The sequence below is a fragment of the Frankia sp. BMG5.60 genome, assembly GCF_059428125.1.
Genome location: NZ_CM182091.1, coordinates 3163894 through 4086639, shown reverse-complemented (window position 1 = coordinate 4086639; position 922746 = coordinate 3163894). Strand labels below are relative to the sequence as shown.

Here is a 922746-nt window from a genome sequence, read left to right as displayed (position 1 = left end):
GTGGCGATGACGAGGACGTCGGCCGCCCGGATGGTGGCCAGTGCCGCCCCGACGGTCGGGTCGCCCCAGCCGAGCAGGCCGGCACCCAGCTCGCCGACCTCGATGACCTCCGCCGACGTCTCGAAGCCGCTCGCGGCCAGCGAGGTGGCGACGCGGCCGGCCACCGCCTCGGCGACCTGCCTGGTCCGGGAGGCCGCCTTCGGGTTCCCCACGACGCTGACGATCCGGCACGGTTCCATCGGGCTGCCTCCCTGTCCGGTCGCGGGCCTGCCCGCGAGTCGCTGGAACCGACGGTGCAAGCGCCCGGTGTCGGCCGGCCGCAGTCTATCCGCGATCCGTCGGTACACGGCAACAGTCGGGCCTGCATCAACCCGGACGGTTACCCGATGATGGCCGTTTTGTTGCGCCACCCGCGGCGCCCTCGGGCCACCGGCGGACCGGCCGGATCAAGCCGCGCGGTGGACATGCCGATCCGGCCCGGGCATCGGTGCCGGAGCCGGATGTGGCGGGGTGCGGAGATGCCGGGTTTGGTGCTGGTGGAACGGGGGAAGGCCGCGTCCGGCTCTCTCGAATGCCGCGCCGGCGGTCAGCGGGTGTGGAGCGCGAAAGTGTAGAAGATGGCGAGCGGCCACAGCAGTGTCGCGACGAGGGCGGTGAAGAAACTGCTCAGCGCGTGGCCGTCCCAGTCCGTGAAGTTCCAGTAGTCCTGGCTCGCGGTGATGACCACTCCAATGATGAGATAGAGAAGCGTACCGAGGCTGATGCTGCTGGTTCGGGTCCCAACCCGGGTGGCCATGACTGCTCCTTCAGCGGGGGTGATACCTGACTGTCGCAGGATTACCCGCTATCAGCCCACCTACACCCACCTGTCCGGTTAGGCTTTATGCCGGAATATCCCTTCGGGGGCCGGGCCGGCCGGCGCCCGTCCGGGCGGACCGGCGAGGCGGGGCAGCGCATCGAGCGCGCCCCGGTGGCGGACCGTCCAGGCCGCTGCGGCGAGGCCCGCCTCGACGGCGGCCTCGACGAGGCCGGGTGGCCGGCCGCCCGACGCGGGCGCGCGGGGCTGGGCTGCGTCGGCGTCGCTGCCCGCGGCCTCGCTGCCCGAGGTATCGGCGTCCGTGTCCGCGGCGTCCGTGTCCGCGGCGTCGGTGTCCGCGGCGTCGCCGGCGAACAGGACGTGGGTGAGCGCGGCGGTGAACGCGTCCGAGGCGGCGGTGGTGTCGACGACGGTCGTCGGATGGGCCGGGCGAGCCCATCCCCGGGCGCCGTCCCACACGGCGACCCCGTGTTCCGCCCGGGTGACGCACACCAGCGGCGTCCCGAACCGGCGGCCGAACGCGGCCGCCAGCTCCGCCCCGGGGCCGGCGGCCGCCGGATCGCCCGCCGCCGCCAGCAGCAGCCTGGCCTCCTGCTCGTTCGGGGTGGCGGCACTCACGCGGTCCCAGGGCAGGTCGACGAGAGCCGCCGCGGCGGACTGCTCGGGCGGCGCGGGATGGACGACCAGCGCCGCGCCGGCGGCCAGGGCATGGTCGACGGCCGCCCGCACGGTGGCGGGTGGCGGGTCGAAGGTCACGATGACCGCGCGGGCGGAGCGGAACGCCTCCCGGGCGGGTGCGAGGTCGGCGGGGGTGAGCTCGACCGCCTCCGCCCAGCGGCAGAGGAACGCGGTGCGACCGTCCGGGTGGGCGAGCACCACGCAGACCGGTGTCGCCGCGGTGGGACGGACCGCCATCGTGGCCGGGTCGACCCCCTCGGCCCGCAGCGCCGCAAGCAGCTCACGGCCGGTCGTGTCCCCGCCGACGACGCCGACGGCGCGGACCGGCACGCCGCGGCGAGCGAGCGCCACCGCCTGGTTCAGGCCCTTGCCGCCCGGCCGGGTCCGCACGGCGTCGACCCGAAGATCGTCTCCCCAGGCCGGCAGCGTGTCCGTGGTGACGATGCAGTCGAGGCAGAACCCGCCGACGACCACCACGCCCGTCCTGCTCACCGGGCTCACGTTAGCCGGCCGGCCCCGGCTACGGCGTGCAGATACCGTGCAGTCGGTGCAGAAGTCTCCGGAATAGAGGATACTCAGATCGCGGAGGAGTCCGGCGCCCCACGCTGGGGTGTAACCCGGGTGTGGCCTGATACGGCCTTCTCTGTGGCCCTCTCCTGTCCCGGTCGGACCTCTTTGTGAGTATGTGCAGGACCGCTCGGAACTATCGTCGCGCCCCGACCTGCACGTCATTGTCGGCCACCCGATAATGTACCGCCGTGCCTATTCCCTATCCCGTCGCCGCGCGGGCGACCCCGCCACCGTTGCCGATCGTCCCGAATATTGCACCATCAAAATCCGTGCACCTCGGTCCGTCGAACGTCATGCCTCATTCCGATATATTCCCGTTCCTGGCCGTTCTGGTCGTCGTCCTGGCCGGCCTGCTCGTCGCCCGTGGACTGCGAACCGGTTTCGCCCGGCGGCGGGCTGGTCGGCCCGTCGGCGGTCAGACCGGTGACCATTCCTCTGCCTGCGCGACCAGTCCGGACCAGTCCGCTCCCTGGCCTCTGGCCCGCTTCGCAAGCGAGAGAATTCCGTTCGACAACCAACTGCTCGGCCGGACCGCCGAGGCGGCCAGCGCCCTCGTCGCCAGAATCTCCGCCTCGTCCAGATCGCGCGACCGCATCGCCGCCGACGCCTGGTAGAGCCGCACGGCGGCGAGCGCGCCGGACGCCCGGGAGCGGCCGAACAGATCGGCGGCCTCACCCAGCCGCTGTTGGCCCTCGTCCAAAGCGCCCGCGGCGACGAGCGCCGCACCCCCGAATGTCGGCAGATAGCCCGGATGAATGCCGTCGAGGCTGTATCCCAACGAGCCCTGGGGCAGCTTCGCGGCGATGGAGTCCGCCGAGCGCAGCACGGCCACGATGCCGTCCGTCGGCATGTGCCGGGCGGCCATGATGTGCGCCTCGGTGGTGATCGCGAGGATCGCGGTGTGCGCGTGCGGCGCCGCGGCCCGGGCGGTCCGGGCGAGCCGCAGGCCGTCGGAGGTGCTGTCGAAGGCGTAGGCCGCCAGTTCGGCCAGCACGACTCCGGCGTGGGCGGCGGTGGTGGTGTCCCCGACGTGTTTCGCGAGGACCAGCGCCGCCCGCGCCGCGATCGTCGCCCGGCTCGGCTGCCCGCTGTCACCCTGGGCCACCGAGGTCATCAGGAGGATCCGGCCGTGCGCCCGCAGCCAGTCCTGGCGCAGGGCCGAGCCCAGCCGCCAGCGCCCGATGGTGCGGGCGTGGTGCTCGAGGGTGCCGAGCCGTTCGACGAGCTCCGCGGGCGGGGTGGTCTCCCAGCGGCGGGCGAGGGTCTCCAGCGTGGACTCGACCCGCTCCAGGGCCCCCCGGCTGTCCGCCGCCGAGGAGCTCATGTCGGCCGCACCGACCCCGAGGAGTGCACCGACGACGAGCGCGCTCGAGGTGACGAGCGTCCGGCGGTCCGTCGAGGCGTCCATGCGGCACTCCTGACGGTCGCGACCTGGCGGGCCCGGCACGTGTACGGCATACCTGCACGTGCTGCCATGATGTTCTCCGCCCGAGGATCTCAACTCAGTAAGCCAACGATAACCGCTTAAGGTTCGCTATGTCGGCCCGGCGCTCACTTCGGGACTTTCGTCGGCCGTTTTCCCCCACCCTGGTGCTGTTGTGCACCGACTTTGCCGCCGCAGGCCAGCGGCGGAGCTAAGCGGAACGGGCCGAAAGCCCGTCCAGGGCCCGCCGCAGATCGGCCGCGAGATCGTCGGCCGATTCGATGCCGACCGAGAGCCGCACGAGCTCCGCCGGCACGGCGAGCGGCGAGTCCACGACCGACGCATGGGTCATACTGGCCGGATGCTCGATCAGGGATTCCACCCCGCCGAGTGACTCGGCGAGAGTGAACAACCGGGTCCGCCCGCACAGCTCGACCGCGGCCCGCGGGCCTTCCCGCAGCGTGAACGAGACCATCCCGCCGAAGTCGCGCATCTGTTTGGCGGCGATGCCGTGCCCGGCATGACCGGGCAAGCCCGGGTAGTACACCGTGGCGACGGCCGGATGCGCCGCCAGCAGGTTGGCGATCAGGCGGGCGTTGGCGCAGTGCCGGTCCATCCGCACGGGAAGCGTCTTGATGCCGCGCAATACGAGCCAGCAGTCGAACGGTCCGGGGACGGCGCCGGCCGCGTTCTGGAGGAAACGCAGCCGCGTGCCGAGCTCCGGATCGCTCACCACGATGGCGCCGCCCACGACGTCGCTGTGGCCACCGAGGTACTTCGTGGTGGAGTGCACCACGGCGTCGGCGCCGAGGGTCAGCGGCTGCTGCAGGTAGGGCGAGGCGAACGTGTTGTCCACGGCGAGCAGGGCGCCCGCGTCGTGGGCGAGCGACGCGAGCGCGGCGATGTCGGCGATCGTCAGCAGCGGGTTCGTCGGCGTCTCGCACCACACCAGCCGGGTCACGCCCGGGCGGACCGCGGCCCGGGTCGCCTCCAGATCGGTGAGGTCGACGCTGCTGTGCTCGACGCCCCACTCGCCGAGGACGCGGGCGATCAGCCGGTAGGTCCCGCCGTAGGCGTCGGCCGGGATGATCACATGGTCGCCGGGACGGCACACCGCCCGCAGCAGCGTGTCGGTCGCCGCCATGCCCGCGGAGAAGGCGAGGCCCACGCGGCCGCCTTCCAGCGCGGCGAGGCAGGTCTCCAGAGCCGCGCGGGTCGGGTTTCCGGAGCGGGCGTACTCGTAGCCGCCGCGCAGGCCGCCCACCCCGTCCTGGGCGAACGTCGAGGACAGGTGGATCGGGGGGGCCACCGCGCCGGTGCCCGGATCGGGCTCCTGACCGGCGTGGATCGCGATCGTCTCGAACCCGTCGGCGAACTCGTCGGCATGCATGACGTCACGCTACGGTGCCACGGCCAGGAAACTCAGTAGGTCGGCGCGAGTGAGGATGCCGACCGGGCTGCCCTCGTCGTGCACCAGGACCGCCGGATCGTCGCCGAGGACCGCGACGATCCGGGACACCGGCTCGCCGACGCCCACCATCGGCAGCGGCGGGGACAGGTGATCGCTCACAGGGGAGTCGACGGCGGACCGGTCGGCGAAGACCGCGGCGAGCAGGTGACGTTCGATCACCGAGCCCGCCACCTCGGCCGCGCGCAGCGGCGGCTCGTGGCGGACCACCGGCATCTGCGAGACGTTGTACTCCCGCAGGTAGGAGATGGCCGCGCCGACCGTCTCGTCCGGATGGACGTGCACCAGGTCGGGCGGGCCGCCGGCCTGCTCGCTCTTGTGGCTCTGCTCGCTTTTGTACCGCAGGGCGTCGGCGACGGTCGGGCCGCTCGATGGCGGCTCCAGGAAGCCGTACTCGTACATCCACTCGTCGTTGAAGATCTTTGACAGGTAGCCGCGGCCCGAGTCGGGCAGCAGCACCACCACGACGTCGTCGGGCCCGAGACCGCCGGCGACGCGCAGCGCCGCCACCACGGCCAGCCCGCAGGACCCACCGACCAGCAGCCCGCACCGCCGGGCGAGATCCCGGGTCATCAGGAACGAGTCGCGGTCGCTGACCGCCTCCACCCGGTCGACGACCGTCTTGTCGTAGGTCGTCGGCCAGATGTCCTCGCCGACCCCTTCGACGAGATAGGGCCGCCCGCTGCCGCCGGAGTAGACCGATCCCTCCGGATCGGCGCCGATGATCTTTACGGCGCCGCCGGACACCTCCTTGAGGTAGCGCCCCACCCCGCTGATCGTGCCCCCCGTGCCGATCCCGGCGACGAAGTGCGTGACGCGGCCGTCGGTCGCCCGCCAGATCTCCGGCCCGGTGGTGGCCTGGTGCGCTGCCGGGTTGTGCGGGTTGGAGTACTGGTCCGGGCTCCACCCACCCGGGGTCTCCCGGACCAGCCGGCGGGCCACCTCGTAGTAGGAGCGGGGATCGTCGGGGGACACCGCCGTCGGGCAGACGACGACCTCCGCGCCATACGCGCGCAGGACCGCCCGCTTCTCCTCGCTGATTTTGTCCGGCATCGTGAACACGCAGCGGTAACCCCGCCGCGCCGCCACCAGCGCCAGGCCGACCCCGGTGTTGCCGCTGGTCGGTTCGATGATGGTGCCGCCCGGCCGCAACCGGCCGGCCTCCTCGGCGGCGGCGACCATCGTCAGCGCCACCCGGTCCTTCACCGAGCCGCCCGGATTCAGGTACTCGAGCTTTCCCAGCACCAGCGCCGGGGTCTCGGCGATTCCCGGCGTCAACCGGACCAGGGGCGTGTCACCGACGAGGTCGACGACGTGGTCGTACACCTGCATACCGGGCATCCACCTATCGCTGCGGTCGGGAACGCGGGCCGGTCGTGCGTTGCCCGGGCCGTGCGTTGCCCGAGCCGGTCGGGTGTTGCCCGAGCCGGTCGGGTGTTGCCCGAGCCGGTCGGATGTTGCCCGGGCCGGTCGGGCGAAGCCCGGGCCCTGCCGTGCCCGGGCCACTACCGTCGACGGTAGCGAGTCGGGCCCGCCGCCGCCCGCCGCCCACCGGATCCGCCGGGGACTGACGGTGAACTCGTCCCAAGTGGGGTAAAGGTCGGCACCCCGTGGGTAAAGTTCCGCGGGCGATATCCGCCCGCGTTGCGGCCGACGCCCGCGGGCCTCGGCGACGACCGGTCCCGATTCCGGGAGAGAGTGCGGGTGGGCGAATGCGTGTCCTGCTCAACGTCATCTGGCTGGTGCTCTGTGGTATCTGGCTGGCCATCGGTTATGCCCTGGCGGCGCTGATCTGCTTCATCCTCGTCATCACGATTCCGTTCGGCATCGCGTCGCTGCGGATGGCCAACTACGCGTTGTGGCCGTTCGGCCGGCGGGTCGTCGACCGTCCGGACGCCGGTGGGGCGTCCCTGGTGGGCAACATTCTGTGGATCGTTTTCGCCGGCTGGTGGCTGGCCCTCGGGCATCTCACCACCGGGATCGCGCTGTGCCTGACCGTCATCGGTATTCCGCTCGGCCTGGCGAACTTCAAGCTGATCCCGGTGTCGCTGATGCCGCTGGGCAAGGAGATCGTGGACGTGGACAGCCCGGTCCCCGTCTGAGCGGCGGCTCGGCCGGCCGCCCCGCTCTCAGCGGCCCAGCGCCGCCTGCAGGTCGCGGACGTGCTCCTGGGTCTGTTCGAGCAGGGGGCGCAGTGCCTCGGCGACGTCGGCCAGCCCCAGCTCGTTGGCCTGGCCGAACCGCTCGCGGTAGCGGTCGAGCTGCTCGGACTCCAACCGGAGATCGTCCTGCAGCGCCTCCTGGGCCCCGCTCGACGGGTGGACCTGGGACACGTCGACGGTCGGCGTCCCGCCGAGGAAGGAGATCTGCTCGGCCAGGATCTGGGCGTGGCTGAGCTCCTGCGGCAGGTGCCGCTTGATCTCGTCGGCGACGTTCAGGTACTCGGCGCCCGTGATGACCGCGCCGTGCTGGATGTACTGGACAATCGACTGGTACTCGGAGCTGAGGTCGTCGTTGAGCAGCTTGACGAAGGTCTCCCGATCCATGCCTTGTGGCCTCCCCTGTCTCAGTGCTCCGCCGGACGGTGCGTCCGGGCGGTCTGAGCGGGATGCCCGTTCCCGGGCCACTCATGCCTCCACGGCACCTCGGCGGCCGGCCCGGGACCCCGATGGTCCGAGGGCCGGGCGGGTCGGTGCCGGTGCCGGTGCCGGTGCCGGCCCATCGTCACCGGCCGCGCCCGCGCCGCTTGCGTTCCGGCCCGGCGAGGATGTCGGGTTCGGCGCCGGACGCCTTGGCGGCCCGGCGCCCGCGGGCGTTGTCCGCGGCGGCGTTGGCGCGCGTGGCCTCCTGGGCTCGTCGCTGGAGCGCCTCGATCACGGGGGTGGGGCCGGTCGGGGCCGAGTGCAGGGCATTCGCCGCCGGGTAGGGCAGCGGGCCCGGCGCGCTCCAGCCGGCGGGGCTCGGCTGCTCGGCGAGGAGGTCGCTGAACGCGACGATCGGCCGGTCCCGGCGGTGGTGATGACCCCCGCGGTGGCCCTGCCGCCGCTGGATCGGCGCCGTGGCCGGGTCCCCGGACTCGGCCGGCGGCCCCGGCGTCCGCTCGGACTCCTCGGCCGGCTCGCGGGTCTGGAACCAGCCGAAGTGCGCGTTCTTCCCGCGGAGCACCGCGTTCTCGGATCGGACGATTACCAGGAGCGCGGTGGCGAAGGCGGCTCGCATGCGGGCCTCGACGAGCTGCCGTTCGAGATCGGCGACGTAAGCCGGATCGACGGCCCCGTCCGGCACCCGGTCGGTGTCCGAGTCGCCCGGCGGCCCGAACGCCTGAAGATGCAGCGGCCGGCACCGCTCGAGCTGCGCCACCCGCTGCGACTGGTCCTCCGGATACAGCAGCTCCACGTAGTTCTCGATGACGTTCCAGTCGATCTGCTTCTCGCCCCGGAACTGACGGCTGAGATCGCGTGCCCGCGCGCGCCGGATCTTGATGTCCTCGCTGTCGGACCAGACTTTCCGCACCACCATCTCGTAACTCACCCGGTAAGGGTGGTTGAGTTCATGAAGATGGTGCAGCAGCGTGAGCTGACTGCTGTTCTCGAGTTCGGGTCTTGGTCCTCGAGGGCGAGCACCGGAAAGAGTCATCGACAGTCCATCCGATTGTAGTGACGGTGCGCCTGCGAGCAAACTGGCGTCGGCCTCCATCCCCATACGACGTCACTACGGGTCATCGGCGTCCGGTCCCCCCGGGGGGCGGCGCCCCCGGCATCGGTCGACGCGCAGCTCACCCTGACACTATCGGTTCCTTTCCACCACGGACCGGTGGTTGCGCACCTACGACTACGCGCGCCCACGCTCCGGTGTCAACTGTCCTGGTCCGGTGCTCCCGAGCCGGAATAACATGGCTCGTTGAGCCGCTTCGCCGAGGTCTGTTGCATCGACAACTCTGTCGGCGGAGTCGGGGGGCATGGGACGAAGTCACGTATCGGCGGCCGGCGTCGGACCCGGTGCGCTACCGTTGGGCGTGCCTGCCGTGGGCATGCGGAGGATCGGCCCCGGCAGCGATCGCCATCGCTCTTCCGGGGCGGTTGGGTGGACCCGGGGTATCGCCGGCCGTCAAAGCGGCCCCGGGAAACACCTCCCGCCCAAGAATTCGGGCCCGGAATGAAATCCGCCCGGCGGCCGGCGGTAATTCGGTGGGCGCTGGTCGCGGCCGGGCGTGGCGCGCGGGGCCGGCGGTCGTCCGGCCGGCCGCGGCCGCGGATCGCGAGGCGGTCGCGCTCGATCGGAAACGCCTTGACCTGACGTTGGGTTGAGGCCGTAAGGTCGCCACGCGTCCATGGCGCGTCACCTGCCGTCGGGCGGAGCGTGCGACCGCTGTCCCGTCATCCAGGCACCCGGCGGTGGATCATGGGGGTCGCCGCCCGCCGTGGCCGTCATGACGGTGGGAGGCCTGCTCGGCGTTCTCGCGACGGATGCGGGACGCCCTGGTCGACCGGGTATCGCCGCTGCAAGAGAGGGACCGCATGCTCATCCGACTTCTGCGGGCGCATCTGGCCCGCTACCGGCGGCCCATCGCGATCCTCGTGACCCTGCAACTGGTCTCGACGATCGGCATGCTGTACCTGCCGACCCTCAACGCCGACATCATCGATCACGGGGTGGTGGTCGGCGACACGGGTTACATCCTGCGCATCGGCGGGCTCATGCTCGGCGTCAGCATCGTGCAGCTCGTCTGCGCCGCCGCGGCGGTCTTCTTCGGCGCGCGCACGGCGATGGCCATCGGGCGGGACCTGCGGGGGGCCGTGTTCGACCGGGTGCAGGCGTTCTCGGCCCGCGAGGTCGGCCGCTTCGGTGCTCCCTCGCTCATCACCAGGGCGACCAACGACGTCCAGCAGGTGCAGATGCTGGTGCTGCTGAGCTTCACGCTGATGGTGTCCGCGCCGATCATGTGCATCGGCGGCATCATCCTCGCGGTGAACCAGGATGCCGGGCTGTCCCTGCTCCTGGTCGTGATCGTCCCGATCCTCACGGTCATCATCACGCTGATCGTGCGGCGCATGCGCCCGCTCGGGCGGGCCATGCAGGAACGTCTGGACACGGTCAACCGGATCCTGCGCGAGCAGATCACGGGGCTGCGGGTCATCCGGGCCTTCGTCCGCGACGACCACGAACGGCAGCGGTTCGGGGTGGCCAACACCGAGCTGACCGACGTCTCGCTGCGTTTCGGCCGGCTGATGGCGTTGATGTTCCCGCTCGTGCTCACGGTCGTGAACTTCTCCAGCGTCGCCGTGCTCTGGTTCGGGGCGCACCGCATCGACGCGGGCCACATGCAGATCGGCGCGCTGACCGCTTTCCTCAGCTATCTCATGCAGATCCTCATGTCGGTCATGATGGCGACGTTCATGTTCATGATGATTCCGCGGGCCGAGGTCTGTGCCGAACGCATCCAGGAGGTGCTGGCGACGGACTCCTCGCTGCGGCCGCCGGACAGTCCGGTGCGCGAGCTGCGGGCCCACGGCCTGCTGGAGCTGCGGGGGGTGGGCTTCCACTACCCGGGGGCGGAGGATCCGGTGCTGCGCGGCGTCAGCCTCACCGCCCGGCCCGGCCAGACCACCGCCGTCATCGGCAGCACGGGCAGCGGGAAGACGACCCTGCTCGGCCTCGTCCCGCGGCTCGCCGAGGCGACCGAGGGCGCCGTCCTGGTCGACGGCGTCGACGTGCGCGACATCGATCCCGTCGTGCTCGCGCGCACCGTCGGCGTCGTGCCGCAGCGGCCCTACCTGTTCTCCGGGACCGTCGCGTCGAACCTGCGCTACGGCAAGCCCGACGCCACCGACGACGAGCTCTGGCAGGCCCTGGAGACGGCGCAGGCGAAGGAGTTCGTCGAGGCGATGCCGGCCGGGCTCGACTCCCCGATCGCGCAGGGCGGCACCAACGTCTCCGGCGGGCAGCGCCAGCGGCTCTGCATCGCCCGGCTGCTGGTCCACCGCCCCGAGATCTACCTGTTCGACGACTCGTTCTCGGCCCTCGACTACGCCACCGACGCCCGCCTGCGGGCGGCGCTCGCCCGGGAGACGGCCGACGCCACCGTCGTGATCGTCGCCCAGCGGGTGGCCACCATCCGCGACGCCGACCAGATCGTCGTGCTGGAACGCGGCGAGGTGGTCGGGGTGGGCACCCATCACCAGCTCATGGCCGACAACCCGACCTACCGCGAGATCGTGCTCTCGCAGCTCACCGAGCAGGAGGCCGCGTGAGCGGGACCGCTCCCACCCCGGCACAGCGCCGCGGCCCGGCCCCGATTGCCGGGCCGGCGCGCTTCCTCGGCGGTCAGGGTGCCGCCGAGAAGTCCGCGGACTTCGCCGGTTCGAGCCGGCGGCTGCTGCGCCTGCTGCGGCCGCAGCGGCTGCTGCTGACGGTCGCCGTCGGGTTGGCGACGGTGAGTGTCGGGCTCACCGTGACCGGACCCCGGCTGCTCGGCCACGCCACCGACCTGGTGTTCGCGGGGATCTTCAGCCGGCGGCTGCCCGCCGGGACGACGCAGGAGCAGAACGTCGCCGCGTTGCGGGCCGCCGGGCACGGCACCCAGGCCGACCTGCTCGCCTCGCTGGACGTCACCCCCGGCCGGGGGATGGACTTCGGCGCGATCGGCACGGTGCTGCTGTGGGTCGCCATCATCTACGCCCTCGCGGGGATCTGCGGCGTGCTGCAGGCCCGGCTGACCAACCTGGCGATCCAGCGGGTGATCGGCGAGCTGCGCGAGGACGTGCAGCGGAAGATCTCGCGGCTGCCCACCCGCTACTTCGACGGCCAGCCGCGCGGGGAGGTGCTCAGCCGAGTCACCAACGACATCGACAACCTCGGTCAGAGCCTCCAGCAGAGCGTGTCGCAGATCGTCGTGTCGGGGCTGACCATCGTCGGCGTGCTGTCGATGATGTTCTGGATCTCCTGGCTGCTCGCCCTGATCGCGCTGGTGACGGTGCCGCTGTCGGTCGTGGTGGCGACACGGGTCGGCAAGCTCGCCCAGCCCCAGTTCGTCGCCCAGTGGAAGATCACCGGCCGGCTCAACGCCCACGTCGAGGAGATGTACACCGGGCACACCCTCGTCCGCGCGTTCGGCCGTCAGGAGGAGTCGGCGCGGACCTTCCAGGAGTACAACGAGGAGCTGTACACGGCCAGTTGGCGGGCCCAGTCCATCTCCGGGTTCATGCAGCCGGCGATGATGTTCATCGGCAACCTCAACTACGTCCTGGTCGCCGTGATCGGCGGGCTTCGGGTGGCCTCGGGGGCGCTGTCGATCGGCGACGTCCAGGCGTTCATCCAGTACTCGCGCCAGTTCAGCCAGCCGCTGTCGCAGGCCGCCAGCATGGCGAACCTCGTCCAGTCCGGGGTGGCCTCCGCGGAGCGGGTGTTCGACCTGCTGGACACCGCCGAGCAGGAGCCCGACCCGATAACGCCGGCACGGCCCGAGCGGCTACGCGGCCGGGTCGCGTTCGAGCACGTCGCGTTTCGCTACAAGCCGGACAAGCCGCTGATCGAGGACCTCTCCCTGGTCGCCGAGCCGGGCCACACGATCGCGATCGTGGGCCCCACCGGGGCCGGCAAGACGACGCTGATCAACCTGCTGATGCGCTTCTACGACGTGACCTCGGGGCGCATCACCCTCGACGGCGTCGACATCGCGGCCATGACCCGCGACGGGCTGCGCGCCCAGATCGGCATGGTGCTGCAGGACACCTGGCTGTTCGGCGGCACCATCGCCGAGAACATCGCCTACGGCGCCGAGGGCGTCACCCGGGAGCAGGTCGTGGCGGCGGCCCGGGCCGCTCACGTCGACCGGTTCGTCCGCACCCTGCCGGCCGGTTACGACACGGTGCTCGACGACGAGGGGAGCGGCGTCAGCGGCGGCGAGAAGCAGCTCATCACCATCGCCCGCGCGTTCCTCGTCGAACCGCTGATCCTGGTCCTCGACGAGGCCACGAGCTCGGTGGACACCCGCACGGAGGTCCTCATCCAGCAGGCGATGTCGACGCTGCGGGCGGGCCGGACCGCCTTCGTCATCGCCCACCGGCTGTCGACCATCCGCGACGCCGACACGATCCTCGTGATGGAGAACGGGGCGATCGTCGAACAGGGCGATCACATGAGCCTGCTCGCCGCGGGCGGCGCCTACGCCCGGCTCTACCAGTCGCAGTTCGCCGAGGCAGCCGTGGAGATCTAGCGCGCGGACGCCGGCAGACCGGCCCACGACCGGCAGGTCTCCAGGTGCGACTTGAGGTTGGACAGCGTCGTGGGCCACCCGCTGTAGAGGTCGTGGTCGGCGCCGTCGCGGATCTGGTCGTGGACGACGGTGAGCCGGCAGGCGTCACCCACGGTCTCGATGGCCCAGGTCACGCGGGTGATGCCCGCGTCGCGCACGTCGTCGCTCCACAGCGCGACCGTGCGCTGGACCAGCCGCCGAGGCGGCACGACCTCCAGGTTGACGCCGGAACCGAGCCGCGCCCCGGTCCCCGGGTGGCGCAGCTCGAAGCAGGAACCTGGGGTCCAGTCCGAGGTCACCCGCGCGCCCAGGTCACGGGTGACGCTCGTGTCGGGCGCCGTGATCGCGGCCCAGAGGCGGCGCGGCGTGGTGCGGATGTAGATCTCGAACACCTTCTCCATCGGTCTCTCCCGACTGCGTGCGCGCTCGCTGTGCGTGACTGATCGAAGCGGCGTCCGCTCCCATCCTCCGAAGATGGCCGGGCGGCGGCAAGGGGCCGGCGGGGGGCACCTTCGGGCCATTCGGGGCCCGATCGGCGGCACGACGGTGTACGGGCCGAAGCAGGGGAATGACGCCTCCGCGCCGAATGTCGGTCTCCGGTCGATTGCCACAGGTCAGGAGGATTCATGGGCCGCCTTCAGGGTTCGTACCGACCATCGTTGGGGACGCCCGTCGGGCAGGTTCCCGACGATCAGCCGATCGATGTCACGGTGGTGCTGCGCCCCGCCGCCGCGGACGACTTCCGTGCCGACCCGGACGACGTCGCCGCGGTGCGCGCGTTCGCCGGGCGGGCCGGGCTGGACGTCGCCGAGGTCGACGAGCCCGCACGCACCGTCCGCCTGCGGGGCCCGGCCGCCAGCGCGCGCACCGCCTTCGACACCCCGTTGGCCCTCTACGACTCCGGCGGTCGCGCCATCCGTGGCCGGGAGGGCACCGTCGGCCTGCCCGACGAGCTCGACGACCGCGTCGTGGCCGTGCTCGGCCTCGACGAGCGTCCCGCCGCCCGGCCACGCTTCCAGCCCGCCGCGTCCGTGCGGCAGGGCCTGACGGCCCTGCAGGTCGCGCAGGCCTACGACTTCCCCGCCGCGACCGGTGAGGGCCAGACCATCGCGGTCATCGAGCTCGGCGGCGGGTTCGGCCAGGCCGACCTCGACACCTACTTCGGCGGGCTGGGCCTGCCGACCCCGGCGGTGTCCGCCGTCGGCGTGCAGGGCGCTGCCAACGTCCCCGGCGGCGATCCGGACGGCGCCGACGGCGAGGTGCTGCTCGACATCGAGGTCGCCGGGGCCGTCGCCCCCGGCGCCGCCCAGGTGGTCTACTTCGCGCCGAACACCGACGCCGGCTTCCTCGCGGCGATCAACGCGGCCGCCGCCGCCACCCCCCGCCCGGCGGCGATCAGCATCAGCTGGGGCGGCCCCGAGTCGTCCTGGACCGCGCAGGCGATGCGCGCCTACGATCAGGCGTTCGCCGCCGCCCGCGCCGCCGGCATCACCGTCCTCGCGGCCGCCGGGGATGCCGGCGCCGACGACGCCACCGACCGGCTCGTCGCCGACTTTCCGGCCGGCTCGCCGAACGTGATCGCCTGCGGCGGCACGAAGCTGACCATCGACGCCGCCGGCGCCCGGTCCAGCGAGGTGGTGTGGAACGAGGGCGCCGACTCGGCGACCGGCGGCGGCTACTCGGCGACGTTCACCCGGCCGGCCTGGCAGCCCGCCGCCGTCGGCCGCTACCGCGGCCTGCCCGACATCAGCGGCAACGCCGATCCGCAGACGGGCTACCGCATCGTCGTGGACGGCCAGCCGGCGGTCGTCGGCGGCACCTCCGCCGTCGCGCCGCTGCTCGCCGGACTCGTCGCCCGGCTCGCGCAGCTCACCGGCGCCCCCGTCGCGGACCTCGCCGCCGTGGCCTACGCCAATCCCGGCGCGTTCACCGACATCACCACCGGCGACAACCAGGGCTACCAGGCCCGCTCCGGGTGGGACCCGACATCCGGCCTCGGCAGCCCGGTCGGCACGAAGCTGCTCACCGCGGTCGGCGGCCCGACCCCGCCGCCGACGACGCCGCCGCCGACGACGCCGCCGCCGACGACGCCTCCGCCGACGACGCCGCCGCCGACGACCCCGCCGCCGACGCAGACCGGGGACGCCACGGACAGGGCGCTGTGGTCCGCGGTCTCCGCCTGGGCGGGCGGCGCGCACACCGGCGCCAACGGCAGAGCCGCGAAGGCGGTCCGTGCCTGGGCCCACGCCAAGGGACTCGCCTGACCGTGCGGCTGACCGGGCGATCCGGCGCCCGGTCAGCCGCTTGCGCCGCGTCTGGCGAGGCGGCGTGCCGCACATGCCGCCGAGGGCGGCGGAGTACGGAATCGGCAGTCGTCGGGAAGCGTCTCGGTACCGCGATTGACGCTGAGCGGATTGCCCGCGCTCGCCTCCCGGCCCCGGCTCATACCGGAGCATTTTTCGCGAAAACCGAGGTCAGAGCCCCGTCAAAAGGGATGCAACGGGACGGGTCGCCGGCGGGCGACCGCGGGATTCTCGTGCCCGACCGCCCGCCTGTCCGCTTGCCGCTCAAGAATCCCGGCCGAGGCGTCCAGCCGGGATCCGGCGAGGCCCGGCATCTGGGTATCGCCCCGAGATGCCGGGCCTTCCGACCAACTGCTGGATGTTGTCGTACGGTTCGGCCGCCGGCGATCGCCATTAACCTTCAGTGCTTCGGCGACCTTCAGCCCTCGGCGCCCCCTGGCCTCGGGCGACCTGCCCGCCCCTGGTGGCTCGCGGTCAGTTGATCAGGGTGATGAGCTGGCGGCCGTCCTGCCAGGTCCCGGTCACGTCGGAGAAGGAGTTGTCCTTCCAGCGCAGCAGCCGTACGGCCGTGTTGCAGATGGCTGGGAAAATATCGATCTGCTTGTTGTCGCAGGTATACGGATGGGACATGACGTTGGGCTGGTCGTGCGTCGCCCGCAGCGCGGCGAGCAGGCCGTCCGAGCTCGGCTGTGGGGTCTTCGCCAGCAGGGCCCGCAGGTCGAGCACGGTCGAGAAGGCGCCCTGCGACGCCGAGGTCCGGTCCGCCTCCGGCACGGCCTTGCGGTAGGCCACCGTGTCGGCGTCCCCGCCGCTGGAACCGACGGGGAGATAGCTGGAGGCGAAGTAGAGATTGTCGGTGCGGCCGCCGGCGGCCCGCGGCACCGCTGGCGTGGCGCAGGCGCCAACGAAATAGATATCGCTGTGAATGTTCAGTGCTGCCGCGGCCTGGACGATTCGGGCGCACGCCGCCGCCTGGAACACGACGATGATGGCGTCCGGGTTGCCGGCGGCGGCCTGGGTGAGTGCTGGTGCGAAGTCCGCCGCGTCAGATTTCTCGGCGATCAGCCGGACGTCGGTCACACCCTTCTTGCGAAGAACGTTCTGGGATCCCTTGATGGCGGCGGTGAGCAGGCCGGGCAGGTCCACGTACAACGCATGGGCGCTGCGGATGTGTCGGGTGGCGGTGAGGTAGTCGGTGAGGCCGAGCAGTTCCGCGACCGAGCCACCGGAAAGCGCGAACGCGTTCCTGGAATCGAGTTCCCCGCTGAGCTGCGGGGAGCCGGTGACATACGGGATGTGGGCCGCCTCGTATATCGGCATGGCGGCCTGCGTGCCGAAGTCGATGCCGCCGACCACCGCGATCGGCTTTTCCGCGACCAGTCGGTTGGCGCAGTTCTGGGAGGATTCCGGGGAACCGTCGGTGGCGCAGGTCGCCAGCCGCAGCGGTCGCCCGCCGACACCGCCGAGCGCGGCATTCGCGTGGTCCACGGCGGCCTGCGCCGCCCGCCGTGGCTCCGGGTATGACCCGAAAGTGCTGTTCTCGACGGTGACGAAGCCGAGGGTCACCGGTGGCCCGGTCAGGTGGGTCGCCGAGGCGCCGCCGGCCGCTGCGCCACCCGACGAGCCACCGCGCTGGCTCGTGCATCCGGCGCCGGCGACGGCGACGGACAGGGCGACGGAGAACGCGAGGAGGACGCGGGAAGCTTGTCTCACGGGCGCTCAAGCTACACTCCATCTCACCCGGTTCCTGGGTGAGACCGCCGGCCGGCGGGACGGGAGTGATTCGGTGACCGCGCGCCCACACTTCCGACCCGCCGCCCGTCCGTCGGCTTCGATGCTGGACATGTGCTCGGGAGCCCCGTGACCACCTATGTAGCCGCAATGCTGCTGGGCCTCGGCCCGGGCGCGGTGTACGCGGCGCTCGGACTCGGACTCGTGCTCACCTACCGAGCCTCCGGTGTCATCAACATCGCCCACGGCGCCTTCGCCATGTACGCCACTTATCAGTATGCCGAGCTGCGCGAGGTCGGCGATCTCGTCCTGCCCGTCGTCGGATTGCCACCGCGAATTCATCTTACCGACACCCCCACGTTCGGGCTGGCATTGTCGGTTTCTCTCGCGATGGCCGCCCTGCTGGCATTGGCGTCCTATCTGCTGGTCTTCCGGCCGTTGCGGCGGGCCCAGCCGATGATGACCGTCGTCGCCGCGGTCGGGCTCACCATCGCGTTGCAGGCCGTCGCCGTCGTCCAGTTCGGCTCGGACAACCGTTTCCTCGACCCCGTGCTGCCCCAGTCGCCGCTGCACCTGCTCGGCGTCACCGTGCCGAGTGACCGGCTGCTGCTGGCGGGCCTCGTTGTCGTGGCCGCCGCCGGTCTGTGGGCGATGTCGCGCTGGACCATGTTCGGCCTCGCGACCCGGGCCGTCGCCGACGACGCGGAGACCACCGCGCTGCTCGGCCGCCGGCCGGGCTGGATCGCCGCGGCGAACTGGATGCTGGCGGCGGTGCTTGCCGCGCTGGCCGGCATCCTGGTCGCGCCGATCAGCGCGTTGAACCCGACGAGCTACTCGCTGTTCGTCGTGCCCGCGCTCGCCGCGGCCCTGCTCGGCGGGCTGTCCTCGTTCGGCCTGACCGTCGCCGGCGCGCTCGGTCTCGGCGTCGCGCAGGGATTCCTGCTCCCGCTGCAGCAGGACGTGGGCTGGCTCAACCAGCCGGGGCTGCGGGCGCTGCTGCCGATGATCCTCGTCCTCGCCGTGGCGGGCCGGCGCGGGACGCTGATCCCCGGCCGCGCGGCCGGGGCGGTCGTGTCGGTACCGCTGCCCGTGGTGGAGCCCGCGCGGCGTCCGCTCGGCGGGCTGCTGCTCGGCGTGCCCGTCGGGGTGGTCGCGCTGCTCCTGCTCACCGGCTCCTGGCGGCTCGGGCTCGAACGCAGCCTCGCCGGCGCCGTGGTGTGCCTGTCCTTCGTGGTGCTGACCGGATACGTCGGCCAGCTATCGCTGGCGCAGATGTCGCTGGCCGGCGTCGCCGGTTTCCTGCTGGCCCGGCTGGAGGGCGAGCTCGGCGTGCCCTTCCCGATCGCTCCGCTGATCGCCACGTTCGCGGCCGCGCTCGCGGGGCTGTTCCTCGGCGTGGTGTCGCGCCGGCTGCGCGGCGTGGACCTGGCCCTGATCACGCTGGTCGCCGGGGTCGCGATCCAGGAGGCGGTGTTCGGCAACCCGCTGGTCACGGGCGGACTCGCCGGCTCGTCCGTACCCAATCCGAAGATCTTCGGTCTGGACCTCGGGATGTCCGGGGCCGGCTTCCCCCGGGTCCAGTTCGGCCTGCTGGCGCTGGCCGTGCTTGCCGCCGGCGGCTACGGCGTGGCCCGCCTGCGCACCGCCGACCTCGGGCGGCGGATGCTCGCGGTGCGGGCGAACGAGCGGTCGGCGGCCGCGGCCGGGATCGACGTGCGCCGGACGAAGGTGCTGGCGTTCACGCTGTCCGCGGCGCTCGCCGGCCTCGGCGGCTGCCTCATCGGGTACGGCCAGGGCCGGCTGTCCTTCGACTCGTTCGGGGTCACCGCCTCGCTGTTCTTCCTCGCCATCGCGGCCGTCGGCGGGGTGACCAGCGTCGGCGGGGCCCTGGTCGGCGGCCTGCTCGCCCCGGGCGGCCTGGCCTTCACGGCGCTGGACCGCGTCGCCGGGCTCGGCGAATACCAGCAGGTGCTGTGCGGTCTCGCGGTGGTGGTCCTGGCCGTTCTGCGGCCGGCCGGGCTCGTCCACCGGCCCGGCCGCGCCGGCCGGCCGGTCGGCCCGGGCCAGCCCCGGCGCACCGGCTGGCCCGGCGGGAACCTGTGGCCCGGCAGGACCGCGCGGCCTGATGGGGATGGGCGGCCTGGTGGGGATGGGCGGCCCAGCGGGGATGGGCGGCCTGGTGGGGACGAGGGACCTGGTGCGGACGTGCCCGAGGGCGTCGACGGCGGGTCACCGCGTCCCGTGGAGGGGAACCGGCCGGGCCTGACCGCGTTCCCGGTCAACCCCGGTGGCGTGTCGTGACGGCGCTGTTGTCCGTCGACATGCTCGCCGCCGGGCAGGGCGGTACCCGCATCGTCGAGAATGTCTCCTTCGGCCTCGAGGCGGGCAGCGTTACCGGCCTCATCGGGCCGAACGGAGCCGGCAAGACGACGCTGATCGACGCGCTCACGGGCTTCGCGACGATCTTCGCCGGCAGCGTGAACCTGGACGGCACCGCGCTGACCGAGCTGCCGGCGCACGAACGGCAGCGGCTCGGGCTCGCCCGCACCTTCCAGGCCCTGGAGCTGTTCGACAGCCTGGCCGTGGCGGAGAACATCGCCGTGGTGGCGCGCCCGACGGCGGGGTCGATGGATGCCGGTCGGCTGGGACTCGCGGCGATCGCCGACCGCCTGCCCGTGACGCTCAGCCATGACGAGCGAGCCGCGGTGGCTCTCGGCCGCGCACTCGCGGCCACGCCGAAGGTCCTGCTGCTCGACGAGCCGGCCGCGGGGCTCGACCCCGGGGATCGGCGCGAGCTCGCCGCGCGCATCCGGCGTATCGCCGGCCGCGGCGTCGCCGTCCTGCTGGTCGATCACGATGTCCAGCTCGTCTTCGACGTCTGCGACCGGGTTCTCGTCCTGGACGGCGGTCGGATCGTCGCCCGCGGGCTTCCCGCGCAGGTCCGGGCGGATCCGGCCGTTCGCGCGGCCTACCTGGGCGGCTCCGACGGCACCGAGCCCGCCGCGCCGCCTGAGCCCGCCGCGCCGCCTGGGCCGGCTTCGCCGCCGGGGCCGACCGCCACGGCCGCGCAGGCCGCTGCGGCGTCCTCGCCCGTGCCTCCGGCCCGGTCACCAGCGGCCCAGACCGCCCCGGGCGCGGCGGCGTCCTCGGCTGTTTCCTCGTCGCCGGTCGTTTCCTCGCCCCGGCGGCCGCCGACCGCGTCCACGAGGCCGGCGGCGGGCACCGCGCTGCTCGAGTTCGAGCGGGTGAGCAGCGGCTACAACGAGGGACCGGTGCTGCGGGAGGTGTCGCTGGTCGTCCGTGCCGGCGAGATCGTGGCGCTGCTGGGGGCGAACGGAGCCGGCAAGACGACCCTGATCCGCACGGCTGCCGGCCTGGTGCCGGTGAGCGCGGGCCGGGTCGGAGTGTTCGGTGAGTGGTTCCGGCGTCCCGCGCCGAGCACGCTTGCCCGGCGGGGGTTGGCCGTCGTCCCGCAGGGGCGGGGGGCGTTGGGCCGGCTGACCGTCCGGGAGAACCTCCGCCTGGCGGCCGGCCGCAGCCACCGCGGCGAGATCGAGCGGGTCCTGGGCTGGTTCCCGGCGCTCGGCGGCCTGCTCGACCGGCCGGCCGGGGAGCTCTCCGGCGGCGAGCGCCAGCGACTCGCACTGGCCGTCGCCCTCGTGCGCCAGCCGCGGTTGCTGCTGGTGGACGAGCTGTCGTTCGGCCTGGCGCCCGGCGTCGCGCCGCGGCTGCTCGAGCTGCTGCGCGGGATCGCGGCCGAGACGTCGACCGGTGTGCTGCTCGTCGAGCAGTTCGCCGCCCTCGCGCTGCGGGTGGCCGACCGCGGCTACGTGCTCGACCGCGGTCGGGTCGCGCTCGCCGCACCCGCCGTGCAGCTCGCCGCCCGCCCCGACCTCATCGAGGCGAGCTACCTCGGCGAGGCGCCGGCCGCGCCCTCCGCGCCGCCCGCTGGCCCACCGCCCGGCCTCGGGACGGCTAACTCCTGACGGATTTCGCCAGCCGCCGACCACGGCCGGTCGGCTCCGTAGCCGTCCCCACCAGGCGCGGGGTCGCGGCGCCACCGATAAGCGCAAGGATCAGTGCCCTGATCAATCCGTCATACATGCCCCAGTTCGTGGACGGCTGAACGTCCATCCTGCGTGACGACGGCCATATGAAATATCTGGGTGCCGGCCTCGACGGCCTCGTAACGACATGGGAACCGCGGGCAGTCGACGCGTCCGTCCCGGTCGGCACGAGGAAGGTCTTCGGAACGAATATCTGACGAAAAGCAAAGGATTCTCGCCGGTGTGCCCGGCTGGTTCCTCCCTTCTTTCTGCATGGCAGCGATCGCCGAGATCATCCGGGGCCGCCGGAAGCGTGCGCGGACTCCCGCCGGGGTGCGCTGTCGCCGACCGCATCACCTGTGTCGAGCCGCATCACCTGTGTCGAGCAGCATCAGCTATGTCGACCTCATCACCTGGTCGACGAGGGCTCGACACCGGCGCCCCTAGCGAAGGTCAGATCGATGGCTGTCATTCTTGCCAACCTGTTCACAAGAAAGTCGACTCCGGCTGACGACAGTTCCTCGGAGCCACGTCATCCGCCGTGCGCGGAGCCAACCCGGAGGCGAACGTCGCGCGCCGCCGAAGAAAGCCGGGACGGCGCGTACGGACCAGCTCAGACGGTCCGCCCGCCCGACCTCCTCCGGGATCGCGTGGAACCCGGTGACGCGGCGGTCGAGACGCTGCGGGAGGGCCGCCGCCGGCTGCGGCCGCTCGGCGGCGACTGCATCGTGGGCCTGTTCTACCTGCCCGAACTCGACCCGCCCGATGGCGACCGGATGGACGGCGACCCATCTGACGGCGACCCATCTGACGGCGACCCATCCGACGGCGAGCTGTCGGACGGCGACTGGACGAGAGGCGACCGGTCGGGGAGCGACTTCCCGCGAGCGGCGCCGACCTCGGCCGGGCAGCGGGCGCTGCTCGACCAGGTCATCGCCCTGGTGGGCGCCCGGCACCGGCGGCGCGGCGCGACGGTCGGCCGGGGCGGTCCCGGCGAGGTGATCGTGGTCCAGCCCGTCCGGGTGGGCCGGTCGGCCGAGGGGACGCTGGACCAGATCGTGCGGACGATCGCCGGCCACGAGTTCGCCGTCGAAGGCCGGCGGCTGCGCGTCACCCCGGCCCCGGGCTATGTCCAGGTTGACGACGCCGCGGACGATGTGTTGGTGATCCGCCGGGCACGACTGGCGGCCCAGCACGCCGCCCGGCAGCTCGACCTGGTCCCCGTCGGCTACCACCCGGCGATGGAGCCGCAGGCAGGGCGGTCCCGACGCCCGCTTCGGGATCGACTGCGGCCCGGCGAGGGCCTGCAGATCGTCCTGTCGACCGGGCTCTGCGTCGGCGTGCCGTTCCTCGCCTACACCGCGCTGTTCGCCCACGGGATCGACCCCACCGCAGCGGTCTTCGCCTTCCTCGTCGTCGCCCTGGTCGGCACCGCCCTGACGATCTACCTGGAGCAGTTGGCCGCGCTCGAGGCCGAGCGGTGCCCGGCCGCGCCGGGCGCGCCGTTCCCGCCAGCCAGCGCCGTCATCGCCGCCTACCTGCCCAACGAGTCGGCCACGATCGTCGAGACCGTCCGCGCGTTCCTCCGGCTCGACTACCCGGGGCCCCTGCGGGTGATCCTCGCCTACAACACTCCCCGGCGGCTGCCGGTCGAGGATGTCCTCCACCGCATCGCCGCCGCCGATCCCCGCCTCCTGCTCGTGCACGTCGCCGACAGCACGTCCAAGGCGCAGAACGTCAACGCGGCCGTTCCCCTGGTCGCCGGCGAGTTCGTCGGGATCTTCGACGCCGACCACCATCCCGCGCCGGACTCGTTCGAGCGGGCCTGGCGCTGGCTGTCGAACGGCGCCGCCGTCGTCCAGGGCCACTGCGTCATCCGTAACGGCTCGGACTCCCGGATCAGCCGCACCGTCGCCGTCGAATTCGAGTCGATCTACGCGGTCAGCCATCCCGGCCGGGCGCGCATGCACGGCTTCGGCATCTTCGGCGGTTCCAACGGATACTGGCGTACCGACCTGCTGCACCAGATCCGCATGCGTGGCTCGATGCTCACCGAGGACATCGACGCGAGTCTCCGCACGGTCCTCCGTGGTGGGCGGATCGTCTCGGACCCGGAGCTGGTCTCCTACGAGCTTGCCCCGACGACGGTCCCGGCGCTGTGGCGCCAGCGAATGCGATGGGCGCAGGGCTGGCATCAGGCATCGCGGCGGCATCTGCACCGTGCGCTCGGTTCGGGGGACCTCAACGCCCGTCAGAAAGTCGGCCTGTTCTGGCTGCTCGGCTGGCGAGAGATCTACCCCTGGCTGTCGCTGCAGATCTATCCGCTCATCCTCTTCAGCCTGCTGCACCCGAAGGCGGGGCACGGTTTCCGAATCAACATTTCTCTGTATGTCGTGGCCGCCTTCTTCTCCACCCTGGTCGGCCCGATCCAGGCGTTGTTCGCGTTCGCCCTCGCCGATCCGTCGATCCGGCGCCATCCGGGCTGGTTCGTCAGGTTCGCCATGGCGAACATCGTGTACAGCGAGTTCAAGAACGTCATCGCCCGGCTCGCCCCGGTCAAGGAGTTCCTGCGAGATCGGGAATGGCACGTCACGCCTCGTACCGAAGCGGCGCCGCACGGGGCCGGCGGGGGCGCCGGGTTCCCGTACACCGACGAGGCCGAGCGGTACGCCGTGCCGCGTTCCGAGCCATACGCGCAGGCCCCGTCGTGACGCCGCCGCCCACGGAACCACCGTCCACGCCGGGCGCGCGGGTCGCCGACGGGAACGACGCGCCGCCGGGCAACGCCGCGGCGGAGCTGGCGGATCTTGGCGGCTTCCGCGGGGTCGCCGCCGTGTCCGTGATCGTCTTTCACGCGTACCAGTTCTGCCGGGGAGGCGGCCGGACCCCGTACGAGGGCACGTTCTTCGGCCACGTCCTGGGCGCCTTCGACGGGATGATCAGCTGGTTCTTCCTGGTCTCCGGCTTCCTGCTGTTCCTGCCGATGGCCACCCGCGTCCGGGACGGGCGCACCCAGCGCTCGGCCAGGCAGACACTGCTGCGCCGGGGCCTGCGGATCCTGCCCCTCTACTACACGGCGCTGATCGTCGTGTGGGCCGCGCGGAACCCGGGTCTACCGGGCGACTGGCTCGACCTGCTCGAACACCTCACCTTCACCCAGGTGTTCGACAGCAGGCGGGTGTTCTACACGATCGGCCCGGCCTGGTCGCTCGCCGTGGAGGTCTTCTTCTACCTCTACCTGGCCCTGGTCGCTGCCTGGCTGCGCCGCCGGCAGACCCACCGGGTGCCGGTCGAATACCGCTGGCGCCTGCTCCGACGGCCGGCGTACGTGCTGATCGCGGTGTCCGCGGTCTGGCTCGGCTACGCGGTCTGGATCGTGCACGCGGCGCATGATCAGTGGGCGTACTGGTTCTGCCCGCAGAACTATGCCGACAACTTCGGGTTCGGGATGCTCACGGCGATCGCCTACGTCCGGTGGGGCCGGGAGCGGCCGCTGGCGGCGGGCCTGGCGTGCGCCCTGCGGTTCGCCGCCGGCGGGATCATCATCGCGGCGGCGCTGGTGCGCGGGAACGACGCGGCGTCGTCGGCGGCGTTCTCGACGCTGAACTCGGCCGGCTTCGCCATCCTGTTCGCCGCGTCGGTGCTGGCGCCGCGCGAGTCGCGGTGGCGCCGGTTCTTCGCCACCCCGGTCTTCGTGTGGCTGGGCATGATCAGTTACAGCGTGTACCTGTGGCACGAGCCGATCCTGTTGCTTGTGCTCGACCGGTACGGCCTGGTCAGCCACGCGCCGTCGGCGTTTCCCTGGGTGGCGGCGGTGCTGGTGGCGGCCGGCGTCCTCGGCGGCTGGCTGAGCTACCTCGTCCTCGAGCAGCCGGGACGGCGGCTGGCCATCCTGGTGAGCAGGCTGCGCTGGGGCCCGCCGAGCGGCATGTCCGGCCCGCCGAGCGGCATGTCCGGCGCGGCCGTCGGTGGGGCAGGTGGCGCGAGACCCGTCCAGCCCGCCTCCTGACATGCGCCGTCCTGGCGGGCGTCGTGCCGGCGGGCCTCGCACCAGCGGGCCTCGCACCAGCGGGCGTCGTGCTGGTGGGCTGTGTGCTGGTGGGCGTCGTCGCCTCGTCCTCGCCGTCTCGCTGGTGGTGCTGCTCGCGGTCGCGCTGACGGTCACCGTGGTCGTCCGGCGCGGTGGGGCCTCGGGCGGACCGACGGCCCCGCCGCGGCCGCTCGGCGCTGCCGATGCCGGCGGACCGGCGTTCCCCGCGGCCCGGCCGATCGCGGCGGTGCGCGGCCTGGCCGGCTGGTCGACAGCACCGGATGCCGAGCGGCTGGCCGTCCTGGACGCTGCCCAGGTCGCCGCCGCCGACGTGGGGACCGCCGGCGCGGGTGCCAGCGGGACGGGCACTGCCGGAACGGCCACCACCGGGACGATTACGGCCGGGACGGGCACTGCCGGGACGGGCACTGCCGGGACGGGCACTGCCGGGACGGGCACCGCCGGGACGGGCACCGCCGGGACGGGCACCGCCGTCGGCGCCGGCGGCACGACCGCGGGCGCCGACGGGTCGGGCGGCGGGTCGGGGGTGCGGCTGGCCGTCGATCCCGCCGCGCGGGGGCAGCGCATCGACGGTTTCGGTGCCGCACTGACCGAGTCGTCGGCGCGACTGCTGTGGGGGCTACCCGCCGACCAGCGGGCCGCGGTGCTGCGCAGCCTGTTCGACCCGGTCGCGGGTGCCGGCCTGAGCGTGGTGCGGGTGCCGATGGGCGCCAGCGACTTCGCCACCGGCCAGTACACCTACGACGACATGGCCGCCGGTACCACTGACCCGGGCCTGGCCCGGTTCTCGGTCGCCCGCGACGACCGGGCCGTGGTGCCCGTGCTGCGGGAGATCCTCGCGGTCAACAGCCGGGTCCGCGTAGTGGCGAGCCCCTGGAGCGCACCCGCCTGGATGAAGTCCTTGGGTCGCCTCGGCGGCGGTTCGCTGCGGTCGCGCTGGTACGGCGCCTGGGCCGAGTACTTCGTGCGGTTCGTCCGGGCCTACGCCGCCCGCGGGATCACGGTGTCCGCGGTGACGGTCCAGAACGAGCCCGGCCACGGCGACCCGTCCTACCCGACGATGACCATGTCCGCGGCCGAGCAGGCGCGGTTCGTGGCCACCGCGCTCGGGCCGGCGTTCGCCGCCGCCGGGCTGACCACCGACATCATCGGCTACGACCACAACTGGGACACCCCGGCCGTCCCGACGCAGGTGCTCGGCGACGCCGCGGCCGGGCGTTACCTCAGCGGCGTCGGCTGGCACTGTTATCGGGGTGACCCGTCCGCGCAGTCCCAGGTACACGCGGATTTTCCCGGGAAGGCGACCTGGCTGACGGAGTGTTCCGCGGGGGACTGGCACGGCCGCCCGGCGGACGGGTTCGGCTGGCTGGCGGACGTCGTGGTGAACGCGCTGCGTAACTGGGCGTCGACGGCCCTGCTGTGGAATCTCGCGCTGGATCCCGCGGGCGGCCCGCACCTGGGGGGCTGCGGGGGCTGCCGCGGGGTTGTCACGATCGGGCCCCGGGCGGGGACGGACCTGCGCGCCGTCGATCGGTCGCCGGAGTTCGACCTGCTCGGCCTCGCGGCCCGGGCGGCGCCGCGCGGGGCCGTGCGGATCGGCGCGCGGGCGTCCGGCGCGGCGGTCGGCGCGGTCGCCTTCAGCCTGCCCGACGGACGCCGGTCGGTGCTGGCGCACAACCGGACCGACCGCGAGGCCGCGCTGACGGTGGACGACGGCGGCGGCGCGTTCACGGTTCGGCTGGCCCCGCACGCGCTGTCCGCGTTCCGCTGGCGGCGCTGACCGGCGCACCGGCGCGATGGACGCAATCGACTGACGGCCGATAGCCGGGTGGTTTATGGTGACCATGCGCGAATTGATCGCGGGAGCTCCACCGAGGGGCTGAGAGGGTGGCTAGGGCCGCCGACCGCAGAACCTGTCCGGGTAATGCCGGCGTAGGGAGTTCATATGATGTCGCCAATCGACCATTCTTTCTCGTCTCCTTCTTCCGAGAAGTTTCCCGGCCTCGGCGAGGCGAATTCCCGGCCGGAATCCGAGGCCATCCCCGGGGAAATTCCGAACGGTTTTCCGGCGGCCTCGCCGGGCGGGACACCGGACCCGTCCGCGTCCCCGGGGTCGCCGGCCGCGCCCCGGGCGACGGCCGTCTCGACCGGGCCGCTGGCGGGCAGCCGCAAGACCTGGCTCGTCGGCGCGGATCCCGACCTGCGGGTGCCGATGCGGGAGGTCGTCCTCACCACCGGGGACAGCGTCGTGCTCTACGACACCTCCGGCCCGTACACGGATCCGGCGGCGGATGTCGACGTGCGCCGGGGCCTGCCGCCGCTGCGGGCAGGGTGGATCGCCGCCCGCGGGAACACCGCCCCGGCCGGCGGGCGGGGTGCGCTACGGGCCCGGCCCGGCGGGGGAGCCGTCACCCAGCTCACCCACGCGCGCCGGGGAGAGATCACCCGGGAGATGGAGTTCGCCGCCCTGCGCGAGGGGTTGCCCGTCGAGACCGTGCGGGCCGAGATCGCCGCCGGGCGCGCCGTCCTGCCGGCGAACGTGAACCATCCCGAGTCCGAGCCGATGGTGATCGGCCGGTCCTTCCTGGTGAAGATCAACGCGAACCTCGGCAACTCGGCCGTGACCTCCTCGATCGAACAGGAGGTCGAGAAGATGGTCTGGGCCACCCGGTGGGGCGCCGACACCGTCATGGACCTGTCCACCGGCGCGGACATTCACCGGACCCGGGAGTGGATCCTGCGCAACTCTCCGGTCCCGGTCGGCACGGTGCCCATCTACGAGGCGTTGGAGCAGGTCGGCGGCCGGCCCGAGGCGCTGACCTGGGAGGCCTATCGGGACACCGTCATCCGCCAGTGCGAGCAGGGGGTGGACTACATGACGGTCCACGCCGGGGTGCTGCTGCGCTACGTGCCGCTGACCGCGCGGCGCCGGACCGGGATCGTCTCGCGCGGCGGTTCGATCCTGGCCTCCTGGTGCCTCGCCCACCACGAGGAGAACTTCCTCTACACCCACTTCGCCGAGCTGTGCGAGATCCTCGCCGCCTACGACGTGACGTTCTCGCTCGGCGACGGCCTGCGGCCCGGCTCGATCTCCGACGCCAACGACGACGCCCAGCTCGCCGAGCTCGCCACCCTCGGCGAGCTGACCCGCGTCGCGTGGGAGCACGACGTGCAGGTGATGGTGGAGGGGCCCGGCCACGTCCCGCTGCACCGCGTCGAGGAGAACGTCCGGCTGCAGCGGGAGATCTGCCACGACGCGCCGTTCTACACGCTCGGGCCGCTCACCACCGATGTCGCCCCCGGCTACGACCACATCACCTCGGCGATCGGCGCCGCGGTGATCGGCTGGCACGGCACCGCGATGCTCTGCTACGTCACCCCGAAGGAGCATCTCGGTCTGCCCGACCGCGACGACGTCAAGGCCGGCGTCATCGCCTACAAGATCGCCGCGCACGCGGCGGACCTCGCCAAGGGGCATCCCGGCGCGCGGGCGTGGGACGACGCGCTGTCGGACGCCAGGTTCGAGTTCCGCTGGGCCGACCAGTTCCACCTGGCGATGGACCCGGACACCGCCCGGTCCTACCACGACGAGACCCTGCCGGCCCCCGCGGCGAAGACGGCCCACTTCTGCTCGATGTGCGGGCCGCACTTCTGCTCGATGAAGATCTCCCACCAGGTGCGGGCCGCCGGGGACGGCGCCGACCCGGCCGACCGGACCGCCCCGACCGACCTGGCCCCGCCCCCGACCACGGGGGACGAGGCGGTCGCCGCGGGGCTGCGGGCCAAGGCCGCGGAGTTCGCCGCCGCCGGCAACCGGATCCACCTTCCGATCGCCGGCCCCTGAGCGTCGCGGCTGCGAGCCAGGCCTGCGGGTCGTCGCCGCGGGGTCGTCGCCGCCGGTTGTCGCCGCGGGTTGTCGCCGCGGGTCAGGTCCGCGCGGGAGAGCCGGGGAAGGGCGGCGGCTCGCTCGGCCGGTACCTGCCCTGGATCGCCCACTTGATCCCCTCGACGAAGGTGCGCCGCGCCGCCTCCCCGTCCAGGCCGACGAGGTTGATGCAGCTGATGCCGTGCAGCAGCCCCTCCGTCTCCTGCCGGCACACGGCGACCCGCACCGGAATGAGGCGCCGCTTCATCCCGGTCGGGTCCGCCAACCATGCCGTCTGCCACTCGGCCTGCACCTTCTCGGAGGCCAGGTAGTTCTCGGAGAGGATTACGAGGGTCCGCCGCGAGCGGGACACCGCCTCGTCGAGGCGGCCCACCCGGTGATCCCCGGCGACGACGTCCCACGCGTCGAGATGTACCTGGTAGCCCTGCTGCTCGAGCAGCCAGGCACACCATTCACCCCAGGCGCTGTCCTCCTCCGCGGTGGAGACGAGGAAGTCCCACCCGGCCGCGGTGCGCGGCTCCTCGGAGACGATCGACGCCACCGGCGGCGGAACCGACCGCTGATCCGCCGCGGGGCCCCGCGGGCCGCCGGCCGGCTCCTCGTCCGCCGCGGGCACCTGGACCCAGGCGGGGCCGGCGAGGCCGGGGACGTCCGTCTCGACCCGCCGGAACGAGCCGGGGTCCAGATCGCGCCGCCGTCGATCGACGGCGGCCGCGAACAGCGTGCCCGAGATGATGACGGCCATCTGCGCGGTGGGGAACTCCCCGAGCAGGCGGCTGAGGGCGGGCGTGTCGACGAGGCGCGAGGCCGCCTGGGCGGCGTCACCTCGGGCGGCGTCACCTCGGGCGGCGTCACCTCGGATGGTGTCACCTCGGATGGTGTCACCCCGGGCGGCCGCGCCTCGAGCGGTGGCGCTGTCGCCGGCGACGGGCGGCCCCTGGTGCAGCGCGACCCGCAGCCGGACCCGACCGCTCTCGCTGCGCGGTCGGTTGTAGGCGTGCAGCACGCCCCGCAGCTCCCGCACGAGATCCGCGACCACGCGCTCCACCGGCACGTCGTCGCGGACCACGCCGAGCAGCCCGCCGCCCCGATTCTGGATGCTCACCGCGTCGGCCGGCAGGTCGCAGCGCTGCGCGGCGAGGCCCACGAGCTGGCGCAGGCCGTCCCGCCAGGCCACCGGCACCCCGATCCCCGCCGGGCCGAACCGCACCGGATCGATGGCGAACAGGACACTGCCCGCCGGCGCCCGCACCCCCCCGGAACCCGTCCTGGGCGGGCCAGCCGTCGGCGCCGCCCCGCCGGCCGGTGGGCCCGCGGCCGGTGGGCCCGCGCCCGGCGCCGACCCGGTCGGTGGGCCCGCGGCCGGCGCCGACCCGGCCGGCTCGCCGACCGCGGCGAAGACCTTGTTGGCGGGGTAGAGCGCCGCCGCCGCCGCCAGGATGTTGACCCGGCCGTCCGCCAACACCCCCAGGTGGAGCTGGTGGTTGACCTCGTCCCAGTACTCCAGCGGGGTCTGCGCCGTCCAGGACGGCTGCCGCCCGCGTTCCAGACCGGCCCGTTCGAGCATCGCCATGGCGGTGGACGGGCGGCTGAAGGCGCGCGCGAGCATCTCCACCTCGATGTCGGTCAGCCGCTCCGTCACCGCTCCCCCCGAACCGTCCCGCCGCGCCGGCAGCCAGACCTGGCGAGCGCCGCGCCGCCGCCGTCCGCGCCGGGTTCCGCGACTCCCGCCGGATGCTGCTGGCCGATCTGATGCTGCTGGCCGATCTTACGTTGCGGCCGACTCGGGCGCACAAAGCGTGCATTCACCGGCACAGTCGGTCAGACACCAGACACCAGACACCAGGCGTCGGACACCGGGCGTCAGGCACCGGGCGTCAGGCGTCAGGCGTCAGGCGTCAATGCAACGCCGCGCGCGGGCGGCCAGTCGGTGACCGGCCGCCCCGCGGGGACTGTCGTTCTCACGGGCTGCTTACCTGCGCTCATCGCACGGGCAGGAGGAATGGCGGACCACCGAGAACACGGCCGCCGGTGGCCCTCACCCACCGGTGCCCGGGGCCGGGTGAATCGGCCGTTCGTGGCGGCTTGACCGGGCAGCCGGGCCACTCCATACTGCAACAAATCTGTCGCGTCGAGCTTGCGAACCATGACGGAGAGTAGCCCGAGGGGTTACCTGTTCCGGTCGGGGACGTTCGCTGCCGGCGCCGTGTCGGGGGGCACCTTATTTTCACTGTTCGTCCTGTGCGCATCGACGCGCACGGCGCCGTGCCGCGCGTCGCGGACGCCGTCGTCCGGGCTCGGGGAGTGCGGCTGTGACGGCGCCGGTGGGGCAGCCGACGCAGCTCGCCCGCATCGGTCTGTGGGGCGCCCCGCAGAGCGGGAAGACGACCTTCCTCGCCGCGCTCAACATCGCCGCGATCAGCCAACCCACCACCCCGGGCAGCCCGTCCTGGATCGTCATCGGCGGCGACGACGACGCGGGGGCGTTCCTGTCCGAGAACACCGACCTGTTGCAGAGCCGGCACGTCTTCCCCTCCGCGACCCCGGGCATGACGGCGCTGAGCTGGCGGTTCATCGGTCCGGCGCGGGGCGGCCGGCTTGGGGGCCGCCCCCTGCGCCGCAGCCCACGGCCGGAGAACACGGTCTTCGTCGTCGAGTTGCTGGACGTGGCCGGCCGCTACTTCGGCAGCTCCACCCCGAAGAACTCGCTGCCCTCCTCCTCGGTGTTCGATGACGAGGGGGTCGGGCTGTTCGACGGCGAGCCGGACGCGCCCGACGAGTGGGAGTTGCTGCTCGACCACCTGAGCATGTGCGACGGGCTGGTCTATCTGTTCGATCCGGTCCGGGAACAACGCAACAGCGACGCCTACGAGTTCTTCCAGCGCACCCTGGAGCAGGTCACCCGGCGGTGTTTCGAGGCCAACCGCCTGCGCGGCGGAAAACTGCCGCACTTCCTGGCGGTGTGTGTCACGAAGTTCGACGAGCCCGCGGTGTTTCGCCAGGCGTTCCGGACGGGTGTGGTACTCACCGGCGACGAGCCGGAGCGCATCCCCCGGGTGCCCGACAACCTCGCGAAGACCTTCTTTGACCGGCTGTGCGACGAGGGCCATGAGGGCTCGGCTCGACTGGTCCGCGGCAGCATCAACAACTACTTCCACCCCGACCGGGTCTCCTATTTCGTCAGCTCGTCCGTGGGCTTCCATATCGGGCCGTCGGGGTACTTCCGCGCACACGACTTCGCCAACGTCGTGAAGACCGGCGGGGAGGCGCGCATCCGCGGCGCGATCCGGCCGATCAATGTGCTGGAGCCGTTCCTCTGGCTGGAGGAGAGCACGCGGTCGGCCGCCCGCAAGAGGTGAGCGCGCCGGTGGCCGGGAACGCCGTGCGCCTGCCCGCCGGCTGGGCGGTGATGACGAAGGAACCGGGCAGCGACGACGACTACGCCGTGCTGCGCTGCGGCGGCTACTTCAGCCGGCCGCAGTACGAGCAGATTCTGCGCCGGTTCAACCCGGGCACGCCGCCGGCCCGGTCACTGTCCGACCCCAGCGGCGAGTCGCTGCCCTGGGTGACGGTCTGCTACGCACCGCGTGGCACGGACACGGTGCTGGGGGTCGCCGTCCGCTCCTGGACGGAGCACGTCGACGGCGCGCACCGGCCGATCGCGGCGACCCGCTTCGTCTGCGTCCCCTTCTCCGCCCTGCGCGAGACGCCGGTGTCCTACACCGACCTGTACGCCGCCGCGATCCGCCTCGACCTCGACGGCCTGCCGGACGGCGCCGGCACCGTCGAGCTGACCGTGGGTCGGCTGCGCGCCGCGGACGTCGAGGCGACCCTGGCCGCGCTGGACGTCGACCTGCCGACGGCGGCGGCGACCGCGGCGACGCTGCTCGCCCGCCCGGTGGCGGTGCTCGGCGCCCCCGTCAGCCAGCCGGACGACCAGGCGCTGACCCGCCTGCGGTACCTCGACGCGGTCGTCTCGCTGCTGCCCTACGGCCAGCGCGCCCGTCTCGTCGCCAGCACCTGGTTCGATCAGGGCGGCGCCCGGCACATCCGGCTCGGCTTCGGGGCCCGGGAACGGGCCGACCACGCGGGCGCGCCGTGGCAGCAGAGCGAGCGGATCCTTCGCCCGCTGCGGGGCGACGCCCGCACCTACCACCACCTGCTCGTCGGCCTGGTCGAGGGGCAGGCCTGGCCGCTGACCCGGGTTGTCGAGCTGCTCGCCGCCGAGACCGAGCCACGCCCGGTCGACGACGTCGCCCACGCGGTCGGCTGCCTGGCTCGCGCCGATCCCGTCACCCACGTGCGCGGCCAGCTCGCCGCGGGCACCGCGACCGCGGCCGACCTGCTGGCGCTGGTCACCTCCGGGCGCGTCGACATGCTGCCGGGCAGCGAGGTGGAACGCGCCGCCCACGTGCTGGTGGCGGACGCGGGCGCGGAAGGTCTGGACGCGCTGGCGATCTGCTGGCCGCGATGGACCGACCGCGCATTGGTCGGCCCGGACCAGCGGGCCCGGCTGATGGGCGTGGTGACGCGCACCGCCTGGGCGGCGCTGTGGGGCCCGCGGCCGGATCCGGCGGCGGCGAGTCGGCTGGCCGACCTGGCCGCCGCGCTCGACTTCTGGTCGACGCTGACCGCCCACGTGGCCAACCCGCGGCTGGACGACCTGCAGTGGGCGGGGGACTCGCTGGGGGTTCCCGCGGCGCCCGCCCGGTTCCTCGCCGAGCAGATCCGGCTCGGCCGGCTGTCCGTCGACCGCGGGCAACGCGTCGCCGGGCACGTCCGCCACGCGCTCGCCGCCGCGCCCGCCGTCGTGCTCCTCGACCTGGTCGCGCTGGTACTCCCCGTCGATCCCGACCGGACCGGCGGCTGGTTGCGCTGGCTGGCGTCCGCCGACCGTGCCCGCGAGCTGGTCGCGTTCACCGACGCCTGGGCCGGTGAGACGTCCGCGTCGGCGGTGGGGCGCATCGCCCGGCACGGGGAGCGGCACGTGCTGACCCTGCTGCGCCTCGCCCGCCAGGGGCCGTCGGAGCTGCCGTTCCCGATTACCCCGGTGCTCGACCGGCTGCTGCGCACGCTGGTGGCGCTGCCCGAGGAACGCCGCCGCGACTGGGCGGCGGAGCTCGCCGAGTGGCGCAGCGGCGACCCGACCATCGCGGCCCGGCTCGACCTGCTCGAGCTCGCGCTGACGGCGGCGGTCCGGGTGCCGCTCGCCCGGCGGTTCGCCGGCGAGGGATGGCCGCAGCCCTACCGGACCGCGTTCCTGGAGTACTTCGCGGTTCTGCGTGACGCCGGGGACCGTGACGCTGGGAGACGTGACGCCGGGAGACGTGACGCTGGGAGACGTGACGCCGGGGGCCGTGACGCCGGGGGCCGTGACGCTCGGGGACGGGCGGCGGGGGGGCGGGCCGACGCCAGGTCGGCGTGCGAGCGGGTGGTGGCGGGGCTGGCGGCCGACGTCGCCGCGCACGGGCTGCCCGCGCGCGGGTCCGCGGCCCAGGTGATGCTGTACGTCCTCTACAAGGTCGCCGCCGCCGACCACGTGGACGCCGGCGCCCTGGTGCTGGCGATGTACGGGGTGCTGGAGCGGCGCCGCGAGCTCTACCAGGTGGCGGGTGGCAAGGAATGGCGCCGGCTCGTCACCGACGACTATCCGGCCACCCGGGCCGCGCACCTGACCGCGCTGGTGCGCGCCCTGCCGGCCGATCCCGACGTCGAGGCGGTCGCCGACCTGTGCGCGGACGCCCTGCTGGTCGGGGTGCGACCGGCGGGGCTGCTCGCGGCCCTGCGCGCGAGCGCCTGGCAGCTCGCCGGGCCCGACGCGCTGGAGATCGTCGTCGGCTGCGCGGACGAGGTCGCCCGGCGCGCGGTGAGCCCGCGGGCGATGCCCGCCGGCTTCAGCATCCGCGTCGCCCTGCGCGAACTGGTGCGCGGCGTGTGCCGCGGGGAGGTGGGCGAGCTGCTCGTCGCGGACTTCGTCGCGGGGCTGGGCTCGCTCGCCCTGTTCGAGACGGGCCTGCTCACAACGCTGCTCGGCGCGGCCGACGGGGTGGAGCCGGCCGGCCTCGCCCTGATCCAGCGGGCCGAGCACAACCTGCGCGGCGTGCTGGCCGGTGAGGTCGCGGCCGGTTCGCGCCCCGGCCACGGGGCCGCGGACGTGGCCGGCTGGGGCGTCCCCGCGTTGCGCGCGGACTACCTCGACCTGGCCCGGGGGATGCTCGCCGAGCTGGGCAGGGCCCCGCTGACGACGGTGCTCGCCCGCGCCGCCGCGGACTCCCGGCGTCCCACCGACGGCGAGGGCCTGTACCTGCTGCTGGGCGAACTCGCGGCGGCAGCGCTTGCCGAGGACCCGCCCGCGGCGAACCTGCCCGCGGCGGACCTGCTGGCACCGGCCGTCCGAGCGATCGAGGCGGGCGGGTTGGGCGACGACCTCGCCGATGACCTCGCCGGCTGGCTCGCCGACGTCGCGCCGGCCCGGCTGTGCCTGCGTACGGAGGCGCTCGCCGCGCTGGCCGCCGAGCTCGACCCGCCGAGCCGCGAAACCCTGCTCGACCGGCTGGCGCCGCTCGCCGCGGGCCTCGCCGAGCTCGTCGAACGCGCCCGGGGGCGGGGCGGCATCCGGGTGCTCTCCGACCGGGCCGGCGCGGTCATCAAGGGCGTGCGGCACCGTGGCCGACCGGGAGACGAGTCGTGACAGCCAGCCGTCGGGAAAGCCCGATCCAAGTCCTGATCCAAGTCCCGACCCGCCGACGGCCGCGGCCGGTAGCGGGCGCCGACCGAGCAGCGACGGCGCCGTCGCGCCGGTTGGTCGGGTCGGCGGCAGGGCGGTCGCGGGTTCTGGTGGCGCTGCTCGCGGCGGTCCTGCTGGCCCTGGCGCCGCTCGGTCCGAGCGCGGCGCGGGCGGGCGGACCCGGGACGGCGACCGGTGTGGCCGGTGTGGCCGGTGGGGCTGGTGGGACCGGTGTGGCTGGTGGGACCGGTGTGGCTGGTGGGACCGGTGTGACCGGTGTGACCGGTGGCCGCGGGGTCGCGCAGCTCGGGCGGACGGCGGTGCTCGACGCGCTCGGCGTGCCGACCCTGCCGGCCGACTACGTCGTGCTCGTCGACACCTCGGCGTCGATGTCACGCGGCGGGCTCTACGGCCCGGTCCGGTCCACCCTGGCCTCGTTCGTCGCCAGCCTCGACCCCGCCGACCGGCTCTCCGTCGTCGGCTTCGACGAGGTGCCCCAGGTGGCGTTCAGCGGCCCGGCGGCCAACGCCCGCTCGGCGATCGGCCGCCTGCCGGCCACCGCGACCGGGGGTAGCACCGACATCGGCGCGGCCCTGTCGACCGCGATCGACCTGCTCGACCATCCGGACGCGCCGCGCTCCGGCGCGGTGATCCTGCTGACCGACGGCCGCCACCAGCCCCCGGCGAACTCGCCCTTCCCCGCGGAGACCGGCCGCCCCTGGACCGACCTCGCCGAGCGGGCCCGCACGCGGCTCGCCGGCCGCGACGTCGCCGGCTACGCCTTCGCCCTCGACAACGCCGGCGCCGGCCAGTCGGGGGCGACGCTGCTGCGCAGCGTCCTGCCGGCGACGACCGTGCTCGCCCTGCCCCCCGACCAGCTCCCCGGGTACCTGTCCCGGGTCCAGCAGCACGCCCGGGCGCAGAAGGCGGCCGACCTGCTGGCCGACGACGTGCGCGGCCCGGTCGTCACGGTCGGTTGGCGCTGGACGTCGGCTGGTCGCACGCTCGCCGACGTCGACCCGACCGCGGGGGCCGGCAGCGTGGAGGTCACCGTGACCTCGACGGCCCGGCGCCTGCCGGTGGAGCTCACGGGCGTGCGCGTGGTCGCCGAAGACCCGTCGCTGACCCTCTCCGCGCCGCCAGGCGCCTCGCCGGCGGCCGGCGCTCCTGGCGGTGGGCTGCCCGACCGCATCACCCTCGCCCCCGGGGAGCGGCGCGTCTTGCAGGTGCCGGTGTCGTGGTCCCCGCGCGCGGGCGGGGCGGTGCGGCGCAGCCAGCGGGTCGACGGCCGGTTGCGGCTGGAGGCGACCGTCGATTCGCCCTGGCGCACCGTCCTCACCTCGGAGTTCGGGCTGCGGATGGACCCGGCCCCGCGCGGCGCGTCGACCCGCGTGCACGGCTCGGTCGCGGCCGGCTGGAATCCGGCGGCCATCGCCGAGCTCGTCGTGCTGGTCGCGCTGATGATCGCCCTCGCGCTCGGCGCCCTCGACCGGCGCCGGCCACGGATGGCCGGCGTGCTGGCCGCCGAGGCCGCCGACGGCCGGCTCGACCGGGTGGCGATGCGCGGCCGGTGGCTGCGCCTGGGACCGGAGCCGGACGACGATGTCGTGGTCCCCGGCACCGGCAGCGTGCACGGTCGGCGGGTGGTACACGGTCGGCGGATGGTGCACGGTCGGCGGGTGGGACGCGGGCGGGCCACCGCTGGCGCCCGGCCCGAGGGCGGGACCGGGCGGGACCGGATCGACCTGGTGATCGACTACCAGCCGCCCGGCATCACCGGGCTGCCGCCCTTGGTGCTGCGGCCCGGCGACTCCCGCGGGCACGGCGACGTCACGTTCACCTACACGCTGCCCGGCCAGCCCGCCCGGACCGACCCGACCCCCCACGCCGACGGCTTCGCCAGTTCGCCCTAGTTCGCCCTAGCCAGAGCGGACGGCGGCGACATCGGGGTCGCGCAGCCGTCGGTCGGGTGGCGCCCCGCACCGCTCACGCCTGTCATGCTCGCCGCCGGTCGTCGTCACTCGGGAGGGGCAGGGTGTCGCGGCGCGGCAGCGGCGGGTCGTAGCGGATGGTCAGCGGCTCGTGGTCCGGGGTGACCGTGGGCTCGTCCCCGTTGTAGGCGGGCTCGTCTCCGTTGTGGGGGAGGTCGCCGTTGTAGGTGATGTCGTCGTTGTAGGGGAGGTCGTCGGGGGTGCGGTCGGCGAGATCGGGCCGCGTGGGCGGCGCCGGCGGCCGGTTCGGCGGCGCGGGTCGGCCGGGCCGGGCGGCCGGCGTTTCGAGCGTCGTGTCCCAACTCCGGGCCCGCCCGGACGGGTCGGGCGGGCCGCCCGGTACCTGGAGGCTGCCCGTGCCCGGCGGCGGTGCCGTGGCGACATAGTCGTCGAGGGAGTCGTGGATCCGGCCGAGCTCGCGGTCGCGCCAGGCGTCCAGCGCCGCGTTCGCGACCTCTTCCTGGACCGCGACCGTCCGCCGGGCCAGCCGCTCGATCGCCGGATCCTTCTCCTCCCTCGTCACCTGGGCCTCGAGGTAGGCGTCCTGGCCGTCGAGGAGCACGGTCGCCCGCCGCCGCGCCGACATCTCCTCCTCCGCGATGAGCTGGTTGCGCTCCTCGATCGCGACGACCCTCTCGTAGGTGGTCAGTTTGCCGAAGGACATCAGGAACTTGACCAGGATCGGCAGGCATTCGATCGCGGTGATGAACAGCAGCAGCACCAGGTGCGCGTTGGCGAGGGTGCGGTGGTCGGGATCGCTGGTGATGCGGTCCAGCGCCTCCATCCGGATGAGCAGCCCGGTGTTGTCGCCGTTCTGGCGGTTGAACGCCGCCCGGTCGTTGCGCTGCCCGGTCTCCAAGGCGGCGATCTGGGCGTTGAGCGCGGGGAGCTGGTTCTTCGCGTTCTGCGTCGCGCTCGACTGGCCGGCCTGTTGGCGGGACCGCGCGGCGTCGATGGCGGCGGTCAGCTTCGGCTGCAACTCGTTGATCTGCGCCTGGATTCCGTCGCGCAGCGAGACCTTGAGCCGGTAGTTCGAGCCCTGACCCGCCTTGTTCGGCTGGCCCGGGCAGTTACCGAGGCTCTCGCAGAGCATGTCGGCGTTCGCCTGGGCCAGCCGGGTCTGCAGGCCGTCCATCTGCCGTTGCAGGGGCGCGACCTCCGGGTCGGTGCTCACGTCCACCCCGGTGGTGCCGACCTTGACCAGCGCGTCGCGCTGGGCGCGCAGCCGGGTCAGCTCCTGGTTGCGCGGGTCGGTGGTGATCCGCTGCTCGAACGCGGCCGCGTCCTCGGCGTGCATCTGGGTGATCTCGGTGTCGATCTCCGGCTGGAAGATCCGCAGGACGAGGGGGGTCGAGATGACCAGCCCGATGAGGATCGCCAGCACCAGCCGCGGCAGCATGAGCAGCGCGTTGAGGTACCAGTGGTCCTGACGCTGCACGGACGCGACCAGCCACCGGTCCAGCGCCATGATCGCCAGACCCCAGCCGAGCCCGACGAGCAGGCAGACCGGGATCGGCAGCTTCAGCGCCATCCGCAACGCGAACGTGGACGAGAGGGTGGCCATCGCCGCCGTCGTGAGCACCGCGCTGCCCACGCCCACGTACTTGGCCCGGTCGTGCCGCAGCCGGCCGAGGATCTCCCGGTCGGCGCCGGACAGCCAGAGCAGGAACCGACTCACCGCGCGTCCACCCTCCGCCACCACAGCCTGGTCGACGGCCGGCGCCGCGGTGCCCCGGCCGGTCGCCGCGATCGCGACCAGCCGGAGGCCGGCGGGTCCGCCCGGTGCCCGACCTCGTGCGCCAGCCCCGCCGTCGAGCGCCACCGTCCGCCTCCGATGCCGCGTCCCCTGCCGGTCGAGACGCTGCTGCCACCGCGCAAGGCTTCGCCGGCATGGCGGCTGGCGCTGGCCATGCGGATGGCACTGCTCATGCGGATGGCATTGCTCATGCGGCTGGCGGCGGTCGTGTGGCTGTCCGTGGTCGTGCGGCTGTCCGCGGTCGTGGGGCTGTCGCTGGCGGGGAAGGCGTGGCGTGGGGCCATGGGCCCGGCGCCGGCCGGCTTGGGTGCGCCGGCAGCACCCGGCGAGGCGGCAGCACCCGGCGAGGCGGCTGGCCTGGGCGGGACACCGGCTGGCCTGGACGGGGCGGCCGTCGCCCAGGGCCGGCGGGGTTCAATGCGGTGCAGGGCGTCAGCGGCGGCCAGCCGGCGCGCTCCCTGCGTGCGCGGGTCCCGCAGCGGGGACCCGCCGATGCCGGTCCGCGGCGGTGCCGGCACCTTCAGCAGGACGATGATCGGCGTCGCGAGGACCGGGCCGGGGTCCGTCCGCCGGTACGCGAAGTCGGGCGACTCTGGCTGGAGATCGTCTTCGTGCAGCCCGGCCATCCCCGATCCGTCCGCAAGGGGCCAACAAGATCACTGCCCGCGAGGACGAAGCCCAGAGTCCAGTACGCCCGAACGTCCTGGTTCATGCGGGACGTCGAAGCTTCTCTCCCCCCGAGAGCTCCCTCATGGTACGCGGAACAAGTGCACGTAGCGACCACGTCGATGCGTGTTGTGGCAGCCGCGTGATGCTGCCACGCTGTGCCGCCGCTCGCCGGCCTGCCCCGCCGCCTGCATGCCCGCGTCCCCGGGTCCCTCCTGCGTCATCGGCACCTTCCCGGTGAGCCCGTGCGGACGGCGCGGAGCGACCCGCGGCTCCGTCGTGGGCGCCGGCCAGGGGGCGGCCCACATCCGCCACTCACCACGAGCATCGAACAAACTACAGATGGCCCCGCGTCGACGCGGCCCCTGAGTCGCTCCGGCGGTGCTGTAAGCTGGCACCGCCGGCCACCACGGTGGCGGGCGCGCGCTCGTAGCTCAACGGACAGAGCATCTGACTACGGATCAGAAGGTTGGGGGTTCGATTCCCTCCGAGCGCACCCCGAACACCCCCAACCCCATGTCGGGGTTAGGGGTGTTTTTTATGGCACTGGTCACTCGAGCGATGGTGGGCAGGCTCGGCTCGTCGACGCGGACTGTGCATGCGACGAGGTTCACGCGCGCGTCGTAGGTGATCTCGAGGCTGTAGGCGTCGAACAGCTCCCTGAGGAGCTCCTCGGATACGCGGTCGAGGTCTGTTCGGGTGATGGTTCCGAGAAGATCGAACAGCTCCGTGTCGCTGCCTGCTTGGGTGGGGGGGTGAGCTCGGAGCTCGGCTAGCTCCTGGCGCTTGGCCGCCCGCTCGCTGGTGATCTCGGCTGATCGCCTGTTGATGTCCTGGAGCAGATCTCTGTCGATCTCGTCGGTGATCTCGAGGGTGTTGAGGAGCCGTCGGCGGCGTCGGTCGAGATCGTCGAGGGTGCGTTCGATTGCGGTTATCTTCTCCTGCCATTGTTGTCGGGTGCGTTGATCCGCTTCGGCGATCTCGCGGTCGAACAGGTGGCGGCGGTCCTGTCCGTAGACGCGGTCAGCGAAGAAGTCCAGGACTCCTTCCAGGAGGAGCCGCTGGGGTAGGTAGAGGTCTGTCGGGTGGTCGGACCAGCGTTGCCTAGGGTCGTGGCCGTCCGATGGGCGGATGCGGCAGCGGAAATAGACTATGTCCTTCTTGCGGGTGGTTGCTTCCATGCGTCGTCCGCAGATCGCGCATTGCACGAAGGATCTCATGACGTAGAAGCGTTTGCGGGGACCACTGTTGCCGGTGGTGGCTGACCGGGACCCGCGTCGGGTCTTTCCTACGGCAGGCGCGGCGCTATAGGTGTTGAGGCTGATGATCGGTCTGTGGGTGGGTTCGGGAGACCAGACCCAGCGCTCGGGGGCGTTCCGCTTACCTCGTCCGGTGTTCCGCGCACGGCGGTTCCACACCATGTATCCGGTGTACTTAGGGTTGTCGAGTATCTCTCTTACGGTGGAGGCGCTCCACGATCCCCGCGTTCGCCGACCATCATTGGCCAACGGCGGAGGATACAGATCGCGATCTTCGTTTAGGAGGTTGGCGATGTCCTGGCGCGACTTCTTGTCGACCGTTCTCCACTCGAAGATCTTGTGCACGACGGGCGCGCGCACCGGATCCCAGGCTAGGCGCAATGCCACTTCCACTATTTGGATCTTGACTGGTTGCGGTGTGTCGGTTCGGGTGGTTCTGCCTGGTTGGCGGCATGATCGTGGGCTGTGACGGACACGGGTAGCCAGCTGATGGACTGGATCTCGTTGGGGGTCCTGACGTCGTTCGTGTCGCGGGATGCGGTCGACGAGGCGATCGAGGCGACCGGGACGGGTGCCCGGCGCAGCGACACGACGATCCCGCCGCGGGTCGCGGTCTACTTCGTGATGGCGCTCGCGTTGTTCGCGGACGACGACTACGAGGCGGTCGCGCGCCGGCTCGCTACCACGCTTGACGATCTCGACGTGGTCGGGCCGCGATGGGAACCGACCTCGGGCGGGCTGACCAAAGCCCGCCAGCGGCTCGGTGCGGCACCGCTGGCGGAACTGTTCTCGCAGGTCGCCGGGCCGGTCGCGGACCTCGACACGGTCGGGGCGTTCCTCGGCCCGTGGCGGCTGATGAGTATCGACGGACTGGAGTGGGACGCGCCCGCCTCGGCGGAGAACATCGCCGCGTTCGGCCTGCCCGCGGGCCGCGACGGCGCGCCGGGGGCGCTGCCGAAGGTCCGCGCCCTCACCGTGTCCGAGTGCGCCTCGCACGCGCCGGTGCTGGCCGTGCTCGGCCCGGCCGGCGGCGCGAAGCCCGCCAGCGAGCAGGCCCTGGCCCGCACCCTGTACCCACGGCTGGCCGAACGCTGGCTTCTGCTCGCGGACCGCAACTTCTACTCCTGGACCGACTGGTGCACGGCCGCGGACACCGGCGCGGCACTGCTGTGGCGGGTCAAGGCCAGCCTGCGGCTGCCGCCGCTGCGCGCGTTGTCCGACGGCTCGTACCTGACGGTCCTGGTCAACCCGAAGATCACCGGGAAGGCGCGGGACGCCCTGGTCGCCGCGGCCCGCGCCGGTGAGGTACTCGACCCGGCGAAGGCCCGCTACGCCCGTCTCGTCGAGTACGACGTGCCCGACCGGGACGGCGACGGGAAACACGAGGTCATCGCCCTGCTCACCACGATCCTCAACCCACGCGACGCGACCGCGTCCGCGCTGGCCGGGGCCTACCGGCAGCGCTGGGAACACGAGACCGGTAACAGGCAGCTCAAGACCTACCTACGCGGCCCGGGGAAGGTCCTGCGCTCGAAGCACCCCGACACCGTCTACCAGGAGATCTACGGCTACCTGCTCACCCACCACGCGATCAGCGCGCTGACCTGCCAGGCCGCGACCGCCGCCGGGATCGACCCCGACCGGATCAAGTTCAAGCGCACTGTCAGGATCATCCGGGACCGGGTCGCCACCGACCCGGCTTTTTCCCCCTGACCAGCGGGCACGCACCCAAGGCGAGATCGCCACCGACATCACCCGACCGACCCGGCTCAACACCCGCCGCGAACGCACCTACCCCCACGTCGTCCGCCGAGCCCGCCACAACCAGTACCCGGTCAAGAAACCCGGCCAGCACGGCATCCGCCACCATGCCCCGCCCACGATCAGACTCGCCAACCCGGTGAAACCCCAGGTCACAGCTTGATCAACTTAGCGGAAGTGGCATTGAGGCTAGGCGGGTTTTCATGTCGCCGGCAGCTCGCTTTGCTGGCACGGGGTGCGGAAGACGTTCAGCGAGATACCCGTATGGCGCGGCGCCGATGTTCCAGCCCTGGGTTGCATGTTCGCAGAAACCATCCCACGCCTTCTCGAGGGTCTCGAGGACATACCACTCCGCCGTGGCTTGCTTGACGCGTCTCGTGAGGATCTGGGTAGCTCGCTTACGCAGGCTTTGTATACCCTCGTCGGCGGCGAGTAGCGGAACCCCGAACTTTTCGAGATCATGTTCAATTTTCACGCCGTAGTAGGTTCTTCGGGCGACTCGGTCGATCGCCTCGCAGATAACCGCGTCAAAGGTGGGGCCGCTGGAGGCGGACTCTAGAAGATCGCGGATTCCCCCATCTCGTGGAACTGGAATCGAGAACTTCTTGTAGGCGTCGGCGACCTCAACAGGTCAGTGCATCAACCGCTATGCGATAGTAACAGCTGATCTAGCCTTTCGGCGGGCGTTTCCCACTCCAATGTCTGACGCGGCCGCCGGTTGAGGAGATCGGCTACGCGGTCGAGCTCCGCCTGTGTGTGCTCCGACAGATCAGTGCCTTTCGGAAAGTACTGGCGGAGCAGCCCGTTGGTGTTCTCGTTGCTCCCTCGCTGCCACGGAGAATGCGGGTCGCAGAAGTAGACCGGAACGCCGGTGGCGACGGTGAAACGGGCGTGGTCGGCCATCTCTGTGCCCTGGTCCCAGGTGAGCGACCGGAAAAGTTCCTCGGGTAGCGTCCGGACCTTCTGGGAGAGGATGAGCGCGACCCGGTCGGCATATCGGTCGTACGGCACGCGGGCGAGCATGACGAAACGCGTCTGGCGTTCGACCAGCGTGACGATCTGACTCTTCCCGCCCTTTCCGATGATCAGGTCGCCTTCCCAGTGCCCGGGCACCGCACGGTCGGCGACCTCGGCCGGGCGCTCGGAGATGCCGACCATGCCGGCGATCCTGGCCTGCTTCGGCCGGGTCGACCCCCGCGGCCGGCGCTCCGCTCGGCCCGACCGCAGCGCGAGCTTCAGCTGCGTGTTCAGCTCGCCGCGCGCCTGGACAAAAAGCGTCTGGTAGATCGTCTCGTGCGACACGCGCATCTCCGGGTCGTCCGGGAAGTCCTTCTTCAGCCGATTCGACACCTGTTCCGGCGAGAAGTCAGCCGCCAGCCGCTCGGCCACCACGTCGTGCAGCCGGACGTGCGTCTCCAGCTTGAACGCCTTCGGTCGCCGACGCTGCCCGTCGGCGCGTTTCTGCGCGTCCGCGGCGCGGTACCCGGCATTGCCTCCGTTGCGCGAGACCTCACGGCTGATCACCGACTGGTTCCGGTCCAGCCGCACCGCGATCATCCGGTGTGACAGTTTCTCGGCCAAGCCCCTGGAGATCGACTCCCGCTCCTCCAAGGTCAACTCGACGCCGCGCACTCAGCCCTCCGATCGGTGGATCACCTTTCTACCAGGACTGATGCACTGATCATCTGAGACCGCCGTCACTTCGTCCGCGCAGAGACGGGTCTATGCGCCCAGATTCAATATCCCAATAGTAGGCCACGATGCGCGATCCAGGTGGCAGCACTGCCTGGCAACTTGCCACCTGTCGTGGCATGGAAAGAGTTGGATCCTGGAGCTCTTCGTCGGAGACTCTCCCAAGAAAGGCAAGATTGAGCGGGGCGGTGTCGGCCGTCTGCGTTCCGTACATGGGTGAACCAGGAAACGCCTTTCCTGGTGTCGGCCCAAAAGGCGACTCACTCACGGTGTCTCCGGGATCTCGCTTCCAGTCACATCCTGGTGGTCTTGGCGTATTTCCTTGATTCGCGCAAGAATCTTTCGATTGACTTCTGACTGGATATTTCTTCGGCCCGCTCTCTGGTCGCGGTTCTCGGTCACTATTGAAACAGTGAAGGTGTAGATATTTTCGCCGATTTCGTATGTGCCAGTATATGCAATATGGCTGGCAATGTGGAGCGGCGTGTATTCTGTACCCGTCTCACTTGGGTTGCCTTGTGAGTCGTCGTCTTTTCGTCGACTCATGTGTCGTTGCGAGAGATTTCGGCGGCCGGCGTCTGTGCCGTGAAAAGAAGATCGAACGTGATTGTGGTGCGGGTGCTCGTGCCGGCACAAGCATGTCGGTCCCGATCCCTCAACGCGTCTCCTGATGTGTGGCGGCCTCGCGCGCCTCGCCAGGCGGCGCGGGAGGGCCGCCCGGCGAGGCGCGCGGATCGGTAGGGAGCCGTTAGGTGGTTCCGCATGGGCCTTGCGGTGTACCGGCAACGCCCGGCAGCCGGACTGTCAGGGGAATCGCCAACGGACTGTCAGCGGATTCGCCAAGGAACTGTCAGCCCGGCGCCGGACGTCGTCCCCGCGGCGGCGCTAGGCATTGCCGCAGGTCGCGGCCACTGTCAGCCCGGTGTGGTACGAGTGCGCAGGAGAAGGATGTCTTCGTGGGCGATGAGGTGCAGGGGGTGGCCGGCGGCGCGGGCTGCGCGGATGTTGTGCCGGGCGAAGAACGTCGCGCGGGACACGAGGGTGCCGTCGTGGTGGAGGGCGGCGAGCAGGGCTGCGGCGCGGGCGTGCAGATGCAGGCCGGTTTCGTCAGCGAGGTCGAGCAGGGCACCGGGCAGGTCCACCAAGGCGCCGGAGTGGCGGAAAGGCCGGACGGCGAGTGCGACGATGCCGCCGGGGGAAAGCAGCCGGTGGGCGCTATGGAGAACGGCGGCGATGCCGTCGAGGAGACCGTCGAGGTCAGTGTTCGCCAAGTTAGCGGGGCTGTCGGAATAGCGGTAGTCAGTTTTGTGGACGCCCTTCCCCGGGGCGACGGTGATGGTGCCGTGGGTGGCCTGCCCGTAGGGCGGTGAGGTGAGTAGCAGGTTGATCCTGCCGTGATAGTCGGCGGGAATGACCTGCTCGAGGCGGCGGGCGTCGCCACGAAAAAGCCGGCCGCTACCGGCGGCACCTTGCTGGCGGGCGAGGCGCAGATTGGCGCGGGCGAGGGAGATCCAGCGGGATTCCAGGTCGATCCCGAGGCTGTGCCGGCCGAGATGCGCGGCTTCGACCAGTGTGGTGCCGATACCGCACATCGGGTCAAGAACGACGTCGCCGGGGCGGCTGTAGGTGGCGATGAGGTGGCGGGCGAGAACGGGCAGCATGCGCGCGGGGTGCTGGGTGGAGGCGGAGGTGTAACGGCCGGTGCGCTGCACGCGGGGGTGTTGCTGGCCGGCGGGAATGAGGCTGTAGGCCCGCCGCGGAGTCGGGTTGGTCGCGGTCAACGGCTGCTCCGAACCAGTCCGACATCGCTGGGGTTCATCTGCGGCGGGTAGCCGTAGGTGCTGTGGTCCAGGTGGTTCTGGCTCTTGGCGGGCCTGCGTGCCGTGTTGACGCGGCCTCGGACTTCTTGAAGGTTCCTCACGTGGGTTGCGTTCTCCGCTGTCTGCGTGAAGGTGAGGTGCTCGGATTGGCGCTCGCGGTGGTACGCGATATTCGGGACGCGCGGCAGTCGGCGGCGTCCGCTGAGGAGTTGGCGACGTTCGAGACGGACGTGCTCGCGGGGTTCGTGCTCGCGCGGTCTTCGGCCGGCCTGACCGACGGGACGATCCGGAGCGACGTGGGGAACCTGGAACAGGTTCGGTCGTGGTTCGGCCGCCCGCTGTGGGAGCTGCGGCCATCGGACGCCGACGACTATTTCGGGCGGATTCTGCGAGGTGCGCCGAGCGGGACGCGGCTGGCTCGGGCCGCGGCGTTGAGGACGTACTTCGAGTTCCTGGAGCTGCGGCACAGCGTCGAGATCCACGCGATGGCCGGCATCGTCGTTCAGTGCCCGCTGGACGAAGTGAACCAGCCACGTGGGAGCAAGGACGCGCGGCTGCGGATTCCGCCGGACAGTCGTGAGGTCGCTGAACTGTTCGCGGGCTGGTCGCAGGAGTTGGCGACCTGCCGCAAGTTCGCGCCCAGCGCCCGTAACTACGCTGCGGCGCGGTTGATGGCCGAGGTGGGTCTGCGGGTGAACGAGGCCCGCTGCCTGGACCTCGCGGACGTGCGGTGGGAGTTGGGCCGCTTCGGCAAGGTCCACGTCCGTCACGGCAAGGGGTCGCGGGGATCGGGTCCACGCGAGCGGATGGTCCCGCTGGTCAACCATGCGGGCCGGACGCTGCGCTGGTATGTCGAGGACGTCTGGGGTCAGTTCGACGACGACCACACCCGGCACGGCGCGCCGTTGTTCCCGTCGGAGCGGCGCAACGGCGACGGGTCGCCGGCACGCGTCGGCTACGACGCCCTGCGTTCGGGGCTGGCAGCGGCGGCGATCGCCCATCTGCCAGCGTGGGCAGGCCGGCTGACGCCCCACGTCCTGCGCCACTACTGCGCGTCCCAGCTCTACCTGGCGGGTGTGGACCTCATCTCGGTGCAGGAGGTGCTCGGGCATGCCTGGGTCGCCACCACGATGCGTTACGTCCATGTGCACCGAACCCGGGTCGAGGACGCCTGGCTGGCCGGGCAGGAACGCGCCGTCGCGCGGCTGGAAGGACTGGTCCGGTGAGGTGGAACCTGCGGCTGGCAGCCGCGAAACGCGACATTTGGAAGGCGTCTGAGCTTCAACGCCGCCTTGCCGACCACGGCCTGGTCGTCTCGGCGGGAAAGATGTCCGGGCTGTGGTCGGGCCAGCCCATCTCGTTGAAACTCGACGACCTCGACGTGATGTGTGTCGTGCTCGGCTGCGAGATCGGCGAGTTGCTGATTCCCGAGCCGGCGAAGGTCCCGAGTCCTGACCAGGGCGAGGAACAGCCGGCCACGGCCGCCGGGAACGCGGTCGTCACCGTGGTGCCGCGGCGGCGTGACGGCCGTTCGTTGCCTCCGGCCTGACCGGCCGTGACAGCGGCTGCCGGCAGCCGGGCGGACGCCGTCGCGACGGCGACCAGCTGCTCGTCCTGCCTGGCGTGGGGGCTGGCCTACCGGCCGGGCGTGTGCCGGGCCTGCCACGACTTCACAGCACCGCGCTACGGCCATGACCGGGGCGTGTGCGGTGCCTGCCACCGCACCGAGCCGCTGAAGAAAGGTTTCTGCCGGCTGTGCTGGTGCCAGGCGCGGCTGGAACGCACGACCGGCACCTACACGCTGCTGGCACCGCACGTGCGCCGGGTCCGCCATCACCAGCTGTTCCTCATGGACACCGCCGGCTACCGGGACCTGCCCCGCGCACGCCTGTGGCGTGCCGACGACGACGGCCGCAAACCCCGGCCCCGGCCCGCCGTCCGGCCGCAACCCCGGCACGTCCAACTGCTGCTGTTCGACGAGCCGATCGCTCGGCGCTACCGGTACGGCCGCGTCGACCTCCGCCGCGACCCGATCCCGGACAATCCCTGGCTGGCGTGGGGCCTGCACTTGGCCCACGAACTGGCCGACCTGCGTGGCTGGGGCCAGACGGTTCGGGGAGGCGTGCAACGGACCCTGATCATGCTGCTCGGCGGCCACGCCGACGCCGACGTGATCCGAGTCAGCGACTTCTACGACGTCGTCGCGGCCCGCAGCACCAACGTCGACGACATAGTCGAGCTCCTCACGACCATAGGCGTCGTCGTTGACGACCGGCAGCGCGCCTTCGACCGGTGGCTGGCGGCCGAACTCGACGGCCTCGCCCCGGCGATCCGACGCGACACCCGGACGTGGGTACTCCTGCTCGCCGACGGGAGCCCACGCACCCGACCCCGCGCGCGGAGCACCGCCACCAACTACCTGCACGCCCTGCGACCCGCGCTCGCGGACTGGTCTGCCCGATACGGCCACCTGCGGGAAGTCACCCGCGACGACGTCGCCGCCTACCTTGATGCCCTCGTCGGCTACCCCCGCAAGACCGTCTTCTCTGCCCTGCGGTCGCTGTTCGGCTGGGCGAAGCGCACCCGGGTCGTGTTCCGGAACCCGACCACCAGCCTGCGCTGCGGCCCCACCCAGCGCCGGCTGTGGCAACCCGTGCGGCCCGAAGAACTCGCCCGCGTCCTTACCACGGCCACCACCGAGCACGCCCGACTGGCGATCGTCCTCGCGGCCGTGCACGCCGCCCGTGTCGGACAGATCCGCGCCCTTCGCCTCGACGACGTCGACCTCGGCAACCGCCGCATCACGATCGCCGGGCACGACCGGCCGCTGGACGAGCTCACTCGCCAGATCCTGCTGGCCTGGCTGGACCACCGCCGCAGCCGCTGGCCACACACCGCCAACCCGCACCTGCTCGTCAGCGTCTGCACCGCCGGCGGCCTCGGCCCCGTCAGCTACCCGTTCCTTGCCCGCCCCCTGCGCGGGCTGCCCGCCACCCTGGACCGGCTGCGCATCGACAGACAGCTCGAGGAAGCCCTGATCAGCGGCGCCGACCCCCTGCAGGTCGCCGCCGTCTTCGGTGTCTGTGACGCCACCGCGATCCGCTACGCCGACAACGCACGCCAGCTGCTGACCCGCCCTCACGAGAACGGCCCCTCGGAATCACCGTGAACCCGAGCGCCCGGACCGGCAAACCCGCCTGACCACCACTTGGGTTCGGGCTGAACAACCTTCGGATGGCGTGAACCCACGGACTTTAGCGCGACCGGCCGGCTCGGCACCGGTCACCAGCTTGTCATTAGTTCCCGCTCCGTCGACGAGCTGCACGCACTGCTCCTGCCGATGATCAAACAGCACGGATTCGAGGTCGACCGACGGCACGCGGGCACCTTCTTCGACCAGCTCCGGCTGCTGTCCGGGCGCCTCGCCTTCAAGATCGCATCAACGGCACCGAACCAGCGCACCGAGGTTCTCGGACTCGCACTCGCCCGGCTCTACCTTGACTACCAGGGCGCACTCGACGACCAGATCCTCGTCCCGCTTGACTCCCACCTCGAGCTGTATCGGGAGGCACGGCGGCGAGCCAACGAAGTCGCCTCCAGCGTGAAGCTCGAACGGACCGACCTCGCACTGTTCTCCTTGGACGCCCGTGCTCGTACCATCGCCTGCCGGCTCGTCGAGGTGAAATGTCGGGCGGACCTGAGCCGCCTAGTCGATCTGCAGCGCGTCCGTGACGAGGCAGCCAAGCAGCTCAACCGCAGCGCCGAGGTGCTTGCCGACGACTTCGACCCGATACTGCGCACCCCGGATCGGGCCGACCGCACCATTTACAACTCCCGGCTCAACGCATTGCTAAAGTTCTACCTGGGCCGAGCCGTCCGGCACGAGATCATGCGGGGCGACGCCGCCGCCGAGGCCGATTGGTTCCTCGACCATCTCGATGACGGCTACCGCTGGGAGTCGACCCGTACTGCCTTGGTCTTCGACCTCGCGGGCCGGGGCGCGCGGGTCGACGTCGAGGGCGGCGTTGAATTCCACACCCTCGGCCGCGACGTCGTCGACGAACTTCTCAGCGCCCTGCCTACCGACCCGCACCTCGCCGCCGATCGGTCCACCGCTGATCGCGACGAGTCCACCGGAGGCCTAGCAGCGGCGGCCTACGGCCCGCCCGCCTCTCCGGCACGAACCGAAGACTCAGCGGCGTGGCGCGAATCATCCGTGCCGCGCCTGGAGCGAGCCGGTTTCCTCGGGCCGCGCCGATCGCACGAGATCCCGCCTCCCGGCGGGGAGGAGGCCGACTCGCCTGGTGACGATCGGGCCGTCGGAACCGACACCGGCCATGCGCCGACTGGTGCCCCCACGACCCAGATCGATTCCCAAGATCCCTCTGGAGATGGTGGCGCGGTCGCAGCGGCAGCCCCGCCCGGGGACGCCGCACGCGACGACGCGCCAGAGCCTGCCGTCTCCTCGGCCGACGACGGCCCGGCCGTGTCCAGCGAGCATGCGGCCGACAGGGATAGCAGCACGAGCGATCTGACCACGCCCGATTCGTTGCTCATCGCCGCCGGCCTGGCTTCGCCGAACGCCGATAACATAGCGGGACAACCGGTTACGTCACGTCGTACCGCCGCCCGGCCGCCCGACATCTACCTCGGCTCGTCCGGTACCGCGCCCCAGTACGGAGTCCTCGGCGACTCCCTTGGGCGCCGGCTCGCGCTCGACCTCAACGAGACCCATACGATCAGCCTCTTCGGCGTCCAAGGCGGCGGCAAGAGCTACACCCTCGGATCCATCATCGAGGCCGCGTCTCTACCGGCCCCGCCGATCAACCAGCTGCCCCGGCCGCTCGCCACGATCGTCTTCCACTACAGCCCGACCTCGGACTATGCCCCGGAGTTCACCAGCATGACCGCCCCCAACGACGCGCCTGACCAAGTGCGCGCCCTCTGGGAGCGCTACGGAGTCGAGCCCGCAGCGCTCGGGGATGTGCTCATGCTGGTCCCCGAAAGCCAGCTCGACGACCGACGGACCGAATATCCAGACATCGAGATCCGCCCCTTGGCGTTCGGTTCGGCGGAGCTCCAAGCCCGACACTGGCGCTTCCTCATGGGCGCCATCGGAAACCAGTCGACCTACATTCGCCAGCTCAACCGGATCATGCGGTCCGTCCGCGACCACCTGACCCTCGACGCGATCCGCGACGGTGTCGCGGCCTCCACCCTCACCGATACGATCAAGAACCTCGCGTACCAGCGGCTTGAGATGGCCGGTGACTACATCGATGACTCGGTCCGCGTCGGCGACCTGGTACGCCCAGGCCGCCTGATCATCGTCGACCTACGCGACGACCTCATGGAGAAAGACGAGGCTCTCGGTCTGTTCGTCGTGCTCATGGAACTGTTCGCCGCCGCGAGCAGTGACGACGAACGGTTCAACAAGCTCGTCGTCTTCGATGAGGCCCACAAGTACATCGAGAGCCCCGACCTCGTTACCAGCCTCGTCGAAAGCGTCCGCGAGATGCGGCACAAAGGCATGAGCATCCTGGTCGCCAGCCAGGATCCTCCGTCAGTGCCACTCGCCCTCATCGAACTATCTGACGTCATGATCCTGCACCGCTTCAACTCGCCCGGCTGGCTAAAGCACCTTCAAAAGGCGAACACAGCCCTCGCCAACCTCACCTCAGCTAAACTCAACGCGCTGGCTCCCGGAGAGGCCTACCTCTGGTCCAGCCGCTCCACTGACCACGCCTTCACCCGGGGTGCTGTTAAGACCTCCCTCCGCCCCCGCCTAACCCGCCACGGCGGCGCCACCAAGACCGCCGTCAGGGAACCCTAAGATGAGTGGGTTAGTTGCCGATGTCAAGCGTACGCCCGACCTCCGTCCCCAGGCGGCTCCCGCCTCCACCAGTACCGGAATTAGGTGTAAAATACTGCTTGAATTTATCAGGTCACCGGTACGCGGCCTCCTTTGCCTATCTCGTAAGTCTGTGACGCCCACATCGGACGGAAAGGAGTCGAGGTGCCGCTCTCGCCACTCCGTCCCGGCGATCCGGGGATGCTCGGAGGGTTTCGAGGGCACTGTTGCATCGGCGAAGTCCGTCATCTCGGCCATCGCTCAGTCATCATCAAACGATGCGCCGACGTCGTGTCCGTCCACCGGCTCCGACATCGGAGTTCGCCGGGTTCCGGTTCCCGCCCGAGGTGATCGTGCTGGCGGTCCGCTGGTACCTGCGTTTCGCGCTGTCGTACCGGGACGTCGAGGAGCTGCTGGCTGAGCGCGGCATCGACGTCGATCACGTAACTGTGTATCGGTGGGTCCAACGCTTCACGCCCTTGCTGATCGATGCCGCGCGGCCCTGCTGGCACCGTCCTGGGGACAGGTGGTCCGTCGACGAGACGTACGTCAAGGTCGCCGGGCGCTGGACATACCTGTACCGGGCGGTTGACCAGCACGGGCAGGTCATCGACGTCCTCGCCAGCGAACGACGCGACCAGGCCGCGGCCCGAAAGTTCTTCACCGCGGCACTGACCCACGGCCGCCGGCCGGTCGAGATCACCACCGACAAGGCCCCTGTCTACCCTCGAGTCCTCGACGAGCTACTCCCCGAAGCCTGTCACGTCGATGCCGCGCGGGAGAACAACCGGATCGAAGCCGATCACAGCCGCCTGAAAGCCCGGCTCCGGCCGATGCGCGGACTGAAACGGCCGCGCTCAGCCCAGACGATCAGCGCAGGGCATGCGCTCGTCCAGAACATCCGCCGCGGTCACTACGAACTCGCCATCGACACCGACCCGCACACACGACTGGCAGCCGCGTTCACCGAGCTCACCGCCGCGATCTGATCAACTGGTCGGCAGGGTCAGCCATGCCCCGCCATCCCGTAACGCAACAGAACCCTCCAGCTGGCTGAACCGGATCGAGGCCCAGTTCACCGCCCTGCGCTACTTCGCCCTCGGCGGCACCGACCACCGCAACCACCGCGCCCAGGCATCCATGATCCGCCGCTACATCATCTGGCGGAACAAGCACGCCCAGGACAAGCACCTACGCCGACTCGTCGACAGGGCGAACGTAGCCTGACGCGGCACTAGAACTGGACATACTGGAGGATTCTCAAGGTAAGGTGTAATGCCCATGAGTGAAATATATGAGGAGAGCGACTACTACACGGGGCCGCCGATAGATCGATCCCTGGTGGTCCGCGCCGAAAGAAAACTAGGAGTACGTCTACCGGGCAGCTACATTGAGATATTGGGCCAACGTAACGGCGGAGTTCTCCGGAGGCGCTGCTATCCGACTAGTTTTCCCACTTCCTGGGCGTCCGACCATTTCGAAGTTGAGGCGCTGCTCGGAATCAATGGTCGCTGGGGTATTGACTCGCCCGAGATGGGCAGCGCCCAGATGATTAAGGAATGGGGCTACCCTGACATCGGAATCGTTGTCTTTCAGACACCCTCTGGCGGGCATGACACTGTAATGATCGACTATTCGGCATGCGGGCCTGAGGGAGAGCCGAGCGTGGTCTACGTCGATGAGGACCGAGTTCCACGCCGGGTGGCTGGGACCTTTCAAGAGTTCATCGATGGGCTGGTTTACTGTGACAGAGGGCGGTCTTGAGATGTTGATCTGACGGTCCTGGAAATAGGAATAGCTTCTATGGTGTAGTCCCGGTGAACGCCATATGGGAGACGTTATTCCTGTCGCTGAGTGAATGACTTCCCTGATGGTGTGCCCGAATCGGGATCGGCACCCTCCGCCGCTGAACAAGACGCCGGATAGAAGCGACGGGAGTACCGGAGCTGGTCGCGGCAAGGGCTTGTCTCGCCTCTGGGTTCTGTTGCGTTACGGGATGGCGGGGCATGGCTTGAAGTTGACCCGTTTCTGTTCACACCTGGGCTCTTTGGGATAATGGTCCCAGGGAGGAGTGCAGGTGTCGAGATCACAACCGCCGTACACGGAGGAGTTCCGCCGGCAGATGGTGGAACTTGTCCGGGCTGGCCGCTCACCCGAGGCGCTGGCCAAGGAATACGGCCCGTCGGGGCCGTCAATCCGTAACTGGGTACGCCAGGCCGAACAGGAGGAAGGCGCACGGGCCGACGGGCTGAGTGCCGCCGAGCGTGAGGAGTTGAAACGGCTCCGGAAGGAGAACCGGCAGCTCCGCGAGGAACGTGACATCCTCCGCAAGGCAACAATTTTCTTCGCGACGGAGACCGATCAGAGATGACGTTCGCTCTGATCGACGCGGAGAAAACACACCATGCAGTCTCCGTCCTGGCCCGCGTGCTCGGTGTGTCACGCGAGGGCTACTACGCCTGGCGTCGCCGCGGCGGCCTGTCCGCCCGCTCCGCCGAGGATCAGACCCTGACCACAAAGATCACCGCGGTGCATGCGGCGTCCCGGGCGACCTACGGCGCCCCACGGGTCCACGCCGACCTGGCCGCCGCCGGCGTGCGGACCAGCCGTAAGCGGGTCGCCCGGCTGATGAGACAGGCTGGCCTGCAAGGGGTCCACCGCCGCCGGCGGGTCAGCCTGACCCGCCGCGACCGGGCCGCCCATCTGCCGCCTGATCTGGTCGGACGTGACTTCACCGCCCCGGCCCCGAACCGGGTCTGGACCGCCGACGTCACCTACATCCCGACCGGGCAGGGCTGGCTCTACCTCGCGGTCGTCCTCGACCTGTACTCCCGCAGGATCGTCGGCTGGTCCATGGCAGACGAGCAGAAAACCCCGCTCGTCGCCGACGCGCTCACCATGGCACTCCGACACCGCCGTCCCGCCCCCGGCGTCATTCACCACTCCGACCAGGGCGGTCAATACGTTTCTCGAGAGTTCGCCAGGATCTGCGAGCGGCACCAGGTCCGGCGCTCCGTCGGAACCGCCGGCGACTGCTACGACAATGCAGTCACCGAGTCATTCTTCGCCACCCTCGAATGTGAACTTCTTGACCGCACCAGCTTCGCCACCCACGACCGGGCCCGGACCGCCATCTTCGACTTCATCGAAGGCTTCTACAACCGGCGACGCCGCCACTCCACCAACGGATATCTCAGCCCCCACGAACACGAAACCCGCTTCTACGAGTACCATGAAGCCGCATAGCCGTTCAAAGCCCTACCTGTGAACGAAACCGGGGCAGCTTCAGCTGACCCTGCCGACCAGTTGATCAGATCGCGGCGGTGAGCTCGGTGAACGCGGCTGCCAGTCGTGTGTGCGGGTCGGTGTCGATGGCGAGTTCGTAGTGACCGCGGCGGATGTTCTGGACGAGCGCATGCCCTGCGCTGATCGTCTGGGCTGAGCGCGGCCGTTTCAGTCCGCGCATCGGCCGGAGCCGGGCTTTCAGGCGGCTGTGATCGGCTTCGATCCGGTTGTTCTCCCGCGCGGCATCGACGTGACAGGCTTCGGGGAGTAGCTCGTCGAGGACTCGAGGGTAGACAGGGGCCTTGTCGGTGGTGATCTCGACCGGCCGGCGGCCGTGGGTCAGTGCCGCGGTGAAGAACTTTCGGGCCGCGGCCTGGTCGCGTCGTTCGCTGGCGAGGACGTCGATGACCTGCCCGTGCTGGTCAACCGCCCGGTACAGGTATGTCCAGCGCCCGGCGACCTTGACGTACGTCTCGTCGACGGACCACCTGTCCCCAGGACGGTGCCAGCAGGGCCGCGCGGCATCGATCAGCAAGGGCGTGAAGCGTTGGACCCACCGATACACAGTTACGTGATCGACGTCGATGCCGCGCTCAGCCAGCAGCTCCTCGACGTCCCGGTACGACAGCGCGAAACGCAGGTACCAGCGGACCGCCAGCACGATCACCTCGGGCGGGAACCGGAACCCGGCGAACTCCGATGTCGGAGCCGGTGGACGGACACGACGTCGGCGCATCGTTTGATGATGACTGAGAGCCTGTCCTGAATCTTGATGGGTTATCGGTCGGTCGTCGGTCTGGGTGTCCAGCGTTGGACCAGGGTGCCGCGGGCGAGGCGGCGTGCCATGGTGCGGATCATCGCCCAGTGGATGAAGGTGGCGGAGCTTGCAGGGTCGCGTTCGTAGTCGCGGGCGAGGCGGCGGTGGGCGGTGATCCAGGCGAGGGTGCGTTCCACGACCCAGCGTCGTGGGAGAGCCTGGAAGCCTTTCTGGCCGTCTTTCTTCCGGACGATCTCAACCGTGGTCTTCACGAAGCGGGCGGCCCAGTCGACGAACTTTCCGGCGAAGCCGCCGTCGGCGAACAGGTGCCGGCAGCTGGGGGTGGCGAAGTAGTGATCGATGAGCAGCTGGCGGGCGCCGTCCCGGTCTTGCCGGCTGGCCGGGACGATCAGCACCCCCAGCAGCAGGCCGAGGGTGTCGACGACGATGAACCGCTTGCGGCCGTTGATCTTCTTCCCCGCGTCGTAGCCGCGAGAGGCGGCGGTAACGACCTGGGAGCCTTTGACCGACTGGGAGTCGATCACACCGGCGGTCGGCTCGGCCGCTCTGTGCTCGGTCTGGCGGACCGTGTCGCGTAACCCGTCGTGGACACTGATCGTCACCCCTTTCTTCTTCCACCGGTCGAAGAAGCCGTAGACCGTCTTCCACGGTGGGAAATCCACCGGCAGCGCCCGCCACACGATGCCGTTGTGGGTCACGTAGAGGATCGCGTCCACGATGTCGCGCCGGTCGTGGCTCTCGGGCCGGCCGTCCTTCGGGACCGGGGGCAGCAACGGCTCGACGTAGGCCCACTCCGCGTCGGACATATCGGAGGGATAGCGGCGAGATCGACCCATGCCCCGACCGTGGCCAGCCCGACCCGTCCGATCACGCCACCACACCGCGAAGATCAGAAACAGATCACGCGCAGGCCACACAACCAAGATCTAAGACAGGCTCTGAGCGATGGCCGAGATGACGGATTTCGCCGATGCAACAGTGCCGTCTGGCCTATGGCGTTACGCCGCAGGTCATCGGACAGCCCTCGATCGGCTCCCCCGTGGCCGATTCATTTCGTGGTGGCAGGTAGACATTTGAGGCTGTTGACGGAGGTTGAGCGAAGATGTTGGGGCTCGCCGGTTATGGTGAGGTTGGGGAGCTGTCTAAAAATCTCGCGGTAAATGGCGGTGGTTTCGGCGCGAGCGAGGTGGGAGCCGAGGCAATGGTGGGGGCCTGGGCCGCCGAAACCGAGATGGGGGTTGGGACGGCGGGTGAGGTCGAGGTGGTCGGGTTCGAGAAAGACAGTGGGATCGTGGTTGGCAGCGGCATAGTAAAGAATGACCTTGTCGCCAGCTGTGAGGGGGTGTCCGGCGAGGGTGGTGTTGCGGGTGGCTGTGCGGCGGATGAGAGTGACGGGGCTGGTATAGCGGATGATCTCTTCTATAGCGGTGGGGGCGAGTCGGTCGTAGTCGGCGGCCCAGGCGGCGCGGGTGCCGGGTTGGATGTGGAGCGTCCAGAGGCCAAGGGCGATGGCGTTGCGGGTAGTTTCCTGGCCGGCGAAGGCGAGGAGGGTGAAAAAGGATGCGAGTTCGGCTGTGGTGAGGCGCTGGCCGTCGATGTCGGCGTGGACGAGGGTGGTGAGCAGGTCGTTGGCGGGGTGGCGGCGACGGTGGGCGGCGAGGTCCGTGGCGAGGGTTGCGAGGTAGGTGCCGGCGTCGACAACGGCCTGGACTGGGTTATGTCCGTCGGGGATGAGGTCGGGGTCTCCGCCGGAGACGATGGTGCTGGCGGCGGTGTGCAGGCCGGGGCGGTGGCTGTGGGGGACACCGAGGAGGTCGCAAATCACGGTGAGCGGGAACGGTGTTGCGAGGTCGGTGACGATGTCGATCTGAGTGTGGGTGGCGGCGGTGCGGACGGTTTCGACGGCGGCCTGGTCGATCTGGCCGCGCAGGGCGCGCAGGGCTCGCGGTGTGAACGCCTTTGCGGCGATGGCGCGTAGGCGGCTGTGGCGTGATCCGTCGAGGTGGATGATCGATCCGAAGAAGTCGTTGAACGCGGCAGGTAGGTCGTTGATCCAGAGAGCGCCGAGGCCGGAGCAGAAGTCGACCGGGCGGCGGACCGCCTCGATAACGTCGGCGTGTCGGGTCACGGCCCGGTAGCCGTCACCGTGAGGCAAGCCCGGGATCCTCGGTTCGTCGAACAGGGGGAGGCCTGGTGTGGCGCGGATCTCCGCGAGGTAGCGGAGTCGTTCCTCGTGACCGGCGTCGCGGAACTGCCGGCCGGACGGGCTGACGAAAGTGTTGACGGCGACGGGTGGCATGTCAGGACTGGTAGGTGTAACGGACGGCGGGGGGCTGGTCGAAAAACGAGGTAATCGAGGTGAGCCGTCCTTCGGCGGTGAAGCGAATGATCTCGATGCCGGTGAGCATGCTACGGCCGGTGCGGTCACGCAGGTCCCACGTGTAGCGGGCGGCATCGTGGTGTGCATCGACGCCAGAGGATCGGACGGGCCGATAGCCGGGATATGCGATAGTCAGTTCCGTGATCAATTCGGCGAGGGCCGGGATGCCGACCGCGCTGTGTAGCGGGTTGGAGTAGGCGATCTCGTCGGCGCAGGCCTCAGTGAGGATCGCGGCACGTGCTGCCGTGTCGCGGGCTGTCCACGCGTCGAGGACTTGGCCGGCGGCTGCCACCGCGGACCGCGCGGCCGCTAGGTCGATGTCGGCGCCGAGAGCAATCGGTTCCTGGCGGGAGACGGATCCGCGGATCATGACTGGCCTCCTGCGAACAAGCGGGCGGCGTCGGCCCGCTGGAGCTTTCCGGATGGGGTCTTCGGGATCGATCCCGGTGCCAGCAGGTGGGCGGTTCGCGGCCGGACACCGACGGCGGCGAGCACGGCCGCAATGACCTGTGCGCGGATAGCGGCCTCGTCATGCCCGGGCCTCGTCTCGAGAGCGACCTCAACCTGGTCGGTCGCCGAGCCGTCGGGTCGGGTCGCGAAGGCGACGACGTTGCCCGGCCGGACTCCCGGGACTCGGCCGGCTGCCTGCTCGATCTCCTCGGGGTGGATGTTCCGTCCCCCGACGATGATCAGATCCTTGGTCCGGCCACAGACGACAAGTTCGCCGTCCACCAGATAGCCAAGATCTCCCGTGACCAGCCAACCGTCGGCGGCGCGTCGTGCAGCCGGGCCGTCGTCCGCGTTCTCGCTGTGGTAACTGGCAACCGAGAGGCCGGCGATGTGGATCTCTCCGACAGTCCGTTCGGGACAGTCGAGGCCGGTGGCCGGGTCGACGACCCGCAGCTCCGTCCCCGGCACCGGCGGGCCGAGTCTGGTCAGCCGTCGAACTCGGCCGCCGGGGCCGGCCGGCACGGCCAGTTGCTTCTCTGCAAGGACATCGGCGTCGACCGCATCAACCCGAAGGCCCAGGTAGGGCTCGGACGCGGCGACAGTTAGCGTCGCCTCGGCCATGCCGTAGGCTGGCAGAAACGCCTCTCGTCGGAAACCGTGCCGCTCGGCGGCAGCCAGGAAGCTCTCGATCGTGTCAGGGTCGATCGGCTCGCCGCCTGACAGCGCCGCCCGAATGGACGACAGGTCCAGAACCGGGCCGGTGTTGAGGAAGCGGCTCGCCATCGTGTAAGCCGATGCCGGGCCCATCAGCACAGTCGCCCGGTACCGGGCCGCGTTGCGCAACCACGAGGACGGCGCAGCCAGATAGTCAGCCGGCGAGCCGAGGAGCACGTCACAGGCTCCGCAGGTCAGCTGAACTGCTAGCGCCCCGATGAGCCCCATGTCATGCGACAGCGGCAGCCAGCTCAACAGCCGACCATGGATCTCGTCGTGGCGCAGCCGTTCCCGGGTCGCCGTTATGTTCGCCGCCAGGTTCCCATGGCTGACCCGGACGATCTTCGGCGTAGACGTTGTCCCGCTCGTCAGCTGGAACACCGCCGGGTCGTCATCTGTCAGGTCGGGCCCCTTCCACGGCCTCGACGGCTGGGCCGCAACCACGTCGGCCAGCCGTTCCACCCGCGCCCCACCCCTGGCCAGTTCGCCGGCCAAGCCGTCGTAGGGTGCGCCCACCACGACCAGTGGATTTCCCAACACGGCAATCCGACTCCTAGTCTGATCCACGAAGCGCGCCAAGCCCACCGTCCGCGCCGGGGTCGGCACGACGGTGACCGCCCCACCGGACATCCACACCGCCACGACCGCCGTCACCATCTCCCTCGACGGCAACCCAAGAATCGCTACCCGCCGGCCCGGGCCAACATCCCGATCCGCCTGAAGCCAGGCCGCAGTCAGTTCCGCCGCCGCGAAGAAATCCGACCAACTCAGCTCCTCATCCGTCTCCGAGCCGAGGAATATGATCCGGCCCCCGCGCCTCCGCGCACGGCAGATCCCGTCCAGAAGATTGACCACGGACAAACCTCCCAACAATGAACGCCCGGTCCGCCGTCGCCCGAACGTTCAGGGAAGTCATGGACGAGGTAGGGGCCGAGGGAGCAAATGATTCGACAAATCGAGCGCTTCGAGCGCCTGGCGGCCACGGCCGCGCTCGCGGAAAAACCATTGGCCACGGAGCCGCCTCGCAATATCAGATCGCAAATTCGGTGGCCGCCAGTGGCTCCGCGCCGGGCCGGTAGGTAGAAAGGATCAGCCGGTCCCAACATCGGCCCTGGTAGTAGTCGTGTTAACGCATCCGCACCTGACATGCAAGCCATGGCCACCCGCAGACGCGAATTTCCAGTAGTTGGACTCCGGCAGCTCCATATACAGCTTCTCGAACGGCCACGTCGAACACATAATTGATGAAGAGTCGCACCAGCCCCGCCGCGATCCCCGAGCCCATGTACTGCCCAGCTATCGCCGCGCCGGTGCATGCATAGCCAAGATCAGGCGATATGGAGTTCACCCTCGTTGCCTGGGAGCGCCTCGGTATCGCCGTCCCGGCCAAACCGTCCCTGTTAGGTCACGGTCCGCCGCTGAGAAGATAGGGCGCGTACCGATCTCCGGTGGTGCGCAAGTAGACAACCATGGCGCATGGACGAGGTAGGTTGCCTGCCCGGGCCTGCTCCGAGAGCGAGTTTGCGTAAATGGCCAGCCCGAGACCACCGACCCCGTTACGGCCGACGTGCCGTATGGTGCCGTTCTCACGCGCTCCCGCCTCGGCCAACGTGACCGGACGGCCTGGTCCGGTGTAGTGGCGGTCGCAGTACGTCACCCTGTCTGGCAGGCTCGAGGGCCAGGGCCAAGCACGGAATCTGGCGCGGTACCAGCCGGTGAAGACCACGGCGATGACCAGCAGAACGACCAGAGCCGCCGCGAGAAGGCGAACCACCGAACGACGCGCCGGACGTCCTCGCGATTGACCAGGGACGGACCGGGTGATGATCTGTTCGGACACGAGGGCGGCTCCCAGGGACATACAGATCCTGCCAAGGAACTAAGTCTATCCCGTCCCGCCGGCCTTTCGCGTGCAGACGCCAGCGGGACCGCTCACTGTAGGCGCGTCGGGACGGCATGTTGGTAATCCTGCTGCGGCTGCAGAGAAGCGCATATAGGCCAGCCGCCCGTGCTCCTAGGTGCTCGCCTGCTTGGAAAGCGGCTGTCTTCCCATAAAGTAATGGAAGACAGCCCAGGGAGTACGACTTCTACCGGTCGTTCCTCGGTGCCGGCCTCACAGGCGCCTACCGGGCCGGTCACCTCGACGCCGCGGGATACAGCTGGTAAGGCCGCGGCGGAAACGGCTACCGCGGCGCGCCGTTGCCCGATGGTGCCGCTGGTGAACTGGAAGACTACCGGGTCGTCGTCCATCAGGTCGGGTACCTTCCAAAGTCCGCGCGGCTCACTGGTCACCCGCCTCAAACAGCATGCCAACCCGGGTACCAGTTTCGGCGAGGGCATATGCAAGCCCATCGTCGGGAGCCCCCAGCATGACCAGCGGGTCACCGAGCGCCGCGACCCGGCCCTGTGCCTGCGCAATATCTGTCGCCAGATCTGTCGTACGAGCCGGCGTCGGCGCGCACGGCATAGCCGCGCCCGCCATCCATACCCCGACCAACGCGGTCGCGACAGATCGGGACGCCGGAGCGAGAAGCACAACCCGACTACGTTGACCGATTCCATGCGTCACCTGTATCTATGCCGCGACCCGCTCCGAATTGTGGAAGAACTGCGAACAGGTCAGATTCTCGTCCGCATCGGGGTCAAGAAAAACCGTCCGGCCGCTCGACGGTATGGCCTGGGCAATCCCTTTAAGGGGTCCAACCACTGGCTACAGCACGCCCTGAAGTCTGATTTCCGTGCGAGCCGAGATCAGCGGATCCTGGTCTCGGTCCGCATCGGATTCCGCAGCCGTGGCGAGCTGCCACTAGGAACCCGATACGTAGAAAAATTTCCCGGATATCGTACAACAGGCTCAAAGTGGAGTAAATCTTAGATTGCAGCAGATATGGCTAAGCGGAGAGGGACCCTACCTCAGGACTGAATCTCGGTCGAGAGACAGGATATATTCATCCCAGTATCGCCCATCATAGTACGTATAATCTTTGAGGCACCCTTCCACTTCGAAATACTTCCCCTGCCCACTCTTGATTAGGGTAAAATTGTAGGCCGGAATCTCCATATAAAGCTTTCTAAACGTCCAAATGCGGAAGACGTAACGGATAAACATATCGAAGGCCTCGATCGGGAGACCCGAATGCATCAATTCTTGGACGAAGACAGCTCCCACATATCCGGTTCCTCGGGAGGGATCCGCATTGTAAAGCTGAACCAGCCCTATGGGCTGCGAGTTAATTTCGTTAAAGACGACGAACTGCGCGAAGATTCCTTGCCAGAGCCCAGCTTTGAACACATCAGGGCTCGGCACGGCGCCCCTGTATCGCCATCTGAAGCCAATCTCCTCCGATGCGGCCAGATGGTAAAGGAAAGGTATCGTCTCTGGCGTCAAAGGCCGCAATGAGAAGTACTCATTGTGCATTGTTGGCGGCCCCGCTGCGGCAGGGGAGGGTCCAACCTCTTGCGGATTTGCTACCCGATCTGGCTGGTGTTCAGAATCGAGCACAGAGTCAAGGATCTTCTCGATATCTCCCACAGTCTTCAGGTCCAAATCGGGAATGGCAGCCTCATCGACACCTCGGTCAGCCATCCATGCCCGCAGTTCGACCCACTGCAGCGAGTCAATACAGAGATCTTCGTTCAGCCTCGACTCCAGGCCAATCGAATCGACCTCCAGGTTGAAATTCCTTACCAAGAGCTGCATAACTTCAGGCTTTATGTCCAAGATGACTCCCAATCAATTGTGAACTGCATATTCCTCATTTACGACCCAGCTACGCCCGCGTCCAGTTGATCTGCTTCGCGAGCCTTCAGCTTGGCCTGACACTCCAGCAACCATCCCGAGGACACCCGGCAACGTCGATGTCCTGACCTCGACTGGGCGCAGGTCAGGACATCGGCATTTCGCGATACCTACAGCTCAAGCGACGGACCGCAAGTGCTCTTCTATCGCTCTAACTTGGCCTCTAAAGACAGCCCAAGCGGAAGATCAGGGCTCGCTCCCAGGGGCGAAGGTCCAGGTGAACTTAGAAACTCGCCGAATATTATCTGCGCCGAGGGTCACGGTCGCGTCAAACTGAATAATATTGCTAGGCGCCGCCGATACCAGGTGGGTGTTGTTCTGGATCTGCGCTACCTGCGACCAGGTCCTCGCGCTTCCCTTAAGCTCGAGCGTGGAGCTATCGATAGCGGCGACGTTGTCGTATTTGAACGAATCGGCTCCACCGTCCAGAGTAAGGATGTCCAGCTTAGGCAGCTGGTTTGCCCAGTGGGTGAGAACCGACTTCTGGGTCGTGAGTTCCGTCCCGGTATAGACAGCCTCGAGCTGGGCAGAACCTTTGTCAATCATGCTCTGGCTGTCATTCACCGTCGGCCGGAATACCGATGCGTCGGCAACATCCAGCGAAGCCTTCGGATCCTTTGAGATCTGCGGCTTCGCTGCGGGCGGCACCAGCATGGTCTGCTGGAGTGTGATCGCCCTCGACAGAGCGGATTCGGCATCTGACACGTCCTGCGTGCTCGGGCCCGAGGGCGCCGAGGCGTGAATAGTACTCGAGGCGCCGTTCCTGGATGTCACCAAGAGAGTCGCGACGGCAACTGCCGTGACCGTCAAGAAGCCGATCGATAGACTAGTTATCAGATTCCTTGAGCGCGCTTTCACGGTCGACCCTTCTGGTCATTACGCCAAATCCGTATATTCTTCACGGCGCTTCTCGGTCCCGGCGGCCGGCCGCCAGAGCTAGCGGCGACTGCTAAACGATGTGGTATTCTTTAGTGTCCGTCGTCGAAGCCCGCGAGTTATATGGCCAGAGGTGCCAGATCGCCTTTCCGCGATTGCTGGTGTGCTCGTCAACCAGATTTCCCACCCAGCCGCTGTCGGGATCGGTCCCTTGTCCCACCTGGATTGACGCGTGATCGTACGGCGTCGGATTGGAGGCATTATCCCAGTCGTAGAAAACGACGTCGCCGGTGACGATGTTGCCGGGTGTATACGGCGTTCCTTTCTGGGAACCCGGGCCCTGGATCCCGGTCCCACCATTGTGCGAGTCGAGATACTGCCGGAGATTGTCTGCAACCGTCCACGCGAGGGTGGGGCCACCGCCGTGCGGCGTCAGACTGACATCAGCCGACCATCCATGACCGTTGTTATAATTCAACGGAAAACCGCCGGCATAGAGCGACTGCGAGACAAAATTCGTGCAATCGTCACCATATTGAATCCAAGCCGTATTTGGATTGATCGCGTATGTACCGGCATAGTCTGCCGCGCTCTGACCGTTATATGCAAGGGCGGGAGTCGCGATTGCTGCAACAGATCCACCCACGCCTAGTGCGGCGGCGCGAAGAATATTCCTTCTCAAAGACATAGAAACTATTTCCCCCTTTTCTCGTGTGCATGCACGCACGAGCCGAAAGTGCCCACAACCGCTGAACGGCCATCGCGTTCTTATGTAGCAACTGATGAGCGGAGATCTCGGGCCGGACATATATCCATACCGACCAAGAGTCTGCTTTGGGTCTTATGACCCTCTCTGCGTTTGGGACACTAGCGCACCATTGTCCTATGCGCAAGGTGGTTGTTCGACTCCTCCCAGGCATGGTCGACCGTCTCCCGGTCGGGCTCCAGGCGGCATCGGCGGGGTGTAGTGACGCAGAGTCGCGGCGCGCGGTCCACCGTGACTGCCTGCTGCGGAGTACCTTCGGGGGCTGCGCTGTTGCGTTCCGAGACGTTCGCTGCTCTCCACGCCGCGCCGGGCGATGCGGCGCCGACGCAGGAAACGACGCAGGTACGGGTAGTCGTAGCCCTTGTCCGCCCGCAGCTTGGCGGGTCGGCGTCGCCGCGGCCCGCGCCGGGACCGGATCGCCGGGATACTGGCGACCAGCGGGATGGGGTCTGTTGCATCGGTGAAGTCCGTGGTCTCGGCGACTCCTACCCAGGGTGATCGATTCATGCGTCGACGTGCCGTCCAGCCACCGGTTCCGGTCTCGGAGTTCGTCGAGTTCCGGTTCCCACCCGAGGTGATCGTCTTGGCCGTCCGCTGATATCTGCGGTACAGCCTGTCCTACCGCGACGTCGAGGAGCTGCTCGCGGAACGCGGCACCACCGTCGATCACGTCACGATCTACCGCTGGGTCCAGCGGTTCACTCCGCTGCTCGTCGAGGCTGCCCGGCCGTGCCGACACAGCCCTGGAGACAGGTCGTTCGTCGACGAAACCTACGTCAAGGTCGCCGGCCGGTGGACCTACCTGTACCGGGCGATCGACCAGATCGGGCAGGTCATCGACGTCCTCGCCGCCGAACGGCGTGACCTGGCCACGACCCGACGGTTCTTCACCCGAGCCCTGTCCCACAGCCGGAAACCAGCCGAGGCGACCACCGACCGGGCACCCGCCTATCCCCGTGCCCTCGATGAACAACTGCCCACCGCCGGCCACGTCGACGTCGCCCGAGCGAACAACCGGATCGAAGCTGACCACAGCCGACCCAAAGCCCGGCTCCGCCCGATGCGCGGACGGAAACGCCTGCGCTCAGCCCAGACGATCAGCTCCGGACATGCGCTGATCCAGAACATCCGCCGCGGACACGACGAACTCGGCACTGACACCGACCCACGACTCCGACTGACGACCGCGTCCGCCGAGCTCACCCTCGCGATCTGATCACCGACTCGGCAGGAACAGCCATGTCCGACCGCCACAATGCAACAGACCCCTCGGCGTCGCGGACGCCATCGCCGACGTCGTCGAAACCGGACGCACCCTCGCGCAACTCGGTCTCACTGTCTTCGGTGACCCAATCATGATTTCCGAAGCGATCGTGATCCGCGCTGCCAGCGCCGACACGAACCCCGCCGTGGAACGGCTCCTGCGTCGGCTGCGCGGCGTCGGGGTCGCCCGCGACTTCCGCATGGTCGACTACATCGTCGGCGATGACCTCCTTGACCAGGCCGTCACCATCACACCCGGCCTCGAATCGCCGACGATCAGTCCGCTGCATCGCCCCGGGCAGGTCGCCGTGCGCGCCATGGTCCCGGCCGCCACCGTGCAGGCAGTCATGGACGACCTGGAAGCCCTCGGGGCGACGGCCATCATCGCGGCCCAGATCCACTCCTGCCGCCTCTAGCGCAGAGCTTCGGCGCGGGCCCGCTCGACCAGGCTCTGCGCCAGGGCTTCATCGACCACCACCGGCGCCGCCGTGGCACCGGCCGCGGCCGACTCCTCCGTGGCCGTCTCGGTCATCAGGTGCCTCCTCTACCTGCGTATCTATACACAGTGTGACAGTGAAGTTGCAATTTTGTTGTTCTTACGGTCCCCGCTGCCCCGCATCGGAGCCGGCGAAGCATTCGGATCGGGCAGTGGTAGTGACCTCGGATCGCTTGGAACGGATTCGGGGGTCGACTGTCGTGAAGTAGGTATGACTGGGATCGACGAGCAGGCAGCCCAGTACGCGGAGCGGCCCATGCGGAACCTGTCAACCTCTTTGAGGCAGGATGTTGTGGAAATTAGCTGGTCTCGGCCTCTGCCTCCGGTGTCTGGTCTTCGTCGTTCTGGGGTCGGTTGATCCAGGCGGGTTCGGGCATGGCCGGTGGGCTTGGCGGGCGGACGAACCGTTCGGGGTGCGCGGTGTAGGCGGTGTCGAGGACGGCAGCGCGGGCCCGGCGGACCGCGGGCGCCTGGCCGTGGTGGACGACGGCCGGGGTGAGTAGCCCGAGCCCGGAGTGACGGTGATCATTGTTGTAGTGGTCGAAGAACGCCCGGCACCAGGAGCGGGCGGTCTGGATGGTGTCGAAGGAACCCGGGAAGTCGGGCCGGTACTTCAACGTTTTGAACTGGGCCTCGCTGTAGGGATTGTCGTTCGACACCCGGGGCCGGGAATGGGAACGGGTCACGCCGAGGTCAGCGAGGAGCAGCGCGACGGTCTTCGAGGTCATCGAGGTGCCCCGGTCGGCGTGGATCGTCAGCTGACTCCGATCGATCCGCTGCTTCTCACAGCTGGCGATGATCAGATCCTCGGCGAGGGTGGCGGATTCCCGGTCAGCGACCATCCACCCGACAACATAACGGCTGTACACATCCAGGATCACATACAGGTAGAAGTAGGACCATTTCTTCGGGCCGCGGAGTTTCGTGATATCCCAACTCCACACGGAGTTCGGTTTCTCGGCGACGAGTTCGGGTTTGACGTGGGCGGGGTGCGTCGCCAGGCGGCGGCGCTCACCGGTCTCACCGCGTTCGGCCAGCAGCCGGTACATCGTGCGCTGCGACGCCAGGTAGACCCCTTCGTCGAGCAGGGTCGCCCAGACCTGCGCCGGGGCGGCATCGACGAACCGGTCCGAGTGCAGCACCTCGACCACCCGCTCCCGCTCCGCCGGTGACAACGCCGCGGGCTGCCGGCGCTGGCGGTGCGGGATCGGCGCCGGCCGCGGCGGGGCGGGGGATTTCCGGTGCCGGCGGTAATGCGTCGCCCGCGCCCGGCCCAACGCCGCGCACGCCGACGCCGTACTCACGCCGGCCTGTTCGGTGAGGCGGGCGAGTCCGTCCTCGATTATCCGTTCCGCCTGGTCGGCGAGTTCGGGTCGTCGGTGGTCCCGGGCATGCCCTCGGAGAGTTTCTCCAAGAGCTCGGAGACTTTTCCCTGGACTTCTATCACGAAGCGGGCTTTCGCCAGCTCCTTTTCCAACCGTTCCTTCTCCACCCGAAGTTTCGCCAGCTCCCGGTCCCGGTCGTCGACCGCGGGCCGGCCCTTCGGCTTCGACATACCCGCCAACGCCCCCGCGTCGCGGGCCTTACGCCACTCCACGAGATGCGCCGAATACAGGTTCTCTCGGCGCAGGATCGCGCCTTTCGCACCCGGCCCGGTCGCCGCCTCGTACTCGGTCAGGATCCTCAGCTTGTACGCCGGCGAGAACGACCGCCGCCGCGCCTTCGGCTCGACCTCCGGATCCGGCCGCGACCGGTCGGCCTCACGATCTCCCACCCGACCATCATCGACCAGGCCCCGCCTGGCCGTCACCGACACCACCACGATCTTCTTCTCCCAACCCCGCCCCGGTCACAAGATGGTAGCTGCTACCTGACTCACCTCATGCTGACAGGTAGGGATGGCAGTGGACCCCGCGGGTGGCGAGCGTGAGCCGACCGCGGCCGAGGTGCTGGCATGGCGCCGCGATGCCGCGTTCCTGCCCGACGCCGAGGCGACGCCGGAGCGGTTTCCGCACTTGACGAACATCTCGGCGGGGTTCTTTTTCGACGGGGTGATCCGCTCGCTGGAACCGGCGCGGCCAGAGTACGTTGCGTTGGAGATGCCCCATCCCTCGGGCCTGGAGATGGCCGCCGCGGTAGGGCAGTGGAACCTGCTGTGGGAGGCAGCCCAGTTCCGGCGCCGCTTCTTCGACATGGATAAGTTGCCAGGGCCGATGGCCGCGATCGCGGACCTTGGGGATCTCAACGTGACGTTCGTGCCGCGCACGCAGTCCCGGTATTTCGAGTACGCGCCGCTGTTCCACCTGCTGCCCAAACGGGTCCTGGACAGGTTCGGGCTGCCGACGCTTCGCGGCGGCCAGTGGCCGTTCCTGGCCGACCATGCCGACATCGATGACCTCCTGCCGGCCGACTTTTCGGCGCGGCTCGCCCGCGCGTGGGCGGCGACGGTGTGGCCGCACCTCGTGTCGGGCTCGACGATGAACGCGTTCTCGACCAACGACCCGATCCGGCTACTGGCCCACAACCTTGACTTCTGGGTACCCGCGGTCACCGCCACGATCCAGACCTGGCTGCAGGACTATCCGGAGGCCGACAAAGGCAAGATGGCCGGACCCGTCACCCTGACGGACGGCAGCGTCCTGCCCGGGGCAGTAGCAGGGGCGCTGTTGCGTTCCGGGGAAGCTGGGCATGCCAGCGGCCTCGATGATCGGCGGTCAGACGGCGGCGGCGAGCTCGGTGAACGCGGCTGCCAGCCGCAGGTGTGGGTCGGTGTCGATGGCGAGTTCGTAGTGGCCGCGGTGGATGTTCTGGATCAGAGCATGCCCGGAACTGATCGTCTGGACCGAGCGCAGCCGTTTCAGGCCGCGCATCGGCCGTAGCCGGGCTTTGAGGCGGCCGTGGTCGGCTTCGATCCGGTTGTTCTCCCGGGCGGCGTCGACGTGGCAGGCCTCGGGGAGCAGCTCGTCAAGGATTCTCGGATAGACCGGTGCCTTGTCGGTGGTGACCTCGACCGGCCGGCGCCCGTGGGACAGTGCGTGGGCGAAGAACCTACGGGCGGCGGCCTGGTCGCGTCGTTCGCTGGCGAGGACGTCGATGACCTGCCCGTGCTGGTCAACCGCCCGGTACACGTAGGTCCACCGACCAGAGACCTTCACGTACGTCTCATCGATGAACCATCTGTCGCCTGGTTGGTGCCGGCAGGGCCGGGCCGCGTCCACGAGCAAGGGCGTGAAGCGCCGCACCCACCGGTAGATCGTGACGTGGTCGACCTCGAGGCCGCGTTCAGCGAGGAGCTCTTCGACGTCCCGGTAGGACAGCGCGTACCGCAGGTACCACCGCACCGCAAGGACGATCACCTCGGGTGGGAACCGGAACCCGGCGAACTCTGACGTCGGAACCGGTGGATGGACACGACGTCGACGCACCACCCGATCATGAATGATCGGTCGCCGAGATGGCGGACTTCGCCAACGCAACAGTGCCGGCCCGGCTCCCCCAGACGGGAACCGGGCCGCATCAAAACATGATCGTTGTGGCCGGGATGTGGGCGCGAACGGCGCGGTCAGGCGTGTACTTCCCCGACACGCTCCGACATTACACAGCGTGAAACATGCTGGTGAGGAACCCTATTCGACACTATCGGACAGCGGTTGACACACGGTCGGGCCGGCTTTTAACCGGCGGGTTCAGTGTTTGGGTTCCTGGTGGCGGTCGGACTGTTGCCTGCCGGCGTCGAGTCCTGGGCGAAGGGTGATCCCGCTGCTCCCGGGGCACGGACCGCTGGGTCTCGCCGGCAGCGGAACCCTGGCGCCGACCGCCTGACCCGACTCGCCGGGCTGGCTGGCCTCGGTGACCTGCAGGCCGAGCGAGACGTGCCGAAGCGCCTCAGGCCCTCCTGCGATTGACTGGCCGGTCGACCTGTTCGCTTCCGTACACCGCCAGGAACCGTCCGATTGCGGTCCACAGTCCGTCGGCCTCGGGTGGAAGCTGTCCTTGCTGCCGCCAGGTCTCCTCGATCCGTGCGTGCACCGTGTGCAGGGCGCGGGCGTGTACGTGCGCCAGGTCGCGGTAGGCGGCGTCGGAGGGGGGCTTCCGCGGGGTGGGTCCTGAGGCGTGCTCTCCCGTGGGGTCCGGTGATTCGTCGGCGCCGAGGATGGCGAGCAGGGGTGCTGTCGGCACCACGTAGCGGGTGCCTGTCTTGATGAGCGGCACCGGGAACTGATCGTTGTGGACGAGCTCGTAGGCTTTGCTGCGCCCGATGCCCAGCACGCTGGCTGCGGTTGCAAGGTCGGTCGTGACGCCGAGCGCGCGCACGGTCTCGGGAGTCCAACGGTGGCCCTTGGCGGTGTCGGTCATCTTGGATTCCTTCTGCTGTCAGCTGCCGTGACGGTCGTCCAGGAAGTCGAGCACGATGTCTTCGGCGCGGTTCGAGGACGCGAGTAGCGCCGGTTGCTGGAACAGTTCACGGAGCGCCACCTGGCAGATGCGTAGCGCCTTGTCGCGGTCGGTGGTGGCCTCGTGAGCTGGTGGCTGCTTCTTTGATCGTCGGGTACTCTGGCGTTGGTGCCGGTAGGTTCACCTCCTGTGATCATGGTCGGGAGGTTCGGGAGTCCGATTCTCCTGCGGTGCACGCCGGTTGAGGCAGGTCAGGGCCCCATGTCGTCCACACGACGTGGGGCCCTGATGTATGTGGCGATGTGCGTCGGCGAGATGGGTGATCCACCCGGTGGTGAACGCCGCGGCGCGGCGGCCGGCCTGAGGCGGACGCGGACAGCCGGCCCGGCTGCGAGGCAGGTCCTTGTAGGACTTTGTTAGGTCTTTGATCGTCTGGTTTGGCTGTTGGGATCTTCGCCTGGTTCGCTGCCTGCTGTGACGCCGGAGGAGATGGAGCAGGTGCGTCCGGTCGTGGAGGAGTTCGCGGCCCGGATGTTCGCGGACCTGCCGCGTAAGGACCAGCGGGCCAAGGGCGAGGCGTATCTGCGTGGGCTGATGCTGGACGGGAAGCGCAAGAGCCTGGTCCCGATGGCCGAGCGCCTCGGGGTGGATCATCAGGGGTTGCAGCAGTTCCTGCGGAACTCGACCTGGGAGCATGGTGAGGTCCGTGCCCGGCTGGCGGGCTGGGCGGTGGACTTCGTGGCCCCGCAGGCGCTGGTCGTCGACGACACCGGTTTCCCGAAGGACGGGCCCGCCTCGCCCGGAGTGGCCCGGATGTACTCCGGGACGTTGGGCAAGGTCGGGAACTGCCAGATCGGGGTGTCCGTGCACGCGGTCACCGACTGGGCGTCGGCGGCGCTGGACTGGCGACTGTTCCTGCCGGCCAGCTGGGACGACACATGCTGCGATGATCCGACCGAGGCCGCGGCGGTCCGCGCTCGCCGGACCCGGGCCGGGATCCCCGCCGACGTCCGGCACCGAGAGAAGTGGCGCCTGGCGTTGGACATGCTCGACGAGTTGGCCGGCTGGGGCGTGCCCGCCCGGCCGGTCGTCGCTGATGCCGGGTACGGCGACGCCGCGCAGTTCCGCCAAGCCCTGACCGACCGGCACCTGGTCTACGTGCTCGGGGTGACCCCCACCGCCACCGCGCACCTGGCCTCGGCCGCACCGGTGACCCCGCCGTACTCCGGGACCGGACGCCGCCCGGTCCCGGCCTACCCGGACCCGCCGTCCACCCTGAAGGACCTCGCCCTGGCCGCCGGCCGGGCCGCGCTGCGCACCGTGACCTGGCGGCACGGCACCCACCACAGCGCGAACAACCCGACCGCGGCGATGCGGTCGCGGTTCCTGGCCCTGCGGGTCCGCCCCGCCGGCCGGTCGGTCACCCGCGCCGACGACCGCAGCCTGCCCGAATGCTGGCTGCTGGCCGAATGGCCCCCCGGCAAGACCGAACCCACCGACTACTGGCTCTCGACCCTGCCCGCCGACATCCCCCTGCGCCAACTGGTACGCCTCGCGAAGATCCGCTGGCGGATCGAACACGACTACCGCGAACTCAAGGACGGCCTCGGCCTCGACCACCACGAAGGACGTTCCTTCCTCGGCTGGCACCGCCACGTCACCCTCGTCTCCGTCGCCCAAGCCCTGTGCACCCAGCTACGCCGCACCCCAAAAGCCCCTGCGCCGGCCTGACCCTCTACGGAGTCCTCCGTAGCCTCCAGACCCTGCTCAACGTCTGGACCGGCGCCTGCCGCACCTGCCACCGCCCCTACGACCCGTCACAGGGCAAATCGCCACAACTCCTCGGAGTCACCTAACAAAGTCCTACTTGTCGGGGTGCGAGGAAGACTACGGTGTCGCGGGCGACGAAGTCGACGAAGGTCGGGCAGCACCCGTCGACCACTCCCGGGTCCTGCCTTCACGCGACGATGTGATCATGTTTCAGTCATGGGATCGGGCGTAGGGGAGACGGGCATGGCTCGGGCGACGTCGACTGCTGTGCCTGATACCCGATTCTCCAGCGTCGTTGTGCCAGGCGAACTGTTGGCACAACGGTCCTCAGCGGCCCGTCGGTGCACCTGCAGTACCGCCGCCGGTAGCATCCAGTGTGAATGTGTGCGCGATGCGTAGCATCATCGGCAGGGTCGGTTGGGGGTGTTTGGGGTGCGTTGCCGAGCGCACGCACGGTTGAGACAGGCCGGAGCCCCGCACCCCCATCCAAGGTGCGGGGCTCTGCCGCTTCCAGGACCGCAAGTACTGCAGTTAGTACTGCAATTGGCGGACGGTACTGCAGGACGACTCAGGCGGCGCCCTCCTCTGTCTCACTCTCCGTAGCGGTGGCCGGGTTCCGGAGCCGAGTGAGGATGTCGTCCATGCTGCGGGCCGTCCCCCGCCGGACGTCCGCCAGAACGTCGATGTAGATGTCCGCCGTCGGGGCAGCTTCAAGCCGGGTGTGCCGCAGCAGCGCGCGAATCTCGTTCAGGTCCACGCCGGCCCGAAACAGCATCGTCGCCGCCGTGTGGCGGAAATCGTGCACGCGCGTGTGCCGCACCTCGGCCCGCTCACACACCGCGTCCCACCACCGGTTGACGTTGCGCGGGTCGACCTTCCGCCCGAGTGCGGTGGTGAACACCAGTCCAGGGTCTTCCCACCGGATGACCTTCAGGTTCGCCGGAGCCCCGGACACCCCTTCGGGGATGTCCTGTTCGGCTATGGCCGCCAGGTCCTTTTCTGCCTGGTCCGCTTTGGCGCTGACGTCGGCTTTCGCGTCGTCCTGCCGCCGCCGGTGCTCGCGGAGCATCGTGACGACCATGTCGGGCAGTGCGAGAACCGCCTTTGAGCCCTTCGTCTTCAGGTCCTCCTCCTCGACGAGTTCCCAGCGCTGCCGGCCGGTCTCCGCATCCATTCCCGCCTTGCGACGCCGCTGCTTGCGTACCACGGCGACCGTGCCCGCATCGAGGTCGAGCGCATCCCAGCGCAGTGCGAGCGCCTCTCCCTTGCGCAGCCCGAGCGCCAGCAGCACCAGCCACAGCGCGGACATCCGGTCCACGAGCGCGACCGCGACAACCCGACGGGCTTCTTCCTCGGTGAGCGCCCGTATCGGCGCATCGGCCTTCCTCGGCGGCTGAACGAGAGCGGCGACGTTCCGGGTCAGCAGTTCCTCCCGGACCGCGTCATTCAACGCCGCGGTGAGGATCACCAGCAGGTAGCGCACCGACCGGGCCGACAGCGGCTTGATCGGCTTGGGCTCGGGTCGAGCGGCCGGCTTCTTCGGCGCCGCCGAACGTCGAGCCGGGCGGGACTGGTCTGCCTTCTCGCGTTCCGCCGCCTTGCGGGCCGCCTCAGCCTCCCAGGCCGCGCGCTGCGCCAGACCCGCGGACGACGGCTCGGTGAGCTTGCGTGTCATCCACTGGCGGACGTGCGCGGTGGACAGCTTGCGCAGCTCGTGACGGCCGAGGATCGGCGTGATGTGCAGTCGGACCTGATCGGCATACGACTCGGCCGTGGACTCGGCGAGCGTTCCGGCGACCACGCGGGAGGGCAGAACGACGGTCACCCACTGATCGAGGTAGGCAGCCACCGTCATGCGTGTCGTGACGAGTGGCACCCCGTCCTGCACCGCCCGGAGCGCGACAGTGATCTTCCCTCGGACGTCGTCCTTCGTCTTGCCGTAGAACGTCGGGCGGGTGCCGTCCGGCATGCTGACCTGACCGGCCCAACCGTTGCGGTACCGGTAGATCGAGCCTTCGCCGTTGCCGCGTCTGCTGCCCTTTCCCTCGGCCATCAGGCCACGTCCAGGGGGTTGCCGTCGGGCCATTCGACGGCGTCGCACCAGGGGCAGCCGTAGGGGCTGTCTTCCATGTCGCAGGCGAATTTGGTCTCTCCGTCGGTCTGCGGGTAGGCGCGTCCCTGGCCGCGGTTGGCGCGGTCGAGGTGGTCGTTTAGCGCCTGTACGAGGCTCACCCGGGTTGGGGGTGGGGTGTTCGTGGGCATGGCGGGCTTGGCTCCTTGCCGAAAGAACGGGCGCGCGGGTCGCGGGTGGCGTTGTCCGGCGCGGGTGGGGTTTCCGTTCTCTGGCGCTGGGATGGTCTGTCGGGTCGCCGGCCGCGTCCAGGGCGCTGCGCGTCGCTACGCGATCGGCCTGCGGCCGACCCTGGACCCGTCCACCGCCCCGACAGCTTCAGGCGCTACCAGAGAACGGAAGAAAAATGGGTGGGGCAGGGGGTCCGCTACGGGCGGGTTCCGCTCGCCGCCGCCGGTGCCGTCGGGGTGATGCCCCCGGTGGGCACGGGGTTCGGGTCGTCGGGCATCGTGCGGAAGATCATGGTGAGGTCGATGTCGCCGAAGTGCTCGGTCAGGAAGGCGTCGACCGGCAGTCGGGCGAGAACTTCGGCGATCTCGCGGGCATCCGCGCCGGGGCGAACCGTCAGCGCGTACACGCCGGGTCGGATGACGCTGGCCACGATCAGCGGCAGGTCTCCGCCGGGGGTCGGGCGGGGGTCCGGGGTGTCGGACGGGAAGATGGGCATGGGTCTCTCTCCTGTTCGCGCAGGAAGGGATCAAGGTTCCGGTCGGGTGTTGGCGCACTCGGCCGGAACCGCCTCAACGTGACTGGACGACCGTCCAGTGGCGCCTACGGTACACGTGGCGCTGGACGGTCGTCCAGTAGATTGCGGGTATGACGCAACCGCTCATGGGAGCGGCGGAGATCGCCCGCCGGCTTGGTGTCGGGCGAACGCGGGTGAACCAGCTTCTGAAGGAAGACCCGACGTTCCCCGCGCCGTATGCCTCCCTGGCCGCCGGTCACATCTGGCGGACCGCCGACGTCGAGGCGTGGATTGCCGAACACCGGCCCGACCCCCCGCCGTCCGGCGGGCCGTGAGGGCGGTCATGCTGCCTGTCCGTCGTCGAGGCCGCGGAGCCGGTTGACGAAGGCGTGCAGTGAGGCCGATGGGATGCGTCGGGCGCGTCCGATGTGGACGGATTCGAGGTCGCCGCTGTTCAGCAGGTCGTAGATGGTGCTGCGGCTGACGCCGAGCAGGTCAGCGGCCTCGGTCGGGGTGAGCAGGAGCTTGGTCACGCGGGCTCTCCAGGCTTGCCGGGACGGGGGGTGGTCAGGCCGCGTCCGCCAGCGGCGGCCCGGTTGCCGGAACCTCGCCGGTGCCTGCCCTGCCTCCTGCTCCGGTGTCCTGTCCGAGCTGCGCGCGCCAGGCGTGGCGTTGCGCGATGGCGTGCAGGATCAGGTGTTCGCGGCGGGGTGCGGCCGGGTCGCCGGGGCGTAGCAGGGTCCAGGCGAGACGGGTCGGATCGTCCTCGGGTGCGGCCGGGCCGGTGCCGGTGGCGCTGAGGGCTGCGAGTTGCTGGCGGATGAAGTCGACCCGGTCGTGGCGGTGATCGGTGAGGGTCTTGCCCGACCAGCGGCGGGAGACCAGCACCCGCCGGCCCCCGAAGCCCAACGTTTCCCGCCGGTGAGCTTTGCCGGTGCACCGGCCGGGGGTGAGACCCCGGCGGGGGCTGCGGGGTTGGATGCCGAAGCGCAGCCAGTTCGCGCACGTCGGGGAGCACGGTTCGTAGCGCAGGGCGTCCGCGAGCCGGTCGACGTGCGCCCGCTGCCGGTCGCTGTCGATGACGTGGCAGGCGTCGAGGCTCTTCGTCAGGTACTTGGTCAGATAGCCGATCATCCGGCCGGTGTTCGTCGAGTTCGCGGTCACCCCGTCGGCGCGGAGCTGCGCGCCGAACCGCACCACGTGCGCTGGTTCGTCGTCCTCGCCGATCGCGTCGAGCGCCGCATCCCAGGAGGGCAGCGGGACGCCGGTGGTCGGGTCGAGGTAGTCGCCGGTGGTGTCGTCCCAGACGGGTAGATGTTGATCGTCGTAGACCGGTCGATCTGCCATCGGCCACCAGACCTGGTGGTAGGTGGCCGCCGCAACCAGGCGCAGCATCGCCCGGGGAACGGTGCCGCGGATCGCGGCGTGCAGGTGTGGGGCGAGGCGCCGTTGGGGTTCGAGCGCGGCGAAGTACTGGACGTCCCAGCCGACCGCGCGGCGCAGGTTCTGCCAGAACCGGTCCAGCAGCTTCGGGAAGTGGATCGCGTCCCGCGCCGCCCGCCGGTAGTCGTACGAGGCCGGGTCTACCGGGGTGCCGTCGGAGTGCACCCGCCCGTACGAGTCGCAGGTCAGGGTCAGGAACATCGACGGCCGCCATACCGTCCCGTCCGGCGCGGTGAACGTCCGCCCGACCGTGCGCCGCTCGACGGGAAGTCGGGGCAGGTCGGGGGCATCCTGGCGACGCTTCGTCGAGCGGACCCGACGCGGCCGGTCCCGTTCTTCCGGTGCGATCCGCCCGCGGACGCCGAGGTCGGACAGTTCCTGGTCGACCTGGCCGATCAGTTCGTCGATCTCGCCGACCTGGCCGGTGTCGCCGGCCGCCAGGACCTCACCGCGCGCTTCCTCCAGGTCCGCCCGCAGCGTCGCCAACGCTTTGGCGTCGTCCGTGGGCGGGTCGGGGTCGGGAAGGGGTTCGTCGTCGAGGTGCCATCCCGTCTTGCACTGCGCCATCCGCAGCCGCCGGGCCCGGTCCGCGCACGGCGGGCACTTGCTCGCCAACGTGGCGCCGCAGGGAACGGGGATGATCTGCGTTTCGCCGGTGTCCAGGCTGGTGCGACGCATCGCCAGCGGCCGGACGCACACCCCGTTGTCCAGCGCGACCGCCTCGACGACGTGGCGGGCCAGCGGCGAACGCATCCGCGCCGCCCGGGAACCAGGCCGCTCGGTCGGGGTGGGGGTGGAGGTGGGAGGGGTCATCGACAGGGGGGATTCCTCCGGTGGGTCGGGGTGATGGTGAAGCGGGTGCAGCCGCAGCGCAGACCGGCGACGTCGGCCCGGCAGCCCCGCCGGCCGTAGAGAGGGCAACGGGAGGCAGGGGTCCTGGTCCGACGGCGGCGGGTCCGGCCGGGTCACGCGTCCGGGCCAAGTGGGCGGCCCGGTCAAGGACGTCAAGCGGATCGTCGGAGCCGCCAGGCAAGGCGCGGTGTCGAACGCGATCTCGGCCGCATCGCACCGCGTTCGACGGCCCGCGACGTGCGACAAGGGGTAACGGTACGAGAGGAGATATAAACTCTGGGCATGGTCACTCCAATGATCAACCTTCGTGCGTCCACAGAGGCAGCATCACGCCCGAATAACCGAAGTGGCGCGCGTGGCTGACTTTCGCGTAGCGGTATTTGCCTCGCATACCGGGACCAATCTGCGGGCACTTCACCAGGCTTCCTTCGTGGAGGATGGGGCGTTCCGGCTGGCCCTGGTGCTGAGTAACAACAGGGAGTCCGGGGCTCTTGCCTACGCCCGGGCGCACTCCATCCCGGCGGCCCACATATCGGGAATCACGCATCCCGATCCTGGCCAGCTCGACGCGGCCGTATGCGCGCTGCTGCATGCACATCAGGTCGATCTTATCGTTACGGCGGGTTACATGAAGAAGATTGGCCCCCGTACGCTGGAGTCCTTCGCCGGTCAGATCATCAACGTGCATCCATCCCTGCTGCCACGGCACGGCGGGAAGGGTATGTACGGTAGCGCAGTGCATGAAGCCGTCCTGGCCTCTGGCGACCAGATGACCGGCCCGTCGGTCCACATTGTCACGGCGGAGTATGACGAGGGTCCTGTCATCGCGCGCCATGAAATAGCCGTCCATCCGAACGACACGGTTAAAAGCCTCGCCAAGCGAGTTCTCGCGGCTGAACACATCCTGCTTCCCGCCGTAGTACAGGACCTTGCCGCTCGTGCGATCGAACGACGGCGATCGGACAGCGCTGCGCGGCCCTCTGTGTGAAGGTCAGCTACCAGGCCCGATCACGCGGCCTGGCGGTGGTCGAGTCCGTCGAGCGGGTCGCCGTCGTCGTCGAGGTAGTCGCGGACGTCCGGGGTCCAGCCGCCCGAGGCAGCCGGCCGGTAGTAGGCGACGACCCGGCCGATCTCGACGTCATCCACGTAGGCCGCGCGGACGCGGATCGGGTCGGGGTTGCCGTCGTGCAGCACGTAACCGACCCCGGGCAGCGCGCGGGGAATCTCCTCGGCGCGGGCACCGCGTTCCCGGGCGCCGTTGCCAAGGACGAGGTCGGCTTGGTCGGTTTCGGTCATCCGCAGCGCGACGCGGACCGGGAACAGGTCCCGGAACGGCAGCACCTCCTTACGCGGGTCCTGCACCGCGGCCACGACCACCACCCCGGGTGCGCGGCCCTGGGACAGCAGCAGCGGCAGCGCCGCCCCGATCCGCTTCTTGAGTTCCCGGTCGGTCACATAGGCGGTCAGTGAGGCGATTTCGTCGACCACGACGACGATCAGCGGCTCTTCCCGGGTCGGCAGGTGCAGGCGGGTAGTGCCCGCCAGCGCGGCCGTACGGTCCTGCATCCGGTGAACGGCGTCGTCGAGGAGATCGGCGATGGTGTCCGTGGTGGTGGCGAAGCGGGTGAACAGCGGACGGCCGAAGGCCAGTTCCATCCCGCCCTTCGGATCACACACCCACAGCTCCACCAGCCCCGCGGCGACCGCCGGTGCCAGGCCGCGCAGTAGCCCCCACAGCACCGAGCCCTTGCCCGCCCCGGTCGCCCCCGCGATCAGGACATGCGAACCACGCACGGGCAGCGTCCAGGCGGATCCGTCCTCGCAGCGGCCGACCGGCACCGCCGACAGGCCCGCCACCAGCTCACCCACACGCGACGACCGGTCGGAACGTGGACCGTCACCGGCAGCGCCGGCCGGGTCAGGGCCGGCACCGTCGGAGTCGTCGAGCGCGGCGGGGGGAACCGGGCGGGTCAGCGAGTCATGCCGGTGGAACACGACCCGCACGAACCGGAACGTCTCCGCATGCACCTGGCAGCGGCGCGCCCGGAAAACGTGCCGCAGCGCTTCGGCCTGCTCCGCCCACGCCGCCGGGGTCTGGCCGGGCAGCAGTTCCACCCGCAGCACGTCCACGGACCGCGACGAGCGGATGGAGCGGATCCGGGGGAAGTACTCGTCGAAGGTCACCTGGTCGCCGGTCGACGCGGGCATGCGGATGGCAAGGTCGATGTGGACCATCGCCGGCTTCCACCGCCACCGGTAGACGAACGTCAGCCGGGCGCGGCCCCACAGCCACCAGGCCACCGGCCAGAACGACCGGCCATGCACCCGCCACCACACCACCCCGACCGCCACCAAGCCGCCGAGCAGGATGCCCAGGGCAGGCAGGCCGAAGCGGTGCACGAACAGCAGCACTCCGACCACCGAGCCGACCGCGACCCGGTGGCGCCAGCACGCGCGTACCGCCAGCACCAGCCCCTTGCCGGCCACGGCCAGGAGAAGCATCCACAGCGGCACCTGCACCTTCTCGGTACGGGTCGGTACCCGCGGGAAACGCTGGTCACCGTTGATTCTGGACATGGCAATACCACCCGCTTTTCGAGCGCACGAAACCAGGGACAGGAAAGGTGAAAGGAGGAGGGCCGGGCGGCCCGGAATCCGGAAACGGGTATCCGGGCCGCCCAGTCGAACCGGCCGAGTGCGAGCTACGCGGCCCGCGGATCCGCCGAGTCGGCGGCATCGTCGGAGTCGAACCGGATGCGTTCGCACTCCACGAGGTAGTCGTTCACCGCCGCGATCAGTTCATAGGCGAATTCGACATGATCCGAGGTGACCGCGTTCGACAGCGCCGACACCGACACCGACGTCAGCCCGAGCCGGACCGCGAGGATCGGCGACCGGTCCGGATAGGTGTGGCAGGCCACCGACCAGTCCGCGCCGACGTGAAGACTGTGATGCGTCGAGGAGCGCAGACCGTCGATGGCCGGCCGAATGCGTCCGGTCATGCCGCCACCGCCGGACCCGAACGCCGCCCCGGCATCGTGCCCGGGGGTCGCATGTTGGCAGCCCGCAGAGAGTATGCGATCTTCGGCCGTTCGGCGTTGCGCCGGTCGATGTAGGGAGTGATCGACAGCCCGTCGAACTCGACCGGGCGGAACGGCGTACCCGGCAGCAGGTCGGGCGGCACGGGTTGTACCGCCGCCGTCATCCGGATCTTCACCTCGTTCGTCCGGGCCGCCGGGTCCGCGTCGATGACCTTGACCTGCCAGACCAGCTCTCCGGTCTCCTCGTCCCGCTGCTGCGCGTCGGCCACCCCGGCCCTGACCTTGTCGAAGTCGTTGACCGGGTCGACGCCGACCACGAAGGCTCCCGCCGGGAACACCGCGTCGAACGCGGCAGGAATGCGCCTCGGTACCGCCATGGATCCCCCTTCCTGAGATCGTCCCCACCGGCCGGATCAGCCCCACCGGTTGGGTACGGATCGAGAATGCTCCGCCGGAAGAGCGCTTTTCAAGCGGTATATCGGCGGTGCATGAGCAGTCGGGATCGAAAAAGGCCGTGACGGCATGAAGCTATGCACGCCATGCCGGGTCGATATGGCCATTGACCAGGTCAGCTACGGGCAATGCGAATTCGCTAGCATGCCGTGCATGACTGATCGTCCCGGTCCCGTCCGCGTTCCCGATGCCGATTCCGGCCGGGACTCCGACGGCGAGGATTGGACGGCCGTAGCGCAGGCCATCAACACCAGGATGTCCGCCCGCCGTATCGGGCAACAGGAGCTCGCCGACCGGGCCGGTATCGCCGTGTCCACGCTGCGGCTGGTGCAGCACGGCGCGACCCGCCGCGTGCGTACCAAGACCCTGTCGGCCATCTCCCGGGCCCTCGACTGGCCCGACGATCACCTTGTACGTGTTCTGACCGGTGACCACGTGGCAGTGCCCGCGGCAGTGGACGAGACCGCGGCGCTGGGGCGGCAGATCCTCGAAGGCGTCCGCGACATCCGCGACGACCTACGGGCGCTCGTTCGCCGCCTGGACGACCTCGACGGGCTCCAACGCTGACGTGCCGCCGCGGCGCTCACTCCCATGGACTGTTGCCCGCCGGAGTCCTGGCGCACCGCGGACGTCCGCGCACAGGCGAAGACCCCGGACCTCGGTCGGAGGGGAGAGGTCCGGGGTCTTCCTGTGGCCGGCGGTGTGCGACCCGTCGGATCACCGGCCACGTTCAGGGTGGGAGGACCCCACCGCCCCCGGGTTGGAGGAGGTGGAAGGGCAGGGTCCTCCCAGGTGACAGGTCGGACGGTCGATCCCGGCCGGTCACCGGCTCAGGTGGGCAGTGTCAGCTCCCACACGGTGTGTTCGGTCCAGGACCCGGCGGCGCTCACCCGCACCTCATGCGGTCGGCCCCGATAACCACGCTGGAACCGGGTCGCGGCGACGACGGGAGCGCGTTGGCCGATCGGACCGCGTCGGATCGGTGGCAGATCCTGGGCGTAACACAGCGCCACGGTCGTGCTGGCGAACGGGGTGCCCTGCCGGTGGATCGCCACGGTCGCGGCGGTCCCCAGGACTGCGGCCCGCACCGCGGCATCTTCCAGGAACGGCGCTATGACGGGCTGGAACTCGGCCACGAGCGCCACCAACGGCCCGCCCCGCGTGGACTCCACGGCCCCTGACGGCTCCGCGATCAGCAGCCCGTCCACGTCCGGCACGCCCAGCGAGGGCAGCGGGCTCCCCAAAATCATGATCTTAGGCACCGGGCAGCAGCTCCCACGCCGTGTAGTCCACGGTCCGACCGCCGGTCTCCACCCGCATCCGGTGCGGCACCGGTGTGACGGCAACATCGAGATCCTCCGGCCCGGGGGCCACGCCGACCGTCACCACGGCCAGATCTCGATCACCCGCCCATTCCCGCTCCCCGCGGATGTACCGGCCGATCAGGAACGCCACCCCGGTCTCCATCACCGTCGCCCCCGATGGCCACACCGTCACCGTCCCCCCGCCGGTACCGGCCACGGTGCTCAGCGCCCAGCCGACCAATCGCCTCCCGCCACGCGCCGGCAGGAAGTCGGTGTGCACACGACCGCCGCTGTCACGGGCCACCAACGGCCCGGCGACGAGCAGCCCGGCGCAGCCAGGATGGAGCAACCGGGGGATGTCCTCGGCCGGCACGTCCCACGTCCGCGGTTCTACCCGAGCTCCACTCACCGCGTCGTCCCTGCCGCAACAGACAGGCCCGGCAGCACGAGCGCGTTCGCATAGCCCTGTTCCCGCGCGTAGTCTCTCGCCTCTGTTCCGGACAGAAACCAGCCGATCACGCCCGCCAGGGTTCCGCGGGGACTGCGCACCACCAGCGCCCACCGGATCCGGTGCACCCTGGACGCCGCGTCGGCGGTGTTTCCCGGCCCCGCCGTCCTCCCTGTGGCCGGCTTCCGCGGCAGGAACAGGTCCCGCCTGGAACACGTCGAGCTCACCCGGACGGACGCAGACACGGCACCCGCACCCGCATCGCTGACGCTGCCCGCCTCACCACACAGATCAAGACGCGGCAGCGCGGCACTCGGCGTGCCCGTCCCGCGTGCCCGTTGCCTGCCGTTCATCGCTGTCCCCTTCGTCGTCTCCTCGCCCACGCCACCCACCCCGACGAGTCGGATGCCCGCAGGGTCGCCCGGCGACCAACCACGGATCGGCGCGGATGTCGTGACCAGCTCTGGTGTCGACGCCGCCCGCGGAGGAACACTCGGCACGGACGGCGCCGACTGCGGACAAGACTCACCGGAACCGGGCAGCCACGGAATGTCGAGACGGCATGGAGCGACGGCATTCCGGCGCCGCCGTCGCCACGGCAACTTGGCCAGCTCAGCGCCGGTCCGGCGCCCTTTGACCGCTCGATCCGGACTTGTGATGCCGAGACGACATCGGCCCAGCTATGCTCACCGTGCTGATCTGCTTACGCGGCTTGCCCTGATCTGCCACCGACCGAAGAGCGACGAATGACCGCCGATCCCGAATCCGCCTGGCAGCGCTACACCGTCTCCTCGGAGCTGCTACACCGCGACGACATGGCCGACGCCCTGCGCGGCCGGGACTTCGGCGCCGCCTTCCTGCTCATGCGCAAGTGGGATCACGTCAGCCAGGACCGCATAGCCTCCTCGATCGAGGGCTTCAGTCAGTCGAGGATCAGCCGCATCGCCGGGGGCAAGGCGAAGGTCGAGGAAGTCGAGGTCGTCGAGCGCATCGCCGACGGCCTGCGCATCCCTGGTGCGATGGTCGGCCTGGCGCCTCGCCCCTGGGAAGTCCCCGGAGCCGCGGGCGTCGTGCCCCGACCGCCTCGGGAGACGCTGCGGGTGCCCACTCACCTTCGGGAACAGGCGGGTGGGGCGTTCGGCGCGCCGCCGGTGGTGCCCCGCCGCGACGAGGTCACCGACTCCATCCGCCAGCTTCTCGCCAGCATCGAACCCCCCGCCGCCAGCCGAGGCCGCCGGGTCGAGCTTCCCCCGATCGACCTCGAAGCGAAGATCCTCAATGCGTGGAGTTCGGGTCGGCCGCGGGAGGGCTCCCCGGTCCTGGTGATGGTGGCCGGGTTCCCGGGCTCGGGGAAGACGGAGTTCGCCCGGTTCATCTGCGAGATCACCGGCTGGTCGCTGCTCGACAAGGACACGATGAGCCGCCCGCTGACCGAGTCCCTGTTGCTGTCGATGGACACCGACCCGAACGACCGCCAGGGCGAGGTCTACACCGGCCGGATTCGCCCATTGGAATATCGGGCGATGTTCGACACCGCGTTCGACAACCTGCGCTTGGGCCTGCCGACGGTCGTCACTGCGCCGTTCGTGCGCGAGCTGACCGACGCCGCGTGGATGGAGCGGATGAAGAAGCGGTGCGCGAAGGCCGGCGCGGCGATCGCCGTGGTCTGGCTGCGCTGCGACATCGACTCCCAGCGCGACTACCTCGAATCCCGCGACGCCGCCCGCGACACGTGGAAGCTGTCCTATTGGGACGAGTACGTGGCCACCATCGACCCCGACCAGCGGCCGGTGTGCACGCATTACGTGGTCGACAACAGCCGCCACGCCCGCAGCAACCTTGCCGAGCACGCCCGCCGTCTGGCCAGCCGGATCCGCGATGCGTCCTGACGCCGTCATCCTCTACGGCCCCCCCGCCGCCGGAAAGGACACCGTTACCGCTGCTCTCACCGCGCTGGACGATCGGTATGTGCACTTCGATCGGCTGAAAGTCGGCGCGACTGCCGGTGCCCCCTACCGGGCGGCGTCCGCCGACGAGCTTGACCGGCTCCAGGCCGAGGGGGCGATTCTCTATGCGAACGAGCGGTACGGGAACGTGTACGCCATCGACCGGCCCCGCCTCGACGACCTCACCACCGCCGGCCACGTGCCGGTCGTGCATCTCGGGCAGGTCGCCGGCATCCACGCGCTTCACGCCAAATACCCGGCCCGCTGGGTGACGGTCCTTCTGTGGTGCCCCCGCGAGGTCACCGCTACCCGAGCCCGCGAGCGCGGAAGCACCGACGTTGCCGAACGACTGACCGTCTGGGACGAGACGAAAACCGATCTCGCCGCAGCGGACATGGACGTGTTCGACCTGGCGCTACGCACCGACCAGCGACCGCCCGACGAGGCCGCCGTTCACATCCACCGCACGCTGACCAACCGAACCCGAGCCGTCCCACCGGTACGGGACAAGGTGGACTGACCGCGATGCAGCTTGTCCTTCCCGCCCTCACCTTCCGCACCCCAGACGGCGACATCGACACGGTTGCTACCGCCGCCTACGCCCGGCGTGCCGCGGAAACATGGGCGCACCGCTTCATCCTCTCCGGCACCACGACCGGCGGACACCAGGCCAGCGAAACCGACCGCGCCGCGGTCGTCGACCTGTGGGCGGAAACGATCGGAGTGGACCGGCTCACCGCGTGCTGCTGGACTCCCGCCGACATCACCCACGCCACCCGCGCCGGAGTCGTCCCGATGGTCGTCCTACGAGACCTCGCCAACGACGCCGAGGCACTGGACCTGTTCGCCGCATTGCCGAGACCGAGCTACCTGTTCAGCCACCCGGAATTCAGCCCAACCACCCTCACACCCGAGCTTGCCGCCGCCGCCCGCACCGCCGGCATCCTGCCCGCGGCCGCGAAGGTCTCCAAGGTCCCACCACGCGGCATCGCAGCTCTTCGCACCGCGACCGGCCCGGACTTCACCCTGTGGGACGGAACCGCACGCCACATCGCCGCCAGCCTCAACGCCGGAGCCGACGGCATCGTGACCGCACCCCTCAGCCACCTACCCAACCCGTTCCCAGCCGCCCAGGCCGACCAGCTCCAGACCGCCATCGACGCCGCCCAACACCACCTCGACACCCAGACTGGCCGAGACGCTCGGACCGCCGCCCTGTTCGTGATGGCCACGGCTGGACACCCGAGCATCGGCACCTGACGTCGTGTCTGCCGAATTGCTCGTTTTAGGATCAAGAGCCAGCGGGCACGACGTCCCGCACCGCGCGACGGCTGCGCGTGGCGCTGGCGCGCCATGCTCGCCGGCCCGTCGCGGTCTGGGCCCCTGGCACCTACGGCGTTTCTCTCATGAACCCGGAAGATTTCCGACTCTGCTAGCCAGCAGATACATCTGCAAGAGCGTGTCATAGTCCACGATCTCTACCGGCATCATTACCCGAAGGGCTTCGGATACCTCCGCATTCACTACATTCTCACCGGTGCCAACGATCAAACCGCACTTGGGATCGTCTACCTCAACGCCGTATTTAGTTCGAGCGAATTCCCGATTCCGTTCAAAAGTAAAGTACTCCCGATAGTGAGCGAGTTGAGCAACCCCTTCGGTCACGGAGTCGACGAATCTCCGACGCTTCCTACCCCCCTTAGTTATACTCCTTCTTTCAAGTAGGGGGAGCTTTAGGTCATAAATGTCCCAGCGTCCGTCGCTTCTTTTGACCAGTAGGTCAGGGTTGATCGGACTCTCATCACCGACGCCACCTTCCTGCCAAGGAAGGTATGCTTCGCTGACAAAGTCCAAGGCGCCCAGGGCGCCCAGAATAATCTCGCGATGATCCTCAAGAAACGTGCCGATTGTTGTCTCGCGGAGGCCCCTCGTAAGGTACAGGTTTGCCAGCTGTCCCGCTATAACCCCAGATTCCGCTACGCCTTTGGGCACCACGGGGATCGCCCTGACAGATCGCCTATCCTCGACCCGGGTCAACTGGCGTAGATACTCGCGATATTTAGAAAGACCCGTCTCCTTTCGAACAATTAAGAGGAAGATCGGGTTCCTGATATGAACGGTCGAATTTCTCCGCTGTACCACAAGGACGTTCTCGAGGCATACAAAATTGGTCTCGTCCGAAAACTTTAGGACGCCACCGCTTCCACCCTCGACCGCGTCGACTAGCACTATCTTGGTCGGATACAGTTCCGACATTCCCGGGAAGCGGGTTTCAAGTAAGACCAGCTCCCTCTGCCCCGAAAAAAGAATATTAGCTATGGTCGTATCTTGCCCCGTTATATCAATGAGCGAAGGCCCTGTGAGACCATCCTGGCCCAAGTACTGGTCGATACTCCCAGCCTTGTGCCGCTTCATCTTCAAGGAACGATATTGGCGCCTCGCTCCAATAAGCTCCACGCAAAAATAACTTCCGGCGTCAATAACAAGAATCGTCTGTGGATACAACAATACGGCGCCCGTGACACCGAAGGAAATTTCCCCCTTTTCTTTGAAGCGTGCAATCGATGCAAAGTACTCATCAAATGCATCTTTGCTTGCACATTCAAACTCGACTAGCTTAATATCCGCTCCATGCCCGGCGGTGGCGCCCGCAAGTAGGGCCGCCAGAAATCCAAGATCAAATACTCTCTGACATGTGGTACTCTCGCTGAACCACGCACAATCAGCGTGCCGAGTCGACGAGTAGCCCTTGCGAGCCAAAAGCGATTATATACCCTTTTCGGCTACGCCTGGACGAGGGTGTACGGCTGGCCCTGGAGACGGTCTAACCGCTACTTGCTGAAGATCCCAGAGCGGGCCACGAATAGCTGCCGCGACGCTTCCGCTCCGCGACGCTTCCGCTCCTCGGCGCTGGCGCGCCTGCGGTGCGGGTCGGCTTGCCAACGGGTGTGACCAACCGTGTAGCCGAGCCGGCGGACGTCCACGGACGACGGTGGGCAAGTGCGGTACCGGCGCCCAGGCTCGACCGGCCCCGGGGAGAAACGGGGGCGACCGTGGACGACCGCGACCGCTTCGCGTCAGGGGCCAACCGTTCGCCGGCCTGGCAGCCAGAGCGGCAGCCAAGCCCACGGAACAGGGCGGACGACGGTGGAGCCTGGCGGACGACGCCGAGTCCGAGACCAGCACCAGCGGACGTCTGTGGACGTCAGCGGATCAAGCGCTGACGTACTCATAATCCTCCGGTCATCCGCGCGGATGGCGTCGACCAGCGTTGGAAGGCGCTGGGGTAAGATCAGATTGGCGGGATGAGGTCGGCTCAGGAGCCGAGGCTCATGCCCAGGTCGCGAGTTCGATCCTCGCGGCGCTGCTCGGAGTGACACTCGGCCTGGAGATGTTGAACACGATCCTTGCCGAACGCGGTGGAGAGGAGGGCGCGATGAAGAAGACACTGTTGATCATTGCTCGGGCGGTCGTCGGAACCGCGACCGCCATCGTCACGCACATCGCAGCAGCCGGACTGGCGTCCGCCTGGGCCGGCCTGATCCCGTCAACCAACTTCGCGCCTACAACATCACCTCTCGCCGTCCGGATCTGACAGCCAACCTGACAGCCGAGACGGTGGACGATGGCGGACGTCCATTGAAGATCCAGATGAAACTACGCATTACACGCATGTGGAGAATCATGGCAGTCAAGTCCGCAGACGGCCGCGGGACTTGGTGCACGAGGCTGAGCCCGCGACCAGCACTGGCAAAAAATTTACGGAAACCGGTGGACGGGCGACACGAATGACTAAGTTGCTGCACCCTCTCTAGGGTTTGATGTTTGTTCTAGCTGTAGCTCTTTCTTGCGCTGTTCTTCCTTCAGTTCTTCTACTTTCTGGGCGAATTTCTTTAGCGCCTCTCCTTCGCTGCAATCATAGCGATCAATTCCTAGCTCCACGGCTTTCGCTTCTTTCGCTATCGCGTCGGCAGTCTGCTGCTGATTGAAGCTACGTTCGCGATACTTGAAATATCCCGTGAATCCAGCAGAGATACTTACCAAGGCTGCGAGTCCAGCACCGGACCAGCGCGTCCATGGATTTGTCGAACCTGCACTCGTGAGACTCGTGACAGCGATAGAACCTATAATGATCACGGCTTGGAATATGTTATGGATCCGGCGATTTCGTGAAGCCTCTTTACTGTAGTTCTCTATGTCCGACTGAGATCTTATTCGGTAGACCCGAAGGGCGGTTAGAGGGTCAGTAGCGCTCGCTGCCGCAAGATTCAACTGTTCGTTTTGTAGTACAACCAGTCGATATTTAAGGTTAGCGAGGCTAGGGCGTCGTGCAAGAATCTGCGCCGCCGCGAATGCCGTCGAGATTGCACCAGCAATTAGTCCAATGTAACTAAATGGAGTGGAGTAGGATCGCCAAATCCCAAGAATAGTAGCAGATCCGAGAAGTGCCGCGACGACAAGGCTAGAAAGCAACCAGATATAGCGCAGCCTTTGCGCTACTCTAAATTCGCGGATTAGTGACTCTTGTAAGTCGAGATTCTTCGAGTTTTCGTTCCGTTCCTCGCCTATGTTGCCTTCCGTCAACGCCGTTTCTCCCTCCAAAGCAAAATCAACATCGAAGAATATATCTGTCGCTTAGTGTGCTAGATCGTACACGGGGCGCGGTGTAAAAGTCTCCCTGAGTGACGAATGCCGAGGTCAGATCGGGTGGCCACCTAGACGTCCGCCCGTTGCTGGAACCGCTGTGGCAACGTTTGATGCTCCGCGCCGCCTCCGCTGCTGTAGCGCTCTGGAAGCCCGGCTGGCAGCCAAGCCGGCGGACGATGGCAGATGAAGATGGAGACCCGTGGTCGTGGTTAGGGCCATGACCTGCACCGTGGGACCTTGGCGACGTCGACAGACAGACTGCCAGTGATCACATAATCCGCTGGTCGGATCGGTCGACGCTCCGTAACTGCCGCCGGGTGGTCCGCTGTACGGCAGTTGTACTGCAACCGGGGTGGACGTCGATGGACAGCGGTGGACGTCGGTGAGGCCGTGACCTGCGCCGGTGGACGCTGGCGGACGTCCGTGGATCAGGTGCCGAGGGCTACGGATCAGAAGGTTGGGGGTTCGATTCCCTCCGAGCGCACGCACGGTTGAGACAGGCCGGAGCCCCGCACCCCCATCCAAGGTGCGGGGCTCTGCCGCTTCAAGATTTCTTGCGTGGTGGTTCGTCGACGCAGGCGAAGAACGCGGTCAGCGCTGCTGGCGACCCCGTGCGGGCGGGGTTCAGGGCGATCCGTCCTCGCGCCGGCCGAACGGTATCGCGGAAGGGCCCGCGACCAGCGCTAGGCCGCCGAGCAGCAGTCCCAGGCCGAGTAGGTCGATGCGCGGACTGAAACGGCTCCGCTCGGTCCAGACGAGCAGCACCGGACATGCCCTGGTCCAGAACATCCGCCGCGGCCACTACAACCTCGCCGCCGCCGCCGCCGTCTGACTGCCGATCATCAGGGCCGCTGGCAGGCTCTTGCTCCCTCAGGACGCGGCAGTGCCCCGCCGCGCGCCTTGACGTGCGCCGAACGAACCCTCCGAATGCGGCAGCGGCGTCCAATTATTGTGGCGGCATGGGATTGCTGGGGGATCTGGTCAAGATCGTGTCCGACCTGGTGACGGGCGGCCGCCGCCAGGGTGAGGCACCGCCGCGGGAGGCGGGACGGGAAGGTCAGCGGCGGTCGGCACCAACACCGAAGGCCCCTTCCCCTGCTTCGTTCTCCCCTTCGCCCTCGGGGGCAGCCGCGCGCAGTCACCCGGCCCGGGAGCGGGCGCGGTCGTCCCGCGCGAGTGCGGGGGTCTCGCCGGGCGAGTTCGGGCCGGACGCCACCAGGGAGGTCGATCCGGGTCGCATCGGGCCGGTGCGGATGAGCTACGCGCCGCAGTCGGACGGGGCTCCGGATCCCGGCGAGATCGTCTGGACGTGGGTGCCGTTCGAGGAGAACGACGGACGGGGCAAGGATCGGCCGGTGCTCGTGGTGGCCGTCGAATCCGCGGGCACCTACCTGGCCGTGCAGCTAACCAGCAAGGACCATGACGGCGAGGGCGACTTTGTGCCCGTCGGCGCGGGCGGGTGGGACAGCGAGCACCGACCGTCCTGGGTCAACCTGGACCGGGTGATCCGGGTGCACGAGGGCGGGATGCGCCGAGAGTCGACGGCCCTGCCGCGCGAGCCGTTCGAGCGGGTCACGGACCGGCTGCATCAGCGCTACGGCTGGCGCTAGGCGCTGGTTGGGGAGGTCTTCTTGCCGCCATCCGCTTTCGTCGGCGACCACGGCGGGCCTCACCCGGCGAGCGTTGCCAGGCCGGCCATCGTGGCATCGGCCGCCGAGGGCAGCGTGGGCTGGTCGGGTATCGCGACGTTGTCGGCCGAGGCGGCCACGGCGACACAGACGACGTCGACCCCGTTCACCACGAGAAGAACTCGCCACTGCATCGCGACGTAGATCGAGTAGCTTGTCGCCGCGTATCCGTCCACGTCGTCCAGGGAGATTCCGGTGACGCCGGTTGGACCGCTGGTCGCGCCGGTACACCCCTGGATCACACTTCGAAACCTCGAGAAGAACCCCGAGGCGGCATTGCTGGTGCCGAACTGGATTACCTGCGTGGTGAAGGCCACGCCGCCGCTGGAGTCATATCTCGTGAAGGCGTATCCGTTCTCGCCGGGGTAACTGGTCGGCGCGGCCCCGTCAGAGGACCGGTCGAGCAGAAATGGCCCGACGTAGCCAGGAGCGATCTTCTGGCAGTCGATGTCGGCGAGTTCGGTCACCGGGCTCGACGGCACACCGATGGTTCCCCCCGAATCAGTGAGGAGCGGATGCTCGACTCCCGGGAGGGTCGAGTAGCCCGGAACGAAGAAGGCGCCGGGCAGCAGGGCCGTGGCGAGCTGTGCGCCGGACCACTGCCTGGCGAGCGGGGTCGTCGACACGGCGGACACGGCCCGTGCGAGCCTCGTGCCGATGGCGACCCCGCCACGCTGACAGGTCTCGTAATCACCGGACTGCGTCGCCCCTGCCACACTGGTGTGGGCGCAGTCCCAACCGTCGACCGTCGCGACACCGGCCGATCCCTCCCGCTGGTGGTCCGCGCGGTAGGCGTCCAGCACCTGCCGGGCCACCGCGCAGGTCGTCTTCCCGGATTTCACGACGAGTTCCAGGCCGCCGCCCGCGATGCCCGGCCCCGCGCCACCGCAGCCACCGGTCGGGCCGGTGTATTCCTGATCCTGGGATCCCGCGGTTCCCGCCGGCCGCTGGAATGCTTTTCCGGTCTGCGTGTCGACCAGGACAAAAACCTTGATCGTGGTCGTTCTGGGCTGCACGCTGATGATATTCTTTTCGCCGAATCCGGACCAGCGCGGACCGGTGTACTCGGCGGTGGAGTAGCGAGCCGGCGGCGTCAGCGGGTTACCGCAGAAGCACTTGACCACGGGCGTGCCATGGCTGTCGACCAGGACCGCCGTGCCGGCCTGTAGAACCGCCGGGATCGCGGTGGCGTGCCCGTTCTTGAAGCCGTGGTTGGTGACGGCGGTGTCCGCCCGCAGCGTGACGGGCGTCAGGCCGCGCACGTAGCCGTCGAGGTCGCCCGGCCGGATGCCGAGAACGGAGGACCAGGCCGCCAGAAGATCAGCATGGGCCTTGGCCTTCAGAAAGGTCGTCATCGTCGCCGCGTCGCACCGGGCCATGTCCCGGGTTCCACCGAACAGGCCGGGGGTGTCCGCAACCTCACTGCCGTGAACGTCCTTGGGCGGTGTCACTGCCTGGGCATCGTCCCCCAGACTGGGCATGAACGGGTTGCCCCCGGCGCTCCTGACCGGCTGGAGGGCCACGTTCAGTGCGGCCGCCACCGACGACCCGCCGCCATCGCGCAGGACGACCGCCGTGATCGCTGTCGCCAGGACGGCCACCACCGCGAGACCGGCCACGGCCACGGGAGACAACCGGCGGCGCCGGCGTCCGGCCCTGCCGTCCGAGGCAGCATGCCCCGGCCGGTCCCCGGGCGGCACGGCCCTCCGCGCCGGTTCGGTGTCGTTGCCGGTGGGGACAGTCGGGGTCGGCGTGATACCCGGAAACGACGGCACGTCCGTTCGGCCGGGAAAACGCGGCGGGTCGGAGGACTTCAACCGTCCGCCTCGCACTGCGTGTCCGAGGCCGGACTGCAGGGCGGCAGCCGCGGCGGCCTGGTCCAACCCGACGAGGTCCACATAACGTCGCTCTGCGAGCAGCCCCTCCGGGTCGCAGGCGACGACGCGCACCGGAACGACGGGCGGCCGCCCGTCGGCTCGTCGGACGGACCAGACCGACCGCCAGACGCTGTCGTCAGTCCCTTCCCCCGCGATGGAACGGGGCGACAGGACAAGGACGACCTGGGCCGACCGGAGCAGTGCGCGGTCGACGGCGCCCAGCATGCTCTGACCGGGAACAACGTCCCATTCGTCGAGGAACACCTGTGCCGGCTCCCCGTCGACGAGCACGGCGTCCTCGATCTGCCAGGCGATCCAGCGCGCCCACGGCGCGTCTTCCCGGGCGTAGCTGACCAGAAAGGTGTAGCCGGCGTCCGTTGTCACAGCACCCCCCGTTGACCCGAACGCCGACACCATACCGGTATCTGTATTCGTCGATTCAGGGAGCATCCACCCGGTGGGGAGGCGGTCAGGGCCAGCAACATCCAGTGTGAATGTGTGCGTGATGCGTAGCAGCATCGGCAGCAGTGGCAGGGTCGGTTGGGGGTGTTCGGGGTGTGTTGCCGAGCGCACGCACGGCTGAGACAGGCCAGAGCCCCGCACCCCCATCCAGGGTGCGGGGCTCTGCCGCTTTCTTGTAGCAACGGGGGCGGCAACGGCATCTATGGTGCAGGCACTGTTGCGTTCTGAGACGTGCGTCGTCCCCGGCGATCCGGCCCGCGACCGTATTTGGCCTGCCTGCAGTGACCGGCCGGATCAGTCGCGCTGGTGGACGACCAGGACGGCGCCGGGGGCGTGGGCGACGACCGAGGTGGCCACGCTGCCGAGCAGGTGGCCGGCCAGTCGGGAGTGCCGATGGGCGCCGAGAACGATGAGTTCCGCCTGGCGCTCGGCGGCGGTGGCGATGATGCCCTTCCAGGTCGGTGCCGCCTGGACGGTGGCGCTCTCGGCGCGGAATCCGGCTTCGTTTGCGAGGTGGGCACCGTGCGCGGCGATGCCGGCCGCCGCCTTCTCGACCTCGGCGGCATTGTTCGCGTCGAAATGCTGCGAGCCGACCGGGGTGAATCCGACGTCGGCCGGCTGCCAGGCGCACAGGATGAGCGCCTCGCGCCCGGGCGGAAGCTGCGTTGCGGCGTACTGGATGGCGTGGCCGGCGACGTCACTGCCGTCATAGGCGAACAGCACCGGGCCGGTGCGGCCAGCTAGGGCACCGGGCTGCACGGCGTCGACGTCGGTGTGGGGTGAGGTCATGTCAGTCGATGCTTTCCGGGACGGGGAGGGCGATGTCCAGATCATCGATCTGGGGGGTTCGGCGGAGCCTGCTCAGCAGCGGGGGTGAGTACCAGGCCGGACGCAGGGCACCCAGGAACGTGTCGACGTCGGGAGTCTGCGGGCGGGCACCGCTCAGGGCGTAGATCGCGACGCCGAGGGCGCCGCCGGCGAGGGCCAGACCAAGGCCGATCCACAGGGCGATGTTCGTTCCCTCGTTGAGGTCGCCGGTCACCGTCGCCGCGAAATGGGCGAAGATCGGCGCGATCATGAAGGCGGCGACCGCACGTAGCAGTTCGACCAGGGCGAACACGCGCTGAAGGTTGGCGGACGGCAGGGAGAAACCGGCCACGAACAACGCCGGGGCGACCGTGGCGCCGAGGGCGAGCCCGGTCAGTCCCGAAGCGACGAGCGCCAGCGGCTGGCTCGCCGGCATCGCGAACCAGAAGACCAGGATTCCGGCGGCGAGCAGGACCATGCCCACGAGCGGCATGTAGTGCACGGAACGCCGGGTGACGACGAACCCGAACGTGATCGCGGCGATCACCGCGCCGCCCAGTTCGGGGAGGTAGAGCAGCCCGACGCGCACCGGTCCGTAGGTCTCCGCGAGCACCGAGGCGGTCAGTCCCGTCGCGGACACCGACGCCGCCGCGGCGAACAGCGCGATCACCACGCCCGCGACCGGGATCGAGCTGGTGAGCATCTCCCGGACCATCAGCAGCGGCTGCGTGGCCCGGTACTGGTAGACGACGAGGACGACGATCAGTGCCAGACCGCCGAGCAGCGGTGCGATCACCTCGACGTCCAGGAAGCTGTGGCTGGTCAGTTCGGACGCGCCGAGGAAGGCCGCCAGGCTGCCGACCGCGGACAGCGCGATCGCCGGCAGGTCGCGCGGGGCGTCGGGGTTCGCCGGCGGTGCGTCCTCGAAGGTGAGCACGACCAGCAGCAGCGCCAGCACCGAGACCCCGGTGACGACCCAGAACAGCGGTCGCCAGGCGTCGGCGTCAGCCTGCAGACCACCGATGAACGGGCCGAGTGCGACCGCGCCGAAGATGCCCATGTTCATGATCATTACGGTGGTGCGCAGCTTCTCGCGCGGGTAGCCGATCGCCAGCGCAGGGGCCGCGGCGATCAGCAGCATGCTGGTGGCCAGGCCCTGCAACAGGTGGCCGACGATGAACATGGCCGCGTCCTGCGCCGCCGCCGTCAGCACCGATCCGACGACGAGCACGACCGCGTAGACGAGCAGCATCCGCCGTTGCGGCAGGTGCAGACCCAGCTGGACGGCGAGCACCGTCCCCAGCGCGTAGGCCGCGTTGCCCAGGCCCGAGCTGAGGCTCATCGTCTGCGCGCTCATGTGCAGTTGCTTGGCGACGATCGGCGCCAACGGCTCCAGCGCGGCCGACAGAGCCAGGTAGGGAATAAGCGCGAATATAACCATGGCTGCGGACGCCGCGTATCTGCCAGCAAGAGGACCTTGACGCATCAATACCTTCTGGTTTTAGGCGTGCGGGATCCAGGAGAAAGATCGGGGTGTGAAAACGGGGACTTTCCCCCCAATACCCTTACTCGTCACCGGCCGGACGAACAGAGGGGCGGGCGGACTGTGAGAATCGTTACCATCGACTAAAGACCGGCTTTGCCAGGAATACCCGACGCGCCTCCGGCATTCGCCGCCCGCCTCCGGCCCGGGTCTCGGCTTCGATCCTCGCTCTGGTAGGTATGGGCTTCGATCCATGGTCCGGCCCCGGCCTCAGCTCTGAATCCGGCTGCGACCTCGGCCTTTGCTCGGCTGTGTCGTCCCTCGGCGGGACAGGAGTCGTCCGGCCGGCCGGACGGCCGGGCGGTTGGTGGGCGGGGCGGGTGCCGTGTGCGTCCGCCAGCGCGGTGGGCGGCGGACCGAGTCGTCCCGGCCAGCCGGGCCGCTGCAGCCCGGAGTGGAGAGTGGAGTCCACGCACGTGATGTACGCATAGCGATGTTTAGGTGACTTGATGGGGCGGTGGTCCGTGATGTAGGGCGACCACTGCGTCGTCGGGCAGGCCGTAGCCTGCCCAGTGCAGTGCAGCCATCGGTACAACCAGTCCCGCGGACACTGGCCGACCACCTCGCCACGATGCTCCCCGACACCCGCACCACCGTCGTCCCCGGCGAGAACCACCTGCTCCCCCTGCGCGCCCCCACCGCCCTCGCGACCCTCCTTCCCACCCCGACCCCCACCTTCTGACCGGTCCGACCGCGCGGTGCGCGGTCCCTCGACGAGCACTCGGTGACCGCGCCTGCGCCCGCACCGCCCGCACTGCTCACTCCGTATGCAGTCCCCGCCGGCGCGCAACCGATCATGGTGCGGCTGCGCGCCCCGGATCGCTCGACCAGACCGGCTCCACGGGATTTGAACGGTTCGGGCTGGAGCATTCCGCCGTGCTACCCGGCCGAACGCCGTAGGGACCAGGATTTTCCTGCTTGGACGGCCGGGTATTACCCGGTCTTTCGGGTGATCTGGCTCGCCTGCTATCATTCTTCCCGCAACGGACTCTGTGCCGGGTCCGCTGGGAGCCGGGGGAAAGCGTGAGAAGCGCGAGAACACGCCGGCGTGGCCGAATGCGCCGGTACGCCCTTGTCGCTGCCGTGGCGGCGGGGCTCAGCTGCCTGTCCACGACGGCTGCCACGGCCGTGCCCACGGCGCTGGCCGGCAGCGAGACGCTGTGGCCGAGGCAGAGCATTCATTCGCCGGACGGCGTCTGGGAACTCACGATGCAGGACGACGGGAATGCCGTCCTGTTCGGCCGCGGGCACGTCGCCAGATGGTCGACCGAAACCGATGGAAATACCGGCTCCACGCTGGAGATGCAGCCGGACGGCAATCTCGTCGTCTACGCGCCGGGCCACCGGGCCATCTGGAGTACGGGTACGGACGATCACCGCGGCGGGCAGCTGGAGCTTCAGAACGACGGCAATCTCGTCCTGTACGCGCCTGGCCATGTCGCCGTCTGGGCGACCGACACGCACGCTCCTACGACCTATGTCGCCCTCGGTGACTCCTATTCCTCTGGCGAGGGCAACCCACCGTTCGACGACGGCACCGCGACCACGAAGGACGACTGCCACCGCAGCCCGCAGGCGTGGCCCCGTCTGCTCGGCGTCGACGGCTCCGGCAGCATCGCCGGGAATGGTCATCTCGCCTGCTCGGGGGCCGAGATCGACGATGTCCTGTCCCGCGGCCAGCACCCGGGCGGACTCGACTCCACCTCCCAGGTGTCCCGGCTCGAGAAGATCAACCGGGATAAGCCGGTGGGCGTGGTGACCGTGACCATCGGTGGAAACGACCTCGGATTCAGCTCCACGCTGGAGACCTGCTTCGTGTGGCAGTGCGTACAGCAGCCGGAGAAGGAGGAGCGCAAGATCGACGACGTGGCCGCCCGTGTTCAGCAGGAGGTGATTCCTGCCATCCAGAAGGCCGCGCCGCAGGCCCGCGTCGTCGTGGTCGGCTATCCGCGGCTCTTTCCGCGGCTCATCGCGGACACGACGCGCTGCGGGTGGCTGACGCCCACCGAGCTGACCCATCTGAACCAGGTGCAGGACTACCTCGACGGCCGCCTTCGGGTCGCCGCGACCACCGGCGGAGCCACCTACGTCTCCGTGGCGGACGCGCTGAACGGCCACGAGCTGTGCAGCCGCGATCCGTGGATCTACGGCCTCGGCCGCAACGGCGGCAACCTGCGCGGCCACCCTCTCGCGGACGGCCAGCGCGCGATAGCCGCCGTCGTGGGTGCCAGCGCCGGCGCGCCGCTCCGCCCGCCCCCGGTGGTCCCGACCTTCTGAATCGTTCGTGTCCATCCATAGCCGTGGCGTGGACGTGACCTTGGCTGAGGTGGATTGCCTGAATGCCCGTTATCCTGCCGAGGTGGCTGTCACTCGTGTCCTGATCGTCGGTCTTGACCCGAACGCGCTGCCAGGTGTCGATGCCCAGACGATTGAGCACGGTCTCGCGTAGCCGCTGCTGGAGTTCTTCGAGACCGTGGTCAACCTCATTCATACCAGCGCGCCGACTGCCAAGATTGCGTTCAACTCCGACGGCGGATCCAGCCTCGAAGCCATCCAACGGGTCCTGTCCTGACGAAATCCGTGGCACCCGTCCAGCCCGCGGTGGGCGCGAGCTGGGCTGCGAGACTGCGCGCCTGGGGCATCAGGTCGGTTTGGACGCGATGCCCTCGTAGGCGAAGGCGAGTTGGGCCGTCCCGCGCATCGGATGGTTGTTGGCCGAGGCGAGGGTCAGTCCGGACTTCTCGACCAGGTCGTCGATCTTGCGGTTGAGGTGGCAGCCTCCGGCGATCCTGCTCCAGGTGGGGGTGAGCCGGTCCTGCCAGCGGGCGACGGTGGGCAGGGGTGAGCGGCCGTGCTCGGCGAAGTGCAGGGTGCCGCCGGGCCGTAGTACGCGATGGATCTCGCGCAGTGCCCGTTCGGTGTCGGGGATGGTGCACAGTGTCCAGGTGGTGAGGACGTGGTCGACCGACGCGTCCGGAAGGTGTAGCGCCTGACCGTCGTCGCCGATGAACTCGACCGTGACGGGCGCGGCGGCGATGCGGGGTGCGGCGAGCGTGCGTCCGACGGCGGCGGGCTCGACCGCGAGCAGGCGGGTGACTCCCGCTGGAAGGTGCGCGATGTTGCGTCCCGATCCGAAGCCGATCTCCAGGACCTCGCCGGACAGCCCGGCCGCGACGCGCGCCCTGGCCTCCTCCACCGGCCGGCCGAGGACGAGATCGACGATGCGGGGCAGCACCTGGTCGTCATAGAAGCCCATCACGACTCCTCATCGGGGGCCTGGGCGGCCGTTTCGCCGAGCAGTGCCGGTAGGAGGGATCATGCCGGACCTCGCAGATCCCGTCGGGTCGATCGTATTCTCGTACGATGACGGTCACGAAGCAAAGGCAGTTCCCGTGACGTCGCTCGCTATGTGAACCGACTCGTGGCCGTAGACGTCGGGTCGGTCCACTCGCAATACCAGGCAGAATTCGCGTTCAGCACCATAGGTGCTGCGCAGCTCCTCGAACCGGCGCCGCAAAAAATGTGCGCCGGCGAGGTTGGTAATACCCGTCTGGCCGGCAATCAGAAATAGCGGCCGTGCCTGCGGGGAAGGAAATACTCGCGCAAGTATTGCATATTCTCGCAGGCCGGGTCGGAACCTGTCAACCTCTTTGAGGCAGGATGTTGTGGAAATTAGCTGGTCTCGGCCTCTGCCTCCGGTGTCTGGTCTTCGTCGTTCTGGGGTCGGTTGATCCAGGCGGGTTCGGGCATGGCCGGTGGGCTTGGCGGGCGGACGAACCGTTCGGGGTGCGCGGTGTAGGCGGTGTCGAGGACGGCAGCGCGGGCCCGGCGGACCGCGGGCGCCTGGCCGTGGTGGACGACGGCCGGGGTGAGTAGCCCGAGCCCGGAGTGACGGTGATCATTGTTGTAGTGGTCGAAGAACGCCCGGCACCAGGAGCGGGCGGTCTGGATGGTGTCGAAGGAACCCGGGAAGTCGGGCCGGTACTTCAACGTTTTGAACTGGGCCTCGCTGTAGGGATTGTCGTTCGACACCCGGGGCCGGGAATGGGAACGGGTCACGCCGAGGTCAGCGAGGAGCAGCGCGACGGTCTTCGAGGTCATCGAGGTGCCCCGGTCGGCGTGGATCGTCAGCTGACTCCGATCGATCCGCTGCTTCTCACAGCTGGCGATGATCAGATCCTCGGCGAGGGTGGCGGATTCCCGGTCAGCGACCATCCACCCGACAACATAACGGCTGTACACATCCAGGATCACATACAGGTAGAAGTAGGACCATTTCTTCGGGCCGCGGAGTTTCGTGATATCCCAACTCCACACGGAGTTCGGTTTCTCGGCGACGAGTTCGGGTTTGACGTGGGCGGGGTGCGTCGCCAGGCGGCGGCGCTCACCGGTCTCACCGCGTTCGGCCAGCAGCCGGTACATCGTGCGCTGCGACGCCAGGTAGACCCCTTCGTCGAGCAGGGTCGCCCAGACCTGCGCCGGGGCGGCATCGACGAACCGGTCCGAGTGCAGCACCTCGACCACCCGCTCCCGCTCCGCCGGTGACAACGCCGCGGGCTGCCGGCGCTGGCGGTGCGGGATCGGCGCCGGCCGCGGCGGGGCGGGGGATTTCCGGTGCCGGCGGTAATGCGTCGCCCGCGCCCGGCCCAACGCCGCGCACGCCGACGCCGTACTCACGCCGGCCTGTTCGGTGAGGCGGGCGAGTCCGTCCTCGATTATCCGTTCCGCCTGGTCGGCGAGTTCGGGTCGTCGGTGGTCCCGGGCATGCCCTCGGAGAGTTTCTCCAAGAGCTCGGAGACTTTTCCCTGGACTTCTATCACGAAGCGGGCTTTCGCCAGCTCCTTTTCCAACCGTTCCTTCTCCACCCGAAGTTTCGCCAGCTCCCGGTCCCGGTCGTCGACCGCGGGCCGGCCCTTCGGCTTCGACATACCCGCCAACGCCCCCGCGTCGCGGGCCTTACGCCACTCCACGAGATGCGCCGAATACAGGTTCTCTCGGCGCAGGATCGCGCCTTTCGCACCCGGCCCGGTCGCCGCCTCGTACTCGGTCAGGATCCTCAGCTTGTACGCCGGCGAGAACGACCGCCGCCGCGCCTTCGGCTCGACCTCCGGATCCGGCCGCGACCGGTCGGCCTCACGATCTCCCACCCGACCATCATCGACCAGGCCCCGCCTGGCCGTCACCGACACCACCACGATCTTCTTCTCCCAACCCCGCCCCGGTCACAAGATGGTAGCTGCTACCTGACTCACCTCATGCTGACAGGTAGGGGGTTCACGAACAAACTCGGAACTGCCTGTGACTATCGCGATCGAGTCCGGCTGATCTCGGTTGTATGGTGTGAAACTTGCGCCGGGGAGGTAGGTCGCAATGTGCCCGGCTGTTCTATCATTGGCAAAGGGTCCACCGATACAGAACTCAACCCGACCGCCAATGCCTCCGCGGAACTGATCGGGCTGAAAAATGCGAAACTCCGTGCCTCCGTCGTTGGCGATACTCGCCACCTCAACTAACGCTCTGACATCGGAGCGCTGTACGCCGGAATGGGTTGTTCATCTGCTGCCCGATGACGACGACACACTCTCTGGTGGCAGAGAGCCCGAAGAACGCTCCGTACCGACCCTTTCTTCGAAGAAACTCGACTCTTTGCCAGCTCCAGACCAGACTCCCGGTTATGACGCTTGTCAATATGCCGATCGCGACATTGACCGCTATCGTTGACATGCGACTCCCGAGATGAGACGGCGAGACCTGGCCTTGATGTAGCTTGTTCGCGCACGCACGGATGAGCGTTCGAAGTGGCTAGAGGCTGCCAGCGTACGAGATCCTGGCCGGCTCCCACAGAGTGGGCCAGGCGGGATCTCCGCGTTCCATGTGTGCTCTGCACGAGTCGGCGGGGTCTGATGCAGGGCTACGGTCGACCTCGGCAGCCGGCATGATCAGGTGATGCGCCGCCGTCGCCAGCATGTCCGATGGCGGCGTGTGGGGCTCCAGGGGCCGAGTTTTGACCCGAGAGCTGGTCTCTTGTGGTCAAAGTGATCTTCTGGGGAAGTGGTCAGGCGGCGATGCGGTACTCGTCACCGAATACTTACTGCGTATTGCTGGCTTCCTCTGGTGATTCGTTTCGTCTTGCTTCGGCGAGACCCAGGCGACGGCGCACCACGCGGCGACCCAGGTCCAGTACGGAGGGATCGTCGTACATCACGAAGCTCGTGTCGGCCGCCAGGAGCGTGCCGTTGAGCTCCAGGGCGAGCGCTGCCGGGTCCTCGTCGGGTGGCAGTTGCTGGAGTCCGACCGCTGTTCGCACGAAGTCGCGGATGAGCTGGACGAATCCGGAGTGGAACTCGGCGACCTTCTCCTGCACTGGTCCACGGTGCGTCCCCATCTCCAGCGCGGCGCCCGCGAAGAAGCAGCCGCCGGGGAAGCGTCGCCGGTCGAGATGATCGAAGTAGGCGTCGCAGAACGCGAGGAGCTGTGGCACCCCCGGGTCGGCCTTCAGTGCGGGCTCGATGACCTCCGCCTCGAAGACGGCGCCAGCCGCCTCGACGGTTGCCAGCTGCAGGTCCTCTTTGGAGTCGAAGTGGGCGTAGACACCGCCCTTGCTCATGCCCAGGTCCTTGGCGAGGTTGCCGATGCTCAGGCCCTCGAGGCCGTCGACGGTCGACAGTCGCATCGCCGAGTCGAGGATCGCGGCGCGGGTGCGCTCCCCGTCAGCTCGTCGCTGGCGTGTGTGCGCTGCCCTCTCCGCCATGACCCACATCCTAGTTGACGCGCAAGACGATCGTTCGTACTCTAATCTGGTAAACACGAACGTTCGTTCTGACTCTCGTTGAAGGAGGGGGTTGCCGATGGCGAGCAAGGCGGTTATCAGCCTGACCACGGGTCTCGAGGACCTGGAGAAGGTCACCGTCGCGTTTCTCGTGGCGGTCGGCGCCGCGGAGACCGGCAAGGAGACGCTCATGTTCCTGACCCAGGAGGCGGTCCGGCTCGCCCTGCCCGGCGACGCGAAGGGTGAGGGGTGTGCCGGCTGCCCACCGCTGGAGTCGCTCGTCGAGCGATACAGGATCGCCGGTGGCCGCTACTTCGTGTGCCCGATCTGCGTCGACGCCCGCAAGATCGACGCCAGCGTGCTGATTGAGGGCGCGGAGCTGAACGGCACGGTCCCGATGTGGAACTGGATCGGCGACGACGGCGCGACGACCTTCAGCTACTGAGTCGTCGGCCGCGACGGCCACCTCATCGCCCTGTGGGTAGTCAGCGGCGGAGACTGGCGCGGCCTGGCCTGCGTCAGTGACCGAGGACGCGGCGCAGGATCTGGTCGGCGCGTTGCCAGGCTTCGGGCGGGATGGCGCCGAGCCGGTGCGACAGGCCTGAGGTCGGCATCCAGGCCACGAGCTCGGGCAGCACCGTGCCCGGGACGGGAACCGTGATTCCGACGTCGGCGGCGTAGTCGTCGAACGGCAGCGGCTCGCCCGGCACGACGGGGCAGACCACGACCCGGCCGGTGTTGGCGTTGTTGTACATGTCGGCGGACACGATCAGCGCGTGCGCGGGAGCGTCGGCCCGCGCCCACACCTCACCCTGCCGCGCGGCGTCGCAGTTCCTCGAGTCGGGCGAACTCGCCGGTCAGGTACTCGAAGGTGACCCCGAGGGCGGCGTTGCGTTCCTGCTGCCGGGCGAAGCGCCGCGTCCAGACGGCCTCGGCCAGCGTCCTGTCGACCCAGGCCGACAGGGTGAGCCCGGCCGCGGCGGCCTCGGCCCGCGCGGCCTCCAGCGTCTCCGCCCGCACCGACACGCTCATACTCGGCATGGGATCGACCATAGGACACAGCCTCACATGAACAACAGACCGAACCCGCGCTGACTGTCCCGTCAGGTCCACCTCCCGGCATCACACGCCGTCCTCGACAACCCGCTCGCGGCCGGCAGCACCGACGCCGACCGTGTGCTCGCCCGCCTCGCCCGCCTCGCCCGCCTCAGCGCCCTCGGCGTCACCCAGACCTGGGTGGCGCCACCGCCGCTCCCGGGCCTCGAGGCCTACCTCGACCACCTGCGCTGGGTCGCCGAGGAGGTCATGCCCCGCGCCTAGGCCCGCTCCACGGTTCGGCGTCGACGGCGAGCCCCGCCAGCCGAGGCGATCCGGACGGCCCGTCGCTCATGTCGTCCGGATAGCCCGTCGCTCATGTCGTCCGGATAGGGAGGACGACATTCGTGGGAAAGCAGCATGACAACCCCGCTGCCAGGTGTCGTTTCCCTATCTTCCGGCCGCGTACGATCGGCGGGCATGGTCCGTCCGGGAGGGGCGACGGTGCGCGGCATCCACCGTCGCGGGCGTTCCACGTGACGGCCTGGTCTCGGGGGAATGGTGACGGACAGGTTGACTGAACAGGAGGTGCGGGAGCTCGCGCGTGCTTTCCACCTTCCGGAAAACGCCAGGTCCCTGCTCGAGCAGGCCGGGTTGGAGCGGTCGCAGCAACCGGTGTGGACCTCGCAGCGTCCGCTGGACTATTGGCGTGAGATCAACGTGCGCCTTGGCTTCGGGGCAGTCGTTGACGGACGGCGCCAGATCCTCCTCGCCGCCAGCCGGGTCTACCCCGCCAACAAGGTCTTCGCCGCCATAGCTGTCAAGGCCCGCGATGCCGAAGCCGGCGCCGACGGTGAACCGGCAGCCGACGCCGCCGCCACGCCGCCGGCGTCCGGTCATGCGGACGATCCTCCCGACGACGCGCAGACAGCCGCCCCGGCGAATGTCGACGGGGTCTCCGGGCCGGTGCCGTTCCCCGGCCGGCTGTTCTCCCCGGAGGAGACCGCGCCATCCCACCGGATGACATCCGAGCCGGAGGCCGTGTCAGCAGCAGTGGCTACGGCGGGGCCCGCGGCTTCGGTGGAACCGCAGGTAGCGCAGGGGCCGGCGATGTCCGAAGAGCGCGCGCCGCAGAACGATGCGTCGGGGAAAGCAGGCCGCCCCGCGCACGCGGACAGCGCCGCGCAGGAGGCGGTGCGAGCCGGCTCGACGAGCGCGTGGCACGGCCGGCCGACGCGGCGTGGCGTTCTTCTGATGGCGGGGCCCGTGGTGGCCCTGGGGGCGACCGTTGGCGCTGTGGCCCTGACCAGACAGGGTGGCTCCGGGCAGGCCGCCGACCTTCCTGACGTGCGGAACGCGGCAGTTTGGGCGGCGCCGGTGCGTGGTGCTCGCCCGCTCGGCCCGACGCTTCACGGGCATTCGGAGTCGGTGCTCTCGGTCGCGTTCTCTCCGGACGGCACGACGCTGGTCAGCGGCAGCGACGATCACAGCGTGCGGCTGTGGGACGTGCGCCACCCGGAGACCGCTCATGCGCTCGGTCGACCCCTGACCACGCACAGCGCGGCGGTGACCTCGGTTGCTTTAACTCCGGGCCGGCCGATCATGGCCAGCGGGGGAGCGGACGGAGCCGCCGAGCTGTGGAGCCTCGCCGACCCGAGCTCTCCTCGGCCACTCTGGGATCCGCGCCAGCCACTGGCCGACCCGGACAATCCGCTGTTCGCGGTGGCGTTCTCGCCGAAGGGGACCATCCTGGCGACCGCAGGGCAGGACCATTCGGTGCGACTGTGGGACGTCACCCGTCCTGCACAACCCCGCCCGCTCGGCCAGCCGCTGCCCGGACACGACGACACCGTGCGGGCGCTGGCGTTCTCCCCTGACGGAAAGATCCTTGCCAGCGCCGGCGCCGACCGCACAGTGCGGCTCTGGGATCTTGACGACCGGAAGAACCCGCGGGGGTTCGACACGGCGCACATCATCACGCACGACGACGCAATCTGGACGGTGGCGTTCGACCCGCGGGGGCCTTTTCTGGCCAGCGGCGGCGACGACCGCACCCTACGGCGGTGGGATCTCACCGACCCCACCGCACCCCAGCCCCTCGGCGACCCATTGGCCGGTCACACCACCAACCGGGTGTCGGCGCTGGCGTTCTCCCCAGCCGGAACGCTCCTGGCCGAGGGCGGCAATGACCGTCTGATCCGGCTGTGGGACGTCACCGACCGGAGCGCCCCCCGCCTGCTGCTCGGCCAGCCGCTGGAAGGCCACCGGGACTCGGTATGGGCGGTGGCGTTCTCCCCGACCAGGCGCGTTCTGGCCAGCGCCAGCGGTGACGCGACCATCCGCCTGCACGCCCTGGAATAGCCGCCGCACACCTGGGTGGCGGACTGTCATGACCCGTCACTCGGTCTGTGTGTGGGTGCATAGCGCATCGCGGCTGGGCGCCCGACGCATCATGAGTTCAGCCCAGCCAGCGTCCGAAGGGCTGCATCGTGTGATGGGCGGCCATGGCGGAGCCGGCGGGGCCCATCAGGGCCTTGTATCGCTGCCAGCGCCGGTTGAACAGGACGACGAGTTCGGCGTCGTGGCGTCCCTCGTCGGCCAGGACGAAGTTCTCCAGCGCCGTCTCGCACTCGTCCCAGCTCTTCGGCGCGCGGCCGATGAGCCGGGCGAGGTCCTCCCGGTCGGCCTCCGTGACGGCCGCGCCGATCTGGTCGGCGCGTTCGAGGTGGCGGGCCAGGCGGAAGGCGATGCGGACCTGGTAGGCGACGTACGGATCCTCGACCGAGATCGACCGCAGCGAGCGGGACAGGTGCTGGTGCGGGGTGGAGACGGGCGAGGAGACCGGCTCGGGGATCTCGACGGGGTCGAGGTCTATGCCCAGGTATTCGGCCAGGGTCTCGACGGCGTGCAGGTTCGTCTCGCTGACCCACTGGGCGTAGGTCATGTAGTCGGTGTTCAGGATCGGGCGGGCCAGCGGGCCGTGGAAGGACAGTTGGTTGGTGAGGGTGAAGAACAGGTGGTGCCACTGGATGGCGGCGAGGTCGACGGGCCGGCCGGTCAGTTCGGCGTACCGGTCGTACAGCGTGGTGAACTCGCCGTAGGGGATGACGGTGTCGCGCATGCGCCAGGCGGCGAGGTCCATCATCGGGTCGCCGATGTGGCCGATTTCGACGTCGACGAGGGCCACGAGATGCCCGTCGGCGTGGTGGAACTGGCCGGAGTCCCAGACGACGGGCGCCTCCCGGTCGGACGCGGGCAGCGGGTGGCGGCGCAGCCAGCCGAGGACGAACTCCATCAGCGGGTCGGGGCGCACCTTGCTCGACCGGTAGTGCTGCTCGAACCGGCGTACTCCGATCATCGCGGAGTCGGCCGCCGACGTCCCGGAGATGACCCCGGCGGCCTTGAACGGTTCGACCGGGAGCTGGTGCATCCGCGCCAGTGCCTGCAGATACTCGTCGACCACCACGCGGCGCTGCTCGGCGGTCGTGTCGGCGAAGTCGGGCCGGCCGGGGACGGCGGCCATCGCGTACGACCGCGGTTCGTCGCACCAGCCGTGCACGTGCGGGACCGGGATACCGTGCTCGTCGAGAAGTCGCTGGAACAGCATCTCGTGTTCGAGAGGGAAGATCAGAGACGTGTCGGACCGTTCGCCACGCACGACGACGCGTTCGGTGGCGCCGCCGCGGTCGATGTCGACGAACCACATGGGCCGCCATCTCGGCTGCCGCTCCCACGACACGACCTGGCCGTCGAGCAGGGACTCCAGCCAGGCGATGACGCGGCCGTCGTCCTTTAACTCCGTGTCGCGGGCATCCGATGCTGCCATGATCAATCCTCCGGGGTCCAGCGGTCCTCGACTCGGCTCCCCACACCCTCGCACGGGCAGTCGCGCCGGTCTTCTGACATGCGCGGCCGGCACGCGCCGGCGGCTCGTCGACCACACTAGCCTAACGATTGTTAGGCTGCTGGCCGGAACGGAAAGGTGCCTCCTGAGGGCCCCGCACGCCGGGCAGGCCCGGCGGTGAGCCAGGTGGCGGGCCGGGCGAACAAGCGCGACGCGGTGCTGCGGGAGAGCGCCCGCCTGTTTGCCGAGCGAGGCATCGAGGCCACGACGATGCGCGTCATCGCCGACGCCTGTGGCATGCAGGCCGCCAGCCTTTACCATCATTTCGCGTCGAAGGACGAGCTCGTCGCCGCCATCCTGACCCGCAGTGACGCGCAGATCTCCGGCCTCTATGACGCCATCCTCGACGGCCCGCTGGAGCCTGCCGACCGGCTTGAGGCGATGATCCGGGCGACGCTCGACAACTTCGGCCACCACCGGGACGCCGCGCGAATCTACTATCGCGACCGGGCATATGTTGCGCAGTCGCCGCTGCTCACCCGGGTCCGCGACAACGCGGTCGCCCATGACGAGCTCTGGGATCGGTCCATCGAGGCGGCCATCGCCGCCGGCCGCATCTCCCCGCGGTTCGAAGCCATCAACCTGCGGAGACTTCTGCAGGAGCTGATGTGGTCGACCGCCCGGCTGCGCGGAGACGCCGTGAGCGCGGACGACATCGTGCACGTCCTGCTCCACGGAATCCTCGCCCCGGAGCCCGGCCACGGCGGGCCGTCACCCCGACCGGGGTCGTAGCGCCGCGCGGGGATACTGGGTGGTGGAGGTCGGCCTATGACAATTGATGGTGGCGCGGGGCGGTCGATCCTTGCCTTCGAACGGCGTTACTCGGCTCGACTCACCAACGCGGACTTCGACCGACTCGTCAAACAGGTGGGGAAGGCCGTCGCGGGCCGGGAGTCCGCGGCGTGCGAGCTTCTGGGGAAATGGCTCGCGGATGAAGCGTCGGACACCCGCAGGGTCGTCATTCTCGACGTGATGGCCGCCTCGTCGTGCCGGCAGGCGCCGAGTGACCTGCTGGTCGAACTCGTACAGGTGCGCCATACCGACCTCGCCTCGGCCGCCGCGCGGCTCCTGGTCCTCTCGGGCGCGGATGGCGAGGCTGCTCTGCTGCGTGCGCTCCCGGCCGTGCGAGGATCATATGCACGGTACCGCTGTCTTTCCGCTTTGCTGTACGGCCGGGAACAGTTCAGCAAGGAGGCTGTGCGGGCAGTCGCCGACCTGACGGAGGACGGGGATCGTGAGCTGAGACGGGTCGGATTGACTGTACTCGCATTGCGGGGGGACGGTTCCTGCACCGATCGGCTGGCGGAGAGTCTGCGGCGGCGAGATCCGGCTACCCGCGAAGCGGCGCTGAAGGCGCTTGCGGTGGTCGGTGACAGCCGTGCCGTTGACGCCGTGCTCGCGCGGCTCGAGAAAGATGTGGTACGTGGCTCCGATCCACACTCGCCCATGATCGATCTGGAGCTGACCTACCTCGCGCAGCACGCGGAGCTCTACCCCGAGGCATTCAAACACGCCTGCGACGCAGTCGCGAAGAACTGGCGACGGCGCGACAGCGCCGAGCGCGAGTGGATCCGATCCTTCCTGCATCAGACCACGCCCGAGGGCCTGCGGTCTGTCGGTATCCCTGCCGACGCCGAGATCCAGCGGATGCGCAGCCACGTGGTGGACAGGATGCGGGCGAGGGAATTGCCTCCGAAAATCGAGGAGATTGATGGCTGACGCCATCGCGGGCACGGTACCCGTGAGGTATAAGTCCGCCTGCGTCCAACCCGAGCGCGAAGGGGTAGGCGCCAACGGGTTCCCGAACGGGGCTCGGACGCACGCGAGGGTGAGCCAGCCCAGAGCCCCGCAGCCGCCCTCAACCCCGATGGTTCGATCAGCTACCGGGGCCGCGTCGACGAGTTGATCAATCGTGGCGGGCTGAAGTTCAGTGCGCGGTCAACCGTCCAGCTGCCGGCGCAGCACCGTCTGGAATTCGATCAGATTCGGGTTCGCAGAGTTGCGATCCAGCCACGTCATGGTCATCGTCGTGTACAGGTCGCTGCCCTCGATCTCCACCACGGCCACCTCACCTCGGTCGGCATGTCCACGGACCGAGACCAACGGCAGCAGTGCGCAGCCCATTCCGGCCGCGACGCACGCGCTGAGCGTGCCGATGCTCGACACTTCCGCGATGGGCTTCTTGCCCGTCATGACTCCGAAAGCGCCGTCGAACATCTCCCGGAAGCCGCATCCCTGCTCAGTGGCCAGGAAGGGTTCCCCCATGAGTTCCGCCAGACCGGCCCGACCACGCTCGGCCAGCGGGTGCGTCGACGGCACGATGATCACCAGTGGTTCCTTGAGTAGCGTCTCCGAACGCAGGGACGCGTCGGGAGGCGGATCGCCGAAGGTCAGGCAGAGGTCCAGGTCTCCCTACTCCGCCCCGGTCACAAGATGATAGTCATCGCCTGTCTCATGTCATCCTGACAGGTAGGGGTTCGCGCTCGAGCGACTGAATCTGATCACTGATACTGGACTGCGCGTAATGCAGCTCCCTGGCCGCCTGCGTGATGCTGAGCGTCCGGGCAACGGTCTCAAACGTCCTGAGATGCCTCAGCTCCATGATCCTCGCGTCCTCGTCGGTAACCATCGGCTCATCCGATGATACCCAGCGGGTATTCCCTGCGCCGCCACCCGTAATTCTCCTTCCGGGGCAGATTGAATGGCCCGTGCCGCCATCCGACAACGCGGGTGTGGCAACGAGAAAAGTGATCCTGGAACTAGGAGAACACATGACAGCGCAGGTGGGATCGCAGCCTGTCGAGACGCCGGCACGGTCCGGCAGGCCCTCGCGCACCCTGCTGGTCGGGCTCTCGCTCGGCTACTTCATGGTCCTGCTGGACACGACGATCGTCTCTGTGGCCCTCCCCGCGATCTCCCGAAGCATGCAGGTCGGGCTGAGTGGGCTGCAGTGGGTCAGTAACGGCTACACGATCACTTTTGCCGCCCTGCTGCTCACCGCGGGCTGGCTGTCGGACCGATTCGGCGGCAGGCGAGTCTTCCTCTGGGGGCTGATCGCGTTCGGGGTGCTCTCCGGTGTCTCGGCCGCCGCCACGAGTCTCCCCGTCCTGGTTGTGCTCCGCCTGGCCCTGGGCGTCGCTGGTGCGCTGCTGCTCCCGTCCTCACTCGCCGTGATCACTAACGCTTACTCCGAGCCTGCCGAGCGCGCCCGCGCGGTCGGATCCTGGGCGGCGATCACGGGTGCGGCGCTTGCCGCCGGTCCCGTGGTGGGCGGCGTGCTGACCGAAACGGTCGGCTGGCGTGCGATCTTCCTGGTCAATGTGCCGCTGGCCCTGATCAGCCTTGTCATCACGGTGCGACAGGCACCCGAGACGGCGCGCAAGCAGCGCGGCGGGCTGGACCTGCCCGGGCAGGTCAGCGGCGTCATCGCCCTGGCGGCGCTTGTGTACGCGCTGGTCGAGGGCCCGGTCGAGGGCTGGGCAGCCGCCGAGGTGCTGGGCGCCTTCGCGCTCACGGTGGTCGCGGCGGCGGCCTTCATCCGTGCGGAAGTGCGGGCCGGAGACGCGGCGATGCTTCCGACCCGCATGTTCCACAGTCGCGGCTTCTCGCTCGCGCTGGTGGCCGGGCTCCTCGCCAACTTCGGCCTGTCGGGACTTCTGTTCGTACTGTCCCTGTTCTTTCAGGACGCCCGCGGGTATTCCGCGGTCAGCACTGGTCTGGCCTTCCTTCCACTGACCCTCCCCACAGCCGTCAACCCGATTGTCACCGGGCGCCTCGTGGGCCGGATCGGTCCGCGCGGTCCGGCCACGATCGGCTTCGCCCTCATGGGCGTCGGCGCACTGATCCAGGCGCCGTTCACCGGCCACTCGGACCTCGCGCTGGCAGCCACCCTGGTAGGTCTGCTGGTCTTCGGGTTCGGCATCTCCTTCACCTTGCCCGCCCTGGTCGCAGGGGTGGCCAGCACCGTCCCGGTCGAACTGGCCGGCATAGGCGCGGGAGCGCTCAACTCCGCTCGCCAGGCGGGCGCCTCCATCGGTGTAGCCGTCCTCGGTGTGGTCCTCGGCCAGGCTTCGTCCGACTCCGCCGGCACCCGCTCCGCACTGCTCGTCGGCGGGGTGGTTCTGCTGACAGGCGCGCTCATCGCAGCCATCGGGTTGCGTGGGCGCGACCCGGTCAGCCGGCGTGGGTGGGCGGCAGGCCGCGGGAGGCCCCTTCGGCGCGGACGGCCGGGATGATGTCGCGGGCCACGACCTCCTGTTCGGCGACGGTCGGGATGGCCAGCAGCAGCGCGGTGAAGCCGACCGCCACGATCTGCAGGAGCTGGTCGACCACCTCCTGGACGCTGCCGGTCACCGCTCCCGAGCCCGGCTGCGGCGGCGGCCCGATGCGCACGATCACGTTGCAGGCGCAGGTGATCGCGGCGGGGTCGCGGCCTGCGTCGCGGGCGGCCGCCAGCACGGACTCGCGCATCCTACGGGCGTTCTCGAGGCCGATCCGGCCCACGGACGGCAGCCAGCCGTCGGCGAGCTCACCGGTCAGCGCCAGCGCCCGCGGCCCGTACGATCCGAGCCAGATCGGGATCGGATGGTCGGGTCGAGGCTCGATGCGGGCGCCGTCGACGGAGAACTCGCGGCCGCGCACGGTGGTTGATTCGTTCGACCAGAGTCCGCGGATGATCCCGATGGCCTCGCGCTGACCGGTGATCTTCTGCCCGGGGGTCCGCTCGGGCAGGCCGAAGGCGCGGAACTCCTCGTCGTAGCCGCCCCCGCCCAGGCCGAGGACGAACCGGCCGCCGGAGAGCCGGTCCAGCGTCTCGGCCGTCTTCGCGACCACCGCCGGCGGTCGGTAGGGCAGCGCGAGGACGTTCGTGGCCAGCTCGATGCGGCGGGTCTGGCCGGCCAGCCAGCTCAGGGCGGCCAGCGGTTCGACGGTCCGGTTGTGACTGTGCAGGTGGTCGCTCAGGCTGAACAGGTCGTAGCCGAGCTCGTCGGCGCTCTGGGCGAGGTCCAGGGTCTGCGACGCGGACAGCCCGCTCACCGCGCCGCCGGCGCCGAACACCAGCCGGGACCCGTGCAGGCCGCTCACCGCGTACCCACACGGACGGTGCGCCGCCGAGCCCGCGTCGGGGCTATTTTTGTATGTATCACAAACAGTATGTATCACAAATTAAAAAGGTCGGCAATGCAAACTGCCGGCGGTACAGTGTTCGCACGGCGACGCGAGGGGAGATCCGCGGTGGGCGCGACGTTCCCGACACCGGTGGCCCTGGTGCGGCTGTCCTACCTGGTCAACTCGATCTACGCCGACGTCTGCGGCGGTCACGGGGTCTCCGTGCCGCAGGCCCAGCTCATGTGCGTCCTCAAGGACCAGCCGCGCGGCATGGGTGAGATCAGCGCGATGCTGCGGCTGGACAAGTCCAGCGTCACCGGGCTGGTTGAGCGGGTGGAGCGCCGTGGTTACCTGCGTCGCGCCATGTCGGTGACCGACCGGCGCGCCATCACCGTCGCCCTCACCCCGGACGGCAAGCGGCTCACCGACGCGTTCTACGACGAGGTCAGCCAGCGGCTGAGCGACCTTGTCGGCCATGTTCCGGCCGCCGATCGAGACCAGCTGACCCGCGTCGCCACCGGCATCGTGCTGGCCGAGGGTGTCCCCGACGTCTTCGGCGCGCTCGTCTCGTAGCGCCCGCACCGCGGACGGGTGAGGGCGGTCGAACGGCCGGTCAGAAGCGGCAACGCAGAGGATCGGCGAAGGTCGGGGGTGGCGCGGCGAGTGCGGCCCGGATCGAGCGTTCCAGCACCGAGTGGTCGGCGTCGTCGCCGCGGTCGAGGCGCAGGGGAGCGTGCAGCCCCGCCTCGGTGTTGCTGATGAACCTGGGTGGTCCGGTCCGCTTGAAGCCGCGGGTGTGGAACAGGAACGGATGGGCGAGGACCACGTCCCCGGCCGCTCCGGTCAGCTCGGTGAAGGTGCCGATGGGCTCGGCGAGGACGGCGTCGAACAACTCCCGGTGCGTCAGGCCGCCGGGATGGTCGGCGAGCACCCGCGCGGTGCGCCGGTGGGAGCCCGCCGCCACCAGCGTTGCGCCGCCGCCCGGCTCGACGTCGGAGAACAGGCCGATGACCAGCAGACCCTGCTGGGACGCGTCGAGCGTGTGTCGGAACCAGTTGCCGTCGACGTGCCAGCCATCGGTCGGCACGGGACGCGGATCGCCGGCGCCGTGCCGGAAGTTCACCGGCCAGAAGCCCCAGCCGCGGTCACCGCGCCACCGGCCGGGACCGACGAGCTCCTCGATCGCGCGGGCGAGCGGGTCGGTGAAGCAGTCGAGCACCTCCGGCGCGGTGAGGCGCTCCTCGATGTCGTAACTCGGCGGCCAGGTGCTCGGGTCGTCCTCGCGGATGCCGGCCTTCTGCGCCATCCGCCGCCACACCACCGCCCGGGCGGCCGCCGCCTGCGCGCCGGTGAACGCGCCCCGCCGCACGCAGAAACCGCGTTCGACGAACGCGTCGCGGTCCGCCGTCGTCAGCTCCGCCATCCCGGCTGCTCCCGCCTCCTCAGTCCGCGCAGCCTTCCCAGTCCGCGCAGTTTCACCAGTAGAGCAGCCAGGAGCCGCCGCTCCAGATGCCGTGGCCCTGCAGCGTGAGGCGCTCGTCACCCGGACGCACCGCAGCCGACGGGGCGATCTGGTGCAGCAGATGACCGGAGTGCACGACGAGCTCACCGAGGCTGTACGGCACGTACTGGAGCGGGTGGAAGCGACGCAGGTCGCCGGCGCCGTCGATCCAGTCCCGCCGCATCGCCTCCTGGAACGTCGCGTGGCTGACCGGCCAGGTGTTCAGCCCGCCGCCGGCCGCGGGCACCCGCAGCGGCAGGGTGAACGAGAACACCCGGCTCGCGTCGACCTCGTCCGGCCAGTCGAACAGCCTGTACTGGAGGTCGAAGTGCACGGACGCGCGTGGACGGGTGAACACGGCCTCGGCGAGCCACACGTGGAACCCGGGCAACGCGAACCGCTCGGTGTAGCGGACCGGGGCGTCGAGGACCTTGGTGAGGGTGGCCCCGAGCCGGTCGTAGAGCCAGCCGAACCGGTCCCACAGCAACGGGCGGTGCCACGCGGCACGATCGTGGTAGTCGCCCGGCCGCGCGTTCTGGGCGAGGTCGAGATAGCTGGGCGTGCCGAGGGTGTGAAAGCCGGCGCCCCGCTCGATCCAGCTCGGCCGCTCCCGGTGCACCGCGTCGCGGACGTCCTCGGCCTCCTGTGCCGACAGCATCCGTACGGTCGAGATGTCCGGCGGGGTCGTGGCCGTGGCCGTGGTGGCGGTCGTGGTCACGGCCGGGGGCGTGGTCATTCCATCCTCCTCGGAGCGGGGCGGGTGAGGAGCTCGACCAGGGCGGCGGTGACGGTGCCGCCGGACCGGCGGTCGTACCAGTCGTAGCCTGGCATCGGGTTCGCCTCCAGCACCCAGTGCCGGTCGGCGTCGACGCGCAGGTCCCAGCCGGCGAGCAGCAGGCCGGACTCGGCGGTCGCGGCGACGAGCAACGCCGCCAGGTCCGCGGGCAGGTCGACGTCGCTGAACGCGAGGTCGGCGGCGTCGAGCTCGCGGTAGTCGACCGCCGCGGCGGCGCTCTGGCCGTCCCCGCCGGGGTGGCGCCGAGCGATCCGCTGGGCGTGGACGGTGCCGCCGCAGACGTGGACGCGGACATCCACCCCCGGCACGTACCGCTGGAGGTGCACCGGGCCCTGCCTGACGCTGAAGCCGGCGGCCCCGGTGAACTCCCGTGGGTCGACGCGGCGGGTCCGGGCGCGGACCCCGGACAGCGGCTTCACGATCGTCGGCCCGGCTGCGGCGAACGCCCGCAGCCGGTCGCCGTCGGAGCTGGTCAGACTCGCCGGGACCGCGAAGCCCGCCCGGGCGAGCCGAGCCTCGTGCAGCGGCTTCGTGCCGTTGTCGGCCCAGGCGTTCGGCCGGTTGACGACGGGTCCCGGCACGTGGTCGAGCCACGCCGCCAGCGCGCCGATGAGCGCCCGCCACCGGGCCGCCAGCCGCGGCACGGCCTCCAGGCTGGACAGATCGGCGAGCCGGACGAAGTACCCGCCCGCGGGGTCCAGGTCGACCGAACGTCGGCCGGTGATGATTCGGCTGGCGCCGTCGTCCGGGATCGCCAGCCGCCAGTCGCCGGCGCGCACGACGTCGGCGAGGTCGATCGCGACGACGTCGGCCCCGTGCCGGCCCGCCTCGTCGAGGAAGTGCCGCCAGGTGCCGTCCGAGGCCAGCCCGATCGCGTAGACCGGTGCGGGGCCGCGGTCGGGCGCACCCTCGCCCGCGCCGTCGCCCGCGGCATCGCCCGCACCCTCGCTCGTTTGGTCGACCGCGCCGTGAGGCTGCGCGGTCCGGCCGTCGGCATCCGCCACCTCAGGCCTGCGATCCGGGGAACAGGACGGCGAGCAGCCGCGGACCGAGGCCGAGCCAGGTCATGCGGAGGATCTCGAGCCCCGGGAACGGGTCGACGTCGACGAGGCAGGCGCTGCGACCGTCGTCGCCGACGCGCCAGATCAGCGCGGCGAGGGTGAGCCCGAGCCGCTCGACCACCGCCAGGCTGCGGGCGGGCAGGTCGAGGTCGTCGATCTCGGCGGTCGTGCATCGCCAGGCGGCCCCGGCGAGGACCACCACCACCTCGAAGACCGGGTCGGTCGCCGACCACCGCGCCCGGAACGGACCGCCGGCCGCGGGCGGCGCAGGCCAGCGCGTCGTCTCCCCGGTGACGGCGTCCTGCACCCACCACGCCTCATCGGCCGGGTGCGCCGGGTCGGGGTAGGTGGAGGAGAAGACCTCGACCGAACTCACCGGTTGCCCGGCCGCCAGGTCGGTGAGGGCCGCCGAGCCGGAGACGGGGGCGCCGAACGCGGCGACGGACGGCCGGTTCACGACGGGCAGGTCGGTGAGGGCGGCCGCCGCCCACAGCAGGGCGACGCACTCCTGGTACTGGAACTGCGCGTCCTGGCGTGCGCCGGCCCCGACGACGGGAGGCGGGGGTACCCGCAGCAGCAGCGGCACCCGGGGCGTCACGAGGGCGGACCCGCCGGTCACCGCGACGGTGAAAAGCTGCGCCGCGTCGAAGGGATCGAGGACGACGGCATGCCGGCCGACCTCGGCCAGGTACTCGACGACGAAGGAGGCGACCGCGTCGCCGGGCTCGGCGACGATCAACAGATCGTCCTCGGTCAGCGGCGCGAGTGAGGTGGTCACCGCGGCGTCGGTCTCGGCGGTCATCGCGGCGGTCGTTCAGATCACCACGCCGGCCAGCCGCAGGTAGCGGTTGATCCGGGAGGCGCGCAGCGTGGCGGCGACGTCGTCGTCGTCGGGGTCGATGTCGTCGTCGATGCCAGAGGCGATGTCGATGCCGGAGGCGATGTCGGGGCCGGAGGCGATGTCGGGGTCGACGCCGGGCGGGTCGACCGGCCGGCCGGCGGGTGCGTCGGCCGGGAAGCGCGTGGTGGGAACGCCGGGATCCGCCCGGTCCCACCTGTCTTTCCCGTCTTTGATGTCTTTTGCGTCTTTCCCGTAGTCCTTGGTGTCCTTGAATTCCTTCCCGTCCTTGCGGTCCTTGTTATCCTTGATCTCCTTCCAGTCCTTTCCCTCCTTGCTGTCCTTCCCGTCCTTGCCATCTTTGCCGTCCTTGAAGTCCTTGAACTTGCCGGCCGGCGTCCTCGCGATGGTTCCGGACACCCCGGCGGTCAGCAGTTCGCGGGCGGTCTCCTCCGCAGACTCGGGCGAGTCCTTCTGCAGTCGTGACCACAGCACCGCCATCACGTTGCGTCGGTCGTCAGCCGTCAGGAACGGCATCACGCGGGCCTCGTCCAATGTCCAGGGCATCGGCGGCCAACCTCCATGTCGTTGCTCTCGGTGCGGCAGTTCTTCAGCTTCTCGGCCAGCAGACGTAGAGGGAGGACGGTTGTTTCCACGGATATTCGGAGACTGGAAGCACCACGCCGACTCGTACCGCGGCCCCCTCGAAGCCGGACCGACTTTTGTCGGTGGCCTCCCGCGATCTCCATCGTAACCAGCCGCGGCTTCGTTCTCGAGCGGTTTTCAGATGTCTCCCCGGGCGCCGGCGTCCGCGGCGAGGCACTGGCCGGGGAAGGCGGGGATCTGGAGGGACGGAGTTCGCCGGTCGGATGGTCCGGCGATTCGCCCGCGACCAACCCCGGTGTGCACGGATCCCGGTGCTGACCTCCGTCGCGCCAGGCGGGAATCCGGCGGCATTGCGTCGCCCTGTCGATTCCCGGCGTGGGGGCCGCACGGAGGACGGGGACGGGACGGGGGCGGCGAGAACCGGGGACGAACCTCTCATATGGTCGTGGCAGGCACCCGGGCCGTGTGCGCCGATCGGGGCGGACCAGCGCAGTGGAGGGCAGTGGTGAACACGGAGATCGGCACGGATCCGCACGGGTCCGAGGGCTCGGGCGAGACGCCGTGGTGGCGGTCCATGGCCGCCGACCCGAAGCCGGTGGACCTGCGGGTGGACCTGCCGCACCCGGCTCGGATGTACGACTACTACCTGGGCGGGAAGGACAACTTCCCCGCCGATCGGGAGGCCGCCGAGCAGGCCCGGGCCGTCGCGCCGAACGCGAGCATCGCCGCCCGCGCCAACCGGGCGTTCATGGCCCGGGCGGTGCGCCACCTGGCCGGCGAGGCCGGCATCGACCAGTTCCTCGACATCGGTACGGGGATCCCGACCAGCCCGAACCTGCACGAGGTCGCCCAGCAGGCCGTCGAGGGCGCGCGGGTCGTCTATGTGGACAACGACCCGATCGTGCTCACCCACGCCCGCGCGCTGCTCACCGGCACCCCGGCAGGGCGGACCGCCTACCTCGACGCCGACGTGCGGGACGTCAAGCGGATCCTGACCGCCCCGGAGGTCACGGACACCCTCGACCTGTCCCGGCCGGTGGCGCTGTCGCTGCTCGCGGTGGGCCACTTCCTGCCCGACTCCGACGACCCGGGCGGCATCGTCCGCCGGTTCGTCGATGCCCTGCCGGCCGGCAGCTACCTCGTCCTGTCCCATCTCACCCCCGACCACGACCCGTCGATCGAGGCCGGCGCGAAGGCCTACCGCGCGCGCGGCATACCGCTGCGGCCAAGGACCCGGGCCGAGGTCGAAGCGCTGTTCGCCGGGCTGGAACTGCTCGACCCGGGGCTGGTCTCCGTGCACCGCTGGCGGCCCGACGCGGCCGTGCCGGCCGACCTGACCGACGCGCAGGTCAGCGCCTACGGGGCCATCGGCCGCAAGTGGTAGCCCGCCCGCCGCCCGCCGGCGGCCGCCCACCGCCCGCCGGCGGCGCTCGGCGGGCGGTGGTCAGCAGGGGCGCAGCGCGGTGAGGCCGGAGCCGCGGGGGAGGGAACGACCCGAGGGGGCGGTCGCGGTGACCGGGAGGCGGCCGCGCGGCGGGGCGGCGCCGGTGAGCACGGCGGCCAGGGCCGCGATGGAGGCCGGGTCGGTGGAGTAGGTGGCCAGCCACGCGGCGGCGGCGGTCGGCGGGTGGTAGGGCGTGGCGGTGGAGACGACGACCGTGCCGGGGTCGGTGCGGGCGGGCGGGCCGGCGCCTCCCGCGAGGACGATCGTCACCGGGGCGGCTCGGCCGGCGCCGCCGGTCCCCGTGGCGGGCCCGCCGGCGGTGGCCGGCGCCGGGGCCACGATTCCTCGGGCGGCCAGGGCCACGCGCAGGCGGGCGGCCGCGGTGGACGAGCCGGCGACCGTGACCGCAGCGCCCGCGCGCAGGGGAAGGATCCCGCAGTCCTGCGTCAGGAGGGTGACGGACCGGGACGCGACCCGGTCGGCCACGGCGGGTCCGTCGCCGGCCGTCGCCGGGGTGGCATGCGCGAGGCGCCACTTCAGGCGGAGCACGCGCCGCGCCGAGTCGTCGATGCGGCTGGCCGGGATCCGGCCGCTGCGCAGCGCGGCGAGCAGGCCGTCGCGGGCCTCGACGAGCCGCGGCGGCATCAGCAGCAGGTCGTCGCCGGCGAGCACGGCGCGCACGGCGGCCTCGCCGGGCGAGTACCGCTTGGTGATTGCCGCCATGTTCAGCGCGTCGGTCACGACCACGCCGTCGAAGCCGAGCTCCCGGCGCAGCAGCGAGGTCACCACCGCCGGGGACAGCGACGCCGGCGACCCGCCGTCCAACGCGGTGGCGAGCAGATGCCCGACCATCACCATGGGCGCCCCGGCGGCGACGGCGGCCCGGAACGGCGCCAGATCGACGGTGTCGAGCCGCTCGCGGGAGGACGCGACCACCGGCAGGTCGAGGTGGCTGTCGACCGACGTCGAGCCGTGCCCGGGGAAGTGCTTCGGCGCGGCGGCCACCCCCGCCGAGGCGAACCCGCTCACGGCCGCGGCGGTGAGTCGGGCGACCGCGGCCGGGTCGTCGCCGAACGACCGCTCGCCGATCACCGGATTGGCCGGATTGGTGTTGACGTCCGCGTCGGGGGCGAAGTCGACGTTGATCCCGAGCGCACGCAGGTCCGTGCCGGTCACCCGGGCGGCGTCGCGGGCGTCCTCGACCCGGCCGCTCGCGCCCTGGGCCATCTCGTCGGGCAGCAGGGTCACCCCGTCGCGGATCCGCATCACCGGCCCCTGCTCCTGGTCGGCGGCGACGAGCAGGGGGATGGCCGCGGCGCCCTGCAGCCCGGCGGTGAGGCCGAGGACCTGGCCGGGGGCGACGACGTTGTCGGGTAGCGCGCCCGGCCCGGTGCCCCCGGCGTCGAACAGGACGACGCCGCCGAGGCCTAGATCGCGCACGGCGGCGGCGGCCGTGTCGGTGCCCGCGACCGCCCGGTTGCCGGCCAGCGCGCTCGGCGCGCGGTCGTCCGCCGTCGTCCCGAACACGTAGCCCATGAGCAACTGGCCGATGCGCTGCTCGGGCGTCATCCGCGCGAGCGTCGAGTCCACCCACGCCGTCTCCGCGTCGTCGGCCGTCGGTTCCGGGGAGGGGCCCGCCGTCGCGGTGGGTTCGGGGGAGGAGGTCGGCTGCGCCGCCCCGACTGCCGCGGCGAGCGCATCCCGGGCCGGGGGTGTGGCGTCGCGGGCGCCGTCCCCGCCGGCCCGGTCCGGACTCCGTCCGAGGCAGCCCGCAACCAGCAGGAGGCAGGCCAGCAGCACGACGACGGCCCGGGGCGGCCGGCGCCGCCGTCCGCTCACCACAGATCGCGTCACCACAGATCGGGCCCCGCGTCCGGAGCACCGAGACTCATCCCATCGATGAGTGATCGACCGCCTTCCTGATCATTCTGGTGAACGAGGACGGCCGTGGGCCCGCCCTGCGCGGGCCGACCCGACTGGATGACTCAGGTGCTGGGGCGCAGGCCGCCGTCGACCTCGATGACGGTGCCGTTGACGAACGACGAACCCGGCGCGGCGAGGTCGCGGACCACGGCGGCTATCTCGGCGGGCTCCCCGCCGCGGCCCACCGAGATGCCCGCGACGATCCGCTCGTGCCACTCGGCCGGGATCGCCCCGGAGTACAGCTCGGTGTCCGGCACGTAACCGGGGGCGACCGCGTTGACCGTCACCCCGTCGGGGCCGTAGTCGTTGGCGAGGCCGACGACGATCCGGTTGAGCGCCGCCTTGGTGGCGGCGTAGCCGGGGTCGCCGCCGGCACTGCGCGCCGACCTGGAGCTGATCATGATGATGCGCCCGCCCGGCCGCCGGATCGCGGGGCCGAGCGCCTGCGTGACCAGCAGGGCGCTGACGACGTTTTGCAGGTAGAGCGTCGTGTGCCTCGTCGCCAGGTCGCGCAGCGAGGTCACCGGCGCGGGATGCGTGCCACCCGCGTTGTTGACCAGCACATCCAGGGTGCCGAACTCGCCGGTGACGAACCCGGCGAGGCGTTCGACCTGGTCGGGGTCGGTGACGTCGGCGGCGAAGGGCAGCACCGGCGGCCCGCCGACCTCGGCGTTGATGTCCTTGGCCGCGGATTCCAACCGGTCGGGGCGGCGCCCGACGATGACCACCCGGTCGCCGCGTTCGGCCAGCGCCCGCGCGATCGCCCGGCCGATCCCCGTCCCGCCGCCGGTCACCACGGCCGTCCCTGCCTGCTTGCTCCCTGCTTGGTCGCTCCCTGCTTGGTCGCTCCGTGCCTGCTCGCTCATCGCAACGCCTCCTCGCGCCGGTTCGATGTCGCAATGCATCGGCTTGTACCCAGACGTCTCCAGTCTGGTCGATGCCCCGGCGCGGGGCGCCCGTCACCCCCCGGCGCCCGCCGGGGTAGCGGTGCGGGTGGGGAACCGAGGTGATCCGGTAGCGCGGGCGGCGGCGATGATCTCGGTGGCGCGTGGAGGTGGATGACGCCGCCCACGTCAGGTGCCGTCAGGCTGAGGCGGGACGGTCCGCGCCGCCGGGGACGCGCTCGCGGAACTGCGGGGCGCGCTTCTCGCGGCGGGCGGCGACGCCCTCGTCGAAGTCGAACGCGCGCAGGCCGGCGCGCATCACCGGCACGGTCGCCGCGTAGTGCGCGGCGAGCGGCGAGACGGCAGCGTCGTCGATCATGCTGCGGATCATCGCCAGCGAGTCCGGTGAACAGTTCAGGGCCAGGTCGCGGGCGTAGTCCAGGGCGGCCGGCAGCACCTCGGCGGCGGGCAGGACCCGCTGGGCGAGGCCCAGCTCGCCCGCCTCGGCGCCGAGGAAGACCCGGCCGGACAGCAGCAGGTCCGCGGCGGCGCCGGCACCGATCAACCGGGGCAGCAGCCAGGCCGCCCCGTACTCCGAGTACAGGCCCAGCCGGGAGAACGGCAGCGACAGCTTCGCGTCCGCGGCGACGAACCGGACGTCGGCCGCGAGGCTGACCGCGAACGCCAGCCCGGCCGCCGGACCGTTGATCGCCGCGATCACCGGCAGGCGCAGCGAGCGGATCATCGCGGGGCCGTTCTCCGGCGAGACGATCAGCGCGTCCCGTCCCTCGACCGGGGTGTGCGCCAGCATGGCGAGGTCCGCGCCGGCGGAGAACGCCCGCCCCGCCCCGGTGATCACTACGGCCCGGACCCGCGGGTCGGCGTCGGCCCGCCGCAGCAGCGCGAACAGCCGGTCACCCATCGCCACGGTCAGCGCGTTCAGCTTGTCCGGACGGTCGAAGATGATCGTCGCCACCTGATCGGCCACGTCGTACCGGACCGGGGCATCGTCGTGCCCCGCGGTCGTGCGGGTGTCCACCGGCATCGTCCACCTGTCTCTGTCGCTCCGGTCACATCGGGCTGCCGTCTCTTCATACCGCCCGCGATGTTTGCGTGCGCGCTGTCGCCGGGTCCGCCGGGTCCGCCGGCCGGCCGGCGACCCGGGACACGGACGAGCCGGGCGGCGTCGGCGGACCGGCGCCGAGCCGATCCTGGTGGCGTCGGGCGGACTGCGCGGCGTCGAGCCGGGGTGCCCGCGGAGCGGTCGCGGTCGGCGTCCGGTGTGAGATGTGGCGCCTGCGGCGCCCGAACGGGGACGGATGAACGACCGCTGACCGTCATCTGGCCACCGGCATGACACCCTGTGGGGAACCGGCCGACGACGCGGCCGGGCACACGCCGGGGGCCGGCGTCACGAGGCGACGGACGGACCGTCGCCGGCGGGCGCGACGGGACCACGGCGGGATCGAGGAGGCGTGGCGACCTATCTGCTCGGCCTGGGAGCCGCCGTGTGCTTCGGGGTGGCCGCCGTCATCCAGCAGCGGGTGGCTTTCCGCGCGCCGCCCGGTGACGTCCTGCGGTTGCGGCTGCTGCTGTGGCTGGTGCGCCGGCCGCTGTGGGACTTCGGCGTCGCCATCGGCGCCCTGGGCAGCCTGTTGGCCGGGGCCGCGCTGACGCACGGCGCCGTCGCGCTCGTCGAACCGTTGCAGATCTGCCAGCTCCTGTTCGCCCTGCCGCTCGCCGCGTTGCTCGCGCGCCGGGTGGTGCCGCGGCGGGACTGGATGGCCGCCGCCGCGACCGCCGCCGGGCTCGCCCTGTTCGTGTTCGCCGGCAACCCGGACGCGGGCGATTCCGAGGCCGCGACCTCCGGCGGCTGGGTCCTGACGGGAGTCCTCGTCGGGCTGATCGTGTTCGGCGCGGTCTGGGGGACGCGGGGGCTCGCGGCCGTGCGGCGCGCGCCGCTGCTGGCCGGCGCCGCGGGCCTGCTGTCCGCGCTGCAGGCCGCGCTCGTCAGCGCCACCGGCCACCTGCTGACCGCCGACGGCGTCGACGCCCTGGCCCGGTCCTGGCTGCCCTGGGCGGTCGCGTCCGTGGCAGTGATCAGCGCGTTGCTCGCGCAGAGCGCCTACGAGATGGCCCCGCTGCCCGCGTCGCTGCCGGCGTCGGTCAGCATCGAGCCGCTCGCCGGCGTCGCGATCGGCGTGGGGCTGCTCGGCGGCGAGCTGCGGCTGACCCCGCTCGCGGTCGCCGGCGAGCTGCTCGGCCTGATCGTGATGACGGTCGGCGTCCGGACTCTGGCGCGTTCGCCGCTGATCACCGGCCAGCTCTCGCGGCTGGCGGCGCGGCAGGCGCAGGGCCGGCTGTCCCGGCTGGAGGAGCAGGTGCACCACGACCTGGAGCGGCTTCGCCACGATCTGCGGCGCAGCCGGCAGGCCGGGTCGAGCGGCCCGGCGGTACGACGCCTGCGCCGGCGCCTGCAGCGCGACCTGGACCGCATCGGCGAGGAGCTCGCGTGCCTCGCGGACGAACGGGACCGTTTCGAGGAACAGCTACGGCCGCGACGGCCGGCGCGGGCGGTCGCCGCGGTCCGGGCCGCGCGCCCCGAATCCCACCGGCGGCGCCCGATGCCGCGCGCCGCCGGTGCCGACGTCCTGACCGGTGCCGGCGATGCCGCCGCCCTGACCGATGCCGCCGCCCTGACCGATGCCGCCGGTGCCGCCGGTGCCGCCGGCCTGACCGGCGCCGGCGTGGCCTGGGCCGGCGCCGCCGCCCGGACGGACCTCGACGGCCGGACCGTGAGCGCCGGTGCCCACTCGCCGATGCCGGGTGCCGCGGGTCCTACGGGCTGGGCGGACGCCGACGGGCCGGGCCGGGGCAGCGGCCATCCGACCGAACCGACCGTGGCCGCCACCGGGCCGGGTGCGCTCCCGTCCGGTCCGAGCGTGCCCGTTGCCGTGCCTATGCCCGTTGCCGTGCCTATGCCCGTTGCCGTGCCTATGCCCGTGCCGGGGCTGCCGCGGGACGTGTTCGGCGGCGACGCGGTGCCCGCGGAGGGCCTGATCGCGGCGCGGCGCGAGCTGGACGCGAGGGCTGAGGAACTGCGGCGGCAGGCCGACCGGCTGCGTCGCGCCACCCGTCGGATCCTCGCCGCCGACGCCGGCGGTCTGAGCCCCGGACGGTCGCGTCGTCGTCTGCAGGGAGCGCGTCGCTAGCGGGTGTCGGTGACGCGGTGGTGCAGGTGCACCACGCCGCTGGCGAACTGGCGCTCCCCGAGCAGCTCCAGCCGGACCCGGACGCCGTCCGGCAGCGCGCGCACGCCCCCGCCGACCACGACCGGCGTGAGGAAAAGGTGACAGTCGTCGACCAGGCCGGCCCGGATGGCGTGGCCGGCGAGGGTGGGCCCGCCGATGGAGACGTCGCCGTCGGCCGACGCGACCAGCCGGCGGACCGCGTCCGGGTCGAACCCCCGCTCGATCCGGGTCCGCGACGTGGACGCGCCGTCGAGGGTCGTCGAGTACACCACCTTGTCCGCCGCCTGCCAGAGCCGGGCGTAGTCCAGCATCACGGGACGCCGATCGCCGTCGGTGGGGCGGGTGTCGGTGGGGTGAGAGTCGGTGGGCATCGTCTCCCAGGCCGCCATCACCTCGTACAGGCGGCGCCCGTACAGGTAGGTGCCGATCGTCCGCTCCAGATCGTTGACGAAGGCGTGCGCCTCCTCGTCGGGTACCGCCCAGTCGAAGTGTCCGTCGGCGTCGACCACGTAGCCGTCGAGCGACGTGATCGCCGAGTAGATCAATCTGCCCATCATGCGCTCCCTCGGTTCACCCGGCCGGTCGGCAGCGGGTGTAGGACGACGTCGGCGAGGCGACCGCGGGCGACCACCGCGGTCAGGTATGTGGCCGCGGGCTGGCGGCGACGGTCGGTGGGGGAGCCGGGATTGAGCAGGCGCAGCGTGCCCGGCGCCGCCGATGGCGTCCGCGCCGCCGGGTCGGCCGCGCCCGCCGGCCCGGGGGAGCGTTCGACGGTCGAGTCCCACGGCACGTGCGAATGACCGAAGACCAGCACGTCGGCATCGGGGTAGGCGGCGGCCATCCGACGTTCCCGGCCCCGGGCCGGGCCGGTCTTGTGGACGACCACGAAGCGCAGACCTCCGAGCGTTGCCCGGGCGACCTCCGGCAGGACCGCGCGGACGTCCGGGCCGTCGTTGTTGCCGTAGCAGCCGATCAGCCGCCCCGCCCGCGCCGCGAGCTCGTCGACGGCGTCCCGGCTGATCCAGTCGCCGGCGTGCAGCACCACGTCCGCCTCCTCGACCGCGGTCCAGACCTCGGCGGGCAATGCGCGTGCCCGCGCCGGGAGATGCGTGTCGGACAGCATGACCAGCCGCATCCGGCCAGTATCCGACGCAGCGTCGGAGCCGGCCGGGTGACCCCGCGGGCGGGCGGCCGGCTGGAGGCCGGGTGACGGGATGGGGCGTGCGGCCGTGACCGGCGGGAACGGCCCGTCGCGGCGTCGGAGCCTGGGCCGAGCTCGGGCGGCGACCATGATCGCGCTGTTCGTCCTGGCTCTGGTGTTCGCGAGCTGGGCGCCGCGGGTGCCACAGATCAAGACCGACCTGCGCCTCGGGGACGGGCGGTTGGGGTTGGCCCTGCTGGGCGCGCCGGTCGGTGCCGTCCTGACACTGTGGCTCGTCGGCATCGCGGTGTCCCGCTTCGGCAGCGTCCGGGTGGCGCGCGCGGCCCTGCCCAGCTACTGCGCCGTCGGGTTGTTGTTCCCGCTGGTGGGCGGCCAATGGTCGCTGTTCGCCCTGCTTGCTCTATGGGGCGCCACCAGCAGCGGCCTGGACATCGCCGCGAACGCCCAGGCTGTCGGGGTCGAGCGCGGCTACGGGCGGCCGATCATGGCCACGGCGCACGCGGCCTGGACGGCCGGCGCGCTGAGCGGCGCCGGAATCGGTACCGTCGCCGCGGCGCTGGCGGTGCCCGTCGGCGCCCAGTTCGCCGCGCTCGGCGGGATCGGCCTGGCCGTCGCCCTGCCGGCCACCTGGTGGATGCTGCCGGACTCGCAGGGGCCGATGCCCGAATCGTCTGGCGAGCGGTCGGGGGCGCAACCCGCTGCCGAGCGGCCGGTTCCGACGGCGGTGGCCGAGCGGTCGCGCGCGGGGGGCCGTCGTCGGTGGTCGGGGCGGTTCGCCGCGCTGTGCGCCGTCTCGTTCGGGAGCTTCCTGTGCGAGGGGGTGGCCGCGGACTGGAGCGCCGTCTACCTCGCTGAGGTGACGGGGGCGGCCGCCGGGGTCGCCGGTGCGGGTTTCGTGGCGTTCACGGTGTGCATGTTCGTCGTACGCCTGGTCGGCGACCGCGCGATGGCGCGGTACGGGCCGCCACGGACGGTGCGAGGCCTCACGGCGGTCGCGGGCGTGGGGTTCGCAGGCGCGCTCACGGTTGGCACTCTGCCGTTCGGCTCCGCCGCCGGTGTGTTCGGGTTCGGCGCCCTGGGTGTCGGCACCGCCTGCGTGGCGCCGGCTGTGTTCTCCACCGCCGGCCGGCTCGGCGAGTCGGCGGGAACCTCGATCGCCGTGGTCAGCACGGTCGGCTACGCGGGCTGGCTGACCGGACCTCCCGTCGTGGGCGGCCTCGCCGAGCTCGTCGGCCTCCACCGTGCCCTGACGGTCGTGCTCCTCCTGCTCGCGACGATCGCCACCTTCGCGCCCGCGCTGCGCTCCCCCCGTGCCGGCCCCGCGACGGACGAGCGAGTCTCCGGCCTGCCGGCGACCAACACCGGCGGGCCGGCAACCGAGACCGGCGGGCCGGCGACCGACGTCGGCAGGCCGGGGACCCCGTGAGCCGCACGCCTTACTTCCGCGCGCGCCTGAACCCGGGCAGCAACGTCTGGACCAGTGCATCCGTCTCGGCCTCGGCCCGGCCTCCCCGACGTCCCCCACCGGCGCCGATGGTCCGGTACATCTCCGTGGTCACCGCCTCCAGCGTGCGGCGATCGCCTCGGGCCGACACGGTGCGCAGCAGGTCGCGCCACAGCACCTCGGATGCCGGCACCGCCCGTAGGCCGGTGCGGCAGGCGGCCATGGCCGTCATCGTGTCTCCGAAGCCCAGCGTGAGCTCGGCGAGGCGGTGGGCCACATCGACGACGCCGGCCCGGGTGCTGCGCGCGATGGGGCCGGTGGTCGCCCACCGGTACCGGTCGGCGGGCAGGTTCGTCCACAGCGGCCCGCTGACCATCCGCAGGGCCGTCGTCAGGTCCGCCTCGGTGTCGCCCCCGGGCATGCCGGCCCGATGGGTGTAGGCGACGAACAGCTCCCAGTCACAGCGCACGTCCGGACTCAGCCGCCACCGACCCTGCGGATCGACGGACAGCCGAGGCCGCCCCTCGGCGTCGGCTCCCAGCCAGCGGCGGGCCTCCCGCAGCGCTGCGTCCACGACGTCGTCGTCGGACTCGGCGTCGGCGGGCCAGATCTCCTCGGCGAGCAGCCGGCGGTGCGCGCCCTCACGGTGCAGGGCAAGGTAGACGGCAATTTCGGTGAGGAGATCGAGGTCGTCGGTCGGTTGCCGGCCGGGTCCCTCGACGGTGGGCACCCCCAGGACGCGGACCTGGGCCTCCCCCGTGGCCATCGGCTCGCCGGGCCGCGGCTCGCGCACGGGCGGGAGTCCGATGGCAGGTGCCGGTTCTGGCGCTGCGGTCGGCGGCGCTGCTGACGGTGGGGCTGCCGACGGGGGGGCTGTCTCCGGCGACGGCGGGACCGGGCCGGCTGGCCACATGCGGTCGCGCGGAATGGTCGCTTCCCCGTCGGAATAGGTGACCGGCGCCTGCGGGCGCGAGGTCTGCGCGGGTGGCGGTCCGGGGGGTTCCGGCGCTGCCGGTGATGGTTCCCGGGGCGGCGCGGCGGCAGGGCTCCGTCCGCTCGGCATCTCGTTGGGCGGCGGGATCGGCGGGCGCGGCGGGGTAGCTGGACGTGGCGGGGTCGGTACCCGCTCGGGAGGTACCGCGAACCGCGTGGACCCGGGTGGTGGGCCTGGCATCGCGGCGGTCGGCGCTGGCGCCGCGGGGTACGGCGCTGCGGGGTGCGGCGCTGCGGGGTGCGGCGCTGCGGCCGGAGCGGCTTGCTCCGCCCTGCCCGCCGGGGCCTGGGTTTGGGTTTGGGTTTGGGCCGCACGGTTGGCCCGCATCCGCGGGGTCTCGAAGTAGAGCACGGGCGGCACGCGGGGAATGTCGGTCGGCCGGATCAGCGGACTGCTCGGATGGGACAGCAGCGTGGAGTCGGTGTCGTCCGGGCCGGCGTCGCCGGGTGCCGCCAGGTACGGCGTGGGCGGCGGGGCGGATGCCGGTGCTTTCCCGGGCACCGGCTCGGCGCCGGAGGCTGCGGAGTCCGCTGACGCCGCCGGTCCCGGCGACCCCGGACCGCTCGGGGAGGTGAGGGGAACGGGCGGCGGTCCGAGCGGCGCCCGGCGACCGTTCGCCGGCGGCCGGGTGAGATCCTCGTCCGCCGCTGACGGTGGAGCGTAAGCCTGCCGGCCGGTTGCGGGCGGGATCGCTGCGAGCTGCGGCGTCCACGGCAGGACGCCGGGAACCGAGTCGGCTCGGGCCGGCGGTCGGGTGATCTCGTCGTCCGGCGTGGGATGTGCCGGCGCGGGCACCGCCTCGCCGGGGTCCGCCTGCGCCGCCCCGATGGCGCGGGCAGGATCGGTCGTCGCCCGTGGCGGTAGGGGCGGCGGCGACGGCGGGGCCGCGATGGACGAGGCAGGCGCAGGGGCGGCCTGCGGCGGCGGGTCGTCATCGTTCGGTCTGGCGGGAGCCGGAACGGCCGTCGCGTCGGCCGCGCGGAACAGGGCCGCGATCGCCCGGTACTCCGGCCGAGTGATGGACTGTGCCCATACCTCAACACCCAGCACGCCCAGCGACATCCGCCGGTCCGGCCCGACCGTGAACCGCCACCGGGCGGCCGGGGAATCGCCCAGGGTGAGGACGCCGACCGCATGCCGGCGTCCCTGCGCCATTCTCATCAGCCGAGCGGTGTCGGCCTCGGCCGGCGGCGCCGCGAGGACAAGCAGGTCCGGCGCCAGTGCCCCGGGGTTGCCGGCGATCCGCTGACCTGCTTCGAGCGGAAAGTCGTCACCGTCGGCTCCGACTTCGTGGACCGTATCCTCGTCGTCGGGTCCGGACAGCTCGTCAAGAGCCTCTGCGACGCTGACCGCGGTCCACAGCCGATCCGGAGCGATCGTCAGCAGCTCGTCGAGGTCGCCGAGGTCGGGAAAACCGATCAGGCAGACCCGCAGGTCGTCCGACCAGACGTTCGTGGCCAGCTCGAGCGCGACGGCAATCACCACCTGCGTCGCGATGGTGCGGTCGCCGAGGAGGCTGATCACACCGGGCGCGCCCTCGAGGTCGACGAGAATGCGCGAGCCGGCGTCGTCATGGCCGAAACTGACCAGCGCCGGGAACGGCGCGGGCACCCCGGGGGCCGGCTGGGCGAGGAAGCCGCCGCCCGCCTCCGCCAGGAGTCCCGGTGAGCGCTCGATCCACCAGGATCCGGGAACCTCACCGACCGCCCAGGGCGGCGGTGGCGGCTCCTCTTGAGCCGGCGCCATGTGCAGGATCAGCGCGTCCTCGGTGAGGATGGCCGCGTAGACCGCGGGAAGCAGACGCGCCTGATCCGTGAGCGAGGCGGACAGCACCCGCAGTGACCGGTCGATGAAGCGGGCCGCCTCGGTGTCCGAGGCGAGCAGCAGCGCTCGTTCCGTGGCGTCCTCGGGTGGCTGCGCCGGACCGCTCCGGCGCCCGGTCAGCGCCACCATCACCCCGGCCGCGAGCAGGCCGGCGGCCGCGACTCCCAGGAAGTCCTGTGGCGGCACGAGAGAGGCGGCCAGCACCTGGCCCGCCGCCTGCTCCGGTTCGTCCGGCACCGCCGGCAGGCGTGATGCCTCGTACCGGTCGTCGGCTGTGTACCGGTCGTCGGCTGCGCCGGGCCCGGCGTCGAAAAGGGCGTCGTCGGCGTCCGTGGCGTCGCCGAAGCTGTCGTGATCGAAGAGGTCGTCCAGGTCATCGTCGCCGTCGGCGCCCGCCGAGGTCTGCGGCCAACCGGCGGTGCCTTCGGGCATCCGCAGGACGCGCAGCCCGTCGCCCTGGGCGTCGGCGGGCAGTAGCAGGACCCACCCGGCGTGGATGAGGGACGGCTTTGACAACGTCCGGCCGTCCGGTTGGGTGCGGCCCTCGTTCAGATCGAAGATCTCGCGGTACCGCAGCCCGTCGCCGAGAAAGCGCTCGGCGATGCCCCAGAGGGTGTCGTGATGACGCCCCTCCGCCGGGCGCACCTCGTACAGCTTCACCACGCGCTCGCCGAGGACCAGGCGGCTGTGCTGGTCCGCGGCCGGGCTGATCAGCTCCGGGCGGTCGGCATGCCAGGGTGGCGAAAGCTCGTCCTGGCCGATGACAGGCTCCTGCGCCGGGGGAACCGACCCCGCGAACTCCGCCGTCCGCGCCCCGACCGGGCTGACGCCGTCTGCGCCGACTTCGTCCGGGCCGAAACCGTCCACGCCGCCGACGCCGCCATACCGGTCGCCGGGATAGGGAGCGTGCTCATATCCGACGTCGCTCAGGGGCTCGTCGGGAGCCGAGATGCCATCACGCGGCGAGGCTCGATCGGTGGCCCGGGCGGGGCGCGCGGCAGGTGGGACGGGCAGGGCGGTCGATCCGCGGGGGACCTGGGCCGGTGGACCCGCGCCGTTGGGTGTGCCCGTGCCGTCGGGTGTATCCGTACGGTTGGGCGAATCCGTGCGGTCGGCGGCGCCAAGGCCGTCCCTGCCGTTCGTGACGCCGCCCCGCGGGTCGGCGCCGTCCGCGACCCGGGGTGGCGCCAGTTCCGGGCGCGGACCCGGCGCAGGCATCCCTCGCAGCACCTCGGCCGGCCCGGGGCGCTGCCCGCGGGCCGTCTCCTGCCCATAGGTCACCGGCACCACGAGGGCTGTGGTGCCCGAGAGCAGCAACGCGGTGACGACGAGGCGGCGGGCGAGCATCTGGGGCGCGCCGCCGAAGGGAATGCGCGGAGCCAGACCGCTGCCGCGAACCTCCGCGCGCCACTCCGCGACGAGACAGGCGATGAAGTGCGCCCACGCCGCCCAGAACAGCAGGGAAAGGACCGCCCGGACGACGCCGCCCGCCCCGCCGCCGCTCCGGATCGGTGGCCCGAGCACCAGCGCGAGGATCACGGGGATGCCGAGGACCGCCACGGCAATCGCCGCGAGCGCGCCCGCTGCCTGCAGCCGCTCCCGCGCGCGATCCTCCGGCGGGACCGTCGGCACCGCCTGCCGGGTCGGCACGGCCTCGCCACCAGTAGCGCGCCCGCCGCCCGCCCCGCCGCCCGCGGCCCTGGCGGCCGGGCCGCGCCGTCGCTTCGCAGCCGGCCGCGGTGTGGGTTCCGGCGCGGCCGGCTGGGCCCCCGTGGGGTCAGGCGGATGCGAGGGCGAAGGTGCCGAGGGCAACGGTGTGGTCGACATGGTTCGTCCCCGATCAGGCGCAGGGTCGGGCGCACGTGTGTGCCGGGCGGGGGGCGGCGTCGGTCCGCGGGGCACGTCGCGTGGCGCTCATGCTAGGTCGACTGCCGCGGCGATCCGGGGCGAAGTGAGAGTTCTCTGGCCTTCTTGTGACGATTAGCCAGATCGCGATCCTGGGCGCCCGGGTCGATGGATGCGCAGGCCCTCCGGAACGACGGATGGGAAACGCGGCGCGGCCGTGACGGCTACCAGGCGGCGTCCGGGGCTCCCTACGCGGGCGGCGCGCAGTGGGCATCCGGCCTCCTCACGCTGCTGCGCCGAGACGGCGACAACGGGACGAACCCGGTGTAACCGTACCAGTGCGATCGCGGAGCGGGAACGTAGGGATGACAGATCCGGGATCTCTCACGCACGATGAGCATTCGGTAGCCGATCCAACGCTAAATGTCCGGATTCAACCTTGCGCTGAGTAATCTCCGCATCCTGACGCTGCGGTATTGATCGGCGCGTGTCGAGTACAGGGATGTGGCTTGAGTGGATACGCGGCGGCGAGCCGGCGAGCTCCGGATCGTTTCGCCATCACGGTGCCCGAGAGCTGGTTCATGTTGGATCTGAGGTCCGGCATGCCCATGCGTTCGATCGATCCTCTCGTTCACGCCCGTATCCGCGGCACGCCGATGCTGGCCGGCCGCCGGGCGGTCATGTCCGCCGTGCTGCGCGACGCGGTGCGGCGCGCGAGGGCAAGCGGCGCGGTCTACTGCGGCGTGGTGGTGGAGGCCATCGACGGCGCCGGCCTGTCGGCCACGGTGTCGGTCTCCTCTTTCCGTCATGACGCGGGGCCGGGGGAGCCGGTTCCCACGGTGGGTGAGCTCGTGTTGGGGTTACAGGAGGAGCCCCTGCCGTCCTTGTCGGGTACCTGGCGCAAGGTGCAGATCGTGGATCTTCCTGCCGTCGGCCTGGCCGCCCGCGTGCTCGGCGTGTTGGCCTCCGGCGGTGGACTGGACATCGAGCCGAGCCTGGTCGCGAGCATGCGCACGCTGATCCCCGTGCCGGGTGCGCCGTGCGTGGCCCAGGTCGAATGCCGGAGTCCGAACGTCGCGGTGACCAACGCGCTGCACCGCCTGTTCGACGCCGTGACCGCGACGTTCCACTTCGTTCCCGACGGCCCCGACTTCCGGGCACCTGTCTGACCGGCCGTTGACGGCACAGGTCGGCGGGGGCGTGGCCCACTTCCGGCGCCTCCAGGGCCGCCGTCCGTGACGCGGGAGCGCCGTCCGGGAGGGGAACGCTGCGGAAGGATACAAAGCGTGACCGCCAGCTTGTGGCGCATCGTCTCCTCCATTAAGTTAGGCAAACCTAAGTAGTCTCGTGGTTTGACGTGGAGGCACGGATGACGGACCAGCGGCGACGTGTCGACAGCGCACCGATCACGGCGGCTCGGTCCCTGATCCGGACCGCCCCGTACGGGAGCCTCGCGCTGTGGGGTGGCCAGGTCGCGCACGGTCTGCGCTTCGCGACGGCGGCTGTGGACATGCCGTCGGACGCGCCGACCGGCCCGGCCGCGGTGCCGGGGCCGCAGCCCCGCGTCTCCCCCGCTCACCCGGTCAGTGGGTGGATGTCACCTGTGGAGGAGCCCGCCACCGAGGCGACGGTGAGCGGCCCGGCGATTCCCCGAGTGCTCCTGCTCGCTCCGACGTCGTTTGCCGGAGGCCTCGGCGGGGGCGACTTCGCGACCCGGCTGAACCTGTGCGGGTCGGCACCTGGATGCGGGCGCTGGGTCTCGGTCTCGTTCGGGGGATGGGTCTCCCCGCTGCCGGCAGCCGCCTGGCCGGCAGCCGCCGTCGGCTTCTGCGTGCGACATCCGACTGCCGATTTGCTCGATCTCGGCGCCGGCTGGTCGCTGCTGCAGATGGAGATTGCCGAGGCCGTGGTGCGGACCGCCCGCTCCTGCGTCCTGCTCGGCACGGCGGCGGCGGCCGGTCTGCTGACCGGTGCGTCCAGGCTCCGTCCGTGAAATGGCGGAGCCCTGGCCCGGCGGAATCCCTGGCCTGGCGGAGTCCCTGAACCGGCGAGGTCCCTGAACCGGCGAGGTCCCTGAACCGGCGAGATCCCTGAACCGGCGGGACTGGCATCGGTCATCCGGCACTCTGAATCTCGCTCTGGATCTCGGCAAGCCGGGTGCGTAGCTGGTCGAGCCGAGCGTGCAGCTCGGTGAGCGTGCGCTCGTAGCCGGGCCAGACGGTCGTCCGGAACTCGGTCGCGCCGCGCCCGTCCCAGCTTTCCGGGTCGGTGAGGGTTCTCGCGGTGGACCGCAGCTCGTCGAAGTGGGTGAGCAGCGGTCCGTTCACGATCGAGGCAAGGTCGGAGATCGCGGCCACGGCCTGCGGGGTGCTGCGAACGGTGACGTCGGACGACGAGGTCACGGTGTCCTCCATGCGGATTGCGGTCGACAGGCGAACGGCAGCCGAGGGTGAGGCGGGTCCGGGGACGGCGATCAGCTTCCCGCCGCGGCAGTCCGCCTGTTGATCTCGGTGATGCCGCGGGCCAGCTCGGTGAGGTTGGCGTGCAGGTCCGTGAGCGCGTGCTGGACCTCCGGCCAGATCTGCGCGCGGAAGACCTGTGCCTTCGGGCCCTCCCAGTTGCGCGGGTCCGCGAGGGTGTTGCCGTGGTCGATGAGGTTCACCGCTGTCGTCTGCAGGCCGGGCAGTAGCTGGCTCATCCGTGCGGCGGCCTGCAGGGCCGCCGGCGTCGTGACAGTTCTCATGCGATTCCCTTCGCACTGTGGCGCGACTGGAGCAGATGTCGAGGGTGGAGCTGGTGTTGGGGGTGGAGCTGGTGTTGGGGGTGGAGCAGGACGGGAACGGCGGCTGGTGGGCAGGCGACCTGGACGGGGAGCAGGACTCCACGCCGGATGAGTACCCCCCGACCCGCCGGCACGGGGCCGGGGCTCGTCCGGGGGAGCCGGATGCCGAGGAGTTCCCCGTCGACCGGCCGTCTAGGGGCGAGGAGCAGCCCGTGCCCCTCGCGACGCACGTCGACGACGACGCCGCGGTACTGAAGAACCAGCTCCTCCGTCGAGCCGGCGATGACGAGCGCGCCCCCGGCGTCGCGTGCCTGTTGCCAGAAGCTCGCCAGCTCGGCGGCCGCGTGCTCGCCGATCAGCTCGGCGTCGTCGACGAGGACGACCGGTGGCCTTCTCCCCGGCGTGACGGCCCAGGGCGCGGTGACGCCGGCGCCGAGGTGGGCAGTCCCGAGAGGTGGGACCGGCCGGCCCGGGCCGGCCCCGCCGCCAGCCCCGGCAAGGTGGCCCAGAACGGAATCCACCACGGCCAGAACACCCGGATGGCCCGCAAGCGCACGTAACGCTGAGGGGCGCGGTGTCACCGCGACGACGTCGGCACCGCCGGCCAGCAGTGACAGCGCGATGGTGAGCAGCGTCGAGCTGCGTCCCGAGCGCGGCGGCCCGCCCACGACGAAGCCGGGCTCCTCGTCAAGGTCGAGGTCGACAACGTCCAGTTCGTCCCCGCCGAGTCCGAGGGCGGCCCGCAGCCGGGGCGCGGGTGAGCGGCGGGGGGCGGAGGCGGGCCGGTGAGCCTGGGCGGTCGCCATTCGGGCGCTGGTGACGCACTCCGGGAGCGCTTCGACGCGGAAGGGGCGGTCGCCGTCCCGATCCGGTCCGATTGCGCCGGCGCCGGCGCGCAACCGCGCACCCATGTTCCGCAACGCCGCCACCTGCGCCCGGCCGGTCGCTTCCGCGTCGAGCACGGCGACCTGGATCTCGACGGGAGTCGGGAATCGGCCTCCGACCGCGACGCCCCGCCCGGGAGACAGCCGCTCGGGCATGTCCGCGGCGGAGATGCCGGCCAGCGCGTAGTCGCCGGGATCGGCCATCCGGAGGATCAGCCGCTCGTCGATGAGGGAGGCCAGCCGGCCGGTCAACCCGCGCCGATCCGTGGACAGGATCACCCGCAGCCCGGCCGCCGGGCCCTCCCGCAGCAGCCGGAGGAGGCACTCGACGAGGTCCCCGCCGTCGGCGTCCTCGGCCGCGGCGAGCAAAGCCTCGAAGCCGTCGACGAGGAGCACGAGGTAGGGCGGGCGGCCGGCGGCGCTGCCGCCGGCCGGGGTGACACCGCGCCGTGCCTCCCGCAGATCCGCCACCCCGTCCGCGGCGAGTCGCCGGCGGCGCTGCTCGACGGCGACGGTCAGCCGGGCGAGCATCCGTCCGACCCGCTCCGGATCATCCCGCCCGACGATCGCGCCTGTGTGCGGCAGGCTGCTCAGGGCGGCCAGCGCGCCGCCGCCGTAGTCCAGCCCGTAGATGTGGACGTCGCGCGGGGGCATCGCGTCGGCGATTGCGCCCGCGGCAGTCCGCAGGACCGTGGAACGACCGGACCGTGGCGCTCCGGCGACCATCAGATGGCCGCCGTTCTCCAGGTCCAACGCGAAGGGCTGTTGCGCCTGGCGGTCACAGCGGTCGGACAGGCCGATGGCGACCGGGGCGAGCACCGTGCCGGGAAGTCGGGGCCCGCCCCGGCGGGGCCCGGGACGACGCCGCCCCGGCGGACCCGCTGGGTGCGTGTTCAGCTCGTCGGAGCCGGCGACGGCCGGCAGTGCGGGCAGGCCGATGCGCTCTGGCAGCGGTGGAAGCCAGGGACTCGGCTGGGTGGGGATCCCCATGGCCGCGGCGGCCTCGCGGACCGCCCGCACCAGAACGGTCAGCTCGGTGTCGCCCGGTGCGGAATCTTGCGACGCGGCGCCGGGATGCGGGCCCGGTACCGACTCCGGTGCATCCGGCCCGGGCCACGCCAGCAAGCTCACGCGCGGCGCGGCCTCGCCGGTGTCGTCACCCTCCGCGCGGACCGGGCCGCCCACCCAGGCGGTCTGCACGGTCGTGACCCGCTCGGGCCCGGTGCGCACCACTGCCCGGCCGGGGGTGGCGGCAACGATCGCCGCGGCGTCCGGACACCCGACGACGTCCTCGCTTTCGGCCACATCGGTCACCCGCAGCGCGATGCGCAGGTTCGTGTTCGCCCGGATCTCGGGGGAGACGACGCCGCTCGGACGCTGGGTGGCCAGGAGCAGGTGGACGCCGAGGGAGCGTCCGCGCTGGGCGAGGCCGACCAGGCCGGTCACGAAGTCGGGTAGCTCCCGGGCGAGGGTGGCGAACTCGTCGACGACGAGTACCAGCCGGGGCGGGACCGTCAGCTCGCCCGGACCTGCACTCGGCGCCGCACGACGCAGGGCGTCGAGATCCTTGGCGCCGAACCGGGCGAGGAGCGCCTCCCGGCGGTGCAGCTCGGCGGACAGTGAGATCAGGGCCCGGCGCACAAGGTGCGGGTCGAGATCCGTGACGAGACCCACAGCGTGCGGCAGGGCGGCGCATTCGGCGAACGCGCTGCCACCCTTGTAGTCGACGAGCACGAACACCAACTCGTCCGGCCGGTAGGTCACGGCATGTGCAGCGATGATCGTCTGTAGCAGCTCCGACTTACCCGATCCGGTCGTGCCCGCGATCAGCCCGTGTGGGCCGTCACGAGGAAGATCGACAGTGAACGTCCCGCTGCCCGCGACTCCCACCGGGACGGGACGGCTTCTCGGCGGGGTCCCCGAGCCCGGGGCGAGCGACCACGCCCGCCGGATCGCCGATGCGGCCTGCCGGCCGCCGCCGGTGATGTCCGACAGCCGCACGGCCACGGGGAGAGCGGCGTCATCATCCGCCGCCAGGCGAAGCGGCGCGAGTGCCCGCGCCACCGACTCGTACCAACGGGCCGCTCCGGACGGCGCGTCGCCGCCGTCCCCGGCCGGACCGATGAGGTCGGGGCGAACGTGTCTGATCACCTCTGCCTGATCCCGACGCACCGTGAGACAGCCGCCATCGGGTGCGACGACGGCCCGGCATTCGGCCGGGAGATCCCGGACGTCGGACTCCAGGCAGATCGTGTGGATGCCCACGGTCGGGCCGGCGCGCAGCACCGGGATCAGGCCGGGGATGGACCGCAGCGAGCGTGCACCGTCCAGTACGAGCAGGATGTCGGGGCCGGCGGGTCGGTGGTCGGGCGGCAGACTCTGGCGGCGTTGCAGCAGGGACCGGAGTTCGGCGACGCTGGCGACCCGGCCCACCGCGTCCCCCGCGAACCAGGCCGTTGGGACTGTGGTGGCGGGGCGGCAGTGCGGCAACCAGCGAATCCAGCGCCACCTGGCGGCGCGGCCGGCATCGGCCACCAACACGCAGATCGCCAGCTCCTCGGGGCTGTGCAGTACGGCGGCCTGGGCGAGGAGCCAACAGCCGAGTTCCTGGGACCGGACGCCCGCGACCCCGACGATGCCGTCCTCGCTCAGGGCGACTACGGCGGGCAGATCCGCGTGCATCGGGTCGGCCGGGTGGTCGGTGCCGGTGATCCTGACCGCGCTTGGCTGGTTCGCGATTCCGACGCGCAGCCGCAGGTAGTCGGCGTCGCCCCGACGACGTCGCCAGAGCCCGGAGTCCCGCTGCCAGGCCGTGGCGAACAGGCTTGCCGGGTCGGGCTGTTCAGCGTGGCGCTCGGCGCACTCCGCCTCGAGTGCCGCCTGCGCCGCGTGTTCCACCTCGTCGCGCAGCCGTCGATGGCGCGCGGTGGCCTCGCGGAACTCGCGGCGGTCCCGCCGGCGCCCGCTCACCATGGACAGGGCCAGGTTCAGCGGTCCGAGGACGGCGAACAGCAGGACATAGACCGTCCGCAGCACCGCGGCCATGCCCAGGGCGGCGAGCAGGGGGAGGAGCGTGGCCAGAACGGGGACCGGCGCTCGGTGGGGCTCCTCGGGCGCCGCAGGCAGAGCGAAGGCGGCCGCCCGCTGCGGTGGGCGCAACCGCGGCGGCGGGTTGACATCGAGCCTTCCCGCAACGGCGGTGGAGGGAAGGGCCAGGGGGGCGACCGCTGCGGGACGCAGGAGCCGCAACGCCGTGCCTGGAGTGTGCACGGAGGCGAGGACCGAGCCGTCGCCCTTCGCTCGGTCCCACCCGACGATCCTGGCGCCGGGGCCGGGAGTGACCGAACAGCTTCCATCGGCGGCGACCCGCACCGTCAACACGGGTTCGTCGGTGGTGGCGGGGCCGGGAAGCAGGATGGCGTTGCCGGGAGCCGAACCGACGGTGTGTTCGCCGACCGGCAGCGGATGGATGACGCCGGCGCCGGGGCCCGCGGTGATCATTAGTTGGACCAGGCCCGCGCCAGTGGCCCGCCGGGCCGGCGGCGCGTCGAGGATCACGACCGCGCCCTCGGTCAGCGGCGAGCGGGCGAGCGGCAGGCTCGGGCTGAGCGGGCGGCCGCTGCCGGCGAGGGTCAGCGAGGGGCTGGCCCTCGCCGGGGCTCGGCCCGGGTGGGGCGGCCGGACGACGGCCGCCAGCGCGTCGGCCACAGCGCCCAGCGGAGTGTCGGCGCCGGCGCGCAGAAGCACGTCGACGCTTGTTCCGGTGCGGAAATCGCGAATGGTGAATGCGAGCTGCATGGGCCGAAGATACGACCCGAAACGCCCCCCGGCGACGTCGGCCGACGCTGCGTATATGAATTTGGTCTTGTGGTCGTCAACCTATACTTTCGACGACTGGAAAGTCGAGTTACTGACCGGAGCGGGACCGGCGGTCGTGGCCGGCCCGTAGCCTGGCCCGGGCGCGGGTCACTTCTGCTCCGGCGCGTGCGACCAGAGCGTCCCCGTCCTCGGCCGGGGCGCCGGCGGCCCCCCGATTTCCCGGCTGGCGTCCCTGTTCGCGCTGCTCAGGACGTTTGTCGCCGGGGTGGGGCGGAGTTGCGCCCACGAGGGCGACCCCCACGCTCACCGACACCCGGATGCGGTGGCCGTGCACGTCGAGCGGTTCGTCGAGGGCCGCCACCAGCCGCTCGGCGAGGTCGGCGACATCGGGCGCATCTCCGGAGCCGACAAGCACGACGAACTCGTCGCCATCCCATCGGCCGAGAATGTCGGCGGGGCCGAGTACGCTCGAAAAGCGGTGGGCGACGGCATGTAGGGCGGCATCACCGGTCGGATATCCGAAGGAGCTGTTGATTCGACGAAATGCGTCCAGGTCCAGGAAGAGAACGGCGGTCCCGGCCCGGTCCGGGGAAGGAGGTGTTCGTGCGGAAGAGGTTGCGCGCACGGCCCGTGCTCTGGTGCCGTCCGACGCGCCGGATCCGCCGGTGGTGAGCCTGGCCGCGAGCAGGGCTCGCAGTGCCGTCCGGTTCGCCATCCCGGTGATCGGATCCGTCGTGGCCTGACGGCGGAGGTCCTCTTCGCGATGGTGCCGTTCAGTCACGTCCTCGACGACGACGACCAGCCCGTCGCTGCGGATGAGGGCGTTCAGGCGGACGTCGAGCCAGCGGTGACCGCGCGGCGCCGGTTGCGGCAGCTCGATGCGGGCCCGGGTCCGCCGCCGGTCGATCAACTGCCGCGAGAGGAACGCCAGGGTCCGGACCGACGTGACCGGATCGACCGCGGTGAGGTCGACCGGGCCGGCGGGCGAGGAACGGGCCTGGTCCATATGGGTGCCGGCCGCCCGCGCCGCGGCCTCGGCCGCGTGGTCGCAGGCCGCGAGCCAGCTCATGCCGGGCCGCACGGGGAGCAGGGCCACCCCGGTCGCGGCGCTGCGGCGCCACGCCTCGTTCAGGCGGGCCACCATGCCGTCCGGCCCGAGTACCGCAATGGGAGAAGGGAGGGAGTCGAACACGGCCGCCGCGACGTCATCGGTGGGCACGGAGTTGGAATCCTTCCGGCTGCCGCACCGTGGCGTCGATCGGGCGCGGGGCGCGTCCTCGACCCGCACGGCGCGGGTGATGTGCCGTGGGACCGCCCCGGGCGGGTGTCTCCCGCGCCGAGCAGGGCTGCCGCGGCGGTGCCTTTCTGATCCTCGGGCGGCTGCCGACGGATGGATTCCGTTTTATTGAACGGTGTGCAGCGAAAGGTGGTGGCGAGAGCATTGGATGTGTGGGAGTAGTGAATTCCCTGGCGGATCGGTGCCGCCCGTGGCTCGATGAAGGCTCGGCGGGAAAACCGGGAGCGGGCTCGGCGCGGCGGGATGGTGGCCGGCGTCGCAGTCACCATCCCGTCCTGCACCGTGCGGGTCAGATCCTGGTAAGCAGGTCCTGCATGCTGATGATCTCGGCCGCCTGAGTACGTTGAATGTTCTCGGCAAGCTGTTTCGCCAGCTCGTGGCGGCCGTCACGGATCTCGGCCTTCGCCATGGCGACGGCGCCCTGGTGATGCTCGATCATCATGGCGAGAAACATCTCGTCGAAGGCCGGTCCGGTCGCGTTCCTCAGGGCGGTCATGTCCGCGCTGGACATCATTCCGTCCATGGCGGCGTCCGGTGCCTCGGTCTGGATCCCGTGATCGGCCGTGCCGTCGCCGGCCGTGCCGTCGCCGGCCGTGCCGTGGTCGGCCGTGCCGTGGTCGGGTGCGCCGGGGTCGGGTGCGCCGGGGTCGCCCGTGCCGTGACCGGAAACACCCGCGTCGGCCGGGGGAGCGGTGGGCTGCCCCCAATCGGTGAGCCAACCCGCCATGGTTGCGATCTCCGGCGTCTGCGTGGTCCGGATCTGCTGCGCGAGGGATCTGACCTGCGGGTTCTGTGTGTGGGACGGGGCCAGCTCGGCCATCTCGATGGCCTGCCGGTGATGGGGGATCATCTTCTGGGCGAAGGTGATGTCGGCCGCGTTGTGGCCGCCGGTCGCGGCCGTGGCCGTGGCCGTGCTGGTGGGCGCGCCGGTGCTACCCCCGCTGCCGCAGGCGCCGACGGTGACCGCGGCGAGAAGCGCCGGGATGAGCAGGATGAGTCGTCTCATGCTGAAGTTCCTCGTCCTCAGATGCGTGCGGACTCCGGATGCGTGCGCAGCCGAATACCGGTCCGCCGGGCGGGAGTCGTCGAGGACCCACGCCGGCGGAGCGGTCGGTCTACACGCGCAGCACGCAGAGGCGGGCGAGTGAGGGCGCGCGGGGGCGAGGTAGTCCCCCGGGAGGTGACCGCTCGGGGCGACGGGGCGCTGGGCGCGAGCGGGCTCGTGCGCGGACGGCCGTCCGGACGGCGCGGGCGAGCAACAGGGCGACGAGCAGGATGCCCGTCAGGCGAAGGAACGCCAGGCACAGCTCGCCGGCGTGCCCGCCGTGATGGTCCGCGGTCGGGTCCGACGCCAGGGTCGCGGACCCGCCCTCGAGGCTGCCTGGGTGGCCGGGGATGGACCCCTGGTGCGCTGCCCCGCCGTGCGGTGCGCTCGGCCGGCTCCCCGCCGCGACCAGCGGCCCGTCAGAGCCGCAGAAGGCGCCCGGGTGGTCGTGGTGGTCGTGGTGGCCGGCATGCGCGGACAGGCCGCCGTGCATGACCAGAATGCCGAGGAGCACGGGCACGAGGAGCACCAGATACGGCCCCCGAGCGGAGATCTGTCCGCGGGTCCCGACACTCACCGCGCCATGATGCCTGAGGGGGCGTGCGGCGACGGGATCCGACGCCACCTCCGATCCGTGCCCCCCCCGCGGGTGACGGGGGGCCGGGCCTGGTAGCCGGCGCCGAGCGTGCCGGTCGGCCAGGATGATCGATGCGGTGGAGAAAGCCGCGTCAACGGGAGAAAGCTCCGTCAACGGGATGAAACTGTCACGCCGCCACCCAGCGCCAGCCGTTGTTGTCCGCGCAGACGATCGCCCTGCCGTCACCCGCGACCCCCTGCACTCCATGGTCGGCATTGCGGCAGATCTGGCCGGGTTTGTAGCAGTTTCCGCTGGCGGCCCGGGGATTACAGGCGGGAGCAGCCGCGGCCGGTGGGGGCGCCGCGGCGGGTGGCGCTGCTGCCGGTTGGTGATCGGCCGGTTGGTGATCGGCCGGTGGTTGCGCGGCCGGTGGCGCTGCCGCATGGGTTGCGGGCGACTGGGCCGGGAGATGGGTGGGGCCTGGGACGGCGACGCTACGGGTGCTGGGCGCGGCCTGCACCACCGAAGCCGCCGTCGCCCAAGGCGCCGAAGCCGCCGTCGTCGAGGGCGGCGTCGCCTGCACCGGTGCCGCCAATGATGTCGGGGCCGCCGATGACGTCGGGATTGCCGATGGTGTCGGTGTCGCTGAGGGTGTCGGTGTCGCTGAAGGTGTCGGTGTGGCGATCGTCAGCGACGCCCGCCGGATCGCCGCCGTGTCTTTCTTGGGCGGATCCGAGGTCGCACCGATGATGATGAACAAGGCGAGCAGGACGGTGACCGCCCCGCTGGTCTTGGGATGGCGCCGGCACCAAAGCCAGGCGCGCCGAAAAAAGACCACCGTTCCCCCCGAATGTGGCTTCCAGTCAAACCGGGGTGGGACGATACGCCCTTCCCTGAAGGAAGAAGAAGAAAAGACGCACCGGATCCCCTCGCGAGGGAAAATTTGGTGTGTTTATTGATGTAGGGGGTCGGCTGTTGTGCCGTGTGGGGCTCACTCAGGCGCTGCGCGGCCCGGCCGAAATGCAGCTCCCCGGCGACCGTCGCGAAGCACCGCGGCTCCCGCGTGTCCATCCGACCAGGGCGGCGTGCGATTGATACTCGGAGGGTATCGCTGGTGTGCCGGGGAGTGTTGGTCCGTGGCCGGGGCGAGGGCACGATCGAGACATGAGCGAACTGACCTGGTCCGCGGACGCCCTGGAGCGGATCGACTCGGCCCGCGAACTGGAGATCGCGGTCAGACGCGCCGACGGGACCCTGCGACGCCCGCTGCCGATCTGGGTCGTCCGCGTCGGTGACCAGGTGTACGTGCGGACCTGGTACCGGCGCGACACCGGCTGGTTCGGTCACGCCCTCGCCTCACGCCGGGCCCGCATCCGCGTCCCCGGCCTCGAAGCCGACGTCACCGTCGAGGACATCGGCGAAAGCACCGCCCGTCTGCGCGCGGACGTCGACGCCGCCTACCGTGCCAAGTACGGCAACGCGGGCGCCGAATCCATGGTCACGGCCTCCGCCGCGATCACGACCCTGCGGCTCGGTCCCGCCTAGCGCATCTGTTGCGTTCTTCGGGGCAGAAGGCGGCTGAAACGATTTCCGCAGCCATCCCGCGTGCGGCCCGTTCTGGGGACCGTCTGGGTACCCGACCCGGCGAGGAGGCGAGGGCAATCAAACCGGCTGGTGTTCCTACTGGTCAGCGGGCCAGCCTGAGAGGCTGGCCGCGCGGACGAGGGGCGGAGGCTCCGGGATTTGAACCCGGGAGGGGGTTGAAGCCCCCAACCGCATTAGCAGTGCGGCGCCATAGACCGGACTAGGCGAAGCCTCCCAACGTGCTCGCCCATCATAGCGTCTCCCCTGAGGGTGCCAACGGCCCGGGTGCCGGACCGGGCGGGCGGGATGGATCACAGCCGTTGGCCGACGGAGTCGGCGGAGCCCACGGAGCCGGTGCGCTCGGCCGGCGCCGATTGGCCGGGGAGATCCTCCGCCCCCAGCGCGGCGAGCACCGCGCGCGCGATCTCGCGGCGGCGGGCGTCGTCCGCCACCGGCCGGCCGTCGGCCTCCTGGACGTAGAAGGCGTCGACCACGTCGAGCCCGAGGGTGGCGACGATGGCGGTGGCGACGTCGAGCCGCAGCTCGGACAGCGCCCGCACGATCCGGAACAGCACGCCGGCCCGGTCGGGGGCGCGCACCTCGAGGACGGTGGTCGAGCCCAGGCCGTCATCGAAGATGACCTGCGGCGGGCCGGGGGTGGTCCACTGCTTCGCGCCGGAGTAGTCGCGTTCCCGGGCCGCGAGCCGCTCGGCGATGTCGAGGGTGCCGGCGAGGGCCGCCCGCAGGTCCGCGAGCAGCTTCGCCTCCTCCGGCACCCGGCCGTGCGGGGCGGCGACCGCGGCCTGCAGCAGCGCGCGCCCGTCGGCGCTGCGGGCGGACGCCCGCCGGATGTCGAGCCGGTTGAGCGCGAGGACACCGGCGGTGACGGCCAGCAGCCCGACCTGGTCGGCGCTGACCACGACGATCTCGAACATCCCCTCGTCGGGCAGCGGGTTGACCTGGACGGCGTGCTCCGCCGGCAGGGCGAGCAGGCTGCGCTGGCGGTCGTCCAGCCGCGGCGGGCAGGGCACCCGTTCGCCGCCGAGCAGCGCCCGGGACCGTTCGACCAGGTCGTTGATCAGGCGTGCCTTCCAGGCGTTCCACGCGGTCGGCCCGGTGGCCCGGGAGTCGGCCTCGGTCAGGCGGTGCAGCAGGGTGAGGATCCGGTCGCTGCCGGCGGCGGTGGCGACGGCCTGGATGGTCGCGAGATCGTCGATGTCGCGCCGGGTGGCCGTCTCGCCGAGCAGCAGGTGGTGGCGGACCATCGCGACGAGCACGTCGACGTCCTCGGCGGGCAGGCCGAGCCGGGGGCCGAGCAGCCGGATCTGCTCGATGCCGGCGTCGGTGTGGTCGCCGGGGAAGCCCTTGCCGATGTCGTGCAGCAGCGCGCCGAGCAGCAGCAGGTCGGGGCGGTCCACGTCGCGGGTGAACGCGGCGGCGTGGGCGGCGGTCTCCATCAGGTGCCGGTCGACGGTGTAGCGGTGGTAGGGGTTGCGCTGCGGGCGGCTGCGCACGGCGGCCCACTCGGGCAGCAGCCGGACCAGCAGACCCACCTGGTCGAGGGATTCGAGCACGCCGACGGCGGCGTCGCCGGTGGCGAGCAGGGCGACCAGCGCGTCGCGTGCGGCGGGCGGCCACGGCTGCGGCATCGCCGGCGCTTCGAGGGCGAGCCGGTCGACGGCGTAGCGGCCCAGCGGCAGCCCGGTGCGGGCGGCGGCCGCGGCGACGCGCAGCACGAGGACCGGGTCCTTCGCCGGTTCGACGTCGAGGGCGAGCTGGATCTCGCCGCCCTGGTCGATCACTCCCTCGTCCAGGGGGCGGCGGACGGGACGTCGGCCGCGCCAGCGGGAGGTGTTGCGCAGCCCGGCGGCGGTGCGGTACCAGGTCGCGTCCCAGGCCCAGGAGATCGTCCGGCCGGCGTCGGCGACGGCGTGGGCGAGGGCCATCGAGTCGGGGTAGCCGAGCGCGGCGGCCACCGCCGTGCCGTCCTGCAGCAGCAGCCGGTCCTGCGGGCGGCCGGCGGCCAGCCGGCGGATCTCGCCGCGGGCGTCGAGCAGCACCTCGGCGGCGGCGAGCACCCGGTCGGAGGGGACCTCCGCGACCCAGGCCGCGGCGAGGGCGTGCAGGGCATGCACGTCGCGCAGCCCGCCGCGGGACTCCTTGAGGTCCGGTTCGAGCAGGAAGGCGACCTCGCCGAGCCGGGCGGCGCGCTCGGCCACGGCGGCGGCGAGGTCGGGCAGCCGCTTCGGGGCGCGGGTGCGCCAGCGGGAACGGGCGCGGCGGGCGAGATCGGCGGTCAGCGCGGCGTCGCCCGCGACATGGCGGGCGTCGAGCAGGCCGAGCGCGGCCTTCAGATCATCGTCCGCCACCGTGATCGCCTCGTCGACGGTGCGCACGCTGTGGTCGAGGCCGACGCCCGCGTCCCACAGCGGATACCAGACGGCGTCGGCGAGGGCGGCGATGTTCCGGTGGGCGCCGTCGTGGAGGAGGACCAGGTCGAGGTCGCTGCCGAACGCCGGCTCCGCCCGGCCGTAGCCGCCGACGGCGACGAGGGCGATCCCGGGGTCGGGATCGCCCAACAGCTCGGCCAGGGCCGCGTCGGCCAGGTCGGTGAGAAGGCGGCGCAGCGTCGGCCCGGTTGCCGTGGGCAGCGGCTCGGCGCGTCCCCTGAGGATCTCCAGACGGTCCTGCATGGCTCTGTCCTCCTCCGGCGCCGGCCACTCCAACGGACTCGGCCCGCGCGGGCCGGGCCGGCACATGGCGCGGCACCGCGTCGATGATCGCGCGGTGCCGCCTCATGTGGTCGGGCGAGGAAGGAGACGCCCGGGCTGGGGCCCGGAGCGTCCGCGACCTCTGGTGCTACCTGCGTGGTGCGATTTCCGGGTGATGCGTGGGGAGCATTGCGTGGCGCCCTGGAGCCGCAACGTGGTGCTACAGCGCGTCGGTGCCCCGCTCGCCGGTGCGTACCCGGACCACGGAGTCGACCGGGACGACCCAGACCTTGCCGTCGCCGATCTTGCCGGTCTGCGCGGCCGTCGTGATCGCCGCGACCAGGTCGTCGGCGGCCTCGTCGGTCACGACGACCTCGATCTTGATCTTCGGAACGAAGTCGACCTTGTACTCCGCGCCGCGGTAGACCTCCGTGTGGCCCTTCTGCCGGCCGTAGCCCTGGACCTCGGAGATCGTCAGGCCGTGCACGCCCAGGTTCTCCAGCGCCGCCTTCACGTCGTCGACTTTGAAGGGCTTGATGACGGCGGTGACGAGCTTGGTCATGCCTGGGCCTCCTCAGGCACCTTGACGGGGGTGACGCTGGTGGAAAGCGAACCGCTGCCACCGATGGTGGTGAACCGGTACGCCGTCTCACCGTGCAGCGCCTCGTCCATGCCGGTGAACTGGTCCTCGTCGCTCAGCTTCAGCCCGATCGTGTACTTGATCGCGAGCGCGATGATCGCCGTCACGACGGCCGAGTATCCCAGCGTCGCGCCGACGGCCAGGGCCTGCTCGCCGAGCACGCTCCACGGACCGCCGTAGAAGATGCCGTCGTGGCCCGCCGAGTTGGTGTCCACGGTGGCGAAGAAACCGGTGAGCAGAGCGCCGAGCACACCGCCGACGAGGTGGACCGCACCGACGTCGAGCGAGTCGTCGATGCCGACCTTGCCCTTGATCGAGGTGGCCAGCGCGCAGACGACGCCGGCGATTCCGCCGACCGCGATGGAACCCATCGGGGAGACGAAACCGCAGGCCGGGGTGATGGCGACCAGGCCGGCGACCGCACCGGACGCGGCGCCCAGCGTGGTGGCCTTGCCGTCCCGGATCTTCTCGATCGCGAGCCAGCCGAGGATCGCCACGCCGGTCGCGATCTGGGTGTTGAGCAGGGCGAACCCGGCGAGCTTGTTCGAGCCCAGCGCCGAACCGGCGTTGAACCCGAACCAGCCGACCCACAGGATGCCGGTGCCGAGCAGGACGAACGGCACGTTGTGCGGGCGGAAGTCCCCGGTCGGCCAGCCGGCCCGCTTGCCCAGCACCAGGGCCAGCACGATCGCGGCGATACCGGCGTTGGCGTGGACGACCGTGCCACCGGCGAAGTCCATCGCACCGCGCTTGAACAGCCAGCCGTTGGCCGACCACACCCAGTGGGCGATCGGCGAGTAGACCAGCACCGACCACAGCGGCACGAAGACCGCGAAGGCGCTGAACTTCATGCGGTCGGCGACGGAACCGGTGATGAGCGCGGGAGTGATGATCGCGAACATGAGCTGGAAGGCCACGAACACGACATACGGGATATTACTGTCGCCCTCGGACAGGTTCTGCAGCGCGAAGAAGTGGAATCCGCCCCAGAAGCCGTTGCCCGCACCGAAGGCGACGCTGAAGCCCACCACCGACCACACGAGTGTGACGATGCCGATGCAGAAGAAGTTCTGCATGATCATGCCGAGGACGTTCTTCGCTCGGACCATGCCGCCGTAGAAGAACGCCAGTCCGGGCGTCATAAACAGCACGATCGCGGAACTGATGAGCATCCATGCGGTATCGCCCGTATCCATTTTGACCATGTCTCTCCTGTCATCCCCCCGCGCGGTGCGCGGACTGCGCTCACCCGGTCCCCGGCCACGCTGCGCTCGTCCCGGATCCTCGGGTCCGAAGAGTCGATAAGATCTGTTCCCGACCTGTGTCTTAGCTGTTTCTGACGTGTGAAATCGCTAAATTGGGCGGGCTGTGGCCCGTTTCGGTCGCCTAGCGGTGGGCGCGCGGAGACTCTCCGACCGGATCGGCGTGCTTCCGTGACTGTATAACTGCGTACAGTTACCGTCCGGCGGTGTGAGCAGTGTCCCTACGGAGGGCTGGCATAGCGTCGGCGAACCGGACCCCGAGACCCGCCACCCCAGCGCCGCCGGCCGGCGCGTCCCCATCGACCCTATTGGCGGCACTGATCTCGGCGGATGCGCCGAACCGGTCCTGTCCATCCCCAGACAACGAGCGGGCTTGTCGAGCACGCGCCGCGGCAGCCCGAAAGTCGCAGCGGGCAAAGTGGCCCGCGACAACGTCGCAGGCCCGAAAGTCGCAGGCCTCATTGTCCTTGGCCTGGCCGGCATTCTGTTCGCCGGCCAGGCGACGATCGGCGGCCCCGTGGGCCCCGCCTGGGCGGTGCCTGCGTCGTCGGCCGCTCGACCGACGTCGCAGAGCCTCGCCGACGTTCAAGCCGAAATCGGACGTACACGCTCGAAACTAGATGAATCGGCTCGTCGGGCGGCGAGCGCCGCCGAGGCCTTCAACGCCGGACGGATCCGGCTCGCCGAGGCCGAGCGGGCCGCCAAGGACGCCGCCGCCCGGGTCGACCGGTCCGACCGGGCGGTGCGCGAGGCCGCGGATCAGCACCGAGGCCTCGCCGTGTCGGCGGACCGGGCGGGGGGCTTCGCCCAGTTGTCCCTGCTGCTGACCGGCGATCCCCGCCGGGCCCTGGACCGCGCGGGCGCCGTCGACGCCCTGGCTCGCCGGCAGCGGGTCGCGGACACCGGCCTGCGGCTGGCTCGCCGGGATCTCACCGAGGCCCGGCGAGGCGCCGACGCGGCCCTCGCGGACAAGAAGAAGATCATCGCGGATCTCGCCGAGCGCAAGCGGACCATCGAGGCTGCGGCCGACGAGCAGCACGGGCTGTTGCAGCGGCTGGAGTCGCGCTACGCCGAGCTGGAACGGCAGGCCAAGGCTCGGCAGGCGGCCGCCGCGCGGGCCCGGCAGGCGGCGGTGGCCGCCGCGGCGGCACAGGCGGCCCGGCAGGCGGCGGCAGAGCGGGTCCGCTACGGGCAGGAGTCCGGGGTGGCCGCAGCGGCGGGCCGGGCCTTCGCCGCGGCTCCGGTCACCGCTGCGGTGGCCGCGCCGGTGCGTGGGGGCGGTGGGGCGGCGACCGCGGTGCGGGAGGCCTACGCCCAGCTCGGGAAGCCCTACGTGTGGGGGGGCGAGGGGCCGGCAACCTTCGACTGTTCCGGGCTGACCCAGTGGGTCTGGGGGAAGGCGGGCGTCGCTCTGAGCCACTACACCGGAGCGCAGTGGGACGAGGGGCGTCGGGTGAGCCGCGCCGCCCTGGTGCCTGGCGACCTCGTGTTCTTCCATCCGGATCTCGACCACGTCGGGATCTATGTGGGGAACGGAAAGATGATCCACGCCCCTCGCACCGGCGAGGTGGTTCGAGTGGAGAAGGTCTGGTGGACGAGCTTCCAGGGAGGCGTCCGGCCGGGTGCCTGACGCCGGCCACCCGGGGATCCCCGGGTGGCCGGCAGGTGCGACGTCAGGAGGGTGCGACGTCAGGAAGTGCGACGTCGGGGGGTGCGGCGAGGTCAGCGGTCCACGTAGACGAGGGCCGCCGTGCTGCGACTGATCTCCGCGTCGCTCTGGCCGTTCGGGGAGACGATGTGGATCAGGTCGCCGCGGGAGCCCGGCATGATCTGCGCGCCGGGCACGATCGCGGCGTCCTGCAGCCGGCGCATGGCGCCCTCGTCGGTCTGCAGCCGTTCGGAGATCCAGCTCACCGTCACCGGCCGGCTGCCGTCCGCGGCGGCCCGGTCGGCGGAAGCCAGCAGGCTGACGGGCGCGGAGGCGGGCCGTGGTGCGTCGCCGCGTTGGGCGGGCGGAATCTCGTTACCGAACGGACAGCGCTTCGGATCGCCGAGCAGGACGGTCAGCCGGGCCTCGACCTCGTCGGAGATCACATGCTCCCAGCGGCACGCCTCGTTGTGCACCAGGGCCCAGTCGAGCCCGATGACCTTGGTGAGCAGCAGCTCGGCCAGTCGGTGCTTGCGCATGACGGCGGTGGCCCGCAGCAGACCCTTCTCGGTGAACTGGACGGTCCGGTCGTCGGCGAGGGAGACCAGTCCCTCGTTGGCCAGACGAGCGGTCGACTCGCTGGCGGCAGGCGCGCTCACGTGCAACCGCTCCACCAGGCGCGCGCGCAGCGGGGGGATGCCCTCTTCCCTCAGTTCGTACAGGGTGCGGAGGTACATCTCGGTACTGTCGATCAGTCCAGTCACCGGTCTCCTTCGTCCCATCCAGAGTACGCCCCGTCCACAGGGTGCAAGGGCCATGCGTCCCGTGTATGCCGTGTCCCCCGGACAGTTTGCCGCGCGGGCCCGACTCGCGGACGCGCCGGTCCGGCGTCCGGCGGCCGGCCGCCGCCGGACGGGGCTCACCCGCCCGGGACACCGGCGGTGACCGCACTAGAATCGACATCATGAGCACGACTCAGATCGCACCTGAGACGTCGGACACCCGCACGGACGAGGGCGACGACCACTCCCACTACGCCCGCCGGGAGGAGATCGTCCGCGCGTCCATCGAAGGCGGTCGGGTCACCGCGCTCTGCGGCTACAAGTTCGAACCCGTCCGGGACCCCTCGCGGTTCCCGATCTGCCCGAAGTGCAAGGAGCTCGTCGAGATGGCCCAGCAGTTCGGTTGACGGGGGGGCGCCGCGCGACGCGGACGAAGCGGAAGAATCGGGACGGATCTCCGATCTCTCAGGGAAAACCGCGGTCGTGATGCGTCACCCTGCCGCCGGCATCCCGCCGACCGGCCGTACGATCACCCATGGCGTCGATCCGATGCCCCGTCCGCCCCAGTAGCTCAGTGGATAGAGCGACCGCCTCCTAAGCGGTAGGCCGTAGGTCCGATTCCTACCTGGGGCACGTTCCCCTGCCGCGCAGGGAGTCTCCGGGTCTGGCCGCCCCCGGGGGAGGCGGTGTGACGAAACAGCACCCACCGCCTCGCCGGCCGACGGCGTGGGCGGCGGCGGGCGCCCAGACCGGGCCGCCGGAACGTGCTCACACAGGTGGCGCGTCCGACGCCGCTCGGGTCAGGATCTGGGTATCGGTGAGAAAGTCGGCCAACCGTCGGAAGTGCGCATAATCCGCTCTCGCGAGCGGTGGAGCTTCGCCGCGGCGGTGGCGGGCCCAGCGATGGCGCGGCGTCTCCGCGTCGCCGGACCGGACCGGTCCGCCGGCTCCGTCCCGGATGGGACGATCATGGAGAGTGGCTCGTGACAGGGCGGGTACCAGGCCAGGGCGAGACCGGCGGGTCCGGGCCGGCCGCCGCGGCCAATCCGGCATACAGCGTCACGATCCGGGTGCCGCGCGGAGCGCGGGCCGACATCGACGCGGTCATCGCCGCCGGTCCCGGCACGATCACCTGTTACGCGGACGAGCCGGACCCGGCCGGCCGCCGGATCACGCTCGACGCCGACAGCGGCGCGACGCTGACGTGGCTCCTGAGCGCCCTGCGCAACCGTCTCGGCGCCGACCTGCTCCAGACCGAGGACCCGGTCTTCGTCGTCGCGTCGACGGGCAAGCTCACCCAGTCGCTGTGCGCGTCGGTGACCACGGGGCACGATCTCGCGCTCCTCGACGCGGACGCGGACCGGCGGGTGATCCGTCATCTGGCCACCCACCCGACCCACACCGACCTGTTCACCGGGCGACCCCGCCGGGTGGCGCTGCTCTCCGACGCCAGCGCCGTGCTGGACTTCGAGCCGCTCGCCGCCGAGGCGGCCCTGCCAGCGGTGGAGTCCCAGGCGGTCCACCTGCACCGGGCCACCGGTCTCGACGTCATCCCGATGCCCATCGCGGCGCGGGATGCCGCGGAGCTCGGCCGGGCGATCGGCATGCTCGCGCCCGGATTCGCCGCCACGGTGCTGGTCCACACGCACGTCAGTCACATCGACGCGGTCCGCGCCGCGCAGCGGCCGAGCGCCACGCCGCTGCTCGACACCGTCAACGACGGCCTCGCCGTCGCCGCCACCGCCGCCGTCCTCAACCACCTGCGCGGCCGGGGAGTGCGGCCGCAGTCGGCCCGCGTCGCCGTCGTGGACCCCGCCCGCGGCGGCGACCTCGCCGGCCTGCTCCTCGCAGCGGGGATCCGGGATCTCACCCTCTACGACCCGCTCGCCTACGGGATCCAGCCGCTGCACCGGCTCGCGGCCCACCTCGACCTCCTCGTCGACCTCATCGGCCTGGCCTCGCCGCCGGAGCAGGTGCCCGTGCTGCGCACCCGGCCCGAGACGCCCCCGCCGCTGGCCTCGGCGACCTCGGGTCCGCGCCCGCTGCATGCCCTGCCCGGACTGTTGCGCGCGGCGGTGCGCACCCACCGACCGATCAGCGCGCAGGCGCGTCTGGCCGCCGTCCAGGCGCTGGTCGACCTGACCCCGCCCGGCAGGCTGCTGCCGCCTGTCGACCATCCGCGCCTGACCCCGACCGTCGCCGACGCGGCCGCCCGGGCACTGGCCGCGGACTGACGGCGAGGGCGGTACGTGACGGCGGCGGTATACCGCGGCCAGGACTGGTCGAGGATCGGTTCGCGGACCGAAGCGGCGGCCCGCCCGGTCGGCTGGGCCGGTCGGCGGCCCGCCCGGTCGGCTGAGCCGGATCAGTCGGACGAGGAGGGCACCAGGTCGAGCAGTGCCTGGGCGGCGAGCTCGTAGCCCAGCGGGCCGAGGCCGACGATCACCCCGCGGGCCAACGCCGACAGAATCGACTCGTGCCGGAAGGACTCCCGCGCCCAGACATTCGACAGATGGACCTCGATCCACGGATTCGGGTAGTTCGCGAGTGCGTCCCGCAGGCTCCAGCCATACATCATGAGCGCCCCGGGGTTGACGATTGCGCCGACCGAGTCGTAGTTATCCTGAATCGCGTGGATCAGCTCGCCCTCGGATTCCCGTTGGACGGAGACGAGTTTCCAGCCGCGATCGGCGATCCGGTCGGTGACGGCGGATTCAATGTCGGCCAGAGTGGCCGTGCCGTACACCTCCGGCTGCCGCCGACCGAGTATGCCCAGGTTCGGGCCGTTAACCAGAAGTAGCGTGCTCACCAGACCTCATCACTCGTGCCGACACCGGTGCCGACCGGCCCGCTCGGCCGGCGTCCCGTGGACGATATCGCAGGTGCCGTGCGGTCATGGACGGGCCATATCGGCCCGTATCCGACACGGCTGAGCGTGTCGGTCGTGTCGCCATGGCGTGTCGATTGCTCGTCCGTTGGTCAAACTGTAGTCCCGTCCGGGGGACGGCAGGCGAGTCGGGAGCGTTGAGGTACCGTCCGTCGCGCACCTCTCGCGTAGATTCTTCGGGCAGCTCACGGTAATGAACCGTAGACGGCCAGGATCCTTGCGCGAACCTTATCGTCACGTAAGAAAAGGGTGGGGACCATGAGCGGTGTAGTGCGACGCGCACCGGAGTTGCCGGCCTGGCCGCAGTACTCCGACGAGGAGCGCGCCGGACTGATCCGAGCCTTGGAGCAGGGTCAGTGGTGGCGCATGGGCGGCAGCGAGGTCGAGAGCTTCGAGCGGGAATTCGCCGACTATCACGGCGCCGACTACGCGCTCGCCGTCACGAATGGCACCCACGCCCTTGAGCTCGCCCTCCAGGTGCTGGGCGTGGGCCCGGGCACCGAGGTGATCGTTCCGGCGTTCACGTTCATCTCCTCATCCCAGGCGGCGCAGCGTCTCGGCGCGGTTGCCGTGCCGGTCGACGTCGACCTGGACACCTACTGCATCGATCCGGCGGCGGCGGCGGCCGCGGTCACCCCCCGCACCAAGGCGGTCATGCCGGTGCACATGGCCGGTCAGGTCTCCGACATGGACGCCCTGGCAAAGCTGTCCGCCGACACCGGCGTCCCGCTGATCCAGGACGCCGCCCACGCGCACGGCGCCCAGTGGCTCGGGCGAAAGGTCGGCGAGCTCGGCTCGGTGGCGGCGTTCAGCTTCCAGAACGGCAAGCTGATGACCGCGGGCGAGGGCGGCGCCGTCACCTTCCCGGACTCGGAGCTGCACGAGATCGCGTTTCTGCGGCATAGCTGCGGACGGCCCCGCACCGATCGCCGGTACTTCCACCAGACCTCCGGGTCGAACTTCCGGCTCAACGAGTTCTCCGCCTCGGTCCTGCGCGCCCAGCTCGGCCGCCTGGCCGGCCAGATCGACACCCGCGAGCAGCGGTGGCCGGTCCTCGCCGACGCCCTTGCGGCCATTCCCGGCGTCGTGCCGCAGAGCCGCGACGAACGCTGCGACCGGAATCCGCACTACATGGCGATGTTCCGCCTTCCCGGATTCAGCGAGCAGCGACGCAACGCGTTCGTGGACGCGCTCGTCGAGCGGGGCCTGCCCGCCTTCGCCGCCTTCCGGGCGATCTACCGCTCCAACGGGTTCTGGGAGACCGGCGCTCCGGCGGAGTCCATCGACGACATCGCGCGGCGGTGCCCCAACACCGAGGCGCTGAGCGCGGACGGCGTCTGGCTGCACCACCGGACACTGCTGGGCACCGAGGAGCAGATGCACGAGGTTGCGGCGGTCGTGGCCGACACCCTGGCGGCGCAGTGACGGCGGCGGCGCCGGTGCGGGTCGCCGTCGTCGGGCTGGGCTGGGCCGGCCGGTCGATCTGGCTGCCCCGGCTGCGCGAGCACCCCCGGTTCTCGGTGGCCGCGGTGGTCGATCCCGATCCCGCCGCCCGCGCCGCGGTGGCCGCCGAGCACCCGGACCCGGACCTGGAGCTGCTGGCCGACGTCGCCGAGCTGGGCTCGGCCCGGTTCGACCTCGCCGTCGTGGCGGTGCCCAACCATCGGCACGCCGACATCGCCGAGCGGTTGCTGACCGCCGGCATCCCGGTCTTCCTGGAGAAGCCGGTCTGCCTGAGCTCGGCGGAGGCGGATCGGCTCGCCGCGGCCGAACGGGCCGGCGACGTCACCTTGCTGGCCGGGAGTGCCGCACGGTACCGAGCCGACGTCAGCCGGCTCTACGAGGTTGCCGCGGAACTCGGCGCGATCCGCCACGTCGACCTCGCCTGGATCCGCGCCCGCGGCATCCCCGACGCGGGTGGCTGGTTCACCCGCCGGGAGCAGTCCGGCGGTGGCGCGCTGGTCGACCTCGGCTGGCATCTGCTGGACACCCTCACCCCCCTGCTCGGCAGCGTCGAGTTCCACCAGGTGGTCGGGGCGACGTCCGACGACTTCGTCAGCGACGGCGCGTGGGCGGCGTCCTGGCGGCACGGCGAGCAGGCCGCTGCCCCCGGCGGCGGGGGCGGGGACGTGGAGGACACGGCGCGCGGATTCCTGGTGACCGAGAACGGGACCTCGGTGTCGTTGCGGGCGAGCTGGGCCTCACACGAGGCCCGCGACCTCACCGCGATCAACGTCGAGGGGGCCGCCGGCACCGCCTCGCTGCGCTGCACCTTCGGTTTCGGGCCGAACCGGCAGGATCGTTCGGTCCTGTCCCTGACCCGGACCGGGCAGACGACCGCGGTGCCGCTGCCCGACGAGCCGATCGGGACCGAGTACCGCCGCCAGCTCGACGAGCTGCCGGCGATGCTGGCCGACCCGGCCTCCCGGGGGCGGGCGATCGCCGAGGTCCGGCCGACGATCGCGGCCATCGAGCGCCTCTACGATTCGGCCCGCTCGCACCGCCCGACGCCGCAGCTCGTCCGTGCGGGCTCATGATGTCCCGCAGCTAAAGCACCGTTTGTTCTCGTCGTCGAGCCCGGGGGGGCATGTGGGAACGGAACCGGGGGGCCGGCCGATGGCCGGCGGCGCGCACCGGCAGACAGTGATCTTCGATCTCGACGGCGTGCTCGTCGACAGCTTCGGCGTGATGAGGCAGGCGTTCACGATCGCCTATGCGGAGGTCGTCGGTCCCGGCGAGCCGCCGTTCGAGGAGTACAACCGCCACCTTGGCCGCTACTTCCCGGACATCATGCGGATCATGAACCTGCCGCTGGCGATGGAGGAGCCGTTCGTGCGCGAGAGCTACCGGCTCGCCCGCGAGGTGGTTCTCTTCGACGGCGTGGAGGAGATGCTGCGCCGGCTGCGCGCCTGTGGTCACGGGCTGGCGGTCGCCACCGGGAAGTCCGGCCCGCGGGCCCGCCACCTGCTCGGAGAGCTCGGCGTGCTGTCGTTGTTCGATCACGTCATCGGCTCCGACGAGATCCCGCGGCCGAAGCCCGCCCCGGACATCGTGCTGCGCGCGCTCGACCTGCTGGGAGCGGCGCCGGGCGAGGCGATGATGCTCGGTGACGCGGTCGCGGACATCGACAGCGCCCGCGCCGCCGGCGTCATGGCGGTCGCCGCGCTGTGGGGCGAGACGGACGGCGTCGAGCTGCTCGCGGCCCGCCCGGACGCCGTGCTGCACCGTCCCGCGGAGCTGCTGGCGCTGCTCGGCGACGCCGGTGCCGGCGGGGATCTGCCGGCCGGACCGCCGACGATGGCGACCGCGGCTCGCGGGGCCGGGAGTCTGCTCGCGCGCGACTGACCCGTCGACGAGCGGGTCCGGTCAGGACGCCTGGCGTGCCAGCAGGATCGCGCCCGACAGGGACGACAGGCCGCCGAGCGTCGCGGCCCGCACCGGCGCGGGCGGATGACCCGGGCGGCCGAGCTCGCGGGCCCGCTCGTCGACGGCCTGGGCGAACCCGGGCAGTCCATCGGCGAAACCGCCGCCGACCACCGCCATCGCCGGATGGAGCAGCTCGGTCAACCCGACCACGGCGACGGCGGCCGCCTGCGCGCTTTCCCGCACCGCCCGCACCGCCCAGCCGGTCCCCGCGAGCCAGGCCGCGCGTAGCTCGGCGAAGGTCACCTCCGCGCGAGCCACCGCTGGGCTGTCCCCGCCGCGGTACCGGGCCGCCCGGCGCAGGGTGGCGGGGCCGCTGGCCGTGGCCTGCACGCAGCCCTGCCGCCCGCAGGTGCACGGCGGGCCCTCCGTGGAGATCACCAGATGTCCGATCTCGGCCGAGCCGCGGCCGGGCCGCGGGCAGGGCCGGCCGTCCAGCACGATCCCGCCGCCGACACCCGTGCCGAGGCCGAGGTACACCAGGTCCGGGCAGCCGACCGCGTGCGCCTCCGCGAGCGCGGCGAGGTCACCGTCGTCCGCGCAGGCGACGGCCGCTCCCGGCACGAGGTCCCGCAGCGCGTCGGCCAGTGCCAGTCCCGTCCAGCTCGGCCGACCCGGCCAGGTCGTCACCCGGCCGGCAGCGTCGAGGGTCGCGGGTATCGCGACCCCGACCGCGGCCACCGACCCGGCCCACCTCACCCGCAGCGCGGCGACGTGGGTGACAAGATCGTCGAGGTCTTGCGTGGCACTCGCCGACGGTGCCCAGCGGAACGTCGCTTCGACCGGCGAGCCTGTGCCGTCGGGAGCGTCGACGCCGCCAGGGACGTCGACCTGGACCGACCCCCCGGCGGTGGTGGGGCCCGCGGCGGTGGTGGGGGTGGCGGTGGTGGGGGTGGCGGTGTGGGCCGGTTCGATGCGCAGCGCGACCTTGGTCCCGCCGATGTCGATGCCCAGGACGCCGGGCGTCACCGGCGGGGCGAGGGTGTGCATGCGGAGCCTCCCGGGCCCGTCAGGCGCGGTCCGCCGGGCCGAGTTGGAAGAACGACCGGTACAGGTCGAGCTGGTGGGCGAGCATGTGGATGCCCGGATGGGTCGGCAGTCCGAGTGCCCCGGCCGCGTCCAGCAGCCGGGTCCGCGGCGGCTTCATGATGATGTCGGCGACGACGCACCCCGCCGGCAGCGCGTCCGGCGGGAAGGGCAGCGGGTCGCCGGGGCGCAGGCCGAGCGGGGTGGCGTTCACCGCAAGGTCCGCGTCTCCCAGCGCCGGTTCGGCCGCGGCGACGGCCCGGCCCGGCCAGTGCTCGTCCAGTCTGGCGAGCAGGTCCGCGCACTTCGCCCGGTCCGGATCGTAGACCGACAACGGCCCGCAGCCGGCGTCGAGCAGCGCGACCGCGATGGCGCTGCCGGCCCCGCCGGCCCCCATGAGCGCGACCCGCGTACCGCGCACGGGATGGCCGGCGGCGGTCAGCCCGCCCACGAACCCGGCCCCGTCGAAGTTGTCGGCCAGCCAACCGCCGCCGGGCAGCCGGCGCAGCACGTTGGCGCTGCCGCTGATCCGCGCGGCGGGGCTGTGCTCGGTGGCCAGGGCACAGGCGGCGACCTTGTGCGGGATCGTGACGAGAACGCCGTCGAGGTTCCCGGTGGCCGCGAGCCCGCGCAGGACGGTGGCGAAGTCCGCCGGTCGGGCATGCACCGGGACGAGGACGGCGTCGATCGCGAGCCGGGCGAACAGCGGGTTGAGCAGCGACGGCGCCTGCACCTGGGCGACCGGGTCGCCAATGACGGCGTACAGCCGGGTGGTGCCGCTCACCGGCAGCGTCGTCGGGGTCGTCGTCGTCGGGGTCGGGGCCGGGGCCGGGGTCGTCGGGGCCGGTGGGGCCGGTGGGGCCGGTGGGGCCGGTGGGGTTGCCGGAGGTGCCTGGGGCGCGATCACGAGGGTCGGCGACGGCGAGGCCGGCGACGTCACGCCGGGTCCTCGCGGGGCATCGCGGCGAGCGCCGCCAGCACCAGCTTCTCGTCGACGTCGGGCACGAGTTCCGGGCCGTCCGCGCCGTCGAGGACGAAGGTCAGCCCGGTGTTCGTCGACTTCTTGTCCAGCCGCATCACGGCGACGAGCTCGGCGGGCTCCACCCCTGCGGGCAGGGTGGCGGGCAGACCGTAGCCCCGCACGACGTCGAGGTGTTCGCGGACCCGCTCGGGCCCGATCCGGCCGAGCGCCCCGGCGAGCCGGCCGGCGAACACGGTGCCGACGGCGACGGCCTCGCCGTGGCGTAGCGCGTAGTCGGTGGTGCGTTCCAGGGCGTGGCCGAGGGTGTGCCCGTAGTTGAGGATGTGGCGCAGGTGCGAGTCCCGCTCGTCGCGGGCGACGACCCCGGCCTTGAGCGCCACGCTGGCCGCGATCTGCTCGGCGACCGGCCGGCCGAGCAGCCCGGGCGCCCCGATGAAGTGGGCTCGCGCGATCTCGCCGTAGCCGTTGATCCATTCCCGGCGGGGCAGGGTCGTCAGGTAGTCGGTGTCGCAGAGGACGGCGCTGGGCTGCCAGTAGGCGCCGACCAGGTTCTTGCCGGCGGGCAGGTTCACCGCGGTCTTCCCGCCGACGCTCGCGTCGACCTGGGCGAGCAGCGAGGTCGGCAGGTGCACGACGGCGACGCCGCGGTGGTAGAGCGCGGCGGCGAGCCCCACGACGTCGGTGGTCGTCCCGCCGCCGCAGGAGATGACGATGTCCGAGCGGGTCAGCCCGAAGTCCGCGAACCGGCTGCACAGTGCCTCGACGTTGGCGAGCGTCTTGTCCGCCTCGCCGTCGCGGGCGGGCAGCCGCAGCGCCGGCACGCCCGGGTCGGGCACGGCGTCGAGGGGCCGGGCGGACACGATGACGGCCCGCCTCGCTCCGACGCGGGCCACGACGTCGGGCAGGGTCCGGCGGACGCCGGCGCCGATGTCGACCGGGTAGCTGCGCGGGCCGAGTTCCACCGGGACGCGCCGGTGGTCGGCGGCGATCCGCTCGATCGGGCTGATCGGCAGGGTTGCAGGCATGCCCGTCACGTTTCGTCTCCGGATCCGCGAGGTGTCGTGGCTGTCCGCCGTGCTCCCCGATGGTCCGCCGCGGCGTCTGTGCCCCAGTCTGCCGAAGTGCGGTCCGGACGCCCCACCCGGGGCACCCGACCCGAAGATCCCGTTGTGTTCGGTCGACGCGGCGGGGCCCGGTCGGGGCCCGGTGTCCGCCACATGCCGGCCGGCTCGTGCACCGTGCACGCAGAGTAAGGTCGAGCGGTGAGATCAGAGGACGGCGCCAGGCTTGCCGCCGCGCTGGGGATGCTGCTCGCGCGGCCGACCCGGATGCGGCTGTTCGGAGACCTGCTGGCCGCGGGCGATGTGAACCTGGACGAGGCGACCTATCCCGTGCTCAGCGGTCTGGCGCGGACGGGCCCCACAACGGCGCGCAAGCTCAGCACGGAGATCGGCATCGACCGGTCGGTGGTGAGCCGGCACAGCGACCGACTCGAGGCGCTCGGGCTGCTGCGTCGCTCGGCCGATCCCGACGACGCCCGCGCCACCCGGCTCACCCTGACCGACGAGGGGCACGCCGCCATCGAGCGGCTGCGTGGCCGGCTGGCGGGCGCGTTCCAGCGCAGGCTCGACGCCTGGCCGGCCGAGGATGCCCGCGCCTTCGTCGCGGGTATGGAGCGTTTCGTCGAGGAGAACCTGGCCGAGCGGGGCCGCTAGCCGGATTCACCGATGGCTGCGGGCGGTGGCGACCTATGTCACGGTCGGTGGCGCTTTCGGGTGGCGGACGCTTCCGCGCGGCGCGCCTTTCGCGAGGATCTGGGACACCGGCGGGATTCTGCGTCAGGCTCTGTGGCCAGGGGCCGGTGCTCCGACCGCAGATCCGTCGAGAAACCCGGATAGTTCGTAAACGAGGAGTCCGTGATGACCAAACCGACCCCTGTGACCAGCGCCGATTCCGGATCGGTTCCAACGGGAACGCCCGCGGGCGCGCCGGGCACGGTGCCGGGCGGGTGGACTGCAGCGCAGGTCGGGGATGGTCAAGGGCGCTCCACGCCGGCGCCGGAGGGGCCGGAACAGGCCGGGACCATTTCCTCTGGTCCCGATGGCACCCCACACGTTCCGTACCCGGACAATGGCCGGGCCCAAGCGGAATACGGCGCGTCGGCGGCGCCGGAGGAGGCGGAGCTGCCCGGCGCCCGCGCGCTGTGGATCCTCGCGTTCACCTTCGCCGCGCTCGGGCTGTTCTTCCCGCTCGCTGGGCTGATCGCGATCGGCTGCGGGGCGATGGCCTGGCGAAAGGGCAGCGGGCGAGGCAAGATCGCAACCTTCGTCGCGATCGCGACGACCCTGGTCGGGCTGATCCTCACGATCGTCGTCGTCACCACCTGACCGCGACTGGGGCGCCGCGGGGCGGGTGTCGGCCGGTCCGGCGGGCGAACCTCCTCGTCGGCAGCCTCTGACGGGGGCGGCGGTCTGTAACCGCTCGGCGGTGTGTAACCGACCGGCGTTCTGAAACCGCGCGGCGGTCTGTAACGAACCGCCGGAGTGTAACCGTTCGGCGGTCTGTAACCGACCGGCGGACTGTAACGGGATCGGCGGTCTGTAACCGCTCGGCGGTGTGTAACCGACCGGCGGGCCTTTTCGTCGGCCGGCGTCGTCCCGGCCGGCGGAACGTTCTTTCCCGGCGCCCAATGCGCGGTCGGGAACGCGGCGCGGCCCGTCGGCCGACCGCCGCGGCGCGTTTCGCGGGATCCATCGACGGCACGTACTGCGGAATTGTCTGCGCCCGGCGGGACCCTCGCCCGGCGGCGCCTCGATGGCACAGGTGAGGCCGCCCAGCTCGGGGGGTGCCGGGCGGCCTCTGGGCCGATGATGACATTCAACGGGTCGCCGGCACAAGTCCACCGGGATCGCGCCACGGCGTGCCGGCGGTCAGGCGGGCCAGGATGAACCGCTTTGGACCAGGTCGACCAGCAGGCCGGAGCCGGCGTCCAGGTAGGCCTCGGCCGGATGCCGCGCATCCGGCCTGACCTGCTCGACCCTGGCCCCGGCGGCGACCGAGACGCGAAGCTGGGCCGCCACGTCGTCGACCAGGTAGCCGATGGCGAAGACGCCCTCGCCGCGCCGGTCGAGGATCTCCCGCGCCGCCCACGGCTGGTGGCCGGGTGCAATCAGCTCGACCAGGCCGGCGCCAAGCCGCCCGATCGCGACACGGGCGCCGTCGAGCGCGACGGGTCGGCCGCGGTGCACCGCGGCCCCGCACAGCGCCCGCGTGTGCCAGGAGTCGATGCCGAGCGAGACGGTGTAGAGCTCGCGGGCGAGCTCCAGATCCGCCACCACGATGGCGAAGTGATGGAACGTCAGCCCCGCCAGCACCGCCTCGACGGCGCCGACGCCGGTGAACCGCGCACCGGCCGGCGGGGGATCCACGGCGCCGTGACGTGCGGGAATGACCCCGGCCTGCATCCAGGCCTGGGGGTGAAAGACCGATTCGGTTGTCACGACGCCCCTCCCACGTCCCGCCGGTATCGGGGGAGCGCGACCGGATCGTACCGTCGCCGTCGCGACCTGCGTTCCACCGTCGTCCCGCGACAGCGCCGTTCCGTCCGAGAGCGCCGTCCGACAGCGCCCGTAACGTCCGGCAGTGTCGCCCTAGCCGGCAGTGTCGCCTCGGTCGGCAGCCAGGCACGATGATGCATCCCATGCCGACCTTCATCGAGAAGCCGACCGTCGTCGAGGCCGCCGGGAACCTTCCAAAGATCATTCGTGAGTACGTGGGCGGGGTGAACACCGACACGCGGAGCCTGAGCATCGCGCACATGTCGAGTCCGGGCGGCTGGGCCGAGCCGGGTCAGCGGCCGGAGTTCGACGAATACACGATCGTTCTGCGCGGCTCGGTGACGGTGGAGCACGCCGACGGGATCATCGAGGTCGCGGCCGGTCAGGCGGTGCACACCGCCGCCGGGGAGTGGGTCCGATACAGCACGCGCGGGGAGGACGGCGCGGACTACATCTCGGTGTGCCTGCCGGCCTTCCTCCCGGAGACCGTCCACCGGGACGAGGGCGAGTAGGCGAACGTTTGTTGCATATGCAACAATTGTCGTACCGTTGGCGGATGAGTGGACCCGTCCTGCCCGTCGACGTCGCCCCCGTGCCGGCGGAACCGCCGGTGCCGAGCCCGCCATCGAGCCCGCCGTCGGGAGCGGAGCGGGCCTCGGCGCTCGGGTCGGAGCTGGCGGTCGGGCCGGAGCTGGCGATCATCGAAGGGCGGACCGCCGACGTGGGCGGCATCCCGGTGCGGCGGGTCCTGCCCCGCCGGGTCCGCCGGACCATCGGCGCCTGGTGCTTCGTCGACCATCTGGGCCCGATGACGATCTCCCCGTCGAACCCGGTGGCCGTCGGGCCGCATCCGCACATCGGGCTGGCCACCGTCACCTGGTTGCTGAGCGGTCGCCAGGTGCATCGGGACAGCCTCGGCTCCGAGCAGGTCCTGCGTTCGGGTGAACTCAACCTGATGAGCGCCGGGCACGGGGTCACCCACGCGGAGGAGTCCGAGGATCACCGGGGTGAACTGCACGGCGTGCAGCTGTGGGTGGCGCAGCCCGAGCACACCCGGCACGGCCCGCCCGCCTTCGCCCATCACGCCGATCTGCCCGTCGCCCGGTTCGGGGCGGCCGAGGCGACGGTGCTGCTCGGCGAGCTCGACGGCAACGCCTCCCCGGCGCGTACCGACACCCCGCTCGTCGGCGCCGACCTCGCGTTGCGACCCGGCGGCGCCGTCCTGCCACTGCGGCGCGACTTCGAGCACGGGCTGGTGGTCCTGGCCGGGTCGGTGCAGGTCGGCGCGCAGGTCCTGGGCCCCGGCCGGCTGGGCTACCTGGGCGTCGGGCACGACGAACTGCCGCTGCGCGCCGGCGAGGGCGCCCGCGCGCTGCTGCTCGGCGGGGAGCCGTTCGCCGACCGGCTGGTCATGTGGTGGAACTTCGTCGCCCGCTCCCGGGCCGAGATCGACGCCGCCCGCGCCGACTGGCAGGCTGGCGCGGACCGGTTCGGCGCCGTGACGACCATCGCCCAACGGATCCCCGCGCCCGAGCCCCCCTGGGCAGCCGGCTGACCCCGGGGGTCGGTGGGTGGTGTCCCCGCCTCCACATCGAACCTGGATCGAGAAGCGCAGCCAAGCCCATCCGGTCAGAGGCGAATGCGTGGGCTAGTCGGAGGTCCGGCTCCGGCGGGCGCCCAGACCCTGGACGACGAAGCCCAGTCCGATGCCGAGCAGCCAGACGTCCTTGGCGATGGGCAGCCCCTGCTGCGTCGGCCAGATCGTGCCCTCCTCGTGCATGCCCTCCGTGCGGGCGTAGAGCCGAGCAGCCCACCGGAGAAGGCGGACAGGCCGAGCCCGGCGAGCGCGGTCGGGACGACGAGCGCCGTACCGAGCGCAATCTCGGCGCCGGCGAGCACCTTCGTGAAGGTCACCGGTCGAGCTTCGCCAGGAACGGGTATGTGTTCGCCGCCATGCCGTGCAGCCCCTCGGCGGTGGCCCGGTCGGCCTTCCACTTGCCCAGACCCGAGTGCAGGATGAACGCGCCGGCCGCGGCGCGGCCGGGAACGTCACGTGCCTTGAGGGGCAGTCCCATGGCGGGCAACCTTCCGTCGGGCGGCGCTTCGTCGGCTGGCCGCTGGGCGCCGGACGGCTCGCGCCGCCGGCGTGTCGTCCCAAACGTAACGTCGCCCGCGGCCGGGGGGCGAGCGGGACTGCCCGACGCCAGCCCGCCCGGGCCCAGGGGTGTCAGAAGACGGCCGGTTGCGGCTTCCCGCCCGTGCGAGTCAGCAGCTCGTCGAGGTCGTAGTCGTACCAGCGCCGCAGCGGCGTCGGGGAGTCGGTCCGACCCCACTCGTACATCCGGCGCTGGGCCTCGAAGGAGCCGTCGTGCCAGCGTCGCAGCACATCGCCGAGCCGCAGCGGCGCGGGCAGGAAGTCGGCTCCGCCGAGCAGGCCGGCGAGCCGCTCGACGGCGGCCGCCGGGGCCAGCCGGCCGGCTTCCACGTCGACCATCACCGCGCTCAGGGAGTCGAAGAACGGCTGGAACTCCGGCAGGTCCGGGCAGAAGGTGCCCAGGTGCGGGGCGTCGAGCAGCCGGTCGAACAGGGCCCGGTCACCCTTCTCGAGATAGCCGAAGTAGGTCCCGACGATCCTCGCGATGCCCATGTTCCAGCCGAGGAACCACACCTTCGACCAGGCCCGCCACAGGTCGAAGTCCCGGAAGGAGACGTACGAGCCGTGCACGAGCTTGTCGTTGACGTCGAGGATCGTCTGGTTGAGCGTGTCGATGTGGCCGAACCGCTCGGCGGAGAAGTCGTCGTCGTCGAGCGCGGCCAGCAGGGTCGGCGTGAAGGCGTAGATCACCTGCATGGTGTTGGCCATGCCGCGGGAGAACAGCGCGTCGATGGCCCCGGCGGCGTGGCTCATCATCGCCCAGCGGTCGCCGACCGTGCGGGTGCTGGAGTACTGGGTGCGCCCGGTGGAGACCCACTCCCAGGCGGGCCGGGCACCGGCGAACTGGCGGGCCACGCTGGGGAAGCGGTCGAGGTAGGCGGCCCACTCCTGCTCGGCGGTGCGCCCCGGCTCCTTCGGGAAGCGGCCGGCGTCCAGGTTGAGCCCGACGCTGCACAGCGGGTTGGTGGCCTTGCGGTGGTTGTCGAACGGGATGACCCACAGCCAGCCGCCGTCGAAGATGTGGTGCAGGGTGCCCTGGTGCCACAGCGACGGCTGACCGCTGGGGGTCGTCACGTCGTCGAACGGGGTGACGCCGACCATGTGGGTGAACAGCGTCCGGGAGTTGGTCCGGAACCGGCAGGGCTCCTCACGCAGGGCGAACTGGTTCGCGAGCACCGAGTTGCGGCCCGAGGCGTCCACGACGTACCGGACCCGCAGCGTCTCGCCGGACTTCGTCGTCAGGGTCGCCGCGTCGGCGGTGAACTCGACGCGCTCCACCATGGTCCGCTGGCGGGGGTCCGCTCCGTAGCGGACCGCGGAGTAGAAGAGGTAGGAGTCGATGTCCTGGCGGTGCATGTGCATTTCGGGGCCGTTCGGGAACTCCGAGACGCTGCACTGGGTGACTTCCTCGGGGTTCTGCACCTGCCCGTCCCGGTGGTACACGAAGCCGAAGTTGCGCTTGACGCCGCAGGCCGAGGTGACGTGCGAGCGCACCCCCTCGAAGCTGCTCACGTGGCCGAGCTCGGGTACGTCGAAACGCTCGGCGAGCAGCTTCAGCAGGTATGTCGTCTCTCCGATCGTCGACTCGCCGAGCGCGAACCGTGGGTGGGTGCCGCTGTCGACGAGGACCACGCTGTGACCGTGCCGGGCGAGGATGTTGGCCAGTGTCGAGCCGGCGATGCCGCTACCGAGGATGGCAACCGAATAGTCGTACCCGCTCATTACGAGACTCCCTGTAGGCCGCTACACGAAGTGGGCCGGCTGCGTCCGTCCTCTCGCAGAGATCACAATCGTCGCAACCGGTGCACAAATAACACCTAACCAGCTCGACGGATCATGGTTGTAGTAAACGTTGCATCAACGCCAATGCGTAAGCGACCATCCCGAATCTGAGCTTTTACCTATATGTCGGAAACTTCCCTCTTGGGCGGAATTTCTGACGGACGGCCTGGGGTATCGACGGCTGGTGACCTGCGCGGACGGGCGCCGGTCGCGTCGACGCCGGCTCGCATCGTGAACCACGTGTTTCCCAACCATTGTCGAGGTAATGCCGGTGCGCGCACCGGCCGAACACGGATGATCGGATCTTGCTAGGGGTCGGATCTTGCTAGTGGTCGGCCAACCGGCCGACGCTCGTGCCCCGCGTCGTTCTCGCGGCCCTCCGGGTGGGGCTGCGGGTCCGCGTCCGAGCGGACCTCGATGAGCCGGACCGACCGCCAGTTGACCAGCATCGTCCGGCCGTCCGCGAGGTGGAGCTGCTCGACCTCGCAGCGGAAGACCGCCTGGGCGACCCGCCTGCGCAGTTCGTCCGGATCGGTGCCCACCGGCAGGAGGTAGGGCTGCCCGTCGATCACGATCTGCACTGCCACGGCCCAACACTCGCACGCCTGTTCGATCCATGCAACGCCGGTGGCCCGGACGGGTCATGCGCTCGTCCGGCGGGCACGGCCCGGCCGTGAGAGGAGCTTGGCCCGTGCGGGGCAGCCAGGGGCCGGGGCGGTGACCGGTAGGGAAGAACCATTCTGGTATCAGGTGGAGGCATTCGTCCGGTCGGAGACGCGCGTCGGGCGCACGATCGTCGTCGTGGTCCCCCGCCGGTGGCGCGCCGGCCGGCGACGACGCGATGGTCCGAGAGGGGCATGCCGGGCGTGCCGGGCGTGCGGGACGTGCGGGACGTGCAGGCGTGAGGGGGTGCGCGGGCGTGACGGGTTCGCGGATGTGAGAGGGCGGGTGGATATGGCCGGGAACATGAGCCACGTCAGCGAGGCCGCCGCGGTCGCCCCCCGATCACCGCTGGCCAGGGTCTTCGACGACGCGCTGGTCACCGCGGGCTCCCGCGCCGACGTGGGTGAGCGGGTCGCGGCCTTCGTCGACCTGGCTCGGCGCTACCAGGAGCCGGGTCGGCACTACCACACCCTGCGGCACGTCGCGGAGATGTCCGCCGCGCTGCGGGTGCTGCTCGCCGCCGAGCGCCGGCCGCCCGCGGAGCGTGCCGCGCACGTCTGCGTGCTCGCCGTGTACTTCCACGACGCCGTCTATGAACCACGGCTGGCGGACAACGAGCAGCGGTCCGCCGAGCTGGCGATCGACATGCTCGCGCGACTGGGCTGCCCCGGGGGGATCGGGACGGCGGTTGCCCGGCTGGTCCTCGCCACGGCCTCGCACCGCTCGACCCACGACGACGAGGCCCTCGTCAACGACGCCGACCTGCGGGTCCTGGCGCGACCACCGGCCGCCTACGACCGCTACGTGCGCCGGGTCCGCCGGGAATACGGCTGGGTGGGCGAACGCGCCTGGCGCGAGGGACGGGCGCCGCTCCTGCGCGGCCTGCTGGACGGTCCGCTCTATGCGACCGCGTGGGCGCGGCGGAACTGGGAGCCGCTGGCCCGCCTCAACCTGGCCCGGGAGCTGCACGCCCTCGGCTGAGCCGGCCGCCCTACCGCCCGGGTGCCGGGCGGCCTCGGTCGGGTTGGCGGGCGCCGGCCGGCGGCGGGTGGCGTCGGGCCCACGCCGTCGCGACGACACTCGCCAGCAGCAGCCCGCTGACAATCGGACCGATACTGAACTCGGTGGGCGTGGGCTCCAGGCCGGGCCAGGCCACCGCGAACAGCGCGAGGGAACCGGCCGCCCCCGTCCCGGTCGCGGCCAGCCGGTACCGGCGTGCGATGGGCAGCCCGGCGAGCCCGGCCCCGCCGACGGCGTGGCCCAGCACGGCGGCGGCCAGCAGGACCCCGCTGACCGTCCAGACCGCCCAGAGAGGCAGCCACCCGAGCAGCTCCGTCTCCCCGTCCCAGCCGTAGCGCTCGTCCGGCGTGCCGGTCGGGGCGCCGGGCCAGACCAGCAGATGGACCAGCCCGTAGCAGAGGAGGACCGACCCACCGGCCGCGCCGGCGAGCCGGCGCCCGGCGTCGGCGACGGCGGGGATGTCGCGCAACCGGGTGCGGCTCACGGCGCCCGCCGATCCGCTACGGCGGTGGGCGGGATCGCCATGGACTCGACGGTCACCATGTCCGCCGCCGCGACGGAGCCGCCCGCCACCGCCGGGACGCCACCTGCCATCGCCGACCCGCCCACCATCGCCGACCCGCCCGCCACCGCCGGGACACCACTCGCCATCGCCGACCCGCCCACCACCGTCGACCCGTCCTTTGCCGCCGACCCGCCGACCGTGACGACGGTGTCGGCCGCCGCCGTGCTGTGCGGCTCGGTGGGGGCGTCGGTGAGCATGGCGGCGCCGGCCTCGGTCGCCGCCGCGAGCACGGCGGCGGCGAGCACCGGATCGAGCTCCGCCGGCACCGTCCGCAGGTCGAGCAGGCAGCAGCCCTGCTCGACGCGCCCCAGGACGGCCGGTTCGCCATGGCGCAGCGGCGCCGCGATCATCGCGTCCAGTGCGACGGCGGCGCTGGGCAGCTCGGCCCCGACGCACCCGAACCCCCGCGCGCCGCAGGCCGCTCGCCCGGCGGCCTGATCAACTCCGGCGGCGTACCCACGCCGGCATCCGCAGGCGTTGGTGTCCACCGCCGCGCCGATGCCGCCGTCGATGAGCGCGCGGCTGGCGACGGCGGACGCCGCGATCCCGGCGCGGCGCAGCCAGGCCGCGAGTGTCTCGGCGCGGGCGGCAAGGCGTTCCGGCCGGGCGCGCAGGGCCTGCCGGACCGGCGAGTCGGGGTGGCGCAGGGTCGCCTCCAGCGCGGCGAGGGTGAGCTTGCCGGCGCGCAGCGCCCGGGACATCGGATGGCGGCGCATCCGGTCGATCAGGTCGGCGCGGCCGAGGAGAAGACCGCACTGCGGGCCGCCGAGCAGTTTGTCGCCGCTGGTCGTGACCACGCCGACCCCCCAGCCGAGCCAGCTCGAGACGTCGGGCTCGGCGAGCAACGGCTCCGGATGGAGCAGGCCCGAGCCGCAGTCGCCGACGAGCGGCACCTCGAAGTCGGCGCAGAGGGCGGCCAGATCACTGATGGCGGGGCTGTCCGTGAACCCGATCACCTGGTAGCTGGCCGTGTGCACGCGCAGCACCAGGCCGGTGTCGGGGCCGATGGCGTCCGCGTAGTCGCCGAGCGTGGTGCGGTTGGTCGTGCCGACCTCGCGCATCCGCGCGCCGGCGGCGACCAGCAGCTCCGGCAGCCGGAAGCCGTCGGTCGTCTCGACGAGCTCCCCCCGGCTGATCACCACCTCACGCCGCCCGGCGAGCGCGGCCACCGCGAGAGCGAGGCCCGCCGCGTTGTTGTTGACGACGTGCACGCCCGCCGCCGCCGGCACCGCCGCGGCGAGGGCGGCCAGAGCAGTGCGTCCCCGGCGGTCGCGGCGGCCGGTGCGCAGGTCCAGCTCGAGATCGGTGGTGCCGGCGGCGAGATCCACCGCGGCGCGCGCGGCCGCGGACAGTGGGGCCCGGCCGAGCGCGCCGTGCAGGATCACCCCGGTGGCGTTGATCACGGGGCGTAGTCCCGTCGCCGTGCGGGCGAGCGTCATCGGCGCCGGCACCGGGCCGTCCCCGGCGCGGTACGCGAGGGGAACCGCGTCGTCCATCACTCCACGTGAAGTTAGTGCTTCTTTCCGAGATTTTCACGGAGGCCACCACCGATGGATGGTGTCCTTTCGTGTTCCCGTGCCTCGTTTCACGTCAGGACGGAGTCAGGGTGGATCGAGGTGAATGCCGGCGATCCGCGCAGCCTGTACTGTCTCCCCCGAAGGGGAGTAGCCCCGCCGAGCGGCCTGTCTCCGGTGCGCACGGCCTGGGACGACGGACGTGTCCGTCGCCAGGCCGGGCCGGGTGCGGCGTCCGAGCGGTCCGGTCGTCGACATACTGGCGCCCGCCGATCGACCCGTCCGGGGCCGGTCCGCGGGCACCCGGCGGCCGGGCCCGGCCCACGCGGCCGGGTGGGCGAGACCTTCGACACGGCAGGCATGCCGGGTCGAAGGCGCGTCCCCGCTCCCGGCCCGGTTCCACGGAGAGGTCCCGGGCATTGAGCATCACCGCAGCACTCATCACCTTCGGCGTAATCTTCCTGGCCGAGCTACCCGACAAGACGATGGTCGCGAGCATCGTGCTGGGCAGCCGCTTCCGGCCGCTGCACGTCTGGGCCGGGGTCGCAGTCGCCTTCGTCGTGCACGTCACCGTGGCTGTGGCGGCCGGTAGCGCCTTCTCGCTGCTGCCGCACCGGATCGTCGACACGATCACGGCGGTACTCTTCATCGCCGGAGCCGTGCTCGTGCTGCGCGAGGGCCGCGAGAGCGACGGCAAGGACCAGGACGGGGACCAGGACCAGGGTAAGGACCAGGACGAGCCGGATCGGGCCGACGCCGCGGCCGAGCGACCCGCCTCCGCGGCGCCGGTCGAGGCCACGACGTTCTGGCGGGTGGCGGCCACCTCCTTCGGGGTCGTCTTCGTCGCGGAACTCGGCGACCTGACGCAGATCTCGACGGCGAACCTGGCCGCCAGGTTCGACGCGCCGGTGGCGGTTTGGATCGGTGCGGTGCTGGCGCTGTGGACGGTGGCCGGCCTGGCCATCGCCGGGGGACGCGGGCTGCTTCGCCTGATGCCCATCGCGGTGATCACCCGGATCGCCGCGGGCGCCTTCCTGGTCCTGGCCGTCGTGTCGGTGATCGAGGCGGTGCGCGGCTGAACCCGGCTCGCCGCAGCTACCGGGGCGGGGGCCAGCGCGGGTCGTCCGTGGCGAACACGAGGACGACCTCGGTGTCCGAGGTGAAGTCGACCAGTCGCGCCCGCGCCGGCAGCAGCGCAAGCGCGTGACGCAGCTCCTCGGCCGCGGATCCCTCGGCGACGCAGACGACATGGTGGGAGCGGACGGCGGCCCGTCCGCCGCCGTCCTCGCCGCAACGGTCGGTGGGGGCCAGGGGCGGCGCCGCGGCGCCGGCGGCCGCGGACAGCAGTCGCGCGAGCCGGTCCGCCTCGTCCGGCGCCAGCCGCAGGACGGCCGGGTCACGGTGGGGACGCTGAGCGGTCAGCACCACCTCCGGCGCCGGCGGCGCGCCGGGAGGCGGCCCGACGGAGACGGCCGCGCCGTCCAGTTGGCTGAGGAAGGTGACGACGTTCGGGTGATCGGAGCCGCCAGGGGTCCGGGGCGGGTTGGTGTTCATGCGTCGACGCTCTCACCCGGCGACTGGTCATCCCATCCCGCGCGGCGGGGAGAAGACGGGAGGGAGTGCCCGGGGGCAGGCCGCGGCCGGCGGGTCGGCCCGGCCGGCGTCACGGGTCGGTACCGGTGGTGGCGGCGTCGGTCCCGTGTGAGGAAAACCGCTCCCCGGTGGGAATCGGGCGGGTGTGGGAGTGGTGTGGTGGGGGTAGGTGACCATCGTCGCGCTTGCCAGGGGCGCGGCGCGTAGCGGGAGGCAGCCCGGCCGGCTTCTCGTGGCGCCCATGCCGTCCGGTCGTCAACGGAGCCATGGAACCAAGCGTTCGCGTCGAAGTGATCGGCCGTGAGGCCATCGTCGTGCACCCGGTCGGCGATATCGACTACTCCTCCCTGGACCCGCTGCGCGAGGCGCTGTTGGACGCGCGCGTCGCCGGAGTCAGGGACATCGTCGTCGACCTGGCCCAGGTGAGCTTCCTGGACTCGCAGGGGCTGGCGGTCATCCTGTTCGCCCACCAGCGGCAGCGTTCCGCCGGCGGCCGGCTGGCGTTGCGCAACCTCAACGAGGACGCCTACCGGCTGCTGCACGTCACCAATCTGACCTCGGTCATCGAGGTCGATCACGGCGGTGCGGCCGCGGCGTCCGGTCTGGCGACCCGCCGGGGTGCATGACCGGCCTCAGCCGGTGGCCGCCCCGCGCCAGTGGTAGGACACGTCGCGCGTGTGGACGGTGAAATCGAGGCCGGTGTACATCCGCACGGCTCGTTCGTTGTCCTCGTCCACGTACAGCAGGACCGCCGCGAGCCCCTCGGCCTGCAGGTGGCGTAGGCCGATCAGGGTCAGGGCGCGCCCCAGCCCGGCGCCGCCCGCGCCGGGCAGCACCCCCACCACGTACACCTCGCCGATCGGCCCGGGCCGCGTGCCCGGCGGCGGCGTCTCGTCCACCTCGTGGACCTTCGTCCAGTGGAAGCCGACCAACCGGCCATCGCGTTCGGCGACGAAGAAGCCGCGTGGGTCGAACCACGGCTCAGCCCGCCGCAGGGCCAGGTCGTCGAGCGTCCAGCGGCCCTGCTCGGGATGATCGGCGAAGGCGGCGGCGTTGACGGTCAGCCAGGCCTCGTCGTCGCGGCCGGGGACGAACGCGCGGACGGTGACCCCGGCGGGCAGGTGCGGCTCCGGCAGCGGCGCGCCCGCGCCCAGCGGCCGGCGAAGCTGGAACAGCACCCGGGTGCGGGCGAACCCGAGCCGCGCGGCCAGTGCCGCCGCGGGGGGGAGATCTCCGTGCGCCCACACGTCGAGTCGGGCCGGCGGGTCGCCGAGCGCCTCGGTCAGCGCGGCGGCCAGGGCGCGACCAATCCCCTGGCCGCGATGCCCGGGATGGACCACGACCTCGGCCTGACGGCTGTCGAGCGCGCCGCCGAGATGCGCGTAGCCGACGATCGGGCGCCGCGGGCCCGGCGCCTCGACACCGGTCGCGGTCACGGCGAGCAGGTGACGACCCGCCCCGACCCGCTGGTCGGGGCGCAGCGTCAGCCGGACGTCCTCCGACACCGGCCCGGTGCCGTCCGCCCGCTCGGCGGCGGCGAGCAGGCTCACGATGTCGTCCACGTCCGCGCCGCTGAGGGTCGGCTGCCAAGTCAGGGAGGCGGTCACCGTACGACCGTATGGGCCTTCGGCCACAGCTGTCCCGTCATCCGTCGCTCCGACTCGACGATGCAGGGCGGGAGACGTGGACATCTCCCACCCGGCATCGTCAGGCCGGATGCGCCGCCCGACGATCGGCGCGGCCCGCCGCTGCTAGACCCGCTCGGGCGTGCGGGCGTCGTCCCGGTCGACGCGGGCGGCCGGCCCGGAGGCGTTCTCCGGCAGGGGTGCGATCGGCGGCGCCACGAACTTGTAGCCGACATGCCGCACCGTGCCGATCATCGCCTCGTGCTCGGGGCCGAGCTTCGCCCGCAGCCGGCGGACGTGGACGTCCACGGTCCGGGTGCCGCCGTAGTAGTCGTAGCCCCACACCTCCTGGAGCAACTGCGCCCGGGTGAAGACCCGGCCGGGGTGCTGCGCCAGGTACTTGAGCAGCTCGAACTCCTTGAAGGTGAGCTCGAGCGGGCGGCCCCGCAGCTTGGCCGAGTAGGTGGTCTCGTCGACCGACAGGTCGCCGGACCGGATGACCCCGGCCTCGGCCGTGCCGCCGGCGGCAGCGACCCGGCCGATGGCCAGTCGCAACCGGGCCTCGACCTCCGCGGGACCGGCGGAGTCGAGGACGACGTCGTCGACCCCCCAGTCCGCGGACACCGCGGCCAGCCCGCCCTCGGTCACCAGCGCCAGCAGCGGCGTCGTGAGACCGGTCGTGCGCAGCAGCCGGCACAGGCCGCGAGCAATGACGAGTTCCCGGCGTCCGTCCACCACGATCACGTCCACGGGCGGAGCGTCCAACAGAGCACTCGCCTCCAGTGGGGCGACCCGTACCGTGTGGGTGAGCAGACCAAGGGACGGAAACGACTCGGCGGAGGGACCGGGGGCGTTGGTGAGCAAAAGGACGACGCTCAAGACGACTCCTCCAGGTGGTGTGTGGTGGGGCAGCGTCGACCCGGTGAGTAACTCGATGCCCGGCCCTGGGCGTCTCACGACCGTCATGGGCATGAAACGAAGGCCGGTATGTGGGGAGGATAGCGGAGTGTCCTACTCGGCTCCTACCGTCTACGGGCTACTGCCTACCGCTGATTCTGAGATTCTGGCCACGAACCATGATCAAAGAAGCGGGGATGTGCACGGAGAGTCGCGGGACCTGGCGGTTGTGATCGCTCATGGCTTCTCCTGCTCGATGGCGCATCCGGCGTTACGGCATGTGGCAGCCGGGTTACGAAAATATGCCGGAGTGCTGGTCATGGACCTGCGCGGCCATGGTCATTCTAGTGGATCATGTACGTTCGGTGATCGCGAGGTCTTCGACGTCGATGCCGGTGTCGGCGAGGCTCGCCGGCTCGGCTACCAGCGCGTTATCACCATGGGATGGTCGATGGGCGGGGCGGCGGTCCTCCGTCATGCCGGATTGGCCAAAAACGGTACGCTGAGTCACGAACTGCGCCTGCGCCATCCCCCGGATGCGGTTGTCAGTGTGAGCGCCACCAGCAGATGGTTCGTCCGCGACACCGCGCCGATGCGGCGGATCCACTGGCTCGCCGAGCATGCCACTGGCCGGATGGTGGCACGAGGTGCGTTACGAGTCCGTATCGACCCCCGCGCTTTCGTGCCAATTCCCGCCGCTCCGGTCGAGATCGTCGGCACCATTGCGCCGACGCCTTTACTGATCGTTCACGGGCATCGTGACCGGTATTTCACCCTGGAGCATCCGCGCGCGCTCGCCGCGGCCGCTGGAGAGCCGGCCCAGATGTGGCTGGTCCCCGAGTTCGGCCACGCCGAGGCCGGGCTGTCCCCGGGCCTGCTCGACCGCATCGGCGCGCACCTGGCGAGCCTTGTGACAGCCGGCCCCGGCGGGTCGAGGGAGACGGCCGCCTCGGCGCACCGCGGCGGCACGGTGGTGCAGGCCCGGTGACGGCGGCCCCCGGCCCAAGGCCGACCACGCCGGTTGCGCCGACCACGCCGGGTGCGCCGGCCGTGCCGGGCGTGCCGGCCGCGCGGGTCACCGTCCGGTACTGGGCCGCCGCCCGCGACGCGGCGGGGGTGCGCGAGGAGACGATCGAGGCGGACACGCTGGCGGCACTGTTCACGGTCGTCGCGGCCCGCCACGGGGGAGACCTGCCCGCGCTGCTGCGACGCTGCTCCTACCTGGTGGACGACCAGCCCGTGGGCCGGCGCGACCCGGCCGGGGTCGTCCTGCGCGACGGGGCGGTCGTGGAGGCCCTGCCGCCGTTCGCCGGCGGCTGACCATCGGCGTCGTGCGCATCGGTGTCGTGAGCGCGTTGTGATCACTGGCGTTGTGATCACTGGCGTTGCCGCCGCCCGCCGCCCGCGCGACCTCGCCCGCGGCCGGTGCGGCGCCGAGCCCGCGGGCGGGGCATGGCAGCATGTCGGCGTGAGCGCTGGCGAACCCGGGCTGTCCCGCGGCGTGCTGTCGGGACAGACGGCCCTGCCGGCCGCCGTACCGCCCCGGCGGGTGCTGCTCGGCGCGCCCCTCGCCGCGCTGGTCGCGATGGGCCTGGCCGTCGGCGCGGCGGTGCTGGCCACGTGGGTGCTGGCGGCCGTCCTGGCCGTCGAGCAGGTCGCGTTCGCGTGGGCCTGGGGCCGCGCGCTGCGTGCCTCCCCGGGCACGATCCCGCTGGTCGCGGCGGGGGCGGTGCTCGCCGACGTCGTCCTGCTGGTCTCCGACCGGCACACCTACGGTTCGGTCGCCGGTGTCATCGGGGCCGCCGTCGCGGTCGTGGTGCTCTACCAGCTCGGTCTGCGTCGGGCCCTGACGCTGCGCGCCCCGGCCGCTGCGCGCGCCGGCGCCGAGGCGGACCCGGCGGGCCGTCCGGACACCGTCGCGCCGCCGGCTCCCGCGGCCCGGGTGAGCGCCGAACTGGCCACCGCGCTGAGCGGGATCATCCTCGTCGCCCTGTTCTCGGGGTACCTCGCGCTGCGGGCGGGGCACGGCGCGCATCATCCGGCCGATCTGCTGGTGATCGCCGGCCTGCTGGGTGCGGGCAGCGCCGTCGTGGCCGCTCGGCTGCTCGGCTGGGCCGGCCTGGCGGCGGTGCCGGCCGACCTGCTGGGCGTGGCGGTCGCGGTGGCGGCGGGCGCGATCCTCGGTGCGCTGGGACCCGACGGCCTGACCTTGAACGCCGCGCTTGCGACGGCCGCGTCGGGTGCCGCCGTCGCCGCGCTGGTCGATCTGGTGCTCGCCCGCGCCCACGAGACCGGCCCGCCCGCCGGCGAGGTGGACGCGACGGCGGGTCCGCCGGCCGCGGATGTCCTGCTCGCCGCGATCCTGCCGCTGGCGTGCGCGGCGCCCCTGGTCTACCTGGTCGGACGGCACCTCCCCGGATGAGCGGCCGCGGCCTGCGCATCACGGCCGTGGTCGTGGTCGTCCTGCTGATCGTGCTCGTCGTCGTCGATCGGGTCGCCGCGCGCGTCGTCGCCGGCCAGATCGCCACGCAGGCGCAGCGGGCCGAGCACCTGCCGTCGCGTCCCACGGTGTCGCTCGGCGGTTTCCCGTTCCTCACCCAGGTGGTCGCCGGGAACTACCGGGACGTGCGGGTGGACGTGCGCGGTCGGGTCGAGCAGGATGTCCGCGTGGACCGGGTGCACGCGGACCTCGCGGGCGTGCGGGTCCCCCTCGCCGACGTCCTCCGTGGTGACGTGCGGCGGATACCGGTGGACCGGCTCGCCGCCCGGGTGGAGCTGACGTTCGCCGACGTCAACGCCTACCTGCGCAGCCAGGGTTCGGCCATCACCGTCAGCCCGGACGGGCAGGCGATCCGGGTCGCGGGATCGGTGCAGGTTCTCGGGACCGCCTACCCCGTGTCCGGGACGGCGGACATCGGGGTCCAGCCCGCCGCGGTCACGTTCACCCCCCGCGAGCTGACCGCATCGGTCGGCGCGATCCTGCCGCCCGCGCTGCGCCAGGTCGCCACCGAGCTGCTCACGGTGCACGTGCCGGTCGCCGGCCTGCCGTTCAACATGCGGCTGACCTCGGCGACGGTCGCGGGCGATCGCATCGCCTTCGCCGCCGACGGTCGCGACGTCGTGCTCGACGCCGACGCCGACGCCGCCACCGCGGGCCGCTGACGCGCCAGATGGTGCCAACCAGGAGAGCGGTGCCAACCAGGAGAGCGGTGCCGGCCCGGGAAGTGGTGCCGGTCCGGGAAGAGCGGGTGCCGCCGGGATGCTGTAGGAGCTGTGACGGGAGTCTGGGTACTGGTCGGGGCCGTCGTGGTGGCGGTGGCTCTGGGTACGGTGATGCGCGCGCGGGACGGGCGGTTCCGGGGGCGGCGGGTCGCTGCGGCCGGCGGGCCGGTCGTGGCCGTGGCTGAACCGTCCGGCGCCGACGACTCCTCCCGGGTGGCGGCGGGTCCTGACGGTGGGCTGCGGGCGGAGCTCGCCGCGCTCGGCGAGGTGCTGGGGGAGCGGGCGACGCTGGTGCAGTTCTCCACGGCGTTCTGCGCGCCGTGCCGGTCGACGCGACAGGTGCTGGCCGGGGTCGCCGCGCTGGTGCCCGGGGTGCGCCACGTCGAGGTGGACGCGGAGGCGCACCTCGATCTCGTCCGCCGGCTTGCCGTCCGGCGGACGCCCACGGTGCTCGTCGTCGACGCCTCCGGCCGCGAGGTCAGGCGGGCCAGCGGCGCACCTCCGACGCGGCAGGCGGTGTTCGCGACCCTGGCGCAGATCGTCCCCGCGGATGGGATCAAACGGGCAGATGGTGATTCTTCGGAACCACCGCCAGCGACTTAACACAGACGTGACTTTCGCTGCTACCGTTGCACGAACCATGTTCCGGACGCAGCTCGTGAAGCGCCGCGCGGTCGACCTGTGCCGCGTGGGTAGCTGCCTGTGTCGTCTTTCCTGATCGCGGGGCGGCGCCCCTGATGTGATCGGTTTCCCCGATGCATCGCTCCGCATCCGACCGGACAGCTCGAGCCGGCAGTCAGGAGAAAGTCTCGTGGTGGATCCTCGTGGCCTGCGGTTCACCGCCGCCGTCACCTCGGTCGTGCTCGCCGTGGTGCTGGTGACGGGCAGCGGATGGCTGTTGCTCGCGCAGACCGTGGTATTCGTCGTGGGGGCGGTGGCCGGTGTGCGGTACGCCCCCTACGGCCTGCTGTTCCGGGCGCTGATCCGGCCGCGGCTTGGGCCGCCCGCGACGACCGAGGACGCTGCACCGCCCCGGTTCGCCCAGCTCGTCGGTGCGATCTTCGGTGCCGTGGGGGTCGCGGGGTTCCTCTCGGGCGTCGCCGTCCTCGGTTTCGTCGCCGCCGCGGCCGCCTTCATAGCGGCCTTCCTCAACGCGGCGTTCGAATTCTGTCTCGGGTGCCAGATATATCTTTTCTTCCGTTCCATCACCGTAAGAGGAGCGCGCGCATGAGCCGCGAGAAGGCATTGGTCGACGCCGCGTGGGTCGAGGCGAACCGGGACGACCCCAAGGTCGTTCTGGTCGAGGTCGACGAGGACGTCTCCGCCTACGACAAGGGGCACATTCCGGGTGCCGTGCGGCTTGACTGGAAGTCCGAGCTGCAGGACCCGGTCATCCGGGACTTCGTCAACAAGGAGCAGTTCGAGAAACTGCTGTCCGGCAAGGGCATCGCGAACGGCGACACCGTCGTCCTCTACGGCGGCAACAACAACTGGTTCGCGGCCTACGCCTACTGGTACCTCAGCCTGTACGGTCACGCGGACGTCCGGCTGCTCGACGGCGGCCGCAAGAAGTGGGAGCTCGACGGCCGTGAACTGACCGCCGAGGTCACCCCGCGGCCGGCGACGACCTACACCGCCAAGGAGGCGCGTACCGACATCCGCGCGTTCCGCGAGGAGGTCGTCGCCGCGATCGGCGAGAGGGCGCTCGTCGACGTCCGTTCTCCCGACGAGTTCTCCGGCAGGCTGCTCGCGCCGGCGCACCTGCCGCAGGAGCAGTCCCAGCGGGCCGGTCACATCCCCACCGCGAAGAACATCCCCTGGGCGAAGACCGCGAACGAGGACGGCACCTTTCGGAGCAACGACGAGCTGACCAAGCTCTACGGCGAGGCCGGCGTCGACCTCTCGCAGGACATCATCGCCTACTGCCGTATCGGCGAGCGTTCGGCGCACACCTGGTTCGCCCTGCACGAGTTGCTCGACCTGCCGAACGTGAAGAACTATGACGGGTCGTGGACCGAGTACGGCTCGCTGGTGGGCGTGCCGATCGAGAAGGGTGCGTGAGACATGTGCGGCGCGACCCGCGGTGGACCGTCTGTGGAGGGAATTGACGTGGCCAAGGAGACCGTGATCCAGGGCGTCGTGGTGCAGGGCGGCGAGCCGGTCTCGACCGGCTACGCCCGGCTGCTCGACGAGGGTGGCGACTTCACCGCCGAGGTTCCGCTGTCGGCAACCGGCCAGTTCCGCTTCTTCGCGCGGCCGGGGCAGTGGACCGTGCGGGCGCTCGTGCCCGGCGCGAGTGGTGAGCAGAAGGTCGTCGCCCGCCAGGGCGAGCCGGTCGACACGCAGGTCGAGGTCGCGGCCTGACGGTCGTCGCTGGAGACGGCCTGGTTGGCGCGGTGGAGGGGACAGCGGGCAGTTTCCGCTGTCCCCTTTTTCCTGATGCGGAGTAGGTCCCTGGCTACGGATCCCGGCGGATGAGTGGTGCGGCTGTAGCACTAGGCTGCGGAGTCGCCGCGCTCCGTGCCTGCGTGGACGGCGGTGGGCAGCAGCGGGCGGGGACCGCCCGACAGGCCCGCGCCGGGCGGCACCGTCGTCGGCACCGCGAAGTGCATCGGACCCACCGAGAAGCAGCGCAGGCCGTTGTCGCGGGCGAACGCGACCGCGGAGCCCCGGTCGGGGAACGGCGCGATGATCCGGCGGACGGTGCGCTGCCCGGCGGCCGCGAACAGGACCACCGCGAAGAGTATGTCGGAGTCTGCCACCATGCGATCATGAAAGCGCATGCGATGGCCGCCGGCATGCGTTTCGGCGTGTCCCGTTCGTGGTCTGTTGTTGCGCCTGCGGTGGCTTCTGCAACGGCTTCCCGGTCTTCTGTAACGGCTTGTCGGCCTCAGTAGACGAGCGCCTGGACCCCGTCGGCGAGCACCTCGTCGACGAACGCGGCCGCGCCGGCGATGCGGATGCCGGGGATGACGTCGTCCGGGCCGAACGAGCGTCGGGCGGCGCACTGGGTGCACACGGTGACCCGGCCGCCGGCGAGGATGCCGGCGAGGAGGTCCGGCAGCGGCGCGGCATGCGGCAGCTCGAACTCCGCCGCCCGCCCGGGCAGCGCGAACCAGGCGGATTCGCCGGTGAGCCAGACCGAGACGTCGGCCCCGGCGGCGACGGCGACGGCCGCCACCGTGAACGCCTGCGAGCAGCGCTCCGGCGCGTCCATCCCAGCAGTGACCTTGACGACGAGGGGACGGGTCATCGACCCAGTCTGCCCCATCGGCCCCCGCCGGCGTGTCGTCCGCGCAGCCCGCCCGACCCCGCCCGCCCGACCCCGTCGGCCCGGCGCGGGGCTAGGCTGCGGAGCGTGCTGCACTACTTCTTCACCGGGCTACTGGTGGCGATGTCCGTCCTGATCGCCTGGTTCTCCGGCTACGTGGTCTACAAGCTGTACGAGGGGCAGCGCTGAGCGCCCGGGGCCGGTCGGCCGCCGGGCGGCCGCGGTCCGAGACCGGGACCGGGCCCGCCGATCTGCATCCCAGCCTGCTGCCGCTGGCCTTCCTCGTCGGCACCTGGCGCGGCGAGGGCGTGGGCGGCTACGAGGACCTCGAGGGCTTCCACTACGGCCAGGAGATCACCTTCGCCGCCGACGGCCGCCCGGCGCTGGGCTACGTCTCCCACACCTGGTGGGCGGACGAGCCGCGCGACGGTCGGGAGCCCGGCAGCCCGCTGGCCACCGAGACCGGTTTCTGGCGCGTCCAGCCCGGCGAGGACGGCAAGAAGGTCGTCGAGGTGACGCTGGCGCACCCGTTCGGCATCGCGGAGATCTACGTCGGCACAGTGGCGGGAACCCGCGTCGACCTCGACCACAACGTGCTGATCCGCACGGCGACCGCCCGCGACGTCACCCGCTCGGTGCGGCTCTACGGGATCGTCGAGGGCGGGGACCTGGCCTACGCGATCGACATGGAGGCCGAGGGCAAGCCGTTGCAGTCGCACCTGTCCGCGCGCCTGCACCGCGTCACGGACTGACCGGTCAGCCGGGCTTCGCGGCGTTTCCGGCGTCGGCGGCGAGCTTGGCCCGCCACGCCTTCTCCCGTTCGATCGCCGCGGCGAACCCGAGGGCGATCGCCGGGTCGAAGTTGTCGTCGGCGTAGGTGCCGACGCAGCCCAGAATCCGGTCGATCTCCTCCGCCGTGACCGCGAGCAGCGGGATCTGCCCGGTCAGGAAGATGTCGCCGACCCGGTCGATGGAGAAGTGCACGCCATAGGTCTTCGCGTTGCGGCCGAGCAGGAAGGCGTAGGTGCCCGCCGCGTTCTCCGCCGGGGCGCGCATGAAGAACGCCTCGACCAGCAGGGTGTGGTCCTGCACGACGAGCCAGGTCACCGTGCGCAGCTTGTGCTCGCCCTCCAGGGTGACCAGGAACGAGCCCGCGTGAACGCGCTCGTAGGCGAGGTCGAGGTCGGCCAGGGCTTCGGAGATCAGGCCGTCGAGCCGCTCGCGTTCCGCCGTGTCGATGGGTGCCGTCATGGCTCCAGACCTCCCCGCTTGCAACTGTGACGATGCCGGATGCGGTGGAGATCCTCCCACCCGCCTCGACGATTCACACCGCGACGGCGGCGGGGCTCAGCGCGTGCCGGTAGCTGCGCAGCACCCCGCGGGCGGTGGCCGACCAGCCGAAGCCGGCCGCCCGGCCGACCGCGCCGGCGGACAGGCGGCTGCGCCAGTGTGGCTGGCGCAGCAGCCGGTCCAGGGTGTCGGCGTAGCGGGCCGGGTCACGGCCGGCGACGAGCAGGCCGGAGACCCCGTCGGCGACGGCGGTGCGCAGGCCGCCGACCGCGGCGGCGACCACCGGCGTGCCGCAGGCCTGGGCCTCCAACGCGACGAGGCCGAAGCTCTCGCTGTGGCTGGGGACCACCACGGCGGTGGCTGCCCGGTACCAGTGGGCCAGCTCGTGCTGCGGCGCCGGCGGCTGGAACCGGACGAGATCGGAGATCCCCAGGTCCGCGGCGAGCTTGACCAGGGCGTCCGGCTGCTCCAGCCCCGAGCCGCTGGGGCCGCCGACGACGGCGACGGTCAGCCTCGAACGGCGGGTCGGATCGCGGCGCAGCAGCTCGGCGGCGGCGTGCAGCAGCAGGTCCGGCGCCTTGAGCGGCTGGATCCGGCCGACGAACAGCAGCAGGTCGCCGTCCCGGTCGAGGCCGAGGCGCGCCCGCGACTGCGCCGGGTCGCCCGGCCGGAAGATCTCCAGGTCGACGCCCGGCGCGACGACGTCCACCCGGTCGGGGGCGGCGCCGTAGAGGTCGATGAGATGGCCGCGCTCGTCCGCGGTGGAGGCGATCAGCCGGGTGGAGCCGGCGATGACCTCCTGCTCGCCGAGCAGCCGGCCGGGCGGCTCGGGGCGGTCCCCGACGGCCAGCGCGCCGTTCTTGATCTTTGCCAGGGTGTGGGAGGTGTGCACGAACGGCACGCCCCACCGCCGGGCGACCGCGAGGGCGACCTGGCCGGACAGCCAGTAGTGCGAGTGGATGACGTCGAAGTAGCCCGGCTCGTGCCCCGCCTCGGTGCGCAGCACGTCCGCGGTGAACGCGCACAGCCAGGCCGGCAGGTCCTCGCGGTGGACCTCCTCGAACGGCCCGGCGTCGACGTGGCGCACCGTCACGCCCGGGGCCAGCTCCGCCGAGGTCGGCAGCTTGCTGCTCACCGCCCGGGTGAACACCTCGACCTCGACGCCGAGCGCCGCGAGCTGTCGCGAGAGCTCCACCACGTAGACGTTCAGCCCGCCGGCGTCCCCCGTGCCCGGCTGCTCCATCGGCGAGGTGTGCATGGACAGCATCGCCACGCGCCGGGGCCGGGCGCCCCGGTCGGGCTCGGCGCGGGCCGCGGCACTGCTCCTGATCAACCGCACCGGCCACCTCCGCATCCATCCGTCTGGGTCGCCTGCCCGGCACGACCAACCCTGCACAGGACCGACACGACAACCACCGTTCTACCCGCCCCGTTGTCCGGTCAACTGGTCGCCCCCCCGCCCCGGCGCCCGCGACAGGCCGCAATAGGTGCTGTCATTGCAGGTCAGAGGGGTGCGTGCGGCGAGGCCGCCGGGCCGGCGGTCACAAAGCTGTAAGGAAACAGACGCGCAGACGCGCAGACGCGCACCGGGCGCCGGCCTGACCGGGCGGTCGACCGTGGTCCGGGTCACCGCCGCGGCGCGGGGAGGCGACGACGTCGGCGGTCGGGCCGGGTGCCCGACCCGACCGGAACGGCCGATCTGCGAGGCTGGTCGGGTGTCGAATCCCAGCCGCGCCCCGCGCCTCGCGGCCGGCCGGGCCCGCGCCCTCGGGGTACCCACCCGGGGTACCACGGCGCCGAACCGGCTGCGGCGGGTCGACCGCTGGCTGCTCGACGCCGCCGGCCCCCTGCTGCGAGGCAGCGCGGACCCGCTTGTCGTCGATCTCGGCTTCGGCGCGTCGCCGGTCACCACCGTCGAACTCCACCGGCGGCTGCGGACGGCCTGCCCGCGGGTGCGCGTCGTCGGCCTCGAACTCGACCCGCAGCGGGTGGCGGAAGCGGCGGATGCTGCCCGGCCGCCCGGCCTGACCTTCGCCCGCGGCGGGTTCGAGCTGCCACCCGCGGCCGAACGACCCGTCGTGGTCCGCGCCCTGAACGTGCTGCGCCAGTACCCCGAACCGGCCGTCGCCGGCGCCTGGGCGACGATGACGGCGCGGCTGGCCCCCGGCGGCCTGCTCGTCGAGGGGACCTGCGACGAGATCGGCCGACGGGCCTGCTGGTTCTGCCTGCCGGCCCCGGGCAGGGCGCCGGGCTGGCTCGCCGCCGGGCGGGTCGCCGCCCGGCCGACCCTGACGCTCTCGGCCCACCTGCCGAGCCTCGGCCGCCCCTCCGAGCTCGCCGAGCGGCTGCCCAAGGCGCTGATCGAACACAACGTGCCCGGTCACGACGTCCACCGCCTGCTCGCGGCGCTCGATCGGGCCTGGGAACGGGCCGCGCCACGGGCGGTGTTCTCGCCGCGGCAGCGCTGGATCGCCGCGGCGGGCGAGCTACGGGCGCAGGGCTGGCCGGTGCGCGGCGACGCTCGGCGCTGGCGGCTGGGCGAGCTCACCGTCGACTGGCCACCGCCAGCGCCGCGCTGAACGCGCGGTACGCCCGATCGTCGAACAGCACGAAGCGCGCCTGCGCGACCCGGGTGTCCGCCGCGAGGACCGCGGTCACCGCCAGGCGGGCGGCGTCGTCCAACGGCCAGCCGTACACCCCGGCGCTGACGGCGGGGAAGGCGACACTGGCCGCGCCGAGCTCGTCGGCGACCGCCAGCGCCCGCGTGTAGGCGGACCGCAGCAGCGCCGAACGGTCCTCGGCCGGGTCGTACACCGGGCCGACGACGTGGATGACGTGCCGGGCGGCCAGCCGGCCGGCCGTCGTCGCCACCGCCTCACCGGTCGGCAGCCCCCGCGGCAGGGAGGTCGTGCGCAGCCGCTCGCAGGCGGCGCGGATCTCCGGGCCGCCGGCGGCGTGGATCGCGCCGTCGACGCCCCCACCGCCGAGCAGTCCGCTGTTGGCGGCGTTGACGATCGCGTCGGCCTCGATGAGCGTGATGTCGCCCTGCTGCAGGGTCACGTGCACCATGCCGCCGAGTCTCCCCGACGCGGAGCCGGTGTACCCGTCCGCGCCGGGGGATCGCGCCGGGGGCCGCTCGTCGGGACGGCCGTGGCCGGCCTCGGGTGCCTCCGCGGTGGGACCGCAGCGCCATGGGAGCATCGCCGGATCCGCCCGACGAGGGATCGGAGGGGCCCACACGGAGTGGCGCGTTTGCGGGTGGACGGGGACTGCGATCCGATGGAAGATGTCCGGTCTCGCAGCGGGGCCGGGTGGCGCAGGAGAGGAAGCCGGAGGGCTGGAAGGGATGGCGGCGATGGCGGAGCAGCTCGTGGTTCTCGGGTTCGACAGCGTGGAGCAGGCGCGGCAGGCCTGGTCACACGGCCGCCGACTACGCCGGGACAAGCGGCTCGATCTGGCCGACGGCACGCTGGTCTGGCGGGATGAGCGCGGCCGCGTCACGATCCGCCGCGTGGCCAACCCGGCCCGGACCGCCGCTCTCGGCGGGGCCCTGTGCGGAGGGGTGATCGGAATGGTGTTCCTCGCCCCGTTCGTCGGCCTCGGCATCGGGGCGGGCGCCGGGGCGCTCGCCAGCCGGTTCAGCGGGCCGGGCGTGGACGACGATCTGGTCCGGCGCATCGCCGGGCACCTGCAGCCGGGCCGGGCCGCGATCTTCGCCCTGGTGCGCCGCTCGGCGGTCGACGAGGTCACCGACGCGCTGCGTCCCCACCATCCGGTCGTCATCATGACGACCCTGCCCCCGCAGCGGGAGCACCGGCTGGCCCGGGCGTTGGGCCGCCGGCCCGCGCCTGCTGCCTGACGGCCCCCGTAACAGGGCCGGCCGCGGCACGGCGGCCGGACGTGGCTGGGCCGCCGCGCCGACGGTCGCCACCACCGGGGGCGGGGGGCCGGTCGCGGCGGGCGCGGTGGCCGCCCGCCGCCGTCCTGGGCGTCAGGAACCGGCGGGCCGGCGAGTCGGCGCGATCTTGTCGAGCACCGCGAGGTCGTCCGGGCGGGGCTGCCACTGGCCGGCCGCGGCGTTCGCCCGCACCTGGACCGCGCTCGTCGCGCCGGCGATGACCGAGGCGACGCCGGGCTGCGCGGCCAGTCCGCCGATCGCCACGTCGAGCAGGGAACGGTCCCGCTCCCGGGCGAAGGTCTCCAGCACCTCGATGCGGTCGAAGACCTCGTCGGTCAGCTCGTCCTGCCGCCCGGCGAGCCGGGTCCCGGGCGCCGGCGCCTCGTCGCGCTGGTACTTGCCGGTGAGCAGCCCGTTGGCGAGCGGGAAGTAGGGGAGGACGCCGATGCCGTACTTCAGCGTGGCCGGCACCAGTTCCGCCTCGACGCCGCGCTCGAGCAGGCTGTAATGGTTCTGGGCGGAGATGAACCGGGTGGCGCCGGAGGCCCGCGCGGTCCACTCTGCGTCGGCGACCTGCCAGGCGTCGAGGTTGCAGGCGCCGATGTAGCGGATCTTGCCCTCCTTGAGGATCTCGTCGAGCGCCTCGAGCGTCTCCTCGATCGGGGTGAAGGCATCCAGCTTGTGGAGCTGGTACAGGTCGATGTAGTCCGTCTGCAGCCGGCTCAGCGAGCCCTCGACGGCCTTGCGGATGTACCGCCGCGATGCCCGGGCGCTGAAGTCCTGGCCGTACATGCCGCCCATGTCGCTGCCGAATTTCGTGGCAAGGACGACGTCATCACGGCGGCCCCGTAGAACGTGCCCGAGCAGAGTCTCCGAACCACCCTTGTTCCCGTAGGTGTCGGCGGTGTCGAAGAAAGTGATCCCGGCATCGAGCGCGGCATCGACGACCGCGCGGGTGCCGGACAGGTCGACGCGTGAGCCGAAATTGTTACATCCCAGACCGACGACTGACACGAGCAGTCCGGACGATCCCAGCGGGCGATAGCGCATGTACTCAATACAACACATCGGAGTGCCGCCCGCGGACACCAGGTCCGCGGGCGGCGGTCGACCTGTGCACACCGGTGGTCGTCCATAGCGCGTCCGATGTGTGCTGGTTTGCCGGGTGTTACTTCTCCGGAGCGGCGTCGACCACCGCGCGGCCGACCGCCTCCGCCGCCCGGCGGGTCGACGTGCGCGCCGCGCGGGTCTGGCTGACCGCGGTCCTCGTACGGTGCTCGGCCTCCGCGGTGGACGGGCTGCGCCGGATGCTCGCCACCCGGCGTTCCCCGCGCGACGCGAAGGTGTTGTAGAGCTGGGTGGCACGGTCCTGCAGGTCCGAGATCTGGGAGGTCACGGTGGCCGGCAGCGCGCGAACCGCGGTTCCCACCTGGGTGGGGACCCGGGCGGCCTGCACGGGCAGCGACCCGACCCGGTCGGAGAGCCGGCGGACCTCGCTGCTCGTCGTCGTGGGCAGGGCGAGCAGCTTCGCGACGGCGAGGTCGGCGGCCCCCACCGAGGCGTAGATCGGCTTGCGGACCTCCGCCAGCGGAACCCTGACCTCGGCCTTCACCTCGGCCTGGTCGCCGCGGGTCTGGGCGGTGGCGCGGGCGCTGGGGCGGGCGGCGGACTGGTTGGCCGGGCGGCTCGCGGTGCGGGATGTCGTGCGCGTGGTGGCCATGGTGTCTCCCTCGGGTCGAGGATCTGTTGTCGTCGTGTAGGTGATTCCTGGGGTTTCGGCCGTCGCTCCGGGTGCGCTCCGGTGGCGGCTGTCGGGTCAGGGTGGTGCGGTCGACGTTGTGTCGTGGCGACGGTTCGGCCGGCCTGGTCGCGGCCGGGCGGACCGGTGCCGGTGTGGCGCTCCCCTCCGGCTGCGGGGCGGACGCCCGGGGGCAGGTATGGCGCCGGTCCCACCGCCGGACCCGTCGTGTCCGGCCCTGGGGGTGCCGTTCGAGCCGTCGGTGCCGTTCTAGCTGCTGGTGCCGTTCTAGCTGCTGGTGCCGTCCGAGCCGCTGGTGGCGTTCGCGCCGGTGCGGGCGTCGGGACCAGCGGTGGTGTCGGAACCGGGAGTGGTGTCGGGGCCAGTGGTGGTGTCGGGGCCGGGGGCGTCTGGCGGGGTGGCGGTGCGGCGAGGTGAACGGGTGGTGGCTGCGGTCGGCGAGGTGCCGCCGGCCGACCTGGTCCGCCCGGTCCCCGCCGAGCCGCCGCGGGTGGTCGTCGTCGCCCGCTTGGGGCTACGGCGCTTCGGCGCTTCCGGGGTGGCCGGTTGCGCCGCCGCATCGTCGGCCGGCACCGCCGCGCCCAGGGCGTCCTGCGCCGCCTCGGCGGCGGCGCGACGACTGGTGGGCCGCCGCCGGGCGGGACCCGCGGTGCGGGTCTTCGCCGCCGCGGTCACTCTCGCGCCGCCGACGGCGTCGCCACCGGCAACGGCCGCGTCGCCTGCTTCGCCGCCGGCACTCGCATCCACGCCGGTGCCGTCAGCCGCAGCGGTGCCCTCATCCGCTCCGACGCCGTCATCCACACCGGCACCCGCACCGGTGCCGCCGCCCACGGCCGGGCCGCCGGCCGCCGCGCCGGCTCGGGCGGCGACGGCGTTCTCCGTGCAGAACGCCTCGTAGATGTCGAGCACCACCTGCTTCTGCCGCTCGGAAAGAGAATCGTCCGCGAGGATCGCCGCCATGACGTCCTCGCCGCCATGCCGTTCCTCCAGAATTCCGGCCTGGACGTAGAGCACCTCGGCAGAGATGCGCAGCGCCTTGGCGATCTGCTGGAGAATCTCCGCGGACGGTCGGCGCAGACCTCGCTCGATCTGGCTGAGGTAAGGGTTGCTCACCCCCGCCTGCTTGGCGAGTTGACGAAGGGAGATCTGCGCGGCGCGCCGCTGATCCCGGATGAAATCGCCGAGGTCGCGCACATTCAGGGCCGCCACCGGGTCACACGCCTCCTTCGTCGGACGGGTCGGGCGGCGCCCGACCGCTGCGGGCATCCCGCGCCGAGGACGCCGCCGACGGTGATCGGCGCTCGGCCACCGGGACGGGGAGCCCGGCACAACGCAACGTCAACGCGATCGACGATACGTCCGAGTGCTAACTCTGGCAAGCGCGCGAGTTAGCACCTTTGGGGCGCTCCGTCCGGCGGGCGCCGGATATCCGCAGGCCCGGGCGGGCGACCGGTGAACGGGCGGCGATCGCCCACGACCGCCGCGACCCCGGGGACCGCCGCGACCGCCTCAGGCCTGGCTGGGATGGTCCCGGGGCGGTCAGTTCTCGGCCTGGGCCAGCCACGCGCGCTGGGTGGCCAGCGCAGCCTCGGTCTCGGCGATCTCCTTGGTGCGCCCGGCGGCCTGGGCGCGGGCGAGTTTGGCCTCCAGCTTGGCGACGGACTCTCGCAGCCTGGTCACGAAGGGCGAGGCGGCGATGGAACGTTGCGCCCACCGGGCGTCCGCGGCCTCGCGCAGCTTGTCGCCGATCGCCGCCATCTGGCGTTCGAGCGTGCCGGCCGATTCGCGGGGAACCCGGCCGATCTCGTCCCACCGGTCCTGCAGCTCGCGCAGGCGCCGCAGCGAGCGCTCGGTGTCGGCCGGGTCGAGCGCGGTCGCCTCGGCCAGCACCTTCTCCTTCTGGACCTGGTTGTCCCGCAGCTCCGCGTCCCGCTCGGCGTTCGCGGCGTTGCGCCGGCTGAAGAAGACGTCCTGCACCTCGCGGAACCGGTTCCACAGCGCGTCGTCGACGTCCTTGGCCGCTCGCCCCGCCGCCTTCCAGTCGGCGAGCAGGGCCCGGTAGCGGGCGGTCGTACCGGCCCAGTCGGAGGAGTCGACCAGCGCCTCCGCCTCGGCGATGATCGCCTCCTTCCGCTCCCGCGAGCGGGCCCGCTGGGTGTCCAGGGCGGCGAAGTGCGCGGTGCGCCGGCGGGTGAACTCCTCGCGGGCTCCGGTGATGCGCCGCCACAACGCCGAGTCGGTGCGCTTGTCGAGGGAGCCGACGGCCCGGAACTCCTCGGCGAGGGTGCGGAACCGCTCGCCGGCGGTCTTCCACTCCGAGCTGCGACCGAGCCTTTCGGCCTCGGCGACCAGCTCCTCCTTGGCCGCGGCGATCCGGGCGGTCCGCTCGGCCCGCTCGGCGGCGAGCACGGTGCGCCGTTCCTCGGTGCCCGCGAGGACGGTCTCGAGCCGGGCGCGCAGGGCGTCGAGATCACCGACGACGGCGGCGGAGTCGAGGGAGTCGAGCAGCCGGCGGGCGCTGCCGGCGATCCCGCCCGGATCGACCCCGCTGAGGGTCAGCCGCCGTTCCAACAGCACGACCTCGGCACTCAGATCGTCGTAACGGCGCTCGAAGTGGGCCAGGCCCTCGCTGGGGCTCCCGGCCCGCCACGATCCGACGGCGCGCTCACCGCTCGCCGTGCGAACGAAGACGGTGCCGTCGTCGGCGACGCGCCCCCAGGGGGACGCTTGGCCGGATTCGCTGCGGTCACTCATCGTGTTCCCGAAGATCGACTGACGTTTCCTGTCATTCTTGCAGGCGTCGGCCGCGGAGGGGACGGCCGCCACGTATCCGGACACCATGAATCGGTGCCCGGACCGCCGCGGCGCGCTGGGATCCGGCTCGTGGGCCGCCGATTCCCGCTGGTGGCGTCGGGCCACGAGCCCACCAGCCGGCCGTCCGCGGCCCCGGCCGGGCGGCTCGCCACCCGGAGGGTCACAGGAAGGCACTGGTTGTTCATGCGGTGGCCCGACCCCGGTCTAGGCATCCCGCCATGGGTGGGGCCAAGATGCGTAACCGTGATGAGTGGGGTGCATGGATGACTGGGGTGGTTGGTGGCCGGATGGGCTGGCGAGTTGGCGCGTTGTTGGCCCCCGCCTTCGTCGGGCTCGGCGTGTTCGTCATCGGGCCCGCCCTGGTCTCGGCCTTCATCGCGGGGACCGACAAGACGCTGACCGGTCCGCATTTCGGTTGGGTGGGCACGGCGAACGCCCGCACCGCCTTCTCCGACGGCGACCTCGGCGGGGCCGTGCGCAACACCCTCGTGTACTGCCTCATCACGGTCATCCCCGCCGTCGCGATCGGGCTTGCGCTGGCGCTGGCCGCGGAGCGGGTGGCCCACGGCCGCGCCCTGGTGCGCTTCGCGTTGTTCCTGCCGGTCAGCGCGAACATCGTCGCGATGGCGGTGGTGTTCGCGTACATGTTCGACAGCAGTCCCGACGGGTTCGCGAACACGGTGGTCGGTCTGTTCGGGGTGGCGCCGGTCGACTGGCTCGGCGACACCTCGACCGCCCTGCCGGTGGTCGCCCTCGTCGGGGGCTGGCGGCTGACCAGCTTCGTGTTCATCGTCTACCTGGCCGGCCTGACCGCCATCCCGCGCTCGGTCTATGAGGCGGCCGACGTCGACGGCATCCGCGGGTTCGCCCGGCTGCGCCACATCACCCTGCCGCTGCTGGCGCCCACCACGGTCTTCCTGGGCGTCTTCGTGACGATCCTGACGCTGCAGACCTTCGAGACGGTCGCCGTCCTCACCAAGGGCGGCCCCCTGCATTCGAGTACCACCATCATTTACTACATTTACGAGGTCGGTTTCACCGGATCGTTCCGCATCGGATACGCCTCGATGATCGCTCTGTTGCTGCTCGTCGTCATCGTGGCGCTCGGCGCCGGCGGAGCGCTGCTCGGGCGGCGCATCCGGCGGGCGCGGGAGGCTGCCGCGTGAGCACCGGGACCAGCAGCGACGCTCCGGTCGGCCCATCCGGCCCATCCGGCTCACCTGCGCCGGCTGGTCGCCGCGGCCTGGCCGCCCCCACGCCGACGGCGGCCCGCGCGGCGCGCCCGCGTCGTCGGCTGCCGGGCGCCGCGACGCTCGCGCGCCTCGCCCTGCTCACCGTCGGAATCGTGGTCGCGGTCCTGCCGTTCGCCTGGATGCTGCGAACCGCGATCGGACCTCCGCAGACCGCCCTCGCGCTGGACTCCAACCCCATCCCGTCGCGGGTGCAGTTCCACTCGTTCGACCAGGCCTGGCACGCCGGCGACCTCGGACCCGCGCTGCTCACCGGGGTCGCGGTCAGCCTCGCGATCCTCGCGCTCCAGCTCGCCACCGCCGTCCCCGCCGCCTACGCCTTCGCCTGCCTGCGCTTCCGCGGGCGCACCGCCCTGTTCGCCGTGGTGCTGGCCACGCTGCTGGTTCCCGCTCAGGTCACCGCGGTGCCGAACTACGTGACCATCTCCGCGCTGGGCTTCGCCGACACCCGCGTCGGCCTGGTGCTGCCGTTCATGACCCACGCTGGCATGATCTTCATGCTCCGCCAGTACATGAGCACCATCCCCGCCTCGGTTCTCGACGCCGCGCGGATGGACGGGTTGGGCACCTGGCGGACGCTACGCTCGATCATCGTGCCGCTCGCGGCACCGGCGATCGCCTCGGTGTCCGTGTTCAGCTTCCTGCTCTCCTACAACGAGTACCTGTGGCCGCTGCTGGTCGCCCGGTCACCCGGCATCGCCACCCCGCCGCTCGCGCTCGCCCGTCTGCTGACGGATTCCTCGTCGATCATCCCCGATTTCGCCGAGCTCGCCGCCGCAGCGCTGATCATCAGCCTGCCGTCGCTGGCCGTCTTCGTCGTCGCCCAACGCCGTCTCGCCGCCGGGATCACCGGCACGGGCGCCGGTGCCTGAGAGGAACATCGCGTGATCCGCATCCGCCGCTTGCTGCCCCTGTCCATGGCGGTCACCATGCTCACGTTGACGGCGTGCGGCGGGGGTGGTGACTCCGGCCCGGCGAACCCGGCCGAGAGCCTGCGTCCCACCGCGCGTTCCGCCGCCGCCGGCGTCGACAACGTGGCCGGCGCGACGGCGTCTCCGGAATGCGCCGCCAAGGTGAAGACCCTGCGGATGGCCGCCGTCGGCACCCTCAACGACGTGGCGAAGTCGGGCAAGGCGTACATGGAGAAGGCCCATCCCGGCCTCACCGTGGACCTGAACGCCACCGCCCCCGACTACACCGCGCTCGTCCAGCAGATCAGCGCCGACCGGTCGGCGGGCCGCTCCGTCGACGTCGCGGTCGCCGGCTTCGACCTGCTGCCGGTCTTCGCCCGCGAGCTCGGCGCCCAGGAGCTCTCCCCGCGCCTGCTGCGCGCCTCCTACGACCAGCGCCTGCTTGGCCTCGGCACCGTCGGCGGGAAGCAGATCGGGATCCCGCAGCAGGTCTCCTCGCTCGCCCTGGTCTACAACCTCGACGTCCTGACCAAGGCCGGCGTCGACCCCGCCACCCTCGCCACCACCGCCGGGGTGCTCGCCGCCGCGGACAAGATCAAGGCGTCCGGGCAGAACGTCCAGCCGATCGACCTGCCGACCGGTCAGCAGTTCGGGCAGTGGATCCTCAACACGCTGGCCAGCTCCAAGGGCACCCCGATCCAGGACGCGGCCGGCCGCCCGGCGCTGACCACCCCGGCGGCGAGCGAGGCCGCGGCGTTCCTGGCGAAGGTCGGCACCTACGGCCCGCAGTCCGCCGATCCGACCCAGCAGGGGCTGCTGCGTTTCGGCATCCGCAAGCAGACCGCGATGACCGCCGTGTCGGTCGCCTCGCTCGCCGGCGGGCTGAAGTTCATCGCCGGACAGGGGGCGAACGGTTTCCGGGCCGGCGCGATCCCGTTCCCGACCCTGCCCGGCGGCACCCAGCACCCGATCGCCGGCGGGAACGCGCTGACCGTCCTGGCCACCGACCGGTGCCAACGGGAGATGGCGACCGAGCTGGTCGTCTCCCTGCTGTCCCCGGACGTCGTCGCGGCGAGCACCGAGGCGCTCAGCTACATCCCGGTGGACACCCAGGCCACCAGCCAGCTCGGCTCGTTCTACGACACCTACCCGCCGCTCAAGCCGTTCCTCGCGCTCACCGGTTCGCTGGTCAAGGCGCCGGTGTGGGGCGGGGCCCGCGGCGGCGAGCTGCCGACCGCGCTGTCCGACCAGGTGGTGCGCATCTTCAAGGGCGAGGATCCGGCGAAGACGCTGGCCGCGGCGCAGGCCGAGGCCGTGGAGCTGACCCGTTGAGCGCCCCGGCGGCCGCCCGGCCCGTTCCCCCGCTCGGGATGATCACCGGCGTGCCGATCGAGTTCGACCGGATCAGCCGCTCGTTCGGCTCCGTGCACGCGCTGCACGAGGTCTCGCTCGCGGTCGCGCCCGGGGAGATCGTCGCGTTGCTCGGGCCGTCCGGCTCGGGAAAGTCGACGCTGCTGCGGATCTGCGCCGGCCTGGACGAGCCGACCACCGGCGACCTGCGCTTCGACGGGACCAGCCAGCTCGGCCTCCCGCCGCACCGCCGGGACGTCTCCATGGTGTTCCAGCACTTCGCGCTCTACCCGCACAAGTCCGCGCTGGACAACCTGACGCTCGCCCTGCGCCACGGCCGCGGCCTGCCGAAGGCGGCCGCCGTGGCGAGGGCCCGGGAGACGCTCGCCATGCTCGGCATCGCCGACCTCGCCGGCCGTCGTCCCGCGCAGATGTCCGGCGGCCAGCGCCAGCGGGTCGCGATCGGCCGGGCGCTGGCCACCAGGGCCCGCGTCATCCTCCTCGACGAGCCCATGTCCGGCCTCGACGCCCAGCTCCGGGTCGAACTGCGGGTCGAGATCGTCGGCCTGCTGCGCAGCCTGGGCACCACCGCGCTGTTCGTCACCCATGACCAGGCCGAGGCGATGGCCGTGGGGGATCGCGTCGCGGTCCTCGGCGAGGGCCGCCTGCAGCAGATCGGCACCCCGGACGAGATCTACGACCGGCCCGCCACCCGCTTCGTCGCCGCCTTCGTCGGCAGCCCGCCGATGAACGTCTGGGACGGCCACTGGCACGACGGCCGCCTGCGCGCCGACGGCTTCGATGTGCCGGCGCCCGCGGGCGCGGCGGCCTTCGGAGTTCGGCCCGAGCACCTCGCCCTCGACACCCTCGATGTCGACACCCTGGACGTCGACACCCTGGACGTCGACACCCTCGACGTCGACGTTCTCGGCGTCCCCGGGCAACCCGGGCGCCTCGGTGGGGCGCGCGGGGCGGGCGGTTCTGATGAGCTGCGGCTGTCGGGCGAGGTCGTCGTCTCGGAGCGGCTCGGGGCGGAGCGGACCGTCCACGTCCGCACGGGCGCCGGCGTGCTCGCCGTCCGCGTGAATGCCGCCCTCCTCCTGACTCCCGGTGCCCCCGTGGTGCTCCGGGCCCCGACGTCGGCGCTCACCTTCTTCGCGCCCGGCGGCGACCGCCTCGACCATTCCTGACTGCTGCTTCTGGCTGCTGTCTGCTTCAGGGACTGCCGTCTGCTTCTGCTTCTGGAACTGCTGTCTGCTTCTGGAACTGCCGTCGCTCCTGACCACGGCCGCCTGATCCCGCGCCGTTACGGGAAGACCTCGACGTCCGCGACAGGGACGATCCGCCGTCGCCGCCATGCGCAGTGCGGCCCGCGAGGTGGCCCGGGGAGAGCCTGCCGGCGTTTCCGCGGGAGCGAAAGACGCCCCGACTCGGAATCGCCGTCATCGAACAATTGTATTGCGATTGATCCGGATTCTGGTCGCAGGTGGCGGCGTTTCTGAAAATAGGTGACGGCGGGCGGCACCATGTGCTTTGCTGTCTGTCAAACGCCCATCGCGCGGATGGTGTCCGACCGGGTCCTGGTCCTCGGATTCCGTATGGTAATTATCGGGAAAGGCGCATATGACCAGGATGCGTCGAGTGCGCCGTCCATGCCTGTATCGGCCGGGCGGCGCCCCAGGTCGCGGCCGCGCGACCGCATCGTTCGAGAACTGGACATTACGCCCGGATACCCGGGCAGTTCCGGCGACATCCGTGCAATCAAGGCCGCCAGTGGTCCGGCCGTGACCTCTGTGCACGCATCGCACCGGGGTCATCACTATGGACACCAAGATGTCGCGACATAGCGTCAGTGGGCGCTCACAGAATTGATCCAGGAGTTCCGACTCGAGGAGATCGTCGATGCTGACGGATAACGCGCACGCCTGCACTCATCCGCTCGCATTCGTCCGCGCGCAGCGTGGTTGGTCCTACCAGCGACTGGCCCGTGTGGTGGCCCGTCGCGCCCGTGACCTCGGAGTGGCGAACATGGCCGCCGAGCGCCAGAAGGTCTGGCGCTGGGAGCACCGCGGTGTCGTCCCGGACCGGGTCTCCCAGCTCGCCCTCGCCGCCGAACTCGGCGTCCCGAACGACCGGCTGGAGTCGCATCCGTGGCCGGCCTGGCTGCCGACCGGCGACGCCGTGCGCACCGAGTACCCGTGGACGCCGGCCGGCGGCATCACGTCGATCATGGACGTCGTCGAGGACGCCCTCTCCGACCGGCGTGGTTTCCTGACGATCACCGGGGTCGGCGTCGCGGAGCTTGCGACGCAGTGGCTCGGCCTTGAGCCCAGCCGGCTGTCCGCCGCGCTGAACGGCGGACGGGTCGACGATCAGATCGTGAACCGGATCGAACACAACATCCCCGGCCTGCGGGTGATGGACGAGCGCCTCGGCGGCGAGAGCGTCCGGCGCCTGGTCGACGCGGAGCTCGGGGTGGTGGCGGACCTGCTGGTCCGCGGGTCCTACACCGAGCAGGTCGGCCGCCACCTGCACGTGGTCGCGGCCGAGCTCGCCCGGTTCGCCGGCTGGGTCTCCTTCGACGCCGGCTTCCAGACCGCCGCCCAGCGCTACTGGATCACCGCGCTGCACTCCGCGCACGCCGGTGGCGACCGGATGCTCGGCGCGAACGTGCTGAAGAACATGTCGTTGCAGTGCGTCGACTTCGCCCGCCCACGGGAGGCGGTGGATCTCGCGGAGGCCGCCGTGACCAGCATCGGGGGGGCCAGCGGTCGGGTCGGCGCCATGCTGCACATGCGTCGCGCCCGCGCCCACGCGGCGCTCGGCGAGGCCAGCGCGTGCGCGGAGGCGCTGGCCCGTTCGGAGGAGGCGATGGACGCCGCCCGGCCCGAGGACCCGGCCTGGGCCGACTACTTCGACGAGGGCGAGTACCAGGCCCAGATCGGCAGTTGCTACATCGATCTCGGCCATCTCGCGCAGGCAGACCGGTGGCTGGAGAGATCCCTGACGATCCTGCCGACCTCGCGGGCCCGGGACAGGGCGACTTACCTGCTGCGCCGGGCCGCCGTCCAGATCGACCTGGGCAACGTCGAGCACGGCTGCGCGCTGACCCGGGAGGCGATGCCGATGCTGGAGGCGACGCGCTCCAAGCGCAACGCCCGCCGGGCCGACGAGCTGCGGCGCCGGTTGCGCCGGCACAGCACCGACCCGGAGGCGCACGAACTCGATCAGGCCCTTTCCCGCGCCTTTTGAGCGGGACCCCTCGGGATCGTCAGGAGGAGCGCAGCAGCCGGCCCGCCGGGCGCTTCGGCGCGGCCGCCGCGTTGCCGTCATCGTCGTCCGGGTCGATCGCGGCGGCGACGGGGGCGCCGTCGGGGTCGGTGACGACGAGGACGGCGCCTGCCGGCACCGAGCGCTTCACGATCGCCAGGGCGATGGGGCCGAGCTCCTCGTGCATCTCGGAGGTGCCGACGAAGCCGACCTCACGCCCGTCGGCCGTCACCGCCGAACCCGGGGCGGCCACCGCGCCGTCGAGGTGGAGCAGGACGAGCCGGCGCGGCGGACGGCCCAGGTTGTGCACCCGCGCCACCGTCTCCTGGCCGCGGTAGCACCCCTTGTCCAGGTGCACCGCGTCGGCGAGCCAGCCCACCTCGTGCGGGATCGTGCGATGGTCGGTCTCCCGGCCCAGCCGCGGTCGGCGGGCGGCGATCCGCATGGCGTCGAAGGCGGACAGCCCGGCGGGCACCGCGCCGGCCGCGAGCAGCCGTTGCGCCGTCGCCGCGAGCGCCGCCCGGTCGACGAGCAGATCGACGCCGTACGCCATCCGGCGCACCAGCGTGCCGTCCGCGGCTCGGGCCACCGGGTAGGGACCGGTGACCGGCGCGCCGGTGGGCTCGAGGGCGAGCGGCTCGGGCAGGTCCAGGTCGGCACCGCCGAGGGCCGCGGCGACGGTGGGCACCGCGGCCGGCCCGACCACGCTGAGCACCGCCGTCTGCGCGCCGACGTCCACCGGCTCCACCCGGAGCAGGAAGCGCATCGACTCCAGGTAACGCAGCAGCCCGGCGGCCGTGCCGGGTTCGACGTCCACCCAGGTGGCCGTGCCGTCGTCGGCGAGGACGAGATGGTGTTCGACGTGGCCCTGCGGGGACAGCACCAGCGCCTCGCTGCCGCGCAGCGTGCCCAGCCCGGACAGGTGCTGGGAGGTGATGCTGTGCAGCCAGGACAGCCGGTCCGGGCCGCCGATGCGGACGACCTCGCGGTGCGACCGGTCGACGAGGGCGGCGCCGTCCCGCAGCGCGCGCTGCTCGCGCAGCGGATCGCCGTAGTGGGCGGCGACGGTCGCGTCGTCGCCGGCCGCCGGCACCGCGCCGGGCAGGTCGAGCAGCGGGGATCGGGTGGCTGTGGTGCTCGGGGTGGACCCAGCGGTCATACCGTCGAGTCTAGGTCGCCGCCCGGGGCCCCGCGCCGCCGTGCACGGCCCGGCTGGGCCGACGAGATCGCTCGACGAGCGGCCTGACCAGGTTATGCCGGCAGGCCGGCATAACCGGAGTCTCAGCCGACGGCTGCCAGCTTTCCCCGGCCCTAGTAGGACTTTGTTAGGTCTTTGATCGTCTGGTTTGGCTGTTGGGATCTTCGCCTGGTTCGCTGCCTGCTGTGACGCCGGAGGAGATGGAGCAGGTGCGTCCGGTCGTGGAGGAGTTCGCGGCCCGGATGTTCGCGGACCTGCCGCGTAAGGACCAGCGGGCCAAGGGCGAGGCGTATCTGCGTGGGCTGATGCTGGACGGGAAGCGCAAGAGCCTGGTCCCGATGGCCGAGCGCCTCGGGGTGGATCATCAGGGGTTGCAGCAGTTCCTGCGGAACTCGACCTGGGAGCATGGTGAGGTCCGTGCCCGGCTGGCGGGCTGGGCGGTGGACTTCGTGGCCCCGCAGGCGCTGGTCGTCGACGACACCGGTTTCCCGAAGGACGGGCCCGCCTCGCCCGGAGTGGCCCGGATGTACTCCGGGACGTTGGGCAAGGTCGGGAACTGCCAGATCGGGGTGTCCGTGCACGCGGTCACCGACTGGGCGTCGGCGGCGCTGGACTGGCGACTGTTCCTGCCGGCCAGCTGGGACGACACATGCTGCGATGATCCGACCGAGGCCGCGGCGGTCCGCGCTCGCCGGACCCGGGCCGGGATCCCCGCCGACGTCCGGCACCGAGAGAAGTGGCGCCTGGCGTTGGACATGCTCGACGAGTTGGCCGGCTGGGGCGTGCCCGCCCGGCCGGTCGTCGCTGATGCCGGGTACGGCGACGCCGCGCAGTTCCGCCAAGCCCTGACCGACCGGCACCTGGTCTACGTGCTCGGGGTGAGAGCCTGTCACGATTTCCGTGTAAGCCAGAGGTGAATAGCTTGGCCTACGCGTTCACACTATCAGAAAGGTAGGCGTCCGGGGAAGAGGCTGGAGAGCGTGTTGAGCGCGATTTTCCATCCGTGGGTCCCGGTACCGGACTCGCCGCCGCGTTGGCTCGATATGTTGCGGAGCCCGAGGTAGAGTAGCTTCATCGCCGCGTCACGGTCGGGGAAATGCCCGCGGTTCTTCGTGATTTTCCGGAGCTGGAAGTTCATCGACTCGATCGCATTGGTCGTGTACACGATCTTCCGGAGTTCGGGTGGGTAGTCGAGGAACGGAATGAACTCCGGCCAGGCGTGACGCCACACGTCGACCGCGCCGGGGTACTGGACGCCGAAGTTCTTGTCGAACGCGGCCAGGCCAAGTTCCGCGGCTTCCAGGGTCGGCGCCGTGTAGATGTCCTTCATCGCCTTGACGACGGCTTTCCGGTCGCCGTAGGACACGAACCTCATCGCGTTGCGGATCACGTGCACAACGCAGGTCTGCACGACGGTCTCGGGGAAGACCGCGACCGCGGCGTCGGGCAGGCCGGACAGCCCGTCGCAGCACACGATCAGCACGTCGCGCACCCCGCGGTTACGCAGATCGGCCAGGACCTTCTGCCAGAACTTCGCGCCCTCGGTGTCCTTGATCCAACAGCCCAGCGCGTGCTTGCGGCCATCGACGTCGACACCCACGGCCAGGTAGGCGACCTTGGTCGTGACCACCCCGTTGTCCTTGATCCGCAGCCGGATCCCATCGACGTACAGGATCGGGTAGACCTCGTCGAGGGGCCGGGACTGCCAGGCCTTGATCTCGTCGACGACGACCTCGGTGACATTGGAAATCAGCTCCCGGGACGCCTGGACGCCGTACACCTCCCGCAGGTGCGCCTCGATGTCGCGGGTCGTCATGCCCCGCGAGTACAACGACAGGATCGTGTCGTCGAGATTCCCGATCCGCCGGGCCCGTTTCGGCACGATCGTCGGCTCGAAGGAACTGTTCCGGTCACGCGGTACCTCGATCTCGACCGGCCCGTTCCGGGTCGACACCGTCTTCGTGGACTTCCCGTTCCGGGAGTTTCCCGTGCCCTGACCGGCCGGATCACCCACCTCATAGCCGAGATGGTCCGTCATCTCGACCTGCAAGGCCCGTTCGAGGACAGCCTTCGTCATCTGGTTCAACAGGCCATCGACCCCGTCGATCGGTGTTCCGGTCGCTTTCGCGTCCTTCAACAACGTGTCGATCGCCTCCGGCGCGAAAGCCTCGGCGATCCTCTTCGCCGCCGCTTCGTCTTTTGTCCGAAGCGTCGTGCTCTGTGTCATTCGGTGTCCCTTTCCGACCTACCCGATCAAGGTAGATCGATCCTGGTCCACCTCCGGCTTACACAGTCGTCATGACACGCCCCGGGGTGACCCCCACCGCCACCGCGCACCCGGCCTCGGCCGCACCGGTGACCCCGCCGTACTCCGGGACCGGACGCCGCCCGGTCCCGGCCTACCCGGACCCGCCGTCCACCCTGAAGGACCTCGCCCTGGCCGCCGGCCGGGCCGCGCTGCGCACCGTGACCTGGCGGCACGGCACCCACCACAGCGCGAACAACCCGACCGCGGCGATGCGGTCGCGGTTCCTGGCCCTGCGGGTCCGCCCCGCCGGCCGGTCGGTCACCCGCGCCGACGACCGCAGCCTGCCCGAATGCTGGCTGCTGGCCGAATGGCCCCCCGGCAAGACCGAACCCACCGACTACTGGCTCTCGACCCTGCCCGCCGACATCCCCCTGCGCCAACTGGTACGCCTCGCGAAGATCCGCTGGCGGATCGAACACGACTACCGCGAACTCAAGGACGGCCTCGGCCTCGACCACCACGAAGGACGTTCCTTCCTCGGCTGGCACCGCCACGTCACCCTCGTCTCCGTCGCCCAAGCCCTGTGCACCCAGCTACGCCGCACCCCAAAAGCCCCTGCGCCGGCCTGACCCTCTACGGAGTCCTCCGTAGCCTCCAGACCCTGCTCAACGTCTGGACCGGCGCCTGCCGCACCTGCCACCGCCCCTACGACCCGTCACAGGGCAAATCGCCACAACTCCTCGGAGTCACCTAACAAAGTCCTACTAGTAGACCGTCGTCGCTAATGTTTGGGGTATAGGTGGCGGAGTTTGGTGCGGGCGTCGGCGGTGATGAAGTGCCAGTGGACTTGGCGCTGGTCGGCGTTGACGGCTGTCTGCCAGGCGGCGAGTTCGGTGTTGAGGACGTCGAGGTCGTCGATGCGGCGGTCCAGGCACTGGCGGGTCAGTGCGGCCAGTTCGATCTCGGCGATGTTGAGCCAGGAGCCGTGTTTGGGGGTGTGGTGGATCTCGAGTCGTTGTGCGAGTGCGAACGCGGTGTCCGGGTCGAAGGCCTCGTACAGCGAGGCGATGCCGTGGGTGCCCGAGGTTGTCCATGACCAGCACCACCCGCTCGGCGTGGGGGTAGTCGATGGTCAGCAGGTGCTGGACCTGGTGGGCCCAGTCGACCCTGGTGCGGTGGGGTTGGGCGTCGACCCGGCGCCAGCCGGCCAGGGGCTCGACCCAGCAGAAGATCGAGCAGGTCCCGTGCCGGACGTACTCGGAGTCTTCGCGGGCGTCACGACCGGGGACGGCCGGTAGGGGGTCGCGGGCGTGTCCCAGCAGCTGATAGGGCTTCTCGTCCATGCACACCACCGGCACGCCCACGTCGTGGGGGCGGGCGTAGACCGCGAGGACGTCTTCCATCCGGGCGGCGAACTGCGCGTTCGCTTTCGGTGGGATCGTCCAGCACTTCTTCAGATGAGGGCGAAGCTTCGTTTTTTAGCACCCGGCCGATGGTGGAGTGGTCCACCTCCGGCTTACACAGTCGTCATGACACGCCCTGACGTCCATGCCGACGCCGAGTTCGAACCGAAGAGTCCTGTCTCATCCCGCCGCCTGATGTTCTGCGGCTTTCGCCGGCGACGGATCGGCGGCAGTCCGGGTAACCATCGGCAGTCTGCGGTAAACCGGAAACATGACCGAGTAGAGACCATACCCCAGTGACCTGTCCGACGCCCGGTGGAACCTGGTCGAACCCGTACTGGCCGCCTGGCGTGCCGAACGCCACAGCAAAGGCCTGAGCATCGGCCGCCCCCCAGTGCATGATCTACGCAGCATCCTCAATGCCATCCTGTACGTCGACCGGACGGGTATCCCCTGGCGCTACCTTCCCCACGACTACCCGCCCTGGGAGACCGTCTACGGCTACTTCGCCCACTGGCACAACGACGGTGTCCTCGACCAACTCGTCGAGCGGACACGACTCCACGTCCGCACCGATGCAGGCCACGATCCCGAACCCACCGCCTGCGTGATCGACTCCCAGAGCGTCAAGACCGCCCCCACCGTTCCGGCTGCCACCCAGGGCATCGACCCCGGAAAGAAGATCGTCGGACGGAAACGCACCATCATCGTGGACACCCTCGGGCTGCTGCTCACCGTGCTGCTCACCGTGCTGGTCACCGCCGCCGGCACCTCCGACAGCCGGGCCGGTCTCCAGGTACTGACCACCGTTGCCGCCACCCATTCCAGAATCGGCAAAGCCTGGGCTGACAGCGCCTACCGCACCATGGTCATCGAGCACGCCGCCGGGCTGGGCATCGACGTCGACACCGTCCACCGCGACCCCGCAACCACAGGGTTCATTCCTCTTCCACACCGTTGGATTGTGGAACGTACCTTCGGCTGGCTGATGGGCTACCGCCGCCTCGCCCGTGACTACGAAGCCCACCCCACCCGCTCCGAAGCCATGATCAACTTTGCGATGATCGACCTCATGGCCCGCCGCGCCACCGGCGAATCGACCCCAACCTGGCGAGGAACCTGAACCCGAACCAAACAGAACCCGCAGGATCGAACACCCTGTAAGCAACCGTCGGACGAACCTGCCCCGATGGAGGATTCGACCAGATGGTCCCGAGATCTGTCGCAAGCGTCTCAGCCGGCCCGGCAAAGACGCATGTTCACGCCTTCGCCGGGTCGGGGCCGAGACTCTTCCGGTTCGAGACTGGTCGGGTCACAAGCTCTTCCGGGCAGGATCTGTCCTGTCTGGGGTGCCCTGCACGGATGCGTGATCAGTAGGCGCTTGTCTCCCAGGTCGGCCCACCCGGGTAAAGGATGGCCTTCGCCTTGGTGGTGAAACCGGCGTCATTGATGTGATCGGTGATGCAGTACACGCCGGACGTACCGCAGCCATAATGGTCGGTCTCGTAGCCATCGGAGCGGTGGACCCAGCCCACCGAAGGCCCCCCGTCACCGCCGTTCCCCGCCCACTTTCCCCAGGCCGTCCGGCAGTTCGGGCTGTACCAGAGCTGGACCGCATCGTCGGCCGCCGACGCAACCTTGTAGCCGTCGCTGTCGTCGCACGACGACTGTGTCACGGGAGCACTGGCAGCCGACTGCGCGACGGAGGTCCCGACCCCCGTGTCGGGGGCAGCGCTGGCCGTCGATGCCCAGCTGCCCACGACCAGTGGCGCCGCCACCGCCAGAAAAACCCCCGCCTGAGTACTGCGCGCTTGCAACATCCTGATTCCTTCCTTGAGACGAAGAAAAGGGTCGCTAATTCGAAAATGAAGGAGAGGGGGTGCACTCTGGCGTTGGTGAATCGTTTCCGCTGCGGGTCCTTCGCCTTCCAATGTCCTTCGCATGAAGAAGCGTACCGGAATCGACTGCCCCGCGTTGGATATCGGAGGGAATTAGGCCGAGATTTTTTGCCTCCGCGGAGTGCAGGCCGTGCGCGACTAGTACACACATTCGGGCGTGGCTGTTGGTGCGTCGGGTGCCGGCGCGGCAGGAGTTGGGCCGTCCGTCGGCTCGGAACCGACAGAGGGAGTAGTTGTCGGTGACGCGGCGGACGGCTCGGCGGCGGTGAGATCCGTCAGTCCGCTGAAGCTCGAACCGACGATCAGTTGGACTCCGTCGACTGAGGAATCGGCGGCAAGCTTCGCTCCCGGGATCATGGCCTGCAGCCTGCCCGCCGCATTCTGCTCACCCGGGCCATAGCGTATGCGGGTCGTGACGTAGTTCCTGGTGATGGCGTTGCCGGCGTTCGTGGCGGGGAAGCCGTGTGCCGTCAGGTCGTCGACGGCCTTTGCCGCCAGCCCCGACACGGTGCTGCCGTTGAAGACGGTGACGGTGGCGGGAACGGCGGAACTGGGCGTGCCCGTTGCCTGGGTGGTGCCCGCGCCGCCGCCGAGCGGACCGACAATCCTTTCCAGGTCCCGTGGGTCGTAGAACTGCACGGCAGCCCGTTTCCCGCCGATCATGATGTCGCCACTGTCGTCGATGGCGCCCTCGGCGCGGGTGGGGGCATGGGTGGGCAGGGTCTCCGTCGCGAGGGAGCCGCTGGATATCCCGTGCAGCCGGCCGGCCAGCTTGCGTAGGTCCGCAATGTCCGTGCCGTCGTCGAGCGTCAGCGCCGAGGTCACGGTAGAGAGCAGCCCCTCCAGTTTCACTGGACTGGTCAGGACGCCATCCTGCATGATCTTACGGAGAACGGCGCCGATGAAATACTGCTGACGCTTGATGCGGTCGAGGTCGACGTTGGGTAGACCATACCGTTGCCGAACGAACGCGAGAGCCTGATCGCCCTTGACGGTAATCGTGCCCGGGCCGCCCACGAATCCACTCATCGGGTCGTTGGTGTTGGTGCTGACCCGCCCGTCGACCGTGATGTGATTGCCGGAGGGGAGGATGCAGACCTGCACACCGCCGATGGCGTTGGTGATGTCCTTGAACCCTTCCAGGTCCATCGAGACGTAGTGGTCGATCCGCAGGCCGGTCAGGCCTTTCACCGTCTGCACCAGCAGCGACGGCCCGCCGTCCGCGATGGCGGAGTTGAACTTGTTCTTGTGCGCGCGGTGCAGGGTCCCCTTGGCGTCAGTGTAGCTCGGGATGGTCACGTAGGTGTCCCGTGGGATGGACAGGAGCGTGACCTTGTTGTCTTTGGAGATATGAACGATGATCGTCGTGTCTGACCGCTGCCCGTCGACCTTGCCGTAGGCCCCGTTCGTGCCCGCGCGACTGTCGGTGCCGACCAGAAGATAGTTGGTCGCGTCATCCTTTGAACCTGATCGGCCGTTCCCAAGACCGAGGTCGACCTGGTGGATCTTGCCGTTGAAGTAGCTGTACACCATCCACCCGCCGCAGCTGACGAGAAGCACGGTAAAAGAAACAAAGATCAGGAAGGCGCGGAGTAGCCTCGAGGAGGCGGAGGCCGGCGGGCGACCGGTGCGAAGGTCGAACGGCAGTGGTGGGGGTCCGCCGGGAACGTTCTTGCGGACCGACACTTGTCCGTTCACCCGCGTCCTACCCTCCTCCACCGGCAGTCGGGCTGCCGAGGACGAAATATCCCCCTATTTGGGTTAAGTGTACTCCAGTGGAGGATCTTGAGAGGGAGGGGTCCGTAAGCTCTTCCCTCTTGGTGGGTCGTCGGGGTCCTGGCCTGCGGATATCTCGTGTCGCCATCGGCCGGCAGGCCCAGCTTTACCGATACCTTGACGCCTAGGCGGCCCCCGGAGTTGCGAGACGCCCGGGTTGACGGGATACGTATGCCCCGCCAGCCTCCCGTGCTGGCGCCCGGCGGCGTGCGGCCGTGATGAGCCGCCCCCGGTCCAGCGGCGCGGAGCTGTCACAGTCATTGCAGGCCCTCAATACCTCGAGGGCGGGCGAGCGCGTCCGCCGCCATGAGCTGACCGTACCGCTCGTCCCCTGGCGAGTAGACCGGGCAGTTGGTCGACGAGCTATGGGTCACCGGACACAGATGGACTCCGTCCGGGTTCCTGATAGTGATCAGGCCCCATAGGTCGCACCCCTCATCCTGCCAGCAGGGCACCGTCCGGGTCCATCGCCCGTTGTCGGTCAGCACCCGTCCCGCGGTGAGTACGTGCACATGTGGCTGGCTTTTCGCAAGCCTGATCCAGAGTCGAGCCAGCGCCGTCCTTCCCTGCCCATCGACTGGCTCATTGCGGCGGGTGGGTGATTCCACGAGGTCCACGGTGACGCCGGCCGCCGAAAGGAGACTGATCGCGCGCTCCGCGTCCTGCTCGTAGGCGGCAGTCGGATCGCGGTCGTGCATGCAGGCCGTTCCCGAGTTCCCGGAGAAGGACAGCATCGCGATCGTCGGCGCCCATTCCTTCAGTTGGCGTTCCATGTCGCCGAACCAGTCGCAGATCGCGGTACCCCCGAGAGTCCGAGTGAGAACGTCGGCACCACCAGCGCGGGCCGTCAGGGTGAACGCCTCTCGGGACTCGTTCGCAATGGAGTCGCCCCAGAGCACGATGCGGCTTCTGTCCGTCGGAGTAGATGCTACGGGACTGGCCAGCAGCATGACCAGAGTGAACGCGGGGGTACCGACCAACCAGGAGAATCGCCATAGCGGCCTCGGTACCCGCCAGGTGATTTGGCCCGAACCGCATCCGGGGCCGTGCGACGGCGTCGGATCCACCAGATGCTACTGGGTCTCGTCGCAAGCCGCGGTTCCGGCGGCCACCAGCTCCGCGGGAGGATATATCGCCAGCAGGTACTGATCCCAATATTGCCTCGCGTAGTAGGTGTGCTCTTTCAGGATACCTTCGATCTCGAACTGGTGGCCCTCGCCCGCCCGGAAGGATGCGAAGTTGAAGGACGGCACCTCAAGATAGATCTTGCGCATGTCCCACGTGGTGAAGAGGTACCGCACGAACAGCTCGGAGGCCTCGATGGGAAGTCCGGTCCCGACCAGCGGTGGAACGAAGACCGCGGCGAAGTAGCCGAAACGCTGCGCCGTGTCGTAGTTGTAGCAGACCACGTGTCCGATCGGCTCGTCCGTCTCGTTCGACAGGACGACGAACTGGACGAGGACGCCGGCCCGGAACCCGCTGCTGAACGTGTCGAAGTCGGGTACGAAACCACGGAACTTCCAGCGGAACCCGATGCGCGGATCAGTTGCCAGGCGGTAGAGGAAGGGCATCATCTCGGGCGAGATCGACTCGAGCCGGAACCGTCTGGTCGCGAGCGGGGCGGGTGAGAGCTCGAAATCCGGTCCGACCGCGGCTGTGCGCGGCCGCCGGCTGATGCCCGTCTCGGCCCGCAACAGTGTCCGGGAACCGCTGAAGGCCGTGTAGAGATCACTTACCGATCGAAGGGAGGTCAGTTCCTCGTTGGTCATCTCCACGCCCATGTCTGCGAGCACGGTGATGAGTTCCAGGCGGCGCAGCGAATCCACACCGAACGCGTCGTCCAACGTCGCCTCGGAACGGATCCTGGTCGGATCCCCGCCGACTCGCGCGGCGAGCTGCAGTTCGAATTCGTCCTGGGTCATGTGCATGCTAGGGATTCCTCGTATCAGGGTTGACTCGCCAACGAGAGTGCGGGCACCGGAGTTGCCGCTGGTGGGCGGCTACCAGGAGGTGGTCTTCAGGTACTGAGCATCGCCGACCGGTGGATAGTGAAAGGTGAACGCGTAGGATGTGAATCCGGCATCGTTGACCTGGGGGCTCACACAGGACGATCCGTAGACCGGGGATGTCGGCGGCTCATACCCGTCACTGCGATGGATGCTGCAGTTCATCTCTTCCTGGTCGGCCGAGTTGTGTTTGAGGGCCTTCGCCCATACCGTCCGGCAACTCGGGCTGTACCAGAGCTGGACCTCTCGGTCCTGTCCGCCGATGGTCCCACGCACGCTGGCGACGGGCTGATAGCCGTCGCTGCTGTCACACGTGGCGCTGGCCGTGGTCGTCGCCGGCTCGGCGGCCGGGAGCAGGGTCTGGGCAGCGTAGGCGACCGAGCCGGACAGACCCACCGCCGCGACCGGCAGTGTCATCACCGCCGCCGCCCGGGCCATTTTGATCACGGTCTTCTCTTCTCTCTAGAGCGTGGCGGCCGGTGCCGGATGCGACCGAATAACGGATGACGGATCAACACGGACGGGCAGCCGGCGCAGTCCGTTGATGAACTGTGACCGAAGCAGGTCGGGCGCTGCCGTGACCTCAATCTCCGGTAGGTGCGCGAAGATCTCCCTGAACATCACGTCGATCTCCCGTCGGGCGAGGTGGGCGCCGAGACAGAAGTGGGGGCCGGGAGCCCCGAAACCCAGATGCGGGTTCGGGCGCCGGCGTACGTCGAACTCCTCCGGGTCGGTGAAGACGGTCTCGTCGCGATTCGCCGAGCCGTAGAAGAGCAGCACCTTCTCGCCCGCCAGGAACCGGTGGCCTCCGACGACGGTGTCGCGGGTCGCCGTTCTGCGCATGAACGTGATCGGTGAGCTGTAGCGGACCACCTCCTCCACGGCCGTGGCGCCGATTCCCGCTACGTCCGACCGCCAGATCTCCTGTTGGTCGGGATGGCGATGCAGCGCCATCAGCCCGTGGCACAGTGCGTTTCGGGTCGTCTCGTGACCGGCGACGAGAAGGAGGATGAAGAACGACACGATCTCCTGGTCGGTGAGCCGCTCTCCGGCGATCGTGGCATGAACGAGCGCGGAGGCCAGGTCGTCGACCGGTCGCCGCTGGCGTAGTTCCGCCAGCTCCGCCATCAGCCCGGACAGGGCCGCGCCGGCATCGAGCAGGGCGGTCGTCGGGTCGGTGCCCTTCGACACGTACTCCCGGTCTCCCCAGGACAGGATGATGTTCGACTGGTTGAGGACGAAGTCATGCTGACTCTCGGGCACCCCGATGAGGTCGCAGATGACCGCAAGCGGGAACCGCGCCGCCAGGTCGTTGACGAAGTCGAAGTCGCCGCGGTCCGCGACCGACCTGACGATCGAGCACGCGCGGGCCTCGATCCGATCGAACGTGTCACCGACCATCCTGGGGGTGAAGGCCCGCGAGACGATGCGACGGAGGCGCGCGTGCCGTGGATCGTCCAAGCTGATCATCGATCCGTAGAACTCGTTCAGACTCGCCGGGAGATCATTGATCGCGAGTGCGCCGGCGGCTGAGCTGAAGTCCTCCGGTCGGCGGCTGATCTCAAGGATGTCCTGATGACGCACGACCGCCCAGTAGCCGGGACCAGGCGGCGCGCCGGGAAGGTCCGGTTCCGGATGGAAGCTGAAGGGATGACTATCCCTCAGCATCCGGTATGCCGCATGGCGGTCTTCTAGCGACTGTCCCCAGAAGGCTATATCGGTCAGGTTCATCGCGGGCAGCCGAGAAATCGCCCCCGAGTCCTCCCCTGGGTGAGGAGGGGGCTGGCGGGTAGACATTCCCCGGCCTACCGAACCGAATTCATATCAGGCTTGCCCTCCTGGGCTCCGCGGAACCCCATAGGAATAGATCCGGGTCCGCATCGGGCCGAAAAAGGAGATGATCTGCGTCAGCCGTGGCTTGGTGTCAAATGTCACGACCTCCATCCCCTGGACCAGGGCATGGCCGGTGTCGTCGCGCATGCTCCACTCGAGCCGGCCGAAGGAGTGGTGAAAGTCAAGGCCACTCGTCAGCACCGGCCGGTAGCCTGGATACTCGCGGCGGATCTCGCCGAGAAGTCCGGCGAGTCCGGTCACGCCGTCCGCGGCATGCAGCGGGCTTCGGTAGACGATGTCAGGTGCGCAGGCGGTGGAGAGCGCTTCCCGCCGGGCGCCTTCATCCTTTTCCGCCCAGGCCGAGTACACGCGGCGGACGAGTGCTTCGATGTGCTCGCTGGTGGTTCCGGTACTGCCGGGTTCAGGAGCCGAGCCGGTCTGGCCGGACGCGGTCGAGATCTCGCTCATGATGTGAACATCCGGGCAGCCTCGCTCCGCCGCAGCTTGCCGGAAGGTGTTTTTGGAATCGAGCCGGGCGGCAGGATCACGACCGAGTGGGGATCGAGACCGAGTGCTCCACGGATCCGCGTTGTCACGTCTGCCCGGACAGTCTCCACATCGGTTTCTCGTGATTCGGCTGCCACCGCGAACCCGTCACTCCCGAAGGAGCCTGCGGCCTCGACTCGGAAACAGATGACGTTGCCCCGCCGGACCCCGGGAGCTTGGCAGGCTGCCAGCTCGACCTCCTCCGGATAGATGTTTCGGCCGCCGATGATGATGACGTCTTTCGAGCGCCCGCAGATGACCAGCTCGCCGTCGACGAGGTAGCCGAGGTCTCCGGTTCGCAGCCAGCCGTCCGCGGTGAAGAAGTTGTTGTCGCCCGGGTCCTGGTATCCGGCGGTCACCGACGTCCCTGCCACCTGGACCTCGCCCACCCGGCCCTCAGGAAGGCGCTCCCCGAAGTCCTGGTCCACGACGCGGACGGAGACACCCGGTGCCGGGGGCCCGAGCCGGGAGAGGCGTCTGGTTCGAGATCCGCTGACCGCGCCACGTGCCTCGCCCCGCGTTTCGAGAGCCTCGACGTCCACCTCCTCTACGAGCAGTCCTCGATGCGGCGGTGGGAAGGTCACCGCGAGGGTGGCCTCGGCGAGGCCGTATGCCGGCAGGAACGCTTCCGGTCGGAACCCGTGGGGACGGGCACTGCGTAGGAATTCGTCGACCGTGTCCGGGCTGATCGGTTCGCCCCCGCAGAGAGCCATGGTCACGGAGGAGAGGTCCATCGGTGTCGCGGTCGTCCGCAACAGACGTCCCGCCAACGCATACGCGGAGGCCGGGGCCACGAGGGCGGTGGCGCGGTGGCTCGCCGCCAGACGCATCCAGCTCGCCGGCCGCGACAGATAGTCCGCCGGGGACATCAGGAGTAGGTCACAGCGCCCACAGGTGAGATGGAGCGCCACCGCGCCGACCAGACCCATGTCGTGTGAGAGCGGTAGCCAGGACAGCATGCGGCCGTGGTTCTTATCATGGCCTCCCGCCGTCCGAATGGCACGTATATTGGCGCCTAGGTTGGCGTGGCTGACACGAACGATCTTGGGTTGATCGGTCGTCCCGCTCGTCAACTGAAGGACCGCCGGATCATCGTCTGACAGCGCCGGCCGCTGGTAGTGACCGAACTTCTCGTTGATGACCTCGTCAACCAGTAGCGCCGGATGGCGTGCATTGCCGAGATCCGGGAGCGACGCTTCAAAGGGATGGCCGACCAGTACCAGCGGGTGCCCGAGACGAGAGAGGCGGCGGCGAGTCTCCGCGAGATACGTGGAGATGTCCACTCCCCGGGCGGGCAGCGGTGCCACAGTGAGGCTTCCGCCCGCGAGCCAGACGGCGACGATGGCCGTCACCGTGGCCCGCGAGGTCAGCCCAAGCACGACCACCGGCGAGCCCGCGCCGATGCCGCGTTCCTGCAGTCCGCCGGCAACCCGGGTTGCGTCGGCGACCATCTGTGTCCAGCTGAGGCTTTCGTCTCCGTCCTGAGTGAGGAAGACTACATTGCCTTCATCTGGCGGGATTCCGTCTACCGCGTCGAGGAGGTATGGCATTCTGTTCGTTCCTTCTCGTCGAATGCCAGGCTGGTAGTCTGCGGCTCCTAATAGGACGGGGTATTGAAGTATTTGTAGCCCCCGTTGGTTTCCAGATATCCCTGGGCGTAGGACGTGTAGGGGTGGTCGTAGAGATGGGACGTGGCGCAGGTGGTGTTCCCATCGGTGATCTCGCAGCCGACGGTCGCTCCGTCACTGCGGATGAGGTTGACGCCCCTAGCCCAGCCGTTGACGGGATCACCCGAGTCTGCCTTAGCCCAGGCCGTCTGGCAATTCGGGCTGTACCACAGCTGGGCATGGGGATAACCGCCGTCGTACGTGGCCGTGTAGACGGCGTACCCGTCGCTTTCATCGCAACTGGCGCTGGCAGTGGCCGACACCTGCGGTGTGGGAACTGTCTCTGTAGTCGCCGCGGGGGTGGTGCCTGCTGCCCATGCGGCGGGCCCAAATGCGACCGTTGAGACGACAGGTGCCGACAGGACAACGACCCAACGGGTCTTGACGGACGCCTTCACGATGACTCCTTCCAGAGTGGCCGCGCGAGACATCCAGAAGCCGCAGATTGCCAGCCAGCGCCGATTCGGCTGGTTCGGACTCCCGCGGAAATATCTCGCGATGGATGCCTACGGACTAAGTAATCGCAACTTCCAAGCGACGAACCCGTAGGAGAAGATAATGATCTACTGGCGGCGCATGGCGTCGCTGCCATCGGCCGAATGAATTGAAAACAGACTATCCGTGCGCCGAGCGTGATCGCAACGAATTCGGGTAATTGGTCCCTCTCTGTGGCGGCCGTCCCGGTGGGAAGGCCGGTGAACGCTGGAACTGATGACGCTCGGTGATTAGTCCTAATAAACCGGCACGTCTGCCTACCGCGGCCAGCGGGCCCTCTCTTTGGCGTCGTAGGGCTGCCGTTGATGTGGACGAAGTTCCCTGTCGGGACCTGGCTCGGTTCGGCGTACTGATCGGGGCGAGTGTGGCGGGGTGAGACGATGCCTGTGATCGTCTGTACTCCATGTGCCGCCGCCCCTACACCTTTGCGGCAAAGCCGCTGGGTGGAGGTCCGGAGTGGGCAATCTCCTGATGGGCGGACCTGGCTATGCGGTCCGCCTGGTGCCGCTGCCGCCGACGACGAGCGGATCGACGGGTGCTTCTCGCGCCGCTCGGCGCACAAGGTAGCCCAGATCGAGTGAGGCCCCAAACGGCTGCGCCGTCGTAGCTTCCGATGTGTGTATCGAGTGTGTGAGATTTGTCTTCCATGAGATTTCTGTGAGCTTCCGGCTGCTGTGGCCGCACTTGGTGACCCTTCGTGACCGTAACGACGCGGGCGGCTGGGAGGTGTGGGCGCGGGGCCCGGGCACCCGCTTCGATCTCGCGAACGGGCAGGCTCGCTCTCGAGGCTGTCATCGGGCTGGAGATGGGCTGGCACCTGGCACCTGTGCGGAGCAGCCCGTCTTGTTCCCGGCAGGCGTGTCGCGAGAGTCCCATCGACGGGCCCGGAAAAGGCGTTGCGAGGTGGCCGCCGGTCCGCGTAGCGTCTTGGGTACACGAGAAGGGAGGTGGTCCAAACTTTGTATGCTCATAGGACTCGTGAGGTGACTGTCCGCTAGCCGGTCTCGTGGTCCTCACCTCTAGCCGGGTGGCCCCACGGGCACCGGCACCGGCGAGTACCAGGCAGATCACCCGACCCCCGGGCGCCGTCGACAAGTCCCGACGGCCCGCCACCGCTTCCAGCGGCGGCGGAGCGCCCGGGGGTCGTTCATTTTCCGACCCGAGCGACGTGTTCCGACCCGAGCGACGTGTTCCCGACCCGAGCGGCATCTTCCCGACCCGGGTGCCCGGCCCCTTCGGTGGGCCTCGAGGTCCGCTGGACCCCGCCGCGACCGGCGGAGATCCGGCCGGCCGGCGGCGGGAACCGGCAATGCTGGCCGAGGGCCCGGGCGAACAGGCAGGATCTCGGGTATGACGACCCTCGTCCTGCTCCGCCACGGTGAGAGCAACTGGAACCGCGAGAACCTGTTCACCGGCTGGGTGGACGTCGACCTGTCCGAGAAGGGCCTGAAGGAGGCCACCCGCGGCGGTGAGCTGCTGGCCGAGGCCGGTGTCCTGCCGGACGTCGTGCACACGTCCCTGCTGACCAGGGCGATCCGCACCGCCTGGCTGGCGCTGGACGCCGCCGGGCGGACCTGGGTACCGGTCCGCCGGAGCTGGCGCCTGAACGAACGGCACTACGGCGGCCTGCAGGGTCTGAACAAGGCCGAGACGCTGGAGAAGTTCGGCGAGGAGCAGTTCCAGCTCTGGCGTCGCTCGTATGACACGCCGCCGCCGGAGATCGGTCCGGAACAGGTCAGCGGGGTGGACGAGCGCTACGCCGACCTCGCCCCCGACCTCATCCCGCGCACCGAGTGCCTTGCCGACGTCGTCGCCCGCATGCTGCCCTACTGGTACGACGCGATCGTGCCGGACCTGCGGGCCGGCCGCACGGTCCTGGTCGCCGCGCACGGCAACTCGCTACGGGCCCTGGTCAAGCACCTCGACCACATCAGCGACACCGACATCGCCGGGCTCAACATCCCGACCGGCATCCCGCTGCGGTATGAGCTCGACGACAACCTGAGCGTGCTGAGCTCGGGGTACCTCGACCCGGATGCGGCCGCGAGTGCCGCGGCCGCCGTCGCTGCCCAGGGGAAGAAGTAACGGCGGTCAGCCTCCAGGCCCGCGGTACCCGCGCGGGCCTGGCGCGTCGTCCCCCCGGGGGGTCGCCGGACCGGGCGCGCCGGTCAGGCCTGGGCAATCTCCCCGGTGACCAGGTAGATGACCCGGCGGGCCACGGAGACCGCGTGGTCGGCGTACCGCTCGTAGTAGCGGCCGCAGAGGGTGATGTCGATCGCCGCCTCCATGCCGTGCGGCCAGGGCTTCTCGATCAGCACTCGGAACAGGGCGCGGTGCAGCCCGTCCATCGCGTCGTCGTCCGCCTCGAGCTGCTTGGCGAGCTCGGTGTCACGGCTGGCGATCACCGAGCCGGCCTTCGCGACGATGCGCTGGGCGACCTGGCCCATCTCCAGCATGGTCCCGCGCAGCTCCGGCGGGACTGCCCGGCCCGGGTACCGGCGGCGCGCCACCTTCGCCACGTGCAGCGCCAGGTCGCCCATCCGCTCCAGATCGGCGACGATCCGCAGGGTGGTGACCATCATCCGCAGGTCGGTGGCGACCGGAGCCTGGCGCGCCATGACGTCGAACGCGCGTTCCTCGATCTCGTTGCGCAGCAGGTCGACCGTCTCGTCCCCGCTGATGACGTTCTCGGCGAGCTGGAGGTCGGCGTCGAGGAGAGCGGTCGTCGACCGGGCCATGGCCGAGGCGACCAGGTTGGTCATCTCGATCAGGGACTGGTTGATGCTTTCGAGTTCGTCGGTGAAGGCGTCCCGCACGGACGGCTCCTCCTGTTCGCTAGTGGGCCAAGGGGCGGCTGTCGGGATGGTGCGGGTGTCGGGATCGTGCGGCTGTCGAGTGAGCTTGGGCCGAACTAACCGAACTATTGGGACGAATCGCCGCGATCGCGATGACGGCGCCGTGTCGCGCCGAACCTCGACGATGATGCGCACCTCTCGCGGTCCGGTGAACATCGACGATAGGTCCGATGAACAACTGGCGACCATCGGCGGTGGAGGCTTGCGGAGTGATGCCCGGGCGGCATGTAGGCACCTAGCATGCGGCGAGTGGGTGACAGGTCGGCGGATGCCGTGACAACTCGTGCACACCACACCGAGCCGCCCCCGCCCATCGGGCGGCCCGACACGATGGATGGACGATGACGGTGGTACCCGGCAGCAGCGCCCCGCCAACCGGCCCCGACGGGGGCGCGGACGGCGGGGCGATGCTGCCCGCGAAACTGGTCCGCCGGGTCATCTCCGGCCTGCCGACCGGCCTGATCGTCCTGGATGCCAGCGACCGGGTCGTCCTGGTCAACACGGTCGCGAGGCGGATGGGCGTGGTCGACTCCGACGAGCTCGCGGTGGCGGAGCTGGCCGAGCTGGTGCAGGCGACCCGCGGCGCGGGCAGTGCCCGGGAGCGCCAGATCGACCTGCCGCCGGTGCCCGAGCCGCCGCTGACCCGACCCCGGCCCGACCAGGAGGGCGTGGCGGTCCGTGTCCGGGCACGCCTGCTGGACTCGTCCGGTCATGTCGCCGTCATTCTGGATGACATCACGGAGTCGCGCCGGGTCGAGGCGGTGCGGCGAGACTTCGTCGCCAACGTCAGCCACGAGCTCAAGACGCCGGTCGGCGCGCTGCACGTCCTCGCCGAGGCGGTCGCCGCGGCCAGCGAGGACCCGGTGGCCGTGCGCCGGTTCGCCTCCCGGATGACGCACGAGTCGGCCCGGCTCGCCCGACTGGTGCAGGAGATCATCGACCTGTCCCGGCTGCAGGGCGCCGAACCGCTGCCCGACCTGCGGCCGCTGCCGACGGCGGCGCTGCTCGCCGAGGCGGTCGACCGCACCCGGCTCGTCGCCCAGGCACAGGCGATCTCCATCGCGGTGATCGGCGACGGCGAGCTGCGGGTGCTCGGCGACGAGAACCAGCTCGTCACCGCGGTGGCGAACCTCCTGGACAATGCGATCAGCTACTCGCCGCGCGGCACCCGGGTGGTGCTCGGCGTGCGCCGCAGCGGGACGACCGTGGAGATCTCGGTCGCCGACGAGGGCATCGGGATCGCGGAGAAGGACCTCGAGCGGGTCTTCGAGCGGTTCTACCGCGCGGACCCGGCCCGCTCCCGGGCGACGGGCGGGACGGGGCTCGGCCTCGCGATCGTCAAGCACATCGCCACCAATCATGGCGGGTCGGTGACCGTGTGGAGCGCGGAGGGCGCAGGGTCCACGTTCACCCTGCGGCTGCCGCTGTTCACTGGTCCGACGCCGCCGTTCACCTTCGAGGACCGCCGCGTTACGGCGACGGCCGGATCCGAGACCACCGCCGCGGATGGCGCGCCGGGTAACCATCCCGACATCATCGCCGGTGCCAGTAACGGTGGCGGTGGCGGCAGTGGCGGTGGTGGTTCTGGTGGTGCCGGCGGCAGTCGCGGTGGCAAGGCCGTCGGGGCGGCGCGCCGCCCCGACGGGAACAGGAAGCGGTCCGGGTCGGCCGGTCCGTCCGATGTGACAGGTGGAGCGAACAGGTGACCCGGCTGCTCGTGGTCGAGGACGAGGAGTCCTTCTCCGATGCGTTGTCCTTCATGCTGGAACGGGAGGGCTTCGAGGTGGGGGTCGTCGCCGACGGCCCCAGCGCGCTGGCCGAGTTCGACCGGCGCGGCGCCGATCTCGTCTTGCTCGACCTCATGCTGCCCGGCCTGTCCGGCACCGAGGTGTGCCGCACGCTGCGGACCCGGTCCAGCGTGCCGATCATCATGTTGACCGCGCGGGACAGCGAGATCGACAAGGTGCTCGGCCTGGAGCTCGGCGCGGACGACTACGTCACCAAGCCGTTCTCCGCCCGCGAGCTCGTCGCCCGCATTCGGGCCGTGCTGCGCCGCCGGTCGGAGACGGAGGAGGTCACGGAGGCCACGCTGGAGGCCGGACCGGTCCGGATGGACGTCGAACGTCACGTCGTCACGGTCGACGGCAGCACGGTCACCCTCCCGCTCAAGGAGTTCGAACTACTCGAGATGTTCCTACGCAACGCCGGGCGGGTACTCACGCGGGGTCAGTTGATCGACCGGGTGTGGGGTTCGGACTACGTGGGTGACACGAAGACCCTGGACGTACATGTCAAGAGGCTGCGGACGAAGATTGAGCGCGAACCTGGGAATCCGCGGCACCTGGTGACCGTGCGGGGCCTGGGCTACAAGTTCGAGCCGTGATCAGGTAGGTCGCGGCCGGAGGGGGCGGTGTTCAGGTGCTCGGTGGCGTGCGTCCGACAGGGTGGTTCCCGCTCGGGGCCAGCCGTACGACCTCTCGCGCCGAGCATGCCGCGCAGAGCCAGGACTCCGCGGGCGACGGTGGCGACGCGAAGGACCGTGACCCGGCCGATGCCGTCTACGCCACGGGCGGCGGGGACGCGGCGAGTGGCGGGGACGCGGCGGTGGGCGTGGACGCCGCGGGGGACCGTGAGGCGGCCCGTGGCCGGCAGGCCGTCGAGGCCCGGGACGCCGCCGAGGTCGGGCCGGTCGGGCTGGTCGGGCCGGTCGGCACAGCCGTGGCGGTGGTCGGCGGCCCGGTTCCGTCCGGGCCCGCGCGGCCCGCGGTCGACGTGAGCCCCCTGCCGGCGGGATCGCATCCCGGTCCGATGCGGCTCGGCGTGATCGACATCGGATCGAACACCGTCCACCTGCTGGTCGTCGACGCCCATCGGGGTGGGCAGCCGCAGCCGGCCGCCAGCGTGCGGGCTCCGCTGCGGCTGGTCGAGCTGCTCGACGCCGACGGATCGCTCGGGCCCGCCGGCGAGCGGGATCTGACCGCCTGCGTGCTGGACATGCGCCAGCAGGCGGACGCCCTCGGGGTGCACGATCTGGCCGCCTTCGCGACCTCGGCGCTGCGCGACGCGGCCAACGGCGAGCAGGTGCTGGACCGGGTCAAGGGGGCGACCGGGATCGCGATCGGGGTCCTGCCGGGCGAGGAGGAGGCCAGGCTCACCTTCCTCGCCGTGCGGCGCTGGTTCGGCTGGAGCGCCGGGCGGCTGCTGGCCCTGGACATCGGCGGCGGCTCCCTGGAGATCGGCGCCGGCATGCACGAGGACCCGGAGGTGGTCGCCTCGCTGCCGCTGGGCGCGAGCCGCCTCAGCCGGGACTGGCTGGCCGACAGCGACCCGCCCAAGCGGGCCGAGCTCGCCGAGCTGCGGCGCTACGTGCGGGCCCAGATCGCGCCGGTCGTCGGCACGATCTACCACCTCGGCGAGCACACCCGGGCGGTGGCCACGTCGAAGACGTTCCGCTCGCTGGCGCGCATCGCCGGCGCCGAGCCCTACAGCCGCGGGCCGTACACCCGCCGGGTGCTGCGCCGCGACGATCTCACCGAGGTCCTGGCGAGACTGTCCCGGATGCCGGTCGAGGAACGGGCCGGGCTGCCGGGCGTCTCCGCGTCGAGGGCGGGGCAGCTCATCGCCGGCGCCGTCGTCGCCGCCGAGGCGCTCGACCTGTTCAGCATCGACGAGGTGGAGATCTGCCCCTGGGCGCTGCGGGAAGGCGTCATCCTGCGTCGCCTCGACTGGCTCACCTCGGCCTGATCGGCCTGATCGGTTCACCCCGGCCTGATCGGATAGGCGGAAGGGGGCATCGCCGCGGGGCCGGTGGGCGTGGGGCATAGGGGTATATGTCCTGTTGCGGGCGGGACGCGGTAGCGTCACGATAACGGGATGTTGCCGTTGTCACGCACGATGTGGGGCTACGCACCCTCGTCGGGCGGGCATGGGAGCGAGCGGGTTCGAGAAGATGGCCTAGCCTGGATGAGGGGAACGGTCGAGCAGACCGGTTCCCGGTCCGTACGGCAGGGAGATGGTTTGCAGGCGTCGCGTGAGGATGCGTGGCCGGTGCCGCCGGCCGTGATGGCAGCCGCCCAGGTGCCGCCGGAGCGGGCCGCCCCCGTCGCGGCCGCGTCGGCGGTCGCCCGGGCCCCCCGGTCCGCGGTCGTCCTGCCGCGTGGCGCCCCCGCCCCCGCCCCCACCCCGCCCAGCGCGCGGGTTGCGCTGTCCACCGCCTCGACCTACCCGGAGTCCACGGCGTCCGCCTTCGAGATGGCGGCGCGGCTGGGCTACGACGGGGTTGAGATCATGGTCTGGACGGACCCGGTCAGTCAGGACCCGGAGGCGCTGCGCCGTCTGGTCGACTACCACGGCATCCCGATCCTGGCGATCCACGCGCCGTGCCTGCTGCTCACCCAGCGGGTCTGGGGCACCGACCCGTGGGCGAAGCTGGTGCGGGCGCGCACCGTCGCCGAGACGCTCGGCGCCCCGACGGTCGTCGTCCACCCGCCGTTCCGCTGGCAGCGGGACTACGCCCGGGAGTTCGTGACGGGCATCGAGCGGATGGCCGGGGAGACCGCGGTGCGGTTCGCGGTGGAGAACATGTTCCCGCTGCGCGCCCGCGGCCGGGAGGTGTCCGCGTACGCGCCGGACTGGTCGCCGGTCGAGGACGACTACGCCCATGTCACCCTCGATCTGTCGCACACGAGCGTGTCGCGCTCGGACCCGATCGCGCTGGCCGGCGTCCTCGGCGAGCGGCTGGTCCACGTGCACATGGCCGACGGCCTCGGAGCGGCCAAGGACGAGCACCTCGTCCCCGGCCGCGGCACGCAGCCCTGCGCGGAACTGCTCGAACTGCTCGCCATCGGCAGTTTCGACGGGACGATCGTCGTCGAGATCAACACGCGACGCGCCGAGTCGCGCGCCCAGCGGGAGGCCGACCTGGCCGAGGCGCTCGCGTTCACCCGGCTGCACTTCGCCGCGCCGTCCACCGCAGGACTCCACCACACCTACGGCTGACACGTCGGCGGTTAGTCGCCACCATGGTGGCATGTCCCGAGGACGGACCCCGACCGGCTCGTTGTTCGACCCGCTGGCGGACGCCTACGCCGCCGCCCGGCCGAGCTATCCCGAGCATGTCTTCGGCGACATCGAAAGGATTCTGGGCCGTCCGCTGGCGGGGACGGATGTCATCGACGTGGGCGCCGGTACCGGCATCGCCACCCGGCTGCTTCTCGCCCGCGGCGCGCGGGTCGTGGCGGTGGAGCCCGGTCCGAGCATGCTCGCCCGGTTGCTCGACCGTAGCCCCGGCCTGCCCGTCGTCCGGGGCGACGGGGAGGCGTTGCCGCTGCGGGCGGGGATTGCCGACCTGGTCTGCTACGCGCAGGCCTGGCACTGGGTGGACGTGCCGGTCGCCGCGGCGGAGGCCGCGCGGGTGCTGCGACCGGGCGGCGCGATCGCCGTCTGGTGGAACGACGTCGACGCGGCGGAGTTCCGCTGGTGGCAGCGCCAGCAGGAACGGCTGGAACGGATGAGCCCCGGCTACCGGCGCGGATACCGCACCCGCCCGTTCGCCGACGAGCTGCGCTGGACCGGTCACTTCAGTGAGGTCGTCACCCTGACCGGGCGCTGGCGTCGGCGCATCGGAATTGACGACTACCTCACGTGGCTGCGCTCCAAGTCGTACGTCGCGGCAATCGGTGATCGCCTCGACGACTTTCTTGACGCCGAGCGTCGAACCATGCTTCGGGCCTTTCCCGACGGCGTCGTCGTCGAGCCCTTTCGCACCCTGCTGGTGATTGCGCGGATGCCGGAGGGCTGAGCCGTCCGGGCCCGCCCGCGGGTGGCTCGATGCGCATTCCCGAACCGGCCGGTGACGCCCCGCCGCCTTCGATGTCCTATATGTAATGAATCGGACACTGTGGGTGCAGGTGGCGGTCATGTCATATTCAGGACCGAGTACCCCACTCGCCCTGGATTTACCGGTCCGTTAGTCTTGCGGCGTTCGCGGGGGTGGTGTCCAACTTTGTTGGCGAAGCGCAGTGTTGCGGGTACCGAGTGCTGGTCTGGTCTGGCTGGGATGGGCGGATCAGTGCACGGACCGCAGCACCGTGGCCGGCCCGTCCCGGCGCCACAGGTCACCCCTGGGTCGGACGCCGACCGCCGGCGTTCCGCTAGAGGAGGCGACGGTCATCATGCGGCGTGGTCCGGAACGGGCTGGAGCGGCGGACTCCTGGGCGGCGGCTACCGGCCCGATGACCTCCTGGCAGACGGAGACCGGTGCGATGGACCCGCGCTCCGGGAATCAGCGCACAGGGAATCAGCGCACGGGAGATCTGCGCACGGGAGATCTGCGCGCAGGGGATCCGCATTCGAGGGACCAACGTAGGGGGAGCCCTCGAACGGGGGATCCGCGGGCTTCGAACCCGCGTGCGCGGGAGGCGCGGGCCGGGGACGGACGTGAGCGCGGCGGGGCGCAGGACGGCGCCGGCCCGCGGCGCGGTGCCCAGCCGCCGCCGCGATCGTCGGCGCCAGCCCGGCAGACCGGAGCCTCGTCCGCGGACGCCGCCGCGAAGTTCGCCTACAACCCGGCCCTCGACGGGCTGCGGGTCGTCTGCATCTACATCATCCTTGCCGGACACATGGGCGCGATCCATGCCAGCAACGTGGCGGTCGACGTCTTCTTCGTCCTCAGCGGATTCCTCATCACCGCGCTGCTGCTGGCTGAGCGCAGCCGGACCGGGACGATCTCCCTGGGCCGATTCCTGGTCCGGCGTGCCTACCGCCTCATGCCCGCGATGTGGGTCTACCTGCTCGTCGGGCTCGCCGTCACGGTGGCGTTCAAGTGGAACGACGTCCCCTTCCGGGACGACTACATCGGTAGCGCGCTGTCCGCGTTCTTCAACGTCAACAACTGGTACAAGGTCGTGCACCCGGCGGCGGGCGGTCGCTGGCTGGCCCATGTCTGGTCGCTGTCGCTGGAGGAGCAGTTCTACCTGCTGTGGCCGGGGCTGTTCCTGCTCGTCTCCCGGTCCGCGCGGCTGCGGCCGCACCTGATCAAAATACTGCTCGCGATGATCGTGGTCTGCGCGGTCTGGACGTACACCGTCGCCAGCGGCGGTGCGCCGCACTCGAGGGTGTACCTGGCGCTCGACACCCACGTCGCCCCGCTGTTGATCGGCTGCCTGCTCGCCGTCTGGCGCGACGCCCGACTGCGTGCCCTGGCCGAGGAGGAGCCGGTCGCCGATCCGGCCATGGGCGGGCGCCGCCGCCGGCACTCCCCGCAGCCGGGGAACAAGGTCGCGCCGGTCACCTCGGCCGCCGTCGAGCGCTGGACGGTGGGGCGGCGCATCGCCGACCTCGGCCTCCTCGCCGGGATCGGGCTGATCTTCTTCGCCTTCCTCGGGCCGAACAAGGACACCCACGACGCCAACTGGCTCGATCATGCGGCGTACATCCCGAGCGCCCTGCTCGGCGCGATCGTCATCCTCAGCGCCGACCTACGCCGGGACACCGCTTGGGTCCGCCTGCTCGGCAGCCCGCGGATGGCCTTCCTCGGCAAGATCACCTTCAGCATCTACCTGTGGCACTACCCGGTCATCTCGGCGGCCAACGGTCAGCTCGTACCCCGGATCGGGCTGTGGCCCTCGGTGGTGTGCGCCGCCGCCGCCAGCACGTTCATCGCCTACTTCTCGAACCGGTTCGTCGAGAAGCCCGCGCAGCGGGCCCGCCCCAAGTGGGCGGACACCCCCCGCGGACCGGCGACGACGAAGAGCTCCGCCGGCCGCCCGGCGCCCGAGCCGGCCGGACGGTCCGAGGACACCGGCCGGTTGGAGGGGGCTGGCCGGTTGGAGGGGGCTGGCCGGCTCGTGGGGGCTGGCCGGCTCGAGGATGACTGGCGGTCCGAGGACACCGGCCGCGGCGAGGACACCGCCCGGCTGGAACTTCCGGGCAACGTCGGCCGAGCCACCGCCGGCCACCGCCACGGTGGAAACAGGCGCGGCGATGCTTGGTACGCGGACCCCGGCCTCGTTGACGCCCCGCCCGCGGACTCCGGGTACGTCGAGGCGGGATACGGCAGCGACCGCCTGGGCCGCGGCGAACGGGCCGCGGACGACCGGCGGTACCCGCAGCCAGTCGGGCGGGCCGCGGGCACCGAGCCCGGTGTCCGCGGTTGGCACCCGGATCGGGATGGCGGGCGTCTCAACTCCGGCGATGACGACCGTGCCCACGGCCCGGCCGCCCACGGGTTGGATGCCTACAGCGACGGCCGGGATGGCGACGGTGCCTACGCGAGCGGCCCGCGGACCGACCCGTGGTGGCACGACGCGGGCCAGGACCGTGCGGGCCAGGACCGTGCCGGCCGAGGCTGGGGCGAGCAGCAACCGCCCGGCTTCTACGACCGGGTATCGGGCGGCCGCCCGAGCACCGATCCGCGCGTGGGGGGATCGCCGGGCATCGCGGAGCCGGACACCGACGACGATGCTGACGTGTGGATCGATGAAGGGTACGCGCGCCCCCGCGCCGGTTACGCGACCACGCCGGCCGACCGGACCTGGCCACCGCGCACCGGTCCGGCCGCCCACTCCGCGTCCGCTGCCCACTACACGTCCGCTGCCCACTCCGCGTCCGCTGCCCACTCCGGTCCGGTTGGTTACCCCGATTCGGCTCGCCACAGCGGTCCTGGCGGCTATGCCGGTTCCGGCGGTCCGGGTGGCCGTAACGGTGCCGGCGGTTACAGCGGTCAGACCGACTACAGCAGCCCCGGCAGCCCCGGCGGTCAGGCGGACTACGAAGGTCCCGGCGGCGTCGGCGATTACAGCGGCGTCGGCGATTACAGCAGTCAGCGAGGTTATGGCAGCGTCGGGAACTACCAGGATCGCGACGGCTACGGCGCTTCGGGACGTTACGGCACTCCGGGGGAATACGGCGGCTCGGCGGGCTACGGCGGCTCGGCGGGTTACGGCGGCGCCGGCGGTTACAGCGGTCTGGGCGGTGACCCGCTGACCGGCCCGACCCCGCCGCCGGTCGGGCCCGCCTACGTGGACCATGCCTACCTCGAGGAGCCGAACCTCGGGCCGAACCTCGGGCCGGGGCCGGGGCCGGGGCCGGGGTCGGGGTCGGGGTCGGGGTCGAGGGCCGACGCGGGCGAGCGGCCCCGGATGCAGGGGTACGACTCTCACCCGGCGAGCGACCCGCTCACCTACCGTGGGCCTGGTCCGGACCAGGGCGGCTACGCCGACGGCGGCGGCGGGTACGACCGCGGGGCGGGTAGCGGCTGGCCGCCGGCCGCGGGCCCCGATCCCGGACGCGGTACGACCGACGGTCGTCACCGGGGCGACGAGGGCGGGCGCCACGGCGGGTACGACCGGTGGTCCGGCCACGGCGGTGCGCCCGGCGGCGGCCGCTGATCCGAGCACCCCAGCTCCGAGGGCGACCCGCGTTCCCCGGATCGCCCGATCGGGCCGTACCCTCCAGGTCGAAGCGGACGGAAGGGAAGGACGGTCATGATTGTTGCGGTCATGGGGGCGGGACGGCTGGGCGGGGCGGTGCTGTCCGGCCTGTTGGGCTCCGGGCACGCGGCCGGGGACGTCGTCGTGGCCGAGCGGGACGCGGGCCGGGCCGCCGAGATCGCGGCCCGCCACGGCGTCGAGGTGCACCCGCCGGCGATCGCCGCGGCCAAGGCCGACGTGCTGCTCATCGTGGTCAAGCCGCAGGACGTCGCCGCGTTGCTGACCGAGATCGCGCCGGAGGTCTCGGCCGGCACGCTGGTCGTGTCGCTCGCGGCCGGGGTCACCACGGCGGCGATCGAGCAGCGGCTGCCGTCGTCGCCGGTCATCCGGGTCATGACGAACACCCCGCTGCTCGTCGGGGAGGCGATGTCGGCGATCTGCGGCGGCCGCAATGCCGCGCCGGAGCATCTCGCCGCCGCGCAGGCGCTGCTCGAGCCGGTCGGGCGGGTCACTCAGGTCGCGGAGTCCCAGCTCGACGCGGTCACGGCGCTGTCCGGCAGCGGGCCCGCGTACTTCTTCTATCTGGTCGACGCGATGGTCGAGGCGGGCGTGTTGCTCGGCCTGCCGCGCCCGCTGGCTACGGAACTCGTCACCCAGACCGCCCTCGGCTCGGCCCGGATGCTGCGCGAGAGCGGCGAGCATCCCGCGCTGCTGCGGGAGGCGGTCACCTCGCCCGCGGGAACGACCGTCGCGGCGCTGCGGGAGATGGACCGGCGGGGGGTGCGCGCGGCGCTGATGGACGCGTTGGAGGCCGCCGCCGACCGCTCCCGGGAACTGGGCCGTTCGTAGTCGGGACACGGGCGCGACGTGGTTGGTCCCCGCGGCGGGTAGGCTCGCCCGGTAACTTCCTCAACAGATCGGTCGGGTACGTGGGCTCAGTCATCAAGAAGCGTCGCAAGCGGATGGCCAAGAAGAAGCACCGCAAGCTGCTGAAGCGCACGCGCGTTCAGCGTCGCAACAAGAAGTAGGTTCCCGGCCCACGGCCGGCGGGGGGGACAAGCCGGCGGCCGGAGGATGGTCGGCTGGGCCCACGTTCCCCGTCATCGGCGTCTTTCCGACGTTTCATCCCTGCCTGGCGTAGGGCTCCCGTGCTGACAGGAGCCCCGCCGTATCGCTCTGCGTGCTTAAGCCATGACTCTGTGGCAGGCTTGCTCCGCTGGGGCGGCAGCGCGGCCGGTCCGCAGGCAGGGGGACGGCATGGCGGGATCGTGGATCAACTTTCTGTCCGACTACGGCGTCGACGACGCCTGCGTCGGGGTGTGCCACGGCGTGATCGCGCGGCACGCCCCGTCTGCGCGCGTTCTCGACGTGTGCCACTCGATCGCGCCCCAGGACGTGGGGCACGCGGCGATCACACTCGCCGGGGCGGTCGGCTACCTGCCAGCCGGGATCCATCTCGTCGTCGTCGAACGCCTCGACGCCGACGGTTACACCCGTGGGGTCGCGGTCCGCGCCGCCGACGGCTCCGTGTTCGTGTGCCCGGACAACGGAGTTGCGTCCCTGGCTTGGGAGGCCCTCGGCGGGATCGTGGACGTCCACGAGATCGCCAACCGGGAGCTGTGGCTGCCGCTGCCCACCGCGGTGTTCCGCGGGCGGGACGTCTACGCGCCGGTCGCGGCACGGCTCGCGATGGGCCTGGACCTGACGGATGTCGGTCCGCGGCTCGACGCCGCCTCACTCACCCGGTTCCGGCCGCGCGCGTGCAGCGTCGACGACGATCACGTCCACGGCGAGGTCGTGTCCATCGACCACTTCGGCAACCTCTCGCTCAACGTGACCCGCATCGACCTGGAAGCCGCCGGCATCCTGCTCGGCGATCCGGTCGAGGTTCGGGCCGGCAACCGGCTCATGCGGCTGACCTTCACACACACCTACGGCGAGGTGCCGCGGGGCGGGGTCACCGTGTGCGAGGACGCCCTGCGCCGTGTGATGATCGCGGTGAACTGCGGCCGCGCGTCGGACGCGCTGCGGTTGCGCCGCCAGGACGCGGTCGTGATCGCGCAGCTTCCCCGGGACCCCTCCGCGTTCCGCATCGTCCAGGATCTGCCGCTCCCCGCCTGACGACGTTCACCTGCTGTAGTCGACACGCCGAAAAATCTCACGCTGCGCAGTGAGGGTGGGAAGTGTGGGCGTACGATGACCGCGGCGGGGGCGCGTGCATCGTCCCCGACCGTACGGCCACCGGCGATCGGCGGTGGCCGACGGGTCAATCCGGCCGGCCCTTGCGGCCCCGGCGCCGGAGGGACACCTGCGGGGCGTTGCGGGGAGACTGCCATGAGACCACGCCGGGTGCTGGTTACCGGTGTCGCGCGGCCGCTGGGTGCCCAGGTGGCGGTGGCCCTCGCCGCGGATCCCACCATCGAGGCCGTGGTCGGTGTCGACACGGCGGCGCCCGACGCGGATCTCGGTCGCACCCGGTTCGTCCGAGCAGACATCCGGCACCCGTTGATCGCCAAGGTCATCTCCACCACGGAGGTTGACACCGTGCTGCATCTCAACGTCATCGCGACCCCGCTGGGAGCGGGCGGCCGGGCCGCGATGAAGGAGATCAACGTGATCGGCACGATGCAACTCCTCGCCGCCTGCCAGAAGGCGAGGAGCGTCAGCCGGCTGGTCGTGAAGTCGACGACGTCGATCTACGGGTCCTCCCCGCGCGACCCGGCGCTGTTCACCGAGGACACCGAGCCGCGGTCCCTGCCCACCGGCGGCTACGCCAAGGACGCCGTCGAGGTCGAGGGCTACGTCCGCGGGTTCAGCCGGCGCCGTCCCGACATCGCGGTCACCGTGCTGCGCTTCACCAACATCCTCGGCCCGCAGGTGGACAGCCCGCTTGCCCGTTATCTGGACCTGCCGGTGGTGCCGACGGTGCTCGGCTTCGACCCCCGCATCCAGCTACTGCACTCCGATGACGCCCTCGCCGTCCTCCTGCGCGCGACCCGCGGCGACCACGCGGGCACGTTCAACGTCGCCGGCGACGGGGTGCTGCTGCTCTCCCAGGCGATCCGCCGGGCGGGCCGCCCCTACCTGCCGGTGCCCTTCCCGGCGATCGGCGCGCTCGGCGGTGTGGCCCGCCGGCTGCGACTCGTCGACTTCTCCGCCGAGCAGCTCGACCTGCTCGCCCACGGGCGCGCGGTCGACACGGCCCGGCTGAAGACGGTCTTCGGCTACCGGCCCCGATACTCGACCGTGGAGACTTTCGACAACTTCGTCCGGTATCGCGATCTGCGGTTCACCATCGACCACGAGCTGGTGTCCCGCATCGAGCACGGCCTGCTCGGCTCGCTGGACCGGCGCTGGCTGGTGGGCTCGCCGTGACGCGTCCGACGGGTGGGAGTGGCCGGCCACGGCGGCGGACGGGGGAAGGCGGAGCGCATGGCGGACCGTGACGAATCCCGGGAGAACGCGCAGATCATCCCGCTGAACAGCGAGGGGCGGGCGGCCGCGGGGGACGGCGTCCGGCCACCCCGGCGCACCCGCCCGCGACCCGCCGCTCGCACCCCGGCGGCCCGTCCGGCGCGGCCCGGCGGATCCGCTGCGGGCGCCCCGTCGGCGGACGCGGTCCCGGCGGCATCCGAGGCCGGCACCCGCGGCGCTGCGGGCAGCCTCGATCCGGCCGCCGCGGATGCCGCAGAGCCGGCTCCCCGACGGCCGGTCGACCCGGGTGTGCGCCCGCTCAACGGTGCCCGCCCGTCGCGCGCGAAGCGGCCGACCAGCCACCCAGGCCCCCCCGCCACCGACTCGGCCGCCGGCAGTGACGGCACCGGCAGTGACGGCACTGGCCGCACCGCCGCAGGCCGCACCGCCGTCGACCGGGCCAGTTCCGGACCGGGCGCCACCGCGAGACCGGGCCCGCGCAGCGGCTTGGACGGCGGGGCCGGGAGTGGCACCGAGCACGGCACCGAGCACGGCACCGCGGCGAGCGTCCGGGTCGCGCCCGGGCGCGGCGGGCGAGCCGGTCGGGCGGCGGGCACCGGGCGGACGGGTATCGCGGGCGCGGAGCGCGGCACCAAGGCCGCCGGGTTCGGAGCGGCCGGGCCCGAGGCCGCCGGGTTCGGAGCGGCCAGGCCCGAGGCCGCCGGGTCCGAGGGCGCGGGGTTCGAGGGCGCGGGGTTCGAGGGCGCCGGGTCCGAGAGTGCCGGGTTCGAGGGCGCCGAGGCCGTCGGGGCCGGTGGCCTGGAGACGGCCCTGGCCGGCGTGCTGGCCTTTCTGCGCCGGCGCATCACCGGGGACTACGTCATCGATGAGCACGGGTTCGATCCCGACCTCACCGAGCACGTGATCGCACCGCTGCTGCGCCCCGTCTACCGCGACTACTTCCGGATCGAGACGCGCGGGCTGGAGAACGTTCCCGACGTCGGCGGGGCGCTGGTGGTGGCCAACCATTCCGGCACCCTGCCGATGGACGCGCTGATGATGGCGATGGCGATCCTCGACCACCATCCGGCCCACCGCAACCTGCGGATGCTCGCGGCGGACCTGGTGTTCGCCGTGCCGTTCCTCGCCCCGTTGGCCCGCAAGATCGGCAACACGCTGGCCTGCCAGGCGGACGCGGAGCGGCTGCTGACCGCGGGGCACCTGGTAGGGGTCTGGCCGGAGGGCTTCAAGGGCGTGGGCAAGCCGTTCAGCGAGCGCTACACGCTGCAGCGCTTCGGTCGGGGTGGCTTCGTCTCCGCCGCGTTGCGGACCGGGGTGCCGATCATCCCGTGCACGGTCGTCGGCGCCGAGGAGATCTACCCGATGATCGGCAACGCGAAGTCGCTCGCCCGCCTGCTCGGCCTGCCCTACCTGCCGATCACGCCCACCTTCCCGTGGCTGGGCCTGCTGGGCCTGATCCCGCTGCCGTCGAAGTGGATCATCGAGTTCGGGGAGCCGGTGCCGACCGATTCCTACCCGGCGGAGGCGGCCGACGATCCGATGCTCGTCTTCGAGCTCACCGACCGCATCCGCGAGACCATCCAGCACACGCTGTACAGCCTGCTGATGCAGCGCCGGTCGGTGTTCTTCTGAGCCGGGCGACGCCGCGGCCGGACAAGCCGGCCGCGGCCTGCTGCGGCGATCAGACGCTGGCCACCCGGCGGCGCAGCGCCATCCCGGCGGCGACACCGCCGGCCAGCGCGCCGGCACCGGCCGCGGCCGGAATGCCGATCTTGACCGCCCTCCGGGCCGTGCGGAAGTCCTTGATCGGCCATTCCCGCTCGCGGGCGACCGTCTTGAGGTCGGGATCCGGGTTGATCGCTACCGGGTGGCCGACCAGCGAGAGCATCGGCAGATCGTTGATCGAGTCGGAGTAGGCCCAGCACCGGGACAGGTCCAGACCCTCCCGTTCGGCGAGCGCCTGCACCGCCTCGGCCTTGGCCTGGCCGTGGAGCAGCCCGCCGACCAGGTGGCCCGTGTAGGTGCCGTCGGTGACCTCGCTGACCGTGCCGAGCGCGCCGGTCAGGCTGAGACGTCGGGCGATGACCGAGGCCAGCTCCACGGGCGTCGCGGTGACCAGCCACACCCGCTGGCCGGCGTCCAGGTGCTGCTGGGCCAGGGCGTGCGCGCCGGAGTAGATCTGCTCGGCCATCCGTTCGTCGTAGATCTCCTCGCCGTAGCGGACGATCTCGGCTACCGAGCGCCCGGCCACGAACGCCAGCGCCGTCTCCCGGGCGTCGCGCATCCCGTCCGGGTTCTCGTGGCCGCGCAGCCGGTACGTGACGTGCTGCCAACCGAACTTGAGCAGGTCACGAGAGTCGAAGAAGTCCCGCGCGGCGAGGCCGCGGGCGAAATAGAAGATCGAGGCGCCGGCCATCATCGTGTTGTCCACGTCGAAGAACGCGGCGGCGGACTCGTCGAGCGGGGGCCGGGGAACCTCTTCGGCCGCAACCTTCAACGCGGCGATGGCGGCCGCCTCGGCCGCCTGCCTGGTCTCGGCCACACCCCTGCGTCGCACCCTCATCAGTCATCTCCATGCAGTTCGCGGTGGAGCGAGGGGCTTGGCCCGGACGGTGACGCTCGGCCCGGACGGTGACAGGCCCACCGCCCACTCGTCGTCACCACCTCGGCGCGTCAGATTCCACACCTCGGTTCGTCGGCACGCCGTCAGACTACGGCCCGACCCCGGTCGGTGGCTGCAGGCGGTTCAGATCCGGCAGCGCAAAAGTGCCGGTGGGGCAAGAAAGGTGCCGTGGTCCACAGGTGATCCGAAGATCCGTCGCCGCCGCGCCGGTGGTCCGGTCGGTCAGGCCGGCCCCGCCGCGGGCAGGCTGCGGGCGAGGGCGCGGACGGCGCGCAGCTGCAGCGCCCGCACGGCACCCTCGTTGCGGCCCATCGCGAGTGCCGTCTCCCGGACCGAGAGTCCCTCCAGGAAGCGCAGCGCGATGCACTCCTGTTGGTCCGGGCGCAGCCGGCGGACCGCGTCCAACAGCTCGCGGTGGGTCAGCACGGCGACGATCGACTCCTCCGGGCCGGGCACGGCGAGCGCGGTGGCCCGCTCGTCCGCCGCCGCGAGGATGTCCGCGGTTGGGATCTCGAACCGGCGCCGTGCCGAGCGGGCCTGGTCGACCAGCAGGTTGCGGGCGATGGTGACGAACCATGCCCCGATGTCGCGGCCCTGCCAGCGGAACGCGCCGATGGTGCGCAACGCCCGCAGGAACGTCTCGCTGACGATGTCCTCGGCCGCCATCGGGTCGCCGCCCAGCCGGTACAGCGCATACCGGAACACCAGCTCGGCGTAGTGGTCATAGAGCAGCCCGAATGCCTCGGTGTCGCCCTGGCGGGCCCGGGCGACGAGTGCGGCCCGCTCCGACTCCGTCGGTCCGTCGGGGGTGGCCGTGTCGTGGCCCTGGGTGGGGGAGCCTGCCCCGAGCCCCCCGGCGGCAGTAGTCCGGCCGCGTCGTGCCGCGGGGCCCACCCGGACGGCATCGGCACCGGCGGGTGGGATCGCGGGCACCGTCGCCGCCGGGGCTGCCCCACCTGCCCCACCTGCCCCACCTGCCCCACCTGCCCCACCTGCCCCACCTGCCCCACTTGCCCCGTCCGCCGGGGGCGGCGTCTCGGTGGTCGGCCCGGCCGCCGGCAGGGGCGAGGTCACGGCCGCGATCCCCAGCCAGAACCGGCTCAGGGTGGCGCCGACCTGCGCGCGGGTGGGCAGCAGGGGGGCCGGCGGCCGCGCCCACGCGCCCGGAGCGCGCCGCACCGCGGCGAGGCCGGCGGCGAGGTCGGCGAGCGTGCAGTCGGTCACAGCCCGGCTCCGGAGGATGCAGTCGCGACAGGGCGGGCCGGCAGGCCCGATGCACGTGAGGGCGCAGGTAGCTGAGTGTAGCCGCAAGACGAACGCGCGGCAGTCGTAGATCGAGGCCGTGCCCGTCCCGGCCGCCGTCGCGATCATCGGAAGGCGCCGCGTGGCGGACTTACCATCGGGTTATGGACGACGACGGGTCGGGACCGGCGGAGCCCGGCGGCGGGGGCGCTCGGATCACCCTGCTCACTCGGGTGGGCTGTCATCTGTGCGACACCGCGCGGGCCGCGATCGCGCGGGTGGCGGAGCAGGAGAGGGTCGGGTGGCGCGAGGCGGATGTCGATGCCGATCCGCGGTTGGCCGACGAGTTCGGCGACCGGGTGCCGGTCATCCTGGTCGACGGCCGGGAGCACGGTTACTGGCGGGTGGAGGAGGACCGGCTGCGGCGGGCGCTGGCCGGACGCCGGTGGTCGTTGCGTTCCGGCGGGGGTCGCTGATCCGCTGGTCGGCCTCTCCCCGGCACTTCGTGAATCCCTTCACGAAGTCGTACACTGCCCGTCGACAGCCGACTTGTGGCGCCGGCAACCGCATGCGGAGGGTCGGCGGGGCCACGGATTCGGGCGCACAGCTCCGGGCGGCGACGCGCGCCCACAGATCGGAGCCGCGGATGAGCCAGCCCCGGCGTCGCCCAGCGGTGATCCGGCGACGAGCCCGCAGTGAACCTCATTCCGGCCGCTCCGTGGTGCCGGAGGCCACGGTCGCCCGGCTGCCCCTCTACCTCCGGGTACTGACCACGCTCGCCGAGGGCGGGGTTCACACTGTGTCTTCGGACACCCTGGCCGCCGCCGCCGGCGTCACCCCGGCGAAGGTCCGTAAGGACCTGTCCCACCTCGGCTCCTACGGGACGCGGGGCGTCGGTTACGAGGTCGACGTCCTGCTCGACTGCATCGCCGCGAAGCTCGGCCTCACCGAGGACCGCTCGGTGGTGCTCGTCGGCGTCGGCAACCTCGGTCACGCCCTGGCCGGCTACGGCGGGTTTCACGCCCGCGGCTTCCGTATCGTGGCTCTGGTCGACGCGGATCCGGACCGGGTCGGCGAACGGGTCGGTGCGGTGATCGTCCGTCCCGTCGACGAGCTGGAGCGGGTCATCGCCGAATGTGCGGTCACGATCGGCGTGATCTGCACTCCGGCCGCCGCGGCGCAACTGGTGTGTGACCGACTGGTCGCCGCGGGGGTCACGAGCATTCTCAACTTCGCCCCCACGGTGCTGTCGGTGCCGGAAGGGGTAGACGTGCGTAAGGTCGACCTCGCCGTGGAACTTCAGATCCTTTCGTTCCATGAGGCACGGAAGCGTCCATCCTCGCCGCGTGAGGGGTCGCCCGGTGGGCCGACGCTCGCCGGCCCCGGCGCCGCGGCGGGCCCCGACGGGGCGTCGCCGCACAGCGCGTGGCCCGACCGGGCCCGCCAGGCACCGCCGGGGCTTTCCCCCGCCGGGCCCGGGGCGGATGGGCGATCGGCCGGTGAGGTGCCGGGCGGTGAGGTGCCGGCGGGTGAGGCCCCGGGGCGCGACGGTGAGACGTCTCTCGCCGCGGGCGCGGACGGAGCGGCGGGCGCGGAGTGGGCGCTGGGCAGGGACGGGGCGGCGAGCACGGACGGGCTGACGTTCCCGGGCGGGTCGACGTTTCAGGAAGGGTCGACGTTCCCGGAAGGGCAGACGTTCCCGGACGGGCAGACGCCTCGAACAGACAGGGTGAGGACCGAGACGGATGAGGTCGTGCGGGTGACTCGTCAAGCCGGACAGACGCGGCCGGCGCAGGCGGTTCGTCAGGTCGGGCCGGTCCGGGAGAGCCGGGCCGGGCAACCGGCACCGCACCGGGCCCATGCCGGTGAGCCGTCCCCGCCGACCCGCGGCAACCCGCCGGGCGCGGACGCACTGCTCGCCGGCGACCGCCGGTGGGGTCTGGCCGGGGGAGTCGCGCAGGGTCCTGCGGGGGGTGGGGTGTCGTGAGCCTGCTGGTGGTGGGCCTCAACCACCGGACCGCCCCGACCTCACTGCTCGAGCAGGCGTCGGTGTCCGGCGATGACACCCCGAAGGTTCTGCACGATCTCGCCGCCGCGGCGCACGTCACCGAGGCGGTCGTGCTCTCGACCTGCAACCGGACCGAGATCTACGCCGACGTCGAGACCTTCCACGGCGGTGTGGCCGACATCTCCGACCAGCTCAGCCGGATCTGCGGCATCGATCTCGGTGATCTGGCCGGCCATCTGTACGTCCATCACGACGCCCGCGCGGTCGGCCACCTGTTCGCAGTGGTCTGTGGGTTGGACTCGATGCTCGTCGGCGAGTCGCAGATCCTCGGGCAGGTGCGCGGAGCGTTCCGGGCCGGGCAGTCGGCCGGGGTCGCGGGCAGCGCGCTGGCCGGGCTGTTCCAGGCGGCGCTGCGGGTCGGCAAGCGGGCCCACTCCGAGACGTCGATCGACGCCGCCGGCGCCTCGATCGTCGCGGTGGGCATCCGGCTGGCCGCCTCCAGCCTGGGGATCCTCAGCGAGGTGCCGGCTGTGCCGGTCGTGCCGCCGGGCGGGTCCGCAGGCGAGCTCGGGGGTGCCGGGGTGCTCGTGGCGCCCGTGGCCGAGCCCCCGCCGCTGGCGGGCGCCCGGGTGCTGCTCATCGGCGCCGGCGCGGTCGGCTCGCTGGCCGCGCAGACCGCCCGCCGGGCCGGCGCCGCGGAGATCGTGATCGCCAACCGGACCCCGGCCCGGGCGGCCCGGGTCGCCGAGATGCACGACGGCCGAGCCGTCGGCCTGGCCGACCTTCCGCACGAGATCCTCATGGCCGATCTGGTGATCTCCTCGACCGGCGCCACCGGTCTCGTCGTCGAGCACGACCTCGTCGCCGCCGCGCTGCCCGGGCGCGGCGGGCGACCGCTGGTGTTCCTCGACCTGGCCCTGCCGCACGACATCGACCCGGGCGTGCGCGCCCTGCCCGGGGTGAGCCTGATCGACCTGGAGGCGCTACGGGTCGCGCTCGACGGCGCCCAGGTGGCGCACGACGTGGAGGCGGTCCGCGCCCTGGTCTCCACCGAGGTCGCGGGGTTCCTCGACCGCCGCCGCGCGGGCCGGGTCGCGCCGACCGTGGTCGCCCTGCGGGCGCACGCCGACTCCGTCGTGCACGGCGAGCTTGCCCGGTTGCACTCCCGCCTGCCCGACCTCGACGATCGGGAGTGGGAACTGGTGGAGGGCGCGGTCCGCCGCGTCGTCGACAAGCTGCTGCACGCCCCGACCGTGCGGGTGCAGCAGCTCGCCGGGGCGCCCGGAGGCGATTCCTACGCCGAGGCCCTGCGGGAACTGTTCGATCTTCCGCGCGAGGTGCCCGCCGTGGTGTCCGCGCCCGACCTTGATCTTGTGGAGCGTTCGTGACGGCGATGGAGCCGACCAGCACCGAGACCGATGCGACGGCCCGGGGTGCAACGCTGCGCGCCCGATTTGCGGGTCGCCGGCTACGGCTGGGGACGCGCCGCTCCGCGCTGGCCATGACCCAGTCCGGGATGATCGCCGCGCAGTTGCGGGAGAGGGTGGGCTGCGCGGTCGACCTCGTCCCGATCGTAACCGCAGGTGACCGGTCGCCCGCGGAGATAAGCCAGATCGGCGGGACCGGCGTGTTCGTCAGCGCGTTGCGCGACGCCCTGCTGGCCGGCGAGATCGACCTTGCCGTGCACTCCCTGAAGGACCTGCCGACGGCCACCCCGCCCGGCCTCGTGCTCGCCGCCGTCCCGACCCGGGAGGACACCCGGGACGTGCTCGTCTCGCCCAGCGGGCGGGGGCTCGCCGAGCTCGGACCGGGCACCCGGGTCGCGACCGGCGCCCCGCGCCGCGCCGCCCAGTTGCGGGCGCTCGGGCTCGGGTTCGACGTGGTCGCGATCCGCGGCAACGTCGACACCCGGCTGAAGAAGGCCATCGACGGCGAGGTCGACGCCGTCGTCCTCGCGTACGCGGGACTGGCGCGCCTGGACCGCCTGGACGCCGTCACGGAGATCCTCGACCCCGAGGTCATGCTGCCGGCGCCCGGCCAGGGTGCGCTGGCGGTCGAGTGCGCCGGAGGGGTCGGGCTCAGGCTGGCCGGACCGGCCCGCGCGCTGGTCGCCACCGGGGTCGGGGACCGCGCCGGCGGGGAACCCGCGGGCGGGGATGCCGGGCGCGACGGGCGGGGCCGGGGTCCGGATGTGGGACGGAACAGTGGCCAAACGCGGTCAGATCATGGTCAGCCCGTCGATGGCGGCCTTGCCGAGCTGCTACGGTTTGTGCTCGATGACGCATCGTCGTCCGTCGCGATCAGAGCGGAACGCGCGTTTCTCGCTGGGATCGAGGCTGGATGCACCGCCCCGGTCGGCGCTTTGGCAGTGGCAGAGCCTGCGCCGGCGGCGGCCGTCGGCACTGTGGCACCGGCCGGCGATGCGTCCCCCGCGGGTCGACTGCGCCTGCGGGCGGTCGTCGCCGCGCCGGATGGCAGCACCGTCCTCCGGCGTGACGTGGCCGGGTCCGCCGTCGACCCGGAGGCGCTCGGGCAGCGCCTCGCGGACGACCTGCTGTCCGCCGGAGCACACTCGCTGATGGGAATTCGCTGAGCATGGCCACCCGACGCACGAAGAAGCCTGTCTCCCCGGTCGCACTCGTGGGTGCCGGCCCCCGTGACCCGGGCCTGCTGACCGTCCTCGCGGTCGAGACCCTCTCGTCGGCCGACCTCGTCGTCGCCGACCCCGACGTCGCGCCCGCCGTCGTGGAGAATCTCTCCGCCGAGGTGCTGCGCATCGGGGACCTGGAGGCGTCCAAGCCGGTCCGGGACGCCGAGGCGGCCACCGCCGCGGTGGTCAGCCGGGCCCGCGCCGGGGACAGGGTCGTCCGGCTCTACGCGTCGGACCCGTGGCTGACCCGCATCGGCGCCGCCGACGCCCAGGCGCTCGCGAAGGCCAAGATCCCCTACCGGGTCGTGCCCGGGGTCCTCACGGGCGCCGCGGTGGCCACCTACGCCGGCGTCGCGCCCGGCTCGCCGATCACCTTCGCCAGCACGTCGGGCGTCTTCTCCTCGTCGGGGACGCTCCCGGCGCCGTCGCCGTTCGGCGCGGGCGAACCCGTCGGTCCGTTGACCGGCCCGCCCTTCGGCGCCGGCCGGCTCGGCGCCCGTCCGATGACCGGGCTGGGCGGCGGCCTCGGTGGCGGGCTGGGCGCCGGCTTCGGGTCGCCCCTGGGGCTGGGTAGCCCCGGCGGGTTCGGCGGGTTCGGCGCGCCGGTTCCCTCGCCCGGCGACGTCGACTGGGCCGCTCTCGCCCAGGCTCCCGGCACGCTCGTGGTCACCGCGGCGCCGACCGAGGTCGGCAAGGTCGCGGCGGCCCTGGTGGAGCACGGCCGCCCCGGTGACACCCCGATCGCGGTCACCGTGGACGGCACCACCACCGACCAGCGCACCGTCACCTCGACCCTCGACCGGGTCGAGGCGGACGTCGCGCCGCTGCTGACCGCCGCCCCCGTGCCCATCACCCAGGTCGTGCTCTCCGTCGGTGCCGTCGTCGCTACCCGGACGAAGCTGTCCTGGTGGGAGACCCGGGCGCTGTTCGGCTGGACGGTGCTGGTGCCGCGGACCAAGGAGCAGGCGGCGATCCTGTCCGACCTGCTGCGCTCGCACGGCGCGAGCCCGCTGGAGGTGCCGACGATCGCGGTCGAGCCGCCGCGGACCGCGGCCCCGATGGAACGCGCGATCACCGGCCTGGTGTCCGGGCGTTACCAGTGGGTCGCCTTCACCTCCGTCAACGCCGTGCGCGCGGTGCAGGAGAAGGTCGAGGAGCGCAGCCTGGACGCCCGGGCGTTCGCCGGGGTCAAGGTGGCGGCGATCGGCGAGGCGACCGCCGAGGCCCTGCGCGCCTTCGGGATCCGTCCCGACCTGGTCCCCACCGGGCAGCAGTCCAGCGAGGGCCTGCTGGAGGACTGGCCGGAGTACGACGAGTCGCTCGACCTGCTCGACCGGGTGCTGCTACCGCGGGCCGACATCGCCACCGAGACGCTGGTCGCCGGCCTGAAGGACCGTGGCTGGCAGGTCGACGACGTGACCGCGTACCGCACGGTCCGGGCCGCCCCGCCGCCCGCCCCGATCCGCGAGGCGCTCAAGGGCGGCCGGGTCGACGCCGTCGTGTTCACCTCCTCGTCCACCGTGCGCAACCTCGTCGGCATCGCCGGCAAGCCGCACGAGACCACGGTGATCGCCGTCATCGGCCCCGCCACCGCGGCGACCGCCCAGGAGCTCGGGCTGCGCGTCGACGTGCAGGCGCCGGAGGCGTCCATCCCGGCCCTGGTCGGGGCGCTCGCCGAGTTCGCCGCCGAGCACCGCGAGGAGCTGGGCAAGATCGGTCCGCTCGCGGCCCGCCTGCCCAAGCCGCGCCGCGGCTCGAGGCGGTAGGCCGGCATTCTCCTGGTCTGTCCACAGGGTTCGCGTCCAGATTGTCCCTGTGGACAGGCGGGATGACTGCTGCGGCAGGGCGGGTAGCGTCGAGGTGGGCCGGCCGTCGTCGTCGAGAGGTGCGGGGCTGATGAGCGGGATATCGGGAGCGCGGGGCGCCGGCAGCGCGGGAGCGGGAAACTCCGGTCCGGGGCGTCCGGGGTCGGGCGGTTCGGGGTCGGCCGGGTTTCCGGCGGTGCGCCCCCGTCGGCTGCGCCGCTCGCCCGCCCTGCGCCGGCTGGTGTCGAACGTGCGGCTGCACCCGGCAGACCTGGTCCTGCCGATGTTCGTCAAGGAGGGTGTGGACCAGCCGGTTGCGCTGACCTCGATGCCCGGCGTCGTCCAGCACACCCGCTCGTCGCTGCTCAAGGCCGCCGTCGAGGCGGTCGAGGCCGGGGTCGGCGGGCTGATCCTGTTCGGCGTGCCGGCGGCCAAGGACGCCCGGGGCTCGGCCGCCGACGACCCCGCCGGGATCGTCCAGCTCGCGCTGGCCGACCTGGTCGCCGAGGTCGGCGGGGACATCGTGCTGATGACCGACCTGTGCCTGGACGAGTACACCGACCACGGCCACTGCGGCCTGTTGACCGACGCTGGCGAGGTCGACAACGACGCCACGCTGGCGCGCTACGCCTCGATCGCCGTGGCGCAGGCCCGCGCCGGCGCCGAGGTCGTCGCGCCGAGCGGGATGATGGACGGCCAGGTCGGCGCGATCCGGGGGGCGCTGGACGCCGAGGGCTTCACCGACCTGCCGATCCTCGCCTACTCGGCGAAGTACGCCTCGGCGTTCTACGGTCCGTTCCGCGAGGCGGCCGAGTGCGCCCCCCAGTTCGGCGACCGCACCGGCTACCAGCAGGATCCGGCGCGCTCGGTGGCCGAGGCGCTGCGCGAGGTGGCCCTGGACCTCGCCGAGGGTGCCGACGCCGTGATGGTCAAGCCGGCGCTGGCCTACCTGGACGTGCTGCGCGCGGTCGCGGACACCGTGGACGTGCCCGTCGCCGCCTACCAGGTGTCAGGCGAGTACGCGATGGTCGAGGCCGCCGCCGCCGCGGGGTGGATCGACCGAGACCGGGCGATCGCCGAGACGCTGACCGCGATCTCCCGTGCCGGCGCCGACATCATCCTCACCTACTGGGCCGTCGAGGTCGCCCGCGGCCTGGCCGCCCCCCGCTGACCCCTCCGCCCTTCGTCCTCCGCCCACAGGCAAGCCCCCGGCGGCGGCCTCCCACCGCTGGTCCGGAGGGACGAATCGCCCGGCGAGGGCTCCGGACAGGCGGGACGTTCGACGATCGGGCTGGTGGGGTATGCGGCCGGATGGTGCCGGGCCCTCAGGGGGGTCGCGTCGATGTGAGGCTTGACCGGCGTGCGTCGATGGTGGCGCCGGGCTGTTGCCGCGACCGGCCGGATGCGGGCGACCGGCGCGAGCCGCGGTTCGTCGGACCGCGCACCGCCGATGTTCTCCCAGGCCGCCGGGCGGCCATCCCCCGTCCGGGGGATCACCCCGATCAGCACGGCCGGCGCTCGTCGGCTGGTCAGGGGCGTTCCGGGCGGTGCGGGTCGGGAGGCGGTCCTGGCCGCTGCCGGCGGGCCGGAACGTTCGGCGGGCAGGGCGGGGGCGGAGCCCCTCGGCCAGGGGTCGAGGGTTCGCGTCCAGAGCTGCTCCCGTGACTTCCGTCGCCGTCTACCAGATACCCCCAGGGGGTAGTTGTTTGCTATACGGGGGAGGGGTATGTTCGGGCCTGCCGGGCGGGCCCGCCCGGCCTGGGGACTGTGGCTGAGGAGACGAGGATCGCGATGACCGCGAACGCCTACACCGTGACCGGGATGACCTGTGAGCACTGCGCCCGCTCGGTCACCGAGGAGCTGGAGCGGCTGCCGCAGGTGTCCAGCGTCGCGGTGGATCTCGCGGACGGTCGGGTCACGGTGGTCAGTGACGGGGCGCTGGCGGACGGCGCCGTCCGCGAGGCCGTGGCGGAGGCCGGGTTCGAACTGGTCGGCCGGGCCTGACGAGTCCGCGGGCAGTGCGCCACCGGGCGGATCGGGGGAGGGAGATCGAGTGACCAACGTCGGGGTCGAGGCCGGCGGGCCGGCCCGGGTCGAGCTCGCGATCGGCGGCATGACCTGCTCGTCCTGCGCGGCCCGGGTGGAGCGCAAGCTCAACCGGATCGACGGCGTGAGCGCTTCGGTGAACTACGCCACGGAGAAGGCCACCGTCACCCTCGGCGAGCCGGACCCGGCCGCCCCGCACGCCCCCGTGACCGTCGACGACCTGATCCGGGCCGTGCAGGCCGCCGGCTACACCGCGGTCCTGCCCGCCCAGACCCGCAAGGCGCGCCCGCGCCCGACCGACGCGGACTCCGCGCGCGCGGCGCCGTCCGTCCGCTCTCGGGCCACCCCGCCTGCCGCGGCCGGTTCCGGCGCGGCCGGGCCCTCCAGAGCGATGGGCGTTGCGGCCGTGGCCGGGACGGCGGAGGCGGCCGGCGGGACGGCCGAGGTGGCCGAGGTGGCCGGCGGGACGGCCGAGGTGGCCGAGGTGGCCGGCGGGACGGCCGAGGTGGCCGAGGTGGCCGGTGGGACGGCCGATGCGGCCGAGGTGGCCGGCGGGGTGGACGATGCGGACGTCGACGGAGCGGCGCCTGCGGACGCGGACCTGCGGGCGATGCGCCGGCGCCTGACCGTCTCGGCGGTGCTGGCGCTGCCGGTGCTCGTGCTCGCGATGGTGCCCGCCTGGCAGTTCGACTACTGGCAGTGGGTCAGCCTGGCACTGGCGACGCCGGTCGTTTTCTGGGGCGGCCGGCCCTTCCACGCCGCGGCGGCCCGGGGCGCCCGGCACGGTGCGGCCACCATGGACACCCTGGTCTCCCTCGGCACCCTCGCGGCCTTCGGGTGGTCGCTCTACGCGCTGATCTTCGGCGGGGCGGGTGACCCGGGGATGCGGCACTCGTTCTCGCTCACCGGCGGCCTGTCCGACGTCGGCACCGGCACCGGCGGCGTCGAGATGTCCCACGGCGCCGGTGGGCCCGACGGCGGCGGCGCCACCGCGATCTACCTGGAGGTGGCCGCCGGGGTCACGGTGTTCCTGCTCGCCGGGCGGTTCCTCGAGCTGCGTGCCCGGCGCCGCTCCGGTGCGGCGCTGCGGGCCCTGCTGCACCTCGGGGCGAAGGACGTGACGGTGCGCCGTCCGGTGTCCGGGCGCGGGGGCCTGACGGTCGAGACGCGGATCCCGGTCGACGAGCTGAGCCTCGGTGACGAGTTCGTCGTCCGCCCCGGCGAGAAGATCGCGACCGACGGGGTGGTGCTCGAGGGGGTCTCCGCGGTCGACGCGAGCATGGTCACCGGCGAGTCGGTACCGGTGGAGGTCGGGCCGGGAGATCCGGTGGTCGGCGCGACCGTGAACGCGGGCGGTCGACTCGTCGTGCAGGCGACCCGGGTCGGGGCCGACACGCAGCTTGCCCGCATCGCGCGGCTCGTCGAGCAGGCCCAGAGCGGCAAGGCGCGCGTCCAACGGCTGGCCGACCGGATCTCGGCGGTCTTCGTCCCGGCCGTGATCACGGCCGCGCTGATCACCCTGGGCGCCTGGCTCGCCACCGGGCAGCCGGCGACGGACGCGTTCACCGCCGCGGTCGCCGTCCTGATCGTCGCCTGCCCCTGCGCGCTGGGCCTGGCCACCCCGACCGCCCTGCTCGTCGGCACGGGGCGGGGTGCGCAGCTCGGCATCCTCATCCGTGGCCCGGAGGTCCTCGAGTCGACGCGGCGGGTGCAGACCGTGCTGCTCGACAAGACCGGCACCGTGACCACCGGCCGGATGCGGACCGCCGCCGTCCACTCGGCGCCGGGGGAGAGCGCCGCCGACGTGCTCCGCCTCGCCGGGGCGGCCGAGGACGCCGCCGAGCATCCGATCGCCCGGGCCATCGCGGATGCCGCCCGAGCCGCGGCCGCCGGGTCGTTGCCGCCGGTGACGGACTTCGCCAGCGACGCCGGGCTCGGCGTGCGCGGCACCGTCGAGGGCCGGTCGGTCGTCGTCGGCCGGGACCGCCTGTTCGCCGAGCTGCCGGCCGAGCTCGCGGGCGCCCTGGCTCGGGAGCGCGACGCCGGGCGCACCGCGGTCGTCGTCGGCTGGGACGGCGCCGCGCGCGGGCTGATCAGCGTCGCCGACACGGTCAAGCCCACCGCGGCGGAGGCGGTCGCCGCCCTGCGCCGGCTCGGCCTGCATCCGGTCCTGCTGACCGGGGACGCGCAAGCCGTGGCCCGCGCGGTCGCCGCCGAGGTCGGGATCGCGCCCGAGGACGTCATCGCCGAGGTCCTGCCCGAGGAGAAGGCGGCGACGGTCCGCCGGTTGCAGGGCGAGGGCCGGGTCGTGGCGATGGTCGGCGACGGGGTGAACGACGCCGCCGCGCTGGCCCAGGCCGACCTCGGCCTGGCGATGGGCGGCGGGACGGACGCGGCGATCGAGGCGTCCGACCTGACTCTGGTCAACGCCGACCCGCGGCTGGTGGCCGACGCGATCCGACTGTCCCGGGCGACGCTGCGCACGATCCGGGGGAACCTGTTCTGGGCGTTCGCCTACAACGTGGCGGCGCTCCCGCTGGCCGCGGCCGGCCTGCTCAACCCGATGATCGCCGGCGCGGCGATGGCGTTCAGCTCGGTGTTCGTCGTGACGAACAGCCTGCGCCTGCGCCGGTTCGCCCCGCTACCGCCAGCCGCGGCTGCGGCGTTGCCGTCGGCGCGGCCGACACCCGCGGTCGCGGCGCGGCCCTAGACGACTGAGTCCGAACCAGGGCGGGGGCCGATTGCGGTGCGTTCTGCACGGTCTGACACCGGCGGATCGTGCGTATCGCACCGCAATCCTTCCCGCGCACCGCGACCGGCCGTCACGAATGCAGCGGCGGCCGCCGCGGCCGGGGCGGCTCGACTCAGGCCGGGGCCTCCAGGCGGGGGAACACGGGGGCGGGGTCGGCGACGCGGGAGCCGCCGTCGCCGCACTGGGCGGCGATGCGCGGCGCCGCGTCGGGCAGGAACGGCGTGAGATGTGCCGCGAGTTCCCGGCAGGTGGCGACCAGCTCGGCGAGCACGGCATCGAGGGCGGCCGGGGCGGCGCCCTCCTTGCGTTCGGCCTTCGCGAGGTCCCAGGGGCGCGCGGCCTCGACGTACCGGTTGCCCTCGTTGCCGATCGCCGTGACAGCCTCGGCGGCGCGGCGGAAGTCGAACGCGGTGAACGCCGCGTCGATCGTCGCCGGGGCCTGCTCCCGGGCCGCCCGCAGCGCCGCGGCCCCCGGGTTGTCCGCCGCGACGGGCGGGATCACCCCGTCGCGGTAGCGCTTCACCATCGACACGGTCCGGTTGACCAGGTTGCCGATGTTGTTCGCGAGGTCCTCGTTGGCCCGGGTGATCAGCCGCTCGGTGGTGTAGTCGGTGTCGCCGCTGCGGGCGACGTCGCGCAGCATCCACCACCGCAGCGCGTCGGTGTTGTACGCGGCGACGATGTCCGCCGGGTCCTCCGCGTTCCCGGCCGACTTCGAAATCTTCATGCCGTCCGCGGTGAGGTACTCGTGCACGAAGATGGTGTCGGGCAGGCGCACGCCGGCGGAGAGCAGCATCGCCGGCCAGTAGACGGCGTGGAACCGGATGATGCCCTTGCCGATGACGTGAACGCGGGCGTCGCTGTCGTTCCACCAGTGCTGGAAGCTGGCGTCGTCGGTACCGTACCCGGGCGCGGTGATGTAGTTGCCGAGGGCGTCGAACCAGACGTAGATGACCTGGTCGGGATCGCCGGGCACCGGAATGCCCCAGCCGCGCGCCCGGCTCATGCTCCGGGATGCGCTGAAGTCCTCGAGCCCGGCCTCGATGAACGACAGCACCTCGCGCTTGCGGGTGGCCGGCTCGATGCGCAGCCGGTCGCTGGAGATGAGCTCGTGGAGCTGGTCGGAGTAGCGGCTCAGCCGGAAGAACCAGTTGCTCTCCTCGACCAGATCCGGCACGGTCCCGTGCTCCGGGCAGCGACCGTCGACCAGCTCGTCGGGGGAGTAGAACAGCTCGCAGCCGACGCAGTACAGGCCGGCGTAGCTCTTGCGGTAGAAGTCGCCGCGCTCGGCGCAGGCCGTCCACAGCTTCTCCACGCCCGGCCGGTGCCGCGGGTCGGAGCTGGTCTTGATGAAGTCGTCGAAGGAGAGGTTCAGCGGCTCGCGCAGGGAGATGAACCGGGCGGCCACCCGTTCGACATATTCCGTGGGGGTGATTCCCTCGGCCTCGGCGCCCTGCACGTTCTTCAGCGCGTTGTCGTCGGTGCCGGTCTGGCACCGGACCTCGTCACCGCGCGCCCGCAGATGCCGGGCGAACGCGTCGGTCTCGACCAGCTCCAGCGCGTGCCCCACGTGCGGCTTGCCGTTGACGTACGGGATGGCCGTCGTCACGAAGTAGCGACCCATCGGTTTCGGATCCTCCCGCCCCGGTGCGCAACCTCGCTGATGAGGCTCCGTCGGGGCCTCATCGGTGGTCTGTCAGGACGCGCGGAAAAGGCCGGATGGCATGGACATCAGCATCATCCGGGGGCTCGCCGCCTCGGCGGTGACACGTGCCGTCGACACAGGGAAATCCTACCCGCCCGCCCCACCACAGCCGCCGGGAGCGGGGGCAGGTGAAGATCCGGTCGAGGTGGTGGTCGAGGATCGCCATGGCCTGCTCGGGCGGGTGGAGACCGACGAGGAGCATCACGGCCGCCCGGGTGATCCGAGCCGACCGGGGTCCGATCACCCATCTTGGACATCCAGGTCACAGCGCATGAAGACCCGGGCGTCGACCTTCAGACCACGCTCCGCCTCGCCGGCTCGGATCGCCGGCATGCTCGGCGTCCACTCGGCGGGGCAGAGGTCCCGGAAGCCGTGGCGGCGGTAGAACGGCCCGTTCCACGGCACATCGCGAAACGTCGACAGGGTCACTCCCGGCAGGCCGCGCGAGCGAGCCCAGTCGCCCACGGCGGCGAGCAGACGCCCCCCGAGTCCCCGCCGGCCGTACGAGGGCAGGACCGCGAGTTCCTCGACGTAGCCGAGCCCGTCGCGTACTGAGGCGATCACCATGCCGACCGGGACGCAGTCGTCTCCCAGGCAGCCCACCCAGACCTGGGACAGACCGATGAGGCGGGCCAGTTCGTCGGGCGGGGACGGTACGTCGAGAGCGTCGTCGATCAACCCGAGGCCGTTGAAGAGGGTGCCCGCCTCGTCATCGACGGCCCGTAGCCGGTCGGCCTCGTCGGCGCGGGCCGGCCGGATCGTCCATAAGGGCTTGTTCATGAGCGATGAACTACCAGCGGATCGCCGGCGGCGCATCCGAGTTTCCGGCCCCAGCCCCCGCCACGAGCGGCGGCGCCGATATCCGACGTGATGTGTCGTGGCCGGTCACGATGGTGAAAGATGCTGTGCTATGTCGGGGGTTGGCGATGGTGCGGGCGGTTGGGACTTCTTCATCTCCTATGCCGCCGCTGATCGGCGGTGGGCGGAGTGGATCGCCTGGCAACTCGAGGTGGAAGCCGGCTACCGGGTACTGATCCAGGCGTGGGACTTCGTGCCCGGCTCGGACTGGCGGTACAAGATGGAACAGGGCATCACCCAGGCCACGCGGACCATCGCCGTGCTGTCGAAAGCCTACCTGTCCTCGGTCTTCGGCGGGCCGGAGTGGCGCGCCGCGCAGGCCGCCGACCCGGACGGGCTCACCCGCAAGCTGCTCCCAATCCGGGTCGAGGACTGCGAGCGTCCTGGGGTCCTTCGGACGCTCGTCTCCGTCGACCTGTTCGACCTTGCCGCCGACACCGCCCGGCGGCGTCTCCTCGACGCGGTACGAGGGGCCTTGGCTGGCCGGATGAAACCGGACGTCGAGCCGGAGTTCCCCCGCCACCCCCGTCGAACGCCACCGACCTCACCGGCGCCATTCCCTAACCGCAGCGTCGACCCGCATCCGGGGCCACAGCCTGACGAAGTCAAAACGGAAGAGCAGGTCCTCGCCGGACCGGGCCCGGGAGGCGGCCCCGATCCGGGCGGGCCGCCCGTGAACGGTCGCCGGCTTACCTTCCGATCCGTCGCGCCTGGGTTAGGCGGAATCGTAGCGATCACGGCGTCGGCCGGCGCGGTCACGTCGCCAGTGTGGTGGGCCGGACGACCAGGCGAGGTGCTCGGCCCGGTCGGGGTCGGATCGGCGATGGCGATGCTCGTCGTCGCGATTTCCCCGGGCCCGCGCTGGCTGGCCGGTTTGATGGCGGTTGCCGCGGTGGAGGGCGCGGGCCTGGGCGTGGTCGTGACCCGCGTATTCGGCGTCAGCCCCGGGGTGCTCCGTACCGGGATCGAGGCCGCGTTCGCCCTGTTCGTCTCGCTCATCATTAAATGGATGCCGCCGTGGGGTGCCCGCCCCCGGCGACACCACCGAAAGCCGCGAGGCACGCCGTCTGACCGCTGACGCCGTCTGACCATTGACGCCGTCTGACCGCCACCGTGGGCCTACTCGGCGGCCGCCCCACGCCCGCCCGTCACACCGGCCGACTCCTCCCTGTCGGCCGTTTTCCTACGCCTTTCCGCAGTTCGGCAGCGGAAGGTGGAACTGCGAACGGTAGACGTCGGCCGCGGCCGGATGCAACGGCACATAGCAGAAGAGGGATGACACCAGGTCGTCGTCCATATAACTCCTTACATCCGCCAGTTGGTGGCTGCGTCTCGCGTCATTCGGCCAGACGGCCTTCGTGAGAGCGCCGCGGCTCTCGGTTGACGCCAGGATATGGGCCAATGCTGCCACCAGCGCAGAGTCGGTGGAATCCCGGACCACCAGGCCGTTGGGCACTCCGACGGTCGTGACGTCGTTCTTCGTGTCATAGTCTTCTGCGAAGATCCTTCGGGACAGTATCACGTTCTGCTCGATGAATTCTCCACCCGCCTTCTTCCGGTAGAAGTCCCGCCAGTTTTCGTTCATCTTTGCTAGCACGTTCTTCTTGTCTTGATCTATCACGTACGACGGGATGTCGACATCGAGTAGGTGAGCCTGCTGGTTTATGATCGCGGCTCTAATATCCTCGGTCGGTGTGGCGTTCACCCAGATGACCGCGTCCACGGCACCGTCACCGAGGAGGGCGAATCCCTCCTTCAGCGTCTTCTCGTATATCTTCTCCTGGCCCCCCTGCAGTTCTTTGCCGCATATCGTGCGATAGAAGACCGCGGTCAGTTGCCGCGAGCCCGACAGTGGCAGGCCGATGCTGAGGGGCTTGTCGCAGAGCTGTTCCAGCTTCGTAATCTTCGGGTCCCGGACGACGATCTGTAGTAGATCATCGAACGCTGGCCCGACCGTCCGCAGCCCCAGTATCTGGTTCTGAACACTGCGGGCCGGTGGTCCCTGCTCTGGGCTTAAGGCGATGGCGGAGTTGAACTGGTAAACCCCGTATGTTGCGTCCACCGCAACATTGAGCTTGGTCATCGCGATCGCGCACCGGGCGGCGTGCGAATCATTGACTTGCGGATCCTCGAGGTGGTAGAGATTGTCCGCGCCCCCCTCCGTTTCCTGTAGTTGTACGTTCTTCACTTCCGGCAGAGCTGCCGCGATCTGTTTTTCAACTCCACCGCAAAATTCCTGTACGGCGACTGCTGGTTGCCGTAGAATATATACACCGTCGGGCAGGTGGAAGGCTGCACGGTAATGCTATGAATGTGCGCCGAGGGTGGCCCTGAAACCGTAGCCAAAAGTGCCAACACGATAACGGCGATTCCTGCGACAGCGTACCCGACGCGCCAAACCCGCTTGTCTTCCCGCAAGTGCGAATCGGTCTTCCGCTGACCTGCGTCCGTCATGCCCCTGTCCCCCTGACTCGGCATACGCCCCACGGCGTTCCGCCCGGTTCCGGACGGAGGGTGTCGAGCTGTCGTCACTCTACCGGTGGCATGATTCATGCGGGTCTCTGCCACGGTGGGACGGCGCCTCCCTGTCCCCGAAACGGGAGCCGAGTGGAGCTTCTCGACCTGGTGTTGGACGAGGAGCTTCCGCATTATGCCGAGGCCCTCCGACGGCTCGGTGAATGATCTGTTTGGTGCTTCGTGAACTGCTGTACATCGCCGGACGAACCATCGGCTCAGAGCTCGCCCGCAACCACGCCCGCGTCGACTGCCCGGACGACTCGTGCTCGCCGTGCTGATTGCCTTCCACGGTCTGAACTGCCGCCGGCTGACTCTGAACAAAGCGGCGGCGCGTTTTCGGTGGCTCCCCGGTCCTCGCGGCGTTCACGACCCGGCGAGCCGCGAGGAACCGGCCGACCTCGACCACCCGATCGTCTCCCGCGAGCACGTCCGCCGTGCTGATGCTGACGCAGGCCACGCGGCGACTCGACGCCCTCGGGCACGAGGTGGGGCAGCGGGTGTCGCTCATCCAGCACCGGCACTGGGTGCCCTTGACTTCATGTTGACTTCAGGTTCGAGGGTGGTGCGCGACCGGGTGTGGTGGAGATTCCGCCGGACGGCCCGGGCCGAGGAGGACCGTGATGGCAGGCAGTTCGCCCAGGACAGCCCCCGACCGTCCAGGTGCGCCGAACCCACGGGCCGGTGAAGCCGGCGCCGCGCACGCACCCCGCGCCACTGCGGGCGCTGCCGCCGTGCCGGGGCAGGAATACGGCACGTCGGCCGAACCGGCGGCATCGCCGCCGTCGGCCGGGTCGCCGGCATCGCCGCCGTCCGCCGGAATCGACCGGCAGACCCGGCTCACGCTCGCCGTGCTGGTGCTCGGCGGGCTGATGGTCGTTCTCGACGTGACCATCACCAATGTTGCGATCCGCAGCCTCTCCCGGGATCTGCACGCTCCGCTGGCGGTGATCCAGTGGGTCACCACCGGGTACACGCTGGCACTCGCGGTCGTGGTGCCGACGACCGCGTGGCTGGCCGCGCGGCTTGGCACCCGCCGCGTCTACGTCGCCGCGCTGGCCCTGTTCGGGCTGGGTTCACTGCTCGCGGGGCTGGCCCCGAACATCGGTTCACTCGTCGCCTTCCGCGTGCTGCAGGGGATCGGCGGTGGGCTGGTCAACCCGATCGCGATGACGATCGCGATGCGCAGCGCGCGGCCGGAGGTCCGGGGCCGCACGATGGGCGTGCTGGGGCTGCCCGTGCTGGTCGGCCCGCTCGCCGGGCCGACGCTCGGCGGGTGGCTCGTCGAGTACTCCTGGCGGTGGATCTTCCTGATCAACGTGCCGATCGCGCTGGTCGCCATCCCGCTGGCGCTGTGGCTGCTGCCGCGCGACGCGCCGGAGGGTGTCCGCGAGCGGCTCGACCTGCCGGGCCTCGCGCTGATCGGGCCGGGTCTGGCCGCCGTCGTGTACGGGCTGGCGGAAAGCGGCCGGCGCGGGACCCTCGTCTCGGCGGCCGTGCTGGTCCCGGCGCTGCTCGGTCTGGCGCTGTGCGTCGTGTTCGTGCTGCGGGCGCTGCGGCTGCGCACGCGGCGCCCGCTGGTCGAGGTGCGCCTGCTGGGCCGGCGTGCCCTCGCCGCCGGCACCGCGACGCTGGGTCTGTTCGCGGCCGCCTACTTCGGCTCGATGTTCATCGTGCCGCTGTACTGGCAGCTCGTCCGGGGGCAGAGCCCGGCGGCGGCCGGGCTGCTGGCCATCCCGCAGGCGCTGACCACCGGCCTGTCGTTGCAGGTCGCGAGCCGGCTGATCGACCGGGTCCCGCCGGCGCGCGTCGTCGGTGCGGGCATCGTGATCGCGACCGCCGGCCTGCTGACCACCCTGCTCCAGCTCGACGCGAACACGCCGTACTGGCGTCTGCTGCTGTCCATGGCCGTGACCGGGATCGGGACCGGCGCGACGATCATGCCCACGATCACGACGGCGATGCGCCACCTGCCCGACCGGGACACCGCCGCCGGCAGCACCCTGCTGAACATCACCAACCAGGTCGCCGTCTCCGTCGGCACCGCGCTGACGTCGGTGCTGCTCGCGTCGAACCTGGCGAGCCTGGCCGGCCTGGACCAGGGCGCCGACCTCGCCGGCGACATACCCGCCGCCGCGGCCGGCGGCGTCGTCGCGGCCTTCCGCCACACCCTGCTGCTCCCGGTGGCCCTGATGGCGGCCGCCGGGGTGGTGGCGCTCCTGCTGCTGCCCCGTCCACCCCGGGGGCGGACGGCGAGGGACGACGCCCTGGCTCCGGGCGAGGTGGCCCGCGCAGGACGATGATCACCGACTGGATGGCGACGCTGATCGGGAAGCACGATCAGCCGGCACCGCCCGGCTCGGCGGGTGCTCGCCCGGTTGGGCAGGCGCGGATGAAACGTGCGGACGGCGTGAGAGTGGTCACGCCCGAACGGACCAGCCGCGGGGTGGGTCGGCGGGAAAGTCCACTGCTGCGGCGAACCGCCCGTCGGGGGACCCCCGGCTAGGCCAGGCTCGCCTATCGATCAGTAGTTCGGGACCGGGCGCGTGGCCGATGCACCGGGCACTATCAGGACAACGTCGCCATCCCCTCCGCCACCGCCGCAGGCCCGGCATCCCTGTCGAACCACCCGCGACGGCAGTCCCGGAAGGCGGCCTCGGAGCTGCTGCCGGGCGCGATCCGCCCGCCGGCCGGCCGGGGTCCTGGCGCACAGGCCGCCGCCGGTGGGCGGCCGGGGCAGACCCCCGTCCGCCGGCGGCGCTCCACCGCGGGCACTGGGCCGCGGGTGCTGGTCCGGCGTCCGGCGGAGCGCCGACGGGTGGCGGCAGGCGTGCCGCTGGCCACGCGAGGCGCGGGTGGCCGCGTGGACCTGCGAGGATCGTGGGCATGGTGGTTCCCTCTGCCGCGCCGGCCTCCGAAGAGCTGTTCCGGCGCGCCGAGCGTGTCGTTCCCGGTGGGGTCAACTCCCCGGTCCGCGCCTTCCGGGCTGTCGGCGGCACCCCGCGCTTCATGGTGTCCGGCGACGGCCCGTATCTGACGGACGCGGACGGGCGTACCTACGTCGACCTGGTCTGCTCCTGGGGGCCGATGATCCTTGGCCACGCCCATCCCGCCGTCGTCGAGGCGGTGTCCCGGGCGGTGTCCGCCGGCACCAGCTTCGGCACGCCGACGCCGGGCGAGGTGGAGCTCGCCGAGCTGATCGTGGAGCGGGTCGGCCCGGTCGAGAAGGTGCGGCTGGTCAACTCCGGCACGGAGGCGACGATGAGCGCCGTGCGGCTGGCCCGGGGCTTCACCGGCCGGTCCACGATCATCAAGTTCGCCGGCTGCTACCACGGGCACGTCGACGCCCTGCTCGCCGCCGCCGGCTCCGGGGTGGCCACCCTCGGACTGCCCGACACCCCGGGCGTGACCGGCGCCGCGACCGCCGACACCATCGTCCTGCCCTACAACGACCTCGCCCTGGTCGAGGCCGTCTTCGCCGAGCGCGGCGACACGATCGCCGCGGTCATCACCGAGGCCGCCGCGGCCAACATGGGCGTCGTCCCGCCGCTGCCCGGCTTCAACGCCGGGCTGCGCCGGCTGTGCGACGTCCACGGCGCCCTGCTCATCTTCGACGAGGTGATGACCGGCTTCCGGATCTCCCGGGCCGGCTGGTGGGGCAACGAGGGCGCGATGGAGGACTGGTCGCCGGACCTGTTCACCTTCGGCAAGGTGATGGGTGGGGGCCTGCCCGCGGCGGCGTTCGGCGGCCGCGCCGACGTGATGGCGCGGCTCGCGCCCGCCGGCCCCGTCTACCAGGCCGGCACCCTGTCGGGCAATCCGATCGCCGTCGCCGCGGGCCTGGCCACCCTGCGGGCCTGCACCGACGACGTCTACACCACCGTCGACGCCCGCGCCGCCGACGTCGCCGGCATCGTCTCGACGGCGCTGACCGAGGAGGGCGTCGCCCACCTGCCCAGCAGCGCCGGCTCTCTGTTCAGCTTCTTCTTCACCGACGCCGCGGCCGTCGTCGACTACGCCGGCGCCCAGGCGCAGCACGCCGCCCGCTACGCCGCGTTCTTCCACAGCATGCTCGACGCGGGGATCTACCTGCCGCCGTCGGCGTTCGAGGCGTGGTTCGTCTCGGCCGCCCACGACGACGCCACGATGGAGCTGATCGCCGCCGCCGCACCCGCCGCCGCCCGCGCCGCCGCCGCCGTGCCCGAACCGGCGTCCGTGCCCGTGACCAGCGGGGGCCGGTCATGACGGGCCCGGAGCAGGAGCGGCCGAACGCCGAGCCGGTGGGCACCGCGTCGCCGGGCGCCGGGCCGGTGGTCGCGTCCCAGGGCCAGCCGCGGATCACCGGACCCGGACCCGGATCGGGGCCAAGCGGCGAGGTGGAGCAGGGCCCGCTTGGACCGGCCGGCACCCGCGGCACCCCGACCACGATCGTCGAGCCGGTCGCGCCGAGCGGCGGCGCTCCCGCGGCCGGCCAGGGCCCGCTGACGAGGGTGCATCTGGTCCGCCACGGGGAGGTCTTCAACCCGGAGAAGGTGCTCTACGGCCGGCTGCCCGGCTTCGGGCTGTCCGAGACCGGCCACCGCCAGGCCAAGGTGACCGCCGAGTTCCTCGCCGGCCTGGACGTCGCCGCCGTGGTCGCGAGCCCCCTGGACCGTGCCCAGCAGACGGCGACTCCCATGGCCGCCGCGCACGGTCTGCCCGTCGAGGTCGATCCGAGGCTGATCGAGAGCCGCAACGCCTTCGAGGGCAAGCCGTTCGAGGCGGGCCCGGCGGTCCTGCGCTACCCGCACCTGTGGCGGCTGCTGGCCAACCCGTTCCGGCCATCCTGGGGCGAGCCGTACGACGAGATCGCGCAGCGGATGCTCGCCGCCGTCGCCGAGTGGCGCGACGCCCATCCCGGACGGCACGTCGTGCTGGTCAGCCATCAGCTCCCGGTGTGGACCACCCGGCGGGCGTTGGAGGGGCTGCACCTGTGGCACCGCCCCGACCGGCGCCAGTGCGGCCTGGCCAGCGTCACCACCGCGGTCTACCGCGGGCGGGACCTCGTCGGGATCGAGTACGCCGAACCGAACGGTCCGACCGCGAACCTGCCCGGATCGGTCGGGGCCTGACCGGCCCAAACCCGCCCCGACCGCCGGCGTCGCCCCAGCCCGCCGTCGTCGCCGGTGGTGGTGACGCAGGCGTCGCCGGTGCCGGTGGTGCCAGCGCCGCCGGTGTTGGCGGTGTTGGCGTCGGCGTCGAGGGTGTCGTCGGGGGCGTCGGTGGTGTCGTCGGGGGCGTCGGCGTCGAGGGTGTCGAGGCGGTGCTGCCGGTGCTGCGCTGCCCGGTGTGCGCGGGTGCGCTGCACCGGGACGGCGGTGCCCTGCGCTGCGCCGCCGGGCACGGCTTCGACCTCGGGCGCGGCGGCTACGTGAACCTGCGCACCGGCCACACCCGCCGGATCACCGGCGACACCGCCGCCATGGTCGCCGCGCGGGAGTCCTTCCTCGGGGCGGGGCACTACCGGCCGCTCACCACCCGGCTGGCCGAGCTCGCCGCCGCCAGACCGGGCAGCTCGGGGCCGGTGGTGCTCGAGATCGGGGCCGGCACCGGCCACCACCTGGCCGGAGTGCTCGCCGCGCTGCCCGCCGGGGCGGCCGGGGTCGCGGTCGACGTGTCGAAGTACGCGCTGCGCCGGGCCGCGCGGGCCCACCCCCGGATCGGAGCAGTCGCCTTCGACGCCGCCGGCCCGTGGCCGGTCGCCGACGGCTGCGTCGACGTGCTGCTCGACGTCTTCGCCCCGCGCAACCCGGCCGAGATGCGCAGGGTGCTCCGGCCGGACGGGTTGCTCATCGTCGTCACCCCCGAACCGGGCCATCTCGCCGAGCTGCGGGGCCCGCTCGGGCTGGTCGGAATGCAGCCGGACAAGGGCGACCGACTCGACGAGCGGACCGCCGACCGGTTCGACCCGGCCGCCGTCGAACGCCTGGACATTCCGCTCGTGCTGTCCGCCGACGAGGCCGTCGACCTGGCCCTGATGGGCCCGACCGGCCACCACCGCACGGTCGAGGACCTGCGCCATCGGGCCGAGGCGGCCTGGCCGCGGCGTCACGCCGCCGTGACCGTCCGCCTCGCGGTCCGGTGCTACCGGCCGCGTGGAGGAGGGACCGGTCCCGGCGCGGTACCCGGCGGCAGCGTCACGCCTTCCGTCATGCAACCCAGGACCGGGACCGGCCGACGGCCCTAACCTGCCTGCGAGGCGGCTCCGGAGGGCGCCGCCACGGCCCGCACGGGCACCGGCGGTCACGGCCGACGGGCGGACGGTTCTGCCGACAACGGAGGTTCGGAATGGACATGGGACTGCTCGGGCGGATCGCCGTCGTCACGGGGGCGAGCCGGGGCATCGGCCTGGCGGTGGTTCGGGCGCTGGTCGCCGAGGGCGCCACGGTGGTGGCCGGAGCCCGTCGCAGCTCGCCCGAGCTCGACGAGCTGGCGGCCACCGGCGCGGTGCGGGTCCACCTGGTGGACCTGGCCACCCCCCACGGTCCGGCCGCGCTCGTCGAGCGGGCCGGCGAGCGGGTCGACATCCTGGTCAACAACGTCGGTTCCGCGCCCGCCCGGCCCGGCGGGTTCGGCTCGGTCACCGACGAGATGTGGCTGGGAACGCTCAACCTGAACCTGCTCGCCGCGGTGCGGGCGACCCGGGCGGCGCTGCCACTGATGCTCGCCGCCGGCAGCGGTTCCATCGTCACGATCAGCTCCGTGAACTCGGTCCTCGCCGATCCGGCGGTCATCGACTACTGCGCGGCGAAGGCCGCGCTGGCGAACTTCTGCAAGTCGCTGGCCCGCGAGGTCGGTGGCCGGGGCGTGCGAATCAACACGGTCAGTCCCGGCCCGGTCGCCACCGACCTGTGGCTCGGGTCCGACGGCGTCGCCGCCACGGTCTCGCGAGCCACCGGCGCGGACCCCGCGAGTGTCGTCGACGCCGCGGCCGGCAGCTCCGTGACCGGCCGGTTCAGCACGCCGGAGGAGGTCGCTGCGGCCGTCGTCCTGCTCGCCGGGGACCGCGGCGGCAACATCACCGGCGCGGACCTCCGGGTCGACGGCGGGATGGTACCCACCTGGTAGCCGCCGAGCCCAGTGGTGTCCGCCGTGTCGAACTCCACGCGCGTCCGCCGGCCTCGCCGCCTACGCTGAGTTGAGTTCTACAGTTGGTCGTAGACGGGTTCCGAGCCGGGAAGGGGCAGGGCACATACTGGTTCGCGTGGCGGAGAAGGGACGGCGGTCCGCGTCGGGTGACAGGTCGGACACGCCGGTGACAGGCGTTGTCCATGACCGGGCCGCGGGGTCGCGCCGGCAGCGGACGCGGATCAGGCGGGTCGGGCTCGCCGCGGTGGTGCTCGCGGTGGCGGGGTTGGTGGCGGCCTGTTCCGGCGGGGGAGGCACGGTCGACGCGACCGGCGGCGGAGGCTTCAACTTCGTCCAGCAGTCCGCCGGCAAGGACTTCGTCCCGGCCGGAAACCGGCACGAGGCACCCAAGCTCGCCGGCAAGAACCTCGACGGAGCCGCGTTCGACGTCGCGTCCCTGCGGGGGAAGATCGTCGTGGTCAACTTCTGGGCCTCGTGGTGCGCCCCCTGCCGGGCGGAGACGCCCGGCCTGGTGCAGCTTTCCAAGGCGAACCCGACGGTGGCGTTCCTCGGCGTCAACGAGAAGGACCCGTCGGGCGCCAAGGCCTTCGTGCGCGACAACGGCGTGCCGTACCCGAGCGTCGTCGACCGGCTGGGCACGCTCGCCGCGGGCTGGCCGGTCGCCCCGGGGTTGCCGTCGACCTTCGTGCTCGACGCGAACGGGCGCATCGCGGCCCGCTTCACCGGCCCGGTCGTGCCCGAGGACGACCTCAAGCCCGTGCTCACCCGGTTGCAGGCCGAGGCGTGAGCGGGCGGCGGCCGGGCGGGACGGGGGACCCGCGGTGAGCGTGGTCGGGCTCGTCACGGACGGGCCCGTGCTGCTCGCCGCCCCGGTCGCGGCGGCGGCCGGGCTGCTGTCCTTCCTGTCCCCGTGTGTGCTGCCCCTCGTTCCCGGCTACCTCAGCTTCATCACCGGCCTGTCCGGCGAGGAGCTCCAGGACCGCGAGCGGCGCCCCGCCCGCCGACCGTCAGGGTCAGCCGATCGCGCCGCGGCATCCGAGCCGGTCCTGGCGGCCGCCGTCGCCGCGCCGCCGCTGCCGGCACCGGCCGGGGCGGCACCGCAGGTCGGCCGCGGCGGTCCGACCGGGTCCGGCGGTGGTCTGGCCGGGTCCGGCGGCGGTGCGGCCGGATGGTCCGCCACGGGCGGGAATGCTTCCGCCCCGGCCGCCGGGTCGACGGCGGCGGAGACCGGGGACGGCGGGCGCGGCGGGCGGTTCGCCGGTCTCGGGCCGCGGCTGGGCCGGCTGCGCGTCGGCGGGCGGGTCGCCGCCGGCACCGGGCTGTTCGTGCTCGGGTTCACCGCGGTGTTCGTCTCCTTCGGCGCGGCCTTCGGTGGACTCGGTCAGTGGCTGGTCCGCCACCAGGTCGGGATGAGCCAGATCCTGGGAGCGTTCACCATCGTCATGGGCCTGGCCTTCGCCGGGGTGTTCTCCCAGATGTCCTGGGCGAACCGCGAGTGGCGCATCCACCGGCTGCCGCGCCCCGGCCTGCTCGGCGCGCCGGTGCTCGGGGTGCTGTTCGGCATCGGCTGGACCCCCTGCCTCGGCCCCACGCTGGCGGCAGTGCAAGGGCTGGCGGTGGCGAGTGCGACGGCCGGCCGGGGTGCGTTCCTCTCCGCCGTGTACTGCCTGGGACTCGGGCTGCCGTTCCTCGCCGTCGGGCTCGCCTTCCGGCGTGCCGTCGGCGCCCTGCACCTGCTGCGGCGACACACCCGCGCCCTGACTCTGTCCGGTGGCGCGCTGCTCGTCGCGGTCGGGGTGCTCCAACTCTCCGGGGAGTGGGCCGACCTGATCGCCAATCTGCGGCCCTATGCCCCCGGCTTCTCGGAGACGCCGCTGTGACCTCTTCCACCCGTCCCCACCAGCCTGCCGGCGCGGCCACCGACCTCGCGCCGAAGCCGGGCCCCGACGACACGGACGCGGTCGATCCGGCGGACGTCATGGACGATGAGGCCGTCGGGTTCGACCCGGACTCCTCGGGCGGACGCCGGCTGCCCGAGGGGCACGCCGACGCCCGCGTCGCGGTCGCCGTCGCCGTCGCGCCGGACGCGTTCGCGCCACCCGGGCCCGACGGGGCTGACCGAGCTGACGGGCTCGACCCGGACCCGACGCCTGTTGTCGGGGGAGCTCGCCGGTCCGCGGCCGGGAGGCCCGGCGGCGCCGCCGGGCAGGATGCGTCGGCGTCCGGCGGGACCCGGCCCGGGCGGCATCCGGCGCTGGCGCTCGCCGTCCGCTCCTGGCGGCAGCTCACCAGCATGCGCACGGCGTTGGTGCTGCTGTTCCTGCTCGCCCTGGCCGCCGTGCCGGGGTCGCTGCTGCCGCAGCGCAACATCAACCCGATGCGGGTCGATCAGTACCTGTCGAAGCACCAGACCCTCGGGCCCCTGCTCGACAAGCTTTCCGGCTTCGACGTCTTCGCCGCTCCCTGGTTCGCGGCGATCTACCTGCTGCTGTTCATCTCGCTGATCGGCTGCCTGTCGTCGCGCATCCGCTGGCACGCCAGGGCGCTGTTCACCGCCCCGCCGAAGGCGCCGGCGCGGCCCGGTCGGCTGCCGGGCGGCAGTTCGTGGGCCAGCCCGCTGGCCCCGGCCGATGCGACGGCCGCCGCCCGCGCGGCGCTGCGCCGGCGCCGGTTCCGCGCCAGCGTCGCCCCCGCCGGGACGCGGCGGCCGGACGGCTCGGCGGACCACTCCGTCGCGGCCGAGAAGGGCTACCTGCGCGAGACGGGCAACCTCGTCTTCCATGTCGCGCTGGTCGGGCTGCTCGCCGCGGTCGGCTTCGGCTCCTGGTTCGGCTACCAGGGGACCACGCTCGTCGTCACCGGGGACAGCATGGCCAATACGATCATCTCGTACGACCAGTTCAGCGGCGGCAAGCTCGTCGACACCGCCAAGCTGCGCCCGTTCTCGCTGACTCTGAACCGCTTCGCGGCCGCCTACGAGCCGAACGGCGAGCCGTCGGACTTCCGCGCCGACGTCGCTTACTCGCCCGACCTGGACACACCGACCCGGCCGGCGACGATCCGGGTGAATCATCCGCTGGTCCTCGGCAACGCCAAGATCTACCTCATCGGGCACGGGTACGCCCCGCACTTCCTCCTGCGCGACGCCCGGGGCCGGACCGTCTGGCAGGGCAACGTGCCCTGCACCCCCCGAGACGGGATGTTCACCTCGACCTGCACGGTCAAGATTCCCGACACAGGCCTGGCGCCGCTCGGCGTCCGCAAGGAGCCCCAGCAGCTCGCCTTCAGCGGCGTGTTCACGCCGACGACCCACCTCGACCCGACCCAGGGCTATGTCTCGACTTTCCCGGCGGCCCGCGCACCCGGCCTGACGATCACCGGCTTCGTCGGCAACCTTCACCTCGACGAGGGCGTGCCGCAGAACGTGTACACGGTCGACACCCGGGACATGCGCCAGCTCACCCTGAACGGTCCGGCCGGAATGGCACGCAACGCGCAGGTGCTCGCCCTGAACAACCCCCGGCAGCGGACCCTGACCGGGCTGCCCGGCGGGCTGAGCCTGGAGGCCGACAGCGTCGCGGAGTTCGCCACCTTCCAGGTGAAGTCCGACCCGTTCAAGCGGGAGGCGCTGATCTTCGCGGTGCTCATCATCGTCGGGCTGATCGCCAGCCTGCGGGTGCACCGCCGCCGCCTGTGGGTCCGGGCGAGCCCGGCACCCGGCGGCGGTTCGGTCGTCGAGATCGGCGGCCTGTCCCGTTCGCACGGGGACGGCTTCGCCGTCGAGCTCGGTCAGCTCACCACCCTCGTCCGCGAGGCGACCGGCCCGGCCGGCGGGCAGGACGCGGCGGCGCGGCCCGAGGCGGCGTCACCGCCGCCGGGCGAGCCCACGGCGGGAGGCGGCGCCGCGGCGCCGAGCACCACGGAATCGCGCGGCACCGCAGCCGGTGGCGCCGCGTCGAACGCCAGCGAACGGGAGCACTGATGGCGGTCAACGAGGGCGTAGCCAGCCTCTCCGATCATCTGTTCGGTAGCGGCATGGCGGTCTACGCCGCAGCCATGCTCGGCTACGCGGCCGAGTTCGCGTTCAGCCGCCTGGGCGCGCGCCGCGGTGCCGCGGAGCTGGCGGCCGAGATTCCCGCCGCCCGCGCGGCCGACCGGTCGGCCGTGCTCGTCGGGGCCGGAGCCCCCGCGGACGCCGGATCCGGCGTGGAGATCGACCCGGACGATCCCGCCGCGGCCGCGCTCGCGGCGGCGCGTGCCCGCGAGATCGAGGCGGTGCGCCAGCGGGACACCGCCGCTCACACCCTGGTCGCCGGCAACGACGGCGACGTCGAGGTGCCCGCTCGCGCCCGGTGGATCGGGCGGATCGCCGTGCTGCTCACGGTGGTCGGCTGGGCGCTGCACCTGGGTTCGGTCGTCACCCGTGGCATCGCGGCGGACCGGGTGCCCTGGGGCAACATGTACGAGTACTCGTCGATGATCTGCCTGATCGCAGTCACGACGTTCCTCGCCCTGATGACCCGGCAGCAGGTCCGTTGGCTGGGCGTCTTCGTCATGGTGCCGGTGGTGCTCTACCTCGGTTTCGCCGGCACGGTACTCTACGTCGCGCCCGGGCCCCTGGTGCCCGCGCTCAACTCGTACTGGCTGAAGATCCACGTGGTCGGCGCGATCGTCTCCAGCGGGGTGTTCCTGATCTCCGCGGTGACCACGGTGCTGTTCCTGGTCAAGGAGCGCTGGGAGAACCGGCTCGCCGAGGTGGCGGCCGGCCGGGCCGACGCCAGCCGCGCGATGCAGAGCCGCGGCGGCATCGTGATGCGCCTGCCGTCGTCCGCGGCTCTCGACACCCTGTCCTACCGGGTCATCGCGTTCGCGTTCCCGATCTGGACCTTCGCGATCATCGCCGGGGCGATCTGGGCCGAGGCGGCCTGGGGCCGGTACTGGGGCTGGGACCCCAAGGAGACCTGGTCGTTCATCACCTGGGTCTGCTACGCGGCCTACCTGCACGCGCGGGCGACCGCCGGCTGGCGGGGCCGGCGGGCCGCCGCCATCTCCCTGGTCGCGTTCACCGCGCTGTTCGTGGACTACTACCTGGTGAACCTCGTCATCACCGGCCTGCACTCCTACGCGGGCGTCTGACCCGCGGCGGTCGGGGGGCGGACCTCGGTCCGCCCCGGTCCGGCCGCCTGGCCGGCCTCCGAGGCTCACGGCCGGCCAGGCCCCGCAGCGTCGGCCGCAGCGGTCTCGGCCGGCGGCGGAGCACACCCGGATCCGACCCAGTGCCGGCCTGGGGAGTGGGGAGCCGGGCGGGCGTGCGCGACGCGCGCCGCCGACTCTCCCCGCCCCTCTGGAGGGCTCTGCGTCCGGTTTATCCCTCTGGAGCGGCAAGGTCGCCCTTGCCGCTCGTTCTCCTCCAGTCCCGTTGTCACGTTCCGTGACGTCAGCGGTGTGGCTGGGCGGGTCGCGAAACGGGTGACGGCTCGTGCGTCGGTGGCGGATGCGTGGGAGAGCGCCTACCTGGGTCCTTCTGGTGGGCCCGGCGTCCGGATGTCCCACCAGAGGGACCCAGGTGGCTCCGCTCCCGTGCACGCCTCCTCGCGGCGTGGTGCTCGTGGGCCGTCCGGCGGCGAGGCGGGCGCCAACCGATATCGCACTCAGTCACCGAACGCCGGAAAGGGCTCCATGAGGAGCTGCACTCGGGCCGTCGCCGGTGTGGCTTGGTGCGTGCGTGCGTGCGGCTCGTCTCGGCGGATGGTGTGGTGCGGCTTGGTAGCAGCGTCAGCCGCGGGCGGACGGCGGCTCGGCGTCGCCGCCGCGGATGCGATCCGAGAGCTCGCGGAGGAACTCCGGGTCGTCGTCCGGACCCTTGGGCCGCACGGCGGGGCGCCGGGTACCCATCCGCGAACCGGGCCGTCCCAGGCCCCCCTCGCGGCGGTCGACGTCCCAGGTCGAACGCTGGCCGAAGGCCGGGTGGTCCGAGACCGCCCGCCGCGGCGGCCGCGCTCCGAGCCCGTTCGCCCGCGGCCGGCCGAAGAAGTACCACGCGGTGGCACCAGCGAGAACGAAAAGAATCACGACCACGATCCAGATCGGTTTGGACAGACCGCGTACCTCATCGGACGGGGTCCCGAACACGTCGGCGACCATGTACGCCCAGAATCCGATGAACACGAAACTCAGTGCGAGGCCCAGCACAGGCTGGTCGCTCCTTCCGCTCTCCATGATCGATTACGTCCGGTTCGACATATCGGGTATGAACATCGGTCGGCGGGTATGTAGTCCCGGCCAGGCGCGGCATCGCCGAAGGGGCAGACGAGCGTGCGGCGCCCTCCCCGGAGAGCGCACATGTCGCGGTGATGGCCGGCCCGTGTATCCCTAGTGTGCCCTCCGGCCCCGGCCCGCGTCCGGCCGGTCCGCCATCGGCCGCCGCCGGCGTCCGCCCGCTCACCGTCACAGCGGTGCGTCGTGACCCCTCGGGTTTCCATGGTGACTGATGGTGGGAGGCCGGACGGCCGGGCGCGCCGGCTGCCAGGATGGAGGCATGGCCTGGGCGGATCTACGCGCGTTCCTCGCTCATCTCGAACGGCGAAAGGAACTGCGGCGGATCTCCGTGCCCGTCGACCCCCACCTGGAGGTCACCGAGATCGTGACGCGGGTGGTCCGCGAGCGCGGGCCGGCGCTGCTGTTCGAGTCCCCCCGCGGCGCCGACATGCCGCTGGCCATCAACCTGTTCGGCACCGAGGCCCGGATGGCCGCCGCGCTCGGGGTCGACCGCCTCGACGAGATCGGCGACCGGCTCGCCGCGCTGCTGCGCCCGGAGCTGCCGACCGGCCTGTCCGGGCTGCGCGACGCGCTGGGCAAGGCCGCCTCACTCACCTCGATCCCGCCGCGGCGGGTCCGCACCGCGCCGTGCCAGGACGTCGTGTTCAAGGGACCGGACGTCGACCTGTTCCGGCTGCCCGGGGTGCACGCCTGGCCGAACGACGGCGGCGCCTTCCTCAACCTCGGCCTCACCCACACCCGCCATCCGGAGACCGGGGCGCGCAACCTCGGGATGTACCGGCTGCAGCGGCACGATGCGCGCACCGTCGGCATGCACTGGCAGATCCACAAGGACTCCAACGCCCACCACGCCGTCGCCGAGCGGCGCGGGGAGCGGCTGCCCGTGGCGATCGCGTTCGGCTGCGACCCGGCGGTGACCTACGCCGCCTCCGCGCCGCTGCCCGCCGACATCGACGAGTACCTGTTCGCCGGCTACCTGCGCGGCGAGCGGGTGGAGATGGTCGACTGCCTGTCCGTGCCGCTGCGGGTGCCGGCGAACGCCCAGATCGTGCTGGAGGGTTGGCTGGAACCGGGCGCGCGGCTCCCGGAGGGCCCCTTCGGTGACCACACCGGCTTCTACACGCCGGTCGAGCCGTTCCCGGCGCTGCACGTCGACGTCATGACGATGCAGCGCGACCCGGTCTTCCAGACGATCGTCGTCGGCCGCCCGCCGCAGGAGGACGGGCCGATGGGCAAGGCCACCGAACGCATCTTCCGGCCTCTGATCAAGATGATGATCCCCGAGATCGTCGACTACGACCTGCCCGAGGCCGGCGTCTTCCACAACTGCTGCATCGTCTCGATCGACAAGCGCTTTCCCAAGCACGCCCAGAAGGTGATGAACGCGGTCTGGGGCGCCGGGCTGCTGTCGCTGTCGAAGCTGATCGTCGTCGTCGACGCCGACTGTGACGTCCACGACTACGCCGAGGTGGCCTGGCGGGCGTTCGGCAACGTCGACTACGCCCACGACCTGATCACCACGATCGGCCCCGTGGACCACCTCGACCACGCCTCCTACGAGCAGTTCTGGGGCGGCAAGGTCGGGGTGGACGCGACGCGCAAGCTGCCGACCGAGGGCTACCGCCGCGAGGGCGGCTGGCCCGAGGAGATCGTCATGGACGACGCCGTCCGCGCCCAGGTCACCCGCCGCTGGAAGGAGTACGGCCTTTGATCACCTTCACTCCGTCATCCTTGCCTCTCCCCATTTCCCTGTCTTTCGGTAGGGACGAATCGGACACCGGGGCCCCCGAAGGGCAGGAAAGTCCGACCCCGCGACCCGAGCCGGGAGGACGCGATGAGTGACGCGGCGTTCCTGCCGGGCGCGTCGGGTGGCACCGCCAGGCCCGGGGGAGGCGCCGGCGGTGGCCAGGAGCAAGCGATCGGGCACGTACGCGCGTTCCTGCGGCTCGTCGCCATCGAGCACTCCGTCTTCGCGCTGCCGTTCGCCTACATCGCCGCCCTGGCGGCGTCGTTCACCGCGTCCGGGTCGGTGCACTGGGCCGCGCTCGGGCTCGTCACGGTCGCCATGGTCGCCGCGCGGACCTTCGCGATGGCCGCGAACCGGATCATCGACCGCGCCATCGACGCCCGTAACCCGCGCACCGCGGGTCGCGAGCTCGTCACCGGCGCCGTGTCGGTGCGCGTCGCGGTGGTCGGCTCCGTCGTCGCCCTCGGTGTGTTCCTCGCCGCCGCCGCCACGCTGTCCTGGCTGTGCCTCGCGCTCGCCCCGATCGCGGTGGCGCCCCTGGTGATCTACCCGTACGCGAAGCGCTTCACCGACTTCCCGCACGCCGTGCTCGGCATCGCGCAGGCCGTCGCGCCCATCGGGGCCTGGATCGCGGTCACCAACCACTGGTCGTGGGCGGCGGTCGTGCTCGGCCTCGCGGTGGGTGCCTGGATCGGCGGCTTCGACCTCATCTACGCCTGCCAGGACGCCGAGGTCGACCGCCGCATCGGCGTGCGGTCCGTGCCGGCGCGCTTCGGGGTCCGCGGCGCGCTGATCGGCTCCACGGTCACCCACGTCGTCACCTTCGCGCTGTTCGTCACCTACGGGCTGATGGAGAACAACGGCGCCTGGTGGTGGGCCGGCCTCGCGGTCACGGCGGCGGCGTTCAGCTACGAGCACGCGATCGTCTCGCCGAAGGACCTGTCCCGGGTCAACCGCGCCTTCCTCACCGCGAACGGCTTCGTCGGCATCGCCCTGTTCGTCTTCGCCGTCGCCGACCTGATCAGCCGCGGCCTGTCCGCCTGAGCCGGCCGCGCCCCCGACTGCCGTGACCACCACCGACCGCGAGCACCGCGACCCCGCCACCCCGGTGGGTGGGCGGGTTCCCTGGGTGGTCGGCGTGAGCGGGGCCAGCGGGACCCCGTACGCGGCCGCCGTCCTGCGCGGCCTGCTCGCCGCCGGGCTGCCCGTCGACCTGGTGCTCTCCCGGGCCGCCCGGCTGACCCTGCTCGACGAGACCGGCATCGCCTGGCACGACGCCGCTTGGCCCCGACCGCTGGCCGCCTGGCTGTCCGCGCCCCTCGACAGCGGCGACGCCCGGCGCACCAGCGTCAGAAGCGGATCCGCGGACGTCGTCCAGGACAGTGCCGCGGCCGTCGTCGAAGACGGCGCCACGGACGCCAGGGACGGTGCGGACGGCGTGGAGGCCGTGGACGGCGCCGGGAGTGCGCCCTCCGCGCTGGCCGACGCGGTGGCCGCGCTCGTAGCGGTGCACGCCGCCGGCAACCTCGCGGCGCCGACGAGCAGCGGTTCCTACCCGACCCGCGGGATGATCGTCGTCCCGGCGAGCACCGCGTGTCTGGCCGGGATCGCCCTGGGCCTGTCGAAGGACCTGTTGCAGCGCTCGGCGGACGTGACGCTCAAGGAGGGGCGCCGGCTCGTCGTCGTCCCCCGGGAGATGCCGTACACCGCGGCGACGCTGCGCCACATGGTCGCCCTGCACGACGCCGGCGCGGTGGTGGCGGCGGCCAGCCCCGGCTTCTACGCCGGGGCGCGCACCGCCGCCGACCTCGTCGACTTCGTCGCCGGCCGGGTGCTCGACGCCGCCGGCGTACCCCACACCCTGTTCCGGCGCTGGACCGGGGAACTCGGCGGCGCCCGCCGCCCGCCCGGCTGAGCGTCTGTCGCGATCCGCACCCGTCCCGCTGCCGGAACGGGCGGGATGCGGTTACCCCTGGCCGAGACCCTGCCGGGGCGGGCAGAGTGGTCGGGGACGGCTCCTGATGGGGCGTCCGGTCAACGGCCCCACGCGGGGCGACGAGCTCGGCGAATCGGGGACGACATGGCGACGGGTGGGCGCGGCGCGGCCAAGGGCCGGGGACGCGGTTCCGGCCGATCGAAGGCGGCCGCGACGGGCCGGCCCGACCCGGCCACCGGTGGCAAACCGGCGACCGGTGGCAAACCGGCGACCCGTGGCAACCCGGTGGCAGGCGGCAACCAGCCGTCGGGCGGTGCCCGTTCGTCGGGCCGTGGCCGTTCGTCGGGCGAGGGCCGGTCGGCCGGCGCTGGCCGGTCCGACGAGGCGGGCCGGCCAGCCCGCCGGGAGCGGCCGGTGCAGCAGGACGTCGACCTGCGGGTGCAGTTGCCGTACTTCCTGATCCGGCTGGCCGCCCTCGTGGTGATTACGGTCGTGCTCGCGGTGGTCGGGGTGAATCTGCTGCTCGCGGTACTGATCGGGTTCGCGGTCGCCGGCCTGCTGACCTGGCCGCTGGGGCGCATGCAGCGTCGGGCAGCACAGCGGGCCGCCGAGGCCAAGGGCGGGGGCGGCCCACCGCCACCGGGCGCCGGCAAGGGCAAGGGCGCGTGAGCGGACCCCGCCCAGGCCGCCGGCCGGTCGTGACGGGTCGGCCCGGTCGGCTGTCGTGGTTGTGACGGGTCAGCTCGGCCGGCTCGGGTGGGTCTGACGGCGTCGCGGGCTAGTCTGGACGTCATGGATGCTGGGCTCAAACGGGAGATCGAGGCCAAGGTTTCCGCCGGCGAGCGGCTGAGCCGCGCCGACGGGGAGGCGCTGTACGCCAGTGACGATCTCGCCTGGCTCGGTGGCCTCGCCCACGAGGTCCGGACCAGGAAGAACGGTGACCGGACGTTCTTCAACGTCAACCGGCACCTCAATCTGACCAACGTCTGCTCGGCGTCCTGCGCCTACTGCTCGTTCCAGCGCAAGCCCGGCGAGGCCGACGCCTACACGATGCGCATCGAGGAGGCCGTCCGGCTCGCGAAGGAGATGGAGCCGGCCGGCATCACCGAGCTGCACATCGTCAACGGCCTGCACCCGACGCTGCCGTGGCGCTACTACCCTCGCTCGCTGCGGGAGCTGCGCAAGGCGCTGCCCGGCGTCGCGCTCAAGGCGTTCACCGCCACCGAGATCCACTGGTTCGAGAAGATCAGCGGCCTGTCCGCCGACGAGATCCTCGACGAGCTCATCGACGCGGGTCTGGAGTCGCTGACCGGCGGTGGCGCGGAGATCTTCGACTGGGAGGTCCGGCAGAACATCGTCGGCCACGACACCCACTGGGAGGACTGGTCGCGCATCCACCGCCTCGCCCATGCCAAGGGTCTGCGCACGCCGTGCACGATGCTCTATGGGCACATCGAGGAGCCGCGGCACCGGGTGGATCACGTGCTGCGGCTGCGTGAGCTGCAGGACGAGACGGGCGGCTTCGCGGTGTTCATCCCGCTGCGCTTCCAGCACGACGCCTCCGGCGACCCGCGCAACCGGCTGATGAACCAGCCGATGGCGACCGGTGCGGAGGCGCTGAAGACTTTCGCCGTCTCCCGGCTGCTGTTCGACAACGTCGACCACGTCAAGTGCTTCTGGGTGATGCACGGGCTGACCACGGCGCAGCTCGCGCTGAACTTCGGCGCCGACGACCTGGACGGTTCGGTCGTCGAGTACAAGATCACCCATGACGCGGACCGCTTCGGTACCCCGAACACGATGACGCGCGAGGACCTGCTGGCGATCATCCGGGACGCCGGCTTCCGGCCGGTCGAGCGGGACACCCGCTACCGGGAGATCCGCGCCTACGACGGTCCCGATCCGGCCCGCCGCGAGATCCCCACCTCGATCGACGCCTGAGGCGGATTCGATGGCCAGCAAGGACGACCCGACGCCGGCCCGCGCGGCGGGCCAGCCCGCGCCCACGGGCGCTCCGGCCGCGAACGCTCCGGCCGCGAACGCTCCGGCCGCGAACGCTCCGGCCGCGAACGCCACGTCCGTAAACGCGATGTCCGTAAACGCGATGTCCGTAAACGCGATGTCCCCGGACGCCGCGATGTCCGCGAATGCCGGGTCCGCGAATGCCGGGTCCGCGAATGCCGGGTCCAGCCCCCTCCCGCGGGTCCGGCCGCCCGGCGCGCCGGGCATCGGTTCGATCTTCGTGCTCGCCTTCCTGGTGATCCTGGTCCCGGGCGTGGCGGTCTACGTGCTGCTCGACTGGGCCGGTCTGCCGATCGGCGGTGCCAGCCTGCTCGGCCTGCTCGTCGTCTTCCTCGGGCTGGGATTCTTCCCGACCGTGCTGCGCAGGCTCGGCTGGGTGCCGACGAAGAAGCGGAGGTCCTGATGGAACTGCGCAAGCGCCCCATCGTGCGCCCGAGGCGGGCCCCGGCCGCGGCGCCGGGGGCCCCGGCCGCGAAGGATCGCGGCCTGCTCGGCATCAACCTGCGCTACTTCGCTCTCCGCGCGGTGCTCTTCGGGGTGGTGCTCGCCGTCGTCCTGCTGCTCGGGGCGGGCGGGTTTCTCGCGTTCGTGCTGGCATTGGCCGTCAGTGGGCTGATGAGCTATCCGCTGGCGCTGCGGCAGCGCCGGGCGGTCCTCGCCGTGATGGAGAACCGTCACGGCGGCCGGCGTTGACCGGCCCGGCGGGCGCCGAAGCCCGGCCGCGGGTCGGGCACATCCAGTTCCTGAACTGCCTTCCGCTTTACTGGGGGCTGGTCCACTCGGGTGCGTTGCTCGACATCGAGCTGACCAAGGACGCCCCCGATCGCCTCAACGAGGCCCTCGTGGCGGGCGATCTGGACATCGGCCCGATCAGCCTGGTCGAGTACCTCCGGCACGCCGAGGATCTCGTCGTCCTGCCCGATCTCGCGGTCGGCTCCGACGGGCCGGTGCTGTCCGTCGTGCTGAGCACGGCGGTGCCGCTTGCCGAGGTCCGCACCGTCGCGCTCGGCTCGACGTCGCGGACCAGCGTGCTGCTGGCCCGGATGCTGCTGGAGGAACGCCACGGCCTGCGCCCGACGTACGTCACGATGCCGCCCGACCTGCCGTCGATGCTGCGGGAGGCCGACGCGGCGGTGATCATCGGAGACGTGGCGCTGCGCGCGACCTACGATGCCGAACGCGGCGGCGAGGGCCATCCCCTGGGCCTGATCGACCTGGGCGCGGCCTGGCGGGAGTGGAGCGGGCTGCCGATGGTCTTCGCGGTGTGGGCGGCCCGGAGGTCGTTCGCGCAGCGGCATCCCGGGACGGTGAAGGAGGTCCACGACGCGTTTCGTTCCGGGCTGGACCTCGCGCTGCGCGATGTCGACCAGGTGGCGGCGCGGGCGGCCCGCTTCGAGGTGTTCGACCCGGCGACGCTGGCCCGCTACTTCACCACCCTCGACTTCCGGCTGGGTGAACGGCAGCAGGCGGGCATCCGCGCCTTCGCGGACAAGGCCGCGCGCCGCGGCGACGTCCCCTCGCTGCGGGCGATGACCTTCGCCGAGGTCTGATCCGTCGCCTGATCTGTCGTTGCCTGATCGGACGGCGCCGGACCGGGGCGGGGGCCAGCTCGGCGCCCGGGGTCAGACCGGCGGGCGGGGTCAGACCGGCGGGCGGGGTCAGACCGGCGGGCGGAACGCGTGGGAGATGCCGGACGGTGGGACGGCCCGGTGGGTGTTCGCGGTCGCGAAGCGGGCGATGCGCCCCTTGACCAGCGCGATCAGCCGGGGCGGCGTGGCCCGCCCGCCGGGCGCGATCAGCATCTCGTCGAGTGATTCGCCGCCGTCTCCACCGGGCAGGACGGGTTCGAAGGCGGCCGAACCCTCCGATTGCGCGCCGGGGCCGGCCGGCGTGAACGCCTCCGCCGACGCGCCCGACCCGACCGGCGACGCCGGCCCCTCCACGGGATCCAACCTGGCCGGCGGGGTGGCGTTCGGCGGGGGAGTGGGCATCGCCGGGGTGCGACCGGCAGCCCCCGGCCGCCCGTGCAGCGGGATGACGGTCGACCCGCCGAGCCCGCCGTCATCGACCCGGCCGTCGACAGTCGCATCCGGCGCGGCGGCGTCCGGCGCCTGGCCGGCGTCGGCGGCGCACTCCCGCCGGGCGGCGGCATCGATGAGCCCGTTGACGGCGAGGGTCCAGGCCCGCAGCCCCTCGTGCCCGGTGAGCTCGGTGAACACCGCTGCCTCCAGGCAGCAGGTGCTCGCGTCCGCGAGCTCGTCGACGTCGAGCAGCGAGATGGCGAGCAGGCCGGCCAGGTGGCCGGCGAGCATGAACAGCCGGAACTGCTGATGCGGCAGCAGCGGGGTGCGCAGCAGGTTGTCGACCACGCTCTGCTGGTCGAGTACCCGGGCGGTGACGTCCTGCGGGTCGAGCCGGTCGGCCTTGGCGATGAGGTCGGCGACCAGCCGATCGAGGTAGTCGAGTTCACGGTCCGACCGGCGGTGGTCGAGCAGGTCCGACACCCGGCGGCGGGACTCCCGCTCCGGGTCGGGCCGGCGACGCAGGCGCTCGGCCCGCGCGGCCACGGCCGCCTCGCGCAGGTCGACCAGGGCGCCACCGGCCTCCAGCGCCGCGTCGACGGCCGCGATCACGGGCCGCGAGGGAATCCCACGACTGGGCTGCTCCAACTGGGAGATGTACTGGCGGCTGTAGCCGGTGCGTCGGGCGAGATCGTCCCGAGAGAGAACGCGTTCACAGCGCCGCCGCCGGACCTCCACGGGGAGCAGGTCTTCAGCGGTCGCCGTGCCCTGCCGGCCTCGGCTCCGTTGCCGCATCTGTTGACGTCCTTCCGCGTGGCAGAGGTCGCCTCCCACCGAGGGAGGCCAGTCGTCGTGCGCCGCCTCTCGTGCCCCCCCGAGAGCCGGCAGGAATTCACCGGTAGTGATCAGGCTACTCCATGGCGCACCCTAGTAGACTAGAGGCCAAAAGTCCCATACGCGAACGCTTGCGATGATTACTCTCCGTCATAAGTTGGGATGTTCTGTCGGGCGGTGTCGCTCCAGGTACGTGATCGGATCCAATCCGTTTGGAGGGTCGGACGGGCGTGGCGGACCCGTCGAGACATTATGCCTGTATTCTTGGGCTCTTGTTGGGAAACGGGAGTGTTGCTGAGGAAGTCCGGGCGGAAAGCCGCGGAATCATCGAGAGATCGTCTCCGGCGGCCTATTCCCGCAACGCGGGCTATCACTGTCACGCCGGGCGTGCGGCACTTCGCCACGGTCTGTGGGTATCGCCGGGATGACCGACATGGGTCATCCTCGGAAACCATCCTGAATGACGATGCGCGGGGTCGGGTGGGGCGCGTACAAAAGAATGGTGGATACCGGCCGTTCGGTGGACGCCGACACCGTCGGGCCCGGCCGGGACGACGTTGTCGCCCCGGCTCGGGGCTCCGCCGGGACGGCCCGCAGCCCCGAGTCAGGCCGGGAAGCTGGCCGCGGCCCGGGTGCGCAGACCGGCCGCCCGGTCGCATGGGCCGCGATCCCGGATGGCGGGCGGCCCGGGGACCCGGCCGCCGGTGACGGCGCGGGCCCGGGCGCGGCCGAGCCGCCGCCTGCCGTCGCCCCGCGCCGAGTGGTCGTGGTGGACGACGCGGACGGCGTGCGCGAGCTGCTCTGCCTGCTGCTGGGCGCCGAACCCGACTTCGTGGTCGTCGGCGCCGCCGCCAACGGGGCGGAGGCCATCGACGAGGTCGTTCGCACGGCGCCGGACCTTGTACTGCTCGATCTCGCGATGCCCGTGCTCGACGGCCTCGGCGCGCTGCCGCGGATCCGGCGGGTCGCGCCGCACGCCACCGTGGTCATCTTCACCGGCTTCTCCGAGGACGCGCTGCTCGATCGGGTGCTTGCCCTGGGCGCGGACGCCCTGCTGGAAAAGGGCCTGGCCACCGGCCCGCTGGTCGACCAGCTCCGCCGCCTCTGCGCCGCCCGGCGCACCGGCTGAGCCTCGGATCACCGATCTCCGGCGTCGATCGCGTTGTTCATTTTCCCCACCGGTGCGGTAGAGTTGTGGCGGCGGTGTCGGAGGGTCGGGGAAGTTCACCGGTACCTGCCCGATTTGGCCCGGTTCGCGGGGTGATACTCGCCGGTGGTGTGGTCCTGGGACCCACAACGCGCCCATCGGCGTCACTTCTGTGGAAACATGGGGTCGTGATTACGCGTGCCCTCACCCTCGGGGCGCCGGCTGAGCGAGCGACGGATCTGGTCCGCGTCTCGCCCCGGCGCGGGTTCGCGTCGTCCCCCGCGGCCGCGTGCCTCGTGATCGAGCCGATGCTCGTCGCGCGCCTGCACGTCGACCTGCTGCGGGTCTCCAGCGCCGGCTGTCGCCGCTCCCGCTGACGTTCCCGTTCGCGGCGCCGGTCTGCCGGTGTCGCGTTTCCCCGCGCATCGAGAGATCTCATGACTTCTCCTGCCCGTCCTGCCCGTTCCGCGCGCCCGTCCCGTCCCAAGGGAGCGGGCCAGTGGGCGTTGGGCTACTCCGAGCCGCTCAACGCCAACGAGCGCATGAAGAAGGACCAAGGCGGGCTGGAGGTGCGCGACCGCATCCTCAACCTCTACCCGCACACCGGCTTCGACGGAATCGACCCCCAGGATCTGCGTGGCCGGTTCCGCTGGTGGGGCCTGTACACGCAGCGTCGGCCGGGAATCGAGGGCGGCCGCACGGCGGTCCTCGAACCGGAGGAGCTCGACGACTCCTACTTCATGCAGCGGATCCGGCTCGACGGCGGGCGGATGACGGCCGACCAACTTCGGGTCATCGCGGACATCTCCACCCGGTACGGCCGGGACGTCGCCGACGTCACCGACCGGCAGAACATCCAGCTCCACTGGATCCGCATCGAGGACGTGCCCGCCATCTGGGGCGCCCTCGAGGGCGCCGGGATGACAACCGCCGAGGCGTGCGGCGACACTCCGCGGGTCATCCTCGGCTGCCCGCTGGCGGGCGTCGACGGCGACGAGGTCATCGACGGGTCGGCCGCCATCGACGAGGTGGTCGAGCGCTTCGTCGGCGACCCGACGCTGGCGAACCTGCCCCGCAAGTTCAAAAGCGCGATCTCCGGCTGCGCGGACCACTGCACGCTGCACGAGATCAACGACATCGCGTTCGTCGGCGTCGTTCATCCGGAGCTCGGCGCGGGCTACGACCTGTGGGTCGGCGGCGGCCTGTCGACGAACCCGAAGCTCGGCGTGCGGCTGGGGGCGTTCGTGCCGCCGGCGCGGGTCGCCGAGGTCTGGCACGGCGTCGCCTCGCTGTTCCGCGACTACGGCTACCGCCGCCTGCGCACCCGCGCCCGGCTGAAGTTCCTCGTCGCGGACATGGGCGCCGAATGGGTGCGTACCACCCTGGAGAAGGAGTACCTGACGGCCGCGCTGCCGGACGGGCCGCCGCCGGCGCCGCCGCGCAACGAGGGCCGCGACCACATCGGCGTGCACCGCCAGCGCGACGGGCGCAACGCGGTGGGCTTCGCCCCGCGTGCGGGCCGGGTGTCCGGGACGATCCTGCGCGCTGTGGCGGATCTCGCGGACCGGTTCGGACAAGGCCGCATCCGCGCGACGACGACCCAGAAGCTGGTCATCCTCGACGTGGCCGACGAGGCCGTGGCGCCGCTGGAGGCCGAGCTCGCGGCGCTGGATCTGGTCGTCCGGCCGAGCGTGTTCCGCCGCGGCACGATGGCCTGCACCGGGATCGAGTTCTGCAAGCTGGCCATCGTCGAGACCAAGGGCAACGCCCGCGACCTCATCGAGGAGCTGGAGCGCCGCCTGCCCGACTTCGACGAGCCGATCGGGATCAACGTCAACGGCTGCCCGAACGCCTGCGCCCGCTTCCAGGTCGCCGACATCGGGCTGAAGGGTTCGCTGGTCCCCGACGACGCCGGCGAGATGGTCGAGGGCTTCCAGGTCCACCTCGGCGGCCACCTGGGCACCCGGTCGCGGCTGGGCCGCAAGTCGCGCGGCCTCAAGGTCACCGCGGACGGGCTGCTCGACTACGTCGTCGGCCTGCTGGAGACCTACCGGCGCGAGCGTGCCGACGGGGAGAGCTTCGCCGACTGGGCGGAGCGGGCCGACGAGGCGTCGCTGGCCGCGGTCGGCGCCGTGGGTTCCTCGGCTGGTGCCGGCACCGGCGCCGGCGCTGGCACAGAGCCGGCGGTCGGGGGGGCCGATGGCCGGCAGTGATCGGGCGGTGCCCTTCTACTGCCCGTACTGCGGCGAGGAGGACATCGTCCCCGAACTGGCGCCGGACGGCGCCGGTTCCGGGCACGGGCACTGGGCGTGCCGGTCCTGCCGGCGAGCCTTCCGGCTGAGCCTGACGGCCCTCGCGGTCGCCGCGGGCCCGGTCGCTGCCACGCCGGCGGGCAAGCCCGGCGCAACGGGGGACCAGACGGCACGGCGAGGCGCCGCGCGCGACGACGAGGAGACGAGCTGATGGGTGCCACGGTGCAAGCCCGGGCGTTGCGGGCCGGGGACGAGCTCGAAGGCGCGCCGGCCGAGGAGATCCTCGGCTGGGCGGTCGAGGAGTTCGGCACGAAGCTGGTGGTCGCCGCGTCCATGGCCGAGGCGATCCTGGTCGACATGCTCGCCCGGATCCGGTCCGACGTGCCCGTGGTCTTCATCGACACCGGCTACCACTTCGCCGAGACGGTCGGCACCCGCGACGCGGTGGCCGCGACCTACGACCTGCCGCTGATCAGCGTCCGCCCGCAGCTCACCGTCGTCGGCCAGGACGCCGTCTACGGTCAGAACCTCTACCAGACCGACCCCGACCTGTGCTGCCGGATGCGCAAGGTGGTGCCGCTGGACCGGGCACTGGCGCCGTACCACGCCTGGGCCGCCGGATCGCGGCGCGCCGAGTCCACCGGCCGGGCGAACCTGAAGGTCGTCGACTGGGACGCGCGCCGGGGCAAGGCGAAGATCCACCCGTTGGCCGCCTGGACCGACGAGGACGTCGACCGGTACGTCGCCGAGCACGAGGTCATCGTCAACCCGTTGCTCTCGGACGGCTACGAGTCCGTCGGCTGCTGGCCGTGCACCCGGCGGGGCGCCGGCCGTGCGGGCCGCTGGGCCGGCACGAACAAGACGGAGTGCGGCATCCACTGACCGGCCGCTGACCCGGCCGCGCTGTGGCGCCGCCCGCGTGAGCGCTCGCCGGACGCGGACGAACAGGTACGGTGCACGCCGTGACGGACGGGCGATTCGCGGGTGAGGTCTGGCTGGTCGGGGCTGGTCCGGGCGATCCCGGGCTGTTGACCGTGCGTGGTCGCGAGCTGCTCGCGACCGCCGACGTGGTCGTGGTGGACCGGCTCGCCGCGGCCGTCCTGCTCGACGCCGTGCCGCCCGACGCGGAGATCATCCATGTCGGCAAGAGCCCGACCGCCCGCTCCTGGGCCCAGGAGGAGATCAACGCGGTCCTCGTCGACCGGGCCCGTGCCGGCGCCCGGGTCGTGCGGCTCAAGGGCGGCGACCCCTACGTCCTGGGCCGCGGCGGTGAGGAAGCCCAGGCATGCGCCGAGGCGGGCGTGGCCTGCACCGTCGTCCCCGGCATCACCGCGGCGCTGGCCGTACCGGCGCTCGCCGGCATCCCGGTCACCCACCGCGATCTGGCGCAGGAACTCGCCGTCGTCTCCGGTCACCTGCCGCCCGGCCACCCCGACTCGACCGTCGACTGGGCGGGGCTCGCCGCCTCCCGGGCGACGATCGTCATCCTCATGGGGGTGGCGCGGTTGATGGACATCGCCGACGCCCTGCTCGCCGGCGGCCGCCCGGAGGCCACCCCGGCCGCGGTGATCGAGCGGGGCGCCACCCCCGCCCAACGGGTCCTGCGCACCACGCTCGACGCTCTGGCCATCGACGCGATCGCCGCGGGTGTGCGCTCACCGGCGGTGATCGTGGTCGGCGAGGTCGCCGCCCGCAACGACGCCCCGGTCGCCGGTGCGGCGCCGCTCGCGGGCGTGCGCGTCCTGGTCGCCCGCACCCGGCCCCGCCCGGGCCTGCTGGCTCGCCGGCTGCGACAGCTCGGCGCGGACGCGGTCGAGACGGTCGTGGCCCGCCCCGCGCCGCTCGACGACGCCGGTGCGGCGTTGCTGGCGGCGCTGCCCGGGGCCGCGGGCCTCGTCCTCGCCGACCCGGACGAGGTCGCCGCGGTGGTCGCCCTGCTGCGCCGGGCGGGCACCGACGTGCGCGCGCTGGCCGGGCTGACCCTGGTGGCCGCCCGCTCCGACGTCACCGACGCCCTCGACGCGCTGGGCCTGGCCGCCACCACGCTCGACGAGCTCGCCGCGGGCCCGGTCGGCGGGTTCGCCGTGGGCCCGGTCGATGCCGGCAGGGCCGCGCGTGGGGCGGGTGCCGGGGGGGCGGCGGGCGCTGGGGTGGCGGGCACCGGGCGGGGGGTGGCGGGCGCCGGGCGGGGGGTGGCGGGCCGCCGGCCGGCCCCGGGGACGGAGGTGCTCGTCGTCGGCGCGGCCGACCTGCCGAAGGGCGGGCCATGGAAGCCGCGGCGGGTGCCGCTGCTGACCGACGTGACCGCCGATCCCGATCCGCGGATCGCCGACGAGCTGCGGCACGGCGACTTCGACGTCGCGGCGTTCGCCTCCTCGACGGCCGCCCGCAGCACCGCCGAGCTGTACGGGCCGCTGCCCCCGGACCTACTCGTCGCCGCCATGGGCCGGCGCAGCGCCCAGGCCTGCGAGGCCGCCGGGATCCGGGTGGACATCGTGCCGGCCGAGCCGGGGGTGCGCCCGCTGGCCGCCGCCGTCGCCGACTTCGTCGCCGCCAGCCGCGCCGCCGCGGCCTCCTAGGGAATCCATCTCCCAGGGCGGTGCCGCAGAGGTCTCCTTCCCATCATGTAGTCACGTTCTGCTGATCAGCCGGTGGGGTGTTCGGCTGCGGCGACCAGGTCGCGCAGGGTGTCGTCGAGCCGCGCCCGCACCGCCTCGACGACGCAGGTGTGCAGGCCGAGGGGCTCGGAGAGGATCCAGCGGGTCGTCGGGTGCCGTTCGCGCGCCTCCTCCAGCGCCGCGGGAAGGTCGCGGCGGGTGTGGTTGCCGCCGAAGAGGAAGAACGGGTAGACGACGATCTCGGTGCAGCCCGCGTCCGCGAGCAGGGCGTAGCCCTCGCCGATGTCGGGCCGGCTGACCTCGAGGAACGCCGTCTCGACGACCCCCCACGGCCGAGGCCCGGCCGGCGCGGGCGGCGGGCGACCCGCGCAGCCGTCGCCGTCCTGGCGGGGTTCGGTCGCCAGGCGGCGGGCCAGCTCGCGGACCGTGGCGTTCGCCTCGTCCCGCCGTGAACCGTGGCCGATAACCAGAAGACCGCGCATGACACCAGTGTGCGCCGGATGCCCGACCGCGGCCGCCGGTCGTCCGGTCAGGCGGCGGTGCTGTCGCCGGAGCTGTGCCCCGGGAACACCTTCGCCGCGGGGTCGACGACCGGCGCGGCGTTGTTGACGGCGGTCGCGACCTCGCCGAAACCGGTGGCGATCAGGCGGACCTTGCCGGGGTACTCGGTGATGTCCCCGGCGGCGAAGACCCGGGCGACGCCGGTGGACATCGTCGAGTCGACCGCGATGTGGCGTCGGGACATGGTGAGCCCCCAGCGGGTCAGCGGCCCGAGGTCGGCGGTGAAGCCGAGCGCGGCGACCACCGCCTGCGCCGGGCGGACGTGCCGGTCCCCGGTGCGCGTCTGCACCACCTCGACCTTGTCGATCCGCTCCTCCCCGTGGATGGCGGCGATCTCGGAGAAGGTGAGGATCTCCACGCTCGACGCCTCGACCCGCACGATCGTCGCCGCGTGCGCGCGGAACCGGTCGCGGCGGTGCACCAGCGTGACCGAGCGGGCGATCGGCTCCAGGGCGAGCGCCCAGTCGAAGGCGCTGTCCCCGCCGCCCACCACGATGACGTCCTGGTCGGCGTAGGCGTCCAGCTTCGGCACGAAGTAGACCAGGCCGCGGCCGAGATGGCCGGTCCCGGTCGGCAGCGGCCGCGGGGTGAACGTGCCGAGCCCGCCGGTGATCACGACTACCTTGGCGCGGACCCGGTGGCCCTGGCTGCTGGTCACCACGACCGCATCCGGTTCGTGGGCGAGCTCGGAGGCCTGCTGGTCGAGCAGGTAGGTCGGGTCGAACTGGGCCGCCTGGGTGACGAGGGCGTCGACCAGCTCGCGACCGCGGATGGCCGGGAAGCCGGCCACGTCGTAGATCACCTTCTCCGGGTACATCGCGGTGACCTGGCCGCCTGCCTCGGGCAACGAGTCCATCAGCGCGACCGACATGCCCCGGAAACCCGCGTAGTAGGCGCCGTAGAGCCCCGCGGGGCCGGCACCGACGATCAGCATGTCCACGCTGGTGTCGACGTCGCCGCCCGCGGCGGCCTCCGGGCGGACGGCAGCGCCGCCGTTCGCCTCGACCGACTGCGTGACCATGAGCAGCTCCCCGCACCTCGCGGCCCGCGGCCCGACCGGTCGGACTGGAGTGTCCGGTCGGTGCCACTGGACGTTCCTTCGCCTCATCCTGCCGGAGATCCGGCCGGCACGCCGTCATCTCCGCTGGTGGGCGGTCCCTGACCGGCCGGCACCGCGCCGCCAGGGCGTCGGCGGCGCCGGGCGATGCGCCCGGATCGCCGGCGGACCCCGGTCCCGGTCAACGGGAGGAGGCGTTGCGCTTGTATCGTTTCTCCGTTGTACGGTTCGTCGCCGCTCATGCCGGCTGTTCAGGCAGTATTCCAGGACGTTCCCGGCGGAACGGTGGCCCGTCGCGGCCGTCGGATGGCGGACAGCGCTCCCCGCGCCGCGTCCGGCGGGGGCTAGCGTGAGATGGCAGGCACCCGCAGTCGCCGGGCCGCACCGAGCGGCGGTGGGGACTACAGCGGACACGGGCGGGAGAGCGGTGGCGGATCGATCGACGGGCCGGGACGCGCCGGACGGCACCCGGGGTGAGGCGCTGCACCCGGACGACCCCACCGTCATCGGCGCCTACCGGGTCGTGCGTCGGCTCGGTTCGGGCGGCATGGGCACGGTGTACCTCGCCCGCGACACCGCCGGAGCCCTCGTCGCGATCAAGGTGATCCGCTCGGACCTGGCCGCCGACCCCGAGTTCCGCGACCGGTTCCGGGACGAGGTCGCCGCGGCGCGCCGGGTCGCCCCGTTCTGCACCGCGCAGGTCCTCGACGCCGACCCCGCCGCCCGCCGCCCCTACCTGGTCACGGAGTACATCGACGGCGTCCGCCTCGATGACGTCGTCACCCGGTCCGGGCCGCTGCCGATGTCGACCCTGCAGGGCGTGGCGATCGGCGTGGCCAGCGCGCTGACCGCGATCCACAAGGCCGGCATCGTCCACCGTGACCTCAAGCCGAGCAACGTCATGCTGTCGTTCTCCGGCCCCCGGGTCATCGACTTCGGGATCGCCCGGGCCCTCGACGCGGCGCAGGGACGGACCCAGACCGGCCTCGTCCTCGGCTCGATCGGTTGGATGGCCCCCGAGCAGATGGAGGGTTCGACGATCGGCCCGGCGGTCGACGTCTTCGCCTGGGGCCTGCTCATCGCCTACGCCGCCGTCGGTGCCCACCCCTACGGGCAGGGCACCTACCTGGAGATGTCGGAGAAGATCCAGACGGGTCGGCCCGACCTGCGGGACGTGCCGGCGCAGCTTCAACCCGTCGTCCGCTCCGCGCTCGCCCGTGACCCGCGGGACCGCCCGTCGACCGAACGGCTGCTGCTGACGCTGCTCGGGGAGGAGGCGCCGCCCGGCGGGGACACCCGGGTCGCGGCCACCGCCGTCCTCGACGGCACCTGGCCGCGGGGCCGCAGCGCCGCCGCGGCCGCGGCTGGGGCCGGGGCGGCCGGGGCCGCGGGTGCCGCAGCGGGCGCGGACGTCTTCCGGACCAGGCGCTATGACGACTCGGTGGCCGCCGACGGCTCGACCGGACCGGACGTCGACCCCGCGGCGCCCGGCGCCCGGCGCGTCGACGCCGCCAGGCCGGAGCGGACCCGCGTCGCCGACGCCGGCGCCGGCGAGCAGCACGGCTCGTGGGATGGCGGCGCTCCGTCGGCGGGGGAACGCTGGTGGGACGAACCGGCCGATCTGCCGCCGCCGGCCGGGCCGCCCGTGCCGCCGCCGGCGTTGGCCGGTCTCGGCGTCGAGGACCGCGCCCCGCGCGCCCGCGCCCGCGTCGGAACCGTCGAGGAGGCGGGCCGCGCTGGCGACGCTGGCTTCGGCGACGCCGGCTTCGGTGGCGCTGCCGGCGGTCAGGGGGTGCCGGGCCGCCGACGGCGGCGCGCGGGGTTCGTCCAGTACGAGGATGAGCAGCCACCTGCCCCGGCCGCCGCGCCCGGACCGGCCGCCCGCGACCGCCGCGCCGAGCCGGCGCCGCCCGCGGACGACCGTCGCTCGCCCCCGTCGCCCTACCCGCCGGCGGCACCGCCCCCGTCTGCGACACCTCGCCAGGCGGCCCGCCCGTACCCGCCGCCTCAGCAGCAGCCACAGCCGTATCCGCAGGCTCGGCCAAATCCGCCGGTCCAGCCCTACCCTCAGGCCCAGCCCAACCAGCGGGCCCAGCCGTACCCGCAGGCCCAGCCGTACCCGCAGGCCCAGCCATATCCACAGGCCCAGCCGTATGCGCCGGCCCGTCCCGAGGGGCGGCGCGCCGAGGGGCGACGGGCGGCCGACCGCGGCGATGCCGCGCGCCCGCAACCGGCGCCGCGCCCGGTCGCCGAGCGCCCCCGCGACCGGGCGCCGGAACCCCATGACCCCCCGGCGCCGCGCCGCCCGCGCCGACGGTTCCGGCTGCGGATCCCCTTCAAGCGGACGATCCTGTTCGTTCTGGTCGTCCTGCTCCTGCTCTCCGCGGCCGACCAGATCGCGTCCATGGTCGACGAGCAGCGCAGCCGGCTGTGGGACAAGGTGGCCACCTCGGTCAGGAACGGCGTGGGCGACCAGGTGGACAGTCTGTGGAACCAGGCAAGGGACACCTTCGGCGGTTCCTCGGGCGGTCCGGGGTGACGGAGCGCGGAACGGCTGACCGGCAGGCGTAAAACCACCGCCGGATAGGTACACCGACCTCATGGCGAGCATCTCAAGCAAGATCAACGAATTCCTGCACAGCCCGAAGACGCGAGAAATGGTCGACAAGGCCAAGGCCGCGGCCAACAAGCCCGAGAACCGAGCGAAGATCAAGCAGGTGCAGCAGAAGTTCACCAGCCGCACCCACGGCCCTGGTCATCACAACGCCCCGGGTAGCCCCCCGACCGCCGGCGGCCCGACCACCGGCTCGACCCCGAGCCACCCGGGCGGCGGCGCGGAGCAGGGCTACGGTGAGCGAGCATCCGGCGGCCCCGGATCCGGCTACGGTGAGCGGCCGTCCGGGTCCGGCGGCTCTGGTTCCGAGCGGGGCTACGGCGAGCGGCCGTCCAGCGGCTACGACGCGGACGTCCCCCCGGGTACCGGTCCGGCCGACACCGGTGGTCGTTCCGGCTACTGAGCGTCCGGCAGTCTCACCCCGACCGGTCCCGGTGCCGGCCTGAGAACTGGTCCGGCACCGGGACCCAGGTCGTACCATCGCGCCATGAGCCTTGTGGATGCCGGCGGCGAGTCTGCGGTGGGTCGGGGCGACGGCGCCGGCGAGATCCGGTCGGTCCTGGACCGGGCCGCCGGGGGCGGCCGCATCTCGCCCGAGGAGGCCCTGCTCCTCTACACCCGGGCACCGCTGCACGCGCTCGGCACGGCGGCGGACACGGTGCGCCGCCGCCGGTATCCCGACGGCATCGCCACCTACATCATCGACCGTAACATCAACTACACGAACATCTGCGTGACGGCCTGCCGGTTCTGCGCGTTCTACCGGGCGCCGAAGCACGCCGAGGGCTGGGTCCGCGACGTCGACGATCTCGTCACCAAGTGCGGCGAGGCCGTGGAGCTTGGTGCCACCCAGATCATGCTCCAGGGCGGCCACAACCCCGACTTCGGCATCGAGTGGTACGAGCAGGTGTTCGGCGCGATCAAGGCGGCCTACCCGCAGCTCGCCCTGCACTCGCTGGGTGCCAGCGAGGTCGTGCACATCGCCCGCACCTCCGGCCTGACGTTCCCGGAGGTCATCACCCGGCTGCGCGACGCGGGCCTGGACAGCTTCGCCGGCGCCGGCGCCGAGATCCTCACCGAGCGCCCCCGGCACGCCATCGCCCCGCTCAAGGAGCCCGGCCACGTCTGGCTGTCGGTGATGGAGACCGCGCACACTCTCGGCCTGGAATCGACCGCGACCTTCATGATGGGCACCGGTGAGACGAACGCCGAGCGCATCGAGCACATGAAGATGATCCGGGACGTGCAGGACCGCACCGGCGGCTTCCGTTCGTTCATTCCGTGGACCTATCAGCCGGAGAACAACCACCTCGGCGGGCGGACCCAGGCCACGACGCTGGAGTACCTGCGCCTCGTCGCCGTCGCCCGGCTGTTCTTCGACAACATCGCCCACCTGCAGGGCTCGTGGCTGACGACCGGCAAGGAGGTCGGCCAGCTCACCCTGCACATGGGCGCCGACGACCTCGGCTCGGTGATGCTGGAGGAGAACGTCGTCTCCTCGGCGGGCGCTCGCCACCGGACCAACCGCTCCGAGCTGATCAGCCTGATCCGCACGGCCGGCCGCATCCCCGCGCAACGCGACACCCTCTACCGCCACCTCGTCGTCCACCGCGACCCGGCCCAGGACCCGACCGACGACCGGGTCGCCTCCCACTTCTCCTCCACCGCCCTGCCGCTGGTCTCGGCCACCTGACTCGTCTTTCCTGTCTTTCCAGGGGGACGAATCGGGCGCCAAGGCCCTCTGGAACGGCCAGGAGACCCAGAGCCCGCCGCCGGCACGGGGGCCGCACCCAGGCACCCGCCGGGCGGGACGCCATAGATTGGCCCGATGAGCGAGTCCGCCGGGTCCCCGGCCGTGGTCCCGGCGGCTACCGGGCCGAAGATCGAGCTGCATGTCCACCTGGAGGGGACGGTCCGGCCGGCGACGCTGCTGGAAATGGCGCGGCGTAACGAGGAGGCGCTGCCTTCGCGGACGGTCGAGGGCCTCGCGGAGCTGTACCGCTTCCGCGACTTCAACCACTTCATCCAGGTCTGGGTCATGACGACGCATGTGATGCGGACCGAGGCCGACTTCCGCCAGGTCGTCGTCGACTACGCCGCCGAGGCGGCCGCGCACGGCGCCGTCTATGTGGAGGGCATCTTCTCGCCGTGGTTCCGCGTGCAGCGCGGCGTCCGGGTCGAGGAGATCTTCAACGGCTACGCCGACGGGGCGATCGAGGCCAGGGAGCGGTTCGGCGTCGAGGTGCGCCTGACCCCGGACATCGACCGGGTGCTGCCCGTCGAGGCGGCTACCGAGGTGGCCCGCTGGGCGGCGCGCTTCGCCGAGCGCGGCGTCGTCGGCCTCGGGCTCGGCGGCCCGGAGATCGGCCATCCGCCGGAGCCGTTCGCGCCCGCGTTCGCCCTGGCCGCGGACGCCGGGCTCGCCGCGGTGCCGCACGCGGGGGAGACGGACGGTCCGGCGTCCATCCAGGGCGCGCTCGACGCGCTCGGCGCCCGGCGAATCCGCCACGGCATCCGCGCGGTCGAGGATCCGGCGCTGATGAGCCGCCTGGTCGACGCGGGGATCGTGCTGGACGTCTGCCCCGTGTCGAACCTGCGCACCCGCTCCGTGGTCCGCCTGGGTGACCATCCGCTCGCCACGTTGCGCGCGGCCGGCGTGGCCTGTTCACTGGCCACCGACGACCCGGCGATGTTCGGCACCGACCTCGGCACCGAGCACGCCGTCGCCGCTGGACTCGGAGCCCGCGCCCGTGACCTGTATGCGGCCGGCGTCGCCGGGGCGCTGTGCGACGAGGCGACCCGGGACCGGCTGCGCCGCCTCGGTGCGGCCACCGACTGGGACGCAGCCGAGGAGGCGGCCCGCGCCGTGGCCCCGGCGGCCCTCGCCCGGTTCGACGGTGAGCTGCTCGGCAGCGGCGGATCGACGGCCGGTGCATCGACGGGTGGGGGAGGCGCTGCGGCCGGCCCGCTGGCCGGGGGATCTGCGGTCGGGAGACCAGCGGTCGGTGGACCAACCGGTGGCTGAGCGCAGCGGCGGGTTCGGATCGGTGCGGCGTGGATCGGGGTCGACGACAGAGGGGGTCGCGGTGGGCAGGGCCGGGCTGGACAAGCGGCCACAGGAGGTCGCGGCGATGTTCGACGGTGTGGCCGGGCGCTACGACCTGACCAACGCCGTGCTCTCCGGCGGCCTCGACCGGACCTGGCGGCGCGCCACCGCCAGCTTCCTCGACCTGAGCCCCGGCCTGCGGGTCCTCGACCTCGCCGCCGGCACGGCCACCTCCTCGCGGGCCTTCGCCGAGGCCGGCGCTCAGGTCGTCGCCTGCGATTTCTCCCTGGGCATGCTGCGCGCCGGCCAGCGCCGTCTCGCCGAGAAGCCGCCGCCTGCCAGCCCGGCGGGACGGGTGGTGCTGACCGCCGGGGACGGGCTGCACCTGCCATTCCCCGACGCCGTGTTCGACCGCACGACGATCTCGTTCGGGCTGCGCAATGTCGCCGACACCGTGCGCTGCCTCACCGAGCTGCGCCGGGTCACCCGGCCCGGCGGCTCGCTCGTCGTCTGCGAGTTCTCCCGCCCGGTGTGGGGCCCCTGGCGGACCGTCTACCTGGAGTACCTGATGCGGGCGTTGCCGAGGGTCGCCCGCGCGGTCAGCAGCAGCCCGGACTCCTACGTCTACCTGGCCGAGTCGATCCGGGCCTGGCCCGCCCAGGCCGAGCTCGCCGATCTGCTGCGCGAGGCCGGCTGGTCCCGCATCACCTGGCGCAACCTCACCGGCGGCGTCGTCGCCCTGCACCGCGGCCACGCCCCCGACTGACCACGCCCCCCGACTGACCACGCCCGCCGGGGATTAGCCGGGCAGGTGCGAGTCGAGCCAGGTCAGGGTGCGCGACCAGCCGTCGCGGGCGGACGCCGGATGGTGGGACGCCGGGCGGGCGTCGTTATGGAAGCCGTGCCCGGCCTCGGGATAGCGGATGATCTCGGTGGGCACGGGGGCCTCGGTCGCAGCCGCCCGCAGCGCCTCGACGTCCTCAACCGGGATGCTCGAGTCCTGGTCCCCGTACAGGCCGAGCCACGGTGCCTGCAGCCGCCCGGCGATCTCCAGCGGGCTCGGCTCGCCGAAACGTCGGGTGCGGATCCCGCCGCCGTAGAACGTGACCGCCGCACCGAACGGGCGGGCCACCGCGGCCTGGAAGGCGATGCTCCCGCCCAGGCAGAAGCCGACGACCGCGCAGCGGTCCAACGCCGTTCCCTCCTCGGCGAGGACGGCGAGGGCGGCGTCGACATCATCCAGCAGGTCCGTGCCGTCCAGGTCCTCGACCACCTTCACCGCCGAGGCGATGTCGTCGTAGTCGAAGACCGGCGAGCCGACGCGGTGGAACAGGTCGGGCGCGATCGCCCGCCAGCCGGCCCGGGCGAAGCGAGCGCACAGTCCCTGCACGTGCTCGGTGAGGCCGAACGCCTCGTGCAGGACGACAACGCCGCCGCGCACGGGACCGTCGGGTTCGGCGAGCGTCGCCGGGGCAGGCCCGTCGGCAGTGGGGAGGACGACGGTCTCTTCGGTCATCGGCTCTCTCGATTCGGAACTGGGTCGTGTCGGCCGGGTTGTAGCGGGTTTGCCGGGTCGTGTCGGTGACGGGTGTCTCGTCGGGCCGGACCGCGCCGGTGGTGGTCCGCCCGTCCGGGCAGTGGCCGTGCGATCCGGGCGATTTGGCCTACTTTGCGCCTCTTCGGGGTTAGATGACACGGCGTGGACGATGCGGCGGGCGGTCGGGTGGACACGTGGGCGGGTCGGGTCGGGACAGAATGTCGTGGCCGCCAGGTCAGGGTGGTCCCTTCCGGCCGGGCGTCACCCGCTTGGGCCGGTCGAGATCGCCCGTTCGGGCGGTGCCGCCTGGTCCGGACGTGCCCCACGCGGTCCAGGTGGCACCGCGACGACGCACCCGGCGCCCGCGGACGAGCGCCGCGTTTCGGGCGGCCAGCGGGTGACTACCCCGCACAGGCGGTGATCCCACTCCGTGGGGAGAAGGTGCCATGGGCCGTTTCCGGCTGTCGGCTGCATGTAGTGGGTTAATTGCGATGCGTGACACGCCGGAGGGCTTGGCGCGGCTGGCGCGCCGACGACCAGCGGTCATGCGAGGAGAGGGGTCGGCATTATACGCTTGCCTAGAAGTTGCGCCAGGACGCTGCGGCGGGTCCGTGCGGGCCGGGAGCCGGAAACGGTCGCTCACAGTGGTCATTGGGTGCGCGAAGTCGACTCGTCCGGTCTTCAGCGCATCCTGGTTGGTGCGATTGGCCTGCGTAGGGCCTACACTCGCCGAGGACGCTCGTGAAGAATTTCACGAGCACTCAAGCGGAGGGTCCCGGCCGGGAGTGCTCCCGGGACGGGTGGTCGAGCAGATCCGGAGCAATGGGTGGCCATGGCGACGACAAGGACTGACGGCGTGGGCGGCGGGTCGACGACCGACGCCGACGTCATCGTGGTCGGCGCCGGCCCCGGTGGTTCGTCGGCTGCCTACCACCTCGCCAGCACCGGGCTCGACGTCCTCCTGGTCGAGAAGACGACCTTCCCGCGCGAGAAGGTCTGTGGCGACGGGCTGACCCCGCGCGCCGTGCGCAGCCTCGTCGAGATGGGCATCGACACCTCGCCCGCCGCCGGCTGGGCGCGCAACAAGGGGCTGCGCATCGTCGGCGGCGGCGTGCGGATGGAACTGCCCTGGCCGGACCTGGCGAGCTGGCCCGACTACGGCCTCGTCCGCCCCCGGCTGGACTTCGACGACCTGCTCGCCCGGCACGCGGTGAAGGTCGGCGCCCGGCTGCAGGAGAGTACGGCCGTCACCGGGCCGCTGCTCGACGAGCGCACCGGCCGGGTCGTCGGCGTACTGGCGCGTACCGGGCCCGACCGGGAGCCGGTGACCTACCGCGCGCCGCTGGTCATCGCCGCGGACGGCAACAGCGCCCGGATCGCGCTGGCGCTCGGCATCCGCCGCCGGGAGGACCGGCCGCTCGGCGTCGCCGTCCGCCGCTACTACCGCAGTCCGCTCACCCACGACGACCACCTCGAGTCTCACCTCGAGCTGTGGGAGGGCCGTCCGCGCGAGAGCCGCCTGCTGCCCGGCTACGGCTGGATCTTCGGCGTCGGCGACGGCACCAGCAACGTCGGTCTCGGCCTGCTGAACACCACCGACGCCTTCCAGAACACCAACTACACCGACCTGCTGCGCCGCTGGCTCGCGGCGCTGCCGCCGGAGTGGGGCTTCACCGAGGACAATGCGATCGGCCCGGTGCGCGGCAGCGCCCTGCCCATGGGCTTCAACCGCACCCCGCACTACCGCGACGGCGTGCTGCTCGTCGGCGATGCCGGCGGCATGGTCAACCCGTTCAACGGCGAGGGCATCGCCTACGCACTGGAGTCCGGCCGGTACGCGGCCGAGGTCGCCGTGCAGGCGCTCGCCCGCGCCGAGGGGCCCGCCCGGGAACGCGCCCTCGGACACTACCCGGCGGTGATCCGTGCCCAGTACGGCGGGTATTACACCCTGGGCCGATACTTCGTCCAGCTCATCGGGAACCCGACCATCATGGCGCTCGGCACGAAGTACGGGCTGCCGCGGCCGACCCTCATGCGTTTTGTCCTCAAGATCATGGCGAATCTCACCGACCCCCGGGGAGGGGATGCGATGGACCGACTGATCAACGCTATGACCCGGCTCGCTCCCGCGGCCTGACGTGTTACCCAGGTCGATCCGGTGGCGTGCGGCACGGGCCGGATCGGCGGAATTGCGGTATATCGCGCACTGCGGCGCCGGCGCTGGTGGACCGGTGCCGGAGCGGAGTGTGGCAGGCCGTCGCGGCGTATCCGGACCGCTTTCTCCGCGGACAGGACTGTGGGACCAGCCCGCCGGCGGAGATCCTGGGGCCACGGGTCCTGGGGGGAGCCGGCGGGAGCGGCCGGCGAGGCGGCGAAGTACCACCGGGCCAGGGGATCTGACCCGGGACTCTATGAGGGCGCCCCGCTTCCGGCGCCGTGACCAAGTGGCCAGAAACGTGACGAACACCGAGCACGGACCGTTTGCGATCCGTTCACCGGAAAGCCATTCCTCATAACGTCCGGCAACACTCTTTCGAAGGGGAGGAGTTCGGCATGCTCTCGAACTACGTGCCGATCCTCGTTCTGCTGGCGATCGCGACCCTGTTCGCGGTCGGTTCCGTCGCGGCGGGCGCGCTCATCGGCCCGCGCCGGTTCAACCGCGCGAAGATCGACGCCTACGAGTGCGGGATCGAACCCTCTCCGGCCCCGGCCGGACCGCAGCGTTTCCCGGTGAAGTACTACAACACCGCGATGCTTTTCATCGTCTTCGACATCGAGATCATCTTCTTGTTCCCGTGGGCGGTCGCGTTCGACAGCCTCGCGGTGTTCGGTCTCGGTGCGATGGCGCTGTTCATGGCGACGATCTTCGTCGCGTACGCCTACGAGTGGCGTCGTGGAGGTCTGGAATGGGACTAGAGGAGAAGCTGCCCGGTGGCGTGCTCCTCGCCAGCGTCGAGAAGCTTGCCAACTGGTCGCGGCGGTCGTCGCTGTGGCCGGCGACCTTCGGGCTGGCCTGTTGCGCGATCGAGATGATGTCCACCGGCGCCGGCCGCTACGACCTGTCCCGGTTCGGCATGGAGGTCTTCCGGGCCAGCCCCCGCCAGGCCGACCTGATGATCGTCGCCGGCCGGGTGAGCCAGAAGATGGCGCCAGTGCTGCGGCAGATCTACGACCAGATGCCCGAGCCCAAGTGGGTGCTGTCGATGGGCGTCTGCGCCAGCAGCGGCGGCATGTTCAACAACTACGCCATCGTGCAGGGCGTCGACCACATCGTTCCGGTCGACATGTACCTGCCCGGCTGCCCGCCGCGGCCGGAGATGCTGATGGACGCCATCATCAAGCTGCACGAGAAGATCCTGGCCGGACCGGTCACCGGCAAGACCCCGCACACGGAGTCCGGTTCGTCGCCCTACCCCAAGCCGATCGACGTGGCCACCGCCCGCGCCGGGCTGCCCGCGGGTGAGCTCGACACCCGGACCCTGTCCGTCAACGACCGCAAGCGATTCCGGATCCCCGCCGGCGCACCGGTTCCGACGGGGCGCGGCGCCGTCGAACCCGTTCTCGACGCCCGCCGGCCGGCCGCGATCGTCCCGTCGTCGGTGTTCGGGCGGACCAAGGGGATCCCCGTCGACGCCAAGCCCGCCGACGAGTCGCGGGCCCACGGCCCCGGCCCGAGCACCGCCGACATCGCCGACAGCGACGCCGCTGCGGGCGGCGCCACGGCAGGCACCGGCGCCGCGCAGCGGGACGCCGACCCAGGAGCGACCCATGACACCCCCTGACGGCACCCCCCCTGACGGCACCCCCTCCGCCGGCACTCCCGCCAACGGCATCCCGGCCAACGGCCGCCGGGGCGCGGATGGCGGCGCCCTCGACGAGAGCGGGGCCGCCGCGAACGGCGCCGGCGAGCTGGTGGGGGGCGGCAACGGCGCACGACCGGGACGGCGCCACGACGCGTTCGGTTCCGGCGGCACCGGCGACACCTCCGGGTTCGGCCGGCTCGTCGCCCCGGCCCCGGTGCTGGCGGCCAGCGAGCGGCCGTTCGGCGACCCCGACGCCGACGCGGTGTACGACACGCTCGAACGCGTCTTTCCGCAGCTCGGCGACGCGGTCGAGCGGGCCGTCGTCGACCGCGGCGAGCTGACCCTGCATGTGCGCCGCGAGGGCCTGCCGGCGCTGGCCCAGACCCTGCGCGACGACCCGGGACTGCGCTTCGAGCTGCTGTCGTCGCTGTCCGGAGTGGACTACCCGGACGACATCACCGGGCGCCGGCTGCACTCGGTGGTCCACCTGACCTCGATGACCTACCGCCGCCGGCTGCGCCTGGAGGTCTCCGTCGCCGACGCCGACCCCACGCTGCCGAGCCTGACCTCGGTGTGGCCCACCGCGGACTGGCACGAGCGGGAGGCCTACGACCTGTTCGGCATCGTCTACACCGGCCACCCCGGGCTGACCCGGATCATGATGCCGGACGACTGGATCGGGCACCCGCAGCGCAAGGACTACCCGCTGGGCGGCATCCCGGTCGACTACAAGGGCGCCACGGTCCCGCCGCCGGACGAGCGCCGGAGCTACTCGTGATCCCGCACCCGGCCCTGACCGGCCGCCTGCATCCCCGAGGCGACATCCGAGGTTCGCTATGACGCCCAGCACGTCGGCCCCGCACACATCCTCCGCCCAGCACACATCGACCGCCCAGCCCACCGACGGCACCGCCCACGCCCAGCCCACCGACGGGTCCTCGGCCTACGAGGCCGGGTTCACCGAGTCCGCCGCCGGGCGCGTCTACACCGTCACCGGCGGCGACTGGGAGGAGATCCTCGGCGCCGGTGAACAGGACGCCGAGCGCATCGTCGTCAACATGGGGCCGCAGCACCCCTCCACCCACGGCGTGCTGCGCCTCGTGCTGGAGATCGAGGGCGAGACGGTCACCGAGACCCGCCTCGTCATCGGCTACCTGCACACCGGGATCGAGAAGAGCTGCGAGTACCGGACCTGGACCCAGGCGGTCACCTTCCTCACCCGTGCGGACTACCTGTCCCCGCTGTACAACGAGGCGGCGTACTGCCTGTCGGTGGAGAAGCTGCTCGGCATCACCGACGACATCCCCGAGCGGGCCACCGTGATCCGGGTAATGGTGATGGAGCTGCAGCGCATCGCCTCGCACCTGGTGTGGCTGGCCACCGGCGGCATGGAGCTCGGCGCGACCACCGCGATGATCTTCGGGTTCCGGGAGCGGGAGAAGGTCCTCGACCTGCTGGAGCTCATCACCGGGCTGCGGATGAACCACGCCTTCATCCGCCCCGGCGGCCTGGCCCAGGACCTGCCGGACGGCACGGAGCGGGCCATCCGGGAGTTTCTCGCGGACATGCCCAAGCGCATCCGCGAGTACCACCGGCTGCTGACCGGCCAGCCGATCTGGAAGGCGCGGATGGTCGACGTCAACGTCCTCGACGCCGCCGGCTGCATCGCCCTGGGCGTCACCGGGCCGGTGCTGCGGGCCGCGGGCCTGCCCTGGGACCTGCGCAAGACCATGCCCTACTGCGGCTACGAGACCTACGAGTTCGACGTGCCGACCGCCCTGGAGGCGGACTCCTTCGCCCGCTACCTGGTGCGGCTGGAGGAGATGGGCGAGTCACTCAAGATCGTCGAACAGTGCCTGGACCGGCTGCGGCCGGGCCCGGTCATGGTCGCCGACAAGAAGATCGCCTGGCCGGCGCAGCTCTCGATCGGCGCGGACGGGATGGGTAACTCGCTGGCGCACATCCGGAACATCATGGGGACCTCGATGGAGGCCCTCATCCACCACTTCAAGCTGGTCACCGAGGGCTTCCGGGTGCCGCCCGGCCAGGTCTACACGCAGATCGAGTCACCCCGCGGCGAGCTCGGCTACCACGTGGTCAGCGACGGCGGCACCAGACCGTTCCGCGTCCACGTCCGCGACCCAAGCTTCGTCAACCTGCAGGCCGTGCCGGCGCTGACCGAGGGCGGCCAGGTCGCGGACGTGATCGTCGGAGTTGCCTCGGTGGACCCGGTGCTCGGGGGAGTTGATCGGTGATGGCCTTCTCGCCCGAGATCCACGCCGCCGCGGCCGAGATCATCGCCCGCTACCCGGCCGGCCGCTCCCGCTCGGCGCTGCTGCCGCTGCTGCACCTGGTGCAGGCGGAGCAGGGCTGCGTGACGACCGAGGGGGTGACCTTCTGCGCGGACACGCTCGGCATCACCCAGGCCGAGGTCGGCGCGGTCGCGACCTTCTACACGATGTACAAGCGCCGGCCCGTCGGCGACTACCTCGTCTCGGTCTGCACGAACCTGTCCTGTGCGCTGCTCGGCGGGGACGAGGTCTTCGCCCGGGTCGCCGAACGCCTCGGGATCGGCCACGACGAGACGACCCCGGACGGCTCGATCACCCTCGAACACGCCGAGTGCCTCGCCGCCTGCGACTACGCGCCGGTGATGACGGTGAACTACGAGTTCTACGACCAGGTCGACCCGGACTCGGCGCAGGCGATCGTCGAGGGCCTGCAGGCCGGCGAGCGCCCCGCCCCCACCCGCGGCGGGCCGCTGTGCTCGTTCGCGGAGACGTCCCGCCAGCTCGCCGGGTTCGCCGACGAGCGCCCGGCGGGCGTCGCGGGACCCGGCGTCGGCGAGCCGTCGGTCGCCGGCCTGCTGCTCGCCGAGGCCGCCGGCTGGCGGGCCGACCAGGCCCCCGCGCCGCTGGTGACCGCCGCGCCGCCCACCGCGGACCAGGGCGCCGCCGCGTCGGCCCCGGCCGCGGGTCCGGCCTCGACCTCGGCTCCGGCGCCGGCCTCCACCGAGCGGAAGGGGAACTGATCGATGCCTGTCACCCCGGTCCTCACCCGGCGCTGGAACACCCCGGAGTCGTGGACGATCGAGACCTACCGCCGGCTCGACGGCTACGTCGCGCTGCGCACGGCCCTGGCCGGCGACCCCGACGAGCTCATCAAGCTCATCAAGGACTCGGGGCTGCGCGGGCGCGGCGGCGCAGGCTTCCCCACCGGGATGAAGTGGGGCTTCATCCCGCAGGGCGACGGCAAGCCGCACTACCTCGTCATCAACGCCGACGAGGGCGAGCCCGGCACCTGCAAGGATGCCCCGCTGATGAAGGCCGACCCGCACTCGCTCGTCGAGGGCATCATCATCGCGGCGTACGCGGTGCGAGCCAACCGGGCGTTCATCTACCTGCGCGGCGAGCTGATCCACGCCGGCCGCCGGCTGCGCGCCGCGGTCGCCGAGGCGTACGCCGCCGGCTACCTCGGCCGCGACATCCTCGGCAGCGGCTTCGACCTCGAGCTCGTCGTGCACTCCGGCGCCGGCGCCTACATCTGCGGCGAGGAGACGGCCCTGCTGGACTCGCTGGAAGGCCGGCGTGGCCAGCCGCGGCTGCGCCCGCCGTTCCCCGCGACGCACGGGCTGTACGCGTCCCCGACCGTCGTCAACAACGTCGAGACGATCGCGACCGTGCCCTACATCGTCAACTACGGGGTGGACTGGTTCCGCACGATGGGCCGGGAACGCGCCCCGGGCCCGAAGATCTTCAGTCTGTCCGGCCACGTGACCCGCCCCGGCCAGTACGAGGTCCCGATGGGCACCACCCTGCGCGAGCTGCTCGACCTCGCCGGCGGGGTGCGCGGCGGGCGTGCGCTCAAGGCGTGGACGCCGGGCGGATCGTCCACCCCGATGCTCACCGCGGAGCACCTCGACGCCCCGCTCGACTTCGAGGGCATGCAGGAGGCCGGGTCGCTGCTCGGTACCGCGGCCCTGATGATCATGGATGAGACGACCGACATGCTCCGGGTCGTCCGCCGGCTCACCCAGTTCTACGCCCACGAGTCGTGCGGCAAGTGCACCCCGTGCCGCGAGGGCACGAGCTGGATGGTGCAGATCCTGTCCCGGCTGGAGCGGGGGCAGGGCGACGCCGAGGACGTCGACACCCTCGTCGACGCCTGCGACAACATCTTCGGCCGCGCGTTCTGCGCGCTGGCCGACGGGGCCACCTCCCCGATCGTCTCGGGGATCAAGTACTTCCGGGACGAGTTCATCCCGGTGAGCGCGGTGACCTCGAGGCCGGACGCCACCCCGGACGCCGTCCCGGGTGGCGCCGCGGCCGGCAACGGCTCGGCCGCGCCCACCCCGGGCGCCTACGCGGGAGCGCACTGACCATGACCGTCGCACCAACCCAGCCGGCCGCGCCGGCCGCCACGGATCTCGTCACCCTCACCGTCGACGGGCTGCCGGTCAGCGTCCCCAAGGGCACGCTGATCATCCGGGCGGCGGAGCTGCTCGGCATCGAGATCCCGCGGTTCTGCGACCATCCGCTGCTCGACCCCGTCGGCGCCTGCCGGCAGTGCATCGTCGAGGTGGAGGGCCAGCGCAAGCCGGTCGCCTCCTGCACGACGACCGTCACCGCCGACATGGTCGTGAAGACCCAGCTCACCTCGCCGGTGGCCCGTAAGGCCCAGGCAGGCAACATCGAGTTCCTGCTGCTCAACCACCCGCTCGACTGCCCGATCTGCGACAAGGGCGGTGAGTGCCCGCTGCAGAACCAGTCGATGGCCAACGGCGGCGCCGACTCCCGGTTCAAGGAGGCCAAGCGGGCCTACCCGAAGCCGCTGGCGATCTCCACCGAGATCCTGCTCGACCGGGAACGCTGCGTGCTGTGCGCCCGTTGCACCCGGTTCTCCGCGCAGATCGCCGGCGACCCGTTCATCGAGCTGTTCGAGCGCGGCGCCGCTGAGCAGGTCGCGGTCAGCGACGGCCAGCCGTTCTCCTCCTACTTCTCCGGCAACACGGTGCAGATCTGCCCGGTCGGCGCGCTCACCAGCGCCGCCTACCGGTTCCGCGCCCGCCCGTTCGACCTGGTCTCCACGCCGACGGCCTGCGAGCACTGCGCGTCGGGATGCAGCCTGCGCACCGACCACCGCCGCGGCAGGGTGATGCGCCGCCTCGCCGGCGACGACCCGGCGGTCAACGAGGAGTGGAACTGCGACAAGGGCCGCTTCGCGTTCACCTACGCCCGCGCCGCCGACCGGCTGACCACACCGCTGATCCGCGACGACGACACCGGGCAGCTCGTCGAGGCGACCTGGTCCGAGGCGCTCGAGTACGCCGCCCGCGGGCTGGCCGAATGCCGCGACCGCCACGGCGTCGGCGTGCTCGCCGGCGGCCGACTGACCCGCGAGGACGCCTACGCCTACGCCAAGTTCACCCGGGTGGCGCTGGCCACCAACGACGTGGACTTCCGCGCCCGGCCGCACTCGGCCGAGGAGGAGCAGTTCCTCGGCCACGCGGTCGCCGGCACCGGCATCGGGGTGACCTACGCCGACCTGGAGGCGGCGCCGGCGGTCCTGCTCGTCGCCTTCGAGCCGGAGGAGGAGTCGCCGATCGTCTTCCTGCGGCTGCGCAAGGCCGCCGACAAGCACGCCACCGACGTGCACGCGCTCGCGCCGCTGGTCACCCGCGGGCTGGCCAAGCTCGCCGGGACACTGGTCACCACCGAGCCCGGCGCCGAGCCGGCCGTCCTCGACGCGCTGGCCGACGCCGGCCCCGGGGTGGGCGATTCCCACCCGCTCACCGCGACGGTCCGCGCGATACGTGAACCCGGCGCGGTGATCCTCGTCGGCGAGCGGGCCGGCGAGATCCCCGGGACGCTGTCCGCCGCCCTGCGCCTCGCCGCCGCCACCGGCGCCGCCCTCGCCTGGGTGCCGCGCCGCGCCGGGGACCGCGGCGCCGTCTCCGCCGGGCTGCTGCCCTCGCTGCTGCCCGGTGGTCGCCCGGTCGCCGACCCCGCCGCCCGCGCCGAGGTCGAGGCGTTCTGGGGTGGCCGGCTGCTCGGCGCGCCCGGCCGCGACACCGCCGGCATCCTCGCCGCGGCCGCCGCCGGCCGCCTCGACGGGATCCTCGTCGCCGGGGTGGACGCCGAGGACCTGCCCGACCCCGCCGCCGCGCTGGCCGCGCTGGCCCGCGTGCCGTTCTGCGTGTCGCTGGAGGTGCGGCGCTCGGCCATCGCCGAGGTCGCCGACGTGGTACTGCCGGTTGCGCCGGTGGCGGAGAAGGCCGGCTCGTTCGTCGACTGGGAGGGCCGGCTGCGGCCGTTCCAGCGGGCCCTGGACACCCCGGCGCTGCCCGACGTGCGCGTGCTGCACCTGCTCGCCGCCGAGATGGGCATCGACCTGCGGCTGCCCGACACCGGCGCCGCCGCCCGCGAGCTGCGCGACGTCGGCCGGGCCGGGACCGGCGTCTCCCGGGTGCCCGCGCCGTCCGATCCCGCCGAGGCCGCGAGCGTCCCCGGACCGGGCGAGGCGGTGCTCGCCACCTGGCACCAGCTCGTCGACGACGGCGTCCTGCTCGCCGACGAGCCGTACCTCGCCGGCACCGCCCGGCCCGCCCGCGTCCGCCTGTCCGCGGCGACCGCCACCGAGATCGGGGCGGCGGCCGGGGACCTGGTGACGGTGCGCAGCGGCCGAGGGTCGGTCACCCTGCCCTGCGAGCTCGCCGCCATGCCCGACCGCGTCGTCTGGGTGCCCACCCACTCGCCCGGCTCGCACGTGCGCCGCTCGCTGGCCGCCCGGGCCGGCGTCGTCGTCCGGATCGCGGCCGGCGGCACCCCCCGGCCCGCCGGCGCCGACACGTTCGGCGTCGACCAGCGCCGCGGCACGGCGCTGGGGGCCGAGCTCACCGCCGCCCGCGACACCGCCGTGACGGTCGAGACGTCGCCAGCCGGCTCCCGGCCACCCGCGGCCGGACCGCCGGGCTCGGCCGCGCCGCCGGCGCTGCCCACAGCCGCGGACCCGATCGCGCCGGCGCCGCGCACGGTCGGCGACGAGCCCACCGGAGGCCGGCCATGAGCGTCACCGCCTCCGCGCTCGTGCTCGCCGCCCCGGCCGACCCGGACCTGTCCGGCTTCGGCGACGACCCGTTCTGGCTGATCCTGCTCAAGGGCGTGGGAGTCTTCGCCTTCCTGCTGCTGATGACGCTGTTCTCGATCGTGTTCGAGCGCAAGGTCGTCGCGAAGATGCAGCAGCGGGTCGGGCCGAACCGGCACGGCCCGAAGGGCTGGCTGCAGAGCCTCGCCGACGGCGCCAAGCTGATGCTCAAGGAAGACCTGATCCCGGCCCTCGCGGACAAGCCGATCTTCATCCTGGCGCCGATCGTCTCGGCGGTTCCGGCGTTCCTCGCCTTCGCCGTCATCCCGTTCGGCCCGGAGGTGTCGATCTTCGGTGAGCGCACCACGCTCCAGCTCGCGGACCTGCCCGTCAGCGTTCTCTACATGCTCGCCGCGGCCTCCCTCGGGGTGTACGGGCTGATCCTGTCCGGCTGGTCGAGCGGGTCGACCTACCCGCTGCTCGGTTCGCTGCGTTCGGCGGCCCAGATCATCTCCTACGAGGTGGCGATGGGCCTGTCGTTCGTCGCGGTGTTCATCTACGCGGGCACGCTGTCGACGTCCGGGATCGTGGAGAGCCAGTCGGGACGCTGGTACATCGCGCTGCTGCCGTCGTTCGTCCTGTACTGCATCTCGATGGTCGGGGAGACGAACCGGACCCCCTTCGACCTGCCCGAGGCCGAGGGTGAGCTGGTCGGCGGCTTCCACACCGAGTACAGCTCGATCAAGTTCGCCTTCTTCTTCCTCGCCGAGTACATCAACATGGTCACCGTCTCGGCGATCGCGACCACGCTGTTCCTCGGTGGCTGGCAGCCGCCGCCGATCCCGGGCCTGTCCGGTCTCGACCACGGCTGGGTCCCGTTGATCTGGTTCGTCCTGAAGCTGCTGCTGTTCCTGTTCTTCTTCATCTGGCTGCGCGGGACGCTGCCCCGGCTGCGCTACGACCAGTTCATGGCGTTCGGCTGGAAGGTGCTGATCCCGGTCGGCCTGCTGTGGGTCCTGGTCATCGCGACCTTCCGCGTCTACCAGAAGGACGTCGACGACCGCACGCCGTGGCTGATCGGCGTCGGGGTGGTCATCGGCGTCATGCTGATCATCGCGCTGCTCGATCCCGGTGGCGCGAGGCACCAGCGGGAGCTGGAGGAGGCCGAGCGCCGCAAGCTCGCGGAGGCGCCGAGCCTGGAAAGCATCCCGTGGCCGCCCCCGCCACCGGGCGGTGCGCGCCACCGTTCGGCGGTGCCCGCGGGTACCTCGGCCAACGGGTCGTCCACCGTCATCCCCGCGGACCCCCCTCCGCGTCAGGAGAGCTGAGTCATGGGCTTCTTCGACCCCTACAAGGGCTTCGGCGTCACCTTCTCGACGATGTTCAAGAAGCCGACGACGGAGCAGTACCCGGAGCAGAAGAAGGAGACCGCGCCCCGGTTCCACGGCCGCCACCAGCTCAACCGCCATCCGGACGGGCTGGAGAAGTGCGTCGGCTGCGAGCTGTGCGCGTGGGCCTGTCCCGCCGACGCCATCTACGTCGAGGGCGCCGACAACACCGAGACCGAGCGCTACTCGCCGGGGGAGCGGTACGGCCGCATCTACCAGATCAACTACCTGCGCTGCATCCTGTGCGGGCTGTGCATCGAGGCGTGCCCGACCCGCGCGCTGACGATGTCGAACGACTACGAGCTCGCCGACGACAACCGCCGGGACCTGATCTTCACCAAGGAGCAGCTCCTCGCCCCGCTGGATGCCGGCATGGAGGCGCCGCCACACCCGATGCGGCTCGGCTCCAGCGAGACCGACTACTACGTGCGCGACCCCGACGCGCCGCTGCCCTGGCAAATGACCGACGAACAGCGCGCGGCCGCCGGCGGTTCCGACGCCGACCGCGCCGCCTCTGACCGCGCCGCCTCTGACCGCGCCGCCGACGTGATCGACCGGCGCACGGCCGGCGAGCACTCCCGGGCCGACGAGGTGCCCGCGCACGGCGCCGGGTCGGAGCGGCCGCGATGACCCACACGACCCTGCTCGCCGCCGCGGGCGAGATCACCAGCACCTCCACCGGCGAGGCCGCGGTGTTCTGGATCCTGGCGCCGATAGCGGTGCTGGCCGCTCTCGGCATGGTGTTCGTCCGCAGCGCCGTGCACTGTGCGCTGCTGCTGGTGGCGAACCTGTTCTGCGTCGCGGTGTTCTACATGGTCCAGCAGGCGCCGTTCCTCGGGTTCGTCCAGATCATCGTCTACGCCGGCGCGATCATGGTGTTGTTCCTGTTCGTGCTCATGCTTGTCGGCGTGGACTCGTCGGACTCGCTGGTGGAGACCATCCGCGGCCAGCGTCTGGGCGCGGCGATCTTCGGGCTCGGGTTCGCCGGGCTGCTGGTCTTCCCGATCGGCTCGGCCATCGACGGCGGCAGCGCCAAGGGCCTCGACAAGGCCAACGAGGGCGGCAACGTCCAGGCGATCGGCCGGCTGCTGTTCAGCGACTACGTCTTCGTCTTCGAGGCGATCTCGGCGCTGCTCGTCGTCGCCGCGATCGGGACGATGGTGCTCGGCCACCGCGAGCGCGAGGGCGGCCGGGTCGACCAGCGGGAGTGGATGCGCCGCCGGTTCACCGAGTCCGGCCGCCAGGTCACCCCGCTGCCCGGACCCGGCGTCTTCGCCCGGCATGACTCGGCCGACACCCTCGGCCTGCTGCCCGGCGGCGGCCGCGCCTCCGGGATCGGCGGCATCCCCGGCATCCCCGGGGCCGCCGACGAACCGGGCGCCACGGACCTCCCCGGCGGCCGGGAGGCGGCGGAGACCCCGGACACCCCGGGTTCCCCGGGCGCCCCCGGAGTGTCCGACGGCCCGGGGTCGGCGGGTCCCGGCGGCCCGCGGGGATCCGGCGGGCCCGCCGGGCCGGGCCGGCCGGGCGGACCGGGCGCGGGCGGCGGCTCCACGCCGGGCGCGCCGACACCCCCGGCGCCACCGTCCGCCGCGGCGGACGGTGGCGCGGGCGGAACGGATCCGATCGACGCGAACGGCTCGGCGCTGGCGGGCGCCGGTAAGGGGGACGAGCGGTGAATCCCGCGAACTACCTGATCCTCTCGGCGCTGCTGTTCACCATCGGCACCGTCGGGGTCCTCGTCCGGCGTAACGCGATCGTCGTGTTCATGTCGATCGAGCTCATGCTCAACGCCGTGAACCTGACCCTGGTCACGTTCTCCCGGATCAACGGCACCCTCGACGGCCAGATCATGGCGTTCTTCGTCATGGTCGTCGCCGCCGCCGAGGTCGTCATCGGCCTGGCCATCATCCTCAGCATCTTCCGCACCCGTCGCTCGGCGTCGGTGGACGACGTGAACCTGCTGAAGTACTGACCTGCGACCCAGCGGCCGCGGCGCCCCCGGCGGTCATGGAAGAACGGACGAGACTGCAGTGACGCTTTATCGCCAACGACGCGCCGTGGCGGGGTCGCGATGAGGGTCGCCCCGGCTCTGCTCGCCGCGACCGAACCCGGCGGCCAGCCGATCCACTACGCCGCCGCCTCCGGGGTGTTCTCGCTGTCCTGGCTGCTCATCGTGCTGCCGCTGGCCGGCGCCGCGGTGCTGCTGCTCGGCGGGCGGCGCACCGACCGGGTCGGCCACATCATCGGCACGCTCGCGGCGGCGGCGAGCTTCGTGCTCGGCGTGGTGCTGTTCGCCGCGCTGCTCGGCCGCGACGGCGACGGCCGGGCGCTGTCGCAGCACCTGTACTCCTGGATCCCGGTGAACGGCTTCCAGGTGGACGTCGGCCTGCTCGTCGACCAGCTCTCGATCGTGTTCGTACTGCTGATCACCGGCGTCGGCACGCTGATCCACATCTACTCGATCGGCTACATGGCGCACGACCCGAACAGGCGGAAGTTCTTCGCCTACATGAACCTGTTCCTGGCGTCGATGCTGCTGCTCGTCCTGGGCAACAACTTCCTGTCGCTCTACGCCGGCTGGGAGCTGGTCGGCCTCTCGTCGTACCTGCTCATCAAGTTCTGGGAGGACCGGCCGGCCGCGGCCACCGCGGCGAACAAGGCCTTCTACATGAACCGGGTCGGCGACGTCGGCCTCGCCCTGGCCATCATGTTCATGTTCGCCACCGTGGGTTCGACCAGCTACGCGGACGTGTTCGGCGCCGCCGCCGCGGGCGTCATCGGCTACGGCACCCTGACCGCGATCGCGCTGCTGCTCCTGCTCGGCGCCTGCGGCAAGTCCGGCCAGTTCCCGTTGCAGGCATGGTTGCCGGATGCCATGGAGGGCCCCACCCCGATCTCCGCGCTCATCCACGCGGCGACCATGGTCACCGCCGGGGTGTACCTCATCGTGCGGGCCGGGCCGATCTTCGACGGGACGCAGGCGGCGCGCACCGTCGTCGTCATCATCGGCGCCGCGACGATCCTCATCGGCTGCGTCATCGGCTGCGCCTACGACGACATCAAGAAGGTACTGGCCTACTCGACGGTCAGCCAGATCGGCTACATGTTCCTCGCCGTGGGCCTGGGGCCCGCGGGCTACGCGCTGGGCATCATGCACCTGCTGGCCCACGGCTTCTTCAAGGCCGGCCTGTTCCTCGGCGCCGGGTCGGTGATCCACGGGATGGACGACGACCAGGACATGCGACATTACGGCGGGCTGTGGCGGTACATGCCGATCACCTGGGTGACCTTCGGCCTCGGTTACCTGGCGATCATCGGCTTCCCGGGGCTGTCCGGGTTCTTCACCAAGGACCGCATCATCGAGACCGCGTTCGACAAGGGCGGCACGTCCGGTTACCTGCTCGGCTCGATCGCGCTGCTGGGCGCGGGCATCACCGCGTTCTACATGACCCGGCTGTTCCTGATGACCTTCCACGGCAAGCCGCGCTGGTCGGCGGAGGGGGCGGATGCCAAGCACCCGCACGAGTCGCCGGTGTCGATGACCGGGCCGATGATCGTGCTGGCGGTCGGCTCGGTGTTCGCCGGCGGCCTGTTCGTCCTCGGCCACTCGTTGCAGGACTGGCTCGAACCGGTCGCCGGGACGGGCGTCGAGGGCGTGCACACGTTCTCTCCGGTCGTGCTCACCCTGCTCACCCTGGTGGTGACCGCGGGCGGTTTCGCCGGCGCCTACCTGCGCTACCAGCTCCGGCCGGTCGAGTCCGTGGCCCGGCCGGACACCGAGGTCAGCCTGGTCACCTTCGCCGCCCGGCACGACCTGTTCGCGAACACGTTCAACGAGACCGTCGCCATGCGTCCCGGCCAGTACCTGACCCGCTTCCTGGTCTGGCTGGACCTCGTCGGCATCGACGGGCTCGTGCGGGGCAGCGCCGCCGCCATCGGCGGGCTGTCCGGGCGGATGCGCCGCCTGCAGACCGGCTTCGTCCGGTCCTACGCTCTGTCGATGTTGGGAGGTGCCGTCCTCGTGGTCGGCGCACTGCTGCTGGTGAGGGCGGGCTGACGTGAACACAGTCCCCTGGTTGACGATCCTGCTCATCGTCCCGGCCGCGGGAGCGGTGGTCGTCGCCGCCCTGCCGCGGCGCCACGCCACGCTCGCCAAGCAGCTCAGCCTCGGCATCACGCTCGCGGTCCTGGTGCTCGCCGTGCTCGCGACCTTCGCCTACGACCCCGACAAGGCCGGCTTCCAGTTCGGCCAGTCCTACGACTGGATCTCCACGTTCGGCATCTCCTACTCGGTCGGGGCCGACGGCATCTCGCTGGTGCTGATGCTGCTGGCCGCGCTGCTGGTGCCGGTCGTGGTGCTGTCGTCGTGGGACGAGGTCGACGGCGACGCCACGGGCGGTGGCCGCGTCCCCGCGTCCTCGGTCGCCCCGGACGCCACGGGCGGCACGCCCGGCGGGTCCGCCGGGGGCACCGGTTCCGCCGGCGGAGTCGGGCCGATCGGCGCGGCCGGAGAGAACGGCGGTGTCGGCGGCCTCGGCGGTGATGACCTGGGTGGCGGTGATGACCTGGGTGGCGGGGGTGGGTCGGGTGGCGGTGGTGGGTCGGGCGGGACCGCGGTCGCGCTGGCCGCCCCGGCCCCGGCGCGGACCGCGACGATCCCGCCAGTCGAGACGCGGGGCGAGGCCGCCGAGAGGCACGGCCGCCGTTCGGTGCCGGCGTTCTTCGCGCTGCTGCTCGCGCTGGAAGCCGGGATGATCGGAGTGTTCGCCGCGACCGACGTCTTCCTGTTCTACGTGTTCTTCGAGGCGATGCTGATCCCGATGTACTTCCTCATCGGCAGCTACGGCCCGGTGAAGGAGCAGGCGCAGCGCTCCTACGCGGCGGTGAAGTTCCTGGTCTACAGCCTGCTCGGTGGCCTGCTCATGCTCGCCGCGGTGATCGGCCTGTACGTCGTGTCCGCGGACAACCTCGGGCACGGCACGTTCGACTTCGCCACCCTGCGGCAGATGGAGATCACCCCCGGGGTGCAGAAGCTGCTGTTCCTCGGCTTCTTCGTCGCGTTCGCCATCAAGGCTCCGCTGTTCCCGTTCCACACCTGGCTGCCCGACGCGGGCGCCCAGTCGCCCACCGGCGGCGCGGTGCTGCTCGTCGGCGTGCTGGACAAGGTGGGGACCTTCGGGCTGATCCGCTACTGCATCCCGCTGTTCCCGGACGCCGCGGACTACTTCGCCCCGCTGGTGCTGGGCCTGGCGGTCGTCGGGATCTTCTACGGGGCGCTGCTGGCCATCGGGCAACGAGATATGAAACGCCTCGTCGCGTACACCTCGCTCGCCCACTTCGGCTTCATCGCGCTGGGCCTGTTCGCCTTCACCAGCCAGGCCGGCACCGGCGCGGTGCTCTACATGGTCAACCACGGCCTGTCGACGGGGCTGCTGTTCCTGGTCGTCGGCTTCCTGGTGACCCGCCGGGGCACCCGCGACATCGCCGCCTACGGCGGGCTGGCCAAGGTGACGCCGCTGCTTGCCGGGGTCTTCCTCCTCGCCGGGCTGTCGTCGTTGGCGCTGCCCGGGACGAACAGCTTCGTCAGCGAGTTCCTCGTCCTCGTCGGCACGTTCACCGCGAACAAGCCGCTGGCGATCGTGGCGACCTGCGGCATCGTGCTCGCGGCGATCTACGTGCTGTACCTGTACCAGCGGACGATGACCGGTCCGGTCGTCCACGAGGAGAACCGGGTCCTGCACGACCTCGGCCTGCGGGAGAAGCTCGTCGTGGCCCCGATGGTCGCGCTCATCGTCGCTCTCGGGGTGTACCCGAAGCCGCTGCTTGACATCATCAGGCCGACGGTGACGGCGACCTACGCCGACATCGGCAAGTCCGATCCGGCACCGACCCACCCGGCGGCCGCCAACCCCGCGGCGGCCCATCCCGGGGCCACCCATCCCGGAGGCCATTCGTGAGCGCCGAGACGACCGTCCTGCTGGCGCAGACGCAGAAGATCACGCCGCCGTCGATCGAGTACTCCTCGCTCAGTCCGCTGCTCATCGTCTTCGTGGTGGCGCTGGTCGGGGTGCTCGTCGACGCCTTCGCCACCCGCGGGGCGCGTCGGGTCATCCAGCCCGTCCTGGCCGGTGGCGGCTTCATCGCCGCGCTGGTCGCGGTCGCGGTGCTGCACGGCCGGCACGCGGTGCTCGCCAAGGGCGCGGTGGCGATCGACGCGCCGACGCTGTTCATGCAGGGCACGATCCTGGTCTTCGCGCTGCTGTCGGTGCTGCTCGTGGCCGAGCGCCGGCTCGACTCCTCCGGCGGCGCGATCGTCGCCTCGGCGGCGATCACGCCCGGCTCGAAGGGTTCGACCGCGCAGCAGACCTCTGCGGACATGCAGACCGAGGCGTACCCGCTGATGGTCTTCTCGGTCACCGGCATGATGCTTTTCGTCGCCTCGAACAACCTGCTGGTGATGTTCGTGGCGCTGGAGATCCTGTCGCTGCCGCTGTATCTGCTGGCCGGGCTCGCCCGGCGCAGGCGCCTGCTCTCGCAGGAGGCGGCGATGAAGTACTTCCTGCTCGGAGCATTCTCCTCGGCGTTTTTTCTCTACGGCGTCGCGTTCGCCTACGGGTTTGCCGGCAGCGTGGAGCTCGGCAAGGTCGCCGACGCGGTCGGCACCGTGGGGAAGAACGACCTCTACCTCTACCTCTCGCTCGCCCTGCTGGCCGTCGGTCTGTTCTTCAAGATCGGCGCCGCGCCGTTCCACTCGTGGACGCCCGACGTCTACCAGGGGTCCCCGACCCCGGTGACCGCGTTCATGGCCGCCGGGACCAAGGTCGCCGCCTTCGGCGCCCTGCTGCGCGTCTTCTACGTCGCCTTCGGCGGCCTGCGCTGGGACTGGCGGCCGGTGCTGTGGACCGTGGCGATCCTCACGATGGTCGTCGGCGCGGTGCTGGCGCTGACCCAGCGCGACATCAAGCGGATGCTGGCCTACTCGGCGGTCGCGCACGCCGGCTTCCTGCTCGTGGGGCTCGCCGGCACCAACACCGACGGCCTGCGCGGCTCGATGTTCTACCTGGTCACCTACGGCTTCACCACGATCGCCGCGTTCGCCGTGGTCTCGCTGGTGCGCACGAGCGATGGAGAGGCCAGCGACCTGTCCCAGTGGCGCGGTCTCGGCCGCACCTCGCCGCTGCTGGCCGGCACGTTCTCCTTCCTCCTCCTGGCGCTCGCCGGCATCCCGCTGACCAGCGGCTTCACCGGGAAGTTCGCCGTGTTCCAGGCGGCGATCGAGGGCGACGCGACCCCGCTCGTGGTCGTGGCGCTGGTCTGCAGCGCGATCGCGGCCTTCTTCTACGTGCGCGTGATCGTGCTGATGTTCTTCTCGGAGCCGCTCGCTGAGGGGCCCGTCGTGGTCACCCGACCGACCCTGACGTTCGCCACGGTCGGCATCGGCACCGTGGCGACGCTTGTCCTGGGAGTAGCGCCACAGCCCCTTCTGGACCTCGCGAATACCGCGGCGACGTCCGGCTTCGTACGCTGACGGTGGTATGAGCGCTATCGGGCTGGACGTCGTGGGGATCAGGACCGATCCTGATCTGGAAAAAGCCGTGCGAGATGGGCTTGGTCAGGTGGAGGAGCTGCTACGCGCATCTGTGCGCAGCGAGTTCTCCTTCGTGACCGAGACCTCGCGGCATCTCGTCGATGCGGGGGGTAAACGCTTCCGCCCGATCGTCGTGCTGCTGGCGGCGCAGTTCGCCGATCCGCACGCCCCCGGGGTGGTGCCGGCGGCCGTCGCGATCGAACTCACCCATCTGTCGACGCTGTACCACGACGACGTGATGGACGAGGCCCCCAGGCGCAGGGGAGCGGCGTCCGCCAACGCCCGGTGGACGAACACGGTCGCGATCCTCACCGGCGACTACCTGTTCGCCCGCGCCTCGGACATCACCGCGGACCTGGGCCCCGCGGCGACCCGGATCCTCGCCCGGACGATCGCGACCCTGTGCGAGGGCCAGATCCGCGAGACCGTCGGCCCCGCCCCCGACCAGGACCCGGTCGAGCACTACCTGCGAGTGGTCACGGAGAAGACCGCCTCGCTGATCGCCACCTCCGGCCGCCTCGGCGCGATGCTCGCCGGTGCGGACCCGCTCACCGTCGACACCCTGGCAACCTTCGGAGAGCTGTTCGGGGTGGCCTTCCAACTCTCCGACGACATCATCGACGTCGCCTCCGACCCGGCCGACTCCGGCAAGACCCCCGGCACCGACCTGCGGGAGGGCATCCCCACCCTGCCGGTGCTCTACGCGCTGCAGGCCGACGACCGGCCCGCCGCCCGGCTGCGGGAGCTCATCAACTCGGACTTCGCCGCCGGGGGTGGGAACCCGGAGGAGGGCGTCGCGGAGGCGATCGAGCTGCTGCGCGCGCATGAGGGGATGGCCAGGGCGCGCCAGGAGCTCGTCACCTGGTCGACCCGCGCCCGGGAATGCCTGGCTCCGCTGCCGGACAACGGGGCGAAGGCGGCTCTGGAGTCCCTCGCCGACTTCGTCATCGACCGCACCGGCTGACGCCCCGGCCACGCCGGCACCTCGCACCCGGCCCACCTGCGCACCCGGCCCACCTTCGCGACTGGCCTACCCGCGCTGGCCCGGTCGGGCGGCTGATGCCCCGCCCCCGTCGGCCCGAGACCGGCCGACCGATCGCCTCCGGCGCAGGGCCGCTGCCGCGCTGGAGCTTGCCGCGCCGGAGCGGACGCCCGTGTTCCGGGACAGGAGCGGGCGTCCCGGAGGGGTGGCGGCCGCCCCGGAGGCGGCGGCTGCGATCAGTGGGTGGTCTGGGACGCGCTCGGCGTGCTGCTGGACCGTTGAGCCGGAACCCCGGACGTCGTGGACGCCGACGACGCGATCGAGGATGAGGCGGTCGAGGACGGGGCGGTCGAGGACGGGGCGCCGAACCAGGAGCCGAGCAGCGGCTGCACATCGATCGGGTGGAACGGCAGCGCACCGGTGCCCGGGGACGCGGCGGCGCTCGGCGTGGCCGACGGGCTCGCGGCCGGGCTGGTGGCTCCGCCGCCGTCGTCGGACGCCGACGAGATCGCCGTGGTGTTCGGGGTCGCCGTGGCGGAGGTGCCCGTCACGGTGCCGGCGCTCGGCGCGATGGAGCGTAGATCGGTCGGCCCGGTCGTCGGCTGGTCCCGCGGGGTCAGGGAGATGATCGGAATCGGGGCGGTGGTGGGGCCCAGCGCGACCGTGGTGACGGCACTCGACCCCGACGCGCTGGACCCGCCGGTCCCGGTGCCCGCCTTGTCGGCGCTCGGCGCAAGCTCGGCTCGCGGCGGCGAGCTCTGCGTGCGGTCCCGCGACGCCTGGGTCTGCGACGCACCGTAGGCGAGGGTCTCCGTGCCGGTGTACTGGATCCGCGATGCCTCACCGGCGTTCGGGACCGCCGCGCCGCCACCCCCATCGCCCCCGAAGGCCACCCCGGCGACGAGCGCCGACAGCCCGGCCAGCGAGGCTGTGCCGGCGGCGGCCAGGCGCACCCGCCCATTGCCGCGCCGGACCGGAGCCCGGTGGGCACCCGTGACCCGCTCGGCCGGCGGGAGGTTCCGCGCGGCCGTCGACGCCGGCCCGCTGCGGCGGGGGCCGGTGGGCATCCGCCCGGCGGCGGGCGTCCGGCTGGTGGTGGGCATTCGGCTGGCAGTGAAGGATGCGCCGAAGGAGGGGGTCACCAGCCGCGAGGAGGCGGCGAACCGGGAGCCCTGCTCCCAGGAGGGCACGCCGTGCGCCGGGAAGCCCGACCACCGGTTGTCGTCGAACCGATCGTCCTCGTCGAACCGATCGTCCTCGTCGAACCGATCGTCCTCATCAGACTGGTCGTCTGCGGCGAAGCGGTCGTCCGCGGCGAAGCGGTCGTCCGCGGCGAACCGATCGTCCGTGGCGAACCGGTCGGCGTCGAATCCCGCGTCCGGGAATCGGCCGGCGCGGAAACGATCCTCCGCGCCGAATCCGTCCGCGGTGTCGTACCAGTCGACCGAGTCGTGCTGTTTGTCCGTTTCGTGCTGACCGTCCGTGCCGTACCAGTCGTCGTCGAGCCGGTCGTCCGCGTAGAACCGGCCGTCCTCAACCCCGTCGCCGTCGAATCGGCTCTCGCCACGCGGACCGCCCTCGAACGGGTCGGCCCCGTACTCGTCGGCCTCGCACCGGTCGTTGTCGTACTGGTCGGTGTCGAACTGACCGCCCACGGCGAATCGGCCGTGTCTCGGCCAGCCACGCCGCTGCCCGTCCGCGCGGTGGTCATCCCAGGCGGGTGCGGACTGCCGGGCCTGGCGGGCGGTGGTGCTGACCGACAGCGGGCCGGTAAGGGTGTCGAGCTCGCCGGGCGGGGCGAACGGAGGTCGCGGCGGGATCCGCCGCGGGGTCGAGGAAGGCCCGGGGCCGTACCAGCCGGAGCGGTCCGAGGTGTCCCAGGCCGCGACGGTCCCGGTGGGGGGCGTTGAGGCGTAGGCGCGGTCGTCGAGACCGATCGAGGACGGGACGGCTGGGCGGCGCGGGGCGGCGCCCCGGGAGTGCCGGCCGGCGGAGTGGCTACCCACGGCAGCCCCCGGCGGGCAGCAGCGCCTCGGACCCGGCCGGTCGGGCATGGCCAGCCCGAGAACAGGGCAGTTGCAAACAGGCCGCCTCGGCGGCATGGTCGGTGCCCACCGACGAACGCGGACTGGCCGCGGACCGCGGGCTGAGGGCTCGATGACCCCGCACTACGCCTCCGGCTGCATTGGTGTTGTGAGCCCCCCCGGGCCACACGGCACCCCCACGCGCAATCTGACCTTACCCGACCTGGTCGGAGCAGCAAATACCGGACTTATCCGAAGTAACTAGTTAAATGTTAGTGCGAGGGGGGATGGTCCGTGGCCGGAACGGTGTCGTCAGACCGCTCCGTGCCCCATTCCGCCGGCCTGGCCGAGCCCCATCGGGCCGGCTCCCGGCCGCCGCGGCCGCCCGTCAGCCGGCCTTGTGGGCAGGCCATGGTCGGCTCCAGGCCGGACAGTTCACGACGAGGCCCGTCGGGCTGCCGGACGCCGGGCCGGCCGGACGGCGGGCCGGCGGCTGATTGTTCGGCGGGCGGGTTCTGGCTGCCGCTTTCGGGGTCCCCCGCTGGTCCCCGGGACGGCCGTTCGGGTGCCCCCGGGGGGGACCCCCAGGACGCCGAAAGGCCGGGGCGGCGTCGATGCGCGCGCCCCGGCCTTCATGCCGGTCGGCTGGTCGACCGGACCGCTCGGCTGACCGAGTGGTCCGGCCGGTCGGCGGGCTTCCGGGTCGTGCAGGCCGGTCGGCCGGCGGGTGCCGGCCGGTAGCGGCCGACCAGACCCGGACGGCCACCCCTGGATCAGTCGATGGTCCAGGTCTCCCCGCCGGAAATCAGCGACATCAGGTCGCCCTCGCCCTGCCGGGCCCGAGCGTCGCTGATCTGCGTGTTGAGCGCCTCGTCGTACGTGGGCGCGTCCACGCTGCGGAAGATCCCGATCGGAGTCACCCCGTGCGTGTCGCCGGTGAGCCGGGACAGCGCGAAGGACTGGCTCGGGTCCGCCGCGGCGGCGTCGTGGACGAGGACGCCGGGGCTGCCGGCGGGCACGACCTCCAGGCTGCCGTCCGCCGCGCGGCGGATCGCCTTGTCGCCTTCGGCGCCGAAGACGAGCGGCTCGCCGTGGGTCAGCTTCAACGTCACGTCGTCGCGGCTCGACCGGTCCTTCAGCGTGTCGAAGGCGCCGTCGTTGAAGATGTTGCAGTTCTGGAAGATCTCGACGAACGCGGTGCCCGGGTGCTCCGCCGCGGCGCGCAGCACCGAGGTCAGGTGCGCCCGGTCGGAGTCGATCGACCGCCCGACGAAGGTGGCCTCCGCACCGAGCGCCAGCGACACCGGGTTGTACGGCCGGTCCAGCGAGCCGAACGGCGTCGACTTGGTGATCTTGCCTACCTCGGAGGTGGGCGAGTACTGGCCCTTGGTCAGACCGTAGATCCGGTTGTTGAACATGAGGATCTTGAGGTTGACGTTGCGGCGCAGCGCGTGCAGCAGGTGGTTGCCGCCGATGGACAGCGCGTCGCCGTCCCCGGTGACCACCCAGACCGACAGGTCCGGCCGCGAGGTGGCGAGGCCGGTGGCGATCGCCGGCGCGCGACCGTGGATGGAGTGCATCCCGTAGGTCTGCAGGTAGTACGGGAACCGCGAGGAGCAGCCGATTCCGGAGATGAAGGCGATGTTCTCGCGGGCGACCCCGAGCTCGGGGAGGAAGCCCTGCACGGTGGCGAGGATGGCGTAGTCACCGCAGCCCGGGCACCAGCGCACCTCCTGGTCGGAGGTGAAGTCCTTGCGGCTCTGCTGGGCCGGGGCGGCCGGCACCAGGTCGAGCAGTCGATTGCTGATACCGGTGTGGTTCGTCGTGACGGTCACTGGTTGATCACGTCCTCCAAGACGCCGGCCAGCTCCGCCGCCTTGAACGGCAGCCCGCGGACCTGGTTGTAGCCGATCGCATCGACAAGGAACTCGGCCCGGATCAGCGTCCGCAACTGGCCGAGGTTCATCTCGGGGATCAGCACCTTGTCGTACGACCGCAGGATCTCCCCGGTGTTGGCCGGGAAGGGGTTGAGATGGCGCAGGTGTGCCTGGGCGACGTGCAGGCCCTTGGCGCGGACCCGCCGGCAGCCGGCTGCGATCGGGCCGTAGGTGGAGCCCCAGCCGAGCACGAGCACGCGCGCCTGTCCGGAGGGATCCTCCACCTCCAGCGGGGGGATGTCGTTCGCGATGCCGGCGACCTTGGCCGCGCGCAGGCGGACCATCCGGTCGTGGTTGGCGGGGTCGTAGGAGATGTTCCCCTGCCCGTCGGACTTCTCGATGCCGCCGATGCGGTGCTCGAGGCCCGGCGTACCGGGGACCGCCCAGGGCCGGGCGAGGGTCTCCGGGTCGCGCAGGTAGGGCCAGAACTCCGGCCCCTTCGGCCCGGTGTGGTTCGGCTCGGTGGTGAAGGCGACCGTCAGGTCCGGCAGCTTCTCGCGGGTCGGCAGCAGCCACGGCTCGGAGCCGTTGGCGAGGTAGCCGTCGGAGAGCAGGAACACCGGCGTGCGGTACTTCGTCGCGAGTCGCGCGGCCTCGATCGCGGCGTCGAAGCAGTCCCCGGGCGAGCGGGGCGCCACGATCGGCACCGGTGCCTCGCCGTTGCGGCCGAACATCGCCTGCAGCAGGTCGGACTGCTCGGTCTTGGTCGGCAGCCCGGTGGACGGCCCGCCACGCTGAATGTCGACGATGACCAGCGGCAGCTCCAGGCTCACCGCCAGACCGATCGTCTCGCTCTTGAGCGCGACCCCTGGACCTGAGGTGGTCGTGATGCCGAGCGAGCCGCCGAAGGAGGCGCCCAGCGCGGCGCCGATCCCGGCGATCTCGTCCTCCGCCTGGAACGTCCGCACGCCGAACCGCTTGTGCTTGCTCAGTTCGTGCAGGATGTCCGAGGCGGGGGTGATCGGGTACGACCCGAGGAACAGCGGCAACCCGGTCAACTCGCCGGCCGCGACCAGCCCGTAGGACAGCGCGAGGTTGCCCGTGATGCGCCGGTAGGTGCCGGACTTCATCCGGGCTGGCGCCACCTCGTAGGTGACGGTGAAGGACTCGGTGGTCTCGCCGTAGTTGAACCCGGCGCGGAAGGCCGCGATGTTGGCCGCGGCGATCTCCGGCCGCTTCGCGAACTTCTTCTCCAGGAACCCGACGGTGCCCTCCGTCGGACGGTGGTACAGCCAGCTCATGAGGCCCAGGGCGAACATGTTCTTCGCCCGCTCCGCCTCTTTCTTGTTGACCGCGCTGCCGACCCCCTCCGCGGCGTGCACCGCGTTGATGGTCATCGAGGTCAGGGGGACCCGATGCACCGAGTAGGGGTCGAGCGTGCCGTCTGTCAGCGGGTCTGTCGCATAACCCGCCTTCTTGAGGTTTCCGCCCGTGAACGAGTCCGTGTTGACGATGAGATTCGCACCGGGAGGCAGATCCTTCAGGTTCGCCTTCAACGCGGCAGGATTCATCGCAACCAGGACGTCCGGTGCGTCACCCGGGGTGAGGATGTCGTGATCGGAAAAATGTAGTTGGAATCCGGATACACCGGCCGGGGTGCCGGCTGGGGCACGGATTTCGGCGGGAAAGTCCGGGAGCGTCGACAGGTCGTTGCCGAACGTGGCCGTCTCGCTGGTGAACTGCTCTCCGGTGAGCTGCATACCGTCGCCGGAGTCGCCCGCAAAGCGCACGACCACCCGGTCGAGCCGGCGGGTCTCCCTCTCCCTGACCTGCTCAGACACCTTCAGTAACCTCCTCGGGTACCACACCAGCCTACCGGCTGTAGCAATGGGACGCGTGCGGCGTGCCGGGCCGACCGATCGCACGCGGTCGCCCGACGATCAGACCCGAATTTGTTGATCTCGGCATGCTCTGGCTTAGAGTGATCGCCTGTCGACTCTGCGTATGTTCGCCCCTGTCCTGACGGTCGGCTGCTGCCACCCGTGTCCGGATGGTCGGGATGCGTCGCCCGCCCGATGGTTGTGGGCGGTACGGATTCAATACGCTTCCGGGTGGCTTTCCATACAGGTCTGGCCGGGCGGCCTGTCGGCGAATAGACATATTCGCAACTTTGTTTCGATTACTCCATGTGCGCGACTCGCTATCTTCCGTTGTCACCGCGGTGGGAGCCGCACCACGCAGCGTATCGGTCGGGAGGCACTGGCCGGATGGTGCCGAGGTGCCATCGCGACCGGTGCGCGGGCGGGGGAGCAGCATCGCAGCCATGACCTCGCGCCCCCGCCCGGCCCAGTCCAGTCCGGCGTCGGAACGGCTGGGGCGAGCCCCCGAAGGCAGACGCCGGGAGACGGTCGGGCTCGTCGGGGCAGGTAGGGCCGGCAGCGCCGTCGCACTCGCCCTGGCCGCCGTGGGGCACCCGGTGGTGGCGGTGACCACCCGGTCCCCCCTCGGCCGCGAACGCGCGGCCGCCCGGTTCCCGGACGCGCGGATCGGCGCGGTGCCGCAGGTGGCGCCGTGGCTGCGGGCGGCCGAGGTGCTGCTCGTCGCCGTCCCGGACGACGCGATCGCGCCGGTGACGGCCGAGCTCGTGGCCGCGGACGCCGTGCGGGCGCAGCAGATCCTCGCCCACCTCAGCGGCCGGCACGGGCTGGGCGTGCTCGCCGCCGGCGCATCCGTGGGCGCGGCCAGGGTGGCCCTGCATCCGATCATGACGCTGCCCGACGCGGTGGGGGGCCCCGACGCGTTCGTCGGCGTGCCGTTCGGCATCACCGCCGACCCGGGCGCCGAGGCCCGGGCCCGGGGGCTCGTCGCCGACGTCGGCGGCGTCCCCCTGCTGATCGAGGACGGTCGGCGTGATCTTTACCACGCCGCGCTGGTCCTCGGTGGCAACTTCCTGACCAGCCTGACGGTGGCCGCCCGGGAGACGCTCGCGGCGGCGGGCGTCGCCGATCCGGGCGCCGCCCTCGCCCCCCTGCTGCGGGCATCCCTGGACAACGCCCTCACCGGCGGCTGGCCGGCGTCCACAGGTCCGGTCCGCCGGGGCGATCTCGGCACCGTCCACGCCCATCTGCGGGCGCTGGACGCCATGGATCCGACCGTCGCGGACGTCTACCGGGCACTGGTGGCGTACACCACCGGTGGACTGGAGCGGGCCGGCCTGCTTGATGCGCCCGTGGCCGACCGGCTGCGCGCGGGTGCGGCCACGGACCCGCGGCGAGCGGCCGGCCCGGACGAATCCCATGGACGGGACTGGCCTGACGGGCCGGTCACCCCCGGCTGACGAAGCGGCCGGCGGGGAAGAGAGAAGGCTGCGGCGGGAGGCCGGGACGACCACGGGGAGGCATCGGCCACACGGCGGCCGGGAACGTAGGTACGCAGTCCCCGCGTTGAACAGCCCGTACCGGCTCGACAGGATGGACACCCGATCGCCATGCCACACCGCCACCTCAACGGTCTGAAGACCGCGCTGCTGCTGGGCGTGCTCTCCGCAGCCATCCTGCTGGTGGGGTCCCTGTTCGGGCGGGGTGGGCTGCTTATCGCGCTGGTGCTCGCGCTCGCGATGAACGGCTTCTCCTACTTCTTCTCGGATCGGATCGCCCTGCGGGCGATGCGGGCCTATCCGGTCACCCAGGTCGAACAGCCACGGCTCTACGCCATCGTCGGGGAGCTCGCCCGCAATGCCCGCATGCCGATGCCGCGGCTGTACCTGAGCCCGACCGGCTCGCCCAACGCCTTCGCCACCGGCCGTAATCCGCGGAATGCGGCGGTCTGCTGTACCGAGGGCATCATGGAGCTGATGGACGATCGCGAGCTGCGCGGCGTCCTCGGGCATGAACTCAGCCATGTGTACAACCGCGACATCCTCATCGCCTCGGTCGCCGGCGCCCTCGCCAGCATCATCGTCTACCTGGCGAACATGGCCCAGTTCCTGGCCATCTTCGGCGGGCGGGACGAGGAGAACGGCCCAGGCATCTTCGAGCTGTTGCTGCTGATGATCCTCGGTCCGGCCGCGGCGACGATCATTCAGCTTGCCATCAGCCGCTCCCGGGAGTATCAGGCCGACGAGTCGGGCGCGACGCTCACCGGTGACCCGCTCGGGCTGGCCAGTGCGCTGCGCAAGCTGGAGGCGGGCACCTCCGCCCGGCCGCTGCCGCAGAACTCGAAGCTGGGGCCCGCGGCCGCGCTGATGATTGCCAACCCGTTCCGCGGCGGCGGGGTCGGCCGGCTGTTCTCGACCCATCCGCCCATGAACGAGCGAATCGCCCGCCTGGAACAGCTCGCGCGTATGAATCCGTATCGGTGACGGGCAACCGACCGCAGTGTTGTCCGCGGTGGCATCGCCGTATTACAGTGGATGACTCAGAGTAGGCTCGTACCGTCGACCGCGTACCGCGGGACGGTAGCCGGGAACGTAGTCGTTCCACGGCCACGACGGCGGCGGAGCGAACCCCCCAGGTTCCGCCGCAGGCACCCCGCCCGAAACCCCCCATCGGGCGGGGTGCGCCGTTTCCGGGTACGGACCTCAGCGGTAGTTGACGAACTGGAGCGGGACCTCGAAGTCCTCGGCCTTCAGTAGCTGGATCACCCGCTGCAGGTCGTCCCGCTTCTTCCCGGTGACCCGGAGCTGGTCGCCCTGAATCTGGGCCTGCACCCCCTTGGGGCCGTCCGTCCGGATCTTCTTGGCGATCGCCTTGGCCTTGTCGTCCGAGATGCCCTGCTGGACGGTCACCGACAGGCGGAACTCCTTGCCCGAGGGCTTGGGCTCGTCGAACGACAGCGCCTTGAGCGAGATGCCGCGCTTGACGAACTTCTCCTGCAGGACGTCGAGCACCGCCTTGACCCGCTCGTCGGTGTTCGCTACGAGCAGAATCGACTCGCCGGACATGGCGGCCGACGCGCCCGTGTCGCGGAAGTCGAAGCGGGTCCGGATCTCCTTGGCTGTCTGGTTGACGGCGTTGTCTATCTCCTGTGCGTCGACTTTGCTGACGATGTCGAAGGACGGGTCTGCCACGTGCGCGGACCTCCAGTTCGGTTCGGGGCGGGATGTCTGGCCGAGCATGGGGTGTCGAGTCAGGCACCGTACGTGGTCATCACGGGCGATACCCGCCTCGGGGGGTGGCCACTCGCCGTTGTATTCGATCGACGACAGCCTTGCAGGACGCCTCCGCCGTCCCGGTGGTCCGGCGGGACCGGTATGCTCCTCTACGAAGGCAGGTTGCCCGAGCGGCCAAAGGGAACGGTCTGTAAAACCGTCGGCTCAGCCTACGATGGTTCGAATCCATCACCTGCCACCATCCCCGGGTTCGACCCGGGGACACGTACCGCCCTCAGGCCCGGAGCATCGCTCCGGGCCTGCTTGCTTTCGGGCTGGGTTGCGGGTCCGGAGGTAGGCCGCCGGTCGGTCCCGCGGGCAGGCGGCGTGGGCCGGGTCCTGCTCGACGGAGCGACGGAGACCCTGCGCGGTGGCGTGCCGCGAGGCCCTAGGTCGCGTATCTGCGACCTAGTCGGACCCGGACGCTCAGTGGGCCGCGGCGGCGTCCAGTTCGGCGCGGGTCAGCAGCGGGCGCAGGGTCAGGCCGAGCTCGGCCAACCGTTCCCGGCCGCCCTCGCCGCGGTCGATCACACAGAGCACATCCTCGACGATCGCGCCGTCGTCGCGCAGCACCTTCGTCGCGTCGAGCACGGCGCCGCCGGAGGTGACGACGTCCTCGACCAGGACGACACGGCGGCCGGTGACCTCGCCGCCCTCGGCGATCCGCCGGGTGCCGTACTCCTTGGCCTTCTTGCGTACGAACCGAGCGGGCAGGCCGGTGCGCTGGGAGAGCAGGGTGGCCAGGGGCACGCCGCCGAGTTCGAGCCCGGCCAGGACCTCGGTGCCCGGCGGCACCAGCCCGGTCAGGCCGTCGATGATCGCGGCGAGTAGCTCCGGGTCGGCCTCGAACAGGTACTTGTCGAAGTACTCGGTGCTCGTCCGGCCCGACCGGAGCAGGAAGGTGCCGGTCAGATGGGAGGCGGCCCGGACCCGGGCGGCCAGCGCCGCGTTGTCGCTCACGTCAGTGCACTCTAGGGGGCTGGGGCCGGGCGGCGTGGCGCGGTTGCGCGGAACACCACGATCGCCGGCCCCGTCCGCGGGCGCCCACACCCGGCGCATCGGGACGTCCGCCGCGCAACCGGCGCTACGGTCACACCATGTCGCGATCCGCCGCCGAGCGCCGCCCGCCGGTCCCGGTGGACGGCTCCGGCGCGCTGCTGTTCGTCTACGGGACGTTGATGTTCCCCGAGGTCGTCTCGACGCTGATCGGTCGCGTGCCGCCGATGGAGTCCGCCGCCGCCCCCGGGTGGCGGGCCGCGCGGCTGCGCGACCGCCTCTACCCGGGGCTGGTACGCCGGGTGGCTCGGGACGAGGCGCCGGCCCTGGGCCGGGACGAGGCGCCGGCCGTGGGCCGGGACGAGGCGCCGGCCGTGGGTCGGGTGCTCGTCGGCCTCGATCTGCGGGAACGGGCCGTGCTCGACGCGTTCGAGGGCTCGGCCTACGAGGCCGCTCCGCTCGTCCTGGCCGACGGCCGCCCGGCGGCCGCCTATCTCTGGCTGGACGCCGCCGAGGTGACCGACGAGGTCTGGGATGCCCGCGCGTTCGCGGCCGGGCACCTCGGCGACTACGTCCTGCGGTGCGCGGCCTGGCGAGCCCGGCTGACCGACCCGGTGCCCTGAAACGCGAGCGGTGCCTTGCTTGTAGCCCCGACCTGCCTTGTAGCCGCGGCCGGCGCCCTGAGCCCCGACCCGGCTCCTCCACCAAGCCGGGGCCCTGCGCCGGGCGCGCCCTTGGCGGGCCGGTCGGCCGCCGGCTCAGCCGTGGACGGCGGGCGGTGGACCTTCGTCGCGCCCAGTCCTGCCCGGTCCTTCCGAGCCTGCCGGTCCACGCCCGGTGAATCCGCCGGAGCCCGGCTGGACTCCCGCCGTCTCCGAGTGACGGCCGCCGACGCCGGCGCCACGTCCGGCGGCCTCACCGACGCCGGCTCGGTCGCCCGGGTACGGCTCCTCGTAGCCGCCGCGGGTGCGGGCGGTGTCGTAGGTGCACAGTGCGTAGATCACCAGGATGTCGATCGCGATGATGACGACCGACCACACCGGGAACGCAGCCATGAAGGCAAGCTGGCCGATCGCGTTGATCGCCGCGATCACGATGCCGGCCCACCGCGCCGCCTCGTTGCGGATGTAGATCCCGTAGGAGATCAGCATCTCGACGACGCCGATCGCGATCCACAGCCACCCCCAGAAGTTGACGTCGGCATAGAGCACGTTGGTGCCGCCGTTGAGGTTGTTCACGACCACCGTGTAGTCGTTCAGGGCCGCGATGCCGTAGATCAGGTTGTGGAAGCCGACGATGAACATGATCACGGCGGCGAAGGTGAGCCATCCGCTCAGCGGGCGTACCGCCCGATTTCCTGCCATCTGATCCTCCCCGTTCGACGCCGACGCCTCGTCCGACCGGTGAACCGCCATGCCCCCGATGAGGGGGCCACCGGGACAGGGTGGGGCGCGACCTCGTGGTCGCGGCGGGTCGACACCGACACCATGCGGTCCGGTGTGCATCTCGTAGTCAGACAACTACGGTCCGCCGCTTAGGTGCGATACCCGCCCCGCCCCGACGTCACCCCTTCAGTCGAGGGTGGCCGGCAGGATCCCGTCAGTCGGGGGCGCCGGCAGCGTCGTGATCTTGTTTGTGGCGGCGTCCCAGTGCAGCCGGCCGTGCTGGAAGGTGCTCTCCCGCCCGCCCGGCACCGAGTACTCGTCGGTCGTGGGCAGACCGAGGCTGGACGCCGTGCCGCCGAGGGACAGATAGGTCTGCAGGATGCGGCCGTGGACCTCGTGGGCGCCGGTCGAGGGGTGCCAGTAGATCCAGCCGCCCTGGAATCGGGCCTGCTGGGCGCCGGGCGCGCTGGCGATCTCGATGTTGCTCACCGGGCGGCGCAGGAAGCTGTTCGACCCGCCGAGGCCGAGGTACTTCGTCGAGATCGGGCCGTACAGCGCGTGTACCCCGGTGGCGACGGACCAGAAGGCCAGGCCGTCCGCGTACTGCTGCCAGCGGCCCCCGCCGCCCGCGGGATTCTCGACCCCGACCGGGGCGCCGAGCATGGCCCGGGCCGGCCCGCCGGCCGCGTACCACTTCTCGATCTCGCTGTGGGTGCCGTCCGCCTGCGCGGCGAGCGCGGTCGACGTGCAGCACAGCACGTTCATGTCCACATTGCCCGTGATCCCGGGCACCGTGCCGCCGGAGGTGTACTGCCACAGCGCCCAGTTCGGCCAGCCGCCGGGTAGCCAGCCGGGGGTCGCCTGGTCGTTGTAGATCGCGAACCAGAACGGGTACTTCGCGAAGTCGTGGGTGTCCGCCAGCTTCCCGGTCCAGAACGACCGGTAGGTGTAGAGGATGGGGGCCCGTCCCGTTGCGGACTCGACCTCCTCCAGGAATGCCCGGGTCCAGGCCGCGAGTGCCCTGGGGTCGAGTCCGCCGGTGTCCTCGAGGTCCAGCACGGGCGCGAGATGGCCGGCCGTGCGCGTCAGCCCGCTGACGGCGATGAAGTGCCGAGCCTGGTCCACGGCGGTCGACAGTGGCTGCGCCGGGCGGGCGTAGTGGTAGGCGCCGACCACCAGGCCGGCCTTGGCGGCGGCATCGCGATCGGTCACGAAGAACGGATTGGTGTAGTTCGTCCCCTCTGTGGCCTTGATGATCACGAAGCTGACACCGGAGGCGTGAGCCGCGTTCCAGTCGATCGGCCCGCCACCCGGATGCTGCCATGAGGCCACGTCGACCCCGTGCGGCCACAGCGGTGAGGGGGTCGCCCCCTGGGCCACGCCGGCGGTGCCGGACATGGTCAGTGCGGCGGCGGTGAGCGCGGCGACGCTGAGCAGTCGCCGGGGCAGCGGGATCGCGAGCGCTGGCCGGCCCGGCCAGCCCCGGTGGCGGGGGGCGGAGTCGGGTCGAGGGAACACCGTGCCGGGCGGCAGCGGGGTGCCGGGCCGGATCGGGATGCCGACCGGGCCGGCGTCGCCGCCGGAGCCGCGGGTCGTCGGATACCGGCCAGGACGATGCGTGGAACGCATGGGCAACCCTCGGATGCTTGGGAGGCGACGGTCGGGGAGGCTCGTGAGCCGGTTGGCCGCGCCAGGCGAGGCGCACCAACAGGTGAGCCACACGCTAAGCATTCAAGGAATTGCATACAGCTATCGAAGGTTGGGGAGTCCGAGTTATTCGCTACGGACAGTTGCTCCCGCCGGCAATCTGCGCATCTTCCGGTCGGAACGGCCGCCGGGTCGGGCGTGCCGGCGTGCCAGGGGGCAAGGCTGGCGATGGGGATGTTCCGCGCATCCGGCGGCGTGTGGTCGCCGCCGATGGGCCGGTCCGAGCGGCGCTGTCATGATCGGGGACGAAGCGGACGGGGGTGCCTCCCCAACCACGCTCAGCGTCGTGTAATCTGAGCACCGCGACCTTGCGCCCCTTTAGCTCAGTCGGCAGAGCGTCTCCATGGTAAGGAGAAGGTCTACGGTTCGATTCCGTAAAGGGGCTCCACGTTCCGGTCCTCGGGCGGGTTCGTGTCCGGGATGGGCGGTTCCGCCGGTTCTCCCGGGTAGACTTGTGGTCGGGTCTCCGGGCATCCTGGGGACCATCCTGGCGGTGTAGCTCAGTCTGGCAGAGCAAGCGGCTCATAATCGCTGTGTCGCCGGTTCAAGTCCGGCCACCGCTACTATCGGGGAGCGGCGCGCCGTGGCCCCTGTAGGGGCTTGCGGCCTGCCGCATCGCCCGATCAGTTCAGCATCCGACTCAGGAAGAGGCATCACGCCGTGGCCGCCACTGACGTCCGCCCGAAGATCACGATGGCGTGCCAGGTGTGTAAGCACCGGAACTACATCACCCGCAAGAACCGGCGCAACGACCCGGACCGCCTCGAGCTGAAGAAGTTCTGCCCGAACTGCGGCAAGCACACGGAGCACCGCGAGACCCGCTGACGATGTCCGGCGCCGCTGCGTCGGCCACGCCGCCGGACGCGTGTTCGGGTTTCCACGGGTCACCGCGCGATCACAACCGGCCAGGGAGCGCCCTGGCCGGTTGTTTGCGTGTCGGCCTGCCCAGGTACGGCGGCCCTGGTCGCAGGCCCAGGGAAGGCGGCATGATGCCTGGCGCACCGTCGTGATACCTGGCGCACCGGCGTGATACCTAGGACACATCGACCAGTCCGTCGATGGGTCGGCTCATCAGGTTCGTGGTGGGATGCTTCACGACGCAGCCCGTCCGGCACGTCCACCGACGCGCTGCGGCCAGGTGCGCCACGGCATCCAGGTCTGCCGCGGACGTCGAGATCGGAGCCTTGATGTCGCTGAACCAGGACTTCGTGGGACGGAGTTTCGTCTCGCCCGTCCCCTTCCAGGTCGGACGCGAGCAGATCCGGCAGTTCGCCCAGGCGATCGGGGACGACAACCCGCTCTACCACGACGTGGAGGCGGCCAAGGCCGCCGGCCACCCCGATCTCGTCGCGCCGCCGACGTTCCTGATCACCGCGATCCCCGGGGCCCTGGGGCTACCCACCGACGATCCGGCGCTCGGGCTGGACTACGCCCTGGTCGTGCACGGTGAGCAGCGCTTCGCCCTGCGCCGGCCGGTGGTGGCGGGCGACGAGTTGGTCACCACCTCGACGCTGACCGGCATCCGCGCGGTGGGCCGCAACGAGGTTCTCGTCACCACCTACCGTTACAGCACCACGAGTGGCGAGGAGGTCGCGGTCGGCACGTGCACCCTCGTCTCCCGCGGCACGGCACCGCCGCGGGCATGAGCGCGCGTCCCATGGCGCCCGGTGGGAACCGGGCCGCCGGTCCGGCCGCACCCCCGAAGCCCGTCGGGAGTGCCTCACTCTGGGGAGAACAACGATGACGGCGACCGTCGCCTATGACGACGTCGAGGTCGGCACCGAGCTGCCGGAACGGCTGTTCCCACTGCGACGGGTCGATCTCGTCCGCTACGCGGGAGCGTCCGGGGACTTCAATCCCATCCACTGGAGCGAGCGGGCCGCCGCGGACGCGGGCCTACCCGGCGTGCTCGCGCACGGGATGCTGACGATGGCGACCGCCACCCGCCTCGTCACCGACTGGGCCGGGGACCCGGGCGCCGTTCTCGAGGTCGGCGTGAAGTTCTCCGCGCCGGTGGTGGTGCCGGACGACGACGAGGGCGCCTCGGTGTTGGTGCGCGGCGTCGTGGAGAAGAAGCTCGACGACAACCGGGTGGTGGTGAACCTCACCACCCGGTGTCGCGGCGAGAAGGTGCTGATGGCCGCGCGCGCCACCGTCCGACTGAGCTGAGCCGTCAGACCCAGGGGGTCGCTCAGGCGGCCTCGCCGAGCAGGGCTGACAGCCGGCTCACGCCCTTGACCAGGTCCTCGTCGCTGAGCGCGTAGGACAGCCGGGCGAAGCCCGGGGTGCCGAACGCCTCACCGGGGACGATGGCGACCCCGGCCTCCTCCAGGATGAGCTGGCACAGCTCGGCGCTGGTCGTGGGCGTCCGGCCGCGAAGGCTGCGGCCGAGCACGCCCTGCAACGAGGGATAGCAGTAGAACGCGCCCTCGGGCAGCGGGCAGCTCACCCCCGGGGTCTCGGTGAGCATGCGGTGCATCGTCTGCCGGCGGCGATCGAAGGCGGTGCGCATCTCGGCGACGGCGTCGAGGGGCCCGGCGACGGCGGCGAGCGCGGCGGCCTGCGAGACGTTGGCGACGTTCGAGGTCGCGTGCGACTGCAGGTTCGCCGCCGCGGCGACGACGTCCGTCGGCCCGATCAGCCAGCCGACCCGCCAGCCCGTCATCGCGTAGGTCTTCGCGACGCCGTTGACGATGACGCAGCGCTCGGCGAGCTCCGGCACCTGCGTGAGGATCGAGGCGAACCGCGCCTCGCCGTAGACGAGGTGCTCGTAGATCTCGTCGGCGAGCACCCAGATGCCGGCCTGCTCGGCCCAGCGACCGATCTCGCGGACCTCCTCCGGCGTGTGCACGGCGCCGGTCGGGTTCGACGGCGAGTTGAACAGCAGCACCTTGGTGCGCTCGGTGCGGGCCGCCTCGAGCTGCTCGACGGTCACCCGGTAGCCGGCCTCCGGCCCGGTGACGACGTCGACCGGCACACCACCGGCGAGGCGGATCGACTCGGGGTAGGTCGTCCAGTACGGCGCGGGCAACAGCACCTCGTCACCCGGGTCGAGCAGCGTCGCGAACGCCTCGTAGACGGCCTGCTTGCCGCCGTTGGTCACCAGGACCTGGCCCGCGGAGACGGTGACGCCGGAGTCCCGGGCCGTCTTCTCGGCGATGGCCTGCCGCAGCTCCGGCAGGCCGCCCGCCGGGGTGTAGCGGTGCATGCGAGGTTCGCGGCATGCCTTCTCCGCGGCGGCGACGATGTGGTCCGGAGTCGGGAAGTCCGGCTCCCCGGCGCCGAAGCCGACCACGTCCTGGCCCGCGGCGCGCATCGCCTTCGCGGTGGCGTCGACGGCCAGCGTCGCGGACGGGGCGATGCCGCCGATGCGGCTTGAGATCCTGCTCATAGTGCCCATGCTGCCATGGCGTCCGGATGGGCGTCGTGCGCAGGCGGCCGGGATCCGGAGTCCGTGCGGACCGGTTGCGGGGTGGCCACAGGACCCCGTCCCCCGGGTCCTGTGGACGGCGCGCCGTGGGTCCTGCGGACGTTGCCGCGAGGGTCCTGCGGATGGTGTTCCGTGGGTCCCGTGGACGGTGTCCGGAGGTTGCTGCGGACGGTGCCCGTGGGTCCTGGGGACGGTGCCCGCGGCGCCCGCGGACGGTGCGCGGCGGAGTCGGGGCGATGAGGGGGTATGCTCGATCCGCTCGGGTACCCATTCCGGTAACCGGCTCGCAGGCTGGACTGTGCGCTATGGTGCAGAAGCGCAGCGTGTGGGTTCGATGTGGTCGCGGGGATCCGGGCGTGTCCAAGGGGCGTGGCTCAATTGGTAGAGCACCGGTCTCCAAAACCGGCGGTTGCAGGTTCGAGTCCTGTCGCCCCTGCGCTGTTCGACGGTTGGCTGGTTCGGCGACGGAGTTGGGTGGAGTTGAGTGGCGACCGATACCCGTGACGCGGCACCGCGTCCCAGGCGGGCCACGCGTACCGCGGGTCGGCGTCGGTATCGGCCGCTTCAGTTCATCCGCGAGGTCATGGCGGAGCTCCGGAAGGTCGTCTACCCGGGCCGGAGCGAGCTGATCACCTACGTGCTGGTCGTGCTCGTGTTCGTCAGCGTGATGACGGCCTTCGTGGCTAGTCTCGACTTCGGGCTCACGAAGGCGGTTCTCGCGATCTTCGGCTGACGGGCCCGCCAGCCGGCGGGGTCGGGCAGTACGGACGGACGGGTCCGGGCGGATGATCGATGCCGGTACGCCGGTCGGTCGGCTGCCGCCCGTTCGGCACCACGCCCGCGCAGCGCCCGCTCCGCGGAGTCCACAGCAGCAGAAGTGTCCACGAGAGAAGGAACGTCCGCGTGTCCCAGTCGCCCGAGCACGCCTCCTCCGAGCAGGGGGAGGCCCTCGCCCGTCTCGATCTCCTTGCGGCGTTCGAGCACGACGAGGTGGCGAGTACGGACGCCGGCGCCGAGCTCGACGACCCCCACGCCGACTCCGACGACGCCGACGAGTCGAGTGCCGAGGCCACCAGCGAGGCCGATGAGACCGACGCCGGCGTCGGCGCCGAAGCCAACGAGGCCGGGTCCGTGACCGACTCGGGCTCCGAGCCCTCCGCGGCGAGCGAGCCCGCCGCGGACGCCGCGCCCGCGAGCGCCGCGCCGGTCCCCGTGGCCGACGACACCGATGACGAGGACGACCTGCGTCGCGCCATCGAGGACGCGCCGGGCGAGTGGTACGTCGTGCACTCGTACGCGGGCTACGAGAACAAGGTCAAGACCAACCTCGAGACCCGTATCTCCAGCCTCAACATGGAGGACTACATCTTCCAGATCGAGGTGCCCACCGAGGAGGTCCCGGTGGTCAAGAACGGCAAGAGGCAGTTGGTCCAGCAGAAGAAGTACCCGGGTTACATCTACGTCCGGATGGACCTGACGGACCAGTCCTGGTCCGCGGTCCGCAACACGCCGGGTGTGACCGGGTTCGTGGGGCTCACCAACCGGCCCTCACCGCTGCGGCGCGAGGAAGTCCTGTCCATCCTCGCCCCGGCGGCGCCGAAGGAGAAGAAGGTCGAGACCGTCCGGGTCCAGGAGTTCGAGGTCGGGGAGTCGGTCACCGTCATGGACGGCCCCTTCGCCACGCTTCCGGCGACCATCAGCGAGATCAACCTCGACGCCCAGCGGCTGAAGGTGCTGGTCTCGATCTTCGGTCGGGAGACGCCCGTCGAGCTGCAGTTCAATCAGGTCGCGAAGATCTGATTCGGTCCGTGGAACTCCGGTAGGAAGACGAGCACATGCCGCCCAAGAAGAAGAAGATCACCGCCATCATCAAGCTCCAGATCAACGCCGGCAAGGCCACGCCGGCGCCGCCGGTCGGCCCCGCGCTGGGCCAGCACGGCGTGAACATCATGGAGTTCTGCAAGCAGTACAACGCGGCGACCGAGTCGCAGGCCGGCAACGTCGTGCCGGTCGAGATCACCGTGTACGAGGACCGGTCGTTCACCTTCGTCACGAAGACCCCGCCGGCCGCGAGGCTCATCCTCAAGGCCGCGGGCGTGGAGAAGGGCAGCGGGACCCCGCATCGGGACAAGGTCGCCAAGCTGACCCCGGCCCAGGTGCGCGAGATCGCCCAGACCAAGCTCCCCGACCTCAACGCCACGACGATCGAGGCGGCCGAGAAGATCATCGCGGGGACCGCCCGCTCGATGGGGATCACGGTCGGCGACTAGCCCTCCGCACCTCGCCACACCGGACCGACGCCGTGGGAGGGCGGTCGGTGCCAGCCCCCGCGGCACGGAGAAGATCCGTGCCGCGGCGAGCCCGGCCGACCGTCCGCCGGCACCACGAGGAGACAGCATGAAGCGCAGCAAGGCCTACCGGGCCGCCGCCGAAAAGATCAATCCCGAGAACCTCTACAGCCCGCTGGACGCCGTCCGGCTCGCCCAGGAGACCTCGACGACGAAGTACGACGCGACCGTCGAGGTCGCGATCCGCCTCGGGGTCGACCCGCGCAAGGCCGACCAGATGGTCCGCGGCACCGTCAACCTGCCGCACGGCACCGGCAAGTCGCCGCGCGTCGCCGTCTTCGCCGCCGGTGAGAAGGCCGCCGAGGCGACCGCCGCCGGCGCCGACATCGTCGGCAGCGATGACCTGGTCGCCCGCATCCAGGAGGGCTTCCTGGACTTCGACGCGACGGTGGCGACGCCGGACCAGATGGCCAAGGTCGGGCGGATCGCCCGTATCCTCGGCCCCCGCGGGCTGATGCCGAACCCGAAGACCGGCACCGTGACGCTGGACATCGGCAAGGCCGTCGCCGACATCAAGGGCGGAAAGATCAACTTCCGGGTGGACAAGCAGGGCAACCTGCACATCGTCATCGGGAAGACGAACTTCACCGACGCCCAGCTCATCGAGAACTACACGGCCGCCCTGGACGAGATCGTCCGGGTGAAGCCCTCGGCGGCGAAGGGTCGTTACCTGAAGAAGGTCACCTTCGCCACCACCATGGGCCCGGGCATCCCGGTCGACCCGAACCGCACGCGCAACCTGCTCGAAGAGGGCGTCCCCGCCTGAGCCCGCCGGCCCCGGGGAACCGGGGCCGCATCGCGCAGTCCCTTGCCTTTCCACCGGCGTCCGTGCCCGTTTCGTCCCGGTGGAAAGGCAAGGAAACGTGTACGCGAGATCGTCGCGTACACTTTGTACGAACACGTTTCACGCCGAAGACCGCTGGTCGCCGTCGTCGCCCAGGTGGGGGAGATCCCGCCCGGACATAGCGACGGCCGAAGGCCCGACTTCCCCGGGCGGCCCGCGCAGGTGACGGATGCCAAGGACCGCGGCAGCTCCGAGGCGGTCGGCGCAGGTGCGCCGTCCTCCCCGCCCGATGTCGCTCTTCACGCCCCGTGCGCCTGCGCCGGGGCGTTCGTCGTCTCCCGGGGTTGAACGGATGACCGGCCGACACCCCGAAGGAGCCCCATGGCGAAACCTGAGAAGACCGCCGCGGTGGCGGAGATCGCCGAGGAGTTCCGTGGCGCGACCGCCGCGGTCCTCACGGAGTACCGCGGTCTGACGGTGAGCCAGCTCACCGAGCTGCGGCGCACCCTCGGCGAGGGCGCGCGTTACGCGGTGGTCAAGAACACGCTGACCAAGATCGCGGCCGAGCAGGCCGGCGTCACCGGGCTCGACGATCTGTTCGTCGGCCCGACCGCCGTCGCCTTCGTCACCGGCGACCCGGTCGAGGCGGCCAAGGGCCTGCGCGACTTCGCCCGCGCCAACCCGGCCCTCGTGGTCAAGGGCGGCGTCGTCGAGGGCAAGGCCATGACGGCCGACGAGATCCGCAAGCTGGCGGATCTGGAGTCCCGCGAGATCCTGCTGGCGAAGCTCGCCGGCGCGATGAAGGGCTCGCTGTCCGGCGCGGTCGGCCTGTTCGCCGCCCCGCTGTCGCAGGTCGCCCGGCTGGCCGAGGCGCTGCGCGAGCAGCGGGCGAGCCAGTCCGCCGCCGAGACGCCTGCGGAGACGCCCGCCGCCGAGGCCGCCGAGGCCCCCGCGGAGTAGGCCTCCGCGCCGCGGGATGACGGTCGCCGGTCCGGCGGCCGCCGCCCGCGGAGCACCCGCGCCGGCCGGGCCACCGCGCGCCCAGCCGGCACCACCCACGAGCCACCCCGATCACCGGTCGCCACCCGGCCGGCCGAGATCATCGGCATGACGAGGAAGGAAACGCCATCATGGCGAAGCTGTCGACCGAAGAGCTGCTCGACGCGTTCAAGGAACTGACCCTGCTGGAGCTCTCGGAGTTCGTGAAGCAGTTCGAGGACACCTTCGGCGTGACCGCCGCGGCGCCCGTCGCCGTGGCCGCGGCGCCGGCCGCCGGCGGCGCGGGCGGCGAGGCTCCGGCCGCCGAGGAGCAGGACGAGTTCGACGTCATCCTCGAGTCCGTGGGTGACAAGAAGATCCAGGTCATCAAGGAGGTCCGGGCGCTGACCAGCCTCGGGCTGAAGGAGGCCAAGGACCTCGTCGACGGGGCGCCCAAGCCCGTCCTGGAGAAGGTCGCCAAGGAGGCCGCCGAGAAGGCCAAGGCGGCCCTCGAGGGCGCCGGCGCGTCGGTCACCGTCAAGTAACACCGCCCGTCTTCCGGGTCCGGTCCGGGCGGCGTTTACGCGCCGCCGCGGGCCGGTGCGGCCGCTCGACGCGGCCGCGGCGCATCCCGCGTGCCGGGGCACCTCCGAGGTGTCCCGGCACGCGGCGTCTGTGCCGCCGAATCGCCGAGACACGCTGCAACGTAAGCGGATGAGCAGGTCGGGTCGTTCGTGACGTTTTCCGAAGGGGGTTGACGGCCCCTGTAGATCGGAGTTCCATCATGTCGCGAACGCTCGTCGGGAAGCAGATGCGGTGCTCTACGTTCCCCCCGCGTGGTCCTGCCACGCACGCCCTTGCCAGCGGTGTGCCCTTCGGCTATACTGCTAGTTTGCGCTGCCCTTTTCGTCGCATCGGCTCCGCCGACACCGGTTCTCCGGTGAGGTCGGGCTCTCTGTGGGGGTCCGGTACGCGCCGTCGGGCGGTCTCGACCATGGTGTCGGGGCCGCGTACGCGGTGGGTTCCGGTTCGACGTGAAGGCGCGTTGGCCGTGCTGGTGCGTGGCACGGCTGTATGGCAGCCACACCGAGGACTCTGAGCAGACCTTTGCCCGTGCACCGACCCGTTGTTCTCAGCGGACACCGGCGTCGCCGCGCGCTTGCGCCGCGACGGCGCTTTGGCGTGCCCGCAGTCAGCCGAACGCCTGCCGCGACGGATTTTTGCGGTTCTGCGGACCGACGGACTCCGGATCGGCGGACTTGCTGCGGGACGAGGGCCGACTCCGGCCGCGCGACCGGCCGCCGGGACAACCGGCACCGCCGCACCGATGCGCCTCGCGGTCATCCTCTCACCGGCGGGGCACCCCCCGTCGCTGTTCCCCACAACCGTAGCGAGACACTGATCACCTGACCACCCCCGACGGATCCTTGACGTCCGCGACGCCAGCCCGACGATCAGGCCACCCGGAAGGACCACCTTGGCCGCCTCGCGCTCTTCCTCCCGCATCTCGTTCGCTAAGATCATCGAGCCCCTCGAGGTCCCGGATCTCCTTGCTCTTCAGACGCAGTCCTTCGATTGGCTGATCGGTAGTGACGCCTGGGCGGAGCGGGTTCAGGAGGCCATCGACTCGGGCCGGGACGATGTTCCGATCACCTCCGGTCTGGAGGAGGTCTTCGAGGAGATCTCCCCGATCGAGGACTTCTCCGGCTCCATGTCCCTGTCCTTCCGGGACCACCGGTTCGAGCCGCCCAAGTACTCCGTGGAGGAGTGCAAGGACAAGGACATGACCTTCTCGGCCCCGCTGTTCGTCACGGCCGAGTTCACCAACAACACCACCGGTGAGATCAAGAGCCAGACGGTGTTCATGGGCGACTTCCCGCTCATGACCCCCAAGGGCACCTTCGTCATCAACGGGACCGAGCGTGTGGTGGTCAGCCAGCTCGTCCGGTCGCCGGGGGTGTACTTCGAACGCAGCCTGGACAAGGCGTCGGACAAGGACCTGTACTCCTGCAAGGTGATCCCGTCGCGCGGGGCCTGGCTCGAGTTCGAGATCGACAAGCGGGACACGGTCGGGGTCCGGATCGACCGCAAGCGCCGGCAGTCGGTGACGGTCCTGCTCAAGGCGCTGGGCTGGGACGAGGCGCGCATCCTCGAGCGGTTCGGCGACTTCCCGTCGATGCGCATCACCCTGGAGAAGGACCACACGGCCAGCCAGGACGACGCGCTGCTGGACATCTACCGCAAGCTGCGCCCGGGCGAGCCGCCGACGCGGGAGTCGGCGCAGACCCTGCTGGAGAACCTCTTCTTCAACCCCAAGCGCTACGACCTGGCGAAGGTCGGCCGCTACAAGGTGAACAAGAAGCTCACTCTGGAGATCGCCCACGACGTCGGCGTCCTCACCGAGGATGACATCGTGCGCACGATCGAGTACGTCGTCAAGTTGCACGCGGGCGCCGACCCGGCCGAGTACGAGGTCGACGACATCGACCACTTCGGCAACCGGCGGCTGCGCACGGTCGGCGAGCTGATCCAGAACCAGGTCCGGCTGGGGCTCGCCCGGATGGAGCGGGTCGTCCGCGAGCGGATGACCACCCAGGACGTCGAGGCGATCACGCCGCAGACCCTGATCAACATCCGGCCGGTCGTCGCCTCCATCAAGGAGTTCTTCGGCACCAGCCAGTTGTCGCAGTTCATGGACCAGACCAACCCGCTGGCCGGCCTGACCCACAAGCGCCGTCTGTCGGCGCTGGGCCCCGGCGGTCTGTCCCGGGAGCGGGCCGGCTTCGAGGTCCGCGACGTGCACCCCAGCCACTACGGCCGGATGTGCCCGATCGAGACGCCGGAAGGCCCGAACATCGGCCTGATCGGCTCGCTGTCGACGTTCGCGCGGGTCAACCCGTTCGGCTTCGTCGAGACGCCGTACCGCAAGGTCGTCAACGGCCGGGTTACCGACCAGATCGACTACCTGACCGCGGACGAGGAGGACCGGCACGTCAAGGCACAGGCCAACACGCCGCTGAGCCCCGACGGCACGTTCGCCGAGGACCGCGTGCTGGTCCGCCGCAAGGGCGGTGAGGTCGAGTTCATCCCGCCGGACGAGGTCGACTACATGGACGTCTCGCCGCGGCAGATGGTGTCCGTGGCCACGGCCATGATCCCGTTCCTCGAGCACGACGACGCCAACCGCGCGCTCATGGGCTCCAACATGCAGCGCCAGTCGGTGCCGCTGCTGCGTTCCGAGGCGCCGCTGGTCGGCACCGGGATGGAGGCCCGCGCGGCCAAGGACGCCGGCGATGTGGTCGTCTGTGTCCAGGCCGGTGTTGTCGAGGACCTCTCGGCGGACTACATCACCGTCATGCACGACGACGGCACCCGGCGCACCTACCGGCTGGCGAAGTTCCGCCGGTCGAACCAGGGCACCTGCATCAACCAGAAGCCGATCGTGTTCGAAGGGGACAGGGTCGAGGCCGGCCAGGTCATCGCGGACGGCCCGTGCACCGACAACGGCGAGATGGCGCTTGGCAAGAACCTGCTGGTCGCCTTCATGCCGTGGGAGGGGCACAACTACGAGGACGCGATCATCCTGTCGCAGCGCCTCGTGCAGGACGACGTGCTGTCCTCGATCCACATCGAGGAGCACGAGGTCGACGCCCGGGACACCAAGCTCGGCCCGGAGGAGATCACCCGCGACATCCCCAACGTCGCCGAGGAGGTCCTCGCCGACCTCGACGAGCGCGGGATCATCCGGATCGGCGCCGAGGTCTCGCCCGGTGACGTCCTGGTCGGCAAGGTCACCCCGAAGGGCGAGACCGAGCTGACCCCCGAGGAGCGGCTGCTGCGGGCGATCTTCGGGGAGAAGGCCCGAGAGGTCCGCGACACCTCGCTGAAGGTGCCGCACGGCGAGTCCGGCAAGGTCATCGGCGTCCGGGTGTTCTCCCGCGAGGACGGCGACGAGCTGCCGCCCGGCGTCAACGAGCTGGTCCGGGTCTACGTCGCCCAGAAGCGGAAGATCACCGACGGCGACAAGCTCGCCGGCCGGCACGGCAACAAGGGCGTCATCGCCAAGATCCTCCCGCAGGAGGACATGCCGTTCCTCGAGGACGGCACGCCGGTGGACATCGTGCTCAACCCGCACGGCGTCCCCCGCCGGATGAACATCGGCCAGATCCTGGAGACCCACCTCGGGTGGGTGGCCAAGACCGGCTGGCAGGTGGACGCCGGCACCGAGGACTGGAAGGAGCGGCTGCGCGGGATCGGGGCGGACTCGTCCACCCCCGGGACCAACGTGGCCACGCCGGTCTTCGACGGCGCCCGCGAGGAGGAGATCACCGGTCTGCTCGACTCCACCCTCCCGAACCGGGACGGGGTCCAGCTCATCGGCTCCTCCGGCAAGGCCACGCTGTTCGACGGCCGCACCGGCGAGCCCTACCCCTACCCGGTGGCGGTCGGCTACATCTACATCCTCAAGCTGCTCCACCTGGTCGACGACAAGATCCACGCCCGGTCGACCGGCCCCTACTCGATGATCACCCAGCAGCCCCTGGGTGGTAAGGCGCAGTTCGGTGGCCAGCGGTTCGGCGAGATGGAGGTGTGGGCGCTGGAGGCGTACGGCGCCGCCTACGCCCTGCAGGAGCTGTTGACCATCAAGTCCGACGACGTCGTGGGCCGAGTCAAGGTCTACGAGGCGATCGTCAAGGGCGAGAACATTCCGGAGCCCGGCATCCCGGAGTCGTTCAAGGTGCTCATCAAGGAGATGCAGTCGCTGTGCCTCAACGTCGAGGTCCTCTCCAGCGACGGTGTGCAGATCGAGATGCGTGACACCGACGAGGACGTCTTCCGTGCGGCGGAGGAACTCGGGATCGACCTGTCCCGGCGGGAGCCGAGCAGCGTCGAGGAGGTCTGAGCGGGCGCCGGGGGCCCGATCCGTCCGCCGTGAGGCGGCGGCGGACCCCCGGCGGTCCATCCGACTCCAGCGTCCCGACCGAGAAAGAGAGAGCAGGCGACAGTCTTGCTGGACGTCAACTTCTTCGACGAACTGCGCATCGGTCTTGCCACCGCGGACGACATCCGTCAGTGGTCGCACGGTGAGGTCAAGAAGCCGGAGACGATCAACTACCGCACCCTGAAGCCGGAGAAGGACGGGCTCTTCTGCGAGAAGATCTTCGGTCCGACCCGGGACTGGGAGTGCTACTGCGGCAAGTACAAGCGGGTCCGGTTCAAGGGCATCATCTGCGAGCGCTGTGGCGTCGAGGTCACTCGCGCCAAGGTGCGCCGTGAGCGCATGGGGCACATCGAGCTGGCCGCCCCGGTCACCCACATCTGGTACTTCAAGGGTGTGCCGAGCCGGCTCGGCTACCTGCTGGACCTGGCGCCGAAGGACCTCGAGAAGGTCATCTACTTCGCCGCCTACATGATCACCAAGGTCGACATCGAGGCGCGGCACCGCGACCTGCCCACCCTCGAGGCCCGCATGGGCGTCGAGAAGCAGCAGCTCGAGGACAAGAAGAACGCCGACGTCGAGACCCGGCAGAAGCGGCTCGAGACCGACCTCGCGCAGCTCGAGGCCGAGGGCGCCAAGGGCGACGCGCGGCGCAAGGTCCGCGAGTCGGCCGAGCGCGAGATGCGCCAGATCCGCGACCGCGCGCAGCGCAAGATCGACGATCTGGACCGGGTCTTCGACCGCTTCAAGAACATGAAGGTCCAGGACCTGGAGCCGGACGAGCTGCTCTACCGCGAGCTGCGCGACCGGTTCGGCCAGTACTTCGACGGCGGCATGGGCGCCGAGGCGCTGCAGCGCCGGCTCGCCGACTTCGACCTGGCCGCGGAGGCGGAGTCGCTGCGCGAGACCATCCGCAGCGGCAAGGGGCAGAAGAAGGCCCGTGCGCTCAAGCGGCTCAAGGTCGTCTCGGCGTTCCTGAACACCCGCAACTCCCCGATGGGGATGGTGCTCGACTGCGTTCCGGTGATCCCGCCGGACCTGCGGCCGATGGTGCAGCTCGACGGCGGCCGGTTCGCCACGTCCGACCTCAACGACCTGTACCGCCGGGTGATCAACCGGAACAACCGGCTCAAGCGGCTGCTCGACCTCGGCGCGCCCGAGATCATCGTCAACAACGAGAAGCGGATGCTGCAGGAGGCCGTCGACGCGCTGTTCGACAACGGCCGCCGCGGCCGGCCGGTCACCGGCCCGGGTAACCGTCCGCTGAAGTCGCTGTCCGACATGCTCAAGGGCAAGCAGGGCCGGTTCCGCCAGAACCTGCTCGGCAAGCGGGTCGACTACTCCGGCCGGTCGGTCATCGTCGTCGGTCCGCAGCTCAAGCTGCACCAGTGCGGTCTGCCCAAGCAGATGGCGCTGGAGCTGTTCAAGCCGTTCGTGATGAAGCGCCTGGTGGACCTCAACCACGCGCAGAACATCAAGTCGGCGAAGCGGATGGTGGAGCGGGCCCGCCCGGTCGTCTGGGACGTGCTCGAGGAGGTCATCACCGAGCACCCGGTGCTGCTCAACCGGGCGCCGACCCTGCACCGCCTCGGCATCCAGGCCTTCGAGCCGCAGCTCGTCGAGGGCAAGGCCATCCAGATCCACCCGCTGGTCTGCACGGCCTTCAACGCCGACTTCGACGGTGACCAGATGGCGGTGCACCTGCCGCTGTCCGCCGAGGCGCAGGCCGAGGCGCGGATCCTGATGCTGTCGAGCAACAACATCCTCTCGCCGGCGTCCGGCCGGCCGCTGGCGATGCCCAGCCTCGACATGGTCACCGGCGTGTTCCACCTGTCGACGCTGGCCGAGGGCGCCGTCGGGGCGGGGCGGGCGTTCTCCTCGGTCGCCGAGGCCCAGATGGCCTACGACGCCCGGGAGATCGCGCTGCAGGCGCAGATCAGCGTCCGGCTGCGCGACACCACCCCGCCGTCGGACTGGGTGCCGCCGGCCGACTGGGTCACCGGGGACGTGTTCACCCTGGAGACCACGTTCGGCCGCTGCCTGCTCAACGAGGCGCTGCCGGAGGGCTACCCCTTCATCAACGCCCAGCTCAACAAGAAGGCCCAGGCCGCGATCGTCAACGACCTGGCCGAGCGGTATCCGAAGATCCAGGTCGCGGCGACCCTGGACGCCCTGAAGAGCGCCGGTTTCTACTGGGCCACCCGGTCCGGGGTCACCGTCGCGATCGAGGACGTCGTCGCGCCGCCGAACAAGGCCGAGATCCTCGACGACTACGAGCAGCGGGCCGACCGGGTGCAGAAGCAGTTCGACCGCGGCTTCCTGTCCGACGAGGAGCGCCGCAGCGAGCTGGTGCAGATCTGGACCGAGGCGACGAACAAGATCGCCGAGGCGATGGAGAAGAACTTCCCGCAGACCAACCCGGTCTACGTGCTGGTCAACTCCGGAGCCGCCGGAAACATGATGCAGATCCGGCAGCTCGCCGGCATGCGTGGCCTGGTCTCCAACCCGAAGGGTGAGATCATCCCGCGGCCGATCAAGGCGAACTTCCGCGAGGGCCTCACCGTGCTCGAGTACTTCATCTCGACCCACGGTGCCCGTAAGGGTCTCGCCGACACCGCGCTGCGGACCGCCGACTCCGGCTACCTGACCCGCCGGCTCGTCGACGTCAGCCAGGACGTCATCGTCCGCGAGGAGGACTGCGGCACCGAGCGGGGCATCCTGACCCGGATCGCCCGGCGCGGCGCTGACGGCGTGCTCGTGCGCGACCGTTACGCCGAGACCTCGGCGTACGCGCGGACGCTCGCCTCCGACGCCGTCGACGAGCACGGCGAGATCATCGTGCCCGCCGGCACCGACGCCGGGGACGTGGCGATCGGCCAGATCATCGAGGCCGGCATCGAGTCGGTCCGGGTGCGTTCGGCGCTGACCTGCGAGTCCCGGATGGGGGTGTGCGCCCAGTGCTACGGGCGTTCGCTGGCCACCGGCAAGCTGGTCGACGTCGGCGAGGCCGTCGGGATCGTCGCCGCCCAGTCCATCGGCGAGCCGGGCACCCAGCTCACGATGCGTACCTTCCACAGCGGTGGTGTCGCCGGTGATGACATCACCCAGGGTCTGCCGCGTGTCGTCGAGCTGTTCGAGGCCCGTAGCCCGAAGGGCAAGGCGCCCATCACCGAGGTCTCCGGTCGGGTGAAGATCGAGGAGACCGAGAAGACCTTCAAGGTCGTGGTGGTGCCGGACGACGGCAGCGAGGAGATCGCCTACCCGGTCTCGCGGCGCTCGCGCCTGCGGGTCCGCGAGGGCGACCGCATCGAGGTCGGCAACCAGGTCGTCGACGGTGCCGTCGACCCGCACGAGGTGCTGCGCATCCTCGGCCCGCGCCAGGTCCAGCTCCACCTGGTGGACCAGGTCCAGGAGGTGTACCGGTCGCAGGGTGTGTCGATCCACGACAAGCACATCGAGATCATCATCCGCCAGATGCTCAAGCGGGTGAACGTGCTGGAGTCCGGCGAGACCAACCTGCTGCCCGGCGAACTGTGCGAGCGGGCCCGGTTCGAGTCGGAGAACCGCCGGGTGGTGGAGTCCGGCGGCCAGCCGGCCTCGGCCCGCCCGGTGCTGATGGGGATCACCAAGGCGTCGCTGGCCACCGAGTCGTGGCTGTCGGCGGCCTCCTTCCAGGAGACGACCCGAGTGCTCACCGACGCGGCGATCAACGCCCGGTCGGACTCGCTCGTCGGCCTGAAGGAGAACGTCATCATCGGCAAGCTCATCCCGGCCGGCACCGGCATCTCCCGGTACCGCAACATCCGGGTCGAGCCGACCGAGGAGGCGCGCGCCGCGATGTACTCCGTCGGTGCGTACGAGGACGGCGGCAGCGTGGAGTACGGCGCGTTCGGCACCGGCTCCGGCCAGGCCGTCCCGCTGGACGAGTTCGACTACCGCAGCTCGGGCGACTTCCGCTGATCGCGAGCCCCTGAGCCGACCCGCCGGCCCGGTGTCCCCCGTCCGGGGACACCGGGCCGGCGGCGTTCCAGGCCCGACTCCGCGCCGTGTCCGCGCCGGTTTCTTGCCGTTCTGGGGGGACATCTCGGACGCGGAGCCCCCCAGAACGGCAAGGAAGTCGGACCGGGATGGCCGAGATGACGATGGCTGACCGACGAGTGGGGGCTGATGATGGACTGGGCCGCTATCCGGCGTCTGCACGCGATCTACGAGGATGAGGCGGTCCTCGTGCTCGACAAGCCTGCCGGCATCTCGGTCATGGGGGAGCGGCACGACACCGACCTCGTCCAGCTCGCGGCCGACACCGGCGAGGAGCTGTTCCCCGTGCACCGGATCGACAAGGTCACCTCGGGAGTCGTGCTCTTCGCCAAGGAGCTGGGCTTCCACGGCGACCTGACCAGGCAGTTCCAGCAGCGCACGGTCGCCAAGCGCTACCTCGCGCTGACCCGCACCCGTGGCCTGCCCGCGGCGGGGACCATCGACCTGCCGCTCAGCGTCGGCCGCAAGAGCCGGGTCCGGGTTGCCGCGAACCGCGCCGACATCACCGCGTCCCTGCTCGGGTCCGAAGACGCGCCTGCGTCCGGCCATCCGCTCGCGTCCACAGAGGGGACGGACGAGGGGCACTGGTCCGTCCCGCCCGGAGCGGTCTTCGGGCACGTACGCACCTATCCCTCGGTCACCACGTTCGCCCGCCTCTGGGAGGGCGGCGAGCACACCCTGCTCGTCGCGACGCCGCAGACCGGACGGCGCCACCAGATCCGGGTGCACCTGGCCTGGATCGGCCATCCGATCGACGGCGACCCCCTGTTCGACAAGGCGCCGGCGACCCGCACCTTCCTGCACTCCTGGCGGCTCGCCTTCGACGCCGCCTGGGCCGGCGGCGCGCGCATCGAGGTCGAAGCGCCGCCCGACGCCGACTTCCTCGCCCCCGTCGGCGACCGGCTACCCGCCGACCTGCTCGAGGACGCTCGACGCTAGGGCAGCCCCGCAGGGGTTCCTTCCCGTCCGCTTGTCACATTCCGTGACGTCCGGCGGTGTGACGGAGGCGGGTCGCGAGACGGGCGACGGCTCGGGCGATGGGGCGGATGCGTGGGAGAGCGCCTTCCTGTCTCTTCCACAGGGTTCGGTACCCGATATATCCCTGTGGAAGAGACAGGTGGGGCCGCTCCCAGGTCATCGGGCCGGTCGTGGTGCCGGCGCGGCGTGCGTGTCGCGGCGCGAGGACGGCGTCGGACCGACTGCTCCGGGACTCCGGCGTCACTGGTCGGCGTAGGCCGCCTCGTGGAGCTCGCCGTATACCCGGACCAGGTCGGGTAGCTGGTAGTGGGCGTTGAGACCGCTGGGGTTCGGCAGCAGCCAGATGCCGGCGGGGCCCAGGGGCTCCGGCTGCCGACCGACCTGCGCACGGCGCCGGCCGAAGCCGACCCGGTAGGCGGCCAGGCCGAGGAAGGCCACCCAGGGAGGCGAGATCCGCTCGACGAGCTCGGTGAGCCGGGCGACACCGGCCCGCACCTCGTCGTCGCTGATCTCGTCGGCGCGGGCTGTGGACCGGTTGACGAGGTTGGTGATGCTGATGCCGCGGCTGGTCAGCTCGGCGGTCTCGCTGGGGTGCAGCCGGCGTGGGGTGAACCCGGCGAGGTGCAGGACCGGCCACAGCCGGTTGCTCGGCGTGCCGAAGTGGAAGCCGGTCGCCCCGGACTCCAGGGACGGGTTGATCCCGCACAGCAGCACGGTGGTCCGCGGGGCGAGGAGGTCGGGGACCGCGGTGTCATAGGCGGCGAGCAGCTCGGCCCGGGTCGGCCGGGCGGGTGGGGCGGCCGGCGGCTGCGAGCCAACTGCGTCAAACATGTCCTCGTGGACCTCCGGTGCCGGTATCGTGCTGTCTCGTACAGCGTGCCAGGCCCAGTGCCACGGATGTACCAGTGCGCGGATGTACCAGAACCATGGATGGACCAGGGCCGAGGGGTACCAGGGACGCGGAGGACCCCGGGTCCCGGTGCTCGGCTCGCTGCCTTCGGTGCTGATGCCGGAGTCCGGCCGCCCCGCCATGCGGGTAGTGGATTGTCGGCTCCGGTGGGCCCGTTCGACGCGGGCCGGGTCGGGCCCGTTCGACGCGGGCCGGTGGGATTCCCGGGCTTTGTCGGGTTCTGGGCGATTGCGAGTTTCGGGGCCCGCCGGCGCGGCTGTGTCGCGTGCGACGGCCGCGCCCGCCGTCCGAGGTCGTGGGCTTGTGGGGCTGCGGTGTCTGCGTCGGACGTCGGCCGATACCCCGTTCGACACGTGACGCGGCCGTGGAGTACTGTTGATTCCTGTGGCCGGAGTCCACGTGACTCCGGCGTGCGTCTTGCACTTCGATGTGGCGCCGTGGTGCCTGGCGGGTTGACGTAAAGTCACCGCCCGGGTGTCCGTCGGCGACTGTCGGGCTCGGTTCCGCGAAGCGGCCGGGCGGGATGGCGCGCTGTCCACCGCGGATGGATCAATCGAATTCTTGATCCTTTTCGGGCGAAACGGCGCGACACGCCCGACCGCGTGGGTCGGAGAAGCCGGTCGAGGCCACCGCGGTGGCCCTGGTGCGGTTCGCAAGGAAAGCAGGTAGGCCGGCGTACCGGTCTGGTTGCCCAAGGCAGTACGACGAGGCGTCACAGGAACGGGAGCGGCGTTGCCCACGATCCAGCAGCTGGTCCGCAAGGGCCGGCAGGACAAGGTCGAGAAGACCAAGACCCCGGCACTCAAGGGGAGCCCTCAGCGTCGTGGTGTGTGCACCCGCGTCTACACGACCACCCCCAAGAAGCCGAACTCGGCGCTGCGCAAGGTCGCGCGTGTCCGGCTGAACAGCGGGATCGAGGTCACCGCCTACATTCCCGGCGTCGGCCACAACCTGCAGGAGCACTCGATCGTCCTGGTTCGCGGCGGTCGAGTGAAGGACCTTCCGGGCGTTCGCTACAAGATCGTCCGAGGCGCTCTCGACACGCAGGGCGTCCGTAACCGCAAGCAGGCTCGTAGCCGCTACGGCGCGAAGAAGGAGAAGGGCTGATGCCGCGCAAGGGGCCCGCGCCCAAGCACGCCGTCGTGGTCGACCCGGTGTACGGGTCGCCGCTGGTGACCGCGCTGGTGAACAAGGTGCTGATGAGCGGCAAGAAGTCGGTCGCGGAGCGCATCGTGTACGGCGCGCTGGAAGGCGCGAAGAACAAGACCGGCAACGACCCGGTCGTCACGCTCAAGCGGGCGCTCGACAACGTCAAGCCCACCCTGGAGGTGCGCAGCCGCCGGGTCGGTGGCGCCACCTACCAGGTGCCGGTCGAGGTTCGCGCCGGCCGCAGCACGACTCTCGCTCTGCGCTGGCTCGTCGGCTACTCCCGGGCTCGTCGTGAGAAGACGATGACCGAGCGGCTGATGAACGAGCTCATCGATGCGAGCAACGGCCTCGGCGCCAGCGTGAAGCGCCGGGAGGACACCCACAAGATGGCGGAGTCCAACAAGGCCTTCGCCCACTACCGGTGGTAGTTCGACATGGCATCTGACGTACGTTCCTCGCTGGCCAGTACCCGCAACATCGGGATCATGGCCCACATCGACGCGGGCAAGACCACCACGACCGAGCGCATCCTCTTCTACACCGGTGTGAACTACAAGATCGGTGAGGTTCACGAGGGCGGCGCCACGATGGACTGGATGGAGCAGGAGCAGGAGCGGGGGATCACCATCACCTCCGCGGCCACCACCTGCATCTGGCGCGACCACACCATCAACATCATCGACACGCCCGGCCACGTCGACTTCACGGTCGAGGTCGAGCGGTCGCTGCGCGTCCTCGACGGCGCCGTGGCGGTGTTCGACGCCGTCGCCGGCGTCGAGCCGCAGAGCGAGACGGTCTGGAAGCAGGCCGACCGGTACAACGTGCCGCGGATCGCCTTCGTCAACAAGATGGACCGGGTCGGCGCCGAGTTCCACCGCTGCGTGGACATGATGGTCGAACGGCTCGACGCGACGCCGGCCGTCATCCAGCTCCCCTGGGGCGTGGAGTCCGACTTCCGCGGCGTCATCGACCTGATCCGGATGAAGGGCCTCCTCTGGCAGAGCGAGGACAAGGGCGCTTCCTACGAGACCGTCGAGATCCCGCGGGACCACCTGGAGGCCGCGCAGGAATGGCGCGACAAGCTCCTGGAGACGGTCGCGGAGAACGACGACGAGCTCATGGAGCTCTACCTCGAGGGTGAGGAGCCCTCCGAGGAGCAGCTCATGGCCGGCCTGCGGCGCGGCACCCTCGCCAGCAAGCTCAACCCGGTGCTGTGCGGCTCCGCGTTCAAGAACAAGGGCGTCCAGCCCATGCTCGACGCGGTCGTCGACTTCCTGCCGAACCCGCTGGACATCGGCACCACCATCGGCCACTCCGTCAGCGACGAGGACGCCGAGGTTCGCCGCGAGCCCAGCGAGGACGAGCCGTTCTCGGCGCTCGCCTTCAAGATCATGAGCGACCCGTACGTCGGCAAGCTGACCTACATCCGGGTGTACTCCGGCAAGCTGACCGGCGGCTCGCCGGTGCTGAACTCGACGAAGGACCGCAAGGAGCGCATCGGGCGCATCCTGCAGATGCACGCCAACCACCGGGAGGACCGGGAAGGCGTCACTGCGGGGCAGATCGTCGCCGTGGTGGGACTGAAGAACACCACCACCGGGGACACTCTGTGCGACCCGAACGCGCCGGTGATCCTGGAGTCGATGACCTTCCCGGCGCCGGTCATCCACGTCGCGATCGAGCCGAAGACGAAGGCCGACCAGCAGAAGCTGGGTACCGCGATCCAGCGGCTCGCCGAGGAGGACCCGACCTTCCAGGTCCGGACCGACGAGGAGACCGGCCAGACGATCATCGCTGGCATGGGTGAGCTGCACCTCGACGTGCTGGTCGACCGCATGCGCCGTGAGTACGGCGTCGAGGCGAACGTCGGCAAGCCGCAGGTGGCCTACCGGGAGACCATCCGCCGCAAGGTGGAGAAGATCGACTACACCCACAAGAAGCAGACGGGTGGCTCCGGTCAGTACGCTCGAGTGATCATCAACCTGGAGCCCTCCGGCGGCGACGGCGGCGGCTACGAGTTCGAGAACAAGGTCACCGGTGGTCGCATCCCCCGGGAGTACATCCCGTCGGTCGACGCCGGCTGCCAGGAGGCCATGGAGTTCGGCGTGCTCGCCGGCTACCCCCTGGTCGACGTCAAGGTCACCCTCCTGGACGGCCAGTACCACGACGTGGACTCGTCCGAGCTCGCTTTCAAGATCGCCGGCTCGATGGCGTTCAAGGACGCGGCACGCAAGGCCGACCCGGTGCTTCTCGAGCCGCTGATGGCCGTCGAGGTCACCACGCCCGAGGACCACATGGGCGACGTCATCGGCGACCTGAACTCCCGCCGCGGACAGATCCAGGCGATGGAGGAGCGCGGCGGTTCTCGGATCGTGCGTGCCCAGGTGCCACTGTCGGAGATGTTCGGCTACGTCGGCGACCTGCGGTCCAAGACGTCCGGCCGGGCCAGCTACTCGATGCAGTTCGACTCCTACGCCGAGGTTCCCGGGAACGTCGCCAAGGAGATCATCGCCAAGGCGAGGGGGGAGTGACCGCCCTCGTGGCGTGAGCACCTCCCCGACCTGACTACACAGCACGACACCACCCGTCCTTGGAGGGACACCCGTGGCGAAGCAGAAGTTCGAGCGGACGAAGCCGCACGTCAATATCGGCACCATCGGTCACATCGACCATGGCAAGACCACGCTGACCGCGGCGATCACCAAGGTCCTGCACGACGCGCACCCGGACCTCAACCCCTTCACGCCGTTCGACCAGATCGACAAGGCGCCGGAGGAGAAGGCCCGCGGTATCACGATCTCGATCGCGCACGTCGAGTACCAGACCGACAAGCGGCACTACGCGCACGTCGACTGCCCCGGGCACGCGGACTACATCAAGAACATGATCACCGGAGCCGCCCAGATGGACGGGGCGATCCTGGTGGTGTCCGCGACCGACGGCCCGATGCCGCAGACGAAGGAGCACGTGCTCCTCGCGCGTCAGGTCGGCGTGCCCTACATCGTCGTCGCGCTGAACAAGGCCGACATGGTCGACGACGAGGAGATCCTGGAGCTCGTCGAGCTCGAGGTTCGCGAGCTGCTCAGCTCGTACGAGTTCCCGGGCGACGACGTTCCGGTCATTCGCGTCTCCGCGCTCAAGGCGCTGGAGGGCGACAAGGAGTGGGGCGCCAAGCTCCTCGAGCTCATGGCCGCGGTCGACGACTCGATCCCCGAGCCGCAGCGTGACATCGACCGGCCGTTCCTCATGCCGATCGAGGACGTCTTCACGATCACCGGTCGTGGCACGGTCGTCACCGGCCGCGTCGAGCGTGGAATCGTCAAGGTCAACGAGACCGTGGAGATCGTCGGCATCAAGCCGGAGACCACCACGACGACCGTGACCGGCGTCGAGATGTTCCGCAAGCTGCTCGACGAGGGGCGTGCCGGCGACAACGTGGGCCTGCTCCTGCGCGGCATCAAGCGCGAGGACGTCGAGCGCGGCCAGGTCATCGTCAAGCCCAAGACGATCACCCCGCACACGGTGTTCGAGGCGCGCGTCTACATCCTGAACAAGGACGAGGGCGGCCGCCACACGCCGTTCTTCAAGAACTACCGGCCGCAGTTCTACTTCCGCACCACCGACGTGACCGGCGTCGTGACCCTCCCCGAGGGCACCGAGATGGTCATGCCGGGCGACAACACCGAGATGACGGTCGAGCTCATCCAGCCGATCGCCATGGAGGAGGGTCTGCGCTTCGCCATCCGCGAGGGTGGCCGGACCGTCGGCGCGGGCCAGGTCACGAAGGTTCTCAAGTAGTGGCGGTGGGCGGTGGGTCCGGAGCCCCCGGGCCCACCGCCCACATTGCTGCCCGGGCGGCGCGATTGCCCTCACCACCCGGGCGGCCCGGCTGCCGGCGCCACCCGGCTGCCGACGTGGCAGGTAATCCGGCCCGAGCGTCGATCGATCGACGCGGGGCCGGCACGAGACAGCGGTAACCGGCAGATTCCCTTCGCCGGCGGCGGGGCACGGGCCTCGCGCCACCGGCGGCGGCGTGGATCTACGGGCGGTGACCCGGTAGCGGTACCGGCCGGACGAGACAGACAGGACAGGCGAAGCCCACCATGGCGGCACAGAAGATCCGCATTCGGCTCAAGGCCTATGACCACGAGGTCATCGACAGCTCGGCGCGGAAGATCGTCGAGACGGTGACCCGGACGGGTGCGCAGGTCGCGGGACCGGTGCCGCTGCCGACGGAGAAGAACATCTACTGCGTCATCCGGTCGCCGCACAAGTACAAGGACAGCCGCGAGCACTTCGAGATGCGGACGCACAAGCGGCTGATCGACATCCTTGACCCGACGCCGAAGACGGTCGACTCGCTGATGCGGCTCGACCTCCCCGCCGGTGTCGACATCGAGATCAAGCTGTAAGAGGGGCCGGCGCAGTCATGCTCATCCGCAACTACAGAGGGCTCCTGGGCACCAAGCTCGGGATGACCCAGGTATGGGACGCGAACAACCGCGTCGTGCCGGTCACCGTCATCAAGGCCGGACCCAATGTCGTCACGCAGGTCAAGACGCCTGACTCGGACGGATACTCGGCCGTCCAGCTCGGTTACGGCGAGATCGACCCGCGTAAGATCAACAAGCCGGCCCGTGGGCACTTCGCCACGAGCGGGGTGACGCCGCGGCGCCACCTCGTCGAGCTGCGCACCGCCGACGCCGCGAACTACCGGCCCGGCCAGGAGCTGACCGGCGAGGTGTTCGTCCCGGGGGCCGTCGTCGACGTCACCGGCACCTCCAAGGGCAAGGGCTTCGCCGGTGTCATGAAGCGCCACGGCTTCAAGGGCCTGGGCGCCGGGCACGGCGTCGAGCGCAAGCACCGCTCGCCGGGTTCGGTCGGCGGCTGCGCCACCCCCGGCCGCGTCTTCAAGGGCCTGCGCATGGCGGGCCGGATGGGCCACGCGCGCACCACCACGCCGGGCCTGACCATCCACGCCGTCGACACCGAGCGTGGCTTTCTGCTGGTGAAGGGCGCGATTCCCGGCCCGGACGGCGGCCTCGTCTTCGTGCGCAGCGCGGCCAAGCGCCCGGCGCCCGAGGCGATCGCCCCGACCGCGACCGTCGGCGCCGGTGAGGAGGTCTCGGCATGAGCCCGGTGGCGACCGCATCCGATCCGGATGCCACCACCACGCGCACCGTCTCGGTGCACGCGCCGAACGGCGGCGACGGTGGCAGTGCTGAGCTGCCCGGTGGCGTGTTCGACGTGCCGCTGAACGTCCCGCTGATCCACCAGGTCGTGGTCGCGCAGCTCGCGGCGGCCCGACAGGGCACCCACGCCACCAAGACCCGCGGCGAGGTCCGCGGCGGTGGTCGCAAGCCGTACCGGCAGAAGGGCACCGGCCGCGCCCGGCAGGGCTCACTGCGCGCTCCGCAGTTCACCGGCGGTGGCGTTGTGCACGGCCCGACGCCGCGCAGCTACGACCAGCGCACCCCGAAGAAGATGAAGGCCGCCGCGCTGCGCGGCGCGCTGTCCGATCGGGCGCGCAACAACCGGGTCCACGTCGTGTCCTCGCTGGTCTCCGGCGAGGCGCCGTCGACCAAGGCCGCGGTGACGGCGCTGCGCACGGTCGCGGACACCCGCCGCGTGCTGGTGATCGCGAGCCGCAGTGACGAGCTGACCTGGAAGAGTCTGCGCAACGTCGCGGCGGTGCACCTGCTCGACCCGGGGCAGCTCAACACCTACGACGTGCTGGTGAGCGACGACGTCGTCTTCACCGAGGAGGCGCTGGCCGCGTTCCTCGCCCGCGACAGCCGCCCGGCGTCGCCCGCCGCGGCCGGGGCGGAGGAGAACAAGTGATTCCCGACCCGCGTGACGTGATCCTGCGGCCGGTCGTCTCCGAGAAGAGCTACGGCCTGCTCGACGAGAACGTCTACACCTTCATCGTGCACCCGGACGCGAACAAGACCCAGATCAAGCTCGCGGTCCAGCAGATCTTCAGCGTGCGCGTCCTGCGGGTGAACACCATCAACCGGCAGGGCAAGCGCAAGCGGACCAAGCACGGCTGGGGACACCGGTCCGCGACCAAGCGGGCCCTGGTGAGCCTGGCTCCCGGTGACACGATCGAGATCTTCGGAGGCCCCGGTGCCTGAGCGCGTGCGCCGCGCCGCGGCGGCGGCCCACCGGTCGACGGGCCAGGGACGGTAGGAAGCCATGGGAATTCGTAGGTACAAGCCGACGACGCCGGGGCGTCGCGGCGCGAGCGTGGCCGACTTCGTCGAGATCACCCGTGACCACCCGGAGAAGTCGCTGGTCCGCCCGCTGCACTCGAAGGGCGGACGCAACGTCCACGGCCGGATCACCACCCGACACCAGGGCGGCGGCCACAAGCGGGCCTACCGGATCATCGACTTCCGGCGGGACAAGGACGGCGTGCCGGCGAAGGTCGCGCACATCGAGTACGACCCGAACCGCACGGCCCGCATCGCACTGCTGCACTACGCCGACGGCGAGAAGCGCTACATCATCGCGCCGGTCAAGCTCAAGCAGGGTGACCAGGTCAGCTCCGGGGTGGGCGCCGACATCAAGCCCGGTAACGCCCTGCCGCTGCGCAACATCCCGACCGGCACCGTGGTGCACGCCATCGAGCTGCGTCCCGGCGGCGGCGCGAAGATCGCCCGTAGCGCCGGCGCCAGCGTGCAGCTCGTCGCGAAGGACGGCCCCTACGCCCAGTTGCGGATGCCCTCGGGCGAGATCCGCAACGTGGACGTCCGCTGCCGCGCCACCGTCGGCGAGGTCGGCAACGCCGAGCAGAGCAACATCAACTGGGGTAAGGCCGGCCGGATGCGCTGGAAGGGCCGCCGGCCCACCGTGCGTGGTGTCGCGATGAACCCGGTCGACCACCCGCACGGTGGTGGTGAGGGCAAGACCTCCGGTGGTCGCCACCCGGTCAACCCGAAGGGCCGTCCGGAGGGGCGGACCCGCGCCAACCACAAGTCGTCCGACGCGCTCATCGTGCGTCGTCGCAAGCAGAACAGGCGGCGGTAGTGACCTCACGCACCCGGACCCCGGCGCCCGTGAGCCCGCCGTCCGCCCCCCGTACCCACCGGATCTGAGCAGGAAGGAGGAGACACAACCATGCCACGCAGTCTGAAGAAGGGCCCGTTCGTCGACGACCACCTGCTCAAGAAGGTGGACGTGCAGAACTCGAAGGGCACCAAGCACGTCATCAAGACCTGGTCGCGGCGCTCCACCGTGATCCCCGACATGCTGGGGCACACGATCGCCGTGCACGATGGCCGCAAGCACGTCCCGGTCTTCATCACCGAGGGCATGGTCGGGCACAAGCTCGGCGAGTTCGCCCCGACCCGGACGTTCCGCGGCCACGTCAAGGAGGACCGGAGGTCGCGCCGTGGCTGACGATCTCGTCGAGGGCGTGACCCGAGCCGGTCTGCCGGGCGCCAAGGCGTCGGCCCGCTACGTGCGGGTCTCGCCGACGAAGGCTCGCCGGGTCGTCGACCTGGTGCGCGGCCGGTCGGTCAGCGAGGCGCTGGACATCCTCCGGTTTGCCCCGCAGGCGGCCAGCGACGACGTGTACAAGGTCGTCGCCAGCGCCGCGGCGAACGCCGAGAACAACCACAGCCTCGACCCCGCCACCCTGTGGGTGGGCGAGGTCTACGTGGACGAGGGGCCGACGCTCAAGCGCATCCGGCCCCGCGCCCAGGGCCGGGCCTACCGGATCCGCAAGCGCACCAGCCACATCACCGTCGTGGTGGAGAGCCGGGAGCCGGTCTCCGCGGCCGGTCGGGGCGCGAAGACGACTAGGAGGGCCCGGTAGTGGGACAGAAGGTCAACCCGCACGGGTTCCGGCTTGGCATCACCTCGGAGTTCACCTCCCGCTGGTACGCCGACAAGCAGTACAAGGCGTACGTCGGCGAGGACGTGAAGATCCGCAAGATGATGTCGCGGGGCATGGAGCGGGCCGGTATCAGCCGGGTCGACATCGAGCGGACCCAGGGTCGGCTGCGGGTGGACATCCACACCGCGCGTCCGGGCATCGTGATCGGGCGCCGCGGCGCCGAGGCCGACCGCATCCGCGGCGACCTGGAGAAGCTCACCGGCAAGCAGGTGCAGCTCAACATCCTCGAGGTCAAGAACCCCGAGGTCGACGCGCAGCTCGTCGCCCAGGGCGTGGCCGAGCAGCTCTCCAGCCGCGTCAGCTTCCGCCGCGCCATGCGCAAGGCGATGCAGACGGCGATGAAGGGCGGCGCCAAGGGCATCCGGGTCCAGTGCTCGGGTCGCCTCGGCGGCGCCGAGATGAGCCGGTCGGAGTTCTACCGCGAGGGCCGGGTGCCGCTGCACACCCTGCGGGCGGACATCGACTACGGCTTCTACGAGGCCCGGACGAACTTCGGCCGCATCGGCGTGAAGGTCTGGATCTACAAGGGCGACATCGTCCAGAGCCGGGCCGAGCGCGAGGCGCAGGAGGCGCTGCAGCGTCAGACCCGTCGGGACCGCCCGCGCCGCGGGCCGCGTTCCGGCTCGTCCGGCACCACGCAGGGCGGTACCGACGCCGGTCGCGCCGCGGCGCGCAGCGAGCGCCGGGGTCGTGGCGGGAACGCGCCGGCCCCCGAGACCGCTGCCCCCGAGACCGCTGCACCTGAGACGACCGCAGCTGAGACGACCGCACCTGAGTCGACCGCACCCGAGACCACCGCGCCCGAGGCCGCGCCGTCGCAGGCCCCGGCGGCCGAGCCGACCGCGCCCGCCACCGCCGCGACCGAGTCGGCCGCCACGCCGGCCGCCGCCGCGACGACGGGCACTCCGGAGAAGGCGGAGGAATAGATCATGCTGATTCCCCGGAAGGTCGCGCACCGCAAGCAGCACCACCCCGGGCGGACCGGTGCGGCCAAGGGCGGAACCCGCGTCACGTTCGGTGAGTACGGGATCCAGGCCCTGGAGTCGGCCTACGTGACGAACCGGCAGATCGAGTCGGCGCGTATCGCGATGACCCGCCACATCCGCCGTGGCGGCAAGGTCTGGATCAACATCTACCCGGACCGCCCGCTGACCAAGAAGCCCGCCGAGACCCGGATGGGTTCCGGCAAGGGCTCGCCCGAGTGGTGGGTCGCGAACGTCAAGCCGGGCCGGGTGCTGTTCGAGCTGTCCGGAGTCGCGGAGCCCGTGGCCCGGGAGGCGATGCGGCGCGCGATCCACAAGCTGCCGATGAAGTGCCGTTTCGTGGTTCGTGAAGGTGGTGCGTGATGGCTGTCGCTACCGCGGACGAGCTGCGGAGCCTGTCGGGCGACGAGCTCGTCGACAAGCTCCGGGAGGCCAAGGAGGAGCTGTTCAACCTCCGGTTCCAGGCGGCGACCGGGCAGCTTTCCAACAACCGGCGGCTGCGTGCCGTGCGGCGTGACATCGCCAAGATCTACACGGTGATGCGCGAACGGGAGCTGGGTATCACCGGCGATCCGGCGCTGGTCGCCGGTGCGGCGGACGATGACGCGACGCAGTCGGAACGGGCGTGAGGGCAGTGGCAGACGAGACGGCCTCCCAGGAGGCTTCGCAGAACACCGAGGCGGCGGTCACGGACCGCGGCTTCCGCAAGGTCCGCGAGGGCCTCGTGGTCAGCGACAAGATGACCAAGACCGTCGTGGTCGCGGTCGAGGACCGCGTGCAGCACCCGCTGTACGGCAAGACGATCCGCCGGACGAAGAAGGTCAAGGCGCACGATGAGGCCGGCACCGTCGGTGTCGGCGACCGCGTGCTGCTGATGGAGACCCGGCCGTTGTCGGCCACCAAGCGGTGGCGGGTCGTGCAGGTCCTGGAGAAGGCCAAGTAGTTCCGGGGCGAGGCAGCCCCAGGGGCAAGTCGGCCCCGTGGGCGAACCAGCCCCCGGCGCCCGGGTGACCGGGTCCGATGCAGTACCGGTTGATCAGCGGTACCGGGTGATCAGGAGCGGAAAGTGATTCAGCAGGAGTCGCGACTTCGGGTCGCCGACAACACCGGAGCGCGGGAGATTCTCTGCATCCGGGTGCTTGGCGGCTCTGGGCGTCGTTACGCGGGGATCGGCGACATCATCGTCGGCACGGTCAAGGATGCCCTGCCCGGCGCCGGCGTGAAGCGCGGCGACGTGGTCAAGGCGGTCGTGGTGCGCACCACCAAGGAGCGCCGGCGGCCGGACGGCTCCTACATCCGTTTCGACGAGAACGCGGCGGTGCTCATCCGGGACGGTGGTGACCCCCGAGGCACCCGCATCTTCGGGCCGGTCGGCCGGGAGCTGCGTGACAAGAAGTTCATGAAGATCATCTCGCTGGCGCCGGAGGTGCTGTGACCGTGGCCACTTTGAAGATCAAGAAGGGTGACACGGTCCAGATCATCACCGGCAAGGACCGCGGCCTGAAGGGGAAGGTCATCCGGGCCTACCCCGAGCTGAACAAGGTCCTCGTCGAGGGCGCGAACCGGATCACCCGGCACACCCGCGTCCAGCAGAGCTCGCGGGGCTCGCAGTCCGGGGGCATCGTCACCCAGGAGGCGCCGATCCACGTGAGCAACGTGATGATCGTCGACCCGTCGGACGGACGGCCCACCAGGATCGGGTACCGCATCAACGAGGACGGCACCAAGGTCCGCATCTCCCGGCGCACCGGCGCCGAGCTGTAGGCCGAGCGAGCAGTCGAGCAGTTGGGAATCGAGATCAAATGACTGTGACCACCGAAGACCGGACCACCGGTGCTCGCCCGGTTCCACGGCTCAAGCAGCGGTACCGCGACGAGATCGCCCAGGGGCTGCGGGAGGAGTTCTCCTACCGCAACGTCATGCAGATCCCCGGCGTCGTGAAGGTCGTCGTCAACATGGGCGTCGGCGACGCCGCCCGGGACGCGAAGCTCATCGACGGCGCCGTGCGCGACCTCGCCGCGATCACCGGCCAGAAGCCGGCCGTCCGGCGGGCGAAGAAGTCCATCGCCCAGTTCAAGCTGCGCGAGGGCATGCCGATCGGGGCGAAGGTGACCCTGCGCGGCGACCGGATGTGGGAGTTCCTCGACCGCCTGGTCTCCATCGCGCTGCCGCGCATCCGTGACTTCCGCGGGCTGTCGCCGAAGCAGTTCGACGGCGCGGGCAACTACACGTTCGGCGTCACCGAGCAGTCGATCTTCCACGAGATCGACATCGACCGGATCGACCGGGTTCGGGGCATGGACATCACGGTCGTCACCACCGCGACCACCGACGACGAGGGCCGGGCGCTCCTGCGGGCGCTGGGCTTCCCCTTCCGGGAGAACTAGACAGATGGCCAAGAAGGCACTGATCGAGAAGTCGAACCGCAAGCCGAAGTACGCGGTGCGCGGCTACACGCGCTGCCAGCGTTGCGGCCGCTCCCGCTCCGTGTACCGGGTCTTCGGACTCTGCCGGGTCTGCCTGCGGCAGATGGCGCACCGCGGCGAGCTGCCCGGCATCACCAAGAGCTCCTGGTAGACGGGAGCAGCCCGGTAGACACGGGAGCAGCCCGGTAGACCGCTCCACCTCCGCACCTCCCCCCGATCGCGGCAGGCCCACACGACGGCTGCCGGGGACGATCCCCGGCGCCGGCGGGAACCGCCGTGAGAAAGGCGTCAAGCCATGACGATGACCGACCCGATTGCGGACATGCTCACGCGTGTCCGCAACGCCAGCCGGGCGTACCACGACAGTGTGGTGATGCCCCACAGCAAGATCAAGACCCACATCGCCGAGATCCTCCAGCAGGAGGGCTACATCTCCAGCTGGCACGTCGACGACGCGACCCTGGCTGGCGGCGTCGGCCACACCCTGGTCATCGATCTGAAGTACGGCCCGAACCGCGAGCGTTCGATCGCCGGGATCAAGCGCATCAGCAAGCCGGGCCTGCGGGTCTACGCCAAGGCGACGAACCTCCCCAGGGTGCTCGGGGGACTGGGCGTTGCCATCATCTCCACCTCGTCGGGGCTGCTGACCGACAAGCAGGCGGGCAAGCGGGGCGTGGGCGGGGAAGTCCTCGCCTACGTCTGGTAAGGAAGGCGAGCGATGTCTCGGATCGGGCGCCTGCCCATTCCCGTCCCCAGCGGTGTCGACATCACCGTCGAGGGGGCGACCGTTACCGTCAAGGGGCCCAAGGGCACCCTGAGCCACGTCGTGGTCGAGCCGATCGGGGTCAACCGGGAGGAGGGTCAGCTCGTCGTGACCCGCCCGGACGACGAACGCCGGTCCCGCTCGCTGCACGGCCTGACCCGCACCCTCGTCTCCAACATGGTCACCGGCGTCACCACCGGGTACTCCAAGACCCTGGAGATCGTCGGCGTCGGTTACCGCGTCCAGGCGAAGGGCTCCGACCTGGAGTTCGCGCTCGGCTACAGCCACCCCGTCCCGGTCAAGGCCCCCGAGGGCATCCGCTTCGAGGTGCAGACCCCGACCCGCTTCGTGGTCCACGGGATCGACAAGCAGTTGGTCGGTGAGGTCTCTGCGAAGATCCGCGGACTGCGCAAGCCCGACCCGTACAAGGGCAAGGGCGTGCGCTACCAGGGCGAGGTCGTCCGCCGCAAGGTCGGGAAGACCGGGAAGTAGGAGATAGATCATGGCAGTGAGCCTCGGCGCCAGCGCGCGTCGGCGGACCGCGAAGCTCCGTCGGCATGTCCGCGTGCGCAAGAAGGTGGCGGGCACCCAGTCCCGTCCCCGGCTCGTCGTCACCCGGTCCTCGCGGCACATCTACGCCCAGGTCATCGACGACGCCGCCGGCCACACGCTCGCCTCGGCGTCCACCCTGGACGTCACCCTGCGCGATGGCGAGGGCGACAAGTCGGCCCAGGCCCGCAAGGTCGGCGAACTGGTCGCCCAGCGGGCGAAGGCGGCCGGGATCGACGCGGTCGTGTTCGACCGCGGCGGCCGGACCTACGCCGGTCGGATCGCCGCGCTCGCGGATGCGGCGCGGGAAAGCGGGCTGGACTTCTGATGACCGCCCAGCCGCAAGCCACCCAGTACAGCCAGCACAGGGAGATGTTGTAGATGCCAGGCCAGCAGCGCCGCGGCGGCGGGTCCGGCGGCTCGGACCGTCGGGAACGCCGGGACCGGTCGGGCGGCGGCCCGGCCCAGGAGAAGAACGCCTACGTCGAGCGAGTCGTCGCGATCAACCGCGTCGCCAAGGTCGTCAAGGGTGGTCGTCGCTTCAGCTTCACGGCCCTCGTCGTGGTCGGTGACGCGGACGGGACCGTCGGCGTCGGCTACGGCAAGGCCAAGGAGGTCCCCGCCGCCATCGCCAAGGGCGTCGAGGAGGCCAAGAAGCACTTCTTCAAGGTGCCCCGGATCGGCTCGACGATCCCGCACCCGGTGCAGGGTGAGGAGGCGGCGGGCGTCGTCCTGCTCAAGCCGGCCTCGCCCGGTACCGGTGTGATCGCCGGCGGTCCGGTGCGCGCCGTGCTGGAGTGCGCCGGCGTGCACGACGTACTGTCGAAGTCGCTCGGCTCGTCGAACCCGATCAACATCGTGCACGCGACGGTGGCCGCCCTGCGCGGCCTCATGCGGCCCGAGGAGATCGCGGCTCGGCGCGGGCTGCCGCTCGAGGACGTCGCCCCGCCGGCCATGCTGCGCGCCCGCGCGGCCGGGGCCGGTGTGTGATGGCCAAGCTGCGCATCACGCAGATCCGTTCGGGGATCGGCGGCACCCACAACCAGCGGGCCACGCTGCGGACCCTCGGCCTGCGGAAGATCAACGCCACGACCGTCCGTGACGACCGTCCCGAGGTCCGCGGGATGATCAGGACTGTGACCCATCTTGTCCGGGTCGAGGAGGTGGACTCCTAGCCATGGCCGAACTGACCAAGACCGACAAGGGTGGGACCCCCAGCGGTGAGACCGCCCAGGGCGACGCCGGCTCGGCGCAGACCGAGCGTGGCCGCGGCCTGAAGGTGCATCACCTGCGTCCGGCGCCCGGCGCCCACCGCAGCCGGATCCGCGTCGGTCGCGGTGAGGGCTCCAAGGGCAAGACGGCCGGTCGTGGCACCAAGGGCTCCAAGGCCCGCAAGCAGGTGCCCGCCCGGTTCGAGGGTGGCCAGATGCCCCTGCACATGCGGCTGCCCAAGCTCAAGGGCTTCAGCAACCCGGCCCGGGTGGAGTACCAGGTGGTGAACCTGTCCACGCTGGCCGAGCTGTTCCCCGAGGGCGGCGAGGTGGCCAAGGCCGACCTCGTGGCCAAGGGGGCCGTGCGCGCCAAGCTGCCGGTGAAGGTGCTGGGCAACGGCGACATCGACGTCGCGCTGCACGTCAGCGCCGACGCGTTCTCGGCGTCCGCGCGGGAGAAGATCGCGGCCGCCGGCGGGAGCGTCACCCAGAGTTGAGACCCCGGGCGAGGGGCGGCCCCACGGCCGTCCCTCGCCCTGCTTGTCCGGGCAGCCCGTGCAACAGGCGGCGCGCACCGGCGCCAGACTGGTTCTTCCCGGCCACCGCTGCTTACTGGGCGTGATGTCCGGACGAGTGGACCGGGTGTCCTGTTACAGTCGCCTAACCGACGTCGGCCGCCGGCCGTCGTAGGCGCTCCGCACAGGGCAGGATGTCCACTCCCCGTCGGTCCGCAATCCCAGCAGGAGGAGCCGTGCTCACCGCCTTCACGCGGGCATTCCGCACTCCTGACCTGCGCAAGAAGCTGCTGTTCACCGTCGGGATCGTGGTGCTGTTCCGGTTCGGCAGCGTCATGCCGTCGCCCGGCGTCTCAACCCGCGCGGTCAACACCTGCCTCAACAGCGCGAGCGCCGACAGCAGCAACGTCTACTCGCTGATCAACTTGTTCAGCGGCGGCGCACTGCTCCAGCTCTCCATCTTCGCGCTGGGCATCATGCCCTACATCACCTCGAGCATCATCATCCAGTTGCTCGTCGTCGTGATCCCCCGCCTCGAGCAGCTCAAGAAGGAAGGCAGCTCGGGCGAGCAGAAGCTCACCCAGTACACCCGCTACCTGACGATCGCGCTCGGCGTCCTGCAGGCGACCGGCATCGTGGCACTGGCCCGCAGCGGACGGCTCTTCCCGAGCTGCTCGGCCGCCATCATCCCGGACACGAGCCTGTTCCGGGTCGCGACGATCGTCATCACGATGACCGCCGGTACCTCGGTCATCATGTGGATGGGCGAGCTGATCACGGCGCGCGGCGTCGGCAACGGCATGTCATTGCTGATCTTCACCTCGATCGCGGCGCGGCTTCCCTCCGAGGGCAGCCGGATCCTCCAGGTCGCCGGCGGTGTGGTGTTCAGTCTGGTGATTCTGCTGGGGCTCGCGATCATGGTCTTCGTGGTGTTCGTCGAGCAGTCCCAGCGACGGATCCCGGTCCAGTACGCGAAGCGGCTGATCGGTCGGCGGATGTACGGGGGCACCTCCACCTACCTGCCCATCAAGGTCAACCAGGCCGGGATCATCCCCGTCATCTTCGCGTCCTCCCTGCTCCAGCTCCCGCAGCTCGCCGGGCAGGTGTGGAGCAACCAGGGCTTTCAGGACTTCGAGCAGAGGTATCTCTCTCGCGGGGACCATCCGCTCTACCTCGTGACGTACTTCGCACTCATCATCGCCTTCACCTACTTCTATGTTGCGATCACCTTCAACCCAACGGAGGTCGCGGACAACATGAAGAAGTATGGTGGGTTCATCCCCGGGATCAGACCGGGTAACCCGACTGCGGAGTACCTCAAACACGTACTAGACCGGATCACTCTCCCCGGCTCGCTGTTCCTCGGAGTGATCACCGTCCTTCCGTTGGCACTGTTGAACCTGACCAAGGACCAGCCGTTCCCCTTCGCGGGCACCTCGGTCCTGATCATGGTGGGGGTGGGGCTGGAAACCGTGAAGCAGATCGAAAGCCAGCTCATGCTCCGCAATTACGAAGGTTTCCTCCGGTAGTGCGCCTCGTACTGGTGGGACCGCCCGGTGCCGGAAAGGGTACGCAGGCCGCGTTCATTGCCCAGGCGCGGTCCATCCCCAAGATCTCTACTGGGGACATCTTCCGAGCGAACGTGCGACAGGGAACCGAACTGGGCGTCAAGGCCAAGACCTTCATGGATGCCGGTGACCTCGTGCCCGACGAGGTCACCATCGGGATGGTTCGCAACCGGCTCGCCGAGGACGACGCGGTCAAGGGCTTCCTGCTCGACGGGTTCCCCCGCAACGTGCCCCAGGCCGAGGTGCTTGGGCAGATGCTCGACGGGATGGGAACCCGCCTGGACGTGGTCCTGGAGCTCGTCGTCGACGACGACGAGGTGGTGCGGCGGCTCTCCGGCCGGCGGACCTGTCGAGCCTGCGGTCACATCTGGCACCTCGACTTCGACCCGCCGTCGGTCGAGGGCCTGTGCGACCGGTGCGGCGGCGACCTGTTCCAGCGCGACGACGACCAGGCCGCGACCGTGCGCCACCGGCTCGAGGTGTACGCGGACCAGACGTCGCCGCTGGTGGCGTACTACGCCGAGAAGGGCATCCTGATCGGCATCGACGCCACCGGCCCGGTGGACAACGTCACCGATCGCGCGCTCGACGCGCTGCGGCACTACGGGGACTGAGACGCCCGCCGCCCAGCGCCTGCCCGTCCTCGCGGTGGGTGGCGGCCTGGCGGCGGTCCTCGGCGTGGGTGCCGGCGGCTCGGATGATCGTCCCTGCTGCCGGCATCGGGTCGACGGTTAGCATCGGGTATCGGACCAGGACACGGACACAGACCGAGGCGAGAGCGTGGCGCGACGAGAGCACGTCCAGATCAAGACCGCGGCGGAGATCGCCAAGATGCGGGTGGCCGGCCTGCTCGTCGCCAAGACGCTCGCCCGGCTGCGCGAGGCGGTCGCCCCCGGCGTGACGACCGCGGACCTCGACGCCCTCGCGGAGAAGACGATTCGCGGCGACGGCGGAATCCCCTCGTTCAAGGGCTATGCCCAGCCGCCGTACCCGGCGTCGATCTGCAGTTCCGTCAACGACGAGGTCGTCCACGCGATCCCGACGCGCAGGCGGGTGCTGCGCGAGGGCGACATCATCTCGATCGACTGCGGCGCGATCGTAGACGGCTGGCACGGGGACGCGGCGATCACCGTCCCGGTCGGTGAGGTGTCCCGCGAGGCCCTCGACCTGATCGCGGCCTGTGAGGGCTCGCTGTGGGCCGGCCTGGCCGCCGCCCAGCTCGGCGGCAAGCTCACCGACATCAGTGCCGCTGTGGAGCGCCACATCCGCCCGCACGGCTACGGCATCGTCGACCACTACGGCGGCCACGGCATCGGCACCGAGATGCACCAGCCCCCGCACGTGCTCAACTACGGCCGGCCCGGCCGCGGCATCCGCCTGGTCGAGGGGCTGGCGCTGGCGATCGAGCCGATGATCACCACGGGCTCGCCGGACACGACAGTGCTCTCCGACGACTGGACCGTCGTGACCCAGGACGGCAGCCTCGCCGCGCACACCGAGCACTCGGTGGCGATCACCCCGCGAGGCCCCTGGGTGCTGACCGAGCCTGACGGTGGGGTCGCTCGGCTCGCCGCACTCGGCGTCGCCTGCGGGCAGCCCGCGGACGCCCCGTCCGGCATCGGCTGAGCCTGTGTTGGCCCTTGACGGATGGGCCACGTACACTCTTCAGTTGGCGGTCTCCTCACGCCGGTGTGCTCCACCGCGTCGATAGCAGTCCTGTTTCGTGGCAGTTGCGGTCGGTGGCAGTGTGGTTGGCGGTCTGTGGTCCCCTCTGGGTACCCGGACTTCTGACCTGGGTCTTTCCGGACTGATGTCCGGTCAGCTCGACCGGTCGCGGCCGAACCGCCGATTCAGTCGTCGACGTCAGGACAGCGGAGGACATGCCGAAGAAGGACGGGGCCATCGAGATCGAGGGCCGGGTTGTGGAGCCGCTCCCGAACGCAATGTTCCGGGTCGAGCTCCAGAACGGTCATCGCGTTCTCGCCCACATCAGCGGCAAGATGCGTCAGCACTACATCCGGATCCTGCCGGAGGACCGCGTCGTGGTCGAGCTCTCGCCCTACGACCTGTCTCGCGGCCGCATCGTCTACCGCTACAAGTAGTCGATCTCCTCCACATCGCCCGTACCACCATCCCATCGCCACGCGCGGCCCGCGGCTGCGCAGGAGGTCCGCAACAGCCGTGAAGGTCAAGCCCAGCGTCAAGAAGATCTGTGACAAGTGCAAGGTGATCCGCCGCCACGGGCGTGTCATGGTCATCTGCGACAACCTGCGTCACAAGCAGCGTCAGGGCTGAAGCCTCTGACGGGTGGGCTTCGCCCCGCCGGCGGCGCGCTCCTGTGCGCCGCGCGGCCCGGGTGAGGAGCACCGCACCCAAGCGATGCCAGGCGTTCCGCGCGGGACGTCTCACCCCCGGTCGGAGGCCGGGGCCCGGCCGGCACTGTGCCGGTCGGGGCGGCATCGCCCGAGACCTCCGGTTGCAGGAAGGAAACATCCGTACATGGCACGCCTCTCCGGCGTCGACCTCCCCCGCGAGAAGCGGGTCGAGATCGCCCTGACCTACATCTTCGGGATCGGGCGTACCCGCTCCCGGGAGACCCTCGCCGCCACCGGGGTCAACCCGGACACCCGCGTCCGCGACCTGAGCGAGGACGAGATCGTCCGGCTGCGCGAGTGGATCGACGCGAACTACCGGGTGGAGGGCGACCTCAACCGGGAGATCAAGCAGGACATCCGCCGCAAGATGGAGATCGGCTGCTACCAGGGTCTCCGGCACCGGCGGAACCTGCCGGTCCACGGTCAGCGGACGCACACCAACGCCCGCACCCGCAAGGGCCCGCGCCGTGCCATCGCCGGTAAGAAGAAGGCCGGCAAGAAGTAGTCAGGGCGCCCGGCGGGCCGCTCGGCCCGGCCTCGGACGACCACTGATCGACGACCTCGCAGACGGAGACCACACGCGAAGATGCCTCCCAAGACTCGCGCCGCCGGCGCCAAGAAGGTCCGGCGCAAGGAAAAGAAGAACGTTGCCCACGGGCACGCTCACATCAAGAGCACGTTCAACAACACGATCGTCTCGATCACCGATCCCACCGGGAACGTGATCTCCTGGGCCTCCGCCGGCCACGTCGGCTTCAAGGGCTCCCGGAAGTCCACCCCCTTCGCCGCGCAGATGGCCGCCGAGAACGCGGCCCGCAAGGCGCAGGAGCACGGGATGCGCAAGGTCGACGTGTTCGTGAAGGGCCCCGGTTCCGGCCGGGAGACCGCGATCCGCTCGCTGCAGGCCGCTGGCCTGGAGGTCGGAGCGATCCAGGACGTCACCCCGACCCCTCACAACGGTTGCCGCCCGCCCAAGCGGCGCAGGGTGTGACCGTGCGGCGTGACGACCGCGGCCGGGATGGCGTCCCGGCCGGAGTCGTGGCGTCGCGTTCGAGTTCGCGCCAGGAGACGAGAGAGAAGGACTAGATGGCCCGTTACACCGGCGCGGACTGCAAGCGTTGCCGCCGCGAGAAGACGAAGCTGTTCCTCAAGGGCAGCAAGTGCGACACCCCGAAGTGCCCGATCGAGATCCGGCCCTACCCGCCGGGCGAGCACGGTCGCGGCCGCACCAAGGACTCCGAGTACCTGCTGCAGAAGCGCGAGAAGCAGAAGTGCGCGCGGATCTACGGCATCCTGGAGAAGCAGTTCCGGGGCTACTACGACGAGGCGAACCGTCGGGCGGGCAAGACCGGTGACGAGCTGCTGAAGATCCTCGAGTCGCGGCTCGACAACGTCGTTTACCGGGGTGGCTTCGCGCCGTCCCGCGACGCCGCCCGCCAGGCCGTCCGGCACGGCCACGTCCAGGTCAACGGGCGCAAGGTCGACATCCCGAGCTACCGGATCAGCGAGAACGACATCGTCGAGATCGCGCCGAAGGCCCGGGAGCTCACCCCGTTCATCGTCGCCCGGGAGACCGCAGGCCAGGGCCGGGCCGTCCCGGCGTGGCTGGAGTCCATCCCGAGCCAGATGCGGATCCTGGTGCACTCCCTGCCGGCCCGGCAGGTCATCGACACCCAGGTCCAGGAGCAGTTGATCGTCGAGCTCTACTCCAAGTAGTTCCGGACGCCCCCGCCGCCGGCGGCGGGGGCGAGCCGTCCTCCCGCCACCGGGCCGGTGGTACCGTGCCCGCCGCCACCACCGCGTGGCGGCGAGGCACACTGGAGGAGCGACAACCGGTGCCACGCGCGCCGCCCGGGTGGTTCAGCGGGTGGGCGGGCGGGCATCGGGCCCGCGGGTGGAACGGACCGATGTCCCACCCGCCGGCTCCCGAACCGGGAGCCCGCACCACACGGCGTCATATGGCGGTCGCCGTGGTCGGAAGGACGTACTCATGCTGATCGCTCAGCGTCCCACTCTCGTCGAGGACCCGATCTCCGAGTTCCGGTCACGTTTCGTGATCGAGCCGCTGGAGCCGGGCTTCGGCTACACGCTCGGCAACTCGCTGCGCCGGACCCTGCTGTCCTCCATTCCCGGCGCCTCGGTGACCAGCATCCGCATCGACGGGGTGCTGCACGAGTTCTCCACCGTGCCCGGTGTCAAGGAGGACGTGACCGACCTGATCCTGAACCTCAAGGAACTGGTCGTCAGCTCCGACAACGACGAGCCGACGGTGATGTACCTGCGCAAGCAGGGCCCCGGCGAGGTCACGGCGGCGGACATCGCCCCGCCGGCCGGCGTCGAGGTGCACAACCCCGAGCTGCGTCTGGCCACCCTCAACGACAAGGGCAAGCTCGAGATCGAGCTGACCGTCGAGCGGGGCCGCGGGTACGTCAGCGCGGCCCAGAACAAGCAGGCCGGCCAGGAGATCGGGCGGATTCCGATCGACTCGATCTACTCGCCGGTGCTGAAGGTGACCTACAAGGTCGAGGCGACCCGCGTCGAGCAGCGCACCGACTTCGACCGCCTCATCGTCGACGTCGAGACGAAGCCGTCGATCTCCCCGCGCGACGCGATGGCGAGCGCCGGCAAGACCCTGGTCGGCCTGTTCGGGCTGGCGCAGGAGCTCAACGCCGAGGCGGAGGGCGTGGACATCGGCCCGTCGGCCGCGGACGCGGCGCTGGCGGCCGACCTCGCGCTGCCGATCGAGGAGATGGACCTGACCGTCCGCTCCTACAACTGCCTCAAGCGCGAGGGCATCCACACGATCGGCGAGCTGGTCTCCCGCAGCGAGGCCGACCTGCTCGACATCCGTAACTTCGGGCAGAAGTCGATCGACGAGGTCAAGACGAAGCTCGGCGCGATGGGCCTGCAGCTCAAGGACTCCCCGCCCGGATTCGACCCGCGTCAGGCCGTCGACACCTACGGCACCGACAGCTACAACCCGGCGTTCTCCGACCCGTCCGACGACGGCGCGGAGTTCGTCGAGACCGAACAGTACTGACCTTCACGAGGGCCCCCACCCACCGGCGGGGGCCCTCGACGACCTCCGGTGGCGCACGCCGCCGTCCTACGGGCGGGCAGCCTGGCGGGACAGTGAAAGGAACGAGGAGCACTCATCATGCCCACGCCAACGAAGGGCGCCCGGCTCGGCGGCAGCCCCGCACATGAGCGGCTGCTGCTGGCCAACCTCGCCACCGCGCTGTTCGAGCACGGCGGCATCACCACCACCGAGGCCAAGGCCAAGCGGCTGCGCCCGTACGCCGAGCGGCTGGTGACCTTCGCCAAGCGCGGCGACCTGCACGCCCGGCGCCGCGTCATGCGCCAGGTGCGGGACAACTCGGTGGTGCACACCCTGTTCACCGAGATCGGTCCGCGGTACGCCAACCGCAACGGTGGCTACACCCGGATCGTCAAGCTCGGCAACCGCAAGGGTGACAACGCCCCGCTGGCCCGCATCGAGCTGGTGGAGGCGCTGACCGTCGGCCAGCAGGCCGTCGACGAGGCCGAGCGCGCGCGCGGTACCCGCTTCTCCGAGCGGCGCAAGCCGACCGGCGCCACCGCCGAGGCCGCCGAGGACCTGGCGAGCGAGTCGCCGACCGCCGCCGCCGTGGCCGCGCAGTCCGCCGAGGAGCAGGCCCCCGCCGAGGAGACGCTCACCGCCCAGGCGGCCGAGACGTCGGCGGCCACCGTCGACCTGACGGACGACGACGGTTCGGCCGAGTCGAAGTCCTGACCACGGCGATTCCTCGTCGAGGGCGCGGACTGCCGCCGCTGCCCGCGTCCCGCCACTAGCTCCCGCAAGGCCCGCCGCCCATCATGGGCGGCGGGCCTTCGCCGTTCACGTCGCCGCGTTCGTTCCATCGTCGGGGTGTCGTCGGTGCCGTCGGTGCCGTCGGGGTGCCGTCGGGTCCGCCGCGGCGTGCCCCACCGGCACGCCGCCGTACCGGGAGAGACAGATGTCCGAAGTCGTGGGATCCGGTCCGCGTGCGCCCCACGCGGTGCCCGGCGCCGTGACGGACGTGGCGGCGAGGGCGGCGGGCCTGGTCCGGCTGCGGCTGGACATCGCCTACGACGGCACGCCGTTCGCCGGCTGGGCCCGCCAGCCTGGCCAGCGGACCGTCCAGGGCGACGTGGAGGACGCTCTCATCCGGGTCGCCCGGCTGCCGGCCGTGCGCCTGACGGTGGCCGGGCGCACGGACTCCGGTGTGCACGCCGCGGGACAGGTGGCCCACGTCGACCTGCCCACGGACGCGCCGCTCGGTGGGCTCGCGCGGCGGCTCAACGGCGTCCTCGACCGGTCCGTGCGGGTCACCGGCCTCGCCCCCGCGCCGGCCGGGTTCGACGCCCGGTTCTCGGCGCTGTCCCGGCGTTACGTCTACCGCATCACCGACGCACCGTTCGGCGCCGAGCCGCTGCGGCGGTTCGACACGCTCGCCTGGCCGCGGCCGCTGGACGTACCGGCGATGGCCTCGGCGGCGTTGCTGCTGGTCGGCGAGCACGACTTCGCGGCCTTCTGCCGCCGGCGGGAGGGGGCGACGACCGTGCGCACCCTGCTGCGCCTCGATGTGCTGCGCCGCCCCGACGGGGTGATCGTCGCCGACGTCGAGGCGGACGCCTTCTGCCACTCGATGGTCCGGGCGCTCGTCGGGGCGCTGTTGGCGGTGGGTGAGGGACGCCGGCCGCCGCAGTGGCCGGCCGCGGTCCTGCGCCGCGGACTGCGGGATCCGGCCGTCACCGTCGCCCCCGCGCACGGACTGACGCTGGTTGAGGTGCGCTACCCCCCGGACGCGGAGCTGGCGGCGCGGGCCGAGGTCACCCGGGCCGTGCGCGTGCCCACCACCCCGTCCGGCTGAGGCCGGCCGGGAAGGGGGGCCTTCCGGCGGGCGCTCCCGGCCCGCCCGGTCCGTGGGGTGGTGGGCGGTGAGCCCGCAACGTCAGCGGCGCGGGCCGTGCCCGAGCACCGCCCGGTCGCCCATCGGCTCGGTGGCGAGCGTGGCCAGGTCGGTCTGGGCGTTGCGCAGCGCCGGGTCGGTGGCCGCGCCCGAGGTACCGTCGATGTACGCGATCTGGGTGTAGACGAGGTAGTGCCCGCGGCTCAGCGCGCTGCGCCAGGAGTTGTTCCCGCCCGGCCCGGTGATCTGCGCGTTCTGGATCGAGCCCGCCGGGATCGGCAGCGGCACGATGCCGCCGCGGCCCTGGTTGAGCACCTGCGCGGCCTGGGTGGCCGTCGCGCTGGTGTCCAGGGAGAACACGGTCGCTCCCGCGAGTACCTGCCGTCCGCCCTGCTGGGGGTGGCTGAGGAACAGCGAGCGCACCACCTGCCGGCAGTGCGGGGCCTTCAACTGGCCAATCAGGTCGCCGGTGAGGTTCGGGCAGCCGGAGTCGAGCTTGCGGGCGAGTCGCTGGTAGCTCCGCCCGTCGACCGCGACGGACGGCTCGGGGAAGAACTCCTCGGGGGTTATCGGATCCGAGTCGACCGCGGCGCTGTCGAGGAAGTTCGCCGGTATGGGCGGCAGTGAGGCCGTCGCGGCCGGCGCGGCGGCGCCCTTGTCGTCCCCGCCGCGCAACGCGACGATCGCCACGGCCGCGATGAGCACGAGGACGGCTCCGGCGACGATGGCCAGCAGCCGCCGGGAACCGCCGGCCCGGCCCGCCAGGCCGGGCCGCTCGCCCTTCTCCGCCGGGGAAGGAGGACCGGCGTCGGTGTGTTCCCCGCCGCCGGGCTCGTCGGGGTACCCGTCCCCGTTCGGATACCCGTCCCCGTCCGCGTATCCGTCGGCGGCTGCCTGGTCGTCCAGGTCGCCGAGGTCGGTCCAGGCGGGAGGGGTGGTCGTGCCGGTCGGGGAGCTGGTGGCGGTCCGGGGATTCGGCTGGGTCCGGGGATTCGGGGTGGTCCGCGGATTCGGGGTGGTGAGGGGAGTGATGCCCGTCAGTCGGTCGGGCGCGCCCGACCAGCCCCGGATCGACCAGCCGCTCGCCGGTTCGGACGGGGCGTGCTCCGTCCCCGGCCGCGACGGGAGGCCGGTCCCGGCGTCCGCGGAAATTCCGGGGGCAGAGCTCGTCGGCGGGGGGTCGCCGGCCGGCCGAGACGCCGGGCGTTCGTGGCGGCCCGGCCAGGCCGCCGTGGCAGAGCCTGGGTGCGTCCCTGCCCCTGCCGTACCGGTGCCGTCCGTCGGGCCGTGCGGCGCGGCCGACCGGTCCGGGTAGGTCGTCATCGGCTGCTCGGACGAGGGCCATCCGTACGCCGGCTGCCCGTACGCCGGCTGCGCGGACGCCGGCTGCCCGTACGCCGGCTGCGCGGACGCCGGCTGCGCGGACGAGGGCTGAGCGGACGAGGGCTGAGCGGACGCCGGCCACTCGGATGGCGGCTGCTCGTGCAAGGGCTGCTCGGATGGCGGCTGCGCGGACGATGGCCACTCGGACGCTGACGACTCGGACGTCGAGGCCTCGGACGAGGTCGATCCGGCCGGGCCCGGGCTCGCCCCGGCGGCGGCGAGGTGGTCGAACGAGAACGCGTAGCTGCGTGGGCCGCCGAACAGGGGATCGTCGCTGGGGGGCGTCCAACCGTCGTAGCTGACGTAGCGACCGCGCAGGTCCTGACCTCCGGCCGACGCCGGACTCGGCAGATCGGCCGCGCCGGTGGGAGCCGTCGCGCCGTCCCCCGCGGGTCCGGCCGGACTGCCGGCGGAACCGGTCGGGTCGTCCGACCGGGCGGCGTGGTCCGGTCGGTCGCGCCGCGGAGCGCCCGACTCCGCGCGCTTCTCGTGTCCCTCGCCACCGAATTCAGTCATCTCGGTCAGAATAGCTAGCTCGCTGGAGGGTGCCAGCCCGTCCGCGGGCATCCCCGCGCGGGCGCCCCGCCCGGCGTCCGTCCGGCGTCCGCCCGATACACTCGGCAGCCAGCGAGGTTTCGACGGGCCGGGTGGGTCGGGCACGCGTGGTGCGGCTGGCGTCCTACCGGCGATGGCTGGTCGGGCCGCTTGGCGGTCCGCTCCGATCGCCTGGTAACCTCAAAGACTGCTGCGCGTGACACGTCCCGTCTGCGCGCTCACCATTCTTGACGAGTTCCGCCCGAGCCCCTCGGAGTTCCAGGCGGGATCGTCCGAACGAGAAGGCAGACCTGTGCGCACGTACCAGCCCAAGCCCGCGGATGTCCAGCGTGTGTGGCACGTCATCGATGCCACCGACGTGGTGCTCGGTCGGCTGGCGACCCAGGCCGCCACGCTGCTGCGCGGCAAGCACAAGCCGTACTTCGCCCCGCACATCGACACCGGCGACTTCGTCATCGTCGTCAACGCCGGCAAGGTCGCGCTGAGCGGGAACAAGCGTCAGCAGGCCCAGTACCACCGGCACTCGGGCTTCCCGGGCGGTCTGCGCAGCACCTCGTACGGCGAGCTGCTCGACACGCGGCCGCAGATCATCATCGAGAAGGCCATCAAGGGCATGCTGCCGAAGAACAGGCTCGGCCGCGCCCAGGGCACCAAGCTGAAGGTCTACGCGGGGCCGACGCACCCGCACGACGCTCAGCAGCCCACCCCGTTCGAGATCATTCAGGTCGCGCAGTAACCGCTGACCTCCTCCAGCCGGTCGGCGGGCGGTGTTGATCCGCTCCGGGCGCCGGCTACGGGAACCACGCATCAACCGAGGAAGGAACGCGACGTGGCTGTCGTGACCGACGTACAGGGCAATCCCCGCGCCACCGGGCGGCGCAAGGAGGCGGTCGTCCGCGTGCGCCTGCTCCCCGGCAACGGGAAGTGGACGCTCAACGGGCGGACGCTGGAGGAGTACTTCCCGAACAAGGTGCACCAGCAGCTCGTCAACGAGCCGCTGAAGGCGCTGGACAAGGCCGAGTCGTACGACATCGTCGCCCGGCTGCACGGCGGCGGGGTGTCGGGCCAGGCCGGCGCACTTCGACTCGCTCTCGCCCGCGCGCTGACGCTGGCGGAGGAGGAGTCACGGCCTACTCTCAAGAAGGCTGGCTTCCTGACTCGTGACGCTCGGGTCAAGGAGCGCAAGAAGTACGGGCTGAAGAAGGCCCGCAAGGCTCCGCAGTACAGCAAGCGCTGACCTTGCGTCCCCCTCGTCGGCGTGCCCCTGCGATGGGCGCGCCTGCGAAGGGGACGGGTGCCGCCGGTGCGTGCCTCGGTCTCCGCCTGAACCTTCGACTTCATGGGAGACCTCAGTGACGAGGCTCTTCGGCACCGACGGCGTCCGAGGCGTGGCGAACGTCGACCTCACCGCGGAGCAGGCGTTGTCGTTGGCCTCCGCGGCCGTGGAACTGCTGGGGGCGCCGGGCCGATCTGCCGGGCTGGCGCCGTCCCGGCCGCTCGTGGTCGTCGGCCGGGACACCCGTCCTTCCGGGGAGTTCCTTGAGGCCGCGGTCGTGGCCGGCCTGGCCGCCTCGGGTGCCGACGTCGCCCGCATCGGTGTCGCTCCGACCCCGGCCGTGGCGCACGCGGTCGCCGCCAGCGGGGCGACCTTCGGCGTGATGCTCTCCGCCAGCCACAATCCGATGCCGGACAACGGCATCAAGCTGTTCGCCGCCGGCGGGCTCAAACTCCCCGACGAGGTCGAGGACGCCATCGAGCGGCGGATGGCGCAACCGCCCGGGCCCCGACCTGTCGGCGCCGACGTCGGGCGGGTGCGGGACGAACCGGCGCTTCTCGACCGGTACGCGGACCATCTGCTCACCGCCCTTCCGGTGCGGCTCGACGGCCTGCGGGTCGTCGTCGACTGCGCCCAGGGCGCGGCCTCGGCGCTCGCGCCGCGGGTGCTGCGTGCCGCCGGCGCGGACGTGGTCGCGCTGCACGCCGACGGCGACGGCACGGCGATCAACGACGGCAGCGGCGCCACCCACCTGGACAGCCTGCGCGCGGCGGTCGTCGAACAGGGCGCCGACGTCGGCATCGCCCACGACGGCGACGCGGACCGCTGCCTCGCGGTGGACGCCGCCGGTGACGTCGTCGACGGCGACCAGATCCTCGCCATCTGCGCCCTCGCCATGGCCGAGCGCGGCGAACTCGCCGATGACACGGTCGTCGTCACCGTGATGTCGAACCTGGGTTTCCGGCACGCGATGCGCGAGGCCGGGATCACCGTCGTGACCACGCCCGTCGGCGACCGGTACGTGCTGGAGGCGATGCGCGCCGGCGGTTACGCGCTCGGCGGCGAGCAGAGCGGGCACGTCGTCTTCCTCGACCACGCCACCACCGGCGACGGGCTGCTGACGGCGCTGCGGCTGCTCGGCCGCGTCGCCGAGACCGGCCAGCCCCTGGGCGAGCTCGCCAAGGCCATGACCCGGCTGCCGCAGGTGCTCGTCAACGTGCGCGGTGTCGATCGGACCCGGGTGGGCACCTCGCCGGAGCTGCGGACGGCCGTCGCCGTGGCGGAGGCCGAGCTCGGCGACGGCGGCCGGGTGCTGCTGCGGCCCTCGGGCACCGAGCCGCTGGTCCGCGTCATGGTGGAGGCGGAGACCGACGCCGTTGCGCGGGACACCGCCCAGCGCCTCGCGGCCGTCGTCCGCGCCGCGCTGCCGGCCTCCCGCTGAGCCCGTCCGCGCGAACCCGCCGGCGAGGCCACGCCAGGACAACTCGCCAGGTGTTCGGCCGGCCACGTCCGCCCGCCCGGGGAACCTGCGTACGCTGAGTCGCATGTGCGGGATCATCGGGTACGTCGGTGACCAGTCGGCCCTGGACGTCGCGTTGAACGGCCTGCGGCGCCTCGAATACCGCGGCTACGACTCCTCCGGCGTCGCGGTCGTCGGCGCCGGCGCCCTGCGGACGGCGCGGCGGGCCGGCAAGCTCGCCAACCTGGAGAAGCTGCTGTCCGAGGGCTCCGAGGCGGATCCGATGCCCGGGACGACCGGGATGGGGCACACCCGGTGGGCCACCCACGGCGGCCCGACCGACGCCAACGCCCACCCCCACACCGACTGCACCGGCGCGATCGCCGTCATCCACAACGGCATCATCGAGAACTTCGCCGCGCTGCGCGCCGAGCTGGAGGCGATCGGGCACGAGCTCGCGAGCGAGACCGACACCGAGGTAGTCGCCCACCTGCTCGAGGTTGAGCTGGGCAACGCCGCCGCCGCGCCGGCGGCGGCGGTCCCGGAGGACGTCACCCCCCGGCCCACCCGCCCCGGCACGGGTCCCGCGCCCGGCCCCGGCGAGCCGGCCGACCGCACCGCCGAGCCGGGGACGCACCCGTTGACCGTGGCGCTGCAGCGTGTCTGCCGGCGGCTGGAGGGTGCCTTCACCCTCGTCGTTCTGCACCGCGACTTTCCCGAGGTGGTCGTCGGCGCCCGGCGCAACAGCCCGTTGGTCGTCGGGCTGGGAACGGGGGAGGCCTTCCTCGCCAGCGATGTCTCGGCGTTCATCGCGCACACCCGCGAGGCGATGGAGATCGGCCAGGACCAGGTGGTCGAGGCCCGCCGGGACGGCGTCACCGTGACCGACTTCGCCGGGGAGGTCGTCGAGGGGCGCCGCTACCACGTCGACTGGGACGCGGGCGCCGCGGAGAAGGGCGGCTACCCGTACTTCATGCTCAAGGAGATCAACGAGCAGCCGACCGCGCTCGCCGACACCCTGCGGGGTCGGCTCTCCGCCGACGGCGCGATCGTCCTCGACGAGGAGCGGCTGTCCGCCCAGGACTTCCGGGACGTCGACAAGGTCTTCATCGTCGCCTGCGGGACGGCCTACCACGCCGGCCTGATCGCGAAGTACGCCGTCGAGCACTGGACGCGGCTGCCCTGCGAGGTCGAGATGGCCTCGGAGTTCCGCTACCGGGATCCCGTGCTGGACCGCTCCACCCTCGTCATCGCGATCAGCCAGAGCGGCGAGACGCTGGACACGCTCATGGCCGTCAAGCACGCCCGGGAGCAGAAGGCCCGGGTGCTGGCGATCTGCAACACGAACGGGTCGACGATCCCCCGGGAGTCCGACGCGGTGCTGTACACCCGCTGCGGGCCCGAGGTCGGTGTCGCCTCGACCAAGACCTTCCTCGGCCAGGTCGCGGCCTGCCTGCTCGTCGGTCTGTACCTGGCGCAGGTGCGCGGCGTGCTCTACGGCGACGAGGTCGCCGCCTACGTCGAACGGCTGCAGCGGATGCCCGACCTGGTGGAGCGGACGCTGGGCCGGCTCGAACCGATCCGCGAGCTCGCCCGTGGCCTGGCCGACGCCAAGGCCGTGCTCTTCCTCGGCCGCCACGTGGGCTACCCGGTGGCGCTGGAGGGGGCCCTCAAGCTCAAGGAACTCGCCTACATGCACGCCGAGGGGTTCCCGGCCGGCGAGCTCAAGCACGGGCCGATCGCGCTCATCGAGCCGGGCCTGCCGGTGATCGTCGTCGTGCCCTCACCGCGCGGGCGTGCGAACCTGCACGGCAAGATTGTTTCGAACATCCAGGAGGTCCGGGCGCGGGGCGCGCGGACCATCGTGATCGCCGAGGACGGCGACGTCGCGGTGGAGCCCTACGCCGACCATCTCATCCGGGTGCCGGCGACGTCGTCCCTGTTCGCGCCCCTGGTGACGACCCTGCCGCTGCAGGTGTTCGCCTGTGAGCTCGCCCTCGCCCGCGGCCTCGACGTCGATCAGCCGCGCAACCTCGCCAAGTCCGTCACGGTCGAGTAGCCATCCCCCGTGAATCGCCTTCGGCGGTTCACGGGGACCCCTGGCCTCGGGGTGGCAGCCGATTTCCGTCAGATCGCCTTCGGCGATCTTTCTGGGTCGGTCGGCGGGGCCTTCGGCGGTTCACGGGGACCCCTGGCCTCGGGGTGGCAGCCGATTTCCGTCAGATCGCCTTCGGCGATCTTTCTGGGTCGGTCGGCGGGGCCTTCGGCGGTTCACGGGGACCCCTGGCATCGGGGGCGTGGGTCAGGAGGAGGGTGCGGCGCCGTGCTGGCGGCCGTGCCAGGCGACGGTGGCATCCCAGAGAGCGTCGGAGACCGCTTCGTTGTCGTCCGCGGCGTCGAGCAGGGTCTCCACGAGCTCGGCGCGGGGGACGCGGCTGAGGAACACCCGCATCGCGGCGTGCACCGGGTCGTCGGTGAACAGCGAGCTCTCGCCGATGATCCCGCCGTTCTCCTCGTCGTCGTCGGCATCCTCGTCGTCGTCGTCGGCGAGGCCCGCGGAGCCGGTGGCGACCAGGGCGACGGCGACCGCGTGGCGGCAGAACGAGCCGGTCGCCCCCTCGGGGCAGGTGCAGCCGGTGCGCGGCCCGTCGTCGGCCGCCTCCAGGCGGACCTCGTGCGGCCCGTCGTCGTCGACCGTGCCCGACGCGTTGGTGGGCCGGATGCGGAGCTGCTCGACGCGGCCGAGCAGGGCGAGGTTCACCCCTTCGATGAACACGTCGGTACCCGCGCGCTGCGCGCAGGCACGTTCCTCGAAGGCTGCTTCGAGCGGGGTGACGGCGTCCCCGCCGTGCCCGTTCTCTCCGGACACAGAAATGATCACTGCTCAATCCTACGGAATGCGAGCGCGGATCGTACCGGCCAGGTCCCCGGCATCGCCAGCGCCTTCTTGTCGGACGTACGATCGCGATATATCGTGAGCGTACGCGACAGCGAGCGGATGACCTCCGTTGGTCTTCCGTGGAGACGAAGGGAAAGATCGTGACATCACAGGCGATTCCAGGCCCCTGGGGGCCCTGGGGCAGGTGGGGGCGCGCGGCGGGGTTCGATCCCGCGCGGCTGTCGGAGTTCTTCGAGACGGTGGCCGGTTGGGCGGAGCGCGAGGCCGGCGGTTGCGGGACGAAGGAGTCGGCGGCTCGTGACGGCACCAGCCGCACGGCGCGCGGCGGACACGGCGGCGGGCGGCATGAGCACGGCGGGCCCGGTGAGGGCCGGCCGCGCGGGCGCCGCGGCGGCGGTCCGGGTTGGCCAGCGTTCGGCGGCTTCCCCGGTCCTGGGTTCGGTCCTGGGTTCGGTCCGGGCTTCGGCGGTCCGGGTGGCTTCGGCCGTGGGCCGCGGGTGGGTCGCGGCGACGTCCGCGAGGCGTTGCTGGCCCTGCTCGCCGAGCAGCCCATGCACGGCTATCAGATGATCCGCGAGCTGGCCGAGCGCAGCGGCGGCACCTGGCGGCCGAGCCCCGGCTCGGTCTACCCGGTGCTGTCCCTGCTCGCCGACGAGGGGCTCGTGCGCGCGGAGGAGGCGGAGGGCAAGCGGGTCTTCCACCTCACCGACGCCGGGCGGGCCCACGTCGAGTCCCGGGTGGGGCAGCGCAAGCCGTGGGAGACCGCCGCGGCCAGCGCCGACGACGAGCTGGCCAGCCTGCGCTCCCTGGCCTTCGCGGTGGGTGCCGCGGTGGTCCAGGTCGCCCAGGCCGGGGACGACGCGCAGATCGCCGCCGCCCGGTCCCTGCTCACCGAGACCCGCCGCAGCCTCTACCGCATCCTCGCCGGCGACGAGGGCGAGCCGGCGACCGCGGAGGGGGCCGACTCGGCGGAGGGGGCCGACTCGGCGGAGCAGACCGACACCGCCGGGAAGGACGCCACGGGCAGGGACGGTGAGGGGAAGGCCGACGGTCCCGCGCCGGGCTGGGATGCGAAGTCCTGACCCCGGGCGGGTTCCGCCGGGCCCGCGGGTCCGGATCCGCCGGCGTGCCACCCCTTCGGGCGGGGCGAGGCCCTGATCCGAGGGGGTGCGCCCGCCCGCGGCGCGATCGGCGCGTCGCGACGAGGCGGGTGCATGGTCCGCCATGGGCCGCGGCGCCGGTATGGGACGCTTGCCCGATGGCGGTGGTCGGTGTCGGCGTCGACGTGGTGGACGTCGACCGTTTCGCCGCGACGCTGTCCCGGACGCCGGGGATCGCGCTGCGCCTGTTCACCCCGGCGGAGCGTGGTCTGGCCCGACCGGAGCGGCTGGCCGCCCGGTTCGCGGCGAAGGAGGCCGTGGCGAAGGTGCTCGGGGCGCCCCCCGGGTTGGAATGGCACGACGCCGAGGTCGTCCTGGGCGCGGGTGGGCGGCCGTCGCTGCGGATCCGCGGCACCGTGGCCGCCGCGGCGGCGCGGCTCGACATCGCCTCCTGGCACCTGTCCCTCACCCACGACGGCGGGGTCGCCATCGCGATGGCCGTCGCCGAGAGCTGATCGCCGGCCACTCGGTGTCCGTCTTGTCGAACGCCGCCGGTCTGGCGGCCCCGGCGTCACGGGGCTCCTGCAGCAGCCACGGGGCTCCTGCAGCATCGGCCGCTCGGCGCGGGGCAGCATGGCGTCATGCGGAACGCGCACACGGTCAGTCAGATCCGGGACGCCGAGGCGGCGCTGCTCGCCGCCCTGCCGCCCGGTGCCCTCATGCAACGCGCGGTGTATGGGCTGGTAGCCCATGTCGCTCGCCGGCTCGGCCGGGTCTTTGGCGCCCGGATCGTGGTACTCGCCGGGGGCGGTGACAACGGCGGCGACGCCCTGTGGGCCGGCGCGCGCCTGGCCGCGCGCGGCGCCAGGGTCGACGCGATCGCGCCCGGCCGCACCCACCCGGAGGGCACCGCCGCCCTGCTGGCCGCCGGTGGCAGACTGCACGGTGCTGCGCCGGCCCTCGATGACGAGACGCTGCGCGGGCTGTTCGACCGGGCCGAGCTCGTCCTGGACGGATTGCTCGGCATCGGCGGCCGCGGCGGTCTGCGGGCGGACCACGCCCGGCTGGCGGCCCTCGCGCCGCCCGGGCGCACCGTGGCCGTCGACGTTCCCAGCGGCGTCGACGCGGACACCGGTGCCGTCACCGGACCCGCCGTGCGGGCCAGTGCCACCGTCACGTTCGGCACGTACAAGCGCGGCCTGTGGCTGATGCCGGGCGCGGCCCACACCGGGCGCGTGGAGCTGGTCGACATCGGGCTGGCGCTGCCCGAACCCGACCTGCGGGCGCTCGACGACGCCGACGTCGCCGCGATGTTCCCGGTGCCGGGCCCGGAATCGTCCAAGTACCGCCGGGGGGTCCTCGGCCTCGTCGCGGGCAGCGACGCCTATCCGGGTGCCGCCGTGCTCGCCGTCGGCGGTGCACTGCGCGGTGGCGCCGGCTACCTGCGGGTCGTGACCGAGGGCCACACCGTGCCGGAGCACGACCCTCGGCGCGAGGGCGCCTCGGTGCGGGAGGGCGCCTCGGTGCGGGAGGGCGACGCCGGCGCGACCGCCGGCGGTTCCGGGACGGGGGTCGCCAGCCGGGCGGGGGACTTCGTCCGGCGGGCGCACCCCGAGGCGGTGGTGACCGCCATCCGGGCCGGGGACCGCGCGGCCATGCTCGCCGTCGGCCGGGTCCAGGCCTGGGCGATCGGCCCGGGCCTGGACCCGGGGCCGGCGGTCCGGGAGCTGGTGGCCGGCCTGCTCGGCACCGACCTGCCGGTCGTGGTCGACGCGGGCGCCCTCGACCCGCTGGCGGAGATCCTCGCCGCCGATCCCGCGGCGCTGCGCGCCCGGAACGCGCCGGTTCTCCTCACCCCGCACGAGGGAGAGTTCGGCCGGCTCACCGCGGCGGCGCTGGGCTGGGATCCCGACCGAACGACGGAGGAGCTCGCCGCCGACCGCCTCGCCACCGTCCGGCGGGCCGCCGCGGCGACGGGCGCGGTGATCCTGCTCAAGGGCACCCGCACCCTGATCGTCGAACCGGCCGGGGCGGCCTGGGTGAACACGACCGGTTCCGGATGGCTGGGCACCGCCGGCACGGGGGACGTCCTGACCGGGCTGATCGGCTCGCTGCTCGCCGCCGGGCTGCCCGCCGCCGGTGCCGGGGCGGTCGGCGCGCACCTGCATGGGCGCGCCGCCGAGCGGGCCGCCGTGCCGCTCGCCGCCGGCGACCTGCCCGACCTGCTGCCCCGCGTCATCTCCGGCCTGCTGGCATCGCCGGGTCGGGGGCTCCCGGGGGGTGGTCACGGCGGGTAGCGTGACCGCCATGAGCGTGCAGGGGACCGAGGCGTCGGCCAGCAGCGAACCCCGGACGTATGCCGCCGTCGACCTCGACGCGGTCCGCGACTCGGTGGCCGCCCTCGCGGCCCGCGCTGGCGACGCCGCCACCATGGCCGTCGTGAAGGCCGACGGGTACGGCCACGGCATGATTCCCTGCGCCCGGGCCGCGCTGGACGCCGGGGCGAGCTGGCTTGGCACGGCCGTCCTCGAGGAGGCGCTCGCGCTGCGCGCCGCCGGGATCACCGCGCCGGTGCTGTGCTGGCTCGCCACGCCTGGTGAGCGTTTCGCCGAGGCGATCGCGGCCGGCATCGACGTGTCGGCGTCCGCGACCTGGACCCTCCAGGAGATCGCCGCGGCGGCGCGGCAGGCCGGCCGGCCGGCCCGGGTGCACCTCAAGGCGGACACCGGCCTCGGCCGGGCGGGGGCGATGCCCGACGAGTGGCCGGGGCTGTGCGACCTGGCCGCGGCGCTGCAGGCCGAGGGCGTGATCGAGGCGTTCGGGGTATGGAGCCACTTCGCGTTCGCCGACGCCCCCGGGCATGCGACGGTGCAGGCTCAGATCGGGGCGTTCCGGGACGCCGTCGACATCGCCGAGAAGGCCGGGCTGGCGCCGACCGTGCGGCACCTCGCGAACTCCGCGGCGACCCTGGTCAGCCCCGAGGCCCATTTCGACCTGGTGCGGCCCGGGGTGTCCGTCTACGGGCTCTCCCCGGGCCCGGAGGTCGGCCCGCCCGCGCAGTTCGGCCTGCGGCCGGCGATGTCGCTGGTCAGCCACGCCGCGCTGGTCAAGCGGGTGCCGGCCGGCACGGGCGTGTCCTACGCCCACCGCTACACCACGGCGCGGGAGACGACGCTCGCCCTGGTACCGCTGGGCTACGCCGACGGCATCCCCCGGGCCGCCACGAACATCGGAGAGGTGCTGTTCGGTGGCCGCCGGCGACGCATCGCCGGCACCGTCTGCATGGACCAGTTCGTCCTCGACGTCGGGGACGACGAGGTGGCCGCAGGCGACGAGGTACGGCTGTTCGGCCCGGGCGACCGCGGCGAGCCGACCGCGGACGACTGGGCCGCGGCGCTGGGCACCATCAACTACGAGATCGTCACCCGGATCGGCCAGCGCGTCCCGCGCGTCTACGTCTAGCAGGCGCGGCCGCGGCGGCGGTCCCGCGGGATCAGCCGCAGCCGCCGGAGGAGCAGCCGCCGCCGGTGGGGGCGCTGCCGCCGAGCGCGCCGCGCTCGATCCGGCGGCGCACCGGACGGGCGGCGGCCTCGGTGGCCTCCCGCTCGGCCTGCTCGATCCTGGAACGGGTCGTCAGCGTCAGCATGACCGGGCCGGGGGCGGCCGGCGCCGCCGCGGCGGGCTCCAGCTCCAGCTCCGCCTCCGGCTCGGACTCGTCGACCATCCCGAGCGCGGCAGCCCGCTCCGGGCCGGTCAGGCCGCGACCGGCGTTCATCGGGATGTCCCTGCTCCTGCGCCACGCCAGCTTCACGATTCCCGCCTCCGCAACGAAACATCCACCGCCCCGGCCGGGCGTCCCGGCCTCGTTCCACGGTAAGGGACACCGCCCGGCTCGGCAGGGCCTGGCGGCCCGGATGTGACCCGGCAGTGCTGTCGGCCAGCCGACCGACCGGACCCCGGGCGCGGCGTGACGGGCGCCGTACCGATCCGCGTCAGATCGTCGCCGGCGGTCCTCCGGCGGAGAGCTTTACTGCGTATCCAGAGGGTTCGGCGTCCGATTCGTCCCTCGGGACACGGAGCAAAGGGGGGCGGTCGGCGGCCGGCGAGGTCGGCCTTGCCGGGGTCCGGGCTGCCTGATGGCTAGACTTGGGCGAGAGTCGCGACTGGCGCACAGAGGTGGAACTGACCACCGGGGAGCGATGAGCGGGTCGGTGCCGTGCGCCTGGGTGCCTCCGGCCGGATGAGACCTGCCGGAGGTCAGCATGCACAATCCCCCGCTTCCCGAACTCACCGTCGCCGATCCCGAGCTCGCCGGGCTGGTCGAGGCCGAGGCCGCCCGCCAGCACGCGTCGATCAGGCTGATCGCGTCGGAGAACTACGTCTCCACCGCGGTGCTGGAGGCGTCCGGATCCGTCCTGACCAACAAGTACTCCGAGGGGTACGTCGGCCGGCGGTACTACGAGGGTCAGCAGGTCGTCGACCCGATCGAGACGCTGGCCGTCGACCGGGCCAAGGCGCTGTTCGGCGTCGAGCACGCCAACGTCCAGCCGTACTCCGGCTCGCCGGCGAACCTGGCCGTCTACCTCGCCTTCGCCCAGCCCGGGGACACGGTCATGGGACTGTCGCTGCCGATGGGCGGCCACCTGACGCACGGCTGGAGCGTGTCGGCGACCGGCAAGTGGTTCCGCAGCGTCCGCTACGGCCTGCGCGCGGACACCGGCCGGATCGATCTGGACGAGGTGCGCGACCTCGCCCGCACCGAGCGGCCGAAGATCATCTTCTGTGGTGGGACGGCAATCCCGCGGACGATCGACTTCCCGGCCTTCGCCGAGATCGCGCGCGAGGTGGGGGCGGTGCTCGTCGCCGACATCGCGCACATCGCCGGGCTGATCGCCGGCGGTGCCCATCCCTCCCCGGTCGGCCACGCTCCGGTGATCTCGACCACCACGCACAAGACGCTGCGCGGCCCGCGCGGAGCCATGCTGCTCACCGACGCCGAGCACGCCACGGCGATCGACAAGGCGGTCTTCCCCGGCCTGCAGGGCGGCCCGCACAACCACACCACGGCGGCCATCGCGGTCGCCCTGCGGGAGGCCTCGACGCCTGCGTTCCGCGACTACGCCCACGCGGTCGTGGCGAACGCCCGCGCCCTCGCCGAGGCGCTGGTCGAGCGCGGGTTCGACCTGGTCACCGGGGGCACCGACAACCACCTCATCCTCATCGACCTCACCGGCAAGGACATCGGCGGAAAGCCGGCGGCGAAGGCGCTCGACGCGGCGGGGATCGAGCTGAACTACAACGCGGTGCCCTTCGACAAGCGCAAGCCGTTCGACCCGTCCGGCATCCGGCTCGGCACCGCCGCGATCACCACCCGCGGCCTGACCCCGGCGCACATGCCGGTGCTCGCCGGCTGGATCGACGACGTCGTCAAGGCCGCCGGCGCCGCCGACACCGCGACGATCGGTCGGGTCCGGGAGCAGGTCACCGAGCTGGTCAGCGGCTTCCCGATGCCCGGTTTCGCCTGATTATCGCGGCGCCCCACGCGTGACCACGCCCCGACCCGCCGGGGCCGGAGCGTGGTTACGCGTGCGTCACGTGACGCCTGCTCCTGGCGCCCCCGCGGTGCATCATCGGTTCAGGGCAGCCCGGAGGAGGGAGCACCGATGGTGAGGACCGTGGGCCCGTTCGCGGGTTCCCGGGCGGCGCGCGCCGCCACGGGATCGGTCGGTGTGGTCGGCGCGGCCGTCACGGCCGGCCTGGTCGCGCAGCGGCGGGCGATCCACCGCCGCCGCAACCGGCCGGACGCGCCGCCGGAGCCAGAGCTGAGGCCGATCGGCGGCCGGGTCGCCACCGTGATCGCGGCCGACGGCGTGCCGCTGCACGTCGAGGAGACCGGTCCGCCGGACGCGCCGCTGACACTGGTGTTCGTCCACGGGTTCTGCGTGTCCGCCGAGTGCTGGACGCTGCAGCACCGGGCCCTCGCGGACCTCGGCCGGATGGTCTTCTTCGACCAGCGCGCGCACGGGCGCTCCGGGCCGTCCGAGGTCGGCAACTGCACCATCGACGTGCTCGCCGACGACCTCTACCGGGTGATCCGCGAACGGGTGCCCGGCGGGCCGATCATCCTCGTCGGCCACTCGATGGGGGGCATGGCGGTCCTGGGTCTGGCCGATGCCCACCCCGAGCTCTTCGACGACCAGATCGTCGGGGTGGCGCTGCTGTCGACCAGCGCGTCGGAGCTGGCGCAGGTGACCCTCGGGCTGCCCGCCCTGGCGACGGCGGTGGTGCGTCGGGTGCTGCCCGGCATCGCCGTCGGCATGCGGCACACCTCGGGCCTGCTCGAGCGGGTTCGCGGGCGGGGCAGCGACATGTCGTGGGAGGTGACCCGCCGGATCGGGTTCGGCGCCACCGATCTGCCGCCGGCGGTCGTCACGTTCCTCGAGACAATGGTCTCGGACACCTCGGTCGCGGTGATCGCCGCGTTCCTGCCCACCCTGCTCGACAACGACCGGCTGGCCGCCGCCGCCCGCCTGGTGGGGATCCCCACCGTGCTGGTCGTCGGCGACGCCGACCTGATCACCCCGGTGGCGCACAGCCGGACGATCGCCGAGATCCTGCCCGACGCGGAACTGGTCGTCGAGGAGGACGCCGGCCACGCCATCATGTTGGAGCGGCCCGAGGCGGTGAACGCCGCGATCCGCCGGCTGGCGCAGCGGTCGCTGGCCGAGGTCTCGCTGCCGCTGCCGCGGTCGCGGACCGGACTCCCGCCCGCCTCGGTCGGCGCCGCCGCGGACGGTGCCCCGCCGGCCGAACGGGCGGCGGTCGCGGACCGCGACGGCGGCGGGACGGCCGCCTGACCGGTCCCGGCGGACCCGGCGAGGGACCCTGGCGAGGGAGCCCGGCGGGTGCGAGCCCGGTGGGATGGCGGTTTGGTGGGGTGCGGGCCTGGCGGAGGTGAACGCGAGGTCGGGGGCGAACGCGAGGAGGTGATGGGCGTGAACGCCGCACGGCAGCGTGACGTGGTCGTCGTGCCCACGGCGGACCGGATGCGCGACTTCGGCGCCCGGCTGAGCGTGTTGCTGCGCCCCGGCGACCTGCTCGTGCTCTCCGGCCCGCTCGGCGCGGGCAAGACGGTCCTCACCCAGGGCATCGCCGCGGGGCTCGGCGTGCGGGAGACGGTCACCTCGCCGACGTTCGTGCTCGCGCGGATCTACCCGGACGGCCGGATCCCGCTCGTGCACGTCGACGCCTACCGGCTCGGCGGGGTGACCGAGGTCGACGACCTCGACCTCGACGCGGACGCCGACACCTCGGTGACCGTCGTCGAGTGGGGCGCCGGGCTGGTCGAGGGACTCGCCCAGGACCATCTCGAGCTCGTGCTCACCCGGCCCACCGCCGACGAGGCCGGCGAGACCAGAACGGTCCGCCTCGTCGCCACCGGCCCGAGCTGGGCGCGGCGGCTGCGCGACCTCGCCGCGGACTGACCGCACCGCCGGCGCCGGGCCGCGCTGGGGCGGGTACTCGTCGTGGCCGATGCGGCGGTCCGTAGTCTGGACGAGTGCTGGTGCTGGCCCTCGACACATCCACGGCCGCGTGCGCGGTGGCGCTCGCCGAGTTGACCGCGTCCGATCCCGCGCGGCCGGTGAGCGCGGCGGCCGGTGATCCCGCCGGCCCCGGCGTGCACGTCTGGCCCCGGGGGAGCGTGGTCACCGTCGACGCCCGCCGCCACGGGGAGCTGCTCGCGCCGTCGATGCGGGCGGTCCTCGACGAGGCGGGCGCGCGCCCGACGGACCTCGCGGCCGTCGTCGTGGGAGCCGGTCCCGGGCCCTTCACCAGCCTGCGGGTCGGCATGGTGACCGCCGCGGCCTTCGCGGACGCGCTGGACATCCCCGTGCACGGCGTCTGCTCACTCGATGGCATCGGCGCGGCCACGGCCGGCTCGGTCGGCGTGGTCACCGACGCGCGGCGCCGCGAGGTCTACTGGGCCCGCTACGCCGGCGGGGTGCGGGTCGGCGATCCCGCCGTGGGTCGTCCGGCGCAGGTCGCTCAGATGTTGCGGGAGCTCGGCGTCGACGCCGTCACCGGCCCCGGCCGGGCGCTGTACCCGGAGCCGTTCGCCGGGTTCGCCACCACCGACGACGCGGCCGGGGCTGACGGGGTGGGGGCTGACGGGGCGGGCGTGGACACGCCGGCGGGCGGGTACCCGCGCCCGGAGCTGCTCGTCGGTCTTGCCGGGGCGGACCTGCTGGCCGGTCGCGACCCGAGCGTCCTGGCCCCCCTGTACCTGCGGCGGCCGGACGCGACCGAACCGCACGCGCCGAAGCCGGTCAGGGTGTGACGCGGCGGCCACCGCATCCTGACGGCGTGGCGCCGAGCGCCGCCACGCCGATCGAACCGGACTGGAATCGTGTGCCGGACCGGGCCGGGGAGCAGGCCCGGGACCTCGAACAGGATCGGGACCGCGAACAGGAAGAGGATCTGAGGCAGGACCGGGACCTGGTGCTCATCCCGATGCGCTGGTGGCACGTCGCCACCGTCGCCGAGCTGGAACCGACCGTCTTCGCCACCGACCCCTGGACCGCCGAGCTGTTCTGGTCCGAACTGGCCCAGGGCGACCAGCGGTGCTACCTGACCGCGCTGTGGCGGCCCCGAGGGGTGGCCGCGCACGACCTGGCGGCGATCATCGGCTACGCGGGCCTGGCGCTCGCCGACGACGGCGCCTACATCCAGACCGTCGGCGTCGTGCCCCGGGTCCGGGGCCGCGGCGTCGGCGCCCGGCTGATGATCGCCCTGCTGCGTCACGCGCGTCGGGCCGGGGCCCGCTCCTGCGGGCTGGAGGTCCGCACCGACAACCATGCCGCGCGGGCGTTGTACAGCCGGCTTGGTTTCGTCGACATCGGCGTGCGCCGCGGCTACTACCAGCCCTCCGGCGGCGACGCCTACGTCATGCGGGCCCGGCCGATCGACACGGTCGGGTACGCCGCGCTGCTCGACGAGGTCGAACGCGCGCTGCCCGGCCGGGTGCGCCTGGAGCCGTGACCGGCTCGTCGGGGCGCCCCGGCCGGCCGCGCTGACTCAGGCCGCCGCCCGCGCCCGCAGGGCACTCTCGCCCGCGGCCCGGCTGCGCTCGTACACGTCGGTGAAGTCGGCCAGCGCCGGGTTGACCGGGGCGAGCGTCATCTCCACCCGGACCAGCTCGACGTCGGTCGCCCCGAGCGACTCGAGGACGTGGGCGATGAAGGGGAGCTGGTGGTCCCAGCCCTCCTTGGGAGTGCCCACCCCGTACGAACCGCCCTGGGTGGCGATGACCGTGACGCGCTTCCCGGTGAGCACCGACTCCTCCGGTGGCTGCCGCATGGTGCGACCGACCAGGATCACCTGGTCCACCCACGCCTTGAACGTGGACGGCACCGAGTAGTTGTACATGGGCAGCGACAGCAGGAGCTCGTCGGCCGCCTCGAGCTCGCCGATCAGCTCCTCGCGCAGCTTGACGCCCTCGGTCTGCTCCGGGGTGTGCTGCTCGGGCGGGGTGAAGCCGGCAGACAGGGTGGCCCAGTCGAGGTGCGGCGGGGGCGTGAGGGCGAGATCGCGGTAGGTGACGGTGCCCTCGGGGTGGGCGGCGCGCCAGGCGTCGATGTAGGTGGCGCCCAGCGATCGGGAGGTCGAGCCCTCCACAGCCAGGCTCGCGTCGACGTGCAGCAGGTTGGGCATTGCGGCGTCTCCCTGTTGGTCGAGAAGTCGTCAAAGACTGAGATCTTCTGCTCTCGCGAAGATCTGAACAGAGACTATCTGATGGAGAAATCGTCTCTGCAAGCACTCATCTGAGGGGAGATTACTCTGACCGGGACGGGTACCCTGGGGCGGTGAGCGACGCCGCAGCGGCCGTGGGGCCCGAGGTCGGGGCCGACGGCCTGCCCGAAGACCTCGGGCAGGATCTGGGCTGGCTGCTGGGCCAGGTGCAGTACGGCTACCTCGCGGCCTCGGCCGCCGCCGTCGGCGAACTGCCGGGCGGCCTGCGCGCGCTGCACGTCCTCGGGGCTGCCGTCGGCGGCGAGGCGCGCAACCAGATCGAGGTGGCCCGCCGGTTCGGCATCGACCGGACGGTGATGGTGCGCCTCGTCGACGATCTCGAACGGGCGGGCCTGGTCGAGCGCCATCCCGACCCGGCCGACCGGCGGGCCCGCATCATCACCGCGACCGACCAGGGGGCGCGGCTCTACGCGTCGACCCAGGAGGACCGCCGCTTCGTCGATCAGCATGTGCTCGCCGGGCTGGAGCCGGAGGAGCGGGAACGGTTCGTCGCGCTGCTGCGCCGGATCGCCGCGCGGCTGCTGGCCGTCGATCCCACCCACGGCGCGGCCGCCTGCGACGCGGCTCGGCGGGAGATCGAGGCCCACGAGGCCGCCGGATGCCCGACGGAGGACGACTGCCCCACGGGCGGCGAACCGACGCCGGGCGGCGACCGCGGGCAACGGGCGCCCGCCGCCGGCTGACCGCGGGCCAGGCGGCGGCCGCGGAGGCACCTGGGCGGCCGGGAGTGGACCCTGGGCGGCCGGGTCAGCGGGGCGCGCTGGGGCTCTGCGGGGCCGGGCGGGTTGGGCTAGCCGGGCGGGTTGGGCTAGCGGGGCGGGTTGGGTTCAGCGGGGAGGGGTGGGCTCGGCGGGGCGGGGTGGACCTGGTGGAACGGCCAGGCGTGGGGGGTGCCGGCGACCAGTCCCTCGGGTGGCGCGGGCAGCGGGGCCGCGGCGGGCCCCTTGGTGGTGTTGTCCGGGCCGGCGGTCGCCGCGTCGGCGTCCACGTCGGTCGGCGGCGCGTCGGGCAACCGGAGGATCACCACGACGAGGTCACCCCCCGGTTGGCGACTGAGATATACCTCACCTCTGCGGCCGTCGAGGGCGGCGATCGCCCAGTCCCGCAGGTCTGCCAGGCGGCCGGGGGTCGCCCTGGCCTCCCACATCCAGATCATGTCCGGGTCCCATCCAGCGTGGCCGAAGGCGGTCGGGGCCGGTTGCGCGGCCGCGCGCCGGGAAGGGGCCGGGGCGAGTCGGCGCGGCCGGCGCGGTCGGGCGGGCGTTGCCCGGTTCCCGGCCGTCTTGACAGATCCGACCTTGTTGGTTGACGTGTGTGGTGCGGGTGCTAGGTTGGCACTCGGCACGTGAGAGTGCCAGCGACAACAGGCGCCTGTTCACCCGCGACGGCAGGCCGCCAGGGTCGCTCTCTCATCCAGCGCAGGAAGGGGGAGGTCGATCGTGACGACCGCCACCAAGGTTGCTATCAAGCCTCTCGAGGACCGCATCGTTGTGCAGCCCTCCGACGCCGAGCAGACCACCGCATCCGGCATCGTGATTCCGGACACGGCGAAGGAGAAGCCCCAGGAGGGCACCGTCCTCGCAGTCGGCCCGGGCCGGTTCGAGGACGGCAAGCGCGTCCCGCTCGACGTCAAGGTCGGCGACGTGGTGCTCTACAGCAAGTACGGCGGCACCGAGGTCAAGTACTCGGGCGAGGAGTACCTCGTGCTCTCCGCCCGCGACGTCCTCGCGATCATCGAGAAGTAGACCGCTCGCCGGTAGCAACGCAAGGGGCGCGCCCCGCTGGTGGCCGCCCGGTTTCCGCCGGGCCCACCGGCGGGGCGCGCCCTTGCGGTTTCCCACCGGTCGCCGGTGTCGGGAGGACAACCAGGTATGCCGAAGATTCTCACATTCAACGAGGACGCCCGCCACGCGCTCGAGCGCGGGGTGAACGCGCTGGCCGACACGGTCAAGGTGACGATCGGCCCGCGTGGGCGCAACGTCGTCATCGACAAGAACTACGGCGCGGCGACGATCACCAACGACGGGGTGACGATCGCCCGGGAGATCGAGCTGGTCGACCCGTACGAGAACCTGGGCGCCCAGCTCGCCAAGGAAGTCGCCACCAAGACCAACGATGTCGCCGGCGACGGCACCACCACGGCGACGGTGCTCGCCCAGGCGATGGTCCGCTTCGGTCTGAAGCAGGTCACCGCCGGCGCGGCGCCGCTGTCGCTGAAGCTGGGCATCGAGGCCGCCGTCGAGGCCGTCTCCGCCGCCCTGCTGGAGCAGGCGATCGAGGTCAGCTCCAGGCAGACGATCGCCCAGGTCGCCGCCATCTCCGCCCAGGACACCCAGGTCGGGGAGCTGATCGCCGAGGCGATCGACAAGATCGGCAAGGACGGCGTCATCACGGTCGAGGAGAGCCAGACCCTCGGGCTGGACCTCGAGCTCACCGAGGGGATGCAGTTCGACAAGGGCTACATCTCGCCGTACTTCGTCACGGACGCCGACTCGCAGGAGGCCGTCCTCGAGGACGCGTACGTCCTGCTGTACCCCGGCAAGATCGCGGCGCTGAACGAGATCCTGCCCATCCTCGAGCAGGTCGTGCAGGAGCGTAAGCCGCTGCTGATCATCGCCGAGGACATCGAGGGCGAGGCGCTGTCCACCCTGGTCGTGAACTCGATCCGCAAGACCTTCCAGGTCGTCGCGGTGAAGGCGCCCGGCTTCGGGGACCGCCGCAAGGCGATGCTGCAGGACATCGCCGTGCTCACCGGCGGCCAGGTGGTGGCCGGCGAGGTCGGGCTCTCGCTCGACGCGGTGACGCTGGCGGACCTCGGCCGGGCCCGACGCGTCGTGGTGGACAAGGAGAACACCACCATCATCGACGGCGGCGGCGAGGTCGACGCGGTCGCCGACCGGGTGCGCCAGCTCAAGGCGGAGATCGAGACCAGCGACTCGGACTGGGACCGCGAGAAGCTCCAGGAGCGGCTCGCCAAGCTCGCCGGCGGGGTCGCGGTCATCCGCGTGGGTGCCGCCACCGAGGTGGAGCTCAAGGAGAAGAAGCACCGCCTTGAGGACGCCGTCTCGGCGACCCGTGCGGCGATCGAGGAGGGCATCGTCGCCGGTGGCGGCGCCGCCCTGGCGCACGTCACCTCCATCCTCGACGACGGCCTCGGCCGCACCGGGGACGAGCTCGCCGGCGTCCGGATCGTGCGCACCGCCCTCGACGCCCCGCTGCACTGGATCGCGCGCAACGCGGGTCTGGAGGGCGCGGTCATCGTCGCCAGGGTCAAGGACCTCGAACCGGGACACGGCTACAACGCCGCGACCGGCGAGTACACCGACCTGATCGCGGCCGGAGTCATCGACCCTGTCAAGGTCACCCGCTCGGCGGTGGCGAACGCCGCCTCGATCGCGGCGCTGCTCATCACCACCGAGAGCCTCGTCGTCGAGAAGCCGGCGGAGTCGGAGGGCGACCACGGGCACTCCCACGGCCACGGTCACAGCCACGGGCACAGCCACCCGCAGGGCCCTGGTTTCTGATCGGAAGCCGTCCCGCGAGGCCCGGCCGGGCGACTCCGGCCGGCGCCCCGCCCGCGGCAGTGAAGCGGCCCGCTCGGTCCCCGGTCAGGGGTCCGAGCGGGCCGTCGTCGTTTCCGGGTGGTCATCCGGCGGCCGACCGCCGGGCGCCACCCGAACGGCTGGGCGAGACCGGCCGGTGGGCCCCCTCACCCGTCGCGGGTGATCGGCATGGTCGGGATCGGTTGTCCGGCCATGTCGCCACCCGCCGCCGGGCCGGTCAGCAGGCCGGCGCGAGCCCCGGCCGGGCGGGGACGCGGCGAGCCGCCCCCCGCCGCGAGCGGCCGGTGAGGATCGCCTCCCGTTCCGATTCGCTGAGCCCTCCCCAGACGCCGTACGGCTCCCGGGCGGTCAGTGCGTACTCCCCGCACGCGCGGATGACCGGGCACCGGGCGCAGATCGCCTTGGCCGCGGCCTCGCGGGCGGCCCGGGCCGGCCCGCGTTCGCCTTCCGGGTGAAAGAACAGCTCGGTGCTCTCCCCGCGGCACGCGCCATGCAGTTGCCACTCCCACTTCTCCGCGCCGGGGCCGGGAAGTCGTCGGACGTCGGTCATCGGCCTGAGCCCCCCTTTCGACCTGAGCGGCAAGCGCCGCGGGCTCAACGTAGTACCGGTCACCCTCTCGGTGATCTTGAAAAATTCACCCGGGCGTCCCCCCGCGTCGCCTGCTGTCAGGTCCGGTGTGCCGCGCCGGCACAGCCTCGCCCGGACGCGGCGCGGATCCACGGGTTGTCCGATCGCTCCGTGACCGGGCCGCCCTCGCCCGCTCGGTGCCACCGGCTGCCCAGACGCGTCCGAGATCGGGAGGGACGTCCAGTCCGCGGGTCCGGCGGACAACTTCGTGGACGGTGATTCGCCTACCCCGGCGATCGCCTGGTCACACGGCCAGGCCGGGAACGTCGCGGCGAATGCTGCAACCCGGGGCCGCCGGGGCGGCCTTCGCGGCCCGGTGGATCCCCGGCAGAGTCACCGAACCGGACGAACCTGACGATCGGGCTGGCCGAAGTTCGGCGGCCGGGGAGCGCCCCGGGTCGGCCCCGGCTGGCAGGGACATGCCAACGGGCGGCGGGTGGCGCCGATCGGCTGGGCGGACTGTCCGGGAACGGACAGTCCGGGCTGGCCCGAAAGTCGTACCGGCGGCGGGCCGACGGGGGACGCGCGGTGGCGCTGGGAGACCGCCCCAGGCCGAACGCGACCGCCGCGATCGACGAGAACAGGGCTCAGGAGGCCCCGAGACGATTCGGCTGGAGGAGGGTCGTGCGGTGTGGGCGAGCCCGGTGGTTCACCGGGGGCACGCCAACGACCTCGCATGCGGCCACGGCTGACACGGTGCGGCGACGGCGGTTGTCGCGACGGCGCGGGTGCGCCCCAGGCGGCCCCCAGGGCGCTGTCCGGCCCGCAGGAGCTGTCGTGCCCGCGGGGCTGCATCCACCCCCGCCCGCGGGGCTCCCGCCCAGGCCGTGACGCGCCTGGCGGTCAGCGGGAGTCGGCCTCCGAGGCGGCTGACGCCTCGTACACGCCGTCGGCGAAGCCGCGGGCGTACTCCCAGCTCACGTAGCACGAAGGGTCGGGAGAGAAGGCCGGCTCGTGGACGCGCGTCCGCCCCTCGTTGAGGAGGTTGCGCAGGTTGCCGGCCAGTAGCTCCCAGTCGAAGTAGTGGGGCTCGGCGCAGCCCTCGCAGTCGACGACGAGGCCGCGGTAGCCGCGCGGCTCGAGCAGCGTGCGGAAGACGTCGAGGTCTCCCAGCTCGGCGAGGACCTCCTCCCGCTCGTGCAAGGACAGCGGTTCGAGCAGGTCGAGGTCGTCGACAGAGTCGAGGCGCGCGAGCTCGGCGGCCGGATCCTCGGGGTCACCCGCGAAGGGGTCGACAGGCTCGTCGCTCACGTGGACCACGCTACGCTTGCCCGGACTGCTAAGTGGTCCCGATCAGGAGTCTCGGCACCGTTGTGCGGTGCTTGTGGACAGGTCCGTGTAGGTCCGTCTTCTGTTGCGCAACCCGCGTGGTGCTGGTCGGCCGCCGGAAAGGCCCGCTCCCGGCGGCTCCACCGCGATCTCCGTCACGCCGCGACCGCCCATAAGCGCCGCCGACCTCTACGATGGGGTACATGCCGCCACCCGGCGACCGGCTCGCCGGTAACGGGTTGATGCCCCGTTCCGCCTGGTGGGCGGCCGGGCCGGCCGCCCACGGGCACCCGGCGGGGCCGTGGCCGCCGGGCGGGTATCCCCAGCGCCGCGGCACCGGTCATCGCGGAACGGAAGGTGCCATGAACGCTCCCGTCGCCACCGATCACTCCACGTCGGCTCCCCGCACGTCGGCTCGCGCGGCGTCGGCGGGCGGCTCCGCCGACTCCCAGGTGGACCTGCTGGGGGCCGACGCACCGGTGCCGCCGAAGCTGGCGATGCTGGGCCTGACCTTCGACGACGTCCTGCTGCTGCCGGCGGCCTCCGATCTCGTGCCCGTCGAGGCCGACACCACGACCCGGCTGTCGCGGTCCATCTCCCTCGCCGTGCCCCTGGTGTCCTCCGCCATGGACACGGTGACCGAGGCGCGGATGGCGATCGCGATGGCGCGCCAGGGCGGTGTCGGGGTGCTGCATCGCAACCTCTCGATCGAGGACCAGGCGCAGCAGGTCGACATGGTGAAGCGGTCCGAGTCCGGGATGATCACTGCGCCGGTGACCTGCGGGCCCGAGGCCACCCTCGAGGACGCGAACGTGCTCATGGCGCGCTACCGCATCTCGGGTGTTCCGGTGACCGAGCCGGACGGCCGGCTCGTCGGCATCGTGACCAACCGCGACATCCGCTTCGAGCGGGACTACTCCCGCCGGGTGCAGGACGTCATGACGCCGATGCCGCTGATCACCGCGCCGGTCGGTGTGTCGACCGAGGACGCACTGGATCTGCTGCGCCGGCACAAGATCGAGAAGTTGCCGATCGTCGACGACCAGGGCCGGCTGCGGGGGCTGATCACGGTCAAGGACTTCACCAAGCGTGAGCAGTACCCGCACGCCACCAAGGACGCCGACGGCCGGCTGATGGTCGGTGCCGCGATCGGGGTGGGCGAGGACGCCTACAAGCGGGCGCAGGTCCTCGTCGCGGCGGGCGTCGACTTCCTCATCGTGGACACCGCGCACGGCCACCAGCGGGCGGTGCCGGACATGGTGCGCCGGATCAAGACCGACATCCCGACCGGGGCCGACGGTCGGCCGCTGGACGTGATCGGCGGCAACGTCGCGACCGGCGCGGGCGCCGCGGCGCTCATCGCCGCGGGCGCGGACGCGATCAAGGTCGGCGTGGGTCCCGGCTCGATCTGCACCACCCGGGTGGTCTCCGGGGTCGGTGTCCCCCAGGTGACGGCGATCTACGAGGCGTCCCGGGTCGCCCGGCAGCACGGGGTGCCGGTGATCGGGGACGGCGGCCTGCAGTACTCCGGTGACATCGCGAAGGCCATCGCGGTCGGGGCGGACACGGTCATGCTGGGCAGCCTGCTCGCCGGCGTCGACGAGAGCCCGGGCGAGCTGATCTTCATCAACGGCAAGCAGTACAAGGCCTACCGCGGCATGGGGTCGCTCGCCGCGATGCGCAGCCGGGGTGGGACCCGTTCCTACTCGAAGGACCGCTACTTCCAGGACGACGTGCTCTCCGACGACAAGCTCGTCCCCGAGGGCGTCGAGGGGCAGGTGCCCTACCGTGGCCCGCTCGCGGCCGTGGCGCACCAGCTCGTCGGCGGGCTGCGGGCCGCGATGGGGTACACCGGCTCGCCGACCATCCGGCGACTGCAGGACGATGCGCAGTTGATCCGGATCACCTCCGCGGGCCTGACCGAGAGCCACCCGCACGACATCCAGATGACCGTCGAGGCGCCGAACTACAACTCCTCGCGCTGAGCTACAGCTGCTCGCGCTGAGCCGCCGCCGCGGTTGCGCCCGTCGTCACTACCGGCCGTCCCGACACCGGCGATCAGGTGCCCGTGACGGGGGTCGGCGCGCGGGCGACGTGGAGCAATACGTCAGTGTCCGGCCGGCGTGAGCCCGCCGGCCCAACCAGGAGGCGCCAGCAGTGGCAGAGGTCGAGATCGGTATCGGCAAGAGCGCGCGGGTCGCGTACGGTCTCGACGCCGTCGGAATCGTCCCGTCGCGTCGGACCCGTGATCCGCAGGACGTCTCGCTGGCGTGGGAGATCGACGCCTACCGCTTCGAGCTGCCGCTGGTGGCGGCCGCCGCCGATGCCGTCACCTCGCCGGCGTCGGCGATCGCGCTCGGCCGACTCGGCGGGCTCGGCGTCCTGCACGTCGAGGGGCTGTGGACCCGGTACGAGCAGCCCGAGAACCACATCGCCGAACTCAGCGAGATCGGCGACAAGGAGGGCCAGCAGGCGGCGACCGAACGGCTGCGCGCGCTGTACGAGTCGCCGGTGCGTCCGGAGCTCATCGCACAGCGTCTCGGCGAGCTGCGCGACGCCGGGGTGGTCGTCGCCGCGGCGCTGCGCCCGCAGAAGGTGCGCGCGCTGAGCCAGCACGTGCTGGCGGCCGGCGTCGACCTGCTGGTCATCCACGGCACGGCGGTCTCCGCCGAACACCAGTCCCGGCGCAGCGAGCCCCTCAACCTCAAGCGGTTCATCGGCGAGCTGGATGTCCCGGTGCTGGTCGGCGGGTGCGCGTCGTTCTCGACCGCGCTGCACCTGATGCGCACCGGCGCCGCCGGGGTCATCGTCGGCGTCGGTTCGGGCCTGGGCGACCGGACCCATGACGTGCTCGGCGTGGGAGTCCCGCTCGCCACCGCCATCGCGGACGCCGCCGGAGCCCGGATGCGCTACCTCGACGAGTCGGGCGGCCGCTACGTCCACGTCGTCGCGCACGGCGACCTGCAGACCGGCGGTGACCTCGCGAGGGCGATCGCCTGCGGCGCCGACGCGGTCATGGTGGACGCGGCGCTGGCGGCGGCGCAGGACGCGCCGGGCCAGGGCGGGATGTGGCCGATGGACGTGCTGCACTCCGACCTGCCGCGCGGCCGGTGGGCGCCGGTCACCCCGACGGGCACCCTGGCGCAGATCGTCACAGGGCCCGGCGCGGCCACCGGAACGGGCCTGCTCAACCTCGCCGGCGGTCTGCGGACCGCCATGGCGACGACCGGGTACGCGACCCTCAAGGAGTTCCAGAAGGCCGAGATCATGGTGACCGCCGCCTTCTGACCGGCCCGGGGGTCGTTGCCGCCGGAGCTGGCCGCGGCCGTCCCGGCGGGCGATCGGCCGCGCGGTGGGCCGATACCCGACCCCGGCAGAACAGTCCACGCCCCGACGGTGGCGGCGGTACCCGGCCGATCCGGACCCCTGGTGGACATGGCACCCTGGGAGCGTCCGTCTCCGGCACGAAGGACGACAGATGCGCCTCGACGAGCACGGCCGCTGGGTCAGCGATGACGGCGCCTACCTCTGGGACGAAGCCGCCCAGACCTGGCAGCCGTCTTCCGCCGTGCCGCCGGCCAGCTCCGGCGGCGATCCGGCGCGGGCGCAGACGGCCGGCACCGTCGACGCCGCGCCGCGTGACGGCGGCGATGCGCGCACGGGCGGTCTTCCCGACGCCGCCGCGGCGGGTTCCTCGGCCTACCCGGGTGCGGGCTTCGGGTCCGGCCCGGGTGGCACGCCGGATGGTGGGCGGGGCGCCGCCGCCCCGGCGCGCGGCGCGGGGCTCGGATCGCCTGCCGTGGTGCGGCATGAGGTCCGTCCGGGGGCGCCGCGTCCCGGCGGCTCGGTCGCGGCCGAACCGCCGGCCGGTGCGAACCCGCCGGGTGTCCGCGGCCTGTTCGGTGACTCCGGCCTGATCGGCGGCGTGCGCTCGGCGGGCGGCGCGGGTTCGGCCGGTGGCCCCGACGGAAGCGGCGCTGGCGGCCCGGCCGCCGGCTCCGGTGTGGCGGCCGGCTCCGGTGCGGCGACGGGGGAACTGGCGTCCTACGGTGGCACGGGGCAGTTTGGGCGGTGGGCGTCGCCAGGTACCGCGCCCGACGCCGACGCCGACGCCGACGCAGCCGGGCCGAGCGCCCCGCCGCACGTCACCGCCCCGACCGCGGCTACCGGGATGACCCTGGCCGGCACCACGGGCGCCGGCCCGGCCGGCCCCGCCGGTACTCCCGGGGGCTGGCACGACGGCGACTCGACCGGCGAGTTCCGCCGCGGCGGCGCGCCGGCGGGCACCGGCGCCCCGCCGGCGCGGGCCACCGGTGTGGCGCACTGGGATGATGACCTCGACGACGAGGCCGACTCCGACGACGACCTTTCCCGCGGCAGGGAGTCGTTCGGCGACGGGGAGCGTTTCCGCGGCGCGGAGTTCGGCCGCGGCACCGAGTTCGACGGCGAGCCCGAGTCCGGCTGGGCACCGTCGGGCCCCCGCAGGCCGGCGCCGGCGGCGGGCCGCCCGGCCGCCGCGGGGGGTCTGGCCGGCCGGGTCGGCGGGTTTCTCCGGCAGGCGCGCGAGCGTCCCCCGCTGCTGATCGCGGCCATCGTCGTGCTGGTCTGCGTGGGCCTTGGAGTCGCGGGATTCCTCGCCTTTGGCGGAGGCGGCTCGGACGGCGGGTCGGCCGTGGGCGCCGCGGCAGCCGGCAAGGGCCACTACACCAAGGCCGTCCGCGAGGCGTATCTGAGCTCCTGCCTGGACGTCAGCAACGGCAACGAGGGCTACTGCACCTGCACGCTGGACAAACTGGAGGCCACCTACACGGAGGAGGAGTACAAGCGGTTCAACGCGAGCGTCCAGTCGGAGTCATCGCGGCGGATCGTGCGCGAGATGTACGCCGCCTGCCGTGACAAGCGATGACCCCAACCCGTGTACAATGGTCAGTCGGAGCTAATACCCCATATTCTTCCGGGCTTGTGGGCGACCCGCCAGAGAGCTATTGCTTTTTTGTCGGCTGTACGGTAGGACGTCCATCACGCATAGCCACACGATCGCGGCGAGGCGGAGCACGGGGCCGCAGGCCGGGATCCTTTGTCTCCGAGCGGCGCTGCTCCCGACCGACTGATCTGGCTGGGTGCGGGTTGCGACGACACGGTTCAGACAATGCACGTCCACACGATGGCTGCCCACATCGTGCTGATCTGGGGGGCAGGAGATGCCGCCCGATGACCATGCACCGTAGCCCGAGGCTCGAGGGTCCTGCGTCGACCGTCCCGTCCACCCGTGCGCCGAGGCGGGGGACAGTCCGGTGACGACCCACGATGCCGATGTGAACGGGCCGGCCCGGCCGGTTTCGCCCCGCCGCGACGACGACTTCTTCGCCGTCGAGCGGGTCGGCGAGCCCGAGTCCCGCCCGTCCGCCGCGCCGTCCCAGGTCTCCTTCGCGCCGACTCCCTGGCCACCGCAGTCCGCCGCCCCGCCGAACTCCGGGCCGCCGAACTCCGGGCCGCAGGCGGCCCAGCCGCAGAACTCCGCCGCGGTGCCGCCCGCCGGGCCGCCGCGCCGCGCCGATCCCTTCGACGTCACCAGTACCTGGGATGGTCCGGCGCCGCGACCCGGGGGCGGATCCTCGGCGATCTCCGTGGCGCCTCCGGTCGACGCCGCCTCGCCGGCCGGTTCCCGGCCGATGGCCAACCTGCCGTCGATGTCGCCCCCGGCGCCGCCCGCACCCGCCGGGGCCGCCCCGGCCGGCCTGCCCGCCCGACCGGACCCGGGCGTCGACCGGCTCGGATCGCCGGTGGTCGGTGGTCGGACCGGGCCTGGCGGCCAGCAGGCGTGGGGTGGTCCGCCCGCGGACTCGGTGCGCGTCGGTGACTCCCCCCGGCTTGCCGCGCCCGTGGCGGACCGGTCCGCTGGCGGTTACACCGACCCGTTCACCGGCGGTTTCCCCATCTCCGCCCGCCCGGTCCCCTCGACCGGGCCGCGCACGGGTCCGACCCCGCTGTCGTCTCAGCCCCAGGCGCCCTACCCGGCCGCGGCACCGCGGCAGGCCGCGTACCCGCCGCCCGCACCCGCCGGCTCGCCGGGGTCCACGGGCTTCTCCGCGGCCTCCGCCATGCCCGCGGCTGGAGCCGCGCCCGCAGCCGCAGCCGCGCCGCCGGGAACGGCCAGCCGGCCAACCGGCTCGCCGTCCGCGCCGGCACACCAGCCGGAGCCCGGGACGCAGCAGCGAGTGGGGCCGGACGGCTTCGGCGTGACCGGCGCCGGCCCGCAGCCGGCTCGGCCGGCGCCGCCCGGTGGTCGCGGCACGGGTTGGACCGGCTCCGGCGGCTACGGTCCGCCGGGCGGGGCCGACCTGCCCGCCACCGCGGGCAGCGGGCGGGAGGCCCCTCGACAGACAGATCCGTGGAACGGCCACAGCTCGCCGCGGCTGCGGTTGCCGGAGTCACCCGCGGGCGACCCGGCCCAGGCGGGCTGGGGGACGGGTGGCCAGGCCCCCGACTACCCGTCGGTGCCGCCGCGCGGCTTCGGCGGGGTGGGCGCCTACCCGGCTCCGCGGGAGTCCGGCCCCGCAGCCGCGGGCGCCGGCCGACCTGGGGACCTCGGGGGGCGCGGCCAGGCTGCCGGCGAGGCGTTCGCCGCCGGCGCGGCGGCGGCGCCCGTGAGCGAAGGGTTGTACGACCGCGCGGGTTCCGGCCCCCTCCTCAGCGCCGGCGCGGAGCCGGCAAGCCCGTCGGGACTCGCCCCCGGGAACGGGCAGAGGCCTGCGGTCGGTCGCGGTCGGTCCGGCGCCACCGCGGCGCCCACCGCTCGACCGGACCGCCCCCGGGATGCGCCGCAGGGCGTGCCCGGTGCTCAGGGCGTGCCCGGCGCTTCGGCCTGGCGCAACCCGTTGACCGATACCGGCAGCTTCGTCCGCCCGCAGCCGCCGCCCGGCATCCCCGGGTCGCTCGCCGACCGGGACGATCCCCTCTCCGGGCCGTTGCCGACGGGACGCCGCCGCCGCGGGCCCGGAGCCGGGGCGCCCGGAGCCGGGGGAGCCGGCACCGGCTGGCGCGCGCCCGCTGCCTCGCCGGCGGGGGAGCGTCTCGTCCCTCCCGCCCGGGAGGGGGCCTCGACGGGCGGAGACAGGTCCGGTGGCGCGCCGGTTGTGCCGGACGCGGCCCCGGTCGGCATGCGAGCCGGCGGCCCGCCCCCGCGGCGGGTCGAGGAGACGATGACGACGGCCCGGCCGCTGTACCGGCCGGATGCGCCGGCTGTCGGCGGGCCGCCCGCCGGCAGTCCCGGGCAGCCCGGCAAGGCGGGTGGGCGCGGCGCAGGCGCGGCCGGCCCGACCGGGCGCCGGCCCGAGACGCCGGCCGAGATGACCTCTCTGGTCACCCGGCGAGCATCGGGCCGGGGGCGGGGCAGCGCGGCGGACCCGGCGGGGGACGACGACAGCGGCTGGCAGCCGTCCCGGACCGTGCGGAAGCCGAGCGGCCGCAGCGTGCCCGCCGATCGCCGCCGCACACCGAATCCGGTGACCGACACCGACAGCCTGCAACCGGTCTCCGCCCCGTCCGCGGAACGGTCCACCGCCGGTGGCCGCGCGGACGGCCCCTCCGACACCGGCGAGCGGCGGCGGCGCACTGCTGACCGGGCGGCCCGGGGCGGTGCTACCGGGCCGGGAGCCCGCCGCGCCGCGGGTCGGCGGGCGGACACCAGCGGCGGCCATTCGGGCCCGCAGCGGCGGTCCGCACGCGCGGCGACGTCCTCGGGTCTGCTGGAACCGACCGACCGCCGGGACTCGACACCCGGCGACGAGCCGCCGCTCGAGGACCGGCTGGCCTGGCTCCGGCAGGGCTGGATCGGCCCGCTGGCGGTCGCGCTGGTCGTGGCGCTGCTGGCGGTCGGCGGCTACGTCCTGCTGCGCGGTGGCGGCAACGGGGGCGGCGGGACGGCCGCCCCGAGCCCGACGGCCGACGCGTCGGCCACCCCGGCGACGACCAACCCGGACGCCCTCACCGGCAAGGCGATGATCGACGGTAGCTGGCAGTGCCGCCTGGTCACCGTCACCGACCCGATCAGTCTGTCCCACGACGTGGTGGGGGTGCTGGTGGTCGAACGCACGGCCGGTGCCTACACCTGGAACGGTGCTGCCGGCCAGTACACGATCACCCCCGTGGCCGGCAACGACGGCGGGAATGTGATCGGCGACGTGAGGTTCACCAGCGGTCCGCTGAAGGATCTGTCGGCGATGCACATCGCCAAGCCGGGGGACGGAATCCGCGGCAAGGCGCAGGGCACCCTGGATCTCAAGGCTGGCGGGACTGCGCCGCATCGAATCTGCGGAGTGAACTGAGAACATCCGTCCCTATGCTGACTGTAAGCGGGAACGGCGAAATGTCTGTTCTAACCGGCGGGTCGGCGATGCCGGCCGGTCGGCTACCTACCCCGGTTGTCGGGTTTAGACGGCGGTGCGGCAGGATCAGGTGCCATGCTCAGGTCTGACCGTGGTATGGGTGGCTGGCGGCGTTCAGCCGCCGGCAACGAGAAGGATATGGCCGGCGGGGTGGGCGGCGGCGTCCCGGCGGCTGTCGGGACCGGTCGACCGGCCGTCGACCGGCGCAGTCTGCTCCGCTGGGCCGGGACCGCCGCGGTGGCCGCGCCGGCCGCCGGGCTGCTCGCCGCCTGCGGCGGGTCGTCGTCCTCCGATGGCCCGCGCAAGGTGCGTCTCGGGTACGTGACCTCCCGCACCGGGCCGCTCAGCTCCTACAGCGTGGTCGATTCGTACGTCGTCCAGACGATGCAGTCGCTCCTCGCCGACGGGGTCAAGGTGGGCGGCCGCAACTACCCGGTGGAGATCTTCGTACGCGACTCGGAGTCCGACCGGCACCGGGCCGGGCTCGCCGCGACCGACCTGATCTTCAAGGACAAGGTCGACATCGTCCTGGTCGGTGGAACCTCGGACACGGCCATTCCGGTCGCCGATCAGTGCGAGATCAACCAGGTTCCCTGTATCTCGACGAACGCCCCCTGGCAGTCCTGGTGGAACGGGCGCGGCGGTAACGTCGACATGCCCTTCCACTGGACCTACCACTTTTACTGGGGGATGGAGGACGTCGTCGCCACCTATGTGGCGATGTGGCGCCAGCTCGGGATCACCAAGGTGGGGCTGATGTATCCCGCGGACGATGACGGCCAGGCATTCGCCAATCCGGACTTCGGAATTCCCACCATCCGCAACTTTGATTTTCAGCTGATCTCGCCGGCGAGCTCGGGCTACCAGGTGGGAGCGCCGTCGTTCGACTCGTACCTGGACGCCTTCAAGTCCGCCGGCGTCCAGGCCGTCGTCGGGATTGCCCAGGCCGAGGACTTCGCCGCCTTCCGGCGCCTGACCAGAACCAAGGACTTCACCCCGAAGGCGCTGACCGTGTCGAAGGCGCTGACCTTCCAGGAGGACGTCCGGGCGCTCGGGTCCAACGGCGACGGGCTGACCACCGAGGTCGCCTGGTCGCCGTCACACCCCTACCGCAGCTCACTGAACAACAAGACCTCCCAGGATCTGGCCAGTGACTTCGCCAGCGCCCGCGGCCGCGGGTGGACGCAGGCGCTGGGCTTCACCTACGCGCTGTTCGAGGTGGCGGTGAAGGCGCTCGGCGGTGCCGCCTCGCTGGACCGGGAGGCGATCGCCGCAGCCGTCAAGGAGGTCGACGCCCAGACGATCGTCGGCCCGGTGGCGTTCGGATCCCAGTCGAACGTGCCGAAGAACGTGGCCCGTACCGCCCTGGTCGGCGGGCAGTGGGACCAGGTCGACAACGACTTCGCGCTCAAGGTCGTGAACAACAGCGGCAACAGCAAGGTCGGGGTGGACGCGCAGTTGCGCCCGCTCCCGCCGCCGGTCTGAGCGGCGCGCCCGCCGACGCACAACGCGAGGGGCCCCGGGACTCGTGTCCCGGGGCCCCTCGCGGGTGTGGCGGGTCAGGCGCGAGCGGCTGCCCGCGACATCGTGTGCTCGACCACGGCGATCAGCGCGCTCTTGGTCGAGTCCCGGTTGCGGGCGTCGCAGGTGATGATCGGCACGGTCGGGCTGATCTGCAACGCCTCGCGGACATCCTCGATGGAGTGCCGAAGGATTCCGTCGAAGCAGTTGACGCCGATCACGAACGGCAGTTGACGCTGCTCGAAGTAGTCGACGGCGGCGAAGCAGTCCGCCAGCCGGCGGGTGTCGGCCAGGACGATCGCGCCGATGGCGCCACGGACGATGTCGTCCCACATGAACCAGAAGCGGTACTGCCCAGGCGTCCCGAACAGGTACAGGATCAGGTCCTCGTCGAGGGAGACGCGGCCGAAGTCCATCGCGACCGTGGTCGTGGTCTTGTCGGACAGGTGGGTGAGGTCGTCGACGTGGGCTCCCGCCTCGGTCATGACGGCCTCGGTACGCAACGGGACAATTTCCGACACCGAGCCCACAAAGGTGGTCTTCCCGGCGCCGAATCCTCCCGCCACCACGATCTTCACCGAGGTCGTGGCGACGGAGGAGTTGACCCGTCTGTTGTCAGAGCTTTCGAAGGCCACTGAGAACCCTTTCGAGCAACGCGAGATCCGGTGCCTCGTCGCGGTCAGGCTGCTGGTGGACGCGGACGAAGCCTTCGTCCGCCATGTCGCCGACCAGCACACGGGCGACTCCCAGAGGCACCCGGAGCCCGGCGGCGATCTCCGCGATGGATCGCACCTGCCGGCACATGGCGGCGATGGTCTGTTGCTCGAGGTTGAGGCCGATGGCCCGTTCCTCGCCGAGCGGCGTCGTGAACACGAGCGCCTCGATGGCGAGCTCGTAGCGTGACCGAGTACGCCCGCCGGTCATCGCGTAGGGACGGACGACCGGACCGGGCGCGTTCTCGGGATCGATACTCACCCTGACTCCCTGTGCTGCCGCTCGTTCACCGCGGAAGCGTTCCCTGCAGCTCGGCGCGCAGCGCCGGGGTGAGAACATCCTTCGCCCGGCTGACCAGCAGGGCCATCTCGTAGCCGACCAGGCCGATGTCGCACGACGGCGCCGCCAGCACGGCCATGCTCGCCCCGTCGCTGATCGACATGATGAACAGGAAGCCGTGTTCCATCTCGACGACGCTCTGCGTCACGGCGCCCGCCTCGAACACGCGCGCCGCCCCCTGGGTCAGGCTCACCAGCCCGGAGGCCACCGCGGCGAGCTGGTCGGCCCGGTCGCGGGGGAAGCCGTCGGAGACGGCCAGCAGCAGCCCGTCCGCGGACACCACCACGGTGTGGGCGACACCCGGGACGCGATCGACAAAATTGTTGATCAACCAGTTGAGGTTCTGAGCCTCAGAACTCACGGGTGTCACCGTTCCTCCTGCGGGTCACGTCGAGGATTCCTCGTGGTGTCGACTCCGACATCACGTCCCTGCCGCACGCCCTGGTAGAAGCTGGCAAGCCGGCCACCGACGGCCTCGGGAGACCTGGTCGAGGTTTCGGCGGGACCCCGGCTTGGCGCGGGTTCGGCGCTGCCGGGCACGAGATGGGTCATGGGAACTCGCACCGGCAGGCCCGATCGCGTCACGCCACCGGTGCTCGGCTGGCGCAACGACTCGGCTGCCTGCCAGCCGGCGTCCCCGGGAGAGCTCCAGCCTCCCCGGTCCGGCGGCTGTGCTGCCTGGTGCTGTGGCACCGACTGGTGCGGTGGCACCGACTGGTGCGGTGGCACCGACTGATGCTGTGCCGCCGGCTGGTGGGACTGGGCCGCCGCGGGCTGGGGCTGCGGGCTGGGGCTCGGCTGCCCGGACCCCGGCCGTCCCGGGCCGCTGGGAAGCGGGGACTGGTGCGGCGCCGCGAAGGCGGGTACCGACGCCGGGGCGGGCGGCTCGGCCGCCGCCGGCCGGGCGCCCGTGCCGGGCTCGGCGGCCGGACGGGCCGGACCGCGCTGCCCGAAGGCCCCGCCGATGCCGGGACGCCCGACCGGCCGGGCCGGGGCCGCGGCCGGCGGCTCACCTGCCGCCCGCGCGGCGGCCGCGGGGGCCTGGCGCTGGGCCGATGCTGCGGCGGCCGGCGTCCGGCGCTGGAACCACGCGGATACGGAGTCGAAGATCGGCGAGGTTTCGACGTCGTCGGTCTCCGACTCGGCCGTGGCCTGCTCGCCGGTGATCTCGGCAGGCGCCGGCTCCGCGACACGGCCGGGAGCGGTCGGCGTCTGTGGGCCCGTCTGTGACTGGGGCCCCGTCCGTGCCTGTGGGCCTGTCTGTGACTGTGGGCCTGTCCGTGACTGGGGACCGGTCGGCGTCTGCGGGCGGATCGGCGGCCGTAGCCCGGTCGGTGACTGCAGGCCGGCTGGTGACTGCGATCCGGTGGCGGGCTCGGGGCGCGGCCGTGCCTGTGGTTCGGGCCGGTCCTCGGCGCGGGCGAACACGTCGCCCGGGCGTGGGGTGGCCGGCTCGACCGGCTGCCGGGGTGCGTCGTGATCGGCGCGGTCCCGGAGGCTCGGGCGCTCCCGGACGGGGAGCTTCGGCGCCGCCTCGGGCTGCTCGCCCGCGGCGGGCTCGGTGTCCGCGGGCCGGGGGCGGGTGGGCCAGCGGTTGTCCCCGAACGACACGGGGCTCGTCACGTCCGGTGCGGGCTGCTCGCGCCGGGCGGCCGGCCCACGCCGGTCGATGGACTCGGTGTCGGGGGTGACCCCACCGGGTGACGTGCCGCGGGAAGCCGTGCCGCCGCCAGCGGCACCGCCGGGCGGCGTCGCGCGGCCGCGTGGCCCGGTGTCGTGGCCGGGCCGGACGTCGAGGTCGATCTCCTGGCTGTCGAAGTCCCGCGGGTCGCGGTCGTCGTCTGCGGGGCCGTCGGACGCCCGGTTCTGCGGGGCGGTGCCCGGGAACTGCGCGGCCCGGCGTGGGGTGCCGCCGTCGACCTCGCGTGGCGCGGTCGGTGGAGTCGGTGCCGTGCCGCCGGTCTCGCTGTCGCGGTCGTTGCGGTCGTCCAGACCGGGGGAGAACTCCTCCAGACCGAAGCCGCGCCGGTCCGCGGTGGGCAGCGGACCGGTTCGGTCGGAGCCGAGCTGCGCGGCCAGCGGGCCGGTCAGCGGAAACGGACCGGTGTTGGGGAAGCGCCGTGGACCGCTGGAGTCGTCGAAGATGTTCTCCCGCGGCGCGGGTTCCGACTCGGGCCGGTGCCCGTTGTTCATCCCGTTGCTCGAGCCGGTACCCGCCGGGCTCGGCGCTCCGTTCGCACGATCGGGCGCCACGCCGTTACTCGGCCGCTCGGCGCGTTCCGCGGGCCGTCCGCCGCCGGGGCCGCCGATCGCCGGGGTGGTCGCGGGCCGGTTCAGGGCCGGGGGACGACCGGGCAGGGCGCCGGCGGCACTGTCGCCGGTGACCAGCTTCGCGGGCAGCCGGACGACGGCGGTGATGCCGCCCGACGCCGACTCACGCAACTGGACGCGAATGCCGTGCCGGCCGGCCAGCCGGCCGACGGCGAACAGGCCCATCGTCCGCGACACCGACACGTCGACGACCGGGGGATTGGCCAGCCGCTCGTTGACCCGCTCGAGCTCCTTGGCCGGCATGCCGATGCCCTGGTCCTCGATCTCGATCATCGCACCGGCGCCGGGGCCGAGTGAATGGCTGGTCACGAGCACCTCGGTGACCGGCGGCGAGTACGAGGTGGCGTTCTCCAGCAGCTCGGCGACGAGGTGGACGACGTCGCTGACACCGTTGCCGGCGATGGACACCGGCGCGGCCGAGGTCTGCTTCACCCGGGTGTACTGCTCCACCTCGGAGATGGCGGCCAGGACCACCTCGTTGAGCGGCACCGGGTGCGTCCAGCGGCGGGCGGTGTCCGTGCCGGCGAGGACCAGCAGGCTCTCGTTGTTCCGCCGCATTCGGGTGGCGAGGTGGTCCAGCTTGAAGAGGTTGGAGAGCTGGTCGGGGTCCTGCTCGCGGTTCTCCAGGTCGTCGATCAGGCGGAGCTGGCGTTCGACCAGCCCCTGGCTGCGCCGGGAGAGGTTCACGAACATCGCGTTGACGTTGTTTCGCAGCGACGCCTGCTCGGAGGCCAGCCGGATCGCCTCACGGTGGACCTCGTCGAAGGCCCGGGCGACTTCACCGACCTCCTCGTCGGTGTTGATACCGACCGGTTCGATCGAGTCGTCGATGTCCTGGTCGGTGGAGTCACGCAGGCGGCGGACGGCCTCCGGCAGCCGGCGGTCGGCGATGTCGAGCGCCGCGGTCCGCAGCGCCAGCAGCGGCCGGACCAGCGACCGCGCCACGACGAGCGCGGACAGCAGGGCGGCGGCGAGGATGAGCACGATGAGCAGACCGGACAGCAGCGCCCGGTGCTGGATGTTGCCGCGCAGGGTGTCGACCCGGTCGTCGACGAGCGCCAGGAGTTTGTCCGTGGCGTCGGTGCTGGTGTCGATGGTCTCCTGGGTCGCCCGGTTCCACTTCTCCGACTCGACGACGGTCAGCGGCTGGCCGATGGGCGCGTCCAGGACCTCCTCGACGTAATTCTGGGTGTTGCGGATGTCGCCATTGTTTTCGGTGTCGATTGTCGGGTTGTAGATGGCGTGCTGGGCTGGCCCGGCGACGTTTTCGAGGTCGTCCCGCTCCCGTGCTCGCTGAGTCTCGGCCGAGAGGAACTCGCGATAGTCACCTTCAGTGAAGACCTGGTTGCTGCCGCGCGGAAGCAGGCCGTAGACGAGGGCCTGCTGCTGCGCGAGGAGTTCCGTCCCCGACATGAGGAAGTAGGCCGTATTGACGCCGTCGTCGAGCTGCTGGTCGTCATTTCCCTGTGGGATGAGCTGGACCAGGTTGATCAGGGAGTCGATGATCGGCTGAAAGGCCGTCTGGACGGCTTTCGGGTCGACAACTCTTTGGATCGTCTGCCGCTTCGCGGGCAGCGAGTCCATCCGGGTCTGGACGTCGTCGAGGGCTCGCCGAACCTCGCCGCCGAAGGAACCGCGCCGTCCGTTGGCCACCGCCTTGTAGGCCTGGTAGGCATCGTTCACCGCCGCCTGGCGGGGCGGGACGGCGGCGGCGTCGCGGGAACCGACCGGGCCGCTCGCCACGAAGCCGGTGCTGTACGTCCGTTCCGTCTGCAGGGCATGGGCGAGCGTCGACGCGGACCGGCTGATCTCGGTGAGATCCGAGATCCGGTTGACGTCACGGGTGCTGGTCAGCACCGTGCTGGCCTCGATGGAGGAGTAGACCAGGATCGCGACGACCGGCACGGCCAGAATCGCGATCAGCTTGGTACGGACCCGCCAGTTGGTGGGGTTGGTGGCGGCGCGACGAAGGCGCACCAGACCGGACCCCGCGGGGTCCGGTGGCGCCGCGGGGCGATCGTCGCGCTGCCCGCCGTCTTCGGTGTCCACGGGCAAACCCGGCGCCGAGGTCGGCTCCGGATCTGCGGCGATGCCCGTGCTGCTGGCCATCGGTTGTCTGCGCACGTACCTTCGCAACCTCTCCGCCAGCCTCCCGGAACACGTCGTACCAGGATGGCTCGGTATCGGGCCCTGATGTCCCTTGCCAGGCACCATAGCGGTACGAAGTCGGCATCCGAAAGGCGCCTACCGTAAGCGCGTTGGTGGCTGCACGCCAGTTGTGGTCACGGCGCACGGAGTCACCGTCTGCGTAACCCTGGCGAAGCCCGACAACGTACGCCCATCGTGACGTAGCGGTTGTCCCAGTGAGTGGCACTGAAGGCGCAAAGCAGGCATCTGCGACATCCGTCCTTACGGGTCTTCGAGGGTGCCCTCGATGCGCCGCCCGCTCGCGTGAACGGCGCCCACGGGCGGCGGCGGGGCCCGGAAGGCCGCCCGAGCAGGCCTGGCCCACAGGTGCCGCGGGGTCCGTAGGCTTGCGGGGTGAGCGAGTTGCAGCGCAGCGATGCTGGTCACGATGCGAGACGGGGGGCCGCGGGCCCGGCGGGAGGCGCCCCGACGGCGCCGGTGACCAGGCCCGGCACGCCTGCGGGCGCCGGGGCGCCGGGGCATCCCGGATACGACACGGTGCTGGTGATCGATTTCGGCGCGCAGTATGCCCAACTGATCGCTCGGCGGGTCCGCGAATGCCACGTGTACTCGGAGATCGTGCCGTGGGACATGCCCGTGGACGAGATCCTCGCCCGCAGACCGTCCGCACTGATCCTTTCCGGTGGGCCGAAGTCGGTGTACTCGCCGGGAGCGCCTCGGGTCGACCCCGCGTTGTTCGACACCGGGCTGCCCATTCTCGGCATCTGCTACGGCCACCAGGTGATGGCCCAGGCGCTGGCCGGCTCGGTCGCCCGGACCGGAACAGCGGAGTACGGAGCGACTCACCTGTCGGTGACCGAGCCGGGCGTCCTGTTCCACGGCCTTCCGGTCGCCCAACAGGTGTGGATGTCGCACGGCGACTCCGTGACCGCGGCCCCGCCCGGCTTCCGGGTGACGGCGTCCACCCCGTCGACCCCCGTCGCCGCCTTCGAGGATCCGGCCCGCCGCCTCTACGGCGTCCAGTTCCATCCGGAGGTGGTGCACAGCGAGCGCGGACTCGACGTGCTGCGGCACTTCCTGCTGGTGGGCGCGGGCTGCCGTCCGACCTGGACCATGGTGAACATCGTCGACGAGGCGGTGGCGGCGGTGCGCGCCCAGGTCGGTTCGGGCCGGCTGATCTGCGGGCTGTCCGGCGGGGTGGACTCCGCGGTCGCCGCGGCGCTCGTGCACCGTGCCGTCGGTGACGCCCTGACCTGCGTCTTCGTGGACCACGGCCTGCTACGGGCGGGCGAGGCCGAACAGGTCGAGCGGGACTTCGTCGCGTCCACCGGCGTCGATCTCGTCCACGTGAAGGCGGCCGACCGGTTCGCCGCGGCGCTGGCCGGCGTGACCGATCCGGAGCGCAAGCGGAAGATCATCGGTCGGGAGTTCATCCGGGTCTTCGAGGAGTCGGCCCGCGAGCTGGAGGCCCGGGCCGAGGCCGAGGGCGCGACGATCGAGCACCTCGTGCAGGGGACGCTGTACCCCGACGTGATCGAGTCTGGTTCCCCGACCGCCGCGAAGATCAAGTCGCATCACAACGTCGGTGGCCTGCCGGAGGATCTGCGGTTTGGACTGGTCGAGCCGTTGCGCACCCTGTTCAAGGACGAGGTCCGCCGCCTCGGCGAGGAGCTCGGCCTGCCCGAGGAGATCGTCTGGCGCCAGCCGTTCCCCGGCCCGGGACTCGCCGTTCGCATCATCGGTGAGGTCACCCCCGAACGGCTCGACGTGGTCCGGGCGGCCGACGAGGTGGTCCGCGACGAGATCCGCCGGGCCGGGCTGGACCGGGAGATCTGGCAGGTCTTCGCGGTGCTGCTCGCGGACGTGCGGTCGGTCGGCGTGCAGGGCGACGAGCGCACCTACGGGCACCCGGTGGTCCTGCGCGCGGTCACCAGCGAGGACGCGATGACCGCCGACTGGGCGCGACTGCCCTACGGGCTGCTCGAACGCATCTCCAACCGGATCGTCAACGAGGTGGGGCAGGTCAACCGGGTCGTCTATGACATCACCTCGAAGCCCCCGGGCACCATCGAGTGGGAGTAGGCCCGACCGCCCGTCGGCAAGGGGACCGGCCCGGCGGCCTGACCGCCGCCGGGCGTCCCCGGGTTTGACGTCCCGGCAAGTCCGGAGCAGGCTGGGAGCCGTGACCGTGCACGAGATGGCCATTACCTAGGCGCGCACCCGAGCTCCGGGTCCGCGCGCCATGCCTTCCGCCTGCTCGGCGGGGGGCTTTTTTGTTGCCGCGGTCACGGCGAGGTGGCCGCACAGCCGCCGGGAGAGGCATCATGACCGCACCAGCCGCAGACGATCAACCGACCGCCGGGGGCGGTGACCCCGGGGCCGGCGACGCGGACCTGAGCATCGAGGCGGATCCCGATGCCGAGGCGGATCCGGACGTCGAGGCGGATCCGAGTGTCTCGGCGGATCTGAGTGTCTCGGCCATCGAGGCGGCGGCCGGGGTGCTCGACGGCGTGGCGCGGCGGACCCGGGTCGTGCATGATCCCGGCCTGTCGGCCGCGCTCGGCACGCCCGTGTGGTTCAAGTGCGAGCACGAGCAGCACACCGGTTCGTTCAAACTGCGTGGCGCCTACCACCGGGTGGCGACCGCGGACCCGGCGGAGCGTGCCCGGGGGGTCGTCGCGGCCAGTGCCGGCAACCACGCCCAGGGGGTGGCTTTCGCGGCGGCCACCTTCGGCGTCCCGGCGACGATCTTCGTGCCGGCGGGGGCGAACCCCGTCAAGGTCGCCCGGACTCGCCGGTGGGGCGCGCGGGTCGAGGAGGTGCCCGGAGGGGTGGAGGCCGCGCTCGCGGCGGCCGCCAACTTCGCCGCTCGCGGCGGGCGCCTGCTCGTGCATCCCTTCGACGACCCGGCCGTGGTGGCCGGGCAGGGCACGATCGGCCTCGAGCTGCTGGACCAGGTGCCGGACCTGGGCACCGTCCTGGTCGGGGTGGGCGGCGGTGGGCTCGTCAGCGGGGTTGCCGCGGCGCTGCGAGCCCGCCGGCCCGGCGTGCGCGTGATCGGGGTGCAGTCGGTGCTGGCCCCCGCCTTCGCCGCATCGCTGCGAGCCGGCCGGCGGCTCACCGCAGTGGTGGGTGCCGATCTGCCGGGCGCCGTCTCGCTGCCTGCCGATCTGCCGGTCACCGATCTGCCGGTCACCGATCTGCCGCGCGCCGCGGCCCGCGGCCGGGTCGTCCCGGTCATCCCCGGCAGCCGGCTGTCAGGGCGGCCGATGGTGCCCCGCTCGGCGGCGAGGCCCCGCACGATCGCCGACGGTATGGCGGTGAGCGAACCGGGTGCGCTGACCTTCGCGCTCGCCACCAGGCTGGTCGACGAGGTGGTGACCGTGGACGAGGCCGCCTTCTGGGAGGCGATGGTGCTGCTGCGGCGGGCCGGCCTCGCGGTGGAGCCGGCCGGAGCCGCGCCGATCGCGGCGCTGCTGCGCCACGGCGGCCTCGCCCAGGGGCCGACCGTGGCGATCCTGTCGGGAGGCAACATCGATCCCGGGGTGGCCAGCCGGGTCAAGTCGCTGGCCGCGGTCGCGACCGACGACGTCGGCGAGCTGCGGACCACGGCCTGAGCCGGCCCGCCGGGCGGCGGGCGGCCGAGGTGACCATAAGGTGGCGATACGTGGGTCGGTGACGTCGCGGCCGGGTGGCACTTCGCGGCGGGTCGCCCCGCGGCAGGCCGCCGCCCGGTCCGTCCGGGAGGCGGCAACGTCCCCGGCGAGCCCGGCTCCGACCAGTCCGGCGTCGAACGTATGATCGAGGTCTGATGAGCACTCTGTTCGGTGAGTCCCCCCGCGCCTTCGGCGAGTCGGCCGCGGGCGTCGGCGGCGGCGTGCCCTACGACCTGTTCGGCCCGGCGGTGCTCGCCTCGCCCGTGGGCGGCGACGCGGGCGGCGGGGCACCCCGGCTCGACGCCGAAGGCCTGCTCGACGGGCTCAACCCGCAGCAGCGGGCCGCCGTGGTGCACATCGGCGCGCCCTTGCTGGTCGTGGCGGGCGCGGGCTCCGGCAAGACCCGGGTGCTGGCTCACCGCATCGCCTACCTGCTGGCGGCCCGGGGCGTCCGGCCCGGGGAGATCCTGGCGATCACGTTCACGAACAAGGCCGCGGCCGAGATGCGGGAGCGGGTCGGCGCGCTGGTGGGCCCGCGGGCGCGGGCGATGTGGGTCAGCACGTTCCATTCGGCCTGTGTGCGCATCCTGCGGTCAGAGGCGAAGCGGCTCGGCTATGGGTCCTCCTTCTCCATCTACGACGCCGCGGACGCGCAGCGGCTGATCACGCTGGTCACCCGGGATCTCGACCTCGACCCGAAGCGGCATCCTGCGCGCGGGCTGGCCGCGCAGATCAGCAACCTGAAGAACGAGCTGATCGACTGGGAGGCGGCCCGGGACCGGGCGAGCAGTCACCAGGAGCGCACCGTCGCCGAGGTCTACGCCGCGTACCAGCAGCGGCTGGCCCAGGCCAACGCGCTCGACTTCGACGACCTGATCATGATGACGGTCAACCTGCTCCAGGCGTTCCCCGACGTGGCCGAGCACTACCGGCGCCGGTTCCGGCACGTCCTGGTGGACGAGTACCAGGACACCAACCACGCCCAGTACATCCTGGTGCGGGAACTCGTCGGGCAGCCCGCGCACGGCGAGACCGACGCCCCGCGGCGGGAGGCGCCCGCGGAACCGTCGGGCTCGACTGTCACGTGGGCGTCGGGCGCCGTGCCGCCCGCGGAGCTCTGCGTCGTCGGTGACGCCGATCAGTCGATCTACGCCTTCCGCGGGGCGAACATCCGCAACATCGTGGAGTTCGAGGAGGACTTCCCCGACGCCGCGGTGATCCTGCTGGAGCAGAACTACCGCTCCACCCAGACCATCCTGTCCGCCGCGAACGCGGTGATCGCGCGCAACAACCAGCGCAAGGCCAAGCGGCTGTGGTCCGACGCGGGCGACGGGGAGAAGATCGTCGGATTCGTCGCGGACAACGAGCACGACGAGGCCGCCTTCGTCGCCGAGGAGGTCGACCGGCTCACCGACGCGGGGCTGGCCCGGCCCGCGGACGTCGCGGTGTTCTACCGGACCAACGCGCAGAGCCGGGTCTTCGAGGAGATCTTCGTCCGGGTCGGGCTGCCCTACCGGGTCGTCGGCGGGGTGCGCTTCTACGAGCGCCGCGAGATCCGCGACCTGCTCGCCTACCTGCGGGTGCTGGCCAACCCGAACGACACGGTGAACCTGCGCCGCATCCTCAACGTGCCGCGGCGCGGCATCGGGGACCGGGCCGAGGCGGCGCTCGCCGGCTTCGCCCAGGTCGAGCGGATCGGGTTCGCCGAGGCGCTGGAGCGCGTCGGTGAGGTGCCGGGGATCGCCACCCGCTCGGCGAAGGCCGTGCGCGATTTCGCGGCGTTGCTTGCCGCGCTGCGCGCGATCGAGGCGGACGGACCGGTGGCCGTCGTCGAGGCGGTCCTCGAACGCACCGGCTACCTGTCCGAGCTTCTCGCGGAGGACACGGTCGAGGCCCAGGGGCGGGTGGAGAACCTGCAGGAGCTGGTCGGCGTCGTCCAGGAGTTCACCGAGCGCAATCCGGAGGGCACCCTCGCCGAGTTCCTCGAGCAGGTCTCGCTGGTCGCCGACGCCGACCAGGTCCCCACCGACGACGGCTCCGACGGCGTCGTCACCCTCATGACCCTGCACAGCGCCAAGGGCCTGGAGTTCCCCGTCGTCTTCCTCACCGGCCTGGAGGACGGCGTCTTCCCGCATCTGCGGACCCTGGGCGACCCCACCCAGCTGGAGGAGGAGCGCCGGTTGGCCTACGTGGGGGTCACCCGGGCCCGCTCCCGGCTGTACCTGACCCGCTCGGTCGTCCGTAGTGCCTGGGGGCAGCCGGCGTACAACCCGCCGTCGCGGTTCCTCGGCGAGGTGCCCGACGCACTGGTCGACTGGCGCCGTCTCGTCGAGGCGGCGCCGGAGCCGGCCGCCCGGCCGTGGGGCGGGTCCGGCGCCGGCGGGTTCGGGTCGGGGGGGTTCGGGTCGGGTGCGGCCGGGCAGGGCGGCGGCAGTGCGGGCGGTGGGGGCGCGCCGGCCCGCAAGGCGCTGCCGAACTCACCGTTCGCCGGCCGCGGCCGCCCCTCGGCGCGGCCCGTGCTGGAGCTGCGCCAGGGCGACCGGGTGACTCACGACAGCTTCGGCCTCGGCGTCGTCGTCGCCACGGGCGGGGTGGGGGATTCGGCCGAGGCGACGATCGACTTCGGGGCGGACGCCGGGACCAAGCGTCTGCTGTTGCGCTACGCCCCGGTCGAGAAGCTCTGAGCCCCGGTCGAGAAGCTCTGACCGCTCCGGCGCCGCCGTCTCGGCCAGCCAGCCGGCAACCCGGCGCGTCACCGCCCCGTTGAACGCCAGCGAGTGATGACCGAGCCCGGGGACGGTGACGTTCACCGCGTCCAGGTCCGGATGGTTGAGCGCGGCCTGGGCCGGGCGGACCACCGTGTCCCGCCCGGCGGCGACCGCGACGAACCGCGTCCGACATCCCGGCGCTGGGCGGCCGAGCTCGACGAGCAGCGGCGAGCCCGGCCGTAGCTGGGCGAGCAGCGGATACGGCAGCGCCCGGGGTACGAGCTCGGCCAGCCGGGTGCCGCCGTGCGGGGTGGCGAGGGTGATCAGCGTGTCGACCTGTCGGTCGCCACCCATCCGCTGGACGAGGTAGCGGGCGACCAGGCCGCCCAGGGAGTGGGCGACGATGTGTACGCGGCCGCCGCCGTCGCCCGCCGCGGCCGCCACCGCATCGGCGAGCACCCGGGCTCCCACCTCGACGGTGGTGGTCCACAGGGGCAGCTCGACCGCCCGCACCCGGCGAAAGCCCCGCCGTCGTAGCTGATGGTGCAAGCGGACGAAGACCGACCGGTTGTCGACCAGCCCGTGGACCAGCAGGATCGGCGTCCCGGCCGCATCGGGCGCGCGCACCAGCAGGCCGCGCTGCAACGGCGGCAGACCGTCGAGGGAGTACGGCTCGTCGTCTCGGTCCGGCTGTCGGCGCAGCGCGCTCGCCGGGTAGAGGGCCAGATGGGCGGCGATCCAGGCGGTCTCGACGGCGAGTCCACGGGCGTTGTCCCCGGTGGCGCGTAGACCCGCGACGAGCGCGCGGTGGGTCGGTGCCTGCCTGGGTGCTGGTGGTACCGGCTCGCCGATGGCCGATCACCCTCCTTCGTCGCGCCGTCACGCTGCGCGGGGCGGACCCGTGCGCGTTCGCCCGATCTCGCCGGGACCGGATCGATAAACGCAGAGAGATTACAGACTGTCACGTAGTTCTGTCGACCATCGCTGCTGGCGCCACTCCCGCCGCTGCGTCGGGTCCTGCCAGGAGAGCTCGGCGAGCAGCCTCGCGGCCGCCTGCGCCACCTGGTCCGCGGTGGTCGCGGGCAGCAGGCAGTCGGCGAAACCGAGCCGGTGCAGATCCGTCGGGCGCAGCCCCGCCCGGTCCGCCGCCTGCTCGACCGGGATGCGCAGGGTCGTCGCGGCGCCCTCCGGGGAAAGCGCCGTGAAGTAACTGTTCGGAGTCATGGCCACCATGTCGGTGACCGCTGCGGCGAGGGCGCCGCCCGACCCGCCCTCGCCGAGCACCACTGACACGGTTGGGGAGGGGCAGGCCAGGACCGCCGCCATCGCGTCCCCGATCGCCGCGGCGATCCCGGCGGCCTCGGCGGGCGCGCCGCCGGCCGCGCCCGGGGTGTCGACGAGCGTCACCAGCCCAACCCCGAGCTTGCCCGCCAGCCGGGCGGCCCGGGCAAGCAGCCGGTACCCCGCCGGGCCCGGCGCGCTGCCGCGCCGGGCCCCGACCGCGACGACCACCGCGCGGATCCCGCCACCGTCGTGCAGCGCGGTCCCGGCACCGAGCAGGGCACCGACGCGGGCACCGACCAGCGGATCGGGCCCGACGAGATCGACCCCGTCGGGCAGCAGCGCGCGCAGCACCGTCGTACCGTCCGGACGCTCGCCGGTCCGGGTCGCCACCACCTGCTCCCAGCCGGAGCGAGCGGCCACCTTCTCGAAACCCGCCGGCAGACCGGCCCGCGCCGGGCGCACCGCCGACGCCGACGCCGACGCCGACGCCGGCGGTATCGGCGGTATCGGCGGTATCGGCGAAGTCGCCGGCGGGCCCGGCGGCACCGGCGGCCTCGCCCGTGCCGCCGGCTCGATCGGGCTCGGCGGGGTCAGCGCACTCAACGCCCGGCGCAGCCAGTCCGCGACGCCGTCGGGTGCGGGCGTGGCGTCGACGAGGCCGGCGGCGAAGGCGGAGGCCGCGGTGTGGCTGCCGGCGGGCGGCGGCGCCCCGGTCATCGCCGCGACCACGCGGGGACCGGCGAAACCGACCGTCGCCCCGGCAACCGCACAGCGCAGGTCGCAGCGCGAGCCGATGGTGACCCAGACCCCGCCGGTCGTCGGCTGGTCGGCGACGGCCACATGGCCGACCCCGGCCGCGTCAAGGGCCGCGAGGGCGAGGGCCGCGCGGGGCAGCCCGACGAGCCCGGCGACGCCCTCCTGCAACCGGGTACCGCCGCTGCGCAGGAACGACACCAGCGGCCGGCGGCTCGCGACCGCCGCGGCCGCAGCCTCGGCGAAGCCGGCGGCGTCCGCCTCGCCGAAGCTGCCGCCGTGGACGGTGAAGTCCCAGACCGCCGCGACCGCCGGCACTTCCGCGATCAGGCCGGCACCCCACCTAAGCGCCGGCCGTCCGTCGTAGTCCGGCCAGCCGAGACGGTTGACCGCGGGCGCCGCCGACGGCCGCAACGTGATGCCGGCGAGCAGGTCCGCCCGCCAGTCGGCGGACGTCTGCCGCCCCGGTCGGCTGTCACTGTCCATCTCCGCATCTTGGGGCCGGCAACGGCCGGATCGGTGGCCCAGGCGGAGGCGGTGTTGCAGGACACGCCGCATCGGGACGCTCACAGGCGGCACCCCGGGCGATGCTCGGATGTCTCCCGACGCCAGAAGGGAAGGGACATCTGTGACCTACCGTGCAGTCTGCTTCACGGCAGTCAGCGACATACCCTTTCGTTCACAGCTCCCTGAGTGGGTGGGTGCCCGCACCACACCCGCGAGATCAGTACCCGCGAGATCAGTGGAGTGAGGAGAGGGATGCTCACACCGCTGCTGGAGGACGACCCCCGCCAGATCGGCCCGTACCGGCTACAGAACCGCATCGGCGCCGGGGGGATGGGGACCGTCTATCTCGGCTTCACCCCGGAACAACATCCGGTCGCGGTGAAGGTGGCCGCCGAGGAGCTCGCCGAGGACGCCGAGTTCCGCAGCAGGTTCGAGCGCGAGGTGCATGCGGCGCTGCGGGTTCGGGGCAATGCGGTCGCTGCCGTGCTCGACGCCGACACCGACGCCCCGGCACCGTGGATGGTCACCGAGTATGTCGAGGGCATCAGCCTGGCCGAGGCGGTCCGGGCCCGCGGCCGGCTGGAGAACCACCTCGTCCGCGGCCTCGCGGTCGGGTTGGCCGACGCGCTGGTCGCCATCCACGCCGCGGGCGTCGTGCACCGTGATCTGAAGCCGTCGAACATCCTGCTGGCGTGGGACGGGCCGAAGGTGATCGATTTCGGTGTCGCCCACATCAGCGACAGCAGCACGCTGACCCGCACCGGGCACGTGATCGGGACCCTGGCGTGGATGTCGCCCGAGCAGATGCGCGGGGATGCGTCGGACTCCTCGGCGGACATCTTCGCGTGGGCGAGCTGCGTGACATACGCGGCGACCGGCCGCCACCCCTTCCACGCCGAGACGCCGGACAAGCTCGCCCTGCGCGTACAACGGGACACCCCGGACCTCGACGCACTGCCTGCCTACCTGCTCACGTCGGTGGCCGGGGCCCTGTCCAAGATCCCCCGGCAGCGGCCGACCGCCTCCGCCCTGCTCGCCTCACTGGTCGGCCGGGAGGTCCAGGGGGTGACCGAGGCCGACGCCGTCGCGGGTGACTTCCTCGAACGGACCTGGACCGGCACGGCCCGGGCAGCGAGCGACGGTCTCACCGTCCTGCCCGCCGGCGAGTGGTCCGGCGCGGACCGCGCGCGGGCCGCCAACAGCCCCGAGGGGGACGGGCGGTCCGACCCCGCCCCGTCGGGTGGCGGGCGGCCGTCCGCCGCGGGTGGCTGGTCGCCCTCCGTCCAGGGGCCGCCGCCCGCCTCCGGTCCCTGGCCGGTCGGCCCGCCGCCGCCCGCGTCCGCGTTCCGGCCCGCCGTCTCGCCGCCGCCGACGATCCCGCCGCCACCGCCGCTGCCGGCCTCCCGCCTGACCCCGTTGCCGCCCTCGCCGCTACCGCCGTCCGCGCCGCCGCCGTCCGCGCCGCCGGGCCCGAGGCCTCCGGCCGCCAGGGTTCCCCCCGGGGCCTCCCCGCCCGCCGGATCCCAACCGGTCGTCTCGCCCTGGACCTACGACATGGACGAACCCGATTCGCGGGCGCCCGTCCGGCCCCGGCGCGAACCTCCGCCTGACCCGCACGCCGCGGGCGAGACCCGCCCGCGATCCCGGACGGACCAGGCGGAGGACACCATCCGGCCGCCGGACCCGACCCCCCCGGCGCGGCCGCCGGATCCGTCGGAGTTCCAGGTGTGGATCAGGCCCGCGAGTGCGGCGTCGTCGTCGGCCCCCTCGTCGTCGGCCCCGCCGTTGTCGCGCCGGGTGTCGTCGAGCCCGTCGCCGAGTCGGGCGCCGACTCGCCCGGCACCTGCGCCGCTGCCTGCCTCACCGCCGCGCCGGTCGGCCGCGGCGGCGCCGGGCGGGATCGCCGCGGCGTCGGGTGGCCGCGGGCACCGTATTCCCGTGGCGGTGGGTGGTGGGGGCGGGGAGGGCTCGGACGCTCGCCGGTTTCCGCCCACCACCCCGGTGGAGCACGGGCTCAACGGTCGGGCGTTGCTGTCGGTTGTCCTGGCATTGGGTTGGCTGTTCGGGCTGGGTAGCGTCGCCGCGATCGTGGTCGGCTCGGTGGCCCAGGCCCAGATTCGACGGCACAACCAGCGGGGGCGGCGGCTCGCCGCCGTCGGGATCGCGCTGGGTTGGACCGGAATCGGGCTGACGGTCGTCAGCCTGCTGATCGTCCTCGCGCTGCGGTGAATTCCGCGCCGCTGCGGCCGGAACAGCCAGAAGGTCGACCACGATCGGTGTTGTTCCCGTGTGATTTCTGACATATATCCGATGGTCAACTCCGTGACCTCGGCCACGGCAGCTCGCGGTGCCGCGTGCGGTGGTCACGCTCAGCGTCTTTTCTCGTACCTGCGATCCGGCCCCGCGCGACGTGCCGGCGCCGCTCGGGGCGCGATGTGCACCTCATTTGTCCTGTATCGATGGGCCTGACGTGGGCACCCGGCCATCCGGGCCCGGGCGATGGCACCATCGGCGGCACCGGCCGGCCCCTGTGCCGCCCGGCTCGTAGCCGCCGGTGGCTGTGCACGGGGGCACTCCGCGTGACGCGCGCCGTAACCGCCTCGTCAGTAGGCTCGCAGGCGTTCTGTGCCCCCCTACGTAACCCAACCTGTACGACCGCATCCGACTGGACGGACCGTGGATCTCTTCGAATACCAGGCGAAGAAGCTGTTCGCCGAACATGGCGTTCCGGTGCCCACCGGGAAGACGGCGACCACCCCTGAGGAGGCGCGCGCGATCGCCACCGAACTCGGTGGCAAGGTGGTCGTCAAGGCGCAGGTCAAGGCCGGCGGCCGAGGCAAGGCCGGCGGTGTCAAGGTGGCCGACGGGCCGGATGACGCCTTCGCGAAGGCGACGGCGATCCTCGGGATGGACATCAAGGGCCACACGGTCCACTCGGTGCTCGTCGAGGAGGCCAGCAACATCGCGGAGGAGTACTACGCCTCCTTCCTGCTGGACCGGGCGAACCGGACCTTCCTCGCCATGGCCTCCCGCGAGGGTGGCATGGAGATCGAGGAGGTGGCCGCGACCAACCCGGACGCGCTGGCCCGCATCGCGATCGACCCGCTGACCGGCGTCGACGCGGCGAAGGCCCGCGAGATCGCGGTCGCCGCCAAGCTGCCCGAGACCGCGCTGGACGGGGCCGTCGAGCTGCTGGTGAAGCTGTGGACCGTCTTCGTGAAGTCCGACGCCACCCTGGTCGAGGTGAACCCGCTCATCCTCACCGCCGACGGTCGCGTCATCGCGCTCGACGGCAAGGTCAGCCTCGACGAGAACGCCGACTTCCGCCACCCGGAGAACGAGGCGTTCGTCGACGTCTCCGCGGTGGACCCGCTGGAGCAGAAGGCCAAGGAGAAGGGCCTCAACTACGTCAAGCTCGAGGGCGAGGTCGGGATCATCGGTAACGGTGCCGGCCTGGTCATGTCGACGCTGGACGTGGTGACCTACGCCGGCGAGGAGTTCGGCGGCAAGCGCCCGGCGAACTTCCTCGACATCGGCGGCGGCGCGTCCGCCGAGGTGATGGCGAACGGTCTGTCGATCATCCTCGGCGACCCGTCGGTCAAGAGCGTCTTCGTCAACATCTTCGGCGGCATCACCGCGTGCGACGCCGTGGCCAACGGCATCGTGCAGGCGCTGAAGATCGTCGGTGACGTCACCACCCCGCTGGTGGTGCGCCTCGACGGCAACAACGCCGAGGAGGGTCGTCGCATCCTCAAGGAGGCGAACCTCTCGGTGGTCAAGCCGGTCGACACGATGGACGGCGCGGCGAAGCTCGCCGCCGAGCTCGCCGCGGCCGCGGCCTGACCAGGGCGAAGGGATTGCGAACCGATGGCTATCTGGCTTGACGAGAACAGCCGGATCGTGGTGCAGGGCATCACCGGCTCCGAGGGCACCAAGCACACCAAGCGGATGCTCGCCGCGGGCACGAACGTCGTGGCCGGGGTGAACCCGCGCAAGGTCGGCCAGCAGGTCGAGGGCGTACCGGTGTTCGGCACCGTCGCGGACGCGATCGAGCAGGCCGGCGCGAACGTGTCGGTCATCTTCGTTCCGCCGAAGTTCACCAAGGACGCGGCGATCGAGGCGATCGACGCGGCCATCCCGCTCGCGGTGGTCATCACCGAGGGCGTGCCGGTCCACGACACGACCGAGTTCTGGGCCTACTGCCAGTCCAAGGGCACGACCCGGATCATCGGGCCGAACTGCCCGGGCATCGCCAGCCCCGGCCTGTCCAACGCCGGCATCATCCCGGCGGACATCACCCCCGGCGGTCGCATCGGCCTGGTCAGCAAGAGCGGCACGCTGACCTACCAGATGATGTACGAGCTGCGCGAGTTCGGCTTCTCCACCTGCGTCGGCATCGGTGGCGACCCGGTCATCGGCACCACGCACATCGACGCCCTCGACGCCTTCCAGGCCGACCCGGGCACCGACGCGATCGTGATGATCGGTGAGATCGGCGGCGACGCCGAGGAGCGGGCCGCGGCCCACATCGAGGCGCACGTGACGAAGCCGGTCGTCGGCTATGTCGCCGGCTTCACCGCGCCGGAGGGCAAGACGATGGGCCACGCCGGCGCCATCGTGTCCGGCTCGTCGGGAACCGCGCAGGCCAAGAAGGAAGCCCTCGAGAAGGCCGGTGTGCGGGTGGGCAAGACCCCGTCCGAGACCGCCCGCCTGATGGCTGACATCATGCGGTCGTTGTAGATCTGTTTAGATGATGAGCCTCCGCGCCCCGCGGTGGCTCGTCATCCGAACGGTCCAGGGGTCGTGGGTCGTCGGGAGTGAGGGACGCGGATGTCTTCCCTCATCTCCCCACGACTGCAAGACTCCTGCATCGGTGCGTGGGCGAACCGGCGTCGTCGTGCCGACCGACCTGACGAAGTGGGGTTCCCGTCGTGGCACAGATCGGCGGTCGTAGCGTCGCGACCAACGACATCGGGGTGATCGCCTCCGGGCTGGTCATGTTCATCGTGAGCTTCCTGCCCTGGTATTCGGTGAGCTACTCGTTCTTCGGTCGCGGCACGAAGGCGCACGAGAACGGCTGGGGGCTCGGGTTCAACTCCTGGTTCCCGGTGCTGCTGGTCCTCGCGGTGGCCGGTCTGCTCGCGGCGCGCCTGTTCGCGAACCTCCGCATCCCGGACGTCGGCCCGGTGTCCGCCCTGTGGATCCTGCCGGGCGCCTCGGCGTTCGCCACGCTGCTCCTGCTCATCCGGTGGATCAGGTTCCCCGACGTGCCGAGCGGGCTGGACGCCGGCCCTAGCTACGGCTTCTATCTCGCGCTGGTCGCCGCCATCGCCCAGACGGTCTTCGGCGTCCTGGCGGCGCTGGCGAACGGGGCCACCATCCCCGGCCGCGGTCGGGCGGGTGGCCCGGGCACGCCAGGCGGCTGGCCGCAGCCGGGTCAGCCTCCCTACGGCCAGCCCTACGGGCAGCAGCCGACCCCCGGCTACGGCGCCCCGGCCGGTGGCTACGGCCAGCCCGGTTACGGCCAGCCCGGTTATGGTCAGCCCCAGCAGGGATACGGTCAGCCCCCGACCGGTTATGGACAGCCGCCTCAGGGTGGTTACGGTCAGCCGCAGCAGGGCGGATATGGCGCGCCTACCGGCGGCTACGGCCAGCCGCCCGCGGGCTATGGCCAGCCCCCCGCGGGGTACGGCCAGCCGCCCGCGGGCTATGGCCAGCCCCCTGCGGGCTATGGCCAGCCGCCCGCCTACGGCCAGCCGCAGGATGGTTATGGACAGCCATCCCAGCCTCAGGATTCCCAGCACCAGGAGTCCCAGCCTCAGGCGCCGCAGCCTCAGCAGCAGCGTGGTTATGGCCAGCCGCAGCCTCCGGGCGCCTACGGCCAGCAGCCGCCGGCCGACCGTTAGTCGCCACGGCTTGCGTCCCGCCGCCTGACGCCTGACAGCGCGGACGTTCGGGATGTTCCCGGCATTTCCGGGATCCGGACGGCGTGTTGTCCGGGATGGCGTGCAGCCGCGTGCGAGCGTCCTACCGTGCCCGCCTTCCCCCACCGTCCCGGCCCCGCCGGCCAGCTCCTCGACCGGTTGTGGCAGCGGGTCGGCCGGCCGGCGGTGGCGGCGATCGCCGCGTCGGCGGCCGGACTGGTCTTCATCGAGTTCATCGTCCTGGTCGTGTGGGGCGCGGACACCGGCTCGTCGACCGGGCCCGCCGCGGCCCTGCGCGTCGGGGCAGACCTGTGGCTTGTCGCCCACGGCACGACGCTGCGGCTGCCGGACGGGGTCATCTCCTTCCGGCCGCTCGGGCTTGCGCTGTTCCCCTTGGCCGCGGCGCTCAGCGCCGCGCACCGGCGGGCGGCGGCCGCCCCCGCGCCGGTCGGTGCCGCACTCCTGCGCCCAGGCCGCGGCCGCGAGGGTCGGGCGGGCCGGGGCCGCCCGGGTTGGAGCCCGTCGAGCTGGGGCCCGCCGGGTTGGGGTCGGCCGGGTTGGGGTCGGCCGGATGGGGACGGATCATCCCACCAGGACGGGATAGATCGGACGCCGGCCGCCGTCGAGGGCGGTGCCGCCGGTGGAGGCAGTGACCCCGCCGGCCGGCAGGCGCCGGCGACGGGCCGGGCTTCCGGTGCAGCCGGTCCCGGCGGTTCTGACGGTTCCGGCGGTTCTGGCGGTTCCGGCGGTTCCGGCGAGGTGGTCGGGGCCGACAACCGGGGCCGGCGCGGCGCGCTCATCGGCGTCCCCTGGCGGGCGGTGGTGGCCGACGTCGTCGGCGTCGTCGGCGCGCAGACGCTGTTCGTCGTGCTCGTCGCGCTTGTCGTGCGCTCCGGCCCGGCGCGGCCGACCCTGCCATCCGCGGCGCTGGGCACGATCGCGCTCGGTCTGCCCGCCGCGCTGCTCGGCGCCCTCGCCGGTCGCCACCGGCTGCGGACCGCTTGGCGCACGCTGCCCGGGATGCTGCGCAGTTCCCTGCTGTGCGGGGCGGGTGCGTTCGCGTCGCTCATCGCCATCGCCGCCTTCGGCGTCGCTCTGGTGCTCGCCGCCACGCTGCCCGAGGTAGCCGGGGCGGAACGGGCGCTCGACGTCGGGGTGCTCGGCGGGATCGGGCTCGCGGCGACGCAGCTCGCGCTCGTCCCCAACCTGGTGCTGTGGGGCCTGTCCTACGCGCTGGGGCCCGGCTTCCGGACCGGACCCGGCATGGTCCGGGTCAATGCGGTCCATCCCGCCGAGCTGCCCGACCTCCCGGTGCTGGCGGCGCTGCCCCCGAACGCGCTGCCGCGGCCCGGGTGGCTCGTCCTGGCCCTGGTGCCGATCGTCGCGGGCATCGTGCTCGTGGCGATGGTCCACCGGGCCACGGCCGGGAGCCGCTCGCGCTACCGGCTCGCGACCGTGCTGGTCGCGGGCGTGACCTGCGGTCTGCTCACCGGGCTGGCGATCCAGGCGTCGATCGGGCGGGTCGGCGGGGTTGACGGCCACTACGGGCCGACCGGCGGGTGGGTATGCGGGCTGCTCGCCGGGGGCGAGGTCGCCGCTGTCGGCCTGCTGCTGCTCGGCGGCATCGATCTGGCCGCCCGACGCGCCGAGCGGCCGTTCCTGGCCGAGGACGCGGAGCCGTCGTTCTGGCGGCGCCGGATGTCGCTGCCCGGGTCTGGGCTCTCGGCGCGGCCGTCGCGGCGCACCCAGTAGGCCGCGTACTTGGTAAGCGGCGCAACCGCCAAGCCGCGCCGGTCAGCGCCGGCCGGCGGGATCGTCGCCGGAAAATGTCCGTGGCGTGGGTTAGTGTGCCGGCGTTGGATCATCCTCACGGAGGTCGTCGTGCCGGTCGCGGTCGCCCACATCCGAGTCGAGGCCAGGCGCCTGCGGGCACTCGGCTGGTCCTACCGTCGCATCGCCCGCAGGCTCCAGGCTCGTCATCGGCTCGGTGCGTTGGTGGCGTTCCGTCTCGCCCATGGCTGGACCCAGGAGGAGGCGGCGCGTCGGTGGAACGAACGATGGCCGGGGCGCGGACCGGCCAAGACCGGTAAGACCTGGTCGTACTGGGAGAGCTGGCCGGGCAGGGGCGGCCGGGCGCCCTCGGCCACAGTGCTGGCCCGGCTGGCCGAGCTGTACCTGTGCCGGCCCGGCGACCTGCTCGACGGGCCCGACTTCGGCCAGCTCGACCCGGGGGCCGACGGCGACCGGACCGCCGCCGGCTGCTCGTGCGGGGCGGGCGCCGGCGGGGACGACGACGACCGGCTGGCGGGGCTGCTGTCCATGACGGCGCCACTGGCCGCCCCGGCGGGCCGCGACGTCCCGTCCGCCACGGCGATCGAGGCTCGGCTGGCCGAGTTCGTGACCGGGTGGGCCCCGGCGGCGTGATCGCGGCGGCGGGATGCTCCTGGGCTGTCCCGCGCGGCGCAGGTGGTCCAGTCAGTACAGTCGGACGGGTCGTCCTTCGCCGCGGTCGGGGACGTGAGCGTCGCGCGGTGGCGGTGGCGGTGGCGGTCAGCGCGCGGCGGCGGCCGTCCCACTGGCGTCCGCGGCGCGTCGACGCTCCGGTCGCTCGGGGCGTCCGGCCCGGGTCCATCGGGCCGTCCCATTCTGGTCACGGAGGGTGAAGTGTCTGCTCGCCTCGTCGTACTCGCCTCGGGCGCGGGAACCACCCTGCAGGCGGTTCTCGACGCGACCGCGGAGCCCGAGTTCGGCGCGACAGTCGTGGCGGTCGGCACCGATCGCCACGACACCGGGGCGGAGCGGCGGGCCCGGGACAGCGGCGTCGCGGTGTTCACCGTCCGGCTCGAGGATCATCCCGACCGGGAGGCCTTCAACGCGGCGACCGCCGAGCGGATCGCCGCGTTCGAGCCCGATCTGCTCGTCCTGGCGGGCTACATGAAGATTCTCAGTCGGCGGGTGATCGGCCGGTTCCGGACCATCAACACCCATCCCTCGCTGCTGCCCGCCTTCCCGGGCGCCTCCGCGGTCCGCGACGCGCTCGCCGCCGGGGTGAAGGTGAGCGGGGTGACGGTGCACTGGGTCGACGAGGGGGTCGACACCGGGCCGATCATCGCCCAGCGTCCGGTTCCGGTCGAGCCGGACGACAGCGAGCAGACCCTTCGCGCCCGGATTCAGGGCGTCGAGCGAGGACTGTTCGTCGCGACGATCGGCGAGATCGTGCGGTCGGAGAGCGCGCAGGCGGTTCCGGCCGGGCATCGGCGCGCCCCCGACCTGCGCGCGCCGGCGCGCGGTTCAGGTATCGGCAGAGGCTCAGCTCACGTCCAGGAGGAATCATGACGTCATCGGGCGAAGGCACGGCGGGCGCAAGCGGCGCAGCCCGGGGATCCGAGTCCGCTGAGGTGATCCCCACCGGGCGACGGCCGCTGCGCCGGGCGCTCGTCAGCGTGTACGACAAGAGCGGGCTCGACGTCCTCGCCGAGGCCTTCCTGGCCGCGGGCGTCGAGGTCGTCTCCACCGGGTCGACCGCGGACGTGCTGGCTCGCCACGGGCTGGCGGTCATCCCGGTCAGCACCGTCACCGGCTTTCCGGAGGTGCTCGGCGGGCGGGTCAAGACGCTGCACCCGCATGTCCATGCCGGTCTGCTCGCGGACCTGCGCAACGCCGAGCACGCGGCCGTACTGGCCGAACTCGACATCGCCCCGTTCGATCTGGTCGTGGTCAACCTCTACCCGTTCGCCGCGACGGTGGCCGGTGGCGCGAGCGAGGACGAGGCGATCGAGCAGATCGACATCGGTGGTCCGGCGATGATCCGCGCGGCGGCGAAGAACCATGCGTCGGTCGCCGTGGTCGTCTCGCCGGACGAGTACGCGGACTTGGCCGAGGCGGTCCGCGGTTCGGGCTACGATCTGCCGGCCCGCCGCCGCCTCGCGGCCAGGGCGTTCGCCCACACGGCCGCCTATGACGTCGCGGTGTCCTCGTGGTTCGCCGGGGTCGTCGCCCCCGACGAGGTCGCCCGGGAGACCGGCTGGCCCGATGTGCTGTCCGCGCAGTGGCACCGTTCGGACGTGCTGCGCTACGGCGAGAACCCGCACCAGCGGGCCGCCCTCTACGTCGAGGCCGGTGGCGAGGGGCAGCCGGGCCTCGCCACGGCTCGCCAGCTTCACGGCAAGCAGATGTCGTACAACAACTACACCGACACCGACGCGGCCCGCCGCGCGGTGTACGACTTCGCCGAGCCGGCGGTCGCCGTGATCAAGCATGCCAACCCGTGCGGCATCGCGATCGGCGCGACGATCGCCGAGGCCCACCGCAAGGCGCACGCCTGCGACCCGGTCTCCGCGTTCGGCGGGGTGATCGCCACCAACCGGCCGGTCTCGGTGGAGCTCGCCGAGCAGATCGCGGAGATCTTCACCGAGGTCGTCGTGGCGCCGTCCTACGAGGCGGGCGCCGTGGAGATCCTCGCCCGCAAGCCGTCGATCCGCCTGCTGGAATGCCCCGCGCCCCCGCATCAGCGCGGGATCGAGCTGCGCCAGGTCAGCGGCGGCCTGCTGCTGCAGTCTCGGGACGCGGTCGAGGAACCGGGCGACGAGCCGTCGGGCTGGACGTTGGAGGCGGGATCCCCCGCGGACGAGGCCCTGCTGGCCGACCTGCGCTTCGCCTGGCGCGCGGTGCGTGCGGTCAAGTCCAACGCGATCCTGCTCGCCAGCGACGGCGCCACCGTGGGCGTCGGGATGGGACAGGTCAACCGGGTCGACGCGGCGCGACTCGCGGTGACCCGGGCGGCGGACCGCGCCAAGGGCGCGGTAGCGGCCAGCGACGCCTACTTCCCGTTCCCGGACGGGTTCGAGGTCCTCGCCGAGGCCGGGGTTCGGGCCGTGGTCGAGCCGGGCGGATCGGTGCGCGACGAACTCGTCATCGCGGCCGCCCGGGAGGCCGGCGTGACGCTCTACTTCAGCGGGGTGCGCCACTTCGCGCACTGACGCCGGGCCCCCTGACGGGGCGGCGCGGGAGCCGGCGGGCAGGTTCAACGGAACCGCCGCGGGGCCCATCGCGCCGGTGGCGCCGGCCGCGGATGCTCCGGCTCGATGACCGCTCGACCCGGGGGCGGGGGAGCCGGTGCGTTCGGCGCCGACGCCGGCCGCGGTTCGTGGACGTCGACGGGCCGTTCCGGCGGGGGACCCGCCCGCGGCGGCGGTTGCGGCCCGTCCGGCCCCGGCCCGTCCGGCCCCTCCGGCGCGCCGGACGACGGGCTCGGGCGTCGGGCGGCGTCCGGACCCGCGCGCGCCGGCTCGGGCGCGGCCGGAGCACTCTGCGCGGCCGGAGCACTCTGCGGGGACGGAGCACTCTGCGGGGACGGAGCACTCTGCGGGGACGGAGCACTCTGCGGGGACGGAGCACCGCGCGGGGACGGCCCGGCGCGCTCCACCGCCGGGTCCGCGGCCTCGGGCGGGTCCGGTCCGGCCGGCGGCGGTGCTGAGCCCGTCGGGTGAAGCGATCCCGACGAGTGCGGCCGTGGCCGGCCGTCGGCCGGGTCCGGGGACGCGACCGCCTCCGTGCCGTGCTCGGCGGACCACCCGCTGCCCGAGGGGACCCGTGCACCAGGCGGCCGTGGATCAGATCCCGGCGCCGATGGACCCCGGGATGACTCGTCGGTGGCGCCGCCCAGCGGCGCGTCGCGCCGCCCGGTGCCACCGCTTCAGGACGCGGCGTTCGCCTCCGCGGCGGCGGTGCCCCGCCGGCCGCTGGCGTTGCCGTTCGCCGTGGTGGCCGTCGGCGCGCCCGCCGCCGCCGCCGTCCCACCCGGCTGGTCGCCGTTGGGCACGTAGCGCTGCGCGACCCAGTCCAGGGCGTCGCGCCAGCTCGCGCCGTAGAGCACCGAGATCCGGTCGGCCGTCTGCCGCGCCAGCGCCTGGACGAATACCCTGTCGTCGCTGTCCAGGTGTCGGGCGTCCCCGAAGGTCTCCCAGGCCCTGAACATCAGTTCCTGAAGCTTCTTGCTGTGAGGCGATTCGTCTGCCACGTCGAACTCCCTCCAAGTGGGCACCGCGGCCGGAAGTCTGCCCTAAGCGCGTGGGACGCCCACAGGTGGGGGTGTTGAGCATTGTGTTCCCGATGTGGCCGAATGGGGCGATGACCCGCTTGCATACCCGCATGTGATATATGGGCCTCCTCCCCGGCACGTGCTGCTCGGGGAACTCAGGAGTGCTGCAGCGGCTCCGCCACGTCCGGGCGAACGATCCCGAGGCGCATCACCTCGTTCGCCAACCGTCCCCGCCGGTTGGGTCCCGGCGCGATGTCGAACTTGCGGTAGAGCCGCAGCAGGTGTTGCTTGACCGCTCCCTCGGTGACGACGAGATTTTCGGCCACCTCGCGAGTCGACGACGGGATGACGAAGGCACCCGGCGCGCCGGCCGGGCGGGACAGGGCGCGCAGCACGTCCCATTCCCGGCGGGTGAGATCGGGCGGGTCGGGGACGCGCAGTTCGGCGGTCCGGTCCCGGGCCGCCGTCCCGCGGCCCGCCTCGATGGTGAACTCGATCAGCGGGCGCCGATCCTGGAAGCGCACGCCCGCCGCACCGAACCGGATGACATCGCCGTCGTGGAGGATCCGCCGACCGACGGGCTGACCATTGACCCGGGTGCCGTTGCGGGACAGCCCCTGATCCCAGACGTAGAGATACGGGCCCCGCCGCACGATCTCGGCGTGCAGCCGGGAAACGCTGGAATCGGCGAGCGGCACGTCGACGCCCGGCCCCCGCCCCACCGTCGTGATCTCGGTGCGCAGAGAAAAGACCTCGCCGGTGATCTCGATCCGCAGACTCGGCCCGTCCACTTCTGTCCAACCTCGCTTCCATCGATCCACGCTCGTCACTGACCTGCCCGCGGCCGTTCCCCGCGTCGGCTTCCGCGCGACCACTGGTGACCGTCGCCGGGTGGCTGGGGCAATCCTTTGGCCAGTGATCCCCGGTTGGGGGTCAGTAACACGTGACTCTTGGACGATCTGGACGCTTCAGATCCGCGGGTGGCCGGTGGATGGCCGGGGCACGGCCTACCGTGTGTCCTGAGGATCCGTCGTGCTGGTTGGATGAGTGCTCTGCACCGTCCTGTCGCGGTGGGACCGCCGGTGACGGCGGCGCATCGCCACGATCAGCACGGCAGGCCCGTCCGAAAACGAAGCTGACCGGCGCCGGAGGTGGGGGTGACCGACGCGCCACGCCGGCCCGACCTGCCCTGGCCCGAGGACCTGCCCCGGCCCGACGCCGGCCAGGGCGAGCATGACGTGACCGCCCGGCCGCACTGGCCCGAGCGGGATCCCGCCGGGGCCGATCGCCCGTACGACACTCGGAGTCGTCCCCTCGGCGCCGGCTGGGCCGGCGATGCGGGTTGGCCCGGAGACCCGGGCAGATCTGGTGATGGGGGCTGGCCCGCGGATGCGCGCAGGCCAGAGGATGCGCGCGGACCGGGCGATGGGCGCGAACCCGGCGATGCGGGCTGGCCCGAGGACGGGGGCCGGGGGGATGCGCGGGGCGGCGCGGGACCCGGCCGGCAGGGTGCGGCGTCGGGGCACCGATCGGCGCGCGGCCGGCCGCAGCCGTGGTACCCGGACGATCGCAGCCGCGGCGACGCCGACCGCCACCGCGAGCCGCGCCGCCGGGAGGACCGCCCCGTGCCGCCGGTGCCGCCCGTGCCGCCGGTACGGCCGGTGCCGTCGGCCGACCCTGCGTCTGCTGGTAGCGCGCGCGGCGGGCCGCGCCGCGGCGAGGAGCACCGCAGGGCGGCCCGTGAGGTCGACACACGTCCGCGACTCGGGGCGCGGGGTCCCGCCGTGGACCGGCGACCGTCCGCCCGGCGCGCGGCGGGAGCAGCCGGGCCGGATCCGACGGGGCTGCCCGCACCTGCCTGGCCACCCGACGCCTCCGCGGACCGCGGACCGCTCGTGGCACCCGTGGCCTCGAGGCCTGATGCCCACGCTGGACCCGACGCTTCCGCTGGGCCTGATTTTCCGGTTGGGCCTGATGCTCCCGCGGGGTCCGGCGGTCTCGCGGGGTCCGGTGCACCCCTGGGGCCGGAAGCACCGTGGGAGCCCGGTTCGACTACCGGGCCCGCCGCGCCTGTGGTGGCCGGCGCGACCGGAGCCGGCCGGTCGGGGATAGTCGGCTGGCTGCGCCGCGAGATGGTGTTCGCGTTGGTGCTGGTCGGCGTCGCGGTCGGGTTGACGCTCGTCTACCAGGACCGGTGGCGCCGCGGGATGCTGGTGGTCGGGGCTGTGCTGGCCCTGGCGGGACTTGCCCGCCTTGCGCTGCCGACGCGGCGGGCCGGCCTGCTCGCCGTGCGCGGGCGGGCGTTCGACACCGTGGTCCTGGTGCTGCTCGGGGCATCGGTGATCATGCTCACCTCCGCGGTGCCCTACCTGGGACCCTGACGTCCCCCCGCCAGGAAGGCGTTTCGAGGTGGCACGGACGGCGTCGGGCCGTTCGGTCGGGGCCGTTCCGGTCGGGGACGGCCCGGTGGGGACGGCCCGGTGGGGACGGCTGCGGTCAGCGCCGTCCGGACATGGTGCGTCGAACGGCGAGCCGGGTGAGGGAACTGGCCGGGATCGTGCCCCGACCGAGTCCGATCTCGACGAGGGTGTCATAGAGCTCGGTGCGCGTGCGGGCGGCCCGCACGGCGGCATCCATCATCGTGCGGCGCCGGCCGACGAGCCCGGCGAGCAGCGCGGTGTGCCGCAGGTGCCGACCGAGCTCGGCGTCGAGTGAGCGCCGGTAGCGCCGACCGGCGCCGGCGGGGTTCGCCACCCCGACCGCCGCCTGCCCGGCCAGGGAGCCGGACAGCAGTGCGTAGTAGATGCCCTCGCCGGTCAGGGGATTGATCAGCGAGGCGGCGTCCCCGGCGAGGAGAACCGGACCGTTGGGCTGGCGCGGCCGATGGGTCGACAGGGGAAGGTGGTGGGCCCGCAGCGTGGTCGGGTCCGCCGGCGTCTGCGGCAGCATCCGGGCCAGGGTGCGGTGCAGGACCGTCTTCGCGCTCGTCCCGTCGTCGCCGCCGGTCAGGCGGGAGCGCAGCATGCCGTAGCCGATGTTCGCCCGGCCGTCGCCGATCGGGAACGACCACGCGTAGGCCGGCCAGCCGTCGTCGGTCATGTGGATGAACTGCTCGGGTGGACGCTCGTCGGCGGGGAGGTCGGCGTACGCCCGCACCGCGATCGCCATGGCTTCCGGCGGGTTCGCCGCCAGGTTCAGCCCGCGTCGCACGACCGAGTTCGCGCCGTCCGCGCCGATGACGACCCGGGCCGTCAGCGCGCCGTTGACGACGACGACCGGTTCGCGCCCCCGCCCGTCGGGCCGCGGCCGGTCGGCGAGCTCCAGGGTCCGCACCCGGCGTCGCACCAGGTGGGCGCCGCGGGCACGGGCCGCGGCCACGAGACGGGCGTCGAAGACCTCCCGGGGGACCACGTAGCTGGCCCGGGCCGACGGGGTGGCCACCTCGGCGCCCCCCGGCGTGCGCAGCCGCATCCGGTCGACCGGATGGTAGCCGGCGACGGCGTCGGTGACGCCGAGGTCGCGCAGCACGTCCAGGCCGTGCGGGGCGATGCCGTCGCCGCACGTCTTGTCCCGGGGGAACGCGGCGGCGTCCGCGATGACGACGCTGGCCTCGGGGCGTTCCCGCAGCGCCGCCAGCGCCGCCGCGCAACCGGCCGGACCGCCACCGACGATGAGCACGTCAATCGTGCGGTCGGGCAGATCCGCCGACTCGTCGACGCGCACGATCGGGGTCGCCGTCGTGATGGTGTCGATGTCCTTCGCTGGTCCCGCCGGGATCGGGCGTGGGCCGGACGGGGTGGGCGCTGAGGACGGGGTCTGCACGCCCGCCAGTCTCGCAGCCGACCACGCCACGGTGCGTCGGCGCCCCCGGTGCCTGCCGTGGGCCCGCCCGCAGCCCGGTCCGGGTCCGTCGTGTCCTTCCGGGCCCGTCGTGTCCTTCCGGGTCGGTCCGGTGTCTCCCGGGTCCGCCGGGGACCACGGCTCGGCGGAGGAGTTCGTACAGTGCGTGCGTGGACGCACTGGCGCAGGTTTCGCAGTGGCCGGTCGGGACGGTGGCGGTCACGGTCCTCGGCCGCGACGACGCTCCCGACATCGGGACGGTCCGGGAGCTCGGCCGGACGGGGCCGGACGATCATCCGTTCCGGCTTGCCTCGGTGTCGAAGTTGCTCAGCGCTTATGCGGTGCTCATCGCCGTGGAGGAGGGCGCGATCGGGCTGGCCGACCCGGCCGGCCCCGAGTCGTCCACCGTGGCGCACCTGCTTGCCCACGCCTCCGGGCTGGCGTTCGAGGGCGACAAGGTCCTCGCCGCGCCGGGCACCCGCCGGATCTACTCCAACGCCGGCTTCGACCGGCTGGCCGAGGTGGTCACCCGGGCGACGGGGATCGCCTTCGCCGACTACCTCGCCGAGGCCGTGTTCGAGCCGCTGGGGATGCGGCGAGCCAGCCTCACCGGCTCGGCGGCCGCCGGGGTGACGGCGACCCTGGCCGACCTGCGCAGCTTCGCCGCCGAGCTGCTTGCGCCCACCCTCCTTTCGGCCGCGACGTCGGCCGCCGCGACCTCGGTCGCCTTCCCGGGGCTGGCTGGCGTCCTGCCTGGCTTCGGCCGCCAGGACCCGAACGACTGGGGGCTGGGATACGAGATCCGCGGGACCAAGAACCCGCACTGGACCGGCCGCGCGAACGCCCCGACGACCTTCGGCCACTTCGGCCAGGCCGGCACGTTCCTGTGGGTGGATCCGGTCGCCCGGCTCGCGTGCGTCACGCTGTGTGATCGAGACTTCGGGGACTGGGCGCGCCGGGTGTGGCCACCCCTGTCGGATGACGTGCTGGCGCAGGCCCGCCCCCAGATGGTGAATCCCTCGGCGTGACCGGACCGCAGTGCGACGGGCGGGCGGCCTCCGCCGGTGGCACTTGTCGGGATCATCCCGCGATCGGCCCCATCCATATGGCGGGTTGTCGCTGTTTTGGCCGGATCTGCGGGTAAGCGGGTCGCGGTCTTCTGGTCCGCGGGAGACAGGCGGGGTCCGTGGGCCATGATGTCGGCATGCTTTCCTCGGCGACACCGACCCCGACGGCCGGTCACCGACCCGGTGATGGCGTGCCCGCGAGTACCGAGAGTTACGATCTTTGGCTAGGATGCCACGAGCGCCGCGCATGCCACGGTGCCGGTCGCGCATGACTGAAAGGTCGCTCGAACCTGGCGCCGCCGTGCGCGCGGCGGATCCGGCCCGCCCGGTCGACGCGGTGGACCTGGCCGACATCGGCGTCGCGATCGGCATTCCGGAGCCCTATCGGACCGAGCTCCAGGACTGGCGGGAGCGGCTCGGGGATCCCAATGCCGCCCTCATCGTTCCGCATGTCACCCTGCTCGGGCCGACGACGGTCAGACTGGCCGACCTGCCGGCGATCGAGCGTCATCTCGCGCATATCGCCCCGCCTAACGCTCCGTTCACGATTCGTCTGCGGGGCTCGGGGACGTTCCGTCCACTGTCGCCCGTTGTCTTCGTCGCTCTCGTCGCCGGTGCGGCCCGCTGCGCGACGCTGGCGGCCGCGGTGCGGTCCGGCCCGCTGGACCGACCGCTGAGCTTCGCCTACCACCCGCATGTCACCGTTGCCCACGACATCGCCGAGGACGGCCTCGACCGTGCCTACGAGGCGCTGGCCGACTACCAGGCACAGTTCGAGGTGCAGGGGTTCGGGCTCTACGAAAGAGGGGCCGACCTCCGCTGGCGGCAACTACGCTTCTATCCGTTCGGTCAGCAGGGGGACGAGTCCGAACCGAATGGCGACGGAGGGCGACGCGCCGGCCTCGGTTCACGGGAATGACCAGGCGTCGTCGGGGGGACATCGACGGGTGTGACAAAACCTCGTGAGGCGGTTCGGGCCGGCGTCGGCACGGTTTCCGACACCGCCGGGGCGGTAAGGGCGAAACGTCCGTTTCTTGACCACATCATTCGGGCGTACTCCCGGTACACGGCCGACGGCGGGGACCGGCTGGCGGCGTCGGCGACGTACTTCGCCTTTCTGTCGTTCTTCCCGATTGTCGCGCTCGCCTTCGCGGTCACGGGGTTCGTGGTCGACGCCTACCCCGACGTGCAGGACAGCCTGACCAGGCAGATCAACGACTACCTGCCGGGGCTGGCGGACAGGCTCGACGTCACGTCGATCGGCAACGCCAAGGTCGGTGTCGGCATCATCGGTCTGCTCGGGTTGCTGCTCGCCGGTCTCGCCTGGATCGACGCGCTGCGCGATGCCCTGCGGTTGATCTGGCACCAGGACATCGACGTCGGCAACATCATCATGCGGCGGCTGCGTGACATCGTCGTCCTCGCCGGCCTCGGGCTGACGCTGCTGGCCTCGCTCGTGGTCACCAGCCTGTCGACCTCGGCGACCGGGACGTTCCTGGACTGGATCGGGCTGTCCGGCAGCACCGCCGCCGCGTGGGTCACCGGCGTCCTGGCCCTGCTCGTCGCCCTCGCGATCGACACCGCGGTGTTCCTCTACCTGTTCTGGCGGTTGCCCGGGCAGACTGACCGGAGCCGGTCGGTGCGCGGCGCGGTCCTCGGCGCGGTCGGGCTGGAGATCCTCAAGGTCGCGGGAACCTGGCTGATCGGCAAGACCATGGGCAACCCGGTCTACGGCACGTTCGCGGTCATCGTCGGGCTGCTCATCTGGATTAACATCGTGATGCGCTGGACGCTGTTCGTCGCCGCCTGGACGGTGACCGCGCCCTACGACTCGGACGTGTACCCCTCGGGGACGGCCGTGCCCCCCGAGGATCACCGGCCGAACGGGTCGCCGAACCGGGATGCCTCGCGGCCCGCGGAGCCCCACGGGGCGGACTCGCCGTCCGCCCGGGGCGCGGTCCCGCCGGACCCGCCGGGGTCGGACCCGCCGGGGTCGGACCCGTCGCCGTCGAACGGGTCCGCGCCGGACTCGCCCCGGCCGAGGCGATCCTCGCCGGGCCGCCCACCCTCAGACCTGGCACCCTCAAACCTGGCACCCTCAGGGCCGGCACCCTCAGGTCTGGCACCCGACGACCTGGCACCCGACGACCTGGCGCCCTCCCACCTGGCGCCGTCCCACCTGCGGTCGAACCGGTCGGAGTCGAGTTCCGCGACGCCGTACTCCTCCGTCGGGTCCGTGGCCACCAGCTCGGACGCGACGCCGGCCGCCAGGCTGCGCGCATTGCTGCGCCGACGCGCCCCGTCGACCTCCGGGGGTTCGGGCTGAGGGGGCACGGCTCGGCGCGGCCGCGCGCCGAGCCGACTCGCAGCGCGGGCCGGTGGAACAGCCGACGAGGTGCCAGCCACGACCGGCGGCCCGGGCCCGCGGTGCCGGCGACGTCCGCGGGCCGCGCGTCGCGTGAGGGCGGTGACGACGCAGGCGCTCGCCGTGAGCGTGAGCGCGATCCAGGTCATCGGGCCGATGTCGCCGGCGAGACCGCCCGAGTGGTCGGCGCGGTGGACGGGCGCCGCCGCGGGCCGCGCGACCGCCCGCGCGGCGGCCGCGGGCCGGGCCGCGTCGCCGGCCACGGACGCTGCGGGGTTCGGCAGGTAGCCGACCGGTGTCACCTGTCCGGCGTGCGCGAATCCCCAGTCGAGCAGGGCGCGGGCGTCGGTGCCGTAGGCGGGGGCCGCGCGCAGCAACGCGACGATGAGTGTCCGACCGCCGCGGGTGGCGGCCCCGACGAACGTCGCGCCCGCCGCCACCGTGTAACCGTTCTTCACCCCGACGGCGCCGTCGTAGGTGCGGAGCAGCGAGTTGTGGTTCTGGATCTCGAATCGCTGGTCGCCGCGCCCGGCGAGGGATGCCCGCGAGATCGTGAGGTATCCCCGCACGCTCGGGTCGTTGAGCGCGGCGCGGCCGAGCACGGCGAGGTCGTAGACGCTGGTGACCTGCCCCGGACTGTCCAGCCCGGTCGGATCGCCGGCGACGGTCTCGCGCGCGCCCAGTGACCTGGCCAGCGCGTTCATCCGGGCCAGGACCGCCGCGGTGCCGCCGGCCGCCTCGACGAGGGCCACCGTCGCGTCGTTCCCGCTGGAGATCATCATCGCGGTTGCGAGATCCCGGACGGTGTACCTGACGCCGGGCACCAGACCGACCTTGGTGCCGTCCACACGGGGGGCGTTCTCGTCGACGGTGACGACCCGGTCCGGTGGCAGGCCGGGAAGCACGGTCAGTGCGGTGAGGATCTTCATGGTGCTGGCCGGCAGGTCCGGCGCGTGGGGGCGGGAGGCAGCGAGTACGGCGCCGCTGCCGGCGTCCGCGACCAGCCAGGCCTGCGCGGTCAGCCCTGCCGGCGCGGGCGGGGCGAGGAAGCCCTCGGGCGCCGGCGCGGGTGTGGCCGCCGGATCCGCCGGGGCGCCGACGCCCGCCTGACCGCCCGCTTCCGCACTGCCTCCGGTACCGGCCTGAGCGCCGCCGATGGCCTGACCGCCCGCCCCGGGCGCTGCCGGCGTCGCGGCGGCGGCCAGGCTCGGGGCGAGCCAGGCCACAGGGGCGAACAGCAGGCCCATGGTCGTGAGGGTGAGGATCAGGGCGCGACGGGCTGGCCGGATTGAACCGGCTGGCAGGGTTGAACGGGAGCGACACGACCGGCCGGCACGCACCTACAGAACGCTACTGGCTCGGGCCGCTCCCGCGCGGGCGGTCACGAGACGTGTCGCGAAGTGGCGTTCACCGTGGGTGAATCGCCCGTTTTCGGGCGTTCCGTCGATCGGCGGGCCGATCCGGCGTGCAGCGGGGAACGATGATGCCCGCGACTCGGCACCGCCCGGCCCGCCCGGTGGGTGGCGGCACCGCCGGCGCCCGTGTCCGCCCTGGCTGCGTCGGCCGCCATCGGATCGGCCGCAACCGGATCGGCCGCCACCGGCACGCTCGCGATCCCCCCGGCGGCGGCGCGGGAACCGTCGACCGCGTTCGCCACGAGGTGCGCCGGCGCCGACCCGGGGCCGGCGTCGACCGGCTCGGTCTCATAGGTCTCGTCGGTCCGGGAGATACCACCGGCGTGCCCGGCCTGGCTGACTCCGACGGGTGGCGGGGAGATCTCGCTCGCGCCGTCGCGGCTCGCCGTGTCCGCCGGCGATCCGCCGGCCGGGAAGCCGCCGCCCGTCGGGGCGTCGACGGGCGTGCTCGTCGGCGCGATCTTTGCGGCTCGGGCGCGCTTGGCGCCCTTGGGACGCTTCGGCGCCCTGGGGCGGGCGAGGCCGGGCCCGTCGGCATCCTCGGCGCAGTCCGCACCGCCGTCGCGGGCCGCGGGCGGTGCGGCGGCCGAACCGGTCGACTCACGGTCGTCCGCGCCGGAACGGGCCGACGCTCCAGCCCGGGCCGAGGTTCCAGGCTGGGTGAACGCGCCGGGCTGCGCGGTCTCGCCGGTTCGGCGGACGGCCTGGGCCTGACGGGGGAGCTCGACGGCCTCCCGGAGCAGGCTTTCGAGATCTCCGCGCAGCGCTTCGAGCTGGCCGGCCAGCTCCCCCCGGACGTACTGGCGCGTCGCCGCCTCGCTCTGAGCGAGCCGCAGGGCCGCGACCTCGCGGGTCAGGAACTCCGTGTCCTCGCGCATGCGGCCGGCGACGGCCCGGTCCTCGGTGAGGGAGGCCCGGTCGCGGTCGTCCTGACGGTTCTGGGCGAGCAGGATGAGCGGCGCCGCATAGGCGGCCTGGGTCGAGAAGGCCAGGTTCAGCAGGATGAAGGGGTAGGGATCCCAGCGCAGCAGCGGGATCGCGATGTTCAGAGCGATCCAGACGATGACGATGCCCGTCTGGATCGCGAGATAGCGCCCGGTGCCCAGAAAACGGGCGATGGTCTCCGCGAAGCGGCTGACGGTCTCCCGGTCCACCCGGGGAAGTAGCGCGACCCGGCCGGAGGCCGGCAGATCGAGACGATCGGTGCCCAGACCTCGACGGTCCGTCGTTCGCGTTACTGAGATGGTCATGGAAGCTCCCCACCCGCGCGCAGGCGGCCACCGCCGGTTCACGCGCGCTGCTCGAGCAGGCCGCACGCGCCGTCGCCACGGCGGCCTCAGGTCGACACGACATCAATCGACCGCACCTGCTCGTGCACTGCCCGATCAGATCCCGTGGCCGAGGGCCACGCGGATCCGGAAGTCGGCACCGGCGCGCAGACGCGCCGGCCAGGCCGCGGCGGGACAGGTGAACGTCACCCCGGGCCGAAGAAGCGGTGACCGACCATGTGGCACCCCGAGTGGGGGCCGGAGCCGGACCTCGACCGACTTCCGAGCAGTGCCCCGGGAGTCGTCAACCCCGGGTTCGTGGACGCGGGCCGGGCGCGCGTGGCGCTCCGGCCGGAGCTCAACGCCGGCTGGCGTCCACTAGCAGGAAGCGGCCGTTACTGGAGCACCCGCCAGGACTCACAGCGGCCACCTCCTCGCGTTGGTCCTCCGTGGAGGATTTTTCGGGGGCTTGTCAAGGATAACTGCCCGATTCGTGACCGGACCTACCGGGGTATCCGTGACGTCCGTCGCGAAGGCGTCACCTGTGGCGCCCGGTCGGCCCGGTCCGGAGGGCTGAATGCCCGTCGGGTGGTGGGACGGTCACCAGCGGTGGGGTCGTTCGGGGTGAGGCGGTTTCGGGGTGAGGCGGTGCAGTGCCCGCCCCGGACCTTGCGATTTCGGCGGCGTGTCCCGAGTCCGTGCGGGCTGGGCAAGCGGCGGGAAACGTCGTGCGTGCGGGGGGTGCAGCGGGGTATGCCGTGGCCGATTGGCGCCGGTACACCGCGGATCCTGGGGTTTCGTCCCGTTGCCGCCCGCGGGCCGGCGCCGTGAGACGAGGGGAACCCGGTGAAGGTCAACGGATGCGCTCGGTGCGGGCAGCTCGTCTTCTTCGAGAACACCGCCTGCCTGCGGTGTGGGGCTCCGCTCGGCTTCGAGCCGGACCGTGGCCGGCTCCTCACGCTGGTGCCCGACTCGTCACCGGCAGCGGGCGCCGCGGATCGTGACGACGCCCACGAACCCGCGCGTGACGACGCCCACGAACCCGCGACGGAGTTCTTCGAGCTGCCACCGGTGGCGGAGGTGGGGGCCGGGCTCGGCGACGGGCCGGCGACGGATGGCCCGGCGGTCCCGCAGCCCTTCGCGGCGCCGCGCGCCGGTGCCGGGACGGACCCGATTGCCCGGGATCTCCTCGAGGCCGTTCCGGCGTCGCGTCGGCGCCGCTACCGGCGCTGCGCCAACGCCCGGCTGGCCGGCTGCAACTGGCTCATCGCCGTGCCGGCGCCCGTGAACCGGCTGGCCGGGGTCGCCAGGGTTGCCAGGGTTGCCGCCGGACGCCCCGACGCGGGCGGATCCGTGCCCCCGGCGGACCTCGCCTCGCCCGGTGAGCTGTGCGTCTGCTGCCGGTTGACGCGGACGCGGCCGGCGGACACGGATCCGGTGGGCAAGGAGCAGTTCGAACGGGCGGAGGCGGCCAAGCGCCGGCTCGTGGCCCAACTGCTCGAACTCGGCCTGCCCGTGGTCTCCCATGCCGACGACCCGGCGACCGGACTCGCGTTCGACCTGCTGAGCAGCACCGAGCAGAAGGTGGTGACCGGGCACAGCGACGGCGTCATCACCCTGGACCTGGCCGAATCCGACGACGCCCATCGTGAGACGGTCCGAACCCAGCTCGGGGAGCCCTACCGCACGCTGCTCGGGCACTTCCGGCACGAGACCGGCCACTACTACTGGTCCTCGCTGGTCGACGCCGATCCCGGGCGCGCCGCGCGGTTCCGGGACCTGTTCGGCGACGCGGGCCTCGACTACTCCGCCGCCATTGACCGGCACTACGCCGACGGTCCCCCGCCGAATTGGCGCGAGACCCACGTCAGCGCCTACGCCACGATGCACCCGTGGGAGGACTGGGCCGAGACCTTCGCCCACTACCTGCACATCCGCGACACGTTGCGCACCGCCGCCGAGTTCGGTCTGCGGGTGTCCGGGCCGGATCTCGACTCGTTCGGGGTCGCGCCGCGCAGCCTCGCCGCGGCGCCCGCCGACCTGTCGCCGCCAGGCGGGGACGGGCTCGACCGGAGCTCGCCGGAGCTCGCCGAGATCGTCGCCCAGTGGCTGCCGCTGACCTATGCCCTCAACGCGATCAACCGCAGCATGGGGCGCGACGACCTCTATCCGTTCGTCCTGACGCCCGCGGTCCAGGCGAAGCTCTCCTTCGTCCACGACGTCATCGCCGCCGCTCGGCCCGAGGAGGGTGCAGCGGCCGCAGCATCGGGACGAACGTCTTGACCGCCGGATCGTCCGTGACCGGCCGCGGTCCGCCCAGGACGACGAAGCCGTTGCGGATGTACAGCCGTCGCGCCGGCAGGTTCGCGGGCGCGACCCACAGCTTCACCGCCTCGGCGCCGGCCCGGGTGGCCCAGGTCACCGCGGTCGCCAGCAGGACGTCCGCGGCGCCGGTGCCCCGGGCCGCGGGCGCGACCCACATGGCCCCCAGCTCGCGTAACCAGGGCCGGCCGGTCGGGGTGAACCCCTGCACCATGCCGACCGCCTCCCCGGCCCGTTCCACGATCGCCACCAGCTCCGTCGGGGAGTCCGCCCCGGCGTCGGCCCGCCGCGCCCATTCGGCCGCCGGCTGCGCCCGCGCCGCCTCGAGGGTCTGCCAGAAGGCGGCGGGCGAGTCGGCGAGCGCGGCCAGTCGCAGCCGGCGCAGCAACGGCCCCTCGTCCGGCCGGATATGACGACCATGGCTGCCGTCGATCACGGTGTTCGACTCCTCTGTCGCGGCGGTGTCTCGCGTACGACCGGCAGCGGCCGGATCGTCCCGACATCCCGCGATCGGCACATCCGCCGGCGTGATTGTTGCGCGGGAAAAGAGCAGTGTTGGGCGTAATCGGCACGACCTTTAGCTCAAACGGCTCCCAGGCGCCCCCGCGAGCGCGGATACTGATCAAAGCGGCGGGACGGCGGAGGAGTTCGCTGGAGATGATCCATCGTGGGTAGACCCGTCACACTCATCGTGCGCCAGGACGGCCCCTCGTGGTCGGCCTGGTCCCCGCAGTACCCGGGGCTCGCCATGGTGCAGCCGGCCGCGGCGGACCTGCGGGCCGTGCTGCCCGAGGTCCTCGCCTGGTACTTCGGCGAGGACGCCGCGATCGAGCCCCAGATCCACTGCGAGCGTGAGCTGCACGGCGTCATCGTCCGGCTGGCGCAGGACGCCTCGCTTTACGAACGCGAGCGGGTCGCCGAGCGGCTCGGTGCCGCCCTCGGCGTCGCGAGCCAGCGGGCGCAGTTGCGTTCCGGTCCCGTCAGCGGCGCGGGCGAGGTCACCTTCGTCTGCGCCCTGCAGTCCGACCGGATCGGCTGGCTGACCGCCCAGATGGAGGACGACAACGACGCCGTCGTCGCCCTCCTACCGGTCGCGGAGTCGATGCTGTGGGCCATCCGGTTCGGTCCGGCCGGCGACAGTTCGGCCGCCGCGGTCCAGCCCTCGGCCTATCCGCCCGACACCACGCTGGGCGAGGTGATCCGCACCTTCGCCGGCCCCCGCCAGCAGCTACGCACCTGAGCCCTCGATCACCTACCCGCCCAGCCGGGGGCCCGTCGGCGGACCGCTCGCCGGTCGGGCGCACGCGGCGTCAGGCCTGCGGCGCCGGCGCTGACGGGGCAGGGCTCGACAGGTTCGCGAGTTCGGCCAGGTAACGGGCACGGTTGGTCGGATCCAGGTTCGCGGCCTGTTCGAACGACTTTTGCGCACCCGCATGGTCACCACTGGTGTACTGGACGTGGCCGAGCAGGGTCAGCAGTTGGGCGCTGCGCGTCGAGCCGTCCGCGAGGGCGACGGCGTTGCGGTAGGCGTCGACGGCCCGCCGGTATGCCGCCGGATCGGCGACACCCCGCGGCGGAAGCTCGACGAGTGCGAGGCCCACCCACGCCTCCGACTGCACGGTGCGGCCGGCGGGATCCCCAGTCCCCTCGTCGATGGCGAGACGGAAATGGTGCCGGGCCGCGTCCCAGTCCGCGCTCAAGGCGGCCTGACTCAGGCACGCGTAGACCCGCCCGAGGCCAAGGTCGATCTTGCTTTTCGTGAGCCTTTCGTACGGAGGGGCCACCTCGCCGGCCGCCAGGAGGTAGACGTCGATTGACTGGCGCAGATCGGGGACTTTCACTGTGTCGGTCGTGCAGTGTCCGCGGGACAGGTGAAAGCGGGCCTCGGCGGAGCCGGTGTGGGCGCGGCCGAACCGCGGATTGATACCGGTCGCCTTGTCGAACCAGCCGATCGCCTCGTCGTACCGACCGTTCTTGTCGGCGGCGTTGCCCAGAAAGAGATAGAGGATCTCCTTGCCATCGGCGTCCTGCCAGCCGGGCATGCCCGCGGCCTTCCGCAGATCGGTGGCGGCCTCGTCGTAGTGGCCCAGCGCGTAGTGCCCGACACCGAGGACGAGCCAGGCCAGCGCGCCGGCACGGGCGGCAAGAACTGTGCGTATCTCGCGCTGGAAGACCGGATTGTCGGCCAGCCCGGCGGGAGCCGCGACGGGCGTGCCGAACTGATAGTAGCCGGCCAGTTCCTCGGCTCCGGGAACGAGGCTCCGGTCGATGAAGAACTCCGGGGTGAACACGACGCGATCGGCCCCGGCCGCCCGCAGGACGCCCCGCACCACGATGTTCGCGTTGCTCCTGTGGACCACCTGATCCGCCCAACCGGCCTGGTCGCCGCGGCCGGAAGGCGCCCGGCCGATCTTCGACGGCCCCCAGACCTGGACGGCGAGTGACTGCTGGACGGGCTGGAGGCTGCGCACCATCTGGTCCGCGACCAGCGTGGCCGCGTCGGTCGTCGATGCCGACGGATGGCGCTGGCCGGCATCGTCGACCTCGTCGAACGCGGTGACGGCGACCCGGAGATCGCCGACCATCCGGGCGGACGGCACCCCGCCGGAGCTGCCCCGGATCATCAGCAGGCCCGCGACGGCGCCGGCGACGACAACCGCGACGCCGACGGTCACGAAGAGCGCCGGCGTAGTCAGCAGGGCCAGGCCGGCCCGCGGCAGCCGCCGTCGTACCCGGGCGGCGTCAACGCCGGGCGAACCGCTGGTGGGCGCGTCCGCCGATGCCGGCGGAGCGTCGGGGGACGACGACGCGACCTCGGCAGTCGACGACGCGACCTCGGATGGCGGTGGGGCGCCCGGGAACGTCGCGGCATCGATTCCGGCGGTAGTCCGATCCGTGGGAAAGCCGCTCGTCGCGACCCGCGCGACCGCCTCGACGCCGGCGGCGACGAGGACACGGCGTCGTGCCTCGGCCTCGTCCGCGTCGAACAGGTCGACGTGGGCGATCGTCGCCAGCACGCCGGGCAGCGGACATGCCTCCACCCGTAGCGGGATCACCGATCGGGACACGAGTGCCCCCGTCCACACCTGCGAACTCCACGGACTGTCGAAGTAGGCCGCGGAGGAGATCACCATGGTGAGCCGGGCGGCCGCCATCTGGGCATCCGTCCACAGCACGTGGTTGGCGCCGGGAGGCAGGTCCCAGGCGAGCACTCGCGCCGACAGGCCCCGTTGCTCCAGGACGGCCGCGACCCAGGTGGCCCACGGTGCGTCGTCGGACACATGAGACACGAAGACGTCCACGTCCTTTGTGTCGGCAGGTCCAACGGGCCGGCGCTGCGTCGTACCCATCTTCATGTCCCGCCGAGGGTCTTCGCCCGGGTCAGCCCCACGTCCGTCCTCGTGACCGGTCAGCCAAGGCTGAAACGCACCATGATGTCGCCGAGCGGCGGCTTTGAGGAGAATTCCCCCGCCGGTCGGGCCAGCATGTTCCATCCGCCCCGGGGATCATCCGCGTCGGTAACCAGCCGGTACCGACCGTTTCCCTGGCCATCCGCCTGCAGGACGACGCTCGTCCGATACTCGCCCTTCGCCTGTGATTCGCCGGCGAAGAAGAAGTCGATCGCCACCTGGTCGCCCGGCCGGAAACCGGCGAGTTCCACCACGGCCTCGTCGCCGGGATGCAGATCGTTGTTGTAGTCACGGATGACCATCAGTGGGCTGGCGGCTCCCGGGAGCAGGGTGAACGCGGTCCGCCAGACCTGGCGGCCATCGGTCGCCGCGACGGTGTACCGGCCGGCCGGGGTGCCGAGAAAGGGTGTCCAGTACAGCGCGTCCAGCAGCTCGGCATCTGCCGGGGAGTCACAGACCATGCAGATTTCGGCGCTTCGTACCACCTCGCCGGAGGACGCGGTCACCGCGACGGCCAAGCGCGTGCCTGGATCGAATCCGACCGGGCAGACCTGGTATTTCCGCAGGAGGCCCAGGTCCGCGCCGTTGCGGTCCACCCCGTTGACGAGGATGACCGGGCCCGGCCCGCTGTACTCCTGGGCGATTTCCCGGCAGGTGGGAAGATCGCCGCCGATGGCTGCGCCAAGACTGAGATCCACTCCTGCGGGCGGAAGATCGTGGGCGTTGAGGACGCTGGAGGCGCCGGGGGACGGCGTGGCGGGCTCGGCTCGGCTACGTGCCGGTTCTGCCTGGTCGCCGGCGGCCGCCTGCCCCACGGGCTGGTCAGCGGCCGCCTGGGACGGGGCACGGGCGGCCGCGGGTATCGGTGTCGCGGCCGGGGAAGGCTCATTCGCTGCCGGCCGCGCCTGTACCGCATCGGGGGACGGGGGTCGGGTCGGGCCAGGCGTCGGCGCACCGTGATTCACCGAGCTGGCCCCCGCCGAGCTGGCGCCCCGCGGGCTGCCGTGACCCGGTGAACCGACGCCCTGCCGAGGAACGTGCGGGGACCGGGAGGGGGAGTCGGACGGCGAGGCAGACGCGGCGAGCGGCGACCACGCGGAGCCGGCCGAGGGCGAGGCATCGGTCGGCGTAGGGTGCTCCGGACGCGGCGCGACGGTGTCCGCAGGCAACGAATGGTCCGCCGGTTCCGACGACCCGGACAGCGCGATGTGAGTGGATGCCGCCGGCGCCCCCGCGGGACCGGACGACGACCCCGAACACGCGGCCACCGCCAGCGGGAGGAGCGCGGTGAGCAGAAGGCAGCGGTAACGCTGTGTGGAAAACCCTCGCGACGTCATGCAGCCCCCGGCACGCACATCATCACTGCTTTATGGCGATACTCACCAGAGGGAACTATACCGCCGGACATCGACCGCGATGCGGGGCGGTGCGCTGGTCCGACGGGCTCGCCCGAGAATAGCGGGGCGGACCGGACCGAGAAATCGGCAGTGAACCGGGACGCTGGGCGTACCGCAGGAGTGATATGACCGAAATTTGGCGCGGCGCAATCGCTTGATGGGCCGGCGAGAACGACGGCAACGACAAGAAGATCCCGCTGCGCCGCACCGGGCAGGCTGATCTCCATGGAGCGGGCGGCGCGGCTGACGGCGGTCGTGACGCACGAGGGCGACTGGTACGTGGCGCGGGGTGGTACGTGGCGCGGGCGCTGGAGGTCGAGGTGACCAGCCAGGGAGCCGGCGTCGAGGAGTCGCTGGCGAGTCTTCGCGAGGCGCTGGAGCTGTACTTCGGTCAGGCGGGCATCGAGGCGGAGCAGCCTAGGACGTTGCTCACCTGAACCCGATGGGATCCCGGGTGCAAGCTGGACGGGTGACTCTGTCGAAGCGTGCGTCGTGGTTCTTGATCGCGGTTGGTGTGTGGACGTGGGCGATCTGGCCGAATTTCCTGCGGAACATCTGGAAGGATGATCGTTCCTGGGATCACGGCCCGACCGGCTTCTTCACCGTCCACCTGGTTCTGACCGTCGTCTCCCTTGCGGTGGGTACTGCGGTCGGGTGGCTTGGTATCCGCGCGGTACGCGCCGGTCGTTCGAGCGTCGCCGAAGACGTCGCCGCGCCCGAGCAACTGATCAGTTCTGAACTCCTGGCTGACCGCACAACCGGATGACGAGACGGACGCTGTCGTGGTCACTTTGCCGTCCGCGGAGTCGATGTCGTCAACCCTGCAGCGCGGCACCGTTGGATCTGCGTGCGACACGGCCGCCGGTCTTCGGCATCGGCCGGAGACGACTTTCGGCGAGACCCTGTCGACCTTCACCGGCCCGCGGCTCAGGCTCGGTGCCTGACCTGGGCCGTTCCGGCTTTGTCGGTGGCATCGGGTAGACACCTGGGCATGGCGGCAGACGAGACGACCTCAGCGCATCCGGTGGCCGGCGGGTCCGTGGCGGAGACCAGCCCACAGCCGGCCGGCGTGGCGGTCGTACCCCGGGCGGTTCCCGCGGCGGCGGCCGCCCTGGCGGCGGGCGGCGGGGCGCTGCGGGCGCGGGCGGAGGAGCTGCTGCGCGCGTTGGCCGGCCCGGCCGCGGTGCTGCGGGAGGACCAGTGGCAGGCGATCGACGCGTTGGTCACCCATCGGCGTCGGGTGCTGCTCGTGCAGCGCACCGGTTGGGGCAAGTCGGCGGTGTACTTTCTCGCCACCGCCCTGCTGCGCGGCGAGGCCGGACCCGGTCCGGCGGACCTGGGCCGGCGCACCGGGCCGACGGTGATCGTCTCGCCGCTGCTCGCCCTCATCCGCAACCAGGCGGCGGCCGCCTCCCGGCTGGGGATCCGTGCGGGTGAGATCCACTCTGGCAATGTCACCGAGTGGGACGAGGTCTACGCGGCGTTGCGCGCCGGCGACCTCGATGTGCTGCTCGTCGGGCCGGAACGGCTGAACAACCCGACGTTCCGCGACGACTACCTGCCCGAGCTCGCCGCGACCACCGGCCTGCTCGTGGTCGACGAGGCGCACTGCATCTCCGACTGGGGGCACGACTTCCGCCCGGACTATCGCCGGCTGCGGACCCTGATCGCCGGGCTGCGCCCGCAGGTCCCGGTCCTCGCCACCACCGCGACCGCCAACCAGCGGGTGGTCGAGGACGTCAGCGAGCAGCTTGACGCCGGTGCCGGTGCCGGCGCCGGTGCCGGTGCGGGGTCGGAGTCGGAGTCGGGGGCGACCCTGGGCACGCTGGTACTGCGCGGGTCGCTCGACCGCGAGAGCCTGCGGCTCGCCGTCGTCGAACTGCCCCGGGCCGAGCACCGCTTCGGTTGGCTCGCCGAACGGCTGGGTGAGCTGCCCGGCTCCGGGATCGTCTACACGCTGACCAAGGCGGCGGCGGAGGAGCTGACCGCCTTCCTGCGCGGCGAGGGATACCCGGTCGCCTGCTACCACGGGGGCACCGAGGCCGCCGAACGCATCGCCGCCGAGGAGGACCTGCTCGCGAACCGGGTCAAGGCGCTCGTCGCCACCAGCGCGCTCGGGATGGGCTTCGACAAGCCGGATCTGGGCTTCGTCGCGCACGTCGGCGCGCCGTCGTCTCCGATCTCCTACTACCAGCAGATCGGCCGGGCCGGCCGGGCCGTCGAGACCGCCGAGGTCGTCCTCCTGCCGGCGGCGGAGGACCGCGCCATCTGGCGCTACTTCACCGACACCTCCTTCCCGCCCGAGCGCGTGGTCCGCGCGGTTCTCGGGGTGCTCGCCGACGCCGGCCGGCCGATGTCCACCCAGGCGCTGCTGGCCGCCGTCGACCTCGGCCCCAGCCGGCTCGACCAGATGCTGAAGGTCCTCGACACCGACGGTGCGGTCCGCCGGGTCAAGGGCGGCTGGACGGCGACCGGAGCGCCATGGTTCTACGACGAGCCGCGCTACCAGCGGGTCGCCGCCGCGCGGGCCGCCGAGCAGCAGGCGATGCTCGACTACATCGCCACCCCCGACTGCCGGATGGAGTTCCTGCGCCGCCAACTCGACGATCCCCACGCCGCCCCCTGCGGGCGGTGCGACCGGTGCACCGGCCGCACGTGGCCGTCAGCCGTCTCGACGGCGGCCAGCACTCGGGCCCGCGAGGAGCTGATGCGCCCGGGGGTGGTCATCGAGCCGCGCCGGATGTGGCCGACCGGCATGAACCGGCTGGGCATCAGCCTGTCCGGCCGCATCCCGCCGACGGCCGGCGCCGAGCCCGGACGCGTGGTGGCGCGGCTCGGCGACATCGGCTGGGGCAACCGCCTACGGCCGATGTTCGCCGCCGGACCGGCATCCGGCCCCGACCCGGGTCCCGGGCGCGATGCCGGGCTCGACAGCGGGGTCGGGCTCGACAGCGAGGGCGGGCTCGACAGCGGGGGCGACGGCCCGTTGCCCGCGGATCTGGTGGAGGCGGTCGTGGGCACGCTCGCCCACTGGGACTGGGCGCGCCGGCCGGCCGCGGTGATCGCGATCCCTTCGCGCAGCCGGCCCCGGCTGGTGTCCAGCCTCGCCGAACGCATCGCCGCCATCGGCCGGCTGCCGCTGCTGGGCCAGCTTGACCGGGTCGGCGGCGGCCCGTACGCGGGCCAGGTCCACAACAGCGCTCACCGGCTCGCCGGCCTCTGGGAGGCGTTCGCCGTCCCGAAGGACCTGCACGGCGCGCTCGGCGCGGTCGACGGCCCGATCCTGCTCGTCGACGACCGGGTCGTCACCGGCTGGACGATGACGGTGGCCGCCCGCCTGCTGCGCAAAGCCGGCGCGCCCGCGGTGCTGCCGTTCGCGCTCGCCGTCGACACCACCTGACGACGCCCTGCGTCGCCGGCGGGCAGCACCGCGCGGGACGGCAATCGAGTCGGAGATCGGCGCAAAGGAAATGTTCAAACCAATGACGTTTCGGCAGCCGGCTTGGCACGCTGTGCGCACACCGAACATCACACCGGCAAATGGTGTGACATTGAGGTGAAATCGGCCGGCTGACCATGGACATCTCCCGTATTCGTCCTAGCCTTGGCTCGCGGGGGTTCCGGGGCCGGCCGATCGACGGGCGGACGAGACGGAGAGCGGGCACTGATCGAAATGTGGGAAGGCGACCGTTGCACCGCGATGGTAATGGGGGGCGGGCGGGGATACGTCGCTCACCGGTGTGGCAAGCGAGCCATCGGGAAGGACCCGGACGGGCTGTGCCGGACCCATCGCCTGGAGCGGGAGGGCGCGCAGGACACCGACGTCGGCGAGCGGAACTGGCTGCGGGACAAGGAGACCGAGCGGCGGCTGAGTGAGCTCGCCCGCCACCTCGACGACTTCTACAGCCTGCCCGTCCGGCTGGAGTACGCCGATTCCTCGCCGACCCGCCCGCCGACGGGGCGACTCCTGGTCGATGCCGACGATCTGCTCCGGGTGCTACGTGCCCAGGACCTGATGCCGCGCCGCGCCGTCTGACCCGTACCTGCCAGCGCCGGCAGAAGACGGGGAAACACCAAGGCTCCCGGGATTCTGGCTGAGGATTGCGGATTTCGCGGCGCGCCGGCCTCGGTCGATCAGAGGCGCCGGAACAGCAGGGCCCGCTTGACCTCCTGGATCGCCTTGGTTACCTGGATACCCCGCGGGCAGGCATCCGTGCAGTTGAAGGTGGTCCGGCAGCGCCAGACGCCCTCACGCTCGTTGAGGATCTCCAGCCGCTCGTCGGCGCCGGCGTCGCGACTGTCGAAGATGAAGCGGTGCGCGGCGACGATCGCCTGCGGCCCGAAGTAGTCCCCGTCGTTCCAGAACACCGGGCACGACGTCGTGCAGGCCGCGCACATGATGCACTTGGTGGTGTCGTCGAAGCGCGCCCGGTCCTCGGGGGACTGAAGCCGTTCCCGGGTCGGCTCGTGGTCATCCGTGATCAGGTAGGGCTTCACCGCCCGGAACGCGTCGAAGAACGGTTCCATGTCGACGATCAGGTCCTTCTCGACCGGCAGGCCCTTGATCGGCTCGATGGTGATCTCAGGTCCGAGGTCCTTCACGAGCACCTTGCAGGCGAGCCGGTTCACGCCGTTCACCCGCATCGCGTCCGACCCGCACACGCCGTGGGCGCAGGAGCGGCGCAACGCCAGCGAGCCGTCGACGTTCCACTTCACCCACATGATCGCGTCGAGCAGGCGATCGCTGGGATCGAACGGCACCTGGTAGCTCTCCCAGCGTGCCTCCGCGGCGAACTCCGGATCGAAGCGACGGATCTTGAGCGTGACGGTCACGGGCGCCGGTCCGGTCGCGGCCGGACCCGGGGCCGCGGCGGGCCGGGAGTCGACGACGGTCATCAGTACTTGCGCTCCATCGGCTCGTATCGGGTGACGACGACCGGCTTGTAGTCCAGCCGGATGTCCGCCGCCGGCGAGGCGGCCGCCGGCGGTCCCGACCGGTAGGCCATCGTGTGACGCATGAAGTTGACGTCGTCCCGGTTCGGGTAGTCCTCCCGCGAGTGGCCGCCGCGGGACTCGTTGCGCGCCAGTGCCCCCACCACCAGAACCTCGGCGAGGTCGAGCAGGAAGCCGAGCTCGACCGCCTCCAACAGCTCGGTGTTGTAACGGCGGCCCCGGTCGGACACGCCGACCTGCTGGTAGCGGATCTTCAGCGCGGCGATGTCGCTGAGCGCCTGCTTGAGCGTCGCCTCGGTGCGGTAGACCGACGCGTTGACGTCCATCGACTCCTGCAGCTCGGCGCGGATCGCGGCAGCGTTCTCGGTGCCGGCACCCGTGCGCAGCCGGCCCAGCATGTCGTCCACGAACGACGCCGGGTTCGCCGGCAATTCGACGTGGTGCGGGGTGGAGTTGGCGTGTTCGGCGGCGGCGATGCCCGCCCGCCGGCCGAACACGTTGATGTCGAGCAGCGAGTTGGTCCCCAGGCGGTTCGCGCCGTGCACGGACACGCACGCCACCTCACCGGCGGCGTACAGGCCGGGGACGATCGTGTCGTTGTCCGCGAGGACCTGCGCGTCGATGGTCGTCGGGATGCCGCCCATCGCGTAGTGCGCCGTCGGCTGGATCGGGATCGGGTCGTCGTACGGTTCGATGCCGAGGTAGGTGCGGGCGAACTCGGTGATGTCCGGCAGCTTCGCGTCGAGCTGCTCCGGAGGCAGGTGGGTCAGATCGAGGTACACGTGGTCGGCGTCGGGGCCGCAGCCCCGGCCGGCGCGGATCTCGGTGTAAATGGCCCGGGCCACCATGTCGCGGGGGGCGAGGTCCTTGATGGTCGGCGCGTAGCGCTCCATGAACCGTTCGCCGTCGCGGTTGCGCAGGATTCCGCCCTCGCCGCGGGCGCCCTCGGTGAGCAGGATGCCCATCTTCCAGATGCCCGTCGGGTGGAACTGGAAGAACTCCATGTCCTCCAGTGGAATGCCGCGGCGAAACGCCAGGCCCATGCCGTCGCCGGTCAGTGTGTGCGCGTTCGACGTGACCTTGAACACCTTGCCGAACCCGCCCGTGGCGAAGACCACCGACTTGGCCTGGAAGACGTGGATCTCGCCGGTCTTCAGTTCGTAGGCGACCACGCCGGCCGCCGCGCCATCCTGCAGCAGCAGGTCGAGGACGTAGAACTCGTTGTAGAACTCGATGTCGTGCCGGACGCACTGCTGGTAGAGCGTCTGGAGGATCATGTGGCCGGTGCGGTCGGCCGCGTAGCAGGACCGGCGGACCGGCGCCTTGCCGTGGTCGCGGGTGTGGCCGCCGAAGCGGCGCTGGTCGATGCGACCCTCCGGGGTGCGGTTGAACGGCAGCCCCATCTTCTCCAGGTCGAGGACCGCGTCGATGGCCTCCTTCGCCATGATCTCGGCGGCGTCCTGGTCTACCAGGTAGTCACCGCCCTTGATCGTGTCGAAGGTGTGCCATTCCCAGTTGTCCTCCTCGACGTTGGCCAGCGCGGCGCACATGCCGCCCTGGGCCGCGCCGGTGTGCGACCGGGTCGGGTAGAGCTTGGTGAGCACGGCGGTCCGGCAGCGCTGCCCCGCCTCGATGGCGGCGCGCATGCCGGCTCCGCCCGCGCCGACGATGACCACGTCGTACCTGTGGAGCTGCACGCCTACCTCCTCACAGGTTCGGGGTCACAGATCGGGATCGAAAGTGAAGATGACCAGCGTGCCGAGGGTGACGACCAGAAACGCCGAGGTGTAGAGCAGCATCTTCAGCCAGAACCGGGTCTGTGCCCGTTCGGCGTAGTCGTCGATCACAGTCCGCAGGCCGTTGGTGCCGTGCAGTTCCGCGAGCAGCAGCATCACCAGGTCCCACGTGCGCCAGAAGGGTGATGCCCAGCGGCCCGCGACGAAACCGAAGTTCACCCGCTGCACGCCGCCGTCGAGAATGTTCATGATGAACAGGTGGCCGAGCACCAGGAAGAACAGCAGCAGGCCGCTGATCCGCATGAACACCCAGGCGTAGAGCTCGAAGTTGCTGCGTGCCTTCGCGGCGCCCGGCTTCGTCCGCCGCTGCGGCGAGCGTGGGGCGGCCAGCTCCGGCGCGCCCCGATCCGCCGGCACCGCCGTCGTCGCCATCAGGTCGCGCTCCCGAACAGCGTCTCGGCGGTGTGCAGCAGCATCCGGTAGGCAGCGGGGACGAGCAGCACCACGAACAGCACGAGTTCGATGTACAGCATCTGCTTCTGGTACTTCGGTCCGGACTCCCAGAAGTCGATCAGGATGATCCGGATGCCGTTGAGCGCGTGGAACAGCACGGCGGCGACCAGGCCGACCTCGAGCAGGTTCACGATCGGGCTCTTGTAGACCTCGATCACCTCGTTGTACGACGAGGGCGAGACCCGGACGAGTGCCGTGTCGAGCACGTGCGCGAACAGGAAGAAGAAGACGAGGACGCCCGTGATCCGGTGGGCGACCCAGGACCACATTCCCTCTCGACCGCGGTACAGCGTGCCCGCTGGTGCCTTCGGCAATGAAAGCTCCTCCGGATCGGCCCGGCCGCTCGGCCAGTCGAAGATCACATCGGCGACGCCCGCGGCGCCCCGGGGGCCGGCCATGCATCGCCGGGACGGCACCGCGCGCCCGTCGCCGATGCTAGTGCCGGGCCTGGTCAGCGGCGGGTCTGGGCTCGGCGCCGGCGGGTGAACTATGCCACAGCGGGCCCGCCCGCCCCCGTCACTGCGCGGCCGGCGGCGGGCCGGTTGACGGCGGTGGCGCCGGCGCCGTGGTCGGCGGTGTCCGAGTGGTCTGGGTCGGCGCGGGGGTGGTCGGTGCCGGCTTGGTCGGGGGCGGCGTCGTCGGCGGCGGCTGCGTCGGTGACGGCGTCGGCGGCTCCGCGGTAGTGCTCGGCTGCGTGCTCGGTGTGGGCTCGAGCGCCGGGGGCGTCGTCGACCGCGGGCGGGACGAGCGGTGCGTCGTCTCCGGGGTCACCACCACGTGAGGGGTGAACTGCGGGGTCGTCGCCGAGGGCGGGCTGGTCGCGGCCGGCGCGGGCGGGGCGGTCGTCTTCGGCGCCGTCACGTCGGTCGGCTTGGCTGGCGAGTCACCCCCGGACAGGCCCAGGGCCAGGGCGATCGCCGCGCCGGCCAGGACGGCGGCCGCGCCGGCCGCGATCGCGATGGTCCGTCGCCGCCGCTCCCCGGCGCCGCCGGATCCCCGGCCGTTGCCGCTGCCGTCGGGACCGCGCTGATGCGTCGCCTCGGAGCGTCGGCGGGCCTCGTCGAGCGGAACGAGTCCGGCGGCGTGATCGTCGTCGAACAGCCCGAGGCTGGCCGTCGACGCCACGACAGGGACGGCGCCGATGCGGGTCTCATCGTCCGCCCCACCGTGCGCCGGCCCCGTCGCCTGGGCGGGCGGCCCGATCCTCGTCTGGGCATCGTGATCGGCCTGGGGCCGGGTCCGGTTCGGTGTGGTGGATCGAGCCGGCTCGTGCCGAGGTGGCCGGGGGCCACCACCGGTGGCGGGCGAGATGGCGGTCTCGTCCAGCGCCCCGAGTACCGGATCCGCGGTGATCTCGCTGTCGGCGGGCTCGGTCGGCCCGCGGGACGAGACGGGGCCGCCAGCGGGCGGTACCGGACCACCCGTGGTGCGCGGGCCGGTGCCGCCGGACTGGCCGGACGTGGCGCCCGTCGACGGCCCGTTCCACGTCGAGGGCCCGGTCCGGCCGCCGGGACGACCCGCCGCCGACCCGCCGCCGTCGATCGAGGCCGAGGGCGACGGAGCCGCCGGTTCGTCGAGGTTCTCCAGACCGACGTCGGCCGCGCTCGCCCCCGCGTCGTCGTCCTCGGAGCGCGGCCGGGCGTGCATGACGGAGGCAGGTACCGGGTTGGCGTTGCGGGCCACGGGAATCAGCCGCCGCCGGATCTCCGTGACGTCCGGGCGTTCCTCCGCCGGCCGGTCCATCAGGTCGCTGAGTAGGTTGCGCAGGGGCCCCGCCAGCCGGAAGGCGCGGCGGCGGCCCTCGACCACAGCGGTCAGCACCGCGTAGGTCTCCGGGCCCTCGAACGGCGGCTGGCCCTCGACCGCCGAGTACAGGGTCGCGCCGAGGCCCCACAGATCGCTCGCCGGGCTGCCCGAGGAGCCGCGGACCCGCTCGGGGGCGATGTAGGCGGGGGAGCCGACGAGCGCGCCGGTCCCCGTCAGGGTCACATCACCCTCGGTTGCGGCGATGCCGAAGTCGGTGAGCCGGACCCGGCCATCCCGGCCGAGCAGGACGTTGCCGGGCTTGACATCGCGGTGCAGCACGCCGGCGGAGTGCGCCGCGGCGAGCGCGTCGGTCAGCGCCAGCCCGATCGCCGCGACCTGGTCGAAGGGCAGCGGGCCGTGGGTGCGGATCACGTCGCCGAGGCTGTCCGCGTCGACGAGCTCCATGATGATCCAGTGCCGCTGGTGCTCCTCGACCACGTCGTACACGGAGACGATGGCAGGGCTGTGTAGGCGGGCCAGCGCGCGGGCCTCCCGCAGCACCCGCGCCCGGATCGCGTCGCGCTCGTTCTGCGCTCCGGCCATCGGGACGAGGATCTCCTTGATGGCCACCGGCCGCTGGAGTAGTTCGTCCTCACCACGCCAGACGACGCCCGCTCCACCACGCCCGATGGGCGTGTCGAGACGGTAGCGCTGAGCTACGTAACGAGGCGTGCCGTGCCGAGAGGTGTCCGGGGGCACGCTTGCCGATTTGGCCATCGTGTCAAGTCTGACAGACGGATGGATCCGCGCGCCCGACGGCTGGCGTGTTTCCAGTCGCCGCGAGAGTCGGAAACCCGACGAATGTTGACATCACGGACCGGGCCGGAAGGCGCTGAAGAGCTGGTGCATCAATGCTTGATCCTGCAACCACAGATCCTCCCGGGTATGCCAGTAGAGGGCATATCCGTGGCCGTTGCGAATCGCGCCCCGGTTGAGCACATGCACCATGACCCCGTCCGACCTGCGGTACCCGAACTCCCAGTCGGCCTGCTCGGTGCCATCCCCACCGTCGCTGGGAGCCAGCCGTACGCGCCGATAGTCCTGCACACTCCGAACGAAACCGGCCTCGTTGCGTTGCCAGTCACCGATCGCGGAGGTGTTTGCCCGACTGACGCTACCGACCCGCAGGAACGCCCTGGTAGCCGGGTCCACGAAATCGACGTTTCCGGGGCCGCCGGGGCCCTGCTGGCGCTGCCAGGTCGACGGGTAGGCCACCGACCAGCCGGCGTCGGGATCCACGTAGGAGACCCAGCCCGGAGGTGCGGTGGCCGGGGTGGTGTCGCGGGACACCGGATCAGCGGCTCCGGCCGGCGGATCGGCCGGGCGGATGCTGGCCGCGCCGCTCGCCGCCCCGGTCCCCCGGACTCCGGGCGTCCCGGCGCCGGAGCCCGGGCCGGTCGACCCCGCGGGTGCGCCGGCCCCGCCGCGCCCGGCGGAGACGCCGGCGGTCCCGGAGTTCCCCCCGCCGCTGATGAGGACCAGGATCACGATGATGACCGCCGCGGCCAGCACGGCGAGCGCCGACACCGCGATGAGGCGGCGGCGGCGCGGATCGCCCTCGCGGCCCGCGGCCGGGCCGCCCCCCACCGGCCCAGCCGGCGTGGACGGCCCGCCGCCCGGGTCGCCCGCCCTGCCTGCCGCGGTGCCTCCGGGAGTGGCGGTGCCTCCGGGAGCCGTGGTGCCTCCGGGAGTGGCGGTGCGGTCGAGAGCCGTGGTGCCGCCTTGAGCCCTGGTGCCGCCAGAAGACGACGGCACGGTGGCGGAGGCCGGCGCCGTGAAGGAGGCCGGCCCGATCCGCGGCGGGACAGTGCCGGCGGCCGCGCGGGTCTCGTCCCCCTCACCGGCGGTGGCCGGTCCCACCGGCCTGATCGGAGCGGCGGGCCGGGCGGTCGTCGGGGCGACCTGGGCGACGGGCCGAGCCGCCGTCGCGGGGGGTGCGGGGTCGGTCGCGAGGGCGGCAGGTCCGGCGGCGGCCGCGGTGCGCGGTCGGGTCCACGGCTGGCCGAACCGTCCGCGCCGCGTCGCGGCGACAGGTGCGCTGGGAGCCGTCGCCGCCCGGTCTTCGCCTGCGTTCCCGGCGGCCGCGCCGCCGGCCGCCGTCGCAGCCGCCAGGCCAAGGGCTGGGGCGGTCGAGAGCGGATCGTCACTCGCGCCGCCGGGCGCACCACTCGCGCCGGGCGGCGCACCACCGGCGACGGGAGTGGTGCCCCAGGGTTCATCGTGTCCGGCCTCGGCCCCAACGCCGGCCCCGACGCCGGCCCCGATGCCGGCCCCAACGATGCCGGCTCCGGCTCCGGTGCCGGTCCCGGCGCCGCGACCGACCAGCCGCGCCCGCGCCGGGATTCCGCCGAGCGCCCGCATCCGGTCCATCGAACGCATGCGCTCGAGCGGGCTGGTCAGGCGAGTCCGCATCGGCTGCCCGCGCCCGGGCGCGGGGGATGCGGCCGCCACAGGTCCCGGCGGCGGTTCCGCCGTCTGCACAGGGGCCGCCGCCGGTGGGGGATCCTCGGTCGGACCGGGCGCCGGCCCCTGCCCGGCAGCGCCGGGCGGCGGCACTCCGGCTGCGCCCGAGGCATCGGCGTCGAGTTCAGGCCGGGGCGCCGGGACCTCAGCCGATTCGGTCCCGGCTGGTTCGGTTCCGACTGTGTCGGCCCGTCTCGTGTCGGCCCGTCTCGTGTCGGTCGGGCCTGCCTCGGTCGAGGCTGCGCCGGTCCGGGTCGTCTCAGGCCCGGCTGTCCCGACCTCGGCAAAGCCGGCTCCGACGGGCTTCAGCCCGTGGGTCTCGCTCCCGAAGGTCTCGCTCGGAACGGTGTCCGCGCCTGCGCCGGGCGTGCCGGCGGTGCCGCCCGCGAGCGCGGAGAGCGGCACGGCGGCGGATTCGGCGATTCCCACCGGGGAGTCCGTCGGTACGCCGATCATCGGCGCCGGCGGCGCCGATGCCGCGGCCGTCAGTTCGGAATACCCGGGGACCGCGGCGCCGGTGGAGGATCTCGCGGGCGTCGGGGTGGAGGCGGGCGCGATGGATTCCGCGACGCCGGGATGTTTCGTGGCCCGCGTCTCGCCAATCTCGCCCCGACGATTTTCGACCGAACCGCGTTGTTCGGCTGCACGGTTTTCATCGTCAGAGCTGTGTTCTTCGGCTGGCTTCGATCGCTTCCGAGGGTGACCAGTGTCCTTGCCGGGAGAGCGGGGCGCGTCGTCGCCGGGAGTCTCGCCGATCAGCGGCCGCGAGCCGTGGCCAGTCGAATCGTGGCCGTCACCCAGCTCATCCAGGGCGCGGGAATCGTCCCCGCCGTGGGAACGACCCGCACGATCGGGATCGGCTCGGTGGCGCGGATCGTCCGTACCCTGCGGGGCGTTCCCCTCGCGGAGTCCGTTGACCGCGTCGACGGGATCGCGACGGTCGGCCGGGTCGGGCGGCGTGGGTGATGGCGCGGTGGGTAGTGGCGACGTGGTGGAGGCGGTGCGGGGGGCCGGTGTGCGCGGCCAGGTGGGACGCGTCGGCCGGCCCGCCCGGGACGAGCGCCGCTCGCCGCCGCGCTCCAGGATCTCGCGCAGCCGCTTGCGCACGATGGACAGCGAGGGACGGCTCAGCTCGTGCGGCGCCATCAGATCGTCGATCACCGGCGCCAGCGGGCCGGCGAGGCGGAAGGGCTGGCGCCGTCCCTGCATGAGCGCGGCGAGCACCGAGATCGGGTCGCCGCCGGCGAAGGGCGGGCAGCCCTCGACCGTGGTGAACAGCGTGGCGCCCAGTCCCCACCGGTCACCGGTGGCGCTGCCCGCGTCCCCGCGAGCCCGCTCGGGCGGCAGATAGGCCGGCGAGCCGAGCACCATCCCGGTGCTGGTGAGCCGGGGATCACCGTGGCTGACCGCGATGCCGAAGTCCGTCAGCCGGGCCCGGCCGTCGGGGGTGACCAGCACGTTGCTCGGCTTGACATCCCGGTGGACGATCCCGAGTCGGTGCGCCGCCTCCAGCGCGTAGGCGAGGCTGATGCCGACGCGGCAGGTTTCGTCGACCGGCCGGGGGCCGAGATCGGTGATGATCCGCGACAGCGACTGCCCCTCGACGTACTCCATGACGATCCAGGGCAGATCGCCGTCGTCGATGACGTCAAGCACGGCGACGGCCCCGGGATGGTGCAACCGCCCGGCGGCGCGTGCTTCGCGCAGTACCCGTTCCCGAGCCCGGTCGCGCTCCAGGCCACTCTCGGTGATCGGTAGCCGGACCTCCTTGACGGCCACCACCCGCTGGAGCAGCTCGTCAGTGGCCCGGTGCACGACGCCGAAGCCGCCATGCCCGAGGACGCCGTCGAGCCGGTAGCGCCCTCCGACCAGGGCTACCGCCTCGGCCGGATCTGGGTCGTCCGGGGACTCGCCTGCCATCCCTTCGTCCCTTCCCGATCGCCAGTGAGGCTCGCGTCTATGGGATCACATCGTGGCCGGCGCGCGGAGGTCGGGCATGCTGGCGTCAACGCCCGATCGGACCACGGACTCCGACGAGAACACGAGGTGGCGAGACCGAGGGGTGTGGCGAACCCAAGGGGTGCGGCGAGACCAAGGGGTACAGGCACATGGGGTGGAGTGTGGACGACAGAAGCTGGGAACGGCTGCGGAACGCCGCTGTCCGTGTCGCGCAGAGTGCCTACGCGCCGTATTCGGGCCTGCGGGTCGGCGCCGCCGCGCTGGTCGTCGACCGTCCGGACGCCGAGGGCCGCACCACCGGGGACGAGCCGTGGATGGTCGTCGGCTGCAACGTCGAGAACGCCTCGTACGGCCTCGCCCTGTGCGCCGAATGCGGCCTCGTCTCGGCGCTGCACGCCCGGGGAGGCGGCCGCCTGCTGGCGTTCGCGTGCGTCGACGCGGACGGGCGGCCGTTGGCACCCTGCGGCCGGTGTCGCCAGCTCCTCTACGAGCACGGCGGCCCGGACCTGCTGGTGGCGACCGCTGACGGCGTGCGCCGGATGGCCGAGCTGCTGCCCGGCGCGTTCGGCCCGCTCGACCTGCCCGACCCACCCGATCTCCCGGCCGCGGCCGGCGCACCACCGCAGGCCGGCTCACCCCCCACCGGTGCCACCCCGTTCGGCGGATCGGGGGCGTCGTGAGCGCCGACTTCGACGTCGTCGACCTCATCCGGACCAAGCGGGATGGCCGTTCGCTGCCGCTCGAGGCCGTCGACTGGCTCATCGACGCCTACACCCACGGCCGGGTCGCGGACGAGCAGATGTCGGCCTACCTGATGGCGGTGGTGTGGCGGGGAATGTCGCCGCCCGAGCTCGACCGCTGGACCGCCGCGATGATCGCCAGCGGGGAGCGGTTGGACCTGGCCGGGGTCGGGCGTCCCACCGTCGACAAGCACTCGACCGGCGGGGTCGGCGACAAGGTCTCGCTGGTGCTGGTGCCGCTGGTCGCCGCCTGCGGCGTCGCCGTCCCGCAGTTGTCGGGGCGGGGCCTCGGGCATACCGGCGGGACACTGGACAAGATGGAGTCGATCGCCGGCTGGCGCGCCGACCTGCCGGTCGAGCGGATGCGCCGCCAGCTCGCCGAGATCGGTGCGGTGATCTGCGCCGCGGGGGCCGGGCTGGCGCCGGCCGACCGCCGGCTCTACGCGTTGCGGGATGTCACCGGGACGGTCGAGTCGATCCCGCTGATCGCCTCGTCGATCATGAGCAAGAAGATCGCCGAGGGAACGTCCGCGCTGGTCCTCGACGTGAAGGTGGGCTCGGGGGCGTTCATGACCTCGCTGGACGACGCCCGGGAGCTGGCGCGGACCATGGTCGGGCTCGGCGCGGCCGCCGGCGTCCGAACGGAGGCGGTGCTGACCCGCATGGACCACCCGCTGGGGCGCACCGCCGGCAATGCGCTGGAGGTCGCCGAGGCGGTCGACACGCTGCGCGGCGGCGGGCCGAAGGACCTGGTGGAGGTTACCGTCGCCCTGGCCCGGGTGATGATCGAGCTGGCCGGCGCGGGGCGGACGGTCGGAGCCGGCGGGGCGCAGGCGGCCCCTGACCCGGCCGAGGTGCCGGTGGCCCGGGATCCGGCCGAGGTGCTGGCGGCCGGTGACGCCTACCCGGTGTGGCGGGCGATGGTCGCGGCGCAGGGCGGCGATCCCGACGCGGTCCTGCCACGGGCGACCCACATCGAGACCGTGCCCGCCCCGGCGTCCGGCTACCTGGCGAATCTGGACGCCCGGGCGGTCGGCATCGCGGCCTGGCGGCTGGGCGCGGGGCGGGCCCGCAAGGAGGACGCGGTGTCCGCGACGGCGGGCGTGCGCTGGCAGGCGGGCATCGGCGACCGGGTCACCTCGGGCGAGCCCCTGCTGGAGCTGCACACCGACGATCCGAAGACCCTCGGCCGTGCGCTGGCCGCGCTCGCCGGCGCGGTGACGGTCACCTCGCAGCCGCCGCCGCCCACCCCGCTCGTCGGAGACCACATCCGCACCTGAGCACGGGGGCGGGGGCGGAGGCGGCCGGCCAACGCGGCGTCGCGGTTCTGTCGTACCCGTGGCCTACGGTCGGGGCAGGAGACGGAGGACAGATGACGAACGACGCACCGCCCGGTCCGATCACGGTCGACGAGATCCGCCGGGTGCCGAAGGTCCTGTTGCACGACCATCTCGACGGCGGGCTGCGGCCGGCCACGGTGGTCGAGCTCGCCGACGAGACCGGCTACCGGGACCTGCCGTCCACGGACGCGCACGCCCTGAGCACCTGGTTCCGCGGCGGGGCACACAGCGGCTCGCTGGTGCGCTACCTGGAAACCTTCCGCCACACCGTCGGCGTGATGCAGACCCAGGAGGCGATCCGGCGGGTGGCGCGCGAGTGCGCCGAGGACCTCGCGGCCGACGGCGTGGTCTACGCCGAGGTGCGGTTCGCGCCCGAGCTGCACGTCGAGCGCGGCCTGTCGCTGGACGCGGTCGTCGAGGCCGTCCTCGACGGCTTCCGCGCGGGCGCCGCCGGCACGCCGCTGCGCATCCGCGCGCTGCTCACCGCGATGCGTCACCAGGCCCGCTCGCTGGAGATCGCCGAGCTCGCGGTGCGCTGGCGGGACGCCGGGGTGGTCGGTTTCGACATCGCCGGCGCCGAGGCGGGCAACCCGCCGACCCGGCACCTCGACGCCTTCCAGTACATCCAGCGGGCGAACGGGCACTACACCATCCATGCGGGCGAGGCGTTCGGGCTGCCGTCGATCTGGGAGGCGGTCCAGTGGTGCAACGCCGACCGGCTCGGCCACGGGGTGCGCATCGTCGACGACATCACGGTCGATCCGGACGGTAAGGCGATCCTCGGGGATCTCGCCAACTACGTGCGCGACGTCCGGGTGCCGCTGGAGATGTGCCCCACCTCGAACGTGCACACGGGTGCCGCGCCGAGCATCGAGCGCCATCCCATCGCCCTGCTGCGCCGGCTGCACTTCCGGGTCACGGTGAACACGGACAACCGGCTCATGAGCGATGTGTCGCTGTCGGGCGAGTTCGCGACGCTCGTCGACGTCCACGGCTACGACTGGTCGGACATCCGCTGGCTCACCCTGAACGCGATGAAGTCGGCCTTCCTGCCCTTCGACGAACGTCTCGACCTGATCAACGATGTCATCAAGCCGGGCTACGCGCCCTACGTCCGTGAGGAGCTCGCCCGATGAGCACGAGCGTGGCGGGAACCGAGCCGCCCGGCACCCAGGCGGCGCCGGCCGGCCCGGTCCCGAACCGGCCCGCCCCCGCGGGCGCCGTGGTCGGAGCCGACGGGCGGGCGCGTTGCCCCTGGGGCCTGTCGGCGCCGGAGTACGTCGAGTACCACGACGAGGAGTGGGGCCGCCCGGTCCGGGACGAGGTGAGCCTGTTCGAACGCCTCACCCTCGAGGCGTTCCAGTCCGGGCTGTCGTGGCTGACGATCCTGCGCAAGCGCCCGGCGTTCCGGTCAGCCTTCGCCGGGTTCGACCCGGGTGTGGTCGCCGGTTTCGGGCCCGCCGACGTCGAGCGGCTGCTCGGCGACGCTGGCATCGTGCGCAACCGCCGCAAGATCGAGGCCACGATCGTCAACGCCCGGGCGGTGCTCGCCCTCGACCGGCCGCTGCCCGAACTGATCTGGTCACACCGGCCGCCGCAGCGAGCCAGGCCGGCCACTCTCGCCGACGTTCCGGCGAAGACCGCGGAGTCGGTGGCGCTGGCGAAGGGGCTGCGCGCGGCCGGCTTCGTGTTCGTCGGCCCGACCACCGCCTACGCGCTCATGCAGGCCTGCGGCCTCGTCGACGATCACCTGGCGGACTGCTGGGTGCCCCACGTGCCCGCGTAGCCGCGGCTCGGGGCGGGACGCCCGGGTCGGATCAGGTGGGGAAGCCGGCCAGGACGTCGGCGGAGGCGGACAGCCCGAGGCGGGTCGCGCCGGCCTCGATCATGGCCATCGCCTTCTCCGCCGTCCGGATGCCGCCGGAGGCCTTGATCCCGAGGCGTCCCCCCACCGCCTCGGTCATCGCCCGCACCGCGCGCACGCTGGCTCCCCCGGCCGGATGGAATCCGGTGGACGTCTTGACGAACTCGGCCCCGCCGGCCTCCGCCGCCCGGCAGGCCGCGATGATGTTCGCGTCGGGTAGCAGCGCCGTCTCCAGGATCACCTTGAGGATCACGTGCGGCGGCACCGACAGGCGGACCTCGGAGATCTCGGTCTCGATCGCCCGCCAGTTCTCGTCCAACGCGTTGGCGATGTCGATGACCATGTCGATCTCGGTCGCGCCGTCCGCGACGGCCCGGCGGGCCTCCTCGGCCTTGATGACGGTGAGATGCGTGCCGTGCGGGAAGCCGATCACCGAGGCGACGGCGAAGGCGGGCTCGGCTTCGCGGCTGCCGCGGTACGTGCTCGCCGCGGCGAGGTAGACGTGGGTCGGGGCCACGCAGACCGCGCCGACGCCCAGCTTGGCGGCCTCGGCGCACAGCGCGAGCACCTCCTCGTCGGTCGCGGCCGGGGCCAGCAGCGTGTGGTCGATCAGCCGGGCGACCTCGGCCCGCCGCAGGCTGGGCCGGGCGCCCTCGGCCGAGGTGGGGGGGCCGCCCCCCGGTTCCTCGGCGGGACGGTCGGGTCCGGCGGGATCGGTTGTCATACGTTGCATCATTGCCGATCCCGTCCCGCGCTCGAGGAGTCAGTCCGTGCATCTGCACGTCGTGGACCATCCCCTGGCGGCCTCGTCGCTCACCGTGCTCCGCGACGAGCGCACGCCGCGCTCCCGTTTCCGGCCGACCCTGCACGACCTGGCCACGATGCTGGTCTACGAGGCGACCCGGGCGCTGCCGACCATGCCCGTGACGGTGACGACGCCGTTGGCGACGACGACCGGGGTGCGGCTGGCCGCCGAGGCGGTGGTCGCCCCGGTGCTGCGCGCCGGCCTCGGCATGCTGCCCGCGGCGCTCGGCCTGCTCCCGGACGCCCACACCGCCTTCATCGGCCTGGCCCGGGACGAGATCACTCACCGGCCCACCGTCTACCTGGAGGCCGTGCCCGCCGACCTGACCGGCCGGCCTGTGCTGCTGCTCGACCCGATGCTCGCCACCGGCGGTTCGGCGTTGCACTGCCTGCGGCTGCTGCTCGACCGCGGGGCACGGGGCATCACGGTCGTCGCGGTCGTCGCGGCGCCGGAGGGGCTGACGGCGCTGGAGTCCGGCCTGCCGGCCGCCGCGGCGGCGGAGCTGACGGTGGTGACCGCGGCCGTCGACGAGCGGTTGGACGACACCGCCTACATCGTCCCCGGGCTCGGCGACGCCGGTGACCGGATCTACGGGGAGATGTGATCCACGGGGGGAAGTCGGGGAGATGTGATCCACGGGGGGAAGTGAGGTGTGCGGCGCTGTCGGCGGACGGCTCGGGCGTGCGTGGCCTGCTGCGGGCGGCGGGACGGCTACCCGAGGTGGGTGAGCAGATCGTCGACTGCGGCCGTGAGCTCGGCCAGCCGGGACCGGGCTCGCTCGCGAGCCGCGGTGACCGCGTCGTTCGCCGTGGCCGCCGTTGCCGCCGTGGCCGGGGTGATCGGGGTGGCCGCGCCGACGTCGACCGGCTCGACGACCTCGAGGTACACCTTCAGCTTCGGTTCGGTCCCGCTCGGCCGGAAGGTCACCCGGTCGTCGCCGAGGAACAGGACGAAGACATCGGCCGTCGGCAGGACGCCCTCCGCCGGCGGGACGCCGTCGTCGAGCAGGTCGCGCCGGCCCGTCACCGCGCGGTCCGCGAGCCGCGGCGGGGGCTGAGAGCGCAGCCTCCGCATCGCCGCGGCGATCCGGGTGACGTCGGCGAAGCGGACCGAGCGCTGCCCGGTCTCGTGCACGCCGATCCGCGCCGCCAGCTCGTCGAGAAGATCCGGCAAGGTCAGGCCGCGCCGCTTCGCGGCGGTGGCGATCAGCGCGACGGCCAGCGCCGCGGTGATGCCGTCCTTGTCCCGCACCAGATCCGGGACGAGGGCGTAGCCGAGCGCCTCCTCGTAACCGAAGACGAGCCCCGGATCCGCCCGCATGATCCACTTGAAGCCGGTGAGTGTCTCGCGGTATGTGACACCGGAGCGCCGCGCCAGCGCGCGCAGGCCGGACGAGCTGACCAGGGTGGTCGCCACCGGGCCGGGCCGGCGGCGAAGCACCTGATCGGCGAGTAGCAGGCCGATCTCGTCGCCGGTGAGCAACCGTCCGCCCACCGCGACGGCGCAGCGGTCCGCGTCGGGGTCGGTCGCCAGCACCAGATCCGCGCCGATGCGTTCACCGAGAGCCAGCGCCCGGTCCATCGTGCCCGCCTCCTCCGGATTCGGCCAGGGAACGGTCGGGAAGTTCGGATCGGGCGCGGCCTGCTCGTCGACAAGTGTTGGAGCCGCGAGCCCGGCGGCGGCGAAGGCGGCGGCGAGGGTCTGGGCGCCGACTCCGTGCAGCGGGGTGTACGCGACGATCGCCTGCACCGGTTCGGGCTCACCCGGGTCGGCCGTCGGCGCCGCGTCGGCCGTCGGCGCCAGGTCGAGGACCGCCGCCACCGCGGCGTGGACGTAGTCCTCGACGATCCGTCCGTCGAGCCGGCCCCAGGTCTCGGCCATCGGGATCGCGGCGGCCGGACCGGCGGCGGCGATGTGCCGTTCGATGTCGGCGTCGGTGGGGGCGACGAGTTGCGCGCCGCGTCCCGGGTCCGGCTCGCTGCCCCCCAGATACACCTTGTAGCCGTTGTCGGCAGCCGGATTGTGGCTGGCGGTCACCATCACGCCCGCGTCGGCCCGCAGGTGACGCACGGCGAAGGCCAGCACCGGTGTGGGCAGCGGCCCGGGCAGGACCAGGGCCCGCAGTCCGGCCCCGGCGACGACCCGCGCGCTGTCCAACGCGAACTCCTCGCTGCGGTGCCGGGCGTCGTAGCCGACGACGACCAGGGCAGGCGCGGCCGGGGTGCCGCCGGTCGCCCCCGCTCCCACCCCTGGGTCCGCCCCCGCCGGGGCGCGCAGCCAGGCGGCCAGGCCGGCGGCGGCTCGGCGCACCACGGCCGTGTTCATTCCGCCGGGCCCGGCGCGCAGCGGCCCGCGCAGCCCCGCCGTCCCGAACCGCAACGGCGCCCGGAACCGGTCGTCGAGTTCGTCGAGCGCGGCCGGGTCGCGGACGGCCTCGGCGCACAGCCGGGTCAGCTCGGCCCGGTCCGCGGCGTCCGGGTCGCCGGCGAGCCAGGCCCGGATCCGTCCGGCCAGCGGATCGGGCAGCCCCGGCGGCGGGGCGGTGGCCGGCGCCGTCATGATCTCGCCGTCCCTAGAGCCGGGCGGCGATGTCGGCGAGCAGGACCCCCATGCGCTCCGCCGCCGCCGCCCCGGCGGCCAGCACCTCCAGGTGGTTCAGCGGCTCCCCGGTCATGCCCGCCGCGAGGTTGGTCACCAGTGACACGCCCAGCACCTCGGCGCCGGCGGCCCGGGCGGCGATCGTCTCGTGCACCGTCGACATGCCCACCAGGTCGGCACCCAGCACCCGCAGCATCCTGATCTCTGCCGGCGTCTCGAAGTGTGGTCCGGGCAGGCCGGCGTAGACGCCCTCGGCCAGCGACGGGTCGACCTCGCGAGCCAGGGTGCGCAGCCGTGGCGAGTAGGCGTCGGTCAGATCGGTGAAGGCGGGTCCCACCAGCGGTGATCGCCCGGTGAGGTTGAGATGGTCGGCGATGAGGACCGGCTGGCCGATGGTCATGTCGGCGCGCAGCCCGCCGGCCGCGTTCGTCAGCACGACCGTCGACGCGCCCGCGGCGCAGGCCAGCCGCACGGCGTGTACCACCCGCGCCAGTCCGTGGCCCTCGTACGCGTGCACCCGGCCCAGGTAGACGAGCAGCCGGCGGCCTTCGAGGCGCAGCGAGTGGGCGACCGACCGATGACCGGGCACCTCGGTGCCCGGCGGGAAGCCCCCGAGCTCGGCGAATGTGACCTCGGTGACCTCCTTTGCCCGCCGTGCGAGCACGTCCGCGGCCGGGCGCCACCCCGAGCCCAGCAGAATCGCCACGTCGTGCCGCCCGGCTCCGGTCAGCTCCGCCAGCCGCGCGGCCGAGGCCGCCGCGTTCGGTTCCTCCGCCTGCTCTCGCACCCGGCGACTGTACGGGGTGCGTGGGGGAGACTGGCGTCCGTGCCCCTGTTGCCGTCCCACCGCCGGCTCCCGTCCGTGCCGCTGGAGTCCGGTGAGTTCACCGAGGTCGTTTTGCGTGGACGGCTGACCGATCCCGGCGGGCCGGGACGGCTGACGTCGAAGGTGGAGACCTTCGTCGGCCATCGGGTCGGTGCCTCCCGGTGGATCGTGCTCACCGACAGGCGGTTGCTCGTCGTTGCGCCGTTCCCGCGGGAGGGCGACTGGTTCGACGTCGTGTTCGACCGCCGCGAGGTGAGCGCCTCCCGCGGGGTCAAGCATGGCGACGTCATCACGGTGGAACTCAGCACGCCCCGCGGACGCCAGGTCCTGCGCGTCCCGGCTCGGCTGCGAACCGAGGCCGGCCGCTTCATCCGCGCACTGCGCCGCTAGCCCCAGCCTGTGTAGCCCCCAGCCTGTGTAGCCCCCAGCCTGTGTAGCCCCCAGCCTGTGTAGCCCCCAGCCTGTGTAGCCCCCGGCCCGCGCCGCCGCTTCGGTGGCGACCCGTTCAACCTGACCGGACCGTGGCGACGCAGCGGCCGATAAGGTCGGGACGGGATCCCGCGGCGGGCGTGACGATATCGCCACAGCACAGGCGTGACACCGCGCCCGGTGGGCCGAACCGGACAGCGATGGGAACAACGGACCGATGACTACAACCCAGCCGGCCACCGGCGAGCTACCGATCCCGGAGCCGGGGGTCTCCGCGGCCAGCGGGCAGCGTACGGCCATGCGCACGCACCTGTGCGCTGAGCTGCGGGCGGATCACGTCGGCCGGACCGTGTCGGTGTGCGGCTGGGTGGCGCACCGCCGCCAGCACGGGCAGTCGCTGACCTTCGTCGACCTGCGGGACCACTCCGGCCTCCTCCAGGTCGTCGTCGACGGATCCGTCGACGTCCGCTCCGAGTACGTGCTGCGTGTCACCGGCACGGTCGCCATCCGGCCGGAGGGCACGGCGAACCCGGCGCTGGCGACGGGGGAGGTCGAGCTGCGCGACTGCGCGGTCGAGGTCCTGTCGGTCGCCACCCCGCCGCCGTTCCCCCTCGACGACCGGGCCGACGCCGTCGACGAGTCCACCCGGCTGGCCTACCGCTACCTCGACCTGCGCCGGGAGCGGATGCAGCGCAACCTGCGGACCCGTTCCGCGGTGCTGGGCGCGATGCGCACCGTCCTGACGCCACTCGACTTCGTCGAGGTGGAGACGCCGCTGCTGATGCCCTCGACCCCGGAGGGCGCCAGGGAGTTCATCGTCCCGTCCCGGCAGTTCCCGGGGAGCTTCTACGCCCTGCCGCAGTCGCCGCAGTTGTTCAAGCAGTTGCTCATGGTGGGCGGAACCGACCGCTACTTCCAGTTCGCGCGTTGCCTGCGGGACGAGGACCTGCGCGCCGACCGGCAGTACGAGTTCACCCAGCTCGACCTCGAGATGAGCTTCGTCGACCAGGACGACGTGCTTGACGTGATCTCCGCCGCGGTGCTGGCCGCGGCGCGGGCGGTGCGGACCGACGCCGTGCCGCCGATCGAACGGATCACCTGGCACGAGTCGATGAACCGCTTCGGCGTCGACAAGCCGGACCTGCGGTTCGGCCTGGAGCTCATCGAGCTCACCGGGGTCTTCGCCGGCAGCGGCTTCAAGGCGTTCGCCGGCGCCGAGGCGATCAAGGGCATTCGGGTGCCCGGCGGCTCGGCCGCTCACAACCGGCGCCGGCTGGACGATCTCACCACGCGGGCCAAGTCGCTGGGTGCCAAGGGCCTGGTGTGGATGCGGGTGGGCGCCGGTGGCGAGCTGGAGTCGCCGGTGGCGAAGTTCCTCTCGGCGGACGAACTCGCCGGGATCGTCGCCGCGACCGATGCCGCCGAAGGCGATCTGCTGCTGCTGGTCGCCGACGAGTGGGCGACCACCTGCGAGGTGCTCGGGCAGCTCCGCAACGACCTTGGCCGCCCGCCGGCCGGCCAGGGGCCGCTGCGGTTCGTGTGGGTGGTGGACTTCCCGCTGTTCGTCGGCATCGACCCGGCCACCGGGCGGCCGAAGCCCGGGCACCACCCCTTCACCCGCCCGCATCCTGACGACATCGCGAAGCTCGAGAGCGAACCGCTCGCGGTGCGCAGCCGCGCCTACGACCTGGTGCTCAACGGCTGGGAGCTCGGGTCCGGTTCGATCCGGATCCACGAGAGCGCCCTGCAGCAGCGCATCTTCGGCCTGCTCGGGATCACGCCCGAGGAAGCGAACGCCCGGTTCGGCTTCTTCCTCACCCCGTTCGGCTACGGCGCGCCGCCGCACGGCGGTTTCGCGGTCGGCATCGACCGGTTGGTCGCCATCCTGGCGGGTGAGGAGAACATCCGTGAGGTCATCGCCTTCCCGAAGACCCAGTCCGGTCTCGACCCCCTGACCGGGGCTCCCACCCAGGTGACCGACCGTCAGCTTCGTGAGCTGGGCGTACGGGTGATTGCACCGGCCACCCCGGCCACCCCGGCCACCCCGGCCACCCCGGCCACCCCGGCTACTACTGCCACCCCGGCCACCCCGGGAGGGGATCGGGGGTAGGAACGGCTCGAATGGGTAATCAGCTCCTGCTGTCCGTGAGCCGAGCGGAACGGTGACGGCTGCCCGACACCGGCATCGGCCCCGATCCGAGGAGCCCAGGTGCAGATTCCCTTCTCGTCCTCGACGAGCTCCAGTCTCGGCATCGAGTGGGAACTGCAGCTCGTCGATCAACAGTCCCGCGAGCTGCGCGGGGAGGCCACGGTCATCCTCGACGAGCTGCGGGCGAAGATCGGCGAACGGGAGGCGGCCAAGGCGAAGCACGAGCTGTTCGAGTCGACCGTCGAGGTCATCACCGGAGTCTGCGGATCGGTGGGGGAGGCGACCGCCGACCTGGCCGGCACGGTGTCGCTGCTGCGCGACCTGGCGGAGCGGCGCGGGGTCGGCCTGATGTGCAGCGGGACCCACCCCATCAGTGACTACGCCGGGCAGCGCATCACCGACGACAACCGGTACTCGCGGCTGGTCAGCCAGATGCAGTGGCTGGCCCGCCGGCTGCTCATCTTCGGCGTCCACGTCCACGTCGGGGTCCGTTCCCCGGACAAGGCCATGCCGATCATGAATGCCCTGATGGTGTACATCCCGCACTTCCTCGCCCTGTCCGCGTCGTCGCCGTTCTGGCTGGGCGGGGACACGGGCCTGGCCTCGTCACGATCCCAGGTGTTCGCCAGCCTGCCCACCGCGGGCCTGCCCTATCCGCTGGAGGACTGGCCGCGGTTCGAGTCCTTCATGGAGACGCTCATCGCGGCGGGGACGATCGAGACGATCCGGGAGGTCTGGTGGGACATCCGGCCACATCCCAACTTCGGCACCGTGGAACTGCGGATCTGCGACGGGCTGCCGACGCTGATGGAGGTCGGTGCGGTCGCCGCCCTCGCGCAGTGCCTCGTGGACCGGATGAACACCCAGATCGACCGCGGGTACCGGCTCCCGACGCCGCAGCGGTGGCTCGTGCAGGAGAACAAGTGGCGGGCGGCCCGTTACGGCCTCGACGCGCAGATCCTGATCGACGGTCGCGGCGGGGTGCGGTCGGTCCGCGACGACCTCGTGGACCTCGTGGAGGATCTGCTCCCGGTCGCCCACCGGCTGGGCTGCGCGGAGCAGCTCGCCGACGTCCTGGTGATCCTCGAGACCGGGGCGAGCTACACCCGGCAGCGGGCGGTGGCCCGGCGGGCCGATGGAGATCTCACCCGAGTCGTCGATACCCTGCTGGAAGAGATGAATACCGGCCGTCCGGTCGTTGACCGATAGGTGCGTCGGCGCGGCCCCGACGGCCCGGTATCCGACAACGGCGCGCGTCAGGGCCCGCGCGACGCCCGCAGGGAGGAGCCCGGCGGCAGATGGAGGCCAACGAGACCGCGGCGGTCGGCCGATGGGTGACCGCACATGAATCCGAACTGGTCGCGTTGCGCCGTGACCTGCACGCCCATCCCGAGCTCGGCCGGCAGGAACGGCGTACGGCCGGGCAGGTGGAGGCGAGGCTGCGCGCCGCGGGGTTGTCCCCGCAGCGGTTGCCGGACGTGCCCGGGCTGTGGTGTGACATCGGGGTCGGGGTGGACCGCGATCCGACGACCCCGGTGGTGGTCGTCCGGGCCGACATGGACGCGCTGCCACTGCCGGACGTCAAGGACGTCGCGTACCGCTCGACGGTGCCCGGCGTGGCGCACGCCTGCGGGCATGACGTGCACACCACCGTGGTGCTGGGCGTCGGTCTGGCCCTCGCCGAGTACACGCGCACGGCCGCGCTGCCGGGCACCGTGCGTCTCGTCTTCCAGCCGGCCGAGGAGCTCATGCCCGGCGGGGCCCTGGACGTGATCGACGCCAGCGTGCTGAAGCCTGCCTCGGCGGCGATCGCCGTGCACTGCGATCCCGCGCTGGACGTGGGCACCATCGGGCTGCGGACCGGGCCGATCACTTCCGCGGCCGACGCCATCGAGATCACGATGGCGGGGCCGGGCGGCCACACCTCGCGCCCGCAGAACACGGTCGACCTGGTGTATGCCATCGTCCGGCTGGCCGCCGACCTGCCGGCCGCACTCGGCCGGCTGGTCGATCCACGGTCGGCGCTGTCCCTCGTCTGGGGGCAGGTGCAGGCCGGCACCGTCGCCAACGCCATCCCCCGCACCGGGCAGCTACGCGGGACCATCCGCACGCTGTCCCGGGAGACCTGGGAGTCCGTCCCCGCCCTCGTGACCCGGGTCGCCGAGCAGCTCGTCGCCCCCTACGGCGCGCAGATCGTGGTCGACTACCGGCGCGGTGTGCCTCCCGTCGTCAACAGCGCGGAAGTCGTCGACGTGTTCCAGAGCGTCGTCGACGGCACCCTCGGCCATGGCGCGTCCACCACCGTCGCCCAGTCCCTGGGTGGGGAGGATTTCGGCTGGTATCTCAACCACGTGCCCGGCGCGCTGGCCCGGTTGGGCACCCGCGTTCCGGGGGGCCCCACCTACGATCTTCACCAGGGCGCCTTCGACGTCGACGAGCGTGCTGTCGGCATCGGGGTACGGCTGCTGGCCGGCGCCGCCCTGGAGCTGCTACGCCGCCCGCCGGCCTCCCTCTGACCTGCGCTCTGCCGGCTATGCCGTCGGCCGGGAGCGGAGTTCCTTGACGTAGTCGGCAGGAGCCCCTGCCTTCTCGGCGGAATCGGCGATCATGTCGAGGTACCACCGGGAGGGCAGGCCACCCTCGTAGGAGTTCAGTACGTAGGTCCAGGCGAGAGCCTCGCCGTCCAGGGTGGACACCCTGACGCGGATGCGGGTGTACAGGCCGGTGTCCGCGCCCTCCCACACGTCGAGCCGCTCCAGGTCATATCGATCGAGGTCGTACAGCAGCACGTACGCATGGCTGCCGGGTGCCTCGACGATCGTGGCCAGCGCCCCGTCCCAGCCCACGTTCTCGCCGCCGAAGGTCAGGCGCCAGCCGTTGATCCATCCAGTGCCGGTGACGGGCGAGTGGGGGGCCCGCTCCTTCATCTGCGCCGGGTCGAGATTGCCGGCGTACGCCGCGTACAAGGTCATCGTCGTCTCTCGGGGTGACGGTGCGTGGCTATAGCTGCTATTTCCGTTTCAAAATCGGAAGAAGGGTGTCTCGTGGACTTCGCGCATGCTGGCTTCCGCCTGTGATCCTACGGAGCTGTCCGCACCGGGAGGAGCGCAGCCGTCGAGGCGGGGGAAGATGAAAGGAAGAGATGTCGGATCGGGAGGGCACGTGACGCGCATCGTCATTCTCGGTGGAGGGCCTGGCGGCTATGAATCGGCGCTCGTGGCAGCGTCGCTGGGCGCGACGGTCACGGTCATCGACTCGGATGGGATCGGCGGCGCCTGTGTGCTCACCGACTGTGTTCCATCCAAGACGCTGATCGCGACTTCGGAGACTATGACCAATCTCGCACTGGCGCCGGGGCTCGGTATCCGTCCGCACGGCCTTGGCGCGGGGACCGAACCGGTGCTGCCCGCGGTGGCGTGGGGCATGCGAAGCGGCTTGGACGCGAGTGTCCCCCCGCTCACGCCGCCGGAGGTCGTCAGCGTCGATCCGGAACAGGTGTACGAAAGGGTCAGGGAACTCGCAAAGGCGCAGTCCCTGGACATCGAACGCCGTCTCGAGCGAGAGAAGGTCGAGGTGGTGCACGCGGCGGGTCGGCTGGTCGGGCCGCATGCGATCGAGACGAACACCGGTGAGACCTTCGTGGGTGACGTGATTCTCATCGCAACGGGGGCGAGTCCACGGGATCTTCCGACTGCCCGCCCGGACGGCGAACGCATACTCACCTGGCGCCATCTCTACGATCTCAAGGAGATCCCCGAGCATCTGGTCGTCGTCGGCTCCGGCGTCACCGGCGCCGAGTTCGCCAGTGCCTACCGGGCGATGGGGGCCGAGGTCACCCTCGTCTCGTCCCGCGAACGGGTCCTGCCCGGCGAGGACCCGGACGCGGCGCGCGTCATCGAGGATGTGTTCGTGCGGCGTGGCATCGAGGTGCTCAACCGCTCGCGCGCCGCATCGGTCCGCCGCATCGGCGACGGCGTGATCGTCGAGCTCACCGACGGCCGCACCGTCACGGGAAGCCACGCCCTGATGGCGGTCGGATCTGTTCCCCGCACGAAGGGACTCGGCCTGACCGACGTCGGCGTTCGCCTCGGCCCCGGCGGGCACGTGAACGTCGATCGGATGTCGCGCACCTCCGTGCCCGGGGTGTATGCGGCAGGCGACTGCACCGGCGTTCTGCCGCTCGCGTCGGTAGCCGCGATGCAGGGCCGGATAGCAATGTGGCATGCCCTCGGGGAGGCGGTGAGCCCGCTGCGACTCGGGACCGTCTCCTCCAACATCTTCACCGAGCCGGAAATCGCCACGGTCGGAGTCACCCAGGTGATGAAGGACACGGGTGCCGTCGCGGCAGAGGTGACCACCGTGCCACTCTCGCGTAATCCTCGCGCGAAGATGATGGGGATCGAGGACGGTTTCGTCAAATTGTTCTGCCGGCCGGGTAGCGGCAGTGTCCTTGGTGGCGTGATTGTCGCCCCACGCGCGTCGGAGCTCATTCTTTCTGTCTCGCTCGCGGTCGAACATGGACTCACCGTCGATCAGATCGCGCATACCTTCTCCATCTATCCCTCGTTGTCCGGCTCGATCACCGAGGCCGCCAGGGTTCTGCGCCCTCGCGACTTCTTCGCGGGCTTCGACAGCGCAGGGTGAAACCGGCGACCTCGGCCGGCGTCGACCTTCGACGGAGTGATGGCCGCAGGCCGCTCCGGCCGGCGTGTCAGCGGCCGGAGAACAGTCGGGTGCTCGCCCTTCGCCACCGGGAATGGCGCGGGTAGACGGTGCGAGCATAGGCCGCTCCCGTTGCCGGATCCACCGCCTGTAGCGTTTTCGGCACCTTCTCTAGGTTGTGGTCGCCAGTCGGTCGAGCTCGATGTGTGGCGACCGCGATCAAGTGCTGTTGGCGAATTCCCTCGAGGATTTGGTCGTGCGCTCCGTGGGACTCTCCTATGGTTGGGGAGGCGGCTTGGCAGAGCGGCCGGCGTCGGCTATGCTTCGAACGCAAGTTCGATGCCAGGAGTCGATGCTCTCTTGATTCTTGATGTCGGATTGCGCAGACATGGATCGGGCGTGTCCTTTTCCGGAGCCTGACCCTTCCGGCGATCTACCCGTGGCAGGTGGCGCAGTGTACTCATTTTCCGACTTCTGGAAGGCGAACGATCCGGGCCGAGGATCCGCCGAGGCAACGGACGTCGGTGCCCCGGATCCGGATGTCACGGTTGCAGGTGACCGTGACGAGGTCGGCATACTGGAATCGCCATTCATGCACTGGGTGGCGAATCTCGACGCGAGTGACTGTCTGCGGCTCGACGTGCAGATCGAGCGGGAGATCGCACGCTGGGAGGCCGCCCGGCTGGTTGTCCGGGCGAGGTTTGCTCGGTTGCGGCCGCCCGAGCTCGACGGCGGCGAACAGCGATACCAGGCCTTCGACGAGTTCGCCGGAGACGAACTCGCTGCCGAGCTGAAGCTGTCGCCGGCGGTGGGCGGCAGGTGCCTGGCCTTCGCGGTCAGCGCGGTTCGCCGCATGCCCGCCGCGGTCAACGCCCTCGGCTTCGGATCCATCGATCTGGAGCGTCTGGGCGCGCTGGAGCGACTGACGGCGAACCTCACGGACGAACAGGCGGACGAGGTCGCCGGAGGCGTGCTGAGCAACGGCGGCGGCCGCCCCAGTCACAGCGCCTTCGCCGCCGCCGTGCGGCGTCGGGTCATCAAGGTGGACCCGCAGGGTGCGGAACGTCGGCGTCGGAAGGCTGCGACCGCGCGTCGGGTGACGATGCGGGCCGAGGCCGACGGGATGGGACGAATCTCAGCCCTGCTCCCCGCCGATCGCATGGTGGCGGCCTTCCGAAAGGTCGACGGGCTGGCAAAGAAGGCCGGAGCGGAGCAGGACGAACGAGACCTCGACCAGCGTCGAGCCGACGTGCTCTATGACCTGATCATGGGACACGACCGTGATCGCATCGATATCGAGATGCAGGTCATCGTGCCGGTGGAATGTCTGTTGGGCCTGTCGGAGAAGCCCGGTGAAATCCCGGGTTACGGGCCGATACCCGCCGGAATCCTCCGCGAGATGGCAGCCAACCCTCGGTGCACCTGGCGGCGAATCCTCACAGATCCGGCGGAGGGGCAGGTGGTGGAGACGGCGAGTCGGCGATTCCCGTCCGCCGCGTTGGCACGGCATGTCCGGGTTCGCAATCCCACCTGTGTTTTTCCCGGCTGCGACAAACCGTCGACCGCCTGCGATCTCGACCATACTCAGCCGCACGGGCCGGGCGGTAAGACGGATGAAGCTAACCTTGGCCCGCAGTGCCGGCGCCATCACCGACTCAAACATGCCGCCGACCGGCCGCCCAGAGCCACACATTCCGCCACGGCCGCTCCGGCGACACGGTGGGAGGTCCGCCAGGTCAGGCCCGGACACTTCGTCTGGACGAGCCCCGAAGGACGCACATATCAGGTCGGCCCGGAGCGCTATGACCAGGAATGATCGGCGGTAGGCGCCGATCAGGCGGGGGGCGGGGGGCGAGTGGCGTCGATGGCTATTCGTCGTCTTCGTCATCGTGCGGCGGAAACACCGGTGGCAAGCCGTGTTGCTCCAGCCGTCGGTTCCGGAAGTATCCGCTGGTGGCGAAGCCCAGCCCCGCCCCGGCGACCAGGAGGAACGCGACCGTCGCCGCGCGGACGGCCACTTCGCCCGGAAGCAGGGCGAAGACCACGGCAAACGGCAGCATCAGAACGAATGGGCGTGCCGCCTGCCGCGTCCGCCAGCCAGGGCCAGTCAGATCCCGGGAGACCCACGCGTTGTAGGTGGGAGGAAGTGTCCCACCGAGGAGATAGTGGACGCGGCCCGTCAGCGGTGGCCGTTCCGCCACCGCCGGCGGCGCTGTCGCCCCCGCGTCCTGTCCGCGCACCGTTGCGCTGTCTTCACCGCCATCCATACCTGCAGCTTACGAAGTCGACAGCCGGCAGGAAGACAGCCGACGGTGGAGAGCCAGATCAGTCCTTGATCTCACAGAGGACGGCACCACTTGTGACCACCGCACCGACGGCTGCGGTCAGGCCGGTGACGGTGCCCCCACGGTGAGCGTTGATCGGCTGCTCCATCTTCATCGCTTCCAGCACGATGATGAGGTCGCCGGCGGCGACCGTGTCGCCGTCGTTGACAGCAACCTTCACGATGGTGCCCTGCATGGGACTGGTCAGGGCGTCACCGGTCACCTTGGCGGCCGCCGCGCCGCGTGCCGACCGCTTGGGCGCGGCGCCACGCGATGCGGTCGAGGCCGAGGCGGCGCCGAGCCCTGCCGGCAGCACGACCTCGAGACGCTTGCCGCCCACCTCGACGATGACCGCCTCCCGCGGCTCGGGGGTGGTGTCGGCGTCCGTGCCACCGCTGAAGGCGGGGATGGTGTTGTCGAACTCGGTCTCGATCCACCGGTTGTGGATGCGGAACGGCTCCGCGGCGTCCTCGGGAGCGAAGGCCGGGTCCCGCACGACCGCACGATGGAACGGCAGTGCCGTGGCCATGCCGTCCACGACCATCTCGTCCAGCGCGCGCCGGGCACGCTCCAGCGCCTCCTGGCGGGTCGCACCGGTGATGATGAGCTTGGCGAGCAGGGAGTCGAAGGCGCCCCCGATCACGCTGCCGCTCTCGACTCCGGTGTCGAGGCGCACGCCCGGACCGGCCGGCGAGACGAACTTGGTCACCGTTCCCGGAGCAGGAAGGAAGTTGCGGCCCGGGTCCTCACCATTGATCCGGAACTCGATGGCGTGGCCGCGGGGAGCGGGGTCGGTGAAGTCGAGCGCCTCACCCTCCGCGATCCGGAACTGGGCGCGGACGAGGTCCACGCCGGACACCTCTTCGGTCACCGGGTGCTCGACCTGGAGGCGGGTGTTCACCTCGAGGAAGCTGATCATCCCGTCGCGGGCGACCAGGAATTCCACGGTCCCGGCGCCGACGTAGCCGGCCTTCTTGCAGATCGCCTTGGACGCCTCGTAGAGCTCGGTGAGCTGCTCCGCGGAGAGGAACGGCGCCGGCGCCTCCTCGACGAGCTTCTGGTAGCGCCGCTGCAGCGAGCAGTCCCGGGTGCCGACGACGACGACGTTGCCGTGGCTGTCGGCGAGGACCTGCGTCTCCACGTGCCGGGGCTGGTCGAGGTAGCGCTCCACGAAGCATTCGCCCCGGCCGAAGGCGGCGACCGCCTCCCGGACCGCGCTGTCGAACAGCTCAGGCAGTTCCTCCGCGGTCCAGGCGACCTTGAGCCCGCGGCCACCGCCACCGAACGCGGCCTTGATGGCGACCGGCAGGCCGTACTGCTCGGCGAAGGCGACGACTTCATCGACGCCGGCGACGGGGTCCGCGGTACCCGGCGCGAGCGGCGCGCCGACGGCCAGCGCGATGTGGCGGGCCGCGGTCTTGTCTCCGAGGCGGCGAATGGCCTCGGGCGGCGGACCGATCCAGGTGAGGCCGGCACCGATCACAGCCTCGGCGAAATCCGCGTTCTCCGAAAGGAAGCCGTATCCCGGATGAACAGCGTCGGCCCCGGACGACTTGCAGGCATCAAGAATCTTGTCGATGCGTAGATAGGAGTCGCCAGGGGTCGTACCACCCAGCGCGAATGCCTCGTCGGCGACGCGCACGTGCAGTGCGTCGATGTCCGGTTCGGCGTATACCGCGACGCTCGTGTAGCCGGCGTCGCGGCATGCACGGGCCACCCGAACCGCAATCTCTCCCCGGTTAGCAATGAGGATCTTACGCACGTTGCTCCCGTCCTCGTCCGGCCTGCCTGAAGTCTAGGCGAGTCGGGCCGCACAGTTCGCTCTCGTTGTGCCTGGATGTGATGCCACAGACATCCCGGCGTCATCTATCTGTTCGGTTACCAGCCAGCTCGGGTGCGTACACCCGGGCTCCTCCCGGAGCGTCGCCACGAACCTGCTCCGGTAGCGAGTGGGCCACGCAGCGCCTGAGTCGGATCGGCCCAGGCGGAGCGGACGGGAGCCGGACTTTCCACCGGGACCGCGCGGGCTGCCAGAAGCGCGACCACCGCGGCAATCTCTTCGGGTGTCGCGTTCCCACGGATCAAACGTAGCCGGGGCGGGCTGGTCTGTCCGTCGTCGTCCTGGGCCACGGTCCTCTCCTCACTCGACTTCCGGCCACGCGCCGTGCGAGGCCTGCCGTCCATCGTCGTCCCTCGTCACGTGTTCGCTCGTCCAGTGGGTGCGCACGTGGGAAGCGGACCGACTGTGTGCTGGCGAGAGTCCCGGGTCGAACTACAGCGGGATGTTGCCGTGCTTCTTCGGCGGCAGGGACTCACGCTTGGTACGCAGCAGGCGCAGGGCCCGGATGATCTCTCGGCGGGTCTCGGACGGGTTGATCACCGCGTCGAGGTACCCGCGTTCCGCCGCGATGTACGGAGTCGCAAAGTGATCGTTGTAGTCCTCGATGAGCTCCGCCCGGCGGCTGTCCGGAGACTCCGCCTTGGCCAGATCGCGCCGGTAGATGATGTTCACAGCGCCCCGGGCACCCATGACGGCGATCTCGGCGGTCGGCCAGGCGAGGTTGATGTCGGCCCGCAGGTGCTTCGACCCCATGACGTCGTACGCGCCGCCATACGCCTTCCTGGTGATGACGGTGACCTTGGGGACGGTCGCCTCGGCGTAGGCGTAGATCAGCTTGGCGCCTCGACGGATGATTCCGTTCCATTCCTGGGAGGTGCCGGGCAGGAAGCCGGGCACGTCGACCAGGGTCAGCACCGGGATGTTGAAGGCGTCGCAGGTCCGGACGAAACGGGCGGCCTTCTCGCTGGCGTCGATGTCGAGAGTGCCGGCGAACTGCATCGGCTGGTTCGCCACGACCCCGACCGATCGACCGTCCACCCGCCCGAAGCCGACGATCAGGTTCTGGGCGAACTGGGCGTGGACCTCGAGGAAGTCCCCGTCGTCGACCAGGCGCTCAATGATCTGGTGCATGTCGTACGGCGTGTTCGGAGAGTCCGGGATAAAGGTGTCGAGCTCGGGATCGATCTCGGCGGCCGGATCGTCCACCGCGTCGTAGCTCGGGGCGTCGTCGAGGTTGTTCGACGGCAGGAACGACAGCAGCGCCCGAGCGAGCTCCAGGCACTCCGTCTCGTCGGCGGCCTGGAAGTGCGCGACTCCGCTGCGCGAGTTGTGGGTGGCGGCGCCGCCCAGCTCCTCCATCCCGACGTCCTCGCCGGTGACCTCTTTGATGACGTCCGGGCCGGTGATGAACATGTGGCTGGTCTGGTCGACCATCAGCGTGAAGTCCGTGATCGCCGGGGAGTACACGGCGCCGCCGGCGCACGGGCCCATGATCAGGGAAAGCTGTGGGACGACGCCCGAGGCCATGACGTTCCGATAGAAGATCTCGCCGTAGAGGCCGAGCGAGACGACGCCCTCCTGGATACGAGCCCCGCCGGAGTCGTTGATGCCGACGACCGGGCAGCCGGTCTTCAGCGCCAGATCCATGATCTTGACGATCTTCTCGCCGAAGACCTCGCCGAGGCTCCCCCCGAACACCGTGAAGTCCTGGCTGAACACGCAGATCTGGCGGCCGTCGACCGTGCCGTACCCGGTCACGACGCCGTCGCCGTACGGGCGGTTGGCCTGGACGCCGAAGTCGTGCGCCCGGTGCCGCGCGAACGCGTCGGTCTCCACGAACGAGCCCGGGTCGAGGAAGGCCTCGATCCGCTCACGCGCGGTCATCTTGCCCTTGGCATGCTGGGCGTCTACCGCCCGCTGCGACCCGGCGTGGACCGCGTCTTCGTTCACGCGCCGCAGTTGAGCAAGTCGCCCTGCGGTGGTGTGCGGGTCGGGAGCAGAATCCTCGGTGGACGCGGGAAGAGCCATAGGCCGCAGCGTACGACCCCTGTGGGCTCACGTGCGCGACTGTTGTGGAGTTGATCTCATCGATTGGCCGGAATCTGGGGCTCGCTTCCGGTGGGCCGTATCGAAGCTCACAGCACCCTACTTCTGGTGCCCCCGGTCGGGTAGGCGGAGCGCCCGGCGCGGCGGCGCACTGGCCGACTCGTGGCATCCGGAACAGATCGGACGGAGTGAGGTTCGTCTCGCATCGTCCGGACCACCGTGGTGGCGATGCGCGCCCGGCGCCCGCGTGAGCGGGGCGGACCGCTCTGGCAGGCTGTCTGGCGTGAGCTCGACGCCGGACTCCGCTTCCGCGCAACCGCCCCAGAATCCAGCCGCGCCAGCCGTCGACGCCTTCCGGGGCCGGTCACCGAGCCCGGCTGGTGACCGGGGTCCCCTCGACGCCGGGCGGCTGACGGTCGCCGCGGCGGCGGCCGGGATGGACCTGACCGTGATCCAGGAGATCGACTCGACCAACGCGGCCCTGGCCCGGATCGCGCGGGGGGAGACCAGCGATCCGGCTCTGGCCGGGCTCTCGCGGCAGTGGCGCGAGAGCCCGGGGCCCGAGGTCGCCCCCCTCGGGCGCGGTCTGGTCCTCGCCGCGGAACGGCAGACCGCCGGGCGTGGGCGTCTCGACCGCTCCTGGTTGTCCCGGCCCGGCGCCGGCCTGACCGTGTCCCTGCTCATCCGGCCGCGGACCGCGGTCTCTCGGCTCGGCTGGCTGCCGATGGTCGTCGGAACGTCGTTGGTCTCCACGGTGCGAGCCGTCGCCGGAGTGCCCGCCGTTCTCAAGTGGCCCAACGACGTTCTGGTCGAGGGCGGGAAGCTTGCCGGCATCCTGGTGGAGGTCGTTCCGGTGCCGGCGTCCGCGCCCTCGGTGGTCATCGGATTCGGGCTCAACGTCAACGCGGAACCGGACGAGTTGCCCGACCGGTCCACGAGCCTGCTGCTCGCCGGCGCACACCCGGCCGCCCTGGACCGGACCGCGCTACTCGCGCGGATCCTCGACGGGCTCGTCGACGCGCTCGCCGCCTGGGAGGCCGATCCCCATGCGGCTCGCGCCGCCTACCTGGCGGTGTGCGCGACGATCGGCCGGGAGGTCCGCGTCGAGCTTCCGGACGGCTCGGCCGACACCGGCAGGGCGACGGATGTCGATCTCGAGGGGCGGCTTGTGGTGGCCGGTCGTGCTTACAGCGCCGGGGATGTCGTCCACCTGCGGTGACCGGCGAGGAGGGCGTGTTCCGACCGCCCGCCGACGGCCGGTGACGGACCCGGGTGTGGCCTGTCGGTGCCGGATGCGACGATCGTCACCGTGGCGTTCCCCGACGACATCCTCACCCAGGACGAAGAGGTTGTCCTGCATCTGCACCCGCACTGGGTCAGCCTGATCGTTCCGGCGCTCTGGACGGTGGTGGCTCTCGTCTTCGCGGTGCTGGGCGTCTTCTTCGCGCCCGGTGGCGTGCTGCAGAAACCCGTCCAGTACCTGGTGCTGCTCCTCGCTCTCGGCGCGATCGCCTACCTCGGGGCGCTGCCCTGGCTGCGCCAGCTCACAACCCACTACGTCGTCACCAACCACCGGCTCGTGATCCGGGAGGGTCTGATCACCCGCGCCGGCCGGGACATCCCGCTCGCCTGGCTGGTCGGTGCGACGGTGCAGCAGAACGTCATCGACCGCATGCTGGGGTCGGGCAGTCTGATCGTCGAGACGGCTGGTCAGCGCGGCCGGGTCGTCCTCTCGTGCATGCCGCACGCAGAGCGAGTTCAGGAGACCCTCGCCGAGCTCTCGGCGCCGTACCGGCCGCGGAGCAGCCCCGACTACTGAGACCACCTCGCCGGCCACCTCGCCACAGGTTCCGCGGGGCGGGGTCGGCGGGGCGTCGAGGTCCCTCGGACCAGGGCTCCTCGGCTCGGGCCAGGGCGGCTCGGCTCGGGCCAGGGCTGCTCAGATCGGGTCGTACCCGCGCCACCAGGCCAGGAGCCGGCCCGCATCGGGATCCTCGGTGGCGAAGCCGACCAGCTCGTCCTCCACGGTCCAGAACACCGCGAACCGGCCCGCTCCGGCCGCGCAGAGGAAGGTGCCACGGCGCCGCGCGCTGTGGGCCCAGCGCTCGACGCTGGTCTGACCCCGGGCGCAGTCCCCCGCGTCTGTGAGCTCCGCTGACCGACGTTCGACGTCGCCCCGCAGCGCAGCGGCGTCCCGGTACCGGAGGACCGACAGCCGCGGCGGTGCCGGGGCCTCGCTTGCGACCCCGGGCGCGCAGGTCAGCGCTGCCACCACCCCGTCACCGTCACGGGGCGCGGCCCGGCAGTCGGTGACCGCGAACGGCCGTAACGAGGCCAGCAGCCGGGCGTCGGCCGGATCGAGTGCCACGCTCGGCGCCGGGCTCCCGACCGAGCCGCCGCTGGAGCGGTCGGGACTCGAACCGGCGGTGCCCGGGGAGGGCCGGACGGTCGCGGCGTGATCCGAGCCGCCGCTCACCAGCAGCCCGACGGCAACCCCCGCACCGATGACGATCGCGCCGGCGAGGCCGGCCACGACGGCTCGCCGCCGGCCGCCACCGGTGCCCGGAGCGCGGTGATCCCCGCCCTCGACCGGCGGCCCCCCCGGGTCGTCGACCGGTTCCGGCGTGGTGCTCTCGTCGGGATCCTGCATGCGGTCCGCCCTCCCGAACGATGTCACTCAGCGGCGCAGCGGGTCGAACGAGTGCCACCAGTCGTTCATGCGGGCAGCCGTCGGATCGTCGGCGGAGAAGGCGATCAGATGGTCGTCGTACGTCCAGAACTCGTAGAACCGGTTCGCGAAGAAGTAGCAGAGGCGGCTGCCACCGGTGGCGTCGGCCGGCGAGCTCCACCGTTCCGAGCTCTGCTGCCCGTCGTCGCAGTTTCCCTCGTCGACGTAGAACGTCTCCCGGGCACCGATCTGTCGGTCGAGTGCGGAACGGTTCGGGAAGTGGAACGCGGTGACCTCCATGCCCGAAGGCGCCTTGCAGGTGAGGGTGGCGTCGGCGTAGGCGCTGTCGCTGCGTGCCGGCGCGGCGCAACCGGTCATGACGGCGGGATTGAGCAGTGACCGCAGGACCTCCCGCGGACTGCCGCCGGCCCGGCCCGCCGTGCCCGGTGTGGCGATGGCCGTCCCGGCGCCTGCGGGGCGGCCCTGGGCGGCGGCGGTGACCGACTCACCGCTGCCGCCGTTGCCCCCGGTGAAGGCGAGGACTCCGAACACGATCACCAGGAGCAGCAGCAACCCGCCGCCCCCGATCAGTAGACGCCGATCGACCAGCACCATGTTCCGGTCGGCCGCGGTCCGGTCGGCTGCGGTCCGGCCGGCCGCAGCCCGGCGGGCGACATCCCCGGCCTCGCCGGCCACAGGCTCGGAGCCATCGGCGGCCTGCGGCGGCAGTCCGGGCAACAGACCCGGCAGGGACGCCGAACGACCCCTGTCCGGGGCTGGCGCGGCGGGGGCGTTGGGCAGGGGAAAGGCGTCCTCGCGGCCGGGTGCCGCGGCCGGGGGAAACCCGTTCGTACCGGCTCCCGCCGGGAACGGGCCGAACGACGCGGGACGGTGGTCTGGCACCGGACGGGAACCGCCGCCAGCCGGCGGCGGGTACCCGCTGATCGGCCCGGGCGGGGGAAAGCCGCCCGAGGGAGCGCCGCCACCCCGGGCAGCGCCGGCGTTCCTCGAAGCGTCGAACGCGCCCGCCTCCGGAACCACCGTTCCGGCAGCGCTGGACGCCCCCGCCCCCGCCCCCGCGCCTGGGCCGGCGGGCGTGTCGCGGGCACCGCCGGCGGGTTCGCTGGCGCCACCCCGGGCCCCGAACTGCCCGAGGAAGGCCGTGTCGCCGCCACTCGAGCTCCCCCCAGGAGCGTTCACCCGGGGGACGGGCGCGGGCTGGGGGCCGGCGGGAGGCCGGACGCTGGGGCGACCGGGGGAGGTCGAGCCGGGTGGGGTCAGGCGGTAGGTGAGCTCGCCGTCACCCTCCCAGGGCGGGGCCGCGCCACCCGGGCCGGGCCCTGGCGGTGCGCCGGCAGGGCCCGGCCCGCCGGGTCCGCCGGGTCCGGAGGCTGGGGTGGGAGCGGTTCCGGGGCCGGCGGGGAACGGTCGCGCCGCGAAGGCGGGATCGGCCGGCGAGGTGAGGCTCCCGGGAAAGCCAGCCGGCGGGAGAGTGGGCGTGGACGTCCCGGGCGCCCCTGCCGTGCCGGGTGGGATGGAACCGGGCCTGATCGGCGGAGCGTAGTAGAGCGGACCGGGTGGTCCGGCCAGCCCGCCGGGCGGACCCGGGGGGGCAGGTGGCCCGGGCGGGCGCGGCTCCGAGCCGACGGTCCCGGGCGGGCCGGGGATGGGCGCCTGTCCGGGCTGCCCGGGCGGGCCGACGGACCCCCGAGGACCGCCGGGTCCGGGTGGGGGGACGGATCCGGGCGGAGCGACGGGGCCGGGCGGGGCGAAGCCTCCCGGAGTGACCGGCCCGGCCGGACCGGTCCGGGGTGGGGCGGCGGGCGGGCCCGGCGGAGTCGGCCAGGCGGGTGCTGCGGGGGTCGGCGGACCCGGTGGACTGCCCGGGCCGGTCAGGCCACCGAACCGGGGCGGTGCCGACGGGATGGGCGGGCCGGGAGGTTGGACCGGCCCGCGCGAGGCGGTGTCGGCTGCTGGGCCGCCGAGCGGAGAGCCTGGTCCCGCGTAGGGCGGCGGCCATGAGACGTGTCCGGGCCCGGGGCCCTGCTGCAGCGGATCCGGGGCCGCGCCCGGCCGGCCCGCGCCGCTCGCCGGGTCGGCCCCGAAGCGGTCACCGGGTCCCGCCAGGGGAAGCTGCCCGGGAGGCTGCAGGATGGTGCGTTCGGCGTCGTCGAGGTCCGGGCCCGGGTCCGGCCCGTCGCCGAGGCGCGGCCCCGGTGGCGACTGCTCGGGTGAGCGCGGTGTCTCGTCGTCGCCATAGCCGGGGCTCGGCACGGTTCCTCCCGAGATGGGTGACGGGTGCGGTCCCCAGAGTAGGCGCACCACCCTGCGAATACCGGTGGTATCGGGCTACCGCGCAACAAATGCGGCCCTATCGTCACCCGCCCGGACGCGTGGCAGCAGGCTTGCGGCGCGATGGGGGATCCCGTCAACCGGCCACGCCACGTGCCGTGCTCCGGACACCCCGTTCACGGCCGCCCTCACCGGCGGTCTGAGCCGGGTATCCGTCCGGCCGGCTCAGCTCTGCGGCACCGGGTCGAAGCCGCTCCACCATTCGTACAAAGCGACGCCGTCGGTTCCGGTCGCCATGAACGAGACCAGCTTGTCGTCGTAGGACCAGAAGATGAAGTGGCTGCTCTGCCGGACCGTGCAGACGGCGGTGCCCTGGGTCTTTCCCTGGTCGAAGTTCCAGGTGAAGACCTCGCTGCCGCCGTCCTTGCACGTGCCGCCCGGCGTGGTGACCAGCGACTTGCGAACGTCGAGGTCGCTGGTGAGGTCGCCGGCGGTGGCGTAGGAGTAGGCGGCGACGACCTTGCCGTCGTCGGAGTCGCAGAACAGCGCGGCCAGGATGTGGTCGCTCTCGGCATCGCTGTTGGGCTTGCAGTCGGTCATCGCCGACGAGTCGAGCTTGCCGAGCAGCTCGTTCTCGGCTGGGGTGAACGCCGCGGATGCGCTTGGTGACGGGCTTGGTGACGGGCTCGCCGAGGACGCGGCGGACGGGCTCGCCGACGCGGTCGGCGGGGCGCTGGGAGAGACCGAGGCGGCCGCTGCCGGGTTCCCGTCGTCGGATCCGCCGGTGAGCAGCACGACCGGGATGACGATGAGGAGCAGCACGGCGACGACGGCCGCGCCGATGATGATCGCCCGTCGGCGACCGGAGCCGCCGGGCCGAGGCCCACCCGCGGGTCCGGTCCCAGGAGGCGGGTACGCCCCGTACGCCCCGGCCGGTGGGTAGCCCTGCTGGTAGCTACCGGCCGTTGGATAGCCCTGCTGCTGGTTGCCCGGCCCCGGGTAGCCCTGTTGATAGCCCTGCTGCTGGTAGCCCTGGTCGTAGCCCGCAGTCGGTTGCGGATAGCTGCCTGGCGGTGGGTAGCCGGTGGGTGGGTAGCCGGGTGATCCACCGTAGCCGCCGCTGGCCGGACCGCTCGGGCCGCCGGTCCCCGGCGCCGCGCCGTATCCCGCTGCCGGCGGATAGGCGGCGGTCGGCGGGTACTCCTCCGGACCGGGGTTCGGGCTCTGCTCACCGGACGTTCCGGGCGGGTATCCACTGCCCGCACCGTCGGGAAGTATCCGGGTCTGCGCCTCCTCGCCGTACTGGTCCTCGCCGCGATAGGGGCCGCCGCGACCGTAGGGGTCCGCGCCACCGTAGGGATCGTCACGTCCATAGGGATCCCCATTGCCGCGGAGATCCGCCTGGCCGTAGGGGGCGGTCTGGCCGTAGGGATCCGCCTGAGCGTAGGGATCCGCCTGGCCGTAGGGGGCCGCCTGGCCATAGGGATCGTTGAGCGGCCGGCTCGCCACGACAGGCGGGAATCCCGGGCCCGCGGGCGGCTGGCCGGCCGCCGGCCAACCTCCGGCCTGGCCCGGTCGTTGGTTGCCGGCATCCTCGCCGACCAGACGAGTCCGCTCCGCGTCGTCGTACGGGTCGCCGCTGCCCGGTTCAACCGGGTCCGGGCGGGAAGCGGCCGGTGTGCCGTGCACCCGTTGGGTCTCGGCGTCCGGGTCCTGGGGGCCTGGGCCCGGTGACTGCATGAGGTCCTCCTGTGCCGCGCGAAGGCGCCCCTGCCGCCGCGCACCGTCCCTGCCCGCCCGGTGGCCGGGACGGCCTCGTGGTGGTCGGTCGCCCCGCTCCGCCCGCGCCCACCGCGGCCGGGACTGGATAAACCGCGTCTTCCGTCCCAGATCGGGCCCGCTGCTGATGGTAGGGCCTCTGCTGCTTGAAGGAAGGGGGGGTCGCCCTCTCGACACGCCTGCGGGGTCGGGTCACCGCGTCCAACCCCCGCGGACGCGGTTGCCGCCGGCAGCCGTCCGCAAGATCGCGGGGGCTCACACCGGTCGAGCCAGGTGCGGTCCACGCCGGCCGGTCGGGGTGGACCGGCGGTGCCGGCGGAGCTGTCGCGCGTTGCGGGTGGGTCAGGCGGCGTACCGGATGACGATGTCGTCCACGATCGATTCCAGGAACGCCCGGTCGACGGGTTCGCCGGTGAGCAGTACGCGCTGCAGGATGATGGCGGTGCCGATCTCCATGAGTATCGCGTGATCGACGTCCGGGCGGAGTTCCCCGCGGGCGATCGCGTGCTCGACGATGGCGTGGGAACTTGTCTCGCGTTGCGTCCAGAGCCCGCCACGCAGCGCGTTTCGCAGATCAGGATTGCGGGGCATCTCCGAGATCAGCTCGGCGATGATCCGCCCGCGGTCGCCCCGGATGGCCTCGTGAAAGGAAGTCAGGAACTCGATGATGTCCAGGCGCAGTGAACCCGTGTCCGGAGTCGGCATGCGTTCCTCGGCGAAGGCGTTGATCGCATCCATCACCATCGCCAGTTTCGACGGCCAGCGTCGATAGATCGTGGCCTTGCCGGCGCGGGCGCGGGCGGCCACCCGGTCCATCGTCACGCCGTCGTAACCGAGTTCGGCGAGCAGATCCAGGGTGGCCGATCGGATCGCATGGTCCCGGCTCTCGTCGCGAGGCCGGCCGCCCGGGCGCGGCGACGCGAGCGAGGGCTGGGTCACGACACATTCTCCCGACGGCTGCGGGGCGGCCGGCGCCTGCCGCGTGCGCTCCGGGAGTCGAAGAGTGACGCACGGTGGATGACTGCGAACGCGCAGCACCGGTTGGGCCCGCAGAGCGTAACTCACCGGGGATACTTCGAGTACGGGTTGGCACGTGAGTGGATGGAGCTTCCCGGTGTCCGGACGGGACCAGACGCGCCCTCCACGCGGGCGGCCGGCCTGCGACGTTCGCGCATTCGTGGTGCCGACCGGACGCGCGGGTGGAATGCGTCGGCGCCGATGAGGCGGGTCCGGATCGGGGCGCCCATCGGTGGGCCGTCCTGGGCCGAGTCGGCGGCCCGGAGTCGAGCCGGGGTTGTCCCGCCGGGGCGCGCCCGACGGGCGGCGGGGATCCTCGCCGTGATCAACTCTGGCCGGCGGGGCCAGGTCGCAGGCGGCCCGTGCGGCGCCGCGGTCCTGGCGGTGACGCGGTCCTGGCGGTGACGCCTGGCCGCCGCCCCGAGGACGGCGGCCGGATGCCGCGGCCGGACGACGGTCAGATCCGGCCCGCGTGCTCCGGGATCGGACGGTGGTTCTCCTGGTCGTTACCGGTGTTCACGACGGCCTTGGGGTGGTCGGGGTGCAGGAACACCCACTTCTTGTAGGCCCAGAAGCGGAACACCGTGCCCAGCCCGGTACCGATGACGTTGCCGAACAGGTTGAAGGCGAGCACGCCTCGCAGGTCCAGCACGTAGCGGGCGAACCCGAGGCAGCCGAGCGCGATCAGCAGGCCGACGGTATTCAGGATCACGAAGAGGGTGTACTCGCGACGCAGACCGGTCCGGGCTCGGTGGTTGAAAGACCACTGCCGGTTTCCGATGTACGAAAAGGTGGCCGCAATCACCGTGGAGACGGTCTTCGCGCTGAGCGGACCCATTCCGAGGAGCGTGTGACACAGGTTCGAAACCAGGAAGTCGATGGCATAGCAGACGCCGCCGACCAGCCCGAACTTGCCCATCTCGTGGATGAGTACCTGCATCGGCGAGCGCGTCTGCCGGTGCCTCACCACACGCGACCTCGATCGATTCTTACCACCCGAGGAGAGTACCGGCTGCCTCCGCCCCGGCTCGGGGCCACCCCCTCGGATGGGGCTGGCGGAGCGATCGCCGCCGCGCCCCGGGCCGGGACCTCGACTGCGTGCGGTGATGGAAATCTTACCGAGGTGTGGTCGGGTCACCGGGAAGGTGTTCCCCGCCCTACGATGAGTGATGCGACCGTTCCGTTGCGACCGGCAACGTGAGTGGCGCAACCTAGCCGAATGTGGGGAACATCGACGAAGGTGGGTAGGTGAGCAGCATCCTGACAACACGGCAGTTGACAACGCGGGAGCAGGGTCACCATCGATCGGGAGGATGCACCACCATGATCTCCTTCACCAGTCGGTCGCGCGGCTGATGACGACGTCGACCGAGTACCAGAGCCCGGCCGAGGCGGCCGCCGACACGCACGCCGACCGGGTCCGCCCGGCGGGACCGGTGGGTGGCACGGCCACCGTGACGGAGCTGCTGCTGACTCACGCGGCCGGTAACCCGGCCCGGCGGCAGGAGGCCGGGATGCCCGCCTCCCCGGCCGCGCGGCCGCGCCTGGGCGTCGCGGTCGTCGCGTGCATGGATGCCCGGATCAACGTCGAGTCGCTGTTCGGCCTGACCGAGGGGGACGCGCACATCCTGCGCAACGCCGGCGGCGTCATCACCACGGACGTCGTGCGCTCGCTCGCGGTCAGCCAGAATGTGCTCGGCACCAGGGAGATCATCCTCCTGCACCACACCTCGTGCGGCCTGGAGAAGATCACCGACGACGGCTTCCGTGACCAGTTGGAGCGGGACACCGGCGTGCGTCCCGAGTGGTCGGTCCAGGCGTTCGCCAACGTGGAGGACGACGTGCGCCTGTCGCTGCGCATCCTGCGCTCCTCGCCGTTCCTGCAGGCCACGACCTCGGTGCGCGGCTTCGTCTACCAGGTCGAGACGGGCGGGCTGGTGGAGGTCCCGGCCTGACCGACCGGTGCGGCGTGACCGACCGGTGCGGCGTGATTGACCCGTCGAAGCGATCGGTTGGGCCGAAGCGATCGGCCGGTGCGCGGTGATCGGCCGGTGAGTGCTGATCGGCTACGTTCATCGCCGCGGCCGGCCCAGGGCCCGGTAGGTCCAGCCGGCCGCCCGCCACCGATGAGGATCGAGGGCGCCGCGGCCGTCGATGACGACGGGCCGCGCGACGTGTGGTCGCAGCACGGCCGGATCAAGCTCCCGGAACTCGTGCCACTCGGTGAGCACGAGCACGACCTCGGCGCCGGCCACCGCGCGGACCACCGAGTCGGCGAAGCACAGGTTCGGGTGACAGGCCCGCGCGTTCTCCACCGCGGCCGGATCGTAGACCGACACGTGGGCCCCGGCCCGGCGCAACGCCTCGGCCACCTCCAGGGCGGGCGAGTCGCGGATGTCGTCGGAGTTGGGTTTGAAGGCGGCCCCGAGCACACCCACCGTCCGGTTCGCCGGCGAGTCGCCCAGGGCCTCCCGGGCCAGCGCCACCGCGCGTGCCCGCGCCCGGACGTTGACGGCGTCGACCTCGCCGAGGAACGCGAGGGCCCGGCCGACGCCCAGCTCCTGCGCGCGGGCCTGGAACGCCCGGATGTCCTTGGGCAGGCAGCCACCGCCGAATCCGATGCCGGCCTGGAGGAAGTGGTGCCCGATCCGGGCATCATGTGCCAGTGCGCTGGCCAGTTCGACGACATCGCCGCCGGTCGCCTCGCACACCTCGGCCATGGCGTTGATGAAAGAGATCTTGGTGGCGAGGAAGGCGTTCGCGGCGACCTTGACCAGCTCGGCGGTGGTGTGGTCGGTGACGACGACCGGGACACCCGCGCCGATCATCTGGGCGTAGACCGCCCGCAGCCGCCGCTCCGCCGTGCCCTCCGGGTCGACCCCGAAGACCAGCCGGTCCGGCCGCAGCGTGTCGTCGACGGCGAAGCCCTCCCGGAGGAACTCGGGGTTCCAGGCGAGCTCCGCGCCGGGCGCGCCCGCGGCGAGCTTCGCCGCGACGCGGGTGGCCGTGCCCGCGGGCACCGTCGACTTGCCGACAACGAGGTCGTCCGGGCCGAGCCCGGCCGTGATCAGCCCGCACACCGCCGCCTCGACGTGGCGCAGGTCCGCCGCGCCGCTGTCGGGCCGCTGGGGCGTGCCGACGCAGACGAAGTGCACGTCGGCCCGCTCGACCGCCTCGGCCAGCGAGCCCGTGAACGTGAGCCGGCCGGCCTCGAGGTTCTTGCGCAGCAGCGCCTCGAGACCCGGCTCGTAGAACGGAACCTCCCCGGCGGACAATCGCCGGACCCGGCTGGCGTCGATGTCGACGCCGATGACGTCGAAGCCCAGCTCGGCCATGCACACGGCATGGGTCGCGCCGAGGTAGCCCGTGCCGATGACGCTGATCCGCGGATCGGTGGACCTGCTCACGATCGGCACCTCCGCTGCGCAGGGGATCGGCGTGGATCCCCTGCGCCCCGCCGCCGCGCACCGGGAGCCACCGGTTGACGAAGGTAGTCACTACCCTCCGGCGTCGGCCGTCACCTCGGCCCGATCGGGCATCACCCGAGGCGGGGGAGGCGTAGCGTCCGCACGCCCGGGCCCGCGACCGCGAGCGGGTCGGCCGCGACGACGGCGGCGTCGGCAGCACCCGCAGCACCCGATCCGCCGGCCGCAGCGGGCGCGGCGGCGATGGCGGTGATCCGCTCCGCCTCGATCCGGCGGGTGAGCGCCGCGGGGTCGAGATGGCGGCAGAGCACCATCGACGCGCCGGCCACCAGCGGGGCGAGCAGCCCGCCGAGGAGCCCCTCGGCCGTCGCCGGCGGCGCGGTGGACAGGACGCGGTCCGCGGGCCCCAGTTCCCAGGACGCCGCGATCCGCGCGCCGGCCCGCAGCAGCTCGGCCTGCTCCGGCGGGGGTGGCGGCGGGGCGAACCGATCGCCGTGCGGGGGGACCTCGGCGGAGTAGTCCAGCACGCCGGGAACGGGCCGCAGCATCCGGCCGCCCAGCGGGCGCAGCGACAGGGCCACCGTTTCGTCGACCACCAGGCCGGCGGTGGCGTCGAGCCGATCCTCAGCCACGAACAACGCGCCGAGGCGGGTCGTCGGTGGCAGTGACGACCCCGCGGCCACGGCGAGCGCGCCGGCACCGCCGTTCTCGCCGGCGTCGGCGAGGACGACCTCCAGCCCCGCCACCCAGCCGGCGAGCGGGATGACCAGGCCCAGCCAGTGCGTCGGCAGGTCTATCCCGATGCGGTCGCCGGCACCGAGCCCGAGGGTGTCGACGAGCATGTTCGCGGTCTTGGCGATCCAGTTGTCCAGCGTGATGGCGGAGAACTCCACCCGCTCGCCGGTCGCGTCGTCGTAGAAGGTCACCAGCGGCCGGGCCGGGTCGGTGGCGAGCCGGTGGGCGAGCAGGCCGGCGATGCCCCGCACTCCCGCGGGAACGTCGCCGTCCGGCGGGCCGGCCGCGCCCGCCGGTCCCAACAGACGGGCCGCGGACACCAGCCGCGGGGGCGCCCCGGTCACGGCGTGCAGGAGGTGTCGGCGGGCATCGGCGTGGCCGTACCGACCGCGCCGGTGCCCGCCGCCGTGCCCGGACCTGCCGCCGTGCCCGGACCTGCCGCCGTGCCCGGACCTGCCGCCGTGCCCGGACCTGCCACCGCGGCTGGACCTGTCACCGCGGCTGGACCGGAGATGGCCGTCAGGCCGGCGAACCCGGTGCCGAGGACGACGACGAGTCCGTCCCCCGTCCGGGCGGGGTCCTCGACGGGCAGGCCGCCGGGCAGCCGGGAGGCCAGGGTGCGTGCCGCGGCCTGCTGGCCCGGAGGGTAGTGGATCTCGGTCAGTTCCTGACCGGTCGTCGTCGCCGTCGTCATCGCTCCAGTGAATCCGAGCGACCGCAGCGCGTCGACCGTGGCGGCGGCGAGGCCCGTCCGCCCCGAGGCGTTGCGGACGGCGGCGACGCTGACATCTGCGGGTCCGACCGTGGTCGCGGCGGGCTCGGGGGGCGCCGTGACCGGCTGGGCGGTGCCCGCGGGCCGCAGCGGCGCCAGCACCTGGGCGAGGCCGGCCTGGTCGGCGACCAGCACGGCGCCATGCGGCGGGATCGTCCCCATCCCGTCGACGGCGCCGTCGGCGGGCAGGGCCACCCGGGTGGGGACCGTGACGAAGCGGACTCCGCCCGAGCTCAGGCCGCTGGCCCGCTTCGCGAGGGTGAGCAGCGCGGTCTGGTCGAGTCCCTGGTCCACCCTGAGCGCCCCGCCGACCGCGCCGAGCAGCGCGGTGATCTTCGCCGGGCTGGTGAGCACGCCCGCGCCGGTCGCCGTCGCCAGGAGCTTGGCGAGGAACTGCTGCTGGCGCAGGACGCGCAGCCGTTCGTCACCGAGGGCGTAGCGGGTGCGGACGAAGGCGAGCGCCTGCTCGCCGTCCAGGCGGTTCTCCCCGAGGTGGCCGTTCCAGCCGGACATCGTGTCGTGCAGGTTGCGGGTGCTTCCGTCGGGCATCGGCGTCACGCAGACGGTGACGCCGCCCACCGCGTCCGTCATCGTGCGGAACCCGGCGAGATTGATCGAGATCGTGTGATCGATCTTCAGGCCGGTGAGCGACTCCAGCGTGGTGACGAGGCCGGGCACGTCGGCGAGCTGAAGCACCTCGGTCAGCTTCGCGCGGCCGTCCCGGGCCTCGGCCCGTTCGGGGGGCACGACGGGCACGAGCATGTCGCGGGGGAAGGACAGCAGGGTCGCGGAGCCGTCCCTGGCGAAGTGGGCGATGATCGTCGTGTCCGATCGCACCCCGTCGACGACGCCGTACTCCCCGCCGGTGCCCTCCCGGCTGTCGTCGCCGAGCAGCAGGATGTTCTGCTCGCCGGCCGCGCCCGCCGGTCGAGCGCCGTCGATGTTCCAGTTCACCCGGGTGATGGCGCCGTCGAAGTGCCGGTAGGCGGCCCAGCCCAGCGAGCTCAGCGCCAGGACGAGCGCGGACAGCAGCCCGGTGGCGGTGAGCGACAGCCGGCGCAGGAACGAGCGGTGCGGGCGCGGCCGGCGGGGATCGAGCTCGGGCGGCAGCGGCCGCGGCCGCTGCCGGGCGGGCCGGCCGCGTGGGCCGCTCGGGCGGTACAGCCCGTCCGGCCGGGCTGGGCGCGGCGGTGCTGGCCGCCGCGGTGCTGAGTGCGGCGGTGCTGGCCGCGGCGGTGCTGGGCGCGGCGGTGTTGGCAGTCGTGGCCGGGCGGGCGCCGCAGGTGGTTCCGGCGCCGGTGCTCCCTCGCGCCAGTGCCACTGGTCGGGCGGGGTACGCGGGGTAGGTGGCGTCAACGCCGGACGGGTGTGGGGGCTCACGGGGTCGCGGACCCTCCTCGGTCAGGCGGTCCTCGTCGGTGATGTCGGCGGAACGCACGCCGCGGCCGTTGTGATGATGACGTCGGAGCGATGAGGTTTAGGGGCTGGTTCACCTATTAGACCGTTCCCGGTGGGTTGTGCGTTGATGGGTGAGCACCAGTGGGCCTGGTGTGGGGGAGAGGTGGGGGAGCGGCCGGGGGCTGCGCGTTGCCCCGGGACGCGCACATGGCGACCGGCGGTCAGCCGCGAAGACGCGGGCCGGCAGAGCTGGAGGGTCCGCACGGCTCCGGCCGGCAGGACCGGGGGTGCCTCACCGTGAGGCGAGGCGGCATGAACGGCACTGTTCAGTGCCCTCATACAGCGGTCGTTTACCCTGGCGTCAACCATGGATGAGCCGGAGACGACGCCCACCGCAAGCACCGACACCGCCGAATCGGCCGTCGGCGCGGCCGGCCAGACGCCGGTGGAGATCGGCCCCGTCCCGTCCCAACCTCGCCCGTCGCGCGGGTCCCCGCCGCTGGAGCACCCGCCCTCGGCACCCGGGATCGAGTCCTCGGCACCCGCGTCCGGGTCCGCGGTGGTGGGAACGGTGGGCGGCAGGCGCCTCGCCCGCCGGGTGCGGCGGGGGCCGCTGCTGCTGGTGCTCATCACCGCGGTCCACCTGGCGATGCTGCTCAGTTACGCCTTCGTGTACCCCACCTGGACGGGCTACGACGAGGCCCAGCACGTCGACATGGTCTACGGGCTGCAGCACGGCGCCGGCTGGCCGGCCCCCGGCGAGAAGATGATCGCCACCGGGGTGGCGGCGACCTCGGATGACTTTGATCGCGGCCGCTACCAGGACATGTTCCAGTCCGGAGGAAAGCGCCGCGGGGCCGCGCCGTTCGCGGAGATCGACCCGACACCGCGCGACCAGCGGAAGTCCTTCGACGCCCTCGGCGGCCCGACGCCGGTCGACGACGGGCGTCTGTCCAACCAGATGGTGCAGCACCCACCCCTGATCTACGCGGCCGGGGCGGTGGTGTTGCGCGCCCTGCCCGGCTCCGGCGACTGGGCCTATGACCAGCAGGTCTTCGTGCTGCGTCTGCTGAACATCCTGGTTGTAGCGCCGCTTCCGCTGCTGGCCTGGCTCGCCGCCCGCCGCTTCGGTCTCGGCGAGCCCGTGGCGCTCGCCGCGGCCGCCCTGCCGCTGGCGATCCCCGGGTTCACCCGGGTCGGCGCCACCTTCAACAACGACGGCATCCTCATGCTCACCACCGGCGGGCTCACCGTGGTCCTGGCCGGGGTTCTGCGGGGCGACCTGCGTCGGCGCACCGCGCTGTGGGCCGGGCTGTGGTTGGGGCTCGCGTTGCTGTCCAAGGCGTTCGCGCTCACCCTGCCAGCCATGATCGTCGCCGCCTACCTGGTCGGATGGTGGCACCGTCGTGCGTTCGACGCGGCGGAGCCCGGCGTGCACGGGTGGCGTCGGCTGCGGACCACCGTCGCCTCGCTGCCGTGGATTCCCGCGGTGCTGGCCGTCGGCCTCGGTCTCGCGCTCGGTGGCTGGTGGTGGGTCCGCAACTACCTGCTGTACGACGCCGTCCAGCCCAACGGCTGGGCGACCAACCCGCCGCGGCGGGAGCCGCTGCTGCTCCCCGACTCGTTCCTGACCTGGTTCTGGTACTTCTTCCGCACGATGATCTCGCGGTTCTGGGGCGGCCTCGGGATGTTCGAGCCGCCGCAGCTCTCCCCGATCGCGATCGCGCTCGCCACCGTCGCCGTCGTCGGGCTGAGCGTGACGGCGGTCGTCGGCCGCCGCCGAGCCGGGCGGCCCGAGCGATTGTTGCTCGCGGCGGGGGTGGTGGTCCTGCTGCTGCCGGTCGCGTTCGCGTACCTCGAGGTCGGCCAGCGCAGTTGGGCGGAGTACCAGCGATACACCCGCGGGATCGCCGTCCAGGGCCGCTATCTCTACCTTGGTCTGGTCGGGCTGGGGGTCGTGGTCGCCCTCGGCCTGCGCCGGGCCCTGCCCGGCCGCGAACGACTCGCCCCGCTGATCCTGCTGGTCGGTGCGCTGCTCATGCAGGGCGCGGCGCTGCTCGCGATCTGCTCCTACTACTGGTTGCCGCGCCGCGTCTCGTTCACCCCGGCGCGGATTCCGGACGTGGTGTCGGCGATCGGCCGTTGGGCGCCGTTCCCGGTCGGGGTGACGATCACCGTGTTCGTCCTGGCCGCGCTGCTGTTCGCCGGGACCATCGCCGCCGCCGCAGTCCAGACCCGGCGGCAGCCGGCCGACCCCGCCCCCGACCCCGCCCCCGAACTCGGCGCGGTGACCCCCACTCGGCCGTCGGCCGCCGCCGTCGACCCGGCCGCGGCGACGATCCCGGGCGGCCCCGTCACGGCGCGGTCGGGCACGCAGGACTAGGACGGATTGCGGGCCCGCCGAGCCCGGACGATGCCACCAGGGTGCGCGACCTCGGCGGGGTCAGGTTCCCGTCGTGGCGACCGAAACGCGGGAGTGGTCGCCCAGCATGAGCCGGTGCGCCTTGGGCAGGGCGGCCGAGGGCACGACCTCGACGTCCCGGCCGATCAGCGAGTCCTCGATGCGCCCGATCCCGCGGATGGTCGCCCGCTCCAGGACGATCGAGTACTCGATCTCGGTTCGTTCGATCGTGCAGGAATGGAAGATCGAGGTGAACGGGCCCACGTAGGTGTCGACCAGGGTGGTTCCGCGCCCGATGATGGCCGGGCCGCGCACGGTGGAGCGGACCAGCGAGGCGCCGTCCTCGATCACGACTCGGCCCACGATCGAGCTGTCGGCGTCCACGGTGCCGTGGATCGCCGGCTCGATCGACTCCAGCAGGTGCCGGTTGGTCTCCAACATGTCGGCCAGTCGGCCGGTGTCCTTCCAGTAGCCCTCGACCAGGTGGGAGGCGACCTCGTAGCCGCCGTCGACCAGCCACTGGATGGCCTCGGTGATCTCCAGCTCACCGCGGGCCGACGGTTTGATCGACCGCACCGCCTCGTGCACGGCGGTGCCGAACATGTAGACGCCCACGAGCGCGAGATCGCTCGGCGGGACCAGCGGCTTCTCGACGAGCCGGACGATGCGGCCCTCCGCCCCGAGTTCCGCGACGCCGAAGGCGGAGGGGTTGTCCACCTTCGTGAGGAGAATCAGCGCGTCCGGGGTGGTTCGCCGGAACTCCGTCACCAGGCTGGCGATGCCGCCGATGATGAGGTTGTCCCCGAGGTACATGACGAACGGTTCGTCGGCGAGGAAGTCGCGGGCGATGAGCACCGCGTGCGCGAGCCCGAGGGGCGCCTCCTGGTGGATGTAGGTCACGCGGATCCCGAACGCCGCGCCGTCGCCGACCGCCGCCTCGATCTCGGCGGCCGTCTCACCGACGATGATCCCGACGTCGACGATCCCGGCGTCCCGGATGGCCTCGAGGCCGTAAAAGAGCACCGGTTTGTTCGCCACGGGGACCAACTGCTTGGCGGAGGTGTGCGTGATCGGCCGCAGACGCGTTCCCGAGCCACCGGCGAGGACGAGGGCCTTCATGATCCGGAACTCTATCGCGTCGCTTTGAACTGACCGAAAGTAACAACAGGTGTGGCGGCTGTTATCGGATTGACCTGATCTCCTTTGTCGGCATGACGGATCGTCTGTCCCCCTCGGTGGCCCGTCTTTCCTACGGCATCGGGTTGGCGACGGGTGCGCGCCACCCGATACGGGTACGTTGAGTAGTCGAAGGGTTCGCTACGGCCAGCCTGGCCGGGACGCTGACCGGCCGGCCGATCGTGCCATGCCCGCGAGACATTTCCGGCCGCCTGGGAGGGGGACACGGTGACCGAGGCGCCGCCGCGTCCACCGGGCGATCCGCAGGCGGAGGGTCGTGCCGGGCGGTCTCGTCGTCGGCGGACGCACGTCCACCGCCCCCCGGGGGCCCGCCGGGCCGCGTTGGCGGGACACATCGTCCACGACGCCCGGCGTGAACGCTCACCGCTGGGTCGCCTCGTGATCCTGCTCGCCGCCGCGCTGTCGGCACTGATCCTGGTGACCACGGTGGGCGGCTGGACCGCCTACGAGTACTTCGGCGCGCAGATCCACCGCATCCGGCTCGGCCTCGGCGACGACCGGCCGGCGGACGCAGCCTCCGGCACCCGCAACTTCCTGCTGGTCGGTTCGGACAGCCGGGCCGGCACCGGCGGCGAGTACGAAAGCCAGGGGGCGGTGACCGACGAGCGGTCGGACACCACCATGCTCGCTCATCTCGACGCTGACGGGACGACGACGATGGTGTCGTTTCCCCGCGACACCCTGGTGCGCATCCCCGGACACGGCCGCGGCAAGCTCAACTCGGCGATCACCATCGGTGGTCCCAGCCTGTTGATCAGAACGATCGAGAATCTGACCGACATCAGGATCGACCATTACGTCTCGATCGATCTCGCCGGCTTCAAGGAGATGACCGACGCCGTCGGCGGGGTCACCGTGTGCGTCAGGCCGTTGCCCGGCGGGGGCCGGTCGAACCTGTACGACCCGTGGTCGCAGTGGCGTGGACGGGTCGGCGAGAACCGGCTGTCGGGGGAGCAGGCGCTGGCGTTCGTGCGACAGCGCCACGGCCTGCCGGACAACGACTTCGATCGCATCCGCCGTCAGCAGCAGTTCGTCGGCGCGGTGTTCACGCAGGCGACCTCTTCCGGCGTGCTGACCAACCCGGTGCGGCTGGAGAACCTGCTGCACGCGGCGACGAGGGCGCTCACCGTCGACGACGGGACGAGCATGAGCGACCTACGCGCGCTCGCGACGCGGCTGCGTGGCATGTCCGCCGACCAGATCCGGTTCGAGACGATCCCGGTGCACGCGCCCACCCCCGCCGAGGGCGGCAACGCCCTCGGCGAGCTGCCCCGCTTCGGCTCCGTGCAGCTCTACGAGCCCATCACGCTGGAGAAGTTCCTCGCTCCGCTGCGCGGCCGGCCCGGCCGGGTCGCGGCGCCGACGGTGAGCCCGTCGCCGACGGTGCCCCCGGCGAAGGTGCCCCCGGCGAAGGTGACGGTCGACGTCTACAACGGCGCGGGGGTCAGCGGTCTGGCCACCTCGGCCGCCGCCGCGCTGGACCGGGCCGGCTTCCAGGTCGGGCCGGCGCGGACCTGGCGCGCCGGTGTCCAGCGCACCACGCAGGTGCGGTACCACCCGGGTGCGGCGGATGCCGCGCGGACGGTCCAGGCCGCTGTGCCCGGCAGCCGGCTGCAGCAGGACGCCGAGGTTCCCGCCGGCCGGGTGAGCCTCGTTCTCGGCACGGCCTTCGAGGTGGACACGATCACCGCTGCGCCGACGCCCGCCGGCGGCGGCGCGGGGTCGACCACCGCGGGCTCACCGGCGGGCGCGTCCGTGGGCGCCGCCTCCGGTGGGGCCACCGCTCCGGCCGCCCCCGACTCGGCCCCCGCTCCCGCCCCCGCCACGACCGCCGCGGAGCTCACCTCGCGTTGCACCTATTAGCCCGGCCTGACTCGCCTCCTGACCCGGCCTGATCGCGTCAGCCCGGCCTGATCCGGCCAGGCCTGATCCGGCCGGGCACCGGATCTGGCCGGGCACCTGGTGGTGCGGCACGGCGGAGGCTGCCGTGATGGACGCGGGTTGGTCTGCCAGACTCGGGCCGTGCGCGTTCTCGTGACCGGTGCCGCCGGACAGCTCGGCGCCGACCTGTGCCGCCTGCTCGAGGCCCGGATGGCCGAGCCGGACTCCCCCGTGCGGGCCTGGGCGGGTCTCGGCCGGGCCGAGCTGGACATCACCGACCCCGCGCGGGTCCGCGCCGTCCTGCGTGACCAGGCCCGGCCGGCGAAGATCCAGGGTGGTCTGGTCGTGATCAACACCGCCGCCTGGACGGACGTCGACGGCGCGGAGGCCGACGAGGCCGGGGCCTACGCGGTCAACGCCACCGGACCCGCGCATCTCGCCGCCGCCTGCGCCGCGGTCGACGCCACGCTGGTGCAGCTCTCGACCGACTACGTCTTCGACGGCCGGGCGACGAAGCCATACGAGACCGGGGACGAGACCGGCCCGGCCGGCGCGTACGGCCGCACCAAGCTCGCGGGAGAAGAGGCCGTGCGGGCGCTGCTGCCGACGTCCTCCTACGTCGTCCGGACCGCCTGGGTGTACGGCCAGACGGGTCGCAACTTCGTCAAGACGATCAGTCGACTGGCCCGGGAGCGTGGGGCGGTCTCGGTCGTCGCCGACCAGACCGGCTCGCCGACCTGGTCGGCCGATCTGGCCGCCGGCCTGCTCGACCTCGTCGCCTCGCCGGCGCCGCCCGGGGTCTACCACTGCACCAACACCGGCGAGACGACCTGGTACGGATTCGCCCGCCGGATCATGACCGAGATCGGGCTGGACCCGGCCACGGTCAGCGCGACGACCACGGACGCCTTCCCCCGGGCCGCCGCGCGGCCGGCCTACTCCGTGCTGTCCACGCGATCGTGGGCGGACGCGGGTCTCACCCCGCTGCGTCCCTGGGACCAGGCGTTGCAGGCCGCCTTCGCCCTCGCCGGCGAGGACCTGCGCGGCTGAGTCCGCCCTCGCCCGTTCTCGGGCGGGCCTCGCCGAGTGGGGCCGCCGCCCTCGTCCTGAACCGGTGACGGACGCTGCCGTAACCGGCGGTGTGCCCGGATCGATGCGTCCACGACAGATCGATGCGTCCATGTCGATGCGTCTATGAGGCCGTCTGTGTGCGGTCCGTCACGTGGCAAAGAATTTTGCAGAGCGAGAATAAATGTAGGGACTACAAGGTTGTAGCTGCTGCAACCAGTGAGCCGGACGGGGGAGGGGACGATGACGGTCCAGGCGGGCACGGATCGGGCGCCCGTGGAGCCACCGGCCGGGGCCCGGCCGGCAGAGCTGGGCCTGCGGGAACGCAAGAAGCTGCGGACCCGCCGGGCCCTGCGGATGGCGGCCATCCGGCTTGTCGCCGAGCGCGGGCTGGACGGCGTCTCCGTCGACGAGATCGCCGCCGCGGCGGAGGTCTCCACCCGGACGTTCTTCAACTACTTCCCCACGAAGGACGACGCGATCGTCGGCATCGACCCGGAGGACATCCGCGAGATCACCGAGGCGCTCGCGGCCCGACCCGCCGGCGAGGAGCCGTTGGCCGCGGTGCGCGCGGTCATGTTGCAGCGCGCCGCGCTCATCGCGCCCGATCAGGCCGACCTCTGGCGGACCCGCCTTGCGATCATCCGCCGGCATCCGCACCTGATGACGGCCAGCGCGGCGAGCTGGAGTTCCTACGAGAACGCGCTCGCCGAGGCCGTCGGCAGCCGCTGCGGCCTCGATCCGGCCCGGGACCCGTATCCCGCCGTGCTGGTCGCCGCGGTCCTGGCGATCGTTCGCATCCTGTCGGTGCGCTGGCAGGAGTCCCCGGGCGCGCCGCTGGCCGACCTGCTCGGCCAGGCGTTCGACAGCCTGGCGCGGGGCCTGCCGCCGCCACCCCACGCGGCACCGGCCTGACCGGCGCGGCCCGGACGCCGACATCGCCCCGTCCCCCGAAACGTACCGAGCATGTTCGCCGCACCAGCACTCTCCCCGAGGAAGCCGACACCGATGAGAACGACGGAACTCTGTACCGACAGCCACGACCACGAGGGGAGCTGATCATGACCCAGGCTCAGGCGTCCGCGCCCGGCGTCGAGGTTCCGGCCGACGCGTCCGCGACGCTGGTCGCCGACAAGCGCCGGCTATGGATCATCATGGGAGCCCTGCTCCTGGGGATCCTGCTGGCCTCGCTGGACCAGACGATCGTGTCGACGGCGCTGCCGACGATCGTCGGTGATCTCGGCGGCGCGACCCACCTGTCGTGGGTGGTCACCGCCTACCTGCTCGCCGCGACGGTGTCGACGCCGGTGTGGGGCAAGCTCGGTGACCTGTACGGGCGGAAGATCCTCTTCCAGGTGTCGATCGTGCTGTTCCTGCTGGGGTCCGTTCTCGCCGGCGCCAGTACGTCGATGGGCCAGCTCATCGGCTTCCGCGCCCTGCAGGGCCTCGGCGGCGGCGGCCTGATGATCGGCGCGATGACCATCATCAGCGACCTCGTGCCGCCCCGCGACCGTGGCCGCTACCAGGGCCTGTTCGGCGCCGTGTTCGGCGTGTCCTCGGTGATCGGCCCGCTGCTCGGCGGGCTGTTCGTGGACCACCTGTCGTGGCGGTGGGTCTTCTACGTGAACCTGCCGGTCGGCGCGGTCGCCCTGGTGGCCACGGCGCTGGCTCTGCCGGCGACGACAAACCGGATCAAGCACGTGATCGACTATCTCGGCACCGTGCTGCTGGCCGGGGCGACGACCAGCCTGGTGCTGCTGACGAGCCTGGGCGGCACCACCTACGGCTGGGGTTCCCCGGAGATCGTCGGCATGGGGGTCGCGGGCGCCGTGCTGCTCGTCGCGTTCGTGTTCGCCGAGCGCCGGGCGGTCGAGCCGGTCCTGCCGCTGTCACTGTTCCGCAACCGGGTGTTTTCGGCGGCCGGCGCGATCGGCTTCGTCGTCGGCTTCGCGATGTTCGGCGCGATCGTCTTCCTGCCGCTGTTCCTGCAGGTTGTCAAGGGCGTCGATCCGACCGAGTCCGGCCTGCAGATGCTGCCGGTCATGGGCGGGCTGCTGCTCAGCTCGATCACCTCCGGCCGGCTGATCAGCGCGTGGGGCCGGTACAAGGTCTTCCCGATCGTCGGCACCGCGGTGATGTCGATCGGCCTGTTCCTGCTGTCGTTCATCAGCCCCGACATCGCCACCTGGCAGCTCGCGCTGTCGATGTTCGTGCTCGGCGTCGGGATCGGCGCGGTGATGCAGGTGCTCGTCATCGCCGTGCAGAACTCCGTCGACCACCGGCAGATGGGCGTGGCGACGTCGGGCGCGACCTTCTTCCGTTCCATCGGTGGTTCGTTCGGTACTGCCGTCTTCGGCGCGATCTTCGCGAACGTGCTGGCCGGCAACATCGACGAGCGGCTGGCGGGCCTGCCGCTGCCGCCCGGCCTCGCCGCCTCCGGGGCGAACATCAGCCCGAAGCTGATCGCGACGCTGCCGCCGGACATCCGCTCCGGCTTCGTCCAGGCGTTCTCGGACTCGATGCAGACGGTCTTCCTGGTCGCGGTGCCGATCGGCCTGGTCGCCTTCGCCCTCACCTGGCTGCTGCCGGAGATCCGCATGCGCCACACCGTCGACACCGTCCCCCCGGCCGCTGACGACGCCGCAATCGATGCCACCACGACCCATGCCACCACGACCCATGCCGCGACGGAACCCACCGCGACCGGCATCGGCGCCGCTGCTGCACTGACCGCCGCCGCGCCCACGGCCGTTGTGGTGGTCGACGAGGAGGCAGACGTCTCCACCGTCGCCGGGGACACGACGGACGGCGCCGGCGGCCGGAGCGAGCCGGCCGCCGTCGCGGCGGGTAGTCCTGCGCCGGACGGGCCACCCGCCGCGGCAAAGCTTCTCCCATAGCCGGACCTCGGGCACGGGCGCTGTCACGGCCGCCGTGCCCGAGGCTCTTGCCCCGCCCCTCGCGGTGCACATCCAACGTCGGCGACGACGGGACGCCCGCGGCGGGCCACGCCCCCGAGTCGGTGTCGTCGCCGGTCCGGTGGCGGGTGGCGGGCGGTGGCCCTGCCAGACTGGGGAGGATGGGTAGCGTCAGTCAGAGGCCGGGCGAGGCAGTCGACGCCGACGGCGACCCGCCGCCCGCGCCCACGGCCGAGGCCCGCCAGACCGTCCCGGGCCAGCCCGCGCCACCGCGGCCGCCGTCGGATCGACCAGGTGACACCGGTGTCGTCGACGATCGCGCGGGTCACCCGCGCGACGCACGCGTGGCCGGTGCCTCGTCGGCGCGGGCGGCGCTGGCGGTATTCCGGTGGGGGGTGCGGCGACACGTAGTTTTCGCCGTCCTCGTCGTCCTGGCAGTCGTCGCGCGGGTGCTGGTGCTGGTCGCCTACCCGCCGGCGCTGATGTATCTCGGGGACTCCGCCGCCTATCTGGATCAGGCCTGGCGCGATCTGTGGCCGGGGGACTGGCGGCCGTCCGGCTATCCGATCTTCCTGCGGATCCTCGACGGCCCCAGTCACGTGACCCGGATCGTGGTCGTGCAGCACCTGCTGACCCTGGCCGTCGCGGTGGCGCTGTACGCGGTGGCGCTGCGGGCGGTCCGCCGACCCTGGCTGGCCGCACTCGCCGCGGCCCCCGCGCTGCTCGCGCCGTGGGTGCTGGACCTGGGTCAGTTCGTGCTGGCGGACAGCCTGTTCGGGGTGCTCGTCTCGGCCGGCGTCGCGGTGCTGGCGGGCTGGCGGCGGCCGCGGGCCGTCGCGGCCGCGGGCGCCGGGCTGCTGCTGGGCGCGGCGCTGTGTGTGCGCACGGTGGGCTACGGGCCGCTGGCGGTCGCCGTCGTCGTGCTGGTGGCCGACGCGGTCGCCGCCCGCGGCCGGCGGGCGCCGGTGCGGGCGGTCGCCCCCGTCGTCGCGTTCGTGGTGGCGGCCGCCGTGCCGGTGGGCGCCTACGCGGGCTGGAGCGCGGCCGAGGGCAAGGGCTTCGCCGTGTCCGCCCATTCCGGCTTCTTCCTGTACGGGCGGGTGGCGACGTTCGCCGACTGCTCGACGATCTCCCGCGCGGACCTGCGCACCCTGTGCGACCCGCGGCCCGTGAACCAGCGCGGCGCGCCGGTCCGCTACCTGTGGCCCGCCGACTCGCCGCTGCGCCAGGGCCACCGGCAGATCCCGCCGGGCCGGGAGGACCTCGCGGGGACGTTCGCTCACGAGGTGGTGCGCGAGCAGCCGTGGGCGCTCGTCACCTCCTCGGCCCGCTACCTCGCCGGCTACCTGGACCCGGTCCCGTACGAGACGCCGCAGACGTCCCGGGCGGACACCTGGGAGCTGCCGACCCGCGTCACCAACGTGCTGCCCCCCGATGACGCCCACGCCGACGACGGCTACTTCGTCGCCACCGCGGTGCACTCGCCGCCGGCCGGCCTGCTCGCCGCCTGGTCCCGGCTCGCCTACGCGCCGATGCCCCTGGTCGGCCTGGGCCTGCTGGCAGGCGTGGCGGCGTCGCTGCTCACGGCGGGCCGGACGATCCGGGCTCGGCGGGCGCGCCGGCGGGCGCCGGCGCCCGATGCCGCCGCCCCCGCCGGGGTCGGTCGGGTGTTCTGGCTGGCGGCCGGGTCCGGGGTGTCGACCCTCGTGCTGTCCGCGGTCACCTCCGGCTTCGACTACCGCTACCTCGGCGCGGTCATCGGGCCGATCGCCCTGGCCGCGGTCCTGGGCGCGGGCGCGTTCGTCGCCGCGCTGCGGGGCGAACCGTCGGATAGCCGGCACGGGCCGGGCGCTACCGTCGTCGGGGCGGGGACGAACGGGGGCCCGCGCGCCGCCGGTTGATCGGCGTGGGGGGGGCGGGGATGGGACGGCACCGCTCGGCCGGCCCGGACGCAGGCGCCGGCGCCTGCGCCTGCGCCTGCGCCACAGGCCGCACCGCCCCCGAGGGATCCGCCGCTCAGCGAGCCCCCGCGGTCCTGGACCATGCCTCGCGGGAAGCCGAGGGTGGTGATCCGCGCGATGCGCCGGCCGGGGCTGGCGGCGGCGGTCCGGCGATGCGGCGGTGGTTCGTGACCGGGGTGGCCGCGGTCGGTCTGCTCTTCAGCTCGCTGGGGCTGCTCGTCGCCGCGGCGGTCCCGCCGTTCACCGGGGCCGACGAGGCGCAGCACACGGCGTATGCCCTCGAGCTCGCCCACGGGTCGCTGCCCCAGCTCGACACCCCGGTGCGCTCGCGGGTGCCCGGCATGCCCGGCCTGCCGGCGAGCTGCCGGGCCTCGCCCGCGCAGGCCCGGGCCGCGGTCGACGCGCATGCCGACGGGCTGTGCGGGGTGCGCCTCGGCCGGGGGCTGTCCAACTTCGATCTGGTCTACACCGCCAACCATCCGCCGTTGTTCTACGCGGTGGAGGCGGTGCCGCTGGGGGCCGGTGCGGCGTCGGGCCATCCGTTGGCCGGGTTCCGCGCCGCCCGCGCCGTCAACGTGCTGCTCGGCGTGGGCGTCGTCGTCGCGACGGCGGCGTTGTGCCGCGGGCTGCTGCCGCGACGGCCGGGCGTCGCGGTCGGGGCGGCGGCGGTCGTCGGGACCGTCGGGCTCGTCGTCGTCACCTCCGGGCAGATCTACAACGACACCCTGGCGATGGCGACCGTGACCGGGCTGCTCGCCGTGGCCGTCGCCCTCGCCCGCGACGGCCCGCGCCCGCGGATCCTCGCGGGTCTCGCGGTGCTCGGGCCGGCCGCGGCGGCCAGCCGGGCGAGCGGCGCGGTGGCACTCGCCGCCGTGGTGCCCGCCGTCGCCGCCGCCGTCGCGCTGCACACCACGGGAAGCCGGGCCCGCCGGACCGGCCGGGGCCTGGCCGCCGCCGGGGCGCTGCTCGCCCTCGCCGCCGCCGCCGTCGGCTGGTTCTACCTGCGTAACCAGCGCCGTTACGGCGATCCCACCGCCTCCGGGCGGATCGCGGACATGTTCCCGCTCGGCGGGACGCACCCCTCGATCTGGCAGGTGCTGCGCGACGGTGATCTGTGGTGGTACGTCTACCGCGGGTTCTTCGGCCGCCCCACGCTCGTCACCGGTCACGCCGAGCAGGTCGCCGTCGGCGTCGCGGTGGTCACCGGCGCCGGTCTGGCCGCGGCGGCCCTGCGTGCGTGGGTGAGTCGAACGGCAACGGGATCTGCGTCCGGCGGGTGGAACGGCGGCGCGGTCGTCGGCTGGCTCCTGGTGGTCGGGCACTGCCTGCTCGTCGTCGCCACCCTGGTGGGGTACGTGGCCGCCGGCGGGGCGTCGTTCACCCGTTACCTGCTGCCGATGGCGCCGGTGCTCGCGATCGGCGTCGCCGCGTCCTGCCGAGCCCTGCCGCTGGGCCGGCGCGGGTTGCCGACCATGGCCGTCGTCACGGGGATGGCCGCCTGCACGCTGGTGCTCGTCGGGCGGGAACTGGCGTGGAAGCGGCCCGCCCTCGCGCCGCTCGCCCTGCCCGACCGGCTGCGCGCCGCCTGGGCGCTGGCCGGGCCCGGCTCGGCGCGGGTCGGCCTGGCGGTCCTGGCGGTCTGCGCGATCGTCAGCGGGGCGCTGCTCGCCGCCGCCCTATGGAAGCTCGGCGACCCGGCGGTAGACGGCCGCGGTCAGCTCCGCGGTGCGCCGCCAGGTGAAGGTGCGGGCGTGGGCGCGGCCCGCCTCGGCGTCGCCGGGGGAGTCGAGCAGGGCGAGGATCGCCTCGGCGAGGTCGTCGGCGAACGAGTCCCGGTCGGCCTGACGGACCAGTCGCACCGGGCTGCCGACGGAGTCGACCAGAGCTCCGGTGACCTCCCGGACGGTCGGGATGTCGGCGGCGACGACCGGGGTGCCGGCGGCGAGCGCTTCCAGGGGCGGTAGGCCGAAGCCCTCGTAGCGGGAGGGGAAGCACAGCACGCCGGCGCCCGCGACCGTCGCCCGCAACTGCTCGGCGTCGAGGTAGCCGGCGGTGATGACACTGCCGGCGGGCAGCCCGGCGAGGTCGAGGGTCGGTCCCCACCCCGGCGGTCCCACGAGGACCAGCGGGGGGACGCCGAGTCGCGCCGCGTGCAGCCGGCCGACGGCCTCCAGCAGGACCGGCAGGTTCTTGCGGGGCTCGACGGAGCCCACGAAGAGCAGGTACCGCTCGGGCAGGCCGTGCGCCCGCAGCCAGGCTGCCGTCGGCGCCGGAGTGGTGAACCAGGCGTCGTCGACGCCGAGCGGGGTGGGGGTGACCAGCGCCGGGTCGAGCCGGTAGGCGGTGATCACCTCCTCGGCGACGGCCCGGCTCGGCGTGAGCACGGCGCAGGCGCGCCGCAGCCCGCGGGGGACGAGATCGCTGTAGCGGGCGGAGGCGGCCGTGACCGCGTCAGGCGTCCGCAGGTAGGACAGGTCGTGGATGGTGAGCACGCCGCGGGCGCGGCGCAGCGGCGGGAGCACGAAGTTGGTCCCGTGCACGACGTCCGCGGCACCGGTGAGCCACTCCACGGGCGGCTGCTCGCCGCGGATCCAGGCGTCCTGGAGCAGTCGTGCCGGCGCCCGGCGGGCGGCCGGGCGCACCCCCGCCGGCAGGCTCCCGGCGAGCTCGTCGAGCCCGCGCCAGGTGAACGCCGTCGCCGCCAGCTCCCAGGAGGTGTCGAGCCGGGCGAGGCCGGCCAGCAGGTGCTCGGTGTAGCGGCCGACGCCGGTGCGCCGCCCGAGCAGCGGCGTGCCGTCGAGCACGATCCTCATTCGCTGGCTCCCGCCGCTGTCGTGTCGATGCCGCGCTCCCGCGTCCCGGTCAGCCCGCGTCCTGGTCAGCCTGCGTCCTGGTCAGCCCACGTCCCCGGTCAGTCCTGGTCCCGGTCAGCCCTGGTAGAGCCGGCGGCGGTCGGCGATGTCGCGCCACTGGCGGGCGAACGCGTCGTCCGAGAAGGTCTGCGCCCGCTCGACCGCCGCGGCCGCGAGCCGGCCGCGCAGGCCGTCCTCGGCGGCGAGCCGGCGGGTGAACGAGGCGACCTGCTCCGGCCCGGTCCACCGGTAGCCGTCGACGCCGTGCCGGACGATCTCCCGCTGGCCGGCGCGGTCGATGACGACGGGCACGCAGCCGCCGGCCATCGCCTCGACGGTGGTCATCCCGAAGTGCTCCGCCGTCCAGGGACGGCGCCGGTCGTCCTCGCCGTAACCGGTCGCCGACCAGAACACCGAGCTGGTCGACAGCAGGTGCTCGACCTGGGCCCGCGGGGCGTTCGGGTGGACCTGCACCGGCAGGCCGGCCCCGGCGGCCCGGACCTGCTCCAGGTAGGGCCGCTGGGAGTCCTCGCAGCCGCCGATGACGTGCATCGTCCAGCCCGGCAGGTCGCCGGCCCGGTACAGCTCACCGAACCACCGCACCATCTCGAGCTGCCGCTTGGCGTGCCCGAGGCCCGGCATGAAGAACCGTCCGACGGTGACGACGGCCTTCTCCCGGGCCGGTGCCGGGTGCAGCCGCTGCACCTGGATCGGGGGGAACAGCACGTCGGCGTCGCGCTTCCACAACCGCCGGATCCAGCCCCGGGTGAACTGCGAGTTGGCCATGACCACGTCGTAGCCGTCGAGGTAGGCCAGGTCCGCCGGGTCCCGCAGCAACCAGGGGAAGCGCAGCGGCAGGCGGGCGATCGGTCCCTCGTCGCCGTCGGTGACCCGCGGCCGGCTCACCGCGACGCCGAGTTCGCGCACGTCCGCGGCTCCCGGCGAGAACGCGTCGCTGACCAGGGTGAGCTCGGTGCCGTCGGTGGTCGGCGGCAGCGGCACCTCGAACGGGGCGAAGTCGGCGCCGATCTCCAGCTTGGCCAGCACTCCGCCGCCCGCGTCGAGGACCCGCAGCGACGTGCCGGCCGGCGCGCCCGGACGGCCGATGTCGGCGCGCAGGGTGCGCCGCTCACCCGGGCTGACGGCGAGGATGCCCGACCCGTTCGTCCAGGTCCACTGCCGGCGACGGCCGCCCTCCGGCGGGTACCAGCCCTGGCCGAAGCTGACCGCCGGGCGCACCCCCCGCAGCAGCGGGCCGGCGGTGCGCACCGCGGCCCTGCGCCAGGCCGCCATGTCGTGGTCGAAGGGCGTGGGGAAGAAGCACAGGTACGCCGAGCGGCGGGACTGCGGCGCGATGCGGCTCATGTACGAGCCGTTGACGAACAGGTCGTAGCTCGCGGACAGGGCCGCGATGGCCTCCTCGCCACGGTCCGGCAGCCGGACGTAGCGGCAGCCGGTGAGATCCAGGCCGAGATGGCTGCCGAGCTGGTCGAGGTCGACCTCGGAGTGCCCGAGGACGTCGACGCTCGCGCCCTCGGTCGCCAGCACCTGGGCGATCATGCCGTTGTGGCGTTCCCCGCCGCCCATCGAGTGCCAGAACCGGTTGTAGACGGCGGCCCGCACCCCCCGCGCCGGCCGCTCGTCGGCGCCGGTGGCCGCGGTGGCGGTGGCAGTGGCAGTGGCCGCGGTGGCCGGCGCGGCGGGATCCGTGGCGTCGCTGGCGAGCTCGCTCATCGGGAGACCAGCCAGCTCTGCAGGCTCGAGCGCCGCTCGGCGGCGGTGCGGCCGATCTCGCGCCGGGCCCGCAGCATCGTGGGCAGCAGCCGCAGGTACGACCCGCACACCCGCAGCCGCAGCAGCGTCGGGCGGATCGCCGGCCGGCTGCGGCCCCGCCACGCCTGGCGCAGGGTGCGCACCGCGATGGAGGCGGTCGTCGCCGGGTAACGCAGCACCGCGGACAGCGCCATCGTCGCCGTCGCGTCCTTGGTGAGCATCAGCAGCCGGTTGCGGTCGGTGTGAAAGACGAACAGCGGCGACCACTCGACGCTCGACGCCGAGTGGATGTGCCGCAGCACCGCGCCCGGCACGTAGCGGATCGTGTACCCGCGGGCCCGGATCCGCCAGGACAGGTCGGTGTCCTCGTAGTAGAGGAAGAAGGCGTCGTCGAACCAGCCGACCTCGTGGCCCAGCGACGACCGGATGGCCATCCCGTTGCCGCAGGCGGTGAACACGTCCTCCGGCTGGTCGAACTGACCGGCGTCGACCTGCTGGTAGCCCCGGTCCGCGCCGTAGCCGTCGGTCAGCACGATCCCGCCGACGTTGTTGACCACGTCGACGCGCGGCGCCTCCCCGCCGACGGTGAGCGTCACCGTCGTCGACTCGGGGCCGACGGCCAGCTCCGCCCGCCCGCCGTCGGCGGTCCCGGTCGGGCCGTCCCAGCTCAGCACGACCTGCTTGCGCGACTCCGCCGCCCAGGTGAACGCGAGGGTGACCGGCCCACCGTCCGGGATCGGGACGCACAGCTCGCCGTCGCCGCGGGTCCAGAAGTACGGCGCCTTCGCCGGTCCCTCGGCGCCGTAGGTCAGCTTCTCCCAGAGCACCTCGCGCAGCGCCTCGCGCCCGTCCACCGTCACCGACGACACCCGCACGCCCAGCTCCCGGGAGTCGTGCGGGCCGGGCACGAAGGTGGGCGTGCTCAACCGCATCCGCAGGAAGCGGGGCAGGAACACGACCTTGCCGGTGGCGGCACCGAGGCGCTGGCCACCGGGCTCGCCGAACGGCGCCAGCAGGGCCGCGAGCCAGGTCGGTTCGGGAACGGCGTCGTTGTTCACCAGCACCGCGTACGGCGTGGTGACCTGGCGCAGGGCGAGGTTGTTGCCGCCGGCGAAGCCGAGGTTGCGGTCCGAGGGCACGACCCGCACCCAGGGGTAACGCTCGGCGAGCAGCTCCCGGGAGCCGTCCGCGGAGGCGTTGTCGACGACCCAGGTCTGGAAGCCGAAGCCGGCGTCCTGCTTGGCGATGCCGTCGAGGCAGGCCGGCAGCAGGTGCGCCCCGTTCCAGTTGACGATCACGACGGTCGCCAGCGGCTCGCTCGCCGCGCCGCCGCCCGGCCCGGCGGTGGTTCCCGTCTGCTTCCGCTCCGTCATCCGCGCAGCCTCGCCTCGTAGTCGACCTTGAGAAGCCCGTCCGCCTGCGGCCCGCTGACGCCGAACAGCTCCTCGAACCGGCGGGTCGTCACCGGGGCGCCGGTGGTGGCGTCCGAGACGTGCACCTTGACCGCGAACGCCCCGAGCAGCTCGGGCAGGTGCGGGACGGAGAAGTCCACGATGTGCCGGCCGGGGCCGACGGCGAGCCCACCGGCGGGCGTCTCCATCATCCAGATGGGCACCTCGCTCTGCCCGACGATGTAGGTGTGCAGGTAGATCTGCTCCGGCGCGCCCTCGGTGACGTCGAGTTCGACGCTGACGGTGAGCCGCTCGCCCGGGTCGTACTGCACCATCGGCAGTCCGCCGGGATCCAGGCTGAAGGCCACCGACTGGGGTCGGACGGTGGCGTACTCCCACGACACCGGACCCTCGGCCGGCAGGCTGCCCAGCTTCTGCCGCAGCAGCTTCGTGCCCACGGCGGGGTTGCCGTCGTAGATCAGCGAGCCGGACTCCAGGACCAGGATCCGGTCACACATGCTCTCGATGAGGTCGAGGGAGTGCGTGACGAACAGGATCGTGCGCCCCTGCGCCCGGAATTCGGCGATCTTGGCCAGGCACTTGCGCTGGAACGCCTCGTCGCCGACGGCGAGCACCTCGTCGACGAGCAGCACGTCCGGATCGACGTGCACGGCCACCGCGAAGCCCAGGCGCACGTACTGGCCGGACGAGTAGTGCTTCACATCGTCGTCGATCTTGTGCCGCAGCTCGGAGAAGTCGACGATCGAGTCGAACAGCCGGTCGATCTCCCGCTTGGACAGCCCGAGCAGCGAGGCGTTGAGGTAGACGTTGTCCCGCCCGGACAGCTCGCCGTTGAACCCGGCGCCGAGTTCCAGCAGCGACGCGATCCGGCCCTGCACCGAGACCTGCCCGCTGGTCGGGCGCAGGATGCCGGCGAGCACCTTGAGCAGGGTCGACTTCCCCGAGCCGTTCGCCCCGGCGAGCCCGACCGTCTGGCCGCGCCCGATCGTCACGTCGACGTCGCGCAGCGCCCAGAAGTCGTCCCCGGCGGGGCCACCGCGGCGGACGAACCGTTCCTTCAGGCTCGTCGCGCGGTTGCTGTACGAGACGAACCGCTTGCTCACCCCGGTCCCCTGGATCACCACCGCAGTGCCGGGGGCGGCCTCGCCGGCGCCGACCTGCTCGGGCGCACCGAGAGGATCAGGCGTACCGAGAGGATCGGGCGCATCGAAGGGATCGACCGCTCCGGGCCCGCCGGCCGGCGCCGCACCGTCCGCGCCGGGAACGCCCCAGGGGTCCGACCGACCCGGCGGCGTTGCGGCGACCTCCGGGTAGGCCGGCGGGGCGGGGTCGAGCGGCGCGGGGTCGAGCGTGGTGGGGTCGAGCGCAGTCGGGTCCAGCGCGGCGGGGCCGGCCGGCGCGGCGCCGTCGACCGGGCCGCGCGGGGCCGCGGGACGCCGCCCCCACGGGGGGGAGGCCGCACCGCGCTGGTACGCGGACGAGTGTCGGGCCACTACAACTCCTTGCTGGCCGCCGGCGGACGTCTCACCATGATCGCACCGCGGTCGGCGTGCTGGCTCCAGGGCTCGCGGCGGCGGACGGCGACGTCGCCGAACCGCCGGGAACCCACCTACAGATCCTCGGCGAAGTCCGCCTGCATGGTGCGGAACACGTGGAACCCCACCCAGAGCAGGACGACCGAGATCGCCCCTGCGACGGCGAGATGTTCCAGGTAGAAGGTGTATCCCGGGTCCGCCTGGACGGGGGTCGAGCCGGTGGAGCCACCCCCAGGATCGTAGATCGCGCGTTGGAACGTGATGACCACCACCGCCATCGGATTGAGCAGGTACACCCAGGTCCACTCGTGCAGCCGAGCCTGGATCAGGCCGAAGGCGTAGACCATCGGGTTCAGCCAGAACCAGGCGAGCAGGGCGACGTCGAGCAGGTGCGAGGTGTCGCGGTAGCGCACGTTGAGGGCGCTGACCAGCATCGACATCGCGACCGTGAACGTGATGGCGACGGCGCCCGCGGGTACGAGCAGCAGCAGGTCGGCGCCGATCAGGCTGTAGCCGAGGATCAGGATCACCACGAAAAGCACGAGCAGCTGGAGCAGGAAGTGCACGGCGGCGAACCCGACCGCCGACAGCGGGAGCACGGCGAGCGGGAACCGCACCTTCTTGACCAGGTTCGCGTTCGCGACGACGCTGCCGCAGGCGGAGGACACGCTGCCCGAGAAGGCGTTCCAGATCAGCAGCCCGGACATCAGGTAAATGCCGAACCGCGGAATTCCGGACTTGAGGACGATCTGGAAGACGAACGTGTAGACCACGAGCAGGAGCATCGGGTTCGCCAACGACCAGGCGAAGCCCAGTGTGGAACCCTTGTACTTGACCTTCAGATCCTTGCGGACGAGATTGCGCAGCAGTTCCCAACGCACCCTCGTCTGCGCCCGGCTGCGGCGGGCCAGCCGGCTCGGATCCATCGCGTGCTGCCCCGGGCCGGGGCCCGCCGGATGCGGGGACGGGGCCATCGGAGAACCCGCCGGCAGCGGAGCGTCAGCCAGATGTGACACGACCGGCCCTCCCCGTCCCCCGGAGGTCAGGCCGCCGGTCCCCGGCACGGCGTGGCTGGAGCTGCACCTGTCCGCTCCTCACTCGACACGACAGAGATCTGACAGTACCGAGAACCGTCGCCGGCCCGGCACGCCCCCGGCCCGGCACGCCCCCGGCCAGGGCAGCGCCGGGACACACCCGCCGGACGCTGCGTCCACCGAAGGGTGATGCGCCCCACGGAGGGTGTTGTCCCGATCGCGGGTGAATGGCCGATGGAGCGCGATGGCGAACCGGCCCGCTTCTCGGCGGAATCGTGACGGTACCGTGCCCGGGCCGAGCCGGCGCCCCCACCCGGTCCGGTGGCCGGCGTCCGGAACGGGGTTCATAGTATCGACCCGTCCATCTGGCTTCGGCCGGCCGATGCCGCGTGGGGGATTCCCGACGTTTGGCGGCCGTCGGGGCCGACCCGGCGGAGGCGGCCGTACCGGTCGCATGGAGCGGCCGTTCCGGTCGCATGGAGAGGACGGCCGTGTTCACCGACGTCCGACTACGCGAAGTGTGGTCGCATCTGGAGTCGGGCGGGGCACAGGCCCTGACTCTCGATGTCTTCGACACCTTGTTGTGGCGCATGGTGCCCGAACCCACCCACGCGTTCGTGCTGCTGGGCCACCGGCTCGCCGACGCCGGCCACCTGCCGCCCAGCGTCTCGCCGGGAGAGTTCGCCCGGCTGCGCGTGCACGCCGAGCACGTGGCGCGGATGCACGCCGATGACGCCCGCGGCACCCACGAGGTGCGCCTGGACGAGATCTGGCAGGTGCTGGCGCCCGCGTTGCCGGGTACCGCCGGGGTGCAGGACCTGATCGACGCCGAGGTCGCGGTCGAACGCGAACTGTGCCGGGCCGACCTCGCCGTGGTCGAGCTCGCCGAGCTCGCCATGACCAAGCTCGGCCTGCCGGTGTACCTGCTGTCGGACACCTACTTCTCCGCCAGCCAGCTCGAACGGTTGCTGAACCGGCCGGAGCTCTCGGGGGTGCAGTTCACCCGGATCTTCACCTCCTCCGATGCCGGGACGTCGAAGAGCGACGGGCTGTTCCAGCACATGCTGGCCGCGTCCAACCTCCAGCCGTCCCGGGTGGTGCACCTCGGCGACCATCCCGTCGCCGACGTCGAGGGCGCCCGCGAGCACGGGCTCGTCGCCATCCACTACCCTAAGTACGCCGGATCGCTGCGCCAGACCCTCGACCTGGAGGGACTTCGTAACCAGCCCAGCGACGACATCCCCATCGACCCGGTCGACGGCGACTTCGGGATGACCGCCCTGCGCGCCCGGACGCTGCACCGCGCGGACGCCCTCGCCGTGCCCGCCGGGCTGCGCCGCTACTGGGAGACCGGGGCCACCGTGTTCGGCCCGGTCTTCGCCGGCTTCGCCGAATGGGCGGTGGAGCGGGCGCGCGACTTCGGCGCCGACCACATCCACTGCCTGATGCGGGAGGGGGACTTCCTGTCCCGCCTGCTCGTCGACCCGGGCGAGGACGTCGGCATTTCCGTCTCGACGATGTGGGCGTCCCGGCAGGTGTGCGCCCTGTCCAACGTGTTCGAGGGTAGCCCGGAGGAGCTGAAGAGCTTCCTGGTCCGCCGGCACGCGCCGAGCGTCGGCCAGCTCCTGCGCCAGCTCGGCGTCCGGCTGGAGCACGTCGCCGGCATCTCCGCGCTGGCCGACCGGCGCCTCGACGTGCCGGGCCTGCTCGACGACACCCTCGAAGAGCTCTGCTCGGACGAGCGGATCCGCAGCGAGATCGTGCTGACCGCCACCCGGCTGCGCGAGCGCTACGTGCGCTACCTCGACAGCCAGCTCCCGGAGACCGGCCGGGTCGTCTTCCTCGACCTGGGCTGGGGTGGCACCATCCAGGCGCTGCTCACCCGCCTGCTGGCCTCCACCGGCCGCAAGCTGGACATCCTCGGCCTGTACCTGGCGACGAACCAGGCGGCGATGAGCCACCGGCTCGCCGGCATGGAGCTGGAGGGCTACGTGGCCTCCGGCGGCCAGCCGGAGACGATGGCCAACCAGCTCATGCGCAGCCCCGAGGTGCTCGAGCAGCTCTGCATGCCCGACGTCGGGTCGCTGGTCTCGTTCGACGAGATGAGCAACCCGGTCCTCAGCATCGACCGGACCTCACGTACCCAGGTTGCCCAGCGTGCCGCGGTGCAGGACGGCATCCTCGCCTTCCAGCGGGAATGGCTGCGCTACCGGCGCTCGGAGACCCCGATGCCGTCGCTGGCCTCCGCCGGGGCCCGCCGCGCCGGGCTGCGCATGCTGACCCGTTTCGTCGCCCGCCCCACCGCCGCCGAGGCCGCCGCGTTCGGCTCCTGGGCCCACGATGACAACTTCGGCTCCGACGCCACCGAGGGTCTGCTGCCGCCGGAGCTCGTGCGCCGGATGCCCTACCTCACCCCGGCCGACATCGATCGCATCTCCATGCGGGAGCTGTACTGGCCCGCGGGCGTCGCCGGCGTCGCGAACCGGCCGCTCGCCGTCATCAGCGGGCTGGCCGCGGCCGCCGGGGTCCCGCCCGAGGAGGTCTCGCCGGAGGCCGCCGCCGGCCCCGTCGAGGTCTACGTCGACACCGGGGCCGACTTCGTCAACGGGGTGAAGGAGACGGCGCTGACCCGGTCGGCCCGCGACGGGCTGTCGCTCGTCCGGCTCAGCCTGGAGGCCGTCGGTGCCCGCCGCATCCGCATCGACCCGGCCGGCCGGCGCGGGCTGCTGCGGCTGGACTGGCTGACGCTGTCGTTCCACATCAACAACGTCGCCGAGCCCTACAAGGTGACCATCACCTCGCTGGACGACCCCGCCCAGCAGCTCGCCCTCATCGGCCTGCGGCTGCTCCAGCCGAACCTGGTGGAGATCCTCGGCGACGACCCCCAGCTCGTGTACACGATCGACCTGGCCTCCCAGCCGCATCTCGCCGGGGTCTACGCCCTCGACGTCGAGATGGCCTTCGGCTGGATGGGCATCCGGGGCGATTCGCTGATCCTGCCGGCCGCCGGCCCGGCCCGGGACGGACTCCCCGTCCGGGCGGCCCGCAAGATCCGGCGCGAGCTCGGCGGACTGCGGTGACCGACCAGCGGGACCCCGAACCCGCCGCCATCGGACCGCTGGACGGCGCCGACGCACCGGGAGTCCGGGGCGTCCAGGGCGAGGGTGCCGAGCCGGACGAGCCCGCGGTGCGGGGCCCGTTCGAGGTTCGCGGTGGCCCGTCCCGCCAGCCCGGCCCATCCCCATCCCCATCCCCGTCCGCGGCGCCGGCCTCCTCTGTGGCGACCGACATGGCGACGCACGCCGTCGCCGAGACCGGGACCGGGACCGGTCCCACGGCCGCGACCGGGTCGGTTGATCCGGAGGAGCACGGTGCCGTCCGGGACAGCTTCGCCGAGCTCGCTGCCATCGCCGCCGGCGGCGACCGCGCCGACGGCGACCCCGTGGGGACCGATCTTGCCGATGGCGGCCTCACCGGGAGCGGCCTCACCGGTAGCGGTCTCGCCGGGACCGACCTCATCGGGGCCGATCGTGGCGGGGCCGATCGTGGCGGGACGGGCCCCGGGTTCGGCCTCGCCCGTCAGGACGACCACGCCGTCGACGTGGGCGACGCCGCCGAGCCGACGCTGGCGCCGTTGCTGCTGCACTCCCTGTCCGACCTGCGGGAGATCTGGGTGCCGCTGATCGAGGCGTCCGGCGCGCGCAGCGTGGCGGAGATCGGCTCGGAGAGCGGGGTCACCACCTCCCTGCTCGTCGACCTGCTCCGCCGCGGCGGCGGTGGTCGGCTCGTCGTCGTCGACCCGGACCCGGGGGTGGCGCCGACCTCCGGCGGCGGGCTCGACGTGCAGGTCATCCGCGGGTACAGCCCGCAGGCCCTCGACGGCCACGCGCCGACCGACGCCTACCTCATCGACGGGGATCACAACTACGCCACCGTGCACGGCGAGCTCACGGCTATCGCCGACGCGGTCGCCCGGTTCAGCCGCTCGTACTTCCCGCTGGTGGTCCTGCACGACGTCGGCTGGCCGGCGGGGCGGCGCGACCAGTACTACAACCCGGACCGGGTGCCCGCGGACGCCCGCCAGCCGCACTCGTGGGACGTCGGCGTCGAGATCGACGATCCCGGGGTGGTCCGCGGCGGCTTTCGCGGGATGGGGGCGTTCGCCTGGGCGCTGACCGAGGGGGGTGCGCGCAACGGGGTGCGCACGGCGATCGAGGACTTCGTCGCCGAGCACTCCGACCTGCGGTTCTTCACGGTCGCGCCGATCTTCGGTCTGGGCGTGGTCGTCGACCGTCGAGCGCCGTGGGCACGCCGGATCGCCGACCTGCTCACGCCGTGGGTCTCCAACCGCCTGCTGTCCCGGATGGAGCGCAACCGCGTCGACCTGTACCTGCACGTGCTGCGGTTGCAGGACGCGGCGGCGGCGGTGGCCCGCGCGCGGCAGCGGGAGTGGTCCCGGCTCGACGACGAGCGCAGCCGGCTCGCCGCCCTCGAACTGGAGCACCTGCACCGCATCGGCCAGTTGGAGCATGAGCTCGCCGAGCTGCGCCGGCGCGAGGCCGAGGACGCCGAGCGCGCCGTCCAGGGCCACCGGGCGGCCGCCGATGCCGACGCACCGAGGCTCATGCAGGTCGCCCGGATCGCCGGCTCGGCGCTGCGGTCCCGGCTGAGCCCGACCGGGCAGGAGCGGCTGGCGCGGGTGCAGACCCGGATCGCCGACACCGGCACCGGCCGCACCACCCTGCCCGCCCTGCGCCGCCGGCCGAGTGCCTCGCCGCGGGGTGGCCCGAACGATCCGGACGCCCACCCGCGCGGGTAGGACCATGGACCCCCGACCGACGATGGACCCCCGACCGACCATGCCCCCCGACCGACGATGGCCCCTTGCCGACCGAGGACGGCTCCCCGATCCAGGACTGCCCCGGTGTGCTGGCCGGCCCACCGGTCCTGGACGCGGATCGCCGTCCCGGCCGACCTGCGGGAGACGGTGCAGGCGTTCTGGTACGCGTACATGCCGGCGGGGGACGGCTGGGAGGCGAAGCTGCCCGGCGGGTCGTTCCAGCTCGTCGTCAACCTTGATCGGGGCCGTTTCACGGCCCGGGACGGCTCCGGCGGCGGCCGGTTCGCCGCCGGTGGAGCCGTGCTCGCCGGGGCGCTGGCCGCGCCGGTCCTGCTCGATCGCTCCGAGCGGCGGCGGGTGTTCGGGATCAGCCTGCGGCCGGCTGCGGGAGGGGTGATCGCCGGTGGCGCCTGCCCGCAGGCCGCGGCGGTGCCCCTGATCGACCTGGGCGAGGTGTGGGGCACGGAGGGACGGCTGCTGCGCGAGCGGCTGCTCGCCCTGCCCGGTCCGGCCGCGATGGCTGATCACGTCGCGCAGGTGCTGCGCCATCGGGGCCGTGCCCACCGGGATCCGGCCGCGATCGCGCTGGCCGCCCGGGCCGCGGGCCGTCTGGGCCGGGGGATGCGGGTGACCGCCGTCGCCGACAGCCTGGGCGTGAGTACGTCGACGTTGATGCGGTTGCTGCGACGGGAGTTGGGCCTCACCCCGAAGGTCCACCAGCGGGTCGCCCGGTTCCAGCGGGTGCTCACGACGGTCGGGGCCGGCCCGGACACGGGCAGGGCGGTCGGATCGGACTGGGCGGCCATCGCGGCGGCGTGCGGCTACTACGACCAGTCGCATCTGATCCGCGAGTTCACCGCGCTCGCCGGGATGCGTCCGGGCCACTACCTGCCGAACCACGCTGATGGCCCCCGCCATGCCGCCCTGCCGAAGGACGCCGCCCCGTAGTCAGGGGCGCCGGTAGTCGCCACCTCGCCGTCGGACGCCGCCCGAGTGGCGCGGGCCTGACGGATTTTTCCAAGCCACCGCCACGGAGTGCCGCCATCATGAGACCGACCGTGTCGCTGTCCTCCCCTGAGGTGGATCATGGCTGTTCTTCGGATCGTCGCCGACCTGCCGTCCCGCTCCCTGCCGGCCGCCCGGCGTTTCTACGCGACCGTCCTCGGGCTTGAGTCGATCATGGACCACGGCTGGGTCGTGACCCTGGGCGATCCCGACCGACCCGGCCCGCAGCTCACCCTGCTGACGCACGATCTCACCGCGCCGGCCGTCCCAGCCGTCTCGGTCGAGGTCGACGACGTCGACGCCGCCCATGCCGCGGCTCTCGCCGCCGGTGCCGACATCGTCCACCCGCTCACCGACGAGCCGTGGGGGGTGCGCCGGTTCTTCGTCCGGGATCCGGATGGCAACATCGTGAACGTCCTCGGCCACACCCGGTCCTGACGACCGGCCCGGTGGTCAGCAGACCGGCTGGTAGGGGACGTCGGCGATGTGCCGCTGCCATTCGGCGTCGCCGATCTGTTTCGACGGGTCGGCACAGGCGGCGGCGATGAGGCTGGCGTCGTCGATGCGGCTGATCCGCACGGTGTAGTCGTCGCTGGCGGTGGCGATGCCGCTGCCGTCCGGCGTCCAGGCCAGGGCCTGGATCCAGTCGCCATGCCCGCTGATCGTGCCGACCGACGCAGGTCGGCCGGTGCCGGAGACGTCCCACAGGTGCACGGTGGTGTCCCAGCCGGCGGTGGCCAGCGTCCTGCCGTCCGGGCTGAAGGCCAGGTCGAACACCCACTTCTCGTCGGCGGGGAAGGACGCGGTGGCCGCCGGGCGCGACGGGTCGGTGATGTCCCAGAGGCGGGCCGTGCCGTCGTAGGCGCCGGTGGCCAACCGCCGCCCGTCTGGACTGAACGCCACGGCCCACACGTAGTCGGTGTGCGCGGTGATCGCCGCCAGCGGCCGCGGTCGGCGCGGATCGGTGATGTCCCACAGCCGGGCGGTCCGGTCGGCGCTCGCGGTGGCCAGCAGGTGGCCGTCGGGGCTGAAGGCGACCTCGTTGACCCAGCTCGTGTGCCGGTCGAGCACGGACAGCGCGGTGGGATGGCGCCGATCCGTCACGTCCCACAGCCGGGCGGTGTTGTCGTAGCCGGAGGTCGCCAGCGTCCGTCCGTCCGGGCTGAACGCGGCGTCGAGGACCCAGCCGTTGTGCCCGAGGATCACGGCGAGCTCGGCGGGATGGCGGGGGTCGCTGATGTCCCACAGGATCGCCGACCGGTCGTAGCTGACCGTGGCCAGCGTCCGCCCGTCCGGGCTGAACGTCGCGTCGAGAACCCAGGACGTGTGCCGGGTCAGGGTCGACAGCTTCACCGGATGCGTCCGGTCGGAGATGTCCCACAACTGGACGAGGTTGTCCGCGCCGGCCGAGGCGAGCAGCCGCCCGTTCGGGCTGATGCCGACGCCCAGCGCGGATGCCGTGTGCCCCGTGAGGACGCTGGCGGTCGCCGCGGCGAAGGAGGTGCGCAGCGCGGCGCGGGCCTCGCGCACCGGGCTGATGCGGTAGGCGGCCAACGACAGCCGGGCGGCGAGGTCCGCGTCGGAGTTGCGCACGGCCTCGGCGGCCAGCGCCACGCGGGCGGCCGTCTCCTCCCGGCTCGGCCGCTGGCCGCCGCCCGTGGTCAGCGCCAGCGGCATCAACGCCGCGATCAGCAGCACCGCGAGGATGGGCGCGGCGAGCAGCGCGATGCGCCGCCGGTCCCACCGGCCGCGGCGCCGGCTCGGCGCGGCGAGGTCGTCCGCCGCGCCCGCCGGGCCGGCGTCGGGACCGCCACGCTCCGGATCGCCGATGGCCGGGGCATGGTGGCCGGGGCCGGCGGCGGGCGGCGTCTGGTCCCGATCGGCCGGCGGCGGCCACGCTCCTGCGGCGCCGAGGTCGGCGCGTGCGGCGGCGGGGCCGCCACGCGAGCCCTGCGCCGCCTCGCCGGCGGCGCGGTCGGCGGCGCGGTCGGCGGCGCGGTCGGCGGCGCGGTCGGCGGCGCGGTCGGGAGAGGGCTCGGGTCGGGCCGGATCGGCAGGCCGAGGCCGCATCCAGCCGGTCGGCTCGGCGCCCGGCGGCGATCCGTCGCCCTCCGCCCCGACGCGCTGGGGTGGGGCCAGCATCGGCGCCCCGGACCGGATGACGCGGGTCACGTCCGGATCAGGATGGGTCGAGGGTCCCATCCCCACCAGGCGCAGGAACAGATCCTGCGCGGTCGGCCGGGCGGCCGGATCCTTGCGCATCGCCTCCTCGACGATCGGGCGAAGCGCCGGGTCGAGGCCGTCGAGCAGCGGCTCGCGGTGCACGACCCGGTAGAGCTGGACCGGCGTCGGGCCGTCGCCGAAGGGGAACGACCCGGTCCCCGCGTAGGTGACCAACCCGCCCCAGGCGAATACGTCCGCCGCGGCGGTGACGGGTTCGCCGTTGGCCTGCTCGGGCGCCATGAACGCCGGGGTGCCGACCCGCTGGATCTCCTGGCTCAGCATCGTCTGGGCATCCAGCGCCCGCGCGATCCCGAAGTCGATCACTCGCGGGCCCAGGGAGGACAGCAGCACGTTGGACGGTTTGAGGTCGCGGTGCACGAGACCCGCGCCGTGGATCGACGTCAGCGCCGCCGCGACGCTCACCGCGAGGCGTTCCAGGTCGGCCGAGCGCAGCGGGCCCTCCGCGGCCACGCTCTGGGCGAGGGTCAGCCCGTCGATGTACTCGGTGACGAGGTAGGGCAGCCCGTCCGGGGGGTCGACGACGTCGAGCACCTCCGCGGTGCAGAAGCGGGCCACCCGGCGGGCGATGTCCGCCTCGCGCCGGAACCGGGCCCGGAACTCGGGTACCCGGGCCAGGTCCGGCCGGATCACCTTGACCGCGACGAGCCGGCCCGCGTACCCGGTCACTCCGGGGCGCCCTCGCCCGAGGTAGACGGTGCCCATTCCGCCCTCGCCGAGCCGGCCCAGCAGCTCGACGTGGATGAGTTCCCGCGGGTCGTCGCGGTCGAGCGGCGCGACCGGGCCGCCCGGTCCCGACCCGCCCGCGGTAGCCCCGCCGGCCGCCGCCGGGTGGCTCACCGGGCCAGACGGCTCGGCCTGCGCGCCGCTCGGCGACGGGGATGGCGCGCCGGGCGCGCCACCGGATCCCGCGCCGGCGGCGCTCGCCAGCCCGGTCGCGGCGGCCAGGGCGGCGTGCGGCAGCAGGTCCTGGGGCAGCGACTGGTCCCGAGGCGGCAGTGGGTTCTGAGGTAGCGACTGGTTCTGGGGTAGCGACTGGTTCTGGGGTAGCAGAGAGTCCTGGGACAGCGAGGGGTGGGGCGCCGGCCTGGGAGCTGCCGGCGTGGCGGTCGCCGCGGACTGAGGCGATGTTCCCTCGACGGGTTTCGGCGGGGACAGCACCGCGGCGGGCTCCGGCGCGGCGGCCGGACCCTGGTCGGGCGGCGGCGCGGGCTGGGGTGTCGCCCTCCGCGCCCTGCCGGTCTCCCGCTTGCGGCGCAAGATCCCCCCCGAACTGAGATGGTCGACACCGCGGACCTCGTGTGCACGATCATCATCTCATGGTCCGTTGGGCCCGGCCGGTGCCGTCTCGGTCGGTCCGGGCTCCGTGCCAGTGTGCCGCTGTGCGCGTGAGCGTGCACGCTGCGCAGTAGATAACGGACCCTATGCCGGCGATCGTCCCGGATTCGGTGGGTCAGCGCGGTTGCGGATGGCGAGCGCCGTCGGCCTCGATGGCCTCCATGGCCTCGGCGGCCTTGTCGGCCCCAGTGGCCTTTTCGGCCTCGGTACTCGGCGCCGGTGGGCCGCCGTGTGCCGGCAGGGACGGCGGCTGCGCGCCCTCGGGCCCGTCGGGCCGGGGCTGCCCGCTCGCCAGGGTGTCCCGGTGCAGTCGGGCCGCGCGGTTGCGGGCGGCCTCCCGCAGCCCCTGGGTCCGAGGGTCCGCCAGGACGACCCCGCGGCCGGACCGGGACGGGCGGGCGTCACGCTCGCCGATGACCAGCACCCACAGGCAGCCGGCCAGGGTCGCCACCGCGAGCGCGCACACCGCGACGGCGATGAAGACCAGCGTCCCCTCCGACCACGGCGACCAGGCCACCATGTCGTTCCACGCGTCGCCGAGGTCGCCGTCCTTCGGCCGCCAGAAGTGCGGGAACACCATGGTGATCGACCAGACCTGCAGGGTGACCGCACCGGCGAGGAACAGCAGCGGCATGACCCGCGACAGGTACCGGCCGGTGGCCGCCGCCCCCAGACCGATCCCGATCGCCAGCGACACCAGCCCGGCATACAGGTATCGGCCGGAGATGCCGCTGACGTGGAACTGCTTGTCGAAGTTCTTGGCGGACTGCACCGTCATCAGCCCGAACAGGCCCCACGTGACCCACAGCAGGAGCAGCAGGTCGACCCGGATGCGCCAGTTGCGGGCCCGGATCAGCGCGAGCGCGAAAAAGAAGATGACGAGGGCGGTGCCGGTGCGGACCGGGACGGTCGTGAGGTTGACCTCGAACCAGCCGAACGATCCCCACCAGCGCAGGATCGTCCCGTTGATCAGGATCTCCCGGTAGGCGCCCCAGTCGTCGCCGAGGTACTGGCCCAGTGGGAAGCCGGGCGTCTCTGGCTGGAAGGCTCCCCAGCGCACGACGTTGACGATCCACCACCAGCCACCCAGCGCGACCATGATCGCCCCGCCAAGCAGGATCTGCCGCCAGGGCGGTCGCTGCGCGGCGGCCGAGGGCCCGGCGGGTCCCGCGTCGGCGAGCCGGAACGGCCGGATGTCGGCCCGACCGTCGCCGGCACTCACCGCGCCGCCGGCACTCACCGCGTCGCCGCGACCGGCGCTCGCCCCGGGCGGGGGCGTGCCGGCCAGGTCCGCCGCGGGCGCGCGCGCCCGCAGCGCGCGGGCGTCCCGCCGGGCCCGGGTCCAGGCCAGCACGTAGGCCAGCGCGGCCATCGGGACCAGCACGATCGCCAGCGATTTCGTCATCAGGGCGAGGCCGACGAAGCCACCCGTCCAGGCCGCCGTGCGCAGCGAGGTGTCCCCGCGCAGCACGTAGACGATGCCCACGGTGGCCAGCCCGGCGGTCAGGATCAGCAGGTTGTCGTTGTTGACGCTGGAACCGATGTGGGCCAGCTCCGGGATGGCCAGCGGGACCAGGGCCGCGCAGGTCCCCGCCACCCGGCCGCCGTCGGACAGCCGGTGCGCCCCCGCCCAGGCCAGCAGCGGCAGCGGGGCCACCATCGCCACGCTGACCAGGCGCAGGATGCCGATGATCTCGTCCCAGCGCAGATCGTCGCCGCCGCCCGGGATCGCCTTGAGGATCACCGCGTTGACCCAGTAGTACAGCGGCGGGTGCTGGACGATCTGCTGGATGCCGCCCCTGGGCGCGGGCGTCCGCTCCAGTTCCTCCCAGCTCGGCCGCTCGTCGCGGGGCGTCGCCTGCGCGGCGGTGAAGGGCCCCGCGGAGAGGTCACGCGGCCGCTTGTCGGAGCCGTAGGGCGCCGCCATGATCGCGCCGACCCCGCCGCGAGTCACGATCACGTGCCCCGGATGGGGCCAGCCTCTGCCCTCCACCAGGCGCATCACGGCGTCTACGTGGTTGGGCTCGTCGGGCGCGTGGTACTGCGGCATCATCACCGACCAGCCCGCCAGAACCGCCGTGAACAGCAGGGTGATCGCCCAGATGGTGGGGGGCGCGGTGCGCAGGATGCGCCACGGACGAAAGCGGGTCCCGTCGGGGATCACGGCCGGGGCGGGCGCGGAGGCGGCGCGGGCCGCTGCGGTCGAATCCACGGAGTCACCCAAGCTCTGCACGGTCCCATCCGACGAAGGTGCTGTCATGTTACGGACACCGCCGCTCGGTTGACTGTCCGGGTATCCGCACATCGGCCCTGGTCGCGGACGGTGGTGAGGTGCTTTCCGGTGTGCCGCAGGTCACCGTCCGCAGTGTTCCCCCGCGACCCGCGTCGCAGTCCGGCGGTGTCCGCGGTAGGCCCGCACCAGGCCGCACGCCCCAGCCCGGGAATCCACCCTCGCTACCGGGAGCCCCATCTCAGCCCGGGAGTCCGTCCTTCGGCACCGGGAGCCCCATCTCGGCCCGCGGGCTTGTTGCCTCGGCCCGGCGGGCTCGTGCCTCAGCGCCAGGAGTCGATGTGGCCGACGACCTTCGCCGGCGACCCGGCGACGACGGCCTTCGGCGGGACGTCGCGGGTGACCACCGAGCCCGCCGCCACCACCGCGCTCTCGCCGACGGTGACACCCTTGAGGACGATCGCTCCGGTGCCGATCCAGGCCCGGTCCTCCAGCACGATCGGTCCGCTCACCGGCTGCTCGACGCCGTCGACGACCATGGGATGGAAGTCGTTGTCGAGTAGCTGGGTGTTCCACGAGACGTTGCAGTAGGCCCCGATGGAGATCCGTTCCCGGACGAGGATCTTGGCGAACCCGTTGACGTTCGCGCCGGGGCCCAGCTCCAGCACGCCGGAGTCGACGACGACCCGCACGCCCCGCTGCAGCGAGACGACCCCCTCGCAGCGCAGCCGGCCCTCCGGATGCACCCGGATGATCGAGGTGTCGCGCTTGGTCGACAGGCCGAACCCGCCGAGGCCGACCCGCAGCGCCGCGCCCTCGGCGAACTCGATGCGCTCCCGACCCTCGATGACGGTCGGCGAACCGAGCCAGATCGGCTGCTTGTGGGCGAGCGGGTAACGCAGGCCCGCGACGAACGAACGGGCCGAGGTCTCCCGGGCGGCCCGCAGCGTCCGCACCTGCCGCACGTATTCACGTAGATCACTTCTGAACGCAGCCACGGTCCAAACAGTAGGCGCCGACGTGGCCCGGTCGTCGGCCCGGTCGTCGGACCCCGGGACGGGACGTGCCACTCTAGAACGGCGCGCCCGAATGGACGGACCGCGCATCACCGCCACGGACCGGCGATCGGAGTGGGGACGACGTCGGGCCGCGCCATGCACCGGCCCGCCGCCCCGCAGCGGCGATCACCGCCGGGAACGACGACCGGGAGCCACACCGACGTGAGTGTCAGCGCCATCCACAAGCCCGACCATCCGGAGGGCAGCACCCCGACGCAGCCCGCGGCCGGCGACGACCTCGTCGCGCTCGGACCCGACGTCCCCTACGTCACCATCGTTCTGCCCTGCTACAACGAGCAGGATCACGTGGTGCGCGAACTGGAGCGCATCACGGCGGCGATGGACGCCAGCGGGTACGCCTACGAGATCCTCGCGATCGACGACAAGTCGACCGACAACACCCTCGCCGTCCTGCGCGACGCGGCCCCCCGCTTCCCCCGGATGCGGATCATGCCGTTCCGCCGCAACGGCGGCTCGGGCACGGCCCGGCGCATCGGTACCCAGGAGGCCCGGGGGAAGATCGTCGTCTGGACCGACGCCGACATGACCTACCCGAACGAGCGCATCCCGGAGTTCGTCCGCTACCTGGACGACAACCTCGACGTCGATCAGGTCGTCGGGGCCCGGCTCACCGAGGAGGGGACCCACAAGTGGGCCCGGGTGCCGGCGAAGTGGCTCATCCGGATGATCGCCCAGCGGCTGTCCGGGATGAAGATCCCGGACCTGAACTCCGGCCTGCGGGCCTTCCGCCGCGAGGTCTCCCTGCCCTACCTGCGGCTGCTTCCGCCCGGCTTCAGCTGCGTCACCACGATCACGATGTCGTTCCTGTCCAACCAGCACCCGGTCGACTACATCCCGATCGACTACGCGAAGCGTGCCGGGACGTCGAAGTTCCATCCCTTCCGCGACGCGCGTCGCTACATCCTGCAGGTGCTGCGGATGGTCATGTACTTCGACCCGCTCAAGGTGCTGATGCCGATCGCCCTGTGGATCATGGGGCTGGGCTTCATCAAGCTGATCGTGGACCTCGTCCGCTACGACTTCCACGTGGCGACCTCGACCCTGCTCGCGATCCTCGTCGGCTTCCAGATCGCCGTGCTCGCCCTGATCGGTGACCTGGTCGCCCGTTCCCGCAGCAACACCTGACCGTGCGCGTCGCGGTCATCGGCCCGACCCACCCGTACAAGGGCGGGATCGCCCAGCACACGACCGAGCTCGCGCACCGGCTGGCCGCCCTGGGGCACCAGGTCGTGATCGAGTCCTGGTCGGACCAGTACCCGGCGCGGCTCTACCCGGGCGTGCAACGAGTCGCCGAGCCGGAGATGGAACCGTTCGGGTCGACCCGCTATCCGCTGTCCTGGCGCCGACCCGACGGCTGGGTCCGGCTCGGCCGGCGGCTGCGGCACGAGGCCGACGCGGTCGTTCTGGTCGTCGTCACCCCGATCCAGGCGCCTGCCTACCTGGCCATCCTCACCGCCCTGCGCGGCCGGGCCGGGCGCCGGGGCGGCGGCCCGCGAGTGCTGGCGCTGTGCCACAACGTCCTCCCGCACGAGCGGCGCGCGGTGGACGAGCCGCTGGTCCGGGCGGTGCTGCGGCGGGTGTCCGCGGTGCTCGTGCACACCCCGGCGCAGGCCGAGCTTGCCGCGACACTCACCCCGGCGCCGGTGGTGGTGGCCGAGATGGCCCCGCACCTGTGGTCCTCGCCGACCCGGCGGCGCCCGGAGGTGACCGAGCCCGCCACCCAGGCCGAGGCCGCCACCCAGGCCGAGCCCGCCACCCAGGCCACGGCGGGTGGCCGGCCGCGACGCAGCCTGCTGTTCTTCGGGCTGGTCCGGCCCTACAAGGGGCTCGACGTGCTGCTGCGGGCGCTGGCCGGCGGCCCGGCGGACGTCCGGCTCACCGTCGCGGGGGAGTTCTGGGGCGACGCCGCACAGACCACCCGCCTCATCGCCGACCTCGGCCTGACCGACCGGGTCGACGTGCGGGCCGGTTACGTCGACACCGCCGAGGTGCCCGGCCTGTTCGCGGGCGCCGACGCCCTGGTGCTGCCGTACCGGGCGGGCACGGCGTCGCAGAACGTCGATCTTGCGCACCTGCACGGCCTGCCGGTGATCGCGACGACCGTGGGCACCCTGGCCACTGCGGTCCGTGACGGCGTCGACGGCCTGCTGGTCCCGCCGGACGACGTCGACGCGCTCGCCGCGGCCCTGCGCCGCCTCTACGAGCCGGGCGTGCTCGCCGACCTGCGGGCGAAGGTCTCCCCGCCCGACCCGCAGACGGCCTGGGGGACCTACCTCGACGCGGCGCTCGGCGCGCTCGGCGGCGGATGAGGGTTCTCAGCCCGGTCCGGCCGTGGTCCCGCCTGCCGCCCGGCTCGTCGCGCCGCGTCCGGAGACGATCACCTGAGGTATATCTGGCGGGTCCAGGCGCGGACGGTGCCCACATGGCGGGCAGACTGTCCGTCAACAACGGCCGGAACGGAAGGTGGACTGGTGAGCCCCGTACGTGACGACGCCCTCGCCTTCGTGGGTCACCAGGTCCACGTGATGCGCCGCCGTGAGGTCGGCACCCTGCTGGAGTGGGCGGGCGAGCTGACCGGGCGCACGCTGCTCGACGTGGCCGGCGGCGACGGCTACTGGGCCGGTCAGGCCGCCCGCCGCGGGGCCCGCGCCGTCTGCCTCGACCTGGCGCGGCACAAGCTGGAGTTCGGCCGACGGCTGCGCGGCCATCCGGGGCTCGTCGAGGGGGACGCGCTGGCGCTGCCCTTCGCGGCGACCACCTTCGACGTCGTCATGTCGGTGTGCGCGATCGAGCACTTCGACGACGGGCCGGCCGCGCTTGCCGAGATGGCGCGGGTGCTGCGCCCCGGCGGCGATCTGGTGATGTCCGCGGACGCGCTGACCCGGGCGGCCGCCTGGCCGGACCTGTTCGACCGCCACCGCGAGCGCTACCACGTCAAGCACACCTATCCGGGCGAGCACCTCGCGAAGCTGCTCGACGACGCCGGGCTGGACGTCGTCCGCCAGACGTACATGTTCCGCAGCGAACGCGCCGAGCGGCTGTACCTGACGTTGTCCGCGAAGGGCGGTCGGGCCGGTTGGAACGCGGCGGCGGTGCTCTCCCCGGCCGTCGCGCTGGCCGACCGCCGGGCCCCGGACACGGCCGGCAGCGTGGTGCTCACCCACGCCCGCAAGCGGGGGAGCTGAGTCGATGGCCCGGCGCTCACGGCCCGGTGAGGGGCCGCGCCGCACCCCGCCGCGCACCCCACCCCCGCCGCGCACCCCACCCCCGCCCCGCACCGGCCCGCCCCCGCCGCCGAGCTCCCGCTTCGCCCAGCGGGCGGTTGCCGCGCTGCTCACGGTGCTGCTGTTCGGCTTGATCATCTTCGGGGCGGGCGCCGCGGCCGACGCCGCGGACGGCGAACGGTGGTGGGGATACCTCATCGGCGGACTGTTCTGCGTGGTCATGGTCGCCGCCGCCCTGCGTAGTCGCCAGCGCTGAGTCGGGGGTGTCCGGCTTGGGTACCCGCCGCGTGCCCACTCCAGCTGCGGCCACCCGAGCGGGTGCCGCCCCGGCGCCCACTGGACCCGCGCAGATCGGCACCTGGGTGGCGCTCGACGGGCCCCCGGACCGGGGCCGCCGAGGGGTCCGGGCACACTGTGACCCGTGCGTGTGGGCTTCCTGGTCGAGCAGTTGCTCGCGCCGGTTCCGGGTGGGACCGGCCGCTATTCCGCCGAGCTCGCGACCGCCCTCGCCCGCCGTGCCGCGCCGGGGGACGGGGTGGTCGGCTGGTGTGCCGCGCGGCGCGGCGTGGACGCCGCGGGGCTGCCGGGCGTGCTCGGCCCGCTGCGCCTCGGGCTGCCCCGCCGGGCGCTGGCCGCGGCCTGGTCGCGCGGCGTCGGCCCCGCGCCGACCGGCGTGGACGTCATCCACGCGCCGACCCTCCTGCTCCCGCCCGCGGGCGGCACCGCCGGCCGCGTGACCGGCTCGGTGGTCGAGACCCTGCGCGGTTCCGGCCGGTCTGGCACATCGGACCGGTCCGACTCCATCCGGTCCGACTCCGACCCGCCCGAGTCCGACCGGCCCGGCGGCCGGCCGGCGGGGGGTCCCGCGCGGCCGCCGGTGGCCGCGTGGGCCGCGCACAGCGTCGCGCCGGCGCTCGGGGACGCCCTCGACCGACGCCGGCCCCGGCCGAAGCTGGTCGTGACGATCCACGACGCGGTGCCCTGGACCCATCCCGAAACGCTGACTCCGCACGGAGCGCGCTGGCACCGGCTGATGGGCGAGCGCGCCGCCCGGCACGCCGACGCGGTGATCGTCCCCACCTTGGCCGTCGCCGCCGAGGTGGCCCGGCACCTGCCGATCCCCCCCGAGCGGCTGCATGCCATCGGCGAGGGGGTGGCCGAGGCGGTCGTCCGCGTGCCGGCCGACGCCGATGCCCGCGCGGCCCGCCTGGGCCTGCCCCCGCCGGGTGGTTACCTGCTCACCCTGGCCACGCTGGAGCCGCGCAAGGGGCTGGACACCGCGCTCGCCGCGCTGCGCCGGCCGGACGACCCGGGCCTGCCGCTGGTGCACGTCGGCGCGGTCGGCTGGGGCGGACTCGATGTGCGCACCGAGGCGGCACGGCACGGTCTGGACGGCTCCCGGGTCCGCACTCTTGGGCGGATCAGTGACGAGGATCTCGCGGTCGTGCTCTCGCGGGCCGGGGTGCTTCTGGCGCCGAGTCGGTCGGAGGGCTTCGGCCTGCCCGTGGTGGAGGCGATGGCGCACGGGGTGCCGGTGGTGATCTCCGACGCCCCGGCACTGGTCGAGGTCGCGGGGGACGCCGCGCTGGTGGCCGGCGTCGGCGACGCCGCCGCGCTGTCGTCCGCGGTGGCCCGGATCGTCGGCGATTCGGACCTGCGGGGGCGGCTGTCGGCTGCCGGACGCGCGCGTGCGCAGGCATTTACCTGGAATGCGACGGCGGAGGCGACGTGGGCGCTCTACCGTCGAGTCGGCGGCTCCCCTGCCGTGTCCGTCGCCGCTGACGGGCGGGCGTAGTGTTGCCCCCGTTGGGAAGCAAGCGGTCACCGTGAAGCAAGCGGCCACCCCTGTCAGGGTGGCGCGTCAGGGAAGGAGCGCCGTGGGACCCCGGGTGCTCGTCGACGCGACTTCGGTCCCGGCCGACCGTGGTGGCGTAGGGCGTTATGTCGACGGGCTGGTCGCGGCGCTGGGCGCGGCCGGTGCGGACATGGCGCTGGTCTGCCAGCGGTCGGACGAGGAACGTTACAGCCGGATGGCTCCACATGCCACCGTTCTGTCCGGGCCGGCGGCCATCGCCCACCGGCCGGCGCGGCTGGCGTGGGAGCAGACCGGGCTGCCACTGGTCGCGGAGCAGGTGAATGCCGACGTCATCCATTCACCGCACTACACGATGCCGCTACGGGCCCAGCAGCCCGTCTGCGTGACCATCCACGACGTCACCTTCTTCACCGAGCCGGACATGCACACGGCGGTGAAGGGGACGTTCTTCCGCTCGGCGATGCGCACCGCGGTGCGCCGCGCCGCCCGGATCATCGTCCCGTCGAAGGCGACCCGGGACGAGCTCATCCGCGTGCTCGACGGGGAGTCGACCACCACCGACGTCGCCTACCACGGCGTCGACACGTCGACCTTCCACCCGCCGACCGAGGAGGACAAGCTGCGGGTGCGCCGCCGCCTCGGCCTGGGCGACGCGCGCTACGTGGCCTTCCTCGGGATGCTGGAGCCGCGCAAGAACGTCCCGAACCTGATCCGGGGCTGGGCCGAGGCGGTGCACTGGCGGGACGAGCCGCCCGCCCTCGTGCTGGCCGGCGGTTCGGGCTGGGACGACGACGTCGACGCCGCCGTCGCCTCGGTGCCCAGCCACCTGCGGGTGATCCGGCCCGGCTATCTGCGTTTCTCCGACCTGCCGGGGTACCTGGGCGGGTCGTCGCTGGTGGCCTACCCCTCGCACGGCGAGGGGTTCGGGTTGCCCGTGCTGGAGGCGATGGCCTGCGGCGCGCCGGTGCTGACCACCCCGCGGCTGTCGCTGCCGGAGGTCGGCGGGGACGCCGTCGCCTACACCCAGCCGGACCCGGACTCCATCGCCCGCGAGATGGGCGCCCTGCTCGACGATGCCGAGCGGCGCGACCAGCTCGGGCAGGCGGGCCTCGCCCGGGCCCGGGAGTTCACCTGGGCGGCGAGCGCCGAGGCCCACCTGGCGAGCTACGCGCGGGCCGTCGCCGAGCGCTGAGCGCCCGCGGGCGGCTCGCGTGCGGGCCCGCCGACCGCCGACCGACGGCGGCCGGTGCGCGCGAGCCTGCCCACCGACTCCACGCCTCGTGGCCGGCTCCCCGCGGGCGGCCGGCCCCGGGGCCAAGACCGCCGCAAAGGGCGCGCTACGGTCTCCCCGGCACGGATGCCGCTCGCCGTCACCATGGCGGCGCGGGCCGTGCTGGTCGGACGGATGGCGGGCGGGCCGCCGAGGTGGGCGAGCCGGTGGAGACGGGTGGGCCGGTGGAGATCGGTGGGCCGGTGGAGACGGGTGGGCCGGTGAGACGGGTGGGCGAGGACATGGGTGTGGAGCCGGAGATGCGGGTCGTCGTCGTGACCTTCCGGTCCGGGGAGATCATCGGTGCGTTCCTCGACTCCCTGGCGAAGGCGACGACCCGGGCGTACGAGGTCGTCATCGTCGACAACTCCCCGAAGCTCGACGCGGGCACCCGCGCGGCGGGGGAGCGCCCCGAGGCGCGGCTGCTGCGCCCGGGCCGCAACCTCGGCTACGGCAGCGCCGTCAACCGGGGTGCCGCCGGCGCCGACGCGCCCTGGCTGGTGATCTCCAATGCCGACATCTCGTTCCGGCCGGGCGCGCTGGACGAGCTGATCGCCGCGGCCCAGCGCTGGCCCGGCGGGGGCGCCTTCGGCCCCGGGATCACCAACCCGGACGGCGCCCTCTATCCCTCGGCCCGCGACTTGCCGTCGTTGGGGCGGGGGATCGGCCACGCGCTGTTCGGCTGGTGCTGGCCGACGAACCCGTGGACCGCCTCCTACCGCCGGGAGCGGGGCGCCCCGCGGGAGATGACCGCCGGCTGGCTGTCCGGCTCCTGCCAGCTCCTGCGCCGGGAGGCGTTCGAGGCGGTCGGCGGTTTCGACGAGTCGTACTTCATGTTCATGGAGGACGTCGACCTGGGCCGGCGGATCGGGGCGGCGTCCTGGCAGTCGGTGTACGTGCCGTCGGCGGTCGTCGAGCATCTCGGCGGGCACTCGACGAAGCGGTCGTCCCGGCGGATGGTGGTGGCCCACCACCGCAGCATGTTCCGCTACCTGTCCCGGCAGTACCCGGGGCCGGCGCGCGCGCCCCTGCGGCTGCTGCTCGGCGCCGGGCTCGGCGCCCGGCTGCTGCTCGCCCTCGCCTTCGCCAAGGACAGCGCCGGGGCCAGGGCGACCCGGTCCGCGGAGCTGCTCACGGATCGCGGGACCACTACCGGGGGATGAGCCGCGGCGGCGACCGGGGGCGCGCGGTGACGGCGCGTTGAACAGAATGTATCTGGCCCATGGCGGCACGTTCGGGTAGTGGTCCCGCTGCCCATCCGTCTCCAAGGGCTACCCCATGCCCTGCGACACTGACTGTCCATGGACGCAGTGATGCTTGTCGGCGGTCAGGGGACCCGTCTACGACCACTCACGATGTCGGCCCCCAAGCCGATGTTGCCGGTCGCGGGGGTGCCGGTCACCGCGCACATGCTGGCCCGGGCGCGTGACGCCGGGATCGACCGGGTGGTGCTCGCCACCTCCTACCGGGCGGAGGTCTTCGAGGAGTACTTCGGAGATGGGTCCGCCCACGGCCTCGAGCTGGAGTACGTGACCGAGACGGAACCGCTGGGCACGGGCGGCGCGATCCGCAACGTCGCGGGGCGGCTGCGCGGCGGCCCGGACGACCCGGTCGTGATCTTCAATGGTGACATCCTGTCCGGCCTGGACATTCAGGCCCTGATCCGCCGGCACACCGCGGCGGACGCGGCGGTCACCCTGCACCTGACCGAGGTGTCCGATCCGCGGGCGTTCGGCGTGGTGCCCGTGGACGCGGACGGTCGCGTCACCGAGTTCCTGGAGAAGACGCCCGACCCGCCCACCAACCTGATCAACGCCGGCTGCTACGTGTTCCGCCGTTCGGTGATCGACACCATCGCCGTGGGTCGGCCGGTGTCGGTCGAGCGGGAGACCTTTCCCGCCCTGCTGACCGCCGGCACGCCGGTCATGGGATACCCGGACAGCACCTACTGGCTCGACCTCGGCACGCCGGCGGCGTTCGTTCAGGGCAGCCGCGACCTGGTGACCGGCCGCATGGTCTCCTCGGCGCTGCCCGGGCCGGTCGGGGACTGCCTGGTCCTGGCCGGCGCCGCTGTGGCCGCCGACGCCAAGATCGGTGGCGGCGCCACCGTGGGGGCGCGCGCCCGGGTGGGGGCGGGCGCCGCGATCGACGGCGCCGTGCTCTTCGACGGCGCGGTCGTCGAGGCTGGCGCCACCGTGCGGGACAGCGTGATCGGCCGCGATGCCATGATCGGTCCCGGCGTCGTGCTCGACGGCGTGGTCGTCGGTGACGGCGCCGTCATCGAGCCGGGCAACGAGCTGCGGGCCGGTGCGCGGGTGTTCCCGGGCGCGGTCCTCACCGCCGGCGCGGTCCGGTTCAGCTCCGACCGCACCTGATCCGGGCGATCCCGGCCCACTATTACGGCCGATCGTCGGATGGGTCCTGATTCGACGGGCCAGACTGATGTCCGTGCCGGTCAGCGCCTCACTCGGCGCCTCACTCAGCGCATCGGACGCACTCACCGCCGTTCTCGTGCGCACCTTCGCCGTGCTGCGGGTGCTGGGCCTGGTCACCACGGCGCTGTACCTGGCGGTCTGGTGGTCCTGGTACGGCCGGCACCCGCTGGGGCTCGCCGCCGCACTGCTGGAGCTCGCGTGGGGGCTCGGCTACGTGGCGCTGAGCCTTCGCCGCGGGCTCGGCCCCGGGCTCGTCCTCGCCAACGTCGGCGCGGGCGCGGGCGGGGCGCTCGCCGCCGGCGCCGCCGTTCCGGCGGTGTCCGTCGGCGGGGCGGGGACCTGGGTCTACCTCGGCTGCGCCCACGCCGCCCTGGTCGCGGGCGCGATGACCAGCCGGCGGGTGTTCGCCGGAGTCCTGGTCACGCTGTGCGCCGCCCTGGCGGGCGGGGTGGGCGTGGCCGGGCGGCTCGCCGCGGCCGTGCCCACCGGCGCGGGCTGGACGGCGTCCGCGGCGGCGCGTGCGGCGTCGGATCCCGGCGGCGCCTACCGCCGGGTCGCCGTCGCCGTCCTGCTCGTCACCTTCCTGTCCCTGCTCGTCCGGTTCGGGGTGGGGCGGCTGCGGGCGACCGCGGGCAGGGCCGACGGCCGGCTGCGGGCGGCGGCGGACCATGAGCGGGCCGAGACGATCGCCGCGGCCCGTGCCCGAGCGGAGCGGGAGCGGGAGCGCGTCCTGCACGACACCGTGCTCAACACCCTCGCCGGCATCGCCTGGGGCGGTGGCGACGACGCGCGGCTCGCCCGGACCCAGGCCGAGGACGCCATCGCCGCCGTGCAGGGGCTGCTCGACGGCCCGGCCGGCGCGGCCACCCGCGGCCTCGACGCCCGGCTCGACGCTGTCGCCGACGCCGCCCGGCTGCGCGGGCTGCGGGTGCGGCTCGGCCGGACCGGCAGCGTCGGCACGCCCGGCTCGCCCCTGCCGGGCACCGCAAGCGGGCAGGACCTGCCGGCCGACGTGGCGGCCGCGCTGGCCGCCGCGACCGCCGAGCTGCTGTCCAACGTCCGCCGGCACGCCGGCACCGGTCAGGCCTGGGTCACGGTGCACCGCACCCCGACCGCGGTCGGGGTGATGGTGCGCGACGAGGGGCGGGGTTTCGACCCGGCCGCCGTGCCCCCGGATCGGCTCGGGCTGAGCCGCTCGGTGCAGGCTCGGCTCGCCGAGGTCGGCGGCCGCGTCCGGCTGGCCGCCGCCCCCGGCCGCGGCACCCGGGTCCTGCTCACCTGGGCGCGGACCGCGCCACCCGCCGACCCGGGCGCCGCGGACGGGCTACCGGGGTGGGCCCGGCCGGCCGCCGGCCATCGGGCCTCGTCGGCCCAGCCGCCCCGGGCTCTGTCCGCCTTGCTGCCCCGGGCTCTGTCCGCCCGGCTGTCCCGGACCCTGGCCGCCCGGCCGCCCGATGTGCGGCCAGCCCGGCTGGACGGTGAGTCATCGGCTCGTCCGCCCGGCGAGTCGCCGGCTCGTCCGCCCGGCGAGTTGTCGCCCGGCGAGTTGCCGGCCCGGGCGGCCGGTGATGGCGGCGAGGCGGGGCCGGATCTGGCGTCCGCCGAGGGGCTGCGCGGCGTCTACACCGCGAGCCTGCGCCGCGCCGTGGCCTTCGCGGCTGTGATCTGGTACCCGTTCACCGGGCCGGTGCTGCTCGTGCTGCCCGGCGGGCTGCGCACGTCTCCGGCGGCCATCGGGCTGTGGTTCCTGCTCGGCGCCGCGGTCGTCGAGGTGACCAGGCGGGTGCGCCGCCGCCCGGCCACCCGGCTCGAGGCCCTCGGCCTGGTGGCGTGCGGGCTCGCGGTGACGGTGGCCACCGCCGCGCTGGTCGGCACCGCCGAGCCGGGGGCGAGCCGGGTCGTGGCCTGGCCGGTGCTGGTGTTGCCGCTGCTGCTCATGCAGGTCACGGTGTCTCGGCCGGCGGTCGAGTGGATCGCCGCCCTGGGGTGCGCGGCCGCCACGTTCACCGGCGTCGCGGTGTTCGGCGCCGTGCCGGGGCCGTTGCCGTTCGCGCAGCTCCTCTCGGCGCTCAACGCTCTGGCGGCGTTGCAGATCATGGCCGCGATGGGCGGTCCGGTGCTGCGCCGTTCGGCGGACGCGGCAGCCCGGGCTCTCGGGCGGGAGGCCCGCCTCGCGGCCGGGCGGGAGGCCGAGGTCCGGATCCGAACGGATCGGGCGCGGGCGCTCGGCATGATCGAGCGTGAGGTCCTGCCGCTGCTCGCGGCGGTGCGCGACGGCCTGCTCGACCCGCGTGACCCGGCGGTGCGCGAGCGGTGCCGGCGGTTCGCCGCCATGATCCGCCGCACCCTCGTCGCCAGTCACGCCGCCGCCCTCGGCGACCTGGCGGCGGCGCTGTTCGACGCGGAGTCCCGTGGCGTTCGCATCGACGCCCAGGTCGCCGGGGATCTGCGGGTGGCCCCGGCGCTCGTGCGCGCCCGGCTCGAAACGCTGCTTCCGCGGGTGCTACAGGCGATCCCGGGCCCCCGGGCCCTGCTCACCCTGATCTGCGACGCCACCGGAGGCAGCCTCACGCTCACCGTGGCGGGCACGGCGATCCCGCCGGACTGGGCGCGTGCGATCACCGGCCCGGGGGCCCCCGGCGGCGCGCCCCGGCTGGGCGCCACGGCCGTGGCCGTCAGCGCGGACGGCGACGACGGCCAGCTATGCCTGCAGATGAGCTGGGTGGTCACCGCCGACGGCGACACCGACCCGGCGGCGGGCGTGCCGCGCGCCGCCGGCCGGGCGACGGCGAACACCGATCGGTGAATGCGGCGATTTTCGGCCGTTGGCGGGGACAATCGGCCCCATGAGGTTCAGCGTGGAACGCGACGTGTTCGCCGACGCGACCGGCTGGGCCGCCCGGCATCTCCCGAGCCGGCCGGGGTTGACCCCGAACGCGCTGACGGGCCTGCTGCTCGAGGCGGCGGCGCCGGCGGCCGGCCTGCAGCCGGGCGCCGGCCTGCTCGTCTGCGCCTTCGACACCGAGGTGGCCGTGCGGGCGCCGGTGGCGGCGGCGGTCGAGGAGCCGGGCCGGGTCCTGGTGTCCGGCCGGCTGCTGGCGGACATCGTGCACAGCCTTCCCGCGACGACGGTCGAGGTCGCCGTCGACGGCGACCGGCTGGTGTTGCGCTGCGGCAGCGTGCGCTTCACCGTCCCGCTGATGGACCTCGCCGACTATCCCGAGCTGCCGCGCTTTCCCGCCCCCATCGGCGAGGTGAACACCCTCGGGTTCGCCGCGGCGGTCGGCCAGGTCGCCCCGGCGGCCGGTCGGGACGAGACGGTGCCGGTGCTGACCGCGGTCCGGATGGAGATCTCCGGGCGCGGCCTGATCCTCGCGGCCACCGACCGGTACCGGCTGGCGGTGCGCGCCATCCCCTGGCAGCCGACCGTCGATGATCCCTGGGCCCTGGCCCACGTGCCCGCCAAGGTTCTCGCCGAGGTCGCCCGCACGCCCACCTCTGCCTCCCGGATCGTGATCGGGCTCGACCTTGCCGACCCGGCGGGCGCCCGGCTGGGCCTGGCCGCGGCCGGGCGCCAGACCATCGTCCGGCTCATCGACGGCACGTTCCCCAACTACCGCAAGCTCCTGCCCGAGACGGCCGCGTACACGGTCACCGCGCACACCGCCGCGCTCGCCGCTGCGGTCCGCCGGGTGGCCGTGGTCGCCACCCGGACCGCGCCGCTGCGCTTCACCTTCACCCGGGACCAGGTCGTCGCGGAGGCGGGGGACGGCAGCGGGGCCCAGGCCAGCGAGACGATCCCCGTCGAGTACTCGGGGCCCGAGCTGTCCGTGCTGTTCAACCCCTCGTACCTGCTGGACGGGCTCGGGGCGGTGGAGGACGACGAGGCGACCATCGGGTTCGTGGCCGCCGACCCGGCCGAGGCCACCGCCCGCCCGGCCGTGCTCACCGGCAAGGACAGCGGCGGGGTCCGCGGCCCCGGCGGCGGTCCCGTGGACGAGGGCGCCTTCCGCTACTTGCTGATGCCGATCCGCACCGGCTCCGCCGCCTGACCCAGGCCCGGGGCGCGGGCGCCGGTCCGTCGACGGGGGTCGATCCGTCGGCGGGGTCGGTCAGCCGGCGGGGTCGGTCACGGTGCGGGGGTCGGGCTGGTGGGGGACAGCGACATGGTGCCCGCGCCCGGCGTGGGCGTGGCGGCGGTCGCGCCGCCCGGGGCGGTCAGCGGGCCGTCGGCCGACACGTCGAGGGTGCCGCCCTGCGCGCCCGACTCGGGGGCGGTCGGCGAGTCCCAGGTGGCCCCGGCCGGATCCGGGTTGGCGTGCTTGGCGACGAAGTCCTTGATGACGGCCTCGGAGACGGTGCCGCAGCGCTGGGTGCGGTCCCAGGCGGTCAGCACGAAGTGCTTGCCGTCCGGGAACGTGGACCGGGTCCAGGGGACGCCGATGAAGCGCGGACCGGCGTTGGCGGCCAGCGACCGCAGCTTCTCGACCTGGGCGGCCGGCAGGCTCTTGTCGTACCACCCGACGATGAAGCCGTGTTCGAGGTTGTGGACGGCGCGCTCGACCGGGATGCCCGACGCCGGGTTGTAGAACGCGATGCCGTCGGGCAGCGGGTCCGGGTTGTGGCTGCCGGAGGACGGCGGCGACGACTTGTAGCTCACCGCCGTGCTGACGTGCGTCGAGCCCTGGGAGGCGTCGTTCACGGTGCCGGTGCAGCCGGCCGCCGCCGCGGCCGTGGAGGCCGCCGTCACGTAGCCGACCTCCCGCGTCTTGTTCTTCGAGTGGGTGTCCGCGACGCTGTAGATGATGATCCCGACCAGGAGCAGCACCACGACGAACCCGGACGTGCCGTAGATGAGCAGCGCGCGACGACGTTCCTTGCGCTTCTGCTCGCGGCGCAACTGTTCGAGCCGGACGTTGCGCTCGGCGCTCTTCTTCCCCACGAAATCTGATCCTACGAAGTGTCAGGTCAGAACTGACGGGCAGGATGCGTTCGACCCGCCGACGGACACCCGGACCGCCCGGTTACGGCGCGCTGCGTCACCTCCATACCCCACGTTCAGCCCGGTAACCGGGCGTAGCGGATGCCCGCGGTGCGGGGAGGTCACCGGCGCAGGAGGAACGGCTCCGGGTCGCGGGGGGCGCGCGGGGTGGGCGGCGCGGCGGCGTGCCCGACGCCCACCGCGCCCATCGGCACCCACCCGGCCGGCAGGTCGAGCACCGTGCCGACCACCTCGGCGCAGAACAGCGTCGAGGAGACCCAGCAGGAGCCCAGCCCCTCAGTGGCGAGCGCCACCAGCAGGTTCTGCACCCCGGCACCGACGGCAACGGTGAACATCCGCTCCTCGGCCGCCGCCCGGCGGGCGTCGGGGTAGGGATGCGCCCCGTCCAGGACCATGACCGGAACGATGAGCAGCGGGGCGCGGCGCAACACATCCCCGCGCCGCAGCCGCCGGTCCACCGCGGCCTCGTCGAACCCGTCGCGGCGCAGGTCCTCGGCCCAGGCGGTGGCCATCGCGGCGAGCAGTTCGTCGCGCCGCTCGGTGACCAGCACGAAGCGCCACGGGGTGGTGTGATGCGGAGCCGGAGCGGTCAGCGCCGCCGCGACCGCCCGTTCGACCGCGGCCGGGTCGACCTGGTCGGCGGTGAACTCGCGCACGGTGCGCCGCTCGCTCAGCGCCGCCCGCCGTGCCTCCAGCGAGCCGAGGCGGAACATGTCCTCGCCGCTCGGCCGCAACAGCGAGCGCGCCCCCGTCCCGTCGTCGGGCAGCCGGCCGTACCCGCGCACGACCGCCACCGGGGTGGCCCCGAGCTTGCCCTTGACCAGGTCGGCCGCGGCCGCCAGCTCGTCGGCCTCGGCGACCTCGGTCATGCCCAGCTCGTTGCCGTAGCCGTCGATGTCGCCGATGTGGCTGCGCAGCGCGGCCATGCCGGCGACGCCGATGGCCATGTCGGTCAGGCCGCGCCGCCACGGCCGCCCCGCGGTGTCGGTGATGACGACCGCCACGTCCACGCCGAGCAGCGCGGCGACGCCGGCCCGCAGCCGGGCGGCGCTGGCGTCCGGATCCACCGGGAGCAGGGCGAGGGAGTCCTTGGCGATGTTCGACGCGTCGACCCCGGCACTCGCCAGGACGAAGCCGTGATGAGTCTCGACGATCCGGGTCGGTCCGCGGCGGGCCACCTCGCGGACCGACTCGTCGTCGATCGCGGCCTGGCGGGCGGCCTCCCGATCGCCGGCGACGGTGACCAGCCGTCCCTCGGCCTTGGACACGATTTTCGAGGTGACGACGAGGACGTCGCCGTCGGCGAGCGGCCGGCCGATCGTGGCCGCCGCCGCGGCCACCGCGGCGGCGAGATCGTCGCCCGGCCGGATCTCCCCTATCCCGGTCAGCCCGAAGACCGTCAGCGTCCCGCTGGGCGGCTGCCGCTCAGACACCGGCAACTGCTCACACACCGGCGACTGCTCAGACACCGGCGACCTCCAGCGCCGACCGGACGATGGCGACCGTCGCCGCCAGGTCGGTCATCAGCAGGGGCCGGGCGAGCACGGTCGCCCCGGGTACGACCGCGCCGGCGTCGACCGTGTCGACCAGCCAGCCGTCGAGCAGTCCCGCCGACGACCCGGCGGCGGCCGCCTCAGGTGTCGCCGCCGCGCGCCCGCGTCCGCCGTAGTGCACCCCCACGGCCTGCGCGGACGTCTCCACGCCGATGGCGGTCAGGCAGGCGTCGGCCATCCCGCGCACCGCCGCCCCGCCGATGATCGGCGAGACCCCGACCACCGGCGCCGCGGTCTCCCGCACGGCGTCCCGGATGCCCGGCACGGCGAGGATCGTGCCGATCGAGACGACCGGGTTCGAGGGCGGGAGCAGCACGACGTCGGCCTCGCCGATGGCGTCGAGCACCCCCGGCGCCGGCTTCGCGGTCTCGGCCCGCAGCGGCACGATCGCCTGGGCCGGCACGGCGGCGCGCAGCCGCAGCCACCATTCCTGGAAGTGCACGGCTCGCTGGCCGTCCTCGTCGGCGATGACCACGTGGGTCTCCACCCGGTCGTCCGTCATCGGCAGCAGCCGGACCCCGGGCTTCCAGCGTTCACACAGCGCCCGCACCACGTCCGACAGGGGGTAGCCGGCGTCGAGCATCTCGGTGCGCACCAGGTGGGTGGCGAGGTCGCGGTCGCCGAGCCCGAACCAGGCCGGCCCGACCCCGTAGGCGGCGAGCTCCTCGGCCACGACGAACGACTCGTCCTCGCGACCCCACCCCCGTTCGGCGGAGATTCCGCCGCCCAGGGTGTACATCACCGTGTCGAGGTCGGGGCAGATGCGCAGGCCGTGCAGGGTGATGTCGTCGCCGGTGTTGCCGATCACCGTCACGTCGGCGTCGGGCAGCGCCGCGAGCACGCCACGCAGGAAGCGGGCGCCGCCGATCCCGCCGGCCAGGGCTGTCACTCTCACATCAAGCGATCCTGGCACCGACGCCCGCCGGGTGGGTCACCGGCCGGTCGGGGCGCGTCAGCCGAGCCGGGGGCGGGCGAACAGCGGCGCGACCCAGCCGTTGAACTCAGGCCGGGCGGGCAGCGAGGTGTCCCGGCAGAACGAGGCCAGCAGAAAGTGCACGAGATGGCTGGTCGGCCGGCTGGGCGCGGGGTTGGCCAGGCCGCCCTCGATCGTGGCGACGACCGCGTCCGCGGCCAACCCGCGGTCGGCCTCGGGCACGTAGTCGTGCACCGCGGCCAGGGCGAGGCCGTGCAGCCAGGCGTGCAGCCGCTCGTGGTACTCCATCACCGGCTCGGCGTGCGGGGCGCGCTCGGCGACGCACGGATGCAGCGTGCGCCGGCGTTCCACCGAGTCGAGGGCGAGGAAGAGCTTGTCCGCCGGGTCTCCGGGCAGGCCCGCGATCCGTTCCACCTCGACGTCGAGCAGGCGGTTGAGCACGGCCGCGAACGCGTGGTCCTTCGACCGGAAGTACCAGTAGACGGACCCGGGCTCGATCCCGGCGGAACGGGCGATCTCCGCGATGGACGTCCCGGCGAAACCGCGGGCCAGGAACTGTTCCTCGGCGACGGCGAGCAGCGCGTCGATCCGTTCCTCGCGGGGAACCTCCTGGCGGTTTCGTGGCACCTGATCAGCGTAACGACTCCGGCGCCGGGGGAGCAGTGATTCGTATGGAAGCACACGATGCTCGGCTGCGATACCCAGTCGGCGCGTAGAGCAAACGTCGCCCCATGGTGAGTGACACACCTCACATGATCGCGGGTGCCGGAAACCCGCCCTCGCGAATCCGGTGGCATCCGGGCAGGTCGGGGGCCTGCAGTCGAGCGGTTCGCGGATAACCGTGCGGTCGTCCGGGGATGACCGGATCGTCATCCCGCCGCGTTCGCCAGGGTGTCGGCCGGGATGTGTCGTCGCTCACCCGGTTTCTCTTGATTCCGGTTAGAGAGAGCTGTGAGAGTGAACGTGAGCTCTCCACGTCGCTGGAAGGACCGTCATGTCCGACGTCAGGACCACCAAGAGCCTCGAAGCCCTGTCCGCCTCCCTCAACCGCGCGCTTGCGGGGGCGCGCGCCCCCCAGGTCGTCGCCGCCCGCCGGGCGATGATGCGGCGATCCGCGGCGATGGCCGCCGAGTCCCCCGCTCACCGCGGCGCCGACCAACCGCATCGCCGCGCCCAGGCCGAAACCGACGTCCTCGCCGCCCGCAGCCGGACGAACATGCTGATCGGCACGCTCGACCGGTTGCGCCGGCCGGGCACCGGATGGCGGGCCGCCGGCCGCGCCACTCCCTGATCCCGATGGGCGCTGATCCACGCGGGCGCTGATCCACGTGGGCGCCTCGGGCCGCCGGCGTCCCCCCGCCGCCGGCGTCCCGAGGTCCATCCCCGGGTCCGCACCCGACCCCCGGCGACTCCATCCCCCAGATGCCCCAGGTTCCGGCTCCGCTGTGGTGTCGTCGCTTCTGCTTCTGTCCGCAACCCCGTGTCCCTTCGACACCGGTGGTGACGGGCCGGGCCCGTCGACCCGCCGGGCGGCGGCCGACCCGGCGCCACCGGAGAACCTGAGGTACTCATGACCAGTACGGCGGCGACTCCCGACGGCGTGGGCGGCCAGGCGGCCGAGCCCGGCGACGACCCGGGCCTGCCCCAGCCGTCGCCGAGCGCCGACGCCGTGCCGTCCGCGTCGGCGATGCGCCGAGCGCTGCGCCGGGCCCGTGACGGCGCCACCCTCGACGCCGTCGAGGCGGCGGTGCTGCTGGCCGCGCGCGGCGAGGATCTTGCCGATCTGTGCGCGTCGGCGGGCCGGGTGCGCGACGCGGGCCTGGCCTCCCTCGGCCGCCCGGGCGTCGTCACGTACTCGCCGAAGGTGTTCATCCCGCTGACCCGGCTGTGCCGGGACCGCTGCCACTACTGCACGTTCGCCACCGTGCCGCACCGGCTGCCCGCGCCGTACCTCACCGTCGACGAGGTGCTCGACATCGCTCGCGCGGGCGCGGCTGCCGGCTGCGCCGAGGCGCTGTTCACGCTGGGCGACCGCCCGGAGGACCGCTGGCCCGCGGCCCGGGAGTGGCTCGACGCCCACGGCTACGACTCGACGCTGGGCTACCTGCGCGCCGTCGCGATCGCCGTGCTGGAGGAGACCGGCCTGCTCCCGCACCTGAACCCGGGCGTGCTGAGCTGGGCCGAGCTCGCCCGCCTCAAGCCCGTCGCCCCGTCGATGGGGATGATGCTGGAGACGACGGCGACGCGGCTGTGGTCGGAGCCGGGCGGCGCGCACTTCGGCTCGCCCGACAAGGAGCCGGCGGTCCGGCTGCGGGTGCTCACCGACGCCGGCCGGCTGTCGATCCCCTTCACCACCGGCCTGCTGCTCGGCATCGGCGAGACCCGGGCCGAGCGCGCCGAGACGATCTTCGAGCTGCGCGGGCTGGCCCGCCGGTACGGCTCCCTCCAGGAGGTGATCGTCCAGAACTTCCGGGCCAAGGACGACACCGCGATGCGCTCCGCGCCCGACGTCGGCGCCGAGGAGCTGGCCGCGGCAGTCGCCGTGACCCGGCTCGTGCTCGGCCCGACGATGCGTGTGCAGGCCCCGCCGAACCTCGTCGACACGGCCGAGTGCGCCCTGCTGCTGGCCGCCGGCATCGACGACTGGGGCGGCGTCTCGCCCGTCACCCCGGATCATGTCAACCCCGAGCGCCCCTGGCCGGACCTGGACGTGCTGCGCGAGGTGACGGCCCGGGCCGGCTTCTCGCTGCGCCCCCGGCTCACGGTGTACCCGTCGCACCTGGACGAGCCGTGGATCGACCCGCGCGTCGCCGGGCATGTGCGCGCGCTGGCCGGTCCGGACGGGCTGCTCGCCAGGGCCGCCCGACCCGTCGGGCGGCCCTGGCAGGAGCCCGACGGCGGTCTCGGCGACACCGGCCGCGTCGACCTGCACACCGCGGTCGACACCGTCGGACGCCACAGCGCCACCCGGGCCGACTTCGACACCGTCTACGGCGACTGGGAGTCGCTGCGGGCGGAGGTCAGCGCGGCCGGTACGGGGGTCGACGGCGTCGTGGGCACCGGCAGCCGCGCCGTCGCGGCCCGGGCCGCCGCCGGTCTCGGTGCCAGCGGCGCCGCCGGTGCCGGCGCGCCGGAGCGGATCGACCCCGAGGTGCGGGCCGCGTTGCGCCGTGCCGGCACCGATCCGGCCGGGATCACCGACGCCGAGGCCCTGACCCTGTTCGGGGCCGAGGGCGCGGCGCTGGAGGAGCTCTGCTCGCTCGCGGACGGGCTGCGCCGCGACGCGGTGGGCGACGAGGTCACCTACATCGTCAACCGCAACATCAACTTCACGAACGTCTGCTACACCGGCTGCCGGTTCTGCGCGTTCGCGCAGCGCCGCGGGGACGCCGACGCGTACACGCTGTCGCTGTCGGAGGTGGGCAGCCGGGCCGCCGAGGCGTGGTCGGTCGGCGCCACCGAGGTCTGCGTGCAGGGCGGCATCCATCCGGACCTGCCCGGCACCGCCTACTTCGAGCTCGCCCGCGAGATCAAGCGGGCGGCCCCCGGGCTGCACCTGCACGCGTACTCCCCGATGGAGGTACTCAACGGGGTCACCCGGACGGGGATGTCCGTCGAGGACTGGCTGGGGGCGGCGCGGGAGGCCGGCGTCGACTCGATCCCGGGCACGGCGGCGGAGATCCTCGACGACGAGGTCCGCTGGGTGCTGACCAAGGGCAAGCTGCCCACGGCGAGCTGGGTCGAGGTGGTCAGCACCGCGCACCGGGTGGGTCTGCGCTCGACGGCCACGATGATGTACGGCCACGTGGACACCCCGGCACACTGGGTCGCGCATCTGCGGCTGCTGCGCCGCATCCAGGACTCCACCGGGGGCTTCACCGAGTTCGTCGCGCTGCCGTTCGTTCACCACAGCTCGCCGATCTACCTGGCCGGCGTGGCCCGGCCGGGCCCCACGGTGCAGGAGAACCGGGCGGTGCACGCGATGGCGCGCATCCTGCTGCACGGCTCGATCGACAACATCCAGTGCTCCTGGGTGAAGCTCGGCGTCGACGGCTGCCGCTCGGTGCTCGCCGGCGGGGTGAACGACATCGGCGGGACGTTGATGGAGGAGACGATCAGCCGGATGGCCGGCTCCCAGCACGGCTCGCGGCGATCCGTGGCCGAGCTGGAGGAGGTGGCCGCCGGGGCGGGTCGTCCCGCTCGGCAACGGACCACGACCTATGGGCGGGTGCCGGACGAGCGCTTTCACGCTGCCCGGGGCGGCCCCGTCCGGACCATGCTGCCTGTGGTGTCCTGACACCCGCCAAGTCGGCGCCAGCAGAAACTACTCTAAGTAGTCGTGAGAGCCGGCTTGGCCGGATGTGATGCGTGGCCGGTATAGGTTTAAGACGCTTGTCTGATTGCGTCACTGCCCGTTTAGGCCCTTTATGTCCGTTAGCTTCGGGCGGCATAATGCGGTCATCGCCGTCGGACCGATTGCACACGGTTACTGATCGGAAGGCCGCCTAGACCCTCGGCGATGGTGTGCAGTGACTGTGAGCTATGGTCTCATCGCTGGTTGTAGAAGATGTTGCGCCGGTGGGGTTGACGCGACCGACTCGGGAGCGTGTAATTACCGGCGTGTCATTCCCCTCGCTGGCGGGGTTCGTGCGGTAGTGCGTCGCCTGACCGGTGTGGAACCAGTCACCTGCGCGCCGGCGCCCAGGGGGTGGCCGACCGCACCGCGACGGGTCTGGAGGAGTCCCCATGGAGCACACCGACGCGGGCGTCCACACCGTCCTCGCGGACGTCGAGCGTCCCGCTGAGCATGACCCGTTCGGTGACCACTCCGAGCGGGTGCTTGCCGAACGGCCCACCCAGGCCACACCTGAGCCGCGCCTGCGGCCGGCGCTGGCCGCGGCCGGGGTCCCACCGGCCCGGTCGGGCTCGCCCGACCTGGGCACCGGTGCCACCCCGTTCGCCCTCGGCCCGCGGGCCGAGGCGGACGTCGACGTCATCGTGCGCGCGGGCGATGAGGTCGACGCCGACGACGACCCGGCCGTCGACGATCCCGACGCCGACGAGCTGGTCGTCGAGGCCGCCGACGACCTCATCGGCGACATGCCGGACACTCTCGCCCCAGTGATCGATCTGGGGCTGGGTGACCTGCTCGGCGAGGCGATGGAGTGGCAGGAGCGCGCCCTGTGCGCGCAGACCGATCCCGAGGCGTTCTTCCCCGAGAAGGGTGGCTCGACCCGGGAGGCCAAGCGCATCTGTTCGGGCTGCGAGGTCCGGGCCGAGTGCCTCGAGTACGCCCTGGAGAACGACGAACGGTTCGGGATCTGGGGCGGCATGTCCGAACGGGAGCGACGCAAACAACGGCGCCGAGCGGTCTGAGCCCGGGCGGTGGGTGGCGTCCGGCGGGGTGCAGGCGGCCCGGCAGCGCCGCGCACCCTCGCGGCGCTGCCCGGACCGCGCCCGTCGGCGGTGACGTCGCGGGTCGTGGTCGTCTACGTGCACGGCCGGCGCCCGGGCGCCGCGCAGGCCCTGCGGTCGGCGGTGTCGACACAGGCGCCACCGCCCGATCAGGTCCTCGACCTGCAGGTCGTCGAGGTCCGCATCGGCGGCGGTGCCGACGATTCCCCTTCGGCCGCTACTGCCGCCGCGGCCCCTTCGGCCGCGACTGCACCTGCGGTCGACGCCGCTCGCCCGGTCGACGCCACCCCATGGGCCGCCGTCCGCCTCCCCCGGCCGCGCGGCGCATCCCCGGCTGAGACGGTTGCGGTTTCCGCGCTCGTCTCGGGTGACGGGACCGGCGCGCCGTCGACGGCCGGGGCGGCCGAGCGACCGGCGGAACCCCGCTCCGGTCGGTCGACGGTGGTCCACCTGGCCGCCGGCACCCGCTTCGGGGCGGCGGTGGCCGCGGGCCTGGCACGCCTCGGCGGGCCGCCGCGGGACGGCTACGTCTGGCTGCTGGACGACAGCGCCCTACCCGCCCCCGACGCCCTACGCACCCTGCTGGCCTGCGCGCGGCTCGATCCTGGTGCCGCCGTGCTCGGTCCCAAACTCCGCGCCGGCCTCCCGACGCCGTCGCCGACCGGGTCGCCTTCGGCGCCGCTCCTGCTGGAGGTGGGGGTCAGCGTCGACCGCGCGGGCCGCCGGCACACCGGTGTGCGGCCGGGCGAGATCGACCGGGGCCAGCGCGACGGGGTGCGCGACGTGCTCACCGTGGCCTGCTCCGGCATGCTCGTCCGGGCGGCCGCCTGGCGGCTGCTCGACGGCTTCGACCCCGAGCTCGACGGCGGCCACGACATCGACCTCGGCTGGCGGGCCGCCCGCGCCGGGCTGCGGGTCGTCGTCGTGCCCACGGCGACGATGACCCTCCCCGCCGAAGCTCCCGCTCCCGCCGAGGTCGTCGCTCCCGCCGAGGTCGTCGCTCCCGCCGCCATCCCGCCGGCCGGGCCGGGGAGTCGGTCGGGGCGGGGCCGGCGGGACAGGCAGGCCTGGGTGCCGGCCGACCGCGTCGGCGCGCTTCGGGTCCGCCTGGCGAACACGGCGCGGCCGCTGTTGCCGGGGGCCGCCGCTGCCATCCTGCTTGGGGCGCTTCCGCGGGCGCTGGGCCTGCTGGCGCGAGGGCGCCTTCGGGCGGCGGCGACCGAGATCGCGTTGCCCTTCGCCGTGCTGGGCCGGCCGCGCCTGCTGGCACGGATGCGCCGGCGCGCCGCGCGTACCCGCGCCGTGTCGCATCACGCCATCCGCCCCCTGTTTCCCGGCCGGCTGCGCCGCCGGGCGGGTGCGCGGATGGCCCCGGGCGTCGGGGCCGGCGATGTCGGGGCCGGCGATGTCGGGGTGCGCCGCAGCGGCCCAGCCGGGGGCGGCGTCCTGGCGGCTGCCCCGACCGGCCGGCGATCGACCCGGGCGGCGGTCCTGCTCACGGCCCTGCTCGGGGTCGTCGGCCTCGTCGCGATGCGCGGGATGCCGGCGGATGTGCTCGGCGCGGGCCTGCCGCTGCCCACCGGGGCCCAGGACCTGTGGACGGCGGTCTGGTCCGGCCGGGTCGGCACCGCCGGCACTCCGCTCGACGGCACGGGGCCGCCCCCGCCCTGGACCGCGCTGCTCGCCGCCGTCGCGAGCCTGCTCGGCGGCCGGCCTGGGGCGGCGGGCTGGCTCCTGCTCGCCGCCGGGCCGGCGCTTGCCGGGCTGACGGCTCACCGGGCGCTTGCCCGGCTCGGTCCCCGCACGGCCGCCCGCTTCGGGCTCGCCGCCGCCTACGGGGCGAGCCCGGCGATGACCGCCGCCGTCGTCGCCGGCCGCGGTGACACCGTCGGCGCGCTGATCCTGCTGCCGGCCGTGCTTGCCGCCACCGACTCGGCGCTGCGCGGGCGCGCGGGTCCGGCCGGCGGGCGCCTGCGCGCCGTCTGGATGCTGGCCGTCTGCCTGGTCGGCTTCGTCGCCTGCGCCCCGTCGACGGCGCCGCTGGTATGGATCGCCCTGCCGACCGCGGCGCTGCTCACGGCCAGGCGGCGGCTGCTCGACGTCGCCGCCGCGCTCCCCGCGACGATCATTCCGTTGATCCCGACGCTGCACGCGGGGGGCGCGGGGATCCGTGCCGAGCCGGCGGCGTCGCTGGCCCGGTTCCCCCAGGCCTCCGTGGCCCTGGTGGCGGGTGCGGGCGAGCGCCCGAAGGCCGTTGTCGTCGGATTCCTGGCCGCTTGCCTGGCCTGCTGGCTGCTGGGCCGGTGGTCCGGCGGGGTCGGGACGGGGCGGGCCGGCCGTGTCGGCTGGACGCTGGCGGCGCTGGGCCTGCTCGCCGTGCTACTTACCCCGCGCCTGGCCGGGGACGCCGACCAGCGAGTCGCCGGCGGCGAGGGCTGGTGGGTCGGCCCGCAGTACGGCCTCGTCCTCGCCGGCGCACTGATCGCGGCGGCGGGCGCGTGCCGCCCGGTCCGCGGCGCGCGGCGCGGCCGGAGAACTCCCAGGTCCGCAGCGGCACCGGGCACCGGCCGGCTGGCCCGGATCGTCGCACTCCCGGTGACGGCGCTGGTCCTCGTCGGGGCTGCCGCGCTCGGCGCCGGTCATCTCGTCGCCGGCCAGGGATGGCACGCCAGCCCGACCGCCTGGAACCAGGACTCCGCCACTCCCGCGGACCAGGCCACTCCCGCGGACCAGGCCACTCCCGCGGACCAGGCCACTCCCGCGGACCAGGCCGACTCCATGGACCAGATCGGGGGCGTCGGTGACGCCGCGGGAGCCGCCACGAGTGTCACCGGCGCCGCAGCCCCCTGGTCGGGCACCGGCGCGTCGGCGGTGGCGCGGGCGGTCCAGGCCGAGACCCGGACCGCGCCCGCCGGTTCCCGCCTCCTCGTCCTGTACCGGTCCGACCGGTCCGGCCTGATCCGGTACACCCTCGCCGCGGCCGGCGGGCCCCGCTTCCCGGCCGGCCAGGCCCGCCCGCCCCGACGGGCCGCCGCCTTCCTCGGCGACGTCGTCGCCGATCTCGCGGTCGGCGGTGACCAGGCGGCCGGCTGGTTGCCGCTGCTCGGCGTCACCGCGATCGCCGTCCCCGCCGCGGCCGCGCCGACGGACCTCGTCGCCCGCCTCGACGCGACCCCGTCGCTGGTGCGGGACCGGGCCCGCCCGGGAGTGCTGCTCTGGCGCCCCGTGGGCCCCGACCAGGCGGGGCCCACGGAGCGGGCGTCCCGCCCGGCCGCTGCCGCCGGCCCGCCGGCCTTCGTCATGGACTCGGACCTGCAACCGGAGACTGCTCCTCGCGATTCCGCTCCCTCGGGCCCCTCTCGCCGGGACGGCGCGTCGCCCGGTCCCTCGTCGCCCGGTCCCGCATCGCCCGACGCCGCATCGCCCGACGCCGCGCCCCCGGACGCGACGGCTGCTCGCCGTCCCGCCTCCGCCGGGGGCGCCACGCCGGCGGGGACGGCGACACCCCTGGCGATCGAACCACTGGCGATCGAACCTCTGCCCGCGGCGCCGACCAGCGCCCGCCGGCTGCCGCCCGCCGGGCACGTTGCGGCCCTGCCCGGCGCCACCCGGTCCCCGCGACGGGACCTGGTCCTCGCGGTCCCGGCCGGGACGGGGTGGCACGCGTGGCTGAACGGCCGGCCGCTGCGGCCGTTCGCCGCCTGGGGCTGGGCGGCCGGCTTCCGGCTGCCCGCCGAGGGCGGCACGGTCCGACTTCACCGCGACGACGGCCGCGGACCCGAGCTGGCGCTCGTGCAGGCCGCGGCGCTCGGCGCACTGTTGCTGCTGGGTATCCCGGTGCTGCTGGGCATCCCGGCCGCCCGCCGGCCGCGCCGCCCCCCATGCGACACCGATGCGCCACCCGCCGATGGCCCGACCGGGCGTGAGATCGGTCCCCAGCGCGGGCCCAGGGACGGGTCTGCCTGGCCTCGTTCCTCCGCCGCCGACGCTGATGCGGGGTGCTCCGGCGGGCTCTCACCCCCAGCCGATGGCGCCTGCGGGCGTGATGTCGAACGCACCGCCCGCGCCGGCAGCGGGTCGGCGGGCGGATCGGGAGTGGTGGGGGAGGCGCCGTGACGACCGCTTCCGGACGGCCCGGGGTGACGAGATCGCCGCTGCGCCGCCGCGCCGCCGCGCGGGTGCTCGTGTCGTTCGCCGTCGTCGGCATCGGCGGAGCCTTCCTCGCCGACGAGGGCGCCAGTCCCGCGCCGGCCGAGAACTGGCCCGTGTCGGCCGCGCTGCTGGCCTGCCCGGACCTGACGACGACGCCGTCGGGTGCCCGTGATCCAGTGCTGGCCGGCCCCCTCGACCTCGCCGTACGCACCGCGGGGACGGCCGACGGCCGGGTACGGGTCGCCGCGCGGGCCACCGAGCTGCGCACCCGCCTCGGTGGCGCGGCGCTGACCCTGCCACCTCCCGCGGCGAGGGGCGACCGCGGCTCGGTGCTGGTGTCCGCCCGGGACGCCTCGGCGGCCGGGTTGTCCGCGATCGTCACGGGCGCCGGCGACGGCGCGGGCCCGGCGCGGGCGCGCTGCGGCCCGCCGCGGGCCCGGAGCTGGTTCGCCGGGCCGTCGACGACCGCCGGCCGCGACCCGATCGTGATCCTGTCGAATCTGGCCGACCAGCCCGCCCAGGTCGGCGTGCGGGTGCTCACCGATGGCACGGCCAGCCCACCGCAGGACATCTCCGTGCCGTCCGGGCGGGCGGTGACCCGCCGGCTCGCCGCGCTTGCCCCGGAGGCCGCCGTGACGGCACTCGACGTCGAGGTGCGTTCCGGCCGGGTGCTCGCCTGGGTGGTGGACCGGTCGAGCCTCGGCGGCCCCTTCACCGCACCCCGGCTGGTGCCGGTGACCGCCCCGCCCGCCCGTCGGCTCCTGCTCGGCGGGGTGCTCGTCCCGGCGGGACCGCAGGATCCGGCGGCGCGCCTGGTGCTCGCGGCGCCCGGCCGGGAGGCCACCGTGCGCGTCAGCGTGTTGACCGCGGCCGGCCGGCACACCCCGGTCGGCCTGGAGGCGGTGCGGGTGCCGGCGACCGGCGCGATCACCCTGCCGGTGCCGCTGCCGCCGGGCGGGGCGTCGGCGGTCCTCGTCGAGTCGACCGCCGGCGCCGCTGCGGTGGTTGCCGAGCTGGGCGTGGCCTCGGGTTGGCCGGGGGTGTCGACCTGGGCGGGCGCCGTCCGGCTCGACGCCACGTCGGGACGCCGCGGGTTGGACGCGTTCGGTCAGGGCGTCGGGCTGTCCGACCCGACCGGACCGACCGCCGGCGCCGGCACCGCGCCCGACGCGGCGGTCGACGTGCCAGCACCGCCGGCGGGAGCCGCCGGAGCCGTCGTGCTCGCCGCGCCGGCGGGGCCCGTGACGGCCTGGCTCGACGGTGATCCCGTGCGGCTGGGGGCCGGCAGGGTAGCCCTGGTCCGTGGACCGTCGGGCCCGGCCGGGGGGCGCCTCGTCGCGATCGGCGGCCCGCTGGTCGCGACGGCGGTCGTCGGCGCCGCGCAGGCACCGGTCCCGTCCGGGCTCGGTGCCGCGCCGCCTGTCCCGCCCGCGGTGCCGCCGCGGGACACGCCCCCCACCGGTCCCCCCGTCGCCGGGCCGGCCGCGTCCCCACTGGTGCTGCCGAAGATCCTGTCCGCGGTCGTCCCGCTGGGGGGAGCGCCACGTCTGCTCGATGCCCCGCCGGCGGTGGCGGATCCCGCGGTGCCGTACCGCTGAGCGGGGTCCGCCACCGGTGGGCCGGACCTCGGGGGGCGAAAGCCGCCGATCAGTTCCGATCCGCCAGATGTCCGGTCAGGCGGGGCGGGCGCCCGGCGCGGCGAGGAAGATCCGGCCGGTGCCGGTCAGAGTGACCGCCGCCCGGCCCGCCACCAGCACCGATCCGCCGCGGCACAGCTCCAACGGGGCGACGGCGGTCCCATCGTCGGCCGAAGCGGTGACCTCGACCCGTCCCTCGACCGCGAGTAGCACCGTCGGGCGCCCCACCGGCACGCTGCCGCCGGTGCAGACGGCCTCGGTGAGGACGAAGTCGGCGACGGGGACGTCCCAGCCGCGCAGCAGCCCGCCAGGAGAATCCGCGACGGTGCGGGGACTTTGGACCGGCGCGTCGCTCGGCGTGGGATCGAAGATCCGCAGCAGCTCGTCGACGTCGATGTGCTTGGGCGTCAGGCCGCCGCGCAGCACGTTGTCGGAGGTTGCCATGATCTCGATGCCGAGCCCGGCGACGTAGGCGTGCAGCATCCGGGCCGGCTGGAACAGGCCCTCCCCGGGGCGCAGCGTGACGTCGTTGAGCAGCAGCGCCGCCGCGATGCCCACGTCGCCCGGGTGCGCCACCGCAAGCCGCCCGATCAGGTCCGCGGCCCGCGCGACGTCGTCGCCACCGCCGTCCACCGGGTCCTGGAAAGCCGGTCCGCCGTCGCCGTCGCCGTCGGCGCTGGCGCTGGCGGCTGCGCGCGCGGCCGGGCCCCGGCCGCGCGCGCGGCGTAGCCGGTCGGCGGCCACGACGAGTGCGCCGACCAGCTCCCCGGCGGGGCCGGCGGGCATGGTCAGCAGGGTCCGCAGCACCATGGCCGCCCCGGTGGCCGGGTCGTCGGCCAGGGGGCGGAAGGCGGCCAGGAGGGCCGGTGTCCCCAGCCCCTGCGCGACCGAGAGGGTGCGCGCCGGGTCACGGACGCCCGCGAGTGCCCGGAACGGCGAGAGGGCGACGATGAGTTCGGGCTTGTGGTTGCGGTCGCGGTAGCGCCGGCGGGCATCGTCGACGGCGAGGCCGGCGGCGTCGTCCGCGTCGAAGCCGGCGGCGGCCTGCGCCAGGTCGGGATGCACCTGCAACGACAGTGCCTTGTCCGCCGCCAGCACCTTGAGCAGGAACGGCAGCGGGCCGACGAGGTCGGCGGCCGGGCGGCGGGCGCCGTCCGCCTCGACGAGCGCCGGCGCCACGGGATGGGTCCCGAGCCACAGCTCCGCGACCGGACCGCCGGCGGCGGGGGTGCCGAGCAACTCGGGGATGGCGGTCGCCGACCCCCACGCGTAGGGCTGCTCGGCCCCGTGCAGCGCGAGGAGGCGGGGGGACCCCGCCGGCACCTGTGGGCCCGCGCCGGAGAATTCGCCGGCGGGCGGGGACGGTGCGTCGGCGGGCGGCGTGGGCGCGGAATTGCTGGTCACGGTCTCCTCGGACGGGCGTGCTCCGTGGGGGCGGGGGTCGTGTCGCCGCCCCGGTGCGGGCGGTGGGCGGTCGGGCTACTCTTCCTCGCCCCAGCCGTGGCCCTCCGGGTCGATCACGGCTGGATCGACGCCCATCATCTCGGCCACCTCGTGGATGATCGCGTCCAGCACGAGTTCGGCCAGGTCCTCGCTGTCCACCGCCCTGGCCTCTATGGGCCGGCGATATACCACGATGCGGCGGGGGGTGCCCGAGCGGCCCTTTCCGGTGGCCGGCTGGAATCGGGCGAGCGGGATCTCCTCGTCGGTCACCGCCACCGGCGGCACGTCCTCGACGGCGAACTCGACGTCGGACAGCTCCGCCGACCACCGGTGGTCGAGATGCTCGACGGCGTCCAGCACGAAGTCGTCGAAGCGATCCCCACGGGTGGCGTAGGCCGGCACGTCGGGTGGCAGCAGCGCCCCGCGGATGCCTCGGCCCCGCCGGTCACGGCGCCGACGGGGGGGAATCGGCCGGGCCGCCGCCGGGAACCGCTCGAGCTCGGTCACCCTGTGAGCGTAGCGTTCGTGGCAGGGGCCCGTGTCGGTCCCGGCGGCCGTCGCGATCCGGTCGCTGCGCCAACCCCGCCATCCGGCGACTGACCCCGAATCCCCCTCCCAGCCCGAGGAGGTTCCACGATCTTGATGATCTCGATGCCGTGCCGGATGCCGTTGCCGTGCGCGAGTTCGGACGCGCGGTGCAACGATATGGTCGACAACGCGTGACGATTCAGCCTCGCGCCACGCGACACGACGATAGGTGGTGGCCGTCGCCCGTTCCGGGGGCTACCGTCCGGAACGTGAAGCCTCGGCGCTGCTCCCGCTCGGCCTGTTCCGCAGCCGCGGTCGCCACGCTCACGTATGCCTACGCCGAGTCGACAGCCGTACTGGGCCCGCTGTCCCCGTACGTCGAGCCGCACTCGTACGACCTGTGCGGCCCGCACGCCGACCGGCTCACCGTGCCGCTCGGCTGGGCGGTCGTCCGGCTCGAGGCCGAAGCGTCGCGTGAGGGTGGACGTGAGGTGGCCGGGGATGACCTGGAGGCACTGGCGGACGCCGTGCGCGAGGCCTCCCGGCGCGGTCCCGAGACCCCGCGCCGCGGTCCCGAGCCGCCCCAGGGCCCCCAGGGCCCCCAGGGTGGGCCTCAGGCGCCTCCGGGGGGCCGCCGCGGTCATCTGCGGGCGGTGCCCAGCCCTTCCTGATGCGCCCCGGCGCCGGTGACCTCTGCCGAACCGGGGACGGGTGGCGGCGGGGCCTGGCCGCCCGCCGCTCCCGTGGTCGACCGGGGCCGGGCGGCTGCCGGGCCCGCCCCGGACGAGCGTGGCCCGCGGCTGCGTGGTCGGCGTCGTGTGTCCCGCGTGGGCTTCCCCGGACGCGGTCCCGGGTCTGTCGGACCCGGCGGATATGGTCACCGGGTGCGGCCGCAGTGGCGCCGTGCAGGCCCGGGGGACCGTTCACCCGGTGCGGGGGACACCAGGGAGAAGGGTGGGGACCGGATGCGCGACCTGTCGCGGATCTTCAAGGCGTACGACGTCCGGGGAGTCGTGCCGGCAGAGTTCGACGCCGAGATCGCCCGGCTGACCGGCGCCGCGTTCGTCCGGCTGCTCGGCGCGGAACGGATCGTCACCGCCCATGACATGCGGGATTCGTCCATCCCGCTCGCCGCGGCCTTCGCCGAGGGCGCGGCCGGCCAGGGCGCCGATGTGATCCTCGCCGGCCTCGGCTCGACGGACCTGCTCTACTTCGCCGCCGGCTCGCTCGACATCCCCGGCGCGATGTTCACCGCCTCCCACAACCCGGCGAAGTACAACGGCATCAAGCTGTGCCGGGCGGGCGCGGCGCCGATCGGCCAGGAGACCGGGCTCGCCGAGATCCGGGCGATGATCGAGCGCGGCGTGCCCGCCGGCCCCGGTCGCGTCGGCACCGTCACCACGAGTGACCTCCTCGCCGACTATGTGCGCCACCTGCACACGCTGGTCGACCTGTCCGGCATCCGGCCGCTCACCGTCGCGGTCGACGCCGGCAACGGCATGGGCGGGCTGACCGTCCCGGCGACCTTCGCCGGCCTGCCGCTGACGGTGATCCCGCTCTACTTCGAGCTGGACGGCTCCTTCCCGAACCACGAGGCCAACCCGATCGAGCCGGCGAACCTGCGCGACCTGCAGGCCGCGGTCCGCGCCTCCAGGGCCGACCTCGGGCTTGCCTTCGACGGCGACGCCGACCGCTGCTTTGTCGTCGACGAGCGCGGGGAGATCGTTTCCCCGTCAGTCATCACGGCGCTGGTGGCGGACCGTGAGCTTGCCCGCGAGCCGGGCGGGACGATCATCCACAACGTCATCGTCAGCAAGGGGGTGCCGGAGCTCGTCACCGAGCGTGGCGGCATCCCGGTCCGCACCCGCGTCGGCCACTCGTTCATCAAGGCCGAGATGGCCCGGACGGGCGCGATCTTCGGCGGCGAGCACTCCGGCCACTTCTACTTCCGGGACTTCTGGCGGGCGGACTCCGGCATGCTCGCCGCGCTGCACGTGCTCGCCGCGCTTGGCGGCCAGCCGCGGCCGCTGTCCGACCTGCTCGCCGGCTACGTCCGCTACAGCGCCTCCGGCGAGATCAACTCCGAGGTGGCGGATGTCGTCGCCGCGATGCAGGCGGTCGAGAAGGCCTATGCTCCGCACGCCGCCGACATCGACCATCTCGACGGTCTGACGATCTCGTTCGCGGACGGGTCCTGGTTCAACCTGCGCCCGTCCAACACCGAGCCGCTGCTGCGGCTCAACGTCGAGGGCCCCGACGAGGCCACGATGCGCCGGCTGCGCGACGAGGTCCTCGCCCGCGTCCGGGGCGGAAGGGAAGCCTGATGAGTCTCGACCCGCTGCTGCTGGAGATCCTGGCCTGCCCGTGCAGCAAGCACGGTGAGCTGCGACAGGATGAGCTGGACGGCGCGCCTGTGCTGGTCTGCCTCGCCTGCGACCTGGCCTTCCCGGTCCGCGACGACATTCCCGTGATGCTGCTCGACGAGGCCGTGCCGTTCTCCGGCCGGGCCGCGTCGGCATCGAGCTGACCCCCCGCGGCGTCGGCGTGTACCTCGACGAGGCAATCCTCGACGACACGGCCAGGATCGACTCCGGCAACGCCGCGGCCCTTCTGCCGCACGTCGCCTCGGCGGCCCTGCAGGTGCGCCAGAGCGTCGTCCTCGCAGAGGAGGCGGGGGTGGCGCGGCTGGGCTCCGACGGGCGGCCGCGCGCGGTCCTCGTCGCCGGGGTCGGCGGCTCGTCGCTGGCCGCCGGCGTCCTGGCTGCCGTCGCCGGGCCGGCGAGCCCCGTCCCGGTCATCGGCCACCATGCCCACGGCCTGCCGGGTTGGGTAGGCGTGTCCGACGTCGTCCTCGCCGTGTCGGCCTCCGGCACCTCGGCGGAGACGTGCTCCGTGGTGGAGGAGGCCGACCGGCGCGGTGCGCGGATCGGCGTCGTCGCGCCGCCGGACACCCCGCTGGCCCACCTCGCCGCCCTCGCCGGGGCGCCGTTCGTCCCGCTCGTCGGGCAGCGGCCGGCCCGGGCCATGCTCTGGTCGCTGGCGGTGCCGTTGCTCGTCGCCGTTCGGGAGCTGGGCATCGTCCGGCTCGGAGCCGACGCCGTCGAGGCGGCCGCGGCCCGGCTGGAGGAGGTGGCGACCCGCTGCCGGTCGTCGAGCGAGTCCTTCGTCAACCCGGCGAAGACCCTGGCCCTGGAGCTGGCTGGCTCCCTGCCGCTCATCTGGGGCACCTCGGCGGTGACCTCGGTCGCGGCCGAGCATGCCGCCGCCCAGCTCGCGACGAGCGCGAAGTACCCGGCCGTCGTCGGGGCGCTGCCGCATCCCGGTCACCATCAGGTGGCACTGTTCGACGGCCCGTTCGGGGCCGGTCTGACCGCCGGCGGGACGGGCGCCCGCGACGACCTGGAGGACTTCTTCCGCGACCGGATCGAGGACGAGCAGGAGTCGATCCGGCTGCGACTGATCCTGCTGCGCGACCCCGGTGCGGAACGGTCCGAGGTCGGCCGTCAGGCGGAGGCCGCCATCGCCGTCGCCGCCGAGCGCGGGGTCGGCGTCACCGAGCTGCGGGCCGAGGGGGCCGGCCCGCTGGAGCGGCTCGCCTCCCTGATCGGCCTGTTCGACTTCACCGCCGTGTATGCGGCGCTGGCGCTCGGGATCGACCCGACCCAGGTGCCCACCGTCCGCGATCTGGGGCGGTAGTCCCGCCAGGTCAGCGAAAAATGACCGTTTCGTACCCATTGATCCGTCCTGTGTGGACCGCAATCCGGCCCGATGTCACGGGGCCGCGCCGCTCGTGGGCACCCTGGACTCCGCCCGCACCCAGCTCGTGATGGAGAGCCTGCTGGAGGCGCTCGTCAGCACCGGCTCCCGGCACGCCGTCATCGACATCACCGGGGTCGGCGCGGTCGACACCCAGGTGGCCCAGCACCTGCTGAAGACGGTGATGGCCGCCCAGCTCATGGGGGCGGACTGCATCATCTCCGGCGTCGAACTCGGGCTGTACATGCCCGGGGTGCGCACCGCGTTGAGCCGCTCCGACGAGGACGAGATCGACGACTCCGACGGGGAGGGCGAGCCCGACGCGCTCGCCGCCTCTGCCGCGGCGCAGGCCGGGCTCGGTGGCGGGGAACCGCCCACGACCGGCGCCGCGGCGACGGGGGCCGGACGGGTGATCGGTAACCCCGGTGGGAGCCTGCCCACTCGCGAGCTGACGGGCACGGACTCGCAGCGCCATCCCATCGTCTCCGAGTCCGACCCAGGCGGAGGTCGGCGGGGACTTCTTCGACGCGTTCGACACGCCCGACGGCGAGGCCTTCGTCGTCATCGGTGACGTCCAGGGGCACTCGCTGGGAGCGGTGATCATCATGGCCGAGCTGCGCTACGCGTTGCGAGCCTACGCGTTCGACGGACACCGGCGTTGCTGGACCGGCTCAACCGGCTGATGCTGCTGTCCCACCCCGAGGCGACGGCGACCGTGTGTATCCTCACCTTCCCGCCCGACCGCTCCCGGGTGACCATCGTCAACGCCGGGCACCTGCCCCCGCTGCTGATCGGACCGGACCGGCTGTCCTACTGGGAGGCCGGCGCCGGGGTGCTGCTCGGCGTCGATGCCGGCGCCCAGGTCGCGGACACCATGCCCCTGCCCCCGGGCAGCCGGCTGCTGCTGTTCACCGACAGCCTGGTGGAACGACGCTCGGAGCCGATCGAGGTCAGCCTCGCCACCCTCGCGAGTTCCGTCGGGGCGGCGCACGGCCTCGGCGGCGGCACCGGGCCGCGGCGGACAAGGCGGTCCATCGACGACATCGCCGACGGCCTGCTCGCCGCCGCCGACGGGGCCGCCGACGACGTCGCGCTCGTCCTCGTGGAGGCCACCGGCCCGCGCCGAGCCGCTCGGCTCCCCCCGCGCCTGGCTCCCCCCGCGCCTGGCTCCCCCCGCGCCTGGCGGACACCGCCCGATCGGGGGCGTCGCGCCTGCCGCCACGCCTAGCGGCCGCCGCCTCCTTGACCGCCCCGGTTCTGATCGTTCTGGCCCCCGCCGTTCTGCTGGCCGCCGCCGTTCTGGCCGCCCGGCTGGGCGCCGTTCTGGGCGCCGTTCTGGGCGCCGAGCGGGGCGCTGCGGGGCTGCGGCTGGCCGAACACGCCGGGCAGGACCTGCTGGCCGAGGTTCTGGAGCATGTCGCCAAGGCCCTGGCCCGGCGTCGGCGCGGGCGGCGGCGGCGGGGTGTTCTGCAGGCCGCCCTTGGTGCCGTGGGCCACCGTCGGGTCGGCGCCCGGCAGCGCGACCACCGGCTGGTTGGCCAGCGCAGCCCGCATCGACTTGCCCCAGATGATCGCCGGCAGGTCACCACCGAAGACCCGCGACCAGGTCCGGCCGTCCGCGACGACGTTGCGCAGCGGATGGGACTCGGCGCCGGTGGGGTCGCCGACGGACACCGCCGCGGTCATCTGCGGGGTGAAGCCGACGTACCAGGCGGCGGAGAACTCGTCGGTGGTGCCGGTCTTGCCGGCCGACGGGCGGCCGATCGCGGCGTTGGTCCCGGTGCCGTTGATCGGAACGCCGGCCAGCACGCTGGTCACCGTGTCGGCGACCCCCTTCGCCAGCACCTGCTCGCACTGCGGCGGACGGGCGACGTCGATCGGGTCCTTGCTGGAGTCCACGGCCCCGGTGGCGAATCGCGGAGTGCAGCGCAGGCCGCCGCCGGCGATCGTCGCGTAGGCGTCGGCCATCTGCAGCGGCGAGACGTACATGTACTGGCCGCCGCCGATGGCGGTCGCCCCGTCCGTCGCCCCGATCTTGTCGGCCTTCGGCGGCACGACGCCGAGTCGCTTGGCCATCTCCATCACCGCCGGGATGCCGGTCTTCTCCGCGAGCTGCACGTAGAAGGTGTTCACCGAGTCCCAGGTGCCGCGCGGGATGTCGTAGATGCCCGCCTCGGCCGGGTCGGAGTTCGAGAAGCCCTTGGCGCAGTCGCCCTCACCGCGGTCGAGCGGGAACTTCGGGCTGACGTAGCAGGCCGGCGAGTAGAACGCGGTCGACGTGCCGTAGCCCTGCTCCAGGGCGGCGGCGAGCACGAACGTCTTGAACGTCGACCCGGGCTGGAACGTCGCGTTCGTGGGCAGCGGTACCACCGTCTGGTTCAGGCCGGCGTTCGACCCGTACACCCGGTTGACCGCCATGGCGAGGATGTTGCCGGTGCCCGGTTGGATGACCACCTCGGTCGCCGACACCCGGTTGTCCGGGGCGATCGTCGAGTTCACCGCGTCCTGCGCCGCCTGCTGGACCAGCGGGTCCAGGGTGGTGCGGATCACCAGGCCGCCCTCGTAGATCCGCCGGTTGCGTTCCTCGACGGTGGTGCCGAGAGCCGGGCTGGCCCGCAACTGCGAGCGGACGTAGTCGCAGAAGAACGGCGCGGTCGACGTCTCGCAGGAGTCCGCGGCCGGCGGCGGGGCCGGCACCACGTTCAGGGGCATCTGCTTCGCCGCATCCGCCTGCGTCGGCGAGACGTAGTTGTTCGCCGCCATCTTGTCGAGCACGGTGTTGCGCCGGACCAGCGCCGCCTGCGGGTGCGCGGCCGGGTTGTACCGCGACGGGCTCTGCACCAGCCCGGCGAGCAGGGCCGCCTGCTCGAGGGTGACCCGGGAGATGGGCACCCCGAAGTAGTGCTCGGCGGCCGTGCCGACGCCGTACGCACCGTCGCCGAAGTAGGCGATGTTCAGGTAGCGCTCCAGGATCTCGTCCTTGGAGAAGCGCTTCTCGATGTCGAGGGCGTAGCGGAGCTCCTGGATCTTGCGGTCCAGTGAGTCGCCGGCGGCCACCTCACGCTCCTGGGTCGTGCGGGCGTTCTGCAACAGCACGTTCTTGACGTACTGCTGGGTCAGCGTCGACCCTCCCTGGGCGACCCCGCCGGCCTCGCTGTTGCGCAGCGCCGCGCGCAGGACGCCCTGCGGGTCGACCCCGCCGTGCTCGTAGAAGCGGGCGTCCTCGATGGAGACGATCGCCTCCCGCATGATCTTCGGGATGTCGCTGCCCGGGACGACGATGCGGTTCTCGGCGCCCCGCAGCGTCGCGATCACCGAGCCGTCGCTGGCGAGAATCGTCGAGCTCTGCGGCAGCGGCGGGGTGATGAGCTCGCTCGGCAACCCGAGAAAGTGATCCGCGCTGCCCTTGGCGAACAGGCCCACCGCGCCCACGAACGGCAGCGACAGCAGGGCGACGACCACACCGAGCACGCTCGCCGTCAGCGCCATCTTCTTCAGCACGCGCCGCCGGTCGACCGGCGGCCGCGGCAGGATGCGGGCGCCCGGCCCGCCGCCCGGCCCGCCGCCCGGCCCGTTCCCGGCCGGAGCCTGGGAGTCGAGGGTGTCGCCGCGCCCCGGGCCGCTCGCGGGCCCGTCCTCGCCGCGGCTGGCGGGGCCGGTCGGTGCCGCCGGGGCCGTGCCGGTAGCCGGGCGGACAGTCGTGGCGGCTCCGGTCGAACCGGTTCCGGCCGGCGCCGAACGCGCCGCCGTGCGGTCCCGGATCTTCGCGCGGACTCCGGTCGGCCTGGCATTGGCCGCTGGTCTCGCCGTGCCTCGAGGTCCCGCCTTACCCGCCGGTCCCGCCTTGGGCGTCACCGATCCCGGCGTCCCGGGTCCGGCCTTGGGCGTCGTCGATCCAGCCTTCGGCGTCACCGGTCCCGACTTCGGCGTCGCCGGTCGTGGTGGTGCTGCCGATCGCGGCGGTGCCGCCGGTCGCGGCGGGGTGGCGGCGCGTTCGGCCGCGACCCCGCGGGGCGTGCCGTCGGCGCGGGGCGGCACCCCGGTGGATCCCCCGCGCGACGAACCACCCGCCGGTGCGGGCGGGCTGGGCCGGGATGGAGTGCTCGACTCCCGTCCGCCAGACGTCGACGTCACCCCCTCGGTGGGCCGGCGGAACCGCCGGGATCTTCGTGGGACCTCAACCAGCATGCGTGACCCGGCGCTTGGTCGCTCACCGGCACCCGGGTGCTCGCGGGCTGACCGAACAATTCGGGCGAAGCGAACCTGGCTGCGGACGGGCGCCGATTCACGGCAGTTGGCATGGACGGTCCTATACCGCTGGTAACGGTAGACGAGCGTTTCCCGCGCGGGCGACCCGGCGGGCCAGGTGTGTGCGGTACGCCTCGGATTGTTTAGCGACCGTTAAGGGAGTGGGGCTCCGATGGTCCGGCTCCGGGGGGCCCGGCCGGGCCCGGCATGCGCAGCAGCCGACGGCCCTTCTGCGCCTCGAAGTCGAGGGCGGCGACCGGCGGGGACGGCGGGATGCGCCGGGTGAGCTGCCCGAGCCGGCGGACGTCGGCGGCGACCTCCGCCTCGGCCAGCACCCGCACGGCAAAGGCCAGGTCGCTGGGGCTCACGTGATAGCGCCGCTCCAGCTCGTCGGCGTAGGCGGCGGCGAGCAGCTCATGCTCGCCGTACTCGCGGTGACCGCCGGGGGAGCGGGCGGGCACGAGCAGGCCCAGCGACTCGCGGTAGCGCAGCATGCGCGGCGTGGTGTCCAGCACCGCCGCCGCCCGCGCGATGGGGAGCCGCTGCTCGGGCCGGAGCTGGACCCGCTGACGTAGTCGCTCCAGCACGTGCCGCACGAACGAGTCCTCCCGGCGGGGTGGGGCGGCACCCTCCCGGCCTCTCACGTCGTTCCGATCATGCGACGAAGAGTACGGGCGAGGCGCCGCTCGTGGCCTCGATTCTAACAACAGGCTGTCAGGTTCTTTGACATCGCCTCGGCGGGCTCGTCATCGTTCGAGTCGCCGACGCCGCGTCCGTGCACCCGGTCGCCGCCATGACGTCGCCAGCCACGGCATCCCCAGCCACGGCGTCGCCGGCCATGACGTCGCCAGCCACGGCGTTCCATCCCACGACAGGAGCACCATGTCCGATCTGGCCGACCTTCCCGAGCTGCTGCCCGACCCGTCCGAGCGACCCGACGCCGCCGGGCTGCCGCGCCACGACGTCGCCGACCTGGCCCTCGCCGCCCAGGGCCGATCCCGGATCGACTGGGCCGACCGGGCGATGCCCGTGCTGCGCCAGATCCGGGAGCGCTTCGCCGCCGAGCGCCCCTTCGACGGAGTACGCATCGCGGCCTGCATGCACGTCACCACGGAGTCGGCGAACCTCATGCGGACGCTGGCGGCCGGCGGCGCGCAGGTCACGCTGTGCGCGTCGAACCCGCTGTCCACCCAGGACGACACGGCCGCGGCGCTCGTCGCCGAGTACGGCATCGCCACCTTCGCCCGCAACGGCATCGACCGCGACGGCTACTACGCCCACATCGGCGCCGCCCTCGACGCCGCGCCGCACTATGTCTTCGACGACGGCTGTGACCTGGTCAACATCCTGCACACCGAGCGCACCGACGTGCTCGGCGGCGTCCGCGGCGGCTGCGAGGAGACGACCACCGGGGTGATCCGGCTGCGGCAGATGGCCGCCGCCGGGGCCCTGCGCTTCCCCGTGGTCGCGGTCAACGACACCGATACCAAGCACATGTTCGACAACCGCTACGGCACCGGCCAGTCGACCCTGGACGCGATCTTCCGGGCGACGAACACGCTGCTGGCCGGCCGTACGGTCGTGGTCGCCGGCTACGGCTACTGCGGCCGGGGGGTGGCGTCGCGGGCCAAGGGTCTCGGCGCCGCGGTGATCGTGACCGAGATCGACCCGACCAAGGCGTTGGACGCGGCCATGGACGGCTTCCGGGTCATGCCGATGAGCGCGGCGGCCTGCGTCGGCGACGTGTTCATCACCGTCACCGGCAACCGGGACGTCGTGCGCCGGGAGCACTTCGCGGTGATGCGCGACGGCGCGATCCTGGCGAACTCCGGCCACTTCGACATCGAGATCGACATCACCGCGCTCGCCGAGCTCGCTGTCGAGGTACCGCGTCGGGTGCGGCCCTCGACGGACGAGTACGTCCTCGCCGACGGGCGCCGGCTGCTGCTGCTCGCCGAGGGTCGCCTGGTGAACCTGGCCGCGGCCGAGGGTCACCCCGCCGCGGTGATGGACATGTCCTTCGCCGACCAGGCGCTGACCGCGGAGTGGCTGCACACCGCTGGGCAGGAGCTCACCCCGGGCGTCTACGACGTCCCCACCGCGATCGACAAGGACGTCGCCCGGATGAAGATCGAGACGATGGGCATCGAGATCGACACCCTGACTCCGGCCCAGGTCGAGTACCTGAGCTCCTGGGAGCACGGATCCTGACACGATGATGTAAGCCTCGGCCGGCTTGCGGACGCCGAGTCTGACAATTCGATGTCAGGAGAGGGGCCGACCGTTCCGTGGCGGCGGCTGCCCGGGCCAGACACCGCCCGGACCGGGCGTGGGCCGCCCGGTGCCCGTCCATGGGGCGCCCGGCGGCGGGGGAAACGGGGCCCCCGGGGGAGCCATGCCCGGGGGAGCCGCAAGCGGGCGCTGCGCGGCGAGCCGGGCGTAGGCCCGGCGGGTGCGTTCGGCGAGCACCGCCGACAGGTAGGCCCATCCCGGCGTGCCCGGGGGCGGCGGCGGCGTGACCACCGCGCGCACCTCGTCGACCAGGCCGCGCCCGAGGCGGTCCAGCGCCTGTGGAGACAGGGCGTGCGAACGGCTCAGGAACTGGCGGGCGCGCAGGGCGAGGCCGTCGTCGAGTCCGGTCAGGTCGAGCAGGGTCGCCCACCCGAGCAGCGGCGGCGGTACGAACGGTGCGGCGCCGACGGTGCGCGGGACGCTCACCTGCAGCACCACCGTCCCGGCGAACAGGTCGCCCAGGCGCTTGCTGCGCCGAGAGGAGATCATGCTGATGATGGCGGGCAGGCCGAGCAGAGCTCCGGGGCGTTCGACGACCGCGCCGATGAGGCCCCGGGTGAAGGCGTGCCGGAACCGGATGGGCCCGCCGTCGTCGCGAACCACCCGCAGGCCCAGCGCCATCTTGCCGAGGGTCCGCCCGCGACTCAGCGTCTCGCACGCCACCGGGTAGCCGAGCACCATGGCGACATAGACCAGCAGGAAGGTGGCGGCGACCAGCGCGTCGTCCTGGGGTCGCACGACGAGCACGACCAGGGCGCCGAGTATGTACAGGATGTAGAGCTGGGCGAGCAGGTCGATCAGCCCGGCCACCAGCCGCGACCCCAGCCTGGCCACCCGCAGGTCGATGGCGACCGCCTCACCGGTGACGATCGCTTCAGTGACGATCGCCTCCGCGCCCGGTGCGCCGGCGTGGCCCGCCCCGCTGGGACCGCTCCGGACGACCTGGTTCATGGGGCCCCCGGAATCTCGGTGTGCGTGCGGATCTCACCATATGGTCTGCGGCGGGCGCCGATGGCCGCCCGTCCGGTGATCCAGGACGGCTCCGGCGCTCCCCGTCGGCCGTCAAAACGGTCCGCATCGGCATACTACCGTCACTTGCCGCACGCCCGGACCAACCGCGTCGGTACACAAATCCTGGTTCGGTATCGGGTGTTTGCGGGCACATTCGGCGGCCGCCGTCGCCTTCTCCGTGCATTCCCGCCGGCCCGGCGGACCGACTCTTGACGGTGCCGCGGAAATCCCCTCATGATGCAGGGGTGATCTCTGTTCCATAGTGCCGGGAGAACATTGGCCGGCGGTGCGTTCGGCTGCTTTCTTGGATCCGAGTCGGTGCCGAACCAGGCGCCGAATGGTCAACGGCCGCCGCTAACCCGCGGCTCGGGTTGCGCCGAATATGCGGTCGATCACGGCCGAATTTCGCGGGGCCGTTCGTGCCGGTCGGCCTCCGCGTGCGGATTCTCCTGCTATTCGTGCAGAAGGTGGTTGCCCCGTCCGCGCGGGACAGGGCTGGCAGCCTGCCCGAGGTGTCGCGCCGCGCCCTCCCCGTTCGGAGCGTGACAGCATGCCCGACCAGCGGATCCACGCGTTGATCGTGGAGGATGACCCCGTCCTCGCCGGCAGGCTGCGCGGCTATGTCGACAGCGTCCCCGGGTTCGTCGTCAGCGGGGTGGCTCGCAACGGAGAGCAGGCGCTGTCATCCGCCCTCCGCGGTCGGCACGACCTGATCCTGTTGGATTTCTTCCTGCCGGACATGAGCGGCCTGGACGTGTGTCGGGCCCCGCGCGTCCGCGGCTCGACCCTCGACATCATCGCCGTCTCCCTCGTCCGAGATCTGGCCATGGTGCAGACGGCGATGTCCTACGGCGTCATCCAGTACGTCGTGAAGCCGTTCACCGCGACGGCGTTCCGGCACTGCCTGGAACGGTACTCGGCCTTCCGGCGGCAGATCACGGCCAGCCCCGGCGGACTCGTCCGCCAACGTGACGTGGACCTTGCGCTGTCCCGGCTGCGGCCCGACGGCTCCGGCGTGACGCTGCCCAAGGGGCTGTCCGCCGCCACGCTCGACACCGTGGTCGGCCACCTGCGCGGGGCGGTGCGGCCGTTGTCCGCGGACGAGGTCGCAGGGGGCCTCGGGCTGTCTCGGGTGACGGCGCGGCGTTATCTCGAATGGCTGGCCGGGCAGCGCCTGGCGATCCGGACGATGAGCTACGGCCACACCGGCCGGCCACGCCACCTGTACCTGTGGCGTCAGCCGTGACGCCCGCCGCCGGATCGGGCCGGGCAGACCACTATGACCTAAACGGCGACAGGGCCCGAGCCGCGCGCAAAGGTAGGTGTGTCGCGCCCACCGATCGTGCAACCCGGCGCGGTGTGCACGGTTTCCGCTCCCATTGCCTCCCAACCTGCGCGCCCGGCGTCGCTGTGCGCGCCGCGACCTCATGCCTTACCGACCGGACCCACCTGCCTTACCCACCGACCACTTCCCATTCCGGCCGGACCACCTGACTTGCCGACCGGACCACTCGGAGTGACCGCGATGGCCAATGACCGCACTGTCGCCGCGCCCAGGGAACGAGACGTGCTGCTGACCGGGATGGGATTCTGCCTGCCCGGACTCGAACGCCCCTGCCTCACCGCGGACGACGTCTGGGCGGTGGCGTCGAAAGGGGTTTCCTGCCTGACGCGGGGTGACATCCACTACGGCTCCGTCCACTACGGCTCCGTCGCGCTCACCGAGGCGGCCATCCTCACCGGCCGCGGCAGCGTCGACGACAACGTCCGCGTCTACCGGGACCTGATCGATGCGTGCGGTGAGATGGAGGTGGCGGTCGTCACCGGCGTCGACTCCGGCAACGCGGATCTCGCCCGCCGAGGGCACGGGGTGGTGGCTCTGCTCCGCGAGCTCTCCGCCGCCTTCGCCGCCGGCGACCTCGTTCCGCTGCCCGTGCAGAGCTTCCCGCTCGCATCGGCCGCCGAGGCGTTCCGGTTCCTGGCCGGCGCCCGCCACATCGGCAAGATCGTGTTGACCGTCCCGGACGACGCGGGCAGGCCGTGGCGATCCGGCCCGACCCGCGACGGCCTGCACGCCCTGGAGACGGTCCTCGTGCTCGGCCGCCGGCACGCCGGTCTGCTGCCCGGCGACCCGATCGCCTGGATACCGCCGGCCGGTCGCCCCCTGTCGGTGTTCCAGGCCGTCCTGCGGGCCGGTGGCGCGCAGGCGGCCGAGCACGACGGTCGGACCGACATCCGGACGAGACTGCGGGCCGCAGCGGCGGGGGTGCCCCGGCGGACGCTGTTCGAGAAGTACCTGGGCGAGCATCTGCGGGTGGTGCTGCGGCTGAGCCAGAGCACGCTCGACCCGGACACGCCGCTGCGGTCGTTCGGCTTCGACTCGCTGCTCGCCCTCGAGCTGCGCTCCCGGCTGGAACCAGCGCTCGGCATCACCCTGCCCGGCAACTTCATCTGGAAGTACCCGACGATCGCGGCGCTCGCCACCGGCCTCGCGAACTTCGCCGACCTGGCCCTCGACGACGGCGACGGGTCCTGACGGGACGGCGGTGCCACGGCCGGTCCACGGCCGGTCCACGGGCGGTGCCACGAGTGGTGGCGGCGGGGAGTCCCGGCGTCACCACCCGTCTGCGAGGATGGGACCGTCATGGATCTCGATGCGTTCGTCGCCGTGCACCGCCCGGAGTGGATCCGGCTCGGCCGGCTCGTCGACCGGGCCGGCCGGCCGCGCCGGATGAGCGCCGACGAGCTCGACGAACTGGTCGAGCTCTACCAGCGGACCGCGACCCACCTGTCGGTGATCCGCACCCGTTCCTACGACACCAGCCTTGTCGACGACCTCACCACCCTGGTGACCCGCGCCCGCGCGGCGGTGGGCGGGGCGCCCGACCCCGGGTGGCACGTCGTCGGCCGGTTCTTCGCCGTGACCTTCCCGTTGGCCGTCTACGAGCGCCGCTGGTGGGTGATCGTCACCGCGCTCGGCTCGGTGCTGGTCGCGCTGGCCATCGGGCTCTGGATCGCCAACGATGCCGAGGCCCAGGCCAACCTGGCCCCGCCGAGCACGGTCGCCAAGCTGTGCCGCTCCGACTTCGCGTCCTACTACTCCGAGAACCCGGCTCCCTCGTTCGCCAGCCAGGTCTGGACGAACAACGCCTGGGTCTCGGCGACGGCGGTCGCGGCCGGCGCGCTGCTCGGCCTGCCGACCCTGCTGGTGCTGCTGGTGAACGCGGTGAACACCGGGGTGGTCGGCGGGTACATGACGAGCTGCGGGCAGAGCGGCCAGTTCTGGGGCCTGATCCTCCCGCACGGCATGCTGGAGCTCACGGTCGTGTTCCTGGCCGGCGCGGTGGGCCTGCGCCTGGGCTGGTCGATCATCGCGCCGGGCCCGCGGCGCCGCGTCGAGGCGCTGGCCGCCGAGGGACGGGCCGCGGTGACGATCACGCTCGGCGCCGCGCTGGCCCTGGCGGTCTCCGGCTTCATCGAGGCGTTCGTGACGCCCTCCGGGCTGCCGACGGCGGTGCGGATCGGGATCGGCGCGCTGGCCTGGGCCGGCTTCGTCGCCTACACCTGGGGCTACGGCTCGCGCGCGGCGGCGGCCGGCCAGACGGCCGACCTCGACGCCGCCCACGGCGCCGCCGACCTGGCCCCCGTGGCCTAGGCTGCCAGGATGAGTCCGACCGCAGCCAGGGATGTCAGCGTCGACCGCGCGGGCCTGCTCGACTTCGTCCGCCCCCGCCACCGCGGCATCCTCGTCACCACCCGCCGCGACGGCGCCCCGCAGCTCTCCCCGGTGACGATGGGCGTCGACACCGCCGGCGACGTCGTCGTGTCGACCTACCCGGAGCGGGCGAAGACCCGCAACGCGCGCCGCGACCCGCGGGCGTCGATGTGCGTGCTGTCCGACGAGTTCAACGGCGACTGGGTGCAGGTCGACGGCACGATCACCGTGGTCGACCAGCCCGCCGCGGTCGAGGAGCTGGTGGAGTACTTCCGCTGCATCAGTGGCGAGCACCCCGACTGGGACGAGTACCGCGAGGCCATGCGCCGCCAGGAGAAGGTGCTGCTCCGGCTGCGGATCGACCGGTGGGGGCCGATCAGCCGCGGCGGCTTCCCCGCCCGCCTGCTCGCCCCGGCCGACGAGGGCTAGCTAGCCCGGACCGCGGGCCCGCACGCGCCCGTCCGCCGCCCGGAGATGGTCGGCGACCAGGTTCGCCACCGCCGCGGTGGCCTCGCGGTGGGGGAAGTGGCCCACGCCGTCGAGGACGACCCGGCGGTACCCGCTGGTGAAGTACCCCGCCTGGCCCGCGGACGCGGCCGGCGAGTCGCAGCGGTCGTCGCCGCCCTGGACCATCAGGGTGGGCACCCCGATCAGCTCGATCTCGGCGAGCCGGCGGCGCAGGTCGTCGTAGCGCGGGTCCCGCGGCTCGTCCGCGTGGAACCGCGCCCGGTAGGCGTTCAGGGTGACCGCCGCCCAGTCCGGATGGGTGAACGCCGGCGCGGTGGCGGCGAACTCGCCGTCGTCGAACCAGCCGGGCGGGCTCCAGGTGTCCCACTGGATGCGGGCGAAGCCCACGGGATCCTCGCGGACCGCCCGCGCCCCGGCATCGACGAACATCAGCCACTGGTACCAGAACGCCCTGGCCTGCTCGAAGCCTGGCATGGTGAAGCTCCCCCGCGGCTGGTAGGCCAGGGCGAGCGCGGCGATGGCGGTGAGACGCCGCGGTGCCAGGGCAGCGAGGGTGTAGGCCACACGGGCGCCCCAGTCGTGGCCGACCACGGCGATCCGCCCCAACCCGAGGGCGTCGGCGAGGTCGAGCGCGTCCTGAGCCAGGGCGACGGCCTGGCCGTCGCGCGGCGTACCGGCGTCGCGGAACCTGGTCGCGCCGCTGCCCCGCAGCTCCGGGACGATCGTGCGCCAACCCCGTTCGTTCAGCCCGGCCTGCACCCCGCGCCAGCCACGGGCGGCGTCCGGCCAGCCGTGCAGCAGAACGACCGGCGGCCCATCGGCGGGCCCCGTCACCTCGACGGAGATGTCGAGGACCTCGGTGCGGACGGTGGTGAGCATCGCCGATCTCCCTGCCTTCCTGGGATCCGTGCGTTCCTGGGAGCCGTGCCTTTCAGGGATCCGTGTTCCTAGAACCCGTGATGGACGGCCTCGACGTTGTGGCCGTCGGGATCGCGCAGGAAGACGCCGTAGTAGGTGGGGTGGTATTCGGGCCAGACGCGTGGCGCGTGCAGCACCTCGACGCCGTCGCGCACTGCGGCCGCGTGCACCGCGTCGACGGTCGCCCGGTCCGGGGCGCGGAAGGCCACGTGCAGCTCCCGGGCCTCCGCGCCGGCCGCGGGTGAGAGCCAGAATGACGCCTTTCCGTCCGGCCCGGACAGGCCGACCACCAGGGAATCGCCGTGCGGGAAGCGCTTCGCCTCACGGATGCCGAGGGCCGCGAACGTGCGCAGGTAGAAGGCGAGCGACGCCTCGACGTCGGCAGCCTGGACACCTATGTGATCAAGCATGGCTGCATGCTAGCGCCGCCCTCCGACAGTTTCGGCCCCGATCGGGCTCGGCGCCGGACGCCGACCGAGCCCCCCGGCAGGCGACCGCCACGGTCCTGCCTGCCTGAGCCGCAACGGATGTCGGGAATTCGTATACCGTCCGGACCCGACCAGGTGGTTCGACGAGGGGAGTGCCCACCCATGGCAGACACCGACGACTTCAACGCCCGGATCATCGCCGATTTCCGGGCGACTCAGGGGCACCCCGGTGGTCAGTTCGCGGGAACGCCGGTCCTGCTGCTGCACACCACCGGAGCCCGCAGCGGCAACCCGCGGATCAATCCGTTGGTCTACGCCGAGGATGGCGGCCGCTACCTGGTGTTCGCCTCGTACGCCGGGGCGCCCAAAGATCCGGCCTGGTACCACAACCTGACGGCGTATCCCGAGGCGAAGATCGAGGTCGGCGCCCGGACCCTGGCCGTGCGCGTCGACGAGGTCACCGGCGCCGAACGTGACGCCCTCTACGCCCGGCAGGCAGCGAACTACCCGGCCTTCGCCGAGTACGAGGCGAAGGCCGGCCGGAAGATCCCCGTCGTCGCGCTGACCCCCGTCCCCGCGACCTGACAGCCCCCGCCGCGGCGATTCCGGCGGCACCCACTCGCCGCGGCGATGTGCCGGTGCCACCGGGCCCCGGTGGGTGACCGGGGGGAAATGATGGGCGGGTGCGCATCCGTATCGAGGGCGTCGACCTGCCGGGATCGCGGTGTGCCCCGCCCGGCGACCCGCACGCCCGCACCAACGTTCATGTCGCGGTGCAGGCCCGCGGCCGATCGGACGACCTGCTGGGCCTGCACCGCGGCGATGCCGCCCGGGCCGAGTGGACGATCGACTGCACCGCGACGGCCGGCCCCACCGGTTTCGACCTGCGCGGACGCCACATCCAGGGCCGTCCCGCGGCGCGCTTCGTCTATCTCTCCTGGGGCGCGGTTGACGACGCCGGCCGGTTCGTCATGTTCCGGCGGGCGAAGCTGATGCTCGACGCGGTCGACCCGGCGGTCCTCGCCGCGGCGGTGCATGCCGGGGAGCTGGTGGGCCGGGTCGGCCTGTCCGATGCCCGGGGTCGGCCGCTGTGCGCGGCGGTACGGCCCCCGTTGATCACCTGGTCGGCTGGCTCGGAATCGGCCGGCCCCTGACCGATCCCCGGTCCCTCGGCGGCTTGGGGTGAGTCAAAGCCGACCGAGCGACTTCAGGGTGAGGTACGTGTCGGTGACGGCCGCGGCGTAGCCGGCGGGCGGCGCGTCGACGACCTCGACGCCGCGGCGGCGCAGCGTCTCGGTGAGCTCGCGGCGGCGCATCAGGGTCTGTTCGGCCGCCGCGGCGGCGTACACGGCGCGGACGTCTTCGCGGCCCGCGGCGAGCTCATCGACGCGAGGGTCGCGCAGCGCCGCGACCAGGACGGTGTGCCGCGCGGTCAACGTCCCCAGCGCCGGCAGCAGCCCCTCCTCGATCACGGCCGGCGCCAGCTCGGTGAACAGCACGACCAGGGAGCGGCGCGAGGTCTCCCGCAGCACCGTCGAGATCATCCCGGCGTGGTCCGCCTCGACGATGGCCGGTTCCAGCCGGGCCATGGCGTCGGTCATCCGGGCCAGGAACCCGTGGTCGTGCGAACCGGGCAGCGTCACCCGGGGCGCGCTGTCGTGCGCGACGAGACCGACCCGGTCGCCGGCCCGCAGCGCGACCGCGGTGAGCAGCAGCGCGGCGTCGAGCGCATGGTCCAGCCTGGGGACGTCGCCGACCCGCCCGGCGGAGGTCCGCCCGGTGTCGAGCACGCAGACCACCCGCCGGTCCCGCTCCGGCCGGAAGGTCCGAACCACCACCGCTCCGCGTCGGGCGGTGCCCCGCCAGTCGATCAGGCGGACGTCGTCGCCGATCACGTAGTCGCGCAGGCTGTCGAACTCCGAGCCGGCGCCCGCCCCGCGGATCGCGACCTCGCCCTCGACCTCCCGCAGCCGGGCCAGCGCCGCGGGCAGGTGCCGGCGCGACGTGAACGGCGGCAGCACGCGAACCCGCCACGGGCTCTGGTGGCGGCCCTGCCGGCCGGCGAGACCGAGCGGACCGAGGGATCGCACCGTGATCCGGAACGGCTCCCGGTCGCCGCGCCGGGTCGGGTACAGCGTCGTCTCCAGGAAGCGCCGTTCCCCGGCAGGGACGTCCACCTGGTGCTCCCGTGGCCGGGCGCCCGCGGACGGCGGCCAGGCGTCGCGGACCCGGGCCCGCACGGGCCGGCCACCGTCGTTGGCGATCCCGAGCACGAGGGGGACGGGCTGGCCCAGCCGGGCGGACGTCGGTCCCGACCGGGTGAACTCCAGCGTGCGGATCCCGCCGGCCAGCGTCAGGTCGACCCCGACGAGCGCCACGATCACCAGGTCGACGACCAGCATCGTCGGGCCGGGCGCGGGGGAGAGCAGGACGACCAGCGCCCCGAACAGGGCCAGCGCGACGGCGCGCCCGGTGATCGCCACCGGACCTACCGGGGCACCGGGACGGTGGCCAGCACCTGTTCCAGCACCACGTCCGCGGTGACGCCGTCGAGCTCGGCCTCGGGCCGCAGGCTGATCCGGTGCCGCAGCGTGGCCCGGGCCAGGGCCTTGACATCGTCGGGGGTCGCGTAGCCGCGTCCCGACAGCCACGCCCAGGCCCGGGTGGTCGCCAGCAGCGCGGTGGCCCCCCGCGGCGACACCCCGAGCTGCACGCTCGGTGCCACCCGGGTCGCCCGCGCAAGGTCGACGATGTAGGCCAGCACCTCCGGGTGCACCGCGACGGCGAGCACCGCCGCGCGCGCCGCGGCCAGATCCGCCGGGCCCGCGACCGGCCGCACTCCGGCCGCGGCCAGGTCCGTCGGGTCGAAGCCGCCGGCGTGGTGGGCCAGCACCCGGATCTCGTCGTCGCGTGGCGGCAGCGGCAGCGTCACCTTCACCAGGAACCGGTCGAGCTGCGCCTCGGGCAGCGGGTAGGTGCCCTCGTGCTCGATGGGGTTCTGGGTCGCCAGGACGGCAAACGGGGTGGGCAGCGGCCGGGGCGTCCCCTCCACGCTGACCTGCCGCTCCTCCATCACCTCCAGGAGGGCGGCCTGCGTCTTCGGTGGTGTCCGGTTGATCTCGTCGGCGAGCAGCAGGTTCGTGAAGACCGGACCCTCACGGAAGGTGAACGCGGAGCTGCGGTTGTCGTAGACGAGCGAGCCGGTGACGTCTCCCGGCATGAGATCCGGGGTGAACTGCAGCCGCTTGGTGTCCAGCGACAGCGCGGTCGCCAGGGTGCGCACGAGCAGGGTCTTCGCCACGCCCGGCACGCCTTCGAGCAGCGCGTGCCCGCGGCAGAGCAGGGCGACTACCAGTCCGCTGACGGCGGCGTCCTGGCCGATCACGGCCTTGGCGATCTCGCCGCGCAACGCGATCAGCGCCCGGCGCGCGGCGTCGGCGTCGGGCGGCGCGGGCCAACCGCCCGGCCGGGCGGCCACCGGCACCGGCGGGGCAAGTGGAGCGGACGGGGATGGCGGGGCAGAGGGGGATGGCGGGACAGGCGGAACCTGGTGCCCCGATGCGGCGCCTGGCCGGCGGAGAGTCTCGTCGGGCTGCGCGTCATCCCGGGCCGGTGGTATGTCGGCTGCGGGGCTGGCGTGCTTGCCGGGAGTTGCCTGCGCGGCCTGCGCGGGCTGCCCGGACCCGGCGGGTGGGTCCGGGGTCGGCGCCGCGGGCCGGCCCGATCCCGCGGCGGTCGGCTCCGCGTCGATGTTCGGGGAGGTCACCGTCCACCTATCTGTCGGTCGAGTTCGTCGAGGGCCCGGGCCAGCGCGAGCAGTGCGGCGTCCCGCTCACCCGGCCGCCCGGTGCCGCCGGCGCCGGGCCCGCGGCCCGCCGTCGTCGCCGTCGTCGCCGCTGTCGCTGTCGCTGTCGGCGCGGCGGCGTCCGGCGGGAGACGACGCGACTGGTAGCGGTTCCGGGCCCGCCCGAGTGGGCTGGGCGCGCCGGTGGTCTGCGGCGGCATGCCCGAACCGTACAGGAGCGATCCGATTTCCGAGGGTGACCGCCCGGTGCGTTCGCTGACGGAGGCCACGAGGGCTACGGGATCGGGTCCGGGTGTCCCGCCCGGTCCGGACAGCACGGGCAGCCCCGTGCGTTCCGCCAGCCGAACCCGGGTGCCGGTCCGCAGCGCGTCGGCCGCCCGGTCGCGGGCGTGCGCGGCGGCGTAGAGGCGGCCGCGACCCTCCACGGTCTCCGCGGCCCGCACGATCACGGGCAGCGGCTCGGGCACCGGCGGTCCCAGCCGCCGCCCCCGCCACAGCGCCAGCAGCACCAGTACGACGAGGGCCTGCAGGCCCGCCCACCGGAACCCGGCGGGCAGCAGCTCGGTGACGCTGCGGGTACCGACTCCGCCGGCGGCGTCCGCGGCCGGGGTGATCCAGGACAGCGTGGGATGCCGGGCGAGCAGGCCGAGCGCGAGCGACGCGTTACCCGAACGGTCCAGCTCCCCGTTGGTGAGGAAGTCCGCGGAGCCAAGCAGCACCAGCCGCCCGGCCGCCGGCGCCGCTTCGGTCCGGCCGGGGTTGAGCACCGCGATCTCGGCCGCGTCGGGCGGGTCGCCGTAGCAGAGCGTCGGACGCATGTCGCCGAGATCGGCGCCGTCGGCGGGGGTGAAGGCGCGGCCCGCGCCGATCGTGACGCTGCCCGCCACCGCCGCCTCGGGCAGCGCGCACCGCGGGCCGGACTCGCCGCCCGCCGGCTGCCGGTCGGCCGTGACGACGCCCACGTCGAGCGCGTCGAGTACGGCCTCACCTGGCGCCACCAGCACGACGTCGGAGCCCCGCCAGACGCGGCCGAGCAGGTCGGTGAGCGCGTCGTGGGTCAGTCGTCCGGGCCGGACGACGACGAGAGTGTCCGGCCGGCCGGCCGAACCCGCGGACACGGCGTCCGCGGCGGACACCGCCACGCCGCGGGCGCGCAGGATCTGGGCCAGGGCGCGGGTTCCGTCGGACTCGGGCGAGGCCACATCCAGCGCCGGCCGTCCGGCCGGGCGGGTGGCCAGGGCAGTGATCACGAGGAAGCCGAGCACGATGGCGCCGACGACGGCTGTCACGAGGATCCCGCGGCGCACCGACGGCGGGCGGGGGCCGCTGCGCACAGCGCTGGGCGAGGCGCTGCCCGGGCTGGTGCCGCTCGGGCTGGTGCCACCCGGTGTCAGGGTGCCGCTGGCCGTCATGCCGGCACCACGAGACTGCCCGCCGCGCTGTCCCGTCCGCCCGCCCCGCGTCGCAGCCGCGACAGCGCGGTGTCCGCGTCGACAAGCACCTGGTAGCCGGCGGCGGTGGCCGGGCGGCCGCCGTACCAGATCTCGCTGAAGACCTCCACGGCGGCGGCCAGGGCAGCCCGCCCGTCGCCGGCCGGGCCGTCGCCGGCCGGGTCCCAGCGGGGGGCAGTCGGCCCGGGGTCGGTGGCGGGCGGGTCGGCCGGCCCGAGGTCGGCGGCCGGGGCGATCCGGGCGACCTCGGCGACGAGCTCCCCGGCTGTGCGTCCGGGGCGTGGATCGAGCATGCCCTTTTCCTCGAGCATCCGCACGATCGCTCGCAGCCGGGAGCGCACCGCCCGGGCGTACTCCTCGCCGGCTGCGTGCCGGTCGGCCTCGGCCCGCAACTGCGCGGCGGTCAGCGGGCTGGACAGGTCGTCCGCGGCCGCCTGCCGGGCCCGCACGGTCCGCCGGACCGGACCCAGCCACCACCGCAGCGCGACCGCCCCGACGACGAGCACCACCACCAGCGCGAGGACCCCGAGACCGGGTGAGCCGCCGCCCGACCCGCTGTGCGGGAGGATCCAGTCGAACAGGTCCGCGATCCGGTCGCCGATCCAGCTCAGCAGCCGGTTCCACCAATGCGGCCGGCTGTTGCCGTAGATGCCGTCCGACAGCTCGCGGCGCGCCTCCTCCCGGGCGCCATCGCGGGTGGCCGGACCGCCCAGCGTCATCCGGGCGTCCCCACTCCGGCCGCGCGGGCCCGGGCGGCCTCGGCGAGGGTGACGTCCAACCCTTCCCGCCGGATCCGAAGGTCGATGTACAGCAGCACGACGGTTCCGGAGACGATCGGCGTGGAGATCGTCGTGGCCAGCAGCTCGCCGATCCCCTGGACGATGTGGCCGGTGACCGTGAGATCGCCGCCCAGGAAGTCGCCGAACACGTCCGACGACCCCAGGATGACCGCGGTGACGATGGTGAGGACCGCGCTGAGCATGAACGCGACGAGCGTCGAGAGAACCAGGATGCCGAGGCTGCGCCACCAGGAGCCGCGCACGATCGTCACCGAGCGGCGCAGGGCATGGCGGATGCCGCCGCCCTCGAGGATGTACGCGGGCGTCGCCAGCCCCAGATAGACACCTACGACGACCGCGCCGACCAGCAGGGCGACCAGCCCGAGTGCCACCGCCACCGTGACGACGATCGTGAGGGCGAACAGGCCGCCGAGGCGTGGGGCGACCCGTCGGACGGCCTCGGTCGGCCCGATGCGACTACCCAGCGTCGCCTCGCTCACGACCACGCTGAGCACGCCGGACAGGAACAGCCCGAGGACGAGGTCGAGCGCGAAGGACGCGAGGATGCCCAGCGCCGACACCGCGGTCGAGGCGTTCTCCGTCGTGATCGCCACAACCGTGGAGATCGTCTCGACGACGGTCGCGGACGCGACGGTGACCCCGATTGTCGCACCCGGATTCGCCCGGATCGTGGCGAAGGTGCCGTCCAGGATCTCGCCGAGGGCGAGCGGACGCAGTGGGATGATCCCCGGCTTCGGTGCCGCCGCGCCCCAGCGCCACGGCCCCGGCGGACCGGGCGGTCCGGGTGGGGGCCCATAGCGCCCGGGCGGGCCGCCCTGGGGAGGTCCGTGCCATCCGGGCGGGCCGCCCTGCGCAGGCCCGTGCCATCCGGGCGGTCCGCCCGGCGGGGGCGCGCCGACGGGCACCGGCGGCTGACCGGCGGGTTGGTCGGGACGCCCCCACCCGTCATGGGGTAGCGGCGCGCCCCACGACGGCCCGGCGGAACCGTCACCCGGAGGCGACGATGTGCCGGGCGCGGCCCAGCCGGGTCCGTCGGTCATCGGTGTGTCTCCACTCGTCGTTCGGCGTCGCTCGTGGGCCGGGCGCCGCTCATCGGTCCTGCCGTCAGAGGTGCTGCGGTCGTTCGAGGTGCTGCGGTCGTTCGAGGTGCTGCAGTCTTTTGACGGACTGTGCTCGTTCGACGGTCTCGCGCTCTTCAACGGTCTTGCTGTCGCTCACGTCCCACAGGTGCTCACGTCCCACGGTGGCTCACGTCTCACGGTTGCTCATGGGGCGACGTGGCTCCAGGTCTTCGCGGTCGGGGGTATCTGTCCGGCGGCGGGGCGCCGCGCGGGGCTGTTCCCCTGTTGTCAGGATTCTGTGCCCTGGGACGGGGGTGTGCCGAGGCCGGCGCGCGGATATCGCCGGTCGTGGCCGGGATCGCCCGCCCGGACGTGCTCCCGGTCGGCTGTACCCGCACGGTCCGCTGCACGGAGATGATCCGCCCGGCATCGATCGTCTCAGACGGCGCCCGGCCGCCGTGCGACGACCTCCCCTCGATCCGCTTCCCCTGACCCGGGGCCTACGCCACCGGCCCGCTCCCTGCGCACGACCGGCTCCCGCGCGACCGGCTCGTGCTCGCGCGCCATCGCCATCGCCAGCGCCAGCGCCGTGGTCGGCCCACCACCTCCATGCCGGCTCCTTGCAGCGTCGTTCAGGGCCTTACTTCCTCCGGTCACGCGGGGAGGGAGTAAGGCCCGGCCCCCACACGTGTCCGTGCGTGTCCACAGCCGGCCGGAGTTCGCGGGGTGCGTTGTCCACAGATCGTCCGCGGGGGCTGGCGAACGCGTCGGTGGACGGTGATCCTTCCTCCTATGGCCCGTGCCTTGCTCCCCCTGCTCATCCGGAACCTGGCGATCCTCGCCGACCTGATCGTGCCGCTGTCGTGCGCCGGCTGCGGCGATCGGGGGGTGTCGGTGTGCCCGGCGTGCGCTGCGGAGCTGCGCGGTCCAGCCTTCCTCGCCGCCGCGGGCCCCATGGCCACCCCGCGGCGGCGAGGGCTGCCGCCGTGCCTGGCGGCGGCTCGCTACGGCGGCCGGGTCCGGTCGCTTCTGCTGGCCTACAAGGAGCGCGGCCGGGTGGACGCCGCCCGGCCGCTGGGTGCCGCGCTGGCCCGCGCGATCGCGCGGGCCTTGCCCGTCGCCCCGGGCGCGCCCACCGGGACGTCCGTCCCGCCGGTCCCCGCGCCCGCGTGCGTACTCGTGCCGGTGCCCTCGACCGCGGCGGCGCGTCGTCGGCGCGGCTTCGATCACCTGGCACTGCTGTGCTCCGCGGCGGCCACCGTGCTGCGCCGGCACGGTCACCGGGTGCGCGTCGCGCCCGTGCTGCGGCCGGTGCGCCGGCTCGCCGATCAGGCCGGGCTGGGCGCCGCGGCACGGGCGGCGAACCTCGCCGGCGCCTTCGAGCTGGCGAATCCGGCGCGCGCGGCGCGGCGTGCGGCGTTGCCGGCAGGCGCGCGGGTCATCGTCGTCGACGACGTGCTGACGACGGGGGCGACAGTGGGGGAGGCGGTGCGGGCGCTGCGGGCCGCGTCCGTGCGGACCACTGCCGTCGCCGTGGTCGCCGTCACCGATCCGACGCGCGGAAGAGTCGCCCTACCCGCGATCCACGGCCCGCCGGGGTGAAACTGCCGGTACGCACCGTCCGTGTCTGCCCGCAAGGGGCGAACGAACGGGCGGCGGCGGGCCCTGAGGCCTGCCGGGCGTAGCGCACGCGTCGTGCGGATGCTGGGCTGACGGGCGGAGTAGCCCCGCCGCAGCGGGGAAGGAGGCGAACGCGGGCGACCGACCGCAAACGGCACGACGGGAAGGTGCGACAACCGTGGACAGGGCGTCCGTGGATCGTCTCGGCCCGAAGCCGGACGTATCCCGGGGGACGCCACAACATACCGGCGCACGGCCGGCCGCTGGCGCAGGTCGCGTCGCCGGGATTGGCGAACGGGAGGTGGATCGCGTGGACATCGTGGTCAAGGGCAGGCACACCGCGGTTCCGGAACGGTTCCGCAATCATGTCGAGGCCAAGCTCGCCAAGTTGGAGCGGCTGGACTCCAACATCATCAGTGTCGACGTCGAGCTGTCTAGGGAACACAATCCTCGGCTGTCCGACGTCTGCGACCGGGTTGAGCTCACCGTGTACTCGCGGGGCCCGGTGATCCGGGCCGAGGCCGCCGCCGCCGACTGCTATGCCGCCCTCGACCTGGCCACCGCCAAGCTCGCCGAGCGCCTGCGCCGGGCCGCCGATCGGCGGGTTCGTCACCACGCCAACCACGCCGGTGCCAAGCAGTCCGGCATCACCTCCGTGCCGCTGGAGAGCCTGATGCCGCTGGAGGGCACCCGACCGGCCGACCTGCGTCCCGCCGCCGAGGAGGCACCGTCCGGCGGAAACTCGGCACGCCCGGTCGTCGCCGCTCCCGCCGACGCGCTCACCGCGGCCCGCGGCCCGGCCGGCCAGGGCGAGGCGTCGGAGCAGGACCCGCTGGTCGTGCGGGAGAAGACGCACGAGGCCGACCCGATGACGCTCGAGGACGCCCTGTCCAACATGGAGCTGGTCGGCCACGACTTCTACCTGTTCCTGGACGTCGACCTCGGCCTGCCCAGTGTGGTCTACCGTCGCGTCGGCTACGACTACGGCGTGATCAGGCTCTCGGGTCCGGCCGGGGCGGCGGCCGCCGCATCGCTGGACGCACACCGTGACGTGGACCGATCCGCGCCGGATCGCGGCGCGTTCGCGAGCTCCGCCGCTCTTTAGACGATCTGCAGGTCACGCCCACCGGCTGACGTGGGACCATTTGCCTCGGGTGTCGGAGTGCACGGCACGCCACCCCGCGCGCAGGCGCGCGGGGTGGCGTGACCGGGGTGAAAGCGGTCCTAAGGAGGTCAGATGACGGTGGAGGAGCAGCGCTCTGAGGAGGTGCTGCCGACGCCATCGGAGGCGAACCCCATCCGGGTGCTCATCGTCGACGACCATGCACTGTTCCGGCGCGGGCTGGAGATGGTGCTGGGCCAGGAGGTCGACATCGAGGTCGTCGGGGAGGCCGCGGACGGGTCCGAGGCCGTGACGATGGCGAAGGAGATGGCTCCCGACATCGTGCTCATGGACGTGCGGATGCCGCGCCGCGGCGGGATCGACGCCACGAGCGCCATCAAGGAGGCGGTGCCGAGCGCAAAGATCGTCATGTTGACGATCAGCGACGAGGAGGCCGACCTCTACGACGCGATCAAGGCGGGGGCCATGGGCTACCTGCTCAAGGAGATCTCCATCGACGAGGTCGCGGCCGACATTCGCGCCGTCTACGGCGGCCAGAGTCTGATCAGTCCGTCGATGGCGTCGAAGCTGCTCAGCGAGTTCGCGGCGATGATCAAAAACAAGGACGACCGGCCGCAGCTCCCCACCCCCCGGCTCACCGACCGGGAGATGGAGGTGCTTCGCCTCGTCGCCAAGGGCATGAACAACCGCGACATCGCCAAGCAGCTCTACATCAGCGAGAACACCGTGAAAAACCACATCCGCAACATTCTGGAGAAGCTGCAGTTGCATTCCAGGATGGAAGCGGTGGTCTACGCGGTCCGGGAGAAGCTTCTCGAAATCACCTGAGTCATCGCCGCGGGTCCCCGGGCGGGGGCGGGTCGTCCGGGAGCCGCGAGCCCACCCAGCAGTCGACCCGCCGCCCGTCGCCGCGCACCAGGGCCCGTCGCAGGGTCCCCTCCAGGGTGAACCCGGTCTTCTCGGCCACCCGGCGGGAGGCGACGTTGCCCACTTCGGCCCGCCAGGCGATCCGGGCCAGTCCGAGCGCCCCGAAGCCCCACCGGACCACGGTCGCCACCGCCTCCGACGTCACATCCTGGCCGCGGGCCGGCGCCGCGCACCAGTAGCCGATCGCGGCGTCGCCCTGGGCGGTGATCGAGAGCAGCCCGACCGAGGCCAGTAGCTGCTCGGTCGTCGCGTCGACCACCGCGAACTGTGCCGCTGTCCCCTCCGCCCAGGCGCGGGGGGTCTGTCGGGTCACGTAGTTCTCCGCATGGTGGCGTTCGTAGGGGGAGGGCACCCTGGTCCAGCGGGGGATCTCCGGATCCTGGCAGGCCTCGTGGACGGCGTCGACGTCGTAGGGGCGCCAGGGGCGCAGATGGAGGCGGCCGGCGGTGATCTCCACCGGTTCGAGGGACGGCATGGCTCTTCTTCTACCGGCTCACCGCCGCACCGCGCGCCCTCGTTTCCGACCGGATCGCGGTCGCACCGGTGCCGTCGTCCGCCCGGCCGGGCACCCCGCGGCGCCCCCGGTCGTTGGAGCGGGTGACGGATCGCGCGTACCCGCGCCGTCGCCCATGTTGTCCTGGTCGTTTGTGCCCGCGCAATCCCCGCCCCGGAGCGTCGGCGCATCGTCCCCGCACCCGCAGCCCGTCGCCGACCGCGGCCGGAGGAACCGCGTCCCGATGGATGTTGTGGGGGACGGTCCAGGGGCTAGCATCGTGTGGTCGGTGCCTCGCCGACATGCCTGCCGGAGGAGTTTCGCCCGTGGTTCTAGACAAGATCTTGCGTGCCGGCGAGGGCCGGATTCTGCGCAAGCTCAAGGCGATCGCCGAGCAGGTGAACCTGATCGAGGACGACTTCACCGGGCTGTCCGACGGCGAGCTGCGCGGCATGACCGACGAGTTCCGCCAGCGCGTCGCGGAGGGCAAGGAGTCCCTCGACGACCTGCTGCCCGAGGCATTCGCCGCCGTCCGCGAGGCGGCCCGGCGCACGCTCGGCCAGCGGCACTTCGACGTGCAGATCATGGGCGGCGCGGCGCTTCATCTCGGCAACATCGCCGAGATGAAGACCGGTGAGGGCAAGACGCTGGTCTCCACCCTGCCCGCCTACCTGAACGCCCTGGCCGGCAAGGGCGTGCACATCGTGACGGTCAACGACTACCTCGCCCAGCGTGACGCCGAGAACATGGGACGCGTCCACCGTTTCCTCGGCCTCACCGTCGGGGTGATCCACCCGCAGATGCCGCCCCCGGTTCGTCGCGCGCAGTACGCCTGCGACATCACCTACGGCACGAACAACGAGTTCGGATTCGACTATCTGCGCGACAACATGGCCTGGAGCGCGGACGAGCTGGTCCAGCGCGGCCACAACTTCGCGGTGGTCGACGAGGTCGACTCGATCCTCATCGACGAGGCGCGCACGCCGCTGATCATCAGTGGCCCGGCGGACCATCCGACCCGCTGGTACACGGAGTTCGCCCGGATCGCCCCCCTGCTGGAGCGCGACGTCGACTACGAGGTCGAAGAGGGCAAGCGGACGGTGGCCATCACCGAGTCCGGCGTCGAGAAGGTCGAGGACCAGCTCGGCATCGAGAATCTCTACGAGTCGGTGAACACGCCGCTCGTGGGCTACCTGAACAACTCGCTGAAGGCCAAGGAGCTCTACAAGCGGGACAAGGACTACATCGTCACCGACGGCGAGGTCCTCATCGTCGACGAGTTCACCGGCCGGGTGCTGCACGGCCGGCGCTACAGCGAGGGAATGCACCAGGCGATCGAGGCCAAGGAAAAGGTCGAGATCAAGCAGGAGAACCAGACCCTCGCGACGATCACCCTGCAGAACTACTTCCGGCTCTACGACAAGCTTTCCGGAATGACCGGTACCGCCATGACCGAGGCGGCCGAGTTCCACCAGATCTACTCCCTCGGCGTGGTGCCGATCCCGACGAACAAGCCGATGATCCGTAACGACCAGCCGGACGTCGTCTACAAGACCGAGATCGCGAAGTTCGACGCCGTGGTCGAGGACATCGCCGAGCGGCACGAGAAGGGCCAGCCGGTCCTGGTCGGCACCACGAGCGTGGAGAAGTCCGAGTACCTGTCCAAGCAGCTCACCAAGCGGGGCGTGCCGCACGAGGTCCTCAACGCCAAGCACCATGAGCGGGAGGCGACCATCATCGCCGAGGCGGGCCGCAAGGGCGCCGTCACGGTGGCGACGAACATGGCCGGCCGCGGTACCGACATCATGCTCGGCGGGAACCCGGAGTTCATCGCCCAGGCCGAGCTGCGCCAGCGCGGGCTGTCGCCCATCGAGACCCCCGAGGACTACGAGGCGGCCTGGCAGGAGGCGCTGGAAAAGGCCCGCCAGTCGGTGAAGACCGAGCACGAGGACGTCGTCGAGGCGGGCGGCCTGTACGTGCTCGGCACCGAGCGGCACGAGTCCCGGCGCATCGACAACCAGCTACGCGGCCGCGCCGGCCGGCAGGGCGACCACGGCGAGTCCCGCTTCTACCTCTCCCTCGGCGACGACCTCATGCGGCTGTTCAACGCGGCCGCCGTCGAGGGGATCATGGATCGCCTCAACATCCCCGAGGACGTCCCGATCGAGTCGAAGATCGTGACGCGGGCGATCCGGTCGGCCCAGACCCAGGTCGAGGGCCAGAACTTCGAGATCCGCAAGAACGTCCTCAAGTACGACGAGGTCATGAACAAGCAGCGCACCGTCATCTACGAGGAGCGCCGCAAGGTCCTCGACGGCGCCGACCTGCACGAGCAGGTGCGGCACTTCGTCGACGACACCGTCGAGGGGTACGTGCGCGGTGCCACCGCCGACGGCTACCCCGAGGAGTGGGATCTCGACACCCTGTGGACCGCGCTCGGCCAGCTCTACCCGGTCGGAGTTGAGGCACCGGACACCGACGATCGCGACGGGCTCACCCCCGATCACCTGCTGGAGGATGTCCAGGCCGACGCGCAGGAGGCGTACGACCGGCGCGAACTCGACCTCGGTGAAGGCGCCGACGATGAGCCGATCATGCGCGAGCTGGAGCGGCGGGTCGTCCTCGCCGTGCTGGACCGCAAGTGGCGCGAGCACCTGTACGAGATGGACTACCTGCAGGAGGGCATCGGCCTGCGGGCGATGGGACAGCGCGACCCGCTGGTCGAATACCAGCGCGAGGGTTTCGACATGTTCCAGACGATGATGGAGGGCATCAAGGAGGAGTCGGTCCGCCTCCTGTTCAACGTCGAGGTCCAGATCGCCGGCCAGGAGACCGAGGCGGCGCCTGCGGAGAGCGTCACCGTCGCTCCGGCGGCCCCCGCGGGAGCCGCCGCCCTGCCCGCCGCGGTTGCGCCCGTGGCCCTGCCGGACGCCGCCGAGGACGACCGGGCGGCCGCGCGCCGGACTCCGCCGGAGGTTCCGGCCGCGCCGGCGCCGCCTGCCGCGCCGCCGGTCTTCGTCAAGGGCCTCGAGCCGCGCCGCCCGACCGGCGGGCTTCGCTACACAGCGCCGTCGGTCGACGGCGGCGTCGGACCGGTCACCACCCTGGACTCGGGCGCCGAGTCACCGGTCGGTGGCGGTGCGGCCCGAGCCGCCCGTGGTCCCGCCGGCGGGTCGGCGGCGGGTGCGAGCGCCCGCCCCGCTCGCAACGCCCCCTGCCCGTGCGGCTCGGGTCGCAAGTACAAGCGGTGCCACGGCGATCCCGCGCGGCGCAACGCCGAGGCCGAGTAGCGAACGCGCGACCCGACCTTCGCTCCCGGCCGTCGGACGGCGGGTAACCCCGCTGCCCGACGGCCGAGAAGCCGGCGCCGGAGCACCGATCGGTCAGCCGACCTGCAGAGTCGTGACTCGCCACCGGCCGCCGGCGGCCTCCATCCGCAACGCCAGTGCTGCGGCCCGCGCGCCGCGGCTGATCACCGCAGACACCTCGGCGACGCCCGGCCGCGGCTCACTCACCCGCACGCTACGCACCTGGCCGCGGCGGCGGTCGCCGAGCTGCGCGGCGATGCGCTCGAGATCGTTCTGAAGCCTGGGCGTCGTCCAACCGGCGAGGTGGGACACGGGACGGACGCCGCCGAGCGCCTCCACGATGGCTCGGACGACGATCACGGCGGCCTCCCGCGCGGGCGCGGCCGGCCGGCCGGCCGCCGGGCCGCGGGCCGCTCGGCGTCCCGTCGCGGGCAGATCGCTCGAGGCCGGTCCCGGCGTCGGGCCGGCCTCGGTGAACACCTGCTCCGGCACGGTCAGCCGCCGGGGCGAGCGGTCCACGACGACGGTGCCGCCGCCGGCCCAATCCTCGGCGCTGCGGGGGCCGCTCGGGCGATCCACGGCCGTGTCGGGGAAGTCTCTGTCCGTGCGGTCGGTGCGGGTTCTGCTGGTACCGGTGCCTTCGGTGTTCGGGCGGTCGACGCCCGGGCGCTTGGTGTCAGGGTGCTCGGTGTCAGGGCGCTTGGTATCGGGGTGGTCGGTGTCCGAGTGGTTGGTGTGGGGATGGTGGGTGCCCGGGCGGTCGGGGGCCCGGCCGCCGGGGGGAGGGGCGGAACGTTCGCCGCCGTGGCCTCCGCTGGAGCCGCGGCGATGGCCGCCCCCGCCGGGAGCGGCCGCGGGCCGGCCTGACCGGTCGGCGGCGCCGGCGGCGCCGGCGGCTCGCCGGGCGGGTCGGATCCGGGTGTGGGCCGGTCGGCCGCTTGCGGTGGCGGGCTCGATCTCGTCGTCGTAGGGCGGTTCGTTCGGGGCGACGGGGAGCAGCCGCATGCCGGGGACCGAGTGTGGTCGCCGGGGCAGGGTCAGGGCACAGGTGGCGGTCACGGCAGGCTCCGATGGTGGCGGGCGGGGTCAGGGCCCGGATGGCGGTTTGAGGCGTTGGCCGGGAAGTATCACGTTCGGGTCGTGGCCGATCACGTCGGAGTTCGCGGCCCACCAGCGGGGCCATTCGGCCGCGATCTGCTCGTGCGTGGCGGTGGGGCCGAGATGCCGGGCGGCGATCGTCCACAGGTTGTCCCCGCGCAGGACGACGACCTCCTCGGCCTCGCCGGCGCGGGCCGACTGGCCGGTGCCCGACGGGCTGGCCGGAACGCCGGTGCCGCGGTGCGAGGACGGGACAAGCGGGTCGCGTGCCGGCGCCGAGGACGCGGGTTGTGGCGCGGGCGCCGTCGAGGCACCGCCGGCGGGGGCCGGGCCGGTCGGTGCCGTCGACGGCGCCGCGGTGCGCGGCGGATCGGTGGCCGGGCGCTCGAGATCCGGCCAGCTCATCGACGTGCGTGCCGCGGTGAGCCGGACGGGGGGGCCGGGGTCAGGGGCCGCCGGAGCGCCGCTCTGGGCGGCGTCCGGAGAGTGGGGCGGCGTCGACGAGGTCGACGCCGGTGCGGTCGCGTGCAGGTCGACGACGGGGATGGCCTCGCCCAGGCCCGGCACGGAGATAGTCGGGCTGGCGCCCGTGTCCGCGGTGGCGCCCGGGGTGGCGGAGGCCGGCCGGCCGAGGTCGGGTAGCCGGGGCGTGGCCGGGGCCGGGCGATCGAGGTCGGGCAGCCCGGCCGCGCCGGGTGAGGCCGGCGCCGGACGGGCCGCCTCGCCGTAGTAGGTCACGCCCTGCACCCGGGGTCCGGGTGCGGCGGAGCGAGCGCCGGCCGCGCCGGTCGGGGTCGCCGCGCCGGGCACCGTCGCGGCCGGGCGGTCGAGGGACGGCAGGCCGGTCGCGTGACCCGAGGCCGGCGCCGCCGCGTCGCCGAGATCGACCGTCGCCGGGCGGCCGAGATCGGGGAACGTCGCCGGCGCCGTGACGCCGATCGCGGTCCCCGGATGGCTGCCGGCGGCCGCGGCGGGCATCGCCGCCATCACCGGCGCGACCCCGGCGACCAGGGTGACGCCGAGACCGAGTTCGATCATTCGGCGCATCGCGCGGGGCAGGATCAGCCGGGCCAGCGCCGCGCTGAGCCGGCCGACGCCGCCGGGGATGGCGGCGGCCACGCCGAGCAGGACGCCCAGGCACAGCCAGAGCAGGCACAGCCACGCCACCGCGCCGACGACCGTGACGAAGGCCTGCTCGGGCGCCGCGGTGAACCAGTCCGGCACGTCGCCGACGCCGGCCGGCAGGTCCGCCAGCCGGGGGCCGAAGACGATCAATATGATCGCCGTGCCCGCGGCTGCGGCCGCTCCGGCGAACAGCGCCAGCGTCCGCCGAGCCGCTCCCGCGATCATCGTCGCTGCTCCTGTCTGCCGGATGTCATCGAACGACTTCGTTTGCCTATGTTTGTTTGTGTAAACCTCTGGCGTCCCACTGTCAATCCCGCTTGCGTCGTGCGTGAGGGATCGAGTCGCCCGGTGTGCAGCGGAACGTACCCGTACGGGAGGAGACCCGATGCGTTGGGAGGACCTGTTCGCGGACCTCGAGCTGCAGTGGGAGGCGAACGAGGCCGCCGAGCTCGCCGCCGAGCTCGCCGACCGCAGCCGCCGGGAGGCCGCCTACCTGCGGCTGATCGATCGCCTGCGGCCGGTCGTGGGACACCCGGCGCGCTGCCGGGTGCTGGGCGGGCAGCGGGCGCCGGAGACGCTGCACGGCACGCTGTCCGCGCTGGGGGTGGACTGGTTCCTGCTCGCGGAGCCCGGCGCAACGGAGGTGCTGGTGCCGATGCGCTCGCTGCTCGCGGTCGAGAACCTGCCGGTCGTCTCCGCCCAGCCGGGGCACGAGGGGCCGCTGGCCGCGAAGCTGGACCTGCGGTACGTGCTGCGTGGGCTCGTGCGGGACCGCTCCGTGTGCACGCTGCTGTTCGTGGACGGGACGAGCCTGCACGGGACGCCGGTCCGGGTGGGGGCGGACTTCCTGGAGGTCGCCGAGCACGCGGTGGGCGAGTTCGCCCGCCGAGGGCGGGTCCGGTCGGGGTGGACGATGCCGCTCGACGCGATCGCCTACGTGCGCCGCGTCCCCTGACCGGTCCGGTGAGCGGCTCGGCGGCGGTCTCAGTCCTCCGGCACGGCCTCGTTGCGGGTCATGGGATTGGCCGCGACGAAGGCCCTGGTCTGCTCGTAGGCACGCTGGATGTACGCCTCCAGCTCCGAGCGTTCCACCCGCCACTGCCCCCGACCGCCGATCTTGATGGCGGGGAGCTCGCCCGAGCGGACGAGGGCGTAGGTCTGGCTGGACGAGATGTTGAGGATGTCCGCCACATCGCTCAGTTGAAGGAAGCGGTCGTTCATCAAAGTCCTCCTACTGAGGGCGGATGTCTCTCCTCACGTGTGTATCAGAGATCCCACTGCTCATCGCGTCCAGATGCATCAGCTTGTGGATAACTACGCGCGGACGCCGCCGAAAGCTCTCGCTCGCGGCTGTTCTGGTCCGCTACCACCCGCGCCTGTCGTCGCCTGTCGTCGCCTGCCTTCGCCTGCCGGCCTCCGGGCCCGGCGGCTCCCTGAGCTGCGTCGCCACCCGTGGGAAGCGGTGGAGAACGGGGTGGCGGTCGGACCCGGCCGACGCGAAAACTGGGCGGCTTCGTCCAGACGCGCATCGCACCGGGCCGGCTGCGCGTCCAACAGGTGAGCTCAGAACACCCGGGATGTCGCTGCACGCGGGCGATCGGTGGACACCGATTGTCGACGGTGGCGTTCCGCAGCGGAATCCTCGCTGGTTTCGGTGGGTTCGGGGCCTTCGACCGCGTACGCTCTGCGACCGGAAGGTGTGAACATGCACCAATGGTCCGGCCAGGAGAAAAGGGAGGTCTCCCGGTGACCGAGCTCGCCGCGGCGCCGGTCCGTTCCGAGGCGCCCCCGTCGCCGGGCTCGCCTCCCGCCCGCCGGCTGACCCGGCGGCGCTGGCGGGACTCCCGGCTGCTCGTCGGGGTGCTGCTCGTGCTCGTCTCGGTCGTCGTGGGGGCGCGGCTGTTCGCGTCGGCGGACTCCACCCGGCAGTGGGTGGTGGCGAAGGCCGGCCTGCCCGCCGGGCACGTCATCGTGGCGGGGGACCTGACCACGGTGTCCGCCCGGCTCGATGCCAGGACGTCCGACCGCTACTACCCGGGCGGCCGGTTGCGCGACCTGACCGGTGCCACCCTCGCCCGGCCCGTCGACGCCGGGGAGCTGGTTAGCGGGGCCGACTTCGCCGGGCGGAACACGCAGTCCACCAGGCTGGTCCCCGTCATCGTCAAGGCGGGCCGGCTGCCCGTCCTCGAGCCCGGCGACCACGTCGACGTCTACGTGTTCTCCGCCGGGGCCGCGGCGGCCACCGGCTCCGGGGACCAGACCGGCGACCAGCCGAACCAGCCGAACCAGCCGGCGCCGGCTGCGGGGGCCGGCGCCGAGTCGCTGGTCCTGCACGACGTCGAGTTCGTCGGGCTGGAGAAGCTGGCCAGCGGTGACCGTTCGCTGACGTTGCGCGTGCCGGTCGACAACGCGATCCAGGCCGTGGCGGCGTCCCAGAGCGAGCGGGTCGACGTCGTGAAGCTCGAACGGGACTCCCGCGGCGGCGTCGGCTCGACCGGACCGACCACCGTGGCGGGGTTCGGCCGGTGAGCCTGCCGATCCTGACCGCGGTGACCGACTCCGAGGTCGAGGCCGGCCTGGTCTCGGCCTTCGATCGCCGCGATCTCGGCGTCACCGTGGTCCGCCGCTGCGTGGACCTGCCGGATCTGCTCGCCGCGGCGACGACCGGTGCGGCACGCGCGGCGCTGCTGTCGGCCGATCTGCGCCGGCTGGACCGCGATGCGCTGACCCGGCTGGCGATGGCCGGCATCGCGGTGGTCGGCCTGATCGCGCCCGGGGACGAGGACGCGGACCGCCGCCTGCGCCAGCTCGGCGTCGCCGCGGTCATCCCCGCCGACGCCACCGCCGAGGTGGTCGCCGGCGCCGTCGTCGAGGCATCCCGTGCCCTGGCGTCCCACGCCGCCGGCCCGGCGGCCTGGCCCGCCGCCTCCTCCTACAGCGAGCCGCTGCTGGGCTTCGGGCAGCTCGCCCCGGCCGGCACCGGCACCGACGGCCTCGGCCTCGGGGAGGCCGGTGACGGCCGGGTGATCGCGGTCTGGGGGCCGGCCGGAGCGCCGGGGCGCACGACGATCGCGCTGTGCCTCGCCGCCGAGATCGCGGCCTTGGGGTCCTCGACGCTGCTGGTGGACGCCGACTCCTACGGCGGGGCGGTCGGCCAGCTCGTCGGCCTGCTGGAGGAGGCGCCGGGCCTGGCCGCCGCGGCCCGCTCCGCCAACCAGGGCCTGCTCGACGTGCCGCGGCTGGCCGTGCTGTGCCGGGACCTGGGCGAGGGCCTGCGGGTGCTGCCCGGCATCTCCCGGCCGTCGCGGTGGCCCGAGCTGCGCCCGGCGTCCATCGAGACGGTGCTGTCGATGTCCCGGCGGCTGGCGTCGTACGTGGTGGTGGACTGCGGTTTCTGTCTGGAGACGGACGAGGAGCTGTCGTTCGACACCGCGGCGCCGCGGCGCAACGGCGCGACGCTCGCGGTGCTCGAGGCGGCCGACGTCGTCCTCGCGGTCGCCTCGGCGGAACCGGTCGGTCTGGTCCGGTTCGTCCGTGGACTGGCCGATCTGCGGGAGACTGTCCCGGCGGCCGATCCGCTGGTGGTGGTCAACCGGCTGCGGGCCTCGGTCGTCGGCGGCGACCCGTCCCGGGAGGTCAGCCGGGCGATCCTGCGCCACACCGGGACCGAGCCGGTCGCGCTCGTGCCCTATGACCTCGCCGGGCTGGATGCGGCACAGGTCGCGGGCCAGCTCCTGCGGGACATCGCCCCCACCTCCCCCGCCCGGCTCGCGATCAGGGATCTGGCCGCTCGGCTGGCCGGACGGCCCGCGGTCGGCCGCCGGCGCCGCAGCGGGTTCCGGCGCCAGCCGCGTTAGGGGATCGCCGGCCGGTGAGCGCGGCCGGCTGGACCGGGCGACGACAACTCACCGTTACGCCCTCGGCATAACCGTGACATAAAGCAGTCGTCTCATCATGAATGTGTAGCGGTCGTGGTTACAGCGAGCGATTCGTGGGCATCGCTGTGTGGAACGGTTCCGGTCAAGAAGTGAAGGGGATCTTACTCCAAGCTTCCGGTGGCAGGAGATCGGCCACGAATAGATGTCGGTCTGATGCGCTATGAAGTAAGAACAAGAATGGCGACGCAGTCATACTGCATAGCGTGATGCAATGTATGTCTGCGTGAGAGTCCCCTTTCGGCAACGTTACGTTAATGTTGAGCAGGCCTCGAAGGTGTCTCCGGATCGCGGCCGCAACCGTGTCCGGGGAGCCGGAGGCACGGGGATGCTCGGGCGAGACGGCTAGGGGGTGTGTCGGGTGAGCCGGGAGTACGCGAAGGCGGTGGGCGCCCGCCTGCGGGCGATTCGGATACAGCAGGGGCTGTCGCTCCAGGGGGTCGAGCAGAAGTCGCGCGGCCGCTGGAAGACCGCCGCCGTCGGCTCCTACGAGCGCGGGGACCGCATGATCAGCGTCCACCAGCTCTCCGAGCTCGCCGGTTTCTACGGCGTGCCGGTGTCGGCGCTGCTGCCCAGCGAGGACCAGCTTCCCCCGCGCGAGCGTCGCCCGCGCACGGTCCTGAACCTGGAGAAGCTCAGCGAGGCGCCGCCCGACACCTCCGCGCTCGTCCGGCGGTGGGTGGCCCAGATCCAGCGCCAGCGCGACGACTACGCCGGGCACGTGCTGTCCATCCGCGACGGCGATGTGCGCGCACTCGCCCTGCTGCACGACACCACGCCGCAGGAGTTCGCTGAACGCCTGCGCAACTGGGGCGTCCTGGAGACGACCTTCCCCGAGGAGAGCGAGGAACCGCCGGAGTAGGCGGTGAGCAACCGCCGGCGTAGTCCGGTGGCCCGTCCTGGCGCGTCATGCGCCGCAGGTAACGAACGGTCGACGCGGACCGTGGACTGTGACTGGCCCCATCCCCGGGAGGCCCCACGCGGCGCAACCGCCGCCGACGGCCACTCGGTCCAGGTGCGACCGGGCGGCCCACGTGGCAGCGGGCGGACCGGGGCGGCAGGTGCCCCGCGCAGGGCACATCCCCTCCCGGCCGGCGCGCCGGGAGGTGGACAATGACCAGAAGGCGGGTCCCGCGCAGGGGCCTGGTCCTCGGGGCAGGCGGAGTCCTCGGCTCTGCCTGGATGATCGGCGCCATGCGGGCCGTCGAGACCGAGACCGGCCGCGACCTGGGCAGTAGCGACCTGGTGGTCGGCACCTCGGCCGGCTCCGTCGTCGCGGCCCTGCTCGGCCTCGGCGTCGGCATCGACGTGATGGCCAACTCCGAACGCGGGCTGTACGAGGCGGGTGACCCCGTCCTCGACTACCGCGACCTCGGCGCCTCCCTCCCCCCGCGGCCCCGGATGCGGATGGGCTCGCCCCGGCTGCTCACGGCCAGCGCGCTGCACCCCCGGCACGCCTCACCGATGGTCACCCTCGCGGCGATCCTGCCGCAGGGTCGCGGGAAGATCTCCGCGGTGGGCGACCTGGTCTCCGCGGCGATGGACCGCCAGGGACTCGACCTCGCCGAGTGGCCCGCCCCGCCGATCCTGCGGGTCGTCGCGATGAACTTCGACACCGGTCACCGGGTGCTGTTCGGCTCGCCCGACGCACCCCGGGTGACGCTGCCCGAGGCGGTCATGGCGTCCTGCGCGATCCCCGGCTGGTACGCCCCGATCGAGTCGGGCGGCCAGCGCTTCGTCGACGGCGGGACCCGCTCGCCCACGTCGGTCGACCTGCTCGCCGACGCAGGGCTCGAGGAGGTGCTCGTGCTCGCGCCGGCCTGCTCGCTGGCCAGCGACCGCCCCCGTGGCGCGGTGGCCATAGTCGAACGGCAGGTCCGGCGCGCCGCGACCCGCCGGTTGCTGCGGGAGGTCGAGCTGGTCGAGGCCGCGGGCACCCGGGTGACGGTGCTGTCTCCCGGACCGGAGGACCTCGCGGTGATGGGCGGCAACCTGATGGACCTGACCCGCCGCGCGGAGGTGTTCGAGACCAGCCTGCGGACCACGCGCGCGGCCCTGCGCGCGAGCGCCCGCTCGCGCCCCCGGCCCCGGCCGGCCCGCCCCGCTGCCGCCACCGGTGCCGGCGCGACCTCCGCCGCCCGCGCGGTCGCCGCCACAGCCACCACTGCCACGTCCGGGACCGCGACCGGCACCCGCGGCGGTGCCGGCGTCGAGGGGGGCGCCGGCACCGGCGAGGGCGCCGGTCCACAGAAGGGTCGGCTCGGCCTCGACCTGGCCGGCTGACCGGGCGGTCCCGCGCCATGGCACCGGCCCCTTCCCAACCACCGCGCCCCGGCGGTGCGGCCGAGATCGCGCCCCTGGTGCCCGCCGGGTGGGACCCTCGTCGGTCGTCCCACGCGGCTGGTTGCGAGACTGGTCGGGTGCGCATCTACCTGCCGTCCACGCTCAACGCCGCGCGATCGGTGTGGGAGTCCGGGCAGGTGCCGGCCGGGACGGGCTTCGCGGTCACGCCGGCGCTGCGCGAGTGGTACGCCCAGTCGGAATCCGAGGAGGAGCTGGAGTACGCGGTGCTGCACGACGCGGCGCGCGCCAGCCTGCGCCTGCTCGACGCCGACCCGGCGGCCCCACGCCGGCGCCTGGTCTTCGTCGCGGACCTCGCCGACGGCGACGTCCGCGTCCGGGACGACCTCGAACGAGGCGCCGTCGAGGTCGACTTCCCGGTGCCCTGGTCGGCCGTGGGAGCGATCCACGTCGACGACGGCGACGACGAGGAGGTCCTCGACGCGGTGGCCGAGGCGGCGGATCACATCGTCGAGGCCGACCTCGGCGGCGAGGACGCGGCCTTCACCGTTGACAGCGTCGAAGGCTTCGAGTTGCTCTGGTTCGCCCCGCAGGAGCTGTCCGACCTGCTGTGAGCCGGCCCGCCCCGTCGTTGGCGGGTCGGCCGAGGCCTGGACGATGTTCGGCGTGCCGGCTGGCGTTCGGTGCGAGGCAGACCACACCCGTTGATGGTTCGTTGGGGTGCGATGTCTGGACCGGTGCTCACCCGGCGTGAAATGTTGGCGTCGGACGGCGTTTGCGGTGGCCATCCGGTTCCATCACGTGGCCTGCCTCGCCGATCGGCGTCCGCGGCCGGCTTTTCTCCACGCAAACCGGTCCGGATGGACAACGGTTGTGCCTCCCCGGGGTACGGCCGCTGTCCTGTGTTGCGAATAATGCGTAGGCAGGCCGTGAGGTGTCGGCCGGGTTCCCGCCCGGTTGGCGTCGATCGTCCGTTTTTCTCCCAACACCCGTCGTGCCGGGCTGCCGGCCCGGGCGGGCGTGGATCTCGGTAACCCATCGCGTAAGGGGGCTGGCAGCCGATGCTGTACCTCGCCGGGCAGATCCTGGCGTACGTGCTGGTGGCGATGGTCATCGGCGCCGCGCTGGCGTGGGTGTTCCTCATCGCCCCGCTGCGCCGGCAGGTGCGCCAGACCCGCGACGCCCAGCCGGATCCGCGGGTCGACGGCGCCGAGCCAACGCCCGACTCCCGGGGGACGGACGCCCAGGGGACCGACGCCTGGGCGGCCGACCTGGAGGCGGCCGATGTTGCTGGGACGGCGCTCGCGCTCCCGCCGTACCCCAGGGAGGTCGGCGGCGCAGTCGCGCTTGAGGGCGACTCCGCGCGCCTTCCGGAGCCTGCCGAGTCTGCCGAGCGCGCGGATCCCTCGGCAGCCGCCGGCGACGGGCTCGGGCAGCACGCGGATTCCCCTGCCTTCGTGCCTGACACGGTGGGGGCGGAACTCGCCACCACCGGGCCGATCCCGTTGCCGATCAACGCCGTGCGCGTCGGGGAGCCCGTCGCCGAGCTCGTCGCCCTGCTGCGCCGTCAGCGGGACGACGCCGCTCTGGAGAAGGCCGACCTGACCGCCCGCCTCGCCGTGGCCGAACAGCGAGCGGCCGAATCCGAGCAGCGGATCGGGGCCGCGGAGCGGCACGCCGTGACGGCGAGCGCCCGGGTCGAGGAGATCGAGGCCACGCTGCGCGCCAGGGTCGAGGCCGCGACGAGCGCCGCCGGCGGCGGTGCGCAAGCGGTGGACGACGCGTCACCGGCCGACCCGGACACCGCCGCGGCGGACACCAGGCTCACCGTCGCGGAGCTCGCGCGCGAGGCCGAGCTGCTGCGCCAGCAGCTTGTCGAGGCGGAGGGTCGGGCCGCGAAGTTCTCCTCCCGGCTGGCGATGGCGCGCACCGAGGCGGAGGACGCCCAGCGTCTCGTCGCGACCATGACCACCCGGCTCGACCGGCATCAGGCCGAATGGGCGGCCGAGCGCCTCAGTCTGCTCGGCCGCATCGAGCGGACCGAATCCGCCCTTGGGCGCGGCACCGAGACCGCTCCCACCGCCGACCCGGCGGCGGAGCCTGCCCCCTCCGCCGCTGCGCCCCCCACCCCTAACCCCTCCACCCCCAAGACCTCCACCCCCAAGACCTCCACCCCCAAGACCTCCGGGGCCGAGACCTACCCAGCCGGGCGCAGGGTGGAGTACTCCGCCGCCGTCGAATACGCCGAGATCGTCGGTACGGCGAAGGCCGTGGCCTCGGCCCGCGCCGTCAGCTCGGCCCGGGCCGCAGCTCCTCTCCTCGCCGCTGAGCCGACTCAGGTCGCCGAGCCGGTGGATGTCGATGAGTCGGTCGACCTTGCCGAGCCGGGCGACACGCCAGGGCCGGTCGACGTTGCAGGGCCGGTCGGCGTCGCCGAGCCGGGCGACGTCGCCGGGCCGGCTGATGTTGCCGAGTCCGCCGATGTCGCTGAGCCCGCCGATGTCGCTGAGCCCGCTGATGTCGCTGAGCCCGCTGATGTCGCTGAGCCCGCTGATGTCGCTGAGCCCGCTGATGTCGCTGAGCCCGCCGATGTTGCCGAGCCCGCCGATGATGCTGAGCCGCCCGCCGGTGTCGCGTCGGCGGGGGCCGCGGGGCCGGTACTCGACGACGAGCCCGCTGTGGGCGCGGACTCCGCGCGGCTCGCCGAGTCGGCGCGACCGCATTCGGATGGCGCCGCTCTCGCGGCGGCCTCGGCCGAGACCGGGAGTGCTGATGCGCCCGCGGGCGGGATCCAACCGGTTCGCTCGGGAACTCTGGGCGTGGCTGGGATGAGGGCCCGGACCTCCGGCGTCACCAAGGAGCGACCGGCGGCAGTGGCCGGGGTCCCGGCTCCGACGGGCAGCGGGCCTGTCACCCCGCCGGGCGTGCGGTCGGGCGCCACGGGCGAGCAGGCCGCGGGCGGCCGGGTCGTCCAGGAGGCCGCGCCGCGCTGGAACGGACTGCTCGATCCGGGCGGCGCCGGCGGCGACAATCTCAAAGAGATCGTCGGTATCGGCCCAGTGATCGAATCGCGGCTGCGAACGCTCGGCATCACGACCTTCAGCCAGCTCGCCGAGATGGGCGACACCGACGTCGACCGGCTGGCCCACAAGCTCGACGGCTTCGGCGATCGGATCATCTCCGACGACTGGGTGGGCCAGGCCCAGGATCTCCAGGTGCGCCACTACGGCGGCGTCTACTAGGCGACGCTCCGTTCCCCGGCCACGGACCGCTGAGGACTCAGTCGTCCAGGACGCGTCGGCGGCGTGGCGTGGTTCCGCGGAACCCGCCCTACGTCGCCGGCACCGCCCAAGGCCGGCTCCACGCCCATGGCTGGCCCGGGGCGTCGCCGAGGGGATGGCGCGGCGACGCCCGGTCCGTGGCTCAGAGTCCGGAGATGAGTCCCTCGATCTCGGCCTCGAGGATCCGGCGGTCGGTGACGTCGCTGTAGAGCCACAGGTGGCCGCGGTAGCCGTCGGCCGCGGCCAGCGCGATGTGGCTGCGTTCGAAGACGCGACCGTCGGCGAACATGACCGGCTCGCGGCGCAGCGTCCGGCGCCGGCGCAGCAGGGTGTCGAGGCGGGCGGCGAAGCCGGACGGGTCGTCGACCAGCCCGGCCCGCGGCCGCAGATGCCGGCGGCAGTCCGTGCCGACCAGGTCGACGGGCGAGTCCGCCAGGTCGAACAGGTCGCAGTACATCTGGTTGACGGCGACGACGCTGCCGTCGCGATCGGCGATGAGGACCGCGGTCGCGAGCTCGGCGAGCAGGGTCGTCAACCAGCGCTCCCGGTCGCGGCAGGCCTCCTCGATCCGGCGCATCTCGGCGAACAGGCAGCCGCAGCCCTCGGCCGGGTGCCCGCCGTCGGCGTGCGCAGGGCGTGGATGCAGGTCCTCTTCCTCGTCGCGGTGCAGGACGACCGCGGCGCGCCACTCGGCGCCGGGAGGGAGCGCGCCGCGAGGGTAGCTCGTGGGTCGGTCTTCCGGGATCTCACGGGGGGCCGACCGGCCGGGCGTCGGCTCGCCGGGGATCGGCCGGCGGGGCAGCGGGACCGTCCAGCGCCGATTCGTCGCGGCGTCGTCCGCATCGGGCCACCGCGCCGGTGGCCCGAACAGGGGGTGCCCGGTGCCAGCGGGATGACCGAGCACCGGGTCGTCGAAATCCGGCGAGTGATCGGCCGAGCCGTCCGCGGACCGGTCTGCTCCAGCGGTGTGGTCCGGACCTTCCGGGTCACCCGGGCCTGCCGGCGCGTCGGTCCAGCGAAACGGGTCGTCGGCGGACTCGCGGAAGGCACGGGCGGCGTCGTCGAACGGGTCGTACCCGCCCAGCCCGTCGAACAGGCCATACCGATCGGGCCCGTCGGGCAGGATCCCCTCCGGTCCGGCATCCTCCCGGCCGAACAGCTCGTGACCGAGTAGCTGTTCGTCGAGGAAGTCCGCGTCGAAGGCGGTGAGATCCAGCGCCGTCTGCTCGGACTCGACGGGCGCAGCGGCGTGTTCGGCGTCGTCGGCGGCGAGACGCTCGGCGTTGCCATCCGGATGCGTCTGCCCGGCGCCGACCGGGGCCGGCGTGAGGGTGCCGACGAAGCGGCGCCGCCCGTCGCCGGCGGACGTCGCAACCGTCTGGATGATCGCCCGCCGGGCCGCCCCGCCAGGTAGCACCAGTCGGACCTGCACGGAGAACCCGTCGCCATGCGTGACCAGGCGCCGCCAGTGGTCGCCCACGGTGGCAACGTCGTCGGGATGGACGACTCGGTCCCATCCCCAGCCGACCGCCTCGTCACGGGGAAGTCCGGTCAGTTCGGACCACGGGCGGTTCACAAAGAGATGGCGGCCGATCGCGTCGGTGGCGAATACCGCCACCGGGCAGTTCTCGACAATTCGCCAGAACATTTTCCAAGCGGCCTTGTCGAACATGTCCGAAGGCTGGAAATCCGGGTTTCCGCTCATCGGGTCGCCCCTTTCGAGCCGCGCGTAGCGGGCCGCAGGCAGGTCCTGGGCAGCGTCGCCGTGGTGGGCGGACGGGCTTCTCGCAAGCGGTTGCTGAGCCCGCGGATCGATGGCTGACCGGACACGGAAGGGACCCCCGAGGCAGGCGTTGGTGGCTTACCGGGTGAGATCGGCGGGGTGGGGGAGGCTCCACCGGTCGACCCAGCAGGCGATTGTGGCTTCACGGATGAGCGGGTTAGGGACCGCCGCGAGGTTACCGCCTCCGGGGCGATTCGGCGGCGAAATCCTGCGGGCGTTTCCGGGGCGGTCGGCGCACTGCCGACCTGGGGGATGTACGCGCGCAGCGATGGTTGCCCCCGATCCGTGACCGCGCTCCTGATGCGGAGAGTAACTAAAAGGGTGGTCAAGGTGGGACGCTGTGCACACCGTGACCTGCCTGTGTCCTACCCGGCCCACACCCCCGGAGGGGGTTGTGCGAACGTTGTTGCGTCCGCCCCGATGGTCGGGGCTTGATAAGCGGTGACCTTCTTCCTACGCTTCGTAGCAATTGTCGGGCGAGGAAGAGGCGGAGCTGGAGGAGCGGCGGTTTTCGTGGCGGTGGCACGCGGCGGTTGGTTGGACGCCACCTCGTTCGTGGAGGACGAGGTCCGGGAGCTCGTCCGACGGCGTTCCCTGGATCCCGTGCGCGATCCGGCCCTGGTCCGCCAGCTCGTTCAGGAGGTGCTCGCCGACTATGAGGAACGCGTTCTCGTCAGCGACCTTCCGCCCGTCGTCGACCGGGATGTCACTGCCCGGCTGGTCTACGACGCGGTCGCCGGCTTCGGGCCGCTGCAACGCCATCTCGACGATCCCACCATCGAAGAGATCTGGATCAACGAGCCGGGCCGGGTATTCGTCGCCCGGGCCGGTCGCAGCGAGCTGACGACGACAATTCTCACCGCTGACCAGGTGCAGGATCTGGTCGAACGGATGCTCAAATCGTCCGGTCGGCGGGTGGACCTGTCGACCCCCTTCGTCGACGCCATGCTCCCCGACGGTTCCCGGCTGCACGTGGTGATTCCCGACGTGACCCGGGTGCACTGGTCGATCAACATCCGCAAGTTCGTGCTGAGCGCAGGCAGCCTCGACGAGCTGGTCGGGCTCGGCACGATCACCTCCGCGGCGGCCGCGTTCCTGGAGGCCGCCGTCGTCTCCGGGCTCAACATCATCGTCGCCGGTGGCACCCAGGCCGGGAAGACGACGCTGCTCAACTGCCTCGGTTCGGCGATCCCCGCCCGCGAGCGGGTGATCTCGTGCGAGGAGGTCTTCGAGCTGAAGCTGCGCGCCCCGGACTGGGTCGCGATGCAGACCCGGCAGGCCAACCTGGAGGGCAGCGGGGAGATCCGGCTGCGCCGGCTGGTCAAGGAGGCGCTGCGGATGCGCCCGGACCGCCTGGTGGTCGGCGAGGTCCGCCAGGAGGAGGCGCTGGACCTGCTCATCGCGCTGAACTCCGGCCTGCCGGGGATGTGCAGCCTGCACGCCAACTCGGCCCGCGAGGCGGTCACCAAGCTGTGCACGCTGCCACTGCTCGCCGGGGAGAACGTCAGCCACGCCTTCGTCGTGCCGACCGTGGCCGCCAGCGTCGATCTCGTCGTCCATCTGGAGAAGGACGTCTCGGGCCGGCGGCGCGTCACCGAGATCGTCGCGCTGCCCGGCCGGGCCGAGGGCGACATCGTGGAGATCGCCCAGATCTACCGTTCCCGCGCCGAGGGCCTGGTCCGCGCCGACGGCTTCCCCCCGCACGCCGACCGTTTCACCCGCTCCGGCTACGACCTGCCCACCCTGCTCGCGCAGGGGGACCGCGACCATCCCCACCGCCGACCCGGCGGCGGCTGGCCCGAGATCGCCGTGGAGCGCTGATGGGCATCTTCCTCGGCCTGCTGTGCGGGCTCGGCCTGTTCCTCATCATCACCAGCGGCCGGCCCCGCGAGTCCCGCGGCCCGACGACGATGCGCTGGGAGCACACCACCGCCGAGCTGCTCGCTCAGGCCGGCATCCGCGGCCTGAGCCCCCGCCAGTTCGTCGCGATCAGCGCCGCGCTCGGCCTGCTCGTCGGTCTCCTCGTGCTGGCGTTCACCGGAACCCTGTCGCTTGCCGGCGCGTTCGCGGTCTTCGCGAGCCTGCTGCCGCGGGCGCTGGTCGTCCGCCGCCGCCACGGCCGCATCCACGACCTGCGGGAGCTGTGGCCGGACGTCGTCGACAACCTCGCCAGCGCCGTGCGCGCCGGGATGTCGCTGCCCGAGGGCCTGGCCGCCGTCGGGGTGCGCGGGCCGGTGCAGCTACGCCCGGCGTTCACCCGTTTCGGCGAGGACTACAGCGCCACCGGATCGTTCTCGACCTGCCTGGACCGGCTCGCCGACGAGCTCGCCGATCCGGTCGCCGACCGGATCATCGAGTCGCTGCGGATGGCGCGGGAGGTCGGTGGCACCGACCTAGGCCGGCTCCTGCGCACCCTGTCGACCTTCCTGCGCGAGGACGCGCGGACCCGGGCCGAGCTGGAGACCCGCCAGGGCTGGACGGTCAACGCCGCCCGCCTCGCGCTCGCCGCCCCGTGGATCGTGCTGCTCCTGCTGGCCACCCGCGGCCAGAACGTGCAGGCGTACGACAGCCCGACCGGCGTGCTGGTCCTGGTCGTCGGCGGCGGCGTGTCGGCGCTGGCCTACCTGTTGATGAAGCGGATCGGCCGGCTGCCCGAGGAGGGCCGGGTGCTGCGCGGCGGGGCCGTCGCCGCCGCTGAGGCCGCCACCGCCGCCACCGCCACCGCCACCGCCGGGCGCGGCTCCGGATCACGCCCGGACGATCCTGCGGGCGCCCGCCCGATGATCGCCGCTCCCGACCTCGACGCGCTTGGGGGCTTCGACGGGCCTGGGGGCTTCGGGGCGGGGCCCGATCGGGGGATGCAGTCATGACGATGGTCGCCGCCGGGGCGCTGCTCGGCCTGCTCGTCGGGCTCGGCCTGGTCATCGTCGTCTACCGGTCGCCGCGGGCCCGGCGCATCCAGCTCGCCGACCGGATCGACCCCTACCTGCGCGACACGCCCACCCCGTCCCGGCTGCTCGCCGACCGGCCGCGGGCGTCGGCCCGCCCGGGCTTCGCCGCCGTCGAGGCGCTTGTGCGGCCGTTGCTCTCCGACGTCGCCGGCCGGCTCGACCGCTTCCTCGGTGGCCGGGCGGCGTTGCAGCGTCGGCTGACCCAGGCGGGCGGGCGGACCAGCATCGAGGAGTTCCGGGTCCAGCAGGTGATCTGCGCGGTCAGCGGCGCGCTGGTCGGCGCGTTCCTGCTGGCGCTGCGGGCGCTGCTCGGCGTCGGCCCGCCGGCGCTGGTCAGCGTCGCCCTCGTCGTCGCCGGCGCCGCCGGCGGGGTGGTCGGCCGTGAGTACTGGCTGACCCGGGCGATCGGCGAGCGCGAGGACCGGATGCTGCTGGAGTTCCCCACGGTCGCCGAGCTGCTGGCGCTGGCGGTCACCGCGGGGGAGTCCGCGATCGGCGCGCTGGAGCGGGTCAGCCGGCTCACCCACGGCGAGCTGGGCCGCGAGCTGCGCCTGGCCCTCGCCGACGCCCGCGCCGGCGCCACGCTCGTGCAGGCCCTGGAGGGCATCGCCGCCCGCACGGCGCTCGCGCCGCTGACCCGGTTCGTCGACGGCATGGCCGTCGCGATCGAACGCGGCACGCCGCTGGCCGACATCCTGCGCGCCCAGGCGATGGACGTCCGCGAGGCCGGCAAGCGCCAGCTCCTGGAGGCCGGTGGCCGCAAGGAGATCGCGATGATGATCCCGGTCGTATTCCTCGTCCTGCCGACGACCGTGATCTTCGCGTTCTACCCCGCCCTGGTGAGCTTCACGGTGATCGCGCAGTGACCAGGGGCGGGGCTCAAGACTCGGGGCTCAGACCGGATGGTGATGGAGGAGACATGGGACGGCGAATCGGGCAGACCCTGAAGGCGAGGTGGCTGGCCTGGCGGTCGGCCACCGACACGACCAGCGCCGGCGATGACGGTCGCGACCGCGGGGACGTCCCCGGCTGGGTAATGATCACGGTGATGACGGCGGCGCTCGTCGTCGCCATCGCCACGCTGGCGACGCCGGCGTTGCAGAACCTGTTCACCTCGGCCATCAACTCGGTGTCGGGCGTCGGCGGTGGCGGCGGCTGACCTCCCGGCGACGCCGGCCATGGCCGTGCGAGACGGCGCCAGCCTGGTCGGATCCGACGGCGAGGCCACGGCGGGCGAGGACAGCGCGACGGGCGAGGACAGCGCGATGGGCGGCGGGTCCACGCCTGGCGACGAGGTCCCGCCTGGCCACGAGGTCCCGCCCGGCGACGAAGGGTCCGCGGTCGTCGAGTTCATCCTGGTGGGGACGTTGCTGCTGTTCCTGTTCCTCGGGATCCTGCAGGTCGGTCTGATCCTGCACATCCGCAACACGCTCGCGGCGGACGCGGCGGAAGGTGCCCGGCACGCGGCCAACCTCGGCGTCCCGGCCGCGGACGGCGGCCCGTACGCCCAGGCGCTCATCGCCCGGACGATCCCCGGCCGCGCCGACACCGTCTGCACCGGCACCGACGTCGAGGGCCCCGGCGGCACCCCGCTGGTCAAGGTGACCTGCCGGGTCGCCGTCCCACTCGTCCTCGTCCCACTCGGCGACGGCGTGACGATCACCGTCACCGGCCACGCCGTCAAAGAGCAGCCGTGACGCCCCGGCGGCTGCGTACCATCCGCGCGATCTGGAGGCGGGTGGTGTGGGGGGAGGGGCAGGCGGACGGCTGCGGGGGCCCGGCGCACCGTGTCAGGAGGGGAACGGACGACGGCTCGGCGATGATCGAGTTTGTCGGGCTGTCCATCGTGCTGCTCGTCCCGTTCGTGTATCTGTTCCTGTGCGTGTTCGCGGTGCAGAAATCGGCGTTCGGCGTCACCCAGGCGGCCCGCGAGGCCGGCCGGGCATTCGCCACCGCCGACACCGAAACGCAGGGCACCGATCGGGCCCGCCTCGCCGCCGCCCTCTCCCTGCAGGACCAGGGCGTCTCCGGCGAGCCGCAGGTCCACTTCGCCCCGGCGGGCGCGAACTGCGGCGCCGGCAATCCCGGCGACGGCGCCCAGACACTGGAACCGGGCGCGTCGTTCGTCATCTGCGTCCGGACGGTCGTCGCCCTGCCCGGCACCGGCGCCCTGTTCGCGGGCATCACCGACGTCACCGTCAACGGCCAGTTCACCGTCGTCATCGACGCCTTCCGCGCGGACAGGCGGGAAACCCAGCCCTAGCAGGGGTTTCATGCGTTCACGGGGTTACGTTGGATCGCGCGGTTTTACAACATCATGCGGACTTTTTGCGGACTGTGATCATGGCCCGGTCCGCGGCTGCCGGCACCCGGCAGCCAGCGTCCGCCGCCGGCGGTGCGGGCGCCCGCTCGGACATCGCAGTGGGGAGACGCCGCAGCCCCGGATGCGGGGATGCACCCGGGGCCATGGCCACACTGGGTCACTCGCCACCGGCCAGCCAGGTCGGTCAGGTCGGGCCTGTCCGCGGCGCCTGGCCGACGTCCACGACGCACCGGACCGGGCCGGCCCCGGGTGCACGGGCGCTCGACGGCGTCCACCGGGCGGACGCCGTCGAGCGCGGCCGGCCTGGACGCTTCCCGGATCCGGGGAGCGCCTACAGTCTGTCGTCGGCCGGTTCGGCGGCCTCAGCGTTACGCGCTCCCGCCGCGCGAGTGGGGCTGCGCGAAGCCGTGGGCCAGGCACCACGAGACAAGCTGCTCCACCTGCCCCGGGTTCGCCGCGCTGTCCGGGGTGGACGGGGGCGCCTGGTTGTGTTCGCCCACCCACGACAGGGCCATCTGCTTGATCTCCTCGTTCTCGGATTCCATGGCTGCGGTCTGGGCCTGCAGCCATCCCGTGAACATCGCGCTCCAGGCGCCGAACCGCTCCGAGGGGTCTCCAGACCACCCCGGGGCGTCTCGGCCGCCGACGACCGCGTCAACAAGCGTGCAGGCATCCCCGGCCTTGGCGTCGAGGACCGGGGTCTGGCTCGGCGGTGCGGGAGTTCGCTGGAGCGCCTCAGCGGACCGCGTTGGTTGGACGTCTCTCGGATCGTCGGCCCGGCTCCCGCAGCCGGCGGCCGCCACCGCGACCAGAAGCGCCAATGATGCGCACCGTGTCCTCATCTGCCCCCCTCGATGAAAGGGGCCAGGGTAGCTGGGCACCTACAGCCGCCGGCTGGCGTCCCACCCGGATGTCGGGGCCAGTCACCGAGACGGTCCGGGGCCGAAAGCCTGCGCGGACCATTGCGGCGTGGGCGGACGACCGGCCAGCGAGAACCTCGGCGCGCGGCTCGTTGGCCGGTACGCATGGTCCTGCCAGAAACCCACGGGCTCGTCACGGGCCGGGGCTTCGCCGCGTCAGCGGTGGGGGCTCACGGGTCGGTGTACTTCTTCGACCGCAGCATCACCTGCGCGTCGGTGCTGATAACTGTTCCGGCTGCGGGTTGCTGGGAAACGACATGCCAGTTCCGGTCCAATACCAGGAACCGCCCCTGGCCGGTCGCGTCCTCTTCCGCCAGGTTGTAGAAGCCGGCCGCTTGGAGGGTGTCCTGGGCGGTCTGGTGGTTCAGACCGACCAAGTTCGGCACGGCCTTCTGCGCGGCCGGAGTTGCAGTGACCGCTGCTGCCGGCGCGGAGGCTACGGGTGCTGTGGCTACGGGAGAATTGGCGACCACCGCGGCGGCCGCGGCCGGAGCGGTAGAGGTTCCGTTTCCCCCGCCGGCGGCGACGCCGATCACGATGAGGAGGATCGCGACGCCCGCGCCGATTCCGATCTTCGCGTTGCGGGAAAGGCCCCTCTTCTCCGGCGGCGGGGGCGATGTGGACGGGCGGTGGCCGGCATACTGATCGCGGGCCGGTGGCGGATAGTCGTAGCGCGGATCACGCCAGCCGGCACGATCGTTGGGCGGATATCCCCGGTCGTTGGGCGGATAGCCCCGGTCGTCATAGCCGTAACTCATAGTGTGATTCCCCCGTTTCGTACGTCCGAGGGCGCATGCTAGCGATCAGCTCTGGAGCGGACGCTCAAGGCGTTCGATGGTTGACGGTGCGTTGATGGGGTCGCGGGAGTCTGGCGCGTAGCTCGGCGATGCCATCCAGGGCGGACAGCGGCCGAGCGTGGGCCGCGAGCACGCCGTCGACGCGAGTCTGCGGTGCGACGCGGACCGGTGCGCCGCCGTCGTCGGCTTCGAGGTCGGCGCAGACCGGGCATGGCGCCGGCTGGGTGTGCTGCCGGCACATCTGGTGCAGGTTCGGGGGGACGAACACCGACGGCGGCGAGGCGGCCGGGTTGGCGGCCTCGGGCTGGAGGTCGCGGATACGGCGCCGGCGGACCGCGGCAGGGCTGCGGACGGCTCCGGTGACCGGCGTCTGGTAGGCGTCGACGATCTGCCCGGGGGTGCAGCCGCGGGCGAGGGCAGCGGCGATGTCCGGCCGCCAGGAGGCGGGGAGCTGCTCGTCGTGGGCTAGGCGGCCGGCGAGGTCGGTGTGCGGGTCCACCTCGACGGCGTCGGGCGGCGCTTCGTCGGCCGGGCGCTCTGCGCCGGAGGCGTGCGGTTCGAGGTCGTCCTCGGCGGGGCCCGCTGCTGCTGCTTGTTCTGGAAGTTCTGGCAAGTGCTGATTGTGTCCCGCTGCGGGACTACCCCCGTCCCGCTCTGGGACTAGCTCTGGTCCCGCTGTGGGACCCGGCGGGGGGTCGGCTGGTCCCACAGCGGGACTACCGAGTCCCGGTGTGGGACTACCGAACGGGTCGGCTGGTCCCGCAGGGAGACCAGCGGGGACGACCACCCGGTAGCAGGTCCGCAGCTTCTTCGACCGGGCGTCGGCCGGTGTAGGGCGGTCGCGGACGACCCATCCGGCGTGCTCCAGGCGCTCGAGTTCGCGGGCGACGGTGGACCGGCCAAGCCCGGTCATGCGGGCCAGCCCGGACAGCGACGGGGTGAACTCCTGCGGCGTGGTGAGGGTCTGGTAGTCGACGACGACCAGCAGCGTCAGCAGGATCAGCCGGGCAGGGGCGGACAGGTCCGAGGCGACGATGGCGCGTTCGACCCGCCAGCGTGGGGAGGGGCTGCCGGAAAGCGGGTCCTGACCGACTTCGGGCAGGCTCGCGCGGGCATCATGTAGCACGGGTTGGTGGCCCTTCTCAGACAAGGGTTGTCGATCAAGGGCCGGTTCGGGTGTTCCAGCACCCGGTCCGGCCCGCTTCAGCCGCGGACGGGACGTCCGCTACGTGTCGTCATCCGTGGGCCTGCGCTCGGCGATCCATCTTTCGATCTCCGCCGTCGCCCACACCTTCCCCATGGACAGCACCGCCCTCGGCTTCGGGAACGTTGCATCGGCCGCCAGGATCTGGTGTACGCGCCCGGTGCTGACGCCCAAACGTCGAGCGATCTCGGCGGCCCCCATCAACTCCTGTTCGCTTGGGTCCTTCACGAGCGTCAGTCTATCGGCTGGACTAGCCGTTAGCTATCGGCTAGACTAGCCAATAGCGCCACGGTAAACGACCCCGGCCGGAGCTCTCACCCTCCAACCGGGGCCTGACGGACCACCTGCCAGAACAGGAGACCCGCGTTGTTCTACGTTCCCACCCGCCGCCCCCTCGGGCAGCGTTTCGCCAGCGCTGCCCGGCGTGCCTTCCGCGCCACCGCTGTCCGCGTGCTGGACCGGCTCGACCCGGCTCCCATACCCGCCTCGGTGGCCGTCGAGCCGGCACCCGCCGCAGCGCCGAAGCTGCTCACGGCCGGCGAGATGCCGCCGGTCGAGGTCATCGACGCGGCGGCGGTCGCGTTCGACCGGGCGGCCGAGGCGGCCAGGGTCGCCGACCGGGGCAAGCGGAAGGCCCGTAAGCTGCTCGACCTGCTGCCCGACGGGGTGTACGGCCGGGTGACCATCGAGCGGGTGCCCTCGACGAAGACCACCCCGGACCTGAAGCAGATCGCCGCCGACTACGCCCGCGCGGGGCTCGGCGAGGTCCCGATGCGGCTGGTCGCGCCCACCCTGCGCGTCACCGTGGCCCCTGCCGTCGAGACGCTCGAGGTCGTGGCCGCATGACCGGCGACCTGTTCCACACCCACCCGGACCTGATCGCCCTCGACCGCCCGCGGTGCGTCACCTGCGGCGCGCCCATCAGCCTCCGGCACATCCCCGGCCTGCTCGTCTGGGTCCACGCCCGCGGCCACCGGCCATTGGACCGGCATGCCGCCTGCCTGATCCCCCTCCCGGCTACTGACACGCTGACCGAGGAACTCTGCGCCCATGGCCGGAAGGTCGGCCGGGCATGGGTTGCCGGTGACAGCGCGACCGTCGCCGACGAGCTGGACATCCTCCGCGCGTTGGGCCGTGTCCTGCGCGCCACTGCCCGGCCGGCGGTGACCCGATGACCACCCGGATGATCCCGCTGTCCGAGCTGGTGCCCGACCCTGCCGACCTGGCGCGCGCCGCTCGGTACTACGCCCGGTGCGCCAGCCTCGACGCTCTCCAGCGGTCGACGCAGGCAAGCGGCTCGATCAATGCCGAGGTCCTCGCGGACATGCTCGACGCCGACGACCCGGCGATGGTCGCGGCCGCCGTCCGCATGCTTGTCGCCCATGTCCGCGCCGGCCGGGCCCGCTGGCATCAGCTCGACCGGAAGTCCCAGGAGGCAGGCCGATGAGCGGCTGGGCTGAGCAGCGCCGCGCCGACCGGGCGGCCACCCGCGAGCAGACCCGCCTCGATCTGGCCGCCGCCGCCGAACTGCGTTCCCACCGGCTGGCCGAGGCCGACGCGCGGGCCGACCAGCGGCGCGCCGCCCGTGACGCAGCCCGCCTACGGCGGCGGGGCCGGCGGGCGGCAACCCGCAGGGCTCTGGCCGGCTGGCTCGCGGCGCACACCGTCGAGGTGCTCATCTACGCCTTGGCTGTGCTCTGCGCGGCGATGGCGGTCCCTGCGATGGCGCACTACGGGTGGCAGTTGTACGGCGGGGTGACCGGGCTGCTGCTGCCGGCGCTGACGGAGGCGGGCGCCTGGGCGTTTGCCGGGGCGGTGCAGTCCTCACGGCGGCACCATCCGGACCGGCCGGTCCGCTGGCTGGCCGTCGGGGTTGCTGTCTTCGCCGCGGTCGGCGCGGCGCTGAACTTCGCGCACGGAGCGAGCACCCGCGGCCCGCTCGCCGGCGCGGTGATGGCCGTCGTGAGCATCGCGGGCATCGTCGCCCACCAGCTTGCCGTCGCCGCGCCGCCGCGGTCGCGCGCGGAGCGTGCGCAGTCCCGGCACGACCGGCAGGCCGCCCGCCGGGTCGAACAGGCCCGCCGCGCCGCGGTCCGCCGCGCCGCCGTCGACTTGGCCGCGGACGGCTCAGCGACGCTGGTCTACAGCCCCGGGTTGTATGCGCCGAAGCGGCGCCGCCTCGACCCGACTACCGTCCCCGGACTGCCCGTCGACCCGCCGGACGGCTGGGACACCGACCTGTCCGCGCTCACCACCGGCGGTCTCCCGCCCGCGGTTACCGAGCCGGCCGGGGCCGACCTGGTCGACCCGACTCCCGCGCACCCGACTACCGAGCTCGACCTGCACGTTTCCGGCGGCGAGTCGGCCGACCCGGCCGGCCGGTCGGGTAGCGGGGTGGCGGTCGCCGATCCGCCGCCGTCCGACCAGCCTCCCGCGGCGAAAACGTCGACGGGCGGCCGGCGGGTCAACCCGCAGGCCCGGCGGAAGCTGACCGCCGACGAGGCGCTCGCCGCCGCCCGCCGCTACGCCCGCCGCAAGGGCCGGCCGGTGACTGCCGAGGAGCTCCGTGAGCGGCTCGGCGTGGGCATGACGACCGCCCGGAAGATCCGCAACCAGATCAACGGCGAACTGTCCGACGGCGGCCAGCGATGAGCGGGGGGATCCGCGCCGATCTGCGCGCGTTGCTGTGGTGGTGCGCCGCCGGCCTCGTGCTTCTGGCCGTGCTCGTGCTGGCGCTGCGCGCCGCGGGCCTGCTTGTCTGCGCGGTCGTCGACGCGGCGGAACGCTTCGAGGCGGCGGTGTCGGGGACGGCCGGGATTCGGCCCCTGGCCGCGTCCGTGGTCGTGCTGCCGGGCGGTGATGTCCGGTGACCGAGCAGATGGAGCGGGCCGTCGTGGGTGACCTCGTCACCGGACCGTGGCCGACCCCGGTGCCGGCTCCGTTGCCCGTAGCCGACCCGCCGACGGCGGCGTTCCCGGTCGAGGCCGACGATGACGATCACCTTCCGGTACCGGTGGACAGCGGCGCGGCGGAGGTCGAGCCGCGCCGGTGGGAGATCGAGGCGGCCCGGCGGCCCGTGGTGGCCCCGTGGGTACGCGACGCGCGGGAACTGCGCCGCGCGGCCGTCTGGGCTGCCGGCGAGGCGCTGCACCCGGTCGTCTTCCACACGGCACGGGGGCCGCTGTACGCCGGCAGGCTCGCCGCGGGCAGCCCCCGCGGCCTCGCCCGTGCCGCGTCGGCGCTGGCCCGGTGGACCGGCGACGTCGAGGGCCGGGAACGCATCCGCGGCCTGGACACGAAGGACAGCCCCGCCTACCTGGCCTTGTCGCGGCAGCGGGACGACCGGCTGAAGCGTCGGATCCCCACAACCGGGGCGGGCCTGGCCGGGGGCAGCATCGGCGAGGCCCTGCTCTACGCGCACGAACCGACCCTGTTCGGTCTGACCGCCGCCGCCGGGGTCCTGGCCTTGGGCGCGGTCGGCCGGCGCCGTGACCGGCCGATCCTCGACTCGCCGACCACCAGCTCCGGGCGGGCACCGAAGCTCACGAGTGACGTGGTCGAGCGGGCGCTGTCGCACTGCGGATTGCCGGCGTCGATCTCGGCGCAGATCGCGACGCGCGGCCTGGAGTGGGTGGCGCCGATCGCGATTGACGGTCCGGGTTGGCGTGCCGAGTTCGATTTGCCGTATGGCGTCACGGTCGCGGAGGTGGCGGAGAAGCGGGACAAGCTCGCCTCCGGCCTGCGCCGGCCGTTGGGCGCGGTGTGGCCCGAGCCGGAGTCCGACGCCCACCCGGGGCGGATGGTGCTGTGGGTCGGCCGCGACACCCTGGCCCGGTCGAAGGCACCGGAGTGGCCGCTGCTGCACCGGGGCACCGCGAACATCTTCGAGCCGCTGCCGTTCGGCTTCGATCAGCGGCTGCGACCGGTGTCCATCCCGCTGATCTTCGACAGCATTCTGATCGGCGCGATGCCCCGGTACGGCAAGACCATGGCCCTGCGCGTGCTGCTCCTGGCCGCCGCGCTCGACCCGTTCGTGAAGCTGTTCGTCTACGAGTTGAAGGGCACCGGCGACCTGTCATCGCCCGGAGAGCAGGTCGCGCACCGCTACGCCTCCGGTGCCGGCACCCCGGCGCTGCTGGCGTGCATGGACGGGCTGCGCGAGGTGCATGCCGAGCTGGAACGCCGCTCCGACCTGATCCGCTCGTTGCCGAAAGCGGTGTGCCCGGAGAACAAGGTCACCCCCGAGCTGTCCCGCACGATCGGCAGCCTGCAGCCGATCGTGCTCGCCATCGACGAATGCCAGGAGCTGTTCGGTAGCAGGGACTTCAAGGACGAGGCGACCGAGCTGTGCGTCGCCATCATGAAACGCGGCCCTGCCATGGGGATCATGCTCGCGCTGGCCACCCAGCGGCCCACCAAGGACTCGCTGCCCTTGGACATCTCCGCGAACATGGGCATCCGGCTGTGCCTGCGGGTCGGCAGCCACCTGGAGAACAACATGATCCTCGGCACCGGCATGTCCGCCCGCGGCGTCCAGGCGTACACGTTCACCCGCAAGGACAAGGGCATCTGCTACCTCGCCGGCGTCGACGACGATCCGCTCGTGGCCCGCGGCGCCTACGTCGACGCCCCCGCCGCCGAACGGGTCGCCGACCGGGCCCGTGCCCTACGCGCCGCCGCGGGCACACTGACCGGCCAGGCGGCCGGCGAGACCGTCGACGTCGACGACTCCGGACCGCTGGTCCTGCTCGGCCACGCCCTCCAGGCCGTCGGCGGCGACGAGAAGGCCCACCTCGCCGTCCTGGCGGGCCGCCTGGCCGACTCCTGGCCCGACCGGTACACCGCCGCCACCCCGGACGGGTCGGGGCCGTGGACGTCCCAGCAGCTCGGCGCGCACCTGCGCGCCGCCGGCGTCGCCATCGACGAGCAGTGCTGGGCGACGGGCATCAAGGGCCGGCCCACCAACGCCGTCGGAGTCACCCGCGACGCGCTGCGCGCCGCCGTCGCTGCTAGGTCCTAGCCCCCTAGGCCTAGGGTCCGCCCTAGGGTCGAAAATAGCCTCTGAGCTGGGCTCTAGGCTCCTAGGGTCCGTCACTCGATGCCGCCCGGGACCGCGCCCCCGAGGTACCACGGCACCGACCCATCCCTAGGCCCGACGACCTGCCCGGCGATAACGGTGGGGTTGCGTGGTGTGAGGATCGGCGACCAACCCGCCAACCCTGCCGCACGGGGTTGGCGGGCGGTCGATCACCTGGTGGCGCCCGCTGTCGCCCGCTCGTACACCCCGGCCTGGGCTGGGGTGAGCGTCCCGGTCACCCGGACGAGCACCGGGCCGGCCGTGTAGTCGTACTCGGTGCCCAGGACACCCTGAGCGCCCTGCAGAGTCGCCTGGATGAACGTCGACCGGGCGGTGGCACCCTCGGCGGTCGGGAACACCTCGACGACGCCGCCACGGTCGACCGAGTCGGGGGCCAGGCCCTCGGCGAGATCGGCAGGCGGAATCCGGGTGTCACTGAACGTCGCCTTGGATGCGTAGCCCCCCGGGCGGCCGAGCAGCTTCTTCGGGTCGGACTCGGCCGTGTAGACCGTCACCGAGGTCAGCGGCGCCCCGGCCATACGTAGCGTGTTCACCACCTGCTCGGCGGTCGGCATCCCGACGTGTGTGGCCGGCGTCGCGGCCGCCCCAGTGGCGGGCGTCGGCGCTGCGTCGCTGCCTCCGCATCCGGCCAGCGCCAACGCAAGCGCGAGCGGCACGGCCGGCATGATCTTCTTCATCGGATCCCCCCTGAGATCGTGCAGGGGGAGAGCTTGCCACCCTTGGCGATCACTTGAGGCATGCGGGTAAACCCTTACGTCGACACCGTGTCACCGGGCTCGGACTCACCTGCACGGGGACGGGGCTCTGCGCGCGGCGGGGCAGCCCGCGAGACCGGGGTCGCGCCCGGTCCGCGCCCCCGCGTCCCCAGGTCAAGGAGTGGTAGCTCTCGCCGCTCGGTCGGCGTGCACGGGATCGCCGCATGGGACGTTGCCGGCCGGATGGCGAGAGGAACAGGGGATGGTCAGCCGCGGTCAGAGCGCCGCGGCGGGAATGGTGGCCTTCCGGATTCCGGAGGGGGCGGTCAGTCTGTGGGCGGTTCTCGGCGCGTCGGTGCACGGACCACCTGTTGATCGAAGCAGGGCTGATCAGGAGGGGGTCCGCGAGGAGGAAGCGGACTTCCGTCCACCCGGCGTGCACTACCGCCTCGCGCTCGTCGGAGTGGCGGAACGCGACACCACCCGTGGATGATCGCGAACTCGACGACCGGGGTGCCGGTCGGCGCTCTGCTCGGCCGCCACCAGGTCGCCGTAGCTGGGTCAACCCGGTCATCACCGAGGAACGCCTGCGGCTCCTGCGGGCCCAGGGCCAGACGCGCAACCTGGTCCGGCTCGACCTGCTCGCGCAATTGCGCCTCCTTCTCAGCCGGGCGGGAGCTCGACGAAGTCGTCGACTCGCCGCCATCCGCCTGCGCTGGGCAGCAGTCCGCCGTCGGTTCGGGTCAGAAGCCCCGCTTCGACGGCCTCGTCCGCCCAGAGGTGTAGCCATGGCGTCGGCGCCCCGAGACGGTCGGCGACGGCGCCCAGATTCAGGCCGCCGTGGGGGTGCCGGTGGGCCTGCTCGGCGGCGATCGCCGCCCACACCTGCGGGTCGCTCGGCCGTTCTCGGCGGATCTGTTCGTGCTGGTCGAGGCCGCGCGCGGTGAGCGCCCATGCCGGGCCGCTGGTCAGGACCAGTAATTCCGCGGCTGTCCAGGTGGCCAGCCGCAGGAGTAGCCAGGTCCGGCCAACCCGTCCGGCGGGGGCGTCCAGCCCGGCGGCGATGTCATCCGTGGACGCTGCCCCGGCGCGCTGCCAGGCAGAGCTGGTGGCGGCCCACAGTTCCCGCCTGCTGATCGCCGCCGTCCCCGGCCGGCACTGCTCGACACCGAGGTCGACGAGGCGGTGCCGGTAGTAGATGGTGAGACCCACCCGGGTGCGGTGACTGCGGAGCAGGCCGACGACGGCGAGCGCATCGAGCGCGACGCCCATGTCCACGGCCGACACACGGACTCGGTCCGCGACCCGCTGCGCGGTGAACGTCCGATCGGCCGAGCCCGAGCGGGCATGCGCCCACAGCAGGACGCGGTGTAACTCGGCCGGGTCGACCGTGTCGACGGGTCGGAGTCTCGCGCTCATCGCCCGGCGTCCGTTGTCCCCGCATCCCCGGGGAGTTCATCGTGGTCTGCGGCGGGGAGCTGTTCGAGGGTGCCGGCGCGGACCGCGGCGGCGAGTGCCCGCCAGACCGGCTCGGGCAGCCGTGCCTCCCGCTGGTGTAGGTAGCCGAAGCCGAGTACCACCTGGTCGCCGTCGAGCCGAGTGCGGCCACCCGACGACGTCCACGAGGACCAGGCCGCGCCGAGCCGGTCGAGCCGGCCCGTGCGCGTGGCGTTGGCCAGGCCCATCCAGACCACCAGCGGCAACCGAACGTCTCCGCTGGTCTCGGCGGTGCGGTAGCGGATGACGACCTCGGCATCGGAGCGGGCGGCCCGGACGGCCGGCGCGTCCGGGGTGGTGGCCTTCCAGGACATGATCTCTCCCAGGGATGGGGTGCCTGCCCGCCGCCGCCATCGTCGGCGGCCTCCCGGGCGGGCAGGCGGTCAGACGGCCGCGGTGACCTGTTCTGCGTCGGTGACGAGCTGGTCCAGGTCGCGGGCGAGGCTTTCGGGTAGGCGGTGCGCGGTCGCGGCGTGGAAGGCGCGCAGGTAGGGCACCAGCGTGAGGAAGGCGTGGCGGGTCGCCCAGAAGGCGGCGAGGTCGGGCGCGTTGCGGGCGCCGGCGAGGACGTACCGCAGGCTGACGGTCTTGTCGGCGGCGAGGGCGGCAGCGACCCCGTCGGGGAGCTGGGACAGCCGGCGGACGGCGCTGGCCGGGTCTGTGCGGTAGAGGTCCATGGCGGTGTGCTCGTCGTGGATTGCCCACAGTGTGATCAGGGTGTTGGTGCCGCACCAGCCGCCAACCTCGGCGTCCACAACGTCGGCTCGGGCGTAGTCGGGCACGTCGTGCAGCAGCACCGCGGCAAGCAATTCAGGCGGCGCGTCGGGCGTGTGACGGCCCAGGGTGAGCGCCACCCGGACGGCGTGCCCAAGCGCCGGCGCGCCGTCGATGCTGTGCCCGGCGCACCAGCGCCGGGCGATGTCGAGTGCCGCGGCGACGATCCGCGGGCGGGGCGCGGTGAGCACAGACCGTCGAGTCGGGCCGGCGGCTGGTGATGATGGGCGGGTGACATCCGACATGGATCATCCTTGGGATGAGGACGCGCTGTGCGCGGTCTGCCCGGGACAGGTCCATGATCCGGGCAGGTTCGACATCGTCGACGGGCCAGGGCCCGCCAGTCGGTACGACACGACGGCCGGCTATCGGCGTGACCTGGTCAGCGGGGTGCCGGTGTGCATCCACCCTGAGAAGATCGGGTTTCCGGTCGGCCGGTACGCCTCCGCGGGGCAACGCTGGCCCGCGGAGACGGAACCGGCTTCGCATCCGGGGCCGATGCCCGACGATCCAGATGCGCTCGCCGGGTGGATGACCGCGCTCATCCGGCACGCCGACGCCGACAACGTGGCCGAGGTGCTGGTCGAAGCTGAGCGGTCCGCAGCGCGCCGGTTCCCACCCGAGCTGGTGGTGAACGCGCTACGGGCTGCCCTGGCGGAGTTCTAACGGCCGAAGGTGAGGAAGTGGGATCGGCCGCCGCGCTGCACGCCGATCGACTCGTAGCGCTCGTACAGGACATCCAGGCGGCGGCTGGTCTCGGCCTTGCCGATCCAGTAGCGGCGCGGCAGCTCCCCCCAGCCGGCGGCCCGGTACACCTCGTCGGTGTAGCCGCCCGCGTCGTAGGCGAAGCGCTCGTTGTCGGTCGAGTGGATGAACGTCAGCGAGAGATCGGCCTGGATCCGGGAGAGGATCGTGAACTGCGCAGTCAGCGCGTGGACCATCTCGTCGACCGGCGCGGACACGTCCAGCTCCGCGGTCTTCTCGTCCTGGGTGAACTCGAACACGGCGGCCTTCATCGCCATCGTGCGCAGCGCCTCGACGAACAGGTGCGGCCCGTCGGCGTCGAGGTCCCATTCGGCGATCAGCGGGTAGCCGGTGAACGTCGCCCAGCACTCCGGGTACTGCAGGGTGCTGGCCTGGAGCCGGGGGAACTCCGGGTGTGCCTCGATCGCGTCGAGGATCACCGCGGCACGCTCGCCGACGACGTGCGGGCTCGGCAGGCCGACCATCACGGTCGTCGACGCCGGGCTGGTGGTCGATTGGCTCATGGGGGCCTCCAGGTGGGGGATGGGACGCGGATAGGTCAGGGGTGGGAGGGGGCGGGGAAGACGGTGTCTCGCCCCCTCCCACTGCACGCGGCCGCGCGGCCCTCCACGGGGCAGAGGGTGGGCGGCCACCCACGGCGGCGAGCGGCGAGCCGCGGCGGGGAACCGATCAGGAGTTGCCCGCGCGGATCGAACGCCGACCGGCACATCCGCCGGTACGTCTTATGACACACTGCGCAGCAGGTCAGCGACAGACCGCGAGAGTCTCGCGGACGCGAGAGAGGTCTCTCTCGCCCGCCAAGCTCTCGCGAGAGCGGGGAGGGGGCCGTCGTGCAGGATCGGCCGCGGCCAGCAAAATCGGCGTTCGTGTCCGAGCTCGCGCGGCTGCGCGAGTTGCGCGGGGTGCGTGAGTCGGCGAACTTCACCAAGCTGGGCGAGAAGATCCGGGTTCATCGGATGGTCGTGTCAGCGGCCTGCCGCGGCGAGCAGCACGGCAGTCCGTGGCTGCTGCCGACGCGGCCGGTGGTTGAGGGCCTCGACCGGGAGTTGCACGCCACCGGCCGGCTGGTGCAGTTATGGCAGGACGCAGTCATGGAACACACCGCCCTGCAGATCAAGCGGGCGGGTGATGGACATTCGCCGGCCGGGAACTCCACAGTGACGGGGGGACCAGGAGAGGAGGTGGCCACGGACCGGCGCGAGTTCGTGGAGCTGTCCGCGCTGTCCGCGCTGGCAGCATCGACTCAGACGCGCATGGACGAGGCCGTGACGGCCGCGACCCTCGACGAGCTCGAAACTGACGCGGACGAAATCGCACGGGCGTACGGCTCGGCCCCGCACACGTCGCTGCTGCCCGAGGTCGGCGCCCGGTGGAGGCAGATCACCACCATCCTCGGCGGCCCGGTCGCCCCTGAGTCCCGGACCCGCATCACCCTGTTGGGCGGACAGTTCACCTACTTCCTTGGCCGGCTGGCCTTCAACGCCGACGACATGCGCGCCGCCCGTCGGTTCGCCGGCCTCGCCGGCCGCTATGCCGCCGAGGTCGGTGACCCGGTCCTGATCTTGTCTGTGGCGGCGTTGCGGTCGAGCATCGCCTACTGGCGGCAGCGGTATGGCCCGGCGCTGGCCGAGCTCCAGGCGGTCAGCCACATCACCGACCCATACATGGCTGCCCGGATCGCCGCCTACGAGGCGCGCACCCATGCCGCCCTCGGCAACATCCCGGCGGCCCGTGAGGCTCTCGACCGGATGGAGGCGACCGCCGACACCTTCACCCCCCGGCCCGGATCGACACCCGTCGGCCCCGCCGGGATGGCGATGTTCCGCGCTGGCTCCGCGCTTGCCCTAGGCGACACCGCCGATGCCCGCACATGGGCCGCGCTCGCTGTGGACGGCTACCGGAAGCGCGGCGGCGACTTCTCCTCCGAGGAGGCGCACCACGCCGCGCTCACCCTCGCCCTCGCCTACCTCCGCGGCAGCCAGCCGGAACCCGAAGAAGCCGCCCGGATTGCCACCGTGGTACTGCACGACACGGCGACACCCGCCCACACCGTTGCCGGGAAGCTGCGCAGCCTCGGCCGAACCCTCTCCGCCGACTATCGCCAGCTCCCCCAGGTCGCCGCTTTCACCGAGGCATACAAGGCGTTGCCCGCGGGAACCGGCGCCCCGTGACCACCATCCCCACCCTCATTACCGAACGCCTGACCCTGCGCCCCATCACCCGCTCCGACCTCGACGCCTACGCCGACATCTGGAGCGACGAGGAGTTCGCCCAGCACATCGGCGGCCCCACCGACCGGCACGGCATGTGGCACAACCTCGCCGGCAACATCGGCTGCTGGGAACTCGAAGGCGTCGGCCCCTGGTCCGTCGTCGAACACTCGACCGGCACCCTCGTCGGCCGCGCCGGCCTGTGGTCCGAACCGGGGTGGCCGGGCATCGAGGCGGTCTGGTTCGTCGGCCGCCCCTGGTGGGGACGCGGCTATGGGAGCGAGGCCGCGACGGCGGCGATCACCTGGGCCTTTGACACCCACCCCGAGCTACCTGAGATCGTCTCCGTCATCCGCGCCGCGAACACCGCCTCCATCCGCCTCGCCGAACGGCTCGGCATGCACCTCGTGCGCACCGAGCCTCTCCACGGTGCCGAGAAAGGCGTGTATGCGATCAGCCGGATCGAGTGGGAACGCCGCCAAGGCCCGATCTAACCCCGCGGAACGACTGTCCCACCGAGCCGCTGGGCGATGGTCTGCGGTGACACCTGCCCGGTGCCGCCGGTGAAGCCCTGAAGGTCCGCGACGAACCCGGGGCCGGTGATGTACCAGTCTTCGGCCGTGGAGGGCTGCTGCGGCCAGGGGGTGCTGGTAGGGGTCTGGGTGGTGATGCGGATCTCCTGCACGTGGGCGATGTCGTCACCGATCCCGCCGGTGGCGTACCGGTTGCCGCGAGCGTCGGTGGCATTCGGGTTCTGCCCGGCCATCGGCTTCCCGCCGGCCTTCCGGATCAGGTCGGCTGGGTCCAGCCCGGCGGACGCGGTGGTCGGCGCGGCGGAAGCTGCGGGGGTGGCGCCGGTCGACGTGCCAGAGCTACCGGAGCTGGAGCATCCGGCGGTGCCGAGGGTGACCGCGAGAACGGCAGCAGCAATCAGTGGTTTACGCATGGTGTCCCCCGAAGTCGTTTAAGTGCGCGTTGCACCCTATCGGTATGGCGTGAGGACGAGGGCGCCGCCTGTCGCGCACGCGCCGATGGGCGCGACCCTCGCGACGCTTCGCGGCCTGCGATCGGCGAAGTCACCATGCGCGCGGGCAACGGATACGCGCACTCACGAGGATCGAGGTGCACTATCGGGCGTCAACCGCCGCACGCGGGCGCCGCACCCGCGGAGTTCCCTGTCGGTCGCAGGTGCGGGCCTTCCCGCCCGAGGGAGGCAGGGAGACCGCCGCCGGACATCGGGCTGGTTCGTCAACGAGCTCTTGGGAGCGGAACGGCCTGAACCATCGCACCCGCAGGCGCTTCCTCGTGCGCGCGAGGCGAAGTCAAGGGGCCCCTGGTCAACCGGGGCGCGTGTTGACGAGCGGGAGTCAATCGGAGTCGGGCTTGAGGGTCCTGCCGCGGGACGCGATCCGCATCCCTGGATGCCTCCGCCACCCTGACCGCCGAGCGGCGGGGGCTGTGGAGCTCGCCGCTCCCTCGCCAGTCCCCAGTCCATAAATGGTCACAGTGACTATTTATGGACGGCGATGACAAGCTGGCGCCTCCGTCGAACCAGGGTCATCGCCACCGAGGATCGCGCTCAGCACATGGTCCCGTGCCGGTCGAGCAGAAACAGGCAACGTACCCCGCCGGTCAAGAGGCTCCCGGGCACGAGAAACGGTCCGGGCTGTCGCGGCTGCCATTGCGTACCAGCGTGATCGCCGGCCGGGCCGTGCGTGCGCGGGGCCTGATCAAGGTTCCCTGATCAAGTGGACGATCAGGTGTCGTCGTGGGGCTTGGCGCAGGTCGGGACAGGCGCTCTGCCGGTCGGGTGGTGAGCTGGCGACACCGCGCCCCCGGCCCGGACGAGTGCGGGGGCGCGGCCGTGTCCAGCGTCAGGCGGCCAGGCAGTGCTCGACGGCGTCGAGGTCGGGCAGCGACTGGTAGTCGCCCGCAACCAGGACACCCGTCTGTGGGTCGCTGAGGAGATAGGTGCCGGTGCGCCGGTCCCAGGCCAGTTCCAGGCCGCCGCGGCGGGCGCGCCGGCCGAACCGGCTCCCCGACCGTACCCGACGGCTACTCGCGGCTGTCTTTCGTCCTGATCGTCTCAGCCGTCGGCGTCGAGCAGGCCATCCTTGGATTCATCCCACCGAAGGGCGTTGTGCGCCGCCAGTCTGATGTCCGCAGTAGGGCGCCACTCCCGGCGCGGTGCCTCACCCCCGATTCACGTACGCTTAATGATCTCCACGCAAAGATCCCGAAACTGCGTCTCCGACTCCTTAGCTCGGGTGTATTGATTGCCGCGAATCACGTTGTCTACCTGGAGCTCGAAAATCGCTTTCCTTAGGAGCTGCGCATGAGGAACTAGACTGTGGAAGTTTTTAAGGTCCCCCACCTTGGGATCGGACTTTCTGGCAGGATCTGCGAGCGTTTCCCCATGGCCATCTGGGTGGACGCTGAGCGGGTCAAGAAGCCCCTTTCTGATCGCTTCAGGGATTCGCGCGATCCATGAAGAGAATGCCGAGGTCGCTTCTCCCCGATAAATGTTGAACTGCTGAGAGACGTAACCCAACACCTTCGGCACTCCGAGTTGAATCTCAAAATCCAATGGCGGCGCCATTCTTTGAGCCGTTCCCCACTGATTGACCCAGGTGACGAGACTTTGACCGACGCTGGGTAGAGCACGCAAGGAGAAAAGATCCGAGGCCATCGGCAGGATCAAATAGTCACTTCCAAGTAGAACTGCGCGGTTGAGTGCTCCAACATTGGGCCCTAGATCAACAAAGACAAAGTCCGCATCGACCGCCTGCGCGACCTCATTAACGAGGCGGTATGGAGCGCTCGTTACGCGGAATCCCCGCTCGTTGCCGGCAAGGGCTTCCACCCATGCGTTCGGAAGGATCGCCTCAAACGTCGACAGCTGGATGTCGCCGGGCAGGAGCCATACGGTGTTGTCTCGGATTTCGAGCGCGGAAGGTGGTGCAAGATCACCAGCGCCGCTGACCAGGGGCGCGAATGCCCCGGCCACCGTGTTCGACCCAACGGCGGGTGCCGGAGGGTACAACTTATCGAGCACGTCATCGTGGGCCGCGATTGCGGTCAGGTTGGCCTGGGCGTCGAAGTCAACCATGAGGACCCGCTTGTCAAGGCGCCCCATCTCCACTGCGGCGTTGAAGAGCAGCGTGGTCTTCCCAACGCCACCCTTGTGGTTGAAGAAAGCAATGGTAGTGGCCATGTCACGATTTAACACCAGCAGTGCCCAGTAATAAAAGTTCCAGCCATGAGCAGCCTCCGGCTAAGGCGTCATCCCGGACGCTGGCCCCCAGCAGCCACCGCCAGCTGGGGCGGCCACCGCCACTCCCCACCCCCGTGAGGTGGTGCCCACGACGTCAAGTCCAGCAGGAGATGGCGGCCCGCGAACGAGACATCACGCTCCGAGGAAGGCCGTCAGAGCGTAGGTGCCGTGGCGGTCGAGGTTGCCGCGGGCGCGGTCGTAGCCGCGGGTGGTGCGGGGGTCGGCGTGGCGGGCGAAGTCCTGGGCGTCGCGCAGGCTCGCGCCGGCGTCGAGTAGCAGGGTGATGGCGGTGGCGCGCATCGAGTGCGGGGACAGGCGGGCCTGGGGAAGGCCGGCGCGGCGGCCGAGGGCACGGACCTTGCGCCAGACAGCGGGCCGGTCGAGGCGGCGCCCGGTGGCGGTGGCGAACAGCGGCCCGTCGGCCCGGCCGTCGAGGTAGGTGTCGATGGCGTGGGCGGTCGCCGGTGACAGGGCGATCTTCGCGGCCTTCGAGCCCTTGCCGACGAGACGGAGGATCCGGTGGCCCCGTTCAGTGTCGAGGTCGTCGACGTCCAGGCTGATGGCCTCCGACACCCGCAGGCCGTTGCGGAGCATCAGGCCGATGAGCGCCTCGGTTCGTGGCCCGTCGGCTGTGGCGGCGGCGAGAAACCGGCGGGCCTCGTCCAGGGACAGACCGGGGGCCTGATGCCGGTCGAGGGTCTTCGGCCGCTTGACCCGGGCGGCCGGGGAGGCGGTGACGATGCCCTCGTCGAGGGCATAGTCGTACACCGAGCTGACCGAGGCGAGCTTGCGCGCGATCGTCGTGGATGCCTGCCCGGCCGCTTCGAGGTCGCGGGCCCACCGGTCGACATGGGGTCGGCTCGCCGCCAGCGGCGCGACGCCCCACCGCGCGCATGCCGCGGTCCACTCGGCGACCGCCCGGGCGTAGGCCTCCCGGGTCCGCGCGGAGAAGCCGCTGTCGAGCCAGAGGGCGACCAGCGCGGCCCACGGGTCGCGGCTCGCCCGGATGAGCGCCGGGGTGCTGCCGGCGGGCAGCACGTCGACGGCGGCGGGCACGGTCGGGACGATCACACTGGCCATGATCGAACGATACAACAGAATGCCCCTTCTGTTGTATCCATGGGGGACCGGTGCGGACCGTGCGGTCCCGGGGTGCCCCTAGGCTTCCGGCATGGGGATCGCCGCGCTCATCGTCTCGATCATCTCGCTGGTGGTCGCGATCGGGAGCGCCATCTACGCCCGGCAGATGGCCCGATCCGACAAGGAGCGCCGCAGCGACGAACGGCTACCCGCCTTCGTCGGCGCCATGGAGGAAGCCCCGGAGTCCGCCGGCGCCTCGGGCGGAACCGAGATGTTCCATCTCCGCCTCCGCCTCACCAGTCCGTGGCGCCTCGCCCGCCTGACCGCCTCGATCATCGACGGACACGGCGTCGAGTTCGTCGCCGCCTCGTCCGGGTCTCATCTGACGGGTATGCACGGTGCCCTCAGCACCGGCGACCAGACGGACTGGCTGGTGCGCGCGGTCGAGGACCGATCTGAGCAGCTACACCTGCGCGTGCGCTGTTCGGATGATGACGGGCGACGCTGGGAGGTGCCGGTGAACGTCGATGTCCCCTGGCCCCACCCCAGGTGTGGTAGGCCGCCCTCACCCGGCCGGCCGGTAGCAGGACGCCAGGTACGTCTTGACATCCGCGGCCGAGACGTACACCCGACGGCCGACCACCCAGCACGGGATCAGCCGATCGTCGGTGAGCCTGCGCGCCATCCGCTCGCTGATCGCCGGCCAGTGGTCCGGCACCGCGGTGCGGGCCACCAGGTCGTCCGGGACCTCGCCCGGTGCGGTCGTCACCGGGCTGCCAGCCGGATGACCGCGAGCCGGCAGCCCTCGTCGGCAAGCGAGGTGGACAGCGGCTCGTCGCCGGTGTGCCAGCCGGTCAGCTCCAGCTTGTCGCCGGCGGTCAGGGTGACGATGCGCCCCGGCAGGTCGAGCACCACGGCGTCGCCGTCGTCGGCGGGTGTGGTCGCCCCGGCCACGGCCTCGGCGTTGTTGCGGCGTACCCGCATGCCCCGGCCGCCGGCCGGGCCCGCGGCGACGGTGAGCGTAGCGAGGACCATGTACGCCCCGGCCGTGGGCACGCTGATCCGCGTGGGGTGGGCCGGGTCCCACATGTGCTCGTCGTCCTGTTCGGCGGCGCCGAACACGATCGGGCTGTCCTCGCCCGGGGTGAGGTTCTGCGGGCTGGTCGCGCGGACGTGGCACACCCCGACGTCCGGCAGCAGGGCGGCCATACCGTCACTGGTTCCGATCATCATCATGCTCCGATCCAGATGACGGTCAGGGATGATCCGCCGTCCGCCACCGACGTCTGAATGGTCGCCCCGCTGTTCTGGCGGATCCGCAGCTCGACGTAATCGTCCACCGCGAGACGGACGACGCGGGGTCCCACGGGCATGAACGGTTCGATGCCGGTCATCGCCGCGCGCTGCGTGATAGCCAGAGTGATCGGCGAGGCCGAGCCGCCGTTTACCATCAACTTCGACGCGCGAAACCCGGTGCCGTTGACGGCCAGCGCCGCGGTCCCGGCGACCAAGTACACCCCCGGGGTACGCACCATGTACCGCGAGAGATTGTCCCGGTCGGAATGTCCGCCGTCGCGGTCGACCTCCTCGTTCTGCATTGCGATCGGGTAGTCGGAGTCGGTGGGGATGTCGTGGGCGATCGTCTGGGTGAGCTGGCAGAACCCGCCCGCTCGGAACGACAGGAACGACAGCATTGTCGAGATCTTGTTCATCTCGACCGAGGTGAGGTACGGGTCAGGCCAGCCGGGTGGGCTGGGGATGGTGTGGGCCGTACTCGGCCCCGACGGTGTCGTCATTTGTGCTCCAGAGGGTCAGCGGCGACCAAGCCGCCAAGCTTTCGAAATCTTCGTCTTCTTGTGGATCTTCACCCCGCCGAGCTTCGGCGCCTTCACCCCGGAGACGCGGAGCTTCGCCAGCTCGGGCGGGAGCTTCACCGGCTCCGGCTTCGGCGCCTCGGGCGCCTTCGGGAGGTTCACGGGGGCGTTCCACTGGCCGCCCGGCTTCGCTCGAGCGACGCGCGCGGCCTGGCTCATCGGGAGCCGCAGCGCGACCGTGTCCGCCTCACGGGCGGCCGGCCGGCGAAGCGCCACCGTCGACGCGTCCTGGACGGCCGGGCGGGGGAGGACCAGCGTCGGCGCGGCCTCCCGCAACGCCCGGCCGAGGTCCGCGCGGGACAGGCGCATCGTCGGCGCATCCCCACCACCAGACGGGAGCACCGACCGGCCCCCGCCGCTGACCGCGGCGTGCTCGGCGAGCCTGCGTGTGCCGATCCCCGGATGCGCGCTGCGGCCCCGGTGGCTGTTCAGGCCGCCCTTGCGGCGGCCCAACCACACCAGGAAGGCGTCCGGGTTCCGGATGCTCGGGTCGGCCTCGACCTTCGCCCGCAGCGGGTCCGCCCGGTCTGCGCGGGCACGGCCCGCAAGTCGGCCTCGACCTTCGCCCGCAGCGGGTCCGCCCGGTCTGCGCGGGCACGGCCCGCAAGCTGGGCGATGGACAGGCCATTGGTTCCCCGGCGCGGGCCAAAGTCCCCGGAGCCGTGAACGGCCCGCGGGGTGGCCTTGCGGCTGTAGCCGGGGAGTGCCGTCATGTCAGGCTGCCCCGTCCCCGTCCCCGTCCGCTGTTCCGTCCGGGCCGGCGTCCCCGGCGAGCAGGTCCCGTAGCTGGCCGGAGCGCAACGCCTGGTCGACTTCGTCCGGGGTTGCGGCGCCGGCGTCCTGTGCCGTCCACTGCTTGCCGTCGGCAGGGCCCCGGAAAGGCACGGGTGCGCCGAGAAGCTCGGCGAGCTCCCCCCGCTGGAAAGCCGGGTGGATCTCTTCTTGCGGGGCGTTGTCAAGCCATGCGGCGTCGCGCTGCGGCACCCGGGTCTCCCCTCGCCAGCTGGGATGCTGCGGCGTTCCGAACGCGGCCGGGGCGGCTGGCGCTGCCTCGCGCCGCTCCCGGGCGGCGTCCAGCGCGTCGAGGTAGTCGAAGAAGCCCAGGCCGTCCCCGCTCACCGGGTCGTCTCCGTGGCGCCGAGCCGGGCCCGCAGGAAGCCGGCCGGATCGTCGGCGAGTGCCTGCTGGAACGGCTGGCAGTCGTCGGCGAGGTGCCGGCCGGGCCGTAGCTCGGGGTTGATCGTCGAGTTGGTGGCCCGGTAGACCGCAAGGCCAGCGAGCTGCCCAGCATCGGGCCGGATGATCCGCTGGCCGTCGACCAGGAGGTCCCCGCCGTGCTCCAGCCAGCCGAGGCCGGCGTTCTCGGGCTGGGCGACCGTGCCGGGCGTGACCTGCTCGGCGCGAAGCTGGGCACGCCACGAGTCGTGCAGCCTTCCCCGTTCGTCGACGGCGGCCAGGAGCTCGGCGAGCGCCGTCTCAGCGGCGAGGAGAAGCCCGTGCAGGCGGTCGGCGTCGGGCGAGGCGGCCCGGATCTCCTCGGCGAGGGTCTCCAGTCGGGCGCGCCGCTCGGCGCCCGCTTCGGCGGCCAGCCGGGCCCGGGTGCACTCGGCGCGAGCAGCGATGAGACGGGCGAGGAGCCCTTCGGCGCGGGCCGCAGTTTCGCCGTCCGATGCCTGGTCGAGGTCGGAGAGCAGCGTTTCGGCGTCGGTCGATGTGGTCATCAGGCGGCCTCGCCGAGCTCACGGCGGAGCACCTCTGTCAGGTCGGCTGTGCCGACGGCGTCGACGGCCGCGGCCGAGGGCTGCGGCAGCGTCCAGCCCGACGGCGCACCGCCGAACACCCGGCGCAGCGCGAGAGCGACGTACAGCGCGGGGTCGATCTGGTCGACGCGCCGCGGTCCTACTCCGACGGACCACCCCATGTAGGGCTCGCTGTGCCAGGGGCCGGACCCGCCGCGCGGTCCGGCCGCCACGCCGCAGCCCCGCAGCCCCGCGGCGGTGTCCGCGATGAACGTCCTGCGGTACTCGGCGATCCGTCGCAGCCCAGCGACGGCCTCGCCGATGGCTTCGAGGTGGTCGAGGATCTGCTCGGCGTCGCTGGGCCGGTTCATGATCGAGGCGATGAGCTCGTCACGCCGGTCCCGGCGGACCGTTTCCCGGCGGGCGGCCTCAGCCTCGGCGCCCCGTAGTCGGGCACGGGCCCGGGCGAACACGCCGAGGGCCTCGACGTCGTCGGGGTCGGCGTCGTCGGCGGCGGCCTGCTCGAGCTGCTGCTGCGCGCGGGCGTGGGCGGCTTCGGCGTCGCGCTGGTAGTCGGCGAGGTCGGCCGCGGACAGGCGGCGCAGGTCAGCCGTGCTCGTGGCGGGTGAGGTGGTCATCGTCTGTGCCCGGCTCCGTAATGATCCAGACCCCGCCCGACCGTCGGGCGGGAATCGCGCCCCGACGGGCCAGCCTGCGGACGTAGCCGGTGCTACATCCCATCCGACGGGCCATCTCGGCGGCGCTGATGCTGATCGCAGCGTGACCGGTCGGCCGGTCGCTGGTACCGGTGTCGGAACCGGGGCGCGACCGGAGCGCGGCGCGGTCGAGCTGGTCGAGCAGCGTGCTCAAGCCGACTGCCGGGAGCGGCCCGCCGTCGCGGCGCGCACGGGCGGCCAGGGCCTCGACGAGCAGGGCGCGCACCGGTCCGGCAAGCAGAGGCGGCACGACCACCGCGCCACCGAACATCTGTTCGCGGCGAGCGAGCGCATCGACGATGATCGCTGCCACCGACCAGCCGGCCGGCGGCTCATCGCCGAGCAACGCCCGCACCCGCCGCAGTGCGGCGAGATCGGCCTCGGCTACGGCAACGGTGAACGCCACGGCGGGGCGGGCTGGTAGCCGGGCCAGATGGCGCGTGAGCGCGTCGAGCGCCCGGGGATCCACGGCACCCGACAGCCGGAGCCGAACCGCCTCCAGGGCCCGCTCGTACCGGGCGACCCGGTGGGCGACGGCGGCGAGATCGATGACGTCGAGGGCGGCCACGTCCAGGCCGCCGGCGTCAGCCATCGGCGTCTCGGCGCCGCTCGGCCTCGGTCATGATGGCGGCGACCATCTCAGAGCCTGTCTTAGATCTTGGTTGTGTGGCCTGCGCGTGATCTGTTTCTGATCTTCGCGGTGTGGTGGCGTGATCGGACGGGTCGGGCTGGCCACGGTCGGGGCATGGGTCGATCTCGCCGCTATCCCTCCGATATGTCCGACGCGGAGTGGGCCTACGTCGAGCCGTTGCTGCCCCCGGTCCCGAAGGACGGCCGGCCCGAGAGCCACGACCGGCGCGACATCGTGGACGCGATCCTCTACGTGACCCACAACGGCATCGTGTGGCGGGCGCTGCCGGTGGATTTCCCACCGTGGAAGACGGTCTACGGCTTCTTCGACCGGTGGAAGAAGAAAGGGGTGACGATCAGTGTCCACGACGGGTTACGCGACACGGTCCGCCAGACCGAGCACAGAGCGGCCGAGCCGACCGCCGGTGTGATCGACTCCCAGTCGGTCAAAGGCTCCCAGGTCGTTACCGCCGCCTCTCGCGGCTACGACGCGGGGAAGAAGATCAACGGCCGCAAGCGGTTCATCGTCGTCGACACCCTCGGCCTGCTGCTGGGGGTGCTGATCGTCCCGGCCAGCCGGCAAGACCGGGACGGCGCCCGCCAGCTGCTCATCGATCACTACTTCGCCACCCCCAGCTGCCGGCACCTGTTCGCCGACGGCGGCTTCGCCGGAAAGTTCGTCGACTGGGCCGCCCGCTTCGTGAAGACCACGGTTGAGATCGTCCGGAAGAAAGACGGCCAGAAAGGCTTCCAGGCTCTCCCACGACGCTGGGTCGTGGAACGCACCCTCGCCTGGATCACCGCCCACCGCCGCCTCGCCCGCGACTACGAACGCGACCCTGCAAGCTCCGCCACCTTCATCCACTGGGCGATGATCCGCACCATGGCACGCCGCCTCGCCCGCGGCACCCTGGTCCAACGCTGGACACCCAGACCGACGACCGACCGATAACCCATCAAGATTCAGGACAGGCTCTCAGACAGCCATTCCTCGGCCGGCCCGTCCGGGTCGCAGTTGGCCCACTCGTCCAGGACCTGCGCGCAGAACCTCGCGAGAGCCATCGTCAGCGCCGCCGCCGCCCAGCCGGTCTCATCCGAGCCCGGGGCGGCCGACGCGGAAATGTCACGGTAGATCGCGAAGAACGAGCGCTCCAGGTCGGCCGGGGGCAGGTGCCGGGCGGTCCCGACAAGCTCGGCCGCCCGCAACGTCGTGGCGACAACGTCCGCCGCGAGCTCGCCCCGGCCAGTCATGAGGCCTCCCGAAGGCCGTCAGCCGCGACACCGAGCGCGCGGGCAAGATCGCCGAGCATTGACCGGGCCTGGGCCGTGCCGTCCTCGACGGGAACCGTGGACAGGCGGACGATCGACGCCGACAAGCTCGCGACAGCCGAGGCCAGATCGCGGGCACCGGCGGGGGTGATCTGGGCGAGGGGGGTCACCACCGACTCGCCGTTCTTCGACGCGAACACGCTGTCGTAGGGCTCGGACAGCCGGCGGACCAGCCTCGACGCCTCGACAAGCATGTCGCCGACCAGCTCGGTGCGGCGCGCAGCAGCGTCCACGACCTTCGCCGCGGTCGCCTCCCTGGTCGCGGCCCGGTCGAACTTCAAGCCCAAGCCCTTCGCGATCTTCGTGATCGTCGACGGTGAGCGGCCCAACTCGCGGGCGATCGCGTTGCGGCTCAGCCCCTGCGCGTGCAACTCGCGCACCGCGTCTTCGTCCTGCGGGCCCAGCACCCGCAGCGTGGTCACGCCGACCGTCCGCTCATCGCCGCAAGCCAAGCATCAACCGCGGACAACTGCGCAGTGCCGTCCTCGACGCCTTCAAGCCTGGCGATCACCGAAGACAGCCGATCGGCGGCCGTGGCAAGCGCTTGGACGTCCCGGGCCGGCAGCACCGACACCGAGCTCTCCACGACGTCACCGTCACGGGTCTCGCCGTGGGCCACCGGCCGGCGGGAACCCAACCTGGCCAGCGTCTCGTCGAGGCGCAGGTAGGTCGCCGTCAGGATCTCCGACCGGCGCGCAGCAGCATCCACGACGGCGGCGCGGGTCGCCCGCGCGGTCGCCGCACGATCGAAGGCCAACCCGAGGTCCCGGGCGATCTTCGACACGGTCGAGGGTGACCGCCCCAACCGCTCGGCGATCTTGTTGCGGCCCAGACCCTCGGCGTGCAGCGCGCGCACCTCGTCCTGGTCGCCGGTCTCGACCGGTCGCAGATGGGCGCGACCCGGTCGGCCACTACTCTCCGCTGTCATTGTCCGGCGCACCTCCTCTCATTTCTTCGATGCCCGCTGTCACGCTGGGCATTTCCTACGAACATCATCCGCCTACCGCCGTCACCGCACCCCAGACGATGACAGCCGGTGACCTTGTCCGCCTCGCGCGCGTACGCGAGCGACCGGACGCCCGCCACCGTCTCCCGTGTCGGGGTGTGGCACGGTGGCCGGATGACGGGGGAGATCACGGGGGATGCGTGGGATGGCGACGGGGAGGACTGGGCCGCCGAGGAGGAGGCACCAGGCCCGCGGGTGCGGCGGTACGACGTGGCGCGCGAGTCGGGTGGGGTGGTTCCGCGGCGGCTCGGCGACCTGGGAATCCGGGTATTCACGTCGGAGGGTAACGACGAGTTCGTCGCGTGCTTCATTCCGACGATCTTGTATCCGGGTGATGCCGAGTACGAGGCGTACGACCGGAGTCTGCCGCCCGGGGTCGTGGCCGAAGCGTTGCCGGGAGGCCGGTCGCGTCGGCGCCGACGGCCGTGGCTGCTGCGCTGGTGGATTCGCGAGGAGCGGTAACCAGCTCAGGGAGTGATCTTCGTCAGCGGCGCCATCGAACCGGTAAGGCGCGAGTGCCACACCCGGACCAGATCGGGTTGGGGTGAGCCGGGCGCGGTGATGGCCGCGCCTGGCTGGGGTGGTCAGGCGGTCTCGGTGGGCGGTCGACCGGTCGACCTGAAGCGGGCGGCATCCAGGGCGGCGGTGGCCAGGGTGCGGATCCGGTCGGCTGCGTCGACGGCGGCGTCCGCGTCGACGTCGAGGAGCGCCCATCCGCCGCGGTCGGTCAGCGACACCCGCGGCACGCCGCCGCGCAGGCACGCGCTGACGAACACCTCCACGCTGTCATCGTCGAGGGCGTCGTGTCCGAGGCGGGTGATGTCGGGTGCCGGATGTGACCAAGGGAGGGTCTTCACGAACGCTTCGGCGCGGCGGTCCTTGTCGATTCGCCGGATGCTCGACAGCGCCATCGCGGCCAAGGCGAGTGTCTCGCCGGTGGCGGTGGCGGCGATGGTGTCGAGGGCGCCTGCGACGGCGGCGAGGTCGGGTTGGCCGGCGGCGAGGCACCGGGGGCAGATCGGCTTGCCGGCCTTGATGTTGCCGGCCGGGTATCGCGTTGGCACGATGCGGGCCTGGAACGTGGTCGCGCAGTCCGCGCAGCTGGCGGTGATGCCGTCGAGGTGGACGTCGAGGTAGACCGTGGTTGCCGGGCTGTCGCCGGCCAGGCTGATCTGGCTGATCATGCGGGGCGATCTCCCTTGCTGGTGTGGGTGGGGGGTTGCGTACGGCACCCGGGCGGCCCGCGCGCCGAGCGCCTGGTGGTCACGGGGCCGGCCGGGCGTTCGGGCAGCCACCGACGTGACGGACGAGGAGCGCGCCGTGCGGGCCGGGCTCGGCAGGGGTCCGACAGGACGGGCAGGTCCAGGCGGTGGGCGAGCGCAAGCCCGCCCACGGGGCACGTGCCTCGGCACTGGGCGTGCCGTCGGGTCGGGCGTGGCCGGTCCACTCCCGGGCGGGCCGGGGGGCGCTCATGCTGCGGCCCGGGTGGGGTCGAGGGTGGGCACGGCGGCGGTGTCGAGGGCGCCGTGGTGCCGGCCGCTGCACGGGCATGTGCAGGTCCGGGGCGGGCTGACGGCGAGCAGGCATCCGGGTGCGCATCCGCCGGTGTCGATCAGGGTGCGGGCGGTGGGCGCTCCGTGGGCCGGCGACGCGCCGGGGGTGAGGGTGGGCATGGTGGGGGCGCCTCCAAGTCGGTTGATCTTGCGGTCGTGCCGGGCTGCGAGTCCGGCGGCGCGGGCGGCCTGCTTTGCGAGGTCTTCAGCCCGGCGGGCGTTGGCGCGCTTCCGGGCGTCGATGATGCGGGCGGCGACCCGGTCCTCGGTCTCCTTGTCGATCTCGGCCAAGTCGTTATCGGTGATCACTTTTGGCCCTTCAGGGGTGGCCACGAGGGGGGGACATTCAGGGGTGGCGGCCACCCCTGGGCCTGACGCGCGGTGTCCCGCGGGTGAGCTGTAGTCCTGTGACCTGGGGTTTTCTATGAGCAGGGAACCGGAAATCTGCTGACAGGGGGGACAGCGTCCCCACCTGCCCCCCTGGAATTTCAGGTCGGGACACGGCGGTACTTTCTTCCCTGTTGACCTTGGTAGACGACCGTTTCGATCTCGATCTGTCCTGCCTCGGCGAGCCGCCCCACGGCGTCGTCCAGGTAGTCGCGGTACCGCCGCGCGGCCGATCGCAGATCGGACTGCGACACCCACCCGTCCGCCCGGTGAAGGCATCGCATGATCGCCGCGCATGCCTTCTTCGTCTGGGCGCCGTCGGTCCGGTCGGCGACGATGACGGCCCGCTCGGCGTCCGCCTCGGCGCGGGCCCGGTTCCGTTCGGCGGCGGCCCGGCGCAGCGTGTCCACCACGGACTGACGGGTCCGGTCCGAGACGTCCATCAGCGTCCCGGCCAACCGCCAGTCCTCGGCGGTGACGCGGGCGTGCCCGTCGAGCAGACCGAGCGCGGCGGCGACCTTCAACCGGCACAGCAAGGCGTGCCCGTCGAGCGCCTCATCGTCCCCCCGCTGGCGCCGACGGTGTGCCTCCCGGATCGTGACGATGGCCTCGGCGCACACGTCGAGGACACGCAGCCGGCCGGGGTGGAACTCGACGTCGTCCGGCCACCCGGGCAGGTCCCACTCCCACGGTTTCGGTTCGGCCGGCATCTCGTCGGGCATCGCGGGGTCGGTGCCGGGCAGCCACACGAACCGTTGCGGCGTGCCCCCGGCGGCCTCGGCCTCGTTGAGCAGGACATCCGCCCGACCGGGCTGCACCCCGACGACCAGACCGAGGCGGTAGGCGTGCGGGGCGACCTTCAGCCGACGGGTGGCATCGGCGTTGTTAAAACCGACCTCTTCGCCCACCCACCCGCTCCGCAGGACAGAGAGGATCGTGGCGCCGGTACGGCCCTTGACCGCGCCGAGCTGGTCGACCTCATGAATCTCGATGACGGCGGACGTCTCGTCCTGAACGATGTCCTCGGCGTCCTTGTCGTAGTGCACGAAGGTCTTGACCAGACCCTCACCGGTCCCGACCGGCCACACGTTGACGTCACCGACGTCGCAGGCGTCACGGGCCGCGCCCATCGCTGCGCCCTTACCCCCACCGGAGGGAGCCACGACCGCGAGGAACAGGTTCAGGCTCGCGTGGCTGCCGATGATGGCAGGCAGGACGTACTCCGGCGGTACCTGCGACAGCACTCGGACCAGGGCCACACCGAGGACAGCCCACGGCGACGCCATCCGCGCACGGGCGAACTCGCGCACATGGGCCAGGCACGGCCGGGCAGACCAGAACGACTCATCGTCGACCGCGGCGGGCCCGGCCAGGCCGCGGGCGACGGTTCGGGACAGCTCGGCAGTGGTCCACCCGATCACCTCGGCCACGTCGGCATCCGGGCTGTCGAGGTAGCCCAGTGCAGACAGGAACGTCTCCCGGGTGCGACGCCGGTCGGCGGCGCCGGCCACCTGGCGGGCGTACCAGCCGACGTTGCCCACGGTCGCGGCGACCTCGACGCACTCGACGAGGTACACCACCTGCATCCCGTAGGCCGCGATCGAGGTCTCCACCTCCGACCGGCGCAGCATCTCGGTCCACACGGGCAGCGGGTCCGTGAGCAGACCGTCCGCCCGCAGGTCGCACGACACCCGGAACGCCAGGCCATGCGCGGACCGGTGGAAGTCCTCGGCGGTCAGCGTCGCGGCGAGGTCCACCGCGGTCTCCAGGTCGCCGGACATCATCGCCCCGACGACCACCCGCTCAGCGAGGATCAGATCATCACCGACGTTCGCCCGGATCGGGCTTACGGTCACTCGCCCACCCGCCGCATCCGCGCGGCCTCGCCCCGCCGGCGAGCGTCGAGGTGCTCCCGCTCGGCATCCAGGGTGCGCAGCCGGCCGCCGCAGACGCGGCGGAGCTGAGCGCGGAGTTCCTCGATGGGGTCGGTGGCCGGGTGGTCGGGGGTGTCGGCGGTATCGTCACGCCGACCGATGACGGGTATCGTCACAGGTAGTCCTGATCGTGTGATGGCGGGCGGGATTTCAGACCTGGCGGGTCTGTGGGTTGGGTGGGCGGAGCCGGCGCTGGGGAGCGTCGGCTTTGTCATTTCCAGGGCTGGTCAGGCCGCCTCTGCGGCAAGAGCCTCGGGGGCGGTGGTGCGGCGACGGCCCTTGCCGGCTTGGCCGCCGAGGCGGCCCACGGTCGCCATCCACTTCGTGCGGCAGCGGGCGGCCAGCAGCATCCGCAGATCGCCGGGCAGTTCCCCGGACGGGTCGAGGGCGTCCGACCAGTAGCGCAGGGTCCCCGGGCCGCGTACCTGGCCGGTGGTGGTGATCTCGGGCATAGGCCCACCGTGCGCCCGTCTGCTGACGTATGAACGCTGCTCAGCGTTCGGCCGTCACCGACTTTCGGCGCGCAGCGCGCGGAGGTCGTCGCCGATCATCCGGCGGGTCTTCTGCCCGAGCTCACCCGGGCCGTATGCCGCCCGCGGCCGCACCAGCAGCCCGAGATCTGCCCGTGCGGCTTCGAGGGCGGCGGCCTGCGGGGACAGCTCGGCCGCGCAGAGCCGGAACTCGCCGGCAGTGACCTCGGGCCATCGGGCCAGCACCCGCCGCAGCGCCTCCCGGCGAAGCGCGGTTGTCCGAGGTGTTCTACGCCGGCCGCCGGCCGCATACGGCAGGGCGCGCGGCGGGGGCAGGCCCGCGGCCGCCCGTGCCTGCTCGGCGACCATCCGCCGGAACGCGGGCACCACCTCACGTTCGAGCAGACCACCGACCCCGGGCCGGTAGCGCACACCGAGCCCGTCCGGGCTCACCGAAAAGGGCGCCATCGGTTGGAGGGCCTCAGCGAGGAGCCGCGCAGGCTGCCATGGGTCGACGTCCGCAGCGAGCAGAGCCGCGAGGGTGATTCGATCCCCGGTCCAGGACGGCTCGATCGGCGCGCCGAGGCGGGCGAGCGTCGCGGCCACATCGTCCGCCAGGCAGATCAGCCCCGCGAGCTCGTCGGCCGCGGACCGGCGAGCGTCCATGCCCATCGACCGCCACGGCCACAGGTTGCCGACGAGAGATCCATCCGGGGCGATCAGATCGACGCGATACAGCGGGGCCAACAGGGGCACCGTCAGGGCCGGATGGCCGAGCAAACTCCCTACCGTCGCGAGGTCCAGGAGCGGGCGGGCTTCGCTGATCACGTAGGGCGTCAGCGGGTAGCCCACCCACGAGACTGCGGTGGCGAGGGCGGACTCGACCGGGTGGCGCGGCCGGGCGGCCTCGACCACCCGGGGCACGGCCGGGCGGTCGACCCACCCGCCGGTGGCCACGACGTCGGGGTCAGCGGGGGTCGGGGTCATGCCGACGCCCGGCCGGCGCAGTAGGGCGCACGTTCCCGCTCGGCCCGCTCTTGCTCCGCCAACCATCGGTCGACTTCGCTACGCCGGTACACCACGGTCCCGCCGACTCGGAAGCCGAGCGGACCGAACCCGCGGTGACGCCACTGCCTAAGCGTGCCGACAGGAACCTTGATCAATCGGCTGAGTTCGCTGGTCCGCAGCATCTCGTCGTCGCTCACCGACTTGGCCCTCCAGCCACTCGTACGGGTGACTTCTCACCCGATCCAGGCCAGTCATACACGCGTTCGATCGGTTCTGTCCAACGGGTGGAGCTTTACCCGCGCGACCCTGGTACGTTCGGCCTGTGACTCCCGAAGACCCGGCCGATCCGCCTCGGGCTACGGTCGATTCGCTACGCACTGTGATCGGTGGTGCGGCTGCAAGGATTCGACGAGAGGCTGGTCGCAGGCAGCAGGACGTGTCCGATGCGGCTCGGCTTTGCGGACTCGCTTGGGATCGGTCGAGGATTGCCGCGCTGGAGCGCGGAGCGAAATCAATCAGCATTGAAGAGCTTGTTGTTCTGCCGTTTGTACTTGGTGTGGCCTGCGAGCGCCAAGTCACCGTGTCAGAGCTACTCGACTCGCCGGATCTTGTGGCGTTGACCCCTCAGATCCACGGATCGGCGCGAGATATAGCGGACATCCTTGCCGGGGAGACGCCGGAGGACATCATCGTGCCCCTTCGCGTCGCGGACGCTATTGGGCGCGGTACCTGGGATTTCGACCGAATGGCCGGCCAGCCACCTGTACCGAGTGATCCGGGAGCACATCCCTTCACGGATCTCCCGCTTAGCCCCGAATTGGCGGGCGGGGTCGATGGAGAAACCGATGTCCAAGTAAGAGAGCCGATCCGGAACCTCGCGGCGCGGACGATCTTAGAGGCGATGCCAGTTGCTCGTCGTGCCTTCGAGCTGGGGCTGTGGCCGAGCGGTGGCACTGTCGGCGACGTCACTCGCTGGGCGTGGCTCGGTGGCGAGACCGAGGAACTAGCGGGACGCCGACTCGGTGAACCGCCGGCAATCATCGTGGCGCTATCGCTCGCGTTGTGGGGTCGGACCCTGTCCGCTGAACGGGACCATATCCTGAGTGAAAAGAGTGTCCCGAGTGCGGCGACACGCGATACGGTCCGCTCCGTACGTGGGAGAATCACCCGAAACTTGCTGAATCAGCTTTCTGGCGATATTCGTTTGCGTGAGCTTGCTGGAGAAAACAGGGAAATTGAAAAAGCTACGGGCAGGGGCGCAGCCTTCGTCGCGCTTGTTGCCCGGGATCTCTGGGGTAATTCGTTGGCCAATGAGCGGGACCGGCTTGTGGCTGAAAGTGAACCCGACGCGAGCCCGGACCGGCGGCGCGAGCTACGCGAGCGGGTCACCCGTCAGCTTGTCGACCAGGTGACCGAGGAGATCCGACGACGGGAGACCGGGGGCGATGGCCAGCGTCAAGAAGAGGCCGGACGGTAAGTGGCGTGCGCGCTACTACGACGCGGCCGGCAAGGAGCACTCGCGGCACTTCGCCCGGAAAACCGATGCCTCGCGCTGGGCCGCCGACCAGGAGTCCGCGGTGCAGCGTGGCGTGCACGTCGACCCGCGCGCCGGCCGCGAAACCGTGAAGGCGTTCGCTGAACGCTGGCGAACGGCCCAGGTGCAGCATCGGCCGCGTACTGCCCGCCAGGTCGAGATCGTGATGCGGGTGCACACGTATCCGACGCTTGGCGATCACAGAATGTCGGCGGTCAGCCGCACCGCGGTGCAGGCGCTCGTGACGTCCTGGGCCTCGACGTCGGCGCCCCGGACGGTCGTGATGCGGTTCGCCTTCCTGCGGGCGATGTTCGCCAGCGCGGTAGACGACGGGGTGATCGGCAGGAGCCCGTGTGTCCGGATCAAGCTGCCGGAGATCGTGAAGGAAGCGGTCGTGCCGCTAACCGTCGAGCAGGTGCGGGCGCTGCACGATGCGATCGCTAAGGCGTACCGGCCGGCCATCCTCGTCGGGGCCGGATGCGGCCTGCGGATCAGCGAGGTCCTGGGGCTGACCGAGCCGGCGGTCCGGCATCTCGCGCGTGACCTCGACGTCCGGTGGCAGCTCTCTGAAGCGCCACCGTGGGAGCTGCTGCCGCTGAAGACGAAGAACGGCCCCCGGGAGGTGCCGGCACCGGCGTTCGTGCTCGACGCGCTGTCGACGCTGACTGCGGGGGACATGCTCGGCACCCTGCTCCACCGTGGGGAGACCGCCAAGGGAGAGCCGATCTCCGCGCGGATGGTTCACCTCGCGTTCGCGGGCGCCGTCGAGGCGGTGAACGCGGCGGCCGCCGAGCGGGAGCGGGACCGCAAGGCCAGGCGGACGACGTCGTCGGAGCTTCCGACCGTCCCGGCCGACACGACCTTCCATGATCTCCGCCATCACTATGCGTCGACGCTGATCGATGGCGGGGAGTCTGTGACCGTGGTGGCTGCCCGGCTCGGCAACGACCCGGCGGAGACGCTGCGGACGTACTCCCACCTGTTCCCGGACTCGGCGGACCGGACGCGCCGGATCGTGGACGCGGCGTGGACGTCTGCGGACTTGCAAGATCATGCGGACGGATTGCGGACCGCGAGAGAGCGGCCAGGTCGCTGACCTGGCACAACGCCCGTTGAGCGGTCAACGGCCAGTTCACCGTCGTCATCGACCAGTTCCGCGCGGACAGGCGAGAAGCCCAGCCCTAGCCGGGGTTTCCTGCGTTCCCGGGCTTACGTGGGATCGCGCGACTTCACCACATCCTGACTTTCGTCGGCACGCCTGGGTACACCCTGGTCAGCCCGGCTGCCGGACGGCGGCCGATGCCAGGGGCACAGCGTTGGAGGTAACGGACATGCCGTTCGTCGACGTGAAAGTGATCGAGGGCGTATTCACCCCGCAGCAGAAGCAGGAAATGATCACCAAGTTGACCGAGGTCATGGTCGGCATCGAGGGCGAGGCGGCGCGATCAGTGACCCATGTCGTCGTCGAGGAGGTTCGCAGCGGGGACTGGGGCATCGGAGGACGGTGCATGACCACCGAGGACGTGCAGAAACTCCAGGCCAGCGGGAGTATCTGAGAAGCCGCCGACTACTCGCCGAGGAAATCCGAATATCTTGCAAGTTTGTCGATGAAGGAGTTTCGGCTGTCGGGGGTGAGATTTCCGTCGGCGATGTCGCCCCAGCGGGCGAGTTCCCAGTCGAGGAAGTGGGCGCGCCCGTCGGCCACGATGATGTTCTTGCGGTGGATGTCGGTGTGCGGCAACCGAAAGGCCCGGGGGTGCAGGGTCGGCGGAAAGGCTCGGGAGGTGCTCCCGCGGGACGAGGCCGAGTTGGCCGAACAGTTCGACGACGTCGTCGAGGAGGTGCCCGGGGACGCGGGTGCCGCAGGGCGCGGTGTTGTCGAGGAGCTGGCCGCGGAGGAACTCGACGATCTGGTAGCGGGGTTGGGTGCGGGCGTAGAGCAGGCGGGGCGCGTGGGTGACGGTTCCATCCGGTGGCCCGGTCCCACCTGTGGGTGAAGATGGTGAGCGCCGCGCTGGTCTGACCGGCGATGCGTCGTCCGTTGCCGGCGGCGGCGACGGCGAGCCGCGCCCGACCATGGTGTCGAACGGCGAGCGTGGTGATGGGCCCGGGGTGAGGGCGATGACGGCGGCGGCGTCGCCGAGGCGGACCGCGGCCTCCGCGTCGAGGCATCGCAACGCCTCGGGAAGGTCCCTGCGGGCCCTGCGGGCCCTGCGGGCACCGTCCGGAGGCACGCCAGCGCCCGACGGTCGTATGTCCAGGAGTGTGAGCAACACGCAGCGCAACGAATCTATTGCTCAAAGCCAGGTATAACGGCTTCGGGTGATTACTCTTCGTGGCCAGTGGGTGTCGATGACGGCACCCAAGGTTCTGAGGAGCGGACATGTTTCGTCGAGGACGGCTGGGGATGGGGACGGTGGCGCTGGCCGCCGCGGGCATCGTGGCCCTGCCGGCAGCGGCCACAGCGGCCCCGACATGGGGGACGACCACCGGGCCGCGCCCACTTGTGGCGGGATCCGGCACCGAATGGTCGTGGGGTTACAACGGCCTCGGGCAGCTTGGCGACGGCACGATCACGAACAGCGCGGTGCCCGTCCGGGTCAGCGGCCTGACCGGCCTGACCGACGTGGTCGGCGTCGCCGCGGGCAGGTACGCCGGGTACGCGGTGCGCCGGGACGGCACCGCCTGGTCCTGGGGCTACAACGCCTACGGGCAGTTGGGCAACGGCACCATCACGAGCAGCGCGGTGCCCGTCCGGGTCAGCGGCCTGTCCCGGGTCGTCGCCCTCGCCGGCGGCGCCGCCAACGGGTATGCGCTGCGCCAGGACGGCACCGTCTGGGCCTGGGGTTACAACAACTACGGGCAGCTTGGTAACGGTACGACCACCAACAGCCGGGTGCCGGTCCGGGTCCTCGGCCTGTCCCGGGTCGTCGCCATCGCCAGCGGGGGCCTGACCGCGTACGCGCTGCGCCAGGACGGCACCGTCTGGGCCTGGGGTTACAACGACGAGGGGCAGCTCGGCAACGGCACCACCGTCAACAGCCCGTTCCCCGTTCGGGTCACCGGCCTCGGCGCAGTGAGGGCGATCGCCGGCGGCCAGGAGTCCGGGTACGCGCTGCGCCGGGACGGCACCGTCTGGGCCTGGGGTGCGAACGACGAAGGGCAGCTCGGCAACGGCACCGCCGTGTCCAGCCCGGTACCGGTCGCGATCCGCAACCTCTCCGAGGTGACCGCCATCGCCGCCAGCAGCGAGGGCAACAGCGGGTATGCGCTGCGCCAGGACGGCACCGCCTGGGCCTGGGGCCTCAACAACACCGGGCAGCTTGGCAACGGCACCGACGACACCTCCCTGGTACCCGTCCAGGTCAGCGGCAGCACCGGCCTCGTCGGGGTCACCGCGATCTCCGCGGGCAGCTTCAGCGGGTACGCGCTGCGCCAGGACGGCACCGTGTGGGCCTGGGGTAGCAACTTCTTCGGGCAGCTCGGCAACGGCACCACCACACCCACCTACAGCCTGCGTCCCGTCCAGGTCAGCGGCGTCGCCGGGGCTGACGCCATCGCCGGTGGTGGTTTCAGCGGGTACACGCTCATCAACACCTTGATCAGGTGATCGGGTCGACCCCCAGATCACGGACACGACCGCCCCGGGCTCTGTTCGTGGGAACGGACCGCGGATTGCAGCCACCGCCCCCCAACGGCGGCGCCACAGACCTGATCGATGACGGCCTGGGAAGCTGACCCCACCCGATTCCCGCGGCCCCGGCCCGGCATCCTCGCCGACCGGGGCTGCGGCACGCCCCCCGACCGGGGCGTCGCCAGCGCCGCGGCGGTCACCCCGGCGAGCGGCCCGGCACGGCGCGCACGGTGTGTGCGCCTGCGGGAAGGTGTCCCCACACGTCGGGCGTTGGGCTGGGTGTGCGGCGCGGGGTCGGCCGAGCCGTGACCGCTCGCCGCTGCGCACCCCTGGCTCCGCCGAGACCAAGACCCACTGGGAGTACTCACGATGATCCCTGCCCACGGCTACACCGCCTTCTTCAGGCCCAGCTCCGAGGGTGGTGACAAGAACATCGTGGGCGGGCTGCCCGCCAGCACGCGTGACGGGGAGAAGCTCGTCTGCCAGGTGCCGGTCGTCGCATGGGGCAACAACGGCGAGGCCCTGGTCGCGGACATGGCAGACGGTTGCCTCCGCAGTGTCCGCGGCGCCGAAGGGTTCATCCGCCTCACCCGGGCCACGAGCGAGCCGGTCGGCCGCGGAGGCGGACCCCGGTCGCTCGCCTGATCGCCGATTGCGGTGAGTGGTGATTTCCCGAGCTCGGAGCCGGAGCCGGAGCCGTAGTTGAGTCGCTTTTCACAGTCGCCGGTGCTCGGAAGTTCGGCCGAATGGCTCCTCCGGGCCACCTTGCGGCGCCATAATTCCGGATAGACGGTTCTGGCCCGCCTGCGACCGATGGTGTATGGGCTGGTTTCCGGTGTACTTCGGCTCGCCCTACCTCAACGTCGCCTTCGCCAAGTAGGCACGTCAGCCGGCGGACTCCGCCCCTCCCTGCACCGAGGCCAACTCATGACTGAGCTCTGTCACACCGGCGTGCCCAGACCCGATTTCGGGATCCGCATTCCCGAGCGGCTGCATCCCGCGGCCGACCGCATCGGCGAACACCTCCTGGCCTGGGCCGCCGAGTTCGGCCTGGCCGCCGACGCCGCCGCGCGCGCCCGGTTGGACGCCGCCGGATTCCACCTGGCGGCCGCCCGGATCCTGCCCGATGCCGAGCAGGCCGACGTCGAGCTCTTCGCCCAGTGGGCGGTGTGGCTCTTCCACCTCGATGACGAGCAGGACGAAGGGCCGATGGGCCGCGACGCCGCGATCGTGCGCGAGACCTACGCCTTGATCGCCTCGATCACCTCGACGGCCGAGGGGCAGCCCGCGCCCGCCGGCGCCCCGGCGTCGGTGACGGCCCTGGCCGACCTGTGGCCGCGTACCGCCCGGGGAATGTCCGCGCCGTGGCGCCGCCGCATCCGTCAGCACATTCACGACCACCGCGACGCCTTCCTCACCCAGATTGCCCACCGGCAGCACGGCACGGTGGCGACCCCCGAGGAATACCCGGCGCTGCGCCGGAACGACAACGCCATGTTCATGTACGACCTGGTGGAAGTCGCCTACCGGACGGAAATTCCCCCGGACCTCGCGGCGACGAATAGCTGGACCGAGCTGTGTGCGGCCTCGAGTGACATCATCGCCTGGACCAACGACGTGGTATCCCTGCCGCGGGAGGCCGCTCTCGGCGAGACCACGAATTACGTCATCGTCCTCCGGCGTGCCACGGGCTGCGACGAGCGCACCGCGCTCGAACAGGTGCAGGCGCACATCACCAGACGGCTGCGCGATCTCGACGACGCCGAACGCGCCTTCCTCGTCGACGCGCAGAGCCTGGCGTCGGCGGCGCACTCCGGCCGGCTGCACCCGGACCGCCTGCTCCTGATCGTCCGCACCGTCTGCGACATGCCTGGCGCCCACCTGGCCTGGATGTCCACCTCCGGCCGCCACCGGTAGCGGTCCGCGTCGCGGCGGGCGAGCCTCACAGGCTCCAGGTCCAGATGGTGCCGTCCCAGTGCCCGGAGACGACGATGGCCCTGCCGCGCAGGACACCGACGGCGATGGATTCCGCCCCGGTGGCGGGGCCGGTGAGGCCGTTGCCGTAGCGCTGGCCGGTGGCCACATCCCAGATCAGGATGGCGCCGTCGTCGCTGCCGGAAATGACCACGGTCCGGCCGTTCACCGTGCCGGTCGCCACGGTCTTGACCGCGTTGTTGATCCGGTCGCCGAGGCGCCGGCCGGTGGGCGTGGCCTCGGTGAGATCCCAGGTCCGGACTTCGCCGTCCTCGCTGCCGGAGACGGCGAAGGTCCGGCCGCGTACGGTGCCGATCGCCAGCGCCCCGATCGTCGCCTGATGACCGCCGAGGAGCCGACCGGGCCGCCGGGTGTTCACGTCCCAGAGCCGGATCGTGCCGTCCTCGCTGCCGGTGACGGCGATCGTCGTGCCACGCACCGTGCCGACCGCGACGCTCTTGACCGCGGAGTCGAGTCTCACCCCCAGGACGGTGCCGGTGACTGCGGGGGAGGCCGGATCCCAGAGCCGGACCGTGCGGTCGTCGGCGGCGGAGACGGCCACGGTCCTGCCGTTCACGGCGCCGAGCGCCACGCTGTTGATCCCACCGCCGATCATGGCACCCAGGCGGATGCTCGGGGGCGGACTGGCGGTGAGGTCCCAGACTCGCAGGGTCCCGTCCACACTGGCGGACACGGCGATGGGAGCTTCCAGGGCAACGGAGTAGACCGGCTTGTCATGACCGTCGAGGGGAGCGCCGCGAGCCCTGCCGGTGACCGGGTCCCAGAGCTGCACGGTCCCGTCGGCGCGGCCCACGACCGCGAGGAGCTCGCCCTTCACCATGCCGACCGCGACCGACCAGACCGGGTCGTCCGGAGAGAGCGGAGCACTCAGCAGCCGTCCCACGGCACTGTAGGTGCTCTCGGTGGACGGGGGGCCGACTCCTGTGGGTGTGGGGCTCGAACCGCTCTTCGTGGCCGGCGATCCGGATCCGGAGCTGGTCAACCACATGGGGACAATCGCTCCGGTCCCGGCCACGGCCAGCGCCGCGGACGTCCCCAGAAGCACCCTTCGCCTGGACGGCGGCGTCTTCTCCCGGGCCGGCCGGGAGACCTTCTCCGCTCCCATCCCGTCGTTCGCCGCGTCGTTCGCCGCGTCAGTGACGTTGTTCGCGTCGTCGGTGACGTTGTTCGCGTCGACGTCGGTGACGGTGCCCGGCACGTTGCCGGTTTCGGCCGGGGGCGGTGGCGGCTCGGGATCGGCCGTGCGCGGCGATCGGGTGGTGACGGGACGCCGCGGGTAACGGTCCACCTGATCGCGGAGTTCGAGATACGCCGCGTCCCAGGCGTGGCGGTCGCCGAGGTCCGGTGGTAGCGGAACCTCGTTCTCGTGTGCCACGCGCAGGCAGGTGTCGATGAATGTCTCGAAATTCGCGCGTTCCGGTCGAACTGGACGTTTCTGGCTCGTCATTCCGGCGATAGTGCTGCGTCTGAGTCCGAGTTGCTTCTCGCCGCGGCGGTGCGGCGTGCGCGCGCTCTCGTCCTCCAGCCGCCGTACGGAAAGACCCGCCGCTTCCTGCAGAGTTCGTAACCGGCGAGCGAACTCGACTCGCGGATCGGGCGTGTCCTCCACCGCTCCCCCAGGGCTGTCGAAGGCGAGGTGTCCGGCGTCGTCGGACACCTCGTAGGCGTCAGCGTACGCGTTCTGACCAGCGGTTGGCTGGCACTGCGGAAGATGAAGTGTCCGGACCTCGGCCGGACACTGGCCGGACACCCCGCCGGCCCCGCATCGTTCACTCGGGATTGGATCGGCCACCCCCTGGGAGGACCTTCGTGGACCACAATCAACGTGAATCCTGTCGATCGATGGGAGTAACGGTGCCCGCCGGAGTGCCGGCGCGCAGAACCCGGCTCGCCCGGCCCCTGGCCGCGGGTTTCGTCGCGGTCATCGTCCTGCTGGGCGCTATGATCGCCTTTGTCGCTTCGCCGGCTTCCGCCGCGTCACCCACCGGCCAGTGGGCGGTGACGAGTTATTCGGGGTCGTTTGTTCGTGGGGCGGGGGTGACGAAGTTCTCGCGTCTGGGTGCGGGGCGGTACGAGGTGGGGTTCGACCGCAGCATGCAGAACTGTTCGTTTGTGGCGACGGTGGGTGATCCGGGGGCGGGGTTGGTGTATAACCCGGGTCTGGTCTTCACTGCTCGCGGGCACAGCAGTGCGAGCAGTGTCTATGTCGAGACGAAGAATCTGGGTGGTGGTCTGGCGGACTATCCGGTGCACCTGCAGGCCCAGTGTGATTCCACCGGCCGGTGGGCGGTGACGAGTTATTCGGGGTCGTTTGTTCGTGGGGCGGGGGTGACGAAGTTCTCGCGTCTGGGTGCGGGGCGGTACGAGGTGGGGTTCGACCGCAGCATGCAGAACTGTTCGTTTGTGGCGACGGTGGGTGATCCGGGGGCGGGGTTGGTGTATAACCCGGGTCTGGTCTTCACTGCTCGCGGGCACAGCAGTGCGAGCAGTGTCTATGTCGAGACGAAGAATCTGGGTGGTGGTCTGGCGGACTATCCGGTGCACCTGCAGGCCCAGTGTGATTCCACCGGCCGGTGGGCGGTGACGAGTTATTCGGGGTCGTTTGTTCGTGGGGCGGGGGTGACGAAGTTCTCGCGTCTGGGTGCGGGGCGGTACGAGGTGGGGTTCGACCGCAGCATGCAGAACTGTTCGTTTGTGGCGACGGTGGGTGATCCGGGGGCGGGGTTGGTGTATAACCCGGGTCTGGTCTTCACTGCTCGCGGGCACAGCAGTGCGAGCAGTGTCTATGTCGAGACGAAGAATCTGGGTGGTGGTCTGGCGGACTATCCGGTGCACCTGCAGACCGCCTGCTGACGACGCGATGGTGGGGCGTGCCGGGGGCCGACGGTCCCCGGCACGCCTGCCGTCGCGTCGCACCGGGGCGAACGCCGGTGATCCACCGGCCACGAGGGTGACACCGTCGGCAGGCGGCGGGCGCAACCGATCGCCCTCCGCCGCCGTGATCCAGAAGGGCGGTCGGGAGGCCGTCGCTCGATGCCGGGCGGCGGAGGCCGGTCGGGTCCGGCGTCGGCGGTGAGGAATCACCGAACGACGTGTCGCCGGGGCCGCATCGCCGCCGAACGCGTCGAACCGGCCCGAACGTGCCGCCCAGAAGCCGTTTTCGGGCTACTACCCGGGGGCCTGCCTGCTGGTGTCGTTGCTGATCCACGTATTGATGGAGGAGACCTCACCACTCGGGGCTTGAAGATCGGGGCTGACAATGCGTGTGTTGCTGGTCGAGGACGACCACGGCGTCGGCGGCGCGATCAAGGACGTCCTGGATGCGCGCGGCCACCCGGTCGAGTGGGTCACCCGGGGTGCGGACGCGCTGCTCCGTCATCGCAACGCCGACCTGCTGCTCCTTGACCTCGGGCTGCCGGACATCAGCGGGCTGGAGGTGCTGCGTCGCCTGCGCCGGCTCGCCGCGACCCCGGTGCTCGTCCTGACCGCGATGGGCACCCACGAGCGCGACATCGTGCGGGGGCTGCGCCTCGGCGCCGACGATTACCTGATCAAACCGGTGCGGATGGACGAGCTGCTCGCCCGGATGGAGGCCATCCTGCGCCGCACCGAGCGCGGCGGTGCCACCCCGGTCGGGCGGGTGCAGGTGAACGACATCGCCATCGACCTCGACACCCATCTGGTGACGGTCGCCGGCGAGGAGGTCGTGCTGACGCGGATCGAGTTCGAGATCCTGGCCGTGCTCGCCCGCAAGGCGGGCGCGGCCGTCAGCCGCGAGCAGTTGCTCGACGAGGTGTGGGGCGACGCCTACGTGGCGGTGTCGCGGACGTTCGACGTGCACCTGTCGAAGCTGCGCAAGAAGCTTGGCCGGCCGAGCCCGCTGCACAACATCCGCGGCTTCGGCTACCGGCTGGGCGACTGAGATGCGCCGGCGGCTGCTGATCGTCCTCGTCGTGGCCGGTCTCGGCGCGCTCGCCGCGTTCGCCGTCCCGCTGCTCTACACCACCTCGGCGGAACGCTCCGACCGGTTCGTCAGCCGGCGCACCGCCGACATCAACCGGTTCGCCGAGCTCGCGCTCACCGGCTCCGACCAGCTCGAACCGGAGGTCGACGCGCATGCCGACCTCTATGGCGACGCCGTGGCCGTCGTCGACGCGGCGGGCCATCCGATCGTCTCGCGCGGCGACCTCGGTGACGTCGGAAGCGGCGGGGAGGTCGCGCAGGCGATCGACGCGGCGCTGCGCAACCAGCGCCAGGCCAGCCTGCCCGACATCCGGCCCTGGTCGTCCGGGCGGGTCCTGTTCGCCCGGCCGGTGGGCAACGGCGTCGAGGTGAGCGGCGCGGTGGTGCTGGTGTCGAGCCGGGGCCGCGCCGCGGCGGACGTCGGGCGGGTGTGGGGGCACGTCCTGCTCGGCGTGCTCGCCGTCGCCGCGGTGTTCGCGACGGTGATCCTGCTGATCGTCCGCTGGGTGCTGCGACCCATCACCCAGCTCGAACACGGCCTGCGGGCGGTCGGCAAGGGGGTGGTGGCCGCGCACGTGCCGCCGCAGCAGGGGCCCTCGGAGGTCCGTACGCTGCTTGCCTCGTTCAACCGGATGTCGGACGCGGTCGCCGACTCGGCGCGCCGTCAGCGGGCGCTCATCGACGACACCTCCCACCAGTTGCGCAACCCCCTGATGGCGATGCGGCTGCGGATGGACATGCTGGCCGGCTCGTTGCCGGACGACGCGCGCGACACCTACGCCTCGATGGTCGCCCAGGCCGGGCGGCTGCAGGTCCTGCTCGACGGCATGCGGGCGCTCGCCGTCGCCGACGCGGCCGCCACCGAGCTCGCCGCTCATCCCGCGACCCCGGCGGCCTGCGACGCGAGCGCGACGGTGCTCGAGCGGATCGACTTCTGGCTGCCCGCCGCCGTCGCCCGGGACGTGACGCTGGTCGATCACGTCCCGGCGGAACCCATCCCGCTGCTGTGCGCCGATACGGACCTGGAGCAGATCGTCGACGTGCTGATCGACAACGCCATCAAGTACGCCCCGGGCAGCACGGTGACCGTGACGGTGACCGCCCGCTGGCCGACGGGGCGGGGCCGGGTGACCGTGGCCGACGACGGCGCCGGCGTGCCACCCGGCGAGCTGCCGCGCCTGACCGAACGGTTCCACCGCGGCAACCACGACCTGTCCGGCTCCGGGCTCGGCCTGGCGATCGCCGAGCGGCTGGTGACCAACAACGGCGGGCGGCTAATCCTGGAGACGGTGACGCCGCACGGACTGTCCGTGGCGGCCGAGCTGCCCGTCGGGGAACGGCCCACGTCCCCGCCGGCCGACTCCACGCCCGCGGGCGCGCCGGCGAACGGCGGGCGTGGCTCGGGGTTGCCCGGCCTGTCGCGGTCGGGCGGGACCGACACGATGCCGACGATCTGGCTGCCCAGGTCCCAGCGCCGCCGGGCCCGACGGCGCGACGACCCGGCGAGTGCCACGACGCCCGGAGCCGCCTCGTGACCGCCTCTCGCCGCGCGGTGCTGCTCGGCACCCTGGCGGTCGGGGCCACGGCCGTCACCGTCGCCAGTGCCGGCGGCTGCTCGTCGGACGACCCCACGGTCTCGATCGCGGCCGGGGAGCCCGACGGCTTCTACATCGAGTTCGCGAACCTGCTCCGACCGTTGCTGCACGCCCACGTGGTGCCGACGCTCGGCAGCGTGCAGAACATCCGCAGCGTCTCGGCCGGCACGGCGGACCTCGGGCTCGCCCTCGCCGACGCCCTCGACGCCGCGCAGAAGGGTCTGCCCACCTTCGGCCGCCCGGTGCAGCTCTACGCGCTCGGGCGGGTCTACGAGAACTACATGCAGCTCGTCGTGCGCGCCGACAGTCCGGTGCGCGCCGTGGGGGATCTGGCCGGCCGAGCCGTGTCGCTGGGCGCGAACGGCTCCGGCGCCGCGCTGTTCGGCGAGCGCCTGTTCGCCACGGCGGGGGTGATGCTCGGCCAGGCGCGCCACCTGTCCCTCAAGGACGCCGTGAACGCGTTGGGCGAGGACATGATCGACGCCATGCTGTGGTCGGGCGGTGTCCCGACGGAGGTCCTGGCGCAGGCGGACCGGGAGTGGGGCATCCGGCTGCTGGAGCTCGGCGCCTACGTCCCCGAACTGCGCCGTCGCTACGGCCGCTACTACAACGAGGTCGCCCTGCCGGCCGGCACCTACCGGGCGGCGGGCGCCGTGCACACGGTCGGCGTTCCGAACCTGCTGGTCGCCGGGTCGCACTGCCCCGATCGGGTGGTCCGCAACACCGTCCGGGTGCTGGTCGAGCACGCCGGGCAGCTCGTGCCGAAGCAGGCCCGGGGCACCCAGTACCTCGACGTCGGCAACCTCATCAACACCGAGCCGCTGCCGCTGCACCCGGCCGCCGCCGAGACCTACCGGGCGCTGCGGGGATAGCCCGGCCACCGTCCCAGCAGGCCGCCGCCTCGCTCGTCAGCGGGTCCGGCGGTTGAACAGGGCACTCGAGGCCGCGACCGAGACCGCGATGATGCCCAGGCTCCACGCCACCGCGTGCCAGGCGACGGAGCCGACCGGCCCGCCGGTGAGCGCCGCACGGGTCGTCTCCACCACGGTGTTCACCGGCTGGTCGCGGGCGAAGCCCCGCAGCCAGGACGGCATCGTGTCGACCGGGACGAACGCGCTGCTCGGGTAGGCCAGAAAGCTGACGAGGAAGGTGAACCCGTTCGCCGCCTCCGGCGAACCGGCGACGATCCCGATCGTCGCCGACAGCCAGGACAGCGCCAGCACGAACAGCGCCAGCACGCCCATGGCCACCAGCCAGCCGCCGACACCGGCGGACGGGCGGAAGCCGATGGCGAGGGCCACGGCGACCACCAGCGTGGTGGAGACGAGGTTGCGCACCACGCTCGCCACCACGTGCCCGGAGATCAGCGCGGCGCCGGAGACGTCCATCGACCGGAACCGGTCGATCACGCCGGTGGTCAGGTCGCTGGACACGGTCACGGCGGTGGTCGCCGCCCCGAAGCCGGCGCAGACCAGCAGCACGCCGGGCACGACGTAGTCCACGTAGTCGATGCCGGTCTGCAGCGCCCCGCCGAACAGGTAGACGAACATCAGCATCAGCATGATCGGGAGTGCGAGCGCGGTGATCATGCCGTCGACGCTGCGCACGGACAGCCGCAGGCTGCGGCCGATCATCGTCGCCGCGTCGCCGGCGGCGTCGACGAACGCCGGCCGGGGTGCGGGGCGGAAGGTCGCTTCGGCCAGAGCCAGCTCAGACATGAGCACTCCCCTTCTCGATGGCGGTCGGGTGGAACTCGGTGGGCGACGGGCGGGTCTCGGTGCGTGCCGGACGGGCGGTGAGGGCGAGGAAGACGTCGTCCAGGGTGGTGCCGTGCACGTCGAAGCGGGCGACGCGGTCGCGGCCGGCGTCGATCTCGTCGAGCAGGGCGCGCACGTGGGCCGCCGTGCCGTCGGTGGCGATGCCGAGGGTGCGCCGGGCCGGGTCCGCGGTGACGGCGCGCGAGCCGAGCTGGCGCACGACCGTCGCGAACGCCTCGTGCCCGGCTGCCGCCGTCAGCTCCACGTCGAGGCGGCGCCCGCCGACCTGCTCCTTGAGCTGCGCCGCGGACCCCTCGGCGACCACTCGCCCGCCGTCGACGACCGCGATGCGGTCGGCCAGCCGGTCGGCCTCGTCCAGGTACTGCGTGGTGAGGAAGACGGTGACGCCGACGGTGGCGAGCTCGCCGACGATCTCCCACATCGCGGCCCGGCTGCGCGGGTCCAGGCCGGTCGTCGGCTCGTCCAGGAAGATGATCTCCGGCTCGCCGACGAGGCTCGCCGCGAGGTCCAGCCGGCGGCGCATCCCGCCGGAGTAGGTCTCGACCCGGCGCCGGCCGGCGGCGGTCAGGTCGAACCGTTCCAGCAGGTCCGCGGCGCGTCGGCGGGCCAGGCGGGGCGGCAGGTGCAGCAGCCGGCCCATCATGCGCAGGTTCTGCTCGCCGGTCTGTGCCTCGTCGAGGGCCGCGTACTGGCCGGTCAGGCTGATCCGCCGCCGGACCTCGCGGCGCTGGGTGTCGACGTCGTGGCCGGCGACCCGGACGCGGCCGGCGTCGGCGCGCGTCAGGGTGGCCAGGATCCGCACGGTGGTGGTCTTGCCCGCGCCGTTCGGGCCGAGCAGCGCGAACACGCCGCCGCGGGACACCCGCAGGTCGACGTGGTCGAGCACGGAGGTCGAGCCGTAGGACTTGGCCAGCCCGACGGCCTCGATCGCCAGGTCAGTGGACATCGTGAGGGCTGCTCCTCGCCGTGAAGGTGAACTGCGTATGGCGTACGTTCAATAGCGTAGATGGTACGCAGATCTAGGATGGCGTCAACGGCGGTGCGGCGAAGGGCGGCTGTCGGATCCCTGACGCAGCGCGGAGGTGACGATGGCCAGCAGCCCCGAAACGGGCAGCGGCCCGGCCGGCGCTTCCCCGCCCCCCGCCAGCGCGCCCCCGCCCCCCGCCGGCGCGCCCGCAGCCTCGGCCGGCGCAGCCTCCGCCGCGGGCGGCGGGCCAGCGGCGGCCGGCGCCTTCCCCCTTCCACCGGCCGTCGAGATGCTCTGGGGGATCCGGGAGCGGCCGAGTCGAGGTCCCCGCCGCGGGCTCAGCCTGGAGCGCATCGTGTCCGCCGCGGTCGATGTCGCGCAGGCCGACGGCATCGGCGCTCTGTCGATGAGCCGGGTCGCCGCCGAGCTCGGCGCCGCGACCATGTCGCTCTACCGCTACGTCGCCGCCAAGGACGAGCTGCTGCTGCTGATGGTGGATGCCGCGATGGGCAGGCCGCCCGGCCCCCGCGAGCCCGACGACGGCTGGCGGGCGGGCCTGAGCCGCTGGGCCCAGGGCGCGCGGGCGGCGTACCACCGTCATCCCTGGGCCCTGCGCGTCCCGATCAGCACCCCGCCGCTCGGCCCGAACATGGTCGCCTGGATGGACGACGGCCTGCGCTGCCTGGCGCACACTCCCCTGACGGAGCAGCAGAAACTGTCCTCGGTGCTGCTACTGAGCGGATTCGTCCGCAACGAGGCGACGCTGTCCGCCGACCTCCAGGCGGCGTCCGGCGGGGAGAAGATGATGCCGGGCTACGGCGCGCTGCTCTCGCGGCTCATCGATCCGGCGCGGTTCCCCTCGTTGCAGCGCGCGATCGATTCCGGCTCGCTCGACGATGACGACGACATGGACGGCGAGTTCGACTTCGGGCTCGCCCGCCTGCTCGACGGCATCGCCGTGCTCGTCGACCGCCTCGCCGCGACCTGACAGCACGCGGCAGATTCGTCGCGATCAGGACGCGACCCGCGTCCTGGGCTGGTCGTCAGACGTGGGGCCAGGCGGTGGCGTCGAGGGCCGCGGCGACGGCCGTCGGGGTGGCGCCCCGGAAGCGGGAGAGCCGGCAGACGGTGAGCACGCCGGTGCGGGCGTTGTAGCGCGGCAACGGCCAGATTCGCCCGTACTGTGAAGACTGTAGTGGTATGTCCACTTCCATCAGGGTTACGGCGAGTTTTCCGGCTGCGACCCGAGCCGCGTCTATCCGGCTCCAGTGCATGGTGAAGTGGTACCACCCGCATTCCACCGAGATCCGATCCGCGTCGATCGCGAGATGTCCCGTGGGCTGCGCGGCTCGCCAGAACAACGCGAACGCGGCGACGACCGGCACGGCGACCGAGAGCAGATGCCAGGGATCCCAGAGGTTGAAATCACCCCCGAGACCGGCGGGCACGATTCCGGACGCGAACAGCAGGACCAGGCCCGTCGCGAGCAGCACGACCCGCGAGATCCGCCGCTCGGGAAAACTCGCCGCACCCTCGCCCAGCCCCTGCTCCGCCTGCCCTTCCGTGACCCCCCTCCCGTCGAGGTCGCCCGTCCCGCCCGGGTCTTCCGCCGGGCCGAGGTCCTCCGCGCCGGCGAGGTCCTTTGTGTCATCGAGGGCCTCTGTGTCATCGAGGGCCTCTGTGCCGTTGAGGGGCTCTGTGCCGTTGAGGGGTTCTGTGCCGGCGAGGTCCTCGGTGCTGTCGAAGGGTTCCGTGGCGTGCGGGTCTGCGGTCGCGTCACCGGCGGCGCCGTCGAGGAACTCCCAGATCGCGTCGAGCGCCTGGTCGGCGGTGGGCCGCGTGGCCGGGTCGGGGGCGAGCATCTGGTCGAACAGCGGGCCGAGTGGGCCGGACAGCCTGGTTGTCGTCGCCCGTCCGGACTGCGCCAGCGCGGGATCGGCCCAGGCCGCGGGATCGGCCGAGCTCGTGGAATCGGCCGAGCTCGTGGGATCGAAGGGCGGGTGGCCCTCGGCGGCGGTGAACATCGTGAACCCGAGCGCGAACACGTCGGTGCCGGGCTGCGGGGCGCGCCCGGTCCGCACCCCCGGCGCGACGCCGTCGGTCCCGCCGAGAGCACCGACGGTGACCCGCTGATCGGTCATGCGAAACGCCGCCCCGAAGTCGGTCAGCCGGGCCGAGCCGTCCGTGCCCAGCAGGATGTTCGCCGGGGTGACGTCGCGGTGTACGACCCCCGCCGCGTGCGCGGCCGCGAGGGCCGCCAGCACACACGTTCCGATCGCCGCGGTCTCGGCCAGGGTCAGCCGTCCCTCCCGGTCGAGCACCGCCCGCAACGACTGGGACGGGTAATAGTCCATGACAATCCACGGATCGTCATCCACATCCCGGACGACATCCAAGGTCGTGAGGACATGCGGGCATTTCCGCAGCGTGGCGGAGATCTGGCATTCCCGTTCCAGTCGGGTCTCGATCTCGTCCCGTTCGGCCTGGGACAGATCGGCCGGGCGCCGAATTCCCTTCAGGGCCACATCGGCCCGCAGCTTTTCGTCGAATGCCCGCCACACGGTCCCGAACCCGCCCCGGCCGAGCATCTCGACCAGCCGGAAACGCTCCGCGACGAGCATCCCCGGCGACCCTTCAGCCATGGTCCTTCGTCCCCCGGGGAGGTATGCGCGCCGCGTGATCCGTACGTGGCGCATTCTCCTATAATGCGGGGATGCCGGGCGGCGGATCGGCGAAGGACGCCGGTGTGGGGCGCCCGGCGATCCCGGACGGGGAGAAGCACATGCCTGGTGACCTGCGGCGGAACCCGGCGACCGGCGATGGGGCCGCGCCCGGCGATCAGGCCGCGACCGGCGGCGCCGATGGCGGGACGATCCTCATCCTCACGCTCGGCTACCTGATGGTCGCCGCGATGCTGGTCGTCGTCGTGACCGACGTGTCCGCCGTCTACCTGGCCCGCCGTTCGGTCGCCTCGGCCGCGGACGGCGCGGCGCTCGCGGCCGCGCAGCGCATCGACGAGAACGCGATCTACACGGCGACGGACGCCTTCCAGGAACTCCCGCTCGCGGACATCAACGCGACCGTGGAGCAGTACCAGCGGCAGTCCGACCCGAGCGGCCGCACGACCCTCACCTCCAGCCTCGTCGACGCGACGACGGTGGAGGTGGAGGGTTCGCGCGTGGTCGACCTGCCGGTCGTGGGCTATCTCGGGGTCGGGCCGGTCACGGTGCGGGCCGGGGCACAGGCACAGTCGGTGGTCCGCCAGCCCGCTGCACCATGACGCCGCTCGGGCCGGGGACGCCGAAGCGCGCCGCCGGCCGCTGCGGGCCTCGGTCGTCCTCCCAGCTCTCGCGCAGCCAGGGCGTGGTGGCGTCGACGAGATCGTCCAGGCCCTGCCCGGTGCGCAGGTCGGCCAGCTCGGAGACGTCGCGCACGAGCCGGGCCAGCCACTGCGCCGGCCGACCGGCGGACAGGGTCACCGCCTGGCCGGCGTAGGCGGCGGCCTCGTCCCGGTCGGGGATCTCCCGGGCGAGCGCGGCGCGGGCCTGCGCCATCCGCACCGAGACCACCATGCCGGTCTGGCCGGAGCCGGCGATGAGCGTCTCGGCCCGCTCCAGGTGCGGGGTGGCCTCGTCCGCGGCGCCCACGGTGGTCAGCGCCTCGGCGCAGGCCAGCGCGAGGTCCGCCGGAGAGTACGTCTCCAGGGCGAACCCGGGGGAGCCGAAGTCGTCGTCGCCGAGGCGTTCCATCGTCTGCCAGGCGCGGGCCACCGCGTCGCGCACCCCGGGGGTGTCGCCGGTGGCCGCGCACGCGCTCGTGACGACCTTGCCGGCGATGAGCGCGCGGGTGGGGCTGAACCCGGCTATCCGCGCGGCCACCCCGGCGATCTGCAGGGCGACCGCCGGGCTGTGCGGGCGAACCATCCGCGCGCGCAGGGCAAGCGCCCGCGCGGCGAGCGGCCCGTCGCCGGCGGCGCGGGCGAGGGCGGCGGCGCGGTCCGCCCGGGTGGCGGCGTCGGCGTGCTGGCCGCGGTCGTACGCCACAGCCGCCGCGGCGGTCGTCACGGCGGCGTGCAGGCGCATCCAGTCCAGGGCGGCCCGCCCACGCAGCCGGTGCTCGCGGGGCACCGCCCTGGTAGTGCGTTCGAGAGGGACGAGGGCCGCGGCCGTCGCGCTGAGATCGGTGGTCTCGTAGGCATCCACCGCGGCGTTCAGCGCGGCGGCGCAGGCGTCGTGCAACCCGGCGGCGTCCGGGGCGGCGTCGGCTCCCAGGCTCATGGAGCCCACCGCCGCGAGGCCGGTGGCGACCAGCACGGACCGCCGGTTCGAGACTTCGGACACGATGGCACCCTTCGTGCTCGGGTGGGGGTGATCGCGCCGCCGTCTGCCTGCCGGCGAAGCGCGACGGGACGGTGAACCGCCAGGTCTAACTGCGCGCCCCGGTCGGTCTGCTGACTGAGCTGGGTTCCCATGGCGGCCTCCCTCGCTTTCCCTGACAAGCGGCCCGGCACTGACTGTTCCGCCTCCGGGCGGCCCGCATTAACCATGTGTCCGTGTTCGTCGGACTCCTGACCATGACCTGGTGGCGGCCCGGTGGCCGGCGGGACCACGTTGCCCCGCGGAACCAGGTGCCCGGCGAATTCGTCTGCGAAGCGCCGCTGTCAAAGATATCGTTCGGGGACGACAAACGCGCGGGATCGTGTGCGCTCCGCGATGTGGGACAGGTCTCTCCGTGGGATTGGCGTCGACCTGCGTCCTGGCGGTGGCCCGCCGGGGTAGGTGGTGCGGTTACCGTCTGGATTGTCCGCGGTGCGGGTGTCGGTTGGCCGGATATTCACGAGTCCGCATCCCGTGTTTCGGGCTGATGTCGCCACGGCTTTGCATGTTTCATCGACGTGGCTTTTCACGACCCCCGCCCGGTGTCGGCGCGACGGCAGCGGGTGGCGTCGGCTGCGGCCGCCGGCCGTCTGTGGCGGTCGGTTGGTTCGTGGACGGACGATCTCCCGTCGCCCCGATCGGCCCCGCGCCGGGGGACGGCCGGCCCGGCCGCCGTGGTCCGCCGCGGTCGGGTCAAGATCAGTCCTGCCTGTGGTCGGCGGGAGCCGCCGGTAAGGTGAACAGCATGGCCGTCGACCTGTCCGAGGAGATCAAGCAGCTCGATGCCACGCTGAGCGGCATCGAGTCCGTTCTCGACGTGGAGGGGCTGCGCCGTCGCGCCGAGGAGCTGGAGCGGCAGGCCGCGGACCCCGACCTGTGGTCCGACCAGGACCGGGCGCAGGTCGTCACCCGGCGGCTGTCGTCGACCCGCGGGGACATCTCCCGCGTGGAGGGGCTGCGCCGCCGGCTCGACGACATCGCCGCCGCCGCGGATCTCGGCGACGACGACCTGCTCGCCGAGGCCGCGGCCGATCTGCCGGCGCTGAGCGGCGACATCTCCGCGTTGGAGGTGCGCACCCTGCTGTCCGGCGAGTTCGACGAGCGGGACGCGATCGTGCAGCTCTCCGCGGGTGCCGGCGGCGTCGACGCCGCCGACTGGACGGCGATGCTGCTGCGGATGTACCTGCGCTGGGCCGAGCGCCACGGTTACCCCACCGAGGTCTTCGATACCTCCGAGGCCGAGGAGGCGGGCCTGAAGTCCGCCACCTTCCAGGTCAAGGCCCCCTATGCCTACGGGACGCTGCGCAGCGAGCACGGGGTGCACCGGCTCGTGCGCATCTCGCCGTTCGACAACCAGAACCGGCGGCAGACCTCCTTCGCCGGCGTCGAGGTGACCCCGGTCGTCGAGCTGTCCGACCACGTCGACATCGACGACAAGGACCTGCGGATCGACATCTTCCGGTCCTCCGGCCCGGGCGGCCAGGGGGTCAACACGACCGACTCGGCGGTCCGTATCACCCACCTGCCCACCAACATCGTGGTCACCTGCCAGAACGAGCGCAGCCAGCTTCAGAACAAGGCCGCCGCGATGATCGTGCTGCAGGCGAAGCTCCTGGAGCGCCGCCGCGCCGAGGAGGCCGCGGCGAAGCAGCGCATCACCGGCGGCCCCCAGGACGTCTCCTTCGGATCGCAGATCCGCAACTACGTCCTGCATCCCTACCAGCTTGTGAAGGACCTGCGCACCGACACCGAGACCTCGAACACCGGCGGTGTACTCGACGGTGAGCTCGACGATTTCATCGATGCCGAGATCCGGTGGCGGCGGGCCGTCGAGAACCAGGCGTGAGAATATCCGCCCCAACGGCCGATGCTGTTCCCGCCTGACCCCTAGGCCCGCGCGGGTCGGTCGATCGAAAGGATTCCGTCCGCCCCGGCCGGCGCCTTTCGTGCTCGTCGGTCATGCCTTCCGGGGGATCACCCATCCGTGTTCCCCCGATTTACCGGGCGGCTTTGAATTCGGCCGTATCCGCGATGAACACCCGGTGAAATGGCAGTGATCCGACCGGCGGCCTGATCCGGGCCGTGCGGCGAGTGGGTCGGGACCGTGCAGACCACCCTCGGGTGACGTCTCCGGCGGATCTCCCGATGCCATTGGCACGCCCGGTATGCGCGTGTAGAGTCCCGGGTAGTTCGCGGACCGTTCGATGTTTTAGTTTCGGCCTCCTGAGCTGGTTCGCGCACTACTTCACTCGATGGGATGTTCGCCCGTGTCACCTGTTCGTCCACGATTGCGCACCGTCGTCGCGGAGGGAGTACGGCCTGTGTCCCTGCAGATGAATGCACACAGGTATATGCACGGAAATGTCCGGCTGGATCCGGGCATGGCGGCGATCGTCGCGGGTACGGGAACGAGGTGACCACCCTGGCGACCGCGCTGCCCGGTGCCGCCTCCGGCGTGCTGGACGAGGCGCCCCCGATGCCCCTGCCCGTCCTGATGTACCACAGCGTGGGTGACTCCGTGAGTGCCGACTTCCGGCGCTGGGAGGTCCCGCCGGGCCTGTTCGCCGAGCAGCTCGGCGCGCTCGCGGCCGGCGGCTACCACCTCACCGGGCTCACCGACGCCCTCGCGCACCCGCACCGCCGGCAGGTGGCCATCACCTTCGACGACGGCTTCGAGGATTTCGTGACGACGGCCCTGCCGGCCTTGCAGACGGCCGACGCCGGCGCCACCGTCTACATCCCGACCGCCTACGCCGGCCGGCGCGCCACCTGGCTGGACGGCTACAGCGAGCGCAATCTCCCGTTGCTGGGCTGGTCCGACCTGGCCGACCTCGCGGGGGAGGGCATCGAACTGGGCTCGCACGGTCATCGCCATCTCGAACTGGACGTGGTGCCCACGGCCCTCGCCCGATATGACGTGACCGCCAGCCGGCGCATGATCGAGGAGAAGACCGGGCGCAGCCCGGACAGTTTCTCCTATCCATTCGGATACCACTGCGCGTCGGTTCGGCACGTGGTCGCGGCGGCCGGATTCGATTCGGCCTGCGAGGTCGGTTACCGACTGCATCAGCCGACCCAGTCCCGTTTCGGCATCAGCCGGCTGGTGGTGGACCGGGCGGCCGGGGCGGCCGACATCCTGCGGCTGGTTTCCCTCGGGCACCGCGATGCGCTCACAAGTGCCCGGCGCGGGTTGCGGTCCGGCTGGCGGGCATATCGCGCGGCGCGCTGGCGGCTCGGTCGGGGCGGCTGACCGCCGATCCGGCAGCGGAGTGGCGAAACGTGCCCATGCGGATGCGCACGCCGTTTTCCGATGACGTCGTCCGACGGCAGCTGGTGAACGGCGAAAAGCCCGCTCGCCTACGGCCGGAACACGCCGCTGTTGCCGCCCGAGGGCTTTCGGTCCGGCCCTCGGCTCTCGGGACCCAGGCTCTCGGGACCCAGGCTCTCGGGACTCCGTCCCTCCGGACCCAGTCCCAGTCCAGCCCCGGTCCCGGCCGCGCCCCGGCCTCAGGCGATCGCTAGCCGGTAGCCCCGCTTGATGACGGTCTCCACCGCGCGGCCGGCCGGGCCGAGCGCCGTGCGCAGGCGGGCGACGGTCATCTCCACCGCGTGTTCGTCCGTCAGCCCCGCGGTGCCCGTGCGGCGGAGCAGCTCCGCGCGGGAGAGCACCCGACCGGGACGCTCGGTGAGGGCGTCGAGCACCGCCGCCGTCTTCGGCGCCAGCATCACCGGCTCCCCGTTGACGATCACCGCCGTGCCCTGCACCCGCAGCACGTGCCCGGCGGCCTCGACGGTGCGCACCCGTCGGCGCGGCAGCTCGTCGGACAGCGTGCGCACGAGTGCTCCCAGGCGGTAACGCTCCGGCGTCACGACGGGGATCCCCACCCGGACGAGCGGCGCGGCGCACACCGGTCCCACGCAGGCGGCCAGCACGTCGGCGCGCAGCGCGGCCAGTGTCTCGTCGAGGCGGTCGGCCTCCCGCGCGGTCCCCAGCAGGCTCAGCACGGCCGGCGCGCTGGTGAAGGTCACCGCGGACACGCCGCCGGTGACGATCAGCTCCACCATCCGCCGGACCGGGCGCAGGTCCTCGGGCGGCTCCCACCGGTACACCGGGATCTCGACCACCTCCGCTCCGGCGGCGCGCAGCCCCTCGATCATGTCCGGCAGCGGCTCGCCGTGTAGCTGCACGGCGATGCGCAGGCCGGCGAGGTCGGTGTCGAGGAGATGGGCCATCAGCTCCGCGCCCGACTCCGACCGGGGCGACCAGCACTCGGTCAGCCCCGCCGCCCGGACCGCACCGGTCACCTTGGGCCCGCGGGTGAACAGCCGGGCCTGCGCCAGCCGGTCGCGCAGACCGTCGCCGAGGCCCCAGCCCTCGGCGGCCTCCAGCCAGCCGCGAAAGCCGATCGCCGTCGTGGCGATCACCACGTCGAGGCGCCCGGCGAGGCAGGCCCGGGTGGCAGCGAGCAGCTTTCCGTCGTCCGCAAGCGGGACGATGCGCAGAGCCGGCGCCTGCACCACCCGGGCGCCGCGCCGTTCGAGCAGGCTGGCGAGCTCGTCGCGGCGCCGGGCGGCGGTGATCCCGACGGTGAACCCGAGCAGCGGAGGCAGCTCCGTCACCCGCGTCGGCTGCGCCACCGCCGAATCCTCGGCAGCCCCGCCGGCCTTGGCAGCCCCGCCGGCCTCGATATCCCCGCCGGCCTCGGTGACTTCGGCGGCCTCGGCGCCGGGGGAGGGGCCGGAGCAGCCCTCCGCGCCGGACGCATCGCCGGGTTCGGGCCGTCCGGAACTGAGAGTTGGCAAGACAACGACCTCCTGGCCCGTGGACCCACGCCGATCTCAGGTCCCTGGAAGAATCAGGCACCCCGATGTCCGGACGCTTACCCGCATGCAACGGCGCGGTTAATCGACGTCGTTCCGGCCCCGTGACGCCCACCCCGGCCGGGCCGCGGGCGTCTCACATCCGGCCGCGGCCGGGGGTGCGTGCCTTGTTTCCGCGCCGACGTTGACCTGAGTCGGCAACGACATCCGCCGCTCGTACGGTCAGCGACCGTAGCGGGTCCCGCCGAGGGCGGCGGGTCCCTGGATCGGACATGGGACATGGGTGGTGCGCGGATGTCTGCTCGGTCGCTGGTGGTCGTCGGTCACGGAATGGTCGGCCATCGGCTGTGCGAGGCGCTGCGGGAACGGGACGCCGGGCAGGTCTGGGACGTCACCGTCCTGGCCGAGGAGCCACGGCCGGCCTACGACCGGGTCGGCCTGTCGGCCTACTTCACCGGGTCGACGGCGGACGACCTGAGCCTGGTCGAGGCCGGCTTCCTCGATCATCCCCGGCTGCGGGTGCGCCTCGGTGAACCCGTCGTCGCCGTCGACCGGGCCGCCCGCACGGTGCGCACCGCCCCCGGGCACACCTACCGTTACGACGCCCTGGTGCTCGCCACCGGGTCCTCCCCGTTCGTCCCGCCGGTTCCCGGGCGCGAGGCCGCCGGCTGCCACGTGTACCGCACCATCGAGGACCTGGACGCGATCAGCGCGTCGGCGCGGTCGAGCCGTACCGGCACCGGCGTGGTCATCGGTGGCGGCCTGCTCGGCCTGGAGGCGGCGAACGCCCTGCGCAGCCTGGGCCTGACCACCCACGTCGTCGAGTTCGCCCCCCGGCTGATGCCCGCGCAGGTCGACGACGCCGGCGGGCAGACGCTGCGCGCCCACATCACCGGCCTCGGGATCGGCGTGCACACCGACACCGCCACGGAGCGGATCGAGGCCGACGCCGCCGGCCGGGTCGCCCGGCTCGTCTTCGGCCGTCACCCCGAGGGCCTGGCCGGCCTCGACGCCGACGTCGTCGTGTTCTCCGCGGGCATCCGCCCCCGCGACGAGCTGGCCCGCGGGTGCGGCCTGGCCGTCGGCGAGCGGGGCGGCGTCGTCGTCGACGAGGGTTGCCGCACCGGCGACGAGCACATCTACGCGATCGGCGAGTGCGCGGCGGCGGCCGGGCGGGTCTACGGGCTGGTCGCCCCCGGCTACGCGATGGCCGAGGTCGTCGCCGACCGGCTGCTCGGCGGCGCGGCGACCTTCGCCGGCGCGGATCTGTCCACCAAGCTCAAGCTGCTCGGCGTGGACGTGGCGAGCTTCGGCGACGCCTTCGGCACGACGCCCGGCGCGCTGCCGATCACGTTCGCGGACCCGGTCACCGGGGTCTACAAGAAGCTGGTGCTCTCCGACGACGCGGCCAGCGTGCTCGGCGGCATCCTCGTCGGCGACGCCGGCGAGTACGGCACCCTGCGGGCGCTCGTCGGCGCTGCCGGCGCGGTCCCGGACGACCCGGCGCGGCTGATCCTGCCGGCCGGCGACGGTGCCGGCGCCGGCGTGGCGCTGCCGGCCGAGGCACAGATCTGCTCGTGCAACAACGTCACCCACGGCCAGATCTGCACGGCGATCAGCGACCACGGGCTGACCGACGTCGCCGGGATCAAGGGCTGCACGAACGCGGGCACGAGCTGCGGAAGCTGCGTGCCGATGCTGAAGACGATCCTCGGCCAGCAGCTCGCCGCCGCCGGCATCGAGGTCTCCACGGCCCTGTGCGAGCACTTCGACCACAGCCGAGCCGAGCTGTTCGAGCTCGTCCGCGTCCGTGGGATCACGACGTTCTCCCAGCTCATCGCCGAGCACGGGCGGGGCCGGGGCTGCGAGGTCTGCCGGCCGGTGGTCGCGTCGATCCTCGCCTCGATCCACAACGGCTACATCCTCGACGGCGAGCGGGCCGCGCTGCAGGACACCAACGACCACATGCTGGCGAACATGCAGAAGGACGGGACGTACTCGGTCATCCCCCGGCTGCCCGGCGGCGAGGTCACCCCGGAGGCGCTCATCCTCATCGGCGAGGTGGCCCGCGACTTCCGCCTCTACACCAAGATCACCGGTGGTCAGCGCATCGACCTGCTCGGCGCCCGCGCCGAGGACCTGCCGAAGATCTGGAAGCGGCTCACCGACGCCGGGCTGGAGTCCGGGCACGCCTACGGCAAGTCGCTGCGCACGGTGAAGTCCTGCGTGGGGGAGACCTGGTGTCGCTACGGCGTGCAGGACTCCACCACCCTCGCCATCGACCTCGAACTGCGCTACCGCGGGCTGCGCTCACCCCACAAGATCAAGATGGCGGTCTCCGGCTGTGCCCGGGAATGCGCCGAGGCTCGCTCCAAGGACGTCGGCGTGATCGCCACGGACCTCGGCTGGAACCTCTATCTGGGCGGCAACGGCGGTTTCCGGCCGCGGCACGCGGAGCTGTTCGCCGCCGACCTCGACACCGAGACCCTCGTCCGCTACATCGACCGGTTCCTCATGTTCTACGTGCGTACCGCCGACCGCCTGCAGCGCACCGCGCCGTGGGTGGAGGGCCTCGACGGCGGCCTGGCGCACGTCCGTGAGGTGATCGTCGAGGACTCGCTGGGCATCTGCGCCGAGCTGGACGCGGCCATGGCCCACCACGTCCACACCTACCAGGACGAATGGAAGGCGACGCTGGCCGACCCGGTGGCGCTGCGCCGGTTCACCTCGTTCGTCAACGCTCCCGACACGTCCGACCCGGACATCCTCCACGTGCTCGACCGCGGCCAGCCCCGGCCGGCCCGCGACGGCGAGCGGGCGGCGCTGATCGCCGGGACGACCCTGCCGGTCGTGCGCCAGCCCGGCCCGCACGAGTCCGCCGCCGCCCCCGCCACGACGCCGGCACGCGCCCTGCCGGACCCCGCCGAGATCACCTGGAGGTCAGCGTGAACTGGACCGATGTCTGTGCCCTGGAGGATCTCACCCCGGACCGGGGGGCCGGCGCGCTCATCGACGGCGCGCAGGTCGCCGTGTTCCGGCTCAGCGACGGGCCGGTCGTCGCGGTCGGCAACACCGACCCGATCTCCCGGGCCAACGTGCTCTGCCGGGGTCTCGTCGGCTCCCGCGGTGACCGCGCGGTCGTCTTCTCTCCGTTGCACAAGCAGGCGTTCGACCTGGTCACGGGCGAATGCTTGGACGCCGATGGAGTGCGCATCCCGGTCCATCCGGTCGAGGTGCGGGCCGGCCGCGTCCTCGTCGGCCCGGCGGGCGCGGCCCGGCACATCGCCTGAGCACGTCCGGCCTGAGCACGTCCGGCCTGAGCAGGTCCGACTTGAGCACGTCCGGCCTGAGCGCGTTCGCACGGAAGGCGCGATCCGCCCCGAACGGGCTGGTCAGGCCGCACACTGGAAGAGCCGTCGCGCCGGGACCCGCGCGCCGACAGTGGCATGGACGGCAGGGCAACAACGACGGAGGTGACCGGCGTGGACAGACCCTCCGGGGGTTGGGTGGCGCTCGTCGGCGGAGGGCCCGGCCGGGCGGATCTCATCACCGTGCGCGGCCTGCGCCTGCTGCGGATCGCGGACGTCGTGGTGGTCGACCGCCTCGCTCCCCGCGAGCTGCTGGCCGAGACCCGCCCCGGCGCCGAGATCATCGACGCCGGCAAGGCGCCGCACGGCCACAACCTGACCCAGGACGAGATCAACGCGGTGATCGTCGACCGTGGCCGGCGCGGGTTCGGTGTCGTGCGGCTCAAGGGCGGCGACCCGTTCGTCTTCGGCCGCGGCGGCGAGGAGGCCCTGGCCTGCGCCGAGGTCGGGCTGCCGTGCGAGATCGTCCCCGGGGTGACGAGCGCGGTCGCCGTCCCGGCGCTAGCCGGCATCCCGGTCACCCACCGTGGCATCACGCAGGACGTGGCCATCGTCAGCGGGCACGTCGACCCCTCGCATCCCGGCTCCACCGTCGACTGGGGCGCGCTGGCCACGGGGCCGGGGACGGTCATCGTGCTGATGGGTGTGGCGGCGCTGGCGGGGATCAGCCGGGAGCTGGTCAAGCGCGGCCGGCGTCCGGACACGCCGACCGCGGTCATCCACGCCGGGGGGACCGCCGACGAGGTCGTCCTCACCGGCGCGCTGTCGGACATCGCCGAGCTGGCCGCCGAGGCCGGCATCGGCTCGCCCGCCGTCATCGTCATCGGGGACGTGGTAGGCCTGCGCGACCAGATCGTCGGCGCCAGGTCTGCCCGGTGCGCCCCGGACCACCCGGCTGGCGAGCGGAGCTGACGCCTCCTCGGCCGGCGCGCCGGTCGACATCGCGACGGGAGCAGTGCATGTCCGAGCTCGGCCTACCGCCGTGCAAGGGCGAGCAGCAAGGACCCGGAAAGACCAAAAATCCACCCTTACGTTAGGGTCGACCTTTCGATGGCGGATCGCCGAGGCACGGTCGGGAGGACGTAGGCCGCTGCCGATCGAGGGGGTGTTCGGTCTTGGGGACCTCGCGGGAGGCTGTGGCATGATCATCCGTGTGATGACTGCCTGTCTGGTGGGAGGTCCCTGCTCCCGGATCCTCCGTGCGCAGAGGCCGGCAGCGTCGGCGGGCCGGCATCTCCGGGGGTGCCGCCGGCGCCTCCGCTCGCCGCTCATGCCGCTGTCACTGCTGCTGATCATCGGGCTGCTGGCCGCGGGGCTCGGGGCCTGTTCCAGCTCGCCGGAGCCGGAGCCGGCGGGAGTGCACTGGGTATCCGGCACCAACGGCAACTACCCGGCCGACGTGAACGCCTGGGGTACGTTCACCGGCCGCGAGATCGGGGTTGCGGTCGTCTTCACCAGCCGTAAGGACTGGTACAACCTCGTCTCGGCGGACTGGCCGACGGCGGCCTTCACCGGGGACAAGTTCCCCGGCGAACTGTCGATCGCGCAACCGCCGTTCCCCGAGGACGGTGACGAGGCCACCTGTGCCAGCGGCGCCTACGACGACTACTGGCGCACCTTCGGCACCACGCTGACGAAATTCGGCCGGGCCGGCGCCTACGTCCGCCTCGGCTGGGAGTTCAACGGCGCCTTCAACTACTGGCACGTGCGCAGTGCCGAGACCTGGAAGACGTGCTTCCGTCGAACGGTGACCGCGATCCGGTCGACCGCACCGAAGGTCAAGATCGACTGGAACATGAATGCCCACTCCGACAAGCTGCCCGCCAGCGGGCAGGACGTGTGGGATGCCTACCCCGGCGACCAGTACGTCGACGTCGTCAGCATCGACTCCTACGATTTCTATCCCCCGTCGGTCGACGAGGAGAGCTGGGACCGGCAGTGCCACCAGCGGTCCGGACTGTGCACGGTGATCCAGTTCGCCCGTGCTCACGGCAAGAAGTTCGCCGTCCCGGAGTGGGGGGTGGCCTGGTCGAACGGTGGCGGGAAGGACAACCCCTTCTACATCAGCAAGATGCACGAGACGTTCGTGGCGAACGCGGCGAACCTGGCCTACGAGGCCTACTTCAACACCTCCGAGCCGGCGAACGTCCTGTCATCGCTGTACAAGCCGGACCTGAACCCAAAATCCTCGAAGCGCTACATGGATCTGTTCGGCGCCCGCTGACCCGTGGCCCCACGTGCCGGGGCCGCCCGCCCGGCGATGCCGCGGGCGGCTAGCGCAGGGCGACGATGCGGTCGTCGCCCGGCTTCGGGGTGCCACGGCCGTCGGTGTTGTTGGTGAGCAGCCACACCGAGCCGTCCGGGGCGGCCACCGCGGCGCGCAGCCGGCCCAGCTCGCCGGTGAACAAGGCCCGCGGCCGGCCCCGCAGGGCCGCCCCGGCCAGGTCGAGTTCCCACAGCCGCTGCCCGCGCAACGCGGCCACGTAGAGGGTGTCGCCGCGGATCGCGATCCCACTCGGGGACGCCTCCGCGGTGGTCCAGGTGGCCAGCGGGTTGCGCAACCGGCCGCCGTCGGTGTCGCCGGTGCCCTCGACGCCGGGCCAGCCGTAGTTCCCGCCCGGGACGATCAGGTTGATCTCGTCGAGCCTGTCCTGGCCGAACTCGGACGCCCACAGCCGGCCGTCGGAGTCCCAGGCCAGGCCCTGGACGTTGCGGTGACCGAGGCTGTAGACGAGGGAGCCGGGGAACGGGTTGCCCGGCGGGACGCCGCCGTCGGGGCGCATCCGCAGGATCTTGCCGTTGAGGCTCGACCGGTCCTGCGCGCGCGTGCGCACCGTGGCGTCCCCGACGCTGGCGTAGAGCAGGCCGTCGGGTCCGAACCGGATCCGGCCGCCGTTGTGGAACACGGCGTCGGCGAGCCCGGTGAGGATCGGGACGGGCGCCTCGGCGCGGTCGCCGGACAGCCGGAAGCGCACGATCCGGTTGTCGGTGGCCGAGGTGTAGTAGGCGTACACGAACCGGTCGGTCGCGAAGGTCGGGGAGACCGCCAGCCCCAGCAGCCCCGACTCGCCGCGGTGGACCACGCCGGGCAGCCTCGCCACCTCGGTCGCCCGTCCGCCGCCCGCCGGCAGCCGAAGAATCCGCCCGCTGTCGCGTTCGCTGATCAGAGCCTCGCCGGAGGGCAGGAAGGCGACGTCCCACGGCGCGGCGAGCCCCGTGACCACGGTGCGCAGCCCCGCTGCGGCCGTCCCTGTCCCGGCCGCCCCGGCTTTCGGCGCGCCCGGCCGGGTCGCCCCCGAACGCGGGCTCGCCGCCTCCCCGGTCGCCGAACTCGCCGTCGCCGAACTCGCCGTCGCCGGGGCGGAGGCGGCCGCACCCGCGGCGGTGGGTTCGGACCCACCGCCGCACGCGACCACCCCGACCCCGGCCACGAGTGCCGTGGTGAGCAGGATCAGCCGGCGGACCCGTTCCCGGCCGCCGCGGCGCGGTCCGGGCCGCCCAGGGCGCCGAACGAGCACAGGTGGGGACATCGACGCTCCAGGACCGGCAGGAACAGGCATCGGCGGATATCACGCCCGGACTTTCCTGAGTGCCAACGATCGTCGGGGTGTGCGAGTGCCCAGCCCATGCGCGCCCGGGCGATGACGCGCGATGGCTGAAGCGCGATGGCCGGAAGGTGGGCGTCGTGTCCCGCGGGGGGCTCAGGCGGCGTGGCGGACGGCCAGGGCCGTGAGCATCATGATGATGACGATGATCGCGATGATGAGCTGTGGGGAGATCGTGACGGAGTTCCGGCGCAGGTACTCGCGCGACGCGCGGCAGGTGGGACACCGGCCCTCGATCACCAGACCCGAGCAGCGCGCGCAGACAAGGTCTTCGCTGCCCATGCCGCCTCCTTCCCGCTTGCCGCCGCGACACGTCGACCGCGGATCCGAGGGATCGTCGTAGGTCCCTCCCGGGGTCCGGCCCGACGCCGCGCCGGTCGTCCCCGCCCGGTCGCCGGAACGGGATCCGGACGATCGACTCCCTCTCACGGTACGCGCACGGGCGCCTCTTCGCCCTGCCGGCGGGCGTCGGGTATTCGCTGCCACACAGCGCACCGCTTCGCGGCCTGGCTCCGCTTCGCGGCCTGGCACCGCCAGGGGTTGCTTGCCGCGGTCAGGCTTGCCGCGTGCGGCCGGCGGTGCGCCAGCCGGGCGGGGATCCCGGCCGGAGCGGCTCGCCCTCGCGTGCCGCGCCGTCCGGCTCCGGCCACGTTCTACCATCTCCGTCACAGAATGTATGTGACCTGATGCTCGACGTGAGGAGGGCGTGGTGATCGTCCTGAGCTCGGTGAGCAAGTGGTACCCCAACGGCGTCCGGCCCGCCCTGATCGACGTCAGCGCCGAGATCGGCGCCGGGGAGTTCGTGTTCCTGGTGGGGCCGTCCGGATCGGGCAAGTCGACGCTGCTGCGGCTGCTGCTGCGCGAGGACCGCGCGACCAGCGGGCAGGTCATCGTCGCCGGCCGGGACGTCGCCCGGATTCCGGATCGGCGGGTTCCGCAGTTGCGCCGGATCGTCGGCTGCGTGTTCCAGGACTTCCGGCTGTTGCCGAACCGGACGGTGGCGGCCAACGTCGCGTTCGCCCTCGACGTGGTCGGGCGTCCCCGACATGTCGTGCGCAGCGTCGTCCCCGAGGTGCTGGATCTGGTCGGGCTGGGGGAGAAGGCGGACCGCTATCCCGACGAGCTGTCCGGGGGCGAGCAGCAACGGGTCGCGATCGCCCGGGCGTTCGTCGGTCGGCCGCGGGTGCTGCTGGCCGACGAGCCGACCGGGAATCTCGACCCGGCCACCAGCATCGAGATCATGAGCCTGCTCGACGCCGTTCACCGCGCCGGCACGACCGTCGTCATGGCCACCCACAACGCGTCCCTGGTCGACGCGATGCGGCGCCGGGTGCTCGAACTCGGCGACGGCGCGCTGATCCGCGACGAGGCCGGCGGCCGCTACGACCAGACCGTGCCGCAGCCCCTGCAGCCCCTGCAGCCGTCCGTGCCGCCGCCGGTGGTGGTGCCCTCGCCGGCGGGGGCCCCTCCGATCGTCACGCCCCCGCCGGTGGTGCCCACCCAGCCGACCGGGACGGCGCCGGACGGCGGCGGCCGCAGCCCGTGGGCGGCGCCGACGCGCAACGGCCCGGTCGGCTGATGCGCCCGGGTCCGCTGGCCTCGCTGCTCTGGACAGGGTTGCGCCGCAACCTCGCAATGACCGGGGCGGTGATCGTCACGGTGACCATCTGCCTGGCGATGCTCGGCGCGGGCCTGCTGCTGCGGGCCCAGGTGCACACCATCGACGGCTTCCTGCTCGACCAGATCGAGGTCGTCGTCGACCTCTCCGACGGCATCACCCCCGCCGAGCGTTCCGCGCTGGAGGCGGAGATGCGCCGTGACCCGCTGATCGTCGGTGTCCACTACGAGACGAAGAAGCAGGTGTACGAGCGGTTCCGCCGCGACTTCCGGGGCTCGCCCGACGTCGTCGCCGGGGTCGGGCCCGAGGACCTGCCCGCGGCCCTGCGGCTGACCCTGGCCGACCCCCGGGCGTCGCGCGACATCGTCGTCACCTACACCGGGCTCGACGGGGTGGAGGCGGTCCGGGACCAGCGCGCCCTGCTCGATCCGCTCTACCGCTTCCTCGACGCCTTCACCGTCGGCGCCTTCACCCTGGCGGCCGTGCAGGCGCTCGCCTCGTTCGCGCTGATCTACACGATGATCCGGATCTCCGCGCACGGCCGCCGGCGGGAGACGGCGATCATGAAGCTGGTCGGGGCGTCGAACGGGACGATCCGGGCGCCGTTCGTGCTGGAGAGTGCGGTCGCGGGCCTGGCCGGTGGGCTGCTCGCCGCCGGCGTGCTGGTCGCGGCGAAGGTCTTCCTGGTGGACGGCCAGTTCGCGCGGCAGACGATGTTCCCGCTGTTCGGCTGGTCCGCGGTCTGGGAGTCGGCGGTCGTGGTCCTCGCCGCCGGCGTGCTGGCCGCCGCGGTGATGGCGTCGATCGCGCTGCGCCGTCACCTGCGCGTCTGAGCCGCCGCCGCATGATCGATACAATGGTGGATGGCTGTGGCGCCCATAACCGGTTGGGTGGGGACGCCGCCAGGACGTAGGTTCGGGAACGTTCGCGCGAACGCATGGCAAGTGGGAAGAGGGTCGCAGACGGTGCCGAAGGAGACGGGGCGCAAGTCGATCGCGCAGAACAAGCGTGCCCGGCATGACTACGACATCCTCGACACGTACGAGGCCGGGCTCGTGCTGCGCGGCACCGAGGTCAAGGCGCTGCGGGCCGGGCGCGCCTCCCTGGTCGACGGGTTCGCCCAGGTCAGCGACGGCGAGATCTGGCTGCACAACGTGCACATCCCCGAGTACACCGAGGGCACCTGGACGAACCATGCCCCGCGGCGCAAGCGCAAGATGCTGCTGCACCGGGCCGAGATCGAGAAACTGATCGGCCAGACCCAGGAGGGCGGCCTCACCCTCGTGCCGCTCGCCCTCTACTGGAAGGATGGCCGCGCCAAGATCGAGATCGCCCTGGCCCGCGGCCGCAAGTCCTACGACAAGCGGCACGCCCTCGCCGAGCGGGATGCCGCCCGCGAGATCAGCCGGGAGATGGGCCGCCGCGTCAAGGGCCGCTACCGCTGACCGGCGCCGATCCCGAGCGCCTGGCCCAGCTCGACGCCCTGCTGACCGCCGAGGGCGCTGCGGTGCTCGCCGCCGCGGCCGCCGTGTACGCCGACGACGGCGCGGGCGGGTCCGGCGCGGGCGGGTCCCGCGGGAGCGCGTCCCGCGGGAGCGCGGCGCGGGAGCTCGCCGTCGGCGCGCGGCTGCGGGCCGAGGGTGTGCCCGCCGAGCTGGTCGCCGCCGCCTTCACCCAGGCGGAGCTGCGGCATCGGGCGGCGGCCAAGTTCACCCGCGCCGAGGAGATGTTCTTCACCCGCGCCGGGCTGGAGCAGGCGTCCTCCCAGGCCGCGGCCGAACACCGGGCGGCGCGGTTCGCCGGCCGGCGCCGCCTGGCCGACCTGTGCACCGGGATCGGCGGGGACGCGCTCGCCCTGGCGCCGGGGCGGGAGATCCTGCTCGTCGACCGGGACCCGGTGCACCTGCGGATGGCCGCGCTGAACGTCGCCGTCCACGGGACGCACCGGATCGACACGCTGCTCGCCGACGTCCGCGACGTCGACCTGACCGGTTACGACGGGGTCTTCGTCGACCCGGCCCGGCGCGCCGGGGACCGCCGGCTGGCCTCGCGGGCCAGCGAGCCGCCGCTGCCCTGGTGCTTCGCCCTCGCCGACCGGGTCGAGGCCGTGGCGGTGAAGGCGGCCCCCGGTCTCGCGACCGACCAGGTCCCGCCCGGCTGGGAGGTCGAGTTCGTCGCCGACGGCCGTGACCTCAAGGAGGCCGTGCTGTTCTCCCCGGCCCTGGCCACGACCGAGCGCCGCGCGACCGTGCTGCACCCCGCATCGCCGCCCTCGTCCGCATCGCCGCCCTCGTCCGCGTTGCCCCTGGAGCCGGTCAGCCTGGTGGGCATCCCGGACCCGGCGGAGCCCGCAGGCCCGGTCGCCGCTCCTGGGCAGTTCCTCTACGACCCGAGCCCGGCCGTCACCCGGGCCGGCCTGGTAGGTGAGCTCGCGCGCCGGCTCGGTGCCTGGCAGATCGACCCGATGATCGCCTTCCTCAGCTCGGATACGCCGGTCGCCAGCCCGTTCGCCCGCTTGCTGCGGATTTCCGCGAGCCTGCCGTTCGATGTTCGTCGGCTCGCCGGCGACCTACGCGGGCGCGGGATCGGGTCGTTGGAGATCCGCCGTCGTGGGCTCGCGGGCGACGTCGACGAGCTGCGCCGCCGCCTGCTGCCACGCCGCCGGGATCTGGTCGCCGGCGGTCCGGCCATCACCCTGGTGATGACCAGACTGCGCGACGAGCCCTGGGCCTTCCTCTGCACGTAGTCCTCGGCACGATCTGACCGCAATCTCACCGGGAAGACGGATGCCCGTGAAGACGCGGAGGCGCCTGCGCGAACGGTGTCCCGAGACGGGTGCGGTCAAGTGGCTTCGACCGTCGAGCGCCCGCCGGTGGGCGCCGGCCGGGTCGGGCGGCCGACGATCGCTGTCACGGTGCGGTGAGCCGACCCGTGGCGGCGGCGGTGAGGCAGCCGGCGGCGATGGCGGCGGCCAGGGCGAGTGGCAGGATCCGGTCGACGTGCAGCAGAAGGGCGCCGCCGACCAGCGCGCCGGTGAACATGGCCATCGGCGCGGCCAGCCGGCGCGGAGCGTGGAAGCCAGGGCCGCCGGCGAGCCGTGAGTCGATGACCAGCCCCGTAAGGGTGGTGGTCAGCACGTTGGTCGAGACCTCGGGGACAGCCACTCGCCGCGCCGTCGCGTGCTGCAGTCCCATCGCGGCGGCCAGCGGCACGACGATCGCGTAAGGCCGGTCCGCCCTTCCCTCGCCGGTGAGGGAGGCGGCGATCAGCGCCGCGATGATCAGCCCGGTCTGGATGGCCAGGGCGACCGTCAGCCACCGAGCCCCGCGTCCGCGCCGGAGCGCCGGGGCCGTGCCCGTCCGCCCGGCGAGGACCGCGCCGGTCAGGAAGCCGGCCAACGCGAGTGCGGACAGGTCCGCGGACAATCCGGGCGCTCCCGCCAGCGCGAACGCGAGGAGCACGACGTTGCCGGTCATGTTCGCCACGAACACCCGGCCGAGCCCGAGAAAGCTGGTCGCATCGACCAGCCCCGTCAGGCCCGCCATCGCGAGCAGCAACGCCACCTCCCGCCGATCCCACCCTGTCGACGGCGTCGACGGCGCGGGAGGCTGTGGGGGCGTGGGGCCGGCCGACGGCGGTGGTGTCGACGGCGGCGTCGACGGTGGCGGCGTCGACGGCGTCATCGGCTCAGTGTCACCGACGCCGAGTCGCCTTGCCCCGCACCCCTCGCCCGCCGAACGACCACCCGGGCCGGAGGCGGGGGAGGTGTGGGAGGTGGGGCAGCGGGTCGTTGTGCCGGCGACGGGCGGCGTTACAGGCGCAGGGGACGGATCGGGGCGGCGATCAGGTGCGGCTCCGACTGCCAGTCGACGCCCGGGACGTCCACGTAGAGCTCGATCTCGTTACCGTCCGGATCGAGGATGTAGAGGCTGTGCGTGATCGTGTGGTCGGACGCGCCGACGATGTGGACGCCCGCCTCACTGATGCGGGCCAGGACCTCGCGCAGCTCGTCGTCGGTGTCGCCGACCTTCAGCCCGAAGTGGTAGAGCCCGATCCGGCGCCCGGCCGGCACCGCCGCCGCGTCCTCACCGACCTCGATGAGCAGCAGTTCGTGATGCGTGCGGCCGGCGGAGAAACCGGCCGCGGGCACCCGCAGCGGGTTGCCGGCGGAGTCAGCCGGGGCCGGGAACACCTGCCGCCAGCCGAGGACGTCCCGGTAGAACGCGGCCGAACGTTCGATGTTGCGGACGTAGAGGACGAGATGTCCCAGTTCCTTGATCTCCACAGTGTTCTCCCCGGGGCTCGCGGACGGGATGCCGTTGCCCGTACAACTACCACGAGCGGCCCGACATGCCCGCCTTCGCACATCGATTCCGCGCCCGCCCGGCCGGTGGCGACGTCGTCCGTCGTCGACTCGGACGCCGTCCGCCGCCGCGGCGCAACGCTCCGTCCACCGGCGTCCTGCGGTAGGATGGAGCGCCAGGCAATACAACCGTACCTGGGGGTGATCGGTTTCGACTTCGGACGTCGAGGCAGGGGAAGCGGGCCGAGGATGAACGGTTATCTCGTTAACGATCCGTTCAAAAAAATAGCTGCCAACAAGACGCAGCCTGTTACCCCCCAGTACGCCCTCGCGGCGTAGGGACTAGGTAACCGTCAGCCTGGGAGTGCCTCCGGCCCAGGATCTGACGTCGCTAGGAGGATCACCGGCTGACCCGGTCGCGGGGCCAGCCGGAAAATCAAACAGCGACTGAGCCTACGTCGGCTTGCCTGCGGGTCCGACGGGGCTGAGAAACAAGTAGCAGGCTCCGCCCGGAGAAGCCCTGTGTCGGTGCCGGAGGACGCGGGTTCGATTCCCGCCACCTCCACGAGCCGGCCCGCCGTGGTCGCTGACCTCTGGTCAGCTTCCCGGCGGGCCGCGATTTTTCCGGGAGGACGACCCCCCCGAACCCCCCGAGTGCCGAGCTTCGCTCGGCCGGGCATCGGGTTCGAGTAGCGATGGTGAACGTCCACGGCCGGCCCGAGGCCGTCCGGCGCGGGCAGGCACAGTCGGGTTCAGCGGCGCCTGGAAGTCACACCTTGGACGACGGATAGGCCTGCGGGTGGATGCCCAGCGGCCCCGATCGCCGCTCTGGGTCACCCCGACGACGAGCGCAGCCATGCCGGCTGTGAACAGATCTGTGCCCAGCGGGTCGGGAAGGCGTTCCGAGCCGCGCCCAGATGTCCTGTCGGCGGCCAACCCGTACACCGCACCACCCACCATCGCGACACCTACAGGCACATTGATCGCGAAGATCAGCCGCCAGTTGCTCACGCTACTCAGCACACCGCTGAGCACAGGCCCGACGGCGGAGGCCAGCGCACCTGCCGCGCTCCACGAACCGACGGCGGAGGTACGCCGCTCCGCCGGGGTCTCGGCCAGCAGGATGGCGAGCCCGGAGGGGACCACCGCATGCCCCATGTCCGGTACCGAACCCCAGACAACCGGGCTGATCTCTGGTTTCTCCGAGGCCACGACCACCGCGGCACCGGCGCCGTCGCCGACGAGCACACAGGTGTTGCGGTCGGACCAGTCCGTGAAGTCGGACATCTTCTCCGCCCCGATGACCAGCGCTCTTGTTGCGGCGCCCGCGGTGACGGCCTGGTCGGCGACTGCCATGGCGTGCGGGTAGCCGGAACACGCGGTGTTGATGTCGAGAGCCGCCGGGGAGGGGGAGCCGATCTGGGCCGCGACGCTGGCCGCGGTGTTCGGTGAGCGGCTGAGGGCGGTACAGGTGGCAACGAGGACGAGGTCGATGTCGGAGCCCACGAGCCCCGCGGAGCTGAGGGCCTTCTCGGCGGCCCGGGCGGCCATGTCCGCCACGGACTCGTCGTCAGCGATGTGGCGGGTGCGGATGCCGACCCGACTCCGAATCCACTCATCGTTGGTGTCGACCCGCTTCGACAGATCCTCATTCGTCAACACTTTGGCCGGCTGGTAGTGGCCCAGCGCCAGTACACGAGAACTCATCGGTCTGGAATCTCCTTGATCTGCCGGGTAGTTGCGTGAATGTAGTCATGCGACTACACGTCAACCGCACTGCCGGAGTCTGCCATGCTTGATGGGCGCCCGGGTGTGCCGCGTCGAGATCTTGGCTCCGGGCGGTCGTCGACCGGCGTCGGCCACGGCCCCTTTCCGAGCCGACACGACACATTCAGAATTGAGGCAGAGTAACGCCAGCAGAGATCGCAACTTCGGTGTTCGCGGAGTTATGTCTACGCGGCAATCCACGCTTACGTTCAGCGGTCCGAGAACGCTGAACCTCATGTGCTCTCCTCCCCGAGCGGACCTCCGGCAGTCTGTACCGACTGTGATCGCGATGCCAAGGTGGCCTCTTGAGCTCTTCTCGCTACGCGCAAAGCGCACGGCGGCCCTCGCGCTGCGTCGCCATATGACGGCATTGCCTTCTGCTGGCGATCCGGCCCCTCGTTGTCTAGGGCTGATGCTTACTCGGAGTCTGAGACGGTCGACCGTTGTGTTCGGGTGGCTGAATGGTATGGTCCTCGTTGATCGTATGGAGTAGAAGCCGTGCGAAGGCGAGAACGATGCCTGGATGCCGTCCTGCTTCATAGCAAACCTCCCCGGCTCCCCGGGATGGTCGAACCTGCCCTTACGGGCGACCAATTTCACCGTGATTTACCTGGAGTCCGCGGTTCGCGGGCGCACAACGTCTGAAAGCGCAGGTCGTGGGAATGTCGACCAGAACGGTCCAAGGGCCCCGCGAAGAGCCGGTCGCAGTCGTCGACGTACGGGGTTCGGCGATGTTCAACGCGAGTATGACCAGGCCGGCGAAGGTCGTGCAGCCGCTCGTGCGGACAGCAGCCGGTCTCCGGCTGTCAGGGGCGTGATCCTGCCCGTACGTGACGGCGGTAGTCGCTGGGGGACTGGCCGGTGTAGGAGGTGAAGGCGCGAGCGAACGCGCTGGGGCTCGCGAAACCGACGTCGGTGGCGATGCGCAGGACGGTGTCCTCGGTCTCGGCCAGCATCGTCATGGCCCGTAGCAGCCGGCTGGTGAGCAGGTACTGCCGCCACGTCATGGCGGTCTCGGTGGCGAACCGACGCCGCAGCGTCCGCTCGGAGACGGCGGCGGCCGCGCAGACGTCGGCGATGCCGACCGTGCGCAGGTGGCTGTCGGTGTAGCGCATGGCCGCGGCGACGACCGGATCGTCGCTGGTCGGCAGATGGAAGGGCACCTCGTGCTCCAGCCAGCCTGCGACCAGGGCCGCCATGGCGCGGAAGAAGAGGTCCGCCGCGGGATCGCTGCACGCACGGTCGATCGGCCAGCGGACGGCGTATCTGATCATTTCCCGCAGGACGGGTGCGATGGCGAGCACGCGGGCGCGGTCGCCGGCTTCGGTGACGGTTTCGGGCTCGAAGAACACCGAGACCGTGCTGACCTTGTTGATCGTCGTCCGGTGGGCCAGACCCGCTGGGATCCAGACCGCTCGCTGGGGTGGCAGCACGTAACGGGTGGTCGAGGTCTCGACCTGGACCACGCCTTCGATCGCGTACTCGATCTGATGAAGATCGTGGACGTGCCAGTCGGTCGTGAGGTCGACGGCGGTGTAGGGGTACGTCCCGGCAGCCACTGACGTGGTGGAGCGTGGCGAGATCATCGTGACAGTGGCCGCGGAAGGCGCATCATCGGCCGATAGTGCGGCGACGGTCATGGTTAAGAACAGTATCAATACTGGCATGACATTCTTGTTCCCGACCGGATCTGACGACACCGATTCCAGCTGGGCCGTGGCGCCATGAACCAGGGGCATCTGGACTACCTGGCGAGCCCCGAATGGGCGGCGGCATTGCGAACCGACCTGTTGCCCTGGCTCGAGACGGTCGCCGAGCTGGGCGACGACGTCCTCGAGATCGGCCCTGGCCCGGGTCTGACGACTGATTTGCTCCGGGAACGCTGCGCATCGGTCACCGCCGTCGAAATCGACAGCGGTCTCGCCGCGGCCCTGGCCGAGCGGCTCATTGCCACGAACGTGGTGGTGATCTCTGGTGACGCGACGGAGGTGGAGTTGCCGTCAAACCGGTTCTCCGCCGCGACCTGCTTCTCGATGCTGCACCACATGCCGTCCCCGCAGGCCCAGGACCAGCTGTTCGCCAAGCTGCACCGGGTGCTGCGCCCTGGCGCGCCGCTGGTCGGGGTCGACTCGGCGGACACCGATCTGGTCCGGGGCGCTCACGTCGACGACGTCTTCGTGCCGCTCGAACCCGAGACGTTGGGCGAGCGCCTCCACGCCGCCGGCTTTACCGCCGTGACCGTCACCGCGGCTGGACCGCACCAGATCCGTTTCGACGCCCGCAAGCCCGAGGCGGCACCGGGCGCTGGCCGCCCGGCATCCGGGCACGGCGGTGCCGCGTGAGTACGCCGGTCATCGAGGCCGAGGGCCTGACGAAACGCTACGGGGAAACCCAGGCGCTGGCCGGCGTCTCGCTGGCCGTCGCCCAGGGAACCGTGCTCGGCGTGCTGGGCCCCAACGGCGCCGGCAAGTCGACGACCATCCGGGTACTGACGACACTGACTCGGCCGGACAGCGGGTCGGCCCGCGTCGCGGGGTGGGACGTACGCGCCGATCCGGGCGAGATCCGGCGCCGGATCGGTGTGACCGCCCAGGACGCGACTGTCGACCAGGCACTGACCGCACGCCAGAACCTGATGATGCTCGCCAGTCTGAGCGGCCTGCCGCGCTCCCGTGCGGCGGCGCGAGCGGCCGAGCTGCTGGAACGCTTCGAACTCGGTCACGTCGCGAACCGAGCGGTGAAGGGGTACTCAGGCGGGACGCGTCGCCGCCTCGACCTGGCCGCGGGGCTGGTGGCACGTCCGCCTGTGCTGTTCCTCGACGAACCGACCACGGGCCTGGACCCGGTGAGTCGGCAGCGGATGTGGGACGTCGTGCGCGAGCTCGTGAAGGAGGGCACGACCGTCCTGCTCACCACGCAGTACCTCGACGAGGCCGACACCTTGGCGGACCAGATCGTCGTCATCGACCACGGCCGCGTCATCGCCGCCGGCACTCCCCGCGAGCTGAAGAGCACCACCGGCGGCGCGCGCCTGGAAGGTGACACTCAGCCGCGCGCACGACGCGGCAGCGCGGGCTTTGGGCCCGCTCGTGACGGGGACGGCCGAGGCCAGTCAGGACGGTCGGCGGCTGCGGGCCGCCGTCGACGGGGGCGCGGGTCTGGCTACCGCGGTCGTCCGGTCGTTGGACCAGGCCGGAGTCCTCATGGACGACGTCGCCGTCCATCCGCCGTCGTTGGACGACGTGTTCCACGCCCTGACCGGCACGCCGGTCGACTCCGACCGAACGGTGGTCTCCGCATGATGTCAAGTCAAAGCGTCGCGGTCCCGACCAGCGCGGTCGGCGTGATCGACCCCGGCAACGCCCTTCGGCGCCTGAGTCGCGAAGTGTCGGTACTCACCCACCGCAACCTTGTGCACGTGGCTCGCGAGCCGCTGCAGCTGTCGGACGTCACCATCCAGCCGGTCGTGTTCAGCCTGCTGTTCGTCTACGTGTTCGGCAGCGGCGTGACGATCCCGGGCGGCAGTTACCAGGATTTCGCGCTCGCCGGGCTGCTCGCGCTCAACCTCACCACCGCGACGAGCGGGACGGCAGTGGGCCTGAGTACGGACCTGACCACCGGTGTCATCGACCGCTTCCGCACGCTGCCGATGTGGCGTGCCACCGTCCTGGTGGCACGCTCGTTCACCGGCCTGCATCGGCATGGTCGCCGAGGGACCGGAGAGCGCGCAGAGTCTCGGTCTGGTTCTGTTGTTTCCGCTCGCCATCGTCTCCAACGCCATGGTTCCCACCCAGGGCATGCCGGGTTGGCTGGAGACCATCGCCAACCGGAATCCGGTCAGCGCCGTCACCGCGGCCGCTCGCGACCTGCTCGGAAACCCCAATCCCTCCAGCGGACTCGACGCCCGGCCGATGCAGCATCCGCTCGCCGCCGCACTCATCTGGTCGTTCGCGATCATAGGAATCTGCGCGCCGCTCGCCGCCGTCCTGTACGGCCGGCGCACCAAGGACTGGGCCGGCCCGACGGATACTTCCAGTTCCGCTGTCGAACCCGGGGATCTCGGGCACGAGACGTCTGTCTGCGCAGGTCAGGGGCCCGTCAAGCCGTGAAGTAGACCTTCGTGTCGGAACTTCTTTCGCGACCGGCTGGCGCTGATGGGCGACAGCAGCCTGGACTGGATCGTCGCTGACTTCGCGGCCCTGAGCATCGGTGCCGTCGCACGAGAATCACGCTGTGGGCCGGAGCTGGGATCACCTCGGCGAGGCCTTTCGCCTCGTCTGTCGCGAAGGGCTCGACTACCGCGATCGGCTCGCCTTCTCGGGCCTTGGCGTGTGTCGTCCGACCGGCACGGCGCGGAGTCGCACCCCCACCTGGGTGACAATGTTTCTATCCTTCGGTGGTGCCGCCACCACCTGCGTCGACGGGGCCGCGGGGCACTGTGGCGGGCGTGGCGGCGGGGCGCAGGATGAGGTTCTCGTAGTTGTTGGCGAAGAAGGCAACGAAGACCAGCGCTTCGGGGATGACACCCATGCTGTTGCTGGTGGCCGTGAGCAACGCGATGGTGTCGATGCCCCGGGTGGCGTACACGGTGAAGGCACGATGAGGTGGCAGTCCTCGGGCGCGGACGGCGACTTCGTCGACGCCGGGTAGGGCGCGGAGCTGAGCGTCTCCGGTTCCGGAAACGCCTTGCACTGCGATGGGGCGGTTCTCGATGCGCATACCGAGGCCTTGCCGAGTGAGGTTCGTGGTGCTACCGGGGCTGCTGCGCGCGAGGTAGACCAGGGCCATCGGGGACTGTCCGACGCGGAGGGTATCGATCACTTGCATGGACCTGGTGTCGATCACGTCGACCGCGTCGGAGTACTGCAGCGCCACGTAAATGCGGGTGTTGTCGGGGCTGGGCCAGATGCCGTGCGGACCGGCGCCGTGGTTGTGGATACGTTTGACCAATGTCGGCGCTCGGCCGATCGAGCGCCGATAAACCAGAGTTTGGTTCAGGTCGCCGACCGTCAGGTAGGCGTAGTCGACGCCGTCGACGGTGACGAAGTTGGGATGGTTGGTCCGCGGGCCGGTGTCCAGGACGGCCTCGACCCGGTAGGTCTGCGTGTTGACGACAGTGGTGGTCTTGCCGTTGTTGGGCATGCCCAGCCAGATCTCCTTGCCGTCGGGGGAGATCGCCTCGTCGGAGGAGCCGCCGGCATTGGCCGGGATGGCGACGTGCTGGATAATTCTGTGGCTGGCTACGTCAATCACATCGAAGGTATCGGCGCCCATGTGGTTGACGTAGGCTAGTTGGCCGTCCGGGCTGAAGACCACCTTGGAAGGGCCGTCTTCGGAGTGGATGCGGTCGATGACCTGGTTGTTGCGCCAGTCGACGACGGCGACGGTGTCCTGGCCTCGCTCGGCTACCCACAACTGGTTTCCGTCTGGGGAGAAGAAGCCCTCGTGCGGGGCGCGGCCGAGGTAGATGGTGTGCAGCACCTGGTTGGTCGCGGTGTCGATGACGTGCACGGCGTTGGTGGTTACATCGACGACGTCGAGGTAGCGGCCGTCGCGCGAGAACCCGAGACCGTGGACGCCGATCTGCCCGTGATACATCGCGCCGAGGACGTCCGCGTCCGTGTCCATGCGCGGTTTTCCCAGGGGGATCGTGCCCAGCACCGTATCGGTCTTCGGGTCGATCACGGTCACGGTGTTGGAGTCCTGGTCGGCGGTGTATACCCGGTCGTCCGGTGAGATTGGCTGTGCGCCGGGGAGTGCCGGAGCCTGTGTTATCGCCTGCGCCGCCGGCCGGTGGACACCGCCGGTCGGCGGCCGAAGACCGCTGGCGGCCGGACCAACAGTCATGGCGGCCGCGATGACCACCGCTGTTCGCGTGACCGCGCCGACGCGGGCTGGCCCCCGGGAACCTCGGAGCAACGGCACAACAACTCCTCGAGAAAGGTCATCCAAGCCGCCAACGACCAAGGTCCGACGGGAAAGTGGCTGATGATCTACGGCCCAGGAATTCGGATAGACTTCCCTGCCCGGTTAGTCGACATAAGGCTTGCCCTCGTTTGGGAACGTTTGCCTGTCCGGACGCTGCCGCTCCTAAGTGTGGCCTGCAAGGAAGGACCCGTCTACCGCAACGGGGATCGTGCCCGACCCCTTTGTCGGTCTCGTCTGGCGAGCAGTTCGTGAACCCGGACACCCCGCGCGAGCGGATCCGCGCCATCAACGACCTTTAGCTCGACCATCATGCCCGGGAGCACCGTCACCAGGCGCGTGGAAGCGTCGGAAACGGCCAGGTTTGCGGATCACTCGTTCGATCCGGTAGATGATGTTCAAGTCTCGGCAGTCACTTCACATCGCTCCTGGTCAGAATCCGCGCGGAGACCGGACGGACAGTGATTTCAGGGCCTTGAATCAAGATCGAACGGTTCGGATGGTGGTGCACAAGGTCCGCCATGGAATCACTGCCCCCTAAACTGGCCTCTGACCTGCTGACATGCGGTCTTCTCGGCCCGCGGCGGCCACGAAACTCTTCTGGAACACTCACGAGACAGATGGCTCAACCGGCTCCCCGGTGGCCCGTCATTCGGCGGCGGCTGCCGCCTGATGCGGACGTCGTCCGTGCAGCTGCGGGTGGGATTCCGACAGCGGTCGGCCGGCGAGCCTGGCGGTGACACCGGTGGTGAAGGTGGGGCACTGGGTGATGTCCTCATGAGGGCAGCACAGTCCATGACTGATCGCATCACGGGCGGCCTGGGCCCGAGCGATCTGCTCGTCGAGTTCGGCGAGCTTGCGCCGGGCCAGCCGCCGCCATTCACCCGGCCCACGCTCGTGCGAGGCCATCAGAGCTTTCTGCTCGGCAAGCGTGAACCCCGCATCGCTGTACAGCTGGATGGTGGCGACCAGCCGGGCCGCCGATTCCGGATAGCGGCGCTGACCCGACACTCTGACCGGGGCAACGAGCAGGCCGACCTCCTCGTAGTACCGCAGCGCCGAGGCACTGACGCCGGCCCGGCGGGCCAACTCCCCGATGGTGATCAGAACGCCAGGCCCCTTGACCTCAGGTGCGCTTGAAGGCTTTGACTGCCCGCCATGCGAACGCGACATGAACCAAGAATGCCAGCAGCAGTGACCCGGGCAGTTGACGCAGCTCTCGAGTACGCAATTCCCCGCATCGGGATCACCGCTGCCCGCCTCCTGGATCCAGACCTGGTCGGCCAGGCTCATCACCCCCGAGGCCCAGCCGGAAGACTGACCGCCTGGGAGATGGCCCGTCGACCTTCCAACCGCCGCCGCAGCATCTGGGCTGTCTCATTGCTGGACGTGCAGCCCACCGACCAGGTCCTCGAGATCGGTTACGGTCCCGGCGTGGCGATCGCAGCCCTGGCTCGCGCGGGTGCAGCCCACGTCTACGGCGTCGATCACTCCGCCGTGATGCACCATCACGCCACGCGGCGCAACGCCGCAACCGTCCGAGCCGGGAGAGTCACCCTGCTCAGAGCCTCCGTCGACGAGATCCCGCCCGAGATCGGCCCCTTCGACGCCATCCTCGCCGTCAACGTGCTGGGGTTCTGGTCCGCCCCGACCGAGCGGCTCACCCGGCTCCGTCAGCGACTCACACCGGGCGGGTGCATCGCCATCGTGTCCCAGCCCCGCTGCCCGGGAGCCACCGCGAAAACCTCCCGGAACGCCGCCCGGGACATCGAAACCCTCCTGATTCAAGCCGGACTCAGCAACACGCGCACCCAGACCCTTCTGCTCGACCCTCCAGCGGTGTGCGTCATCGCCACCGCTTCACCCCAGAACCGGGGTGCCGAATCGTGAACATGACTGCGCCCCCGGTATGCGCTGAGCCGCACAGGGCAAGTTCCTCGGATCGCCCACGCAGAACCGGCCGCGCCTGAATCCGCAGGCGATCGGCTCCACCGAAAGCTGCTGACCTGCCGGTCTGCCACCAAAGGGATCGCTACGGCCGGCTCGTTACACCGGTTCGCCGGACAGTCCCGAGGCCGTGGCCCATCTGGTCACGATCTCGCGTGCCTCGTCGCTCGTCATACCTGGGTAGCTGCTATTTCGTGGTCTTGCTGCCGTCCGGGTGCGGCCGGGCGTGGTGGCGCGCGTTCTACGTGGCGTTGCCGGCGGGCACCGACGTAGTTGAACAGTCCGCTGGTGTGGTTGAGCGGCATACGCACGGTGATGTTCCGACCGTTCGGGATCTGGCCGGGCAGCCATTTTTCGATCGGGTCGGCCAGCGTCATCCGGTGCTCGGCCACCTGCTGCAGGACCAGGGTGGCCACCATCGTCTTGGTGTTGGACCCCATCCGGTATTCGTCGTCCGGGCTGAGCCCCTACCTGTCGGCCCTGGTCGCTGCTGCTTGTCGGGCAATAACGACGCGCTGGTCGCCCTGCTCGCCGCGTGTCTCGTTGCTCGGGTGCGGGCCGTGGCGCCTGGGGTCACCCTGCGGTTCATTCCTGAGGGAGAGGAGGACCTCACCCCCTGCGGGACGGGCTCGTCGACATCGACCTCGGCGTCGTGCACGGGTTCGGCCCGGAGGTGCGCACCCAGCCGCTCTATGACGAGCACCTTGTCGGCATGGTCCGGGCCGGCCACCCCCTGGCTTCCGGTCCGGTCACGCTCCACCGACTCGCGTCGGTCGACCATGTCACGGTCTCCCGGCGGGGTCGCACCCGCGGAGCCTTCGACGACGTCCTCGCCGAACACGGCCTCGTCCGCACGGTCGTGGCCGCGGTACCGACCTTCACCGCGGCGGCGCACATCATCGCCGATTCCGAGCTGACCGGGTTGATCACAGCCGGCTGCGCGCGACAGGTCGCCGCGCTCACCGGCGCCCATCTCTACGAGGTTCCCGCCGAGCTGCCGGCACTGCCGATCTCGCAGGCGTGGCACGTGCGCCACGACCTCGATCCCGCTCACCACTGGCTGAGAGATCAGATACGCGCCCTCGTCAGGAGCGAAAAATCCGCTGCTTCTTTGCAGGGATCACCACACCTTGATTGATGGTTATCAGGCCGCCGGACTGCACGACCCGGTCAGGGACGGGCCATCGAGCCGGCGTCGACGGCGAGGGTGGAGCCGGTGATCATGCGGGCCTCGTCGGACACGAGGAAGGCGATGACCTCGCTGACGTCGCGGGGTTCGATCAGCTCGACGGGAAGCGCGTTCTGCATCGCGGCCGCGAGGTGCGGCAGGCTTGCGATGCTCTCGAACAGCGCGGGGTTCTCCACCACCATCGCGGTGTTCACCCCGGTCGGCGCGACGGCGTTGACGCGGACGTTGTCCGGGCCCAGCAGGGCGGCGTATGCCTTGACCAGGGCCACCACGGCGGTCTTGGCCGCCGTGTAGGCGTCGGCGCCGGCGGTGCCGTCGGTGAACGCCTTCAGCCCCGCCACGGAACTCGTCACGATGATGTTGCCGGTCCGGCGTTCGCGCATGTGGGCGGCGGCGAGCTGGAGGGTGTGCCAGGCGCCGGTGAGCATCGTCCCGAGCGCGTCGTCCCACACCTGCTGCATGTCCGGGTGGTCACTGCCGGAGATGATCACGCCGGCATTGGCGATCGCGATGTCGACGTGCCCGAGCTGGGCGACCCCGGCGTCGAAGGCGATCTGCTGGTCGGCCCGGGAACGCACGTCACCCTTGCGCAGCACCGCCCCCGCCGGGCGGCCGGCACCGCGTGCTGGTCATGGACCCGCCGGCCGGCACACGGCTCGCATCAGGCCGGCGGGTACCCGATCGTCTTGATCTCCAGGAAGGACTCGAAGCCGGGGATGCCGTTCTCCCGGCCGAGACCGCTCTGCTTGTAGCCGCCGAACGGCGAGTCCGGGGCGAGCCAGTGAGCGTTGTTGATCGCGACCGTCCCGGTCCGCAGCCGGCGGGCCACGGACATGGCCCGCTCGACGCTGCCGCTGGAGACCACGCCCGACAGGCCGTAGATGCTGTTGTTGGCGATCGCGACCGCGTCGTCGTCATCGTCGAACGGGAGCACCGTCACGACCGGGCCGAAGATCTCCTCCTGGGCGATGCGGGCGTCGGGATCGACGTCGACGAACAGCGTCGGCTCGACGTAGAAACCGCGGTCGTGATGCGGTGAGCGATCGCCGCCGCAGACGAGCTTCGCCTCGGACCGGCCGAGGTTGATGTAGTCGAGCACCCGGGTCCGCTGCCGGTCGCTGATGAGCGGGCCCATCATGTTCGCCGGGTCCATCGGGTCGCCGTACGGGAAGGCGCGCACGGCGGCCTCGGCCGCGTCGACCGCCTCGGTGTAGCGGGAGCGCGGAACGAGGATGCGGGTGGCCAGCGCGCAGCCCTGCCCGGCGTGGAAGCAGATGTGGGAGGCGGCGAGTCCGACGACGGAGCCGAGGTCGGCGTCGTCGAGCACGATGGAGGCCGACTTCCCGCCGAGTTCGAGGAAGGTCCGCTTCACCGTCCCGGCCGCCGAGGCCATCACCGCCCGGCCCGTCACGGTCGAGCCGGTGAACGTGATCAGGTCGACGTCGCGATGGGCGGTGAGCTGGGCGCCGATCCCGTGGTCGGCGGAGGTGACGACGTTGAACACGCCCGGGGGCAGGTCGGTGTCCTCCAGCGCGATCCGGCCGAGCAGCGCGGCGGTCCACGGGGTGTCCGGGGCCGGCTTGAGCACCACCGTGTTCCCCGCGGCGAGCGCGCCGGTGACCTTGACCAGGTTCAGCATCAGCGGGAAGTCCCACGGGGTGATGGCACCGACGACGCCGACCGGCTCGCGGCGCACGATCCGGCTCGCCGGGCCCATGAGGGTCGTCGTGTCGGGCAGTGCCTGTTCGTACTCGTAGGACTCCGCGAGGTCGGCGACGTAGGCGATGTCGGCGATCACCGGCTCGACCTGCATGAGCCGGCTCAGCGACAGTGTGCAGCCGGTCTCGGCGATGAGGACCTCGCGGATCTGTTCGATCCGGGCCTGCAACGCGGTCTGGAGCTGACGCAGGCAGTGCGCCCGGAACGCCGGGTCGGGCGCTCCGCGTGCCCTGGTCGACCCGGCGTCGGGCCGCCGCGACCGCCGCGTCGAGGTCGGCCGGTCCCGCGTCGGCGGCGGCTCCGAGGATCTTCTCTGTGGCGGGGTTGATGTTCTCGAACGTCCGTCCGGAGCGGGCGGCGACGAGCTCACCGTTGATGATCAATTCCTATTGGTCGATCATCGACCCTGCCGCCGGGAGCGGTGGCGATCCCGCTTCTCCATGACATGGGTAACAATCCCACCGGTTATTGTCAACCTGACGGTCGACGAAATTGGGGCCTGGTTGTCGTGCTCGACTGGGCATCAGGGTCAGTGATCGCCAGCCCTGCCGGCGGCACCGTCGGGATGCGAAGCCTGCGGCGACTGCGGTACGGAACCGGGCAGCACAGATTCCCGCTGTTCAGCCGGCGGCATGCATGGAACCGGAGGGTGCGCAGTGGCCCTGGTAGGCAGTGATCAGGGCCTCACGGGCGCGGGCTACCCGGGAGCGGATCGTGCCGACCGGGCATTGACACACCGCCGCGGCCTCGGCGTAGCTGAGGCCAAGCAGCTGGGTCAGGACGAAGGCCTCCCGTCGATCCGGGGGCAGGTCCCGCAGAAGTGCGAGCAGCACTGCCTCACCCTCGACCGACACGTCGTCCGGCCAGGCATCGATCGCCGCTGCAGGCCCGTCGGAGAGCGCGAGGGAACGAGGTTGGCGCACGACCGTGCGGACGTGGTCGGCCGCGACCCGGCGGGCGATCGCCAACAGCCAGGTGCGGGCGGACGATCGTTCGGCGAACCGCGGCAGGGACTGCATCGCCCGCAGATAGGTCTCCTGACAGAGATCCTCCGCAACGCCGGCATCGGTGAGATGGACGAGGAACCGGTATGTCTGACGCTGGGTCGCGCGGATGAACGCGGCTGCCGCGGCGCGGTCGCCCCGCCCCCCCGCCGTCGCCCACCGGGTGATCTCCTGCTCATCGTGCTCGGCAGTGGACACTCCGCGAAGGCTATCGCGGATTCGGTGCTCTTTCGCGGCTACCGGAACTTCTACAACCGATCGGACAACAATGGGGGCATGAGCTGCGAGAACTGGCGTGAAGAAATATCCGCACGGATCGACGGCGAGGAGACCTACCGCGCGGACGAGCTCGTCGAGGCCCACCTGCTGCAATGCGCGGGTTGCCGTGCGTGGCGCGCCGACGCGATCATGTTGTCCGGCCTCGCGCGCTCCGTGGAGCCATTTCCCGTGGCGGACCTGTCCCATCTTGCCGGCGAGGTCGGCGAAGACAGGTGCGGGCTGGGTGCCGGCGACGCCGTTGGGGCCCCGCGGCTGGAGGCGATGGCACGCCCGTTGCGCCCGGCGAGGTCGAGACGACAGTGAGAGCCTGTCCTGAATCTTGATGGGTTATCGGTCGGTCGTCGGTCTGGGTGTCCAGCGTTGGACCAGGGTGCCGCGGGCGAGGCGGCGTGCCATGGTGCGGATCATCGCCCAGTGGATGAAGGTGGCGGAGCTTGCAGGGTCGTGTTCGTAGTCGCGGGCGAGGCGGCGGTGGGCGGTGATCCAGGCGAGGGTGCGTTCCACGACCCAGCGTCGTGGGAGAGCCTGGAAGCCTTTCTGGCCGTCTTTCTTCCGGACGATCTCAACCGTGGTCTTCACGAAGCGGGCGGCCCAGTCGACGAACTTTCCGGCGAAGCCGCCGTCGGCGAACAGGTGCCGGCAGCTGGGGGTGGCGAAGTAGTGATCGATGAGCAGCTGGCGGGCGCCGTCCCGGTCTTGCCGGCTGGCCGGGACGATCAGCACCCCCAGCAGCAGGCCGAGGGTGTCGACGACGATGAACCGCTTGCGGCCGTTGATCTTCTTCCCCGCGTCGTAGCCGCGAGAGGCGGCGGTAACGACCTGGGAGCCTTTGACCGACTGGGAGTCGATCACACCGGCGGTCGGCTCGGCCGCTCTGTGCTCGGTCTGGCGGACCGTGTCGCGTAACCCGTCGTGGACACTGATCGTCACCCCTTTCTTCTTCCACCGGTCGAAGAAGCCGTAGACCGTCTTCCACGGTGGGAAATCCACCGGCAGCGCCCGCCACACGATGCCGTTGTGGGTCACGTAGAGGATCGCGTCCACGATGTCGCGCCGGTCGTGGCTCTCGGGCCGGCCGTCCTTCGGGACCGGGGGCAGCAACGGCTCGACGTAGGCCCACTCCGCGTCGGACATATCGGAGGGATAGCGGCGAGATCGACCCATGCCCCGACCGTGGCCAGCCCGACCCGTCCGATCACGCCACCACACCGCGAAGATCAGAAACAGATCACGCGCAGGCCACACAACCAAGATCTAAGACAGGCTCTGAGGTAAATCCGAGGAGAAATTCCTGATTCGACGCTGGGCGCCGCGTGGCTCGTCGAACATGCCGGGAACTTCTTCCGGGGTACATCCGACTACTTGGGCATGGAACCCGTTCCTGCCGGTAGGGCGCGTGGGCAGACCACGCTGAGGCACGCCCCCGGGGAATCGATCGCGGAGCCGTTCCTCACCCGGGGTAGGATATCCGGTGGATCCGCGGTCGGTCCGGTGCGTGCCGCCGTGCTCGCCGGCATCGGCGCTTATGTCCCATCGACCGTGGTTACCAACGACGACCTCGCGGCCCGCTTCGACACATCTGACGCCTGGATACGGGAGCGGACGGGAATTGCGACGCGCCATGTCGTGGCGCCCGGTGAAGCCACGTCCGACCTGGCGGTACGGGCCGGTGCGGCCGCGCTGAGATCCGCTGGGGTGGACTCCGTGGGGATGGTCGTCGTGGCCACGACGACACCAGACCGGCCGTGCCCCGCAACCGCCCCCCTGGTGGCCACCCGTCTCGGCCTGGACCGGGCACCCGCCTTCGATCTGGGTGCCGTCTGTTCCGGATTCGTGTATGCGCTCGCCGTCGGTCAGAGCCTGATCGGTGCTGGGACAGCCAAAAGCGTCCTGGTCATCGGCGCGGACACGTTCTCGACGTTACTCGGTCCCCACGACCGCAGTTCTGCGGCGGTCTTCGGTGACGGGGCGGGAGCAGTGGTCCTGCGAGCCGGATCGCCGGGTGATACCGGCGCCCTGCTCGCCGTCGATCTGGGCAGCGACGGCACCCAGGAGGAGCTGATCGTCGTCAGGTCCGGGGGATCCCGCCGGCCGCGGACGGCCGAGAACGTAGGTTCGTCCGACCTGTGGTTCTCCATGCAGGGCCAGGTCGTCTATCGGCATGCTGTGCGGCGGATGACCGCCTCCGCTCGCGCCGCACTGGCGATGGTCGGGTGGGACACGAGCGAGGTCGACCTGTTCGTGGGACACCAGGCGAACCAGCGCATCCTGACCGCCGTGGGAATCGAACTCGGTATGCCGGCGGACCGGGTGTTCGCAAATCTGGGCGAGGTCGGCAACACCGCCGCAGCCTCGATCCCCCTGGCGCTGTCGGCCGCCCACAGCGCGGGGCGACTCCACACCGGAGACCGTGTCCTGGCCACGGCTTTCGGAGGTGGCACAACCTGGGGATCCGTGGCATTCGAATGGCCGGAAATCACCGTGTGACGGGTATCCGTCGCCGATCGCTGACAGGAGCGAGACCACATGTCCTTCGATGTAGATCCCACTCAACCCGAGGGGCTGACCCTGATGATCAACAAGTTCGTCCGGGAGTATTCACCGGAAACCGCTGAGGAGTTTGCGGTGTCGATGAGGCTCTTGGACCTCGGCATCGACTCCCTGGCGATGGTCGACCTACTTGGTCGCATCGAGAAGGAACTCGGGATCGAGGTCCCCGACGATCGGGTTCCAATGATCGAATATGTTGCGGACCTGGTTAAAGAGGTTGTCGCCGCAGCGACATGATCACGAAAACCGAAGGGGTCGTTCTTATGGTGCGCGGGAGGTCGCTGTCGTGAGAATGCAACCGCAGGAAAACGGCTTCGGAATAACCGTAGAGGGGTTCGACTCCGCGTCGGACACCGACGTGATGGACCTGAAGCGGGCTGTCTACCGGGAACGGATCGCCGTCCTAAAAGGCCAGGATCTCGATCCGCAGGCGTTTCTGGACCTAGGGCGCCGACTGGGTGTGCCGGAGGCATACCATGAGCCCATCTACCATCACCCCGACGTTCGTGAGATTTTCGTCTCCTCAAATCTGGTCACTGGGCGTGACCGCGTTGGCGTCCCGCGGACGGGGAAGTTCTGGCATTCGGACTACCAGTTCACCTCCCGGCCGTTCGACCTTACCCTGATCTATCCTCAGATCATCCCCAAGGAAAACCGCGGGACGTACTTCATCGACATGCGTCGCGCCTACACATCGTTGGACGAGCCGCTGCGCACCGCCGCCCGGACCACCTTCGCCCGGCACAGCGTCCGGCGCTACTTCAAGATCCGGCCGGATGACGTGTACCGCCCGATCTCGGAGCTGGTGGCCGAGATCGACGCACGCACTCCGCCGGTGCGCCGCCCGACCGCCCATCCGCATCCGCACACCGGCGAGATGATCCTCTACCTCAGCGAGGGATTCACCCTGTCGGTGGAGGAGGCGGACGGCCGTGAGCGCCCCGAGCTGCTGCGCGCGCTGCTCGAGGCCAGCGGACAGCTCGACCCGACCCACACCACCCGGCGATCCGCCTGCAGACCTTCGAGAAGGGGGATCTGCTGGTCTGGGACAACCAGAGCCTGGTGCACCGGGCGCTGCACACCTCGACCACCGAGCCCGCGGTTTCCTACCGGATCACGGTCTACGACCCGCCGGCCGCCTCCGGGGCGCCGAAGCCGTGGGCCGCGGTGGCGACGCCGTGATCGAGACGGTGCAGGTCCGGCCGGGGGAGGAGCCCGCGGGCCGCTTCGCCGACGATCCGCAGCTGCGCGCCGACGTGCTGCGCTGCTACAAGCCGCACTGCCGCTACCTCCAGTCGATGACGGCGGTCCTCGACGAGGGCGGCCTGCAGGCCACCGCGACGTTCGGCATACCTGAATCCTGCTACATCGACGACACGGGGCATCTCAACGGCGTTGAGGTCACCATCTGCTTCAACCAGATGCTGTACCTGGTCGTCGCCCGGTCGGTGCGGGATCGGGTGGGTCCGGTCTTCGGCGCGTGGTCGATGGACGAGTTCTGGCGACGTCAGCTCTCCGACATCCTCATCGCCCGTTTCCAAAGCACGTTCACGAGACCTATCGACCCGCGCGGATTCACGGGTGAGCTGCGGGTGGAGCGGCTGACTCGGCGCAGGCTGAGGCCGACGGCGGCACCGCTGATCTCGATGACGACGTCGTTCCGGTACCGGGATGACGCGGGGGGTTCTGCCATGGGACGGCTTCGATCGCGATAGTCGGTGAGGATCGCGGCGGGGGACCGGGATGAGCCAGACCCGACAACCGCGCACCGTGGCCGCCGTGGCGAGCTTCCAGGCGACATCGCGGCCCGATCACCCCGCGATCATTTGCGAAGGGCGGTCGATCGACTATGCCCGACTGAACTGGGACAGCAATCGTACCGCGCATGCCATGGTGGCGTCCGGTCTTCGGCCCGGGGCGCGAGTGGCCTTCCTCGGCAAGGAATCCGAGCGGTACTACGAGGTGTTCTTCGCCTGCGCGAAGAGTGGGACGGTGCTCGTCCCCATCAACTGGCGGCTGACCGTCCCGGAGATTGACCACATCCTCCGGGACTCTGGCAGTCGGTTGCTGTTCGTCGACCGGAGCCTGCGCTCGATCGCCGAGCGGGCGATCGAGCATCTTCCCGGCCTCTCGATCGTCGTGACGGATTCCACTGCCGACGCTGTGCCCGCCCGCGGACGGGCGCTCGCCGGCACCTATCCCGGCCTCGCCGACTGGAACGCCGAACAGCCCGCCGGCGATCTCGTCGAGACGACCGGGCCGGACGACGCGGTGATACAGCTCTACACGAGTGGGACCACCGGCCTTCCGAAAGGTGTGGTCCTCGCCCAGCGCAGTTTCTTCGCCATTCGGGAGTCCCTTGCTCGGGCGGGATTGGACTGGATCGACTGGCGAGAGGGTGATCGCGCTCTGATCGGTATTCCGGGCTTCCATGTCGGCGGCATCTGGTGGGCGATGCAGAACTTCGCCACGGGCGTCACCAGCGTGGTGATGCCGTCGTTCGACAGCCGCGGCGCCGTCCGGCTGATCCGCGATCTGGGCGTGACGACGGCGTGCGTGGTGCCGTCGATGCTGCGGCTGATGCTCGCCGAGCCGGAGGCCGACCGCGCGGCGTTCCGGACGTTGCGGAAGATCGTCTACGGGGGTTCACCCATCTCGGAGCCCCTGCTGCTGGCGGCGCTGGACACCTTCGACTGCGAGTTTGCTCAGATCTACGGCCTGACGGAGACCGGTAACACCGCTGTCTGCCTTCCTCCTCAAGATCATTTTAGCGGAGGTCCTCGGCTACGGGCCGCCGGGCGTCCCTACCCGGGCGTCGAGGTGAAGGCGGTCGGTGCGGACGGGGCGACGCTGGCGGTCGGCGAGGTGGGGGAGATCTGCCTCCGTACGCCCGCGCGGATGCTCGGCTACTGGAACCTGGCGCAGGCGACGGGCGAGACGCTGGTCGACGGTTGGGTGTACACCGGTGACGCCGGTTACCTCGACCCGGATGGGTATCTGTTCATCCGCGACCGCCTCAAGGACATGATCATTAAGGCTGGCGAGAACATCTACCCGAGTGAGATCGAGAAGGCGCTGGCGGAACATCCCGCGGTGGCCGATGCGGCGGTGATCGGAGTTCCCGACGACCGTTTCGGCGAGGCCGTCCACGCCTTCGTCGCCCTGCGGGACGAGCGTGCGGCAGGTCCACGTGACCTGGTCTCTTTTCTGCGCGACCGGATCGCTACTTTCAAGATTCCCACCCATTTCACCTTCGTCGGCCAGATCCCCCGCAATCCGAGTGGGAAGATCCTTCGCCGCGACCTGCGCCATACGTACTGGGCCGACCGCGAACGCCAGGTTAACTAACCGACCGATGTGCTCCTCGCGGCCCGATCTAGGCGGGGTCACGGCCTGTTCAAGGAGGAATTCTTGCCCGAGGCGATCACCTTCGAAGAAATCCGAGCCGACGTCTGCGAGCTGCTGTTCCTCACCGAGGACGAGCTCGGCGACAATGACGATCTCTCCGCGGCAGGTATGGACTCCATCGGTCTGATCACGCTGGTCGAGCGTTGGCGCGCCCGCGGAGCCGACGTCAGCTTCGTCGATCTGGCCGAGAACCCGACCCCGGCCTCGTTCTGGCGGCTCCTGTCCTCGCGCGATCCCCGGGGTTCGGAGACGTCGGATGCCTGACAGGGTGTTCGATCCTGTGGGTTCTGTCTTGTTCGGGTTTATGTTCCTCGCCAGGTTGAGGTGGATTCGCCGGTGGCGCGGCGGGCCATGAGGTCGATCATCGCAAGGTTGATCATGGCTTCGGAGCGGGTGGGGTGGGCTTCGTAGTCGCGGGCGAGGCGGCGGTAGCCCATCAGCCAGCCGAAGGTACGTTCCACAATCCAACGGTGTGGAAGAGGAATGAACCCTGTGGTTGTGGGGTCGCGGTGGACGGTGTCGACGTCGATGCCCAGCCCGGCGGCGTGCTCGATGACCATGGTGCGGTAGGCGCTGTCAGCCCAGGCTTTACGGATTCTGGAATGGGTGGCGGCAACGGTGGTCAGTACCTGGAGGCCGGCACGGCTGTCGGAGGTGCCGGCGGTGGTGACCAGGACGGTGAGCAGCAGCCCGAGGGTATCGACGATGATGGTGCGTTTCCGTCCGATGATCTTCTTTCCGGGGTCGATGCCCTGGGTGGCAGCCGGAACGGTGGGGGCGGTCTTGACGCTCTGGGAGTCGATCACGCAGGCGGTGGGTTCAGGGTCGTGGCCTGCGTCGGTGCGGACGTGGCACCGGGTCAGGGCGACGAGCTGGTCGAGGATGCCGTCGTTGTGCCAGTGGGCGAAGTAGCCGTAGACGGTTTCCCAGGGCGGGTAGTCGTGGGGAAGGTAGCGCCAGGGGATACCGGTCCGGTCGACATACAGGATCGCGTTCAGGATGCTGCGTAGGTCATGCGCCGGGGGGCGTCCGATGGTCAGGCCTTTGCGGTGTCGTTCGGCGCGCCAGGCGGTCAGCACGGGCTCGACCAGTCTCCATCGGGCGTCGGACAGGTCGCTGGGGTAGCGTCGCTGCTCGGTCATGGTTGTGGCCTACCGCGGACCGGCGGTGGCTACCCGGATTTCTTTCCGTCACTGGCAAGGTCGTAGACCGTCAGATGGCGGGATGAGACAGGATCTTTCGGCGCTAACGCGGCGCTGTCATGGGCGTCATATCGGCCAAAGCAGCTTGGATCGCGCATGGATCTCGGCGTAAAACTGCTATGCGTGACCATCGGTGGGAAACGAACCAGTCGACAATCCCCGGAGAGGGATCAAACGCCCTTTGAGAGCCTGTCTTAGATCTTGGTTGTGTGGCCTGCGCGTGATCTGTTTCTGATCTTCGCGGTGTGGTGGCGTGATCGGACGGGTCGGGCTGGCCACGGTCGGGGCATGGGTCGATCTCGCCGCTATCCCTCCGATATGTCCGACGCGGAGTGGGCCTACGTCGAGCCGTTGCTGCCCCCGGTCCCGAAGGACGGCCGGCCCGAGAGCCACGACCGGCGCGACATCGTGGACGCGATCCTCTACGTGACCCACAACGGCATCGTGTGGCGGGCGCTGCCGGTGGATTTCCCACCGTGGAAGACGGTCTACGGCTTCTTCGACCGGTGGAAGAAGAAAGGGGTGACGATCAGTGTCCACGACGGGTTACGCGACACGGTCCGCCAGACCGAGCACAGAGCGGCCGAGCCGACCGCCGGTGTGATCGACTCCCAGTCGGTCAAAGGCTCCCAGGTCGTTACCGCCGCCTCTCGCGGCTACGACGCGGGGAAGAAGATCAACGGCCGCAAGCGGTTCATCGTCGTCGACACCCTCGGCCTGCTGCTGGGGGTGCTGATCGTCCCGGCCAGCCGGCAAGACCGGGACGGCGCCCGCCAGCTGCTCATCGATCACTACTTCGCCACCCCCAGCTGCCGGCACCTGTTCGCCGACGGCGGCTTCGCCGGAAAGTTCGTCGACTGGGCCGCCCGCTTCGTGAAGACCACGGTTGAGATCGTCCGGAAGAAAGACGGCCAGAAAGGCTTCCAGGCTCTCCCACGACGCTGGGTCGTGGAACGCACCCTCGCCTGGATCACCGCCCACCGCCGCCTCGCCCGCGACTACGAACACGACCCTGCAAGCTCCGCCACCTTCATCCACTGGGCGATGATCCGCACCATGGCACGCCGCCTCGCCCGCGGCACCCTGGTCCAACGCTGGACACCCAGACCGACGACCGACCGATAACCCATCAAGATTCAGGACAGGCTCTGAGCGACTCCCGCTCTCGGCGGCCCAGCACGGCATCTGGACCGGCCAGCAGCTCGATCCCGACTCTCCTGCCTACAACACCGCCGAATACGTCGAGATCGATGGCGACGTCCGGCTCGACCTGCTCGGGTCGGCCATTCGTTCCGTCGTCGCCGAGACCGAGGCGGTGCGCGTCCGCTTCGGTGCCGGAGACGAGGGTCCGTGGCAGGAGATCATCTCGGTGGACTGGCCGCTGCCCGTCGCCGACCTGCGCGGCGAGTCCGACCCGCTGGCAGCTGCCGAGGCCTGGATGACCGCCGACGTCGCTCGTCCCGTGGATCTGCACAACGACCCCGTGTTCGGGCATGCGTTGTTCCGCATCGGTGACCGGCGGGTGCTCTGGTATCACCCACCATGTTGCCCTCGACGGGTTCGGATTCGCGCTGATGGCACGCCGGGTGGCCGAGGTCTACACCGCGCTGGCGCGGCGACACACACCTCCCACGCTCACCTTCGGATCCCTCGCCGCCGTCGTGGCCGAGGACGCCGCCTACGCCGAATCCGAACGGTATGAGCAGGATCGACGATTCTGGACTGCCTACCACGAGAACCGGGCCCGTCCGATGACCCTCGCGGGACGTGGTGGTCCGCTTCCGCGAAACGTCCTGCGCCATACCGTCGACGTGGACGCTGAGGTCCTCGCCGGCCTGCGGGACGCGGCCCGGCTCGCGAAGGCCAACTGGACGCACGCCTGGGTGGCCGCCACGGCGGCGTTCGTGTATCGGATGGTTGGCCCCCGTGGTCGAGACGCCTCGGCGGAGGTCTCCATCGCCCTGCCGGTAATGGGCCGCACCGGTTCAGTGGCCCTGCGGGTACCGTGCATGGCTCTCAACATCATCCAGGTGTGGGTGCGCGTCGAGCCGGGTGCAAGCTTGATCGACCTGACGGCGCAGGTGGCGGGCGAGCTGCGCGCGAGTCGGCCCCATCACCGGTACCGGTACGAGCAACTGCGCCGCGATCTGCGGCTGGTGGGCGGCGACCGCCGGCTGTTCGGTCCCTCGGTCAACATCATGCCGTTCGACTACGGACTGAAGTTCGACGGCCACCCGGCCCTGGTGCGCAACGTGTCCGCCGGCATTGTCGAGGACATTGCCTGCAACGTCTACGACCGGATGGACGGCGAGGGACTGCGAGTGGCCGTGGATGCCAATCCCCACTGCTACGACTCGGTGGAGCTCGTGGATCATAGCCGTCGCCTCATCGCCTACCTGGGCAGGTTGGCGGCTCGGTGGGGCGACCCCGTCGGCGATGTGGATCTCCTGCTCGACGGTGAGCGCGAGCTCCTGCTCGCCACCAGGCCCCGTCCGCAGGATTCGCTGTGGGCACGGTCGTCGACCTGTTCGACGCGCGAGTGCGCGCCACACCCGACCTGCCGGCTGTTGTCGCCCGCGACCGCTCCGGCAGCCAGGAGACCCTCTCGTACGCGCGGCTGGGCGCGTTGGCCAACCGCCTCGCCCGGCTCCTGGTCAGCTGCGGTGCCGGTCCCGGCCATCCGGTGGCACTCCTGCTTCCCCGCACCGTGGACGCGGTGGTGGCCCTGTTCGCCTCGCTGAAGGCGGGGGCTCCCTACGTCCCGATAGATCCCGACCACCCGTCTGACCGGATTGCTTTCATGCTCAATGACGCCCGACCGGCCGTGGTGGTCACGGTGCGGGCGCTGGCCGACAACCTGGCAGCCGCGGTGGGACCGGCCGCGTCCGGAGCAAGTGCCTCGGACGCCGACTGGCGCATGCACACGGTGGTCCTCGACGAGCCAGCCAGTCTGATCGCATCGGATACGGCGGCCGCCCGGGGCATCCGCCCTGACCGGGATCTGACCGACGCGGATCGGACCACGGCGCTGCTCCCCGAACATCCGCTCTGTCTGATCTACACCTCCGGCTCGACGGGTCGACCGAAAGGCGCGGTGGTCACGCACCGAGGGATGGTTAATCTCTTCGAACACCATCGCGCCGAGATGATCGAGCCGGAGGCGGTGAGACTCGGCCGGCGGGCGAGAGCGGCACTTACCGCCTCGTTGTCCTTCGACACCTCCTGGGAGGGCCTGCTGTGGATGCTCGCCGGCCATGAGCTGCACCTGATCGACGACGACGATCGGCGCGAGCCCGCGCTGCTGTTGGAGTACGTTGCCCAGCACCACATCGACTTCCTCGACATCACCCCGACCTACGCGGAGGAACTCGTCGCCGCGGGGCTGCTCACCATGGCGTCGCACCTGCCGGCGGTGATCGCTCTGGGTGGCGAGGCGGCCGGCCAGACCCTGTGGTCGGCTCTGCGCGCGGCCCCCGGCCTGAGCGCCTACAACCTGTACGGACCGACCGAGTGCACTGTTGACACCGTCTGGGCGCGGCTGCGCGACAGCGAGACCCCCGTCATCGGCCGTCCGGTCACCGGCGCTCGCGCCTATGTCCTCGACGACGCCCGCCGGCTGGTACCGCCGGGAACGGTGGGTGAGCTGTACCTCGCCGGCGTTCCGGTGGGCGGTGGTTATCATCGCCGACCAGACCTGACGGCCGAACGGTTCCTGACTGATCCCTTCGGCCCTCCCGGGCAGCGGATGTACCGAACGGGCGACCTCGCCCGTCGCCGCCGGGACGGCTTACTCGAGTACCTCGGCCGGGCGGACGACCAGGTCAAGATCCGCGGCTTCCGGATCGAGCTCGGGGAGATCGAGACGGTGCTGAGGGCGCATCCCGACGTCGCGGCCGCCGCGGTGATCCCGCGCTCGGACGGACCCGGGGGCGACCGGCTCGTCGCCTATGTCGTGCTCGCCGGCGTGGCTTCGGGCGGTCCCGACCGGCTGCGCCAGCACCTGACCCGTCGGCTGCCGGACCACATGATCCCGGCGGCCTTCGTCGTCGTGGACCGGATGCCGCGAACCATCAACGGCAAGCTCGACCGCGCCGCCCTTCCCGCGCCCCGGTTCGGGGGCGAGCGGACGGGCCGGGCTCCCCGCGACGAGTCGGAGCGGCTGCTGTGCGAGCTGTTCGCCGAGACTCTGGAGCTTCCCCGGATCGTCGTCGACGACGACTTCTTCGCCCTGGGCGGACATTCGCTCCTGGCGGCCCGGCTGCTTGCACGCCTGCGCGCGACCACTGGAGTGCGACTGGGTATCCGGTCGGTGTTCGAGGCGCCCACCGTCGCGCGCCTCGCAGTCCTCCTGAATCAGGAGCTCGCGGCCGAGCCGGCCGCGGGTGGGGCGACGAACGACGACGGACACCCCTGGAGCGGGATCGACCTCGCCGCCGAGACCCTGCTCCCGCCGGGGATCGACGGTCGCGGCACGGGTCCGGTCGATCCGGTCAGGGTGAGCGACCCGCGCCAGGTTCTCCTCACCGGTGCGACCGGCTTTCTCGGTGCCTTCCTGCTGCGGGAACTTCTCGACGAGACTGATGCCCGCGTGCACTGCCTGGTGCGGGCCGGCGATGTCGAGCAGGCCCTGGACCGCGTGCGGGCCGCGCTGCGCCGTTTCCGGCTGTCCGAGAAGGGCGTCGACGATCGCGTCGTCGGGCTGCCCGGCGACCTGGCCCGGCCCGAACTCGGCCTCTCCTCCCGGGACTTCATGCGGCTGGCCGAGGACATCGACGTCATCGTGCACAACGGTGCGCGGGTGCACCATCTCGAACCCTACGGGCGTCTGCGTGCCGCCAACGTGGGCGGGACGGTGGAGATCCTGCGGTTGGCGACGACCGGGAGAGTCAAACCCGTGCACCATGTCTCCAGCTGTGACATGGCCTTCGCTGTAGACGGTAATCCGCCGATCCTGCGCGAGGACCGGCGCGTCAGCCCGAATTCGCTGCTGCGCAACGGCTATGTGGCGAGCAAATGGGCCGCCGAACAGCTCGTGCTCGCCGCGGCCGAGCGCGGCGTGCCGGTGTCCATATACCGTCCCAGCCGGGTGTGCGGTGACTCGGCTACCGGCGTGGGCAGTACCGCCGACGCTTTCTGGGCGCAGCTCCGAGTCATGGTCACACTCGGCGTCGCGCCGGACTGGGACGTAGGTGGGGCGGCGGTTGTGGCCGACCTGGTCCCGGTCGACTGGACCGCTCGCGCCCTCGTTCGGCTGCTGCGCACGGGGGCCTTCGCCACCTATCACCTCACCAGCCCGCGACCAGTGCCGGTTCGTGCCATCTATGACCGTCTCCGGGTGCGCGGGTACCAGCTCACTCTACTAGGAACCCGGCAGTGGCGACGTTCCCTGGAGCTCGCGGCCGAGAGCGGCGACCTCGCCGTCGCCGTCGCCGCGGCTGACGGCGCACCGGTCGACACCGGGGGTTCCACCGACGCCGTTCGATCGCCGGTGGTGTTCGGGCGTGAGAACACCGAGAAGGGGCTGGCCGGCTCCGCCATCACCTTTCCCCAGATCGACGACGACATGATCGACCGCTACGTGGACTACTTCGTTGACGTCGGGTTCTTCCCGCGACCTGGAGCACCGGTAGGCATACGTTCGGTGACGTGACATCTACATCTACCGATTCGGTCGGCGTGGTCGTAGCGCGACAGGTTGAGTCGGCAGCGGTGCGTGGTTGGATCGGGCTCGCCGTGGTTCTCGGCGCGACCTTTATGGGGCAGGTGGACGGCTTCATCGTCAGCCTGGCGAGCCCCACGATCCAACGCGACCTGCCGGCGAGCTTCGACGAGGTCCAACTTGTCGGCGCCAGCTATGTGCTGGCCTGCGCCGCCGGTCTGGTGGCCGGAGGCCGGCTCGGCGATCGCTTTGGCCGGCGGCGCGCTTTTCTCGCCGGGGTCGCCGGATTCACGCTCGCCTCGTTGTGGTGCGGGTTCGCGACGAGCGCGGAGATCCTGATCATCGCCCGCTTCGTGCAGGGCGCTGCCGCGGCCGTGCTGGTCCCCCAGGAACTCGCGATCATCCGGGCGATCTTCCTCGACGAGGCCCAGCGCGCCCGCGCGATCGGCGTGTATGGAGTCGTGCTGGGACTTGGTGTCGTCGGCGGCCTCGCGGGCGGTGGCCTGCTGGTCCGACTCGACCTCGCCGGCCTCAGCTGGCGTCCCGCCTTCCTGCTGAACGTCCCGATCGGCGTGGCGATCCTGTTGCTGGGACGGCACACGATCCCCGAGAGCCGGTCCGACGAGACACGGTCGCTGGATCTGATCGGCGCCGGCCTCACCCTGCTTGCGTTTCCAGCGCTGCTGCTTCCGCTCATCCTCGGGCCGGAACGGGGGTGGTTGCCCTGGTGCGCCGGATGTCTGCCTGTCGCCGTCGCGGCGATGGCCGCGTTGGCCCACCGGCAGCGGGTCGTCGCGGCCCGCGGCGGGGATCCGCTGTTCACGCCGCGGGTCCTGACCGCGGCCGGAATGCCGACCAGCCTGGCGGCTCTGGTGACCTTCTTCGCCGGCAACGCCGGACTGTTCCTCGTCTTCACCTACTACGTGCAGACCGGCCTGGGCACAGACCCGTTCCTGGCAGGTCTGATGTTGGTGCCGTTGGGCGTGGGCTTTTCCCTAAGCTCGTCCGCGAGCGGTCGGCTTGTCACGCGATTTGGCCCGCGGCTTCCGGTGGCCGCCTGCCTGTTCCTGACGGCCGTCCTGCTCAGCCAGTTCCTGGTCGTGGGGGCGCCGGTCGCCGCCCAGCGTCCGCTGCTCGCCTTGGTCATGGGCCTGCTCGGGCTCGCCCAGGGCCTGGTGGTGCCGTCGCTGATCGCGGGTGTGCTGAGCAGGGTGCAGCCGGATGATGCCGGGGTCGCATCGGGCGCAGCCTCGACGATGATCCAGTTTGGTCTGGCCGCCGGCTATGCGGCGGTCGGTAGCTGGTATGCCTTCATGCTCGGTGGAACTCCTGGAACGTCTGGCGCCCCCGCGGGCCTGGCTGCTCACACCCAGGCATACACGGCCGCCGCGACGGTGCTGGCCGCGCTCGCTCTCGCCACGGGTGGCCTGTACTGGCTGCGTGACGCCGGGATGCCGGCGGTGAGTCCCGCGTCTCCCGCCGCGACACGCGGCGGCGAGCCGGGAACCACACCACCGCCGCCGACGACTACCTGAGAGGACGGCCTACCAGGGCCGAGGTTCGGAAGACGACGACCTTCCAGAGGCGGCGGACACGCCGCCGGTTCGCGGAAAGCCGCCGGTTCATGGAGAAAGGAGTGGCGATGCGTCGTAGACGGATGTGGGCGATCGGATCGACGCTGCTCGTTCTGAGCCTCGCCGCCTGCGCCGGTGGCGGAACTGGTTCGGAGCAGGTCGCCCGGCCCGCCGCAGTCGTCTCTGTCGGGAAGTCCGGGTATCCGCTGACGATCGTCAACTGCGGTCGGCGTTACACGTTCACCCGAACCCCTCAGCGAGTCGTGATCATGAACGGCGGCTCGGTCGCCGAGGTGTCCTCCCTGCTCGAACTCGGCCTGCAGGACAGGATCATCGCCAATGCCCAGAACTACGGGGCCTCGGACGTCCCGGGCCGCCGTGCCGCGATCGACGCGCTGCCAACCGGCCAGATCAGGCTCAACGGCCTGCAGGACATCCCGCGCGAGGCGATGCTCGGACTGCGACCCGATTTTGTGATCTCCACCTACAATGGCGGGTTCGACGCCACGGCGGGCTTTGCCACCCGGCAGGACCTGCTGAAGATCGGCGCGAACAGCTACGCCCCGCAGGCCGGATGCGGTCGGACCGGGACGACGACGGGTGCGCCGACCATCCAGGACAGCTACGCCATGCTCCGCGATCTCGGCAGGATCTTCGATGTCCCCGATCGCGCGGAACGGGTGATCGCCGCGTCCGAGGCGCGGATCGACAGGGTGACGGCCAGGCTCCGGGGTGAACCCCGAAAGCCAGTGCTGCTGTTCTTCCCCGGTATGGGCGCCGACGACTTCAGCTCGATAGCCGGCGCCGGCGTGTGGAACGACATCCTTGCACAGGCGGGCGCCTACAACCCCTTCTACGACAGCGGTTCAAGTAACACCTTTCTCACCGTGAGCAGGGAAAAGCTCGCGACCACACCGGTCGATGCACTACTGCTGGTGAACTACAGGAATCCGCATCCGGATCAGCAGGCGGAGATGGTCCTGAACCAGTTCCCCCAGTGGGACGCGGCCACGCACAGGAGGTACACCGTCCTGTCGGACTCGATCTACTACGGTCCCAACAACGACGTTGCAGTGGAGAAGATCGCCAAAATGTTGCACCCGGACCGGTTCTGACCAGGGCAGCGCGGGCGGTCGGGATCCGTCAGGTATCGCTGAGCCGGGCTGGTCAGGCGTCCCGCATGCTCGGCCTCGGCGTGCTCGTACTCGCGACCGTGCTGGTCGCGGTCGGCGTCGGTGCGGTCCAGGTCTCCCCGCAGGAGACCTGGCGGGTCATCGTCGCTCATGTCACCGCGCACACCGCGACTCTGGACCCCGCGGTGGACCAGATCGTCTGGGAGTACCGGGTGCCTCGGGTGCTGCTCGCCGCGCTGTGCGGCGCGGGACTGGCCGTGGCCGGAGTGGTACTGCAGGCGCTGGTCAACAATCCACTTGCGGACCCCTACGTGCTCGGTCTGTCCTCCGGCGCGTCGTTTGGCGCCGTCCTCGTCATCACGACGGGCGGTGGGGCCCTCGGCGCGGTCAGCGCCTCCACGGGCGCCTTCGGCGGCGCGATGGCCGCCGCGATCGCGGTGCTTCTGCTCGGCCAGCACCGGGGACGCCTGGCCCCGACGCGCCTTGTTCTCGCGGGGGTGGCGGTGGGCTACCTGCTTCTGTCCGCGACTAGCTACCTGCAGCTGAGGGCCAGTCCCAACGAGCTGCGCACGGTCATGTTCTGGCTGCTCGGAAGCGTGGCCGGGGCCACCTGGGGGCAGCTCGGCCCCCCGGCCGTCGTCGTGACGGTCGTGATCGCCCTGCTCGTGCCGCTCGGCCGCCAGATGAACGCCCTGGGGGGCGGGGACGAGCAGGCCACGGCGCTGGGGGTGGACGTGCCGAAGATACGCATCGGTCTGCTCGTGGCGGCATCGCTGCTGACCGGTGTGCTGATCGCGGTCGCCGGAGGCATCGGCTTCGTCGGTCTGATGATCCCGCATCTGACCCGGCTCATGTTCGGTGCGGACCATCGGCGACTCCTGCCGTTGGCCGCTCTCGTCGGCGCCGGTTACCTGGTGCTGGTCGACATGCTCTCCCGGATCGTCGACCGGCCCAACGAGTTGCCGTTGGGCATCCTCACCGCCGCCTTCGGCGCCCCGTTCTTCCTGTGGTTGTTGCGGCGCAATGATTCGGTGACGGGCTCGTGACAGATCGGCGGAGATGATGGGTGACGGGGATCCGCGTCCGGCGGTGGAACTACGCCTGGCGGACGTGACCGTCATCCTCGGCGGCGTGCCGGTGGTGCGGCAGGTGGACCTGGTCGCTGACCGCGGTGCCTTCGTCGGCCTCGTCGGGCCGAACGGAAGCGGCAAGACGACCCTGTTGCGCTCGGTGTACCGGTCGCTGCGGCCGAGCGCCGGCGCGGTGTACGTGGGGGGCGAGGACGTCTGGGGACTCTCCGCCCGGGCGTCGGCGCAGCGGACCGCGGCCGTACTGCAAGAGGGCACGACCACCCCGGGGCAGACCGTCGCCGAGATCGTCGCGGACGGTCGCATCCCTCACCACGGCCTGATCAGCCGAGAGACGCCGGCCGATCGAGCCATCGTGTTGGACGCCCTTGACCGGACCGGAATGCGGCAGTACGCCACCCGGTTGTTTGGATCGCTGTCCGGAGGTGAACGTCAGCGAGTCCTGCTCGCCCGTGCCCTGACCCAGCGACCGGGGCTGTTGGTACTCGACGAGCTGACGAATCATCTCGACATCCGGGCCCGATTCGAGCTGCTGGACCTTGTTCGCTCCACCGGCCTCACCACGCTCGCGGTGCTGCACGAACTCGACCTCGCCGTACGGTGCTGCGACCAGCTGGTCGTACTTGACCATGGGAGGGTCGTCGCCGCGGGCCCGGTCCTGGAAGCCCTCGATGCCGCCGTGCTGCGCGAGGTCTTCGGCGTCATCGGGTCCGTGGACCGGCACCCCGACGGCGTCGTGCGGGTCACCTACGGCGCCCAACCGCTGGCGGGCCGTCCAGCGGCCCTGAGCCTGACGCCCTGACCGCCTACGGTCGGCGTGGTCCCGCCCTGCCGCGGATGCGCGGATCACCCGCCACGCGGACATGGCGGCATCGGCTCCCGGGGGTTGCCGCGGTGGGAACCTGCGGCACCCCCCGGGAGCCGGGGTGGAGCGGTCGAACCGGATCTCAGCCGGTCGTCGCCAGCGCCTCGGACAGGACATGCCGCTGACTGGTGGACAGGCCGCTGGCGAAGGACCGCAGGACGCTGTCGGGGTTCTCACCGCGCAGCAGGAGGTCGAGCATCTGCCCCGCGGCGTGGTCGGCGGCCCTTCGCAGCGGACGGTAGGCGAACCCACGTCCCCGCGGCGCCCGCTCGGCCAGTCCCTTGCTCACCAGTCTCAGCAGGGTCGTAGCGATCGTGCTCTGCGCGAGGCCGCCGCCGAACCGCTGCTGGACCTGGAAAGGCATCAACGGCTCGCCGGCCGACCACAGCAGAGTCAGGACCGCCCTTTCCAGATCTCCGGCGGCCCGTTTGGGCTGCGGCACGGGCGAGGTGGAGTTCGCCGCCGCGGCGCGCCTGGCCGTTCGGGTCGCGGTGGTCGCGGTGGTCGCTGTGGGCGACGCCGGGCCGAGGAAGATCCTCGAAGTGGCGGCGCCCAGCCGCGGCGGATTCAGTGCTGGACGTACTGGAAGTGCTCGTGTCATGTGTGCTCCGAGTCCTGAAGACCGGTGCTGCGGACAGACCGGTCCGAAGTCGGGTTGGCAGGAGCCACGGGTGGTCGCCGATCGCGGGCGTCAGTCAGGCCCGGGAAACCGCTCCCGCAGCGATCGCGACCGCCTTTGGAGGTCGCAGGGAGGATTGACGCAACGGTTCTGCACGTCGCGAAGTGCGGGCAGCAGTCAGGCCGCCCGGAGCGGGGGCGGCCCACGCCGCACCACCACATGCCGCAGCCACCGCGAACAGGCCGCTCCGGGCGGCCTCCACGCCGGTGCGGGAAGCGGCCGGGCGAGCGGAGACGAGCCGCCGTCCGGTCGACGCCAGCAAAGCCGGCCCACCGCGCGGCAGGCCGCCTCCACTGCACCGCGTGCGGCCCGCCAGAGCAGACGCTCGCCGATCGTGAGCCAGCCGGCCAGGAGCACCGCCGCCACCGCGTGCAGGACGACCATCGAGATTCCGCCGGGCAGGAGGTTCGCCGTCGGGTCCCCAGCGAGGTCGGGGTGGGTCTCAAGGCCGATCATGACGGTGTGCCCGGTGGGGGCGGACAGCGTGAACGCGACGTGCAGGCAGGTCTGGATCGCGAGGACAAGTCCGATCAGCCGTGGCAGTGATGCCCGGCCTGCCGACACCCCCCAGCAGACACGCCCGACAAGGATGGTTCCGATCAGCGTGATCGCCGCCGGTGGTGTTCTGCCACAGGCGGCGATGTGGGCCGCCGCCGCCAGCCCGACGGTCAGCGCGGACGCCACTGCGGTCCGCGCGGCACGCCCGAGCAGGGTCGTGGCCCATGGCGACGGCGACCTCGGTTCGGCATCCACGGCGGGGCGAGTCGGCGCAACGAGATGCCTACCCCGGAACGGGGCTGGGCGTGTGCTGCGCGCCCGGCCTCTACCCGTCACGGCATCAGAGTCTAGTGGGGCGGACCCCACAGGTCGGTTGCATTACTGGATACGCGACACGACCGGCTCCGCCGAGGCGGCCATGCCGCTGTCGCACGTGGGCACCTCACACCAGCGGAATCGGTATTCGCGCTGATCTCCCTGAACGGCCCGGAAATACCCCACAGGCGGCGTACGTCCGCGGGTTGGCCGAGCGGGCCGGGATCCGCGGGCGTCCTATGCTCCCTGCCAGCGGTACAGGTTCCCGGGGCGGCCGCACGGTCCGTAGCGATGGGAGCGGATCGCCAGCCGGTGGACAGCCAGGTGCTCCAGGTAGCGGCGGGCCGTGGCGCGGGACACGCCGATCGCGGTGGCGATGTCCTCGGCGGAGGCCGGCACGGTCTTGGCCCGTAACTGGGCCACGACGGAGTCGAGGGTCGTGGCGGACACACCCTTGGGCTGGTCCGCGGCCGGGGCGACCGGCGGCCGGAGTGCGGCCAGCGCGCGATCGACCTCCCCCTGGCTGAGATGGTGCGGGGGAGCGGTCGCCAGCTGACGGTGCGCCGTCGCGAACCGGTGGAGACGGTCGCGCAGAGTCGCGGCGCTGAGCGGTTTCACCAGGTACTGGACGACCCCGTACGACAGCGCTGCCCGGACGGTCGCAAGGTCGCTGGCCGAGGTCACGGCGATGATGTCGAGCACGGCGCCCCGGGAGCGCAGCGTGCGGCACACCTCCACGCCCGTCGTGTCGGGCAGGAGGAGATCGAGCAGAACGAGGTGCGGGTGAGCGCGGGAGACGAACTCCAGAGCCTCGGCGCCACTGTGGACGATGCCGCTGACGGCGAATCCCGGAATCTGCTCGACAAGGCAGGCCTGCTTCTTGGCCAGCCGCGTGTCACCGTCGACGATCAGGGTGCGGATCGGCTCGTCAGGCATGTGGTGCGGCTCCGGACGGTCAGGTGGGTGAAACGGCAGGAGAGGGCATCGGGCTAATAGTCCATCGGATTTTCCGGTCTCGGGTGGTGCGTATTTTCGCAGAGCAAGTACCGGAATGCATCCGCCAGTTGTCGGACATGCGTCACGGTTCGACCGACGATCGTGCAGAACCGGCGGTCAACGCCCCGGTGTCGCGGCCGCGTCGGCATCCTTCATCCGCGGATCGCGGGCACTATGGTGCCGTGCCTGGAGAATATGAGCAGAACCGTGACACGGGGTCCGGTGCTGAGCAGTGTGGTCGCGAACATCGACACCACCGGGAAAGGTTTTTCCGCCCGGCGAGGAGGCCTCTATGACCGCGCCCGCTCCACCGGTCCCGCGGGTCCGCCGTCCGTGGTACCGCCAGTTGTACGTGTGGGTCCTCGCCGGTATCGCCGCGGGCATTGTCGTGGGCCAGCTCGCCCCGGATTTCGCGGTCCGCCTCCAGCCGCTGGGCACGACCTTCGTCGACGCCATCAAAATGGTCATCGCGCCCATCGTGTTCTGCACCGTCGTCGGTGGCATCGCGCAGGTCGACAACTTGCGCAAGGTGGGCCGCGTCGGCCTGAAGTCCATCGTCTACTTCGAGGCCCTCACCAGCGTCGCACTCCTGCTCGGCCTGATTGTGATGAACGTGTTCCGGCCCGGGGACGGGGTGCACGCCAACCCCGCCGGCCTCGTCGTCAACGACACCGTCGGCGGCTACATCAAGCAGGGCAGGAGCGAGGGCTGGGGCCACTACCTGTCCGACATCGTGCCGGGCAGCGTGGTCGGCGCCTTCGCCGACGGCGACATCCTGCAGGTGCTGTTCTTCGCGGTGCTGTTCGGGATCGCCCTGAACCTCATCGGGCCCGCCGGCGCCGGGCTCGCATCCGGGGTCGAGCGGGTCGGCACCGCCATGTTCCAGGTGATGCGGATCGTCATGTACGCGGCTCCCGTCGGCGCGTTCGGGGCCATGGCCTTCACCATCGGCAAGTACGGCGTCGACACCCTGACCAGCCTCGGCAAGCTCATCGGCATCTTCTATGGCACCTCGGTGTTCTTCGTCCTCGTCATTCTGGGCGCGATCGCCGCCGCCATCGGCGTCAACATCCTGCGGCTGCTGCGCTACATCCGCGAGGAACTGCTCATCGTCCTGGGCACCTCCTCCTCGGAGCCGGTGCTTCCCCAGCTCATGCGCAAGCTCGAAGCGCTCGGCGCCCCCCGGCAGGTCGTCGGGCTGACCGTGCCGACCGGATACTCGTTCAATCTCGACGGAACCTGCATCTACCTGACCCTCTCCGCCCTTTACCTCGCCCAGGCCGTCGACGTCGACCTGTCCATCGGCCAACAGCTCGCCATCGTCGGTGTGCTCCTGCTGACCTCGAAGGGCGCCGCGGGCGTCACCGGTTCCGGATTCATCGTCCTCGCCGCCACCCTCTCCACGGTCGACACGATTCCGGTGGCCGCCATCATGCTCATCTTCGGCATCGACAAGTTCATGTCCGAATGCCGGGCACTGACGAACGTCTGCGGAGACACCCTCGCCACCCTCGTCGTGGCCCGGTGGGAAGGCGTCCTCGACACCGAACGCATGCACCAGGTCCTCGCCCACGGCTTCACCGAACCGTCCGCCCTCGTCGAACCGCCCGCCCTCGTCGAGGAGCGTCGAGAGGTTGCCGACCGCCAGGAGGCGGGCCGTTCATCCGCTGACCCGGATGACGCGGAACTGACGGATGAGGCTGCCGTCCCCGTGCCCCTGACCAGGCAGGGACCCGGGAGCTGAGGTAGGCCCGAGGCCAGCTACCGCTTGACGGCGACGCCGCCGTAGCCGGCGACCTGGATGTCGGTCAGATCCACCGCGGCGCCGTCGGGACGCCAGCGGTGCACGATCTGCACGCCGGGGTCGATCAGCTCCAGCCCGGCGAACAGCCCCTCGACCTCCGCGCGGCTCCGTAGCTGCAGCGGGATGCCCTGCCGGTGGTAGGTGTCCATGAGCCGCGACGCGGCGGGGGGATCGAAGTCGGCGGACAGGTGGGTGAGGACGAGATGGCTGCCGGGCGCCAGGGCGTCGAGGAGCCGGCGCAGGATGCCGTGCGGATCGTCGGTGTCCGGGATGAACGGGAAGATCGAGATCAGGGACAGGGCGACCGGGCGGGACAGATCGAGCGTCTCGCGCAGCTCCGGGGCGTCCAGAATGTGCTCGGTGTCGTGCAGGTCGGCGTCGATGTAGGCCGTCCGCCCCGCCGGGGTGCCGGTAAGCAGGGCCCGGGCGTGGGTCAGGACGATCGGGTCGTTGTCGGCGTAGACGACCCGGGCGTCGGGCGCGACGCTCTGCGCGGCCTCGTGCAGGTTCGGGCTGGTGGGGATGCCCGTACCGATGTCGAGGAACTGGCGGATCCCGACCTCGCCGGCCAGGTACCGGGTCGCCCGAATCATGAACTCCCGGTTCTGGCGCGCGGCGATGCGCGCGTTCGGGAACACCGACAGGGCCTGCTCGGCGGCCTCCCGGTCGGCGGGGAAGTTGTCCTTCCCGCCGAGGTAGTAGTCGTACATCCGGGCCGAGTGCGGCTGGTCGGTCTTCAGCGCCACCGGGGTGCGCTCGTCCGCGAGGGACTTCCACCAGTGCCCGTCTGTCGTGGCCCTGTCTGTCGTGGCCCTGTCTGTCGTGGCCCTGTCTGTCGTGGCCCCGTCGGTAGTGGCCCCGCCCCCCGGCTGCTCGCCAACCGGGTCGGGTAGATGCGCGCTCGACACCACAACCAGCCCCCTCACCTTTTGCGACGATCCCGCCAGAATGACCCTAATGGTCGGCTGTGCGCTGCGTGCCAAGTTGGTGCGAGAGAGTGACCGCGCCTGTGGCTGTGGCCGCCGCTGCGGCCGCCGTCGCGGTCGCCGTCGCCGTCGCGGTCGCGGTCGCCGGAGGGTCGGCCGTGGACGACCCGGTCGCGGTCGGGCCTGTGGCCGTCGCGGAGACTTCGAGCTGGGACAGGGCGGCGCCGACGAGGATCACCACCGTGCCGGCCGGCTCGTTCCACGTCAGGCTCTCGCCGAGGATCAGGACCCCGGCCAAGGTCGACACGACGGGGACGACGTAGGTGACCGTTGCCGCGGCCGTCGCGCCCGCATCTCGGACGAGGCCGTACTGGGTCAGGAACGCCCCGCCGGTACCGAGGACGCCGAGCACCAGCACCGCGAGCAGGGACCGGGCCGGGAATCGGGTGGGGAGGTCCGAGAAGGCGGCGGTGACGACCGCGAGTTCCACGGCCCCGGCGGCAAGCTGACCGGTCGAGAGCGCCAGGCTCGAACAGCCCGAACCGGTCAGGAATCGACGCACGTACACCCAGCCGACGCCCATGCTCGTCGCTGCGGCCAGGGCCAGCAGCATCCCGGTGATGCTCTGCCCCGCTGTGCCGTCCCAGACGCCGAGCACAACCAGGACGCCGAGAAAGCCGATCAGCAGGCCGGCGAGCTGACGTCGGACGGGCCGCTCGTCCGGGAGGGCGACGAACGAGCCGAGCGTCGTGAACAGCGGGGTGGTCGCATTGCAGATCCCGGTGAGCGCCGCGGGAATCCGCTGCGCCGAGAAGGCGAACAGGGCGAACGAGGCCGCGTTCAGGAACATCGCCGCCACCGCGAGGTGCGCCCATAGTCCGAACCCACGCGGTAGGCGGTCGCCGCTGAGCACGAGGACGGCGGCGAGGGCGACCGCCCCGAAGATGACCCGGCCGAACGCGACCTGCAGGGCGGGAAAACCCTGGGTGCCGACCTTGACCAGAAGAAAGTTGAGTCCCCAGATCGTTGCGAGCAGGCCGAACCGCACCCGCCAGCCGACCCTGCGCGGTGTACGGCCGCCGACGTTCGACGACGAGGATTCTTCCTCGGCCGGGCTACGACCCCCGACGCCCGGCCCCGACGCCCGCGTACTACGACGAAATGGCAGTGGCATTGGCCCATCATTGGCGGGCCCCGGCGCCGAGAACAAGGTGAATCTACTAATGGGTACCGCGTAGCATTGCTTATATGTTGAACCTGGAAAGATTGCGGGTGCTGTGCCTGGTCGCCAGGTACGGATCGGTCGGCGCGGCCGCGGACATGTTGCATGTCACCGCCTCATCGGCTTCCCAGCAGATCGCAAAACTGGAACGGGAGACGGGCACTGACCTGCTACTCCGCCAGGGTCGGGGGGTCCGGCTCACGGAGGCGGCGACCCTGCTGGTGGACCACGCCGAGCGCATCCTGTCGATGATGGACGAGGCGGAGGCGCACCTGCATGCGCAGCTCGGAAAGGTGGTCGGCACGCTGACGGTCGGCGCGTTCCCGACCGCCGCCCGGGGATTGTTGCCACCCGCGCTGCGCCTGTTGGGGGAGCGGCATCCCAACCTCGCCGTCCGGGTGGAGGAGATGGATTTCTCCAGCCCCCTCGTGCGGGTCGACCGGGGCGAGCTGGACCTGGGGCTGGTCCAGGACTGGGAGAACGCGCCCATCTCCCTGCCGGCCGGGGTCCGTCGCGCCACGCTGATGGCGGACGTCGCGGAGGTGGCATTGCCCGCCGACCATCCGCTCGCCGGGCCCGGTCGGGACTGGATCGCCATCGACGAGGTGCTCGGCGAGCGCTGGATCAGCCGGACCGTGGGATCCACCTGCCACGACTGGCTCATTCATACAATGCGGGCCCACGGCGCCCAGCCCCAGATCGAGCACACCGTGATCGAGTACCCGACCCAGCTCGCGCTGGTCGCCGCGGGCATGGGGCTCGCCATGGTGCCGCGGCTCGGCCAGGGTCCGGTGCCGGCCGGGGTCCGCGTGCTCCCGCTTCGACCGGTTCTGGGCCGGAACATCCACGCGATCTGGCGCGCCGACAACGCCGGCCGACCGGCCGTGCGGCACGCCGTGGCGGCGCTGCAGGCCGTCGCCCAGTCCGCGTGACGGTTCTCGACGGCACCGAGAGGCGGGCGGCCGTGCCCGCGCGGCGGCGGTCTTTTCTGGATGGCTTTGCCGGCGGGGCAATACGGGCATAGTGGGGCCGCAGTCGCCTGCCGTCGTATTTTGCTCCACGTGGGTGTTGTCACCAGGTTCCCGGATCGTTACGCTTCCCCTGCGCCGGTTCGTGATGTGCCATTTCGGGCAGCCGGCGGAATCACGGGGGTTCACGTTTCTGCGTCGGCGCCATGGGTTGTCGGCCGTTGTGGACTGTCGCGCGGTCGGGTCCGGCCGGCTGTTCCGTTCTTTTTCCCCGGTCGGATTCTTGCATGGCCGAGATACGGCCGTGTGGACAAGAAAGGTGGGAACATGTCCCTTTACCACACCGAAATCCAGTGGGGCGGTCCTGGTGCGGACTGGCACAAGGACAGCGATCTGCAGATCGTCATCAGCAACCGGAACGGCGTCGTGCCCCAGTCGGGCCGGCCCGCCACTGGGACCCAGGTGTCCTGGTCGGGCCCGCAGGGGAACGGAAGCGTGACCTTCTTCAACGACGGCGCCTCGTTCCAGGGCGCCGCCCAGTTCCCGAACGAGGGCCCGGTGGCCTACCGCGGGACGGCCGCGTCGTAAGCGGTCCCGCGGCGTGACAACCGGTCGCGGTCCGTGTGGCCGCGGCCGGTGGCACGCCTGTCGTCGCGCGGGTGCCCGACCTCGTCCTGTCACCAGGGCCGCCACGCAGGCGCACGTCATCGCCGCGCCGGCCGCCGCCCCTCCGGCCGCTCTCGAGGCGCCCAGACGCAGCCCTCGATGAGCTGCGGCGCGCCGGGGGCGAATCGCGGCAGGTCGATCAGGCTCGGCAGGTCGGCCGCCATGGCCAGCGCGCTGACCGCGGCGTCGAAGGCGTCCTCGCAGCCGGCGGCCCGCTCGAGCAGCACCGGATCTTGCTCCGGGAACCGGTCGTGCAGGTGGTCGCGCCGGCTGCGGTGGCGGCTTTTGACCACGCCCGCCGGCGTGCACAGCCGCGGATAGACCTCGACGACGCGGGGCCAGCCCGGTTCGTCGAACGGCCAGATGGTGAAGCCGGCGGCGGCGAGCCGGGTGAGATGGCCCATGCCGCGCAGCGAGCCCGTGCCGACCGCCCCGGCCCCGCCGATCTGGAAGGTGCTCTTCGGTCGTCGTTCGAGGTCCTTCTCGGTCTGGCGGAACGGATCGCCGAGGCGCTGCGCCACGGTCCCCGGCCGGCCCCAGAACGGTGGCGTACCCGCGGCGAGCAGCTCCTCGGCCTGCTGCCCGACGGCCGACCAGACCTCGTGGCCGCTGCGCCAGCCGTGGTGGGCGCAGAACCACGCGGGGAACGAGAAGGAGAAGTCCAGCCCGACGACGGTCCGCGGGTCCCGGCGGCCGCGGTCGATGAGGGCGGCGACGACGGCGTCCCGGTCGAGCCCGTTGTCCAGCTCGACGAGCCGCCCGGCGACCACCCGGGCCAGCCAGATCGACTCGGCCGCGCCCTTCGCCCGCCCCGACCAGTCCACCGCGATCACCTGCGTCACGACCTGGAGACGCTATGCGGGCGCCGGGTCGGCGTCGACCGCCGGACCCGCCGGACCCGCCGGCCACAGCACGATCGCCCGCTCCGCGGCGCCGCGGATGGGCGCGCCGTCGACGGTCAGCGCGGACATCATCGCGATGAACACGCCGAAATCGGCACGCATCACCGGAAACCTGGACGCCGCCCGCCCGACGCGCCGACGTTCCCACGGGCCGGGCCCGCTCGGGGCCGCGCCGAGGGAGAAGATCGGGCTATGAGCCAGGACGCCGCACCGCCGCACCCCGCGCCCGAGCCGCCCGTCCAGCCCGAGCCGCCCGTCCAGCCCGAGCCCCCCGTCCAGTCTGAGGAATCCTGGCGGCAGGTGGCGGCGCGCAACCCCGAGTGGCTGCCGTGGGTGCGCGAGCTGCATTCCATCGCCCAGGCCGGGCTCGCCTACTCCCAGGACCCCTACGACCTCGAACGGTTCGAGCAGCTCCGGCGGCTCAGCTACGAGATCGTGGCCCGCTGCACCGTCGTCACCGTCGAGGCGGCGGAGGGCCTCTTCGGCGGTGAGGTCGGCTACCAGACGCCGAAGGTCGACGTGCGTGGGGTGCTGTTCGAGGGTGATCGGATCCTGCTCGTTCGCGAGAAGGAGGACGGCTGCTGGTCGCTGCCCGGCGGCTGGGCCGACGTCGGCCTCACCCCGGCCGAGGCGGTCGTCAAGGAGATCTTCGAGGAGGCCGGCCTGCGCGCCGAGCCGGAGCGCCTGCTCGCGGTCCTCGACAAGCGCCGTCACGCTCATCCGCCGTACCCGAACGACACCTACAAGATCTTCATCCGGTGCCGGGTGGTCGGCGGGAGCCTCGCCGGCGGGCTGGAGACCTCCGAGGTCGGCTGGTTCCCGCGCGACGCCCTGCCGCCGCTGTCCGAGAAGCGCAACACCGCCGGCCAGCTCGCCATGATGTTCGGCTACCTCGACGACCCCACCGCCCCGGCCGTCGTCGACTGAACCGGTATCCAGACTGAACCGGTATCCAGACCAAAACCGGTATCCAGGAGGCGTCAGGGCGCGGCGCCGAGCGCTGCGGCGAGCCTGGTGGCAAGGTCGTCCATCACCGTCGGCGGCACCCATTCGGCCTCCGGACGGCGCAGGAACGTGAAGACGTCCGGGCCCTGGGCCGCGGCGGGCAGATCCCCAGCACGCGGCACGACGTGGACGTGCAGATGCTCGAACCCGACGGCCTCCGAGAACGCGGCCACGTAGGTCTTCACGCAGCCGGTCACCTCGACCAGCGCCCGACTCAGCCGCCAGGTCAGGACCCCGAGCTCGGCAGCCTCGGCCTCGGTGAGCTCCGCCGGGGAGGTGACGTGCCGCCGGCTGACCAGGACCAGCCACCCCGGCAGCGCCGTGCGGATCGCGTGCGCCGCCCGCCAGCCCGTCCCGATCAGCACCCGCTCCCGCGGCGGCAGCCCGGCCAGCGCCGCGTTGCCCGCACACGAATAGCAGGACTGATCTCCGCCTGACGTGGCCTGCCAGGCACGCGGCTGCACTTGCCTTCGCGCGTGAATGGCCAGTCCTCACGGTCGATTCAGATCGCCACCGGCGGGTTCCTGTCGATGTTCTGCCACTCTGACGGCCAGTGCCCCGCAATGCAACGGCAGATGCTGGGCGGGACAGGCGGCGATGCTGGGTGTCAGGTGGTGAACAGGGAGCTGGCCCAGAAGTCTCGGGTGTCGCGGACGCCGGGCGGGATCGCGAACACGGCGCTGCTGGTGTGGACGATGTACTCGTTGAGCGCGTCCGACGCGGCGAGCCGGCGCTGGATGGGGAGGAAACCGGTGCGGGGGTCGCGCTGGAACGCGATGAAGAACAGGCCCGCGTCGAGCTGCCCGGTCTCCTGGTTGACGCCGTCGGTGTAGGAGTAGCCGCGGCGCAGGATCGTCGCGCCGCCGTTGGTCGACGCGGCCGCGAGTCGGATGTGGGCGTCCGCGGGGATGACCGGCTCGCCGTCGGCCCCCTTGGCGGTCAGCGGGACCGGGTCGAACTCCTCGGCCGCGCCCAGCGGCGCGCCACTCGTCTTCGTCCGCCCGAAGACCTGCTCCTGGTCCTGCAGGAAGTCGCGGTCCCAGGACTCCAGTAGCATCCGGATGCGGCGGGTGACGACGTAGGTGCCGCCGCGCATCCACGCCTGGTCGCCGTCCGCGCCGACCCAGACGTGCTTGTCCAGCGACGCGGTGTCCTCGCGCTTGACGTTGTTCGTGCCGTCCTTGAAGCCCATCAGGTTGCGTGGCGTGTCCTGGCCGCTGCTGGTCGTGCTGGTCCGGCCGAAGCCGAGCTGGAACCAGCGCAGCACGGCGGTGCCCTGGGCGAGGCGGCGCAGGTTGCGCACGGCGTGGAAGGCGACCTGCGGGTCGTCGGCGCAGGCCTGGACGCACAGGTCGCCGCGGCTGCGTAGCGGGTCGAGGTTGTCGCCGGGCAGCGGCGGGATGTCGGCGAGCGCCGCGGGCCTGCGCCCGGCCAGGCCGAAGCGGCCGTCGAACAGGCTCGGCCCGACTCCGAAGGTGATGGTCAGGTTGCCGGCGGTCAGCCCGATCGCCTCGCCGGTGTCCCGCGGCGGCGAGTGCGGCGCGGCGGCGTCGTCGGCGACGGCCTGCCCGGTGGCCATCCGGGCGGCGGCCGCGGTCCACCCGACGAGCAGCTCACGTAGCTGGTCCCGGCTCACCCCGGCGGAGACGTCGAAGGCGGCGAAGGCGAGCCGGTCCTGGGCGTCCGTGGTGATCCCGGCCTGCTGCGCGCCGTGGAACGGCACGACACCCCGAGGCGCCGCGGCGGTCGCGGACGACGAGTCGTCCGAACAGCCCGCGGCGGTGGCCGCGACCACGCCCACCCCCGCAAGGCCCGCGGCGCCGAACAGCGCCCGCCGGCGCGACAACGCAACTCGCTCGACCATGTCGATTCCCCTTCTCCCGTGGGTCAGGGGGTTCTCCCACGGGTCGGGGGCCGGGCTTCCGCCCGACCCCCACACCCTTCTGACCTGGTCGTTCGCGGTGCACGGCCGCCCGTGCACCGCCCTGCCTGTGGTGCGAGCCCGGCTCCCGCCGGGGCCCGGCCTAGCTGACGACGACGCCGGCGACCTGGGACAGCGGCTCGGCCAGCGCGTCGACCGCCTGGGACAGGCCGCGGCGCTGGTCCTGCGTCACCTTGTCGTAGCTGACGTAGCCGGCGCCCTCCTTGTACGGTTCCAGCGCCTTGTTCATCGCGGTGAAGCGGATGCGCACGGTGCTGGCGAGCTTCGGGTCGAGCGACTTCAGCGCCGGCTCCAGCAGCGTGAACGCCTTGTCCGCGCCCTCGACGTTGCCCTGGATGTCGACGAGGTCGAGCTTGCTGTACCGCTCCTCCTCGCCGGTGATCTTCGTCTTGCCGACCTCGTCGAGCAGCTCGGTGGCGCCGTTGGCGATCTGTGCCGGCTGGAAGGTCGCCTTGGCCACGAGCGTGTTGAGCTTGCCGACGTCGGTGTTGAGCTTGTCGGCGATCGGCCCGGTGCCCGCCAGCGAACGATCGGCGAAGATGGCCTTCTCCAGTCGGTGGAAGCCGGTCCAGCTCGCGGCGTCGGGTGCGTCGTCGATGCGCGCGTCGATCGCGGGGTCGAGGTCCCCGAACGACTCGGCGACCGGCTCGATCCGCTCGTAGGCCAGCCGCGGCGCGGCGTAGAGCTTGGCCGCCTGGTCGAGGTCGCCGGCCTTGACCGCGGTCACGAACGCGCCGGTCGTGGTGACCAGGTCCGCGACCTGCTGGCGGACGTAGGTGGCGTAGCCGGTGGTCGCGGTGGTCAGCGCCGTGGTGACCTCGGCGCTGCGGGTCGCGGCGGCGGTCGCCCCGGCGGCCTGGGTGACGGTGAAGTCGACCCTCTCCGTGTCCGCGCCGGGGCAGTAGAGCTGGTACTTGCCGGCCTTCACATTCAGCGAGAACGTCCCGGACAGACCGGGAGTGAGATTCTCCTTCTCGCCAAGAATGGTGTCGCCGTCGACCAGTTCGGCCTCGGTGACGGCGTCCGCGTCCTTGTTGACCACCTTGAAAGTGGTCGGGCCCGACGGAATCGTCGACACGTCCGGCGTACACGCCTTCGAGGTGATCGTGACGTTGACTGTCTGTTTCCCCCCGGCGGCGCCGGAGCCGCCGGAGCTGCCCGAGTCACTTCCCCCGCAGGCGGCGGCGCCCGTCACGATCACAACGGCGATGGCGCTATACGCGACAGGTGCGCGGCGCACGTGTGCCCCCAAAATCCTAGTTTCTGTTTTCGGTGAGATGGATACCTGGTGCGACTGCCTGCTTGCGGTCGAGCCCGGCCAGGAACTGCGGGCCCGCGGTGGCTACTGGGTTGCGGGCGCCGGGTCGGTGGCCGCGGCGCCCGCGGGGTCCCGTTCGGCGGTGTCTGTGGGCCGGGTGGCGCCGGGCGGGCGACGGCGGGCCGGCCAGGCGACGTAGGCGGCCAGCGGTATCAGGTACACGAGCCAGGCGATGACCTCGGCGACCACGGGCCGGGGCTGCAAGCCCAGCACCCCGGTCAGCACGCTTGCCAGCGGCGTACCCGGACGGACCAGCCACGACAGGTCGAACGTCCGCTGCTGACCGGCGTTGAGCCAGCCCGCCTCGTGAGCCGTGTGCGCCGCGGTCGCCAGCAGGCCGGCCGCGATCAGGACGAGGACGAAGCCCGTGACGCGGAAGAAGCGCGCCAGGTTGAGGTGGACGCCGCCGCGGTAGATGCCGAAGCCGACCGCCGCGGACACCAGCACGCCGAGCAGCGCGCCGCCGCCGGCGGTGCCCGGCGAGCTGCTCGCGTTGAACGCCGCGATGAGGAACACGGCCGTCTCGAATCCCTCGCGCAGCACGGCCAGGAAAGCCATGAGCACCAGCGCCCGGGTCGAGCCGGTCTCCAGCGCCGAGGCCGTGGCCGACTCCAACGACCCGCGCAGGTCGCGGGAGTGGCGGCGCATCCAGACCACCATGTAGGTCACCATGGCCACCGCGATGAGTCCGATGACCGTCTCGAGCCCCTCCTGCTTGCGCTGGGGCAGCTCGCGGTCCAGGACGTGCAGCGCGATGCCGATGCCCAGGCAGAGCAGCACCGCGAGCGAGACGCCGAGCCACACCTGGCGCAGGGCGTCCCGGCGGTCTCGCTGCCGGAGGAAGGCCGCGACGATGCCGACGATCAGCGACGCCTCAAGGCCCTCCCGAAGGCCGATCACAAACGTGGGAAGCAAACCCTGCCTCCGTCCCTGTTCGCCCGCGGCTTCCCGGTCCTGCACATGTGCAGCCCGTCACCTGCGGTTAGCCTCAGCTAAGTTAGGGCAACCTAACGGCGTTGGCAAGAGAACCGTGACGGATGGGTGCGGGCCGGGGCATCGCGGCCGCCGGCTCCGCCTGCCACGCCCGCGACCTGCCCGAACGATGGCCGCGCCCCGCCGCGGCGCCCCCGGTTCGCCACCATCCGCCCACTCCCTGAGGCGATGGGAAGCCGGCCATCCACGCTTCGCATCAGGCGGTTACCAACGGTGCATGGATGAACCGTCGTGGTGGCATTCCGGGCCGCTTTCCGGCCCCGCGGTTGCTCGGGCGGACAGGACCTGCGCGTTCGCCGGAACGGCGATTTGCTCCCGAGTAATCCTCGACAACTCGACCGAAAATGGCCGGAATGGCCGGCGATCGGCCGAGATGACGGGAATCACATCCCTGCGACGGCCGGCGGCGGATGGCGGGGGTAGGTCGTTACGCACGGTGATTGGCCTCGAGGCGCTCGCGGTGTCTACGGTGGTCGGACGGTCGCCGCCGCACCGGCCTGCGACCGGGGGAGATGCGGACGGGCGGGCGGGACGGTCCCGGGCACCCGAGTGGCCCGGCCGCATGCGGGTATCCGCAGATACGGGTCGAGGGTCGTTCCAGAGCACGTACTTGCGTAGGTTTCGAGCGGAATTCTCCGCATTCGCGGTTCTGTAGTTTTCAATTCCCAGTGCTGCGCGACGATCCTGGGTGGACTGCACCGTTCACCTCGGTCCGGTCGGAAGACGGGATCCTTCCGTATCGTCGACACTGCCCGCCTTAGTTGGCACAACAGCTCGTCCCGGATGCTGGGGACGCCGCAGATGTCAACGAAATGAACGCGCGATCTCGTGGATTATGCTCGCCTGGAAGTTCATGCTTCCGGCGCGTGGTCTTCCTCGTGGTCACCGCGAATCGCTGGCGAGGCCGGCCATTTCGTGGTCGGGTATCGGTGATGCGGCTGCGCAGGCGGTCCGCTTCGTGGCTGCCGGCCTGATCGTCAGTCCTGCGCCAGATGGGGACGGACATGAATGAAGATCGTGAGTGTTCCAGTATGACGGACGGAAGCGGATCTCATAACGGAGCGCATTTCGCCGGACGCGAACAGCGCTCGCCGGAGGGGTCGGCGGACTATGTGGTGGATGGTGGAGTGCCCACCGTGACCCGATCGGCCGCCAGCGGCGAGATCCCGCCGATGGCGCGGCCCTATGTAGCCGCCGGTGCCCTGTTCTTCGACGACGACGGCCGGGTCATGCTTGTCGAGCCGTCCTACAAGCCCGGGTGGGACATTCCGGGCGGTTTTGTCGAGCCCGGGGAATCTCCCTACTCCGCCTGCGTGCGTGAGGTGGAGGAGGAACTCGGCATCACCCCGCCGATCGGCGAGCTCCTCGCGGTCGACTGGGCCCCGCGCCCCAAGGACGGCTGGCTGGAGGGGGAGATGCTGCTGTTCGTCTTCGACGGCGGCCTGCTGCCCGCCGCCTGGCGCGAGCGCATCCGGCTCGACATGGATGAGCTCGTCAACTTCGCCTTCGTGCCGGTGGACGAGGTCGACCGGTTGCTCCCGCCGTTGCACGCCCGCCGGGTCGCCGCGGCCGCCCGCCTGCGGCGCACCCCGCACCGAGCCGGCTACCTGGAGCACGGCGAGCAGATTCCCGTCCAGCCCCTGGCGCGTGGGACGGCCGGGCGAGGCGCGGTGCGGCGTCCTCCAGATCCCGCGCCCGGTCCCGATCTCGCCGACTGGCCAGCCGATCTCGGCGCGCTGTCCGTCAACACCCGGGAGAACCACGGCTGACCGGCCGTGGGCTCGGCCCGGGCTGCGTCCGCGGCGAGGTCGGTATCGGCGGCGAGTCGGGGTCCGCGGCGAATCAGGGACGCCGGCGAGTCGGGGGGACGCCGGCGGGTCAGGTTGGGTCGATGGCCATCTCGGCGAACGACGCGGCGCGGCGATGATCACCGGCGACGTGGTGGGGCTCGCCGGGCCGCAGGACAGCGACGGTGGCGAACCCGGCTGTCGCCGCGGCGTCGAGTTCGGCGGACACGTCGGACAGGAACACCGCGCGCCGCGGCGCCACGGCGAGCTCGGCGGCGATCCGGCGGTAGGCGGCCGGATCGCGTTTGGGCCCGGCGCTGTCGATGTCGAAGTACCCGTCGAACAGACCGGTCAGATCGCCCGCCGGAGTCGCGGCGAACCAGGCCCGCTGGGCCCGGGCCGAACCCGACGAGAACACCGCCAGCCGGACTCCCGCCGCGTGCCAGCGCCGCAACGCGGGGGCCACGTCGTCGAACAGCGCGCCGTCGAGCTCCCCGGCCGCGAAACCCGCCGCCCAGATCAGCCCCTGCAGCGCCTTCAACGGCGCCACCTTGCGGTCGTCGTCGCTCCACCGGGCGAGCGCGGCGACGACCCGCTCCACCGGCGCGTCGGCCTCACCGAGCAGCGACCGCGCCTCGGCGACGATCCGGCGCACCTCTGGATCATCGCCGTGCTCGCGGACCCACGGCCCCAGCCGCGCCCGGGCATACGGAAACAGGGTGCCCAGCACGGCGGCGGTGGGACTGGTCGTCCCCTCGATGTCGAGCAGGGCCAGCCCGGCGCTCAGGCGCGGCGGGCTCACGGGGCCGCGGCCGGCCTTCCACGGGCCGGCGCTGCGGCGGCCGCCGTTTCCGCCGCCGGCTGGGCGGCGCTCGAGGCCCGCCGGGCGAGGGCGTCGAAATCAGGAATCCGAGTGGCGATGTCGCTGCCGGTGAACGCGCCGACCCAGCCGTCCTCGGCGCGGAAGAACCGGACGGCGGCGAAATCCGGATCGACGCCCATGTCGAACCAGTGGGTCGTACCCTTCGGCACGCTGATCAGATCGCCGGCCTCGCAGCGCACCGCCTGCACCCGGTCGTCGACGTGCAGGTAGAACACGCCGCTGCCGGCCGCGAAGAACCGGATCTCGTCGTCGTCGTGGGTGTGCTCGGCGAGAAATCGCTCCCGCGCGGCGCCCGCCACCTCGCGCCAGTTCCCCGCCGCGGTCGGGCGCAGGGCGGCGACGTCGCGCTCGGCGCTGCGCAGCGCCGAGCGCGACGGCTGGGAATCCGGGCGGCTCGACGCGGCGCTGCGCCGCCTGCGGGGCGCCCGGCCGACCGCGCTGGCGCTGGCCGCCGGCGTCGACGCGGCCGCCCGGCGCATCCCCGACGGCCTGCCGGCGGTGCTGGCGGTGGCCGAGCGGCTGGCCGCCGAGGACGAGGCCGACAACCGGGCGATCGGCCGGCACGGCGCCGACGGCGTGCTCGCCCGCACGACCCGGCGCCCCCTGCGGGTGCTTACGCACTGCAACACCGGCGCGCTCGCCACCGCCGGGTGGGGGACCGCGCCTGGTGTCATCCGCGAACTGCACGCCCGCGGCGCGGTCGAGGTCGTCCACGTCGACGAGACGCGGCCGCTGCTGCAGGGCAGCCGGTTGACCGCCTGGGAGCTCGCCCGGGCCGGCATCGACTGCCGGATCCAGGCCGACGGCGCCGCCGCGGGCGCGATCCTGCGCGGCCTGGTCGACGTCGCGCTGGTCGGCGCGGACCGGATCGCCGCCAACGGGGACGTCGCGAACAAGGTCGGCACGGTCGGGATCGCGCTGGCCTGCGCCTACGCGGACATCCCGTTCGTCGTCGCCGCGTCGCGCTGGACGATCGACCCGGACACCCCGGCGGGGGCGGACATCCCGATCGAGGAGCGCGACGGCGCGGAGGTGCTCACGCTGGCCGGCCGCCCGACCGCGCCGCCGGGTGTGCGCGGCTTCAATCCCGCGTTCGACGTCACCCCCGCCCACCTGGTCAGCCTCCTGGTCACCGAGGACGGCGCGAGGCCCGGCGGCCCGCTCCCCACGGTCACCTGACCACCCGCACCGCTGGGCGGCCTCCCCGGTCACCGGGCCGTCCGCTGCGCGGGGCGGTCCCCTGCGTCACCCGACCGTGCGCTCGGCGGTGCGCACGGCCCACTCGCACAGCCACTCCACCGCTTCGGCCCGGTGCCGGGCGGCGAGCAGGTCGGTGCCCCAGACGTACATCCCGTGCCGGGCGACGAGGACCGCAGGCGTCGCCGGTTCCCACGCCGCGCTCACCCGCCCGGCGAGCACGGCCATGTCCTGGCTGTTCGCGACGACCGGCAGCCGAACCGGATCCCCGTCGGCGGCGCGGCCGAGCGCCTTGAGCATCTCGTGGTCGCGCAGGGTCAGCCCGGCCGGGAACCGGTCGGCGGCCAGCACCGAGGAGACCGTGTGCAGGTGGACGACCGCACCGGCCCCGGTCAGGCCGATCAGCCGGGCATGCAGGACGGCCTCCGCCGACGGCCGCCGCAGCGGGCCGCCCGCCGCCCGCGACCCGCCCGCATCCGGCGGCTGCGCCAGCTCGGTCGGCACCCCCCCGGTCGGCAGCCGTCCCGTCGGTACCCCGGCGCCGTCCACCTCGGCGACGTCGGCCGCGGTGAGGGCGCCCTTGTCCAGGCCGCTCGCGGTGACGAGAATCCGCACGGGATCCGTCCCGACGACCACCGAGATGTTGCCGGAGGTCGCCCGCATCCAGCCGAGCCGCGCGTAGCGCGCCGCCTCCCCGGCGAGCGCGGCGCCCGGTTCGAACCCGCCGCCGCCGTTGCCGCAGCCGGTAACGCTGCCGCCGTCATGCCCGCCGCTGTCGTCGCCGGGCGCCGCCGGTGCCGTGGCCATGACAGTGAGTATGGGCGCGCGGCCGGCCCGTCGCGGCACATCCGGCCCGTCCGCCGATGGCTGGCACCTGATCATCTGGCGGGGTTGGGAACCCTGTGGAACTATTCAGGTGCTTGGAGTGACTAGATGGACGTGCCGCCCGGCTGCAGCCGGGGCGGTCCCGGCAGCGGAGGGGGTGCCGCGTGCGCAGGTACCTGGTCGAAGGTCTCGGAACGTTCGTGCTGGTTCTTGGCGGGGTGGGGACGGCCGTGCTGGCCCGCGACGCCGTGGGCGTGCTCGGGATCGCGCTGGCGTTCGGGCTGGCGCTGCTCGTGTTGGTGTACGTGATCGGGCCGATCTCCGGCTGCCACGTGAACCCGGCGGTGACCCTCGGGCTGCTGCTGTGCCGGAAGATCGACCCGAGGCACGCGCTCGGCTACGTCGCGGCGCAGTGCGTGGGCGCGGTCGTCGCCGCGGGCACGGTCTGGCTGCTCGCCGACGCGGGGCCGTTCGGGTACTCGCCCGACGTGCAGGGGCTCGGTGCCAACGGCTACGGCGTGCACTCGCCGGGTGGCTACGGCCTCGGCGGCGTCTTCCTCGTCGAGATCCTGCTCACCGCGCTGCTGGTGTTCACGGTGCTCGGCGCGACCGACGTCCAGGCGCCGTTCGGCTTCGCGGGTCTCGCGATCGGGCTGGTCCTCGTCCTGTGCAACCTGATCAGCATCCCGCTCGACGGCACCTCGGTGAACCCGGCCCGCTCGCTGGGCCCGGCCGTCTTCGTCGGAGGCTGGGCGCTCGGGCAGCTCTGGCTGTTCATCCTGGCGCCGGCGATCGGCGCCGCCCTCGCCGCGGCCGCCTACCTCGGCCTGCGCCCGGGATCGCAGGTCAGCGCGTCCACCGCCGAGGCCGAGTTGCCGCAGGAGTCGCTGAGCCGGCTCGCGCGGGAGACCGCCCGGCTCATCCGCGGCGGCGTCGAGTAGGCCGGATGGGGCGCCGGATCGGCGCGGCTCAGCCCTGGGCGGCGTCGGCCAGCGCGTCGGCGGTCGCCTCGATGAGCTCGTCGGCGATGAGCCCGACGGTGACGCGCAGATGGTCGCCGTCCAGCGGAGCCGCCTCGAACGGCGTGCCGGGCGCGGCTCCGATGCCGCGGGCGGCGAGCGCGACCAGGGCGACCTGTTCGTCGGCGACGTCGACCCACAGGTTGATGCCGTCCGCGCCGACCGCCCGCACCCCGCGGGCGGCGAGCGCGACGAGCATCCGTTCCCGGCGCGCGCAGTAGCGGGCACGGGCGGCGGCGAGCGTGCGCCCGGTGGCCGGGTCCTCCAGCAGTTCGGCGAGGACGGCCTGCAGCAGGCGGCTCGACCAACCCGGGCCGAGCAGCCGGCGGGTGGCCACCGCCTCGACGGTGGCGGCGACCCCGCCGACGGCGGCCAGGCGCAGGTCCGGGCCGTGGCTCTTGGAGAAGCTGCGGATGTGCACGCAGGACGCCGGCAGGTGGCGGCCGAGGCTCACCGGTGCCGCGAGGGCCACGTCGCCGGCATGGTCGTCCTCGATCACGGTCACCCCGGTGCCGGCGAGCAGCTCGGCCAGTTCACGGGCGCGGTGCTCGGTCATGCTCACCCCGGTCGGGTTCTGCGCCCGCGGCTGCAGGTACAGCGCGACCGGGCGGGTGGCCAGCGCCTCGCGCACCGCGTCGGGACGCACCCCGGCGGCGTCCGAGGGCAGTGCGACGACCTCCGCGCCGACCAGCTCCAGCAGGTCGAGCAGCGGCGGGAAGCAGGGGTTCTCCACCAGCACCCGGCTGCCGTAGCCGACCAGCGAGCCGGTGACCCGGTCGAGGGCGTCCATGGCACCGTCGACCACCGTGATCGCCTCGGGGGAGAACGGCCAGCGGGCCCGTAGCGCCTTCTCCAGCCCGGGCAGCACGGGGTCGTCGAGGTAGCTGGTGGTCAGGTTGCCTCGGGCGATCCGGGCCAGCGCGGGGGCAAGGTCGGGCAGCAGCGCCGGGTCGGGTGTGCCGGTGGAGTAGTCCCGCCCGATCCGTCCAGGGCTGCGGGTGACCCGCCGGTAGCGCCGCGCCCCGCCGACGGTGGGCGCGGCGCCCTCCAGCACGAAGGTCCCCGCCCGCCCGCGCGGCACGATGACCCCGGCGCGCGCCAGCGTGCGCCAGGCCTGGCTCACCGTGGTCGGGCTCGTCCCGAGGATCGCGGCCAGTTCCCGCACGGTGGGCAGCCGGGCCCCGCCGGGCAGACTCCCCGCGGAGACAAGCCGGCTCACCGCCCCGGCGATGCCCCGCGCGGAGCGGTCGTCCACCGCGGCGGCGATCAGTTCGAGCATGGCATTCGTCCCCTGCCTGTAACAAATGGTAACAACAGGACGATTGTCCGGGTTGAAGTGTGACAGTAGTCTGCGGTCACGCAAAACCGATCCTCCGGCGTGCGTGGACCGGCGATGGGGTACGGCGAACTGCACCGGACCGGTCCGCGGCGGTGCGCGGAAGCGGTGCACGGCGAATCTGGCACAACAGATTTCTACGGCAGACCGTCGGGGCGAACACGCGGCGGCCCGGCGGGCAGGCGACAGGGGTGGTGCAGGCATGTCCAGGGTGATTCGAGCCGCTCTCGTCCAGGCCCGTTGGACCGGCGACAAGGAAACGATGATCAAGGCGCACGAGGAGTACGCCCGCGCCGCCGCCGCCGCCGGAGCGAAGGCGATCTGTTTCCAGGAGCTGTTCTACGGCCCGTACTTCTGCCAGGTGCAGGACCCCGCCTACTACGCCTACGCCGAGTCGGTTCCGGGGCCGACGACCGAGCGTTTCCAGGCGCTGGCCGCGGAGCTCGGCATGGTCATGGTGCTGCCGATGTACGAGCAGGAGCAGCCCGGCGTGCTGTACAACACCGCGGCCGTCCTCGACGCCGACGGCCGCTATCTCGGCAAGTACCGCAAGACCCACATCCCGCACGTGACCGGGTTCTGGGAGAAGTTCTACTTCCGGCCGGGAAACCTGGGATTCCCGGTCTTCGACACCGCGATCGGGCGGGTCGGCGTCTACATCTGTTACGACCGGCATTTCCCCGAGGGCTGGCGGGCGCTCGGCCTGAACGGCGCCGAGATCGTGTTCAATCCATCCGCGACGTCCCGCGGCCTGTCCAACTATCTATGGAAACTGGAGCAGCCGGCCGCGGCGGTCGCGAACGAGTACTTCATCGGCGCCATCAACCGGGTCGGGATCGAGGATCTCGGCGACGACGACTTCTACGGCACATCCTATTTCGTCGACCCCGAGGGCGCCTTCGTCGACGGCACCGGCGACGCGCACGAGCCCGAGCTGATGGTCCGCGACCTCGACCTGGACCTGCTGGCCGAGGTGCGCAACCGCTGGGCGTTCTACCGGGACCGCCGGCCGGACGCCTACGGCGACCTCACCGCACCCTGAACCGCACCCTGAACCGCACCCTCACTCCATCGCAGCCGCTGACTCCATCGCCGCCGCCTGACCCCCGCCGTCCCCTGACCCCCGCCGTCCCCTGACCCCCGCCGCACAGAGGGAGCTGACGCATGAGAACGCTCATCACGGGTGGGACGCTGGTCGGGCCGCTCGGCGCGGCCCCGACGGACGTGCTCGTCGACGGCGAGACGGTGGCCGCCCTGCTCGCGCCGCCGGCACCGGCCGGCGACGCGGCGGCGGCGAGCGGGGCGGGTCGGCCGGCCGTCGAGGCCGACCGGGTCATCGACGCCACCGGCAAGTACGTCATCCCGGGCGGGGTCGACGTGCACACCCACATGGAGCTGCCCTTCGGCGGCACCGCGGCCTCCGACACCTTCGCCACCGGCTCGGCCGCCGCGGCCTGGGGCGGCACGACCACGATCGTCGACTTCGCCGTGCAGCGCACCGGCGAGGTCGTCGAGGAGGGTCTGGCCGCCTGGCACGCCAAGGCCGAGGGTCAGTGCGCGATCGACTACGGCTTCCACATGATCATGGGTGGGGTCGACGAGGCCGCGCTCAAGGCGATGGACTCCCTCGTCGCCCACGAGGGCGTCACCAGCTTCAAGCTGTTCATGGCCTACCCCGGCGTGTTCTTCAGCGACGACGGCCAGATCCTGCGGGCGATGCAGCGCGCCGCCGACTCCGGCGCCACGATCATGATTCACGCGGAGAACGGCCTGGCCATCGACGTCCTCGTCGCCCAGGCGCTGGCCCGCGGGGACACCGACCCGATCCACCACGGCCTGACCAGACCGCCGGCGCTCGAGGGCGAGGCCACCCACCGGGCATCCGTGCTCGCCCAGGTCGCCGGCAACCCCCCGCTGTACTTCGTGCACCTGTCCGCCTCCGAGGCCCTCGGGGTGGTCAGCGCCGCCCGGGCCGCCGGGCGCAACGTGTTCGCCGAGACCTGCCCGCAGTACCTGTACCTGAGCCTGGAGGAGCACCTGGGCGCCCCCGGCTTCGAGGGCGCCAAGTACGTCGCCTCTCCGCCGCTGCGCACGAACACCGCCGCGCACGCCGACGACCTCTGGCGGGGGCTGCGCACCGACGACCTCGCCGTCGTCTCCACGGACCACTGCCCGTTCTGCTTCGCCGAGCAGAAGGAGCTGGGCCGGGGTGACTTCTCGAAGATCCCGAACGGGATCGGGACCGTCGAGCACCGCATCGACCTGATCTACCAGGGCGTCGTGACCGGGAAGATCTCACTGCAGCGCTGGGTCGAGACCTGCGCGACCACCCCGGCGCGGATGTTCGGCCTCTACCCGCGCAAGGGCGTCATCGCCCCCGGCTCCGACGCGGACATCGTCGTCTACGACCCGAACGCGACGACGACGATCAGCGCCGCGACCCACCACATGAACCTCGACCACTCGGCCTGGGAGGGCTTCGAGATCGCAGGGAAGGTCGACACGGTGCTCTCCCGCGGATCCGTCGTCGTCTCCGCCGGGCGGTTCACGGGCCGCGCCGGTCACGGCCGCTATGTGCCCCGCGGCCTGTCCCAGTACCTGCGTTGAGGGCGATGACGGCTGCGGCGATGACGGCTGCGGCGGTGGACCACCTGATGCCGGGCGCCCCGGGCGCGCGGCGAAACGGAAGGGGTGCGTGGCGATGAGGACGATAGGCCACCTGATCGGCGGCGTGGCGGTGGCTGATCCCGCCGGCCGCCACGCACCGGTGTGGAACCCGGCGACCGGGGAGCAGCAGGCCCGGGTCGCCCTCGCCTCCTCGGACGAGGTGCGCGCCGCGGTCGCGGCCGCCCGCGCGGCGGCCCCGGGCTGGCGGGCGAGGCCGCTCGGCCGGCGCGCCGAGGTGATGTTCCGCTTCCGCGACCTGCTCGACGCGGGCCGCAAGGAGGTCGCCCGGCTGCTGACCGCCGAGCACGGCAAGACTCTCGACGACGCGCTCGGCGAGATCGCCCGCGGCCTGGAGAACGTCGAGTTCGCCTGCGGCGCCCCGCACCTGCTGCGCGGCGGCTACTCGGAGCAGGTCTCCGCCGGCGTCGACGTGCACGAGGTGCGCCAGCCGCTCGGCGTCGTCGCCGGCATCACCCCGTTCAACTTCCCGGCGATGGTGCCCCTGTGGATGCTCGCGAACGCGCTGGTCTGCGGCAACGCGTTCGTGCTCAAGCCCAGCGAGCGCGACCCGTCCCCGGCGCTGTTCCTCGCCGAGCTGCTGGGGCGTGCCGGGCTGCCGGACGGCGTGCTCAACGTGGTGCAGGGCGACAAGGTCGCCGTCGACGCGCTGCTCGACCATCCCGACGTCGCCGCGGTGAGTTTCGTCGGGTCCACCCCGATCGCCCGCTACGTCTACGAACGCGCCACCGCGGCCGGCAAGCGGGTGCAGGCCCTCGGCGGGGCGAAGAACCACCTGGTCGTCCTGCCCGACGCCGAGATCGTCGCGGCCGCGGACGCCGCGGTCTCCGCCGCCTACGGCTCGGCCGGCGAGCGCTGCATGGCGGTGTCGGTGGTCGTGGCGGTCGGGGAGATCGCCGACCCGCTGGTCGAGGCGATCGCCGCGCGGGTGCGCGGCATCCGGGTCGGACCCGGCTACGACGCGGCCAGCGAGATGGGTCCGCTGATCACCGCGGCGCACCGGGACCGGGTCGCCGGCTACCTCGACCTCGCCACCGCCCAGGGGGCGAGCGTCGTCGTCGACGGCCGCACCGACCCCGCGACCAGCGGCCCCGGCTTCTTCCTCGGCGCGAGCGTCGTCGACCACGTGCGGCCGGCCAGCGCCGTCTACACCGACGAGATCTTCGGCCCGGTGCTCGCCGTCGTGCGGGTCGCCACCTACGACGAGGCGCTGCGGCTGATCGAGGACAACCCCTACGGCAACGGCGCGGCGATCTTCACCCGCGACGGCGGGGCCGCCCGGCGGTTCACCGCCGAGGTCGAGGCGGGGATGGTCGGTGTCAACGTGCCGATCCCGGTGCCGGTCGCCTACTACAGCTTCGGTGGCTGGAAGGGCTCGCTGTTCGGTGACCTGCACATGTACGGCCCGGACGGGATCCGCTTCTACACCCGGACCAAGGTCGTCACCTCCCGCTGGCCCGACCCGGCGACGAGCTCGGTCGACCTCGGCTTCCCCCGGACGAGGTGACGCGGTGGACGTCGGAGTGGTGCTGCAGACGAACCCGCCCGCCTCCCGGGTGATCGACCTCGCCCGGCAGGCGGAGAACCTGGGCTTCAGCCACGTCTGGACCTTCGACTCCCACCTGCTGTGGGAGGAGCCGTTCGTCATCTACAGCCAGATCCTCGCCGCGACCCGCAAGGTGCTGGTCGGGCCGATGGTGACCAACCCGGCTACCCGCGACTGGACGGTCACGGCGTCGCTGTTCGCCACCCTCAACGAGATGTTCGGCAACCGGACGATCTGCGGGATCGGCCGGGGCGACTCGGCCGTGCGGGTCCTCAACGGCAAGCCCGTGTCGCTGGCGACGCTGCGCGAGTGCGTCGGCGTCGTGCGGGAGCTCGCGAACGGCCGCAGCGCGCAGGTCGGCGGCAGTACCGTGCGCTTGCCGTGGGGCGCGGCGAGTCGGCTCGACGTCTGGATCGCCGCCTACGGGCCGAAGGCGCTGGCGCTGACCGGGGAGATCGGCGACGGGTTCATCCTCCAGCTCGCCGACCCGGACATCGCCGCCTGGACCATCCGGGCGGTGCGCCGCGCCGCCGAGCGGGCCGGGCGCGACCCGGCGGCGGTGACGTTCTGCGTCGCGGCCCCCGCCTACGTCGGCGCCGCGGACCCGCTGTCGCTGGCCCATCAGCGCGACCAGTGCCGCTGGTTCGGCGGGATGGTCGGCAACCACGTCGCCGACCTCGTCGCCCGCTACGGCGCGGACGGCTCCGTGCCGACCGCGCTGACCAGCTACATCGCCGGCCGCACGGGTTACGACTACAACGAGCACGGCCGGGCCGGCAACGCCCACACCACGTTCGTCCCCGACGAGATCGTCGACCGGTTCTGCCTGCTCGGCCCGCCCGAGGCCCACATCGAACGGCTGGCGCAGCTCGCCGAACTCGGCGTCGACCAGTTCGCCGTCTACCTGCAGCACGACGCCAAGCTCGCGACCCTCGAGGCGTACGGCGAGACGGTGATCCCCGCCGTCGCCGGCACGGTGCGCGCCACCTCCGCCGGCACCCAGCCCCCCGCCCCGGTCGCCCCGGCGACCTCGGCGCCGTCGGCGACGCCGCCCGCGGTGCCGCCCGCAGTGCAGCCGGCGGTGCAGCCCGAGGCGCCGCCGCCTGCGGACCCGACTTCGGTGGCCGGCGGATGACCGACGCCGCCCTGTCGACGGCCGCGGCGGCGACCGCCACCGGTCCCGCCACTGGTCCCGCCACTGGTCCCGCCACTGGTTCCGCGCCCGCCGGCGACCCCGAGGGCCCCGACCCGCTCGGCCTGCCGTCGCGGCGGCGGACCGTCGGCGCGGCGGCGCGGGACCGACTGCGCCGGGGGGTCCTCGCGCTCGTCGCGCTCGTGCTGCTGTGCGCCGTGTGGGAGGGCTACAAGGCGGTCGGGTCGCCGCAGGGCACCCGGCTGTGGGGCGCGCCGGTGCTGCCGCGGACCACGGACACGGCCATGCCGCACGTCTGGTCGGTGCTGGCGGAGCTGGGCCGGCCCGAGCTCAGCCTGCGCGACGACCGCACCGTCGGGGAGTCGGTGCTGCGCGGGATGTGGTTCTCGCTGCGGGTGGCGCTCGCCGGCTTCGGGGTCGGGGTCACCGTCGGCGTGCTGCTCGCCGTCGCGATGGCCCGCCTGCGGGTGCTGGAGCGCGGGCTGCTGCCGTACGTGATCGCCAGCCAGACCGTCCCGCTGGTCGCGCTCGCCCCGCTGGTGGCCGGCTGGGGCGGCCGGCTGCACCTGGGCGGCCTCGAATGGCAGCGCTGGATGTCGGTGGCGCTGATCGCCGCGTATCTGGCGTTCTTCCCGGTCGCCGTCGGGATGCTGCGCGGGCTGCAGGCGCCGGCGGCGGAGTCGGTGGAGCTGATGCGCAGCTACGCGGCGTCGTGGTGGCAGACGCTGGTCCGGCTGCGGCTGCCGGCGTCGGTGCCGTACCTGATGCCGGCGCTGCGGCTCGCGGCCGCCTCGGCGGTGATCGGCACGGTCGTCGCCGAGATCTCCACCGGCACCCGCGGCGGCGTCGGGCGGCTGATCATCGACTACTCCATGTCGGCGAGCAGCGACGCGACCCGGCTGTACGACGCGGTGCTCGGCGCCGCGGTCACCGGTCTGGTCATGGCAGCCGCGGTGGCGTTGCTGGAAGCGGCGGTCGGCCGCCGGTGGGGCCGTCATGCGTGACGGCCCGCGCGGGCGGCGCACGGAGGCGAGGACGAGTGGCATGACGGCGGAGTTCACCCCGGCGACGGGCGCGGCCGAGGCGGCCGGCGCGGCGCCGGCCACGACGGATGCGCCGGCCACGACGGATGCGGCGGTGGTGGTGCGCGGGGTGACGAAGGCGTTCGACGTTGCCGGGGCGGCGCCCACCGTGGCGTTGACGGACATCGACCTGACAGTCGCCCGCGGCGAGTTCGTCTCGCTGATCGGGCCGTCCGGCTGCGGGAAGTCGACGCTGCTGCGGCTGGTCGCCGACCTGATCCCGCCGACCCAGGGGGAGATCCTCGTCGGCGGCCGGCCGGCCCGCCAGGCCCGCCTCGACCAGGACTACGGCATCGCCTTCCAGCAGGCCGGCCTGTTCGGCTGGCGCACGGTGCTCGGCAACGTCGAACTGCCGCTGCAGGTCCACGGAATGCGCAAGGCCGAACGCCGGGCCCGCGCCCGGGAGCTGCTCGACCTGGTCGGGCTCGCGGACTTCGCCGGCCACTGGCCCGGCCAGCTCTCCGGCGGCATGCAGCAGCGGGTGGCCATCGCCCGCGCCCTCGCCGAGCGGCCCCGGCTGCTGCTGCTCGACGAGCCGTTCGGCGCCCTCGACGAGATGACCCGCGAGCGCATGCAGGCGGAGCTCGCCCGCATCCGGCGGGAGACCGGGACCACCGTCATCCTCGTCACCCACTCGATCCCCGAGGCGGTGTTCCTCTCCGACCGGGTGGCGGTCATGTCGGCGCGGCCGGGGCGGATCACGGCGATGGTCCCGGTGGAGCTGGCGGCGCGGGCCGGCGCGGGCCGCGGCGTCGACAGCACCGACCTGCGGGAGCAGCCCGAGTTCTTCGCCGCGGTCACCGCCGTGCGCGAGGCGCTGCGCGCCGGCGAGTCCGCCCCGCTGCGCGTTGCGTCGGGCGGCGGCGCGCCGGCGGGGGCCGGTCCGGTGGGGGCCGGTCCGGTGCGGGCCGGTCCGGTGCGGGCCGGTTCGGTGCGGGCCGATTCGGCGGGGGCCGGTTCGGCGGGAGTCGGGGCTTCGTGAACGGGGTTCGGCCGACCGCCCGGGTGCTGGCCCGCGGGCGGGCGATCCTGCCACCGCTCGTCGTCGCGGTCGTCGTCCTCGGCGCCTGGCAGGCGTTCGTCGACCTGGGCGACGTGCAGCCCTACCTGCTGCCGAGCCCGACGGCGATCGCCCACCAGTTTCGCGAGCACGTCGGTCCGATCCGGTCGGCGGCGTGGGTCAGCGGGGTCAACGCGGCGGTGGGGTTGGCGGTCGGCGCGGTCGCGGGGCTGGTCGCGGCGATCGTGGCGGCGCGCTCCCGGCTGATCGACGGGATGCTCGCCCCGGTCGCCGCCGCGATGAACGCGATCCCGATCATCGTGCTGGCCCCGCTGTTCAACGCGATGTTCTCGACGACGTCCTCGGTGCCGCGGCGCGCGGTGGTCGCGGTCGTCGTGTTCTTCCCGGTGTTCGTCAACACCGCCCGCGGGCTGCGCGAGGTCGCCCCGGTGCACCGCGAGCTCATGCGCGGCCTCGCGGTCGGGCCGTGGCGGTTCGCCCGGACCGTGTCGCTGCCCGGGGCGCTGCCGTTCTTCTTCACCGGACTTCGGCTGGCCTCATCGCTCGCGGTCATCGCCGCGGTCGTCGCCGAGTACTTCGGCGGCCGGCAGAACGGTCTCGGTTCGCGGATCACCTCGGCGGCGGCGAACAGCGCCTACCCCCGGGCGTGGGCGTTCGTCGTCGCGGCCTGCCTGCTGGGCCTGCTGTTCTACCTGGTCGTCCTGGCGGTGGAGAGGGCGGCGATGCCCTGGCGCCGACACATCGGCCGGTAACGCCACAAACCGGGAATCCGGCATTCATTCACAAGGGGTAACGGGAGCGACATGAGAAGGAAAAGGACGCTGGGCGGGCTCGCGGCCGGGTTGGCCGCGGTGCTGGCCCTGGCTGCCTGCGGCTCGGACGGGGGCAGCAGCGGCTCGGACGCGTCGACGACCGGCACCGGGGCGAAGCTCACCCCGGTGAAGCTGCAGTTGCAGTGGTTCACCCAGGCGCAGTTCGCCGGCTACATCGCCGCGAAGGAGAAGGGCTTCTACCGCGACGCCGGTCTCGACGTCAGCCTGTTGGAGGGCGGCACGGACATCGTGCCGCAGACGGTGCTGGCCCAGGGGCAGGCCGACTTCGCCGTCGCCTGGGTGCCGAAGGCGCTGGCCTCCCGCGAGCAGGGCGCGCAGATCACCGACATCGCGCAGATCTTCCAGCGTTCCGGCACCCGGCAGGTCAGCTTCGCCGGCGCCGGCATCAGCGGGCCGGCCGACCTCAAGGGCAAGAAGGTCGGCAACTGGGGCTTCGGCAACGAGTACGAGCTGTTCGCCGGCATGACCAAGGCCGGTCTCGACCCCGGCAAGGACGTCACCCTCGTCCAGCAGCAGTTCGACATGAACGCGCTGCTCTCCGGGGACATCGACGCCGCCCAGGCGATGAGCTACAACGAGTACGCCCAGGTGCTGGAGGCGAAGAACCCGAAGACCGGCGAGCTGTACAAGCCGTCGGACTTCACCGTCGTCGACTGGAACGACGTCGGCACCGCCATGCTCCAGGACGCGGTGTGGGCCTCCACCGACAAGCTCCAGAACGACAAGGCGTACCAGCAGACGGCGACGAAGTTCCTGACCGGGTCGCTGCGCGGCTGGATCTACTGCCGCGACCACGCCCAGGAGTGCCGTGACCTGGTCGTCGCCGCCGGCTCCAAGCTCGGCGCCAGCCATCAGCTCTGGCAGACCAACGAGGTCAACAAGCTGGTCTGGCCGTCACCGGAGGGCATCGGCATGGTCGACAAGGCGGCCTGGGACCGGACCGTCCAGATCGCCAGGGCGACGAAGAACGCCGACGGCCAGACCGTCCTCACCAAGGCCCCCGAGGGGCTCGCCTACACCAACCAGTACGTCGAGCAGGCGCTGTCGGCGCTCAAGGGCGACGGCGTCGACGTCACGGGGTCGAGCTTCAAGCCGCTGACCGTCACCCTGAACCCGGGCGGCGGCTGACCCGTCCCGCCGGCTGACCCGGCACAGCGTCTCAGCCGGCACAGCGTCTCAGGCCGGCACAGCCGTCACACCGTCTCAGCCGTCACACCGACGGCGCCCCCGCTCCCGGCGCCGGTGAGATCGGATGGTCCGTGGCGCCGCCGCGCGCCGGCCGGCCCGACCGCGGGTCGGTGGCGCGCGGCGCGTCCGCGCGGACCGGGCGGTCCCATCCGTGGGACGCCGACGACGAGGAGAGGACCCGATCCCTTGACGACCACCCCCGCCATCCCCGGCGCCGCCGGCCGCAGCGAGGCGTACCTCGACGATCGTCGGCACGTGTTCCACTCCTGGTCGGCGCAGGCCAGCCTCGACCCGGTGGTCGTCGCCGGCGCCGAGGGGAGCTGGTTCTGGGACGAGTCCGGCCGGCGCTACCTGGACTTCTCCTCGCAGCTCGTCAACGCCAACATCGGCCATCAGCACCCGGCGGTGGTCGAGGCGATCGCCGCGCAGGCCCGTTCGCTGACCACCGTCGCGCCGTTCCACGCCCACGAGGTGCGCTCCCGCGCCGCGCGCCTCATCGCCGAGCGCGCGCCGGGCGACCTCGACCGCGTCTTCTTCACCAACGGCGGGGCCGAGGCCACCGAGAACGCGGTGCGCATCGCCCGGCTCGCCACCGGCCGCCACAAGATCCTCGCCGCCTACCGCTCCTACCACGGGGCTACCGGCGGCTCGATCACCCTGACCGGGGAGCCGCGGCGCTGGCCCAGCGAGCCGGGGATCCCCGGCGTGGTGCACTTCTTCGGGCCCTACCCGTACCGCTCGCCGTTCCACGCCGCCGACGCCGCCCAGGAGTCCGACCGCGCGCTCGCCCACCTCGCGGAGGTGATCGCGCTGGAGGGCCCGGCGACGATCGCGGCGATCATCGTCGAACCGGTCGTCGGCACCAACGGGATCCTGGTACCGCCGCCGGGGTACCTCGCCGGGGTGCGTGACCTGTGCGACACCCACGGCATCGTGTTCATCGCCGACGAGGTGATGTCGGGCTTCGGCCGGTGCGGCGAGTGGTTCGCCGTCGACCACTGGGGGGTCGTCCCGGATCTGATCTGTTTTGCCAAGGGCGTGAACTCCGGGTACGTCCCGCTCGGCGGGGTGATCCTCGCCCCGCACCTCGCCGACGCCTTCGCCGAGCGCCCCTATCCGGGCGGGCTGACGTACTCCGGGCACCTGCTGGGCTGCGCCGCCGCGGTCGCCTCGATCGAGGCGTTCGAGGCGGAGGGGATCCTCGACCACGTGCGGATGCTCGGCGCCGAGGTGATCGGGCCAGAGCTGGCGAAGCTGGCGGCCAACCACCCCTCGGTCGGCGAGGTCCGCGGGCTCGGTGTGTTCTGGGCACTGGAGCTGGTCCGCGACGGCGCCACCCGCGAACCGCTCGTGCCGTTCAACGCCGCCGGCCCGGCCGCGGCCCCGATGGGTGCGGTCGCCGCGGCCTGCCGCGAGCGCGGCCTGTGGCCGTTCACTCACTTCAACCGGGTGCACGTGGTGCCGCCGTGCACCATCTCCGAGGCGGACGCGCGCACCGGTCTGGCGATCCTCGACGAGGCGCTGACGGTCGCCGACGGCTTCACCACGGGCTGACCGCCCGCTCTCCCCGCACCCCCTCCCCGCACCCCACCTCCTAGCACCCCACCTCTTCGCACCCCCCGCACGCGCCGGAGCCCCGGCAGGTACATGCCTGCCAGGGCTCCGGTTCATCGGTTCATCGGTCCGCGTGGAACGCCCCCCTGCCTGGGGGGCGTCCCGGCGGGTCGCCTCAGTGGGTGGGTTCCCCCGCGCGGGGGCTGTCCTCCTCCCGTCCCGCCTGTCCGGGGACCTGGCGGACGTGACCGCCGGTGTCGACCGGATGGCCGGCGGAGGTCAGCGCGTCCGCGGGCAGCGGGGCGTGCTGCAGCTCCTCGATGTCCTCGGCGGACTCGACGGAGATCCGCGGCAGGACCCGGTCGAGCCAGGCCGGCACCCACCAGTTCGCCTTGCCGAAGATGTGCATGAGCGAGGGCACGAGGACGGTCCGGATGATGAACGCGTCGATCACGATCGCGCTCGCGAGCCCGAGACCCATCAGCTTGATCACGCGTTCGTCGCCGAGGATGAACGAGGCGAACACCAGGGTCATGATGGCGCCGGCGGCGGAGATGACCCGGCCGGTCTCGGCCTGCCCGAGCGAGACGGCGAGCCGGTTGTCCCGGCGCGCGGTCCACTCCTCGTGCATTCGGCTGACCAGGAACACCTCGTAGTCCATGGACAGGCCGAACAGGATCGCGAACAGGATGACCGGGATGAACGCCTCGACCGGGCCGCCGGTGATGCTGAACACCGACGAACCCCAGCCCCACTGGAACACCGCGACGACGACGCCGAAGGCGGCGCCGACCGCGAGCAGGTTCATCACGGAGGCGGTCAAGGGCACCAGCAGGCTGCGGAAGACCGCCACCAGCAGCAGGAAGGCGAGGACGACCACGATGCCGATGAACAGCGGCAGCTTGCTGGACAGCGTGCTGGAGAAGTCCTCGAAGATCGCCGTGATGCCGCCGACGTAGATCCCGGTGTCGGACGGGTTGGCCTGCGGGACGACGTCGTCGCGCAGCTTCTTCAGCAGCTTCGAGGTGTCCTCGGCCTGCGGGCTCGTCGTCGGGTACAGGGTGGCGATCGCCGCCTGGCCGTTCGGGCTCGGCCGCGGCTCCGACACCGACGCGACGCCCGGGGTGGCGCGGGCCGCCTTCACCACGGCGTTCAGGTTGGCCGTGTCCTGCGGCGACTTGATCTCCGCGACGATCGTGAACGGACCGTTGAAGCCGGGGCCGAAGCCGTCGGCGAGCAGGTCGTACCCGCGCTTGGTGGTCTTGGTCGTGTCGCCGTTGCCGAGGTCGGAGGAGCCGAGCCGCAGCGAGAAGAACGGGATCGCGATGACGAGGATCACCACGCCGCTGATGACGGCGAACCGCCGGGGCCGGCGCTCGATGCCCTTGGCCCAGCGCCACCAGAAGCCCCCGGCGTTCTCGGGCTCCGGGCCGGAGTCGACGAGCTTGCGCCGATCGCGCTTGTTGAGCACCCGCATGCCGTAGAAGCCCAGCAGGGCGGGCAGCAGCGTGACGGCCGCCGCCATGGTCATCGCGACGGCCACCGCTGCCGAGATCGCCACGCCGTACAGGAAGCTCACCCCGAGGGCGAACATGCCGAGCAGCGCGATGCAGACCGTGATGCCGGCGAACAGCACGGCGCGACCCGAGGTGTTCACCGCGGTGACCGCGGCCTCCTCGGGGGACTTGCCGGCCCGCAGGCCGATGCGGTGCCGGTTGACGATGAACAACGCGTAGTCGATCCCGACGCCGAGGCCGATCAGGGTCGCGAGGATCGGGCTGAACTCGGCGATGGTGAGCACGTGGGAGAGCAGGATGATCAGCAGGCTGCCGACGCCGAGCGCGACGATGGCGGTGATCAGTGGCAGCGTCACGGCCAGCAGGGAGCCGAAGGCGATGAACAGGATGATCGCCGCGGCGACGATGCCGATCAGCTCGCTGTAGCTCTGCTGCTGCTGCTCGGTGATCGACACGACCTGACCGGTGGCCTCGACCTGCAGGGTGCCGTTGTCGTAGCCGCGGGCGGTGTCGACGAGCTGCTGGATGTCGTCCTTGGGCAGGTCGATGCCCTGCTCGTCGAAGTCGATCGTGGCGAAGGCCGTGTGCCCGTCCTTGCTGATCTGCGAGGCCCCGCGCGGGCCGTAGGGGCTGCCGACGTCCGAGACGTGCGGGACCTTGGCCAGCTTGTCGAGCATCTCCGTCGCCGGCGCCCGCAGGGCCGGGTCGGTGATGGCGGCGCCGTTCTTGCTGTGCAGCACGATGGTGGCGCTGTCTCCCGAAGCCGCCGGGAAGTCGCGCTGCAGCAGGTCGATCGCCTTCTGCGAGTCGGTGCCGGGCAGGGAGAAGGCGTCCTTGTAGTCGCTTCCGGCCGCCTGGCTGACCCCTCCGAGGACGGCAATCGCGACGATCCACAGGAGCAGTACGAGCCGGCGGTGCCTGAAGCACCATCGGGCGAGCGAAGCCACGGTTTCCCCTCGAGCGTTGATGATCGGCGGTGTCGTCACCTGCGACGTCTTGATCGGCAGCGGTTGTTGCTTGCTACCTGGGAACTTACCGGTCGTTTAGTAGGTAAGCTTGAGGGTAACATTCGTCGCGGACTCGATCGGAGGGGTGCAGGGCTGCCATGGTCGAGTCGACGTCACCCGGGTCAGCGAGCGATACCAGGTCGCGGATCCTTGCCGCCGCGGTGAGCCTCTTCGGAGAGCAAGGGTATGCCGGCACGTCTGTGAGGGACATCTCCGAGCGACTCGGCGTGACAAAGGCAGCACTCTATTATCACTTTTCGTCGAAGGAGACGATCCTCGACGCGCTGTTGGAGCCCTTCGTCTCCGAGCTGGGCCGGCTGGTCGAACTGGTCCGACAGTCGCCGCCGCCGAGCGCCCGGGTCCTGCTGGAGCGGATGGTCGACATCATGGCCGGCCCTGGCGGCGTCCTGCTCGCCTTCGTGAACGATCCCTCGGTGATCCATCGCAAGATCGGCAAGAGCGACATGCTCTCCCTGCAGCAGGCCCTGGTCGGGGCGCTCGCCGGTCCGGCGCCGTCGGATCTGCGGCTGCTGCGGGCGCACTGCGCGGTCGGCGCGCTGCGCGCGGGGATTCTCGGGATGGCGATCGAGCGCGCCCAGGCCCAGGCCCGGGCTGAGGACGCCGACGGCGCCGGGGCCGGGGCGGTTTCCGGTGACGCGCTGGTCGCCTTCAGCGGGTCCAACCTGAGCGGTGCGTCCGGCCGCGGCGAGCCGCTGTGCTCGGCGGCGCTGCGCAGCGTGGCGGCCCGGCTGCCGCAGAGCATGCGCCCACTGGTCTCGGCCATCGAGCGGCGCGAGATCGTGGCCGCCGCGCTCGCCGCTCTCGGCGCCGAGGAACCGGCGCCCTGGGCACCGGGGGCCGCCTGCCGCCCCGGTGCGGGCGAGGGTGTCCGGTCCCCCGGGACCACCGGATCGTGCGTGGAATCCGCGACATCCGGGGCGCTGTCCGCGCCGTCGATTTCTTCCTCATCCACGCTTCCCGGTGTGCGCGGAGTCGGGGTCACCCGGATCGGTGGGGCGAATCCGTCGGGCATCCACCCGGGGTAGTCCATCCGCTGGATGGATGGGTGGATTGAACCGGCATTCGTGCGGGTGATCGACTGGTCCGGTTGAGTGTCCGATTGGGGTAGTCGGCACCCCCGGCAGCCACCGAACGTGCCTCCGTCGTCGTACTGGCAACCACTGTCGGACCTCCCGTGATGCATCTTCGGGGCCCATGTGTCGGATGTCACCGTGACGGGTGATATCCCCGCCCGGCAGTCCGTCCATTAGGTTCGGAGAAATGCCGCTTTCGATCACGTTTGTCGAAGGCGGTAGGGTGGTCGTCGTGTGGAGGATGGATCAGTGCTCGGACGATGCCCCACCAGCCTGTCCGGCGTACGTCACGGACCGGCCCGACCCGGCGCGGGAACGATCCACGGATGACCCTGAGCGCCGACGGGGCTGCTCCGGTGGCGACCCGATCGGACTGACGGCAGGGTACTGACGGCGGAGGTGACGGGCCTGCGTCCGCCGGTTGTGATGTCGTGGTGACGGCCCTGCCGCGAGTCGTCGCCGGGTAATTCCGCCGTAGGCAATGCGGTGGGAAATCACTCCAATACCCGGGCCGGCCGTGGGAAGCGGTTCGCACGTCCCAGGAGAAGATCCCGAATCCATCGTACGACCGTCAAATCGGACCGCACCCGCGGTCGCGATAGCGGGGCGGCCCCGATAGTGGGGGCCGTGACGATAGAGGGAGTGTGATAGGGAGTCCGGAGCCGCGCATGTGATCCGCTCGCCCCGATGTCGCCCATCTGACCATGGACGATCCGACGGCGGGACGGTGAAATGGTGGGAGTCGTGGACCCGGTGGTGCTCGCGCGCCCAGGGTCCGGAGTCCGACGCTTGAGAAGCAGTAGCTGTCCGGATCGGCACGGCCATCGAGTGTGGTCGAAGCGGTGGTCCGACGGGAGAGCTCGTGCCATCGGACCATGCCGATCATGCTCGGTCGGGCCACCTCGCGACGCGGGGCGAGATGAGTGGGGAAAGTAGCAGGTGACGTGCAACCAGTGCCCGCGGGGGAGAACTGCGTGAAAGGAACGACCGGAAGTGGTGTGTCATGAGCACACGGTCCCGGCCTGCTTTCCGTGAGGGAGGGTTGACCGTCCTCACCAACCGGACCGCGCGAACGGGTACAGCCCCCGCCACCTGGCCACCTCGAACGGCCGTCGTGACCGGCGCATCCAGCGGCATCGGCCGGGAGGCCGCCCTGCTGCTGGCCGCCGGGGGCTGCCGCTCGCTGCTGGTCGGCCGTAACGGCGCGGCGCTGGACGAGGTCGCCGCAGCCACGGAGGGTCACCGCATCTCCGTCGACCTGTCGGCCGCCGGCTCGGAGGTGGCGGTCGCCTCCCGGGCCAGTGAGCTGCTCGGCGATGTCGACCTGCTGGTGTGCTCGGCGGGGCTCGGCGCCGCCGGCCCGTTCGACGTGATGTCGCCGGAGGCGATCGCGGAACTTGTCGCGGTCAACGTCCTGTCGCCGATGGCGCTGGTCAGGGCCATGCTGCCGGCCATGCTCGATCGTGGGCAGGGGCGCATCCTGATCGTCGGCAGCATCGCCGGAGCACTTGGTGTGCGCGGCGAGGTGGCCTACTCCGCGACGAAGGCGGCGATGGTCGGCTTCGCTGACGCGCTGCGGGCCGAAGTCGCCGGACGAGGCATCACGGTGACGTTGTGTTTACCTGGCGTCGTCGACACCCCGTTCTTCCACCGCCGTGGGGCGCCGTACGTTCGGCGATGGCCGCGGCCGATCCCGGCCGCGCTGGTCGCCGAGCGCATGCTGGCGGCGGCGGGACGGGGCAGCGCGGAGGTCTGGGTGCCAGGTTGGCTGCTCGGCGCGGTGCGGGTCCACGGCGCGGTGCCGTCGCTGTACCGCAGGTTGGCGGGTGTCTTCGGATGATCCGGTACCGGGAGCGTGCTGCCGGCTGGCCTGTGTCGCCAATTGGGGGTGAGTGACACCGACCACAGCTCCGGCGGCCTTCGGGCCGCCGGCGGCAGACGCGCCGGGTGGGGCCGGGGGCGCATGGCGCCGTCGGTCCCGCGCCGCCGGAACCCGGGTGGCAACACGGCACGCCTGCCAGGACCGGTCGCATGAGCCGGTCCGTCCGGACCTGAGGAGCAGGTCCGCGTGAGGCGCGCCCATGACCTCCGGTGCGATCGGCGCCCTGGTCCCGTCGACGGACCGGGTCGTCGCCAGCGCAGGACCCGTCGAACCTCGGCGCTGCCCCAAGGTCCTGGCGCCGACCAAGGTCCCGGCGCCGACCAAGGTCCCGGCGCCGGCCGCGGCCTCCGCGGGGACCCCCATCCCGGCACACCGCGCCCGGAGTGCAGACCGTCATCGAAGGAGAGGCGTATGACCGCCATCGACGCCCCAACCGGCCCACCACGCACGCCTGCGCTGTCGGGCGCGACGGGCCTGTCCACTCCCGCCGAACACCTCCTGCGCGCCGCGCCGGCGGAGAACTTTCCGGTCTCGCCGATCGTGCTGCCCGCGGCCGTGCGCGCCCATTTCAACGCTCTGTACGCCTTCAGCCGGTTCGTCGACAACATCGGCGACGAGGCCGAGGGCGATCGGCTGATCCTGCTCGACCGCCTCGCCGACGATCTGTCGGTGATCTGGGCCGGCGGTGAGCCGGAGCTCTCCGTCCTGCGCCTGCTCGCGGGCACGGTGCGCACCTGCGACCTGCCCGCCGAGCCCTTCGAGCGGCTCGTCGAGGCCAACCGCCAGGACCAGCGGGTCACCCGCTACGAGACGTTCGACGACCTGGTCCGCTACTGCACCCTGTCGGCCGATCCGATCGGCCGGATGGTGCTCGGCGTGTTCGGGCTCGCCACCCCCGACCGGGTCGTGCTCTCCGACCGGGTGTGCACCGCGCTGCAGCTCGCCGAGCACTGGCAGGACGTCGCCGAGGATCTGGCCGCCGGGCGCATCTATCTGCCGCAGGAGGACCTCGACACCTTCGGGGTCACCGAGGACGACCTGCGGGCGAAGGTGGCGAGCCCGGCGGTGCGCCACCTGATGGCCTTCGAGGTCAGCCGCGCCCGCACCGTGATCGACCAGGGCGCGCCGCTGGTCTCGATGGTGCCGGGCCGGCTGAAGCTGGCGCTGGCCGGCTTCGTCGGCGGGGGCCGCGCGGCGCTCGACGCGATCCGCCGCGCCGGCTACGACGTGCTCGGCGGCCCGCCCAAGGCACCCAAGCCGCGGATGGCACGCTTCGCCCTGGTGGCGCTCGCGCAGTCGGCGGCCCCGGGAGCGCCGGCGGCGGCCCGCACCGCCGCGGCGGTGGCGACCGCGACCAGCGCGACCGGCGTCGCGGCTCGCCGCGGCTCGGAGGAGGGCCGATGAGCAGCCCGGTGCCGAACCCGGTGAGCCGGCCGACCGTCGCCGAGGCCTACGCCGCGTGCGAGGCGCTGACCAAGGAGGCGGCGCGGAACTTCTCCTACGGCATCCGCCTGCTGCCCCCCGAGAAACGGGGCGCGCTCAGCGCCGTCTACGCGCTGGCCCGCCACCTGGACGACATCGGCGACGGGGACCTGCCGCCCGAGGAGAAGCTCGCCGGGCTGGCCCAGGTCCGGGCCGAGGTCAACAACCTGGGCTCGGGCAGCTCCGACCCGATGTACGTCGCCCTCGACGACGCCGCCCGGCGCTTCCCGATCCCGCTGGAGGCGTTCATCGAACTCGCCGACGGCGTCGAGAGTGACGTGCACGGCACCACGTATGACACGTTCGACGACATGGTCGGCTACTGCCGGCTCGTCGCCGGCACGATCGGCCGGCTCTCGCTGGGCATCTTCGGCACCGAGCAGGCGGCCTCCGACCGCTCCGCCCCGGCCATCGCCGATGCCCTCGGCGTGGCCCTGCAGCAGACGAACATCCTGCGCGACGTCCGCGAGGACCTGCTCGGCGGTCGCATCTACCTGCCGGCGCAGGAGCTCAAGGCCGCCGGGATCGAGCTCGCCGTGGACGCCAGCGGTCGTCTCGGCGGGCCGCCGACGGCGCTGCTGGGCTACCTGCGGTCCTCGGCGCAGCGGGCCGAGGAGTGGTACGACCGCGGCATGGTGCTGCTCGACCTGCTCGACCGGCGCAGCGCGGCCTGTTGCGGCGCGATGGCCGGCATCTACCTGCGGCTCAACCGGCGGATCAAGAACGAGCCGGCCGCCGTGCTGGACCGCCGGCTGGCGCTGCCGGGGTGGCAGAAGGCGGTCGTCGCCGCCCGCAGCCTCGCCGGGCGACCGGAGACGAGCGCCGCATGACCTCCGGGGCGGACGGGACGAGCGGGGCGGCCGGGGTGGCCGGCGTGACCGTGGCGGCGGGTCTGGACAAGTCCCGACCACACCTGGTCGTCGTCGGCGGCGGCCTCGCCGGGATGGCCGCGGCGCTGCTCGCCGTGGACAGCGGGGCGCGGGTGACGCTGCTGGAGGCCCGGCCGCGCCTGGGCGGCCAGACGACGTCGTTCCGGCGGGGAGACCTGTGGATCGACACCGGTCAGCACGTGTTCATGCGCTGCTGCACGGCCTATCGCGGGCTGCTTGCGCGCCTCGGGGTGGAGCACCTGACCACCCTGCAACCCCGCCTGGACGTCCCGGTCCTCCTCGGTGACTCGCTCACCCGGACCCGGCTGCGGCGCACCAGCGTGCGCCTGCCCGCGCCGCTGCACCTGGCCCCGGCTCTGCTGGGCTACCGGGCGCTGCCGCTCGCCGAGCGGCTGCGCGCCGGACTCGCGGCCTTCCAGCTCGGCCGCCTCGACCAGCGCTCCGCGGCGGTGGACGAGCGGTCGTTCGGCGCGTGGCTGACCAGCCACGGCCAGGGCCCGGCGGCGACGAAGGCGCTGTGGGAGCTGCTGACCGTGGCGACGCTGAACGCACCGGCCGCCGAGGCCTCGCTGGGCCTGGCGGCGAAGGTCGTGCGCACGGGCCTGCTGGACGGCGCCGACGCCGGCGACCTCGGCTGGGCGGAGGTCCCGCTGGCCCGGCTGCACGGCGACGCGGCGATGGCCGCCCTGGCCGCAGCCGGCGCCGACGTGCACCTGGGGGCCAAGGTCCGTTCCATCACCGCCGCGGGCGGTGGCTGGGAGCTCGCGGTCACCGCGGGCGGCACCAACCGCGGCGAGGCGGTGCCCGGCACCGACGCCGCGGGCAGGCTGCGCGCCGACGCCGTGGTCCTCGCGGTGCCGCCACCGGCGGCGGCGGACCTGCTGCCGGCCGGCGCCGGCCCGCAGCCCGCGCGGCTGCGGGAGCTGGGTGACTCGCCGATCATCAACGTGCACATGATCTATCCACGGCAGGTGATCGAGGGGCCGTTCCTGGCCGTCGTCGACTCGCCGATCCAGTGGATCTTCGATCGGACGATCTCCTCCGGCCTGGCCGCCTCGGGTCCGCCGGGTGCCCAGTACCTGGCGCTGTCCCAGTCGGCCGCCGAGCCGTGGATCGACCGGTCGGCGAACGAGCTGCGCACGCTGTTCGTCGACGAGATGGCTCGGCTGTTCCCGGCCGCCCGCGCGGCCGCGCCGATCGAGGTCTTCGTGACCCGGGAGCGGACGGCCACCTTCCGGCAGGCGCCCGGTTCGCTCGCGTTGCGCCCGGGTACGTCGACCGGACTGCCCGGCTTTGCCCTGGCTGGCACGTGGACCGACACCGGGTGGCCGGCGACCATGGAATCTGCTGTGCGTAGCGGACTCGCTGCAACCCGTGAGAGCCTGGCCGGTATGGGGGTCGTCGTCAACGGGTTGGCCGGGTCCGACGGGGGAGACCGGGGGGTCGCCGGGCGATCACCGGCACCGGCTCGGGCCCTCCCACGGCAGGGCGCCGACGGGGCGCCCGCCACGAGCACCACACCTTCATCAGACCCATCGCTTGTGCTGGATACAGCGGTTGCACCGAATGCATCGGATTCGTCGGATTCTCCGGATCCACGGGGGGAGAACACGGTGACCGCCGCAACGAAGGCGGTCACCGGGCCGGTGCCCACCGGCCAGCCAGGGCACTCATCCACAGGGGGATTCCCGGTATGACCATGACGGTTCCGGATGCGATCGAGCGGGGGCGGACCCTCACCGTGCCGGCGCTGCGCGCCGTGGTGGACCGCCTGCACCCGCGCCTTCGCCACGTCGTCGCCTACCACCGCGGTTGGGTGGACGCCAACGGCGAACCGCTGCCGGGTGGCGGCGGCAAGCTCGTCCGCCCGGCGCTGGCGCTGCTGTCCGCCGAGGCCGCCGGCGCGCCGGCGGAGGTCGGCCTGCCGGCCGCTGTCGCAGTCGAGCTCGTGCACGACTTCTCGTTGCTGCACGACGACCTGATGGACGGCGACACCGAGCGCCGCCACCGGCCCACGGCCTGGACGGTTTTCGGCGCCGACGGCGCGATCCTGGCGGGCGACGCCCTGCTGGGGCTCGCCACCCAGGTCCTGCTGGAGGTCGAGGGGGACGCCGCGCGGCGCGCGGCGCTGATCCTCGGCGCCGGCGTCCAGGATCTGGTCCGCGGCCAGGCCGAGGACCTGATGTTCGAAAGCCGTTCCGACGTCACCGTGGCCGACACGCTGCGGATGGAGGACGGCAAGACCGGCGCGCTGCTGGCCTGTTCGGCGTCGCTCGGCGCCGTGCTCGCCGGCGCCGCCGACGAGATGGTCGACGCGCTCGCCGAGTACGGCTCCCGCCTCGGCACGGCCTTCCAGCTCATCGACGACCTGCTCGGCATCTGGGGCGACCCGGCGGTCACCGGCAAGCCGGTGCTGTCGGACCTGCGTTCCCGCAAGAAGTCCGTGCCGGTGGTGGTCGCGCTGGAGGCCGGCGGCGGCGCCGCCGAGGAGCTGCGTGCCTTCCTCGTCGGCACCGGGGAGTCGAGTGAGGCGGAACTCGCGCACATCGCCGAACTGGTCGAACAGGCGGGCGGGCGGGACTGGACCACCGCCGAGGCCGACCGGCAGCTCAAGGCGTGCGAGAACGTGCTGCGCTCGCTGTCGATGCCGGCCGCGGTCGAGGCGGAGCTGCTCGCCCTCGCCCGCTTCGTGACCGAGCGCGATCGCTGAGGAGGCCGCAGGTGAGCACAGGCGCCCATGCCGCCTGGTCCACCCGCCGCCCCGTACCAGGCCGGGGTGATGCCGGGAGGCCGGGCGGCGCCCCGCCACGGCTCGACCGGCGGGCGGCCCCACCGGGCCGCCGCGACGCCGGACAGACCGGCGATCGCCCGCTTGACCATCGCACGTACGACGAGGGGAGTCGTCGATGAGCCTGACCTCGGACCCGTCCCCGGCTGCTCCGACTGCCGAGAAGAGCCCGAAGCGGCCCACCATCCCGGTGCCCGCCACGGCCGACGCCTACGGGATCTCGCGATCCTCACCGCCGCTGTCCGCCGGTACCGGCAGGCCGCAGGCGGCCGGCCCGACCAACGCGGGCGTCGCCGCGGCGCGCGCGCGGGACCATCTCCTGGCGCTGCAGTCGGATGAGGGCTGGTGGAAGGGCGACCTCGAGACGAACGTCACGATGGACGCCGAGGACCTGTTCATGAAGCAGTTCCTCGGCATCCGCAGTGACGACGAGACCGAGCAGACCGCCCGCTGGATCCGTTCCCAGCAGCTCGCGGACGGCGGCTGGCCCACTTTCTACGGCGGCCCGGCCGATCTGTCCACCACCATCGAGGCGTATATCGCGCTGCGCCTCGCGGGCGACGCGGTCGACGCCCCGCACATGGCGCGGGCGGCGGAGCTTGTGCGCGCGCAGGGCGGGGTGGCCGCCTCCCGGGTGTTCACCCGGATCTGGCTGGCGGCGCTCGGCCAGTGGTCCTGGGACGACGTCCCGGTCATCCCGCCGGAGCTGATCTTCCTGCCGTCGTGGATCCCGCTGAACGTCTACGACTTCGCCTGCTGGGCGCGCCAGACGATCGTCGCGCTGACGATCGTCGGTTCCCTGCGGCCGTCGCACGACCTCGGCTTCACCATCGACGAGCTCAAGGTGCCGGCGGCGGGGCGCAAGCCGGCCCCGCTGCGAAGCTGGGAGGGCGCCTTCGAGCGACTCGACAAGCTGCTGCACCGCTACGAGAAGCGGCCGATCAAGCTCCTGCGCACCCTGGCGCTGCGACGGGCCACCGAATGGGTCGTCGCCCGGCAGGAGGCCGACGGGTGCTGGGGCGGCATCCAGCCGCCCTGGGTCTACTCCGTCATGGCGCTGCACCTGATGGGGTACCCGCTGAACCACCCGGTGATCGCCACGGCGTTCCGCGGGATGGAGCGGTATGTGATCCGCCGGGACACCCCGGAGGGTCCGATCCGTCAGATCGAGGCCTGCCAGTCGCCGGTCTGGGACACCGCGCTCGCGGTCGTCGCGCTGGCCGACGCCGGCGTCCCCGGCGACCATCCGGCGATGGTGAAGGCCGGCCGGTGGCTGGTCGACGAGGAGGTCCGGGTCGCCGGGGACTGGGCGGTGCGCCGCCCCGAGCTCGCCCCCGGCGGCTGGGCGTTCGAGTTCGACAACGACTTCTACCCGGACGTCGACGACACCGCCGAGGTGGTGTTGGCGCTGCGGCGGCTGCTCGGCGCGGGGCACGTCGCCCCGCCGGCATCCCGGCAGGGCCGCGCCGAGGCCCCCGCGGTGAACACCGTCGAGGACGCGGACCCGCGGCTGGCCGCGGCGATGCGCGCGGCGGCGGCCCGCGGGGTCGACTGGAGCGTCGGGATGCGCTCGTCGAACGGCGCCTGGGGCGCCTTCGACGCGGACAACGTCCGGACGCTCACCACGAAGATCCCGTTCTGCGACTTCGGCGAGGTGGTCGACCCGCCGTCGGCGGACGTCACCGCCCACATCGTGGAGATGCTGGCCGACCTCGGCCGCTCCGACCACCCGATCACCCAGCGGGCGGTGCAGTGGCTGCTGGACAACCAGGAGCCGGGCGGGTCCTGGTTCGGCCGGTGGGGTGTCAACCACCTCTACGGCACCGGGGCGGTCGTGCCGGCGCTGATCGGCGCCGGGGTGCCCACCGACCACCCGGCGATCACCGCCGCGGTGCGGTGGCTGCTCGAGCACCAGTCGCCCGAGGGCGGCTGGGGCGAGGACCTGCGCTCCTACACCGACCCCGCCTGGATCGGCCGGGGCGAGCTCACCGCGTCGCAGACGGCGTGGGCGCTGCTCGCGCTGCTGGCGGTGGACCCGCACAGCCTGGCCGTGAAGCGCGGGGTGCGCTGGTTGTGCGAGACCCAGCGGCCGGACGGCACCTGGGATGAGCCTTACTTCACCGGCACCGGTTTCCCCGGTGACTTCTCCCTGAACTATCACCTGTACCGGCTGGTCTTCCCGCTGACCGCGCTCGGCCGGTACGTGGGCCTGACCGGGGTGGCCACACCATGAGCACCTCCACCTCCCCTGGCGGCGACGGGATCGCTCCCGACGCTGTCGTGACCCCCGCCGACCGCACGGCCCCGGCGGCCGCGGCGGGGGGACCCGCCGTGATCCCCAACCAGGACCCGGCGTCGCCGTCAGTCCCCTCGTCCGCCGCGGCGCGCCGGCCGGGCGCGCCGCCGGCGGCGGCCGCGGGCGCCGCCCCGGCCGCGTCGCCGCTCGCCGCCGCGGCCGGCCGCGGCGGCTCGGCGAGCGTCGCGACCGCGCCGGCGCCGGCGCCGGCAGGTGCAGGCCCGGCCGCGGTGGACTCGTCCGTCGCGGTGGACTCGTCCGTCGCGGTGGACTCGTCCGTCGCGGTGGACTCGTCCGTCGCGACGGGCTCGACCGCCGGGAAGCCGGCCGGCGGCGTGCAGGCGCCGCCGCGGCCCGCCGAGCCGGCCGCGCCCGTGGCCCGGCCCCGCCGCCGCGCGCGGCTCGTGGTCGCGACGGCGCTGCGTTTCGAGGCGATGGCGGCCGGCCGCTCCGGCCTGCCCTCGGACACCGTCATGGTGCGCACCGGGATGGGCCCCGACAAGGCGGGCCGAGCCGCCCGGGTGGTCCGCCAGGCGCGCCCCGACGCCGCCGCCATCGTGGGCCTGTCCGGCGGCCTCGCCCCCGGGATCAGGCCCGGGGACATCGTCGTCGCCAGCGAGGTCCGCGCCGCCGACGGTTCCGTCGCCGCGCGCTGCGCGTCCGCCCCGCTGCTGGCCGGTGACCTGCGCCGGCTCGGCCTGACCGTGCACGTCGGCCCGATCGTGACCGTGGCCAAGGTCGCCACCGGCGACGCCCGCACCCAGCTCGCCGCCACCGGCGCCATCGCGGTCGACATGGAGAGCGCCCCGATCGCGGCGGGGGTCGGGGACGTCCCGTTCGCCGCGGTGCGGGTCATCGTCGACACCGCCGACGAGCCGCTCGGCCGCCTTGACCTGGTCCGCCGCGGCGTGCTGGGCCTGCGCACGATGCGCCGGCTCGGCCTGCCGATCGGCGCCTGGGCGGCGGCGGTGGGCCGGCGTACCGTGCTGCTCGCCGAGCCGCGCGCGTTCTGCGCCGGGGTCGAGCGCGCCATCGAGGTCGTCGAGCGCGCCCTGGAGCTCCACGGCGCGCCGGTCTACGTCCGTAAGCAGATCGTGCACAACTCCCACGTGGTGGCCGACCTCGCCGCCCGCGGGGCGATCTTCGTCGAGGAACTTGACGAGGTGCCCGCCGGCGCGACCGTGGTCTTCTCCGCGCACGGGGTGGCCCCGGCGGTGTGGAACCAGGCCGACGGGCGCCAGCTCTCCGTCATCGACGCGACCTGCCCGCTGGTCGAGAAGGTGCACGCCGAGGCCCGCCGGTTCACCTCCCGAGGCGACACCGTGCTGCTCATCGGCCACTCCGGTCACGAGGAGGTCGACGGCACGCTGGGCGAGGCGCCCGGGCGCATCCGGCTGGTGCAGTCGCCCGAGGAAGTCGACTCCCTCGACGTCCCCGACCCCGAGCGGGTCACCTACCTCATGCAGACCACGCTGGCGATGGACGAGGCCGAGGAGGTCGTCGACGCGCTGAAGGATCGCTTCCCGGCGATCGTCGGCCCCGGGTCCGCCGACATCTGCTACGCCACGTCCAACCGGCAGAACGCGGTGCGCAAGGTCGCCCAGGAGGCTCAGCTCGTCCTCGTCGTCGGGTCGGCCAACAGCGCGAACTCGGTGCGGCTGGTGGAGGTCAGCCGGCGCGACGGGGTGGCCTCCCACCTCGTCGAGAACGTCGGCGACGTGGAGCTGTCCTGGCTGGACGGGGTGGAGACGATCGGCATCTCCGCCGGCGCCTCGGCCCCGCCGTCGCTGGTGGAGGAACTCACCGCCGCGCTGTCCGGTCTCGGCGCGACGGATGTGACGACCCGATCCGTCGGCACCGAGACGGTCGCCTTCCACCTGCCCAAGGAGCTGCGCCGCGCGGGCGCCACCGCGGCGGGCGCCACCTCCCCGGCCCACGTGCCCGGCCCGTCGTAATCCGACTTGCGGTCCCGACCGCCGGTTGCCCGACCGCCCGGCGGGGATTGCCGTGAGCGATCCCCGCCACGGCGTCGTCCCTAGGCTGCTGACCATGACCGCGTTGGAATCCGCACCCGGCGTTCCCGAGCCCGACCCCGCGCTCTGGGGCGAGCCCCGCAGCAAGTCCGTCACCTGGCACGACCCGATCCGGGTCGCGTCGGCCGCGGCCACCCTGAGCGGCCTGGAGTTCCTGACCGCGATGCGCGACGGCCGCATCCCGCCGCCGCCCATCTCCCGGCTGTTCGACTTCCGGCCGGTCGAGGTCTCGCGCGGGGACGTGGTGTTCACCTGCCAGCCCGACGAGTCGGCGTACAACCCGATCGGCCTGGTCCACGGCGGCCTGCTCTGCACGATTCTCGACACCGCGGCCGCCTGCGCGGTGCAGACCACCCTCGACGCCGGCGTCGCCTACACCTCGATCGAGATCAAGGTGAACTATCTGCGGCCGGTACGTATCGCGGCGGGCCGGCCCAACCGGCTGACGGCGCACGGCTGGATCACCAGGCCGGGGCGTCGGGTGGCCTTCGCCGAGGGGGACGTCCGCGACGACGACGGCAAGGTCGTCGCCACGGCCAGCAGTAGCTGCCTGATCCTCGCCTGAGACCGGCTCCGGTCGCCGGGAACTCCGAGGTGTGTAACGCTGCGTGACGTCTCGGTGTCATCGCCGGCATCCCATCGTCCACCGGGGGAACCTGCGGGCGGTCCGGAGGTCGTACCCACACCTCCGACGCCTCGTCGAAGGTTGACGATGCGAGGCCGCCGGAGGCTGCAATCGGCGTCATTCGGCCGTCGCGCGAGGGCCCTGACCTGGCCGGATACGGTCCGCGACCGGTTGCTCGGACGAATGAGTCGGCCACGGGACACGGCTGTGCGACAGTTCATCGCTCGATCCACATGCAGGCTGTACGTACAGGCTGTATGGTCAGTGCAGAGATCATCGGTCATCCCACCGGCGACCTGAGGAGAGGGGAGCTACGCCGTGGCGGTCGAGTGGCGGTACCAGCTCCGTATCGGTACCTACCTGGCGAAGCAGAAACTGCGGCGCCGCAAGCACTTCCCGCTCGTGCTGGAGCTGGAGCCACTGTTTGCCTGCAACCTGTCCTGCACGGGCTGTGGGAAGATCCAGCATCCGGCGTCCGTCCTGAAGCAGCGGATGAGCCCCGAGGACGCGCTGGCCGCGGTCAAGGAGTGTGGCGCTCCGGTCGTGGCGATCGCGGGCGGTGAGCCGCTCATGCACCCGCAGATTCACGAGATCGTGAACGAGCTGGTGAAGCGCAAGAAGTTCGTGATCCTGTGCACGAACGGCCTGCTGCTGCAGAAGAAGCTCAAGAACTTCACCCCGTCGCCCTACTTCACCTTCGTCCTGCACATCGACGGGCTGCGCGAGCGGCACGACGCGGTGGTGGAGAAGGAGGGCACGTTCGACGAGTGCGTGCGGGCCTTCCACGCGGCGAAGGCGGCCGGCTTCCGGGTCGGCACCAACTCCACGTTCTTCAACAACGACAGCCCGCAGGATGTCATCGACATCCTGACCTTCCTCAACGACGACCTCAAGGTCGACCAGATCCAGCTCTCGCCGGGCTACGCGTACGAGAAGGCTCCGGACCAGGAGCACTTCCTCGCCGTCCAGGAGACCCGCGAGATGTTCGGGAAGGTCTTCGCGGAGGGCCGGCGCAAGAAGTTCCGGCTCAACCACTCGCCGATCTTCCTGGACTTCCTCGAGGGGAAGAAGGAGCTCGACTGCACCGCCTGGGGCATCCCGAGCTACTCGCTGTTCGGCTGGCAGAAGCCCTGCTACCTGATGAGCGACGGGTACGTCTCCTCCTACAAGGAGCTCGTCGAGACCACCGACTGGGACTCCTACGGTCGCGGTAAGGACCCGCGGTGCGCGAACTGCATGGCGCACTGCGGCTACGAGACCTCGGCCGTGCTGGCGACGATGGGCTCGCTGAAGGAGTCCATCCGCGCCGTCCGCCAGGTCTGAGCCGGCGGCTGCTCGCAGCCGTCATCTCACCGGCAGCAGTGCCGACGCCGCCCCGACCGGTCCACGGTCGGGGCGGCGTTCGTCGTTCGTCGACCGCGTCTCAGCCACAGTGCAGCGACGGCGGCGATGGGCGGCCGCGCGGGCAAGCGGCTCCATGGTGGGTCCCGCTGGAGGGCGCCGCGTCCGAGCTGTCCATACAGCGGGACCCACTGGGAGCCCTTCGGCACCCAGAGCCCCCTGCCCGCGTCGTACCCGGGCTGGCCGGAGGGCGGTTCTGCGGCCGTTGTGTCCTGTCCCCTGGAGCGGCGGCTAGCGGGCGTGCTGGGAGCCGGCGGCGCTGTCCACGCTGACCGGGGGCTGCTCGGCGAGGTCGCCGCCCCGGCCCAGCCCGCGCAGCAGCCGGTCGAGCACGATGCCGATCTCGATGCGGGCGGTGTCCGGGTCGGCCGCGCCCGCCGTGTAGATGCTCGCCTCCGACAGCAGGGCGGCGACCAGCCTGGTCAACGGGCCCACCGGGAGCGGATCGATGCGCTCCTCGGCCATCGCCCGTTCCAGCCATTCGGACAGCAGCCGGTAGCCGTGCCGCTCGACGAGGGCGTCCCACGCCTGGTTGCCGAGGACGGCGGGACCGTCGATCAGCACGATGCGCTGGAAGTCGCTGTCCGCGGTGGAGATGTCGAGCAGGGACTGGAACCCCTGGCGCAGTTGCGTCCAGGCATCGCTGGGCAGCTCCGCGTCGCGCGCGAGCTCGCCCGCGACGAGCTGCTCGGCCACCTCGGTGGCGACCTGTTCCATCACGGTGCGGAACAGTTCGGCCTTGTCGCGGAAGTGGTGGTATAGCGCGCCTCGGGTGACCTGGGCGTCGGCGACGATCTCCTCGGTCCCCGTGGCGGCGAAGCCCTGCTCGGCGAACCGGCGGCGGGCTGCCGAGATCAGGGCCTGACGGGTGTCAGCCGTCTGCTCGGTACGACGGCTTCTGGTCACCCCCTGATTATGGTGCAGTCGGCGCCTTCGGAGGTGGCTCTACCGAGCCGGGATCAGGTGGGGCGGCCGGGGCCCGTTCGGTGGGGGTACACACAGGACGTTGTGATGGCACTGTGGGATTAACCCCGCCCGTCGCGGGCTGTGGGTGGCGGGAGCACTCGGCTGGTCGACAGGGCGGGGCCGATTGCCTGCGCGCAGCGCCGGGTGTCCGTTCTCGATCGGGAATCGTCCCAGCTCAGTGGCCCCTTCCCGCGGTGCGACCGGGGGTCGGCACCGGCGGCGGGGCCACCGCGGTCGCGGCAGACCTGCCGGGGACGGAAAGTTCTTTACACACAATTACCGCGCTCGTCTGACGTCCGTAGGACGCACGTGGCAGCATCACTCTCTGTGACTGTGCTGCAGTGGATAGCCCTCGCCTCATTGCTCGCCTGGTTGTATCTGGCCGTCGGTCATGGTTTCTTCTGGCGCACCGACCAGCGGCTCCCCGCGCGGCAGGCACCGCCGTCGTGGCCCAGCGTAGCGATCATCATCCCGGCCCGGGACGAGGCCGACGTGCTGCCCGTGACGCTCCCGACCCTGCTCGCCCAGGACTATCCCGGTCCGGTTCGCCTGATCCTCGTCGACGACGGCTCCACCGACGGGACCACGGAGGTCGCCCGAGCCCTGGCCGAGGAGGCTGCCCGTAACGGGCACACGGGCGTCACCGCCGCGGTCACCGCCTCCACAGAGCCCCCGCCCGGATGGACCGGCAAGCTGTGGGCCCTGCGCCGCGGCGTCGACTGCGCCGGCGACGCGGAGTTCCTGCTGCTCACCGACGCTGACATCGCGCACGACCCGGGTTCGCTGACCAGCCTGGTGGCCTCCGCGCGCACGCACGGGCTGGACATGGTCTCGCAGATGGCCGTGCTGCGAGCCAACACCGCGTGGGAACGGGTCATCGTTCCGGCGTTCGTCTACTTCTTCGCGATGCTGTATCCGTTCCGCTGGTCGAACCGCCCGCGTTCGCGGGTGGCGGCGGCGGCGGGGGGTTGCTCGCTGGTCCGGCGGGAGGCCCTCCTGGCGGCCGGTGGGCTCGCCGAGGTCCGCGGGGCGGTCATCGACGACGTCGCGATCGCCCGGATCATCAAGCGCTCCGGCGGACGGACCTGGCTGGGGCTCGCCGAGCAGGTCCACAGCCGGCGCCCGTACCCGCGACTGGCGGACCTGTGGAAGATGGTGTCCCGCAGCGCCTACGCCCAGCTTCGGCACTCGCCGCTGCTGCTGCTCGGCACCGTGCTCGGGATGGCCCTCGTCTTCGTCGTCCCGGTGGTCGCCACCGTCGCGGGCATCGCGGCCGGCGATCGCACGACCGCGATCGTCGGCGCCGTCGCCTGGGTGATCATGACGCTCTCCTACGTGCCGATGATCCGGTACTACCGCCAGCCGGTTCCCGCCGCCCTGCTGCTCCCCGGCGTCGCCGTGCTCTACCTCGGGATGACGCTGGACTCAGCGCGGCTCAAGCGGGCCGGTCGCGGTGCCGCCTGGAAGGGCCGCACCTACGACGATCACGGGACGCCGTCCGCCGAGCGGCACTCCGCCGACGCGGCGACCCCGGCTGCGGCACCCTCCGCCACGTCACCCGTGGCCGCGTCACCCGTGGCTGCGGCACCCTCCGCTGCGGCACCCTCGGCTGCGTCGCCCTCGGCCGCGTCGCCCCTGGCCGGAGCGAGCCCGGCTGCCGCCGGTCGGTTGGCCACCGAGACATCCCCCGTCGTGGGGAGCCGGTCGGCGGCGGCCTCGGTCGTGGCGGACCCGGCCGAGGCGAGCCTGGCCGCTGCCGGTCCGCAGGGGGCCGAGACATCCCCCGCCCCGGCGGGGACGGTCCCGGCCGCAGCCGCTGCGACCGGGACTGCCCGGGGCTCGGCTGGCAGCGTGCCTCCCACGGCCGGGGGTGTTTCTCCCGCGGCCGGAGCTGGCGGCGCGGTGACCCGTACGGCGGGCGTGGGTGAACGGGGCGAGACCGGCGTCGCGGCCCCGCCGGTGGTCTTCGTCGAGCCGCCACGCGACCCGTGGAACGACGGTTTCTCCCGGCCCAGCCCCAGGCCCGGGCGGGCCGCCGAGCCGCGGCGCGAGGACGCCGCGCGCGCAGTACCCGCGCCCGGGGCCCAGACCCACGCCCGGACGGACGACCGTCAGTCCGGCGCCGGAGGCTGAGCCAGTCCGGCGCCGAAGGCTGTTGGCGCCGTCACTTCGCGGGGTCGGCAAGCGCAAGTGCTGTCAGCCGGCGGCGCAGGGTGACGGCATCGCCGGCCAACGCGGACACCAGGTAGCCCGGACCGGTCAGGGGTAGCCGGGCCACCCCCTCGGCGACGGCCGCGTCCGGACCGGCTCCAGCTCCAGCTCCGGCCCATTCGGGCCCCACGACGAGCAGTGAGCCGACCGCGCGGGCACCGCCCAACTGGGCTGGACCCTGCAGCCCGGGCACCTGCGGCCCGAGCAGCAGCTCCTGGCGCAGCAGGGGCACCCATCCGGACGGCCCACCCGCCGGGTCGGCGCCCGGACGCCCGGCGCCGCCCGCCGCACGGGCCCCGCCGGGCACCGGGGCGCCGCTCAACGCGTCGTCGGCGTCGGACGCGTCGGTGGTGTGGGCGGCGCCGGACGCGTGGGCGGTGCCGACGGTGTGCGCCACGTCGACGCGCAGCGTGCTGAGGATGGACCCGGTGGGCTCGCCGAACCGGCCGAGCAGGATCTCCTCGCGCAGCCGCAGCCGAGCCGTCGCGGCCAACCGAACATCGGTGATGATCCGGTGGTCGGCACCGTCGGCGACCACGGTCGGTTCCGGACCGAGGTCGAGTTCGCCGCCGTCCGCCACCTCCGCGGTGACGGTCAGGCGGGACGGTCCGGGGCCGTGACCCGGCAGGGCGACGGTCGCGGCCACCGAGCGCAGGACCAGGCGCACCCCGCCCCCGACCGAGATGTCCAGCCGCAGGTCGTCGCCCGCCAGCGGACCGGCGGCCCCGTTGACCAGATGGACCGTCACCGTCGGCAGCGGCTCCGCGTCGGCGCCTGCCCCGGTCCGAACGGGCGATACGCCGGTCAGGCGCAGGACGATCGGCACGTCAGAGCGCAGCTCGGCGAGTCGGGGCGCGCCCCGCGCGCCCCGCTCCACCCGCACCGCGGCGTGCGCCCGGACAGCCGTACGGCCCGTCCGGGGGATGGCCGGCGATGCGGCGTCGGCGGTCGTGGGCATCGGATTCACTTCCTCGCGGCCAGGAGTCGGCCGGGCGGCGGGCGTTTCCGCCGAGCCGGGGTAGCAGGGCGGGGTCGGTGGGAGGAGGCCGGTGAAGGCGGGGGAGCCGAGGCGGGGGCAGGGAGCGGGGAGTGCCCGTGGTGTCAGCCGGATACCGCGCGCAGGGCGCCGGGCCGGCGGCCGGCGAGCCGGTCGAGCGCGGCCGCGGTTGCCTCGTCGGCCGGCAGGAGGACGACGAGGCACTGTTCGTCGTCGGCCGGCAGGTCGAGCCGTTCGAAGGCCAGCCGCAGCTCGCCGACCTCCGGATGGACCAGGCGGGTGATCCCGTTCGCCGGCGACAGGCCCGTCAGCCTCGTCACCCGCTCCGTGAACGCCGCCCCGGCGGTGCGGGCCAGCTCGTCGGCGAAGGCCGCGACAAAGGGATCCGCCCGGAATGGACCCTGTTTGAGCGCGGCCACCTGAGCGTCGGCCGCCTGGTCCCAGTCCGGCAGGGCGGCGCGGGCCCGGCCGTCGGCGAGGACGAAGCGGGCCAGGTTCGGCGGACGGCCGTCGAGTAGTCCGATCGGACCGGCGATCCGGGCAAATCCCTCGGTGTGGGCCAGGATGTCGGCGAGCCGGTTGAGGAGCACGGCCGGACCCGGCTCGAGACCGTCCAGCAGGCGCTGCACGGTCGGACGCACCGTCCGACCGGGCGGTATCCCCGCCATGCAGGTGAAGCCCCCGTCGGCCGCCTTGACCAGGCGTTGCAGGTGGACCCGCTCGTTCGCGGTCAGCCGAAGCGCCTCGGCGAGGACGCCCACCACGACCATGGACGGCCGGCGGTCGCGGCCCTGCTCCAATCGGGTCACGTACTCGACGCTCACCCCGGCGAGGGTGGCGACCTCCGAGCGGCGCAGCCCACGCGCGCGGCGGCGGGGTCCGCTGGGCAGCCCCACGTCGGCGGGGGTGAGGGCCTCACGACGGACCCGCAGGAACAGCCCCAGCTCGTTGTCGCCCACCGGGGGACCGTAACAGCCCACCTAGCCCGGATCATGGCCCTGCGGCTACCACTCTCCGGCCGGTGCGACCCACTCACAGGTGTTCCGCGGAACCGCGCCCTGGCGCTAGGAGGTGAACATCCGCAACGGCGCGAACCGGTGCTGCTCGGCCAGCAGGTCCAGACGGACGCCGGTGAGTGCCGGCAACTCCCGCGGGGGCAGGGTAGCGGCCTCCTCGCCCGCACGGGCGGTCGCCTCCACGTCGTCGGCGAGGCGGGCCAGCACCGCGGTGACGGCCAGGGGGTCCAGCCCGATGAGGCGGGTCGCGGCCGTCGCGGGCCCGGTAACCGTCGTGTGCGCCGCGGCGATGGCCGCGTCTGCGGGCATCAGGCCAGCGCCGGCGGCCACCATGCCCAACGCGATCGGGTGGTGCGGGGCGCGGGGGCCGGCCGGCACCGGCCACGCGGCCCGGCCGGCTCGCAGCAGGGTGCGGCCCTGCGCCCGGCTCGCCGTGCGCTGCGCCGGGGCGGGCGTGCGGGCGTCGAGTTCGGCGTCGAGTTCGGCGACGCCGATCCGGCCCGTCGCGATGGCGTGGCAGGTGGCGGCGGCGAAGGCGGCGGCGACCAGGCCGGCGGTGTGCAGCCGGCCGAGCAGGAACGCGGCCAGGTCGGTCAGGCTCGCCAGGCTGCCGTCGGTCACCGCGGCCTCGACCCCACCCGAATGGGCATGGCCTCCGGTCGGCATGCGGCCATCAGCGAGCATCAGCAAGGTCGCCCGTCGCCCGGACCGCGCGATCGGACCATGCCCGTTCCCGCCGCCGTCGTCAGGTTGGTCGCCGTCGCCGGGCTGGTCGGTGTGGCCGGGCTGGTCGGTGTGGCGGCCGCGGCCGCCGCCGACGAGAGTGGCCGTCTCGTCACCGGACTTCACAGCGCCCCCCTTCAGCAGGTTTTCGTGCTCGGTGATCGCCTTCGGCCGGGTGGCACCCTCGGTCATCCGGGCGACAATCCGGTCACGCCGTCCGTCTTCCTGTGGAAGAGTTCGCGGCCGGTGGCCGCCGTCCGGCCCGGCCGGGCGGCACTGCGGCACCCGAGCCGGCCGGCCATGCGCCGCTTGGGCCCCGCCTGCCGGGCCCTACGTGCCACCGGAGGCGACAACCAGTAAAGAATCGGGACGAGGGGGGACATGTCACGACGTGCGACAAAGCGCGGGCCGCGGGTCCGCCTGACCGGGTTGCTGGTGGCGGCGGTGGCGCTGGCACCCGTGCTCACCTCCTGCAGCAATGATCGCCCGCCGAAACCCCGCTGCCAGACGGGCTACCAGGCCGACTGGGACGGCGACGACCACGAGTGGGAGTGCGAGCGCAAGGGATCGCACTCGTCGCACAGCACCGGCCACCGTACCCGTACCCGTACCCGTAGCCGACACTAGACGAGCAGGTCAGCAGGTCAGCAGGTTTGTCTGAGGGCTTGGCCGCGCCGGCGGATGGCCAGGGCGCAAGGTTCGCCGGGCGCCGGATTGCTGCTGGGTCAGCAATGGCGCCGAAACTCGCCCGCCGTAGCGTGATGAACCGACTGGTCCGGTCGGGGGGCCACCCGGGCCGGTGGAGACGTCGAGGGTGGAGGAACGACCATGGGCAGCCCGACTTCCGTCTCGGCCCCGGCGGGCGTGACCCGCGGGGCGCCGTCCATGCCGGCGGTGGCCGAGGTCGGGGTGTTCGTCGTGGACCCGACCCTGCCGGACCCGCTGGCCGCGCCGGCGCTGGCCGACCTCGACGACTTCTACCACCGTCACGGCTTCGTCGTGCTCCGCGGCCTGCACTCCGCCGAGTTCCTCGACCGGGTCGAGCGGGAGTGCGGCGCGGCGCAGCAGGCCGTCCTCGCCGGGACGGTGTCCGAGCGCTACGGCTCCACGCAGTATCTGGGCGCCCGTTACCTGGATCGGACGGGCCTAGGCCGGACAGGCCCGGATCGGGCGGATCTGGATCGGGCGGATCTGGATCGGGCGGATCTGGATCGGGAGGGCCTGGACCGGGCGGGTCAGGCCGACGGCGTGACGGATCCCTCCGGACGGGCCTCGAACGGAACGACGCCCGCCGGTGCCGACACCGAGATCGAGGCCGACGTCGAGGCGTATGTGAACTACGTCGAACACGTGGAGGAGCTCGCCCCGGCCGTGTGGGCGGCGGCGACCCATCCGCTCATGGTCGCCCTGCTGCGCCGTCTGCTCGGCGCGGACGTGTGGATGAGCCCCAGCGAGAACGCCGGCGTGGTTTACCAGGACGCCCGGCCCGGCCGCGAGTCCGGCTACAGCCGGATCGGCTGGCACTCGGACTGGCAGGCGATGCCGAGCCTCGACGTCTGGCCCGGCTGCGCGTTCACCCTGCACGTGGACGCGACGAGCCCGGCCAACGGCTTCCTGCGGGTGGTGCCCGGATCCCACCGCTGGGCCACGCCGGCGCCCTACCGCAACATCAACAACGTCGCCGTGCCGGCGGACGCCCGCCCGAGCGGGGGACACACCGACGCCGAGCCGCCGTACGAGATGCCGCTGGGATTCGAGAAGATCCCGGGGGAGATCGCCGTCTACGCCGAGCGCGGCGACCTGCTGCTGCACGACGCCTACCTGTGGCACTCGGCGGCCCGCGCGACGGAGAACGCCACGACCCGTCGCCACGTGCGGGCCGGGTACTACAGCGGCGACCCGGCCTCCTACCGCGACCAGTTCATCAAGAACGCCGCCCGCTGAGGCGCTTCCCGGTTGCGGCCGGGGCGGATCGAGCCGAGACCGCGTGGCCCGCGCGGGCCACGCGGTCGGCTGCGGCCGCCGTCAGAACAGGCTGCGGCCGCCGTCAGAACAGGAAGTACCGCTGGGCCATCGGCAGCTCGCGCACCGGGTCGGCCTCGACGGCGTCGCCGTCGATCGAGACCGTGAACGTGTCCGGGTCGACGCGGATGTCCGGCGTCGCCGTGTTCTCGGGCAGGTCGGCCTTGCCGCGCCGGCGCACGTCCTCGACCGGAACCACGGGGGTGGCCAGGCCCAGCCGTTCGGGCAGCCCGTCGGAGATCGCTGCGGGCGCGACGAAGGTCAGCGACGAGGCGGCGGCCGGACCCCGCGCGGCCCCCCACATCGGGCGGGGCAGCACCGGCTGCGGGGTCGGGATGGAGGCGTTGGCGTCGCCCATGGCCGCCCAGGCGATGAACCCGCCCTTGAGGACCAGCGACGGCCGCACCCCGAAGAACGCGGGATCGTAGAGCACCAGGTCCGCGAGCTTGCCGGGCTCGACCGAGCCGATCTGCGCGTCCAGCCCGTGCGCCACCGCCGGGCAGATCGTGTACTTGGCGACGTACCTCCGCGCCCGCGCGTTGTCGGCCGGGCCGTCCCCCGGCAGGGCCCCGCGACGACGCTTCATCACATGCGCCGTCTGCCAGGTGCGCAGCACGACCTCGCCGATGCGGCCCATCGCCTGCGAGTCCGAACCGATCATCGAGATGGCGCCGAGGTCGTGCAGGATGTCCTCCGCGGCGATCGTCGACGGCCGGATCCGGCTCTCGGCGAAGGCCAGGTCCTCGGGCACGCTGGGGTTGAGATGGTGGCAGACCATCAGCATGTCGAGGTGTTCGTCGAGGGTGTTGACGGTGTGCGGGCGGGTCGGGTTCGTCGACGACGGCAGCACGTTCGCGGCGGCCGCGACGGTGATGATGTCCGGGGCATGCCCGCCGCCGGCGCCCTCGGTGTGGTAGGCGTGGATGGCCCGGCCGGCGATGGCGGCGAGGGTGTCCTCGACGAAGCCGGCCTCGTTGAGCGTGTCCGAGTGCAGCGCCACCTGGACTCCGGCGGCGTCGGCGACGCGCAGGCAGGCGTCGATCGCGGCGGGCGTCGTGCCCCAGTCCTCGTGCAGCTTGAACCCGGCCGCGCCGGCCCGGAGCTGTTCCCACATCGACGCGTCGCTGACCGTGTTGCCCTTGCCGAGCAGGACGACGTTCACCGGCCAGTCGTCCATCGCCGAGAGCATGCGCCCGAGGTTCCACGAGCCCGGCGTCACGGTGGTCGCCTTCGTACCCTCGGCCGGCCCGGTGCCGCCGCCGATGAGAGTCGTGATCCCGGCGCCGAGCGCCTCGGGGACCTGCTGCGGGCAGATCAGGTGCACGTGGCAGTCGACCGCACCCGCGGTGAGGATCTTCCCGTTCCCGGCGATGATCTCGGTGCCGGGCCCGATGACCAGGTCGGGATGAACGCCATCCATCGTGTCCGGGTTGCCGGCCTTGCCGAGCGCGACGATCCGCCCGTCGCGGATGCCGACGTCCGCCTTGATCACGCCCCAGTGGTCGAGCACGACGGCACCGGTGATGACGAGATCGGGGGCGCCCTCGGCGCGGGTCGCCCGCGACTGGCCCATGGACTCGCGGATGACCTTGCCCCCGCCGAAGACCGCCTCGTCGCCGCTGCCGCCGAGCGCCGGACCGCGGCTGCGATCCTCGGTCACCTCGATGAGCAGGTCGGTGTCGGCGAGGCGGATGCGGTCGCCGACCGTCGGTCCGTAGAGCGACGCGTAGCGGGATCGGTCCAGCCGGCTCATGAGCCCTCTCCGAGATAGCCCGGCAGGTCGCCGGTCGCGCCGGTCGCGCCGGTCGTCGCCGCGGGACCGTCGCCGACGACCGCACCCCCGGTGCGGACCCCGCGCCCGTCGAGCGGGCCGGCCGACTCCGGGCGCAGGCCGGGCACGACGCGGGCGCCGGCCAGCGGGACGAGGTCGACCTCGCGTTCCACCCCGGGCTCGAAGCGGACCGCGGTGCCGGCGGGCACCGCCAGCCGGTGCCCCCAGGCGAGGTCGCGGTCGAAGTCGAGCGCCGGGTTGGCCGCGGCGAAGTGGTAGTGCGATCCGACCTGCACGGGACGGTCGCCGGTGTTGCGGACCAGCACCGTCCGGACGGGCCGCCCCGGGTTGATCTCGACGGGGTCCTCGCCCGGCAGGATCTCGCCGGGGATCACGCGATCGGCTGGTGCACGGTGACCAGCTTGGTGCCGTCCGGGAACGTCGCCTCGACCTGGACCTCGGCGAGCATCTCCGGCACCCCCTCCATGACGTCGTCCCGGGTGAGCACGCCGCGCCCGGCGGTCATCAGGTCGGCGACGCTGCGGCCGTCGCGGGCGCCCTCCAGCAGGAACGAGGTGAGGAGGGCGGTCGCCTCGGGATGGTTCAGCCGCAGCCCGCGGGCGCGTCGTTCCCGGGCGAGTCCGGCCGCCACGTGGATGAGCAGCCGTTCCTGTTCATGGGGGCTCAGCAGCACGAACGCGAAGCCTAGCAGGCGCGGCCAATGATGCCGGCGTCGCCGCGGCCCGCCCGGATGGTCGGTGCGCGGGTTCCGCGGCACTCCCGCACGTTCGTCATTCGACCGCCGCCCGATGTCAGGCAGGTGAACGTTGAACCGCTTTCGGGGCATCCAGGTTTCGGTGACGTTTCGGTCGACGGGAATCCCGGGGGCGGTGGTGGAGCATGACCGGCCCGGTGGCGAGAATGGAGTTACTGGCAATTCACACAGGTGCGATGAGACGGATACGCCTCCTTCCTAGCGTCCGGGAGACCGCTCGGGCAGGTCGGATCGACCGGCCGATGGGGGTGTGCCCGGGACGAGTGTGATGGGGGTTTGGTGACAACAGGTCTGGATCGGCGGGGTTTTCTCCGCCGGGGTGTGGGAGTGACCGCGGGAGCGACTCTGCTCACCGTCGGCGGGGGCGGCCTGCTCGCCGCGTGCGGCAGCGACGACAGCGGCGACTCGGGCTCGGGCGGCTCCGGCGCCGCTTCGTTCGGGACGCTCGGCATCCGCCTGTCGTGGATCAAGAACGCGGAGTTTGCCGGGGAGTACCTCGCCGACCAGCGCGGCTACTACAAGGCGGCCGGTTTCTCCGGCGTCAACCTGATCGCGGGTGGCCCGTCGGCGACGCCGCAGGACACCGACGTCGCCACGGGTAAGGCCTTCATCGGCATCTCCTCGCCGGACATCACCGGGACCGCGATCGCCCAGGGCGCCCCCCTGAAGATCATCGGCGCGCAGTACCAGAAGAACCCGTTCGCCATCCTGTCCATGGCCAAGAGCCCCATCAAGACGCCGCAGGACATGGTCGGCAAGAAGATCGGCGTGCAGGCGACCAACGAGTCGGTCTGGTCGGCGTTCCTGAAGGCGAACAAGCTCGACCCGTCGTCCATCACGAAGGTGCCGGTGGAGTTCGACCCGCTGCCGCTGACCACCGGAACGGTCGACGGCTGGTTCGCGTTCGTGACGAACGAGCCGAACCTGCTGCGGGTCAAGGGCTTCGACGTCACCACCTTCCTGCTCGCCGACCACAACTATCCACTTGTCTCGGAGACCTTCATGGTCACCGACGAGTCGATCGCGAAGAACCGCGACAAGGTGAAGGCGGCGCTGACCGCCGAGATCCGCGGCTGGAAGGACGCCACCTCCGACGCCTCGCTCGGCGCCAAGCTCGCCGCCACCGTCTACGGCAAGGATCTCGGCCTGGACGAGAAGGAGCAGGGCCTGGAAAGCGCCGACCAGAACAAGCTCATCCTCACCGAGGAGACGAAGAAGAACGGGCTGTTCACACTCACCGACACCCTGGTCGAGGAGAACATCGCCACGCTCAAGCTCGCCGGCGTCGACATCACCGCCGAAAAGCTGTTCGATCTGTCCATCATCCGGGAGCTGTACAAGGAGAAGCCCGAGCTGATATGAGCGCAGCCGCCACGCCCGTGCCGGAGCCGACCCCGGGACCGTCGGCTCCCTCAGTTCCCGCCCCTGGTTCCGGCGTGAGCGTGGTGGGCCTGCGCAAGGAGTTCCGCCTCGGCCGTACGTCGATTCTGGCGCTCGACGACGTCAACCTTGCCACCGCGGAGGGCTCGTTCCTGACGCTCATCGGGCCGTCGGGCTGCGGTAAGTCGACGGTGCTGCGCATCCTGGCCGATCTCGACGCGCCCAGCGCCGGTGAGGTGCTGGTGCACGGGGAGCATCCGGCGACCGCCCGTCGTGGCCACCACCTCGGCATCGCCTTCCAGGACTCGGCGCTGCTGCCGTGGCGCTCGGTCGAGGCCAACATCCGGCTGCCGCTGGAGGTCGCCGGCGTGAAGGCGAACCGGGCGGTGATCGCGGACCTGATCCGGCTGGTGGGGCTCACCGGCTTCGAGAAGGCCCGCCCGGCGCAGCTTTCCGGTGGGATGCGCCAGCGGGTCGCGATCGCGCGCGCCCTCGTCGTCGAGCCCCGCATCCTGCTGCTCGACGAACCGTTCGGCGCCCTCGACGACATGACCCGCCAGCGGCTGAACTTCGAGCTTCTGCGGATCTGGGGCGAACGGGCCACGACGACCCTGCTCGTCACCCACTCCATCCCCGAGGCCGTGATCCTCTCCGACACCGTCGCGGTGATGAGCGCCCGGCCGGGCCGCGTCTCCTCGCTCGTCGACATCGACCTGCCCCGGCCGCGCACCCCGGAGATGCTGCGCTCGGCGCGGTTCCACGAGCTGCACGACGAGCTGTCGGCGCTGCTGTTCTCCGGCGGCGAGACGGCGGCGGCCACGGTGGGGGGGCCGGCGGCCGACCCCGCCCGGAGCGGCGCATGACGACTCTGCAGGACGCCGCCTTCGGCGCTACCGGCGGTGGTCCGGGCGGGCCACCCGGGGGACCGGGGGGATCATCCGGACCGGGCGGGTCGAGTGATCCCGGCGCGGGGCGCCGCCGCGGCGGCGGGGCCGGAGCGGGCGCCGACCGGACGGCCTGGATCGGCGGCACGGCCGGGATCGTCGGGCTCCTCGCGCTGTGGTGGGTGCTCGCGGTCACCGTGCTCGACAACGGCGGGGTGGTGCCCACCCCGTGGGAGGTCGTGCGGGCGCTGTGGGATGACCACCGGCTCATGTGGACGTCGGCGAAGTCGACGGTCCAGATCGCGGCGAAGGGCTGGTTGATCGGCAACGGCCTGGCCATCGCCCTCGCCGTGGTGTTCTTCGGGGTGCCGGTGGTGGAGCGGGTGCTGCTGCAGATCGGCGTGGCGTCCTACTGCCTGCCGATCATCGCGATCGGCCCGATTCTGACCACCGTGTTCGACGGCAGCACCCCGCAGATCGCCCTGGCCGGCATCTCCGTGTTCTTCACGACGCTGGTCGGCACCCTGCTCGGGCTGCGGGCCGCGGACCCGGCGAGCCTCGACGTGGTGCGGGCCAGCGGCGGCGGCGCCTGGAAGCAGATGCGGTACATCCGGCTGCGGGCCGCCCTGCCGAGCACCTTCGCCGGGCTGCAGATCGCCGCGCCGGCGGCCGTCCTCGGCGCGATCATCGGCGAGTTCCTCGGCGCCGACCGGGGGCTCGGCGTGGCCATGGTCCATTCCCAGCAGGCCCTGGAGGTCCCGCGGACATGGGCGCTGGCCGTGGTCGCCTCCGCGGTCGCCGGACTGGGCTACGCGCTGACCGCGCTCGTCGCCCGGCTGCTCACTCCATGGGCGCCGCGCGGTAACCCGGGAGGCGGGCAGTGACGGCCGGCTCTCCGGCGGCGACGGCCGCGGAACCGGCCACGACCGGCTCCGCACCCCCGGCGGCTGCGGGGCGCGGCGCGCACGTGCTGCTCGCGGCGATCCTGCTGCGGGTCGGGCGCACCGTGCTGTCCGTCGTCGCGTCGAGCGCCGTGATCGTCGGTCTCTGGTACGCGTTCATCGCCGTGTTCGATCTCAACCCGCTGGTTGCCAAGGATCCGCAGGCGGTGTGGAAGTACCTGTTCACGGCAGACAAGGCCGCCGAGAGCCGCCGGGCGATCCTCGACGGGCTGTGGCACACCCTCGGCGACGCCGGGGTCGGATACGCGGCGGGCACCGTGGCCGCGATCGTCGTCGCCGTCTCCTTCGTGCTGTTCCGCTCGGTGGAACGGGCGCTGATGCCGGTCGCGATGATGCTGCGGTCGGTGCCGCTCGTAGCGATGATTCCGCTGCTCACCCTGATCTTCGGGCGGGGCCTGACCGCGGTCGGGGTCATCGCCGGGATCATCGTGTTCTTCCCGTCGCTGGTGAACCTGGTCTTCGGGCTGCGGTCCGGCCCGCCGGCCGCCGCCGACCTGGTCCTCGCCTACGGGGGCGGTCCGGCAACCGTGCTGCGCAAGGTGGCGCTGCCCAGCGCCCTGCCGGCGCTCTTCGTCTCCGCGCGCATCGCCGTCCCGGGCGCGGTCATCGGTGCGCTGCTCGCCGAGTGGCTGGCGACCGGCGAGGGGCTCGGCTACTACATGCAGCGTGCCCAGCAGACGTTCAACTACGGCGGGGTATGGGCCTCGGTGGTAGTGATCACCGTGGCGAGCATCGCGCTGTACGCCGTCGTCGGCTTCATCGAGGCGATCGTCCTGGCGCGGTACGGACCGAACTCGGATCGTGGCAGGTAGCGATGATTGTGATACCCGCAATGATGCCGTCGATCGCACCCGCCGCATCGTCCGGACGGGCCATCCTGGGGCGGTCGGTTCTCCGCCGTACACCTCGTCGCCCCCCGGCCTGCCCTCCCGCGGCGTATCTGGCGATTCCCCTGCGATATAACAAAAATCGGCGCGAATTACGCGATGTTCCCGGGCGGCCGCCTTCCCTGCCTGCCGTCTTCGGATGTGGATGCGCCGCCGGCGCCGGCCGGCGGACGAAGGGCTGCCTTTGAACGTCGAATGCACCAGCCTCGGACCCCGGCTGATGGCGGCGCCCGGCCGGGTGGTCCGGCCGACGCGGACGGTTCCCGCCGGTTCGGCCACATATCCGCGGGCACCCGCCCGCACGGAGTCGCCCGTGGTGATCCCCCGCCTGGACCGGCATGAGCCCCCGCCGGAACCGGCCGGTCCGATCGGGCACCTGCCGGTGGCCGGCGCGGACCGGTTGCCCCCCTCGGCCGCCGAGCTGGCCCGCCTGCGCCGGGTCGCCGACGGCGAGGAGGACGCCGACCTGGTCGTGCGCGGCGGCCTGGTCGTCGTCGTGCACGACGGCACGGTGGTCAACCGCGACATCCTCATCGTCGGGCGGTACATCGCCGCCGTGACCAGGCCCGGGGTGCTCAACGGTCGGCGCTCCCTCGACGCCGCCGGCCGCTACGTCGTCCCCGCCTACGTCGACGCCGGGCTGCGGGTCGAGGAGACGCTGCTCAGCGCGGGCGAGCTGGCCCGTCTGCTCATCCCGCGTGGGACGGTGACGCTGCTGACCGACCCGGCGGCGCTGCTCGCGCTCGGCGGGGCCCGGGGCTCGGAGCTCGCCACCGCCTCCGCGACGCCGCTGCGGGTACTGCTCCGTTCGGGCGGCGGCCTCGCTCCCGCCGTGGACCTGGCGCTCGCCGCGCCGGCCCCGCCCGTCGCACCGGCCACCGGTCCCGCGGCGATCCCACCCACCTCACCCACCACCACCTCCGTCGTCGAGGTGAGCCCGGCGCCGCCGGGGGCCGGGGTGGGCGGTCTGTCCGCGCTGGGCGCGGGGCCGGTGGCGGACGCCGCCGGACTGCGCTGGGCGTTGGACTACCCTGGCCCGGCCAGGTACAGGACGGTCACCGAACTCGCCACTCACGGCCATCTCGACAATGACGTGCGGCTCGCCGTCGGCCAGGGCATGGGCCCGATCGACGCCATCCGGCACGCCACCCTGCTCCCGGCCCGGTTGCACGGCCTGGACTCGGCGTTGGGCTCCATCGCCCCCGCCCGGCTGGCCGACCTGCAGGTGGTGACCACGCTCGCCGGCGCCGCCCCGCCCGACGTGGTGATGGCGGGCGGCCGGATCGCCGCCGAACACGGCCGCCCGCTGTTCGACAACCACGATGTGGCGCCGGCCTGGGCCGTCGGTCGGATCCGGCTGCCGGCGAACCTGCATGCCGGTTCCTTCACCGTCCCCGGGTTGAGCCGGGCGGGCAGGCAGGACGTCAGCGTCGCGGCGGTGACCATCGACGTGCCCCGCGAGCCGGCGGCCCACCCGGTTGCGGGCGGTCCGGGACGCAGCCCCCTGGGCGGTGCGGGTCCCGAGCCGGCGACGGCGACGGCCCGCCGACACGGCGTGCGCACGGTGCGGGTGCAGCCGACGGTGCACGGCGGGTACGCGGTCGCCGATCCCACCCGCGACCTGCACAAGGTCGCGGTCTTCGAGCGGGACGGCGGCGGCGGACCGGTCGACGTCGGGCTGATCCGCGGCTGCGGGCTCAACCGCGGCGCGCTCGGGGTGTCGACGATGCACGCGCCCGGCCACGTGGTGGTGGTCGGCGCCCGCGACGACGACATGCTGACCGCCGCCCGAGCGGTCGAGGGCATGGGTGGCGGGTTCGTCGTCGTGGACCAGGGCTGGGTGCGGGCGGCCTGCCCGCTGCCGTTGCTGGGCCTGATGAGCGACGCCCCGTGGGAGGCGGTGCTCGGCGAGCTGGCCGCCGTCGACACCGCCGCGGCAGATCTCGGCTGCCGGCTGCCGTTTCCGCTGCGGACCCTGGCGACCCTCGGCCGGCTGCTCTACACCCGTCCCTGACGGCCCTTTCCGACGGGTACCGATCCCGATCGGCCATCCCCCTGGATCGGTGTCGTCGGACGGGTGGGCCGCGTCAGCCCCCGTCGGCTGCCCGCGGCCGGTGGGGGAGGGCCGGCCCCCCACCGGGGACAGCCCATCCGGGCGATGCGGGCGATGCGGGCGGCGCGGGTGGCGCGGGAGTTGCGGGTGGCGCGGGTGGCGGCGGTGACGCGGTCGGTGCGGGTGTTGCCGGCTGGTCGATGCCGGTCTGGGCTCGGACGTGCGCGGCGCACTCGCGCAGGTCGCGGTGCACCTGGTCGGTCAGGTGCCAGGTGCGGCCCGCGCTGTCACCGCCCACCTGCACCAGGCCGGCATGGAGCAGGCTGATGAGGTGGGCGCGCGCCTGCGACCGGTCCACGCCCAGCAGGACGGCCGCCTGCGCGGTGCGTAGCCGCGGGGTCTGCCGTAGCGCGGTGACGAGCTGGAGTGCGGCCCGCCCCAGCGGCCGGCCGAGCCGCTCGCGGGCCGCGACGTACCGGGCGAATGCCAGGTCCGCAGGGACGGCGGGCAGGGTGGCGACGATCGTCCGCTCGGCCGGATGATCGAAGCGAGGAGCTGCGAGACCGTGGCGGAGCTGGTCGGCGATGGCTCGCCCGATCCCGTGCCCGGCGCGCTGGGCGATCCCGGCCCGCCGGAAGGCGTCGGCGAGCAGGGGGTTGCGCGGGCGGGGCGGTCCCGCGAGCGCGGTCCCCGGCGGCGGTCCGGCGGCCGGCGCCACGGGGTTCGTGATCTCGATGCGGTCGTCGGTCCACCGCACGTGGACGGCGCCGGGAACGTCATAGTCCCGATGGGTCAGCGCGTTGGTGACCAGCTCCCGGAACGCCTGCTCCGAAAAGGCGGGAACGTGCACCCGGAGGAGCTCGAACCGGATCACCTGTTCGGTGTTGCGGGCGCGGAAGCGGGCGAGCAGCTCCTCGGCGAGCCGGAACAGCGGCCAGTGGAAGAAGTCGTTCACCACGGCCGTGTCGGCCCGCATGACCTGCATCGCCGCCTCGTGCCAGGGCAGGAACCAGCGGATCGCCTCCGGCCGGCCGAACAGCAAGAGGGCCTCGGGCAGTAGCAGCGGCTCCGAGCTGTCCACCGACGCCGACGGAGGGCCCGGGCGGGCCACCCCGAGTGCGGCGGCCAGCTCACGGTCCACCAGCCCGGCAAGACCGGCCTCGGCACGTGACCCAGAGGCGCTCACCAGCCGGCGGAACCGTTCGAACTCGCGGGGGTCGAGATCCGCCCACCTCGCCTCGTCGATCGGCTTCGTCCAACCACGCTCCGTCATGCGTTACGCGCCTCCCGGCCGAATCCGATCACCATCGTAGGTCGTGACGCAGGCCGTCGACCTGGGATGTCGCTCCCGTCGAGTGTCGGATATCCACTGTTTCGACCGCGGTCGAGACGTCCCGCCCGAACGTTGGACCTACCCGGCTAACGGATCGTCGTTCGCCCGAACTCGGTCCGGCGGGGGGTGGTGAGGAGCCGGTCCCGGCCGTCGGACGGTGGCCGGGAGTCATTCGTCGGCAGCCGGGTCGCCCGGTCGACAAGGGATGCCAGCGCCCGGCGCAGTGCGACTCCCGCAGCGTCGGTCCGGATGCTCACCTCCTCGGCGGGGCTGGCATCATCGCCCCTCAGCGGGTCGCCGATCAGGGGCAGGCCGTCGAGGTCGAACCGCTCCTGCAGCGCGAGGTCCTCGTCGAGCACCGCCTGCTCGAAGCGGGCGGCCTCGGCCATCCGCGCGGCGTCCCCGCCCAGGTCGTCGCGCAGCAGCCTGGTGTAGATCCGGGTGGATCCCTCGTCTTCTGGCTGAAGGCAGAACTGGATCGTGTTGATCATGCCGGCATCCGGGTAGTCCAGGCGCAGGCGCAGCATGAACGGCGGCCGGTACACGTAGGTCGACCAGCGGCGCTGCACGAGCGGATGCTCGCCGGTGGCGACCTTGGGGTCTTCCGGGTTGGCGACCCGCTGTTCCATCTGCACGACGAATCCGTCGCCGTCCTGCGTCACCCGATAGGGCGCGACCACGGTGGCCTCCCCGGCGCCGATCGTGCCCGCGTGCACGAACGGGAAGTGCGCCGTGTCCAGGAAGTTGTCGGCGAGCAGGCCGGCGCAGGCGGAGGACCGCGACGGCTCGAGCCAGACCGAGTCGAAACCCGCCTCGTCCGCCTCGGGGATCTCGATCAGGTCGGTGAACGGTTCCTCCGGCGCGATCCAGATCAGGCCGTGCCGCTCCACCACGCCCCACGATGGGGTGGCCCTGGCCCGTCTGGGGGCGGGCACCCCGGGGCCCAGAGCGGGAACCGCGGTGCACGCACCGGAGGCGGCGAAGCGCCAGCCGTGATAGCCACAGACGATCTCCGTCGCATCTACCCGGCCGGCTGACAGCGGGGCGAGCCGGTGCGGGCACCGGTCGGCGAACGCGGCCAGGCCATCATCCAGACGGGCGATGACCCACGGCTCGCCCAGCAGCCGCACCGCCACCGGTTCGTCGGCGACCTCACCGGACCGTGCCACCGGATGCCAACCGTGGCGCAATGCGGCGGTGGTGTTCTTCAGACGACGTGACATGCCCACCTCGCTCGGTCGCGTGCCGCCGGCGGCGATCGGGCCGCCGGCCCGATACGGTGTTCGGACCCCGCGAGCTGGCCGAGCCCGTCCCCCGGGCGGGCCATCCTCCCCAGGGGTCATCCTCCCGGTCGGACCTTCATCCGGATGGCACCGCTCGCCGCGGCGCGCGGTGCCCCCGCCTTCCGGTGCCGACGTGATCTCGGCGCGGGAGCGGGGCGACTCCGTGTGATGCATGGTCCCGGCGGGCCGTGCCGTCGCGGTACTCATCGGTCCCGCCATCACACGCGAGGTATGACGGTGGACCACGTGCTCCGGACACAGAGGGGACAAAGGTCCCATTTCCGGAGTGAAACGGCTCGGTGTTTCGACTCGACGTCGTGTATGTAACACTCGGTGACGGCCCATTGGGTGTTCGGTGATGGTCCGGGTCGGTCGGATGCGGCGACTGCCCCGGTGGGGCGGGGTGCAACGGTTCTCGGCCCGATCGGGCGGCCTCACGGAGCGTCTGCGTGGTCGAACATCATTGTAACTTTCCGCCTCTAGGGTCGGTTGCCATGCACCGTTCGTCCGCCTGCCCCGCCGCCCCTCGGCTCGCCGGCCGATCCCGCCGGTCGAGCCCGCCCGGATGTCCCGCCGCGGGTCCGATCGGGCGGGTGCGGTTCATGGCCCGGCGTACGCGGTCCCGGCGGGCGTGCTCCCGCCGGCAGCGGTCCCGGTGGGCGTGGTCGCTGTGACCGCCGGCGGGACGACGTCCGCGATGTTCCGGCCCCGCACGGTCGGTGAGGCGGTGGAGATGCTCGCCACCGCGCACGACTCCGGTGCCGCGGTGGCGCTGCTGGGCGGTGGCACCGATCTGGTCCCCGCACTGCGGTCCGGGGAGCGTGCCGCGGAGGTGGTCGTCGCGCTGCGCCGGGTGCTCGAACTGCGGGTCCGCGGCGCCGGGGCGGACAGCCTGACGATCGGCGCGGGGGTGACCTACACGGACCTGGCGGGCTGGTCGCTCTCGCCCGGCCTGGCCCGGGCCGCCCGGGTTGTCGGCTCCGTCCAGATCCGCAACACCGGCACGGTCGGCGGTGCGCTGGGGTCGGCGCGACCCGCCGGCGACCTGCTCACCTTCCTGACCGCCGCCGACGCCGAGGTGTTCACCGCCTCGCCCCGAGGAACGGACCGGCTGCCGTTGCCACGCTTCCTCGCCGACGGGCTGGCCCCGGACGCCCTCGTCACGGCGGTGCGGCTGGCCCGTCCGGGCGGCCCGCAGGTCTACCTCAAGATCGGTGATCGGCAGGCCGCGTATCCAGCGGTGGTCTCGTGCGCGGTCCTCGTGGACCGGGTACGCCACCGGCTGACGTGTGCGATCGGTGGAGTGGGCCTGCTGCCGGCCCGGATGGGGGCGGCCGAGCGGTACGCACGCGACGAGGTCGACTGGTCGACCGGGACGGTGTCCCCGATGGCGGCCCGACGCTTCGGCGACCTGGTCGTCGAGGCGGCCACCCGGATCACTCCCGCGCTGCCCGCGGGCCCGCGGGGCTCCGCGGAGTACCGCTGGCACGCGGCGGGGGTGCTCGCCGGTCGGGCGTTCGCCCGCTGCCTCCATGTGACCGCACCCCCCGCCGGCGGCCCCGTCGGGGATTCCGCTGCCGGCAGGCAGCCGTGACCGCGGTGTCCGCGGACGGCCGTGACGCTGGGGCCGAGGGGACGGACGGGGTGGACGGGGCGGACGGGGTGGACCGGGCAGACGGTGCCGGCGGCGGGGAGGCCGGGGCGGACGGTGGCGAGAGCTACCGGCTGAACGTCGACGGCTTCCTGCGCACGGTGAACGGCGCCTCGATCGGGGATTCGCTGCTCACCGTGTTGCGGGACACCCTTGGGGTGACCTCGGTGAAGGACGCATGCGAGCAGGGCCGGTGCGGGGCCTGCTCGGTGCTGCTGGACGGCCGGCTCGCGGCGTCCTGCACGGTGCTCGCCGCGGACGCCGACGGCACCCGGGTGGTCACCGTCGCCGGGCTGGGCGGCGCGGGGCTGGCCCGGGCGGTCCGGGCGATGTTCCTCGCCGAGGGGGCGGTGCAGTGTGGCTTCTGCACCCCGGGCTTCGTGGTCGCGGTGACGGATCTGCTCACCCGCCATCCGGACGCCGACGAGGAGGAGATCCGCGAGGCGCTGGCCGGCAACATCTGCCGGTGCACCGGCTATGGCCGCATCCTCGCCGCCGTGCGGGCGGTCCAGGCTGAGCGCGCCGTCCTCCGCTCGGGGGATGCTCACTCATCTGGGGAGACCCAGCGTCACCCTGACGGGGGTCCGGATGGGGGGTGAGGTCGTGAGCGGTGGGATCGGGCGGTCGGTGCGTCGCCCGGATGGACCAGACAAGGCGAGCGGAGTATTCGGGTACGCCGGGGACCTGCGGGTGCCGGGGATGCTGCACGCGCGCACGCTGCGCTCGCCGCATCCACGGGCCCGCCTCGGGCGGATCGACGCCGCGGCGGCCCGCCGCCTGCCCGGGGTGGCCGCCGTGGTCACGGCCGCCGACGTGCCGGGCGTGGCCACCTACGGGCTGATCGTCGCCGACCAGCCGGTCTTCGCCGCCACGGAGGTGCGCTACGCCGGGGAGCCGGTCGCCGCCGTGGCCGCGGTCGACGCCGCGACCGCCCGCCGCGCGCTCGCCGCGATCGAGGTGGACTACGAGCCGCTGCATCCCTCAACCGACCCGGAGCGGGTGCTGGCCGCGGATGCGGAATCCCTGCACCCCGCCGGCAACCTGTTCCGCGAGATCGACATCCGGCACGGCGAGCCCGGGGCCGACGGTCCCGTCGTCGTCGAGGACCGCTACGTGGTCGGCATGCAGGACCAGGCGTTCCTGGCACCGGAGGCGGCCCTGGTCAGCCCGGCGGTCGACGGCGGGGTGGACCTGCGCGTCGCGACCCAGTGGCTGCATTCGGACCGCGAGCAGCTCGCCGCCTGCCTGGGCATCCCGGAGGACCTCGTCCGCCTCACCCTGGCGGGCGTGGGGGGTGCGTTCGGGGGGCGTGAGGATGTCACCCTCCAGATCCACGGCGCGCTGCTGGCCCGGGTGACGGGTGCGCCGGTGCGGATCGCCTACGACCGGGTCGAGTCCTTCCTCGGCCATCCGCATCGCCATCCCGCCCGGATGTGGTTCCGGCACACCGCGACCGCCGACGGCGAGCTGGTCAGCGTCCAGGCCAACGTCGTTCTGGACGGCGGCGCCTACGCGTCGTCCTCCCCCGCGGTGCTCGCGAACGCGGTCACCCACGCCGCCGGCCCCTACCGGGTTCCCCACGCGCGGCTGCGCGGGGTGGCCGTGCGGACCAACAACCCGCCCTGCGGGGCCATGCGGGGATTCGGCGTGCCGCAGGTGACCATCGGTCACGAGGCCCAGATGGACCGGTTGGCGGACGCGCTCGGCGTGGACCCCGTCGAGCTGCGGATCCGCAACGCCGTCCGACCGGGGGATGTCCTGCCGACGGGGCAGGTGCTCGGCGCCCCGCTGCCGGCGCGTGAGCTCATCCAGCTCGTCGCCGCCCGCCCGCTGCCCCCGCCGCCGGCCGCGGACGTCACCGGCCTGGCCCTGCCCGGCGGTCTGCCTGCCGCGGTGGAGCCGGGCCGGGTGCGCCGCGGCGTCGGCTACGCCCTTGCCTACAAGAACCTCCTCTTCTCGGAGGGCATGGACGACTCCTCGGCCGCCCGCGTCCGGCTGGACCTGACCGACGACGGCACGCCGCGCGTCCGCGTGCACAGCGCCTGCGCCGAGGTCGGCCAGGGTTTCGTCACCATCGCCGGGCAGATCGCCCGCACCGAGCTCGGCGTCGAACAGGTCGTCCTCGCCCCCGCGGACACCGCGGTCGGCAGCGCCGGCTCCACCAGTGCCTCCCGCCAGACCTGGATGAGCGGCGGCGCGGTGCGCGGTGCCTGCGTCGCGGTCGCAGACCGGCTGCTCGCCCGGGTCGCGCGGGCCGCCGACCTGCCGCCCGAGGTCGTCGAGGCCCCCCGGCGCACCCTGCGGATCGCCGCCGGACAGATCGTCGGCGTGGAGGCCGGGCTGCGCGTCGGTATCGCCGACGCCCTGGCCGAAGGTCCGATCGAGGCCGACTACACGTTCCACCACCGGCGGACGACCGCGCTGGACGCCGACGGTCAGGGCGATCCGCACGTGGCGTTCGCCGGCGCGGCCCACCGCGCGGTCGTCGACGTGGACATCGATCTCGGCCTGGTCCGGGTCGTGTCGATGGCGCTGGCCCAGGACTGCGGCACCGTGCTCAACCCGCTGTCCCTGCGCGGCCAGGTCGAGGGGGGCACCGCCCAGGGGCTGGGTCTCGCGCTGATGGAGGAGCTGATCACCGTCGACGGGGTGGTGGTCAACCCGACCTTCCATGACTACCTGCTGCCGACCATCGCGGACGTCCCCGACCTGGACTTCGTCGCAGTCACCGAGCCGCAGCCCGAGGCGCCCTACGGGGTGAAGGGCGTCGGAGAGGCGCCGACCTGCACCGCCACCCCCGCGATCGTCGCCGCCATCCGGGCGGCGGTCGGGCGGGACCTGCGGCGGGTCCCGGTGCGCCCGCAGGACCTCGTCGACCTCCTGACCCACGTCGACGTCTCGACCCGCGCCGAGATCCCGACCCGCGTCGACGTCTCGACCCGCGCCGGCGTCGACCCGGCTGGAGGTGCTTCGACGGCATGAGTGAGTACCCCCCGGATGCGCCGGCACGCCTGCCGGAGCGGCCGCAGGTGCTGCGGTCCAGTCGGGTGGCCCTGCCCGACGGCGAGCGGCCCGCGGCGGTGCACCTCGCCGACGGTCGGATCACCGCGATCACCGAGCCCACCGAGGTGCCGGCGGACGCCCTGGTCACCGACCTCGGCGACCTGGCGTTGCTACCCGGTGTGGTCGACAGCCACGTGCACGTCAACGAGCCGGGTCGGACGGAGTGGGAGGGTTTCGCGACCGCGACCCGCGCCGCGGCGGCGGGCGGCGTCACCACGATCATCGACATGCCGTTGAACGCGATTCCGCCGACGACCTCCCTCACGGCGCTCGCGACCAAGCGGGCCGTGGCCGAGGGGCAGATCGCCGTGGACGTCGGGTTCTGGGGCGGCATCATCGGTGCCGACACCCGCAATCTCGCCGACCTGGCCGCCCTGCACGACGCCGGCGTCTTCGGCTTCAAGGCGTTCCTGGCCCCGTCGGGGGTCGAGGAGTTCCCGCACGTCTCGATGGAGGTGCTGGCCGCCGCCGCCCGGCACACCGCCCGGATGGGCGCCCTCACCGTCGTGCACGCAGAGTCGCCCGCCGTCCTCGCGGCGGCGCCGCCGGTGGCCGGGCGGGCCTTCGCGAGCTGGCTGGCCTCCCGGCCCGCGGCGGCGGAGACGCAGGCGGTGGCGGGGCTGGCGGCGCTGTCCGCGGCGACGGGTGCGCGGCTGCACGTGCTGCACCTGTCCGCCGTCGACGCGCTCGACGAGATCCTCGCCGCCCGTGAGGAGGGGCTGCCGCTGACCGCCGAGACCTGCCCGCATTACCTGACGTTCACCGCGGAGGAGGTCCCCGAAGGGGCCACGGTGTTCAAGTGCGCCCCGCCCATCCGCGGCAGGACGAACCTGGACCGGTTGTGGGACGCGATGCCGGCGGGGTTGCTCACCGGGATCGTCAGCGACCACTCGCCGTCGACTCCGGAGGTCAAGCACATCGACAGCGGCGACTTCGCGGCCGCCTGGGGCGGTATCGCGTCCGTGCAGATCGGGCTACCCGCGGTGTGGACCCAGGCCCGCGCCCGCGGGCACACCCTCGCCGACGTGGTCGGCTGGATGTGCGCGGGCCCCGCGGCCCTCGCCGGGCTGCGCGGCAAGGGCCGGCTCGCCGTCGGTGCCGACGCCGACCTCGTTGTCTTCGACCCGAATGCGTCGTTCCTGGTCGAGCCGTCCATGCTGCGGCATCGCCACCCGCTCACCCCCTACGCTGGACGCAGCCTCGACGGAGTCGTCCGGGCAACCTATCTGCGGGGGGTGCGTGCGGACGGTGACCGCCCGCCGCGGGGACGCCTGCTGGCACGGTGAGGTGGCCATCTCCGCCGATCGGGCCGGGGGACCCCTCCCGCCGCCACGGGCCGCGTCGGCGGCTGGCGCGGACGGGCCCCCACGTCCGGCCGTGCGACGCCGACCCGGACCAGCCGCAGGCGTCGACGGGACGTACCCTTTGCGTCCCGCAAACGTGCTGACCCAGCCTGCCCGCAGGGTCGCCGCCACCAACGCCGGTGGCGACCCGGCGGCCGTCCGGCCAGCCGCTCAGCAGCCGGTCGCCGCAGGTGGCACCGCTCGACCCGAGAGAAGGATCCGATGAGTGACGAGCCCGACCTGACCAACCTCGTCGACCTGGCGGCAGCCCGTTCCGGCGGCACGGTCGTGGCCGTCAACGACGAGTTCTTCGCGTTCGCGGAGCGGATGTTGCTGCCCGAGCCGCCCATCGTGCGCCCCGGCGTGTTCACCGAACGGGGCCAGTGGACCGACGGCTGGGAGACCCGCCGCCGCCGTGACCTGCCGGGGGCCGACTGGGCCATCGTCCGTCTTGGTGCGCCCGGGATCGCCCACGCGATCACCGTCGACACCACCCACTTCACCGGCAACGCACCGGAGGCCGTCGAGATCCACGGGGCGACGGTCGCCGGCTACCCGTCCGCCGCGGAGGTCGCCGACGACGCCGTCGACTGGGTGGAGCTGGTCCCGCACACGCCGATCGCCGCCGACGCGGTCAACGTGCTGCCCGTGGCGGAGGAGGGCCGCCTCCGCATCACCCACCTGCGGCTGACCATCCATCCGGACGGCGGAGTCGCCCGGCTGCGCGTGCACGGCACGGTCGTGCCGGACCCGCGCCTGCTCGACCGGGTCACCTCCGACCTTGCCGCCGCCTACCTGGGCGGGGTCGTGGTGGCCGCCAGCGACATGCACTACGGCGACCGGCACAATCTCAACGCCTCCGGCGAGGCCCGGGCGATGGGGGAGGGCTGGGAGACCCGGCGTCGCCGCGGCACCGGGCACGACTGGGCGGCGGTCCGCCTCACGACGCAGGGCCTGATCGTGCGGGCCGAGGTCGACACCCGCCACTTCCGCGGCAACTCCCCCCGGGCCGTCGAGCTGTGGGCGGCGGACTACCCGGACCTGCTCGACCCCGCCGACATCAGCGCCATCACCGAGTGGGTTCCGCTGCTGCCGCGCACGCGGGTGCAGCCCAACACCCGGCACCTGTTCGACCTGGAGGTGCCCGTCCGGGCCACCCACGTCCGTGTCGACGCGATCCCCGACGGCGGCCTCGCCCGGCTGCGGCTGACCGGCGTGCCGACCGCCATCGGGCGCGAGGCGCTGGCCATGCGCTGGTTCGACGCACTCTCGCCGGACGCCGCCCGCGAGGAGCTGCTGGCCTGCTGCGAGTCCGAGGACTGGGCCGAGGCGGTGGTGGCCCGCCGTCCGTTCGGCACCCTGGCCGCCCTCCTGCCCGCCGCCGAGCAGGAATGGTGGCGGTTGCCGGAGTCGGCGTGGTTCGAGGCGTTCACCGCGCATCCCCGGATCGGGGAGCGCCCGACCGGCATCCCCGCGCCGCCGACGACGGCACGCGCGTCGGTGGTCTCCCTCGACGCCCCCCGCCGGGAGCAGGCGGCGATGGACGAGGCCCCCGAGGAGATCAAGGCGAAGTTCGTCACCGGAAACGCCGCCTACGAGGAGCGCTTCGGCTACATCTTCCTGGTCCGGGCGGCGGGACGCGGCGCCGAGGAGATGCTCGCCCTGCTTCAGGAGCGGATGGCCCACGAGCCCGACGAGGAGCTGCGCATCGCCGCCGGCCAGCAGGCGGAGATCACTGCCCTGCGGATCCGGCACCTGATCACCGGGGCGTAGCCCGCGCTGGCGGTGATGCGGGCCGGTGATCGGGGCCCGGCGCCCACCGACTCGATGGCTGGAGGTTGGTGACGGTTTCTCTCAGCAGGACGGTCACCAAGCTCCAGCAACTGGCTCGTCCGGCATCTTGGCGAGAGGACCGTAACGGGGACTGGTCGCAACGGGGCAGGGGACTGGACGGGAGGCGCGATGGGACTGTCCACACACGTTCTGGACACGGCGCAGGGGCGGCCCGCCGCGGGGGTGCCGGTTCGGCTCGAACGGGGCGAATCTCGCCCGATTACCGCCGGCGTCGGCGAGACCAGCCGGACCGACGCTGCCCAGACCGACGCTGCCCAGACCGACGCTGGTCGGACCGGTGCTGGTCGGACCGGTACCGGCTGGACCGTGGTCACCGAGGCGGTCACCGATGCCGACGGGCGGGTCGGCGGGCTGCCGCTGACCGCGCCCGGCCCCTGGCGGCTCGTCTTCGACACCAGCGCCCGCTCGGCGTTCTTCCCCGAGGTGAGCATCGCGTTCCACGTCATGGACCCGGCGGATCACCATCACGTCCCGCTCTTGCTGGCGCCGTTCGGCTACTCGACTTACCGCGGTAGCTGACGCGAGGCGCGCCGCCGCCCCGGCGGCCATGGGCCCGAGAGGGAGCCGGAGGTGGCACGGGGCCAGAGGTGGCACGGGGCCGGCGGGGCGACGTGAGCCGGTGGGGCGACGTGAGCCCGGTGGGGGCTGCCCGGCGCCGAGGTGCTGGGCCGTCAGGTCTCGGTGGCGGGCCGCGGGCGGGACGGGGAGGCCAGCGGCCACCCGCCGGCCGCCAGCCGGGCGCTGACTCGGGCGATGTCGCCCTCCAACGGGGTGTCGTGGGTGACGTCGGCGATCGCCGTGCGGATCGCCAGGGCCGAGGCGGAGTCACCACTGGTGGTCAGGGCGTCGGCGATCGCGGTCACCTCGTCCCCGGTCAGCTTGCGCCGCAGTAGCGCGAACAACGGAAGGTAGTCGTGCTCGGGGACGCCATCCGGATATCCGGCTCGCAGCCACTGAATGACCGATGCCAGCAACGGAGGCAACGACACGCCACTCACCCTTCCTTCACCTCCCGGGCGACTCCGGGGACCGAAGAACAACGTTCCTGCCCAGCCCGATCACGTTCCTGGCGACACCATCACGTTCCTGGCGACACCATCACGTTCCTGGCGACACCATCACGTTCCATGCGACACCATCACGTTCCATGCGACACCATCACGTTCCATGCGACACCATCACGTTCCATGCGACACCATCACGTTCCAGCGACGATGGAGTAAATACCCCAGCCGATCGCGGCCAGCACCACGGCGAAGCACAGCACCCCGGCGGTTATGCCCAGCGGGCTCGTCCCGATGATGCGCTCGCTGTCGGCCTCTGCCGCGGTGGGGGCGCCGCCGTCGCGACCGGGCAGGCTCACCGCGCGCAGCCCGACTGCGAACAGCGCGGGCAGCCCCGCCCCGGCGAGCAGGCCGATGACGACGATTTTCCACAGGGCGTCGAGGTCGATCCAGGAATCCATGCCCGCCTCTCCTTTCGTCACTTCCACCGGTCGTCACCCAAGGTCGCCCGACGGGCGGCCAACACCGTCCCGTCCGGAAGGCGCCCTACGCGCGTGCCCTGTGCCCTTCAGGCCGCCACCGACTCCTTGTCCTCCGCGGAGGCCTTGCCGCCGTCCCACTCGTCGTTGACGTTGTGGTGGCTGACCGGCGTCCGGCGGGACTGCAGGTACAACAGGACGGATCCGATCACGAGCAGCGCGAAGACGATCACGACGCCGGGGGTGCCGCCGATGCCCTGGGCGACCCCGTAGCACCCGGCGCCGACGAGTCCGGCGGCCGGCAGGGTCAGCAGCCACGCGGTCGCCATCCGGCCGGCGACGCTCCAGCGCACCTCGGCGCCCTTGCGTCCCAGGCCGGTGCCGAGAATCGAGCCTGTCGCCACGTGGGTTGTCGACAGCGAGTAACCGAAGTGGCTGGAGAGCAGAATCGTCGCGGCCGAGGACGACTCGGCGGCCATGCCCTGCGGAGAGTCGATCTCGACCAACCCCTTGCCGAGGGTCCGGATCACCCGCCAGCCACCGAGGTAGGTACCCAGGCTGATCGCGATCGCGCAGCTCAGGATCACCCAGAACGGCGCCTCGGACCCGGCGTCCACCGTGCCGTTGGCGATGAGAGCCAAGGTGATGATGCCCATCGTCTTCTGCGCGTCGTTCGTACCGTGCGCGAGCGAGACGAGCGACGCCGACCCGATCTGGCCGATCCGGAATCCGTGGCTGCGCGGCCGGTCCGGGACACCGCGGCTGAGTCGGTAGATCAGATAGGTTCCCACGGTCGCGATGAGGACGGCGATCACCGGGGACAGACCGGCCGGAATGATTACTTTCGAGACGACTCCGTGCCATTTGACGCCATCCGTGCCGGCGGCTGCCATGGTCGCCCCGATGACCCCACCGATGAGGGCGTGAGAGGAACTGGAGGGTATTCCGAAGAACCAGGTCAGCAAATTCCAGGTTATGCCCCCTACCAGGCCGGCGAACACCACCGTCAGGGTCACGAGATGGGTGTTGACCAGGCCGCTAGCAATCGTTGCGGCCACGCTGAGCGACAGGAAAGCACCAACGAGATTCAGTGCACCGGACAGGGCGACGGCAACCTTGGGGGGCAGTGCCCGTGTCGCGATCGAGGTCGCCATCGCATTGGCGGTGTCATGGAACCCGTTTGTGAAGTCGAAGGCCAGCGCGGTCATGACTACCAAAACCAGGATGCCGTCGTTCACGCTGTCTGTTGTAGACCCGAAGTGGGCTGATGTCGACCCGTCGGGAACATCCAGAACAGGGCATCGAATGATGTTCGCTGCCGTTCACCGGCCATTAATGCAAAGAACCTCCGCCGGTTGGTTTATTGAGTGATGCCTGGCCGTCGGTGGTGGTCGCGTCGGATTTCCGCCGTCCGCCCAGGCGGGTGACCGTCGCCCGGTCGAGGCCCGCGGCGGCGAGCCGCGGGTCGTCCAGCAGGCCTGCGTCCAACGCCCGTAGGACATGCCCGGCCAGGGCCCGCCCGGTCGCCGGTTCGTCGGCGACCGCGCCGGACTGCCGGGCGGCGGCGTAGTCGGCCAGCCGGGAAAGCGCCCCGTCGAGCCCGGCGAGCAGGCAGCCGGCGACCGCCGCGTGCCGGCTCACCAACTGCCCGGGATGCAGGTCCCAGCCCTGGTAGAGGCCACGGTGCCAGGCGCGGCGGACCAACTCGGCGTGCCGGTGCCAGGCGCGGCGCACGTCGTCGCCGCAGGCGCCCGGCCGCTCGTCGCCGTCGACGGGCAGCAGGTTCGACGAGCCATCCGCGACGTCGAGGCCGGTGCCGGCCGCCGCGAGCTGCATCATCGTCGTGGCGAACTCCACCGCCGGATGGTCGCTGGCCTGGTGCGCGGCCGTGATCCCGAGTGCCGCCGAGTAGTCGTAGGTGCCGACGTGTAGCCCGACGAGGCGTCCGGGGCCCAGGCCGAGGCCGGTGCGCACCAGTTCGGGCAGGGCGAGCACGGCGGCCGGCGTCTCGACCTGCACCTCGAGGCCGATCGGGTCGAGCCCGAGCCGCCGCTCCAGCTCACCGAGGACGTCGGCGAAGACCCGAAGCTGCCGCGGGTGGCTGACCTTGGGCAGGGTCAGCACCAGGCCGGGCGGCGGGGAGTCGTCGCCGACGAGCGCGGTGAGGAACAGGTCGAGGCTGCGCAGCCCGCGGGCGCGGACCAGCGGGTCGAGCGACTTGGGCCGCAGCCCGTAGCGGGCGGGCAGGGTCCCGGCGGCGGAGGCGGCGCGCAGCGCCCCGGCCGCGCGCACGGCGTCGGCGTCCTCGGCGTCGTCCGGCCGCAGGCCGTAGCCGTCCTCCAGGTCGACCCGCAGGTCCTGGATCGGCTCGGCGACGAGCACGCGCCGGGTGTGGGCGTGGACGGCCGCGGCGATCTCGGCCCGCGGGTCGCCGCCGGTCGCCGCGGCAAGGGTCGCCGGGTCGGCGCCGTACGCCGCGAGCAGGGCGCGGGCCCGCTCGCCCCAGGCCGGCACGACGTCGGGGACCATCTGATCGGCCGGCAGGTAGCAGGTGTGGACGGGCTGGCGGGCGCCGGTGTCACCCGGATGGCGGGCGGCGAGGGCCGCGTCGACCGGGTCGAGGGCGGCGGTCAGTCGGGCGACGACATCGGGCGGCAGCGTCGGCATTACCCCAGTCTCCGGCCCTCGCAGCTCAGGGCGCCGGTGGACGTTCACCGGTACCCGCCTCCACCGGCGGAAGGGCGGCGCGGGCCAGCTCCAGGCCGACGACCAGCCTGTCGTAGAACACGCTCATCCGCGTCCCGCCGATCGGGCGGCCGTCACCATGGCGGTGTCGACGCCCACCGGCCCGAGAACGTTCGCGCCACCCGGGGCGCCGATCGGCTTCGGCCGACCGGGCAGGGGACGGTAGAAGAACGCGTGCGCGTCGCCGAGGTGGGCGTGGCCGTCGCCGTCGAGGTCGCGCTCCCACGCGATCGCGTCGACGGGGCAGACCCGCGCGCAGGCGCCGCAGTCGATGCACTCCTCCGGATGGATGTACAGCTTGCGTCGGCCCTCGTAGACGCAGTCGACCGGGCACTCGTCCACGCAGGACCGGTCGGTGACGTCGATGCAGGCCGCGGTGATGACGTAGACCATCGGCGCGCTCAACCCCGACCAGCGGTCGGCGCGGGCGCGGGCGGGGATACGGCGTCGGCCGGGGGTGCGGGGGCGGCCGGGAATGAAGCCGCCGCCGGCGCTGGGCGCACCGATCGGGGGGGTCGATGCGCGGCACCGGCGGCGGCGGTCTCGGTGGGGGACGTCCGGCTTCCCGCGCCCGGACCATCATCGCTCAGCTCGCCGGACTCGAGGGGGTCAACTCCGTAACCCGGTCCGAACTGCCCTGTCGCTTTGTACCAAATGCCCCCTCGGAGGCAGCCGACCGGGGTCAGCCGGCGCGGGTGGGAGATGGCCTCGAAACCGTCCGTGAACGAGAACTCGGCCGTCTCCACTCGCAGGACGCTGACCTCGGCATCTCGGCCGACGTCGAGGGAACCGAGCTGCGCCGACCGCCCGATCGCCGCCGCGGAGTTGGCCGTGGCCATCGCGATGACGTCGACGAGGTCGACCCCGAGCGCCCAGATCTTCGACATCGTCTCGGGCAGCGACCAGACCGGGCCGGCGGTGTTGAACAGGTTCAGGTCGGTGCTGATCGTCGTGGGCAGGTAGCCGAGGTCGAACAGCGCCCGGGCCGCGGCGAAGCGGAAGTCGGAACCGGAGTGCCCGACGTCGAGGCGCAGGCCCGCCTCGACCGCCGCGGCGAAGCGCCCGTCGACGGCGGTGTCGTCGTCGACGAGGATCCCGGAATGGCCGCGGAAGGCGTGCGTGACGATGTCGCCGGGGCGCAGGGCGGCGACCGCGTCCAGGTTGGCCAGGCTCGGCGTGTAGGGGTAGCGGCCGAGATGCACCATGATCGGCAGATCGCCGGCGATGGACTTCGCGCCCTCCAGGAACGGGGACGTCCGCGGGTCGTCGGTGACGGTGGCCCGCACCTTGAATCCGACGATCATGTCGCGGTGCGCCTCGACGGTCGCGGCGGTGGCGTCGAGGTCGAGGTTGCGGGGATCGCCTGCGATCTCGAGCCGGTGCGCGAGGAAGTCCTTCGTCGCCAGGTACAGCAGGCACGGGTCGAGGAAGGCGAGCACCCGGGTCCGCACGGTGGGGCCCTCGACGAAGGCCCGGGCCAGGCCGAAGGTCCGCACGCCGGAGGTGCCGCCGTCGACGACGACCGGGACGCCGACGTCGACGCCGGCCCGGTCCGGGTGCACGCAGAAGTCGCCGAGCCCCGGGTAGACGTGGGTGTGCAGGTCGATCAGCCCCGGCGTCACGATCAGGCCCCGGCAGTCGACGACCGTCGCCCCACCGTTGTCCTCGCCCTCGCCGGCCCGGTGCGCATCCGCCTCGCCGGCCCGGTGCGTGTCCGCCTCGTCGGCGGGGACGACGGCGCTGATCCGGCCGTCGACACAGACCACGTCCGCGATCCGGTCGACACCGTTCGCCGGGTCGATCACCCGGCCGCCCGCGAGCACGGTCACCCGTCGTCCCGCGCCGGCTGCCATCCCGTCCCGCACGCTGCCCTCGGACATGCTCCTCCGCGTCCCGTGCGCCAGGACGCCGCTCGTCGGGCGGCGTCGCGGCCGACACCGTCGTCGGCGAGCCGAACCGTTCCGCCCGATCGTCCGTCACCGCCGCCGAGCCCGTCCAAGACGCAATCGGCCAGTGCGCGATAGAGGTTCGCCTATGGGCGTCTCGGCGGCCAGGGGTTCCGGAGATCGACGGGGGATACAACTACGGGCATGCGGGGATGGCTGAACCTTCGCCAGGCGGCCTATTTCATCGTGGTCGCCGAGGAGGAGTCGTTCACCCGGGCCGCCGCCCGCCTGCACATCGCCCAGCCCTCGCTGTCCCAGCAGATCCGCGCGCTCGAACGCCAGCTCGACGTGATCCTGCTGGAACGGACGTCGCGCGGGGTGCGCCCCACCGCGGCCGGGCGGGTGTTCCTCGACGGCGCGCGCTCGGCGGTCGCCGCCGCGGAGGGTGCGGTGGCGCGAGCCCGGGCTGCCGCGGGCCACGGCGGCGGGGCGTTGCACGTCGCGACCGTGACGTCGCTGGCGACCTGGGTGCTGCCGCGGGCGGTCGCGCGCTGGCGGCCCGGCCACCCCGGCATCTCCCTGCGCATCACCGAGTTTCCCGACCGCCGCACGCTGGAGGCGTTCATGGCGGGCGGCGAGGCCGACGTCGGCATCGGCCCGCGCCCGGCGACCTGGGCGGGGCCGGTCCGCTGGCTCGGCCACGAGCGCTTCGTCGTCGTGGTCCCCGAGGCCGACCCGCGCGCCGGGCGGGCCGGGGTCGCACTCGCCGTGTTCGCCGACCAGGACTGGGTCCTCTACGCCCCGGACCACGGCCTGTCCGAGCTGGTGCGGGAGGCGTGCGCGGCCGCCGGCTTCACCCCGCGGGGCGTGGTGGAGACGCGGCAGGTCGACGCCGCGGCCCGGCTGGCCGCCGCCGGGCTCGGTGCGGCGCTGGTCCCCGAGCCCGCCGTCCCGAACGATCTCGCCGCCAACCGGGTCGACCTCGCCGAGCCGCCGCTGCGCGAGGTCGTCGCCTACGCCCGCGCCGCCTTCACCCCCGCCGCCCTCGGCTTCGTCGACCTGCTAGTAGGACTTTGTTAGATCGTTGATCGACTGGTTTCGAGGTGCGGATCCGCTTCTGGTTGGCTGCCTGCTGTGACACCGGAGGAGATGGCGGCGGTGCGGCCGGTCGTGGAGGAGTTCGCGGCACGGATGCTCGCCGATCTACCGCGCAAGGACCAGCGGGCGAAGGGCGAGCTCTACGTCCGTGGGCTGATGCTCGACGGGAAGCGTAAGAGCCTGCAGCCCATGGCCGAGCGGCTCGGGGTCGATCATCAGGGGTTGCAGCAGTTCCTGCGGAACTCGACCTGGGAGTACAGCGAGGTCCGCCGCCGGCTGGCCGGGTGGGCGGTCGAGTTCGTCCAGCCCGAGGCGCTGGTCTTCGACGACACCGGCTTCGCCAAAGACGGCTCGGCCTCGCCGGGGGTGGCCCGGATGTACTCCGGCACCCTCGGGAAGGTCGGGAACTGTCAGGTCGGGGTGTCCGTGCACGCGGCGACGGACTGGGCGTCCGCCGCGTTGGACTGGCGGCTGTTCCTACCCGCCAGCTGGGACGACACCGGGCTCGACGACCCGGACGAGGCCACCACGGTGCGGGCCCGCCGTGCCCGGGCGCAGATCCCCGACGTCGCGCGGCACCGGGAGAAGTGGCGCCTGGCGTTGGACATGCTCGACGAGGTCATCGGCTGGGGTGTGCCCGCCCGGCCGGTGCTCGCCGACGCCGGTTATGGCGACTCGGCGCTGTTCCGCCAGGGCCTCACCGACCGCGGCCTGGTCTACGCGGTCGGGGTCACCCCGACCGCGACCGCGCACCCGGCCACCGCCGAACCCGTGTGCGCGGCCTACTCCGGGAACGGCCGTCCACCCGTGCCGGCCTACCCGGACCCGCCCCGCACGTTGAAAGCGCTGGTCCTGGCCGCGGGACGGGGCCAGGCGCGGTGGGTGACCTGGCGGCGTGGCACCCACCACGGTCCGGACAACCCGGCCGCGGTGATGCGTTCACGGTTCCTGGCCCTGCGGGTTCGCCCCGCCGCCCGGGGCGTCACCCGCGACACCGACCGCGTCCTGCCGGAATGCTGGCTGCTCGCCAAATGGCCTCCCGGCCAGGGCGAACCCACCGACTACTGGCTGTCCACCCTGCCCCCGGACATCCAGCTACGCCGCCTGGTCCGGCTCGCGAAACTGCGCTGGCGGATCGAACACGACTACCGCGAGCTCAAGGACGGCCTCGGGCTCGACCATTACGAAGGCCGCTCGTTCGACGGCTGGCACCGCCACGTCACCCTCACCTCCCTGGCCCAGGCCCTCTGCACGCAGCTACGCCGAACCCCAAAAGCCCCTGCGCCGGCCTGACCCTCTACGGAGTCCTCCGCACGCTCCAGACCCTGCTCAACGTCTGGACCGGCGCCTGCCGCACCTGCCACCAATCCTACGCACCATCATCAGTCAAACCGGCTGGAGTCACCTAACAAAGTCCTACTAGTCGCCCTCGACGTCGGCCTCACCCGGCCCCCGGGCGGTTCCGCCTGAGTGCCGCAGCCGGAGCAGGCCGAATCCTCGCCTGCCCGACTTCTGGCTGTCCGGTCCCGCCTCGTCCGGCATCCTCTCCGGTTCCTTGCCCCACCGACATTTCGGTGCGGACGGTTACGAGCAGGGACGCCGGCCGCGCCCCGGCCGGCGCGATGTGCTTCTGTCGGACGGACGGAGGCCGTTGGGACGAGTGCCCTCGTTCCGCCCTCTCCGCCCTTCTTCGGCGAGCCGGTGACGGTTGCAGTCCTGATCATTATTTCCTCTTCGTGGGCATCCGGAATGGTGGACGGACTGTCTGCGCTATGACGGCGGGATGATTCGTGCCCGCGTGATAGTCCATTGGTAGCGTCTACCCAGGGGATGTGGATCATTCCATTCGATCACCCACTCGCCGGTGCTGCGTCGAGTCGGCGTGCCGGTTATACCGAAATCGTTCTGCTCCCGCACGCCGGGTCGGTAGCCGGCGTCGGCGAAGATGAATCGAATGCGGAAGTCGACCATCGGCGACTTTCCGCCGTACGGCATGGTGTCGTTCCATACCAAAAGATCCTCGTCCTTGGCGCGCAGGTCACTCCACAGCCCCTTCGGTTGGTATTCGAAGCGCCAGGTCGCCGGCTTCGTCAGGGCCGGATTGAAGATCAGCCACACCCCCGTGAACTCTGGCGTCGGGATCGGTTCCTGGCGGACGACCACGGGTCCGTCGTCGCTGTCGTCCACCTGGCACCTGAATGATATGGCGGCGAGTCGCCGAGGATGCCTTGATCCGTAGGGCAGGATCGGTCTCACCAGCCGATCGACTACCTGAGGTTTGGGAATCACCTGTACCTCCTCGCTGATGCGGTCCTCCTCGTCCTTCGAACCGATAAGGATTTCCACGGTTACCCGCTCCTCGTTGAGTGACGCCCGGCGGGATGTGACGTCCAGAATGTTCTTTTCCAGGACCTCTTTGGACGTCTTCTTCGTCTGCATCGCTTCTCTGGCGCGGAGGAGGAACAGGGGAACCATGTAGGCGGCCAGGCAGCCGGCGATGATTCGCCAGGTCAACTGGGCGTGGCCGGCTGTCCAGTCACCCAGGCTGACGATGCTCGTGCCGACCGTGCACAGGAATGTCACGGCGTCATGGATCCGGACCCAACGGCTCCGATCTTCGGCACCGTTCATAACGATGTCCTTCTGGGGCAGGAAAGGGGTGGGCAACATATTCTTTCGCGTGAATTCGAGATGAGGTTCCGGCCTGCTGGCCGTCCGTCGCCAGCGCGGCTGGCAACGATGCGTGATCACGCGTCATGCGTCCGCCGTCTGCACGGGCTCGGCGCAACAGTCGACGTGGCAACCACATGGGCGCCCCAGGGTATGGAATACGTACCGTAGCCACCTTGCATCCGGCGGATCTCTCCTGAGACACTCGACTACGGCGCGGTAGCAGCGCCAACATCCAAGTCTTGCTGGCTGCATACACGGGGGGAGCTGGATATGACAAGGGCTGCAGGTGTATCGGTGCTGACTGCCAAAGGCATATACGAGACGCCGGAGGGCGTCGGCGGCGAGGGCGGTCAGGCTGCGGAAGCCACGGAGCCGAACATGCGCGATGCGGTTCGCCGCGGTCCGTTCGGCGACTCGGTGCCGGCGTACGTCTTTGTCCTCGCCGCGCTCGGCTCGATACTGCTTCTCGTCGCTCTACTCCTGACGCCGCTCAATCGCTGACCAGCAAGTGTGGCGTCCTGCACGCTTCGGGCAGCGACCCCACGCCTGAAGTAGATTGATCGGCCTGCCTCGCAGCCGTCCGTGGGGCTACGACCGGAGGCGTGGGCCGTGTCGCCTGGCGGCTCTGCTTGGGCTCGGAGTGCGAGTGGTTAGCGGGTTCGCAAGGTACAACGCTGGACCTCTTCTCGCTGTACAGGCTGAGAGCTGTTCCATGCCGACGGGGATCCCTGCAAGATCACGGTGGCGCCTTGTGGGCTCGGAGTGATCTCTTTGCGACGCTGTGCTCGTACGATACTGCCTTTCGGGCGATAGGCAAAACTAACGACCACATACTCCTGAGTAACGTGTGCGCCGCCTCGGTCGGGACATCGCGGTATTTCTGACGGACCCCTTAGTCGGCGTCCCATTTGAGTTTCCGTTGGGCCTGATTATGTTTCGCATTGGGAGCTAAATTTCGTCGGATGACCCAGTATGTCCATATTGATCCTTATTTGACGTCGCCGACGGCCGGTAGATTGCATAATTCTTTAAGCTCTTTAAGAAGTGGCTGGTCCATGAGGCCGCCTCGTGGGCGTGACGCGACTTGATCTTCTCTGGCGCCCGGATCGGTCAATCGATTGCCTCTGGGTGATCTGACGCGTCGGCGGTGCCGAGCGCCCTGGCACGACGGCACCGTCGTCGAGCTTGCCCTGTCAACCCGATGCGGTGTTGGGCCACCAGGGTCAGGGCGTCGGGATGTCGAGTGTCGGGTCTCGGAGTGGCGGGACCGTGATCGTCGTCGTCGGGCCGCTGGCGCCGTCAGCTTTAGATGCCTAGGGTGGTGACATATATACGCTGACCTGGATGGCTGAAGGGTCTGGGCGGGTCGATCCGCCAGATCCGTGGGAGGGACAGGCCCCATGACCGATGCGCAGAGCACGGTGACTGACACGCAGATCACTCCGGTCACCGAGTTGCTGAACGAGCTGCTCGGCAGCTACTGGGCGGGCTACGCCCAGCACCGCACGCACCTCGTCCTGGTCGAGTCCTGGGGCCTGCACGGTCTGGCCGCGGGCATGGCCCAGCGGATCGCCGACGAGCCCGTCACCATCGCCGCGGTGCTGAACCGGCTGCTCGACCTCGGCGGCCGGCCGGACTTCGTGGTGGCCAAGCCGGCCATCGGGACGTCGCTGCGGGAGGTGCTGGAGAACGACCTGGCGGCCCAGCGCGGCGCCCGTCCCGGCCTGAACCAGGCGGCGGAGGTCGCCGCCGCCGAGCACGACGCGACCACCCGCATCCTGATCGAGACCGTTCTCGCCGACGAGGAGCGGCACCTGGCCTGGCTCGACACCGAGCTGTCGCTCTACCACCGGCTCGGCGAGCCGCTCTACACGGCGCAGCGCCTCGCCGTGGCCACCACCGGCCAGTCGCCGTCGCCGGCCTGAGCACGTCTCCGCTTGTCCGGAGGCGTCGGCGCCCGACTTATCCCTCTGGATGTGCAGGTCCCTGTGGATGTGCAGGGGGCAGGCGGGGGCGCAGGGTGTCGTCGGCGGCGTGGATGCGGGTGCGCAGGGCGCGGGCGTCGTCGTCGGGGAGCCAACTCGCGGTCACGCCGTCGAGGGCGATCGCCACCATGTCGTCGAACGAGTAGCCGAACGCGGCCGCCACGGAGGCGTACTCGTAGCCGAGATCCAGATCGGTCAGGGCCGGGTCGTCGGTGTTGAGTGTCGCGAGCAGGCCGGCGGCGCGCATCTCGGGGTAGGGATGGTCGGCGAGTGCCGGGAAGGCGTTGGCGATGCGGATGTTGGAGTTCGGGCACACGGTCAGCCCGATCTGCTCGGCGGCGAACCGCCTGACCAGCTCGGGGTCGTCGACCAGGGACAGGCCGTGGTCGACCCGCTCGGCGCCGAGCACGTCGACCAGCGTCGCGATGGCCGCCGGCGGGCTGTTCTCGCCCTGGTGGCCGGTGCGCCGCAAGCCGTGCCGGGCAGCGAGCCGGTAGGCGTCGGCGAAGGAGGCCGGATCCACCCCGAGCTCGGTGGAGTCCATCCCGACGCCGAGCACCCGTTCGACGCCGGGTGTCCCGGCCCGGCGCAGCCGGACCAGTTCCTCGACCATCGTGACGCCGGCGGACGGCCCGAAGGCCCGGTCGATGTCGGCGATGAGCATCGCGACCGAGCCGGTCTCGGTCTCGGCCGCCGCCAGGCCCTCGCCGAGCCCGGCGACGATGTCACCCAGCGCCGAGCCCGCGGCGAGGTGACGGGCGGGGGTGAAGAACAGCTCGGCGTAGACCCGGCCGTGCGCCGCCGCGTCGAGCACGCTCTCGTAGCCGAGCCGCGCCCAGTCGTCCCGCGTGGTCAACGTCGACTGGACCAGCCAGAACACCGAGAGGAACTCGTCGAGGGAGCCGTAGGAATACAGCTCGGTGACGTCCGTCGTGGGCAGCCGGATGCCGGCCCGGGTGGCGAGTTCGACCACGGTCGCCGGGCGCATCGTCCCCTCGACGTGGCAGTGCAGCTCGACCTTCGGCAACACGTCGAACGCGTCGGCGAGTGTCAGCGGCGCCCCGCTGGCCGGCCCGTCCCTGCTCATCGGCGGCTCCTCGCCATCGGCCGGCCATTGATCACCGCTCGTCGGCGGGTCCTGGCCTGTCGGCCGGCCGTCGATCATCGACCCACCGTCGCCGTGCTGGGCGCGGCGGTCGGATGGCCCGCGCCCGCTGCGCTGCCGGCGGCGGGATCGATGCCGGCGTCGTCGAAGGCACTTTGGATGCCGGCGGCGAGCGTGCGGTGCCGGTCGAGCATCGCGGGCAGGTCGGGGTGCACCGGCCGGCCGTCCTCGACGACGAGCCGGCCGGCCACGACGGTGTGCCGGGCGGCCACCGGGCCACAGCGCAGCCAGGCGTCGATCGGGTCGGACAGCGCCCCGGCGAAGGCGACCCCGTCCAGGGGCCAGACGACCAGGTCGCCGACCGCCCCGACGGACAGCTCGCCGATCTCGCCGACGCGACCGAGGCAGCCCGCGCCGCCGCGGGTGGCGATCTCCAGCGCGTCGCGGGCCGACATCGACGCGGAGCCGTGCCGCAACCGGCCGAGCAGCATCGCCGTGCGGGCCTCCAGCCACAGCGACGCCGAGTCCGCCGACGACGAACCGTCGCAGCCGAGACCCACCGGGACACCGGCCGCCCGAAGCTCGGCGATCGGCGCGAGCCCACCACCGAGGATCATGTTGCTGCTCGGGCAGTGCGCCACCCCGGTGCCCCAGGCGCCCAGTCGGGCGACCTCCTCGGGGTTCGGGCAGATGCAGTGCGCCACCCACGCCCGGTCCCCGGCCCAGCCGACCTCGGCGAACTGGTCGATGGGCCGGCGGCCGAACACCGCGAGGCAGTACTCGTCCTCCTCGGGATCCTCTGCGAGGTGGGTGTGCAGGCGCACGTCGAGCTGCTCGGCGAGCTCGGCGGTGGCGCGCATGAGCGCCGGGCTGACCGAGAACGGCGAGCAGGGCGCGAGCGCCACGCGCACCATCGCGCCCCACGACGGGTCGTGATGGCGGGCGACCAGCCGGGCGGACTCGGCGAGGATCTCGTCGTCGTCCTGAACCACCGAGTCGGGTGGCAGGCCCCCGTCCTTCGCCGACAGCGACATCGACCCGCGGGTCGGGTGGAACCGCAGGCCCAGGGCCGTCGCCGCGGCGATCTCCGCGGAGATCAGGTCCCCGCCGCCGCGCGGATGCACATAGAGATGGTCGGTGGTCGTCGTGCAGCCGCCGAGCGCCAGCTCCGTGAGCCCGACGTAGGCCGAGACGTGCACCGCCTCCTCGTCCAGCCGTGACCACAGCGGGTACAGCGTCGACAACCAGGTGAACAGGGTGCCGCCCAGGGCCGGAGCGAAGGCGCGGGTGAGGTTCTGGTACATGTGATGGTGTGTGTTCACCAGGCCGGGCGTGACGAGGGCGCCGTCGGCCCGTAGGGTCCGCCGGGCCGCCGGTGGCGGGTCGGCGGGGCCGCCGATCGCACTGACCAGGCCGTCGGTCACCGCGACCCACCCGCCGCGGATCTCCCGACGGGCGGCGTCCACGGTCGCGACCAGCTCGGCGCCGACGACGAGCAGATCGGCGGAAACGGGAGCGGTGATGGGACGGGAGACGGCGGGGCCCCGCGTGGGTGCCGGTGTGGGCGGCGGTGCCGGTGTGGGCGCGGAGTGCGGCTCGGTCATGGCCGCCGATTCTGCGTCCCGCTCATTACACCCGGGTGACACCGGCCGTGTCCGGAGGTTCCGGCGTGCCCGCTGACCCGGCCGGATCCGCCGCGACGCAGGTCTCGGCGCCCGTCGTGGCGATCGACGATCCGGCGGATCCGCGCGTCGACGACTACGTCGCGCTCACTGATGTCGCCCTGCGGCGACGTCGGGAGCCGGCCGACGGATTGTTCATCGCCGAGGGTGAGCGGGTTATCACCAGAGCGCTGAGGGCCGGCTACCGGCCCCGTTCGGTCCTGGTCTCCCCGGCCCGGCTGGGCGCGGTGCCGGCGGACCTGCCTGCGGACGTCCCCGTCTACGTGGCCGGGGCCGACGTTCTCGCCGCCATCACCGGCTTCGAGGTGCACCGCGGCGCGCTCGCGTCGATGTGCCGGCGCCCACCGCTGGCCCCGGCGGACGTGCTCGCCGCCGCGAGGCGAGTCCTCGTCTGCGAGGACATCGTGAGCCACACCAACCTGGGGGCGATCTTCCGCTCGGCCGCCGGCCTCGGGATGGACGCGGTGCTGCTCAGCCCCCGCTGCGCCGACCCGCTCTACCGCCGCTCCGTGCGGGTCTCGATGGGCGAGGTGTTCGCCGTGCCCTACGCCCGGCTCGACCCGTGGCCGGGCGCGCTGGGCCTGCTGCGCGACGCCGGTTTCACCCTGCTGGCGCTGACCCCGGCCGCCGACGCCGCCGATCTCGGCACGTTCGCCGCCCAGCTCGACGCCGCCGGCCCGACCGACCCCGGCCCGACCGACTCCAGGCTCGCCGTCCTCGGGCCGGCCGTGGAGCCGGCGGATCCGGCCGCTGGGGCGTCGGCGCGCGTCGCGCTCCTGCTCGGCACAGAGGGGGCCGGCCTGTCCGAACCGACCCAGTCGGCGGCGACCGCGCGGGTCCGCATCCCGATGGCGCACGGCGTCGACTCGCTCAACGTCGCCGCCACCGCCGCCATCGCCTGCTACCTGCTGGGCCGGCGCTGACCACACCATCTGGCCCGGTGCGGTCGGCCTTGCCACCCTGCGCAGGTCGGTAACGACGTGCGCCACGGCCGGATCTTCGAGTGAATGATCTTCGATGACCCCGAGCAGACAGGACTTGCTGTCTAGGACGCCAGCCACGTGCAGCCGGGTAGTGGCAGATTGCGCACCACCCAGAAGGCGATGACCAGCACCGGGATGATCGGCAGCAGCCGGGCTGGAACGCGGGGCAGCGGGCGCCGCCAGCCGGCGGCCCGCGCCACCGCCACCGCCCAGCCGAGGACCAGCATCGGAGCGGCGACGACGAAGAAGAGGTTGTAGTCGGCGGCCGCGCCGGGGTGCCCGTGCAGGAGTTGGTGCAGTCCGCGCAGCGTGCCGCAGCCGGGGCAGTCCAGCGACGTCGCCCAGCGGAACGGACAGGTGGGGTAGTGGCCGGGCTGGGCCGGGTCGACGAGGTAGATCCGGACGGCGGCGGCAGCTGCGATTGCCCCGACTGCACCGAACCCGACCAGGCGGGCCCGTGGCGACCAGTCCCGTGGCGACCAGTCCCGTGGCGACCAGTCCCGTGGCGACCAGACCTGTGGTGTCACGACCCGTGGCGCCGAATCCCGGCCGGGCGCGGGCGCCGTCCGTGGTGCCGTCGGCGGACCGGCCGTCACGGCCGGGGCGAGCGGCGGGTGGTCCGGATGCGGGATCGCGGCCGTCACCCGTGCAGCGTAGCCGCAGCGAGGAGCGGTCCGCGCCGGCCGGCGGGCACACCGGCGCCCGGCTCCGCGGTCGGCGCCCGACCCAGAGCGGTGGCCGACCGCCGCCGGTCGGGCCGGCGGTCGCGGGCGGTCACTCCAAGTGCAGGGCGTTCTCCTCGGCCGCGGAATTCCTGGTCGCCGCGTCCTCGTCCCCCTCGAAGGCCGAGTCCTCGAAGGCCGTGTCCTCGAAGGCGGTGGTGTCCTCGCCGTTGACGTCAGCCCGCAGGATCCGGCCCGACTCTCGGCGCTCGGCCTCCAGATAGGGGTCGGTGTCCGGTTGCTCGGCCGCGAGCTGCTCCGCGAAGGACGAGCCCTCGCGTTCCTCCCTCGGCGTGTGCGGGTACCGGATACCCGCGCTCGGCCGGTCCGGAGCCTCCCAACTGTCGTCGAGCGGGTCTTGGCCGGCGTCCGTCGAGCCGAGGTCGTCGCTGTCGAACGTCTCGGCGGGTTCGAGGGGCGAGTCCTCGCGGTTCCACGAGTCGGAATCCGAGGCTGGTTGCGTCACGTCGGCCTCCCCGACCGGTTCCCGGTGAGCGGCGGTCGTCCGGTGGCGTGCACCTGGACGGATCGTCGGCGGTCGGATCCGGTCGCTGTCGACATCGGTGCGTCCCGGGCCGTTCCCGGCACGCCTTACCAATGCACCTTCCCTGGCCCGGCGGTGCTAAGCCCACCCTGTGCCGCGCATTGTCCGTCGGCGCGTGCCGTGGACGGCCGCGCCGTGGCCCGTCGCACCGACCCGCAGCCGGGGCCGGGGTCCGTGTCGACGGGCTCGGTCGAGGTCGGGTCGGACCGCCGACGGCCTCGGCTGGAAACCGTCGGGGCCAAGGTCCTCCTTCCTCCGCGGCCGGCCGGACAATCGAGGGGAAGCGGCTTGGTCGTGTGCCATGATGCGACGGTGTCTCCACCTGAAAAAGTCGCTCCGAGGCCTAGCACGACCATCTGGATGGGATTGGCCGTCGTAGCGGGATTCGGACCGTATGTGGTGAGCGGAATTCGGACGGAGCAGGTGGTCGTCTATGGCGGCCTGCTCCTCTTCCTGCCGTTCGGAGGGATTTTCCGCGGACTGGGTCCTAGGCATCTTCTAGTGGCGCTGACCTGGACATTTTTCGCTCTCTACGTGGTGTTGGATTCGATCGGCGTGACGGTTTCGGGAAATTTCTTTCCTGGCTCCCTGCAAGCCGGAGTGGACAACTATGTCTATCCCGCGGCGGTGCTTTTCATGGTCGGTCGGTGGTTGGCGGCAGGCTATACGCGACAGGCCGCACTCGACCGTTTCTGCCGAATCTTCCTAGTGCTGATGATGCTCAACGGCGTGATCGCGGTGGTCGGCTTGTTCGCCGACCTCTCGCCCGTTCTGGCCGCCTTCTGGGGGGGTGTCGCCATGGGCGGGCAGAGTGTGGCCGTGCTGGCGGCGAACAACGGTCGACTGTCCGGGATCTTCAACCAGCCGGTGGAGGCGGGAGTCGCCTACTCCCTCGCCCTGTTCGCGGCGGTCCACCTGTTCGCCCGGCCCGAACGCGGTCGCGATCGGCCGGTCGTCCTCGCGCTCGCCGTTCTGCCGATCCTCGTCGGCGGCGTGCTGTGCGTCTCCAAGATCTTCCTGCTGTGCGGGATGCCGCTGGCGCTGTGGCAGGCGGCCAGGCTCGGGCGTCCGCTGCGCCGGTTGTTGACCGTCGGTGGTGGGCTGGCCCTGGGCGGCGTCCTGTCCGGCGAGCTGGGGCTCTCGCGATGGAACGGCTCCTGGATGCTGCGGATGCTGATCCCTGGGGCGGGCTCCAACGGCCTGTTCGCCCAGTACACCGCCGACCGGTTCCGGCCGATCGGAGCCTCCGCGCGAGTCTGGAACTTCGTCCTCGAGACCCGGCCCTGGCTCGGCTACGGGGCCGGCGGCCTCGCCGTCCCCTACGACAGCGCCTGGGCGGAGGCCATGGTCGCGGGCGGTCTGCTCGGCGTCGCCCTGCTGGTCGGTGTCCTGCTGCTCGTGGCCGTCGCCTGGTGGCGCACCCGGCAGCGGCGGGAGCCGGCGGAACAGCGATTCGCCACCTGCGTGACCGTGCTGTGCCTGGCCAGCACGCTCGGCCTACCGGTGCTGACCGCCAACCGCGTCGCCCTTTTCCTGTGGATCCTGCTCGCCCTGCTGCTGTTCGCCGACGACGGCCCGCCCAGCCGGTCCCTCGTCGGCCCCGGCCGCCCGTTCGGCGCCGCCGCGGCGCTGAGCGGGGATCGCCGCCGTGCGGGCGGCACCCGCCCCCAGGCGGTGGTGCCGCGTCCGAGCGAGGGCCGGCCAGCCACCCGGCCCGGGCAGGGAACGGTTCTTCAGGCGTAGCGCCGGCTGCTCGACGAGCCGCCAGCTCGCCAGCGCCAGCAGGGCGGTGGCGGCCAGGCAGGCGAGGAGGTACGGCACCAGGCCGAGCCGGTGCAGGCCGTAGACGGCGAGTAGCTGCTGCACCGGCGCCGAGTAGATGTATGTGCCGTAGGACAGGTCGTTGCGGGCGGCGACCTTCCACAGTGGCAGCCGCAGCGCCGCCCACACGCAGACGTAGGCCAGCGGAAGGCTGATCAACGTGGGCCCGTCGGGACACAGCAGCCCGGCAGCGGTCAACGCGACCGCGAGCAGGCCCAGCCGCGAGGAGAACGGAACCCGGTCGGCGTACAGGAACAGCAGGGCGCCCGCGAGGAACAGCGAGCCCAGGCGCAGCGCGGCGCCGGCCAGGTCGCCGGCGAGCAGCGCGGGAAGCCGCTCGGGGGCCAGCCAGCGCAGCACCCACACCACCCACAGCGCCACGGTGAGCCCGCCGACCACCGCCCGCCGGCGGCGCAGCAGGCCGTACGCACCCAGCGTGGCAATGCCGAGGTAGCACAGCGCCTCCCAGAACAGGGTCCACAGCGAGCCGTCCCACGCGACCGGCCCCCCGGGCATCTCGGCGATGGGCACCTGCCGCGGGGTGCCGGCGATGTCGTAGAACCGCATCGCCAGCAGGCTGTTCGCGGTCATGTAGGCGAAGGGGCCGTGCGGGTGGGAGCCGAAGTAGCCGGCCAGCGTCCGGTGCTCGTGCAGCCAGCCGAGCGGGGCGACGACCATCGCGACGACGATGAGGCACATCCAGAACCCGGGCAGGATGCGCAGGAACCGGTGCAACAGGAACCGGGGGGTGGACCTGATGTGCGTGCGGCTGCGGGCGATGAGGAAGCCGCTGATGGCGAAGAAGCAGTCGACAGCGAGTGCGGCCGGGTCGTACTGGGCGGTGGGCGCGGGGGCGAATCCCCCGGCGGCCAGCCCGTGCTGGACGAAGACGACGAGCGCCAGCCCGATCCGCAGGAATCCGAAACTGTTCCGGCGCGGGTCGAACGCCGACCCCAGCGTCTGTCGCGGTACCGGGCGGGTCATCCGGTCACCATGCTTCGGCGTGGATGCCCCGGCCTGGACGGCGACGTGGCCAGGAACGGCGACGTGGCCAGGAACGGCGACGCGGCCAGGAACGGCGCCGCGGGACGCGCGGCGACTGCGCGGGGAGGCTCGGCACCAGCCGAGCCGGCGCTTCGCGAACCTCGACACGACGCGCCTGCCTTCCGGTGGGTGTGTAGGAGTTGGACCCCCGCCGTCAGGCGAGGGAGGACGTGAATCCATCCCGTGCTCGACGGGCCGGGCGGCCACGGCAGTCCGGTGGTCCGGCGGAGTGGATCCGGGTCTCGGCCATGCGGCGACTCTCCGGCGGAATATAGCTATCTGTATTTGACAAGTCACTGATGATGACCTGCTGTGCGTGGCGGGGTCGGCTCTGCGGACCCGACTCCCGTCCCCCGCGAGTCCCCGTCCGTTGGGACAGCGCCGGCTACACCGGTCTGCGTGGGTGCCGCGGCATCTGCGGGCGACGGTGGTCCGGCGCGGCCGGCCGGATCGCCGTGTCTCGTGCGGATCCGCCCAGGTGGGGATCTGCCGCGCGGGGCCGCGGGTGGGTACGACCGGCAGTGCTGATGCCAACGGCAGCAGTATGGACACGATTACCGCGTGGGACGACCCCGCTTGCCACCGGGCGGCAGTTAGCGTATAGCGTCCCGCTTTGTGGCTACTGTTGCTGAGCGGATACTCGACCAGCTCGCCAAGGTTCCCGATGGATTGGACGACGGCAGGCTGGCGGCGGCGATCGGGGCGAACCGGGGCACGGTGAACCAGGTCTGCCGGCGACTCGCCCAGACCGGTCAGTTGCGCCGCGCGCAGGGCTCGGGCGGCCTCATCCTCAATCGGCTGCCGCAGCCGGCCGCCGCGACTCCCGAGATCCCGGGCGGCTCCGTCCTCGCCGGCTCCGTCCCGGCGGTTCCGGCCGAGGCCGATCCGCCTGCCGTGAGCCCCCCGGCCACCGTGGCGCCGGCCAGCCCCGTGGCGCCGGCCAGCCCTGCGGAACCGGTTTCGGGGCCGTCCACGATCGAGACCGGCCCCGCGTCGGCGGCGGAGGTCGAGCCGTTCAGCGACGCGGAGCCGGAGCCGGCCGTGGAGCCCGAGCCGGTCGCCGAGGCCGCCCCGCTGCCGCTCGTGGAGATTCCGCCGACTGAGGAGCCCGAGGCGGCCGCTGCGCCCGAGCTGGTCACGGTCCCCGAGCTGGTCACGGTGCCCGAGCAGGCCGCCGTGCCGGAGCCGCTCGCGGTGCCCGAGCAGGCCGCCGTGCCGGAGCCGCTCGCGGTGTGCGAGCTGGTCGTCGTGTCGGAGCAGGTCGTGTCCGAGCCGGTCGCTGAGTCCAGGCCCGTCGTTGTGCCCGAGCAGGCCGTCGTGTCCGAGCAGGCCGTCGTGTCCGAGGCAGCGCCTGAGTCTGAGCCGGCTGTCGAGTCTGAGCCGGTCGTTGTGTCTGGGCCGGTCGTTGTGTCTGGGCCGGCTGTCGAGCCGGTGGCGGTGGGGGAGCCGACCCCGGTTGTGGAGGCGGCCGCCGAACCGGTTGTGGAGGCCGAGCCGGTTCCCGCCGCGGCGGTGGAGCCGATTCCTGCCGCGGTGGTGGAGCCGATCGCGGCCGGGGAGGGGGAGCAGGTGGCCGTGCCAGCGCAGCCGCCTGTACAGGTTGCGCAGGAGGTGCCGGCCGCCGTGGCCGCGGCCGGGGCCGGGGCGCCTCCGGCCCCCAGCGCGGCAGAGGACCCAGTGGCGACGCTCGGGCAGGTCCTGGCCGCCCTCGACGAGGCGATGGCCCGGCTGGGGAGCACGATCCCGCCGTCGTCGGCGAAGGCCTCAGGCGATGCCACGCCAGTGGTGGAACGGGCGGGCGGTACGGTAGCCGAGCCCTCCGGGACGGAGGCGGTCCTCGCGGCGGCTCCGGCCACCGGCGGGGGCGGCGACCGGACGGGGACCGGCGTTCTCCCTTCCGCGGAACCGACCACCGACAGCGTCGTCGTGGCGGCAGAGGGCGCGGGAACGGGTGACGGGGAGGACGGTAAGGGCGTGGGCGGGGAGAGCTCCCCGGCCGCGGAGGAGGCACCGGTGGAGCGCGCGAGCGCGCCTGCGGTGCGTCGAAGCTGGTGGCGCCGCATGTTTGTACGCAACGCTGGTTGATGTAACGGTACGTGGTCAGCGGCGGCTGGTTGGCTGTCGTCAGCCTGACGTATCGAGGGCGTCGATCCGGCCGTACCGTTCGAGCGTCACCGATCTACCAGGGGAGAGCATGTCCATGCGAGCGAAATCGCTCGTCGCCGCCGTCGTGCTGTCGTCGCTGGCGCTCGTCGCCTGCGGCAGCCGTGCGGGCAACACCGGGCCGACCACGGCCGCCAGCACGCAGGCCGGCGCCTCGAACAACACCGCCTCCGACGTCGGGGTCACGCCCACCGAGATCAAGATCGGTACGATCGCCGGTCTGAGCAGCGGTTTCGGTCCAGACACGTTCTCCGCCTCGCTGTACGGGGCGCGGGCCTACTTCAAGGCACTCAACGCGGCGGGCGGCGTGAACGGCCGCAGCGTGAACCTCGTCGAGTGCGACGACAAGGGCAGCGGCGACGGAAACGTGAGCTGTGCGCACAAGCTCGTCGACGACGAGAAGGTCTTCGCGCTCGCCGGTGTGACCGCCTTCAACTACGCGGGTGCGCAGTACATCAACTCGAAGAGCGTGCCCGACATCGGCGGCCAGCCCGTCGGCACCGAGTACGACCAGTACCCGCACCTGTACTCGATCTACGGCAGCTACTACCCGCGCAACGGCGACCGCCCCGGTTACAACGGCACGCTGTACGCGGGGACCGAGATCTACCGCTGGTTCAAGCAGAATCTGCACACCAACGTCGCCGGGGTCGTGTACTACAACGTGGCCCCGTCGCAGCGCTACGCCAAGTCGGTGGCCGACGGCCTGCGCAAGGAGGGCTACAACGTCGTCGAGGAGCAGATCAACCTCGGGGCGCCGAACTGGGACTCCGCTGTGCTCGACCTCAAGCGACGCGGGGTGCAGGTCGTCTTCGACGCGATGGATGACGGCGGCAACGCGCAGCTCTGCAACTCCATCGAGAGCCAGAAGATGACGCTGCAGGCCAAGGTGACCACGCCGCAGGGCTGGGCGAACAACATCGGCCAGGTCTACAGCGCGTCGCCGAACTGCCGGAACACGATCTACTCGACCAGCGGCTCGGCCAACTACCAGGACACCTCGATCCCCGCGGTGGCGCAGTTCCAGAAGGATCTCCAGGCGGCGGCGCCCGACCGGGTGGCCAAGGAGAACCTGTGGACGCTGGAGGGCTACGCCTCCGCCCAGTGGCTGACCGACGCGATCCGCTCCTGCGGCGCCAACGTGACCCGCACGTGCGTCGAGGCGTTCATGAACAGCGGCAAGGACTATGACGGCCACGGGCTGCTCATCCCGGCCGGGCGCAACTTCACGAAGGCCGCGCAGCCACCCGCCGAGGACAAGAACTGCCTGAACGTCGCCCGCTGGAAGGACTCGGCGAACGGCGGCAAGGGCGGCTGGGAGTCCCAGGTCAAGGACATGAACACCAACTGCTTCACCGTCCCGAACCTGCCCTACCCGGCGGGCTGACGACGACGGCGGCCCTGCCTCTCGACAGGTGGTGGCCGCCAAGCCGACTCGGGCCCCGGTCGCAATCCCCGCACCCGCGGGTGGTTCCGGCCGGGGCCCGACTCGTGGCAGCAGTGGATCAGTGGGCGGAGTGGCCTCAGGCGGGGAAGTGGCCTCAGGCGGGTGAGTGGTTCAGGCGGAGACGCCGGCGGGTGTGCCGCCGGCGAACTCGGCGGGGGTACCGACGAAGGACCGTTCCCCCCGGTGCAGGACGTAGACCAGGTCGGCCATGGCCAGCGCCTGCTCGGTGTACTGGTCGGCGAGCAGGACCGTGGTGCCGGAGGCGGCCACGGTCGCCAGCCAGCCGAACAGGTCCGCGGCGACCTTCGGGGACAGGCCGAGCGACAGCTCGTCGACCATGAGCACCGACGGGCGGGCGAGCAGGGCCCTGGCCAGCGCCAGCATCCGGCGCTCGCCGCCGGACATCGAACCGGCCCGCTGGGTGAGCCGCTCGCGCAGCCGGGGGAACGACTCCAGCGCCGGGGTGATGTCGGGATGCCCGCTCGCCTCGGCGATGATCTGTAGGTTGTCCCGGACCGACAGGGTGGCGAACACGGCTCGCTCGTCCGGCACCAGCATCAGGCCACGGCGCGCCCGGTCGACGGTGGACAGCCTGGTGATGTCCTCGCCGCGCCAGGTCAGGGTGCCCGCCCGCAGCGGGATCAGCCCGGACAGCACCCGCAGCGTGGTGGACTTGCCCGCGCCGTTCGCCCCCAGCAGCGCGGTCACCTTTCCGGCCGGGATGGCGAGGTCGAGGCCGTGCAGGACCTCGACCGTGCCGTAGCCGGCGCGGGCCCCCGTCAGTTCGAGCTCGGCGGTCGCCGTCGTCACCGTGCCTCCCCGGAGTGCCCCGCCGCGGCGAGGGGTGCCTGCGCCAGGTACACCGACCGCACGGTCGGGTCGTTGCGGACCGTCTGCGGGTCGCCGGACGCGACGACCCGGCCGCCGACCATCGCGTACACCTGGTCGACGACGGAGAAGACGAGGTCGACGTCGTGGTCGACGATGACGATGCCGACCCCGCCGGCGGCGGTCCGCCGCAGCAACTGCGACAGCTTGGCGGTTTCCTCGCTGTCCAGGCCGCTGGCGGGCTCGTCGAGCAGCAGGATGTCCGGGCGCGCGCACAGCGCCCGCGCGAACTCGACCAGCCGCAGCGCCCCGGTGGGCAGCGTGCCGGCGATCGTGTCACGCACGTCGGACAGGCCGAGGGAGTCCAGGACCTCCTCGACGATCTGGGTCACCGGCCCCTTCGGCGCCAGCCCCAGCCGTTCGAGCCCGCGCTCGATGCTGTGGCTCACCCGGCCCCGGCCCTGCGCGGACAGGCCCAACAGGCCACCGGCGTAGTCCCGGCGGCGGTTCTCCGCGCCGACGAGCAGGTTGTCCGCGACGGTGAGGGTGGGGAACAGCGAGGGGACCTGGAAGGTCTGCACCAGGCCGCGCCGCGACCGGATGTCCGGCCGCATCCGGGTGATGTCGGTGCTGCCGAGCACGACCTTGCCCTCGTCGGGCTGCTCGACGCCGGTGAGCAGGCTGAACAGCGTCGACTTGCCGGCGCCGTTCGGCCCGATGAGGCCGGTGATCATGCCCGGTGGGGCGACGAGGTCGACGTGGTCGACCGCGGTGAGGCCGCCGTAGCGGCGTACCAGGCCCACGGCCTGGAGTACGTGCCGGCTCATGCCCGGCCTCCCTCGGCTGGGTGGGTGGCGGCCCCGGTCCCGGCGCGGGACGGCTGCGGCACCGCCGGGCGCGCGGCGCCGTCCGCGCCCGCGGCCTGTCGCTGGCGGGCCACCGCGGTCTGGGCGGCGGCGTACTGCTCGACCATCGCCATCAGGCTGGCGCCGAACGGCGTGAGGCGGGGGGAGTCCGCGGGCAGTCCGAGCTGGTTACCGGACAGCGGCCAGCGGGTGTAGCGGCCGGCGCGGGCCGCCCCCAGGGTCGAGCCGATCCCGGGGATGCCGGTGCTGCCGGTGATGCCGGTGGTGGCCGGCAGGTGGCCCACCGCGGAGATGCGCACCGGCACCGGCCGCGGGGCCCGCTGGTTGGGGTCGACGAAGCTGTCGGCGAGGTACTGGGCGAGCAGCCTGAGCCCCCCGCGCACGGCGGAGGCGAGCCCGCCGGGCATCCACCCCAGGGCGAGCGCCAGGATGCCGATGGCCAGCGTCGACGATCCGGCCGGGGCCAGCACGTCGATGGTGACAATGAACGCGGCGGCCACGATCGCGCCGGCCGCGCTGTCCGCGCCGAACACGACGACCGCCGTGAACCACAGCAGGCTCTGCAGCGGGGCGAAGTCGTCGGCGGAGAACGAGTAGCTGCTGTGCACCAGCAGCGTCCCGCCGAGCCCGGCGACGACGGAGGAGACGGTGAACGCCAGCAGCTTGAGGTTGCGCACGTCGACGCCGACCGCGGCCGCGCCCTCGGAGTGGTCGCGCAGGGCGAGCAGGGCCCGGCCGAGCCGGCCGTGGTGCAGGTTGCGCACCACGAGCAGCCCGATGCCCAGGCAGATCAGCTCGAAGACGTAGAAGCCCTTCTCGGACAGCTCCCAGCCGAACAGCGACAGCGGGTCGAGGTACAGCCCGGTGGCGAAGGTGGGCTGCTCGAAGACGAACCGGCTCACGACCGCGCCGACGGCGAAGGTCGTCAGGGCCAGGGTCAGCCCGCGGCGCCGGATCGCCGGGTAGCCGGTGATCAGGCCGATGGGGGCGACGAACAGCGCGCCGACGAACATCGACGCGATCCCGGGGATCGCCGGCAGGCCGAACAGGTCGCCGTTGGCGAGCTTGAGCGACAGCAGCGCGCCGAGACCCGCGAAGCCGGCCGCCCCGAGGGAGAGCTGCCCGCTGTAGCCGGTGACGATCACCATCGACAGGAAGATCAGGGCGAGCGCCGGCACCATGAACGCCGAGCGCAGGTCGGAGGGCGCGAAGGTGAGCGGCGCGAGCAGCAGCGCCCCGCCGCCCAGCTTGCCGAGGTAGTCCCGCCGGAGACGCACCCCGCTGACCCGCCCGGACGGCGGCGCGCCGCGGCTGGAGAAGCTCGCCGTCGCTCCCGAGTCGCCCGAGCCCAGCTCCCGCAGCTTCGGGACGGCCAGCAGCAGGACCAGCAGGGCGACGATGAACAGGTTCGACTGGAGCACGGTCAGGATCTGGCCGGCGTCGCCGTGGAGGGTGAACTGCTTGAGCTCGCTCTGCAGGATGGCGATGCCCAGCGCGGTGAGGACCGCGACCGGCATGCTCGACAGCCGGGCGGCCACGACCACCGCGAAGGTCTCCAGGACCAGCAGGGTCAGGCCGTAGGGGGTGAGCTGGAAGCGGGGCGCCAGCAGGATGCCGGTCAGGCCCGCCATCGTGGTGCCGGCGGCCCAACCCGCCGCCGCCACCTTGTCGGCGGGCACCCCGGACAGCTCGGCGAGCTGCCGGTCGTCGACGACGGCCCGGATCTGGCGGCCGAAGGCGGTGCGGGCGGCGATGATCCCGATGACGGCGGCGAACACCACGACCATGATCAGTTCGGCCAGTGCGTCGACGCCGAGCCGGGAATCGCCGAACACCCGGACCGACGAGTTCGGAAAGATGCTGGGCGCGTCGCTGCGTGATCCCAGGCCCCAGATGCCCGCGGTGATGCCGAGGCTCAGCACCAGCACGCCGAGGCTGGCGACGAGGGACTCGGCGGCCGACGCCCGCCGGCGGGCCAGCGGCCGGAACACCAACCGTTCGAGCAGCAGCCCGATGCCGGGGGACACCACGGCGAGGGCGATCACGGCGGCCAGCCAGATCGGCAGGTCCCACTCGACGACCATCTCGCGGAAGACGTAGGCCACCAGGGTGGCGATCCCGCCCTGGGCGAGGTTGAGCACGCCGTTGGTGCGATAGGTGACCAGCAGGCCGATGCCGGACAGGGCGGCGATCGCGCCCAGGGAGATGCCGGCCAGCGCCAGGTCGATGCTGGTCATCGGCCACCCCCTCGGCGTGGGCCGGCGCCGACCAGGTCAAGTGTGATCACGGGAACGTCAGCCTTCCGGGGCGCCGTCGCAATGCGGGGAGACGCCGGCGGGTCAGGCGCGCGGGCCGGGGGCGCTGACGCCCGCCGGGCGAGTCGCTCCGCCCGGCGCGGTGTCGCCGGCCGCGTTGTAGTAGGAGTTCTGCGGTGGGGCCGCGGGCTGCTGCTGGTAGGTCGCCTGGGCTGGGGTGGTGGGTAGCTCGCCGCCGGCCTGCTCACCCACGGTGGCGGCCGCGATGATCAGTGAGTGCAGGTCGTCGACCTGGCCGACGGTGCGGGCCTGCGCGGCCTGGGCCGCCTCGAAGCGGTCGGCCACCAGCAACGCGCTGCCGATCAGGACGAGCGCCAACCCGCCGAAACCGCCGGACACCACGTACGGTAGCTGCAGTGCGACGTCCGTCTCCTTGGAGACGCCCAGGTAGCAGCCGAGAAGCAGGACGCCGCCGGCTGCCGCCACCACCCATCCACGCAGCGCACGGACCACGTCGACCACCAGGCGCGCGGTGGGCCGGGGGTTACCGGTCCCAGCGGTCTGCTCGTCCACTTTCGTCTCCCCCATGGAGCGTCTCGTCGTCGGTCGTTCGGGCGGAGTCCCGCATGGCGCCCGTCCCGGCAGATGATCCGGGCCACGACAGACGTCAGATTAGTGCGCGGAGCTGACCAGGTGCTCTGTCGGGTGGCCCACGGATGTTCCCGGCGAGCTCCGGCGGCACGGGAGGCTTCGTCGCATTCGGTATACGAGGATAGGCCAACATCCGCCGAGGTCGGTCAAGTATGTCCGCTCACGGACAGTCTGGGGCTTATGTCGGCGGCCGTCGACCCCAGGACGATCGCCCCGCCCCGCCTGGCAGGCCCGAGGCCGGGGACGAGCACCGGCGGGGGCCGCTGCGGCGCAGGCCGCCGCCCGATCTGGCGGCGCGCTGTCCGGGCGGGCGGCCCCGCGGGTGGGCGCGGCCCGACGCGACCAGGCCGGAGCGCCGTGGTCCGGGCCGGACCTACGGCCTTCCCCGCACCTGCCGGCCGCCCTCCGGGATTCGGGCCGGTCGGCGGACCCGCCTACCGACCGGCCCGTACGTCCCCGGGCGATGATGGTGTGTTGGGTTTCTCGTGCCGGGAAGTTGCCCCTTCGAGCCATCGATGGCGTTTCTGGGCCCGCATTGCGGAACCGGTGGCTTCCGGTCGCCGCCCGCGAGATGGGGCTCGCCCGGCGGACCCGCGGCGCCGCGGATCAGTCCGACCGGCGGGGCTGCGCGGGGATGACGGTCGGGGCGTCGAGGACGTCGCAGAGCACGGCGGCGCCGAGCGCCGCGACGATCGCGCCACGCTCGGCGGCGGACCCGCCGGTCGCGGCGTGCTCAAGGCTGATCGCGCCGGGCCCGGGCCCGACGCCGCCGGCCCGCGGGGCGTGGGCGGCCTCAGCCGGCGTTTCGGCCTCGGCGGGCGGCGCGGCGAGCAGGTCCGCGCAGCGGTCCACCCAGACGCGCCGACGCTGCCCGAGCTGCCGGTCCTCGACCTCCAGCGGCCCGGGGACGCCACCCATCGCGGCCTGGAGGTGGGCCCACTCGTGCGCCGCCGACCAGCTTGTGAAGGAGCCCAGGTACTCGCCGTCGTAGTCGTAGACATGACAGGGCCGCAGGCCCAGGTGTCGGTCCGCCACCATCACAGCCAGCCCTTCGGGGTCGGGAAAGCCTGTCAGGATCCATCGTCCCGCGGGTCGGAACTCCCTGTAGACGGAACGGACCGGGTCGGTCCGACCAGTTCGGGAACCCGATCGTCCGGGATGTGACCCCGGGCCGGCCGCGCCGGAGGCGCTGGTCTCGAGCCCGGAGGTCATACTTCGCTACAGGTTACGGGGTGTGCACGGTGGGCGGTAGCCCGGGGACGTCCGCCATGGGACGACGCCGGACGCGGCGGGGCGACGCGGGCGGCGTCAGGTGATGATCGGGACGTTGCGCTGACGCGGCGGCACGCCGGTCCCGCCGGACGCCCGGCCGAACCGCCAGGCGTCCGCGACGATCTGGTCGATGCTCGACCGGGGCGAGCCCCAGCCCAGCTCGGTGCGGATCCGCCGGCTGTCCCCGATGAGCGCCTTGGGCTCGGGCACGGGCGGGCAGTGGATGCGCCGCACCGGCCGGCCGCTGGCCCGGCCGACGGCCGCCAGCACGTCGATGATGCTCACCCCGACGCCGCTGCCCACGTTGAACACCGAGCAGCGTCCTGGCGTGGCCGCCGTCAGCGCCGCGTAGTAGGCGGCCGCCATGTCCCCGACGTGGACGTACTCCCGCAGTGCCTGCCCGTCCCCGTTGACGCGGAAGACGTCGCGGCGCCCGCTTGCCACCGCGATCGCCGCCGGGATGATCCTGCTGTCGTCCCGGTCGTAGTGCCCCTCGACGGCGCCCGCGACGTTGAACGAGCGCAGGATGACCGCGCCGATCAGGCCGGTGCCGGCCTGGTGGCTCAACAGGCGCTCGGCGGCGAGCTTGGACGCGCCATAGGGGTTGGACGGGTCCGGCGGGCGGCTCTCCGGGACGCCGGTGAGATCGACATCGCCGTAGACGGCACAGCTCGAGCCGAACACGAACGCGGGCGCGACCCCGCTCCGCTCCGTGCCGATCTCCAGCGCCGTGAGCAGGTTGACGGTGCCCGTGAGGTTGGCCTGGAAGTAGCGCAGGGGAGCCATCCGCGACTCCCGGACCCGGGTCAGGGCCGCGAGATGGCACACCCCGTCGAAGCCCCGGTCCACCCCCGCGGCGGCGAGCTGCCGCGGGTCGAGCAGGTCCGCGGCCACCACCTCGACGCCGGGGGCGAAGACCGGCGCCGAGGAGTGGTCGCGCACCATCGCGGTCACCGTGTGGCCGTCGGCCGCGAGAGCGTCCGTGACCACTCCGCCGATGAATCCGGACGCCCCGGTGACCAGAACGCGCATGTCCCGGATCAGGACGCCGTCCGGGCGCGTACGCCGGGCAGCAGCGTCTCGCGGTGGCGCCAGGCGAGCTCGAGGCACGCCGCCGCGGACGGAGCGATGGGCTCGGTGTCGACGAGGCGGCGCAGCGCGGTGTGGGTGAACGGGATGCCCTCGGTCACCGCCCGGTTGGGGCCGGCCGTGACGACGGAGCCCTCCGCGTTGCTCTGGACCATCCCGCCGAACAGCTTGTCAAAGGCGTCCGCGTCGATGACCACGACGGTGAGTATCTCGCCGAACAAGGTCAACGCGTCGAGGCCGATGCCGAAGTACGACACCCGCACCGAGCCCGCCCGCCGCGCCTGCTCGAAGGAGCGGAACGGCTCGTCGGTGTCGTAGTCGATCGGGCTGGACGAGCTGCCGTCGTGCTCGGGGTTGCCGAGCAGCTCCTCGCTGAGCTCCCGCATGATGTTGCGCCACAGGTCGAAGTCGGCCTCGTGGTGGAACGCGGTGATCCCCGACGGCTGGAACACCCCGGCGGGGATCACGTGGTAGACCCCGCCGGCGGTCGCCACCGAGCCCGCGCTGCGCCGGTGCAGGAAGAAACTCGCCTGACCGCCCCGATCGTGCCGGATCGTCAGGGTGTTGATCGACGGCAGCGCCACCCGGCGGCCGAAGTCGAACGGGTTGCCGATGCGCGCCCGGAACGGCAGCGCCGGCCAGGACAGACCGGTGCCGGCCATCGCGGCGGCAGCCTCGTGCGCCACCGTCTCGCACACGTCGACGGCGTCGAAGTAGGTCGTGTGGCCGAAGTTCAGCGTCGGCCGGTTGTCCGCCGTCGCCGGCGCCGTGCCGTCGCCGCCGATGTCCAGCAGCCGGAAGCTCAGCCGGTTCTCGAACAGCGTCGGCCGGTCGAGGTCGCGCATCGCCCGGGTGTAGCGCTGGTACCGGGTCTGCGCGCTGCCGCCGCCGAGCAGCGGGCGGCTGCCGGCCGTCTCCGGCTCGTCCCCGCGGATCAGCGGCGGTTCGACCTTGTCCTGCCAGTGCAGGGCGACCTCGTCGATGTCCACCGGCCGGTCCCAGACCCAGCCCGGGCGGGCCAGCAGTCCGCTGCCGAGCCGGTCGGTCTCCGGGTAGAGCCGCACCGCGGCCCGGGCCAGGCTGATCCGGTGGTGGTTGAGGTGGTCCCGCGTCAGCCGCCAGGCGCGCTGGCTGGCGGCGACCTGTTCGGCCGCGGGACTGCGTGGGCCGCTGTCCCGTCGGCGGTCCGCCATCGCGCCGGGCGCCAGGCCCACGTCCTCCGGGGACAGCGCGAGGTTGCGGGCGATGTGGCGCAGCGTCGAGATGTCGTGGATGGCCCGGCGGCCGCTTTCCACCTTGGAGACGTACGACTGGTCGAAGCCAAGCCGATCGGCGAGTTGCTGCTGCGTCAGGCCGTGTGCCTGCCGGTAAGCCCTCAGGAGCTGGCCGACGCCGACGCTGGCTGGAGTGGCCCGCGGCGGCGTCCAGAGCCAGGTGTGACCAGTCACCCGCTGTCCTCTCGTCCGACAATCGTGTTACGCGAAGTGAGCATAACGAGTCGGGCATCTGGGAGCGCAGTGACATAAATCGACCACCCCATACGGAGGTGGCCCGGTGGCGTCCTGCAACGTCTTCGCTGCCTTGCGTTATGCGGTGCTGTTCCCGCGATCTCGGCGTTCATTGGTTGGGCAACCCGTCGGACAGATCGAGGATGACCACGACAATGATCGCGACGAGTATCCAGCGGAAGAAGCCGATGCGGCTCCACACGTCGCGGGCGATGCTCCGGCCGGCTCGACCGCCGAGTACGAGCAGAGCGAGCAACGCGCCGCCGACCACGACGATGAAGATGCCGGCATTACTCTGGTCCACGCTCAAGACGATCGCATGACGGCGTCGGACGACTACGGAGGTCCTGTCCAATTGCCGTCGATCGGCCGCGAACCGCGCCATCCGAGGCGCACACCCGGCCGGCGCGAGGTCGGTCGCGGGCGTGGTCACGTCAGGGCACTCCGGGGCGCTGGTGGCGTTGGGCGGCAAGGTGTGAGGGACATCATGCAGGATTGCGCCCGCCCCACCGCCGAACCAACACACCTCCTGGCACGGCGAACCCGTCCCCTTCCGCCGCCCGCGGGATGTCGACCGGCGCGCATCTGGCCGGCCTCGTCCCTACTCTGTTCCGGATGTCCACGGCACTTATGACCGATCACTATGAGTTGACCATGCTGCGGGCGGCGCTCCGCTCCGGGGCGGCCAACCGCCGCGTGGTCTTCGAGGTCTTCACCCGTTCGCTGCCGCCAGGCCGCCGCTTCGGCGTGTTCGCCGGCACCGGTCGGCTGCTCGACGCCCTGGCGGACTTCCGCTTCGCCCCGCCCGAGCTCGCCGCGCTGCGCGCCGCCGGCGTGGTCGACGACGACACCGCCGCCTGGCTGGCCGACTACCGTTTCCGCGGCGACATCCGCGCCTTCGCCGAGGGCGAGCCGTTCTTCCCCGGCGCGCCGGTCCTCGCCGTCGAGGGGACGTTCGCCGAGTCGGTGCTGCTGGAGACGCTCGTGCTGTCGATCCTCAACCACGACAGCGCGATCGCCGCGGCCGCGGCCCGAATGGTCGCCGCGGCAGGCTCGCGGCCCTGCCTGGAGATGGGCTCGCGGCGCACCCACGAGGTGGCGGCCGTCGCGGCCGCGCGGGCTGCCTACCTGGCGGGCTTCGCGGCCAGCTCCAACCTGGAGGCGGCCCGGACGTACGCCGTGCCCAGCGTGGGGACCAGCGCGCACGCGTTCACCCTCGTCCATCCCACCGAGGCCGAGGCGTTCGCCGCCCAGGTGGCCGCCCTGGGCCGCGACACGACGCTGCTCGTCGACACTTACGACGTCCCCGCGGGCATCGCGGCGGCGGTGGCCGCCGCCGGGCCGGAACTCGGCGCCATCCGCATCGACAGCGGCGACCTGGGCGGGCAGGCCACGGCCGCCCGGGCGCAACTCGACGCGCTTGGCGCGCCCAGCACCCGGATCATCGCCACCGGGGACCTGGACGAGCACGCCATCGCCCGGCTGGGCGAGGCGCCCGTCGACGGCTACGGCGTCGGGACCAGCCTGGTCACCGGGTCCGGGGCGCCGACCGCCGGGTTCGTCTACAAGCTCGTCGAGGTCGACGGCGTCGCCGTCGCCAAGAAGTCGGTGGGCAAGACCAGTCGCGGGGGACGTAAGCGGGTCGTGCGCCGCCACGACCCCAGCGGCCGCGCCGTCGCCGACGTCGTCCTCCCCGCGGCCGCTCCCGCTCCCGCCACCACGGCCGCCGCTCCCCCCACCACAGCCGCCGCTCCCCCCACCACAGCCGCCGCTCCCCCCACCACAGCCGCCAGCAGCGCCGCTCCCGCCGTCACGGTCGCTCCCGCCGCCACGGCGTCTCTCGCCGCGACGGCCGCTCCCGCCACGACGGCCGCTCCCGCCGTCACGGCCTCCTCCGCTTCCGCGGCTACTGCGGCCCCTTCCGCCGCGGGGCCCACCGCCATCGTTCCCACCGCTGCGGCTGCGGCGCCGACGGCCGGTACCCCCTCCGCCGGCTCGGCCTCCGCCGGCGCGCCGGTGACGGCGGCGGGCTCCGGGTTCCGGCCCGGCGAGTCCCGGGACCGTGAGCTGCTCCAGTCGATCGTCGTGGGGGGCGAGCTCGTCGACACCGACCTGGTCGGGCCCGCCGGCACTCGACGGGCCCGCGAGCACCACGGCCGGGCGTTGACCGCGCTGCCCCCGACGGCACGGGACGTGCGTTTCGGTCAGCCGTGCCTGCCCGTCGTGCACACCACCCACGCCTGACCGCCGCGGCGCAGGCCTGATCCGGCCGGCCCGGTCGTCCCTCACCGGTCACGTTCAGGCGGCCCAGCCGCGCCGCCACGGCCCCGCGAAACCCGGTCCAGGGAGGGGGCCGTGTGCGGTGGGGTGGGCATGGCCAGACTGGAGGGGTGCCGCCCGCCTCGCCGCCGAATCAGGTCCGCGGTCCGCGTGACGGCGACGACGGGCGGCGTCATGGTGACCCCGTCACGCCGCCGGTCGTCGCCGTCAGCGTGGACCTGGTGCTGCTGACCCTGCGCGGCGGCCGGCTCTGCGTCCTGCTGATCCGCCGGGACCCGCCGTTCGATGTGGCCTGGGCACTGCCCGGCGGCTTCGTCGACGGCGACGAGGACCTCGACACCTCGGCGTCGCGCCAGTTGTGGGCCGAGACCGGGGTGACCACTACCGGCCATCTCGAACAGTTGCGTACCTACGGTGGCCCGCACCGCGACCCGCGGGCGCCCGGGGTCAGCGTTGCCTACCTGGCCCTGCTGCCGAACCTGCCGCAGCCGGCGCCCGGCCGGGACGGCCCCCGTGCCCGGTGGTGGCCGGTGGCGGACCTGGACTCCCCGGGTGGCCCGACGCTGGCCTTCGACCATCCACGGATCGTCGCCGACGGGGTCGAGCGGGCTCGCGCGAAGCTGGAGTACACCCCGCTGGCCGCAGCCTTCTGCGAGGACCAGTTCACCCTCGCGGACCTGCGTCGCGTCTACGAGGCCGCCTGGGACGTCGTGCTGGACCCACCGAACTTCCGGCGCAAGGTGCTGTCCACGCCCGGGTTCGTCGTCCCGCTGGGCCGGCGCACCGCCCCGCGCGGTGGCGGCCGGCCCGCCGAGCTGTACCGGCGCGGCTCGGCCACCGCGCTGCATCCGCCGCTGCTACGCCGCTCCGTCTGACCGCCGTCGCCTCGTCGCCTCGTCGCGCGCGGTGAGCGGGACGTGCGCCGTTGCATCTCACCGTGCCCGGCGCCGGGCCGGGGCGCGGGAATGGCGTAACAATAGGCCTCGTGTCTGTCACCGCCGTGTCGCCCGTCGACGTCGAGGAAGCCGACGAGACCCTCGACGACGATCGGCCGTGGGTCACGATCGTCTGGAACGATCCGATCAATCTCATGTCGTACGTGACCTACGTCTTTCAGAAGTTGTTCGGCTACACCAAGTCGAAGGCCACCGAGCTGATGCTCGACGTCCACCACAAGGGGCGGGCCTCGGTCGCCACCGGTACCCGGGAGGAGATGGAGGCCGACGCGGAGCGCCTGCATGCATACGGACTGTGGGCGACGATCGCCCAGGACTGACCAGCCTGGACGAGCGACCCCAGGTGCCCAGCGCCCGTAGGGGATCCGATCGGGTGCCAGGGGGCCGCCTCGGGGTTCGGCACGCCCACCGGGCGTCGCCCCTTCCTCGTCTGTCTGTGACCAATTGCGCACCGGATCGTGCCGAGGCTTAGCCGCGGTTTTCGGCTGAAAAACCGTGGGTAAGCCTCGGCACCACCTGGCCGCAATGTGGCCGGAACCGGGCTGACCATGAGCCGGGCTGACCAGGAACCGGGTCCTTGCGGGCCTGGCCGGCGTCCGGTCGTGGCTCCCGTCCGGGCCTGACCGCCGTTGTCCCTCTCCCGGTCGCGCGCGTTCGCCGGGCCGAGGCCGCCGGCCGTGCGCGGAGCCTGCTGATCGGTCTCGCGCCGACCTACCTTTGCCCAACCAAGGAGCTCCATCGGAGCAACGCGGCCACAAAGAGCTAGCTGGATCGGGGTCGGGCCGGGCGAGGCTGGCCGCCGGCGGGAGGCGGTGTCGGCGCGCGCCGGCCGCCCGGGGCGACGGGTGGCGAGTGATTCTGGCCGGGTAGGACCAGAATGTCGGGGGCCGGTGGGCCCGGCCGCGGGCCATGGTCCGACAATGTGCTCGGCTGGTCGAGGAGGCGCGGGCGGGATTCGTCCGGATCGGTCCCGGCGGAGTCCCGCGGCGGCGATTCCGAAAAACCCGATGAATCCGTATTCCCCGCTTCTCGGTAGATCGATACGTTCCGCGGCTCGGTCCTGCCGGACTCCGGGGATGAATCCGGGCTGTGCGTATCGGCGCACCAGGGAAAATTCGACTCTGTCGTCCGGAATATTCGGGTAATTGGGCTGCCGCCTTCTCCGGCAGGCGTCGCGCGGCCACCGCATGACTCCGCTCGGTGCCGGGTTCAACAGCATCCGTATCGCAAAATTGGCCAGATTCCGGGTGGGACGAGCGCGCTACCCCTTCCCGGGGATCACCCCCGAAAACGCCTCCGGATGCCCGCGGGCCACCCGCCGCCGGTCGCGTGCACCGGCCGTCGGCGCCGGGTCGGCGCCCCCGGGGCCCGACGCCCCGATGCGCACGCAGGCCCACCCCGCCGGCTCGACTAGGCTGGCGATGGTCAACCGCCGGACGTTCGCCGTGGCCCGCCGCGCGCCCGCCTCTCTTTTCAGGCGATGGCGCCGCGGGACCCGTCGCGCGAGCGGCCGAGCCGCGGCGGCGGCGGCGCCGGCCTCGGCGGTGACCGACGAGAGATCCGCGGGCGGGCGCCGCGGACGAGCGGTGATGGAGGCACGACGTCGTGGCTGCTGACGGTTTCCGTCGCACCCGGTCCGGGATCGAGCTTCGGCTGCCGCAATGGGAGTCGGCGCTGCTGTCCCAGCTCGTCGGCCAGATCGAGACGCTGCTCGAACCGCCGCCCGTCGAGGACCCGCTGGAGGCGATGGTCGGGCTGCGCGACACCGCTCCGCCCCCGCCCGAGGACCCGGCGATCGCCCGGCTGCTTCCCGACCCGTACCCGGACGACCCGATGGCCTCCGGGGACTTCCGTCGCCGCCGCACCGACGACCTGCTCGCCCGCAAGCGCGACGCCGCCCGCCGGGTGCTGGCCGCCATGCCCGCTCCCGGGTCCGTGCTCGTCCTCGACGAGGACGCCGCCCAGGACTGGCTGACCACCCTGAACGACCTGCGGCTGTTCCTGGGCACTCGCCTCGCCCTGACCGACGACGACTCCTCCGACGAGTTGGAGCGGATGGATCCCGAGGATCCGCGCTACCCGCTGGTGGCGACCTACGTCTTTCTGACCGGGCTGCTCGACGAGCTGACCCGGGCGCTGGACTAGGCCGGGACTGGGCCCGGACTGGGCCGCCCGGGGCGAGATCCCGGTCGTGGCCGGAACGGTCTCGTCGCCAGGACCGCCCAGACCACCCCTTCCGCGTCGTACGGTGGGCCAGTGCTGCGCATCGACCGTGCCTGTTACGAGGCGATCGTCGCCCATGCTCGCCGTGATCATCCCGACGAGGCATGCGGAGTCGTCGCCGGCCCGGCGGGTTCGGATCGGCCGGAGCGGTTCATCCCCATGGAGAACGCCGAGCGTTCGCCGACCTTCTACCGCTTCGATCCGATGGAACAGCTACGGGTCTGGCGGGAGATGGACGACCGCGACGAGGAACCCGTCGTCATCTACCACTCGCACACCGCGACCGAGGCGTTCCCGTCCCGCACGGACATCTCTCTGGCCGGGGAGCCCGACGCGCACTACGTGCTGGCCTCCACCCGGGAGCCCGACCACACCGAGTTCCGGTCCTTCCGGATCGTGGAAGGCCTGGTCACCGAGGAGTCGGTGGAAATCGTCTGAGGGCCTGGGACGTTGCAGTAGCGGGGCCGGCATGCGACGGGGCGGCAAGGGGGGTGACGGCGTGGCCCCGGCCATCTGTCCTGACACCCCGCAGACCTGACACCCCGCAGACCCCCGCCCGCGTAACACCCCGCCCGTCCGGGCGGCGCCTCGGTCGAGCCCGACCGCTGGCACCCGCGAAAGGAGCACCATGGCAGTCCAGGTCCGTGTGCCGACGATCCTGCGCAGCTACACGGGAGGTTCGAAGCTGGTCGAGGGCACGGGCGACACCGTCGCCGCGCTCTTCCTCGACCTCGACTCCCGGCACTCCGGGCTGCGCGGCCGGCTGGTGACCGGCGAGGACGGAGCCGAGCTGCACCGGTTCGTCAACATCTACGTCAACGACGAGGACGTCCGGTTCCTCGGCGGGCTCGACGCCAAGCTCAACGACGGCGACGAGGTCACCATCCTGCCCGCGGTCGCCGGCGGCTCCACCGCCAGTTCGCCCCGCGTGCCCGCCGGTCAGCACTGAGCCGAGCGGCAGGTCCGACTCATGCGTTTCGACTCCCTGGCCGACTCGGTCGGCCGGACCCCGCTGGTCGGGCTTCCGCGACTGTCCCCGTCGCCGGAGGTCCGGCTGTGGGCGAAGCTGGAGCAGGACAATCCGACCGGTTCGATCAAGGACCGGGCGGCGCTGTGGATGATCGCCGACGGCGAGAAGCGCGGCCTGCTCACCCCCGGCGCGACCGTCCTGGAACCGACCTCCGGCAACACCGGTATCTCGCTGGCCATGGTCTGCCGCCAGCGGGGTTACCGGCTCGTCTGCGTCATGCCCGAGAACACCTCGGTGGAGCGCCGCCAGCTACTGCAGATGTGGGGCGCCGAGATCCGGTACTCGCCTGCCGCCGGCGGCTCCAACGAGGCGGTCGCCGTCGCGAAGCGGCTCGCCGCCGAGAACCCCGACTGGGTCATGCTCTACCAGTACGGCAACCCGGCGAACGCCCAGGCGCACTACGAGACGACCGGCCCGGAGATCCTCGAGGACCTGCCCGCCATCACCCACTTCGTCGCCGGCCTCGGGACGACCGGCACCCTGATGGGCACCGGCCGTTACCTCAAGGAGCGGGTGCCCGGCATCACGATCGTCGCCGCCGAGCCCCGCTACGGGGAGCTGGTGTACGGCCTGCGCAACATCGACGAGGGCTTCGTGCCCGAGCTGTACGACCCGTCGGTGCTTACCTCGCGCTACTCCGTCGGGCCGCGCGAGGCCCTGCGCCGCACCCGCGAGCTCGTCCAGGAGGAGGGCATCTTCGCCGGGATCTCCACCGGGGCCATCCTGCACGCCGCGTTGGCCCAGGCCGAGCGGGCGGTCCGGGAAGGTCGACGGGCCGATATCGCCCTGATCGTCTGCGACGGCGGTTGGAAGTACCTGTCCACCGGCGCCTACGCCGGCACCCTCGAGGAGGCCGAGGCGGCGCTGGAAGGTCAACTATGGGCGTAGCCCCACAGATCGCCTTCGGCGATCTGTGGGGACCCCTCGCCCAGGGCGCCGTTCGGGGTTTTCGTCAGATCGCCTTCGGCGATCTGTGGAACTCCATCGGCTGGGGCAGGCGGGGCGGGGCGACGGGAATCCGCCGTCTCAGGAGGCCAGGACTTCGCCGAGAAGGGTGGCCAGGTCGCGGAAGGCCACGCCGCGGTGGCTGATCGCGTCCTTCTCGGCCGCGGTCAGCTCGGCGTTGGTCCGGGTCTGGCCGTCGGCGAGGAACAGCGGGTCGTAGCCGAAGCCGCCCTGTCCGCGGGGCTCGGTCAGCAGGACCCCCCGCAGCTCCCCGCGTGTCACCCGCTCCACGCCGGCGGGGGTGACCAGGGCCGCCGCGCAGACGAAGGCGGCGCCGCGCCGCTCGGACGGCACGTCGTCGAGCTGGGCCAGTAGCAGGGCGTTGTTCGCCTCGTCGCGTTCGACGCGGGTGCCGTCCCGGCGTCCGGACCAGCGGGCCGAGCGCACGCCGGGCATGCCGGACAGCTCGTCGACCGCGAGTCCGGAGTCGTCGGCGACGGCGGGCAGGCCGGTCTGTTCGGCCGCCGCCCGCGCCTTGATCAGGGCGTTCTCGGCGAAGGTGGTCCCGGTCTCGGCCACCTCGTCGCCGTCGGGAAGAGCCACCAACTCCACCGACAGGCCGCTGGCCGCCAGGATGCGGCGCAGCTCGGTCAGCTTCGCCTCGTTGCGGCTGGCGAGCACCACCCGCACCGGCTCCGACGAGCCGGCCGGAGCCCCCCCCGTGGTGACGTCCGCGTCGGCGGTCGGGCCGGCGGTCGGCTTCGCGGTCACCGTGCCCCCTCCGGTCGGGCGGGACCCGCCGGCGCCGGACCGCGCAGCGCCTCGGTCTGGATCTCCGCGAGTTGGGCGCAGCCGAACACGGCGAGGTCGAGCAGGCTGTCGAGCATCGCCCGGTCGAACGGGGCGCCCTCGGCGGTGCCCTGCACCTCGACGAACCCGTCCGCCCCGGTGCACACCACGTTCATGTCGGTGTCCGCGGTGGAGTCCTCGGTGTAGGCGAGGTCGAGCATCGGCTCACCCCGCACGACCCCGACGCTCACCGCGGCGACGCTCGTCGTGATCGCCGCAGGCCGGCCGAGCCAGCGGGCGGCGTCGACCAGCGCGACGTAGGCGCCGGTGATCGCGGCGGTGCGGGTGCCGCCATCCGCGAGCAGCACGTCGCAGTCGATGGCGATGGTGTTCTCGCCAAGGGCGGCCAGGTCGATGCAGGCCCGCAGGCTGCGCCCGATCAACCTGGAGATCTCGTGAGTGCGTCCCCCGATCCGGCCACGCACCGACTCGCGGTCGTTGCGGGTGTTGGTGGCCCGCGGCAGCATCGAGTACTCGGCTGTCACCCAGCCCAGGCCGCTGCCCTTGCGCCAGCGCGGGACGCCGGTGGTCACCGAGGCGGCGCACAGCACCCTGGTCTTGCCGGCACTGATCAGCGCCGACCCCTCGGCGTGCTCCTGCCAACCCCGCAGGATCGTCACCTGCCGAAGTTCGTCCGGTTTCCTGCCATCGACTCGTGTCACGCCCGCGACACTATCGGCCCGCCCCGGACCGGCCGCCCGGCCCCGTCTGACCGGCCCCGGCCTGCCCTGGTCCATTCGGGTGACGCGGTCCGATCCGGCGACGCGGTCCGATCCGGCGACGCGGTCCGATCCGGCGACGCGGGTCAGATCTCGAACGTGGCCCCGGGCTTGGCGATGGTCAGGTTCCCGTCGAACGCCCCGGCCGCCTCCTCCTCCGAACGGGCGGCGTTCCCCCAGGGGACGAGATGGGTCAGCACCAGCCGCCCCACGCCGGCCTTCTGCGCGTGCTCGCCGGCCTCCCGGCCGGTCAGGTGCAGGTCGGGCGGATTGTCCTCGTCGTCGAGGAACGACGCCTCGCACAGGAACAGGTCGCTGTCGCGGGCGAGCCGGACGAGCCGGTCACACGCGCCGGTGTCGCCCGAGTAGGTGAGCACCCGATCCTCCGCCGTGACCCGGACGCCGTACGCCTCGACCGGGTGCGCCACCCGGGTGAGGTCGATCCGGAACGGCCCGACGTGCAGGCAGCCGGCGCCGATAGTGCGGAAGTCGTAGATGTCGGCGAGGCTGTCCTCCGGCCACTTCTCGAACGCCCCGCACAGCCGTTCCTGGGTGTTGATCGGGCCGTAGACGGGGAGCTTGGGCGGCATGCCCTCGGGGTGGTAGCGCCGCGCATAGGAGTTCGCCACCAGGTCCAGGCAGTGGTCGCCGTGCAGGTGACTGAGCAGGACCGCGTCGATGTCGCGCAGGTCGCAGTGCCGCTGCAGTTCACCCATCGACCCGTTGCCCGCGTCGAGGACGAGCCGGAACCCGTCCGACTCCACCAGGTACGACGAGCAGGCGGAGGCCGGCCCCGGGTACGTGCCGGAACAGCCGAGAATGGTCAGTTTCACCGTGGCACCACCGGGCTCTGCTGGGAGGAATCCTGATCCGCCGCGGGTCGGGCGGTCCAGACGGCTGCGGTCGAGGTCCTGGTGGCGGGCGGCGCGGACGGCGCCGGGAGGGACGGCTCCCCGGACGCCACGGCCGAGACCTGGACGAGTTCGGGCCCGAGGAACCTTCGCCCCACGCGGGTGAACAGCGCGGGGTCACCCGTGGTCAGAAAGCGGTGGCTGGGTGGTGGTAGGTCGGGGTCGCGGAACAGCCCGTCCCGCGCGAGCACCCGGTAGGTGTCCTTCGCTGTCTCCTCGGCACTGCTCACCAGCGTCACGCCCTCTCCCATCACGAGGCCGATCACCCCGGTCAGCAGCGGGTAATGGGTGCATCCGAGTATCACCGTGTCGACGTCGGCTTCCTGCAACGGTGCGAGGTATGCCTCGGTCAGCCCGAGTAGCTGCCGCCCAGAGGTGATACCCCGCTCGACGAAGTCCACGAACGCGGGGCAGGCGACGCCGGTCAGGTCGACGCCCGCGGCGGCGGTGAAGGCGTCGTCGTAGGCGCGGCTGCCGATGGTGGCCACCGTGCCGATGACGCCCACCCGACCGCTGCGGGTGGCTGCCACCGCGCGCCTGGTCGCCGGCATGATCACTTCAACGACCGGGACGCTGTAGCGTTCCCGCGCGTCGCGCAGGCACGCCGCGCTGGCCGTGTTGCAGGCGATCACGAGCAGCTTCACCCCCTCGTCGACCAGGCGATCAAGACACTCGAGGGCGTAGCGGCGTACCTCGGCGATGGGACGTGGTCCGTAGGGTGCCCGTCCGGTGTCGCCGAGATAGACCAACGGCTCGTGCGGAAGCTGGTCCAGAATGGCGCGCGCCACCGTGAGACCGCCTACTCCGCTGTCGAACACCCCGACCGGCGCGCCACTCATGAGCGATCAGACTAAGCCGGAAACCCGATGCTCACCCTGTGGCTGTCATCACGAAACCTTTGTCCAATACGGGACAGCATGCGCAAGTCGCACATCGTGCCGATCTGTCCGGCGCTTCGGGTTGCCTCGCCGCGTGTCATACGTCGTTGCTACCCATGCTCCGGTCCCGGTGTGCCGGGGCCGGACGATGTGTGGCGGGGTCGACATCCCCCGGCGGCTCCCTGGCCCCAGGGGAATTCGCGAAGTCCGGCCGATCGGGTTGGGAACGATCCGGTGTCGCCCACTCGTCCTCCCGCGACGAAAGGTGCCCGACTGGCAGCGGCATACGGGTACAGGGACCTCAAACGGGGTGTACGCTAGAACTGCCTGTAATCGATCAGTGACTAATAGCTATCGACCAGGTAGGTTGAGGACGCGGCTGAGGTGTCCGGGTCGTTCCCATCCGTCCCCGAACCGCGATGCCCCAGTCGCATCCTCGAGCTCGGCGGCGTCCGGTCGGGGCATCCACGGCGATGCCCCGACCGGCACCGTCGGGCCAGTGCTCGTGCCGCGCGGGCATCGGCGTCGGAGTGCCCCCGCCCGGCCGCCGGTGGGGTCGCTGGTCGGCCCGCGGCGTCGCGCCGGCTGGGCGTGATCCGTCCGCGTTTCAGGCCGTGAGTCGTTCCCCGATGTCCCCCTGTGCTCCTACGATGACGAGATGCTGTGATTGCCGCCGCTGTGGGCCGGGCAGGTCATCGAAAGCCAGCAGGCGATACCGGGGCGTCACCACGTGCCGGCGTCACGGGTGGGTGCCGTCGGCTCACCGCTGGGTCGCGGCCGCCGATCCGAGGACGGACGGAGCAAGCGGGATGATCACCGTCAAACCGCCCTCCCGGCTTGTCGGGTTGGCGTCGATCGAGGTCGTAGCCCCGTCGAGGGCGATAGGAACATGCCTATGGCACGGTTCCTCGCTGCGGTCGCCGCGGGCGTCGCCCTCCTGGTGGGAGGGCTGGTCACCCTGGCGCTCGTGCTCCCACCCGCGTACAGCTACCTGGTCCCGCTTGTCATCATCCTCGTCGTCGTGGGGGTCAACATCACTGCCTGGTTCGTGATCCCGCATGTTGTCGGCTCGGCGTTCGCCTCGGCGTCCGGGGCCGCCGAGCGGTCGGTGCCCGCGCACTCCGACTCCGCCGGTGGCTCGTCGTTCGGCTTCGCCCACGTCGGGTTCGACTGGCCGAGTGGCGACCTCGCCGCCGAACCCCACGCTGACGAATGGTCGTCGTGCTGGGACTATGCCGGTCGCGACGGTGCCGACGACGATCGTTGGTCCGTGCCCGGCGGCGCCGACAACGTGTCCTGGAGCATGTCGGGCGGCGCCGACGGCGGGTCGAGCTGGTCGGACGGGTTTGCGAGCGGGTCGAGCAGGTCCGGGAGCACGTCGTCGGGCTCGTCGGACGGACCGGGCGGCACGTCGGCGGCCTGCTAGGAGCGCCCCCGCCCAGGCCGGCGGGTCCACGGCTCACAGCAGCACGGCGACCATCGCGGCCAACCACAGCGATGCCGCGTGCAGAGACTGGTCGGCCAGGTACATGCCGTTCATCCCGTTTTCGGCCAGCTCGGCGAAGTCGCCGCCACCCGTCCTGGTCAGCACCCAGCGCACGGCGACCCGGCGGTCCCACAGCGCGTGGGTGACCACCGAGATCACCAGCCCGGCGAAGGCCCCGATCGCGGACAGCCGCAGGTCGAGCCCGACCGCCGCCACCGTCACCATCACCACGACGACCGCGTGATACGCGGCCAGGTGGCGTCCCAGCGCCGCCCAGCCGGCCGGGCCCGGCGTCGTCTTCAGCCGGGCCTGGGCGTCGGTCTGGCCCAGTACATGATCGGCGAGCTGGTGTGCCGCGAACAGGGTCACCAGCAGGACCGCGAAGGCGACGGCCCTGGTCATGAGGTCGGGGTGGGACGTCGGGACGGAGCTGCGCTCATCGTCAATCCTGCTCTGCGCCCAACGCCCGGGTGGGCCGGGCGGGCCGCGGACGGCTCGGGGCCGCCCACCGGTGGCTCCGTCGGCGGGCGGCACGCATCGGGCGGCGCGCCCGCCGACGGGCACCGGCGAAGGCGGCCGGAACGGCGGGGCGAGCGCGCACCCGGCCTCGTCGGGCCGACCGGGTGGACTCGTCGCCGTTCAGCCTGCGACCCAGCGAGCTGCGACACCGCATCCTGGGACGGCTTTCGCCGGGCCCCGCGCCATCACCGGCTGCCCAAGTCGCCGCAGCCGTCCGACCGCAGCCGTCCGAGCGCCGCAGCCGTCCGAGCCGCCCAGCCGTCGGAGCCGCGTTAGGCGAGCCCGGCGCGGCGGCGGGCGGTCTCGGCGACCGCTGCCCAGTCCTGCTCCCCTTGGCCGTGCGCGAGCGCCTCGATGAACGCGTCGCGCAGCACGCCGCCGAAGGGCAGGGGGACGTTGCGCTCCTGTCCCGCGGACAGCGCGAGGCCGACGTCCTTGAACCCCAACGGCAGCCGGAAGTTGACCGGCTCGTAGCTTCTCTTCCCGATCATGCCGCCGTAGCCGGCGAAGACCGGGCCGGGGAACAGGTTGTCGGTCAGCACCTCGATGAACAGGGCCGGGTCCAGCCCGCCCGCCTCGATCACGGTCGTCGCCTCGGCCATCGCCTCGATGGAGCAGGCGATCAGGTAGTTGCCGAGGATCTTGACCAGGTTGGCGTGCGCCGGCGCCTCGCCGACCGTCCAGGTGCGCCTGCCGAGGACGTCGAAAAGCGGCTGCACCTCGGCGATCGCCGCCGACTCACCGGCGGTCACGATGGTGAGGTTGCCCGCCGCCGCGGCCTCCGTCCGGCCGAACACCGGCGCGGCGAGGTAGCGCAGGCCCCGCTCGGCGTACTCGCGCGCGGCCCGTTCCGCCAGGGCGGTGCTGATCGTCGCCATGTTCACGTGCAGGGCGCCGGCGGGCGCCGCGGCCAGCACCGCGGGGTCGAGCAGGCGTTCCGTCACGGCCTGGTCGTCGGCCAGCATGCTCAGCACGGTCCCGGTCGCGAACGCCTCCTCGATGCTCGCGGGGACGGCGCCGGCCGCGGCCAGCTCGGTGACGGGCCCGGGGGAGCGGTTCCAGGCCAGCACGGTGTGGCCCGCGGCGACCAGGTTGCGGGCCATGGCCGTGCCCATCCCGCCCAGGCCGATGAATCCGATCCTCATCCGTCACCCTCCTGACTGCGGCGCTGCGGCGCTCCTGGCGGTCACGTACCGCAGTCTGCCCCGTCACCGGCAGGCAAGACCGGCCGGGGTTGCCGGGCCGTCAGGCGTCGGTCGAGACGGGAACCCCGGTGCCGGCGGTGAAGGTGACGAACTCGATGCGCGGCGGACCGGTGAGCAGCGACTGGCGGCCGGCGGCGAAGCGGTGCATGTGCGGCTGGTTCTCGTGCTCCTCGAAGGCGTCGCGGTCCCGGTAGAGCTCGTAGAACAGTCGGGCGTTCGGGTCGCCGGCGACGCGGTGCGTCGTGTAGATCAGCGTGCCGGGCTCCCGTTCCGCGATGAGGGGCACCGTCCGCGCCACGAGGGCGTCGAACGCGTCCGCAGTGTCCGGGCGAACCTCGAAGCGCACCGTCAGACCGAACATGGCTCCACCTCCGCGACGCAGTCATCGGCAGCGAGGTCGTCACCGTCGCCAGTTCGTGGGTGACGGTGTGTGACCTCACTATAGATCACTGTAATGCGTCTCGCGAGACTCGCGTCACATCGCCGCGGCCCGACCTCGGCAGCCTTGAGTAGTCACCGGGTAGGGCCGTCCGGACCTTGACGCGGGCGGTCGCGGTGGGGTCGCACGGAACGAGTCGAATCGCTCACCTGATGCAGTGAAATGATTACAATTCATCGAGTAGTCGTTCATCGGTAGATCCTCTGGTGAGGCGGCGGTGTTTCGATGCTCGCTCCTCGTCCGCCCGGATCGGCGGCGGCTTTCCACCCGGTCCCCGACGGATCAGTTCTGCCTTACCTCACCGACAGTGGCCTCTCCTTGCTGGACGAGGCCCTGACGGTCGTCGGCGGCGCGGTTGTCGCCGGCCGATCCGACCGCTCCGTGATCGGCATCCGGTACCGGAACCAGCCTGTGCTCGTCGATCCCGCCACGTACCGCACGGCCGAGCAGGCCGCCATGGAGGGGGACGGGGCCAGCACGCCGCCGGGTCTGGACCTGACCGGCGGCGTCGCGGCTGGTCTGCCGGGTGTCGGCGCGTGGCCGGGCTCGTCCGCCAGCCCGGTTCGGCTGCTGGGCGGCCCGGTCATCGCCGTGGCGGACCGGGACGCCCTTGTCCTGGCGCTGGGTGCCCCGGAGCTGGGTGCCCCGGAGCCGGGTGTCGTGGTGCTCGCGCTGCCGCTCGGTTGGCTGCTGTCGGGAGGCCTGGACACCCTCATCAAGGAGATCATCGCGGCAGGCCGGCCGGTCGCCATCGTCCTCGCCCACCGGAGCAATCCGCTCGATCGCGCCGGGACCGTGGCCGGCCTGGTAGCCCTGCTGCGGGAGACGCGACCGGTCCCGATCGGCCTCATCCGCTGCGACGTCTCGGCCATCGGCGCGGTGGCCCACGGCGCGGCTCTCGGAGCGGTGGGGCTTCTCCCCTCGACGCGGCACCAGTCGTGGCCCGGGGGTGGAGGACGAGCCTCCTCCGATCCCCACCTGTTCGTCCCGGACCTGCTCACGTACGTCCCGGCTGGGCGGCTGCGGGAACTGGCGGACGACCATCAGGATCGGCTGCTCGTCTGCGAGTGCCAGGCGTGCGACGGCCGCAGTCTGCTGCGCTTCGCCGGCGGGCCGGGGACGATCGCCGAGCCCTCGCCCGGCAGCCGCGCGGACGGTGGGACCGGGCTGGCGGCGGCGCTGCACAATCTGCACGCCACCGAGGAGACCTCGATTCCGGTGATCGAGTCCTCGCCGGAGAAACGAGCCGCCTGCTGGCAGCGGATGTGCCTTCAGGCGGTCGACAGGCTGGTGACGGTGCGCGAACGGCGTGGTGACGGGGCCCCGGTGGTGGGGGCCTGGCTGAGGCAGTGGTGCGACCTGCCGGCGTGAGCCTGCACGGGAGGCCAACGCGTTTGGCCACCCGTCCGGCCGGTCCTGATCAGGGGTCGGGGAGGTCGGGGAGGTCAGGGAGGGCGGCGAGGGCGGTGGTCACGAGGTGGCGCATGAGCGCCGGGTCCCCGCCGCGGTAGCGCCGCAGGAAGTCCTCGGGTTCGATCAGCATCCGGCCGGCGGACTCGTGGGTGGTCTCCCACGGGCCGAGTTCGGTGACCCGGGCGGTGCGGATCACCATGTAGGTCCGGTCGTCGGCGCCGAAGTAGTCGGACTCGATCACCTCGACCGGGTGCAGGACGCCGAGCCGGGCCCGGACCTCCTCCCACGCCTCCCGCCGCACGGTCTCGTCGATCGACGACTCGCCGCGCTGGACATGCCCGCCGGGTATGTCCAGTCCGCGGGTCAGCTCGGCGACGACCAGTCGGCCGTCGTCGGTGACCGCCACCACCGACGCGCTCGTCACCCGCTCGAACGGCGGGTCCGGCGACGGCCCGAGGCACGTCAGCGTCGTTGGCGTCGTAGGGCCGTCCCGCCGGCTCCGCACCGGTCGCCGGTCCTCTCCCGCGGTGGTCATGGCAGGACTCCTTCGGTGGCTGGTGGCTCCACGGTCCTGTCTACCGCGAGGTGCGGGGCGCCGTTGACGTTTCGGCTCATCGCGCACGGTGACTGTGTTACTGGTCGCTGTTACTGGTCGCTGGCGCGTCGGGAGGTGATAGGTTTGATTACCGGACCGACACCTTCCGCCGGGTGCCCGGGAGATTCGGGCGGCGGGGCCGGGTTGGACTGGCGGAGCGTGCGGTCGAGGGGATGGTCACCATGGCCGGTTCCGGGCGGGACTGTTCGATCGCCAACGCGCTCGGGGTCGTCGGTGAGCGGTGGAGCCTGCTCGCGCTGCGCGAGGTGCTGCTCGGTGAGCGCCGTTTCGACCAGATCGCCCGCAACACGGGGGCGAGCCGGGACATTCTCGCGGCGCGGCTGCGTACCCTCGTCGATCGCGGGGTGCTGGCCAGGGTGCAGTACCAGGAGCGTCCGCCGCGCTACGAGTACGTCCCCACCGAGGCCGGCCGCGCGCTGCGGCCGATCCTGCTCGGGCTGATGGAGTGGGGCGACCGCTACGTCACCGACGGCCCGGCGCCGACCAGGTGGGAGCACGACTGCGGCGCCGAGCTGCATCCCGAGATGGTGTGCGGGCACTGCCACGCGCCGGTGCTGCCGGGGACGACCACCCTGGTCCGGCTCGGCCAGGTGCGCTGACCGCCGCCGGCAGGCCCGTTGCGCAGTGGGTGGGCGTGGTGAACATGCTCAGCACCTACGGTGTCGATCATGCCCGGCTGCGCCGGCTGGTCGCGCCGAGTTTCAGCGCCCGGCGCACCGAGCTGCTGCGCCCCGCCGTAGCGGCGGTCACCGAGCGGCTCCTCGACGACCTGGCCGCCGGGACCACCGGGTCGGTCGTCGACCTGGTGGGCGCCTTCGCGCAGCCGCTGCCGCTGGCGGTTCGAGCCCGGCCGGGACGCGGCCGACCACCTTGCGTTCGGGATCGGCGTCCACCGGTGCCTGGGCGCCCCGCTGGCACGGCTGGAGGCCGGGTACGCCCTGCCCGCACTGTTCGCCCGCTTCCCCGGCCTCGCCCTCGCCGCACCGGCAGGTGACCTGCCGCAGGCGCCCTCCTTCATCGTCCACGGCTGGCAGGCCCTGCCCGTCCGGCTCGCGCCGCCCGCCCCACCGGTCACGGCATCGGCACGATGAGCACGCGCGAGCGGTCGTGGTCGATCGCGAGCCCGGCGCAGGGCCGGCCCCGAGCCCACGGCTGATCGAATCCGCTGTCGTCGATTGACCAGGAACGCAGCCCGTAGCCGTCCAGCTTCTGCCGCAGGACCGCGATGATCTGCGCCCGTGGTCGGCAGTGGTCGGCCCCGACGATGTCGACCGCCTCGCGCTGGAACGCCGCGAACCGCCGCGCGGCGTCGGACACCCCCGCGAACGGGCGGAGTCCCAGCGACGCGCAGGCATCTGTCGCGGGAAAGACGGCGATGCTCCCGTCCTCACGAAGGCAGGCCGCCGCCGGCGTGTTCGGAGCCAGCCTCGAGCCGGCGCCCGCCCCTGCGCCCGTGCCCGGCCCCGGCTGTTGCCAGATGTCCCGACACGCCGCGACCGGATCCGCCGCTGCCTGACCTCCGATGACGGCGGTGTCGCTGGTCAGGCTGACCGCCGAGTAGCAGCCGACTGCGGTGGCCCGGGTGGCCAGCCCAGCGGGCCGCAGCCCCCAGCCGGCGGCGGCGAGGCAGGCGACGGTCAGTGCCACGGCCGGCACCAGCACCCTTCTTCGCCACCACCAGGGCCGAGAACGCCGGGGGGACCGGGGACGATGCGGACGCCGCGGTGCAGGTCCCCAGGATGCGTCGACGTGACGTTCGAGCAGCACGGAGCGTTGCTCCAGGCGCCGCGCGGGAATCGACCGCGGCAGCGGCGGCCGCATGCATCCCGGATCAGACATCTCGCACCGCCTTCCGGCCCGGCTGATCCCTGTTCGCCATCAGATCCCGGGGCTCCGGCCCGGAACCGGCCACGACGACGTCGTCACCGGACGTCCTCGCCTCTGCCGGGACGTCGCGCCGCAGCCGCCTGCGGGCTCTGGCCACCCGCGAACGCACCGTCCCCACCGGCACGTCGAGGGCCACCGCCGCCTCCGGGTAGGTCAGGCCCTCCAACGCGACCAGGACGATCGCCTCCCGCGCACCGCGGTCCAGCGTCGCGAGCTCGCGAAGGATCTCCCGCATCCGCCGCTCGTCGTCCAGCCTGGCCGCGACCTCGTCGGCGTGATCCGGCTCCGCGGACGACGGTGGCAGCCGGTACAGCGCCGCGTCGTACCGGCGGGCGGCCCGCCGCTGGTTGCGCATCACGTTCGTGGCCACCCCGAGCAGCCAGGGCCGCAGCGACCCCGACCCCGACACCGTCACCACGTCGGCGCGCCGTCGCCAGGCCTCCAGGAAGACGACCGACGTCGCGTCCTCTGCGGCGCTCCACGTCCCGAGCCGGTGGAAGCAGTAGGCGTAGACCGCGTCAGCGTGCGCGCGGAACAGCCGCCCGAAGGCGGCCCCGTCCCCCCGCCCGGCCTGCTCCAGGAGATCCCCGTCCCCATCGGCCTCATCCGGATCGGCCCCACCCGTCATCGTCGCCCCATGCCGGGTAATGTCCGCGTCCCTCGTCCCGGTTCCCGGATGCATCCCTCGCTTCGGTGTCTCGCCGGCGCCGGAGACCGGTCGCAGACCGTCCTACGTCCTGCGCGTGTCCGGGTTCGACGCTGGCCCGTCGAACGCCTCGGGCGTGCCTGCGCGGCGCGTGACAAGGGCGTTTCCGTCTGTTGGTCGTAGTGCGGAGGGTCGCCGGACGGCTGCGGTTCATCAGATGTCCATCGATGGGCCCTAACGTCCGTTGTCGGCCGTGTCGACGGTCGGTACCTGGGGAAACGGCGGGTGATTCCGATGCGGGGATCAGGGGGGAGTGTCGTGGCGTCGAGACGACTTCGTGGATGGGCGGTCGCGGGCCTGGCACTGACGGTGCCGCTCGGCATCGTCGCGGGGCAGGGGATCGCGTCGGCCGCGCCGGCGAGCGCCGGGTCGACCGTGCCGACGGTGGTGGCGACGGGGACGCTGCCGGACACCGGACTGGCCGAGTTCTCCAATGGGCTGATCCCCGGCTCGGTGGACACCGACCGCGGCGTCAACCTCGGCGGCATCGGCAGTGATCTGTACCCGGCCGGTCGGCCCAACGAGTTCTGGACCGTCACCGACCGCGGTCCGAACGGCCAGATCAAGGTGGCCGGCAAGAACCGGCGGACCTTCCCGGTCCCCGGTTTCGACCCGGCCATCCTCAAGGTCCGCGTCGACGGATCGGCCATCAAGGTCCTGGAATCCCTGCCGATCACCACCGCGCACGGAGCACCCGTCACCGGCCTGTCGAACATCGACGGCTACGACGAGACCCCCTACACCTGGGACGCCCAGACGAAGCTCCCGTTCAACCCGAACGGTCTGGACACGGAGGGTCTCGTCCGCACGCGCAGCGGCGAGTTCTGGCTGGTGGACGAGTACAGCCCGTCCCTGCTGCGGATCAGCGCCCGCGGAAAGGTGCTGGCCCGGTACGTCCCCGCCGGCCTGAAGCTGACCGGGACGGACTATCCCGTCATCCCGTCGCTGCCCGCGATCCTCACCAACCGTAAGATCAACCGCGGTTTCGAGGGCATCGCGCTCGCGCCGGACGGCCGCACCCTGTACCTGTCGGTGCAGAGCCCGCTGCTGGTGCCGGACAAGGACACCGGCGAGGCGTCCCGCAACACCCGGATCTTCCGTTTCGACACCGCCACCAACAAGGTGACCGGCGAGTTCGTCTACCGCCTCGAGGACGTCAAGACCTTCGACCCGAGCGTCGGCGGCGACCCCGCCGAGATGAAGATCTCCTCGCTCGCGGCGGTCGACGAGCACACCCTGCTCGTCGACGAGCGCACCGACCCCGTCGCCCGCCTCTACACCGTCGACCTGCGCAAGGCCACGAACATCCTCGGCACCGCGTGGGACAGCCCCGCGACCTCGCCGTCGCTGGAGTCCCTCGCCGACCCGGCCACGGCCGGCGTCACGGTCCTGCCCAAGCGCCTGGCCGTCGACCTCGAGGCCGTCCCCGGCATGCCCGACAAGGTCGAGGGCGTCGCCGTCCTGGGCCCCCGCACCATCGCCGTGGCCAACGACAACGACTTCGGCCTCGGCACCTTCGACACCAACGGCCAGCTCGTCGACTCCGGCGTCAAAAGCAAGATTCTCCTCCTCCGCCTGAACCACCCGCTGTCCTGACCCCGGGGCCTCGGCCGTCGTGTGCCGGGGCAGTCAGACGTCGCCCGTAAGTCCCGACGTCGCCCTCCGTAAGGTGCCGCCAGGTTCGCACGTCGCGGACCTGGCGGTTACCAGTTGGCCCTCCTGACGAGTGTTGTCGAGGCAGCGGAGCCCGTACCTTCAGCGGCCGGGACCCGGCCGCCGCGGGACTGTCCGAGCGTCACGGCGGCACGGCGGTGTCACACCCGCGTCACGGCTCACCAATGAGGATCGCAACCGGGCTGGATCCGTGCGGTTCGCGCCCGCCCGGGCCCCGAGTAGTGGGTCTGGACCCGCCGCTGAGCGGCGGTGGAAGGGCCACTTCGAAGGAGGACCGTGGTGAGTTGGGTAGGCATTCGTTCGGACAACCCGGTGCGCAGCCGGTCGACTGGCAGGTGGCCTCGCAGGCGCGGGCGCGCCATCTGGGCGGCGTCGGTGGCAGTGGTGGCCACGGCGGTGTTCGCGCCGGTGGGGCCGGCTGTGGCCGCCTCCACCGCTGCCGACCACATCGGAGCTGCGGCCTGGGGCTTCAACTCCGCTGGGGCGCTGGGCGACGGGAGCACGACAACTCGCCTCACGTCCGTTCAGATGGTCGGTCTGACCGACGGCGTCACCCAGGTAGCCGCCGGCGGCTACCACAGTGTGGTGCTGCGCTCGGACGGCACGGTGTGGACCTCGGGCCTCAACTTCAACGGGGAGTTGGGCGATGGAACCACGACGGACCGCAGCACGCCGGGACCGGTGCCCGGGCTGACCAACATCACCCAGATCGCCGCGAACAACCACTTCACGCTCGCCCTTCGTTCCGACGGCACGGTCTGGGCCTGGGGCGCCAACGGCTACGGGCAGCTGGGTGACGGCAGCACCAGGGGCCGCCGCACACCGGTACAGGTCTCGGGATTGGCCGGCATCACCCAGGTGGACGCCGGCGCGGCCCATGGCTTGGCGCTACGTAACGATGGCACCGTGTGGGCCTGGGGTGACGACGAGTTCGGGCAGCTGGGTGACAACAGCACCACTAACCGCTCCACGCCGGCGCAGGTCTCTGGGCTGACCGGAATTACGCAGATCGCTGCTGGCGGCGGGCACAGTCTGGTGGTGCGCGGCGATGGCACGGTCTGGGGCTGGGGCGCGAACCAGAAGGGGCAGCTGGGCGACGGGACCACGAGGGACTCCACCACTGCGGTCCGAGTTGCCGGGCTGTCCGGGGTCGCTCGGATTGCTGCCGGTGAGACCCACAGCCTGGCGTTGATCGGCGGCGCAGGCGGCGTCCCCTCCGGTCAGGTTTTCGCCTGGGGTAACAATGGCACCGGGCAACTGGGAGACGGCACGACGACGGACCACCATACGCCGGTGCGGATTCCCGGACTACCGCCGGCGGGTGCCACGACCTCTGTCGCTCAGGGACCTGGGGCCGCTCAGGGACCTGGGGCCGCTCAGGGACCCAGGTCGGTCACCCAGATTGCTGCCGGAAACCTGCACAGTCTGGCGCTGCTCTCCGACGGCACGGTGTGGGCGTGGGGTAGTCAGCCGTTGGGAGACGGAACCGAAACGAACCGCAACACACCGGTGAAGGTGCTCGGGTTGGCCGGGGTGCGTCAGATCACCGGCGGCGGGTTCTTCAGCATGGCGGTCCGGCTGCTACCAGCCTCGAACTAGAGGGGCACACTTCCGCCGCCCTCCGCTGCCCGCGGTCGGCTCACACCGCCGGCCGCGGGTTCGCGGCGCGACGACCCGGACGGTCAGAAAACGACTTCGGCCCCGGCACCTTCGACACCACGGCCAGCTCGGCGACTCCGGCGTCAAGAGCGAGATCCTCCTTCTCCGCCTGAACCACCCGCTGTCCTGGCCTGCCGGCGGTGCGCATGACCCTGAGCGGACGGGGGTGGACGGGGGCGGACGGGCCCTTCCTGCGCGCGCTCGGGGTGCGCCCGATCCCGTGAGTCGGTTCCCGATCGGGGGTGCGGGAGGGGGGACTTGAACCCCCACGCCCTAGGGCGGCAGGACCTAAACCTGCTGCGTCTGCCATTCCGCCACTCCCGCGTGGCTTCCAGGGTAGCGAGGACCGGCACCACGGTGGCATGGCGGTTCTCCGAAGGGTCGATCCGCGGTCACCGTGCGCTGTCAGGTCCGTCCAGATGCGTCTCGTTCGGTTTCGTGAGGTTTGGGGGGATAGCAGTCGGACACATACCCGGCCGTCAACAGGGTTCGCGTCGTCGGCCAGCTTCCTTCGTCCGACGGTCGCCTTGCCGACAGGCGCGGCGGTCTCGCTGTCGCCAGCCCGACCCGCACGGGCAGTACTCCGGCGGCAGGCTGGTGCCTGCGCCGGTCCGCGCGAGGACGACTGGGAGACGACAACAGATGACCACGACGGAGGCCCCGGGTACCGCCGCGTCCACCGACACCGCCGACACCGCCGTTTCCGCTACCACCGGCTCGCCCGGCACCGGCTCGATCGGTGCCGGCCCCACAGACACTCCGCCCACATCCATGGCCGATGTGGTCGTTGGTGACGGGTCCATCGCTGGTGACGTGTCCGGCTCGGACGATGTGCCGGTCGGTACCGCTGGTACCTCGGTCGCCGAGGGGCAGATCGGCTCGGGCGGTGTGCTCGCGGGTGCCGCCGACCGGGGCGACGAAGCTCGAGCCGCCCGTCGGCATCTCGCCGTTGCCGGCGCTGCTGGTGGGCATCCGACGGCGGGGGGCGCGGCGGCGGCCGACGGGGCCGCGCAGACCGTGTCCCGGCTGGGGCGGTCGGGGCCCCGGCACGCCGCCCAGCGTGCCCTGCTCGAACGCAACCGGGCGTTGACGCTGATCCACTCCGGGCAGGCGACGACCGCGACCGTCGACACGGTGTGTGACACGGGCGTGCGGGTGAACGGGCGGGCCGTCGCCGAGGTGCACCTCCTCGTTGATCGGCCGGGGGGCGCGCCGTATTCGGTGGTGCGCAGCGCGGTGCTGCCCGATGCGGACATGGATCTCAGCCGCGCGGCGATCGCCTCGTCCGGCCGGCCGCGGCGTATCCCGGTGCTGGTCGACCCGCGCCGGCCGCAGAACGTACTGCTGCGCTGGGACCTGCGGCCGGCGAGCTAGACGGCGCGAGGCGGGTCGGTCAGGCGGTGGCGAGGTCGAGGTCGCGCAGGAGCTTGGCGACGTGGCCGGTCGCGCGGACGTTGTACTGCGCCACCTCGACCTTTCCGTCGGCGCCGATGACGAACGTCGAGCGGATCACGCCGACGGTCTTCTTGCCGTACATCGTCTTCTCGCCGAACGCGCCGTAGGCGGCCAGGACCTTGCGCTCCGGGTCGGACAGCAGCGGGAACGTCAGTGACTCGTTGTCGCGGAACTTCACCAGCTTCGCCGGCTTGTCGGGGGAGATCCCGAGGACGTCGATGCCGGCGTCGTTGAGCTGGGCAAGGCTGTCCCGGAAGTCGCACGCCTGCTTCGTGCAGCCCGGCGTCGACGCGGCCGGGTAGAAGTAGACGACGACGCGGCGGCCCCGGAACGACGACAGCGACACCTCGTTGCCGTCGGCGTCGGGCAGCGTGAAGTCGGGAGCGGGGTCGCCGGGGGCGAGACGGGCGGCGCTGGCGGTCTCAGTCATGGCCCGAAAAGTAGTCGTGGCCTGCGCGGAACGGCAAACCACCCCCGTCCGCCGTGGCCTGGGAGTAGGACGCTCGGCCGCAGCCGGCCGTCTCGCCCGAGGGGAGGAGACGGCCGGCCGCGGCGCGGGTCTGGTCGGCTGACCTGGTTGGGGCGCCGGGGTCAGCTCGCGGCGGTGACGGCGGCGCGGAAGCCGTCGGGGGTGAGCTGGGTGCCGGAGAGCTGCTTGCCGCCGATGATGACGGTCGGCGTCGCCGTGACGCCGGCCTTCGACGCGGCGCCGTCGACCTTGGCGACGTAGCCGTCGTAGGTGCCGTTGTTGACGGCGTCCTTGTAGGCCTGTGAGGCCAGGCCGGCCTTGGCGCCGAGCGTGAGCAGGGTGTCCTTGGTGAATCCGCCGGTGTGCTCCTCCGGCTGGTTCGCGTACAGGACGTCATGAAGCTGGCGGAACTTGCCCTCGTTCGCGGCCGCGGCCGCAGCGTTCGCCGCCCGCTTCGACTCGGGACCGAGGAACGACATCACATGATAGTCGATCTTGATCTTGCCCTGGTCGAGCAGGGTGCGGATCGTCGGGCCGGTCTGCGTCTCCAGCGCCTCGCAGGCCGGGCACTGGAAGTCCTCGTACATGTCCACCGTCACGGGGGCGGACGCCTGGCCGACGACGATGCCGTTGTCGCTTCCGGTGGCCGTGGCCGGCAGCACGACCGGCTTCGACTCCTCCCGCGAGTTCTGCACGGCGAAGCCGATCACGCCTGCGACGATGAGCACCACGACGACCACACCGGCGACGATCAGGTTGCGGCGCCGCCGCTCCTGAGCCGCCGCTGCGGCGCGGGCGGCGGCGGCCTTGGCCCGCCGGTCCTCGGCGCCAGCCCTGCCTCGCCGAGCCGGACCTGATCCGCCACCGGGTCCCCCCGCGGAGCTCACCCCTCCCGCCGGTTTCGTCCCGGCGCCGCCGCGGGCGCCGGCACCGCCGCCGGAGCTGGCCGCGGAGCTGGCGGCGGGACGGTCGGCGGCGCGGTCGGCGGGCTTGGCTGCGGTCGGGGCGTTCCGGCCGTTCCCGCCCTTGCCGCGGGTCTTAGAGTTCGAGGCCATCTGTGTCACTCCTGGAACGGTCGTTGACCGGCTTGTCGAGGATGCGGTCCACGGCGAGATAGCCGCCGGGCCGCCAGGCGAGCAGCGCGGCCGCGGCGAGCAGCAGGCTGTCGCGGACCAGCTCGGAGGTGTAGTGCGTGGGGGCGTCGGCCGTCAGGTCGCCGCCGGAGGAGAAACAGCCGCAGTCGATGCGCAGGCCGCGGGCCGCCGCCGAGGCGATGGCCGCGACGTAGACGGCGAACATCAGCGCCGACACCAGTGCGGTCACCCGCACCGCGAGTCCCACGATGAGCAGCACGCCGAGGGCGATCTCCAGGAACGGCACGCCGTAGGCCACCGGCTGCACCAGCGCCTCGGGCAGGATGCGGAACGCCCGCACCGAGCGCAGCATGCCGTCCGGATCGTTGACCTTCAGCAGGCCGGCGACGAGCCAGACGGCGCCGAGGGCCAGGCGTAGGACAGTGGAGATGCCCCGGCTCGCCGGCTGCGTCGGCGTGGTGAGGCGGTAGGCGATCGTGTTCATTACCGGGCTTCTGGTCCGGACCGCTCGGCGGTCAGCTTGGGCAGGTCGTCGATGTATGCCTGGACGCCCGTGCCCGCCAGGTACAGCGCGCGGATCCGGTCGTCCCGGGAGAAGGCGATCACCTGGGAGCCGTGGGTGACCAGAACGGAACCGTCGGCCTGAACCTCGGGCTTCTCCAGGGGGACGCCCAGGGCCTCGGCCTCGGTGCGGATCCGGTCGAACGTGCCACGGACACCGATGAAGGTCGCGTCGAACTGCCTAAGCCAACGACTGAGAACCGGCCCGGTATCCCGATCAGGATCGGACGTCACGAAAACGACCGCGATCTGCTGCCGTACGTCCGGTTTGACCTCGGTGAGTGCGGAGGAGATGTCCGCCATCGTCGTCGGGCAGACGTCGGGGCAGTTCGTATACCCGAAGAACAGCAGGGTGATTTTTCCCTTTGTTCGTTCTCGCAGGTCGAAGGGGTGTCCGTCGGTGTCGGTCAGGTTCAGGGCGGGTTTGGCCAGCCGCTGCGCCGGGACGGTGCCGTGCAGACCGTCGTTGTCCCCGTCGCCCGCGTCGACGATGGTCACCCCGTTGTTCGTTCCGGAACCGGCGCAGGCGGTTACCAGCAACAGCGACGAGACGGCCAACGCCGACCCGAGGACGCCGAACAGCCGCCTCGGCCGGCGCCGACCGGCCGGCGGGGACGGCTGGGCGGCCGGGGCGGGCTGGGCGGCCAGGGAGTGCTGGGCTTGCGGGGGCGGCCCGATCGGGGGGGACGGGGCAGCGGGTGGGACCGCGTGGCGGGAGGGGGACCGGCCGAGGTGGATGGAGACCTCGCGACGGGGACGGATCAGGAACATGACACTCCAGGAGCGGGCGCCGCAGGCGCGTGGGATCGCCACCGGCCGGCGGCGAGCGTGATCGAAGGCGATCGCCGTAGACGCGGTGGGTGACGGGCTGACGGGGCGGAACGGGACGCGCGGCGACGGGACAGGCGACGGCGTGGTGCCCCGCCCGGCCCGCGGGCAGCGGGGCTAGACCGCGGCGACCCGCCACGGCGCATCCCGGAACGATCTACTGGCGAGCGGCACCGGCGGGCCGCGCCGGGCGACGGCGTGACGCAGCAACAGCAGGCGCGGTCGCCCCACCGAGCCGGCCCGCCCGATCGGCGCGAACCGCGGGACCCCCACCGCAGGCGGCGAGATCGCCGAGAGGGTGGGCAGCCGGCACGCCAGCAGCCGACCGGCGGCGGCCAACGCCTCCGCGCCGCGTCGGGCCCACCAGAACATCAGCGCCGCGGCCAGGGCGTGGGCGAGCAGCATCGCCAGGGCGGCCGCGACGGCCGAGGCGGACCCGGGAACGAACCCGGCCAGGCCGCCGAGGTGACGGTGACCCGCGGCCGACGCGTCGCCGGAACCGGTCCCGGCCGCGACCCGCTGGGCGGCCGCCAGCAGCGCCGGATCGACGTGCGCCAGCCCGGAACCGGCCAACTGGGTAGGAGCCGCTGGCCCGGGGTGAAGTGCCGAGCCGACCAGGGCCCCGGCGGCATGCACGGCTGGCGAAGCCCCGTCCTGGCCGTCGTGGCAGAGGAGCACGCCGAGCAGGGGATCGCCGCGCGCAGTCCGCGGCGCGGCTCCGCAGCCGGCGGCGGTGAGCGCCGCGTGCAGGAGGCCCTGGACGGCGAGCAGACCGCCGAACGACCGCGGTCCGCCGATCCGTCGGCGCGGGCCGTGCTGGCGACGGGTCCCGGGGTCGGTGCGGCGGCCGGGTATGACCGATCGGACGATCTCGGCCGCGGCGGCGAGCAGGACGGCGGCCAGCGCGACGAGGAGTAGCCGGCCGGGCGGCGGTGCCTGACCGGCCAGCGGTAGGTGGGCGAGTAGCGCCCAGGCCACCGCCGGCACCGCGAACGCGGCTCCGGCGAGCGTGCCGCGGGGGATCGCGCCGGTGAACACCCCGCCGCGCCGCGGGTGGCGCGGGTGCGGCCGGTGGCGCGGCTGCGGCGGCTGGCGCGGGTGCAGGGGCTGGCGCGGATGCAGGGGGTCAGGACTGGTCGGCCCGGGGCGATGCCCTCCCGGGTCAGACCGCTGCCGACCGCCGCGCACAGCCATCAGCGTAATGTCCGGCGACTCGCGATCTCGGGCCAGTCCGGCCCGACGTCGGCGATCCGGTGGACGGCCTGGGCTGATCCGCGGATGCGGGCCGGGGGCGGCGGGCGGGAGCGGGCGCCGAAGTGGGGGGCAAGCCGGCACGCGGGGGCAAACGTGAGAGACCTCCTGACGACCACTCGACGTTTCGCCTCGCCGGGGAGTGGTCGGTCTGGCACGATCGGAACAGGGCCGGCCGCACCCGAAGGGGTCGCACCCGACAGGGCCGCACCTGACGGGGACGTCCGCGGTGCGGCGTCGAGTGATCGGCGCACACCGTGACCGTCGCCATCCGCACCGGACGAGAGGGCAACATTCGTGCCGCAGGACCCGGCCGTCATCCAGCGGCAGATCGAGGAGACCCGCGCCGAACTGGCCGAGACGATCGACTCGATCGCCGAGATCGTCAGCCCACGCCGGATCGCCGAACGCACTCAGGAGCAGCTCCGGATCAGGGCCGCCGAGCTGCGGCAGCGCTACGGCCCCGCGCTCGGGCTCGGCCCGGGGCCGGGCGTGCCGCAGCTACCGGCGGGATCCGGCGCCGCGGCCGGCGGGGTGCTGGTCCCGGGCGGCGGCCAGGCCGGCGGGCCCGGGGCGAACAGGCTGGCCCAGGGCGGCGTCACCCTCGTGCGGGTCGTGCGGTGGGATCGGGTGGCACTGGTCGGCGGGGGGCTGCTGCTGTTCGCCGGCGGGGTCCGGCGCCGTCGGCGGCGGTCGTCCCGCCGCGGATGACCGCACAGGTCCCACCGGGCCGGGTGGTGCTGCTGCGCCACGGGGAGACCGAGTGGAGCCGGCTCGGTCGGCACACCGGCCGCACGGACGTCGAGCTCACCGCCGAGGGGGAACGCCAGGCCGCCGGGCAGGCCGCCCGGCTGTCGACGTGGTCCTTCGGGCTCGTCGCGACCAGCCCGCGGGCGCGGGCTCGGCACACCGCCGACCTCGCCGGCCTGGTCACCACCCCCGAGACCGAGCGGGAGAGGTGGGACGAGCTGGCCGAATGGGACTACGGCAGCTACGAGGGGATCACCACGGCGACGATCCGCGAGACGGTGCCCGGCTGGACGGTGTGGACCGCGCCGGTGCCCGGCGGCGAGACCGCCGAACAGGTCGGCGCGCGTGCCGACACGGTGCTGGGCCGGCTGCGCCCCTGGTTGGCACGCGGCGACGTCGCGCTCGTCGGGCACGGGCACATGCTGCGGGTGCTCGTCGCTCGCTGGCTCGGCCTGCCACCCCGGGCCGGGGCGTACTTCGTGCTGGCCGCGGGCGGGCTGTCGGTGCTCGGCCACGAGCATGAGGCCCCGGTGGTCGAGGCCCTCAACCTGCCTGCCTGACCCCGTGCCGCGAGGCTCGCGGCACGGGCCGGTGCGTTACAGGTTCCCGCTGCGCCGCAGGCCGGCCAGGGCGACGATCCCGGGCAGGACCGGCAGCCAGAAGCTGATCACCCGGTAGACGAGGACGACGGCGAGCATGGTCGCGGCGTCGCCGCCGGCGGCCGCCAACCCGAAGGCCAGTGCGGGTTCGAGCGCGCCCACCCCGCCGGCCGTCGGCGCCGCGCCCGCCACCATGGAGCCGACGAGGTAGACGGTGGCCACCGACATCACCGAGATGCTGGCCCCGAATGCCCACACCGTGCAGGCGAGCGCCAGGATCTGGAACACGCGGGTGCCGGCCTGGGACAGCAGCAGGACCGTGGTGCGCCCGGGGGAGTGCGCGAGGACCGACACGTGAGCGCGGAAGGCCCGGACGGCGGGCCGCGCCATCGCCCGCACTCGCGGGTGGGCGACGGTCCCGGTCACGAGCGCGCAGACGACCATGCAGCCGAGCAGGACCGGCCCCGCGCCGATTCCGTCGAGGGTGGATCGGACGGGGCTGACCACCGCCTCGCCGATCCCCGAGCCGCTGAGCGTCCCGGCCACGATGACGATGCCGGCCAGGTGGGTGATCGCGCCGGCGGCCTTGATCGACGCGATGGCGGCGAGCGCCGCGGGCCGGGTCATCCCGCGCTTCTCCAGGAACCGCAGATGGACCGCGATGGCGCCGAGGCCGGCGGGGACGATCCGGTTCGTCGCCGCGGCCGCCACCTGGACGCCCGTCACCGTGCGCAGCTCCACCCGCAGGCCGCTGGCCGCCCGCATCGACAGGCCGTTGGCGACGTAGAACAGCGCCGTGCAGCAGGCGCACGCGGCGAGCCAGTGCCACCGCGGGGCGGGCACCCCGGACAGCCGGGAGACGGCGTCCCCGCGGAAGCGTACCGCCAGCACGACCAGCAGCGCCGCGACGACGATCCCGCACACCAGGGGCCGGCGCCGGGACCGCGCCAGGCCGACGGCGAGGGGCTCGGCAAAGACGTGACGGTCAGGGTCGATGACCCCGGCCGGGTGCTCCGCCAGCGCGGCCCCGGCACCCTCGGGCCTGGCCGGGCGGCGGCGCTGGCGGGGCAGCGCCTCGGGCTGGTCGATCGGAACAGCGGCGCTCTCCGCGTCGAGCAGGACCGGGATCTCTATGACAACCCCCGTAGGGCCGGAGCAGTGGTCACGGTCGTGACGATGGAGACGCAGGTCACGGTACGCGAGTTGCCTGAACAACACCTGAAGCATCCGCATTGTCGGCCTGACTAACTCCGGTCGTCGGCGCATGGAGCGGACAAATCGTCCAATGGTGCCGGTGATGGCCACGCGGTCTGTGCCCCGCGGGGCCACGTACGAGACATATCGGGAGATATGGGGCGGAAAAGCCGCTTTTACACTTCCTCGGCCGATTCGGTCCTGGGTGCGTTCGGGACTCCGTCAGGAGCCGCAGGCCGCCTCCAGCGAATCCTCCTGGCGTGGTGGATCCGGCTGGCGGGGGAGATCGAACCAGACCTGCTTGCCCGGCCCCTGGTCGTCCAGGATGTCGACGACACCCCACTGCAGCGCCAGTGCGGCGACCAGGTGCATGCCCCGTCCGGACTCGTCGTCCTCCCCCGCGGGCTTCAGCGCGGGATGCTGCGCGGTCCCGTCGTCGACGGCGATGCGGATCCGGTCGGCCTGCAGCTCGACGGTCAGACACAGCGCGTCCCGGTCGCCGACGAACCGCACGGCGTTTGTCACGACCTCGCTGACGAGTAGCTGCGCGACCTCGACGGTCTCGGGGCGGCTCCAGGCGACGAGCAGTTCGGCGACCAGACGGCGGGCCCGGCCGGCGGCGCGGGGATCGGCGGGCAGGTCGAAGCGTGCGGTCAGTGCTTCGGCCACGCCTCACCTTCCGTGAAATCGGGCGGGACGGCTCCGTCGTCCGTTGCCGTCCCCGCGCCAGGCGAGGTGCCCGGCGACGCGTACGTGCCACACCGCTCGCCACCTCAAACCTGCACCGTCCGTGGCCCTCGGTCGCCTTGACGACCACGTGCCGCATCTGGATACCGCGCGGCGGGGCCATCCGGGGCGACGACGCGCCGCGGAACACGGCTCGGCATGCGGTGTGCAGCGGGGTCTGCCGGGGACTCAGATGACGTCGATGCCGTCCAGCACGGATTCGCGGCGTGCCAGCCAGGCCTGGGTCACCTCGTCTACCTGCGCCTGGTCGATGCGCGCGGCCGCCGCCGACAGCTCGGCCTCCCGGGCCGACGCGGTCCCGGGCCGATCCGGCTGGCCACCCGGCCGGCGAGGCGGTTCGGCCCGCCCGGGGCGCCCCGGGCGGGGATCCGGCCCGCGGCCCGGCGGGTTCGGCGTGCCGGAACCGCCCGCCCCGATCGGTCGGCCCCGGCCGGGACTCCCTGAGCGTTCCTCGCCCGCCGCCGCGCCTGCCGGGCTTCCGGCGGGCGCCGCGTAGGGCGATCGGCCGTTCGGTGGGGGCGCGCCGGTGGGGGGTCCGGACCGGGGCGGCGCAGGTGCCTGCCCTCGGCCCCGCCGTTCCCGCGGATCCGGGCCCGCCCGTCCGGGGCCGTCCTGCCCGGGACGACCGGGCAGATCGCCGTCCGCGTGCCAGCCCGCGGGCCGACGCTCGGGTGGGGCGTCGCCGCGGTGCGGCGGGCCACCGCCGAGCGTGGCGGACCGTTCGTGGTCGGCGCCTGCCGGCAGGGGTTGGCGGAGGCCGGCTGCACCGTCGCCTCCGACGCGGCCCGGTGGAAGCCGCGATCCCTCGTGGTTCGGACCTGCTCCCGGACTGGCCCGCATGCGCGGCCCCTCAGCCCGGCCGGGCCCGCCCGGTCCGTCCGGGAGGCCTGGGCCGTCCGGGAGGCCTGGGCCGCCCGGAAGTCCTGGACCGCCCGGAGCATCGGACCGGCCCGTTCCCGCCGGGCCGGCGTCGTGCCCTCGTGGCGGGCCGGACCAGTCGCCGGCCTGGCCGTCCACCGGGCCGCGGGCCGCCGGGCCGGCGGCGCGAGTCTGCCGCGCGTGCTGGGGTGGCGACCAGGTGCCGCTCGCCCGCGCCGACGCCATCTCGACCGGGCCGGAGATCGGCGGCGCGGGCCGGGACGCCGGCACGGACACCCGCTCGGGATATCCGGGCGGCGCGCTGTGATCGACCGGCCGGGGCTGACTCGGGAAGGCGTCCGGCGGGCCGTCCGGCCGCTGGCCGCCCGCCAACCGGGGCTGAGCGCCGGTCGGGCGCGCCGGGACATCGGCCGGTCGGCCGGCGGCGGGCGCGGGCGGCGCCAGGCCCGGCAGCGCCGGACCGTACTCGTCCGGTCGCTCCCGGCCGGCTTCCCCGGCGACTGGGAACGCGCCCGTGGCCCGCGGCTGCGCCAAGGACGGCCTGCCCGCCGCCGTGGGCGACGGCGCGAAGCCGGGTGCCCCGGACTGGCGCGGCGTCCCCGGCGAGGGCGGCGCGGTGCCGGGCAGATTGGGCGCGCCGGCCGACGGGTGGGCCGCCGTGCCGTTGGGGTGGGCCGCCGTGCCGTTGGGGTGGGCCGCGTAGTGGCGCCCCTGGGACCCGTCGTTGCGGCCGACCTCCGCGGCCGGGCGTCGGCCCGCATCGTTGATCCCGGGCAGCCTGGGGGTCGCGCCGCTCGGGCGGGGCATGTCGGGCGGTACCGGGATCCGCGGCGCGGGGCCTGTCGGCCAGGCCGGGGTCGGCTGTCCGGCCGCGACCGCCGGTGGGTAGCCGGCATAGCCGTCACGGGTGCGGTCCGGGGACCGATCGGCGTCGCCGGGCATGGTCCCGCCGTACGCCGCGACCGCCGGCAGGGTGCCGCTAGGCCGACCTGGGGTCGAGGGCTGCGGCGTGGGCGTGGGCGGGACGGGGCGGGCGGCCGGCGGCGGCGGGCCGGCGGGTCGGGTGCCCGGCAGGCCCGACTGGCGCGATTGCGCCGCGACGTCCATCGGGGGACGGCCCGGACCCGGCGGTGGGACATGGCCGCGGTCCCGCCCGGCGTCCGGGTGGGTTTCGATGCCGCGATCGTCGCGGCCCCGGCCGGCGTGAGTGCGACTCTCCTGGTGCCGACCTCCCGCACTGTGATCGTCGAAGCGCCGGTCGTCGGGCCGCCGGTCGTCGTAGCGCCGGTCGTCGAAGCCTTGGTCGTCGAAGCCTCGGTCCTCGGGCCGCCGATCGTCGAAGCCTCGGTCCTCGGATCGCGGGTCGTCGAAGCTTCGGTCGTGCAGGCTCTGGTCGTCGACGCTCTGGGGGGCGAAGCGCCGGTCGTCCGGCCGCTGGTCGTCGAACCTCGGCTCGTCGAACCTTGGCTCACTGGTCCGAAGCTCACCGAACCGTGGCTCACCGAAGCGATGGTCTTCGGCTCCGCGGTCGGAGCGGTCGTCTCGGCTGTGCTCCCGGTCGTCGTAGCCGGCAGGCGGCAGGGGAGGCGGGCGGCCGGTGTCGGGCGCGGCGGCCTGGGCGGCCGCGAGGGCGCCGCTCTCGGCCCCGGGCTCGTCGTAGCTCGGCTCGGCCTCGCCGTTGTGGGCACCGTCCCCGGCGTCCTGCGAGATACCGGTGATGGCCATGATCGAGGCGCAGGGCCAGAGCCGGTCGCAGCTCAGGCAGAGATCAAACTCGTTCGGTTGGTGCAGATCAATGAGCGTGATCAGGGAATGGATGTGCTCAATGATCTTCGGGCCGACCAGCACGGGCCCACGCGCGATGACGTCGAGCTCGGAGCGCAAACGCCCGTGATATTGCTCGACGTCGGCAAGGCGCGGATCGTCCATCACAGGCAGCATGCACCATAGCGGGCGAGAGGGTGCGAACGGCGTAGAACCATGGAGGGTGCCGTCACGGCTGACTCACAATCCGCATCCGATGGACGGTACGGGGCGGCGCTGACGGTCTTCTCCTCCTCACCTGCGGTGAGCGTGGTGGCGGACAGCCTGGCCGACGGGTGCGCGGTCACGTCCCGCCCGGGGCCCGGTAATTGCGGCGGTGCGGCGGGGCTAATCGCTGATCAGGAGCGGTCCGGCCGGACCTCGTCGGTGCGCCGGACCTGGCGCATCAGGCCCTCCTGAAGGCGGGCGAATTCCTCGATGTAGGGACTTTCGACCTGCCCGGGGGCACCTCCGGGCTCCTTGCCCGGTCCGGATCGATCGAATGGCTCGAATCCCGCGAACTGACCGCCACCGTTCGGTGACATCCGGTCGGGCTGACCGTCGAAGGCGGGGTAATGGCCGCCGGGCGCGGGACCGCCCCGGTCGGTCGGCGCGTCGTAACCGGGGCCGTACGGCGGCAGGCTGCCCCCGCCCGCCGCGCCGGCGCGATCCTGACCGTTGTCGAACGCGGGGTAATGCGTGCCGTTCTGGGCGGCGTTCCGCTCGGCGGAACCTCCGTCGTAGGCGAATCCCGAGCCGTTGGGGGTGGCGCTACCAGGGGCGATCGAGAGCGGGGCACCACGCAGGCCATCACCGGACGCGTCCGGCTGCTCCGGGGCCAGAAAGCTCTCGGTCGCCGGGTAGATGCGGGCGGAGAGGCTGACCGACATCGGGTCGCTGCCGTAGGTGATGACGTCGACCTGATCCTCCGCACTGATCCCGCCGTTGCGGGCCAGATCGACGAAGCGGAACAGATCGGCCCAGCGCAGACCATCGAGATCGACACTGATGCGCAATGCCATGGTGGTGCCCCATCCCTGAGGTTCGTTACGTGCCGACGGTTACCTGGGCGCCAACGGACGATCGAGAGGTGCCACGGCACGCCGCCCGTCAGCGCCAGCCCGGGCAGCGATGGGCGGCAGCTTATACCGCGTTGGGGGACCATTCCCCATCCGGGGAGGTTTCGGAGGGCTCTGCGCCGATAGTGCGCGATGCCGGCAACGCCGATTGCGTGCATCAACTCGTTACCCCAGGTCAATCGGTCGCACGATGCCGATCCGGGTCGGCGTGCCGGGATCGCGGACGCCGAGACCGCGGCGGCGCGGAAGGCGGACGGGCACCGGACGGTAAGTCCGAGAGGGACGGTGACCGGATCCACCAGGCGCGCGCACGGTGCGCGGTCCGCACGAAAGACCGCCGGGGGGTGCCGCGGGCCCGGCGTGGGCGGGTAGTGTCCGCCCTGTGAGCGTTGTGTCCGGCGGTGTCAACGGGGTCGGTGGCGTGGCCGGGGCAGGCACGCAGGCGGGTGTCATGCAGGCCGGAGCGCTGCCGATCAGGCTTCTCCACGACCGGGTGCTCGTCGAGCCCCGGGAGGACGCCGTGGACCGGCGGTCGAAGGCCGGCATCGTCATCCCGCCGACCGCGCACATGGGCAAGCGGTTGTCGTGGGCCGACGTCGTCGCGGTCGGCACCGCGGTGCGGACCATCCAGGTCGGCGACCGGGTGCTGTTCGATCCAGAGGACCGCGCCGAGGTTGAGCTGCATACGACCACCTACGTCCTGCTGCGGGAGCGGGACGTGCACGCCGTCGCGGCCGAGCGGCTCGACGACGGGCTCGCCGGTCTCTACCTCTGAGTCCTCGCCCGCTGAGGCTGAGTCCTCGCCCGCTGTGGCCTCGCCATCTCTGTGGCCTCGCCATCTCTGCGGCCTCGCCCCGGGGCGAGGCAACCCCGCCTGGTGCGCGTGCGCCATTCACCGACCACCCGGCGCCGCCCCCGGGCCCGAATGGTGTACGGTGCCGCATCGATCGGGATGGAGGCGATCCGCCCGGGTCGTGACGTCCGGTCGTGAATGTGGTGGGAGCGACACCGCGCCGACGGCCCCCTGTCTGGCCTGACGCGGTTGCGCCCCGTATCCTTCGCTCGGCTTTGGAGATCCGCGTTCCGGCCGGGACCCTTGGATGTGGCGGAGGCACCGGGAATGCGGACATAAGGCACTGCATCCCCCATCCTCGGGGTCATTGCGTACCGTAGCCAGCCGATGTCCGGGGGTGCCGTGTTGAATGGCCCCCCGTGTTCGGCGGGAACCACTACCCGCGGGTTGGCATAACCCCTGGGTTGAACGACGGCAGGGAAAGGAAGGAGACGCATGGCTCGTGACTTCGACGCTCGGCGAAGCACGGATGTCGAGGAGGACGAGCTCCAGGAGCAGAGCCTGGAGACGCTCAAGGCGCAGCGCGCGGGCGCTGCGGCGGACCTCGGGGACGACATGGACGCTCTCGAGGCCGAACTGGACCTGCCCGACGCCGAGGTCCGCGACGAGGAACTGTCGCTGCGGGTACTTCCTCGGCAGGCGGACGAGTTCACCTGCACCCAGTGCTTTCTGGTGCAGCACCGCAGCCAGTTGGCGGATCCGCGCCGCATCGTCTGCTCGGACTGCGCGGCCTGACAGGGCCGGGATCAGCGGCCGGCACGGTGCAACGCCAGGTGCGGCGGCCGACACGGGGGGCGTCATGACCGACCCGACGCTCCCGGTCGGCCCGCCGCCGCCCTCCTCCGGGCTGCCAGCACCAGTAACGCCAGCACCACCCGCACCACCCGCAACGCCAGAACTACCCGCACCACCTGCAACGCCAGCACCACCAGCACCGGGGGAGGGCCGCGACGGGGATGACCCCGGCGGGGCGCGAACCCACGCCGGGCGGCGTGCCGCGACCGCGTTCGTGACCGTGGCCGCCGTCCTAAGGCGCTGTTCGACGCCACCTACTAATCATTGGTCCGCTATCCGGGGTCATGGCGGGCATCCGCACTTCGACGTGTTGTTCGTCGCCACCGCCGGCCCCGCGTGGCCCCGGCGTGGGCTGACCGGCGCGGCTGCGCGGGATACCTGAACGCGGGCCCCCGGCCTGGTGCCCCCGTCCCCGATCCGCCCGCTGCGCCGGCGTTGCGGATGTCGGCTCGGGGACGGCCGCGCACGGCGAGTCGTCCGGGCCCGTCCGGCCTGCCCTGTCGCCCAGCCGGTAATGGCTGCGCCACCGGGGGACAACGGGTTGCCCATACGGCCGAGTAGCTGTACCACTACCGAGAGCAACTTGCCGTGGGGGTGGTGTGGAATGCTCGACGAACAGTCACTGGTGCCCGGCGCTGTCCCGTCTCGTCCCGTCGCACCCGCCCACCGGGCCCCCCTCGCCTCGGCCGAGGCCGTGCCCGGTCTGGACCCCATGCCCGGTCCGGACCCCATGCCCGGTCCGGACCCCATGCCCGGTCCGGACCCCGCGTTCGGTCCGGACCCCGCGCCCGGACCGAACGACGTCATTCCCGGTGCAGATCATGGTGTGGCTCATCCGGACGAGACGGTGTCCGGTCCGGACGGCCGTGCGGCGCCCCGGCCCGTCGCGGCCGCCGGCCTGCCCCTGGTACGCGGCCACTTCGTCGTGCCGACGCTCCCGTCCGACTGCCTCGACCGGCCCCGACTGCGCCAGGTACTCGACGAGGCCGTGACGCACCCGCTTACCGTGGTCCGGGCTCCGGCCGGGTGGGGCAAGACCACGCTGCTCGCCGGTTGGGCCGCGGCCCGGCCCGCGCGGCCACCGCTCGTCTGGATCCGGATCGATCCGGCGGCGACGCCGACGGTTCCCGGCGGTCCGACCGTGCCGTTGTGGCCGCAACTTCTGCACGGACTCGGCCGCGCCGGCCTCATCCCGGCCGATGCCGATCTCGCCCGTCCCGGCGCCGCCGCGGCGCACCACCCGCCCGACCGCGGCTACCGGCAGCTTGCCAACCTGCTCTCGGACCTACCGGCGCCATTCGTGCTCGTCCTGGACGACGTCCACCTCCTGCACGGGCGCAGTGACCTGGACGGGCTGGAACTCCTGGTCAACGAGGCCGGCGAGCGTGCCCGGACGATCCTGGTGGGTCGGGCGGTGCCGCTGGCGCTGCATCGGTTGCGCGCCGCCGGGCGGGTCACCGAGATCGATGCGGACGCGCTCGCGTTCACCCGGTCCGAGTCCGCCGATCTCCTGCGGGCACAGGGGGTGTCTGCGACGGCGGGACTGGTTGGCAGCCTGCTGCACGCCACCGAGGGATGGCCGGCCGGCCTGCGCCTGGCGGCGGGTGCCCTGGGCCGTGGGGCGGCGGCACGCCTCGGCGGCGCGCTCGACGCGGAGCGGGCCGGCGGCCGGACCGGGGGGTCCTCGCCGTGGGCGTCGTCGGCGTCCGCGCCGCAGTGGGTGCCGGTCGGGGGACGGGTGCGGGCCGCGGATCCGGATCCGCAGTCGGCCTCGCTGGCCGCGACACCGGAGATCGTCGAGTTCCTGCGTGCCGAGCTGCTCGCCCGCCAGTCCCCGGCGGTCCACCGTTTCCTGCTGCGCACCAGCGTGCTGGAGTCGATGACCGGCCCGCTGGCCGACGCCGTGGTGGGAGAGACGGACCTGGCCCCGCCGGCGCAGGTGCTCGCGGAGATCGCGCAACGGTACGGGTTCGTGGTCGCGCACCACGACGGGATCCGGTTCCGGTACCACCGGCTGTTCGCCGCGCTGCTGCGCTCCGACCTGGCGCGGGACCGCACCGAGGACGTCGACGAGCTGCATCTGCGGGCGGCGCTGTGGTTCGCCGCGCACCGCCGGCCGGCCGAGGCGGTACGGCACGCGGCGTGGGCCGGTGACTGGTGGTACGCGTCCTGTCTGCTCGTCGACGGTGCCGGGATGGTGGACGCGCTGTCCGGCGCCGCGCTCCGGCTCGAACCGACCCTCGCGGCGATGCCGGCGTCGTGGGCGTCGTGGGCGCCCGAATGCGCGCTGGTCGCCGCGGTCGGGCATCTTCGCCATGGCCGGGTGACGAAGGCGACCCGGTGCCTGGAGATGGCCCGCCTGGCGATCGCGGCTGCGGCGATCTCCCGGCGTCGTTCGCTGTCCACGCAGGCTGATCTCGTCGAGCTGCGCCGGGCCGAGTTGGCCGGGGCGGGCGAGGAGATGCTCGGGGTGGCCCGTCGGCTGCTGCGTGCCGGCCCGGACGCCGGCATCGGCCAGCGGCGGGGCTCCGGCCGGCGGGTGGGCGCGCCGTCGCGCACCGGCGTCCCTGCCCGCAGCGACGGGCAGGCCGCCGGGCCCGCCGATCGGCCCGCCGATCGGGACGGCCCGCCGTCATCCGCCCGCGTCGAACCGACCCCGGTTGGCGGCGAGGGTGGCTGGCCGGAACGGCCGGGCGCGGCATGGTCACCCGGCTCGCCCGGCCGGGACGACGATCGCCTCGGCGAGATCGTCACGGCGCTCGCCTGGTGCGGGCGGGGGAGGGCAGAGCTGTGGCTCGGTCGTGCCGAACCCGCGGTGGACGCTTTGACCGAGGCGGTCGAGGCTGCCCGGCTGGCGGGCGCCCGGGTGGTCGAGATGTCCGCGGCCGGCGCGTTGGCGCTCGCCTACGCGCTACGGGGCCGGCTTCGGCTGGCCGAGTCGGCGGCCGCGGTGGTGTTCGCCGCGGTCGGGGAGCCGAGCGATCGCCCCGGCGAGGCGACTCTTCCCAGCACCACGGTGGGGAAGGTCGGTATGACGATCGGTGCCGTCTCCGCACTCGCCGACGGACTTGGTGTGACGGAAGGTGATGCGACCGTCGCCGACTTGCCGGGGATGGCTGGTGCCGTCGAGGCGCATCTCGCGATGGCGATGGTGGCCATCGCCCGGGCCGAGGGGGAACGGGTGGTCGGTCATCTCCAGGCCGCCCGGTCCTGGCTGGGACCTGGGCATCCGCCGCATCTGCTCGATCTCGTCGTCGTGCTGGACGCGCGGTCGCGGTGCCGGCGGGGTCGTCCGGACGACGTTCGTACCGCCCGCCGCCTGCTCAGCGGGCGGGGCCGTCCGGCCGGTCCGCCGCTGTGCCTGTCGCTGTGGCAGGCCGTCGAGGTCGACCTGCTGCTCGCGGTCGGCAACGCCCAGGCCGCGCGGCAGGTACTGGGGCGCCCCGCGGACGGCCGCCGCCCGGACCACGTCCTGGCGCTGGCCGCGGCCCGGGCTGATCTTGGCTGCGCGGATCTGGACGCGGCCGAGAACGCGGTCGCCGGTCTGCTGCGTGCCGACGGCGGCGGGGGCGGTCCGGTCGTCGCCGCGTGCGCGCTCGCCGCCGTCGCCGCGGCCCGCCGCAATGATCATGCCCGGGCAACCGGACTGCTCGCCCGGGCCCTGGTCCTCGCCGAGGACGAGGGGTTGGCCGCTCCGTTTCTCGATCTTGGCGATGAGCTGCTGGCGCTACTCGACGCGCATCCGGGGCTGGCCGCCGCCCATCCCGAGTTCGTTGACACCCTGCGTGTCGCCGTGGCCGCAGCCGCGCCGGCGGCGAGTGCCGGGGCGTGGCGGGCGAGGCCCGGCGACCGATCGGGCGGTGGAGTCACTGCCGCGGGCGGCATTTCTGCGGCGGGCGGCGTTTCTGCGGCGGGCGGAGTCGGCGCGGTCGGGGGATTCGCCGCGCTCGGCGGAGTCGCCGCGCTTGGTGGAGATGGCCCGGCGGGCGGAGTCGGCCTCGTGGGCGGAGTTGGCCCAACCAGCGGAGGTGGGGCGGCCGGCGAAGCGACCACGCTCGGCGGAGGTGAGCCGGCCGGCGGGACGGGTGCGGCCGGCGGGCCGGGCGCAGGCGGCGCTGGGGCGGTCGCGGGGGCCGAGCTCCTGCCCAGGCCCGGTGTCGACCAGCGCCGGGTTGCGCCGGCGACCGGGACGCGGGGCTCAGGCGTGCTGGTGCCCGCTCCGGCCCGGTCGGTCCCGCCTGCCCGGCCCCCGGCGGCGGGCGGCCGGCTGCCGTGGCCGGCGCCTGGCGGCACGCCGTCCGGGCGGGCCGGCGCCGGCCCCGGTGGTGGTGGCGGCGGTTCCCAGCACAGCGGGCGGTACGCGTCGCCGCCCGGCCGGCCGGCGCCCGGGCGAGGGACTCCCGCCGTCGGCTCGCCCAAGGCGCCGGGCGCCGGCGGCCCGCCTGCGGTAGGCATGGACTCACCCCACATCAGGGGCGGTGGCAGCGGCCGCGCGGGTGCCTCGGTCGACTGGCGCGGCCGCCCGCCACCGCCCGGGGCCTCGCGGCCGGGCGTCCCGGGCGTCCCGGGCGGATCGAACGTCCCGGGCGGGACGGGCTCCGCGGCCAACTCGGCTCGGCACAGTCGGCGACCCGGCGGCGCGTATCCGAGTTCGCACCTGGATACGGGGGGCGACGCGTTCGGTGGCGTCCCGCGGACCGGGGCGGCGGACCGGTGGTCCCAGGAGCCAGGCCGGCGGCGGCCCGGTGGGGGTCCGGCGGCCGGCGACCGCCTCAGCGATCGAGAGCTCGCGGTTCTCAGCTACCTGCCGACGATGCTGACGACCGCCGAGATCGCGGCCGAGCTCTACGTTTCGGTGAACACCGTGAAGACGCACCTGAAGAGCATTTACCGCAAGCTCGATGTGCCGCGGCGCCGGGACGCGGTGCACCGCGCCCGCGAACTCCACCTGCTCTGAGACGGTCCGATGCGCTGAGACTGTCTGATGCGCCGATGCGCCGATGCGCCGATGCGCTGAGACGGCCTGAGGCGCTGAGACGGTGTGAGGCGGCCGATTTCCCGGACGGCGAACAGCCGGAATCCGGCGCCGGCGGCGAGCCAGGAGGTCGGTTGCCTCAGATCCCGGCTTCATCACGGGGCTCGGCCGGCTCGGCTTCGACCCGGTTACCGAAGACGTGTTGTTCCAGCGTGAGGTACGGACGCTGCGCAAGGTCCGGATACGGCTCCCGGAACTCGAGCGCGTCCGCGTCCGTGCCGGGGAAAGGGGCGGCGACGCCGGGCGCGTCCGGAACGGTCAGGGAATCGGGGGATGCGGGCCGCGCGGTTCCACCCCGCCGGCCGTCGGCCAGCGGGATCGTCCGACGCGGCGGCCGATCGCCCGCCTGGCCCCGGCCGTCGGCGTCGGCGGGCCAGCCGCGGAGGTCGGCGCCGCGTTCGCGAGCCGCGGCCCGCGTCGGCAGCGGCACTACGGCCCGGAGCACGCAGATGACCGAGGTGACGATCCCCGCGACCATCAGAATCAGACCCAGAACCGGGAGATCTACCCCGACCACTCGCCACGTCAGGGCGTATCGCAGCGTGGCACCCACCACAACCAGGAAGACCGACAGACCCAGGGTCATCAGTTGTTCACCTCGTTCGTCCCGCGGGCGGGGCGGCGGCGGACCGGGATGGTCGCCGGCCGCCCGGCTTCGGCGGGAGGGCATCGGTGGCGCGAGACCGTACCGGGTCTACGCGAATCCGGCGGGATGCGTCGTGGGCGTTGGACCTCGCGAGGGACCGGCGGAGGTGCACCTACCGAAACGGTAGGACGCCTATATCAATACCCTCGGTGACGATGGCCCATGCTAGCGAGGCACTTAGTGGGTGGGTGGTCACCCATCGTGGAGGGTGGCGGGCGGCGGGAACGTTTCGCGTCCGTCGCGTCGTCTGCCCGCCCGCCGGGCTGGATCCCGGCCTGCGCGAGGCGAGCGGGGGCCCGTAGGGCCCGCATACCGCTGGCGAGGTGGCCCGTTTAGGGGATGGTTCCGGGAGGGAAAAATCACGCGAAGTGGTCGCTTCACGCGCGAGGGTGGCGGTCCCGGAAATATATGGCCGGGTTGGGGGCACGATTCTCCCACCGAAGCGGTGGGTTTGGCCCGACTGCGAATGAGGGGCGCGGGCAACTGGTGGCGTAGCGAGGGAGGTGGGCCCTACGCTTGCCGAACATGTCCATCTTCACCGGAAATTCACCCGGTGGCATCGCCACAGCCGGGCTACCGCCCGGTTTGATTCTGAGTCTGACCCCCGGAGGCACGCGTGACCGACCGAGTTCCCCGCTCGACCGATGCTATCGGCGAGGACGCGCCCCATCGGCCGCGAATCGGCGTGACCGTGGACACATCCACCGAGATAGGCATGGCGGGTCACATTGCCAGGCGAGCCTCGGCGAGCTCACCCGCTCCGCCGACCACCCCACATCGCGCGGCGCCGGCGCCGGCGCGGCACCCCGCACCGACCACGAGCACGGGCAGTGCCACTGCTCGGCAATTGTCGCATCCCCGCTCCGGGCCCCCGATGACCGGGTCCCCCATGGGACGCGGTGAGGTCCCGGGCGCGCCCGCCGCCCGGACCGCGCCGGGCGCGCCGATGCGCCCGGGCATGGCCGCCCGCGCCGGCGCCCCGATGCCGCGGGATCTCGCACTCGGCGCGGCCGAGCTGCGCGGCATCCTGCGCGTCGTGGAGGACTGCGAGCGGGCCTCCTCGCTCGCCTCCTTCCGTGAACTGGCCCTCGACGGCATGGCCCGCCACCTGGGCTATCGCCATTCGGCCTTCTTCCTGGGCTCCTCGATCGAGACGGCGTTCCAGGACGCCCGGCCTACCGGCCGGGGCCTCGCCCTGCGCCTCGCCGGCCCGTACATGGAGCGCTACCGGGAGCTGGAGGCACTCAGCAACCCGGAGAGCCTGCGCTCGGTCCGCGAGCGTGGCCTCGCCACCCTCGACGACCTGGGCGTTCCGGAGCGTCCCGAGGTGCGGATGCGCCTCGAGCGCTTCCTGCGCGCGCACGGCATCCACGCCAAGCTGCTCGTGCGCCTGTTCGGCCCGTCGAACGTGGGCGCGCTCATCTCCCTGCTGGACTCGCGGCCGGGCGCGTTCGGCCCGCGGGACCGGGCGGTCGGCGCCGTCCTCGGCCGCCATCTCGGCAACCTGCTGCGCTTCTACATCCGGACCGATCCCGGTCCGTCCGTCGCGGGACGGCTGTCCGCCCGCGAGCGGGACGTGGTGCGACTCGTCGCCGAGGGCCGCTCCAACCGGCAGGTCGCCGAGGCGCTGTGCATCAGCATCGACACGGTCAAGCACCACCTCACCCACGCTCTCGTGGCGACGGGATGTTCGAACCGCACGCAGCTCGCCATTGCCTGGCAACGCGAGACCAGCGCGTTCGCGCCGCCCAGCCCGCCCCGGCCCTGACTCGCCGGTTGAGGAACTGATCCGACCGTCGGAAATTCCCGGCCGCGTCCAGACGCGACCGGTCACGGTTCGAGCTCGCGCGTGCGCGCCCCGCTGCCGCCCCGGCACCCTGCCCCTGCCCTTGCCGCCGCTCCCACCCCGGACCCCGGATGTCGGTCCTCGGGCCGCGGCGGCGGTCCTCACGCCGGCCGGTCGTCTACCGGCCGGCAACACGCCGGGCCTGCCCGGCACCCTGACCAGGCCGGACATGCCCGGCGAGGAGACCGGCCCGTGCCGCGACGGCGCGGGCGCCAGGTGCCCATCGACCCATGGGGCCCGCAGGCCGGTCGGCCCGCCCACAGGGCGGAAGGCCGGCGCACCGACGCGACGCGACGCGCCACGGGCGCGCCTCGACAACTGACTTCCGACGAACCGCGGGTGGCGCGGGCCGAGACCGGCCGCGCCACCCGCGGTCGTGTCATGTCCGGGGCTCGTACGGCCCGAGCAGCCCCGATGTCCCGGTCCACGCGCAGCGCGGCCCCCGGCGGCCGCCGATTGCTGTCTCCTGCCGTTCGTGCGGGCCGCCGCTACCCGTGGGCCGCCCAGGCCTGGCGTCGGCGGCCCCGGCGGCCACCTCCCTGCCTGCCCCAGCCCTGCGCGCCCGCTTCATCCCCGTGGGCGGGGCCAGGTTGGGATGGGCGCGGTCCGTCGGCGGGTCGGCTCCGGACCATCCCGCCATGGTTGGCGTGCTCCGAGATGCGCCCCATCCCGGGCCGGGGCCGGCGGCCGCGGCCCTCCGGTTGCCGCCGTCGTCGTGCGCCACCCCGTCACGGTTGATCCCTGAGTCACGGTCGATCCCTGACGGTCGGATGGCCGAGCAGTGGCTCGGGCGGTCACCCGCGGTGGTTCGACGCCGCGCCGCGCTCGCGTGAGCGCCGCGGACGCCGTCCGCCCTGCCCCGAAGACTGCGGCCGGCGAAGGAAGGCCAGGGCGGGCGGTGTCGGCGGGCTCCACCGGTCCCCGTCTCGTCCCGATTAACGTAGATCATTATTTTTATGGCTTCTGCGTAAGATGCGCGTCATGCCCCATCTGTGGGATGCTGGCCCTTGCCCGTCGTAGCAGGCTGGTCCGGTTGGGTGGCGCGGTGATGAACGCCGGCATCTCTCCGCTCGGCCCCGCTTGCGGTTGATGGCACGCTGTGACTAGGTTGACCCGTGTCCTTGCTAGCCGGGTGGGGCCCGAAGGGGCCACCCGACCGTCGGTGACTGACCCGGCCGGCGGTTACCACGATCGATTTCCTGATGCCCTGCACCCGTGGTTCGATACCTCCCGCGGCGCCACTCTCGCTTGCGATTTCTTCTGGCCTTGCGCGAGCCGGTCCGTGTCCGAGGAATGTAGCCTCGACTGTTCATCACCCCTTTAGCCGACCGAAGTCGAATGGAAACCGCCGGGTTCGGCGGTCCGGGATACCGCCTGCGTGCTACCAATTCGTGACCTCCGCCGATCGTCACCGGGATTGATGAGGTCGCCCGGTGCACATCCGCGCGGGCTCTGCGTAATCCCGAGCCGCGACATCACCGGCGATGTCCGGCGGCGAGGGAACCGCTGGGCCGAAGGGGCTCCGACCAGGTCACGGCGATCACGTCCGCTCTCCAAGGCGCGCGTGATCGCGACTTTGGCCTGCCACCGTGCAGTGCTCCGGACCGAGCCGACTAGTATTCCGCGCACGTTGACGGTGTCGGGTCGGCTAAGCAAGTCGGTCGCCCCGGCCACCGGGCGCACCAGTTCCGAGAGAGTTGTTGGGGGTCCGTTCGCTTTCCGCGTAGTCAGTGCAGATGCAGCTTCCCCGGGACGTCTGTCGCCCAGCGGCACCGGCCAGGAGGTCACCGATGATGTCGACGATCCCGTCGTCCGGAACGTGTCCATCGCGTTGGTTTGGTGGGTGCGCCTCTTGTCCTGGATATGGCCTTGTGGTGACCCGGGGGCGGACCACGCGCTGGCGGCGCGGGACCGGTCGGACGATCGGACGGCCTCGGCGGGCCCAGTGACCCGGACTAGTTCGTCCACCTCATCACCCTGCCCCCGGCCGCGACCTGCCAGGAGGACCTGCCGATGACCACCGCACCCCGCGTGTCACCCGAGGCCTCCCCGGCCGGCTCCGACGCGCCCGACCCGCTCGACGCACGCGAGCTGGTCGTCGTGATCACTCCGTTCGCCCAGCCCGCCGCCGCCCTCGTCGCCGCCGTGACGCGGGCCGGCGGTCTCGGCGTCCTCGACCTCGGGCGCTCGGCGCGGGCGGCGCGCGACGCCCTGCGGGACGCGGCCCGCTGGACGCCGGGACGCTTCGGGGTGCGGGTCGCCGCCGGCTGCCCGGTCGACCCGGACGAGTTGCCCGACGCGGTGGATCTCGTGGTGCTCGCCCCCCGGCCGGGCGGTGTCTCGGCCGGCGATCTCGCCGCGGCGGGCGGCCCGGGGACCGACCGGCACTGGGAGCCGGGGGAGCTGATCCGGCGGGGCCGGCGGGTCTGGGCTGAGGTGACCTCGGTGGCGCAGGCCCGTGGCGCGGTCGCGGCCGGTGCGGTCGGGCTCGTCGCCCGGGGCAACGAGTCCGGCGGCGTCGTCGGCGACCTGACCACGTTCACCCTGCTGCAGCACCTGCTCGCCGCCGGGCTGCGGGACGGCGCGGGCGGCGCGGTGCCCGTCTTCGCCGCCGGGGGGATCGGCCCCGCGACGGCCGCGGCGGCGGTGGCGGGCGGCGCGGCGGGGGTCGTGCTCGACTCCCAGCTCGCCCTGGTCCGGGAGGTGGAGCTGCCCGAGCAGGTGGCCGCCGCCGTGCGGGCCATGGACGGCAGCGAGACCATCCTGCACGCCGGCCACCGGCTCTACGTCCGGCCCGATCTGCCCATCGCCGCCCTCGCCGGGCGGATCGAGCGGCCCGCCGCAGACCTGCGCGACACCGGCGGCGAACTCGCCTCGGACGGCGCGGTCACCGCCCCCGCGGGCGGCGGCCGCGGTCGGCCCGGTGGGGACGACGTCGCCGCCGACGGTGCCGCCGACGGTGCCACCGCGGTCGAGGCCGCCGCGGTCGCCGCCCGGCTCGGCGCCCGCGACCTGGTCGACCAGTTCCTCCCGATCGGCCAGGACGGCGCCTTCGCCGCCGCGCTCGCCGACCGGCACGGCAGCGCCGCTGGGGTGGTGCGGGCGGTGCGCGAGGGCATCCGGGACGGCATCGCGGCCGCCGCCCGCACCCGGCCGCTGGCCGTCGGCGCACCGTTCGCGGCCGCACGGGGGCTGCGGCATCCCGTCGCGCAGGGACCGATGACCCGGGTCAGCGACCGGGCGGCGTTCGCCCGCGCGATCGCCGACGAGGGCGGCCTGCCGTTCCTCGCCCTGGCGCTGATGAGCGGCGAGGACTGCCGCGCGCTGCTGACGGAGACCGCCGACCTGCTCCAGGACGCGCCGTGGGGCGTGGGCGTGCTCGGTTTCGCCCCGGCGGCCCTGCGCAACGAGCAGCTCGCCGCCGTGCGCGAGGTTCGTCCGCCGTGCGCGATCGTGGCCGGCGGCCGGCCGGCGCAGGCAGCGCCGCTGGAGGCGGCCGGCATCGACACGTTCCTGCATGTGCCGTCCCCGGGGCTGCTGCACCGGTTCCTGGCCGACGGGGCCCGCAAGTTCGTCTTCGAGGGGCGGGAGTGCGGCGGGCACGTCGGGCCGCGGGCGAGCTTCCCGCTGTGGGAGGCGCAGATCGCGGGGCTGCTCGCATTTGGCGAGAGCGACCAGGCCGGCCCGGACTTCTTCGCCGGCCTGCACCTGCTGTTCGCCGGCGGGGTGCACGACGCCCGCTCGGCCGCCATGGTCGCCGCCGCGGCGGCCCCGCTCGCCGAACGGGGCGCCGGCATCGGCGTGCTGATGGGCACGGCCTACCTGTTCACCGATGAGGCCGTCGCCTCCGGCGCGATCCTGCCCGGCTTCCAGCAGGCCGCCCTCGACTGCGAGCAAACGGTGCTGCTGGAGACCTCCCCGGGGCACGCCACCCGATGCGTCGAGTCCGCCTACGTTCACACCTTCCTCGACCGTCGCCGCGAGCTGCTCGCTGCCGCCACCCCCCGCCAGCAGATGTGGGAGGAGCTGGAGGCGCTCAACCTCGGCCGGCTGCGGGTAGCCAGCAAGGGGCTGCGCCGCGACGGCGCCGAGGTCGTCCAGGTCGATCCGGCGGCCCAGGCCCGGGACGGCATGTTCATGATCGGACAGGTGGCGTCCCTGCGCTCGGATCGCACGAGCGTCGCCGCCCTGCACGACGAGGTGACCACGCGGGCCACCGCCGGTCTCGCCGACCGGGCCGCCGAACTCGGCCTGCCGGCCGGGCAGGTGCCCGCGTTCGGGTCGGCCGACGGCACGCGACGCCCGGCGGGCAGCGAGGGGATCGAGGCGGACATGGCCGGCGCAGGTGCAGGTACGGATGCCGTCGGCGGCGGCGAGCGCGGACGGGCGACCGACGCCGCTCACCGGGCGGTGGCGACGGTGACGGCGACCGCGGCGGACTCCCGTCCCGCCGGTCGGCCGCTCGACGTCGCGATCGTCGGGATGTCCGCGATCTTCCCCGACGCTCCCGACCTCGCCACGTTCTGGGCGAACGTCGTCGCCGGCAACGACGCGATCCGTGAGGTGCCCGCCGACCGCTGGGATCCCGAGGTGTACTACCGGGCCGACGCGGTGGTGAAGGACGCCGGGCGCCACACCCCGTCGAAGTGGGGCGGTTTCCTGCCTCGGGTCCCGTTCGACGCGCTGGCCTACGGCATCCCGCCGCGGTCCCTGCGCAGCATCGAGACCAGCCAGCTCCTCGCCCTCGAGGTCGCCACCCGCGCGCTGCGCAGCGCCGGCTACGACACCGGACAGAAGGCGGCCGGCGAGGGCCGGCCGTTCGACCGCTCCCGCGCCTCGGTCGTCTTCGGCACCGAGGCCGGCACCGACCTGTCCGGTGCCTACGGGCTGCGCTCGCTGTGGCCGGGCCTGTTCGGGCAGTTGCCCGCCGAGCTCGAGGAGTTCCTGCCCGAGCTGGACGAGGACTCCTTCCCCGGCATGCTCGCGAACGTCATCGCCGGGCGGGTGGCCAACCGGCTCGACCTCGGCGGGGTGAACTTCACCGTCGACGCGGCGTGCGCCTCGTCGCTGGCCGCGCTCGACGCCGGCTGCAAGGAGCTGGTCGCCGGCAGCTCCGACCTGGTGCTCTGCGGCGGGGTGGACACCCACGCCGGCGCCCACGACTTCCTGCTGTTCTCCTCGGTGCACGCGCTGTCGCCGCAGGGGCGTTGCCGCAGCTTCGACTCCGGCGCCGACGGCACCAGCCTGGGCGAGGGAGTCGCCGTCGTCGTGCTCAAGCGGCTCGCCGACGCCGAGCGCGACGGCGACCGCATCCACGCGGTCATCCGGGCCGTCGCCGGCTCCTCCGACGGCCGCGCGCTCGGGCTGACCGCGCCGCGCAAGGCCGGCCAGGTGCTCTCCCTGGAACGGGCCTACTCGCGGGCCGGCATCTCACCGAGCGACGTCGGCCTGCTGGAGGCGCACGCCACCGGCACGGTCGTCGGTGACCGCACCGAGCTCGCCACCCTCACCGAGGTGTTCACCGACCACGGCGCGACCCCCGGCCAGTGCGCGGTCGGCTCGGTGAAGTCGCAGATCGGGCACACCAAGTGCGCCGCCGGCCTGGCCGGGCTGATCAAGGTGGCGAAGGCGCTCGAGACCGGGGTGCGTCCGCCGACCCTGCACATCGACACCCCGAACGCCTACTGGGACGGCGAGACCAGCCCGTTCTACTTCGACGAGGCCGCCAAGCCCTGGGCGGCACCCGCCGGTGAGCGCCACGCCGGGGTCTCGGCGTTCGGCTTCGGCGGCACCAACTTCCACGTCGTGCTGTCCGCCTACGACGGCGGCCCGGAACCCACCCACGGTCTGGACCACTGGCCCGCGGAGCTGTTCGCCGTGCGCGGCGCCGACCGGGCGGCCGCCAGCCGGGCGCTGGACCGCCTCGCCGCCCTGGTCACCACGAACGACGACGCCGGGCGGCCGTTCCGCCTGCGGGACCTGGCCCGCACCACCTGCGCGGCCGGTGGCGGCCCGGTGCAGGTCGCGTTCGTCGCCGACGATCTCGACCGGCTGCCCGCCGCCATCGAGGCGGCACGGACGTTCACGGCGAACCCGCGCGCCGGGCTGTTCGTCCGCGACGACGCCGAGCCGGGTACGACCGCCTTCCTGTTCCCCGGCCAGGGCAGCCAGCGGCCGGGGATGCTCGCCGACCTGTTCGTTGCCTTCCCCCGGCTGCGGGCCGTGCTCGACCTGGCCCCCCAGTGGGCCGGCACGATGTTCCCGCCGGCCGCGTTCACCCGGGAGCAGAAGGCCGAGCAGGCGGCGGCGATCACCGACACGCGGGCGGCCCAGCCGACGCTCGGCCTCGCCGGCCTCGCCGTGCACGACCTGCTCACCGCGTTCGGCGTCCGCCCGGACCACGTCGGCGGACACTCCTACGGCGAACTGGTCGCCCTGTGCGCCGCCGGCGCGCTTGACCGGGCCGACCTCGTCGGCCTGAGCGAGGCGCGGGCCGCCGCGATCCTCGCCGCGGCGGGGGACGACCCGGGCACGATGGCCGCCGTCCAGGCGCCCGTCGAGCGGGTGCGCGAGGTGCTCGCGGAACTCGGCGCCACCGCCGGCGGGGTGGTCGGCGGCGCGGCCGCCGGCGGCGGCCACGTCGTCGTCGCGAACCACAACGCCCCCCGGCAGAGCGTGATCTCCGGGCCGACCGCCGCCGTGGGCGAGGCCGTGGCCGCCCTCGGCCGGGCCGGCCTGACCGCCCGGCCGATTCCGGTGGCCTGCGCGTTCCACAGCCCGGTCGTGGCCGCGGCCGCCGGCGCGCTCGCCGACCGCCTTGACGCGCTCGACGTCGCCGCGCCGGCGCTGCCGGTGTGGTCCAACACCACCGCCCAGCCGTATCCGGCGGCACCGGAGCAGGTGCGGGCGACGCTCGCCGGCCAGGTGGCGGCGCCGGTGCGGTTCGTCGAGCAGATCGAGGCGATGTACGCGGCCGGCGTACGGACCTTCGTCGAGGCCGGCCCCGGTCGGGTGCTTTCCCAGCTCGTCGGCAAGATCCTCGCCGGCCGGCCGCACCGGGTCGTGGCCACCGACGTTGCGGGGGAGCCGGGGCTGCGCCGGTTGCTGCTCGCGCTCGCCGAGCTCGCCGCGGCCGGCGTCGGTGTCGACCCGGCGCCCCTGTTCACCGGGCGTGACGCCCGCGTGGTGAGCGACACGGACGTGCCGCGCCGGCCCGGCTGGCTGATCGACGGGGCTTACGTGCGCACCGCCGACGGCCGTTTCCTGCCGGGCGCCCTGCGGTCGCCGACTCGCCTGGCTCTCGCCGCCGGTCCGGGCGCGGCCGCCGGGGCCGCCGGGGTCACACCGGCCGCGGACGCCGGGGCGGCGCCAGCAGGACCCCGCTTCACGGTGCCATCCGCGTCTCCCGCGCAGGCGCCATCCGCGTCCCCCGCGCTGGCATCTCCCGCCGCGCTGGCATCTCCCGCCGCGCTGGCATCTCCCGCCGCGGTCGCACGGACCGTGGCGGCGGCTGGCGGGGAGCTGCCCGAGATCGCGGGCGTGCGGGGATTCGTCCCGCAGGACCCGGCGCCACCGCTCGTTCCCGTTGACCCGATCGACGATCCGGCGGTCCTTGCCGCCGCGATGCCCGAGCTTGGAGGTGGCGGCCCGGTGGACGCCGTGGTGTTGGAGTTCCTGCGGACCACCCGCGAGCTGGTCGCGGCGCAGCGCGACGTGGTGCTGGGCTACCTGGGCTACGACCCGACCGGACTTGGCCGCCCGGCGTCGCGCGACGGCATCGACGGCGTCGACCGCGTCGCGGCCACCCCCGTGGCCACCCCCGCGGTCCCCCGCCAGGCCCAGCCGGAGCAGGCGCGGACCGCCGGCGTACCGGCGACTCCCGCGGTGCCCCGGCCCGCCCCCGCGCCGGACACGGCGGGCGCGGACCTGCCACCGGTCGGCGCCCCCGCGGCTGCCGCCGGTTCCGCGGCGCCGGTGGTCCGGTCCGCTGTGGTGGAGCGGTCGGCGGTGTCGGATGTGGTGGTGGGGGTGATCGGGGAGCAGACGGGTTATCCGGTGGAGATGTTGGAGCCGGATCTGGATCTTGAGGCTGATCTGTCGATTGATTCGATCAAGCGGACGGAGATCCTGGGGGAGTTGGCGCAGCGGTTGGGGCTGGTGGAGGCGGGTTCGGGGGAGTTGGACGAGGAGGTCGTCGAGGAGCTGGCGGCGATCAAGACCGTCCGCGGCATCGTCGACTGGATGATGGACCGCTTCGCCGCCGCCGCCGGCTCCGCGGCTCCGGCGGCGGCGCCCGGCTCGGCCGCGTCGAACGGAACCCACGCCGGCGCGGCGGCGGCCTGGTCCGCCGGGGCGGCCTCGACCGCCGCGCACGCCGGGGCGGGCGGTGATGCGCCGGCCGCGACGTTCCGGGCCGGATCGAACGGCACGCACACCTCGGCCGCCGCGGCGCCGGTGGTCCGGTCCGCTGTGGTGGAGCGGTCGGCGGTGTCGGATGTGGTGGTGGGGGTGATCGGGGAGCAGACGGGTTATCCGGTGGAGATGTTGGAGCCGGATCTGGATCTTGAGGCTGATCTGTCGATTGATTCGATCAAGCGGACGGAGATCCTGGGGGAGTTGGCGCAGCGGTTGGGGCTGGTGGAGGCGGGTTCGGGGGAGTTGGACGAGGAGGTCGTCGAGGAGCTGGCGGCGATCAAGACCGTCCGCGGCATCGTCGACTGGATCGTCGGTTCGACCGCCGGCGGGACCGAGCCCGGCCCCTCCACCGCCGCAGCGGCGCTGACCGGCGGGTCGCCCGCGGCGTCGCCGGCCGGGCTGCCGGTGGGGGATTCGGCCCAGTCGCTCGCGTCCGTGCCCGCCGGGTCGCTCGTGCCGGCCGGGTCGCTCGCGTCCGCCGGGTCCCTCACGTCCGTCGGGTCTTCCCTGGACGTCGGGTCCGCTGTGGTCGGCGATCCGGTCGGGGCGATTCCGTTGCGGCGCTTCGTCGTCGAACCGGAAATCCTGCCCGCGCCGGCCGGCGCGGCGCCGACCGACCTTGCCGGCTCCCGGTTCCTGCTGGTGGAGGGCGGTCTCGGGGTCGGCCTGGCGCTCGCCACCCGGTTGGAGCAGGCAGGCGCCGAGGCGCGGATCCTCGCCGCCGACGACACTGGCCTCGTCGACCAGATCCGGGCCGGAGCCGGCGCCGACGGTCTCGTCTGGATTGCCTCCGCCGATCCCGGCGCGGACGAGCACGCGATCCTGCCCGGCGCGTTCCCAGCCCTGCGGGCCGCGGCCCTGGGCGGCAGCCGGCGGGTGCTCATCGCCACCGGCAACGGCGGGCGGTTCGGCCGTGCCCGCGCCGCCGCTCCCGGCGCGACGGCCGACCCGAGCGCGATCGACGCCCTGGAATACGCCCGACGCGCCGACGCCGGGGAGTTCGTCGTCCGCCCGACGCCGGGCGCGGGGCTCGCCGGACTCGTCCGCACGATCGCCCGGGAGGTCCCCGGCCTGGCGTTGCGCCTCGTCGACGTCGAGCCGAAGGACGAGCCCCGGCGGATCGCGGACAGCCTGCTCGCCGAGCTGCTCACCCCGGGTGGGCCGCTGGTCGTCGGTTACCGGGACGGGGCGCGAGCCACCCTGCGGGTGCGGCCCGCGGGTGCCGGTGGGGCCGTCAGCCTGCCGGCCGGGCTGGGTCCGTCCTCGGTCGTGCTGCTCACCGGCGGCGCCCGGGGCATCACCGCGGCCGTCGCCGTCGAGCTCGCCCGGCGCAGCGGCTGCACCGTCGAGCTGATCGGGCGCACCCCGCCGCCCGCGGGGCCCGAGGATCCCGCCACCGCGGGCGCGGTCGACGCCCCGGCGCTGCGCCGCGCGCTGATCGAGACCGGCGTGCGCCGCCCGGCCGAGATCGAGGCCCGGGTCTCCCGGCTGCTCGCCGAGCGGGAGGTGCGGGCGACACTGGCGACCCTGCGCGGCCTCGCGTCCTCGGTGCGTTACCACGCGGTGGACGTGCGCGACGGTGCGGCCGTCACTGCGGTGGTGGCCGACATCTATGCCCGCCACGGTCGCCTCGACGGGCTGGTGCACGGCGCGGGCGTCCTCGCCGACCGGCTGTTGCGCGACAAGACGCCCGAGTCGTTCGACCGGGTCTACCGGACGAAGGTCGACGGCGCCCGGGCCCTGCTCGCCGCGGTGCGGGACGACGTCGGCTTCGTCGCCCTGTTCGGCAGCGTCGCGGGGGTGTTCGGCAACCGGGGCCAGGCCGACTACGCCGCCGCGAACGACGCCCTCGACACGCTCGCGGGTGCGGCGGCGGGGCGCTTCGCCGGCCGGATCGTCAGCGTCGACTGGGGCCCCTGGGCGTCGACGGCCGCCGCCGCGGGCGGCGGGATGGTCTCCGCGGAGCTCGCCCGCGAGTACGCCCGCCGCGGCATCGGCCTGATCGACCCGGCCGCCGGCGTCGCCGCGCTGCTGACCGAGCTGGCGGGGCCGCCCGACGGCCCGGCGCAGGTCGTCTACATGTGCGCCGAGGCGGAGGCGTTCGATGCGTGACCCCGGTGGCGGGTCCGGGGCGCCGCCGATCGCCGTGGTGGGGATGTCCGCGCTGTTCCCGGGCGCCGGCGACCTCGACACGTTCTGGCGCAACATCGTCGGCGGGGTCGACGCGATCCGGGCGCTCCCGCGGGATCGCTTCGACGTCGACGACTACTTCCCGCCCGAGCGGCCGCCCGCTGCGCCGGGCATGCGACGGGGCGCGGGCGCCGACGCGGCGCCGGCCGGTGCGGCGGACGGCTTCTACTGCCGGCGCGGCGGTTTCGTCGACGAGTTCGCGACGTTCGACCCCACGGCGTTCGGCATCGTGCCCAACGCCGTCGACTGGGCCGAGCCGGACCAGTTGCTGGCGCTGCGGCTCGCCGCCGAGGCGATCACGGACGCCGGTGGGCCCGACGGGCTCGGCGACGCCGAGCGGGTGGGCGTCGTCCTCGGCCGCGGCGGCTACGTGGGATCCGGGGTGGCCCGGCTCGAGCAGCGGGTGCGCACCTCCCGCCAGCTCGTCACCACCCTGCGCGAGGTACTGCCGGACCTGCCCGCCGACGCGGTCGAACGCGTCCGCGAGGCGTTCGTCGCGCAGCTCGGTCCGGCCCGCCCGGAGGCGTCGATCGGCCTGGTGCCCAACCTCGCCGCATCCCGCATCGCCAACCGGCTCGACCTGCGCGGTCCCGCCTACACGGTGGACGCGGCCTGCGCGTCGTCGCTCATCGCCGTCGAGATGGCGATGCGTGATCTCGGCTCCGGCCGCACCGACACGATGATCGTCGGCGGAGCTCACCTCGTCCACGAGCCGTCGTTCTGGAGCGTGTTCTCCCTGCTGCGGGCGCTGTCGCCGAGCGAGGCGATCCGCCCGTTCGACCGGCGGGCGGACGGCATCCTCATCGGCGAGGGCGTCGGCATGCTGGTGCTGCGCCGGCTGGCGGACGCCCGCCGCGACGGCGACCGGATCTACGCGGTGCTACGCGGGGCCGGCACCTCGAGCGACGGCCGCTCCGCCTCCCTGATGGCCCCCGCCGCCGACGGGCAGACCCTCGCCGTGCGGCGCGCCTGGGCGGACGCCGGGCTCGACCCGACGGCACCCGGCGCGATCGGTCTGGTCGAGGCGCACGGCACGGCCACCCCGACCGGCGACGCCGTGGAGCTCGCCACCCTGGGCCGGATCTTCGGTACGGCGGCCGCGGCCGGCACGGGCGGCGCTGGGCGCGCGGACATCGGCATCGGCTCGGTCAAGTCCATGATCGGCCACGCGATGCCGGCGGCGGGCGCGGCCGGCCTGATCAAGACCGCGCTCGCCCTGCATCACCGGGTGCTCCCGCCGACGCTGCACTGCGACGAGCCGCACGCCGCCTTCGCCGGCAGCCGGTTCGCGCCGGTGCGGGCGGCGACCGACTGGGACACCCCGGCGGGCGGCGGTCCCCGTCGCGCCGGCGTCAACGCCTTCGGCTTCGGCGGCATCAACGCCCACCTCGTCGTCGAAGAGGCGCCGCCGACCGCCCCGACGACCCTGGCCCGCACCTTCCCCGCCCTCGCGCCGGCAGTCCTCGCGCCGGCAGACCTCGCGCAGCCAAGCCTCGTACCGGCAGGCCGCGCGTTGCCGGGCCGCGAGCTGCCGGGCCGCGCGCCGGCCGGCCCTGCGCGGGTGGCCGATCCGGACGCGGAGGCGGTCCTGTTGCTCGCCGGGAGCAGCCCGGCGGAGCTGCTCGCCCAGCTCGACGTCGACGACGCGGAGCTGCTCGCCCGGGACGACGCGGCGAGCCCGCCGGCCGGCGGCCCCTGGCGGCTCGCCCTGGTGGCGCCGAACCCGCGCCGGCTCGCCCTGGCCCGCACGGTCGTGGGGCGGGGCAACCCGTGGCGGGGCCGCAACGACCTGTGGTTCACCCCGGCCGGCCTGCTCGACCCCGCCCGGCCCGACGGGACGCCCGCCGGGCGGACGGCGTTCCTGTTCTGCGGCCTGGAGGACAAGTTCTCCCCGCGCATCGACGACGTCTGCGCGCACTTCGGGCTCACCCGCCCGGCCCTCGACGACACCGGGCTGCTCGGCCGGCACGGCGTCGCGAGCGTCGAGGTGGGGCGGATCCTCGACGAGGCGCTGCGGCGCCTCGGGATCGTCCCGGACCTCGTCGGCGGGCACAGCATCGGCGAGTGGAACGCGATGATCAGCGGTGGGCTCATCACCGGCGAGTCCACCGACGCCTTCATCGCCGGCTTCGACCCGGCCGCGCTGGAGGTGCCCGGGGTCGTCTTCGGGGCGCTGGGCTGCGGCGCCGCGCGTGCCGCCGAGGTCATCGCCGACCTCGGCGACATCGTCGTCTCCCACGACAACTGCCCGCACCAGTCGATCATCTGCGGGCGCGAACAGAGCGTGCGCACCGCCCTGGAGCGGCTGCGCCGCGACGGCGTGCTCGGGCAGGTCCTGCCGTTCCGCTCCGGCTTCCACTCCCCGTTCCTGGAGCCCTACCTGGACCGGCTGCGGACCAACCTCGCCGGCGTCACCCTCGTCGAGGCGACGATCCCGATCTGGTCGGCGACGACGGTCGCGCCCTACCCGCACGACCATGACGCCGTTCGGGGGCTTGCCCTGCGCCACCTCGTCGAGCCCGTGCGGTTCCGGGAACTCGTCCGCCGGCTGCACGACACCGGCGTGCGCGCCTTCGTCCAGGTCGGCGTGGGCAGCGTCGCCGGGTTCGTCGACAACACGCTGCCCGGACACGACCACGTCGCGCTGGTCACGAACTCCCCGAAACGGTCCGGCCTGGACCAGTTGCGCCGCGTGGCCGCCGCCCTGTGGGTGGAGGGCGCGGCCCCGCGGCTCGACCTGCTGCCCTGCCGGACCCGCCCCGAGCCGTCCGCCACCCCGGTGACGGTGCTGGCCGGCGAGCCGGCCGCGTCCCCCACCCCGGTCCTGGCCCCGACGCCCGCCGCCGGGAGGCCCATCGAGCTGCCGCGGCGCCGGGGCACCCCCGTCCGGCTGAACCTCGGCACGCCGCTGGTGCGTCTCGGACCTGCGGGCGCGACCCTCCTCGGCCCGGATCGCCTCGGCCCGGATCGCCGCGGACCCGCGGACCCGGATCACTCTGACGCGGGACTCTCCGGCGCGGATCTCTCCGGCGCGGATCTCCGCGGCCCGGATCTCCTGGGTCCGGCTCTTCCCGCCGCGGGCGCCGCCGGTGGCCATCCGGTGCTCGACGAGCTGCGGGCGGCGCTGGCCGATGCCGGTGCGGTGATGTCCGCGGTCGTCGACCGGTGGGCACTCGGCCCCACCGCCCCGCCGGGCTCGCCGCCACGACGGCGCGGTGGGCCCGCGGCGGGCGGGGTGCGCACGGTGCCCGCGTCCGGCGGGTCCGGTGGCGTGCCGGCGCCCCGCGGCGCCGGTCCCACCGCCTCCCGGGGCCCCGGCGCGTCCGCACCCGCCAGCCGCGCCGAGCCCGCCTCCGGAGCGGCTGCCGCGTCCGCCTCAGGCGGCGGCCCGGCACTCGGGCCGCGGACCGTGCGTCGCCGGTTGTCGCTGGCGTCGATGCCGCACATCATCGACCACTGCTTCTACCGCCAGCCGCCGGGTTGGCGCGACGTGTCCGACCTGTTCCCGGTCGTGCCGATGACCGAGGTGCTCGAACTCATGATCGCGCAGGCCGCGGCGCTGATGCCGGGGCGGGTGCCGATCGGCATCCGGGACGTCCGGGCGCTGCGGTGGCTCGCGATCGAGCCCGCCGTGGAGGTGTCGGTCACCCTCACCCCGGCGGGGCCGGACGCGGTCCGGGTGACCATGGAGGGCTACGCCCGCGGCACGGTCGTGTTCGCCGACGGCTACCCGCCGTCCCCGCGGACGACGGCGGCCACCGCGGACCTGCCGGCGGGCCCGACCGGGCCGATCCTGCCCGGCGAACAGCCATCCCGCCACCAGGGCAGCGACCTCTACGGCGGGCACTTCCTCTTCCACGGCCCCGGATACCAGGGCATCCACCGCATCGAGGCGATCGCCGCGACCGGCATCCGCGGGCGGCTGCGGGTGCCGTCCGCGTCCGGCGCGCTGCTGGACAACGCCGGGCAGCTCTTCGGCTACTGGGCGATGGAGAACCTGCCCGAGGACTCGCTGCTGCTGCCGCAGTCCCTGTCCGACCTGCGCTTCTACGGCCCGGCGCCGGTGGCGGGCGACCTGGTCGACTGCGTCGTGCGGATCCAGCAGGTCGCCGAACGCACGGTGACCGCCGACCTCGAGCTGCGCCGGCTCGACGGCTCGGTGTGGGCGGTCGTGTCGGCCTGGACCGATCGGCGTTTCGCCAACGACGACGTGCTCTGGGCGATGGTCCGCGCCCCGGAGCTGCACACCGTGGCCCAGCCCTCGGGCGAGGGCTGGGTGGTCGCGCTCGACCGGTGGTCCGATTCGGCCTCGCGCGAGCTGATCGTGCGCCACTACGCCGACTCCGCCGACCGGGCCCGGCTCGCGGGCCTCAACCCGCGGGCGGCGCGCGGCTGGCTGCTGGGGCGCATCGCCGTCCAGGATGCCGTCCGGCGCTGGCTGTGGGCGCGCGGCGCGGGGCCCGTCTGGGGGATCGAGGTCCGGATCGAGCACGACGAGCGGGGCGCCCCGCTCGTCGGCGCCCTGCCGGCGCGGCCGGGCATCCCGGCCGGCGACCCCCCGCGGGTGTCCCTCGCCCACAAGCCGGAGCTGGCGGTGGCGCTGGTGTCCGCGGACGGGCCGGTCGGGATCGACATCGAGCAGATCGTCGCCCGGGCGCCCGGCGTCGAGCTGGCGGCGCTCGCCCCGGCCGAACGAGACCTGCTCGACCGGGTCGCGGGCGACGATCCGGGCCGCCGGGCGCTGTGGTTCACCCGGCTGTGGGCGGCGAAGGAGGCGGCGGCGAAGGCCGAGGGCACCGGGCTCGCGGGCCGGCCGCGCCAGTTCGTCGTCGACGGCCCGTACCGGCCCGGACGGGCCTGGGCCGCGGCCGACTGGGCCGGGCACGCTCCGCCCGAGCTGGTCCGGGTCACCGTCTACGGGGATGGTCCGGACGGGCCGCTCCCGCGGGGCTCCCGGTGGGTGGCGTTGCGTACGGTGGACGCCTCCGGCCGGATCCGGCCGGAAGGCGGCGCACCCGGGGCCCCCGAGCCGGACTCGGGCGGCGCCGACGGCCGGGCTGTGGCGAGTGACGTCCGTTCCGCCACCGTCATCGGTCAGGATGCTGCGCGTGACGGCGCCCCCGCCCGGCGGGCCGGCGCCGCGACCTATGTGGTCGCCTGGACCTCCCCCGAGGTCGAGGCGAACGGCCTTCCCAGCGAGTAAGGAGTAGCGATCATGTCTGTTCAGGAGACGGCGGGACCGGGCGGCGCGGGCCGGGCGGAGACCGAGACGCGGGTGCTCGGCGAGGTCACGGAGGACCTGCGCGAGGTCATCGGCGAGGAGTACGTGATCGACATGGACATCACCATGGAGACCACGTTCAGCCAGGACCTGGAGCTGGAGAGCATCGAGTTCGTGGCGCTTGCCGACCGGCTGCGCGAGCGCTACGGCGAGGCCGTCGACTTCGTCGGCTTCCTCGCCAAGATGGACGTCGACCAAGTGATCAACATGCGGGTCGGTGAGGTCGTCCGGTTCATCGTCGACAGCCTGCCGGCGCCCGCGACCGCCGGGTCGGCCTGACGGCCGTTCGGCGCAACCTGTCCCGCTCGGCGATCCGGTCCCGACCGGCGAACCGGTCCCGACCCGCGATCCGCATCCGACCGGCATCCACATCGACAAGGAGGCAAGGCCCGTGGCAGAGGTCATCGCGAACGGCGTCCGCCTGCACGTGCAGCGGCTCGAACCCCGCGGGGGGGCGTCCGCGGACTCGCCGATCGTCGTCATGGTGCACGGCATGGTGATGGACAACATCTCCAGCTTCTACTTCTCGCTGGGCACCTGCCTGGCCGACGCCGGCTGCGACGTCATCTGCTACGACCTGCGCGGCCACGGCCGCAGCGAGCGCACCCCCGGCGGCTACCGCCTCGCCGACTCGATGGCCGACCTCGCCGGGCTGCTCGACACCCTCGGGGCGGACCGCCCGGTGCACGTCGTCGGCAACAGCTACGGTGCGACGCTGGCCCTGGCGTTCGGGTTGGAGTTCACCGCCCGGGTCGCGAGCCTGACGCTCATCGAGCCGCCGTTCCTCATCGAGGGCCTGGGCGAGGAGATGGCCCGCTCGCTGAGCCAGATCCTCGTCGCGATGACCGACGACGAGGTCGAGGAGTGGCTGGACAACGGCGCCGGCCGGGCGATCACCAAGGCCACCCGGGCCGCCCAGCGACTGCTGTCCGACACGACGATCGCCACCGACATGCTGGCGACGCCGGCGTTCTCCGCCGAGGCGCTCGCCAGGCTGCCGATTCCGGTGCTCGCCGTCTACGGCGAGAACTCCGACATCATCGGGCAGGCCGCCGGGCTCGCCGCCCTCGTCCCCGAGTGCACCCTGATCGTGCTGGAGCACCACACCCACATGGTGCTGCGCGAGGCCACCGGCTACCTGCGCGATCTGCTGCGCTGGTGGCTGTTCGACCGGCGCACGCCCCCGCCGCCGTACATCCGTGACACCGAACGGCGCTTCGCCACCCCCGAGTGGGTGACACAGATGGTGCCGCCGCCCGACCTGAACGCCGGGCGCCGCCCGGCGGTGGGCTGAGGAGCCGGCGGTGAGCCGCGTCCTGTTCGTCGTGCCGCCGCTGACCGGGCACGTGAACCCGGCCGTGGGGATCGCCGGGGAGCTCGCCGCTCGCGGTCACGACGTCGCCGTCGCCGGCCACGCGGGGGTGATCGGCGGGCTCGTCCCGCCGGGGCTGCCGCTGCTGGCACTGCCGGAGACCCTCAGCGCGGCCGATCGCGCCGACATCGTCGCCCGCTCCCGGGCGCTGCGCGGCCCGGCGTCGCTGAAGTTCCTGTGGGAGGACTTCCTGCTGCCGCTGGCCGCGGCGATGGAGCCGGCGGTGGACGCGGCCATCGACGAGTTCCGCCCGGATGTGCTGGTCATCGACCAGCAGGCGGTCGGCGCGGCCCTGGTCGCCCGCCGCCGGCGGCTGCACTGGGCCACCCTCGCCACGACGTCGGCCGAGTTCGACGACCCGTACGGGGTGCTGGCCGGGCTCGGTCAGTGGGTCGCCGACCTGCTGCGGGACTTCCAGCTCGCCCACGGCGTGCCCCCCGGCGAGGCGGCCGCCACCGACCTGCGGTTCTCCGACGAGCTCACGCTCGTCGCGTCCGTGCGGGAGCTGCTGCGCAACCCCGAGGTGCCCCGCCACGTCGCCTTCGTCGGCAGCGCGGTCGGCCGGCGGGCGCAGACCGCCGCCTTCCCCTGGGAGTGGCTCGACCCGGACCGCGAGGCGGTGCTCGTCTCCCTCGGCACGGTGACCCGGGAGGCCGGCGGGCGGTTCCTGCGGGCCGCCGCGGAGGGCCTGCTGGGCCTGGCGGGACGGGCGCAGGCCGTCGTCGTGGCCCCGCCCGGCCTCGTCGACGACCTGGCCGCGGCCGCCCCCGACGACCTGCTCGTCGCCCCGTTCGTGCCGCAGGTCGAGCTGATGCCGAAGCTGTCCGCGGTGGTCTGCCACGCCGGCAACAACACGGTCTGCGAGGCGCTGTCCCGCGGTGTTCCGCTGGTCGTCGCCCCGGTCCGCGACGATCAACCGATCATCGGCGAGCAGGTCGTGCGCAGCGGCGCGGGCTTACGGATCAAGTTCGGCCGGGCCGGACCGGCGGCCGTGCGCGCCGCGGTGACGTCCCTGCTCGACGAGCCCGGCCACCGCCAGGCCGCCGGGCGGCTGCGCGACGCCTTCGCCGCGGCGGGAGGGGTTGCGGCCGCTGCCGACCGGCTTGAGAAACTCGTCGCATGATGTTTCGCCGGCGCGGTCGCGCCGAAGTCGGGCCGGTGCGGGGCTGACCGGCGTGCTCGACTGGCTGCCGGTCCTGGTCTGCGTCGGCCTGCTCATCAACGGGGTGCGGCTGCGTGGCCGGCTGCGCCGCCTGGAGACCCTGCCCGCCTCCGGCCGGCCGGTGGATCCGTCGCACGAGTTCCTCGTCGCCGACGGGGTGCGGCTGACCGACAGCGGGCGGCGCGCGGCAAGCTACCACGCCAGTCGGGACAAGCTCGACGTCCTCGACCTCGTCCCCGCGGACCTCACCGTCGAACGCGCCCTCGACCTCGCCCGCATGGTCGACACCCGCACCTACCGCACCGACCGGTGCGTGCCCGGCCGCGGCGCCTTCCAGGCGCTGCTGGTCCGCTCGGAGATCCTCGACCGGGCGGGCATCACCCGCCGCGAGGGTTTCGACCAGGTGGAGCTCGTCGACCTCACCGAGCGGCTGAAGACCTTCGCCTCCGGGTCGACCGACCTCGCCGTGCTGCCGGGGCTGCGCGCCGCCAGGGAGGACGCGGCGATGCGCGTGCGGGTCCAGCAGCGGGCGTACCGGTTCACCCGGCGCAACCAGCTTTTCCCGTTCGTACCCCAGCTCGCCACCGCCATCGGCGTGCACGTCAACCGGCCGTGGGGACTCGCGGCCACGGCGCTGTTCTGGTTCCAGCCGTTCTTCGTCTGCGCCGGCCGGGTGCCGCTGTCCCCCCGCGACCTGATCCGCTCCCCGATCGTGCGCATCCTCAGCGGGCTGCTGTTCGTCATCGACTCGGTGCGCGCCGGTCGCGCGCAGGCCGCGCGGGCCGCCGAGGCCAAGGCCGCCGGGCTGCCGGCCGACCCGGTCAAGCACGCGAAGAAGCAGCGGACGGCGGCCAGCCGGGCCTCCTACGGCCGCGACGTCCGCGCCGGCCTGGCCCGGTTCCTGCGCCGCGCCCGCGCGGACTGTCCGTGGTGCGGCTCGGCGGAGCTGGCCACCCGGCTCGACTCGCCCGACATGTTCCTGCGTAAACCTGGCCGGTTCCGCCTCGACGGCTGCCGGCGCTGCGGGCACGTGTTCCTCAACCCGGCGCTGAGCCCCGCCGGCCGCGAGTTCTACGACCGGGACCGTTACGACGGCCTGCGCACCGGGATCGCCGAGCAGGCCCTGGCGGTGATCGCCCGCGACCGCCGTGGGCAGGCCGCCGCCGTGCGCCCGTTCACGGTCCCGCGCGCGTGGCTGGACGTCGGCTCCCGCTACGGCCACTTCCCGAACGCGGCCCGCGAGGTGTGGCCGGCGACGGTGTTCGACGGGGTCGACACGTTCGCCGGGTTGGACGAGGGCCTGCGGCGCGGCTGGCTCGACCATGCCCACCACGGCCGGCTGCCCGACGTGGTCGAGGCGGTCGCCGGTCGCTACGACGTCATCAGCATGTTCGGCTACCTGGAACGCGCCGACGACCCGTCCGCGGAGCTCGACGCCGTCGCCAAGGCGTTACCGCCCGGCGGCCACATGCTGTGCGAGCTGGCGAACGCCGAGTGTCACCAGGCGCGCTGGCTCGGCCGGTTCTGGTCCGGCTGGGCGGTGCCGGAGCGGGCGCATCTCATCCCCGTCGACAACCTGCTCGCGGCGCTGGAGGACCGGGGGCTGCGGCCCGTCCTGGTGCGGTTCGCCGCCAGCCGCGGCCTCGGCGACCTCACCGCCGCCCTGCTGCTCGTCGTCACCGCCATCGCGCCGCGCCCCATGCCCTGGCTGCGCCAGGCCGCCGGCCCCGCCCACCTGGTGGCCTGGGGCGCCATGATGGCCGTGGTCAGCCCCCTGCTGATCACCGCCCGGCTCCTCGACCGGCTCGCCCGCCGTTACGTCCACGGCGCCGGCTTCGCGGGCACCTACCTGGTGATCGCCCGCAAGGAGGTCTGAGGACTGATCTGGCCGAACTCCCACCGTGCGGACGGCCGGTTACTCAGATCGGCCAGGTCTCGCGGCGCCAGGCGGCGTCCCAGAACATCCACTCGTATCGCGCTGTCACCGCGAAGTGTTCCGCGGCGCGGGTCAGTTCCGGAGCCGACGCGTCCGCGCCGACCCGGTCGGTGAGGGCGACGACCCGGTCCGCCACCGCCTGGAACGCCGGATCACCGTAGGCGGCGATCCACCGCGCGTACACCGGGTCGGGGGAGGAGTCGGCGAGCAGCCGCGCGCCGACCCGGGCGTAGATCCAGTAACACGGCAGCACTGCGGCGAGCCCCTCCAGGAACGAGCCGCCGTAGACGGTCGCGAGCAGGTAGCTGGTGTACGCGCGGGTCGTCGGCGCCACCGTCGCCACGTCACCCCCGCCGTCCGCCGCGCTGCCGCCCTTCGCCACGCCACCCCCGTCCGCCGTGCCGCTGCCGTCCGTCGTGCCGCTTGGCGCAGTGCCGCCAGGTTCGGGGTCACCGGGCGGGGGGCCGCCGAGTGCGTCGAGGAGGTCGGCGTGCATGGCCTGCTCGGCGGCGACCGCCTCGGCGGCGTCGTTCGCGAGTGCCCGCACGTCGTCCTCGGTGGGCGCCTTGGCCGCGCAGACGGCCAGGGCCCGGGCGTAGTCCCGCAGGTAGTGCGCGTCCTGGATGACGAAGTGCGCGAACGCGGCCCGCGGCAGGGTGCCGTCCGTGAGGCCGGTGAGGAACGGATGGCGCAGGATCGCCTCGTAGACGTGCTCGGTGGACGCCCACAGTCGCGCGCTGAACAGCGGCGAGGGCGTGCCCTGCGCCGCGGTCACGGCTTGGGCAGGTAGTCGTTGGTGACGACGTCCGCCGTCGGGACCGTGGCCTTGATCAGTCCCTCGGTGTGCATCCAGCGGATGAACGACGTCCAGGCGCCCATGTCCATCCGGCCGAAGCCGGCCGGGTTGCGCAGCAGCGGGGCCGTCGCCTGGACCATCTTCGGCAGCAGCTTGGGGTCGTACCCGTCGGCGACGCCCGACAACGTCTTCTCCGCCTTCGCCGGGTCGTCGAGGGCTCGCGCGTTGCCCGCCGCGGTCGCGCGCAGGAAGTCGCGGACGAGGGTCGCGTACGCCGGGTCGCTGGCGAGCCGGCTGCGCCGGGCGACGATGACCAGCTCGTCGTACTCCGGCACCCCGGCCTCGGTCACCGGGATGATCTTCGGGGCCAGGCCGCGGTCGGCGAGGGTGATGCCCTCGACGTTGCGGTAGGCGCCGAGGGTGGCCTTCACCTTCTTGGAGATCATGGCGGGCAGCAGGTCGGCGCCGACGTCGACGCGGTGGATCGAACTGGGGTCGAAGTGGTTGGCCTTCGCGATCGCGTCGAGGAAGGCCTCGTCGGTGCGCAGTCCCGAGGTGCCGACCGTGGCCCCGGCGAGGTCGGCGGGCTTCGTGATGCCGGCGGAGCCCACAGCCATGATCGAGTTCAGGGCGGTGGGGATGAGGGCGCCGACGGCGACGACGTCGAGCTTCTCGACCCCGGCGATGACCACCTCGGGTTCGTAGGAGATGCCCAGGTCGACGGTGCCGGTGCTGACGAGCTTGAGCGGGTCGGACGGGTCCGACGGCGAACGCAGGGTGACGTTCAGTCCCGCGGCGGCGTAGTCGCCGCCGTCCTGCGCCGAGTACAGCGCGAGATGGTCCGGGTTGGGCTCCCAGTCGAGCAGCACCGTGGTGGCCCGGCGCTCGGCGCCGGACGAGCCGCCGGAGCCGCAGGCCGTGACGGCCGCGAGCGTGACGGCGGCGAGTACGGCTGCCGTGATGGTCAGCCGGCGGGAGCGCGGCGAGATCATCGGTGGTTCCCTTCTCGGGTGGGATTGCGGTGCCAGGGGATGAGCAGCCGTTCGGTGCGGCTCACGAGTACGAACAGGACCACGGACATCGCGGTGAGCAGCACGATCGCGGCGAACACCAGCGCGGACTGGAGCTGGGGGACGCCCTGGCGCATCACGTGGCCCAGCCCGTCGGAGGCGCCCGAGTACTCGCCGAACACCGCGCCGGTCGCCGCGTAGGCGGCGGCCAGCCGCAGGCCGGTGAACACCGAGGGCAGCGCCGCCGGGAACTCCACCCGGGTGAAGATGGCGACCCGTCGGCCGTGCAGCGTCCGCATCATCCGGACGAGCTCCGGATCGACCGAGGCGAGGCCGTCGAGGGTGCCGACCACGACCGGGAAGAAGCAGATGAGCGCCACCAGGATGAGCTTCGGGGTGATGCTGTAGCCGAAGATGATCGCCAGGATCGGGGCGAGGACGACGACCGGGACCGTCTGGGAGCCGATGAGCAGCGGGTACAGCGCTCGGCGGGCCGCGGCGGAGAAGTGCAGCGCGCAGCCGAGCGCGAGCCCGACGGCGACCGAGATGGCGAAGCCGAGGACGATCTCCGTGCCGGTGACCCAGGTGGCGCTGCGCAGGGTGCTGTCCCACCGGTCGACCAGCGTCGTCGCCACCTGGTCCGGTGCCGGCAGGATGTACTCCTCGACGCGCAGCACCCGGGTGACGAACTCCCAGGCGCCGAGCAGCACGATGCCGACGAGGACGCTCGGCCACAACCGCGTCGCGGTCAACGGGCGCTTTCCAGGTGGGCGAGAACGGTGTCGCGCAGCGCGACGAAGTCGGGGTCGGCGAGCCGGGTCCGCCGTGCTGCGGCGCCGGTGCCGGCGTAGGGCGGCACGTCGACGGACGCGACGATCCGGCCGGGGCGGGCCGACATCACCACCACCCGGTCGCACAGCAGCAGCGCCTCCTCGACGTCATGGGTGACGAGCACGACGGTGCGGGGCTCGTCGGCGAGCATGGCGCGCAGCCAGTCCTGCAGGTCTGCCCGAGTGATCGAGTCGAGGGCGCCGAACGGCTCGTCGAGCAGCAGCACCGGCTTGTCCGCGGCCACCGTGCGCAGGAACGAGACCCGCTGGCGCATCCCGCCGGAGAGCTGCGCCGGCCGGTGGTCGGCGAACTCGGCGAGGCCGAACCGGTCGAGCAGTGGCCGGACGCGCTGCGACGCCTCCCTGCGGCTCAGGCCCTGGTTCTCCAGCGGGAGGCGGGCGTTGGCGAGTACCCCGCGCCAGGGCAGCAACAGGTCGCGCTGGGGCATCCAGGCGCAGCGGGCCAGCCGCCCCGGCGCGTCCGCGGCGCCGAGGACGTCGATGGTGCCGGCGTCCGGGTCGGTCAGCCCGCAGATCATCGACAGCAGGGTCGACTTGCCGCACCCGCTCGGGCCGACGACGCCCAGGCGGCCGTTCGGGGGGACGGACAGGTCCGCGCCGGCCACCGCGGTGATGTCGCCGAACCGCTTGGTGACCCCACGGAGCTCCACGCCCGTCTCGGCCGACCGGCGGGGATCGGCCGGCGACAGGGCCGGCGGCAGGCTCGATCGGCGTGCGAACACGGACTTCGCCTCCCTCCTGCTTTCTGCGCTGCTGCTGGCCTACGGCGGCTACGAGCATGTGTACGACGGACGCGCGGTGGAGCGTGACCGGCCGGCATGGCCGAAGTCGGGGGGTGACCGGCGGGGGATCACCGGCGGGGGATGAGCGCCGGGTGAGGTCCCGTCGGGTGGCGCACGGTCCGGCGGTGAGCGGCCGCATGAGGTCCGGCCGGGTGCTCGCCCGGCCGGGCAGGACTGGCCGGCCGGCCGCGTCGCGGGACCGCGGCAGCCGGCGGCGCGGGACGCTAGCGCGCCGTCCCGCCGCCCGGGCTCGTCGCGCTTGGTGGCGGTGCCGCCGGACGGCCCGGCGCCGGCGGGCACAGCAGCGCCCGCGGGCGGCAGATGGAGACGATCAGAGCCGGACGCACCACGGCCATCACTCCCTACGCCGGAATTACCCGGACAGGTTCAGGCGGTCGGCGGCACCGGGCTTCTGCCCAGCCGCCCTCTCAGCCTCCTCGGGTGGAAGCTCCCGCAACGTTTGCTCAAAGTTACGGCAAGATCAGGCCGCCGCCAACCCCTCCGGCTGCGGGCAGTGGCCTGCTCGTCAGGAGGCCAGCGCCCGCTGGGGGCGATCCGTCGACTGCACCCAGCCCCGTTCGCGCAGGGCCCCGGCCACGACGTCGGCGGCGTCGTCCGGCGCGGTCCGCAGCAGGTGCGCCGGCAACCGGACCAGGATGTCCTGACTGGGACCACCCTGGGTGACCGCCTCGTGCGCGGTCGGATCGACCGCGACCTCGACCCGCACCCGCCACGGCTCGTAGCGCACGGTCAGCCGCGAGGTCGGCTCGTCCGCCGGACCCTCGACCCGGTAGCCCGCGGGGGGCAGCTCGCGCCGCCGCTCGATCCGGCGGAACATGATCTCGGTGAGGTGCGGCGCGTCCGCGCCGAGCCGATCCAGCGTCTCGGCGATCAGCGTGCGTCGGCTGATCGGCCCGCGGCGGGACAACGCCTCTCGGAGGCCGCGGACGGTGACGATCTGTTGGCGCACCGCGTCGGCGAGGACCTCCTGCGCCAGGGTCCGGGACGCCGCCCACTCCGCCATGTCGATCAGGGATCGGGCCGGTGTGGTCCGCCGGGGCAGCCGGATCGGGTCGATCTCGCTGGCTTTCAGGCGCGCGCTGTGCCGCAGCCGCACCCCCGGCGGAGCACTGACGCGGCGGTCGGCCGGGATGAGCACGGTCACCGGCTGGGGGTCGTGGCCGACCAGCCCGGCGAGCGCCGCCGCGCATCCGCCCGCGAGTACCGCATCCGGCCCGATGGCCTGCACCGCGGCCCACAGGTGCTGCGGGCCGGTGGCGGGGTTGACGTCGGTGATCAGGACGCCGCGGAAGGGCTGCCGCCAGCGGCCGTCGTCGAGGCGCCGGCGGATCTCGGTACGGGTGATGCCGGCGGCGACCGCGTCGCGGATCGTGATCACGCCGGCCTGGGGGGTGGCGATCTCCTGCCAGGAGAGTCGGCCAGGGTTATGGGCCATGAGAAGACGATGACGGTTGTTCTTCCATTGGGCCAGCATCTTTTTCTGATTGTGGATAACTACGTGCAGTCCTCGCCGGTCACGCAGTGTTTGCCGGCCACGCAGTGTTTGCTGGCCACGCAGTGTTCGCCGTCCATACAGTGTTCGCCGGTCGGGCGTGGTGCGCCGGTCACGCCGGGTTCGGCGGCTGCCCGCCGAGGCGCCGCCGACCCCTGCGCGGCGGCCTCCCCTCCTCGCGCGGCCGCTCGTCGGCCGGGGGGTCCTCCGCAGGTCGCCCGAAGCCCCCGGCCTGCGGGTACGGGCCCGGCGCCGGCTGCTCTCCGGTCGGCACCCAGCCGCCGGTCACCCTGCCGGCGACGGGGCCGGCAGGGCGACCGGGCCGTGACGGCGGTGGGGCCAGCCGGTAGGCCAGCTCCTCCGCGGCCGCGGCGAGGCTCGGGTAGGTGCCGGGCGGCGCGGTGTCGATCGGACGCGGCCGGGCCCCGTCCCGCCGGCCAGCCGAGCCCCCGATCGGGAGCTGCGCCGACGGTGCGGGGGGCACGGCGAGGGGGACGGCACCCGGCGCCCGGACGGCCACCTCCGCCCCCGCGGCCCCGGCAGCGCCCCGGGCCGCCGACCAGCGGTCCACCGGCGAGACCCGGGGCAGCAGCACGGTGCCGGGGTTGCAGTCGCCCGGGGTCACCCGACCCGGCCCGTCGACCGGGCTGACCAGCAGGAAGGCGGTGGTCGGCAGGGTCTGCACGGTGGTGGGCTCGATGAGGAACTCATACACCCGCTGGGTGGTGCTGCCGTCGTTCGTCGAGTCGCTGATCGAGGTGTTCGTCGTGCGCTGCCAGGTCTCCGAGCGTGACGTCGTCACGGATTCCTGCCAGCCGGTGTTCGTCGAGGTGTTCTGCAGCCAGGGCAGCAGGCGCGTGCGGTCGTAGGTCCGGCTCGACCCGCCGCTGGTGCCGGTGGTGTCCGAGGTGCCGTCGGAGTAGCCGACGCTGTCGCTGTCGCCCGTCGTGAAGCTCCGCCCGACCTGCGTGGTCACCTGGGACATGACGAACCTGTGACCGCGGCCGATGAACTCCGCCGCGGTCGCCGCGTCCTTGCCGTTGCCGAGCCGCATGATGATCGTCGACCCGCCCTGGCTGCCCAGGACCCGCTCGGCGTCGTCGGCGAGCCGCTCGAAGAGCAGCACGAGGCGCACCCCGGCGATCTCGGCGTGCCGGGCGAGGCCGCCCAGCACCGGTCGGCCGAGATGGTCCGCCCCGGCGACGACCAGCATGTCCCGCCCGGCGGCGGGGGCGAGCTCGCGGCGGCGGAGCTGGTGGAGGACCGCCTGGATGACAAGCCGGTCGGCGAGCTCCTTGTGATGCGTCGACGACGTGCGGCTGGAGGTCGCCATCACCCGCAGCCCCTGGACGGGCCACCATGTCGCCAGCCGCCGCAGGCCGCCGACGCCGGGCCCGTCGGCGATCGCCGCCCGTTCTGCGGCCGCGGTCGAGGCGTCCGGCGGACAGAGGGCCTCCAACGAGGAACGCAGGTAACGCAGCTCGTCGGGGATCCGCTCGCCGCGGCCGAAGGCGTTCATCCGGCCGACGAGCGCACCGGCCTCGGCCGTCGACAACGTCGCGGCCGCCGTGCCGTCGTCGAGACCCTCCAACACGCGCAGGCCCTCGGCGAGCCGGCGGAAGGTCAACCGCTCCGCGAGGATCTGACCGACCGTGCTCACCAGGTCGGCGTGCAGTGCCCGGCGGTGCGGGTCCTGATCACCCTCGCGGGTCGGGCCGAAGGCGTCCGCCACGAGCTCGCCGGTCTCCCGCGGGCCGAGCCCGTCGAGCAGCGCGACCTCGTCGAGCTGGCGGGGCAGGTCCCAGGACTCGACGGGCCAGCGGGCCTGCCCGGCCAGCCGCGCCAACCCGCCGCCGACCGTCCGCTCGCTCAGGTCCACCAGCAGGATGCCGCTGCCGCCGGTGAGCACCGAGCAGCCGGCGGTGGCCAACAAGCTGGCCCAGCCGTTGCCGTCGCCGCCGAAGACGTCGACGCGCGGGGTCGCGGCCGGCGTCACGATGGGGAAGAAGGCGCTGGCGGCCTCCCGGCGCCGCTCGTCGGCCCGGATGTGCTCGTCGATCTCGGCCCGCCAGGAGGCCACCGCCTGCTCGTGGGCGGCGCGGGCGGTCGCCGTCGCCGTCGCCGTCCGGCGCCGGGCGCGCACCAGCCGCCGGTGGCGCACCAGCGGGGGCAGGCCGGCGAGCAGCGCGAGGGCCAACCCGGCCGGCACGAAGAACAGCCCGCCCTCGGACGCCAGCAGCACCCCGAAGACGACGAAGGCCGCGGGCACCGGCAGCCGCTTCCACAGCGAGCGGAGCGACCGGTCCCGCCGGGCGGCCAGGTCGGTCAGGTCGGGTAGCGCCGGTTCCGTCCAGACGGGGCGATCGTCGGCGAGCGGGCTCGGCGTCGGCGGGCCGCCGTCGACGAACTCCCACCCCCAGCGTTCCCGTGGGACGAACAGTCCCTGGATGAGCTGGGCCTCCGCCGCAGTCAGGGCTGCGCCCCCCATGGTGACCCCCCGCCAGTCGCGTCACCGCCGGACCCGGCCCGCCAGCCCGCACACCGCTCGGCTCCCGCGCCGCCGTTGCTGGCGAGCACGCCCCGTGGCGAGACCAAATCCCTCCGTCTCCAGTATGGCGTCGAGTGTCCGCTCTGTCGCGTTCTGGCGCCTGCGACCGCGGCCGCCGTTCCGTCACCCTGTTCGACGTGGCCGGGGGGCTACGCCACCAGCGCGGCGCTCCCGACGGCGAACTTCCCCGGCTCCTCCCCGGCCGGCAGCGGCCTCCCCGGCCGGCAGCGGCCTCCCCGGCCGGCAGCGGCCTCCCCGGCCGGCAGCGGCCTCCCCGGCCGGCAGCGGCCTCACCGGCCGGCCGCGGGCGACTCCGGCGCCTCGGGGGCGGCGAGCGGCCCGCCCGTGCCCGTCTCGACGAGGTTCGCGATCTGGTCGACCAGGTCCGCCAGGCCGGGCCCGGCGCAGGCATGCTCCAGCGCGATCGCGACGGCCCCGGGATCCGTCCCGCCGGCGAGCTCCCGCACCGCGTCGACCAGCCCGCTCGCCGTCACGTCGCCGACGCTGACCTGGTCCTCGCCGGCCGCGTAGACCGGGCTCGCGCGCAGCCAGGCGAGCTGCTCGCCGATCGTGGCGCCGGCGACGGCCAGGCCGCGGTCGTGCCAGGACGAGGTGAGCGGGTGGGGGCCCGCGCCGGGACCCTGCCGGCGCACGGCCTCGCCGAGCGCCAGCCGAACGTCCTGCCAGCGGTAGACGCCCGCGGTGAACCGCCGGGAGTCCACCCGCGCGTCGGCGGGTGGCCCGACCAGCAGCCGGCGCAGCGCGCCGCGCAGCGCGGCGGCGAAGTCGTCCGGATCGACGGACGGGCGCAGCAGCCGGGCGCGGGCGTCGGTGGCCCGGTCGGTGGCGTGTGCGAGCAGGCAGTCGAGCCGCCGCGGTGGCTGCGTGGCCAGCATCGCGCGCAGCGCCGGCGAGGGGGCGAACGGCGCGAGGCCCAGCACGTGGGCGAAGCCCATCACCTGGTGGGCCGCGACCGCCTCGACCCAGAGCACCAGCCGGGCGTCGTGGGCGGCCAGCGCCGCCGTCTCGGTCTCCTCCAGGGTGCAGGCCCGCCCGACGGCGCACGCCGCGCCGCAGTGCAGGCTGCGCCGGCCGGCCAGCGGGACCCGGTCGTAGCGGGCGAGGTGCGGGGACTCCCGTGCGTCACCGGCGACCATCCGGGCCAGCACCGGACGGTCCATGCCGTCCACGCTGACGGCGGCGACCCCGGCCGGCAGCGCCACGACGGCCTCGGACTGCTCCGGGCGCAGGTTCATCGTGGCGCCGACGGCTTCCCGGTCGTCGGCGGCCGGCAGACGGTGCATCACCTTCAGCGCGGTGTTCTTGATGACGTCGGGCAGGATCTTCGCTGGGATCTGCTCCACGACGACGAGGCCCTCGCCGTAGGCGCGGATCTCGGCGAGCAGGGAGGCGAACAGCTCCACCGCGGCCGCGGCCGGCCCGTCGGTGACGTTCTTGAGCAGCCGGTGCGCCTCCTCGACGACGAGGACGTGCCGAAGCCCGCCGGCGCCGGCGGCCCCGAACCGAACCCGCAGGTGCTCGACGATGCGGATGAGGACCGCCCCGAGCAGGAACGCCTTGTCCTGGTCGCTGGTGATGTCCTCGAGCTCGATGACGACGTTGCGGGTCAGCAGGGCACCGATGTCGATGGGATGGCCACCCTCGAAGAACCGCCCCGGGCTGCCCTCCCGCAGGCTGCCGATGCGCACGTCGACGAACCCGCGGACGTCGGCGGTGACCTCCGCCCCGTAGCCGATGTTCTCCACCACCCTGGCGGCGGTTCGCTGCAGGTCACCGAGGGTGGGGTAGCGCCGCCGCGCCTCGACCGGTGCGTCCGCGTCCGGCCCGCGGACGCGGAACCGCGGCCGGTGCGGCGGCTCGGGCCGGTCGAGCACCAGGTTCCAGCCCAGGTCCCGGTAGCAGACGGTGAGCGCTCGGGCCAGGACCTGGGGGAACGGCTCGTGCGCCTCGAACGCGGCGAGGAACAGCGCGCGGACCAGGTCCAGGTGGCTCTGCAACGGGAAGCCGGCCTCCGGTTCCAACGGGTTCAGCGACGCCGGCGCCGCGTCGAGCCGGCCCGGCCGGATGACGAGCACCTCACCCGGCCGTACGGCATCCCCGAGCCCCTCCGCGCCGAGCCCCCCCGCGCCGTCGGCTCCCGCGCCCCCGCCCTCCGGTGGCCCGGCGAACGGTCCGGCGAGGTCGGCCAGCCGGCCCGCCATCCGCGCGTACTCCGCCTTCGCCGGCTCCAGCACCAGCCACGGCACCGGCGCCGGGGCGCGCGCCAGCGACTCCAGCAGCGACCGCACGGTCTGCGACTTCCCGGAGCCGGTGGCGCCGCAGACGAACGCATGCCGGTTGAGCGTGGACCGGGGGACGGCGAGCGTGCCGGCCGGCGACCAGCCGGCGTCGAGGACGTCGCCGAGCCGCACCGCCCCGGGGGCGCCGCGGGGGTCCGCGGGCCCGCTGCCGTCCGGGCCCTCCGGCGTCACGTCGAACGTGTGCGGGGTGATGAGCGTGATGCCCGGAAGTTCCCGGCCGGGCGGTCGGGCCAGCGCCGCGAGCAGCTCGGCGCCGGCCCGGAACGGGCTGCGCTCCGCCCCGTCCGCGGGATCCGCCGGCCGCGGCGCCCGGGCGCCGGCGAACGACGTCGCGGGGCCCAACGGGCGCAGCGTGTAGGGCAGCTCGTCGAGATCGCTGGAGCTGCACAGCAGCGCCGCCAGGGAGAACGCGCCGGCCCTGCTGGCCCCGCCGACGAGGATCTCGACGTCCCACATCCCGCTGGCCGCGGCGCGGCCGAGCTCCCGGTGACGGCGCTCGGCCCGTTCCAGGTCGAGCCGGGCGTCCTGGTCGTGCTCGCGCAGGCGCAGCGCGGGGATGCCGCGGGCGAGGGCGTCGCGTTCCTCGGTGAGGCGGCGCGGCGCAACCGGCCAGGCCAGCACCAGCCAGGCGAACGGGCCGACGAGGTGGGCGGCGTAGTCGTCGAACGAGCCGCGCCGCGCGGCGGGCGGGGGCTGGTTGCCGCCATCCCCGCCCGGTCCGGGCGCCCACAGTGCGTCCGGGGCGCCGCCGCAGCGCAGCCAGTACGGGAAACGGGCGAGGTCGTCGAGGACGGTGCCGGGTGCCAGCGCGATGGCTGTCGACCCGGGTGGGTAGAGCAGCGGGGCCGGTCCGGTCGCCCGCGGCGCCGGCGCGGGCCGGGCGTGGCCGGGTCGGGGCGGCCCGGGAAACGGCGGGAGCGCCGGCAGCCCCCCGCCCGCGGAATCCGGCCACCCGCCGCCCGGTGGGATGGTCGGGGGTGGCGGGGCGGCCGCGGCCTCGGTCGCAGGGACGGTGCCCGGGGGGAAGTGGGGCCGGCCGCCGGCGAGGAAGCGGATGTGGGACTCGCCCGGCCCGCGCAGCCAGGCGACGGCGACGCCCGGCGCGACCGGGCCGGCGTCGAGCGAGGTCAGCTCGGCGTGCGCACCCACGAGCGCGGCGAACAGCGCGGGCGGGACGGGGTCGGGACGGTCGGTCCCCTCCGGGCGCCGCGGGGTGGCCAGGATGCGGTGGAACTGGAAGCCGTCGAGCACGGTCGTCGGGCCTGATTCGGTGGGGGCCCGAGCGGTGGCGGGCCGGGTCGGTGGCGGCCGACTGCGGTGCGGTGAGCGCACTGCGGTGCGGTGTGCACGCTTTGTCGCCGCAGATTGACCAGAACGTACCGCAATCGACTCCGCGCATCTCGCGCCGCGCGTGCCGGCGACAGGCGTAACCCGGTCGGGCGTGATCCCACCCTCGTCGGGGTCGCCGGGGCGCTGGATGGGCCGGAATCGGCAGCCGACCGTGCGTGCATCCTCGCCGGAGCTCTCCTGATTCCGTGCCGCCGACGGGCCGCCGGGCAACCGATCTGCGGCGGCAATCGATTGCCCTCCGCACAGAGACAAATCCGGATCGTGTTGCTCGGCGTGTCTTGCTGGTGCTCTGCGGGCGTTCCGGGCAGGTTCGGGACCGCCCTGTGGGGGCGGTGACGAGACGTGTGTCCCGGACGATGATGATCCGTCCGGGGAGACATTCGCCGATGTCACCCAGCGTTCGGGTGTTGTGGCCGGGTGGCGCGGGCATCGCACTGGGGTACCCCAGCGAAGCGTAGGAGGCGATCCGTATCGTCGTGACCGGTGCGCCGTGTTCGCACCCCGGTGGCGCGGGCGCGGTCGCCGCCGGCAGCGTCGGCCTTCGACAGCGCGACGCCGCCCCGCCCGCGGCGTCGTTCCGGAGGCCGCAGACATGGCCGATCACCGCAGCAGACCTTTCCGCGCGGGCTCCGCGCGGGGCCGGTCGGTCGCCGTCGGCGTCGCGGCTGCCGGCGTGACTCTGGTCGTGGGCGCCGCGGGCGCCGTCCACTTCAGCGGCCCCGGCTCGGAGCGGGACCCGAGGCCGTCGGCGTCGGTCGCCGTCGGCAAGGCCGGGTCGGCCCCATCGGCGGCGGGCGCGGAGCCGGTGCGGCCGAACCGGGTCGAGGGCTCGGACGGCGCGACCGGGGCTTCGGGCGCCGTTCCCGGCATCGGGGCGGTGATGTCGGCGAAGATCCCCCGGGACGCTCTCCAGGTGATCGTCGCGAGCGGCGCCGACCGGGATGCGAACACCAACAACGTGACGCTGTGGCAGCGCGCCGACCCGGACGCCCCCTGGGAGCCGTTCGGTGCCCCGCTCACCGGGCGCAACGGCGCCAACGGGTGGACCTTCACCCACCACGAGGGCGACCTGCGCAGCCCCATCGGGGTCTTCAGCCTGACGGCGGCTGGCGGCCGGTTGCCCGATCCGGGCACCGGCATGCCCTACGAGTACCGGCCGGCGTTCTACCGGACGGCGGCGCCGCAGGGGCAGCCGATGGCCGACGCGTTCAACTACGTCGTCGCCATCGACTACAACCGGTTGCCCGGGCGTCCCCCGTCGGACCCGGCCCGGCCGCTGGGCGACCAGGTCGGCGGCGACATCTGGCTGCACGTCGACCACAAGTCGCCGACCCGGGGCTGCGTCGCCATCGAGCAGGACGCGCTGACGTCCATCCTGCGCTGGCTGAAGCCCACCGCCCATCCCATGATCGTCATGGGTGACGTGGGCGATCTCACCGCCGACACCTGACCCGGCTCAGGCCGCCGGGCTCAGCCGGCCTTCGGGGCGTGCTGCTCCGCGTGGCCGCCGAACTGCTTGCGCATCGCGGAGAGCAGCTTGTCCGCGAACAGGCTCTCGCCGCGGGAGCTGAACCGCTCGTACAGGGAGGCGGTCAGCACGTGCGCGGGCACGCCCTCCTCCACCGCGGCGAGCACCGTCCAGCGGCCCTCCCCCGAGTCGGAGACCCGGCCGCTGAACTCGGCGAGTTCGGGATCCTCCTGCAGGGCGGCGGCGGTGAGGTCGAGCAGCCAGGAGCTGACGACGCTGCCGCGGCGCCAGACCTCCGCGATCGCGGCGGTGTCGAAGTCGTACTGGTAGAACTGCGGGTCGCCGAGCGGGGCCGTCTCGGCGTTGTGCTCCAGGGCCTCCCGGCCGATGTTCGCCTTGTCGAGGATGGCGAGCCCCTCGGCGAACGCGGCCATCATGCCGTACTCGATGCCGTTGTGGACCATCTTGACGAAGTGCCCGGCGCCGTTCGGCCCGCAGTACAGGTAACCCTTCTCGGCCTGCACCGGCTCGCCGTCGCGGCCGGGGGTGCGGGGGATGGCGCCGACCCCGGGGGCGATCGTCTCGAACAGCGGCTCCAGCCGGGCCACGACCTCCGGCTCGCCGCCGATCATCAGGCAGTAGCCGCGCTCCAGGCCGAACACGCCGCCGGAGGTGCCGACGTCGACGTAGTGGATGCCCTTGGTGGCGAGTTCCTTGGCCTTGTGGATGTCGTCGCGGTAGTACGAGTTGCCGCCGTCGATGATGACGTCGTCCGGCGCGAAGTGCTCGGCGACCGCGTCCACGGTCTGCCCGGTCAGCCCGGCCGGCACCATGATCCAGGCGGTGCGCGGGGGACGCAGCGCCGCGGCGAACTCGGCGAGCGTCCCTGCCCCCGTGGCACCCTCGGCCTCCAGGGCCTTGATGGCCTCGGCGTTCACGTCGTAGACCACGCACTCGTGGCCGTCGCGGATCAGCCGGCGAACCAGGTTGGCGCCCATCCGGCCGAGGCCGACCATCCCGAGCTGCATCTTGTCTCCCCGCTCGTTTCGTCACGGCGGCCCGGTGCGGGCGGCTACGCGCGCACCGGGCCCTGCTTCGCGCTACGACGCCATTGTTCCCTTGACACCCCGCGCCTCCCGGTCACGGGCGGCGCGCCGTCCGTTCGGGCCGGGTGCTTCTCGTCACCGTTCCCGCGCGTACGGTACGACCGGGCCGTCCCCCGCCATGCTGCCGGCGGCAGATGACGGTTCGGGGTCGAGGGGATAGCGGGCCCCTTACCACCGCCCGGCCAGCCCCCCGGCGGCGGTGACCCTGGCGACGACGGTGGGGAGGCGCGGGCATGGACCCGGACACACAGGACCCGGACACACAGGCGCAGGACGCACGGGCACAGGACACGCAGGTGGATGTGATCGTGGTCGGCGCCGGTCCCGCCGGGGAGAACGTCGCCGGCCGGTGCGCCGACGCGGGGCTCGCCGTGACGATCGTCGAACGGGAGCTCGTCGGCGGCGAGTGCAGCTACTGGGGCTGCATTCCGAGCAAGACCCTCATCCGGCCGGGGGAGGTGCTGGCCGCGGCCCGGCGGGTGCCCGGCGCCGCGGCGGCGGTCACCGGCGCGCTGGACCCCGCGGCGGTGTTCGCGCGCCGCGACCGGCTGGTCGGCGGCTTCTCGGACGACTCCCAGGTGCCGTGGCTGACCGACAAGGGCGTGACGCTCGTTCGCGGAACCGGCCGGCTGACCGGCCGGCCGCGCCAGGTCGAGGTCACCGCAGCCGACGGCGACCGCCGGGTGCTGACCGCGTCGCGGGCGGTGGTCGTGGCCACCGGCAGCCGGGCGACGGTCCCGCCGATCCCGGGTCTCGCCGAGGCCGAACCCTGGGACAACCGTTCCGCGACCGCGGCCCGCTCGGTGCCGCGCCGCCTCGTGGTGCTCGGCGGCGGCGCCGTCGGCGCGGAGCTCGCCCAGGCGTTCCGGCGGCTCGGCAGCGCGGAGGTCACGCTCGTCGAGGGCTCGCCGCGGCTGCTCGCCCGGGAGGAGGAGTTCGCCGGGGAGCAGGTACGCGCGGCGTTCGAGGCGGACGGCATCACGGTGCGCCTCGACACCCGGGCCGTCGAGGTACGTCGCAGCCGCACCGAGTCCGCCACGCCGCGCGGCCCCGTGACCGTCACACTCGCCCACGCGGCGGACACCCGAGCCGACGCGGCGGACACCCGAGCCGACGCGGCGGACACCCGAGCCGACGCGGCGGGGCCGGGCTCCGGGGGCGACACCGTCGTGGCGGACGAGATCCTGGTGGCGGTCGGGCGCACCCCGGCGACCGGGGACCTGGGCCTGACCACCGTCGGGCTGCCGCCCGGGAAGTTCATCGAGGTCGACGACCGTCTCCTGGCGGTCGGGGTGGAGGGCGCCTGGCTGTACGCGGTTGGCGACGTCTGCGGCCGTGCCCTGCTCACCCACATGGGCAAGTACCAGGCGCGGATCGTCGCCGACGTCATCACCGGCCGCCGGGACGCCGCGGGCGAGCCCGCCCGCGACGTGGCGGACAGCCTCGCCATCCCGCGCGTGACCTTCACCGATCCCCAGGTCAGCGCGGTCGGGCTGACCGAGCGGGCTGCGCGGCAGGCGGGCCTGACGGTCCGGACGGTCAGCGTCGCGACCGGTGGGGTGGCCGGTGCGTCGGTCCGCGGCGAGGGGATCACCGGCACCTCGAAGATCGTCGTCGACGAGACCCGACGGGTCCTGGTGGGCGCGACGTTCACCGGCCCGGACACCCAGGAGATGGTCCACGCGGCGACGATCGCGATCGTCGGCGCGGTGCCGGTGGAGCGGCTGTGGCACGCGGTGCCCTCGTTTCCGACGGTGAGCGAGGTGTGGCTCCGCCTGCTGGAGGAATACGGCCTCTAATCCCGCCTTTCGGCCGTCCGGAATCCCCCGAGAAATGCTGAACTACGGGTGTCAACTGAACACCGAAACACCGCCCGGGCCGATGAGCAGGCCGACGACGATGAGCACGATGCCGTAGAGGAGAGCCCCGCGGACGATCGTGACGACCCCCGCGATGACGAAGATCGCCGCGATGATCCAGAGAATGGTGTCCATATAGGCGTCGTTCCTCGCGCCGACCCAGTAAAACCCGTTCAGCCGGCGGCCGGTGCGGGGGCGCGGCGTTCGGCCCGGCCCAGGCGCACGTCGGGCGCGCCGAGCCGGGCCGCGTCCGCGGTGGCGTCGTCGGCCTGCCGCTGCGAGGCCCGTTCGGCCTGCACCCGGGCCAGGTAGTGCTCGACCTCGCGGTCGCGGGCGGCGGCGTCCCAGCCGAGCGCGGGGGCGATGAGCTCGGCGACGTGGCGGGCCGCCTCCACCCCGCGGTCGGGGGTCTCGATCGAGATGCGGGTCCGCCGGGTCAGCACGTCCTCCAGGTGCAGCGCCCCCTCATGGGTGACCGCGTACACCGCCTCGGCGGCCAGGTAGGTCGACGCCCCGGGCAGCGGCCGGGCGAGCTCCGCGCGGGACCCGGCGAGCTCCAGGACCTCCTCCGCGAGGGTGCCGTAGCGGTGCAGCAGGTGTTCGATCCACCCGACGTGTAGCCCGGCGCGCCGGGCGAGACTCTCCCGGGCGTTCCACAGGGCGGGGAAGCCGTCGGCCCCGAGCAGCGGGATCTTCTCGGTGCACGACGCCGGCACCGCCCGGTTCAGCCCGCCCACCGCCGCGTCGACGGCGTCGGCGGCCATTACCCGGTAGGTCGTGTACTTGCCGCCGGCGACCATCGTCAGGCCCGGCACGGGGGTGACGACGGCGTGCTCGCGGGAGAGCTGCGAGGTGTCCTCGGACTCGCCGGCCAGCAGCGGCCGCAGGCCCGCGTACACGCCGGTGATGTCGTCCGCGGTCAGCGGGGTGCGCAGCACCCGGTTGACGGTGGTGAGCAGGTAGTCGATGTCGGCGCTGCTCGCCGCCGGGTGGGCGAGGTCGAGGTTCCAGTCGGTGTCGGTGGTGCCGATGATCCAGTGGCTGCCCCAGGGGATGACGAACAGCACGCTCTTCTCGGTGCGCAGGATCAGCCCCGTCTCGCCGTGGATGCGGTCGCGGGGCACGACGATGTGCACCCCCTTCGAGGCCCGGACCGACAGCCGCCCCCGCCCGCCCACCATCGACTGGATCTCGTCGGTCCACACCCCGGCGGCGTTGATGGTCTGCCGGGCACGCAGCGCGATCTCGCCGCCGGACTCCAGGTCGAGCACCGTGACGCCGGCGACCCGGTCGCCCTCCCGGAGCAGTCCGGTGACCCGTGCGCTGGTCGCGAGGATCGCGCCGTAGCGCACCGCGGTCCGCGCCACGAACAGGGTGTGCCGGGCGTCGTCGACCTGGCCGTCCCAGTACTGGATGGCGCCGACGAGGGCGTCGGAGCGCAGGGACGGGAAGACCCGCAGCGCCGCCTTACGGCTCAGGTGCCGGTGGTGGGGCATGGTCCCGTCGCCGCCCGGCGCGATGCGGGCCAGGCCCTGGCCGAGAGTGTCGTACAGCAGCACGCCGCTGCCGATGTAGGCGCGTTCCCAGCCGTGGTGGGTCAGCGGTAGCAGGAACGGGACGCTGTGGACGAGGTGCGGGGCGAGGGTGTCCAGCATGAGGGATCGTTCCCGCAGGGCCTCGCGGACCAGCGGGGCGTTGAGCTGTTCGAGGTAGCGAAGCCCCCCGTGGATGAGCTTGCTGGAGCGGCTGGAGGTGCCGGCGGCGAGGTCGCGGGCCTCGACGAGGGCCACCGACAGTCCGCGGGTGGCGGCGTCCAGCGCGACTCCCGCGCCGGTCACCCCACCGCCGATCACGGCGACGTCCATCATCTCGGTGCGCATCCTGCGCAGCGCCTCGGCGCGGCGGGCAGGATCGAGGCCCGCGGTCGGCGCTGCGGGCCTGGTCGGCGTCATGGGCGGCTGTCCTCCTTCAGACGGGCGGGTCCCGGTTCAGACGAGCGGGTCCGGGTCCAGACGAGCGGGTCCGGGTCCAGGTGGGCGGGTCCGGGCGGTGCCGCGGCGACCGCATCCCCATCGTGCCGGCTGGCGGTGACCGGCGCCTGTGCGCGAGTGAACGGCGGGCGTCCGGCGGGGGGCGCCGAGGCGTCGCCGGGGCCGGCGGGATCGGCGACCGGCACACCACGCGGTTATCGAGTACTACGGTCTGGACTGAGCCCGGCTCCCGTGGCGGGCACACGTCGACCAGATGGGTTAGACCACGTGGATCTGAGCTATCCCCCGGAGGCGGAGGAGTTCCGCGTCGAGCTGCGCGCCTGGCTGACCGCGAACATCCCCGCCGCCTGGACCGAACCCGGCTTCTGGGCCACCGTCGGTGAGGACGAGGCGTTCGACCTGCGCCGGGACTGGGAACGGCGCAAGGCGCTGGCCGGGTTCGCCGGGATCGACTGGCCGGTCGAGTACGGCGGGCGCGGCGGCACCCCCGCGATGCGGGCGATCCACGACTCCGAGCTGGTGCGCGCCCGCGCCCCCCGCTCGGTGAACAGCCTCGGCCTGGTCTTCCTCGCCCCGACCGTCATGGCTGTGGGCACCGCGGAGCAGAAGGCCGAGATCATCGGGCCGATGCTGCGCAACGAGGTCATCTGGTGCCAGGGCTTCTCGGAGCCGGGCGCGGGGTCCGACCTCGCCGCCCTGCGCACCCACGGGGAGCTCGACGGTGACGAGTTCGTCGTCAACGGCCAGAAGGTGTGGACGACGTTCGCCGGCCGCGGCGACCGGATCTTCACGATGGTCCGCACGGAGCCCGGCAGCAGCCGGCACCGCGGCCTGTCGCTGCTGCTCATCGACATGCACTCCCCAGGGGTCGAGGTGCGTCCGATCCGTCAGATGAGCGGGGTCAGCGAGTTCGGCGAGGTCTTTCTCACCGACGTGCGGGTGCCGGCGTCGCAGTGCCTGGGCGGGATCGGCAACGGCTGGGCGACCGCGATGCTGCTGCTGTCGTTCGAGCGCGGCGCGGCCGGGTTCAGCCAGTACACCGCCTACCGGCAGGCCTACGACGAGATCGTGCGGGTGGCGCGGGCGCTGGGCCGGGCCGGCGACCCGGTGCTGCGTCAGGAGCTCGCCCGGCGCCGGGTCGAGCTGGAGTGCCTGCGCTACCAGGCGATGCACGTGCTCACCGAGGTCGAGCAGGGCCGCGACCTGGGAGCGTCGTCGTCGGTGACGAAGCTGCAGTGGTCGCAGGCCTACCAGGGCCTGTTCGAGACGTTCGACGAGCTGCTCGGCGCCGACGTCGCCCTGCTGCGGCCCACCGCGGACCTTGACCTGACCGCGCTGCGCCAGGAGAGCTTCTGGACCCGCTCGGTCACGATCTGGGGAGGATCGTCGCAGGTGCAGCGCACGATCGTCGCGGAACGCGTGCTGGGCCTGCCCCGCGGGTCGTAGGCTGCCGCCCCGGGCGTTCCCCGACCGATTCCGCCTCGCCGTGCCTCGCCGGGCCCCGTCCGGTCCCGCATCGCTGCCCGCCCCGCCCGGCCCTCGCCCGCCCCGCCCGGCCCTCGCCCGCCCCGCCCGGCCCTCGCCGCCCGGCCCTCAGGAGAACCGCGCCCGTGTACTTCGCCCTCACCGACGAGCAGCGTGCCCTCGCCGAGACCGTCCGCGCCTTCCTGGCTGACCGCTTCGACCTCGGGGCGGTGCGGGCGGTCGTCGACGACGAGCGGGGCGACGGCCATCCCGCCGACCTGTGGCGTGCGATCGGGGAGCAGGGCTGGCTGTCGGTGTGCGTGCCGCCGGAGCACGGCGGCCTCGGCCTCGGCCTCCTCGACGCCCAGGTGATCGCGCGGGAGTTCGGCGCCGGGGTGGTCCCCGGACCGTGGGCGGCGACCGTGCTCGCCGGGGCGGCCGTCCGGCGGGACGGCTCACCCGAGCAGGCCGCGGCCGTGCTCGGGCCGCTCGGCGCGGGCGAACTCGTCGCCACCGTGGCGTTGCGCGGCCCGGGTGGGCGCCTCGGCCGCGGCGGGATCGCCGTGCGCGCCGACGCCGCGGGCCGGCTCGACGGCGCCGCCTCCGGCGTCGAGTACGCCCACGTGGCCGACGTCATCGTGGTCGCGGCCATCGAACCGGACGTGCTCATCGAGCCGGACGCGGCCACCGAGCCGGACGCGGTGCCGACCGGGGCCGGTGCCGGCCGTGGCGACGGCGGCGTGGGTCTGTACCTGCTGGAACGCAGGGGCGCCGGCGTGCGGATCGAACGGCAGGCGAGCATCGACGGCACCACCCGGCTCGCCGCGTTGACGTTGACCGGGGCGCCGGCCGCCCGCCTGCCGGGCTCGGACGCCGCGGCGCTGGCGGACCTGCTGTGCCGCGGCGCGGTGCTGGCCGCCGCGGACCTCGCCGGCGTCGCCCGGGCGGCGTTGACCCGCACCGTCGCCTACGACACCGAGCGGGTCCAGTTCGGCCGGCCGGTCGGGTCATTCCAGGCGCTGGCCCACCATCTCGCCGACCTGCACGTCGCCGTGACCATGGCCGAGCATGCCGTGCTGTACGCGGCGCACGCCCTCGACGAGGGTCGGCCGGACGCCGACCTCGCCGTCGCCGTCGCGAAGAGCAAGGCGAACCAGGCTGCCGGTGACGCCACCGCCGCGATGGTCCAGTACCACGGCGGGATCGGCTACACCTGGGAGCACGACACCCATTTCTTCTACAAGCGCGCGAAACGCCTCGTCGCCGCCTTCGGTGACAGCCGCCAGCACCTGGAACACCTCGCCCGGCTCACCGTCGACACCGTGGGTTGAGCGGTGCTTCCCGCATCGAGCGTTCCGCGAAGGCCGGTATCCGCGAAAACCGGAACCGCGAGAACCGGGGCCGCGAAAGCCAGGGCGGCGAAAGCCAGGGCGGCGGACGCCAGAGCGGCGGACGCCGGGAATTGTGGAATTCCGATTGTGGGCCGGCCCCCGATCCCTGATACCACGTGCGGGATACCTGCCCCTTGGGCGGGGGGCGACGGCCTTGTCCTCCACACTTGTGCGACATGAACGGACGCTCGGTGCAGGCGCTGTCCACGGTGATGGTTCGGTGCACCGCCCGGCTGCGGCTCGCCCAGTTGGGCTACCTGCTGGTCTTCGTCGCAGCCTGGGCGGACTGGTACCGCGCGCACCCGGCGGCACTGGCCGGCCCGGTCGTCGTGCTGGCGTGGGGTGCGCTGTTCGTCGTGCACCTGCGTCGCCGTCCGCGCCGGGCCATGGCCGTCGCCGACGTGGCCGTGGCGGCCCTCATCGCGCTGGCCACGGGCTGGCTGACGCCTGACGCGTCGCGGGGCGACCCCGCCTCGTTCGCCTTCGTCGGCCTGCTCACCGCCGTGGTGGCGGCGGCGTTCGCCCTGCCGGCCCGGAAGTTCGCCGTGGCGACGGCGGTGCTGGCGGGCGCCCAGCTCGCCGGCGCCGCCCACCACCGGCCTCAGGTGTTCGCCGCGACGGCGATCCTCCTCGTCGTCGGCGCCCTGCTGCATCATGCCGCCGGGCGGCTGCGCCGGGTCGCGATGGAGGCCGACCGGCAGCACCGCGACGTGACCGCCCGGCGGCGCCGGCAGCTCGTCGCCGAGGGGCGCGAGCAGGACTCCCGCGAGCAGGAGCGGCTCCTGCACGACACGATCCTCAACACGCTCACCGGCCTGGGCATGAGCGAGGACCAGCCGGCCGCCGACCTGCGCCGGCAGTGCGCGGACAGCGTGCGCGCGGTCGAGGAGCACCTGGCCAGCCGGCCGGACGCGGGTCCCACTCTCCACGAACGCATCGACCAGGCCGTCGGCAGCGCGCGCGGCGCAGGCCTGCGGGTCGTGCTGGACGCCGACGCGCCGGGGGGCGGGGCGGAGCCGGCGGGCGAGTGGGTGCCCGACGAGGTCGGCGCCGCCGTCGCCGCCGCGATGGGCGAGGCGCTGCGCAACGTCCGATCCCACGCCGGCACCGGCGACGCCCGGGTCCTCGCCCAGGTCGGCCCCGGCCGGCTGGAGGTGTCGATCATCGACCGGGGACGCGGGTTCCGGCCGGCGGAGCTGGCCGCGGACAGCCGCCGTCTCGGGCTGCGGCACTCGGTCTCCGCCCGGATGGCGGCCGTGGGTGGCTGCGCCGACATCTGGTCCGAACCCGGGCGGGGCACCCGGATCACGCTGCGGTGGGAGCTGCCGCCGCCGGTCGCCGCGGAAACGGCCTGCGCCGACCGTCTGGAGGAGCAGTTCGCCGCGGCGGCGCGCCGGGCGTTCGCCCTCGCGGTGGTCGTGGGCTGGCTCGCCGCACTCATCCCGGTCGTCCTGCACCGGGACGAGGCCCGGTCGATGCCGGCCGGCGTGGCGAGCTGGCTGGCGACGGCCATGGTCATCGGGCTGACGGCCCGGGTCGTCGCCCGCCGGCCGCTGGGCCGCCGCGAGTCGGTCGCCGTGCTGCTGGCGGCCGTCGCCTCGGCGGTCGCCGGCGCGGTCAACACGGTGGAACCTCCCGGTGAACTGGTCGTGAGCTGGGGCACCACCATGATCAACCCGCTGCTCGTGGCGCTGGCGGTGCTGTCCCGGCCGCAGCGGGAGCGCTACGCTGCCGCCGGAATCGCGACGGTGGCCATGGTCGGCATCGTCGTCGGCCTCGGCTGCCGGTACGACCCGCTGGTGCTCGCCAGGCTGGCCGCCGCGGTGTACGCGCAGTGGATCATGCAGGTGCTGGTCACCATGTTCGGGCCGGTCCTGCGGGCCAGTGCGCAGGAGCGGGCGCGGGCCGACGACCTGGAGGCCGATCTGACCAGCCGGCGGGTGCTGGACCGCGCCGTCCGCCGGGACCGGCGCCGGCGGCTCGACGAGCTGGACGCGCGGTTCCTGCCGCTGCTGCGCGACATCGCCGCCGGCCGGAGCGATCCAAGCCGGCCCGAGGTGCGTGCCCTGTGCACGGCGCGTGCCCGGGCACTGCGCCGGGATCTCGTCGGTGCCGGCCTCGCCGCGCTGCGCGACCTGGCCGGTCCGATAGAGCAGGCGGAGGCCCGGGGCATCGCTGTCACCGTCCAGACGGACGGCGACCTGTTCGGGCTGCCCGAACCGGTGCATCGGGAGTTCCTCGTCCGGATCTCGGCGGTGCTGGCCGCCGTCCGGCAGGGGCCCGTGGTGCTCACCGGCTACCTCGGCGCCGCGCAGGCGAGCGTCTACCTCACCTACCCGGCCCGCCGCGTCCCGGCCCCGCGAGTCCTGCCTGCCGGGCCAGTCCTGCCGGTGCAGGGGACGTCGGCGGTCGACGCGCGGGTCGTCGGGCGGCTCGAGGGGCGGCGGGCCGGGGCGGCGGCGACGCCGAGACGACCCGTTCTCGCCGGGCCGACCCTGGCCGAGTTCGGCCGGGCGAGCGAGTTCGGCCCCGGCGGCTCGGGGCTGGTCCGCGCCGGCGGGACGATCGGCGAGGGCGTCGCCTGCATCGAGATGCACTGGTCCGCGACCATCGAGGCCAACCCCGCCGGCCCTGCCAACCCCGCCGGCCCTGCCAACCCCGCCGGCCCTGCCAGTCCCGCCGGCCCTGCCAACCCCGCCGGCCCTGCCAGTCCCGCCGGCCCTGCCAGTCCCGCCGACCCAGACCACCCCGCCGGCTTGGACGACCAGGCGACGGCCACCCCCGAGCGGATCGGCTCTGCCGGCGGGTCCGGCTCGATGGAGGGGCTCGACGGGTGCGACGGTGCCGGCGGGTCCGAGGGCCTCGGTGAATCCGATGGGGAGACGGTCAGCGCGTCACCGCGTGGTCGAACAGCCGGGTGGCGGCGGCGAGCGCCGCGCGCCGTTCGGCGGGAACGAGGCCGATCCGCGAACGGCGGTCCAGCAGGTCCGCCGGATCGAGCGCTCCCTCATGGCACACCGCGAACAGCAGCTCCGCCCCCGTGACCGGCACCCCGTCGACGATCGGCGCGAGCAGCCCGGGGTCGTCGTCGGCGACCGCGAGCACCCGCGGCGCCTCCGTGCCGTACCGCTCGACCAGCCGGCGCGGTGCCGCCACCGCGGCGAGCACCGATCGTGGCGCGGCGCCGACGAGCCCGAGCCGCCGGGTCCGGCAGGGGCCGGCGGTCAGCTCGCCGGCCGCGATGGCCGCGTCCACGGCATCGGCGGCCATCCGCCGGTAGGTCGTGAGCTTCCCGCCGACGACGGTGACCAGGCCGCCCGGATCGGTGTGGACGAGATGGCGCCGGGACAGGTCCGCGGTGCGCCCCAGGTGGGCGATGTCGGGTCGGGGAGGGCCGGCGGGTCGAGGGCGGTCGGCCCGGGGGTGGTCGTCGGGCCGAGGGTGGTCGTCGGGCCGGGGGCGGTCATCGAGAAGGGGGCGCAGCCCGGCGAACGTGCCGAGCAGGTCGGCGCGGTCCAGGGGCGCGGCGAGCACGGTCGACACGACGTCGACAAGCTCGGCGATCTCGCTGTCGTCGGGCTCGGGGACGTCGGTGATCCGATCGACCGGGACGTCTGTCAGCCCGACGTAGACCCGGCCGTCACCCTGCGGGAGCACCAGCGCGAACCGGTTGCGCTCACCGGGCATCGGCACGGACAGCGCCCCGCGGGCTCCCGCCAGGGCATCCGAGCGCAGTACCAGGTGTGTGCCGCGGCTGGGTCGCAGCCGGATGCCGGGCGTCAGGGCCGGGGCCCAGACGCCGGTGGCGTTCACGACGGTCCGGGCGCGCAGCCGGATCTCGTCCCCGGTGCGCTCGTCGCGGGCGGTCACCTCGAAGCCGCGGTGCCGGGCGGCCGTCGGTGCGCCGCCCGCCGAGCCGGGCCCGTCGATGTGCTCGACCCGAAGGCGGGTGAGGATCCGGGCGCCGTGGCCGGCGGCGGTGCGGGCCAGGGCGACGACGAGCCGCGCGTCGTCAACGAGCTGGCCGTCCCAGTACACCAGGCCGCCGCGCAGCCCGGTCTCCCGCAGCGCGGGGGCGAGGCCGAGGGTCTCCACCGCGGTCAGCCGGCGCGGCCCCGGCAGCACGGTGTGCGGGGTGCCGGCGGCGCGGCGCAGCACGTCGCCGATCCGCAGCCCGGTGTGCACCAACCCGGCCGCCGAGCGGGACACCTGTGGTGTCAGCGGGGTCACGATCGGCAGCGCCCGGACGAGGTGGGGGGCGGTGTGCCGCATCAGGATGTCGCGCTCCACGGCGCTCTCCCACGCCACCGCGACGTCGCCGCCGGCGAGGTAACGCAGCCCGCCGTGGACGAGCTTGGAGCTCCACCGGCTGGTGCCGAAGGCGAGGTCGTGGGCCTCGGCGAGCGCAACCGACAGGCCGCGTGACGCGGCGTCCAGGGCGACCCCGGCGCCGGTGACGCCGCCGCCGACCACCAGCACGTCGACCGGATCGCCGTCGACGGTGGCGGCCAGCTCCCGGTCGCGCCGCCGGGCGTCGAGGGAGGTGTTCCCCGGCGGGGCCGGCCAGCCGGCGGCCGTCATGGCGTCGCGCCCCGGGTCGGCCCGCCGGCACTCATGGCGCCCACGGCGGCGCTGACGGGTGGCGTGCCCGCGGCGTCGGGGGCGAGGTAGCCGCGCAGCAGGCGCCGCAGCTCGGCCGCCAGCGTCGCGGCCGGCACCGGACCGGCGAGGGCGCCCGCCGACAGCACGAAACTCTGCACGACGAGCAGCACCATGACCGCCAGCGCCGCCGGGTCCACCGGGCGCACCATGCCGTTGCGCGCGGCGGCGTCGAGCTGCCCGGTCAGCAGATCGATGATCATCTGCTGGGTGGCGCCGCGCCGCTCGGTCAGGTAGGGCAGCAGCAGCTCCGGGTCGGTCTCGATGATCCGCAGGTAGATCGGGTTCGTCCGGAACGCCTCCACGGTCGCGACGATGTGGTCGACGAGGTCGTCCAGATCGCCGCCGGACTCGGAGGCAGTCGGCTGCGTCGCCGCCGTGACCACCCGCGTCCACTCCCGGGTCATCACGTCGCCGACCAGCGAGCGCAGGTCCGGCCAGCGCCGGTAGAGGGTCATCCGGCTCACCCCGGCGCGGCGGGCGACCTCGGTCAGCGTGGTGCGGCGGACCCCGACCGCCAGCAGCGACGCCTTCGCCGCGTCGAGGACGGCGTCCTCGCCGGACCAGTGCACCGGACGACCCGGGGCCGCGGCGACGTCGGGGTGCCGGTCGGTGTCGGGGTGCCGGTCGGTGTCGAGCATCGTGCGGCCACCCTCCTGGTCGACTGCCGCGGTGGTGCACCGGGCGTCGCGGGGGCGCACCCGCCGCGGCTGTGCCATCGTGGAGTCGAGGCCTTGTGACAATGTTACTTCGACTGTCACACTGTCTCGTGCCGAAGTCCAGCGAGCCGGATCGAGCAGGCGAACCGAGGTGGGCGATGTCGAGCACCGACGAAGCGCGCAGGATCGGCTCGACCGAACCCGTCTGGTGGGGCTGGGGGCCCGCGTCCGCGCACGAGCCGCTGCCCGACGAGGTTCGTGGGCTGCTGGCCCAACTGGGCATCACCGCGCGGCCCACCGCGCCGGTCCGGCTCGACGAGGTGCGGCTGCCGCCGGCCCGGCTGCCCGCGGCGGCCCGGGACGCGCTGGCGACGATCGTCGGCTCGTGCCACGTCCACACGCACGACGAGGCGCGCATCCGCCACTGCCGCGGGAGGTCCACGACCGATCTGCTGCGCCTGCGCGCCGGCGACGCCTCGGCCGCGCCCGACGCGGTCGTGCTGCCCGCGGACCACGACGAGGTGCTCGCGGTGCTGCGCCTCGCGAGCCGGGAGCGCATCGTCGTCGTGCCGTTCGGCGGGGGCACCTCCGTCGTCGGCGGCCTCGAACCCGCCGGGCCCGCCGAACGGCCGGTGGTCGCCCTCGACCTGGCCAGGCTGGACGCGTTGGGCCGGGTGGACCGGGAGTCCGGCACCGCCGAGCTCGGCGCCGGGCTGCGCGGTCCGCGGGCGGAGGCGCTGCTCGCCGAGCACGGTCTGACCCTCGGGCACGTCCCGCAGTCCTGGGAGTACGCCACCATCGGCGGCTTCGCCGCCACCCGGTCCAGCGGCCAGGCGTCCGCGGGCTACGGCGGCTTCGACGACCTGGTCGTTGGGCTGCGGGTGGCGACCCCGGTCGGCTCCTGGGAGCTCGGCCGGGCGCCGGCCTCCGCGGCCGGGCCGGACCTGCGCGAGCTGCTGCTCGGCTCCGAGGGCGCCTTCGGCGTCATCACGCAGGTGGTGGCGCGGGTCCGGCCGCTGCCGGCGCGGCGGATCTTCGAGGGCTGGTCGGTGCCGGACTTCGCGACCGGGACGCGACTGCTACGCACCCTCGCGGCGGGCGACCTGCGGCCCACCGTCTGCCGCCTGTCCGACGAGACCGAGACCGTCGGGGGCCTCGCCCGTCCGCCGCGTCAGGGTGGGCCGGCGGCAGCGACCGGCCAGGCGGTGGAGACGGGGCCGACGGCGGCGACCGGGGTCGCCGCAGCGACCGGGACCGTCGCGGCGACCGGGGCCGATGTGGCGGACGGTCCCCCGGGCGGCTGCCACCTCGTGACCGGGTACGAGGGGTCCGGGCCGGCGGTCGAGCGGCGCGCCGCCGAGGTCGCGGGGGTGCTGCTGGCCGGTGGCGCGCGGCGGCTGGACGCCGCGGCCGGCCCCGCCTGGGAACGGGGCCGGTTCCGGGCGCCCTACCTGCGCGACGCCCTGCTCGACCTGGGGATCTTCGCCGAGACGCTGGAGACCGCGGGGTTCTGGGCCACCCTGCCGGCGCTCTACGCGGGCGTGCGTGCGGCGCTGATCGGCTCGCTCGGTGCGGCGGGGCTGTCGCCGGTGGTGATGTGCCATATCTCCCACCTGTACGAGACCGGGGCCTCGCTCTACTTCACCGTGGTGTGCGCGCAGGGCGTGGACCCGATCGGAAGCTGGCGGGCGGCGAAGGCGGCGGCCGGCGACGCGATCGTCGCCGCGGGCGGCACGATCACCCATCACCACGCCGTCGGCACCGAGCACCGCCCCTGGCTCGGCGCCGAGATCGGCGGCCTCGGCGTCGACGTGCTGCGCGCGGTGAAGCGCACCCTCGACCCCGCCGGAATTCTCAACCCGGGGATCCTCGTCGCCTGACCGCACCCGGCCGCCCGCGAGCTCGTCCGGCCGTCGGCCTGCGCACGGGCTCTGCCGCTTGTCCGGAGGCTCCACCTGCTTCGCCGGAGGTCCTCGCTGTCCGATTAATCCCTCTGGATAGGCGGCTAATCCCTCTGGATGGGCAGCGCGACCTGGAGCGACTCGTGCGTCACCCCCGGCTGGGCTACCCCGGATCGCGGGTAGGCAGAAGGCATGGAGACCTTTGGTGCGGTCATCATCGCTCTGCTGCTCCTGCTTATCCCCGTGATCATCGTCAGTGCCGCCCTCGGGTGGGCCTACGCGCGCTGCGCACCCCTGCGGGCCGCCAACGCGGTTCAGGCCGCCCGGGACGAGCGCGCCCGAACCTGACCCGTCCCGCCGCGGCCGATCTGGCCATCCCCGACATCTCCCGCCGCCGCCTCGGCCAGGATGTGGGCATGAGCAGCACCGCGCCGCGCGAGCCGGATGCGTCCGAGCCGCCGACGCGCGGCCTCGTCGTGATCGGGCCGGGGACGAGCTTCGGCGTCGAGCTGATGCGCCGGTACGGGCGGGAGGGCTTCGCGCTCGGGGTCGTCTCCCGCTCCGCCGACACCCTCACCCGGGTGCGTGACGCGCTGGCGGAGGAGGGGCTCACGGTGGCCGGCGGGGTCGCGGACGTCACCGACTCCGCCGCGCTCGCCGGCGCGGTCGAGCGGGTGTCCGCCGAGATCGGCGGACTCACCGTGCTCGTCTACAACGCCAAGCTCAGCATCCGCGGGGCCGCGCTCACGGTGCCGGCCGAGACGATGAACCAGACGCTTGCGGTGAACGTCACCGGGGCGCTTGCCGCCGTGCAGGTGGCCGCCGGGCTGCTCGACGACCGGGTGGCCGCGACGATCCTGCTCACCACGGCGAGCCCGCGCACCGAACCGGTGGCCGGCCGCTTCGCGCTGGCCGTCGGCAAGGCGGGGCTGACCGCGCTCGCCGAGGCGCTGCGCCCGACGCTGGCCGCCCGCGGGATCCGGCTGCGCACGGTCGTCCTCGACGGGCGGGTGAGCCCGGCGGGCCCGCTTCGTCCCGCCGAGGTCGCGGACCACTTCTGGCAGGCGTTCGCGGCGCCGCGCGGCGACGTGTTCCGCCTGGCACCGGTCAGACGGGACACCGCGGTGGCGCAGCTCCCGCTGGAGGTGTGAGCTGTGGGAACCGGACCGTGCCGGACCAGCATCGAAGGTGCCTGTTCCGGCTCGCTTCGGGTGAAGGTCGGTAATCCGACAAGCCTGATCCGGGGATGATCGGACCCGCGGGCCTGCCGGACGCGCGTAACGTGCGACGATCCGGCAGAGCTTGGTGCATGACAGCCGCCAGGCGGAAGACCACACAGCGACGGCGTGCTCCGGCGCGGTACTGGCAGGAGATGGTCCGGTGAACGACGGACGCGACGGTGACGGGCAGGCGGCGGACAGCACGCACGTGATGCCCGCCGACGGTGAGGGGACGCGGTCGGCGGGCGCGGCGCCGGCGGCGGGGCAGCGCGCTGCCCGACCAGGGGCGCCGTCCGGGCCGCCGCCGCCCGCCGAGTCGTTCCGGCCGTCGGGTCCGCCCCCGCCGGCCGAGTCGTTCCGGCCGGTACGCCCGATGGACGCCGCCGGCTCCGGACCCCACGCCCGACCCGTCCCCGCCGCCGGACCCACCGTCGCCGCCGGCCGGGACGCCGACCCCCGACGGGGCGCTGACCCGCGATCGGGTGCTGACCCGCGGTCGGGCGCCGGCTCCCGGCCGGGGGGCGATCAGCCCGCCGCCGCGCCGACGACGAGCACGGCGGCCGTGCGCCGTCGAGGTGAGGCCGGGCCCGGCTGGTCCGACCCCGAGGGCGCCGCCGACGGCACGATGATCATCGGTCGGAGCGGCGTCGCCGCCGCCGGCCAACCGTGGCCGGGTTCGACCCGACCCGAGGATCCCCAGTCCGGGTATCCACAGTCCGGGTATCCACAGTCCGGGTACGCGCAGCCCGGCTATGCCCAGACTGCCTACGACCAGGCCGGCTACGGGCAGCAGTCCGCCCATGACCAGGGGTCCGGGGCGGCGATCGGCCAGGACGGGCCGGCCGGCGCCGGCGGGACCGCCCGGGACGGGTTCGGTGCCGGCGGGCCGCCGGCCGGTGCCACCGCCGCCGCCACCGCGAAGCCGCCACGGCGGCGCCGGCGAGGTCGGCTGCTGGCGATCGTGCTGGTCGTGCTGGTCGTGTTGTTCGTCGTGGGCGACCGGGTCGGCGTGGTGATCGCCAAGGGGCAGATGCGCAAACAGGTCGAGGCGTCCGTCGCCGAGAACCTCAAGCCCGGCGACCCGGTGCCGAAGGTGACGAGCGTCAGCATCGGCGGGTTCCCCTTCATCACCCAGGTGCTGTTCGGCAAGTTCACCGACATCGGCGTCGGGATCGACGGCATCCCGACCCCCGGGCCGAAGATCTCCTCGGTGAAGGCGCATCTCAAGGGCGTGCACGTGCCGCTCGGGGACGCCCTCACCGACAACGTGGGGAAGGTCCCTGTCGACGACGTGCGGGCCACCGTCGGCATCACCTACGCCGACCTGAACGCCTTCCTCGCGAAGCAGGCGGTCAAGTTCCAGGTCAAGCCGGTGGACGGTGGGAAGAAGGTCGAGCTGAGCGGCACCACCGACGCCCTCTTCGGGCTGGGCAGCACGCAGATCGGCGGCATCACCACGTTCGAGGTCAACGACAACCAGCTCACCCTGGTGCCGTCCGAGCTGTCGGTTCAGGGCGGCCTGAACTTCAGCATCCCCTTCCAGTTCAAGATCCCGATCCCGATCCCGGTGTCCGGTCTGCCGTTCCACCTGCGGATAGTCAAGGCGTCGACGAACGCCACCGGGCTGTCGCTTACCGCGACGGCCAAGGACGTCGTTCTTCCGGCATCCTGACCGGCCTGCCGATGACCATGCCCACCCGGAACCCGATCTTCCCCGGGCGGGCATGATTCCGGCCACATTCCCGGTGCCGTCCTGGGCGGCGTCACCGGCCCGAGCACGCGGGCGCCCGCTGCTTCGGCGCGGCCGCGGGCGTGGACCCGGTCCGTCCGCGGTCGTCCGGCGGCCCGTTCTGGGCGGGTGGGCGCGGGTCGGCCTGCCGCCGTCACAGGGCGCGCACCCAGGTATTTCCTGGACGCGAAGCGAGCGGCTGCGGTCGCGGTGGGGTCGCCATGTGGACCGGTTGTGTGCGGACGGTCAGGTGCTGGGAGCCGTCCGGATCCCCCCCAGGTCGGATCGGCGACAGATGCCACTCCCGAGGACCACCAGCCGGCATTCTCATAGGGTGCCGCACGGGAGTCGCGCGTCGTCACCGTCGCCCCCGTGGCACGGTCGCCGCGGAAGCGGCCCGACTGGGCCGACGGCGGAGAAGGTCCGTGCAGGACAGCCGGCATATCGAAGGATCAAGAGGCGGCAGGAAATCGAGAGATGTCCAGAGGTCGAATGCGACGGCGGGAACGCCGTTCGGCTGGCCGGTCAACCGTCACCCGGGGTGGATCAAGGTCATCCCTCGACGCTACGATCGGACATCCGGCATGATCGGTCAACCCGCGTGACCGCTCGGCGTGGCATCACCGGTCACCCCGGTGGCGCCGCTCGAAGCGGTGGCATCGCTCGGCTTGGTGACACGACCTGGCGTAGTTACAAGGTGGAGTTCGGCGGGACAACCCGGCCAGCGTCCCGTCGCGAAGGGGGAAACACGTGCAGACGACCTTCCTGAGAGTCGTCACCGAGGCCGGTGCGGCCACCGTGCCCGCCGAGGCCCAGTTCATCATCGGCCGTGCCCGGACCGCCGACTACGTCATCGCCGACAGCCGGGTCTCTCGCCGTCACCTCCTCCTCGAACAGGCCGGCAGCGGCTGGGTCGTCCGCGACATCAGCTCCAACGGCACCTGGATCGACGGGCAGCGGATGCCCGAGTCCGTGCCGGTGCACGACGAGGTGCGGCTGCGGCTGGGGACTCCCACGGGCCCCGAGGTCGTCGTCCACCCCGAGTTCCCGCAGGGGCGCGGCCCGGTCGACGAGCCGGCCTACGACCCCGGCTACGACATGCAGACGATGCTGCCCAACGCCGCCGGCTACAGCCCGCCGCGGCCCACCTCGGGGCGGGGCAGCCGGGGCCACCAGGCGCCGACGAGCCCGGCGCAGCGCGGGCGCGACTACGACGACTACGACGACCGCCGCCGCGACGACCGCGCCGGCGGCTCCACCAGCCTCGAGCAGGAGCACGAGCGGCGCACCACCTACCGCCTGCGCCAGGGCACGATGTCGATCGGCCGCGCCCGGGACAACGACATCGTCATCACCGACCTGCTCGCCTCCCGCCGGCACGCCGAGCTCTACATCGGCCGGTCGGGCCTGCAGATCGCCGACCTCGACTCGGCCAACGGCGTGTTCGTCAACGGCCGCCGGATCAACCGGACGGAGGTCGGCCAGGGCGACGTCATCGCCGTCGGTCACCACGTCTTCCAGCTCGAGGGCGACCAGCTCGTCGAGTACATCGACTCCGGTGACGTCAGCTTCGAGGCCGACGCCCTGAACGTCTGGGCCGGCCAGAAGCAGCTCATGCACGACATGACGTTCAAGCTGCCCGGCCGGGCGCTGCTCGGCGTCGTCGGGCCCTCGGGCGCCGGCAAGTCGACCCTGCTCAACGCCCTGACCGGGTTCCGGCCCGCGGACAAGGGGACCGTCCGCTACGCCGGTCGTGACCTGTACTCCGAGTACGACGAGCTGCGGCGCCGCATCGGCTACGTGCCGCAGGAGGACCTGCTGCACACCTCGCTCACCGTCCGCAAGGCCCTGGAGTACGGCGCCGAGCTGCGCTTCCCGCCGGACGTCACGAAGGCGGAGCGGCGCACCCGCGTCGACGAGGTCCTCGCCGAGCTCGGCCTCACCCAGCACGCGAACACCCAGGTGTCGCGGCTGTCCGGCGGCCAGCGCAAGCGGACGTCGGTGGCGCTGGAGCTGCTGACCCGGCCGACCCTGCTGTACTTGGACGAGCCGACCTCCGGTCTCGATCCGGGCATGGACAAGAACGTCATGGAGTCGCTGCGCAGCCTGGCGGACGACGGCCGGACGGTCATCGTGGTCACCCACAGCGTCGCCCAGCTCGACCTGTGCGACTACATCCTGGTCCTGGCTCCGGGTGGGTACGTCGCCTACTTCGGGCCGCCCCAGGACGCGCTGTCCTTCTTCGGCAAGCGCGACTACCCGGACGTCTTCCTCACCCTGGAGGCGACGCCCGGCGCCGAGTCGGCGGCTCGCTTCCGCAACTCGCGCTACTACGTTCCGGCGTCGATCACCGCCCCGTCGGCGCGGCCGGCGCCCGAGGAACTGCCCTCTCTGCGTCAGCAGTCGGTGATCTCTCAGCTCATCACGCTGAGTCGTCGAACCATGGGCGTTGTGGCGTCGGACAAGTCCTACCTACGGTTGATCATCGCGTTCCCGTTCCTGCTGGGGCTGATACCCAGAGCCATCGGCGGGAACTTCGAGCTGACCGCCGAGCAGGCCAAACAGTTCTCGCCGAACTCCGACGGACCGACGATTCTGCTGATCATGGTGCTCTGTGCCTGTTTCATGGGCATGGCGAACTCGGTCCGCGAGATCGTCAAGGAACGGGCGATCTATCGCCGAGAGAGAGCCATCGGCCTGTCCCGCACGGCGTACATCGGGTCGAAGGTCCTCGTCCTGATCCTGATCACGGTGGCGCAGTCGATCCCGTTCACGTTGATCGGGCTGGCCGGGCGAACACCCAAGGCGGGGCTCATCCTCGGCAACTCGCTGCTGGAGATGCTCATCGCGGTGATCGTGGTGTCGCTGGCCTCGGCGATGCTCGGTCTGGTGATCTCGGCGCTGGTCGACAACGCCGACAAGACGATGCCCCTGCTCGTCCTGATCACGATGGCCCAGTTGATCTTCAGCGGTGGCATCGTGCCGGTCAAGGGCACCGCTGGCCTGGAGCAGGTCGCCTACATCGCGCCGGCGCGCTGGGGGTTCGCGTCGATGTCGTCGATCGCCGACATGAACCGCATCACCCTCGCCGGAGTCCTACGCCCGGACGGCTCCAAGAAGCTGATCAACCCGAAGGCCGTCGTCGACCCGTTCTACGACCACACCGCGTCGGCCTACCTCACCGACATCATCGCCGGCGCCGCGATCGGCATCCTCTTCATCGTCATCGTCTCGATGCTGATCCGCCGCATGGACCCCAAGACCGTCAAGCGCGCCCCCGCCACCCCCGTCAGCGGCCCCCCGCGCTGAGCCGCTGCCCCGCCGCCAGCCCCGGCTCGCGGCGGCGGGCCGCTCGCTGGCTGGTCGCCTCGCTGATCCGCGCCAACAGCGGCCGCCCCGACCGCGCGCGGGGTGGTGTGCGTGGGAACGGCGACATCTGTCTCTTCCACAGGGATAAATCGGACGTCGAACCCTGTGGAAGAGACAGATGGGCGCTCTCCCACGCATCGGCCGCCGACGCACCCGCCGTCCGATCGGCGGAAGAGTTCTAGCCGGGGCCGTCGCGGCGGGCGGCGTCGCGCAGCGCGGCGGCGACGGTCACCGTCAGGCGCCGCGACCCGACGGTCACATCCCGCCAGGTGAACCGCAGAACTTCCCAGCCGAGCCGCACCAGCTCGTTCTGGCGGAAGCGATCGCGATGCAGGGCATCGGGCTCACCATGGGGACCGACGCCGTCCGCCTCGACCGCCAGCCGAGATGACGGCCAGGCGAAGTCGAGGCGGGCGACGAGACGGCGGGTCAGCGGGTCGTGGACCGGCCACTGCAGTTCTTCGGGCAGCAGGCCGGCGTCGCCGAGCAGCAGCCGTAGGCGCGTCTCGAGTGGAGACTCCGCCCGTCCGTCGATCCGTGTCCACCAGTCCCGGGCACGGCCACCGTGCCTGCGAGCGTCCACCCGGCCTCGTAGGTCGAGCAGGTCGACCTCGGTCAGCAGTCGTCTGTGCATCATGGCGTCGAGCACGCAGACGAACACCTCCCGTTCGCACAGAAGCGCGAGATCTTCGAGCGTCCGGGAGATCGAACTGGTAGGCAGACCAGCGAGATCGACGACCTCTGAGTCGCCCAGTGTCATCCGATGCCGGCGGTAACCGCGACGCTGGCGGGGGCCGTCGGCACCGGGCAAGGTGACGTCCACCGGTTCCTCCGGCCGGCGTCTGGAGAGTCCGGGCAGGCCGTGCAGTCGCGCGGCGGTCAGCCCGCAGATCGTGCCGCCGACGACCGCGTGCACCGCCCGCGCGTGGGCTCGCACCTCGTCGCGGACGGGTGGGACGACCAGTGCCCCGCGGATCGGTGCCGTCCAGCCGCGCTGGCGCAGTCGCAGCGTGATCGCGCCATCCGACATGCCGAGCCGGCGAGCGTCCCGGCGCAGGACCACGTCATCCTGTCGGCGAGCCAGCGCGACAACTCTCTCCTCGGACTGGATCACGCCCCTGAGTGTCGGCCGGGACGCCGCCGCCGGGCCCGACCGATTCGCCACCTGTGGACAACCCGAGGGCCTGGGAGACCGACTATCCTCGCCTGACCAGAGGCTTCCGTGTCCCGTTCGTCCCTCTGAAGGGCAAGGACGAGGCGGCAGCGGAGAAGGCGGGCGCTGGGCTAACCGGCGTTCCAGCGGGCGTGGCCGTTGAAGCCGCCGAGGGTGGTGAGCTGGCGGTCGCCGGCGGCGGGGTCGTTCGGGTTGAGGACGAAGAGCTGGCGGGCGTTGGGGTTGTTCGGGTCGCGCTGGCCGGAGAAGACGATGCGGCCGTCGGGGCCGAAGGCGGGGTCCTGGTCGTCGCCGCGCGCGTGGGTGAACTGGCGGACGTCGGAGCCGTCCGAGTTCATCTCGAAGATCTCCAGGTCGCCGTTCTGCCGCCGGGTGAACGCGATCTGGTCGCCGTTCGGTGACCAGACCGGGTCGGAGTCGGTGGTGAGCGTGTCGTTGATCACCGGCGTCGCCTCGGCGTTGGGCTGGACCGGGATCACCACGATGAACCCGCGGTCGCCGCCGGTCTTGTTGGACCAGTAGGCGATCCGCTCGCTGTCCGGCGACCAGGCCGGGTCGGTCGCCTGCGGCTTCGCGTTGAGCCGCTGGACGGTCGAGCCGTCCAGCTTGACCACGTACAGGCCGAGGTTCGGCGCGCCGGTCCCGTCGGTGCTCGAGCGGACGACCAGGAACTTGCCGTCCGGGGAGAGGGACGGCCGGGCATCGTCGGCGATCGTCAGGTTCGCCGCCGGGCCGGAGGTGAACAGTTGCACGGGCTTGCCGGTGCCGTCGGCGGCGATCGCCTGCAGCGTGTTCGGGCTGCCCTTCTTGAAGAAGACGACCGTCTTCCGGTCGCCGGAGATGGCCGGCAGCATGTCGTTGTCCGGGCCGGTGAGCAGCGGCTTGTCGTTCTGGAGGCCGCCGTCGCCGGTGACGTCGCCCCGGAACAGGTCGTAGTTGCCGTTGCGGTTGGAGGCGTAGACGAGGGTGTCGCGGCTCAGCGACTCGGCCGAGCGGGGCACCGTGAACGCCGCCGGCTGCGCGGACGCCACCGCGGTGGCGGCGGGCTTGGCGGTGCTGCCCGTTTCGCCGGACTTGCCGTCGTTGCCGCCGGAGGTCAGGGCGAGGATGCCGGCGAGGATCGCGCCCACCACGACGACGCCGCCGCCGACGAGCAGCGGCCCGCGGTTCCTGCGCCCGCGGGCGCCCGCGCCGGACGGCGATCCCGGACCGCCGCTCCCGCCGGGCCCACCCGGCCAGGACGGCCCGCCGGCCTCGGCGCCGACCCGGGTGGGGGACTGGCCGGCAACGGTCCCGTCGCCCGCCGTCCGCGGCGGCGCCGGCACGCCGAGGCCGGTCGGCAGCCGGGTCGGGGCGTCGGGGTCGGCCGTGTACCCGGCGGCACCCGCCCATGCCCCCGCCGCCCCTGCCGCAGCCGCGGCCACTCCGCGCCCGCCGACGTCCGCTGCCGGTCCGGTGCCCACGGGGCCTGCCGTCGGGTTCCCGGTCCCCGGCCCGGTGGCGCCGGGGGCGGGCAGGTTCCAGCCCTGCAGGACGTTGGTGACGTCCTGCGGGTCCACCGCGGCGGCGGCGTCCGGGCCGGTGCCGGCGGGGTCGCCGAGCAGGCGCAGCATGAGCTGCTGCGCGCTCGGCCGGGTGGTCGGGTTCTTGCGCATCGCGAGCCAGACGATCGGGCGCAGGGCCGGGTCGACGTCGTCGAGGCGCGGCTCCTCGTGCAGCGCCCGGTAGAGCAGCACCTGGGCGGAGGCGTCGCCGAACGGGTAGTGGCCGGTGGCGGCGAAGGCGACCAGGCCGCCCCACGCCCAGATGTCCACCGCCGAGGTGATCGGCTGACTCTCGATCTGCTCGGGGGACATGAAGGCGGGCGTGCCGAGCTGCTGCAGGTCGCCGGTCAGGCCGCTGCCGGCGTCCACGGCCCGGGCGATCCCGAAGTCGATCACGCGGGGGCCGAAGGGGGAGAGGATGACGTTGGCGGGCTTGAGGTCGCGGTGCACGATCCCGGCGCTGTGGATGGCGGTGAGCGCCGCGGCGACGCCGACCGCGAGCTGCTCCAGGTTGGCGTCGGCGAGCGGGCCGTTGCGCTGGACGTAGCGCGCCAGCGTCTCGCCCTCGATGAACTCGGTGACGAGGTAGGGCCACTCGGCGTCGGGGTCGGCGTCGAGGACCTCGGCGGTGCAGACCCGGGCGACGCGCCGGGCCGTCTCCGCCTCCAGCCGGAACCGAGCCCGGAACTCGGGGTTGCCAACCGCCTCCGTCCGGATCACCTTGATCGCGACGAGCCGGCCCTTCTCCGAGCGTCCCAGGTAGACCATGCCCATGCCGCCCTGGCCGAGCTTGCCCAGCAGCGTGTACGAGCCGAGCTCGCGGGGGTCGTCCGGGCCGAGCGGAACGGCGCGCGCCGCCACATCAGCATCCGATGACGCCATCGACCTGTACCCCTGCCTGCCACGTGTCGGCCGCGGTCCGGGCGGGGCGACGCGCTGGGCGCGGGCCCGCCGGTGTCGCGCACCGACTCTTGATCGATCATGGTGTCCCCGACCCGCCGGCACGGCGGATCACGTGGGAAAATCTTAGGTGAGTGTCCCCTGTTGCAGGACTGTCGGGGCTCCGACTCCCCTTACGGCCTGGTTGTCAGCGGATTGACAGGGTTCGGGTCGGTCTCGGGCGGTTCCCTACGCCCCGGTTGTGTCATGGTCGTCGCAACGAGATCTTGACGCGAGGGCGAGATCTGGACGCGAGGAAGGCACCACATGGCGAGGATGGCCGGCCAGACCGCCCGGGTGGCCCAGACTGTTTCGGCAGCTCGGGCAGCTCGGGCAGCTCGGGCAACCGGGGCAGCTCGGGCAACCGGGGCAGCCCGGGCACCTCGGGTGGCTCGGGTCGCCGGCGCGCTGGGCTGCGCGGCGGCGTTGCTCGCCCTGGCCGCCTGCTCGGGCGGCGACCACCGCGGCGACGGCCGGTCTCGGGACGCAACCCGGACGGCGAAGTCCGACCCGGACCTCCTCCGTAGCGGCGCGCAGGCCCGTTCGGCGACGCCGACCGGCAGCGGCGGGGCTGCCGCGGCGCCGGTGTGGGGCTTCGCCAGCGTCACACCCGCCGGCGCCCCGGAGTCCCCGCCGGCGGCGGTTCCGTCGGCGGAGACCGCGCCCACGGCGGTTCCGTCGGCACAGAGCGCCGGGAGTTGGCGCACTGCCGGTGGGCCGGGCGCCGCCGCGCAGGTCACGGTCGTGCGGCGGCAGACCGGCGGCTACCGGGTCACCTTCCCCAACATCGCCGTGGCCGCCGGGCGCGGCGCCGCGATCGTGACCGCGCTGGACCCTGCCGGGGCAGCCGTCCCTGCCACCGCGCCGGTCGTCTCCTGCCACGTCGTGCGCTGGGGCGCCGCCGGCCGGGACGAGCAGGTCGATCTGACCTGCCGCGACGCCGCCGGGGCGCCGGCCGATTCCGCCTTCACCGCGCTGTTCACCCACGTGCCGGACACCGCGTCGGTGACCCCGACTCAGCCCGCATCCCCGGTCAGTACGGCGCCTGTGATCAGCGCGGCGCCCCCGGTCACCGCGTCGCCCCCGGTCACCGCGGCGCCCCCGGTCACCGCGTCGTTCCCGGTCACCGCGTCGCCGTCTCCGTCGTCGGGCGGGGCGTACGCCTACCTCCGGTCCGACGCCGCGTCGGCCGCCACCTCCCGCCCGACGAACGCCTACAGCGTCAGCGGGCCGGGCACGATCGAGGTCCACCGGGTCGGCGCCGGGCACTACACGATCGACCTGACCGGGCCTGCGTTCGCGAAGAACGGCAACAACCTGCAGGTCAACGCGACTGGCGATGGTCCCATCGGGTGCAACGCCCTCGGCCGGGTGGTGAAGAAGGACCGCCAGTCGGTGTTCGTCGGCTGCGCGCGTGGGTCGGTGTGGACGGACAGCCCGTTCGTGTTGCTTTACACCAGCGGCCACGCGCTCATCCCGACCGGCGCGGCCAGCTTCGGCCACGCGTTCACCGGTGTCACCCGTCCGGGCGGGCCGATCCAGCAGGTCCCGCCGGGCCCGCCGGTGAACGCCTGGGCCTGGTATTCGGCGAACAGCACCGGGGCCACGAACCAGATCAGCCGGGTCGGGGTCGGCCGCTACCTGGTGAGCTTCCCCGGTGTCTCGCGGACCTCGAGTTCGCTTCAGGTGACCCCCTACGGCGAGCCCACCGCCCGCTGCGCCGCGGACGAACTCCCGGTCGCCGCGGTCGCCGGGGGTGCACCCACGGCTGTCACGGTGGCCGTGCGCTGCGTCGACGCCGCCGGGCGTCCCGCCGACAGCTACGCCAGCGTCGCCTACGTCAGTGCCCCCGGCCCCACGACCCCCTGAACCCCGCCCCGCCCCACCCGAACCGCTGCGTCCAGGCTGGAGCCGCGGCGGCCGTCCCCCTACCCTCCGCTTGTCCAGACGGATAAACCGGCACGAAAGCCTCCGGACGAGCAGTACGGCGATGACGATCGCGGGCCTCGGTGGCCTCGGAATCCCCGGTGTCCCCGGAATCCCCGGGGACACCGCGGTGGTCGGCGCCCCCGGGACCCCCCGAGTCGGGACCGGGTCGCCGCCGGCGGGCCAGCAACGCCCCCGAACGTCGGGCGCCGCCGTGAGCGACCCGGTCTGGTGCGATCAAACCGTCACGTGACCGCGCAGACCCCGTATCTCGGCGGCTTTCGGAAAAATGACCCAGGTGCGAGGTCAGGCGATGTGCAGGCCGGAGATCGCCCGGGCGATGACGAGCCGCTGGATCTCCGATGTGCCCTCGAAGATCGTGTAGATCTTGGAGTCGCGGAACATCCGCTCGACGGGATGGTCGCGGCTGTAGCCGGCGCCACCGAGGATCTGCACCGCCTTCTCCGTCGCCCACACCGCGACCTCGCTGGCCTTCAGCTTGCTCATCGATCCCTCGCCGGCCTCGAACGGCCGGCCGCTGTGGCCCATCCAGGCGGCCCGCCAGATGAGCAGCCGGGCCGCGTCGATCTCCATCCGCATGTCGGCGAGCGCGAAGGCGATCGCCTGATTGGTGATGATCGGCCGGCCGAACTGCTCACGCCCGCGGGCGTAGTCCAGGGCGTACTCGTACGCGGCGCGCGCGATGCCGATGGCCTGGGCGCCGACGATCGGCCGGGTGACCTCGAAGGTCGCCAGCGCCGCCTGGCCGGAGGCGCGCCGGCCGGCGCGGGCGGCGGCGAGGCGCTCGTCGAGCCGCTCCCGGCCGCCGAGCAGGCAGCGTCCCGGGACGCGCACGTCGTCGAGGAACACGTCCGCGGTGTGCGAGGCCCGCAGGCCCAGCTTGCGGATCTTGCGGGATGCGGTGAGCCCGGTCGTGCCCGGCGGGACGACGAAGGCCGCCTGGCCGCGCGAGCCCAGCTCCGGGTCCACCGAGGCCACGACGACGTGGACGGCGGCGATGCCGCCATTGGTGATCCACGCCTTCTGGCCGCTCAGGATCCATTCGTCGGTGGCGGGGTCGTGGCGGGCCCGCACCCGCATGGCCGACACGTCCGAGCCGGCGCCCGGCTCCGAGACGCAGAACGCCGCCACCTTCGGGTCGCTCGCGTCGCCGAAGCACTGCGGCGCCCACTCGCCGATCTGCTCCGGGGTGCCGGCGGAGACGATCCCGGCGACACCGAGCGTCGTGCCCATGATCGACATGCCGATCCCGGCGTCGCCCCAGAACAGCTCCTCGGACAGCAGCGGCAGCGACAGGCCGGTGGGATCCGCCCACAGCGTGGCCAGGGCGTCGAAGTCGTACAGGCCGATCTTCGCCGCCTCCTGGATGATCGGCCACGGCGTCTGCTCGCGCTCGTCCCAGTCCGATGCCGCGGGGCGGACCACGTCGGCGGCGAAGCCGTGCACCCAGGAACGCAGCTCCCGCTGCTCGTCGCTCAGGTCGAGCCCGAACCCCCCGCTCATCGACGCCGCGTCAGGTGCGCTCGTCGGAGCCGGCGACGTCGAGGACGTCGTCGACCCGCCGCCGCGGGGTCGGGTGCAGCAGCTCGGTACCCGATGGCAGGTAGCCGGCTCGAAGGATCATCTGGACGTGCCCCAGCCCGCCGGTGGCCGCGCGGAACTGCTCGCGCATGCCCTCGACGTCGATCGCCTGCGACATGGGCGACGTCGCGAGGCCGAGTGCCGTCGCGGTGAGCAGCACCCGCTGCATCGCCTCGCCGGCCCGCAGCCGGTCGGCGGTGGTGTCCGCCTCGGTGCCGATCAGCAGGATGCCGGGACGCTCCACGTCATTCTCCCGCAGCAGCGTGCCGGCCTGGCCGACCACGTCGAGGTCACGCATCGGGAACTCGGACTGGCGGGGCGCGTCCGAGTGGACGACCGCGCTGCGCGGGATGCCGTCGGCGGCCGGCGCCGTCCGGCTCCACGACGCCAGCTCCTTGCGGTAGTCGTCGTTGTGCTCCTCGATCCAGTCCGCCCGCGAGAGCAGGACGCTGACCTGGACCCGCAGGTCCGGATCGGTCGGCGCGGTGAGCCAGGCGCCGTGCGCCTCGGCCGCCTCACGCAGCCGGGCGACGGCGTCGTCGGGCAGCGGGCGCTCGGCGAAGGGGCGGCGGTCGGTGTACCGGCGGGGGATGGCCTCGACGAGGGCCCGCTCGGTGTCGTCCGCCGGCCGCTGCCCGACGACCGTGACGGTGGCCAGGCGCTTCGAGCGGAAGTCGTCGCCGTCCGGCAGGAGCTCGACGGCCGGTTCCAGGCCGCGGACCCGCAGCGCCAGCAGGGCGTTGCACAGCGCCGCGCCGCAGCTCAGCAGGAGCTGCCGCCCCTCGGGGTCGGCGATGTCGAGCTGGCGAGAGCTGTCGGCGAGGAGGGTGAGCCCGTCCGCCTCGAGCCGCCACAGCCAGGGCTGGGTGTTGTGGATGGAGGGCGCCGCAGCGGCCGCCGCGACCACCTCTCGGGCCAGGCCGGGCGACAACGGCAGCGATGCGGACCGCTCTGCATCGGTGGGCATGTCAGCCTCCCTTCTCCTCAAGTATCTACCCCCAGCCTGCGGGACGATCGCGTTCGGGGCATGCGCCGACCGGAACCCACAGGTCGGGACCGACGGCCGGGCCGAGGGAGCCGAGTGGCCCGTGTCCCGCGCCTCGCCCGCCTGCTGGTACCGGCAGGAAGCGGACGAATCGTTCCCTCAGGCGGCAGCGGGGGACTGCCGGTCGGCGGCGTCGGAGTGGGCGCGGGCAGCGCGGGTAGTTCCTGTGCATGGTTGGAACTGACCCCGAGGCGGTGATCGCCGAGCTGCTCACCCGCCACGGGCGGACGTACGCCGACGAGATCGGCGCCGACGTGCCGGCAGACACCGCCGAGGCGATGTTCCGGCTGACCGTCTTCGCCCTGCTCGCCAGCGCCCGCATCCGCACCGCGGCGGCGGTCCAGGCCACCCGCGCGCTCATGGACGCGGGCTGGACCGACGCCGCGTCGATGGCCGAGGCGACCTGGGAGGAACGCACGGGCGTCCTGCACCGCAACGGCTACGCCCGCTACGACGAGAGCGCCTCCCGCCAGCTCGAGGACGCCAGCCGGTACCTGTCGGACACCTACGACGGCGACATCCGGCACCTGCGCGAGGCCGCGGACCACTTCCCGGACCGCGAGCGCGCGCTGCTCCAGAAGATCAAGGGCATCGGCCCGGTGGGGGCCGACATCTTCCTGCGCGAGGCCCAGGCCGGCTGGGACGAGCTCGTCCCCTACCTCGACGAACGGGTGCGCCGCACCGCCGGCGAGCTCGGGCTGCCGACCAGTCCGCAGCGGTTCCTGGACCTGGTTGACCGCGGCGACGTGCCCCGGCTGGTCGCCGCGCTGGTCCGGGCGCGGCAGGAGCGCGACGTCGGCGACCTGCACGAGTCGGCCTCCGACCGCTCCTAGCCGGGTGCGTCTAGCTGGGTGCGTCCGAACCAGGGCGGGGCTGGTCGCGGTGCGTTCTGCGCGAGCCCGGCCGTGCGCTCCCGCACGGGCGCGGCGCCCGCGACCGACACGTCCCTGCCGCCCCACGGCCGGCCCCGACGCGTTCCCGTCCCTCCCCCATTTAGCGCAGCCCAGACGGATGGGTGCCCGGACGTCCGGGCCTGACGTCCGTAATCTGGAACACGCGCCGGTGCGGCGTTGCGGCCGCCGTGCCCCGGGTACGGTTCGGGACGCCGTCGCCGACGTGGTCGTCTGCCCACCCGATCCACCCGATCCACCCGATCCGCCGTTCGACCCGGTAGGACACAGGTCTGCGCGGCGGGCCGGGAAGGTTCGCGGGGAAGGTGCTGTTACCTTCCTGGCTCACCGGTCTGCGCCCGGCCGGCAGGTACGGGCCGTGGCCGGCGGCCGGTGTTCGCGGCGGCCTGGCCGGATCGGCTGCCGCGCCGGTCCCGTACCGGGGTGCGGCGAGCTACGCCGGGGCGCCATGGGCGTCTCGGCGCAGTGGCGCGCGCCCCCGCGGGCCGACCACCGGCGAAACCGGCCCGTGCCGATCAGCCATCGAACCCGAATCCGACCCGGGAGGAGCGCCGGTGCCGACCATGCAGGATGTCGAGCGCGCCCGCGAACAGGCATACCTGGACACGCTGTACACCCGCCTGGACGAGGTCCGGGAGATCACCCGGGAGCAGCTACGCGGGGTGCTGCTCGACGTCGGCACCGGCACCCCGCAGTCGATCGTCGAGCGGGACGTGTTCGCCGCGGCGCACGCCGACCGGCTCGCCCGCCTCGACGCCGCCGAGGGCCGGCTCTGCTTCGGTGCGATGGACCACGACGACGGCCGGCGCACCTACATCGGGCGCATCGGCCTGTCCGACAGCGAGCAGGAGCCCATCCTCGTCGACTGGCGCGCCCCCGTCGCCACGGCCTTCTACCGGGCGACCCTCGCCGACCCGCAGGGCCTCGTCCGTCGCCGGCACCTGCGCACCCGGGGGCGGGAGGTCACCGGGATCGCGGACGACCCGTTGGGGCCGCTCGGGTCGGCGCCGGACGGCGCGGTGGCGCCGTCCGGCGACTCGATGCTGCTGGAGACCCTCGCGGCGCCCCGCACCGGGCGCATGCACGACATCATCGCGACCCTGCAGGCCGAACAGGACCGCATCATCCGGGCCCGGGCCAACGGCATCCTCGTCGTCGACGGTGGCCCGGGCACCGGCAAGACGGCGGTGGCGCTGCACCGCGCGGCCTACCTGCTCTACAACGACCGGGCCCGACTCGACCAGTCCGGCGTGCTGATCGTGGGACCGAGCCCGGTGTTCCTGCGGTACATCGACCAGGTGCTGCCGTCCCTCGGCGAGACCGGCGTGGTCTTCGCGACCCCCGGGCGGCTGTTTCCCGGCGTCGACGCCACCGCCGACGAACCGGTCGAGGTCGCCACCCTCAAGGGCGACCCGCGGATGGCCGAGGTCGTCGCCGGGGCGGTGCGGGACCGCCAGCGACTGCCCCGGCAGGAGCTGGTGATCAACTATGACGACCACGTGTTGCGGCTCGGTCAGGAGACCGTCGCCCGGGCCCGCACCCGGGCCCGCCGCAGCCGCCGCCCGCACAACTCGGCCCGGCGGGTCTTCCTGCGCGAGCTGCTGGCCGAGCTCACCACACAGGTGGTCCGTCAGATCCGCGGCGGCCTGCTCGACGCCGACGAGCGCGGGCAGATCACCCGCGACCTGTGGGCGGAGGAGGAGATCCGGGCGGTCCTCGACGGGCTGTGGCCGCTGCTGACGCCGCAGCAGCTCGTCGGCGACCTGTTCAGCGACTCGGCCGCGCTGGCCCGGGCGGCGGGCAACCGGCTCACGCCGGGCGAACGCGCCCTGCTGCAGGATCTGCCCCCGGCCGCCGACCCGGCCCGGCCCGGCCGGGCGTTGCCCGGTGCCGATGGGCCGCGGGTGATCCGGTCCGGCGGCGTCGCCGGACCGCGGACGGTGGACGAGGACGATGCCGACGACCTGTTCGCCGCGGCGAACCTGCTCCCGACCGCCGCCGGCGCCGGCCCGAACGGCGCCCGTCCGGACGATCGTGGCCGGGCGGACGACCGTGGCCGGGCGGACGATAGTGGCCGGGCGGACGATCGGGCGGGCACAGATCCCGCCGGTCACGCGGGCCGGATTCCGGTTCCGCGGACCGGTGACCCGGCCATCGCCACCGGCCCGGACGTCGGCGATGATCCGGCCGTCGGCGCGGGCCTGGCCGCCGCTCGGCGGGGCGCCGGCGGGGAGCGCCGCTGGACGCCGGCGGACGTGCCGCTGCTCGACGAGGCGGCCGAACTGCTCGGTGACCCCGAGGAGGAGGCAGGCCTCGAGGCCGCCCGACGCGCCGAGCGGGAACGGGCGGAGGAACGCGAGTACGCCCGCGGCGTGGTCGACATGCTGGGCCTGGACGGGCAGGTCGACGCGGCGGCGCTCGCCGACCGCTGGTCCGGTCCCCGGGTGCGGCGCACCGCCGCCGAGCACGCCCGTGAGGACCGTGGCTGGGCGTTCGGCCACCTGATCGTCGACGAGGCGCAGGAGGTCTCGCCGATGCTGTGGCGGCTGCTGTGGCGCCGCTGCCCCGGGCGGACGGCCACCCTGGTCGGTGACCTGGCCCAGACCGCCCGGCCGGGCGCGCCGACGAGCTGGGCGGAGCTGCTGGCACCGGTGGTCGACGAGCGGTTCACGGTGGAACGGCTCAGCGTCAACTACCGCACCCCGCAGGAGATCATGGATGTCGCCGCGGAGGTTCTGCGCGCGCAGAACCCGCGCCTGACCGCGCCGGTGTCGGTCCGCGCGGTGGGCCACCGCCCCACGGCGGTGCGGGTCGGCGACGTCGCCGTCGAGGACGTCCCCGGGCTCGCCCGGCTGCTGGGGGACGCGCCGTCCCCCGCGAACGAGCCGTCCGCGCCGCTGCTGGCCGCCGTCGCGCACGCCGCCAGGCGGGAGGCGGCGGCGGCCGGCTCGGGCCGCGTGGCCGTGATCGCCCGGCCCCGCGACGTGCTGGCCCTGCGGGCAGCGTTGATGGCCCTGCTGCCCGACCTGGCCGTCGTCCCGGACTCGGTCGATCCGGCGAGCGCCGCCGGCAATGCGTTGGACGCGCCGGTCGCGGTGCTCAGCGTGGCGGAGACCAAGGGTCTGGAGTTCGACGCGGTGGTACTCGTCGAACCGGCCGCGCTGCTCACCGAGCCGACCCGGGGCCTCGCCGACCTGTACGTCGCGCTGACCCGGGCCACCCGCTCGCTCAGCGTCGTCTACTCCGGCGAGCTCCCGCCGGTGCTGGGTGGCCTCGACCACGAGTGACCCGACCGCCGGCGGACCCGACCGCCGGCGGACCGGATCGCGGTGACCGGATCGCGGTGACCGAGCCTTGGGCGGGGCAGCGACTGGCCGGTCGGGAGCCTGCGCGCGGGGCGGTCAGCCGCCGCCCATCGCCTCCATCCGGGCCGCCATCTCCTGCGGGGGCACCTGCTCGACCCGGGAGGCGATGCTCCAGCGGTGCCCGAACGGGTCGGTGAACTGACCGGACCGGTCGCCGTAGAACTGGTCCGTCACCGGTCGCACGGCGGTGGCGCCGGCGGCGAGGGCGCGGTCGTAGGCGGCTTCGACGTCCTCGACGTACAGCGAGATCGTCACCGGGGACCCGCCGACCGAGGCCGGGCTCAGGGCACCCATCTCGGGGAACTCGTCGGAGAGCATGAGCACCGAGTCGCCGAAGGCGAGCTCGGCGTGGGCCACCTTCCCGTCGGGCGCCGGCAGGCGCATCCGCTCGGTGGCACCGAGCACGGACGCGTAGAACTCGATCGCCGCGGCCGCGCCGTCGACGCACAGGTAGGGAGAGAGCCGGGGGTAGTCGCTGGGGATGGGGGAGACGTCGCTCATCGTGACCTCCGCGGTCGGTGTGGCTGGGACGGATCGGGCCGGTCCGGGCGAACGGGCCGATCCCGTGCCGGAGGCGCCGTCCGGCAGCAAGGATGGTGGGGTGACGCGGGACGGGGACAGGGCGCGGGATCGGGCGCTGACAGGGGCGGGACGGGGACATGGTCTCGCTCGGGTCCGACAGTTTCGGGCCGCCGGCCGCGCGGAGGGCACCGACCCCGGCGGCGCGGACCGGGCCGAGCTGGTCGCCCGGCTGCGGGCGGCGCTCGGCGAGCGGCCGGGCGCGTCGATCGTCG

775 protein-coding genes, 8 tRNA genes, 1 other RNA gene, 16 pseudogenes and 2 riboswitches (2 of these 802 cut by a window edge) are annotated in these 922746 nt (G+C 72.4%); of the genes and pseudogenes, 461 read left to right on the top strand and 339 right to left on the bottom strand.

Annotation, left to right across the window (positions count from 1 at the left end; genetic code table 11):
- From AC5R91_RS16640 to AC5R91_RS16610, 7 genes are all read right to left on the bottom strand, one after another.
- A protein-coding gene (locus tag AC5R91_RS16640) for an NADPH-dependent FMN reductase (protein ID WP_495392276.1) crosses the window boundary here: on the bottom strand, nucleotides 1-239 show its 5' end (the start). The gene continues 313 nt to the left of window position 1, outside the view; only the first 239 of its 552 coding nucleotides appear in the window; the start codon lies at nucleotides 237-239; its stop codon lies off the left edge, out of view.
- Nucleotides 240-586: 347 nt separating this feature from the next.
- A complete protein-coding gene (locus tag AC5R91_RS16635; RefSeq protein WP_495392275.1) occupies nucleotides 587-796 on the bottom strand; it encodes a hypothetical protein in 210 nt (69 codons plus the stop codon).
- Between the two features lie 78 nt (nucleotides 797-874).
- Nucleotides 875-1987, bottom strand: coding sequence for a carbohydrate kinase family protein (locus AC5R91_RS16630; RefSeq protein WP_495392274.1), 1113 nt, complete (start codon nucleotides 1985-1987; stop codon nucleotides 875-877).
- Between the two features lie 338 nt (nucleotides 1988-2325).
- Entirely contained in the window at nucleotides 2326-2496 is a 171-nt protein-coding gene (locus AC5R91_RS16625) for a hypothetical protein (RefSeq protein WP_495392273.1), read from the bottom strand.
- Nucleotides 2481-3473 carry a hypothetical protein gene (locus AC5R91_RS16620; protein ID WP_495392272.1) on the bottom strand — a complete coding sequence of 331 codons (993 nt, stop codon included), beginning with the start codon at nucleotides 3471-3473 and terminating at the stop codon, nucleotides 2481-2483. Before AC5R91_RS16620 ends, AC5R91_RS16625 begins: the two co-directional genes overlap by 16 nt.
- A gap of 226 nt (nucleotides 3474-3699) precedes the next feature.
- Nucleotides 3700-4878, bottom strand: a complete 1179-nt coding sequence (locus AC5R91_RS16615) for a cystathionine gamma-synthase (RefSeq protein WP_495392271.1) — start codon at nucleotides 4876-4878, stop codon at nucleotides 3700-3702.
- A 9-nt stretch (nucleotides 4879-4887) separates the two neighbouring features.
- Nucleotides 4888-6288 carry a cystathionine beta-synthase gene (locus tag AC5R91_RS16610; RefSeq protein WP_495397984.1) on the bottom strand — a complete coding sequence of 467 codons (1401 nt, stop codon included), beginning with the start codon at nucleotides 6286-6288 and terminating at the stop codon, nucleotides 4888-4890.
- Nucleotides 6289-6668: 380 nt separating this feature from the next.
- Here AC5R91_RS16610 and AC5R91_RS16605 point away from each other — a divergent pair, with 380 nt between their 5' ends.
- Complete coding sequence (locus AC5R91_RS16605) at nucleotides 6669-7058, top strand: YccF domain-containing protein (RefSeq protein ID WP_495392270.1); 390 nt, start codon at nucleotides 6669-6671, stop codon at nucleotides 7056-7058.
- A 27-nt stretch (nucleotides 7059-7085) separates the two neighbouring features.
- Here the strand turns inward: AC5R91_RS16605 and AC5R91_RS16600 are convergent, their stop codons facing one another.
- Both AC5R91_RS16600 and AC5R91_RS16595 read right to left on the bottom strand, forming a co-directional pair.
- Nucleotides 7086-7502, bottom strand: a complete 417-nt coding sequence (locus AC5R91_RS16600; RefSeq protein WP_495392269.1) for a ferritin-like domain-containing protein — start codon at nucleotides 7500-7502, stop codon at nucleotides 7086-7088.
- Nucleotides 7503-7680: 178 nt separating this feature from the next.
- Nucleotides 7681-8592, bottom strand: coding sequence for a hypothetical protein (locus AC5R91_RS16595; protein WP_495392268.1), 912 nt, complete (start codon nucleotides 8590-8592; stop codon nucleotides 7681-7683).
- 881 nt (nucleotides 8593-9473) lie between these two features.
- Here AC5R91_RS16595 and AC5R91_RS16590 point away from each other — a divergent pair.
- Nucleotides 9474-11207: an ABC transporter ATP-binding protein gene (locus tag AC5R91_RS16590; protein WP_495392267.1), complete on the top strand. Its 1734-nt coding sequence runs from the start codon at nucleotides 9474-9476 to the stop codon at nucleotides 11205-11207.
- Nucleotides 11204-13171, top strand: coding sequence for an ABC transporter ATP-binding protein (locus AC5R91_RS16585; protein ID WP_495392266.1), 1968 nt, complete (start codon nucleotides 11204-11206; stop codon nucleotides 13169-13171). Before AC5R91_RS16590 ends, AC5R91_RS16585 begins: the two co-directional genes overlap by 4 nt.
- On the opposite strand, the gene AC5R91_RS16580 is transcribed toward AC5R91_RS16585, so the two are convergent.
- A complete protein-coding gene (locus AC5R91_RS16580) occupies nucleotides 13168-13611 on the bottom strand; it encodes an SRPBCC domain-containing protein (protein ID WP_495392265.1) in 444 nt (147 codons plus the stop codon). The genes AC5R91_RS16585 and AC5R91_RS16580 overlap by 4 nt on opposite strands.
- Before the next feature lie 225 nt (nucleotides 13612-13836).
- Between AC5R91_RS16580 and AC5R91_RS16575 the strand changes: the two genes are divergently transcribed.
- Nucleotides 13837-15474 carry a S53 family peptidase gene (locus AC5R91_RS16575; RefSeq protein ID WP_495392264.1) on the top strand — a complete coding sequence of 546 codons (1638 nt, stop codon included), beginning with the start codon at nucleotides 13837-13839 and terminating at the stop codon, nucleotides 15472-15474.
- A 513-nt stretch (nucleotides 15475-15987) separates the two neighbouring features.
- On the opposite strand, the gene AC5R91_RS16570 is transcribed toward AC5R91_RS16575, so the two are convergent.
- On the bottom strand, nucleotides 15988-17226 hold the full coding sequence (locus tag AC5R91_RS16570) for an ABC transporter substrate-binding protein (protein ID WP_495392263.1): 1239 nt from the start codon (nucleotides 17224-17226) through the stop codon (nucleotides 15988-15990).
- A 147-nt stretch (nucleotides 17227-17373) separates the two neighbouring features.
- Here AC5R91_RS16570 and AC5R91_RS16565 point away from each other — a divergent pair, with 147 nt between their 5' ends.
- From AC5R91_RS16565 to thiC, 6 genes are all read left to right on the top strand, one after another.
- A complete protein-coding gene (locus AC5R91_RS16565) occupies nucleotides 17374-19545 on the top strand; it encodes an ABC transporter permease (protein ID WP_495392262.1) in 2172 nt (723 codons plus the stop codon).
- Nucleotides 19542-21230 (top strand): ATP-binding cassette domain-containing protein, encoded by a 1689-nt coding sequence (locus AC5R91_RS16560; RefSeq protein ID WP_495392261.1) that lies wholly within the window; start codon nucleotides 19542-19544, stop codon nucleotides 21228-21230. Before AC5R91_RS16565 ends, AC5R91_RS16560 begins: the two co-directional genes overlap by 4 nt.
- Before the next feature lie 710 nt (nucleotides 21231-21940).
- On the top strand, nucleotides 21941-24001 hold the full coding sequence (locus AC5R91_RS16555) for a glycosyltransferase (protein WP_495392260.1): 2061 nt from the start codon (nucleotides 21941-21943) through the stop codon (nucleotides 23999-24001).
- Nucleotides 23998-25299 (top strand): acyltransferase family protein, encoded by a 1302-nt coding sequence (locus AC5R91_RS16550; protein ID WP_495392259.1) that lies wholly within the window; start codon nucleotides 23998-24000, stop codon nucleotides 25297-25299. The genes AC5R91_RS16555 and AC5R91_RS16550 overlap by 4 nt, the downstream gene beginning before the upstream one ends.
- Nucleotides 25300-25423: 124 nt before the next feature.
- Nucleotides 25424-27121 (top strand): glycoside hydrolase family 30 protein, encoded by a 1698-nt coding sequence (locus tag AC5R91_RS16545; RefSeq protein WP_495392258.1) that lies wholly within the window; start codon nucleotides 25424-25426, stop codon nucleotides 27119-27121.
- A gap of 69 nt (nucleotides 27122-27190) precedes the next feature.
- A riboswitch (TPP riboswitch) is annotated at nucleotides 27191-27297 on the top strand.
- Complete coding sequence (thiC, locus tag AC5R91_RS16540) at nucleotides 27290-29185, top strand: phosphomethylpyrimidine synthase ThiC (RefSeq protein WP_495392257.1); 1896 nt, start codon at nucleotides 27290-27292, stop codon at nucleotides 29183-29185. It overlaps the preceding riboswitch by 8 nt.
- Before the next feature lie 82 nt (nucleotides 29186-29267).
- Here the strand turns inward: thiC and AC5R91_RS16535 are convergent, their stop codons facing one another.
- Complete coding sequence (locus AC5R91_RS16535; protein WP_495392256.1) at nucleotides 29268-30869, bottom strand: toll/interleukin-1 receptor domain-containing protein; 1602 nt, start codon at nucleotides 30867-30869, stop codon at nucleotides 29268-29270.
- 670 nt (nucleotides 30870-31539) lie between these two features.
- Here AC5R91_RS16535 and AC5R91_RS16530 point away from each other — a divergent pair.
- From AC5R91_RS16530 to AC5R91_RS16520, 3 genes are all read left to right on the top strand, one after another.
- Complete coding sequence (locus AC5R91_RS16530) at nucleotides 31540-32586, top strand: hypothetical protein (protein WP_495392255.1); 1047 nt, start codon at nucleotides 31540-31542, stop codon at nucleotides 32584-32586.
- Nucleotides 32587-32594: 8 nt separating this feature from the next.
- A complete protein-coding gene (locus tag AC5R91_RS16525; RefSeq protein WP_495392254.1) occupies nucleotides 32595-35918 on the top strand; it encodes a hypothetical protein in 3324 nt (1107 codons plus the stop codon).
- 305 nt (nucleotides 35919-36223) lie between these two features.
- Nucleotides 36224-37867: a vWA domain-containing protein gene (locus tag AC5R91_RS16520; protein WP_495392253.1), complete on the top strand. Its 1644-nt coding sequence runs from the start codon at nucleotides 36224-36226 to the stop codon at nucleotides 37865-37867.
- An 82-nt stretch (nucleotides 37868-37949) separates the two neighbouring features.
- Here the strand turns inward: AC5R91_RS16520 and AC5R91_RS16515 are convergent, their stop codons facing one another.
- Both AC5R91_RS16515 and AC5R91_RS16510 read right to left on the bottom strand, forming a co-directional pair.
- On the bottom strand, nucleotides 37950-39623 hold the full coding sequence (locus tag AC5R91_RS16515; protein WP_495392252.1) for a DUF4407 domain-containing protein: 1674 nt from the start codon (nucleotides 39621-39623) through the stop codon (nucleotides 37950-37952).
- On the bottom strand, nucleotides 39620-40327 hold the full coding sequence (locus tag AC5R91_RS16510) for a hypothetical protein (RefSeq protein WP_495392251.1): 708 nt from the start codon (nucleotides 40325-40327) through the stop codon (nucleotides 39620-39622). Before AC5R91_RS16510 ends, AC5R91_RS16515 begins: the two co-directional genes overlap by 4 nt.
- Nucleotides 40328-40790: 463 nt before the next feature.
- Here AC5R91_RS16510 and AC5R91_RS16505 point away from each other — a divergent pair.
- Nucleotides 40791-40863: transfer RNA gene (locus AC5R91_RS16505), tRNA-Arg, on the top strand.
- Here AC5R91_RS16505 and AC5R91_RS16500 read toward each other — a convergent pair.
- On the bottom strand, nucleotides 40829-41548 hold the full coding sequence (locus AC5R91_RS16500; RefSeq protein ID WP_495398106.1) for a hypothetical protein: 720 nt from the start codon (nucleotides 41546-41548) through the stop codon (nucleotides 40829-40831). The two genes, AC5R91_RS16505 and AC5R91_RS16500, sit on opposite strands and share 35 nt — an antisense overlap.
- A 129-nt stretch (nucleotides 41549-41677) precedes the next feature.
- A pseudogene (locus AC5R91_RS16495) lies at nucleotides 41678-41986 on the bottom strand (recombinase family protein); the annotation flags it as partial.
- Between the two features lie 105 nt (nucleotides 41987-42091).
- On the opposite strand from AC5R91_RS16495, the gene AC5R91_RS16490 reads away from it, so the two are divergent.
- A complete protein-coding gene (locus AC5R91_RS16490) occupies nucleotides 42092-43339 on the top strand; it encodes an IS4 family transposase (RefSeq protein ID WP_495392250.1) in 1248 nt (415 codons plus the stop codon).
- 211 nt (nucleotides 43340-43550) lie between these two features.
- On the opposite strand, the gene AC5R91_RS16485 is transcribed toward AC5R91_RS16490, so the two are convergent.
- The 3 genes from AC5R91_RS16485 to AC5R91_RS16475 form a co-directional block, all read right to left on the bottom strand.
- Nucleotides 43551-43958, bottom strand: a complete 408-nt coding sequence (locus AC5R91_RS16485; RefSeq protein ID WP_495397983.1) for a recombinase family protein — start codon at nucleotides 43956-43958, stop codon at nucleotides 43551-43553.
- A gap of 68 nt (nucleotides 43959-44026) precedes the next feature.
- Nucleotides 44027-45019: an IS30 family transposase gene (locus AC5R91_RS16480; protein WP_495392249.1), complete on the bottom strand. Its 993-nt coding sequence runs from the start codon at nucleotides 45017-45019 to the stop codon at nucleotides 44027-44029.
- Between the two features lie 974 nt (nucleotides 45020-45993).
- The gene (locus AC5R91_RS16475) at nucleotides 45994-46860 is read right to left on the bottom strand and encodes a TRM11 family SAM-dependent methyltransferase (protein ID WP_495392248.1); all 867 of its coding nucleotides are present in this window, start codon (nucleotides 46858-46860) and stop codon (nucleotides 45994-45996) included.
- Between the two features lie 185 nt (nucleotides 46861-47045).
- Between AC5R91_RS16475 and AC5R91_RS16470 the strand changes: the two genes are divergently transcribed.
- From AC5R91_RS16470 to AC5R91_RS16440, 7 genes are all read left to right on the top strand, one after another.
- Nucleotides 47046-48125 (top strand): tyrosine-type recombinase/integrase, encoded by a 1080-nt coding sequence (locus AC5R91_RS16470; protein ID WP_256790502.1) that lies wholly within the window; start codon nucleotides 47046-47048, stop codon nucleotides 48123-48125.
- Nucleotides 48122-48448, top strand: a complete 327-nt coding sequence (locus tag AC5R91_RS16465) for a helix-turn-helix domain-containing protein (protein WP_256790503.1) — start codon at nucleotides 48122-48124, stop codon at nucleotides 48446-48448. Before AC5R91_RS16470 ends, AC5R91_RS16465 begins: the two co-directional genes overlap by 4 nt.
- A 6-nt stretch (nucleotides 48449-48454) precedes the next feature.
- Nucleotides 48455-50068, top strand: a complete 1614-nt coding sequence (locus AC5R91_RS16460) for a tyrosine-type recombinase/integrase (protein WP_495392247.1) — start codon at nucleotides 48455-48457, stop codon at nucleotides 50066-50068.
- Between the two features lie 171 nt (nucleotides 50069-50239).
- Nucleotides 50240-52732 carry an ATP-binding protein gene (locus AC5R91_RS16455; RefSeq protein ID WP_495392246.1) on the top strand — a complete coding sequence of 831 codons (2493 nt, stop codon included), beginning with the start codon at nucleotides 50240-50242 and terminating at the stop codon, nucleotides 52730-52732.
- Nucleotides 52733-53028: 296 nt separating this feature from the next.
- Nucleotides 53029-53739, top strand: a complete 711-nt coding sequence (locus tag AC5R91_RS16450) for an IS6 family transposase (protein ID WP_495392243.1) — start codon at nucleotides 53029-53031, stop codon at nucleotides 53737-53739.
- 292 nt (nucleotides 53740-54031) lie between these two features.
- The gene (locus tag AC5R91_RS16445) at nucleotides 54032-54514 is read left to right on the top strand and encodes an SMI1/KNR4 family protein (protein WP_495392245.1); all 483 of its coding nucleotides are present in this window, start codon (nucleotides 54032-54034) and stop codon (nucleotides 54512-54514) included.
- Between the two features lie 313 nt (nucleotides 54515-54827).
- A protein-coding gene (locus AC5R91_RS16440; RefSeq protein ID WP_495392244.1) for an IS3 family transposase occupies nucleotides 54828-55996 on the top strand; the annotation gives its coding sequence in 2 pieces (ribosomal slippage) (nucleotides 54828-55086 and nucleotides 55086-55996; 1170 coding nt in all).
- A gap of 64 nt (nucleotides 55997-56060) precedes the next feature.
- Here AC5R91_RS16440 and AC5R91_RS16435 read toward each other — a convergent pair.
- The 8 genes from AC5R91_RS16435 to AC5R91_RS16400 all read right to left on the bottom strand — a co-directional run bounded on the left by AC5R91_RS16435 (nucleotide 56061) and on the right by AC5R91_RS16400 (nucleotide 65720).
- On the bottom strand, nucleotides 56061-56771 hold the full coding sequence (locus AC5R91_RS16435) for an IS6 family transposase (RefSeq protein ID WP_495392243.1): 711 nt from the start codon (nucleotides 56769-56771) through the stop codon (nucleotides 56061-56063).
- Between the two features lie 41 nt (nucleotides 56772-56812).
- Nucleotides 56813-57649: an IS5 family transposase gene (locus tag AC5R91_RS16430; RefSeq protein ID WP_495392242.1), complete on the bottom strand. Its 837-nt coding sequence runs from the start codon at nucleotides 57647-57649 to the stop codon at nucleotides 56813-56815.
- A gap of 212 nt (nucleotides 57650-57861) precedes the next feature.
- A complete protein-coding gene (locus AC5R91_RS16425) occupies nucleotides 57862-59112 on the bottom strand; it encodes a cytochrome P450 (protein WP_495392241.1) in 1251 nt (416 codons plus the stop codon).
- Between the two features lies 1 nt (nucleotide 59113).
- A complete protein-coding gene (locus tag AC5R91_RS16420; protein ID WP_495392240.1) occupies nucleotides 59114-59563 on the bottom strand; it encodes a nuclear transport factor 2 family protein in 450 nt (149 codons plus the stop codon).
- On the bottom strand, nucleotides 59560-61212 hold the full coding sequence (locus tag AC5R91_RS16415) for a long-chain-fatty-acid--CoA ligase (protein ID WP_495397982.1): 1653 nt from the start codon (nucleotides 61210-61212) through the stop codon (nucleotides 59560-59562). The genes AC5R91_RS16420 and AC5R91_RS16415 overlap by 4 nt, the downstream gene beginning before the upstream one ends.
- Nucleotides 61213-63265: 2053 nt before the next feature.
- On the bottom strand, nucleotides 63266-64078 hold the full coding sequence (locus AC5R91_RS16410; protein WP_495392239.1) for a phosphopantetheine-binding protein: 813 nt from the start codon (nucleotides 64076-64078) through the stop codon (nucleotides 63266-63268).
- A gap of 264 nt (nucleotides 64079-64342) precedes the next feature.
- Nucleotides 64343-64861, bottom strand: coding sequence for a hypothetical protein (locus AC5R91_RS16405; RefSeq protein WP_495392238.1), 519 nt, complete (start codon nucleotides 64859-64861; stop codon nucleotides 64343-64345).
- A gap of 244 nt (nucleotides 64862-65105) precedes the next feature.
- Complete coding sequence (locus AC5R91_RS16400) at nucleotides 65106-65720, bottom strand: amidase domain-containing protein (RefSeq protein ID WP_495392237.1); 615 nt, start codon at nucleotides 65718-65720, stop codon at nucleotides 65106-65108.
- A 583-nt stretch (nucleotides 65721-66303) separates the two neighbouring features.
- On the opposite strand from AC5R91_RS16400, the pseudogene AC5R91_RS16395 reads away from it, so the two are divergent.
- Nucleotides 66304-67014: pseudogene (locus AC5R91_RS16395) on the top strand (IS6 family transposase).
- Nucleotides 67015-67075: 61 nt separating this feature from the next.
- Nucleotides 67076-67477, top strand: a pseudogene (gene hisG, locus AC5R91_RS16390) (ATP phosphoribosyltransferase); the annotation flags it as partial.
- Nucleotides 67478-67856: 379 nt separating this feature from the next.
- Here the strand turns inward: hisG and AC5R91_RS16385 are convergent.
- From AC5R91_RS16385 to AC5R91_RS16375, 3 genes are all read right to left on the bottom strand, one after another.
- Nucleotides 67857-69331, bottom strand: a protein-coding gene (locus tag AC5R91_RS16385) for an IS3 family transposase (RefSeq protein WP_495392209.1) whose coding sequence is annotated in 2 segments (ribosomal slippage) — nucleotides 67857-68900 and nucleotides 68903-69331 — 1473 coding nt in all. Because the reading frame shifts where the segments join, the coding sequence is not laid out codon by codon here.
- 940 nt (nucleotides 69332-70271) lie between these two features.
- Entirely contained in the window at nucleotides 70272-70982 is a 711-nt protein-coding gene (locus tag AC5R91_RS16380) for an IS6 family transposase (RefSeq protein WP_495392236.1), read from the bottom strand.
- Between the two features lie 460 nt (nucleotides 70983-71442).
- The gene (locus tag AC5R91_RS16375) at nucleotides 71443-71913 is read right to left on the bottom strand and encodes a hypothetical protein (RefSeq protein ID WP_495392235.1); all 471 of its coding nucleotides are present in this window, start codon (nucleotides 71911-71913) and stop codon (nucleotides 71443-71445) included.
- A 513-nt stretch (nucleotides 71914-72426) separates the two neighbouring features.
- On the opposite strand from AC5R91_RS16375, the gene AC5R91_RS16370 reads away from it, so the two are divergent.
- Nucleotides 72427-73683 (top strand): IS701 family transposase, encoded by a 1257-nt coding sequence (locus tag AC5R91_RS16370; RefSeq protein WP_495392234.1) that lies wholly within the window; start codon nucleotides 72427-72429, stop codon nucleotides 73681-73683.
- A 607-nt stretch (nucleotides 73684-74290) separates the two neighbouring features.
- On the opposite strand, the gene AC5R91_RS16365 is transcribed toward AC5R91_RS16370, so the two are convergent.
- The 3 genes from AC5R91_RS16365 to AC5R91_RS16355 form a co-directional block, all read right to left on the bottom strand.
- Nucleotides 74291-75775 carry a tyrosine-type recombinase/integrase gene (locus AC5R91_RS16365; protein WP_495392233.1) on the bottom strand — a complete coding sequence of 495 codons (1485 nt, stop codon included), beginning with the start codon at nucleotides 75773-75775 and terminating at the stop codon, nucleotides 74291-74293.
- Nucleotides 75775-75984 (bottom strand): hypothetical protein, encoded by a 210-nt coding sequence (locus AC5R91_RS16360; RefSeq protein ID WP_495392232.1) that lies wholly within the window; start codon nucleotides 75982-75984, stop codon nucleotides 75775-75777. The genes AC5R91_RS16365 and AC5R91_RS16360 overlap by 1 nt, the downstream gene beginning before the upstream one ends.
- 236 nt (nucleotides 75985-76220) lie before the next feature.
- Nucleotides 76221-76520 (bottom strand): hypothetical protein, encoded by a 300-nt coding sequence (locus AC5R91_RS16355; RefSeq protein ID WP_495392231.1) that lies wholly within the window; start codon nucleotides 76518-76520, stop codon nucleotides 76221-76223.
- Nucleotides 76521-76669: 149 nt separating this feature from the next.
- Between AC5R91_RS16355 and AC5R91_RS16350 the strand changes: the two genes are divergently transcribed.
- Entirely contained in the window at nucleotides 76670-76873 is a 204-nt protein-coding gene (locus AC5R91_RS16350; protein WP_495392230.1) for a helix-turn-helix transcriptional regulator, read from the top strand.
- 6 nt (nucleotides 76874-76879) lie between these two features.
- Here AC5R91_RS16350 and AC5R91_RS16345 read toward each other — a convergent pair whose 3' ends face one another.
- On the bottom strand, nucleotides 76880-77071 hold the full coding sequence (locus tag AC5R91_RS16345; protein ID WP_044888109.1) for a helix-turn-helix domain-containing protein: 192 nt from the start codon (nucleotides 77069-77071) through the stop codon (nucleotides 76880-76882).
- A 34-nt stretch (nucleotides 77072-77105) separates the two neighbouring features.
- Entirely contained in the window at nucleotides 77106-78794 is a 1689-nt protein-coding gene (locus tag AC5R91_RS16340; RefSeq protein WP_495392229.1) for a replication initiator, read from the bottom strand.
- A gap of 394 nt (nucleotides 78795-79188) precedes the next feature.
- Between AC5R91_RS16340 and purN (AC5R91_RS16335) the strand changes: the two genes are divergently transcribed.
- Nucleotides 79189-79821, top strand: a complete 633-nt coding sequence (gene purN, locus AC5R91_RS16335; RefSeq protein ID WP_495392228.1) for a phosphoribosylglycinamide formyltransferase — start codon at nucleotides 79189-79191, stop codon at nucleotides 79819-79821.
- Nucleotides 79822-79841: 20 nt separating this feature from the next.
- Here purN (AC5R91_RS16335) and AC5R91_RS16330 read toward each other — a convergent pair whose 3' ends face one another.
- From AC5R91_RS16330 to AC5R91_RS16320, 3 genes are all read right to left on the bottom strand, one after another.
- Nucleotides 79842-81410 (bottom strand): FtsK/SpoIIIE domain-containing protein, encoded by a 1569-nt coding sequence (locus AC5R91_RS16330; RefSeq protein WP_495392227.1) that lies wholly within the window; start codon nucleotides 81408-81410, stop codon nucleotides 79842-79844.
- Nucleotides 81411-81535: 125 nt separating this feature from the next.
- Nucleotides 81536-81835, bottom strand: coding sequence for a hypothetical protein (locus AC5R91_RS16325; protein WP_495392226.1), 300 nt, complete (start codon nucleotides 81833-81835; stop codon nucleotides 81536-81538).
- Complete coding sequence (locus AC5R91_RS16320; RefSeq protein ID WP_495392225.1) at nucleotides 81832-82251, bottom strand: plasmid replication, integration and excision activator; 420 nt, start codon at nucleotides 82249-82251, stop codon at nucleotides 81832-81834. The genes AC5R91_RS16325 and AC5R91_RS16320 overlap by 4 nt, the downstream gene beginning before the upstream one ends.
- Nucleotides 82252-82426: 175 nt before the next feature.
- Between AC5R91_RS16320 and AC5R91_RS16315 the strand changes: the two genes are divergently transcribed.
- Entirely contained in the window at nucleotides 82427-82894 is a 468-nt protein-coding gene (locus tag AC5R91_RS16315) for a helix-turn-helix domain-containing protein (protein ID WP_495392224.1), read from the top strand.
- A gap of 263 nt (nucleotides 82895-83157) precedes the next feature.
- Here the strand turns inward: AC5R91_RS16315 and AC5R91_RS16310 are convergent, their stop codons facing one another.
- Nucleotides 83158-83577, bottom strand: coding sequence for a hypothetical protein (locus AC5R91_RS16310; RefSeq protein ID WP_495392223.1), 420 nt, complete (start codon nucleotides 83575-83577; stop codon nucleotides 83158-83160).
- 4 nt (nucleotides 83578-83581) lie between these two features.
- Nucleotides 83582-84040, bottom strand: coding sequence for a hypothetical protein (locus AC5R91_RS16305; protein ID WP_495392222.1), 459 nt, complete (start codon nucleotides 84038-84040; stop codon nucleotides 83582-83584).
- A gap of 785 nt (nucleotides 84041-84825) precedes the next feature.
- Between AC5R91_RS16305 and AC5R91_RS16300 the strand changes: the two genes are divergently transcribed.
- From AC5R91_RS16300 to AC5R91_RS16290, 3 genes are read left to right on the top strand one after another with little or no spacing between them, the layout of a single operon-like run.
- Complete coding sequence (locus AC5R91_RS16300) at nucleotides 84826-85968, top strand: P-loop nucleotide/nucleoside kinase family protein (RefSeq protein ID WP_495392221.1); 1143 nt, start codon at nucleotides 84826-84828, stop codon at nucleotides 85966-85968.
- A complete protein-coding gene (locus AC5R91_RS16295) occupies nucleotides 85958-86545 on the top strand; it encodes a guanylate kinase (RefSeq protein ID WP_495392220.1) in 588 nt (195 codons plus the stop codon). Before AC5R91_RS16300 ends, AC5R91_RS16295 begins: the two co-directional genes overlap by 11 nt.
- Before the next feature lie 5 nt (nucleotides 86546-86550).
- Nucleotides 86551-87285: a hypothetical protein gene (locus AC5R91_RS16290; protein WP_495392219.1), complete on the top strand. Its 735-nt coding sequence runs from the start codon at nucleotides 86551-86553 to the stop codon at nucleotides 87283-87285.
- A gap of 144 nt (nucleotides 87286-87429) precedes the next feature.
- Here the strand turns inward: AC5R91_RS16290 and AC5R91_RS16285 are convergent, their stop codons facing one another.
- A complete protein-coding gene (locus tag AC5R91_RS16285) occupies nucleotides 87430-88785 on the bottom strand; it encodes a Shedu immune nuclease family protein (RefSeq protein ID WP_495392218.1) in 1356 nt (451 codons plus the stop codon).
- 613 nt (nucleotides 88786-89398) lie between these two features.
- Here AC5R91_RS16285 and AC5R91_RS16280 point away from each other — a divergent pair.
- Nucleotides 89399-89620 carry a hypothetical protein gene (locus AC5R91_RS16280; protein ID WP_495392217.1) on the top strand — a complete coding sequence of 74 codons (222 nt, stop codon included), beginning with the start codon at nucleotides 89399-89401 and terminating at the stop codon, nucleotides 89618-89620.
- Between the two features lie 197 nt (nucleotides 89621-89817).
- Here AC5R91_RS16280 and AC5R91_RS16275 read toward each other — a convergent pair whose 3' ends face one another.
- Complete coding sequence (locus tag AC5R91_RS16275) at nucleotides 89818-90609, bottom strand: DUF4231 domain-containing protein (protein WP_495392216.1); 792 nt, start codon at nucleotides 90607-90609, stop codon at nucleotides 89818-89820.
- A gap of 778 nt (nucleotides 90610-91387) precedes the next feature.
- Between AC5R91_RS16275 and AC5R91_RS16270 the strand changes: the two are divergent.
- Nucleotides 91388-91504: pseudogene (locus AC5R91_RS16270) on the top strand (IS6 family transposase); the annotation flags it as partial.
- Nucleotides 91505-91631: 127 nt separating this feature from the next.
- Nucleotides 91632-92282, top strand: a complete 651-nt coding sequence (locus AC5R91_RS16265) for a type II toxin-antitoxin system PemK/MazF family toxin (RefSeq protein WP_495392215.1) — start codon at nucleotides 91632-91634, stop codon at nucleotides 92280-92282.
- A gap of 59 nt (nucleotides 92283-92341) precedes the next feature.
- Here AC5R91_RS16265 and AC5R91_RS16260 read toward each other — a convergent pair whose 3' ends face one another.
- The 3 genes from AC5R91_RS16260 to AC5R91_RS16250 form a co-directional block, all read right to left on the bottom strand.
- Entirely contained in the window at nucleotides 92342-94621 is a 2280-nt protein-coding gene (locus AC5R91_RS16260) for a DUF6777 domain-containing protein (RefSeq protein WP_495392214.1), read from the bottom strand.
- Between the two features lie 372 nt (nucleotides 94622-94993).
- Nucleotides 94994-95488: a universal stress protein gene (locus tag AC5R91_RS16255; RefSeq protein ID WP_495392213.1), complete on the bottom strand. Its 495-nt coding sequence runs from the start codon at nucleotides 95486-95488 to the stop codon at nucleotides 94994-94996.
- A 1-nt stretch (nucleotide 95489) separates the two neighbouring features.
- Complete coding sequence (locus tag AC5R91_RS16250; protein WP_495392212.1) at nucleotides 95490-96947, bottom strand: MFS transporter; 1458 nt, start codon at nucleotides 96945-96947, stop codon at nucleotides 95490-95492.
- A gap of 1158 nt (nucleotides 96948-98105) precedes the next feature.
- Between AC5R91_RS16250 and AC5R91_RS16245 the strand changes: the two genes are divergently transcribed.
- Nucleotides 98106-99326, top strand: coding sequence for a GDSL-type esterase/lipase family protein (locus tag AC5R91_RS16245; protein ID WP_495392211.1), 1221 nt, complete (start codon nucleotides 98106-98108; stop codon nucleotides 99324-99326).
- 364 nt (nucleotides 99327-99690) lie between these two features.
- On the opposite strand, the gene AC5R91_RS16240 is transcribed toward AC5R91_RS16245, so the two are convergent.
- The 3 genes from AC5R91_RS16240 to AC5R91_RS16230 form a co-directional block, all read right to left on the bottom strand.
- Nucleotides 99691-100305 (bottom strand): class I SAM-dependent methyltransferase, encoded by a 615-nt coding sequence (locus AC5R91_RS16240; RefSeq protein WP_495392210.1) that lies wholly within the window; start codon nucleotides 100303-100305, stop codon nucleotides 99691-99693.
- A 416-nt stretch (nucleotides 100306-100721) separates the two neighbouring features.
- Nucleotides 100722-102196, bottom strand: a protein-coding gene (locus AC5R91_RS16235) for an IS3 family transposase (protein ID WP_495392209.1) whose coding sequence is annotated in 2 segments (ribosomal slippage) — nucleotides 100722-101765 and nucleotides 101768-102196 — 1473 coding nt in all. Because the reading frame shifts where the segments join, the coding sequence is not laid out codon by codon here.
- Between the two features lie 941 nt (nucleotides 102197-103137).
- Nucleotides 103138-103800, bottom strand: a complete 663-nt coding sequence (locus AC5R91_RS16230) for a TetR/AcrR family transcriptional regulator (RefSeq protein ID WP_495392208.1) — start codon at nucleotides 103798-103800, stop codon at nucleotides 103138-103140.
- A 97-nt stretch (nucleotides 103801-103897) separates the two neighbouring features.
- Here AC5R91_RS16230 and AC5R91_RS16225 point away from each other — a divergent pair, with 97 nt between their 5' ends.
- Nucleotides 103898-104263: a DsrE family protein gene (locus tag AC5R91_RS16225; protein ID WP_044887624.1), complete on the top strand. Its 366-nt coding sequence runs from the start codon at nucleotides 103898-103900 to the stop codon at nucleotides 104261-104263.
- 73 nt (nucleotides 104264-104336) lie between these two features.
- Here AC5R91_RS16225 and AC5R91_RS16220 read toward each other — a convergent pair whose 3' ends face one another.
- Complete coding sequence (locus AC5R91_RS16220; protein ID WP_495392207.1) at nucleotides 104337-104624, bottom strand: hypothetical protein; 288 nt, start codon at nucleotides 104622-104624, stop codon at nucleotides 104337-104339.
- 1 nt (nucleotide 104625) lies between these two features.
- Complete coding sequence (locus AC5R91_RS16215) at nucleotides 104626-104859, bottom strand: hypothetical protein (RefSeq protein ID WP_495392206.1); 234 nt, start codon at nucleotides 104857-104859, stop codon at nucleotides 104626-104628.
- Between the two features lie 135 nt (nucleotides 104860-104994).
- Here AC5R91_RS16215 and AC5R91_RS16210 point away from each other — a divergent pair, with 135 nt between their 5' ends.
- Together AC5R91_RS16210 and AC5R91_RS16205 are read left to right on the top strand one after the other, a co-directional pair.
- A complete protein-coding gene (locus tag AC5R91_RS16210) occupies nucleotides 104995-105138 on the top strand; it encodes a hypothetical protein (protein ID WP_495392205.1) in 144 nt (47 codons plus the stop codon).
- Nucleotides 105139-105426: 288 nt separating this feature from the next.
- On the top strand, nucleotides 105427-107214 hold the full coding sequence (locus tag AC5R91_RS16205; protein ID WP_495392204.1) for an effector-associated domain EAD1-containing protein: 1788 nt from the start codon (nucleotides 105427-105429) through the stop codon (nucleotides 107212-107214).
- 97 nt (nucleotides 107215-107311) lie between these two features.
- On the opposite strand, the gene AC5R91_RS16200 is transcribed toward AC5R91_RS16205, so the two are convergent.
- Entirely contained in the window at nucleotides 107312-108679 is a 1368-nt protein-coding gene (locus tag AC5R91_RS16200) for a phosphotransferase family protein (protein ID WP_495392203.1), read from the bottom strand.
- A 195-nt stretch (nucleotides 108680-108874) separates the two neighbouring features.
- Between AC5R91_RS16200 and AC5R91_RS16195 the strand changes: the two genes are divergently transcribed.
- On the top strand, nucleotides 108875-109489 hold the full coding sequence (locus tag AC5R91_RS16195; RefSeq protein WP_495392202.1) for a TetR/AcrR family transcriptional regulator: 615 nt from the start codon (nucleotides 108875-108877) through the stop codon (nucleotides 109487-109489).
- Between the two features lie 36 nt (nucleotides 109490-109525).
- Nucleotides 109526-110476: a HEAT repeat domain-containing protein gene (locus AC5R91_RS16190; RefSeq protein ID WP_495392201.1), complete on the top strand. Its 951-nt coding sequence runs from the start codon at nucleotides 109526-109528 to the stop codon at nucleotides 110474-110476.
- 219 nt (nucleotides 110477-110695) lie between these two features.
- On the opposite strand, the gene AC5R91_RS16185 is transcribed toward AC5R91_RS16190, so the two are convergent.
- Nucleotides 110696-111163 carry a LysR family transcriptional regulator substrate-binding protein gene (locus AC5R91_RS16185; RefSeq protein ID WP_495397981.1) on the bottom strand — a complete coding sequence of 156 codons (468 nt, stop codon included), beginning with the start codon at nucleotides 111161-111163 and terminating at the stop codon, nucleotides 110696-110698.
- A gap of 46 nt (nucleotides 111164-111209) precedes the next feature.
- Nucleotides 111210-111386 (bottom strand): helix-turn-helix domain-containing protein, encoded by a 177-nt coding sequence (locus AC5R91_RS16180; protein WP_495392200.1) that lies wholly within the window; start codon nucleotides 111384-111386, stop codon nucleotides 111210-111212.
- A gap of 118 nt (nucleotides 111387-111504) precedes the next feature.
- Between AC5R91_RS16180 and AC5R91_RS16175 the strand changes: the two genes are divergently transcribed.
- Nucleotides 111505-112992 carry a DHA2 family efflux MFS transporter permease subunit gene (locus AC5R91_RS16175; RefSeq protein WP_495392199.1) on the top strand — a complete coding sequence of 496 codons (1488 nt, stop codon included), beginning with the start codon at nucleotides 111505-111507 and terminating at the stop codon, nucleotides 112990-112992.
- Here the strand turns inward: AC5R91_RS16175 and AC5R91_RS16170 are convergent.
- Entirely contained in the window at nucleotides 112931-113842 is a 912-nt protein-coding gene (locus AC5R91_RS16170; protein WP_495392198.1) for an LLM class flavin-dependent oxidoreductase, read from the bottom strand. The two genes, AC5R91_RS16175 and AC5R91_RS16170, sit on opposite strands and share 62 nt — an antisense overlap.
- 150 nt (nucleotides 113843-113992) lie before the next feature.
- Here AC5R91_RS16170 and AC5R91_RS16165 point away from each other — a divergent pair, with 150 nt between their 5' ends.
- The gene (locus AC5R91_RS16165) at nucleotides 113993-114439 is read left to right on the top strand and encodes a MarR family winged helix-turn-helix transcriptional regulator (RefSeq protein ID WP_495392197.1); all 447 of its coding nucleotides are present in this window, start codon (nucleotides 113993-113995) and stop codon (nucleotides 114437-114439) included.
- 40 nt (nucleotides 114440-114479) lie between these two features.
- On the opposite strand, the gene AC5R91_RS16160 is transcribed toward AC5R91_RS16165, so the two are convergent.
- Genes AC5R91_RS16160 through AC5R91_RS16140 form a run of 5 tightly spaced genes read right to left on the bottom strand, consistent with a single transcriptional unit; the run spans nucleotide 114480 to nucleotide 118629 of the window.
- Complete coding sequence (locus AC5R91_RS16160) at nucleotides 114480-115289, bottom strand: phytanoyl-CoA dioxygenase family protein (RefSeq protein WP_495392196.1); 810 nt, start codon at nucleotides 115287-115289, stop codon at nucleotides 114480-114482.
- A 52-nt stretch (nucleotides 115290-115341) separates the two neighbouring features.
- Nucleotides 115342-116103 (bottom strand): hypothetical protein, encoded by a 762-nt coding sequence (locus tag AC5R91_RS16155; RefSeq protein WP_495392195.1) that lies wholly within the window; start codon nucleotides 116101-116103, stop codon nucleotides 115342-115344.
- The gene (locus tag AC5R91_RS16150; protein WP_495392194.1) at nucleotides 116100-117167 is read right to left on the bottom strand and encodes an ATP-grasp domain-containing protein; all 1068 of its coding nucleotides are present in this window, start codon (nucleotides 117165-117167) and stop codon (nucleotides 116100-116102) included. Before AC5R91_RS16150 ends, AC5R91_RS16155 begins: the two co-directional genes overlap by 4 nt.
- Before the next feature lies 1 nt (nucleotide 117168).
- Nucleotides 117169-118026: a hypothetical protein gene (locus tag AC5R91_RS16145; protein WP_495392193.1), complete on the bottom strand. Its 858-nt coding sequence runs from the start codon at nucleotides 118024-118026 to the stop codon at nucleotides 117169-117171.
- 12 nt (nucleotides 118027-118038) lie between these two features.
- Nucleotides 118039-118629 carry a hypothetical protein gene (locus AC5R91_RS16140; protein ID WP_495392192.1) on the bottom strand — a complete coding sequence of 197 codons (591 nt, stop codon included), beginning with the start codon at nucleotides 118627-118629 and terminating at the stop codon, nucleotides 118039-118041.
- A gap of 613 nt (nucleotides 118630-119242) precedes the next feature.
- Between AC5R91_RS16140 and AC5R91_RS16135 the strand changes: the two genes are divergently transcribed.
- Nucleotides 119243-120052, top strand: coding sequence for an SAM-dependent methyltransferase (locus AC5R91_RS16135; protein WP_495397980.1), 810 nt, complete (start codon nucleotides 119243-119245; stop codon nucleotides 120050-120052).
- A 60-nt stretch (nucleotides 120053-120112) separates the two neighbouring features.
- Here AC5R91_RS16135 and AC5R91_RS16130 read toward each other — a convergent pair whose 3' ends face one another.
- The 3 genes from AC5R91_RS16130 to AC5R91_RS16120 form a co-directional block, all read right to left on the bottom strand.
- Nucleotides 120113-121951, bottom strand: a complete 1839-nt coding sequence (locus tag AC5R91_RS16130; RefSeq protein ID WP_495392191.1) for a glycoside hydrolase family 3 protein — start codon at nucleotides 121949-121951, stop codon at nucleotides 120113-120115.
- A 146-nt stretch (nucleotides 121952-122097) separates the two neighbouring features.
- Entirely contained in the window at nucleotides 122098-122901 is an 804-nt protein-coding gene (locus AC5R91_RS16125) for an SDR family NAD(P)-dependent oxidoreductase (RefSeq protein WP_495392190.1), read from the bottom strand.
- A 217-nt stretch (nucleotides 122902-123118) separates the two neighbouring features.
- On the bottom strand, nucleotides 123119-123964 hold the full coding sequence (locus AC5R91_RS16120) for an enoyl-CoA hydratase-related protein (protein WP_495392189.1): 846 nt from the start codon (nucleotides 123962-123964) through the stop codon (nucleotides 123119-123121).
- Between the two features lie 430 nt (nucleotides 123965-124394).
- On the opposite strand from AC5R91_RS16120, the gene AC5R91_RS16115 reads away from it, so the two are divergent.
- On the top strand, nucleotides 124395-126131 hold the full coding sequence (locus tag AC5R91_RS16115) for a DMT family transporter (RefSeq protein ID WP_495392188.1): 1737 nt from the start codon (nucleotides 124395-124397) through the stop codon (nucleotides 126129-126131).
- Here the strand turns inward: AC5R91_RS16115 and AC5R91_RS16110 are convergent.
- Together AC5R91_RS16110 and AC5R91_RS16105 are read right to left on the bottom strand one after the other, a co-directional pair.
- Entirely contained in the window at nucleotides 126128-126724 is a 597-nt protein-coding gene (locus AC5R91_RS16110; protein WP_495392187.1) for a dihydrofolate reductase family protein, read from the bottom strand. The two genes, AC5R91_RS16115 and AC5R91_RS16110, sit on opposite strands and share 4 nt — an antisense overlap.
- A complete protein-coding gene (locus AC5R91_RS16105; protein ID WP_495392186.1) occupies nucleotides 126724-127305 on the bottom strand; it encodes a metallophosphoesterase family protein in 582 nt (193 codons plus the stop codon). Before AC5R91_RS16105 ends, AC5R91_RS16110 begins: the two co-directional genes overlap by 1 nt.
- 79 nt (nucleotides 127306-127384) lie before the next feature.
- On the opposite strand from AC5R91_RS16105, the gene AC5R91_RS16100 reads away from it, so the two are divergent.
- The gene (locus AC5R91_RS16100; RefSeq protein ID WP_495392185.1) at nucleotides 127385-128758 is read left to right on the top strand and encodes an MFS transporter; all 1374 of its coding nucleotides are present in this window, start codon (nucleotides 127385-127387) and stop codon (nucleotides 128756-128758) included.
- A 10-nt stretch (nucleotides 128759-128768) separates the two neighbouring features.
- Here the strand turns inward: AC5R91_RS16100 and AC5R91_RS16095 are convergent, their stop codons facing one another.
- Complete coding sequence (locus tag AC5R91_RS16095) at nucleotides 128769-133244, bottom strand: peptidoglycan-binding protein LysM (protein WP_495392184.1); 4476 nt, start codon at nucleotides 133242-133244, stop codon at nucleotides 128769-128771.
- Between the two features lie 704 nt (nucleotides 133245-133948).
- Here AC5R91_RS16095 and AC5R91_RS16090 point away from each other — a divergent pair.
- Both AC5R91_RS16090 and AC5R91_RS16085 read left to right on the top strand, forming a co-directional pair.
- Nucleotides 133949-134608, top strand: coding sequence for a hypothetical protein (locus AC5R91_RS16090; protein WP_495392183.1), 660 nt, complete (start codon nucleotides 133949-133951; stop codon nucleotides 134606-134608).
- 200 nt (nucleotides 134609-134808) lie between these two features.
- The gene (locus AC5R91_RS16085; RefSeq protein ID WP_495392182.1) at nucleotides 134809-135432 is read left to right on the top strand and encodes a hypothetical protein; all 624 of its coding nucleotides are present in this window, start codon (nucleotides 134809-134811) and stop codon (nucleotides 135430-135432) included.
- Nucleotides 135433-135553: 121 nt separating this feature from the next.
- On the opposite strand, the gene AC5R91_RS16080 is transcribed toward AC5R91_RS16085, so the two are convergent.
- The 6 genes from AC5R91_RS16080 to AC5R91_RS16055 all read right to left on the bottom strand — a co-directional run bounded on the left by AC5R91_RS16080 (nucleotide 135554) and on the right by AC5R91_RS16055 (nucleotide 143843).
- On the bottom strand, nucleotides 135554-135853 hold the full coding sequence (locus tag AC5R91_RS16080; RefSeq protein ID WP_495392181.1) for a hypothetical protein: 300 nt from the start codon (nucleotides 135851-135853) through the stop codon (nucleotides 135554-135556).
- Between the two features lie 59 nt (nucleotides 135854-135912).
- Entirely contained in the window at nucleotides 135913-136182 is a 270-nt protein-coding gene (locus AC5R91_RS16075; protein ID WP_044887639.1) for a hypothetical protein, read from the bottom strand.
- A complete protein-coding gene (locus tag AC5R91_RS16070; protein ID WP_495392180.1) occupies nucleotides 136179-140903 on the bottom strand; it encodes an FtsK/SpoIIIE domain-containing protein in 4725 nt (1574 codons plus the stop codon). The genes AC5R91_RS16075 and AC5R91_RS16070 overlap by 4 nt, the downstream gene beginning before the upstream one ends.
- A 109-nt stretch (nucleotides 140904-141012) precedes the next feature.
- Nucleotides 141013-142143, bottom strand: coding sequence for a diguanylate cyclase domain-containing protein (locus tag AC5R91_RS16065; protein ID WP_495392179.1), 1131 nt, complete (start codon nucleotides 142141-142143; stop codon nucleotides 141013-141015).
- A 367-nt stretch (nucleotides 142144-142510) separates the two neighbouring features.
- On the bottom strand, nucleotides 142511-143227 hold the full coding sequence (locus AC5R91_RS16060; RefSeq protein ID WP_495392178.1) for a DUF305 domain-containing protein: 717 nt from the start codon (nucleotides 143225-143227) through the stop codon (nucleotides 142511-142513).
- A 109-nt stretch (nucleotides 143228-143336) separates the two neighbouring features.
- The gene (locus AC5R91_RS16055) at nucleotides 143337-143843 is read right to left on the bottom strand and encodes a hypothetical protein (protein ID WP_495392177.1); all 507 of its coding nucleotides are present in this window, start codon (nucleotides 143841-143843) and stop codon (nucleotides 143337-143339) included.
- A gap of 500 nt (nucleotides 143844-144343) precedes the next feature.
- Here AC5R91_RS16055 and AC5R91_RS16050 point away from each other — a divergent pair, with 500 nt between their 5' ends.
- Both AC5R91_RS16050 and AC5R91_RS16045 read left to right on the top strand, forming a co-directional pair.
- Complete coding sequence (locus tag AC5R91_RS16050) at nucleotides 144344-144802, top strand: hypothetical protein (protein ID WP_495392176.1); 459 nt, start codon at nucleotides 144344-144346, stop codon at nucleotides 144800-144802.
- Between the two features lie 205 nt (nucleotides 144803-145007).
- A complete protein-coding gene (locus AC5R91_RS16045; RefSeq protein WP_495392175.1) occupies nucleotides 145008-145388 on the top strand; it encodes a DUF2255 family protein in 381 nt (126 codons plus the stop codon).
- Between the two features lie 183 nt (nucleotides 145389-145571).
- On the opposite strand, the gene AC5R91_RS16040 is transcribed toward AC5R91_RS16045, so the two are convergent.
- The 4 genes from AC5R91_RS16040 to AC5R91_RS16025 all read right to left on the bottom strand — a co-directional run bounded on the left by AC5R91_RS16040 (nucleotide 145572) and on the right by AC5R91_RS16025 (nucleotide 149983).
- A tRNA-Ser gene (locus AC5R91_RS16040) sits at nucleotides 145572-145662 on the bottom strand.
- A gap of 76 nt (nucleotides 145663-145738) precedes the next feature.
- On the bottom strand, nucleotides 145739-148120 hold the full coding sequence (locus tag AC5R91_RS16035) for a [protein-PII] uridylyltransferase (protein ID WP_495392174.1): 2382 nt from the start codon (nucleotides 148118-148120) through the stop codon (nucleotides 145739-145741).
- Between the two features lie 238 nt (nucleotides 148121-148358).
- Entirely contained in the window at nucleotides 148359-148700 is a 342-nt protein-coding gene (locus tag AC5R91_RS16030; protein WP_011602135.1) for a P-II family nitrogen regulator, read from the bottom strand.
- Nucleotides 148697-149983, bottom strand: coding sequence for an ammonium transporter (locus tag AC5R91_RS16025; RefSeq protein ID WP_495392173.1), 1287 nt, complete (start codon nucleotides 149981-149983; stop codon nucleotides 148697-148699). Before AC5R91_RS16025 ends, AC5R91_RS16030 begins: the two co-directional genes overlap by 4 nt.
- A 430-nt stretch (nucleotides 149984-150413) precedes the next feature.
- Between AC5R91_RS16025 and AC5R91_RS16020 the strand changes: the two genes are divergently transcribed.
- Nucleotides 150414-151670, top strand: coding sequence for a C40 family peptidase (locus AC5R91_RS16020; protein WP_495392172.1), 1257 nt, complete (start codon nucleotides 150414-150416; stop codon nucleotides 151668-151670).
- A gap of 92 nt (nucleotides 151671-151762) precedes the next feature.
- Here AC5R91_RS16020 and AC5R91_RS16015 read toward each other — a convergent pair whose 3' ends face one another.
- Complete coding sequence (locus AC5R91_RS16015; protein ID WP_495392171.1) at nucleotides 151763-152452, bottom strand: metal-dependent transcriptional regulator; 690 nt, start codon at nucleotides 152450-152452, stop codon at nucleotides 151763-151765.
- 200 nt (nucleotides 152453-152652) lie between these two features.
- On the opposite strand from AC5R91_RS16015, the gene AC5R91_RS16010 reads away from it, so the two are divergent.
- The 3 genes from AC5R91_RS16010 to AC5R91_RS16000 all read left to right on the top strand — a co-directional run bounded on the left by AC5R91_RS16010 (nucleotide 152653) and on the right by AC5R91_RS16000 (nucleotide 154704).
- A complete protein-coding gene (locus AC5R91_RS16010) occupies nucleotides 152653-152877 on the top strand; it encodes a DUF3039 domain-containing protein (protein ID WP_011602139.1) in 225 nt (74 codons plus the stop codon).
- Nucleotides 152878-153030: 153 nt separating this feature from the next.
- Nucleotides 153031-153103: transfer RNA gene (locus tag AC5R91_RS16005), tRNA-Arg, on the top strand.
- A 350-nt stretch (nucleotides 153104-153453) separates the two neighbouring features.
- Complete coding sequence (locus tag AC5R91_RS16000) at nucleotides 153454-154704, top strand: malic enzyme-like protein (protein ID WP_495392170.1); 1251 nt, start codon at nucleotides 153454-153456, stop codon at nucleotides 154702-154704.
- Nucleotides 154705-154835: 131 nt separating this feature from the next.
- On the opposite strand, the gene AC5R91_RS15995 is transcribed toward AC5R91_RS16000, so the two are convergent.
- Nucleotides 154836-155279: a type II 3-dehydroquinate dehydratase gene (locus AC5R91_RS15995; protein WP_495392169.1), complete on the bottom strand. Its 444-nt coding sequence runs from the start codon at nucleotides 155277-155279 to the stop codon at nucleotides 154836-154838.
- A gap of 336 nt (nucleotides 155280-155615) precedes the next feature.
- Here AC5R91_RS15995 and AC5R91_RS15990 point away from each other — a divergent pair, with 336 nt between their 5' ends.
- From AC5R91_RS15990 to AC5R91_RS15980, 3 genes are all read left to right on the top strand, one after another.
- Complete coding sequence (locus AC5R91_RS15990) at nucleotides 155616-156782, top strand: DegT/DnrJ/EryC1/StrS family aminotransferase (protein ID WP_495392168.1); 1167 nt, start codon at nucleotides 155616-155618, stop codon at nucleotides 156780-156782.
- Nucleotides 156779-157894 (top strand): Gfo/Idh/MocA family protein, encoded by a 1116-nt coding sequence (locus AC5R91_RS15985; RefSeq protein WP_495392167.1) that lies wholly within the window; start codon nucleotides 156779-156781, stop codon nucleotides 157892-157894. The genes AC5R91_RS15990 and AC5R91_RS15985 overlap by 4 nt, the downstream gene beginning before the upstream one ends.
- A gap of 79 nt (nucleotides 157895-157973) precedes the next feature.
- Entirely contained in the window at nucleotides 157974-158702 is a 729-nt protein-coding gene (locus tag AC5R91_RS15980) for an HAD-IA family hydrolase (protein ID WP_495397979.1), read from the top strand.
- A 21-nt stretch (nucleotides 158703-158723) separates the two neighbouring features.
- Here the strand turns inward: AC5R91_RS15980 and AC5R91_RS15975 are convergent, their stop codons facing one another.
- The 3 genes from AC5R91_RS15975 to AC5R91_RS15965 all read right to left on the bottom strand — a co-directional run bounded on the left by AC5R91_RS15975 (nucleotide 158724) and on the right by AC5R91_RS15965 (nucleotide 161813).
- Nucleotides 158724-159770: an ROK family protein gene (locus AC5R91_RS15975; RefSeq protein WP_495392166.1), complete on the bottom strand. Its 1047-nt coding sequence runs from the start codon at nucleotides 159768-159770 to the stop codon at nucleotides 158724-158726.
- 19 nt (nucleotides 159771-159789) lie between these two features.
- Nucleotides 159790-160590, bottom strand: a complete 801-nt coding sequence (locus AC5R91_RS15970) for a shikimate dehydrogenase family protein (protein ID WP_495392165.1) — start codon at nucleotides 160588-160590, stop codon at nucleotides 159790-159792.
- A gap of 152 nt (nucleotides 160591-160742) precedes the next feature.
- Nucleotides 160743-161813: a 3-dehydroquinate synthase family protein gene (locus AC5R91_RS15965; protein ID WP_495392164.1), complete on the bottom strand. Its 1071-nt coding sequence runs from the start codon at nucleotides 161811-161813 to the stop codon at nucleotides 160743-160745.
- Between the two features lie 237 nt (nucleotides 161814-162050).
- Here AC5R91_RS15965 and AC5R91_RS15960 point away from each other — a divergent pair, with 237 nt between their 5' ends.
- Nucleotides 162051-162503 carry a MarR family winged helix-turn-helix transcriptional regulator gene (locus tag AC5R91_RS15960; RefSeq protein ID WP_495392163.1) on the top strand — a complete coding sequence of 151 codons (453 nt, stop codon included), beginning with the start codon at nucleotides 162051-162053 and terminating at the stop codon, nucleotides 162501-162503.
- 204 nt (nucleotides 162504-162707) lie between these two features.
- A complete protein-coding gene (locus tag AC5R91_RS15955) occupies nucleotides 162708-163175 on the top strand; it encodes a hypothetical protein (protein ID WP_495392162.1) in 468 nt (155 codons plus the stop codon).
- A gap of 543 nt (nucleotides 163176-163718) precedes the next feature.
- Here the strand turns inward: AC5R91_RS15955 and AC5R91_RS15950 are convergent.
- Nucleotides 163719-164288 carry a VOC family protein gene (locus AC5R91_RS15950; RefSeq protein ID WP_495392161.1) on the bottom strand — a complete coding sequence of 190 codons (570 nt, stop codon included), beginning with the start codon at nucleotides 164286-164288 and terminating at the stop codon, nucleotides 163719-163721.
- Nucleotides 164289-164488: 200 nt separating this feature from the next.
- Between AC5R91_RS15950 and AC5R91_RS15945 the strand changes: the two genes are divergently transcribed.
- Together AC5R91_RS15945 and AC5R91_RS15940 are read left to right on the top strand one after the other, a co-directional pair.
- Nucleotides 164489-164857, top strand: a complete 369-nt coding sequence (locus AC5R91_RS15945; protein WP_495392160.1) for a cupin domain-containing protein — start codon at nucleotides 164489-164491, stop codon at nucleotides 164855-164857.
- A 44-nt stretch (nucleotides 164858-164901) separates the two neighbouring features.
- The gene (locus tag AC5R91_RS15940; protein WP_495392159.1) at nucleotides 164902-165900 is read left to right on the top strand and encodes a pirin family protein; all 999 of its coding nucleotides are present in this window, start codon (nucleotides 164902-164904) and stop codon (nucleotides 165898-165900) included.
- A 93-nt stretch (nucleotides 165901-165993) separates the two neighbouring features.
- Here the strand turns inward: AC5R91_RS15940 and AC5R91_RS15935 are convergent, their stop codons facing one another.
- The 4 genes from AC5R91_RS15935 to AC5R91_RS15920 all read right to left on the bottom strand — a co-directional run bounded on the left by AC5R91_RS15935 (nucleotide 165994) and on the right by AC5R91_RS15920 (nucleotide 168869).
- A complete protein-coding gene (locus AC5R91_RS15935; RefSeq protein WP_495392158.1) occupies nucleotides 165994-166125 on the bottom strand; it encodes a hypothetical protein in 132 nt (43 codons plus the stop codon).
- Nucleotides 166126-166255: 130 nt separating this feature from the next.
- Nucleotides 166256-166420, bottom strand: coding sequence for a hypothetical protein (locus tag AC5R91_RS15930; protein WP_495392157.1), 165 nt, complete (start codon nucleotides 166418-166420; stop codon nucleotides 166256-166258).
- Between the two features lie 152 nt (nucleotides 166421-166572).
- On the bottom strand, nucleotides 166573-168222 hold the full coding sequence (locus AC5R91_RS15925; protein ID WP_495392156.1) for an NAD(P)/FAD-dependent oxidoreductase: 1650 nt from the start codon (nucleotides 168220-168222) through the stop codon (nucleotides 166573-166575).
- Nucleotides 168223-168590: 368 nt separating this feature from the next.
- A complete protein-coding gene (locus AC5R91_RS15920; RefSeq protein WP_495392155.1) occupies nucleotides 168591-168869 on the bottom strand; it encodes a hypothetical protein in 279 nt (92 codons plus the stop codon).
- A gap of 379 nt (nucleotides 168870-169248) precedes the next feature.
- Here AC5R91_RS15920 and AC5R91_RS15915 point away from each other — a divergent pair, with 379 nt between their 5' ends.
- A complete protein-coding gene (locus tag AC5R91_RS15915; RefSeq protein ID WP_495392154.1) occupies nucleotides 169249-169926 on the top strand; it encodes an HD domain-containing protein in 678 nt (225 codons plus the stop codon).
- Nucleotides 169927-169936: 10 nt separating this feature from the next.
- On the opposite strand, the gene AC5R91_RS15910 is transcribed toward AC5R91_RS15915, so the two are convergent.
- Nucleotides 169937-170449 (bottom strand): hypothetical protein, encoded by a 513-nt coding sequence (locus tag AC5R91_RS15910; RefSeq protein WP_495392153.1) that lies wholly within the window; start codon nucleotides 170447-170449, stop codon nucleotides 169937-169939.
- On the bottom strand, nucleotides 170446-172026 hold the full coding sequence (selA, locus tag AC5R91_RS15905) for an L-seryl-tRNA(Sec) selenium transferase (protein WP_495392152.1): 1581 nt from the start codon (nucleotides 172024-172026) through the stop codon (nucleotides 170446-170448). Before selA ends, AC5R91_RS15910 begins: the two co-directional genes overlap by 4 nt.
- Nucleotides 172027-172463: 437 nt before the next feature.
- Here selA and AC5R91_RS15900 point away from each other — a divergent pair, with 437 nt between their 5' ends.
- The gene (locus tag AC5R91_RS15900) at nucleotides 172464-173123 is read left to right on the top strand and encodes a TMEM165/GDT1 family protein (RefSeq protein WP_495392151.1); all 660 of its coding nucleotides are present in this window, start codon (nucleotides 172464-172466) and stop codon (nucleotides 173121-173123) included.
- A 16-nt stretch (nucleotides 173124-173139) separates the two neighbouring features.
- Here the strand turns inward: AC5R91_RS15900 and AC5R91_RS15895 are convergent, their stop codons facing one another.
- Nucleotides 173140-173598, bottom strand: a complete 459-nt coding sequence (locus AC5R91_RS15895) for a hypothetical protein (RefSeq protein ID WP_495392150.1) — start codon at nucleotides 173596-173598, stop codon at nucleotides 173140-173142.
- A 305-nt stretch (nucleotides 173599-173903) separates the two neighbouring features.
- Here AC5R91_RS15895 and AC5R91_RS15890 point away from each other — a divergent pair, with 305 nt between their 5' ends.
- A complete protein-coding gene (locus AC5R91_RS15890) occupies nucleotides 173904-174263 on the top strand; it encodes an STAS domain-containing protein (protein ID WP_044887017.1) in 360 nt (119 codons plus the stop codon).
- A gap of 6 nt (nucleotides 174264-174269) precedes the next feature.
- Here AC5R91_RS15890 and mshD read toward each other — a convergent pair whose 3' ends face one another.
- Nucleotides 174270-175271: a mycothiol synthase gene (gene mshD, locus AC5R91_RS15885; RefSeq protein WP_495392149.1), complete on the bottom strand. Its 1002-nt coding sequence runs from the start codon at nucleotides 175269-175271 to the stop codon at nucleotides 174270-174272.
- A gap of 117 nt (nucleotides 175272-175388) precedes the next feature.
- Nucleotides 175389-176141 (bottom strand): response regulator transcription factor, encoded by a 753-nt coding sequence (locus AC5R91_RS15880; RefSeq protein ID WP_044887015.1) that lies wholly within the window; start codon nucleotides 176139-176141, stop codon nucleotides 175389-175391.
- Nucleotides 176142-176268: 127 nt separating this feature from the next.
- Between AC5R91_RS15880 and AC5R91_RS15875 the strand changes: the two genes are divergently transcribed.
- The 9 genes from AC5R91_RS15875 (at nucleotide 176269) to AC5R91_RS15835 (ending at nucleotide 181745) form a co-directional block, all read left to right on the top strand.
- Nucleotides 176269-177147 (top strand): alpha/beta hydrolase, encoded by an 879-nt coding sequence (locus AC5R91_RS15875; protein ID WP_495392148.1) that lies wholly within the window; start codon nucleotides 176269-176271, stop codon nucleotides 177145-177147.
- 62 nt (nucleotides 177148-177209) lie between these two features.
- Complete coding sequence (locus AC5R91_RS15870; RefSeq protein ID WP_495392147.1) at nucleotides 177210-177479, top strand: MoaD/ThiS family protein; 270 nt, start codon at nucleotides 177210-177212, stop codon at nucleotides 177477-177479.
- A gap of 148 nt (nucleotides 177480-177627) precedes the next feature.
- Nucleotides 177628-178581 (top strand): hypothetical protein, encoded by a 954-nt coding sequence (locus AC5R91_RS15865; protein ID WP_495392146.1) that lies wholly within the window; start codon nucleotides 177628-177630, stop codon nucleotides 178579-178581.
- Nucleotides 178578-179321 (top strand): LmeA family phospholipid-binding protein, encoded by a 744-nt coding sequence (locus AC5R91_RS15860; RefSeq protein ID WP_495392145.1) that lies wholly within the window; start codon nucleotides 178578-178580, stop codon nucleotides 179319-179321. Before AC5R91_RS15865 ends, AC5R91_RS15860 begins: the two co-directional genes overlap by 4 nt.
- Before the next feature lie 111 nt (nucleotides 179322-179432).
- Nucleotides 179433-179984: a thioredoxin family protein gene (locus AC5R91_RS15855; protein ID WP_495392144.1), complete on the top strand. Its 552-nt coding sequence runs from the start codon at nucleotides 179433-179435 to the stop codon at nucleotides 179982-179984.
- The gene (locus AC5R91_RS15850) at nucleotides 179932-180099 is read left to right on the top strand and encodes a putative leader peptide (RefSeq protein WP_495392143.1); all 168 of its coding nucleotides are present in this window, start codon (nucleotides 179932-179934) and stop codon (nucleotides 180097-180099) included. The genes AC5R91_RS15855 and AC5R91_RS15850 overlap by 53 nt, the downstream gene beginning before the upstream one ends.
- 93 nt (nucleotides 180100-180192) lie before the next feature.
- A complete protein-coding gene (locus AC5R91_RS15845) occupies nucleotides 180193-180612 on the top strand; it encodes a DUF4395 domain-containing protein (protein WP_495392142.1) in 420 nt (139 codons plus the stop codon).
- The gene (locus tag AC5R91_RS15840; RefSeq protein WP_495392141.1) at nucleotides 180609-181442 is read left to right on the top strand and encodes a sulfurtransferase; all 834 of its coding nucleotides are present in this window, start codon (nucleotides 180609-180611) and stop codon (nucleotides 181440-181442) included. The genes AC5R91_RS15845 and AC5R91_RS15840 overlap by 4 nt, the downstream gene beginning before the upstream one ends.
- 3 nt (nucleotides 181443-181445) lie before the next feature.
- Nucleotides 181446-181745: a DUF1416 domain-containing protein gene (locus AC5R91_RS15835; RefSeq protein WP_044885052.1), complete on the top strand. Its 300-nt coding sequence runs from the start codon at nucleotides 181446-181448 to the stop codon at nucleotides 181743-181745.
- Nucleotides 181746-181876: 131 nt separating this feature from the next.
- Here AC5R91_RS15835 and AC5R91_RS15830 read toward each other — a convergent pair whose 3' ends face one another.
- Nucleotides 181877-182146 carry a hypothetical protein gene (locus AC5R91_RS15830; protein WP_495392140.1) on the bottom strand — a complete coding sequence of 90 codons (270 nt, stop codon included), beginning with the start codon at nucleotides 182144-182146 and terminating at the stop codon, nucleotides 181877-181879.
- Between the two features lie 125 nt (nucleotides 182147-182271).
- Nucleotides 182272-182634, bottom strand: a complete 363-nt coding sequence (locus AC5R91_RS15825) for a DsrE family protein (protein WP_044885054.1) — start codon at nucleotides 182632-182634, stop codon at nucleotides 182272-182274.
- A 203-nt stretch (nucleotides 182635-182837) separates the two neighbouring features.
- On the opposite strand from AC5R91_RS15825, the gene AC5R91_RS15820 reads away from it, so the two are divergent.
- Nucleotides 182838-183404, top strand: coding sequence for a nitrobindin family protein (locus tag AC5R91_RS15820; RefSeq protein ID WP_495397978.1), 567 nt, complete (start codon nucleotides 182838-182840; stop codon nucleotides 183402-183404).
- Between the two features lie 4 nt (nucleotides 183405-183408).
- Here AC5R91_RS15820 and AC5R91_RS15815 read toward each other — a convergent pair whose 3' ends face one another.
- Complete coding sequence (locus AC5R91_RS15815; protein ID WP_495392139.1) at nucleotides 183409-183903, bottom strand: type III secretion system chaperone family protein; 495 nt, start codon at nucleotides 183901-183903, stop codon at nucleotides 183409-183411.
- A 73-nt stretch (nucleotides 183904-183976) separates the two neighbouring features.
- Nucleotides 183977-185281: a D-inositol-3-phosphate glycosyltransferase gene (gene mshA / locus AC5R91_RS15810; RefSeq protein ID WP_495392138.1), complete on the bottom strand. Its 1305-nt coding sequence runs from the start codon at nucleotides 185279-185281 to the stop codon at nucleotides 183977-183979.
- Between the two features lie 376 nt (nucleotides 185282-185657).
- Here mshA and AC5R91_RS15805 point away from each other — a divergent pair, with 376 nt between their 5' ends.
- Nucleotides 185658-186521: a class I SAM-dependent methyltransferase gene (locus AC5R91_RS15805; protein ID WP_495392137.1), complete on the top strand. Its 864-nt coding sequence runs from the start codon at nucleotides 185658-185660 to the stop codon at nucleotides 186519-186521.
- On the opposite strand, the gene AC5R91_RS15800 is transcribed toward AC5R91_RS15805, so the two are convergent.
- Nucleotides 186487-187143: an O-acetyl-ADP-ribose deacetylase gene (locus tag AC5R91_RS15800; protein WP_495392136.1), complete on the bottom strand. Its 657-nt coding sequence runs from the start codon at nucleotides 187141-187143 to the stop codon at nucleotides 186487-186489. The genes AC5R91_RS15805 and AC5R91_RS15800 overlap by 35 nt on opposite strands.
- Nucleotides 187144-187297: 154 nt before the next feature.
- On the opposite strand from AC5R91_RS15800, the gene AC5R91_RS15795 reads away from it, so the two are divergent.
- Nucleotides 187298-187801: a DUF1269 domain-containing protein gene (locus AC5R91_RS15795; RefSeq protein ID WP_495392135.1), complete on the top strand. Its 504-nt coding sequence runs from the start codon at nucleotides 187298-187300 to the stop codon at nucleotides 187799-187801.
- A 132-nt stretch (nucleotides 187802-187933) separates the two neighbouring features.
- Here the strand turns inward: AC5R91_RS15795 and AC5R91_RS15790 are convergent, their stop codons facing one another.
- The 4 genes from AC5R91_RS15790 to AC5R91_RS15775 form a co-directional block, all read right to left on the bottom strand.
- The gene (locus AC5R91_RS15790) at nucleotides 187934-188890 is read right to left on the bottom strand and encodes an aldo/keto reductase (protein WP_495392134.1); all 957 of its coding nucleotides are present in this window, start codon (nucleotides 188888-188890) and stop codon (nucleotides 187934-187936) included.
- A gap of 118 nt (nucleotides 188891-189008) precedes the next feature.
- Complete coding sequence (locus AC5R91_RS15785) at nucleotides 189009-189560, bottom strand: hypothetical protein (protein ID WP_495392133.1); 552 nt, start codon at nucleotides 189558-189560, stop codon at nucleotides 189009-189011.
- Nucleotides 189561-189866: 306 nt separating this feature from the next.
- A complete protein-coding gene (locus tag AC5R91_RS15780; protein WP_495397871.1) occupies nucleotides 189867-190808 on the bottom strand; it encodes a helix-turn-helix domain-containing protein in 942 nt (313 codons plus the stop codon).
- Between the two features lie 330 nt (nucleotides 190809-191138).
- Nucleotides 191139-192353, bottom strand: a complete 1215-nt coding sequence (locus AC5R91_RS15775) for a DUF349 domain-containing protein (protein WP_495397870.1) — start codon at nucleotides 192351-192353, stop codon at nucleotides 191139-191141.
- A 323-nt stretch (nucleotides 192354-192676) separates the two neighbouring features.
- On the opposite strand from AC5R91_RS15775, the gene AC5R91_RS15770 reads away from it, so the two are divergent.
- The 5 genes from AC5R91_RS15770 to AC5R91_RS15750 all read left to right on the top strand — a co-directional run bounded on the left by AC5R91_RS15770 (nucleotide 192677) and on the right by AC5R91_RS15750 (nucleotide 199176).
- Nucleotides 192677-193579, top strand: coding sequence for a carbohydrate ABC transporter permease (locus AC5R91_RS15770; protein WP_495397869.1), 903 nt, complete (start codon nucleotides 192677-192679; stop codon nucleotides 193577-193579).
- Nucleotides 193576-194535, top strand: a complete 960-nt coding sequence (locus tag AC5R91_RS15765) for a carbohydrate ABC transporter permease (protein WP_495397868.1) — start codon at nucleotides 193576-193578, stop codon at nucleotides 194533-194535. Before AC5R91_RS15770 ends, AC5R91_RS15765 begins: the two co-directional genes overlap by 4 nt.
- 12 nt (nucleotides 194536-194547) lie before the next feature.
- Complete coding sequence (locus tag AC5R91_RS15760) at nucleotides 194548-195906, top strand: extracellular solute-binding protein (protein WP_495397867.1); 1359 nt, start codon at nucleotides 194548-194550, stop codon at nucleotides 195904-195906.
- Nucleotides 195903-197114 (top strand): ABC transporter ATP-binding protein, encoded by a 1212-nt coding sequence (locus tag AC5R91_RS15755; RefSeq protein ID WP_495397866.1) that lies wholly within the window; start codon nucleotides 195903-195905, stop codon nucleotides 197112-197114. Before AC5R91_RS15760 ends, AC5R91_RS15755 begins: the two co-directional genes overlap by 4 nt.
- Before the next feature lie 712 nt (nucleotides 197115-197826).
- Nucleotides 197827-199176 carry an NsdA family TPR-like regulatory protein gene (locus AC5R91_RS15750; RefSeq protein WP_495397865.1) on the top strand — a complete coding sequence of 450 codons (1350 nt, stop codon included), beginning with the start codon at nucleotides 197827-197829 and terminating at the stop codon, nucleotides 199174-199176.
- 19 nt (nucleotides 199177-199195) lie between these two features.
- On the opposite strand, the gene ygfZ is transcribed toward AC5R91_RS15750, so the two are convergent.
- Complete coding sequence (gene ygfZ / locus AC5R91_RS15745; protein ID WP_495397864.1) at nucleotides 199196-200353, bottom strand: CAF17-like 4Fe-4S cluster assembly/insertion protein YgfZ; 1158 nt, start codon at nucleotides 200351-200353, stop codon at nucleotides 199196-199198.
- A 239-nt stretch (nucleotides 200354-200592) separates the two neighbouring features.
- On the opposite strand from ygfZ, the gene AC5R91_RS15740 reads away from it, so the two are divergent.
- Nucleotides 200593-201309, top strand: a complete 717-nt coding sequence (locus tag AC5R91_RS15740; protein WP_495397977.1) for an IS701 family transposase — start codon at nucleotides 200593-200595, stop codon at nucleotides 201307-201309.
- A 26-nt stretch (nucleotides 201310-201335) separates the two neighbouring features.
- Here AC5R91_RS15740 and AC5R91_RS15735 read toward each other — a convergent pair whose 3' ends face one another.
- Nucleotides 201336-202619, bottom strand: coding sequence for an IS256 family transposase (locus AC5R91_RS15735; RefSeq protein ID WP_495397863.1), 1284 nt, complete (start codon nucleotides 202617-202619; stop codon nucleotides 201336-201338).
- Nucleotides 202620-202702: 83 nt separating this feature from the next.
- On the opposite strand from AC5R91_RS15735, the pseudogene AC5R91_RS15730 reads away from it, so the two are divergent.
- Nucleotides 202703-203269, top strand: a pseudogene (locus AC5R91_RS15730) (transposase); the annotation flags it as partial.
- 170 nt (nucleotides 203270-203439) lie between these two features.
- A complete protein-coding gene (locus AC5R91_RS15725; RefSeq protein WP_495398113.1) occupies nucleotides 203440-203736 on the top strand; it encodes a hypothetical protein in 297 nt (98 codons plus the stop codon).
- A gap of 43 nt (nucleotides 203737-203779) precedes the next feature.
- On the opposite strand, the pseudogene AC5R91_RS15720 reads toward AC5R91_RS15725, so the two are convergent.
- Nucleotides 203780-203983 (bottom strand): annotated as a pseudogene (locus AC5R91_RS15720) (IS630 family transposase); the annotation flags it as partial.
- 361 nt (nucleotides 203984-204344) lie between these two features.
- On the opposite strand from AC5R91_RS15720, the gene AC5R91_RS15715 reads away from it, so the two are divergent.
- Complete coding sequence (locus tag AC5R91_RS15715) at nucleotides 204345-205166, top strand: IS5 family transposase (RefSeq protein ID WP_495397976.1); 822 nt, start codon at nucleotides 204345-204347, stop codon at nucleotides 205164-205166.
- Nucleotides 205167-205413: 247 nt separating this feature from the next.
- Here AC5R91_RS15715 and AC5R91_RS15710 read toward each other — a convergent pair whose 3' ends face one another.
- The 9 genes from AC5R91_RS15710 to AC5R91_RS15670 form a co-directional block, all read right to left on the bottom strand.
- Complete coding sequence (locus AC5R91_RS15710) at nucleotides 205414-205719, bottom strand: hypothetical protein (protein WP_495397862.1); 306 nt, start codon at nucleotides 205717-205719, stop codon at nucleotides 205414-205416.
- A 360-nt stretch (nucleotides 205720-206079) separates the two neighbouring features.
- On the bottom strand, nucleotides 206080-207639 hold the full coding sequence (locus AC5R91_RS15705) for an LCP family protein (protein ID WP_495397861.1): 1560 nt from the start codon (nucleotides 207637-207639) through the stop codon (nucleotides 206080-206082).
- Between the two features lie 335 nt (nucleotides 207640-207974).
- Entirely contained in the window at nucleotides 207975-208616 is a 642-nt protein-coding gene (locus tag AC5R91_RS15700) for a hypothetical protein (RefSeq protein ID WP_495397860.1), read from the bottom strand.
- 174 nt (nucleotides 208617-208790) lie between these two features.
- Entirely contained in the window at nucleotides 208791-209639 is an 849-nt protein-coding gene (locus AC5R91_RS15695) for a GNAT family N-acetyltransferase (RefSeq protein ID WP_495397859.1), read from the bottom strand.
- 78 nt (nucleotides 209640-209717) lie between these two features.
- Nucleotides 209718-210161 (bottom strand): DUF2690 domain-containing protein, encoded by a 444-nt coding sequence (locus AC5R91_RS15690; RefSeq protein WP_495397857.1) that lies wholly within the window; start codon nucleotides 210159-210161, stop codon nucleotides 209718-209720.
- A gap of 24 nt (nucleotides 210162-210185) precedes the next feature.
- Nucleotides 210186-211391 (bottom strand): cytochrome P450, encoded by a 1206-nt coding sequence (locus tag AC5R91_RS15685; protein WP_495397856.1) that lies wholly within the window; start codon nucleotides 211389-211391, stop codon nucleotides 210186-210188.
- A gap of 156 nt (nucleotides 211392-211547) precedes the next feature.
- On the bottom strand, nucleotides 211548-212024 hold the full coding sequence (locus tag AC5R91_RS15680; protein ID WP_495397855.1) for a nuclear transport factor 2 family protein: 477 nt from the start codon (nucleotides 212022-212024) through the stop codon (nucleotides 211548-211550).
- On the bottom strand, nucleotides 212021-213652 hold the full coding sequence (locus AC5R91_RS15675; protein ID WP_495397854.1) for a long-chain-fatty-acid--CoA ligase: 1632 nt from the start codon (nucleotides 213650-213652) through the stop codon (nucleotides 212021-212023). Before AC5R91_RS15675 ends, AC5R91_RS15680 begins: the two co-directional genes overlap by 4 nt.
- A 47-nt stretch (nucleotides 213653-213699) precedes the next feature.
- Nucleotides 213700-214167, bottom strand: a complete 468-nt coding sequence (locus tag AC5R91_RS15670) for a DUF2690 domain-containing protein (RefSeq protein WP_495397853.1) — start codon at nucleotides 214165-214167, stop codon at nucleotides 213700-213702.
- A 1447-nt stretch (nucleotides 214168-215614) separates the two neighbouring features.
- Between AC5R91_RS15670 and AC5R91_RS15665 the strand changes: the two genes are divergently transcribed.
- Nucleotides 215615-216349: a phosphoglyceromutase gene (locus tag AC5R91_RS15665; RefSeq protein WP_495397851.1), complete on the top strand. Its 735-nt coding sequence runs from the start codon at nucleotides 215615-215617 to the stop codon at nucleotides 216347-216349.
- Nucleotides 216350-216432: 83 nt separating this feature from the next.
- On the opposite strand, the gene phoU is transcribed toward AC5R91_RS15665, so the two are convergent.
- Nucleotides 216433-217080: a phosphate signaling complex protein PhoU gene (phoU, locus tag AC5R91_RS15660; RefSeq protein ID WP_495397850.1), complete on the bottom strand. Its 648-nt coding sequence runs from the start codon at nucleotides 217078-217080 to the stop codon at nucleotides 216433-216435.
- Nucleotides 217081-217460: 380 nt separating this feature from the next.
- Here phoU and AC5R91_RS15655 point away from each other — a divergent pair, with 380 nt between their 5' ends.
- The 11 genes from AC5R91_RS15655 (at nucleotide 217461) to AC5R91_RS15605 (ending at nucleotide 231617) form a co-directional block, all read left to right on the top strand.
- Complete coding sequence (locus tag AC5R91_RS15655; protein ID WP_495397849.1) at nucleotides 217461-218825, top strand: sensor histidine kinase; 1365 nt, start codon at nucleotides 217461-217463, stop codon at nucleotides 218823-218825.
- Entirely contained in the window at nucleotides 218822-219502 is a 681-nt protein-coding gene (locus AC5R91_RS15650) for a response regulator (protein WP_495397848.1), read from the top strand. The genes AC5R91_RS15655 and AC5R91_RS15650 overlap by 4 nt, the downstream gene beginning before the upstream one ends.
- 47 nt (nucleotides 219503-219549) lie before the next feature.
- Complete coding sequence (locus AC5R91_RS15645; protein ID WP_495397847.1) at nucleotides 219550-220863, top strand: Ppx/GppA phosphatase family protein; 1314 nt, start codon at nucleotides 219550-219552, stop codon at nucleotides 220861-220863.
- A gap of 318 nt (nucleotides 220864-221181) precedes the next feature.
- Entirely contained in the window at nucleotides 221182-222117 is a 936-nt protein-coding gene (locus tag AC5R91_RS15640) for a sugar phosphate isomerase/epimerase family protein (protein ID WP_495397975.1), read from the top strand.
- Nucleotides 222118-222148: 31 nt separating this feature from the next.
- A complete protein-coding gene (locus AC5R91_RS15635) occupies nucleotides 222149-222919 on the top strand; it encodes a class I SAM-dependent methyltransferase (protein ID WP_495397846.1) in 771 nt (256 codons plus the stop codon).
- A gap of 373 nt (nucleotides 222920-223292) precedes the next feature.
- Entirely contained in the window at nucleotides 223293-226508 is a 3216-nt protein-coding gene (locus tag AC5R91_RS15630; RefSeq protein ID WP_495397845.1) for an acyltransferase family protein, read from the top strand.
- A gap of 96 nt (nucleotides 226509-226604) precedes the next feature.
- On the top strand, nucleotides 226605-227399 hold the full coding sequence (proC, locus tag AC5R91_RS15625; protein ID WP_495397844.1) for a pyrroline-5-carboxylate reductase: 795 nt from the start codon (nucleotides 226605-226607) through the stop codon (nucleotides 227397-227399).
- A gap of 80 nt (nucleotides 227400-227479) precedes the next feature.
- Nucleotides 227480-227578 carry a 30S ribosomal protein bS22 gene (locus AC5R91_RS15620; protein ID WP_003948845.1) on the top strand — a complete coding sequence of 33 codons (99 nt, stop codon included), beginning with the start codon at nucleotides 227480-227482 and terminating at the stop codon, nucleotides 227576-227578.
- A gap of 229 nt (nucleotides 227579-227807) precedes the next feature.
- Entirely contained in the window at nucleotides 227808-228671 is an 864-nt protein-coding gene (locus tag AC5R91_RS15615; RefSeq protein WP_495397843.1) for an SAM hydrolase/SAM-dependent halogenase family protein, read from the top strand.
- Nucleotides 228672-228884: 213 nt separating this feature from the next.
- Nucleotides 228885-229925 (top strand): NAD-dependent epimerase/dehydratase family protein, encoded by a 1041-nt coding sequence (locus AC5R91_RS15610; RefSeq protein WP_495397842.1) that lies wholly within the window; start codon nucleotides 228885-228887, stop codon nucleotides 229923-229925.
- 57 nt (nucleotides 229926-229982) lie between these two features.
- Entirely contained in the window at nucleotides 229983-231617 is a 1635-nt protein-coding gene (locus tag AC5R91_RS15605) for a lysophospholipid acyltransferase family protein (protein ID WP_495397841.1), read from the top strand.
- Nucleotides 231618-231666: 49 nt separating this feature from the next.
- Here AC5R91_RS15605 and AC5R91_RS15600 read toward each other — a convergent pair whose 3' ends face one another.
- Nucleotides 231667-232548, bottom strand: a complete 882-nt coding sequence (locus AC5R91_RS15600; RefSeq protein ID WP_495397840.1) for an HAD family hydrolase — start codon at nucleotides 232546-232548, stop codon at nucleotides 231667-231669.
- Between the two features lie 282 nt (nucleotides 232549-232830).
- Nucleotides 232831-233832, bottom strand: coding sequence for a sigma-70 family RNA polymerase sigma factor (locus tag AC5R91_RS15595; protein WP_495397839.1), 1002 nt, complete (start codon nucleotides 233830-233832; stop codon nucleotides 232831-232833).
- Nucleotides 233833-234014: 182 nt separating this feature from the next.
- On the opposite strand from AC5R91_RS15595, the gene AC5R91_RS15590 reads away from it, so the two are divergent.
- The 8 genes from AC5R91_RS15590 (at nucleotide 234015) to AC5R91_RS15555 (ending at nucleotide 245069) form a co-directional block, all read left to right on the top strand.
- Nucleotides 234015-234326: a glutaredoxin family protein gene (locus tag AC5R91_RS15590; RefSeq protein ID WP_495397838.1), complete on the top strand. Its 312-nt coding sequence runs from the start codon at nucleotides 234015-234017 to the stop codon at nucleotides 234324-234326.
- A 170-nt stretch (nucleotides 234327-234496) separates the two neighbouring features.
- Nucleotides 234497-235837, top strand: a complete 1341-nt coding sequence (locus tag AC5R91_RS15585; RefSeq protein ID WP_495397837.1) for a redox-sensing transcriptional repressor Rex — start codon at nucleotides 234497-234499, stop codon at nucleotides 235835-235837.
- Nucleotides 235834-237246 carry a glutamyl-tRNA reductase gene (locus AC5R91_RS15580; protein ID WP_495397836.1) on the top strand — a complete coding sequence of 471 codons (1413 nt, stop codon included), beginning with the start codon at nucleotides 235834-235836 and terminating at the stop codon, nucleotides 237244-237246. The genes AC5R91_RS15585 and AC5R91_RS15580 overlap by 4 nt, the downstream gene beginning before the upstream one ends.
- Nucleotides 237243-238451 carry a hydroxymethylbilane synthase gene (hemC, locus tag AC5R91_RS15575; RefSeq protein WP_495397835.1) on the top strand — a complete coding sequence of 403 codons (1209 nt, stop codon included), beginning with the start codon at nucleotides 237243-237245 and terminating at the stop codon, nucleotides 238449-238451. Before AC5R91_RS15580 ends, hemC begins: the two co-directional genes overlap by 4 nt.
- 2 nt (nucleotides 238452-238453) lie before the next feature.
- Entirely contained in the window at nucleotides 238454-240274 is a 1821-nt protein-coding gene (locus AC5R91_RS15570; protein ID WP_495397834.1) for a bifunctional uroporphyrinogen-III C-methyltransferase/uroporphyrinogen-III synthase, read from the top strand.
- 130 nt (nucleotides 240275-240404) lie between these two features.
- Entirely contained in the window at nucleotides 240405-241484 is a 1080-nt protein-coding gene (gene hemB / locus AC5R91_RS15565) for a porphobilinogen synthase (RefSeq protein WP_495397833.1), read from the top strand.
- 620 nt (nucleotides 241485-242104) lie between these two features.
- The gene (locus AC5R91_RS15560) at nucleotides 242105-242317 is read left to right on the top strand and encodes a heavy-metal-associated domain-containing protein (protein WP_495397832.1); all 213 of its coding nucleotides are present in this window, start codon (nucleotides 242105-242107) and stop codon (nucleotides 242315-242317) included.
- A gap of 109 nt (nucleotides 242318-242426) precedes the next feature.
- Complete coding sequence (locus AC5R91_RS15555; protein WP_495397974.1) at nucleotides 242427-245069, top strand: heavy metal translocating P-type ATPase; 2643 nt, start codon at nucleotides 242427-242429, stop codon at nucleotides 245067-245069.
- A 154-nt stretch (nucleotides 245070-245223) separates the two neighbouring features.
- Here AC5R91_RS15555 and AC5R91_RS15550 read toward each other — a convergent pair whose 3' ends face one another.
- Together AC5R91_RS15550 and AC5R91_RS15545 are read right to left on the bottom strand one after the other, a co-directional pair.
- The gene (locus AC5R91_RS15550; RefSeq protein WP_495397831.1) at nucleotides 245224-246735 is read right to left on the bottom strand and encodes a methionine--tRNA ligase; all 1512 of its coding nucleotides are present in this window, start codon (nucleotides 246733-246735) and stop codon (nucleotides 245224-245226) included.
- A gap of 321 nt (nucleotides 246736-247056) precedes the next feature.
- Nucleotides 247057-247596 carry a GNAT family N-acetyltransferase gene (locus AC5R91_RS15545; RefSeq protein ID WP_495397829.1) on the bottom strand — a complete coding sequence of 180 codons (540 nt, stop codon included), beginning with the start codon at nucleotides 247594-247596 and terminating at the stop codon, nucleotides 247057-247059.
- 130 nt (nucleotides 247597-247726) lie between these two features.
- Here AC5R91_RS15545 and AC5R91_RS15540 point away from each other — a divergent pair, with 130 nt between their 5' ends.
- Complete coding sequence (locus AC5R91_RS15540; protein WP_495397828.1) at nucleotides 247727-248752, top strand: toll/interleukin-1 receptor domain-containing protein; 1026 nt, start codon at nucleotides 247727-247729, stop codon at nucleotides 248750-248752.
- A 105-nt stretch (nucleotides 248753-248857) separates the two neighbouring features.
- On the opposite strand, the gene AC5R91_RS15535 is transcribed toward AC5R91_RS15540, so the two are convergent.
- Nucleotides 248858-249757 (bottom strand): TAXI family TRAP transporter solute-binding subunit, encoded by a 900-nt coding sequence (locus AC5R91_RS15535; protein WP_495397827.1) that lies wholly within the window; start codon nucleotides 249755-249757, stop codon nucleotides 248858-248860.
- A 1054-nt stretch (nucleotides 249758-250811) separates the two neighbouring features.
- Between AC5R91_RS15535 and AC5R91_RS15530 the strand changes: the two genes are divergently transcribed.
- The 9 genes from AC5R91_RS15530 to ccsB all read left to right on the top strand — a co-directional run bounded on the left by AC5R91_RS15530 (nucleotide 250812) and on the right by ccsB (nucleotide 262452).
- Nucleotides 250812-252491 (top strand): DHA2 family efflux MFS transporter permease subunit, encoded by a 1680-nt coding sequence (locus AC5R91_RS15530; RefSeq protein ID WP_495397826.1) that lies wholly within the window; start codon nucleotides 250812-250814, stop codon nucleotides 252489-252491.
- 583 nt (nucleotides 252492-253074) lie between these two features.
- Nucleotides 253075-254433, top strand: a complete 1359-nt coding sequence (hemL, locus tag AC5R91_RS15525) for a glutamate-1-semialdehyde 2,1-aminomutase (RefSeq protein ID WP_495397825.1) — start codon at nucleotides 253075-253077, stop codon at nucleotides 254431-254433.
- A gap of 182 nt (nucleotides 254434-254615) precedes the next feature.
- Nucleotides 254616-255299 carry a histidine phosphatase family protein gene (locus AC5R91_RS15520; protein ID WP_495397973.1) on the top strand — a complete coding sequence of 228 codons (684 nt, stop codon included), beginning with the start codon at nucleotides 254616-254618 and terminating at the stop codon, nucleotides 255297-255299.
- A 191-nt stretch (nucleotides 255300-255490) separates the two neighbouring features.
- Nucleotides 255491-256414, top strand: a complete 924-nt coding sequence (locus AC5R91_RS15515; protein WP_495397824.1) for a putative RNA methyltransferase — start codon at nucleotides 255491-255493, stop codon at nucleotides 256412-256414.
- A 101-nt stretch (nucleotides 256415-256515) separates the two neighbouring features.
- The gene (locus tag AC5R91_RS15510) at nucleotides 256516-257295 is read left to right on the top strand and encodes an SDR family oxidoreductase (RefSeq protein ID WP_495397823.1); all 780 of its coding nucleotides are present in this window, start codon (nucleotides 256516-256518) and stop codon (nucleotides 257293-257295) included.
- Between the two features lie 187 nt (nucleotides 257296-257482).
- Nucleotides 257483-258103 carry a TlpA family protein disulfide reductase gene (locus AC5R91_RS15505; protein ID WP_495397822.1) on the top strand — a complete coding sequence of 207 codons (621 nt, stop codon included), beginning with the start codon at nucleotides 257483-257485 and terminating at the stop codon, nucleotides 258101-258103.
- Between the two features lie 34 nt (nucleotides 258104-258137).
- Entirely contained in the window at nucleotides 258138-259196 is a 1059-nt protein-coding gene (locus AC5R91_RS15500; RefSeq protein ID WP_495397821.1) for a cytochrome c biogenesis CcdA family protein, read from the top strand.
- On the top strand, nucleotides 259193-261298 hold the full coding sequence (gene resB, locus AC5R91_RS15495; RefSeq protein WP_495397820.1) for a cytochrome c biogenesis protein ResB: 2106 nt from the start codon (nucleotides 259193-259195) through the stop codon (nucleotides 261296-261298). Before AC5R91_RS15500 ends, resB begins: the two co-directional genes overlap by 4 nt.
- A complete protein-coding gene (ccsB, locus tag AC5R91_RS15490) occupies nucleotides 261298-262452 on the top strand; it encodes a c-type cytochrome biogenesis protein CcsB (RefSeq protein WP_495397819.1) in 1155 nt (384 codons plus the stop codon). Before resB ends, ccsB begins: the two co-directional genes overlap by 1 nt.
- A gap of 639 nt (nucleotides 262453-263091) precedes the next feature.
- On the opposite strand, the gene AC5R91_RS15485 is transcribed toward ccsB, so the two are convergent.
- A complete protein-coding gene (locus AC5R91_RS15485; protein WP_495397818.1) occupies nucleotides 263092-263508 on the bottom strand; it encodes a PLD nuclease N-terminal domain-containing protein in 417 nt (138 codons plus the stop codon).
- 346 nt (nucleotides 263509-263854) lie between these two features.
- Between AC5R91_RS15485 and AC5R91_RS15480 the strand changes: the two genes are divergently transcribed.
- The 8 genes from AC5R91_RS15480 to AC5R91_RS15445 all read left to right on the top strand — a co-directional run bounded on the left by AC5R91_RS15480 (nucleotide 263855) and on the right by AC5R91_RS15445 (nucleotide 270850).
- Nucleotides 263855-265306, top strand: a complete 1452-nt coding sequence (locus AC5R91_RS15480) for a menaquinone biosynthesis decarboxylase (RefSeq protein ID WP_495397817.1) — start codon at nucleotides 263855-263857, stop codon at nucleotides 265304-265306.
- 123 nt (nucleotides 265307-265429) lie between these two features.
- On the top strand, nucleotides 265430-266386 hold the full coding sequence (gene mqnP / locus AC5R91_RS15475; protein ID WP_495397816.1) for a menaquinone biosynthesis prenyltransferase MqnP: 957 nt from the start codon (nucleotides 265430-265432) through the stop codon (nucleotides 266384-266386).
- Between the two features lie 85 nt (nucleotides 266387-266471).
- Nucleotides 266472-267257: a UbiX family flavin prenyltransferase gene (locus AC5R91_RS15470; RefSeq protein WP_495397972.1), complete on the top strand. Its 786-nt coding sequence runs from the start codon at nucleotides 266472-266474 to the stop codon at nucleotides 267255-267257.
- 435 nt (nucleotides 267258-267692) lie between these two features.
- The gene (locus AC5R91_RS15465) at nucleotides 267693-267947 is read left to right on the top strand and encodes a hypothetical protein (RefSeq protein ID WP_495397815.1); all 255 of its coding nucleotides are present in this window, start codon (nucleotides 267693-267695) and stop codon (nucleotides 267945-267947) included.
- A 123-nt stretch (nucleotides 267948-268070) separates the two neighbouring features.
- Nucleotides 268071-269219 (top strand): aminofutalosine synthase MqnE, encoded by a 1149-nt coding sequence (gene mqnE / locus AC5R91_RS15460; protein WP_495397814.1) that lies wholly within the window; start codon nucleotides 268071-268073, stop codon nucleotides 269217-269219.
- Between the two features lie 10 nt (nucleotides 269220-269229).
- Nucleotides 269230-269703, top strand: a complete 474-nt coding sequence (locus tag AC5R91_RS15455; RefSeq protein ID WP_495397813.1) for a hypothetical protein — start codon at nucleotides 269230-269232, stop codon at nucleotides 269701-269703.
- A complete protein-coding gene (locus tag AC5R91_RS15450; protein WP_495397812.1) occupies nucleotides 269703-269993 on the top strand; it encodes a hypothetical protein in 291 nt (96 codons plus the stop codon). The genes AC5R91_RS15455 and AC5R91_RS15450 overlap by 1 nt, the downstream gene beginning before the upstream one ends.
- Nucleotides 269990-270850: a menaquinone biosynthetic enzyme MqnA/MqnD family protein gene (locus AC5R91_RS15445; RefSeq protein ID WP_495397811.1), complete on the top strand. Its 861-nt coding sequence runs from the start codon at nucleotides 269990-269992 to the stop codon at nucleotides 270848-270850. The genes AC5R91_RS15450 and AC5R91_RS15445 overlap by 4 nt, the downstream gene beginning before the upstream one ends.
- Nucleotides 270851-270958: 108 nt before the next feature.
- On the opposite strand, the gene AC5R91_RS15440 is transcribed toward AC5R91_RS15445, so the two are convergent.
- On the bottom strand, nucleotides 270959-272116 hold the full coding sequence (locus tag AC5R91_RS15440) for a helix-turn-helix domain-containing protein (protein ID WP_495397810.1): 1158 nt from the start codon (nucleotides 272114-272116) through the stop codon (nucleotides 270959-270961).
- Between the two features lie 499 nt (nucleotides 272117-272615).
- On the opposite strand from AC5R91_RS15440, the gene AC5R91_RS15435 reads away from it, so the two are divergent.
- The 6 genes from AC5R91_RS15435 to cobA (AC5R91_RS15410) all read left to right on the top strand — a co-directional run bounded on the left by AC5R91_RS15435 (nucleotide 272616) and on the right by cobA (AC5R91_RS15410) (nucleotide 278133).
- Nucleotides 272616-273284: a response regulator gene (locus tag AC5R91_RS15435; RefSeq protein WP_495397809.1), complete on the top strand. Its 669-nt coding sequence runs from the start codon at nucleotides 272616-272618 to the stop codon at nucleotides 273282-273284.
- 206 nt (nucleotides 273285-273490) lie between these two features.
- Entirely contained in the window at nucleotides 273491-273679 is a 189-nt protein-coding gene (locus AC5R91_RS15430; protein ID WP_495397808.1) for a putative leader peptide, read from the top strand.
- A 60-nt stretch (nucleotides 273680-273739) separates the two neighbouring features.
- Nucleotides 273740-275515, top strand: coding sequence for a nitrite/sulfite reductase (locus AC5R91_RS15425; protein WP_495397807.1), 1776 nt, complete (start codon nucleotides 273740-273742; stop codon nucleotides 275513-275515).
- A complete protein-coding gene (locus tag AC5R91_RS15420; RefSeq protein ID WP_495397806.1) occupies nucleotides 275502-275765 on the top strand; it encodes an Insertion element protein in 264 nt (87 codons plus the stop codon). Before AC5R91_RS15425 ends, AC5R91_RS15420 begins: the two co-directional genes overlap by 14 nt.
- Nucleotides 275765-276436: a phosphoadenylyl-sulfate reductase gene (locus AC5R91_RS15415; RefSeq protein WP_495397805.1), complete on the top strand. Its 672-nt coding sequence runs from the start codon at nucleotides 275765-275767 to the stop codon at nucleotides 276434-276436. Before AC5R91_RS15420 ends, AC5R91_RS15415 begins: the two co-directional genes overlap by 1 nt.
- 80 nt (nucleotides 276437-276516) lie before the next feature.
- Entirely contained in the window at nucleotides 276517-278133 is a 1617-nt protein-coding gene (gene cobA, locus AC5R91_RS15410; protein WP_495397804.1) for a uroporphyrinogen-III C-methyltransferase, read from the top strand.
- Between the two features lie 65 nt (nucleotides 278134-278198).
- Here cobA (AC5R91_RS15410) and AC5R91_RS15405 read toward each other — a convergent pair whose 3' ends face one another.
- Together AC5R91_RS15405 and AC5R91_RS15400 are read right to left on the bottom strand one after the other, a co-directional pair.
- On the bottom strand, nucleotides 278199-278654 hold the full coding sequence (locus AC5R91_RS15405) for a sirohydrochlorin chelatase (RefSeq protein ID WP_495397803.1): 456 nt from the start codon (nucleotides 278652-278654) through the stop codon (nucleotides 278199-278201).
- Between the two features lie 47 nt (nucleotides 278655-278701).
- Nucleotides 278702-279667 carry an NAD(P)/FAD-dependent oxidoreductase gene (locus tag AC5R91_RS15400; protein WP_495397971.1) on the bottom strand — a complete coding sequence of 322 codons (966 nt, stop codon included), beginning with the start codon at nucleotides 279665-279667 and terminating at the stop codon, nucleotides 278702-278704.
- 550 nt (nucleotides 279668-280217) lie between these two features.
- Between AC5R91_RS15400 and AC5R91_RS15395 the strand changes: the two genes are divergently transcribed.
- From AC5R91_RS15395 to AC5R91_RS15375, 5 genes are all read left to right on the top strand, one after another.
- Nucleotides 280218-282329, top strand: coding sequence for a protein kinase domain-containing protein (locus tag AC5R91_RS15395; protein ID WP_495397802.1), 2112 nt, complete (start codon nucleotides 280218-280220; stop codon nucleotides 282327-282329).
- A gap of 61 nt (nucleotides 282330-282390) precedes the next feature.
- Nucleotides 282391-282807, top strand: a complete 417-nt coding sequence (locus tag AC5R91_RS15390) for a hypothetical protein (protein WP_495397801.1) — start codon at nucleotides 282391-282393, stop codon at nucleotides 282805-282807.
- Nucleotides 282808-282891: 84 nt separating this feature from the next.
- Complete coding sequence (mqnC, locus tag AC5R91_RS15385; RefSeq protein WP_495397800.1) at nucleotides 282892-284097, top strand: cyclic dehypoxanthinyl futalosine synthase; 1206 nt, start codon at nucleotides 282892-282894, stop codon at nucleotides 284095-284097.
- A gap of 135 nt (nucleotides 284098-284232) precedes the next feature.
- Nucleotides 284233-285429, top strand: coding sequence for an adenosine deaminase (add, locus tag AC5R91_RS15380; protein WP_495397799.1), 1197 nt, complete (start codon nucleotides 284233-284235; stop codon nucleotides 285427-285429).
- Nucleotides 285430-285490: 61 nt separating this feature from the next.
- The gene (locus AC5R91_RS15375) at nucleotides 285491-286216 is read left to right on the top strand and encodes a demethylmenaquinone methyltransferase (RefSeq protein ID WP_495397970.1); all 726 of its coding nucleotides are present in this window, start codon (nucleotides 285491-285493) and stop codon (nucleotides 286214-286216) included.
- 33 nt (nucleotides 286217-286249) lie between these two features.
- Here the strand turns inward: AC5R91_RS15375 and AC5R91_RS15370 are convergent, their stop codons facing one another.
- A complete protein-coding gene (locus AC5R91_RS15370) occupies nucleotides 286250-286966 on the bottom strand; it encodes a dienelactone hydrolase family protein (protein ID WP_495397798.1) in 717 nt (238 codons plus the stop codon).
- Nucleotides 286967-287819: 853 nt separating this feature from the next.
- Here AC5R91_RS15370 and AC5R91_RS15365 point away from each other — a divergent pair.
- The 16 genes from AC5R91_RS15365 to AC5R91_RS15290 all read left to right on the top strand — a co-directional run bounded on the left by AC5R91_RS15365 (nucleotide 287820) and on the right by AC5R91_RS15290 (nucleotide 307816).
- Nucleotides 287820-289124 carry a geranylgeranyl reductase family protein gene (locus AC5R91_RS15365; protein WP_495397797.1) on the top strand — a complete coding sequence of 435 codons (1305 nt, stop codon included), beginning with the start codon at nucleotides 287820-287822 and terminating at the stop codon, nucleotides 289122-289124.
- A gap of 416 nt (nucleotides 289125-289540) precedes the next feature.
- The gene (locus AC5R91_RS15360; protein WP_044885120.1) at nucleotides 289541-289903 is read left to right on the top strand and encodes an NADH-quinone oxidoreductase subunit A; all 363 of its coding nucleotides are present in this window, start codon (nucleotides 289541-289543) and stop codon (nucleotides 289901-289903) included.
- Complete coding sequence (locus AC5R91_RS15355; RefSeq protein ID WP_495397796.1) at nucleotides 289894-290769, top strand: NuoB/complex I 20 kDa subunit family protein; 876 nt, start codon at nucleotides 289894-289896, stop codon at nucleotides 290767-290769. Before AC5R91_RS15360 ends, AC5R91_RS15355 begins: the two co-directional genes overlap by 10 nt.
- A complete protein-coding gene (locus AC5R91_RS15350) occupies nucleotides 290756-291568 on the top strand; it encodes an NADH-quinone oxidoreductase subunit C (RefSeq protein WP_495397795.1) in 813 nt (270 codons plus the stop codon). The genes AC5R91_RS15355 and AC5R91_RS15350 overlap by 14 nt, the downstream gene beginning before the upstream one ends.
- A gap of 58 nt (nucleotides 291569-291626) precedes the next feature.
- Complete coding sequence (locus AC5R91_RS15345) at nucleotides 291627-293045, top strand: NADH-quinone oxidoreductase subunit D (protein WP_495397794.1); 1419 nt, start codon at nucleotides 291627-291629, stop codon at nucleotides 293043-293045.
- A complete protein-coding gene (gene nuoE, locus AC5R91_RS15340; protein WP_495397793.1) occupies nucleotides 293045-293821 on the top strand; it encodes an NADH-quinone oxidoreductase subunit NuoE in 777 nt (258 codons plus the stop codon). The genes AC5R91_RS15345 and nuoE overlap by 1 nt, the downstream gene beginning before the upstream one ends.
- 3 nt (nucleotides 293822-293824) lie before the next feature.
- A complete protein-coding gene (nuoF, locus tag AC5R91_RS15335; RefSeq protein WP_495397792.1) occupies nucleotides 293825-295168 on the top strand; it encodes an NADH-quinone oxidoreductase subunit NuoF in 1344 nt (447 codons plus the stop codon).
- A 2-nt stretch (nucleotides 295169-295170) separates the two neighbouring features.
- Nucleotides 295171-297855 (top strand): NADH-quinone oxidoreductase subunit G, encoded by a 2685-nt coding sequence (locus AC5R91_RS15330; protein WP_495397791.1) that lies wholly within the window; start codon nucleotides 295171-295173, stop codon nucleotides 297853-297855.
- The gene (gene nuoH, locus AC5R91_RS15325) at nucleotides 297852-299201 is read left to right on the top strand and encodes an NADH-quinone oxidoreductase subunit NuoH (protein WP_495397790.1); all 1350 of its coding nucleotides are present in this window, start codon (nucleotides 297852-297854) and stop codon (nucleotides 299199-299201) included. The genes AC5R91_RS15330 and nuoH overlap by 4 nt, the downstream gene beginning before the upstream one ends.
- Nucleotides 299202-299204: 3 nt before the next feature.
- Nucleotides 299205-299891, top strand: a complete 687-nt coding sequence (nuoI, locus tag AC5R91_RS15320; RefSeq protein ID WP_495397789.1) for an NADH-quinone oxidoreductase subunit NuoI — start codon at nucleotides 299205-299207, stop codon at nucleotides 299889-299891.
- On the top strand, nucleotides 299888-300940 hold the full coding sequence (locus AC5R91_RS15315; RefSeq protein ID WP_495397788.1) for an NADH-quinone oxidoreductase subunit J: 1053 nt from the start codon (nucleotides 299888-299890) through the stop codon (nucleotides 300938-300940). Before nuoI ends, AC5R91_RS15315 begins: the two co-directional genes overlap by 4 nt.
- A complete protein-coding gene (nuoK, locus tag AC5R91_RS15310) occupies nucleotides 300937-301236 on the top strand; it encodes an NADH-quinone oxidoreductase subunit NuoK (RefSeq protein ID WP_044885129.1) in 300 nt (99 codons plus the stop codon). Before AC5R91_RS15315 ends, nuoK begins: the two co-directional genes overlap by 4 nt.
- A gap of 99 nt (nucleotides 301237-301335) precedes the next feature.
- The gene (nuoL, locus tag AC5R91_RS15305) at nucleotides 301336-303321 is read left to right on the top strand and encodes an NADH-quinone oxidoreductase subunit L (RefSeq protein WP_495397787.1); all 1986 of its coding nucleotides are present in this window, start codon (nucleotides 301336-301338) and stop codon (nucleotides 303319-303321) included.
- Nucleotide 303322: 1 nt separating this feature from the next.
- Nucleotides 303323-305221 carry an NADH-quinone oxidoreductase subunit M gene (locus AC5R91_RS15300; protein WP_495397786.1) on the top strand — a complete coding sequence of 633 codons (1899 nt, stop codon included), beginning with the start codon at nucleotides 303323-303325 and terminating at the stop codon, nucleotides 305219-305221.
- Nucleotides 305218-306792: an NADH-quinone oxidoreductase subunit NuoN gene (gene nuoN / locus AC5R91_RS15295; RefSeq protein ID WP_495397785.1), complete on the top strand. Its 1575-nt coding sequence runs from the start codon at nucleotides 305218-305220 to the stop codon at nucleotides 306790-306792. Before AC5R91_RS15300 ends, nuoN begins: the two co-directional genes overlap by 4 nt.
- 7 nt (nucleotides 306793-306799) lie before the next feature.
- The gene (locus AC5R91_RS15290; RefSeq protein WP_495397784.1) at nucleotides 306800-307816 is read left to right on the top strand and encodes a polyprenyl synthetase family protein; all 1017 of its coding nucleotides are present in this window, start codon (nucleotides 306800-306802) and stop codon (nucleotides 307814-307816) included.
- A gap of 254 nt (nucleotides 307817-308070) precedes the next feature.
- Here the strand turns inward: AC5R91_RS15290 and AC5R91_RS15285 are convergent, their stop codons facing one another.
- The 3 genes from AC5R91_RS15285 to AC5R91_RS15275 form a co-directional block, all read right to left on the bottom strand.
- On the bottom strand, nucleotides 308071-309840 hold the full coding sequence (locus AC5R91_RS15285; protein ID WP_495397783.1) for a hypothetical protein: 1770 nt from the start codon (nucleotides 309838-309840) through the stop codon (nucleotides 308071-308073).
- A gap of 791 nt (nucleotides 309841-310631) precedes the next feature.
- Nucleotides 310632-311693, bottom strand: a complete 1062-nt coding sequence (locus AC5R91_RS15280) for a 2-oxoacid:ferredoxin oxidoreductase subunit beta (protein ID WP_044885135.1) — start codon at nucleotides 311691-311693, stop codon at nucleotides 310632-310634.
- The gene (locus tag AC5R91_RS15275) at nucleotides 311690-313576 is read right to left on the bottom strand and encodes a 2-oxoacid:acceptor oxidoreductase subunit alpha (protein WP_495397782.1); all 1887 of its coding nucleotides are present in this window, start codon (nucleotides 313574-313576) and stop codon (nucleotides 311690-311692) included. Before AC5R91_RS15275 ends, AC5R91_RS15280 begins: the two co-directional genes overlap by 4 nt.
- A 482-nt stretch (nucleotides 313577-314058) precedes the next feature.
- Between AC5R91_RS15275 and AC5R91_RS15270 the strand changes: the two genes are divergently transcribed.
- Entirely contained in the window at nucleotides 314059-315072 is a 1014-nt protein-coding gene (locus AC5R91_RS15270) for a Rossmann-like and DUF2520 domain-containing protein (protein WP_495397781.1), read from the top strand.
- A gap of 150 nt (nucleotides 315073-315222) precedes the next feature.
- Entirely contained in the window at nucleotides 315223-316095 is an 873-nt protein-coding gene (gene htpX, locus AC5R91_RS15265) for a zinc metalloprotease HtpX (protein ID WP_495397780.1), read from the top strand.
- Between the two features lie 219 nt (nucleotides 316096-316314).
- Here htpX and AC5R91_RS15260 read toward each other — a convergent pair whose 3' ends face one another.
- Nucleotides 316315-316803, bottom strand: coding sequence for a YajQ family cyclic di-GMP-binding protein (locus AC5R91_RS15260; RefSeq protein ID WP_495397779.1), 489 nt, complete (start codon nucleotides 316801-316803; stop codon nucleotides 316315-316317).
- Nucleotides 316804-317001: 198 nt separating this feature from the next.
- Between AC5R91_RS15260 and AC5R91_RS15255 the strand changes: the two genes are divergently transcribed.
- A tRNA-Tyr gene (locus AC5R91_RS15255) sits at nucleotides 317002-317086 on the top strand.
- A 224-nt stretch (nucleotides 317087-317310) separates the two neighbouring features.
- On the opposite strand, the gene pyrE is transcribed toward AC5R91_RS15255, so the two are convergent.
- Entirely contained in the window at nucleotides 317311-317844 is a 534-nt protein-coding gene (gene pyrE, locus AC5R91_RS15250; protein WP_495397778.1) for an orotate phosphoribosyltransferase, read from the bottom strand.
- A 137-nt stretch (nucleotides 317845-317981) separates the two neighbouring features.
- Here pyrE and AC5R91_RS15245 point away from each other — a divergent pair, with 137 nt between their 5' ends.
- Complete coding sequence (locus AC5R91_RS15245; RefSeq protein ID WP_495397777.1) at nucleotides 317982-318503, top strand: gamma-glutamylcyclotransferase family protein; 522 nt, start codon at nucleotides 317982-317984, stop codon at nucleotides 318501-318503.
- Between the two features lie 135 nt (nucleotides 318504-318638).
- Here the strand turns inward: AC5R91_RS15245 and AC5R91_RS15240 are convergent, their stop codons facing one another.
- A complete protein-coding gene (locus AC5R91_RS15240) occupies nucleotides 318639-319244 on the bottom strand; it encodes a DUF7144 family membrane protein (protein WP_495397776.1) in 606 nt (201 codons plus the stop codon).
- Nucleotides 319245-319451: 207 nt separating this feature from the next.
- Nucleotides 319452-320894, bottom strand: coding sequence for a GH25 family lysozyme (locus AC5R91_RS15235; protein ID WP_495397775.1), 1443 nt, complete (start codon nucleotides 320892-320894; stop codon nucleotides 319452-319454).
- Nucleotides 320895-321284: 390 nt separating this feature from the next.
- Here AC5R91_RS15235 and AC5R91_RS15230 point away from each other — a divergent pair.
- From AC5R91_RS15230 to AC5R91_RS15210, 5 genes are all read left to right on the top strand, one after another.
- Nucleotides 321285-321360 (top strand) — tRNA-Thr (locus AC5R91_RS15230).
- Between the two features lie 101 nt (nucleotides 321361-321461).
- A tRNA-Met gene (locus AC5R91_RS15225) sits at nucleotides 321462-321535 on the top strand.
- Between the two features lie 97 nt (nucleotides 321536-321632).
- A complete protein-coding gene (rpmG, locus tag AC5R91_RS15220) occupies nucleotides 321633-321797 on the top strand; it encodes a 50S ribosomal protein L33 (RefSeq protein ID WP_009740545.1) in 165 nt (54 codons plus the stop codon).
- 362 nt (nucleotides 321798-322159) lie between these two features.
- Nucleotides 322160-322618 (top strand): MaoC family dehydratase N-terminal domain-containing protein, encoded by a 459-nt coding sequence (locus AC5R91_RS15215; protein ID WP_495397774.1) that lies wholly within the window; start codon nucleotides 322160-322162, stop codon nucleotides 322616-322618.
- A 94-nt stretch (nucleotides 322619-322712) separates the two neighbouring features.
- Complete coding sequence (locus AC5R91_RS15210) at nucleotides 322713-323141, top strand: MaoC/PaaZ C-terminal domain-containing protein (protein WP_495397773.1); 429 nt, start codon at nucleotides 322713-322715, stop codon at nucleotides 323139-323141.
- Nucleotides 323142-323163: 22 nt separating this feature from the next.
- Here the strand turns inward: AC5R91_RS15210 and AC5R91_RS15205 are convergent, their stop codons facing one another.
- Nucleotides 323164-324372, bottom strand: a complete 1209-nt coding sequence (locus AC5R91_RS15205) for a pyridoxal phosphate-dependent aminotransferase (protein ID WP_495397772.1) — start codon at nucleotides 324370-324372, stop codon at nucleotides 323164-323166.
- Between the two features lie 393 nt (nucleotides 324373-324765).
- Between AC5R91_RS15205 and AC5R91_RS15200 the strand changes: the two genes are divergently transcribed.
- From AC5R91_RS15200 to AC5R91_RS15155, 10 genes are all read left to right on the top strand, one after another.
- Nucleotides 324766-324838: transfer RNA gene (locus AC5R91_RS15200), tRNA-Trp, on the top strand.
- Between the two features lie 48 nt (nucleotides 324839-324886).
- On the top strand, nucleotides 324887-325135 hold the full coding sequence (gene secE / locus AC5R91_RS15195) for a preprotein translocase subunit SecE (RefSeq protein WP_495397771.1): 249 nt from the start codon (nucleotides 324887-324889) through the stop codon (nucleotides 325133-325135).
- Nucleotides 325136-325305: 170 nt separating this feature from the next.
- Nucleotides 325306-326202, top strand: a complete 897-nt coding sequence (gene nusG, locus AC5R91_RS15190; protein WP_495397770.1) for a transcription termination/antitermination protein NusG — start codon at nucleotides 325306-325308, stop codon at nucleotides 326200-326202.
- Between the two features lie 35 nt (nucleotides 326203-326237).
- On the top strand, nucleotides 326238-326672 hold the full coding sequence (gene rplK / locus AC5R91_RS15185; protein WP_009740540.1) for a 50S ribosomal protein L11: 435 nt from the start codon (nucleotides 326238-326240) through the stop codon (nucleotides 326670-326672).
- Nucleotides 326673-326799: 127 nt separating this feature from the next.
- Nucleotides 326800-327516, top strand: a complete 717-nt coding sequence (gene rplA, locus AC5R91_RS15180) for a 50S ribosomal protein L1 (protein ID WP_044884194.1) — start codon at nucleotides 326800-326802, stop codon at nucleotides 327514-327516.
- A gap of 399 nt (nucleotides 327517-327915) precedes the next feature.
- Nucleotides 327916-328494 (top strand): 50S ribosomal protein L10, encoded by a 579-nt coding sequence (gene rplJ / locus AC5R91_RS15175; protein ID WP_495397769.1) that lies wholly within the window; start codon nucleotides 327916-327918, stop codon nucleotides 328492-328494.
- Between the two features lie 170 nt (nucleotides 328495-328664).
- Nucleotides 328665-329057 (top strand): 50S ribosomal protein L7/L12, encoded by a 393-nt coding sequence (gene rplL / locus AC5R91_RS15170; RefSeq protein WP_495397768.1) that lies wholly within the window; start codon nucleotides 328665-328667, stop codon nucleotides 329055-329057.
- A 932-nt stretch (nucleotides 329058-329989) separates the two neighbouring features.
- Nucleotides 329990-333415, top strand: coding sequence for a DNA-directed RNA polymerase subunit beta (gene rpoB / locus AC5R91_RS15165; RefSeq protein ID WP_011602294.1), 3426 nt, complete (start codon nucleotides 329990-329992; stop codon nucleotides 333413-333415).
- A 105-nt stretch (nucleotides 333416-333520) separates the two neighbouring features.
- A complete protein-coding gene (locus AC5R91_RS15160; RefSeq protein WP_495397767.1) occupies nucleotides 333521-337411 on the top strand; it encodes a DNA-directed RNA polymerase subunit beta' in 3891 nt (1296 codons plus the stop codon).
- Between the two features lie 207 nt (nucleotides 337412-337618).
- Complete coding sequence (locus AC5R91_RS15155) at nucleotides 337619-338428, top strand: RluA family pseudouridine synthase (protein ID WP_495397766.1); 810 nt, start codon at nucleotides 337619-337621, stop codon at nucleotides 338426-338428.
- 279 nt (nucleotides 338429-338707) lie between these two features.
- Here the strand turns inward: AC5R91_RS15155 and mug are convergent, their stop codons facing one another.
- On the bottom strand, nucleotides 338708-339298 hold the full coding sequence (gene mug, locus AC5R91_RS15150) for a G/U mismatch-specific DNA glycosylase (RefSeq protein ID WP_495397765.1): 591 nt from the start codon (nucleotides 339296-339298) through the stop codon (nucleotides 338708-338710).
- An 811-nt stretch (nucleotides 339299-340109) separates the two neighbouring features.
- Between mug and rpsL the strand changes: the two genes are divergently transcribed.
- The 36 genes from rpsL (at nucleotide 340110) to truA (ending at nucleotide 363708) form a co-directional block, all read left to right on the top strand.
- Nucleotides 340110-340484, top strand: a complete 375-nt coding sequence (rpsL, locus tag AC5R91_RS15145; protein WP_009740532.1) for a 30S ribosomal protein S12 — start codon at nucleotides 340110-340112, stop codon at nucleotides 340482-340484.
- On the top strand, nucleotides 340484-340954 hold the full coding sequence (gene rpsG / locus AC5R91_RS15140) for a 30S ribosomal protein S7 (RefSeq protein WP_101832667.1): 471 nt from the start codon (nucleotides 340484-340486) through the stop codon (nucleotides 340952-340954). Before rpsL ends, rpsG begins: the two co-directional genes overlap by 1 nt.
- A gap of 6 nt (nucleotides 340955-340960) precedes the next feature.
- On the top strand, nucleotides 340961-343057 hold the full coding sequence (gene fusA, locus AC5R91_RS15135; protein WP_495397764.1) for an elongation factor G: 2097 nt from the start codon (nucleotides 340961-340963) through the stop codon (nucleotides 343055-343057).
- Between the two features lie 73 nt (nucleotides 343058-343130).
- Nucleotides 343131-344324 carry an elongation factor Tu gene (gene tuf / locus AC5R91_RS15130; protein WP_009740529.1) on the top strand — a complete coding sequence of 398 codons (1194 nt, stop codon included), beginning with the start codon at nucleotides 343131-343133 and terminating at the stop codon, nucleotides 344322-344324.
- 305 nt (nucleotides 344325-344629) lie between these two features.
- Nucleotides 344630-344938, top strand: coding sequence for a 30S ribosomal protein S10 (rpsJ, locus tag AC5R91_RS15125; RefSeq protein ID WP_007514815.1), 309 nt, complete (start codon nucleotides 344630-344632; stop codon nucleotides 344936-344938).
- A gap of 17 nt (nucleotides 344939-344955) precedes the next feature.
- On the top strand, nucleotides 344956-345660 hold the full coding sequence (gene rplC, locus AC5R91_RS15120) for a 50S ribosomal protein L3 (RefSeq protein WP_495397763.1): 705 nt from the start codon (nucleotides 344956-344958) through the stop codon (nucleotides 345658-345660).
- Complete coding sequence (gene rplD / locus AC5R91_RS15115) at nucleotides 345657-346367, top strand: 50S ribosomal protein L4 (protein WP_495397762.1); 711 nt, start codon at nucleotides 345657-345659, stop codon at nucleotides 346365-346367. The genes rplC and rplD overlap by 4 nt, the downstream gene beginning before the upstream one ends.
- Nucleotides 346364-346660, top strand: a complete 297-nt coding sequence (rplW, locus tag AC5R91_RS15110) for a 50S ribosomal protein L23 (RefSeq protein ID WP_009740526.1) — start codon at nucleotides 346364-346366, stop codon at nucleotides 346658-346660. Before rplD ends, rplW begins: the two co-directional genes overlap by 4 nt.
- A gap of 61 nt (nucleotides 346661-346721) precedes the next feature.
- Nucleotides 346722-347555, top strand: coding sequence for a 50S ribosomal protein L2 (rplB, locus tag AC5R91_RS15105; RefSeq protein ID WP_009740525.1), 834 nt, complete (start codon nucleotides 346722-346724; stop codon nucleotides 347553-347555).
- A gap of 90 nt (nucleotides 347556-347645) precedes the next feature.
- A complete protein-coding gene (rpsS, locus tag AC5R91_RS15100; RefSeq protein ID WP_009740524.1) occupies nucleotides 347646-347927 on the top strand; it encodes a 30S ribosomal protein S19 in 282 nt (93 codons plus the stop codon).
- Nucleotides 347920-348345 carry a 50S ribosomal protein L22 gene (gene rplV / locus AC5R91_RS15095; RefSeq protein WP_044884204.1) on the top strand — a complete coding sequence of 142 codons (426 nt, stop codon included), beginning with the start codon at nucleotides 347920-347922 and terminating at the stop codon, nucleotides 348343-348345. The genes rpsS and rplV overlap by 8 nt, the downstream gene beginning before the upstream one ends.
- Nucleotides 348345-349352 (top strand): 30S ribosomal protein S3, encoded by a 1008-nt coding sequence (gene rpsC, locus AC5R91_RS15090; RefSeq protein ID WP_495397761.1) that lies wholly within the window; start codon nucleotides 348345-348347, stop codon nucleotides 349350-349352. Before rplV ends, rpsC begins: the two co-directional genes overlap by 1 nt.
- A gap of 3 nt (nucleotides 349353-349355) precedes the next feature.
- Nucleotides 349356-349772 carry a 50S ribosomal protein L16 gene (gene rplP, locus AC5R91_RS15085; protein WP_009740521.1) on the top strand — a complete coding sequence of 139 codons (417 nt, stop codon included), beginning with the start codon at nucleotides 349356-349358 and terminating at the stop codon, nucleotides 349770-349772.
- Nucleotides 349772-350038 (top strand): 50S ribosomal protein L29, encoded by a 267-nt coding sequence (gene rpmC / locus AC5R91_RS15080; protein WP_197537247.1) that lies wholly within the window; start codon nucleotides 349772-349774, stop codon nucleotides 350036-350038. The genes rplP and rpmC overlap by 1 nt, the downstream gene beginning before the upstream one ends.
- A 5-nt stretch (nucleotides 350039-350043) precedes the next feature.
- Complete coding sequence (rpsQ, locus tag AC5R91_RS15075) at nucleotides 350044-350352, top strand: 30S ribosomal protein S17 (RefSeq protein ID WP_495397760.1); 309 nt, start codon at nucleotides 350044-350046, stop codon at nucleotides 350350-350352.
- 123 nt (nucleotides 350353-350475) lie between these two features.
- A complete protein-coding gene (gene rplN / locus AC5R91_RS15070; protein WP_009740518.1) occupies nucleotides 350476-350844 on the top strand; it encodes a 50S ribosomal protein L14 in 369 nt (122 codons plus the stop codon).
- Between the two features lie 2 nt (nucleotides 350845-350846).
- A complete protein-coding gene (gene rplX, locus AC5R91_RS15065; RefSeq protein ID WP_495397759.1) occupies nucleotides 350847-351173 on the top strand; it encodes a 50S ribosomal protein L24 in 327 nt (108 codons plus the stop codon).
- A gap of 38 nt (nucleotides 351174-351211) precedes the next feature.
- Nucleotides 351212-351796: a 50S ribosomal protein L5 gene (rplE, locus tag AC5R91_RS15060; RefSeq protein WP_495397758.1), complete on the top strand. Its 585-nt coding sequence runs from the start codon at nucleotides 351212-351214 to the stop codon at nucleotides 351794-351796.
- A gap of 4 nt (nucleotides 351797-351800) precedes the next feature.
- Nucleotides 351801-351986: a type Z 30S ribosomal protein S14 gene (locus AC5R91_RS15055; protein ID WP_011602308.1), complete on the top strand. Its 186-nt coding sequence runs from the start codon at nucleotides 351801-351803 to the stop codon at nucleotides 351984-351986.
- Nucleotides 351987-352130: 144 nt separating this feature from the next.
- The gene (rpsH, locus tag AC5R91_RS15050) at nucleotides 352131-352541 is read left to right on the top strand and encodes a 30S ribosomal protein S8 (RefSeq protein ID WP_495397757.1); all 411 of its coding nucleotides are present in this window, start codon (nucleotides 352131-352133) and stop codon (nucleotides 352539-352541) included.
- Between the two features lie 12 nt (nucleotides 352542-352553).
- A complete protein-coding gene (gene rplF, locus AC5R91_RS15045) occupies nucleotides 352554-353090 on the top strand; it encodes a 50S ribosomal protein L6 (protein ID WP_044884209.1) in 537 nt (178 codons plus the stop codon).
- A gap of 10 nt (nucleotides 353091-353100) precedes the next feature.
- The gene (rplR, locus tag AC5R91_RS15040) at nucleotides 353101-353475 is read left to right on the top strand and encodes a 50S ribosomal protein L18 (protein ID WP_495397756.1); all 375 of its coding nucleotides are present in this window, start codon (nucleotides 353101-353103) and stop codon (nucleotides 353473-353475) included.
- Between the two features lie 53 nt (nucleotides 353476-353528).
- Nucleotides 353529-354137: a 30S ribosomal protein S5 gene (gene rpsE, locus AC5R91_RS15035; RefSeq protein WP_009740511.1), complete on the top strand. Its 609-nt coding sequence runs from the start codon at nucleotides 353529-353531 to the stop codon at nucleotides 354135-354137.
- On the top strand, nucleotides 354137-354322 hold the full coding sequence (gene rpmD, locus AC5R91_RS15030) for a 50S ribosomal protein L30 (RefSeq protein ID WP_011602312.1): 186 nt from the start codon (nucleotides 354137-354139) through the stop codon (nucleotides 354320-354322). The genes rpsE and rpmD overlap by 1 nt, the downstream gene beginning before the upstream one ends.
- Nucleotides 354323-354324: 2 nt before the next feature.
- Nucleotides 354325-354855, top strand: coding sequence for a 50S ribosomal protein L15 (gene rplO, locus AC5R91_RS15025; protein ID WP_495397755.1), 531 nt, complete (start codon nucleotides 354325-354327; stop codon nucleotides 354853-354855).
- A gap of 254 nt (nucleotides 354856-355109) precedes the next feature.
- Nucleotides 355110-356402, top strand: a complete 1293-nt coding sequence (secY, locus tag AC5R91_RS15020) for a preprotein translocase subunit SecY (protein WP_011602314.1) — start codon at nucleotides 355110-355112, stop codon at nucleotides 356400-356402.
- Complete coding sequence (locus AC5R91_RS15015; protein ID WP_044884211.1) at nucleotides 356402-357055, top strand: adenylate kinase; 654 nt, start codon at nucleotides 356402-356404, stop codon at nucleotides 357053-357055. Before secY ends, AC5R91_RS15015 begins: the two co-directional genes overlap by 1 nt.
- Before the next feature lie 166 nt (nucleotides 357056-357221).
- Nucleotides 357222-358067 carry a type I methionyl aminopeptidase gene (gene map / locus AC5R91_RS15010; RefSeq protein WP_495397754.1) on the top strand — a complete coding sequence of 282 codons (846 nt, stop codon included), beginning with the start codon at nucleotides 357222-357224 and terminating at the stop codon, nucleotides 358065-358067.
- A gap of 254 nt (nucleotides 358068-358321) precedes the next feature.
- Nucleotides 358322-358543 carry a translation initiation factor IF-1 gene (gene infA, locus AC5R91_RS15005; RefSeq protein WP_006541558.1) on the top strand — a complete coding sequence of 74 codons (222 nt, stop codon included), beginning with the start codon at nucleotides 358322-358324 and terminating at the stop codon, nucleotides 358541-358543.
- Between the two features lie 79 nt (nucleotides 358544-358622).
- Complete coding sequence (gene rpmJ / locus AC5R91_RS15000) at nucleotides 358623-358736, top strand: 50S ribosomal protein L36 (RefSeq protein ID WP_003956441.1); 114 nt, start codon at nucleotides 358623-358625, stop codon at nucleotides 358734-358736.
- Nucleotides 358737-358940: 204 nt separating this feature from the next.
- Complete coding sequence (gene rpsM / locus AC5R91_RS14995; protein ID WP_009740504.1) at nucleotides 358941-359321, top strand: 30S ribosomal protein S13; 381 nt, start codon at nucleotides 358941-358943, stop codon at nucleotides 359319-359321.
- A gap of 81 nt (nucleotides 359322-359402) precedes the next feature.
- Complete coding sequence (gene rpsK, locus AC5R91_RS14990; protein WP_009740503.1) at nucleotides 359403-359807, top strand: 30S ribosomal protein S11; 405 nt, start codon at nucleotides 359403-359405, stop codon at nucleotides 359805-359807.
- A 95-nt stretch (nucleotides 359808-359902) separates the two neighbouring features.
- The gene (gene rpsD / locus AC5R91_RS14985; RefSeq protein ID WP_011602317.1) at nucleotides 359903-360532 is read left to right on the top strand and encodes a 30S ribosomal protein S4; all 630 of its coding nucleotides are present in this window, start codon (nucleotides 359903-359905) and stop codon (nucleotides 360530-360532) included.
- Between the two features lie 274 nt (nucleotides 360533-360806).
- Nucleotides 360807-361856 carry a DNA-directed RNA polymerase subunit alpha gene (locus tag AC5R91_RS14980; protein WP_495397753.1) on the top strand — a complete coding sequence of 350 codons (1050 nt, stop codon included), beginning with the start codon at nucleotides 360807-360809 and terminating at the stop codon, nucleotides 361854-361856.
- A gap of 117 nt (nucleotides 361857-361973) precedes the next feature.
- Nucleotides 361974-362588, top strand: a complete 615-nt coding sequence (rplQ, locus tag AC5R91_RS14975) for a 50S ribosomal protein L17 (RefSeq protein WP_495397752.1) — start codon at nucleotides 361974-361976, stop codon at nucleotides 362586-362588.
- Nucleotides 362589-362811: 223 nt separating this feature from the next.
- Nucleotides 362812-363708, top strand: coding sequence for a tRNA pseudouridine(38-40) synthase TruA (gene truA / locus AC5R91_RS14970; RefSeq protein WP_495397751.1), 897 nt, complete (start codon nucleotides 362812-362814; stop codon nucleotides 363706-363708).
- 81 nt (nucleotides 363709-363789) lie between these two features.
- Here truA and AC5R91_RS14965 read toward each other — a convergent pair whose 3' ends face one another.
- Entirely contained in the window at nucleotides 363790-365646 is a 1857-nt protein-coding gene (locus tag AC5R91_RS14965) for a hypothetical protein (RefSeq protein ID WP_495397750.1), read from the bottom strand.
- Between the two features lie 331 nt (nucleotides 365647-365977).
- Between AC5R91_RS14965 and rplM the strand changes: the two genes are divergently transcribed.
- The 4 genes from rplM (at nucleotide 365978) to glmS (ending at nucleotide 370479) form a co-directional block, all read left to right on the top strand.
- Nucleotides 365978-366421: a 50S ribosomal protein L13 gene (gene rplM, locus AC5R91_RS14960; protein WP_495397969.1), complete on the top strand. Its 444-nt coding sequence runs from the start codon at nucleotides 365978-365980 to the stop codon at nucleotides 366419-366421.
- 93 nt (nucleotides 366422-366514) lie between these two features.
- Nucleotides 366515-366922, top strand: a complete 408-nt coding sequence (gene rpsI, locus AC5R91_RS14955) for a 30S ribosomal protein S9 (RefSeq protein WP_044884218.1) — start codon at nucleotides 366515-366517, stop codon at nucleotides 366920-366922.
- 115 nt (nucleotides 366923-367037) lie between these two features.
- Complete coding sequence (gene glmM / locus AC5R91_RS14950; RefSeq protein ID WP_495397749.1) at nucleotides 367038-368402, top strand: phosphoglucosamine mutase; 1365 nt, start codon at nucleotides 367038-367040, stop codon at nucleotides 368400-368402.
- 103 nt (nucleotides 368403-368505) lie between these two features.
- On the top strand, nucleotides 368506-370479 hold the full coding sequence (gene glmS / locus AC5R91_RS14945; protein WP_495397748.1) for a glutamine--fructose-6-phosphate transaminase (isomerizing): 1974 nt from the start codon (nucleotides 368506-368508) through the stop codon (nucleotides 370477-370479).
- A 243-nt stretch (nucleotides 370480-370722) separates the two neighbouring features.
- On the opposite strand, the gene AC5R91_RS14940 is transcribed toward glmS, so the two are convergent.
- The gene (locus AC5R91_RS14940; protein ID WP_495397747.1) at nucleotides 370723-371301 is read right to left on the bottom strand and encodes an SWIM zinc finger family protein; all 579 of its coding nucleotides are present in this window, start codon (nucleotides 371299-371301) and stop codon (nucleotides 370723-370725) included.
- A 158-nt stretch (nucleotides 371302-371459) separates the two neighbouring features.
- On the opposite strand from AC5R91_RS14940, the gene AC5R91_RS14935 reads away from it, so the two are divergent.
- The 4 genes from AC5R91_RS14935 to alr all read left to right on the top strand — a co-directional run bounded on the left by AC5R91_RS14935 (nucleotide 371460) and on the right by alr (nucleotide 375881).
- Entirely contained in the window at nucleotides 371460-372401 is a 942-nt protein-coding gene (locus tag AC5R91_RS14935; RefSeq protein WP_495397746.1) for a PadR family transcriptional regulator, read from the top strand.
- Between the two features lie 176 nt (nucleotides 372402-372577).
- Nucleotides 372578-372934 carry a holo-ACP synthase gene (locus AC5R91_RS14930; protein WP_495397745.1) on the top strand — a complete coding sequence of 119 codons (357 nt, stop codon included), beginning with the start codon at nucleotides 372578-372580 and terminating at the stop codon, nucleotides 372932-372934.
- 126 nt (nucleotides 372935-373060) lie between these two features.
- Complete coding sequence (locus AC5R91_RS14925) at nucleotides 373061-374716, top strand: ADP-dependent NAD(P)H-hydrate dehydratase (RefSeq protein WP_495397744.1); 1656 nt, start codon at nucleotides 373061-373063, stop codon at nucleotides 374714-374716.
- 10 nt (nucleotides 374717-374726) lie between these two features.
- Nucleotides 374727-375881 (top strand): alanine racemase, encoded by a 1155-nt coding sequence (gene alr, locus AC5R91_RS14920; protein ID WP_495397743.1) that lies wholly within the window; start codon nucleotides 374727-374729, stop codon nucleotides 375879-375881.
- A 31-nt stretch (nucleotides 375882-375912) separates the two neighbouring features.
- On the opposite strand, the gene AC5R91_RS14915 is transcribed toward alr, so the two are convergent.
- A complete protein-coding gene (locus tag AC5R91_RS14915; protein ID WP_495397742.1) occupies nucleotides 375913-376194 on the bottom strand; it encodes a hypothetical protein in 282 nt (93 codons plus the stop codon).
- 374 nt (nucleotides 376195-376568) lie between these two features.
- A riboswitch (ZMP/ZTP riboswitch) is annotated at nucleotides 376569-376654 on the top strand.
- A gap of 27 nt (nucleotides 376655-376681) precedes the next feature.
- On the opposite strand from AC5R91_RS14915, the gene glyA reads away from it, so the two are divergent.
- The 5 genes from glyA to rimI all read left to right on the top strand — a co-directional run bounded on the left by glyA (nucleotide 376682) and on the right by rimI (nucleotide 381458).
- Nucleotides 376682-377944 (top strand): serine hydroxymethyltransferase, encoded by a 1263-nt coding sequence (gene glyA / locus AC5R91_RS14910; protein WP_495397741.1) that lies wholly within the window; start codon nucleotides 376682-376684, stop codon nucleotides 377942-377944.
- Nucleotides 377945-378082: 138 nt separating this feature from the next.
- Nucleotides 378083-379276 (top strand): alpha/beta fold hydrolase, encoded by a 1194-nt coding sequence (locus AC5R91_RS14905; RefSeq protein WP_495397740.1) that lies wholly within the window; start codon nucleotides 378083-378085, stop codon nucleotides 379274-379276.
- A gap of 138 nt (nucleotides 379277-379414) precedes the next feature.
- Nucleotides 379415-379903 carry a tRNA (adenosine(37)-N6)-threonylcarbamoyltransferase complex ATPase subunit type 1 TsaE gene (gene tsaE, locus AC5R91_RS14900; RefSeq protein WP_011602334.1) on the top strand — a complete coding sequence of 163 codons (489 nt, stop codon included), beginning with the start codon at nucleotides 379415-379417 and terminating at the stop codon, nucleotides 379901-379903.
- 74 nt (nucleotides 379904-379977) lie between these two features.
- On the top strand, nucleotides 379978-380757 hold the full coding sequence (gene tsaB, locus AC5R91_RS14895; protein ID WP_495397739.1) for a tRNA (adenosine(37)-N6)-threonylcarbamoyltransferase complex dimerization subunit type 1 TsaB: 780 nt from the start codon (nucleotides 379978-379980) through the stop codon (nucleotides 380755-380757).
- A gap of 173 nt (nucleotides 380758-380930) precedes the next feature.
- Nucleotides 380931-381458, top strand: a complete 528-nt coding sequence (gene rimI, locus AC5R91_RS14890; RefSeq protein ID WP_495397968.1) for a ribosomal protein S18-alanine N-acetyltransferase — start codon at nucleotides 380931-380933, stop codon at nucleotides 381456-381458.
- A 36-nt stretch (nucleotides 381459-381494) separates the two neighbouring features.
- Here rimI and AC5R91_RS14885 read toward each other — a convergent pair whose 3' ends face one another.
- A complete protein-coding gene (locus tag AC5R91_RS14885; RefSeq protein ID WP_495397738.1) occupies nucleotides 381495-382130 on the bottom strand; it encodes an FMN-dependent NADH-azoreductase in 636 nt (211 codons plus the stop codon).
- A gap of 152 nt (nucleotides 382131-382282) precedes the next feature.
- Between AC5R91_RS14885 and AC5R91_RS14880 the strand changes: the two genes are divergently transcribed.
- Nucleotides 382283-382912: a MarR family winged helix-turn-helix transcriptional regulator gene (locus AC5R91_RS14880; protein ID WP_495397737.1), complete on the top strand. Its 630-nt coding sequence runs from the start codon at nucleotides 382283-382285 to the stop codon at nucleotides 382910-382912.
- A 125-nt stretch (nucleotides 382913-383037) separates the two neighbouring features.
- On the opposite strand, the gene AC5R91_RS14875 is transcribed toward AC5R91_RS14880, so the two are convergent.
- Nucleotides 383038-383385: a hypothetical protein gene (locus AC5R91_RS14875; protein WP_495397736.1), complete on the bottom strand. Its 348-nt coding sequence runs from the start codon at nucleotides 383383-383385 to the stop codon at nucleotides 383038-383040.
- Between the two features lie 283 nt (nucleotides 383386-383668).
- On the opposite strand from AC5R91_RS14875, the gene groES reads away from it, so the two are divergent.
- Together groES and groL are read left to right on the top strand one after the other, a co-directional pair.
- Complete coding sequence (gene groES / locus AC5R91_RS14870) at nucleotides 383669-383974, top strand: co-chaperone GroES (protein WP_009740479.1); 306 nt, start codon at nucleotides 383669-383671, stop codon at nucleotides 383972-383974.
- Nucleotides 383975-384100: 126 nt separating this feature from the next.
- Nucleotides 384101-385753 carry a chaperonin GroEL gene (gene groL / locus AC5R91_RS14865; RefSeq protein WP_495397735.1) on the top strand — a complete coding sequence of 551 codons (1653 nt, stop codon included), beginning with the start codon at nucleotides 384101-384103 and terminating at the stop codon, nucleotides 385751-385753.
- Between the two features lie 256 nt (nucleotides 385754-386009).
- Here groL and AC5R91_RS14860 read toward each other — a convergent pair whose 3' ends face one another.
- Together AC5R91_RS14860 and AC5R91_RS14855 are read right to left on the bottom strand one after the other, a co-directional pair.
- The gene (locus tag AC5R91_RS14860; protein WP_009740477.1) at nucleotides 386010-386342 is read right to left on the bottom strand and encodes a WhiB family transcriptional regulator; all 333 of its coding nucleotides are present in this window, start codon (nucleotides 386340-386342) and stop codon (nucleotides 386010-386012) included.
- 921 nt (nucleotides 386343-387263) lie between these two features.
- A complete protein-coding gene (locus tag AC5R91_RS14855; RefSeq protein WP_495397734.1) occupies nucleotides 387264-387680 on the bottom strand; it encodes a DUF5319 domain-containing protein in 417 nt (138 codons plus the stop codon).
- Nucleotides 387681-388051: 371 nt separating this feature from the next.
- On the opposite strand from AC5R91_RS14855, the gene guaB reads away from it, so the two are divergent.
- From guaB to AC5R91_RS14830, 5 genes are all read left to right on the top strand, one after another.
- Nucleotides 388052-389674: an IMP dehydrogenase gene (gene guaB, locus AC5R91_RS14850; RefSeq protein ID WP_495397733.1), complete on the top strand. Its 1623-nt coding sequence runs from the start codon at nucleotides 388052-388054 to the stop codon at nucleotides 389672-389674.
- Nucleotides 389675-389846: 172 nt separating this feature from the next.
- Nucleotides 389847-390977: a GuaB3 family IMP dehydrogenase-related protein gene (locus AC5R91_RS14845; protein ID WP_495397732.1), complete on the top strand. Its 1131-nt coding sequence runs from the start codon at nucleotides 389847-389849 to the stop codon at nucleotides 390975-390977.
- Between the two features lie 190 nt (nucleotides 390978-391167).
- Nucleotides 391168-392595 (top strand): hypothetical protein, encoded by a 1428-nt coding sequence (locus AC5R91_RS14840; protein ID WP_495397731.1) that lies wholly within the window; start codon nucleotides 391168-391170, stop codon nucleotides 392593-392595.
- Nucleotides 392596-392983: 388 nt separating this feature from the next.
- Nucleotides 392984-396016: a hypothetical protein gene (locus AC5R91_RS14835; RefSeq protein ID WP_495397730.1), complete on the top strand. Its 3033-nt coding sequence runs from the start codon at nucleotides 392984-392986 to the stop codon at nucleotides 396014-396016.
- A 135-nt stretch (nucleotides 396017-396151) separates the two neighbouring features.
- Nucleotides 396152-397561 carry an ABC transporter substrate-binding protein gene (locus tag AC5R91_RS14830; RefSeq protein ID WP_495397729.1) on the top strand — a complete coding sequence of 470 codons (1410 nt, stop codon included), beginning with the start codon at nucleotides 396152-396154 and terminating at the stop codon, nucleotides 397559-397561.
- Nucleotides 397562-397635: 74 nt separating this feature from the next.
- Here the strand turns inward: AC5R91_RS14830 and AC5R91_RS14825 are convergent, their stop codons facing one another.
- The 4 genes from AC5R91_RS14825 to AC5R91_RS14810 are packed head-to-tail and all read right to left on the bottom strand — an operon-like array spanning nucleotide 397636 to nucleotide 403090.
- A complete protein-coding gene (locus tag AC5R91_RS14825; RefSeq protein WP_044884233.1) occupies nucleotides 397636-398232 on the bottom strand; it encodes a GTP-binding protein in 597 nt (198 codons plus the stop codon).
- On the bottom strand, nucleotides 398213-398572 hold the full coding sequence (locus tag AC5R91_RS14820) for a DUF742 domain-containing protein (RefSeq protein ID WP_011602350.1): 360 nt from the start codon (nucleotides 398570-398572) through the stop codon (nucleotides 398213-398215). Before AC5R91_RS14820 ends, AC5R91_RS14825 begins: the two co-directional genes overlap by 20 nt.
- Before the next feature lie 25 nt (nucleotides 398573-398597).
- Entirely contained in the window at nucleotides 398598-399020 is a 423-nt protein-coding gene (locus tag AC5R91_RS14815; RefSeq protein ID WP_009740465.1) for a roadblock/LC7 domain-containing protein, read from the bottom strand.
- Nucleotides 399017-403090 carry a sensor histidine kinase gene (locus AC5R91_RS14810; protein ID WP_495397728.1) on the bottom strand — a complete coding sequence of 1358 codons (4074 nt, stop codon included), beginning with the start codon at nucleotides 403088-403090 and terminating at the stop codon, nucleotides 399017-399019. Before AC5R91_RS14810 ends, AC5R91_RS14815 begins: the two co-directional genes overlap by 4 nt.
- A 516-nt stretch (nucleotides 403091-403606) precedes the next feature.
- On the opposite strand from AC5R91_RS14810, the gene guaA reads away from it, so the two are divergent.
- The 3 genes from guaA to pcrA all read left to right on the top strand — a co-directional run bounded on the left by guaA (nucleotide 403607) and on the right by pcrA (nucleotide 409469).
- A complete protein-coding gene (gene guaA, locus AC5R91_RS14805; RefSeq protein ID WP_495397727.1) occupies nucleotides 403607-405211 on the top strand; it encodes a glutamine-hydrolyzing GMP synthase in 1605 nt (534 codons plus the stop codon).
- Nucleotides 405212-405453: 242 nt separating this feature from the next.
- Complete coding sequence (locus AC5R91_RS14800; protein WP_495397726.1) at nucleotides 405454-406746, top strand: threonine ammonia-lyase; 1293 nt, start codon at nucleotides 405454-405456, stop codon at nucleotides 406744-406746.
- Nucleotides 406747-406940: 194 nt separating this feature from the next.
- Entirely contained in the window at nucleotides 406941-409469 is a 2529-nt protein-coding gene (gene pcrA / locus AC5R91_RS14795) for a DNA helicase PcrA (RefSeq protein WP_495397725.1), read from the top strand.
- Between the two features lie 318 nt (nucleotides 409470-409787).
- Here pcrA and AC5R91_RS14790 read toward each other — a convergent pair.
- Together AC5R91_RS14790 and AC5R91_RS14785 are read right to left on the bottom strand one after the other, a co-directional pair.
- Nucleotides 409788-410120: pseudogene (locus AC5R91_RS14790) on the bottom strand (esterase/lipase family protein); the annotation flags it as partial.
- Between the two features lie 324 nt (nucleotides 410121-410444).
- Nucleotides 410445-412016, bottom strand: a complete 1572-nt coding sequence (locus AC5R91_RS14785; RefSeq protein ID WP_495397724.1) for a carboxyl transferase domain-containing protein — start codon at nucleotides 412014-412016, stop codon at nucleotides 410445-410447.
- Nucleotides 412017-412289: 273 nt separating this feature from the next.
- Here AC5R91_RS14785 and AC5R91_RS14780 point away from each other — a divergent pair, with 273 nt between their 5' ends.
- The 8 genes from AC5R91_RS14780 (at nucleotide 412290) to purH (ending at nucleotide 422940) form a co-directional block, all read left to right on the top strand.
- Nucleotides 412290-414266 carry a protein kinase domain-containing protein gene (locus AC5R91_RS14780; protein ID WP_495397723.1) on the top strand — a complete coding sequence of 659 codons (1977 nt, stop codon included), beginning with the start codon at nucleotides 412290-412292 and terminating at the stop codon, nucleotides 414264-414266.
- Between the two features lie 447 nt (nucleotides 414267-414713).
- The gene (gene sucC / locus AC5R91_RS14775) at nucleotides 414714-415880 is read left to right on the top strand and encodes an ADP-forming succinate--CoA ligase subunit beta (protein WP_495397722.1); all 1167 of its coding nucleotides are present in this window, start codon (nucleotides 414714-414716) and stop codon (nucleotides 415878-415880) included.
- 24 nt (nucleotides 415881-415904) lie between these two features.
- The gene (sucD, locus tag AC5R91_RS14770) at nucleotides 415905-416777 is read left to right on the top strand and encodes a succinate--CoA ligase subunit alpha (RefSeq protein ID WP_495397721.1); all 873 of its coding nucleotides are present in this window, start codon (nucleotides 415905-415907) and stop codon (nucleotides 416775-416777) included.
- A gap of 191 nt (nucleotides 416778-416968) precedes the next feature.
- Entirely contained in the window at nucleotides 416969-417943 is a 975-nt protein-coding gene (locus AC5R91_RS14765; RefSeq protein WP_495397720.1) for a hypothetical protein, read from the top strand.
- Between the two features lie 126 nt (nucleotides 417944-418069).
- A complete protein-coding gene (locus AC5R91_RS14760; protein ID WP_495397719.1) occupies nucleotides 418070-419713 on the top strand; it encodes a cell division protein PerM in 1644 nt (547 codons plus the stop codon).
- Nucleotides 419714-419842: 129 nt separating this feature from the next.
- The gene (locus tag AC5R91_RS14755) at nucleotides 419843-420385 is read left to right on the top strand and encodes a helix-turn-helix domain-containing protein (RefSeq protein WP_495397718.1); all 543 of its coding nucleotides are present in this window, start codon (nucleotides 419843-419845) and stop codon (nucleotides 420383-420385) included.
- Nucleotides 420386-420625: 240 nt separating this feature from the next.
- Nucleotides 420626-421297, top strand: a complete 672-nt coding sequence (purN, locus tag AC5R91_RS14750; RefSeq protein WP_495397717.1) for a phosphoribosylglycinamide formyltransferase — start codon at nucleotides 420626-420628, stop codon at nucleotides 421295-421297.
- On the top strand, nucleotides 421294-422940 hold the full coding sequence (gene purH, locus AC5R91_RS14745) for a bifunctional phosphoribosylaminoimidazolecarboxamide formyltransferase/IMP cyclohydrolase (protein WP_495397716.1): 1647 nt from the start codon (nucleotides 421294-421296) through the stop codon (nucleotides 422938-422940). The genes purN (AC5R91_RS14750) and purH overlap by 4 nt, the downstream gene beginning before the upstream one ends.
- Nucleotides 422941-423656: 716 nt before the next feature.
- On the opposite strand, the gene AC5R91_RS14740 is transcribed toward purH, so the two are convergent.
- Both AC5R91_RS14740 and AC5R91_RS14735 read right to left on the bottom strand, forming a co-directional pair.
- Nucleotides 423657-423980, bottom strand: a complete 324-nt coding sequence (locus AC5R91_RS14740; RefSeq protein ID WP_495397715.1) for a hypothetical protein — start codon at nucleotides 423978-423980, stop codon at nucleotides 423657-423659.
- 176 nt (nucleotides 423981-424156) lie between these two features.
- Nucleotides 424157-424792 (bottom strand): FHA domain-containing protein, encoded by a 636-nt coding sequence (locus AC5R91_RS14735; RefSeq protein WP_495397714.1) that lies wholly within the window; start codon nucleotides 424790-424792, stop codon nucleotides 424157-424159.
- A gap of 1284 nt (nucleotides 424793-426076) precedes the next feature.
- Here AC5R91_RS14735 and AC5R91_RS14730 point away from each other — a divergent pair.
- Nucleotides 426077-426382: a DUF3017 domain-containing protein gene (locus AC5R91_RS14730; RefSeq protein ID WP_495397713.1), complete on the top strand. Its 306-nt coding sequence runs from the start codon at nucleotides 426077-426079 to the stop codon at nucleotides 426380-426382.
- 115 nt (nucleotides 426383-426497) lie between these two features.
- Here the strand turns inward: AC5R91_RS14730 and AC5R91_RS14725 are convergent, their stop codons facing one another.
- The gene (locus tag AC5R91_RS14725; protein WP_495397712.1) at nucleotides 426498-427823 is read right to left on the bottom strand and encodes an NAD(P)/FAD-dependent oxidoreductase; all 1326 of its coding nucleotides are present in this window, start codon (nucleotides 427821-427823) and stop codon (nucleotides 426498-426500) included.
- Between the two features lie 188 nt (nucleotides 427824-428011).
- On the opposite strand from AC5R91_RS14725, the gene AC5R91_RS14720 reads away from it, so the two are divergent.
- The 4 genes from AC5R91_RS14720 (at nucleotide 428012) to AC5R91_RS14705 (ending at nucleotide 431561) form a co-directional block, all read left to right on the top strand.
- The gene (locus AC5R91_RS14720; RefSeq protein WP_495397711.1) at nucleotides 428012-428869 is read left to right on the top strand and encodes a serine hydrolase domain-containing protein; all 858 of its coding nucleotides are present in this window, start codon (nucleotides 428012-428014) and stop codon (nucleotides 428867-428869) included.
- 307 nt (nucleotides 428870-429176) lie between these two features.
- Nucleotides 429177-429827, top strand: a complete 651-nt coding sequence (locus AC5R91_RS14715; protein WP_495397709.1) for a 2'-5' RNA ligase family protein — start codon at nucleotides 429177-429179, stop codon at nucleotides 429825-429827.
- 30 nt (nucleotides 429828-429857) lie between these two features.
- Nucleotides 429858-431234 carry a YihY/virulence factor BrkB family protein gene (locus AC5R91_RS14710; RefSeq protein ID WP_495397708.1) on the top strand — a complete coding sequence of 459 codons (1377 nt, stop codon included), beginning with the start codon at nucleotides 429858-429860 and terminating at the stop codon, nucleotides 431232-431234.
- A 141-nt stretch (nucleotides 431235-431375) separates the two neighbouring features.
- Nucleotides 431376-431561 carry a hypothetical protein gene (locus AC5R91_RS14705; protein WP_495398112.1) on the top strand — a complete coding sequence of 62 codons (186 nt, stop codon included), beginning with the start codon at nucleotides 431376-431378 and terminating at the stop codon, nucleotides 431559-431561.
- 137 nt (nucleotides 431562-431698) lie between these two features.
- Here AC5R91_RS14705 and AC5R91_RS14700 read toward each other — a convergent pair.
- Together AC5R91_RS14700 and AC5R91_RS14695 are read right to left on the bottom strand one after the other, a co-directional pair.
- Nucleotides 431699-432520: pseudogene (locus AC5R91_RS14700) on the bottom strand (D-alanyl-D-alanine carboxypeptidase family protein); the annotation flags it as partial.
- A gap of 134 nt (nucleotides 432521-432654) precedes the next feature.
- Nucleotides 432655-433938, bottom strand: coding sequence for a DUF1003 domain-containing protein (locus AC5R91_RS14695; RefSeq protein WP_495397707.1), 1284 nt, complete (start codon nucleotides 433936-433938; stop codon nucleotides 432655-432657).
- 864 nt (nucleotides 433939-434802) lie between these two features.
- Between AC5R91_RS14695 and AC5R91_RS14690 the strand changes: the two genes are divergently transcribed.
- Nucleotides 434803-436239: a zinc-binding metallopeptidase family protein gene (locus tag AC5R91_RS14690; protein WP_495397706.1), complete on the top strand. Its 1437-nt coding sequence runs from the start codon at nucleotides 434803-434805 to the stop codon at nucleotides 436237-436239.
- Here AC5R91_RS14690 and AC5R91_RS14685 read toward each other — a convergent pair.
- Entirely contained in the window at nucleotides 436178-436714 is a 537-nt protein-coding gene (locus AC5R91_RS14685; protein WP_495397705.1) for a GNAT family N-acetyltransferase, read from the bottom strand. The genes AC5R91_RS14690 and AC5R91_RS14685 overlap by 62 nt on opposite strands.
- A gap of 231 nt (nucleotides 436715-436945) precedes the next feature.
- Here AC5R91_RS14685 and AC5R91_RS14680 point away from each other — a divergent pair, with 231 nt between their 5' ends.
- Nucleotides 436946-437518, top strand: a complete 573-nt coding sequence (locus AC5R91_RS14680) for a hypothetical protein (protein WP_495397704.1) — start codon at nucleotides 436946-436948, stop codon at nucleotides 437516-437518.
- Nucleotides 437519-437588: 70 nt separating this feature from the next.
- Here AC5R91_RS14680 and AC5R91_RS14675 read toward each other — a convergent pair whose 3' ends face one another.
- Nucleotides 437589-439568 (bottom strand): TIR domain-containing protein, encoded by a 1980-nt coding sequence (locus AC5R91_RS14675; RefSeq protein WP_495397703.1) that lies wholly within the window; start codon nucleotides 439566-439568, stop codon nucleotides 437589-437591.
- Nucleotides 439569-439687: 119 nt separating this feature from the next.
- A complete protein-coding gene (locus AC5R91_RS14670) occupies nucleotides 439688-440503 on the bottom strand; it encodes a hypothetical protein (protein ID WP_495397702.1) in 816 nt (271 codons plus the stop codon).
- 878 nt (nucleotides 440504-441381) lie between these two features.
- On the opposite strand from AC5R91_RS14670, the gene AC5R91_RS14665 reads away from it, so the two are divergent.
- The 4 genes from AC5R91_RS14665 to AC5R91_RS14650 all read left to right on the top strand — a co-directional run bounded on the left by AC5R91_RS14665 (nucleotide 441382) and on the right by AC5R91_RS14650 (nucleotide 445121).
- Entirely contained in the window at nucleotides 441382-441522 is a 141-nt protein-coding gene (locus AC5R91_RS14665) for a hypothetical protein (RefSeq protein WP_495397701.1), read from the top strand.
- Between the two features lie 32 nt (nucleotides 441523-441554).
- Nucleotides 441555-441851: an SCO4848 family membrane protein gene (locus tag AC5R91_RS14660; RefSeq protein WP_495397700.1), complete on the top strand. Its 297-nt coding sequence runs from the start codon at nucleotides 441555-441557 to the stop codon at nucleotides 441849-441851.
- A gap of 225 nt (nucleotides 441852-442076) precedes the next feature.
- On the top strand, nucleotides 442077-444485 hold the full coding sequence (locus AC5R91_RS14655; RefSeq protein WP_495397699.1) for a RecQ family ATP-dependent DNA helicase: 2409 nt from the start codon (nucleotides 442077-442079) through the stop codon (nucleotides 444483-444485).
- Nucleotides 444486-444785: 300 nt separating this feature from the next.
- Nucleotides 444786-445121, top strand: a complete 336-nt coding sequence (locus AC5R91_RS14650) for a hypothetical protein (protein ID WP_495397698.1) — start codon at nucleotides 444786-444788, stop codon at nucleotides 445119-445121.
- A 98-nt stretch (nucleotides 445122-445219) separates the two neighbouring features.
- Here AC5R91_RS14650 and AC5R91_RS14645 read toward each other — a convergent pair whose 3' ends face one another.
- The 6 genes from AC5R91_RS14645 to AC5R91_RS14620 all read right to left on the bottom strand — a co-directional run bounded on the left by AC5R91_RS14645 (nucleotide 445220) and on the right by AC5R91_RS14620 (nucleotide 454476).
- Entirely contained in the window at nucleotides 445220-445981 is a 762-nt protein-coding gene (locus tag AC5R91_RS14645) for a succinate dehydrogenase iron-sulfur subunit (protein WP_044884262.1), read from the bottom strand.
- Nucleotides 445981-447735 (bottom strand): succinate dehydrogenase flavoprotein subunit, encoded by a 1755-nt coding sequence (gene sdhA / locus AC5R91_RS14640; RefSeq protein WP_495397697.1) that lies wholly within the window; start codon nucleotides 447733-447735, stop codon nucleotides 445981-445983. Before sdhA ends, AC5R91_RS14645 begins: the two co-directional genes overlap by 1 nt.
- A 24-nt stretch (nucleotides 447736-447759) precedes the next feature.
- Complete coding sequence (locus AC5R91_RS14635; RefSeq protein WP_495397696.1) at nucleotides 447760-448206, bottom strand: succinate dehydrogenase hydrophobic membrane anchor subunit; 447 nt, start codon at nucleotides 448204-448206, stop codon at nucleotides 447760-447762.
- Nucleotides 448206-448685: a succinate dehydrogenase, cytochrome b556 subunit gene (sdhC, locus tag AC5R91_RS14630; RefSeq protein WP_495397695.1), complete on the bottom strand. Its 480-nt coding sequence runs from the start codon at nucleotides 448683-448685 to the stop codon at nucleotides 448206-448208. Before sdhC ends, AC5R91_RS14635 begins: the two co-directional genes overlap by 1 nt.
- A gap of 118 nt (nucleotides 448686-448803) precedes the next feature.
- Nucleotides 448804-450810, bottom strand: a complete 2007-nt coding sequence (locus AC5R91_RS14625) for a serine/threonine-protein kinase (protein ID WP_495397694.1) — start codon at nucleotides 450808-450810, stop codon at nucleotides 448804-448806.
- 93 nt (nucleotides 450811-450903) lie between these two features.
- Nucleotides 450904-454476 carry a protein kinase domain-containing protein gene (locus AC5R91_RS14620; RefSeq protein WP_495397693.1) on the bottom strand — a complete coding sequence of 1191 codons (3573 nt, stop codon included), beginning with the start codon at nucleotides 454474-454476 and terminating at the stop codon, nucleotides 450904-450906.
- Nucleotides 454477-454664: 188 nt separating this feature from the next.
- Between AC5R91_RS14620 and AC5R91_RS14615 the strand changes: the two genes are divergently transcribed.
- The 4 genes from AC5R91_RS14615 (at nucleotide 454665) to AC5R91_RS14600 (ending at nucleotide 458381) form a co-directional block, all read left to right on the top strand.
- On the top strand, nucleotides 454665-455195 hold the full coding sequence (locus tag AC5R91_RS14615) for a cytidine deaminase (protein WP_495397692.1): 531 nt from the start codon (nucleotides 454665-454667) through the stop codon (nucleotides 455193-455195).
- Nucleotides 455192-456535: a thymidine phosphorylase gene (locus AC5R91_RS14610; protein ID WP_495397691.1), complete on the top strand. Its 1344-nt coding sequence runs from the start codon at nucleotides 455192-455194 to the stop codon at nucleotides 456533-456535. Before AC5R91_RS14615 ends, AC5R91_RS14610 begins: the two co-directional genes overlap by 4 nt.
- Nucleotides 456536-456627: 92 nt before the next feature.
- Nucleotides 456628-457731 carry an adenosine deaminase gene (locus tag AC5R91_RS14605; RefSeq protein ID WP_495397690.1) on the top strand — a complete coding sequence of 368 codons (1104 nt, stop codon included), beginning with the start codon at nucleotides 456628-456630 and terminating at the stop codon, nucleotides 457729-457731.
- On the top strand, nucleotides 457728-458381 hold the full coding sequence (locus tag AC5R91_RS14600) for a DNA-3-methyladenine glycosylase I (RefSeq protein ID WP_495397689.1): 654 nt from the start codon (nucleotides 457728-457730) through the stop codon (nucleotides 458379-458381). Before AC5R91_RS14605 ends, AC5R91_RS14600 begins: the two co-directional genes overlap by 4 nt.
- Nucleotides 458382-458412: 31 nt before the next feature.
- Here AC5R91_RS14600 and deoC read toward each other — a convergent pair whose 3' ends face one another.
- Nucleotides 458413-459192: a deoxyribose-phosphate aldolase gene (gene deoC / locus AC5R91_RS14595; protein WP_495397688.1), complete on the bottom strand. Its 780-nt coding sequence runs from the start codon at nucleotides 459190-459192 to the stop codon at nucleotides 458413-458415.
- Between the two features lie 37 nt (nucleotides 459193-459229).
- Between deoC and upp the strand changes: the two genes are divergently transcribed.
- Complete coding sequence (upp, locus tag AC5R91_RS14590) at nucleotides 459230-459868, top strand: uracil phosphoribosyltransferase (protein ID WP_495397687.1); 639 nt, start codon at nucleotides 459230-459232, stop codon at nucleotides 459866-459868.
- Nucleotides 459869-459975: 107 nt separating this feature from the next.
- Here the strand turns inward: upp and AC5R91_RS14585 are convergent, their stop codons facing one another.
- Together AC5R91_RS14585 and AC5R91_RS14580 are read right to left on the bottom strand one after the other, a co-directional pair.
- Nucleotides 459976-461823: a phospho-sugar mutase gene (locus tag AC5R91_RS14585; protein WP_495397686.1), complete on the bottom strand. Its 1848-nt coding sequence runs from the start codon at nucleotides 461821-461823 to the stop codon at nucleotides 459976-459978.
- 13 nt (nucleotides 461824-461836) lie between these two features.
- Nucleotides 461837-462649 carry a purine-nucleoside phosphorylase gene (locus AC5R91_RS14580; RefSeq protein ID WP_495397685.1) on the bottom strand — a complete coding sequence of 271 codons (813 nt, stop codon included), beginning with the start codon at nucleotides 462647-462649 and terminating at the stop codon, nucleotides 461837-461839.
- A gap of 39 nt (nucleotides 462650-462688) precedes the next feature.
- On the opposite strand from AC5R91_RS14580, the gene AC5R91_RS14575 reads away from it, so the two are divergent.
- The 4 genes from AC5R91_RS14575 (at nucleotide 462689) to AC5R91_RS14560 (ending at nucleotide 467782) form a co-directional block, all read left to right on the top strand.
- Nucleotides 462689-463078: a hypothetical protein gene (locus AC5R91_RS14575; protein ID WP_044884274.1), complete on the top strand. Its 390-nt coding sequence runs from the start codon at nucleotides 462689-462691 to the stop codon at nucleotides 463076-463078.
- Between the two features lie 256 nt (nucleotides 463079-463334).
- On the top strand, nucleotides 463335-465227 hold the full coding sequence (gene aspS, locus AC5R91_RS14570; RefSeq protein ID WP_495397684.1) for an aspartate--tRNA ligase: 1893 nt from the start codon (nucleotides 463335-463337) through the stop codon (nucleotides 465225-465227).
- A 99-nt stretch (nucleotides 465228-465326) separates the two neighbouring features.
- The gene (locus AC5R91_RS14565) at nucleotides 465327-466475 is read left to right on the top strand and encodes a glutamate--cysteine ligase (RefSeq protein WP_495397683.1); all 1149 of its coding nucleotides are present in this window, start codon (nucleotides 465327-465329) and stop codon (nucleotides 466473-466475) included.
- A gap of 89 nt (nucleotides 466476-466564) precedes the next feature.
- The gene (locus AC5R91_RS14560) at nucleotides 466565-467782 is read left to right on the top strand and encodes an amidohydrolase (protein ID WP_495397682.1); all 1218 of its coding nucleotides are present in this window, start codon (nucleotides 466565-466567) and stop codon (nucleotides 467780-467782) included.
- Nucleotides 467783-467797: 15 nt separating this feature from the next.
- On the opposite strand, the gene AC5R91_RS14555 is transcribed toward AC5R91_RS14560, so the two are convergent.
- Entirely contained in the window at nucleotides 467798-468238 is a 441-nt protein-coding gene (locus tag AC5R91_RS14555) for a gamma-glutamylcyclotransferase family protein (RefSeq protein WP_495397681.1), read from the bottom strand.
- Between the two features lie 190 nt (nucleotides 468239-468428).
- On the opposite strand from AC5R91_RS14555, the gene AC5R91_RS14550 reads away from it, so the two are divergent.
- Both AC5R91_RS14550 and AC5R91_RS14545 read left to right on the top strand, forming a co-directional pair.
- A complete protein-coding gene (locus AC5R91_RS14550) occupies nucleotides 468429-469910 on the top strand; it encodes an NAD(P)H-quinone dehydrogenase (protein ID WP_495397680.1) in 1482 nt (493 codons plus the stop codon).
- Nucleotides 469911-470367: 457 nt separating this feature from the next.
- Nucleotides 470368-471744: an HNH endonuclease signature motif containing protein gene (locus AC5R91_RS14545; RefSeq protein WP_495397679.1), complete on the top strand. Its 1377-nt coding sequence runs from the start codon at nucleotides 470368-470370 to the stop codon at nucleotides 471742-471744.
- Between the two features lie 52 nt (nucleotides 471745-471796).
- Here AC5R91_RS14545 and AC5R91_RS14540 read toward each other — a convergent pair whose 3' ends face one another.
- The 4 genes from AC5R91_RS14540 to AC5R91_RS14525 all read right to left on the bottom strand — a co-directional run bounded on the left by AC5R91_RS14540 (nucleotide 471797) and on the right by AC5R91_RS14525 (nucleotide 476120).
- Nucleotides 471797-472195, bottom strand: coding sequence for a DUF5313 family protein (locus tag AC5R91_RS14540; protein ID WP_495397678.1), 399 nt, complete (start codon nucleotides 472193-472195; stop codon nucleotides 471797-471799).
- A 58-nt stretch (nucleotides 472196-472253) separates the two neighbouring features.
- Entirely contained in the window at nucleotides 472254-474014 is a 1761-nt protein-coding gene (locus tag AC5R91_RS14535; RefSeq protein WP_495397677.1) for an acetyl/propionyl/methylcrotonyl-CoA carboxylase subunit alpha, read from the bottom strand.
- 116 nt (nucleotides 474015-474130) lie between these two features.
- Nucleotides 474131-474436, bottom strand: coding sequence for an acyl-CoA carboxylase subunit epsilon (locus AC5R91_RS14530; RefSeq protein WP_495397676.1), 306 nt, complete (start codon nucleotides 474434-474436; stop codon nucleotides 474131-474133).
- Nucleotides 474437-474524: 88 nt separating this feature from the next.
- Nucleotides 474525-476120, bottom strand: a complete 1596-nt coding sequence (locus AC5R91_RS14525; protein ID WP_495397675.1) for an acyl-CoA carboxylase subunit beta — start codon at nucleotides 476118-476120, stop codon at nucleotides 474525-474527.
- A 292-nt stretch (nucleotides 476121-476412) separates the two neighbouring features.
- Between AC5R91_RS14525 and AC5R91_RS14520 the strand changes: the two genes are divergently transcribed.
- Both AC5R91_RS14520 and AC5R91_RS14515 read left to right on the top strand, forming a co-directional pair.
- Nucleotides 476413-477357, top strand: coding sequence for a biotin--[acetyl-CoA-carboxylase] ligase (locus tag AC5R91_RS14520; protein WP_495397967.1), 945 nt, complete (start codon nucleotides 476413-476415; stop codon nucleotides 477355-477357).
- 66 nt (nucleotides 477358-477423) lie between these two features.
- The gene (locus AC5R91_RS14515) at nucleotides 477424-477957 is read left to right on the top strand and encodes a PH domain-containing protein (RefSeq protein ID WP_495397674.1); all 534 of its coding nucleotides are present in this window, start codon (nucleotides 477424-477426) and stop codon (nucleotides 477955-477957) included.
- A 120-nt stretch (nucleotides 477958-478077) separates the two neighbouring features.
- Here the strand turns inward: AC5R91_RS14515 and AC5R91_RS14510 are convergent, their stop codons facing one another.
- Together AC5R91_RS14510 and AC5R91_RS14505 are read right to left on the bottom strand one after the other, a co-directional pair.
- Nucleotides 478078-478788, bottom strand: a complete 711-nt coding sequence (locus tag AC5R91_RS14510; protein WP_495397673.1) for a hypothetical protein — start codon at nucleotides 478786-478788, stop codon at nucleotides 478078-478080.
- Between the two features lie 27 nt (nucleotides 478789-478815).
- Nucleotides 478816-479709 (bottom strand): hypothetical protein, encoded by an 894-nt coding sequence (locus AC5R91_RS14505; protein WP_495397672.1) that lies wholly within the window; start codon nucleotides 479707-479709, stop codon nucleotides 478816-478818.
- Nucleotides 479710-480831: 1122 nt separating this feature from the next.
- On the opposite strand from AC5R91_RS14505, the gene AC5R91_RS14500 reads away from it, so the two are divergent.
- Nucleotides 480832-481041 carry a hypothetical protein gene (locus AC5R91_RS14500; RefSeq protein ID WP_495397671.1) on the top strand — a complete coding sequence of 70 codons (210 nt, stop codon included), beginning with the start codon at nucleotides 480832-480834 and terminating at the stop codon, nucleotides 481039-481041.
- A 282-nt stretch (nucleotides 481042-481323) separates the two neighbouring features.
- Here the strand turns inward: AC5R91_RS14500 and AC5R91_RS14495 are convergent, their stop codons facing one another.
- From AC5R91_RS14495 to AC5R91_RS14485, 3 genes are all read right to left on the bottom strand, one after another.
- Complete coding sequence (locus tag AC5R91_RS14495) at nucleotides 481324-482838, bottom strand: hypothetical protein (protein WP_495397670.1); 1515 nt, start codon at nucleotides 482836-482838, stop codon at nucleotides 481324-481326.
- Between the two features lie 381 nt (nucleotides 482839-483219).
- On the bottom strand, nucleotides 483220-483816 hold the full coding sequence (locus tag AC5R91_RS14490; protein WP_495397669.1) for a TetR/AcrR family transcriptional regulator: 597 nt from the start codon (nucleotides 483814-483816) through the stop codon (nucleotides 483220-483222).
- Nucleotides 483817-484351: 535 nt separating this feature from the next.
- The gene (locus AC5R91_RS14485; RefSeq protein ID WP_495397668.1) at nucleotides 484352-484813 is read right to left on the bottom strand and encodes a GtrA family protein; all 462 of its coding nucleotides are present in this window, start codon (nucleotides 484811-484813) and stop codon (nucleotides 484352-484354) included.
- Nucleotides 484814-485249: 436 nt separating this feature from the next.
- On the opposite strand from AC5R91_RS14485, the gene AC5R91_RS14480 reads away from it, so the two are divergent.
- Nucleotides 485250-485849, top strand: a complete 600-nt coding sequence (locus tag AC5R91_RS14480; protein ID WP_495397667.1) for a beta-class carbonic anhydrase — start codon at nucleotides 485250-485252, stop codon at nucleotides 485847-485849.
- A gap of 117 nt (nucleotides 485850-485966) precedes the next feature.
- Here the strand turns inward: AC5R91_RS14480 and AC5R91_RS14475 are convergent, their stop codons facing one another.
- The 3 genes from AC5R91_RS14475 to AC5R91_RS14465 form a co-directional block, all read right to left on the bottom strand.
- The gene (locus AC5R91_RS14475; RefSeq protein ID WP_495397666.1) at nucleotides 485967-487310 is read right to left on the bottom strand and encodes a UDP-glucose dehydrogenase family protein; all 1344 of its coding nucleotides are present in this window, start codon (nucleotides 487308-487310) and stop codon (nucleotides 485967-485969) included.
- 122 nt (nucleotides 487311-487432) lie between these two features.
- Nucleotides 487433-488398 (bottom strand): TIGR03089 family protein, encoded by a 966-nt coding sequence (locus AC5R91_RS14470; RefSeq protein WP_495397665.1) that lies wholly within the window; start codon nucleotides 488396-488398, stop codon nucleotides 487433-487435.
- Nucleotides 488395-490206 (bottom strand): LCP family protein, encoded by a 1812-nt coding sequence (locus AC5R91_RS14465; protein ID WP_495397664.1) that lies wholly within the window; start codon nucleotides 490204-490206, stop codon nucleotides 488395-488397. The genes AC5R91_RS14470 and AC5R91_RS14465 overlap by 4 nt, the downstream gene beginning before the upstream one ends.
- Nucleotides 490207-490591: 385 nt before the next feature.
- Between AC5R91_RS14465 and AC5R91_RS14460 the strand changes: the two genes are divergently transcribed.
- Nucleotides 490592-492607 carry a glycosyltransferase family 39 protein gene (locus AC5R91_RS14460; RefSeq protein WP_495397663.1) on the top strand — a complete coding sequence of 672 codons (2016 nt, stop codon included), beginning with the start codon at nucleotides 490592-490594 and terminating at the stop codon, nucleotides 492605-492607.
- Between the two features lie 60 nt (nucleotides 492608-492667).
- On the opposite strand, the gene AC5R91_RS14455 is transcribed toward AC5R91_RS14460, so the two are convergent.
- Nucleotides 492668-493744, bottom strand: a complete 1077-nt coding sequence (locus tag AC5R91_RS14455) for a glucose-1-phosphate thymidylyltransferase (protein WP_495397662.1) — start codon at nucleotides 493742-493744, stop codon at nucleotides 492668-492670.
- A gap of 399 nt (nucleotides 493745-494143) precedes the next feature.
- Here AC5R91_RS14455 and AC5R91_RS14450 point away from each other — a divergent pair, with 399 nt between their 5' ends.
- The 5 genes from AC5R91_RS14450 to AC5R91_RS14430 all read left to right on the top strand — a co-directional run bounded on the left by AC5R91_RS14450 (nucleotide 494144) and on the right by AC5R91_RS14430 (nucleotide 501587).
- The gene (locus AC5R91_RS14450; protein WP_495397661.1) at nucleotides 494144-495685 is read left to right on the top strand and encodes an LCP family protein; all 1542 of its coding nucleotides are present in this window, start codon (nucleotides 494144-494146) and stop codon (nucleotides 495683-495685) included.
- Between the two features lie 159 nt (nucleotides 495686-495844).
- Nucleotides 495845-496753, top strand: a complete 909-nt coding sequence (rfbD, locus tag AC5R91_RS14445; RefSeq protein ID WP_495397966.1) for a dTDP-4-dehydrorhamnose reductase — start codon at nucleotides 495845-495847, stop codon at nucleotides 496751-496753.
- Between the two features lie 261 nt (nucleotides 496754-497014).
- Complete coding sequence (locus AC5R91_RS14440) at nucleotides 497015-497686, top strand: acyl-CoA-like ligand-binding transcription factor (protein ID WP_495397660.1); 672 nt, start codon at nucleotides 497015-497017, stop codon at nucleotides 497684-497686.
- A gap of 146 nt (nucleotides 497687-497832) precedes the next feature.
- On the top strand, nucleotides 497833-499668 hold the full coding sequence (locus tag AC5R91_RS14435; RefSeq protein WP_495397659.1) for an MDR family MFS transporter: 1836 nt from the start codon (nucleotides 497833-497835) through the stop codon (nucleotides 499666-499668).
- Nucleotides 499669-500168: 500 nt separating this feature from the next.
- Nucleotides 500169-501587, top strand: coding sequence for a hypothetical protein (locus AC5R91_RS14430; RefSeq protein WP_495397965.1), 1419 nt, complete (start codon nucleotides 500169-500171; stop codon nucleotides 501585-501587).
- Between the two features lie 1736 nt (nucleotides 501588-503323).
- Here the strand turns inward: AC5R91_RS14430 and AC5R91_RS14425 are convergent.
- The 5 genes from AC5R91_RS14425 to AC5R91_RS14405 all read right to left on the bottom strand — a co-directional run bounded on the left by AC5R91_RS14425 (nucleotide 503324) and on the right by AC5R91_RS14405 (nucleotide 510235).
- Nucleotides 503324-504460 (bottom strand): glycosyltransferase family 4 protein, encoded by a 1137-nt coding sequence (locus AC5R91_RS14425; RefSeq protein WP_495397658.1) that lies wholly within the window; start codon nucleotides 504458-504460, stop codon nucleotides 503324-503326.
- Between the two features lie 114 nt (nucleotides 504461-504574).
- Nucleotides 504575-506233: a glycosyltransferase gene (locus AC5R91_RS14420; protein ID WP_495397657.1), complete on the bottom strand. Its 1659-nt coding sequence runs from the start codon at nucleotides 506231-506233 to the stop codon at nucleotides 504575-504577.
- Nucleotides 506230-507645, bottom strand: a complete 1416-nt coding sequence (locus AC5R91_RS14415) for a glycosyltransferase family 2 protein (RefSeq protein WP_495397656.1) — start codon at nucleotides 507643-507645, stop codon at nucleotides 506230-506232. The genes AC5R91_RS14420 and AC5R91_RS14415 overlap by 4 nt, the downstream gene beginning before the upstream one ends.
- Nucleotides 507642-509177: an ABC transporter ATP-binding protein gene (locus tag AC5R91_RS14410; protein WP_495397655.1), complete on the bottom strand. Its 1536-nt coding sequence runs from the start codon at nucleotides 509175-509177 to the stop codon at nucleotides 507642-507644. Before AC5R91_RS14410 ends, AC5R91_RS14415 begins: the two co-directional genes overlap by 4 nt.
- Nucleotides 509178-509293: 116 nt before the next feature.
- Nucleotides 509294-510235, bottom strand: coding sequence for an ABC transporter permease (locus AC5R91_RS14405; protein WP_495397654.1), 942 nt, complete (start codon nucleotides 510233-510235; stop codon nucleotides 509294-509296).
- A 509-nt stretch (nucleotides 510236-510744) separates the two neighbouring features.
- On the opposite strand from AC5R91_RS14405, the gene AC5R91_RS14400 reads away from it, so the two are divergent.
- From AC5R91_RS14400 to AC5R91_RS14385, 4 genes are all read left to right on the top strand, one after another.
- A complete protein-coding gene (locus tag AC5R91_RS14400) occupies nucleotides 510745-513333 on the top strand; it encodes an HAD family hydrolase (RefSeq protein WP_495397653.1) in 2589 nt (862 codons plus the stop codon).
- The gene (locus AC5R91_RS14395) at nucleotides 513330-515072 is read left to right on the top strand and encodes a class I SAM-dependent methyltransferase (protein WP_495397652.1); all 1743 of its coding nucleotides are present in this window, start codon (nucleotides 513330-513332) and stop codon (nucleotides 515070-515072) included. Before AC5R91_RS14400 ends, AC5R91_RS14395 begins: the two co-directional genes overlap by 4 nt.
- A 105-nt stretch (nucleotides 515073-515177) precedes the next feature.
- The gene (locus tag AC5R91_RS14390; protein ID WP_495397651.1) at nucleotides 515178-516041 is read left to right on the top strand and encodes a helix-turn-helix transcriptional regulator; all 864 of its coding nucleotides are present in this window, start codon (nucleotides 515178-515180) and stop codon (nucleotides 516039-516041) included.
- A gap of 138 nt (nucleotides 516042-516179) precedes the next feature.
- Nucleotides 516180-516536, top strand: coding sequence for a VOC family protein (locus tag AC5R91_RS14385; protein WP_495397650.1), 357 nt, complete (start codon nucleotides 516180-516182; stop codon nucleotides 516534-516536).
- 15 nt (nucleotides 516537-516551) lie between these two features.
- Here AC5R91_RS14385 and AC5R91_RS14380 read toward each other — a convergent pair whose 3' ends face one another.
- The 3 genes from AC5R91_RS14380 to AC5R91_RS14370 all read right to left on the bottom strand — a co-directional run bounded on the left by AC5R91_RS14380 (nucleotide 516552) and on the right by AC5R91_RS14370 (nucleotide 522905).
- On the bottom strand, nucleotides 516552-519044 hold the full coding sequence (locus AC5R91_RS14380; RefSeq protein ID WP_495397964.1) for a WD40 repeat domain-containing serine/threonine protein kinase: 2493 nt from the start codon (nucleotides 519042-519044) through the stop codon (nucleotides 516552-516554).
- A gap of 748 nt (nucleotides 519045-519792) precedes the next feature.
- Nucleotides 519793-521889, bottom strand: a complete 2097-nt coding sequence (locus AC5R91_RS14375) for a DUF2142 domain-containing protein (protein ID WP_495397649.1) — start codon at nucleotides 521887-521889, stop codon at nucleotides 519793-519795.
- 341 nt (nucleotides 521890-522230) lie between these two features.
- The gene (locus AC5R91_RS14370) at nucleotides 522231-522905 is read right to left on the bottom strand and encodes an acyltransferase (RefSeq protein ID WP_495397648.1); all 675 of its coding nucleotides are present in this window, start codon (nucleotides 522903-522905) and stop codon (nucleotides 522231-522233) included.
- A 222-nt stretch (nucleotides 522906-523127) separates the two neighbouring features.
- Between AC5R91_RS14370 and AC5R91_RS14365 the strand changes: the two genes are divergently transcribed.
- The 10 genes from AC5R91_RS14365 (at nucleotide 523128) to dnaN (ending at nucleotide 535783) form a co-directional block, all read left to right on the top strand.
- Nucleotides 523128-524111 carry a glycosyltransferase family 2 protein gene (locus AC5R91_RS14365; RefSeq protein ID WP_495397647.1) on the top strand — a complete coding sequence of 328 codons (984 nt, stop codon included), beginning with the start codon at nucleotides 523128-523130 and terminating at the stop codon, nucleotides 524109-524111.
- Between the two features lie 2 nt (nucleotides 524112-524113).
- Nucleotides 524114-525295, top strand: coding sequence for a glycosyltransferase family 4 protein (locus AC5R91_RS14360; RefSeq protein ID WP_495397646.1), 1182 nt, complete (start codon nucleotides 524114-524116; stop codon nucleotides 525293-525295).
- A 162-nt stretch (nucleotides 525296-525457) separates the two neighbouring features.
- Complete coding sequence (locus AC5R91_RS14355; RefSeq protein WP_495397645.1) at nucleotides 525458-526171, top strand: class I SAM-dependent methyltransferase; 714 nt, start codon at nucleotides 525458-525460, stop codon at nucleotides 526169-526171.
- 4 nt (nucleotides 526172-526175) lie between these two features.
- Entirely contained in the window at nucleotides 526176-526466 is a 291-nt protein-coding gene (locus AC5R91_RS14350) for a hypothetical protein (RefSeq protein WP_044884639.1), read from the top strand.
- 165 nt (nucleotides 526467-526631) lie between these two features.
- The gene (locus AC5R91_RS14345) at nucleotides 526632-528005 is read left to right on the top strand and encodes a glycosyltransferase family 4 protein (RefSeq protein WP_495397644.1); all 1374 of its coding nucleotides are present in this window, start codon (nucleotides 526632-526634) and stop codon (nucleotides 528003-528005) included.
- Nucleotides 528006-528087: 82 nt separating this feature from the next.
- Nucleotides 528088-529218: a glycosyltransferase family 4 protein gene (locus tag AC5R91_RS14340; RefSeq protein ID WP_041938882.1), complete on the top strand. Its 1131-nt coding sequence runs from the start codon at nucleotides 528088-528090 to the stop codon at nucleotides 529216-529218.
- 320 nt (nucleotides 529219-529538) lie between these two features.
- A complete protein-coding gene (locus AC5R91_RS14335; protein WP_495397963.1) occupies nucleotides 529539-530459 on the top strand; it encodes a glycosyltransferase family 2 protein in 921 nt (306 codons plus the stop codon).
- Nucleotides 530460-530597: 138 nt separating this feature from the next.
- Nucleotides 530598-531671 carry a mannose-1-phosphate guanylyltransferase gene (gene manB / locus AC5R91_RS14330; RefSeq protein ID WP_495397643.1) on the top strand — a complete coding sequence of 358 codons (1074 nt, stop codon included), beginning with the start codon at nucleotides 530598-530600 and terminating at the stop codon, nucleotides 531669-531671.
- Between the two features lie 67 nt (nucleotides 531672-531738).
- Nucleotides 531739-534537 (top strand): sensor histidine kinase, encoded by a 2799-nt coding sequence (locus AC5R91_RS14325; RefSeq protein ID WP_495397642.1) that lies wholly within the window; start codon nucleotides 531739-531741, stop codon nucleotides 534535-534537.
- 40 nt (nucleotides 534538-534577) lie between these two features.
- Nucleotides 534578-535783, top strand: a complete 1206-nt coding sequence (gene dnaN / locus AC5R91_RS14320) for a DNA polymerase III subunit beta (protein WP_495397641.1) — start codon at nucleotides 534578-534580, stop codon at nucleotides 535781-535783.
- Between the two features lie 77 nt (nucleotides 535784-535860).
- Here dnaN and AC5R91_RS14315 read toward each other — a convergent pair whose 3' ends face one another.
- The 4 genes from AC5R91_RS14315 to AC5R91_RS14300 form a co-directional block, all read right to left on the bottom strand.
- Nucleotides 535861-536673 (bottom strand): thioredoxin-like domain-containing protein, encoded by an 813-nt coding sequence (locus AC5R91_RS14315; RefSeq protein ID WP_495397640.1) that lies wholly within the window; start codon nucleotides 536671-536673, stop codon nucleotides 535861-535863.
- Between the two features lie 161 nt (nucleotides 536674-536834).
- Nucleotides 536835-538166 carry a coenzyme F420-0:L-glutamate ligase gene (locus tag AC5R91_RS14310; protein WP_495397639.1) on the bottom strand — a complete coding sequence of 444 codons (1332 nt, stop codon included), beginning with the start codon at nucleotides 538164-538166 and terminating at the stop codon, nucleotides 536835-536837.
- A 28-nt stretch (nucleotides 538167-538194) separates the two neighbouring features.
- On the bottom strand, nucleotides 538195-539181 hold the full coding sequence (gene cofD / locus AC5R91_RS14305) for a 2-phospho-L-lactate transferase (protein ID WP_495397638.1): 987 nt from the start codon (nucleotides 539179-539181) through the stop codon (nucleotides 538195-538197).
- Nucleotides 539182-539238: 57 nt separating this feature from the next.
- On the bottom strand, nucleotides 539239-539847 hold the full coding sequence (locus AC5R91_RS14300) for a TetR/AcrR family transcriptional regulator (RefSeq protein ID WP_495397637.1): 609 nt from the start codon (nucleotides 539845-539847) through the stop codon (nucleotides 539239-539241).
- Between the two features lie 367 nt (nucleotides 539848-540214).
- On the opposite strand from AC5R91_RS14300, the gene AC5R91_RS14295 reads away from it, so the two are divergent.
- From AC5R91_RS14295 to AC5R91_RS14275, 5 genes are all read left to right on the top strand, one after another.
- Entirely contained in the window at nucleotides 540215-540511 is a 297-nt protein-coding gene (locus AC5R91_RS14295; RefSeq protein WP_495397636.1) for a hypothetical protein, read from the top strand.
- A 279-nt stretch (nucleotides 540512-540790) separates the two neighbouring features.
- Nucleotides 540791-543517 (top strand): bifunctional FO biosynthesis protein CofGH, encoded by a 2727-nt coding sequence (locus AC5R91_RS14290; protein WP_495397635.1) that lies wholly within the window; start codon nucleotides 540791-540793, stop codon nucleotides 543515-543517.
- Nucleotides 543518-543966: 449 nt separating this feature from the next.
- Entirely contained in the window at nucleotides 543967-544596 is a 630-nt protein-coding gene (locus tag AC5R91_RS14285) for a WhiB family transcriptional regulator (RefSeq protein ID WP_495397634.1), read from the top strand.
- A gap of 9 nt (nucleotides 544597-544605) precedes the next feature.
- On the top strand, nucleotides 544606-548751 hold the full coding sequence (locus AC5R91_RS14280; RefSeq protein WP_495397633.1) for a glycosyltransferase family 2 protein: 4146 nt from the start codon (nucleotides 544606-544608) through the stop codon (nucleotides 548749-548751).
- Nucleotides 548748-550385 carry a DUF5719 family protein gene (locus tag AC5R91_RS14275; protein ID WP_495397632.1) on the top strand — a complete coding sequence of 546 codons (1638 nt, stop codon included), beginning with the start codon at nucleotides 548748-548750 and terminating at the stop codon, nucleotides 550383-550385. The genes AC5R91_RS14280 and AC5R91_RS14275 overlap by 4 nt, the downstream gene beginning before the upstream one ends.
- Before the next feature lie 75 nt (nucleotides 550386-550460).
- Here the strand turns inward: AC5R91_RS14275 and AC5R91_RS14270 are convergent, their stop codons facing one another.
- Nucleotides 550461-551828: a type I phosphomannose isomerase catalytic subunit gene (locus tag AC5R91_RS14270; RefSeq protein ID WP_495397631.1), complete on the bottom strand. Its 1368-nt coding sequence runs from the start codon at nucleotides 551826-551828 to the stop codon at nucleotides 550461-550463.
- Between the two features lie 75 nt (nucleotides 551829-551903).
- Nucleotides 551904-552374 carry a metallopeptidase family protein gene (locus AC5R91_RS14265; RefSeq protein ID WP_236705603.1) on the bottom strand — a complete coding sequence of 157 codons (471 nt, stop codon included), beginning with the start codon at nucleotides 552372-552374 and terminating at the stop codon, nucleotides 551904-551906.
- A 290-nt stretch (nucleotides 552375-552664) separates the two neighbouring features.
- Between AC5R91_RS14265 and AC5R91_RS14260 the strand changes: the two genes are divergently transcribed.
- From AC5R91_RS14260 to AC5R91_RS14235, 6 genes and pseudogenes are all read left to right on the top strand, one after another.
- Nucleotides 552665-553066, top strand: a complete 402-nt coding sequence (locus AC5R91_RS14260) for a DUF3499 domain-containing protein (RefSeq protein ID WP_495397630.1) — start codon at nucleotides 552665-552667, stop codon at nucleotides 553064-553066.
- A gap of 294 nt (nucleotides 553067-553360) precedes the next feature.
- Nucleotides 553361-554719: a phosphomannomutase/phosphoglucomutase gene (locus AC5R91_RS14255; RefSeq protein WP_495397629.1), complete on the top strand. Its 1359-nt coding sequence runs from the start codon at nucleotides 553361-553363 to the stop codon at nucleotides 554717-554719.
- Nucleotides 554719-554922 (top strand): Trm112 family protein, encoded by a 204-nt coding sequence (locus tag AC5R91_RS14250; RefSeq protein ID WP_495397628.1) that lies wholly within the window; start codon nucleotides 554719-554721, stop codon nucleotides 554920-554922. The genes AC5R91_RS14255 and AC5R91_RS14250 overlap by 1 nt, the downstream gene beginning before the upstream one ends.
- Nucleotides 554923-554939: 17 nt before the next feature.
- Nucleotides 554940-556091, top strand: coding sequence for an SIS domain-containing protein (locus tag AC5R91_RS14245; protein WP_495397627.1), 1152 nt, complete (start codon nucleotides 554940-554942; stop codon nucleotides 556089-556091).
- 52 nt (nucleotides 556092-556143) lie between these two features.
- Entirely contained in the window at nucleotides 556144-556722 is a 579-nt protein-coding gene (locus tag AC5R91_RS14240) for an STAS domain-containing protein (protein ID WP_495397626.1), read from the top strand.
- Between the two features lie 25 nt (nucleotides 556723-556747).
- Nucleotides 556748-557379, top strand: a pseudogene (locus AC5R91_RS14235) (PP2C family protein-serine/threonine phosphatase).
- On the opposite strand, the gene AC5R91_RS14230 reads toward AC5R91_RS14235, so the two are convergent.
- Nucleotides 557376-560006: a transglycosylase domain-containing protein gene (locus AC5R91_RS14230; RefSeq protein WP_495397625.1), complete on the bottom strand. Its 2631-nt coding sequence runs from the start codon at nucleotides 560004-560006 to the stop codon at nucleotides 557376-557378. The pseudogene AC5R91_RS14235 and the gene AC5R91_RS14230 sit on opposite strands and share 4 nt — an antisense overlap.
- A gap of 536 nt (nucleotides 560007-560542) precedes the next feature.
- Nucleotides 560543-561043 carry a MerR family transcriptional regulator gene (locus AC5R91_RS14225; protein WP_495397624.1) on the bottom strand — a complete coding sequence of 167 codons (501 nt, stop codon included), beginning with the start codon at nucleotides 561041-561043 and terminating at the stop codon, nucleotides 560543-560545.
- A gap of 238 nt (nucleotides 561044-561281) precedes the next feature.
- Between AC5R91_RS14225 and ahcY the strand changes: the two genes are divergently transcribed.
- Complete coding sequence (gene ahcY, locus AC5R91_RS14220) at nucleotides 561282-562610, top strand: adenosylhomocysteinase (RefSeq protein ID WP_495397623.1); 1329 nt, start codon at nucleotides 561282-561284, stop codon at nucleotides 562608-562610.
- Between the two features lie 54 nt (nucleotides 562611-562664).
- On the opposite strand, the gene AC5R91_RS14215 is transcribed toward ahcY, so the two are convergent.
- The gene (locus AC5R91_RS14215) at nucleotides 562665-563642 is read right to left on the bottom strand and encodes an RDD family protein (RefSeq protein WP_495397622.1); all 978 of its coding nucleotides are present in this window, start codon (nucleotides 563640-563642) and stop codon (nucleotides 562665-562667) included.
- A 610-nt stretch (nucleotides 563643-564252) separates the two neighbouring features.
- Between AC5R91_RS14215 and AC5R91_RS14210 the strand changes: the two genes are divergently transcribed.
- The 4 genes from AC5R91_RS14210 (at nucleotide 564253) to AC5R91_RS14195 (ending at nucleotide 567846) form a co-directional block, all read left to right on the top strand.
- Nucleotides 564253-564948 (top strand): response regulator, encoded by a 696-nt coding sequence (locus AC5R91_RS14210; protein ID WP_495397621.1) that lies wholly within the window; start codon nucleotides 564253-564255, stop codon nucleotides 564946-564948.
- Nucleotides 564949-565227: 279 nt separating this feature from the next.
- On the top strand, nucleotides 565228-566238 hold the full coding sequence (locus tag AC5R91_RS14205; RefSeq protein WP_495397620.1) for an acyl carrier protein: 1011 nt from the start codon (nucleotides 565228-565230) through the stop codon (nucleotides 566236-566238).
- A gap of 108 nt (nucleotides 566239-566346) precedes the next feature.
- Nucleotides 566347-567357 carry a stage II sporulation protein M gene (locus AC5R91_RS14200; RefSeq protein WP_495397619.1) on the top strand — a complete coding sequence of 337 codons (1011 nt, stop codon included), beginning with the start codon at nucleotides 566347-566349 and terminating at the stop codon, nucleotides 567355-567357.
- A 9-nt stretch (nucleotides 567358-567366) separates the two neighbouring features.
- On the top strand, nucleotides 567367-567846 hold the full coding sequence (locus AC5R91_RS14195; RefSeq protein WP_495397618.1) for a PPOX class F420-dependent oxidoreductase: 480 nt from the start codon (nucleotides 567367-567369) through the stop codon (nucleotides 567844-567846).
- On the opposite strand, the gene AC5R91_RS14190 is transcribed toward AC5R91_RS14195, so the two are convergent.
- Complete coding sequence (locus AC5R91_RS14190; RefSeq protein ID WP_495397617.1) at nucleotides 567847-568764, bottom strand: alpha/beta fold hydrolase; 918 nt, start codon at nucleotides 568762-568764, stop codon at nucleotides 567847-567849.
- A 68-nt stretch (nucleotides 568765-568832) separates the two neighbouring features.
- Nucleotides 568833-569213 (bottom strand): VOC family protein, encoded by a 381-nt coding sequence (locus tag AC5R91_RS14185; RefSeq protein ID WP_495397616.1) that lies wholly within the window; start codon nucleotides 569211-569213, stop codon nucleotides 568833-568835.
- 180 nt (nucleotides 569214-569393) lie between these two features.
- Between AC5R91_RS14185 and AC5R91_RS14180 the strand changes: the two genes are divergently transcribed.
- Nucleotides 569394-569816: a nitroreductase family deazaflavin-dependent oxidoreductase gene (locus tag AC5R91_RS14180; RefSeq protein ID WP_495397615.1), complete on the top strand. Its 423-nt coding sequence runs from the start codon at nucleotides 569394-569396 to the stop codon at nucleotides 569814-569816.
- 98 nt (nucleotides 569817-569914) lie between these two features.
- Nucleotides 569915-570385, top strand: a complete 471-nt coding sequence (locus tag AC5R91_RS14175; protein WP_495397614.1) for a DUF5990 family protein — start codon at nucleotides 569915-569917, stop codon at nucleotides 570383-570385.
- A 33-nt stretch (nucleotides 570386-570418) separates the two neighbouring features.
- Here AC5R91_RS14175 and AC5R91_RS14170 read toward each other — a convergent pair whose 3' ends face one another.
- From AC5R91_RS14170 to AC5R91_RS14150, 5 genes are all read right to left on the bottom strand, one after another.
- The gene (locus tag AC5R91_RS14170) at nucleotides 570419-571714 is read right to left on the bottom strand and encodes a DUF58 domain-containing protein (protein WP_495397613.1); all 1296 of its coding nucleotides are present in this window, start codon (nucleotides 571712-571714) and stop codon (nucleotides 570419-570421) included.
- Between the two features lie 5 nt (nucleotides 571715-571719).
- Nucleotides 571720-572709, bottom strand: coding sequence for an AAA family ATPase (locus AC5R91_RS14165; protein WP_495397962.1), 990 nt, complete (start codon nucleotides 572707-572709; stop codon nucleotides 571720-571722).
- Nucleotides 572710-572993: 284 nt separating this feature from the next.
- Entirely contained in the window at nucleotides 572994-574448 is a 1455-nt protein-coding gene (locus AC5R91_RS14160) for a DUF4350 domain-containing protein (RefSeq protein ID WP_495397612.1), read from the bottom strand.
- On the bottom strand, nucleotides 574445-575206 hold the full coding sequence (locus tag AC5R91_RS14155) for a DUF4129 domain-containing protein (RefSeq protein ID WP_495397611.1): 762 nt from the start codon (nucleotides 575204-575206) through the stop codon (nucleotides 574445-574447). Before AC5R91_RS14155 ends, AC5R91_RS14160 begins: the two co-directional genes overlap by 4 nt.
- Entirely contained in the window at nucleotides 575203-576327 is a 1125-nt protein-coding gene (locus AC5R91_RS14150; protein ID WP_495397610.1) for a hypothetical protein, read from the bottom strand. The genes AC5R91_RS14155 and AC5R91_RS14150 overlap by 4 nt, the downstream gene beginning before the upstream one ends.
- Before the next feature lie 813 nt (nucleotides 576328-577140).
- Here AC5R91_RS14150 and AC5R91_RS14145 point away from each other — a divergent pair.
- The 3 genes from AC5R91_RS14145 to AC5R91_RS14135 all read left to right on the top strand — a co-directional run bounded on the left by AC5R91_RS14145 (nucleotide 577141) and on the right by AC5R91_RS14135 (nucleotide 579919).
- Nucleotides 577141-577950, top strand: coding sequence for a ComF family protein (locus AC5R91_RS14145; protein ID WP_495397609.1), 810 nt, complete (start codon nucleotides 577141-577143; stop codon nucleotides 577948-577950).
- A 328-nt stretch (nucleotides 577951-578278) separates the two neighbouring features.
- On the top strand, nucleotides 578279-579073 hold the full coding sequence (gene hpf / locus AC5R91_RS14140; RefSeq protein WP_495397608.1) for a ribosome hibernation-promoting factor, HPF/YfiA family: 795 nt from the start codon (nucleotides 578279-578281) through the stop codon (nucleotides 579071-579073).
- A 132-nt stretch (nucleotides 579074-579205) separates the two neighbouring features.
- Nucleotides 579206-579919: a response regulator gene (locus AC5R91_RS14135; protein WP_009740324.1), complete on the top strand. Its 714-nt coding sequence runs from the start codon at nucleotides 579206-579208 to the stop codon at nucleotides 579917-579919.
- Between the two features lies 1 nt (nucleotide 579920).
- Here the strand turns inward: AC5R91_RS14135 and AC5R91_RS14130 are convergent, their stop codons facing one another.
- The gene (locus AC5R91_RS14130) at nucleotides 579921-580493 is read right to left on the bottom strand and encodes a GNAT family N-acetyltransferase (RefSeq protein ID WP_495397607.1); all 573 of its coding nucleotides are present in this window, start codon (nucleotides 580491-580493) and stop codon (nucleotides 579921-579923) included.
- A gap of 344 nt (nucleotides 580494-580837) precedes the next feature.
- Here AC5R91_RS14130 and secA point away from each other — a divergent pair, with 344 nt between their 5' ends.
- On the top strand, nucleotides 580838-583801 hold the full coding sequence (secA, locus tag AC5R91_RS14125; protein WP_495397606.1) for a preprotein translocase subunit SecA: 2964 nt from the start codon (nucleotides 580838-580840) through the stop codon (nucleotides 583799-583801).
- Between the two features lie 93 nt (nucleotides 583802-583894).
- Here secA and AC5R91_RS14120 read toward each other — a convergent pair whose 3' ends face one another.
- Both AC5R91_RS14120 and AC5R91_RS14115 read right to left on the bottom strand, forming a co-directional pair.
- Nucleotides 583895-584878: an Rv3235 family protein gene (locus AC5R91_RS14120; RefSeq protein ID WP_495397605.1), complete on the bottom strand. Its 984-nt coding sequence runs from the start codon at nucleotides 584876-584878 to the stop codon at nucleotides 583895-583897.
- Between the two features lie 27 nt (nucleotides 584879-584905).
- Nucleotides 584906-586267: a LysM peptidoglycan-binding domain-containing protein gene (locus tag AC5R91_RS14115; protein ID WP_495397604.1), complete on the bottom strand. Its 1362-nt coding sequence runs from the start codon at nucleotides 586265-586267 to the stop codon at nucleotides 584906-584908.
- A 160-nt stretch (nucleotides 586268-586427) separates the two neighbouring features.
- Here AC5R91_RS14115 and AC5R91_RS14110 point away from each other — a divergent pair, with 160 nt between their 5' ends.
- Nucleotides 586428-586997: a hypothetical protein gene (locus tag AC5R91_RS14110; RefSeq protein WP_044884604.1), complete on the top strand. Its 570-nt coding sequence runs from the start codon at nucleotides 586428-586430 to the stop codon at nucleotides 586995-586997.
- Nucleotides 586998-587026: 29 nt separating this feature from the next.
- Here the strand turns inward: AC5R91_RS14110 and AC5R91_RS14105 are convergent, their stop codons facing one another.
- Nucleotides 587027-587263: a helix-turn-helix domain-containing protein gene (locus AC5R91_RS14105; RefSeq protein WP_495397603.1), complete on the bottom strand. Its 237-nt coding sequence runs from the start codon at nucleotides 587261-587263 to the stop codon at nucleotides 587027-587029.
- 525 nt (nucleotides 587264-587788) lie between these two features.
- On the opposite strand from AC5R91_RS14105, the gene AC5R91_RS14100 reads away from it, so the two are divergent.
- The 6 genes from AC5R91_RS14100 to AC5R91_RS14075 all read left to right on the top strand — a co-directional run bounded on the left by AC5R91_RS14100 (nucleotide 587789) and on the right by AC5R91_RS14075 (nucleotide 595520).
- Nucleotides 587789-588571, top strand: coding sequence for an SAF domain-containing protein (locus AC5R91_RS14100; protein WP_495397602.1), 783 nt, complete (start codon nucleotides 587789-587791; stop codon nucleotides 588569-588571).
- Nucleotides 588568-589899 (top strand): CpaE/TadZ family protein, encoded by a 1332-nt coding sequence (locus tag AC5R91_RS14095; RefSeq protein WP_495397601.1) that lies wholly within the window; start codon nucleotides 588568-588570, stop codon nucleotides 589897-589899. The genes AC5R91_RS14100 and AC5R91_RS14095 overlap by 4 nt, the downstream gene beginning before the upstream one ends.
- A gap of 439 nt (nucleotides 589900-590338) precedes the next feature.
- On the top strand, nucleotides 590339-590839 hold the full coding sequence (locus tag AC5R91_RS14090; RefSeq protein ID WP_041938893.1) for a transcriptional regulator: 501 nt from the start codon (nucleotides 590339-590341) through the stop codon (nucleotides 590837-590839).
- A gap of 251 nt (nucleotides 590840-591090) precedes the next feature.
- The gene (locus AC5R91_RS14085; RefSeq protein WP_495397600.1) at nucleotides 591091-592260 is read left to right on the top strand and encodes a patatin-like phospholipase family protein; all 1170 of its coding nucleotides are present in this window, start codon (nucleotides 591091-591093) and stop codon (nucleotides 592258-592260) included.
- A gap of 137 nt (nucleotides 592261-592397) precedes the next feature.
- Nucleotides 592398-592892 (top strand): DUF6912 family protein, encoded by a 495-nt coding sequence (locus AC5R91_RS14080; RefSeq protein WP_495397599.1) that lies wholly within the window; start codon nucleotides 592398-592400, stop codon nucleotides 592890-592892.
- A gap of 447 nt (nucleotides 592893-593339) precedes the next feature.
- Nucleotides 593340-595520, top strand: coding sequence for a helix-hairpin-helix domain-containing protein (locus tag AC5R91_RS14075; protein WP_495397598.1), 2181 nt, complete (start codon nucleotides 593340-593342; stop codon nucleotides 595518-595520).
- Between the two features lie 181 nt (nucleotides 595521-595701).
- On the opposite strand, the gene AC5R91_RS14070 is transcribed toward AC5R91_RS14075, so the two are convergent.
- A complete protein-coding gene (locus tag AC5R91_RS14070) occupies nucleotides 595702-597264 on the bottom strand; it encodes a PAS domain-containing protein (protein WP_495397597.1) in 1563 nt (520 codons plus the stop codon).
- Between the two features lie 591 nt (nucleotides 597265-597855).
- On the opposite strand from AC5R91_RS14070, the gene AC5R91_RS14065 reads away from it, so the two are divergent.
- The 6 genes and pseudogenes from AC5R91_RS14065 to AC5R91_RS14040 all read left to right on the top strand — a co-directional run bounded on the left by AC5R91_RS14065 (nucleotide 597856) and on the right by AC5R91_RS14040 (nucleotide 602556).
- Nucleotides 597856-599163 carry a TadA family conjugal transfer-associated ATPase gene (locus tag AC5R91_RS14065; protein ID WP_495397596.1) on the top strand — a complete coding sequence of 436 codons (1308 nt, stop codon included), beginning with the start codon at nucleotides 597856-597858 and terminating at the stop codon, nucleotides 599161-599163.
- A pseudogene (locus AC5R91_RS14060) lies at nucleotides 599163-600017 on the top strand (type II secretion system F family protein); the annotation flags it as partial. The gene AC5R91_RS14065 and the pseudogene AC5R91_RS14060, both read left to right, overlap by 1 nt.
- A 191-nt stretch (nucleotides 600018-600208) precedes the next feature.
- Nucleotides 600209-601159 carry a type II secretion system F family protein gene (locus tag AC5R91_RS14055; protein ID WP_495397595.1) on the top strand — a complete coding sequence of 317 codons (951 nt, stop codon included), beginning with the start codon at nucleotides 600209-600211 and terminating at the stop codon, nucleotides 601157-601159.
- 53 nt (nucleotides 601160-601212) lie between these two features.
- Nucleotides 601213-601452 carry a hypothetical protein gene (locus AC5R91_RS14050; RefSeq protein WP_495397594.1) on the top strand — a complete coding sequence of 80 codons (240 nt, stop codon included), beginning with the start codon at nucleotides 601213-601215 and terminating at the stop codon, nucleotides 601450-601452.
- Between the two features lie 25 nt (nucleotides 601453-601477).
- Entirely contained in the window at nucleotides 601478-601990 is a 513-nt protein-coding gene (locus AC5R91_RS14045) for a TadE/TadG family type IV pilus assembly protein (protein ID WP_495397961.1), read from the top strand.
- 122 nt (nucleotides 601991-602112) lie between these two features.
- Nucleotides 602113-602556 (top strand): hypothetical protein, encoded by a 444-nt coding sequence (locus AC5R91_RS14040; protein ID WP_495397593.1) that lies wholly within the window; start codon nucleotides 602113-602115, stop codon nucleotides 602554-602556.
- A 428-nt stretch (nucleotides 602557-602984) separates the two neighbouring features.
- On the opposite strand, the gene AC5R91_RS14035 is transcribed toward AC5R91_RS14040, so the two are convergent.
- The 4 genes from AC5R91_RS14035 to AC5R91_RS14020 form a co-directional block, all read right to left on the bottom strand.
- Complete coding sequence (locus tag AC5R91_RS14035) at nucleotides 602985-603197, bottom strand: hypothetical protein (RefSeq protein ID WP_495397592.1); 213 nt, start codon at nucleotides 603195-603197, stop codon at nucleotides 602985-602987.
- Nucleotides 603198-603706: 509 nt separating this feature from the next.
- The gene (locus tag AC5R91_RS14030; protein ID WP_495397591.1) at nucleotides 603707-604294 is read right to left on the bottom strand and encodes a PASTA domain-containing protein; all 588 of its coding nucleotides are present in this window, start codon (nucleotides 604292-604294) and stop codon (nucleotides 603707-603709) included.
- Nucleotides 604295-604358: 64 nt separating this feature from the next.
- Complete coding sequence (locus AC5R91_RS14025) at nucleotides 604359-605459, bottom strand: helix-turn-helix domain-containing protein (RefSeq protein ID WP_495397590.1); 1101 nt, start codon at nucleotides 605457-605459, stop codon at nucleotides 604359-604361.
- Between the two features lie 99 nt (nucleotides 605460-605558).
- Nucleotides 605559-605765 (bottom strand): helix-turn-helix transcriptional regulator, encoded by a 207-nt coding sequence (locus AC5R91_RS14020; RefSeq protein WP_495397589.1) that lies wholly within the window; start codon nucleotides 605763-605765, stop codon nucleotides 605559-605561.
- Nucleotides 605766-605903: 138 nt separating this feature from the next.
- Between AC5R91_RS14020 and AC5R91_RS14015 the strand changes: the two genes are divergently transcribed.
- From AC5R91_RS14015 to AC5R91_RS13990, 6 genes are read left to right on the top strand one after another with little or no spacing between them, the layout of a single operon-like run.
- Complete coding sequence (locus AC5R91_RS14015; protein ID WP_495397588.1) at nucleotides 605904-606383, top strand: hypothetical protein; 480 nt, start codon at nucleotides 605904-605906, stop codon at nucleotides 606381-606383.
- Complete coding sequence (locus AC5R91_RS14010; protein ID WP_495397587.1) at nucleotides 606380-606712, top strand: hypothetical protein; 333 nt, start codon at nucleotides 606380-606382, stop codon at nucleotides 606710-606712. Before AC5R91_RS14015 ends, AC5R91_RS14010 begins: the two co-directional genes overlap by 4 nt.
- Complete coding sequence (locus AC5R91_RS14005) at nucleotides 606709-606984, top strand: hypothetical protein (protein WP_495397586.1); 276 nt, start codon at nucleotides 606709-606711, stop codon at nucleotides 606982-606984. The genes AC5R91_RS14010 and AC5R91_RS14005 overlap by 4 nt, the downstream gene beginning before the upstream one ends.
- On the top strand, nucleotides 606981-608189 hold the full coding sequence (locus tag AC5R91_RS14000; protein ID WP_495397585.1) for a hypothetical protein: 1209 nt from the start codon (nucleotides 606981-606983) through the stop codon (nucleotides 608187-608189). The genes AC5R91_RS14005 and AC5R91_RS14000 overlap by 4 nt, the downstream gene beginning before the upstream one ends.
- The gene (locus tag AC5R91_RS13995) at nucleotides 608186-608407 is read left to right on the top strand and encodes a hypothetical protein (RefSeq protein WP_495397584.1); all 222 of its coding nucleotides are present in this window, start codon (nucleotides 608186-608188) and stop codon (nucleotides 608405-608407) included. Before AC5R91_RS14000 ends, AC5R91_RS13995 begins: the two co-directional genes overlap by 4 nt.
- A complete protein-coding gene (locus AC5R91_RS13990) occupies nucleotides 608404-610557 on the top strand; it encodes a cell division protein FtsK (protein WP_495397583.1) in 2154 nt (717 codons plus the stop codon). The genes AC5R91_RS13995 and AC5R91_RS13990 overlap by 4 nt, the downstream gene beginning before the upstream one ends.
- A 227-nt stretch (nucleotides 610558-610784) precedes the next feature.
- Here AC5R91_RS13990 and AC5R91_RS13985 read toward each other — a convergent pair whose 3' ends face one another.
- Entirely contained in the window at nucleotides 610785-611312 is a 528-nt protein-coding gene (locus AC5R91_RS13985) for a hypothetical protein (protein WP_495397582.1), read from the bottom strand.
- A gap of 280 nt (nucleotides 611313-611592) precedes the next feature.
- On the opposite strand from AC5R91_RS13985, the gene AC5R91_RS13980 reads away from it, so the two are divergent.
- Nucleotides 611593-611823: a hypothetical protein gene (locus AC5R91_RS13980; RefSeq protein WP_495397581.1), complete on the top strand. Its 231-nt coding sequence runs from the start codon at nucleotides 611593-611595 to the stop codon at nucleotides 611821-611823.
- Nucleotides 611824-611993: 170 nt separating this feature from the next.
- Here AC5R91_RS13980 and AC5R91_RS13975 read toward each other — a convergent pair whose 3' ends face one another.
- The 3 genes from AC5R91_RS13975 to AC5R91_RS13965 form a co-directional block, all read right to left on the bottom strand.
- Complete coding sequence (locus AC5R91_RS13975; RefSeq protein ID WP_495397580.1) at nucleotides 611994-612749, bottom strand: hypothetical protein; 756 nt, start codon at nucleotides 612747-612749, stop codon at nucleotides 611994-611996.
- Nucleotides 612746-613141: a hypothetical protein gene (locus AC5R91_RS13970; protein WP_495397579.1), complete on the bottom strand. Its 396-nt coding sequence runs from the start codon at nucleotides 613139-613141 to the stop codon at nucleotides 612746-612748. The genes AC5R91_RS13975 and AC5R91_RS13970 overlap by 4 nt, the downstream gene beginning before the upstream one ends.
- Nucleotides 613142-613210: 69 nt before the next feature.
- Nucleotides 613211-613792, bottom strand: coding sequence for a hypothetical protein (locus tag AC5R91_RS13965; RefSeq protein WP_495397578.1), 582 nt, complete (start codon nucleotides 613790-613792; stop codon nucleotides 613211-613213).
- Nucleotides 613793-613832: 40 nt separating this feature from the next.
- On the opposite strand from AC5R91_RS13965, the gene AC5R91_RS13960 reads away from it, so the two are divergent.
- The gene (locus AC5R91_RS13960) at nucleotides 613833-614267 is read left to right on the top strand and encodes a hypothetical protein (RefSeq protein ID WP_495397577.1); all 435 of its coding nucleotides are present in this window, start codon (nucleotides 613833-613835) and stop codon (nucleotides 614265-614267) included.
- Here the strand turns inward: AC5R91_RS13960 and AC5R91_RS13955 are convergent.
- The gene (locus AC5R91_RS13955) at nucleotides 614264-614869 is read right to left on the bottom strand and encodes a hypothetical protein (protein ID WP_495397576.1); all 606 of its coding nucleotides are present in this window, start codon (nucleotides 614867-614869) and stop codon (nucleotides 614264-614266) included. The two genes, AC5R91_RS13960 and AC5R91_RS13955, sit on opposite strands and share 4 nt — an antisense overlap.
- Nucleotides 614870-615232: 363 nt before the next feature.
- Between AC5R91_RS13955 and AC5R91_RS13950 the strand changes: the two genes are divergently transcribed.
- Together AC5R91_RS13950 and AC5R91_RS13945 are read left to right on the top strand one after the other, a co-directional pair.
- Nucleotides 615233-616537, top strand: a complete 1305-nt coding sequence (locus AC5R91_RS13950; RefSeq protein WP_495397575.1) for an NsdA family TPR-like regulatory protein — start codon at nucleotides 615233-615235, stop codon at nucleotides 616535-616537.
- Nucleotides 616534-617070 (top strand): GNAT family N-acetyltransferase, encoded by a 537-nt coding sequence (locus AC5R91_RS13945; RefSeq protein ID WP_495397574.1) that lies wholly within the window; start codon nucleotides 616534-616536, stop codon nucleotides 617068-617070. Before AC5R91_RS13950 ends, AC5R91_RS13945 begins: the two co-directional genes overlap by 4 nt.
- Here AC5R91_RS13945 and AC5R91_RS13940 read toward each other — a convergent pair.
- From AC5R91_RS13940 to AC5R91_RS13890, 11 genes are all read right to left on the bottom strand, one after another.
- Nucleotides 617067-617522 carry a hypothetical protein gene (locus AC5R91_RS13940; RefSeq protein ID WP_495397573.1) on the bottom strand — a complete coding sequence of 152 codons (456 nt, stop codon included), beginning with the start codon at nucleotides 617520-617522 and terminating at the stop codon, nucleotides 617067-617069. The two genes, AC5R91_RS13945 and AC5R91_RS13940, sit on opposite strands and share 4 nt — an antisense overlap.
- Before the next feature lie 1257 nt (nucleotides 617523-618779).
- Nucleotides 618780-619790 carry a ParA family protein gene (locus AC5R91_RS13935; RefSeq protein WP_495397572.1) on the bottom strand — a complete coding sequence of 337 codons (1011 nt, stop codon included), beginning with the start codon at nucleotides 619788-619790 and terminating at the stop codon, nucleotides 618780-618782.
- Between the two features lie 192 nt (nucleotides 619791-619982).
- Nucleotides 619983-620930: a tyrosine-type recombinase/integrase gene (locus tag AC5R91_RS13930; protein WP_495397571.1), complete on the bottom strand. Its 948-nt coding sequence runs from the start codon at nucleotides 620928-620930 to the stop codon at nucleotides 619983-619985.
- 565 nt (nucleotides 620931-621495) lie between these two features.
- Nucleotides 621496-621699, bottom strand: coding sequence for a helix-turn-helix domain-containing protein (locus AC5R91_RS13925; protein ID WP_495397570.1), 204 nt, complete (start codon nucleotides 621697-621699; stop codon nucleotides 621496-621498).
- Entirely contained in the window at nucleotides 621696-622160 is a 465-nt protein-coding gene (locus AC5R91_RS13920) for a hypothetical protein (protein WP_495397569.1), read from the bottom strand. Before AC5R91_RS13920 ends, AC5R91_RS13925 begins: the two co-directional genes overlap by 4 nt.
- Before the next feature lie 2 nt (nucleotides 622161-622162).
- The gene (locus AC5R91_RS13915; protein ID WP_495397568.1) at nucleotides 622163-622726 is read right to left on the bottom strand and encodes a hypothetical protein; all 564 of its coding nucleotides are present in this window, start codon (nucleotides 622724-622726) and stop codon (nucleotides 622163-622165) included.
- Nucleotides 622727-622741: 15 nt separating this feature from the next.
- The gene (locus AC5R91_RS13910) at nucleotides 622742-623263 is read right to left on the bottom strand and encodes a hypothetical protein (protein ID WP_495397567.1); all 522 of its coding nucleotides are present in this window, start codon (nucleotides 623261-623263) and stop codon (nucleotides 622742-622744) included.
- A gap of 255 nt (nucleotides 623264-623518) precedes the next feature.
- Nucleotides 623519-623923: a hypothetical protein gene (locus tag AC5R91_RS13905; RefSeq protein WP_495397566.1), complete on the bottom strand. Its 405-nt coding sequence runs from the start codon at nucleotides 623921-623923 to the stop codon at nucleotides 623519-623521.
- Nucleotides 623920-624525: a hypothetical protein gene (locus tag AC5R91_RS13900; protein WP_495397565.1), complete on the bottom strand. Its 606-nt coding sequence runs from the start codon at nucleotides 624523-624525 to the stop codon at nucleotides 623920-623922. Before AC5R91_RS13900 ends, AC5R91_RS13905 begins: the two co-directional genes overlap by 4 nt.
- On the bottom strand, nucleotides 624525-625181 hold the full coding sequence (locus tag AC5R91_RS13895; RefSeq protein WP_495397564.1) for a hypothetical protein: 657 nt from the start codon (nucleotides 625179-625181) through the stop codon (nucleotides 624525-624527). The genes AC5R91_RS13900 and AC5R91_RS13895 overlap by 1 nt, the downstream gene beginning before the upstream one ends.
- Nucleotides 625150-625851 (bottom strand): helix-turn-helix domain-containing protein, encoded by a 702-nt coding sequence (locus AC5R91_RS13890; protein WP_495397563.1) that lies wholly within the window; start codon nucleotides 625849-625851, stop codon nucleotides 625150-625152. The genes AC5R91_RS13895 and AC5R91_RS13890 overlap by 32 nt, the downstream gene beginning before the upstream one ends.
- A 153-nt stretch (nucleotides 625852-626004) precedes the next feature.
- On the opposite strand from AC5R91_RS13890, the gene AC5R91_RS13885 reads away from it, so the two are divergent.
- Complete coding sequence (locus tag AC5R91_RS13885; protein WP_495392242.1) at nucleotides 626005-626841, top strand: IS5 family transposase; 837 nt, start codon at nucleotides 626005-626007, stop codon at nucleotides 626839-626841.
- Nucleotides 626842-626852: 11 nt separating this feature from the next.
- Here the strand turns inward: AC5R91_RS13885 and AC5R91_RS13880 are convergent, their stop codons facing one another.
- The 3 genes from AC5R91_RS13880 to AC5R91_RS13870 are packed head-to-tail and all read right to left on the bottom strand — an operon-like array spanning nucleotide 626853 to nucleotide 628146.
- Nucleotides 626853-627140, bottom strand: a complete 288-nt coding sequence (locus tag AC5R91_RS13880; RefSeq protein WP_495397562.1) for a hypothetical protein — start codon at nucleotides 627138-627140, stop codon at nucleotides 626853-626855.
- A complete protein-coding gene (locus tag AC5R91_RS13875; RefSeq protein WP_495397561.1) occupies nucleotides 627137-627640 on the bottom strand; it encodes a helix-turn-helix domain-containing protein in 504 nt (167 codons plus the stop codon). Before AC5R91_RS13875 ends, AC5R91_RS13880 begins: the two co-directional genes overlap by 4 nt.
- A complete protein-coding gene (locus tag AC5R91_RS13870) occupies nucleotides 627637-628146 on the bottom strand; it encodes a helix-turn-helix domain-containing protein (RefSeq protein ID WP_495397560.1) in 510 nt (169 codons plus the stop codon). The genes AC5R91_RS13875 and AC5R91_RS13870 overlap by 4 nt, the downstream gene beginning before the upstream one ends.
- A 192-nt stretch (nucleotides 628147-628338) precedes the next feature.
- On the opposite strand from AC5R91_RS13870, the gene AC5R91_RS13865 reads away from it, so the two are divergent.
- Nucleotides 628339-628686: a hypothetical protein gene (locus AC5R91_RS13865; protein WP_495397559.1), complete on the top strand. Its 348-nt coding sequence runs from the start codon at nucleotides 628339-628341 to the stop codon at nucleotides 628684-628686.
- A 122-nt stretch (nucleotides 628687-628808) separates the two neighbouring features.
- Here AC5R91_RS13865 and AC5R91_RS13860 read toward each other — a convergent pair whose 3' ends face one another.
- From AC5R91_RS13860 to AC5R91_RS13830, 7 genes are all read right to left on the bottom strand, one after another.
- The gene (locus AC5R91_RS13860) at nucleotides 628809-629408 is read right to left on the bottom strand and encodes a hypothetical protein (RefSeq protein WP_495397558.1); all 600 of its coding nucleotides are present in this window, start codon (nucleotides 629406-629408) and stop codon (nucleotides 628809-628811) included.
- A gap of 285 nt (nucleotides 629409-629693) precedes the next feature.
- Nucleotides 629694-630086, bottom strand: a complete 393-nt coding sequence (locus AC5R91_RS13855; RefSeq protein WP_495397557.1) for a hypothetical protein — start codon at nucleotides 630084-630086, stop codon at nucleotides 629694-629696.
- 179 nt (nucleotides 630087-630265) lie between these two features.
- The gene (locus AC5R91_RS13850) at nucleotides 630266-632020 is read right to left on the bottom strand and encodes a DnaB-like helicase N-terminal domain-containing protein (RefSeq protein ID WP_495397556.1); all 1755 of its coding nucleotides are present in this window, start codon (nucleotides 632018-632020) and stop codon (nucleotides 630266-630268) included.
- The gene (locus AC5R91_RS13845) at nucleotides 632017-632214 is read right to left on the bottom strand and encodes a hypothetical protein (protein WP_495397555.1); all 198 of its coding nucleotides are present in this window, start codon (nucleotides 632212-632214) and stop codon (nucleotides 632017-632019) included. The genes AC5R91_RS13850 and AC5R91_RS13845 overlap by 4 nt, the downstream gene beginning before the upstream one ends.
- Nucleotides 632215-632325: 111 nt before the next feature.
- A complete protein-coding gene (locus AC5R91_RS13840) occupies nucleotides 632326-632550 on the bottom strand; it encodes a hypothetical protein (protein WP_495397554.1) in 225 nt (74 codons plus the stop codon).
- A gap of 54 nt (nucleotides 632551-632604) precedes the next feature.
- Entirely contained in the window at nucleotides 632605-633555 is a 951-nt protein-coding gene (locus AC5R91_RS13835; RefSeq protein ID WP_495397553.1) for a hypothetical protein, read from the bottom strand.
- Nucleotides 633552-633758 carry a helix-turn-helix transcriptional regulator gene (locus AC5R91_RS13830; protein WP_044884652.1) on the bottom strand — a complete coding sequence of 69 codons (207 nt, stop codon included), beginning with the start codon at nucleotides 633756-633758 and terminating at the stop codon, nucleotides 633552-633554. The genes AC5R91_RS13835 and AC5R91_RS13830 overlap by 4 nt, the downstream gene beginning before the upstream one ends.
- A gap of 254 nt (nucleotides 633759-634012) precedes the next feature.
- On the opposite strand from AC5R91_RS13830, the gene AC5R91_RS13825 reads away from it, so the two are divergent.
- From AC5R91_RS13825 to AC5R91_RS13815, 3 genes are all read left to right on the top strand, one after another.
- Nucleotides 634013-635053 carry a hypothetical protein gene (locus AC5R91_RS13825; protein ID WP_495397552.1) on the top strand — a complete coding sequence of 347 codons (1041 nt, stop codon included), beginning with the start codon at nucleotides 634013-634015 and terminating at the stop codon, nucleotides 635051-635053.
- Complete coding sequence (locus tag AC5R91_RS13820; RefSeq protein WP_495397551.1) at nucleotides 635022-636206, top strand: tyrosine-type recombinase/integrase; 1185 nt, start codon at nucleotides 635022-635024, stop codon at nucleotides 636204-636206. The genes AC5R91_RS13825 and AC5R91_RS13820 overlap by 32 nt, the downstream gene beginning before the upstream one ends.
- A gap of 235 nt (nucleotides 636207-636441) precedes the next feature.
- Entirely contained in the window at nucleotides 636442-636666 is a 225-nt protein-coding gene (locus AC5R91_RS13815; protein WP_495397550.1) for a tautomerase family protein, read from the top strand.
- 11 nt (nucleotides 636667-636677) lie between these two features.
- Here AC5R91_RS13815 and AC5R91_RS13810 read toward each other — a convergent pair whose 3' ends face one another.
- Nucleotides 636678-636851, bottom strand: a complete 174-nt coding sequence (locus AC5R91_RS13810; protein WP_495397549.1) for a hypothetical protein — start codon at nucleotides 636849-636851, stop codon at nucleotides 636678-636680.
- Nucleotides 636852-636894: 43 nt separating this feature from the next.
- On the opposite strand from AC5R91_RS13810, the gene AC5R91_RS13805 reads away from it, so the two are divergent.
- The 4 genes from AC5R91_RS13805 (at nucleotide 636895) to AC5R91_RS13790 (ending at nucleotide 640661) form a co-directional block, all read left to right on the top strand.
- Entirely contained in the window at nucleotides 636895-637107 is a 213-nt protein-coding gene (locus tag AC5R91_RS13805; protein ID WP_495397548.1) for a hypothetical protein, read from the top strand.
- A 386-nt stretch (nucleotides 637108-637493) separates the two neighbouring features.
- On the top strand, nucleotides 637494-638720 hold the full coding sequence (locus tag AC5R91_RS13800; protein WP_495397547.1) for an RCC1 domain-containing protein: 1227 nt from the start codon (nucleotides 637494-637496) through the stop codon (nucleotides 638718-638720).
- 393 nt (nucleotides 638721-639113) lie between these two features.
- Nucleotides 639114-639389: a hypothetical protein gene (locus AC5R91_RS13795; RefSeq protein ID WP_495397546.1), complete on the top strand. Its 276-nt coding sequence runs from the start codon at nucleotides 639114-639116 to the stop codon at nucleotides 639387-639389.
- Between the two features lie 282 nt (nucleotides 639390-639671).
- A complete protein-coding gene (locus AC5R91_RS13790) occupies nucleotides 639672-640661 on the top strand; it encodes a terpene synthase family protein (RefSeq protein WP_495397545.1) in 990 nt (329 codons plus the stop codon).
- Between the two features lie 25 nt (nucleotides 640662-640686).
- On the opposite strand, the gene AC5R91_RS13785 is transcribed toward AC5R91_RS13790, so the two are convergent.
- Nucleotides 640687-642114 carry a WD40 repeat domain-containing protein gene (locus tag AC5R91_RS13785; protein ID WP_495397544.1) on the bottom strand — a complete coding sequence of 476 codons (1428 nt, stop codon included), beginning with the start codon at nucleotides 642112-642114 and terminating at the stop codon, nucleotides 640687-640689.
- 479 nt (nucleotides 642115-642593) lie between these two features.
- Between AC5R91_RS13785 and AC5R91_RS13780 the strand changes: the two genes are divergently transcribed.
- From AC5R91_RS13780 to AC5R91_RS13765, 4 genes are all read left to right on the top strand, one after another.
- Entirely contained in the window at nucleotides 642594-643592 is a 999-nt protein-coding gene (locus tag AC5R91_RS13780) for a hypothetical protein (RefSeq protein WP_495397543.1), read from the top strand.
- A gap of 406 nt (nucleotides 643593-643998) precedes the next feature.
- A complete protein-coding gene (locus tag AC5R91_RS13775; RefSeq protein ID WP_011602538.1) occupies nucleotides 643999-644661 on the top strand; it encodes a response regulator transcription factor in 663 nt (220 codons plus the stop codon).
- Between the two features lies 1 nt (nucleotide 644662).
- Entirely contained in the window at nucleotides 644663-646237 is a 1575-nt protein-coding gene (locus AC5R91_RS13770) for a sensor histidine kinase (RefSeq protein ID WP_495397542.1), read from the top strand.
- Nucleotides 646234-647169: a TAXI family TRAP transporter solute-binding subunit gene (locus tag AC5R91_RS13765; protein WP_495397541.1), complete on the top strand. Its 936-nt coding sequence runs from the start codon at nucleotides 646234-646236 to the stop codon at nucleotides 647167-647169. Before AC5R91_RS13770 ends, AC5R91_RS13765 begins: the two co-directional genes overlap by 4 nt.
- Nucleotides 647170-647205: 36 nt before the next feature.
- Here AC5R91_RS13765 and AC5R91_RS13760 read toward each other — a convergent pair whose 3' ends face one another.
- Both AC5R91_RS13760 and AC5R91_RS13755 read right to left on the bottom strand, forming a co-directional pair.
- Nucleotides 647206-648015, bottom strand: coding sequence for an ABC transporter permease (locus AC5R91_RS13760; protein ID WP_495397540.1), 810 nt, complete (start codon nucleotides 648013-648015; stop codon nucleotides 647206-647208).
- On the bottom strand, nucleotides 648008-649021 hold the full coding sequence (locus tag AC5R91_RS13755; RefSeq protein ID WP_495397539.1) for an ATP-binding cassette domain-containing protein: 1014 nt from the start codon (nucleotides 649019-649021) through the stop codon (nucleotides 648008-648010). The genes AC5R91_RS13760 and AC5R91_RS13755 overlap by 8 nt, the downstream gene beginning before the upstream one ends.
- Before the next feature lie 142 nt (nucleotides 649022-649163).
- Here AC5R91_RS13755 and AC5R91_RS13750 point away from each other — a divergent pair, with 142 nt between their 5' ends.
- Complete coding sequence (locus tag AC5R91_RS13750) at nucleotides 649164-650030, top strand: TetR/AcrR family transcriptional regulator (RefSeq protein ID WP_495397538.1); 867 nt, start codon at nucleotides 649164-649166, stop codon at nucleotides 650028-650030.
- A 55-nt stretch (nucleotides 650031-650085) separates the two neighbouring features.
- On the opposite strand, the gene AC5R91_RS13745 is transcribed toward AC5R91_RS13750, so the two are convergent.
- Nucleotides 650086-651684 (bottom strand): serine/threonine-protein kinase, encoded by a 1599-nt coding sequence (locus tag AC5R91_RS13745; protein ID WP_495397537.1) that lies wholly within the window; start codon nucleotides 651682-651684, stop codon nucleotides 650086-650088.
- Nucleotides 651685-651788: 104 nt separating this feature from the next.
- Between AC5R91_RS13745 and AC5R91_RS13740 the strand changes: the two genes are divergently transcribed.
- On the top strand, nucleotides 651789-652322 hold the full coding sequence (locus AC5R91_RS13740; RefSeq protein ID WP_495397536.1) for a pilus assembly protein TadG-related protein: 534 nt from the start codon (nucleotides 651789-651791) through the stop codon (nucleotides 652320-652322).
- Here the strand turns inward: AC5R91_RS13740 and AC5R91_RS13735 are convergent.
- Nucleotides 652264-653382, bottom strand: a complete 1119-nt coding sequence (locus AC5R91_RS13735) for a hypothetical protein (RefSeq protein ID WP_495397535.1) — start codon at nucleotides 653380-653382, stop codon at nucleotides 652264-652266. The two genes, AC5R91_RS13740 and AC5R91_RS13735, sit on opposite strands and share 59 nt — an antisense overlap.
- A gap of 781 nt (nucleotides 653383-654163) precedes the next feature.
- Between AC5R91_RS13735 and prfB the strand changes: the two genes are divergently transcribed.
- Together prfB and AC5R91_RS13725 are read left to right on the top strand one after the other, a co-directional pair.
- Nucleotides 654164-655264: a peptide chain release factor 2 gene (prfB, locus tag AC5R91_RS13730; protein WP_495397534.1), complete on the top strand. Its 1101-nt coding sequence runs from the start codon at nucleotides 654164-654166 to the stop codon at nucleotides 655262-655264.
- A gap of 567 nt (nucleotides 655265-655831) precedes the next feature.
- Nucleotides 655832-656668, top strand: a complete 837-nt coding sequence (locus AC5R91_RS13725; protein ID WP_495397533.1) for a polysaccharide deacetylase family protein — start codon at nucleotides 655832-655834, stop codon at nucleotides 656666-656668.
- Nucleotides 656669-656925: 257 nt separating this feature from the next.
- On the opposite strand, the gene AC5R91_RS13720 is transcribed toward AC5R91_RS13725, so the two are convergent.
- Entirely contained in the window at nucleotides 656926-658221 is a 1296-nt protein-coding gene (locus AC5R91_RS13720; protein ID WP_495397532.1) for a uroporphyrinogen-III synthase, read from the bottom strand.
- Between the two features lie 312 nt (nucleotides 658222-658533).
- On the opposite strand from AC5R91_RS13720, the gene nirB reads away from it, so the two are divergent.
- The 4 genes from nirB (at nucleotide 658534) to AC5R91_RS13700 (ending at nucleotide 663831) form a co-directional block, all read left to right on the top strand.
- Nucleotides 658534-661188: a nitrite reductase large subunit NirB gene (gene nirB / locus AC5R91_RS13715; RefSeq protein ID WP_495397531.1), complete on the top strand. Its 2655-nt coding sequence runs from the start codon at nucleotides 658534-658536 to the stop codon at nucleotides 661186-661188.
- Nucleotides 661185-661529, top strand: coding sequence for a nitrite reductase small subunit NirD (gene nirD, locus AC5R91_RS13710; RefSeq protein WP_495397530.1), 345 nt, complete (start codon nucleotides 661185-661187; stop codon nucleotides 661527-661529). Before nirB ends, nirD begins: the two co-directional genes overlap by 4 nt.
- Before the next feature lie 156 nt (nucleotides 661530-661685).
- Entirely contained in the window at nucleotides 661686-662519 is an 834-nt protein-coding gene (gene cobA, locus AC5R91_RS13705) for a uroporphyrinogen-III C-methyltransferase (protein ID WP_495397529.1), read from the top strand.
- Nucleotides 662520-662877: 358 nt separating this feature from the next.
- On the top strand, nucleotides 662878-663831 hold the full coding sequence (locus AC5R91_RS13700; protein ID WP_495397528.1) for a glycoside hydrolase family 26 protein: 954 nt from the start codon (nucleotides 662878-662880) through the stop codon (nucleotides 663829-663831).
- A 49-nt stretch (nucleotides 663832-663880) separates the two neighbouring features.
- Here the strand turns inward: AC5R91_RS13700 and AC5R91_RS13695 are convergent, their stop codons facing one another.
- Together AC5R91_RS13695 and AC5R91_RS13690 are read right to left on the bottom strand one after the other, a co-directional pair.
- Nucleotides 663881-665137, bottom strand: coding sequence for a PQQ-dependent sugar dehydrogenase (locus tag AC5R91_RS13695; RefSeq protein ID WP_495397527.1), 1257 nt, complete (start codon nucleotides 665135-665137; stop codon nucleotides 663881-663883).
- A gap of 171 nt (nucleotides 665138-665308) precedes the next feature.
- Nucleotides 665309-665494, bottom strand: coding sequence for a hypothetical protein (locus AC5R91_RS13690; RefSeq protein ID WP_495397526.1), 186 nt, complete (start codon nucleotides 665492-665494; stop codon nucleotides 665309-665311).
- Nucleotides 665495-665921: 427 nt separating this feature from the next.
- On the opposite strand from AC5R91_RS13690, the gene ftsE reads away from it, so the two are divergent.
- The 4 genes from ftsE (at nucleotide 665922) to AC5R91_RS13670 (ending at nucleotide 669576) form a co-directional block, all read left to right on the top strand.
- The gene (gene ftsE, locus AC5R91_RS13685) at nucleotides 665922-666791 is read left to right on the top strand and encodes a cell division ATP-binding protein FtsE (protein WP_495397525.1); all 870 of its coding nucleotides are present in this window, start codon (nucleotides 665922-665924) and stop codon (nucleotides 666789-666791) included.
- Nucleotides 666791-667663, top strand: a complete 873-nt coding sequence (ftsX, locus tag AC5R91_RS13680) for a permease-like cell division protein FtsX (RefSeq protein WP_495397524.1) — start codon at nucleotides 666791-666793, stop codon at nucleotides 667661-667663. The genes ftsE and ftsX overlap by 1 nt, the downstream gene beginning before the upstream one ends.
- 132 nt (nucleotides 667664-667795) lie before the next feature.
- Nucleotides 667796-668275, top strand: coding sequence for an SsrA-binding protein SmpB (gene smpB, locus AC5R91_RS13675; RefSeq protein ID WP_011602560.1), 480 nt, complete (start codon nucleotides 667796-667798; stop codon nucleotides 668273-668275).
- A 62-nt stretch (nucleotides 668276-668337) separates the two neighbouring features.
- Nucleotides 668338-669576 carry a class I SAM-dependent methyltransferase gene (locus AC5R91_RS13670; protein ID WP_495397523.1) on the top strand — a complete coding sequence of 413 codons (1239 nt, stop codon included), beginning with the start codon at nucleotides 668338-668340 and terminating at the stop codon, nucleotides 669574-669576.
- A 163-nt stretch (nucleotides 669577-669739) separates the two neighbouring features.
- On the opposite strand, the gene AC5R91_RS13665 is transcribed toward AC5R91_RS13670, so the two are convergent.
- Both AC5R91_RS13665 and AC5R91_RS13660 read right to left on the bottom strand, forming a co-directional pair.
- On the bottom strand, nucleotides 669740-670393 hold the full coding sequence (locus tag AC5R91_RS13665) for a YoaK family protein (RefSeq protein WP_495397522.1): 654 nt from the start codon (nucleotides 670391-670393) through the stop codon (nucleotides 669740-669742).
- 248 nt (nucleotides 670394-670641) lie between these two features.
- Entirely contained in the window at nucleotides 670642-671115 is a 474-nt protein-coding gene (locus AC5R91_RS13660; protein WP_495397521.1) for a VOC family protein, read from the bottom strand.
- Nucleotides 671116-671330: 215 nt separating this feature from the next.
- Here AC5R91_RS13660 and ssrA point away from each other — a divergent pair.
- Nucleotides 671331-671701: a transfer-messenger RNA gene (gene ssrA / locus AC5R91_RS13655) on the top strand.
- 29 nt (nucleotides 671702-671730) lie between these two features.
- Here ssrA and AC5R91_RS13650 read toward each other — a convergent pair.
- Both AC5R91_RS13650 and AC5R91_RS13645 read right to left on the bottom strand, forming a co-directional pair.
- Nucleotides 671731-672840, bottom strand: coding sequence for an MFS transporter (locus AC5R91_RS13650; protein WP_495397520.1), 1110 nt, complete (start codon nucleotides 672838-672840; stop codon nucleotides 671731-671733).
- 866 nt (nucleotides 672841-673706) lie between these two features.
- Nucleotides 673707-674639 carry an AraC family transcriptional regulator gene (locus AC5R91_RS13645; RefSeq protein WP_495397519.1) on the bottom strand — a complete coding sequence of 311 codons (933 nt, stop codon included), beginning with the start codon at nucleotides 674637-674639 and terminating at the stop codon, nucleotides 673707-673709.
- On the opposite strand from AC5R91_RS13645, the gene AC5R91_RS13640 reads away from it, so the two are divergent.
- A complete protein-coding gene (locus AC5R91_RS13640; RefSeq protein WP_495397518.1) occupies nucleotides 674625-675242 on the top strand; it encodes a class I SAM-dependent methyltransferase in 618 nt (205 codons plus the stop codon). The genes AC5R91_RS13645 and AC5R91_RS13640 overlap by 15 nt on opposite strands.
- Before the next feature lie 11 nt (nucleotides 675243-675253).
- Nucleotides 675254-676202 (top strand): annotated as a pseudogene (locus AC5R91_RS13635) (ATP-binding cassette domain-containing protein).
- Nucleotides 676203-676204: 2 nt separating this feature from the next.
- Here AC5R91_RS13635 and AC5R91_RS13630 read toward each other — a convergent pair.
- Complete coding sequence (locus AC5R91_RS13630) at nucleotides 676205-676681, bottom strand: short coiled-coil protein (protein WP_495398111.1); 477 nt, start codon at nucleotides 676679-676681, stop codon at nucleotides 676205-676207.
- Here AC5R91_RS13630 and AC5R91_RS13625 point away from each other — a divergent pair.
- Complete coding sequence (locus AC5R91_RS13625; protein WP_495397517.1) at nucleotides 676602-677009, top strand: ABC transporter permease; 408 nt, start codon at nucleotides 676602-676604, stop codon at nucleotides 677007-677009. The two genes, AC5R91_RS13630 and AC5R91_RS13625, sit on opposite strands and share 80 nt — an antisense overlap.
- A 277-nt stretch (nucleotides 677010-677286) precedes the next feature.
- Here the strand turns inward: AC5R91_RS13625 and AC5R91_RS13620 are convergent, their stop codons facing one another.
- Nucleotides 677287-678765: a YncE family protein gene (locus tag AC5R91_RS13620; protein ID WP_495397516.1), complete on the bottom strand. Its 1479-nt coding sequence runs from the start codon at nucleotides 678763-678765 to the stop codon at nucleotides 677287-677289.
- 708 nt (nucleotides 678766-679473) lie between these two features.
- On the bottom strand, nucleotides 679474-680118 hold the full coding sequence (locus tag AC5R91_RS13615) for a MerR family DNA-binding transcriptional regulator (protein WP_495397515.1): 645 nt from the start codon (nucleotides 680116-680118) through the stop codon (nucleotides 679474-679476).
- An 87-nt stretch (nucleotides 680119-680205) separates the two neighbouring features.
- On the opposite strand from AC5R91_RS13615, the gene AC5R91_RS13610 reads away from it, so the two are divergent.
- Nucleotides 680206-680715: a class I SAM-dependent methyltransferase gene (locus AC5R91_RS13610; RefSeq protein ID WP_495397514.1), complete on the top strand. Its 510-nt coding sequence runs from the start codon at nucleotides 680206-680208 to the stop codon at nucleotides 680713-680715.
- A 227-nt stretch (nucleotides 680716-680942) separates the two neighbouring features.
- Here the strand turns inward: AC5R91_RS13610 and AC5R91_RS13605 are convergent.
- Nucleotides 680943-681221, bottom strand: a pseudogene (locus AC5R91_RS13605) (serine hydrolase); the annotation flags it as partial.
- Between the two features lie 167 nt (nucleotides 681222-681388).
- Between AC5R91_RS13605 and AC5R91_RS13600 the strand changes: the two are divergent.
- A complete protein-coding gene (locus tag AC5R91_RS13600) occupies nucleotides 681389-681910 on the top strand; it encodes a LysR substrate-binding domain-containing protein (RefSeq protein ID WP_495397960.1) in 522 nt (173 codons plus the stop codon).
- A gap of 32 nt (nucleotides 681911-681942) precedes the next feature.
- On the opposite strand, the gene AC5R91_RS13595 is transcribed toward AC5R91_RS13600, so the two are convergent.
- From AC5R91_RS13595 to AC5R91_RS13585, 3 genes are all read right to left on the bottom strand, one after another.
- A complete protein-coding gene (locus tag AC5R91_RS13595) occupies nucleotides 681943-682557 on the bottom strand; it encodes an SDR family oxidoreductase (RefSeq protein WP_495397513.1) in 615 nt (204 codons plus the stop codon).
- A gap of 65 nt (nucleotides 682558-682622) precedes the next feature.
- Entirely contained in the window at nucleotides 682623-684050 is a 1428-nt protein-coding gene (locus AC5R91_RS13590; RefSeq protein ID WP_495397512.1) for an aldehyde dehydrogenase family protein, read from the bottom strand.
- 250 nt (nucleotides 684051-684300) lie between these two features.
- Nucleotides 684301-684882 carry a sigma-70 family RNA polymerase sigma factor gene (locus tag AC5R91_RS13585; RefSeq protein ID WP_495397511.1) on the bottom strand — a complete coding sequence of 194 codons (582 nt, stop codon included), beginning with the start codon at nucleotides 684880-684882 and terminating at the stop codon, nucleotides 684301-684303.
- A 78-nt stretch (nucleotides 684883-684960) separates the two neighbouring features.
- Between AC5R91_RS13585 and AC5R91_RS13580 the strand changes: the two genes are divergently transcribed.
- Nucleotides 684961-685266 carry a zf-HC2 domain-containing protein gene (locus AC5R91_RS13580; RefSeq protein ID WP_495397510.1) on the top strand — a complete coding sequence of 102 codons (306 nt, stop codon included), beginning with the start codon at nucleotides 684961-684963 and terminating at the stop codon, nucleotides 685264-685266.
- A gap of 24 nt (nucleotides 685267-685290) precedes the next feature.
- Here the strand turns inward: AC5R91_RS13580 and AC5R91_RS13575 are convergent, their stop codons facing one another.
- Entirely contained in the window at nucleotides 685291-686127 is an 837-nt protein-coding gene (locus AC5R91_RS13575; protein WP_495397504.1) for an IS5 family transposase, read from the bottom strand.
- Between the two features lie 327 nt (nucleotides 686128-686454).
- On the opposite strand from AC5R91_RS13575, the gene AC5R91_RS13570 reads away from it, so the two are divergent.
- From AC5R91_RS13570 to AC5R91_RS13545, 6 genes and pseudogenes are all read left to right on the top strand, one after another.
- The gene (locus tag AC5R91_RS13570; protein ID WP_495397509.1) at nucleotides 686455-687450 is read left to right on the top strand and encodes a beta-ketoacyl-ACP synthase III; all 996 of its coding nucleotides are present in this window, start codon (nucleotides 686455-686457) and stop codon (nucleotides 687448-687450) included.
- Nucleotides 687451-687489: 39 nt separating this feature from the next.
- Nucleotides 687490-687750 (top strand): acyl carrier protein, encoded by a 261-nt coding sequence (locus tag AC5R91_RS13565; protein WP_495397508.1) that lies wholly within the window; start codon nucleotides 687490-687492, stop codon nucleotides 687748-687750.
- Nucleotides 687707-688471, top strand: a pseudogene (locus tag AC5R91_RS13560) (TauD/TfdA dioxygenase family protein); the annotation flags it as partial. The gene AC5R91_RS13565 and the pseudogene AC5R91_RS13560, both read left to right, overlap by 44 nt.
- A gap of 220 nt (nucleotides 688472-688691) precedes the next feature.
- Nucleotides 688692-689228, top strand: a complete 537-nt coding sequence (locus tag AC5R91_RS13555) for an FcoT family thioesterase (RefSeq protein ID WP_495397507.1) — start codon at nucleotides 688692-688694, stop codon at nucleotides 689226-689228.
- 28 nt (nucleotides 689229-689256) lie between these two features.
- Nucleotides 689257-690861, top strand: coding sequence for a long-chain-fatty-acid--CoA ligase (locus AC5R91_RS13550; protein ID WP_495397506.1), 1605 nt, complete (start codon nucleotides 689257-689259; stop codon nucleotides 690859-690861).
- 63 nt (nucleotides 690862-690924) lie between these two features.
- On the top strand, nucleotides 690925-691185 hold the full coding sequence (locus AC5R91_RS13545; protein WP_495397505.1) for a phosphopantetheine-binding protein: 261 nt from the start codon (nucleotides 690925-690927) through the stop codon (nucleotides 691183-691185).
- Nucleotides 691186-691223: 38 nt separating this feature from the next.
- On the opposite strand, the gene AC5R91_RS13540 is transcribed toward AC5R91_RS13545, so the two are convergent.
- Entirely contained in the window at nucleotides 691224-692063 is an 840-nt protein-coding gene (locus AC5R91_RS13540; protein ID WP_495392532.1) for an IS5 family transposase, read from the bottom strand.
- A 348-nt stretch (nucleotides 692064-692411) separates the two neighbouring features.
- Here AC5R91_RS13540 and AC5R91_RS13535 point away from each other — a divergent pair, with 348 nt between their 5' ends.
- The 8 genes and pseudogenes from AC5R91_RS13535 to AC5R91_RS13500 all read left to right on the top strand — a co-directional run bounded on the left by AC5R91_RS13535 (nucleotide 692412) and on the right by AC5R91_RS13500 (nucleotide 702379).
- Complete coding sequence (locus tag AC5R91_RS13535; RefSeq protein ID WP_495397504.1) at nucleotides 692412-693248, top strand: IS5 family transposase; 837 nt, start codon at nucleotides 692412-692414, stop codon at nucleotides 693246-693248.
- A 58-nt stretch (nucleotides 693249-693306) separates the two neighbouring features.
- Nucleotides 693307-693597 (top strand): annotated as a pseudogene (locus tag AC5R91_RS13530) (condensation domain-containing protein); the annotation flags it as partial.
- A 19-nt stretch (nucleotides 693598-693616) separates the two neighbouring features.
- Nucleotides 693617-694588 (top strand): annotated as a pseudogene (locus AC5R91_RS13525) (condensation domain-containing protein); the annotation flags it as partial.
- Between the two features lie 41 nt (nucleotides 694589-694629).
- Complete coding sequence (locus AC5R91_RS13520; protein WP_495397503.1) at nucleotides 694630-697773, top strand: non-ribosomal peptide synthetase; 3144 nt, start codon at nucleotides 694630-694632, stop codon at nucleotides 697771-697773.
- 59 nt (nucleotides 697774-697832) lie between these two features.
- Nucleotides 697833-699317 (top strand): MFS transporter, encoded by a 1485-nt coding sequence (locus AC5R91_RS13515; RefSeq protein ID WP_495397502.1) that lies wholly within the window; start codon nucleotides 697833-697835, stop codon nucleotides 699315-699317.
- A gap of 122 nt (nucleotides 699318-699439) precedes the next feature.
- Nucleotides 699440-700471: an ABC transporter substrate-binding protein gene (locus AC5R91_RS13510; protein WP_495397501.1), complete on the top strand. Its 1032-nt coding sequence runs from the start codon at nucleotides 699440-699442 to the stop codon at nucleotides 700469-700471.
- Between the two features lie 65 nt (nucleotides 700472-700536).
- The gene (locus AC5R91_RS13505) at nucleotides 700537-701535 is read left to right on the top strand and encodes a FecCD family ABC transporter permease (protein WP_495397500.1); all 999 of its coding nucleotides are present in this window, start codon (nucleotides 700537-700539) and stop codon (nucleotides 701533-701535) included.
- Nucleotides 701536-701551: 16 nt separating this feature from the next.
- Complete coding sequence (locus AC5R91_RS13500) at nucleotides 701552-702379, top strand: ABC transporter ATP-binding protein (protein WP_495397499.1); 828 nt, start codon at nucleotides 701552-701554, stop codon at nucleotides 702377-702379.
- A gap of 145 nt (nucleotides 702380-702524) precedes the next feature.
- On the opposite strand, the gene AC5R91_RS13495 is transcribed toward AC5R91_RS13500, so the two are convergent.
- From AC5R91_RS13495 to AC5R91_RS13485, 3 genes are all read right to left on the bottom strand, one after another.
- Nucleotides 702525-703043: a BlaI/MecI/CopY family transcriptional regulator gene (locus tag AC5R91_RS13495; protein WP_495397498.1), complete on the bottom strand. Its 519-nt coding sequence runs from the start codon at nucleotides 703041-703043 to the stop codon at nucleotides 702525-702527.
- A gap of 195 nt (nucleotides 703044-703238) precedes the next feature.
- Nucleotides 703239-703805, bottom strand: coding sequence for a hypothetical protein (locus AC5R91_RS13490; protein WP_495397497.1), 567 nt, complete (start codon nucleotides 703803-703805; stop codon nucleotides 703239-703241).
- 366 nt (nucleotides 703806-704171) lie between these two features.
- On the bottom strand, nucleotides 704172-704870 hold the full coding sequence (locus tag AC5R91_RS13485; RefSeq protein WP_495397496.1) for a response regulator: 699 nt from the start codon (nucleotides 704868-704870) through the stop codon (nucleotides 704172-704174).
- A gap of 352 nt (nucleotides 704871-705222) precedes the next feature.
- On the opposite strand from AC5R91_RS13485, the gene dctA reads away from it, so the two are divergent.
- A complete protein-coding gene (gene dctA, locus AC5R91_RS13480; RefSeq protein ID WP_495397495.1) occupies nucleotides 705223-706674 on the top strand; it encodes a C4-dicarboxylate transporter DctA in 1452 nt (483 codons plus the stop codon).
- Nucleotides 706675-706691: 17 nt separating this feature from the next.
- On the opposite strand, the gene AC5R91_RS13475 is transcribed toward dctA, so the two are convergent.
- Nucleotides 706692-707444: an SAM-dependent methyltransferase gene (locus AC5R91_RS13475; protein WP_495397959.1), complete on the bottom strand. Its 753-nt coding sequence runs from the start codon at nucleotides 707442-707444 to the stop codon at nucleotides 706692-706694.
- Between the two features lie 244 nt (nucleotides 707445-707688).
- Entirely contained in the window at nucleotides 707689-708834 is a 1146-nt protein-coding gene (locus tag AC5R91_RS13470) for a DMT family transporter (RefSeq protein ID WP_495397494.1), read from the bottom strand.
- 74 nt (nucleotides 708835-708908) lie between these two features.
- Here AC5R91_RS13470 and AC5R91_RS13465 point away from each other — a divergent pair, with 74 nt between their 5' ends.
- Both AC5R91_RS13465 and AC5R91_RS13460 read left to right on the top strand, forming a co-directional pair.
- Nucleotides 708909-709814 carry a LysR family transcriptional regulator gene (locus AC5R91_RS13465; RefSeq protein ID WP_495397493.1) on the top strand — a complete coding sequence of 302 codons (906 nt, stop codon included), beginning with the start codon at nucleotides 708909-708911 and terminating at the stop codon, nucleotides 709812-709814.
- A gap of 363 nt (nucleotides 709815-710177) precedes the next feature.
- Nucleotides 710178-710438: a hypothetical protein gene (locus AC5R91_RS13460; RefSeq protein ID WP_495397492.1), complete on the top strand. Its 261-nt coding sequence runs from the start codon at nucleotides 710178-710180 to the stop codon at nucleotides 710436-710438.
- Nucleotides 710439-710554: 116 nt separating this feature from the next.
- On the opposite strand, the gene AC5R91_RS13455 is transcribed toward AC5R91_RS13460, so the two are convergent.
- Both AC5R91_RS13455 and AC5R91_RS13450 read right to left on the bottom strand, forming a co-directional pair.
- A complete protein-coding gene (locus AC5R91_RS13455) occupies nucleotides 710555-711358 on the bottom strand; it encodes a hypothetical protein (protein WP_495397491.1) in 804 nt (267 codons plus the stop codon).
- A gap of 12 nt (nucleotides 711359-711370) precedes the next feature.
- Nucleotides 711371-711520, bottom strand: a complete 150-nt coding sequence (locus AC5R91_RS13450; RefSeq protein WP_495397490.1) for a hypothetical protein — start codon at nucleotides 711518-711520, stop codon at nucleotides 711371-711373.
- A 90-nt stretch (nucleotides 711521-711610) separates the two neighbouring features.
- On the opposite strand from AC5R91_RS13450, the gene AC5R91_RS13445 reads away from it, so the two are divergent.
- The gene (locus AC5R91_RS13445; RefSeq protein WP_495397489.1) at nucleotides 711611-712345 is read left to right on the top strand and encodes an NUDIX hydrolase; all 735 of its coding nucleotides are present in this window, start codon (nucleotides 711611-711613) and stop codon (nucleotides 712343-712345) included.
- 53 nt (nucleotides 712346-712398) lie between these two features.
- Here AC5R91_RS13445 and AC5R91_RS13440 read toward each other — a convergent pair whose 3' ends face one another.
- The 4 genes from AC5R91_RS13440 to efeU all read right to left on the bottom strand — a co-directional run bounded on the left by AC5R91_RS13440 (nucleotide 712399) and on the right by efeU (nucleotide 716598).
- Nucleotides 712399-712887 carry an HIT family protein gene (locus AC5R91_RS13440; RefSeq protein ID WP_495397488.1) on the bottom strand — a complete coding sequence of 163 codons (489 nt, stop codon included), beginning with the start codon at nucleotides 712885-712887 and terminating at the stop codon, nucleotides 712399-712401.
- Between the two features lie 143 nt (nucleotides 712888-713030).
- A complete protein-coding gene (efeB, locus tag AC5R91_RS13435) occupies nucleotides 713031-714287 on the bottom strand; it encodes an iron uptake transporter deferrochelatase/peroxidase subunit (RefSeq protein ID WP_495397487.1) in 1257 nt (418 codons plus the stop codon).
- A gap of 160 nt (nucleotides 714288-714447) precedes the next feature.
- Nucleotides 714448-715560, bottom strand: a complete 1113-nt coding sequence (gene efeO, locus AC5R91_RS13430) for an iron uptake system protein EfeO (protein ID WP_495397486.1) — start codon at nucleotides 715558-715560, stop codon at nucleotides 714448-714450.
- Between the two features lie 147 nt (nucleotides 715561-715707).
- Nucleotides 715708-716598 carry an iron uptake transporter permease EfeU gene (gene efeU / locus AC5R91_RS13425; RefSeq protein ID WP_495397485.1) on the bottom strand — a complete coding sequence of 297 codons (891 nt, stop codon included), beginning with the start codon at nucleotides 716596-716598 and terminating at the stop codon, nucleotides 715708-715710.
- A gap of 1214 nt (nucleotides 716599-717812) precedes the next feature.
- On the opposite strand from efeU, the gene AC5R91_RS13420 reads away from it, so the two are divergent.
- Complete coding sequence (locus AC5R91_RS13420) at nucleotides 717813-718445, top strand: NUDIX domain-containing protein (protein ID WP_495397484.1); 633 nt, start codon at nucleotides 717813-717815, stop codon at nucleotides 718443-718445.
- 109 nt (nucleotides 718446-718554) lie between these two features.
- On the opposite strand, the gene mtnC is transcribed toward AC5R91_RS13420, so the two are convergent.
- Nucleotides 718555-719265 (bottom strand): acireductone synthase, encoded by a 711-nt coding sequence (gene mtnC, locus AC5R91_RS13415; protein WP_495397483.1) that lies wholly within the window; start codon nucleotides 719263-719265, stop codon nucleotides 718555-718557.
- Nucleotides 719262-719645, bottom strand: a complete 384-nt coding sequence (locus tag AC5R91_RS13410) for a cupin domain-containing protein (protein ID WP_495397482.1) — start codon at nucleotides 719643-719645, stop codon at nucleotides 719262-719264. Before AC5R91_RS13410 ends, mtnC begins: the two co-directional genes overlap by 4 nt.
- Between AC5R91_RS13410 and mtnA the strand changes: the two genes are divergently transcribed.
- Nucleotides 719605-720525, top strand: a complete 921-nt coding sequence (mtnA, locus tag AC5R91_RS13405; protein ID WP_495397481.1) for an S-methyl-5-thioribose-1-phosphate isomerase — start codon at nucleotides 719605-719607, stop codon at nucleotides 720523-720525. The genes AC5R91_RS13410 and mtnA overlap by 41 nt on opposite strands.
- A 66-nt stretch (nucleotides 720526-720591) precedes the next feature.
- Here the strand turns inward: mtnA and mtnB are convergent, their stop codons facing one another.
- Nucleotides 720592-721350 (bottom strand): methylthioribulose 1-phosphate dehydratase, encoded by a 759-nt coding sequence (gene mtnB / locus AC5R91_RS13400; protein WP_495397480.1) that lies wholly within the window; start codon nucleotides 721348-721350, stop codon nucleotides 720592-720594.
- 182 nt (nucleotides 721351-721532) lie between these two features.
- On the opposite strand from mtnB, the gene AC5R91_RS13395 reads away from it, so the two are divergent.
- Entirely contained in the window at nucleotides 721533-722309 is a 777-nt protein-coding gene (locus tag AC5R91_RS13395) for an aquaporin (RefSeq protein ID WP_495397479.1), read from the top strand.
- Nucleotides 722310-722337: 28 nt separating this feature from the next.
- On the opposite strand, the gene AC5R91_RS13390 is transcribed toward AC5R91_RS13395, so the two are convergent.
- Nucleotides 722338-723666 carry an aminotransferase-like domain-containing protein gene (locus AC5R91_RS13390; RefSeq protein WP_495397478.1) on the bottom strand — a complete coding sequence of 443 codons (1329 nt, stop codon included), beginning with the start codon at nucleotides 723664-723666 and terminating at the stop codon, nucleotides 722338-722340.
- Between the two features lie 259 nt (nucleotides 723667-723925).
- Here AC5R91_RS13390 and AC5R91_RS13385 point away from each other — a divergent pair, with 259 nt between their 5' ends.
- The 9 genes from AC5R91_RS13385 to AC5R91_RS13345 all read left to right on the top strand — a co-directional run bounded on the left by AC5R91_RS13385 (nucleotide 723926) and on the right by AC5R91_RS13345 (nucleotide 734785).
- Entirely contained in the window at nucleotides 723926-724765 is an 840-nt protein-coding gene (locus tag AC5R91_RS13385) for a nitrilase-related carbon-nitrogen hydrolase (RefSeq protein WP_495397477.1), read from the top strand.
- 122 nt (nucleotides 724766-724887) lie between these two features.
- On the top strand, nucleotides 724888-726330 hold the full coding sequence (gene hydA, locus AC5R91_RS13380) for a dihydropyrimidinase (RefSeq protein WP_495397476.1): 1443 nt from the start codon (nucleotides 724888-724890) through the stop codon (nucleotides 726328-726330).
- A gap of 94 nt (nucleotides 726331-726424) precedes the next feature.
- Nucleotides 726425-727915: a CoA-acylating methylmalonate-semialdehyde dehydrogenase gene (locus AC5R91_RS13375; RefSeq protein ID WP_495397475.1), complete on the top strand. Its 1491-nt coding sequence runs from the start codon at nucleotides 726425-726427 to the stop codon at nucleotides 727913-727915.
- A 4-nt stretch (nucleotides 727916-727919) separates the two neighbouring features.
- On the top strand, nucleotides 727920-729089 hold the full coding sequence (locus AC5R91_RS13370; RefSeq protein ID WP_495397474.1) for a TIGR03842 family LLM class F420-dependent oxidoreductase: 1170 nt from the start codon (nucleotides 727920-727922) through the stop codon (nucleotides 729087-729089).
- Nucleotides 729086-730111, top strand: coding sequence for an ABC transporter permease (locus AC5R91_RS13365; protein WP_495397473.1), 1026 nt, complete (start codon nucleotides 729086-729088; stop codon nucleotides 730109-730111). The genes AC5R91_RS13370 and AC5R91_RS13365 overlap by 4 nt, the downstream gene beginning before the upstream one ends.
- Nucleotides 730112-730151: 40 nt before the next feature.
- Nucleotides 730152-731171, top strand: a complete 1020-nt coding sequence (locus AC5R91_RS13360) for an ABC transporter ATP-binding protein (RefSeq protein ID WP_495397472.1) — start codon at nucleotides 730152-730154, stop codon at nucleotides 731169-731171.
- Nucleotides 731168-731962, top strand: a complete 795-nt coding sequence (locus AC5R91_RS13355) for an ABC transporter permease (RefSeq protein WP_495397471.1) — start codon at nucleotides 731168-731170, stop codon at nucleotides 731960-731962. The genes AC5R91_RS13360 and AC5R91_RS13355 overlap by 4 nt, the downstream gene beginning before the upstream one ends.
- A 51-nt stretch (nucleotides 731963-732013) precedes the next feature.
- Complete coding sequence (locus AC5R91_RS13350; RefSeq protein WP_495397470.1) at nucleotides 732014-733171, top strand: ABC transporter substrate-binding protein; 1158 nt, start codon at nucleotides 732014-732016, stop codon at nucleotides 733169-733171.
- A gap of 246 nt (nucleotides 733172-733417) precedes the next feature.
- Nucleotides 733418-734785, top strand: coding sequence for an aspartate aminotransferase family protein (locus AC5R91_RS13345; RefSeq protein WP_495397469.1), 1368 nt, complete (start codon nucleotides 733418-733420; stop codon nucleotides 734783-734785).
- A gap of 175 nt (nucleotides 734786-734960) precedes the next feature.
- Here the strand turns inward: AC5R91_RS13345 and AC5R91_RS13340 are convergent, their stop codons facing one another.
- Nucleotides 734961-737249 carry an MMPL family transporter gene (locus tag AC5R91_RS13340; protein WP_495397468.1) on the bottom strand — a complete coding sequence of 763 codons (2289 nt, stop codon included), beginning with the start codon at nucleotides 737247-737249 and terminating at the stop codon, nucleotides 734961-734963.
- A 158-nt stretch (nucleotides 737250-737407) separates the two neighbouring features.
- On the opposite strand from AC5R91_RS13340, the gene AC5R91_RS13335 reads away from it, so the two are divergent.
- From AC5R91_RS13335 to hpnH, 10 genes are all read left to right on the top strand, one after another.
- A complete protein-coding gene (locus AC5R91_RS13335; protein ID WP_495397467.1) occupies nucleotides 737408-738355 on the top strand; it encodes a TetR/AcrR family transcriptional regulator in 948 nt (315 codons plus the stop codon).
- A gap of 1051 nt (nucleotides 738356-739406) precedes the next feature.
- Nucleotides 739407-740243 carry an SDR family NAD(P)-dependent oxidoreductase gene (locus AC5R91_RS13330; protein WP_495397466.1) on the top strand — a complete coding sequence of 279 codons (837 nt, stop codon included), beginning with the start codon at nucleotides 739407-739409 and terminating at the stop codon, nucleotides 740241-740243.
- Between the two features lie 453 nt (nucleotides 740244-740696).
- Nucleotides 740697-741689 (top strand): squalene synthase HpnC, encoded by a 993-nt coding sequence (hpnC, locus tag AC5R91_RS13325; RefSeq protein ID WP_495397465.1) that lies wholly within the window; start codon nucleotides 740697-740699, stop codon nucleotides 741687-741689.
- Nucleotides 741686-742597 (top strand): presqualene diphosphate synthase HpnD, encoded by a 912-nt coding sequence (hpnD, locus tag AC5R91_RS13320; RefSeq protein ID WP_495397464.1) that lies wholly within the window; start codon nucleotides 741686-741688, stop codon nucleotides 742595-742597. The genes hpnC and hpnD overlap by 4 nt, the downstream gene beginning before the upstream one ends.
- A complete protein-coding gene (hpnE, locus tag AC5R91_RS13315) occupies nucleotides 742594-744354 on the top strand; it encodes a hydroxysqualene dehydroxylase HpnE (protein WP_495397463.1) in 1761 nt (586 codons plus the stop codon). Before hpnD ends, hpnE begins: the two co-directional genes overlap by 4 nt.
- Nucleotides 744351-745367, top strand: a complete 1017-nt coding sequence (locus AC5R91_RS13310; RefSeq protein ID WP_495397462.1) for a polyprenyl synthetase family protein — start codon at nucleotides 744351-744353, stop codon at nucleotides 745365-745367. The genes hpnE and AC5R91_RS13310 overlap by 4 nt, the downstream gene beginning before the upstream one ends.
- A gap of 196 nt (nucleotides 745368-745563) precedes the next feature.
- Nucleotides 745564-747678 (top strand): terpene cyclase/mutase family protein, encoded by a 2115-nt coding sequence (locus AC5R91_RS13305; protein ID WP_495397461.1) that lies wholly within the window; start codon nucleotides 745564-745566, stop codon nucleotides 747676-747678.
- Nucleotides 747675-749696 carry a 4-hydroxy-3-methylbut-2-enyl diphosphate reductase gene (ispH, locus tag AC5R91_RS13300; RefSeq protein WP_495397460.1) on the top strand — a complete coding sequence of 674 codons (2022 nt, stop codon included), beginning with the start codon at nucleotides 747675-747677 and terminating at the stop codon, nucleotides 749694-749696. Before AC5R91_RS13305 ends, ispH begins: the two co-directional genes overlap by 4 nt.
- 94 nt (nucleotides 749697-749790) lie before the next feature.
- On the top strand, nucleotides 749791-750339 hold the full coding sequence (locus AC5R91_RS13295) for a PaaI family thioesterase (RefSeq protein WP_495397958.1): 549 nt from the start codon (nucleotides 749791-749793) through the stop codon (nucleotides 750337-750339).
- Between the two features lie 378 nt (nucleotides 750340-750717).
- Entirely contained in the window at nucleotides 750718-751722 is a 1005-nt protein-coding gene (hpnH, locus tag AC5R91_RS13290) for an adenosyl-hopene transferase HpnH (RefSeq protein ID WP_495397459.1), read from the top strand.
- 309 nt (nucleotides 751723-752031) lie between these two features.
- On the opposite strand, the gene AC5R91_RS13285 is transcribed toward hpnH, so the two are convergent.
- Nucleotides 752032-752706 (bottom strand): TetR/AcrR family transcriptional regulator, encoded by a 675-nt coding sequence (locus tag AC5R91_RS13285; protein ID WP_495397458.1) that lies wholly within the window; start codon nucleotides 752704-752706, stop codon nucleotides 752032-752034.
- A gap of 387 nt (nucleotides 752707-753093) precedes the next feature.
- Between AC5R91_RS13285 and AC5R91_RS13280 the strand changes: the two genes are divergently transcribed.
- A complete protein-coding gene (locus AC5R91_RS13280) occupies nucleotides 753094-754899 on the top strand; it encodes a glycosyltransferase (RefSeq protein ID WP_495397457.1) in 1806 nt (601 codons plus the stop codon).
- A gap of 31 nt (nucleotides 754900-754930) precedes the next feature.
- Here the strand turns inward: AC5R91_RS13280 and AC5R91_RS13275 are convergent, their stop codons facing one another.
- The 3 genes from AC5R91_RS13275 to AC5R91_RS13265 all read right to left on the bottom strand — a co-directional run bounded on the left by AC5R91_RS13275 (nucleotide 754931) and on the right by AC5R91_RS13265 (nucleotide 757656).
- A complete protein-coding gene (locus AC5R91_RS13275) occupies nucleotides 754931-755935 on the bottom strand; it encodes an urease accessory protein UreD (protein ID WP_495397456.1) in 1005 nt (334 codons plus the stop codon).
- Between the two features lie 143 nt (nucleotides 755936-756078).
- Nucleotides 756079-756933, bottom strand: a complete 855-nt coding sequence (locus AC5R91_RS13270) for a helix-turn-helix transcriptional regulator (protein WP_495397455.1) — start codon at nucleotides 756931-756933, stop codon at nucleotides 756079-756081.
- Between the two features lie 105 nt (nucleotides 756934-757038).
- Nucleotides 757039-757656, bottom strand: coding sequence for an urease accessory protein UreF (locus AC5R91_RS13265; protein WP_495397957.1), 618 nt, complete (start codon nucleotides 757654-757656; stop codon nucleotides 757039-757041).
- Between the two features lie 438 nt (nucleotides 757657-758094).
- Between AC5R91_RS13265 and AC5R91_RS13260 the strand changes: the two genes are divergently transcribed.
- Together AC5R91_RS13260 and AC5R91_RS13255 are read left to right on the top strand one after the other, a co-directional pair.
- A complete protein-coding gene (locus AC5R91_RS13260) occupies nucleotides 758095-758340 on the top strand; it encodes a hypothetical protein (RefSeq protein ID WP_495397454.1) in 246 nt (81 codons plus the stop codon).
- 201 nt (nucleotides 758341-758541) lie between these two features.
- Nucleotides 758542-759657 (top strand): phytanoyl-CoA dioxygenase family protein, encoded by a 1116-nt coding sequence (locus AC5R91_RS13255; RefSeq protein ID WP_495397453.1) that lies wholly within the window; start codon nucleotides 758542-758544, stop codon nucleotides 759655-759657.
- A gap of 103 nt (nucleotides 759658-759760) precedes the next feature.
- On the opposite strand, the gene AC5R91_RS13250 is transcribed toward AC5R91_RS13255, so the two are convergent.
- Genes AC5R91_RS13250 through AC5R91_RS13240 form a run of 3 tightly spaced genes read right to left on the bottom strand, consistent with a single transcriptional unit; the run spans nucleotide 759761 to nucleotide 762200 of the window.
- Nucleotides 759761-761488, bottom strand: coding sequence for an urease subunit alpha (locus AC5R91_RS13250; protein ID WP_495397452.1), 1728 nt, complete (start codon nucleotides 761486-761488; stop codon nucleotides 759761-759763).
- Nucleotides 761485-761901 carry an urease subunit beta gene (locus tag AC5R91_RS13245; RefSeq protein WP_495397451.1) on the bottom strand — a complete coding sequence of 139 codons (417 nt, stop codon included), beginning with the start codon at nucleotides 761899-761901 and terminating at the stop codon, nucleotides 761485-761487. Before AC5R91_RS13245 ends, AC5R91_RS13250 begins: the two co-directional genes overlap by 4 nt.
- Nucleotides 761898-762200, bottom strand: coding sequence for an urease subunit gamma (locus AC5R91_RS13240; protein WP_011602639.1), 303 nt, complete (start codon nucleotides 762198-762200; stop codon nucleotides 761898-761900). Before AC5R91_RS13240 ends, AC5R91_RS13245 begins: the two co-directional genes overlap by 4 nt.
- A 408-nt stretch (nucleotides 762201-762608) precedes the next feature.
- On the opposite strand from AC5R91_RS13240, the gene AC5R91_RS13235 reads away from it, so the two are divergent.
- The 5 genes from AC5R91_RS13235 (at nucleotide 762609) to AC5R91_RS13215 (ending at nucleotide 768408) form a co-directional block, all read left to right on the top strand.
- Nucleotides 762609-763643, top strand: a complete 1035-nt coding sequence (locus AC5R91_RS13235) for an ABC transporter substrate-binding protein (RefSeq protein WP_495397450.1) — start codon at nucleotides 762609-762611, stop codon at nucleotides 763641-763643.
- Nucleotides 763640-764524 carry an ABC transporter ATP-binding protein gene (locus AC5R91_RS13230; RefSeq protein WP_495397449.1) on the top strand — a complete coding sequence of 295 codons (885 nt, stop codon included), beginning with the start codon at nucleotides 763640-763642 and terminating at the stop codon, nucleotides 764522-764524. Before AC5R91_RS13235 ends, AC5R91_RS13230 begins: the two co-directional genes overlap by 4 nt.
- A complete protein-coding gene (locus AC5R91_RS13225) occupies nucleotides 764521-765429 on the top strand; it encodes an ABC transporter permease (protein WP_495397448.1) in 909 nt (302 codons plus the stop codon). Before AC5R91_RS13230 ends, AC5R91_RS13225 begins: the two co-directional genes overlap by 4 nt.
- Complete coding sequence (locus AC5R91_RS13220; protein ID WP_495397447.1) at nucleotides 765426-766319, top strand: ABC transporter permease; 894 nt, start codon at nucleotides 765426-765428, stop codon at nucleotides 766317-766319. Before AC5R91_RS13225 ends, AC5R91_RS13220 begins: the two co-directional genes overlap by 4 nt.
- Before the next feature lie 388 nt (nucleotides 766320-766707).
- Entirely contained in the window at nucleotides 766708-768408 is a 1701-nt protein-coding gene (locus AC5R91_RS13215; protein ID WP_495397446.1) for an adenine deaminase C-terminal domain-containing protein, read from the top strand.
- A gap of 73 nt (nucleotides 768409-768481) precedes the next feature.
- Here AC5R91_RS13215 and AC5R91_RS13210 read toward each other — a convergent pair whose 3' ends face one another.
- Nucleotides 768482-769720: an ATP-binding protein gene (locus AC5R91_RS13210; protein WP_495397445.1), complete on the bottom strand. Its 1239-nt coding sequence runs from the start codon at nucleotides 769718-769720 to the stop codon at nucleotides 768482-768484.
- Nucleotides 769721-769866: 146 nt separating this feature from the next.
- On the bottom strand, nucleotides 769867-771003 hold the full coding sequence (locus AC5R91_RS13205) for a Rieske 2Fe-2S domain-containing protein (RefSeq protein WP_495397444.1): 1137 nt from the start codon (nucleotides 771001-771003) through the stop codon (nucleotides 769867-769869).
- A gap of 757 nt (nucleotides 771004-771760) precedes the next feature.
- Here AC5R91_RS13205 and AC5R91_RS13200 point away from each other — a divergent pair.
- From AC5R91_RS13200 to AC5R91_RS13175, 6 genes are all read left to right on the top strand, one after another.
- Entirely contained in the window at nucleotides 771761-772657 is an 897-nt protein-coding gene (locus AC5R91_RS13200) for an FAD binding domain-containing protein (RefSeq protein WP_495397956.1), read from the top strand.
- Nucleotides 772654-773313, top strand: a complete 660-nt coding sequence (locus AC5R91_RS13195) for a (2Fe-2S)-binding protein (RefSeq protein WP_495397443.1) — start codon at nucleotides 772654-772656, stop codon at nucleotides 773311-773313. The genes AC5R91_RS13200 and AC5R91_RS13195 overlap by 4 nt, the downstream gene beginning before the upstream one ends.
- Nucleotides 773303-775696, top strand: a complete 2394-nt coding sequence (pucD, locus tag AC5R91_RS13190) for a xanthine dehydrogenase subunit D (protein ID WP_495397442.1) — start codon at nucleotides 773303-773305, stop codon at nucleotides 775694-775696. Before AC5R91_RS13195 ends, pucD begins: the two co-directional genes overlap by 11 nt.
- Entirely contained in the window at nucleotides 775693-777063 is a 1371-nt protein-coding gene (gene allB, locus AC5R91_RS13185; protein ID WP_495397441.1) for an allantoinase AllB, read from the top strand. Before pucD ends, allB begins: the two co-directional genes overlap by 4 nt.
- A 279-nt stretch (nucleotides 777064-777342) precedes the next feature.
- Entirely contained in the window at nucleotides 777343-778893 is a 1551-nt protein-coding gene (locus tag AC5R91_RS13180) for an allantoicase (RefSeq protein ID WP_495397440.1), read from the top strand.
- A 189-nt stretch (nucleotides 778894-779082) separates the two neighbouring features.
- Nucleotides 779083-779493: a hydroxyisourate hydrolase gene (locus tag AC5R91_RS13175; protein ID WP_495397439.1), complete on the top strand. Its 411-nt coding sequence runs from the start codon at nucleotides 779083-779085 to the stop codon at nucleotides 779491-779493.
- A gap of 152 nt (nucleotides 779494-779645) precedes the next feature.
- Here AC5R91_RS13175 and AC5R91_RS13170 read toward each other — a convergent pair whose 3' ends face one another.
- From AC5R91_RS13170 to AC5R91_RS13145, 6 genes are all read right to left on the bottom strand, one after another.
- A complete protein-coding gene (locus AC5R91_RS13170) occupies nucleotides 779646-779963 on the bottom strand; it encodes a DUF3349 domain-containing protein (RefSeq protein WP_495397438.1) in 318 nt (105 codons plus the stop codon).
- 209 nt (nucleotides 779964-780172) lie between these two features.
- Nucleotides 780173-780439, bottom strand: a complete 267-nt coding sequence (locus AC5R91_RS13165) for a hypothetical protein (RefSeq protein WP_495397437.1) — start codon at nucleotides 780437-780439, stop codon at nucleotides 780173-780175.
- Between the two features lie 107 nt (nucleotides 780440-780546).
- Nucleotides 780547-781665 carry an inorganic phosphate transporter gene (locus AC5R91_RS13160; RefSeq protein ID WP_495397436.1) on the bottom strand — a complete coding sequence of 373 codons (1119 nt, stop codon included), beginning with the start codon at nucleotides 781663-781665 and terminating at the stop codon, nucleotides 780547-780549.
- A 124-nt stretch (nucleotides 781666-781789) separates the two neighbouring features.
- The gene (locus AC5R91_RS13155; RefSeq protein WP_495397435.1) at nucleotides 781790-783124 is read right to left on the bottom strand and encodes a DUF6986 family protein; all 1335 of its coding nucleotides are present in this window, start codon (nucleotides 783122-783124) and stop codon (nucleotides 781790-781792) included.
- A gap of 123 nt (nucleotides 783125-783247) precedes the next feature.
- Nucleotides 783248-783595, bottom strand: coding sequence for a ferredoxin (gene fdxA, locus AC5R91_RS13150; RefSeq protein ID WP_495397434.1), 348 nt, complete (start codon nucleotides 783593-783595; stop codon nucleotides 783248-783250).
- A gap of 8 nt (nucleotides 783596-783603) precedes the next feature.
- The gene (locus tag AC5R91_RS13145) at nucleotides 783604-785082 is read right to left on the bottom strand and encodes an amidohydrolase/deacetylase family metallohydrolase (RefSeq protein ID WP_495397433.1); all 1479 of its coding nucleotides are present in this window, start codon (nucleotides 785080-785082) and stop codon (nucleotides 783604-783606) included.
- A gap of 210 nt (nucleotides 785083-785292) precedes the next feature.
- Here AC5R91_RS13145 and AC5R91_RS13140 point away from each other — a divergent pair, with 210 nt between their 5' ends.
- Nucleotides 785293-786168: a LysR family transcriptional regulator gene (locus AC5R91_RS13140; protein ID WP_495397432.1), complete on the top strand. Its 876-nt coding sequence runs from the start codon at nucleotides 785293-785295 to the stop codon at nucleotides 786166-786168.
- Nucleotides 786169-786222: 54 nt separating this feature from the next.
- On the top strand, nucleotides 786223-787479 hold the full coding sequence (locus AC5R91_RS13135) for an IS701 family transposase (protein ID WP_495396546.1): 1257 nt from the start codon (nucleotides 786223-786225) through the stop codon (nucleotides 787477-787479).
- A 477-nt stretch (nucleotides 787480-787956) separates the two neighbouring features.
- Here the strand turns inward: AC5R91_RS13135 and AC5R91_RS13130 are convergent, their stop codons facing one another.
- Entirely contained in the window at nucleotides 787957-788817 is an 861-nt protein-coding gene (locus tag AC5R91_RS13130; RefSeq protein WP_495397431.1) for a hypothetical protein, read from the bottom strand.
- Between the two features lie 336 nt (nucleotides 788818-789153).
- On the opposite strand from AC5R91_RS13130, the gene AC5R91_RS13125 reads away from it, so the two are divergent.
- Nucleotides 789154-789360, top strand: a complete 207-nt coding sequence (locus tag AC5R91_RS13125) for a hypothetical protein (protein WP_495397430.1) — start codon at nucleotides 789154-789156, stop codon at nucleotides 789358-789360.
- A gap of 899 nt (nucleotides 789361-790259) precedes the next feature.
- Nucleotides 790260-790784 (top strand): ferritin-like domain-containing protein, encoded by a 525-nt coding sequence (locus AC5R91_RS13120; protein ID WP_495397429.1) that lies wholly within the window; start codon nucleotides 790260-790262, stop codon nucleotides 790782-790784.
- Nucleotides 790785-790821: 37 nt separating this feature from the next.
- Here the strand turns inward: AC5R91_RS13120 and add (AC5R91_RS13115) are convergent, their stop codons facing one another.
- The gene (gene add, locus AC5R91_RS13115; RefSeq protein WP_495397428.1) at nucleotides 790822-791931 is read right to left on the bottom strand and encodes an adenosine deaminase; all 1110 of its coding nucleotides are present in this window, start codon (nucleotides 791929-791931) and stop codon (nucleotides 790822-790824) included.
- Nucleotides 791932-792005: 74 nt separating this feature from the next.
- Nucleotides 792006-793553: an 8-oxoguanine deaminase gene (locus AC5R91_RS13110; RefSeq protein ID WP_495397427.1), complete on the bottom strand. Its 1548-nt coding sequence runs from the start codon at nucleotides 793551-793553 to the stop codon at nucleotides 792006-792008.
- 65 nt (nucleotides 793554-793618) lie between these two features.
- Between AC5R91_RS13110 and AC5R91_RS13105 the strand changes: the two genes are divergently transcribed.
- Nucleotides 793619-794554, top strand: a complete 936-nt coding sequence (locus AC5R91_RS13105; RefSeq protein ID WP_495397426.1) for a TrmH family RNA methyltransferase — start codon at nucleotides 793619-793621, stop codon at nucleotides 794552-794554.
- Nucleotides 794555-794676: 122 nt separating this feature from the next.
- Here the strand turns inward: AC5R91_RS13105 and AC5R91_RS13100 are convergent, their stop codons facing one another.
- Together AC5R91_RS13100 and AC5R91_RS13095 are read right to left on the bottom strand one after the other, a co-directional pair.
- Nucleotides 794677-795258, bottom strand: coding sequence for a DUF2752 domain-containing protein (locus tag AC5R91_RS13100; RefSeq protein WP_495397425.1), 582 nt, complete (start codon nucleotides 795256-795258; stop codon nucleotides 794677-794679).
- Between the two features lie 130 nt (nucleotides 795259-795388).
- Nucleotides 795389-795802, bottom strand: coding sequence for a hypothetical protein (locus AC5R91_RS13095; protein WP_495397424.1), 414 nt, complete (start codon nucleotides 795800-795802; stop codon nucleotides 795389-795391).
- Nucleotides 795803-796240: 438 nt separating this feature from the next.
- Here AC5R91_RS13095 and AC5R91_RS13090 point away from each other — a divergent pair, with 438 nt between their 5' ends.
- From AC5R91_RS13090 to AC5R91_RS13080, 3 genes are all read left to right on the top strand, one after another.
- Nucleotides 796241-797623 (top strand): hypothetical protein, encoded by a 1383-nt coding sequence (locus AC5R91_RS13090; protein ID WP_495397423.1) that lies wholly within the window; start codon nucleotides 796241-796243, stop codon nucleotides 797621-797623.
- A gap of 1737 nt (nucleotides 797624-799360) precedes the next feature.
- Complete coding sequence (locus AC5R91_RS13085; RefSeq protein ID WP_495397422.1) at nucleotides 799361-800830, top strand: MarR family transcriptional regulator; 1470 nt, start codon at nucleotides 799361-799363, stop codon at nucleotides 800828-800830.
- Between the two features lie 115 nt (nucleotides 800831-800945).
- On the top strand, nucleotides 800946-802295 hold the full coding sequence (locus AC5R91_RS13080) for an ABC transporter substrate-binding protein (RefSeq protein ID WP_495397421.1): 1350 nt from the start codon (nucleotides 800946-800948) through the stop codon (nucleotides 802293-802295).
- A gap of 171 nt (nucleotides 802296-802466) precedes the next feature.
- On the opposite strand, the gene AC5R91_RS13075 is transcribed toward AC5R91_RS13080, so the two are convergent.
- The 8 genes from AC5R91_RS13075 to AC5R91_RS13040 form a co-directional block, all read right to left on the bottom strand.
- Nucleotides 802467-803165, bottom strand: coding sequence for an ABC transporter ATP-binding protein (locus tag AC5R91_RS13075; RefSeq protein WP_495397420.1), 699 nt, complete (start codon nucleotides 803163-803165; stop codon nucleotides 802467-802469).
- Nucleotides 803162-804010, bottom strand: a complete 849-nt coding sequence (locus AC5R91_RS13070; RefSeq protein ID WP_495397419.1) for an ABC transporter ATP-binding protein — start codon at nucleotides 804008-804010, stop codon at nucleotides 803162-803164. Before AC5R91_RS13070 ends, AC5R91_RS13075 begins: the two co-directional genes overlap by 4 nt.
- Nucleotides 804007-806286 carry an ABC transporter permease gene (locus AC5R91_RS13065; protein WP_495397418.1) on the bottom strand — a complete coding sequence of 760 codons (2280 nt, stop codon included), beginning with the start codon at nucleotides 806284-806286 and terminating at the stop codon, nucleotides 804007-804009. Before AC5R91_RS13065 ends, AC5R91_RS13070 begins: the two co-directional genes overlap by 4 nt.
- A gap of 102 nt (nucleotides 806287-806388) precedes the next feature.
- Nucleotides 806389-806877, bottom strand: a complete 489-nt coding sequence (locus AC5R91_RS13060; RefSeq protein WP_495397955.1) for a transporter — start codon at nucleotides 806875-806877, stop codon at nucleotides 806389-806391.
- Nucleotides 806878-807561: 684 nt separating this feature from the next.
- The gene (locus tag AC5R91_RS13055; protein ID WP_495397417.1) at nucleotides 807562-807993 is read right to left on the bottom strand and encodes a hypothetical protein; all 432 of its coding nucleotides are present in this window, start codon (nucleotides 807991-807993) and stop codon (nucleotides 807562-807564) included.
- A gap of 270 nt (nucleotides 807994-808263) precedes the next feature.
- Complete coding sequence (locus AC5R91_RS13050) at nucleotides 808264-809259, bottom strand: NAD-dependent epimerase/dehydratase family protein (RefSeq protein WP_495397416.1); 996 nt, start codon at nucleotides 809257-809259, stop codon at nucleotides 808264-808266.
- 8 nt (nucleotides 809260-809267) lie between these two features.
- Entirely contained in the window at nucleotides 809268-810764 is a 1497-nt protein-coding gene (locus tag AC5R91_RS13045) for a helix-turn-helix domain-containing protein (protein ID WP_495397415.1), read from the bottom strand.
- 169 nt (nucleotides 810765-810933) lie between these two features.
- Entirely contained in the window at nucleotides 810934-811257 is a 324-nt protein-coding gene (locus tag AC5R91_RS13040) for a hypothetical protein (protein ID WP_495397414.1), read from the bottom strand.
- Nucleotides 811258-811391: 134 nt separating this feature from the next.
- Here AC5R91_RS13040 and AC5R91_RS13035 point away from each other — a divergent pair, with 134 nt between their 5' ends.
- The 7 genes from AC5R91_RS13035 to AC5R91_RS13005 all read left to right on the top strand — a co-directional run bounded on the left by AC5R91_RS13035 (nucleotide 811392) and on the right by AC5R91_RS13005 (nucleotide 818201).
- Complete coding sequence (locus AC5R91_RS13035; RefSeq protein WP_495397413.1) at nucleotides 811392-813068, top strand: nicotinate phosphoribosyltransferase; 1677 nt, start codon at nucleotides 811392-811394, stop codon at nucleotides 813066-813068.
- 113 nt (nucleotides 813069-813181) lie between these two features.
- Nucleotides 813182-813979, top strand: a complete 798-nt coding sequence (locus tag AC5R91_RS13030; RefSeq protein WP_495397412.1) for an NUDIX hydrolase — start codon at nucleotides 813182-813184, stop codon at nucleotides 813977-813979.
- A 110-nt stretch (nucleotides 813980-814089) separates the two neighbouring features.
- Nucleotides 814090-814380 (top strand): ATP-dependent Clp protease adapter ClpS, encoded by a 291-nt coding sequence (clpS, locus tag AC5R91_RS13025; RefSeq protein ID WP_041938928.1) that lies wholly within the window; start codon nucleotides 814090-814092, stop codon nucleotides 814378-814380.
- 1285 nt (nucleotides 814381-815665) lie between these two features.
- Entirely contained in the window at nucleotides 815666-816205 is a 540-nt protein-coding gene (locus AC5R91_RS13020) for a DUF2017 domain-containing protein (protein ID WP_495397411.1), read from the top strand.
- Nucleotides 816206-816316: 111 nt separating this feature from the next.
- Nucleotides 816317-816721, top strand: a complete 405-nt coding sequence (locus tag AC5R91_RS13015) for a M67 family metallopeptidase (protein WP_495397410.1) — start codon at nucleotides 816317-816319, stop codon at nucleotides 816719-816721.
- A 190-nt stretch (nucleotides 816722-816911) separates the two neighbouring features.
- The gene (locus AC5R91_RS13010) at nucleotides 816912-817232 is read left to right on the top strand and encodes a MoaD/ThiS family protein (protein WP_011602689.1); all 321 of its coding nucleotides are present in this window, start codon (nucleotides 816912-816914) and stop codon (nucleotides 817230-817232) included.
- A gap of 21 nt (nucleotides 817233-817253) precedes the next feature.
- On the top strand, nucleotides 817254-818201 hold the full coding sequence (locus tag AC5R91_RS13005; RefSeq protein ID WP_009740156.1) for a PLP-dependent cysteine synthase family protein: 948 nt from the start codon (nucleotides 817254-817256) through the stop codon (nucleotides 818199-818201).
- 138 nt (nucleotides 818202-818339) lie between these two features.
- Here AC5R91_RS13005 and rdgB read toward each other — a convergent pair whose 3' ends face one another.
- From rdgB to murI, 4 genes are all read right to left on the bottom strand, one after another.
- A complete protein-coding gene (rdgB, locus tag AC5R91_RS13000; protein ID WP_495397954.1) occupies nucleotides 818340-818948 on the bottom strand; it encodes an RdgB/HAM1 family non-canonical purine NTP pyrophosphatase in 609 nt (202 codons plus the stop codon).
- Nucleotides 818949-819025: 77 nt separating this feature from the next.
- Nucleotides 819026-819769, bottom strand: a complete 744-nt coding sequence (rph, locus tag AC5R91_RS12995; protein WP_495397409.1) for a ribonuclease PH — start codon at nucleotides 819767-819769, stop codon at nucleotides 819026-819028.
- Nucleotides 819770-819912: 143 nt separating this feature from the next.
- Nucleotides 819913-820659: an MBL fold metallo-hydrolase gene (locus AC5R91_RS12990; protein ID WP_495397408.1), complete on the bottom strand. Its 747-nt coding sequence runs from the start codon at nucleotides 820657-820659 to the stop codon at nucleotides 819913-819915.
- Nucleotides 820656-821576: a glutamate racemase gene (murI, locus tag AC5R91_RS12985; protein WP_044884373.1), complete on the bottom strand. Its 921-nt coding sequence runs from the start codon at nucleotides 821574-821576 to the stop codon at nucleotides 820656-820658. Before murI ends, AC5R91_RS12990 begins: the two co-directional genes overlap by 4 nt.
- Before the next feature lie 934 nt (nucleotides 821577-822510).
- On the opposite strand from murI, the gene AC5R91_RS12980 reads away from it, so the two are divergent.
- Nucleotides 822511-823041, top strand: a complete 531-nt coding sequence (locus AC5R91_RS12980) for a hypothetical protein (RefSeq protein ID WP_495397407.1) — start codon at nucleotides 822511-822513, stop codon at nucleotides 823039-823041.
- Between the two features lie 33 nt (nucleotides 823042-823074).
- Here the strand turns inward: AC5R91_RS12980 and AC5R91_RS12975 are convergent, their stop codons facing one another.
- The 3 genes from AC5R91_RS12975 to AC5R91_RS12965 all read right to left on the bottom strand — a co-directional run bounded on the left by AC5R91_RS12975 (nucleotide 823075) and on the right by AC5R91_RS12965 (nucleotide 825186).
- A complete protein-coding gene (locus AC5R91_RS12975; protein WP_495397406.1) occupies nucleotides 823075-823503 on the bottom strand; it encodes a DUF3307 domain-containing protein in 429 nt (142 codons plus the stop codon).
- Nucleotides 823504-823892: 389 nt separating this feature from the next.
- Complete coding sequence (locus tag AC5R91_RS12970; protein WP_495397405.1) at nucleotides 823893-824765, bottom strand: NAD(P)-dependent oxidoreductase; 873 nt, start codon at nucleotides 824763-824765, stop codon at nucleotides 823893-823895.
- A 100-nt stretch (nucleotides 824766-824865) separates the two neighbouring features.
- Nucleotides 824866-825186: a putative quinol monooxygenase gene (locus AC5R91_RS12965; RefSeq protein ID WP_495397404.1), complete on the bottom strand. Its 321-nt coding sequence runs from the start codon at nucleotides 825184-825186 to the stop codon at nucleotides 824866-824868.
- A gap of 303 nt (nucleotides 825187-825489) precedes the next feature.
- On the opposite strand from AC5R91_RS12965, the gene AC5R91_RS12960 reads away from it, so the two are divergent.
- Nucleotides 825490-826635 carry a hypothetical protein gene (locus AC5R91_RS12960; RefSeq protein ID WP_495397403.1) on the top strand — a complete coding sequence of 382 codons (1146 nt, stop codon included), beginning with the start codon at nucleotides 825490-825492 and terminating at the stop codon, nucleotides 826633-826635.
- A 49-nt stretch (nucleotides 826636-826684) separates the two neighbouring features.
- Here AC5R91_RS12960 and AC5R91_RS12955 read toward each other — a convergent pair whose 3' ends face one another.
- Nucleotides 826685-827212 (bottom strand): NUDIX hydrolase, encoded by a 528-nt coding sequence (locus AC5R91_RS12955; protein WP_495397402.1) that lies wholly within the window; start codon nucleotides 827210-827212, stop codon nucleotides 826685-826687.
- Between the two features lie 233 nt (nucleotides 827213-827445).
- Here AC5R91_RS12955 and AC5R91_RS12950 point away from each other — a divergent pair, with 233 nt between their 5' ends.
- Nucleotides 827446-827892: a winged helix-turn-helix transcriptional regulator gene (locus AC5R91_RS12950; RefSeq protein ID WP_495397401.1), complete on the top strand. Its 447-nt coding sequence runs from the start codon at nucleotides 827446-827448 to the stop codon at nucleotides 827890-827892.
- A 282-nt stretch (nucleotides 827893-828174) separates the two neighbouring features.
- Nucleotides 828175-828384: a hypothetical protein gene (locus AC5R91_RS12945; protein WP_495397953.1), complete on the top strand. Its 210-nt coding sequence runs from the start codon at nucleotides 828175-828177 to the stop codon at nucleotides 828382-828384.
- Here the strand turns inward: AC5R91_RS12945 and AC5R91_RS12940 are convergent.
- Together AC5R91_RS12940 and AC5R91_RS12935 are read right to left on the bottom strand one after the other, a co-directional pair.
- Nucleotides 828365-828949, bottom strand: a complete 585-nt coding sequence (locus AC5R91_RS12940) for a hypothetical protein (RefSeq protein WP_495397400.1) — start codon at nucleotides 828947-828949, stop codon at nucleotides 828365-828367. The two genes, AC5R91_RS12945 and AC5R91_RS12940, sit on opposite strands and share 20 nt — an antisense overlap.
- Before the next feature lie 175 nt (nucleotides 828950-829124).
- The gene (locus tag AC5R91_RS12935) at nucleotides 829125-829808 is read right to left on the bottom strand and encodes an RNA polymerase sigma factor (protein ID WP_495397399.1); all 684 of its coding nucleotides are present in this window, start codon (nucleotides 829806-829808) and stop codon (nucleotides 829125-829127) included.
- A gap of 336 nt (nucleotides 829809-830144) precedes the next feature.
- Between AC5R91_RS12935 and AC5R91_RS12930 the strand changes: the two genes are divergently transcribed.
- Both AC5R91_RS12930 and AC5R91_RS12925 read left to right on the top strand, forming a co-directional pair.
- A complete protein-coding gene (locus AC5R91_RS12930) occupies nucleotides 830145-831482 on the top strand; it encodes an esterase-like activity of phytase family protein (RefSeq protein ID WP_495397398.1) in 1338 nt (445 codons plus the stop codon).
- 462 nt (nucleotides 831483-831944) lie between these two features.
- The gene (locus AC5R91_RS12925; RefSeq protein WP_495397397.1) at nucleotides 831945-833159 is read left to right on the top strand and encodes an RCC1 domain-containing protein; all 1215 of its coding nucleotides are present in this window, start codon (nucleotides 831945-831947) and stop codon (nucleotides 833157-833159) included.
- 40 nt (nucleotides 833160-833199) lie between these two features.
- Here the strand turns inward: AC5R91_RS12925 and AC5R91_RS12920 are convergent, their stop codons facing one another.
- Both AC5R91_RS12920 and AC5R91_RS12915 read right to left on the bottom strand, forming a co-directional pair.
- Nucleotides 833200-833337, bottom strand: a complete 138-nt coding sequence (locus AC5R91_RS12920; RefSeq protein ID WP_495397396.1) for a hypothetical protein — start codon at nucleotides 833335-833337, stop codon at nucleotides 833200-833202.
- A gap of 125 nt (nucleotides 833338-833462) precedes the next feature.
- Nucleotides 833463-833543: transfer RNA gene (locus tag AC5R91_RS12915), tRNA-Leu, on the bottom strand.
- A gap of 318 nt (nucleotides 833544-833861) precedes the next feature.
- Between AC5R91_RS12915 and AC5R91_RS12910 the strand changes: the two genes are divergently transcribed.
- On the top strand, nucleotides 833862-834593 hold the full coding sequence (locus AC5R91_RS12910; RefSeq protein WP_495397395.1) for a hypothetical protein: 732 nt from the start codon (nucleotides 833862-833864) through the stop codon (nucleotides 834591-834593).
- Between the two features lie 19 nt (nucleotides 834594-834612).
- On the opposite strand, the gene bcp is transcribed toward AC5R91_RS12910, so the two are convergent.
- The 5 genes from bcp to AC5R91_RS12885 all read right to left on the bottom strand — a co-directional run bounded on the left by bcp (nucleotide 834613) and on the right by AC5R91_RS12885 (nucleotide 838664).
- The gene (bcp, locus tag AC5R91_RS12905; protein ID WP_495397394.1) at nucleotides 834613-835104 is read right to left on the bottom strand and encodes a thioredoxin-dependent thiol peroxidase; all 492 of its coding nucleotides are present in this window, start codon (nucleotides 835102-835104) and stop codon (nucleotides 834613-834615) included.
- Between the two features lie 161 nt (nucleotides 835105-835265).
- Complete coding sequence (locus AC5R91_RS12900) at nucleotides 835266-836198, bottom strand: DsbA family protein (protein WP_495397393.1); 933 nt, start codon at nucleotides 836196-836198, stop codon at nucleotides 835266-835268.
- Entirely contained in the window at nucleotides 836182-836721 is a 540-nt protein-coding gene (locus tag AC5R91_RS12895; RefSeq protein ID WP_495397392.1) for a DoxX family protein, read from the bottom strand. The genes AC5R91_RS12900 and AC5R91_RS12895 overlap by 17 nt, the downstream gene beginning before the upstream one ends.
- Entirely contained in the window at nucleotides 836721-837569 is an 849-nt protein-coding gene (locus tag AC5R91_RS12890) for an SCO family protein (RefSeq protein ID WP_495397391.1), read from the bottom strand. The genes AC5R91_RS12895 and AC5R91_RS12890 overlap by 1 nt, the downstream gene beginning before the upstream one ends.
- A 174-nt stretch (nucleotides 837570-837743) precedes the next feature.
- Complete coding sequence (locus AC5R91_RS12885; RefSeq protein ID WP_495397390.1) at nucleotides 837744-838664, bottom strand: hypothetical protein; 921 nt, start codon at nucleotides 838662-838664, stop codon at nucleotides 837744-837746.
- Between the two features lie 510 nt (nucleotides 838665-839174).
- Between AC5R91_RS12885 and AC5R91_RS12880 the strand changes: the two genes are divergently transcribed.
- On the top strand, nucleotides 839175-839588 hold the full coding sequence (locus AC5R91_RS12880) for a DUF3618 domain-containing protein (protein WP_495397389.1): 414 nt from the start codon (nucleotides 839175-839177) through the stop codon (nucleotides 839586-839588).
- Nucleotides 839585-840187 (top strand): histidine phosphatase family protein, encoded by a 603-nt coding sequence (locus tag AC5R91_RS12875; RefSeq protein WP_495397388.1) that lies wholly within the window; start codon nucleotides 839585-839587, stop codon nucleotides 840185-840187. Before AC5R91_RS12880 ends, AC5R91_RS12875 begins: the two co-directional genes overlap by 4 nt.
- Before the next feature lie 36 nt (nucleotides 840188-840223).
- Here the strand turns inward: AC5R91_RS12875 and AC5R91_RS12870 are convergent, their stop codons facing one another.
- The 4 genes from AC5R91_RS12870 to AC5R91_RS12855 form a co-directional block, all read right to left on the bottom strand.
- Entirely contained in the window at nucleotides 840224-841459 is a 1236-nt protein-coding gene (locus tag AC5R91_RS12870; RefSeq protein ID WP_495397387.1) for a lysylphosphatidylglycerol synthase transmembrane domain-containing protein, read from the bottom strand.
- A 183-nt stretch (nucleotides 841460-841642) separates the two neighbouring features.
- Nucleotides 841643-842089 carry an ATP-binding protein gene (locus AC5R91_RS12865; RefSeq protein WP_495397386.1) on the bottom strand — a complete coding sequence of 149 codons (447 nt, stop codon included), beginning with the start codon at nucleotides 842087-842089 and terminating at the stop codon, nucleotides 841643-841645.
- A gap of 246 nt (nucleotides 842090-842335) precedes the next feature.
- Complete coding sequence (locus tag AC5R91_RS12860; protein WP_495397385.1) at nucleotides 842336-844975, bottom strand: hypothetical protein; 2640 nt, start codon at nucleotides 844973-844975, stop codon at nucleotides 842336-842338.
- Nucleotides 844976-845208: 233 nt separating this feature from the next.
- Nucleotides 845209-845871, bottom strand: a complete 663-nt coding sequence (locus AC5R91_RS12855) for a hypothetical protein (protein WP_495397384.1) — start codon at nucleotides 845869-845871, stop codon at nucleotides 845209-845211.
- A gap of 439 nt (nucleotides 845872-846310) precedes the next feature.
- Between AC5R91_RS12855 and AC5R91_RS12850 the strand changes: the two genes are divergently transcribed.
- The 3 genes from AC5R91_RS12850 to AC5R91_RS12840 all read left to right on the top strand — a co-directional run bounded on the left by AC5R91_RS12850 (nucleotide 846311) and on the right by AC5R91_RS12840 (nucleotide 852533).
- Entirely contained in the window at nucleotides 846311-846703 is a 393-nt protein-coding gene (locus AC5R91_RS12850) for a GroES family chaperonin (RefSeq protein WP_495397383.1), read from the top strand.
- A 513-nt stretch (nucleotides 846704-847216) separates the two neighbouring features.
- The gene (locus tag AC5R91_RS12845) at nucleotides 847217-847516 is read left to right on the top strand and encodes a DUF4193 family protein (RefSeq protein WP_009740125.1); all 300 of its coding nucleotides are present in this window, start codon (nucleotides 847217-847219) and stop codon (nucleotides 847514-847516) included.
- 886 nt (nucleotides 847517-848402) lie between these two features.
- The gene (locus tag AC5R91_RS12840; protein WP_495397382.1) at nucleotides 848403-852533 is read left to right on the top strand and encodes a winged helix-turn-helix domain-containing protein; all 4131 of its coding nucleotides are present in this window, start codon (nucleotides 848403-848405) and stop codon (nucleotides 852531-852533) included.
- Nucleotides 852534-852690: 157 nt separating this feature from the next.
- On the opposite strand, the gene AC5R91_RS12835 is transcribed toward AC5R91_RS12840, so the two are convergent.
- Entirely contained in the window at nucleotides 852691-853197 is a 507-nt protein-coding gene (locus AC5R91_RS12835) for a hypothetical protein (protein WP_495397381.1), read from the bottom strand.
- A 949-nt stretch (nucleotides 853198-854146) separates the two neighbouring features.
- Here AC5R91_RS12835 and AC5R91_RS12830 point away from each other — a divergent pair.
- From AC5R91_RS12830 to AC5R91_RS12800, 7 genes are all read left to right on the top strand, one after another.
- On the top strand, nucleotides 854147-855025 hold the full coding sequence (locus AC5R91_RS12830) for a helix-turn-helix transcriptional regulator (RefSeq protein WP_041938938.1): 879 nt from the start codon (nucleotides 854147-854149) through the stop codon (nucleotides 855023-855025).
- Between the two features lie 2091 nt (nucleotides 855026-857116).
- Nucleotides 857117-865630 carry an SDR family NAD(P)-dependent oxidoreductase gene (locus AC5R91_RS12825; RefSeq protein ID WP_495397380.1) on the top strand — a complete coding sequence of 2838 codons (8514 nt, stop codon included), beginning with the start codon at nucleotides 857117-857119 and terminating at the stop codon, nucleotides 865628-865630.
- On the top strand, nucleotides 865623-870911 hold the full coding sequence (locus AC5R91_RS12820; RefSeq protein WP_495397379.1) for a type I polyketide synthase: 5289 nt from the start codon (nucleotides 865623-865625) through the stop codon (nucleotides 870909-870911). The genes AC5R91_RS12825 and AC5R91_RS12820 overlap by 8 nt, the downstream gene beginning before the upstream one ends.
- Before the next feature lie 12 nt (nucleotides 870912-870923).
- The gene (locus tag AC5R91_RS12815; protein WP_495397378.1) at nucleotides 870924-871268 is read left to right on the top strand and encodes a phosphopantetheine-binding protein; all 345 of its coding nucleotides are present in this window, start codon (nucleotides 870924-870926) and stop codon (nucleotides 871266-871268) included.
- A 112-nt stretch (nucleotides 871269-871380) separates the two neighbouring features.
- On the top strand, nucleotides 871381-872283 hold the full coding sequence (locus AC5R91_RS12810) for an alpha/beta fold hydrolase (protein WP_495397377.1): 903 nt from the start codon (nucleotides 871381-871383) through the stop codon (nucleotides 872281-872283).
- Between the two features lie 10 nt (nucleotides 872284-872293).
- Nucleotides 872294-873484, top strand: coding sequence for a glycosyltransferase (locus tag AC5R91_RS12805; RefSeq protein WP_495397376.1), 1191 nt, complete (start codon nucleotides 872294-872296; stop codon nucleotides 873482-873484).
- A gap of 52 nt (nucleotides 873485-873536) precedes the next feature.
- Nucleotides 873537-875399 (top strand): class I SAM-dependent methyltransferase, encoded by a 1863-nt coding sequence (locus AC5R91_RS12800; RefSeq protein ID WP_495397375.1) that lies wholly within the window; start codon nucleotides 873537-873539, stop codon nucleotides 875397-875399.
- 43 nt (nucleotides 875400-875442) lie between these two features.
- Here AC5R91_RS12800 and AC5R91_RS12795 read toward each other — a convergent pair whose 3' ends face one another.
- The 7 genes from AC5R91_RS12795 to AC5R91_RS12765 all read right to left on the bottom strand — a co-directional run bounded on the left by AC5R91_RS12795 (nucleotide 875443) and on the right by AC5R91_RS12765 (nucleotide 886531).
- Nucleotides 875443-876234 (bottom strand): TenA family protein, encoded by a 792-nt coding sequence (locus AC5R91_RS12795; RefSeq protein ID WP_495397374.1) that lies wholly within the window; start codon nucleotides 876232-876234, stop codon nucleotides 875443-875445.
- Complete coding sequence (locus tag AC5R91_RS12790; protein WP_495397373.1) at nucleotides 876231-877247, bottom strand: ABC transporter substrate-binding protein; 1017 nt, start codon at nucleotides 877245-877247, stop codon at nucleotides 876231-876233. Before AC5R91_RS12790 ends, AC5R91_RS12795 begins: the two co-directional genes overlap by 4 nt.
- Entirely contained in the window at nucleotides 877244-878017 is a 774-nt protein-coding gene (locus AC5R91_RS12785) for an ABC transporter permease (protein ID WP_495397372.1), read from the bottom strand. The genes AC5R91_RS12790 and AC5R91_RS12785 overlap by 4 nt, the downstream gene beginning before the upstream one ends.
- Nucleotides 878014-878838 carry an ABC transporter ATP-binding protein gene (locus AC5R91_RS12780; protein ID WP_495397371.1) on the bottom strand — a complete coding sequence of 275 codons (825 nt, stop codon included), beginning with the start codon at nucleotides 878836-878838 and terminating at the stop codon, nucleotides 878014-878016. Before AC5R91_RS12780 ends, AC5R91_RS12785 begins: the two co-directional genes overlap by 4 nt.
- Nucleotides 878839-879424: 586 nt before the next feature.
- Nucleotides 879425-880354 (bottom strand): type IV toxin-antitoxin system AbiEi family antitoxin domain-containing protein, encoded by a 930-nt coding sequence (locus tag AC5R91_RS12775; RefSeq protein ID WP_495397370.1) that lies wholly within the window; start codon nucleotides 880352-880354, stop codon nucleotides 879425-879427.
- A 169-nt stretch (nucleotides 880355-880523) separates the two neighbouring features.
- Nucleotides 880524-882899, bottom strand: coding sequence for a hypothetical protein (locus AC5R91_RS12770; protein ID WP_495397369.1), 2376 nt, complete (start codon nucleotides 882897-882899; stop codon nucleotides 880524-880526).
- Between the two features lie 350 nt (nucleotides 882900-883249).
- On the bottom strand, nucleotides 883250-886531 hold the full coding sequence (locus tag AC5R91_RS12765) for a helicase HerA domain-containing protein (RefSeq protein ID WP_495397368.1): 3282 nt from the start codon (nucleotides 886529-886531) through the stop codon (nucleotides 883250-883252).
- A gap of 772 nt (nucleotides 886532-887303) precedes the next feature.
- Here AC5R91_RS12765 and AC5R91_RS12760 point away from each other — a divergent pair.
- The gene (locus AC5R91_RS12760; RefSeq protein ID WP_495397367.1) at nucleotides 887304-888080 is read left to right on the top strand and encodes a hypothetical protein; all 777 of its coding nucleotides are present in this window, start codon (nucleotides 887304-887306) and stop codon (nucleotides 888078-888080) included.
- A 20-nt stretch (nucleotides 888081-888100) separates the two neighbouring features.
- Here AC5R91_RS12760 and gnd read toward each other — a convergent pair whose 3' ends face one another.
- Entirely contained in the window at nucleotides 888101-889126 is a 1026-nt protein-coding gene (gnd, locus tag AC5R91_RS12755) for a phosphogluconate dehydrogenase (NAD(+)-dependent, decarboxylating) (protein WP_495397366.1), read from the bottom strand.
- Between the two features lie 311 nt (nucleotides 889127-889437).
- On the opposite strand from gnd, the gene AC5R91_RS12750 reads away from it, so the two are divergent.
- Nucleotides 889438-891003, top strand: coding sequence for a dihydrolipoyl dehydrogenase family protein (locus tag AC5R91_RS12750; RefSeq protein WP_495397365.1), 1566 nt, complete (start codon nucleotides 889438-889440; stop codon nucleotides 891001-891003).
- A 51-nt stretch (nucleotides 891004-891054) separates the two neighbouring features.
- Here AC5R91_RS12750 and AC5R91_RS12745 read toward each other — a convergent pair whose 3' ends face one another.
- Entirely contained in the window at nucleotides 891055-891198 is a 144-nt protein-coding gene (locus AC5R91_RS12745; protein WP_495397364.1) for a GPGG-motif small membrane protein, read from the bottom strand.
- A 38-nt stretch (nucleotides 891199-891236) separates the two neighbouring features.
- Entirely contained in the window at nucleotides 891237-893015 is a 1779-nt protein-coding gene (locus AC5R91_RS12740; RefSeq protein WP_495397363.1) for a glycerol-3-phosphate dehydrogenase/oxidase, read from the bottom strand.
- A gap of 306 nt (nucleotides 893016-893321) precedes the next feature.
- On the opposite strand from AC5R91_RS12740, the gene AC5R91_RS12735 reads away from it, so the two are divergent.
- The 3 genes and pseudogenes from AC5R91_RS12735 to AC5R91_RS12725 form a co-directional block, all read left to right on the top strand.
- On the top strand, nucleotides 893322-894500 hold the full coding sequence (locus AC5R91_RS12735; RefSeq protein ID WP_495397362.1) for an acyl-CoA dehydrogenase family protein: 1179 nt from the start codon (nucleotides 893322-893324) through the stop codon (nucleotides 894498-894500).
- A 164-nt stretch (nucleotides 894501-894664) separates the two neighbouring features.
- Entirely contained in the window at nucleotides 894665-895849 is a 1185-nt protein-coding gene (locus tag AC5R91_RS12730; RefSeq protein ID WP_495397361.1) for an acyl-CoA dehydrogenase family protein, read from the top strand.
- A gap of 236 nt (nucleotides 895850-896085) precedes the next feature.
- Nucleotides 896086-897177: pseudogene (locus tag AC5R91_RS12725) on the top strand (sensor histidine kinase); the annotation flags it as partial.
- A gap of 1618 nt (nucleotides 897178-898795) precedes the next feature.
- On the opposite strand, the gene AC5R91_RS12720 reads toward AC5R91_RS12725, so the two are convergent.
- Both AC5R91_RS12720 and AC5R91_RS12715 read right to left on the bottom strand, forming a co-directional pair.
- The gene (locus AC5R91_RS12720; protein ID WP_495397360.1) at nucleotides 898796-900490 is read right to left on the bottom strand and encodes a glycerol-3-phosphate dehydrogenase/oxidase; all 1695 of its coding nucleotides are present in this window, start codon (nucleotides 900488-900490) and stop codon (nucleotides 898796-898798) included.
- A complete protein-coding gene (locus AC5R91_RS12715; RefSeq protein ID WP_495397359.1) occupies nucleotides 900487-901287 on the bottom strand; it encodes a TetR/AcrR family transcriptional regulator in 801 nt (266 codons plus the stop codon). Before AC5R91_RS12715 ends, AC5R91_RS12720 begins: the two co-directional genes overlap by 4 nt.
- Before the next feature lie 98 nt (nucleotides 901288-901385).
- Here AC5R91_RS12715 and AC5R91_RS12710 point away from each other — a divergent pair, with 98 nt between their 5' ends.
- The 5 genes from AC5R91_RS12710 (at nucleotide 901386) to AC5R91_RS12690 (ending at nucleotide 909386) form a co-directional block, all read left to right on the top strand.
- Nucleotides 901386-903107 (top strand): FAD-binding oxidoreductase, encoded by a 1722-nt coding sequence (locus tag AC5R91_RS12710; RefSeq protein ID WP_495397358.1) that lies wholly within the window; start codon nucleotides 901386-901388, stop codon nucleotides 903105-903107.
- 213 nt (nucleotides 903108-903320) lie between these two features.
- Nucleotides 903321-903476, top strand: coding sequence for a hypothetical protein (locus tag AC5R91_RS12705; protein WP_495397357.1), 156 nt, complete (start codon nucleotides 903321-903323; stop codon nucleotides 903474-903476).
- Nucleotides 903477-903544: 68 nt separating this feature from the next.
- Nucleotides 903545-904279: an SDR family NAD(P)-dependent oxidoreductase gene (locus tag AC5R91_RS12700; RefSeq protein WP_495397356.1), complete on the top strand. Its 735-nt coding sequence runs from the start codon at nucleotides 903545-903547 to the stop codon at nucleotides 904277-904279.
- Between the two features lie 229 nt (nucleotides 904280-904508).
- Nucleotides 904509-906020: an LmeA family phospholipid-binding protein gene (locus AC5R91_RS12695; protein ID WP_495397355.1), complete on the top strand. Its 1512-nt coding sequence runs from the start codon at nucleotides 904509-904511 to the stop codon at nucleotides 906018-906020.
- Between the two features lie 807 nt (nucleotides 906021-906827).
- Nucleotides 906828-909386, top strand: a complete 2559-nt coding sequence (locus AC5R91_RS12690) for an FHA domain-containing protein (protein WP_495397354.1) — start codon at nucleotides 906828-906830, stop codon at nucleotides 909384-909386.
- Between the two features lie 238 nt (nucleotides 909387-909624).
- Here the strand turns inward: AC5R91_RS12690 and AC5R91_RS12685 are convergent, their stop codons facing one another.
- Together AC5R91_RS12685 and AC5R91_RS12680 are read right to left on the bottom strand one after the other, a co-directional pair.
- Nucleotides 909625-910560, bottom strand: coding sequence for an endonuclease domain-containing protein (locus tag AC5R91_RS12685; RefSeq protein ID WP_495397353.1), 936 nt, complete (start codon nucleotides 910558-910560; stop codon nucleotides 909625-909627).
- A 170-nt stretch (nucleotides 910561-910730) separates the two neighbouring features.
- Nucleotides 910731-913046, bottom strand: a complete 2316-nt coding sequence (locus tag AC5R91_RS12680; RefSeq protein ID WP_495397352.1) for a protein kinase domain-containing protein — start codon at nucleotides 913044-913046, stop codon at nucleotides 910731-910733.
- A 444-nt stretch (nucleotides 913047-913490) separates the two neighbouring features.
- On the opposite strand from AC5R91_RS12680, the gene AC5R91_RS12675 reads away from it, so the two are divergent.
- The gene (locus AC5R91_RS12675) at nucleotides 913491-914972 is read left to right on the top strand and encodes a hypothetical protein (protein ID WP_495397351.1); all 1482 of its coding nucleotides are present in this window, start codon (nucleotides 913491-913493) and stop codon (nucleotides 914970-914972) included.
- Between the two features lie 363 nt (nucleotides 914973-915335).
- Here AC5R91_RS12675 and AC5R91_RS12670 read toward each other — a convergent pair whose 3' ends face one another.
- Nucleotides 915336-916553: an acyl-CoA dehydrogenase family protein gene (locus tag AC5R91_RS12670; RefSeq protein ID WP_495397350.1), complete on the bottom strand. Its 1218-nt coding sequence runs from the start codon at nucleotides 916551-916553 to the stop codon at nucleotides 915336-915338.
- A 10-nt stretch (nucleotides 916554-916563) separates the two neighbouring features.
- On the bottom strand, nucleotides 916564-917598 hold the full coding sequence (locus AC5R91_RS12665) for an Acg family FMN-binding oxidoreductase (protein WP_495397349.1): 1035 nt from the start codon (nucleotides 917596-917598) through the stop codon (nucleotides 916564-916566).
- A 248-nt stretch (nucleotides 917599-917846) separates the two neighbouring features.
- Here AC5R91_RS12665 and AC5R91_RS12660 point away from each other — a divergent pair, with 248 nt between their 5' ends.
- Nucleotides 917847-918509 carry an HhH-GDP family DNA glycosylase gene (locus tag AC5R91_RS12660; RefSeq protein ID WP_495397348.1) on the top strand — a complete coding sequence of 221 codons (663 nt, stop codon included), beginning with the start codon at nucleotides 917847-917849 and terminating at the stop codon, nucleotides 918507-918509.
- A 632-nt stretch (nucleotides 918510-919141) separates the two neighbouring features.
- Nucleotides 919142-921874: a HelD family protein gene (locus tag AC5R91_RS12655; RefSeq protein ID WP_495397347.1), complete on the top strand. Its 2733-nt coding sequence runs from the start codon at nucleotides 919142-919144 to the stop codon at nucleotides 921872-921874.
- A gap of 114 nt (nucleotides 921875-921988) precedes the next feature.
- Here AC5R91_RS12655 and AC5R91_RS12650 read toward each other — a convergent pair whose 3' ends face one another.
- On the bottom strand, nucleotides 921989-922453 hold the full coding sequence (locus tag AC5R91_RS12650; protein ID WP_495397346.1) for a VOC family protein: 465 nt from the start codon (nucleotides 922451-922453) through the stop codon (nucleotides 921989-921991).
- Nucleotides 922454-922553: 100 nt separating this feature from the next.
- Here AC5R91_RS12650 and AC5R91_RS12645 point away from each other — a divergent pair, with 100 nt between their 5' ends.
- On the top strand, nucleotides 922554-922746 hold the start of the coding sequence (locus AC5R91_RS12645) for an FAD-binding and (Fe-S)-binding domain-containing protein (RefSeq protein WP_495397345.1). Its footprint extends 2861 nt past the window's final position; 193 of the gene's 3054 nt are visible here — the first part of the coding sequence; it begins with the start codon at nucleotides 922554-922556; the stop codon falls past the right edge of the window.

Excerpts from the sequence above, each read along its gene's own strand:
- AC5R91_RS16635 (WP_495392275.1), bottom strand. The coding sequence starts at position 796 with ATGGCCACCCGGGTTGGGACCCGAACCAGCAGCATCAGCCTCGGTACG.
- AC5R91_RS16625 (WP_495392273.1), bottom strand. The coding sequence starts at position 2,496 with ATGGTCACCGGTCTGACCGCCGACGGGCCGACCAGCCCGCCGCCGGGC.
- AC5R91_RS16620 (WP_495392272.1), bottom strand. The coding sequence starts at position 3,473 with ATGGACGCCTCGACGGACCGCCGGACGCTCGTCACCTCGAGCGCGCTC.
- AC5R91_RS16615 (WP_495392271.1), bottom strand. The coding sequence starts at position 4,878 with ATGCATGCCGACGAGTTCGCCGACGGGTTCGAGACGATCGCGATCCAC.
- AC5R91_RS16610 (WP_495397984.1), bottom strand. The coding sequence starts at position 6,288 with ATGCAGGTGTACGACCACGTCGTCGACCTCGTCGGTGACACGCCCCTG.
- AC5R91_RS16605 (WP_495392270.1), top strand. The coding sequence starts at position 6,669 with ATGCGTGTCCTGCTCAACGTCATCTGGCTGGTGCTCTGTGGTATCTGG.
- AC5R91_RS16600 (WP_495392269.1), bottom strand. The coding sequence starts at position 7,502 with ATGGATCGGGAGACCTTCGTCAAGCTGCTCAACGACGACCTCAGCTCC.
- AC5R91_RS16595 (WP_495392268.1), bottom strand. The coding sequence starts at position 8,592 with ATGACTCTTTCCGGTGCTCGCCCTCGAGGACCAAGACCCGAACTCGAG.
- AC5R91_RS16590 (WP_495392267.1), top strand. The coding sequence starts at position 9,474 with ATGCTCATCCGACTTCTGCGGGCGCATCTGGCCCGCTACCGGCGGCCC.
- AC5R91_RS16580 (WP_495392265.1), bottom strand. The coding sequence starts at position 13,611 with ATGGAGAAGGTGTTCGAGATCTACATCCGCACCACGCCGCGCCGCCTC.
- AC5R91_RS16575 (WP_495392264.1), top strand. The coding sequence starts at position 13,837 with ATGGGCCGCCTTCAGGGTTCGTACCGACCATCGTTGGGGACGCCCGTC.
- thiC (WP_495392257.1), top strand. The coding sequence starts at position 27,290 with ATGTCGCCAATCGACCATTCTTTCTCGTCTCCTTCTTCCGAGAAGTTT.
- AC5R91_RS16510 (WP_495392251.1), bottom strand. The coding sequence starts at position 40,327 with ATGGCCGGGCTGCACGAAGACGATCTCCAGCCAGAGTCGCCCGACTTC.
- AC5R91_RS16500 (WP_495398106.1), bottom strand. The coding sequence starts at position 41,548 with ATGGAAGCAACCACCCGCAAGAAGGACATAGTCTATTTCCGCTGCCGC.
- AC5R91_RS16455 (WP_495392246.1), top strand. The coding sequence starts at position 50,240 with ATGATCAAACAGCACGGATTCGAGGTCGACCGACGGCACGCGGGCACC.
- AC5R91_RS16450 (WP_495392243.1), top strand. The coding sequence starts at position 53,029 with ATGCGCCGACGTCGTGTCCGTCCACCGGCTCCGACATCGGAGTTCGCC.
- AC5R91_RS16445 (WP_495392245.1), top strand. The coding sequence starts at position 54,032 with ATGAGTGAAATATATGAGGAGAGCGACTACTACACGGGGCCGCCGATA.
- AC5R91_RS16435 (WP_495392243.1), bottom strand. The coding sequence starts at position 56,771 with ATGCGCCGACGTCGTGTCCGTCCACCGGCTCCGACATCGGAGTTCGCC.
- AC5R91_RS16430 (WP_495392242.1), bottom strand. The coding sequence starts at position 57,649 with ATGGGTCGATCTCGCCGCTATCCCTCCGATATGTCCGACGCGGAGTGG.
- AC5R91_RS16425 (WP_495392241.1), bottom strand. The coding sequence starts at position 59,112 with ATGCCACCCGTCGCCGTCAACACTTTCGTCAGCCCGTCCGGCCGGCAG.
- AC5R91_RS16420 (WP_495392240.1), bottom strand. The coding sequence starts at position 59,563 with ATGATCCGCGGATCCGTCTCCCGCCAGGAACCGATTGCTCTCGGCGCC.
- AC5R91_RS16400 (WP_495392237.1), bottom strand. The coding sequence starts at position 65,720 with ATGTCTTTGAGAAGGAATATTCTTCGCGCCGCCGCACTAGGCGTGGGT.
- AC5R91_RS16375 (WP_495392235.1), bottom strand. The coding sequence starts at position 71,913 with ATGACCGACACCGCCAAGGGCCACCGTTGGACTCCCGAGACCGTGCGC.
- AC5R91_RS16365 (WP_495392233.1), bottom strand. The coding sequence starts at position 75,775 with ATGGCCGAGGGAAAGGGCAGCAGACGCGGCAACGGCGAAGGCTCGATC.
- AC5R91_RS16360 (WP_495392232.1), bottom strand. The coding sequence starts at position 75,984 with ATGCCCACGAACACCCCACCCCCAACCCGGGTGAGCCTCGTACAGGCG.
- AC5R91_RS16355 (WP_495392231.1), bottom strand. The coding sequence starts at position 76,520 with ATGCCCATCTTCCCGTCCGACACCCCGGACCCCCGCCCGACCCCCGGC.
- AC5R91_RS16350 (WP_495392230.1), top strand. The coding sequence starts at position 76,670 with ATGACGCAACCGCTCATGGGAGCGGCGGAGATCGCCCGCCGGCTTGGT.
- AC5R91_RS16340 (WP_495392229.1), bottom strand. The coding sequence starts at position 78,794 with ATGACCCCTCCCACCTCCACCCCCACCCCGACCGAGCGGCCTGGTTCC.
- AC5R91_RS16330 (WP_495392227.1), bottom strand. The coding sequence starts at position 81,410 with ATGTCCAGAATCAACGGTGACCAGCGTTTCCCGCGGGTACCGACCCGT.
- AC5R91_RS16325 (WP_495392226.1), bottom strand. The coding sequence starts at position 81,835 with ATGACCGGACGCATTCGGCCGGCCATCGACGGTCTGCGCTCCTCGACG.
- AC5R91_RS16320 (WP_495392225.1), bottom strand. The coding sequence starts at position 82,251 with ATGGCGGTACCGAGGCGCATTCCTGCCGCGTTCGACGCGGTGTTCCCG.
- AC5R91_RS16315 (WP_495392224.1), top strand. The coding sequence starts at position 82,427 with ATGGCCATTGACCAGGTCAGCTACGGGCAATGCGAATTCGCTAGCATG.
- AC5R91_RS16310 (WP_495392223.1), bottom strand. The coding sequence starts at position 83,577 with ATGATTTTGGGGAGCCCGCTGCCCTCGCTGGGCGTGCCGGACGTGGAC.
- AC5R91_RS16300 (WP_495392221.1), top strand. The coding sequence starts at position 84,826 with ATGACCGCCGATCCCGAATCCGCCTGGCAGCGCTACACCGTCTCCTCG.
- AC5R91_RS16295 (WP_495392220.1), top strand. The coding sequence starts at position 85,958 with ATGCGTCCTGACGCCGTCATCCTCTACGGCCCCCCCGCCGCCGGAAAG.
- AC5R91_RS16290 (WP_495392219.1), top strand. The coding sequence starts at position 86,551 with ATGCAGCTTGTCCTTCCCGCCCTCACCTTCCGCACCCCAGACGGCGAC.
- AC5R91_RS16265 (WP_495392215.1), top strand. The coding sequence starts at position 91,632 with ATGGGATTGCTGGGGGATCTGGTCAAGATCGTGTCCGACCTGGTGACG.
- AC5R91_RS16255 (WP_495392213.1), bottom strand. The coding sequence starts at position 95,488 with ATGACCTCACCCCACACCGACGTCGACGCCGTGCAGCCCGGTGCCCTA.
- AC5R91_RS16250 (WP_495392212.1), bottom strand. The coding sequence starts at position 96,947 with ATGGTTATATTCGCGCTTATTCCCTACCTGGCTCTGTCGGCCGCGCTG.
- AC5R91_RS16245 (WP_495392211.1), top strand. The coding sequence starts at position 98,106 with ATGCGCCGGTACGCCCTTGTCGCTGCCGTGGCGGCGGGGCTCAGCTGC.
- AC5R91_RS16240 (WP_495392210.1), bottom strand. The coding sequence starts at position 100,305 with ATGGGCTTCTATGACGACCAGGTGCTGCCCCGCATCGTCGATCTCGTC.
- AC5R91_RS16230 (WP_495392208.1), bottom strand. The coding sequence starts at position 103,800 with ATGGCGGAGAGGGCAGCGCACACACGCCAGCGACGAGCTGACGGGGAG.
- AC5R91_RS16225 (WP_044887624.1), top strand. The coding sequence starts at position 103,898 with ATGGCGAGCAAGGCGGTTATCAGCCTGACCACGGGTCTCGAGGACCTG.
- AC5R91_RS16215 (WP_495392206.1), bottom strand. The coding sequence starts at position 104,859 with ATGCCGAGTATGAGCGTGTCGGTGCGGGCGGAGACGCTGGAGGCCGCG.
- AC5R91_RS16200 (WP_495392203.1), bottom strand. The coding sequence starts at position 108,679 with ATGGCAGCATCGGATGCCCGCGACACGGAGTTAAAGGACGACGGCCGC.
- AC5R91_RS16190 (WP_495392201.1), top strand. The coding sequence starts at position 109,526 with ATGACAATTGATGGTGGCGCGGGGCGGTCGATCCTTGCCTTCGAACGG.
- AC5R91_RS16180 (WP_495392200.1), bottom strand. The coding sequence starts at position 111,386 with ATGGTTACCGACGAGGACGCGAGGATCATGGAGCTGAGGCATCTCAGG.
- AC5R91_RS16160 (WP_495392196.1), bottom strand. The coding sequence starts at position 115,289 with ATGGCGGAGCTGACGACGGCGGACCGCGACGCGTTCGTCGAACGCGGT.
- AC5R91_RS16155 (WP_495392195.1), bottom strand. The coding sequence starts at position 116,103 with ATGACCACGCCCCCGGCCGTGACCACGACCGCCACCACGGCCACGGCC.
- AC5R91_RS16145 (WP_495392193.1), bottom strand. The coding sequence starts at position 118,026 with ATGACCGCCGAGACCGACGCCGCGGTGACCACCTCACTCGCGCCGCTG.
- AC5R91_RS16140 (WP_495392192.1), bottom strand. The coding sequence starts at position 118,629 with ATGCCCTGGACATTGGACGAGGCCCGCGTGATGCCGTTCCTGACGGCT.
- AC5R91_RS16135 (WP_495397980.1), top strand. The coding sequence starts at position 119,243 with ATGGCCGCCGACCCGAAGCCGGTGGACCTGCGGGTGGACCTGCCGCAC.
- AC5R91_RS16125 (WP_495392190.1), bottom strand. The coding sequence starts at position 122,901 with ATGAGCGAGCAGGCACGGAGCGACCAAGCAGGGAGCGACCAAGCAGGG.
- AC5R91_RS16120 (WP_495392189.1), bottom strand. The coding sequence starts at position 123,964 with ATGCCGGTGGACACCCGCACGACCGCGGGGCACGACGATGCCCCGGTC.
- AC5R91_RS16110 (WP_495392187.1), bottom strand. The coding sequence starts at position 126,724 with ATGGGCAGATTGATCTACTCGGCGATCACGTCGCTCGACGGCTACGTG.
- AC5R91_RS16105 (WP_495392186.1), bottom strand. The coding sequence starts at position 127,305 with ATGCGGCTGGTCATGCTGTCCGACACGCATCTCCCGGCGCGGGCACGC.
- AC5R91_RS16100 (WP_495392185.1), top strand. The coding sequence starts at position 127,385 with ATGGGGCGTGCGGCCGTGACCGGCGGGAACGGCCCGTCGCGGCGTCGG.
- AC5R91_RS16085 (WP_495392182.1), top strand. The coding sequence starts at position 134,809 with ATGACGGACCAGCGGCGACGTGTCGACAGCGCACCGATCACGGCGGCT.
- AC5R91_RS16080 (WP_495392181.1), bottom strand. The coding sequence starts at position 135,853 with ATGGAGGACACCGTGACCTCGTCGTCCGACGTCACCGTTCGCAGCACC.
- AC5R91_RS16075 (WP_044887639.1), bottom strand. The coding sequence starts at position 136,182 with ATGAGAACTGTCACGACGCCGGCGGCCCTGCAGGCCGCCGCACGGATG.
- AC5R91_RS16070 (WP_495392180.1), bottom strand. The coding sequence starts at position 140,903 with ATGCAGCTCGCATTCACCATTCGCGATTTCCGCACCGGAACAAGCGTC.
- AC5R91_RS16060 (WP_495392178.1), bottom strand. The coding sequence starts at position 143,227 with ATGAGACGACTCATCCTGCTCATCCCGGCGCTTCTCGCCGCGGTCACC.
- AC5R91_RS16045 (WP_495392175.1), top strand. The coding sequence starts at position 145,008 with ATGAGCGAACTGACCTGGTCCGCGGACGCCCTGGAGCGGATCGACTCG.
- AC5R91_RS16035 (WP_495392174.1), bottom strand. The coding sequence starts at position 148,120 with ATGCAGGACCGTCTGGAGATCCTCAGGGGACGCGCCGAGCCGCTGCCC.
- AC5R91_RS16030 (WP_011602135.1), bottom strand. The coding sequence starts at position 148,700 with ATGACCAAGCTCGTCACCGCCGTCATCAAGCCCTTCAAAGTCGACGAC.
- AC5R91_RS16025 (WP_495392173.1), bottom strand. The coding sequence starts at position 149,983 with ATGGTCAAAATGGATACGGGCGATACCGCATGGATGCTCATCAGTTCC.
- AC5R91_RS16010 (WP_011602139.1), top strand. The coding sequence starts at position 152,653 with ATGAGCACGACTCAGATCGCACCTGAGACGTCGGACACCCGCACGGAC.
- AC5R91_RS15990 (WP_495392168.1), top strand. The coding sequence starts at position 155,616 with ATGAGCGGTGTAGTGCGACGCGCACCGGAGTTGCCGGCCTGGCCGCAG.
- AC5R91_RS15980 (WP_495397979.1), top strand. The coding sequence starts at position 157,974 with ATGGCCGGCGGCGCGCACCGGCAGACAGTGATCTTCGATCTCGACGGC.
- AC5R91_RS15975 (WP_495392166.1), bottom strand. The coding sequence starts at position 159,770 with ATGCACACCCTCGCCCCGCCGGTGACGCCCGGCGTCCTGGGCATCGAC.
- AC5R91_RS15965 (WP_495392164.1), bottom strand. The coding sequence starts at position 161,813 with ATGCCTGCAACCCTGCCGATCAGCCCGATCGAGCGGATCGCCGCCGAC.
- AC5R91_RS15955 (WP_495392162.1), top strand. The coding sequence starts at position 162,708 with ATGACCAAACCGACCCCTGTGACCAGCGCCGATTCCGGATCGGTTCCA.
- AC5R91_RS15945 (WP_495392160.1), top strand. The coding sequence starts at position 164,489 with ATGCCGACCTTCATCGAGAAGCCGACCGTCGTCGAGGCCGCCGGGAAC.
- AC5R91_RS15940 (WP_495392159.1), top strand. The coding sequence starts at position 164,902 with ATGAGTGGACCCGTCCTGCCCGTCGACGTCGCCCCCGTGCCGGCGGAA.
- AC5R91_RS15935 (WP_495392158.1), bottom strand. The coding sequence starts at position 166,125 with ATGCACGAGGAGGGCACGATCTGGCCGACGCAGCAGGGGCTGCCCATC.
- AC5R91_RS15930 (WP_495392157.1), bottom strand. The coding sequence starts at position 166,420 with ATGGGACTGCCCCTCAAGGCACGTGACGTTCCCGGCCGCGCCGCGGCC.
- AC5R91_RS15925 (WP_495392156.1), bottom strand. The coding sequence starts at position 168,222 with ATGAGCGGGTACGACTATTCGGTTGCCATCCTCGGTAGCGGCATCGCC.
- AC5R91_RS15915 (WP_495392154.1), top strand. The coding sequence starts at position 169,249 with ATGAGCCACGTCAGCGAGGCCGCCGCGGTCGCCCCCCGATCACCGCTG.
- selA (WP_495392152.1), bottom strand. The coding sequence starts at position 172,026 with ATGGACGACGCGGTTCCCCTCGCGTACCGCGCCGGGGACGGCCCGGTG.
- AC5R91_RS15895 (WP_495392150.1), bottom strand. The coding sequence starts at position 173,598 with ATGAACACCAACCCGCCCCGGACCCCTGGCGGCTCCGATCACCCGAAC.
- AC5R91_RS15890 (WP_044887017.1), top strand. The coding sequence starts at position 173,904 with ATGGAACCAAGCGTTCGCGTCGAAGTGATCGGCCGTGAGGCCATCGTC.
- AC5R91_RS15860 (WP_495392145.1), top strand. The coding sequence starts at position 178,578 with ATGAGCGGCCGCGGCCTGCGCATCACGGCCGTGGTCGTGGTCGTCCTG.
- AC5R91_RS15850 (WP_495392143.1), top strand. The coding sequence starts at position 179,932 with ATGGGATCAAACGGGCAGATGGTGATTCTTCGGAACCACCGCCAGCGA.
- AC5R91_RS15840 (WP_495392141.1), top strand. The coding sequence starts at position 180,609 with ATGAGCCGCGAGAAGGCATTGGTCGACGCCGCGTGGGTCGAGGCGAAC.
- AC5R91_RS15835 (WP_044885052.1), top strand. The coding sequence starts at position 181,446 with ATGTGCGGCGCGACCCGCGGTGGACCGTCTGTGGAGGGAATTGACGTG.
- AC5R91_RS15830 (WP_495392140.1), bottom strand. The coding sequence starts at position 182,146 with ATGGTGGCAGACTCCGACATACTCTTCGCGGTGGTCCTGTTCGCGGCC.
- AC5R91_RS15825 (WP_044885054.1), bottom strand. The coding sequence starts at position 182,634 with ATGACCCGTCCCCTCGTCGTCAAGGTCACTGCTGGGATGGACGCGCCG.
- AC5R91_RS15815 (WP_495392139.1), bottom strand. The coding sequence starts at position 183,903 with ATGACGGCACCCATCGACACGGCGGAACGCGAGCGGCTCGACGGCCTG.
- AC5R91_RS15800 (WP_495392136.1), bottom strand. The coding sequence starts at position 187,143 with ATGCTCCCATGGCGCTGCGGTCCCACCGCGGAGGCACCCGAGGCCGGC.
- AC5R91_RS15795 (WP_495392135.1), top strand. The coding sequence starts at position 187,298 with ATGGCGGAGCAGCTCGTGGTTCTCGGGTTCGACAGCGTGGAGCAGGCG.
- AC5R91_RS15790 (WP_495392134.1), bottom strand. The coding sequence starts at position 188,890 with ATGCGCTATCGCCCGCTGGGATCGTCCGGACTGCTCGTGTCAGTCGTC.
- AC5R91_RS15785 (WP_495392133.1), bottom strand. The coding sequence starts at position 189,560 with ATGGCCACCACGCGCACGACATCCCGCACCGCGAGCCGCCCGGCCAAC.
- AC5R91_RS15775 (WP_495397870.1), bottom strand. The coding sequence starts at position 192,353 with ATGAGTGACCGCAGCGAATCCGGCCAAGCGTCCCCCTGGGGGCGCGTC.
- AC5R91_RS15770 (WP_495397869.1), top strand. The coding sequence starts at position 192,677 with ATGACTGGGGTGGTTGGTGGCCGGATGGGCTGGCGAGTTGGCGCGTTG.
- AC5R91_RS15750 (WP_495397865.1), top strand. The coding sequence starts at position 197,827 with ATGCTGACGGATAACGCGCACGCCTGCACTCATCCGCTCGCATTCGTC.
- ygfZ (WP_495397864.1), bottom strand. The coding sequence starts at position 200,353 with ATGACCGCTGGGTCCACCCCGAGCACCACAGCCACCCGATCCCCGCTG.
- AC5R91_RS15740 (WP_495397977.1), top strand. The coding sequence starts at position 200,593 with ATGGAGCAGGTGCGTCCGGTCGTGGAGGAGTTCGCGGCCCGGATGTTC.
- AC5R91_RS15735 (WP_495397863.1), bottom strand. The coding sequence starts at position 202,619 with ATGACACAGAGCACGACGCTTCGGACAAAAGACGAAGCGGCGGCGAAG.
- AC5R91_RS15695 (WP_495397859.1), bottom strand. The coding sequence starts at position 209,639 with ATGACCCAGGACGAATTCGAACTGCAGCTCGCCGCGCGAGTCGGCGGG.
- AC5R91_RS15690 (WP_495397857.1), bottom strand. The coding sequence starts at position 210,161 with ATGGCCCGGGCGGCGGCGGTGATGACACTGCCGGTCGCGGCGGTGGGT.
- AC5R91_RS15685 (WP_495397856.1), bottom strand. The coding sequence starts at position 211,391 with ATGCTGAGGGATAGTCATCCCTTCAGCTTCCATCCGGAACCGGACCTT.
- AC5R91_RS15680 (WP_495397855.1), bottom strand. The coding sequence starts at position 212,024 with ATGAGCGAGATCTCGACCGCGTCCGGCCAGACCGGCTCGGCTCCTGAA.
- AC5R91_RS15675 (WP_495397854.1), bottom strand. The coding sequence starts at position 213,652 with ATGCCATACCTCCTCGACGCGGTAGACGGAATCCCGCCAGATGAAGGC.
- AC5R91_RS15665 (WP_495397851.1), top strand. The coding sequence starts at position 215,615 with ATGACGACCCTCGTCCTGCTCCGCCACGGTGAGAGCAACTGGAACCGC.
- AC5R91_RS15655 (WP_495397849.1), top strand. The coding sequence starts at position 217,461 with ATGACGGTGGTACCCGGCAGCAGCGCCCCGCCAACCGGCCCCGACGGG.
- AC5R91_RS15640 (WP_495397975.1), top strand. The coding sequence starts at position 221,182 with ATGGCAGCCGCCCAGGTGCCGCCGGAGCGGGCCGCCCCCGTCGCGGCC.
- AC5R91_RS15635 (WP_495397846.1), top strand. The coding sequence starts at position 222,149 with ATGTCCCGAGGACGGACCCCGACCGGCTCGTTGTTCGACCCGCTGGCG.
- AC5R91_RS15630 (WP_495397845.1), top strand. The coding sequence starts at position 223,293 with ATGCGGCGTGGTCCGGAACGGGCTGGAGCGGCGGACTCCTGGGCGGCG.
- proC (WP_495397844.1), top strand. The coding sequence starts at position 226,605 with ATGATTGTTGCGGTCATGGGGGCGGGACGGCTGGGCGGGGCGGTGCTG.
- AC5R91_RS15615 (WP_495397843.1), top strand. The coding sequence starts at position 227,808 with ATGGCGGGATCGTGGATCAACTTTCTGTCCGACTACGGCGTCGACGAC.
- AC5R91_RS15610 (WP_495397842.1), top strand. The coding sequence starts at position 228,885 with ATGAGACCACGCCGGGTGCTGGTTACCGGTGTCGCGCGGCCGCTGGGT.
- AC5R91_RS15605 (WP_495397841.1), top strand. The coding sequence starts at position 229,983 with ATGGCGGACCGTGACGAATCCCGGGAGAACGCGCAGATCATCCCGCTG.
- AC5R91_RS15600 (WP_495397840.1), bottom strand. The coding sequence starts at position 232,548 with ATGAGGGTGCGACGCAGGGGTGTGGCCGAGACCAGGCAGGCGGCCGAG.
- AC5R91_RS15590 (WP_495397838.1), top strand. The coding sequence starts at position 234,015 with ATGGACGACGACGGGTCGGGACCGGCGGAGCCCGGCGGCGGGGGCGCT.
- AC5R91_RS15585 (WP_495397837.1), top strand. The coding sequence starts at position 234,497 with ATGAGCCAGCCCCGGCGTCGCCCAGCGGTGATCCGGCGACGAGCCCGC.
- AC5R91_RS15570 (WP_495397834.1), top strand. The coding sequence starts at position 238,454 with ATGGCCACCCGACGCACGAAGAAGCCTGTCTCCCCGGTCGCACTCGTG.
- hemB (WP_495397833.1), top strand. The coding sequence starts at position 240,405 with ATGAGCGGGATATCGGGAGCGCGGGGCGCCGGCAGCGCGGGAGCGGGA.
- AC5R91_RS15560 (WP_495397832.1), top strand. The coding sequence starts at position 242,105 with ATGACCGCGAACGCCTACACCGTGACCGGGATGACCTGTGAGCACTGC.
- AC5R91_RS15555 (WP_495397974.1), top strand. The coding sequence starts at position 242,427 with ATGACCTGCTCGTCCTGCGCGGCCCGGGTGGAGCGCAAGCTCAACCGG.
- AC5R91_RS15550 (WP_495397831.1), bottom strand. The coding sequence starts at position 246,735 with ATGGGTCGCTACTTCGTGACGACGGCCATCCCGTACGTCAACGGCAAG.
- AC5R91_RS15545 (WP_495397829.1), bottom strand. The coding sequence starts at position 247,596 with ATGAACAAGCCCTTATGGACGATCCGGCCGGCCCGCGCCGACGAGGCC.
- AC5R91_RS15540 (WP_495397828.1), top strand. The coding sequence starts at position 247,727 with ATGTCGGGGGTTGGCGATGGTGCGGGCGGTTGGGACTTCTTCATCTCC.
- AC5R91_RS15535 (WP_495397827.1), bottom strand. The coding sequence starts at position 249,757 with ATGACCAAGCTCAATGTTGCGGTGGACGCAACATACGGGGTTTACCAG.
- AC5R91_RS15530 (WP_495397826.1), top strand. The coding sequence starts at position 250,812 with ATGGCAGGCAGTTCGCCCAGGACAGCCCCCGACCGTCCAGGTGCGCCG.
- hemL (WP_495397825.1), top strand. The coding sequence starts at position 253,075 with ATGGTGGTTCCCTCTGCCGCGCCGGCCTCCGAAGAGCTGTTCCGGCGC.
- AC5R91_RS15510 (WP_495397823.1), top strand. The coding sequence starts at position 256,516 with ATGGACATGGGACTGCTCGGGCGGATCGCCGTCGTCACGGGGGCGAGC.
- ccsB (WP_495397819.1), top strand. The coding sequence starts at position 261,298 with ATGGCGGTCAACGAGGGCGTAGCCAGCCTCTCCGATCATCTGTTCGGT.
- AC5R91_RS15480 (WP_495397817.1), top strand. The coding sequence starts at position 263,855 with ATGGCCTGGGCGGATCTACGCGCGTTCCTCGCTCATCTCGAACGGCGA.
- mqnP (WP_495397816.1), top strand. The coding sequence starts at position 265,430 with ATGAGTGACGCGGCGTTCCTGCCGGGCGCGTCGGGTGGCACCGCCAGG.
- mqnE (WP_495397814.1), top strand. The coding sequence starts at position 268,071 with ATGGATGCTGGGCTCAAACGGGAGATCGAGGCCAAGGTTTCCGCCGGC.
- AC5R91_RS15455 (WP_495397813.1), top strand. The coding sequence starts at position 269,230 with ATGGCCAGCAAGGACGACCCGACGCCGGCCCGCGCGGCGGGCCAGCCC.
- AC5R91_RS15450 (WP_495397812.1), top strand. The coding sequence starts at position 269,703 with ATGGAACTGCGCAAGCGCCCCATCGTGCGCCCGAGGCGGGCCCCGGCC.
- AC5R91_RS15440 (WP_495397810.1), bottom strand. The coding sequence starts at position 272,116 with ATGCGGCAACGGAGCCGAGGCCGGCAGGGCACGGCGACCGCTGAAGAC.
- AC5R91_RS15435 (WP_495397809.1), top strand. The coding sequence starts at position 272,616 with ATGACGATGCGCGGGGTCGGGTGGGGCGCGTACAAAAGAATGGTGGAT.
- AC5R91_RS15425 (WP_495397807.1), top strand. The coding sequence starts at position 273,740 with ATGACTTCTCCTGCCCGTCCTGCCCGTTCCGCGCGCCCGTCCCGTCCC.
- AC5R91_RS15420 (WP_495397806.1), top strand. The coding sequence starts at position 275,502 with ATGGCCGGCAGTGATCGGGCGGTGCCCTTCTACTGCCCGTACTGCGGC.
- AC5R91_RS15415 (WP_495397805.1), top strand. The coding sequence starts at position 275,765 with ATGGGTGCCACGGTGCAAGCCCGGGCGTTGCGGGCCGGGGACGAGCTC.
- AC5R91_RS15405 (WP_495397803.1), bottom strand. The coding sequence starts at position 278,654 with ATGCGCGGTCTTCTGGTTATCGGCCACGGTTCACGGCGGGACGAGGCG.
- AC5R91_RS15400 (WP_495397971.1), bottom strand. The coding sequence starts at position 279,667 with ATGCTGATCGTCGGTGCCGGCCCCGCGGGGCTCTACGGCGCCTACTAC.
- AC5R91_RS15390 (WP_495397801.1), top strand. The coding sequence starts at position 282,391 with ATGGCGAGCATCTCAAGCAAGATCAACGAATTCCTGCACAGCCCGAAG.
- mqnC (WP_495397800.1), top strand. The coding sequence starts at position 282,892 with ATGAGCCTTGTGGATGCCGGCGGCGAGTCTGCGGTGGGTCGGGGCGAC.
- add (WP_495397799.1), top strand. The coding sequence starts at position 284,233 with ATGAGCGAGTCCGCCGGGTCCCCGGCCGTGGTCCCGGCGGCTACCGGG.
- AC5R91_RS15370 (WP_495397798.1), bottom strand. The coding sequence starts at position 286,966 with ATGACCGAAGAGACCGTCGTCCTCCCCACTGCCGACGGGCCTGCCCCG.
- AC5R91_RS15365 (WP_495397797.1), top strand. The coding sequence starts at position 287,820 with ATGGCGACGACAAGGACTGACGGCGTGGGCGGCGGGTCGACGACCGAC.
- AC5R91_RS15360 (WP_044885120.1), top strand. The coding sequence starts at position 289,541 with ATGCTCTCGAACTACGTGCCGATCCTCGTTCTGCTGGCGATCGCGACC.
- AC5R91_RS15355 (WP_495397796.1), top strand. The coding sequence starts at position 289,894 with ATGGGACTAGAGGAGAAGCTGCCCGGTGGCGTGCTCCTCGCCAGCGTC.
- AC5R91_RS15350 (WP_495397795.1), top strand. The coding sequence starts at position 290,756 with ATGACACCCCCTGACGGCACCCCCCCTGACGGCACCCCCTCCGCCGGC.
- AC5R91_RS15345 (WP_495397794.1), top strand. The coding sequence starts at position 291,627 with ATGACGCCCAGCACGTCGGCCCCGCACACATCCTCCGCCCAGCACACA.
- nuoE (WP_495397793.1), top strand. The coding sequence starts at position 293,045 with ATGGCCTTCTCGCCCGAGATCCACGCCGCCGCGGCCGAGATCATCGCC.
- nuoF (WP_495397792.1), top strand. The coding sequence starts at position 293,825 with ATGCCTGTCACCCCGGTCCTCACCCGGCGCTGGAACACCCCGGAGTCG.
- AC5R91_RS15330 (WP_495397791.1), top strand. The coding sequence starts at position 295,171 with ATGACCGTCGCACCAACCCAGCCGGCCGCGCCGGCCGCCACGGATCTC.
- nuoH (WP_495397790.1), top strand. The coding sequence starts at position 297,852 with ATGAGCGTCACCGCCTCCGCGCTCGTGCTCGCCGCCCCGGCCGACCCG.
- nuoI (WP_495397789.1), top strand. The coding sequence starts at position 299,205 with ATGGGCTTCTTCGACCCCTACAAGGGCTTCGGCGTCACCTTCTCGACG.
- AC5R91_RS15315 (WP_495397788.1), top strand. The coding sequence starts at position 299,888 with ATGACCCACACGACCCTGCTCGCCGCCGCGGGCGAGATCACCAGCACC.
- nuoL (WP_495397787.1), top strand. The coding sequence starts at position 301,336 with ATGAGGGTCGCCCCGGCTCTGCTCGCCGCGACCGAACCCGGCGGCCAG.
- AC5R91_RS15290 (WP_495397784.1), top strand. The coding sequence starts at position 306,800 with ATGAGCGCTATCGGGCTGGACGTCGTGGGGATCAGGACCGATCCTGAT.
- AC5R91_RS15270 (WP_495397781.1), top strand. The coding sequence starts at position 314,059 with ATGACCTCGCGCCCCCGCCCGGCCCAGTCCAGTCCGGCGTCGGAACGG.
- htpX (WP_495397780.1), top strand. The coding sequence starts at position 315,223 with ATGCCACACCGCCACCTCAACGGTCTGAAGACCGCGCTGCTGCTGGGC.
- AC5R91_RS15245 (WP_495397777.1), top strand. The coding sequence starts at position 317,982 with ATGTCGCGATCCGCCGCCGAGCGCCGCCCGCCGGTCCCGGTGGACGGC.
- AC5R91_RS15240 (WP_495397776.1), bottom strand. The coding sequence starts at position 319,244 with ATGGCAGGAAATCGGGCGGTACGCCCGCTGAGCGGATGGCTCACCTTC.
- AC5R91_RS15235 (WP_495397775.1), bottom strand. The coding sequence starts at position 320,894 with ATGCGTTCCACGCATCGTCCTGGCCGGTATCCGACGACCCGCGGCTCC.
- AC5R91_RS15215 (WP_495397774.1), top strand. The coding sequence starts at position 322,160 with ATGTCGCTGAACCAGGACTTCGTGGGACGGAGTTTCGTCTCGCCCGTC.
- AC5R91_RS15210 (WP_495397773.1), top strand. The coding sequence starts at position 322,713 with ATGACGGCGACCGTCGCCTATGACGACGTCGAGGTCGGCACCGAGCTG.
- AC5R91_RS15205 (WP_495397772.1), bottom strand. The coding sequence starts at position 324,372 with ATGGGCACTATGAGCAGGATCTCAAGCCGCATCGGCGGCATCGCCCCG.
- rplK (WP_009740540.1), top strand. The coding sequence starts at position 326,238 with ATGCCGCCCAAGAAGAAGAAGATCACCGCCATCATCAAGCTCCAGATC.
- rplA (WP_044884194.1), top strand. The coding sequence starts at position 326,800 with ATGAAGCGCAGCAAGGCCTACCGGGCCGCCGCCGAAAAGATCAATCCC.
- rplJ (WP_495397769.1), top strand. The coding sequence starts at position 327,916 with ATGGCGAAACCTGAGAAGACCGCCGCGGTGGCGGAGATCGCCGAGGAG.
- rplL (WP_495397768.1), top strand. The coding sequence starts at position 328,665 with ATGGCGAAGCTGTCGACCGAAGAGCTGCTCGACGCGTTCAAGGAACTG.
- AC5R91_RS15155 (WP_495397766.1), top strand. The coding sequence starts at position 337,619 with ATGATGGACTGGGCCGCTATCCGGCGTCTGCACGCGATCTACGAGGAT.
- mug (WP_495397765.1), bottom strand. The coding sequence starts at position 339,298 with ATGTTTGACGCAGTTGGCTCGCAGCCGCCGGCCGCCCCACCCGCCCGG.
- rpsG (WP_101832667.1), top strand. The coding sequence starts at position 340,484 with ATGCCGCGCAAGGGGCCCGCGCCCAAGCACGCCGTCGTGGTCGACCCG.
- fusA (WP_495397764.1), top strand. The coding sequence starts at position 340,961 with ATGGCATCTGACGTACGTTCCTCGCTGGCCAGTACCCGCAACATCGGG.
- rpsJ (WP_007514815.1), top strand. The coding sequence starts at position 344,630 with ATGGCGGCACAGAAGATCCGCATTCGGCTCAAGGCCTATGACCACGAG.
- rplC (WP_495397763.1), top strand. The coding sequence starts at position 344,956 with ATGCTCATCCGCAACTACAGAGGGCTCCTGGGCACCAAGCTCGGGATG.
- rplD (WP_495397762.1), top strand. The coding sequence starts at position 345,657 with ATGAGCCCGGTGGCGACCGCATCCGATCCGGATGCCACCACCACGCGC.
- rplB (WP_009740525.1), top strand. The coding sequence starts at position 346,722 with ATGGGAATTCGTAGGTACAAGCCGACGACGCCGGGGCGTCGCGGCGCG.
- rpsS (WP_009740524.1), top strand. The coding sequence starts at position 347,646 with ATGCCACGCAGTCTGAAGAAGGGCCCGTTCGTCGACGACCACCTGCTC.
- rplP (WP_009740521.1), top strand. The coding sequence starts at position 349,356 with ATGCTGATTCCCCGGAAGGTCGCGCACCGCAAGCAGCACCACCCCGGG.
- rpmC (WP_197537247.1), top strand. The coding sequence starts at position 349,772 with ATGGCTGTCGCTACCGCGGACGAGCTGCGGAGCCTGTCGGGCGACGAG.
- rplE (WP_495397758.1), top strand. The coding sequence starts at position 351,212 with ATGACTGTGACCACCGAAGACCGGACCACCGGTGCTCGCCCGGTTCCA.
- AC5R91_RS15055 (WP_011602308.1), top strand. The coding sequence starts at position 351,801 with ATGGCCAAGAAGGCACTGATCGAGAAGTCGAACCGCAAGCCGAAGTAC.
- rpsH (WP_495397757.1), top strand. The coding sequence starts at position 352,131 with ATGACGATGACCGACCCGATTGCGGACATGCTCACGCGTGTCCGCAAC.
- rplF (WP_044884209.1), top strand. The coding sequence starts at position 352,554 with ATGTCTCGGATCGGGCGCCTGCCCATTCCCGTCCCCAGCGGTGTCGAC.
- rplR (WP_495397756.1), top strand. The coding sequence starts at position 353,101 with ATGGCAGTGAGCCTCGGCGCCAGCGCGCGTCGGCGGACCGCGAAGCTC.
- rpsE (WP_009740511.1), top strand. The coding sequence starts at position 353,529 with ATGCCAGGCCAGCAGCGCCGCGGCGGCGGGTCCGGCGGCTCGGACCGT.
- rpmD (WP_011602312.1), top strand. The coding sequence starts at position 354,137 with ATGGCCAAGCTGCGCATCACGCAGATCCGTTCGGGGATCGGCGGCACC.
- rplO (WP_495397755.1), top strand. The coding sequence starts at position 354,325 with ATGGCCGAACTGACCAAGACCGACAAGGGTGGGACCCCCAGCGGTGAG.
- infA (WP_006541558.1), top strand. The coding sequence starts at position 358,322 with ATGCCGAAGAAGGACGGGGCCATCGAGATCGAGGGCCGGGTTGTGGAG.
- rpsM (WP_009740504.1), top strand. The coding sequence starts at position 358,941 with ATGGCACGCCTCTCCGGCGTCGACCTCCCCCGCGAGAAGCGGGTCGAG.
- rpsK (WP_009740503.1), top strand. The coding sequence starts at position 359,403 with ATGCCTCCCAAGACTCGCGCCGCCGGCGCCAAGAAGGTCCGGCGCAAG.
- rpsD (WP_011602317.1), top strand. The coding sequence starts at position 359,903 with ATGGCCCGTTACACCGGCGCGGACTGCAAGCGTTGCCGCCGCGAGAAG.
- AC5R91_RS14980 (WP_495397753.1), top strand. The coding sequence starts at position 360,807 with ATGCTGATCGCTCAGCGTCCCACTCTCGTCGAGGACCCGATCTCCGAG.
- rplQ (WP_495397752.1), top strand. The coding sequence starts at position 361,974 with ATGCCCACGCCAACGAAGGGCGCCCGGCTCGGCGGCAGCCCCGCACAT.
- truA (WP_495397751.1), top strand. The coding sequence starts at position 362,812 with ATGTCCGAAGTCGTGGGATCCGGTCCGCGTGCGCCCCACGCGGTGCCC.
- AC5R91_RS14965 (WP_495397750.1), bottom strand. The coding sequence starts at position 365,646 with ATGACTGAATTCGGTGGCGAGGGACACGAGAAGCGCGCGGAGTCGGGC.
- glmS (WP_495397748.1), top strand. The coding sequence starts at position 368,506 with ATGTGCGGGATCATCGGGTACGTCGGTGACCAGTCGGCCCTGGACGTC.
- AC5R91_RS14930 (WP_495397745.1), top strand. The coding sequence starts at position 372,578 with ATGGCGGTGGTCGGTGTCGGCGTCGACGTGGTGGACGTCGACCGTTTC.
- AC5R91_RS14925 (WP_495397744.1), top strand. The coding sequence starts at position 373,061 with ATGCGGAACGCGCACACGGTCAGTCAGATCCGGGACGCCGAGGCGGCG.
- alr (WP_495397743.1), top strand. The coding sequence starts at position 374,727 with ATGAGCGTGCAGGGGACCGAGGCGTCGGCCAGCAGCGAACCCCGGACG.
- AC5R91_RS14915 (WP_495397742.1), bottom strand. The coding sequence starts at position 376,194 with ATGAACGCCGGTCGCGGCCTGACCGGCCCGGAGCGGGCTGCCGCGCTC.
- glyA (WP_495397741.1), top strand. The coding sequence starts at position 376,682 with ATGCACAATCCCCCGCTTCCCGAACTCACCGTCGCCGATCCCGAGCTC.
- AC5R91_RS14905 (WP_495397740.1), top strand. The coding sequence starts at position 378,083 with ATGGTGAGGACCGTGGGCCCGTTCGCGGGTTCCCGGGCGGCGCGCGCC.
- rimI (WP_495397968.1), top strand. The coding sequence starts at position 380,931 with ATGCGCTGGTGGCACGTCGCCACCGTCGCCGAGCTGGAACCGACCGTC.
- AC5R91_RS14885 (WP_495397738.1), bottom strand. The coding sequence starts at position 382,130 with ATGCCCAACCTGCTGCACGTCGACGCGAGCCTGGCTGTGGAGGGCTCG.
- AC5R91_RS14875 (WP_495397736.1), bottom strand. The coding sequence starts at position 383,385 with ATGATCTGGATGTGGGAGGCCAGGGCGACCCCCGGCCGCCTGGCAGAC.
- groL (WP_495397735.1), top strand. The coding sequence starts at position 384,101 with ATGCCGAAGATTCTCACATTCAACGAGGACGCCCGCCACGCGCTCGAG.
- AC5R91_RS14860 (WP_009740477.1), bottom strand. The coding sequence starts at position 386,342 with ATGACCGACGTCCGACGACTTCCCGGCCCCGGCGCGGAGAAGTGGGAG.
- guaB (WP_495397733.1), top strand. The coding sequence starts at position 388,052 with ATGAACGCTCCCGTCGCCACCGATCACTCCACGTCGGCTCCCCGCACG.
- AC5R91_RS14840 (WP_495397731.1), top strand. The coding sequence starts at position 391,168 with ATGCGCCTCGACGAGCACGGCCGCTGGGTCAGCGATGACGGCGCCTAC.
- AC5R91_RS14830 (WP_495397729.1), top strand. The coding sequence starts at position 396,152 with ATGCTCAGGTCTGACCGTGGTATGGGTGGCTGGCGGCGTTCAGCCGCC.
- AC5R91_RS14810 (WP_495397728.1), bottom strand. The coding sequence starts at position 403,090 with ATGGCCAGCAGCACGGGCATCGCCGCAGATCCGGAGCCGACCTCGGCG.
- AC5R91_RS14800 (WP_495397726.1), top strand. The coding sequence starts at position 405,454 with ATGACCGCACCAGCCGCAGACGATCAACCGACCGCCGGGGGCGGTGAC.
- pcrA (WP_495397725.1), top strand. The coding sequence starts at position 406,941 with ATGAGCACTCTGTTCGGTGAGTCCCCCCGCGCCTTCGGCGAGTCGGCC.
- AC5R91_RS14785 (WP_495397724.1), bottom strand. The coding sequence starts at position 412,016 with ATGGACAGTGACAGCCGACCGGGGCGGCAGACGTCCGCCGACTGGCGG.
- AC5R91_RS14780 (WP_495397723.1), top strand. The coding sequence starts at position 412,290 with ATGCTCACACCGCTGCTGGAGGACGACCCCCGCCAGATCGGCCCGTAC.
- sucD (WP_495397721.1), top strand. The coding sequence starts at position 415,905 with ATGGCTATCTGGCTTGACGAGAACAGCCGGATCGTGGTGCAGGGCATC.
- purH (WP_495397716.1), top strand. The coding sequence starts at position 421,294 with ATGACGTCATCGGGCGAAGGCACGGCGGGCGCAAGCGGCGCAGCCCGG.
- AC5R91_RS14715 (WP_495397709.1), top strand. The coding sequence starts at position 429,177 with ATGACTGAAAGGTCGCTCGAACCTGGCGCCGCCGTGCGCGCGGCGGAT.
- AC5R91_RS14695 (WP_495397707.1), bottom strand. The coding sequence starts at position 433,938 with ATGACCATCTCAGTAACGCGAACGACGGACCGTCGAGGTCTGGGCACC.
- AC5R91_RS14655 (WP_495397699.1), top strand. The coding sequence starts at position 442,077 with ATGGCGGCAGACGAGACGACCTCAGCGCATCCGGTGGCCGGCGGGTCC.
- AC5R91_RS14650 (WP_495397698.1), top strand. The coding sequence starts at position 444,786 with ATGGTAATGGGGGGCGGGCGGGGATACGTCGCTCACCGGTGTGGCAAG.
- AC5R91_RS14645 (WP_044884262.1), bottom strand. The coding sequence starts at position 445,981 with ATGACCGTCGTCGACTCCCGGCCCGCCGCGGCCCCGGGTCCGGCCGCG.
- AC5R91_RS14635 (WP_495397696.1), bottom strand. The coding sequence starts at position 448,206 with ATGGCGACGACGGCGGTGCCGGCGGATCGGGGCGCGCCGGAGCTGGCC.
- sdhC (WP_495397695.1), bottom strand. The coding sequence starts at position 448,685 with ATGGCCGGCCCCCGGGGCGCCGCGGGCGTCGCCGATGTGATCTTCGAC.
- AC5R91_RS14625 (WP_495397694.1), bottom strand. The coding sequence starts at position 450,810 with ATGGCCAAATCGGCAAGCGTGCCCCCGGACACCTCTCGGCACGGCACG.
- AC5R91_RS14620 (WP_495397693.1), bottom strand. The coding sequence starts at position 454,476 with ATGGCAGGCGAGTCCCCGGACGACCCAGATCCGGCCGAGGCGGTAGCC.
- AC5R91_RS14615 (WP_495397692.1), top strand. The coding sequence starts at position 454,665 with ATGGGGTGGAGTGTGGACGACAGAAGCTGGGAACGGCTGCGGAACGCC.
- AC5R91_RS14605 (WP_495397690.1), top strand. The coding sequence starts at position 456,628 with ATGACGAACGACGCACCGCCCGGTCCGATCACGGTCGACGAGATCCGC.
- AC5R91_RS14600 (WP_495397689.1), top strand. The coding sequence starts at position 457,728 with ATGAGCACGAGCGTGGCGGGAACCGAGCCGCCCGGCACCCAGGCGGCG.
- deoC (WP_495397688.1), bottom strand. The coding sequence starts at position 459,192 with ATGCAACGTATGACAACCGATCCCGCCGGACCCGACCGTCCCGCCGAG.
- AC5R91_RS14585 (WP_495397686.1), bottom strand. The coding sequence starts at position 461,823 with ATGACGGCGCCGGCCACCGCCCCGCCGCCGGGGCTGCCCGATCCGCTG.
- aspS (WP_495397684.1), top strand. The coding sequence starts at position 463,335 with ATGACTACAACCCAGCCGGCCACCGGCGAGCTACCGATCCCGGAGCCG.
- AC5R91_RS14560 (WP_495397682.1), top strand. The coding sequence starts at position 466,565 with ATGGAGGCCAACGAGACCGCGGCGGTCGGCCGATGGGTGACCGCACAT.
- AC5R91_RS14555 (WP_495397681.1), bottom strand. The coding sequence starts at position 468,238 with ATGACCTTGTACGCGGCGTACGCCGGCAATCTCGACCCGGCGCAGATG.
- AC5R91_RS14540 (WP_495397678.1), bottom strand. The coding sequence starts at position 472,195 with ATGGATGGCGGTGAAGACAGCGCAACGGTGCGCGGACAGGACGCGGGG.
- AC5R91_RS14530 (WP_495397676.1), bottom strand. The coding sequence starts at position 474,436 with ATGGACGGCAGGCCTCGCACGGCGCGTGGCCGGAAGTCGAGTGAGGAG.
- AC5R91_RS14525 (WP_495397675.1), bottom strand. The coding sequence starts at position 476,120 with ATGGCTCTTCCCGCGTCCACCGAGGATTCTGCTCCCGACCCGCACACC.
- AC5R91_RS14510 (WP_495397673.1), bottom strand. The coding sequence starts at position 478,788 with ATGCAGGATCCCGACGAGAGCACCACGCCGGAACCGGTCGACGACCCG.
- AC5R91_RS14495 (WP_495397670.1), bottom strand. The coding sequence starts at position 482,838 with ATGCAGTCACCGGGCCCAGGCCCCCAGGACCCGGACGCCGAGACCCAA.
- AC5R91_RS14485 (WP_495397668.1), bottom strand. The coding sequence starts at position 484,813 with ATGGGCAAGTTCGGGCTGGTCGGCGGCGTCTGCTATGCCATCGACTTC.
- AC5R91_RS14480 (WP_495397667.1), top strand. The coding sequence starts at position 485,250 with ATGACGACGTCGACCGAGTACCAGAGCCCGGCCGAGGCGGCCGCCGAC.
- AC5R91_RS14460 (WP_495397663.1), top strand. The coding sequence starts at position 490,592 with ATGGATGAGCCGGAGACGACGCCCACCGCAAGCACCGACACCGCCGAA.
- AC5R91_RS14455 (WP_495397662.1), bottom strand. The coding sequence starts at position 493,744 with ATGAAGGCCCTCGTCCTCGCCGGTGGCTCGGGAACGCGTCTGCGGCCG.
- AC5R91_RS14440 (WP_495397660.1), top strand. The coding sequence starts at position 497,015 with ATGACGGTCCAGGCGGGCACGGATCGGGCGCCCGTGGAGCCACCGGCC.
- AC5R91_RS14435 (WP_495397659.1), top strand. The coding sequence starts at position 497,833 with ATGACCCAGGCTCAGGCGTCCGCGCCCGGCGTCGAGGTTCCGGCCGAC.
- AC5R91_RS14430 (WP_495397965.1), top strand. The coding sequence starts at position 500,169 with ATGTATCTCGGGGACTCCGCCGCCTATCTGGATCAGGCCTGGCGCGAT.
- AC5R91_RS14425 (WP_495397658.1), bottom strand. The coding sequence starts at position 504,460 with ATGAGGATCGTGCTCGACGGCACGCCGCTGCTCGGGCGGCGCACCGGC.
- AC5R91_RS14420 (WP_495397657.1), bottom strand. The coding sequence starts at position 506,233 with ATGAGCGAGCTCGCCAGCGACGCCACGGATCCCGCCGCGCCGGCCACC.
- AC5R91_RS14415 (WP_495397656.1), bottom strand. The coding sequence starts at position 507,645 with ATGACGGAGCGGAAGCAGACGGGAACCACCGCCGGGCCGGGCGGCGGC.
- AC5R91_RS14385 (WP_495397650.1), top strand. The coding sequence starts at position 516,180 with ATGGCTGTTCTTCGGATCGTCGCCGACCTGCCGTCCCGCTCCCTGCCG.
- AC5R91_RS14380 (WP_495397964.1), bottom strand. The coding sequence starts at position 519,044 with ATGGGCACCGTCTACCTCGGGCGAGGGCGCCCCGGAGTGACCGGGTAC.
- AC5R91_RS14350 (WP_044884639.1), top strand. The coding sequence starts at position 526,176 with ATGGCCCGGCGCTCACGGCCCGGTGAGGGGCCGCGCCGCACCCCGCCG.
- AC5R91_RS14335 (WP_495397963.1), top strand. The coding sequence starts at position 529,539 with ATGGGTGTGGAGCCGGAGATGCGGGTCGTCGTCGTGACCTTCCGGTCC.
- manB (WP_495397643.1), top strand. The coding sequence starts at position 530,598 with ATGGACGCAGTGATGCTTGTCGGCGGTCAGGGGACCCGTCTACGACCA.
- AC5R91_RS14325 (WP_495397642.1), top strand. The coding sequence starts at position 531,739 with ATGTCCGTGCCGGTCAGCGCCTCACTCGGCGCCTCACTCAGCGCATCG.
- dnaN (WP_495397641.1), top strand. The coding sequence starts at position 534,578 with ATGAGGTTCAGCGTGGAACGCGACGTGTTCGCCGACGCGACCGGCTGG.
- AC5R91_RS14295 (WP_495397636.1), top strand. The coding sequence starts at position 540,215 with ATGTCCGACGTCAGGACCACCAAGAGCCTCGAAGCCCTGTCCGCCTCC.
- AC5R91_RS14290 (WP_495397635.1), top strand. The coding sequence starts at position 540,791 with ATGACCAGTACGGCGGCGACTCCCGACGGCGTGGGCGGCCAGGCGGCC.
- AC5R91_RS14285 (WP_495397634.1), top strand. The coding sequence starts at position 543,967 with ATGGAGCACACCGACGCGGGCGTCCACACCGTCCTCGCGGACGTCGAG.
- AC5R91_RS14255 (WP_495397629.1), top strand. The coding sequence starts at position 553,361 with ATGCGCGACCTGTCGCGGATCTTCAAGGCGTACGACGTCCGGGGAGTC.
- AC5R91_RS14250 (WP_495397628.1), top strand. The coding sequence starts at position 554,719 with ATGAGTCTCGACCCGCTGCTGCTGGAGATCCTGGCCTGCCCGTGCAGC.
- ahcY (WP_495397623.1), top strand. The coding sequence starts at position 561,282 with ATGTCCGATCTGGCCGACCTTCCCGAGCTGCTGCCCGACCCGTCCGAG.
- AC5R91_RS14215 (WP_495397622.1), bottom strand. The coding sequence starts at position 563,642 with ATGAACCAGGTCGTCCGGAGCGGTCCCAGCGGGGCGGGCCACGCCGGC.
- AC5R91_RS14210 (WP_495397621.1), top strand. The coding sequence starts at position 564,253 with ATGCCCGACCAGCGGATCCACGCGTTGATCGTGGAGGATGACCCCGTC.
- AC5R91_RS14205 (WP_495397620.1), top strand. The coding sequence starts at position 565,228 with ATGGCCAATGACCGCACTGTCGCCGCGCCCAGGGAACGAGACGTGCTG.
- AC5R91_RS14200 (WP_495397619.1), top strand. The coding sequence starts at position 566,347 with ATGGATCTCGATGCGTTCGTCGCCGTGCACCGCCCGGAGTGGATCCGG.
- AC5R91_RS14195 (WP_495397618.1), top strand. The coding sequence starts at position 567,367 with ATGAGTCCGACCGCAGCCAGGGATGTCAGCGTCGACCGCGCGGGCCTG.
- AC5R91_RS14190 (WP_495397617.1), bottom strand. The coding sequence starts at position 568,764 with ATGCTCACCACCGTCCGCACCGAGGTCCTCGACATCTCCGTCGAGGTG.
- AC5R91_RS14185 (WP_495397616.1), bottom strand. The coding sequence starts at position 569,213 with ATGCTTGATCACATAGGTGTCCAGGCTGCCGACGTCGAGGCGTCGCTC.
- AC5R91_RS14180 (WP_495397615.1), top strand. The coding sequence starts at position 569,394 with ATGGCAGACACCGACGACTTCAACGCCCGGATCATCGCCGATTTCCGG.
- AC5R91_RS14160 (WP_495397612.1), bottom strand. The coding sequence starts at position 574,448 with ATGACGGCCAGCGGCACCCTGACACCGGGTGGCACCAGCCCGAGCGGC.
- AC5R91_RS14155 (WP_495397611.1), bottom strand. The coding sequence starts at position 575,206 with ATGACGCTGGGCGGTCCGGCCACCCGCGATGGCGCCCGGGAGGAGGCG.
- AC5R91_RS14150 (WP_495397610.1), bottom strand. The coding sequence starts at position 576,327 with ATGACCGACGGACCCGGCTGGGCCGCGCCCGGCACATCGTCGCCTCCG.
- AC5R91_RS14145 (WP_495397609.1), top strand. The coding sequence starts at position 577,141 with ATGGCCCGTGCCTTGCTCCCCCTGCTCATCCGGAACCTGGCGATCCTC.
- AC5R91_RS14135 (WP_009740324.1), top strand. The coding sequence starts at position 579,206 with ATGACGGTGGAGGAGCAGCGCTCTGAGGAGGTGCTGCCGACGCCATCG.
- AC5R91_RS14130 (WP_495397607.1), bottom strand. The coding sequence starts at position 580,493 with ATGCCGTCCCTCGAACCGGTGGAGATCACCGCCGGCCGCCTCCATCTG.
- AC5R91_RS14115 (WP_495397604.1), bottom strand. The coding sequence starts at position 586,267 with ATGATCGCGGGAGCGGCTCGGCGGACGCTGGCGCTGTTCGCCGGAGCG.
- AC5R91_RS14110 (WP_044884604.1), top strand. The coding sequence starts at position 586,428 with ATGCGTTGGGAGGACCTGTTCGCGGACCTCGAGCTGCAGTGGGAGGCG.
- AC5R91_RS14105 (WP_495397603.1), bottom strand. The coding sequence starts at position 587,263 with ATGAACGACCGCTTCCTTCAACTGAGCGATGTGGCGGACATCCTCAAC.
- AC5R91_RS14085 (WP_495397600.1), top strand. The coding sequence starts at position 591,091 with ATGACCAGAAGGCGGGTCCCGCGCAGGGGCCTGGTCCTCGGGGCAGGC.
- AC5R91_RS14075 (WP_495397598.1), top strand. The coding sequence starts at position 593,340 with ATGCTGTACCTCGCCGGGCAGATCCTGGCGTACGTGCTGGTGGCGATG.
- AC5R91_RS14070 (WP_495397597.1), bottom strand. The coding sequence starts at position 597,264 with ATGAGCGGAAACCCGGATTTCCAGCCTTCGGACATGTTCGACAAGGCC.
- AC5R91_RS14055 (WP_495397595.1), top strand. The coding sequence starts at position 600,209 with ATGACGATGGTCGCCGCCGGGGCGCTGCTCGGCCTGCTCGTCGGGCTC.
- AC5R91_RS14050 (WP_495397594.1), top strand. The coding sequence starts at position 601,213 with ATGGGACGGCGAATCGGGCAGACCCTGAAGGCGAGGTGGCTGGCCTGG.
- AC5R91_RS14040 (WP_495397593.1), top strand. The coding sequence starts at position 602,113 with ATGATCGAGTTTGTCGGGCTGTCCATCGTGCTGCTCGTCCCGTTCGTG.
- AC5R91_RS14035 (WP_495397592.1), bottom strand. The coding sequence starts at position 603,197 with ATGTTCACGGGATGGCTGCAGGCCCAGACCGCAGCCATGGAATCCGAG.
- AC5R91_RS14030 (WP_495397591.1), bottom strand. The coding sequence starts at position 604,294 with ATGAGTTACGGCTATGACGACCGGGGCTATCCGCCCAACGACCGGGGA.
- AC5R91_RS14010 (WP_495397587.1), top strand. The coding sequence starts at position 606,380 with ATGACCGGCGACCTGTTCCACACCCACCCGGACCTGATCGCCCTCGAC.
- AC5R91_RS14005 (WP_495397586.1), top strand. The coding sequence starts at position 606,709 with ATGACCACCCGGATGATCCCGCTGTCCGAGCTGGTGCCCGACCCTGCC.
- AC5R91_RS14000 (WP_495397585.1), top strand. The coding sequence starts at position 606,981 with ATGAGCGGCTGGGCTGAGCAGCGCCGCGCCGACCGGGCGGCCACCCGC.
- AC5R91_RS13995 (WP_495397584.1), top strand. The coding sequence starts at position 608,186 with ATGAGCGGGGGGATCCGCGCCGATCTGCGCGCGTTGCTGTGGTGGTGC.
- AC5R91_RS13985 (WP_495397582.1), bottom strand. The coding sequence starts at position 611,312 with ATGAAGAAGATCATGCCGGCCGTGCCGCTCGCGCTTGCGTTGGCGCTG.
- AC5R91_RS13980 (WP_495397581.1), top strand. The coding sequence starts at position 611,593 with ATGGTCAGCCGCGGTCAGAGCGCCGCGGCGGGAATGGTGGCCTTCCGG.
- AC5R91_RS13975 (WP_495397580.1), bottom strand. The coding sequence starts at position 612,749 with ATGAGCGCGAGACTCCGACCCGTCGACACGGTCGACCCGGCCGAGTTA.
- AC5R91_RS13970 (WP_495397579.1), bottom strand. The coding sequence starts at position 613,141 with ATGTCCTGGAAGGCCACCACCCCGGACGCGCCGGCCGTCCGGGCCGCC.
- AC5R91_RS13955 (WP_495397576.1), bottom strand. The coding sequence starts at position 614,869 with ATGAGCCAATCGACCACCAGCCCGGCGTCGACGACCGTGATGGTCGGC.
- AC5R91_RS13940 (WP_495397573.1), bottom strand. The coding sequence starts at position 617,522 with ATGCGTAAACCACTGATTGCTGCTGCCGTTCTCGCGGTCACCCTCGGC.
- AC5R91_RS13935 (WP_495397572.1), bottom strand. The coding sequence starts at position 619,790 with ATGGCCACTACCATTGCTTTCTTCAACCACAAGGGTGGCGTTGGGAAG.
- AC5R91_RS13930 (WP_495397571.1), bottom strand. The coding sequence starts at position 620,930 with ATGGCCAGTGTGATCGTCCCGACCGTGCCCGCCGCCGTCGACGTGCTG.
- AC5R91_RS13920 (WP_495397569.1), bottom strand. The coding sequence starts at position 622,160 with ATGATCGGAACCAGTGACGGTATGGCCGCCCTGCTGCCGGACGTCGGG.
- AC5R91_RS13915 (WP_495397568.1), bottom strand. The coding sequence starts at position 622,726 with ATGACGACACCGTCGGGGCCGAGTACGGCCCACACCATCCCCAGCCCA.
- AC5R91_RS13900 (WP_495397565.1), bottom strand. The coding sequence starts at position 624,525 with ATGACCACATCGACCGACGCCGAAACGCTGCTCTCCGACCTCGACCAG.
- AC5R91_RS13895 (WP_495397564.1), bottom strand. The coding sequence starts at position 625,181 with ATGACCACCTCACCCGCCACGAGCACGGCTGACCTGCGCCGCCTGTCC.
- AC5R91_RS13890 (WP_495397563.1), bottom strand. The coding sequence starts at position 625,851 with ATGGCTGACGCCGGCGGCCTGGACGTGGCCGCCCTCGACGTCATCGAT.
- AC5R91_RS13885 (WP_495392242.1), top strand. The coding sequence starts at position 626,005 with ATGGGTCGATCTCGCCGCTATCCCTCCGATATGTCCGACGCGGAGTGG.
- AC5R91_RS13880 (WP_495397562.1), bottom strand. The coding sequence starts at position 627,140 with ATGACTGGCCGGGGCGAGCTCGCGGCGGACGTTGTCGCCACGACGTTG.
- AC5R91_RS13870 (WP_495397560.1), bottom strand. The coding sequence starts at position 628,146 with ATGACAGCGGAGAGTAGTGGCCGACCGGGTCGCGCCCATCTGCGACCG.
- AC5R91_RS13865 (WP_495397559.1), top strand. The coding sequence starts at position 628,339 with ATGACGGGGGAGATCACGGGGGATGCGTGGGATGGCGACGGGGAGGAC.
- AC5R91_RS13860 (WP_495397558.1), bottom strand. The coding sequence starts at position 629,408 with ATGATCAGCCAGATCAGCCTGGCCGGCGACAGCCCGGCAACCACGGTC.
- AC5R91_RS13840 (WP_495397554.1), bottom strand. The coding sequence starts at position 632,550 with ATGCCCGAGATCACCACCACCGGCCAGGTACGCGGCCCGGGGACCCTG.
- AC5R91_RS13835 (WP_495397553.1), bottom strand. The coding sequence starts at position 633,555 with ATGACCCCGACCCCCGCTGACCCCGACGTCGTGGCCACCGGCGGGTGG.
- AC5R91_RS13830 (WP_044884652.1), bottom strand. The coding sequence starts at position 633,758 with ATGCTGCGGACCAGCGAACTCAGCCGATTGATCAAGGTTCCTGTCGGC.
- AC5R91_RS13820 (WP_495397551.1), top strand. The coding sequence starts at position 635,022 with ATGGCCAGCGTCAAGAAGAGGCCGGACGGTAAGTGGCGTGCGCGCTAC.
- AC5R91_RS13815 (WP_495397550.1), top strand. The coding sequence starts at position 636,442 with ATGCCGTTCGTCGACGTGAAAGTGATCGAGGGCGTATTCACCCCGCAG.
- AC5R91_RS13800 (WP_495397547.1), top strand. The coding sequence starts at position 637,494 with ATGTTTCGTCGAGGACGGCTGGGGATGGGGACGGTGGCGCTGGCCGCC.
- AC5R91_RS13795 (WP_495397546.1), top strand. The coding sequence starts at position 639,114 with ATGATCCCTGCCCACGGCTACACCGCCTTCTTCAGGCCCAGCTCCGAG.
- AC5R91_RS13790 (WP_495397545.1), top strand. The coding sequence starts at position 639,672 with ATGACTGAGCTCTGTCACACCGGCGTGCCCAGACCCGATTTCGGGATC.
- AC5R91_RS13775 (WP_011602538.1), top strand. The coding sequence starts at position 643,999 with ATGCGTGTGTTGCTGGTCGAGGACGACCACGGCGTCGGCGGCGCGATC.
- AC5R91_RS13770 (WP_495397542.1), top strand. The coding sequence starts at position 644,663 with ATGCGCCGGCGGCTGCTGATCGTCCTCGTCGTGGCCGGTCTCGGCGCG.
- AC5R91_RS13760 (WP_495397540.1), bottom strand. The coding sequence starts at position 648,015 with ATGTCTGAGCTGGCTCTGGCCGAAGCGACCTTCCGCCCCGCACCCCGG.
- AC5R91_RS13755 (WP_495397539.1), bottom strand. The coding sequence starts at position 649,021 with ATGTCCACTGACCTGGCGATCGAGGCCGTCGGGCTGGCCAAGTCCTAC.
- AC5R91_RS13750 (WP_495397538.1), top strand. The coding sequence starts at position 649,164 with ATGGCCAGCAGCCCCGAAACGGGCAGCGGCCCGGCCGGCGCTTCCCCG.
- AC5R91_RS13745 (WP_495397537.1), bottom strand. The coding sequence starts at position 651,684 with ATGGCTGAAGGGTCGCCGGGGATGCTCGTCGCGGAGCGTTTCCGGCTG.
- prfB (WP_495397534.1), top strand. The coding sequence starts at position 654,164 with ATGGCCGTCGACCTGTCCGAGGAGATCAAGCAGCTCGATGCCACGCTG.
- nirB (WP_495397531.1), top strand. The coding sequence starts at position 658,534 with ATGTCTGCTCGGTCGCTGGTGGTCGTCGGTCACGGAATGGTCGGCCAT.
- cobA (WP_495397529.1), top strand. The coding sequence starts at position 661,686 with ATGGACGGCAGGGCAACAACGACGGAGGTGACCGGCGTGGACAGACCC.
- AC5R91_RS13700 (WP_495397528.1), top strand. The coding sequence starts at position 662,878 with ATGCCGCTGTCACTGCTGCTGATCATCGGGCTGCTGGCCGCGGGGCTC.
- AC5R91_RS13695 (WP_495397527.1), bottom strand. The coding sequence starts at position 665,137 with ATGTCCCCACCTGTGCTCGTTCGGCGCCCTGGGCGGCCCGGACCGCGC.
- AC5R91_RS13690 (WP_495397526.1), bottom strand. The coding sequence starts at position 665,494 with ATGGGCAGCGAAGACCTTGTCTGCGCGCGCTGCTCGGGTCTGGTGATC.
- ftsX (WP_495397524.1), top strand. The coding sequence starts at position 666,791 with ATGCGCCCGGGTCCGCTGGCCTCGCTGCTCTGGACAGGGTTGCGCCGC.
- AC5R91_RS13650 (WP_495397520.1), bottom strand. The coding sequence starts at position 672,840 with ATGAGTTCTCGTGTACTGGCGCTGGGCCACTACCAGCCGGCCAAAGTG.
- AC5R91_RS13640 (WP_495397518.1), top strand. The coding sequence starts at position 674,625 with ATGAACCAGGGGCATCTGGACTACCTGGCGAGCCCCGAATGGGCGGCG.
- AC5R91_RS13645 (WP_495397519.1), bottom strand. The coding sequence starts at position 674,639 with ATGCCCCTGGTTCATGGCGCCACGGCCCAGCTGGAATCGGTGTCGTCA.
- AC5R91_RS13625 (WP_495397517.1), top strand. The coding sequence starts at position 676,602 with ATGGTCGCCGAGGGACCGGAGAGCGCGCAGAGTCTCGGTCTGGTTCTG.
- AC5R91_RS13630 (WP_495398111.1), bottom strand. The coding sequence starts at position 676,681 with ATGGCGTTGGAGACGATGGCGAGCGGAAACAACAGAACCAGACCGAGA.
- AC5R91_RS13615 (WP_495397515.1), bottom strand. The coding sequence starts at position 680,118 with ATGAGCCTGGCCGACCAGGTCTGGATCCAGGAGGCGGGCAGCGGTGAT.
- AC5R91_RS13580 (WP_495397510.1), top strand. The coding sequence starts at position 684,961 with ATGAGCTGCGAGAACTGGCGTGAAGAAATATCCGCACGGATCGACGGC.
- AC5R91_RS13575 (WP_495397504.1), bottom strand. The coding sequence starts at position 686,127 with ATGGGTCGATCTCGCCGCTATCCCTCCGATATGTCCGACGCGGAGTGG.
- AC5R91_RS13565 (WP_495397508.1), top strand. The coding sequence starts at position 687,490 with ATGTCCTTCGATGTAGATCCCACTCAACCCGAGGGGCTGACCCTGATG.
- AC5R91_RS13550 (WP_495397506.1), top strand. The coding sequence starts at position 689,257 with ATGAGCCAGACCCGACAACCGCGCACCGTGGCCGCCGTGGCGAGCTTC.
- AC5R91_RS13540 (WP_495392532.1), bottom strand. The coding sequence starts at position 692,063 with ATGACCGAGCAGCGACGCTACCCCAGCGACCTGTCCGACGCCCGATGG.
- AC5R91_RS13535 (WP_495397504.1), top strand. The coding sequence starts at position 692,412 with ATGGGTCGATCTCGCCGCTATCCCTCCGATATGTCCGACGCGGAGTGG.
- AC5R91_RS13510 (WP_495397501.1), top strand. The coding sequence starts at position 699,440 with ATGTGGGCGATCGGATCGACGCTGCTCGTTCTGAGCCTCGCCGCCTGC.
- AC5R91_RS13505 (WP_495397500.1), top strand. The coding sequence starts at position 700,537 with ATGCTCGGCCTCGGCGTGCTCGTACTCGCGACCGTGCTGGTCGCGGTC.
- AC5R91_RS13500 (WP_495397499.1), top strand. The coding sequence starts at position 701,552 with ATGGGTGACGGGGATCCGCGTCCGGCGGTGGAACTACGCCTGGCGGAC.
- AC5R91_RS13495 (WP_495397498.1), bottom strand. The coding sequence starts at position 703,043 with ATGACACGAGCACTTCCAGTACGTCCAGCACTGAATCCGCCGCGGCTG.
- AC5R91_RS13485 (WP_495397496.1), bottom strand. The coding sequence starts at position 704,870 with ATGCCTGACGAGCCGATCCGCACCCTGATCGTCGACGGTGACACGCGG.
- dctA (WP_495397495.1), top strand. The coding sequence starts at position 705,223 with ATGACCGCGCCCGCTCCACCGGTCCCGCGGGTCCGCCGTCCGTGGTAC.
- AC5R91_RS13475 (WP_495397959.1), bottom strand. The coding sequence starts at position 707,444 with ATGTACGACTACTACCTCGGCGGGAAGGACAACTTCCCCGCCGACCGG.
- AC5R91_RS13470 (WP_495397494.1), bottom strand. The coding sequence starts at position 708,834 with ATGCCACTGCCATTTCGTCGTAGTACGCGGGCGTCGGGGCCGGGCGTC.
- AC5R91_RS13465 (WP_495397493.1), top strand. The coding sequence starts at position 708,909 with ATGTTGAACCTGGAAAGATTGCGGGTGCTGTGCCTGGTCGCCAGGTAC.
- AC5R91_RS13460 (WP_495397492.1), top strand. The coding sequence starts at position 710,178 with ATGTCCCTTTACCACACCGAAATCCAGTGGGGCGGTCCTGGTGCGGAC.
- AC5R91_RS13450 (WP_495397490.1), bottom strand. The coding sequence starts at position 711,520 with ATGCGTGCCGATTTCGGCGTGTTCATCGCGATGATGTCCGCGCTGACC.
- AC5R91_RS13445 (WP_495397489.1), top strand. The coding sequence starts at position 711,611 with ATGAGCCAGGACGCCGCACCGCCGCACCCCGCGCCCGAGCCGCCCGTC.
- efeB (WP_495397487.1), bottom strand. The coding sequence starts at position 714,287 with ATGGTCGAGCGAGTTGCGTTGTCGCGCCGGCGGGCGCTGTTCGGCGCC.
- mtnB (WP_495397480.1), bottom strand. The coding sequence starts at position 721,350 with ATGGCCACGGCACCGGCGGCGCCCGGCGACGACAGCGGCGGGCATGAC.
- AC5R91_RS13390 (WP_495397478.1), bottom strand. The coding sequence starts at position 723,666 with ATGCTCGAACTGATCGCCGCCGCGGTGGACGACCGCTCCGCGCGGGGC.
- AC5R91_RS13385 (WP_495397477.1), top strand. The coding sequence starts at position 723,926 with ATGTCCAGGGTGATTCGAGCCGCTCTCGTCCAGGCCCGTTGGACCGGC.
- hydA (WP_495397476.1), top strand. The coding sequence starts at position 724,888 with ATGAGAACGCTCATCACGGGTGGGACGCTGGTCGGGCCGCTCGGCGCG.
- AC5R91_RS13375 (WP_495397475.1), top strand. The coding sequence starts at position 726,425 with ATGAGGACGATAGGCCACCTGATCGGCGGCGTGGCGGTGGCTGATCCC.
- AC5R91_RS13365 (WP_495397473.1), top strand. The coding sequence starts at position 729,086 with ATGACCGACGCCGCCCTGTCGACGGCCGCGGCGGCGACCGCCACCGGT.
- AC5R91_RS13360 (WP_495397472.1), top strand. The coding sequence starts at position 730,152 with ATGACGGCGGAGTTCACCCCGGCGACGGGCGCGGCCGAGGCGGCCGGC.
- AC5R91_RS13350 (WP_495397470.1), top strand. The coding sequence starts at position 732,014 with ATGAGAAGGAAAAGGACGCTGGGCGGGCTCGCGGCCGGGTTGGCCGCG.
- AC5R91_RS13335 (WP_495397467.1), top strand. The coding sequence starts at position 737,408 with ATGGTCGAGTCGACGTCACCCGGGTCAGCGAGCGATACCAGGTCGCGG.
- AC5R91_RS13330 (WP_495397466.1), top strand. The coding sequence starts at position 739,407 with ATGAGCACACGGTCCCGGCCTGCTTTCCGTGAGGGAGGGTTGACCGTC.
- hpnC (WP_495397465.1), top strand. The coding sequence starts at position 740,697 with ATGACCGCCATCGACGCCCCAACCGGCCCACCACGCACGCCTGCGCTG.
- hpnD (WP_495397464.1), top strand. The coding sequence starts at position 741,686 with ATGAGCAGCCCGGTGCCGAACCCGGTGAGCCGGCCGACCGTCGCCGAG.
- hpnE (WP_495397463.1), top strand. The coding sequence starts at position 742,594 with ATGACCTCCGGGGCGGACGGGACGAGCGGGGCGGCCGGGGTGGCCGGC.
- AC5R91_RS13310 (WP_495397462.1), top strand. The coding sequence starts at position 744,351 with ATGACCATGACGGTTCCGGATGCGATCGAGCGGGGGCGGACCCTCACC.
- AC5R91_RS13305 (WP_495397461.1), top strand. The coding sequence starts at position 745,564 with ATGAGCCTGACCTCGGACCCGTCCCCGGCTGCTCCGACTGCCGAGAAG.
- ispH (WP_495397460.1), top strand. The coding sequence starts at position 747,675 with ATGAGCACCTCCACCTCCCCTGGCGGCGACGGGATCGCTCCCGACGCT.
- AC5R91_RS13295 (WP_495397958.1), top strand. The coding sequence starts at position 749,791 with ATGACCGCGTTGGAATCCGCACCCGGCGTTCCCGAGCCCGACCCCGCG.
- AC5R91_RS13275 (WP_495397456.1), bottom strand. The coding sequence starts at position 755,935 with ATGCCCACGACCGCCGACGCCGCATCGCCGGCCATCCCCCGGACGGGC.
- AC5R91_RS13265 (WP_495397957.1), bottom strand. The coding sequence starts at position 757,656 with ATGCCGACCGGAGGCCATGCCCATTCGGGTGGGGTCGAGGCCGCGGTG.
- AC5R91_RS13260 (WP_495397454.1), top strand. The coding sequence starts at position 758,095 with ATGTCACGACGTGCGACAAAGCGCGGGCCGCGGGTCCGCCTGACCGGG.
- AC5R91_RS13255 (WP_495397453.1), top strand. The coding sequence starts at position 758,542 with ATGGGCAGCCCGACTTCCGTCTCGGCCCCGGCGGGCGTGACCCGCGGG.
- AC5R91_RS13250 (WP_495397452.1), bottom strand. The coding sequence starts at position 761,488 with ATGAGCCGGCTGGACCGATCCCGCTACGCGTCGCTCTACGGACCGACG.
- AC5R91_RS13230 (WP_495397449.1), top strand. The coding sequence starts at position 763,640 with ATGAGCGCAGCCGCCACGCCCGTGCCGGAGCCGACCCCGGGACCGTCG.
- AC5R91_RS13225 (WP_495397448.1), top strand. The coding sequence starts at position 764,521 with ATGACGACTCTGCAGGACGCCGCCTTCGGCGCTACCGGCGGTGGTCCG.
- AC5R91_RS13210 (WP_495397445.1), bottom strand. The coding sequence starts at position 769,720 with ATGACGGAGCGTGGTTGGACGAAGCCGATCGACGAGGCGAGGTGGGCG.
- AC5R91_RS13205 (WP_495397444.1), bottom strand. The coding sequence starts at position 771,003 with ATGTCACGTCGTCTGAAGAACACCACCGCCGCATTGCGCCACGGTTGG.
- AC5R91_RS13200 (WP_495397956.1), top strand. The coding sequence starts at position 771,761 with ATGTTCCGGCCCCGCACGGTCGGTGAGGCGGTGGAGATGCTCGCCACC.
- pucD (WP_495397442.1), top strand. The coding sequence starts at position 773,303 with ATGGGGGGTGAGGTCGTGAGCGGTGGGATCGGGCGGTCGGTGCGTCGC.
- allB (WP_495397441.1), top strand. The coding sequence starts at position 775,693 with ATGAGTGAGTACCCCCCGGATGCGCCGGCACGCCTGCCGGAGCGGCCG.
- AC5R91_RS13180 (WP_495397440.1), top strand. The coding sequence starts at position 777,343 with ATGAGTGACGAGCCCGACCTGACCAACCTCGTCGACCTGGCGGCAGCC.
- AC5R91_RS13175 (WP_495397439.1), top strand. The coding sequence starts at position 779,083 with ATGGGACTGTCCACACACGTTCTGGACACGGCGCAGGGGCGGCCCGCC.
- AC5R91_RS13165 (WP_495397437.1), bottom strand. The coding sequence starts at position 780,439 with ATGGATTCCTGGATCGACCTCGACGCCCTGTGGAAAATCGTCGTCATC.
- AC5R91_RS13160 (WP_495397436.1), bottom strand. The coding sequence starts at position 781,665 with ATGACCGCGCTGGCCTTCGACTTCACAAACGGGTTCCATGACACCGCC.
- AC5R91_RS13155 (WP_495397435.1), bottom strand. The coding sequence starts at position 783,124 with ATGCCGACGCTGCCGCCCGATGTCGTCGCCCGACTGACCGCCGCCCTC.
- fdxA (WP_495397434.1), bottom strand. The coding sequence starts at position 783,595 with ATGGTCTACGTCATCACCGCGGCCTGCATCGACGTCACCGACCGGTCC.
- AC5R91_RS13145 (WP_495397433.1), bottom strand. The coding sequence starts at position 785,082 with ATGTCCGAGGGCAGCGTGCGGGACGGGATGGCAGCCGGCGCGGGACGA.
- AC5R91_RS13140 (WP_495397432.1), top strand. The coding sequence starts at position 785,293 with ATGCGGGGATGGCTGAACCTTCGCCAGGCGGCCTATTTCATCGTGGTC.
- AC5R91_RS13130 (WP_495397431.1), bottom strand. The coding sequence starts at position 788,817 with ATGAACGGTGCCGAAGATCGGAGCCGTTGGGTCCGGATCCATGACGCC.
- AC5R91_RS13120 (WP_495397429.1), top strand. The coding sequence starts at position 790,260 with ATGACCGATGCGCAGAGCACGGTGACTGACACGCAGATCACTCCGGTC.
- add (WP_495397428.1), bottom strand. The coding sequence starts at position 791,931 with ATGAGCAGGGACGGGCCGGCCAGCGGGGCGCCGCTGACACTCGCCGAC.
- AC5R91_RS13110 (WP_495397427.1), bottom strand. The coding sequence starts at position 793,553 with ATGACCGAGCCGCACTCCGCGCCCACACCGGCACCGCCGCCCACACCG.
- AC5R91_RS13090 (WP_495397423.1), top strand. The coding sequence starts at position 796,241 with ATGGGATTGGCCGTCGTAGCGGGATTCGGACCGTATGTGGTGAGCGGA.
- AC5R91_RS13080 (WP_495397421.1), top strand. The coding sequence starts at position 800,946 with ATGCGAGCGAAATCGCTCGTCGCCGCCGTCGTGCTGTCGTCGCTGGCG.
- AC5R91_RS13070 (WP_495397419.1), bottom strand. The coding sequence starts at position 804,010 with ATGAGCCGGCACGTACTCCAGGCCGTGGGCCTGGTACGCCGCTACGGC.
- AC5R91_RS13065 (WP_495397418.1), bottom strand. The coding sequence starts at position 806,286 with ATGACCAGCATCGACCTGGCGCTGGCCGGCATCTCCCTGGGCGCGATC.
- AC5R91_RS13055 (WP_495397417.1), bottom strand. The coding sequence starts at position 807,993 with ATGGTGGCGGACCGACACCTGGGCCTGCGGCCCTGTCATGTCTACGAC.
- AC5R91_RS13050 (WP_495397416.1), bottom strand. The coding sequence starts at position 809,259 with ATGCGCGTTCTGGTCACCGGGGCGTCCGGATTCATCGGCGGAGTGGTC.
- AC5R91_RS13035 (WP_495397413.1), top strand. The coding sequence starts at position 811,392 with ATGTCGACCGGCGCGCATCTGGCCGGCCTCGTCCCTACTCTGTTCCGG.
- AC5R91_RS13010 (WP_011602689.1), top strand. The coding sequence starts at position 816,912 with ATGGCAGTCCAGGTCCGTGTGCCGACGATCCTGCGCAGCTACACGGGA.
- AC5R91_RS13005 (WP_009740156.1), top strand. The coding sequence starts at position 817,254 with ATGCGTTTCGACTCCCTGGCCGACTCGGTCGGCCGGACCCCGCTGGTC.
- murI (WP_044884373.1), bottom strand. The coding sequence starts at position 821,576 with ATGAGTGGCGCGCCGGTCGGGGTGTTCGACAGCGGAGTAGGCGGTCTC.
- AC5R91_RS12980 (WP_495397407.1), top strand. The coding sequence starts at position 822,511 with ATGGCACGGTTCCTCGCTGCGGTCGCCGCGGGCGTCGCCCTCCTGGTG.
- AC5R91_RS12975 (WP_495397406.1), bottom strand. The coding sequence starts at position 823,503 with ATGACCAGGGCCGTCGCCTTCGCGGTCCTGCTGGTGACCCTGTTCGCG.
- AC5R91_RS12970 (WP_495397405.1), bottom strand. The coding sequence starts at position 824,765 with ATGAGGATCGGATTCATCGGCCTGGGCGGGATGGGCACGGCCATGGCC.
- AC5R91_RS12965 (WP_495397404.1), bottom strand. The coding sequence starts at position 825,186 with ATGTTCGGTCTGACGGTGCGCTTCGAGGTTCGCCCGGACACTGCGGAC.
- AC5R91_RS12960 (WP_495397403.1), top strand. The coding sequence starts at position 825,490 with ATGCTCGCTCCTCGTCCGCCCGGATCGGCGGCGGCTTTCCACCCGGTC.
- AC5R91_RS12955 (WP_495397402.1), bottom strand. The coding sequence starts at position 827,212 with ATGACCACCGCGGGAGAGGACCGGCGACCGGTGCGGAGCCGGCGGGAC.
- AC5R91_RS12950 (WP_495397401.1), top strand. The coding sequence starts at position 827,446 with ATGGTCACCATGGCCGGTTCCGGGCGGGACTGTTCGATCGCCAACGCG.
- AC5R91_RS12935 (WP_495397399.1), bottom strand. The coding sequence starts at position 829,808 with ATGACGGGTGGGGCCGATCCGGATGAGGCCGATGGGGACGGGGATCTC.
- AC5R91_RS12910 (WP_495397395.1), top strand. The coding sequence starts at position 833,862 with ATGACCACGACGGAGGCCCCGGGTACCGCCGCGTCCACCGACACCGCC.
- bcp (WP_495397394.1), bottom strand. The coding sequence starts at position 835,104 with ATGACTGAGACCGCCAGCGCCGCCCGTCTCGCCCCCGGCGACCCCGCT.
- AC5R91_RS12900 (WP_495397393.1), bottom strand. The coding sequence starts at position 836,198 with ATGGCCTCGAACTCTAAGACCCGCGGCAAGGGCGGGAACGGCCGGAAC.
- AC5R91_RS12895 (WP_495397392.1), bottom strand. The coding sequence starts at position 836,721 with ATGAACACGATCGCCTACCGCCTCACCACGCCGACGCAGCCGGCGAGC.
- AC5R91_RS12890 (WP_495397391.1), bottom strand. The coding sequence starts at position 837,569 with ATGTTCCTGATCCGTCCCCGTCGCGAGGTCTCCATCCACCTCGGCCGG.
- AC5R91_RS12875 (WP_495397388.1), top strand. The coding sequence starts at position 839,585 with ATGACCGCACAGGTCCCACCGGGCCGGGTGGTGCTGCTGCGCCACGGG.
- AC5R91_RS12870 (WP_495397387.1), bottom strand. The coding sequence starts at position 841,459 with ATGCGGATGCTTCAGGTGTTGTTCAGGCAACTCGCGTACCGTGACCTG.
- AC5R91_RS12860 (WP_495397385.1), bottom strand. The coding sequence starts at position 844,975 with ATGGACGATCCGCGCCTTGCCGACGTCGAGCAATATCACGGGCGTTTG.
- AC5R91_RS12855 (WP_495397384.1), bottom strand. The coding sequence starts at position 845,871 with ATGGCATTGCGCATCAGTGTCGATCTCGATGGTCTGCGCTGGGCCGAT.
- AC5R91_RS12845 (WP_009740125.1), top strand. The coding sequence starts at position 847,217 with ATGGCTCGTGACTTCGACGCTCGGCGAAGCACGGATGTCGAGGAGGAC.
- AC5R91_RS12835 (WP_495397381.1), bottom strand. The coding sequence starts at position 853,197 with ATGACCCTGGGTCTGTCGGTCTTCCTGGTTGTGGTGGGTGCCACGCTG.
- AC5R91_RS12830 (WP_041938938.1), top strand. The coding sequence starts at position 854,147 with ATGGGACGCGGTGAGGTCCCGGGCGCGCCCGCCGCCCGGACCGCGCCG.
- AC5R91_RS12825 (WP_495397380.1), top strand. The coding sequence starts at position 857,117 with ATGACCACCGCACCCCGCGTGTCACCCGAGGCCTCCCCGGCCGGCTCC.
- AC5R91_RS12820 (WP_495397379.1), top strand. The coding sequence starts at position 865,623 with ATGCGTGACCCCGGTGGCGGGTCCGGGGCGCCGCCGATCGCCGTGGTG.
- AC5R91_RS12815 (WP_495397378.1), top strand. The coding sequence starts at position 870,924 with ATGTCTGTTCAGGAGACGGCGGGACCGGGCGGCGCGGGCCGGGCGGAG.
- AC5R91_RS12790 (WP_495397373.1), bottom strand. The coding sequence starts at position 877,247 with ATGATCTCGCCGCGCTCCCGCCGGCTGACCATCACGGCAGCCGTACTC.
- AC5R91_RS12775 (WP_495397370.1), bottom strand. The coding sequence starts at position 880,354 with ATGGCCCATAACCCTGGCCGACTCTCCTGGCAGGAGATCGCCACCCCC.
- AC5R91_RS12770 (WP_495397369.1), bottom strand. The coding sequence starts at position 882,899 with ATGGGGGGCGCAGCCCTGACTGCGGCGGAGGCCCAGCTCATCCAGGGA.
- gnd (WP_495397366.1), bottom strand. The coding sequence starts at position 889,126 with ATGCAGCTCGGGATGGTCGGCCTCGGCCGGATGGGCGCCAACCTGGTT.
- AC5R91_RS12750 (WP_495397365.1), top strand. The coding sequence starts at position 889,438 with ATGGACCCGGACACACAGGACCCGGACACACAGGCGCAGGACGCACGG.
- AC5R91_RS12745 (WP_495397364.1), bottom strand. The coding sequence starts at position 891,198 with ATGGACACCATTCTCTGGATCATCGCGGCGATCTTCGTCATCGCGGGG.
- AC5R91_RS12740 (WP_495397363.1), bottom strand. The coding sequence starts at position 893,015 with ATGACGCCGACCAGGCCCGCAGCGCCGACCGCGGGCCTCGATCCTGCC.
- AC5R91_RS12720 (WP_495397360.1), bottom strand. The coding sequence starts at position 900,490 with ATGACGGCCGCCGGCTGGCCGGCCCCGCCGGGGAACACCTCCCTCGAC.
- AC5R91_RS12715 (WP_495397359.1), bottom strand. The coding sequence starts at position 901,287 with ATGGCACAGCCGCGGCGGGTGCGCCCCCGCGACGCCCGGTGCACCACC.
- AC5R91_RS12710 (WP_495397358.1), top strand. The coding sequence starts at position 901,386 with ATGTCGAGCACCGACGAAGCGCGCAGGATCGGCTCGACCGAACCCGTC.
- AC5R91_RS12705 (WP_495397357.1), top strand. The coding sequence starts at position 903,321 with ATGGAGACCTTTGGTGCGGTCATCATCGCTCTGCTGCTCCTGCTTATC.
- AC5R91_RS12700 (WP_495397356.1), top strand. The coding sequence starts at position 903,545 with ATGAGCAGCACCGCGCCGCGCGAGCCGGATGCGTCCGAGCCGCCGACG.
- AC5R91_RS12680 (WP_495397352.1), bottom strand. The coding sequence starts at position 913,046 with ATGGCGTCATCGGATGCTGATGTGGCGGCGCGCGCCGTTCCGCTCGGC.
- AC5R91_RS12670 (WP_495397350.1), bottom strand. The coding sequence starts at position 916,553 with ATGAGCGGGGGGTTCGGGCTCGACCTGAGCGACGAGCAGCGGGAGCTG.
- AC5R91_RS12665 (WP_495397349.1), bottom strand. The coding sequence starts at position 917,598 with ATGCCCACCGATGCAGAGCGGTCCGCATCGCTGCCGTTGTCGCCCGGC.
- AC5R91_RS12660 (WP_495397348.1), top strand. The coding sequence starts at position 917,847 with ATGGTTGGAACTGACCCCGAGGCGGTGATCGCCGAGCTGCTCACCCGC.
- AC5R91_RS12650 (WP_495397346.1), bottom strand. The coding sequence starts at position 922,453 with ATGAGCGACGTCTCCCCCATCCCCAGCGACTACCCCCGGCTCTCTCCC.